Origin of the sequence: Stenotrophomonas sp. WZN-1, assembly GCF_002192255.1 — a bacterium.
In the GTDB taxonomy this organism is placed as follows: Bacteria; Pseudomonadota; Gammaproteobacteria; order Xanthomonadales; family Xanthomonadaceae; genus Stenotrophomonas.
Window position 1 is genome coordinate 2,300,580 of record NZ_CP021768.1, and the last position, 908,791, is coordinate 3,209,370.

At 66.7% G+C, this 908,791-nt stretch carries 839 protein-coding genes, 18 tRNA genes and 6 pseudogenes (2 of these 863 only partly in view); 386 read left to right on the plus strand and 477 right to left on the minus strand.

All coding sequences use genetic code 11. The features are described 5' to 3' along the window. A protein-coding gene (locus CCR98_RS10825) for a PAS domain-containing sensor histidine kinase (protein ID WP_087922596.1) crosses the window boundary here: on the plus strand, positions 1-198 show its final stretch. 936 nt of this gene lie to the left of the window's left edge; only the last 198 of its 1,134 coding nucleotides appear in the window; the start codon falls outside the window, past its left edge; its stop codon occupies positions 196-198. A gap of 3 nt (positions 199-201) precedes the next feature. Beyond that, positions 202-555, plus strand: coding sequence for a response regulator (locus tag CCR98_RS10830; RefSeq protein WP_087922597.1), 354 nt, complete (start codon positions 202-204; stop codon positions 553-555). 43 nt (positions 556-598) lie between these two features. Here CCR98_RS10830 and CCR98_RS10835 read toward each other — a convergent pair whose 3' ends face one another. From CCR98_RS10835 to CCR98_RS10860, 6 genes are all read right to left on the minus strand, one after another. Then, a complete protein-coding gene (locus CCR98_RS10835; protein WP_087922598.1) occupies positions 599-1,048 on the minus strand; it encodes a BLUF domain-containing protein in 450 nt (149 codons plus the stop codon). 113 nt (positions 1,049-1,161) lie between these two features. Next, positions 1,162-1,458 carry a hypothetical protein gene (locus CCR98_RS21105; protein ID WP_157721533.1) on the minus strand — a complete coding sequence of 99 codons (297 nt, stop codon included), beginning with the start codon at positions 1,456-1,458 and terminating at the stop codon, positions 1,162-1,164. Continuing rightward, positions 1,443-1,997 (minus strand): Ohr family peroxiredoxin, encoded by a 555-nt coding sequence (locus tag CCR98_RS10845; protein WP_087922600.1) that lies wholly within the window; start codon positions 1,995-1,997, stop codon positions 1,443-1,445. The genes CCR98_RS21105 and CCR98_RS10845 overlap by 16 nt, the downstream gene beginning before the upstream one ends. Before the next feature lie 21 nt (positions 1,998-2,018). Next, complete coding sequence (locus CCR98_RS10850) at positions 2,019-2,786, minus strand: SDR family oxidoreductase (RefSeq protein WP_087922601.1); 768 nt, start codon at positions 2,784-2,786, stop codon at positions 2,019-2,021. Between the two features lie 129 nt (positions 2,787-2,915). Then, positions 2,916-3,947 (minus strand): LysR family transcriptional regulator, encoded by a 1,032-nt coding sequence (locus CCR98_RS10855; RefSeq protein ID WP_087922602.1) that lies wholly within the window; start codon positions 3,945-3,947, stop codon positions 2,916-2,918. Beyond that, the gene (locus tag CCR98_RS10860; protein ID WP_087922603.1) at positions 3,944-4,252 is read right to left on the minus strand and encodes a sigma factor-like helix-turn-helix DNA-binding protein; all 309 of its coding nucleotides are present in this window, start codon (positions 4,250-4,252) and stop codon (positions 3,944-3,946) included. Before CCR98_RS10860 ends, CCR98_RS10855 begins: the two co-directional genes overlap by 4 nt. Before the next feature lie 89 nt (positions 4,253-4,341). On the opposite strand from CCR98_RS10860, the gene CCR98_RS10865 reads away from it, so the two are divergent. From CCR98_RS10865 to CCR98_RS10875, 3 genes are all read left to right on the plus strand, one after another. Continuing rightward, entirely contained in the window at positions 4,342-4,821 is a 480-nt protein-coding gene (locus CCR98_RS10865; protein WP_087922604.1) for a carboxymuconolactone decarboxylase family protein, read from the plus strand. A gap of 55 nt (positions 4,822-4,876) precedes the next feature. Then, complete coding sequence (locus CCR98_RS10870; RefSeq protein ID WP_087922605.1) at positions 4,877-5,281, plus strand: cupin domain-containing protein; 405 nt, start codon at positions 4,877-4,879, stop codon at positions 5,279-5,281. A 75-nt stretch (positions 5,282-5,356) separates the two neighbouring features. Continuing rightward, entirely contained in the window at positions 5,357-6,238 is an 882-nt protein-coding gene (locus CCR98_RS10875; RefSeq protein ID WP_087922606.1) for an RNA polymerase sigma-70 factor, read from the plus strand. Between the two features lie 114 nt (positions 6,239-6,352). Here the strand turns inward: CCR98_RS10875 and CCR98_RS10880 are convergent, their stop codons facing one another. The 3 genes from CCR98_RS10880 to CCR98_RS10890 form a co-directional block, all read right to left on the minus strand. Then, a complete protein-coding gene (locus tag CCR98_RS10880) occupies positions 6,353-7,273 on the minus strand; it encodes an MBL fold metallo-hydrolase (protein WP_012511063.1) in 921 nt (306 codons plus the stop codon). Positions 7,274-7,545: 272 nt separating this feature from the next. Continuing rightward, entirely contained in the window at positions 7,546-8,022 is a 477-nt protein-coding gene (locus tag CCR98_RS10885) for a nuclear transport factor 2 family protein (RefSeq protein WP_087922607.1), read from the minus strand. 61 nt (positions 8,023-8,083) lie between these two features. Further along, a complete protein-coding gene (locus tag CCR98_RS10890) occupies positions 8,084-8,653 on the minus strand; it encodes a TetR family transcriptional regulator (RefSeq protein WP_087922608.1) in 570 nt (189 codons plus the stop codon). Between the two features lie 168 nt (positions 8,654-8,821). Between CCR98_RS10890 and CCR98_RS10895 the strand changes: the two genes are divergently transcribed. Next, the gene (locus CCR98_RS10895; RefSeq protein WP_087922609.1) at positions 8,822-9,775 is read left to right on the plus strand and encodes an alpha/beta hydrolase; all 954 of its coding nucleotides are present in this window, start codon (positions 8,822-8,824) and stop codon (positions 9,773-9,775) included. Positions 9,776-9,829: 54 nt separating this feature from the next. On the opposite strand, the gene CCR98_RS10900 is transcribed toward CCR98_RS10895, so the two are convergent. Next, complete coding sequence (locus CCR98_RS10900) at positions 9,830-12,481, minus strand: excinuclease ABC subunit UvrA (RefSeq protein WP_087922610.1); 2,652 nt, start codon at positions 12,479-12,481, stop codon at positions 9,830-9,832. Between the two features lie 177 nt (positions 12,482-12,658). Here CCR98_RS10900 and CCR98_RS10905 point away from each other — a divergent pair, with 177 nt between their 5' ends. The 4 genes from CCR98_RS10905 to CCR98_RS10920 all read left to right on the plus strand — a co-directional run bounded on the left by CCR98_RS10905 (position 12,659) and on the right by CCR98_RS10920 (position 14,551). Continuing rightward, entirely contained in the window at positions 12,659-12,940 is a 282-nt protein-coding gene (locus tag CCR98_RS10905) for a hypothetical protein (protein WP_180844340.1), read from the plus strand. 125 nt (positions 12,941-13,065) lie between these two features. Next, entirely contained in the window at positions 13,066-13,320 is a 255-nt protein-coding gene (locus CCR98_RS10910; protein WP_087924174.1) for a hypothetical protein, read from the plus strand. Continuing rightward, positions 13,317-13,739, plus strand: a complete 423-nt coding sequence (locus CCR98_RS10915) for a low affinity iron permease family protein (protein ID WP_087922611.1) — start codon at positions 13,317-13,319, stop codon at positions 13,737-13,739. Before CCR98_RS10910 ends, CCR98_RS10915 begins: the two co-directional genes overlap by 4 nt. A 314-nt stretch (positions 13,740-14,053) precedes the next feature. Then, positions 14,054-14,551: a DUF892 family protein gene (locus tag CCR98_RS10920; RefSeq protein ID WP_005416567.1), complete on the plus strand. Its 498-nt coding sequence runs from the start codon at positions 14,054-14,056 to the stop codon at positions 14,549-14,551. A 38-nt stretch (positions 14,552-14,589) separates the two neighbouring features. On the opposite strand, the gene CCR98_RS10925 is transcribed toward CCR98_RS10920, so the two are convergent. The 5 genes from CCR98_RS10925 to CCR98_RS21330 form a co-directional block, all read right to left on the minus strand. Continuing rightward, positions 14,590-15,324 carry a DNA-formamidopyrimidine glycosylase family protein gene (locus CCR98_RS10925; RefSeq protein WP_087922612.1) on the minus strand — a complete coding sequence of 245 codons (735 nt, stop codon included), beginning with the start codon at positions 15,322-15,324 and terminating at the stop codon, positions 14,590-14,592. Continuing rightward, positions 15,317-16,078 (minus strand): DUF72 domain-containing protein, encoded by a 762-nt coding sequence (locus tag CCR98_RS10930; protein WP_087922613.1) that lies wholly within the window; start codon positions 16,076-16,078, stop codon positions 15,317-15,319. Before CCR98_RS10930 ends, CCR98_RS10925 begins: the two co-directional genes overlap by 8 nt. Continuing rightward, complete coding sequence (locus CCR98_RS10935; RefSeq protein WP_087922614.1) at positions 16,075-16,542, minus strand: BLUF domain-containing protein; 468 nt, start codon at positions 16,540-16,542, stop codon at positions 16,075-16,077. The genes CCR98_RS10930 and CCR98_RS10935 overlap by 4 nt, the downstream gene beginning before the upstream one ends. Positions 16,543-16,756: 214 nt before the next feature. Next, positions 16,757-17,278, minus strand: coding sequence for a ferritin-like domain-containing protein (locus CCR98_RS10940; protein WP_087922615.1), 522 nt, complete (start codon positions 17,276-17,278; stop codon positions 16,757-16,759). Positions 17,279-17,436: 158 nt separating this feature from the next. Next, on the minus strand, positions 17,437-17,778 hold the full coding sequence (locus CCR98_RS21330) for a hypothetical protein (RefSeq protein WP_232462999.1): 342 nt from the start codon (positions 17,776-17,778) through the stop codon (positions 17,437-17,439). Positions 17,779-17,983: 205 nt separating this feature from the next. Here CCR98_RS21330 and CCR98_RS10950 point away from each other — a divergent pair, with 205 nt between their 5' ends. Beyond that, positions 17,984-18,376, plus strand: coding sequence for a response regulator (locus tag CCR98_RS10950; RefSeq protein ID WP_087922616.1), 393 nt, complete (start codon positions 17,984-17,986; stop codon positions 18,374-18,376). 112 nt (positions 18,377-18,488) lie between these two features. Here the strand turns inward: CCR98_RS10950 and CCR98_RS10955 are convergent, their stop codons facing one another. The 7 genes from CCR98_RS10955 to CCR98_RS10985 all read right to left on the minus strand — a co-directional run bounded on the left by CCR98_RS10955 (position 18,489) and on the right by CCR98_RS10985 (position 23,818). After that, complete coding sequence (locus CCR98_RS10955; protein ID WP_087922617.1) at positions 18,489-18,917, minus strand: BLUF domain-containing protein; 429 nt, start codon at positions 18,915-18,917, stop codon at positions 18,489-18,491. A gap of 157 nt (positions 18,918-19,074) precedes the next feature. Continuing rightward, positions 19,075-19,767: a glycosyltransferase gene (locus CCR98_RS10960; RefSeq protein WP_087922618.1), complete on the minus strand. Its 693-nt coding sequence runs from the start codon at positions 19,765-19,767 to the stop codon at positions 19,075-19,077. Continuing rightward, positions 19,764-20,351 (minus strand): SAM-dependent methyltransferase, encoded by a 588-nt coding sequence (locus CCR98_RS10965; protein WP_049422297.1) that lies wholly within the window; start codon positions 20,349-20,351, stop codon positions 19,764-19,766. Before CCR98_RS10965 ends, CCR98_RS10960 begins: the two co-directional genes overlap by 4 nt. Then, the gene (locus CCR98_RS10970; protein WP_087922619.1) at positions 20,348-21,106 is read right to left on the minus strand and encodes a PIG-L family deacetylase; all 759 of its coding nucleotides are present in this window, start codon (positions 21,104-21,106) and stop codon (positions 20,348-20,350) included. Before CCR98_RS10970 ends, CCR98_RS10965 begins: the two co-directional genes overlap by 4 nt. After that, a complete protein-coding gene (locus CCR98_RS10975; protein WP_087922620.1) occupies positions 21,094-22,035 on the minus strand; it encodes an acyl-CoA dehydrogenase in 942 nt (313 codons plus the stop codon). The genes CCR98_RS10970 and CCR98_RS10975 overlap by 13 nt, the downstream gene beginning before the upstream one ends. Positions 22,036-22,137: 102 nt before the next feature. Next, entirely contained in the window at positions 22,138-22,644 is a 507-nt protein-coding gene (locus CCR98_RS10980) for a hypothetical protein (RefSeq protein WP_087922621.1), read from the minus strand. 10 nt (positions 22,645-22,654) lie between these two features. Continuing rightward, on the minus strand, positions 22,655-23,818 hold the full coding sequence (locus tag CCR98_RS10985) for a zinc-dependent alcohol dehydrogenase (protein WP_087922622.1): 1,164 nt from the start codon (positions 23,816-23,818) through the stop codon (positions 22,655-22,657). A gap of 148 nt (positions 23,819-23,966) precedes the next feature. Between CCR98_RS10985 and CCR98_RS10990 the strand changes: the two genes are divergently transcribed. The 3 genes from CCR98_RS10990 (at position 23,967) to CCR98_RS11000 (ending at position 25,448) form a co-directional block, all read left to right on the plus strand. Further along, positions 23,967-24,155 (plus strand): hypothetical protein, encoded by a 189-nt coding sequence (locus CCR98_RS10990; RefSeq protein WP_081352294.1) that lies wholly within the window; start codon positions 23,967-23,969, stop codon positions 24,153-24,155. A gap of 99 nt (positions 24,156-24,254) precedes the next feature. After that, entirely contained in the window at positions 24,255-24,893 is a 639-nt protein-coding gene (locus tag CCR98_RS10995; protein ID WP_087922623.1) for a DUF6766 family protein, read from the plus strand. A 3-nt stretch (positions 24,894-24,896) separates the two neighbouring features. Next, a complete protein-coding gene (locus CCR98_RS11000; RefSeq protein ID WP_087922624.1) occupies positions 24,897-25,448 on the plus strand; it encodes a cysteine hydrolase in 552 nt (183 codons plus the stop codon). Positions 25,449-25,472: 24 nt separating this feature from the next. On the opposite strand, the gene CCR98_RS21420 is transcribed toward CCR98_RS11000, so the two are convergent. Together CCR98_RS21420 and CCR98_RS11015 are read right to left on the minus strand one after the other, a co-directional pair. Beyond that, the gene (locus CCR98_RS21420; RefSeq protein ID WP_049422290.1) at positions 25,473-25,706 is read right to left on the minus strand and encodes a hypothetical protein; all 234 of its coding nucleotides are present in this window, start codon (positions 25,704-25,706) and stop codon (positions 25,473-25,475) included. A 439-nt stretch (positions 25,707-26,145) separates the two neighbouring features. Continuing rightward, entirely contained in the window at positions 26,146-27,033 is an 888-nt protein-coding gene (locus CCR98_RS11015; protein WP_087922626.1) for a LysR family transcriptional regulator, read from the minus strand. A gap of 168 nt (positions 27,034-27,201) precedes the next feature. Between CCR98_RS11015 and CCR98_RS11020 the strand changes: the two genes are divergently transcribed. From CCR98_RS11020 to CCR98_RS11035, 4 genes are read left to right on the plus strand one after another with little or no spacing between them, the layout of a single operon-like run. Beyond that, positions 27,202-28,431: an MFS transporter gene (locus CCR98_RS11020; RefSeq protein ID WP_087922627.1), complete on the plus strand. Its 1,230-nt coding sequence runs from the start codon at positions 27,202-27,204 to the stop codon at positions 28,429-28,431. Positions 28,432-28,442: 11 nt separating this feature from the next. Next, positions 28,443-29,429, plus strand: coding sequence for an aldo/keto reductase (locus CCR98_RS11025; protein ID WP_087922628.1), 987 nt, complete (start codon positions 28,443-28,445; stop codon positions 29,427-29,429). Between the two features lie 25 nt (positions 29,430-29,454). Continuing rightward, a complete protein-coding gene (locus tag CCR98_RS11030; RefSeq protein ID WP_080103060.1) occupies positions 29,455-29,931 on the plus strand; it encodes a cupin domain-containing protein in 477 nt (158 codons plus the stop codon). Next, complete coding sequence (locus CCR98_RS11035; RefSeq protein ID WP_087922629.1) at positions 29,928-30,965, plus strand: alpha/beta hydrolase; 1,038 nt, start codon at positions 29,928-29,930, stop codon at positions 30,963-30,965. Before CCR98_RS11030 ends, CCR98_RS11035 begins: the two co-directional genes overlap by 4 nt. A 318-nt stretch (positions 30,966-31,283) precedes the next feature. On the opposite strand, the gene CCR98_RS11045 is transcribed toward CCR98_RS11035, so the two are convergent. Further along, positions 31,284-31,811, minus strand: a complete 528-nt coding sequence (locus tag CCR98_RS11045; protein WP_087922630.1) for a DUF6622 family protein — start codon at positions 31,809-31,811, stop codon at positions 31,284-31,286. Between the two features lie 238 nt (positions 31,812-32,049). On the opposite strand from CCR98_RS11045, the gene CCR98_RS11050 reads away from it, so the two are divergent. Continuing rightward, the gene (locus CCR98_RS11050) at positions 32,050-33,156 is read left to right on the plus strand and encodes a serine hydrolase domain-containing protein (protein WP_087922631.1); all 1,107 of its coding nucleotides are present in this window, start codon (positions 32,050-32,052) and stop codon (positions 33,154-33,156) included. On the opposite strand, the gene CCR98_RS11055 is transcribed toward CCR98_RS11050, so the two are convergent. Both CCR98_RS11055 and CCR98_RS11060 read right to left on the minus strand, forming a co-directional pair. Further along, the gene (locus CCR98_RS11055) at positions 33,138-34,007 is read right to left on the minus strand and encodes a methylenetetrahydrofolate reductase (protein WP_087922632.1); all 870 of its coding nucleotides are present in this window, start codon (positions 34,005-34,007) and stop codon (positions 33,138-33,140) included. The genes CCR98_RS11050 and CCR98_RS11055 overlap by 19 nt on opposite strands. Beyond that, positions 34,007-34,921 (minus strand): LysR family transcriptional regulator, encoded by a 915-nt coding sequence (locus CCR98_RS11060; protein ID WP_087922633.1) that lies wholly within the window; start codon positions 34,919-34,921, stop codon positions 34,007-34,009. The genes CCR98_RS11055 and CCR98_RS11060 overlap by 1 nt, the downstream gene beginning before the upstream one ends. A 175-nt stretch (positions 34,922-35,096) precedes the next feature. Between CCR98_RS11060 and msuE the strand changes: the two genes are divergently transcribed. From msuE to CCR98_RS11075, 3 genes are read left to right on the plus strand one after another with little or no spacing between them, the layout of a single operon-like run. Next, positions 35,097-35,678: an FMN reductase gene (msuE, locus tag CCR98_RS11065; protein WP_087922634.1), complete on the plus strand. Its 582-nt coding sequence runs from the start codon at positions 35,097-35,099 to the stop codon at positions 35,676-35,678. A 58-nt stretch (positions 35,679-35,736) separates the two neighbouring features. Beyond that, entirely contained in the window at positions 35,737-36,714 is a 978-nt protein-coding gene (locus CCR98_RS11070) for a DUF1852 domain-containing protein (RefSeq protein WP_087922635.1), read from the plus strand. A 39-nt stretch (positions 36,715-36,753) separates the two neighbouring features. Beyond that, a complete protein-coding gene (locus CCR98_RS11075; RefSeq protein ID WP_087922636.1) occupies positions 36,754-37,788 on the plus strand; it encodes a methionine synthase in 1,035 nt (344 codons plus the stop codon). Here CCR98_RS11075 and CCR98_RS11080 read toward each other — a convergent pair. The 3 genes from CCR98_RS11080 to CCR98_RS11090 form a co-directional block, all read right to left on the minus strand. After that, on the minus strand, positions 37,745-38,314 hold the full coding sequence (locus tag CCR98_RS11080) for a hypothetical protein (protein WP_232463001.1): 570 nt from the start codon (positions 38,312-38,314) through the stop codon (positions 37,745-37,747). The two genes, CCR98_RS11075 and CCR98_RS11080, sit on opposite strands and share 44 nt — an antisense overlap. Before the next feature lie 125 nt (positions 38,315-38,439). Continuing rightward, a complete protein-coding gene (locus tag CCR98_RS11085; protein ID WP_087922638.1) occupies positions 38,440-39,255 on the minus strand; it encodes a trypsin-like serine protease in 816 nt (271 codons plus the stop codon). A gap of 173 nt (positions 39,256-39,428) precedes the next feature. Next, positions 39,429-39,671 carry a hypothetical protein gene (locus CCR98_RS11090; protein WP_157721534.1) on the minus strand — a complete coding sequence of 81 codons (243 nt, stop codon included), beginning with the start codon at positions 39,669-39,671 and terminating at the stop codon, positions 39,429-39,431. 319 nt (positions 39,672-39,990) lie between these two features. Here CCR98_RS11090 and CCR98_RS11095 point away from each other — a divergent pair, with 319 nt between their 5' ends. Together CCR98_RS11095 and CCR98_RS11100 are read left to right on the plus strand one after the other, a co-directional pair. Next, positions 39,991-40,992, plus strand: coding sequence for an NUDIX hydrolase (locus CCR98_RS11095; RefSeq protein WP_157721535.1), 1,002 nt, complete (start codon positions 39,991-39,993; stop codon positions 40,990-40,992). Positions 40,993-41,042: 50 nt separating this feature from the next. Then, complete coding sequence (locus tag CCR98_RS11100; RefSeq protein WP_087922641.1) at positions 41,043-42,890, plus strand: hypothetical protein; 1,848 nt, start codon at positions 41,043-41,045, stop codon at positions 42,888-42,890. Between the two features lie 92 nt (positions 42,891-42,982). On the opposite strand, the gene CCR98_RS11105 is transcribed toward CCR98_RS11100, so the two are convergent. The 3 genes from CCR98_RS11105 to CCR98_RS11115 form a co-directional block, all read right to left on the minus strand. Then, positions 42,983-43,849 (minus strand): hypothetical protein, encoded by an 867-nt coding sequence (locus CCR98_RS11105; protein ID WP_087922642.1) that lies wholly within the window; start codon positions 43,847-43,849, stop codon positions 42,983-42,985. Further along, complete coding sequence (locus tag CCR98_RS11110) at positions 43,842-45,956, minus strand: AAA family ATPase (RefSeq protein WP_087922643.1); 2,115 nt, start codon at positions 45,954-45,956, stop codon at positions 43,842-43,844. Before CCR98_RS11110 ends, CCR98_RS11105 begins: the two co-directional genes overlap by 8 nt. A 292-nt stretch (positions 45,957-46,248) precedes the next feature. Further along, positions 46,249-47,823, minus strand: coding sequence for an alpha/beta fold hydrolase (locus tag CCR98_RS11115; protein ID WP_087922644.1), 1,575 nt, complete (start codon positions 47,821-47,823; stop codon positions 46,249-46,251). Here CCR98_RS11115 and CCR98_RS11120 point away from each other — a divergent pair. Both CCR98_RS11120 and CCR98_RS11125 read left to right on the plus strand, forming a co-directional pair. Then, on the plus strand, positions 47,816-48,997 hold the full coding sequence (locus CCR98_RS11120) for a hypothetical protein (protein ID WP_232463002.1): 1,182 nt from the start codon (positions 47,816-47,818) through the stop codon (positions 48,995-48,997). The genes CCR98_RS11115 and CCR98_RS11120 overlap by 8 nt on opposite strands. A 311-nt stretch (positions 48,998-49,308) precedes the next feature. Continuing rightward, positions 49,309-50,049, plus strand: a complete 741-nt coding sequence (locus CCR98_RS11125; protein WP_087922646.1) for a DNA/RNA non-specific endonuclease — start codon at positions 49,309-49,311, stop codon at positions 50,047-50,049. An 18-nt stretch (positions 50,050-50,067) separates the two neighbouring features. Here the strand turns inward: CCR98_RS11125 and CCR98_RS11130 are convergent, their stop codons facing one another. Beyond that, positions 50,068-50,925 carry a hypothetical protein gene (locus CCR98_RS11130; protein WP_232463003.1) on the minus strand — a complete coding sequence of 286 codons (858 nt, stop codon included), beginning with the start codon at positions 50,923-50,925 and terminating at the stop codon, positions 50,068-50,070. 179 nt (positions 50,926-51,104) lie between these two features. On the opposite strand from CCR98_RS11130, the gene CCR98_RS11135 reads away from it, so the two are divergent. Next, a complete protein-coding gene (locus tag CCR98_RS11135) occupies positions 51,105-51,800 on the plus strand; it encodes an HAD family phosphatase (protein ID WP_087922647.1) in 696 nt (231 codons plus the stop codon). Between the two features lie 7 nt (positions 51,801-51,807). On the opposite strand, the gene CCR98_RS11140 is transcribed toward CCR98_RS11135, so the two are convergent. Genes CCR98_RS11140 through CCR98_RS11155 form a run of 4 tightly spaced genes read right to left on the minus strand, consistent with a single transcriptional unit; the run spans position 51,808 to position 53,855 of the window. After that, complete coding sequence (locus CCR98_RS11140; protein ID WP_087922648.1) at positions 51,808-52,038, minus strand: hypothetical protein; 231 nt, start codon at positions 52,036-52,038, stop codon at positions 51,808-51,810. Beyond that, complete coding sequence (locus CCR98_RS11145) at positions 52,035-52,460, minus strand: VOC family protein (RefSeq protein ID WP_087922649.1); 426 nt, start codon at positions 52,458-52,460, stop codon at positions 52,035-52,037. Before CCR98_RS11145 ends, CCR98_RS11140 begins: the two co-directional genes overlap by 4 nt. Positions 52,461-52,470: 10 nt before the next feature. Further along, positions 52,471-52,932 (minus strand): AraC family transcriptional regulator, encoded by a 462-nt coding sequence (locus CCR98_RS11150; protein WP_087922650.1) that lies wholly within the window; start codon positions 52,930-52,932, stop codon positions 52,471-52,473. Beyond that, positions 52,929-53,855, minus strand: coding sequence for a LysR substrate-binding domain-containing protein (locus tag CCR98_RS11155; RefSeq protein ID WP_087922651.1), 927 nt, complete (start codon positions 53,853-53,855; stop codon positions 52,929-52,931). The genes CCR98_RS11150 and CCR98_RS11155 overlap by 4 nt, the downstream gene beginning before the upstream one ends. 91 nt (positions 53,856-53,946) lie before the next feature. Between CCR98_RS11155 and CCR98_RS11160 the strand changes: the two genes are divergently transcribed. From CCR98_RS11160 to CCR98_RS11170, 3 genes are all read left to right on the plus strand, one after another. Further along, positions 53,947-54,990 carry a twin-arginine translocation signal domain-containing protein gene (locus CCR98_RS11160; protein ID WP_087922652.1) on the plus strand — a complete coding sequence of 348 codons (1,044 nt, stop codon included), beginning with the start codon at positions 53,947-53,949 and terminating at the stop codon, positions 54,988-54,990. Further along, entirely contained in the window at positions 54,987-55,868 is an 882-nt protein-coding gene (locus tag CCR98_RS11165) for a PD40 domain-containing protein (protein ID WP_087922653.1), read from the plus strand. The genes CCR98_RS11160 and CCR98_RS11165 overlap by 4 nt, the downstream gene beginning before the upstream one ends. A 245-nt stretch (positions 55,869-56,113) precedes the next feature. Then, complete coding sequence (locus tag CCR98_RS11170) at positions 56,114-56,473, plus strand: hypothetical protein (protein ID WP_232463004.1); 360 nt, start codon at positions 56,114-56,116, stop codon at positions 56,471-56,473. A 19-nt stretch (positions 56,474-56,492) separates the two neighbouring features. Here the strand turns inward: CCR98_RS11170 and CCR98_RS11175 are convergent, their stop codons facing one another. Further along, complete coding sequence (locus CCR98_RS11175; RefSeq protein WP_087922655.1) at positions 56,493-57,848, minus strand: sigma-54 dependent transcriptional regulator; 1,356 nt, start codon at positions 57,846-57,848, stop codon at positions 56,493-56,495. Positions 57,849-58,244: 396 nt separating this feature from the next. Here CCR98_RS11175 and CCR98_RS11180 point away from each other — a divergent pair, with 396 nt between their 5' ends. The 15 genes from CCR98_RS11180 to CCR98_RS11250 all read left to right on the plus strand — a co-directional run bounded on the left by CCR98_RS11180 (position 58,245) and on the right by CCR98_RS11250 (position 68,047). Beyond that, positions 58,245-58,775: a hypothetical protein gene (locus CCR98_RS11180; RefSeq protein WP_087922656.1), complete on the plus strand. Its 531-nt coding sequence runs from the start codon at positions 58,245-58,247 to the stop codon at positions 58,773-58,775. 44 nt (positions 58,776-58,819) lie between these two features. Continuing rightward, a complete protein-coding gene (locus CCR98_RS11185) occupies positions 58,820-59,389 on the plus strand; it encodes a hypothetical protein (RefSeq protein WP_087924177.1) in 570 nt (189 codons plus the stop codon). 43 nt (positions 59,390-59,432) lie between these two features. Continuing rightward, entirely contained in the window at positions 59,433-60,749 is a 1,317-nt protein-coding gene (locus tag CCR98_RS11190; RefSeq protein WP_087922657.1) for an adhesin, read from the plus strand. A 99-nt stretch (positions 60,750-60,848) separates the two neighbouring features. Beyond that, on the plus strand, positions 60,849-61,553 hold the full coding sequence (locus tag CCR98_RS11195) for a C39 family peptidase (protein ID WP_087922658.1): 705 nt from the start codon (positions 60,849-60,851) through the stop codon (positions 61,551-61,553). A 13-nt stretch (positions 61,554-61,566) separates the two neighbouring features. Further along, positions 61,567-62,316: a hypothetical protein gene (locus CCR98_RS11200; protein ID WP_087922659.1), complete on the plus strand. Its 750-nt coding sequence runs from the start codon at positions 61,567-61,569 to the stop codon at positions 62,314-62,316. A 49-nt stretch (positions 62,317-62,365) separates the two neighbouring features. Then, entirely contained in the window at positions 62,366-63,682 is a 1,317-nt protein-coding gene (locus CCR98_RS11205; protein WP_087922660.1) for a transporter, read from the plus strand. A gap of 300 nt (positions 63,683-63,982) precedes the next feature. Beyond that, positions 63,983-64,273: a RebB family R body protein gene (locus CCR98_RS11210; RefSeq protein ID WP_005416648.1), complete on the plus strand. Its 291-nt coding sequence runs from the start codon at positions 63,983-63,985 to the stop codon at positions 64,271-64,273. 43 nt (positions 64,274-64,316) lie between these two features. Beyond that, a complete protein-coding gene (locus CCR98_RS11215; protein WP_005416649.1) occupies positions 64,317-64,586 on the plus strand; it encodes a RebB family R body protein in 270 nt (89 codons plus the stop codon). A 26-nt stretch (positions 64,587-64,612) separates the two neighbouring features. Continuing rightward, complete coding sequence (locus tag CCR98_RS11220) at positions 64,613-64,879, plus strand: RebB family R body protein (protein ID WP_006446865.1); 267 nt, start codon at positions 64,613-64,615, stop codon at positions 64,877-64,879. Positions 64,880-64,939: 60 nt separating this feature from the next. Next, entirely contained in the window at positions 64,940-65,212 is a 273-nt protein-coding gene (locus tag CCR98_RS11225) for a RebB family R body protein (protein ID WP_005416651.1), read from the plus strand. A 70-nt stretch (positions 65,213-65,282) separates the two neighbouring features. Then, complete coding sequence (locus CCR98_RS11230; protein ID WP_087922661.1) at positions 65,283-65,519, plus strand: RebB family R body protein; 237 nt, start codon at positions 65,283-65,285, stop codon at positions 65,517-65,519. Then, on the plus strand, positions 65,516-66,109 hold the full coding sequence (locus CCR98_RS11235) for a RebB family R body protein (protein ID WP_087922662.1): 594 nt from the start codon (positions 65,516-65,518) through the stop codon (positions 66,107-66,109). The genes CCR98_RS11230 and CCR98_RS11235 overlap by 4 nt, the downstream gene beginning before the upstream one ends. Before the next feature lie 47 nt (positions 66,110-66,156). Continuing rightward, the gene (locus CCR98_RS11240; protein ID WP_049445054.1) at positions 66,157-66,504 is read left to right on the plus strand and encodes a hypothetical protein; all 348 of its coding nucleotides are present in this window, start codon (positions 66,157-66,159) and stop codon (positions 66,502-66,504) included. 20 nt (positions 66,505-66,524) lie between these two features. Continuing rightward, positions 66,525-67,604, plus strand: a complete 1,080-nt coding sequence (locus tag CCR98_RS11245; RefSeq protein ID WP_087922663.1) for a hypothetical protein — start codon at positions 66,525-66,527, stop codon at positions 67,602-67,604. A gap of 206 nt (positions 67,605-67,810) precedes the next feature. After that, positions 67,811-68,047, plus strand: a complete 237-nt coding sequence (locus tag CCR98_RS11250; protein WP_087922664.1) for a hypothetical protein — start codon at positions 67,811-67,813, stop codon at positions 68,045-68,047. A 60-nt stretch (positions 68,048-68,107) separates the two neighbouring features. Here CCR98_RS11250 and CCR98_RS11255 read toward each other — a convergent pair whose 3' ends face one another. Further along, the gene (locus CCR98_RS11255; RefSeq protein ID WP_087922665.1) at positions 68,108-69,601 is read right to left on the minus strand and encodes a helix-turn-helix domain-containing protein; all 1,494 of its coding nucleotides are present in this window, start codon (positions 69,599-69,601) and stop codon (positions 68,108-68,110) included. A gap of 746 nt (positions 69,602-70,347) precedes the next feature. Between CCR98_RS11255 and CCR98_RS11260 the strand changes: the two genes are divergently transcribed. From CCR98_RS11260 to CCR98_RS11300, 8 genes are all read left to right on the plus strand, one after another. Continuing rightward, complete coding sequence (locus CCR98_RS11260) at positions 70,348-71,487, plus strand: SPFH domain-containing protein (RefSeq protein ID WP_087922666.1); 1,140 nt, start codon at positions 70,348-70,350, stop codon at positions 71,485-71,487. 20 nt (positions 71,488-71,507) lie between these two features. Continuing rightward, a complete protein-coding gene (locus CCR98_RS11265; RefSeq protein ID WP_087922667.1) occupies positions 71,508-72,860 on the plus strand; it encodes a hypothetical protein in 1,353 nt (450 codons plus the stop codon). Then, positions 72,857-73,114: a hypothetical protein gene (locus CCR98_RS11270; protein ID WP_087922668.1), complete on the plus strand. Its 258-nt coding sequence runs from the start codon at positions 72,857-72,859 to the stop codon at positions 73,112-73,114. The genes CCR98_RS11265 and CCR98_RS11270 overlap by 4 nt, the downstream gene beginning before the upstream one ends. Before the next feature lie 282 nt (positions 73,115-73,396). Further along, positions 73,397-73,966: an AprI/Inh family metalloprotease inhibitor gene (locus CCR98_RS11280; RefSeq protein WP_087922669.1), complete on the plus strand. Its 570-nt coding sequence runs from the start codon at positions 73,397-73,399 to the stop codon at positions 73,964-73,966. A 67-nt stretch (positions 73,967-74,033) separates the two neighbouring features. Next, entirely contained in the window at positions 74,034-74,993 is a 960-nt protein-coding gene (locus CCR98_RS11285; RefSeq protein ID WP_087922670.1) for a cation diffusion facilitator family transporter, read from the plus strand. Positions 74,994-75,065: 72 nt separating this feature from the next. Next, positions 75,066-75,692 carry a DNA-3-methyladenine glycosylase gene (locus CCR98_RS11290; protein ID WP_087924178.1) on the plus strand — a complete coding sequence of 209 codons (627 nt, stop codon included), beginning with the start codon at positions 75,066-75,068 and terminating at the stop codon, positions 75,690-75,692. Positions 75,693-75,807: 115 nt separating this feature from the next. After that, positions 75,808-77,517, plus strand: a complete 1,710-nt coding sequence (locus CCR98_RS11295; RefSeq protein WP_087922671.1) for a diguanylate cyclase — start codon at positions 75,808-75,810, stop codon at positions 77,515-77,517. A gap of 481 nt (positions 77,518-77,998) precedes the next feature. Further along, positions 77,999-78,400 carry a hypothetical protein gene (locus tag CCR98_RS11300; RefSeq protein WP_087922672.1) on the plus strand — a complete coding sequence of 134 codons (402 nt, stop codon included), beginning with the start codon at positions 77,999-78,001 and terminating at the stop codon, positions 78,398-78,400. Between the two features lie 48 nt (positions 78,401-78,448). On the opposite strand, the gene CCR98_RS11305 is transcribed toward CCR98_RS11300, so the two are convergent. Together CCR98_RS11305 and CCR98_RS11310 are read right to left on the minus strand one after the other, a co-directional pair. Then, positions 78,449-80,392, minus strand: coding sequence for a MacB family efflux pump subunit (locus CCR98_RS11305; protein ID WP_087922673.1), 1,944 nt, complete (start codon positions 80,390-80,392; stop codon positions 78,449-78,451). A 2-nt stretch (positions 80,393-80,394) separates the two neighbouring features. After that, a complete protein-coding gene (locus tag CCR98_RS11310; RefSeq protein ID WP_087922674.1) occupies positions 80,395-81,576 on the minus strand; it encodes an efflux RND transporter periplasmic adaptor subunit in 1,182 nt (393 codons plus the stop codon). 276 nt (positions 81,577-81,852) lie between these two features. Between CCR98_RS11310 and CCR98_RS11315 the strand changes: the two genes are divergently transcribed. The 3 genes from CCR98_RS11315 (at position 81,853) to CCR98_RS11325 (ending at position 84,765) form a co-directional block, all read left to right on the plus strand. Continuing rightward, entirely contained in the window at positions 81,853-82,569 is a 717-nt protein-coding gene (locus tag CCR98_RS11315) for a response regulator (protein WP_087922675.1), read from the plus strand. Positions 82,570-82,572: 3 nt separating this feature from the next. Beyond that, positions 82,573-83,649 (plus strand): ATP-binding protein, encoded by a 1,077-nt coding sequence (locus tag CCR98_RS11320; protein WP_087924179.1) that lies wholly within the window; start codon positions 82,573-82,575, stop codon positions 83,647-83,649. A gap of 189 nt (positions 83,650-83,838) precedes the next feature. Further along, positions 83,839-84,765 (plus strand): ABC transporter six-transmembrane domain-containing protein, encoded by a 927-nt coding sequence (locus tag CCR98_RS11325; protein ID WP_087922676.1) that lies wholly within the window; start codon positions 83,839-83,841, stop codon positions 84,763-84,765. Between the two features lie 128 nt (positions 84,766-84,893). Here the strand turns inward: CCR98_RS11325 and CCR98_RS11330 are convergent, their stop codons facing one another. Beyond that, positions 84,894-86,006, minus strand: a complete 1,113-nt coding sequence (locus CCR98_RS11330; protein WP_232463005.1) for a crosslink repair DNA glycosylase YcaQ family protein — start codon at positions 86,004-86,006, stop codon at positions 84,894-84,896. A 45-nt stretch (positions 86,007-86,051) separates the two neighbouring features. Continuing rightward, positions 86,052-86,645: a TetR/AcrR family transcriptional regulator gene (locus CCR98_RS11335; protein ID WP_087922677.1), complete on the minus strand. Its 594-nt coding sequence runs from the start codon at positions 86,643-86,645 to the stop codon at positions 86,052-86,054. Between the two features lie 238 nt (positions 86,646-86,883). Here CCR98_RS11335 and CCR98_RS11340 point away from each other — a divergent pair, with 238 nt between their 5' ends. After that, a complete protein-coding gene (locus CCR98_RS11340) occupies positions 86,884-89,079 on the plus strand; it encodes a TonB-dependent siderophore receptor (RefSeq protein ID WP_087922678.1) in 2,196 nt (731 codons plus the stop codon). Positions 89,080-89,223: 144 nt separating this feature from the next. Here CCR98_RS11340 and CCR98_RS11345 read toward each other — a convergent pair whose 3' ends face one another. Together CCR98_RS11345 and CCR98_RS11350 are read right to left on the minus strand one after the other, a co-directional pair. Then, complete coding sequence (locus tag CCR98_RS11345; protein ID WP_087922679.1) at positions 89,224-89,580, minus strand: hypothetical protein; 357 nt, start codon at positions 89,578-89,580, stop codon at positions 89,224-89,226. Between the two features lie 463 nt (positions 89,581-90,043). Continuing rightward, positions 90,044-90,709 carry a TraX family protein gene (locus CCR98_RS11350; RefSeq protein WP_087922680.1) on the minus strand — a complete coding sequence of 222 codons (666 nt, stop codon included), beginning with the start codon at positions 90,707-90,709 and terminating at the stop codon, positions 90,044-90,046. Between the two features lie 114 nt (positions 90,710-90,823). Between CCR98_RS11350 and pip the strand changes: the two genes are divergently transcribed. The 8 genes from pip to CCR98_RS11390 all read left to right on the plus strand — a co-directional run bounded on the left by pip (position 90,824) and on the right by CCR98_RS11390 (position 99,015). Further along, the gene (pip, locus tag CCR98_RS11355) at positions 90,824-91,771 is read left to right on the plus strand and encodes a prolyl aminopeptidase (RefSeq protein ID WP_087922681.1); all 948 of its coding nucleotides are present in this window, start codon (positions 90,824-90,826) and stop codon (positions 91,769-91,771) included. Between the two features lie 284 nt (positions 91,772-92,055). Next, positions 92,056-92,355, plus strand: a complete 300-nt coding sequence (locus tag CCR98_RS11360; protein ID WP_049445012.1) for a hypothetical protein — start codon at positions 92,056-92,058, stop codon at positions 92,353-92,355. Between the two features lie 293 nt (positions 92,356-92,648). Next, complete coding sequence (locus CCR98_RS11365) at positions 92,649-92,948, plus strand: hypothetical protein (protein ID WP_087922682.1); 300 nt, start codon at positions 92,649-92,651, stop codon at positions 92,946-92,948. A 63-nt stretch (positions 92,949-93,011) separates the two neighbouring features. After that, the gene (gene mgtA, locus CCR98_RS11370) at positions 93,012-95,771 is read left to right on the plus strand and encodes a magnesium-translocating P-type ATPase (RefSeq protein ID WP_087922683.1); all 2,760 of its coding nucleotides are present in this window, start codon (positions 93,012-93,014) and stop codon (positions 95,769-95,771) included. 27 nt (positions 95,772-95,798) lie between these two features. Continuing rightward, positions 95,799-96,536: an MgtC/SapB family protein gene (locus CCR98_RS11375; RefSeq protein WP_087922684.1), complete on the plus strand. Its 738-nt coding sequence runs from the start codon at positions 95,799-95,801 to the stop codon at positions 96,534-96,536. A 247-nt stretch (positions 96,537-96,783) separates the two neighbouring features. Further along, complete coding sequence (locus CCR98_RS11380; RefSeq protein WP_087922685.1) at positions 96,784-97,839, plus strand: ATP-binding protein; 1,056 nt, start codon at positions 96,784-96,786, stop codon at positions 97,837-97,839. Beyond that, positions 97,832-98,473: a response regulator gene (locus tag CCR98_RS11385; protein ID WP_087922686.1), complete on the plus strand. Its 642-nt coding sequence runs from the start codon at positions 97,832-97,834 to the stop codon at positions 98,471-98,473. The genes CCR98_RS11380 and CCR98_RS11385 overlap by 8 nt, the downstream gene beginning before the upstream one ends. Further along, positions 98,470-99,015, plus strand: coding sequence for a DUF1697 domain-containing protein (locus CCR98_RS11390; RefSeq protein WP_087922687.1), 546 nt, complete (start codon positions 98,470-98,472; stop codon positions 99,013-99,015). The genes CCR98_RS11385 and CCR98_RS11390 overlap by 4 nt, the downstream gene beginning before the upstream one ends. 8 nt (positions 99,016-99,023) lie before the next feature. On the opposite strand, the gene CCR98_RS11395 is transcribed toward CCR98_RS11390, so the two are convergent. Both CCR98_RS11395 and CCR98_RS11400 read right to left on the minus strand, forming a co-directional pair. Beyond that, positions 99,024-100,196 carry a low temperature requirement protein A gene (locus tag CCR98_RS11395; protein ID WP_087922688.1) on the minus strand — a complete coding sequence of 391 codons (1,173 nt, stop codon included), beginning with the start codon at positions 100,194-100,196 and terminating at the stop codon, positions 99,024-99,026. A gap of 9 nt (positions 100,197-100,205) precedes the next feature. Next, entirely contained in the window at positions 100,206-100,472 is a 267-nt protein-coding gene (locus CCR98_RS11400; protein ID WP_087922689.1) for a hypothetical protein, read from the minus strand. A gap of 204 nt (positions 100,473-100,676) precedes the next feature. Here CCR98_RS11400 and CCR98_RS11405 point away from each other — a divergent pair, with 204 nt between their 5' ends. The 4 genes from CCR98_RS11405 to blaL1 all read left to right on the plus strand — a co-directional run bounded on the left by CCR98_RS11405 (position 100,677) and on the right by blaL1 (position 105,509). After that, positions 100,677-101,201, plus strand: coding sequence for an RNA polymerase sigma factor (locus CCR98_RS11405; protein ID WP_087922690.1), 525 nt, complete (start codon positions 100,677-100,679; stop codon positions 101,199-101,201). After that, complete coding sequence (locus tag CCR98_RS11410) at positions 101,198-102,043, plus strand: FecR domain-containing protein (RefSeq protein ID WP_087922691.1); 846 nt, start codon at positions 101,198-101,200, stop codon at positions 102,041-102,043. The genes CCR98_RS11405 and CCR98_RS11410 overlap by 4 nt, the downstream gene beginning before the upstream one ends. Positions 102,044-102,114: 71 nt before the next feature. Beyond that, positions 102,115-104,541, plus strand: coding sequence for a TonB-dependent receptor (locus CCR98_RS11415; protein WP_087922692.1), 2,427 nt, complete (start codon positions 102,115-102,117; stop codon positions 104,539-104,541). A 95-nt stretch (positions 104,542-104,636) separates the two neighbouring features. Further along, positions 104,637-105,509, plus strand: a complete 873-nt coding sequence (blaL1, locus tag CCR98_RS11420) for a L1 family subclass B3 metallo-beta-lactamase (protein ID WP_087922693.1) — start codon at positions 104,637-104,639, stop codon at positions 105,507-105,509. 142 nt (positions 105,510-105,651) lie between these two features. On the opposite strand, the gene CCR98_RS11425 is transcribed toward blaL1, so the two are convergent. The 3 genes from CCR98_RS11425 to CCR98_RS11435 all read right to left on the minus strand — a co-directional run bounded on the left by CCR98_RS11425 (position 105,652) and on the right by CCR98_RS11435 (position 108,955). After that, a complete protein-coding gene (locus CCR98_RS11425) occupies positions 105,652-106,191 on the minus strand; it encodes a DUF411 domain-containing protein (protein WP_087922694.1) in 540 nt (179 codons plus the stop codon). Between the two features lie 117 nt (positions 106,192-106,308). After that, positions 106,309-106,677 (minus strand): hypothetical protein, encoded by a 369-nt coding sequence (locus CCR98_RS11430; RefSeq protein ID WP_232463006.1) that lies wholly within the window; start codon positions 106,675-106,677, stop codon positions 106,309-106,311. Continuing rightward, entirely contained in the window at positions 106,670-108,955 is a 2,286-nt protein-coding gene (locus CCR98_RS11435; RefSeq protein WP_087922695.1) for an FdhF/YdeP family oxidoreductase, read from the minus strand. The genes CCR98_RS11430 and CCR98_RS11435 overlap by 8 nt, the downstream gene beginning before the upstream one ends. Positions 108,956-109,199: 244 nt before the next feature. Here CCR98_RS11435 and fdhD point away from each other — a divergent pair, with 244 nt between their 5' ends. Further along, complete coding sequence (fdhD, locus tag CCR98_RS11440) at positions 109,200-110,048, plus strand: formate dehydrogenase accessory sulfurtransferase FdhD (RefSeq protein ID WP_087922696.1); 849 nt, start codon at positions 109,200-109,202, stop codon at positions 110,046-110,048. A 38-nt stretch (positions 110,049-110,086) separates the two neighbouring features. Here the strand turns inward: fdhD and CCR98_RS11445 are convergent, their stop codons facing one another. Beyond that, entirely contained in the window at positions 110,087-110,623 is a 537-nt protein-coding gene (locus tag CCR98_RS11445) for a peroxidase-related enzyme (protein WP_049396107.1), read from the minus strand. 106 nt (positions 110,624-110,729) lie between these two features. On the opposite strand from CCR98_RS11445, the gene CCR98_RS11450 reads away from it, so the two are divergent. After that, the gene (locus tag CCR98_RS11450) at positions 110,730-111,611 is read left to right on the plus strand and encodes an AraC family transcriptional regulator (RefSeq protein WP_087922697.1); all 882 of its coding nucleotides are present in this window, start codon (positions 110,730-110,732) and stop codon (positions 111,609-111,611) included. A gap of 102 nt (positions 111,612-111,713) precedes the next feature. Here CCR98_RS11450 and CCR98_RS11455 read toward each other — a convergent pair whose 3' ends face one another. From CCR98_RS11455 to CCR98_RS11490, 8 genes are all read right to left on the minus strand, one after another. Continuing rightward, entirely contained in the window at positions 111,714-112,271 is a 558-nt protein-coding gene (locus CCR98_RS11455) for a TetR family transcriptional regulator (protein ID WP_087922698.1), read from the minus strand. A gap of 4 nt (positions 112,272-112,275) precedes the next feature. After that, the gene (locus CCR98_RS11460; protein ID WP_087922699.1) at positions 112,276-113,808 is read right to left on the minus strand and encodes an MFS transporter; all 1,533 of its coding nucleotides are present in this window, start codon (positions 113,806-113,808) and stop codon (positions 112,276-112,278) included. Between the two features lie 180 nt (positions 113,809-113,988). Next, a complete protein-coding gene (locus CCR98_RS11465) occupies positions 113,989-114,735 on the minus strand; it encodes a hypothetical protein (RefSeq protein ID WP_087922700.1) in 747 nt (248 codons plus the stop codon). Continuing rightward, positions 114,735-115,367: a DUF3299 domain-containing protein gene (locus tag CCR98_RS11470; protein WP_087922701.1), complete on the minus strand. Its 633-nt coding sequence runs from the start codon at positions 115,365-115,367 to the stop codon at positions 114,735-114,737. Before CCR98_RS11470 ends, CCR98_RS11465 begins: the two co-directional genes overlap by 1 nt. Beyond that, positions 115,357-115,908 (minus strand): DUF3299 domain-containing protein, encoded by a 552-nt coding sequence (locus tag CCR98_RS11475; RefSeq protein WP_087922702.1) that lies wholly within the window; start codon positions 115,906-115,908, stop codon positions 115,357-115,359. The genes CCR98_RS11470 and CCR98_RS11475 overlap by 11 nt, the downstream gene beginning before the upstream one ends. Before the next feature lie 2 nt (positions 115,909-115,910). After that, positions 115,911-117,164, minus strand: a complete 1,254-nt coding sequence (locus CCR98_RS11480) for an ABC transporter permease (protein WP_087922703.1) — start codon at positions 117,162-117,164, stop codon at positions 115,911-115,913. Continuing rightward, positions 117,157-117,852 (minus strand): ATP-binding cassette domain-containing protein, encoded by a 696-nt coding sequence (locus CCR98_RS11485; RefSeq protein ID WP_087922704.1) that lies wholly within the window; start codon positions 117,850-117,852, stop codon positions 117,157-117,159. Before CCR98_RS11485 ends, CCR98_RS11480 begins: the two co-directional genes overlap by 8 nt. Next, positions 117,849-118,382, minus strand: coding sequence for a DUF2796 domain-containing protein (locus tag CCR98_RS11490; RefSeq protein ID WP_087922705.1), 534 nt, complete (start codon positions 118,380-118,382; stop codon positions 117,849-117,851). The genes CCR98_RS11485 and CCR98_RS11490 overlap by 4 nt, the downstream gene beginning before the upstream one ends. Positions 118,383-118,414: 32 nt before the next feature. Between CCR98_RS11490 and CCR98_RS11495 the strand changes: the two genes are divergently transcribed. Further along, positions 118,415-118,891 (plus strand): MerC domain-containing protein, encoded by a 477-nt coding sequence (locus CCR98_RS11495; protein WP_087922706.1) that lies wholly within the window; start codon positions 118,415-118,417, stop codon positions 118,889-118,891. A 152-nt stretch (positions 118,892-119,043) separates the two neighbouring features. On the opposite strand, the gene CCR98_RS11500 is transcribed toward CCR98_RS11495, so the two are convergent. Beyond that, positions 119,044-119,946 (minus strand): LysR substrate-binding domain-containing protein, encoded by a 903-nt coding sequence (locus CCR98_RS11500; RefSeq protein WP_087922707.1) that lies wholly within the window; start codon positions 119,944-119,946, stop codon positions 119,044-119,046. 118 nt (positions 119,947-120,064) lie between these two features. Between CCR98_RS11500 and dkgB the strand changes: the two genes are divergently transcribed. The 5 genes from dkgB to CCR98_RS11525 all read left to right on the plus strand — a co-directional run bounded on the left by dkgB (position 120,065) and on the right by CCR98_RS11525 (position 124,375). Then, on the plus strand, positions 120,065-120,868 hold the full coding sequence (dkgB, locus tag CCR98_RS11505) for a 2,5-didehydrogluconate reductase DkgB (RefSeq protein WP_087922708.1): 804 nt from the start codon (positions 120,065-120,067) through the stop codon (positions 120,866-120,868). A 126-nt stretch (positions 120,869-120,994) separates the two neighbouring features. Beyond that, a complete protein-coding gene (gene copC, locus CCR98_RS11510; protein WP_087922709.1) occupies positions 120,995-121,372 on the plus strand; it encodes a copper homeostasis periplasmic binding protein CopC in 378 nt (125 codons plus the stop codon). A 10-nt stretch (positions 121,373-121,382) separates the two neighbouring features. Next, on the plus strand, positions 121,383-122,267 hold the full coding sequence (copD, locus tag CCR98_RS11515) for a copper homeostasis membrane protein CopD (RefSeq protein WP_087922710.1): 885 nt from the start codon (positions 121,383-121,385) through the stop codon (positions 122,265-122,267). A 45-nt stretch (positions 122,268-122,312) separates the two neighbouring features. Next, positions 122,313-123,011: a heavy metal response regulator transcription factor gene (locus tag CCR98_RS11520; RefSeq protein ID WP_087922711.1), complete on the plus strand. Its 699-nt coding sequence runs from the start codon at positions 122,313-122,315 to the stop codon at positions 123,009-123,011. After that, the gene (locus CCR98_RS11525) at positions 123,008-124,375 is read left to right on the plus strand and encodes a heavy metal sensor histidine kinase (protein ID WP_087922712.1); all 1,368 of its coding nucleotides are present in this window, start codon (positions 123,008-123,010) and stop codon (positions 124,373-124,375) included. Before CCR98_RS11520 ends, CCR98_RS11525 begins: the two co-directional genes overlap by 4 nt. On the opposite strand, the gene CCR98_RS11530 is transcribed toward CCR98_RS11525, so the two are convergent. Further along, positions 124,356-125,267, minus strand: coding sequence for a LysR family transcriptional regulator (locus tag CCR98_RS11530; protein WP_087922713.1), 912 nt, complete (start codon positions 125,265-125,267; stop codon positions 124,356-124,358). The two genes, CCR98_RS11525 and CCR98_RS11530, sit on opposite strands and share 20 nt — an antisense overlap. A gap of 106 nt (positions 125,268-125,373) precedes the next feature. On the opposite strand from CCR98_RS11530, the gene CCR98_RS11535 reads away from it, so the two are divergent. Then, a complete protein-coding gene (locus CCR98_RS11535; protein ID WP_087922714.1) occupies positions 125,374-126,117 on the plus strand; it encodes an SDR family oxidoreductase in 744 nt (247 codons plus the stop codon). 100 nt (positions 126,118-126,217) lie between these two features. Here CCR98_RS11535 and CCR98_RS11540 read toward each other — a convergent pair whose 3' ends face one another. From CCR98_RS11540 to CCR98_RS11550, 3 genes are read right to left on the minus strand one after another with little or no spacing between them, the layout of a single operon-like run. Further along, positions 126,218-129,295, minus strand: coding sequence for a CusA/CzcA family heavy metal efflux RND transporter (locus tag CCR98_RS11540; RefSeq protein WP_087922715.1), 3,078 nt, complete (start codon positions 129,293-129,295; stop codon positions 126,218-126,220). Next, complete coding sequence (locus tag CCR98_RS11545) at positions 129,292-130,464, minus strand: efflux RND transporter periplasmic adaptor subunit (RefSeq protein ID WP_087922716.1); 1,173 nt, start codon at positions 130,462-130,464, stop codon at positions 129,292-129,294. Before CCR98_RS11545 ends, CCR98_RS11540 begins: the two co-directional genes overlap by 4 nt. Continuing rightward, positions 130,461-131,708: a TolC family protein gene (locus tag CCR98_RS11550; RefSeq protein WP_087922717.1), complete on the minus strand. Its 1,248-nt coding sequence runs from the start codon at positions 131,706-131,708 to the stop codon at positions 130,461-130,463. The genes CCR98_RS11545 and CCR98_RS11550 overlap by 4 nt, the downstream gene beginning before the upstream one ends. Before the next feature lie 62 nt (positions 131,709-131,770). Here CCR98_RS11550 and CCR98_RS11555 point away from each other — a divergent pair, with 62 nt between their 5' ends. Both CCR98_RS11555 and CCR98_RS11560 read left to right on the plus strand, forming a co-directional pair. Next, a complete protein-coding gene (locus tag CCR98_RS11555) occupies positions 131,771-132,445 on the plus strand; it encodes a response regulator (RefSeq protein WP_087922718.1) in 675 nt (224 codons plus the stop codon). Continuing rightward, positions 132,438-133,814, plus strand: a complete 1,377-nt coding sequence (locus CCR98_RS11560; protein ID WP_087922719.1) for a sensor histidine kinase — start codon at positions 132,438-132,440, stop codon at positions 133,812-133,814. Before CCR98_RS11555 ends, CCR98_RS11560 begins: the two co-directional genes overlap by 8 nt. Before the next feature lie 138 nt (positions 133,815-133,952). Here CCR98_RS11560 and CCR98_RS11565 read toward each other — a convergent pair whose 3' ends face one another. After that, positions 133,953-136,304 carry a GH92 family glycosyl hydrolase gene (locus CCR98_RS11565; RefSeq protein WP_087922720.1) on the minus strand — a complete coding sequence of 784 codons (2,352 nt, stop codon included), beginning with the start codon at positions 136,302-136,304 and terminating at the stop codon, positions 133,953-133,955. A 461-nt stretch (positions 136,305-136,765) separates the two neighbouring features. Here CCR98_RS11565 and CCR98_RS11570 point away from each other — a divergent pair, with 461 nt between their 5' ends. Both CCR98_RS11570 and CCR98_RS11575 read left to right on the plus strand, forming a co-directional pair. After that, complete coding sequence (locus tag CCR98_RS11570; protein ID WP_087922721.1) at positions 136,766-137,008, plus strand: hypothetical protein; 243 nt, start codon at positions 136,766-136,768, stop codon at positions 137,006-137,008. Between the two features lie 121 nt (positions 137,009-137,129). Further along, a complete protein-coding gene (locus CCR98_RS11575; protein ID WP_087922722.1) occupies positions 137,130-137,714 on the plus strand; it encodes an NUDIX hydrolase in 585 nt (194 codons plus the stop codon). Between the two features lie 17 nt (positions 137,715-137,731). Here CCR98_RS11575 and CCR98_RS11580 read toward each other — a convergent pair whose 3' ends face one another. Both CCR98_RS11580 and CCR98_RS11585 read right to left on the minus strand, forming a co-directional pair. Further along, positions 137,732-138,055, minus strand: a complete 324-nt coding sequence (locus CCR98_RS11580; RefSeq protein WP_087922723.1) for a thioredoxin family protein — start codon at positions 138,053-138,055, stop codon at positions 137,732-137,734. 5 nt (positions 138,056-138,060) lie between these two features. Then, on the minus strand, positions 138,061-138,477 hold the full coding sequence (locus tag CCR98_RS11585) for a host attachment family protein (RefSeq protein ID WP_014037377.1): 417 nt from the start codon (positions 138,475-138,477) through the stop codon (positions 138,061-138,063). A gap of 182 nt (positions 138,478-138,659) precedes the next feature. Here CCR98_RS11585 and CCR98_RS21395 point away from each other — a divergent pair, with 182 nt between their 5' ends. Further along, complete coding sequence (locus CCR98_RS21395) at positions 138,660-138,788, plus strand: hypothetical protein (protein WP_256202341.1); 129 nt, start codon at positions 138,660-138,662, stop codon at positions 138,786-138,788. A 259-nt stretch (positions 138,789-139,047) separates the two neighbouring features. Next, complete coding sequence (gene proP / locus CCR98_RS11590) at positions 139,048-140,535, plus strand: glycine betaine/L-proline transporter ProP (protein WP_087922724.1); 1,488 nt, start codon at positions 139,048-139,050, stop codon at positions 140,533-140,535. 91 nt (positions 140,536-140,626) lie between these two features. Here the strand turns inward: proP and CCR98_RS11595 are convergent, their stop codons facing one another. The 9 genes from CCR98_RS11595 to CCR98_RS11635 all read right to left on the minus strand — a co-directional run bounded on the left by CCR98_RS11595 (position 140,627) and on the right by CCR98_RS11635 (position 151,016). After that, the gene (locus CCR98_RS11595; protein ID WP_087922725.1) at positions 140,627-141,253 is read right to left on the minus strand and encodes an AAA family ATPase; all 627 of its coding nucleotides are present in this window, start codon (positions 141,251-141,253) and stop codon (positions 140,627-140,629) included. 3 nt (positions 141,254-141,256) lie between these two features. Next, positions 141,257-141,598, minus strand: coding sequence for a type II toxin-antitoxin system prevent-host-death family antitoxin (locus CCR98_RS11600; RefSeq protein WP_014037381.1), 342 nt, complete (start codon positions 141,596-141,598; stop codon positions 141,257-141,259). A 70-nt stretch (positions 141,599-141,668) separates the two neighbouring features. Next, entirely contained in the window at positions 141,669-143,255 is a 1,587-nt protein-coding gene (locus CCR98_RS11605) for a PAS domain-containing protein (RefSeq protein WP_087922726.1), read from the minus strand. Positions 143,256-143,264: 9 nt separating this feature from the next. Further along, positions 143,265-143,669: a response regulator gene (locus tag CCR98_RS11610; RefSeq protein ID WP_087922727.1), complete on the minus strand. Its 405-nt coding sequence runs from the start codon at positions 143,667-143,669 to the stop codon at positions 143,265-143,267. A gap of 136 nt (positions 143,670-143,805) precedes the next feature. Beyond that, positions 143,806-145,260: a porin family protein gene (locus CCR98_RS11615; RefSeq protein WP_087922728.1), complete on the minus strand. Its 1,455-nt coding sequence runs from the start codon at positions 145,258-145,260 to the stop codon at positions 143,806-143,808. 90 nt (positions 145,261-145,350) lie between these two features. After that, complete coding sequence (locus CCR98_RS11620) at positions 145,351-146,115, minus strand: Slam-dependent surface lipoprotein (protein ID WP_087922729.1); 765 nt, start codon at positions 146,113-146,115, stop codon at positions 145,351-145,353. Positions 146,116-146,168: 53 nt separating this feature from the next. Then, positions 146,169-149,291 carry a TonB-dependent receptor gene (locus CCR98_RS11625; RefSeq protein ID WP_087922730.1) on the minus strand — a complete coding sequence of 1,041 codons (3,123 nt, stop codon included), beginning with the start codon at positions 149,289-149,291 and terminating at the stop codon, positions 146,169-146,171. A gap of 182 nt (positions 149,292-149,473) precedes the next feature. Further along, positions 149,474-150,430, minus strand: a complete 957-nt coding sequence (locus tag CCR98_RS11630) for a FecR domain-containing protein (RefSeq protein WP_087922731.1) — start codon at positions 150,428-150,430, stop codon at positions 149,474-149,476. An 82-nt stretch (positions 150,431-150,512) separates the two neighbouring features. Then, entirely contained in the window at positions 150,513-151,016 is a 504-nt protein-coding gene (locus CCR98_RS11635) for an RNA polymerase sigma factor (RefSeq protein WP_087922732.1), read from the minus strand. A 185-nt stretch (positions 151,017-151,201) separates the two neighbouring features. Between CCR98_RS11635 and CCR98_RS11640 the strand changes: the two genes are divergently transcribed. Genes CCR98_RS11640 through CCR98_RS11655 form a run of 4 tightly spaced genes read left to right on the plus strand, consistent with a single transcriptional unit; the run spans position 151,202 to position 157,849 of the window. After that, positions 151,202-153,145: a TonB-dependent receptor gene (locus CCR98_RS11640; RefSeq protein ID WP_087922733.1), complete on the plus strand. Its 1,944-nt coding sequence runs from the start codon at positions 151,202-151,204 to the stop codon at positions 153,143-153,145. Between the two features lie 2 nt (positions 153,146-153,147). After that, positions 153,148-157,053 (plus strand): cobaltochelatase subunit CobN, encoded by a 3,906-nt coding sequence (gene cobN / locus CCR98_RS11645; protein ID WP_087922734.1) that lies wholly within the window; start codon positions 153,148-153,150, stop codon positions 157,051-157,053. Continuing rightward, positions 157,050-157,526, plus strand: a complete 477-nt coding sequence (locus CCR98_RS11650; RefSeq protein WP_075678079.1) for a MotA/TolQ/ExbB proton channel family protein — start codon at positions 157,050-157,052, stop codon at positions 157,524-157,526. The genes cobN and CCR98_RS11650 overlap by 4 nt, the downstream gene beginning before the upstream one ends. Then, positions 157,526-157,849 (plus strand): DUF2149 domain-containing protein, encoded by a 324-nt coding sequence (locus CCR98_RS11655; RefSeq protein WP_087922735.1) that lies wholly within the window; start codon positions 157,526-157,528, stop codon positions 157,847-157,849. Before CCR98_RS11650 ends, CCR98_RS11655 begins: the two co-directional genes overlap by 1 nt. 26 nt (positions 157,850-157,875) lie before the next feature. On the opposite strand, the gene CCR98_RS11660 is transcribed toward CCR98_RS11655, so the two are convergent. After that, entirely contained in the window at positions 157,876-158,802 is a 927-nt protein-coding gene (locus CCR98_RS11660; protein ID WP_087922736.1) for a LysR family transcriptional regulator, read from the minus strand. A gap of 151 nt (positions 158,803-158,953) precedes the next feature. On the opposite strand from CCR98_RS11660, the gene CCR98_RS11665 reads away from it, so the two are divergent. The 4 genes from CCR98_RS11665 to CCR98_RS11680 all read left to right on the plus strand — a co-directional run bounded on the left by CCR98_RS11665 (position 158,954) and on the right by CCR98_RS11680 (position 161,752). After that, entirely contained in the window at positions 158,954-159,820 is an 867-nt protein-coding gene (locus tag CCR98_RS11665; RefSeq protein ID WP_087922737.1) for a pirin family protein, read from the plus strand. A 71-nt stretch (positions 159,821-159,891) separates the two neighbouring features. Then, complete coding sequence (locus CCR98_RS11670; RefSeq protein WP_087922738.1) at positions 159,892-160,572, plus strand: isochorismatase family protein; 681 nt, start codon at positions 159,892-159,894, stop codon at positions 160,570-160,572. Between the two features lie 55 nt (positions 160,573-160,627). Beyond that, on the plus strand, positions 160,628-161,269 hold the full coding sequence (locus CCR98_RS11675) for a hydrolase (protein WP_087922739.1): 642 nt from the start codon (positions 160,628-160,630) through the stop codon (positions 161,267-161,269). A gap of 84 nt (positions 161,270-161,353) precedes the next feature. Next, positions 161,354-161,752: an OsmC family protein gene (locus tag CCR98_RS11680; RefSeq protein WP_087922740.1), complete on the plus strand. Its 399-nt coding sequence runs from the start codon at positions 161,354-161,356 to the stop codon at positions 161,750-161,752. Positions 161,753-161,846: 94 nt separating this feature from the next. Here CCR98_RS11680 and CCR98_RS11685 read toward each other — a convergent pair whose 3' ends face one another. The 6 genes from CCR98_RS11685 to CCR98_RS11710 all read right to left on the minus strand — a co-directional run bounded on the left by CCR98_RS11685 (position 161,847) and on the right by CCR98_RS11710 (position 168,630). Beyond that, the gene (locus tag CCR98_RS11685) at positions 161,847-162,176 is read right to left on the minus strand and encodes a hypothetical protein (protein WP_005409871.1); all 330 of its coding nucleotides are present in this window, start codon (positions 162,174-162,176) and stop codon (positions 161,847-161,849) included. Positions 162,177-162,273: 97 nt separating this feature from the next. After that, positions 162,274-164,019, minus strand: coding sequence for a putative porin (locus tag CCR98_RS11690; protein WP_087922741.1), 1,746 nt, complete (start codon positions 164,017-164,019; stop codon positions 162,274-162,276). A 42-nt stretch (positions 164,020-164,061) separates the two neighbouring features. Further along, positions 164,062-164,727, minus strand: a complete 666-nt coding sequence (locus CCR98_RS11695) for a cell envelope integrity protein TolA (protein ID WP_087922742.1) — start codon at positions 164,725-164,727, stop codon at positions 164,062-164,064. Between the two features lie 39 nt (positions 164,728-164,766). Next, positions 164,767-165,180, minus strand: coding sequence for a biopolymer transporter ExbD (locus CCR98_RS11700; RefSeq protein WP_005409874.1), 414 nt, complete (start codon positions 165,178-165,180; stop codon positions 164,767-164,769). Between the two features lie 10 nt (positions 165,181-165,190). Beyond that, positions 165,191-166,975 (minus strand): MotA/TolQ/ExbB proton channel family protein, encoded by a 1,785-nt coding sequence (locus tag CCR98_RS11705; protein ID WP_087922743.1) that lies wholly within the window; start codon positions 166,973-166,975, stop codon positions 165,191-165,193. 38 nt (positions 166,976-167,013) lie between these two features. Beyond that, on the minus strand, positions 167,014-168,630 hold the full coding sequence (locus CCR98_RS11710; protein ID WP_087922744.1) for a ShlB/FhaC/HecB family hemolysin secretion/activation protein: 1,617 nt from the start codon (positions 168,628-168,630) through the stop codon (positions 167,014-167,016). A 201-nt stretch (positions 168,631-168,831) separates the two neighbouring features. Between CCR98_RS11710 and CCR98_RS11715 the strand changes: the two genes are divergently transcribed. After that, entirely contained in the window at positions 168,832-169,167 is a 336-nt protein-coding gene (locus CCR98_RS11715) for a hypothetical protein (RefSeq protein WP_087922745.1), read from the plus strand. Between the two features lie 88 nt (positions 169,168-169,255). Here the strand turns inward: CCR98_RS11715 and CCR98_RS11720 are convergent, their stop codons facing one another. Further along, positions 169,256-169,732, minus strand: coding sequence for a general secretion pathway protein (locus CCR98_RS11720; RefSeq protein WP_198361020.1), 477 nt, complete (start codon positions 169,730-169,732; stop codon positions 169,256-169,258). A 103-nt stretch (positions 169,733-169,835) separates the two neighbouring features. Here CCR98_RS11720 and gspH point away from each other — a divergent pair, with 103 nt between their 5' ends. From gspH to CCR98_RS11735, 3 genes are read left to right on the plus strand one after another with little or no spacing between them, the layout of a single operon-like run. Continuing rightward, positions 169,836-170,282, plus strand: a complete 447-nt coding sequence (gene gspH, locus CCR98_RS11725) for a type II secretion system minor pseudopilin GspH (protein WP_087922746.1) — start codon at positions 169,836-169,838, stop codon at positions 170,280-170,282. 8 nt (positions 170,283-170,290) lie between these two features. Continuing rightward, complete coding sequence (gene gspI / locus CCR98_RS11730; protein ID WP_232463008.1) at positions 170,291-170,641, plus strand: type II secretion system minor pseudopilin GspI; 351 nt, start codon at positions 170,291-170,293, stop codon at positions 170,639-170,641. Continuing rightward, entirely contained in the window at positions 170,638-171,252 is a 615-nt protein-coding gene (locus CCR98_RS11735; protein ID WP_087922748.1) for a prepilin-type N-terminal cleavage/methylation domain-containing protein, read from the plus strand. Before gspI ends, CCR98_RS11735 begins: the two co-directional genes overlap by 4 nt. Positions 171,253-171,610: 358 nt before the next feature. Here CCR98_RS11735 and CCR98_RS11740 read toward each other — a convergent pair whose 3' ends face one another. The 15 genes from CCR98_RS11740 to CCR98_RS11810 form a co-directional block, all read right to left on the minus strand. Then, positions 171,611-183,994 (minus strand): filamentous haemagglutinin family protein, encoded by a 12,384-nt coding sequence (locus tag CCR98_RS11740; RefSeq protein ID WP_087922749.1) that lies wholly within the window; start codon positions 183,992-183,994, stop codon positions 171,611-171,613. Between the two features lie 199 nt (positions 183,995-184,193). Continuing rightward, positions 184,194-185,369 carry a substrate-binding domain-containing protein gene (locus CCR98_RS11745; protein WP_087922750.1) on the minus strand — a complete coding sequence of 392 codons (1,176 nt, stop codon included), beginning with the start codon at positions 185,367-185,369 and terminating at the stop codon, positions 184,194-184,196. A 254-nt stretch (positions 185,370-185,623) separates the two neighbouring features. Beyond that, positions 185,624-186,823, minus strand: coding sequence for a type II secretion system inner membrane protein GspF (gene gspF, locus CCR98_RS11750; RefSeq protein WP_087922751.1), 1,200 nt, complete (start codon positions 186,821-186,823; stop codon positions 185,624-185,626). 7 nt (positions 186,824-186,830) lie between these two features. After that, complete coding sequence (gene gspE, locus CCR98_RS11755; protein WP_087922752.1) at positions 186,831-188,264, minus strand: type II secretion system ATPase GspE; 1,434 nt, start codon at positions 188,262-188,264, stop codon at positions 186,831-186,833. Next, a complete protein-coding gene (gspD, locus tag CCR98_RS11760; RefSeq protein ID WP_087922753.1) occupies positions 188,261-190,642 on the minus strand; it encodes a type II secretion system secretin GspD in 2,382 nt (793 codons plus the stop codon). Before gspD ends, gspE begins: the two co-directional genes overlap by 4 nt. Continuing rightward, the gene (gene gspM, locus CCR98_RS11765; protein ID WP_087922754.1) at positions 190,639-191,166 is read right to left on the minus strand and encodes a type II secretion system protein GspM; all 528 of its coding nucleotides are present in this window, start codon (positions 191,164-191,166) and stop codon (positions 190,639-190,641) included. Before gspM ends, gspD begins: the two co-directional genes overlap by 4 nt. After that, the gene (gspL, locus tag CCR98_RS11770) at positions 191,163-192,326 is read right to left on the minus strand and encodes a type II secretion system protein GspL (RefSeq protein ID WP_087922755.1); all 1,164 of its coding nucleotides are present in this window, start codon (positions 192,324-192,326) and stop codon (positions 191,163-191,165) included. Before gspL ends, gspM begins: the two co-directional genes overlap by 4 nt. Continuing rightward, entirely contained in the window at positions 192,323-193,228 is a 906-nt protein-coding gene (gspK, locus tag CCR98_RS11775; RefSeq protein WP_087924183.1) for a type II secretion system minor pseudopilin GspK, read from the minus strand. The genes gspL and gspK overlap by 4 nt, the downstream gene beginning before the upstream one ends. 9 nt (positions 193,229-193,237) lie before the next feature. Continuing rightward, positions 193,238-193,675: a type II secretion system major pseudopilin GspG gene (gene gspG / locus CCR98_RS11780; RefSeq protein WP_087922756.1), complete on the minus strand. Its 438-nt coding sequence runs from the start codon at positions 193,673-193,675 to the stop codon at positions 193,238-193,240. Positions 193,676-193,732: 57 nt separating this feature from the next. Beyond that, positions 193,733-194,290 (minus strand): hypothetical protein, encoded by a 558-nt coding sequence (locus CCR98_RS11785; protein WP_232463009.1) that lies wholly within the window; start codon positions 194,288-194,290, stop codon positions 193,733-193,735. A 144-nt stretch (positions 194,291-194,434) separates the two neighbouring features. Beyond that, positions 194,435-194,986, minus strand: a complete 552-nt coding sequence (locus CCR98_RS11790; protein ID WP_087922758.1) for a hypothetical protein — start codon at positions 194,984-194,986, stop codon at positions 194,435-194,437. A 58-nt stretch (positions 194,987-195,044) separates the two neighbouring features. Then, positions 195,045-196,025, minus strand: a complete 981-nt coding sequence (locus tag CCR98_RS11795; RefSeq protein ID WP_087922759.1) for a DUF4880 domain-containing protein — start codon at positions 196,023-196,025, stop codon at positions 195,045-195,047. Between the two features lie 69 nt (positions 196,026-196,094). After that, entirely contained in the window at positions 196,095-196,625 is a 531-nt protein-coding gene (locus CCR98_RS11800; RefSeq protein ID WP_087924184.1) for a sigma-70 family RNA polymerase sigma factor, read from the minus strand. Between the two features lie 16 nt (positions 196,626-196,641). Continuing rightward, positions 196,642-197,322 (minus strand): TonB C-terminal domain-containing protein, encoded by a 681-nt coding sequence (locus CCR98_RS11805; protein ID WP_087922760.1) that lies wholly within the window; start codon positions 197,320-197,322, stop codon positions 196,642-196,644. Positions 197,323-197,876: 554 nt separating this feature from the next. Continuing rightward, a complete protein-coding gene (locus CCR98_RS11810; RefSeq protein WP_087922761.1) occupies positions 197,877-198,341 on the minus strand; it encodes an Lrp/AsnC family transcriptional regulator in 465 nt (154 codons plus the stop codon). A 127-nt stretch (positions 198,342-198,468) separates the two neighbouring features. Here CCR98_RS11810 and CCR98_RS11815 point away from each other — a divergent pair, with 127 nt between their 5' ends. The 4 genes from CCR98_RS11815 to CCR98_RS11830 all read left to right on the plus strand — a co-directional run bounded on the left by CCR98_RS11815 (position 198,469) and on the right by CCR98_RS11830 (position 201,717). Next, a complete protein-coding gene (locus tag CCR98_RS11815; protein ID WP_087922762.1) occupies positions 198,469-199,200 on the plus strand; it encodes an AzlC family ABC transporter permease in 732 nt (243 codons plus the stop codon). Then, entirely contained in the window at positions 199,197-199,511 is a 315-nt protein-coding gene (locus CCR98_RS11820; RefSeq protein ID WP_005409898.1) for an AzlD family protein, read from the plus strand. The genes CCR98_RS11815 and CCR98_RS11820 overlap by 4 nt, the downstream gene beginning before the upstream one ends. A gap of 251 nt (positions 199,512-199,762) precedes the next feature. Beyond that, entirely contained in the window at positions 199,763-200,191 is a 429-nt protein-coding gene (locus CCR98_RS11825) for a PAS sensor domain-containing protein (protein WP_005409905.1), read from the plus strand. Further along, entirely contained in the window at positions 200,188-201,717 is a 1,530-nt protein-coding gene (locus tag CCR98_RS11830; RefSeq protein WP_087922763.1) for a sulfite reductase flavoprotein subunit alpha, read from the plus strand. Before CCR98_RS11825 ends, CCR98_RS11830 begins: the two co-directional genes overlap by 4 nt. A gap of 105 nt (positions 201,718-201,822) precedes the next feature. Here CCR98_RS11830 and CCR98_RS11835 read toward each other — a convergent pair whose 3' ends face one another. The 19 genes from CCR98_RS11835 to moaA all read right to left on the minus strand — a co-directional run bounded on the left by CCR98_RS11835 (position 201,823) and on the right by moaA (position 221,655). Next, positions 201,823-202,491 carry an ATP-binding cassette domain-containing protein gene (locus CCR98_RS11835; protein WP_087922764.1) on the minus strand — a complete coding sequence of 223 codons (669 nt, stop codon included), beginning with the start codon at positions 202,489-202,491 and terminating at the stop codon, positions 201,823-201,825. Further along, complete coding sequence (modB, locus tag CCR98_RS11840) at positions 202,481-203,164, minus strand: molybdate ABC transporter permease subunit (RefSeq protein ID WP_087922765.1); 684 nt, start codon at positions 203,162-203,164, stop codon at positions 202,481-202,483. The genes CCR98_RS11835 and modB overlap by 11 nt, the downstream gene beginning before the upstream one ends. Before the next feature lie 3 nt (positions 203,165-203,167). Beyond that, the gene (gene modA, locus CCR98_RS11845) at positions 203,168-203,911 is read right to left on the minus strand and encodes a molybdate ABC transporter substrate-binding protein (protein WP_087922766.1); all 744 of its coding nucleotides are present in this window, start codon (positions 203,909-203,911) and stop codon (positions 203,168-203,170) included. A 19-nt stretch (positions 203,912-203,930) separates the two neighbouring features. Next, positions 203,931-204,707 (minus strand): helix-turn-helix domain-containing protein, encoded by a 777-nt coding sequence (locus tag CCR98_RS11850; RefSeq protein ID WP_087922767.1) that lies wholly within the window; start codon positions 204,705-204,707, stop codon positions 203,931-203,933. Positions 204,708-204,718: 11 nt separating this feature from the next. Beyond that, positions 204,719-205,933: a coproporphyrinogen III oxidase gene (locus CCR98_RS11855; RefSeq protein WP_087922768.1), complete on the minus strand. Its 1,215-nt coding sequence runs from the start codon at positions 205,931-205,933 to the stop codon at positions 204,719-204,721. A gap of 141 nt (positions 205,934-206,074) precedes the next feature. Next, positions 206,075-207,406 (minus strand): nitrate/nitrite transporter, encoded by a 1,332-nt coding sequence (locus CCR98_RS11860; RefSeq protein ID WP_087922769.1) that lies wholly within the window; start codon positions 207,404-207,406, stop codon positions 206,075-206,077. A 23-nt stretch (positions 207,407-207,429) separates the two neighbouring features. Beyond that, on the minus strand, positions 207,430-208,329 hold the full coding sequence (locus CCR98_RS11865; protein WP_087922770.1) for a peptidylprolyl isomerase: 900 nt from the start codon (positions 208,327-208,329) through the stop codon (positions 207,430-207,432). Positions 208,330-208,332: 3 nt separating this feature from the next. Then, complete coding sequence (narI, locus tag CCR98_RS11870) at positions 208,333-209,040, minus strand: respiratory nitrate reductase subunit gamma (RefSeq protein ID WP_010485313.1); 708 nt, start codon at positions 209,038-209,040, stop codon at positions 208,333-208,335. After that, the gene (narJ, locus tag CCR98_RS11875) at positions 209,037-209,717 is read right to left on the minus strand and encodes a nitrate reductase molybdenum cofactor assembly chaperone (RefSeq protein ID WP_087922771.1); all 681 of its coding nucleotides are present in this window, start codon (positions 209,715-209,717) and stop codon (positions 209,037-209,039) included. The genes narI and narJ overlap by 4 nt, the downstream gene beginning before the upstream one ends. Further along, a complete protein-coding gene (gene narH, locus CCR98_RS11880; RefSeq protein ID WP_012511273.1) occupies positions 209,717-211,261 on the minus strand; it encodes a nitrate reductase subunit beta in 1,545 nt (514 codons plus the stop codon). The genes narJ and narH overlap by 1 nt, the downstream gene beginning before the upstream one ends. Beyond that, the gene (locus CCR98_RS11885; protein WP_087922772.1) at positions 211,261-215,016 is read right to left on the minus strand and encodes a nitrate reductase subunit alpha; all 3,756 of its coding nucleotides are present in this window, start codon (positions 215,014-215,016) and stop codon (positions 211,261-211,263) included. Before CCR98_RS11885 ends, narH begins: the two co-directional genes overlap by 1 nt. A 72-nt stretch (positions 215,017-215,088) precedes the next feature. Further along, positions 215,089-216,507: a NarK family nitrate/nitrite MFS transporter gene (locus CCR98_RS11890; protein WP_087922773.1), complete on the minus strand. Its 1,419-nt coding sequence runs from the start codon at positions 216,505-216,507 to the stop codon at positions 215,089-215,091. A 145-nt stretch (positions 216,508-216,652) separates the two neighbouring features. Next, on the minus strand, positions 216,653-217,018 hold the full coding sequence (locus tag CCR98_RS11895; protein WP_049439036.1) for a hypothetical protein: 366 nt from the start codon (positions 217,016-217,018) through the stop codon (positions 216,653-216,655). Next, positions 217,015-217,557, minus strand: a complete 543-nt coding sequence (locus tag CCR98_RS11900) for a molybdenum cofactor guanylyltransferase (RefSeq protein WP_087922774.1) — start codon at positions 217,555-217,557, stop codon at positions 217,015-217,017. The genes CCR98_RS11895 and CCR98_RS11900 overlap by 4 nt, the downstream gene beginning before the upstream one ends. A gap of 108 nt (positions 217,558-217,665) precedes the next feature. After that, a complete protein-coding gene (locus CCR98_RS11905) occupies positions 217,666-218,154 on the minus strand; it encodes a molybdenum cofactor biosynthesis protein MoaE (RefSeq protein ID WP_087922775.1) in 489 nt (162 codons plus the stop codon). Between the two features lie 3 nt (positions 218,155-218,157). After that, positions 218,158-218,418, minus strand: coding sequence for a MoaD/ThiS family protein (locus CCR98_RS11910; protein WP_049401279.1), 261 nt, complete (start codon positions 218,416-218,418; stop codon positions 218,158-218,160). Continuing rightward, a complete protein-coding gene (glp, locus tag CCR98_RS11915) occupies positions 218,418-219,671 on the minus strand; it encodes a gephyrin-like molybdotransferase Glp (RefSeq protein ID WP_087922776.1) in 1,254 nt (417 codons plus the stop codon). The genes CCR98_RS11910 and glp overlap by 1 nt, the downstream gene beginning before the upstream one ends. Next, on the minus strand, positions 219,671-220,666 hold the full coding sequence (gene moaCB, locus CCR98_RS11920) for a bifunctional molybdenum cofactor biosynthesis protein MoaC/MoaB (RefSeq protein WP_087922777.1): 996 nt from the start codon (positions 220,664-220,666) through the stop codon (positions 219,671-219,673). The genes glp and moaCB overlap by 1 nt, the downstream gene beginning before the upstream one ends. Before the next feature lie 8 nt (positions 220,667-220,674). Then, on the minus strand, positions 220,675-221,655 hold the full coding sequence (gene moaA / locus CCR98_RS11925) for a GTP 3',8-cyclase MoaA (protein ID WP_087922778.1): 981 nt from the start codon (positions 221,653-221,655) through the stop codon (positions 220,675-220,677). 194 nt (positions 221,656-221,849) lie between these two features. Here moaA and CCR98_RS11930 point away from each other — a divergent pair, with 194 nt between their 5' ends. Beyond that, the gene (locus CCR98_RS11930; RefSeq protein ID WP_087922779.1) at positions 221,850-222,254 is read left to right on the plus strand and encodes a ribonucleotide reductase subunit alpha; all 405 of its coding nucleotides are present in this window, start codon (positions 221,850-221,852) and stop codon (positions 222,252-222,254) included. Here CCR98_RS11930 and CCR98_RS11935 read toward each other — a convergent pair. Continuing rightward, positions 222,248-222,577 (minus strand): hypothetical protein, encoded by a 330-nt coding sequence (locus tag CCR98_RS11935; RefSeq protein ID WP_087922780.1) that lies wholly within the window; start codon positions 222,575-222,577, stop codon positions 222,248-222,250. The genes CCR98_RS11930 and CCR98_RS11935 overlap by 7 nt on opposite strands. A 605-nt stretch (positions 222,578-223,182) precedes the next feature. On the opposite strand from CCR98_RS11935, the gene CCR98_RS11940 reads away from it, so the two are divergent. Next, on the plus strand, positions 223,183-223,557 hold the full coding sequence (locus CCR98_RS11940; RefSeq protein ID WP_087922781.1) for a hypothetical protein: 375 nt from the start codon (positions 223,183-223,185) through the stop codon (positions 223,555-223,557). 19 nt (positions 223,558-223,576) lie between these two features. On the opposite strand, the gene CCR98_RS11945 is transcribed toward CCR98_RS11940, so the two are convergent. The 4 genes from CCR98_RS11945 to CCR98_RS11975 all read right to left on the minus strand — a co-directional run bounded on the left by CCR98_RS11945 (position 223,577) and on the right by CCR98_RS11975 (position 231,590). Continuing rightward, the gene (locus CCR98_RS11945; protein ID WP_232463012.1) at positions 223,577-224,056 is read right to left on the minus strand and encodes a hypothetical protein; all 480 of its coding nucleotides are present in this window, start codon (positions 224,054-224,056) and stop codon (positions 223,577-223,579) included. Positions 224,057-224,209: 153 nt separating this feature from the next. After that, positions 224,210-224,599, minus strand: coding sequence for a hypothetical protein (locus tag CCR98_RS11950; protein ID WP_087922782.1), 390 nt, complete (start codon positions 224,597-224,599; stop codon positions 224,210-224,212). Between the two features lie 787 nt (positions 224,600-225,386). After that, positions 225,387-225,632, minus strand: coding sequence for a hypothetical protein (locus tag CCR98_RS21335; protein WP_232463013.1), 246 nt, complete (start codon positions 225,630-225,632; stop codon positions 225,387-225,389). A gap of 1,218 nt (positions 225,633-226,850) precedes the next feature. Beyond that, the gene (locus CCR98_RS11975) at positions 226,851-231,590 is read right to left on the minus strand and encodes an RHS repeat-associated core domain-containing protein (protein ID WP_232463014.1); all 4,740 of its coding nucleotides are present in this window, start codon (positions 231,588-231,590) and stop codon (positions 226,851-226,853) included. Between the two features lie 307 nt (positions 231,591-231,897). Between CCR98_RS11975 and CCR98_RS11980 the strand changes: the two genes are divergently transcribed. After that, a complete protein-coding gene (locus CCR98_RS11980) occupies positions 231,898-232,839 on the plus strand; it encodes an aspartyl protease family protein (RefSeq protein ID WP_087922785.1) in 942 nt (313 codons plus the stop codon). A gap of 1 nt (position 232,840) precedes the next feature. On the opposite strand, the gene CCR98_RS11985 is transcribed toward CCR98_RS11980, so the two are convergent. After that, complete coding sequence (locus CCR98_RS11985) at positions 232,841-233,470, minus strand: cation transporter (RefSeq protein WP_087922786.1); 630 nt, start codon at positions 233,468-233,470, stop codon at positions 232,841-232,843. Between the two features lie 84 nt (positions 233,471-233,554). On the opposite strand from CCR98_RS11985, the gene CCR98_RS11990 reads away from it, so the two are divergent. Then, positions 233,555-233,965 (plus strand): helix-turn-helix domain-containing protein, encoded by a 411-nt coding sequence (locus CCR98_RS11990; protein WP_087922787.1) that lies wholly within the window; start codon positions 233,555-233,557, stop codon positions 233,963-233,965. Positions 233,966-233,995: 30 nt separating this feature from the next. Here the strand turns inward: CCR98_RS11990 and arsH are convergent, their stop codons facing one another. Next, the gene (gene arsH / locus CCR98_RS11995; protein ID WP_087922788.1) at positions 233,996-234,724 is read right to left on the minus strand and encodes an arsenical resistance protein ArsH; all 729 of its coding nucleotides are present in this window, start codon (positions 234,722-234,724) and stop codon (positions 233,996-233,998) included. Positions 234,725-234,741: 17 nt separating this feature from the next. Between arsH and CCR98_RS12000 the strand changes: the two genes are divergently transcribed. The 5 genes from CCR98_RS12000 (at position 234,742) to CCR98_RS12020 (ending at position 238,092) form a co-directional block, all read left to right on the plus strand. After that, complete coding sequence (locus tag CCR98_RS12000) at positions 234,742-235,071, plus strand: winged helix-turn-helix domain-containing protein (RefSeq protein WP_065723473.1); 330 nt, start codon at positions 234,742-234,744, stop codon at positions 235,069-235,071. Between the two features lie 15 nt (positions 235,072-235,086). Beyond that, positions 235,087-235,590: an arsenate reductase ArsC gene (locus CCR98_RS12005; RefSeq protein ID WP_087922789.1), complete on the plus strand. Its 504-nt coding sequence runs from the start codon at positions 235,087-235,089 to the stop codon at positions 235,588-235,590. 14 nt (positions 235,591-235,604) lie between these two features. After that, entirely contained in the window at positions 235,605-236,636 is a 1,032-nt protein-coding gene (gene arsB, locus CCR98_RS12010) for an ACR3 family arsenite efflux transporter (protein WP_087922790.1), read from the plus strand. A gap of 175 nt (positions 236,637-236,811) precedes the next feature. Continuing rightward, positions 236,812-237,645, plus strand: a complete 834-nt coding sequence (locus tag CCR98_RS12015) for an alpha/beta hydrolase (protein WP_087922791.1) — start codon at positions 236,812-236,814, stop codon at positions 237,643-237,645. 99 nt (positions 237,646-237,744) lie between these two features. Beyond that, on the plus strand, positions 237,745-238,092 hold the full coding sequence (locus CCR98_RS12020; RefSeq protein ID WP_032129966.1) for an RcnB family protein: 348 nt from the start codon (positions 237,745-237,747) through the stop codon (positions 238,090-238,092). Between the two features lie 50 nt (positions 238,093-238,142). On the opposite strand, the gene CCR98_RS12025 is transcribed toward CCR98_RS12020, so the two are convergent. After that, positions 238,143-238,460 (minus strand): hypothetical protein, encoded by a 318-nt coding sequence (locus CCR98_RS12025; protein ID WP_087922792.1) that lies wholly within the window; start codon positions 238,458-238,460, stop codon positions 238,143-238,145. 17 nt (positions 238,461-238,477) lie between these two features. After that, positions 238,478-238,801 carry a hypothetical protein gene (locus CCR98_RS12030; RefSeq protein ID WP_087922793.1) on the minus strand — a complete coding sequence of 108 codons (324 nt, stop codon included), beginning with the start codon at positions 238,799-238,801 and terminating at the stop codon, positions 238,478-238,480. A 142-nt stretch (positions 238,802-238,943) separates the two neighbouring features. On the opposite strand from CCR98_RS12030, the gene CCR98_RS12035 reads away from it, so the two are divergent. The 5 genes from CCR98_RS12035 to CCR98_RS12055 all read left to right on the plus strand — a co-directional run bounded on the left by CCR98_RS12035 (position 238,944) and on the right by CCR98_RS12055 (position 241,295). After that, positions 238,944-239,138, plus strand: a complete 195-nt coding sequence (locus CCR98_RS12035; RefSeq protein ID WP_087922794.1) for a hypothetical protein — start codon at positions 238,944-238,946, stop codon at positions 239,136-239,138. Then, positions 239,131-239,577 carry a hypothetical protein gene (locus CCR98_RS12040; RefSeq protein WP_087922795.1) on the plus strand — a complete coding sequence of 149 codons (447 nt, stop codon included), beginning with the start codon at positions 239,131-239,133 and terminating at the stop codon, positions 239,575-239,577. The genes CCR98_RS12035 and CCR98_RS12040 overlap by 8 nt, the downstream gene beginning before the upstream one ends. A gap of 38 nt (positions 239,578-239,615) precedes the next feature. Then, entirely contained in the window at positions 239,616-240,143 is a 528-nt protein-coding gene (locus CCR98_RS12045; protein WP_087922796.1) for a nuclear transport factor 2 family protein, read from the plus strand. Positions 240,144-240,193: 50 nt separating this feature from the next. Beyond that, the gene (locus tag CCR98_RS12050) at positions 240,194-240,820 is read left to right on the plus strand and encodes a hypothetical protein (RefSeq protein WP_087922797.1); all 627 of its coding nucleotides are present in this window, start codon (positions 240,194-240,196) and stop codon (positions 240,818-240,820) included. A gap of 82 nt (positions 240,821-240,902) precedes the next feature. Beyond that, positions 240,903-241,295: a diacylglycerol kinase gene (locus CCR98_RS12055; RefSeq protein ID WP_087922798.1), complete on the plus strand. Its 393-nt coding sequence runs from the start codon at positions 240,903-240,905 to the stop codon at positions 241,293-241,295. 32 nt (positions 241,296-241,327) lie between these two features. Here CCR98_RS12055 and CCR98_RS12060 read toward each other — a convergent pair whose 3' ends face one another. Next, entirely contained in the window at positions 241,328-242,266 is a 939-nt protein-coding gene (locus CCR98_RS12060) for a M14 family metallocarboxypeptidase (protein ID WP_087922799.1), read from the minus strand. Between the two features lie 145 nt (positions 242,267-242,411). Between CCR98_RS12060 and CCR98_RS12065 the strand changes: the two genes are divergently transcribed. Genes CCR98_RS12065 through CCR98_RS12080 form a run of 4 tightly spaced genes read left to right on the plus strand, consistent with a single transcriptional unit; the run spans position 242,412 to position 246,342 of the window. Then, positions 242,412-243,065: a DUF3348 family protein gene (locus CCR98_RS12065; protein WP_087922800.1), complete on the plus strand. Its 654-nt coding sequence runs from the start codon at positions 242,412-242,414 to the stop codon at positions 243,063-243,065. A 10-nt stretch (positions 243,066-243,075) separates the two neighbouring features. Beyond that, positions 243,076-245,340 carry a DUF802 domain-containing protein gene (locus tag CCR98_RS12070; protein ID WP_087922801.1) on the plus strand — a complete coding sequence of 755 codons (2,265 nt, stop codon included), beginning with the start codon at positions 243,076-243,078 and terminating at the stop codon, positions 245,338-245,340. After that, on the plus strand, positions 245,337-245,975 hold the full coding sequence (locus CCR98_RS12075; RefSeq protein WP_087922802.1) for an OmpA family protein: 639 nt from the start codon (positions 245,337-245,339) through the stop codon (positions 245,973-245,975). Before CCR98_RS12070 ends, CCR98_RS12075 begins: the two co-directional genes overlap by 4 nt. After that, positions 245,965-246,342 (plus strand): DUF2894 domain-containing protein, encoded by a 378-nt coding sequence (locus tag CCR98_RS12080; RefSeq protein ID WP_087922803.1) that lies wholly within the window; start codon positions 245,965-245,967, stop codon positions 246,340-246,342. Before CCR98_RS12075 ends, CCR98_RS12080 begins: the two co-directional genes overlap by 11 nt. Before the next feature lie 189 nt (positions 246,343-246,531). Here the strand turns inward: CCR98_RS12080 and CCR98_RS12085 are convergent, their stop codons facing one another. The 9 genes from CCR98_RS12085 to CCR98_RS12125 all read right to left on the minus strand — a co-directional run bounded on the left by CCR98_RS12085 (position 246,532) and on the right by CCR98_RS12125 (position 257,604). Continuing rightward, on the minus strand, positions 246,532-247,290 hold the full coding sequence (locus CCR98_RS12085) for a 2,3-dihydro-2,3-dihydroxybenzoate dehydrogenase (RefSeq protein WP_087922804.1): 759 nt from the start codon (positions 247,288-247,290) through the stop codon (positions 246,532-246,534). Next, positions 247,281-251,171, minus strand: coding sequence for an enterobactin synthase subunit F (locus CCR98_RS12090; RefSeq protein WP_087922805.1), 3,891 nt, complete (start codon positions 251,169-251,171; stop codon positions 247,281-247,283). Before CCR98_RS12090 ends, CCR98_RS12085 begins: the two co-directional genes overlap by 10 nt. Next, the gene (locus tag CCR98_RS12095; protein WP_087922806.1) at positions 251,168-251,425 is read right to left on the minus strand and encodes a phosphopantetheine-binding protein; all 258 of its coding nucleotides are present in this window, start codon (positions 251,423-251,425) and stop codon (positions 251,168-251,170) included. The genes CCR98_RS12090 and CCR98_RS12095 overlap by 4 nt, the downstream gene beginning before the upstream one ends. Continuing rightward, on the minus strand, positions 251,425-252,057 hold the full coding sequence (locus CCR98_RS12100) for an isochorismatase family protein (protein WP_087922807.1): 633 nt from the start codon (positions 252,055-252,057) through the stop codon (positions 251,425-251,427). The genes CCR98_RS12095 and CCR98_RS12100 overlap by 1 nt, the downstream gene beginning before the upstream one ends. Further along, the gene (locus CCR98_RS12105) at positions 252,057-253,709 is read right to left on the minus strand and encodes an AMP-binding protein (RefSeq protein WP_087922808.1); all 1,653 of its coding nucleotides are present in this window, start codon (positions 253,707-253,709) and stop codon (positions 252,057-252,059) included. The genes CCR98_RS12100 and CCR98_RS12105 overlap by 1 nt, the downstream gene beginning before the upstream one ends. After that, complete coding sequence (locus tag CCR98_RS12110; RefSeq protein ID WP_087922809.1) at positions 253,706-254,899, minus strand: isochorismate synthase; 1,194 nt, start codon at positions 254,897-254,899, stop codon at positions 253,706-253,708. Before CCR98_RS12110 ends, CCR98_RS12105 begins: the two co-directional genes overlap by 4 nt. Further along, a complete protein-coding gene (locus CCR98_RS12115) occupies positions 254,896-256,092 on the minus strand; it encodes an MFS transporter (RefSeq protein WP_087922810.1) in 1,197 nt (398 codons plus the stop codon). Before CCR98_RS12115 ends, CCR98_RS12110 begins: the two co-directional genes overlap by 4 nt. Positions 256,093-256,243: 151 nt before the next feature. Continuing rightward, positions 256,244-256,555, minus strand: a complete 312-nt coding sequence (locus CCR98_RS12120) for a DUF3817 domain-containing protein (protein WP_087922811.1) — start codon at positions 256,553-256,555, stop codon at positions 256,244-256,246. A gap of 113 nt (positions 256,556-256,668) precedes the next feature. After that, on the minus strand, positions 256,669-257,604 hold the full coding sequence (locus CCR98_RS12125) for a TIGR03571 family LLM class oxidoreductase (protein WP_087922812.1): 936 nt from the start codon (positions 257,602-257,604) through the stop codon (positions 256,669-256,671). A 66-nt stretch (positions 257,605-257,670) separates the two neighbouring features. On the opposite strand from CCR98_RS12125, the gene CCR98_RS12130 reads away from it, so the two are divergent. From CCR98_RS12130 to CCR98_RS12150, 5 genes are all read left to right on the plus strand, one after another. Next, the gene (locus CCR98_RS12130) at positions 257,671-258,150 is read left to right on the plus strand and encodes a GNAT family N-acetyltransferase (RefSeq protein ID WP_087922813.1); all 480 of its coding nucleotides are present in this window, start codon (positions 257,671-257,673) and stop codon (positions 258,148-258,150) included. A 99-nt stretch (positions 258,151-258,249) separates the two neighbouring features. Then, positions 258,250-259,770: a thioredoxin family protein gene (locus CCR98_RS12135; RefSeq protein ID WP_087922814.1), complete on the plus strand. Its 1,521-nt coding sequence runs from the start codon at positions 258,250-258,252 to the stop codon at positions 259,768-259,770. 460 nt (positions 259,771-260,230) lie between these two features. Further along, positions 260,231-260,860 carry a superoxide dismutase gene (locus tag CCR98_RS12140; RefSeq protein ID WP_087922815.1) on the plus strand — a complete coding sequence of 210 codons (630 nt, stop codon included), beginning with the start codon at positions 260,231-260,233 and terminating at the stop codon, positions 260,858-260,860. Continuing rightward, the gene (locus CCR98_RS12145; protein WP_087922816.1) at positions 260,857-261,435 is read left to right on the plus strand and encodes a flavin reductase family protein; all 579 of its coding nucleotides are present in this window, start codon (positions 260,857-260,859) and stop codon (positions 261,433-261,435) included. The genes CCR98_RS12140 and CCR98_RS12145 overlap by 4 nt, the downstream gene beginning before the upstream one ends. After that, positions 261,432-261,767 (plus strand): tetratricopeptide repeat protein, encoded by a 336-nt coding sequence (locus CCR98_RS12150; RefSeq protein ID WP_005409958.1) that lies wholly within the window; start codon positions 261,432-261,434, stop codon positions 261,765-261,767. The genes CCR98_RS12145 and CCR98_RS12150 overlap by 4 nt, the downstream gene beginning before the upstream one ends. A 5-nt stretch (positions 261,768-261,772) precedes the next feature. Here the strand turns inward: CCR98_RS12150 and CCR98_RS12155 are convergent, their stop codons facing one another. Next, positions 261,773-262,921, minus strand: coding sequence for an acyl-CoA desaturase (locus CCR98_RS12155; RefSeq protein WP_075677930.1), 1,149 nt, complete (start codon positions 262,919-262,921; stop codon positions 261,773-261,775). A gap of 11 nt (positions 262,922-262,932) precedes the next feature. Further along, positions 262,933-264,003: a ferredoxin reductase gene (locus CCR98_RS12160; RefSeq protein WP_198361021.1), complete on the minus strand. Its 1,071-nt coding sequence runs from the start codon at positions 264,001-264,003 to the stop codon at positions 262,933-262,935. Between the two features lie 92 nt (positions 264,004-264,095). Between CCR98_RS12160 and fabR the strand changes: the two genes are divergently transcribed. The 3 genes from fabR to CCR98_RS12175 all read left to right on the plus strand — a co-directional run bounded on the left by fabR (position 264,096) and on the right by CCR98_RS12175 (position 267,735). Next, positions 264,096-264,752 (plus strand): HTH-type transcriptional repressor FabR, encoded by a 657-nt coding sequence (gene fabR / locus CCR98_RS12165; protein WP_005409961.1) that lies wholly within the window; start codon positions 264,096-264,098, stop codon positions 264,750-264,752. Between the two features lie 279 nt (positions 264,753-265,031). Further along, the gene (locus CCR98_RS12170) at positions 265,032-267,185 is read left to right on the plus strand and encodes a TonB-dependent receptor (protein ID WP_087922818.1); all 2,154 of its coding nucleotides are present in this window, start codon (positions 265,032-265,034) and stop codon (positions 267,183-267,185) included. Beyond that, positions 267,175-267,735 carry a thioredoxin-like domain-containing protein gene (locus tag CCR98_RS12175; protein ID WP_087922819.1) on the plus strand — a complete coding sequence of 187 codons (561 nt, stop codon included), beginning with the start codon at positions 267,175-267,177 and terminating at the stop codon, positions 267,733-267,735. Before CCR98_RS12170 ends, CCR98_RS12175 begins: the two co-directional genes overlap by 11 nt. A gap of 68 nt (positions 267,736-267,803) precedes the next feature. Here the strand turns inward: CCR98_RS12175 and mntR are convergent, their stop codons facing one another. After that, the gene (gene mntR, locus CCR98_RS12180; RefSeq protein ID WP_087922820.1) at positions 267,804-268,274 is read right to left on the minus strand and encodes a manganese-binding transcriptional regulator MntR; all 471 of its coding nucleotides are present in this window, start codon (positions 268,272-268,274) and stop codon (positions 267,804-267,806) included. Between the two features lie 116 nt (positions 268,275-268,390). On the opposite strand from mntR, the gene CCR98_RS12185 reads away from it, so the two are divergent. After that, positions 268,391-269,722 carry an Nramp family divalent metal transporter gene (locus CCR98_RS12185; RefSeq protein ID WP_087922821.1) on the plus strand — a complete coding sequence of 444 codons (1,332 nt, stop codon included), beginning with the start codon at positions 268,391-268,393 and terminating at the stop codon, positions 269,720-269,722. 112 nt (positions 269,723-269,834) lie between these two features. Here CCR98_RS12185 and CCR98_RS12190 read toward each other — a convergent pair whose 3' ends face one another. The 4 genes from CCR98_RS12190 to CCR98_RS12205 all read right to left on the minus strand — a co-directional run bounded on the left by CCR98_RS12190 (position 269,835) and on the right by CCR98_RS12205 (position 274,138). Beyond that, on the minus strand, positions 269,835-270,161 hold the full coding sequence (locus tag CCR98_RS12190; RefSeq protein ID WP_005409967.1) for a thioredoxin family protein: 327 nt from the start codon (positions 270,159-270,161) through the stop codon (positions 269,835-269,837). Then, complete coding sequence (locus tag CCR98_RS12195; protein ID WP_087924188.1) at positions 270,133-270,600, minus strand: flavodoxin; 468 nt, start codon at positions 270,598-270,600, stop codon at positions 270,133-270,135. The genes CCR98_RS12190 and CCR98_RS12195 overlap by 29 nt, the downstream gene beginning before the upstream one ends. 25 nt (positions 270,601-270,625) lie before the next feature. Further along, the gene (locus CCR98_RS12200; RefSeq protein WP_087922822.1) at positions 270,626-271,666 is read right to left on the minus strand and encodes a ribonucleotide-diphosphate reductase subunit beta; all 1,041 of its coding nucleotides are present in this window, start codon (positions 271,664-271,666) and stop codon (positions 270,626-270,628) included. Between the two features lie 108 nt (positions 271,667-271,774). Further along, a complete protein-coding gene (locus CCR98_RS12205) occupies positions 271,775-274,138 on the minus strand; it encodes a ribonucleoside-diphosphate reductase subunit alpha (RefSeq protein WP_087922823.1) in 2,364 nt (787 codons plus the stop codon). A gap of 432 nt (positions 274,139-274,570) precedes the next feature. Here CCR98_RS12205 and CCR98_RS12210 point away from each other — a divergent pair, with 432 nt between their 5' ends. Together CCR98_RS12210 and CCR98_RS12215 are read left to right on the plus strand one after the other, a co-directional pair. Beyond that, on the plus strand, positions 274,571-275,548 hold the full coding sequence (locus CCR98_RS12210) for a zinc-binding dehydrogenase (protein WP_087922824.1): 978 nt from the start codon (positions 274,571-274,573) through the stop codon (positions 275,546-275,548). Positions 275,549-275,807: 259 nt separating this feature from the next. After that, entirely contained in the window at positions 275,808-278,435 is a 2,628-nt protein-coding gene (locus CCR98_RS12215) for a TonB-dependent receptor (protein ID WP_087922825.1), read from the plus strand. Positions 278,436-278,478: 43 nt separating this feature from the next. Here CCR98_RS12215 and betT read toward each other — a convergent pair whose 3' ends face one another. Beyond that, positions 278,479-280,458, minus strand: a complete 1,980-nt coding sequence (gene betT, locus CCR98_RS12220) for a choline BCCT transporter BetT (RefSeq protein ID WP_087922826.1) — start codon at positions 280,456-280,458, stop codon at positions 278,479-278,481. A 195-nt stretch (positions 280,459-280,653) separates the two neighbouring features. Next, positions 280,654-281,034 carry a VOC family protein gene (locus tag CCR98_RS12225; protein WP_087922827.1) on the minus strand — a complete coding sequence of 127 codons (381 nt, stop codon included), beginning with the start codon at positions 281,032-281,034 and terminating at the stop codon, positions 280,654-280,656. 150 nt (positions 281,035-281,184) lie between these two features. Here CCR98_RS12225 and CCR98_RS12230 point away from each other — a divergent pair, with 150 nt between their 5' ends. The 3 genes from CCR98_RS12230 to CCR98_RS12240 all read left to right on the plus strand — a co-directional run bounded on the left by CCR98_RS12230 (position 281,185) and on the right by CCR98_RS12240 (position 285,662). Continuing rightward, on the plus strand, positions 281,185-281,703 hold the full coding sequence (locus tag CCR98_RS12230; RefSeq protein ID WP_087922828.1) for a sigma-70 family RNA polymerase sigma factor: 519 nt from the start codon (positions 281,185-281,187) through the stop codon (positions 281,701-281,703). Continuing rightward, the gene (locus CCR98_RS12235; RefSeq protein ID WP_087922829.1) at positions 281,700-282,644 is read left to right on the plus strand and encodes a FecR domain-containing protein; all 945 of its coding nucleotides are present in this window, start codon (positions 281,700-281,702) and stop codon (positions 282,642-282,644) included. The genes CCR98_RS12230 and CCR98_RS12235 overlap by 4 nt, the downstream gene beginning before the upstream one ends. Positions 282,645-282,713: 69 nt before the next feature. After that, complete coding sequence (locus tag CCR98_RS12240) at positions 282,714-285,662, plus strand: TonB-dependent receptor (protein WP_087922830.1); 2,949 nt, start codon at positions 282,714-282,716, stop codon at positions 285,660-285,662. Between the two features lie 125 nt (positions 285,663-285,787). On the opposite strand, the gene CCR98_RS12245 is transcribed toward CCR98_RS12240, so the two are convergent. Both CCR98_RS12245 and CCR98_RS12250 read right to left on the minus strand, forming a co-directional pair. Further along, positions 285,788-286,111, minus strand: coding sequence for an SMR family transporter (locus tag CCR98_RS12245; protein WP_087922831.1), 324 nt, complete (start codon positions 286,109-286,111; stop codon positions 285,788-285,790). Continuing rightward, positions 286,111-286,464, minus strand: coding sequence for an SMR family transporter (locus CCR98_RS12250; protein WP_087922832.1), 354 nt, complete (start codon positions 286,462-286,464; stop codon positions 286,111-286,113). Before CCR98_RS12250 ends, CCR98_RS12245 begins: the two co-directional genes overlap by 1 nt. A gap of 160 nt (positions 286,465-286,624) precedes the next feature. Here CCR98_RS12250 and CCR98_RS12255 point away from each other — a divergent pair, with 160 nt between their 5' ends. Continuing rightward, positions 286,625-287,476: a LysR family transcriptional regulator gene (locus CCR98_RS12255; protein WP_087922833.1), complete on the plus strand. Its 852-nt coding sequence runs from the start codon at positions 286,625-286,627 to the stop codon at positions 287,474-287,476. A gap of 73 nt (positions 287,477-287,549) precedes the next feature. On the opposite strand, the gene CCR98_RS12260 is transcribed toward CCR98_RS12255, so the two are convergent. Next, a complete protein-coding gene (locus CCR98_RS12260) occupies positions 287,550-288,470 on the minus strand; it encodes a M14 family metallocarboxypeptidase (RefSeq protein WP_087922834.1) in 921 nt (306 codons plus the stop codon). Positions 288,471-288,601: 131 nt separating this feature from the next. Between CCR98_RS12260 and CCR98_RS12265 the strand changes: the two genes are divergently transcribed. The 3 genes from CCR98_RS12265 (at position 288,602) to CCR98_RS12275 (ending at position 293,336) form a co-directional block, all read left to right on the plus strand. Next, positions 288,602-290,683, plus strand: coding sequence for a TonB-dependent siderophore receptor (locus CCR98_RS12265; RefSeq protein ID WP_087922835.1), 2,082 nt, complete (start codon positions 288,602-288,604; stop codon positions 290,681-290,683). Between the two features lie 62 nt (positions 290,684-290,745). Further along, the gene (locus CCR98_RS12270; RefSeq protein WP_232463015.1) at positions 290,746-292,518 is read left to right on the plus strand and encodes a chloride channel protein; all 1,773 of its coding nucleotides are present in this window, start codon (positions 290,746-290,748) and stop codon (positions 292,516-292,518) included. Between the two features lie 101 nt (positions 292,519-292,619). Next, positions 292,620-293,336, plus strand: a complete 717-nt coding sequence (locus CCR98_RS12275; protein ID WP_005409984.1) for an MgtC/SapB family protein — start codon at positions 292,620-292,622, stop codon at positions 293,334-293,336. A 56-nt stretch (positions 293,337-293,392) separates the two neighbouring features. Here the strand turns inward: CCR98_RS12275 and CCR98_RS12280 are convergent, their stop codons facing one another. Continuing rightward, positions 293,393-293,800, minus strand: a complete 408-nt coding sequence (locus tag CCR98_RS12280; protein ID WP_087922837.1) for a MerR family transcriptional regulator — start codon at positions 293,798-293,800, stop codon at positions 293,393-293,395. Between the two features lie 63 nt (positions 293,801-293,863). Here CCR98_RS12280 and CCR98_RS12285 point away from each other — a divergent pair, with 63 nt between their 5' ends. After that, entirely contained in the window at positions 293,864-294,691 is an 828-nt protein-coding gene (locus CCR98_RS12285) for a class I SAM-dependent methyltransferase (protein WP_087922838.1), read from the plus strand. Positions 294,692-294,772: 81 nt separating this feature from the next. Here CCR98_RS12285 and CCR98_RS12290 read toward each other — a convergent pair whose 3' ends face one another. The 4 genes from CCR98_RS12290 to CCR98_RS12305 all read right to left on the minus strand — a co-directional run bounded on the left by CCR98_RS12290 (position 294,773) and on the right by CCR98_RS12305 (position 302,800). Further along, positions 294,773-295,063: a hypothetical protein gene (locus CCR98_RS12290; protein WP_087922839.1), complete on the minus strand. Its 291-nt coding sequence runs from the start codon at positions 295,061-295,063 to the stop codon at positions 294,773-294,775. A gap of 121 nt (positions 295,064-295,184) precedes the next feature. Further along, complete coding sequence (locus CCR98_RS12295) at positions 295,185-296,027, minus strand: OmpA family protein (protein ID WP_087922840.1); 843 nt, start codon at positions 296,025-296,027, stop codon at positions 295,185-295,187. A gap of 61 nt (positions 296,028-296,088) precedes the next feature. Then, positions 296,089-301,584: an ESPR-type extended signal peptide-containing protein gene (locus CCR98_RS12300; RefSeq protein WP_087922841.1), complete on the minus strand. Its 5,496-nt coding sequence runs from the start codon at positions 301,582-301,584 to the stop codon at positions 296,089-296,091. A gap of 235 nt (positions 301,585-301,819) precedes the next feature. Continuing rightward, positions 301,820-302,800: a helix-turn-helix domain-containing protein gene (locus CCR98_RS12305; protein ID WP_087922842.1), complete on the minus strand. Its 981-nt coding sequence runs from the start codon at positions 302,798-302,800 to the stop codon at positions 301,820-301,822. Positions 302,801-303,489: 689 nt separating this feature from the next. On the opposite strand from CCR98_RS12305, the gene CCR98_RS12310 reads away from it, so the two are divergent. From CCR98_RS12310 to CCR98_RS12370, 13 genes are all read left to right on the plus strand, one after another. Continuing rightward, positions 303,490-303,678, plus strand: coding sequence for a Flp family type IVb pilin (locus CCR98_RS12310; protein WP_014037517.1), 189 nt, complete (start codon positions 303,490-303,492; stop codon positions 303,676-303,678). 89 nt (positions 303,679-303,767) lie between these two features. Further along, positions 303,768-304,313 carry a prepilin peptidase gene (locus tag CCR98_RS12315; protein ID WP_087922843.1) on the plus strand — a complete coding sequence of 182 codons (546 nt, stop codon included), beginning with the start codon at positions 303,768-303,770 and terminating at the stop codon, positions 304,311-304,313. Then, positions 304,310-304,786: a TadE/TadG family type IV pilus assembly protein gene (locus tag CCR98_RS12320; protein WP_087922844.1), complete on the plus strand. Its 477-nt coding sequence runs from the start codon at positions 304,310-304,312 to the stop codon at positions 304,784-304,786. The genes CCR98_RS12315 and CCR98_RS12320 overlap by 4 nt, the downstream gene beginning before the upstream one ends. A gap of 25 nt (positions 304,787-304,811) precedes the next feature. Next, positions 304,812-305,849 (plus strand): Flp pilus assembly protein CpaB, encoded by a 1,038-nt coding sequence (gene cpaB, locus CCR98_RS12325; protein ID WP_087922845.1) that lies wholly within the window; start codon positions 304,812-304,814, stop codon positions 305,847-305,849. 18 nt (positions 305,850-305,867) lie between these two features. Further along, positions 305,868-307,226, plus strand: a complete 1,359-nt coding sequence (locus CCR98_RS12330; protein WP_087922846.1) for a type II and III secretion system protein family protein — start codon at positions 305,868-305,870, stop codon at positions 307,224-307,226. Positions 307,227-307,253: 27 nt separating this feature from the next. Beyond that, a complete protein-coding gene (locus CCR98_RS12335) occupies positions 307,254-308,510 on the plus strand; it encodes a fimbrial protein (protein WP_075677884.1) in 1,257 nt (418 codons plus the stop codon). After that, the gene (locus CCR98_RS12340) at positions 308,495-309,844 is read left to right on the plus strand and encodes a CpaF family protein (protein ID WP_087922847.1); all 1,350 of its coding nucleotides are present in this window, start codon (positions 308,495-308,497) and stop codon (positions 309,842-309,844) included. The genes CCR98_RS12335 and CCR98_RS12340 overlap by 16 nt, the downstream gene beginning before the upstream one ends. Positions 309,845-309,846: 2 nt before the next feature. Then, a complete protein-coding gene (locus CCR98_RS12345; protein ID WP_087922848.1) occupies positions 309,847-310,803 on the plus strand; it encodes a type II secretion system F family protein in 957 nt (318 codons plus the stop codon). Between the two features lie 28 nt (positions 310,804-310,831). Beyond that, on the plus strand, positions 310,832-311,767 hold the full coding sequence (locus tag CCR98_RS12350; RefSeq protein WP_087922849.1) for a type II secretion system F family protein: 936 nt from the start codon (positions 310,832-310,834) through the stop codon (positions 311,765-311,767). Beyond that, positions 311,767-312,657 (plus strand): Flp pilus assembly protein TadD, encoded by an 891-nt coding sequence (locus tag CCR98_RS12355; RefSeq protein WP_087924189.1) that lies wholly within the window; start codon positions 311,767-311,769, stop codon positions 312,655-312,657. The genes CCR98_RS12350 and CCR98_RS12355 overlap by 1 nt, the downstream gene beginning before the upstream one ends. Further along, positions 312,654-313,115 (plus strand): DUF3613 domain-containing protein, encoded by a 462-nt coding sequence (locus CCR98_RS12360; RefSeq protein WP_087922850.1) that lies wholly within the window; start codon positions 312,654-312,656, stop codon positions 313,113-313,115. Before CCR98_RS12355 ends, CCR98_RS12360 begins: the two co-directional genes overlap by 4 nt. An 8-nt stretch (positions 313,116-313,123) precedes the next feature. Further along, positions 313,124-315,274 (plus strand): TadG family pilus assembly protein, encoded by a 2,151-nt coding sequence (locus CCR98_RS12365; RefSeq protein WP_087922851.1) that lies wholly within the window; start codon positions 313,124-313,126, stop codon positions 315,272-315,274. Positions 315,275-315,379: 105 nt separating this feature from the next. Beyond that, a complete protein-coding gene (locus CCR98_RS12370) occupies positions 315,380-316,084 on the plus strand; it encodes a DUF2968 domain-containing protein (protein ID WP_087922852.1) in 705 nt (234 codons plus the stop codon). Between the two features lie 75 nt (positions 316,085-316,159). Here CCR98_RS12370 and CCR98_RS12375 read toward each other — a convergent pair whose 3' ends face one another. Further along, positions 316,160-316,546 carry a hypothetical protein gene (locus CCR98_RS12375; RefSeq protein ID WP_087922853.1) on the minus strand — a complete coding sequence of 129 codons (387 nt, stop codon included), beginning with the start codon at positions 316,544-316,546 and terminating at the stop codon, positions 316,160-316,162. Positions 316,547-316,732: 186 nt separating this feature from the next. Here CCR98_RS12375 and CCR98_RS12380 point away from each other — a divergent pair, with 186 nt between their 5' ends. Further along, positions 316,733-317,557, plus strand: coding sequence for an alpha/beta hydrolase (locus tag CCR98_RS12380; protein ID WP_087922854.1), 825 nt, complete (start codon positions 316,733-316,735; stop codon positions 317,555-317,557). Positions 317,558-317,669: 112 nt separating this feature from the next. Here the strand turns inward: CCR98_RS12380 and CCR98_RS12385 are convergent, their stop codons facing one another. From CCR98_RS12385 to CCR98_RS12415, 7 genes are all read right to left on the minus strand, one after another. Next, on the minus strand, positions 317,670-319,319 hold the full coding sequence (locus CCR98_RS12385; RefSeq protein ID WP_087922855.1) for an MFS transporter: 1,650 nt from the start codon (positions 319,317-319,319) through the stop codon (positions 317,670-317,672). Further along, on the minus strand, positions 319,313-320,596 hold the full coding sequence (locus CCR98_RS12390) for an alginate export family protein (RefSeq protein WP_087922856.1): 1,284 nt from the start codon (positions 320,594-320,596) through the stop codon (positions 319,313-319,315). The genes CCR98_RS12385 and CCR98_RS12390 overlap by 7 nt, the downstream gene beginning before the upstream one ends. Then, positions 320,575-322,422 (minus strand): amidohydrolase, encoded by a 1,848-nt coding sequence (locus CCR98_RS12395; RefSeq protein ID WP_198361092.1) that lies wholly within the window; start codon positions 322,420-322,422, stop codon positions 320,575-320,577. Before CCR98_RS12395 ends, CCR98_RS12390 begins: the two co-directional genes overlap by 22 nt. 119 nt (positions 322,423-322,541) lie before the next feature. Then, positions 322,542-322,967, minus strand: a complete 426-nt coding sequence (locus CCR98_RS12400; RefSeq protein WP_087922858.1) for a DoxX family protein — start codon at positions 322,965-322,967, stop codon at positions 322,542-322,544. Positions 322,968-322,969: 2 nt separating this feature from the next. Next, positions 322,970-323,626, minus strand: coding sequence for a hydrolase (locus CCR98_RS12405; RefSeq protein ID WP_087922859.1), 657 nt, complete (start codon positions 323,624-323,626; stop codon positions 322,970-322,972). Continuing rightward, positions 323,623-324,039 (minus strand): AraC family transcriptional regulator, encoded by a 417-nt coding sequence (locus CCR98_RS12410; protein WP_232463019.1) that lies wholly within the window; start codon positions 324,037-324,039, stop codon positions 323,623-323,625. Before CCR98_RS12410 ends, CCR98_RS12405 begins: the two co-directional genes overlap by 4 nt. A 77-nt stretch (positions 324,040-324,116) precedes the next feature. Continuing rightward, on the minus strand, positions 324,117-324,449 hold the full coding sequence (locus tag CCR98_RS12415; protein ID WP_087922861.1) for a hypothetical protein: 333 nt from the start codon (positions 324,447-324,449) through the stop codon (positions 324,117-324,119). Positions 324,450-324,545: 96 nt separating this feature from the next. Between CCR98_RS12415 and CCR98_RS12420 the strand changes: the two genes are divergently transcribed. Together CCR98_RS12420 and CCR98_RS12425 are read left to right on the plus strand one after the other, a co-directional pair. Then, positions 324,546-327,575, plus strand: a complete 3,030-nt coding sequence (locus tag CCR98_RS12420) for a sensor histidine kinase (RefSeq protein WP_087922862.1) — start codon at positions 324,546-324,548, stop codon at positions 327,573-327,575. Then, positions 327,568-328,221 (plus strand): response regulator transcription factor, encoded by a 654-nt coding sequence (locus tag CCR98_RS12425; RefSeq protein ID WP_087922863.1) that lies wholly within the window; start codon positions 327,568-327,570, stop codon positions 328,219-328,221. The genes CCR98_RS12420 and CCR98_RS12425 overlap by 8 nt, the downstream gene beginning before the upstream one ends. Positions 328,222-328,787: 566 nt before the next feature. Here CCR98_RS12425 and CCR98_RS12430 read toward each other — a convergent pair. Then, positions 328,788-329,981 carry an MFS transporter gene (locus tag CCR98_RS12430; protein ID WP_087922864.1) on the minus strand — a complete coding sequence of 398 codons (1,194 nt, stop codon included), beginning with the start codon at positions 329,979-329,981 and terminating at the stop codon, positions 328,788-328,790. A 93-nt stretch (positions 329,982-330,074) separates the two neighbouring features. On the opposite strand from CCR98_RS12430, the gene CCR98_RS12435 reads away from it, so the two are divergent. Further along, entirely contained in the window at positions 330,075-331,004 is a 930-nt protein-coding gene (locus CCR98_RS12435; protein ID WP_087922865.1) for a LysR family transcriptional regulator, read from the plus strand. A 33-nt stretch (positions 331,005-331,037) separates the two neighbouring features. Here the strand turns inward: CCR98_RS12435 and CCR98_RS12440 are convergent, their stop codons facing one another. Further along, a complete protein-coding gene (locus CCR98_RS12440) occupies positions 331,038-332,492 on the minus strand; it encodes an amidohydrolase family protein (RefSeq protein ID WP_087922866.1) in 1,455 nt (484 codons plus the stop codon). A 51-nt stretch (positions 332,493-332,543) separates the two neighbouring features. Beyond that, on the minus strand, positions 332,544-333,242 hold the full coding sequence (locus tag CCR98_RS12445; RefSeq protein ID WP_087922867.1) for an ankyrin repeat domain-containing protein: 699 nt from the start codon (positions 333,240-333,242) through the stop codon (positions 332,544-332,546). A 121-nt stretch (positions 333,243-333,363) separates the two neighbouring features. Here CCR98_RS12445 and CCR98_RS12450 point away from each other — a divergent pair, with 121 nt between their 5' ends. After that, a complete protein-coding gene (locus tag CCR98_RS12450) occupies positions 333,364-334,245 on the plus strand; it encodes a LysR substrate-binding domain-containing protein (RefSeq protein ID WP_087922868.1) in 882 nt (293 codons plus the stop codon). Between the two features lie 137 nt (positions 334,246-334,382). Further along, positions 334,383-334,820, plus strand: a complete 438-nt coding sequence (locus CCR98_RS12455) for a DUF3806 domain-containing protein (RefSeq protein WP_087922869.1) — start codon at positions 334,383-334,385, stop codon at positions 334,818-334,820. A 114-nt stretch (positions 334,821-334,934) separates the two neighbouring features. On the opposite strand, the gene CCR98_RS12460 is transcribed toward CCR98_RS12455, so the two are convergent. Next, positions 334,935-336,095: an amidohydrolase family protein gene (locus tag CCR98_RS12460; RefSeq protein WP_087924190.1), complete on the minus strand. Its 1,161-nt coding sequence runs from the start codon at positions 336,093-336,095 to the stop codon at positions 334,935-334,937. A gap of 24 nt (positions 336,096-336,119) precedes the next feature. On the opposite strand from CCR98_RS12460, the gene CCR98_RS21400 reads away from it, so the two are divergent. After that, positions 336,120-336,242 carry a hypothetical protein gene (locus CCR98_RS21400; RefSeq protein ID WP_269767694.1) on the plus strand — a complete coding sequence of 41 codons (123 nt, stop codon included), beginning with the start codon at positions 336,120-336,122 and terminating at the stop codon, positions 336,240-336,242. A gap of 38 nt (positions 336,243-336,280) precedes the next feature. Beyond that, the gene (locus CCR98_RS12465; protein ID WP_087922870.1) at positions 336,281-336,922 is read left to right on the plus strand and encodes a hypothetical protein; all 642 of its coding nucleotides are present in this window, start codon (positions 336,281-336,283) and stop codon (positions 336,920-336,922) included. 79 nt (positions 336,923-337,001) lie between these two features. On the opposite strand, the gene CCR98_RS12470 is transcribed toward CCR98_RS12465, so the two are convergent. Next, the gene (locus CCR98_RS12470) at positions 337,002-339,728 is read right to left on the minus strand and encodes a TonB-dependent receptor (protein WP_087922871.1); all 2,727 of its coding nucleotides are present in this window, start codon (positions 339,726-339,728) and stop codon (positions 337,002-337,004) included. A gap of 182 nt (positions 339,729-339,910) precedes the next feature. Here CCR98_RS12470 and CCR98_RS12475 point away from each other — a divergent pair, with 182 nt between their 5' ends. Then, a complete protein-coding gene (locus CCR98_RS12475) occupies positions 339,911-340,546 on the plus strand; it encodes a GNAT family protein (RefSeq protein WP_087922872.1) in 636 nt (211 codons plus the stop codon). Here CCR98_RS12475 and CCR98_RS12480 read toward each other — a convergent pair. Continuing rightward, positions 340,543-341,322 carry a CDP-diacylglycerol diphosphatase gene (locus CCR98_RS12480; protein ID WP_087922873.1) on the minus strand — a complete coding sequence of 260 codons (780 nt, stop codon included), beginning with the start codon at positions 341,320-341,322 and terminating at the stop codon, positions 340,543-340,545. The genes CCR98_RS12475 and CCR98_RS12480 overlap by 4 nt on opposite strands. Positions 341,323-341,390: 68 nt before the next feature. After that, complete coding sequence (locus CCR98_RS12485; protein WP_087922874.1) at positions 341,391-342,050, minus strand: decarboxylase; 660 nt, start codon at positions 342,048-342,050, stop codon at positions 341,391-341,393. 171 nt (positions 342,051-342,221) lie between these two features. Here CCR98_RS12485 and CCR98_RS12490 point away from each other — a divergent pair, with 171 nt between their 5' ends. Continuing rightward, positions 342,222-342,518 carry a hypothetical protein gene (locus CCR98_RS12490; protein ID WP_087922875.1) on the plus strand — a complete coding sequence of 99 codons (297 nt, stop codon included), beginning with the start codon at positions 342,222-342,224 and terminating at the stop codon, positions 342,516-342,518. A 113-nt stretch (positions 342,519-342,631) separates the two neighbouring features. Here CCR98_RS12490 and CCR98_RS12495 read toward each other — a convergent pair whose 3' ends face one another. The 7 genes from CCR98_RS12495 to CCR98_RS12525 all read right to left on the minus strand — a co-directional run bounded on the left by CCR98_RS12495 (position 342,632) and on the right by CCR98_RS12525 (position 350,521). Then, positions 342,632-343,516: a hypothetical protein gene (locus tag CCR98_RS12495; RefSeq protein ID WP_087922876.1), complete on the minus strand. Its 885-nt coding sequence runs from the start codon at positions 343,514-343,516 to the stop codon at positions 342,632-342,634. Positions 343,517-343,626: 110 nt separating this feature from the next. Then, positions 343,627-345,333, minus strand: coding sequence for a D-lactate dehydrogenase (gene dld / locus CCR98_RS12500; RefSeq protein WP_087922877.1), 1,707 nt, complete (start codon positions 345,331-345,333; stop codon positions 343,627-343,629). After that, the gene (lldD, locus tag CCR98_RS12505; RefSeq protein WP_087922878.1) at positions 345,330-346,469 is read right to left on the minus strand and encodes an FMN-dependent L-lactate dehydrogenase LldD; all 1,140 of its coding nucleotides are present in this window, start codon (positions 346,467-346,469) and stop codon (positions 345,330-345,332) included. The genes dld and lldD overlap by 4 nt, the downstream gene beginning before the upstream one ends. A gap of 4 nt (positions 346,470-346,473) precedes the next feature. Then, positions 346,474-347,238 carry a transcriptional regulator LldR gene (lldR, locus tag CCR98_RS12510; RefSeq protein WP_087922879.1) on the minus strand — a complete coding sequence of 255 codons (765 nt, stop codon included), beginning with the start codon at positions 347,236-347,238 and terminating at the stop codon, positions 346,474-346,476. A gap of 53 nt (positions 347,239-347,291) precedes the next feature. Beyond that, positions 347,292-348,950 carry an L-lactate permease gene (gene lldP, locus CCR98_RS12515; protein WP_087922880.1) on the minus strand — a complete coding sequence of 553 codons (1,659 nt, stop codon included), beginning with the start codon at positions 348,948-348,950 and terminating at the stop codon, positions 347,292-347,294. Between the two features lie 224 nt (positions 348,951-349,174). Continuing rightward, positions 349,175-349,627: an MgtC/SapB family protein gene (locus CCR98_RS12520; protein ID WP_005410036.1), complete on the minus strand. Its 453-nt coding sequence runs from the start codon at positions 349,625-349,627 to the stop codon at positions 349,175-349,177. A 135-nt stretch (positions 349,628-349,762) separates the two neighbouring features. Beyond that, positions 349,763-350,521, minus strand: a complete 759-nt coding sequence (locus CCR98_RS12525; protein ID WP_087922881.1) for an SDR family NAD(P)-dependent oxidoreductase — start codon at positions 350,519-350,521, stop codon at positions 349,763-349,765. Between the two features lie 446 nt (positions 350,522-350,967). Here CCR98_RS12525 and CCR98_RS12530 point away from each other — a divergent pair, with 446 nt between their 5' ends. Continuing rightward, positions 350,968-351,921: an AraC family transcriptional regulator gene (locus tag CCR98_RS12530; protein ID WP_087922882.1), complete on the plus strand. Its 954-nt coding sequence runs from the start codon at positions 350,968-350,970 to the stop codon at positions 351,919-351,921. 202 nt (positions 351,922-352,123) lie between these two features. On the opposite strand, the gene CCR98_RS12535 is transcribed toward CCR98_RS12530, so the two are convergent. The 3 genes from CCR98_RS12535 to CCR98_RS12545 all read right to left on the minus strand — a co-directional run bounded on the left by CCR98_RS12535 (position 352,124) and on the right by CCR98_RS12545 (position 356,028). Next, on the minus strand, positions 352,124-354,034 hold the full coding sequence (locus CCR98_RS12535; RefSeq protein WP_087922883.1) for a CocE/NonD family hydrolase: 1,911 nt from the start codon (positions 354,032-354,034) through the stop codon (positions 352,124-352,126). A 249-nt stretch (positions 354,035-354,283) separates the two neighbouring features. Then, entirely contained in the window at positions 354,284-354,670 is a 387-nt protein-coding gene (locus CCR98_RS12540; RefSeq protein WP_087922884.1) for a DUF4440 domain-containing protein, read from the minus strand. Beyond that, on the minus strand, positions 354,670-356,028 hold the full coding sequence (locus tag CCR98_RS12545) for an MFS transporter (RefSeq protein WP_087922885.1): 1,359 nt from the start codon (positions 356,026-356,028) through the stop codon (positions 354,670-354,672). The genes CCR98_RS12540 and CCR98_RS12545 overlap by 1 nt, the downstream gene beginning before the upstream one ends. 105 nt (positions 356,029-356,133) lie before the next feature. On the opposite strand from CCR98_RS12545, the gene CCR98_RS12550 reads away from it, so the two are divergent. Then, complete coding sequence (locus tag CCR98_RS12550) at positions 356,134-357,030, plus strand: LysR family transcriptional regulator (protein ID WP_087922886.1); 897 nt, start codon at positions 356,134-356,136, stop codon at positions 357,028-357,030. 98 nt (positions 357,031-357,128) lie between these two features. On the opposite strand, the gene CCR98_RS12555 is transcribed toward CCR98_RS12550, so the two are convergent. Then, complete coding sequence (locus tag CCR98_RS12555; protein ID WP_087922887.1) at positions 357,129-359,924, minus strand: glycoside hydrolase family 3 C-terminal domain-containing protein; 2,796 nt, start codon at positions 359,922-359,924, stop codon at positions 357,129-357,131. 337 nt (positions 359,925-360,261) lie between these two features. Here CCR98_RS12555 and CCR98_RS12560 point away from each other — a divergent pair, with 337 nt between their 5' ends. Together CCR98_RS12560 and CCR98_RS12565 are read left to right on the plus strand one after the other, a co-directional pair. After that, positions 360,262-360,696: a glyoxalase/bleomycin resistance/dioxygenase family protein gene (locus CCR98_RS12560; RefSeq protein WP_021204492.1), complete on the plus strand. Its 435-nt coding sequence runs from the start codon at positions 360,262-360,264 to the stop codon at positions 360,694-360,696. Between the two features lie 302 nt (positions 360,697-360,998). Continuing rightward, on the plus strand, positions 360,999-361,703 hold the full coding sequence (locus tag CCR98_RS12565) for an AraC family transcriptional regulator (protein WP_087922888.1): 705 nt from the start codon (positions 360,999-361,001) through the stop codon (positions 361,701-361,703). A gap of 9 nt (positions 361,704-361,712) precedes the next feature. Here the strand turns inward: CCR98_RS12565 and CCR98_RS12570 are convergent, their stop codons facing one another. Then, entirely contained in the window at positions 361,713-362,591 is an 879-nt protein-coding gene (locus tag CCR98_RS12570; protein WP_232463021.1) for a sterol desaturase family protein, read from the minus strand. A gap of 142 nt (positions 362,592-362,733) precedes the next feature. On the opposite strand from CCR98_RS12570, the gene CCR98_RS12575 reads away from it, so the two are divergent. The 7 genes from CCR98_RS12575 (at position 362,734) to CCR98_RS12605 (ending at position 371,466) form a co-directional block, all read left to right on the plus strand. Further along, positions 362,734-363,684, plus strand: coding sequence for a LysR family transcriptional regulator (locus CCR98_RS12575; RefSeq protein ID WP_198361022.1), 951 nt, complete (start codon positions 362,734-362,736; stop codon positions 363,682-363,684). 92 nt (positions 363,685-363,776) lie between these two features. Beyond that, a complete protein-coding gene (locus tag CCR98_RS12580) occupies positions 363,777-364,427 on the plus strand; it encodes a DsbA family protein (RefSeq protein ID WP_087922890.1) in 651 nt (216 codons plus the stop codon). A 34-nt stretch (positions 364,428-364,461) separates the two neighbouring features. Then, on the plus strand, positions 364,462-365,469 hold the full coding sequence (locus tag CCR98_RS12585; protein WP_087922891.1) for a cyclase family protein: 1,008 nt from the start codon (positions 364,462-364,464) through the stop codon (positions 365,467-365,469). A 258-nt stretch (positions 365,470-365,727) separates the two neighbouring features. Continuing rightward, a complete protein-coding gene (gene imuA / locus CCR98_RS12590; RefSeq protein WP_087922892.1) occupies positions 365,728-366,342 on the plus strand; it encodes a translesion DNA synthesis-associated protein ImuA in 615 nt (204 codons plus the stop codon). A gap of 9 nt (positions 366,343-366,351) precedes the next feature. After that, the gene (locus CCR98_RS12595; RefSeq protein ID WP_087922893.1) at positions 366,352-367,761 is read left to right on the plus strand and encodes a DNA polymerase Y family protein; all 1,410 of its coding nucleotides are present in this window, start codon (positions 366,352-366,354) and stop codon (positions 367,759-367,761) included. Between the two features lie 6 nt (positions 367,762-367,767). Further along, on the plus strand, positions 367,768-370,878 hold the full coding sequence (locus tag CCR98_RS12600) for an error-prone DNA polymerase (RefSeq protein ID WP_087922894.1): 3,111 nt from the start codon (positions 367,768-367,770) through the stop codon (positions 370,876-370,878). Between the two features lie 81 nt (positions 370,879-370,959). After that, a complete protein-coding gene (locus CCR98_RS12605) occupies positions 370,960-371,466 on the plus strand; it encodes a hypothetical protein (RefSeq protein WP_087922895.1) in 507 nt (168 codons plus the stop codon). 11 nt (positions 371,467-371,477) lie between these two features. On the opposite strand, the gene ptsJ is transcribed toward CCR98_RS12605, so the two are convergent. After that, on the minus strand, positions 371,478-372,764 hold the full coding sequence (ptsJ, locus tag CCR98_RS12610) for a transcriptional regulator PtsJ (protein ID WP_087922896.1): 1,287 nt from the start codon (positions 372,762-372,764) through the stop codon (positions 371,478-371,480). Between the two features lie 76 nt (positions 372,765-372,840). On the opposite strand from ptsJ, the gene CCR98_RS12615 reads away from it, so the two are divergent. The 8 genes from CCR98_RS12615 to CCR98_RS12655 all read left to right on the plus strand — a co-directional run bounded on the left by CCR98_RS12615 (position 372,841) and on the right by CCR98_RS12655 (position 380,404). Next, positions 372,841-373,614, plus strand: coding sequence for a YggS family pyridoxal phosphate-dependent enzyme (locus CCR98_RS12615; RefSeq protein ID WP_087922897.1), 774 nt, complete (start codon positions 372,841-372,843; stop codon positions 373,612-373,614). Continuing rightward, positions 373,611-374,312, plus strand: a complete 702-nt coding sequence (locus CCR98_RS12620; RefSeq protein ID WP_087922898.1) for a glutamine amidotransferase — start codon at positions 373,611-373,613, stop codon at positions 374,310-374,312. The genes CCR98_RS12615 and CCR98_RS12620 overlap by 4 nt, the downstream gene beginning before the upstream one ends. Next, on the plus strand, positions 374,309-374,533 hold the full coding sequence (locus tag CCR98_RS12625; RefSeq protein ID WP_087922899.1) for a hypothetical protein: 225 nt from the start codon (positions 374,309-374,311) through the stop codon (positions 374,531-374,533). Before CCR98_RS12620 ends, CCR98_RS12625 begins: the two co-directional genes overlap by 4 nt. 408 nt (positions 374,534-374,941) lie before the next feature. Next, on the plus strand, positions 374,942-375,451 hold the full coding sequence (locus CCR98_RS12635) for an RNA polymerase sigma factor (protein ID WP_087922901.1): 510 nt from the start codon (positions 374,942-374,944) through the stop codon (positions 375,449-375,451). After that, on the plus strand, positions 375,448-376,374 hold the full coding sequence (locus CCR98_RS12640; RefSeq protein ID WP_087922902.1) for a FecR domain-containing protein: 927 nt from the start codon (positions 375,448-375,450) through the stop codon (positions 376,372-376,374). Before CCR98_RS12635 ends, CCR98_RS12640 begins: the two co-directional genes overlap by 4 nt. 65 nt (positions 376,375-376,439) lie before the next feature. Beyond that, entirely contained in the window at positions 376,440-378,911 is a 2,472-nt protein-coding gene (locus CCR98_RS12645; protein ID WP_087922903.1) for a TonB-dependent receptor, read from the plus strand. Then, the gene (locus CCR98_RS12650) at positions 378,898-379,698 is read left to right on the plus strand and encodes a ChaN family lipoprotein (protein ID WP_087922904.1); all 801 of its coding nucleotides are present in this window, start codon (positions 378,898-378,900) and stop codon (positions 379,696-379,698) included. Before CCR98_RS12645 ends, CCR98_RS12650 begins: the two co-directional genes overlap by 14 nt. Beyond that, entirely contained in the window at positions 379,691-380,404 is a 714-nt protein-coding gene (locus tag CCR98_RS12655; RefSeq protein WP_087922905.1) for an energy transducer TonB, read from the plus strand. Before CCR98_RS12650 ends, CCR98_RS12655 begins: the two co-directional genes overlap by 8 nt. Here the strand turns inward: CCR98_RS12655 and CCR98_RS12660 are convergent. The 8 genes from CCR98_RS12660 to CCR98_RS12695 all read right to left on the minus strand — a co-directional run bounded on the left by CCR98_RS12660 (position 380,401) and on the right by CCR98_RS12695 (position 390,376). Then, a complete protein-coding gene (locus CCR98_RS12660; RefSeq protein WP_087922906.1) occupies positions 380,401-380,835 on the minus strand; it encodes a RidA family protein in 435 nt (144 codons plus the stop codon). The genes CCR98_RS12655 and CCR98_RS12660 overlap by 4 nt on opposite strands. 99 nt (positions 380,836-380,934) lie before the next feature. Further along, the gene (locus tag CCR98_RS12665; RefSeq protein WP_087922907.1) at positions 380,935-381,837 is read right to left on the minus strand and encodes a cation diffusion facilitator family transporter; all 903 of its coding nucleotides are present in this window, start codon (positions 381,835-381,837) and stop codon (positions 380,935-380,937) included. A gap of 28 nt (positions 381,838-381,865) precedes the next feature. Then, positions 381,866-384,154 carry an Orn/Lys/Arg decarboxylase N-terminal domain-containing protein gene (locus tag CCR98_RS12670; RefSeq protein WP_087922908.1) on the minus strand — a complete coding sequence of 763 codons (2,289 nt, stop codon included), beginning with the start codon at positions 384,152-384,154 and terminating at the stop codon, positions 381,866-381,868. Between the two features lie 20 nt (positions 384,155-384,174). Further along, entirely contained in the window at positions 384,175-385,527 is a 1,353-nt protein-coding gene (adiC, locus tag CCR98_RS12675) for an arginine/agmatine antiporter (protein WP_087922909.1), read from the minus strand. Between the two features lie 77 nt (positions 385,528-385,604). Further along, a complete protein-coding gene (locus CCR98_RS12680; RefSeq protein ID WP_087922910.1) occupies positions 385,605-387,035 on the minus strand; it encodes a DcaP family trimeric outer membrane transporter in 1,431 nt (476 codons plus the stop codon). Positions 387,036-387,550: 515 nt separating this feature from the next. After that, the gene (gene dsbG / locus CCR98_RS12685; RefSeq protein WP_087922911.1) at positions 387,551-388,393 is read right to left on the minus strand and encodes a thiol:disulfide interchange protein DsbG; all 843 of its coding nucleotides are present in this window, start codon (positions 388,391-388,393) and stop codon (positions 387,551-387,553) included. Between the two features lie 30 nt (positions 388,394-388,423). Beyond that, positions 388,424-389,227: a redoxin family protein gene (locus CCR98_RS12690; RefSeq protein ID WP_087922912.1), complete on the minus strand. Its 804-nt coding sequence runs from the start codon at positions 389,225-389,227 to the stop codon at positions 388,424-388,426. Between the two features lie 81 nt (positions 389,228-389,308). After that, positions 389,309-390,376, minus strand: a complete 1,068-nt coding sequence (locus tag CCR98_RS12695) for a helix-turn-helix domain-containing protein (RefSeq protein WP_087922913.1) — start codon at positions 390,374-390,376, stop codon at positions 389,309-389,311. A gap of 186 nt (positions 390,377-390,562) precedes the next feature. On the opposite strand from CCR98_RS12695, the gene CCR98_RS12700 reads away from it, so the two are divergent. From CCR98_RS12700 to CCR98_RS12730, 7 genes are all read left to right on the plus strand, one after another. Further along, positions 390,563-390,961, plus strand: coding sequence for a heavy metal-responsive transcriptional regulator (locus CCR98_RS12700; RefSeq protein ID WP_087922914.1), 399 nt, complete (start codon positions 390,563-390,565; stop codon positions 390,959-390,961). Between the two features lie 103 nt (positions 390,962-391,064). Next, a tRNA-Ala gene (locus tag CCR98_RS12705) sits at positions 391,065-391,140 on the plus strand. A 54-nt stretch (positions 391,141-391,194) separates the two neighbouring features. Further along, a tRNA-Glu gene (locus tag CCR98_RS12710) sits at positions 391,195-391,270 on the plus strand. A gap of 184 nt (positions 391,271-391,454) precedes the next feature. Then, positions 391,455-391,530 (plus strand) — tRNA-Ala (locus CCR98_RS12715). A 49-nt stretch (positions 391,531-391,579) separates the two neighbouring features. Continuing rightward, positions 391,580-391,655 (plus strand) — tRNA-Glu (locus tag CCR98_RS12720). Positions 391,656-391,700: 45 nt separating this feature from the next. Continuing rightward, positions 391,701-391,776 (plus strand) — tRNA-Ala (locus tag CCR98_RS12725). Positions 391,777-391,823: 47 nt separating this feature from the next. Beyond that, a tRNA-Glu gene (locus tag CCR98_RS12730) sits at positions 391,824-391,899 on the plus strand. Between the two features lie 139 nt (positions 391,900-392,038). On the opposite strand, the gene CCR98_RS12735 is transcribed toward CCR98_RS12730, so the two are convergent. Further along, positions 392,039-392,452 (minus strand): GNAT family N-acetyltransferase, encoded by a 414-nt coding sequence (locus tag CCR98_RS12735; RefSeq protein ID WP_087922915.1) that lies wholly within the window; start codon positions 392,450-392,452, stop codon positions 392,039-392,041. A gap of 76 nt (positions 392,453-392,528) precedes the next feature. Between CCR98_RS12735 and CCR98_RS12740 the strand changes: the two genes are divergently transcribed. Next, a complete protein-coding gene (locus CCR98_RS12740) occupies positions 392,529-393,485 on the plus strand; it encodes an SOS response-associated peptidase family protein (protein ID WP_087922916.1) in 957 nt (318 codons plus the stop codon). 124 nt (positions 393,486-393,609) lie between these two features. On the opposite strand, the gene CCR98_RS12745 is transcribed toward CCR98_RS12740, so the two are convergent. Beyond that, positions 393,610-393,990, minus strand: a complete 381-nt coding sequence (locus CCR98_RS12745) for a response regulator (protein WP_014037597.1) — start codon at positions 393,988-393,990, stop codon at positions 393,610-393,612. Positions 393,991-394,122: 132 nt separating this feature from the next. On the opposite strand from CCR98_RS12745, the gene CCR98_RS12750 reads away from it, so the two are divergent. The 3 genes from CCR98_RS12750 to CCR98_RS12760 all read left to right on the plus strand — a co-directional run bounded on the left by CCR98_RS12750 (position 394,123) and on the right by CCR98_RS12760 (position 396,376). Further along, positions 394,123-394,208, plus strand: a tRNA-Leu gene (locus tag CCR98_RS12750). 70 nt (positions 394,209-394,278) lie between these two features. Beyond that, positions 394,279-394,821 (plus strand): GNAT family protein, encoded by a 543-nt coding sequence (locus CCR98_RS12755; protein ID WP_087922917.1) that lies wholly within the window; start codon positions 394,279-394,281, stop codon positions 394,819-394,821. A 115-nt stretch (positions 394,822-394,936) separates the two neighbouring features. Continuing rightward, the gene (locus CCR98_RS12760) at positions 394,937-396,376 is read left to right on the plus strand and encodes a GGDEF domain-containing protein (RefSeq protein ID WP_087922918.1); all 1,440 of its coding nucleotides are present in this window, start codon (positions 394,937-394,939) and stop codon (positions 396,374-396,376) included. Here the strand turns inward: CCR98_RS12760 and CCR98_RS12765 are convergent. Together CCR98_RS12765 and CCR98_RS12770 are read right to left on the minus strand one after the other, a co-directional pair. Further along, on the minus strand, positions 396,373-398,199 hold the full coding sequence (locus CCR98_RS12765; RefSeq protein ID WP_087922919.1) for a methyl-accepting chemotaxis protein: 1,827 nt from the start codon (positions 398,197-398,199) through the stop codon (positions 396,373-396,375). The two genes, CCR98_RS12760 and CCR98_RS12765, sit on opposite strands and share 4 nt — an antisense overlap. A 254-nt stretch (positions 398,200-398,453) precedes the next feature. Then, complete coding sequence (locus CCR98_RS12770; protein ID WP_087924192.1) at positions 398,454-398,999, minus strand: GNAT family N-acetyltransferase; 546 nt, start codon at positions 398,997-398,999, stop codon at positions 398,454-398,456. 154 nt (positions 399,000-399,153) lie between these two features. Between CCR98_RS12770 and CCR98_RS12775 the strand changes: the two genes are divergently transcribed. Both CCR98_RS12775 and CCR98_RS12780 read left to right on the plus strand, forming a co-directional pair. After that, complete coding sequence (locus CCR98_RS12775; protein WP_087922920.1) at positions 399,154-400,242, plus strand: DUF5694 domain-containing protein; 1,089 nt, start codon at positions 399,154-399,156, stop codon at positions 400,240-400,242. 62 nt (positions 400,243-400,304) lie between these two features. Beyond that, positions 400,305-400,595, plus strand: a complete 291-nt coding sequence (locus CCR98_RS12780; protein WP_087922921.1) for a putative quinol monooxygenase — start codon at positions 400,305-400,307, stop codon at positions 400,593-400,595. 1 nt (position 400,596) lies between these two features. Here the strand turns inward: CCR98_RS12780 and CCR98_RS12785 are convergent, their stop codons facing one another. The 10 genes from CCR98_RS12785 to CCR98_RS12830 all read right to left on the minus strand — a co-directional run bounded on the left by CCR98_RS12785 (position 400,597) and on the right by CCR98_RS12830 (position 410,894). Continuing rightward, a complete protein-coding gene (locus CCR98_RS12785) occupies positions 400,597-400,836 on the minus strand; it encodes a hypothetical protein (protein ID WP_232463022.1) in 240 nt (79 codons plus the stop codon). A 154-nt stretch (positions 400,837-400,990) separates the two neighbouring features. Then, positions 400,991-403,174 carry a PAS domain-containing protein gene (locus tag CCR98_RS12790; RefSeq protein WP_087922923.1) on the minus strand — a complete coding sequence of 728 codons (2,184 nt, stop codon included), beginning with the start codon at positions 403,172-403,174 and terminating at the stop codon, positions 400,991-400,993. A gap of 207 nt (positions 403,175-403,381) precedes the next feature. After that, on the minus strand, positions 403,382-405,769 hold the full coding sequence (locus CCR98_RS12795; RefSeq protein ID WP_087922924.1) for a Tex family protein: 2,388 nt from the start codon (positions 405,767-405,769) through the stop codon (positions 403,382-403,384). A 207-nt stretch (positions 405,770-405,976) separates the two neighbouring features. Continuing rightward, entirely contained in the window at positions 405,977-406,192 is a 216-nt protein-coding gene (locus tag CCR98_RS12800; RefSeq protein ID WP_006452005.1) for a hypothetical protein, read from the minus strand. 759 nt (positions 406,193-406,951) lie between these two features. Beyond that, positions 406,952-407,404, minus strand: a complete 453-nt coding sequence (locus tag CCR98_RS12805) for a hypothetical protein (protein WP_087922925.1) — start codon at positions 407,402-407,404, stop codon at positions 406,952-406,954. Then, positions 407,401-407,604 (minus strand): PspC domain-containing protein, encoded by a 204-nt coding sequence (locus CCR98_RS12810; protein WP_014037612.1) that lies wholly within the window; start codon positions 407,602-407,604, stop codon positions 407,401-407,403. Before CCR98_RS12810 ends, CCR98_RS12805 begins: the two co-directional genes overlap by 4 nt. Positions 407,605-407,671: 67 nt before the next feature. Then, positions 407,672-408,043, minus strand: coding sequence for a YfeK family protein (locus CCR98_RS12815; protein ID WP_087922926.1), 372 nt, complete (start codon positions 408,041-408,043; stop codon positions 407,672-407,674). Between the two features lie 55 nt (positions 408,044-408,098). Then, on the minus strand, positions 408,099-409,166 hold the full coding sequence (gene phaC / locus CCR98_RS12820; protein ID WP_087922927.1) for a class III poly(R)-hydroxyalkanoic acid synthase subunit PhaC: 1,068 nt from the start codon (positions 409,164-409,166) through the stop codon (positions 408,099-408,101). After that, a complete protein-coding gene (gene phaE / locus CCR98_RS12825) occupies positions 409,163-410,257 on the minus strand; it encodes a class III poly(R)-hydroxyalkanoic acid synthase subunit PhaE (RefSeq protein WP_087922928.1) in 1,095 nt (364 codons plus the stop codon). The genes phaC and phaE overlap by 4 nt, the downstream gene beginning before the upstream one ends. Before the next feature lie 22 nt (positions 410,258-410,279). After that, on the minus strand, positions 410,280-410,894 hold the full coding sequence (locus CCR98_RS12830) for a CDP-alcohol phosphatidyltransferase family protein (protein ID WP_014037616.1): 615 nt from the start codon (positions 410,892-410,894) through the stop codon (positions 410,280-410,282). Positions 410,895-411,241: 347 nt separating this feature from the next. Here CCR98_RS12830 and CCR98_RS12835 point away from each other — a divergent pair, with 347 nt between their 5' ends. Then, positions 411,242-411,892, plus strand: coding sequence for a class I SAM-dependent methyltransferase (locus tag CCR98_RS12835; RefSeq protein WP_087922929.1), 651 nt, complete (start codon positions 411,242-411,244; stop codon positions 411,890-411,892). A gap of 225 nt (positions 411,893-412,117) precedes the next feature. Here the strand turns inward: CCR98_RS12835 and CCR98_RS12840 are convergent, their stop codons facing one another. The 5 genes from CCR98_RS12840 to CCR98_RS12860 form a co-directional block, all read right to left on the minus strand. After that, positions 412,118-413,482: an MATE family efflux transporter gene (locus CCR98_RS12840; RefSeq protein WP_087922930.1), complete on the minus strand. Its 1,365-nt coding sequence runs from the start codon at positions 413,480-413,482 to the stop codon at positions 412,118-412,120. 118 nt (positions 413,483-413,600) lie between these two features. After that, on the minus strand, positions 413,601-414,218 hold the full coding sequence (locus CCR98_RS12845; RefSeq protein ID WP_087922931.1) for a DUF2239 family protein: 618 nt from the start codon (positions 414,216-414,218) through the stop codon (positions 413,601-413,603). A 143-nt stretch (positions 414,219-414,361) separates the two neighbouring features. Beyond that, a complete protein-coding gene (locus CCR98_RS12850; protein ID WP_087922932.1) occupies positions 414,362-414,850 on the minus strand; it encodes an 8-oxo-dGTP diphosphatase in 489 nt (162 codons plus the stop codon). 42 nt (positions 414,851-414,892) lie between these two features. After that, a complete protein-coding gene (locus tag CCR98_RS12855) occupies positions 414,893-415,402 on the minus strand; it encodes a DUF1249 domain-containing protein (RefSeq protein WP_087922933.1) in 510 nt (169 codons plus the stop codon). 148 nt (positions 415,403-415,550) lie between these two features. Then, positions 415,551-416,372 (minus strand): pyruvate, water dikinase regulatory protein, encoded by an 822-nt coding sequence (locus tag CCR98_RS12860; RefSeq protein WP_005417170.1) that lies wholly within the window; start codon positions 416,370-416,372, stop codon positions 415,551-415,553. 144 nt (positions 416,373-416,516) lie between these two features. Between CCR98_RS12860 and ppsA the strand changes: the two genes are divergently transcribed. Both ppsA and CCR98_RS12870 read left to right on the plus strand, forming a co-directional pair. Further along, complete coding sequence (gene ppsA, locus CCR98_RS12865; protein WP_049444262.1) at positions 416,517-418,895, plus strand: phosphoenolpyruvate synthase; 2,379 nt, start codon at positions 416,517-416,519, stop codon at positions 418,893-418,895. Between the two features lie 150 nt (positions 418,896-419,045). Continuing rightward, positions 419,046-419,939: a mechanosensitive ion channel domain-containing protein gene (locus CCR98_RS12870; RefSeq protein WP_087922934.1), complete on the plus strand. Its 894-nt coding sequence runs from the start codon at positions 419,046-419,048 to the stop codon at positions 419,937-419,939. Between the two features lie 81 nt (positions 419,940-420,020). Here the strand turns inward: CCR98_RS12870 and CCR98_RS12875 are convergent, their stop codons facing one another. The 5 genes from CCR98_RS12875 to CCR98_RS12895 all read right to left on the minus strand — a co-directional run bounded on the left by CCR98_RS12875 (position 420,021) and on the right by CCR98_RS12895 (position 423,926). Then, the gene (locus CCR98_RS12875; RefSeq protein WP_087922935.1) at positions 420,021-421,136 is read right to left on the minus strand and encodes an alkene reductase; all 1,116 of its coding nucleotides are present in this window, start codon (positions 421,134-421,136) and stop codon (positions 420,021-420,023) included. 138 nt (positions 421,137-421,274) lie between these two features. After that, positions 421,275-422,150, minus strand: a complete 876-nt coding sequence (locus CCR98_RS12880) for an EcsC family protein (protein ID WP_087922936.1) — start codon at positions 422,148-422,150, stop codon at positions 421,275-421,277. Between the two features lie 169 nt (positions 422,151-422,319). Continuing rightward, positions 422,320-422,892, minus strand: a complete 573-nt coding sequence (gene orn, locus CCR98_RS12885) for an oligoribonuclease (protein WP_049444269.1) — start codon at positions 422,890-422,892, stop codon at positions 422,320-422,322. 74 nt (positions 422,893-422,966) lie between these two features. Beyond that, complete coding sequence (tadA, locus tag CCR98_RS12890; protein ID WP_087922937.1) at positions 422,967-423,491, minus strand: tRNA adenosine(34) deaminase TadA; 525 nt, start codon at positions 423,489-423,491, stop codon at positions 422,967-422,969. Positions 423,492-423,566: 75 nt separating this feature from the next. Beyond that, the gene (locus tag CCR98_RS12895; RefSeq protein ID WP_087922938.1) at positions 423,567-423,926 is read right to left on the minus strand and encodes a helix-turn-helix domain-containing protein; all 360 of its coding nucleotides are present in this window, start codon (positions 423,924-423,926) and stop codon (positions 423,567-423,569) included. Positions 423,927-424,004: 78 nt separating this feature from the next. Here CCR98_RS12895 and CCR98_RS12900 point away from each other — a divergent pair, with 78 nt between their 5' ends. From CCR98_RS12900 to CCR98_RS12910, 3 genes are all read left to right on the plus strand, one after another. After that, complete coding sequence (locus CCR98_RS12900; RefSeq protein ID WP_087922939.1) at positions 424,005-424,772, plus strand: NAD(P)H-dependent oxidoreductase; 768 nt, start codon at positions 424,005-424,007, stop codon at positions 424,770-424,772. Positions 424,773-424,840: 68 nt separating this feature from the next. Continuing rightward, on the plus strand, positions 424,841-425,305 hold the full coding sequence (locus CCR98_RS12905) for an acetyltransferase (protein ID WP_087922940.1): 465 nt from the start codon (positions 424,841-424,843) through the stop codon (positions 425,303-425,305). Between the two features lie 30 nt (positions 425,306-425,335). Next, positions 425,336-425,542 (plus strand): hypothetical protein, encoded by a 207-nt coding sequence (locus CCR98_RS12910; RefSeq protein ID WP_087922941.1) that lies wholly within the window; start codon positions 425,336-425,338, stop codon positions 425,540-425,542. Positions 425,543-425,554: 12 nt separating this feature from the next. On the opposite strand, the gene CCR98_RS12915 is transcribed toward CCR98_RS12910, so the two are convergent. After that, positions 425,555-426,061 (minus strand): N-acetyltransferase, encoded by a 507-nt coding sequence (locus tag CCR98_RS12915; protein ID WP_087922942.1) that lies wholly within the window; start codon positions 426,059-426,061, stop codon positions 425,555-425,557. A 261-nt stretch (positions 426,062-426,322) separates the two neighbouring features. Between CCR98_RS12915 and CCR98_RS12920 the strand changes: the two genes are divergently transcribed. Genes CCR98_RS12920 through CCR98_RS12930 form a run of 3 tightly spaced genes read left to right on the plus strand, consistent with a single transcriptional unit; the run spans position 426,323 to position 428,998 of the window. Beyond that, positions 426,323-426,979, plus strand: a complete 657-nt coding sequence (locus CCR98_RS12920) for a hypothetical protein (RefSeq protein ID WP_232463023.1) — start codon at positions 426,323-426,325, stop codon at positions 426,977-426,979. 43 nt (positions 426,980-427,022) lie between these two features. Next, positions 427,023-427,676, plus strand: coding sequence for a hypothetical protein (locus tag CCR98_RS12925; RefSeq protein ID WP_087922944.1), 654 nt, complete (start codon positions 427,023-427,025; stop codon positions 427,674-427,676). Then, a complete protein-coding gene (locus CCR98_RS12930; RefSeq protein WP_087922945.1) occupies positions 427,673-428,998 on the plus strand; it encodes an XVIPCD domain-containing protein in 1,326 nt (441 codons plus the stop codon). Before CCR98_RS12925 ends, CCR98_RS12930 begins: the two co-directional genes overlap by 4 nt. Before the next feature lie 54 nt (positions 428,999-429,052). Here the strand turns inward: CCR98_RS12930 and CCR98_RS12935 are convergent, their stop codons facing one another. The 25 genes and pseudogenes from CCR98_RS12935 to CCR98_RS13050 all read right to left on the minus strand — a co-directional run bounded on the left by CCR98_RS12935 (position 429,053) and on the right by CCR98_RS13050 (position 452,511). Further along, complete coding sequence (locus tag CCR98_RS12935; RefSeq protein ID WP_232463024.1) at positions 429,053-429,898, minus strand: hypothetical protein; 846 nt, start codon at positions 429,896-429,898, stop codon at positions 429,053-429,055. Between the two features lie 514 nt (positions 429,899-430,412). Further along, on the minus strand, positions 430,413-431,420 hold the full coding sequence (locus CCR98_RS12940; protein ID WP_087922947.1) for an XVIPCD domain-containing protein: 1,008 nt from the start codon (positions 431,418-431,420) through the stop codon (positions 430,413-430,415). Between the two features lie 57 nt (positions 431,421-431,477). Continuing rightward, a complete protein-coding gene (locus tag CCR98_RS12945; RefSeq protein ID WP_087922948.1) occupies positions 431,478-432,014 on the minus strand; it encodes a hypothetical protein in 537 nt (178 codons plus the stop codon). Between the two features lie 460 nt (positions 432,015-432,474). Further along, positions 432,475-432,840 carry a hypothetical protein gene (locus tag CCR98_RS12950; RefSeq protein WP_157721536.1) on the minus strand — a complete coding sequence of 122 codons (366 nt, stop codon included), beginning with the start codon at positions 432,838-432,840 and terminating at the stop codon, positions 432,475-432,477. Between the two features lie 171 nt (positions 432,841-433,011). Beyond that, a pseudogene (locus tag CCR98_RS12955) lies at positions 433,012-434,045 on the minus strand (IS3 family transposase); the annotation flags it as partial. Between the two features lie 195 nt (positions 434,046-434,240). Then, positions 434,241-434,768 (minus strand): DUF4189 domain-containing protein, encoded by a 528-nt coding sequence (locus CCR98_RS12960; protein WP_332454970.1) that lies wholly within the window; start codon positions 434,766-434,768, stop codon positions 434,241-434,243. A gap of 123 nt (positions 434,769-434,891) precedes the next feature. Beyond that, on the minus strand, positions 434,892-435,416 hold the full coding sequence (locus tag CCR98_RS12965) for a DUF4189 domain-containing protein (protein ID WP_232463026.1): 525 nt from the start codon (positions 435,414-435,416) through the stop codon (positions 434,892-434,894). Between the two features lie 467 nt (positions 435,417-435,883). Continuing rightward, the gene (locus CCR98_RS12970; protein ID WP_087922951.1) at positions 435,884-436,396 is read right to left on the minus strand and encodes a DUF4189 domain-containing protein; all 513 of its coding nucleotides are present in this window, start codon (positions 436,394-436,396) and stop codon (positions 435,884-435,886) included. 57 nt (positions 436,397-436,453) lie between these two features. Continuing rightward, positions 436,454-436,714, minus strand: a pseudogene (locus CCR98_RS21340) (type VI secretion protein); the annotation flags it as partial. 307 nt (positions 436,715-437,021) lie between these two features. After that, a complete protein-coding gene (locus tag CCR98_RS21405) occupies positions 437,022-437,561 on the minus strand; it encodes a DUF4189 domain-containing protein (protein WP_321029109.1) in 540 nt (179 codons plus the stop codon). Between the two features lie 171 nt (positions 437,562-437,732). Then, positions 437,733-438,194: pseudogene (locus CCR98_RS12980) on the minus strand (type IV secretion system protein); the annotation flags it as partial. Positions 438,195-438,437: 243 nt separating this feature from the next. Then, positions 438,438-438,983, minus strand: coding sequence for a DUF4189 domain-containing protein (locus tag CCR98_RS12985; RefSeq protein WP_232463028.1), 546 nt, complete (start codon positions 438,981-438,983; stop codon positions 438,438-438,440). Between the two features lie 11 nt (positions 438,984-438,994). Beyond that, the gene (locus tag CCR98_RS12990) at positions 438,995-440,149 is read right to left on the minus strand and encodes a type IV secretion system protein (RefSeq protein WP_087922952.1); all 1,155 of its coding nucleotides are present in this window, start codon (positions 440,147-440,149) and stop codon (positions 438,995-438,997) included. 83 nt (positions 440,150-440,232) lie between these two features. Further along, positions 440,233-441,171, minus strand: a complete 939-nt coding sequence (locus CCR98_RS12995) for a hypothetical protein (RefSeq protein ID WP_157721537.1) — start codon at positions 441,169-441,171, stop codon at positions 440,233-440,235. After that, positions 441,101-443,548: a VirB4 family type IV secretion/conjugal transfer ATPase gene (locus CCR98_RS13000; protein WP_087922954.1), complete on the minus strand. Its 2,448-nt coding sequence runs from the start codon at positions 443,546-443,548 to the stop codon at positions 441,101-441,103. Before CCR98_RS13000 ends, CCR98_RS12995 begins: the two co-directional genes overlap by 71 nt. Positions 443,549-443,629: 81 nt before the next feature. After that, entirely contained in the window at positions 443,630-443,938 is a 309-nt protein-coding gene (locus CCR98_RS13005) for a VirB3 family type IV secretion system protein (RefSeq protein WP_075677577.1), read from the minus strand. Continuing rightward, complete coding sequence (locus CCR98_RS13010; protein ID WP_087922955.1) at positions 443,931-444,341, minus strand: TrbC/VirB2 family protein; 411 nt, start codon at positions 444,339-444,341, stop codon at positions 443,931-443,933. Before CCR98_RS13010 ends, CCR98_RS13005 begins: the two co-directional genes overlap by 8 nt. Before the next feature lie 580 nt (positions 444,342-444,921). Continuing rightward, a pseudogene (locus tag CCR98_RS21425) lies at positions 444,922-445,386 on the minus strand (lytic transglycosylase domain-containing protein); the annotation flags it as partial. Positions 445,387-445,401: 15 nt separating this feature from the next. Next, positions 445,402-446,445, minus strand: coding sequence for a P-type DNA transfer ATPase VirB11 (virB11, locus tag CCR98_RS13020; RefSeq protein ID WP_014037650.1), 1,044 nt, complete (start codon positions 446,443-446,445; stop codon positions 445,402-445,404). A gap of 12 nt (positions 446,446-446,457) precedes the next feature. Continuing rightward, the gene (locus CCR98_RS13025; RefSeq protein WP_087922957.1) at positions 446,458-447,729 is read right to left on the minus strand and encodes a TrbI/VirB10 family protein; all 1,272 of its coding nucleotides are present in this window, start codon (positions 447,727-447,729) and stop codon (positions 446,458-446,460) included. Continuing rightward, on the minus strand, positions 447,726-448,505 hold the full coding sequence (locus CCR98_RS13030; protein WP_014037652.1) for a TrbG/VirB9 family P-type conjugative transfer protein: 780 nt from the start codon (positions 448,503-448,505) through the stop codon (positions 447,726-447,728). The genes CCR98_RS13025 and CCR98_RS13030 overlap by 4 nt, the downstream gene beginning before the upstream one ends. Then, positions 448,502-449,572, minus strand: coding sequence for a type IV secretion system protein (locus CCR98_RS13035; RefSeq protein ID WP_087922958.1), 1,071 nt, complete (start codon positions 449,570-449,572; stop codon positions 448,502-448,504). Before CCR98_RS13035 ends, CCR98_RS13030 begins: the two co-directional genes overlap by 4 nt. An 89-nt stretch (positions 449,573-449,661) precedes the next feature. Then, complete coding sequence (locus CCR98_RS13040) at positions 449,662-450,108, minus strand: hypothetical protein (protein ID WP_042358796.1); 447 nt, start codon at positions 450,106-450,108, stop codon at positions 449,662-449,664. A 430-nt stretch (positions 450,109-450,538) separates the two neighbouring features. Beyond that, positions 450,539-452,218 (minus strand): type IV secretory system conjugative DNA transfer family protein, encoded by a 1,680-nt coding sequence (locus CCR98_RS13045; RefSeq protein ID WP_087922959.1) that lies wholly within the window; start codon positions 452,216-452,218, stop codon positions 450,539-450,541. Positions 452,219-452,253: 35 nt separating this feature from the next. Next, complete coding sequence (locus CCR98_RS13050; protein ID WP_014037656.1) at positions 452,254-452,511, minus strand: hypothetical protein; 258 nt, start codon at positions 452,509-452,511, stop codon at positions 452,254-452,256. Between the two features lie 222 nt (positions 452,512-452,733). Here CCR98_RS13050 and CCR98_RS13055 point away from each other — a divergent pair, with 222 nt between their 5' ends. Then, positions 452,734-453,945, plus strand: coding sequence for an MFS transporter (locus CCR98_RS13055; protein WP_087922960.1), 1,212 nt, complete (start codon positions 452,734-452,736; stop codon positions 453,943-453,945). A 16-nt stretch (positions 453,946-453,961) separates the two neighbouring features. Here CCR98_RS13055 and CCR98_RS13060 read toward each other — a convergent pair whose 3' ends face one another. After that, positions 453,962-454,441 carry a MerR family transcriptional regulator gene (locus CCR98_RS13060; RefSeq protein ID WP_087922961.1) on the minus strand — a complete coding sequence of 160 codons (480 nt, stop codon included), beginning with the start codon at positions 454,439-454,441 and terminating at the stop codon, positions 453,962-453,964. A gap of 89 nt (positions 454,442-454,530) precedes the next feature. Here CCR98_RS13060 and CCR98_RS13065 point away from each other — a divergent pair, with 89 nt between their 5' ends. The 4 genes and pseudogenes from CCR98_RS13065 to CCR98_RS13080 all read left to right on the plus strand — a co-directional run bounded on the left by CCR98_RS13065 (position 454,531) and on the right by CCR98_RS13080 (position 457,094). After that, complete coding sequence (locus tag CCR98_RS13065) at positions 454,531-455,769, plus strand: NADH:flavin oxidoreductase/NADH oxidase family protein (protein WP_087922962.1); 1,239 nt, start codon at positions 454,531-454,533, stop codon at positions 455,767-455,769. A 92-nt stretch (positions 455,770-455,861) separates the two neighbouring features. Further along, the gene (locus tag CCR98_RS13070) at positions 455,862-456,338 is read left to right on the plus strand and encodes a hypothetical protein (protein WP_014037660.1); all 477 of its coding nucleotides are present in this window, start codon (positions 455,862-455,864) and stop codon (positions 456,336-456,338) included. A 115-nt stretch (positions 456,339-456,453) separates the two neighbouring features. Continuing rightward, entirely contained in the window at positions 456,454-456,723 is a 270-nt protein-coding gene (locus tag CCR98_RS13075) for a hypothetical protein (protein WP_014037661.1), read from the plus strand. 124 nt (positions 456,724-456,847) lie between these two features. Continuing rightward, a pseudogene (locus CCR98_RS13080) lies at positions 456,848-457,094 on the plus strand (hypothetical protein). A gap of 45 nt (positions 457,095-457,139) precedes the next feature. Here the strand turns inward: CCR98_RS13080 and CCR98_RS13085 are convergent. Further along, positions 457,140-458,669, minus strand: coding sequence for an FAD-dependent monooxygenase (locus CCR98_RS13085; protein ID WP_087922964.1), 1,530 nt, complete (start codon positions 458,667-458,669; stop codon positions 457,140-457,142). An 82-nt stretch (positions 458,670-458,751) separates the two neighbouring features. On the opposite strand from CCR98_RS13085, the gene CCR98_RS13090 reads away from it, so the two are divergent. Further along, complete coding sequence (locus CCR98_RS13090; protein ID WP_087922965.1) at positions 458,752-459,396, plus strand: TetR/AcrR family transcriptional regulator; 645 nt, start codon at positions 458,752-458,754, stop codon at positions 459,394-459,396. A 72-nt stretch (positions 459,397-459,468) separates the two neighbouring features. Next, positions 459,469-461,610: a TonB-dependent receptor gene (locus CCR98_RS13095; protein ID WP_087922966.1), complete on the plus strand. Its 2,142-nt coding sequence runs from the start codon at positions 459,469-459,471 to the stop codon at positions 461,608-461,610. 51 nt (positions 461,611-461,661) lie between these two features. Here CCR98_RS13095 and CCR98_RS13100 read toward each other — a convergent pair whose 3' ends face one another. The 4 genes from CCR98_RS13100 to CCR98_RS13115 form a co-directional block, all read right to left on the minus strand. Beyond that, entirely contained in the window at positions 461,662-462,984 is a 1,323-nt protein-coding gene (locus CCR98_RS13100) for an XVIPCD domain-containing protein (RefSeq protein WP_087922967.1), read from the minus strand. A 24-nt stretch (positions 462,985-463,008) separates the two neighbouring features. Beyond that, a complete protein-coding gene (locus CCR98_RS13105) occupies positions 463,009-463,872 on the minus strand; it encodes a hypothetical protein (RefSeq protein ID WP_087922968.1) in 864 nt (287 codons plus the stop codon). 75 nt (positions 463,873-463,947) lie between these two features. Beyond that, a complete protein-coding gene (locus CCR98_RS13110) occupies positions 463,948-464,355 on the minus strand; it encodes a hypothetical protein (RefSeq protein ID WP_087922969.1) in 408 nt (135 codons plus the stop codon). A gap of 484 nt (positions 464,356-464,839) precedes the next feature. Continuing rightward, entirely contained in the window at positions 464,840-465,187 is a 348-nt protein-coding gene (locus tag CCR98_RS13115) for a helix-turn-helix domain-containing protein (RefSeq protein WP_087922970.1), read from the minus strand. Between the two features lie 101 nt (positions 465,188-465,288). Here CCR98_RS13115 and CCR98_RS13120 point away from each other — a divergent pair, with 101 nt between their 5' ends. Together CCR98_RS13120 and CCR98_RS13125 are read left to right on the plus strand one after the other, a co-directional pair. Beyond that, positions 465,289-466,278, plus strand: coding sequence for an MDR family oxidoreductase (locus CCR98_RS13120; RefSeq protein ID WP_087922971.1), 990 nt, complete (start codon positions 465,289-465,291; stop codon positions 466,276-466,278). Positions 466,279-466,446: 168 nt separating this feature from the next. Continuing rightward, positions 466,447-466,767, plus strand: a complete 321-nt coding sequence (locus CCR98_RS13125; protein WP_087922972.1) for a hypothetical protein — start codon at positions 466,447-466,449, stop codon at positions 466,765-466,767. Between the two features lie 38 nt (positions 466,768-466,805). Here the strand turns inward: CCR98_RS13125 and CCR98_RS13130 are convergent, their stop codons facing one another. Next, positions 466,806-467,015, minus strand: coding sequence for a hypothetical protein (locus tag CCR98_RS13130; protein WP_087922973.1), 210 nt, complete (start codon positions 467,013-467,015; stop codon positions 466,806-466,808). Positions 467,016-467,195: 180 nt separating this feature from the next. Between CCR98_RS13130 and CCR98_RS13135 the strand changes: the two genes are divergently transcribed. Further along, positions 467,196-469,949: a UvrD-helicase domain-containing protein gene (locus CCR98_RS13135; protein WP_087922974.1), complete on the plus strand. Its 2,754-nt coding sequence runs from the start codon at positions 467,196-467,198 to the stop codon at positions 469,947-469,949. 94 nt (positions 469,950-470,043) lie between these two features. Here the strand turns inward: CCR98_RS13135 and CCR98_RS13140 are convergent. Beyond that, positions 470,044-470,133 (minus strand) — tRNA-Ser (locus CCR98_RS13140). Positions 470,134-470,257: 124 nt separating this feature from the next. Between CCR98_RS13140 and CCR98_RS13145 the strand changes: the two genes are divergently transcribed. After that, entirely contained in the window at positions 470,258-471,328 is a 1,071-nt protein-coding gene (locus CCR98_RS13145; RefSeq protein WP_087922975.1) for a DUF4241 domain-containing protein, read from the plus strand. An 81-nt stretch (positions 471,329-471,409) separates the two neighbouring features. On the opposite strand, the gene CCR98_RS13150 is transcribed toward CCR98_RS13145, so the two are convergent. Further along, positions 471,410-472,402: a LysR family transcriptional regulator gene (locus CCR98_RS13150; RefSeq protein WP_005410175.1), complete on the minus strand. Its 993-nt coding sequence runs from the start codon at positions 472,400-472,402 to the stop codon at positions 471,410-471,412. Positions 472,403-472,528: 126 nt separating this feature from the next. Between CCR98_RS13150 and CCR98_RS13155 the strand changes: the two genes are divergently transcribed. Together CCR98_RS13155 and CCR98_RS13160 are read left to right on the plus strand one after the other, a co-directional pair. After that, positions 472,529-473,116: an NAD(P)H-dependent oxidoreductase gene (locus CCR98_RS13155; protein ID WP_014037684.1), complete on the plus strand. Its 588-nt coding sequence runs from the start codon at positions 472,529-472,531 to the stop codon at positions 473,114-473,116. Positions 473,117-473,252: 136 nt separating this feature from the next. Continuing rightward, a complete protein-coding gene (locus tag CCR98_RS13160) occupies positions 473,253-473,603 on the plus strand; it encodes a ligand-binding protein SH3 (protein WP_087922976.1) in 351 nt (116 codons plus the stop codon). A 326-nt stretch (positions 473,604-473,929) separates the two neighbouring features. Here the strand turns inward: CCR98_RS13160 and serS are convergent, their stop codons facing one another. Continuing rightward, positions 473,930-475,210, minus strand: a complete 1,281-nt coding sequence (gene serS / locus CCR98_RS13165; RefSeq protein ID WP_087922977.1) for a serine--tRNA ligase — start codon at positions 475,208-475,210, stop codon at positions 473,930-473,932. A gap of 113 nt (positions 475,211-475,323) precedes the next feature. Between serS and CCR98_RS13170 the strand changes: the two genes are divergently transcribed. Both CCR98_RS13170 and CCR98_RS13175 read left to right on the plus strand, forming a co-directional pair. Continuing rightward, entirely contained in the window at positions 475,324-475,965 is a 642-nt protein-coding gene (locus CCR98_RS13170) for an energy transducer TonB (RefSeq protein WP_087922978.1), read from the plus strand. 119 nt (positions 475,966-476,084) lie between these two features. Beyond that, on the plus strand, positions 476,085-476,657 hold the full coding sequence (locus CCR98_RS13175) for an energy transducer TonB (RefSeq protein WP_087922979.1): 573 nt from the start codon (positions 476,085-476,087) through the stop codon (positions 476,655-476,657). Between the two features lie 174 nt (positions 476,658-476,831). Here the strand turns inward: CCR98_RS13175 and aroA are convergent, their stop codons facing one another. The 4 genes from aroA to CCR98_RS13195 form a co-directional block, all read right to left on the minus strand. Further along, complete coding sequence (gene aroA / locus CCR98_RS13180) at positions 476,832-478,139, minus strand: 3-phosphoshikimate 1-carboxyvinyltransferase (protein WP_087922980.1); 1,308 nt, start codon at positions 478,137-478,139, stop codon at positions 476,832-476,834. 76 nt (positions 478,140-478,215) lie between these two features. Next, positions 478,216-479,415: a prephenate dehydratase gene (gene pheA, locus CCR98_RS13185; protein ID WP_087922981.1), complete on the minus strand. Its 1,200-nt coding sequence runs from the start codon at positions 479,413-479,415 to the stop codon at positions 478,216-478,218. Between the two features lie 51 nt (positions 479,416-479,466). Next, complete coding sequence (serC, locus tag CCR98_RS13190) at positions 479,467-480,552, minus strand: 3-phosphoserine/phosphohydroxythreonine transaminase (protein ID WP_087922982.1); 1,086 nt, start codon at positions 480,550-480,552, stop codon at positions 479,467-479,469. Positions 480,553-480,805: 253 nt separating this feature from the next. Continuing rightward, positions 480,806-481,612 carry an FHA domain-containing protein gene (locus tag CCR98_RS13195; RefSeq protein WP_087922983.1) on the minus strand — a complete coding sequence of 269 codons (807 nt, stop codon included), beginning with the start codon at positions 481,610-481,612 and terminating at the stop codon, positions 480,806-480,808. A gap of 125 nt (positions 481,613-481,737) precedes the next feature. Here CCR98_RS13195 and CCR98_RS13200 point away from each other — a divergent pair, with 125 nt between their 5' ends. From CCR98_RS13200 to CCR98_RS13210, 3 genes are all read left to right on the plus strand, one after another. After that, positions 481,738-482,013 carry a polyhydroxyalkanoic acid system family protein gene (locus CCR98_RS13200; protein ID WP_087922984.1) on the plus strand — a complete coding sequence of 92 codons (276 nt, stop codon included), beginning with the start codon at positions 481,738-481,740 and terminating at the stop codon, positions 482,011-482,013. Positions 482,014-482,093: 80 nt separating this feature from the next. Continuing rightward, on the plus strand, positions 482,094-482,585 hold the full coding sequence (locus CCR98_RS13205) for a phasin family protein (protein ID WP_014037692.1): 492 nt from the start codon (positions 482,094-482,096) through the stop codon (positions 482,583-482,585). Positions 482,586-482,821: 236 nt separating this feature from the next. After that, positions 482,822-483,826: a restriction endonuclease gene (locus tag CCR98_RS13210; protein ID WP_087922985.1), complete on the plus strand. Its 1,005-nt coding sequence runs from the start codon at positions 482,822-482,824 to the stop codon at positions 483,824-483,826. A gap of 120 nt (positions 483,827-483,946) precedes the next feature. On the opposite strand, the gene CCR98_RS13215 is transcribed toward CCR98_RS13210, so the two are convergent. The 4 genes from CCR98_RS13215 to CCR98_RS13230 form a co-directional block, all read right to left on the minus strand. Further along, complete coding sequence (locus CCR98_RS13215; RefSeq protein ID WP_087922986.1) at positions 483,947-484,339, minus strand: type II toxin-antitoxin system HicB family antitoxin; 393 nt, start codon at positions 484,337-484,339, stop codon at positions 483,947-483,949. A gap of 8 nt (positions 484,340-484,347) precedes the next feature. Next, positions 484,348-484,530 (minus strand): type II toxin-antitoxin system HicA family toxin, encoded by a 183-nt coding sequence (locus tag CCR98_RS13220; RefSeq protein ID WP_087924194.1) that lies wholly within the window; start codon positions 484,528-484,530, stop codon positions 484,348-484,350. 93 nt (positions 484,531-484,623) lie between these two features. Continuing rightward, positions 484,624-485,352 (minus strand): histidine utilization repressor, encoded by a 729-nt coding sequence (gene hutC / locus CCR98_RS13225; RefSeq protein WP_087922987.1) that lies wholly within the window; start codon positions 485,350-485,352, stop codon positions 484,624-484,626. Between the two features lie 28 nt (positions 485,353-485,380). After that, positions 485,381-486,751 (minus strand): formimidoylglutamate deiminase, encoded by a 1,371-nt coding sequence (locus tag CCR98_RS13230; protein WP_087922988.1) that lies wholly within the window; start codon positions 486,749-486,751, stop codon positions 485,381-485,383. 67 nt (positions 486,752-486,818) lie between these two features. On the opposite strand from CCR98_RS13230, the gene hutI reads away from it, so the two are divergent. The 6 genes from hutI to CCR98_RS13260 all read left to right on the plus strand — a co-directional run bounded on the left by hutI (position 486,819) and on the right by CCR98_RS13260 (position 496,022). Next, positions 486,819-488,042 carry an imidazolonepropionase gene (gene hutI / locus CCR98_RS13235; protein ID WP_087924195.1) on the plus strand — a complete coding sequence of 408 codons (1,224 nt, stop codon included), beginning with the start codon at positions 486,819-486,821 and terminating at the stop codon, positions 488,040-488,042. Then, positions 488,039-489,580 (plus strand): histidine ammonia-lyase, encoded by a 1,542-nt coding sequence (gene hutH, locus CCR98_RS13240; protein ID WP_087922989.1) that lies wholly within the window; start codon positions 488,039-488,041, stop codon positions 489,578-489,580. Before hutI ends, hutH begins: the two co-directional genes overlap by 4 nt. Continuing rightward, positions 489,577-490,431, plus strand: a complete 855-nt coding sequence (gene hutG / locus CCR98_RS13245) for an N-formylglutamate deformylase (RefSeq protein WP_087922990.1) — start codon at positions 489,577-489,579, stop codon at positions 490,429-490,431. The genes hutH and hutG overlap by 4 nt, the downstream gene beginning before the upstream one ends. Further along, positions 490,428-492,095: a urocanate hydratase gene (gene hutU, locus CCR98_RS13250; RefSeq protein WP_087922991.1), complete on the plus strand. Its 1,668-nt coding sequence runs from the start codon at positions 490,428-490,430 to the stop codon at positions 492,093-492,095. Before hutG ends, hutU begins: the two co-directional genes overlap by 4 nt. Positions 492,096-492,283: 188 nt before the next feature. Continuing rightward, positions 492,284-493,720 (plus strand): serine hydrolase domain-containing protein, encoded by a 1,437-nt coding sequence (locus tag CCR98_RS13255; protein ID WP_087922992.1) that lies wholly within the window; start codon positions 492,284-492,286, stop codon positions 493,718-493,720. Between the two features lie 190 nt (positions 493,721-493,910). Further along, positions 493,911-496,022, plus strand: a complete 2,112-nt coding sequence (locus CCR98_RS13260; RefSeq protein ID WP_087922993.1) for a TonB-dependent receptor — start codon at positions 493,911-493,913, stop codon at positions 496,020-496,022. A 46-nt stretch (positions 496,023-496,068) separates the two neighbouring features. Here CCR98_RS13260 and CCR98_RS13265 read toward each other — a convergent pair whose 3' ends face one another. The 4 genes from CCR98_RS13265 to CCR98_RS13280 form a co-directional block, all read right to left on the minus strand. Next, complete coding sequence (locus tag CCR98_RS13265) at positions 496,069-496,587, minus strand: hypothetical protein (protein ID WP_087922994.1); 519 nt, start codon at positions 496,585-496,587, stop codon at positions 496,069-496,071. A gap of 194 nt (positions 496,588-496,781) precedes the next feature. Beyond that, positions 496,782-497,594 carry a hypothetical protein gene (locus CCR98_RS13270; protein WP_232463030.1) on the minus strand — a complete coding sequence of 271 codons (813 nt, stop codon included), beginning with the start codon at positions 497,592-497,594 and terminating at the stop codon, positions 496,782-496,784. Between the two features lie 120 nt (positions 497,595-497,714). Then, the gene (locus tag CCR98_RS13275; protein ID WP_087922995.1) at positions 497,715-498,098 is read right to left on the minus strand and encodes a nuclear transport factor 2 family protein; all 384 of its coding nucleotides are present in this window, start codon (positions 498,096-498,098) and stop codon (positions 497,715-497,717) included. Positions 498,099-498,150: 52 nt separating this feature from the next. Next, complete coding sequence (locus CCR98_RS13280; protein ID WP_087922996.1) at positions 498,151-498,726, minus strand: TetR/AcrR family transcriptional regulator; 576 nt, start codon at positions 498,724-498,726, stop codon at positions 498,151-498,153. A gap of 70 nt (positions 498,727-498,796) precedes the next feature. Between CCR98_RS13280 and CCR98_RS13285 the strand changes: the two genes are divergently transcribed. Next, positions 498,797-499,342: a thioesterase family protein gene (locus tag CCR98_RS13285; protein WP_012511531.1), complete on the plus strand. Its 546-nt coding sequence runs from the start codon at positions 498,797-498,799 to the stop codon at positions 499,340-499,342. A 3-nt stretch (positions 499,343-499,345) separates the two neighbouring features. Here CCR98_RS13285 and CCR98_RS13290 read toward each other — a convergent pair whose 3' ends face one another. Together CCR98_RS13290 and CCR98_RS13295 are read right to left on the minus strand one after the other, a co-directional pair. Then, on the minus strand, positions 499,346-500,068 hold the full coding sequence (locus CCR98_RS13290; RefSeq protein WP_232463031.1) for a hypothetical protein: 723 nt from the start codon (positions 500,066-500,068) through the stop codon (positions 499,346-499,348). Positions 500,069-500,135: 67 nt separating this feature from the next. Then, a complete protein-coding gene (locus tag CCR98_RS13295) occupies positions 500,136-501,266 on the minus strand; it encodes an agmatine deiminase family protein (protein WP_087922997.1) in 1,131 nt (376 codons plus the stop codon). Positions 501,267-501,371: 105 nt separating this feature from the next. Between CCR98_RS13295 and CCR98_RS13300 the strand changes: the two genes are divergently transcribed. Next, positions 501,372-502,256, plus strand: a complete 885-nt coding sequence (locus CCR98_RS13300) for a LysR family transcriptional regulator (protein WP_087922998.1) — start codon at positions 501,372-501,374, stop codon at positions 502,254-502,256. Here the strand turns inward: CCR98_RS13300 and CCR98_RS13305 are convergent. Together CCR98_RS13305 and CCR98_RS13310 are read right to left on the minus strand one after the other, a co-directional pair. Further along, a complete protein-coding gene (locus CCR98_RS13305; protein WP_087922999.1) occupies positions 502,231-503,019 on the minus strand; it encodes an SGNH/GDSL hydrolase family protein in 789 nt (262 codons plus the stop codon). The two genes, CCR98_RS13300 and CCR98_RS13305, sit on opposite strands and share 26 nt — an antisense overlap. A 49-nt stretch (positions 503,020-503,068) precedes the next feature. Then, positions 503,069-504,034: a DUF2268 domain-containing putative Zn-dependent protease gene (locus tag CCR98_RS13310; protein ID WP_087923000.1), complete on the minus strand. Its 966-nt coding sequence runs from the start codon at positions 504,032-504,034 to the stop codon at positions 503,069-503,071. 138 nt (positions 504,035-504,172) lie between these two features. Between CCR98_RS13310 and CCR98_RS13315 the strand changes: the two genes are divergently transcribed. Further along, the gene (locus tag CCR98_RS13315; RefSeq protein ID WP_087924198.1) at positions 504,173-505,156 is read left to right on the plus strand and encodes a hypothetical protein; all 984 of its coding nucleotides are present in this window, start codon (positions 504,173-504,175) and stop codon (positions 505,154-505,156) included. 10 nt (positions 505,157-505,166) lie between these two features. Here CCR98_RS13315 and CCR98_RS13320 read toward each other — a convergent pair whose 3' ends face one another. The 4 genes from CCR98_RS13320 to CCR98_RS13335 form a co-directional block, all read right to left on the minus strand. After that, positions 505,167-505,487, minus strand: coding sequence for a hypothetical protein (locus CCR98_RS13320; RefSeq protein ID WP_087923001.1), 321 nt, complete (start codon positions 505,485-505,487; stop codon positions 505,167-505,169). A gap of 118 nt (positions 505,488-505,605) precedes the next feature. Next, positions 505,606-506,373, minus strand: coding sequence for a hypothetical protein (locus CCR98_RS13325; protein WP_087923002.1), 768 nt, complete (start codon positions 506,371-506,373; stop codon positions 505,606-505,608). A 110-nt stretch (positions 506,374-506,483) separates the two neighbouring features. Next, positions 506,484-508,946, minus strand: a complete 2,463-nt coding sequence (locus CCR98_RS13330; protein ID WP_087923003.1) for a prolyl oligopeptidase family serine peptidase — start codon at positions 508,944-508,946, stop codon at positions 506,484-506,486. Between the two features lie 168 nt (positions 508,947-509,114). Then, positions 509,115-509,444 carry a hypothetical protein gene (locus tag CCR98_RS13335; RefSeq protein WP_049443219.1) on the minus strand — a complete coding sequence of 110 codons (330 nt, stop codon included), beginning with the start codon at positions 509,442-509,444 and terminating at the stop codon, positions 509,115-509,117. A 456-nt stretch (positions 509,445-509,900) separates the two neighbouring features. On the opposite strand from CCR98_RS13335, the gene CCR98_RS13340 reads away from it, so the two are divergent. Both CCR98_RS13340 and CCR98_RS13345 read left to right on the plus strand, forming a co-directional pair. Further along, a complete protein-coding gene (locus tag CCR98_RS13340) occupies positions 509,901-510,677 on the plus strand; it encodes a HipA family kinase (RefSeq protein WP_087923004.1) in 777 nt (258 codons plus the stop codon). Continuing rightward, entirely contained in the window at positions 510,655-511,047 is a 393-nt protein-coding gene (locus CCR98_RS13345; RefSeq protein WP_087923005.1) for a DUF3037 domain-containing protein, read from the plus strand. The genes CCR98_RS13340 and CCR98_RS13345 overlap by 23 nt, the downstream gene beginning before the upstream one ends. 25 nt (positions 511,048-511,072) lie before the next feature. On the opposite strand, the gene CCR98_RS13350 is transcribed toward CCR98_RS13345, so the two are convergent. Then, positions 511,073-511,582, minus strand: coding sequence for a DUF4952 domain-containing protein (locus tag CCR98_RS13350; protein WP_087923006.1), 510 nt, complete (start codon positions 511,580-511,582; stop codon positions 511,073-511,075). A gap of 51 nt (positions 511,583-511,633) precedes the next feature. Next, positions 511,634-512,539, minus strand: a complete 906-nt coding sequence (locus CCR98_RS13355) for a LysR substrate-binding domain-containing protein (RefSeq protein WP_087923007.1) — start codon at positions 512,537-512,539, stop codon at positions 511,634-511,636. Positions 512,540-512,657: 118 nt separating this feature from the next. On the opposite strand from CCR98_RS13355, the gene CCR98_RS13360 reads away from it, so the two are divergent. Beyond that, entirely contained in the window at positions 512,658-513,647 is a 990-nt protein-coding gene (locus CCR98_RS13360) for a zinc-dependent alcohol dehydrogenase family protein (protein ID WP_087923008.1), read from the plus strand. A gap of 50 nt (positions 513,648-513,697) precedes the next feature. On the opposite strand, the gene CCR98_RS13365 is transcribed toward CCR98_RS13360, so the two are convergent. The 9 genes from CCR98_RS13365 to ligA all read right to left on the minus strand — a co-directional run bounded on the left by CCR98_RS13365 (position 513,698) and on the right by ligA (position 528,121). Continuing rightward, entirely contained in the window at positions 513,698-515,329 is a 1,632-nt protein-coding gene (locus CCR98_RS13365; RefSeq protein ID WP_087923009.1) for a peptidoglycan-binding protein, read from the minus strand. Positions 515,330-515,376: 47 nt separating this feature from the next. Further along, positions 515,377-516,465: a lysozyme inhibitor LprI family protein gene (locus CCR98_RS13370; protein ID WP_087923010.1), complete on the minus strand. Its 1,089-nt coding sequence runs from the start codon at positions 516,463-516,465 to the stop codon at positions 515,377-515,379. A gap of 125 nt (positions 516,466-516,590) precedes the next feature. Continuing rightward, positions 516,591-519,113, minus strand: a complete 2,523-nt coding sequence (locus CCR98_RS13375) for a membrane-bound PQQ-dependent dehydrogenase, glucose/quinate/shikimate family (RefSeq protein ID WP_087923011.1) — start codon at positions 519,111-519,113, stop codon at positions 516,591-516,593. Positions 519,114-519,244: 131 nt separating this feature from the next. Then, positions 519,245-521,965, minus strand: a complete 2,721-nt coding sequence (gyrA, locus tag CCR98_RS13380) for a DNA gyrase subunit A (RefSeq protein WP_087923012.1) — start codon at positions 521,963-521,965, stop codon at positions 519,245-519,247. A 217-nt stretch (positions 521,966-522,182) separates the two neighbouring features. Then, positions 522,183-523,247 (minus strand): S-methyl-5-thioribose-1-phosphate isomerase, encoded by a 1,065-nt coding sequence (gene mtnA / locus CCR98_RS13385; protein ID WP_087923013.1) that lies wholly within the window; start codon positions 523,245-523,247, stop codon positions 522,183-522,185. Between the two features lie 47 nt (positions 523,248-523,294). After that, positions 523,295-524,023, minus strand: coding sequence for a DUF3011 domain-containing protein (locus CCR98_RS13390; RefSeq protein ID WP_087923014.1), 729 nt, complete (start codon positions 524,021-524,023; stop codon positions 523,295-523,297). 138 nt (positions 524,024-524,161) lie between these two features. After that, a complete protein-coding gene (gene epmA, locus CCR98_RS13395) occupies positions 524,162-525,118 on the minus strand; it encodes an EF-P lysine aminoacylase EpmA (RefSeq protein ID WP_087923015.1) in 957 nt (318 codons plus the stop codon). Beyond that, positions 525,115-525,600 carry a GNAT family N-acetyltransferase gene (locus CCR98_RS13400; protein WP_014037728.1) on the minus strand — a complete coding sequence of 162 codons (486 nt, stop codon included), beginning with the start codon at positions 525,598-525,600 and terminating at the stop codon, positions 525,115-525,117. Before CCR98_RS13400 ends, epmA begins: the two co-directional genes overlap by 4 nt. Before the next feature lie 49 nt (positions 525,601-525,649). Then, positions 525,650-528,121, minus strand: a complete 2,472-nt coding sequence (gene ligA, locus CCR98_RS13405) for an NAD-dependent DNA ligase LigA (protein WP_198361093.1) — start codon at positions 528,119-528,121, stop codon at positions 525,650-525,652. A 209-nt stretch (positions 528,122-528,330) separates the two neighbouring features. On the opposite strand from ligA, the pseudogene CCR98_RS13410 reads away from it, so the two are divergent. Then, a pseudogene (locus CCR98_RS13410) lies at positions 528,331-529,338 on the plus strand (pyridoxal phosphate-dependent aminotransferase); the annotation flags it as partial. Between the two features lie 99 nt (positions 529,339-529,437). Here CCR98_RS13410 and zipA read toward each other — a convergent pair. From zipA to CCR98_RS13445, 7 genes are all read right to left on the minus strand, one after another. After that, positions 529,438-530,175, minus strand: coding sequence for a cell division protein ZipA (zipA, locus tag CCR98_RS13415; protein ID WP_087923017.1), 738 nt, complete (start codon positions 530,173-530,175; stop codon positions 529,438-529,440). Between the two features lie 46 nt (positions 530,176-530,221). After that, the gene (gene smc / locus CCR98_RS13420; protein WP_087923018.1) at positions 530,222-533,725 is read right to left on the minus strand and encodes a chromosome segregation protein SMC; all 3,504 of its coding nucleotides are present in this window, start codon (positions 533,723-533,725) and stop codon (positions 530,222-530,224) included. Positions 533,726-533,984: 259 nt separating this feature from the next. Then, positions 533,985-534,434 (minus strand): 50S ribosomal protein L9, encoded by a 450-nt coding sequence (rplI, locus tag CCR98_RS13425; RefSeq protein ID WP_087923019.1) that lies wholly within the window; start codon positions 534,432-534,434, stop codon positions 533,985-533,987. A gap of 105 nt (positions 534,435-534,539) precedes the next feature. Then, positions 534,540-534,770, minus strand: coding sequence for a 30S ribosomal protein S18 (gene rpsR / locus CCR98_RS13430; protein ID WP_002804494.1), 231 nt, complete (start codon positions 534,768-534,770; stop codon positions 534,540-534,542). A gap of 11 nt (positions 534,771-534,781) precedes the next feature. After that, positions 534,782-535,219 carry a 30S ribosomal protein S6 gene (gene rpsF, locus CCR98_RS13435; RefSeq protein ID WP_006452997.1) on the minus strand — a complete coding sequence of 146 codons (438 nt, stop codon included), beginning with the start codon at positions 535,217-535,219 and terminating at the stop codon, positions 534,782-534,784. Positions 535,220-535,379: 160 nt separating this feature from the next. Continuing rightward, positions 535,380-535,922, minus strand: coding sequence for a CbrC family protein (locus tag CCR98_RS13440; RefSeq protein WP_087923020.1), 543 nt, complete (start codon positions 535,920-535,922; stop codon positions 535,380-535,382). A 94-nt stretch (positions 535,923-536,016) separates the two neighbouring features. Continuing rightward, positions 536,017-536,355, minus strand: coding sequence for an iron-sulfur cluster assembly accessory protein (locus tag CCR98_RS13445; protein WP_006452998.1), 339 nt, complete (start codon positions 536,353-536,355; stop codon positions 536,017-536,019). A 128-nt stretch (positions 536,356-536,483) separates the two neighbouring features. On the opposite strand from CCR98_RS13445, the gene asnS reads away from it, so the two are divergent. The 12 genes from asnS to CCR98_RS13505 all read left to right on the plus strand — a co-directional run bounded on the left by asnS (position 536,484) and on the right by CCR98_RS13505 (position 546,978). Continuing rightward, positions 536,484-537,878, plus strand: coding sequence for an asparagine--tRNA ligase (gene asnS / locus CCR98_RS13450; RefSeq protein WP_014037736.1), 1,395 nt, complete (start codon positions 536,484-536,486; stop codon positions 537,876-537,878). Between the two features lie 30 nt (positions 537,879-537,908). Further along, positions 537,909-538,208 carry a hypothetical protein gene (locus CCR98_RS13455; protein ID WP_005417403.1) on the plus strand — a complete coding sequence of 100 codons (300 nt, stop codon included), beginning with the start codon at positions 537,909-537,911 and terminating at the stop codon, positions 538,206-538,208. Positions 538,209-538,215: 7 nt separating this feature from the next. Continuing rightward, positions 538,216-538,530, plus strand: coding sequence for a hypothetical protein (locus CCR98_RS13460; RefSeq protein ID WP_014037738.1), 315 nt, complete (start codon positions 538,216-538,218; stop codon positions 538,528-538,530). 7 nt (positions 538,531-538,537) lie between these two features. Beyond that, positions 538,538-539,179 carry an FMN-binding negative transcriptional regulator gene (locus CCR98_RS13465; RefSeq protein WP_087923021.1) on the plus strand — a complete coding sequence of 214 codons (642 nt, stop codon included), beginning with the start codon at positions 538,538-538,540 and terminating at the stop codon, positions 539,177-539,179. Positions 539,180-539,251: 72 nt separating this feature from the next. After that, positions 539,252-539,914 (plus strand): carbonate dehydratase, encoded by a 663-nt coding sequence (gene can, locus CCR98_RS13470; protein WP_087923022.1) that lies wholly within the window; start codon positions 539,252-539,254, stop codon positions 539,912-539,914. Between the two features lie 19 nt (positions 539,915-539,933). After that, on the plus strand, positions 539,934-540,455 hold the full coding sequence (locus CCR98_RS13475; RefSeq protein WP_087924199.1) for a 3-hydroxyanthranilate 3,4-dioxygenase: 522 nt from the start codon (positions 539,934-539,936) through the stop codon (positions 540,453-540,455). A gap of 141 nt (positions 540,456-540,596) precedes the next feature. Further along, on the plus strand, positions 540,597-541,871 hold the full coding sequence (gene kynU, locus CCR98_RS13480; protein ID WP_087923023.1) for a kynureninase: 1,275 nt from the start codon (positions 540,597-540,599) through the stop codon (positions 541,869-541,871). A 31-nt stretch (positions 541,872-541,902) separates the two neighbouring features. Beyond that, positions 541,903-543,270 (plus strand): NAD(P)/FAD-dependent oxidoreductase, encoded by a 1,368-nt coding sequence (locus CCR98_RS13485; protein WP_087923024.1) that lies wholly within the window; start codon positions 541,903-541,905, stop codon positions 543,268-543,270. Further along, positions 543,270-544,709, plus strand: a complete 1,440-nt coding sequence (gene sbcB / locus CCR98_RS13490) for an exodeoxyribonuclease I (RefSeq protein WP_087923025.1) — start codon at positions 543,270-543,272, stop codon at positions 544,707-544,709. Before CCR98_RS13485 ends, sbcB begins: the two co-directional genes overlap by 1 nt. Continuing rightward, positions 544,706-545,392 carry a DUF2461 domain-containing protein gene (locus CCR98_RS13495; protein WP_087923026.1) on the plus strand — a complete coding sequence of 229 codons (687 nt, stop codon included), beginning with the start codon at positions 544,706-544,708 and terminating at the stop codon, positions 545,390-545,392. The genes sbcB and CCR98_RS13495 overlap by 4 nt, the downstream gene beginning before the upstream one ends. Then, complete coding sequence (locus tag CCR98_RS13500) at positions 545,392-546,384, plus strand: aldo/keto reductase (protein ID WP_087923027.1); 993 nt, start codon at positions 545,392-545,394, stop codon at positions 546,382-546,384. Before CCR98_RS13495 ends, CCR98_RS13500 begins: the two co-directional genes overlap by 1 nt. Positions 546,385-546,426: 42 nt before the next feature. Beyond that, positions 546,427-546,978 carry a DUF2939 domain-containing protein gene (locus CCR98_RS13505; protein WP_087923028.1) on the plus strand — a complete coding sequence of 184 codons (552 nt, stop codon included), beginning with the start codon at positions 546,427-546,429 and terminating at the stop codon, positions 546,976-546,978. Positions 546,979-547,113: 135 nt separating this feature from the next. On the opposite strand, the gene CCR98_RS13510 is transcribed toward CCR98_RS13505, so the two are convergent. Together CCR98_RS13510 and CCR98_RS13515 are read right to left on the minus strand one after the other, a co-directional pair. Beyond that, entirely contained in the window at positions 547,114-548,058 is a 945-nt protein-coding gene (locus CCR98_RS13510) for a 5'-nucleotidase (RefSeq protein ID WP_087923029.1), read from the minus strand. A gap of 47 nt (positions 548,059-548,105) precedes the next feature. Then, the gene (locus CCR98_RS13515; RefSeq protein WP_087923030.1) at positions 548,106-548,879 is read right to left on the minus strand and encodes an NAD kinase; all 774 of its coding nucleotides are present in this window, start codon (positions 548,877-548,879) and stop codon (positions 548,106-548,108) included. Between CCR98_RS13515 and CCR98_RS13520 the strand changes: the two genes are divergently transcribed. Together CCR98_RS13520 and CCR98_RS13525 are read left to right on the plus strand one after the other, a co-directional pair. Further along, complete coding sequence (locus CCR98_RS13520; protein ID WP_157721538.1) at positions 548,869-549,093, plus strand: hypothetical protein; 225 nt, start codon at positions 548,869-548,871, stop codon at positions 549,091-549,093. The genes CCR98_RS13515 and CCR98_RS13520 overlap by 11 nt on opposite strands. 73 nt (positions 549,094-549,166) lie before the next feature. Beyond that, the gene (locus CCR98_RS13525; protein ID WP_087923032.1) at positions 549,167-550,969 is read left to right on the plus strand and encodes a hypothetical protein; all 1,803 of its coding nucleotides are present in this window, start codon (positions 549,167-549,169) and stop codon (positions 550,967-550,969) included. 115 nt (positions 550,970-551,084) lie between these two features. Here CCR98_RS13525 and CCR98_RS13530 read toward each other — a convergent pair whose 3' ends face one another. After that, positions 551,085-556,061 (minus strand): NAD-glutamate dehydrogenase domain-containing protein, encoded by a 4,977-nt coding sequence (locus CCR98_RS13530; protein WP_087923033.1) that lies wholly within the window; start codon positions 556,059-556,061, stop codon positions 551,085-551,087. Positions 556,062-556,311: 250 nt separating this feature from the next. Here CCR98_RS13530 and CCR98_RS13535 point away from each other — a divergent pair, with 250 nt between their 5' ends. The 3 genes from CCR98_RS13535 to CCR98_RS13545 are packed head-to-tail and all read left to right on the plus strand — an operon-like array spanning position 556,312 to position 561,425. Further along, positions 556,312-556,968, plus strand: coding sequence for a TetR/AcrR family transcriptional regulator (locus CCR98_RS13535; protein ID WP_014037749.1), 657 nt, complete (start codon positions 556,312-556,314; stop codon positions 556,966-556,968). Continuing rightward, entirely contained in the window at positions 556,968-558,236 is a 1,269-nt protein-coding gene (locus CCR98_RS13540; protein WP_087923034.1) for an efflux RND transporter periplasmic adaptor subunit, read from the plus strand. Before CCR98_RS13535 ends, CCR98_RS13540 begins: the two co-directional genes overlap by 1 nt. A 15-nt stretch (positions 558,237-558,251) precedes the next feature. Then, positions 558,252-561,425 carry a multidrug efflux RND transporter permease subunit gene (locus CCR98_RS13545; protein ID WP_087923035.1) on the plus strand — a complete coding sequence of 1,058 codons (3,174 nt, stop codon included), beginning with the start codon at positions 558,252-558,254 and terminating at the stop codon, positions 561,423-561,425. Positions 561,426-561,568: 143 nt separating this feature from the next. On the opposite strand, the gene CCR98_RS13550 is transcribed toward CCR98_RS13545, so the two are convergent. Beyond that, entirely contained in the window at positions 561,569-561,856 is a 288-nt protein-coding gene (locus CCR98_RS13550) for a hypothetical protein (protein WP_087923036.1), read from the minus strand. A 251-nt stretch (positions 561,857-562,107) separates the two neighbouring features. On the opposite strand from CCR98_RS13550, the gene CCR98_RS13555 reads away from it, so the two are divergent. Beyond that, positions 562,108-563,019 (plus strand): hypothetical protein, encoded by a 912-nt coding sequence (locus CCR98_RS13555; RefSeq protein WP_087923037.1) that lies wholly within the window; start codon positions 562,108-562,110, stop codon positions 563,017-563,019. An 83-nt stretch (positions 563,020-563,102) separates the two neighbouring features. Here CCR98_RS13555 and CCR98_RS13560 read toward each other — a convergent pair whose 3' ends face one another. Beyond that, positions 563,103-564,251, minus strand: a complete 1,149-nt coding sequence (locus CCR98_RS13560; RefSeq protein ID WP_087923038.1) for an acyl-CoA dehydrogenase family protein — start codon at positions 564,249-564,251, stop codon at positions 563,103-563,105. Between the two features lie 153 nt (positions 564,252-564,404). Here CCR98_RS13560 and CCR98_RS13565 point away from each other — a divergent pair, with 153 nt between their 5' ends. From CCR98_RS13565 to CCR98_RS13580, 4 genes are all read left to right on the plus strand, one after another. Then, the gene (locus CCR98_RS13565; RefSeq protein WP_014037755.1) at positions 564,405-565,334 is read left to right on the plus strand and encodes a metalloregulator ArsR/SmtB family transcription factor; all 930 of its coding nucleotides are present in this window, start codon (positions 564,405-564,407) and stop codon (positions 565,332-565,334) included. A gap of 13 nt (positions 565,335-565,347) precedes the next feature. Further along, positions 565,348-566,442, plus strand: coding sequence for a homocysteine S-methyltransferase family protein (locus tag CCR98_RS13570; RefSeq protein WP_087923039.1), 1,095 nt, complete (start codon positions 565,348-565,350; stop codon positions 566,440-566,442). After that, entirely contained in the window at positions 566,439-569,123 is a 2,685-nt protein-coding gene (gene metH / locus CCR98_RS13575; RefSeq protein ID WP_087923040.1) for a methionine synthase, read from the plus strand. Before CCR98_RS13570 ends, metH begins: the two co-directional genes overlap by 4 nt. 86 nt (positions 569,124-569,209) lie before the next feature. Then, positions 569,210-570,394 (plus strand): MFS transporter, encoded by a 1,185-nt coding sequence (locus tag CCR98_RS13580; protein ID WP_087923041.1) that lies wholly within the window; start codon positions 569,210-569,212, stop codon positions 570,392-570,394. Positions 570,395-570,441: 47 nt separating this feature from the next. Here the strand turns inward: CCR98_RS13580 and CCR98_RS13585 are convergent, their stop codons facing one another. The 5 genes from CCR98_RS13585 to CCR98_RS13605 all read right to left on the minus strand — a co-directional run bounded on the left by CCR98_RS13585 (position 570,442) and on the right by CCR98_RS13605 (position 574,402). Continuing rightward, positions 570,442-571,122: a DUF2058 family protein gene (locus CCR98_RS13585; protein WP_049443189.1), complete on the minus strand. Its 681-nt coding sequence runs from the start codon at positions 571,120-571,122 to the stop codon at positions 570,442-570,444. 10 nt (positions 571,123-571,132) lie between these two features. Continuing rightward, positions 571,133-571,375 carry a SlyX family protein gene (locus tag CCR98_RS13590; protein ID WP_005410256.1) on the minus strand — a complete coding sequence of 81 codons (243 nt, stop codon included), beginning with the start codon at positions 571,373-571,375 and terminating at the stop codon, positions 571,133-571,135. Continuing rightward, a complete protein-coding gene (locus CCR98_RS13595; RefSeq protein WP_087923042.1) occupies positions 571,368-572,717 on the minus strand; it encodes a UDP-glucose/GDP-mannose dehydrogenase family protein in 1,350 nt (449 codons plus the stop codon). The genes CCR98_RS13590 and CCR98_RS13595 overlap by 8 nt, the downstream gene beginning before the upstream one ends. A gap of 23 nt (positions 572,718-572,740) precedes the next feature. Next, a complete protein-coding gene (locus CCR98_RS13600) occupies positions 572,741-573,718 on the minus strand; it encodes an FKBP-type peptidyl-prolyl cis-trans isomerase (protein WP_087923043.1) in 978 nt (325 codons plus the stop codon). A 96-nt stretch (positions 573,719-573,814) separates the two neighbouring features. Continuing rightward, on the minus strand, positions 573,815-574,402 hold the full coding sequence (locus tag CCR98_RS13605) for a glutathione peroxidase (RefSeq protein WP_087923044.1): 588 nt from the start codon (positions 574,400-574,402) through the stop codon (positions 573,815-573,817). Between the two features lie 367 nt (positions 574,403-574,769). Here CCR98_RS13605 and CCR98_RS13610 point away from each other — a divergent pair, with 367 nt between their 5' ends. The 7 genes from CCR98_RS13610 (at position 574,770) to CCR98_RS13640 (ending at position 579,349) form a co-directional block, all read left to right on the plus strand. Further along, positions 574,770-575,006 (plus strand): hypothetical protein, encoded by a 237-nt coding sequence (locus CCR98_RS13610; protein WP_087923045.1) that lies wholly within the window; start codon positions 574,770-574,772, stop codon positions 575,004-575,006. 2 nt (positions 575,007-575,008) lie between these two features. Beyond that, on the plus strand, positions 575,009-575,368 hold the full coding sequence (locus CCR98_RS13615) for a GntR family transcriptional regulator (RefSeq protein ID WP_005417481.1): 360 nt from the start codon (positions 575,009-575,011) through the stop codon (positions 575,366-575,368). Beyond that, positions 575,368-576,243: an ABC transporter ATP-binding protein gene (locus CCR98_RS13620; protein ID WP_087923046.1), complete on the plus strand. Its 876-nt coding sequence runs from the start codon at positions 575,368-575,370 to the stop codon at positions 576,241-576,243. The genes CCR98_RS13615 and CCR98_RS13620 overlap by 1 nt, the downstream gene beginning before the upstream one ends. Further along, positions 576,240-577,268, plus strand: a complete 1,029-nt coding sequence (locus CCR98_RS13625; RefSeq protein WP_087923047.1) for an ABC-2 transporter permease — start codon at positions 576,240-576,242, stop codon at positions 577,266-577,268. The genes CCR98_RS13620 and CCR98_RS13625 overlap by 4 nt, the downstream gene beginning before the upstream one ends. Before the next feature lie 25 nt (positions 577,269-577,293). After that, the gene (locus tag CCR98_RS13630) at positions 577,294-578,181 is read left to right on the plus strand and encodes a DUF2807 domain-containing protein (RefSeq protein ID WP_087923048.1); all 888 of its coding nucleotides are present in this window, start codon (positions 577,294-577,296) and stop codon (positions 578,179-578,181) included. 30 nt (positions 578,182-578,211) lie between these two features. Next, positions 578,212-578,817: a hypothetical protein gene (locus CCR98_RS13635; RefSeq protein ID WP_087923049.1), complete on the plus strand. Its 606-nt coding sequence runs from the start codon at positions 578,212-578,214 to the stop codon at positions 578,815-578,817. Positions 578,818-578,923: 106 nt separating this feature from the next. Beyond that, on the plus strand, positions 578,924-579,349 hold the full coding sequence (locus tag CCR98_RS13640) for a hypothetical protein (RefSeq protein WP_042358832.1): 426 nt from the start codon (positions 578,924-578,926) through the stop codon (positions 579,347-579,349). Positions 579,350-579,420: 71 nt separating this feature from the next. Here CCR98_RS13640 and CCR98_RS13645 read toward each other — a convergent pair whose 3' ends face one another. Further along, positions 579,421-580,848, minus strand: a complete 1,428-nt coding sequence (locus CCR98_RS13645) for a class II fumarate hydratase (RefSeq protein ID WP_087923050.1) — start codon at positions 580,846-580,848, stop codon at positions 579,421-579,423. 295 nt (positions 580,849-581,143) lie between these two features. On the opposite strand from CCR98_RS13645, the gene purB reads away from it, so the two are divergent. From purB to lpdA, 6 genes are all read left to right on the plus strand, one after another. Then, positions 581,144-582,511: an adenylosuccinate lyase gene (gene purB, locus CCR98_RS13650; protein WP_087923051.1), complete on the plus strand. Its 1,368-nt coding sequence runs from the start codon at positions 581,144-581,146 to the stop codon at positions 582,509-582,511. A 728-nt stretch (positions 582,512-583,239) separates the two neighbouring features. After that, positions 583,240-584,652, plus strand: a complete 1,413-nt coding sequence (locus CCR98_RS13655; protein ID WP_087923052.1) for a cupin domain-containing protein — start codon at positions 583,240-583,242, stop codon at positions 584,650-584,652. 9 nt (positions 584,653-584,661) lie between these two features. Continuing rightward, on the plus strand, positions 584,662-585,558 hold the full coding sequence (locus CCR98_RS13660; RefSeq protein WP_087923053.1) for a GNAT family N-acetyltransferase: 897 nt from the start codon (positions 584,662-584,664) through the stop codon (positions 585,556-585,558). A 186-nt stretch (positions 585,559-585,744) separates the two neighbouring features. Continuing rightward, positions 585,745-588,576 carry a 2-oxoglutarate dehydrogenase E1 component gene (locus tag CCR98_RS13665; protein WP_087923054.1) on the plus strand — a complete coding sequence of 944 codons (2,832 nt, stop codon included), beginning with the start codon at positions 585,745-585,747 and terminating at the stop codon, positions 588,574-588,576. 40 nt (positions 588,577-588,616) lie between these two features. Further along, positions 588,617-589,819: a dihydrolipoyllysine-residue succinyltransferase gene (gene sucB, locus CCR98_RS13670; RefSeq protein WP_087923055.1), complete on the plus strand. Its 1,203-nt coding sequence runs from the start codon at positions 588,617-588,619 to the stop codon at positions 589,817-589,819. Positions 589,820-589,882: 63 nt separating this feature from the next. After that, on the plus strand, positions 589,883-591,319 hold the full coding sequence (gene lpdA / locus CCR98_RS13675) for a dihydrolipoyl dehydrogenase (protein WP_087923056.1): 1,437 nt from the start codon (positions 589,883-589,885) through the stop codon (positions 591,317-591,319). Positions 591,320-591,416: 97 nt separating this feature from the next. Here the strand turns inward: lpdA and CCR98_RS13680 are convergent, their stop codons facing one another. The 11 genes from CCR98_RS13680 to CCR98_RS13730 form a co-directional block, all read right to left on the minus strand. Beyond that, positions 591,417-591,674, minus strand: a complete 258-nt coding sequence (locus tag CCR98_RS13680; protein WP_087923057.1) for a hypothetical protein — start codon at positions 591,672-591,674, stop codon at positions 591,417-591,419. Then, positions 591,671-591,883 carry a hypothetical protein gene (locus CCR98_RS13685; RefSeq protein ID WP_010486834.1) on the minus strand — a complete coding sequence of 71 codons (213 nt, stop codon included), beginning with the start codon at positions 591,881-591,883 and terminating at the stop codon, positions 591,671-591,673. The genes CCR98_RS13680 and CCR98_RS13685 overlap by 4 nt, the downstream gene beginning before the upstream one ends. A gap of 209 nt (positions 591,884-592,092) precedes the next feature. After that, positions 592,093-593,685 (minus strand): alkaline phosphatase D family protein, encoded by a 1,593-nt coding sequence (locus tag CCR98_RS13690; protein ID WP_087923058.1) that lies wholly within the window; start codon positions 593,683-593,685, stop codon positions 592,093-592,095. Next, positions 593,685-595,928 carry a TonB-dependent receptor gene (locus CCR98_RS13695; protein ID WP_087923059.1) on the minus strand — a complete coding sequence of 748 codons (2,244 nt, stop codon included), beginning with the start codon at positions 595,926-595,928 and terminating at the stop codon, positions 593,685-593,687. The genes CCR98_RS13690 and CCR98_RS13695 overlap by 1 nt, the downstream gene beginning before the upstream one ends. 173 nt (positions 595,929-596,101) lie before the next feature. Then, positions 596,102-597,532, minus strand: coding sequence for a replicative DNA helicase (locus CCR98_RS13700; RefSeq protein WP_075677331.1), 1,431 nt, complete (start codon positions 597,530-597,532; stop codon positions 596,102-596,104). 297 nt (positions 597,533-597,829) lie between these two features. Next, positions 597,830-598,390 (minus strand): NAD(P)H-dependent oxidoreductase, encoded by a 561-nt coding sequence (locus CCR98_RS13705; RefSeq protein WP_075677329.1) that lies wholly within the window; start codon positions 598,388-598,390, stop codon positions 597,830-597,832. 66 nt (positions 598,391-598,456) lie between these two features. Then, on the minus strand, positions 598,457-600,400 hold the full coding sequence (gene asnB, locus CCR98_RS13710; protein ID WP_087923060.1) for an asparagine synthase (glutamine-hydrolyzing): 1,944 nt from the start codon (positions 600,398-600,400) through the stop codon (positions 598,457-598,459). Positions 600,401-600,403: 3 nt separating this feature from the next. After that, on the minus strand, positions 600,404-602,683 hold the full coding sequence (locus CCR98_RS13715) for a thiamine pyrophosphate-dependent enzyme (protein WP_087923061.1): 2,280 nt from the start codon (positions 602,681-602,683) through the stop codon (positions 600,404-600,406). 78 nt (positions 602,684-602,761) lie between these two features. Further along, positions 602,762-603,418 carry a glutathione S-transferase family protein gene (locus tag CCR98_RS13720; protein WP_087924200.1) on the minus strand — a complete coding sequence of 219 codons (657 nt, stop codon included), beginning with the start codon at positions 603,416-603,418 and terminating at the stop codon, positions 602,762-602,764. 176 nt (positions 603,419-603,594) lie between these two features. Then, complete coding sequence (locus CCR98_RS13725; RefSeq protein ID WP_014037785.1) at positions 603,595-604,137, minus strand: GNAT family N-acetyltransferase; 543 nt, start codon at positions 604,135-604,137, stop codon at positions 603,595-603,597. Between the two features lie 126 nt (positions 604,138-604,263). Then, positions 604,264-605,109, minus strand: a complete 846-nt coding sequence (locus CCR98_RS13730; protein ID WP_014037786.1) for a glycine zipper 2TM domain-containing protein — start codon at positions 605,107-605,109, stop codon at positions 604,264-604,266. A 163-nt stretch (positions 605,110-605,272) separates the two neighbouring features. Here CCR98_RS13730 and CCR98_RS13735 point away from each other — a divergent pair, with 163 nt between their 5' ends. Further along, entirely contained in the window at positions 605,273-605,488 is a 216-nt protein-coding gene (locus tag CCR98_RS13735; protein ID WP_014037787.1) for a DUF6116 family protein, read from the plus strand. Beyond that, positions 605,485-606,258, plus strand: coding sequence for a TatD family hydrolase (locus CCR98_RS13740; protein WP_087923062.1), 774 nt, complete (start codon positions 605,485-605,487; stop codon positions 606,256-606,258). The genes CCR98_RS13735 and CCR98_RS13740 overlap by 4 nt, the downstream gene beginning before the upstream one ends. Before the next feature lie 78 nt (positions 606,259-606,336). Here CCR98_RS13740 and CCR98_RS13745 read toward each other — a convergent pair whose 3' ends face one another. Further along, positions 606,337-607,164 carry a tRNA threonylcarbamoyladenosine dehydratase gene (locus CCR98_RS13745; protein WP_049444765.1) on the minus strand — a complete coding sequence of 276 codons (828 nt, stop codon included), beginning with the start codon at positions 607,162-607,164 and terminating at the stop codon, positions 606,337-606,339. 79 nt (positions 607,165-607,243) lie between these two features. Here CCR98_RS13745 and CCR98_RS13750 point away from each other — a divergent pair, with 79 nt between their 5' ends. Then, positions 607,244-607,678 carry a cytochrome c gene (locus CCR98_RS13750; RefSeq protein ID WP_087923063.1) on the plus strand — a complete coding sequence of 145 codons (435 nt, stop codon included), beginning with the start codon at positions 607,244-607,246 and terminating at the stop codon, positions 607,676-607,678. Positions 607,679-607,814: 136 nt separating this feature from the next. Next, a complete protein-coding gene (locus CCR98_RS13755; protein ID WP_006377417.1) occupies positions 607,815-608,309 on the plus strand; it encodes a glycine zipper 2TM domain-containing protein in 495 nt (164 codons plus the stop codon). Positions 608,310-608,381: 72 nt separating this feature from the next. On the opposite strand, the gene CCR98_RS13760 is transcribed toward CCR98_RS13755, so the two are convergent. Continuing rightward, positions 608,382-608,591, minus strand: a complete 210-nt coding sequence (locus tag CCR98_RS13760; protein ID WP_087923064.1) for a cold-shock protein — start codon at positions 608,589-608,591, stop codon at positions 608,382-608,384. Positions 608,592-608,826: 235 nt separating this feature from the next. Here CCR98_RS13760 and CCR98_RS13765 point away from each other — a divergent pair, with 235 nt between their 5' ends. From CCR98_RS13765 to arsC, 3 genes are all read left to right on the plus strand, one after another. Then, positions 608,827-609,312: a DUF456 domain-containing protein gene (locus tag CCR98_RS13765; RefSeq protein ID WP_087923065.1), complete on the plus strand. Its 486-nt coding sequence runs from the start codon at positions 608,827-608,829 to the stop codon at positions 609,310-609,312. Between the two features lie 117 nt (positions 609,313-609,429). Beyond that, a complete protein-coding gene (locus CCR98_RS13770; RefSeq protein WP_087923066.1) occupies positions 609,430-610,584 on the plus strand; it encodes a phospholipase A in 1,155 nt (384 codons plus the stop codon). Continuing rightward, the gene (arsC, locus tag CCR98_RS13775; protein ID WP_087923067.1) at positions 610,584-610,925 is read left to right on the plus strand and encodes an arsenate reductase (glutaredoxin); all 342 of its coding nucleotides are present in this window, start codon (positions 610,584-610,586) and stop codon (positions 610,923-610,925) included. The genes CCR98_RS13770 and arsC overlap by 1 nt, the downstream gene beginning before the upstream one ends. A 95-nt stretch (positions 610,926-611,020) precedes the next feature. Here the strand turns inward: arsC and CCR98_RS13780 are convergent, their stop codons facing one another. The 3 genes from CCR98_RS13780 to CCR98_RS13790 all read right to left on the minus strand — a co-directional run bounded on the left by CCR98_RS13780 (position 611,021) and on the right by CCR98_RS13790 (position 613,688). After that, positions 611,021-611,656, minus strand: coding sequence for a glutathione S-transferase family protein (locus CCR98_RS13780; protein WP_087923068.1), 636 nt, complete (start codon positions 611,654-611,656; stop codon positions 611,021-611,023). 57 nt (positions 611,657-611,713) lie between these two features. Beyond that, a complete protein-coding gene (locus CCR98_RS13785) occupies positions 611,714-612,049 on the minus strand; it encodes a hypothetical protein (RefSeq protein ID WP_087923069.1) in 336 nt (111 codons plus the stop codon). Between the two features lie 121 nt (positions 612,050-612,170). Further along, the gene (locus tag CCR98_RS13790; protein WP_087923070.1) at positions 612,171-613,688 is read right to left on the minus strand and encodes a fumarate hydratase; all 1,518 of its coding nucleotides are present in this window, start codon (positions 613,686-613,688) and stop codon (positions 612,171-612,173) included. A gap of 118 nt (positions 613,689-613,806) precedes the next feature. Here CCR98_RS13790 and CCR98_RS13795 point away from each other — a divergent pair, with 118 nt between their 5' ends. The 4 genes from CCR98_RS13795 (at position 613,807) to CCR98_RS13810 (ending at position 618,158) form a co-directional block, all read left to right on the plus strand. After that, positions 613,807-614,703: an RNA polymerase sigma-70 factor gene (locus CCR98_RS13795; RefSeq protein ID WP_087923071.1), complete on the plus strand. Its 897-nt coding sequence runs from the start codon at positions 613,807-613,809 to the stop codon at positions 614,701-614,703. Between the two features lie 36 nt (positions 614,704-614,739). Continuing rightward, entirely contained in the window at positions 614,740-615,189 is a 450-nt protein-coding gene (locus tag CCR98_RS13800; RefSeq protein ID WP_087923072.1) for a carboxymuconolactone decarboxylase family protein, read from the plus strand. A 237-nt stretch (positions 615,190-615,426) separates the two neighbouring features. Beyond that, positions 615,427-617,298, plus strand: a complete 1,872-nt coding sequence (locus CCR98_RS13805) for an ABC transporter ATP-binding protein (protein WP_087923073.1) — start codon at positions 615,427-615,429, stop codon at positions 617,296-617,298. An 80-nt stretch (positions 617,299-617,378) separates the two neighbouring features. Then, positions 617,379-618,158 (plus strand): ferredoxin--NADP reductase, encoded by a 780-nt coding sequence (locus CCR98_RS13810; RefSeq protein ID WP_006455701.1) that lies wholly within the window; start codon positions 617,379-617,381, stop codon positions 618,156-618,158. A 94-nt stretch (positions 618,159-618,252) separates the two neighbouring features. Here CCR98_RS13810 and CCR98_RS13815 read toward each other — a convergent pair whose 3' ends face one another. After that, on the minus strand, positions 618,253-618,732 hold the full coding sequence (locus tag CCR98_RS13815; protein ID WP_087923074.1) for a glutathione peroxidase: 480 nt from the start codon (positions 618,730-618,732) through the stop codon (positions 618,253-618,255). Positions 618,733-618,862: 130 nt separating this feature from the next. Between CCR98_RS13815 and CCR98_RS13820 the strand changes: the two genes are divergently transcribed. Further along, positions 618,863-621,031 (plus strand): M3 family metallopeptidase, encoded by a 2,169-nt coding sequence (locus tag CCR98_RS13820; protein WP_087923075.1) that lies wholly within the window; start codon positions 618,863-618,865, stop codon positions 621,029-621,031. A gap of 174 nt (positions 621,032-621,205) precedes the next feature. On the opposite strand, the gene cfa is transcribed toward CCR98_RS13820, so the two are convergent. From cfa to CCR98_RS13835, 3 genes are read right to left on the minus strand one after another with little or no spacing between them, the layout of a single operon-like run. After that, entirely contained in the window at positions 621,206-622,321 is a 1,116-nt protein-coding gene (gene cfa, locus CCR98_RS13825) for a cyclopropane fatty acyl phospholipid synthase (RefSeq protein WP_087923076.1), read from the minus strand. Between the two features lie 19 nt (positions 622,322-622,340). Next, positions 622,341-623,222 (minus strand): DUF3298 and DUF4163 domain-containing protein, encoded by an 882-nt coding sequence (locus CCR98_RS13830; protein ID WP_087923077.1) that lies wholly within the window; start codon positions 623,220-623,222, stop codon positions 622,341-622,343. A gap of 37 nt (positions 623,223-623,259) precedes the next feature. Further along, positions 623,260-623,562 (minus strand): GNAT family N-acetyltransferase, encoded by a 303-nt coding sequence (locus CCR98_RS13835; RefSeq protein ID WP_005417588.1) that lies wholly within the window; start codon positions 623,560-623,562, stop codon positions 623,260-623,262. A gap of 209 nt (positions 623,563-623,771) precedes the next feature. On the opposite strand from CCR98_RS13835, the gene CCR98_RS21200 reads away from it, so the two are divergent. Then, on the plus strand, positions 623,772-623,933 hold the full coding sequence (locus CCR98_RS21200; protein ID WP_014037806.1) for a hypothetical protein: 162 nt from the start codon (positions 623,772-623,774) through the stop codon (positions 623,931-623,933). A gap of 43 nt (positions 623,934-623,976) precedes the next feature. On the opposite strand, the gene CCR98_RS13845 is transcribed toward CCR98_RS21200, so the two are convergent. Next, positions 623,977-624,603 (minus strand): rhomboid family intramembrane serine protease, encoded by a 627-nt coding sequence (locus CCR98_RS13845; RefSeq protein ID WP_014037807.1) that lies wholly within the window; start codon positions 624,601-624,603, stop codon positions 623,977-623,979. A 7-nt stretch (positions 624,604-624,610) separates the two neighbouring features. Then, positions 624,611-626,176 carry an oligopeptide:H+ symporter gene (locus tag CCR98_RS13850; RefSeq protein WP_087923078.1) on the minus strand — a complete coding sequence of 522 codons (1,566 nt, stop codon included), beginning with the start codon at positions 626,174-626,176 and terminating at the stop codon, positions 624,611-624,613. A gap of 162 nt (positions 626,177-626,338) precedes the next feature. On the opposite strand from CCR98_RS13850, the gene CCR98_RS13855 reads away from it, so the two are divergent. After that, positions 626,339-627,187, plus strand: a complete 849-nt coding sequence (locus CCR98_RS13855; RefSeq protein ID WP_087923079.1) for an endonuclease/exonuclease/phosphatase family protein — start codon at positions 626,339-626,341, stop codon at positions 627,185-627,187. Between the two features lie 175 nt (positions 627,188-627,362). Here the strand turns inward: CCR98_RS13855 and CCR98_RS13860 are convergent, their stop codons facing one another. Then, complete coding sequence (locus tag CCR98_RS13860; RefSeq protein WP_005410310.1) at positions 627,363-627,974, minus strand: superoxide dismutase; 612 nt, start codon at positions 627,972-627,974, stop codon at positions 627,363-627,365. 219 nt (positions 627,975-628,193) lie between these two features. Here CCR98_RS13860 and CCR98_RS13865 point away from each other — a divergent pair, with 219 nt between their 5' ends. Then, positions 628,194-628,646 (plus strand): ribonuclease domain-containing protein, encoded by a 453-nt coding sequence (locus tag CCR98_RS13865; RefSeq protein ID WP_087923080.1) that lies wholly within the window; start codon positions 628,194-628,196, stop codon positions 628,644-628,646. Next, the gene (locus tag CCR98_RS13870) at positions 628,646-629,059 is read left to right on the plus strand and encodes a barstar family protein (RefSeq protein WP_087923081.1); all 414 of its coding nucleotides are present in this window, start codon (positions 628,646-628,648) and stop codon (positions 629,057-629,059) included. The genes CCR98_RS13865 and CCR98_RS13870 overlap by 1 nt, the downstream gene beginning before the upstream one ends. A 165-nt stretch (positions 629,060-629,224) precedes the next feature. Here the strand turns inward: CCR98_RS13870 and CCR98_RS13875 are convergent, their stop codons facing one another. Next, positions 629,225-630,988, minus strand: coding sequence for a hypothetical protein (locus CCR98_RS13875; protein ID WP_087923082.1), 1,764 nt, complete (start codon positions 630,986-630,988; stop codon positions 629,225-629,227). A gap of 10 nt (positions 630,989-630,998) precedes the next feature. Then, on the minus strand, positions 630,999-631,598 hold the full coding sequence (locus CCR98_RS13880; protein WP_014037813.1) for an NfuA family Fe-S biogenesis protein: 600 nt from the start codon (positions 631,596-631,598) through the stop codon (positions 630,999-631,001). A gap of 90 nt (positions 631,599-631,688) precedes the next feature. On the opposite strand from CCR98_RS13880, the gene CCR98_RS13885 reads away from it, so the two are divergent. The 3 genes from CCR98_RS13885 (at position 631,689) to zupT (ending at position 633,360) form a co-directional block, all read left to right on the plus strand. Continuing rightward, on the plus strand, positions 631,689-632,039 hold the full coding sequence (locus CCR98_RS13885; RefSeq protein WP_006377739.1) for a 4a-hydroxytetrahydrobiopterin dehydratase: 351 nt from the start codon (positions 631,689-631,691) through the stop codon (positions 632,037-632,039). Next, positions 632,036-632,452 carry an energy transducer TonB gene (locus CCR98_RS13890; RefSeq protein WP_008264832.1) on the plus strand — a complete coding sequence of 139 codons (417 nt, stop codon included), beginning with the start codon at positions 632,036-632,038 and terminating at the stop codon, positions 632,450-632,452. The genes CCR98_RS13885 and CCR98_RS13890 overlap by 4 nt, the downstream gene beginning before the upstream one ends. Before the next feature lie 98 nt (positions 632,453-632,550). After that, positions 632,551-633,360, plus strand: a complete 810-nt coding sequence (gene zupT, locus CCR98_RS13895; protein ID WP_014037815.1) for a zinc transporter ZupT — start codon at positions 632,551-632,553, stop codon at positions 633,358-633,360. Positions 633,361-633,458: 98 nt separating this feature from the next. On the opposite strand, the gene CCR98_RS13900 is transcribed toward zupT, so the two are convergent. Continuing rightward, positions 633,459-634,433, minus strand: coding sequence for an RluA family pseudouridine synthase (locus CCR98_RS13900; RefSeq protein ID WP_087923083.1), 975 nt, complete (start codon positions 634,431-634,433; stop codon positions 633,459-633,461). A 407-nt stretch (positions 634,434-634,840) separates the two neighbouring features. Here CCR98_RS13900 and rne point away from each other — a divergent pair, with 407 nt between their 5' ends. Beyond that, positions 634,841-638,113: a ribonuclease E gene (rne, locus tag CCR98_RS13905; protein ID WP_087923084.1), complete on the plus strand. Its 3,273-nt coding sequence runs from the start codon at positions 634,841-634,843 to the stop codon at positions 638,111-638,113. 171 nt (positions 638,114-638,284) lie between these two features. Here the strand turns inward: rne and CCR98_RS13910 are convergent, their stop codons facing one another. The 10 genes from CCR98_RS13910 to CCR98_RS13955 form a co-directional block, all read right to left on the minus strand. Beyond that, positions 638,285-639,169, minus strand: a complete 885-nt coding sequence (locus CCR98_RS13910; protein WP_087923085.1) for an endonuclease/exonuclease/phosphatase family protein — start codon at positions 639,167-639,169, stop codon at positions 638,285-638,287. A 2-nt stretch (positions 639,170-639,171) separates the two neighbouring features. Next, positions 639,172-642,339, minus strand: coding sequence for a discoidin domain-containing protein (locus CCR98_RS13915; protein ID WP_087923086.1), 3,168 nt, complete (start codon positions 642,337-642,339; stop codon positions 639,172-639,174). Beyond that, positions 642,336-643,172 carry a carbohydrate ABC transporter permease gene (locus CCR98_RS13920; RefSeq protein ID WP_006456347.1) on the minus strand — a complete coding sequence of 279 codons (837 nt, stop codon included), beginning with the start codon at positions 643,170-643,172 and terminating at the stop codon, positions 642,336-642,338. Before CCR98_RS13920 ends, CCR98_RS13915 begins: the two co-directional genes overlap by 4 nt. Continuing rightward, positions 643,169-644,050, minus strand: a complete 882-nt coding sequence (locus tag CCR98_RS13925) for a sugar ABC transporter permease (RefSeq protein ID WP_005410323.1) — start codon at positions 644,048-644,050, stop codon at positions 643,169-643,171. The genes CCR98_RS13920 and CCR98_RS13925 overlap by 4 nt, the downstream gene beginning before the upstream one ends. Then, on the minus strand, positions 644,047-645,387 hold the full coding sequence (locus CCR98_RS13930; RefSeq protein WP_087923087.1) for a sugar ABC transporter substrate-binding protein: 1,341 nt from the start codon (positions 645,385-645,387) through the stop codon (positions 644,047-644,049). The genes CCR98_RS13925 and CCR98_RS13930 overlap by 4 nt, the downstream gene beginning before the upstream one ends. Positions 645,388-645,391: 4 nt before the next feature. Beyond that, positions 645,392-646,996: a glucoamylase family protein gene (locus CCR98_RS13935; RefSeq protein ID WP_053443299.1), complete on the minus strand. Its 1,605-nt coding sequence runs from the start codon at positions 646,994-646,996 to the stop codon at positions 645,392-645,394. Between the two features lie 249 nt (positions 646,997-647,245). Further along, the gene (locus CCR98_RS13940; protein ID WP_087923088.1) at positions 647,246-650,302 is read right to left on the minus strand and encodes a TonB-dependent receptor; all 3,057 of its coding nucleotides are present in this window, start codon (positions 650,300-650,302) and stop codon (positions 647,246-647,248) included. A gap of 76 nt (positions 650,303-650,378) precedes the next feature. Then, positions 650,379-651,416, minus strand: a complete 1,038-nt coding sequence (locus CCR98_RS13945; RefSeq protein WP_087923089.1) for a LacI family DNA-binding transcriptional regulator — start codon at positions 651,414-651,416, stop codon at positions 650,379-650,381. Between the two features lie 148 nt (positions 651,417-651,564). Next, a complete protein-coding gene (locus CCR98_RS13950) occupies positions 651,565-651,840 on the minus strand; it encodes a BolA family protein (RefSeq protein WP_087923090.1) in 276 nt (91 codons plus the stop codon). Further along, a complete protein-coding gene (locus CCR98_RS13955; RefSeq protein ID WP_014037825.1) occupies positions 651,837-652,136 on the minus strand; it encodes a YciI family protein in 300 nt (99 codons plus the stop codon). The genes CCR98_RS13950 and CCR98_RS13955 overlap by 4 nt, the downstream gene beginning before the upstream one ends. Before the next feature lie 375 nt (positions 652,137-652,511). Between CCR98_RS13955 and CCR98_RS13960 the strand changes: the two genes are divergently transcribed. From CCR98_RS13960 to CCR98_RS13970, 3 genes are read left to right on the plus strand one after another with little or no spacing between them, the layout of a single operon-like run. Further along, positions 652,512-653,420 carry a ScpA family protein gene (locus CCR98_RS13960; protein WP_087923091.1) on the plus strand — a complete coding sequence of 303 codons (909 nt, stop codon included), beginning with the start codon at positions 652,512-652,514 and terminating at the stop codon, positions 653,418-653,420. A gap of 13 nt (positions 653,421-653,433) precedes the next feature. After that, on the plus strand, positions 653,434-654,309 hold the full coding sequence (gene scpB / locus CCR98_RS13965) for an SMC-Scp complex subunit ScpB (protein ID WP_087923092.1): 876 nt from the start codon (positions 653,434-653,436) through the stop codon (positions 654,307-654,309). After that, positions 654,302-655,936 (plus strand): pseudouridine synthase, encoded by a 1,635-nt coding sequence (locus tag CCR98_RS13970; protein WP_087923093.1) that lies wholly within the window; start codon positions 654,302-654,304, stop codon positions 655,934-655,936. Before scpB ends, CCR98_RS13970 begins: the two co-directional genes overlap by 8 nt. Before the next feature lie 117 nt (positions 655,937-656,053). Here the strand turns inward: CCR98_RS13970 and CCR98_RS13975 are convergent, their stop codons facing one another. Beyond that, complete coding sequence (locus tag CCR98_RS13975; protein ID WP_087923094.1) at positions 656,054-656,842, minus strand: helix-turn-helix transcriptional regulator; 789 nt, start codon at positions 656,840-656,842, stop codon at positions 656,054-656,056. A 90-nt stretch (positions 656,843-656,932) separates the two neighbouring features. On the opposite strand from CCR98_RS13975, the gene CCR98_RS13980 reads away from it, so the two are divergent. Further along, positions 656,933-658,060: an MFS transporter gene (locus CCR98_RS13980; protein ID WP_087923095.1), complete on the plus strand. Its 1,128-nt coding sequence runs from the start codon at positions 656,933-656,935 to the stop codon at positions 658,058-658,060. 95 nt (positions 658,061-658,155) lie between these two features. Continuing rightward, a complete protein-coding gene (locus CCR98_RS13985) occupies positions 658,156-658,449 on the plus strand; it encodes a hypothetical protein (RefSeq protein WP_087923096.1) in 294 nt (97 codons plus the stop codon). Here the strand turns inward: CCR98_RS13985 and CCR98_RS13990 are convergent. The 3 genes from CCR98_RS13990 to CCR98_RS14000 form a co-directional block, all read right to left on the minus strand. Beyond that, positions 658,436-658,870, minus strand: a complete 435-nt coding sequence (locus tag CCR98_RS13990; protein ID WP_014037831.1) for a hypothetical protein — start codon at positions 658,868-658,870, stop codon at positions 658,436-658,438. The genes CCR98_RS13985 and CCR98_RS13990 overlap by 14 nt on opposite strands. A 103-nt stretch (positions 658,871-658,973) precedes the next feature. Next, positions 658,974-659,780: an amidohydrolase gene (locus CCR98_RS13995; protein WP_087923097.1), complete on the minus strand. Its 807-nt coding sequence runs from the start codon at positions 659,778-659,780 to the stop codon at positions 658,974-658,976. A 14-nt stretch (positions 659,781-659,794) separates the two neighbouring features. Next, complete coding sequence (locus tag CCR98_RS14000; RefSeq protein WP_087923098.1) at positions 659,795-660,943, minus strand: pyridoxal phosphate-dependent aminotransferase; 1,149 nt, start codon at positions 660,941-660,943, stop codon at positions 659,795-659,797. A 187-nt stretch (positions 660,944-661,130) separates the two neighbouring features. Between CCR98_RS14000 and ccmA the strand changes: the two genes are divergently transcribed. The 11 genes from ccmA to CCR98_RS14055 all read left to right on the plus strand — a co-directional run bounded on the left by ccmA (position 661,131) and on the right by CCR98_RS14055 (position 669,511). Beyond that, a complete protein-coding gene (ccmA, locus tag CCR98_RS14005) occupies positions 661,131-661,760 on the plus strand; it encodes a heme ABC exporter ATP-binding protein CcmA (RefSeq protein ID WP_087923099.1) in 630 nt (209 codons plus the stop codon). After that, positions 661,757-662,452, plus strand: a complete 696-nt coding sequence (ccmB, locus tag CCR98_RS14010; protein ID WP_006456616.1) for a heme exporter protein CcmB — start codon at positions 661,757-661,759, stop codon at positions 662,450-662,452. The genes ccmA and ccmB overlap by 4 nt, the downstream gene beginning before the upstream one ends. Before the next feature lie 43 nt (positions 662,453-662,495). Further along, positions 662,496-663,266: a heme ABC transporter permease CcmC gene (ccmC, locus tag CCR98_RS14015; protein ID WP_087923100.1), complete on the plus strand. Its 771-nt coding sequence runs from the start codon at positions 662,496-662,498 to the stop codon at positions 663,264-663,266. Then, entirely contained in the window at positions 663,263-663,451 is a 189-nt protein-coding gene (ccmD, locus tag CCR98_RS14020) for a heme exporter protein CcmD (protein WP_005410342.1), read from the plus strand. Before ccmC ends, ccmD begins: the two co-directional genes overlap by 4 nt. Next, the gene (gene ccmE, locus CCR98_RS14025) at positions 663,448-663,909 is read left to right on the plus strand and encodes a cytochrome c maturation protein CcmE (RefSeq protein WP_014647764.1); all 462 of its coding nucleotides are present in this window, start codon (positions 663,448-663,450) and stop codon (positions 663,907-663,909) included. Before ccmD ends, ccmE begins: the two co-directional genes overlap by 4 nt. Beyond that, complete coding sequence (locus tag CCR98_RS14030) at positions 663,910-665,829, plus strand: heme lyase CcmF/NrfE family subunit (RefSeq protein WP_087923101.1); 1,920 nt, start codon at positions 663,910-663,912, stop codon at positions 665,827-665,829. Between the two features lie 8 nt (positions 665,830-665,837). Then, the gene (locus tag CCR98_RS14035) at positions 665,838-666,455 is read left to right on the plus strand and encodes a DsbE family thiol:disulfide interchange protein (RefSeq protein WP_087923102.1); all 618 of its coding nucleotides are present in this window, start codon (positions 665,838-665,840) and stop codon (positions 666,453-666,455) included. Positions 666,456-666,459: 4 nt separating this feature from the next. Further along, entirely contained in the window at positions 666,460-666,909 is a 450-nt protein-coding gene (locus CCR98_RS14040) for a cytochrome c-type biogenesis protein (RefSeq protein ID WP_087923103.1), read from the plus strand. Further along, positions 666,903-667,892 (plus strand): cytochrome C biogenesis protein, encoded by a 990-nt coding sequence (locus tag CCR98_RS14045; RefSeq protein WP_087923104.1) that lies wholly within the window; start codon positions 666,903-666,905, stop codon positions 667,890-667,892. The genes CCR98_RS14040 and CCR98_RS14045 overlap by 7 nt, the downstream gene beginning before the upstream one ends. A gap of 161 nt (positions 667,893-668,053) precedes the next feature. Beyond that, a complete protein-coding gene (locus CCR98_RS14050; RefSeq protein ID WP_087923105.1) occupies positions 668,054-669,166 on the plus strand; it encodes a homoserine O-acetyltransferase in 1,113 nt (370 codons plus the stop codon). Continuing rightward, entirely contained in the window at positions 669,167-669,511 is a 345-nt protein-coding gene (locus CCR98_RS14055) for a DUF1294 domain-containing protein (RefSeq protein ID WP_014037842.1), read from the plus strand. Between the two features lie 55 nt (positions 669,512-669,566). Here the strand turns inward: CCR98_RS14055 and cydC are convergent, their stop codons facing one another. Further along, positions 669,567-671,246, minus strand: a complete 1,680-nt coding sequence (gene cydC, locus CCR98_RS14060) for a thiol reductant ABC exporter subunit CydC (RefSeq protein ID WP_087923106.1) — start codon at positions 671,244-671,246, stop codon at positions 669,567-669,569. Then, a complete protein-coding gene (gene cydD, locus CCR98_RS14065; protein ID WP_087923107.1) occupies positions 671,243-672,988 on the minus strand; it encodes a thiol reductant ABC exporter subunit CydD in 1,746 nt (581 codons plus the stop codon). The genes cydC and cydD overlap by 4 nt, the downstream gene beginning before the upstream one ends. Before the next feature lie 227 nt (positions 672,989-673,215). Between cydD and CCR98_RS14070 the strand changes: the two genes are divergently transcribed. The 10 genes from CCR98_RS14070 to pgaD all read left to right on the plus strand — a co-directional run bounded on the left by CCR98_RS14070 (position 673,216) and on the right by pgaD (position 683,894). Then, positions 673,216-674,805 (plus strand): cytochrome ubiquinol oxidase subunit I, encoded by a 1,590-nt coding sequence (locus CCR98_RS14070; RefSeq protein ID WP_049423960.1) that lies wholly within the window; start codon positions 673,216-673,218, stop codon positions 674,803-674,805. 15 nt (positions 674,806-674,820) lie between these two features. Continuing rightward, a complete protein-coding gene (gene cydB, locus CCR98_RS14075; RefSeq protein ID WP_087923108.1) occupies positions 674,821-675,972 on the plus strand; it encodes a cytochrome d ubiquinol oxidase subunit II in 1,152 nt (383 codons plus the stop codon). A 58-nt stretch (positions 675,973-676,030) separates the two neighbouring features. Next, positions 676,031-676,147: a cytochrome bd-I oxidase subunit CydX gene (gene cydX, locus CCR98_RS14080; RefSeq protein WP_005410354.1), complete on the plus strand. Its 117-nt coding sequence runs from the start codon at positions 676,031-676,033 to the stop codon at positions 676,145-676,147. A gap of 55 nt (positions 676,148-676,202) precedes the next feature. Continuing rightward, positions 676,203-676,279 (plus strand) — tRNA-Pro (locus tag CCR98_RS14085). 140 nt (positions 676,280-676,419) lie between these two features. Continuing rightward, positions 676,420-676,496: transfer RNA gene (locus tag CCR98_RS14090), tRNA-Pro, on the plus strand. Between the two features lie 220 nt (positions 676,497-676,716). Continuing rightward, positions 676,717-677,922, plus strand: coding sequence for an MFS transporter (locus tag CCR98_RS14095; RefSeq protein ID WP_087923109.1), 1,206 nt, complete (start codon positions 676,717-676,719; stop codon positions 677,920-677,922). Positions 677,923-678,253: 331 nt separating this feature from the next. Further along, on the plus strand, positions 678,254-680,281 hold the full coding sequence (gene pgaA, locus CCR98_RS14100) for a poly-beta-1,6 N-acetyl-D-glucosamine export porin PgaA (protein WP_087923110.1): 2,028 nt from the start codon (positions 678,254-678,256) through the stop codon (positions 680,279-680,281). A 1-nt stretch (position 680,282) separates the two neighbouring features. Further along, positions 680,283-682,169 carry a poly-beta-1,6-N-acetyl-D-glucosamine N-deacetylase PgaB gene (gene pgaB / locus CCR98_RS14105; protein WP_087923111.1) on the plus strand — a complete coding sequence of 629 codons (1,887 nt, stop codon included), beginning with the start codon at positions 680,283-680,285 and terminating at the stop codon, positions 682,167-682,169. 1 nt (position 682,170) lies between these two features. Continuing rightward, complete coding sequence (pgaC, locus tag CCR98_RS14110) at positions 682,171-683,427, plus strand: poly-beta-1,6-N-acetyl-D-glucosamine synthase (RefSeq protein WP_087923112.1); 1,257 nt, start codon at positions 682,171-682,173, stop codon at positions 683,425-683,427. Then, positions 683,424-683,894, plus strand: a complete 471-nt coding sequence (gene pgaD, locus CCR98_RS14115; protein WP_087923113.1) for a poly-beta-1,6-N-acetyl-D-glucosamine biosynthesis protein PgaD — start codon at positions 683,424-683,426, stop codon at positions 683,892-683,894. Before pgaC ends, pgaD begins: the two co-directional genes overlap by 4 nt. 105 nt (positions 683,895-683,999) lie before the next feature. Here pgaD and CCR98_RS14120 read toward each other — a convergent pair whose 3' ends face one another. The 11 genes from CCR98_RS14120 to CCR98_RS14170 all read right to left on the minus strand — a co-directional run bounded on the left by CCR98_RS14120 (position 684,000) and on the right by CCR98_RS14170 (position 695,299). Next, entirely contained in the window at positions 684,000-685,271 is a 1,272-nt protein-coding gene (locus CCR98_RS14120) for a glutamate-5-semialdehyde dehydrogenase (protein WP_087923114.1), read from the minus strand. Then, a complete protein-coding gene (gene proB, locus CCR98_RS14125; RefSeq protein WP_087923115.1) occupies positions 685,268-686,425 on the minus strand; it encodes a glutamate 5-kinase in 1,158 nt (385 codons plus the stop codon). Before proB ends, CCR98_RS14120 begins: the two co-directional genes overlap by 4 nt. Positions 686,426-686,436: 11 nt before the next feature. Continuing rightward, positions 686,437-686,700, minus strand: coding sequence for a YciI family protein (locus CCR98_RS14130; RefSeq protein ID WP_087923116.1), 264 nt, complete (start codon positions 686,698-686,700; stop codon positions 686,437-686,439). Beyond that, on the minus strand, positions 686,700-687,995 hold the full coding sequence (gene argH / locus CCR98_RS14135) for an argininosuccinate lyase (protein ID WP_087923117.1): 1,296 nt from the start codon (positions 687,993-687,995) through the stop codon (positions 686,700-686,702). Before argH ends, CCR98_RS14130 begins: the two co-directional genes overlap by 1 nt. A 20-nt stretch (positions 687,996-688,015) precedes the next feature. After that, entirely contained in the window at positions 688,016-688,969 is a 954-nt protein-coding gene (gene argC / locus CCR98_RS14140; RefSeq protein WP_087923118.1) for an N-acetyl-gamma-glutamyl-phosphate reductase, read from the minus strand. Next, on the minus strand, positions 688,966-689,568 hold the full coding sequence (locus CCR98_RS14145) for a GNAT family protein (RefSeq protein WP_087924201.1): 603 nt from the start codon (positions 689,566-689,568) through the stop codon (positions 688,966-688,968). Before CCR98_RS14145 ends, argC begins: the two co-directional genes overlap by 4 nt. A 3-nt stretch (positions 689,569-689,571) precedes the next feature. Next, positions 689,572-690,900, minus strand: coding sequence for an acetylglutamate kinase (locus CCR98_RS14150; RefSeq protein WP_087923119.1), 1,329 nt, complete (start codon positions 690,898-690,900; stop codon positions 689,572-689,574). Positions 690,901-690,925: 25 nt separating this feature from the next. Then, positions 690,926-692,014, minus strand: coding sequence for an acetylornithine deacetylase (locus tag CCR98_RS14155; protein WP_087923120.1), 1,089 nt, complete (start codon positions 692,012-692,014; stop codon positions 690,926-690,928). A 132-nt stretch (positions 692,015-692,146) separates the two neighbouring features. After that, positions 692,147-693,337, minus strand: a complete 1,191-nt coding sequence (locus CCR98_RS14160) for an argininosuccinate synthase (protein ID WP_087923121.1) — start codon at positions 693,335-693,337, stop codon at positions 692,147-692,149. A 68-nt stretch (positions 693,338-693,405) separates the two neighbouring features. After that, the gene (locus tag CCR98_RS14165; protein ID WP_014037861.1) at positions 693,406-694,416 is read right to left on the minus strand and encodes an N-acetylornithine carbamoyltransferase; all 1,011 of its coding nucleotides are present in this window, start codon (positions 694,414-694,416) and stop codon (positions 693,406-693,408) included. 319 nt (positions 694,417-694,735) lie between these two features. Then, the gene (locus CCR98_RS14170) at positions 694,736-695,299 is read right to left on the minus strand and encodes a hypothetical protein (RefSeq protein ID WP_014037862.1); all 564 of its coding nucleotides are present in this window, start codon (positions 695,297-695,299) and stop codon (positions 694,736-694,738) included. A 188-nt stretch (positions 695,300-695,487) separates the two neighbouring features. On the opposite strand from CCR98_RS14170, the gene cysS reads away from it, so the two are divergent. From cysS to CCR98_RS14185, 3 genes are read left to right on the plus strand one after another with little or no spacing between them, the layout of a single operon-like run. Continuing rightward, positions 695,488-696,864, plus strand: a complete 1,377-nt coding sequence (gene cysS, locus CCR98_RS14175) for a cysteine--tRNA ligase (protein WP_087923122.1) — start codon at positions 695,488-695,490, stop codon at positions 696,862-696,864. Positions 696,865-696,918: 54 nt separating this feature from the next. After that, on the plus strand, positions 696,919-697,371 hold the full coding sequence (locus tag CCR98_RS14180) for a SufE family protein (protein WP_010486631.1): 453 nt from the start codon (positions 696,919-696,921) through the stop codon (positions 697,369-697,371). Then, on the plus strand, positions 697,368-698,615 hold the full coding sequence (locus CCR98_RS14185; protein ID WP_087923123.1) for an MFS transporter: 1,248 nt from the start codon (positions 697,368-697,370) through the stop codon (positions 698,613-698,615). Before CCR98_RS14180 ends, CCR98_RS14185 begins: the two co-directional genes overlap by 4 nt. 323 nt (positions 698,616-698,938) lie before the next feature. Here the strand turns inward: CCR98_RS14185 and dksA are convergent, their stop codons facing one another. Further along, positions 698,939-700,168 (minus strand): RNA polymerase-binding protein DksA, encoded by a 1,230-nt coding sequence (dksA, locus tag CCR98_RS14190; RefSeq protein ID WP_087923124.1) that lies wholly within the window; start codon positions 700,166-700,168, stop codon positions 698,939-698,941. Between the two features lie 272 nt (positions 700,169-700,440). Between dksA and yidD the strand changes: the two genes are divergently transcribed. From yidD to CCR98_RS14205, 3 genes are read left to right on the plus strand one after another with little or no spacing between them, the layout of a single operon-like run. Further along, on the plus strand, positions 700,441-700,695 hold the full coding sequence (gene yidD / locus CCR98_RS14195; RefSeq protein WP_014037867.1) for a membrane protein insertion efficiency factor YidD: 255 nt from the start codon (positions 700,441-700,443) through the stop codon (positions 700,693-700,695). Between the two features lies 1 nt (position 700,696). After that, positions 700,697-702,043 (plus strand): dihydroorotase, encoded by a 1,347-nt coding sequence (locus tag CCR98_RS14200; RefSeq protein WP_087923125.1) that lies wholly within the window; start codon positions 700,697-700,699, stop codon positions 702,041-702,043. Further along, positions 702,043-702,891, plus strand: coding sequence for a M23 family metallopeptidase (locus tag CCR98_RS14205; protein ID WP_087923126.1), 849 nt, complete (start codon positions 702,043-702,045; stop codon positions 702,889-702,891). Before CCR98_RS14200 ends, CCR98_RS14205 begins: the two co-directional genes overlap by 1 nt. Before the next feature lie 148 nt (positions 702,892-703,039). On the opposite strand, the gene CCR98_RS14210 is transcribed toward CCR98_RS14205, so the two are convergent. The 5 genes from CCR98_RS14210 to efp form a co-directional block, all read right to left on the minus strand. After that, entirely contained in the window at positions 703,040-703,744 is a 705-nt protein-coding gene (locus CCR98_RS14210) for a squalene/phytoene synthase family protein (protein WP_087923127.1), read from the minus strand. 11 nt (positions 703,745-703,755) lie between these two features. Beyond that, positions 703,756-704,451 carry a phosphoglycolate phosphatase gene (locus tag CCR98_RS14215; protein WP_087923128.1) on the minus strand — a complete coding sequence of 232 codons (696 nt, stop codon included), beginning with the start codon at positions 704,449-704,451 and terminating at the stop codon, positions 703,756-703,758. Beyond that, complete coding sequence (gene ubiG / locus CCR98_RS14220; RefSeq protein WP_087923129.1) at positions 704,448-705,164, minus strand: bifunctional 2-polyprenyl-6-hydroxyphenol methylase/3-demethylubiquinol 3-O-methyltransferase UbiG; 717 nt, start codon at positions 705,162-705,164, stop codon at positions 704,448-704,450. Before ubiG ends, CCR98_RS14215 begins: the two co-directional genes overlap by 4 nt. A gap of 25 nt (positions 705,165-705,189) precedes the next feature. Then, positions 705,190-706,533 (minus strand): TRZ/ATZ family hydrolase, encoded by a 1,344-nt coding sequence (locus CCR98_RS14225; protein WP_087923130.1) that lies wholly within the window; start codon positions 706,531-706,533, stop codon positions 705,190-705,192. Positions 706,534-706,751: 218 nt separating this feature from the next. Beyond that, the gene (gene efp / locus CCR98_RS14230; RefSeq protein ID WP_014037874.1) at positions 706,752-707,318 is read right to left on the minus strand and encodes an elongation factor P; all 567 of its coding nucleotides are present in this window, start codon (positions 707,316-707,318) and stop codon (positions 706,752-706,754) included. 96 nt (positions 707,319-707,414) lie between these two features. Here efp and epmB point away from each other — a divergent pair, with 96 nt between their 5' ends. Further along, positions 707,415-708,455 carry an EF-P beta-lysylation protein EpmB gene (epmB, locus tag CCR98_RS14235; protein ID WP_087923131.1) on the plus strand — a complete coding sequence of 347 codons (1,041 nt, stop codon included), beginning with the start codon at positions 707,415-707,417 and terminating at the stop codon, positions 708,453-708,455. A gap of 9 nt (positions 708,456-708,464) precedes the next feature. Here epmB and CCR98_RS14240 read toward each other — a convergent pair whose 3' ends face one another. The 3 genes from CCR98_RS14240 to CCR98_RS14250 are packed head-to-tail and all read right to left on the minus strand — an operon-like array spanning position 708,465 to position 712,337. Beyond that, a complete protein-coding gene (locus CCR98_RS14240) occupies positions 708,465-710,591 on the minus strand; it encodes a GGDEF domain-containing protein (RefSeq protein ID WP_087923132.1) in 2,127 nt (708 codons plus the stop codon). Next, positions 710,588-711,520, minus strand: coding sequence for a phosphate/phosphite/phosphonate ABC transporter substrate-binding protein (locus CCR98_RS14245; protein WP_087923133.1), 933 nt, complete (start codon positions 711,518-711,520; stop codon positions 710,588-710,590). Before CCR98_RS14245 ends, CCR98_RS14240 begins: the two co-directional genes overlap by 4 nt. 46 nt (positions 711,521-711,566) lie before the next feature. Then, positions 711,567-712,337, minus strand: coding sequence for an RNA methyltransferase (locus CCR98_RS14250; protein WP_087923134.1), 771 nt, complete (start codon positions 712,335-712,337; stop codon positions 711,567-711,569). A gap of 120 nt (positions 712,338-712,457) precedes the next feature. On the opposite strand from CCR98_RS14250, the gene CCR98_RS14255 reads away from it, so the two are divergent. After that, positions 712,458-713,285: an inositol monophosphatase family protein gene (locus CCR98_RS14255; RefSeq protein ID WP_049468091.1), complete on the plus strand. Its 828-nt coding sequence runs from the start codon at positions 712,458-712,460 to the stop codon at positions 713,283-713,285. 669 nt (positions 713,286-713,954) lie between these two features. Here CCR98_RS14255 and htpX read toward each other — a convergent pair. Beyond that, positions 713,955-714,821: a protease HtpX gene (gene htpX / locus CCR98_RS14260; RefSeq protein ID WP_014037878.1), complete on the minus strand. Its 867-nt coding sequence runs from the start codon at positions 714,819-714,821 to the stop codon at positions 713,955-713,957. A 93-nt stretch (positions 714,822-714,914) separates the two neighbouring features. Here htpX and gluQRS point away from each other — a divergent pair, with 93 nt between their 5' ends. The 3 genes from gluQRS to phaR all read left to right on the plus strand — a co-directional run bounded on the left by gluQRS (position 714,915) and on the right by phaR (position 717,310). Beyond that, positions 714,915-715,835 carry a tRNA glutamyl-Q(34) synthetase GluQRS gene (gene gluQRS / locus CCR98_RS14265; protein WP_087923135.1) on the plus strand — a complete coding sequence of 307 codons (921 nt, stop codon included), beginning with the start codon at positions 714,915-714,917 and terminating at the stop codon, positions 715,833-715,835. A 17-nt stretch (positions 715,836-715,852) separates the two neighbouring features. After that, positions 715,853-716,593: an acetoacetyl-CoA reductase gene (gene phbB, locus CCR98_RS14270; RefSeq protein WP_087923136.1), complete on the plus strand. Its 741-nt coding sequence runs from the start codon at positions 715,853-715,855 to the stop codon at positions 716,591-716,593. Positions 716,594-716,776: 183 nt separating this feature from the next. Further along, entirely contained in the window at positions 716,777-717,310 is a 534-nt protein-coding gene (gene phaR, locus CCR98_RS14275; protein WP_041864232.1) for a polyhydroxyalkanoate synthesis repressor PhaR, read from the plus strand. A 74-nt stretch (positions 717,311-717,384) separates the two neighbouring features. Here the strand turns inward: phaR and CCR98_RS14280 are convergent, their stop codons facing one another. The 6 genes from CCR98_RS14280 to CCR98_RS14305 all read right to left on the minus strand — a co-directional run bounded on the left by CCR98_RS14280 (position 717,385) and on the right by CCR98_RS14305 (position 724,940). Then, positions 717,385-718,341 (minus strand): TraB/GumN family protein, encoded by a 957-nt coding sequence (locus CCR98_RS14280; protein WP_087923137.1) that lies wholly within the window; start codon positions 718,339-718,341, stop codon positions 717,385-717,387. 2 nt (positions 718,342-718,343) lie between these two features. Next, positions 718,344-719,273: a DUF1684 domain-containing protein gene (locus tag CCR98_RS14285; protein ID WP_087923138.1), complete on the minus strand. Its 930-nt coding sequence runs from the start codon at positions 719,271-719,273 to the stop codon at positions 718,344-718,346. Positions 719,274-719,284: 11 nt separating this feature from the next. Then, on the minus strand, positions 719,285-721,186 hold the full coding sequence (mutL, locus tag CCR98_RS14290; protein ID WP_087923139.1) for a DNA mismatch repair endonuclease MutL: 1,902 nt from the start codon (positions 721,184-721,186) through the stop codon (positions 719,285-719,287). A 139-nt stretch (positions 721,187-721,325) separates the two neighbouring features. Beyond that, positions 721,326-722,894, minus strand: a complete 1,569-nt coding sequence (locus tag CCR98_RS14295) for an N-acetylmuramoyl-L-alanine amidase (protein ID WP_087923140.1) — start codon at positions 722,892-722,894, stop codon at positions 721,326-721,328. 82 nt (positions 722,895-722,976) lie between these two features. Continuing rightward, on the minus strand, positions 722,977-723,459 hold the full coding sequence (tsaE, locus tag CCR98_RS14300; RefSeq protein ID WP_087923141.1) for a tRNA (adenosine(37)-N6)-threonylcarbamoyltransferase complex ATPase subunit type 1 TsaE: 483 nt from the start codon (positions 723,457-723,459) through the stop codon (positions 722,977-722,979). Further along, positions 723,456-724,940 carry an NAD(P)H-hydrate dehydratase gene (locus CCR98_RS14305; protein WP_087923142.1) on the minus strand — a complete coding sequence of 495 codons (1,485 nt, stop codon included), beginning with the start codon at positions 724,938-724,940 and terminating at the stop codon, positions 723,456-723,458. The genes tsaE and CCR98_RS14305 overlap by 4 nt, the downstream gene beginning before the upstream one ends. Positions 724,941-724,963: 23 nt before the next feature. On the opposite strand from CCR98_RS14305, the gene queG reads away from it, so the two are divergent. Both queG and xseA read left to right on the plus strand, forming a co-directional pair. After that, on the plus strand, positions 724,964-726,034 hold the full coding sequence (gene queG / locus CCR98_RS14310) for a tRNA epoxyqueuosine(34) reductase QueG (protein WP_087923143.1): 1,071 nt from the start codon (positions 724,964-724,966) through the stop codon (positions 726,032-726,034). A gap of 43 nt (positions 726,035-726,077) precedes the next feature. Next, positions 726,078-727,409, plus strand: coding sequence for an exodeoxyribonuclease VII large subunit (gene xseA / locus CCR98_RS14315; protein ID WP_087923144.1), 1,332 nt, complete (start codon positions 726,078-726,080; stop codon positions 727,407-727,409). A 665-nt stretch (positions 727,410-728,074) separates the two neighbouring features. Here xseA and CCR98_RS14320 read toward each other — a convergent pair. Both CCR98_RS14320 and CCR98_RS14325 read right to left on the minus strand, forming a co-directional pair. Beyond that, positions 728,075-728,971 carry a M48 family metallopeptidase gene (locus tag CCR98_RS14320; protein WP_087923145.1) on the minus strand — a complete coding sequence of 299 codons (897 nt, stop codon included), beginning with the start codon at positions 728,969-728,971 and terminating at the stop codon, positions 728,075-728,077. A gap of 88 nt (positions 728,972-729,059) precedes the next feature. Continuing rightward, entirely contained in the window at positions 729,060-730,958 is a 1,899-nt protein-coding gene (locus tag CCR98_RS14325; RefSeq protein WP_087923146.1) for a formylglycine-generating enzyme family protein, read from the minus strand. Between the two features lie 84 nt (positions 730,959-731,042). Here CCR98_RS14325 and rnd point away from each other — a divergent pair, with 84 nt between their 5' ends. Then, entirely contained in the window at positions 731,043-732,122 is a 1,080-nt protein-coding gene (gene rnd / locus CCR98_RS14330; protein ID WP_087923147.1) for a ribonuclease D, read from the plus strand. A 90-nt stretch (positions 732,123-732,212) separates the two neighbouring features. After that, positions 732,213-733,286, plus strand: a complete 1,074-nt coding sequence (locus CCR98_RS14335) for a hypothetical protein (RefSeq protein ID WP_087923148.1) — start codon at positions 732,213-732,215, stop codon at positions 733,284-733,286. Positions 733,287-733,361: 75 nt separating this feature from the next. Here the strand turns inward: CCR98_RS14335 and CCR98_RS14340 are convergent, their stop codons facing one another. After that, positions 733,362-735,692 carry a TonB-dependent receptor gene (locus CCR98_RS14340; protein WP_087923149.1) on the minus strand — a complete coding sequence of 777 codons (2,331 nt, stop codon included), beginning with the start codon at positions 735,690-735,692 and terminating at the stop codon, positions 733,362-733,364. A gap of 235 nt (positions 735,693-735,927) precedes the next feature. On the opposite strand from CCR98_RS14340, the gene CCR98_RS14345 reads away from it, so the two are divergent. After that, positions 735,928-736,003, plus strand: a tRNA-Ala gene (locus CCR98_RS14345). A 61-nt stretch (positions 736,004-736,064) separates the two neighbouring features. Here the strand turns inward: CCR98_RS14345 and CCR98_RS21205 are convergent. Further along, entirely contained in the window at positions 736,065-736,238 is a 174-nt protein-coding gene (locus CCR98_RS21205) for a hypothetical protein (RefSeq protein ID WP_198361023.1), read from the minus strand. A gap of 159 nt (positions 736,239-736,397) precedes the next feature. On the opposite strand from CCR98_RS21205, the gene CCR98_RS14350 reads away from it, so the two are divergent. Continuing rightward, the gene (locus CCR98_RS14350) at positions 736,398-736,883 is read left to right on the plus strand and encodes a hypothetical protein (RefSeq protein ID WP_087923150.1); all 486 of its coding nucleotides are present in this window, start codon (positions 736,398-736,400) and stop codon (positions 736,881-736,883) included. Positions 736,884-736,889: 6 nt separating this feature from the next. Here the strand turns inward: CCR98_RS14350 and CCR98_RS14355 are convergent, their stop codons facing one another. Next, the gene (locus CCR98_RS14355) at positions 736,890-737,651 is read right to left on the minus strand and encodes an SDR family oxidoreductase (RefSeq protein WP_087923151.1); all 762 of its coding nucleotides are present in this window, start codon (positions 737,649-737,651) and stop codon (positions 736,890-736,892) included. Between the two features lie 132 nt (positions 737,652-737,783). On the opposite strand from CCR98_RS14355, the gene CCR98_RS14360 reads away from it, so the two are divergent. Next, a complete protein-coding gene (locus tag CCR98_RS14360) occupies positions 737,784-738,626 on the plus strand; it encodes a methylated-DNA--[protein]-cysteine S-methyltransferase (protein WP_087923152.1) in 843 nt (280 codons plus the stop codon). Between the two features lie 37 nt (positions 738,627-738,663). Here the strand turns inward: CCR98_RS14360 and CCR98_RS14365 are convergent, their stop codons facing one another. After that, complete coding sequence (locus CCR98_RS14365; RefSeq protein ID WP_087923153.1) at positions 738,664-739,689, minus strand: NADP-dependent oxidoreductase; 1,026 nt, start codon at positions 739,687-739,689, stop codon at positions 738,664-738,666. Between the two features lie 334 nt (positions 739,690-740,023). On the opposite strand from CCR98_RS14365, the gene CCR98_RS14370 reads away from it, so the two are divergent. From CCR98_RS14370 to dxs, 7 genes are all read left to right on the plus strand, one after another. After that, positions 740,024-740,099, plus strand: a tRNA-Phe gene (locus CCR98_RS14370). Positions 740,100-740,171: 72 nt separating this feature from the next. Then, positions 740,172-740,247: transfer RNA gene (locus CCR98_RS14375), tRNA-Phe, on the plus strand. A 141-nt stretch (positions 740,248-740,388) separates the two neighbouring features. Next, positions 740,389-740,940, plus strand: a complete 552-nt coding sequence (locus tag CCR98_RS14380; RefSeq protein ID WP_087923154.1) for a lipocalin family protein — start codon at positions 740,389-740,391, stop codon at positions 740,938-740,940. 164 nt (positions 740,941-741,104) lie between these two features. Further along, positions 741,105-741,581: an LEA type 2 family protein gene (locus CCR98_RS14385; RefSeq protein WP_087923155.1), complete on the plus strand. Its 477-nt coding sequence runs from the start codon at positions 741,105-741,107 to the stop codon at positions 741,579-741,581. Positions 741,582-741,645: 64 nt separating this feature from the next. Then, positions 741,646-743,436, plus strand: coding sequence for an acyl-CoA dehydrogenase C-terminal domain-containing protein (locus CCR98_RS14390; RefSeq protein ID WP_087923156.1), 1,791 nt, complete (start codon positions 741,646-741,648; stop codon positions 743,434-743,436). A gap of 463 nt (positions 743,437-743,899) precedes the next feature. After that, positions 743,900-744,565 carry an HNH endonuclease gene (locus CCR98_RS14395; RefSeq protein ID WP_032956174.1) on the plus strand — a complete coding sequence of 222 codons (666 nt, stop codon included), beginning with the start codon at positions 743,900-743,902 and terminating at the stop codon, positions 744,563-744,565. Positions 744,566-744,670: 105 nt separating this feature from the next. After that, positions 744,671-746,578, plus strand: a complete 1,908-nt coding sequence (gene dxs / locus CCR98_RS14400) for a 1-deoxy-D-xylulose-5-phosphate synthase (protein ID WP_087924202.1) — start codon at positions 744,671-744,673, stop codon at positions 746,576-746,578. A 125-nt stretch (positions 746,579-746,703) separates the two neighbouring features. Here dxs and CCR98_RS14405 read toward each other — a convergent pair whose 3' ends face one another. The 3 genes from CCR98_RS14405 to CCR98_RS14415 all read right to left on the minus strand — a co-directional run bounded on the left by CCR98_RS14405 (position 746,704) and on the right by CCR98_RS14415 (position 748,438). Further along, the gene (locus CCR98_RS14405) at positions 746,704-746,907 is read right to left on the minus strand and encodes a hypothetical protein (protein ID WP_087923157.1); all 204 of its coding nucleotides are present in this window, start codon (positions 746,905-746,907) and stop codon (positions 746,704-746,706) included. A 174-nt stretch (positions 746,908-747,081) separates the two neighbouring features. Next, entirely contained in the window at positions 747,082-747,639 is a 558-nt protein-coding gene (locus CCR98_RS14410; protein ID WP_087923158.1) for a DUF3011 domain-containing protein, read from the minus strand. 127 nt (positions 747,640-747,766) lie between these two features. Further along, positions 747,767-748,438 carry a response regulator transcription factor gene (locus tag CCR98_RS14415; protein WP_087923159.1) on the minus strand — a complete coding sequence of 224 codons (672 nt, stop codon included), beginning with the start codon at positions 748,436-748,438 and terminating at the stop codon, positions 747,767-747,769. Positions 748,439-748,688: 250 nt separating this feature from the next. On the opposite strand from CCR98_RS14415, the gene CCR98_RS14420 reads away from it, so the two are divergent. The 7 genes from CCR98_RS14420 (at position 748,689) to CCR98_RS14450 (ending at position 752,491) form a co-directional block, all read left to right on the plus strand. Continuing rightward, a complete protein-coding gene (locus tag CCR98_RS14420) occupies positions 748,689-749,396 on the plus strand; it encodes a hypothetical protein (protein WP_087923160.1) in 708 nt (235 codons plus the stop codon). Next, positions 749,393-749,944, plus strand: a complete 552-nt coding sequence (locus CCR98_RS14425) for a GTP-binding protein (protein ID WP_087923161.1) — start codon at positions 749,393-749,395, stop codon at positions 749,942-749,944. The genes CCR98_RS14420 and CCR98_RS14425 overlap by 4 nt, the downstream gene beginning before the upstream one ends. Then, positions 749,937-750,308: a roadblock/LC7 domain-containing protein gene (locus tag CCR98_RS14430; RefSeq protein WP_087923162.1), complete on the plus strand. Its 372-nt coding sequence runs from the start codon at positions 749,937-749,939 to the stop codon at positions 750,306-750,308. Before CCR98_RS14425 ends, CCR98_RS14430 begins: the two co-directional genes overlap by 8 nt. Positions 750,309-750,407: 99 nt before the next feature. Continuing rightward, on the plus strand, positions 750,408-750,734 hold the full coding sequence (locus tag CCR98_RS14435; protein ID WP_198361094.1) for a hypothetical protein: 327 nt from the start codon (positions 750,408-750,410) through the stop codon (positions 750,732-750,734). A 108-nt stretch (positions 750,735-750,842) separates the two neighbouring features. Then, the gene (locus CCR98_RS14440) at positions 750,843-751,289 is read left to right on the plus strand and encodes a pilin (protein ID WP_087923164.1); all 447 of its coding nucleotides are present in this window, start codon (positions 750,843-750,845) and stop codon (positions 751,287-751,289) included. A 153-nt stretch (positions 751,290-751,442) separates the two neighbouring features. Beyond that, complete coding sequence (locus CCR98_RS14445; protein ID WP_087924203.1) at positions 751,443-751,898, plus strand: pilin; 456 nt, start codon at positions 751,443-751,445, stop codon at positions 751,896-751,898. A 110-nt stretch (positions 751,899-752,008) separates the two neighbouring features. Beyond that, positions 752,009-752,491 carry a pilin gene (locus CCR98_RS14450; protein WP_087923165.1) on the plus strand — a complete coding sequence of 161 codons (483 nt, stop codon included), beginning with the start codon at positions 752,009-752,011 and terminating at the stop codon, positions 752,489-752,491. A gap of 71 nt (positions 752,492-752,562) precedes the next feature. Here CCR98_RS14450 and CCR98_RS14455 read toward each other — a convergent pair whose 3' ends face one another. Both CCR98_RS14455 and CCR98_RS14460 read right to left on the minus strand, forming a co-directional pair. Next, entirely contained in the window at positions 752,563-752,880 is a 318-nt protein-coding gene (locus tag CCR98_RS14455) for a hypothetical protein (protein ID WP_087923166.1), read from the minus strand. Between the two features lie 76 nt (positions 752,881-752,956). Next, complete coding sequence (locus CCR98_RS14460; RefSeq protein WP_087923167.1) at positions 752,957-753,214, minus strand: hypothetical protein; 258 nt, start codon at positions 753,212-753,214, stop codon at positions 752,957-752,959. Positions 753,215-753,608: 394 nt separating this feature from the next. Here CCR98_RS14460 and CCR98_RS14465 point away from each other — a divergent pair, with 394 nt between their 5' ends. The 4 genes from CCR98_RS14465 (at position 753,609) to CCR98_RS14480 (ending at position 755,145) form a co-directional block, all read left to right on the plus strand. After that, on the plus strand, positions 753,609-753,896 hold the full coding sequence (locus CCR98_RS14465) for a hypothetical protein (RefSeq protein WP_087923168.1): 288 nt from the start codon (positions 753,609-753,611) through the stop codon (positions 753,894-753,896). A 12-nt stretch (positions 753,897-753,908) separates the two neighbouring features. Then, positions 753,909-754,142: a DUF1653 domain-containing protein gene (locus CCR98_RS14470; RefSeq protein WP_087923169.1), complete on the plus strand. Its 234-nt coding sequence runs from the start codon at positions 753,909-753,911 to the stop codon at positions 754,140-754,142. A gap of 87 nt (positions 754,143-754,229) precedes the next feature. Next, positions 754,230-754,799, plus strand: a complete 570-nt coding sequence (locus CCR98_RS14475) for a TetR/AcrR family transcriptional regulator (protein ID WP_087923170.1) — start codon at positions 754,230-754,232, stop codon at positions 754,797-754,799. Between the two features lie 13 nt (positions 754,800-754,812). After that, positions 754,813-755,145, plus strand: a complete 333-nt coding sequence (locus CCR98_RS14480) for an SMR family transporter (RefSeq protein WP_087923171.1) — start codon at positions 754,813-754,815, stop codon at positions 755,143-755,145. 22 nt (positions 755,146-755,167) lie between these two features. Here CCR98_RS14480 and CCR98_RS14485 read toward each other — a convergent pair whose 3' ends face one another. The 5 genes from CCR98_RS14485 to CCR98_RS14505 form a co-directional block, all read right to left on the minus strand. Beyond that, entirely contained in the window at positions 755,168-755,341 is a 174-nt protein-coding gene (locus CCR98_RS14485; RefSeq protein WP_005417836.1) for a DUF1328 domain-containing protein, read from the minus strand. Between the two features lie 94 nt (positions 755,342-755,435). After that, positions 755,436-756,077, minus strand: coding sequence for a LysE family translocator (locus CCR98_RS14490; RefSeq protein WP_087923172.1), 642 nt, complete (start codon positions 756,075-756,077; stop codon positions 755,436-755,438). A 98-nt stretch (positions 756,078-756,175) separates the two neighbouring features. Continuing rightward, entirely contained in the window at positions 756,176-756,784 is a 609-nt protein-coding gene (locus CCR98_RS14495; RefSeq protein ID WP_087923173.1) for an ATP-dependent Clp protease proteolytic subunit, read from the minus strand. A 37-nt stretch (positions 756,785-756,821) separates the two neighbouring features. Beyond that, positions 756,822-757,172: a polyketide cyclase gene (locus tag CCR98_RS14500; RefSeq protein ID WP_087923174.1), complete on the minus strand. Its 351-nt coding sequence runs from the start codon at positions 757,170-757,172 to the stop codon at positions 756,822-756,824. After that, positions 757,172-757,483 carry a metalloregulator ArsR/SmtB family transcription factor gene (locus CCR98_RS14505; RefSeq protein WP_087923175.1) on the minus strand — a complete coding sequence of 104 codons (312 nt, stop codon included), beginning with the start codon at positions 757,481-757,483 and terminating at the stop codon, positions 757,172-757,174. Before CCR98_RS14505 ends, CCR98_RS14500 begins: the two co-directional genes overlap by 1 nt. Before the next feature lie 85 nt (positions 757,484-757,568). Between CCR98_RS14505 and CCR98_RS14510 the strand changes: the two genes are divergently transcribed. Beyond that, positions 757,569-758,261, plus strand: coding sequence for an aspartate/glutamate racemase family protein (locus tag CCR98_RS14510; RefSeq protein ID WP_087924204.1), 693 nt, complete (start codon positions 757,569-757,571; stop codon positions 758,259-758,261). Positions 758,262-758,273: 12 nt separating this feature from the next. Here CCR98_RS14510 and CCR98_RS14515 read toward each other — a convergent pair whose 3' ends face one another. Beyond that, positions 758,274-758,636, minus strand: coding sequence for a hypothetical protein (locus tag CCR98_RS14515; RefSeq protein ID WP_170871775.1), 363 nt, complete (start codon positions 758,634-758,636; stop codon positions 758,274-758,276). A 274-nt stretch (positions 758,637-758,910) separates the two neighbouring features. Between CCR98_RS14515 and CCR98_RS14520 the strand changes: the two genes are divergently transcribed. From CCR98_RS14520 to CCR98_RS14530, 3 genes are all read left to right on the plus strand, one after another. After that, entirely contained in the window at positions 758,911-759,426 is a 516-nt protein-coding gene (locus CCR98_RS14520; protein ID WP_087923176.1) for a DUF3011 domain-containing protein, read from the plus strand. 88 nt (positions 759,427-759,514) lie between these two features. Then, positions 759,515-759,868, plus strand: coding sequence for a DUF6713 family protein (locus tag CCR98_RS14525; protein ID WP_087923177.1), 354 nt, complete (start codon positions 759,515-759,517; stop codon positions 759,866-759,868). Beyond that, positions 759,865-760,305 (plus strand): GNAT family N-acetyltransferase, encoded by a 441-nt coding sequence (locus CCR98_RS14530; protein ID WP_087923178.1) that lies wholly within the window; start codon positions 759,865-759,867, stop codon positions 760,303-760,305. Before CCR98_RS14525 ends, CCR98_RS14530 begins: the two co-directional genes overlap by 4 nt. Before the next feature lie 63 nt (positions 760,306-760,368). Here the strand turns inward: CCR98_RS14530 and CCR98_RS14535 are convergent. From CCR98_RS14535 to thrS, 9 genes are all read right to left on the minus strand, one after another. After that, a tRNA-Pro gene (locus tag CCR98_RS14535) sits at positions 760,369-760,445 on the minus strand. Between the two features lie 68 nt (positions 760,446-760,513). Continuing rightward, a complete protein-coding gene (locus tag CCR98_RS14540) occupies positions 760,514-760,870 on the minus strand; it encodes a MerR family transcriptional regulator (RefSeq protein ID WP_005410431.1) in 357 nt (118 codons plus the stop codon). Continuing rightward, complete coding sequence (locus CCR98_RS14545) at positions 760,851-761,150, minus strand: integration host factor subunit alpha (protein WP_005410432.1); 300 nt, start codon at positions 761,148-761,150, stop codon at positions 760,851-760,853. Before CCR98_RS14545 ends, CCR98_RS14540 begins: the two co-directional genes overlap by 20 nt. A 27-nt stretch (positions 761,151-761,177) precedes the next feature. Next, positions 761,178-763,559 carry a phenylalanine--tRNA ligase subunit beta gene (pheT, locus tag CCR98_RS14550; protein WP_087924205.1) on the minus strand — a complete coding sequence of 794 codons (2,382 nt, stop codon included), beginning with the start codon at positions 763,557-763,559 and terminating at the stop codon, positions 761,178-761,180. Positions 763,560-763,642: 83 nt separating this feature from the next. Further along, complete coding sequence (locus CCR98_RS14555) at positions 763,643-764,638, minus strand: phenylalanine--tRNA ligase subunit alpha (RefSeq protein WP_014037935.1); 996 nt, start codon at positions 764,636-764,638, stop codon at positions 763,643-763,645. A gap of 193 nt (positions 764,639-764,831) precedes the next feature. Next, complete coding sequence (gene rplT / locus CCR98_RS14560; RefSeq protein ID WP_005410435.1) at positions 764,832-765,191, minus strand: 50S ribosomal protein L20; 360 nt, start codon at positions 765,189-765,191, stop codon at positions 764,832-764,834. An 11-nt stretch (positions 765,192-765,202) separates the two neighbouring features. Then, complete coding sequence (gene rpmI, locus CCR98_RS14565) at positions 765,203-765,400, minus strand: 50S ribosomal protein L35 (RefSeq protein WP_005410436.1); 198 nt, start codon at positions 765,398-765,400, stop codon at positions 765,203-765,205. A gap of 266 nt (positions 765,401-765,666) precedes the next feature. Then, positions 765,667-766,194, minus strand: coding sequence for a translation initiation factor IF-3 (infC, locus tag CCR98_RS14570; RefSeq protein WP_074725076.1), 528 nt, complete (start codon positions 766,192-766,194; stop codon positions 765,667-765,669). Between the two features lie 63 nt (positions 766,195-766,257). Further along, positions 766,258-768,159, minus strand: coding sequence for a threonine--tRNA ligase (thrS, locus tag CCR98_RS14575; protein WP_087923179.1), 1,902 nt, complete (start codon positions 768,157-768,159; stop codon positions 766,258-766,260). A gap of 430 nt (positions 768,160-768,589) precedes the next feature. On the opposite strand from thrS, the gene CCR98_RS14580 reads away from it, so the two are divergent. From CCR98_RS14580 to CCR98_RS14590, 3 genes are read left to right on the plus strand one after another with little or no spacing between them, the layout of a single operon-like run. After that, a complete protein-coding gene (locus CCR98_RS14580) occupies positions 768,590-768,886 on the plus strand; it encodes a hypothetical protein (protein ID WP_087923180.1) in 297 nt (98 codons plus the stop codon). Beyond that, the gene (locus tag CCR98_RS14585) at positions 768,886-769,149 is read left to right on the plus strand and encodes a hypothetical protein (RefSeq protein ID WP_087923181.1); all 264 of its coding nucleotides are present in this window, start codon (positions 768,886-768,888) and stop codon (positions 769,147-769,149) included. Before CCR98_RS14580 ends, CCR98_RS14585 begins: the two co-directional genes overlap by 1 nt. A gap of 10 nt (positions 769,150-769,159) precedes the next feature. Further along, a complete protein-coding gene (locus CCR98_RS14590) occupies positions 769,160-770,719 on the plus strand; it encodes a PepSY-associated TM helix domain-containing protein (protein WP_087923182.1) in 1,560 nt (519 codons plus the stop codon). 89 nt (positions 770,720-770,808) lie between these two features. On the opposite strand, the gene CCR98_RS14595 is transcribed toward CCR98_RS14590, so the two are convergent. The 28 genes from CCR98_RS14595 to CCR98_RS14730 all read right to left on the minus strand — a co-directional run bounded on the left by CCR98_RS14595 (position 770,809) and on the right by CCR98_RS14730 (position 800,201). Then, positions 770,809-771,975 carry a glycoside hydrolase family 18 protein gene (locus CCR98_RS14595; protein WP_087923183.1) on the minus strand — a complete coding sequence of 389 codons (1,167 nt, stop codon included), beginning with the start codon at positions 771,973-771,975 and terminating at the stop codon, positions 770,809-770,811. 287 nt (positions 771,976-772,262) lie between these two features. Continuing rightward, complete coding sequence (gene pnp / locus CCR98_RS14600) at positions 772,263-774,371, minus strand: polyribonucleotide nucleotidyltransferase (RefSeq protein WP_014037942.1); 2,109 nt, start codon at positions 774,369-774,371, stop codon at positions 772,263-772,265. A 151-nt stretch (positions 774,372-774,522) separates the two neighbouring features. Continuing rightward, the gene (gene rpsO, locus CCR98_RS14605; RefSeq protein ID WP_005410445.1) at positions 774,523-774,783 is read right to left on the minus strand and encodes a 30S ribosomal protein S15; all 261 of its coding nucleotides are present in this window, start codon (positions 774,781-774,783) and stop codon (positions 774,523-774,525) included. A 173-nt stretch (positions 774,784-774,956) separates the two neighbouring features. Then, positions 774,957-775,865: a tRNA pseudouridine(55) synthase TruB gene (gene truB, locus CCR98_RS14610; RefSeq protein ID WP_087923184.1), complete on the minus strand. Its 909-nt coding sequence runs from the start codon at positions 775,863-775,865 to the stop codon at positions 774,957-774,959. Between the two features lie 105 nt (positions 775,866-775,970). After that, a complete protein-coding gene (gene rbfA / locus CCR98_RS14615; RefSeq protein ID WP_005410447.1) occupies positions 775,971-776,354 on the minus strand; it encodes a 30S ribosome-binding factor RbfA in 384 nt (127 codons plus the stop codon). Positions 776,355-776,478: 124 nt separating this feature from the next. Then, the gene (gene infB, locus CCR98_RS14620) at positions 776,479-779,124 is read right to left on the minus strand and encodes a translation initiation factor IF-2 (RefSeq protein WP_087923185.1); all 2,646 of its coding nucleotides are present in this window, start codon (positions 779,122-779,124) and stop codon (positions 776,479-776,481) included. Positions 779,125-779,216: 92 nt separating this feature from the next. Further along, positions 779,217-780,728, minus strand: coding sequence for a transcription termination factor NusA (gene nusA, locus CCR98_RS14625; RefSeq protein ID WP_005410449.1), 1,512 nt, complete (start codon positions 780,726-780,728; stop codon positions 779,217-779,219). Between the two features lie 4 nt (positions 780,729-780,732). Then, a complete protein-coding gene (gene rimP, locus CCR98_RS14630) occupies positions 780,733-781,323 on the minus strand; it encodes a ribosome maturation factor RimP (RefSeq protein WP_014037945.1) in 591 nt (196 codons plus the stop codon). A gap of 367 nt (positions 781,324-781,690) precedes the next feature. Continuing rightward, positions 781,691-781,767, minus strand: a tRNA-Met gene (locus CCR98_RS14635). Positions 781,768-781,849: 82 nt separating this feature from the next. After that, positions 781,850-781,926: transfer RNA gene (locus tag CCR98_RS14640), tRNA-Met, on the minus strand. Between the two features lie 127 nt (positions 781,927-782,053). After that, entirely contained in the window at positions 782,054-783,514 is a 1,461-nt protein-coding gene (gene nuoN, locus CCR98_RS14645; RefSeq protein WP_075677141.1) for an NADH-quinone oxidoreductase subunit NuoN, read from the minus strand. A gap of 15 nt (positions 783,515-783,529) precedes the next feature. Next, positions 783,530-785,038, minus strand: a complete 1,509-nt coding sequence (locus CCR98_RS14650) for an NADH-quinone oxidoreductase subunit M (protein WP_087923186.1) — start codon at positions 785,036-785,038, stop codon at positions 783,530-783,532. 23 nt (positions 785,039-785,061) lie between these two features. Further along, positions 785,062-787,218, minus strand: coding sequence for an NADH-quinone oxidoreductase subunit L (gene nuoL, locus CCR98_RS14655; RefSeq protein WP_087923187.1), 2,157 nt, complete (start codon positions 787,216-787,218; stop codon positions 785,062-785,064). 7 nt (positions 787,219-787,225) lie between these two features. After that, a complete protein-coding gene (gene nuoK, locus CCR98_RS14660) occupies positions 787,226-787,531 on the minus strand; it encodes an NADH-quinone oxidoreductase subunit NuoK (RefSeq protein ID WP_005417921.1) in 306 nt (101 codons plus the stop codon). Next, positions 787,528-788,184 carry an NADH-quinone oxidoreductase subunit J gene (locus CCR98_RS14665; protein ID WP_032128645.1) on the minus strand — a complete coding sequence of 219 codons (657 nt, stop codon included), beginning with the start codon at positions 788,182-788,184 and terminating at the stop codon, positions 787,528-787,530. The genes nuoK and CCR98_RS14665 overlap by 4 nt, the downstream gene beginning before the upstream one ends. Positions 788,185-788,193: 9 nt before the next feature. Then, the gene (nuoI, locus tag CCR98_RS14670; protein ID WP_006381128.1) at positions 788,194-788,682 is read right to left on the minus strand and encodes an NADH-quinone oxidoreductase subunit NuoI; all 489 of its coding nucleotides are present in this window, start codon (positions 788,680-788,682) and stop codon (positions 788,194-788,196) included. A gap of 3 nt (positions 788,683-788,685) precedes the next feature. Next, positions 788,686-789,780: an NADH-quinone oxidoreductase subunit NuoH gene (nuoH, locus tag CCR98_RS14675; protein ID WP_087923188.1), complete on the minus strand. Its 1,095-nt coding sequence runs from the start codon at positions 789,778-789,780 to the stop codon at positions 788,686-788,688. Further along, positions 789,777-792,011 carry an NADH-quinone oxidoreductase subunit NuoG gene (gene nuoG, locus CCR98_RS14680; protein ID WP_087923189.1) on the minus strand — a complete coding sequence of 745 codons (2,235 nt, stop codon included), beginning with the start codon at positions 792,009-792,011 and terminating at the stop codon, positions 789,777-789,779. The genes nuoH and nuoG overlap by 4 nt, the downstream gene beginning before the upstream one ends. Further along, the gene (nuoF, locus tag CCR98_RS14685) at positions 792,008-793,348 is read right to left on the minus strand and encodes an NADH-quinone oxidoreductase subunit NuoF (RefSeq protein ID WP_005410459.1); all 1,341 of its coding nucleotides are present in this window, start codon (positions 793,346-793,348) and stop codon (positions 792,008-792,010) included. The genes nuoG and nuoF overlap by 4 nt, the downstream gene beginning before the upstream one ends. Before the next feature lie 4 nt (positions 793,349-793,352). Beyond that, positions 793,353-793,880 (minus strand): NADH-quinone oxidoreductase subunit NuoE, encoded by a 528-nt coding sequence (gene nuoE / locus CCR98_RS14690; RefSeq protein WP_006381132.1) that lies wholly within the window; start codon positions 793,878-793,880, stop codon positions 793,353-793,355. A gap of 97 nt (positions 793,881-793,977) precedes the next feature. Continuing rightward, positions 793,978-795,285, minus strand: coding sequence for an NADH-quinone oxidoreductase subunit D (locus CCR98_RS14695; protein ID WP_006458796.1), 1,308 nt, complete (start codon positions 795,283-795,285; stop codon positions 793,978-793,980). Beyond that, positions 795,282-796,031 (minus strand): NADH-quinone oxidoreductase subunit C, encoded by a 750-nt coding sequence (locus tag CCR98_RS14700; protein ID WP_087923190.1) that lies wholly within the window; start codon positions 796,029-796,031, stop codon positions 795,282-795,284. Before CCR98_RS14700 ends, CCR98_RS14695 begins: the two co-directional genes overlap by 4 nt. Before the next feature lie 33 nt (positions 796,032-796,064). Then, entirely contained in the window at positions 796,065-796,619 is a 555-nt protein-coding gene (locus CCR98_RS14705) for an NADH-quinone oxidoreductase subunit B (RefSeq protein ID WP_005417936.1), read from the minus strand. Next, complete coding sequence (locus CCR98_RS14710) at positions 796,610-796,966, minus strand: NADH-quinone oxidoreductase subunit A (RefSeq protein ID WP_008265012.1); 357 nt, start codon at positions 796,964-796,966, stop codon at positions 796,610-796,612. The genes CCR98_RS14705 and CCR98_RS14710 overlap by 10 nt, the downstream gene beginning before the upstream one ends. 111 nt (positions 796,967-797,077) lie before the next feature. Then, positions 797,078-797,162 (minus strand) — tRNA-Leu (locus CCR98_RS14715). 51 nt (positions 797,163-797,213) lie between these two features. After that, positions 797,214-797,651, minus strand: a complete 438-nt coding sequence (secG, locus tag CCR98_RS14720; protein WP_014037951.1) for a preprotein translocase subunit SecG — start codon at positions 797,649-797,651, stop codon at positions 797,214-797,216. A 31-nt stretch (positions 797,652-797,682) separates the two neighbouring features. Next, on the minus strand, positions 797,683-798,438 hold the full coding sequence (gene tpiA / locus CCR98_RS14725) for a triose-phosphate isomerase (RefSeq protein WP_087923191.1): 756 nt from the start codon (positions 798,436-798,438) through the stop codon (positions 797,683-797,685). An 827-nt stretch (positions 798,439-799,265) separates the two neighbouring features. Further along, positions 799,266-800,201, minus strand: a complete 936-nt coding sequence (locus tag CCR98_RS14730; RefSeq protein ID WP_008266043.1) for a 2-oxoglutarate and iron-dependent oxygenase domain-containing protein — start codon at positions 800,199-800,201, stop codon at positions 799,266-799,268. 193 nt (positions 800,202-800,394) lie between these two features. Here CCR98_RS14730 and CCR98_RS14735 point away from each other — a divergent pair, with 193 nt between their 5' ends. Genes CCR98_RS14735 through CCR98_RS14745 form a run of 3 tightly spaced genes read left to right on the plus strand, consistent with a single transcriptional unit; the run spans position 800,395 to position 804,288 of the window. Next, the gene (locus CCR98_RS14735) at positions 800,395-802,272 is read left to right on the plus strand and encodes a sulfatase-like hydrolase/transferase (RefSeq protein ID WP_087923192.1); all 1,878 of its coding nucleotides are present in this window, start codon (positions 800,395-800,397) and stop codon (positions 802,270-802,272) included. 20 nt (positions 802,273-802,292) lie between these two features. Continuing rightward, positions 802,293-803,438: a glycosyltransferase family 4 protein gene (locus CCR98_RS14740; RefSeq protein ID WP_087923193.1), complete on the plus strand. Its 1,146-nt coding sequence runs from the start codon at positions 802,293-802,295 to the stop codon at positions 803,436-803,438. After that, positions 803,431-804,288 carry a polysaccharide deacetylase family protein gene (locus tag CCR98_RS14745; RefSeq protein ID WP_087923194.1) on the plus strand — a complete coding sequence of 286 codons (858 nt, stop codon included), beginning with the start codon at positions 803,431-803,433 and terminating at the stop codon, positions 804,286-804,288. The genes CCR98_RS14740 and CCR98_RS14745 overlap by 8 nt, the downstream gene beginning before the upstream one ends. Before the next feature lie 74 nt (positions 804,289-804,362). Here CCR98_RS14745 and glmM read toward each other — a convergent pair whose 3' ends face one another. The 5 genes from glmM to trpB form a co-directional block, all read right to left on the minus strand. After that, positions 804,363-805,724: a phosphoglucosamine mutase gene (gene glmM / locus CCR98_RS14750; protein WP_087923195.1), complete on the minus strand. Its 1,362-nt coding sequence runs from the start codon at positions 805,722-805,724 to the stop codon at positions 804,363-804,365. Beyond that, complete coding sequence (gene accD / locus CCR98_RS14755; protein ID WP_005410473.1) at positions 805,724-806,599, minus strand: acetyl-CoA carboxylase, carboxyltransferase subunit beta; 876 nt, start codon at positions 806,597-806,599, stop codon at positions 805,724-805,726. Before accD ends, glmM begins: the two co-directional genes overlap by 1 nt. 219 nt (positions 806,600-806,818) lie before the next feature. Next, complete coding sequence (trpA, locus tag CCR98_RS14760) at positions 806,819-807,628, minus strand: tryptophan synthase subunit alpha (protein ID WP_087923196.1); 810 nt, start codon at positions 807,626-807,628, stop codon at positions 806,819-806,821. A 1-nt stretch (position 807,629) separates the two neighbouring features. Then, entirely contained in the window at positions 807,630-808,310 is a 681-nt protein-coding gene (locus CCR98_RS14765; protein ID WP_087923197.1) for a hypothetical protein, read from the minus strand. Beyond that, positions 808,307-809,524, minus strand: coding sequence for a tryptophan synthase subunit beta (gene trpB, locus CCR98_RS14770; RefSeq protein WP_014647880.1), 1,218 nt, complete (start codon positions 809,522-809,524; stop codon positions 808,307-808,309). The genes CCR98_RS14765 and trpB overlap by 4 nt, the downstream gene beginning before the upstream one ends. 97 nt (positions 809,525-809,621) lie before the next feature. On the opposite strand from trpB, the gene CCR98_RS14775 reads away from it, so the two are divergent. Beyond that, complete coding sequence (locus CCR98_RS14775; protein ID WP_087923198.1) at positions 809,622-810,509, plus strand: LysR family transcriptional regulator; 888 nt, start codon at positions 809,622-809,624, stop codon at positions 810,507-810,509. 71 nt (positions 810,510-810,580) lie between these two features. Here CCR98_RS14775 and CCR98_RS14780 read toward each other — a convergent pair whose 3' ends face one another. The 13 genes from CCR98_RS14780 to prmB form a co-directional block, all read right to left on the minus strand. Next, positions 810,581-811,690, minus strand: a complete 1,110-nt coding sequence (locus tag CCR98_RS14780; protein ID WP_087923199.1) for a toxic anion resistance protein — start codon at positions 811,688-811,690, stop codon at positions 810,581-810,583. A 44-nt stretch (positions 811,691-811,734) separates the two neighbouring features. Then, positions 811,735-812,442 (minus strand): cell division protein FtsY, encoded by a 708-nt coding sequence (locus CCR98_RS14785; RefSeq protein ID WP_087923200.1) that lies wholly within the window; start codon positions 812,440-812,442, stop codon positions 811,735-811,737. Next, positions 812,439-817,829, minus strand: a complete 5,391-nt coding sequence (locus tag CCR98_RS14790; RefSeq protein ID WP_087923201.1) for a DNA repair ATPase — start codon at positions 817,827-817,829, stop codon at positions 812,439-812,441. The genes CCR98_RS14785 and CCR98_RS14790 overlap by 4 nt, the downstream gene beginning before the upstream one ends. An 85-nt stretch (positions 817,830-817,914) precedes the next feature. Beyond that, positions 817,915-819,933 carry a hypothetical protein gene (locus tag CCR98_RS14795; RefSeq protein ID WP_087923202.1) on the minus strand — a complete coding sequence of 673 codons (2,019 nt, stop codon included), beginning with the start codon at positions 819,931-819,933 and terminating at the stop codon, positions 817,915-817,917. After that, positions 819,930-820,604, minus strand: a complete 675-nt coding sequence (locus CCR98_RS14800; protein WP_087923203.1) for a DUF1449 family protein — start codon at positions 820,602-820,604, stop codon at positions 819,930-819,932. Before CCR98_RS14800 ends, CCR98_RS14795 begins: the two co-directional genes overlap by 4 nt. A gap of 168 nt (positions 820,605-820,772) precedes the next feature. After that, entirely contained in the window at positions 820,773-821,429 is a 657-nt protein-coding gene (locus CCR98_RS14805) for a phosphoribosylanthranilate isomerase (protein ID WP_014037969.1), read from the minus strand. Next, entirely contained in the window at positions 821,426-822,196 is a 771-nt protein-coding gene (gene truA, locus CCR98_RS14810) for a tRNA pseudouridine(38-40) synthase TruA (RefSeq protein ID WP_014647888.1), read from the minus strand. The genes CCR98_RS14805 and truA overlap by 4 nt, the downstream gene beginning before the upstream one ends. A gap of 32 nt (positions 822,197-822,228) precedes the next feature. Then, complete coding sequence (locus CCR98_RS14815; protein WP_087924206.1) at positions 822,229-822,591, minus strand: VOC family protein; 363 nt, start codon at positions 822,589-822,591, stop codon at positions 822,229-822,231. A 26-nt stretch (positions 822,592-822,617) separates the two neighbouring features. Continuing rightward, positions 822,618-824,642: a FimV/HubP family polar landmark protein gene (locus CCR98_RS14820; RefSeq protein WP_087923204.1), complete on the minus strand. Its 2,025-nt coding sequence runs from the start codon at positions 824,640-824,642 to the stop codon at positions 822,618-822,620. Between the two features lie 150 nt (positions 824,643-824,792). Continuing rightward, positions 824,793-825,821, minus strand: coding sequence for an aspartate-semialdehyde dehydrogenase (locus CCR98_RS14825; RefSeq protein WP_087923205.1), 1,029 nt, complete (start codon positions 825,819-825,821; stop codon positions 824,793-824,795). Positions 825,822-825,913: 92 nt separating this feature from the next. Further along, positions 825,914-826,951 (minus strand): D-glycerate dehydrogenase, encoded by a 1,038-nt coding sequence (locus tag CCR98_RS14830; protein WP_087923206.1) that lies wholly within the window; start codon positions 826,949-826,951, stop codon positions 825,914-825,916. Then, positions 826,944-828,047, minus strand: a complete 1,104-nt coding sequence (gene aroC, locus CCR98_RS14835) for a chorismate synthase (RefSeq protein ID WP_087923207.1) — start codon at positions 828,045-828,047, stop codon at positions 826,944-826,946. The genes CCR98_RS14830 and aroC overlap by 8 nt, the downstream gene beginning before the upstream one ends. Continuing rightward, positions 828,044-828,973, minus strand: a complete 930-nt coding sequence (gene prmB / locus CCR98_RS14840; RefSeq protein WP_087923208.1) for a 50S ribosomal protein L3 N(5)-glutamine methyltransferase — start codon at positions 828,971-828,973, stop codon at positions 828,044-828,046. Before prmB ends, aroC begins: the two co-directional genes overlap by 4 nt. A gap of 122 nt (positions 828,974-829,095) precedes the next feature. On the opposite strand from prmB, the gene CCR98_RS14845 reads away from it, so the two are divergent. Further along, on the plus strand, positions 829,096-829,746 hold the full coding sequence (locus tag CCR98_RS14845; protein ID WP_005417991.1) for an SCO family protein: 651 nt from the start codon (positions 829,096-829,098) through the stop codon (positions 829,744-829,746). Then, positions 829,743-830,585 carry an archaetidylserine decarboxylase gene (gene asd / locus CCR98_RS14850; RefSeq protein WP_087923209.1) on the plus strand — a complete coding sequence of 281 codons (843 nt, stop codon included), beginning with the start codon at positions 829,743-829,745 and terminating at the stop codon, positions 830,583-830,585. Before CCR98_RS14845 ends, asd begins: the two co-directional genes overlap by 4 nt. A 91-nt stretch (positions 830,586-830,676) precedes the next feature. On the opposite strand, the gene CCR98_RS14855 is transcribed toward asd, so the two are convergent. Both CCR98_RS14855 and CCR98_RS14860 read right to left on the minus strand, forming a co-directional pair. Then, positions 830,677-831,024, minus strand: coding sequence for a ribonuclease E inhibitor RraB (locus CCR98_RS14855; protein WP_087923210.1), 348 nt, complete (start codon positions 831,022-831,024; stop codon positions 830,677-830,679). 23 nt (positions 831,025-831,047) lie between these two features. Then, a complete protein-coding gene (locus CCR98_RS14860) occupies positions 831,048-832,658 on the minus strand; it encodes a transglycosylase SLT domain-containing protein (RefSeq protein WP_087923211.1) in 1,611 nt (536 codons plus the stop codon). Positions 832,659-832,780: 122 nt separating this feature from the next. Between CCR98_RS14860 and CCR98_RS14865 the strand changes: the two genes are divergently transcribed. Both CCR98_RS14865 and greB read left to right on the plus strand, forming a co-directional pair. Beyond that, the gene (locus CCR98_RS14865; protein ID WP_087923212.1) at positions 832,781-834,286 is read left to right on the plus strand and encodes a helicase HerA-like domain-containing protein; all 1,506 of its coding nucleotides are present in this window, start codon (positions 832,781-832,783) and stop codon (positions 834,284-834,286) included. An 89-nt stretch (positions 834,287-834,375) separates the two neighbouring features. Beyond that, positions 834,376-834,882 (plus strand): transcription elongation factor GreB, encoded by a 507-nt coding sequence (gene greB / locus CCR98_RS14870; RefSeq protein ID WP_087923213.1) that lies wholly within the window; start codon positions 834,376-834,378, stop codon positions 834,880-834,882. A gap of 19 nt (positions 834,883-834,901) precedes the next feature. Here the strand turns inward: greB and CCR98_RS14875 are convergent, their stop codons facing one another. The 11 genes from CCR98_RS14875 to CCR98_RS14925 form a co-directional block, all read right to left on the minus strand. Then, positions 834,902-835,735, minus strand: a complete 834-nt coding sequence (locus CCR98_RS14875) for a DUF3025 domain-containing protein (RefSeq protein ID WP_087923214.1) — start codon at positions 835,733-835,735, stop codon at positions 834,902-834,904. Next, positions 835,732-837,093, minus strand: a complete 1,362-nt coding sequence (gene rimO / locus CCR98_RS14880; protein WP_049445588.1) for a 30S ribosomal protein S12 methylthiotransferase RimO — start codon at positions 837,091-837,093, stop codon at positions 835,732-835,734. The genes CCR98_RS14875 and rimO overlap by 4 nt, the downstream gene beginning before the upstream one ends. 187 nt (positions 837,094-837,280) lie before the next feature. After that, positions 837,281-837,496 carry a hypothetical protein gene (locus tag CCR98_RS14885; RefSeq protein WP_087923215.1) on the minus strand — a complete coding sequence of 72 codons (216 nt, stop codon included), beginning with the start codon at positions 837,494-837,496 and terminating at the stop codon, positions 837,281-837,283. 88 nt (positions 837,497-837,584) lie between these two features. Beyond that, on the minus strand, positions 837,585-845,873 hold the full coding sequence (locus CCR98_RS14890; protein ID WP_087923216.1) for a host specificity factor TipJ family phage tail protein: 8,289 nt from the start codon (positions 845,871-845,873) through the stop codon (positions 837,585-837,587). After that, positions 845,864-846,259, minus strand: coding sequence for a hypothetical protein (locus CCR98_RS14895; protein WP_087923217.1), 396 nt, complete (start codon positions 846,257-846,259; stop codon positions 845,864-845,866). The genes CCR98_RS14890 and CCR98_RS14895 overlap by 10 nt, the downstream gene beginning before the upstream one ends. Further along, entirely contained in the window at positions 846,259-846,720 is a 462-nt protein-coding gene (locus CCR98_RS14900; protein ID WP_014037987.1) for a DUF1833 family protein, read from the minus strand. The genes CCR98_RS14895 and CCR98_RS14900 overlap by 1 nt, the downstream gene beginning before the upstream one ends. After that, a complete protein-coding gene (locus CCR98_RS14905; protein ID WP_014037988.1) occupies positions 846,717-847,070 on the minus strand; it encodes a hypothetical protein in 354 nt (117 codons plus the stop codon). The genes CCR98_RS14900 and CCR98_RS14905 overlap by 4 nt, the downstream gene beginning before the upstream one ends. Then, positions 847,067-849,400 carry a phage tail tape measure C-terminal domain-containing protein gene (locus CCR98_RS14910; RefSeq protein ID WP_087923218.1) on the minus strand — a complete coding sequence of 778 codons (2,334 nt, stop codon included), beginning with the start codon at positions 849,398-849,400 and terminating at the stop codon, positions 847,067-847,069. Before CCR98_RS14910 ends, CCR98_RS14905 begins: the two co-directional genes overlap by 4 nt. Before the next feature lie 94 nt (positions 849,401-849,494). Further along, positions 849,495-849,737 (minus strand): hypothetical protein, encoded by a 243-nt coding sequence (locus CCR98_RS14915; protein WP_232463034.1) that lies wholly within the window; start codon positions 849,735-849,737, stop codon positions 849,495-849,497. An 80-nt stretch (positions 849,738-849,817) separates the two neighbouring features. Then, complete coding sequence (locus CCR98_RS14920; RefSeq protein ID WP_087923220.1) at positions 849,818-850,162, minus strand: hypothetical protein; 345 nt, start codon at positions 850,160-850,162, stop codon at positions 849,818-849,820. Next, a complete protein-coding gene (locus tag CCR98_RS14925; RefSeq protein ID WP_014037992.1) occupies positions 850,162-850,620 on the minus strand; it encodes a hypothetical protein in 459 nt (152 codons plus the stop codon). Before CCR98_RS14925 ends, CCR98_RS14920 begins: the two co-directional genes overlap by 1 nt. Positions 850,621-850,985: 365 nt before the next feature. Here CCR98_RS14925 and CCR98_RS14930 point away from each other — a divergent pair, with 365 nt between their 5' ends. The 3 genes from CCR98_RS14930 to CCR98_RS21210 are packed head-to-tail and all read left to right on the plus strand — an operon-like array spanning position 850,986 to position 852,259. Then, complete coding sequence (locus CCR98_RS14930; RefSeq protein WP_087923221.1) at positions 850,986-851,657, plus strand: dienelactone hydrolase family protein; 672 nt, start codon at positions 850,986-850,988, stop codon at positions 851,655-851,657. Then, positions 851,654-852,076 carry an HIT family protein gene (locus CCR98_RS14935; RefSeq protein WP_014037994.1) on the plus strand — a complete coding sequence of 141 codons (423 nt, stop codon included), beginning with the start codon at positions 851,654-851,656 and terminating at the stop codon, positions 852,074-852,076. Before CCR98_RS14930 ends, CCR98_RS14935 begins: the two co-directional genes overlap by 4 nt. A 15-nt stretch (positions 852,077-852,091) precedes the next feature. Further along, a complete protein-coding gene (locus CCR98_RS21210) occupies positions 852,092-852,259 on the plus strand; it encodes a DUF5668 domain-containing protein (protein WP_005418011.1) in 168 nt (55 codons plus the stop codon). Between the two features lie 98 nt (positions 852,260-852,357). On the opposite strand, the gene dcd is transcribed toward CCR98_RS21210, so the two are convergent. Beyond that, the gene (gene dcd, locus CCR98_RS14945) at positions 852,358-852,930 is read right to left on the minus strand and encodes a dCTP deaminase (protein ID WP_087923222.1); all 573 of its coding nucleotides are present in this window, start codon (positions 852,928-852,930) and stop codon (positions 852,358-852,360) included. 421 nt (positions 852,931-853,351) lie between these two features. On the opposite strand from dcd, the gene CCR98_RS14950 reads away from it, so the two are divergent. Continuing rightward, positions 853,352-856,411, plus strand: coding sequence for a TonB-dependent receptor (locus CCR98_RS14950; RefSeq protein ID WP_087923223.1), 3,060 nt, complete (start codon positions 853,352-853,354; stop codon positions 856,409-856,411). Positions 856,412-856,483: 72 nt separating this feature from the next. Here CCR98_RS14950 and apbC read toward each other — a convergent pair whose 3' ends face one another. Next, a complete protein-coding gene (gene apbC / locus CCR98_RS14955) occupies positions 856,484-857,338 on the minus strand; it encodes an iron-sulfur cluster carrier protein ApbC (protein WP_042359268.1) in 855 nt (284 codons plus the stop codon). A 214-nt stretch (positions 857,339-857,552) separates the two neighbouring features. Between apbC and CCR98_RS14960 the strand changes: the two genes are divergently transcribed. Together CCR98_RS14960 and CCR98_RS14965 are read left to right on the plus strand one after the other, a co-directional pair. After that, positions 857,553-860,342, plus strand: coding sequence for a TonB-dependent receptor (locus CCR98_RS14960; protein ID WP_087923224.1), 2,790 nt, complete (start codon positions 857,553-857,555; stop codon positions 860,340-860,342). A gap of 412 nt (positions 860,343-860,754) precedes the next feature. Then, positions 860,755-863,562: a TonB-dependent receptor gene (locus CCR98_RS14965; RefSeq protein ID WP_087923225.1), complete on the plus strand. Its 2,808-nt coding sequence runs from the start codon at positions 860,755-860,757 to the stop codon at positions 863,560-863,562. 121 nt (positions 863,563-863,683) lie between these two features. Here the strand turns inward: CCR98_RS14965 and CCR98_RS14970 are convergent, their stop codons facing one another. Then, on the minus strand, positions 863,684-866,800 hold the full coding sequence (locus CCR98_RS14970; protein WP_087923226.1) for a TonB-dependent receptor: 3,117 nt from the start codon (positions 866,798-866,800) through the stop codon (positions 863,684-863,686). Positions 866,801-867,358: 558 nt separating this feature from the next. On the opposite strand from CCR98_RS14970, the gene CCR98_RS14975 reads away from it, so the two are divergent. The 4 genes from CCR98_RS14975 (at position 867,359) to CCR98_RS14990 (ending at position 873,965) form a co-directional block, all read left to right on the plus strand. Then, entirely contained in the window at positions 867,359-869,461 is a 2,103-nt protein-coding gene (locus tag CCR98_RS14975; RefSeq protein ID WP_087923227.1) for a M13-type metalloendopeptidase, read from the plus strand. A 307-nt stretch (positions 869,462-869,768) separates the two neighbouring features. After that, the gene (locus CCR98_RS14980) at positions 869,769-871,775 is read left to right on the plus strand and encodes a M13 family metallopeptidase (protein WP_087923228.1); all 2,007 of its coding nucleotides are present in this window, start codon (positions 869,769-869,771) and stop codon (positions 871,773-871,775) included. Positions 871,776-871,899: 124 nt separating this feature from the next. Continuing rightward, complete coding sequence (locus tag CCR98_RS14985; protein WP_087923229.1) at positions 871,900-872,382, plus strand: VOC family protein; 483 nt, start codon at positions 871,900-871,902, stop codon at positions 872,380-872,382. Next, on the plus strand, positions 872,379-873,965 hold the full coding sequence (locus tag CCR98_RS14990; RefSeq protein WP_087923230.1) for an NAD(P)/FAD-dependent oxidoreductase: 1,587 nt from the start codon (positions 872,379-872,381) through the stop codon (positions 873,963-873,965). The genes CCR98_RS14985 and CCR98_RS14990 overlap by 4 nt, the downstream gene beginning before the upstream one ends. A gap of 154 nt (positions 873,966-874,119) precedes the next feature. Here the strand turns inward: CCR98_RS14990 and CCR98_RS14995 are convergent, their stop codons facing one another. The 7 genes from CCR98_RS14995 to CCR98_RS15025 form a co-directional block, all read right to left on the minus strand. Then, positions 874,120-874,794 (minus strand): rhomboid family intramembrane serine protease, encoded by a 675-nt coding sequence (locus tag CCR98_RS14995; protein ID WP_005410509.1) that lies wholly within the window; start codon positions 874,792-874,794, stop codon positions 874,120-874,122. A 93-nt stretch (positions 874,795-874,887) separates the two neighbouring features. Next, positions 874,888-875,226, minus strand: a complete 339-nt coding sequence (locus CCR98_RS15000; protein ID WP_223224586.1) for an MGMT family protein — start codon at positions 875,224-875,226, stop codon at positions 874,888-874,890. Beyond that, positions 875,223-876,143 (minus strand): DMT family transporter, encoded by a 921-nt coding sequence (locus CCR98_RS15005; protein WP_087924207.1) that lies wholly within the window; start codon positions 876,141-876,143, stop codon positions 875,223-875,225. The genes CCR98_RS15000 and CCR98_RS15005 overlap by 4 nt, the downstream gene beginning before the upstream one ends. Positions 876,144-876,302: 159 nt before the next feature. Beyond that, positions 876,303-877,661, minus strand: coding sequence for a glutathione-disulfide reductase (gene gorA / locus CCR98_RS15010; protein WP_087923231.1), 1,359 nt, complete (start codon positions 877,659-877,661; stop codon positions 876,303-876,305). Next, positions 877,658-878,908, minus strand: coding sequence for an FAD-dependent oxidoreductase (locus CCR98_RS15015; protein ID WP_087923232.1), 1,251 nt, complete (start codon positions 878,906-878,908; stop codon positions 877,658-877,660). The genes gorA and CCR98_RS15015 overlap by 4 nt, the downstream gene beginning before the upstream one ends. Before the next feature lie 3 nt (positions 878,909-878,911). Continuing rightward, positions 878,912-880,156 (minus strand): DUF418 domain-containing protein, encoded by a 1,245-nt coding sequence (locus CCR98_RS15020; RefSeq protein ID WP_087923233.1) that lies wholly within the window; start codon positions 880,154-880,156, stop codon positions 878,912-878,914. A 99-nt stretch (positions 880,157-880,255) separates the two neighbouring features. Further along, positions 880,256-880,738, minus strand: coding sequence for a peptidylprolyl isomerase (locus CCR98_RS15025; RefSeq protein WP_014647924.1), 483 nt, complete (start codon positions 880,736-880,738; stop codon positions 880,256-880,258). Between the two features lie 111 nt (positions 880,739-880,849). On the opposite strand from CCR98_RS15025, the gene CCR98_RS15030 reads away from it, so the two are divergent. Both CCR98_RS15030 and CCR98_RS15035 read left to right on the plus strand, forming a co-directional pair. Continuing rightward, on the plus strand, positions 880,850-881,389 hold the full coding sequence (locus CCR98_RS15030) for a C40 family peptidase (RefSeq protein ID WP_087924208.1): 540 nt from the start codon (positions 880,850-880,852) through the stop codon (positions 881,387-881,389). Positions 881,390-881,586: 197 nt separating this feature from the next. Beyond that, a complete protein-coding gene (locus CCR98_RS15035; RefSeq protein WP_223224737.1) occupies positions 881,587-882,294 on the plus strand; it encodes a C40 family peptidase in 708 nt (235 codons plus the stop codon). A gap of 229 nt (positions 882,295-882,523) precedes the next feature. Here the strand turns inward: CCR98_RS15035 and CCR98_RS15040 are convergent, their stop codons facing one another. Continuing rightward, on the minus strand, positions 882,524-883,858 hold the full coding sequence (locus tag CCR98_RS15040) for a dicarboxylate/amino acid:cation symporter (protein ID WP_087923234.1): 1,335 nt from the start codon (positions 883,856-883,858) through the stop codon (positions 882,524-882,526). A gap of 154 nt (positions 883,859-884,012) precedes the next feature. On the opposite strand from CCR98_RS15040, the gene CCR98_RS15045 reads away from it, so the two are divergent. The 5 genes from CCR98_RS15045 to CCR98_RS15065 all read left to right on the plus strand — a co-directional run bounded on the left by CCR98_RS15045 (position 884,013) and on the right by CCR98_RS15065 (position 889,237). Further along, positions 884,013-885,719, plus strand: coding sequence for an alkaline phosphatase (locus CCR98_RS15045; RefSeq protein WP_087923235.1), 1,707 nt, complete (start codon positions 884,013-884,015; stop codon positions 885,717-885,719). After that, on the plus strand, positions 885,716-886,255 hold the full coding sequence (locus CCR98_RS15050) for a WG repeat-containing protein (RefSeq protein WP_087923236.1): 540 nt from the start codon (positions 885,716-885,718) through the stop codon (positions 886,253-886,255). The genes CCR98_RS15045 and CCR98_RS15050 overlap by 4 nt, the downstream gene beginning before the upstream one ends. Positions 886,256-886,785: 530 nt before the next feature. Further along, on the plus strand, positions 886,786-888,072 hold the full coding sequence (tilS, locus tag CCR98_RS15055; protein WP_198361024.1) for a tRNA lysidine(34) synthetase TilS: 1,287 nt from the start codon (positions 886,786-886,788) through the stop codon (positions 888,070-888,072). 36 nt (positions 888,073-888,108) lie between these two features. Then, a complete protein-coding gene (locus tag CCR98_RS15060; protein WP_005410522.1) occupies positions 888,109-888,369 on the plus strand; it encodes an exodeoxyribonuclease VII small subunit in 261 nt (86 codons plus the stop codon). Beyond that, positions 888,359-889,237 (plus strand): farnesyl diphosphate synthase, encoded by an 879-nt coding sequence (locus CCR98_RS15065; RefSeq protein WP_087923238.1) that lies wholly within the window; start codon positions 888,359-888,361, stop codon positions 889,235-889,237. The genes CCR98_RS15060 and CCR98_RS15065 overlap by 11 nt, the downstream gene beginning before the upstream one ends. 87 nt (positions 889,238-889,324) lie before the next feature. Here CCR98_RS15065 and CCR98_RS15070 read toward each other — a convergent pair whose 3' ends face one another. Both CCR98_RS15070 and pmbA read right to left on the minus strand, forming a co-directional pair. Continuing rightward, a complete protein-coding gene (locus CCR98_RS15070; RefSeq protein ID WP_014038018.1) occupies positions 889,325-889,696 on the minus strand; it encodes a DUF4870 domain-containing protein in 372 nt (123 codons plus the stop codon). Positions 889,697-889,783: 87 nt separating this feature from the next. Then, the gene (gene pmbA, locus CCR98_RS15075; RefSeq protein ID WP_087923239.1) at positions 889,784-891,151 is read right to left on the minus strand and encodes a metalloprotease PmbA; all 1,368 of its coding nucleotides are present in this window, start codon (positions 891,149-891,151) and stop codon (positions 889,784-889,786) included. Positions 891,152-891,219: 68 nt separating this feature from the next. On the opposite strand from pmbA, the gene yjgA reads away from it, so the two are divergent. Beyond that, positions 891,220-891,807 (plus strand): ribosome biogenesis factor YjgA, encoded by a 588-nt coding sequence (gene yjgA, locus CCR98_RS15080; RefSeq protein ID WP_087923240.1) that lies wholly within the window; start codon positions 891,220-891,222, stop codon positions 891,805-891,807. A gap of 41 nt (positions 891,808-891,848) precedes the next feature. Here the strand turns inward: yjgA and tldD are convergent, their stop codons facing one another. From tldD to CCR98_RS15100, 4 genes are read right to left on the minus strand one after another with little or no spacing between them, the layout of a single operon-like run. After that, entirely contained in the window at positions 891,849-893,294 is a 1,446-nt protein-coding gene (tldD, locus tag CCR98_RS15085) for a metalloprotease TldD (protein ID WP_087923241.1), read from the minus strand. 58 nt (positions 893,295-893,352) lie between these two features. Next, positions 893,353-897,210: a YhdP family protein gene (locus CCR98_RS15090; RefSeq protein WP_087923242.1), complete on the minus strand. Its 3,858-nt coding sequence runs from the start codon at positions 897,208-897,210 to the stop codon at positions 893,353-893,355. A gap of 30 nt (positions 897,211-897,240) precedes the next feature. Beyond that, complete coding sequence (gene rng / locus CCR98_RS15095; protein ID WP_005418079.1) at positions 897,241-898,728, minus strand: ribonuclease G; 1,488 nt, start codon at positions 898,726-898,728, stop codon at positions 897,241-897,243. Continuing rightward, entirely contained in the window at positions 898,721-899,329 is a 609-nt protein-coding gene (locus tag CCR98_RS15100; RefSeq protein WP_087923243.1) for a Maf family nucleotide pyrophosphatase, read from the minus strand. Before CCR98_RS15100 ends, rng begins: the two co-directional genes overlap by 8 nt. Positions 899,330-899,459: 130 nt before the next feature. Here CCR98_RS15100 and CCR98_RS15105 point away from each other — a divergent pair, with 130 nt between their 5' ends. From CCR98_RS15105 to CCR98_RS15115, 3 genes are all read left to right on the plus strand, one after another. Continuing rightward, positions 899,460-900,197 carry an SIMPL domain-containing protein gene (locus CCR98_RS15105; protein WP_075677026.1) on the plus strand — a complete coding sequence of 246 codons (738 nt, stop codon included), beginning with the start codon at positions 899,460-899,462 and terminating at the stop codon, positions 900,195-900,197. A 216-nt stretch (positions 900,198-900,413) separates the two neighbouring features. Beyond that, positions 900,414-901,064, plus strand: coding sequence for an energy transducer TonB (locus CCR98_RS15110; RefSeq protein ID WP_087923244.1), 651 nt, complete (start codon positions 900,414-900,416; stop codon positions 901,062-901,064). Positions 901,065-901,260: 196 nt separating this feature from the next. Next, positions 901,261-904,056: a TonB-dependent receptor gene (locus CCR98_RS15115; protein WP_087923245.1), complete on the plus strand. Its 2,796-nt coding sequence runs from the start codon at positions 901,261-901,263 to the stop codon at positions 904,054-904,056. Between the two features lie 85 nt (positions 904,057-904,141). Here CCR98_RS15115 and CCR98_RS15120 read toward each other — a convergent pair whose 3' ends face one another. Then, positions 904,142-905,194 carry a hypothetical protein gene (locus CCR98_RS15120; protein WP_157721539.1) on the minus strand — a complete coding sequence of 351 codons (1,053 nt, stop codon included), beginning with the start codon at positions 905,192-905,194 and terminating at the stop codon, positions 904,142-904,144. Between the two features lie 140 nt (positions 905,195-905,334). On the opposite strand from CCR98_RS15120, the gene CCR98_RS15125 reads away from it, so the two are divergent. Further along, entirely contained in the window at positions 905,335-906,756 is a 1,422-nt protein-coding gene (locus tag CCR98_RS15125) for a basic amino acid/polyamine antiporter (RefSeq protein WP_087923247.1), read from the plus strand. 131 nt (positions 906,757-906,887) lie between these two features. Here the strand turns inward: CCR98_RS15125 and CCR98_RS15130 are convergent. From CCR98_RS15130 to holA, 5 genes are all read right to left on the minus strand, one after another. Continuing rightward, positions 906,888-906,964, minus strand: a tRNA-Asn gene (locus tag CCR98_RS15130). A gap of 22 nt (positions 906,965-906,986) precedes the next feature. Further along, positions 906,987-907,457, minus strand: coding sequence for a 23S rRNA (pseudouridine(1915)-N(3))-methyltransferase RlmH (rlmH, locus tag CCR98_RS15135; protein ID WP_005418108.1), 471 nt, complete (start codon positions 907,455-907,457; stop codon positions 906,987-906,989). 64 nt (positions 907,458-907,521) lie between these two features. After that, on the minus strand, positions 907,522-907,932 hold the full coding sequence (rsfS, locus tag CCR98_RS15140; protein ID WP_005418109.1) for a ribosome silencing factor: 411 nt from the start codon (positions 907,930-907,932) through the stop codon (positions 907,522-907,524). A 58-nt stretch (positions 907,933-907,990) separates the two neighbouring features. Further along, on the minus strand, positions 907,991-908,656 hold the full coding sequence (gene nadD, locus CCR98_RS15145; protein WP_014647945.1) for a nicotinate-nucleotide adenylyltransferase: 666 nt from the start codon (positions 908,654-908,656) through the stop codon (positions 907,991-907,993). 3 nt (positions 908,657-908,659) lie between these two features. Next, positions 908,660-908,791: the final stretch of a DNA polymerase III subunit delta gene (gene holA, locus CCR98_RS15150; RefSeq protein ID WP_087923248.1), read on the minus strand. The gene runs 906 nt beyond the window's last position; only the last 132 of its 1,038 coding nucleotides appear in the window; the start codon falls outside the window, past its right edge — the gene reads right to left on this strand; the stop codon is at positions 908,660-908,662.

The following is a 908,791-nucleotide window of genomic DNA, read 5'->3' on the forward strand; positions in this document are numbered from 1 at the left end:
AACGGCGAAGGAATTGCGCCGGACGATCAGGCACGAATATTCGAGCCCTTTTTCACCACGAAAACCGTCGGACGCGGAAGCGGGTTGGGACTCAGCCAGGTCTTCGGCTTCACCAGCCAATCGGGCGGTTTCATCCGCGTAGACAGCACGCCTGGCTCAGGAGCCTCTGTCGCCCTCTACTACCCTGTCGCCGAGTAGCCAATGCCTCTTTCAGTACTATTTGTCGACGACGAGGATGATCTTCGCGAGATCGTTGTGGATGCACTTGCCGCCCAGGGTTTCGCGGTGACCACCGCCCGCAATGGCGTTGAAGCGATCCAATGCCTGCGCGGCAGCGCTCGGTTCTCTATTGTCGTGACTGATTACAGCATGCCAGAAGGCGTGTCTGGCCTGGATGTGGCCTCGGAAGCCGCCGCCGTCCAGCCCGACGCCCGCATCCTGCTGGCATCGGGCTACAGCCGCTCGCAGTTGCCTGTGTTGCCGGACAACGTCCAGTTCCTTTCCAAGCCCTATCGCTTCACGCAGCTGATTGCTGCAATCAAGAGCCAGTTCTGAGCTGCACTCCCGTACGTTCGAGCGGGAGCAGCGAAAGTGCGCCTCAGGCAGCGATGGCGTAAGGCTCTACAAGCCCCACCAGGCGATCCATGGCGGTTGCGTTGGCATTGCCCGCGTCACCTCGCTGATTGAAGCGGGTCCAGTCGGCGTGTGCCAGCCGCCGCAGTTCCTGCGGCTCAACAGGCAGCCATTTCATCGGCCAGAAAGGCAAGCGGCGTTGTCCCACCCTGCCCCGTTGCAGCTCAACGATGCCATTGTGGCTGCTGGCGCCCAGCACACGTGAGTACGCTACCGACAGTCCGTCCTCCGGCCCCTCCAGATACTGCAGGAAGCGCTCGCCATCGAACAGCAGCACGCCGGTAACCCCGGCATTGCGATTGAAGCGGGCTGCGTCGTCCACGATCCAGTCCAGCTTGCCGCTGGACAAGCCAAGCCTGTCGCTCGCGATGCCCTTGCCGGCACCGCTTACATATACCACCGCCCTGATGGGCATTGTGCACCTCCTTGATGAGACACGACCCTAGCAGCAAGGAGCGTGTGTCAATGTGAGGTGTCGAAGAAATGCACAATAGTTCAGTTTCGCATGACGCTGAATGTGGGCCGTCATCACAAGATGCAGGCGATGCGCAGTGCACCATGCGCGAAATCTCCAGGTATGCCGCAATGCCCGATACAGGCTTCTTCTACGTTCTCGACCTCGACGCTGCCCGCGACGAGCAGGGCCATCTGGAACATGTGAATGCGATCAGCATTCGCTGCAACCGGTGCCGGCACATCACCCATCTGAAGGTGCCTCAACTGGAAAGCATGCCTGGCGGGACGCTCCTTGCCTGCGCGGGCTGTGGTGAGCGGCAGGCTGTCAGCAACGCGCGCCTGGTCGAATGCGATCACGTGCTGGGACATGCGCCACCCGCGTCGCTGCAGGCCTGAGCTGCGCCACGATCTGCGGCCACCCGGACACGCACGGCATCGCTGATGCCACGATGGAACATCTTGGCGTACGGGCAGACGCGTTCGGTATTGCGCACCAGCTCGCAGGCCACATTCGCATCCATGCCGGGAAGATGGACCACGATCTCGGCTGACAGCAGGTACTGCCCATCCTCCGGATCACGGGCGAAGGTCACCGCCACTTCGACGCTGGGGTTGTGCAGCAGCAGGCCGGCACGCGCGGCCACCAGGACCATGGCGCCGTGGAAGCAACCGGCGTAGCTTGCGGCCAATAGCTGCTCGGGATTCGATCCGCCGCCAGGCCCACCGAGTTCCGGCGGCAGTCGCAGGTCCACCGCCAGTGCACCGTCGTCCGATCGCACCACGCCGGACGCGCGCCCGTGCTGGGCCTGGCCGCCGCTCACCCGCACGCGGCCGGTGTACAGCGGCTGCACGTCGTCGCCCTGGTAGCGGTCCAGCATGGCGGGCGAAGGTGGCTTCAGCTCGGTCATTGGCAGGCGATCGATGGCCGCTCAGGCGGGCTGCCGCTGCAACAGGCCGGACTGCTGCAGCCAGGCGTCGAAGCCGACCTGCCCCAGCCACGCCTGCCCCACCGGTACCAGCGTATCGATCTGCAGCGGCGCACCGAAGTACAGGGCCTCGGCGTCTGCCACGACCTGCCGCGGGTCGCCGGTCTGCTGCAGATACTGCCTGGCGAGATCTGCCATCGCGGCGCGCTGGGGGCCTGCAATTTCCACGACGCCATTGCGGGGCGGTTGCTGCGCGATGCGTGCCACCGCTTCGGCAACATCCTCGGCGGCAATCGGCTGTACGTCGGCGGCGGGCAAGCGCAGGGTCGCTCCATTGCCGGCGGACTGGATGATACCCGGCAGGAACTCGAAGAACTGCGTGGAATGGATGATGGTGTACGGCAGGCCCGAATCGCGGATCAGGCGCTCCTGGGCGATCTTGCCGCGGAAGTAGCCGCTGGCCGCAAGCTTGTCGGTGCCTACGACGGAAAGCGCAACGTGGTGGCGTACGCCGGCACGGGCGGCGGCGGCAAGGATGTTGTGGCCAGCGGTCACGAAGAACGAAAGCACTGCTGCGTCTTCGAACGAGGGCGAGTTGGCCAGGTCCACCACCACGTCGACGCCGTCCATGGCGGCGTCCAGGCCTTCACCGGTCAGGACATCCACGCCGGTGGAGGGCGCGGCCGCCACGATGTCATGCCCGGCGGTGCGCAGGCGCTCCACCACCCTGCTGCCGATGCGGCCGGTACCACCGATGACGAGGAATTTCATGACGTGTCTCCTGGAATGTAGAAGGGGCGACCGGCTGTGGCCGGGCATGCTGGAATCGTAGGCAGCGTGGGTGCGGGGCAGTAGGTCCGCGCTGGGGTGCGCACTGTTGCCCGGCACGCACCAATGTGTTCAGGCCCAGGCGGGCTGTGCCCCTGGCTTCATGGGGATGGCCTGCTGGCGTGCTTCCCAGTGCGAGATCACATCCAGTTCGAGCGCGCGCACCCGCTGCGTGCTGAAGTCGATGAAGGCACGCACGCGCTTGGGAAGCTGGCGGCGGCTGAGGTAGCACAGGTAGTGGCCGCGATCGAGCGGCGCATGCCGATCCAGGCAGGTCACCACCCTGCCCGCCCACAACGCTTCACGTACCTGATAGCTGGGCAGCTGGGCGATGCCCAGCCCGTCGATGACGGCCTGCAGGGCCAGGTCGGCATCGTTGAACACCAGTGCGGCCGGCGGCTGCAGGTGCACATCGGTGCCGTCGACCCGGAATTCCCAGGGCTGCATGCGCCCGCCCGGCAGGCGTCGCCCGATGCAGGCATGCGTGGACAGCGCATCCACCGACGACGGTAGACCATGCGCCTGCACGTACGCCGGTGACGCGCACACCACCAGCTGCATCGGCACGAGCTGCTTTGCGATCACCTGGCTGTCTTCCAGCAGGCCATCGCGGAACGCCACATCGATGCGGTCACCGGCCAGGTCGGGGGCCTGCTCGTCCAGCAGCAGTTCTACAGAGACCTGCGGGTACTCGGCGCGGAAGGCGGCCAGCAAGGGGGCGATCACCCGCCGGCCGAAGCCGTGGCTGGCACTGATGCGCAGGTGCCCGCGCGGCGGGCCCTCGCGCAGGTCGCGCATTTCCTCCAGCGCCTGCAGGATGCAGTTCACGCCCGGGTTGCAGCCTTCCAGGAACAGCTCGCCTTCGCGGGTCAGCGTGGTCGAGCGCGTGGTGCGCAGGAACAACCGCACGCCCAGCTGGCCTTCCAGCTTCTGCACGCTGCGGCTGACGGCCGAACGGCCGATCCCAAGGCGGTCGGCCGCGCGGGCGAAACTGCCCTCGGCCGCCACTGCAATGAAGGCCAGCACGCCGGCGTAGCTGGTGGAGAAGGATGCATTGAGCGCATCGTGGCCGTCGCTGGCCGGGCTGGGCTGTGCAGTGTTCATGGGCGGCCTGGCTCCAGGCGGGCACGGTGTGCGTGCAGGTGGTTCCGCGCCAGCGCCAGGCGCTGCCTGCACGCGGAAAGGTCGAGCCCCAGCAGGGGCACGATGTCCTCGAACCCGGCGCCCAGCACGTCGTGCAGCAACAGCACCGCACGTGCATCGGGCGGCAATTCACGCAGTGCGGCCAGGAAGGTCTGCCAGACCTGTTCGCTGGCAGGGCGGAATGCGGTGCGCAGGTGCGTTGAGGTGTCCATGCCCGGCAGACGGCCGAGCATCGGCCGCTGTGACAGGCCATTGGTGTTTTTCATGCAACAGCATGCGGCCCGGCCCCGGCCTACCGGCAGTGCGGGCGCAGGCCTAGCCTCGCTGTTTCCTTCACTCGCTACAGGAACACGCCATGACCGCACGTCTGGATTACGCCGCGCAATCGCCGGAACTGTTCAAGAAGCTCGGCCTGTACTCGCATGCCGCCCATACCGCCTCGATCGAAGCGGCCATCATCGATCTGGTCAACATCCGTGCATCGCAGCTCAACGGCTGCGGCTTCTGCCTGGACATGCACGTGAAGGAGGCCACCCTGCGCGGCGAGCGCCCACTGCGCCTGCATCACCTGGCGGCATGGCGTGAATCGACGCTGTTCAGCCCGCGCGAACGCGCCTGCCTGGCCTGGACCGAGGTGCTGACCCAGCTGCCGGCGCAGGGTGTGCCCGACGAACTGTACACGCGTGTGCGCGGCCAGCTGTCCGAGCAGGAGATCGTCGACCTGACCCACGCGGTGATGGCGATCAACGCCTGGAACCGCGCCAATGTCGCCTTCCTTACTACGCCCGGCACCCTGGACGCGGCCTTTGGCCTGGACAAGGCCGGCCTGGCCTGATCGATCCGCCGCTGCCCCATGCAGCGGCCCTTCCCTACCGCACTGGAGACCTGCCATGCGTCGTTCTGTTCTGGCCCTGCTTGCGCTGCTGCCACTGTGCAGCGCTGCCGCCACCCCACCCCCTGCTGCGCCCGAGCCCCTGGTGCGCGAGGTGATGACCCGCGCCCTGCCGGAGCAGCCCGGCAAGGAAGCGCTGATCCTTACCGTGGAATACCCGCCGGGTGGCGCCGATCCGGTGCACCGCCACGATGCCCATGGCTTCGTCTACGTCCTGCAAGGACGGATCGTGATGGGCGTGGCCGGCGGCAAGGAAGTCACCCTCGGCCCGGGCGAGGCCTTCCATGAAGGCCCGGCCGATGTGCACACCGTGGGTCGTAACGCCAGCGCTACCGAGCCGGCGAAGTTCGTGGTGTTCCTGATCAAGGACATCGGCAAGCCGGCGGTTCTGCCGCCGCACTGATCGCACGTCCGGCGCTGGTACCAACGACAGGTCCCCGGGTGTCACAATCCGGGGACCTGTCCCGTCTACGCTGGCATGGACGATTCCACTGCGTTGTTCTCCCGCCTCCGCCCACGCCTGTTCGGCGTGGCCTACCGCATGCTCGGGTCTTCGCACGAAGCCGAAGACGTGGTGCAGGATGTCTGGCTGCGCTGGCATGGCGCTGACCAGTCACAGATCGAGAATCCCGAAGCCTGGCTGGTGGCTACCACCACCCGTCGCGCCATTGATGGCCTGCGCCTGGCACGGCATACGCGCGAACACTATGTCGGCATGTGGTTGCCGGAGCCGCTGCTGACCGATGACACCAGCACCCCTGAATATGTGCTGGAAACCGCCAGCGATCTGTCGGTCGCCTTCCTCAGCGTGCTGGAACGGTTGGCCCCGGATGCGCGTGCGGCCTTCCTGCTGCACGACGTGTTCGATCAGGACTACGCGGTGGTCGCGCGCACCCTGGACAAGACAGAAGCCGCCTGCCGGCAGATCGTGCATCGCGCACGCCAGCAACTCAGGCAGGAGCGCCCGCGCTACAACGTCCCGCAGGACGTGCACCAGAGATTGCTGCGCCGTTTCGCCGAGGCCGCATCCAGTGGCGATTTCCGCACGATGAAGGCGCTGATGGCCGAGTCGGCCGAGCTGGTGGGTGACGGCGGCGGCATCGTCACCAGCTTCCCCAAGCCGATGGTCGGGGGCGCTCGCATTGCCCAGCTGCTGTATGCCCCGCACCTGCGGCGCAGCGCGCAATTGCGGATGGTGCCGGCCATGCTCAACGGACGGCTGGGACTGCTGCGCTATTTCGATGGTGAGCTGGAAGCGGCGATGGCCTTCGAGACCGATGGCGAACGGATCACGCAGATCCTGGTGCAGCGCAACCCGCATAAGCTGCAGCGGCTGGCACTACCCACCTTCATCCAGTAGATCCGCGCCCCGCGTGGATGGCATCCATTGCGACCTCGTTCTTGCGGGATCCGACCGGGGCGCCGATGCGCCCCGGTCGTGAACGTCTGCCTGCGCAATGGCCGCAGGATCCGATCAGAAGTCCCAGAACACCGGCACCCAGCGGAAGGTCTCGCCCTCCAGCGACACCCGGCCCACTGACGGGAACGGAAGATGCGTGGCCACCAGCATTTCGCCGGTGCCTGCCAGTTCCTTCAGCAGGGCGATGCGGACGCGCGCGGATTCCTCCGGGTCGTGCTCGAAGCCGTTGTGCCAGTTCGGCTGGTCGAAGCCGACCGCGAACACCGCGTCACCGGCGAAGGTCAGGGCCTGCCCGGCAGACGCCACGCGCACCACGCAGTGGCCCGGGGTATGCCCACCGGTGCGGCGGGCCGTCACGCCCGGCGCGATCTGCTGTTCGTCCTGGAAGGTGTGCACATAGCTGCTGTACTCGGCCCAGAAGTGCTTGGCCGTGGCACGCAGCGCATCGGGGAACCCCTGCGGCATGTTGGTGCGGCTGAAGTCCGGCGACTTCCAGAACTCCACCTCCGCCGCGGCCACGTGGATCTTCAGGTCCGGGCGCAGCTGTTCCTTCACGCCTTCAACCAGCAGCCCGCCGACGTGGTCCATGTGCATGTGGGTGATCACCACATCGGTGATTTCGCCCAGGTTGATACCGGCGGCACCGAGGCGGCGGATCAACTGGCCGGCGCGCGGCAGCTGCAGGTCCGGGTCCATGCCCAGGCCGGCATCGATGAGGATGGTGCGATCACCGCTGTGCACCACCATCACGTTCAATGCCCAGTCGAAGGCATCCTGCGGCAGGTACATCTCTTCGAACCATTCGGCACGGTCGGCGGCCGGAACGTTGTGGCCGAGCATCTGGGTGGGCAACGGCAGGACGCCATCGCTGATCACCAGCACTTCGACGTCGCCCACCTTCAGGGCGTAGCGCGAGGGCACCAGTTCATCGAGGGCGGGGGCAATGGGCGCGGCGGTGTTTTCCAGACTGAACATGAGGGATCTCCACGAAGGGGCATTGGGCGGGCAGCGATGCAAGGCTGGCGCGAACGATTCCGGGCGCTTTCCCACGGCGCAGGGCGTGGCGTTGCCAAGGCACGGATGCCTGGCAGGCCAGCGCTGCAGGGTTCATGGGAAGACGGGCCACTGCGCAAGCGGTGGGCCCGGAACACGGCGTGTGCCGTGTGCGATCAGCCTAGGCAGCACACCGTTGCTGCGGTAGGCCCGTGGAGGGGGACGTGATGTTGCATTCCGGGAAGCAATGCGAATCACATACCCAGGTCAGACAGCCCCGGATGATCATCCGGGCGGCGCCCCAGTGGCCAGTGGAATCTGCGGTCGCTTTCCTTGATCGGCATGTCGTTGATGCACGAGAAGCGGCGCTGCATCAGGCCATCGGCGCCGAACTCCCAGTTCTCGTTTCCATAGGAGCGGAACCAGTTGCCGGAGTCGTCATGCCACTCATAGGCGTAGCGCACGGCAATGCGGTTGTCGGTGAAGGCCCATAGCTCCTTGATCAGCCGGTACTCAAGCTCCTTGTTCCACTTGCGGGCCAGGAACTGCCGGGCTTCCTCGCGGCCATGGGTGAACTCGGCACGGTTGCGCCACTCGGTGTCCAGCGAATAGGCCAGCGAAACCTTGTCGGCATCGCGGGTGTTCCAGCCATCTTCGGCAAGGCGCACTTTCTCGATGGCCGATTCACGGGTGAACGGGGGAAGTGGCGGACGGGGCGCTTCAATGGACACGGTGGGGCCTCCAATCAAGTGGATGAACGGGGTGCTTCGACGGGTTTTGATGACTCAGGCGTCAGTGCCTGGCCTGCTCCAACAACACCGCTGCAACATCCCTTGCAGTGTCTGCGGCGTCGTAGTCGCCCATCACGCGCGAGACGGTGATGGCGCCTTCCATGAGAACCAGCAGCTGCCGCGCCAGTGCGGCGGGCTGCTTGATATCCAGTTGCGTGGTGAGTTCCAGCGTGTAATCCAGCAGCTTCTGCTTGTGATGCCTGGCGATGTGGCGAATCGGATCGTCGGGGTCGCCGACCTCGCCTGCGGTGTTGATGAAGGCGCAGCCGCGATAGCCCTCGGACTGGAACCACCCCTTGAGCACGGTGAACATGCCGAGGACGCGTGCTTCCGCGGTGTCGGCCTTGTTGCACTCCTGCTGGAACCAGTCCAGCCAGCCCACGTCGCGCGCGTTCAATGCCGCAGCGGCCACCTGGTCCTTGTTTTCGAAGTGGCGGTAGATGCTCTTCCGGGCAACGCCGGAGGTCTTCACCAGCAGGTCCATGCCGGTGGCGTGGATTCCGTTCTGGTAGATCAGCGCCTCGGCCGTGGCCAGGATCTTCTGCGCGGTGTCGGTGCCGGTCTTGTGCATGGCTGCAAGGTAGAACGACCATTCTACCTTGTCAACGGGCAATGGTTGGCGGTTCGTGTGCGCACAACCGTGCAAGACGATCTATCAAGAAATCCGGACAGTTCATCACTCAGGCGCCTGATTGCTGGCGCAAAGTACGCCTCACCACCCACACATGAGAGTTCCCGCATGAACACCTTCGCCCGTACCCTGGCCGTTGCCGCCCTCGCCCTCTGGGTCCAGGCTGGCCTGTCCGCGCAGGCCGCCGAACCGGCCAAGCCGGCAGCAGTCACCGGCATCGCGCGCACCGCCAGCTACATCACCACCGCCGATGGCGTGCAGCTCTACTACAAGGACTGGGGCCCGAAGGACGGCCCGGTCGTCACCTTCAGCCACGGCTGGCCGCTGAACTCGGACAGCTGGGAATCGCAGATGATCTTCCTGGCCAACCACGGCTACCGCGTCATTGCCCATGACCGTCGTGGCCACGGCCGTTCCAGCCAGCCGTGGGATGGCAATGACATGGATCACTACGCCGATGACCTGGCCACGGTGATCAACACGCTCGACCTGCATGACGTCACCCTGGTGGGCTTCTCCACGGGCGGCGGCGAAGTGGCGCGCTACATCGGCCGCCATGGCACCGGTCGGGTCAAGAAGGCGGTGCTGATCAGCTCGGTGCCGCCGTTAATGCTGAAGACCGCCGACAACCCCAATGGCCTGCCGATGGAAGTGTTCGATGGCATCCGCAAGGCGCAGATGGACAACCGCGCGCAGCTGTACAAGGACATCCCGTCGGGCCCGTTCTACGGCTTCAATCGCCCGGGCGCGAAGGTGTCGCAGGGGCTGATCGATGCCTGGTGGGCGCAGGGCATGCAGGGTGGCCATAAGAACACCTACGATTCGATCGCCGCGTTCTCGGCCACCGACTTCCGCGCCGACCTGAAGAAGTTTGATGTGCCGACGCTGGTGATCCACGGTGATGACGATCAGATCGTGCCGATCGACATCTCGGGCCGCCAGTCGGCGAAGCTGATCAAGGGCGCCAGGCTGATTGTGTACCCGGGTGCGCCGCATGGCCTGACCGATACCCACAAGGACAAGGTCAACCAGGATCTGCTGACGTTCCTGCAGGAAGAGTAAGTCCCCCGAGGCTCCGGCATCTCGCCGGAGCCTTTCTTCAATTGGGCCTGCGCCTCAACCGCCCTGCCCCAGCTCGCGCGCGAGGAACGGCGCCGTCCTGCTGCCTTTGGCCCGCGCCAGCTGCTGCGGCGTTCCCTTCGCGACGATGGTGCCCCCTGCCCCGCCAGCTCCGGGGCCTACATCAATCACCCAGTCCGCCTGCCCGACCGCGCGCATGTCATGCTCGATCATCACCACGGTATTGCCGGCGTCCACCAGCCGCTGCAGTTGCACCAGCAGCCGGTCCGCGTCGGACGCATGCAGGCCGGTGGTGGGTTCATCCAGCACGTAGAGCGTGCGCCCGCGCTGGCTGCGCTGCAGTTCGGTGGCCAGCTTGATGCGTTGCGCTTCACCGCCGGAAAGTTCCGTGGCTGGTTGGCCCAGCCGCAGGTAGCCCAGGCCGATTTCCTGCAGCAACTGCAGCGGCCGGGCGATAGCCTCTTCCCCGCTGAAGAAGGCATGCGCCTGGTCCACCGTCATCTGCAGGACCTCGGCGATGTTGCGGTCATTCCACTGCACCTTCAGCGTGGCGTCGTTGTATCGCGCACCGTGGCAGGTGGGGCACGGCGCATAGACGCTGGGCATGAACAGCAGTTCGACGCTGACGAAACCCTCGCCCTCGCAGGTCTCGCACCGGCCCTTGGCCACGTTGAACGAGAAGCGGCCGGCATCGAAACGGCAGCGGCGCGCGGCCGGTGTTGCGGCGAACAGCTTGCGCACGTGATCGAACAGGCCGGTGTAAGTGGCCAGGTTGGAGCGTGGCGTGCGCCCGATCGGCTTCTGGTCGACCTGCACCACCCGCTGGATGGCGTCGATATTGCCTGCCAATGTGCCCCGCGTCGTCTCGATCACGGTCGGCCCGTCGGTGGGCGCGCTGTCCGCGCTGTCGTCCGCGGGCTCATGCCCGAGGTGCAGCAGCAACAGCTCGGGAAGCGCCTGCGCCATCAGGCTGGATTTGCCTGAACCGGAAATGCCGGTCACGGCCGTCAGCAGCCCCAGCGGCACCTGTGCATCCACGCCCTGCAGGTTGTGGCGGTGGATGCCCTTCAGTTCCAGCCAGCTGCTCGCGTTGCGCTGCCGGCTGGCGGGTGCGGGCACCTGGTCGAACAGATACTGCGCCGTGCGCGACTCCTGGACGTGGCGCAGGCCATCGGGCTCGCCACTGTAGAGAACGCGCCCGCCGTGTTCGCCCGCCTGCGGGCCCACATCCACCAGCCACTGTGCGCGGCGCATCAGCTCCAGATCGTGTTCAACAACGAACACCGAGTTTCCGCCGTCGCGCAAGCGCTCAAGCGCGTCGTACAGCGCCTGGCTGTCGGCCGGATGCAGGCCGGCCGAGGGCTCATCAAGCACGTACAACACACCGAACAGCAGCGAGCTGAGCTGGGTGGCCAGCCGCAGGCGCTGCAGTTCGCCGGCCGACAGGGTTGGCGTGGCGCGGTCCAGCGTGAGGTACCCCAGGCCCAGGTCACGCAGCTGGCGCACCCGCGCCATCACCCCGCCTGCCAATCGTTGTGCCGCCAGGCGCTTCTCCTCTGACAGGGCGGAGGTCAGCCGCACGTCGGGGGCACCCTCGTGGGTCGCCTGGCCACTCGCGGCCCGACGGGCGCGATCGCGGGGTGTCGCGCTCCTGCGGGTGCGAGCGCCCTCGCTGTGCGCGCCGAAATCACCTTGTGCGATGGGCTCCAGCAGCGCCGCCAGCTGGTCCAGCGGCAGCCGCATGAATTCGCCGATATCCACGCCGGCGAAGGTGACCGAGAGTGCCTCCGGCTTCAGGCGCTTTCCGTGGCAGGCCGGGCACAGCCGGCCTTCCATGTAGCGCGACACGCGCTTGCGCATCAGCGCACTCTGGGTGTTGGCAAAGGTATGCAGCACGTAGCGGCGCGCGCCGGTATAGGTGCCCATGTAGCTGGGCTCCTGCTTGCGCTTGAGCGCAGCACGCGTCTCTGCGGGCGTGAACCCGGCATAGACGGGCACGCTGGGCGCTTCCTCGGTGAACAGGATCCAGTCCCGGTCCTTCTTCGGCAACTTCTTCCACGGCACGTCGATGTCGTAGCCCAGCGTGACCAGGATGTCGCGCAGGTTCTGGCCATGCCAGGCCGGCGGCCAGGAGGCGATGGCGCGCTCGCGGATGCTCAGCGAGGGGTCCGGAACCATCAGCGCTTCGGTCACTTCGTAGACATGCCCCAGGCCGTGGCAGGTGCTGCAGGCGCCCTGCGGCGTGTTGGGTGAGAAGTCCTCGGCATACAGCATGGGCTGGTTGGCCGGGTACGCCCCCGCACGCGAGTACATCATGCGCACCAGGCTGGACAGGGTGGTCACGCTGCCCACTGACGAACGCGCATTGCTGGCCCCGCGCTGCTGCTGCAGGGCCACTGCCGGCGGCAGGCCGTCGATGGCGTCCACATCCGGCACGCCCGCCTGATCGATCAGGCGCCTGGCATACGGCGCAACGGACTCGAAGTAGCGCCGCTGCGCCTCTGCAAAGACGGTACCGAAGGCCAACGATGACTTGCCGGAACCTGATACGCCGGAGAACACCACCAGTGCATTGCGCGGAATGGAGACGTCGACATTCTTGAGGTTGTGTTCGCGCGCACCACGCACCTCGACGCAACCGCTGGCGGCGGCAGCGCATGACGATTCACCAAAGGGGGTGTTGGACATTTCAGCGTTCCTGCATTCGGTGGGCGGGCCGCGCAATGGGCGCGCCCGGTAGGCCATTCTCGCTGCTGCGGAGTGAATGGTGTGAGGGCGCAGGAGGCGGAATGCCGCCTTCACCTCCCCTTCCTACGCCGTTGCGCGGCCAAGGGCTAGCGTGAGGCATCTGCACGATAGGAGGCGATCATGCACCCCGATGTACTTGGCTGGATCGCCACGGCGGTTCTGATGGCGACGTTGATCCGGCAGATGGTGAAACAGTGGCAGTCGCCGAACCCCGAGGCGGTATCGAAGTGGCTGTTCGTGGGCCAGATGACCGCGTCCGCGCTGTTTACGGTGTACAGCGCGATGCTGGGCAGCACCGTTTTCGTGGTGACCAATGCGATGTTGCTGTTGACGGCCGTGGTGGGCCAGGTGATGGCCTGGCGCCGTCGTGGCCGACCCCGAACACCCCCGCCCTGCTGATTGTTAACGCGCTTTGCCTGAAGGCTTGACGCCACGTTGCTCCGCCCTTGATGGGGCCGCTCACGATGCAGTTCCTATGCTGGGCGCGCCACCTGAGCCGTGGCACCCAACCTGGAGACCGCACCATGCAGCGTGATCAGAAAGACCTTCCCCACCCGGACCCGGAAGCGCAGAACCCCGATCCTGTCAGTCCACTGCAGGCGAAGCTGCACAACCGCCGCAACCATGACGAGGCGCTGCAGGAAACCTTCCCCGCCAGTGACCCGATCTCTCCCTTTGTTGCTGCACCGACACCGGAAGAGCAGGCCAAGCGCCTTGGGCAGCGGGTCAAGCTGCCAGACCGCCGCGCGGATAGGGAGGCCGCGGGAGGTGACCAGTGATCCGGCGCGGTTTTGCCCGTGTGGCGGTCGCAACAGCACGATTGTCGGGCAGCCTGGGCGCATTCGTCGCCGCGCTGGGTGTGATCATTACCTGGGCCGCCAGCGGGCCGGCCTTCCACTTCAATGATACGTGGCAGCTGGTGGTGAATACGGGAACGACCATCGTGACCTTCCTGATGGTGTTCCTGATCCAGCATACGCAGAACGCCGATACGGCCGCGCTGCACATCAAGCTGGATGAACTGATCCGGGTCAGCAAGGACGCCAACCAGGAGCTGTTGAATCTGGAGTCCATGGAGCCGGCGCATCTTGAAGAGATACGCCAGCGCTACGAGGCACTGGCGAAGACCGCTGCAGACATCAAGTGCAAGAAGGAGCGCTGTATGCCCTGCGATGCGGACGCGGCCGCCGAGGTCTGAAGGGCGCCGCGACGGCGGCAGACCCGCGTGAGGATGTCCTGGAGAAAGGCACTGCCTGGCAGGGCCTTGCAGGGCTGTTCCGACCGGAGGCCATCGACCGGGGACGCAAGCAGTCCCGAGCTACGGTGCCATCGTGAAGCCATGCCGAAGGCTTGCCGGCATTGAAATGCAGCCACGCACAGTGACACGCACCGCGTCGTGAAGGCGGCGCGCAGGCTTTCTGCTGGCGTTCCCATGCCGCCTTCACTTGGCCCTTGCTTTGGCGCAACTGGGCGACGCCTACGCTGAGCGCTCCACTCACTGCGGAGCCCAGTATGGCTATCAAGACGGCGGAAGACCTGTTCATCCACGAACTCTCGGACATCTACAGCGCTGAGAAGCAGCTGACCAAGGCCCTTCCGCGCCTGGCCCGTGCGGCCGAAAATCCGGATCTGGCGGCGGCGTTCGAAACGCACCTGGAAGAAACCCAGGGCCAGATCGAGCGCATCGACCAGGTGGTGGAGGTGCTTGGCATCCGCCTGAAGCGCATCAAGTGCGCGGCGATGGAAGGCCTGGTCGAGGAAGGCAAGGAGGTGATTGACAGCATCGACAAGGGCCCTGTGCGCGATGCTGCCCTGATCGGTGGCGCGCAGAAGGTCGAGCACTACGAGATTGCGTCCTACGGCACCATCGCCGCGCTGGCCAAGCAGCTGGGCTACAAGGATGCCCTTCCCTTGCTGCTGGAGACGCTGGAGGAAGAGAAGGCGACCGATGAAAAGCTGACCCTGCTGGCCAAGGGCGGCGGCAATGCCAAGGCGGCGCAGGCCGCCTGATCGACGCGCCCCGAGGCAGGCCGCCATGGACGGCGGCCTCAGGGTTCGTACAGCACCTGGTCGTCCGGGCAGAAGAAGGTGCGCCGCCGGGTGGTACCCATGTACAGCTTGCTGATCGGGCCACCGCAGACGGGACAGATCCTGCGCGTGTGTACCTGCCAGTGCTTCTTCAACTCGAAGCGGCGCTTCCACTCCAGGAAATCGAAGCTGTAGGCGCGTGCCTGCGTGATCAAGGCGGTGAGCTTGCGCGGCGGCAGGTTACCCAGGCGAGTGGCCGGGTGCACGCCTATGCGGAACAGCACCTCGTTTTTGATGATGTTGCCCACGCCGGCGAAGACGGTCTGGTCCAGAAGCGCGTCACAGACCAGGACGTCCGGCATTGCCTTCAGCTCGCGCCGGGCCAGCTTCGGATCCCAGGCATCGTTCATTACGTCCGCGCGCCAATCGTAGACGTCGTCCAATGGCTCGCCAATGAGCTTTACGGAACAGGCATAGAAGTTCAGCTCGCCATTGTCGAACCCCAGGGACACCCGCGCAGGGGTTGGCTTCCGTTCGTCGATGCGCCAGCTGCCGAACATCATCAGATGGATGCGCAGGGTCTGGTGGCTGAATTCCAACAGAAAGTGCTTGCCCCAGCTGCGAACCGCTTTCACCCTGCGCCCTTGAAGTGGCGACAGATCGATCCGGCTGTTCCCTGAAACGGTGTGGACGACGTGCCCTTTGAAATGCCTCGCAGCCTCGCACAGCAGGACGATGGATGGTCCCTCAGGCATGCTCTCCCTCCTGCAGCAGGGCCTGCAGGCGCAGGGCGTTGCTGGTGGCGTGGCCCAGCGCGGTATTGTCCAGTACGAACCAGAGTGATCGTTGCGTATCCGATTCGAGCTCCAGCTCCCGCGCCAGGCCCGCCAAGGCCTGTTCGCTGTAGGCGCTTCGATAGATCTGCGGCTGGCCGTGCCAGCGCCAATAGCTCCACGTGCGGTCCCCGCCGGGAATCGCAGCTGAGGGTGCCCGTGCCGGGTCCGCTGCAACCCGGGCAACACCATGGTCGCTCAGCAGGGCGTCCGCTTCCATAGTGAACCAACTGGGATGGCGCGGCTCGCAGGCCACATCGACCTGGGTACGTGCGCGCAGACCCTGCAGAAATCCCTCCGCCGTCTCCGGTTCGTATGCCAGGCTGGGTGGCAACTGGAGCAGCAGCGGCCCCAACCTGTCACCCAGTGCCAGCACGCCATCGAGGAACCGCTGCAGCGGTGGCATTGCATCGCGAAGCCGGTGTTCATGGCTGATCGAGCGCGGCATCTTCACTGCGAAGCGGAAATGGTCCGGTACGCTCGCAGCCCACCGTGCATAGGTGCTGGGCAGGTGCGGACGGTAGAACGAGGAGTTGATCTCGACCATGGGCAGGCGGGTGGCGTAGCGTTGAAGAACGCTAGTGCCCTGCCCAAAGGCTCCCTGCGCCGACCGGGACAGTGACCAGCCGGCGCAACCGATGCGTACCGGACCAGACGGCGACGGAGCTGTGTTCATCGCGCCACCCAGCCGTCAGGTTCCAGAGCGCGGCTGGCAACGCCTTCCACATTTGACTGCGTCACCGACAGCAGGCGATCGAGCGCGCTGGTGCCTGAAGCCAGCGCCGATGCGCTGCGCACGAAGCCTGTCCAGTCGGAGATGGCGATCTTTCCCAGCGCCAGTTCATCCACCCGCACGCAGCACATCCGCCAATGGGGGAACTGCCGCCGGCCCACCCTCCCCCGGTTGAGTTCGACCACGCCGCTGTGGCTGCCGGCTGCCAGGATCCGCTTGTACGCGCCGTTGACCCCAGCTTCGGGACCTTCGAGGTACTGCAGGAAGCGGGTGCCATCAAACAACAGCGTACCGGTGACATCGGCGGATTCATTGAACAGCACCGCGTCCATCACAAGCTGCTGCAGTCGTTCCGCAGTCAGGCTGCCGGACGCTTCACTTACATAGGCAATCGCGCGAAGAGGCATGACACCACCGGTTGTTGCAGACAGCTCTACCTTAGCGATGCGCATCGTACGCGCGGTGAGACCAGTGTGGAGGGTGCGTTGAATCGGGGCGCAGATCTTCTGCATCGCGTTGACGGCATGGATCGCGTTCGCCCAAGCACCCGGTGTAGATCCGCTTCCTGAGATGAAAGCGCACGACGGTTTCCCCGGTGGCTGGCGTAGACTGGCTGCGGGGTCAGCGCTTGGCCTGGGCACCGGGCGTTTCGTCCCGATGGAGGAACGCGCCGACCAGGCCGTCCTGGTTGTCTTCCAGCCAGCGCGCCATCGCGACTTCTTCCTGCAGGATCTGGCCACACACGGCCGCAATGTCGTGCGCTCCGGCGCGCTCGGCAGCGATCACCAGCGCCCGGTAAGTCGCGATCTCGGTATTTTCGAAGCCGAAGGAAATACCGATGCTCTTGACCACCTCGTCTTCCATCAGGCTGTTGCCGGCTGCATGGATCGCTGCGGTCATGCTGGCGAACAGGCCTTTCGCGGTGGGTACGCTTCCGCCGAGGGCTTCAATGCACTCACGGAGGGACGCTGCCTGCTGTTGCGTCTCCTGGACGTGCTGGCCTATGCGCGCGGCGAGGTGAGGATAGTTCTCGATCCGCGAAGCCATGGCCTTCATCATGGTCTCCGCTTCCTGCTCCATGGCATAGGCATCCTGCAGCCATTTCAGCAGGCGCTCGCTTCGGACGCTGGTCCTGTGTGCCATCTCGATCTCCGGTACGAGGCGACATGCCTCCGGAGACCATGATGGAGGGCGGGTAATCACCGCCTTGTCGGCCCACGTGAGGCTCCGGACGTGAGTGCTCCACGGCCTGCTGATGCGGCGATAACATCCAGCGATTGCGTTCGGCCCCAGGGCCTGACTCAGAGGGTCATCGAGCCGGATGGCGCTGAAGCCGGGAGGTGCTCGCGGTTGGCATCCATGGCCCGCCCGCCTTCCATCGTCATAAGAACCTGCACCACGCGATGCTGGACCCGATGCCCACTCTCCTCCATGCCCACGATATACACAAAGCGGCCATCGAACTTGGCCTGCGCCGCCTCCAGGGCGGTGTCGGCCTGAAGAGCTCGCTTCAGCGACTTCATCCACGCCCGCTCAGGTGCGCGATCAAGCTCCATAACAACGGCGCTGCCACCGCAGTCCAGAGACATGCTCTCGACACGCAGCATGCGGGGCGAAGCAGGATCGGTTGCAGGTCGATGCATGGCGGAAACTCCAGTGTCGAAGATGGCGGCAGTAATCCATGGCCGCTGCCAAAATGCCGTCAACAAACGCCGGGCACTTTCCACGCCACTTCGACAGTATTGGCAACACCTGCCCCAGCTTCGCACCGGGCTGACATTCCACACGCGCAGCGTTGATGCAGCACAGCACACACTGCAGTTCCCGAGGCAATACAGGCATGCGCGCATGCAACCCGATATGAGCCGGCGCAGGTGCAACCTGCTGCTGGTGGAAGATCAGTTGGATCTGGCCGCACTGATGGAGCAGGCGCTCGAAGACGGAGGAGGCCAGGTAACCCATGCGTACAGCGTGTTTGATGCAATGGGTCTGTTGGAGAAGCAGACGTTCGATGGCGCCGTGCTGGATGTGGAGCTTCGTGACGGCGTGGTCTTTCCGGTCGCCGATCGCTTGGCCGAGCTCGGTATCCCCTTCCTGTTTGTCTCTGCGGTCTATGACCAACTGGTGCCGCAGCGCCACCGAAGCGCGGCCTTCGTGGCCAAACCTTTCCATATCGCCCAGTTGCAGCAGGCCGTCCAACGCGTGATGGGCGACGCCTGCACGCCCCTGGCCACGCACTGATCCTGCGCCGCGGTCAACTCAGTGGGGTGTCAGCAAGGGAAAGCCCATTTCACTTGTCCCGGGCCGCCCTGCGAAATTCGGGAAGGTCGGCCTACAGCAGCGTATCGACCAGTCAGGCCGCTTTAGCATAGGGTTCGACGATCGAGAGGAGCTTTTCCATCGCCGTAGCTCCCGCCTGGTTCGTCGCCGCCCGCTGGATGAAACTGGTCCAGTCAGCAAGGGCGATCATCCGCAGCTCATCCGTACTGACTGGCAGGCAGCGCATTGGCCAGAACGGCAACCGCCGTTGCCCGACACGCCCGCGAGCAAGTTCCATCAGGGCGGCGTGGCTACCGGCGCCGCTGACGCGGGAGAAGGCCACATCCAGCCCATCGGCGGGGCCCTCCATGTATTGCAGGAAGTGCCGGCCGTCGAATAAAAGGACGCCGGTCACACCCGCTGATCGGTTGAAGCGGGCCGCGTCTTCCATCAGTGCTTTCAAGCGCTCGGACGTGAACCCAGATACGGCTTCGCTGACATAGACAATGGCTCTGTTCGGCATGGTGGCGCTCCTGCTTTCCCGGTCGCTCAATCTAAGGCCGGTGTCGTTGAGAGGCCGTAAACGCCAAACGTGAATTGGTCACATATTGCCCGGCGATTCCTGGTTTTTCACAGCATTTCCGTTATTTCCCGCCACGGCGCGCCGAAACGGCTGATTTTCAGGCCGACAGGATCGGCTGGCCTGCCGCCGGGGCGGCGCCCAACCCGCCCATCTCCGCCAGGTAGGCTGAAAACCCGCCTGTCGCGCGCCCTGCCAGGCGGGCACTGGTCATGACGAGCGGGGCACCCGCCCACCGAACATCAGCGCCGAGACGCTGCAATGTTCTCACCAGCTGGACGTCCTCCCCGCAGTGCAGTGGTGCAAAGCCGCCTGCCGCACGATAGGCCTGTGCGGAAACACCCAGGTTCGCACCGTGGATACGCCCATGATCGTCCCCCCATTGCTGCCGCCTCCGGAACGCCTTGCGCAGGCGCTCCTCGGCGCTGCAGTTCGTTGCGATGTCCACCAGCCCGCAGAAGACGTCCCGGCGTCCCTCAAGCTGTGCGACCAGCCACTCAGGAGGTACCTCGCTGTCCGCGTCCGTGCTCGCCAGCCATCGTGCACCCCGGCCCAGCAACTCGGTGGCGGCCGTGGCCCGGGCGATGCCGACGCAGCGTGCAGCCAACCGCAGCGTATCAACCCGTTGCTGGGCGCAGATGGATTCCGTGGCGTCCGAACAATCGTCCAGCGCAACAATCACCTCCACCGCTTCGCCGCCCAGCGCGGGATTCAGGGCCGCTCTCCTGATCGACTGCAGGCACCGCTCCATGCTGGCTGCCTCGTTGTGGGCCGGAACCAGCACGCCTATCACCGCAGGCCCTCCAGACGGGCCAACGACATCGCGCCGCGCGTCCACCCCTGCAGTACGAAGTCCGCGTCGCGATAGTGGAAGGCCTCCTGCAGGCCTTCACCCAGGCATCGATGCACGACCTCGGTGCGGCTCGCGCGTCCCGGGAACGAAGGCAGCCAATGGCAGGCCACCAGCAGCCCGTCATCGCGAAGCGCTTCCCCGATACCGGCGCGCAGCTCGCGCAGTGCGCCGGCTCCCAGGTAGTAGCCCATTTCGCCGCAGACGATCAGATCGAAGCGGCCCGGCGGCCATTGCTCGGGATGGCTGGCGCAATGGACCTGCACGTGCGGCAGGTGGGCCAGGTTGCGGCGCGCCTGGAACGCAGCACGCGGGCTGATGTCGGTTGCCAGAAGTCGCTCGCAACGGGCGGCCAGGGCCTCGGTCAGTACGCCATTGGAACAACCCAGCTCCCACCCGCGAGTGAAATGACGCTGGCTCAGGCTTGCCAGCAGCAGTGCACGCTTGCGTTCTTCATACCATCGGCTTCGGTAGCCGAACGGGTCCTCCTGCTCATGCAGGTCATCGAAGTACGGTTGCGCGCTCATGCCAGGAATACCTCGTAGTTTCGGAAGAATCGGGTCAGTACATGCGCGGGCAGCACCGGAGGGCTGTTCAAGCCCGGCACGTCGCCCGTCTGCGTCCGGAAATGCGCGATCGCGTTTCGTTTCGCGGCCGCCACCGCTGAAATGTCGACCAGTCTGGGCACCTCCCACGCCATATGTGCACAGGCCGGATCCAGCCAGTGCCATCCCCAGACCGGGTACTCCAGGCGGTGGCACCCCACCGCCCGGGCGGCGCGGCAGGCAGCACGGCCTGCCGCTTCATGGTCGGGGTGGCCATCAAACCGCCATGGCGCCAGTACCAGGTCGCGGGGCTGCAGATGCTGTTGCAGCCAGCCTTCCAGGCCCTGTTCGTGCGTGCTGACCGCGCCGTCGGCGATACCCAGGTGAAATATGGAACCGGCCGGGATGCCGAGTTCGCCCAATGCCGCGGCAAGCTCCTCCCGTCGTGCCGACCGCAAGCGCCTTGGCGTCCACCACGGCTCGCCCGGATAGCATGCTTCGCCGTCCGTCACGGCAACGACGCTGACCTTCATGCCCTGCCCCACTGCGTGATGGAGCAGTCCGCCACAGCCGAGGATCTCGTCGTCCGGGTGCGGCGCGACCACCACCAGGCGGTCATGCCCGGTGCACAGTGCGCTTGCCGGTGTGATCGGCTGCTGCCAGAGCCAATTACAGCGCAGCCATGCCTGCTCCTGGGTTCCTTCGCCTTGCAGCGGTGCTTTGGCTACAGCGCCCATGTCGCCTCCTGGGCCGCCCGCTGCCCACCCAGCCATTCCCAATCGCGGTCGGCGTGGTTCTGGCGAAGGAACACGGTCAGGTCAGCGCAGCGTTGGGCATGGGCGTCTTCCAGGCACATGGGCGCCGGGCCCAGGGCCCGACCCGCCAGATCCAGCACGCGCGTAGCCGCACGCTCGACCACGCAACGTACCCTCACCACGTCCTCGCGATGTGCCGATTCGGGCTCGGCATCGATGCGTGCCGCCAGTTCGCGGAGCAGCGCCGCGGCCGGCGCCAACGCGAGGTCCACCTCACCCAGTAGACGTGCGCGATTTCCCTCGGTGCAGGCTGATCGCATGCGCTCGGCCAGCGCGACCGCTGCGCCAAACCAGACCGCCGCAATACCCGCGCCTCCATGCCAGAAGCCAGGTCGCTGCAGGTAGTCATCGCGCGCGCCCAGTATCACCATCGGCGCGGCATCAAAGCGCACGGTGGTGGATGGAATCCCGGCCATGCCGACGGCGGGCCATGGCTCACCCGACAACGTCGTCCAGTGCTCCGCCGCGACCTGGCATAACCACACCCCCTGGGCACTGCGGACCGTGACCAATGCGGCATCCACCCAGGCGCTGCCCGAACACCAGGGCTTGTCCCCGCGCAGCCTGCCCTCGGCGTCGATGCGGAGGGTGCTGGCCGGGCCCTCTGCCGCCCACACCGCCAGCAATCTGCCTTCAGCAGCCGACGGTGCCTTCAACTCGGCCATGATCGCCTGCGCGTCGTAGTGTGCCTCCAGCACCTTGGCCAGGCAGAGATCTTCGCCCCCCAAGGCCGCAAGCGCCCTCCAACGATCCAGGGTCTGCCCGCATCCCGGTAATGGCAGTTCAGGCTGCTGGACGAGTACCTGCCGGGCGCGATTGATCAACGATGATGGCGGCGTCACATCCTGCATGAGGGCTTCTGCAATGAAGACATGTCATGAACGTAGGCGGCCGGCGGTCACATCACTGTCTTGGAGGTGTGGCGGGCACATGAATGCCCTGCGCAGTGATCCTCACGCACCTGCCCCACGCCGTCGCTGCCTCACGCGCAGGCACTGCTGCAATTCCCACAGCCATGGCAGCACCACCAGTACCAGCGCCGGCAACAGCACAAGCCACCAGGCCTCAAGCGCCGCGGGATCCACGCCCAGCGACCACCGCGGCTGCACGTGCCAGCCGACCCAGCCCAGCAGAACCCAAGGCGCGGCATCGAGCACGCTGTGCACGTGCTGCTCCGCTGGACTGATACGCCGGCGACCATCCGCGCTGACGGTGTCGAAATAGCCGGTGATCGCGTGTGCGATGACCAGAAGCGCCAGGAGCGCGAGGAGTGACCGGGTATTCTCCAGCAGGAGCCAGGCCAGCACGCCACTGCCAATCAGCAGTAGCTGCAGCCCGTGCAGTGCACTTTCCCGCAACGCAGAGGTGTGCGGCAGGTCGGTACGCCGGTGGAAGTGGAAGTCGAGCCAACCGGCGGCCAACCAGAGCGCATAGATACATGCGATGAGGATCGCGCTCATGGCGGCATGCTCAGGGTGTCAATACGATCTTTCGGCAGTCGTCGTCCTTGGCGTCAAACATCGCGTAGCCCTGCGCCGCATCGGCCAGTCGCATCCTGTGCGAGATGATGTCACCCGGGTCCAGCTTTCCTTCCATGATTGCGTCGAGCAGTTCCGGCATCAGTCCCTGCACATGGGTCTGCCCCATCTTGAACGTCAGCCCCTTGTCGAACGCGTCACCCAGCAGGAAGCCATGGATGAAGCCGGCGTAGACGCCTGGGATGCTGACCACACCGCCGCGGCGCGCTGCCGCGATGCACTGCCGGATCGCCACGCCGCTGCTGCCTTCCAGTTTCACGGCGGTCAATGCTGACTCCAGCGCACTACCCTCGGCCTCGAAGCCTACCGCCTCGATGCAGGCGTCCACGCCCCGCCCGCTGGTCTGGGCAAGGATGTAGTCAGCAGGGTCTTCGATCTCGTTGAAATCGATGGGGGTCACCCCGTAGGCCCGGCGCGCATAATCAAGGCGGTACCGAAGATGATCGATCATGAAGATGGTCTCGGCCCCCAGCAGGCGGCAGCAGGCCGCGCTCATCAGCCCGACCGGGCCCGCGCCGAAGATGGCCACCGTTGAGCCCGGCTTCACCCCTGCGTTCAGCGCGGCCTGGTAGCCGGTGGGGAGGATGTCAGACAGGAACAGGACCTGCTCGTCGGCCACGCCTTCCGGAATACGTAGCGGGCCCACATTCGCCTTGGGCACGCGCACGAACTCCGCTTGGCCACCGGCAACCCCGCCATACAGATGGCTGTAGCCGAACAGCGCGGCCGGCGGCAGAAGGCCCTTCTGATTCAGCGCGGCGCCCTTGCCGGTATTGGTGGTTTCGCAGGCGGCATACTCGGCCAGCCGACAGTGGAAGCACTCACCACAGGCGATCACGAAGGGAATCACCACCCGATCCCCCGGCTTCACTTGGGTAACGCCGCTGCCGACCTCTTCCACGACGCCCATGAATTCGTGGCCCAGCACATCGCCGTCGTGCAGATCCGGAATCTTGCCCCGATAGAGATGCAAGTCCGAGCCGCAGATGGCGGTAGCGGTAACACGCAGGATCAGGTCGTCATCAGCGGCCAGTACCGGGTCCGGCACGGTCTCGACGCGTACATCCTTGCGGCCGTGGTAGGTCAATGCCTGCATCGCGGTTCTCCAGCAAGAGGGGGTTCCAGCATCGCAACACCCCCCTCCCCCTGCGGTGACATCCCGGTGTGCATGGTGTTCATTTCGCGACGTCACCGCGTTAACCGGACGGGTCGCACGCTTCAACCTCCTGCTGCAGGAGCGACCCATGACCGACAAGCTTCCCTTCAATCCGACCACGGACGTGGATGATCAGTCGAAGGCACATACGCCCGACAAGCGGCGCAATGATCGAGCCAAATGGAAGGAGCACGACATGCCCGACGATGGCGATGGCCCCAAGGCTGTACCCGAGGACTACGAGCGTCCTGATCCCGATCCAACAGGAAAGCGTTGAGTCCGCCTCACATACTGGATGCGCCGGATTCACAGCTCATGGCCCGCTGGCGGCGCAAGCTTCATCACGGCCATTGAAACAGCCTGAACGAGGTGTTGCATGTGGAAACGCAACGGTCTCTCGCTGGTGCTGCTCGTGCTTACCGTCGTATTCATCGGTGGGCAGGCAGTTGCGGGACATCACGTGCACAACCAGGAGCTGGTGCAGCACGGACGCACGCCGATCGATCTCTGGCACTACCTGGCAACCGGGCATTTCGTCAGCGCCACATTCGAGAACTGGGAGAGCGAATTCCTGCAGATGGGGATGTATGTTCTTCTGACGGTCAGCCTGCGCCAGCGCGGTTCGGCCGAGTCGCGACCCTTGGACCCTGCGCAGGAACAGAATCGCGTCGAGCCGGGGCCCACGCCCTGGCCCGTCAGGCGTGGTGGCGCATGGAAGATCATCTATGGCCATTCGCTTGCGATCGCCTTCGGCCTGTTGTTCCTGGCCAGCTTTACGCTGCATGCATTGGGAAGCTGGCGAGCCGAACAGGCCGAGCAGCGGCTGCAGGGCCTGCCAGTGCCGGGCTTTCTCGAGCACCTGGCCAGCAGCACGTTCTGGTTCGAATCGATGCAGAACTGGCAAAGTGAGTTTCTGGCCGTGCTGTCTCTGGTTGTGCTGACCATCTTCCTGCGCCAGAAGGATTCGCCACAGTCCAAGCCGGTCGAAGCGCCACATGCACAGACAGGAGATTGAGACATGGCACGCCCTCCTTCTACCGCCCTGCTGATCATCGACATGTTCAGCCGGTTCGACTTCCCAGGTGCAGACGCGCTGGCGCCAGTGGCAGAGAGGGCGGCCCGGCAGATCCGCCGCCTGAGGGATCACTTCGATGACCGTAAGTGGCCAGTCATCTATGCCAATGACAACTTTTCTGACTGGAAGCGGGATTTCCGCCAGCAAGTGGAGCAGTGCCAGCGGGACGGGGGGACGGCTGCGCGAATTGCCACAGCCCTTTCACCCCTGCCCGGCCACTATTTCGTGCTCAAGCCCAAGCACTCGGCATTCCTCGCCAGTCCCTTGCCGATTCTGTTGGCCAAGCTGGGGGTGCGCCGTCTTTGCCTCACTGGCATGACGGCCGACTCGTGTGTCCTCGCCACGGCGCTGGACGCCAACGCCAGGGAGTTCGAGGTCGTGGTGGCACTGGACGCTGTGGCGGCGATGCCCTCCCAGAAACGGCGTGCACTGGCAGTGCTGGCGGACTCGGGCGCAGCCCGGGTCGCTCGACTTTCGTCGTTGGTCTCTGCGTAATCGGCAGGATCCACCCGAGGCAGCTCAGGCCCGGTCCGCTACACCCTGTACACCGGCATGACCGGCGCAATGTGCACAGCAGAAGATCTGGCCCTTTCCTTCGACGCCATGCCCGATTACCGCGCAGTCGCAATGTGCGCAGCGTGGCGCGAATGCATGGATCGCGCACTCGAACGAATCGAAGGTTCCGCTGCGTCCGCCCTGCTGCAGGGTGAAACTCTTGTCGTAGTTGTTGCCGCAGACATCACAGGTGGCCATGTGGCACCTCTTCGTGCGTAAGGAAGGTGCAGTGTGTTGAGCGTGGGTGTCGGTGACCGTGAACGCAGTGTGCCCAGGAGGTCCAGAATACGCATTGCAAGGTACTCGTAAAACGTGCCCCGCCCAGTTGACGGGTGGACTATCCAGGCGTGCGTTTTGCCTGGTCAAACGCTTGCCGCGTTCTGCATTGGTGGGAATTCGGCACGTTTCCGGATCGGTAGCGAAGAGCCCGCACGCGAGGGGCCGGCTGCAGAACGTGCAGCTGGATCTGAGCCCGGCGCCGCTGCAGCTGCGGGGTGCCTATAGCCACCGGCACTCGGTCACCGCGCGGGTTCGGGCGCTGCTGGAGTTCATCCAGCCTCGGCTGCAGGGCGGTGATCCTGTTCCAGTGAACCCATCGCAGCCGTAATGCCGAACAGGTCATCGACACTCTATCGACCTAAACCCGCAATGCCTCGAGCACCAGGCTGAACGCCGGGGATGGCTGCCGCCTGCTCGGGTAATACAGATGATAGCCGGGGAACAGCGGGCACCAGTCCTCCAGTACCCGCACCAGGCGGCCGCTTTCCAGATGGGGTGCCAGCTCATCAACGGGCAGATGCACCAGGCCCAGGTCGTCAAGCGCGGCATCGACCATGTGCGGTGACGTGCTGAACACCAACGGGCCATCCACGCGCACATTGATCTCGCGACCCTTCTTCTCGTACTCCCAGACATACAGTCCACCGCTGGTGGGCAGGCGGATGTTGATGCATCGGTGACCGGTCAGATCACCTGGCACCTTCGGCATTCCGTGCGCAGCGAAGTACGCCGGCGTCCCTGCGGTGGCCATGCGCAGGCGTGGGCCAATGGGCAGGGCGACCATGTCCTTGTCGATGGATTCACCGAGACGAACACCGGCGTCGAAGCGATCGGCAACGATGTCACGCAGTGCATAGCTGACATCGAACTCGATGCGGATGTCCGGATAGCGGTGCAGCAGCGGCATCAGCTTGGGCAGCAGCACCGTGCGCAGTACGTGGTCGCCACTGGTGATCCTGACCTGCCCGGCCGGTGTGTCCCTCAATGCAGTAAGAGCTTCGAGCTCCATTTCGATGTCGTCGAAGTGGTTGCCGATCGACTGCAGCAGGCGCTCGCCTGCCGTGGTCGGCGAAACGCTGCGCGTCGTGCGGGTCAGCAGCCGGATGCCGAGACTCTCTTCCAGGGTCTTGATGGCCTGGCTCAGTGCGGACTGGGTAACCCCCAGCACGCCCGCCGCGCGGGTGAAGCTGCCCTCCCGCGCTACGGTCACGAAAGCCAGCAGGTCATTGAAGTTGCGTCGTGCCATGCGTGCAGTGTGTCACAGGAATTAATTAGCACAACTAATTGAGCTATTCGCAATTGATTATCTAATCAAATACCCGCGCGTGGTCCAGACTGGCCCCCTCCCCCACCACGGGAGCTCCGGCAGCCGGAGCCTTCCGCCGTCACCGCCCTTCTGGGCCTGGAAACCTTCATGAGTTCACTCAATCTCCCCCCGGCTGGGGCAGGCATGGCCGCGCCTGTCCGCTCGGCGACCCCCAGGGAATGGGGCGCGGTGTTGGCCCTGTCACTCGGCGCCTTCGCGCTGGTCGCTTCCGAATTCATGCCGGTCAGCCTGCTGACGCCCATCGCCACCGACCTGCAGGTCAGTGAAGGCCAGGCAGGCCAGGCGATCGCGGTGTCCGGTGCATTTGCACTGGTCACCAGCCTGCTGGTCTCGCCACTGGCCGGGCAGCTGGACCGCAAATGGCTGCTGCTGGGCCTCACTACCGCAATGATCCTCTCGGGAACGCTGGCGGCACTGGCGCCCAGCTTCCCGGTGTTCATGCTGGGCCGTGCGCTGATCGGCGTGGCCATCGGTGGCTTCTGGGCCATGTCGGCGGCCACCGCCATGCGCCTGGTTCCTTCGCACCAGGTGCCCCGCGCACTGGCCATCGTCAATGGCGGCAACGCGCTTGCCACCGTCATTGCAGCGCCGATGGGCAGTTACTTCGGCGCCATCATCGGTTGGCGCGGCGCGTTCTTCTCGCTGGTGCCGGTGGCTGTGGTGGCCCTGCTGTGGAAGATCGCCGCGCTGCCATCGATGAAGGCGACCGCCGGGCGCGCTTCGTGGAATGTGTTCTCGCTGTTGAAGCGCCCGCCGGTGGCGTGGGGCATGGTGGGCGTGAGCCTGTTCTTCATGGGCCAGTTCTCGCTGTTCACCTACCTGCGCCCGTTCGTGGAAGCCACGCTACACGTATCGCCTTCGACGTTGTCGCTGTTGCTGCTGTTGATGGGGGCTGCGGGCCTGGCTGGCACGGTGTTGATCGAGCCCTTCGTGCACAAGGCACTGTTCCGCACACTGGTGCTGCTGCCAGCACTGATGGCCATGGTGGCGGTGTGCATGATCCTGCTCGGCAACACGCTGCCGAGGGTGGCGGTGTTGTTCGCCCTGTGGGGCTTGCTTGGCACGTCGGCGCCCGTGGCCTGGTGGTCGTGGCTGGCCCGCACCCTGCCCGATGACGGCGAGGCCGGTGGCGGCCTGATGGTGGCCGTGGTGCAGATGGCCATCGCCATCGGTGCGACCGTGGGCGGCCTGCTGCTGGACCACCAGGGCTACCGCGCCACGTTCTGGTTCAGCGCTGTCCTGCTGCTGGGCTCGGTGGTGACGTCCTGCATCGCTGCGCGCTCGGCGCAGCACCATCGCCTGCCTGTCCATTCCTGAAGGAGTTCCCCATGCACTACACCTCTCTGGGCCGCTCGGGCCTGAAGATCAGCCGGCTGGGTCTTGGCACCATGAACTTCGGCGAGCTTGCCGACGAGCCGACCAGCTTCGCCATCATGGATGCCGCCGTGGATGCCGGCATCAACTTCTTCGACAGCGCCGACGTCTACGGCGGACCGCAGTCGCCGGGCATGGCGCAGGGCTTCGGCCTCTCCGAAGAGATCATCGGGCGCTGGCTCAAGCGCAGTGGCAAGCGTGACGGCCTGGTACTGGCGACCAAGGTGTACCAGCCGATGGGGCTGGGCCCGAATGATCGCCGGTTGTCGGCGTACCACATCCGCCGCGCCTGCGAGGCCAGCCTGCGCCGACTGCAGACCGACCACATCGATCTGTACCAGATGCACCATGTGGACCGGGCCACGCCATGGGAAGAAATCTGGCAGGCCATGGAACAGCTGATCCGCGAAGGCAAGATCACCTACGTGGGCAGCAGCAACTTTGCCGGCTGGGACATCGCCACCGCACAGGGCGTGGCCACCGCGCGGCACACCTTCGGCCTGGTGGCCGAGCAGAGCCTGTACAACCTGACCCAGCGCACGGTGGAGCTGGAAGTGATCCCGGCACTGCGCTACCACGGGCTCGGCCTGATCCCCTGGAGCCCGATCGGCATGGGCCTGCTGGGAGGCGTGCTGAAGAAGGTCACCAATGGCCGACGCGCTACCCCGCACCTCCTGCAGCGTATCGAACAGCTGCGCCCGCAGCTGGAAGCGTATGAAGCGTTCTGCGATGAGCTGGGCGAGGCGCCCGCCGACGTGGCGCTGGCCTGGCTGCTGCACAACCCGGTGGTGACCACCGCGTTGAGCGGGCCGCGCACGGTGGACCAGCTTTTGCAGAACCTGAAGGCCCCTGCCCTGAAGCTCTCGGGTGAGTCATTGGCTCGGCTGGATGCGATCTGGCCTGGCCCCGGTGGCGAGGCGCCCAATGCCTACGCCTGGTAATCCCCCAACTCCTGGAGTACTCCCCATGTCCATGCTTCTCGGCACATTGATATCCATGGCTGCGCCTGCCACCGGCGGCGGCCCGGCCAGCGACGATCTGAGCATAACGCCTGCTGGCAGCGCATCGTCCGTGGCGGGCCCCGCTGACTACTTCACCGGCAACGTGCGCATCGACGGCGGCTTCCAACGCCCTGCGCCGGCCCGCGTAGGCGGTGCGACGGTCACCTTTGAGCCCGGCGCACGCACAGCCTGGCACACCCACCCGCTGGGCCAGACCCTCATCGTGACGGCAGGCGTGGGCTGGGTGCAGCAGTGGGGTCAGCCACGCCAGCAGATCCGTCCGGGTGACACCGTGTGGATCGCCCCGGGCGTGAAGCACTGGCATGGCGCAAGTGCCGCAGTGGCGATGACCCACATCGCGATTGCCGAGGCGGTGGATGGCAGCCCGGTGACGTGGCTGGAGAAAGTGAGCGACGAAGAATATTCGGAGATGCGCGAATGAAGACGCTGCTGCTTTCTCTGGTCCTCGCGGCCATCCCCCTCACTGCAGTTGGACAGGACATGGCCCACGGCGCCGACAACTTCTATCGCAGCACCCAGCTCATCACCGAGAAAGTGCACTTCAACAACCAGTACCACATGCAGATCGTCGGCAATCTGTACGTACCGAAGAACGGCAGGCCTGGGCAAGCGTTGCCCGCCATCATCGTGGGCCATCCCATGGGTGCGGTGAAGGAGCAGAGTGCGGATCTCTATGCACAGAAGCTGGCTGAACAAGGCTTCGTGACCCTGGCTATCGACCAGTCATTCTGGGGTGAAAGTGCGGGCGAGCCCCGCAATGCGGTTGCACCGGACATCTATGCCGAGGCCTTCAGTGCAGCCGTCGATTACCTGGGCACGCAGCCACAGGTGGATCGCGAACGGATCGGCGTGCTTGGCATCTGCGGCAGTGGCAGTTTCGTGATCAGTGCGGCCAAGATCGACCCGCGCATGAAAGCCATTGCTACCGTCAGCATGTACGACATGGGCGCTGCGAACCGCAGTGGCCTCAACCGCTCGCAGAGCATCGAGCAGCGCAAGGCCGTGATTGCTGCTGCCGCGCGCCAGCGTTGGGTCGAAGCCGAGGGCGGCGCCGCACAGTACACCTCCGGCACGGTGCATAGGCTTGAGGCAGATACTCATCCGATCCAGCGCGAGTTCTACGATTTCTACCGCACTTCGCGCGGCGAGTTCACGCCGACTGGTTCATCACCGCAGCTCACCACCCACCCGACGCTGACCAGCAACGTGAAGTTCATGAACTTCTATCCGTTCAACGACATCGAGACCATCTCCCCGCGTCCGATGTTGTTCATTGCGGGTGATCAGGCGCATTCAAAGGAATTCAGTGAGGAGGCCTACCGGCTGGCGGGACAACCGAAGGAACTGCTGTGGGTGAAGGGTGCAGGCCATGTGGATCTGTACGACCGCACCGATCTGATTCCGTTTGCAGCGCTGGGGGCGTTCTTCCGGAAGAGCCTGGACGGACGCATGTGACAGGCCAACGCCCCTGCCCTCACCCTGTCCGAAGCATCGCCACCAGCAACCCCGTCAGGGCACTCCCCGCCACCAGGCTCAGCCACACCTTCCCAACACTGCGGGCGCTGAAGACACCCACGGCAACGGCAATGAACAGCACGAACCCCAGCAATGAACTGGCCAGGACCGAAACGGACGTTCTTGCACCCATCAACGCCAGTGCCGTAGCAGCAATGTGGGCCGCTGTGCGGTCATCGGCCGCCGCTCCGATGGTAGCGCCGAACTCGACTCCCGGTGACTTGCAGAGCCGGCCAGCGGCCGGCACTACCAGGTCAATCAGCCTGCGGTTTCCAGCCCCTTGCCTGCCACATCCATCCGCAGCGAGGCCAGGTACCGGCAGTACTTGCCGACGAAGATGCCGGTGAATCCGCCCGCCAGCAGCAGGTAGGCCGCACTGAAACCGGCACTGGCGGACAGCGACGGCGATACCGCAAATGCGACTTCGAAGCCGTACTTCACCAGGAAGGTGATCAGCAGCAGCGGCAGCAGGCTGAAGTCCGCGCTGCGCCAGAGCTTGCCGGTGCTGCGGTCCAGCGTCAGCTTCAACCGATTCAGCAGCAGCCAGGCAAGCGCGGCACCGGTGGCGATGCCGGCCAGCCACTCGCTCCAGGCAGTCAGCGACGCGCCGAAACGATGACTGATCGACCACGCACCCCAGACGGCGAACAGGGCGGGTACGATCGCCAGCTTCTGCAGCGAGGTCTCCCCCGGCCTCATGGCGGTGATGCCGCGGGTGATCAGGAAGGCCAGGAGCAGCCAGACCCAGATCGGCGTCTGCGAGGCGAGTTGCTGGAGCATGTTCATGAGTGGTCCCCTTGGTGCGTGGTGGCTGAGTGGTGGCGAGGCGCCCTCGCCTTGGCGCTCACTATTCGCGTCCGCCCGGGTTGCAGCCAGTGACAGCTGTCAGCCATCGCGGGTGATGTGTCGGCGCGCCACGCTGCCAACAGCCGCAGGGCGGACCCACCCGGGACACCCGCCTCATCCGCTCGGCCTGCTCGACCCGCGATACCATTGCCACCATGCCGCTGCGAGCTGATACGCCATGCGCAACGATCCTGTCCGGCGCCACCTGTGTGCAGCACTACTGGCTGCCGGCTGCAGCCTGCCTGCCCGGTCTGCACTGGCGAGCCGGCGTACTCCAGGCAGCTGCAGTTCGCTGGCCGCGCTGCTGCAGGCCGAGCAACAGCCTGGCCTGGCGGCAGTCGTGGTAGATCATGGGCGCATCGCCGCGCTATCCGCGGCGGGCCGACGCACTGACACCCGGCCCTCACCGATTGATCGCCATACCGTGTTCGAGCTGGGATCGATCACCAAGGTGTTCACTGCGCTGCTGGTGTTCCGGCTCCAGCAGCGGCAGTTGCTCGACGTCACGGCGCCCATCGGCCTGTATGTGGAGGGACTGCCTTCAGCGTGGGCATGCATTTCGCTGCTGCGGCTGCTGAGCCATACCTCCGGCATTCCCAATTATTTGAATGAAGCCAACTTCCTGCGATTGATGCCGACGAGTCCGCGCCCTCGTGAACTGCTGGCAGGGGTGGAGCAGATGCCGCTGGAGTTTGCGCCCGGTACGCGGCATGCCTATTCCAATACGAACTACATTCTGCTCGGCCTGGCCATCGAACATGCGACCCGCATGGATTACTGGAACGTCCTCCAGGAAGAGATCCTGTCGCCGCTGGGCATGCGCGATGCGGGGCCGCGCCGCTCAGAGGATCGGCGCCGGATTGCCCAGGGGCATCTATTCCAGGATGGCCAGTGGCACGACCCACCGCCCACTGCTCCGGGTTCGGCGTGGGCGGCCGGCAGCCTGTTGGCGAGCATCGATGACATGGCACGCCTTGCTGTGGCATTGGACCAGGGTCGGCTGCTACCCGATGGCGCGCTGAGGCACATGTGGTGCGACACGGTTCTTTCCAACGGAAGCAAGGCGGGCTGGGGCGCCGGCTGGCAGGTTGCCGATGACGGCAATGTAGTCGGTCACGGGGGCGGAACCGCAGGCTTTACCGGATATTTCCGGCACGTTCCCGCGCAGCGAAGAACGGTCGTCGTCCTGATCAATCGCGCCGGAGACATCAATCCCCAGCGCATTGCAGAGCGCCTCGATCTTGGGATGCGCCGCTGCCCGGATCTTCAGCCGCCGTTGCTGTAAACACTCCGCCGGTACTGCGCCACCCACTCCAGCGACGGCGCAATACCGCCGAACGGGAAGAAGTGCGGGCTGACCGGGCCGTGGGCGTCCGTCAGCCCCTTCACCAGCCGATCGACGAACACCTCCGGCCCCGCCGTGCCGAGCAGCCGGCCGAACGAGATGCCATACCTGGCCAGCATCGATGCACTGGCGCCCACGCCGCACATCGCGGCGTAGCGCAGCAGCCGAGTGATGCTTGCCGGCCCCGGTACGCCGACCAGCACTGGCACCGCCATGCCACGCGCGCGCAGTGCATCCAGCCAAGCCAGCACGATATCGGCATCGAAGGCGAACTGGGTGACGATCATGGGAGTCATGCCGCGTGCTTCGATGGCCTGGCATTTACGCTCGAGCACCCGCCAGCGATCGTCATTGCTCATCACTGGATGTCCTTCCGGGTGCCCGCCGATACCCACGACCTTGATCCCGAAGTGCTCCAGAAGACCGGTCTGGATGATCGAAGCACTGTCGGCAAACGGCCCGGCGGGTGTGGCCAGGTCACCCGCGACCAGCAGGCAGCGGGTGACGCCGGCTTCGCTGGTGGCGCGCTGCAGAAAGCGTTCAAGCGCTGCGTGCGAGCCGATGCGGCGGGCGGAGAGGTGCTGCATCGGCTCGAAGCCGAGCTCGCGCACCGTGCATGCGGCGGCCAGGCGTGCGTCGTCGTCCTCGCTGGCCAGCCAGGGAATGGAGATGACCGTGCCGCACGGTATGCGGGCCGCCTCGGCACGTAGTGCCGGCATGGCCTTCGCGCTGACTTCCAGTGAAAAGGCGTTGATGAAGGCTTCCGCCTGCGATGAGATACCGGCCGGCATCAACGCGCCCCGCGTACATTGCCAGCCAGCGGCGAGCTGTTGCGGGCCAGTTCAATGAAGGCCTGCAGATAGTCGATGCCGGTATCGGCCTCGCGCGCGCCCAGGTAGATCTGCTTGGGGATGCCCTTGGCGCCGAGGCGCACGGGCACCACGTCCATGCGCGCGGCGTACTCCTCCACCAGCCAGCGCGGCATGGCGGCGACGCCACGGCCGCTGGCTACCATCTGCATCATGATGTCGGTGGTTTCAATGGCCTTGTGGCGCCGCGGCGTGATGCCGGCGGGCAGCAGGAACTGGTTGTAGATGTCCAGACGCTCGAATGGCACCGGATAGCTGATCAGCACTTCCTGGCTGAGCTGGCGCGGCTTTACGTGGTCCACCTTGGCCAGGGCGTGGTTGCTGGCCACCACCAGCACCTGCTCGTAGTCGAACACGGGGATGAACTTCAGGCCCGGCTTCAGCAGCGGATCGGGGGTGACCAGCAGGTCGATCTCGTAGCCGAACAATGCGCCGATGCCGCCGAACTGGAACTTCTGCTTGACGTCCACATCCACGTCCGGCCACGCCGCCAGGTAGGGCGAGACGATCTTCAGCAACCACTGGTAGCACGGGTGGCACTCCATGCCGATGCGCAGCGCGCCACGCTCGCCCTGGGCGAACTGGCCCAGTCGCTCCTCGGCCAGGTCCAGCTGCGGCAGTACCCGGTTGGCGACCGCCAGCAGGTACTGCCCGGCCTGGGTAAGCCGCAGGCTGCGGCCTTCGCGCAGCCAGACATCGGTGCCGAGCTGCTGCTCCAGCTTCTTCATGCTGTGGCTGAGCGCCGACTGGGTCAGGTTGAGCACGCCGGCGGCCGCGGTGAGCGAGCCGTGCTGCTCGACCTGCTGCACGATGCTGAGGTGGATCCGTTCCAGCATGACGATGAATCTCATTCATGGATTGGTGAAGTAATACCATTTTACGTCATGGAAGGGCATGACTAGGATCGGGTCATGCCTTCGGTTGCCTGCCAGCCCGGTCACCTCGCCGGCCTGCAGGACTGCGCCCCCGCAGAACGCCCGAAGGAGCCCCTCCCCTGCTGAAAGCGAACAGATGACCCGCCCTCTCCGTATCGTCGCCGTTTCCGGCGGACTGCAGCGCCCCTCCAGGGCTGCGACCCTGGCCGAGCACCTGCTGGACCTGATCGGCGAGGACATCCACAGCGAACAGCAGCTGATCGAACTCGGTGAGCTGGCACCGCAGCTGGCCGGTGCACTGTGGCGCTCGCAGTTGCCCGAGGCGGTGGAGCGGCAGCTGGCGGCCGTTGAACAGGCCGACGTACTGGTGGTGGCCACGCCGGTCTACCGCGGCTCGTACACCGGCCTGTTCAAACACTTCTTCGACTTCATCCACCAGGATGCGCTGGTCGATACCCCGATCCTGCTGGCCGCTACCGGCGGCAGCGAGCGCCACGCGCTGGTGATCGACCATCAGCTGCGGCCGCTCTTCAGCTTCTTCCAGGCCCGCACCCTGCCCCTGGGGGTCTACGCCACCGATCGCGATTTCGCCGAGGGACGCGTGCACAACGAAGCACTGATCCAGCGTGCGCGGCTGGCGGTGCAGCGGGCAATGCCCCTGCTTGTCCTGTCCCATCGCGCAGCGCCTGCCACTGCCGAGGCTGCTGCAGTCCTTTGAATGCCGAGTGCCAGCGACCTGCATTCGGATGTCACCCCCGCCACCCGGAACGCCGCCCATGACGACCGAGAACTTCACCTTCAGCATCACGCGCATCCCCTTCAACGAGGACTACCAGCCTGCTGACGGCACGCGCATCACTACCAACTTCGCCAACCTGGCCCGTGGCGCATCGCGGCAGGAGAACCTGCGCAACACGATCAGCATGATCAACAACCGCTTCAACGACCTGGCGCATTGGGACAACCCGAGCGCGGGCCGCTATGCGGTCGAGCTGGACATCATCTCGGTGGAGATGCACATCGACGGCGCCGACGGCAGCGATCCGTTCCCGTTGATCGAGGTGCTGCAGCCAACCATCGTCGACACGCAGACCGGAACGCGCACCGCAGGCATCGTGGGCAACAACTTCTCATCCTACGTGCGCGACTACGACTTCAGCGTAGTGCTGCCGGCCAGCAACGAGGGCAAGGCCAGCTTCGGCATTCCGGAAGGTTTTGGCGACCTGCACGGCAAGCTGTTCCAGCACTTCCTGCGCTCGGACGCCTACCGCGCCGACTTCAGCAAGGGGCCGGTGATCTGCATCAGCGTTTCCAGCAGCAAGACCTACCACCGCACCGAGAATCATCACCCCATCCTGGGCGTGGAGTACCGCCAGGGTGAGTTCTCCCCCACCGACCAGTACTTCGACAAGATGGGCCTGCAGGTGCGCTATTTCATGCCGCCGGGCAGTGTCGCGCCGCTGGCGTTCTACTTCCAGGGCGACCTGCTGGGCGATTACTCGAACCTGGAACTGATCGGCACCATCAGCACGATGGAAGCCTTCCAGAAGATCTACCGCCCGGAGATCTACAACGCCAATTCCGTGGCCGGCAAGGTCTACCAGCCCAGCCTGAAGCACCAGGACTACTCCTCCACCCGCATCGTCTACGACCGCGAAGAGCGCAGCCAGCTGGCGGTAAAGCAGGGCCGGTTCACCGAAGAACACTTCATCAAGCCATACCGCGCCGTGCTTGAGCAGTGGGCCGCCCGCTGATCCATCGATTTTCCATTCGCCCCCAGGACACACCACACAATGCCGACGAAGACGCTGCTCCCCACCTCCACCGCAGGCAGCCTGCCCAAACCCTCCTGGCTGGCAGAGCCCGAAAAGCTCTGGTCACCCTGGAAACTGCAGGACGAAGGCCTGATCGAGGGCAAGCAGGACGCCCTGCGCCTGTCCCTGCAGGAACAGCAGCATGCCGGCATCGACATCGTCAGTGACGGCGAGCAGACCCGCCAGCACTTCGTCACCACCTTCATCGAACACCTCAGTGGCGTCGACTTCGAGAAGCGCGAAACCGTGCGCATCCGCAACCGCTACGATGCCAGCGTGCCGACCGTGGCCGGCGCCGTGAGCCGCCCCAGGCCGGTGTTCGTCGAGGATGCGAAGTTCCTGCGCCGCCAGACCACGCAGCCGATCAAGTGGGCACTGCCCGGCCCGATGACGATGATCGACACGCTGTACGACGCGCACTACAAGAGCCGCGAGAAACTGGCCTGGGAGTTCGCGAAGATCCTCAACGAGGAAGCGAAGGAGCTGGAGGCCGCCGGCGTGGACATCATCCAGTTCGACGAGCCGGCCTTCAATGTGTTCTTCGACGAAGTGAATGATTGGGGCGTGGCCGCCCTGGAGCGCGCGATCGAAGGGCTGAAGTGCGAGACGGCGGTGCACATCTGCTACGGCTACGGCATCAAGGCCAACACCGACTGGAAGCAGACGCTGGGCTCGGAATGGCGCCAGTACGAGGAGTCGTTCCCGAAGCTGCAGGCCTCCAACCTCGACATCATCTCGCTGGAATGCCACAACTCGCACGTACCGATCGACCTGATCGAGCTGGTGCGCGGCAAGAAGGTGATGGTCGGCGCCATCGACGTGGCCTCCAGTACGGTGGAGACCGCCGATGAAGTGGCCAGCACCCTGCGCAAGGCACTGCAGTTCGTGGACGCCGACAAGCTCTACCCGAGCACCAACTGTGGCATGGCGCCGCTGGCCCGTGACGTGGCACGGGGCAAGCTGCGTGCGCTCAGCGAAGGGGCGAGGATCGTGCGCGAGGAACTCTCGGCGTAACCCCGGCAGGGGAGGCGCTGCCGTTCGAATGGCGGCTTGACGGCGCCTGGCCGGGTATCGACCAGGCTCCACCTCGCCCCTGCAGCTCCGGCCTGGCGTTCATCGCGGGCGGTCGCGGTGCCAGCGCCTGCTTGATCCGTGCCACCTCCCCTGCCCCGGCCTCGGCCAGGCGGCGGGCCTGCTGCCGTTGCTGCGGCGAAAGTGCGGGCGGCGGCGCAGCGCTCGCCTCCGGCGCTACGTCCACCAGGCGCGCCACTGCCTCGCGCAGCCGCAGCTGTGGGCACAGCCGCGCGGCACACCAGCGTTCTGCGTAGCGCTTGGCCTGCCGCACATTCGTGGCGGCCACCACCTTGGTCTGGGACATCTTGCGTGCGTCCAGGTACACCCGGAAGCCAAGCACGGCATGCGGCACGATGTTGGCCACCGAGCGCCCGTTCCACCACAGGTCCCAGCGCTCGCCGCTCTGCACCCAGCCGGAGGGCCGGGTGACTTTCATGAACTCTGGAAGATCGAATGGGGAACTCATGGCGGGAAGGATACGAGCGCCCGTCGCAACGGCTGAGATCCGAGCCATGCGGCTGTCCGGAACCATGAATCGTTTAGGCGTGCTCCCGTCTGCTGCGCCCGCTCCGTACAGTCGCGCCGCAGGTATCAATGTGACGCGTCACGTCCGATGGTGCTTTCGATCCAGTCGAGGTAGCGGGACACGCGGACGTTGTAGACAACCTGGCCATAGAAGCCCGCCTCAAGGGCATGCTCGGGAACGGCACTGATCCATGAGCCGAGCCCCACCAGCCGTGGCGTTCCGTGCTCTTCGATGACCAACGGTCCACCACTGTCACCGTTGCCGAGAACGCCCTCCAGCGGCAGGGCCTGCGGAGGCGGATCGAACCGGTACCAGAGATACCGGTCGTTACCGCCGGTAAGCGCGTTGTATGCCCGCCTCAGGGTCGTGCGATGCGGGCCGCCTGGCACCAACCCCACGGCGCCGTTGCCGGTGGCCCCCTTCCCTATCAGGGCCGCGATCTGCGCGACTTCGGCAGCACCGCGATAGAGCGCTACGGGCTGCACATCCTTTGCAGGAGCCGCAAGCCTGATGAGTGCGATGTCATCCGATGCCGCCAGGAACGCGTGGATCCTGGAGGGGTTTCCCGTGGCCAGCGCCTCCTGCCCCAGGGCCTCCGGCATTCTTCTGAAACCGGGATGCACGAAGACGCGCTCGACGCCGTAGCCCTTCCCATCGATGGTGATGGTGGCGTCCATCCCCTCCATCGGTGCGGCATGCGCGGCGGTCAGCACCCAGCGCGGTGCGATCAGGACGCCGTGCCCCTCGCCTGGCATGTCTGCCAGTGCCGGGAACACCGATGCGTCGACCTGGTACCTGGCATCGTCAACATCATCGCGGATGACCACGGCACCGGCGGCGAAGGGGAGCATGGCCAATGCCAGCAGAATCCAGCGGCTCATGATTGCTTTCATCCTTGTCTTCGATCAGACCAGCCTAGCCGAACACATCCAGCATGGGGATGTCGTACGACCAGACCCTGACACGGGTCGATGAAGAGGCAGAATCGGGACATGAAACCCACGTTACTGCACGAGCCGCCCTGCGTATCAACCCAGGAGCGGCCCGGGAGCGGTCAGGATCGGATCGGTCCGACGTCGCTGATGCCGTTGCGATCGAAGAGCTCGAGAACCTTGCCTGGCCCCTTCACTTCGCCGCATGACACCCAGTCCGGACGCAGCCCCAGCACATGTTCGACGCGATCATGGAACAGCTTCAGATCGGCCGTGCCCTGGCGTCCGTTGCGAATTAGCGACCACCAGCAACACTTCTTGAGCCCCCAGGGATCCAGGTCAAGAAGAAGCTGCGGGGACTGCACGACCCGGAGGCAAGCGCCGGCAGTCGTTGACGCCTGGGCGGCCAAGGACTTCGCGCCAATGCGGGGAAATCAATGCCTCCGCGCTCCTGTTCCGTCGGTTTCACCGCATACATCGTCGCTAGCACCGATCCCCCCTCGCCCCCCCGCTCCTACAGTGGACCCACGGCGCCGCACTGCCTGCAACCCGATGGCAACGCCGCCCAGCCCCCACTCTTTCGAGCCCACAGGAGCGAGACATGGCATGCCTTTCCCGGACGACCGCTGGCACAGCGGCAATGCGCCCAGCCCCCTCCACGCAGGTTGAACGGAGGGCTGCACCATGAGCCAGGTCTACGTTGCAGTCTGGGATGGAGCTCACTATCTGGTCGTTCGTAAACGTGTGCTCAACAGCTGGTGGGGCAGCAATTCCGTTGTCGTACTTTCTGCCGAAGCGATGGCCGCTGTGCTGGCCGTCCGCAACGCGTCCGGCGGTGGTACAGAGCAGGATTGGGATCAGCTGAGGAAGCTGCTTTCCGGCGCCTGGCGCGCCGCGGGGTCAGTCGCCTACCGCGGCGAACGCACGCTGCCCCACACCATGGACGCACTGGACCGAGCGCTTGAAAGCGCCGAACGCACGCATCCGCAAACCGATGACGTCGCCATGGAGACGCTGGCCGCTCTGCAGAGCCTGTTCCGCGAGGACGCAAGAACCCCTCCCCCGTTCAGTGCTGCGCGTGCAACCTTGCGGGAGCTCGCCATCGCATTGCCGCCGTCCACCCGGGGCACTCCGAACTGGGCCGCTGCGTTGATGCTCGCACAACGCCTGGTGGCGGAAGTCGGTGCGTGGTCGGATGGCCTGCCCCCCGCGCTGGTGAACCAGGCGGGCCAATGGGCCCTGCCCGGCGGTGGCCGGCTGAACAACGAACGCAAGGAGCGCGCCGCACGCCGCGAGTTCGAGGAGGAGCTTGGCATCTGGCTTGGGCAGGGACGCGCCGCATGCGATCTGCGTGCTCGGCTGTTTCCGGATGGGGGAGGCAGCTTCTCCCTGGTTCGCTTCCGCACAACGGCCGAGGAGCTTTTGCGGATGGCGCAGGAGGCCGAGAACAATGTCCAGGCCAGTGCCAGCAGCCCTGCGCGCCCCCAGTCCTGCCTGGTGACCGACTGGGAGGTGGCGAGCGTCGGACGGGTGCCGGTGGCCAATCTGCGTAATGTCCTGGGGGTAAGGGTGGAGGTTCCAGGTGCAGGAACACTGGAGGTTGACGAGGCCCTGGCCAGCGCCCGGCCAGGTAGCCAGGAGATCAGCTGGTACCGGGAGATCGCCGCACTGCTGTCACCCGCCTGAGCGTCCAGTGCGCACCCGTGTGATCCCCTGCCCCCCCCGCGAGGCCCACCATGAAAGAGAGCACGCCCGAACGCGACGCCCGGCGCTACATCAGCAAGCAGCTCACCGCGCAGATCAACAACGCGCAGGTGTATCCCGACGTCCGCACGGTCGTGGTGAAGGCACTGTCGGACATCAAGGACCAGCTGCGCAGCCTGTCCAGCAAGGTGCGGCGGGACTACAGCCTGAAGCCCGGTGAGCCGTTGATGTTCTTCTACGTCAAGGGAGGCAACGCGCTGGATGCACTGCTTGAACGCCCGGCCGAGCCGCCGCCGACGCTGTTCGATTTCGGCAGGTCCGACTGGGATACACAGGTGGTGATCAACCCCTGGATCCCGATCCCGGCACAGGATGCCCTGCACGGCGGTGTTGAAGACATCGTGATCGACGTGATGCAGGGTGCCGGCCTGAACATCGCGCTGGAGATCAGCGTCTTCCCACCCAACCAGAATCCGCTGGCCGGCCAGGTGGTGGACCTCGCATCGGTGGACATCCATGTGCCGCCCGGCCAGCAGTGCCTGGTGACATGTGACAATCCGCAGAAGTTCCGGAAGGTGTACGAGCGTGACCGTGCGGGCCTGCATCTGTTCACCAGTGAGCCACTGAAGGGCATTGGCACGTCCGCGCCGGTGACAAGCCCATCCGTGCTGCCGCAGCCGTCGGTGCCGCAGCCCGTGCAGCCGCCGCCTACCCCTCCGCCGCCGCCAGGCATCATCCTCAACGACGGCATCAAACCCTTCGTGCTGTATCGGATGGGCTACACCTGGCACGCGCGATGGGTGAAGGATCCGAAGGCGCCTGCTGGCGACGACCCGGTGACACCGCGGCCGATCCTGATGGAACTGATCGATGTGACCACGCCGCGCCGCGATACCGTGGAGGCCGTGACGGTATGGTCGGACATCATCCGCAACCATCTGGTGATTGCCGAGGATGCCGGTTCGGAAGAGCGCTGGCGGCTGCCGCTGCCCAGCATGGAATACCACCTGTGGGAAGGCCTGACCATGCTGTGCGAGATCGCCGCCTATCCCGGCTGGCCGGGTGCGGACAAGCTGGACAAGCGCCGCCGCAACGTGCAGCGCATCCATGACTGGTACCGCGACCAGCAGGGCGACCTGGCGACGTTCGGCCGGGTGATCGATGGCATCTCGGCCGCGCCGGTGTTCAGCAATGACACGGACTGCATGCAGCAGGTCGATGCCTGCATGCGCGAGGTCAAGGCGCGCATGCAGGCTTCATCCTCGGGATTCGATCACGGCGCCCTCTCGGCCACCCACACGAAGCGCCTGGTGCACGGGCGGAAGTGGGGTGCGCAGCGGGTCGCCACGCTGCTGCAACGCCTGGGTACATCTACCGCATCCTGTGGCTACAGCGACGATCTGGCGTTGATCGGGACGCTGGCACAGAACCCGTACCTGGATGTCACCCAGGTGCCGATCTCCGGCGTCGACTGCGCAATGATCATCCGCACCGACCCTGCGACGTTGCGCAAGGCGACGGCGGCCAACTTCCTCATTGCGCTTGCCCAGGACCTCCGCGCGGATATGACCATTGAGGATTCCCTGCACTCGACCGTACGTGCGACAGGTATCAGCTACGAACGAACGCTGGTGATTTTCGATGCGCCGCACTCGCCGGCGGCGCGCGTGGCCAAGGCGATCCTGACATTCACCACTTCAGGCCCGGTCGGTTGCCCGTTCCGTGACAGCCCCGAGGGCTCCGGGCAGGCCATCGCACCGTTGCTGGACATGGACAACCAGCGCAAGGTGGCAGCCTCGATCATCCAGGGTTTCGTGCAACGGGCGAATCTGTCCAGGCAGCACGAGATGATCCGGGTGTTGTTGCCGCAGGGGGAATGAGACGGATTGTCCAATGAGCAACCCTGTACTCGACACCCTTCAGGCATCCTGCCCCCCCCTGACGATCGTCAATCAAATGGCCACTTCTCCAGCTATTGGCCCATTGGCAGACTCAACATCTTCCGAGCCGGAACGCGTGCGCTCAGCGCCGCGATCAGCGATTCCAGTTTCTCCCACTCCAGCCCCGAGCGCTTGCAGAAGATTGCCCGGACCATACCGCAGTACGGACGTTGCTCAATTCCTGCGTCCTGGATTCCACGCAGCACCCACAGAACCTCCGGTTCGGAAATGTCCGTTGCCAGCGCATCCATGTGCTCATGAACGGCGCGGGCGGTGGGATATCGAGCGACGCGCAGAGACGTACGGTCCAGACCACACGTTTGAACCGTCGCCCTGCCACGATCCGTGCATCCGCGAACTTCGCCCAGCCGGCCGAACTCGAAGTGTTCCGCCGGATCGAAGTCATCGAATGGTGAAAGCAGAAGGGGCTGTTCCCTTTCAAGCGCATCCGGGCCCGAAGCCCTGTCTCCAGCAATGGGGAACAAGTTGCCTTTCCATTGCCGGTTGCAGATCTCGCAGCTCAGCAGGTAGTTGTGCCATTCATAGGCAAGCCACCAGTAGCCAGTCGCTCGCTGGCCGGATTTCAACACCCGGCCAGCGATCCTGTAAGTCCAAGGCAACTCGCGGCCGCAGCTTTCGAGCCCGCTGTCATCCAGCTCGCTGATTTCGGCCTTCGGCCTGAAATGTTCCACGTCACCAAACTGCAATCCCAGCACCTGACCTTTGCAGAATCCACATTTTCCAAGCTGAGCCTTGGCGAAGTCCTCCTTGAAATTCCCCCAGACAGCGGCAAATTCCGGCGACTTACCCGCCTTCACCGCAGTTTCCACCGCAGACTTGGCTGCCTTCACATGCGCGCTGAAGTCCTGACCTACTTTGGGGCGCTCGAGCTTACGCATGCCCTCCCTCCTTGCTGCCCGTAGACTTGTCAAGGAAGCCCAGCAATCGATGGTGGATGATCTTTTCCGACCCGTCATTCAGGGGCTGGGGCACGTCTTTCCATAGCCCGGCACCGAATCCCCCCCCCTCGATAGCGAAGTGCGGCACTGAATGGGCGTGGAACGTGTTCATTCGCGCGCACAGTGTCCGCATCAGACTGTCAAGCTCCTTCTGCTCCATCACATCCAGGCTGGCGGCTTTCAGCAGTTCGCTGTGCCTGTCCATCTGCCGGAGTGTGTCCGGGTCCAGTGTGGATGTCATTCCAAACCAAGGACCCATTAGTACCTTGTCCGTCCCAGCTCCCGGCGGAACGTCGATTTCTTCATGAATGAACGTTCCACTGTAGGGATTGGTGGCAAGCACGATCAACTCGCCCTTTCCAAGCCCCTGCACGCATAGCGGATCATGGGTGCTGACGATGAAGCGCACGTTGGGGAAGAGCGCTCGAAGCTGACTGACGACACGGATCTTCCAGCGTGGATGCAGGTGCAGCTCGATCTCGTCAAGCAGGATCATGCCCCGCGCAGATTCCATGTCGAACGAGCTGCCGGAAAGATGGAACATGATGTCCATCGCGAGGGCAATCATCGACTTGTAGCCACCACTCAGCGCGTCCAGCGGAAGTTGATTGCGCCACATGCCATCGTCGCTGCGGGTCAATTTTGCATCGCCCTGGTCCGGGAGCAGCTTCTCAACACTGCTGGCGATCAACTCAAAGTTGTCGCTGCGTGTACTGGCCTCCGTGCAAAAGTAAGCCTCTGCATTGGCCAGCGGGTGTCGCTGATCAAACAGGTTGCGGACACTACAACGTGCTGGCGCCGCAGGTGGGGTGGAATTCCGCTCGGGCAGAAGTCGCGTGGACCCATAACCGAGCAACCGGACGGGGGACGCCACGCCTTCCGATGAGAACTGGATACTGTCCCTGCTGAAAGTCAGCAGGCGTTGCGTCCCATCGGAAAACGAAAGGCGGATGAAGCCGTCATGCACGTCGGCATTCCGGTTCAGCCACCGATGCGCCGGCCCCAGTTCATTGAGTTGATCATCCGGCATGCACGCCAACGCCACGGCCTGCAACACGCTGGTCTTGCCCACCCCGTTCTCACCCAGCAGCATTATCCAGGGCTGCCCGTTGCCTGCTGTGTCTTCAAAGCCTTCACCGCCTTCAACAATGCTCTGGAATGCCAGATCAAGCGTGCTGATGCTACGGAAGTTGCTGATCTCGATCCTGTCGAGCCATGCCATCTCTGCCAGGCCGGGAATTGGATCGGCATCAGCATCGGCATGGGCGGCCGGTGGTGGTGGTGGTGGTGGCGGACTGGCCTGCTGGCCGGAAATTTCTTCCACCAGTGCCTGGATGGCAGCCGCAACTTCAGGGCGATTGCGCACGGCCGTTTCCGCATCCAGGCGCGCTGCCAGGTATCGAAGCGGATCCATGGAGTCACGCCCCTGCGCCTGCAGCACGCGGAGTTCTTCCCTGATCAGGAAACCGATCTTGCGACGCGACGCCAGTCGATCGCGCGCGTTGAGCTGCAGTATCTCAATGGTGGCAGTTCCTCGCGCGGTCAAACCAGCCACCGTACCGTCCGCGAGAAATTTCAGGTGCTCCTCGGGCCGGTCATGACAGGGGTCGAGCAGGACCGGGCGCTCATCCAGCAGCGCATCGCCGAAGGTCTCCGGCTCTGCAACAGGGCCGTCGATGGGGAAGAAATTGGCTTTTGCAACGTTGCAGGCAGCGCAACACAGGTACAGGTTGTTCCACTCCGCCGACAGCCACCAGTAGCAGTCGGTGTCCACCTTGTGGCCGGCGCGCACCGCATTCCGCCTGGGGCGGAAGTGGTCAATCGTGTTTGCCGGTGCTCCGCAATAGGCGCAGCTGCCATTGAACACGCCATACAGCGTGTCCCTCACCGCGCTGCCCACACGCGGCGGGAAGTTGAATGACGGCCAGCGCAGCCGACGATCATCAATGCCCGTCGCAAAGAACTCGCGGAGCGTGGCCAGGCTCTTCTGCTGGAAATCAAGCAGCTCCGCCGGGGCGGGATATCGACTGCGGTCAACGTAGATCATTGGATGGGCAGCTTCCGGCAAGGGTGGGAACGCCAGATTGATGGCGCTCGCATTCGGAGTGCGCCGTGCTGCTTGTCACGCCCTCCCGAGGCTTCCCTCCGCGCGTGGCAGTTCGCACCTTGATCCACTGCAATCGTCACAGAAACACGTCCTTGTCTTTGCTGGCCTACGCCGGTCTCGCTGGGCGCGCAGCGCCCTGCTGAGCAGGTATCGGCCAGAGCAGCGCATTCTTGAACCGTGCCGGGCCAGCCGTCCTCGCAGCCGCGCCCGCCGCAACGGGCGCGGCGTCACATCAATGCAGCGGCACCTTCAGCACCGAAGGCGCGTTGGCCGGTGAGCTGAAGGTCACCGCACCGCCCAGCTGGCTGATGCCCGCATAGCGCAGGTCCACAGTATCGACCACCAGGGTCAGGCGGCTGCCGGCCGGAAGATTCCAGCTGCTGGCCTCGAGCCGCAGATCGATGGTCTTCGCCTGGCCGGGCGTGGCACCGCGCAGCGTGTACGGCTTGTGGCTGATCAGCTGGCCGTTGCCCAGCACATCCTCGGCATACAAGTACGCATACAACGTGGTGTTGGCGCGGCTGGGCGTCACCGTCACCCGCACTTCAGGTGCGCCATCCAGGCGCCGTGCACTCCAGTAGACCGGGCCCTGCCAGACGCCTGCAGCGCTGCGGCCAACGAAGGGCACATAGGCGCCGGGCGGCAGGTTGAACATCTGCAGCGCGCCGGACGCCATCGCCACGCCGGAATTGGCGGCAGTCAGCAGGCCACTGCCGATCCGGTAGTTCCAGCCGGTGCCGCCACCGTTCTGCGCCAGCCCGCCAGTGGGCAGCAGCAGCCCGGTCGGTGCGGTCAATCCGTAGCTGACAGCACCCGCATGGGTGGCCTGCCAGTCCGCATAGCGGCTCCAGCTGCCCTTCTGCGACTTCAGCTGCACCGACGCCTGGCGGTCGATGCCATTGGCCACGCCCTTCAGGTAGTGGTCGAACCAGTCGCCCACGGCGGCATAGACCTCATTGGGAATGCCGAGCGCACCGAAAGCCTCGTTGAGGGCATGGTCGCCATGGCGCAGCTGCAACTGCTTGGGTCCCTTCAGACGGTTGAAGAAGTCGACCAGCTGGCCCGGCGGGAACAGGCTGTCATTGAAGGCATTGGCGAGGAATACCGCGGGCTGGTTGGCATTGATCTCGTCAACGCTGCGGGCCGGGCTGCGCTGTGCCGCCACCGGCAGCAGCGAGTCCACCGCCCCCTGGTAATTGCCGGCCAGCACATTGCGGTTGATGGTGGCCAGCTCTACGCCCGGACGGCCGGTGGCCAGGCCCGCAGCCACCAGCAGGGCGATGCCCTGGGCACTGGGCGTGTCGTGGCTGTACAGCGACGCCTGCAGGTCGGCCCAGCCACTCAATGCGGCAACGGCCTTGATGCGTGGGTCGCGCGCCGCCGCCAGCAGGCTGGTACCGGCACCGTAGGAGATGCCCGAAACACCGATCCTTGCCGGGTCGGCGCGGGTGTTGTCCAGCGCCCAGTCGATCAGGGCACTGACATCCTCGACCGTGGCGGGCCCGGCGATGTCGATACTGCCGCCCGACTCCCAGAAGCCGCGCGAGCTGTAGCTGATCACCACATAGCCGCGCTGCGCCAGCGACTGTGCCACCCCCACGTATTCCACGCTGGGCACCGCCCAGCTGCTGGGCATCACCAGCAGCGGGTAGCGGCCACTGCCGGCATCCTGCGGTTCGATGACGAAGGCCCCGAGGGGCGTGCCATCCCAGCTTGGGATGGTGCGATGGGTGGTCTTGACCGTGGCTGCCCAGGCGGTGGGCGCCAGCCCGGTCAGCAGGATCAACAGCAGCAGAACCTTGCGCATCGTTGTCTCTCCCCGTCGGTGGTGGTGCAACGGGTCGGACCGTACCAGTGCGAATGGTGACTGGCACCTTGCGACGCAGCATGGCGCAAATCGCACCTTGCTATGCTTCGCGGCGCTGCGGGACTGCCGCAGACTCCCATCAAAGCAAGGATGCCCCCCGATGCGCAGGACGCTCTTCGTCGGCACGCTCTTGAGCGTGGCCAGTCTGTTCACCCCTTCCGTCATGGCGGCCCAGGACGCCGACGTCACGGATGACTGCAGCGAAATCGCGCAGTTGATGTCCAACGACGACTTTGCGGCCCTGGACGCGATGGCCGCGCGCTTCCGCACGGGCGAGCTCAACGCCGCAGGCGAATCCCGGCTGGGCCGTTTCTACATCTGCATGTCGCGTGCGATCGGCACGGCGCGGCAGGAGGTGGACGCCTGGAACCACTGGTCGGCCTGGGCGGCGCGCTGGGTTCAGCACGCGCCGAAGTCGCCGGCGGCCCATCTGATGACCGCACGGATTCCGCTCAATCTGGCCTGGAGCTACCGCGGCAATGGTTATGCAAACACCGTCAACGCCGAAGATGGCGCCCAGTTCCATGAGTACAACGCCGTTTCGCAGGCCTACCTGCAATCGCATGAGGGCATTGCCGGCGGCGACCCGTTCTGGCACGAGATGAGCGTACTGATCGCGCTGCGCGAAAGCGCAGATGACGAAGAACTACTGAAGCTTGTCGACCGTGCCGCCAAGGCCTTCCCCGACTACGAGCCACTGCACTTCATTGCCATGCAGCACTTCACGCCGGCCTGGGGTGGCAGCGCACAGAAGATGGAAGCCTTCGCGCGGCACTCGATGGCCAGTGCTCCCAAGAAAAAGCGGGCCATGCGTTACGCGCGGCTGTATTGGTCGGCCACCGGGTACTCGGCCGATCACTTCCGCGCGGCGACGCCCGATTGGCCACTGATGCGCCAGGGCCTGGACGAAATCGCGCAGCGTTACCCGACCATCGACAATCTGGAGACCATTACGCGCTTCGCCTGCTGGGCGCGAGACGGCGATGCCCTGGACCGTTGGAATCGCCTGTGGTTGAGCCGCAGCGGTTTCAGCGAAGCGGTCATTGCGGATTCGAGCGAGCAAAGCAAGGCCGCATGCCTGGCGCCGGACGAAGAGCAGGAAGCTTCCTTGTAGTGCCCGCCACCGCAGGTTCAGGCACGCAGGTGGCACGTCTGCCAGGTGCCTAGCACGCGCGCGTGTCATCCACGCGCCGTGTGATCTGACATATCACCAGTGCTTGCGCATGGTCACAGCTTCGTCCTTTCGTCATTGACCACAAGGCGACAGCTTGTGACGCTTACGCCACCGCGTGGCTGATGGCCCAACAGCGCGGCCAGGTCCCACCGCAACCCGCAGCACCCGTCTCCGCAGCATCCCCGCATGTCCTCGCCCCGGCCAGGTCGTGACGGGCGGCTGCGCCCCGAACCCTCTGCTGGAGAATCGAAATGCGCCTTGCAAGCTTCGTCTTTGCCTTCGTCCTCAGCGCGTTTGCCGGCACGGCCCAGGCCCAGGTGGTCACCCTCAACAAGGGCGGCTTCGTGCTCACCTACGACTGCGGCATCCACAGCGCCACCCGTTACGAGTACACGCTCACCGCCGATACCGGCTCCGCCGCACGGCCGTCCAGCATCTACAAGGACCCGGAGCTGCCGGCCGGTTGCCTGGGCCAGGCCAGCACCGCGTCCTACGCCAGCATCAGGTCCGGTTATGACCGTGGCCATCTGGTCACGTCCAACCACATGGACTACAACACCACCTACATCCGCCGCGCCAACTACATGACCAACATCGTGCCGCAGGTGTCCAGCTTCAACCAGGGCATCTGGGTGAAGGCCGAGAACGTGGCCGAGTGCTACCGCGACATCGCGCCGGTGGACGTCTACGGCGGCGTGGTCTACGGCGATGCCGCCAACGATTACTTCCTGGCCAGCCACGGCATCCCGACGCCGGAGTTCTTCTGGAAGACGATCATCACCCGCGACCCGGATACGGGAACCGCCAAGGCGATCAGCTGGATCATCCCCAACGAGGCCAACCTGGGCAGCCTGGACAACTACCTGGTGACGATTGCCGATCTGGAGGAACTGCTGGGCGCCAGCTATGTGGCGATCAACGCACCGGCCTCGCTGAAGAACATGCTGCCGACCACCACCTGGCCGCAGCCGGCCGGGTGTGACCTGGGCTGATCGGCGGGCGGAGGAACATCACGATGCCTGTGCGCGCAGCCATCGTGACGCCAGCGCTCTGGCAGACAGGAACTGCAATGCGGCGCCGACGCCGGTGGCAACGACAAGCCCGCGCCCCATCGTCGGCGCCCCAGCGGACAGCGTTCGTAGAACGTACGCCATGCTGGCCAGGATGATCAGCAGCGTCGTGGCAAGCAGGATCAGCGACATCACCACCGTGCGCGCCGTCGATGCGGGTTCCGGCGACGGCGCGCTGGCCCATAGGCCGGCAAACGTGGCCAGCGCGCAGGCCACCAGCAGGATCAGGCTCGCAATCTGCAGCTGCGCGGCGCCGCCGGCAGCGGGCATGGTGAACTCACCTGGCGAGAATCCCACAGGCAGCTGCAACACCAGAATGGGGACCACGGAGCTGCCAGCCATCAGCGTCAGGGCGCCGGCCATGCTGGCACTGATGAGGTGATGGTGCCTGCCCTCGGCACGTGCGCGTCGCTGCATCAGCAGCGCTGGCACCAATGCCAGCAGCGTGAGGAGCAGTGCATGCGCAAGCAGGCCCAGGCTGATGGCGGCGGTGCTGTGGACGGCAAACGGCGCCTGCGCCAGTGGAATGCGCATCGCGCGATCCAGCATGATCAGCAACCCGAAAAAGGCGATCGAAGCGATCAGCGGGTGCCGGATCTGCAGCGCACCCCGACGCCCGAACAGCAGCATCGGCACCAGTACCGCCGCTCCGGCGAAGAGACTCAGCCTGAAGGCGAGCTCCGCCAGCGCGTAGCCGATTTCTCCTGAGGCCTCGGGCGGCCCCAGGCGGTGCCCGAATTCGACCCGGCCGAGGGCAACGGGCAGATACAGGCAGAGCACGTAGAGCTTGGCGGCCATCGCGAACTGGATGGGGTACGCACTGAAGAATGATCGCAATCGGTTCAAGGCGTATTCCCGTGCAGGCGCTGGGCGGGGTGGCCCGGCAGTCTAGCGTTCCTGTGGCCAGCGTGCCCTGCCCGTCCCGCTATGGGAAAATGGCGGGCACGTTGCCCCTTTGGCTGTTCCCGGAGTAGTAGATGTCCCGTTTCCCCTTCGATGCCGTGCTGTTCGACTGCGACGGCGTGCTGGTCGATTCCGAGCCGCTGGTGGCCCGTGTGCTCTCGGAAATGCTGACCATACGCGGCTGGCCGCTGACCCCGGCGCAGGCGGGCGAGGTCTTCCTCGGCCAATCCGTGGCCCATCTGGCCGGGCTGATCGCAGAGCGCACCGGCAAGCCGTTCACCGAGGAATGGCTGGAAGAATTCCGCCAGCAGCGGAACCGAGCGCTGGAACAGGACCTTGAGGCGATCCGGGGGGCGCCCGAGGCCGTGCGTGCGATCGCCGCGGCGACCGGTGGCCGCATTGCCTGTGCATCCGGTGCCGACCTGTTCAAGGTGAAGCTGCAGCTGGGCAAGGTCGGCATCCTCGATGCCTTCGGTGACCATGTCTTCAGTGGCCAGGACATGCCGCGCACCAAACCCCACCCGGACGTGTACCTGGCCGCCGCTGCTGCGCTGGGTGTGGACCCGGCCCGCTGTGCGGTGATCGAAGACACCGTGACCGGCGCGACCGCCGGCGTCGCGGCGGGTGCGACCGTGTTTGGTTTCAGCGAGGGCGGCCCGCACCACAGCACGCCGGAGGCCCTGCGCGCTGCGGGTGCGAAGGTGATCTTCCAGCGCATGGACCAGCTGCCGGCATTGCTGGCTGCCTACGCCGCCAACGCGGCCGCCTGACGTTGCCTCAGCCCGCAGCGCCCAGTGGGGCGTTGCGGCGTTTCCCGGTGTAATGCAGCACGAACAGGTACAGGCCGGTGAACAGCTGCAGGAACAGTGGCGGCAGCGGCGAATAGGTGATCCACGCTGCAGGCTCGCCCTGCCCCAGCCCGCGAACAGCGAAGTTGGCGATCACCGCCAAGGTGAAGACGATGGAGGTCCAGCGATGCACCGGCCGCGCCCAGCCACCCCGGCTCATTGACGGCGCCTCGCTTCGGAACGGGCTTCGATCATCTTCCAGCCATTGCCGGATGGGTCACGGAATCCGGCGTCGATGGCGCCGTAGCGTTCGACCGGCTCCTGGGTGAACTCGACGCCCTGCGCCAGCCATTGCGTATAGCGTGCCTGGCAGTCATCGACGGCCAGCACCAACGGCGGCATTGCGCCTTTCGCCACCAGCTGCTGCAGCGCCTGCGCGGTGGCCGCGTCGTGGGTGGGCGGACCGGGCACGAACAGCCCCAGCTGGAATCCGTCCTGGCCGGGGCTGCGTACCGTCAGCCAACGGTAGCTGCCATTGCGCACATCGGTGTGCACTTCGAAGCCGAGCGTGCCGACGTAGAACGCGAGTGCTTCGTCCTGGTCGCGCACATACAGGCCGACCGTGTTCACAGTGTTTGTCATGGGACCTCCCTCAGGTGGGGCCCACGTTAGCAACCGCCTCGCGGCGGCGCTTCTCCAAAACTGCGATGTTCAGGTCCGGTCGCTGCGCGGCACGTGCGTGGCATTCCGGCACGCTGGCCGGCGTCATCCGGCCGGCGCGCTCACGCTCGCGCACATTGCCCGGGCTGTCACCGGTGATGTCACGGAAGATGCGCCCGAAGGTGCCCAGGCTGCTCCAGCCGGTCTGCGCGGCGATCTCAGTGACCGGCAGGTCGGTGTCACGCAACATCGCCACGGCCCGTTCGATGCGCCGGCTCAGCAGGTAGCGGTGCGGTGGCAGGCCGAATGCCTGCTTGAACGAACGCGCGAAATGCGCAGGTGACACGGCACTCACCTCGGCCAGGCGGGCCACCGGCCAGTCTTCGTGGCTGGCGTGGTCCATCCGGTCCTTGGCGCGCAGCAGGCGTCGCAGCAATTCGGGGCTCTGGTTCATGGCGTTACCGTGCGCGCCAGATGATGTCGCGCCGCATGCTTGGCCTGCGCGGCCTGCTCGCCCAGCCAGTCACCGAATGCAATGACCTTGGTGCTGCGGCTGCGCGCCGTCGGTGCCACGAACCAGAAACCACGTCCGTCGCTGGCGACTCCGGGATGTGCCTGCACCAGGCGCCCACTGTCCAGCTCGGCCTGGAACAGGATTGGCGAACCGATGGCGATGCCCTGCCCGGCAATGGCAGCGCTGACGTCCAGATGCTCTACCGCAAAGGGGCTAACGAAGCTCTCCGCGTCCGGCGGCGGAACAGTGCCATGTGCGGAAAACCACAGTGCCCACCAGTCGGGCCTGCCGAGCAGCGGAACCTCCAACGCCCAGCGACCGAGCCCGTCTGCTGCTGGCAGCAGCGCTGGCGCGCACAACGGGGTGAAAATGCTGGGGAACAGGGGCGTGGCCTGCAGCCCGGGCCACGCGCCTTGCCCGTTGCGGATGGCGGCATCGAAACGCCCGGCGGCCAGGTCCTGCGGCTCTGCCGACAGGTCCAGTTCCAGCACGATGTTCCGATGGAGGGTGCGGAAGCTGCCCAGGCGCGGCGTCAGCCAACTGGTGCCCAGTGTTGGCAGTACAGACAGACGCAGTCGCGAGGCATCCATGTCCGCAGCGCGCATGAAACTGGCACGAAGCGCGTCGAAGGCCCGGGTGGCCTCATGCGCGACGCTGGCACCGGCATCCGTCAGCTCCACATGCTGCGCGTGGCGCAGGAACAGGCAGGTACCGGTCTGGGCCTCCAGCCGGCGCACGTGGTAACTCACCGATGCCGCACTGGTGTCGAGCTCCTCGGCGGCACGGGCGAAACTGCCCAGCCGCGCCGCCGCCTCGAAGGCGCGGATGGCGGCAAGCGACGGCAGCTGGCGTTGGGTCACCATAAGTGTGGCTTAGCCTGAGCCTCGATATCTGCGTGGTCAATCCCCCTTTTACCCGCAACGATGGCGGCACCTCCGGCATGGGATCACGCACATGGATCGACGGCAGTTCCTGGCCACCCTGGCCGCCGCTGCAGCATCCGGCGCCGTGCCCTCCGCATGGGCCCGGGCCAGCCACAGCGAAGACTGGAAATGGTTGCAGGGCAACTGGCAGGTCCGGCACCAGCGCCTCAAGGAGCGCCTGGTGGGAGATACCCGCTGGGAGTCCTTCACCGGCTCCAGCGCGGTCTGGCTGACCCTGGGCGGGCTCGGCACCATCGATGACAACCTGATGGCGCTGCCTTCGGGCCCCTACAGGGGATTGGGCGTGCGTGCGTTCGATCCGGTGTCGTCCATGTGGTCGATCTGGTGGATCGATGGTCGCACGCCAGGCCGTATCGAGCCGCCGGTGCGTGGGGGCTTCAACAACACTGCCGGCAGCTTCCGCGGCCACGACCGGATCGACGGACGCCCGATCGATGTGTGGTTCCGCTGGCACGACATCCATGGCGAGGAACCGTGGTGGGAACAGGCGTTCTCTGCCGATGCCGGCGAGCACTGGGAGGTCAACTGGCGCAACTGGTTCCGGCGCACTGCGGCGGCCCCCTCGCCACTTCCAAAGCGGCCGGATGCACCGCGCGATTTTGATTTCCTCGTGGGCCATTGGAACGTGCGCCATCGCCGCCTGCGTACACGGCTGGCAGGCAGCGACGCCTGGGAGCGCTTCACCGGCACACTGCACAACTGGCCGGTACTGGGAGGATTCGGCAACGTGGGCGACAACCTGATGGACGTGGCGGGCGCGCCACTGCGCGGCATGGGCATCCGCGCCTGGAATGCAGCTGAGCGGCACTGGCTGAGCTGGTGGCTGGATGGCCGCGAGCCGACTCGTATCGGCGCGCCACTGCGCGGTGGTTTCGACGCCGGCGTCGGCCGCTTCTTCGGCGAAGAACAGCACGACGACGGACAAGCGATCCAGACGCGGGTGATCTGGTCACGCATCACCCCGCGTTCGGCGCGTTGGGAACAGGCGGCCTCGGCCGATGGCGGACGCAGCTGGGAAACCAACTGGGTCAGCGACTTCGAGCGACAGGCATGAAGGCGCGGCTGGCGGTGATGCTGCTGGTCTCTGCATCGTCTCTCGCATCGCCCTCGGGACGGCTGCAGCTCATAGGCCCCGCCGAACGCTTTGCCCCCGGCATTGCATCCACACGGCATGACGAGATCCGACTGACCCTGAGCCCGGACGGAAAGACCGCGCTGTGGTTCAGCCGCAACCGGCCAGGCGGTCCGGGCGGGTATGACATCTGGATCTCGCACCGCGAAGGTGATCGCTGGCGGCCCGCCACACCAGTGCCGTTCAACTCGCCGGGGCGCGACTTCGATCCCGCATTCTCCGCAGATGGGCGCGTCGTGTATTTCTGCTCGGACCGCGCAGGCGGCCAGGGCGGCGACGATCTGTACCGGGTCAGCGTGGGGGGCGACGGTCAATTCGGCACGCCGGTCAATCTTGGCCCTGCAGTGAACAGTGCGGCCGACGAGTTCGCGCCGATGCTCTCGCCGGACGATCGTACGCTGTTGTTCTCCAGCGATCGTGCGGGCGGCGCAGGCGGCCATGACCTCTATAGCGCGGCAATGATCGGCGGTGTGACGCAGCCGGCGCGGGCGCTGCCTGGCGGCATCAATACCGCCGCGCAGGAATTCGATGCCACCTTCCTCGGCGATGGCCGCACGGTGGTGTTTGCCCGTGCCCTGGACTTTGGCAGTGCACCGGTGCGCCAGTTCGTTGCCTACGAGCATGCAGGCCGCCATGACGCGGGCCATGCATTGTCCTCGCCCATGAACGAGCCTGGCGGCGACAGCTACGGCGCAATGCTGGATGGTTCGCGCCGCGACATGCTCACCTACTCAGCGCGCCGCGCAGGCGGTGAGGGTCTGGACCTGTACCGCGTCCGCTACCGGATGACGCAGCCTTGAAGGCAGGTGGTGTCGATTTGCAGCGCCCCGGTTCGTCGAGAGGATGAATACCCAAGGAGAAAATGCAGATGCCCTCCCATCAGTCCCTTGCATGCGCCTGCGGCCAGGTCCGCCTGGCCATCACCGGTCGCCCCATCGCCACCGTCGAATGCTGCTGCGACAGCTGCCGCAGGGCCGGCACCCAGCTGCAGTCAATGCCTGGAGCGCCGCAGGTACTTGGACCACAAGGCCAGACGCATTTCGTAATGCAGCGCAAGGATCGCGTCCGCATCGAGGCGGGGCAATCCCTGCTCCACGCATTTCGGCTGTCGACCAGGGGCGGAAGCCGCCGGGTCCTGGCGGGCTGCTGCAATACGCCGCTCTTCCTGGAGTTCAGCGGTGGCCATTGGCTGAGCCTGTATGGCCTGCTGTGGCCGGCATCGGAAAGACCCGCCGTGGAGATGCGGACGATGGTCAGTGATCTTCCTGATGCGTCTGCCCTTCCGGACGATGTGCCGAACCTGAAGACCCGGTCGCTGCGGGTCTATGCACGGCTGATGACGGCCTGGATCGCCATGGGCTTCCGCAGCCCACGCATCGACGTCGCGGGAGATACCCATGCCTGAGCACGTCGCGGCCGGCTGATCAGCGCTGCGCCGGCAGTTCCAGCCGATGCTTGCGGCACAACCGGTACACGGTCACCCGAGAGATCTGCATCTGCCGCGCGCACTCCGAGACGTTGTAGCCGGTCTGGCGCAGCGTCTGCAGCAGCACATCGCGCTCGGCCTGGCCGCGGGCATCGTGCAGCATCGGGCTCGGCAGCGCCTGCGCGGGCTCGCCCAGTTCCAGGTCGCGCTCACTGATCAGCTCGCCTTCTGCCATGATCGCCGCCCGTTGCACGCGATTGAGCAGTTCACGCACGTTGCCGGGCCAGCCGAATCGACGCAGCGCCTGCAGCGCCGCCGGTGCGAAACCCCGCGCACGCACGCTGTGGCGCAGCCGGAAGCAGCGCAGGAAGTGTTCGGCCAGCAGCTGCACATCGGCACCGCGCTCGCGCAGTGGCGGCATCAGCAGCCGCAGTACGTTGAGCCGGTAGTAGAGATCACTGCGGAACCGCCCCTGCGCCACTGCGTGCTCCAGTTCGACGTGGGTGGCCGCCAGTACCCGCACGTCCGCGCGCAGCGGCTGGCTGCTGCCCACGCGCTCGAACGTGCCCTCCTGCAGCACGCGCAGCAGGCTGATCTGCGCCTCGGGCGGCAGGTCACCCACCTCGTCAAGGAACACGGTGCCACCGTGCGCCGATTCGAACACGCCGATCTGGCGCTTGTCGGCGCCGGTGAACGAACCGCGCTCGTGGCCGAACAGCTCCGACTGCACAAGGTTGGCCGGGATGGCACCGCAGTTGACCGCGATGAACGGCTTCCCAGCGCGCCCGGACAGCGCGTGCAGTGCATGTGCCGCCAGTTCTTTGCCCGTACCGGTTTCACCGGTCACCAGGACCGGAAGTTCAACCGGCGCAAACTTGTGCAGTACCGTGCGCACCGCGTGCAGCGCGGGGCTTTCGCCGATCAATGCGCGCGGTCCCTGTCCCCCGCAGGCGCCATCGGCAGCAGGTTCGTCCGCCTCGAACTGTTGGCGCATCGCCGCCACCAGGTCGTGCAGCCCGAAGGGCAGCGTGAACCGCGCAAGGCAGCGCTGCAGCAGGGGCAACCAGGCCGCCGGCGTGGGCCCCGCGCCGGGTGGCAGTACCGCCAGCCAGGGCAGATGCGCGTGCTGTTCGATCCAGGGCGCCAGCAACTGCAGCGCGGGTGTATCCAGATGGCGAAGATCCAGCACGGCGAGCAGCCGATCACGCCCGCGCAGCCCGATCGCCATCGCCGGATCAGGCTGGATGCGACGCACGTACCAGCCTGCGGCCGCCAGCGCACTGCGCTCGTTCGCCAGCGGCTCGCCGAACCAGAGCACGCAACGTGATGTAGAAGCCTCCGGGACCGCCGCCATGCTTCCCCCAGCATCCGGACACCGTCGGCGGACTGTCAGGCAATCACCGGCGTGCCGCCCCCCGCCGGGACCTCTACGGCCACCGCGGCGGCCTTTGTTGGGCGGATCCTAGCGCTGAGCTAAACGACGGCGCAATGAGCGGCGCGTCAAGAAAACACTGGCTGAAGCGGCGCCGTTACAGGCCGCGGCGCCGCCTGTAACACCCATGCGACAGTCGGGCGCCCGCCTTGCCCTGCGGCGCCTGGCCCTGCGCAGTTCCAACATTCTTCCCACGCCGCTGTAACAGCCCGGCAGCAGCACCCTGCTCCGTCCAGCGGCTGCCGGCAGGCCGCACAGGCCTTCCGGGGTTGGCACGGTTGATGCGTGGTTCCGCCGCACCCATCGCGGGAGATCGGCATGGACGGCACCACCCTGTTTCGCGGCCTGGCCGCAACGCTTGCAGTGAGCCTGCTGGCGATTGGCGCGGACGCCGCTGCATCCGGCGCCCGCCAGGGCGTGAAGGCACAACCGGGCGAGATTGTCCTGTTGCGGGACGTGGCCGCGCGGCCGGCCTATCGCATGGCGCCCCCTGGCATGGCGCTGATCGCCGACCCGAAACCGCAGCGCGAGATTGCCAGCGCATTGGGCACCGCTGGCCCGTCGACCGGCATGGACGAACTGAGCGATGAGGACTATGCCGGCATGGGGGCCGGACAGGCGGCCTCCGCCGCGTCGCCGCGTGGGACGACGGTTGAACGGGTTACCCAGCAGGCGTTGGGTGGCACGCTGGGCCGCGGCAGTGACGGCATGGTCGGCAGCAGCCTCGGTGGCGCCCTGGGTGGCCCACTCGGCGCCGTCGGCAACAGCACACGCGGCATCAGCGATACCGTGCGCGGCGCGCTCGCCCAGTTCCCGTTGCAGGGCCCGGCCCCGGCAGGTGGCAAGTGAAGCGGGTACGTTGGCAGTTGCTGGCCCTGTTCGCCACGCCGTTGATGGCGCAGGCCGACGACTACAGCGGCATGCTCGCCTACCTCGACGTGGCCCGCATCGACGGCCGCGCCCTGGCGGGTGCAAACGGCGCCATCGCGGTGAACCAGGCCGCCGGCGACCTCAACCTGCAGGCCAACCTGCGCGGCATCGCCACGGGCGAACGTGCCGGCGTGTCGATCACCAACCGGCAACTGCAGGGCGGCAATCGCGTGCTGAGCGCACCACTGCACGCCACCGCCGTCATCGACGGCAACGCACTGGCGGGCGCCAGTGGCATCGCATCCATCAACCAGGCCAGCGGCATCGCCAACACGACGTTCAACGTCGTCAGCGCGACGCTGGCCCGACAGGGCATACGCGAAACCGACGATACGGCGCTGGCCGCCGAAGGTTCCGCGTTGGCAGGGGGGCGGGACGACGCCGGTCGCGGCGTCGCGACGGGCACCCGCAGCGCTGGTGTCACCAGCACGGCGCTGCGGGGATTCGACGGGGTCCTGCAACTCAATCAGATCGCGGGCAGCGGCAACGACACGGCCAATGTGCTGGGCCTGGTCGTGCAGGACCGCCCGTGACAACCACCCAACCGATGCACCACCTGATGAGAGAGAGGGCACCATGAAAGCGACCGTCAAACGGACCATGCTCGCCATGGCGATTGCCACTGCCTCGACCGCCGCTGCGGCCAATGGCTGGGACAACCAGAACGCCAACGCGAACATCAACCACAACCACACCGTCAGCGAAACCCGCAACGACACCCACAACCATACCGACAACGACGTGCGCAACCGCACCGTCAACGTCAATGTGCAGAAGCACAGCAACATCCAGGCCGACGAACGCAAGGAAAAGAACAACCACGGCGTCGACGTGAACCTGGAGAAGGACCTGCGCCTGAGCACCGACGTCAACTTCTCCGGCGACCCCAACATCACCGGCGACATCGATCTCGACTCTGCGGCCATCGCGGTGATCGACAACCGCCAGTCGATCAGCAACAACGCCACCAGCAACAGCCTGGTCACCAACAGCGCGTCCATCGGTGACAGCGTGGGTGCCGGTGCCTCCGGCAACCTGGGCTTCAACGTGGTCTCCGGCGACAACAACGCACAGGACAATGCCGCATCGCTGTCCGCTGCCGACGCCTCCTTCAGCTTCGGCATGGCCGACGCCGAGGTGTTCGTCAACCAGGCCGGCTTCGGCAATGCCACCATGAACTCCGGCGTCACCAACGCCGCAGGCCTGGGCGGCAATGCCTTCGGCGGCGCGTCCGGCAACATCGGCGTGAACATCGCCTCGGGCAACAACAACGAGCAGAAGAACGCGCTCGCGGCCTCGGTAGCGACCACGGCGGTGGCGCAGTCGAGCATCAGCTCCAACCAGGTCTCCACCGGCAACACGGTCAGCAACGCCGGTTTCGTGCAGTCCTACACCGATACCGTGCAGGTCGGCATGCATGGCGGCGTCAGCGGCCTGACCCTGGCCTATGGTGCGGGCACTTACCGCGGCACCGGCAACGCCTACCAGATGGCCAATTACTACCTGGACACCTGGAATGGCGAGCTGCCGCACCCGGGTGGCAACAGCACCGGCCACATCGACCTGGACAACCAGATCCAGAACGCCACGATGAACCCCAACCGGCCGGGGGTGGGCGGCCTGGGCTTCGATACGCGTGAAAGCGGCACCAGCCAGTTCGTCGAACTGGGCGTGGCCGACCTGTATGCCAGCCTGAGCGGCACGGTCAGCACCACGCGCTGGGTGAACGTCAACGCGACCAACACCTCGGCGTTGTCCGGCAGTGCCTTCTCCGGCGCCTCCGGCAACATCGGCGTGAACGTCGCGGCGGGCACCGGCAACCTGCAGGCCAACAGCCTGGCCCTGGCCGTGGCCCAGCCCAGCACCGGCGGCGGTGGCGGCAGCGGCGAGTAAGCGCACCACCCCGGCCGTCCGCCAATGGCCGGGTTCCCGGGAGCCCCTGTCCCTCCTCCCCCTTGGGGCAGGGGCTCCCTCCTGCTGCTGGAGAACACGATGAGCCGCTACCGCCTCTCGATACGCCTGCTGGCCTGCCTGTTGTTGCTGGGCGGGGCGTCGGCGTGGGCGGGCGATGTCCGTTTCGCCGGCGTGCTGCCCAATGGCGCACTGCTGCAGCAGAAGGTGGAAAGCATGCAGGAACGGCGCTACCGCAACGTGGTACGGCAGCACACTGACTACAGCTGCGGAGCGGCGGCACTGGCCACCATCCTGCGCCATGCCTACCACCTGCAGACCGACGAGGCCACGGTGATCGAAGGGATGATGGGGGTCTCCGATCCGGCGCTGGTGGCCGAGCGCGGCTTCTCGCTGCTCGACATCAAGCGCTACGTGGAATCACTGGGCATGCGCGGGCGCGGCTACCGCATCGATGAAGCACGCCTGCGCACCTTGCGCGTTCCCGGTCTTGTGCTGATGGACGTGCGTGGCTTCCGCCACTTCGTGGTGCTCAAGCAGGTGCGCGACGGCGTCGTCGAGGTGGCTGATCCCATCCTTGGCAACCGCAGCCTGGCGTTGCCTGAATTCCTCGCTGCGTGGCCCTCGCGTGCCGTATTCGTGGTGATCGGCAGTGATTTCGATCGCAACACAGTCCTGCTGCAACCCAGCGAACGGCCCAGCGCCCGCGCGCTCTACGCGCGGCAGGGGCCGATCACCGATGCCGAACTGGTCGACTTCGGCTTCAGCCACGCCGACCTGTTCTGAAGGAGGCTCCGCCATGTTCCGCCACCCCCTGTTGCTGGTCCTGCTGCTGGCGTGCCCCGCCCTGCCCCTGCAGGCAGCGGATGCCGCGCCCGGCCGCGGCCTGAAGGAAATCCCGGACCCCGAACTGAACCTGATGCGCGGCCGCTACACCGTGGGCGGCAACACCGTGGCCTGGTTCGGAGTGACGATGGTCTCGCAATGGCAGGCCGGCAACGGAAGTGCGCTGCAGGGTGCGTTGACCCTGGGCATGGACTTCCGTGGCGGCGGCAGCCCGAAACTGAGCTTCCAGCCCAGCGTGCACGTGACCCCCGCAGATGCGCCGCTGCCGCAGACGCAGGGGCGCCACATCGACAGCAGTGGCCTGGCCAATGCCAGCGGCCTGGTGCAGAGCGTGCAGGTGGCCGGCGACGGCAACATCGCACGCAATGCGACCACGCTGGTGGTACGCAATGGCGCGGTGCCGGTGCTGTCGGGTGACGGTGCGCATTCGCTCAGTGCACAGGATGCAGGCATCTCGGCCTCTGCGGTGCTCGATGGCAACCAGGCACGCCTGCAGCTTCAGGTGGATGGCCAGGGCCTGGTCCAGCAATGGATACGCAACGGCAGCGTCGGCCAGGGCATCGCCCTGAACGGTGACGGCCAGATCGCCAGCAACCAGCTGCGGCTGGAGCTGGTGCGGGATACCGCGGGCGGCAACCTGCCGTTGAGCCAGAACGTGGCCCAGGCGATTGCGATGAACCGCGGCATGGGGCCGGGCCGGTAGCACTACGGCACGGCGTTGGGGGAAGCGTTCCACAACGCAGGACACGAACATGCACACCCTGATGAGGATCACCCCGTTGGCGCTGGCGGCGCTGGCGGGAACCGCTTTCGCCGCGCCACCCGCGGCGGACAATGGCGCCGACGTGCAGGCACTGGCCAACCAGCTGGAGCAACTGAAATCCAACTATGCACAGGAAGTGCGGCGCCTGCGCGAACTGGACATGCAGGTGCAGGCCATGCAGGCGCGGCTGAGTGGGAAGGTTGGCTCGATGGCCCTGTCTACGGCTACGGCTACGGCTACGGCAGTCGAGCGTGGCTCGACTCTACAGAGTGGTGCGGCCGTTCCGCCGAGCAGCGAGGGCTACGCCAGTACCGCCGCCGAGGCGCAGCAGGCAAAGCAGGAATCGCGGCGCAGCGTGGATGATGTGAAACAACAGCAGTCGGCACTGTTCTCGCGCCGCTTCACCGTCGAGAACAGCCTCACCTACGCCCGTTACGACCGCAAGCAGCTCACCCTCAACGGCTTCCTGGCACTGGATGCGATCTTCCTCGGCAACATCGCCATCGAGAACGTCGAATCCGATTCGCTTACCTACAATCTGGCCGCCCGTTGGGGCGTCAGCCCGAACCTGACGCTCAACCTGGACGTGCCTTACCTGGCGCGGCGCACCGTCTACCAGAAGGGCGGCGCCGGCGGCGCGGCGGCTGCGATCGCGCAGGAAGAAACCAATGGCAACGGCCTGGGCGATATCGGCCTGAGTGCGAACTATCGTTTGTTCGGCGAACGTGGCTGGCGCCCGGAAGCCGTGCTCACCGCCGGCGTGACCGCCCCCACCGGGCGCGCACCTTACGGCCTGGACTGGAAGGTGATCGAACGCGACGACGATGACTACATCCGCTTCGCCGTGCCCAGGGAGCAACCCACCGGCAATGGCGTGTGGCAGGCCAACGTGGGCCTGTCGATGGTCAAGACCGCCGATCCGGCGATCCTGTTCGCCAACCTCGGCTACGTGCATTCGTTCCCGCGGGGTTTCAGTGACATCGACAGCAACCCCGACACGATCAACCCGGGTGACGTGAAGCTCGGCGGCTCGGTCTACTTCGGCGCCGGCGTGGCCTTCGCGTTCAACGAGCGCACCAGCCTCAGCCTGTCCTTCAGCGACCGCATCAGCGCCCGCGCGTCCACCCGTTTCCAGGGTGGCAAGTGGATGAAGGTGATCGGCAGCGACGGCAGCGCTGCGTCACTGAATCTGGGGGTGACCTATGCACTCAACCAGCACACCACGCTGGTCACCCTGCTGGGCATCGGGCTGACCCCGGATGCACCGGACTTCACCCTGGCATTCAAGATTCCCTACATGCTCTGACCCGCCCGATCCGGCGACGACGTGGCCGCTGCCCGTCGTCGTCGAATCGCGGCCGCCGTGTGCGGGCCCTGTGTGTCCTCCCGGGTAGCGCGCCAGCGCTGGCGATGACGGCGTTGATCATCAGTTCCACCGTATTCCCGCCGCACCTTCACGGTGATCCGCCCGCATTCTCCGTCGATTCCGCCAATCCGGCGGCGACGCCATTTCCTACTCTGGCCCCACGGTGAAGCCCAGGCCGCTGCAGGCAACGCACCGTGAGACTGGATACCTCGCACTTCCACCCTTTCGCAGGAGCAGGACATGGCATTTCCAACCGCGGTAAACGACCAGATCACCGATTCGGTCACCCAGGCCAACACCAAGGTGCTGGGCGACGCGCCCGCCGTGGCAGTAGGCAACCTGTACCAGGCCACCGCGCAGGCGCTGGCCAACGCTGCCCACAACGCCACCAATGCGCAGCAGCAGTCCTACGTGACCGCGCAGTCGGCCACCACCATGGGCGTGGCCACGCTGTACTCGATCGATACCGCGACCACCGCCGTGGCAAGCAAGGAAATCCTCAGCACCCGCGTTCGCGGCCTGGGTTCCTGATCCGTCGTTCCGTAGCTGACCCGCCAACCCCAAGGAGATCGACATGGCATTCCCGACCGCTGTAAACGACCAGATCACCGATTCGGTCACCCAGGCCAACACCAAGGTACTGGGCGACGCGCCCGCCGTGGCCATGGGCAATCTGTACCAGGCCACTGCACAGGCGCTGGCCAACGCCGCCCACAACGCCACCAATGCGCAGCAGCAGTCCTATGTGACGGCGCAAGCGGCCACCACCATGGGTGTGGCCACGCTCTACTCGATCGACACCGCCACCACCGGCGTGGCCACCAAGCAGATCCTTGGCGCGTGATGCGCCGGCAGGCAAGGAGCTGAGCCATGGCATTTCCCACCGCCGTCAACGACCAGATCACCGACTCGGTCAGCCAGGCCAACCTGCAGGTGCTGGGCGTGGCGCCTGCCACGGCCATGGGCACGCTGTACCAGGCCACCGCGCAGGCGCTGGCCAATGCCGCCCACAACGCGACGCTCGCCCAGCAGCAGATGTATGTCACGGCACAGGCCGCGACCACGATGGGCGTCGCGCTGCTCTACGCCGTCGATACCGGCGCCACCGGCGCCGCCACCCGGAAGATTCTCGGCTGAATCCATTGAGTGCCGGCAATCTCCGTTCCTGTAGTGCTGTCCACCCTAGGAGCTTCCACCATGGCATTTCCCACCGCCGTCAACAGCCAGATCACCGATTCGGTCTCGCAGGTCAACACCAAGGTGCTTGGTGATGCGCCGGCCATCGCAATGGGCAACCTGTTCGTGGCCACCAGCCAGGCGCTGTCCAACGCCGCGCACAACGCCACCAACAACCAGCAGCAGTCCTACGTGACCATGCAGGCGTCGACCACCCAGGGGGTGTCCACGCTGTATGCGATCGACACCGCCTCCAACGGCGTGGCCACCCGCGAAATCCTGGGCCTGCGCTGACGTGTCGGCCCGGCGTGACGCCAACCACCGCGCCCCCGCTCAGGGCGGCGTCACGCCGGGCCCCTGATCGATGGCCGCATCGCCCGCCACCGGCTACCTGCTGGCTGCAACCAGCACCGGCTCCGGGGTGGCGATCGCCCTCGCCCCCTCGTTCGCGATGTCCGCCACGTACCTGGCGATGGCCGACAGCCTCGGCCTTGCCATGCAGAACGCGGTGGCCAACCAGCAACGCGGCCAGGTGACCGCCGGCGCAAGCCTGGCCCAGGTCCTGGCCTTGATCATCCAGAAGGGAGCCGTTCCGTCATGAACAGTGAGAACACCGTCAACAGCCAGATCGTCGACAGCGTCACCGCTGCGTCGACCCTGCTGGTGGCACAGGGGCCGGCGCAGTCCTTCAGCATGCTGGACATGGTGATGCTGGAGACGCTCGGCACCGCCATGCACAACGCCGTCGCGCGCCAGCAGGGTGCGGGCATGGTCAGCAACGCAGCGGTCACCGCCACCTGCGCGAAGATGATCAATGCCCCCTGGCCGGTGCCGCCACCTGCGCCGGAACCGCCTCCGCCACCACCGCCGCAGGTGATTCCCCTGCCCGGCCCGGTGCCGGCGCCCCCTTCGCCTGCGGCAGTGATCGCCGCAGCCACCGCAGAAGGAAAGACCGCCATCAGCGTCCTGCAGGCACAGACACACGGTGCCACTGCCGACGCTGCGGCCGCTACCAGCAGCCTGCATGCACTGCAAACGCTTGCAGGCAATGCGGCAGCGCCCGCGCCCGGTCCTGCGCCCGACCCCGCGTCCGGTCCGGATCCGGCCGCAGGTCCCGCCCAGGATCCCGCGCCAGACTCCCCTTCCCCTTCCCCTTCCCCGGCCACAGGCGACGCTGACGCCGGAGCCTGATACCGTGCAGGCCGCCTGCGGCCACACCCGCCCATCAAGGAGCCCGTATGGACCCGAGCTATGTCAACGCCCAGGTCATCGATGTGATCAACCATGTGCAAACGGCCACCATGTCCGCATCCGTGGTGAAGACCAGTGGCGCCGGCAAGGCCTACCAGTCGGTGGCCCAGTCTGCGGCGATCGCCGTGCAGGATGCCGCCGACGCCCTGCGCAATGTCTCTACCATCGCGACCACTGCGGCCGGCGTGGCCATGGCCCAGTACCTGGCGACGGGGGACGAGAAGTATGCAAGGGTGCTCACGCAGGCGCAGACCATGATGCAGGGGGCCACCGACGACTTCACCCGGGTCGGCAGTGCCGCTGCGACCGTCCTCAAGGATTTTCCGGCCCAGTGAGGCCGCCAGGAGAGCCACGCATGAGCGTTTTCATTGCCGGTCGTTCCATTCCCCAGGCCAACCTGCTCAGCCAATCGTGCCGGCGGGTCCTTCAGTTCATCGACGGTGGCGAGCACTGGTTGAGGTGGGCCATTGAATCCCATGAGCACCGCTACGCCTTCTCCGACGAGGGCACGATGCTTGATGGGGTGCAACAGGGCCTGCATGGTTCGCGCATGACCTGGTTGCCGCGCATCGGCCTGCAGATCGGCCCGATCAAGTTGCTCAGCCTCAGGACCAGCGACCTCGATGCCCTGCGCAACATCGAACTGGGCGAAGAGACACGCCTGTCGCACAGCGAGGCACAGGAGGTACTGGAAAGGCACCGGCTGCTGACCAATACCGAACTCGGTGCCATCCGCCCCTTCCTGGCTTCAATCAATGCGGCCGATGCACCTCTGCTGCAGCAACTGGATTTTCGTGAATCGGTGGCGCTCTACCAGCTGGCCGGTGAGGTGGGCATGTCCAGCGCAGGGCGCGATGATCTGGCCGACGCTGCCCGCTTCGCGCTGCTGCACGCACGCCGGCCCATCGAGTTTGCCGACTATTTCCGTTTCTACCAGCACGTGAGCGCAGGGGGCGGAAGCAGCGAGCAACGAATGACCCGTGCCACCCGCGCGTTGCAGCAGCTGCTGCCGATGCTGTTCGACTTCCTGGACGGGCCGCAGCTGCCACAGCTGCCGTCGCCGGAGCAGGTGCGCGAGGCGATTGGCGCAAGCCTGGCCGCGAACCGGCAGATTGGTTATGCACGCATCTCACTGGCTGCCCAGCAGATGGCATTGTGCTTCGACAACGGCCCCGACCTGCTGCGGGATGACCACAGCCTGCGCGAAGCCGCGCAGTGGCAGCTGCGTGATGCGCAGGAGTTCCTCAACGAACACCCGGTCTCCCGTGGCCAGCTCGGGCAGGATGGTGCCAGCGTGCAGTTCGCGATCGATGGCTCCAGAGGACAGGCGCTGATACAGGTGGAGGACAATGTGATCACCCTGCAGGACTACCACCGCTCCCGTCACTACCTGGGCGATGAAGCGCAGGTGGGCTACCGGGCGGGTACGGTGTGAACCCGCCTCCGGCGCCAGCTGGCGATGGCGTGCAGGCAGCGACGGAGGCCCTGGCTTCGGCGGCCGGCGCGGCCGTTGCCGCCGGACGCCTGGCGGCCCGGCAACAGGCGCAGAAGATCCTGGCCGATGCCCAGTCTGCATTGCGCCATATCCTGGGGGAACGTAACGACGGTGTTCCCCCCTCATCCCCAGCAGGAGCACCGACGATGACCTTCCCGACCCCGCTTCCCGGCATGCCCACCCCCGCCTATCCGGCGGGAAAAACCCCAATGGAGATCGCCCAGGAACTCGCGGACGCCGCCATGGCCGCCAGTGAAAAGGGCATCTGCGCCGCGATGGAGGTCTCGCAACGCGCAGTCGAGGCCGCCGCCGAGGCGGCACGCCGTGCAGACGAAGCCGCCGAACTGGCCGTGCAGCGCGCTGCTGAAGCCAACGCGCGCTAACGCCTGGTCTGCCCCCCCAGCGCCCCGGGCAGGCCCAGGCCTGCACCGGGGCGTATCCGTTTACTGATCCGCCGTTCGCCGGTAGCTGCGCGGGCTGACCCCGACCGCGCGCCGGAAGCTCTTTTCGAAGTGGCTCAGGTCGCCGAAGCCGACCTGCAGCGCCACATCGGTGATGCGCAGGCGCTGGCCATCGCGCAGCAACTGCTTGGCATGCTCGATGCGCAGCTGCTGCAGGAGCAGCTTGAAGGTCGTGCCCAGTTCGCTGCGGAACAGGAACCCCAGGTGTGACTGGCTGACATGCGCCTGGCGAGCGAGGTCGCCCAGTGTGAGCGGCTCCGCAGCATGGTCCTTCAGATAGGCCAGGGCGCGTTTCAGCCCATCGTGCAGGCCTTCATGCGCGGCCCGCGGCATCTCCTCCCGGCCGGGCCCAGGCGCGGCGGCCGGCTCCGCCCCCGGCGGCAGTCGCTGCACGCGCCCGGCATCGCTGCTGGCGCTGGCTGCTGCCAGATCCGGCGCGTGCCGTGCCAGGTCGTCGCGACGGATGCAGCGGCCACCGGTCATCACCGCCAGCCGCACCACCACCCGCTCCATCTCCAGCAGGTTGCCGGGCCAGTCATGCGCGCACAGTGCTTCCAGCACGTCGTCACCCAGTACATGGGGATTGAATCCATGCAGCTCCAGCGAACGTGCCGCCAGCGCGGCGATGTCCTCCACCCGTTCGCGCAATGGCGGGATATCCACGGTGAGGAACTCCAGGCCCGCCAGCAGGGCGCGCGAAAACTGCTTCTCCCGCACCCGCTGCTCCAGGTCCGCGCTGGTCGAGGCGATCACCCGTATCGAACCGGCCGCCTGTGCCTCGGCATGTGCAGCCGGCAGCCCACGCATCCGGTGTGACAGCTGGCCCTGCAGGGGCACCGGCAATTCGTCGACTTCATGGAAGTAGAGCGTTCCGCCCTGTGCATGCGCGAACCAGTCGCAGGCTTCGCCCTGCGGGTGGACACAGTTCACCTCTACGAACGGGCCCTGCCGGTACGGGCCGCCACTGTGCAGGGCGGCGGCCAGCTCCATTTTCTCGGTCCCGAACTCACCGCGCAGCAGTACCGGCAGCGGGCTGGCCGCCGCGCGTTCGACGAATTCGTCCATCTGCTTCAGCGCCTCGCCGGCGCCGACCAGCAGCAGCGGCCGGCTCAGTGCCTGTTCGGCCCAGTCTTTGGCTTCGTAGCGCTTGATCAGGTGCGCGCATCGCTGGGCAAACTGCTCCCCCAACGCCAAGGCACTACCATCCAGGCGGCCGGCTTCACCTTCCAGGTGCAGCTCACCCAGTACCTCGCTGCCATAGCGGATGGGAACCCGCTGCAAGGAATCCGCTCCCCTGTCCCCGGCGGCCGTCGACAGCGCGGCCGTTGCCCCTGCCGCCGCGCTGCGCAGCCGCACCTGCCCGCCACGCATCACCTTGTGCTCGGACAGCTCCTTGACGAACGCTCCCAGCAGCTCGGGCAACGAAGGATAGGGCCGATAAGCGCGCTGCAGCATCTCACTGACTTGCCTGTGCATCGAAACTCCCCTTTGGAATGGCAACCCGATGCAACTGCACCGGGCGATCTCGCGATGCAGGCCGTCCGGCGTCATCGCGGGATGCTGCGACGTCCACGCCGCACGCCGTGCCCGCAGGTCGCACCGCTGTTGCCGTGCACGCTGTCCGCTCCCGATGTACCGGGAACTGCCTTCGCTGCTGGAGGCCGGCAAAGCGGACGTCGTCCAGGCCTGGGTCGTGTACCACCGGGCGGCACTGACTGTGACGCGCCGCTCCCTGTGTTGCACCCATCGCGTCCCTGGATTATGGGAAACGAGTTTCCAGAAAATAAGCATGATAATGACGTGAATATCCGCGCCGGATATTTGTCGCGCACCTGCCGCCACGCCGCTTTGCCAAAAGTGGGCCAGGGCGAAGCGCCTCAGCCGTCCGAACGGATAATCAGCATGAAAGCCCGCGCCGCACGCACGCGCGCGTGCATCGTAATGACAGCGTCTCCGCCGGTTCGACCGTGCAGCCGCACTTCAACTACCCGACGATTCGACGGCAGCGGTCGGGATCACGTCCTTCTTCACCCTCCCGCTGTGCCGGGCACTGTTGATCGGCCAAGCCCTGATCATGCGCGGCATGGCCTGGTTCCCCCGCCCTCGCCGCACCATGATGAATGGGAGGCGGCTGCGACGGTGGCGGCGGCCCATCCCGCTCCTCTATAGTCAGTCCAGCTCGGCAGGCATGGTGCCTGCCCTCGAATCACAGGGAGTTGGACATGGGTCTGGTACAGGCGGTGAAGGGTGCGGTCGGTGGTGTGCTGGCCGACCAGTGGAAGGACTTCTACACCGTGCCGGCGGGCCTGCCGTCCACGGCGGCGCTGTTCGCGGCCGTGCCGCGCGGTACCCACGCCGGCCGCGGCTCCAACACCAGTGGCTCGTCCAACATCATCACCAACGGCTCGAAGATCATCGTGCCGGAAGGCTACGGCCTGCTGCTGTTCCAGGACGGCGCGATCACCGCGTTCGTCGCCGAACCGGGTGGCTACGAGTGGCGTTCGGACGACCTGAACTCGCAGTCGATCTTCGCCGGCGACGGCCTGGTCAGCACCTTCATCAAGCAGAGCTGGGAACGCTTCAAGTTCGGCGGCCAGCCGGGTTCGCAGCAGGCGGCCTACTTCGTGTCGCTGAAGGAACTGCCGGACAACCGCTTCGGTACCCAGTCGGAAATCTACTGGGACGACGGCTTCCTCAACACCCAGGTGGGTGCGGTCACGCGTGGCTCGTACACGCTGAAGATCGTCGACCCGATCCTGTTCGTGAAGAACTTCGTGCCCGCCAGCTACCTGCAGCCGGGCCAGGTGTTCGACTTCACCGACCTGGACAACGCCGCCGCCAGCCAGCTGTTCAATGAAGTGGTCGGTTCGCTGGCCCCGGCCTTCAGCCTGTATACGAACGATCCCAGCAAGGGCAACCGCATCACCAAGCTGCAGCAGGACTCGCTGGGCTTCGCGCAGAGCCTGTCGGCTGCGGTCGAACAGGGTTACCAGTGGAAGTCCGACCGTGGCCTGGCCATCGTCAAGACCGCCATCGTCTCCATCGAGTACGACGCCAATACCCGCGAACTGCTGAAGACCGTGCAGCGTGCCGATGCCCTGTCGGGCTCGCGCGGCAATTCCAACCTGCAGGCCAGTGTCGCCCAGGGCATCCAGTCGGCCGGCGAGAACGGCGGCGCGGCTGGCCTGGTCGGTGTCGGCATGGCGTCGGGCATGTTCGGTGTCGGCGGCATGCAGCAGCCGGTCACCCCGGCGGCAGACGATCCGGTCGCCAAGCTGAAGAAGGCCAAGGAAATGCTCGATCTGGGCCTGATCACCCAGAGCGACTACGACGCGCTCAAGGCCAAGGCACTGGGCCTGTAACAGCAGGACGCACACCCAACATGTCAGATCCCCGAAACGGCCCGCCGCCGCTGCCCGGATCCGCGCCCGCGACGCCGCCGCCCTTGCCGGCGGCGTCGTTGGATGGGCCCGGTTCGCCGCAGGACGTCCCTCCCCTGCCCGGCAGCTTCCCGCTGGATACCTCGAAACTGCCGCAGGCCATCCGCGATGAAGTGGAAGCGCCCGATCCTGTGGCCATCGATACCTCGGCCAGCGAGCTGAAGGACGGCCTCAACCGCTGCCCGAAGTGCGGTGCCACCGACATCCGGCCCAAGGCCGGTACCGATATCCTGGTCTGCCTGTACTGCCGTCACGAATGGCATGGCGCACGCGTCGAGGAGGAATTCGGGCTGGGCGAGGCCATCGACCAGCTGCGCGGCACGGTCATCGCCTCCGGCGCGCGCGACATCGATGCCGACACCTCGGCACTGATGACATTCAAATGCACGGGCTGCGGCGCTGAAGTCACGGTCAACACCGAGAGTACGATGACGGCACGCTGCCACTGGTGCCGCCATGTATTCGGCGTCAACGAGCAGATCGCCAATGGCGCGGTACCCGATGCGGTGCTGCCCTTCCACGTCAGGAAGGACGATGCGGTCGCACGCATCCGCCAGTTCGTCGACAAGCGCCGCATGTTCGCGCTGAAGGCGTTCAAGGACCAGTTCACCCCGGAAAACGTGGTGGGCGTGTTCCTGCCCTACATGATCGTCGACAGCAATGTCAGCGCGGCGGTGGCCGGCAAGGGCGAGATCAAGACGCGTGAGTACACCGTCGGCAGCGAGAAGAACAAGCGCACCCTGTACGATGCCGATGTCTACCAGGTCGAACGCCAGGTCGATTTCACCGTGGATGATCTTCCACTGGAGTCCTCTGCCGAGCGCGGCAATCTGGACACCCGCGCCAACACCAACAACATCATCAACACCATCCTGCCGTTCGATACCAAGAACGCGGTGAAGTGGAACGCCTCGTACCTGGCCGGCTTCACTTCGGAGAAGCGCAACCTGGACGTGGAAAAGCTGCGGCCGCGGCTGGAAGACCAGCTGCTGTCGATCGCCCGCGCGCAGGTGGAAAGTTCGGTGAAACGCTACAACCGTGGCGTACGCTGGGAACAGGAACAGCTGGAGGTGCATGGCACGCGCTGGGTGTCGATGTACCTGCCGGTGTGGTTGTATTCGTACCACCAGCCCGGCAAGAACGGTGGCATGCTGCACTACATCGCGGTGAACGGCCGTACCGGCGAAACCATGGGCAGCGTGCCCGTGCAGCAATGGAAGATGCTGCTGGCGGCACTGGCCACCGGTACCGTCATTGAAGCCCTCGCAATTGCCTTCCTGGTGGCATCGACATGAGTGATGACAGTGGTCTCTGGCTGTTGGCGGCAGGCCCGGCCGGCGCAACCGCGCTGTACTGGGCGCTGTACCGCTATTACCGCAACACCGACAAATCGCATTCCTTCGAACACGAAACCGAGATCGAAACCCAGCCGGTGACCGGCTCGGACCAGCAGGTGGGCCGGGTGACCGGCACCGAGGAAAAGCGTATCCGCGGTGACAATGTGTACGAGTACCGGAAACGGGTGATGCGGGTAAAGCCCGATCAGTAGCGCCAGGCCATTCCTGGCTGCGCCAGCGCGATGCGAGTGCGGGCCGGCACGTTGACGAGGAAGGCATTGCCAGGCGCACCCTGCTGCTGCGGCTGCTGGTGGAAGGCCTGGCCATGGGCGCGGTACGCGACCCGGACCTGCCGCCGGAACGGGTACGCGCCCTGCTGGCCGATGCCATTGGGCGGGTGATGGCCGATTGAGGGGCGCCGAGGCGCGCCCTCACACCGTCTCCCGCCCCGCCGGTTCGATACTCGCGCGGTCCACCCTTCCGAGGATCCTGCGATGGCTGCCCTGCTTGCCCGTACCTGCCTGTCCGCGCTGTGCTGCCTGGCCCTGCCCGCCCTGGGCCAGGATGCCTCGTTCGGCATCGGCCAACAGACCATCCGTACCAACCAGGCCACCCAATCGAGCAGCACCGAGACCCAGAACAGTGGCTCGATGACCACGCAGACCACCACCAGTGGCAGCTCGCAATCTGAGTCGCGCAGCGAAAGCAAAGGCATCGACGTGGGCTTCGGCGTCCATGACAACAGCCACGACTGGCGCGATGACCGCGATGTACGCGACAGCGATCTGTTCGGCAGCTGGACACTGGGCCAGGAGAACGGCAGCACCTGCACCATCGAGCTGAAGAACATCGAGTGGTTCGGTGGCTACAGCGCCTATGTGCCTGCCGGCTGCCCGGATGGCTTCTTCTCGGCCAACCGCTGGTTGCTGTCCGGAAACCAACTGCTGCTCACCGATTCCAGCAACACTGTACTCGGACGGTTTCGCGCGGCGGGCGGAGGCCGCTGGTCAGGCTATCGTGAGTCGGACGGGGCGCGACTGTATCTGAACCCCAAGGGGCGCTGACCATACGTGCACGCAGCGGGCACGCATTGATCGGGAAGATCAGGCATTCTCCCTGCCCCAGATCCGAATGTCCGCCCCCACCGGCTCCCGCCTCGTCATCTATGCCGCACTGGCTGGCAACCTGGCTATCGCCGTGGCTAAATTCATCGCAGCCGGCATTTCCGGCAGCTCGGCCATGCTCAGCGAAGGCGTGCATTCGCTGGTCGACACCCTCAACGAGGTACTGCTGCTGTACGGCCTGCGTCGTGCAGGCAAGGCGCCGGATTCCCTGCATCCGTTCGGCTATGGCCGTGAGCTGTACTTCTGGAGCTTCATCGTCGCTCTGCTGGTGTTTGCGGCCGGTGCCGGCGTCTCGGCCTACGAGGGCATCCAGCATATCCGCCGACCGGAGCCGGCCAGCAACCACGCGCTGAGCTACAGCGTGCTGGGCATTTCCATCCTGTTCGAGGGCGCTTCCTGGTGGGTGGCGCTGCGGGAATTCCGGCGTACCAAGGGCAGACTCGGCTACTTCGAAGCCTTCCGTCGCAGCAAGGACCCGTCCACCTTCACCGTGCTGCTGGAGGATAGCGCGGCCCTGCTGGGCCTGGGTTTCGCACTGATCGGACTCGTGGCCGCCCAGGTTCTGGACATGCCGGTGCTTGATGGTGTGGCGTCGCTTTGCATCGCCGGCGTGCTTGCCGCCACCGCCTTTCTTCTCGCACGCGAAACCAAGGGACTGCTGGTGGGTGAACCGGCCCACCCGGCGGTGGCCGAGCGGATCATGGCGGTGGCCGAGACCGATCCGGACCTGCGTCGCGCGAACGGCGTGACCACCATGCAGATGGGGCCGGAACAGGTCGTGGCCATGCTCAGCGCCGAGTTCGAGGACGATCGGCAGACCCCGCAGATTGAAGCCTGCATCACCCGCATCGAAACGGCGGTCAAGCGGGAGTATCCGGAACTGGTCGCACTGTTCATCAAGCCGCAGACGCCCGAGGTCTATGACGCACGGAGGGCCGCACTGGCCGCTCCCCCTGCGCCGGAATGACGCTGCGTCTGCGCGCGTTTCACCTGTCTGATGCCAAAGTGCCACCCACGTTTGCCCGAGCCTGCCTCCACCGTGCCGGATTGGTTGCCCGCCTCTCTCCAGATCCTCCCGCGCAGCTTCTACCGGCGTCCGCCCGTCGAGGTTGCGCCCGAGCTGCTCAACAAACTCCTGGTCCGCGACGATGGCCGAGCCGGTCGCATCGTTGAAGTCGAAGCCTACGCGGGCAGTGTCGATCCGGCCGCACATTCCTATCGTGGGCAGACCCCGCGCACGGCCAGCATGTTCGGCGAGGCCGGGCATCTGTATGTCTACTTCACCTACGGCATGCACTGGGGCAGCAACGTTGTCTGTGGGGAAGTGGGTGAAGGCGTGGCGGTACTGATGCGGGCCATCGAGCCGCTGGTGGGCCTGGAGCGCATGCGCGAACTGCGCCCCGCCGCGCGCCGCGACCACGATCTGGCCAGCGGCCCCGGCAAGCTCTCGCAGGCCTTCGGGCTGGATCGCAGCTTCGATGGCGCAGACCTAGTGACCGGCAGCCACGGCATCGTCATTGCCAGCGATGGCGTGCCTCCCCCCAGGGATCCGGTGGTCGGGCCCCGTATCGGCATCACCCGTGCGGTGGACTTTCCCTGGCGCTGGCATGTTCGCGACCACCGTCACGTTTCGGTACGCCCCTTGCGCGTGCCCCGCAAACCCTGACCGGGATGCGTCACGTCAGCGTCACCCCGTCGTGGCGATACATAACGCGGTACGCACTAGCGTAGTGCCCGACAGCCGCCGAAGCCGCCCTCGCCACCCTGCCCTGAAACGCGCCATGGACGAAGCCGAACGACTGCTTGAACTCGACCGCTTGCATCTGCTCGACACTCCGCCTGAGCCCGTCTTCGATGCGATCGTCGCCGCGGCCCGCGCCGCCACCGGGATGACCATGGCGCTGATCTCGGTGGTGGCCGACGAGCGACAGTGGTTCAAGGCCAACATCGGACTGGAAGGCGTCAGCGAAACCGCACGCGAAATTTCATTCTGCACGCACGCCATCCAGCAGGATGCGCTGTTCGAGATCCCGGACGCGCGCCAGGACCCGCGCTTCGCCACAAATCCGCTGGTCACCGGCGGCCCGCGCATCCGCCACTACGCGGGCATCTCGCTGGGCTCGGCGCACGGTGCGCGCATAGGAACACTGTGCCTGCTCGACCCGATGCCGGGCGTGCTGTCTCCCTCGCAGCGCGAACTGATGGTGCATCTGGCACGGGTCACCACGCAGGTACTGGAACAGCGCAGCACGCTGATGGCCCAGGTCGGCCAGGCCAAGGCCCTGCATCGCGAACTGAAGCGCAGCGAGGACTTCCTGGAACGCACCAACCGCGCGGCGCGGGTGGGCGGCTGGGAGATGGACCTGGCCAGCAACGAAGTGCGCTGGACCCGCGAGACCAAGCTGATCCACGGCGTGCGCAGCAACTTCGAACCGACGCTCGACACCGCGCTGTCGTTCTATCGCGAGGACAGCCGCAACATCATCCAGGCTGCGGTGCAGCGTTGCATCGACGAAGGAACATCCTGGGAAGTGCAGCTGCCGATGACCACCGCTGACGGCCGCGCGATCTGGACCCGGGTCGTTGGAGGGCGGCAGCAGGTGGATGGCCGGCCGCGGCTGGTCGGCGCCATCCAGGACATCACCGAGGAACGTGCCGCGCTGGATGCACTGGAGGCCAGCGAAACCCGCTACCGGCGGCTGTTCCACTACAGCCTGGGCCTGATCTGCACGCACACGCTCGATGGCGTGCTGACCTCGGTGAACCCGGCGGCCGTGCAGTCGCTGGGCTTCGATGAGAGCTACATGATCGGGCGCAGCCTGTGCGACCTGATGCCGCCGGAGAAACAGGCCGCATTCAAGGCCTATCTCGATCGCATCGCAGTCAACCACACCGATGCCGGCGTCATCGAACTGATCGCCGCCGATGGCACCCGGCATTTCTGGGCCTATCACAACGTGCTCGACAGCGAGGCCCATCCGCCCTACGTGCTGGGCCATGCACAGGACGTTACGGCACTGCGGATGCAGGAGCAGCAGCTGCGCGAGATGTCCTTCAAGGACCCGCTCACCCAGAGCTACAACCGCCGCTTCCTGCCTCGCCTGGACGAACTGGTCGACCAGCCCTGGGCCTGCCTGATGTTCGATCTGGATCATTTCAAGCAGATCAACGACACCCAGGGTCATGCGCGGGGTGACACGGTACTGGTCGAATTTGCCGCCTTCCTGCGTGCCCCGCTGGGTGCGGCCGAGAACGTGGTGCGCATGGGCGGCGACGAATTCATGGTGGTGCTGACCGCGCCGGAACCAGGACGGCTGGCCGCACTGGAGCAGTGGTATGTGCAGCAGGCGGGACAGTCACCCACGCCGTTCTCGCTCGGTTCAACCCACCACACCCCGGGCGAATCGGTGGCCGATACCCTGCAGCGTGCCGACAGCCGCCTGTATCGAGAGCGCGCACGCGTGCGCCAGCATCCCCGGCCCGCATCCTGAGACCGCGGTTGCAGAGCCGAGCCAATGCTCGGCGTGCTGCGCGCTGCGCAGGGTTCATCGTGGACTGGCCGGACAGCAGCCGGGCATCGGCTCGGCGCCACTGGAAGTGTCGCGATTGGCATGCCTGATCCCGTTGTCGCGCGCCGACACCGGATTTCCAATAATTTCGAACTTTCCAATTATTCTCATTGGCAGCCATGGCGCTGCATGCAAATCATGTCGGGCCTCCGGTAACGGATGGCACGGGCTTGCAATCCCGTTTGAAGACTCCTGTTGTTTACGCTTGTCTGCCGGCGTCGCTCATTCCTTGTGGAGCGGCGTCGGCAGGCATTCTGTCCGCGCACCTATGGCGGGCGGTGCGTGGGGGCCCCGTGCCCGCCGGCGTTTCGCAGGAGTCGTCACCGGTATTGCAACCACGCACTGTCCGCCACCTTGCTGTTAAGCCGGGTGGCACCTTCGTCATCTACATGAGGAAGCCACCATGAGCGCCAACCGCTACCCGTACCTGTTCGCCACGCTGGGCGATGCCGCCCGCCAGCTGCCCGACGACATTGCCCGGCCGCTGGAAACCACCCTTGCCGCCAACCCCGCTGCCAACGGCATTACCCTGCTGGCGTGCCTGCAACGCATCCGCGAAGTGGATGCGGCCGACGGCCAGCCGCTGCAGCGCAAGGGGCGCGCGCCGGGCCAGTGCACGGCGCTGGCGCGCATCAACCGGGCCAATGCGGGCCTGACGGTGCTGCTGGAACTGCTGCATGCCAGCGAACGCGTGCGCGTGGATGGCGACGAAGCGCAGCAGGTGGGCAATGACGTGCGCGAGGGCCTGCTGCTGGCCTGCAGAGGGCTGTCGGAGTACGTGGACACGCAGGTCTACGCGGCCTGACCGATCGCGCCGGGCATGGCCCGGCGCGATCCATAGGTGGACAGGCCGTCACTCCGCCGCCAGCGCCTGTATCGGATCCAGCTGCGCCGCGCTGCGTGCCGGGAAATAGCCAAAGCCCAGTCCGATGGCCGAAGAGCACGCCAGTGCAGCCAGCACCGGGCCCGCGGTGAACAGGAACGGCACACCCAGCGCCAGCAGGCTGGACAGCGCACCCACGCCGAACGCGAACAGCACACCCAGCACGCCACCGAACAGGCAGATCAGCACGGCCTCGATCAGGAACTGACGCAGGATGTCGCCCTGCCGCGCACCCACTGCCAGCCGCACACCGATCTCACGCACGCGCTCCTTCACCGAGACCAGCATGATGTTCATCACCCCTACCCCGCCAACCACCAGCGCAACCGCTGCAATGGCCGAGACCAACGCCGCCATGGTCTGGCTGGACTTCATCACCGCCTTGCGGATCTGGTCGGCGTTGTAGATGAAGAAATCGCGTCGGCCATGCAGGCGTTCCAGCTCGGCGCCCAGCGAGGCTTCGGCAGCGTTGGTGGGCACGTTGTCGCGCACACGCACCGTGATGCTTTCCAGGCGCTGGCTGCCCAGCAGCCGCGAAGCCGCCGAGGTGTACGGCACGTAGACCGTCGGGGTTGCACCGCCAGCGAACGCAGTGGCCCCGACCACACCGATCACCTCCACCGGCATGCCGCCCAGCAGCACCGTGCTGCCGACCGGGTTGCCGCTGAACAGCGCTTGGGCGGCCTTCTGGTCGACCACGCCCACGGCACGGTGCGCATCGACTTCGGCATCGGTGAAGAAGCGGCCGGCCTTCAGCCGTAGCCCACGCACGCGCGGCATGTCGGCGCCTACGCCCAGCACCTGGGTGTTGGCACGCCGGTTGCCCTGCAGCGCCGCCACCGATCCGCTCAGGTTCGGGCTCACGCTGTCCACGTAACTCAACGCCGCAAGATGGTCCGCGTCGCCCACCACCAGTGTCTCGATCTCCGCCGAGCGCGGGTCACCGAAATCGGCGCCCGGGAAGATCTCCAGCGTGCTGGCGCCCAGTTCGTTGATCTGTGATTCGACCTGCGCCTGCGCGCCCTTGCCCAGCGCAACCACGGTCACCACCGCCGCGACACCGATGATGATGCCGAGCATGGTCAGCAGTGTGCGCAGGCGATGGGCCAGCATCGAGCGCACGGCCATGCGCGCGGCTTCGCGGACTGCGTCGATGCGTGCGCGGCGCTCGGTGACCGGCGACGCGCCACGTTCGGTCTCGCATGTTTCCGCTGCAGCACGCGATCCCCGCTCGCCGCGGTCGGCCACCACCCGGCCGTCGGCAATCTCGATCACGCGTGCCGCGTTGGCAGCGATCGCCGCATCGTGCGTCACCAGGATCACCGTGTGGCCCTGCGCGTGCAGCCGCTTCAGCTCGGCCATCACCTGCTGGCCACTGGCGTGATCGAGCGCGCCGGTCGGTTCGTCGGCCAGCACGATGGCGCCGCCGTTCATCAGCGAACGCGCAATGGAGACGCGCTGCTGCTGGCCGCCGGACAGCTGGCTGGGCCGGTTCGTGGTGCGTTCACCCAGCCCCAGCGTTTCCAGCAGCATGCGCGCACGGGCGGTGCGCGCATCGGCATCCACGCCGGCATAGACCGCCGGTAGCGCCACGTTCTCGGTAGCGCTCAGGTTCTCCATCAGGTTGTAGCGCTGGAAGATGAAACCGAAATGCTCGCGACGCAGGTGCGCCAGTTCATCGGGTGACATCTGCTCGGTTGCGGCGCCGTGCACGCGGTAGCTGCCTTCGGTTGGCCGGTCCAGGCAGCCCAGGATGTTCATCAGCGTGGATTTTCCCGAACCGGACGGGCCGATGATGGCGATGAACTCGCCCGCGTCGATACGCAGCGAGACCTCCTTCAACACCACCACCTCACCGGCGGCCGACCGATAGGCGCGCGATACTCCATGCAGTTCCAGCAGTGCGTCGGCCATGCTCACATCCCCAGCAGGCTGGCTGGTTCAGCGTCGCCGCCGCTGGGCGCCTGGCCGACCACCACGTTCTCACCCTCGCGCAGGCCGGACAGGATCTGCACGGCGGTGGCGGTGCGCAGGCCGGTCGTCACCGCACGTTGCCGGGGGCGACCCTTGGCATCGACCACGCGCACGGTTCCGTGGTTGCTGTCCTTGCCATCCGGCTCGGCCAGCGCCGTCAAGGGCACCTGCAGTGCATTGGCCACCCGCGCCAGCTGCAGGGTCACCTTCACCGTCATCGAAGGCTTCAGCTTCAGGCCGGGATTGGCCACATCGAACAGGCCGGCGTAGTACACCGCCTTCGGCGTCTGCGCCGAGCCGCCCGCATTGCCGGAGGCGACGTCGGCAATCGAGGATGGCGCCGGCTCCAGCTGCTGCAGATGGGATTCATAGCGGCGGCCGCTCGGCCCCAAGGTCGAGAACCACAGCGCCTGTCCCGGCGCCACCAGCTCGACATCGGCCTCGGCGATCTCGGCACGCACGGTCATCGTATCCATCTGCGCCAGCATCACGATGGTTGGCGTGGTCTGCATCGAGTTCAAGGTCTGCCCGGCCTTGGTGACGATGGCCACGATGTAGCCGTCGCTGGGCGAGACGATGCGGGTATAGCCCAGGTTGATCCGTGCGGTTTCGACCTGGGTCACCGCCTGGTCGATCTGCGCCTGCAGCGCGGCCACCTCCGAACGCGCCGCATCGCGTGCCACGCGCGCGGCTTCGAAGCCTTCCTGTGACACCAGGCGCGATGCCACCAGCTGCGACTGCCGCTGGTAAGCACGGCTGGCCTGCGCATAGCGAGCCTGGCTGGCCGCATGCTGGGCACGCAGCGTACTGGTGGCCGCCTCGGCGCTGCGCAGCGCGATACGCTGCGGCTGCGAATCGACCTCGGCGATCAGATCGCCGGCCTGCACGCGCTGCCCCAGCACCACATGCAGGCGCTTGACCTGGCCGGACACCTGCGCACCCACCGCCACCAGCTCCTTCGGATGGACCCGGCCGACCGCCTGTACGGTCTTCTCCAGATCCGCCACCCTTGCCGGCGCGGTGATCAGCGCGGCATCATCACCGCCGGCAAACGCCCACCCTCCGGCGCCGGCGGCCAACGTGGCCATGGCGGCGGCACTGATCCAGATCCTGCGGTTGCTCATCGAAACGCCCGGTTGCATGCAGTCGCCCGGTGCGACCGCCGAAGCCGCAGTCTGGAAGCCCCTGATGGACGTTTCTTGTAGCCAGCGTGGAGATTGCATGGAGGCGCGGCGGCCGTTCAGGCATCCGCCCCGCGCCTGAACGTGCCAGCGCGTCCACGCAATCTCGACACAATCTCGACCAAGTCTCCATCAACGGCCGCTAGCCTCGTCGGCCTTGCCGACTGCCCGCCTACGGCACCGCCCTTGCCCGCCCCAGCCTCGAACCCGCAGCACGCAATGAAACACGACCTCCGCACCCGACAGCCCCCCTTGGTGCTGATTGCCGAAGATGAGGGCGAAATCGCCGACATCCTCGGCGCCTACCTGGCCCGTTCCGGCCTGCGCAGCGCACGCGCCGCCGACGGCGAGGCGGCGCTTGCCCGCCACCGCCAACTGCGCCCGGACCTGGTGCTGCTGGATGTGCAGATGCCCAAGCTGGATGGCTGGCAGGTGCTGAGCGAACTGCGGCGGCGCGGCAACACCCCGGTGATCATGCTCACCGCGCTCGACCAGGACGTGGACAAGCTGACCGGCCTGCGTGTCGGCGCCGACGACTACGTGGCCAAGCCGTTCAATCCGGCCGAGATCGTCGCCCGCATCCAAGCCGTGCTGCGCCGCAGTGCCCGCACCGTCACCGAAGAGCCGAACGGATTGATCCGGCAGGAGCCGTTCGAGATCGACCTGCGCAGCCACGAAGTGACGGTGCGCCATGGCGAGCAGGTGCACGCACTGAACGTCACCCTCACCGAGTTCCGGCTGCTGGTGCACATGGCGCGTGCGCCGCGGCAGGTGCATGCGCGGGTGGATCTTCTGCATGCCTGCCTGCCCGAAGGCGATGCGCAGGAGCGCACCGTCGACAGCCATGTCAGCAAACTGCGGCGCAAGCTGGAGGATGCGGGCGTGGTCGGCATTCCCGCCACCATCCGCGGCGTCGGCTACCGTTTCCTGGACTGAATGATGAACCCCAAAGGCAAGAGCATCGGCGGCCAGATCACGCTGTCCATCACGGTAGCCTCGCTGTGCTCGACGGTGCTGTCGATCAGCGGCTTCTACCTGTTCTACTACCTGATGGAAGTGTTCTATCCGCGCTGGTATGACCAGCCGGAAACCATCATGCCCTCGGGGCTGGAGTGGCTGTGGATCGGCTTGACCGCCACCGTGGTGGTCATCTTCGCCACGCTGGTCGCCTCGCGCCTGACCCGGCGCATCATCACCCCGTTGAACTCGGTGGCCGAGAGCCTGCGCCGTGTCGCCAGTGGTGATCTGGAGGCGCGTGCACGCGGCGGTGACACCACGATGGCCGAAGCGGCCACGCTGGTCAGCGATTTCAATTCCATGGCAGAGCGGCTCAGCCGCATGTCGGAGAACCGGGTGTTCTGGAACGCAGCGATCGCGCACGAACTGCGCACGCCGATGACCATCCTGCGCGGCCGCCTGCAGGGCATCGCCGAAGGCGTGTTCGAGCCGGGCCCGGAGCAGTTCAACAGCATGCTCACCCAGCTGGAGGGCCTGACCCGCATCATCGAGGACCTGCGCGTGGTCAGCCTGGCCGAGAGCGGCCACCTGGACCTGCGCCTGCAGCGCAGCGACGTCAGCGTGCAGGTGGCCGCAGTGGTCGAAGCGATGTCCGAGGCGCTGACCGAAAGCGGGTTCTCGGTAACGCTCGACGCGCGCCCGTCACTGGCGGACTGCGATCCGGCGCGCATCCGCCAGGCGCTGCTGGCGCTGCTGGAGAACGCGCGCCGCCATGCCATTCCCTGCCCACTGCGGGTGCGCGTCACGCTGGCACAGGGTCATTGCACGGTGGCCGTGGAGGATGGTGGCCCCGGCGTGCCGGACGAACTGCGTGACAGCATCTTCGAGGCCTTCCAGCGCACCGATGTCTCGCGATCGCGGCAGAGCGGTGGCTCCGGGCTGGGCCTGGCCGTGGTGCGGGCGATTGCCGTGGCACATCACGGCACCGCGCTGTGCCGGGCCACCGAACGTGGCGGCAGTTCGTTCGAAATCCGCTGGCCGGTACATGCCCGCCGTTGAGGCGGTAGACACTTCCCTGGTAGCGGCCCACCTTGGTGGGCATTCCCATCGCTGAACGGCGCCGGTTTCTCCACGCAATCTCCATCGATCCTCCATACCCGCTCCAAAGGGCCGCCGATACTGGGCGTGACCAAGGAGGCGGCAGGTATCCGGCCCCCTGCCCTGCCTCTACCTCGCCCTGGCATCCCCATGAAACACCCGCACGATCCGGCGGCCGCCGCCGGCAGCATCGGCCAGCAGAACGCGGCCGCCACCCTCAAGGCCATCCTGCGCACCTACCCCTGGCAGCTCACCGGCACCTTCTCGCTGGTGGCGCTGGAAAATACGCTGCTGCTGGCGTATCCGCTGTTTGCCGGCTTCGCGGTGGACGCGATCATCCGCGGCAACATCGGCCACGCCATCTCCTACGCCGGTGTGGTCCTGCTGTTCTGGCTGGTCGGTGCTGCCCGCCGTGCGGTCGATACCCGTACCTTCACCCGCATCTATGCCGACCTGGCGGTGAACGTGGTGCAGGCGCAGCGCAGGCTGGGCCAGGCCACCTCCACCTCGGCCGCGCGCGTTGTGCTGGCCCGTGAATTCGTCGACTTCTTCGAAAAGCACGTGCCGATCATCGCCACCGCGCTGGTGTCGATGTTCGGTGCGGCGGCGATGCTGCTGGCGATCGAGCCGCTGGTGGGCGCCGCAAGCCTCGTCGCGTCGTTGGGCGCGCTGTTGCTGCTGCCGTCGTTCGCACGCCGCAACGAGCAGCTGCATGGACGCCTGAACAACCGGTTGGAGCATGAGATCCGCCTGGTCGACCGGGTCAGTCCCTCGGTACTGCGTCGCCACTACACCACGCTGTCGCGGCTGCGCATCCTGCTCTCCGATCGCGAAGCCGGTGCCTTCGTGGTCGTTGGTGCAGCGGCAGCGGTGCTGTTCGCGCTGACCATCGGCCGTCTCGCCACCACCGACGGGGTTACCCCGGGCCATGTGTACGCGGTGATGACCTACCTGTGGACGTTCGTCGGCAGTCTGGATGATGCACCGTCGATGGTGGATCAGCTGGCGCGGTTGAAGGACATCGGCCGCCGGGTCAGCCCGGGCATGGAGGATCCGGAGCACAAGGAAGCCGCTTGATCGGTAGATGGCCACCTTGGTGGGCAACGATGTATCGCGGCGCCAACCAAGGTTGGCGGCTACCAGGAGCAATGAACTTTTCTTCGATTTGCTCGCCCGCGCGAAAAACAGCCGAGCAGGGCTCGGCGCTACAGAAAAGCGGCCATGCGCTGCAGCTCGTCGTCCAATGCACCACGAAACACCTTGTCGCGGGCCAGTGACTTGCCGGCGTAGCCCACGCCGGACACCAGTTCACTGTCGCGCACGATGAGATTGGCCCAGCCCACCACCTGGTCGTGCCACAGCACCGGCAGCGCGTAGTAGCCGTACTGGCGCTTCGGCGCAGGCGTGTAGGCCTCGAACTTGTAGACCCAGCCCCACAGCAGCTCGAAGCGGCGGCGATCCCACACCACCGGGTCGAACGGCGCCAGCAGGCGCACCTGATCGTCCGGCGCATGCCGGCGCGAGCGCGGGTTCTCGTCGGCCGGCCAGTACCAGGTGGTGCCGTCCAGCGTGCAGCTGGCCAGCTGTTGCTTGGCCAGCTTCAACGCCTGCCGGGTCTGCTCGGCCAGATGTGGCGCACCGTAGCCCAGCAGGCGCACCAGGTAGGTCAGGCTGGCCGACGGCAGTGGCGCGTACTTGCGCACCACCAGATCGATCAGGGCGGCGGCACGTTCGATCTGCGCCTGCTCGCTGGCGTCCGCCTCGGCGTGTTCGGCCACTGCATAGATGCGGGTGCCGCTGTCGCGCCGCTGCACGCGCAGCAGGCCACGGTAATGCATGCCATCCAGCAGGTGCGTGCTGGCATTGCTGGTGCCGCCCCAGTAGTTGGTCACCCGGCCATGCGCAAACGCCTGGTCCACCTCGCGCGGATGCACGCTGCCACGTTCGCGCACGAAGGCCAGCACATCCGCTGCACGGCGCTGGGTCTCGGCGTCCCATGCGCGCTTGGACACGCGCGGATGCATCAGCGCCAGATGTTCGCGCGGCAGGAAGCCGTAGTTCACCAGGCAATCTTCTTCCACCGGCAGGCGCGTGTAGCGTCGCTCCAGATCACCGGCACGGTAGTCCTTCACCCGGTGGCGCAGGGTCAGGTCCTGCGCGCGTGCCGGTGCGCGGATCGGGTCGGCCTGCACGAAGCCCAGGCGCCGGATCGCGGCCAGCAGCGTGGTGGGCTTGAACAGCGTACGCGCCACCGCATGGCGGCGCAGATCATCGAGGGTGGGCGTGGCAGGCATGGCCGCATTGTAGAGTCGAGCCATGCTCGACTGCATTCATCCGAAAGAGCAGTCGAGCATGGCTCGACTCTACGAGTTGCCATCCTCGTTCAACACCTCCAGCGAACCGATCACCAGCGCACGCATGCCCTGCTTGAACTCGGTGATCACCTGGCCCTCTTCGTCGTCGGCAATGCCATAGACCGTGTCCGCACCGGCAATGCAGTAGAACGCGATCGTGGCCAGCAGCCAGCGCGCCTTGTCCAGCGGCAGACCGAACACCTCGGCCACATGGGCCTGGTGCGAGGCGATCTTCTCCAGCATCGGCGTGGTCGCCACTGAACGGCGCAGCAGGTACGGCGGTAGCCCTGGGTGCGCTTTCACCACCTCGCACAGCGATTCTACGAACCCCAGCAGGTAGGCCTGCAGCCCGCCCGGCGCATCGGGCGAGGCACGCGGAATCTGCCAGCGCTGGAACACCCTATCGGCCACCAGCCGCTTCAAGGCCTCCAGGTTGGCCACGCGCTTGTAGAGCGCGGCGTGGGTCACCGCCAGTTCGGCGGCCACGTTGGCCATGGTCAGGTTCGGCAGGCCCAGTTTGATGCCGATGTCGGCCAGGCGATCGGGGGTGATGGTGGGCGGGCGGCCACGGGCCGACGCCGGGGTTTCAGGGTGCATGTTCATTCCGTAGCGAGGGTGCCAGCAAAGGGACCCTCTTGTCCGCTTCACATGGTTTAGTTTAATTTACTCAACTAATTCGGAATGCGCGTGGTTCGCAACCCCGCTGCGGTCCGCAATCGAGCCCATGGCTCACTTCCCGCCAGGTCCCCACCCAGCCGACAACCCTGCGCCGCGCCCTCCCCGTGCTTGCCGTCGGCAACGCGCCAGGCGCGCTCGCACCTGCGATTCACAGGAACCTGGCATGACCGTGTACCCCCTTTCCTCCCCGCTGCAGCCCGCAGCGGCCGCCGCGAGCCGCATGCAGATGCATCCGCCGATGGCCCGGCGCTACCGGGTGTCGGCCCTGGCACTGGGCCTGCTCGCCTCGTTTGCCGCGCTGGCCGACTCCGCACCGTCCACCCTGCCCTCGGTGCAGGTGCAGGAACAGCGCCGGGTGACCGGCGACTATGCCGGCGGCCAGGTGGCTTCCGGTAGCCGGGTCGGCCTGCTCGGCGACAAGGACTTCATGGACACGCCGTTCAGCACGGTCAGCTACACCGAAGCCTTCATCCGCGACCGCCAGGCCAAGGACCTGACCGACGTCATCGCCGCCACCGACCCCACGGTATTCAGCAACGGCGTCACCGGCGCCTGGAGCGAGAACTACGCGATCCGTGGCTTCGCCTCCAGCACCAGCGACACCACCTTCAATGGCCTCAGCGGCATGGCGCCGTACTACCGCACCTCGCCGGAAATGTTCGAGCGCATCGAGGTCTTGAAGGGGCCGTCCGCCCTGCTCAATGGCATGCCGCCCGGCGGCTCGGTCGGTGGCAGCGTCAACCTGGTGCCCAAGCGTGCCGGCGATCAACCGCTGCTGCGGGTCAGCGCCAACTTCGTCTCCGATGCGCAGTTCGGTACCCACGTGGATGTGGGCCGTCGGCTCGGCGCCGACAAGCAGTTCGGCATCCGTTTCAACGGTGCCTACCGTGATGGCGACGGTGCGGTCGGCAAGCAGAGCAAGAAGGTGCAGTTGGGTTCGCTGGCACTGGACTGGCGTGGCGAGCGTGCGCGGCTGTCGGCCGATCTGTACAGCGCCGACGATCGCGTCGATGGCCCCGCCCGTGGTGTCGGCCTGGCACCGGGTGTGGCGATCCCGCGGCCACCGCGTGGCGACACGCTGATCAACCCGGACTGGGCCTACGTGGACAGCCAGGACAAGGGCGCGATGCTGCGCGGTGAGCTGGACATCAACGAACACCTGATGACCTACCTGGCCTATGGCACCAGCAAGACCGACTACCGCTACAACGGTTCGATCAGCGCGCAGATCCTCAACCCGGCCGGTGACTTCACCACGGTGATGGGCCAGCTGGCATTCGACATCAGGAAGCAGTCCGGTGACGCCGGGCTGCGCGGCAGCTTCCGTACCGGCAGCGTGAGCCATCAGTGGGCCGCCAACGTGACCCACTACCAGCACACCCAGAACGACTACGGCCGCCGCAGCGTGCCGGGCTGGGACTGGACCACCAACCTGTACAACCCGGTGTGGGGACCGGCCGCGCCGTTCGTGGCGCCACACATCTCGCACACCGAACTGCGGCTGGACAGCCTCGGCTTCGCCGACACCTTGTCCTTCGCCGATGACCGCGTGCAGCTGACACTGGGCGTGCGTCGCCAGCAGGTGGTCAGCGAGACCTTCAACGTGGCCAGCGGTGCGCGCACCTCGCGCTATGACGAGAGCGCCACCACCCCGGCAGCGGCTTTGCTGGTGAAGGCCACCGACACGATCTCGGTCTACACCAACTACATCGAAGGCCTCAGTCAGGGCGCCACCGCGCCGATGACTGCTGCCAATGCCGGCGATGTGTTCGCACCGTTCCGCACCAAGCAGAAGGAGCTGGGCCTGAAGCTGGACCTGGGCAGCTTCGCACACACCTTCAGCGTGTACGAGATCAAGCGCCCGAGCAGTTACACCGATCCGGTCACGAATATCTTCTCGTTCGGTGGCGAGCAGCGGAACCGTGGCGTGGAATGGGGCTTCTTCGGCTCACCGCTGGATGGCGTGCGTCTGCTGGGCGGCGTGGCCTACGTGCAGCCGAAGCTGACCCGCACCGCCGGTGGCGTGAATGAAGGCCGCATCGCCACCGCCGTGGCGCAGCGGCAGGCCAAGCTGGGTGTGGAATGGGATGTGCCGGCCTTCCAGGGCCTGACCCTGACCGGCAATGCCACCGCCATGTCGAAGCAGTACATCAGTGCCGACAACCGCCTCTCGGTGCCCGGACGCACGTTGTTTGATGTGGGCGCGCGTTACAGCACCACGATGGCCGGACGACCGCTTGCCCTGAGAGCGAGCGTGAACAACGTGACCAACAAGGCGTACTGGGGCATGCCGTTGTTGTCGAGCCTGGCGCTGGGGGCGCCGAGGACGGTGCTGGTGTCGGCAACGATGGATTTCTGAAAGGCATCCACGTATGGCGTGGATCTACTGGGCATGCGCCACTCCGCTTCATCAGTAGAGCCAGGCCATGCCTGGCTGCCCCCATGTTGACCCGCCAAAAGCATCCACGCATGGCGTGGATCTACTGAACCTCGGCCTACCCTTTCATTCCGGATGCAGGCGATAAATAGCCTGGTTGGTCAACGCCAATGCCGCCAGCTTCAGGCCTTCCATCACGCGATCGCCCACGTACTGATCCGGGCCGCCATTCTGGCGGGCGCGTTCGGCAGCCAGCAGGATCTCGTTCACGATGCGAAGGCCGGCTAATGCCCCATCGGCATCGGCCAATGCCAGGCAGCGGCCCGGCAGTTGATGGCGCTCGGGCCAAGGCTGACCGTCAGCAGCCGCGCCCAACCCGATGCGATGCAGCAGGGCCGTCAGGCTGTTGAGGTCGGGCGGGACGTCGTGCCCTTCATCGGCATTGGCCGGGGCGTGCTGATGAGGGAACTCCGATGCGTTCATGGCAGGTCTCCTTGCAAGGCATGCGGGACCACCGCCCTTAACAATCAAGGCGGCGGACGGTACGTGGCTGGAAATCCCGTGAGTGAGTGCTATACCCGGGCGGTGGGCTTGCGCCCACCTCCACGCACCGCCCGCCATGGAACGCGAACGGAATGCCAGCCGACGCCGCGCAAGGCGACGTCGGCTGGCAAGCGTAAACAGCACTTACTCAACGGGGTTTCCAGGCCCCGGCCACCCTTATTCGGTGGCACCCCATCATGTGCACAACGGGATGGCAGGCGCCAACAACCCACGTGCAAAGACAGCGACGTTTACGCAGCGATGGCATTGTCGCATATCGTCAATCGATCCGAAGATTCAACAACTTGCGCCCTACCATCTGCGGCATTCCCCACCCGCATTGGCACCACGCATTCCTTGACCGCATCCGGCATTCGAGACATGCGAGATGCCAGCTCCGACATTACGCAAGCAGATGGGCAATCAACGCCAGCACCGCCAGATGCCCCACGTAGTAGCCATAGAACGTCCAGCGCCAGCGTGGCAGCTGCCACGGCACGCGCGCCGCCAGCAGCACTATCGGAATGGCCAGCAACGCCCAGCCGTTGTGGTTGGCCCAGCACACCGCTGCAAGCGCGGCCAGCAACAACCACCAGGCCCGATGCCGGAACGCGATCCAGGCCAGCAGTACGCTGCCCACACCGGCCCACTGATAGTCCACCAGCATCGGCAGCAGACCTGCGGCCAGCAACAGCTGCACCGGCCGATTGTTCGCCAACGCATGCACGGCCACCGCGGCCAGAGCGAAGGTCAACAGGATGTTGAGCGGCAGCCAGGAACCGAACGCGAGTGCGTGCAATGGCTGCGCGATCAGCCCCCATAGCGCGAGCCGGCGTATCGATTTACGCGGGTCGGCCCCGGGCTGGGCCAAGTTGCAAGCCATCACCAGCGCGAACAGCGGGAAGGCGATGCGCCCCAGTTCACTCACGACCGGCAGGTAGCCGCCGAAGACCACTTTCGCCACGTGGTCGCCGGTCATGGTCAGCAGTGCGATCCATTTCAGCAGCTCGCGTGCGCCGCTGCCGAGGATTGGATCGGGTGTGGACGTCCCTGTCGTGGTCGCTTGCATCGCGGAAGCTTATGCGCATCGGCCAGCGCATTTCCAGCGCCGCGAAGGTGTGTGCCACTGCAGGTAGCGGACGGCGGCGCTATGCTGGCGGCCTCTGTTTGTGAGATACCCGCCATGCGCACGCTTTACCCCGCCATCGAGCCCTACCGCGAATTCACCCTGCCGGTGAGCGATCTGCACACCCTGCATATCGAAGAGTGCGGCACGCCCGAGGGCATCCCGGTGGTGTACCTGCATGGTGGCCCCGGCGCCGGCATCTCGCCCACCCACCGCCGCTTCTTCGACCCGGCGCGCTACCGCATCGTGCTGATCGACCAGCGTGGCAGCGGCCGCTCCACGCCGTTCGGCGAGCTGCGCGACAACACCACGCAGGACCTGGTGGCCGACATCGAGAAGGTGCGCGAGCACCTGGGCATCGAACGCTGGCTGGTCTACGGCGGCTCCTGGGGCTCAACCCTGTCGCTGGCCTACGCGCAGGCGCATCCCGAGCGCGCCACAGGCCTGATCGTGCGTGGCGTGTTCCTTGGCCGCGAAATGGAGAACCGCTGGTTCGCCGAGGCCAACGGCGGTGCACGCTGGATCTTCCCGGAACGCTGGGACCGCTATGAGGCCTACATTCCAGAAGCCGAACGTGGCGACATGGTCGCGGCCTACTGGAAGCGCTTGAACAGCGCTGACGAGGCCACCTGCATCGAAGCCGCACAGGCCTGGCTCGGCTGGGAGGACAACGCTGCCACCCTGCAACACGACGTGGACGCGCAATCCAGCGACGACCCGCTGGACACGCTGGCCAAGGCCCGCATCGAAGCGCACTACTTCCGCAACGGCATCTTCCTGGAACCGGACCAGCTGCTGCGCGACATCGACCGCATCCGCCACCTGCCCGGCGTGATCGTGCAGGGCCGCTACGACATCATCTGCCCGCCGCGCAGCGCCTGGGACCTGGCCAAGGCCTGGCCGGAGGCAAAGCTAGAGATGGTGACCTCGGGCCACAGCGCGAACGAGCCGGCGACGGTGGATGCGCTGGTACGCGCCACGGATGCGTTCGCCGACCGTTTCTGAAGACAAGGGGTAGTGCCGGCCGCTGGCCGGCATCCCGGGGCTTGTAGGTAGAGTCGACTGTCAGTCGACTGCTCTCGGCGGGAAGCCGAAAACCCCGCGCTGCGCGCGATAGTCGACTCTACCCAGCCGCCTCTGCGCCGTCGATCACGGCAGCCCGGTGAATGGCGGCCCACCGCCACCGGCCAGGCAGGCGGATTCTTCGCAGCTCGCTTACAGGCAGGCGCCGATGATCCGGCCGTGGCCACGGACAACCCTGGCCTACCTCCCTACTTCTGGAGCCTGCCATGACCGGTGTTCGCTATCTACCCGTCGCCCTCGCCCTTTGCGCGGGCCTGCTGCTGGGCGGTTGTTCCAAAACGCAGGAGGCCAGCAAGGCTACCGCGGCCGAGGACGTAACCGAAGTGAAGCTCATCCCTGCCTATGAATCGCTCGACAAGGACAAGGACGGCATCGTCACCCTCGCCGAGGTGGATGCGGTGGCGCCGGACTGGGCCGAGCGCCTGCACGCCTGCGATACCGACCGCGACCAGAAGCTGACCCGCGGCGAGTACGACGTGTGCAAGCAGACCAGCACCGCGCATTGATCCCGTGATGCGCCCTTGATCGGCGCGATGCGTGCCCGGCTATACCAAGGTATAGCCGGGCTAACCCACGGGCCTCTAGGACTGGCCCATTCAGGGGCGGACAATAGCGCCACCGGCCAGGGCAACCCTGGCTGGCACTCCCACCTCATGGAGACGCAGATGGACCCCGACCCGGCCGGGCGCACCGCGCCCTGGATGACCGCTTGTTGCCTGTTCCTGGCGCCTGCCCGCCGGTCCCTGCCTGCCTGAGTGACGGGGGATCGCCAGGTGCCGCTTGCCTGGAGATCACCCCCATGTCCTACAAGATCCTCTACATCACCCTGCGCCGCCTGATCGGTGAGCGCGATGTTGCCGCCCTGCGCAGCCAACTGCTGCAGCGCGGCCCGGTCATGTTCGCCCGTTCGCTGTCGCTCGGCTCGCCTCGCGTGGTGGCCGACGCGCTGTCACTGCTGCCGATCAGCGAACGCATCAACGTGCTGCGCCATCTGCCCTACCCCCTTCGCGATGCGATGAAGCCGCTGTGCATCGGTGGCAGCCAGCGCCTGCACATGCAGCCGTGGTCGCCGGCGGTACTGGCGATGCGCCACGCCTGACCTGTTCCAACCGTTCCGTTCGTGTTCCGGCCCCGGCCGGCTCTGACATTCGAGGAGAGTCCCATGAGCCTGCTCAACGCCTGGTTCAACGCCTTCCTGCGCAGCCGTCGCGCAGGCAACCTGTTCCGCCGCCGTGCGATGCCCGAAGCCGGGTCTGGCCCGGGCAGCGCCGAAGCCGCGCCGTTCGCGCTCACCACCGGCCTGGTCACCCTCGCCCAGCAGGACGAAGCCGAGCTGCTGGCGACGCTGGAATCGCATGCCGATGGCCTCAGCCCGCATGAGGCCGAGGAGCGGCTGGCTACGCTCGGCCCCAACGAGGTGGATCACGAAAAGCCGCTGCCGTGGTGGCGCCACCTGTGGCAGTGCTACCGCAACCCGTTCAACCTGCTGCTGACCGTCCTGGCGGCGGTGTCCTGGCTGACCGAGGACATCAAGGCCACGATCGTGATCGGTGCGATGGTGCTGCTGTCAACGCTGATCCGCTTCGTGCAGGAAGGCCGCTCCAACCGTGCCGCCGAGCGGCTGAAGGCACTGGTCGGCAACACCGCACGCGTGCTGCGCCGCAATCCGGGTACCGAGGCCGCCGATGTGGCCGACCAGTACTTCGGTGCGCACCTGCACAGCCGCCGCCCGGCCCGCCTGCTGGACCTGCCGATCCGCAAGCTGGTGCCCGGCGACCACGTCGTGCTGTCGGCCGGTGACATGATTCCGGCCGATTGCCGCGTGCTGAACGCCAAGGATCTGTTCGTGGCGCAGGCGGCGATGACCGGCGAGTCGCTGCCGGTGGAGAAGTTCGCGCACCCGGGCGATGGCCTGGCCGGCCTGCTGGAGCAGCACAACCTGCTGTTCATGGGCACCAACGTGGTATCCGGCACTGCCACCGCCGTGGTGCTGGCCACCGGCAACCGTACCTACTTCGGCACCCTGGCCCAGCGCAGCACCGCCACCGACCGCGCACCCACCGCGTTCCAGGCAGGCGTCAACAGCGTCAGCTGGCTGCTGATCCGCTTCGCGCTGGTGATGGTGCCGTTCGTGCTGCTGATCAACGGCTGGACCAAGGGCGACTGGACCGAGGCGTTCCTGTTCGCACTGTCGGTTGCGGTGGGGCTGACCCCGGAAATGCTGCCGATGATCGTCACCTCCACCCTGGCCAAGGGCGCGGTGCTGCTGTCGCGGCGCAAGGTGATCGTCAAGCGTCTGGATGCGATCCAGAACTTCGGCGCGATGGAAGTGCTGTGCACCGACAAGACCGGCACCCTCACCCAGGACAAGATCGCGCTGGAACGGCACACCGACGTGTTCGGTCACGATTCGGAGGATGTGCTGAAGTTCGCCTACCTCAACAGCCATTTCCAGACCGGGCTGATCAACCTGCTCGACCGCGCGGTGCTGGAGCATGTTGAGCTGCAGAGTTCGCTGCGGCTGTCGCAGGACTACCACAAGGTGGATGAGATTCCGTTCGACTTCGAGCGCCGCCGCATGTCGGTGGTGGTGTCCGAGCGCGAGGACCACCACGAGCTGATCTGCAAGGGCGCGGTGGAAGAGATGCTGGCGGTGTGCGGCACCGTGCGCGAGAACGGTGAGGACAAGCCGTTGGATGAGCAGCGGCTGGCGCGCGTGCGGCAGACCACCGAGGAACTGAACGAACAGGGCCTGCGCGTGGTGGCGGTGGCGATGAAGGAGACCACTGCCAGCCAGACCGTGTATTCGCAGGCTGACGAGTGCGGCCTGACCCTGGTCGGCTACGTGGCCTTCCTGGACCCGCCGAAGGAATCGGCGGCGCAGGCGCTGCAGGCGCTGGCCGCACATGGCGTGGAAGTGAAGGTCTTCACCGGCGACAACGAGCTGGTGACCGCCCGCGTCTGCGCGCAGGTGGGGCTGGACGCGGACACCATCCTGACCGGACCGCAGATCGAGCGCATGGATGACGGCGCGCTGTCGCGGGCGTTGCACCACCACCGCGTGTTTGCCCGCCTGACGCCGTTGCACAAGGAGCGCCTGGTACGCGAGCTGCGCGCACAGGGCAAGGTGGTCGGCTTCCTCGGCGACGGCATCAACGATGCACCGGCGCTGCGAGCGGCCGATATCGGCATCAGCGTGGACAGCGCGGTGGACATCGCCAAGGAAGCCGCCGACATCATCCTGCTGGAAAAGAACCTGATGGTGCTGGAAGAAGGCGTCATCCAGGGCCGGCGCACGTTCAACAACATGCTGAAGTACATCCGCATGACCGCCAGCTCCAACTTCGGCAACGTGTTCTCGGTGCTGGTGGCCTCGGCCTTCCTGCCGTTCCTGCCGATGCTGCCCCTGCAGCTGCTGGTGCAGAACCTGCTGTATGACATCTCGCAGATCGCCATTCCGTTCGACAACGTGGACGAGGAGCTGGTGCGCAAGCCACTGAAGTGGAACCCGGCGGACATCGGCCGCTTCATGGTGTTCTTCGGACCGATCAGCTCGATCTTCGACCTGAGCTGCTTCGCGCTGATGTGGTACGTGTTCGATGCACGCACGCCGGCCGACCAGGGCCTGTTCCAGTCCGGCTGGTTCGTGGTGGGCCTGCTGACCCAGACCTTGATCGTGCACATGATCCGTACGCCCAAGGTGCCGTTCCTGCAGAGCATCGCCGCGCCGCCGCTGCTGGTGATGACCGGCCTGATCATGGCCATCGGCGTGGCCCTGCCGATGAGCCCGCTGGCCGGCTACTTCAAGCTGCAGGCCCTGCCGACCGGATACTGGCCGTTCCTGGTGGCGATCCTGTTCGGCTATGCGGTACTGACCACCGCACTGAAGAAGTTCTACATCCGTCGCTACGGCTGGCAGTAAGCGCCGCCTTGTCCAGGGAGAAACACAATGGACATCAATCCGAACCTGCCGGCGTTCAACGCCGGCGCAACCCTGAGCTCGCTGATCAGCCTGTCGGTGGCGTTCGTGCTGGGCGCGGCCATCGGCCTGGAACGGCAGCTGCGCCAACGCACCGCCGGCCTGCGTACCAATACGCTGGTGGCGGTGGGTGCAGCGGTGTTCGTGGACCTGGCCGTGCGCTTCCACGACCTGTACGGCGGCCCGCCCTCGCCGCTGCATGTAGTGGCCTATGTGATCTCCGGCGTCGGCTTCCTTGGCGCCGGCGCGATCATGAAGGACGGTGCGCAGGTGTCCGGCCTGAACACCGCCGCCACCCTGTGGGGCTCGGCGGCGGTGGGCGCCTGCGCGGGTATCAAGCTGCTGCCGGAGGCGGTGATGGCGGCGGTGTTCGTGCTGGCCGCCAACACCCTGCTGCGGCCGGTGGTGAACCGCATCCAGCGGCAGCCGTTGCCGGAGGCGTTCAGCGAAGCGACCTATGCGATCAACGTGGTCTGCCAGCGTGAACAGCAGGCCGAAGTGCTGGACCAGCTGTTGCTGCTGCTGGAACAGGCGCACTACCCGGTACGCGCGGTGGACCAGCGTCCGTTCGGCGAGCGCGACGTGGAGATCGAGGCGGTGCTGTATGCCACCACGGTAGATGCCGGTGAACTGGATGCGGTGCTGGCCACGCTGGCGACCACGCCCGGGGTGCTGCAGGGATTCTGGAACGCCAGCCTGGAGGAGTAGCGGCTCGGTAGTGCCGGCCGCTGGCCGGCAACCTCATGGACGCCGGCAACACCGTGCACCGCCTTGGTGGGTGCCGACCTTGGTCGGCATCTACCAACAGCCTCCATGTATCGTTCTGGTAGGTGCCGACCTTGGTCGGCACAAAACCGTCAGAGACGATGCCCCCTACCGGGCCGCGCCAAGCAAGGCCGGCATCCACCAATGGCAGCTTTGCTATCCTTTCCCCCCACGCCAGGGAGCCGTCCCGATGCCATCGCTGTCGCCCCGTCGCCCCCTGGTGCTGCTGGTCCTGATCGTCGTGATGGCGGCGATCTTCCTGATCGACACCGTCACCGATTACGCCGTCGCCGCCGCCTGCTTCTACGCAGCGGTCATCCTCGCGGCATCGCGCGTATTGAGTGCGCGCGGGCTGATCACGCTGGCCATCGCCTGCATCGTACTGACCGGGCTGAGCTTCTTCCTGACCCGCTTCGGCACCTATCGCATCGGCCTGGTCAACTCGGTGATCGGCATGCTGGTGATCGGCATCACCACCTACCTCGCCCTGAACATGGAAGCGGCCAAGGCCGCCGTGCAGGAAGCGCAGGCCCGCCTGCTGCGCGTGGCGCGCGCCTCCACCGTGGGCGAGCTCACCACCTCCATCGCCCATGAGGTGAACCAGCCGCTGGCGGCCATCGCCAGCAGCGCCGAGGCCTGCCAGCGCTGGCTGGCACAGGACCCACCAAACGTGGACAAGGCACGGCAGACCGTGGCCCGTATCCTGGCCGATGCGCATCGTGCCGGTGACGTGATCGCCCGTATCCGTGGCCTGACCCAGGGTGCCGCACCGGAACGGCGCGCCTTCGATCTGAACCAGGCTGTAGAGGAAATGCTCGCGCTGTCGCGCAGCGAGCTGGACCAGCATGACGTGGCCGTGGCGCTGCTGCTCGATGCCGACCTGCCACTGGTGCAGGCCGACCGCGTGCAGGTGCAGCAGGTGATCGGCAACCTGATCCTCAATGCGGTGGACGCGATGGAAGCCGTGCCCGCCGCTGATCGACGCCTGTCACTGCTGACCCGTCGTGACGGCCAGCGGGTCAGCCTCAGTGTGCGCGACCGCGGTGTCGGCCTGCCCGCCGACCATCCCGAGCGCGTGTTCGATGCGTTCTGGACCACCAAGTCACACGGCCTGGGCCTCGGGCTCAGCCTGAGCCGTTCGATGATCGAGGCCAATGACGGCCAGATCCGCGCCGAACGACCGGCAGGCGGCGGTGCCTGCTTCGTGTTCGACCTGCCCATCGCCACGGATTCCCCCCATGCGTAAGCCCGCTGCACCCATCGCCGACCCGGCACCCATCGTCTACGTGATCGACGACGATCCGTCGGTGCGCGCCGCGCTGGAAGACCTGCTGGCCTCGATGGGCCTGCAGGTACGAGCCTTCGCCTCCACCCAGGCGTTCCTCGAACACGAACTGGAGGACGCACCGGCCTGCCTGGTGCTGGACGTGCGCATGCCCGGCCAGAGCGGACTGGAGTTTCACCGGACCATGCGCAGCCACGGCCTGCAGCTGCCGGTGGTGTTCATTACCGGCCACGGCGACATCGCGATGGGCGTCAACGCGATCAAGGACGGTGCCATCGAGTTCCTGACCAAGCCGTTCCGTGACCAGGAACTGCTGGATGCGATCCACAAAGGCATCGAAATCGACCGCCAGCGCCGTCGCGACGGCGAGGCGCTCGACGCCCTGCAGCAGCGCTGGAACACGCTCAACGCGGGCGAGCGCGAGGTGGTCGATGGCGTGGTGCGCGGCCGTCTCAACAAGCAGATCGCCGGCGACCTGGGCGTCAGCGAGATCACCGTGAAGGTGCGCCGCGCGCAGGTGATGCGCAAGATGGGCGCACGCACCCTGGTCGACCTGGTGCGGATGTACGACCGCTTGCAGGCAGGTACCCCATGAGCGTGCATGTCGCGCTGCTGCGCGCAGTCAATGTCGGCGGCACCGGCAAGCTGCCGATGGTTGAACTGGTGGCGATGTGCGAAGAGGCCGGCTTCACCGACGTCCGCACCTATATCGCCAGCGGCAACGTGGTGTTCCGTAGCGGACTTGGCGAAGCCGGCGTGCGGAAAGCCCTTGGCCAACGGCTGCAGGCCTATGCCGGAAAACCGGTGGGTGTATTGGTGCGCTCCGCAGCCGAGATCGCAGCGGTTGCCGCCGGTAATCCGTTTCCGCATGCCGCCGGCAATCGCGTGGTCGCGCTGTTCGTGGATGGGGTACTGCCCACCGATCCCTTGACCGGGGTGACCGGCCTGCGCGATGAGCAGCTGGCGCTGGGTACCCGCGAGATCTTCGTCCACTATGGCGACGGCATGGCCGACTCACGCCTGCGGATTCCCTATGCCCAGCAGGGCACCGCCCGTAACCTCAACACGGTCGGCAAGCTTGCGGCAATGGCCGCCGCGCTTGGCCAGGTCAACGCAGACGGTGGAGGGAGACGGTAGAGAGCTGATCACCGCCGTTGCAGGCGGTGCTTCAACCGCGTGTCCATCAACCCCACCGCCAGCAGCACCGCACTGGTCAACCAGCCAGCGGCCAGCAGATGAGCGTGCGGCAATACGAAACCCAGCACGCCCAGCGCTACCGCACCGATCAAATGCGAGTGAGGTGCGCGTCCATACACCACCCGCTTGTACAGCGAGCTGCCCAACAGGTAGATCAACGGGCCGGCCACCAGCACGGCCGCATACACCGGCGTCACTGCGGAGTGCGGGTGGTCCATGACCAGATCGTTGCCAACTGCCGTGGCGATGATGCCGGCGATCAGCAGTGCATGCACGTAATGGAAGTTGGCGCCCATCCGCCCGGGGTCGTCGGCGTGGGTGATGGCCTCGGTGGCATCACGGCTGGAGATGCCGAAGTACAGCCACCACATCGCAATCGTGCCAGCGAAGGTGGCAAGCACCGCGGATACCACCTGCAGGCTCCAGTGCCCGACCTCGCTGAGCACGCCACCGGTGGCCAGCAACGTCTCGCCCAGCGCGACGATAACGAACAACTGGCAACGTTCGGCCAGGTGACCGCCCTCGATGGTCCAGTCGCGGGTGTGCGAACGCCCCATGCCCGGGAACGCGAAGCCGAACATCGGCGAGATGTACTCGCAGGCCACCGCCACCGCCCACAGTGCCAGCCGCAGGTTTCCCTCGGCCGCTGCACCGGCCAGCCAGAAGCAGGCCGCGACGCTGACCCAGGCCAGCATGCGGCGGAAATTCGGCGCCAACGGATGGTTGCGGCCGACCTCCAGCAGCACGAACGCGGTTCGCCCCACCTGCATCGTGGCGTAGGCGCCGGCGAACATCCATGCGCGGTCGGCGAATGCCTCGGGAATGGACGAGGACATCAACAGCGCCAGCAGCATGGTCGCGAACAACAGGCCACGGATGCGCGGCGCCTGAGGGTCGAACCAGTTGCTGACCCAGCAGGCGTACTGCCAGCCGAGCCAGACCGCGAACCACAGCACCAGCGTCTGCAGCACGCCGGCCAGGTCCAGGTGGTGCAGCAGGTGATGGCTGAGCTGGGTGACCGCGAACACGTAGACCAGGTCGAAGAACAGTTCTTCGTAGGTCACGCGGGCATGATGGCCATCGCGGTGGCGCAGCGCGGGCAGGCGCAGTCGGGTACTCATGGAACTCCTTCAGCGCGCCAGGCGCCAGTACAGGAAGCCGGCCAGCAGCGCCGGCACGGCGAACACCAGCAGCAGGATCGGCAGCTCCTCGCGCACTGCATAACCGGCCCTGCTGACCCCCACCCACATGTTGGCCACGGCCACCAGCAGCCAGGTGGCGATGAATGCAATCAGCGCCGTGGGCAGCTGCGAGGTGGCCACGCTCCAGAGATGGCCGAACAACAGGAACACCCCCAGCAGCAGCACGCCTGCGGTGATCACCAGAATCACATGCATCCGTCGATCTCCTTGAATCCCCAGGCAGGCTAGCCCGGGCCGATTCTGCGCTCCAGCCGATGATCGTGGTTTCACTTTCCAGCCGCCGCGAACAATCGGCGCGGCCGGCCGCGCATGGCAAACGCGAACAGTTCCCATTAGTATTGCGTCATCACGCAGGGATGCCCTCCCCGCGCCCGCCCTTCGTCCTTGCTGCCGGTCCGGATGTCCCAGCTGCCTTCACCCCACACGCCTGCGCTGCCGCTGGTGTCTTCGCTGGTGCGCCACTACGAGGAACTGGTGGATTACCTGCGTCGCCGCTTCCACTCGCCCGGGCTGGCCCGCGAAGTGGTCCACGATGTCTGCGTGCGCCTGCTGGAGCGACCGCCGGCGCATGACGCACGGCAACCGATCGCGCTGCTGCGCCGGATCGCCCACGACGCTGCGGTGGACCGCTGCCGCGCCGAAGACCTGCGCCGGCACTGGGTCGAACCGCGCGCCGAACTGCCCGAGGGCGCCTGCCCGCGCCCCGGGCCCGAGCAGCAGGCGCAGGGCATGCACGCGCTTGAGTACTTGAGCATCACCATCGAGCGGATGCCCTGCCGGCGCCAGCAGGTCTTCATCCTGCACAAGATCCACGAACTGCCACAGGCGGAGGTCGCGCAGCGCATGGGCATCGGCCTGAAGGCGGTGGAGCGCCACCTGCGCCTGGCGATGGCGGACTGCCGCCTGCAGGCGGGGCTGCAATGAGCCGCACGCCCGCCCCTTCCGAACCACCACCGCCACCCACCTCCACCAAGCAGGTACTGGAGCAGCACCGCGATGCCTTGAAGCAACGCTTCCCGCTGCCCAGCCCTGAAGCACTGCAGCGCCGGCGTAGTGCTGGCCCCACCAAGGCCGCGCTGGCGTTGCTGCTGGTGGCCGCCGGCACCCTGCTGGCGGCCGACCCGGCCTGGCAGGTACGCGATTACCAGACCGCCGTCGGCGAACGCCGCAACGTCACCCTGCCCGACGGCAGCGAGGTTCTGCTTGATGCCGGCACCCGCCTGCAGGTACGCCGCCATCTGCGCTCGCGGCAGGTGCTGCTGGTGCGCGGCCAGGCGCGCTTCGAGGTGCAGCACTCGGCCTGGCGCCGCTTCCAGGTCGATGCCGGTCCGGTGCATGTACGCAACTACGGCACCGTGTTCGATGTGGACCGCCAAGGCGATCTGAGCGAGGTGACCCTGTGGCGCGGCGAGGTGGGCGTGCGCGTCGACGGCAGCGAGGCCGAGCAGCGGCTGAAGCCGGGCCAGCGCCTGCTGGCCCAGGCAGGATCGCTGTCGCCCCCCGAAGCCGTCAGCCCGGATCGGGCCGACTGGACCCATGGGCGGCTGCAGTTCGATCGGCTGCCGCTGTCGGAGGTGCTGCGCATCCTGCAGCGCTACCACGACCGCCCGATCGTGCTGGATGACCCGGCGCTGGGCCCGCTGCTGGTCTCGGGCGTGTTCGATGCCGATCGCGCCGAGACCGCCGTGGCACTGCTGCCGGACATCCTGCCGGTGCAGCTGCAGACCGCCGCCGATGGCAGCCTGCACCTGCGCGCCCGCGATTGATCGCCGCCACGAGGGTGGGTTGCGCCCCCTCCCATCCGGCAGGTGTCTGAACCCCTCCGAAGGACCTCCACATGACCCGCCCTGTCCCGCCTGCCGCACTGCGCCGGTTGGCCCCCACCCTGCTTGCCGCCTGCCTGTGCGCCGCGCTGCCGGCCGCCGCCCAGGCATCGGCACCGGCCGCGGTGGAGTTCCACCTGCCCGCAGGCTCCCTGCAGGCCTCGCTCAACGCGCTGGCCCGGCAGAGTGGCATCCAGCTGCTGTTCGCCGCGGAAAGCGTCGGCGGGCGCAGCGCACCGGCACTGGACGGCCGTTACACCCCGCGCGAGGCGCTGCAGCGCCTGCTGGCCGGCCAGGGCCTGGCACTGCAGGAACGCTCGCCGGGCGTCTTCGTGCTGAGCGCGGCGGCCACTGCACCGGCACCGGCCAAGGCCACCGCGCCTGCGCCCCCCGCGCCGCAGGCCGCGGCCACCTCACTGGCCCGCGTCACGGTATCGGCGTCCACCGCACGCATGCCGCAGGGCGAGACCGCCATGCCCAACACCATCACCGTGCTGACCCGCGAAGACATCGCGCAGCAACTGGCGCTGGGCTCGGATGTCTCGCGCGTACTCTCGTCACAGATCCCGGCATTTGCGCCTGCTCGCGAGAAGATGTCCAACTACGGCGAAACCATGCGCGGCCGCGGCATCCTGTACATGGTCGACGGCGTGCCGCAGTCCACGCCGTTGCGCGATGGCTCGCGTGACTCGCACACCATCGATGCGGCGATGATCGAACGCATCGAAGTCATCCACGGTGCCAACGCCCTGCAGGGCATCGGCGGTACCGGCGGCATCGTCAACATCATCACCCGCAGTGCGCCCAGTGAGCCCGAAGCGTTCCTGTTCGACAGCAACCTCAGCTACAGCGCCGCCCTGCCTCGCCGCCACGACGACAACGGCCAGCGCGCGTCGGCACTGGTGGGCATGCGCGGCGAGCAGTTCGACCTGGTGGCCGGCCTGGCCTACGAGCGCCAGGGCCTGTTCCATGACGGCGAGGGGCGCTCGATCGGCACCAATGCGCAGGGCGAACTGATGGATTCGACCTCGTCGAACGTGTTCGCCAAGCTCGGCTGGAACATTGCCGAGGGCCAGCGCCTGCAGCTGATGGCCAGCCGCTACGAACTGCGCGGACTGGACAACTACCTGGCGGTGAACGGTGATTACCGCAGCGGCCGCCCGACCCTTTCGGTGCCCGGTGACACACCGCTGGACCCGCCGATGAACCGCTCGCGTTCGTTGACGCTGGACTACAGCGCCGCCGATCTGCTGGGTGGCCGTTTCCAGGCGCAGGCGTTCGCGGTGGACTTCGAAGGCCGCTATGGCGCCAGCCAGTGGGACCCATGGGGCAACACCGGCGCCAATGCCGCCTGGGACCAGACCCAGAACGAATCGGACAAGCGCGGCTTCAAGCTGACCCAGAACTGGAGCCGCATCGCCGGCACCACGCTGGACGTGACCCTGGGCCTGGACGGCCTGCGTGATCGCACCCACCAGGTGTTGCTGGCCAGCGGCATGAACTGGGTGCCGCTCACCACCTACCAGAGCCTGTCGCCGCTGCTGCAGCTGCACTGGTGGCCGACCGACCACCTGATGCTGTCCGGTGGCCTGCGCTACGAGAAGGGCGAGCTGGAAGTAGGCGACTACACCACCCTGCCCCGCTATGGCGCGCGCAAGGTGGCCGGCGGCAAGCCGACCATGAGCGAGACGCTGCCCAACTTCGGCGCGGTCTGGTACATCAACGATCGCCTCAATGCCTATGCCTCGTACTCGGAGGGTTACACCGTGGCCGATGTCGGCCGTGTGCTGCGTGCGATCAACCGTGACGGGCAGCGCGTGGACAGCCTGGTGGATCTGTCGCCGGTGGTGTCGGACAACCGCGAGATCGGCCTGGAGTACGACGATGGCCGCTTCAGCGGCGATATTGCCTACTACACGTCCGAATCCAAGCTCGGCTCGGTGCTGGTCTACGACGCGGGCATCGATGCCTACAACGTGCAGCGCCAGGCCACCCGCGTGGAAGGCTTCGAAACCAATCTGCGCCTGCGCCTGGGCAACAGCCGCCTTGGCCTGGGCTATGCGCGCGCCAACGGCCGTTACGATGCCAACATCGATGGCCGCCTGGACAGCGACCTGGCAGGCGTCAACATCGCGCCGAACCGGCTGACCGCGTTCTGGGAACAGAACTGGACGCCGCAGCTGAGCACCCGCCTGCAGGCCAGCCACGCCTTCGACCGCGACTTCGACCTGCACGGGGCGCGCGTGGCCGAGTTCAAGGGCTACACCACCGTGGATCTGGTCGCGCGCTATACGCTGGACAAGCACGCCTTCACGCTGGGTGTGCAGAACCTGTCCAACACGCAGTACATCAGCTACTACTCGCAGACGACGCCGTCGAACCCGGGCTACTTCTCCGGACGCGGCCGGGTGCTGACGCTGGGGTGGCAGTACCGGTACTGAGTCACGGCCCCGTTATGGGAGCCATGAAATCTATGCGCACCGTGATGGAGGAGGTCCATGCTAGCTTCTGGGCCTCCTTCAAACGGATGTGAATCATGCGCTGTTCCCTGCTCGCCTTCGCCCTTGCCGCTGCGCTTCCGGCCGCTCACGCCAGCGCCGCCGAGGCACCACTGCCGCAGTTGCGGGCCTACACCGTGGATGCGTCCTGGCTGCAGCCGATGGCACCGTTGCAGATCGCCGACCACACCTGGCAGATCGGCACGCAGGACCTGACCGCGCTGCTGGTGCAGACCGCTGACGGCGCGGTGTTGCTCGACGGCGGCATGCCGCAGATGGCCAGCCACCTTATCAGCAACATGAAGGTGCGCGGCGTGGCACCGGAGGATCTGCGGCTGATCCTGCTCAGCCACGCACACGCCGACCATGCCGGGCCGGTGGCGGAGCTGAAGCGCCGTACCGGTGCAAAAGTGGCGGCCAACGCCGAATCAGCGGTGCTGCTCGCGCGCGGCGGCAGCAATGACCTGCACTTTGGTGATGACATCACCTATCCGCCGGCCAATGCCGACCGCATCATCATGGATGGCGAGGTGGTCACGGTGGGCGGCATCGCGTTCACCGCGCACTTCATGCCGGGGCATACGCCGGGCAGCACCGCCTGGACCTGGACCGATACCCGCGACGGCAAGCCGGTGCGCATCGCCTACGCCGACAGCCTGAGTGCCCCTGGATACCAGCTGCAGGGCAACGCCCGCTATCCACGCCTGATTGAAGATTATCGAAACAGCTTTACTACGGTGCGCAACCTTCCCTGCGACGTGTTGCTGACCCCGCACCCCGGCGCAAGCAACTGGAACTACGCCGCCGGCAGCAAGGCCAGCGCCAATGTGCTGAGCTGCAAGGCCTACGCGGATGCGGCCGAGAAGAAGTTCGACGCACAGTTGGCCAAGGAAGTCGCCGGGGCCCGCTGATTCTGTAGCGTCGAGCCATGCTCGACTGAAGCAGAGCAGTCGAGCATGGCTCGACACTACAAAGAGCAAGCCGAGCATAGGCTCGGCTCTACACGGGGCGCGTTGAAGGGTGCCGGTCAGGACGACCGGCACCCGCCGTCACTCAGCTACCCTGCCCGTGCTGGGCGAACGGCTCGGTGGTGCCATCGTTGCGCACCAGTTCAACGGTATACGGCTGCACGTAGCCGTCCGGCATTTCCATGCCCGGCGAACCGGCCGGCATTCCCGGCAACACCAGCCCACGCGCCGCCGGACGTTCGGCCAGCAGTCGCTTGATGTCTTCGGCCGGGATATGGCCTTCAACCACGTAACCACCGATCTCGGCAGTGTGGCAGGAGGCCTTGCCGACCGGCACACCCAGCCGGACCTTGATCGGGTTCATGTCATCGGTATCGCGCACATCCACTTGGAAGCCTTCGGCCTTCAGGTGGTCGACCCATATGCCGCAGCAGCCGCAGCTGGCGGTCTTGTGCACGATGGCGATGGGCAGTGCCGGATCCACCTGCGACGGGCTGGCCTTGATCGGTGCCGCCGGGGCTTGGCTGGCAACCGGTGCGGCAGGCGATTCTTCAGCTGCACGTGCGCAGGCGGTGCTGGCCAGCACGGTGCCCAGCAGCAGGCCGAGGGAGAGAGAACGGTTCATGGTGTTGATTCCTTTGCAGATGCGGGCAACGCGGCCCGCTGCCTGCGCATCGAAGGCGCAGGCAGAGTCGAGAATGAGTCGAGCACTTCGTGGCGGACGCAGCACGCCCGCAGGGAATCAACCGATGGGCGGCCGCAACGGGTCCGGCATTGGCGGCGATGCGCGTTGCTGGGCGCTGGCCGCCAGAGGTGCCTCACGCCAGGGCGACGGCGCGGTTCCGCTCAGGGCAGCCGGCATGCCGAGACAGGCCGGCGGGCATTCGCACTCATTGCTCTGGCAGACCGTTGATGTTGCCTCGTCGCAGCATCCGGGCATGGCAGCGGAATGCGGTGCGGCGCAGTGATCCGCATCGGCCGCCATGGTGTACGGCGATGAGGCAAACGCCAGCGCCGGTGCGTTCAGCACCAGGGCAACGAGCAGCATCCATCGCAGCAGCAGGCCAGGCAGGTTCACCTGGCGATGATAGCCGATGCGCGCGTCACGCAAGCGCGGTTGCCATCGCCCGCATCCGCACCGGAATCGACTTGGCCGCGGGCGTGCCGCTGATCCGGTCGTAGTAGTCCAGCGGTAACAAGGGGTTCAGTTCCGGGTAGTAACCGGCCAGCGCACCGCGCGGCATCGGGTAGTCCAGTACGGTCAGGCCCTCGATGCGCCGCTGCACGCCATCGCCACTGATCGTCTCCAGGCTGACCAGCGCTTCCTTCTCCAGCCCGCGCGCCAGCCGGTCCTCGATGTTCATGAACAACACCATGCGATCGTTGTACACGCCGCGATAGCGGTCGTTGTAGCTGTAGATGGTGGTGTTGTACTGATCGTGCGAGCGCACCGTGGCCAGCCGCAGCATGTCCGGGTCGTGCACCGGATCGTCCACGTCCAGACCGGGCATCACCAGGATGTTGGCCTTGCCGTTCGGCGTGGGCCACACCCGGCGGCGCGGCGGAATGTCCAGATGAAAGCCGTGCGGCTGCTGGATGCGCTCGTTGAAGCCGGTGTAGATCTCCGGGTACACGGCGGCGATCAGTTCGCGGATGGGGGTGTAGTCATGCATGCACCCGGCCCAGTCGACCCTGCTGTGCGGCAGCGTGGCCATCGCCATGCGGCAGACGATTTCGACCTCGGGCAATACCTCCGCACTGACCGGTTCCAGCACACCACGCGAGGCGGTGACGTTCGACATCGCGTCTTCGATGGTGACGAACTGCTCGCCGGCCGGCGTGACGATGCGCTCCGAGCGCGCCACCACTGGCAGGATCAGCGCATCGCGGCCATGAACAAGATGCCCGCGGTTGAGCTTGGTGGCGATGCCGACCGTCAGCTCCAGGCCACGCATCGCCTCGTACGCGCGCGGCGTGTCGGGCACGGCGTGGATGAAGTTGCCACCCAGGCCGATGAATACCTTGGCGCTGCCATCGAGCATCGCCTCGATGGATTCGACCACGTGATGACCATGCTCGCGCGGCGGATCGAAGCCGAACACCTGCTGCACCCGGTCCAGGTAGGCCGGTTTGGGTTTCTCGTCGATGCCGACGGTGCGGTCGCCCTGCACATTGGAATGCCCGCGGATCGGCCCGATGCCGGCGCCGGGCTTGCCGAAGTTGCCGCGCAGCATCAGCAGGTTGGCCACCTGCTGCAGCAGGCGCGAGCCGTACTGGTGCTGGGTCAGGCCCATGCCGTAGCAGATCACGGTGGCCTTGGAGCGCATGTAGATCTCCGCACAACGACGGATCTGCGCCTGCGAGATGCCGGACACCTGCACGATCTGGTCCCAGTCCTGCGCCAGCACGTCCTCGCGCAGCGCCTCCAGGCCCACGGTGTGTTCGGCCAGGAAGTCGTGGTCGAGCACGCGCTCGCCCTGCGCTTCCCGCTCGAACATCACCTTCATCATGCCCTTGATCAGGGCCAGGTCGCCGCCGATGCGGATGTGCACGAACTCGCTGGTGATCTCGGTCGATCCGAACGTGGCCATCTGCACCACGTCCTGAGGCTCGGCAAAGCGGATCAGCGCGCGCTCTGGCATCGGGTTGACCGCCACGATCGGGATGCCGCGTTTGCGCGCCTCGACCAGGTTGCTCATCATCCGCGGCGAATTGGTGCCGGTGTTCTGGCCGATCACGAAGATCGCCTCGGCGTGCTCGAAATCCTGCAGAACGATGGTGCCCTTGCCCACGCCGATGGCCGGCGGCAGGCCACGGCTGGTCGGCTCGTGGCACATGTTCGAGCAGTCCGGGAAGTTGTTGGTGCCGAACTCGCGCACGAAGATCGAGTACAGGAACGCGGCTTCGTTGGGCGTGCGGCCGGAGGTGTAGAACTCGGCCTGGTGCGGGCTGTCCAGCGCCTGCAGGTGGCGGCCGATCAGCGCGAAGGCCTCGTCCCAGCTGCACGGCACGTAATGGTCGGTGGACGCGTCGTAGCGCATCGGCTCGGTCAGCCGGCCCTGCATCTCCAGCCAGTAGTCGGTCTGCGCCATCAGTTCGGTGACGGTGTGCTGGGCGAACAGCTCACGCCCGGCGCGGAACTGGGTGGCTTCCCAGGCCAGCGCCTTCGCGCCGTTCTCGCAGAACTCCAGCTTCTTGCGTTCGTCCGCATCGGGGAACGCGCAGCTCGGGCACTTGAAGCCGCCCGGCTGGTTCATCGCCAGCAGCGCCTTCGACCCCTTGCCGATCACGCTCTGCTGCAGCAGCACCTTCGCGGTGGCGCCGGCAGCGCCCCAGCCACCGGCCGGCTGGTTGTAGGGCTTGTAACGCGGCGGCTTCTGCTCGGACATGTTCGGGAACCTGACGGGAGGAACGCGGCAACAATGGGCACAACGCGGTCCGGCGGCGCTTTCGAACGCACAGCCATCCTCACAGTCAAACACGGCCTGCACGGCTTCGCTAGTAGGTGCGCGCTGTTTTCAGCGCAGCCTGCCATGACAACGGTTACACCCGCGTCAGCGCCCGGCCACTGCGCTATTCTCGAAGCCGTGGGTGGTTCACCACCTGCGTATTTCCCTTGCCCGGACGCGCTGCATGCCTGACTCGACCCCGCCGCACACCCCGCCTGCCGGCACGGCCCAGCGCCCGCTGCAGCGCTGGCGCAGCGAGGGGCACCAGCAGCAGGTCGACGTGGTGGCCGAGGAAGTGCCGGTTGCGCTGCGCTACAACGGCGCCGCCTTCGCAGTGATGATGGCCACACCCTGCGACCTGGAGGACTTTGCACTCGGGTTTTCGCTCAGCGAAGGGCTGATCGATACCCCCTCGCAGCTGCTGTCGATCGACATCCGCCCGCAGCTGGAAGGCATCGAACTGCAGATGACCGTGGCCGAAGCGGCGCCCGGTGCTGACCTGGATCCGGCCAACGGGCGCCTGCTGCCGGGTCGCGGCGGCTGTGGCCTGTGTGGCACACGCCAGCTGGAAGAAGTGCTGCGCCCGCTGCCGCAGATCCGCGAGCGACGCCGTTACCCGCCCGCCGCCCTGCAGCGGGCGTTGGCCACCTTGGCGCAGCACCAGCCGATGAATGCGGTAAGCGGTTCGACCCACGCCGCGGCCTGGGCCGATGCCAGCGGCCGGATCGGCTGGGTGCGCGAGGATGTCGGTCGTCACAATGCGCTGGACAAGCTGATCGGCGCGCTGCACCACAACGAACACGCCATCGACGGTGGCCTGCTGGTGATTTCCAGCCGCGCCAGCTACGAAATGGTCAGCAAGGCGGTGCGCGCCGGTGCCAGCGTGCTGGCCGCGGTGTCGGCGCCGACCGCGCTGGCGATCGACCTGGCCCGCAGTGCCGGCCTGTGCCTGGTCGGGTTCGCGCGGGAAAACGGATTCAATGTGTATACCCATCCCGAACGGCTCCGGCCGGACGACAGCCACGACAGCTGAGAACGGCCGGGAGCAAGGCGCCCCCGGCCTGATACACCTCAGCGCAGCGCCACCTTCGGGAAGTCCACCGGCACGTCGAACGCCACGTTGACATAGTTGGTGAACAGGTTGAGCGCCACATGGGCGAGGATCTCGACGATCTGCTCGTCATCAAAGCCGGCTGCGCGCAGCGCCTGCACATCACCGTCGGCGATCTGCGCACGCTGTTCGACCACCTTCAACGCGAAGTCGAGCGCCGCCGACGTGGCCGGATCGCTGGACTGGCCGATCTGCGCGGCGGCCATCTGCTCGCTGCTGGCACCGGCCTTGCGGCCCAATGCCGTGTGCGCGGCCAGGCAGTACTCGCAGGCATTGCGGTTGGCGATGGCCACGGCGATCTGCTCGCCCAGCAGCGGCGACAGGCGACCGCCGCCGAGTGCGCCGAACGAACCCCACATGCTCTGCAGCGCGGCTGGCGAATTGGCCACGGCGCGGAACATGGCCGGGGTGGCGCCGAACGCGGCGTGGACCTGGCCCAGCAGGGCTTGGCGGTCGGCGGTGGTGTTGGCGGCATCGATCAGGGGGACACGGGACATGGTGGATCTCCTTGGGAAAGCGCCCGGGATTGGACGACCCGGTCATCCTAGGTAGACTCACTGGACGAATGATTCGTAATCATCCACACCTATTGTCCATTCATCCATGCACCTGCCCGCCGACACCTCTGCGCCCGACCGCCTTTCCTCCCTGCTGGAACGCTTCCGGGTGCAGGCCGCGCTGTTCCACAGCGGTCCGCTGTGCGGGCGCCATGTCTTCGCGCCGCAGCCTGGTCGTGCGTTCCTGCACATCCTTCGCCGGGGTGAAATGGAGGTCCGTCATCCCGATGGCGATACCGCGCTGCCGCGGCTGAAGATCGATGTCCCCAGCCTGCTGCTGTATCCGCAACCGTTGCACCATGTGTTCTTCAATGCACCACTGGAGGGCCCGGATTTCACCTGCGCCACGCTGGATTTCGATGGCGGCGCACGCAATCCGATCGTGCAGTCGCTGCCGCCGGTGATGGTGGTGCCGCTGGCCGCGATTGGCGAACTGGATGACACCCTGCACCTGTTGTTCGCCGAAGCTGATCGCCGGCGCTGCGGTTCACGGCTGCTGACCAACCGCCTGTTCGAGGTGGCGCTGATCCAGATCCTGCGCTGGGTGGTGGACCACCCCGATGCAGCGGGCGTCAGTCATGGGCTGATGCGCGGGCTGTCGGATGCGCGGCTGGCGCGCACGCTGGTGGCGATGCACCAGGCGCCGCAGGACGAATGGACGCTGCCACGCATGGCCGCGACCGCCGGCATGTCGCGCAGCGCGTTCGCGGCCGTGTTCAAGGAGATGATGCAGGCGACGCCGGCCAGCTATCTGCTCGACTGGCGGCTGAGCCTGGCCTGCGCGCAGCTGCGGGCGGGCGTGGCGGTCAAGCAGGTGGCGATCGAGGTGGGGTTTGCCGATACCGCGTCGTTGTCGAAGGCGTTCCGCAAGCGGTTGGGGGCGTCGCCGAGGGCGTGGCTGGCAGCAACCGCAGCGCAGGCCGGCTAGAGTCGACTGCGGGTCGACTATCGCGCGAGGCGTGGGACTTTCCTGAGCAGCCGACCAGCGGTCGGCGCTACCAAGAGCGATATCCGCGCGTCGGCCGACGGCTCAGCTGGACGCCCCATCGGGCTTCGCCAGCAGCCCGGCGATGCGCTCGGCCACCTGGCCGCGCACGCTTTCATCCAGCTGCCCTTCGTACATCGCCTCGTAGATCCACAGGCCATCGGCCGCCAGCCGCGCCACGAAATTGTCGAGCGCGGCCGGGTCATCCTGCCCGGCCGACGGCGGCAGCGGCGCCCAGCGCCGTACCGCCGGGCCCCACGGGCGCTCTTCGGCGTCCGGGTCGGCCGATTCGAGCATGAACATCAATTCGGCACGGGTAGCGCTCTGTGCCGAGACGCGCACGAAGGTCTGGTAGCGCTCCAGCGCCGATGCTTCCTCCGCACGCTTGCCCAGCAGCGATTCCATCGACGTCTCCCAGGCCTGCACCAGGTGCTCGTCGATGCCGCGCAGCAGTGCCTCGCGCGACGGGAAGTGGTACAGCAGCCCGCCACGGGTCAGCTTGGCCTCGGCCGCCACCGACTCGAAGGTCACCGCGCGCACGCCGTCACGATTGATCACGTTGACGGCGGCGTCGAGGATGCGTTCGCGCTTGCTGGTTCTCATCGCGTCATTTTACGCGATCGGCCGCGCCCTCGCGGCTGCCGACGCGGCCACGCAGCAGGCGCGCGATGATCGTCGCGCCCAGCGCCAGCATCACCGTGATCACCAGCAGCACGATCTGGTAGCCACGGTCATACGCGGCCGTGGCCAGGGCGAACCACTCGCCCTGCCCGCTTTCGCGTGCCACGTGCAGCGCCTGGGTGAAGCCTTCGCGGGCAAGCTCGGGCATGTCGGCCGAGGCCGGCAGGAAGGCGCCGTACATCGCTGCGCTCAAACTGCCCAGCATCGCCACCGCCAGCAGGCCGCCGAATTCGTACGACACCTCTTCCACCGACGAGGCCATGCCCGCACGGTGCGCCGGTACGTTGTTGAGGATGGCGGTGGACGCCACCGAGATGGCCGAGCCCATGCCGAACCCGGTGATGGCCATGCCGGCGACCACCCAACCCAGGCCGTGCGGGAAACCGAATGCCACCACGCCGACACCCAGCGCACCTGCGGCCAAGCCGCCGCAGATCAGCGGGCGCAGGCCGACCCGGTGCAGGATGCTGCCGCCCAGCAGCGCACTGGGCAGGCTGCCCAGCGCCGCCACCGACACCAGCAGGCCCGCCTGCAGCGGGGTGAAGCCCGCCACCAGCTGGAAGCGCTGGGTGGTGACCAGCTGCAGGCCGGCCATGGCGAACAGGGTGAACACCGCCGACAGCGTGCCGGCCAGGAACGCCGGATTGCGGAAGATCGCGAAGTCCAGCAGCGGGTACGGCAGCTGCTGCTGGCGGCGCGCGAACGCCGCGCCCGAAATGACCGCCAGCAGCAGCGCGCCTGCGCCCAGCGCATACGACGGCGGCGTAGCGATCAGCGACTTGATCGCCAGCACCAGGCCGGACAGTGCGGCCAGTGCCAGAACTGAGGACACCAGGTCCCATGGCCGCGAGATGTCGCGCTGTCCTTCCGGCGCCAGCAGCAGCGTGGCGACGAAGGCCACCACCACCACCGGCACGTTGATCAGGAACACCGAACCCCACCAGAAGTGCTGCAGCAGCCAGCCGCCGATGATCGGGCCCAATGCCGCGCCGACGATCGCCACCGAACCCCAGATCGCGATGGCGATGTTGCGCTCGCGCTCTTCGTGGAAGCTCAGGCCGATCAACGCGAGCGTGGCCGGCATCATCGCTGCGGCACCGACCGCCAGGAACGCGCGCGCGGCAATCAGCTGGGTTGCGGTGTCGGCGAACGCCGCTGCCAGCGAGGCAATACCGAACACGACCAGGCCGATCAGGAACATGCGGCGGTGGCCGATGCGGTCGCCCAGCGTGCCGGCGCCGAGCAACAGGCCGGCCATCACCAGCGGATAGGCGTTGATGATCCACAGCGCCTGGCCGGCGCTGGCCGAGAGTTCCTCGGTCAGGGTGGGCAGTGCGGTGTACAGCACGGAGTTGTCGAGCGTGACCAGCAACAGGCCGGCGGCGACGGTGAACAACAGCGCCCAGCGACGGGCGCGCGACAGGGCCGGAGCACCGGCCAAGGGCTGGGACAAAGCCATGGGAGAACCTGATGGGGTGGAGTACGGCCATAACTATACCGGATGTCCTGTATAGTTATGATCTTCGGGATCCACCGGTTCAGGGTTTGTAGAGACGGGCCCGCTTGGCTGAACCGCCAGCCAGGCATGGCCTGGCTCTACTGAAACGGGCGGGCATGGCCTGGCTCTACGGGTAAACGCTTATCGGCAGTCTTCCGGCAGCGCGGCAATCGCCGACACCACCGCGGCCTGCATGCCCTGCCCCACGGCCATGTCCAGTTCCCCGCCCGTCCCTCCGTGCTGGCGCCGCAGTTCGTCCTCGCACAGCCTGCGCACCCGCGCGCGGGCATTGGCGCGCAGGCTGCTGCACCGCCAATCGGTGCCGCCCAGCGGCAACACCGAATACACCACGCTGTTGCAGGCATTCCCTGCGCGTTGCTGCAGCGACAGTCCGCCGAAATCCCGCGGCTCGCTGCTGCGCTGCGGGTCGAAATAGCTGTCCGGGAAGGTGCGCGCGTACTGCTCGATGTCCACCGCCATGCTGTGACCACCGGCCAACGGCATCTGCAGCGGCTGGCCACACGGCGTCGCGTCGGCCCGATGCTGGATGTACTGGTAGATCGGCTGGTCCAGTGATGGATCCTGCTGGGTCACCGTGCTGATCGCCGCCAGCACCGGCAGCGATGCACGATTGGCCATGCGCGCCAGCAGTCCCGCCTGCGCCGGCTGGCAGCGGTCGCGCAGGGTCGCCGCCAGCAGGAACAGCACGTCGTTGCGAAAGGCATGGTCATCCCCCAGGCGCTGTTCGATGCGCTGGCGGGCACCGGACGAAGGCGGCGGAAATGCGATCGCGGGTGGCGCGATGGGTGCAGCCTGCCGCTGCCACCACACCAGCAGCGCCACCGCCACCAGCAAGGCTGCTGCAACGATGGTCCAGCGCACGCGCATCAGTTGTGGATCGCCGTCAGCGTTGCCGCTGCGGCATCGTACGATGCGCTGGCGATATCCGCATCGAAGCGCTTCACCTGCAGGCGGCCGGCCAACCGGTACGGATCCCACAGGTCGCCCAGCGCGATCGGCCTCGCCAGGGTCACATGGATGATCTGGTTCGGTGGCGGTGGTGGCACGTGGATGCACGCGCCATAGAACGGCACGAACAGCAGTTCATCCACCAATCCTGCGTCGTTGGTACCGAGCGGTACCACGTAGCCATCCAGGTCCACGGTGCGGCCATCGGCAGCATCGACCACCTGCGAGGAGCCGAACTGCTTGGCGCGGTCCGGGCTGGAGTGGTCGATCTCCTGCCCCGGTGGCGTGCCCGAGCCGGTGTCGTCGATCAGCCCGCCCACCCCGTCCATGCCATTGCGTGACAGGCCGATCTGCGGCGGTGGGCGCTGGTAGGTCACTTCATCGGGCCGCAGCGCATCCCAACGGTCGATGGGTGCTTCAGCCGCGACGGGCTGTGCCGGCACTGCGGCCGGTGCCGGTGCAGCGGCGACGGTCGTGGCGTCCCCGCCTGCCTGCGTGCACCCCAGCAAGCCCAGGCAGCACGTCAATCCGATCAGGACATTACGGTTCATACGGCCTCAGCTGAGCATCGCGCATGGTGTAGGCCGAACCGGCCAGATCGTCATCCAACCGTTCGGCGCGCAGGGTGCCGGCCAGGAAGAACGGCGAGTACATGTCCGGCATCGCGATCGGGCGCGGCAGCACAACGTGCACGATCTGGTTCGGCGGCGGTGGCGGCACGTGGATGCAGGCGCCGTAGTACGGCACGAACAGGAATTCGGTCAGGCGCCCGTCCTGCGCGTTGGCCAGCGGCACCACGTAGCCGGGCAGGCGCACCGGCCGCTGCAGTACCGTCTCCACGGTGCGGAACGTGCCGAACTGCGGCATGCGCCGGTTGCCGTTGTGCTCGACCTCCGGGCCCTCGCCCCGCTCCAGCGCAGCCAGCTCGTCCTTCGGCATCATCTGCAGCCAATCCAGCTCCTGCTCTGTGGCGCCTGCAGGGTCATCGCGGTCAACAACCGGCGAGGGAGGCAGGGCCTGTACGCCGGTATCGACCGGGCGTTCGCAGGCGGCCAGGACCAGCAACATCGGCAACATCGGCAACCAGCGCATGCTCAGCCTCCCGGCGACAGGCCATCGGCAAGCGTGCGCCGGTAGGCCAGCAACGCTGGCACCAGCCCGGCCGCCGTGCTGATTGCCAGAACGCCGGCCACCCACGCCAGTTCGCGGCCATCGGGCCACACATGGGTGATCGACAGGCCGAAGGTCGCCAGCGCCCAGCCACGCCCGGCAATGCTGGCGGCCACCAGCAGCGCCAACGCCAGCACGCAGGCCACGGCACTGGTCGCCACCGCTTCCACCACCAGCAGACCTGCGATGTAACCCGGCCGTGCGCCGGTCGCACGCAGGATCGCCATCTCGCGCCGCCGCTCCTGCAGCGTCGAGACCAGCAACGCCACCAGCGAGACCATGCCCAGCAGCACCACCATCGCGCTGATCAGCTGCAGGGCGCGCTCGGCCGTGCCCAGCGACTGCCACAGCTGCTGCAGCGTCACGCCGGGAAGGATCGCCAGCATCGCCTCCTCGGGATACTCGTTGATCCTGCGCTGCACCGAGAAGGTTGCGATGCGCGAGTTCAGGCCGAGCATGAACGCGGTGATGCTGGTCGGGGTCAGATCGAGGTGGCGCGCCTGCTCGGCACTGACGCTCTGGCTGCGCAGCTGCACACCCGAGCGCCAGTCGAGGTGGATGGCCTCGATCGCCGGCAGCGAGACCAGCAACGACGAATCAACCGGCGTGCCGGTGCGCTGCAGGATGCCGGAAACGCGGAATGGCTTGTCGGCATGCATGGCGAGCGTGACCGCACCGGTGCCATGGGCGAGCACGATCTCATCGCCGAGACCGACCTTCTGCGCGCGCGCCACGTCGGCACCGATCACCGCGTCATACAGGTCGTCGAATGCCCGCCCCTGCGCAAACGCCAGCGCATGCCCTGCGCCGTAGCGATAGTGCTCGAAGTAGCCACCGCTGGTGCCGACCACGCGGTAGCCGCGCCAGGAATCCCCCAGCGACAGCGGCACCGCCCACTTCACCTGTGGCATCGCGGACAGCGCCTGGTAGGACTGCCAGGACACGTTGTTGGTCGGGTCACCGATATGGAACACCGAGTACAGCAGCAGGTTCACCGGCCCCGAACGCGCGCCCACGATCAGGTCGGTGCCCGACACGGTGCTGGCGAACCCCTCGTGCGCCTGCGTGCGCACACGTTCGACGCCCAGCAACAGCACCACGCTGAGGGTGATGACCAGCACGGTCAGGCCCACGCTCAACGCGCGGCTGCGCAGGCTGGCCCAGGCAAGCTCAAGCATGGCCGGCACCTGCCTGGTTGATCTCGGACAGTGAAATCGTGCGATCGAACAATGGCTGCAGGCTGTCGTCATGGCTGACCACCAGCACCGTGGTGCCGGCCGCCTGGCATTGCGCGGACATCAGCTCCAGGAAGGCGGTCGCCGCTTCGCGGTCGAGCGCTGAAGTGGGCTCATCGGCCAGCAGCAACGCCGGCCGGCCGATCAGGGCGCGTGCTGCCGCCACGCGTTGCTGCTGGCCGACACTGAGCCTGCCCGAGCGCCGCTGCATCAGCGCCGGGTCCAGTTGCAGGGCGCGCAGCAGGCGCACGATCTCGGCATCCACCGAACCACTGATGCGCTCACTGCGCAGGCGCGAGAAGCGCAGGCCGAGCGCGATGTTGTCGCGCACGCTGAGGAACGGCAGCAGGTTGAACTGCTGGAAGATCACGCCCAGATGATCGGCACGGAATCGATCCCGTGCGGCCCCGCGCATTGCCTGCAGCGCGTGGCCGGCGACCTCGACGCTGCCCTTGGCAGGCAGCAGCACACCGGCCAACAGGCCCAGCAGCGTACTTTTGCCACCGCCGCTGATTCCGCGCAGCAACACGCTGCTGCCCTGCTCGATCCAAAGCCGCGGCACATCCAGCACCAGCCGTCGGCCATAGCCGAACTGCACATCATCCAACGCAATCACCGGTCGCATGCTCACGGTGCCAGCACCACGCGCAGGTTGTCCGGGGTAAGCACGCTGCGGTTCTGGCCATGGGGAGTTGCGCTGTTGACGATCACTTCGTGCAGGCCCGGGAACAGCGCGGGCAGGCGCACGACGATGGCCCGCAGCTCGGCCGGCCTGGCGCAGTGGTACTGCAGCGTTGCGCTGAATCCCGCATGCCGATGCTGTCCTGCCGGCGGCGGCGTGGCCATCGCATCGAAGCCCTCGGCCTTGGCATCGTTGCCGGAAAGGCGGCAGCCCGCAGCAGTGGGCAGGGTGACCCAGCGGCCGTCCTTCAGCAGCGCGATCGCACGCGCCAACGCCGCCTGTTCGGCCGCATTGGCCGGCGGCCGTTCGAAATCAAGGATGCCGATGCCGGGGGCCTGCAGGGCGAATTCCAGCGTCTGCTGGTCGAGCGCGAGATCTACGGTGGCCTGGCCGTGTACGTGCGCACCCAGCTGGCGGACATCATGGGCCTGTGCGGCGCTGGCAGCCAGCAGCAGGAAAAGAGCAGCAGAACGCTTCATGGGGGAGGCTCCAATTGTTACTATGTAACATTATGGACCACATCCCCACGACGCCCGCAAGGGCCCTGGCCCAGCCGCCAACTTCGGCACGCTGGCATCCCCGCGTTGATCTGGCCGGCGCCTGGCTGTCCCTCGCCTGCGCCGCCCACTGCATCGCCCTGCCCCTGCTGCTCGCCTTCGTGCCGGCGGCGATGATGGCGCTGCGTTCGTTCCAACACCCCGGCCATGGTGCGATGACATTGCTGCTGATGATGTCGCGCTGGGAATGTCTGTTCGCGCTGCTGGCCTCTTCGCTGGCATTGGCCAGTACCTCCGCCGGGGTGCATCGGCATGGGCGCTGGCGGCCTGTGCAGCTGGCCTGCCTCGGCGCCGTCCTGCTGCTGTCGGCCTCGCTGTATCTACCGCTGAAGGAATCGCTGCTCTGGCATGGCGTGGCGACGGCCAGCGGTGGCGTGCTGCTGGCGTGCGCACACATCGGCAACCGGCGCGCGCTGCACCGCCGCCGGTAGCGCCGGCCGCTGGCCGGCGGGAAGCCCCCATCCACGCATGGCGTGGATCTACTGAAACATTCACGCAGCCAACGGTAGTGCCGGCCGCTGGCCGGCATCCGCGGTGATCCGGCGGACAGGGCATGCCGGCCAGCGGCCGGCTCTACCCACCCTCACTCGTCGAACGGTCGCTGCCCCAGCGTCTGCGTCACGTGGTCGACAAAACAGGTGATGCGCGCGGCCAGCGCGGTGTTGCGGTAGTACACCGCGTTGATCGGCTGCCGCACGTCCTGCGTCTGCCTGGCAAACAGCTGCACCAGACGGCCCTCACGCCGGTCCTGTCGGGTCAGGAAATCGGACAGGCAGGCGATGCCCAGCCCGGCCACCGCCATCTGCCGCAGCGTCTCGCCGCTGGACGAAGCGATGGCCGGCTCGATCACGAACGGCCCACCATCGTCATCGAGCAGCGGCCACTCGTTCAATGAACTGGGCTGGGTGAAGCCGAGCAGGTCATGCGTGCGCAGCTGCTCCACGCGCGTCGGCGTGCCGTGCCGGCGCAGGTACTCGGGACTGGCCACCACGCGGATGCGGCTGTGGCCGATCGGCCGTGCATGCAGGGTGGAATCGCGCAGCACGCCAATGCGGAACGCCACGTCGGTGCGTTTCTCGATCAGGTCGGTGATGCCCTCATTGGAATTCAGCTCCAGCTCCACCTGCGGGTAGCGCTCACGGAACCCCTCAAGCAGCGGCACGATCACGTGCAGCATGAACGGCGTGGCCGCGTCCACGCGCAGGCGCCCGACCGGTTGCAGGCGTCGCGCGGCCATCTGTTCCTCGGCCTCGTCGACCGTGGCCAGGATCGTGCGCGCGTACTCCAGGAACGCCGCGCCTTCCTCGGTCAGTTCCAGCCGCCGCGTGGTCCGCCGCAGCAGCGTGGTCTGCAGCTTGTCCTCCAGCCGCGCCAGGGTGCGGCTGGTGGCCGAGATGGTCAGCTCCAGCCCTTCGGCCGCTGCGGTGATCGAGCCACTGTCGACCACCGCAACGAAGGCCTTCAGCTCATCCAGGGTGGTTTTCATTGTTTACCTCGGCGCAAAAGCATTTCCCGTATACACAGCTTAATCAACAAATGTAAAGCACCCACACTTCGCCCTGTCCCGAGCCCACCGGCTCTCAACGAAGTCCCTGGAGTCCACCATGAGCGTTCCTTCCTTTGGCGTCGGCACTTTCCGCCTGACCGGCCAGACCGTCATCGACTCGGTACGCAACGCCCTCGAGCTCGGCTACCGTGCGATCGACACCGCGCAGATCTACGGCAACGAAGCCGAGGTCGGCCAGGCCATCGCCGAATCCGGCGTGCCGCGCGACCAGCTGTTCCTGACCACCAAGATCTGGGTGGACAATTACGCCGCCGACAAGCTGATCCCGAGCCTGCGCGACAGCCTGGCCAAGCTGCGCACCGATCATGTGGACCTGCTGCTGATCCACTGGCCGGCGCCGGGCAATGGCGTTGAACTGCGCGAGTACATGACCGCGCTGGCTGAAGCCAAGACGTTGGGCCTGACCCGCCAGATCGGTGTGTCCAACTTCAACATCACGCTGACGCGGCAGGCCATCGAGGTGGTCGGCGCAGGCGAGATCGCCACCAACCAGATCGAACTGAGCCCCTACCTGCAGAACCCGGCGCTGACCGCTTTCCTGCAGGACCAGGGCATCGCCGTCACCTCCTACATGACCCTGGCCTACGGCAAGGTGCTGAAGGACCCGGTGCTGGCCGCCATCGCCGACAAGCACCACGCCACCGTGGCCCAGGTCGCGCTGGCGTGGGCGCTGCAGCGCGGCTACTCGGTCATTCCGTCGTCGACCAAGCGCGAGAACCTGGCCAGCAACCTGCTCGCCCAGGACCTGCGCCTGGATGACGATGACATGGCCGCGATCGCCGCGCTTGAGCGCAACGGCCGCGAAGTCGATCCGCCGGGCCTGGCACCGGCCTGGGACTGAGCGGCGCGTGACCCCGTATCGGCATGCGACGCGCTGGCCAACCTGACAGATCGGTAATGTACGGGTCAGGGCAGCGAAAGGCGCCGCCCTCCACCCTGAGGGCCACTTCCCTGCCGGTGCCTGCGCATGACCCGTTCCCTGTTCCGCCGCGCGTCGCTCATTCTTCTGCTGTCCAGCCTCGCGGTTGCACCGCTGGCCCTGGCCCATCCCAGCCTGGTGCGCTCGACGCCGGCCGCCGACGCCAGTGTGGCGCCGGCCAGTCAGATCGAGCTGCAGTTCAGTGAAAAGGTGATGCCGCGCGCCACCCGCATCGAACTGAGCATGGACCATGGCCGCATGAAGATGGCCATGCCCACCACCGCGCAGGACATCTCCGAAGATGGCCACACCCTGCGTGCCCGCTTCGCCAAGCCGCTGCCGGCAGGCAGCTACGCACTGCAGTGGCGCGCGGTCGGCCAGGACAGCCATCCGATCACCGGCAGCTACCGCTTCACCGTGAAGTAGGGCGACGGTCGTGGCCGAGCTCTCGCCGTACGCGCTGCGGCTGGCGTTGTACCTGGTGCTGATGCTGCTGTTCGGGCGAATCCTGTTCGCCCGACCCGCGCTCCCGCGCGGCGTCCTGCTGGCGCTCGCGCTGATCGCGCTGCTGGTGGGGGTCACCGATGCCGTGGCCCGGCTGTCCAGCGTGCTCGGCCTGTCGCCGGCGGACATCGACCTCGACATGGCGCGCTGGTTCCTTACCGGTACGCCGGTGGGTGAAGCGGGCCTGCTGCGCCTCCTGGCGCTGCTGGCAATGCTGCCGCTGCTGGCATTCGCCGCGCCGCTGCAGGGCCTGCGCCGCGTAGCCCTGGTGGCGCTTTCCGGCACGGCCCTGGCCAGCCTGTCCTGGAATGGGCATGCCGCTGCGGGCGATGGGTTCGGCGGTACCGTGCGGCTGGTCGCCGGCATCGTGCATCTGCTGGCCGCCGGCGCTTGGGTCGGCGCACTTGCCGCCATCCTGCAGCTGGCGCTGCGTCCGCAGGGCCTGCGCCTGCGCGAACGCACCCATGAACTGTGGCAGGCCGCGCACCGCTTCGCCCTGCCCGGCACGATCATCGTCGCCACGCTGGCGATGACCGGCACTTATACCTATGTCGATCTCGGCGGCTCCCTGCAGACCCTGACCGGCACCGCGCATGGACGATGGCTGCTGCTCAAGCTGGCCCTGGTGGGCGGCATGCTGGGGTTGGCGGCGCTGCATCGCTGGCGGCTGGTGCCGGCGCTGGCCACCTCCATCCGCGGCGGCTGGCAACCGCGGCCGCTGCGCTCCCTGCGCCACAGCCTGGCCTGCGAGTCGGTGCTGGCGCTGCTGGTGCTGGCCTGCGTGGCGGTACTCGGCACATTGGATCCGCTGACGTGAGCCTGGGCAGCCGGCCTGCACGCAAGCTGCGATGATGGGCGCATCATGAAACTGCTGATCGTCGAAGACGAACCCAAGACCGGCAATTACCTGCGCCAGGGCCTGATCGAAGCCGGCTACGTGGTCGATCTCGCCTGCAACGGTGTCGATGGGCTGCATCTGGCCGGCAGCGGCGAGTACCAGCTGCTCATCCTCGACGTGATGCTGCCCGGCCTGGATGGCTGGAACGTGCTGTCGCGGCTGCGCGAAGCCGGATGGCAGGTGCCGGTGCTGTTCCTGACCGCGCGCAGCAGCATTGCCGACCGCGTGCAGGGCCTGGAGCTGGGCGCCGACGACTACCTGGGCAAGCCGTTCGCCTTCGCCGAGCTGCTGGCGCGCGTGCGTACCCTGCTGCGCCGGGGCCAGGCGCTGCCGCAGGCCGAGCGCATCGTCATCGCCGATCTGGTGGTGGACACCCTGCGCCGCCGGGTCGAACGCGCTGGGCAGCGCATCACCCTCAGTCCGAAGGAGTACACCCTGCTGGAACTGCTGGCGCGACGCCGCGGCGAGGTGCTGCCGCGCTCGTTGATCGCCTCGCAGGTGTGGGACATGAACTTCGACAGCGACACCAACGTGATCGACGTGGCGATCCGCCGCCTGCGCGCCAAGATCGACGATGGCTTCGACGCCAGGCTGATCGTCACCGTGCGCGGCATGGGCTACGTGCTGGAGACGCCGGACGACGGCGCAGCCCACAGCGGATGAACCTGCGCCGTTCCATCGCGGTACGGCTGACGCTGCTGTTCGCCACGGTCGCCACGCTGGTGCTGGCCGCGCTGGGCGTGGCGATCTATGTAAGCGCCCGCCACGATCTGGTCGCCCAGGATTTCATCGACCTGGAAAACAAGGTCGCGCTGATCCGTGACTTGGCCGGCAATGGGCCTGCATCCGCGCGCGGGCCGCGGTTGGCCGAGGCGCTCGGCCACCATCCGGATATCGCCTTCCACATCGTCGACGGGCGTGGCGGCGTGCTGTTCTCCACCGCACCGGCACTCCTGCGCGAGCATGCGCGCAGCCAGCCCATCGATGCCGCGCCACGGCGGCACGACTGGATCCTTGCCGATGGCCGCTGCATGCATGCCCTGCACCTGCGCCAGACGCTGGCCGATGGCAGCCAGCTGGTGACCCTGGTGGCCATCGACGACGACCGCCATGCCGATTTCCTGCAGCGCTTCCGCCACCTGCTGGCGATCGCCATCATCGGCGCCGCCGTGGCCAGCAGCCTGCTCGGCGGCTACGTGGTGCGGCGCACGTTGCGGCCGCTGCGCACGCTGGCCGATGAAGCCCGGCAGATCACCGCCGGCCGGTTGCAGCGCCGCCTGAGCGCGCGCAGTGCCCCGGCCGAACTGGAACAGCTGGCGCAGACGCTCAACGGCATGCTGGCACGATTGCAGCAGGACTTCGCGCGGCTGACCGGGTTCTCCGGTGACCTGGCCCATGAACTGCGCACGCCGATCACCAACATGCTGACCCAGGTGCAGGTGGTGCTGGCGCACCCGCGCAGCAACGAGGCTTATCGCGAGACGCTGGTGTCCTGTGCCGAGGAGCTGCAGCAGCTGGCGCAGACCGTGGGCGACCTGCTGTACCTGGCGCAGGCCGAAGCACCGGGCGCGCTGCCTTCGCGCGAGCTGGTGGCGCTGGACGTCGTGGTGGATTCGCTGTTGGAGTTCTACGACCTGCTGGCCGAAGACCAGCAGTTGACCCTGCATCGCGAAGGCACCGCATGCGTCGAAGGCAACCGGCTGATGCTGCATCGGGCAATCGCCAACCTGCTGTCGAACGCGTTGAAGCACGCGGCACTGGGTAGCGACGTGCGGGTGCGGTTGGTCGAGCACGGCGACCTCTGCAGGATCAGCGTGCACAACATCGGCCCGCCGATTGCCGAAGAAGCGCTGCCGCGCCTGTTCGATCGTTTCTACCGCGGCGAGCGCGGCCGCCACGAGGGCGCCGGACTGGGCCTGGCAATCACCCGCGCGATCGCACAGGCGCATGGCGGAACGGTAAACGTGACCTCCGATGAAACCGGCACCGTGTTCGAGCTGGCGCTGCCTAGCGCATCAGCCCGTTAATGCCGGCCGGGCCGAACACCCCGGCCACCCAATCGATGAACACCCGCAGCCGCGGCGATGGGGTGCGGTTGCGCGGGTAGACCAGGCTCAACGGGCTCGGCGTCGGCGGCAAGTCCGGCAACAGCTCAACCAGCTGCCCGCTTCCGATGTACGGGTCCATCCGGTAGCGCGGCGCCTGGATGATGCCCAGCCCCGCGAGCGCTGCACCCAGGAAGGCATCCGCACCGGAAACACGCACGCTCACCGGCAGCGGCACATGGCGCACCTGCGCGCCCTGCTGGAACTCCAGCGGAATCAGCTGGCCGGTTGCGCTGGAGCGGTAGCCGACCATCCGGTGGCCTTGCTCCAGCGATTCGATGGTGCCGGGCATGCCATATGCCTGCACGTAACCTGGCGAAGCCACGGTGATCTCGCGCAGCAGCGTCAACCGCCGCGCCGCCAGATCGCTGTCAGCCAGCGTGCCGACACGCAGCGCCGCATCCACGCCTTCGCGCAGCAGATCCACGTAGCGATCGCCCTCGCTGACCTCCAGTTCGATCTCCGGGTAGCGCTGCAGGAAGTCCGGCAGGTGCGGAAACAGCAGGTGCCGGCCCAGCGTGCCATGCACTTCAATGCGCAATGGGCCACGCGGCGGCACGTCACGGAACGCGGCCTCTGCATCGTCCATGTCGGCGATCAGGCGCAGGCAACGGCCATAGAAGGCCTCGCCTTCCAGCGTCGGCACCACCAGACGCGTGGTCCGGTGCAGCAGTCGCACGCCCAGCCGCTGTTCCAGCGCCTTGATCGCATCGGTCACCGTGGCCCGCGGCAGGCCCAGGTCCTCGGAGGCACGGGTGAAGCTGCGGCGCTCGACGATACGGACGAAGGCGCGCATGGCCGTGAAGCGGTCCATTGTTCGACTACCCGGATGATGTTGGCGGATTATGCAGGATTATCCGAAAGGACAATGTCGCGAAGATGGCCCTGCGCCGCTCCGGCGTGCCCCACTGGACGCCAGCATGACCCTCTCCCCCACCCGCTCCGTTGCCCTGGTCACCGGCGGTTCCCGCGGCATCGGTGCCGCCATTTCGCGCCGGCTCGCCGCCGATGGCCATGCCGTGGTGATCAACTATGCCGGCCGCCGCGATGATGCCGAGGCATTGGCCGCCGAGCTCAACGCCGCCGGCGCGCAGGCCCTTGCCCTGCAGGCCGATGTGGCCGACCCGCAAGCGGTGCACCAGCTGTTCGACGCCATCGAGGCTCGTTTCGGTGGTCTCGATGTGGTGGTCAATAATGCTGGCGTGCTGCAGTTGGCGCCGCTGGCCGACAGCGACGATGCCCTGTTCGAACGGGTGATCGGGATCAACCTGAAGGGCGCCTTCAACGTGCTGCGCGAAAGTGCGCGACGGGTGCGCGACGGCGGCCGCCTGATCAGCCTGTCCACCAGCGTGGTCGGCATCCGACTGGAGAACTACAGCGTGTATGCCGCCAGCAAGGCAGCCGTGGAGACGATGGGTGCGATCCTCAGCAAGGAACTGCGCGGGCGTGACATCACCGTCAATGCAGTGGCACCGGGCCCGACGGCCACCGCCCTGTTCCTGGAGGGCAAGTCACCCGAGCTGATCGAGCGGTTGGCGAAGATGAATCCCTTGGAACGGCTGGGTACGCCGGAGGACATCGCCGGCGCGGTGGCGTTCCTGGCCGGTGCCGATGGCCGGTGGATCAACGGCCAGGTGCTTCGCGCCAACGGCGGGATGGTGTAGTTCGCGGCCATCGCACACCGGTAGTCGCCCACCTTGGTGGGCGATTCGCCGTCTGCCAACCAAGGTTGGCATCTACCGGGCGGAGAACCGGATATCGCCGTCAGCCCGTCCGCGCCTCGCGGCGCCGGTGCACCCAGTAGTACAGCGTCGGCAGTACCAGCAAGGTCAGCAGCATCGCTGACAGCAGGCCGCCGATCACCACCACCGCCAGCGGCTTCTGGGTCTCTGCGCCGATCGCATGCGAGGTGGCCATCGGCAGCAGGCCGAACATCGCCAGCAGCGCGGTCATCAGCACCGTGCGCAGGCGCTGCAGCGAGCCCTGCACCACCGACTGCAGCAGGTCCATGCCCTGCTCGCGCAACTGCGCGAAGCGACTGAGCATCACCACGCCGTTCAGCACCGCTTGCCCGAACAATGCAATGAAGCCGATGGCCGCCGACACCGACAGCGGAATGCCGGTCAGCCACAGGGCCAGGATGCCGCCGATCATCGCCAGGGGCACGTTGGCCAGGATCAGTGCTGCGCTGCTGATGTCCTTGAAGGCATCGAACAGCAGCACGAAGATGATCAGCACCGACAGCGGAATCACCCAGCCCAGCCGCTTCATTGCACGTTGCTGGTTCTCGAACTCGCCGGACCACTCCAGCCGGTAGCCTTCCGGCAGCTGCACGGTGGCATCCACGCGCTTGCGCATGTCGGCCACCACGCTGCCCATGTCACGCCCGGCGATGAAGATACTCACCGCCTTCACCCGCTGCGCGTTCTCGCGCGAGATGTTGATTGCGCCGCTGGCCATGCGGAAGTCGGCCACATCGGACAGCGTCACGGCGTGGCCATCGCCGATGCCCACCGGCACCGTGCGCAGCCGCTGCAGGTCACGATCGGCATCGTCCAGGCGCAGGGTGATCGGGAACTTGCGGTCCCCTTCCCACAGCTCGCCGACCTGGCGCCCGCCCAGTGCGGTTTCGATCACTTCGTCGATGTCGCGCACGTTCAGGCCATAGCGCGCGGCGCGATCGCGGTCGATCTCGATCTGCAGCTGCGGCAAGGAGCCATCGCGGTCGATGAAGGCACTCTCCACGCCGTCCACGCCACGTACCTGCCCCAGGATCGCCTGCGCGTGCTGGTTGAGCACGTCCAGATCCGAGCCGCTCACCTTGATCACCACCTGGCCCTTGATCTGCGAAATGCTCTCCAGGATGTTGTCGCGCACCGGCTGCGAGATCGAGAACTCCGGCCCCGGAATGCGCTGCTCCAGCGAGCGCTGCAGGTCGCTCACCAGCTGCCGCTTGTCCACCCCCTTCGGCCATTCCTTCTCCGGCTTCAATGCCACCAGCGCTTCGATCTGGTTGGCGCCCTTGGCATCGGAGCCGTCTTCCGGCCGCCCCAGCTTGGCCACCACCGTCGATACCTGCGGGAAGGTTCCGACCAGCTCACGGATGCGCCGCGACTGCTGCTGTGCTTCGGCCAGGCTGGTGCTGGGATCGAGCGTGGCGGTCAGCCAGATCGATCCTTCATCCAGCTCGGGCAGGAACTCCGAACCCAGGCGGGTACCCAGTGCCAGCGTACCGACCAGCAGCGCAACCGCGGTCAGTACCACCGCACGTGGCCGGGCCAGTGCGCGCTCCAGGATCGGCCGGTACCAGCCGGTCAGGCGGTCCATCAACGGGTTGCCGTCGCGCATGCGGTCACGGCGCAGCCACCAGTAGCAGAACAACGGCACCACGGTCAGCGCCAGGATCAACGCACCGATCAACGCCGAGGTCACCGAGTACGCCATCGGCGCGAACATGCGGCCTTCCTGGCGCTGCAGGGTGAAGATCGGAATGTGCGCGGCGATGATGATCAGCATCGAGAAGAACGTCGGCCGGCCCACTTCCGATGCGGCCGAGAGAATGGTCGAGAACCGCGTCTTACGATCAGCCGTGGGTGGCAGCTTCGACAATCGCGAGACGATGTGCTCGGTCACGATCACCGCGCCATCGATGATGATGCCGAAGTCCATCGCGCCCAACGACAGCAGGTTGGCCGGCACGCCCCACAGGTGCAGGCCGAGGAAGGTCGACAGCAGCGCTAACGGCATCATCGCCGCCACGATCAGTGCGGCGCGGGCGTTGTACAGGAACAGCCACAGCACCAGGAACACCAGCACTGCGCCTTCCAGCAGGTTGCGGAAGACGGTTTTCAGCGTGGTCGAGACCAGCCACGAGCGGTCATAGAACGGCTCGATGCTGACCCCGGCCGGCAGCTGGTTCGCCTGGATCTCGGCAATGCGCGCATGCAGGGCGTCGAGCACATCGGACGGATTCTCGCCCTTGCGCATCAGCACCATGCCGAACACCGCATCGTCATTCTGGTCCTGGCCGACCAGGCCCTGCCGTGGCAGGCCGGTATCGGCGATGCTGGCCAGGTCGCGCACCAGGATCGGCGTGCCGCCGCGCTGCTCCACCACCACGTTGCCGATGTCGGCCGGCGAACGCATCAGGCCCACGCCGCGGATCAGGAACTGCTGCTGGCCGCGCTCCACGTAGCCGCCGCCCGCGTTGGAGCTGCCCTTTTCCAGCGCCTCGGCGAACTCACCGAGGCTGATCCCGCGATCACGCAGCTTGTCCAGGTCCGGCTTGACCTGGAAGGTGCGCGCGAAGCCGCCGAAGCTGATCACATCGGCCACGCCCGGTACAGTGCGCAGGCTGCGCTCCATCGTCCATTCCTGCACGGTGCGCAGCTGGGTCGGCGTCATGTGCGGACCCTTGAGCACGTAACGGTAGATCTCGCCCACCGCCGAACTCATCGCTTCCAGCTCCGGGGTCACCCCTTCCGGCAGCTCCACGCCCTGCAGGCGCTCCAGCACCTGCTGGCGCGCGAAATAGTCATCGGCCTTGTCGTCGAAGGTCAGGATGATCATCGACAGGCCGAACTGCGTATGCGAGAACACCCGTACCGAGTGCGGGATGCCGGACAGCGCCACTTCCAGCGGCATCGTCACTTCGCGTTCCACCTCTTCGGCGGCACGGCCCGGGTGCAGCGACACCACCGTCACCTGGGTGTCGGAGACGTCCGGGAAGGCCTCCACCGGCAGCACGCGGAATGCGGCGATGCCAGCGCCGATGAACAACAGCAGCGCCAGCATCACCATCAGCGGCTGGCGCAGGCAGTAGGCAATCAGGCGATCGATCATGGGGCAGCATGCCCCGCGCCGGTGCTGGCCGCTGCCGGCGCACTGTCGACCAGCTGCTGCAGCAGCAGGCCACCTTCGACCACCACCCTGCTGCCCACGGGCAGGCCCTCACGCACCCACAGGCGGCCGTCACCCAGCTCCTCGGCGTGTACGGCATGGCGCACGAAGCGGCCCTTGCCTTCCTCCACGAACACCACCTGCTTGCCATCGATCAGCAGCACCGCGGCATCAGGCAGCGAGACACCGCCCTCGGCCGGCAACGCCACCTGGGCGCGCACGTATTGCCCTGCCTTGAAGCCACGCGCACGGTTGTCCAGCTCGGCACGCGCCTGCACCACCCGGCGTTCGCTGTCGACGAAGTCATCCACGTGCTGCAGGGTCGCCTGCAGCGGCTGTCCATCGGCGCCGGGCACGCTCACCTGCATGCCCGCTTTCAGGCGCCCGGCCAGGCTCTCCGGTACATCCAGCAGCAACCACAATCGGTCCGGATCGCCAACCACCGCCAGCGGCTGTTCGCTGTCGGGGCTGACCGCCATGCCCGGGCTCATCCGCCGCTCCACCAGCACGCCATCGATGGGTGCGCGCAGCGGCAGGCGCTGGTCGACGTGCTGGCCATTGCCATAGGCCCTGGCGAAGGCGGTCGCACGCGCATGATCGGCCTGGCTGCCGGCGAAGTTGGCCTCGGCCTCGTCCAGCTCGCGGCCGGACGCCACACCCGCCGCGTGCAGTTCGCGGGTGCGCTCCAGTTCCCTGCGGGCCTGCTGCAGCTCGGCGCGGCCACGCACGCCGTCTGCCTGGGCCTGGCCGAACTCGGGCGAAGTGATCCACGCGATCACCTGGCCCGCCTTCACCTTCTGACCCGGCTGCGCCTCGATGCGCGCCACCTGCCCCGCCAACGGCGTGCGCAGTGCACTGGATCGGGTCTCGTCCCAGACCACGCGGCCCGGCAGCTGCAGGCTGGCGCTGGCGCCGACGGTCACCGCCTCGCTGCGCAGCACGTCCAGCTGGCGGCTGTCGGCGGGAAACTGGATCTGGCCGGCGCTGACCTGCGGCGCGTCCTCGGCATAGGACGCCGGCTCGCGACCGCAGCCGCCCAGCAGGGCCAGCGCCAGCAAGGCCGGCAGCAGGGCGTGTCGCGCCCGCAGGCGATGGGCGACGGTGGACTTCATCGGGACTCTCCTTCAGCAACGGATGTGGCCGCTTCCCAGCGCGCCAGGGCAATGGCATGGTCGGCACGCGCTTCGATCAGCGCAGCCTCGAAATCGCGCCAGCTGCGGCGCGCGTCGAGCAGATCGATCAGGCTGGCGGCGCCACGGCGATAGGCCAGTTCGATGCCCTCCACCGCCTTGCGTGCAGCGTCGGACTGCAGCCCCTCGTAGTCGCTGCGGCGCTGTGCGGCGGACTGCGCGCTGGCCTGCAGCTGGTCAAGCTCGGCGCGTGCTTCGCGCTGCAGCACCTGCAATTCCAGCGCGGCGCTGTCGCGGTCGGCCTCGGCACGCTGGATCGCACCGCGTGCGCGCGACGGGCCGCCCAGTGGAATGGTCAACGACACGCCCCACGTGACACCGCTGATGTCGGTGGGCTCGCGCTCCGCCTCAACGCCCAGCTGGATGTCGCGATGCCGCTCGCTACGCGCCAGTGCCACGCCCGCGTCGGCGGCGGCCAGGCGCGAACGCGCCGCACGCAGATCGGCGCGCTGCTGCGGATCGAACGCGCGCACGTCGGCCACGTTGCTGGCATCCGGCCAGGGGTCATCGGCACTGAGGTCGCGGCTGTCATCGCTGCCGAGCAGCAGGCCCAGCGCATGCCGCGCATCGCGCAGATCCAGGGCCGCTTCGCGCGCCGCGTCGGCCACCGCCAGATCGTCCACCGCCAGCCGCGCGCGATCCACCGGCGCCATCGCCCCGGTAGCTACCTGCTTGTCGGCGGCCGCCATCTGTTCGGCCGAACTCTGGCGGTTGGCCTCGGCAATCTGCGCCCGCTCCTGCGCGCTCTTCAAGCCGAAGTAGGCCTCATGCAGCGCCACCTGCTGGCGGCGCCGGGTATCGAGCATCTCCAGCCCGGCCACTTCCAGCAGCGCATCGGCCTGGCGGATGCGCAATGCGCGCTTGCCACCGCGCTCCCAGGTCCAGCCCAGGCCCAGCGTGCTGTCCACCCGCTTGTCCTGCCAGCGTCCCGTGCCGATGCCGTGCTTGGGGCTGATCTTGCTGGTGCCGATCGACAGCTCCGTGGCCGGGCGCAGCGCCGCTGTCTGCGCATCGCCCTGCACCCCGCGCAGCTCCAACGCCGCCGCACGCAGGTCCGGGTTGTGTGCCTCCATAGCGCGCTGCGCGTCCTGCAGGGTCAGTGCCGATGCCGTGGGTGCGCACAGGAGGGCGGCCAACACGGCCGCAACATGAAGTGAGAAGTTCATGCGCGTCACGGTAAGGTGACGCACTTGCGCCAAACTTGCCCCAACCTTGCACGAAGCTTGCAATGCGAATCCTGCTGATCGAAGACGACGCCGCCCTGGCCGATGGACTGATCCGCGCCCTGCAGGGTGCCGGCCATCTGTGCGACCACCTTTCGCGTGGGCTGCACGCGCCGGCTGCACTGGCCAGCGCGCCGTATGACGTGATGGTGCTCGACCTTTCATTGCCCGACGTCGATGGCCTGGACCTGCTCTCGCGCCTGCGCAACGACGGCGTCACCCTGCCGGTGCTGATCCTGACCGCGCGCGATGGTGTGGAGGACCGCATTCTTGGCCTGGACCGCGGTGGCGATGATTACCTGGCCAAGCCGTTCGCGCTGGGTGAACTGGAAGCACGCCTGCGTGCACTGTCGCGCCGCCGCAGCGATGCACCTGCGCAGAAGCGATTGGGCAGGCTGTGCTTCGACAGCATCCGCAATGAAGTGCAGGTGGACGGCCAGCGCATCGAACTGACCGCCCGCGAGCTGTCGCTGGTCGATGCACTGCTGCAGCACCCCGGCCGCACCGTTACCAAGCAGCGCCTGTTCGATGCGCTGTACAGCTGGGATCACGAAGCCAACCTGTCGGTGATCGAGGTGCACGTCAGCCGCCTGCGCCGCAAGCTGGAACAGGCGCGTGCCGGCGTCGGCATCCGCATGCTGCGTGGCCTGGGTTATCGCATGGAGGCCGTGGGTGACTGAGCGCGTGCACAGCCTGCGTGGCCTGTTGCTGCGCCGCCTGTGGCTGCCGCTGCTGGTGCTGCTGCTGTGCAGCGCGGTGGGTTCGTTCGCGCTTGCGCGCTTCTATGCCGGCCAGGTCTACGACCGCTGGCTGCTGGACTCGGCCATGTCGTTGTCCGAACTGGTGAAGGTGCAGGACGGGCGTGCCTCGATCGAGATCACCCCGGCGGTGTCGCGCATGTTCACCTGGGACACCGCCGACGAAGTGCACGGCGAGGTGGTCGATGCCGACGGCGGGCGCCTGTATGGCGACCTGCCTGAAGCGCTGCCACGCCCTGCGGTCGGCCCTGCAGGAGATGACGATGCCGTCTACTACGATGCGCGCCTTCGTGGGCAAGCCGTGCGCATGGTGGAGGTGGTGGTCAGCGCCGGGCCAGGCCACGATATCCGGCTGCGCGTGGCCGAAACGCTGCGCAAGCGCCATCGCCTGGAACGCAAGCTGCTGCTGACCAGCATCCCGTTCCAGGCCGCGATCCTGGCGCTGGCCGCATGGTTGGCCTGGTCGGGTACCGGTGCTGCCGCACGGCATGCCAACCAGGTGGCGCGGCGCTTGGCCAGCCCGCGCCCGGACCCGCTGGCGCCACTGGAGCCCGCGCAGGAAGCCCCACGCGAACTGTGGCCGGCGGTGGAAGCCTACAACGCGCTGCTGCAACGGCTGGACGCGATGCAGGCCGCGCAACGGCGGTTCGTCAGCAACGCCGCACACCAGTTGCGCACGCCGCTGGCGGCGATGCAGGTGGAGCTGGAGAGTTCGCTGCGCCAGCATGATCCGCAGGCGCAGCAGCTGGCGCTGTCCGGCACGCTGGCCGGGCTGGCGCGGCTGCAGCACCTGGTCAACCAGCTGCTGATGCTCAGCCGCTCCGAGGATCCGCATGGCAGCGCACTGCCGCTGCAGCCGCTGGACCTGGCCGCGCTGGCGCGTGGCGTGGTCGAGCGCTACGCCGACCGTGCGTTGGCAGCGGGCGTGGACCTGGGCTACGAGGGACCCGACGACGGCGTGCAAGTACAGGGTGATCCGCAGCTGCTGCGCGAGGCGCTGGGCAACCTGCTGGACAACGCGCTGCGCTACGGTGCCGCGCCCGGTGTGATCACCCTGGGACTACAGCAGGATGCCGAGGGCGTGCAGGTGTGGGTGGACGATGACGGCACCGGCATTGCCGAGGCCGAGCGCGCGCGCGTCACGGAACGTTTTTACCGGGCCAGCAGCGAGGGCGACGGCTGCGGGCTGGGGCTGGCGATCGTGGCCGAGATCGCGCAGCGGCATGGTGCGGCGCTGGTGATTGATGGCGCGCCGATCGGTGGCGCGCGGGTGGGGTTGCGGTTTCGCTGACTTTGTCGAATTGCCCTTGTAGAGCCGAGCCTATGCTCGGCTGCTCCTGACACGATGCCTGAGCCGAGCATGGGCTCGGCTCTACAGGTTCCAGGTCAGCCGTGTGGCGTGCCGATCAAGGTTGGCACCTACTAAGCATCACCGGCTCATCGAATACGGCGCCTGCGCGCCCTGCCCCGGCCAGTCCTTGTTCGGCTCGGCCTGCATGCGGAAGCGCAGCTCGCCGCCGGCGAGGATCTCATCATGACGCAGGAAGGTGCGCTGCAACGGCCTGCCGTTGAGGCTCACGCTGCCCACATAGGTGTGCTTGTCATCCAGCCCCTCGGCCACGATGGTGAACGTCTTGCCGTTCGGAAGACGCATCGCGGTCTTCGGCAGGAACGGACGACCCAGGATGTACTCGCCCGAACCCGGTGCCACCGGGTAGAAGCCCAGCGCGGTGAACACGTACCACGCCGACATCTGGCCGACGTCATCGTTGCCGGCCAGGCCATCGGGGCGGTCGGCATACTGGGTATCCATGATCTGCTTCAACCGCGCCTGGGTGCGCCACGGCTGGCCGGCATACGAGTACAGGTAGGCCACGTGATGGCTGGGCTCATTGCCGTGCGCATACCAGCCGATCAGGCCGGTGATGTCTTCCATGTGCTCGAAGATGGACGGATCGACCTTGGCGTTGAACACCTCGTCCAGGCGCGCGAGCAGCTTGTCGCTGCCACCGTGCGCGGTGGCCAGGCCGGCAACGTCCTGCGGCACGTACCACGAATACTGCCAGGCATTGCCTTCGGTGTAGTCGGTGCCGTAACCACTGGCGCTGGGATCGAATGGCGTGCGGAAGCTGCCATCACGCTTGCGCGCGCGCATGAAGCCGGTGTCCTTGTCGAACGCGTTGCGCCAGTTCCCGGCACGCTTGTCGAAGGTCGCCGCGATATCGGCCTTGCCCATCGCCTGCGCCATGCGTGCGATGGTCCAATCATCGAAGGCGTACTCCAGCGTCTTGCTGGCCGCCTCGCCTTCCTCGTCGATCGGCACGTAGCCCAGCTCGCGGTACTGCGCGATGCCGTCGTAGGGGCCGTAGTTGGCGGTCTCGACCATCGCCTTCAATGCCTTGTCGGCGTCGAAGCCACGGATGCCCTTCACGTAGGCATCGGCGATCACCGGCACGGCGTGGTAGCCGATCATGCACCAGTCTTCCAGGCCATGGAACGACCACACCGGCAGCATGCCGTAGGGGCTGTGCTCATGGTGGGCCAGCATCGAATTGACGAAGTCGCTGTTGCGCTTCTCCGGCTGCACCAGCGTCAGCAACGGGTGCAACGCACGGTACGTATCCCACAGCGAGAAGGTGGAGTAGTTGGTGTAGCCCTTGGCCTGGTGCACGGCATTGTCCGAGCCGCGGTACTGGCCGTCGGCATCCATGAACAGCGTCGGCCCCAGCATCGTGTGGTACAGCGCGGTATAAGCGCTGCGTCGCGCATGTTCCGGCGCATCGATATCGAGCACCGACAGCGCCTGCGTCCATTCCTGCTTTGCCTGCGCGCGAACGCGGTCAAAATCGAAGTCCGCCACTTCCGCGTCGAGGTTGGCGATGGCACCGGCTTCGCTGACCGGCGAGATCGCCACCTTGACCACCAGTGGTGCGTCCAGCTTGCCGAATGCGAAGGTACCGACCAGCTGGCGGCCTTCGATCTGCGCACGCTGCGCGGGATCCTTCTCACCCGGCGGGGGGAAGCCCTTGTAGACGATGTCCTGCTCGGTGTTGTGCAGCTCGTGCCCGGCCAACGGGCGCGAGAAACGCATCGCGAAATACAGCTGGCGGCCCGGCGCCCAGCCGCGCGTCTCGCGGAAGCCGGTCACCGTACCGTCGGCGCGCACCCGCACCCGCGACCACAGCACCTTGCCCGGGTAGTCGTACATGCTGGTACGCATGTCCAGCAGCACCTTGGCGTCGGTGCCCTTGGGGAAGGCATAACGATGCACGCCCACGCGGGTACTGGTGGTCAGCTCAGCACGCACCTTGTAGTCGTCCAGGGTGACCGCGTAGTAGCCCGGCTCGGCCTTCTCGTCAGCGTGGCGGAAGCGCGATGCATAACTGCTGCGCGGCTTTTCCGGATCACCGCGCTCCAGGCCGGGAGTGCCGGTGAACGGCATCAGCAGGATGTCGCCCAGGTCCGAATGACCGGTGCCGGAAAAATGCGTATGCGAGAAGCCGACGATGCTGCTGTCGTCGTAGCGGTAGCCGGCCGCCCAGCCATACGCCTTCTCGCGCGGCTGGATGCGCGTATCCGGGCTGAGCTGGACCATGCCGAACGGCACTGTGGCACCCGGGTAGGTATGGCCCTCGCCACCGGTGCCGATGAAGGGGTCCACCGAGGCGTAGGCGCGTTCTGCGGCGGTCTTTGGGGGGGCTGCCAGCGCCGCACCAGAGGCGAGCATGGCGGTCGCGGCGAAGGCGATCAGGAGACGACGGTCCAGCGTGGGCATCGGCATTTGGATCGATTCAGGTGGTAGCCGGATGCTAGCACCGGGCCTGCCGTGTCGCATGCTGCAGTGCAGTCGTCGGGACCGGCACGATGGATTGCAGGTAATTGCATGGCCGCGCACCGAATCACCTCTTAGCCTTCCCGTTCCCCTCTTCCTGATCGGTGCCTATGCGCCAACGAATGTCCATACATGCACCGCTGAAAGACCACGCCTTGGGAATAGTGGAGAACGAAACAAACCATCAATTGGCGCACAGGGCCATGGCCTGCCCAGGATGGCGCCGCAGCGGACATACCGCTGCCGGGATTGGAACCCCCGAAAAGAAGGACAGAGATAGCTCGTCGTAACTGCGGCGGGCGCTGCGTGTGGCCGTCAGGCCCTCCGGTTTTCTCTGTTCCTTCCGGGAGTTCCAAGCACGCATCGCCCGCCACCCTTGCGGTGGCCCTCGCTTCCCAAGGAGTTCCCGCATGACCCAACGTCCGCTCAGCCCGGCCATGGAGTCGCTGTTCCAGCGCATTGAACATGCGCTCAACAGTGCCGAAGGCATGGCCATCCTCATCGGCGAACAGTACGGCCCCGAGCCGAAGCCACCCGCGCCCATGGGCTACAACGCCAAGCAGATCGCCAATGCGATGGTCATGCTGAGCCAGCATGGGCGATGCCTGCTGCGGGCGCTGCGCGAGGAGGCGGAGAAGGTGACCTACCACTAGGTCGCACAGCAGCCGAGCCCCGCTGGGCCCGGGCTGCAGGTCCAGCGCGCGGCGACCTCACGCGGCACTTGCTGCGCGCCCCGGCCCGCCCTACCCTGCGCCCACACCTGGGAGAGCACACATGGGCGCCCGCGCCGCACGATGGCTGGTGATCGCAAGCCTGTCCGGTACCGCACTGGCCGCCCACGCGGCGGCACCCGTCGCCGCACGGCCCGCACAAGACGACTACACCGTCCTGCGCCTGCTGGTCACCGACGAGCAGGGCCGCCTGCTGCTGGAGCACAACCGTAGCGGCTGGATGACGCCTGCGGTGCGGGCCAACCGCAAGCAGAGCATCCAGGAGGCATTGCGGCAGCTTTCAGCAGATCTCGGCCTGCAGGTTTCGCCGATGAAGCTGGCAGCGATTTACAGCTATCGCTTCAACGAAGACCCGCCGGACCCCGCGCACGACGCAGTGTCGTTCCGCCAGCACTATCGTGCCGAACTGCGCGCCGGGCAGCCCCCGGCCAGGAGCGCGGAAAAGGCGTACCGGTGGGTGACCCGCGACGAGGCCGCCGCACTGATCGGCATGCAGGCCCTGCGCATGGAAACCCTGCAGGTGCTCGACCATCCTGGAACGCTGTGGGGCGGCGCCTTCGAGTTGTCGTTCAAGGGCGATGAGGCGACCGGCACCGAGCTGATCGAACCTTTCTACCCTTTGCGTTGACGCGCGCATGGCCGCGCTCACCCCGGCAGCGCCGCCTGCAGCGTTGCCAGGTCGGCACGGTCCACGGGCCTCACCACCCGCGCCACTTCCTGCCCGTCATGCAGCAGCACCACGGTGGGCCACAGCTTTACCTTGAATGCACGCCCCAGTGGCCGCCCTTTGCCATCCTCGATCTTCCAGTGCACCAGATCGTTGGCATCCACGAATGCCTGCAGTGCAGGCTGCGCCGCTTGGCAATGTCCACACCAGGGCGCTCCGAACTCCAGCAGCTGCCAGCCCGCCTGTGCTTCCACATCCGCGCGGGCCGGCTCCACCGACAGGTGATCACGCATGAAAGGCATGCGCGCTACGCCGCCAACGCCTTCTGGATATCCGCCAACGGTGCGTTGGTCAGGTCCTTGGCGATATCGCCCAGCAATCGCGCCTGGACTTCCTTGTGCAGCAGCGGCCGGATGCGCCCCAGCGTGGTCGGGTCGGCCACCAGCACCAGGTGCGCATAGCGGTTGTTCAGTGCATCTTCGTTGAGCTGCTCGGCCACCTGCTTGGCGAACGTCGCCTCGTTGAGCTGGGAGATGGACATGTCCTTGGGCACCGCACCGGCCGGCCCCTGCCCGGATACACCCTGTTCGCTGATGTCCTGCAGGCGCAGTTCGCCCTCCTGCTTCAGGGCAAGCTGATGTTCGCTGCCGACGTTGGTGAACACGCGGGCCGAACCACCATCGGCGACGATGATCAGCGTACCTTCGGGAATGCGACGGGTCATGCAGGGCTCCTTCTCGATTGCGTTCACCGCCACCGTAGACAGCACGGTGTGAGCGCTGCGGCCAGACTTCGTTCAACACATGTCATTGCGTTGCATTCGCGCATGAACAGGCGCGATGGAACACAGCGTGCAGATCAGTCCGCTTCGCTGCATGCTCACGCCGATGCCGCTATGATGAACGGATGATCGACACGACCCACTACGTGACGGGCGCACCTGTTACGTGGGAAGCACTGCCGACCGGCGCTTCGCTTGCCACGAATGCTCCCGCCCTGCATTTCCATCGCCTCGCGCTGGATCCCGGCGGATGACGCCCGCAGGCCCGCTGCCTGCATTCCCTACGCTGCTGTGACCCCCGGCCGCTGACTGCGCGGCCGCTGTGATTGCGTTGCCGCGTTTCCGCCGTTGCGGCGGTGCTTTGCCGTGCGCGTGGCGTTGCGCCTGCACACATTCCCCGGCCCCACGCCACTCACCGATGCCCCTGCGCCCCCTGCGCCTGCATCGCCGTTTCCGATTTCCGGGACCTGTCTCACCGCTCATTTCCCCTCTTCTACCCACAAGGGAGCCCCCATGCAGGACACCCCCGATGCACATGCCCATTTCGGCTGGTTCAAACGCCGCCGCCACCTGAAGGTCGATGAGATCACCGTCGTCGACAAGCCCATGCTCAAGCGTGCCGTCGGCGCCGCTGCCCTCGGCAATGCCATGGAGTGGTTCGACTTCGGTGTCTACGGCTATCTCGCCGTCACCATCGGCCAGGTGTTCTTCCCGTCCAGCAATCCCACCGCCCAGGTGATCGCGGCCTTCGCCACCTTCACCGTGGCCTTCCTGGTGCGCCCCCTTGGCGGCCTGGTGTTCGGCCCGCTGGGTGATCGCTATGGCCGCCAGAAAGTGTTGGCGTTCACCATGATCCTGATGGCGCTGGGCACCTTTGCGATCGGCCTGATTCCCGCCTACGAACGCATCGGCATCTGGGCGCCGGTGTTGCTGCTGCTGGCGCGCGTGGTGCAGGGTTTCTCCACCGGTGGCGAGTATGGCGGCGCGGCCACCTTCATCGCCGAGTATTCCACCGACCGCAACCGCGGCCTGATGGGCAGCTGGCTGGAGTTCGGCACGCTGGGCGGCTACATCGCCGGCGCCGGTACCGTCACCGCGCTGCACATGCTGTTGAGCAGCGAGCAGATGCTGGACTGGGGCTGGCGCATTCCGTTCCTGGTGGCCGGCCCGCTGGGCCTGCTCGGCCTGTACATGCGCATGAAACTGGAGGAAACCCCGGCATTCCGTGCCTTCGCCGAAGAAGCCGAGAAGCGCGAGCACGACCGGCCCGGGCTGGGCGCGCTGTTCCAGGTACACGGCCGACAGCTGCTGGTATGCATGGGCCTGGTGCTGGTGTTCAACGTCACCGACTACATGCTGCTGACCTACATGCCCAGCTACCTCAGCGTCACCATGGGCTACGCAGAGAGCAAGGGCCTGCTGCTGATCATCATCGTGATGCTGGTGATGATGCCGCTGAACATCGTCGGCGGATTGTTCAGTGACAAGCTGGGCCGCCGCCCGATGATCATCGGTGCCTGCATCGCGCTGCTGGTGCTGGCGGTGCCGTGCCTGCTGCTGGTCGGCAGCGGCAACGACGGGCTGATCTTCCTCGGCCTGATGCTGCTGGGGTTGGCGCTGGTGTGCTTTACCAGTTCGATGCCATCCACGCTGCCGGCGCTGTTCTACACCCCGGTGCGCTACAGCGCGCTGTCGATCGCCTTCAATGTGTCGGTGTCGCTGTTCGGTGGCACCACGCCACTGGTGACCGCGTGGCTGGTGGAACGCACCGGGGACCCGCTGGTGCCGGCCTATTACCTGATGGGCGCGGCGGTGATCGGCCTGGTGACCATGCTGTTCGTGAAGGAAACCGCCGGCCTGCCGCTGCGCGGTTCACCGCCGGCCGTCGGCTGCAGGAAGGAAGCCGCTGCGCTGTTGATGAGCGATGCACCGGTGACGGTGGACCCGAACCTGCCACCGCTGCCGGACGTTGCGGAACCCGAGCAGGTGAAACCGGCCTGAGGCCCGCCGTGGATCCGCCGAACGGGTAACGCCGGGCCATGCCCGGCGGCATTTCGCGCGATGTGCGCCTTCCGCCGGGCATGGCCCGGCGCTACCCGGATGTGTTCAACTCCATCGCGCGCATCACGATGGGCTTGGCCCAGCCCGGCGTGTGCAACAGGTCGGCTACCGCAACCGGGTACTGCAGTTCACCCGCAGCCATGGCCAATACCGGCAGCGGCACCACGCCGCCCTGCGCGTCGGCTGGTGCACTGTTGTCGTAGACATGCAGCTCGGCCAGGTACGGCAGCAGTTCCAGCAGGTTCGCGCGCGCGGAGTCGAAACGCGCGTGGATCTTCTCCACGGGGATATCGTGGCCACCGGCCGCCACGCGCGCGGCAACACGGGCGACGTGCAGCTCGACGTCGGCCAGCCCGCAGAACCAGATCGCCACCTGATGCCGTTCGCAGGCCTCACGCAGCAGGCGCGGGATGGTGTTGCCACCGAGTGTGGTCTCGAAGGCGAAGTCGGTGCCGTCGGCCATGGCCTGGCGCAGGCGGCGGGTGCCTTCCTGCCAGGCCTCGGCGTTGGCCTCCGGCAGCGGCCAGCCGGCGTCGACCAGGCGGCGGGTGAAGGAATCCGGGTTGAACCAGCTCAGCCCTTCGGCGTCCAGCCAGGTGCCCAGCAGCGAACTCTTGCCGGCGCCATTGACACCGGCCAGCGCCAGGATGCGTCCCATCGATCAGAGCGGACGGCCGAGGGTGACCTTGCGGCCGCGCCGGATCGGCTGGCCCAGCACCTTGCCCAGCCCTTCACCGCGCTGCAGCCCGGCCAGGGTCTGGTCAAACTCGCTGCGCAGGCGCTGCAGTTCCTCGTTGCGCTCACCGGCGTCGCCGCCAGCGGCCTTGGCCAGCAGTTCCTGGTAGGTGCGGATGTCCACGATCACCGCTTCCGGGTGATTGTGGTTGGTGATGACCAGCGCCTGCTTCTCGCGCACGGTGCGCATCAGGCTCGGCCAGCCCCGGGTCTTCACCGACGAGGCCGGGGCCTTCTCGAGGCCAGGCAGATCCAGCGGCAGGGTCATGGCACGGCTCCAGGCAGGGTGGATGACCGCCACTATACCCAAATTGGCCAAATTGGGGATAAATCCCCCTTCATCCCAGGGGGGCGGTGTCCGGGGCGTCGGTCTGCAGCAGGCTGTCGCGCTCGCGCAGCGGGAAGCGGATCCAGGCGTCCAGCCCCTGCGGGGCAAAGCGCAGCTCGCCACTGCCGGCCAGTTCATAGGGCACCCGCTGCTCGATCAGGACCCGGCCCAGGCCGCGCTGGCGCGGCATCTCCCAGCCCTCCACCTCTGCATGGCGCTCGCACCAGTGCAGGCCCAGCCACGGCTGCCCGTCCTGCACCTGCAGGTGCCAGCGGACGTCGATCCGGCCGTCCTCGTGGGTGAGCGCGCCATGCCGGAGCGCGTTGGTGGCCAGCTCATGGATGGCCAGCGACAGCACTTCGGCCGCCTTGGGTGGCAACAGCACATCCTCGCCCTGCAGGTGATAGGCGGCCACCGCCGGTGCCTGCGCCGCGATCTCCTCGTCGAGCATGCCGCGCAGGCAGACCCCGGCATTGGCGCCGCGGGTCAGTAGGCTCTGCGTGCGTGCCAGCGACATCAACCGACCGCACAGGCGCTCGGCATACTCGTCCACGCTGCCGACCGATACGCGGGTGCGCCAGGCAATGGCATGGATGGTGGACATGATGTTGCGGACCCGATGCTGCAGCTCGGCCAGCAGCACCGACTGGCGCTCGGTGGCGCGCTTGAGGTCGTCGATGTCCACGGCGATGGCGAACACGCCGGTCACCTCGCCGTCTGCATCGCGCAGTGGCGCGGCCGCGATGCGTGTCCAGCGTGCGCGACCGTCATCATGGGTGAACTGGAACTCGAGGCCCGGAACCACCGTCTCGCCCCGCAACGCCCGGGCGATGGCGAAGTCCTCGGGCCCGATGGCCGAACCGTCCGCATGCCAGCCACGCCAGCGATGCAGGTTCTCTGCATCGGTCGAGGGCACCTTGCCACTGGGCAGGTACGCACGCATCTGATCATTGGACAGCTGCAGGCGGCCTTCGGCGTCAACAATGCAGACTCCGACCGGCAGCACCTTGAATGCCAGCGCCAGCCGGCGCTCGCTCTCGCGGCGCTTGCGCTCCTCGCGCTCGCGGGCCGCCTGCGCAACGTGCGCCGCGGTGGTCTCGAACATGGTCACCAGCACGCCGTTGATGCGGCCTTCCTCTCCGCAGATGGGGCTATAGGTGATGGTGAACCAGACGTCCTCCAACCGCCCCCGTCGCGCCAGCGGATAGAGCTTGTCCTCATAGGTGATGGTCTCGCCCTGCCAGACCCGCTGGTAGATCGGCCCGTTGATGTGCCATACCTCGGGCCAGCACTCGCGGGTCGGCTGGCCGAGTCCGCCAGGATGCTTGTCGGCCAGGATCTCGGCATAGCCATCGTTGTAGAGCTGCACCAGCTGTTCGCCCCACAGCACGATCATCGGGAAGCCGTGGGCCAGCATCAGGTCAACCGTGGCCCGCAGGTGCGGCGGCCATCGTTCCACCGCGCCCAGCGGGGTGGATGCCCAGTCATGGCGGGCGATGCGGGCAGCCATGCCATCGTGGCGCGCCTGCAGGTGCGATGCGGGCGGCATGGTGCCCCGAGGGCCGACGGCTTGCAGGCCTTCAATGCGGCGCGACATGCCGCGCAATCAGGCGATGCCCGCAGAGGCCTGCGGCGTCGCCACCAGCCCCGCCAGCTGCTGGACCAGGGACTCGATGTGATAGGGCTTGGTGCAGCGGGGCGCGCTGGCAAAGCGGCTGGGTAGATTGTCGTCGTAGCCGGAGGTCAGCATGAACGGGGTGCCCGCCTCGGCCAGGCGATCGGCCAGCGGGTACACCTGCTCGCCGCCCAGGTTGATGTCCAGCAGCGCCACATCGATGGGATTGTCATCCACCAGCCGACCGAGCGCCTGCAGGTCGCCGGCCGGCCCCACCACCTGCGCGCCCTTCAGCTCCAGGTAGTCCACCAGGAACATCGCGATGGCGAATTCATCCTCCGCCACCAGCACTCTCAGCCCTTTCAGGCCCTCTGGTTTATTGCCCGCTTCCAGCACGACCGGCGCTCCTCGATACACGCGGCCCACCTCTGCCGCAACGCCCGCAGGATGCGCGAACCGGGCTACAAGGGCGCGTGATGATCGATGAAGGTCGCGGCCACGGCCCGTGCACTCCGGCATTGCAGCGGCGCGTTCAGAACGCTCGCTCCCATTTGAGGCTGAGCAGGCTGCGGTCGTGGCTGTACAGCCAACCGACGTTGCTGTCGATGCGGGCGTAGCGCAGGCTCAGGCTGGGCACCAGCCCAGCCACGGCCAGACGCTCGCTGCGCACGATGGCGATCAGGTTCTGTTCGTCGTCCTGCCTGCGCGCCTCCAGCAGCGGACTCCAGGCGTCGTAGTCGCGATGGCGCAGCGACACGAATACGGTGGCCGTGGTGCCATTCCATTGCCGTGCCGCACCCAGCCGCAGGCCGCGCTGGCGGTAGCCATTGGCCGGGTCGGCTGCGCTGCTGTCGGCCAGGTCCACGCCCGCGAACAGGGTCCAGCGCGGGTTGAGCGCGCGGAACCAGGTGGCATACAGCGCCGCCAGTTCGCCATCGTAGTTGTCGGCCAGGCCCGGCCGCCGGTAGCGCTGGCGTTTCCAGTCGGCCTCCAGCTTGAGCAGACTGCGCGCGTCCAAGGCGTACTGCCATTCGCCGTGCACGCCACTGCCGCCCTGCAGGGCGTGGTTGCCCAGCGCCTGGTAGTCATAGCTCGGCGCCAGCTGCAGGGTGTGCCGTGTACTGCGCCAGCTGTAACCCGCCTGCACGCTGGCATTGAGCTCGTTGTAGGCACTGTGCCCGCGCCATGCCTGACCGAAGGCGAGACCGCGCACGTACAGCCCATGATGCCCGCCGAGCACCCAGCGCCGTTCCAGGCTGGCGTCGTAGTCGAGGCCCGCCGCGCGCTGGGCGTCGGGCAGTTTCCGTTCGATGATGCAGGCGTCGCCCACGCCGAACAGGCAGGTGCGGCTGGCCGAACTGCGGTTGATGTTGTCGCTCCATGCAGGCCCAGCGGCGATCGCACCCTTCCAGCGCCTGCGTGCCTGCAACGCGTCAAGATAGCTGTCCACCCGTGCGCGCACGCCCGCGGTGGCCGGATCGTTGCTGTCGATACCGGCCTTGATTGCACCGAACAATGCCACCGCATCGCGGTCGCGCTGGTCTTCGGCATAGACACGCGCCAGTTCAAGGCGGGCGGGCAGGAAGTCCGGCTGCGCTGCAAGCAGTGCTTCGTACTCCTGTGCGGCGCGCGAATGGTCGCCGGCCACGCGAGCCAACGCACCCTGCGCGTAGTGGCGCAGCAGCGGATCGTGCCCCGGAAGCTCGATGTATTCGGCGAGGAACGCCGCAGCGGCTGGCCACTGCTGGTGCTGCAACGACAGGTACAGCGCCTGGCCGAGATCATCCACGGTGCGCTCCACCCGCACGGTCTGGCCATCGATGGTGAGCGTCGGCCGATGCGATTCGGCCTGCTGCAGGCGCTGCTGGTCCTGCTGCTGGTGGCGCCGTTCGGTGCCCTGTTCAAGCACGCGGCGCAGATCGTCCTGCTGGGCGCGCACGTCGGCGGCAACCAGCAGCAGGAACACAAGGAAAATGGGGTGGCGCATGGTCGATCCGTGGCGGTGCATGCAGCGGGCCGAAGCAGGGACTGGCGGATCGCGGCTTGTCCCTGCCCTGCCCCGTCAGGGGCGTGGCGATCAGTTCTTGCTGCCACCGAAGGCGGTGTCGTACTGGCTGTTGCCGGCGAACGTGGCGATACCGGCCAGGGTGGCGGCGTTGGCGCCGAAGAACTGGCCCTGGGTGGCACCGGCAACGCTGCCGTTGGCGGTGGCGGTACCCGCGAACGAAGCGTTGGCGCTGTTGATGTTGGCGTTGACGTTGATCGCCAGGCCACCACCGGTCAGGCCGCCGAGCAGCTTGCCGCTGCCGAAGTCCGCACGGAAGGTGCCGGACAGCAGGTTGCTGCCGTTGAACTTGTTCAGGCCCGCGACGCTGTAGGTGGCGACGCCGGCCGGCAGCGTGGTGCCGGCACGGTCACCGACGAAGTAGACCTGGCGGTTGTTGAAGCCACCGGCGGCGCCATCCTTGGACCATTCGCCGAACCACACGTCACCACTGCCAACCTTGACGAAGTTGAAGTGGCCCATGCCGGCATGGCTGCCCGGTGCGCCGGTGATCGGCATGGCCAGGGTGCGCACGGCGGTGCCATTGACGGTGGTGGTGCCCGAGTACAGGCTCAGGCCCTGGAAATCGACCGGCTTGGCGTTGGAGACGGTGCCGACGCCGATACCGGCCTTGCCTGCCTGGTGCGGGCCACCGTTGACCTGCGATTCGCCGACGGCGACGTACAGCTCGGCATCGGTCACCGGGCTGGCCGCGCCGACGATGTCAGCGGCATGCGCGGCGCCGGCCAGGGCAAGGGTGGCAGCAACGGCGAGCACTGAACGGGAGATCATCTTCATGGTATTGCTCCTTGGTTGTGGGAACTACGGGTACAACGCTTGAAAGCGGGAGGTCAGAAGCGCGCGGTGATGCCAAGTTTGAGGGTGCGGCCCGGCGCCGGCAGCGTGGAGCGCGTGGCCGGGTCGACGTAGTAGCGGTTGCCGAGGTTGCTGCCCACCAGCTCGACGCTGGCGTGCTCGTTGAAGCGCCAGCGCGCGTATGCATCGACGGTGGTGATGTTGCCCCAGGTGAACGGCACGTTCTGCCACAGCAGGCTGCTGCCACCGGCCAGCAACCGGTCACGGTAGGCCTGTAGATCGGGGTTATCGTGGCGCTGGTAGTGCACGATGCGGCTGCCCAGTTCCAACCGTTCATCGAACAGGCGCGTACCGAGCGACAGGTTCACCGACACCTTCGGAATTGCCTGCGTCAGCAGGTAGCCACTGACGAAGCCGTCCTGCACGCAGTTCGGCACCAGGCCACGGTTGGCGTCCAGCAGCACGGCCGTGCTTTCGTCGCACACCTCGTTTTCCAGCGTGCGCGAAATACCCAGGTCGGTGAAGAAGCGCCGGTTGTCGAAGCGTGCCTGCAGTTCGATGCCGCGGATGGTCTGCTTGTCGATGTTGTCGAACAGGAAGTAGGCGTCGCGCTCGATTACGTTGCGGGTCTTGTGCACGTAGTAGGCCAGCTTGACGTCGGCATCGGCGGTGTTTCCGAACAGGCCCGACAGGTTGTGCACGTAGCCCAGCTCGTAGTTGTAGGCATGCTCGGGCTTGAGCGTGTACAGCGGGTTGAGGCTGCTGGAGAAAGCGATGGTGCTTTCGAACATGCTGGGGAAGCGCACTGCTTCGCTGTAGCGCAGGTAGACGCGCGCGGCCCTGGACAGGTTCACCGTGGCCGAGAACGTGGGCAACCACGCGTGATCGCGGCGGCGGTCATTGCGCCCGTCCACCGGCCGCGACTGCATGGTGTTGCCAATAGTGCAGGCCAGGTCGCTGCCGGGGTAGACCGGCAGCACGCCGCGTATCGCCGACACCTTGCCGTTGAGACAGGGGTTGGTCGCACGGGCATAGTTGCCGTGGGCATCGGGCAACCACGGAAGCCGATGTTCCACCGCCTGCGGCGTCTCGTAGTACGCCAGCAGACCATGCAGTGCATCGTCAATCACCGAACCCATGCCGATGCTCTCCCAGAACTCGCGTTCGGCCTCCAGTGCATCGATCTCCGCCTGCAGGCTGGCCGGCCGCTCGGGCAGCTCATTCGTCCGGTAGGTGGCCTCCTTGCTGCCCACGCCCTTGGTCAGCAGCTCCGGGTGGGCCTGCAGGAAATCATCGAAGGCCCAGTAGCGGCTGTAGCGCACGCCGGCGTTGAGGGTCAGGAAATCGACCGGACGCCATTCGAGGTTGAGATAGCCTTCGCCCTCCTGGCGCCGGCCAGCACGCGGAAACATGCGCCATCCATCGGTCGTGCCGAAGTACGGGTCGCGCGAACCCAGCTTCTCGTACTGCCAGTTGCCGCCCACGGTCAGGTCCAGGGTGGAATGCAGCGCGAAGCGGTTGCTCAGGGTCAGGCCGGTGCGGTCATTGCGCGCATTGGCCAGCGCGGTGTTGCGCAGGATCGGGCTGGCACCGGCATTCCAGTCCGGGTTGCCGGGGGCGAAGTTCGGGAAGCCACCTGCGGTGTAGGTGTCGCTGTCCGTCTCGGTGCGCCACAGGTTGGCGTACAGATCAAGCCAACGACTGTCGACGGGCTGGAAACGGTACTCGAGGTTCCACGCATCGGAATCGACCCGGCTGAGCGGCCACTGGATGCGACCATAATCCGGCGCCGACAGGATGCGCGACGGCATGATCTCGCCGTAGTGCGACAGCGTGCGCCGCCAGGTCGCCTTCAACTGCTGGTCATCGTTGATCTGCCAGCTGCCCTTGACCAGCCAGGACTCCTGTTCGCTGGAGGTATTGGGCACTTCATCGCCCGGCTTGAAGTAGCGCGCCAGCGTGGTGATGTAGTCGATGCCCTGGTACTCGAACTGCTCGCGCCGGTCCTGGTCGTAGTAGCTGCTGCCCTTGCTGCCGGAGAAGTAGTTGCCGCGCTTGCGCCAGGCGTAGGCGGCCATCAGGTCGACGTTGTCGCCACGCGCGCCCAGCGCCAGGCGCCACGCCTGGTCTTCGCCATCGAAGGGGTTGTTGCCACTGCGTGATTTCACCGGCACCACCAGGGTGCGGTCGTCGTAGGGCGAGTTCGGCGAGCCCTGCGGGAATCCGGGCACCGTGCGGTAGTCCTCGCCGGTGCGCAGCCGCGGCAGGCGCGGCGCCACCGCATTGCTGCTGCCTTCGATCTTCAGCTCCCCGCCGAAGCGCTCACCCGCCTCCACGATGTCATCGACGTCGATGGTCTTGATCACCAGCGCGCCACCGATCCCGCTGTGCACATCGCGCACCAGCCCTGGCCCCTTGATGACCTGGATGCCACCAATCAGGTTGGGATCGATGTAGTTGCGGTTGCTGACGCCGTTGTAGCCGCGCCAGACCGTGAGCGCCTGTTCGCCACCGTCGATGCTGACCGGCACCCGCCCCGGCCCCTGGATGCCGCGGATGTTGATGTCCAGCGCGCCGCTGTTGCGCGCATCACCACTGAACACGCCGACCAGATCCTTGACCACGTCGGCCGGGTTGGAGCCGCGGTAGCGCTCCACCCGGTCGCGCCCCGAATACGCCGTGGTCAGGTCCAGCGCGAACACATCATCGTAGCCGCGCCGATCGCGGGCCTCGCCCCCTTCCGACTGCAGGCGACCGGCCACGTCCAGCGTCTCGGTCACCCGCACCCCTTCCCCCTCACCCGCCTCCGCTGCGGCACGCAGGCTCCAGGTGCCGTCCATGCCACGCTGCGCGCGCACGCCGCTGCCACGCAACAGCTGCTGCAGGGCCTGCATCTGGCTGTACTCGCCGCTCACCGCGCTGGAGCGACGGCCTTCCACCAGATCGCTGCGGAACACCACCTGCACATCGGCCTGGCGGCCAAAGGCACGCACAGCATCAGCAAGGGGCTGTTCCGGAATGGTGTACTGGCGCAACGGCGCGACGATCGCCGTTTGCGCCCGCACGGCCGGCACCCAGGCCAGCGGCAGCAATGCGGTGGAGATGGCCAGGGCCAGGACAGTGGCGCGGCGATGACAGGCGGATGCCGTGGACGGCATGGACAGGAACTCCTCAAGCGGGGCGGGACCATCGGCACATCCGGTGCCGGTGGTGTGTCTGGCTTGAGGAAAAACGGTGTTTCGCTCTGGCTATACCTCTATAGACAACGGGGCACGGCGAGTGCCCACGGTTTTTTCATGTTTTTTTCATGCGGCGCTTTCTGCCGTCAACCGGCTGCACCTCACCACAACACCATCGCGCCGCCAGGCAGCCGCTGCACGCGCAGTCCCGCCTGCGCGGCCACCGCATCGATGGCGGTCTCCGGTTGCTGCAGATGGAACAGGCCACTGACCCGCACGCGTGCACCCTGCCCGCCCAGTACCCAGACCGGCGTACGACGGTAGCGCGCCAGATCGGCGATGGCCTGCGCGGCCGGCTGATCATCGATCACCACCTCGCCACGCCGCCATGGCGCCATGTTCTCCGGATCTTCCAGTTGCACCGGCTGCAGCCAGCGCCCGTCACGGAACACGCGTGCCTGTCCGGCATGCAGGCGCTGCACGCTGCCATCGCCCGGGCGCACATCGACCACACCTTCGCTGACCTGGGTGGTGACCGTGGTATCCAGCATCGACACGCTGAAAGCGGTGCCGATGTCACGGACCAGGCCGCCCGCCGCCTCGACCTCGAACGGGCGAGCCTCGTGCGCTACCTGGAACCAGGCTTGGCCGCGCAGCAGGTGCAGGTGGCGCTGCTGGCCATCGAACGCGATCGCCAGTGCGGTGCCGGCGTCGAGTACGGCGGTGCTGCCGTCGTCCAGCTGCACCACGCGTGGCGCATCGCTGCTGCGCAGGTCACTGCGAGCAAGCAGCAGCGCGTGCGGCGCAGCGGCAACCATCAGCACCACCGCGGCAGCACTGGCCAGCAGCCACGGCAGGCGGCGGCGCGGCGTGATCGGACGCAGCCCTTGGCGATCAGCCGTCAACTCGGGCAGCGCCGCCAGCACGTCGGGCCCGGCGGCATCCAGCCCCTGCCAGAACGCCTGCTGCTGGCGCCAGGCCAGCGCGTGGCGCGGATCGGCCTGCAGCCAGCGCTGCAGGGTTCGTTGCTGGCGTTCCGGCAGCGGGCCTGCACTGCACCGGATCACCCAGCGCAACGCCTGCCTGGCCTGACGCGGCGAGGGTTCGGACGTGGTCATGGTTGTGGCCTGCCGCACCGCGAACGGGTGCGCTTTCCTGTTGTGACAACGGCGGGCGCGATCTGCCCACGGCAAACGCCGGTCATCGACGCGTTCCCTGTTGATGCTGCTGGATCAACAGCGCCGCGCGCAGCACATGCTTGCCGACCAGGCTCTTGGAGATTCCCAGGCGCGCGGCAATCTCGCGTTCGCTCAGGCCCAGGTAGCGGTTGAGCACGAAGCACTCGCGGACCTGCGCCGGCAGCGCGAGGACGGTCTGGGTGATCTCGCGCAGTTGTGCCTGGTCCAGCGCCTGCGCCTCGCCATCGTGGCCCGCCTCGGCCATGTCGGTAGCGTATTCGGCCATCGCGCGCCGCTCGCGGGCGTCGGCCTGGCTGCGGTTGAGCGCATGGTGATAGGCCATCCGGTACAGATAGCCGCGCGGCTCCAGGATCGGTGGATGACCGGGCACGCTGCTGGCCTTCAGGTACAGGTTCTGCAGGGTGTCCTCGGTACTGGCCGGGTCGAGGTAGCGCGCGATGAAGCGAGACAACGCACGGCGCTCGCGGATCAACAGCTCGACCAGCGCCAGGGCATTGGGAGACATAGGTGCCAAGGCCGGACCGGGGAATGATGGGCGTGATGGCGACGGTCCGAGCCCGGATTGTAGGCGCCCCGCCGCGATACCGCACCCTTGTTCAGCGAGGTCGCCAGGAGCAGGACCTTCGGCCTATGAAGATTTCGTGAAGATGATGCTATGTTATATCGTCACATTCGCAGCGACCCCTTCCCATGTCCCGGTTCATCCCCGCCCGCCGCCTGTCCGGCGCGATCCTCCTTGCCCTGGCCCCCGCACTGGCAGCGGCGGCAGACGCCCCTTCGCAGCTGGACCCGATCGTGGTGACCGCGACCGCCACGGATCGCCTGGCCAGCGACGCACCCGCCTCGATCAGCGTGATCACCCGCGAGCAGATCCAGCTGCGGCCGGTGCTGGACCTGGCCGATGCGCTGCGCGGCAGCCCGGGCGTGACCGTAGCCGGGGTCGGCTTCGGCCGGCGCGGCATCCGCATCCGCGGCATGGACCCTGGCTACACACTGGTGCTGCTGGACGGCCAGCGCGTAAGCGCGTCGGCCGATGCCATCGCCCACTCGGACTTTGACCTGGGCTGGCTACCGGCTGCGGCGATTGAACGCATCGAGGTGGTACGCGGCCCGATGTCCTCGCTGTACGGTTCGGAGGCGCTGGGCGGCGTGGTCAACGTGATCAGCCGCCGCGCCACCGACGACTGGCAGGGCAACCTGGTCTACAACGCCGGCGTGGTCGGCGGTGACCGCGGCGGCAACACTGCCCAGGCCGGCTTATACGCCGGTGGCGCACTGCTGCCCGGCACGCTGGGCCTGAGCGTGTTTGCCGAACACCGGCAGAAGGACGCTACCCGCGATCCAACCGACGACCGCCTGGACGAACAGGAGGGGCGCCGCGCCAACACCGACCGCGCGGTACTCACCTGGACTCCGGACGCACACCAGCGCATCGACCTGTCGCACCTGCAGGGCCGCGAGGAACGCCGCCGCCATGCGCTGCAGGCCGGTGCCGCACCCTATGTGTACGAGACCATCGACGACATCCGTCGCCGCCAGACCACGCTGAGCCATCAGGGCGAGTGGGACTGGGGGCAAACCCGGGTGAGTGCCTATCGTGCGACGCTGGACCGCAACAACCGTCGCGACCGCGGCGAGGCCTCGCGGCCGCAGCAGCTGACCGACCAGATCGTCGATGCACGCGCCACCGTTGCGCTGGGTGCACTCCACCGCGTCAGCGTCGGTGGCGAATGGCGGCGCCAGGAACTGGACGATGCGGCCGGCGCACGCAGTGGTCACCTGCAATCGGATCAGAGCGCGCTGTTCGTGCAGGACGAGATCCAGGTGAGCGACGCGCTCTCGCTGGTGTTCGGCAGCCGCGGCGACCGCCATCCCGAGTTCGGCTGGCACCACAGCCCACGCGCCTATGCGGTGTGGCATGCCACCGAAGCACTGACGATCAAGGGCGGCATCGGCAGCGGCTTCAAGGCGCCGAGCCTGAAGCAGCTGTCGCCGGAGTATTCCGCGGTGGGCGGCGGCGGGCGTTTCACCATTGTCGGCAATCCGCAGCTGAAGCCGGAACAGAACACCAGCGCCGAGTTGTCGGTGGCCTGGCAGCAACAACGCTGGTCACTGCAGGCGACCGCCTTCCAGAACGACCTCAAGGATCTGATCCAGACCAGCTGCGTGCGTGCTTGCGGCGTGCGCGGTCGCGAACTGCGCAACTACACCAATGTGGCCCGTGCCCGCATCCGTGGCCTGGAGCTGGCCGGCACCGCGCCGATCAGCGAGCATCTGACCTTCGAAGCGAACTGGAACTGGCTGGACCCACGCGACCGCCAGACCGACCAGTGGCTGCCGGAGCGCCCGCGCCGCAGTGGCGCCACCGCATTGAACTGGCAGCGCGGACCGCTGCAGGCTGCGGTACGCGGCGAGTACATCGGCCCGCAGCAGCAGGTGGCCGGCAGCAGCCAGGTGACCCTGCCTGATTACTGGTTGTGGTCGCTGGATGCGCGCTGGCGCGTGACCGCGGCGGTGAGCGTGGTGGCCGGCATCGACAACCTGGCCGACAAGCGGCTGGACGAGACCGGTGCACTGTACCCGTACCCGGAAACCGGCCGCTACGTGCACGCCGGCATCGAACTGGCGTTCTGACCATGCGCAGCGGGTGGACATGGCTGCTGCTCGGGTGGCTGATGCCGGCCGCATTGGCCCATGCCGAGCCTGCGCCACTGCAGGTGGACGTGGTCAGCAGCAGCTTCGTGCTGCCCGGCAAAATCGCCCGCCTGGACGCGCTGGGCGCTCCCGCAGGGGTGCGCTTCCGGCAGCGGGTGGTCGACCCCGCGACCGCGCTGCCAGACGGCTGGCCGGCAGGCAGCGATCTGGTGCTGCTGGATACGCCGCGACCAACGGATGTCGAACAGGTCACGGCCGTGGCTGAAGGGCCATTGCAGAACGGCAAGGTGCCATGGCTGCGCGTGGGGGGCGGCGCACCGGCCTCCGGGCAGCTGCCCGCCGAGGTGGCGCGCAGGATCGCCGGCTACTACGGCAACGGTGGCGAGGCCAACATCCGCACGCTGGCTGCATACCTGCAGGCCTGGCGCAGCGGTACCGGGACCGGCGGACTGCCGCTGCCGCAGCCACTGCCGGCCACCGGCTACAGCACGGGCGGCAGCCAGTGGCTGGACAACCCACACGCATTGCAGGCGCAGTGGCAGCGCGACGATCAGGCTACATGGCCAAAGGTGGCGGTGCTGATCTCCGGCAGCATGCTCAGCGGCATGCAGACCCAGGTACTGGACGCGCTGATCGAGGCCGGGCGCGCACGCAAGGTTGCGCTGTTCGGCATCTGGTTCGATGCCGCCGCCGACGACGGCCTGCGGCAGGCGCTGCGCGGCATCGAGGTGGATGCGCTGGTCAACCTGACCCATCTGCAGAACGGCAGCGCGCGTGCCGCCGAATTTTCCGCGCTGGACGTGCCGGTGCTGCAGGCCCTGAACCACCGGCAGGGCGATGCGGATGACTGGCGCGCGGCGACCACCGGCATTCCGATGGCCACGCTGGCAACCTTCGTCGCCGTGCCCGAAGCCTGGGGCGCCAGTGATCCGATAGTGGTCTCGGCCAATGCGCGCGGTGAACTGCAGCCGATTCCCGAACAGATCGATGCACTGGCCGCCAAACTGCAGCGACTGGCCGCGCTGCGTCACACTGCCGCGGCCGACACGCGCGTGGCGCTGCTGTTCTGGAATGCACCGGACGGCGAGCGCAACCTGTCCGCCTCGCATCTCAATGTACCGCGCAGCATCGAAGCGCTGTTGCCACGGCTGGCACAGGCCGGGTATTCGACGCAGGCGGTGGATGAGAAGACCCTGATCGAACAGCTGCAGGCGCTGCTGGGGGGCTACTACCATCCGGAACGGCTGGACGCGCTGCTCGATGCCGGGCTGGCCGATACCCTGCCGGTAGCGGACTACCGCCGCTGGCTGGCGACCCTGCCCGCCGCGCGCCGCGACGAACTGCGCGCACAGTGGGGCGATCCTGCGCACCACCCTGCCGTTCGACAGCGGCAGGGACAGGCGGTGTTCGTGCTGCCGCGGCTGCGCCTGGGCAACCTGCTGCTGATGCCGCAGCCGCCGCGCGCGGGCCGCGTTGGCGAAGCCACCCACGATATCGCGTCGGTGCCGAGCCACTATTACCTGGCCGCCTACCTGTACCTGCGCCAGCAGTGGAAGGCCGATGCGCTGATCCACTTCGGCACCCACGGCACGCAGGAGTGGACCCCGGGCAAGGACCGCGGCCTATGGGTTGCCGACTATCCGTGGCTGGCGGTGGGCGAGCTGCCGGTGTTCTACCCGTACATCCAGGACAACGTCGGCGAGGCGATCCAGGCCAAGCGCCGTGGCCGTGCCGTGGTGGTCAGCCACCAGACCCCGCCGTTCGCACCGTCCGGGCTGTACGACGAGCTGCGCGACCTGCACGCGGTGGTGCACGAACTGCAGCAGCTGGACCAGGGGCCGGTGCGTGATGCCACTGCCGCACGCCTGCGCACCCTGGCCACCGACAGCGGCATCGCCGCCGACCTGGGCTGGAACGCGGTGGACATGCAGGCGCGCTTCGACAGCTTCCTGCCGGTGCTGCACGACCACCTGCACGAACTTGCCCGGCGCAACCTGCCACTGGGGCTGCATACCTTCGGCGAACCGGCCTCGCCCGAACACCGCCTGCTGATGGTGATGCAGCAGCTGGGCCCGGGCTATCTGAAAGCACTGGGCGAGGATCCGATGGAGGCCACTGCGGTGGACTACCGGCAGATCCAGCAGGGCCTCGCCTATCGCACGCTGGCGCGCCATCTGCGCGAAGGTGCGCCGATCGGCAGCGTCGCCAACCCCGATCTACGCACAGCGCTGCAGCATGCCGTGCAACTGGACGCAGCCCTGACCGATACACAGGAGGTCGAATCGCTGCTGCACGGCCTGCGCGGTGGATTCGTGCAGCCTGGCGCCGGCGGCGATCCGATCCGCACGCCAGAACTGCGCAGTGGCCGCAACCTGTTCGCGTTCGAGCCCGACCGCATTCCCACCCGCGCGGCGTTCGACACTGGCGAGCTGGCCCTGCAGCAGCTGTTGCAGGCCTATCGTGATGATCACGATGGACAGCTGCCACGCAAGCTTGCCATCAGCCTGTGGTCCAGCGAGGCCATCCGCCACCTCGGCGTGCTCGAAGCACAGGTGCTGCACGCGCTGGGCCTGCACCCACGCTGGGACAGTGCTGGCAAGGTGATCGGCCTGGATATCGTGCCCGATGCGGAACTGCCACGCCCGCGCATCGACGTGGTGATCCAGGCCACCAGCGTCTACCGCGACCAGTTCGATCCGTTCCTGCGCCTGCTGGCTGGCGCCATCGAGCAGCTGGCGGCGATGCCGGCCTCGCCCGGTAACCCGATTGCCGGCAATGCGCTGGCCGTGCAGCAGCGCCTGCAGCGCGACGGCGTTCCTGCGGAGCAGGCGCAGCGTCTGTCGCGCCTGCGCATCTTCAGCAATGCCCCCGGCGAGTATGGCAGCGGCCTGAACCATGCCGTGCTGGCGCGCGGCAGCACGGCGGGCAAGGACGATGCGGCGCTGGCCAGCGGCTTCCTGGATCGCCTGCAGCACGGCTACGGCAGTGATGGCCGGGCACCCCCCCTGCCCGGCGGCAACCTGTTCGCCGAACAGTTGCGCGGCGTGCAGGCGGCGGTACTGTCGCGCTCCTCCAACACCCATGGGCTGCTCAGCACCGACCATCCCTTCGAGTATCTGGGCGGACTGGCGCTGGCCGTGCGCCACCTCGATGGTGCCAGCCCGGCACTGTACGTCTCTGACCTGCGCGAACCGGCACCGCGCACGCGCAGCACCGCACGCTTCCTCGCCGACGAGCTGCGCGCGCAGACGCTCAACCCGCAATGGATCGGTGCGATGCAGGCCGAAGGCTATGCCGGCACGCTGGAAGTGTTGAAGAACGTCGATAACCTGTTCGGCTGGCAGGTAACCGCACCAGACACCGTCCGCGCCGAGCAGTGGCAGGCGGTGCATGACACCTTCGTGCGCGACAGTCGGCAGCTGGGCCTGGCGCAGTGGTTCGAGCAGCACAACGCCAGCGCCCAGGTGCAGATGATCGAGCGCCTGCAGGAAGCAATCTCACGCGGTTACTGGCACGCCGATGACCGCACCCGCGCCGAGCTGCAGGCGCGGCTGCAACAGCTGCAGGCGTCGTCGACATCCGAACCGGCGCAGGCGCCGGCGCATCCTGGCTATGGGCTCGGCCGCGCATCGGCCGCCACACCGGCACCCGATGCTGCCGCCGCCGCCCGACAACCCGCCACCGTCAAGCCGGCACCGCCCCCCTCGCCCAACGTGCGTGGCCAGGTGATGCGGCAGGTGCCGCCGCCGGCGCCGCACGCGCCTGCCACGCGCTGGGCACTCGCCGTGCTGCTGGCCCTGCTCGGCGCCGGCGCCGCGCTGCAATCGCGGCGCAACGCACGGCGCGCCGACCCTTCCCCTTCCCCTTCCAACCCGGCTTCCGCATGAACGCGCTTGAATCCACGCTCTACGATCTCTCCCACTTGTTCCTGGCACCGGTCCTGCTGCTGATCCTGCTGTCGCTGGCCTACGCCTTCCTCAGCTTCGGCGCCTTCCTGTGGGAAGGCCTGCAGCGCAGGCGCGGCCGCCACCGGCCCGAGCTGCTGGCCTGGCAGGCCCGCCACGGCGGCAGCAGTGACGATCTGGAACTGCATATCCTCAAGCGCCTGGAAGGCCTGCGCATCGTCTCGCGAACCGCACCGATGCTGGGCCTGGTGGCAACCATGATCCCGATGGGGCCCGCCCTGCTGGCGCTGACACGCAGCGACGCGCAGGGTGTGGGCGAGAACATGGTGGTGGCCTTCTCGTCGGTGATCCTGGCCCTGGTGGCCGCCAGCCTGACCTACCTGGTGCTGACCGTGCGCCGGCGCTGGCTGCTGCAGGAACTGCGCATGTTCGAACGCCTGCAGGAGGCGCACTGATGCGCTTCCTGGATGACGACGAAGCCGATGACCCGATCCTGTCGGTGGTGAACCTGATCGACCTGTTCCTGGTGGTCACCGGCATCCTGATGATCGTGATCGTGCGCAATCCACTCAATCCGTTCACCAGCCAGGACGTGACCGTGATCGAGAACCCTGGCCAGGCCAACATGCGCATCACCGTGAAGCAGGGCGAGGAACTGTCCCGCTACCAGTCCAGCGGCGAGATCGGCGAAGGTGGCGGGGTCAAGGCCGGCGTGACCTATCGGTTGCCGGACGGGCGCATGGTGTATGTGCCGGAGGGAACCGCCCCGGCCCGGTAGATCCACGCCATGCGTGGATGCGGAGCCTACGGTTCGTCCAACGCCTCGAAACGCTCGGCAAGGTAATCGATCAATGCGCGAACCGCCGGCAGCAGCCCACGCCGCGACGGGAACACCGCGTGCACGATGCCGTGCTTCGGCACCCACGCCGGCAGCACCGGCACCAGCGCGCCGCTGTCCAGCTCGTCGCTGATCATCATCCGCGGCAGCATCAGCAGGCCCACTCCGGCCACCGCGGCGGTGCGCAACGCGATCATGTCATCGCTGACCAGCCGCGGGCGATGGTGCACGCTGGCCAGCACATCGTCGGGCCCGGTGTACTCCCACACATGCTGCTGGCTGGGTGATGCCAGATCGACGGTTGGCATCATCGCCAGATCGGCCGGCACCTGTGGCATGCCCAGCCGCTGCAGCAGCGCCGGGCTGGCACTGGTACACCACACCCGGCGCGCCAGCACGCGTACCACCAGGTCACTGTCCTCCAGTGGCGGCGGCCGCACCCTTATCGCTACATCCACGCCCTCGCCCACCACGTCCACGCGGCGGTTGGTGGCGTCCAGCTGCACCGTCACCTGCGGGTGCAGGGCCAGGAAGTCGGCCAGCATCGTGCCGATTCGCGCATGCAGGATCGCGATCGGGCATGCCAGGCGGATCGTGCCGCGCGGCTCGGCGCGTGACATCGCGATGGCTTCTTCGGCTGCTTCGGCCTCGACCAGCATCGCCTTGCAGTGGCGGTAATAGTCCTGGCCGACCTCGGTGACCGAGAAGCGCCGGGTCGAACGCTGGATCAGTCGCACGCCCAGACGTTCCTCCAGCAGTGCGATGCGCCGGCTCAGTTTCGACTTCGGCATCGCCAGCGCCCGGCCGGCCTGCGAGAAGCCACCGTGCTCGACCACCATGGCGAAATAGAACAGGTCGTTGAGGTCGCAGCGGCGGATATCAGCAATGAACACGAGGCGATCTCCTGTGACGCAAGGCGCGTACCCATTGTTCACCAGATAGGACTATGACGGCAAATATTGGCGTCTACCGGCCCCATTGTCGCGACGATATCGTCTCCCGCAACGAAGAACAGCGGCCGGCAGCCCCGGCCAGGAGATCGCCATGAAGCGTGTCACCGGTACCTACAGCGCCCCCCGCCCGCACTGGGTGGGCGACGGATTCCCCGCCCGTTCGATGTTTTCCTACAACACCCACGGCCAGCACCTGAGCCCGTTCCTGCTGCTGGACTACGCCGGTCCGTACACCTTCGCGCCCAGCGATACGCCGCGTGGCGTCGGCCAGCATCCGCACCGCGGTTTCGAGACGGTCACCATCGTCTATGAGGGCGAGGTCGCCCATCGCGATTCGACCGGGGCCGGCGGCACCATCGGCCCCGGGGACGTGCAGTGGATGACCGCTGCCTCCGGCATCCTCCACGAGGAATTCCACACGCCGGCATTCAGCAAGCGCGGCGGCACGCTGGACATGGTCCAGCTGTGGGTCAACCTGCCGGCCCGGGACAAGATGGGTGCGCCGGGCTACCAGACCCTGCTCGATGCAGACATTCCCTCGGTGGAGCTGCCCGATGGCGCAGGCCGCGTCCGCGTCATCGCGGGCCGCTTCGACGGCCACGCCGGTCCGGCGCGTACCCACACGCCGATGGATGTCTGGGACATCCGCCTGCAGCAGGGCCACCACGCCGAACTGCCGGTGGCCGAGGGCCGCACGCTGGCGCTGGTGGTGCTGAAGGGCACGGTGCGGATCAACGGCGGCCAGCCGGTCGGCGAGGCACAGCTGGTCACCTTCGACCGCAGCGGCGAGGACGTGTTCGTCGACGCCGACAGCGACGCCACCGTGCTGCTGCTCAGCGGTGAGCCGATCGACGAGCCGGTGGTGGGCTATGGCCCGTTCGTGATGAACAGCCAGGCCGAGATCGCGCAGGCGGTCAACGACTTCAACAGCGGCCGCTTCGGCCGGATCGCGCACTGAGCGCTTCCGCGCGGCGGGCAATCACCCGCTGCGCCAACGGGCCATCGCCCACCTTCCCAAGGAGACTGACCATGAGTACCCCCGCCAACTTCAACGGTGCCCGCCCGGTGATCGATCCGGACAACGCCGCGATGCTGCTGATCGACCACCAGAGCGGCCTGTTCCAGACCATCGGTGACATGCCATTCACCAGCGTGCGCGCCCACGCCACTGCGCTGGCGACGATGGCCACGCTGGCAAAGATGCCGGTGATCACCACCGCCTCGGTCCCACAGGGCCCGAACGGACCGCTGATTCCTGAGATTCACGAGGCTGCACCGCATGCGCTGTACGTGGCACGCAAGGGCGAGATCAACGCCTGGGACAACCCGGGATTCGTTGCCGCAGTGAAGGCCACCGGCCGCAAGCAGCTGATCATTGCCGGCACCATCACCAGCGTGTGCATGGCCTTCCCGTCGATCGCCGCCGTCGCCGATGGCTACCAGGTCTTCGCGGTGATCGATGCCTCGGGCACCTACTCGAAGATGGCCGAAGAGATCACCCTGGCCCGCGTGGTGCAGGCCGGCGTGGTGCCGATGGACACCGCTGCGGTGGCCTCGGAGATCCAGCGCACCTGGAACCGCGACGATGCCCAGCAGTGGGCCGAGGTCTACACGAAGATCTTCCCGAACTACCAGTTGCTGATCGAAAGCTACCTGAAGGCGCAGGACGTGCAGAAGAACCAGGAGCAGCTGGATTCGCAGCGCAGCTGAGCTGCCCCCGGGGTGCCGGCCTGCTGCCGGCACTCCTCCCAACCGGAGACCCATCATGTCCAGTGAACCGATCCGCGATCCGGCCAGCGACCACCTGCTGACCCCGCAGAATTCCGCCTTCATCATCATCGACTACCAGCCGGTGCAGGTGAACTCCATCGCCTCGATGGACCGCCAGCTGCTGGTCAACAACATCGTCGGCACCGCCAAGGCCGCTGTGGCTTACGGTCTGCCGATCGTGCATTCGACGGTGAACGTCAAGACCGGCCTGAACAAGCCGCCGATTCCGCAGCTGCGCAAGGTGCTGGGCGACTACCCCACCTACGACCGCACCACCATCAATTCCTGGGAGGACGTCGAGTTCCGCAGGGCGGTGGAAGCCACCGGCCGCCGCAAGCTGATCATGACCGCGCTGTGGACCGAGGCCTGCCTGACCTTCCCGGCGCTGGATGCGTTGAAGGAAGGCTATGAGGTGTATGTGGTGGTCGATGCCGTCGGCGGTACCTCGCTGGCGGCGCATGATGCAGCACTACGCCGCATCGAACGGGCCGGTGGCCAGCTGATCAGCGTGCCGCAGCTGTTCTGCGAGCTGCAGCGCGACTGGGCCCGCTCAGAAACGGTGCCGGCTTTCATGAACCTCTTCATTGAAACCGGTGGTACGGCAGGCATCCAGTTCTCGTACGATCGTACCGAGTGAATTCGTGGCGGCGCAGGCCTTGGCTGGCGCCGCCTTTTGGAGCCGTCGGGCATGGCTCGACGCTATAGACAGATGGAGACTGCGATGGCCTACGCACGCATTGTTTCGACCGGCGACAACTACCTGCACCACATCAGCAATGGCACATTCGCTGTGGATGCGGACGAGCCGGCCTCGCTCGGCGGCCAGGGCAAGGGCTTCGCCCCGTTCGACCTGTACCTGGCCTCGCTGGCCGCCTGCACCGCCATCACCCTGCGCATGTACGCGCAGCGCAAGGGCTGGGACCTGGGTGAGTTCCATGCCGAGCTGCGCTCTGAACGTGACGCGGATGGACGCTTCCATGTGCACCGCGTGCTGCATGCCAGCGCCGCGCTGAGCGATGCCCAGTGGCAACGATTGCTGGAGGTGGTGGAAAAGACCCCGGTGACCCTGGTGATGCGCGAGGGCGCACGGATCACCAGCGAGCGTGGGGTGGCAGCGTAACCCCATCCACGCGTGGCGTGGATCTACTGTAGAGCCACGTCCATGCTCAGCTCCTGGGCTGGAAGCCGGGCATGAGCCCGGCTCTACAGGAGGCTCAGCGCCGTGAGTGCAGCACGGTGCGCTGGCGCATCGCGTTGAATTCCTGCTCCACCTGCTGGATGTCCTCGGCCTGGAAACCGGCCGCATCCAGCAGCTGGTCGGCGGCCGCCGCCGCCAGCGGATCATCGTCACGCTGGCGCCAGCAGCGCGCCGGCAGGAAATAGCCCACTTCGCTGCGCCCGCGCATGATCACCACCGGCCGGCCCGCATACAGCAGGAACTCGGCCAGATGCTGGCGCAGGCCCTCCACTGAAACATAGGCCGGTCCAACACCCAGCATCTGGCTGGACGGTTCGGGACTTTCGAACAGCTTGCGACGGCTCATCCACTCCTCCTTTGTGCAACGCGTGGTCTCCTTTCCTTAGACGGGTGCATCGCTGCGCCCCCGCCACGCTTCGCGTGATGCCCATCACGCCATCCGCTTAGAAGCCGGTGTTGAACTCCAGCTGGAACACGTCGATCGACAGCGGCGCACCGGACACTTCCTTGGCCGCCATCCACTTGCCGCTGATCCAGCTGCGCGCGTCCAGCGCGTAGGCCCCGCCCACATAGTAGCCGCGGGCGTTGGTGCCGCCGAGGTGGAAGTTCGGATCGTTGTAGGCGTCGGGCAGTGCATCGGCCTCGATGTGCTTGTAGCCCAGCAGCGCCTGCCACTGACCCTTCTCCTTCAGTTCGGTGGCGCCGAAGGTGGCCTGCACCATCCATGCCGTGTCGCCGCTGCGGAAGGTATCGATGCTGGCGGTACCACCGGCGCCGTAGTTGTTGACGATACCGTTGTTGGCGCGACTGAACATCGCCTGCTTGTCGTAGGCCAGGTTGCGGATGTAGTCGCCGTCCAGGCGCAGGCCGATGCCCTGTGCCAGCTGCGTATCCCAGCGCAGGTTCAGCGTGGCCAGGCGGAATGCCGAGGCCAGGCCGACGTACTGCGGGGTGGGCGTATTGGCCGGATCCAGCGGGTTGCGCGCGATGTCGCGGATCAGCATCAGGGTGTTGCCCTTCTGCATGAACGCCGGGCGCGACCAGTCGGTATCGCAGCCGACCGCGCCTGCATACAGCGCGCACGGCGAGGACAGGCGGCCGCTGATGTTCTTGAAGTCGTAGTAGCCCAGCGCCGCGCGCAGCGCGTTGTCGTCGTTGAAGCGCCAGTTCACGCCCACCTGCGCACCGGACAGCCACTTGTTCTCGTTCGGAGTCTTGACCCGGCTCTGGCTGGGCGAACTGTCGGAGGTGTATTCCAGCGGTACCACCGCCAGGTTGCCAAACAGGTCGAGGTCGCCACCGTCGAAGTCATACGTCAGGTTGGCGGCCAAGCCATCGAAGTTGAGGTCGTTGGAGAACAGCGTGTCACTGGTCCAGAACGGATTGCCGAAGCGGCCGCCACGCACCGTCACCCAGTCGGCCGGGCTGTAGGCCAGCCAGGCCTGGTCCAGCCACACATCCTTCTTGCTCAGGCCGCCACCCAGCTGCTCGGTGGTCGACACCGGGCCATTGCTGCTGCCGCTGGCCAGGCGCACGCCGGCCGTGGTGTGCTGGCCGATGGTCGCCTCGATGCCCAGGCGGGCGCGGATGCGCCACAGGTTGCGGCGGTCCTGGCGGGTGTTCAGCAGCGGCGGCAGCTGCAGGTTGGTGTTGGTGTTGGTGTCGAAACCGTTGCCGGAATTGATCGACGACCAGTTGCTCACGATGTCGCTGTTGCGTTCGGAGAAGAAGCGCGACTCGCTGCGCACGCGCACATCGCCGGTGACCTTGATGCGCTTGGTCCACTCGGCCACTTCGTTCGGTGCCGCCCAGCCTTCCGACTTTGCCTGCGCCATCACGTCCTGGCGCACTTCGTCACGGATACCGTCGCGCACGCTCTGCGGCACGTACGGCACGCGCACGTCACCGGCCTCCAGGGCCACGCCACCGCTGGCGGCGGCGCTGCCGGTGGCTTCAGTGCGCTGTGCGGCCGCTGCTTCGGCCTCGGCCTGTACCAGCAGCGCCTGGCCGTCTTCGGGTTTGAGTGCGCCGCTGGCGATCAGGCCCTTGATCAGCTTGACCATGGTGGTTTCGGCGGCCATCGCACCGGCCGGGACGGCCAGGCTGAGCAGCACGGCGCAGCACAGCAGCGCCCGTCGGGCCGGCCGCGGGCGGCGGGAGTCGGTTCGTGCGCGGACGTGGTCGTTCATCACGGTTCTCATCGAAAGAAGGGGAATCATGGAAGTCGGGAATCAGGCCCCGGGCCGGCGGCCCTGGATCAGGACGCGAGCGGGGAAATCGAGTGACGGCGGCGGTGCCTGGTCGACCTTGCCGATGCGCCGCAGCGCGTCGAGCACGGCCGCGTCGGCCTCCTCGTTGCCACTGCCACGCACCAGCTCGACCTTCTCCAGTCGACCATCCGTGGCCAGCCACACATTCACCTGCAGCTGGAACGCCAGGCGCTTGACCTTGTCGTCGCGCGAGATCGCCTGCTGCATCAGGTAGCCGAGGTAGCGACCGTAGGTGGCATTGCCGGCGCCGCCACGGCCGACGCCCGACGAGCCACCGCCACTGCCGGACTGGATGCCGAAGTTGTCACCGCCAGCCTGCGCATCGGCATTCATCGTCACCGGGTCAGCGTTGTCCGGGGTCGGCGTCGGCTCTTCAGCGGGCGTCGGCTGATCCAGCGGCTCCGGCTCGGGCATCGTCTCTTCCGGCGGCGTCTCCGGCTCCGGTGGTTTTTCCGGCGGCGGGGGTGGCGGCGGAGGCGGCGGTGGCAGCGCCAGCATCGGCGGCTGCACCACCGGCCGACGGGTACTGGCGGTGTCCTTGAACAGCAGCCACCACAGTGCGACGCCGAGCACCAGCAACGCGACCAGCACCAGCGCGACGGTCACCAGCAACGCGCGACCGCGCATGCCGGGCTCCGGTCGAGGGGGTTGATGGGCCGTCATGCCTCAGCCCTGCGCCTTGCCGGTGACCAGGCCAACCTGAGCCAGCTCCAGGCGCCGCAGCAGATCCAGCACCTCGACCACGCGGGCGTACTGCACCTGCGCGTCACCGCGCACGATCACCGGGAAATCCGGCGTGGTCGCGCGTTCGGTACGCAGCCGGTCTTCCAGCTCGGCCATCGTCACCGGGTAGGCATCCAGGAACACCTGGCCACTGGGGTCGATGGTGATCGCCTTGGTCTTCGGCTTCTCCAGCGCGACGCTGTTGCTGGCCTTCGGCAGATTGACCTCGATGCCGGGAATGGAGGCGTTGCTGGTCAGGATGAAGATCACCAGCACCACCAGCAGCACGTCGACGAAGGGCGTCACGTTGATGCCCTTCTCGCGCTTCTTGATGCCGAACTTCGCCTTCTGGCCCATGGCGCGCCCCTCAGCCCTGGACCGCGGCCGGGCCGCGCCCGTCCTGCTCTTCGGCCAGGCGCGCGGCGAACTCGTCGATGAACACCGCCATGTCCGCACCGATCGCTTCGGCGCGTGCACCCAGGTAGTTGTAGCCGAACAGTGCCGGGATCGCGACGCCGAGGCCGGCAGCCGTACACAGCAGCGCCGCGGCCATGCCTGGCGCCACCGAGTTGATGTCCACCGCGCCGGCCATCGCCGCCACCACGAACACCAGCATGATGCCGATCACGGTGCCGAACAGGCCCACGTACGGCGCACCTTCGATGGTGGTCGACAGCCAGTTCATGCGCCGCGCCATCGCTTCCTGCTCGCGCACCATCACCGCATCCATCGAGGCGCGGATCGCGGCGATGGTGGCGCCACTCAGGTAGCCACTGTTGCCGTCGCGCTGGTGGCGCTGCTGCATTTCATCGATGGCCACCTGGTAGATGCGCCACAACGAGCCATCGTGCATGGCGGCCGGTGCCTTGCCCTGCCGATCCATGTCCGACAGGGTGCGCAGCGGCACGCCGGACAGCTTGCCGAAGCTCTCGGTGAACACCGCGTTGGCCTTGCTGGTACGGCCGAAGTGGCGGCTCTTGGCGATCATGATCGCCCACGACAGCAGCATCATCAGGCCCAGGATGGCGACCACCACCCACGCATCGAACGGCATCGCCTTGAGGATGAAGGCGAAGTGGCTCTGGCCGGCCGACTGCTCATCGGCACCGTAGCTGATCAGGCGCGAATCGGCGCCCTGCGCGGTGGCATCGGCCAGCAGCAGCGCCGCCGGGCGCGCCACCCGCGAGACGCGCAGCTCATCCAGCGCACCTTCGAAGTTGGCCAGTGGCTGCGCCGCTCCCGGGGCATCGGCACCGACCACTGGCGCGGTGCCCAGCGCCGGCAGCTCGCCGCTCAGCTGGGCCACCACGCGGCCGTTGAGGTACAACTGCAACGCGCCCTTCTCCGCCGTCAGCGCCACGTGCGCCCACTGCCCTTCCGGAATCGGCTGCGCCGGCGTGCTGCGCTGGCCATTGAGTTGCACGAACGGCACGCGGTTCTCGATACCGACCACCAGCTCGGACGCGCCATCGCGACGGGCGTAGATCGCCTGCGCCGCATTGTTGCTGCCCGGCTTGATCCAGGCCGAAACGGTGAACGGCGCACCCGCTTCCTGCGCCAGCGACGCGCTGGCGGGCAGCGGCAGCGGGCCCGCACCCAGCTGCACGCCACGACCGATCACCGCGCCTTCGGACGGCGGCACGACGGCACCGGCGTTGTTGCCATAAGCGGTGGTATCGCGCGCCGGCGCGTTGGCCTCGGCAAAGTGATAGACCAGCGTGTAGTCCGGGTCGAATACCTGCTGGCCGTTGCCGCTGGCCGGTGCCTTTTCATTGCCGTAGTACATCCAGATCGTCTGCGGCGCGGCAGCACTGACCGCCGGCACGTCCACCCAGACCAGGGCCAGGCCCAGCTTGGGATCGAACTGTTCGATCTGGTGGGCCAGCACGGTGCGGCCATCACCCGAGACGAAACGCAGGTCGTTGCCCGCGTCCTGGGTACCGTCGAAACCGAAGTTGCCGGTGTGCAGGCGCAGCAGCAGCGGCGTGCGGCCCGGGTCACCGGCCAGGCCCGCGCCCTGCGGGCCGGCGTCGACGGTGATCGGCTTGCGGTACTTCCATTCGGCCTGCCACCAATTGGCATCGGCCGCAGCAGCAGGCAACGCAACCAGCGCGGCCAGCAGCAGCAACACTCGGGAAAGCAAACGGTCCATGCGAAGGGTCTCCGGAGAACGCATGTTCAAGGGAAGGGTCAGTAACTGGTGCTGATGTTGAAATGCAGGCGTGGGTCGTCCTTGCGCGTGACCGGGCCGTCGGCGTAGGGCCAGGCGTAGTCCAGGCGCAGTTGCAGGTGTTCGCCCAGGCGCAGCTGCGCGCCCAGGCCGACCGAGGCCAGGTTGTACTTGTCACGCTGTTCGGGCAGCGGCTGGCGCAGGCGCAGGTAGGCGGCGTCCGCAAAGCTGTAGACGCGCAGATCAGTGCCGCTCCACAGCGACCACGCCGGGGTGCGCCATTCCAGGCTGGCCAGGCCGCCGTAGTCGCCGATCGCCTCGGCCGACAGATAGCCGCGCACGGTGTACATGCCACCGGCGGCGAACTGCTCGGCCGACACCAGCGGCGCGTCGGTCACCTGCAGCGAGCCACGTGCGTACCACTGCCAGTCGTTGCCGAAGGTGTGGGTGTTGGCCACGTCGGCCTTGAAGGCCACGAAGCTCGGGTCGGCCCAGTAGCGCTTCTGGCCGAAGGCGGTGGCGTCGCTGCCGTAGCCGAGCAGGCGGCGGGTGCCGGCCACCAGCTGGGTATTGATGCTCAGCTGATCCTGCTCACCCTGGCGCACACCGACAAAGGCCAGGGTAATCGGCGCGTACTTCAGCGGCGTCTTCAGGCTGTCCTTGCCCATCTGGGTGTCTTCCTCGGTGTCCTTGAAATCCACACCAAGGCTGAGCTGGCGCCACCACTGGCTGCTGCCGGCAAGGCGATAGTTGAGCTTGAGGCCGATCGAGTGACCGTTGCCGATCACGTTGGTACCGGTGCCGGTGCCCACCTGCCCACCCGCGTTCAGCACGCGGCTGTCGGATGTGTAGCCGGACGCTTCCAGGCTCCACGGCGTGCCTTCGAACGGCATCGTGTACGAGGCCGAGAACACCTTGGCCTGTTTCGTGTCTTCCGGCGCCAGGTACACGCCGATGTTGGCGCTGTGCCCCCGCTTCCACAGGTTGTCGTAGGCCAGCGACGCGCTCAGGCGCAGCTTCTCGGTGTCGGCACTGTGGTCGTTGTTGAGCGCCGCGCTGGCACGCCACGGCGACTTCTCCTCCACCTGCAGGTCCACGTCCATCGTGCCCGGCACCTGGCCCTCGCGCACCAGCGGCATCACCTGGCGACGCCCGCCTTCATTGAGCGCGGTCAGTTCCTTCTGCGCCTGGTCGAAGTCCGGCACCTTGCCCTCGGCCAGCGCCGGCACGCGTTCGCGGATGCGTTCGGGCGATTCGTGGCGGGTGCCGACCACGCGCAGCTGGCCGATCGGCGTCTGCTGTACCTTCAGCAGCACGACGCCGCCACTGACCTGCTGCTCGGGAAGCTCGACGTAGACCGACTGGTAGCCGGCCTGCTGGTAGAGCGCATGGACCGCATCGCGCGCCTTCTCGACATCGGCCAGGGTCCTGCCCGGGCCGAGGAACGGTTCCACCGCGCGTTCAATGTCCCGGGGATCGAGCACGGTATTGCCGCGCACGATGTATTCATTGATGTTCACGCTGGGCGCAGGCGCTGCCTCCTGCGCGAACAGCGGCAGCGGCAGCGCTGCCAGGGCCAGCATCAATGGATGCAGGCGCAGCGGAAGGCGGACGGCTCGGCACGGAACAGGAGTCATCGAAGGCATCGCGTCGTATCGAAGGGAGTGGCCAGGGAGCGGCGCGTGGGTCTACCAACAGGACGTGCACGTCGCGTCAAAACCGCCACTAGTTTTGTGACAGCACTGTCATCTTTCGACAGCGTCGGTACGTCCAACGGCGGAGACTGCCCGTGCCATACGTCTTCATTGCAGAACGTCGGTTGTCGCAGGAGATTCGAGATGAATGAGCCGTTGAAGGCGCGCCTTCGCCCTGCCCTCGCCCTTGCCTTGTTGCTGGCGTTGCCATCGGCCTGGGCCGACAAGGCAAAGAAGCAGGACGAGGCCGCACCGTGCATCGAAGTACAGGTCAACGGCGAGCGCATCCCCGCCTGGGAGTGCCTGCAACGCAAACTGGCGCCGGCGCCGAAATCGGCGAAGTCACCGGCGCTGCCTGAAGCCGAACGCCTGATGCGGCAGCCCGGCAACCAGCTGATGCAGTACAACCTGGAGGGCACGCGGCAGCGCATGGGTGATGCGTTCGGGCATTCGGTGGTGCCACAGCGCCCGTTGCGCTGAACCCATGCATCCACAGAGCCGAGCCCGCGCTTGGTTGCGCCTGCGCGCCCTTCGACATTCATGCAAAGGCAGCCGGGCGTGGGCTCGGCTACGGGGCGCCGCCCTGCGGAACGGCCGGCACGATGCCATCGCTCGGCACCGGTGGCAGCGCGGGCACCGGCAGGCTGCGCGATTGTCCGGCCTGGTTCAGTTCCACCACGTTGGCGCTGATGCTGGCCAGCACCGTACAGGGTCCCAACCGCTGGCCGGGCGCGTACGCCTCCGGCGGGCGTCCATCCACCGACAGCAAGGCCAGCGGCGACTGGTCGCCGGCCATCACGCCCAGCACGACCACCTCGGTCTGCACCGCACCGGGCGACAGCAGCCGCACCAGCGGCAGGCTGGCCACCGCATCGAACAATGGCCGTGCCGGCGCCTCGGCATGCGCTCCGCTGGCCGCCGCCGTCGGCGCCACCGCAGACAGGGTGACGCTCCAGTAGGCCACCACGGCCAGCAGCAGCGTCGCTGCCAGCAGGGTCAACATGCGATTGCGATCCCAGCGCCTGCCGTCCATGTTCCGCACCATCGCCACGTTCGTGTCCGCCTACGCTAGCAGCTGCCGCTGACGCTTTTGTTTCATCATGCGAGCCTACGCTGGCAGGCATCGACCAGGACAGGAGGCAACGTCGATGCAGCACGTGCCGCGTGGTTTCACCCTGCTGGAGCTGATGGTGGTGCTGGTGATCATCGGAATCTGCACGGCGGGCATCGGCCTGGGCCTGGGCAGCCTGCTCGACCCGGGTCGGCAGCTGCGGCAGGAGGCCGAACGGCTGGCGCAGCGCCTGCAGGTGGCGCGCGACGAGGCCCGCATTGATGGCCGCCCCTGGCGCTGGCAGGCCGACGCCGCTGGCTACCGGTTCAGCCGCCGCGAGGGTGCCCGTTGGGTGGATGTGCAACGCGACGACCTGCTGCGCCCGCAGCCCTGGCAACCGGCGGGCATCGTGGTGCAGCCGGCCACGCCGATTGAACTGAGCCCGGAGTGGATCGGCGTGGCGTGGGAACTGACGTTGTCGTTGCAGGGCCGCCAGCTGCGTCTTCGTGATGATGGCAGCGGACAGTTGCAGGTCGTGCAGTGAAGCGGAACATGCGCGGATTCACCCTGATCGAAGTACTGATCGCGCTGGCGATCGTTTCGATTGCGCTGGCGGCGGTGATGCGCTCGGTCGCGGTGGCGACCGACGATCAGTCGCGCCTGCGCGACCGCCGCCTGGCACTGTTGTGCGTGCAGGACCGCTGGCAGGAGCTGCGCCTGGCCGGGCAGCCGCCGCAGGATGCGCGACTGCGCTGCGTGCAGGGGCGCAGCACGTTCCTGGTGCTGCAACATCTCGGCACCGGCAGCGACAGCCAGCCGCAACTGGAACTGAGCGTGGTGGCCGAAGATGCGCCGCGGCAGTCGCTGGCCCGGATGCAGCTGCCGTGGACCCCCACGCAATGAAGCGGGTCACGCGCGGCTTCACCCTTATCGAGGTGATGATCGCGATCACCATCATGGGCGTGCTGGCACTGATCTGCTGGCGTGCGCTCGACAGCGTGGCCAGCAGCGACCAGCGCCTGCGCCGGGCCGATGCCGAGACCACCACGGCGCTGCGCGTGCTGCAGCAGTTCCAGCGTGATATCGACATGCGCGCAGACGACGCGCTGATGAATGGTGCGGTGCGCCCGGCGGACCAGCCGCAGCGACTGCTGCCCCCTTCGCTGGTGAGCGAACGGCATCCGGATGGCAGCTTTGCGCTGGAGATCACCCGCAGCGTCGGCAGCGACGGGCTGCGCTGGCAGCGGGTGCGCTGGTGGCGGCAGGGCAACACGCTGTGGCGGGCCAGTGGCGAGGCGACCGACCGGTATCCGCTGCCAGCGCCTGAGCAATCGAGGGGCATCGCGGTGGCCCGAGATGTGCAGCGGTTCGAGGTGCGGGCCTGGCAGCCCGGTGCCGGTTGGGCGGTGCTGCCGGGCGAAGGCGAGGTTTTGCCGGCGACGGGGTTGGAGCTGCGGCTGGGCCTTCGCGATGGGCGTGGGCCGCTGAGCTACCGGCGGGTGCTGGAGTTGTAGGATTCGTTCGTGGCACCGCATCCACGCATGGCGTGGATCTACTGCTGAGGCTGCTCTGGTGGGTGCCGACCTTGGTCGGCACTGAGCCAGCCCCGCCATCCACGCATGGCGTGGATCTACTGCAGAGACTGCTCCAGGCATGGCATGGATCCCCTGCCCTCCTGCCGCCGGGTGCTCTCCTGCACCCGGCGGCGCGGTGTCGGTGGTCCTCACCGCTGATGGCCGCTCCCTGCCATCCGTGCCGTCCTGGCTGGGGCCGCCACCGTTCCGTGGCGGCTGGCCCGATGCTGCAGCCCGATGCGCTGCATCGGGCAATGCGTGCCGACCAAGGTCGGCACCTACCGGAAGCGTGGAATGCCTAGCGGCGCTGCGTGCCCTCGTCGCGGCTGGCCTGCGGGAACTGGAACGCGCTGTCAGCGTCGTAGCCGCTGCCGGCGGTCGTGCCTCGCGCAGGCGGTGCGATGCTGCTGGTGCCGCTGCCGAAGCCGAGGATCTGCACGCTGATCACCGACGGCTGGTTGCGCCGTGCCTCGTCCTGGCTCTTGCGCATCACATCCTGTGCCGCCTGGCTGGCGCTGTTGGCTGCCGCACTGGCCGAGGCCAGCGCATTGACGTTCACCGATGCCAGCACCGGCAGGCCCTTGCTCTCGCCCTGTACCTGGATGTTGGCGGCGTTGAGCACCTGCAGCGCAGCCAGATTGATGTTGCCCGAGACGCGGATACCGGCCTCGCCCGCATCGATGGTGCCCAGCGGCGCGATCAGGTCGACGTCGCCCGGCCGCACTTCGGCGATGGGGTTCAAGGTGGCGATGCCTGCGCCACTGGCGGGAGCCTGCGGCGACAGGATCACATTGCCCCAGCCGTCATAGACGCGACGCGGAGGCGTATACAGCAGCGTAGTCTGCGAACCGCGACCGGCATTGATGTCACCCTGCTCCGACCAGGCCAGGATGTCACCACCGAACGTCGTCATCACCCGCGACAGGCCCAACAGCACGCTGTCCTGGCTGAACAGCCGGATATCGCCCTGCCCCTGGGTAACGAGGCCAGCGCTGGCAGGCGGCACCACGCCCTGTACGCCGACCACGATCTGGCCGCCCGGCGCCATCAGTTCGATGTGGCCGCCCGCCTCGGTGCGCACGCCGGAGCCGCCGTACATCACGATATCGCCGGTACGGTCGATCGTCGCACCGGTCGCATCCTTGTCCGGCATCAGCGTGGCGATGGCTTCGCGCCCGCGCAGGTAGGAGCCGAAGCGGGGCCCTTCTGCATCGGTGTACTCACGCCCACCTTCGCGCAGTTCGGCGTAGTACACCTGACGCAGGAAGATGCGCTGCTGTTCCAGCGGCAGTGCGTCGAATGCAGCCAGCGCCCCGTCGCCGTCGGCAGCTACGCCGAAGCGTTGCTGCAGCCACTGCTTCAGTTCCTGGTCGTATACCTTGACTGCCTTGCCCGGCTGCGACGCAAGCGATTGCGCGGGATCGGCAAGGTTGACCGGGTCCAGATAGCGGGAACGCAGGGCCGCGAAGTCGATCTGCTGGCTGCCGGCCGTCAGCGCGATGCTGGCACCGGGACGGGTGTCGCCCTGCACGATGCCACCGAGGCTGACGATGCTGCCCGCATCTTCCTGGCGCAGCTGGCGGCCGGCACTGATCTCGGTGTTGCCGGGGCCGGCGATGGTCGCGTCCAGATGCACGATGTCGCGGCCCGCCGCCGCCACCGTGATGTCGGTGGGCGCGGTGTTCAACGCGGTCATCGACACCCCGAGGATGTCCCGGCCTGCCCGCAGTTGCACGGCGCCGGCGGCCTCGAACCAGTTCAGCTGCGTGCGCTGCCCGACGTTGGCATTCAGCGTGCGCTGGGCGCCGGTGGCCAGACCGATGATGTCGCCCTGGACCGCGTAGAAACGGCTCGGCGCCAAGGCCGCAGACGCGGTGGACAGCGGAGTATTCGGACCGAACGCAAACAGCGGAAGCGATGCCTCCGGCGATGCAATGTTGCCGTCGACCGACAGGTTGTGCCGCGAGCGGGTCACATTGCCACTGGAATCCCCCTGCTCGGCCATGAATGCCGGGTCGAAGGGTCCCGGCAGGCGCGCGTCGCTGGCGGATCGCGCGATCTGGGTCGCGCCACGCTGGGCGAAGATGCCGCCACCGGCCAGGACGTCCAGCCGTCCTGTCGCCGAGGGCGCCAGCAGGATCACATCCTGCGTCCCAGGCGTGGTGCTGATCCGGTCCAGCTTGATGTCGCCCTGTGCAGCAATGGCACTGAAGCGCGAAGGATAGAGCCAGTAATTCAGCAGATCATCGCCGCCGCGCACAACAAGCTGGACCTGCTCGCGCCCCAGATTGCTGCCCGTCACGTTTTCCGGCCCGGCGAGGCCCGGCGCGAGGTCACCACCGGCACTGAACAGATCCACGGCCGTGTTGGCGGTCCACAGGGAGAACCACGTGCTGCCTGCAGCGCGCGCGCCATCGTCCTGCAGGACCGCGCTGTAGTTGGCCAGCGGAACCCGGCCGGCATCGGCGACACCGCCGAGCACCACATCGCCCCGCGCCTGCAGCTGCGCGGCGGCGTCGCCCAGCACCAGCACCGGCCCGCCCATCGCGCGGGCGGCGTCGGGCGCAAACAGGTCCGCCGCGCGCTGCACACCCAGCGTCGCGTAGCTTTCCAGAGTGACGCCCATTGCACCGATGCGCCCCGCGTCGAGCTGCAGGCTGCCGCGCAGATTGCTGAAGGTACCGTTGAGGTCGAGATTCTGGCCCGCCCTGGAGGCATTGAGGCCGGAGAACGTCGCCCGCAGATTCGGATTCAGTGTGCCACCGATACGCAGTTGCAGGTCGCCACCGCCGGTCAGGTGCAGCTGGCCATCGCTGACCCGGCCGGTCGATCCCACCGCCGCGATGATCGCACCCGAGCGCGGTGCGATAATCGAGCCCAGCGCATCACCTATCGCATCACGCACGCCGGCGTCACGCCCGGCCTCCAGCGTCAGGTTGCCGCCGCCCAATGTACCGAAGCCGGTGAAGCCGACCATCCGCGGAGAGGCGCCAGCAGCAGCGGACACGTTGGTGTAGGCGCCAAAGTTCACCCACCAGCTGGTCGGCACCGGCTCCACGCCGGTGGTGCTGCCGGTTCCCTGCCGCCACAGCCAATTGCCGACCGCGGCACTGGAGTACAGCGCCCAGTCGCGCTCGCTGGTGCCCGACTCTGCGCGCCCGGTCCAGACGTCACCGACGATATCGCGCCCGGCTTCGACGCGCAGGTTGCCGCCATGATCGGGATACCAGGCCTGGTAGCCGGCCAACGCGGCGTCATAGCTGCCCGGCACCAGGTTCGAACCCAGCAGTGCAGTGTTCCTGGGGGCTGCTGCACGGGGCGAATTGAAGGCAGCGTCGCGGCCCTCGCCCAGCGTGGTGGGAGCGCCCGCCGTGTATACACCGAAGCCGGACTTCATCACGACGTCACCGGCAGCGAGCAGCTCGAGGTCACCCTTGCCGGTGCGCAGCACGCTCCAGGCCGGCGTGCCTGCGCGCTTGCCGTAGGTGGTCACTTCGGTCTGCGTGCCACCGCCGGCGCAGTAGCTGGGTGCGGTGCTGCAGAACTCGTCTTCGGTCATGCCGAACATCGCCGCGAAGTCCTTCGCAGGGGTGCCCACGTAGGATTCGTCGCCCCAGTAATCCAGCGAGCCCTGCGCGGCCACCTGGCGGGGTGCCGGGCCGCAGTAGTCGGCCGACATCGCGCAGAACTCATCTTCGGTGAAGCCGAACATGTCGGCCAGCTCCGCGATCGGGCGGCCCGCATAGGAGGTGTCGCCGATCCAGTCCAGCGATGCCTGCTCGGTCAGCGCGCGATCACCCACCCAGATGATTTCGGTCTTGACCGTACCGATCGATCCCTGGTGGGTGTCGGCCAGCACCACGCTGCCTTCGCTGCCCCAGCGCCGGCTGCGTGGATCGGCTGCCCCGGCATCGGCACCGGCAACCACGGTCAGGTCCCAGGAGGTTGTGCCCTCGGCCAGCATCGGCGCCAGCGCCCAGTTGCGCCCCTGGTTGCCGTTGGCATCGGCCGGCCGCAGATTCACTGGCCCGTTGCCGGCCAGCTCCACCTTGGTCAACGATGGAATGTACGCGCCCACCTTGAGCTCGACTTCCCGTGCCAGGCGCAGCGCAACTGGCAGCACCGCACCGGCGGGCCACTCCTGCGCCGCCATCTGTACCGCGCTGCGCAGGCGGAAGCCGGCCCCCAGCCGCGCACCGGCCGCCAGCATCAGCGGCTCCTGCAGCACGGTGCCCGCCGCCAGCGTCTGCCCGGAGTCGGTGGTCACTGCCGCACCCAGCACCGTGCCCGCAGGCAGGCGCAGGGTCTGCGAGATCACCATCGGCGCGGGCAGCACGGTACCGACCGGAAGCGTTACCGATTCGACCGGCACGTCATAGTTCAGGCGGGTGCCGGCCTGGAACTCGGTGCCGGGCTGCAGCTTCACTCCGTCCACCGGCACCACCAGGCCGCCGCCGAAGGGGGTGTGCCCGGCGCTGCCATTGCGAGCCTCATACAACTGCCAACCGCCCTCGTCCGGCGTGGACGGCGGCGGGGCGAAACCATCATTGATGCTGCCATAGACGTTGATGTTGCCTTCGGCGCGCAGCACCAGCGAGGCCGATTCGCCGAAGCCACGCCGCGATGGATCGGCGCGGTTGGCTTCGGGCCCGTAGCGGTAGCCGGACAGATCGATGTCGCCGGCAATGGTCAGGTCGCCGTCCGGGTTGGCGTCGCTGCGCCGCGCCACTACCTGCACGCCGGGACGCAGGCGGACGTCGCCCAGCGCGGCCGTGCGCTGCTGCAGATCCGGATTGCCCAGCGCGCCGTCGATCCAGGCCACGCTGTGCGGATCGACCACCTGGTCCAGCCACTGCTGGGTGACCAGCTGCGCGCGGTTGCCGCGCACATCCGCGGTGGTGGCCAGGGGTGCATCGTCGTAGCGGCGGACGCCATTGACCTGGATGTCGGCCGCGCCATCGATGCGCAGGCCGCTGGCCGCGGCAATCGCCGCGTCGTTGCTGCCCAGCCGCGGTACATCGATCTTCAGCGTGCCGCGCGGCGTCCTATCGTTCTGGCCAGGACCTTCACCGACGGCAACGTCGCTGCCGGCACGCAGGTCCAGGTGCGCCGCGCTGCCCAGGCCGACGGCGCCTTCGGCGCTGCCCAGCGTGATGGTCGCCCGGTTCGGACTGTCGATGATCTTGCCATGGCTGTCCACGCGCAGGCCGGTACCGTGCGCGTCCAGCGTGCCGTCCACCTGCAGCTGATCGCGGGCGTACAGGCGGATGCTGCCGACCTGCTCGCCGCTGGCATCGATGCGGCCCGCCACGGTCAGGCTGCCCGCGTCGACACTGATGTCGACCCGGCGCGCCTTCACTTCGTCGCCGATCCGCAGATCGCCTTCACCGATCTGGAAGCTGCGACCACCGACGACGCCGCCGGCGGTCAATCGCTGGTTGAGGCCGGTGAAGTCCTGCAGCTGGCGTGCCCGCACCACCAGTTCGCCACCGTCGTACGGCACCAGCGTGCCACCGGCGTCGTAGCGGCCACTGGCGGCACCCTGCAGAACACCAGCCAGATCGGCTTGGCCGGCCATTGCGGTGACCGTCAGGCGCCCGCCGCGGTTGTTGCGGGCGGAAACATCGATGCGGGAGGCCGCATCGGTGCGGATGTCCCCCGTGTCGCTGGACAGCAGGACATCGCCGCCCCAGCTGAACTTGTCCACGTCGTACAGCGGGACCTTGCGCCCGGCAAGGTCCAGCGCGGCCCAGCTGCCAAGCGTGATGCCCTCGCGTGCGTTCGCCGACAGCCGTCCGGACGCCAGCGCGATCGTGCTGTCCAGCGTGATCCGGTTGGCGTCGATGCTCAGCTCACTGCCCAGTGCATCGCCACCCGCCTTGCCGGTGCCCCCCTGCAGGCGGAAGTTGCCGCCGGTGCGCACGCGCAGCTGCGCGGCGGGATCGGCAGTCAACAGCGGTGTATCGATACCCAGGCTGCCTCCGCTGTACTGCCAGCCCTTGTCGGCCAGATAGTCGCCGCGCTGCTGGAACACGTCCAGCGTGCCCTGCGCGGAGAACGACAGCTGCTCCGAAGCACTCAGGTTCAGCGCACTGAATCCAAGCACCTGCCGGTTCGCAGGTACTTCAGAGCTGGGACGACTGAATGGCGCCCGCCCCAGCTGCAGCTGTCGGGTGAAGATGTCCAGCTGCCCGGCGCCGAGCCGGTCAACCATCGGATCGGCCGGCGGCACCGACGCGTCGCTGCCCGGCGCCTGGCTCGCCGCCAATGAGCCGTCCCAGACCAGCGTGTCCACCCGGATGCGCGCACGGTCGGTCGCCGCACCGTAGCCGCGGATGGCCTGCGCACCGAGCACGAGCGTCTGCAGGCCACTGCGGCCGGTGGCACTGTCGCGCGCGTCCAGGTCGACGCTGCCGAACACGTTGACAGAATCCCGCGCGACCAGGCTCAGCGTGTCCAGCGCCGGCGCGCCGGTGGCATCATTGCCGCGCAGCAGTTGCTGCAGCACGGACTGGTTCATGGTCATGCCACTGGGCAGCGCCCCTGCCGCAGCGGCCTGCGCGATCGCTTCGGCACTGCCGAGGTTCAGCGCCGCCATGCTCAGGCCGAGCTGGCGGGTGCCATAGCTGGCCGAGTCGCGCATCTGCAGCGTGCCATCGGTCGCTACCGCGATGCTGCCATCGGAAACCAGCCGGGTCTGGCCGTCGCATGCCGTCTGGCACCCCCCGATGTCGATCGCCACCGGGCCTGCCTCCACGCCGGTGGTGCCGGTGAACAGGTTCAGGCGCTGGTTGGACACCGCCAGCAGGCCGCCGGAGACCTGGTAAGGCAGCGTCGCGCTGGCATCCGCGTTGGCCGATGCGAACGGCAGTGTATCGAGGGTCGCACCGGCCTCGACCAGCACGCCGCTGCCACCGGAGGCCGCTGCCACCAGCACTTCCGGTGCGTTCAGGGTGACTCCGGAGCGGATCGCCACGCTGCGTGCCTGGCCGGTCACCGCCACCTGCGAAGCCACCTGGTTGAACTGCCCGCCGATCATCATCCGCGCAGGCAGGAAGGCATTGAGCGCGTCGTCGCTGAAGGTGGCGCCGCGATCACGCGCCTGCGATTGCGCACCGCCATCGACGATCTCCAGTGAACCGATCGCCGGGCTGGCCAACGTGGCTGTCAGCGTGCCGCCGCGCCCGTTGTCGGTGGCGGCGCCGAACCGCGCAGTGCCGGCGAAGCGGATGGCAGGCGTGTCTGCACGACCTGCGCCTTCGCCCAGCGCAAGGGTCAACCCGAGCGCATCGATGGTCTGCCAGCCGCGCGACTCGCCACGGCGGTCGGCCACCGATTGCGCGAAGCTGTTGTAGGAGGTTTCGTTGTAGCCCGAGTGCCGGCGTACCACCGCGGCGGGGGTCAGCAGGATGTCGGTGAGCAACGGCGAGATTGCCGCGCCCAGCGCCGTGCGCTGCTGCCCGGACACACGCCAGGTGCCGGTGCCGGTCGCGATGGGTTGCGCGATGCCCGAGGTGCCGTTGGCGCCCAGCTCCACCCGGAATGCACCGGGCTGCAGCGCATAGCTGGCCGGCATCAGCGTGTAGGTGCCTGCCGCCAGGCCGGGCACGCCCGCCGGCACGGTGATCTGCTGGCCCACCCCCGGTGCGGCGAATCCTTCCTCGCCGCTGGGGGCGAACGTCCCGGCGCGTCCCGGCACGATCGCATACACCGGGTTGCCCGACGCACTGAATTCATAGCGCGGATTGGCGTCGGCCAACGCCGTTCGCAGCACGTCGACAGAGCCGCCGCGCCCGGACACGAAGGCCGCACCAGTCAACTCACCACCGCCGGACATGTCCAGCAGTGCCCCCGGCGCCACCTCGATCTCGTTGGCCTTCAGGGTCACCCCCATCGAGGAGATGCCGGCCGGCGTCTGCGAACTCACGCTGCGCGTGCCGACCCGCCAGTCGACACCATCGACGGTGCCACCGTAGGGCAGCGACAGGCCGGCGCCGCTGGTGGAGGTAACGCTGCCCGGCAGCAGTTCCACCCGGCTGCCGACGGTTCCGTTCTGGATCAGGCCGCCCAGCTGCAGCGTGCCCATCGGCACCTGTACGTTGCCGCCCTGCTGCACCGTGGCGGCCACCAGGCGAAGCGTGCCCCGCGCCGATTCCGGCGCCGGCTGCGTACCCGCACCGATGCCGTGGATGCGCAGCACGGCATCTGGATCAGCCCAGTAATCAGCGGTCTGCACGGTCTGCGCCGAAGCGCCGGCCACCAGCGTGCCGACCGCGCCGGTGGTGGGGTACAGGCGGGCAGCGGTCACGTCCATCGAACCAGCCGTCATCAACGCGCTGGTGTTGCCACTGCTGGCAATGCCGTTGGTCAGGCGCACGTCACTGCGGCTTTCCAACGCCACATGCTTGAAACCCGGCAGCCAGGTGACGTCGCGGATGTCGATCAGCTCGGCCTGCATCGCCAGCGCGTGATCCTCCGGCCCGGCCGAAGCGACCGCGGCGGTGCCCTGCAGGTTCTCGCCCGCCAGCTGGCGCCAGCGCGCCTGCGCCAGGCGGACGTAGGGCGCACTCAGGCGCAACGCCGACGACTGCCCGGCATCCACGGCCATGCCCAGGCTCGAAGTACCCTGGCCGTGGATGCGCAGGCTCTGGGCCAGGCGCAGGTCGACATCGCCGACGGCACGGATGTCACCGAACACGGACAAGTTGTCGAAGCCGCCGGCCTGCAGCTGCTCGACCGACAACGCGGCGTGGCCATATTCCAATGCGGCCGGCAGTGGCTGCGCCGGTGCGCTGTACTGGCTGAGGCTGATCGCACGCGCCCGCAGTACCTCCTCGCTGGCGCCACGTGCATGGATGCTGCCGCCAAAGGCCAGGCCAAGCGTGCCGCCGCGTGCACCGGCACCACCGGCGGCCGCGTCCATCCCGCCCTCCAGGTACAGCGCGTTGGCCGAACGCAGCACGATCTGCCCGCCGTCGCTGTCCACGCGCACGCGGCCCTGGCCATCGATGTCCAGTTCGGCCGACGCGCCCCGCGCCTGCAGGCGCGCACCGCGTTCGACCACCACGAAGGCTTCCGGTGGTCGGTTGTCGACGAATGCGGTGGACTCCCAGTCCAGCGCCCCGCCAATCTCGATGCGTCCACCCGCGCGCACCTGCCCGCGCAGGCGGCCGCTGGGATCGGGCAGCGAAATCGCGTCGGCATCGGCATCCAGCAGCGCGCCTTCGGCGAAACGCCAGGTGCGTTCGGTGCGCTGCCCGGCGTACAGCGCGGTTTCCGGGCGCACATCGTCGATCAGGATGCGGCCGCCCTTGGCCCGCAGCGTGCCTTCAACATCGATGTTGCCTGCACCGAGCAGCGAGATCGTCTGCCCTGGATCGACCGCCACCAGTGCATCCTTGCCAACCCGCAGGTCACCGCCCACGCTGTTGCGGTCCGAACGCAGGCTGATGCTCGCACCCGCGCGCTGGCTGACGCGCCCGCTCGACGGATCGGCGCTGTACAGCGGCGCATCCCACGCCGCCAATGCGGTCGCCCGATCGGTTGCCATCCGCGCGACCTGGGTCAGGCGCAGGCCTGGCAGGGCTGCGACCAGCCGCGCGCCGTCGGCCACTTCCAGGCCCTGGTGGCCATTGATGTCGTACTGCGCAAAGCCACTGCCGAACAGGCCGGGGTCCAGTCGCAGCGACGCGCCCGCCAGGTCCACATCCCCCACCCGCACCTGGCCACCGGTCCCAAGTGAGAAGGAACCACTGCCCTGTCCTCGACCACTGAACCGGCTCCCCTCGCCCAGTTGCACCCGGCCACTGCCGTCGGTCGTAACCGTGCTGCTGTTCGCCTGCAGGCTGATGCTGCCCCCTTTTCCGATGCGGCCCTTGCCGCGCAGGTCCAACGCGGCACCGGCCTCGACGTCGACCGTTGCCTCGGCGCCCACGACCACGTCATGACTGTTGCTCAGGCTCAGGCGGCCGCCATCCGTCCAGGCACCGCTCGCGTCGAGCGGCATCGCCAGTGACGCGTTGCTCCATTCACCGGAGAGATCGATCCGCGTGCCGTCGGCGATGGCGGTGCGGGCGCGGCCATCGTGCAGCAGCGCCGTCGGCCGGCCCTGGACATCCAGCAGGTTGCCCGCCGACAGCTGGCCGCCGGCAATGACGATGTCGCCCGCCAGTACCACCTCGCTGCCGGTCAGGTTGAGCTGTCCACCTGCCTGAAGCCGAAGGTTGCCGTCGAGGCGGATGCGATCGGCGGTCGCCAGGTCGATCCGTCCCCACTGCTGGGCACTCAGCTCCGCGATATCCAGCCACACCGTGTCACGCCGCTCCTCGTTGACCGGAGCCAGCAGTGACCATGCCGCCTTCGTCGGCGCCTTGTCATCCAGGCGTACATCCGAGCCGAACACACCACTGCGGCCCTGGCCGTCGTAGCGCCCGAGGTACAGCTGCGCATTGCGCGCGACCGCCGTCTGCGCCTGCGCATAGCCGTCCAACGCGGTATCCGGCCTGCGATTCTGCTGCGCGCCCTGGAAGGTGGCAGTCTCAACCTTCCCCTCCAGCACCGCGGTCGGTGCGGAGACGATCAGGCGTCCCGCATCGCGGCCGACCGTGTACCCGTTATCGACACGCTGCGCCGCGAATACGATCGGATCACGGAAGGTCTCGGTGATGCCCCAGCGCTCCTGCTTCACTTCATGGCCGCTGTACAGGCCATCGAACAGCATCTCCGCCGGCGCATCGTCAAGGCGGTAGACCTGGCCATCGACGCCGCGCAACCAGCTCTGCCGGATCACGCCGCTCTGCACATCCAGGCTGCCGCCGGCAAGGTTGATGCGTGAGCCACCATGCGTGACCACTTCCCTGCCGCCCAGCAGGACGGTGCCTCCCTGCGCGGCCCATTCGCCGATCGAGTGCCCCTGGTTGTCGAGATAGCCACCCACTTCCAGCAGGCCGCCTGCAGCGTACCAGCGCTCACCCTCGTAGCCCCCGGTACCGGCCGGAACGTGGACCAGCCTGCGGCGGTCGACCCAGACTTCGCTGCTGGTCAGCTTGCCGCTGTCGCGGTTGTCCAGGGCATCGCGCAGTTCGTTGCCCTGCACCTTGACCTGGACATTGTTGCTCTCCATCGACACCTGTACGCCCACTGCGCCGGACACGTCCACGCGCGCGGCGTCGTCTACGTAGCTGCGGGCCGCCGCATCGGCAATGATCTGGCCGCCGGTGGCAACCGTCAGCGAATCCGCACTGAAATGGATGTTGCCACCCGAGACGATCTCCACGCGCGACTGGTCCCGGCGATCATTGTGCTGGGACAGATTGTCGAAAGTTGCCGAGCGCGCGCCAGCGCGGATCGCGTCCTGCTCTGCGGACTCCTTGATGAGGCTGTCGCGCTGCGTATCCAGCACCGTGGCCTTGCCATCGTCCTCGATCAGCACCGCCGTGGTGGCTCCATCTGCAAGCGTGACGCTGCTGCCGGCATCACTGGCCGAAGCCAGAAGATGCACGGTGCCGCGCTGTGCAAGCGTGGTGCTGGCCACGGCCACACCGGCCTGCTCCACGCTGCGCCCGGCCAGAGTCACGTCACCCTCGAGCGCGCGCATCAGGCCGGTGTTGCGCACGCTGCCAGCCGTGCTGCCAGCGATGAAGCGCGGCGCGATTTCATTGCCCCGGGTGGTGGAGCTGGTGTTGGTGGCCGTACCCACGCCGCGCCGGATCACGAAACTGTCACCGGCAGCGAGCTGCACCTGGCCCTTGCGCGCCTCGATCTGGCCGGCGTTCTCCACGCTGTGCCCGGCCAGCAGCACGTAACCACCGCCGCGCGTCGCGCTGGTCGGCTCATGGGTCGCGATGCGGGCACCCTGCTCCACCATCACCTTGCCAAATGCATCGCTGAGCGCGCTGCTGCTGGCGTCGGGGCTGTACAGGCCGTTGTCGCGGAACTGCGCATCGCTGATCCGTGCTGCAGCCGCCAGCAGATTGCGTACGTTGACCTGGCTGTTGTTGCCGAACACCACCCCGTTGCGGTTGGCCACGAACACCGTGCCATTGGCCTTCAGCTGGCCCAGGATCTGGCTGGGCCGCGCCTGCGGATCATTGACGCGGTTCAGTACTGCCCAGTCAGGGTTCTGCAGGAAGTTCAGCGTGGTGTTGCCGCCGATATTGAAGGTCTCCCAGTTCAGGATCGCCTTGTCCGCGGTCTGCTCGACCGTGACCTGCACCCGCCCGTCGCTGCCCTGCGACTGGATTGCGTCGCGCGCATTGAGCCAGCCGCGGGTCAGCGGGTTCTGGTCGACGCTCAGGCCATCCTTGCCGAGGCCATCGGCAACGATGAAGCCAGCCTCGCGGCGCGCCTGCCGCGCCTGTTCCTGCAGGCGCTGCTGCAGGGCAATCGCCTGCGCCGCCGTGCCGAGATTGTCGATCGTCTGCTGCAGCTTCTGCCGTGCTGCATCCTGCTGCTGGGCCGGCAACTGGAACTGGATCGGCACGCCGTTGGGCATCCGGCCACTCTGTGCCGCGCTGCCCTGGGCCGCGCCCCGTTCGGCGAACCAGCCCGGACTGAACGCCTGCTGCGCCTGGCTGGCCGGGGCCACCATGCTGCCCAGTGCGACCGCGATGGCCCACGCCATCGGATGATTGCGGCGCATCGACGCGGCCGGATGAACAGCGGACGGGAGCGGGTGCGACATCGGAACCTCATCAACCTGGTGGGCCGCGAATGCGGCGACGATCGGGGAGGCACGCGCAACGCATGCCCTGCCACAGATAGACGGTTCACGTGACACGAAGCCGACAGCGAAACGCGGCAGCGGCGACACCGTCGCGGAAATGGCGACGCCGGCCCAGGGGCCGGCGTCGGGTCAAGCAGGATTCAACCAGTGCTGCGGATTACAGCGGACGACCGATGCCGGCGCAGGTGCTGGGATTGTTCAGGCCGGCAGTGCTGCTGGCCAGCACGAAACGGTTGCGGATCGCATCGCGCCAGGCCTTGGTCAGCGGGATGAAGCCGTGGTCGGTGATCGACTTCTCATACGCGACGGTGTAGGTCGCCGGATAGTGGCGGGCCAGGAAGCCGCGCAGGCTGGTGGCGACGCTCGAATCCTTGTAGCACTGGCCGATCACCAGGTTGGTGTAGCCGGCGATCGGATAGCCGGCCGACGGGTTGCCGAACACCGGCACCCAGTTGGCGGGGTTCTCGGCAGCGGTGCCGGTCGGCGGAGCGACAGTGTCCAGGGTGGCCTGCACGCTCACCTGATCCGGCGAGAAGCCCTTGACCTTGGCGACCTTGGTCGCATCGGTCACGCTCGGGATCACGTCCGGGCCGACGTAGCCGATACGGCCTTCAGCAGCGTAGACAGTGTTGTACAGCGAGGTGCCACCGGTGGCCGGGGCGGCCACCAGGAACGCCGGCAGGTTGCCGTTGGCATCGCGCTTGTACAGGTCGGCGAAGGTCGACTTGATGGCGAACTTGCCACCCACCAGCTTCGAGGTTTCAGCGTTCTCAGCGGCACAGGCGGCGGTCAGGAAGCGGCTGAACATTTCGCTGGTACCGCTGCTTTCCGGGCGGTACACCACCTGGATCGGGCCGCTGCGGTTGGAATCGATGGTCGACCAGTCGCTGATCGCACCCGAGAACACGCCGCAGATCTGCGCCACGCTCAGGTCCACTGCCGAACCGGCCTTGTTGAACGGGATGGTGACCGAGGTGGCCACCGACGGCACCTGGATCAGCGCGCCGTAGCGGTTGGCATTGGTCGGCTGGTTGAAGTTGGTGGTGTAGGTGCTCAGCTCGGTGCTGCTCAGCACCGAATCGCTGCCGGCGAAATGCACGGTGCCGGTGGTCGAGAACAGCAGCGAGTTGTTTTCCAGGAAGGCCTTCTTGCCGGTGCCCGAACCGGTCACGGCGTAGGTGAAGTTCGCCGGCAGGATGCTGTCGGACGAACCCTTGTAGAGGTCGGCCGGCAGCGACGCGCCGCCGCCGGTAACGGTCTGCGCCGAGGCGGCGCCAACGGTAGCGAGCAGCGCGGTGGCAACCAGCGCGGCCAGGGTCTTGTACTTGTTCATGATCTTCTCCTGAAGGGTTTACTGCGAAGGGAAACACCAAGGGAGGAACGGTCACTACACGCCTGCTGCCGCCGAGGGCCTCCCAGCCCACTCTGCGGCGACGTGTCCATGCTGGTCCGCGCCGATGACAGGCCGCTTAAGAAACCTGTGGAAGATCGAAAAAAGGTGTGGAGGATTGTGTGGAGAATCGAAAGCGTGCCGCGCTGCGCGCTCGCCGGGCATGGCCCGGCGCTACCCGTGATGTCCGTTGCGCCTCACTGCACCAGCTGGTTCATTTCCATGATCGGCATCAGCACGGCCAGCACGATCGTCAGCACTACGCCGCCCATCACCAGGATCATGGTTGGTTCCAGCAGCGCAGTGAGCGCCATCGCGCGACGCTCGATCTCGCGCGAGATGGTCTGTGCGGCGCGATCCAGCAGCGGTGCCAGCGAACCGGTCTTCTCGCCACTGGCCACCAGGTGCACCAGGATCGGCGGATACACCTTCTGCACCTTCAGCGCAGCACCCAGTGCCGCACCTTCGCGTACGCGCGAAGACACATCATCGGCACAGCGCGCCAGCAGCGCGTTTCCCAGGGTCTGTCGCGCCGCTTCCAGTGAACGCAGCAGCGGCACACCGGCATCCAGCAGGATCGCCAGTGTCGAGGCGAAGCGCGCACTGTTCACGCCCAGCACGAAGCGTCCGACCATCGGCACCCGCAGCAGCATCGCGTCCCAGCGCAGGCGCAGTTCGGGCCGGCGCAACGCCAACCGCCATGCCACCACCAGCGCAGCGATGCCGAGCCCTGCCCACGCGCCCCAGCTGCGCACGAATGCGCTGGCCGCCAGCATCACCTGGGTCAGCATCGGCAGCGTCTGCCGCGCCTGCACGAACGCGGTCACCACCTGCGGCACCACGTAGCTGAGCAGGAAGATCACGATCGCCACCGACACCAGGCTGATCGCCGCCGGGTAGATGAACGCGGTCAGCACCTTGGCCTGCAGCGCATTGCGTTCTTCGATGTAGTCGGCCAGGCGCTCCATCACCCGTGCCAGGTCGCCGGAGTCCTCACCGGCGCCCACCAGCGCCCGGTAGATCGGCGGAAAATCACGTGGCCGCGCTGCCAATGCCACGGTCAGGCGCTGGCCGGCACGCACGTCGGCGCGCACGGCGGTGAGTGCCTGGGCTACGTGCGGGCGCTCGGCCTGTTCGATCACCGCACTCAATGCACCTTCCAACGGCAGGCTCGCGGCCAACAGGCTGGCCAGCTGGCGGGTGGCCCAGGCCAGCTCGCTGGCGGACAGCCGGCGCGTGCCCCAGCCACTGCCGGCACTGCGCGCCGCGCTTACCTGCACGGGCGTCAACCCTCGACCGCGCAGCACCTGGCGCGCGCCGCGCGGGCTGTCGGCGTCCAGTTGGCCCTTCTCGATGCGGCCCTGCGCGTTGGCGGCCTGGTAGTCGAACAGCGCCATGCAAGCCTCAGTCGTCGCCCGTGACGCGCAGGATCTCTTCCAGCGTGGTCACCCCGCTGTCGACCCAACGCTGGCCGTCCTGGCGCAAGGTCCGCATGCCGGCACGCCGCGCCGCCTCGCGCAACGCAGGTTCACCCTGCCCTTCATGGATCAGTGCACGCACGCGGTCATCCACCACGAACAGCTCATGGATGCCGGTGCGTCCCCGGTAGCCGCTGTTGGCGCAGGCCGCGCAGCCCACCGCGCGCCACACGGTACGGCCGTCGCCATCCACCTCGGCACGCCGGCATTGCGTGCACAGCCGCCGCACCAGCCGCTGCGCCAGCACGCCGCGCAGCGACGAGGCCAGCAGGAACGGCTCCACGCCCATATCGGCCAGGCGGGTCACTGCCGAGATCGCGTCGTTAGTGTGCAGGGACGCCAGCACGCCATGGCCGGTCAGCGACGACTGCACCGCAATCTGCGCGGTTTCCAGGTCGCGGATCTCGCCGATCATGATGGTGTCCGGGTCCTGGCGCAGGATCGCGCGCAGTGCCGTGCCGAAGCTCATGCCGATGCGCGCGTTGACCTGGATCTGGCCGATGCCGGCGAAGTCATACTCCACCGGGTCCTCCACGGTGAGGATGTTGCTGGTGCTGCTGTCGAGCTGGCCCAACGCGGCGTACAGCGAGGTGGTCTTGCCACTGCCGGTCGGGCCGGTGACCAGCACGATGCCATGCGGCTGCCGGATCAATCCGGTGAACGTGGCCAGGGTGTCATCGGCCATGCCCAGGCGCTGCAGCTGCAGGCGACCGGCATCCTTTTCCAGCAGGCGCAGCACAGCACGCTCGCCATGCCCGGTCGGCACCGTGGAGACGCGGATATCCAACGGCCGCCCACCCACCCGGATCGCGATGCGCCCGTCCTGCGGCAGGCGCTTCTCGGCAATATCGAGGTGGGCCATGATCTTGATGCGCGACACCAGCGCCGCGTGCAGTGCGCGCCGCGGCTGCACCATGTCGCGCAGGGTGCCGTCCACCCGGTAGCGCACCACCGAGTGGGTCTCGAACGGCTCGATGTGCAGATCGCTGGCACCATCGCGAGCGGCCTGTGCCAGCAGCGCGTTGATCATGCGGATCACCGGCGCATCGTCCTGCGCGTCCAGCAGATCGGTGACTTCCGGCATGTCCTGCATCAGCCGGTCCAGATCGACTTCGCTTTCTGCGGCACCGACCACGGCAGCGGCATCGCCGCCGTCACGGTACTGCTCACCCAACCGCTGCTGCCAGGTCGCCGCATCCAGCGCCTGGAACGGCAGCGGTCCATGCCGTCGGCGCAGTTCGGCCACGGCCCACGCCGCGGTATCGGCGGTGCCCAACAGCACGGGCGCACCGCCAGCTTCGGACAGCATCACCCCATGGCTGCGCACCCAGGAATAAGGCAGTGGCGCGGCAGCGCTCACGGCCCGATCACCAGTTCCGGGGTGTAGCCCAGCCCGCGCAGCTGCTGCAGCGCCGGGTCCAGCGTCGCCGGGTCGCGCGGCAATCGCACCCGCAGGCGTTGCCCGCTCTCACCCGGCGTCGCTTCGGCATAGGCCTGCAGGCCCAGTGCCCGCACCTGCGCCACGCCCTGGCTGGCACGGGCCGGGTCCAGCCCCTGCGCGAACTGCACCAGCTGTGCGTCGCTGTCACCGGACGGGTACAGCGCCGCCAGGCTGCTGCTCTGCAGCGGCTGGCCCTGGCCATCGCGCGCATTGCCCTGGCCGAGTACAGACAGGTCCTGCGGCGGCAGCTGCGGTGCCGACAGCGCCGGCAATGCCCAGCTCTGTACCGGCTGCGCGCTGGCCTGCGCGTTGCGCATGTAGTCGTAGCGGTCGCGGGTCAGGCGCTGGCCAGCGGCGGGGTCACGCACCACGTGCGGGCGCAGGAACACCATCAGGTTGGTCTTGGAGCGCTTGCGCGTATCACTGCGGAACAGCGCCCCCAGCACCGGGATCTTTCCCAGCCCCGGCACCGCGTCACGACCGTGGCTGACGTTGTCCTCCAGCAGGCCACCCAGCACCATGATCTGGCCATCGTCCAGCAGCACGCTGGTGTCCAGCGCACGCTTGTTGGTGATGATGCCGGCCGTGCTGTTCGCGCTCTGCGCGTCGATGCTGCTGACTTCCTGGTAGATGTCCAGCTTCACCGTGCCGCCCTCGGAGATCTGCGGGCGCACCCGCAGCTTCAGGCCCACATCCTCGCGCACGATGGTCTGGAACGGGTTGTTGCTGCCGCCGCCACCGTCAGTCACGTAGCGACCGCTGACGAACGGCACGGTCTGGCCGACCATGATGCTGGCCGCCTCGTTGTCCAGCGTCATCAGGTTCGGCGTGGACAGGATGTTGGCACCGCCCTTGCTCTGCAACGCATTGGCCAACGCCTTCATGTTGAGGATCTGGCCGACACCGGGCAGGTTGATGGTGCCGTCGATGACGCCGATCTTCAGGCCGTCCTTGGGCAGCACGTCCAGGGTGGTGCGCGCGGCGGTGTTCAGGCCGCTGCCGCCGGTGACACCACCGAAATGGGTGCCGCCGAAGGTGCGGCCATTGCCCAGCATCCACTGCACGCCCAGTTCGGCCGCGTCGGTCTGGTTGACCTCCACGATCAGGCTTTCCACCAGCACCTGTGCACGGCGCTGGTCGAGCTGGTCGATCACCCGCCGAAGGTTGCGGTAGACCGGCTCCGGCGCCGAGATCAGCAGTGTGTTGGTGGCCACGTCGGCCTGCACCGAAATGCCGTTCTGGCTGAAGCCCGTGCTTTCGGCGTCGATCGGGTCGCGGCGGTTCGGGTCCAGCCGCTGCGATTCCAGCGCACTGCCACCGGGCTTGGCCTGCTGTGGCTGCGACGGCTGCGCGGGTGTGGAACGGTCTGCATCGCCGGGCAGTGGCGTGATGCCTTCGTTGCTGCCCATTGCCGGTGCATCGCTCTGCCCCGCAACCACGCCGCGCAGCACGCCGGCGAGCTGGTTGGCCTGGGCATTGCGCAGGTAGACCACATGCAGGTTGCCGGACTCGTCCTGCGCGCGGTCCAGCTTCTCCACCAGCTGCCGCGCCAGGCGGGTGCGCCCGGGGCTGCTGGAGCGCAGCAGCACGCTGTTGCTGCGCGGGTCGGCCATCACCACCACCTTCTGGCTGGGCTCGGCGCCCTGCGCATCCAGCAGCGGCGCGACCATCGCTGCCACGTCAACAGCAATGCCCTGCTGCAGCTTCACCACGTCGGTGTCCATGCCAGCCGGCGTGTCGACGCTGGCGATCACCCGCGCGATGCGCTCCAGGTTGTCGGCATAGTCGGTGATCACCAGGGTGTTGTTGCCCGGGTTGGCAGTGATCGGATTGTCCGGGCTGATCATCGGCCGCAGCACCGCCACCAGCGCGGCCGCGTTCTCGTAGCGCAGCGCGAAGGTGCGCGTGGCGACCTCGCCCCCTGCTCCGCCGTTACCCACCCGACCGCCGAGCAGCTTGGCATCGGCCTGCGGCACCACCCGGCTGACGCCGCCGTTCTCGACCACGGCGAAGCCGCGCATGCGCAGCGCACCCAGCAGCAGCTGGTAGGCCTGGGTACGGCTGACCGGGCCATCAGAAACCACCGTCATCTTGCCGGTCACCCGCGGGTCGACCAGGAACTGGCGGCCGGTGAAGCGTGCCGCCATGCGCAGCACGCCACCGATATCGGTATCCACCAGGTTCAGCTGCACCGGCTCATCGCGGGCGCCCTGCGCCAGCACCGGCGCCGGCACATGGGCCATGCCCACCACCAGGGCCAGCGCGGTGCTGCAGGCAAGGCTGCGCATCGCCCTCATGGATGGGCACCCGCAGTGGCCACCATCACGATGTTTCCGGAAATCCGTGCCGCCGGCATGTTCGCATCCCCCGTGCGTGTCAGTTGCAGCTGTTGCAGCTCGATGGCCGGATCGGCCAGCAGCGGCAGCAGCCAGTTCCATAGCGCGTCGGCGGGCACCGCCTGCACCTGCAGGTGCCAGCGCCCGTCACGCACTTCGATATGCAGGCCGTCGGCAAGGCCGGCGGATCTGATGCCGTCCCGCAGGCTGGCCAGCGTCGGGTGCTGGCCCTGCGCCTGCTGCCGGCGCTCACGGGCGCGCAGCAGTGGCGCCAGTGCGCGGGACTGCGCCTGCAGCCGTGGCAGTTCGGCCTGCCAGTGCGCATGCTGTTTCAGCAGGGGTTCCAGCCACAACGACCACAGGCCCGCTGCCAGCAGCGCCACCACCATCACCCACAGCATCAGCCGGTCCCGCGGTGGCAGGCGCCGCCAGCGCTGCTGCAGGCCCTCCAGTCCCTCGCCCAGCCGCAGGGTACGCGCGGTCACTGTCCAGCTCCGCTCACCCGCAGGCGCCCAGCGGCGTCGCGCGCCAGCTGCAGGCCCTGCACCTGCACCGCCTGCTGCCAGTGCTCCAAACGTTGCGGATCATCGGCCAACGCCTGGGCATCGGCATCCAGCTCCATGTCCAGCTGGCCGGGCTGGTAATGGAGGCTACGCACCTGCCCGGCCAGCTCCGGAACCGCCTGCAGCGTGCTGGCAACCTGCCGTTGCAACAGCGGCAACGGCGGCGCCGGCGGTGGCACCGCCAGAGCACGCCGTGCCTGCAGCACCGGATCCACCACATCGGTAATCTCCGGGAAGCGTGCGCTGAACTGCCGCGCCATGTCCTGTTGCAGCGCCTCGCCCTCGATCCGCCAGCGCGAGACCTGCAGCTGCAGGCCGAGTGCAGCCAGCAGCACTGCCGCCAACGCGAGGCCGATCGCCAGTCGTGGCGCTTGCCGACCCGCACCGGGCAGCGGCAATGACCACCCCGGCAGAGGGCCACACGCCTGCCGTTCACGCCTGACGGCGGTGGCCGGCAGGCTGTCCGGCCACGCCGGCGGCACGCTGTCGATCCATTGCACGGCCTGCACGCCGGCCTGCTGCAGACGCATGGCCAGGGCCCGCATCAAGGCACACGCGTCACGTCCGCCATACCATTGGACGAACCCCCGATCGCGCCCGCTGCGCACCAGCAGGTGCTCGCCGCTGACCTGCAGCGTGGCCTGCGCGTCCTGCCACGGCAGCAGCAGCGGCGTCGGATACAGCGCCTGCAGCTGCAGTGCGCACGAGGCCAGCAGCTGCTGCGCCTGCAGGACCGCCTGCTGGCCGAGCCAGGCCACCGGAACGGTGCCGTCAGCCGCCTGTGCACCGTGCGCCAGCGCCACCTCCTGCAGGTCATCCAGCAGCATCGCCTCCACCTCGCCCTGCAGCGCCGACTGCAGGCGCCGCCCGGACAACGGCGGCAGCTGAAGTTCCAGCAGGATCAGGTCGTGCGGATCGAGGCAGGCGCGCACCGTCGCCTTCGGGTAACGCAGACCCAGCGCCGCCAGCGTGTCGCGGCCGTGTGCCACTACCTCGCCCTTGCGCAGCTGCACCCAGTCCACCGTGCTGTCGGCGCGCAGGCACTCCAGCGCCGGCAGGCGCACCCGAAGCTGCACGTTCATGCGCCGATCCTCGTCCACACGCGCTGCACGCGCGCCCCATCGTCGCGGTACTCGCGCCAAAGCAACGCACGGAACTCGACCGCACTGCCATCGGCCTGCACCTGGCCGACCGCAAGGAACCACTCGCTATGGATGCCCAGGGGAAGCACGGCCATCTGTTCGTTGCTCAGTTGAAGTCGATTGGCGATGTCGCCACGGTTGAGCAGCCAATGGCCGCCGTCGCGCTCACCGAGCAGCGCCTGCAGCCGTGCCGGCTCGACCGCAGGCGTCACCGCCTGCAGAACGCTCAGGTCGCTGGTGTTGGCGTTGACCAGGGTCTGCGCCGGCAGCACCACGGTGCGCCGCGCCAGCGCCTGCAATGCCACCGGATCGGCACCGGCCAGTGCCTGCGCGATCAGTGATTCGCGCGGCAGTGGCGCCTGTGCCTGGATGTCACCGTCGCGCAGGCGCGCCTGGATGTGGTCCGCCGCGGATGCGCAGGCACCCTGGCCAAGCCCCTGTGCAGCACACAACGCGATGAACGCGCGTCGCGCCTCGGGGTCCGGCCGGCCACGCGCCAGCAGGTTGCGCAGGTTGAACATCGACTGCGCATCAACCAGCTGCAGCTGCACCGGCAACGGTGCCTGCAGCGTCAGCGGACGCGCCCAACGGCCGCTGCGCACCGTGGCCAGCTGCTCCTTTACATCGTCACGCAGCTGCTGCGCCGCGCGCTCCAGGGTGGCATCGACCGCCATGCGCACCTGCGCGCGCAGCTGGTCACTACGCAGCGCGCGCAGCTGCGCCGATTGCCGCGTCAGCAGTGCAGTGGCAATCACCGCCACCAATGCCACCACCAGCAGGGCGACAATCACCGCCATGCCACGCTGGCGGGCGCACGGGAGCGAACGCGTCCGGGCTGTCATCAGCACGCCTCACAGCTGCCAGGAGCCGATATCCGCGTTCCCGGCGTCGCCACCGGGCTTGCTGTCCGCACCCAGCGAGAACACATCGATGTCGCCATGGGTCCCGGGACTCTGGTACTGGTACGGATGGCCCCACGGGTCATTCGGCAGGCGATCCAGATACGGAGTCACCGGCATCGCACCGCTGCCCTGCGGCGGCTTCACCAGCGCCTGCAGGCCCTGCTCGGCGCTGGGATAGCGGCCATTGTCCAGCTTGAACAACTTCAGCGCCTGCATCAGCGCCGCAATGTCCTGGCGCGCCGCCACCACGCGCGCCTGGTCGGGACGGTCCATCAACCGCGGCACGATCAAGGCCGCGAGAATGCCGATGATCACCACCACCACCATGATCTCGATCAGGCTGAAACCCTGCTGCCGAGCCCTGCGACCACCCACCTGCCTTGCCATTGTTCCGCCCTCGTCATCCTGGAAGAGACCGCTGCACCATGGTCAGCGGTGCATGTGTCAGTACGATAAACATCCGCCGGCAATTCGCTGCGCATGTGCCCGCGCGGGCGCAGCGGCCGCCGGTACGCATGCCGCCTCGAACAGCTGTGGCGACACACTGGCCAGCGTTTCGTCGATGCAGCCGCGCAGCAGCGGATGCGCGCATGCCTGCAGCAGGCGCACACACTGCATCGGCGACCACGCGGTGCCATGGTCGAGCCCAATGAACATCCGGTAGGCCTGGTGGTAGCGCAGGTCGTCGTACACGCGTTGCGCGCTGTTGAGATCGCGTAGAACCACCAGCAGGGCCGCACGTTGCAGCTGCCGCACGTCGCCTGCCTCAAGCGGCAGCGCGCTCATGGCTGCTTCGGGCCAGGGCCGCAGCTGCAGATCGAGGGCGCGCCGCAGCGCCGCTAGCGGATGCGCGCTGCTGTCCAGTGCCGCCCAGCGCACCGCATCGGCCCAGGCATCACTGGACAGCACCCAGACCCACGAGTGCCCGTAACGTTGCACGTTCAAGGGCGTGTGCCGCGCCTGCTCCAGTGACTGGCTCAGGTGGCGATCCAGCTCCAGCATGCTGATCCTGCGACTGTCTGCCATCTGCGTCGCCCGTGCTCCGCGACGCGTGGTGCGTCGTACTCTGGAGAAGACGTCAGCAAGGCAGGCGAAGCGACAGCGCGAATGCAACTCTGTGCGCTGGGTAGTGCTTCATCGGCAACGTCATCGCAACGTCATGCGCCTGAAGGCTTCGCGCTGCAGTTGCGGTGCGTCACCGCCACAGCGGCGGGCCAGTACCGCCACGTCGCTGCGCGCGGCGAACGCGACCAGCGCATCGGTCATGTCCACGTCATCGCACCATGACGCCAGCGCAATGCGCACCGCTGGCAGCTGCCAGCCGTCCATCACCCCGTGGGTGCCCGCCACGAACCAGTGCCACAGCCGATGGTGCAGCACCTGCTCGTGCAGCTGGGCGAGATCGTCGATGCCATGCATGTCCATCAGCAGCAGTGCGCGTGCAAGCGCCGCAGGCGGCAGCGCACCGGTTTCAGCCAGCGGCAGCACCTGCTGCTGCAGGCGCAACAGCATCGCCAGCGGGTGCGACTTCGGATCGAAGTCCAGCAGCACGGCCTGTTGCTGCCACTGCGCGTCGGATACCACGCACACCCACGGCGAGCCGTAGCGGTGCACCATCAAAGGCCGTCGCTGCGTGGTTTCCAGCAACGCTGAAAGATTGCGGCGCAGGTCCAGCACACCGATGGTCTCGTTGCGCATCCTTGGCGTCTCCTTGCTTGCAACAGCCCTGCGCGGCGCGCACGGCCAGCGTCTTCACCTAACCAAGGACGGCAATGCCACCCGGAAAGCGACGCAGATCCAGCGACATCGTCAGTCGCAGCTGCTCCAGCGCCGCATCCGGATCATCAATGCGGAAGCGGCCGCTGACCGGGGCGCGCGCCAACGCCGATTCGCCCAGCATCACCTTGCCGCGGCGGTAGCGGTTGATCTCATCCACCACCTCGCGCAATGGAGCGCGGCGGAACACCAGCATGCCTTCGGTCCAGGCACTCACTTCCGAGGCCACGGCTTCGGCCACCACGCCGCTGAGGCGTTCGTCGTACTGGGTCTGCTGGCCTGCCTGCAGCTGCAGGCGGCCCTGCGGGTGCTCGATGCGGGCGCTGCCCTGCAGGCAGGTCACCCGTACCTGGCCGTGGGTGTTGCGCACGTCCAGGCGCACCGCACCTTCATCGGCTATCACGCAGCCCGGCCCCGCGAACAGGGCCAGGCGCAGGCCGTCCTGGGTTTCGATCGCGGCCTGGCCCTGCACCAGCTCGAAGCCTTCGCCCTGCGCGTCCGCACGGCGGCGCAGGCTGCTCTGCGTATCCAGTTCGATCTTCAGCTGTGGCGAAGGTGCGATCTGCAGGCGCTCACCGGTACCGGTGTGGAAATCGGCCGCCATCGCCGTCACCGAGGGCCACAATCCCAGCGGCGGGCGGATCGCCGCCACCACCACCAGGCTGGCCGGCGCGGCAATCGCGGCGCCCAGGAAGGCACGCCGGCTCCAGCGCTGGGCCGGTGTCGGCGCGACCGGTTGCCGTGCGGCGGCAGGCAGCTGCTCACCGGCCAGGCGTACCTGCTCCCATTGCCGGCGCGCACGGCCGAATGCTTCGCGATGACGCGGATCGGCCTCGCACCACGCGCGGAACCTGCGCCCGTCGGCCGCAGTGGCCTCGCCCGAGGTCAGCCGCACCACCCACGCGTGGGCCTGGCGCTCGACGGCATCCAGCGGGCGTTGCAGGCGATCGTCAGGATCCATGAGGGCTCATGCCGGACCCGCACGCTGCGGGGTTCTGCTCGGCGTCAAAGTGTAGACGGATGCCGCCGCTCAGAACCGCACCTGGCGCCCCTGCCCGCTGCGCTCGGCCAGGTAGTCCTGGGCCGCTTTCAACTCACGCTGCACCAACCTCAGCGATACGCCGAGGTGATCGGCGACGTCGCGCTGCTGCAGGCCGTCGACGCGGATCGCCAGCAGGATGCGGCGACGGCGCTCGGGCATGCGCTGCAGCAGACCGACCATGTCTTCCAGCGCGAAGTCCAGTTCGGCCGCCTGCGCCGGGCCCGGTGCCGGGTCGGCCATGTCCATCAGCGTCTCCACCTCTTCCAGGCTCAGCAGGCGGTGGTCGGCACGCTGGCGGTCGATCACGGTATTCATCGCCATGCGCAGCAGGTAGGCCGCGGGGTTCTGCACGGCATCCAGGCGCTCGCGGCGCGCACTCAGGCGCATCCAGGTGTCCTGCAGCGCGTCGCCGGCCAGCTCTTCCGAGCCCAGCTTGCGCACCAGCCGGCGCTTCAGCTCGTCGTAGGCGCCCAGAAGGTGATCCATCAGGTCAACTGCCCCAGCCGTACCGTTGCTCATGTTCGAATCCTTGAAGTCATGGAAGGGGCGCGCGCCAGCCACAGTCGTGGTCGGTGCCGGAAGGTCGGATCTGCAGGGTGACCGGCTGCGGCAGCGCAGCGGCATCGGGCGCCATCACCAGGCCCTGCAACGCCCGCAGCAGGCGTGCATCGCGGCGGGCACTGCCACTGCCGGACAGCAGTTCGGGCTGCTGCACCTGGCCTTCGCCGTCGACGCGGAAGCGCAGCGTTGCGGCATAGCGGCCGGGCGCGATCTCGGGGTCGTCACAGAAGGCCGCACGCAGGCGCTGCTGCAGGCCACCATAGCGGCGGCGACGTTCGGCCTCGGGAAGATCGACGGCAACACCGGGGTCGGCGGCCGAGGACGTTCCCCGGCGCAGCACCACGCGCTGCTCGCCGATCACCTCGGCCTCGATGCCGGTGTCCTGCAGTAGCATCTGCAGCGCAGGCAGCGGCGCCAGGCTGGCGCGCAGCGCATGGCTGTTGTGGCCCGCGGCTAGATCGCCCGGGTACATCACCGACCACCCGCTGATGACACTGAAGCGCTCGACCGCCTGTTCCAGCGGCTGCGCCGGAATGTCGTAGGCATGGACACCGTCCTGCGCCACAGCGGCAAAGGACAGCAGCAGCCATGCGGCGATGGCCACTTTCCAAGTTCTGACCGCATGGTGTCCATTCAGCCCCCTGACGTAGAACACATGACCCTCGGCAGCGACAGCAGCTGCAGTGGACGCGCGGCACGACCGGAACCCCGGCCCGCACGCGACCCGCAAGCGGGCTCAAACCGTACCGGGGGCACATGTCATTGCGATGACCGCCGCCTACGGCCAACCGTCAGGCCAGCCTTCCTGGAGCCCCTCAACGCAACAGGCATCAACGAATTGAACAGACCATGTCCTCCAGGCGTGGGGTCAGAGCCCGTTGCGCAGCAACCGGATCCGGCCCCTTGCCGGCCAAAACGTGTCGACCAAGGTCGACACCCACCAAGAGCAGCTCATGCCGTTCCGACAGAAAGCGGAAATCTGTCGAAGGCGGGGTGGGTCCGGTTGCAGGGGTGTCCGCGGCATGGATGCCGCGGCCAAGCCCCCATGGACGGGTTTACGGCGTCCCCTGCAACCGGACCCACCCCGCCATCCCACGAAATGCACGCTGTTGCTTCGGCTGTTGCTTCGGCTGTTGCTCCTGAGGTTGCCGGCCAGCGGCCGGCACTACCCGCGGGTGCCGGGTGCAACCCGGCCGCAGACCCCATCCCTCAAAGCGGCAGCTGCGTGGTCTGCTTGATCCGCTGCATCGGGATCTCGGTCTTGGTGTTCTGCACCCCGGCGATCCGGTTCAGGTGCTGCATCTGGAACTGCCGGTACGCATCAAGGTCCGCCACCGCCACCCGCAGCAGGAAATCGCAGTCGCCCGCCATCAGATGGCATTCAAGCACTTCCGGGAAAGACTTGATGCTGTTGATGAAGTGATTGGTGGTGTCTTCGTCCTGCCCGCGCAGCCAGACCCGCACGAACACCGTGAAGCCACGGCCCACCATGGCCTCATTCAGCAGGGCGACGTAGCGGTCGATGTAGCCGCCCTCCTCCAGCAGCCGCACCCGCCGCAGGCAGGCCGAGGGCGAGAGGCCCACCAACCGGGCCAGCTCCAGGTTCTGCAGGCGTCCGTCACGCTGCAGGGCGTCGAGGATGCGGCGATCAAGGTTGTCGAGCTGGTACTGCATGGGATTTCACCGTTGGCGCCTTTGACCGCATGGGATCTCAATATTCCCGAATTGAATGGCATCAACGCAACCCGATTTCGCGATCAGGCCGCTAGCATGGGCCACCCCCACCTCGTTGTGCCGTTCCATGGACGCCCGTACCGCCCTCCCCCTGCCCGACACCTGCGATACCGCCCCGCGTGCCGAATTCCTGCGCGGCCTGCGTGCCGCCGTGCCGGTGATGATCGGCTTCATCCCCTTCGCCCTGGTGCTCGGCGCGCAGGCGGCCCAGAAGGGCCTGAGCGCACTGGAAGTGCCACTGATGACCGGCCTCAACTTCGCTGGCGGTTCGGAGTTCGCCGCCGTCGAACTGTGGACCTCGCCGCCGCACATCGCACTGATCGTCGCGATCACCGCGCTGGTCAACAGCCGGCACCTGTTGATGGGCGCCAGCCTGGCCCCGCTGCTGCAGCACCTGCCGCGCCGCCGGGTGCTGCCGGCGCTGTTCTTCATGTGCGACGAGAGCTGGGCGATGGGCGTGGCCGATGCGCGCCGCCGCGCGCTTGGCTTCAGCCTGGCCTACTACCTGGGCGTGTCGGCAGGCCTGTACACGGTCTGGGTGGCCTGCACCGCATTGGGCGCGATCGTCGGCCCGATGCTGGGCGACATCCACGCTTATGGTTTCGACATGGCCTTCCCCGCCGTGTTCCTGGTGCTGCTGCGCGGCATGTGGCAGGGCATGAAAGCGGCGCGTCCGTGGCTGGTCAGCCTGATCGTGGCCGCAGCCACTTACCTGCTGATCCCGGGTGCCTGGTACGTGGCCAGCGGCGCACTGGCCGGCCTGGCGGCGGCCTGGCTGCTGGCGGAGGACGCGGCATGATCTTCAATGGACTGATCCACTGGACCTCGGTGCTGACCATCGTGCTGATGGCCGCCGCCACCTACCTGACCCGCATCGTCGGCTTCCTCGCGCTGCGCAACCGCACGTTGAGCAAACGCGCAGTGACGGTGATGGAAGCCGCACCGGGCTGCGTGCTGATCTCGGTGATCGCCCCGGACTTCGTCGCCGACAAGCCCGCCGACCTGGCCGCACTGGCGATCACCCTGCTGGCCGCCACGCGGCTGTCGATGCTGCCGACGGTGCTGATCGGCGTGGTCTCGGCCGGTGTGCTGCGCTATCTGATGGGTTGACGCCTCTTCGCCGGGCGTGGCCCGGCGCTACCGTTGGACCGCCCCCCCTTCGCCGGGCATGGCCCGGCGCTACCGTTGTGCAGCGCCCCTGGTAGCGCCGGGCCATGCCCGGCGGAACACCCCTGCGACACCCGGTCGCAGCTGATCCCGTCACCCGCTTGATCAATGTCAAACCGCCCGCCGCCGCGCGGGCGTATCTCTATGCAGGACCCGAACACGCCGGCGTTACCGGCATCCACAAGGACCCTGCGATGAGCTACACCCCCGACAACGCCCAGCTGCTGAACGCCATGCAGAACGTCATGGTGATCTCCACCACCGACCTGCAGGGCAACATCACCTACGCCAATGACCTGTTCTGCACGCTCACCGGGTTCGCCCGCGAGGAGCTGATCGGCCAGCCGCATAGCATCGTGCGCCATCCTGATGTGCCCAAGGCGGTCTACAAGGACATGTGGGACACCATCAAGGCCGGCAAGACCTGGACCGGCATCGTGCCCAACCTCGGCAAGGGTGGCGTGCTCTACGTGGTCGACACCACCGTGCAGCCGCTGTTCGACGCCGACGGCAACATCACCTCGTACATCAGCATCCGCCGCGTGGTGAACGACCTGATGCAGAACTACGACCTGGTCGAGTTCAGCAAGGAAAAGTTCGACGACTTCTACGAGGCCGCGTGAACGCCCTCCCGACCAGTACGCCCTTCAGCCGCCTGCTGGTGGGTTTCGCGTCCGAGTCGGGCAATGCCCGCGCCCTGGCCCAGCGCCTGGGCGCGGACCTGCAGCCGCACGCGCCGCAGGTGCTCCCCTTCAATGACATCGACGTGGCCAGCCTCGGCCACGGCGACGTGCTGCTGGCGATCTCCAGCTCGTTCGGCGATGGCGAACCGCCGGCCAACGGCGAGCAGTTCTTCGAAACGCTGCGCCAGACCCCGACGCTGAGCGGCCTGCGCTATGCAGTATTCGGCCTCGGTGACACCGGCTACCCCAGCTTCTGTGGCTTCACCAAGGCGCTGGATGCGGCGCTGAGCGAGCGCCAGGCGCAGCCGCTGCTGCACCGCGTGGACGCCGACCTGGGCTACGAGCAGTTCTTCCAGCAATGGCAGCCGGTGCTCGGCCAGGTGCTGGACGGCGACCTCAACGCTGGCCAGGACCTGCACCTGCAGGTCACCGCCTATGGTGAAGACAACGCCTTTGCCGCCCCCATTCTTGAACGCCGCCGCTTGAACAGCAGCGACCCGGCCGCCTGGCACCTGCAGCTGGATATCGCCGGCAGTGGCATGGCGTATCGCGCCGGTGACACCCTGCATGTGGTACCGGAGAACGACCCTGCCCTGCTGCAGGCACTGGCCACCTGGTACGGCGACACCGCCGCTGTGGCCGCCCTGCAAGACCGCGAGCTGCGCCTGCTGAGCAAGGGCGTGCTGCGCGAACTGGCCAAGCTCGGCGGCAGCGAGGTGCTGAAGGGCCTGTTGAAGGTCAGCCAGAAGCGCGAGCTCGAAGCCTACCTGCACGGGCTGGACCTGCTGGACGTGCTGCAGGACCACGCCACGCCGGACAGTGTGCCGCTGGCCCGACTACGCGAACTGCTGTCACCGCGACTGCCGCGCGCCTATTCGATCGCCTCGCACCCCTGCGACGACCAGCTGAGCCTGTGCGTGCGCGAAGTGCGCTACACCCTGCGCGGCCGCGCGCGCTTCGGCACTGCCACCGGCAGCCTGCTGCACGGCGGCGACCATGCCCGTGTGTACTGCCGCTCCAATCCCGGCTTCCATCTGCCCGATACCGGCGAGGCGCCGCTGCTGCTGGTCGGTACCGGCACCGGTATCGCGCCGTTGATGGGCCTGATGCAGGAACTGCAGGCCAGCGCCTGCCAACGCGAAGTGCACCTGGTGTTCGGCGAGAAGCACAGCCAGCACGACTACCTTTACCGCGACCAGCTGCAGGACTGGCACACGCGCGGCGTGCTGGCCGCCCTGCATACCGCGTTCTCGCGCGATGGTGCCGAAAAGGTCTATGTGCAGCATGTGCTGCAGCAGCGCGGCGATGAAGTGCGCGACGTACTGGCCCGCGGTGGGCATCTGTACCTGTGCGGCAACAAGAGCCACCTGGAAAGCGCGGTGCGCGAGGTCATCGATGCCATCGTTGGCGAGGGCCATTGGGACGCGCTGCGGGGCGAAGGCCGCACGCACTGCGAGTTGTATTGATCCATTCCACTGGATTGCACGAACGCTGGATTGGTATAGCCGGCCGCTGGCCGGCTGCTCCGGATTCCAGGGTTGCCGGCCAGCGGCCGGCACTACCATCACGGATCAACCGCCGACGATGCGGCCATCCACTACGCGTACTACCTGCTGGCCGAACATGGCCACATCCTGCGGGTCGTGGCTGATCAACAGCAACGGAATACCGGTCTTGTCCAGCACGGCCTCCAGCTCCTGCCGCAGGTGCTGGCGCAGGTCATGGTCCAGCGCGGAGAACGGCTCATCCAGCAGCAACGCCTGCGGCTGCGTCACCAGGGCGCGCGCCAGTGCAGTGCGCTGGCGCTGGCCACCGGACACCTGGGAAGGCAGCAGATCACCCACCGTGTCGATGCGGAATGCATGCAACCACTGCTCCACTGCATCAAAGCGCTGCCCGCTGCGCGGATTGAGCCAGCCCTTCTGCAACCCGAACGCCACGTTCTGGCGCACGCTCAGATGCGGGAACAGCGCGTAATCCTGGAACACATATCCCAGCCGACGACGCTGCGGCGGCAGATCCACACCGGTGGCCGCATCGAACAGGGTCTGCCCCTGCACGCGCACATGACCCTGGCCTGGCCGCAGCAAGCCGGCCACTGCCTTCAGGGTCAGGCTCTTGCCCGCGCCGGAGGGACCGAACAGCACCACCTGCCGCTGCGTGCACTGCAACGCTACGTCCAGCACGAAACTCTGGCCCGCCGCCTGCAGCCGACGCTGCACCTGCAGATCAAGCCACATCGCGCAGCTCCCGGCGACGCCCGCCCACCAGCCGCGCGGCCAGCAGCAGGATCACGATGCACACCACCGAGGTCAGGATCACCAGCGCGTTGGCCTTGCCGTCCTGACCGGCCTGCACCGCTTCGTAGATGGCGATCGACAGCGTCTGCGTGCGTCCCGGAATGCTGCCGGCCACCATCAGGGTGGCGCCGAACTCGCCCATCGCACGTGCAAACGCCAGCAGCAGGCCCGCGAGAATGCCGCGCCAGGCCAGCGGCAACGTGATGCGAAAGAACACCGCCGCTTCGGACACACCGAGCGTGCGTGCGGCCTCCTCCAGCTGTCCGTCCACTTCCTCGAACGCCGCGCGCGCCGGCTTGAACACCAGCGGCAGCGAGGCCACCGCCGCAGCGATCACCGCCGCCTGCCAGGTGAATACCAGGTTGATTCCGAACCAGGACTGCAACCACGCACCGATCGGTCCGTTACGGCCGATCAGCACCAGCAGGTAATAGCCCAGCACCGTCGGCGGCAGCACCATCGGCAGGGTCAACACCGAATCCAGCACCTCGCGACCGGGAAAGCGACGGCGCGCCAGCAGCGCGCCCAGACCAACGCCCAGCACCAGATTGATCGCAGTGGCCCAACCGGCCACCTTCAGCGACAACCCCAGCGCGCTCCAGTCGAGATCCATGCCTCAGGGCTTGCCGAACCCATGCCTGGCCAGGATCGCCTGGCCCTGGGCCGAACGCACGAAAGTGGCAAACCGCTTGGCCTCCGCCGGCTGCGCACTGGCCTTGGTCACCGCCAGCGGATAGGCAATGCGCCCCGACACCGGCACCGCGAACGCGCGGCGCACCCGGTCGGGCATCGCCTGCGCATCGGTGGCGTAGACGAAGCCGGCATCCACTTCACCGCGCGCCACGTAATCCAGTGATTGGCGCACGTTCTGCGTGGTGATGATCCTGCCCTGCACCGACGGCCACAGGCCGGCTGCTTCCAACGCGCCCTTGGCATAGCGGCCGACCGGCACGCTGTCCGGGTTGCCCAGTGCGATGCGCTGCACGCCGGCACCGGCCAGGTCCTTCAAGCTACGCGGCGCAGCCTTGGCCTGCGGCGGCACCACCACCCACAGCGCGTTCACCGCGAACACCTCGCGGGTACCGGCCGCCAGCAGGTCCTGCTGCTGGGCCTGGTCCATCGTGGTTTCATCGGCCGACGCGAACACATCCACCGGTGCGCCACGGCTGATCTGCTGCAGCAGCACGCCGGACGCGGCGAAGTTGAGATCGACCTTGGTTCCCGGATGCGCCTTCTCATAGGCGGTGCCCAGTTCGCGGAAGCTCTCGGTCAGGCTCGAGGCCGCCGACACCGTCAGCTCGGCCGCCCACGCCGGCAGCGTGGCAAGCAATCCCAGCAACAACAGTCCAGCGCGCTTCATCGTCGGCTCCCGGCCAGGTTCAGTTCGGATCGGATTCGTCGGCTACCGCCAGCGCCGCCAGGCGCTCGGGCTGCAGCAGCAGGATTTCGCGCTGCTTCACCGCGATGATCCCATCATCGCTCAGGCGGCGCAGCACGCGACTGGCGGTTTCAGGCGCCATCCGCAAGTAATTGGCGATCTCGGTGCGTGCCATCGTCAGGTTGAAGCGCGTGGCGGAAAAACCGCGCCGCGCGTAGCGCTCGGACATGTCCAGCAGGAACGCCGCCATGCGCTCTTCGGTACGGTGGTTGGCGGCCAGCGTGGCGACCTTGCCGATCTCCGCACTGAGCAGGCTGAACAGCTTGGCCTGCAGCCCCGGCATGCGCGTGGCCAGCAGGCTCAGCTTGGGGAACGAAATGCGGCACAGGTGCACGGTATCCAGCGCCACCGCATTGCAGGGGAAGCGGGAGCCGTGGATCGCATTCAGGCCGATCACTTCGCCCGGCAGGCTGAAGCCCAGCACCTGCTCGTTGCCCTGGCTGTCATCGACGAAGGTCTTGACCATGCCAGCGCGCACCGCAGCGATCGAATCGAACGATTCGCCGGCGCGGAAGATGTAGTCACCCGCATGGAACGGGCCGACGTGGTCGACCAGCACGTGCAGGTCACCCAGTGCGGTCTTGTCGTAACCCTGCGACATGCAGGCATCGGAAAACGCGCAGGTGCTGCAGAAGTGCAGCGCGTCGCCGTCATCGGCAGCGGCGGGGTTCGGTGTGGCCTGGCCGAGGCGGCCGTGCGAAGGCGGATTCGAAGACATCGGGGCAGGACTCAAGCGATGGCGGCCGCCGGCCGGAAGCATGCGGCCATCATACGCCACAGCAGGCGCCCTTCTTCGGCCAGCCGCAGCACGCGTGCATCCCAATGTGCCCAGCCGCGTGCCAGCAACGGCGACAGCGTGGGCAGCTGCTCGGCGAAGCATTCTTCGAACGGTTCATCGTTGCGCCACTCGAAGGCAGCCGCGTCGAGGGCGTGATCGCAGGCGATGCTCTGCGCCACTTCAGCCACCAAGCGCTCGTCCTCGGACAGAATCAGCCCGGCAGCCACACCCATGTGACCCGCCTGCAAGCGCGCACGCCACTCTCCCAGTTCGTCCTCCAGCCGGTAGAACACCTCGCCGATCTGGCTGCAGGCAGACAGACCGAGGCCGATGAAATCACTGCGGTCGCGGCGTGGCACACCGGCCAGGTCGCAATGGCGCTGGCCATCGCCCGGGCCATGCGGGTTCGGCAGGTCGCCGCGTTGATAGTGATCGCCACCGATCGGTTCGTAACCCGCTGTGCGCAGCAGGCGCCAGGCCTGCAGCCAGTGCGCCGCCGAGGGATCCCGTGGCAGCGCACACGGCGCCGGCAGCAGGATGCGCTCGGGCGCTTCGGCCAGCACCTCATGCAGTCGTTCGATGAAGCCGGTGTCGTCGCTGCCGGGCACCCGCAACTGGTAGTAGCGCGCGGTGAAGCCGACCTGCCGCGCCTGTGCCAGCAGGGTCGGCCCGGGCGCATCGGCACGATCGATCACGTTCAGGCGGGTGCAGCCCACCGCGCGCAGCTGCGCCGGCGCCAGCGTGCTGCCCGCGTCCAGCCGCACCTCCACCTGTGGCCGCGCCACCGTGCGCAGGTGCTGTGGCACGGCGTCCAGCAGCTGGCCCAGCTGGGACGGTGGCAACGTCTCGGCCAATCCCAGCTGCAACACCATCGCCACCACTTCGCGGTCCTCGGCCAGGGCATCAGCCTGCAGCCGCAGGGCCAGCAGCAAGGTGTCCAGATAGGCCTGCGGCGGCACATCGCGACCACCGCGACCGGCCTGGAAGCCGAGCGTCAAGCCGCGCGGGATCAGGTGCTCGTTGCTGGCGCGCACGGCGGCACGCCAGCCGCTATCGCCAAAGCCGGCGCTGAACTGGTCAGCCGGCGGAAACAGCACGTGCCGGGGCTGCCGCAGCAGTGCCGCCTGCAGCGCAGTGTCCTCACTCTCATCGACGTGGAAGCTCATGGCACACATCTTCGGGCGTTCCTCTTCGCGTGGCCCTGATTGAAATCAAGCGTGGCGCATCGGTGGGTTCATGCCGGCCAGCGGCCGGCACTACTCTTTCACCCACTACCCGGTAGTGCCGGCCGCTGGCCAGCAACCCGTTCACCTGCCGCGCACCCGTTCGGCGGCGGCCGCATCAATGGCTTCGGGCAGGTCGGTCTCGCGGTCGATCTGCGGGAAGTGACGGCGCTCCATGCGGCGGATCGCAAAATGCATCCACGCCAGTGCAGCCGCCACCAGCACGAACAGCAGCATGAAACAGCTGCTCCAGATGCCCACCGCATCGTTCAATGCCCCGAACACGATCGGCAGGATGAACCCACCCAGGCCGCCGATCATGCCGACCACACCGCCCACCGCGCCCACATGCTTGGGGTAGTACACCGGTATGTGCTTGTAGACCGCGGCCTTGCCCAGCGACATGAAGAAGCCCAGCACGAACACCAGCACGGTGAACATCACCACGCCGATCGCCAGATGGAAGTGGATCGGGCCGTGGATGCCCTGCACCACATACTCGGTATCCGGGTAGGCCAGCAGGAACGTGCAGATGGCCGACACGCCGAAGGTCCAGTACATCACCCGCCGCGCGCCCATCCGGTCCGACATCCAGCCACCGACCACGCGGAACAGGCTGGCCGGGATCGAATAGCACGCCGCCAGCATGCCGGCGTGGCCCACATCCATGCCGTAAGCGCCCACCAGGTAGTGCGGCAGCCACAGCGCCAGCGCCACGAAGCCACCGAACACGAAGAAGTAGTACAGCGAGAACCGCCAGACCTGCAGGTTCTTCAGCGGCGCCATCTGCTCGGCGAAGGGCACCGGCTTCACGCCCTCGCGGCGACGCTGCTCCAGCGACGGATCTTCCTTGCTGAAGAGGAAGAACAAGACCGCGGTGACGGCCAGCGCTACCGCCCATACCTTGGCAACCATGGTCCAGCCGGCGGCCACCATCACCAGCGGCGCCAGCAGCTTGGTCACCGCCGAGCCGATGTTGCCGGCACCGAAGATGCCCAGTGCGGTGCCCTGCTTGCTGGCCGGGAACCACTTCGACACGTAGGCCACGCCCACCGAGAAGTTGCCACCGGCGATGCCCACGCACAGCGCGGCGATCAGGAACTGGGTGTAGGTCTGCGCGTAGGTCAGCATCCAGGTAGCCACAGCGCCACACAGCATCACCAGCACCATCACCTTGCGGCCACCGAACTGGTCGGACCAGATGCCGAGGAAGACCCGGCTGACCGAACCGGTCAGCACCGGCGTGGCGATCAAAAGGCCGAACTGGGTGTCATTCAACCCGAGCTGTTGACTGATCTGGATGCCGATGATCGAAAAGATCATCCACACCGCGAAGCACACGGTGAAGGCGAACGTGCTCAGCCACAGCGCACGCTGCTGCTGCCCGGCACTGGCGGGGGCAAGGGCCTGGTTCATGGGGTTTCCTCGTTCAATGGGGGTCAGCCGATATCCGCTTCGGCTTCGATCTCATCCAGCCCGCGCACCGGGTAGCGTTCCTGCAGCTGCAGCAGGTAAGCCTGCACCTCGCGCAGGCGCACCTGCAGTTCCAGATAGTCACGCAGCAGCGGCAGCACCACCTCGAATGGCTGCGGCTGGCCCTCCTCGCGGGCATCGACGCAGACCACGTGGTAGCCCCAGCGCGATTCCACCGGGAATCCAGCCAGGCCCTCGCGCAGGCGGAACACCTGGCGGTCGAACTCCGGCGTGGTCTGCCCGCGCTGCAGCCAGCCGAGGTCGCCGCCCTCGCTGCTGGACGGGCAGCGCGAATGGCGCAGGGCGAAATCGGCGAACAGGTGCGGCGACTCCTTCAGCAGGCCGACCAGCCGCTCGCCCTCGGTGCGTGCAGCGAAGCGCCCGGCCACGTCGTCGGCCGGCGCCGCCAGCAGGATATGGCGCAGGCGCACGCGATCGGGCGAGCGGAAGCGCTCCGGGTTCTGTTCGAAGTAGCGGCGGCAGTCCTCGTCGGTCGGCACGCGGTCTTCGATCGCGTCCTCAAGCAGCTGCTGGATCAGCACTTCCTCGCCGCTGACCCGGTTGCCCTCCGGCGCCTGCAGGCCCAGCCGCTGCGCTTCCAGACGCAGCAGCTCGCGCACCACCAGTGCACGCGCCGCTTCGGCGCGTGACTGTTCCGGGCGCATCGCCCGATGGTGCTGCATCTCACGGGCGATGTCGGCCTCGCTGATCGCGGTCTCGTCCACGAACAGCCGGCACGGCGCCGGCTGCCCGAGCGAGCGCGGTCCCTGCTCCGCCGCGTCGTGGTGGTGCGAATGCGCCTCGGCCGGAACCGGGGCATTGGAGTCGATCACGGTGATCGGCAGGAATTTCGGCAGGCTGCCCATGAATTACTCCCGCGGACCGTAGCGCAGCGTGGCCTGGCGGCGGCGCACCACCTGGTACGGCCGCCACAGGTAGCTGATCGGAATGCTCCACACGTGCACCAGGCGGGTGAACGGCGCGATCAGGAACAGGGTCAGGCCCAGGAAGATATGCATCTTGTAGACCCAGCTGACGCCCTCGATATAGTCGGCGGCACCGGCGCGGAAGGTCACAATATGCTGCGCCCATTCGGCCAGCTGCACCATCACCCCACCGTCCAGGTGGCCGGACGAGATGCGGATGCTGTACAGGCCCAGGCACAGCTGCGCGAACAGCAGCACCAGCACCAGCGTGTCACCGAAGCTGCCGGTAGCCCGTACCCGCGCATTGAACAGCCGGCGCACCAGCAGGATGCTGATGCCGATGAAGCACAGCGCGCCGAACACACCGCCGACCACCATCGCCAGCATCTGCTTCTGCGACGAGGTGATGAAGTGCTCGTACACCGCGTGCGGGGTCAGCAGGCCGACCAGGTGGCCACCGAGGATGGCCAGGATGCCGATATGGAAGCAGTTGCTGCCGATCCGCATGCCCTTGTCCGACAGCATCTGGCTGGAGCCGGTGCGCCAGGTGTACATGGCCTTGTCATAGCGCGCCCAGCTGCCGATCAGCAGCACCGCCACGGCGATGTACGGGTAGTACTGGAAGGCGAATTGATGCAGGGAGTAACTCATGGCTGGACCTCTCGATGCGATGGACGGGCCGGCGAACGCACGGGCGGCTTGCAGTCTTCGGCAGGAGCTTCGGCGCCGAAGCGCACCGCCTCCTCCTCCCACAAGCGGTCCATGGCCTCGGCGGTATCGTCGCGGACTTCCTCGCTGGCACGCTGGCGCAGCGCCTGCAGATCGGCCTTGCCGTCGCCGGCCTCGACCAGGATCTCGAACAGCACCCGGTGCGGCAGCTCGCGCTCGGCGGCACGCGCCGCCAGCATCCCGGCGATATGGCCGATGTGGTGCAACCACTCGCGGGCCTCGCTGCCGGGGCGATGGGCCAGGAACTCCAGCAGCAGCGGCAGGTAGTCCGGCAACTCGCGTGCATCCAGCTCGAAGCCGTTGCGGCGGTAGGTTTCGACCAGATCGACCATGGCCTGGCCACGGTCGCGCGACTCGCCATGGATGTGTTCGAACAGCAGCAGGCTCATCGAGCGGCCGCGGTCGAAACTGGCCAGCCAGGCGGCCTGCGCATCCAGCGCATCGGTGCCCAGCAGCTGCTGCACGAAGCTGCGCAGCTGCTGGCGGCGGGCGGCGTTCAGCGCCGGGTCGTCGCAGGCAGCGAGCAGTTCCTCGCCGTGCTGCCACAGTTCTTCACGGGGATAATCCAGCAACACCCCGACCAGCTTGAGCACGCCCATCACACCACCTCCTTGCGGCGGTGGTTCGGCCCCTTGTCCACCACGAAGGTAGTGCTCTTGCGCTGGCCGAACAGGTCGGCCGGGCTGTCACCGTTGCAGCCGTTGCCGAAGGTGAAGCCGCAGCCGCCGCGCTCGCCGAAGGCATCGTTGGCGTACTCGCGGTGGCCGGTGGGAATCACGAAACGGTCCTCGTAGTTGGCGATGGCAAGGTAGCGGTACATTTCTTCCACCTGGGCGATGCTCAGCCCCGTCTGTTCCAGCACCGCGGTGTCTTCCACGCCGTCCACATTCTTGGCCCGGCGCCAGGCACGCATCGCCATCAGCCGCTCCAGCGCACGCACCACCGGCGCCTCGTCACCGGCCGTCAGCAGGTTGGCCAGGTAGCGCATCGGGATGCGCAGCGAGGCCACGTCCGGCAGTTCGCCGCTCATGCCCACGCGGCCACGCTCGGCGGCGGACTGGATCGGCGACAACGGCGGCACGTACCAGACCATCGGCAGCGTGCGGTATTCCGGGTGCAGCGGCAGCGCCAGCTTCCAGTCGATCGCCAGCTTGTACACCGGCGACTGCTTGGCCGCGTCCAGCCAGCTGTCCGGGATGCCCTCCTTGCGCGCGGCGGCGATCACCGCCGGATCGTTCGGGTCCAGGAAGATGTCCAGGTGGGCCTGGTACAGGTCCTTCTCGGCGGCCACCGAAGCCGCCTCGGCGATGCGGTCGGCGTCGTACAGCATCACGCCCAGGTAGCGGATGCGGCCCACGCAGGTTTCCGAACACACCGTCGGCTCGCCCATCTCGATGCGCGGGTAGCAGAAGATGCACTTCTCCGACTTGCCGCTCTTCCAGTTGTAGTAGATCTTCTTGTACGGGCACGCCGACACGCACATGCGCCAGCCGCGGCACTTGTCCTGGTCGATCAGCACGATGCCATCTTCCTCGCGCTTGTAGATCGCACCCGAGGGGCACGCCGACACGCACGCCGGGTTCAGGCAGTGCTCGCACAGGCGCGGCAGGTACATCATGAAGGTCTTCTCGAAGGCGCCGTAGATCTCCTTCTGCACCTGGTCGAAGTTGTAGTCGCGCGAACGCTTGCTGAACTCCGAGCCGAGGATCTCCTCCCAGTTCGGGCCCCACTCGATCTTCTGCATGCGCTCGCCACTGATCAGCGAACGCGGCCTCGCGGTGGGCTGGTGCTGGCTGTCCTTGGCGGTGTGCAGGTTCTGGTAGTCGAAATCGAACGGCTCGTAGTAGTCGTCGATCTGCGGCAGGTCCGGGTTGGCGAAGATCTTGGCCAGCATGCGCCAGCGGCCACCGGCACGCGGCACCAGCTTGCCGGCGCGGGTGCGTACCCAGCCGCCGTTCCACTTGTCCTGGTTTTCCCATTCCTTCGGGTAGCCGATGCCCGGCTTGGTTTCCACGTTGTTGAACCAGGCGTACTCGACGCCCTCGCGCGAGGTCCAGACGTTCTTGCAGGTGATCGAGCAGGTATGGCAGCCGATGCACTTGTCCAGGTTCAGCACCATCGCGATCTGTGCACGGACCTTCATCACACCACCTCCTTGCTGGCCGATGCCGAAGCACCAGCGGGCTGTTCATCGTCCAACCAGTCGATCTTGTCCATCTTGCGCACGATCACGAACTCGTCGCGGTTGGTGCCACAGGTACCGTAGTAGTTGAAGCCGTACGCCAACTGCGCGTAGCCGCCGATCATGTGGGTGGGCTTGAGCACGATGCGGGTCACCGAGTTGTGGATGCCGCCGCGGGTCCCGGAAATCTCCGAGCCCGGCACGTTGATGATGCGTTCCTGGGCGTGGTACATCATCGCCATGCCCGGCATCACGCGCTGGCTGACCACTGCACGCGCGGCGATCGCACCGTTCACGTTGAACAACTCGATCCAGTCGTTGTCGACGATGCCGGCACTGCGCGCGTCGTCCTCGCTGATCCACACGATCGGGCCACCGCGCGACAGCGTCTGCATGATCAGGTTGTCGCTGTAAGTGCTGTGGATGCCCCACTTCTGGTGGGGCGTGATCCAGTTCAGCACGATCTCCTTGTTGCCGTTCGGGCGCTGGTTCAGCAGCGGCTCCACCGTGCGCGTGTTGACTGGCGGCCGGTAGCCCATGAAGGCCTCGCCGAAGTCGATCATCCACTCGTGGTCCTGGTAGAACTGCTGGCGGCCGGTCACCGTGCGCCACGGAATCAGCTCATGCACGTTGGTATAGCCGGCGTTGTAGCTGACGTTGTCGTCTTCCAGGCCCGACCAGATCGGTGAGGAGATGATCTTGCGCGGCTGCGCCTGGATGTCACGGAAGCGGATCGCCTCGTGCTCCTTGCCCACCGCCAGGTGGGTGTGCTCGCGGCCGGTGAAGGTCCCCAGCGATTCCCACGCCTTCACTGCGACGTGGCCATTGGTTTCCGGCGCCAGGTGCAGGATCACCTCGGCCGCATCGATCGCGGTCGAAATGGCCGGGCGACCCTGGCTCACGCCCGCGTCGTGCACGGTGTGGTTGAGCTTGCCGAGGAATTCGACCTCGTGCTTGGTGTCCCAGCTCATGCCTTTGCCGCCGTTGCCCAGCTTGTCCAGCAGCGGGCCCAGCGAGGTGAACTTGCGGTACAGGTTCGGGTAGTCGCGCTCCACCACCGTCATCGACGGCATGGTCTGGCCCGGAATGGCCTCGCACTCGCCCTTCTTCCAGTCGGCCACGCCGAACGGCATGCCCAGCTCGTTCGGGGTGTCGTGCAGCGTCGGCACCAGCACCAGATCCTTCTCGACACCCAGCACGCCCGGCGCCATCTCGCTCACGGTGCGGGCGACTTCCTTGAATATCTCCCAGTCGCTGCGCGATTCCCAGGCCGGATCCACCGCCTTCGACAGCGGGTGGATGAACGGGTGCATGTCCGAGGTGTTGAGGTCGTCCTTCTCGTACCAGGTCGCGGTCGGCAGCACGATGTCCGAGTACAGCGCGGTGGTGCACATGCGGAAGTCGAGCGTGACCAGCAGGTCCAGCTTGCCTTCCGGCGCCTCGTCACGCCACGTCACTTCCTCCGGCTTGATCGCCCCCATCTCGCCCAGATCCTTGCCCTGCAGCCCATGGCGTGTGCCCAGCAGGTGCCGCAGCATGTATTCGTGGCCCTTGCCCGAGGAACCGAGCAGGTTCGAGCGCCAGATGAACATCATTCGCGGGTGGTTCTGCTGTGCATCCGGATCGGCAAAGGCGAAGTCCAGCGAGCCGTCCTTGAACTTGCCCAGCGCGTAGTCGGCTGGGGCCACGCCCGCTGCCTCGGCCTCGCGTACCAGCTGCAGCGGGTTGCGGTCCAGCTGCGGCGCACACGGCAACCAGCCCATGCGCACCGCGCGCAGGTTCAGGTCGGCCAGGCTGCCGCTGTACTTGCTCGCGTCCGCCAGGGGCGACAGCAGCTCGTCCACCTGCAGCTTCTCGTAGCGCCACTGCCCGGTGTTGAAGTAGAAGAACGAGGTGCCGTTCATGTGGCGCGGCGGGCGGCTCCAGTCCAGGCCGAAGGCCAGCGGCTGCCAGCCGGTCTGCGGGCGCAGCTTCTCCTGGCCCACGTAGTGCGCCCAACCACCACCGGTCTGGCCCACGCAACCGCACATGATCAGCATGTTGATCAGGCCGCGGTAGTTCATGTCGTTGTGGAACCAGTGGTTCATGCCCGCGCCGACGATGATCATCGAGCGGCCATGGGTCTTGTCGGCGGTACGCGCGAACTCGCGGGCGATCTCGATCACCTCGGCACGCGGTACGCCGGTGATGCGTTCCTGCCAGGCCGGCGTGCCCGGCACCATGTCGTCGAAGCTCGATGCCACGTTGCCGCCGCCAAAGCCGCGGTCCACGCCGTACTGGGCCAGCAGCAGGTCGTAGACCGTGGCCACCAGGGTCTCGCCACCCTCGGCCAGGGCCAGGCGACGCACCGGGATGTTGCGCTCAAGCACGTCGTCGGCCGGCGCGGCAGTCCAGCCATCGGTCTCGATGCCACCGAAGTACGGGAAGCTCACCGCTTCGATGCCCTCATGGCCATCGGCCAGGCTCAGGCGCAGGCGTGTATCGGCGCCCTTGCTTTCCTTCTCCTCGATGTTCCACTTGCCCTTCTCGCCCCAGCGGAAGCCGATTGAGCCATTGGGCACCACGATCTGGCCGCTGGTCTCGTCGTAGGCCAGCGTCTTCCAGTCCGGGTTGTTGGCTTCGCCCAGCCCACCCAGTTCACTGGCACGCAGGAAACGGCCCGGCACCAGGCGGCCATCGTCGCGGCGTTCCAGGCGCACCAGCATCGGCATGTCCGAGTACTGGCGGCAGTAGTCCTGGAAGTACTGCGAAGGCGAATCGACGTGGAACTCGCGCAGGATCACATGACCGAAGGCGAAGGCCAGTGCCGCGTCGGTGCCCTGCTTGGGGTGCAGCCAATGGTCGGTCAGCTTGGCCAGCTCGGAATAGTCCGGGCAGATCGCCACCGTCTTGGTGCCGTTGTAGCGCGCCTCGGTGAAGAAATGCGCATCGGGCGTGCGCGTCTGCGGCACGTTCGAGCCCCAGGCGATGATGTAGCGGCTGTTGTACCAGTCGGCCGATTCGGGCACGTCGGTCTGCTCGCCCCAGATCTGCGGCGAGGCCGGCGGCAGGTCGCAGTACCAGTCATAGAAGGACAGGCAGGCGCCGCCCAGCAGCGACAGGTAGCGCGCGCCGGCGGCGTAGGAGACCATCGACATCGCCGGAATGGGCGAGAAGCCGACCACGCGGTCCGGGCCATACTGCTTCACCGTGTACAGGTTGGAGGCAGCGATGATCTCGTTGGCCTCTTCCCACTGCAGGCGCACGAAGCCGCCCATGCCGCGGCGGGTCTTGTACGAACGCGCCTTCTCCTTGTCCTCCACGATGCTGGCCCAGGCGTCGACCGGGCCCTTGCTCTTGCGCGCTTCGCGCCACAGGCGCAGCAGCGTGCCGCGGATCAGCGGGTACTTCAGCCGGTTGGCGCTGTACAGGTACCAGGAATAGCTGGCGCCACGCGGGCAGCCACGCGGTTCGTGGTTGGGCAGGTCCGGGCGCGTGCGCGGGTAGTCGGTCTGCTGGGTTTCCCAGGTGACCAGGCCGTTCTTGACGTAGATCTTCCAGCTGCAGGAGCCGGTGCAGTTCACGCCGTGGGTGGAACGCACGATCTTGTCGTACTGCCAGCGGGCGCGGTAGCTGTTTTCCCAGTCACGGCCTTCGCTCTTGGCGAATCCGTGGCCATCGGCAAAGGTCTGGGGGTCACGCTTGAAGAACTGCAAGCGATCGAGGAAATAACTCATCGGGGGTCTCCCTTTGCGGACATCGGCATCGTGGCTGTGTGTGTCATCTGGCTGCGGTGCGTTTTCATGTCGTCAGCAGGGTGTCTCGGCACCGCGCCGGTAGTACCACCACCAGGTCACGGCCAGGCAGGTGACGTAGAAAACAACGAATCCGTACAGCGCCATGTCGGGGCTGCCGGTCAAGGTGATGGACGAGCCGTAGCTCTTGGGAATGAAGAAGCCGCCGTAGGCACCGATCGCACCGGAGAAGCCGACCACCGCGGCCGATTCGATGCTGGCCTGGTGGGCAGCAGCCACCTTGCCCTCGGCGTTGTCGTTGGCCGACCAGCGCTCGTGCAGGGTGCGGAAGATCACCGGGATCATGCGGAAGGTGGTGCCGTTGCCGATGCCACTGAGCACGAACAGCGCCATGAAGCTGAGCAGGAAGCCATGGAAGTTGCCGCCCTGGCCATCGCTGGGCAGGAAGTGCAGTACGCCGAACACCGCCGCGATCATCAGCGCGAACACCCAGAAGGTCAGGCGTGCGCCACCCCAGCGGTCGGCCATGCTGCCGCCCACCGAGCGCATCAACGCACCCAGCAGCGGGCCGATGAAGGCGTAGGCCAGCGGGTTCACGTCCGGGAACTGGCTCTTCACCAGCATCGGGAAGCCGGCCGAAAAGCCGATGTAGGAACCGAAGGTGCCGATGTACAACCAGCACATCAGCCAGTTGTGCTTGCGGCGGAAGATCACCGCCTGTTCGGAGAACGACGAGCGGGCGCTGGTCAGGTCGTTCATGCCGAACCAGGCCGCGATGGCGCACAGCGCGATGGCCGGCACCCAGATGAAGCCGGCGTTCTGCAGGAACAGCGGCGCCCCACCCTCCACCGTGGGCTGCGGCGCACCACCCAGCGCACCGAACACGCCCACGGTGATGACCAGCGGAATCACCGCCTGCGCCACCGACACGCCCACGTTGCCCAGGCCGGCGTTCAGGCCCAGCGCCAGGCCCTGCTTCTGCTTGGGGTAGAAGAAGGAGATGTTGGACATCGACGACGAGAAGTTCGCGCCACCGAAGCCACACAGGATCGCGATGGCCACGAACACCCAGTAGGGCGTGGCCGGGTCCTGCACCGCAAGGCCGAGCCAGAGCGTCGGCGCCAGCAACGACGCGGTCGACAGCGCGGTCCAGCGGCGGCCGCCGAAGATCGGAATCACGAATGAATAGAAGATGCGCAGGGTGGCGCCGGACAGGCTGGGCAGCGCTACCAGCCAGAACAGCTGGTCGGTACTGAAGTTGAAGCCGATTTTCGGCAGGCTGATCGACACCGCCGAGAACAGCACCCAGACCGAGAAGGCCAGCAGCAGCGAGGGGATCGAGATGACCAGGTTGCGGGTAGCGACCCGCTTGCCGGTACGCTCCCAATAGCCGGGGTCCTCCGGCGTCCAGTCGCTGATGACGCGACCGGGACTGGCAGTGCTGCGGACAACAGGATCGCTACCGACGGTCATACATGGCTCCAAGGCTGTGGAATGACGTGGGTACTGCGTTTCAAGTTGTGACCCGTCGTCATGCAGCCATTAGGCCGTGCAGCACGGACGACGGGGTTGATCTGGATCAATCAGGGGCCGGTTTCCACCCTGCCCCTGACAAATGTCAAACCGATGAAGCGGTGTTGCGGCGGGTCACCCCGCGCTGGCGCACGCTGTCACGCACGTCCACATCGAACTGCAGCTGAAGCTGGCCGCCATCTTCCAGGGCAATGTCGAACGGCAGGCCATCACGGCAGGGCAGCCGCGCCGCCAGGGCCTCGACTGCCGAACGTGGCAGCACCAGGCGGCAGAAGGTGCCACCGTCCAGCAGCACGGGCTGCTCGCCGCCATGCAGCGAGACCGCCATGCCCCAGCCCTCGATACCGCCGAAGCGGGTCATGTTCTCGACCGATTCGCCGGCCAGCAGGCGCGCCAGTTCGGCCTCGTCCAGGCGAAGCCGTACCGATTGATCCTGCAACTGCACTTTCATGACGCAACATCCTCCCATTGTTCGGGGGTATTGCAGTTGACCAGGCAGGCCTCGTCAACGCCTTCCAGCGCCAGCACGTGCATCTGCAGGCGACGCTGGAAGGCCTGTACCGAGCGCTGCCCCTGCGCATCATCCAGCATCGCGGCCAGCACGCTACGAGTGGCATTGTCCACATTCAGCAGCATGGGAAAGGGATGCCCGTCAAAGATCGTGCATGCCCCCTGCCGCTCTGCCGCCAGCCGTTGCAGCAGCTGCGGCGCCAGCAACGGCGTATCCACCGGCACCACCCACGCCGGGCCATCGGGCATGCGCATCGCCACGCTGTAGAGCCCACCCAGCGGCCCGCAACGTGCCACTCGGTCCGGCACGGCGCCGAACGCCGGGTAATTGCCGCTGACCCAGACCTCGCGCGCGCCCGCCTGCTTCAACAGGCCCCGCATGTGTTCCAGCAGGGTGCGGCCCTGCCACGGCAGCAGCGCCTTGTCTCGCCCCATCCGGCTGGACAGCCCCCCGGCCAGCACGATGCCGTTGATGCTCATCGCAGTGGCGCCACGCCATGCGTGGCTGCGCCGGCCGGATTCATCGGGAAGGCCACATCCACGCATGGCGTGGATCTACTGGCCCCGGTGCCCCCACGAAGGGCGTGGTCAATGCGCATGGTCATGGCCGTGTGCGGGTTCGTTCTCCGCATGGCACAGGCTGCAGCCCTCGCTCCACTCGCTGTCGCCGTCCTCATAATGCTCCTGCTTCCAGATCGGGCACTGGTGCTTCACCACCTCGATCAACTGGCGGCAGGCCCGGAACGCTTCGTCACGGTGCGGGCTGCCGGCGGCCACCACCACCGCCACATCGCCGATGCCGAGCCGGCCCTTGGCGTGCGCCACGTATAGCTTCAGCTTCGGCCCGAACGTGGCCTCGACCTCCGCCGCCAGTCGCTTGAACTCGTTCAACACCAACGGTTCGAACAGATCGTAGGTAATCCCGGTCACCGGCCGGCCGATGTTGACGTCGCGCACCTTGCCGATGAACACATCAATGCCACCGAAACCCGCATCAGACACCGCCGCGATGCCCTCGGTCGGATCGATCGCTGCCTGCGCGCGGTCCACCACCTTGGCGATGATCTTCTCGCTCATCGCTCAGCCCCCGCTTACCGGCGGCAGGATCGCCACCCGGCCATCGTCGGGCAGCGCCTCGTGGTCGCGCAGCACGCGTTGCTGGTCGGCGAACGCCGAATAATCCAGCAGGCCGGCACGGAAACCCGGCCAACGCACCGGCAACAGCTCGCGCAGCGCCTGGCGCAGGTCGGCCACAGTGCCACCGGCCACCTCCACCGCGATCTCGCGGCTGGCATCCAGATCGGAAAACGCACCAAACAACTGCAGATTCACCTGTTTCATCATGACTCCTGGCTCGCCAGCTGCACCGGGTCATGGTGACCCCAGCCCTGTACCCGCACCGGCGTGCCAGCAGCGGCCAGGTCTCCCTCGGCCTCCAGCACCACCCAGGCGTTGGCCTGCAGCATGGACATCAAACGGAACGACTCCTGCCCGGACAGCACGCGCGCACTCAGGCGCCCCTGACCGTCCACTTCCACCCGCGCCCGCGCGTGGAAGCGCAGGCCCGGCGGCTTGCGCACATCGGCCTGCAGCGGCAGCTGCAACACGGATTCCGGTGCCAGCCCCAGCAGGCGGCGCAGCACCGGCTCCACGAAGAAGCGCTGGCCCACGGCGGCCGAGACCGGGTTGCCGGGCAGACCGAAATACAGCGCGCCATTGGGCAGCACCGCGAACAGCAGCGGCTTGCCCGGGCGGATCGCCACCTTGTGGAAGACGATGCGCGCACCACGGCCACGCAGCGCATCGGGAACGAAATCGTAGCGGCCGGCCGACACCGCGCCCGTGCTGATCAGCAGCTGTGCGCCGGCAGCCAGCGCGTCATCCAGCACCGCATTGAACGCGGCCACGTCATCACCCACCGTGCCCTGCCAGACCACCTCGGCACCGGCGGCCTGCAGGCGGCCAACCAGGTACGGCCGGTTGCTGTCACGGATCTGGCCGGATTCCAGCGTCTGCGCCGCCTCGGTCACCAGCTCCTTGCCGGTGGCGATCACCGCCGCCTTCGGCCGCGCCACCACCGCCACCTCGCCCACGCCGATTGCATGCAGCAGGGTGCGCGCGTTGATGTCCAGTACCTGCCCGGCCTGCAGCACGCGCTCGCCGTCGCTTACATCCTGGCCGCGCAGCCGTACGTTCTGGCCCGGCTTCACCGTGCCCTTCAGGGCGATGCGAGTCGGGCGTCCATCTTCGCTGGCGAGGACCTCCACGTTCTCGACCGGCACCACCGTATCCAGCCCAACCGGCATGCGCGCGCCGGTCATGATTTCCCAGGCACCCTCGCCGCCTTCGGCGCCAGCATCGCCGGCGGCCTGCCAGCCCTGCACGGCAAATTCGGTACCGGCTTCGAACGTCGCGCCGTTGGCGCGCAGCGCGAAGCCGTCCATCGCAGAATTGTCGAACGGGGGCAGCGACTGCCCACTGATGATGTCACTGGCCAGAGTGCGGCCGCCGGCCTCATGCAGCGGCAGGTGCTCGGCCGGCAGCGGCGTGGCCGCGTCCAGCAGGTGCTGCAGGGCTTCGCTGTAGGCAATCATCAGTGGCCACCACCATCGACCATCGCCAGGGCGTGGCCCAGTACCGGCGCCAGGATGTCCAGGCACTGCGCCGCCGCCTTCGGGCTGCCCGGCAGCGCGAACACCAGCATGTTGCCCAGCTGCACCACCTCGGCGCGGCTCAGCCAGGCCATCGGCGTGTGCTGTGCGCTCAGTGCCCGCACCATCTGCGCCAAGCCATGCACCGGCCGCGCGTTCAAGGAACGCAGCGCTTCGGGGGTCAGGTCACGTGGGCCCAGCCCGGTACCGCCGGTACACAGGCACAGGCGCACACCATCAGCAGCCAACGCCTGCAGGCGGCCCGCCAACGGCTCGATGCCATCGGGCAACACCTCGGCGGCCACGACCTCACCGCCCAGCTTTTTCACGCCGGCAACCAGGGTCGGGCCAGAGACATCTTCATAGGTGCCCTCGCTGGCGCGATCGCTCAGCGTGATCACCGCGCAGGCCGCGCCCTCCAGGCCCTTCGGCGCGCGCGGCTTGAAACGCGCGCGCTCGGCATCGTCCATGCCGTCGGGGTGCAGCCACACGCCGCGCTTGCCGCCTTCCTTGAACAGCAGGCGGATGCCTTCGATGCGCAAGGCCGGCTCCACCGGTTTGCTCAGGTCGTACAGGGTCAGCAGTGCCGCGTTGACGCCAGCCAGTGCCTCCATCTCCACGCCGGTGCGCGCCTCGCTGGCGCACTCGCACCACACGCGGATCGCCTGCCGTTCCGGTACCGGCGCGCAGAACACCTGCACCAGTTCCAGCGGCAGCGGGTGGCACAGCGGCATCAGCATCGAGGCCATCTTGGCGCCCTGCAGGCCGGCAATCTCGGCCATCACCAGCGCATCGCCCTTGGGCAGGCGGCGCTCGACGATCAGCGGATAGGCCACCGGACCGGCATGCAGCTCGCCCACCGCCACCGCACGGCGGCGGGTGATGCGCTTGTCGCGGACATCGGCCATGTGGAAGGCCGCATTCAATTCCCCACTCATCGTGTTGCTCATCCTCCGATGGAGGCCAGGTGCGGGGTCAGCCCGGTCTGGCCCTGGTGCAGTCCATGCCCGGCCGCTTTCAGGCCAAGCTGTGTGGTGATGCGTGCCAGCAGCGCGTCGTGGTCATCGTCGCTCTGCAGCAGTGGGCGCAGCGGCACGCCGAACTCGCCGAACAAGCACAGCCGCAGGTCGCCCTTTGCGGTCACCCGCAGGCGGTTGCAGCCCTTGCAGAAGTCACGCGAATACGGGGCGATGATGCCGATGCTGCCGCGATGGTCCGGATGCCCGAACTCCCGCGCTGGGCCGGCATCGGCGGCGCGCGGCCGTTCGTGCCAGCCGGCGGCCAGCAGCTGCTCGATCACCACGTCGGCACGCAGGTGGTGGCGCTGGAAATAGGCTTCGTTGTCGCCGGTACGCATCAGTTCGATGAAGCGCACGCTGAAGGGACGATCGCGCAGGTAGTCCATCCACTGCGGCAGCTCGTCGTCGTTCAGGCCGCGCAGCAGCACCGCGTTGAGCTTGATCGCCGGCAGGCCCAACGCCTGCGCCAGGGCCAGGCCCTGTTCGATCTCCGGCAGGCGGTCATGCCCGGTGATGGTTTTGAAGCGTTCGCGCTGCAGGCTGTCCATGCTCACGTTCAGCGCGGTCAGGCCGGCGCGGTGCCAGCCCGGCAGGCGCCGCGGCAGCAGCGTGCCATTGGTGGTGATGGCCACCTTGCGGATGCCCGGCACTGCCGCCACGGTGGCGATGATCTCGTCCAGGTCCTTGCGCAGGCTGGGCTCGCCGCCGGTCAGGCGGATCTTGCTCATGCCCAGCGCCGCGAACGCGCGCACCAGGCGCTTGATTTCATCCACCTGCAGGAAGCGTGGGCGGCCATCGGCCTGGTAACCGTCGGGCAGGCAGTAGCTGCAACGGAAGTTGCAGGCTTCGGTCAACGACAGGCGCAGGTACGGAAAGCTGCGTCCGAAACCGTCGGTGAGTTGGCTCATGGCTGGTCCACCTTGTTGCTCCACCGTCTTGCCTGTACCCGGAACGGCCCGGAAACCCTCGTCTGCTGGAACGATTGCCAGAGTACGCGGCAGTCAGTTCCATGGGCATGACTTAAATCAATCGTCTTCGGCCCCGCGCGGCAGGCGTTGTGGCAGCATGCGGCTTTCCGTGCAGCGGGCGTGTGACAACCCTCATGATGATGAACGATTTCCAGCAGCTGCTGCACGCCGCAGGCCAGCAGGCTGAACCGCAACGCTTGCTGTTCGTATTCGTGCGCGCCGAGCTGCCCGAATCGCCCACCAGCGACCAGCGCGTCCGGCATGACCGCCGCGAGGGCGGCACCCTCTCGCCGGTGCTGTGCGTGGACAAGCTGCCGGCCGAGGTGCCCAGCTTCCAGGCGCTGGCGGCCGAATCGACCACCACCGGCATCGACTGGGACCTGGTCTTCGTGGCGGCGCTGGACGGCCGCGCCGGTTTCGCCCCCAACAGCGATGAAGCCGCGCGCCCGCTGCAGCTGATGGTCAACGCCATCCATGACGGTCAGATCGGCCGCTTCGCCGCCTTCGACCGTGGCGGCGAGCCCGTTCAGTTCTATTGAGCCACCAGCTGCAGGGTCAGGAAGAAGATCACCAGCACGGTGTTCAGCCCCCAGGCAACGGTCAGCCCACGCGCGGCTACGCCCATATTGGGGTTGTGCGCGGTGGGCGCCGCCCGCCACACCGCCGGGATGATCCAGCCGGTATAGAGCAGCAGCACGGCAAATACCCCCAGCAGCAGCGTGGTGCGCTGGTTGGCCAGGGCCCAGAGGGCTACCGCCCACAGAATGTTGCTGGGAATCACGCCCTGCAGCCAGAACACACTCCACAGGCGGGAACGGCCCTGGGCGTCGGGGGTGGGGTGCAGCGAAGCGGTCGCGGTCATAAGTCTCCTTCTGTTTAGGAAACGTGCTGAACAAGCCTGCGCTTGGTGGCTGGGAACGTCAAGGAAGGACGGAATCGGTAGCGCCGGGCCATGCCCGGCGGCATCCTCCACGTTCATGCACCCTCGGCTCGCCGGGCGTGGCCCGGCGCTACCGGTCCTGTTATCCCTGTCGTCATCGCCCCTCCCCACCCGCTTCCTTTCCTCGCCCAACCTCGACACCTGTCGCAGATTGCACGGTGCGGGCGGATCACCGCGCCAGCCCGCGCAGGCAGTGCTTAACAGCGTGGGAGAATGCCGAAAGCGTCTCCAATCGAGCGATGTTTGCAACTCTTCTGATTGGCATTGCACAGCGCCAGGGGCTCAGATGGCGTGCCACCGGAAAAGGGTGGCCGGGCTTCGAACACCCGAGTTGATGTTGATGTATGCGCTTGCCAGCCGGCGTCACCTTAGCGTGGCGCCGGCTGGCAATCCGTCTGCCGGCTATGGCGGGCGGTGCGTGGGGGCCTTCGGGCCCGCCGGACTGACATCAACCCGGTGTTCGAACCACGTACCGTCCGCCACTTTTATGAGTGGCGGCTACCGATTGCCCAGCACGGAGCCTTGCCATGAACGAATCGGACTTCCCCCACCTGCACGCCTACCGCAGCACCGCCCACGACGACGGTTCGCCACAGGCTGCGCCCGCAGTGGACAGGAACACCTTCATTGCCAACCTCCATCGCATCGGCGTCGGTGCGGCGGCCGATGGCCAACCCTGGCCGGAGCGGCATCAGCTGCCCGGACGCTGCCTGGCCCTCGCCGACGCCGATTGCGCGTTGAATGGATTGCGGGTGGTGCTGGAAATGCTGTTGGCGGCGGAGCGCACCCGGCAGAACGGCGAACCCGAGCAGTACGTGGGCGACCGGGTGATGGAGGGGTTGGTCATGGCCTGCCAGTCGTTGTGCGCGCAAGCGGTGGGGCGGTTGCAGCCCGAGGGGTGAAGGCCATCTGCTACGCCATTCAGCGAGAATCGCCTCCCGCCCGACACGCCGTCGGCGCAGCGCCCTTGTCCGGGGGAACCGTGAGTACATTCCAGCGCTCGGCCAAGGTGCGCTCGAGGCGAACAGAGAATGACCGTGCCTCGGCGGGCACCTTCCCTTCAGAAAAGCCGATAGCTATCTCGAAGCGATCCAATCCGAGGTTCCCCGCCTCCAGTCCAGAGCCGTCTTCCCGCTTCACTCCGACGTAGACGACGGGGCGCTTCATGTCCACCTTTGCCCTGGCAAGCTGGCGATCCAATTCAGCGCTGCCATCAAAGAACTGCATTCCTTCGTCCTTGGCGAGAGAGCTGAGGGTCTGCTTGAACCGCCTCAAGCCCTCTTGGTCATGCACGCAGAACTGGATCATCTTGAAGGGCCGCTTTCCTACAGCCCATGCGCCGCCAGAGAATCCAAGTCCGACTCCAATCAGAAGTAGTGCTGTCAGGAGCTTCACCATCATCAAGGCCCCAATATGCAGAGTGTGGCGGCCAACGGCACCGCCGGAGCAAGAATCACGAAACCAAGCACGTAGGACGACTCGGTCGTTTCAGGCAGCACCCTGTTGGTGAGGAAAACCTCGTCGGGGCTGAGGAATCTAGGCATCTGACGTCCTTCACAGCACTACGTCCGCCATCGGTAGATGCTCGATCCGCCATGACTTGGCGTAGATAAGAATGATGCTTCCAGTCGAGCTGGTTTCGATGTGGAAGCACTTCACGCCGGATAGCGGATAGCCGACCGCCTTCCAACGATCAAGAAGATCAGCGAGTCCCGGCTCGTCTTCGTCCACCACGGCGAACTCTATTCTCTCCTCACCCAGAACGCCGAAGTGCATGAGCGCCGAGCACCCGTAGGCTTCCGAAAAGCAGACGGTTGCCTGCCGGCCATCCGGCCAGCGCACCTGCACCTTTACCTCGTCGCATACGCCAGGATTGCTTCTGTCGATGTTGATGGCCAGCAACGTGGCATCACACCATTCGAGCGCGTTGAAATCCTCATTCATCTACTGGAACCCTTCAGACGCATACGACCGGGCGACCGAATCCGGGCGCCGCCAACTTGGCGGCAGCGCCACTCTTTCTCTCAGACTGTCTTTTAATTCCATTCGCCTCTACTTACCGCCTGCCCTACAGCCACCATAGACGACGGAGCCGATACCCTAGAATTTCTCCCACACAGTCGTCACCACGGCCACGCGCCCCAAGAGCCTTGAGGTCGCCAATTGCCACTCACGCATTTCGCTTGCCAGGTGAGACCGCCCGTCCACCTAGAATTTTATTCCACTGTAAACAAGGCCCAACTCTTCATCTTGCATGACCCAGCGACCAACATTACCCTCCGGGCACAGATAGAACTTGCCGCCATAGCTTGACGCTCGCGACCACGCGTTGCGGGCAAACTGAGGAAATCTCCGCATGACTCGCGCGTCGGACATCTCCGGTCTGCTCACTAGCCTGCAGTCTTCGGGCAAAGCAAGGACCCCGCTGGTTAGGCGGAAAACCAGCCACGATTCATTTGTGTCCATGTCGTGCGATTCGCGTATGTTGACCGCGTCCTCAGGCAACCATGAAGGCAACCACTTCGATTCACCGATTGCTTGTCTTGAGACGGCTTGATTGCGGTCTGCATACTCGGTGCTGGCAACTTCCATGCAACCAGAAAGTGCGATTGACAGCATCACGACTGGGAGCAGCTTGGGAGCGTACATTTGAGGCGTCCAAGTCATCAGTAGGGGAAGCTTCCACCCGGACGATAGCTCCCGCACATCTGCGAGCAACTCCCCGTACGGCTCATTTGTCCAGATGATCGTCCGAGGCGATTTGCCAGCTGATCCGCAGCGGAGTCAGCGGCAGAGTCGCCCTTGATGGTTTGATCGAGCCACTCGCGCGAGTCACCTGCTGGCCGGGAAAGCGCAGGCCGAGTTCAAACACCACTCCATCGTCTTGCGGATCAGCATTCGGGATCCAGTCACCGAACACCTCGCTCTTGTTGCGCCACTCCCAAGCCCAGACCTCGGACGACCGATCGATCACCACTCGAGGCTCACCCGGATGACACTCAGTGAGCACAGTTCCCCACTTGGCAGGCCAATTGCGCAGGGGCGCTGGCCCGATGCGTGAGCATCAGGGGCAGCGCCGAAGTCAAGGGCGGTCCGTACTGACGGAGACAGAGCCGTCTTCCCTCAGCCAGACGTTCACATAGGTATCTGGGGGAGGTATCCGATTGATCGACGCCCCTGCAGGAAGGATCTCCCAACTGGTGATCGAGCCGCAAACTGTTTTATGGATCAACCTGCGACTGTCCACCCCCCGTCTGACCAGTTCGGCAACAACCACTTCGGGAGGCTGGCGATCAAAGCCTTTGTAGACAGTGCAAGTCTTTCCCGTCTGACCCATGGGGTACGTTGAACTCTCCACCTCATCCCGGCACCCCAGCTGGCCCAGAACGAGCGAGAGGATGGCTAGTATCCGAATGCATCGCATTGCCTGTCGCTCCTTTCCTTTACTGCCCTGCTGTAAGCCTTGTCTACTGCGGCGCCTCCGAGTCCGCCGTCGCGCAGCCGAGTTGCACAGATCATCTGCTCTTGATATGCACGGCACTCAAGCTCATTTGCCAGCTGCCGATGCTCGATCCCACCATATTCCCAGTTCTTTGGGAATGGACTTGCACCTTTGGGCCTACCCACGCAGGCATTAGGAACCCTCTTTTCCAATAACGCCTTATGGTTTCGCTTCGACGTCCTCTTTCAAACACCGCAGATCAAACGCTCTCATGCTATGCCACGGACCTTCCTGGAGGGCTGAGGAGCTCCATGTTTCATGTCTCACACATTAAGAATCCGACGGATCACCGGGGAGTCGATCAGCAGGTTCTCGCCGAGCGCCCTCGCAAGATCCTGCAATCGAACAGAGAAACAGTCACACCTGACACCGGATCAAGACGAATTCCAGCTAGCTGTAAATCTTGAATAGTGATACCCATACAATCTGCCGCACTCACACGTCGCGCGTGAGCCTCCAGGCGAAGCTTACCGATTGGCTTTCACTCCTTTAATAATAATTGCCATAAACATGCCACAGATCAGGAGCGACCCCAGCGCCATGGGCAACATTACAAAATAGTCACCCCTCTCAAGGTGGCCAATCGCATACGCCTTCAATACAAGATAGGACGAGGACCTCAAAAATATTAGCGCAAAGAACAACAAGCCAAGCCAATTCAGTATTTTCTTGCGCATATGCATATCATCTCCATTATTTGCAATTGCACCCGGATCCACCCGAAACATCCTTCACCGCCTTCATGGCATCCAGTGCATCCTTGTCAGTGGCTACGCGTTGCAACAGTTTCCGCGTGGCCTTAAGGTGACCGCTGAACGTCAAGCCAAACGACAACAGCTCTCCCGTCTTCGCGCCAACTGGCCCCAGCAACTCCCCGCCCACCTCGGTGTAGATGGATTCTCTCTCCTTTCCATCTTGAGCGGTTTGTATCGCTGACACTCCATCGTACGCCGTCGCTCCACCATTCACCATTACCAGGAATCCGGGGATTGCAACTTCGGGCTGCAGAGACAAAACACCGGCAATGGTGGCTCCTGCGCCATTCACAGCTTCCAAGCCTCCAAAGGTGAGGTCTGCCACACCGAACGTCATGCCTAAGTAGTCGACGCACTCGCAGGGACACAAACCGAGTGGATCTATCAAAGACGACGGGACGCCACCTGCGTATCCGTATGTGCTGATCCCGCCCCTGAGTCCGATGCGATCACTCTGCGAATACCGCCCCACTGCAGGGTCGTACTCCCTCTGGTAGTTGTAGAACAACCCACTCACATCCGTCGCCTGCTGGCCCGGGAAGCGCAGTGCCAGCTCGAACGCCACCCCATCGCCATCCGGGTCGGCACTCGGAATCTGGTTGCCGAACACTTCGCTCTTATTGCTCCACTCCCAGATCGCGACATCACGCACCGGGTCGATCACCACGCGCGGCGTGCCCAGATGATCCGGCTGCACGTAGGCCAGTTCCGGCACGCCGGTGCTCGGCACATTGATCAGCGCCACCGGATAGTTGTCCAACCAGATGGCCTGCTGCTGCGCTTGGCCCGTGGCCGCGTAGTTGCCCAGCCACTGCCCTGCTTCGTCGTACAAGGTGATCTGCGCTGCGCCGCCGGCCGGGGTACGCATCACGCGCTCCCCTCGATGATTGTAGGCGTAGCTTTCCAGTACGGCATTACCCTGCTTCACCGCGTTCATGCGGTTGGCATCGTTGTAGGTGAAGGTCTTACTGCCGATGCTGGTGGTGTTACCCACCGCGTCATGGTTGCGCGCTTCGCCGTCCACGGCGGTCAGCCGATGGCTGGTTGCGGGATAGGTGTAGCTGGCAGTGCCCGCCGAAGTGGTCAGCGCGGTGCGATTGCCGGTGGCGTCGTAGGCATAGGTTTCAATCGGCGTGCCGGTCGCGCCGTCCTGGGTCTGGGTCAGGCGACCCAGCGCGTCGTAGGCGTACTTGGCCAGCACCGTCGAGCCAGTGCCGTTCTTCAGCTCGGTGATCGAACCGACCGGGTCATAGCCATAGCCCAGCGACAGGCCACCTGCGGCCGGGTCGTGCACCGCTTGCGGGCGGTAGTCCAGATCCAGCGGACGCTGCAGCTGGCGGCCATTGCCGTAGGTCCAGCCGGTCGCCGGACCGAAGGCTGCATAGCTCACGTTGTTCACCACGATCTGGCGCGCCTGGCCGGGCCGGGTCAGGCCGATCTGGCTGATGCGGCCCTGGATATCACGCACGTAGTCGGCCACGCTGCCGTCGGGGTAGGTCAACGCAGTCAGACGGCCCGACTTGCTGTAGGCGTAGCGCAGCGTGCTGGCCACACCATTGACGGTCTGCACCTTGCGGGTGACCTGGCCGAAGCGGTCATGGCAGTACTGGGTGCTGCCGTTGGCATGCAGCACCTGCCCCAGGCGCCCCTTGGCAAAGCGCTCGTCGGCGGTACACGCGGCAGGCGCCACGTCGTAACTGTAGCCCACGTCCAGATTGGGGTCCGGGTAGGCGATGCCGATCAGGCGATTGAGTGCATCGTAGTGATAGGTGGCGGTGACGCCGCGCGCATCGGTGGCGGTCTTGCGATTGCCGGCCGCATCCACGGTGAAGCTGCTGGCGCCACTGTCCGGGCTGACCTGGCCAGTCAGATCACCGAAACCGTTGTAGGCGTAGGTGGTGTGCAGGCCCTTCGGGTCGGTGACCTGGGTGACCTGGTCCAGCGCGTTGTACTGGCTGCGGATCTCCGCCGCCACGCCGCCGACGTCCTGCAGGGTCTGCGCCAGTCGGTTGAGCGGGTCGTACTGCTGGCTGGTCACCCGCTGCAGGGCGTCGGTCACCGTCTGCGGGTTGCCATTGGCATCGTAGGCAAAGCCGGTGGCGTGATTGCCTGCATCCTTCAGTGCGGTCAGCTGGCCGAGCGTGTTGAACGTCCGCGCCAGGGTACGGCGCAGGGTGCCGCCGGTGTCCAGCGTGTCTTCCTTGAGGCGGTTGCCGGCATTGTCCAGCGTGTAGTGAATCGTGTTGCCTGCGGTGTCCTCGATGTCAGTCAAGCGCAGGGCAGCATCGTAGACGTAGGAAACGCTGCTGCCATCCGGCTCGGTGATCTTCTGCACCTGGCCCGTCGGCCAATAGCTCAGCAGGGTGACCCGATCTTCGGCAGTGGTCGCGCCGCGCACGGTGATGGAGGTCGGCCAACCGCGGGGATGGTAGGTGTAATCGGTCACCACGCCGTTGGCGTCCTTGACCGACAGCGGCCGTCCGAACGCGTCGTAGGCCAAGGTCTCGACCGTCTGGCCCAGCGCATTGGTCACGCTGCGCAGGTCGCCCTTGCGATAGCTGCAGGCGCCATTGGCCGCGCATCCCGCATCATCCGCCGGGTAGTAGGCGTAGGTAACGGCATCGACCACATCCGTGCGCGGACCATCCACGCTCTTCAGCAGCCCTTCCACCGGGCAGCTGCCTGCCGCTGCCACATCAGCGGCTTCGCAGTAGGTGTAGCTGGTGATGCGCGTCTGACCGGACGCGATGTCGGTCACCGTGTTGGTTGTCGGCTGGCGCCGGGTATTGAAGGACGTTCGGGTTTCACGATTGCCAATGCGGGTGGTCAGTACCGCATTGGTTTCGACGTCGCGCGCGGTGGTCACCACCCGCTGCTCGGGCAGGCCGACCGCTTCGGTCACGGTATGGATGCTGATGGCACGACCGCTCACCGGGTCAGTGCCCTGCGCATAGGTGTGCTTGGTCTGGATGCCGCGGCGATCAGTGTAGGTATCCAGACGCCGGCGGAAGTCGACACTCTGGTCGTAGTAGGTCCGGCTGACGGTTCCCTGCGAATCCGTCAGGCTGGTCACCTTGCGCGACGGCGCGGTGTCGCCGCCGGGTGTCAGGGTGTAGTCGGTCTGCCGCCCCAGCGCGTCGGTCACCACCGCACCACCATTGGGGCTGTAGGCCAGTGTCACGCCATCGGCACCGCCGGCATGCTGACTGGAGATCACACGACCGATGGAGTCATAGGTAAAGGTGCTGTAGCGGCGACCGTCCTCAGCGGTGATGCCGGTCAGGTGCTGGGGGAAGTCCTGGTTCTCGTAGTGATATGTCCGCACACCACCACCCGCATAGGTCACCGTGGCGACCTGGTTCTGCGGCGTGTAGGTATAGGTGGCGAGCGCAATGCCTTCGACGAGCACCGAACTGATCAGCGCCTCATAGTCGTTGGACTGGTAGACGAACTCCAGTGTGCGGCCACTGCTGTGGGTGACCGCCGCAAGGCGGTCGCTGTCGTCGTAGATGTAGGTCAGCGACGTGCCATCCGGGAAGCGCTTGGCGGCAAGACGCCCGTCCGCGCCGAAGGTAGAGATGGAATCCGCCGAGTACAGTGTCCAGTTGCCGTTCTGGACCAGACGGTCACCACTGTCGTCGTCCGCTTCATAGGCTTGGCCGATCTTCTTGAATGCACGCTGGAAACCGGTGCTTTCAATGATGCCCACACTGTCAACGCCATCCAGTGCCAGGTGGGCGCCCAGCGAATGGGTCCAGCCATAACCGAAGCCGCCGGAGGACGTGGAGATGCCAGAGTGGTAGAAGCGCGTCAGCGCGATCCAGCCCAGATCGAAGTCCGGCGCGATCTCATACTTCTCGCCCGTTTTAACATCACATGGGTTGCCGACATTGCCGTCGCAGGTACCGCCGTTGGAGGCCGGGTCCTTGTCGGGAATCGGGCTCATGTTCGCAGCTGTGTCGTTGCGGGACATGGGGCAGTTACCGTTGCCGCCGTCCTTGTCGCACTTTTGCGACTTCGAGGTGATGGTCGCAACGAACTCTTCGCTGACGCAGGCGTTGTGCTTGTTGGACCACTGCGTGAGCGGAATCGGGCAGTTCAAGCGCCGGGTACGCGCGACCGCAACCGTCCCGGTATACGGGGTGCAGGGCGATTCAGCCGTATTGTTGCCAGCCATTGAAGTCAGATCGTAGTAGCGTGACTCGATGACACCTTCCTGATCGGGCGAAGCCGCAAACCAATCGCCAGACGGAGTGACCGCCGCCCCGGGGCACACGGGATTGCTGGCTTGTTGGTCCGCAAGAAAATCGGCCACCATCGCTTCTTCCGTCGGGAATATGTCACGCCCGATGTAGGACCAGTCCGGGTCGGAGGGCTGCGTCTTCCCCATCCAGTAGGTGATCGACGTGTTTCCGTTCAAGTCCACGACTTTCGACTTGATCTTGTCGACAGATTGCCAGCCGAACTGGAACTCCGGCGGGAACGGGCTGAGCGCCGGCAGGTTCTTGATGGCGGCTACCGCAGCCTGCTGGGTCTTGTATTGCGTCGCATCGCCGCCGGGCTGCGAAATACGCCAGGTAATCTTGCTTTCCTGCGCCTGTGCCACAGCAGGGGCGATGCAGCCGACGGCAACAATGGTCAGCGCGGCACGCGAGAAGCTCTTCAGTCGTTCCAACATCCCTGTTCTCCTTCCTGGACGAACACAGCGCCGGCGGGAACGAGAACGCGGGGGTAGAGCCCCATCACGTCATGCTTCGGATCGTCCCTGGTCCGGAATGCGGCAGTGCCACATGCCGCCTTTATCGTTGAAGGCGATGACATATTCAAGTTATGCCCTGCGACACCCGTCACATTTCCACCCGCGCGGATTTCAGATCCAGCCGATTACCGCGACAGCTTCCGGAGCAGCCTGCGGGCAGGAAACACCTGCAACCGCCTGCATCCCTCGCGCATCAGAAGATCCTGGACACCCATGGAACAGGATCATGAGGCGCATTCCCCCGCATCGCCGTAGCGCACTCGGCACTCGCCGTTGGCGCAGCACTGCCATCGCCATCCTCACTCTGCTGACGCTTCCCCTGGCCACCCTCGCCTCACCCGTGCTGGAGAGCGCCTGTTCCCTCGCCGCCCGCCCGGGCGAGCGCATCATCGACGTTCCCTTCGACGTCGTCGACGGGCGCATCTATGTGGAGGTGCAGGTCAATGGCAGCGGCCCGTACCGCTTCGCCATTGATACCGGCGCCAGCGGCATGGCCCGCGCGGACGCCCGCCTGGTCCGTCAACTGGCGCTGCCGGCGGACGCCAGCACCCGCCACTCCGACGGCGTACAGACAGCCTGGGCCGATACGGTGCGCATCAACGCCCTCGCGCTCGGCGGACTGCGCCACAGCGACGTGACCGCGCGCACCCGCGACTACAACGCACGGCAATCCAAAGACGCAGCGTTCGACGGCATCCTTGCGCGCGGATTCTTCGCTGATGGCGTGCTGATCATCGATTACCCCCAACGGCGTCTGCAGTTCCGCCGCGACATCGACCTCCTGCCCGCGCAACCGGACACGCTCGCCTACTCACGCGCCTTCCGCATCCCGGTGACGATTGGAACAGTGACCACAGAGGCGCAGCTGGACACCGGCGCCAACGTCGCAATGGTGCTGCCCACTGCACGCTTCCGGCAGGTCGCCGGTACCGCAGTGACCACCGGGGATCGACTGACCCTCAGCCACGGCGAGGTCGATGGCGGACGTGCACGGCTGGATGTTCCCGTGCTGATCGGTGGCCTGGCGCTGCAGGGGCTGCATGTACGGGTGTCCGACCGCTATCCGGAAGCGGTGGTGGGCGCCCATGCGCTGCAGGACGCAGTGGTGCTGATCGATCAGCGCAGCCAACAGGTGGCAGTCTGCCCAGGCAGGCACCACCGCAACTGAGTCACTGGCGGCGTGCTGCCCGCCATGCCGGCCACGCTTCAGCGATCACGCCCACTGCCGACCTCAGGAACAACAGGGCGATCACTGCGCCGACGACAATATCCGGCCAGCCGCGCCCGGTCATCGCCACGCCACCTGCGGCCACCAGCACGCCCAGGTTCGCGGCGACGTCATTGCGCGAGCACTCGAACGTGCTCTTCATGTTGATGTTCAACCTGCGGAAACGCCATAGCAGCGCCAGGCAGGTGAGGTTCGCCACCAGGGCAATGCCACCGAACACCAGCATCAGCGTGCTGGACGGTGGCACCCCGTTGACCAGCTTGCCGGTCACTTCGAACACGATGAACACGAAGAAGGCCAGGATCAGCAGGCCCTTGGCCAGCGCCGCGCCCGCTTCCCAGCGCGCGCCCCGGTTTACCGCCCACAGGCTCAGGCCATAGACGATGGCATCGCCCAGCATGTCGACCGCATCGGCCTGCAGGGCACTGGATCGCGCGGCAAGGCCCGCGCCGAACTCGATGAAGAACATCGCCAGGTTGATTGCCAGCACCGCCACCAGCACGCGCCGTTGGGCGCTGTGCACCGCTATCGATGCCAGCTCCTGGCGTTTGTGGCCGCAGCACTGGTCCATGGGGGCGCTCCGCCGGGCGCGCCCGGGCTTGAAATGAAAGGGAGCTGCCTTTATCAACCTTGTAGCCCCTACAAGGTCAAGCCCATGACAGCTCCACTCACCATCGGCCAGTTGGCCCGCCAGACCGGCACCAAGGCAGAGACCATCCGCTATTACGAAAAGATCGGCCTGCTGCAGCCGCCGCTGCGTTCGCACGGCAACTACCGCTGCTACGACGCGCAGGATCAACGACGGCTGGCATTCGTGCGTCGTGCGCGCGAGCTGGGGTTCGCCATCGAGCAGATCCGCGAGCTGATCGCCTTCGGCGAACAACGCGAGCACCAGTGCAGTTCGGTGGATGACGTGGTGAAGGCACACATTGCCGACATCGCGCGCAGGATTGCCGACCTGCAAGCGCTGCAGGGCGAGCTGCAGCGGATGATCGGCAACTGCCCCGGCGGGCGCGTGGCCGATTGCCGCGTGCTGGAGGCCCTCCAGCCTGCGCCGGCGACCTGAGCAGGAACCGCACGCGATTCGGCATCCCCCTCAGACGCCGCTCGCTCCCGCCGCCCGCGCCAGCTCCGCCACCAACGCATCGCCCTTGCGCTCGCTGTAACGATCCACGAGGTAGTCGGCACGGCCACGGGTCAGCAGCGTGAACTTCACCAGTTCTTCGACCACATCCACCACGCGATCGTAGTAGGGTGAGGGCTTCATCCGCCCGTCTTCGTCGAACTCCTGCCAGGCCTTGGCCACCGACGACTGGTTGGGAATGGTCAGCATGCGCATCCAGCGGCCCAGCACCCGCAGCGTATTGACCGTGTTGAACGACTGCGAGCCGCCGCAGACCTGCATCACCGCCAGCGTCCTGCCCTGGGTCGGCCGCACGCTGCCATCTTCCAGTGGCAGCCAGTCGATCTGGTTCTTGAACACGCCGGTCACCGTGCCGTGCCGCTCCGGGCTGACCCACACCTGCCCTTCCGACCAGTGCGACCACTCGCGCAGCCGCTGCACTTCCGGATGCCCCTTCTCCACGCTGTCCAGCAGCGGCAAGGCATGTGGATCGAACACGCGCGTGTCGCAGCCCAGATGCTGCAGCAGGCGTTCGGCCTCCAGTGCCAGCTTGCGGCTGAACGATTGCGGCCGCAGTGAACCGTACAGCAGCAGGATGCGTGGTGGCCCCTGGCGTTCGGCGGCCAACCGCTGGTGATCAGGCTGGGGAAGCGAGGCTTCCCTCAGATGGGGCAACGAAGGACTTGTGATCGGCTTATTCATTCGACTATTCTAGAAATATGGAAACATCGAATGCAATCGCTGCGCTCACCGCGCTCGGCCACGCCACCCGCCTGGCGGCCTTCCGCCTGCTGGTCGAAGCTGGCCCGGCCGGTCGCATGGCCGGCGACATCGCCGCAGCGCTCCAGGTTCCGCCCGCCACCCTCAGCTTCCACCTGAAGGAGCTGGTACAGGCCGGCCTGGTCGAGAGCGAGAGCCAGGGCCGCCACGTCTGCTACCGCGCGAACTTCAGCGCAATGACCGGCCTGATCGAGTACCTCACGCACAACTGCTGCGCCGGTTCGCCCAGCGAACAGTGCACGCCGTCGGGCAATCCCTGCAGCTGCTGATACGGAAACGCCATCATGTCCCGCTCCATCCTGTTTCTCTGCACCGGCAACAGCGCCCGCAGCGTGCTGGCCGAAGCCACCCTGCGCGCTTGGGGCGGCGACCGCTTCACGGCCTTCAGTGCCGGCAGCCACCCGACCGGCCAGGTCAATCCATTCGCGCTCGCACAGCTTCGCGCCGAAGGCATTCCGGTCGCGGGACTGCGCAGCAAATCCTGGGATGAATTCGCTGATGCCGCCCCCATGGATCTTGTGATCACCGTCTGCGATGCGGCGGCAGCGCAAGCCTGCCCCGTGGTGTTCGGTGACTTCATCCGCAGCCATTGGGGCCTGCCGGACCCGGCCGAGGCAGAGGGCAGCGATGCCGACAAGGCCGCCGCCTTCGCCCACGCGCATGCCATCGTGAAGGCACGCGTGCAGGCCCTGCTGGCGCTGCCCGGGCACGTGTGGCAAGACCGCGGAATGCTGCAGCAGGCGCTGGACCAGATCGGCCATCTGCTGCCGGCAGCGCGCACGCCATGAGCACAGCGGCACCGATGGGCCTGTTCGAGCGCCACCTGACGCTCTGGGTCGCGCTGTGCATCGTCGCCGGCACGCTGCTCGGGCACGTCCTGCCCGGTGCCTTCGCCGCTCTGGCGGCGGCTGAAGTGGCCAAGGTCAACCTGCCGGTGGCGGTGCTGATCTGGCTGATGATCATCCCGATGCTGCTGAGGGTGGATTTCGGTGCGATGCGCCAGCTGGGGCAGCACTGGAAAGGCATCGGGGTGACGCTGTTCATCAACTGGGCGGTGAAGCCATTCTCGATGGCGCTGCTGGGCTGGCTCTTCCTGCGCCACGTCTTTGCGGATTGGCTGCCCGCCGGCCAGATCGACAGCTACATCGCCGGCCTGATCCTGCTGGCCGCCGCGCCGTGCACGGCCATGGTGTTCGTATGGAGCAACCTGTGCCGCGGCGATGCCAACTTCACACTGAGCCAGGTGGCACTGAACGACGCGATCATGGTGGTGGCCTATGCGCCGGTGGTGGCGCTGCTGCTGGGGCTGTCGGCCATCACCGTACCGTGGGATACGTTGCTGCTGTCGGTCGGCCTGTACATCGTGGTTCCGGTGCTGGTGGCCGCGTTGCTGCGGCGCTGGCTCCTGTCGCGCCATGGCCAGCCCGGGCTGCAGGCGGCGCTGCGCCGGCTGGGGCCACTGTCACTGTCGGCGCTGCTGCTGACGCTGGTGCTGCTGTTCGGGTTCCAGGGCCAGCAGATCGTGCAGCAGCCGCTGGTGATTGCGTTGATCGCAGTCCCGATCCTGATCCAGGTCTATTTCACCTCCGGCCTGGCCTACCTGCTCAACCGGCGCCTGGGTGTGGCGCACTGCGTGGCCGGGCCGTCGGCACTGATCGGCGCCAGCAACTTCTTCGAACTGGCGGTGGCGACGGCCGTGGGCCTGTTCGGCGTTCACTCCGGTGCCGCGCTGGCCACGGTAGTGGGGGTGCTGATTGAAGTCCCCGTGATGCTTTCGGTGGTGAAGATCGTGAACCGGTCGCGCGACTGGTATGAGGCACGCGAGCGCGCTTGAGACGGACACGCCGGAGGCAGCGGCTGGATCGCCCCGTTACTTCCAGCACGTATGAATGGTGTACTACATCACTACATTACCAGCACGACCTGTCGCTGGGTCGGCAGGCGGGCCTCGTTCCCATGCCTGATTCATCCAGGAGGGCGGGCGCGCCTCCATGACCCGGAGATGTCGAATGAATCGCAACCGAGTGAAGCTGTGGGCGCTGGCGGCGGTCTTCCTGGCCGCGGGCAGCGTATCGGCGCGGGAGATCACGGTTGATCGCGGCGCCTACGCGCTCCAGGCACAGGAGTCAGGTAGCGGCGCGGTCACCGTAGTCTTTGAATCAGGGTTCGGCCAGGGTGCCGGCGTCTGGAAGGAGGTGATCACCGGGCTGGGAGAGGACTACCACAGCGTCGCGTACGCACGCGCCGGCCTCGGAAAGTCCGGCAGCAATGGCCAGCCCAAGCGCATCGACGAACACCTGGCGGATCTTACTGCCGTCATCGATACGCTCGCGCCGGGGCGCAAGGTCGTGCTGGTCGGCCACTCCTATGGTGGACTGCTCGCCACCGAGTTCGCGCGGCGTCATCCCGATCGCCTGCAGGGCCTGGTACTGGTCGATCCGGCCACGATGGGGCAGCGGCACGCCTTCAGGCAGGCCGATGCCGCACGCATCCAGGCAGACGACACCTCGCTGCGCGCCATGCTGCCACCTGCGATGGCCGCCGACTACGCCGTCCTCATCGAGCAGCTTGATGCGCCGGGTGCGCAGACACCTCAGACGATGCCGGATGTACCGGTCGCGCTGCTCACCGCCACGCAGATCGCCAGCGAACCGCTCTTCTTCGAGGAAACCGCACAGGGCAAGGCTCTCTGGAAGATCCAGCACGCCCTGCTCTTCTCCGGATTCACCCGAGGCTCGCATCGCTATCTGGACACCGGCCACAACCTCCATCGCGAGAATCCGGCGGCGGTCGTCTCGGCCATCCAATCGGTCTCGGCCCGCCCTTGGTCGCCAGCGGGCTGAACTTCTGTGCATGTGGAACGGCGCTGGAGTGCATTCACATTCCTTGATCCATACTCCGCAGCACCACGCCGCATGCAGCGGCAAGGCCCGGAGGTTGCGATGAACACTGCACGCTTGTTCGCCATTGCGTTGACCACGGCTGCCGCGCTGGCCGCGGCACCCGCCTTTGCCGATCCGCCGCACCATGCGCGCGGCAACGGGCCACCGCCGCACGCCGGTGGCCCGCACAACCGTGATGCACCGCCGCCGGGCTGGCAGAAGAAGGCCTGGCGTCGCGGCGAGCGCCTGCCATGGGCGGAAGTGGACCGCCGCTACTGGGTGGACGACTACGCGCGCTATCACCTGCGCGAGCCGGGCCGCGACCGGCGTTGGGTGCGCCAGTCCGATAACGAGTACCTGTTGGTGGAGATCGCCACCGGTTTGATCATCGACGCGCTGCATCGCTGAAGCGGCTTGCAGCGTCTCCACACGCGGCGAATTACCCCGGTGCAGACACCTTACGACCGGGACCGACCCGATCGGCGGTGCCTTCGCCCACGGCGCCGCACTTGCTTGCGAGGCGGCCCGGCATTCATGCCGGGCCGCAGTGCGATATGCCCGAACATCAGCGCCGCAGCAAAGAGCCCCATCGCCACCAGCATTTCGAATCCGCGATCACCAAAGAGCAGGCGGATGGAGATCTCCAGCGAGCACAGCCTGCCGCAGCGCAGGCCCTGTTCGTTGAAGCCATGGATGAGCACCAGTACGCCCATCAGCCCGCACAATGCCATCAGGGCCAGGCTTGCGATGAAGATGAAAGGTCGATGGATGCGCATGCGCTCGTCGCGGCCTTCTACGGTGACGTCAAGTGCGACGTTGCAAGCACGCGATCAGAAGCATCCAGCTCCAACGACCAGGCTTCGGTATCCAGGCCCAACCGGTTCTCATACCACCATCGCTGCGTACAGTGACCACTGCATCCACTGCTGGCATAGCGGGTAAAGGGAACACCGGCGTCCTCCACCACGTCAGGCTGCCCCAGCCCCCGAAGTACTTCGGCCTTGCCCGCCCCGACCGGAACCGAGGCAAGCGCGCGGGAATGCCACGCCGAGATTGCCGAGCAACCGGCAACATACGCCACGAACAGGCCGGCAAGCCCCCACATCAGTGCCCTCATTGACAGATCCCCTCCTGCGCCACGCGCCCGCGCATCATCCGCGCAGACCTTCTTCAACGTCAAACCGGCCTGTTGCGGCGCCCGGCATCCGTGCTAGCGTGCGCCGACCGATGATTCAGGATGAACACAGGAACGCCCGTTGATGGCAGGCAAGAGCCGGAAGGACAGGATCGCGCAGGAGATCGGCCTGTTCGTGCAGCAGTACGCGCGCAAGGCGCAGCGGCATACCGAACCCAACGACCGGCCGTACGATCGGAAACTGGAAGAGCGGCTCAAGCGCATGCCACCGGAAGAACTGGGTAGGCTGCTTTCTGGAGAAGAGAACGACGATGACTAGTCCCGCCGGAATGGCCAGGTGCGCCATCGTCGTGACGTTCTGTAGCGCGCTATGCGCCTGCGGCCTGGTGATGGACAGTTCGTTCCACACCATGCAGGAGGCAATCGACGCCGACATGGTGAACAAGGGATGGATTCCCGATTGGGTACCCCACGAGGCGACCGACCTGCGCGAGGTGCACGACCTCGATTCAAACACCAGCGCGCTGGCGTTCACCAAGCCCCCTGCGATACCACTGCAGCTGCCTGCGGATTGCCAGGCAACCACATTCACCAACAGTGATCCTGTTGCGTTCGATCGATCCTGGTGGCCGGGTGAGGAGACGCTCAACGGGTCATACAGGGTCTCTCGCTGCGCGCCAGAATCCGGAAAATCGGTTTTCGTGGCGGTGAGCAGAAACGAAGACCGCGTGCTTTTCTGGCGGGCCTACCCGCGCTGATGCGCTTGCGCAGCCATTCTTCCCATCAGGATTCACCGATGTCCATCGCGCATGCACGTTTTGCCACCGTTGCCTTCTGCCTTTGCGCCTGCCTGCCGGCCTACGCCGCGCAGAACGCACCCGCCGACGTCAAGGCGATCGAACAGGTGGTCGAATCCTTCCGCACCTCGCTGATCAACAGGGACAAGCCGACCTACATGGGCCTGTTCTTCTCCGACAAACCGGAAGACATCGGCTGGCAGTACGTCTCCGAGGATGTACGCCTGCAGGACATCCGCAAGGCCAAGCCCGATGCGATCAAGGCACGGCGGATTCCCGCCAACAACTTCATTGCATTGATCGACGGGGCGGTGGCCTCGCCGAAACCGAAGAAGGAGACATTCTCCAACACGGAGATCGAGACGGATGGCGATGTGGCCTCGGTGTCGTTCGACTACAGCTTCCACGACGATGGAGTGAAGACCAACTGGGGCAAGGAGATGTGGCAGCTGATCCGCACCGAACAGGGCTGGAAGATATTCTCGGTGATCTATTCGATCCGCGATTCACGCAGCCCGGCCGAATGAGTGATCTGTCAGACTGAAGCCCACCGTTTACCCACGCCAGCCAGACCCCGATGACCCGGATTGCCGATCTCAACGCCGACCAGCTCGCCCACCACGCGCTCAACATCTTCATCGCCCAGGGCCGCCATGTGGAAGGTGCGCGCGTGATCTACCGGGCGTTGCAACTGGACCCAGACCATCCCGGCGCCCTGCGCTGCCTGAGCGATTTCCTGGCCCACGAAGGCACCGAACCGTTCGCAGCGGCCACGCTGGAGCACGCCCTGTCCGGTGCCGTTCCACTGAATGACGATGCGCGCCGGATGCTGGATGACCTGCGCTTCCTCGACATCTGGTCCTGGGGGTTTTCGCGGCACGTCTCCGGCGAAGCCAACCTCAGCGGCGACGCCTTCCAGCAGCGTGACGACTTCGTCTTCGATGGCCTGGCCTATGCGGCCTTCCTCAACACGGTCACCGAGCCGGCCGGTTCATTGCAGGGTGCCTTCCAGGCGGCCGTCCGCATCTGCGGGCTGATGTCCGGCCTGCTGCGCCATGCGGAGAAGGACAATCCGGCGTTCGATGACGTGCTGCGATCCTCCGCCTTCGTCGAGACCGAGGCGTACCCGGCATGGCTGGCCTCGCCGACGGATGATCTGGATGCCCTCGACCAGGCCATCCAGGCGCAGCGCCAGGCCGGCTGAAGGAAAATCCAACGGGCGTCCGACGCTTTCCCGACGCCCGTCTGCACATCCTGTCGTGAGGTCAATTCATGGCAGGACCGGCATGCAGCCACCTCACCCCAGGGACAGCGGCAAGTACCCGCACGGCAAGACCGGGATACACCGCATCTTCCATACGCTGATCCATTCGCGCGATGGCTTCATCGCCACCTTCCGTGGCGAAGCGGCCTTCCGGCAGCTGTTGCTGCTGCATGCGCTGCTGATCGCCACCGCCTTCCTGCTGGACATCAGCCGGGTCGAACGTGCTGTGGTGCTGGCGGTCTGCTTCATCAGCCTGCTGGTGGAGCTGCTCAACTCGGCCATCGAAGCGGTGGTCGACCGCATCTCGCTTGACCACCACCCACTGTCCAAGAACGCCAAGGACATGGGCAGCGCCGCACAGACCACCGCACTGCTGATGGTCGGCACGGTGTGGGGCGTGATCCTGCTGGGCTAGGTCGCGCCTGAGCCGCCGGGCATGACCCGGCGCTACGCTGTGCCGATGCGTTGCTGCGCCGCGAGGGCGAAATCCAGGCCCGCGCACACCGCCGCCACCTGGGCGTCGTTGCATTCCTGCGGGTTGGTGCGCGGGCTGTCCGGGTAGACCTCGGTGGTGGTGGCAAAGCGCGCGTCGGTGAAGCCGGCGCAGGCGCCGATCGAGCGCGATTCGCCCCAGACCACGCCCGGCGACTGCAGCGGCAGGCCGACCAGGTTGCCCTCGGCGTCGGCCGGGGCGATGTGGGTGACCGGGGCAACGGCGGTGATCAATGCCTTCTGGAATTCCGCCTGCGGATCTTCGCTGTTGCCGATCACGTAGAACCCATCCGGAATGGTGTCGCGCTCGAACGGCTTGCCGTCGCGGGCGCAGCGCGCCGGATCGAACTCGTGCAGGTCGCTGTCGGTGGTCTCGTGCAGGTCCAGGTGCACCAGCAGGTTCGGCTTGCGCACGGCCACCCAGCGCATCAGCGCGGCGGCTTCCTCGATCTGGCCGCCGTCACGGAAGCTGCGGTTCGGGTCGATGGCATCCGGGTTCCAGCGCTGGATGCGCTCGTAGCCCCACGGGCTGACACACGGCGCAACGATCAGGTTCAACCGGCCCAGGTAACGCTCGGCCTGCTGTTCCAGGAACTGCAGGGCGCCATGCACGCCGCTGGTCTCGTAGCCATGCACGCCGCCGGTGATCAGCGCGGTCGGCAGCGCCGGGTTCCAGTCGTGGTTAACCACGGCGAACAGCGGGTAATGGTCCGGCGCATAGTCCAGTTGGCCGTACTGGATCACATCGAAGCTGTCGTCCAGGCGTTCAAGCGCGGTCACTACATCGTCGTGGTAGCTGCGCTGGCGCTGCTGGCGGGCCCGCCACTGTGCGCGTTCCGCGTCGCCCCAGGGCTGTCCGGGGGTGCCGATCGGGTAGAACTGCGCAACAGTCATTGGGTACTCCAGGGGTCGAACGGATGGGTGCAGCCAGACATTCTAAGCCCTGTCGCGCCTGCGGGTGCCCTCCCCCGGGCCCCGCCTTCATCCAGGCCGGGTCATCTGGTTGTAAAATCAACGGTTTTTGGCCCCTCACCCCTTGATGGCGAAAGCAGCGCAGCCGGTCCTGGGTGGACCGGAATTCCTCCGCCTGCTCGCCCGTCTCAGCGACGGCGCGATGCCGGCCAGCAGTCCCGCCCTGACCGATCGCCTCGGCCAGTGGGTGGACTGGAGCCGTGCCGTGGCCCTGTCCGGGGCGCTCGGCGGACGCCTGCCCGAGCCGGGTGAGGCCACCGAAGCGGCCGGGGATGTGCTGGACGACTGCGCCCAGGCCCATGCCAGCCTGCTGGCCTCGATCAGCGAGGATGCCGAGGCCGAGCGCCTGCTGGACCTGGCCGAAGCCGCCGCCGCACCCAATTTCGCCTCGCTGCGCCAGCGCTACCGGGTGCTGCAGCAGGCCATCCAGACCGCCACCGGGCGCCTGCGCGGCCGCCTGCGCGACCAGCTGGTGCAGGTTTCACCCGAGCTGGCGCGGCTGGCCGAGGTCGACGCGGTGATGGAACAGACCCTCACCCCGCGCGAGCACAGCCTGCTGGCCACTGCGCCGGCGGTGCTCGGCGCCCGTTTTGAACGCGTGCACGGCCAGCCCGGCTGGCGCGCGGCCTTCCGCCATGACATGCGCACCCTGCTGCTTGCCGAGCTGCATCTGCGCTTCCACCCGATCGAAGGGCTGCAAGACGCCCTGCGCTCCCACTGACCGGAACACCATGTCCAGAACTGCTTTCCATGTCGTTGTTTTCCTTGTCGGCCTGCTGGCCGTGTGCTGGATCGGCATTGGCTACGTTTCGGTGCATCCGCTGGGTGCAGCGGTGGCGGCGATCATCGCGGCCTGCTACATCGCCGGCGGCGTGGAGCTGTACCGCTACCGCCAGGCCAGCAACGGCCTGCGCACTGCACTGAGCGACCTGTCCAGCGCGAAGGAAAGCCTTGCCGCCTGGCTGGAGCGCGTGCCGATGGGCCTGCGCAACGCCGTGCGCCTGCGCGTGGAAGGCGAGCGCATCGCCCTGCCCGCGCCGGTGCTGACCCCGTATCTGGTCGGCCTGCTGGTACTGCTGGGCATGCTCGGCACCCTGCTGGGCATGATGGACACCCTGCGTGGCACCGGCCTGGCCCTGCAGAGCGCGACCGACATGGCCGCCATCCGCGGCTCGCTGGCGTCGCCGGTCCAAGGCCTGGCCGTGGCATTCGGCACCTCGATCGCCGGTGTGGCCAGCTCGGCCATGCTCGGCCTGCTGGCAGCGCTGCTGCGCCGTGACCGCCTGCAGGCCGTACAGCAGCTGGACCGCGCCATTGCCGGCGACCTGCATCCGTACTCGCAGGCCTGGCAGCGCGCCGAATCGCTGCGCCTGCTGCAGGCACAGTCCGCCGCACTGCCGGCGCTGGTCGACCGCCTGCAGGCGATGACCAGCACCTTTGAGCAGCACAGTGCGGCCGCCAATGAGCGCCTGCTGGCCGGCCAGGCCGAGTTCCTGACCCAGAGCCAGGCGCTGCAGGAACGCCTGGCCGTCTCGCTGCAGCAGTCGCTGCGCGAAGGTGCCGAGGCCAGCGCCGCTGCCATCGGTGGCGCGCTGCAGCCAATGGCCGAAACCACCCTCGCCGGCCTGGCTCGTCACGGCGAAGCACTGCACGCCCGTGTCGAGCAGGCGGTGCAGCAGCAGTTGTCGGGCCTGAGCGACGGTTTCGAGCGCAGCCGCGTCGCCACCGAAGCCAGCTGGACCAAGGTGGTGAGCGAGCAGACCCAAGCGCAACAGGCGCTGGTGAGTGATCTGCGCCAGCACCTGCAGGCCTTCAGCGATGGCCAGGGCACGCATGCCGAAGCACTGGTCGCGCGCATCGGCGAGCGCCTGCAGGCCGATGCCAGCGGCAATGCCGAGGCCTGGCGCGCCGCCGCCGAACAGCAGCAGGCACTGAACAGCGCGCTGGTCGAACGCCAGCAGCAGGCGTTGCTGGCCGCCAGCGAGCATCTGGATGCGCGTGCGCAGGCGCTGCTGCAGGCACTGGAACAACACCACAGCGCCAGCCAGGCGCTGCTGCAGGATCACGAACTGCAGCGTTCGCAGGATTGGCAGGCCGCGCAGGCCGCCACCGCGACCGCGCACGCCGAACTGCAGGCCAGCCTGGACAGCCGCGAGCAGCAGCGCCAGGCGCGCTGGGATGCGGTCAGTGCCGAACTGCAGCAGGCCCACGCCGCGCTGCAGGCCCAGCTGCAGGCCAGCGATGAGCAGCGCCTGCAGCGCTGGAGCGATGCCCTGCAGCACGTTTCCACCGATCTGGCCGAGCGCCTGCAGGCCAACGGCGAACGCCTGGCCGCGCAGCAGCAGCAGGTCTGCGACACGCTGGCGGCCACCGCACAGCAGATCGGCGAGAACGGTCGCGCGCAGGCCAGCGCCACGCTGGCCGAAGTGTCCACCCTGCTGCAGACCGCGGCGGCGGCACCGAAAGCTGCTGCTGACGTCATCAACGAGCTGCGCAGCACGCTGTCCGAAAGCCTGGTGCGCGACAACGCGATGCTGGAAGAGCGCGGCCGCCTGCTGGCCACCGTGCAGACCCTGCTGGATGCGATCAACCACGCTTCGCACGAGCAGCGCACCGCGGTGGACGCGCTGGTCGGCGGTTCGGCCGAGCTGCTGGAACGCGTCGGCAACCGCTTCACCGACCATATCGCCGCCGAGACCGGCAAGCTGGATGGCATTGCCGCAGCGCTCAGCGGCAGCGCCGGCGACGTTGGCCAGCTGGCCGGCGCCTTCGGTGAGGCGGTCGCGCATTTCGGCAGCGCCTCCACCGAGCTGTCCGGCCGCCTGGAACAGATCGGCGGCGCACTGGATGCCTCGCTGGCCCGCAGCGACGAGCAGCTGGCCTACTACGTGGCGCAGGCGCGCGAGGTGGTCGACCTCAGCCTGCTGTCGCAGAAGCAGGTGATGGAAGAACTGCAGCAGCTGGCCGCGCGCCGCGGCAAGGCCGGCAGCGCATGAGCGACGAGCTGGAGGTCGACGGCGGTTCGCACGCCCCGATCTGGGCCGCCTTCGGCGACCTGATGTCGGTGCTGCTGGGCGCGTTCGTGCTGATACTGGTCGGTGTGGTCGCCGTGCAGCTGGAGCTGTCGCAGCGGCTGGACCAGGAAATGAAGCAGCGCCAGGCCGAAGCCAAGCGCCTGCAGACCCTGGAACAGGCGCTGGCCGGCCCATTGGCCGCCGGTCGCGTGACCCTGGTCGATGGCCGCATCGGCATCAGTGGCAGCGTGTTGTTCGCGCTGAACTCCGACCAGCTGCAGCCGGAAGGCCAGGAGCTGCTGCGCAGCCTGGCCACACCACTGGCCGCCTACCTGGGCACGCGCGAAGAGATCCTGATGGTCAGCGGCTTCACCGATGACGCGCCGGTGCGCGAAGGCAACCGCCGCTTCGCCGACAACTGGGAGTTGTCCGCGCAGCGATCGCTGACCGTGACCCGCACGTTGATCGCCGATGGCGTACCGGCCGATGCGGTATTCGCCGCCGCGTTCGGCAGCGAGCAGCCGGTCAGCTCCAATGCCAGCGAAGACGGCCGCGCACGCAATCGCCGCGTGGAAATCGCGCCGATTCCCAAGCCCAATGTCCCGGATGCCAAGTAAGCCGCCCGCACTCGAAGGCCTGCGCGCACTCGTGCGCGACCTTGATGCGGGGTCGCGCTCGCTGCCGCACTATCCCCAAGTGCCGATGCTGCAGCAGGTGCAGCGCGAGTGGTCGGAACTGCGCAGCGAACTGCAGGTACGCCGTTCGCTGCGCACCGAGCCCCCCGCCGACGGCGGCCCGCTGAATTCGGCGGTGCTGGTGCAGCGGATGCTGGACACCATGCAGGCCACCAGCCCCGGTTACCTGCGCCACTTCATCGACTATGTGGACACTCTGTCCTGGCTGCAGGCGCTGCAGGATGGTGCGGCCAGCGGCGGTGATACCGCGAAGCCGAAGCGCACGCGCAAGCCGCGCAACGCTGGGTAAGCATTTGGTAGCTGCCAGCCTCGGTTGGCGCTCCTTCACCACGATGCTGCGCATGCCAACCAAGGTTGGCGTCTACCGTGACCCTGAAGCGTTTGTAGAGCCGAGCCCATGCTCGGCTGAGGCAGAAAGCAGCCGAGCATGGGCTCGGCTCTACAACCCCCGATCCATTTCATCGCAGATGGGGTGCTATCACCCGCGCAGGGTGGCGCCGCCGTCCACGTACAGGTCACTCATCGCCACGTGCCCGGCCTGCTCGGAGAGCAGGAACATCACCGAGTGCGCGATGTCTTCCGGGGTGGCCAGCTTGCGCAGCGGGATGCCGGCCTTGTAGGTCTCCAGGTTGCCGGCAATCACCCGCTCGGCACCGTGCTCGTCCTGCCACATACCGGTCTGCATCGGGGTCAGCGTTGAACCCGGGGCGACGATGTTGCAGCGGATGCCCAACGGCGCCAGCTCCAGCCCGAGGCAGCGGGTGAACATCGTGGCGGCGGCCTTGGACGCGGCATAGGCGGCCATGCCGTGCCGCGGCACGCCGGCGGCATTCGAACTGACGGTGACGATCGCGCCTTGGCCTCGCGGTGACATCACCCGCGCCAGCGCACGCCCGACATGGAACACACCATCGGCATTGACCGCGAACACCCGGCGCCAATCAGCATCGGTGGTGCCGGCCACCTCGCCCACGTGCAGGACCCCGGCCACGCTGGCGGCGAGGCCGATCGGCCCGATACTGGCTTCTACACGATCCACCAGTGCATCCACCGCCACGCTGTCGGTCACATCAAGCGCAAACGCCTGCACACATGCATCCACCACCACGGGCGCCTCGCGGTCGGTCGCCACCACCGTGCAGCCGGCCTCGGCCAACAACCGTACCAGTGCCTCGCCGATGCCGCCGGCGGCGCCGGTTACCAGTGCCACGCGACCTTCAAAGCCGGTCAACTGCATGTTGCGATCTCCTGTTGCTCATCCCAGTGGCGCAGTCGCGCCGACAACCACGGTGCCAGCTGCGCCACCGCATCGCGGCCGGTCAGCTCGGCATGCAGGAACGGCAGTTCGAGCGCCTGCACCTTGCGCGCATGAGTCCGCCACAACGCCGACTGCAGCTGTGGTCGCGCCTGGTGATCACGACCCGCACGCACGTGCACCAGCGTGCCGTCGAATGGCTGGTGGATATGTTCGCGGATCAGCCGGTTGGTGCCGGTCACGGCCCGCACCACGCCATCGAGCACCACATCCGGCAGGCTGCCGAGCGCACTGCCGCCACGGCGCAGGAAACCAAGGATGCGCTCACGGCTGTCCAGTTCCGGATGCGCATCCGGATCATGGCCGGCAATCGCCAGCAGCGCCCGCAATGCGGCGATGGCGTCGGGTTCCGGCTCGGCGCGCCAGCACTCGCTGGGGTAGGCGTCCAGCAGCACCAGTTCACCGACCTCACGACCGATCTCATGCAGGCGCACCGCCATCGCCTGGGCGAGGATGCCGCCCACCGACCAGCCCAGCAGATGCACCGGCCCTTTCGGCTGCAATGCAACCACGCGCTGCACGTAGTCGTTGGCCATGGCTTCGCTGCTGGATGGCAACGGCTGCTTCGGATCCAGCGCCGCCGACTGCAGGCCGTACACCGGGCGTGCCGGCTGCAGGGCGCGCGCCAGGCGGCGGTAGTTCCAGGCGATGCCACCGGCCGGGTGCAGCACGAACAAGGGAGTGGGCCCATCGGCATCAGTCGCAGCCAACGAGATCACCGGGCCCAATGCGTGGTCGGCCAGCGCCGGCGGCTCGGCAATGCGGGTCGCCAACGCGGCCACGGTCGGCTGCGCGAACAAAGCGCCCAGGCCAAGGTCACAGCGCCAGCGCTGCTCGATGGCCAGCAGCAGGTGCACCGCGGACAGCGAATCGCCACCGAGGCTGAAGAAGTCCGCATCCACCGCCACGGGCGCATCGCGGCCCAGCGCCTGGGCGAACAGCACGGCCAGCTCCTGCTCCAGCGGCGTGCGCGGCGCCAGTCCGGAAATCTCGTTCTGCGGCGGCTTCGGCAAGGCGTTGCGGTCGAGCTTGCCGTTGGCGGTCACCGGCCAGTGATCCACACCGACGAACGCCGAGGGCACCATGTAGTCCGGCACGCGCTTGGCCAGGTGGCCTCGCAGCATCGCAGCATCGGCAAGCGCCGCCGGCACATAGGCCACCAGCCGCGCATCGCCCGGCGTGTCCAGGCGCAGCAGCACTTCCACGCGCTCCATGCCAGGCAGCTCACCCAGTGCCGCCTCTATCTCGCCCAGCTCGATGCGCAGGCCGCGCAGTTTTACCTGATGGTCGCTGCGACCGAGATACTCGACCGCACCATCGGGGCGCCAGCGCGCTACGTCGCCGGTGCGGTAGATCCGCTCGCCCGGCAGGAAGGGATCGGCCAGGAAGCGCTCGGCGGTCAGATCATCGCGGCCGAGATAGCCACGTGCCAGCTGCACGCCGCCCAGGTACAGGTCGCCGGCCACACCGACCGGCACCGGCTGCGTCCGCGCGTCCAGCACATACAAGCGGGTATTCCAGACCGGGAACCCGATCGGCACTGGCCGCGAGTGGTCCTGGGCCGAGGCCGGCCAGTAGCTGACGTCCACTGCGGCTTCGGTCGGGCCGTACAGGTTGTGCAGTTCGGCCTGCACGCGCGCATGAAAGCGGTCGCGCAGTGAAGCGTCCAGCGCCTCGCCACTGGTGAACACGCGGCGCAGCTGCAGGCCTTCGGAGGCCGGCGCAGCAAGGAACGCGCCGAGCATCGACGGCACGAAATGCGCCGTGGTGATGCCTTGGTCGCGGATCAGCCGTGCCAGCTCGGTCGGATCACGATGCGCGTCCGGACCCGCCACCACCAGCGTCGCGCCGCACAGCAGCGGCAGGAAAAATTCCCAGACCGAGACATCGAAGGTGGCTGGCGTCTTCTGCAGTATCCGGTCGTCGGTACGGATGCCGTAGTGCTCGCGCATCCACAGCAGACGATTGACGATGGCACGATGCTCGATCACCACGCCCTTCGGCTCGCCGGTCGAACCCGAGGTATAGATCACATAGGCCGCATCGCTGGGCGCCGGATCGGGCCAGGGCGCTGCGAAGCTCAGCGCAGTCCACTGCTCGGGTGCGAGCACCGGCATACCGGTCATGCGCTCCGCCACGTCCGCCGCCGCCAACACGCAGACCGGTTGCGCCGAGGCCAGGATGCGGGCAAGGCGTTCGTCAGGATGCGCCAGATCCAGCGGCAGGTAGGCGGCGCCCGCGCGCAGCACCGCCACCAGCGCGATCACCAGCTCCAGCGAGCGCGGCAATGCCACTGCCACCACACTGTTCGGGCCGACGCCCATCGCGCGCAGCTGCGCGGCAAGTGCGAAGCTACGCGCTTCCAGCGTTGCGTAATCCAACGTGGCGTCGCCGAACACCAGCGCGGGTGCCTGTGGATCGCGGTCCATGCCCTGTTGCAGCAGCTCAACCAGCGTGGTCTGCGGCAGTGCATGCGCGGTGGCATTGAAACCATGCACTACCTGCTGCGCTTCTTCGCCGGTGGCCAGCGGCACCGCCGCGATGTCTTCAGCCTCCAGCGCCGCCGACACGAAATGCAGCAGCCGCGCCGCGTGCGCCTGCACATCCTCGCGGCTGTAGAGCGAAGGATTGGCTTCAATCTCCAGGTCGAGCAGGTGCTGGCCATCGCCACGGAAACCCAGCGTCAGGTCGTCGACCGGCCCGGTGCAAAGCACCTCCAGCGTGGCCTGCACGCCAGGCAACGCCAGCGGCGTGTAGAACGGCTGCACATTCACCAGCGGCCCATGCAGCCGTTGCTGCGCTCCCACCAGACCCAGGTCACGGCGCAGCTGCTCACCACGATAGCGGCCGTGCTTGCGGCCCTGGCTGAGTTGCCGGCCCAATGCCCGGGTAAACGCCTCGACACTGCCCTCGCCGGCCGCCACCCGCAGCGGCAGCACGTTCATCACCATTGCCGGCACGCGCGCCGATGCGTTGCCGAGCCGCCCCATGTAAGGCACGCCCAGCACCACTTCATCGACGGCGCTCATCCGCCGAAGGTACTCGGCCGCCAGTGCGGCCAGCACATCCGGCCAGGGCTGCAGCCAACGTACCGAGGCCTGCAGCAACTGCTCACGGAATGCCGCATCGAGCGGCTGCACCCAGCGCAGCGCGTCGTCACTGGCCGCCAGCGTGCCGGCCAGGCCCACGCCTGCCGGTGCGCCCTGCATGTGCTCACGCCACCACTGCCCGGCCTGCGCGCGGCGCGGATCGGCACGATAAGCGGCATCATCGGCCAGCACGCCCGCCAGCCCCGGCAGGGGCTCACCCGTGCGACCGGCATACAACGCGCAGACGCGACCGGTGAACAACGCCATGCCATAGCCGTCGGCCGCCAGATGATGCACGCGCAGGTACCAGACCCAGCGCTGCCCGCCCAGATCGAACAACACCTGCTGGCTGATCCGGTCGCGGGTGGGATCGACCGGGCTCAGCCGGTCGGCGTGCATCAGGTTGCGTGCCGCAGCGGCGGGATCCGCCTCGGTGGACACATCGCGCACCGAAAGCAACGGCACGTGTGCCGGGTCATGCCACTGCAGCGGCTGGCCATCGGCACCTTCGGCAAAGCGTAATGCGAAGGCCTGGGCTTCGCCTGCAGCCTGGTCTGCCGCGGCGACGAACGCGGCCACATCCAGCGCACCCTCGATCCACACCGCGTGCGCGGTATTGAATGACGGATTGTCCGGTGCCAGCCGCTGCGCGAACCACAGCCCAGCCTGGGCCTCGGTCAGCGCCACCGGCGTGGCCAGCGCGACGGCGTTCATGCGTTCTGCGCGGCCTGCAGTTGCTGCACCACACCCCACCACTGGCGCAGCGTGGTGTGTTCTGCCAGCTGCGAGAACTCCAGCGGCAGACCGGTGTTGCCCCAGGCCAGGACCAGGCCGAGCATGCGCATCGAATCCAGGTCCAGGTCGATCAGGTTGTCGTCGTCACCGATCTCTGCCGGCGTGCACTCCAGCACGCGCGCCACATCGGCACGCATCCGCTCCAGATCCAGCACGTCACCCGTGGCAGCCATCACAGCACCTCCAGCAGCTGATCGGTGGTCATCGGCACACCACAGGTGCGCGCGATCCAGTGCAGCGCCTGATCGTGGTCGGCGCGCGAGAAATCCGCCACCGCGTCAGCTGCGATGAACGCCTCGATGTCACGCTGGAAGGCTTCGACCACGGTGGCAGTGCAGCCGATATGGGCGTAAACGCCGGTGACCAGCAGCTGGTCGCGGCCACGCACCCGCATCAGTGTTTCCAGGTTGCTGCGCTGGAAGGCACTGTAGCGGTGCTTCACCAGCACGTGCTCGCCAGGTTGCGGTGCCAGCACATCGATGATCGGCTCATGATCGGCACTGCTGCGCATGCCCGGCCCCCACAGGTCGGCCTGCAGGCCACGGTCACGGCGATCCTGGTCGCCATGCTGGGCGGTGTAGAACACCGGAATGCCATGTGCCCGGCAATGCGCCAGCAGGCGCGCGATGTTGTCCACCGCGGGCCGCAACGGGGCGTTCCCGGCGTCGAATGCGGCCAGGAAGTAGCGCTGCATGTCATGCACCAGCAGAGCGGCACGATCGCGCTGCGGGCGCCACGGGCCGCGCGCCTGCGGCAGTTCGGCAGCGGTCGGCAAGGGATAGTGGGTGATGCGGGGCAGCGCCATCAGCGCGTTCCTCCTGTCTGTTGCAGATGACGAGCACGCAGCTGCGCGCGCAGTTCGCGGCGGCTGATCTTGCCGACCGCCGTGGTATCGAAACTTTCGACGAACACGACCTGGTCCGGCACCTTGAAGGCGGCCAGGCCGCGCGTACGCATCCAGGCCTTCAGAGCCGGCGCCTTGAACGGCTCGCCGTGCGGAATCACGAAGGCGCAGCTGCGCTCGCCCAGATACTCATCGGGAATGGAGACCACGGCGGCGTCGAACACGCCGGGGTGCGCCAGCAGGTGATCTTCGATCTCTTCGGCGGAGATCTTCTCGCCCGCGCGGTTGATGTGGTCACCCGCACGGCCCTGCACCACCAGGTAGCCTCCGGGCAGCTGCTGCACACGGTCGCCGGTACGATAGAAGCCGTCGTCGGTGAACGAGCGCGCATTGGCCACCGCGTCGTTGTGGTAGCCGCGGATGGTGTACGGGCCACGGGTAAGCAGATGCCCCACCTCGCCTTCGGCCACCGGCTGGTCATGGTCATCGACCACGCGCACTTCGTCGTCCGGGCTGATCGGCCGGCCCTGGCACGCCACGATCAGTTCCTCCGGATCATCCAGACGCGTGTAGTTGACCAGGCCTTCGGCCATGCCGAACACCTGTTGCAGCGTGCAGCCAAGGCCGTCGATCACCCGTCGTGCCGCTTCCGGCACCAGCTTGGCACCGCCGACCTGCAGCACCTGCAGGCTGGAAAGATCGTGCGGGGTGGTTGCTGCCGCCTGCGCCCACAGCAGCGCCAGCGGCGGCACCAGTCCGCAGCACGTCACCTTCTCGCGGGCGATCAGCGGGAACGCCGCATCCGGCCCGGGGCCGGGACTGAGCACCACGCGCGCACCGGCATACAGCGCGCCGAAGAAGCCGGGCGAACTCATCGGGAAGTTGTGCGCGGCCGGCAGCGCGACCAGGTACACGCTGTCGCGGTCGATGCCGCAGAGGTCATTGCTGGCACGGAACGAATAGATGTAATCGTCGTGGGTGCGCGGAATCAGCTTGGACAGGCCAGTGCTGCCACCGGAGATCTGCAGGAACGCAACCGACTGCGGGTCCGGGTCGGCCGGCAGCTGGCTGCGATCGCCCTGCAGCGCCTCCAACGCAACGAACTCCGCCGCATCGCCGTCGATCACCACATGGCGCACGGCGGACACTTCGGCCTGCAGCGCCCGCGCCAGCCCACGATGATCGAAGCCATCGTGCAGTGTGGTGGTGATGTAGGCACTGGCCTCGGCCTTGTTGGCGAAGTGCACCAGCTCGGTGATGCGGTGCGCAGGCAGCGCGTAGACCGGTACCAGGCCGGCGCGAAACAGGCCGCAGACTGTGGTGATGAACCCTGCGGTGTTGCCCAGCTGTACCAGTACCCGTTCGCCGGGCTGCAGACCGAGTGCCAGCAGGCCCGCGCCGATGCGCCCTGCCTCGTGCCACAGCTGCGCGTAGCTCAGGCGGACGTCGCCAGCCACCACCGCGATGTCATCCGCATAGCGTTCCGCGCGCTCGCGCAGGAATGCCGGGAAGGTCTCGCCGCGCCAGTGCCCTGCATCGCGATACCGCGCTGCCAGCGCATCAGGCCAAACCTGCTGCAGTGGCAGGCGGGAAGAATCAGTGGAGGTATTCATGCGGCAGGCTCGATGGCGGGCGCGGATTCATGGACACCCAGCGCATTCAACAGGGCAGCGAACTTCGCTGCGGTTTCAGCCACTTCAGCCTCGGGTTGCGAATCGGCGACGATGCCGGCGCCTGCGTACAGGCGCAGCTGCGTGCCCTGCAGCCGCGCGCAGCGGATCGCCACGTACCAGTCTCCATCCCCCTGCGCGTCCAGCCAGCCGACTGCACCGGCATAGAAGCCGCGCGGCACCGGTTCCAGCTCGCGGATGCGCTGCAGTGCCGCCAGCCGTGGCGTACCGCAGACTGCCGGCGTGGGGTGCAGCTGTGCCAGCAGTTCGGCGGCAGACGTCTGCGGATCCTTCAGGGTGGCGTGGATGCGGGTTCCCAGATGCCACATGCTGGCGGTCGCATGCAGCGCCGGCCGCGGCTGCGCATCGATGTGGCTGCAGTACGGCGCCAGGCCATCGACGATGGCTTCGACCACGTGGCGATGCTCGTCATGGTCCTTGCGCGAGGCCAGCAGCGCCTGCGCGGCACGCTCGTCCTCGGCGGCATCGGCGCTGCGGCGTGCGGACCCGGCCAGCGGATGCGACAGCAGCGCCGCGCCGCGCTTGCGCAGCAGCAGTTCCGGCGTTGCACCCACCAGCCAGGCCGGTGCCTGCCCCGGTTCAACCGGCAGCGGCACCGCATAGGTGGCCACCGAAGGGTCCGCGCCCAGGCGGGCCAGCAGCACCTCCGGGGAAAGTGACTGCCGCGTGCGGGCCAGCAGGCTGCGCGCCAGCACCACCTTGTGCAGTTCCTGTTCGGGCGCGCGCAGGGCCTGCACCGCTGTGGCCACGGCGGCCGCATAGTCCAACGCTGCGGGCTCTGCCCGCAGCTCACCCTCCAGCGGCGGCGCCGCCTGCGGCTGCAACGGCAATGGCGGCAGCAGCCGCTCGGGCTGGTACAGCGCATCGTCGGCACGCGGCTCGAACGGCACCGCACCGACCAGCAACCCCGGCCCGCCGCGCTGCTGGGCGAAGAACTCTGCAACACGCTCAGCCAGGGTCGCCAGCGCACCACTCGCCAGCGCGGCCCGGCAACCACGTGCGTGCACGTGCTGGCCGGCATGCTGCAGCAGGAACAGCGACGCGTCGTCAGTGCTCTCCAGCGGCGCTGGCGCAGCCTCCGGCCACGCACCCTGCATCAGGGAATCGTTCATGGGGTCTCCTTCATCCGATGCGCTGCAGCCAGCGCGCACAGCAACAGCAGCAGCGCGCCGACCAGCAGGTATGGCAGGCTCGGCCCGCCGCGATACAACAGCGTGCCAAGCATCGGCCCGGCCACCATGCCCAGTCCCTGTGCGGCAGCGACAGTACCGGCGGCAGCGCCCTGCTCGTGTGCCTCCACCGCGTCGGCGGCCAACGCCTGGAACGAGGGGAATACGAAGCCCATGCCGAATGCAGCCAGCGCGTAGGCCGTAGGCAGTTGCCAGGCCTGCTGCACGCCCGCCACCGAAGCAAAGCCGATGCCGGAAATGAGGGCGCCAAGAATGATCCAGCGCCGCGGATGTACCTCCAGCTTCATCACCAGCGCCTGCGCCAGGATCAGGCCGACACCGACCGCAGTCAGCGCGATACCTGCCATGCGTGCACCCGCAGCGGCATCCAGGCCCAGGCGATCGATTGCGAAGAAGCCGACCGTGACCTGCGCGATGGTCACCGAGACCATCGCGATGAACGCCGCCAACTGCGGCAGGCGCAACCGCGAGTCGGTGCGGCTCATCGGCGCGCGGCGCTGCGCGGATGCCCCCACCACCGGCGGCGTTGCTGGCAGCCGCCAGGCCAGCAATGCCAGTGCCAGCAGCGGCAGCAATGCGGCTACATACAGCGCCAGCGACAGGTTCGTGTAGGCCAGCCAACCCGCAGCAGCCGGGCCCAGCACCATGCCCAGCGCGTTGGCGCTGCCCAGGCGGGCGAGGAATTTCGCTCGCTGTCCGGTGGGTGCCTTGTCGGCGATCAGCGCGGCAGCGGTAGGCGGCACCGCCGCGTAGAACAGGCCGATCAGGCCACGCGCACCGACCAGCACCAGCACCGATACCAGTACCGGCGGCACCGCCTGCAGGGCGACGTCGATGAACACCGCCAGCGCGATGTAGACCACGGTGTACGCGCTCATCGCCAGCATCAGCACGCGCTTGCGGCCGATGCGGTCGCTGAGCTGGCCCCACGGACGGGCAGCCAGCATCCACAGCACGCCCGCAGCGGTCACCGACAGTCCGGCGTGCCACTCGGACAGACCGAGCATGCGGACCACCGGGCCGATCACAGCGACGAAGGACATCATCGCCATGGTGCCGATCAGGGCAGCCAACACCAGCGCCGGCAAGCCGGGAACGACGGGACGTGCGTGCATGGAACACCAGCCGTAACAGGAAAGGATGGCCGGGCGCACCTGCGCCCCGCCCGGCACCGGCCCTGTTCAGGACTGGATGCCATCCTTAAATGATAACGGCTCGTATTTGCATTTGATACCCATTCTCTTGAATGGGCGCGCAACAGTGGGTTCAGCGCATTGCACGCAGGCCGAGCAGGCCTCGGCCCTTGAACCACCACTCCAGCGGCAGCGTCACCAGCGGCGGGATGGCTGCCAGCAGGGCCAGCGCGCTCGCCCACCACGGCCAGCGCAGGCGCACCGCCGCGAACAGGGTGACCGCCACGTAGACCAGGAAGGCCACGCCGTGCAGCGGGCCGAACAGCTTCACCAACGCAACGTTGGCCATGGGGCCGTACTTCATCCACATGCCGATGAGCAGGCCGGCCCAGGTCACGGCCTCGATGAAAGCGACCGCCGCGAACAGGCGTCCAGTCGGGTGCATGGGGGAACGTTCGGTCACGCGGAGCTCCGGCAGCGGGATATCAAATGCGAATGATACGCAGATGCGGACGTTCCGGACACCGGCGGGTAGCGCTGGGCCACCAAGGTGGACACCTACCTGAGCATATGCGGCACAACCTGCTCGCCGATCTCACGCAGCACGTCATCCATCGGACGCCCGTTGTCGGCCAGATTGAACATCACGTGCGCCACGCCCTGCGCATGCACGCGCAGCAGATAGTCACGCAGACCGTCGCGGCCGACCTTCAGGCCCAGCGGCAGCGGCTCCGCCGGCGCCTGCGGATCCGCCTGCAGGTCCAGCAGCATCGACTGCACGAACGGCTTGCCTGGCCCACCACCCTGCACCAGCGCCTGCTGCCACAGGCCGATCCGTCCTTCCTGCGCAGCTTCCTCGCGGTGATAGGTGGCCCAGCCCTCGGCTTCGCGCGCGATCCACTGCAGGCTCTGCCGCGCCGTGCCGACCACCAGCATCGGGATGCGCGTGGCCGGCGCCGGCAGTACGTCGAAGCCACCAGTCGCCTGCAGTACGGCGGTCCGCTCATCGGCCTCCGGTGACAGCGCCGCGCGCAACAACGTCCAGCGCTCACGGAAGTTCGCCGCCCTGCCCTGCAGATCCTCACCGAACGCGGCGAACTCTTCCGGGCGGTCACCCGAACCCAGGCCGAGCATGAAACGCCCGTCGCTGATCCGGTCCAGGCTCAGTGCCGACTTAGCCACCTGCAACGGCCGGCGCAACGGCAGCACAATCGCTGCGCTGCCGACCACGATGCGCTCGGTCGCGGCCGCCAGCATGCCCAGCCACAGGAACGGATCGTCCAGCGCACTCGCTGTCGCGTCTGGCCCCTGTGGCACCATCAGCGGCACGTCGCGCGCCCACAACGCGGCGAAGCCAAGATCGTCGGCCAGCCGTGCGATGCGCCGTGCCTCACGCGGATCGGCCAGCCCCTGCGACGCCACCGGCGTCATCAGGCCCAGGCTCAAGCCCTGTTGCGGAAACAACGCAGCGTAAGCGGGATTGAAATCACTCATGCCGCCAGCTTAGCGTGCAGGCATGCGGCAACGATGACGTGCCGCCCACCACGGGAAGAACACTGCATGCCGAAGATCCGCCCCGCTCATGCCGATGACCTGCCTGCGATCAGTGCGCTGTGCCTGGCCGCGTTCGACGAGGCAGTGGCGCCGACGCTCGGCGCGGCCGGCATCGCCACCTTCGGCAGTGTCGCTGCAGCGGATGCGTTCGGTGTGCGCCTGCAGGGTGACAACCACATCCTGGTGGCCGAGCAGGATGCGCGCGTGGTCGGGGTGGTCGAACTGAAGGAGGGCCGGCACCTGGCGATGCTGTTCGTCGATCCCGACTGCCAGGGCCAGGGCATCGGCCATGCGCTGTTCGAGGCGGTGCTGCCGCAGGTGCGCGAACCGGTGCTGACCGTGCGTGCCTCGCTCAATGCCGTGCCGACGTACCTGCGCTATGGCTTCGTGCTGGATGGCGAGGTCGGCGAGTTCAACGGGCTGGTGTACCAGCAGATGGTGCGGGCGGTGCCGCCTTCGGCAAGGGCGCCCCCTGGTCTGCACTGACCTCCCGCCCACATTCCCTGCGGCATGCCCGACATAAGCAAACTGAATCAGCACCTGCGCCGGCCGTTCCTACAATGGCCTGTCACCCTGCCCTACGAGATGCTGCCGATGCGCGTCGCGCTTTCCGTGTTGCTGCTGGCTTCGGCGCTGAGCGCCTGCACCCCGGCCCCGGTTTCCACCGCCAGTTCCGCGGAGGCGCGCGCGCCGGCCGGCGCCATCGCCTGGCGCCAGGGCGATGTGGACGATGCCTTCGCCGAGGCCGCCGACAGCGGCAAGCCGGTGCTGCTGTACTGGGGCGCGGTCTGGTGCCCGCCGTGCAACCAGCTCAAGGCCGGCCTGTTCAAGGACCCGGCCTTCATCGCACTGACCGGCAAATTCGTGCCGGTCTACCTGGATGGCGACGAGGAAGGTGCGCAGGCCTGGGGTGAGCGCTTCGGGGTGCGCGGCTACCCGACGCTGATCGTGCTGGACCCGCAGCGCAACGAAATCACCCGCGTCGCCGGTGGCAATGACGCCGCCGAACTGACCCGGGCCCTGACCGTGGCCGCCGGCCGCCGCAGTGCTGTTGCCGCCACCTTGGCCACCGCGCTGGCAACGCCAGACCGACTGGCCGCGGAAGATTGGCAGGTGCTGGGCGACTACGGCTGGGAGGTCGACGCCAACCGCCTGGCTGGCGAGCGCAACAGCCAGGACGTGCTGCGCCAGCTGTCCAAGAGCGCACCGGATGCCGCCCTGCAGCGCCGCTTCGCCCTGCTGTCCTTGGCGACAGCCGAAAAGTCCGTTGCCTCGCCCACCGAAGTGCGCGAACTGCTGCAGGCCGTGCTGGCGCAACCTGCCGAAGTCCGTCGCAACCGCGAGCTGCTGGGCTATGCCGGCGCCAAGCTCGTGCAGCAGGCCAGCGCGGGCCCGGCCACGTCCAACACGCTGGGGCAGCAGCTGCTCGTCGCACTGGAGCGGGCAGATGCCGAACGCGGCGATCGCGCCGACGATGCGCTATCGCGCGCGTTGACCGAAGTCTCGCTGGCTCGCCAGCAGCAACCGAAGGGCGCGTTGCCGGCGGCACTGGTGGAACGGGTCAAGCAGCGCGTGGCCGCGGCCGATGCCGCCGCCACCGATGCGCATGCACGCCAGGCCACGATCAGCAGCGCGGTGTATGCACTTCGCGAAGTAGGTGACGACGCCGGTGCGGAAGCGCTGCTGCTGGCCGAACTGAAGCGCAGCGAGCAACCGTACTACTACATGCCGGAGCTGGCCGAACTGGCCGAGCAGCGCGGCGCCCCCGCCGGGGCGTTGGAGTGGTTGAAGCGTGCCTACGACGGCGCGCAGGGCCCCGCGACCCGCGTGCAGTGGGGCGTGCTGTACGTGGAAGGCCTCCTCAAGCTGGCGCCGGACGATGCGCCGCGCATCGAGCAAGCCACCGGCTCGCTGATCGCCGAGCTGGAAGCACAGCCTTCGGGCTACCACCAGCGCACCCGCCAGCGCTTCGAGCGCCTGGCCGGGCAGTTGAAGGCGTGGAGCAGCAAGCACCAGGGCGCGGAGACGCTGGCGCGTTTGCAGCAGCGCATGCTGCAGGCGTGCGGCGGGCAGGCGGATGGCGCGTGCAAGGAGTGGTTGAGTTGAGTTGATGAAAGCGCTGGCGGCTGGTTCGCCTGCCGGCGCTTTTGTTGACACGTGTGGGAGGGGGCGGGGGCAGCGCATCAGCGCGCCGGTGAGGGTTCGGAAAGCGGGAGCCCATGGCTGGCAGCTCGCATTGCATGAATGCTGCCAGCCATGGGCTGGCACTACTGAACCCGCTCCTGCTCCTGCCTTTGATTCCGTCTCCGCGCCAGCGCAGGGAGCTTTCCTGCAGGGGCTGATGGGTCAGCGCAGGACCGTTGGCGCCATGGATGGCGCCATCGAGCCCCCATGGATGGGTTCACGGCGTGTCCTGCGCTGACCCATCAGCCCCTGCATGCCAGGAAGAATCAAGGCGCCATCAGCGCACGCATTTCAATCCCGCCTCTTGACCTCAACCAATGTTGAGGTGCGATAACGATCTCCCCACGGCCAGCCCCTGGCGTTCCCCACGGAGATTGCTTCGATGTCGTACTCGCTTCCCCCGCTCCCCTACGCCCATGACGCCCTCGAGCCGCATTTTGATGCGCGTACGATGGAAATCCACCACAGCAAGCACCACCAGACCTACGTCAACAACCTCAATGCGGCCATCGAGCAGGCCGGCATCGCCGAGCAGCCGGTCGAGGCGCTGATCGCCAACCTCGATGCCGTGCCCGAGGCGCAGCGTGGCGCAGTCCGCAACAACGGTGGCGGCCACGCCAACCACAGCCTGTTCTGGACCGTGCTCAGCACCAACGGCGGCACGCCCGATGATGAGCTGGTCGCCGCCATCGACCGTGACCTCGGCGGTTTCGACGCCTTCAAGGACGCCTTCACCAAGGCCGCGCAGACCCGCTTCGGCAGTGGCTGGGCCTGGCTGACCAGTGATCGCGATGGCCGCCTGCACGTCGAAAGCAGTGCCAACCAGGACAGCCCGCTGATGGGTGCAGCCGTCGGCCTGTCCGGCAATACCCCGATCCTCGCACTGGACGTCTGGGAGCACGCCTACTACCTGCACTACCAGAACCGTCGCCCGGACTACATCGGTGCGTTCTTCAACATCATCAACTGGGCCGAGGTCGGCCGGCGCTACCGCCAGGCCAAGGCCTCATGAGCGGCGAGACACTGCCATACGCCGGGCCGTGGGCGGGGGTGTTCCCCGCTCCGGCCCCGGTGCCGTCGGTCGAGATGCCGCCGCGTGCCTTGCGGCGGCTGCTTGGCCATTTCCCTACCGGCGTGGCCATCGTCTGCGCACGCGATGCGCAGGGAAGACCGGTCGGCCTGACCATCAACTCGTTCGTACCAGTGTCGCTGCAGCCGCCACTGGTGTTGTGGAACCTGGCGCTGCACGCACAGAGCCTGTCCACCTTCCAGCGCGCCACCCGCTTTGCGATCAGCGTGCTGGGTACCGACCAGGAAGCACTGGCACGGCGCTTCGCCGATCCGCAGGTACGCAACCGCTTCGACGACCTGCCGCTGCTGGACGACGAGGAAGACGCGCCACCGCGTATCGCCGGTGCGGTGGCCCATCTCACCTGTACCCGCCATGCACAGTGGCCGGTGGGTGATCACCTTCTGCTGGCCGGTCGCATCATCGAAGTGCACGAAAACGGTGGCGCACCACTGCTGTTCCACCGTGGCCGTTTCCAGCCAGGCCCGGCCGAGCTGCTGGTGGAGGTGCGCGGATGAACATCGAGGCCCTGGAATGCATGCTCGCCGCCGGCAAGGACGGCGCGCTGCTGCGCTTCGGCCTGGGCAAAGGCTGGCTGGATGCCGGCAACCCGGTGCGTGCGGCAACCCATCTGGGCCGCTGCGTGGTGCTTGATCCGCAGTATTCAGCGGCATGGAAGCTGCTCGGCAAGGCCTGGCTGGCCAGTGGCCAGCCGCAGGCGGCGCGCGAAGCATGGCAACGCGGGCTGAGCGTAGCCGGCAGCAAGGGCGACCAGCAGGCACGCAAGGAAATGCAGGTGTTCCTGCGACGCCTGGACCGCGAGCAGGCGGACCTGGCGAAAGCGGGCTGAGTCGATCAGCCCGCGTTGGCCGATGCCGGTGCGGACATGATGTCCGACATCGGCAGGCGGCGCGGCTTGCTCGGGAACGCGTGGCGCAGGATGCGCCAGACCACCTGGCCGAACTGGCGCGGCAGCGAGCCGTTGTTGTAGTGCTGGCCGTAACGGCGGCAGATGTCCTTCACTTCCTTGGCGATGGCCGCGTAGCGGTTGGCCGGCAGGTCCGGGTAGAAGTGGTGCTCGATCTGGTGGCTGAGGTTGCCCGACAGCACGTTGATCAGGAAGCCGCCGCTGATGTTGGACGAACCGCGCAGCTGGCGCAGGTACCAGTGGCCGCGCGACTCATTGCGCAGGCATTCCTTCGGGAAGGTCTCCGATTCGGCGGTGAAGTGGCCGCAGAAGATGATCACATAGGTCCAGATGTTGCGCAGGCCATTGGCCACCAGGTTGCCCAGCATCACGGTGAGGAAGAACGGGCCGGCCAGCAGCGGGAAGAACACGTAGTCCTTCAGCACCTGGCGCAGCATCTTGCGCGCCACCGGACGGGTCTGCAGCCACATCGCACGCGCACTCATGCGGCCCTTCAGCCAGCGGCCCAGGCGCAGGTCCTGCGCGGCCACGCCCCACTGGAACAGCAGTGCGAAGATCGGCGCGATGATCGGCTGCAGCAAGTAGAACGGCTTCCAGCGCTGTTCCGGGAAGATGCGCAGCAGGCCATAACCGATGTCATCGTCCATGCCACGCACGTTTGTGTAGGTGTGGTGGCGGAAATTGTGGGTCTTGCGCCAGTTGTCGGCGGTGGCAACGATGTCCCACTCGTAGGTATTGCCGTTGAGCTTGGGGTCGCCGGTCCAGTCGAACTGGCCGTGCATGACGTTGTGGCCCAGCTCCATGTTCTCCAGGATCTTCGACAGCGCCAGCAGCAGCGTGCCGGTGATCGCGGCCGGCCACAGCAGCGGCATCCAGAACAGCGGCGAGAACGCCGCCAGGAACAGCAGGCCACGGCCGCCCACACCGAACCAGCGCACGGCGGCGGCCACGCGACGGATGTAGCGGGTATCGGAGGCGCCGAGGCTGCCGATCACACGGTCGCGGATCGCGTCGAGTTCCTCACCGAAGGCATGCATCTCGGCAGTACTCAGGGCACGGTCGGTAGCGCGGGTCATGGCAGGCGTCCTCAGAGATCCAGGGTCAGGTCGGTGGTCGGTGCGCTCACGCAGATCCGCACCGGCTGCGCCGATTCGGACTGCAGGTCGCCGGTGCGCAGGTGGCGGGTGGCGCCACTGACGCGGTCACAGCTGCAGGTGTTGCAGATGCCCATGCGGCAGCCATGCTTGGGCTTGATGCCATGCGCTTCCAGGCTTTCCAGCAACGAGCTGCCACGCGGCACGCTCAGCTGGCGGCCACTGCGCGCCAGCGTCAGCACCACCTCCCCTTCACTGCTGGCGTCACGCAGCGGTGCCGGCGGAGTGAACGCTTCTGCCTGGAAACCCGCGACCTGGTGCGCCAGGCGTTCGCGCGCGGCGGCAACGAATCCATCCGGGCCACAGGCCAGCACATGGCGCTGCGCCAGCGGGGTGTCGTCGCCTGCCACCTGCAGGTCGTGGGTATCGATGCGTGCGGCGGGCACATCGCCTTCGCGGGTGGTCAGCAGGTGCACACGCAGGTTCGGCTGGCTGGCGGCCAATGCCTGCAGCTCATCACGGAACTGCAGGTGGGCGGCACTGCGCTCCCAGTAGAACAGGTCCACGGGTGCGGCCAGCGGACGCTGGCAGGCCTCGCGCAGCAGGCTGCGCATCGGCGTGATGCCACTGCCGGCCGCCAGCAGCAGCACCGGCGCCGCAGCCGGCAACTGGAATTCGCCGAAGGCGGCATCGAGGCGGAACAGCTCTCCCGGCTGCGCATGGTTGACCAGGTGTTGGCTGACCCGCCCGCCGTCGATCGCCTTCACGGTGATCGCCAGTTCGCGCGGACCCAGTGCGGTGGGGCTGTAGCTGCGCTGCCACAGGCGCCCTTCAATCTCCACGCCGAGGGTGACGTGCTGGCCGGCGCGCATGCCGGCCCAGTGCCGGTTGGTGCGCAGGACCAGGGTTGCTGCGCCCTCGCCGGCCGGCTCGCGCCGGACCAGGCGGGCCACCGGCTCGCGCAGGGTCCACAGGGGATTGAGCTGGCCCGCCCAGAAATCGAACAGCGACGGCGAGAGCCAGCGGTAAGGAGAGAACAGGGACGGACGGACGACAGCGCTCATGGGCGAACTATACGGGCGCACATACACCTGTGTATACATGTGTATATTGAACCGGATTGGGTATGATTCAGCCTCGCCCCACCGGAACCCCCATGGCCGCTGCCACCGCCTTGTCGACGCCCGAAGATGCCAACAGCCCGGCCCGCCGTACGGTGAGCCGCGAGGATCTGCTGGCCGCCGCCCTGAAACTGATCGGGCCGCACCGCAGCCTGTCCACGCTCAGCCTGCGCGAAGTGGCACGTGAGGCCGGCATCGCGCCGAACAGCTTCTACCGGCAGTTCCGCGACATGGACGAACTGGCCGTGGCGCTGATCGATGCAGCCGGCCGCTCGCTGCGCACCATCATCGGCGAGGCCCGGCAGCGCGCCACCTCCACCGCCACCAGCGTGGTGCGGGTCTCGGTGGAGACCTTCATGGAACAGCTGCGCGCCGACGACAAGCTGCTGCACGTGCTGCTGCGCGAAGGCGCGGTTGGCTCGGACGACTTCAAGCACGCGGTCGAACGCGAGCTGCACTACTTCGAGGAAGAGCTGCAGCACGACCTGGTGCGCCTGGCTGCATTGGACGGCGCGGTCCTGCATGCGCCGGAACTGGTGGCCAAGGCCATCACCCGGCTGGTGTTCGCGATGGGCGCCACTGCCATGGACCTGCCGCCGGAGAAGGATCCGGAGCTGGTCGAGCAGATCTCCACAATGATCCGCATGATCATCGTCGGCGCGCGTACCCCCGCCGCGTTCCGCCGCGGCTGACGATCCGCTCCCCCAGGGTCCGATCCCTTTCCAAAGGAAAGGGCTCTGACCCCGTCCCCCTGCGCCACACGGCAACGCCATCCTGCGTGCATGACCACCGGCAGGGTTGCGGCCGCCTTATGTAATGTTATAACAATCGCATGATCCGCCTGGATGGGTGCTTCTCGCCGAATTGCCGCGGCATGGTTATATAGCTCTTGCTATATTGATAAGCCACTGCTTTCATATGCGCCAGCCAGGTCGCCCTCGCCGCCCTCCCTCCCCCAAGGACGACGCCTCATGCCCGTTTCCCTCCTTCGCCGCCTGCCACTGGCTGCCGCCATCGCCCTCACCCTGCCGCTGCCCGCAGTGGCAGCCACCCCGAAACCGACCGAACTGGATCGGGTGCAGGTGAAGGTCAGCACCGCCACCCGCAGCGAACGCCTGCTGTCCGACGTGCCGATCCGCACCGAAGTGCTGCGCAAGGAAGACATCGCGCTGCGCGCGGCCACCGACTTCTCGCGTGCCGCCGAGCTGATCAACGGCCTGCGGGTGGAGAGCAACTGCCAGAACTGCAATACCAGCGAAGTGCAGCTGCTGGGCCTGCCCGGTGCCTACAACCAGTTGCTGTTCGATGGCATCCCGCTGCTGTCCACGCTGGGCAGCGTGTACGGACTGGAACAGATCCCGGCCGGCTTCGTCGACCGCATCGAAGTGGTCAAGGGCGGCGGCTCGGCGCTGTACGGCCCGGGCGCGGTTGCCGGTGTGATCAACCTGATTCCGCCGCTGCCGGCGCGTAGTGGTGGCCATGTGCAGGCCGGCGTGGATGTACTGAAGGGTACGCCGCAGAAGAACGCCGACGTTCGACTGGACCTGGTCGCCAAGGACGCAGACGCCGGCCTGTCGGTGATCGCACAGCGTAACTGGAACAGCGGCATCGACTACAACGGTGACGGCTACACCGAGATCACCCGCAAGAACCTCAAGGTCGGCGGGTTGCAGGCCTGGTATGCGCCCACGCCGGGTACGCGCCTGCGCCTGGACCTGCAGGTGACCGATGAAGCCCGCCGCGGCGGCAACCGCCTGGACCAGCCCGAGTACCTGGCCAACATCGCCGAATCGCTGGATACGAAGTACCGGCGCGGCAGCGTGTCGTGGGACCAGGAGATCAATGCCGACGTCGATTTCCGCCTGGCCTATGCCTTCGCCGACATCGACCGCGACAGCTTCTATGGCGGTCTGGGAGACGTGGTCACCGATCCGTCTGCACCAGGCTATGACCCGTCGCAGCTGGACCCGAACGTGACCGGCAGCGCGGCCTCGCGTTCGTGGCGCCAGTACGGCCGCACCCACAACCCGCTGCACTACATCGACAGCCAGTTGAACTGGCGGTTGGGCGCACACGCGCTGGCCTTTGGCGTGCAGTACAAGCACGAGGCGCTGCGCGACGACAACCGCACCGGTGACGGCCAGCGCCTTGCGGTGCTGGAGGACGCTACCTTCCACAACCTGGGGGCCTTCATCCAGGACGAATGGAGCCTGCGCGACAACGTCGACCTGGTATTGGGTGCGCGCGTGGACAAGAGCTCGGAGCTGGACAACGCGGTGTTCTCGCCGCGCATCGCGCTGGCCTGGCAGGCCACGCCGAACCTGAAGTGGCGGGCGGGTGTTGCCACCGGCTTCCGTGCACCGGAAATCTTCGTCGAGGACGTACATGTCGATACGCTGGGTGGCGAACAGGTGCGCGTGCGCAATACCGACGGCCTGAAGGAAGAACGCGCGTTGACCACGCTGTTCGGCTTCGACTGGCGTTCGGACCCGGCCAATCCGGTGTGGAGCTGGGATGCCACCGCCTCGTATGCACGCATCCGCGACACCTTCGCGCTGGGCGAGATCCAGCGCGGTGATGACGGGCAACTGAGCCAGCTGCGCTACAACGCCTCCGGCTCGAACGTGCTGGGCGCGGAAACCAACCTGGGCTGGCAACCCTCGTCGCAGTGGCGACTGACCGCGGGTGCCTCGTGGTACCGCTCGCGCTTCCGCGAACCGCAGCGCATCTTCGATGACACCGGCGACGGTGGCGACACCGTGATCGAAAGCCGCGATTACCTGAAGACGCCCCGTTGGACCGGCCTGGCCCAGCTCAGCTGGATGCCGGCCGAACCGTGGGAGACCTTCGTCGCGCTGCGCCACACGGGCCCGATGTCGGTACTGAACAACCGGTTGGGCGAACTGCACCGCACGCGTTCGTTCCTGGTGACCGACCTCGGTGCGCGCTGGCACCGCCATCTGGGCGCGCAGGCGCAGCAGGAAGTGTCGGTGGCCGCAGGCGTCAAGAACGTGTTCGACCAGCGCCAGAAGGACCTGGAAGTGGGCGCGCTGCGCGACAGCGACTATGTTTACGGGCCGCGTTTCGCGCGCTCGTGGTACGTCAACCTGCGCTATGCGTTCTGAAGCACTGCGAGCGTTGTTGCTGGCCTGTGCCGTGCTGCTGGCCGCACCGGCGATGGCGTCGGACCTGCACGCGCAGGTGTCCGCCTCGTTGATGCGGCCGGAACAGCGTTCACTGCGACCGATCCAGTGGTCGCCACCACCGAAACTGGTGGCGCTGTATTTCGGTGCCGCCTGGTGTGCGCCGTGCCATGCCTTCGTGCCCACGCTGCGCAGCGTGCGCGACGCGTTGCGCGAGGCCGGCGCCGATACCGAGGTGGTGTACGTCAGTCAGGATGAGAGCGAGAGCGCGTTGCGCCGCTACATGCACGCGCAGGACATGCCGTGGCCGGTGCTGGACCCGCGCCGTGCCGCGCGCATGCCGGCACTGCAGGCATTAGCCGGATTGGCACCGCCGAACCTGGTACTGATCGATGCCGACGGCACGGTGCTGGCCAATGGCTGGCAGGGACGACGCTACGAAGGCCTGCAGCCGGTGTTGAAGGAATGGACGAAACGGGCGTGCGCGCAGCAGCAGGCCCATTGTCCCAATGCCGGCATCCAATCACGGTAGCGACGGGTCATGCCCGGCGAAATGCGTGACGCCACAGTACGGCCGCCGGGCATGGCCCGGCGCTACCGTTACGACGCCTCGCCCTCGGCCTTGCGCACGAACGCTTCGAACAACGCCAACGTCTGCTCGCTCACATGGTGCTCGATACCCTCGGCATCGCGCCGCGCGGTATCCGGGTCCACACCCAGCGCCAGCAGGAAACGTTCCACGGTCTGGTGCCGCTGGCGGCTGGCATGGGCCAGCGCCTCACCTTCCGGGGTCAGGAACACACCGCGGTAGGGCCGCTGCACCACCCAGCCATCGCGGGCCAGCCGCCGCAGCATCTTCGCCACGGTGGGCTGGGCCACGCCCAGGCGTGTGGCGATGTCGACCTGGCGGGCCTCGCCGCCGTCGGCCAGCAGGTCCGAAATCAGCTCGACATAGTCCTCCACCAGCTCCATGCGGTGCGCCTCGCGTACCTGCCGGAAGCTCTCGACCTGGCGCTCGGCCTCGATCAAGGGGGTGCTTTTCAGCGATGTCGAATCGTCGGTCTTGCCCACGCCTGCGCCTGTCCTTCCGGTTGTTCCGGTGTTGAACCTGAATTCTGGACCAGTAACGCGATAAAGACGATTGTTTCACATTGCTAATGACTATAGCAGGAGCTATATTCGGACCCATGGACACCCTGGCGCCCCGCGACCCTTCGGCCTCCACTCCGGCCAGCCTGGGCGCGCTCAACGCCTCGGTGGCGGTGCCCGACAAGGGCCACTGGTGGTTCCGCCTGCTGGCCTTCCTCGGCCCGGGCTACATGATCTCGGTCGGCTACATGGACCCGGGCAACTGGGCCACCGACCTCGCCGGCGGTTCGCGCTTCGGCTACCTGCTGCTGTCGGTCATCCTCGTCTCCAACCTGATGGCGGTGATCCTGCAGGCGCTGTCGGCGCGGCTCGGCATCGCCACCGGCATGGACCTGGCGCAGGCCTGCCGCGCGCGTTACCCGCAGCCGGTGAACCTGGCGCTGTGGGCTTTGTGCGAGGCGGCGATCATCGCCTGCGACCTGGCCGAGGTGATCGGCACCGCGATCGCCTTGAAGCTGCTGTTCGATCTGCCACTGTTGTGGGGCGCGGTGATCACCGCTCTGGACACGCTGCTGGTGCTGCTGCTGATGAACCGCGGCTTCCGTGCACTGGAAGCCTTCGTGATCGCGCTGCTGATGGTGATCTTCGCCTGCTTCGTGGTGCAGATCGCGATGGCGGCGCCGCCGGTGATGGCGGTCCTGGGCGGATTCATTCCGCGCGCACAGGTGGTGACCGATCCGCATGCGCTGTACATCGCCATCGGCATCATTGGCGCCACGGTGATGCCGCACAACCTGTACCTGCATTCGTCCATCGTGCAGACCCGTGCCTACCCGCGTACCGATGAAGGCCGCCGCAGCGCGCTGCGCTGGGCGGTCACCGACAGCACCATTGCGCTGACCCTCGCGTTGTTCATCAACGCCAGCATCCTGATCCTGGCGGCGGCGGTGTTCCATGCCAATGGCCGATTCGACGTGGAAGACATCGAGCAGGCACATCAGCTGCTGGCACCGATGCTGGGCGTGGGCGCGGCAGCGACGTTGTTTGCGATCGCGCTGCTGGCTTCCGGCCTGAATTCAACGGTGACCGCGACGCTGGCCGGCCAGATCGTGATGGAAGGCTTCCTGCACCTGCGCCTGCCACCGTGGCTGCGGCGACTGATCACGCGCGCACTGGCGATCATTCCGGTGGTGGTGGTGATCATACTGTTCGGCGACCAGGGCGCGGTGAAGCTGCTGGTGCTGAGCCAGGTGGTGCTGTCGATGCAGCTGCCGTTCGCGATCATCCCGCTGGTGCGGATCGTGACCGACAAGGTGACGATGGGTGCATTGGTGGCACCACGCTGGCTGGGCGCCATCGCCTGGGTGATCGCGCTGGTGATCGTGGTGTTGAACGTGAAGCTGCTGGTGGACACCTTCACCGGCCAATAGATCCACGCCATGCGTGGATGCACTTGTAGAGTCGAGCCATGCTCGACTCCATCCATCATCGTGCGAAGAGCAGTCGAGCATGGCTCGACTCTACAGAAGCCGGGATCGCATACTACAGATGCAACGCGATCGCCGCTTCAATCTGCTGCGGCGACTGGAACCCGGCCAGGCGCGTGCGTTCGTCGCCGTCACGGAACAGGGACAGCGTCGGCGTCTGCCGCAGCCCCAGTTCCCTGAAGAACGCCTCGCCCAGCACCTCCAGCTGCACGCGCAGCAAGGTGGTGCCCTGCCCCGCCACGCTGTTGGCCACCCGGTGCAGCGACATCTCCAGCATCCGGCACCCCGGGCACTGGTCCTTGTGGAAGTCCACCAGCACCCGCGGGTGTTCGGCCAGCAGCTGCTGGAACTGCTCAGGTGTGGTGGCGTCGATGATCTGCATCGGTGTTGCTCCAGTAATGGGCCAGGACCGCATCGGTCCAGGACTCGATGGCCGCGGCATGGCGTTCGCCATGCGGCATCTGTTCGATCTCCAGCGGCGGGTAGTCGCTGTGGAAGTAGCGGATCAAGCGGTGCACAGCGCCACAGTAGTATTCCTGCCCCCACTGGGTCTCACCGGTGCCGAACACCGCCAGCTGCCGTGGCCGCTCGCCGCGCTCGGCGATGCCGGCCACCCACGCCTTCATTTCTGCCGGCGTGCGGCCGGCGTTGTCGGTCCAGCAGCCCAGCAGCACCAGGTCGGCCTCATCGGCGGCCAGAGGCGGTGCCTGCCGCAGGTCGTCGGCCTCCTGCCAGTGCACCGCGTGGCCCGCTGCGCGGCAACGCTCGGCAATCTGCCGGCCGAGCTCGCGGGTATTGCCGCTCAGCGAGGCCACCACCAGCAGGATGCTCAGCGCCGCGCCGGGCTCAGAGGTCGTCGAAGCCGTTGTCGACGTTGGTCTTCTTGTAACTTGCATTGCGCATCTCGAAGAAGTCGGTCTTGGTCTCGGTGAAATTGTCGGCGTAGGCCTTGATCCACGGCATCACGTTGTCGGTGGTGTCGCTGTACAGGCGCTCGATGCCGAGCATGCCGGCCATCTTGTTGGCGCGGTACTTCACGTAGCGCGTCATTTCCTCCACATCGATACCGTCGATGCCGTCCAGTACTTCCGACGACCACTGGGTTTCCAGTTCGATGGCGTGCTCGAACGCCTGGTGCACATACGCGGTCAACTCGTTGGTCTGCAGTTCCGGGTTCTCGCCGATGATGGCGCGGATCAGCTCGCTGATGAACTTGGTATGGGCCAGCTCGTCGCGGTTGATGAAACTGATGATCTTGCCGGTGCCGGTCATGCGGTTCTGCCGCACCATGTTGTAGAAGTACGCAAACCCGGAATAGAAGTTGATGCCCTCCAGGATCGAGGACTGGATCAGCGATTTCAGCAGCGTTTCGGCGGTCTTCTCGCGCATGAAGTCGTCATACGCGCCCATGATCGGTGCGTTGCGCTTGATGATGGTCGGATGGGTGCGCGCCAGTTCAAACACGCGGTTCTGGTTCGGCAGGTCGGTGATCGAGGCCAGCACGTAGCTGTAACTCTCGTTGTGGATCACTTCCTGCTGCCCGATGATCGCCGCGTTGGCATGCGCGGCCGGGTCGGTGATGTACTCGGCGACGTTGTAGATGAAACGGGTCTGCGGTGAATCGAGCGTGGCGAGCAGGCCGATGATCGAATCGTAGGCGTTCTTTTCGCGCGCGTTGAGCTCGCCGTACTGGCGGGCATCAAGCTTCATGTCGACCTCGTCGGGAATCCAGAAGTTGGTCGACAGTTCCTTGTAGGCCCGATAGAACGACGGGTACGGGATGTCGTTCCAGTTGAGGATGCCACTGGTACGGCCGTTGATGATGCCGGTGCTGCGATTGGGATGGCGCGGTTCGAGGATCTTGATGCGGTCGAGAGGAGTTGCCATGGTCTTACCTGCAGGGGTAGCGCCGAGCCATGCCCGGCGGAATATACGATTCCCGCGCGGTGCGCTCGCCGGGCATGGCCCGGCGCTACCGTGCGGTGCGCGCGCCGATCAGCTGGAGCACCACTCGCATTCGCTGATGTCGATGTCGTTGGAGCGCACGTAGTAGGTGGTCTTCAGGCCTTCGCGCCAGGCACTCAGGTGCAGCTCCAGCAGCGTGCTGGCGCGGATCGTGCTGGGCACGTACAGGTTGAAGCTGATCGACTGATCGACATGGCGCTGGCGGCGGGCGTTCTGGCGCACGCTGGCGAACTGGTCGACCTTGTAGGCACCCTTCTCGTAGTACGGCCAGGTTTCCAGCGACAGCCCCGGTGCTGCCACCGGCCGCCGGAAATCCTTCTTTTCCTCGTAGTAGAAGGCGCTGTAGATCGGGTCGATCGACGCGGTGGAACCGGCAATCTGCGCGGTGCTCATGTTCGGCGCGACCGCCAGCAGCCAACCGTTGCGCAGGCCGTGCGTGGCGACCTCGCGGGCCAGGCTGTCCCAGGCCGCGCCGCTGTAGTCGCGGTCACGGAAGTAGCGCCCGTTCTGCCAATCGCTGCCGGCGAACATCGGGTAGCTTCCCTTCTCCTTCGCCAGCTGCATGCTGGCCTGGATGGTCAGGAAGTTGATGCGCTCGTACAGGCGGTCGGCCAGCTGTTCGGCATCCGGCGATTCCCACTGGATCGCCTGCTGCGCCAGCAGGTGATGCCAGCCGAAGGTGCCCAGACCGATGGCGCGGTACTTGCGGTTGGTGATGGTGGCCTGTGGCACCGGCAGCGCGTTGAGGTCGATCACGTTGTCGAGCATGCGCACCTGGACCGGGATCAGGCGCTCCAGTACATCGGTGGCCAGCAGGTCATCCGGTGCACTGATCGCACGACCGAGGTTGATCGAGGACAGGTTGCAGACCACGAAGTCGCCGGCGCGGCGCGTGGTGACGATCTGGTCGCCGCTGACGATCTCCTGGATCATCCGCGTCGGGCTCATGTTCTGCAGGATCTCGGTACACAGGTTGCTGGAATAGATCATGCCCGCGTGCTTGTTCGGGTTCCGGCGGTTGACCTCGTCGCGGTAGAACAGGAACGGGTTGCCGGTCTCCAGCTGGCTGAGCATGATCCGCTTGAACAGATCGATGGCCTTCACCGTGCGGCGACTGATGCGCTCATCGGCCACCAGCTCGGCATAGCGGTCGCGGAAGCTGCCCGCACCGCGCGTCTCATCGTAGAAGTCCTGCAGGTACCAGCCCTTGGCCTGCTTCACCTCGTGCGGGTCGAACAGGTACCAGTCGGCACGGCGCTCGACCGCTTCCATGAACAGGTCGGGCACGCAGACCGAGGTGAACACATCGTGCGCGCGCAGGCGCTGGTCGCCGTTGTTGAGGCGCAGGTCCATGAAGGCCTCGATGTCGCGATGCCAGATGTCCAGGTACACCGCCACCGCGCCCTTGCGCTGGCCGAGCTGGTCGACCGACACCGCGGTGTTGTTGAGCTGCTTGATCCACGGCACCACGCCACCGGAGGAATTGGGCACGCCACGGATCGGCGCGCCGCTGCTGCGCACATAGCCCAGATAGGCACCAACGCCGCCGCCGTGCTTGGACACGCGCGCGATGTCGGTATTGGAGTCATAGATGCCCTGCAGGCTGTCGTCCACCGTGTCGATGAAGCAGCTGGACAGCTGGCCGCCGACCTTGCCGGCATTGGCCAGCGTCGGCGTGGCCACGGTCATGTACAGGTTGGACAGCGCCCAGTAGGCCTCGCCGACCAACTGCATGCGCCGCTCGCGCGGCTTTTCCTCCTGCATCAGGTACAGCGCGATGGTCAGCCAGCGCTCCTGCGGCAGCTCATAGACCTCGCGGCTGCGGTCGCTGGCCAGGTAGCGCGTGGCCAGCAGGTACAGGCCGTTGTAGGCGAACAGGCGGTCGCGTTCCGGGTCGATCATCTCACCGGCCTGCTGCAGCTCTTCCTTGGAATAGCAGCGCAGGATGTCGTTGCTGTAGATGCCACGGTCGGCGAGGCTTTCCTGCAGGCCCACGTAGGAGCCGTACTTCAGGCTGACATCGTAGAAGCGGTTGCGGCTGGCACGCTTGTACAGGCGGCGCAGGTAGATGCGCGCGGCGAACTGCTCCCACTCCGGCGCGACCAGGTCCACGCGCGATTCGGCCTCGCGGATCAGCAGATCGACCAGGTCGTCGGCGCTGATGCTCGGCTTGCGCTCGACCATCGCCTGCACCACGCGGCGGTAGTCGCTCACATCCAGCTGCGGGAACTCGGCATGCACCGCATCGATGCTGCGCTGCAGGCGCTCCGCATCGAACGGCAGGCGGCGGTTGCCGGCTTCCTTGGTGATCCAGGTCGGCACGCGCTCGCCACCAGCACGCAAAGCGTCGCCGGCGCCGGCCAGATCGGCCGCGCGGTAGGTGTTGTCGGTCATGGTCCTGCGTCTCCAGGCTCGCACGCACGGTGGCGCCGATGCCGTGGCAGCCCTGCACGCGATACCGGCGCACGGGGCGATCGGGGTGGGATGCCAAAGCGCGGGAACACCAGGTCGTCGGCATGCGCCTGCGCCTGCGGCCGGTATCCGGGCCGTGGGGGCGACCTGTGTCCGCACGATGGCGGCCGCGTCGACACGGCAAGCCTTCAGGGGCGGGCCGCGGGACGTTTGCTGCATGTCCGGCGGCGGCGGCTGGCCGGGAGTGACGGCCACAACATAGTGGGGATATCCCGAGCCGTCAACACAAGATGCGGTAATCACGACATGACGCGACGATCCGTCGCAGGATGCCGTGTTGCAGTGGCGACGCCTTGTCGACACCCCCAGCGTCCCTAGTTCGATACAACATCCACTTTCCCCGGAACATCGCCCATGCGCGCTGCCCAGTACCCCTCCTTCGGCAACCCGGCCGACGTCCTCGCCATTGCCGATGCCGCCCTGCCCGAGCCCGGCCCCGGCGAGGTGCGCATCCGCACCGTGCTGGCGTCCATCCACAATCACGACCTGCTGACCGTGCGCGGCCTCTACGGCTACAAGCCGACGCTGCCGGCCATCGGTGGCAGCGAAGCGCTGGGCGTGGTCGATGCGCTTGGCGAAGGCGTCGACGGCCTGCAGATCGGCCAGCGGGTTGCCGCCGCTTCGGTGCATGGCACCTGGGCCGAAGCGTTCATTGCACCGGCACGCATGGTGATTCCAATGCCGGACGCGATCCCCGACGAAATGGCCGCACAGCTGATCGCGATGCCGCTGAGCGCGCTGATGCTGCTGGAGTTCCTGCACGTCGAGCCGGGCCAGTGGATCGTGCAGAACACCGCCAACGGCGCGGTGGGCAAGTCGCTGGCGATGCTGGCGCGGGCGCGCGGCGTGCACGTGGCCAACCTGGTGCGCAACGCCGATGCCGTCGCGCAGCTGCAGGCGCTGGGCATCAATCACGTGTTCGATACCTCGGTGGACGGCTGGAAGGATCGCGTGCGCGCCGCCACTGGCGAAGCGCAGGCGGCGGCTGCGGTGGATTCCATCGGCGGTGATGCCAGTGGTGATCTGGTCGACCTGCTCGGTCACCACGGCACCCTGGTGTCGTTCGGGGTGATGAGCGGCGAGCCGATGCGCATTCCCGCCGGCGGCCTGATCTACAAGGAAGCTACGGTGAAGGGCTTCTGGGGCAGCAAGGTCAGCCAGGCGATGGCGGTGGAGGACAAGCGCCGGCTGGTTGGCGAGCTGCTGAAGCGTGCCGCCAATGGTGAGCTGACGCTGCCGGTGGAGCAGGTCTTCGCACTGGACGACATCGCCCAGGCGGCGAAGGCCGGTGCGGGTTCGGGCCGCAACGGCAAGGTGCTGCTGCGGCCTTGATGGGCTGGCATTGCCTTCTGTAGAGCCGAGCCACGCTCGGCTGCTTTCCGGTCAGTGTGCGGAGCCGAGCGTAGGCTCGGCTCTACAGGGGCGTGCGGACCAACGGTCCGCACCCACCGCAGCACAGACCGCCCCACCGAGGTCACGGGCTTTCGTTAAGAACCTGTGATGTATAACTGAATGCGCTTTCGTCATTGGAAGGCGCACATGCCTGCGTGCGGTACTGACGGCTCCTCCCCCGTTCGGCGTTGTCGCTTCCATGTACCGCACCACCCTGAACCTGCTTGCCGGCGCGGTCGCGCTGGGCCTCACCGCCGGCGCTGCCGGCGCCGCTGAAACCGCCGATTCCGGCAGGGACAGCACCACCCTCGGCACCGTGCTGGTGACCGGCTCCAACATCAAACGCAGCGACACTGCCGGGCCCAACCCGGTGCAGATCGTCAGCCGCGAACAGATCGAGCAGACCGGCCGCTCCACACTCACCGACGTGCTGCGCAACCTGTCGGCCAACGCCGGCAACAGCTTCGACGAGCAGTACACCGGCAGTTTCGCTGCGGGTTCCGCTTCAATCGGCCTGCGTGGCCTTTCGCCGAAGAACACACTGGTGCTGGTCAACGGCTATCGAGTCTCCAACTTCGGCTTCGCGCTCAATACCCAGGACACCTTCGTCGACCTCAACGCGCTGCCGATCAGCGCCGTCGAACGCATCGAAGTGCTGAAGGACGGTGCCTCGGCGGTGTACGGCTCCGATGCCATCGCCGGCGTCATCAACATCATCCTGCGAAAGAACTTCCAGGGCGTGGAAGTCGGCGGCGGCTTCGGTACCGCCACGCAGGGCGGCCTGGACGAGCGCAAGGCCAACCTGCTGGCCGGCTTCGGTGATCTGGAGCAGCAGGGCTGGAACGTGCTGTTCGGGCTGGACCTGCTCAAGCGCGACCGCCTTGATGGCGATCACCGCGCCTATACCCGCAGCGGCGACTTCCGCGACAAGCCCGGTGGCCGCCTGGCCGGCTGGTCCACCGCCGGTGGCAACTGGCTGAGCAACCCGCGTGCACCGCAACCCTTCAGCCCCTGCCCCGATGGCAGCCAACTGCGTCCGTACAGCGATTTCGGCAGCACCCTGCCCGGCCAGGCCTGCGCCTTCAACGCGCAGCCGTTCAAGACCCTGCAGCCCGGCGCCGAGCGCCTGCAGGCTTCACTGAGCGCGACCTACCGCTTCAATGACAGCGTCGAGGCGTTCGCCGATGTGCTGTACAGCCACAACAAGGCCGACCAGATCTTCAGCGCGCCGTTGACCGTCGGACCCGGCCTGCGCGCGTACAACCCGGCTACCGGCACCCTGATCGACGTGCCGGCGGTGCTGCCGGTCGGCCATCCGAATAATCCGGGCAGCACGCCGCTGCCGTTCGAGTACACCTTCTTCGATCTCGGCCCGCGCCTGAAGGACAACACCCAGGTGTTCTACCGCGCCCTGGCCGGCGTGCGTGGCAGCGGTGAGCGCTGGGACTGGGAAGTAGCGGCACTGACCTCGCAGAGCGCGCAGCGCGAGTACGTCGACAACTTCGTCAACCGCTACGCGTTCGAGCAGATCCTGCGCGATGGCAGCTACAACTTCCTCAACCCGTCCAGCACGCCGGGGGCGCTGGATGCCCTGCGCCTGCAGACCAAGCGACCGGGCTGGTACAAGCTGCACGCGTTGAACGTGAAGGCCTCGACCTCGCTGTGGGAGCTGCCGGCCGGTGCGGTCGGCTTCGCCTGGGGCGCCGAGTTCCGCAAGGAATCGCTTGATGCACGAACCAGTGCGCAGGTACTGTCGGGCACCGAACTGCGACCGGCGATCAATGTGGTCAACGGCGAACGCCAGGTCAGCGCCGCCTACGCCGAACTGAGCGTGCCGCTGCACCGCACGCTGGAACTGCAGGTGGCCGGTCGCGGCGACCACTATGATGACTTCGGCAAGGCGTTCTCGCCGAAGGTGGCATTGCGCTGGCAGCCGCTGGACAGCCTGCTGCTGCGCGGGTCGTTCTCGCGTGGCTTCCGTGCGCCGTCGCTGCCGGAGATCGCGCCGGGCCAGACCGTCAGCTACGGCTCGGTGATCGATCCGCTGGATCCGCTGCAGCCCGGTGGCAGCCGTGGCGTGACCAACATCCGCACCGGCAACCCGGACCTGAAGGCCGAGCGCTCGCGCAACTTCAACGTCGGCGCGGTGTGGTCGCCGGATGGCGACACCAGCATCGGCCTGGACTGGTATCGCATCGAGCAGGACAACCTGGTCAAGCCGGACAGTGCGCAGTTCATCGTCGACAACCCGACGCTGTTCCCTGGTCGCGTGCAGCGCGATGCACAGGGGCGCATCCAGTTCATCACCAACCAGTACGCCAACCAGGGGGAGCTGACCACCGCGGGGCTGGACCTGGACGCCAACCGAACGTTCCGCACCGACGGCTGGGGAAACTTCACCGTGGCCGGCAGCTGGACCCACCTGCTCAGCTTCAAGCAGCCGCTGGTGGCCGGCCAGGCGCCCTACGAGGGAGCCGGCAACAACCGCCATGGCGCGCTGCCGCGTACGCGCGGCACCACCTCGCTGAACTGGGCGGTGGGCAACTGGAGCAGCACGCTGAGCCTGCAGTACGTGAGCGGCTACGACCAGCGCGTGGCGACGGCGACCAGCAACCCGGGCCTGCGCGACCGTATCAAGCCGTATCACCAGCTGGACCTGTACGTGGCGTACGAAGGCATCGCCAACACCACGTTGTCGCTGTCGGTGCTGAACCTGACCGACAAGGACCCGCCGTTCGACCCGGCCGGTGGCTCCAATGGCTTCGACATCAGCCAGTACAACCTGCGCGGGCAGTTCGTCTCACTGGGTGCGCGCTACCGGTTCTGATGGGGCAAAGGGGTGTGCGGACCAACGGTCCGCACCCACCGAATCAGCGGCTCAGGTGCAGGAACTGCAGGTGCCGTTCGTACTGGCTGATGATGTCGTTGATGATCTGCTTGCGGCTGTAGCCGACCAGGTCGTAGTCCTGGCTGCCTTCGTACAGATGCACTTCGGCGCGGTAGTAGCGCTGGTTGCGCAGCTGCTGTGCGGCGAACGAAGGCGTCAGGTAGCCACTCAGGATCACCCGGTACAGGAAGTCCTGCTGCTCGCCGTGATTCACGGTCAGCTCCATGTCGCCGGCCTCGAAGCGCGTGGCCACATCCCAACCCTGCCCTCGCAGCTGCTCGGCCACCGCCTCCATTGCCGGCTTCACGGTGTCGTCCATGAAGCGGTAGACCTGGTCGCGCACCGGGAAATGCATGGCCTGGCTCAGGCGCTGGCGCCAGCCCTGATGGTGGCGGTCATCGCCGATCAGCGGCGAAGGCCGGTATTGCTGCGCGCGCTTGCGATGCGACTCATCGCTGAAGGCGCGGGTCAGGCCCCACATCATCAGCAACAGCACCGCCGAGAACGGCAGTGAGGCCAATACCACCGCCGATTTCAGTGCGTCGATGCTGCCGGCCAGCAGCAGCCCGGCGGTCAGCACCGCGATCACCGTGCCCCAGAACACGCGCAGCCAGCGCGGGCCGTCGTCCTCGGGCGCACCGCCATGCGAGGACAGCGTGGACAACACCACCGCCCCCGAATCCGCCGACGTCACGAAGAAGATGAAGCTGACCAGCACCGTCACCGCGATCACCGTGCGGCTCCAGGGGTAGCCATCGAGCAGTGCATACAACACCGTCGGTGGGTCATCCACCGCCAGCTGTGCCAGCTGCTGCTGGCCGTGGTGCAGTACTTGGTCCAGCGCGCTGTTGCCGAAGATCGACAGCCACGCCAGGGTAAAGCCGAGCGGGATCAGCAGCACGCCGAACACGAACTCGCGGATGGTGCGGCCACGCGAGATGCGGGCGATGAACAGGCCGACGAACGGCGCCCAGCCGATCCACCAGGCCCAGTAGAACACCGTCCAGCCGCCCAGCCATTCCGGTCGGCCGCCATAGGCGTACACGTCGAAACTCTTGCCGACCACGCTGCCGAGGTAGTCGCCCAGGTTCTGCATCAGCGTGCTGAGCAGGTACTGGGTGGGGCCGGCGCACAGCATGAACAGCACAAGCGCGATCGCCAGCAGCATGTTGATGTTGGCCATCCAGCGCACGCCCTTCTCCACGCCGGAGACGGCCACGGCCACAGCCGCGCCCATCATGCTGACCACCAGGATGATCTGCACCAGGTTGGAGTGCGGGATGTTGAACAGGTGCGACAGGCCTGCATTGAGGTGCAGCACGCCGAAGCCCATGTCGGCGCCGATGCCGAACACGGTGGCGACAATCCCCAGCGCGTCCACGGTGTAGCCGATCGGGCCATTGATGCGCTTGCCGATCAGCGGGTAGAGGGCCGAACGCAGTGCCAGCGGCAGATTGTGCCGGTAGGCGAAGTAGGCCATCGCCATCGCCGCCAGTGCGAACACGCCCCAGCCATGCAGGCCCCAGTGCAGGAACAGCAGCTGCATGGCCTGGCGCGCACCGGCCTCGCCCGCAGCCGGGTCGCCCTGCGGCGGCTGCAGGTAATGGGTCAGAGGCTCGGAGACGCAGAAAAAGAACAGCGTAATGCTGATGCCGGCGGCAAACAGCATGCCGGCCCAGGAGAGATAGCTGAACTCCGGCTCGTCATGGTCCGCGCCGAGCTTGATGCCGCCATACTTGGACAGCGCCACGCCGACCACGAACACCAGGTACAGGGTCATTGCCAGCAGGTAGTACCAGCCGACATTGAGGGCGGCCCAGTCCTGCGCCTTGACCAGAAGGCGGCCCGCACCAAGCGGGAACAGGCTGACGAACAGCGCGAACGCCACGACAACGATCGCCGCGAAGGCGAACACAGGTCGAAGGGTGCGCACCGGGGATTGTTGCGGCTCCAATGCTTCCATGGGGCGGCGTTCTCCGGTAGATCAAAGGGTTAGCCGACCGATTGTGGCTGAACCGCAGTGGACAGAGCATGAAGTTGCGGCCTGCGGTCACAGGCCCGGTGCACCATTCCGTGTTATCACGCGCGCGCCGAAGCGTGCCGGCGAGCGCCGCCGCGCGCGGACCGCGTGCATCGCGGCCACGCGCGAACTGTCCAATCACGACATCACATGCACCGCGCACAGCTTGTTGCCATCCGGATCGCGCAGGTAGGCCAGGAACAGCTGCCGCCCGGCCATGTTGCGGATACCGGCGGGGTCTTCGATGGCAGTGCCACCGTGGCTTACGCCTGCGTCCTGCCAGCCACGCACGGCCTCGGGACTGTCCAGGGTGAAGCCGATGGTGCCGCCATTGGCGTGGCAGGCCGGCTCGCCATCGATCGGTGCGGTGACGATGAACATGCGGCCATCCTTGAAGTACACCAGCCGGCCCTTGTCATCGAAGACGCCCGGTCGTGCGCCCAAGGCGGTGAACAGGGCATCGTAGAAGCGATGCGCGACGTCCATGTCGTTGGTTCCAACGGTGATGTGGCTGAACATGCGGGCACTCCTTGTGGAAAGCCGCAGTGTCGGCGAGCGCAACGGGCATCGCAAATGCACGCCTCCGGCCTGCTGCTGCGTGCGCAGGGTTTGTCGTACACCGCCCGATCACACTATAATGGGAATCATTCTCATTAATGATCGATGCCAATGGCCGTGCCCGCCGCCTCCAGCACCGCGCTGGCGGGGTTCTACCGCGAACACCATGGCTGGCTGCTGGGCTGGCTGCGCCGCCGCACCCACAACGCCGATTGCGCCGCCGATCTGACCCAGGACACCTTCGTGCGCCTGCTCAGCCGTCGCGTCGATCCGTCCGAACTGCGCCTGCCGCGTGCCTATCTCAGCACCATCGCGCACGCCCTGCTGGTCAACCACTGGCAGCGCGCGGACCTGGAGCGCGCCTACCTGTCTGCCCTGGCCGCGCAGCCAGAGCCGGTGCATCCATCGGCGGAAGAACGCATGCAGGCGCTGCAACTGCTGCATGCCATCGCCGACATGTTGTCCGGCCTGGCCGAGCGGCCACGCCGTGCGTTCCTGCTGGCACGACTGTCTGGCCTGGGCTATGCGGAGATCGGCCAACAACTGGGCGTGTCCGAGCGCATGGTCAAGAAGTACATGGCGCAGGCGATGCTGCATTGCCTGCGCCTGTCCGGCGATGCCACGGCATGAACGCGGCACTGGCCAGCCCGGCGCTGGAGCAGGCGGCAGAGTGGTTCGCGCTGCGCCAACAGGGCTGGAGTGACAGCGACCAGCAGCGCTGGCGCGCATGGCTGCACGCCGATGCCCGTCATGCCGATGCGTGGCGCCGGGTCGAGTCGGTCTGGCAGTCCTTTGCTCCCCTGTCGGCACCGGCTGCTGCCACGGCGCTGGATGCCGCAGGCCGTCGCCGCCGGCAAGCTCTGCGCGGCCTCGGTGGCGCGCTCGGTATCGGCGCGGTTTCACTGCTGGGCCTGCATGGCCTGCGGGCACAACGCGGCCTGCAGACACAACGCACTGCTGCCGGGCATACCGGGCGCTGGATACTGGCCGATGGCAGCCAGCTGTGGCTCAATGCAGGCAGTGAAGTCACTGTCGACATCGGCAGCGGCCGCCGCGCCCTGCATCTGCTACGCGGCGAACTGCTGCTGCAGACCGGCCACCACCCCGCCCATGCCGGCCTGCCCTTGACCGTGCACGTGCCGGGTGCACGCCTGCAGCCGATCGGCACCCGCTTCGCGGTCGGCCGCGAGGCGCAGGGCAGCCGCTTGGATGTGTTCGAGGGCATGGTGCGCTGCCTGCCGCTGTTCGGCGCGGCGCTGGACGTGTCTGCCGGCGGGGCGGCACGAATCGGCCCGATGGGTGGACTGTCGACGGTCGATGCCGATCCACTGCGTGGCGACTGGCAGGACGGCCGGCTGCAGGTGCAGCACGCACCCTTGATCCGCGTCATCGACGAACTGGCCCGCCACCACCAGGGCTATCTGGGCTGTGATCCGGCGCTCGCCGCATTGAATGTCACCGCCGTACTGCCGCGCCTGGACAGCCTGCAGGCGCTGCAACTGCTGGCCCGCGCCCTGCCGATCCGCATCGAGCAGCGCTGGCCGTGGTGGACCGTCGTGCGTCCGCTTTGAAAGCGCGGTTCCCTTTCTGCGCGCTCACCGGGCACTACAAGGGAACCCATTGCGGATGTTGCCGCCCCCATGAAACTGCCCTGCCCCTCCCCTCGTCCCCTGGCCATCGCCTTGTGCATGGCCTTGGCGGCCCCCTGCCTGCTGCCTGCCACGGTCCATGCACAGGACACCGCTGCCGCCGTTCGCTGGCAGATTCCAGCCGGCCCGCTCGATCAGGCCCTGACCGCATTCGGCCAGCAATCGGGCCTGTCCATCGCCGCCGACGCGCGCCTCACCCGCGGCCGCCACAGCAACGGCGTGCAGGCCACGCTCGGCACGGACGCCGCATTGGCGCAGCTGCTGGCCGGTACCGGGCTGGCCTTCCAGCGTGATGCCAATGGCGTGGCGCTGCAGGCGGCCCCCGACGCTGAAGCCGGCGTGCGCCAGATCGGCACCCTGCGCGTGGCCGGCCAGGCCAGCGAAGGCGCTTCGCCCTGGGGGCTTGCCGATGCCGATGCGGTCTACCGTGACAGCGGCTCCCGCGTGCATCTGGACCGCCAGCAGCTGGAGCGTTTCCGCGGCCAGTCGATCGGCGATGTGCTGGCCGGTGCAGTCGGCGTGCATACCGGCGACGTGCGCAACGGCGGCGCACTGGACGTCAACATCCGCGGCCTGCAGGGCCAGAACCGGGTGCCGGTGATCATCGACGGCGGCCAGCAGGCCATCGACGTTTACCGCGGCTATGCCGGCGTGCAGCAGCGCAGCTATCTCGACCCGGACCTGATCAGCGCAGTCAGCATCGAGAAGGGGCCGAGCCTGGCCGCCAACGCGGCCAGCGCGATCGGCGGCGTGGTCTACATGGAAACGCTGAATGTCGATGACATCCTCGACGACGGCCAGGCCTGGGGACTGCGGGTGCGCGGCGGCGTGGCTGACAACAGCATCGACCGCACGCGCGTATTCAAGCAGGTGGCACGTGGCAGCGAGAACCGCAACAGCCTGCGTGACCCGCGTGACTGGAATGGCAGCATGGCCTTCGCCCAGCGCGGCGAAGACTGGCAGCTGATCGCGGCCTATGCGCGGCGCCGCCAGGGCAACTACTTCGCCGGCAGCAACGGTGCACATCGCTACGACGACCAGCACCTGTCCAGCGGTGGTACCGGCATGTCCAGCCAGGCGGTCTCGGACATGTACCACCCGGGTGATGAGGTGCTCAACACGCACACCGACAACGAATCGGCGCTGCTGAAGTTCACCTGGACGCCCAACCCGGACCAACGCCTGGAGCTGAGCCACCGCTACTTCAATTCGAGCTTCGGCGAGATCATGCCGTCGGCGATCGGTCGCGTGGGCGAGTCCAACGAATGGGTGACCTACGTGGACAAGGCCAACACCATGTTCCAGTTCGAGCCGGGAAAAATGCGGGTCAACGCCACCTCGCTGCGCCACCGCTACCGGCCCGAGGCACATCCCTGGCTGGATCTGAGCAGCACCCTGTGGTTCACCACCGCCACCAGCCGCATGTTCAACAGCAACATCGCCAACACGCCGCTGTTCAAGGACGTGCCCAACGACCAGATGCCTGACACGCTGGGCGAGACCTACGGCCCCGGCCTGCAGTCGGACGTGAAGACCCAGCGCTGGGGCGTGGACAGCAGCAACACCACGCGCTTCAGCAATGGCCTGGGCGACTGGACGCTCCGTTATGGCGCCGCCTTCCAGCACGAGGACACCGCACCGAACTCGCCGGTGCTGCCGTTGGACTACAACAACAACCGCTACCTGCGCTCGGGCACGCGCCGCGAGGCCAGCGCGGTGGCGTCGCTGCAGTGGCAGCCGTGGGACTGGCTGTCGCTGACCGCCGGCGGCCGCTTCATCGACTACCGCACCCGCGACCGCAACCACGTCGCCTTCGTCAGCGAATCGCGCGACCTGCGCTACACCTTCGCGCGCCTGAGCAAGGGTGGCCAGCTGCTGCCGGGCTGGTACAAGGAGTGGTATCCGGATGCACAGGGCAACTACACGTATGACTCGCTGCGTGCCACGCCCTATGGCGACAGCACGCTGGGCCAGGCCTATGACTTCGATGGCTTCATTCCCGATCCGCGCGGTGCCAACGGCTTCTACACCAAGCAGATTCCCACCGCCTGGAGCTACAAGCCGGCGATCCGGCGCTCCGGCCACGGCTTCGCGCCGTATGCCGAAGCACGCTTCAACCTCGACACGGACATGTTCTTCTACGTGAAGTACGCGCAGGGCTGGAAGATGCCCAGCCTGTTCGAGTCGACGCTGGGCAACAGCACCTCGGCGCCGGTGGCTGACCTGAAGCCGGAGAAGAACCGTTCCTGGGACATCGGCTTCAGCCTGCTCAAGCAGGACCTGTGGCGCGACGGTGACCGCCTGGCGTTCAAGGTGGCCTGGTTCAAGAACGATATCGACAACGCGATCACCCGTCGCTTCGATTCCAGCAACTGGGCGTTCTACGTCGACAACGTCGACAACTACACGGTGTCCGGCTACGAGCTGCAGTCCGGTTATGACGCCGGCATCGCCTACCTGGACCTGTCGGCCAGCTACTACCAGCGCGCGCGCACCTGCGATGCGGCCACCGCCAAGCGCCTGCGCGAAGACCCGTATGCGAAGTGGAGCAAGCTGGACACCACGCCGGACTGCGTGGACGGCGGCTTCGGCACCTCGTTCGTCAACGCACAGAACCCGCCCAAGTACTCGATCCACAGCACGCTGGGCTTCCGCCTGTTCGACAAGCGATTGGATACCGGCATCCGCCGCACCTACAACAGCGGCCCCACCCACGAACTGGACAAGCCGTGGAACACCACCGGTTCGACCGGCCTGCAGAACATCTACCTGCCGACCGCGATCTATGACTTCTATGCACGGTGGCAGTTCACGCCGCGAAGCGAAGTGGAGCTGGTGGTCAGCAACCTGCGCAACACCTACTACATGGACACGCTGGCGATGAGCCTGATGCCGGGCCCGGGTCGCACCACGCGGCTGAACTTCACAGCGCGCTTCTGAGTGCTGCAGAAACAGCAACGCCCCGGGGAGATCATCCCCGGGGCGCTTGCCTGCGGCGGCTCACGCTCTGGCGGATGCCAACCGTGGCTCTGGTAGGCGCCAACCTTGGTTGGCGCAACGATGCATCACTTCGCGGTACTCAGCAGCAGCACCGCGAAAGTGACCAGCGCGATGCCGACCCAACCAATCGGGCGCAGGCGGTTGCCGAACAACAGGCGGCCGCAGGTGGCAGTACCGATCACGCCGATCGCACCCCACATCGCATAGGCGGTGGCCAGGTCCATGTAGCGCACCGCCTGGCCCAACAGGGCGAAGGCGATCCAGACCATGGCGATCGCGGCGACGCCCCAGCGCCAGCGGCGGAAGCCTTCCGACTTGGCCACCATCATGTTGGCGGCGACGTCGATCAGCGCGGAACAGATCACGAAAAACAGGGCCAGGGTATTCATCAGTGTGCCTCCCCGAGGGTGACGCAGACGATGCCCGCCACCGCCAGCACCAGGCCGGCCAGCTGCTGCAGCGACAGGCTTTCACCGAAGACGGTGAGGCCCACGACGGTCAGCAGGGTCAGGCCAAGGCCTTCCCACACTGCGTAGGCGACGCCCACCGCAATGCGGCGCACCGACTGCGCCAGGAAAAAGTAGGACAGCGCCAGCGCGCCGGCCATGACCAGGTAACCGGTCCAGCCACCATCGCGGGCGGCATGGGCCATGAACGAGGTGCCGACCACCTCGGCGATGATCGCCACGGTCAGGCAGGCCCAGGCGACCAGCGCGCCACGGGCGGAAACAGTACGGGACATGTGAAACTCCTTGCAGGGCGGGGACCGCGCCGCCTCATCAGTGGATCCACGCCGTGCGTGGAGGGTCCGGAACGCCCCGCAGACGGGGGCGACGGAAGCCAGTATCATCGCCTTTTACGGTGGTATCAAAATGGATTCCATCGACAGGAGCGATGGATCAATGCCCTACTCCCCCGAATCCCTGCAGGCCTTCGTGGAAGCCGCGGCGCTGGGCTCGTTCTCGGCGGCCGCGCGACGCCTGCGCAAGACCCAGTCGACGGTCAGCACCGCCATTGCCCATCTGGAAGCCGACCTGGGCGTGAGCCTGTTCGACCGCAGCGGGCGCTACCCGCAGCTGACCGAGGCCGGCCGCCAGGTGCTGGGCCACGCGCAGGAGATCCTCGCGGCCGATGCCCGCCTGCAGCAGTTGAGCGTGCGCCTGGCCGCGCCGGTCGAATCGCGCCTGACCGTGGCGTTTTCCGACGTCTACCAACTGGACCCGGAACAACGGGTGCTGCAACGCTTCGCCGAGGCATTCCCGGAGATCGAGCTGGAATGGCTGGATGCCGAGGGCGAGGACGTGCTGGAACTGGTGAGCAACGGACGCGCCGCGCTGGGCCTGCTGCCACGGCAGGAGTGTTATCCGGATGGACTGATGGCACGGCCGCTGGCGCATCACAGCGAACTGTCGGTGTACGTGGCGCGCGAGCATCCGCTGGCCAGTGCCGGCCGTCGCGCCGCCGCTCAGCTGGCGCGGCACCGGCAGGTACGCTTGAGCGCCGAAGTCGACCAGACGCGCGTGGTCACCGGCCTGGCCTGGACCGCAACCGACTACCTGATGGTGATGGAAATGGCCGAGGACGGCCTCGGCTGGGCCGAACTGCCGCGGGCACTGGTGCAGCGCTACGACCGCGGGCGGCTGGTGGAACTGATACTGCCCGGCTGGCCGCGGCGCATCCACAGCGACCTGCTGTGGCGTCGCGACACGCCGCCAGGACCGGCCGCACTGTGGTGGGCCGACGCGCTGGGGTGAGGTAGTGCCGGCCGCTGGCCGGCAATCTCTTTGTCCCGTGGCTGCCGGCCAGCGGCCGGCACTACCGAACCGATCAGCGATGGGCGAGCGCGTAATCCAGCGCCGAACACACCGCTGCCACCTGCGCGTCGTTGCACTGCTGTGGGGTCGCCCGCGGGCTGTCCGGGTAGACCTCGGTGGTGGTGGTGTACTTCGCGCCCGTAATGCCGGCGCACAGGCCCAGCTTCACCAGCGGGTACTCGATCACGCCATGCGCCACCACCGGCGAACCAATGATCTCGCCCTTGTCGTCAGCCGGCGCGATGTGGGTGACCTTCTCCACCGCAGCGATCACCGCCTGCTGGAACGCTGCCTGCGGATTCTCGCTGTCGTCCACCAGGTAGAAGCCATCCGGAATCAGGCCCGGCTCGAACGGCTTGCCGTCACGCGCGGCCAGCGCCGGGCGGAACTCGCTCTCGTCGCTGTCGGTGGTTTCGTGCAGGTCAATGTGCAGCACGAACTGGCCCTTGATCGGTGCGATCAGCTCGATCAGCGCGGTCGACTCGCGGGCAGGGCCATCGGCGCGGAAGTTGCGGTTCGGATCGATCGCATCGAAGTTCCAGCGGTTGATGCGCTCGAAGCCCCACGGATTCACGCACGGCGCCACCAGCAGGTTGGCCTTGCCGGCATAGTCGGCGGCGTACTTTTCGAGGAACTCCAGCGCGCCCATCACGCCACTGGTCTCGTAGCCGTGCACGCCACCGGTGACCAGCGCGGCCGGCAGCGCCGGGTTCCAGTCGCGACTGCGCAGGGCGAACAGGGTGTAGGTCTCGCCGGCGTAATCGAGCTGGCCATAGGCCACCTTGTCGAAGCGCGAGGCCAGCGTCTCGATGCGCGGCAGCACCTCCTCGTCGTAGCGACGCAGGCGCTGCTGGCGACCGCGCCACGCCTCCCGTTCCGCCGCTCCCCACGGCTGGCCAGGGGTTCCGACGGGGTAGAAGGCGGCTTGGGACATGGCGGATCTCAGCGAGTCAGGAAGCAATCGCCCACTCTACCACCGGGGCATCAGCGTGAACCGGCGGCGCATTCCATTGGCGAATGGAATCAGCAATAATTCTCATTTACGACCTTCCACAACCTGCACAGATGCCCACTCACGCCCCGCAACCGGCACGCCTGCCCCTGGCCGCCGCCCTCGCCCTGTGCCTGTTTCCGGCCGCCGGCGCCTTCGCCCAGGACGGCGCCACCACGCTGGACAGCATCCAGGTTTCCGGCAGTTGGCTGGGCACCGGCCTCCACGACAGCGTGAAGAACTTCGCTGGCGCGCGCACCGTGGTGGACCGTCAGCGCATCGAGGCCAGCGGGGCGGCCAGCATCGGCGATGCCATGCGCCGCATCCCCGGTGTGCAGGTCACCGACAACTCCGGCACCGCAGGCAGTTCGGTGTCGCTGAATATCGGCGTGCGCGGCCTGACCGGGCGCTACTCGCCGCGTTCGACGGTACTGCTGGACGGCGTGCCGCTGGCGGTAGCGCCGTATGGCCAGCCGCAGCTATCGTTCGCACCGACCAGCCTGTCCAACATTGAATCGATCGACGTGGTGCGTGGCGGCGGCGCGGTGCGCTACGGGCCACAGAACGTGGGCGGCATCATCAACTTCAGTACCCGCGCCATTCCCACCGGTGCCGGCCTGCACGGCGAAGCCGGCGTGCGCTACACCGCCTACGACCATGGCGGCGGCGACAGCACCCAGTACAACGCCTTCCTCGGCGGCACCGGCGACAACGGCCTGGGCGCGGCCCTGCTGTACTCCGGCCAGGACGGCCGTGGCTGGCGCCAGGGCAGCGATGACCGCTTCAACGACCTGGCGCTGAAGTTCGCCTACGCCATCGACGCGCAGCAGGAACTACGTGCCAAGTTGTCCTACTACGATGTGCGTTCGCTGACCCCGGGTGGCCTGACCCGCGCCCAGTACGAAGCTGATCCGTTCCAGAACACGCGCCCCACCGATTTCTGGAAAGGCCACCGCACCGGCATCGACCTGGGCTACACCAACACACTGTCGGCCAACAGCGAGTTCGAGGTGTTGGCCTATTACAACGAAAGCACCCGCGCCAGTTCGCTGATCAACGCCGCCAATACCCAGCTGACCGTGCAGCCGCGCGATTACCGTGTGCTCGGCATCGAGCCGCGCTACACCCAGCGCCTGCACTGGGGCGCCAGCGTGCACGACATCACCGCCGGCTACCGCTTCCTGCGCGAGCGCGGCAACGACCGCAGCTACACCGTCACCCGCCGCACCGGCGCGGCCAGCGCCACCAACCGCTTCGACAACGCCACCGACGCCCATGCGTTCTACATCGACGACCGCATCGCGATCGGCCAGTGGCGGATCACCCCGGGCGTGCGCATGGAATGGATCGACATGGACCGCCGCCAGGCCGGTGGCGCGACGACCTTCAGCAGCCGCAACGACAAGGCGCTGCCCTCGATCAACGTCGCCTACCTGCTGACTCCGCAGCTGACCGTGTTCGGCAACTACACCACCTCGTTCGGACCGGTGCAGAACATCCAGCTCAATTCGCAGACCGCCAGCAACCCGCTGAACCCGGAAGTGGCCAGGACCACCGAGCTGGGTGCGCGCTGGCAGGACGGCGCACTGCGCGCGGAGGTGACCGTGTTCAAGATGCGCTTCGACAACCAGATCCTGCAGGTGCCGGGCATCACCCCGCCCACCTTCCAGAACATCGGCGCCACCGACCACAAGGGTGTGGAGAGCGCGCTGGAGTACCACTTCGCCGATGACAGCGTGCTGACCGGGCTGGAGCTGTACGCCAACTACACCTGGACCAAGGCGATCCAGCAGTCCGGTGATAACCGCGGCCTGGACGTGCCTTTCTACTCGCGCGACACCGACAGCGTCGGTGCCCGCTACGCGCTGGCCGGCTGGACCTTCAATGTCTCCAGCACCCACCAGAGCGGCCAGTTCTCCGATGCGGCCAACACCTGGGATGAGACCGCCGACGCGCGCGTGGGCCGCGTGCCGGGCGTGCGCCTGTGGAATGCACAGGTGGCCTGGCAGGTGCCCGGCCTGGGCGACAGCGAGATCGCGCTGGGCGTGAACAACCTGGCCGACAAGCGCTGGTACACCCGCAACGTCGATGGCAACGCTGGCCGCATGGTGGCCGCGCCGCGCACCTTCTACGTGCAGGGCCGCTACCGCTTCTGACGCAGTAACCGCCCGATGCAGTGACGGTGGCGATCACGGTGGCGGCGTATCATGCCGCCACCATGTCATTGCCTGTTTCGCCATCGCGCCTGCATCTGGCCTTCCAGGGCCTGCGCCTGCGCCTGCGCGGCAGCGACCTGTGGTTCATCGCGCTTGCCCTGCTGGTCGGCCTGATCGCCGGCTACCTGACCCTGCTGCAGTCCGGCATCGCACGCTGGCTGCAGGGCACCCTGTACGGGCTGGACGACGGCATGCGCCTGAGTTCCCTGCCCTCGCTGACCTGGACCGCGCTGCTGGTCCTGCCACTGGGTGGCCTGCTGGTCGGCCTGGTCAGCCTGGCCGCGACCCGGCTCAAGCGGCCCCTGCTCGATGCGGTGGAAGCCAATGCCCTGCATGGCGGCCGCATGTCGATGCGCGACAACCTCATCGTGCTGACCCAGACCCTGTTGTCCAATGGCTGCGGCGCCTCGGTCGGGCTGGAGGCGTCGTATACGCAGATGGGCGCAGGCAGCGGCTCGCAACTGGGCCGGGTGATGCGCCTGCGCCGCAACGACGTGCGCATCCTGGTCGGCGCCGGTGCCGCCGGCGCCATCGCGGCCGCCTTCGGGGCGCCACTGGCCGGCGCGTTCTACGCCTTCGAGATCGTCATCGGCGCCTACACCCCGGCCGCGCTGGCGCCGGTGGCCGTCGCCGCGCTGGCCGGCGCGTTCGTGGCCGACCAGGCCGGCATCGAGGCCTACCTGCTACCGGCGGCCTCGACCATCGACGTGCGAGCCGCCGACTACGCCATCTACGGCCTGCTCGGCTGCTGCTGCGCGATGGTCGGCATCGCCATCATGCGCCTGATCGCCTCGATTGAAGGCACCGTCAAACGCAGCCCTCTGCCGGCCTGGGGACGGCCGGTGGTGGGCGGCCTGCTGCTGATTCCGCTGGCGCTGGCCAGCCCGCAGGTGCTGTCGTCCGGCCACGGCGCCCTGCACCTGGACCTGACCACGCATCTGCCACTGATCTGGATCGGCGGCCTGCTCACCCTGAAGTGCCTGGCCTCCGGCATCTCTCTCGGGTTCGGTTTCCGTGGCGGCCTGTTCTTCGCCTCGCTGTTCATGGGCACCCTGGTCGGCGCCCTGTTCGCCGGCCTGCTCGCCATGGCTACCGGCGTGCCGGTGATCGACGCCACCTCGGCCGCACTGGCCGGGATGGCCGCACTGGCCGCCGCCGTGGTCGGTGCGCCAATGACCATGGCCATGCTGGTGCTGGAAGGCACGCACGACTTCCTGCTGACCAGCGTGGTGATGAGCGCGGTACTGGTGTCCAGCACGCTGGTGCGGCAGTGGTTCGGCTACTCGTTCTCGACCTGGCGCATGCACCTGCGCGGTGAAACCATCAAGAGCGCCCGCGATGTCGGCTGGGTGCATAACCTCAATGCCGGCCGCCTGATGCGCAAGGGCGTGGCCACCGCACCGGCCGACCTCGATGTGGCCACCTTCCGCCAACGCTTTCCGCTGGGCTCGGGCACCCGGGTGATCCTGATCGACAGCGAGGGGCACTATGCCGGCATCGTGCAGATCCCACGGGTCTACAGCGATGGCGTGAAGCCGGAAGCCTTGATCGGCGAACTGGCCGAGAACCGCGACGTCTCGCTGGCACCGTCCTCCGACGTGGTCAGCGTGATGCAGCGCTTCGACCAGACCCAGGCCGACGAACTGGCCGTGGTCGCCGCCGACGGACAGGTGCTGGGCGTGGTCTCCGAAGCCTTCGTCCGCAAGCGCTACGCCGAGGAACTGGACAAGCGCCAACGCGAGCTGATGGGCGAGCGCGTCGAGGACACCGACTGACCCCGCAAAAAGGGGACGGAGGGGATTAAGTCGTTTCTGGCCCCCTCGAAATCCACGCATGGCGTGGATCTACTGTCACTTCGACGGGGTAGACTCCGGCCATGCGCTTCATTGAAACCTTCCAGGCCGGCCCCTTCGCCGACACCGTGGTCAGCCTGCTGGCCGCCTTCGTGCTGGGCACCCTGATCGGTGCCGAGCGCCAGTACCGGCAACGCACCGCCGGCCTGCGCACCAACGTACTGGTGGCGGTCGGCGCCGCCGCCTTCGTCGACCTGGGCATGCGCATCGCCGGCAGCGCCGAGGCGGTGCGCGTGATCTCCTACGTGGTCTCCGGTGTCGGCTTCCTCGGCGCCGGCGTGATCATGAAGGAAGGCATGAACGTGCGCGGCCTGAACACCGCCGCCACCCTGTGGTGCTCGGCGGCGGTGGGCAGCTGCACCGGCGCGGACATGCTGGCCGAAGGCGTGCTGCTGACCGTGCTGATCATCGCCGGCAACACGCTGCTGCGGCCGCTGGTGAATGCGATCAACCGCATTCCGATCAACGAGGCGGCGACCGAGGCCACCTACGAAGTGCGCTTGAGCGTGGATGCCGAAGCCGTGCCGCGGGTGCGCGAGCGCCTGGTCGATGCGCTGGAGGCTGCGCAGTACCCGGTCGGTGATGTGCAGGTGGTCGAGCATGCCGACGCGCCCACCGATGTGATCGCGGTACTGGTCAGCACAGCGGTCAGTGCCGACGAGCTGGACGTGGTGCTGGCGCGGATGGAACACGTGCCCGGCGTGCTGCACGCCACCTGGGAAGTCAGTACCCGCGATTGATTCATCCACGCATGGCGTGGTGCAGTAGATCCACGCCATGCGTGGATGCTCTTCTCTCACCCTCCCGCGATGCGCTGCTGGGCCCTCAACAACTTGCGGAACGAACCGCACTGGCGTGCATCCTGCGCTTCCGGACAAGCCGCCGCCCGCTGCAGGTGACGGCGTATCCGCTGCAGCTGGCTGATCTGTTGCTGCAGAACATCAGCCTGCGCCAGCAGGGCCTCGCGATCCAGCGTGAGGCATCCGCGCTGCGGCGGCAGCGATGCGCCGATCTGCTGCAGCGACAGCCCGGCCGCCTGGCCGAGGCCGATCAGCGCCAGCCGTTCCAGCACCTGCTCGTCGTACTGCCGGCGCAGGCCGCGACGGCCCAGGGCCTGCAACAACCCCAACTGCTCGTAGTAGCGCAGGGTCGAGGCCGGCACGCCACTGCGCTTCACCACCTCGCCGATATCCAGTTCACGCACGGGCTTGACCTCAAGTCGCCTTCAAGCATCAACCTATAGGCATCTTCCCGGCAGGACAAGGCCATGGCCAGTACTTCCCCCGTTGATCAGAATGCGCTCTGGAATGGCCCTGGCGGCCAGATCTGGGTCGCCCAGCAGGCCATCCTCGATGGCCTGTTCCAGCCGATGGCCGACCTGCTGGTCGCCGAACTTCCGGACACCGTCACGCAACTGCTCGATATCGGTTGCGGCACCGGCGCCAGCTTGCTGGCGTCAGCCGCCGCTCGCCCGGCGGCACACAGCACCGGCCTGGACATCTCCGCGCCGATGCTGGCGCTGGCCCGCCAGCGCGCCGAGGCGGTGGGACTGGACGCGGACTTCATCGTGGCCGACGCGCAGCGGCATCCGCTGCCGTCCGCGCACTTCGACTGGATCCAGTCACGGCTGGGCGTGATGTTCTTCGACGATACCGGGACTGCCTTCGCCAACCTGCACCGCGCGGCACGGCCGGGCGCCGGACTCCGCTTCATCGCCTGGCGCAGTGCCGACGAGAACCCATTCATGACTACGGCCGAGCGCGCCATTGGCGCTGAACTCGATCTACCACCCCGTGCGCCAGGAGCACCCGGGCAGTTCGCCTTTGCCGATGGCGGGCAGGTACAGCGGCATCTGCAGGCCGCCGGTTGGAAGGAGGTGGAGGTGGTTGCGGTGGACCTGCCCTGCTCGATCGCCCGCGAAGATCTGCCGAGCTATGTCGGCCAGCTGGGCCCATTGGGGCTGGCCCTGCGCGCAATGCCGGAAGACCGCGCCACCGTGCTCCGCGACCAGGCTCTGGCTGCATTCGCGCCATTCATCGAAGGCGACCGCGTTCGCGTGGATGCCGCCTGCTGGCTGATCCGCGCCCGCGCCTAGGAAAAGGGGACGGAGGGGATCAAGTCGTTCTTGCCCCGGCTGTGCCGGAAACGACTTGATCCCCTCCGTCCCCTCTTTCTTCTACAGCGCCTCGCCGGCGTCGGCCAGGCGCGATTCGATCAGGGCGTACCACTGCTGCAGCACGTCGATCAGCATGTCCAGCTCGGCATCGGTGCGCTGTGCGCGACCGCTGCGCAGGCAGGCCTGGGCTTCCTGCAGCTGGGCCAGGAACCCGGCCACGGTATCGGCCTGCAGGATCATGCCTGGCAGGCGTCGCCCGGGGATGCGCACCACGGCATGGTTGCCGAGCTGGCCGTACACGCTGAGAGTGGCTTCCGTCTTCATGGAGAGGGGCAGGAATTGGGCATTCATCGCGTGCACCGTTTGAAAACCTGAGCCGCAGGCAGGCGTGGACGACGGGGGAGACGTTGCCACGCCTGCCTGCGGTCAGGGGGGACTCGGGATGCCGGGGCACCGCCCCGGCGCAGGAAGGTCAACGGGGCTGTGCCATCCCGGCGATCTGCACGCGCCGGTTCGGCGCCAGGCAGGCAATCAGCTCGCGCCGGTTGCGTTGCCCGCACTGCACGATCGGCTCGGCCGCGCCGCGTCCCTCGGCACTGATGCTGGCTGCAGGCACGCCCCCCTGCACCAGCGCGCTGCGCACAGCGTCGGCGCGGCGCTGCGACAGCGCCTGGTTGTAGCTGGCGCTGCCGATACGGTCGGTGTAGCCGGTTACCCTGATCGACTGCACCTGCGCGGCTTCGCGTACCTGCGCCAGGACGCCCTGCACCGCCTGCTGGCCCTCGGCACTGAGCACCGCGCTGTCGAAACCGAACAATGCATCGGCCGACAGCCGCAGCGGCTGTTCCGGCAGCGGTGCCGGCACCGGGGCCGGCGGGGCCGGTGGCCGCGGCGGCTCCAGCACGGCCGCGCACGATTCCGGCTTCCAGTAGCCCGCCTGGGCAATGCCCTTGCTGTCAAAGCGGACCTGGAACTGGCACGTGAAGTACTCCGCACCTTGCGCGGTGCGGAAATTGAACAGGTAGTTCCACTCGCGCACGCCCCACATGCCTTCATTGAAATGCGGCGTGCCCAGCAGCGTGTACAGCTGCCGCTTGCTCATGCCCGGCGCGAAGCGGCGCAGGTCGGCGACGTCGGGATAGATGCCTTCCTTCAGCGAGGCCTTCGAGGCCTCCGGGAAGTGCACGGCGGTGGCTTCTGCAGGACCGTCGGCGGCCGGCGCATGGCTGCGGCAGGCGGCCAGCAGGCCCATCCCCAGGATCAGGCCCAGCGTGGCGGCGCATTGGCCGGCGCGGGCGATGCGATGCTGTTTCATGTCATTCCCCCTGTAGACGTTTCCGCGATGCCGGGCCGCGCGTGGGGCCCGGCGGCGGGGATCACCACTGGATGCCGGCACCGACGGCCACACCGGCCTCGCCACGGCTGTTGGTCGAACCGCTGAACTTGTAGATCCAGCGACCGCCTTCGGAGACACCGGAGATACCGAGCGCCACGCCCGATTCGCCGTTGTAGCTGCCAGCGGCGATCGAGGCCATGCTGCGGCCCGCCTCGCTGGGCTGCGGCAGCGCCGCCGTGGCCATCGCCGAAGCGATACCGGCCGAGGCACGGTTGTCGGTCTTGCGCAGGTCGCGCTCGAAGCCGCCCATGCGCTCGTCGGTGTAGGCCTTCGACCAGTCCAGGGTCTGTGCCATGCCCGACTTCAGCTGGTCCACGTTGACCGCGTCGGTACCGGCGGTGCCGGCGGCAACGTTGCGGACCGTGGTCGGGCCACTGCTGGTGCTGCCGAGGGTGACGCTGTTGTAGTTGGTTGCGCCGTTCACCGTGGTGTCGTAGCGGATCGTGCCCTGCTGCGAGGCCTGCAGCTGGCGCACGTTGACCGCGTCGGTGGCCTGCGAGCCGTCAGCCACGTTGACCACCTGGCGTTCGGCACCGGCGGCACCGACCGAAACCGTGTTGGCCCGGTTCGCCACCGAACCCGCACCCAGCGCCACCGAGTTGTCGGCCTGCGCCTGCGAACCATTGCCCAGCGCGGTCGAGTTGGCACCGGCGGCGGTGGAGCCTGCACCACCGGCGGCCGAGTTGGCACCGCTGGCGGACGGATCGGCCAGGTTGTTGGTGTTGTTGGCGCGGAAGCTGCCGGCCACGTTGGTGATGTTCTGGATCTTCTGGTCCGTGTAGGACTTGGACTGGTCGATGGCGTAGTTCACGCCGTTCTTCAGCTGGCCGACATTGGTCGCATCGTGGTCATCGGAGCCGTCAGCGACGTGGGTGATCTTGCGCTCGCTGCCGCTGCTGCCGACCGAGACCTCACCGGCCGAGTTGCTGGCACCGGTCTGGCCATAGGCCCCGGTGTAACCGCTCTGCGCGCCAACGCTGGCCTCCGAGCCGGCACCCAGTGCCACGCTGTTGCCGGCACTGCTGCTGGCACCGTTGCCGACCGCCACGCTGTTGGCGCCGGCCGCACTGGCCTGCGGGCCGACCGCGACCGCTTCCGCACCGGCCGCGCTGGCCGCGGCCGCCGTCGAATTCACCGCCAGGTAAGCACTGCCGCCGCCACCGTTGGTGATGCGCTGGTTGAGGACCTTCAGCGAGCCGTCGACCGCAGTGAAGGCCGCGGTGACGTTGTTGTAATCGCCACTGGTGAAGGTGCCATCGGTGGCGATGCTGGAGATGCTGAACGTCGGCGCGGTCCACACATTGGTGGTGCCGTTGAAGGCAGTGGTGCCGCCGAAGTAGTTGGCGATGGTGCTGTGGGTGCTGAACAGCTGGTCGCCGGTGATGGCGTCGCTGCTGCCGGCCAGGATGCTGCCGGCAGCGACGTTGGTGAGCTTCACCGCGCCGGTGCCGGTCCCCTTGAGGGTCACGCTGTTGAGCACATTGCCACCGCCATCGACGTCGTACTTCACAGCCAGCTTGTCGATCTCTCCGGTCTGGTCGGCGACGTTGGCCAGCGAATTGCTGACCGCGTCGAAGGCAGTGCCGACGTCGTTGTAGCTGCCCGTGGTCACAGTGCCGTTGGCGGCGACGTTGTTGATCGAGTACGTCGGTGCGGTCAGCACGCCGCTGGCGTTGACCGCAGCACCACCGCCGAGGTGGGTGGCCACGGCCTGGTTGGCTGCGAACAGCTGGGCACCATTGATGGCCTCGCTGCTGGTGGCACTGACCTGGCCCGGGCCGAGATTGCGCAGCGTGGTGGCAGTGCCGGCCTGGCCGAGCGTGGCACTGGCGTAGTTGACGCTGCCGTCGCCGTTGAGGTCATAGCGCAGGGCGCCTTGCTCCGAGGCCTGCAGCTGGCCGACGTTGACCGCATCGGTCGCAGCGGTACCCGCAGCCAGGTTGGTGACCTGGCGTTCGGCACCGGCGGCACCGATCGAGACGGTGTTGTCACGGTCGGCAAGGCTGCCGGCACCTACTGCGATGCTGTTGGCTGCGGTGGCGCGGGCGTTGGTACCGACCGCGATCGAGTCGGCGCCGCTGGCCAGGGCCTCGGTGCCGGTCGAGTTCACCCGCAGGTACTTGGTCCCACCATTGCGGATATCGGTGATCTGCGTGTTGAGATTGACCAGCGAGCCATCCACCGCAGCGAAGGCATCGGTGGCGTTCTCGTACAGGCCCTTGGCAATGGCACCACCGGTGGAGATGGTGCTGATCTCGAACAGCGGTGCGGTGAAGATGCCGCTGGCGGGATCGAAAGCCGCGCGACCGCCGAAGAAGCTGGCGATGGCGCTGTTGGTCACCGCCAGCTGGCCGCCGTTGACCGCTTCGAGGCTGCCTGCGGTGACCGCACCTGCGGCAAGGTTGCCGATGGTGGTGGTGCCGGTGCCAGCGCCGAGCGTGACCCGGCGATAGTCCGGATTGCCGGCGCCGTCCAGGTCATAGGTCACTGCAGCGGCCGCCACATCGTCGATCAGGCTGATGGCACCCTTCAGCTGGGCCACGTTGACCGCATCGGTGTTGGCGCTGCCTGCGGCGAGATTGGTGATCTGGCGCTCGCCGCCACCGGCAGTGCCCACCGACACTTCACCGGCGGAGACCTGCGGCGCAGTGAGGCCGTAGGCGCTGTAGCTGGCCTGCGCGCCGCGCAGTGCTGCAGAGCGGTAACCCAGTGCGACCGAGTTGGCCTGGTTCGACGTCGCCTCGGCACCCAGCAGGGTCTGACCGTTGGCGGTGCCGACGGCGCTGTCGCCGACGATCACTGAATGGCCCATGCGCGCGGCATAGTCGGCCGTCGGCACGCCTGTTGGATTGCTGGGATCGTTGACGCCGTCGCCGGGGAAGGCGACGTTGGCGTCGACTTTCGGCAGCTCATGGCGTGCGTTGGCACCGATCACCACTTCCTTCGACCCGTTGGCGAAAGCGCCATCGCCCATCAGCACCTGGTAGTCCTGTGCCGCATTGACGGCCCAGCAGGATATGTCGGCCAGCGCGATGTCCAGGCACTTGGCCGCCCAGGCCGGGGAATCCTCCGGCAGCAACAGGCCCAGCAGGCCACCGGGATTGCCGTTGTTGATGTTGTAGATGTAGCTGTCGGAGGTGACGCCACCGATCAGGGTCAGGTGCGAGCTGCCACCCGTGGCTGCGCCGCCAAGTCCGTTGAGGGTGCTGCCGACCGGCGACAGGTTGACCACCGGCAGGCCCAGCACATTGACCGTTGAATAGGTCTGCATCACGTTGGCGTTCCTGAGCTTGAGGTTGCCGTTGCTCAGGTAGCCGTTGCCACCGAACAGGCTGGTGGTGGTCGGCCCGATCAGCTGGCCGACATTGCCGACCAGGCCGCCGGTACCGATGATCAGGCCCGCATTCGGGTCGGCCGCCGCCGGTGCCTTCGGGCTGGTCGGCGGGATCGCCGAAGGTTGGGTCAGGCCGAGACCGCTCAGCGTGCCACCGACCAGGCCACCCACGGCGCTGCCCAGGTTGCCGAGGGTGCCATTGAGATTGCCGTTGAGCAGGTTGCCCACCGCGCTGCCGACATTGCCCAGCGTGCTACCCAGCACACCGCCCAGGCCGCTGGTGGGGCTGCCGGTGGTGCCATTGAGAATGCCGCCCACTGCACCACCGACCGTGCTGACGGTGTTGTTGAGCGTGCCGCCCACTGCGCTGCCGACCTGGCCAACCGTGCCGTTGAGTGCACCGCCTACTGCACCGCCAACTGTGCTGACAGTGCCGTTCAGTGCACCGCCGACTGCGCCGACCGTGTTGTTGAGCGTGCCGCCCACTGCGCCGCCAACCTGGCCAACCGTGCCGTTGAGTGCGCCACCTACTGCGCCGCCAACCGTCCCGACGGTGCCGTTCAGTGCACCTCCGACTGCGCCCACGGTGTGGTTGAGCGTGCCACCCACTGCGCCGCCAACCGTCCCGACGGTGCCGTTCAGTGCACCACCGACTGCGCCGACCGTGTTGTTGAGGGCACCACCCACTGCACCGCCAACCGTTCCGACGGTGCCGTTCAGTGCACCACCAACTGCGCCGACCGTGTTGTTGAGCGTACCACCCACCGCGCCGCCGACCTGGCCAACAGTGCCGTTCAGAGCACCACCCACCGCACTGCCGACGGTACCGACGGTGCCATTCAGTGCGCCACCGACTGCACTGCCAACGGTGCCGACCGTGCCATTCAGAGCACCGCCAACTGCACCACCGACTGCGCCTACCGAGTTGTTGAGCGTGCCACCCACTGCGCCGCCGACCGTTCCGACAGCACCGTTGAGTGCGCCGCCGACTGTGCTACCAACTGAGCCAACGGTGCCGTTCAACGCGCCGCCCACTGCACCACCAATCGTGCCAACAGTGCCATTCAGTGCGCCACCGACTGCACTGCCAACGGTGCCGACCGTGCCATTCAGCGCACCACCCACCGTGCTGCCGACCGCACCCGCAGCACCGTGAAGCGTCCCACCGACAGCCCCCACCGCGCCGCCCACCAGGTTGCCAACGCCCAGCGCGCTGTGCTGCGCGGCGACGGTCGCCCGTCCGGCCAGCTTCAGGTTGCGATCGGCGATCACTTCCTGGCCGTCCGGCGCCTGCACGCGCACCTTGCCGGCGGCGCCTGCATCGAACGCGGCACTGATGGCGCGATCATGCGTGTCACCCGGCAATTCTTCCTTGGCCGGCAACGTGACCGCGGCTGTCGCCCGCGCCTGCCCCTGACCTTCGATGTGATGGCCAGCCACCGCCAGATGCGTGTCGGCGTTGCCGTCGACAGAGGTCTTCAGGGACGAACCACTGAGGCCCGCCAACGCCTTGGCACCCGCATCGATCGAAGCGACCTGGCGGCCGGCAACACCGACCTTGGCCTTGGCGCGTGCATCGGCGGCGACGCCCAGAGGCGCCTGTGCGCCGGGCGCAACATGCGCAGCCAACGATGCATCCACCTGTGCCGCCTTGCCCGCAGTGTTGCCCAGGCCGACAGTGGCACGGACATCGGCCGCCAGCGCCGGCACGGCCACCTGCTTCGGTGTGGTGTTCGCTGCCAGTTTCAGCTGCACGGCTGCCGGCACTACGTCACGCACCACCGGCAGCGACGTGGTGTTCAGCTGCAGGCCCAGGCGGGCGTCCGCACTGATCGCAGGGCTGCTCTGCGCCTGTCGCGCAGCGGCAGCCAGGGCCACTTCGGCGTCGACCTTGACCGGCATCGGCTGCGCATACTTCGCCGCAAGCGCTTGCAGGTCACGCAGCGATTGATTGGTTTCCGATGCCCCTGCGTGGCCGCTGGCCAGCGCGCACAGCAGTGCCAGGGCCAGGGCGGTGGGCATCAGCAGGAAGGCGCGCGGATCGCGTGCGGCGCTGCCGCCGCTGTCGCCGGTGGCCAGTTCCGAGGCCACAACCAGAGCATTGAGCTGGCGGTTCCATACACGCCGGTAGATGCGGTTCATGAGCATTTCCCCCGTAGGCGAACAACTGGAATGTCAGTGGACTTGCCGTTAGGCAGGTGACTGACATTTCAGCGGTTGCAACGGCGGCGGCACACTTCAATCCGGCACGGCAATCGCGCATTCCGGCAAATCCACGGCCGGAATCGGCAGCCGTTTATGCAGAAGCGGCAACATGATCGGCAAGCGGATATGCAATTCCGGCATGAACGCCGCGAAAACCCTTGCGGGGCTTGGATCAGGCCGGCTGGCCGATCTGCGCAGGCGCGCGCATCAGGGTATCGCGCGGCAGTTCGCCGAATACCTTGCGGTAATTGTCGGCGAAGCGCGAAAGGTCCCACAGGCCACAGCTGAGGGCGATGGCTTTCACCGAGCGACGGCTGGAGTCGGCCATCGACAGGCTGCGGCAGGCCGCGCACAGGCGCAGCATGGAAAGATAGCGGTTCGGCGAAGTACCAAACAGGTCCTCGAACGCATAGCGCAGGCCGCGCTCGCTGACGCCTGCGGCATCGCAGATCTCATTCATGTAGATATTGCGGCGCAGGTTGAGCCGCATGAAGTTCTCTGCTCGCTGCGCGATCAGATAATGCGTTCGCCGGGCGCGGCTGCAGCCTGGGCGATCCGCCGCACCGGCGCCCAGCAGGGCCTGCACATGCTCATGCAACAGGGTTTCGGTTTCTTCCGGCTGCAGCCCTGCACCCTGCCCCAGCTGCAGGTGCAGCTGCTGGTAATGGCGTGCCAACGGCGTGGCTTCACTGGCCAGGTTGAACAGCGACAGTGCCTGGCCAGCGGGTGGCGTGCTGCGCAGGCTCAGTTCGGTCAGCTTGCGCTGCACCCGTGCCACCGGCAGCAGCATCAGGGTCATGTGCGTGCCCGGGCTCAGGGTGAACTCACTGATGCCCTCCGGCATGATCGTCAACGCCATGCCTGGCGTGAGCGGTACGCCATGGCACCAGCTCAGCGTCTCATCGGTGGCGTGCAGGTACCCCAGCATCGCCCAGTCCGGTGGCAGCATGAAACGGCCACGGCAATGGAAGCCGCAGCTGATGCTGCAGAACAGGGCTTCCTCGTGCACGCGCGAAGCGAACGCCGCACGTGGCCCATTGCCATCGAGCAGCAGCAGTTCGACATCACAGACACGAAGCACGCCGCTCAGCGTGGCCAGGTCTATCGACCGCATGCCGCTGTCGTCGCTGCCTTCTACCCCACCATCGACCATGACAGTGTTGTCCCCCGTTGATCCGCCATGCGATGCGGCCCCCACTGCCTGACAGGGCGCGCATCGATCCATTAGCCACTTCCGATGCCAAGCCAGTCGCACCGCCTCCGAGGCGGCCGACCAGGGAAATGCAATAGCTTGAATGCGAGTATGCCCAATAATCCGCAAAGGTAAACCCGCGGACTGGAATGATAAAAATAGATACACAAGTGAAGAAAATGTCGGAGCGAATGGCATGGTTTTCGCATGCCCGGGAGGGCGAATCACATTATCTGCACGACAATGAATCGTTTTGCCTGCGAACGGATTTTCGTCACAGAAACAATCTGAAAGTTTCAGGATTCCGGGGTTTCTGCCGAATTTGCATATAGGTTCCAGTTGCAGCCCACCGCCATTCAGGCAAAGTCGATATCACGGTGATCCGGCCATCTGATCTGGCCGCACCCAGGGGGACAGCATGACCACGCACGCATCATTGGATGCCTCGACCACCGGCCCCGCGCCGTGCGGTCGCGACCGTGCGACCAATGTCCCGCCTGGAAACGATCACCCTGCTTGAGCACGGCGGGTCCATCCCGCCGCGCCTCCTCCGCCAGGACGCGGAGGCCCACGGACGATCCCGGCGGAGCCGGGCCACCGCCCAACGCAGGTGTACTGCATCCGCAGACAGGTACAGGGAGACATAGGTCATGAACGCATCGATCCGCAAATTCCTGAAGGAAGAAGACGGTGTCACCGCGCTCGAGTACGGGCTGCTGGCGGCCGTCATCGCCGGCATCCTGATCGCGGTCGGCAACGACCAGATCAAGGGGTTCTTCGAAACGCTGTTCAAGAACCTCTCCGCACTGGCCACCAAGGCGTCCGGCTCGACAACCTGAGCGGCGACTGCGTGCGGCTGGCAGCGGCGCGAGCGCGGGGGGCATGGGACCAGGCGAAGACCGTCCAGTGACGGACGATGGAGTGTGCGATGACACTGCTGGGATTGTTGGCCATCGGCGTGTGCCTGCGGATCGCGATCAGCGATCTGTATGCCCGTCGGGTGCCCAACGCCTGGCTGATCGCCGCATGCGTGATCGCCACCGTGGTGATCGTTGCCGGCCAGTTCAGCGCGCCGCGCCAGCCGTGGCTGCCCCACGTTGCCGGCGCGGCGCTCGGCCTGTTGGCGCTGCTGCCGTTCTATGCCCTGCGCTGGATGGGCGCCGGTGACGTGAAGTTCTTCGCCGTGCTGGGGCTGATGCTGGGCTGGCAGGCGCTGCTGCCGGTCTGGCTGGTCGCCAGCCTCGCCGCCGGGCTGCACGCCGTGCTGATGCTGGCTGGCCGGCGCCTGGGCGTTTTGCTGCCCGGCCACCTGCAGATGCAGTTCAATCGCACCAACGCGCAGTGGCAAGCGCATCCGGCCCTGCGCGACATGCAGGCCGCCCGCCAGGGACGACGTGGGATTCCCTATGCAGCCTACCTGGCACTCGCCGCCATCGGCTGGGTGCTGGCCAGCATCTACGGAGGTGCACCATGAACATCCGCAGCCCACGCCTGCAACGCGGCGTGGCCAGCATCGAGTTCGCCCTGATGCTGATGCTCGGCCTGTTGCCGCTGCTGCTGTTCACCTTCTCCGGGGTGATGATCATGGCGGCGCAACAGACCCTGGCCACCGCTTCGGCTGAAGGCGCGCGCGCCTCGCTGCGCTACGGCACGGCCGGCGAACGGCGCACCGCCGCCTGCGTCGCCGCACGCACCTCGATGCAATGGCTGCTGCAGTTTTCCAAGCAGAACGTGGACTGCAGCGCGGGGGGCAGCAACGCCATCGTGGTGTCGGCACAGGCGCCCTGCGCCGGCCTGGCCACGGCCCAGTGCATGACCGTGACGGTCAGCTACGACTACGCCAGCCATCCCTTCCTGCCCGGCACCGCCACGCTCTACAAGTGGGTGATGCAGGCTCCCATCCGCAGCGTCGCGGTCGCCCAGCTCGATCTCGGCAGCGGCAACTGATGATCGGTATTTTGGAGACGGTTCCATGCTCAAGTTGACCCGCATCGCTGCCGTCGCCCTGATCGGCCTGGCCGTGCTGCTGGCGTTGATCGCCTTCATGATCGGGCGCAAACCGGCCGCACCGGTCACGGTCACGCCGGTGGCCCACAACGAAGCGCAGGCCATCACGGTGGTGGAAGCCGTGGCCCGCCTGCCTGCAGGCGAGCCGATCAGCGCCAACGGCCTGCGCCTGGCCCAGCGCACCTCACCCGTTGCTGGTGCCGCCACCAGCATCACCGCCGTGGTCGGCAAGGTGCCGATACAGGACATCGCCGAAGGCAGCCCGATCAGCAGCAGTGCATTGGCACAGGGCTTCTCGCTGCAGCTGCGGCCGGGCGAGCGCGCACTGGCCGTGCCCGTGGACGAACTGGTCGGTGCCGGCAACCGCATCCTTCCCGGTGATTTCGTCGACGTCTTCCTCAACCTGCGCAATGCCCAGCCCAACATCAACAGCCCCGCCGAAGCCGCGCAGACGCGCCTGCTGCTGTCGCGCCTGCGCGTGCTGAGTTATGGCCAGCAGGACATCGCGCCGGTCGCCTCAGAGGCCACCTCCAATAGCGGGGCCGACACCCGCAACGACCCGCGCGCGGCCGACATCACCGGCAGTGGCGGCAGCCACAGCAGCAGCAATGAAGCCCCGCAACCCGCGCGCAGTGCGGTGCTGGCGGTACCGGTGGCCGACGCCAATCGACTGCTGCTGGGTGCCCAGCAGGGCAAGCTGTTCCTGGCCCTGCGCAATCCCGCCGACACCGGCCTGCCCGACCTGGCGCTGTTCCCACAATCGCGCGGCGTGATCGATCCGCTGCGCGGGCTCGACGCAGAGCAGCAGCTGGCACTGCAGCGTCCGGAAAACCATGCCTTTGCCGGTATCGACGGCGACGCGCTGGCCGGCCGCGGCAGCGCCCCGTCACGCGGCAACGCGGATGCACCCGCGCGTGCGCCGGCGCCACGTCGCAGCGCCCCGCGCGCGTCGGGTATCGAGATCATCCGTGGCGACAGTTCCGCCCCCCGCGGCTCCCTTTGACCTGCATCGAGCGCATCCATGACCGAACGTCGCCGCCGTCCACGCCTCTCTCCCCGCCAGCGCTGGCTGGCCCTGCTGCTGGTGCTGCTGGCACCGGCAACGAGCGTGGCCGCCGATGACCTGGTGCTGCAGGCCCGTGAGCAGCGTCCCTGGAACCTGCCGGCCGACCTGGAGCGGGTGGCCATTGCCGACCCCGGCGTGGCCGACATCATGATGCTGCGTGGCCAGCGCCAGGCGCTGCTGGTGGGCAAGATGCCCGGCACCACCACCCTGCTGCTGTGGCACCGCAAGCAGGCCGAACCGCAACGGGTGACGGTACGGGTGCAGAGCGCCGTACAGGGTGCTGCCAGCACCGGCGGCAATGACCTGGTGTTCACCCAGCAGGACCAGCAGGGCCTGTTGCAGGGAAGCACCGACAGCGTGCTCTCGCACATGCAGGAACAACGCACGGCGGCGATGGCACTGGGCAAGGACGGTGCGCTCGCCGATGCGTCCACCATCAGCAGTGGCGGCGTGGTCCAGGTCGAGGTCAAGGTCGTCGAGTTCAACAAGACCGCGATGAAGCAGATCGGCATCAACTTCCAGAACCGCAACGGCGGCTTCGCCTATGGCTTCGCGCGGCCCGGCACCGGCTTGCCGGGCAACACCGGCCTGCTGCCCGGCATGAAGGAAGGCAACAGCAGCAACGAGGCCGTCTCGCCGATTTCCTCGGCATTCCGCCTGGTGTTCGGCTCGACCAAGGGCCTGTGGAACGCCGACGTCGAACTGCTGCAGAGCAATGGCATGGCCCGCGTGCTGGCCGAGCCGACGCTGGTGGCGCTGTCCGGGCAGAGCGCCAGTTTCCTGGCCGGTGGCGAACTGCCGATCCTGGAACCGCAGGGGCTTGGCACCACCACCATCACCTACAAGCCGTTCGGCATCGGCCTTACCGTGACCCCGACCGTGCTGGCAGCGAACCGCATCGCGCTGAAGGTAGCGCCCGAAGCGAGCGACCTGGACTACAGCAATGCCATTGTGCTCAACAACGTGCAGATCCCCTCGATCACCACGCGCCGCGCCGACACCACTGTCGAGCTGGGCGATGGCGAGAGTTTCGTCATCGGCGGCCTGGTCAGCTCCAACATCGTCTCCAACGTCAGCAAGATTCCGCTGCTGGGTGACCTGCCGATCATCGGTTCGTTCTTCCGCAACTTCGATTACAAGCGCCAGGACAAGGAGCTGGTGATCATCGTCACCCCGCGCCTGGTGCAACCACTGGCGCGCAACACCGAACTGCCACTGCCCGGCGAGCGCGAAGCCAAGCCGCATCTCCCCGAGTGGGGTTCCTGGTTGCTCGGTCCGGTCAGCCAGGACCCGGTGCCCGGCTTCTCGCGCTGACTCCATGATGCCTGCGATACCACGCCCATGCCCTACGCCACTGCCCAGCCGCTGCATCCGCAAGGACCCCCGATGAACCTGGTCCTGTATGGCATGGATCGCGAACTGCTGCCCCGGCTGGCCGCCAAGCTGCCGCCGAGCACCGCCCTGCATTGGCAGGACAGCAACGCCCCCACCTCCGCGCAGGACCTGCAACGCGGCCCGCAGAGCCTGGTGCTGCTCGACTTCCGGCCCGAGCATGCGGCCGCCTCGAGCGTGTTGGCACAGCAGCTGCAGCAGACCCAACCCGACCTGCCCCTGGTGGCGGTGGGCGCCACCAGCGCCGGCCAGGTCGAAGGCGTGGTGATCGCGCTGCGCGCCGGCCTGCGCGATGTACTGGACCTGGACAGTGACGACGCAGGCATCGAGGCGGCCCTGCGGCGTGCGCTGTCCCCGCGCCCGGCAGCGGTTGCCCAGCACGCGCACAAGGCGCGCCTGATCGTGCTGCTGGGCGTGCGCGCCGGCGTCGGCACCAGCACCTTGGCCGCACATCTTTCGGTGCTGGCGCAGCAGACGCGTGCCCTGGCCCAGGGCGAAGCCCTGCAGCAGGACGGCCTGCTGATGGAGCTGGCGCAGCCCTCTGGTGACCTCGCGCTGTACCTCAATCTCGACAGCCGATTCCATTACGAAGACGCGCTGCGCAATGCCAGCCGCATCGATGCCACCCTCGCCCGCACGGCCATGGCGCGCCATGACTCCGGACTGGTGCTGCTGGATCGTGCCAGTGGCGGCGATGCCGTTCCGCCCTCCGATCCTGGCGCGCTGCTGCAACGCCTGCGCGGCGTGTTTGCCAGCGTGCTGTGCGACGCCGGCGGCTGCCCGCTGCGGCAGCTTCCGCCCTTGTTGCTGGACCAGGCTGACGAGATCTGGCTGGTCACCGATGCCTCGATCGCCACGCTGGTCTCGCTGGACCAGGCGCTGAAGCACCTGGCGGGCCAGCGCGAACGCGAGAAGCGCCTGCAGCTGGTGATCAACCGCCACGATGACAGCAGCGGCATGAGCCCGGAACAGATCGCGCGCCGCTTCGAAGTACCGCTGCTGGCGACGCTGCCCGAACGACCGCGCGTGCGCCTGGCCGCCAGCCAGGGCCACCTGCTGCTGCAGGATGCCCCGCGCGACCCCTATCTGCGTGCCCTCGCCCCGCTCGTGTCGCGCCTGGATCCGGCCGCCTGCCCGGTCCAGCCGCATGGCCTGCGGGAAAGACTCTCCCTTGCCCTGGGTGGATCGCAATGGAAGACAAGGTAACCCCGTTCCCGCATGCCGTTGCCCGCCCGGTGCTGCCCGAAACTCCCCCGGGCCACCTGCCGTTCGCGCAGACCGAGCAGTACCAGAAGGTGCTGTCGGCCGCGCATGAGCATCTGCTCAACAGCATCGAGGACGAGCGCATCGACATCGATTCCTGGGCCCCTGACACCATCGCCCGCTGGGTGCAGGTGCAGACCGTGGGCTTCATCCAGGAATGGCGCATCCCGATCAACGAGGAAGAGATGCAGGTGGTCGCGGACGGGCTGGTCAAGGAGCTGACAGGTTTCGGCCCGCTCGACGACCTGCTCCACGACCCCTCCATCGAAGACATCCTGATCAACGGCTTCAAGGACGTGCACGTTTCGCAGGGCGGCCAGCTCAGGCGCGCCACCCAGCGCTTCACCGATGACACCCACCTGCTGCGCATCCTGCGCCGCATCCTCGCGCCGCTCGGCCGCCGACTGGATGATTCCAACCCGATGGTCGACGCGCGCCTGCCCAACGGCGGCCGCCTCAACGCGATCATCTCGCCGCTGGCGGTGGACGGACCGATGGTGTCCATCCGCAAGTTCCGCAAGGATCCGTTCACCCCCGACGAACTGCTCGCCAAGGGCACCTTCGATGCGCCGATGCAGGCACTGCTGAAAGCGATGGTGCTGGGCCGCTGCAACATCCTGGTTTCCGGCGGCACCAGCTCGGGCAAGACCTCGCTGCTCAATGCCCTGGCCAGCTACGTGCCGGCCAACGAGCGCGTCATCACCGTGGAAGACACCGCCGAGCTTTCGCTGAACCATCCGCACGTGGTGCGCCTGGAGAGCCGCATCGGCGGCGCCGAGGGCCAGGGTGCGGTCAGCATCCGCGATCTGGTGCGCAACAGCCTGCGCATGCGCCCGGACCGCATCGTGGTCGGCGAAGTGCGTGGCGCTGAGGTGCTGGAAATGCTGCAGGCGATGAACACCGGCCATGACGGATCGATGGCCACCATCCACGCCAATACACCTCGCGATTGCCTGTACCGCATCGAGATGCTGGCCGGCTTTGCAGGCTTCCAGGGCAGCGAGGACAGCCTGCGGCGGCAGATCGCCAGCGCCATCGATTTCATCGTGCAGATTTCGCGGCTGGGCAGCGGACGTCGGGTACTGGTCTCGATCACCGAGATCACCGGGGTCAGCGACAACCTGATCACCACCCAGGAGATGTTCCGGCACGAGGTGCAGATCGACGGTACCGGCCGCGAGACCGACCGCTGGATCGGCCTGGGCTTCCATCCGCATTCGCACAAACTGGAGCCGTTCCGCCAACAGCTGCGCGAATCACTCTACGGGGACTTCTGAGCATGAGCACCGGCCTGCTGCTGGGCGTGTTGAGCATCATCTCGGTGCTGCTGGCGCTGGCCGTCTGGCTGTGGGGCACCGCCAGCAGCCGCGAGCAGCGCCAGGCCTCGTTGCAGCATGCCGAGCAGCAGCTGGCGCGCGGCAACGCCGCCGGTGCGGTTCCGGCCGGGCCCTCCGTTGCCGCGGCCAACGATTCCTCCCGCCCCGCCAGCGGTGGGAACCGTGTACTGCCCTGGGACGGCGTGCTGCAGCGCGCCGGCCTGCAGCCGGGCTGGAAGTTGCCACTGATGCTGTTGGTGCCCGGCGTTGCGCTTGCGGTCGTCGCGGCGATTCGGCTGGGCACGGCCTGGATGTTCCCGCTGACCCTGGTGCTGTACCTGCTGGGCTGCTGGCTGTGGGTGATGCGCCGGATCACCAGGCTGCGTGCGCAGCTGCTGCACCAGATGCCGGACTTCCTCGACAACCTGGTCCGCCTCACCGCGCTGGGCAACAGCCTGCAGGCCGCGTTCCAGGTCGCTTCGATGCAGACCAGCGCCCCGCTGCGTGGCCTGCTCGACACCACGGTGCGCTATGCGCGCAGCGGCATGGACCTGGATCGCGCGTTGAGCCTGGCCGCGCAGCCGTATCGCATGGACGTGCTGAAGGTACTGGCGGTGGTGATCGGGGTGAGCGTGCGCATCGGCGGCCGCGCCGACCAGATCCTGCAGCGCATGGGCGACTTCATGCGTGACCTGGAGCAGGCCCAGCAGGAGCTGGCGGCCACCACCTCGGAAACGCGCATGTCGGCCTGGGTGCTGGGGCTGCTGCCACCGGCCAGTGCGGTGCTGATGGCGATCTCCAGCCCGGCGTTCTTCCAGCCGGTGCTGCATGACCCGCTCGGCCACAGGATCCTGCTGATCGCACTGGGCCTGGAACTGCTCGGAGCGTTCCTGCTGTACCGCCTGGCCAAGTCTCTATGACCGCCCGCAGCCGCCACGGAGGCGCCCGATGAGTGCCAATGCCTGGTTCGCACTCTCACTGCTGGTGTTGGCGGCCGGTGTCGCCCTGCTCGGCATTGCCGGCTGGGTGCGCAGCCATCGCGAGCACCGCACCTCGGCCACGCTGAAGACCGCCCTGCAACCGCGTGACGAAACCCGTGACAGCGAGGCCACCCGCCGCGACTCGCTGGGCTGGCTGGAGCGCTTCGGCCGCTCCCTCAGTGGTGGCCGCCTGGAGGCTGCGCTGCTGGCCAACGAGGACAAGCTGCTGCTGGACCTGGCCGGCTGGAATACCCGCCGGGGCACCGCCATCTACCTGGGCCTGCGCCTGCTGCTTGCGCTGCTGGTGCTGGCCCTGGCGCTGGCGTTCAGCAGCGCGCACGGGCTGGCCAAGGTGATGGTGGTGATCGGTGCATTGGCAGCCGGGCTGCTGCTACCCAAGTTCGTGCTGTCGTCGTGGGTCAAGCGCCGCCGCCGCGCGGTCGAGAACGAGCTGCCCCTGCTGATCGACCTGCTGCGCCTGCTGCAGGGCGTGGGCTTCAGCATGGACCAGAGCCTGCAGACGCTGGGCGACAAGCTGCGCGATGCGCTTCCGGTACTGGGCGGCGAACTGCAGGAGGCGAACGTGGCCTACACCCACGGCCGCACCCGCGCGCAGTCACTGCGGCGATTGAGCGAGGTCTACGCCGACGACGACCTGACCAGCCTGATGCAGCTGATCCTGCAGGTGCATGCACATGGTGGCGCGGTGCAGGAACCGCTGCGCCAGTTCAGCATCCGCCTGCGCGAACAGCGCCGCAACACGTTGAAGGAAAAGGTCGGCAAGCTCTCGGTGAAGATGACCGTGGTGATGATGCTGACCCTGTTGCCGGCACTGATGCTGGTGCTTGCCGGTCCAGCGCTCGTCGCGCTGGCCACCACCATGTCCAAGATGGGATCCCCATGATGCCAGCCCTGCGCTCCTCCTGCCTGCTGCTTGCCGTCGCCCTCGCCGCCCTGGCCAGTGGCTGCGCCTCGACCACGCCGAAGTACGTGCGGGCCCCCAGCCTTGCGCCGCCGGAACCCGATCCGCAGGACAGCCGCAACGCCTATCTGGAACTGATCGAACGCATGCAGCAGCAGGGTGCCTGGTATGCCTCGCTGGCCCACGTGGAGGCCTTCCGCCAACGCTATGGTGATCGCCCCGCCCTGCGCCTGCTGCAGGCCGATGCACTGCGCGAGACCGGCCAGACCGACGCGGCCGTCGCGCTGTATCGCGAGCTGTCCAGCGGGCCGCAGGCCGCCGCTGCCGCCCATGGCATGGGGCTGATCGCTGCACGACGCGACGACGATGCCGGCAGCGAACAGGCGCTGGCGCGCGCCACGCAGTTGCAGCCCTTGAACACCGACTACCTGGGCGACCTGGGCTATGCGCGGCTGCGCGCCGGCCAGTTCGACCAGGCGCGCGAGCCGCTGGCCAAGGCCCTGGAACTTTCGCCAGGCAACGCCAAGGCCACGGCCAATCTCGCACTGTGGGCGGTACTGCGCGGCGACCAGGCCACGGCAGAGCGCCTGTCGGAACAGGCCAACCTCAACGAGGAAACGCGCCGCAGCATCCAACAGCAGGCCCAGCAGATCCGCACGCGCCTGCAGCAGCGGCAGGCCGCGGCGACCGTCAGCGCCCCTGCGCCTGCGCTCACGGCCAGCAGCGAACGCGGCGCCCGTGCATCGGGCAGCACACGGCTGGCAGCCGAACCACGCCGCGAAGCACGTGACGAGCGCGATCCGCAGCGCCTGCCACCGTCGATGCTGGAACGCTTCAGCACCACCGAACACCCGACTGGAAGCACACCATGACTGCGATGCGACTGACCCGACGCCTGTTGCCCGTGCTGTCCTGCCTGCTTGTTGCCGGTGCCGTGCAGGCACAGCAGCAGCCATTGACCGGACAGATGCTCGGTGGCCCCTCGCCGTCGGCACCGTCCGCAGCGCCGATGCAGGCCGAGCCGCTTCCCACCGTGGAGCTGGCCTCACCCGCCGCATCCACGGACGTGGCTGCGGCGCCACCGGCAATCCCCGCAACCGACGTCGCACCGCCGGCAGCGCCGCGCGCGCGCCTGCAGAGCGGCGAGGCCACCCGCAACCTGTTCCGCCTGCAGGCGTCCGGGCAAAAGGCCGGCCAACGCCTGCCGATCCTGGGCGACCAGGCCACGCTGAGCTATGCGCGTTACCTGAAGAGCTTTGAACACGAGATCCCGGACTTCTTTGAGACCGATGTTGCGCGGTCCAAGGACGCTTCCTCCTCCGGACGCTGAGGTCGGCCATGAAACGCCCACGCCAGTTCAGTTTCAGTCGCCCACGTGGCGGCATGTCGGTCACGATGATGCTGGTCATGCTGGCGCTGCTGGCCATGCTGGGCCTGATCGAAATCGGCTACCTGTTCTGGGCCAAGCGTGATGCGCAGAAGGTGGCCGACCTGGCCGCGCTGGCCGGCGCGCAGCGGCTGGAACTATGCAGTGCAGACAACAGCGACAACAGCGCAGCCCGGCAAAGCGCGCTGGCCCAGAACAGGTTCGCGGGCACCCTGCAGGTCCGCTGCGGCAACTGGAGTGCCAGCCGCGGTACCAGCAACCGTTTCGTCACCAGCGTTGATGCCAGCAACCCGCGCAATGCCGTGCAGGTGATCGCCGAGCGCAGCGTGCTGCCCTTCTTCGGCCAGAACACCAGCCTGCCGACCGTCAGCGTGCAGGCGGTAGCCCGCCGCTCGGAGCCCACGGCGGTATTCGCGGTGGGCTCGCAGCTGCTGCGCACCAACGGCGACTCGGTGCTGCTGTCGACGCTGCGCCTGGTCGGCCTGGATGTCACCAACGCAACCGTGCTTTCCTATGACGGCCTGGCGCAGGCCAACGTCACGCCATCCGGCCTGCTGAAGGCACTCAACATCCCGGTGAGCGCCAACCTCAGCGTGGCCGACTTCAACCGCCTGCTGTCGGTCAACAAGATCTCGCTGGCGCAGCTGGTCGATGCCACCGCCACCGTCGTCGGCCGTGACTCGACGGTGGGCGCGCAGCTGCGCGCCCTGTCCGACCTGGTCGCCACCCAGCTGGACATCAACAAGCTCAACATCGTGCTCGGCAGCCAGGCCGGCGGCGGTGGCCTGTTCGCGGAAGTTGTCTCACCCGACGGCACCGTCGGCAGCGCGCTGGAATCGAAGATCAACGTGCTCAACCTGATCAACACCGCCATCTCCATCGCCAACGATGGCAACGGCGTGACGATCAAGGGGCTGGACCTGCTGGGCATCAACATCCAGGGCGGCGTGGTCGAACCACCGTCGATCGCCATCGGCGGGGTCGGCACCCGTGCCTACAATGCGCAGGTGCGGTTGATGGTGGACGTGGACAGCAACAACCTGTTCGCGCTGGGGCCGCTGCTGAACCTGCTCGGCACGCGCCTGCACCTGCCGTTGCACGTCGATGTGGCCAACGGCATGGGCACGCTGACCGGCATCCAGTGCGGCGGCAGTCCCCCCAAGGCCACCATCCAGGTCGATTCATCGGTACTGCGTGCCTGCGTCGGCAATGTCGACCCCGCACAGCGCTTCTCCAAGGCCAATGTCTGCGACGCCACGCTGCAGAACGAGCAGCTGTTGAAGCTGCTGGGCCAGCCGCTGATCAACGACAGGATCACCCTGCCCGCCCTGACCAGCTCGCAGAACCTGACCCTGGCCGCCGGCGAGACCGCCTCGACCCGTATCAATCCGCTCGCGATCGGTGACGCGGTGTCGAGCCTGGTCAACGAACTGCTGCGGGTGCTGTCGGGCATGCTCAGCTCGCCCAAGCAGGGCATGAGCGCCAACGACACCGCCAAGGCGCTGGCCGACCGCTACCTGCAGGCGGCCTTTCCCACTGGCGGGCGCTACAACGTCGACCAGGTCATCCCGCTGCTGCGCGATGGTGACCCCGCACGCAATCTCGCGCCGCTGGGCAACTGGACGGTGAAAAATGGCGTCCCCAAGCCTTGCCTGCTGGGCCTGACCACCTGCTGGAAAGATGGTTCGGTGTGGACCGGTTACAGGACGACCGTCACCGGCCAGGGCCTGGGCCTGCTCGATGGCCTGCTCGGTTCGCTGGTCGGCGGCCTGCTGATCAACCGCTGCGACAGCCTGCTCGGTAACCTGATCGACTACAACGGCTGCGTGCGCAACAACCTGGCGTCGTACATCCAGACCGCGCCGGCGGGTTTCCTCGATGATGCCGGTGGCAGCGGCGTTGCCAACCCCGACGGCAGCGTCAGCTGCAGCGGCCTGCTGTGCACGCTGCTGAAGCCGATCCTGGCCGCACTGCGGCCGGTGCTCAACAGTGTCGGCACCCTGCTGACCAACCTGCTGGCCAGCGTGCTGGGCCTGGAACTGGGCCGGACCGACGTCAACGTGCAGTCGATCCAGTGCAGCGCCGCACAGCTGGTCTATTGAAATCAGGCCGTGACGGGCGCCCTTGGCGACGCCCGCGCCCATGCTAGACTCCCGGCGGGGAACCACCTTCATCTCAACCCACACTCATCCGTGGATGGTCTAGACATGCGAGAAACTTCAGGGGGCGCGGTCTTCGCCCGGCACGCGCGCAGCGCGGCAGTGCTGGCCGTGGCCATGATGCTGGTGGCACCGGCGGCGATGGCCGCACGTGGCGACCGTGAGCCTGCAGCCGAACCGGTGCGCAGCGCGCCGGTGGTGCGCAACACCGTGGACGAGCTCAAGCAGTTGATGGATTCGCGCCAGCTGACCGAGCTGCGCACCACCTACAACGGCAACTACGGTGCCAGCCTGCTGTTCAATGCCAACACCCTGACCTACTACGTCGCCCTGTTCCAGGAGAAGAACTTCTGGCGGGTGATCAAGACCGACGCGGTGGACAACGCCGAACGTGTCTACCGCACCTTCGCGCAGCAGTCCGAGCAGCTGGCCCAGGTCTACATCGACACCACCCGCCTGGAAGCCGGCAAGCGCTACACCGAGCGCCTGGTGGCCTACAACGAGGAACGCCTGCGCACCCTGCAGCAGGAAATGGAACAGCAGCAGGCGCAGTCGGCGCAGGTCAGCGCCGCCCTGCAGCAGGCCCAGCAGCAGGCCGTGAGCCTCAGCACCGATGTGCAGAGCACCAACAGCCAGCTGGATGCCCTGCAGCGCCGCATCCAGATCCTGCAGGCCGAACAGGGCAACCCGGAGTTGAGCCTGCCCAAACCGGACAGCGTGCCCGCACCGGCCGCCGCCAGCGACGGTCGCTGAGAGCTGCCCTTACGCTACTTCACGCAACGGCGCCCCAGGGCGCCGTTGTCGTTTTCGGCACTTCAGCACCCCACGTCACTGGCAGGCGCCATGGACCGCATCATCCAGCTGCCGGCGCTGCACGAAATCCAGCCGCCGACGCTTGAGCAACTCCCGCTCGCGTTGGCGGCGCGCACGTTCGCAGGCCACCGCATCCGTGCTGATCGTGATCAACGCGCCCTGCGCCCGGGCGGCACGCCGCGGGCGACGCGACGGCTTCGGTTGCGTGACTGCGGGAACCACCGGACCGCGGGACAATGACTGCTCCGCCGGGACCTCCCAGCGCCACGCCGCACGGCCCTGGCAGGGCGTCTGCTGGTAGACCGGATGCGGTCCATCCACGCATTTGTAGACGTTGGTCTGCGCCGGCGCGGCTATCGGCAACAGCAGGCACACCATCAGGGACCATCGCGTGGCGGGCATCCGGGCATTCCACAGGCAGGCTGCGGACATCCTCAGCGTGCGACTCCGGTCCCGCCAGAGCGATATGCGTCACATCCTTTGCAATCCAGCACAGCGGTGCAAGTCCGTCGCCCGCACCTGCGCTGTACTGCCGGAGGCACCGGCAGCCTGCCGATGCCTTCCCTCCCTTCCGCCAAGGAACCTGCAATGAGCAACTTCGTCACCGTCGCCGACGGCGCCCGCATCTTCTACAAGGATTGGGGCAACGGCCAGCCGATCGTGTTCGCCCACGGCTGGCCGCTGTCTTCCGATGCCTGGGACCCGCAGATGCTGTTCATGGGCCAGAACGGCTACCGCGTGATCGCCCACGACCGCCGCAGCCACGGCCGTTCCAGCCAGACCTGGGACGGCAACAACATGGACACCTACGCCGACGATCTGGCTGCAGTGATCGAGGCGCTGGACCTGAAGGACGCGATCCTGGTCGGCCATTCCACCGGCGGCGGCGAAGTGGCCCACTACATCGGTCGCCATGGCAGCACGCGCGTGGCCAAGGTGGTGCTGGTCGGCGCCGTGCCGCCGCTGATGCTGAAGACCGCAGGCAACCCGGCCGGTACCCCGCTGGAGGTCTTCGACGGCATCCGCAAGGGCACCGGCGGCGACCGCTCGCAGTTCTTCAAGGATCTGACCACACCGTTCTTCGGTGCCAACCGCGATGGCAACACCGTCACCCAGGGCATGCGTGATTCGTTCTGGCTGCAGGGCATGCTCGGTGGCGTCAAGGGCCAGTACGATTGCGTGCACGAATTCTCGGAAGTGGATTACACCGAGGACCTGAAGAAGATCGACGTGCCGGCACTGGTCGTGCACGGCGACGACGACCAGATCGTGCCGTTCGATGCCTCGGCCAAGCTGTCCTCGCAGATCATCAAGGATGCCGAACTGAAGGTATACGCCTGTGCCCCGCACGGCCTGACCGTCACCCACGCCGAGCAGTTCAACGCCGACCTGCTGGCGTTCGCACGCAAGTGACGTGCGGCGGCGGCGCCACCCAGCGCCGCCGCTTCTGCGGTCGCAAAAAGGGGACGGAGGGGATTATGTCGTTTGTGCACAAACGACATAATCCCCTCCGTCCCCTTTTCTGTCAGATATCGCTGTGGTGGTGCGGGACCCCGATCTTCGGCAGCGGGTCGTGCCCGCCCACGAAATGGCGCACCACCGGTGCACGCTCACCGCGATGCAGCCCGCGCAGCACTTCCTGGATCGCCTTGTCATCGGCGGTGATGCGTTCGTGCTGGCGCAGGTGCTCCAGCCACGACGGGGTCACGAAATACTCCAGGTGGATGCCCGGGGTGGCCACATCCTCGACCACGCCCCAGACCACCGCGCCATCGCGACGACGGATCGCGCCCAACGTGCGCATCTGCGCCTGGAAAGCGGCGCGATCAGCATCCTCGATGCGGTATTCGATGGTCACCAGCACCGGGCCGCGATCGTTGGATACCGGTACCGACAGTTCAGGGGCCGGCCAGTGCCCGGCCGGGCTCAGGTTCAGGTCTTCGGTACCGGCGATGCGCACGCGCCACACCAGCAATCCGCCGATCACCGCGCCCGCGGCAGCCACCAGCAAGGCCAGTTCCGGCGAGGTGCGCTGTGCCAGCGCGCCCCAGCTCAGGCCGCCGGCGGCCATGCCTGCAGAGAACACCATGATGTACAACGCCAGTGCACGCGCACGCACCCACGCCGGCACCGCGGTCTGCGCGGCGATCTGCAGCGACGACAGCACGGTGATCCACGCAAAGCCATTGATCAGCATCACCAGCGGCAGCACGTACCAGCTGCGGGTCAGCGCCAGGCCGACCAGGCTCAGGGCCAGCGATAAAGTGGCCAGCAGCACCAGCAGGTCGCGATCCATCTGTGCGCGCAGCTTCGGCAGCAGCAACGCACCGCCCACCGCACCCATGCCGATGCAGCCGAGCAGCATGCCGTACTGCCCCGCCCCGCCGTGCATCTGGCCGCGCACCACCACCGGCAGCAACGCGTTCATCGCTGCGGCAAAGAAGAAGAAGCCGACCGACTTCATCAACACCGCCTGCAACCGCCCAGCGCGGCTGGCATAGCGCAGGCCCGCCTTCAGGCCAGCACCGAACCCTTCCGGCGGCAGGCTGGACCGCTTCGGGTCGCGCTTCCAGCCCCACACCACGAACAGCATCGCGGCGAAGGTGACGGCGTTGAAGCCGAACGCCCAGACCGCACCCAGCTGGGCGACGATCACGCCACCGATGGCCGGGCCGATCGAGCGCGCGATGTTGATGCCGATCGAGTTCAGCGCCACCGCCGAGGCCAGCATCGGCTGCGGCACCAGTTCGGACACGATCGCGGCCTGCGCCGGCATCGCCATCGCCGCACCACAGCCCATGCAGAAGGTCAGCAGCACCAGCAGCTGCGGAGTCAGCAGGTCCATCGCGGTCAGTGCCGCCATCACCGCGGCGACCAGCAGCATCCAGCCCTGGGTGGCCAGCAGATACCTGCGGCGATCGACGATGTCGGCCAGCGTGCCTGCGGCCAGCGCCAGCAGCACGATCGGCACGGTGGTGGCCGACTGCACCAGGGCCACCATCAACGGCGAGCCGGTACGCTCGGCCATCACCCAGGCGGCGGCCACGTCGTTGACCCAGGTGCCGATATTGCTGGCCAGGATCGCCAGCCAGATCGAGCGGAACATCCGGATCTTCAGCGGGGACCAGGCGCCTGCGGCCTGTACAGAAGGTTGTGACGCGGTTGCGTTCACCATTGCCATGCTCCAACGATCGAGGCGAACAACGTGTCCTGGCCACCGGCCTGCTTCAGTGCAGGCCCGGCATCGACCCAGGCCAGCTGTAGCTGCCATTGCCAGTGTTCGCTGGCCTGCCAGCGGGTTTCGGATTTGTACTGGGTACCGATGCGGCGCGCGCCGCCGGCGCTGCCCGGCAACGCCACCAGCGGGGCTGGCGTGGTGTAGACCGCATCCGCGCGGCGATGCTTCCAGGCCATCTGTACGCCCACTTCCGTCGTCACCGCGTCGTGCAGGCGCAGGGTCAGCGTGGGCTGGACGTCCATCAGGTTGGCCGGGGCCAGCAGGCTGGCCTCGCTGAAATAGGCCGACTTCGGAAACAGCGCATTGAAGGTTCCCAAGCGGCCGTCATGCTGGTCGCCATCGCCACTGGCGATGTCGGCCTTCAGCCCCAGCCGCGGTTGCAGCGTCAGGTTCGTCCAGCGCCACCCTGTATCGGTGGCCAGCGTCCAGGCGCGGATATCGAGCGTGCCGACGGTCGTCCGCAGTTCACCGCCCTGCGCCACCAGCTCGCTGTTCCAGTCCAGTGCACCGGTCTGGCCGAACCAGCGCGCGCCCAGGGTCTGCCGACGTTCGGTACCCACACCGCCGGCGAAGCGCGCGCCCTCACGGCGGTAGTCCAGCAGGTACAGATCCCACTGTCCCACGCCCTGTCCACGCGCCGGTGTGGCATACGCGCCCCAGAGATGGGCGCCGTGTTCGCCGCGATCATCAAAGGCGCCCGGCCGGTTCTCCACCGGCCGCAGCGCCATCAGATCAAGCGTGCCGAATCTACCTTTCCAACCCACGCGCGCACCGTCGAAGGCCAGGCGGATGTTCGGTCCATCGCGCACCGACAACAATCGAGAGCTTCCGTAGCCGGCTTCCTGCCGGCCGAGTTGCAGGTGGAAGCCGCCGCGCTGCCAGCGCCAGTACGCCTGCTGCACGTCCAACGCGCTGTGGTCGGTGCGGCCGGGTCCGCCGGCCTTGCCATTCTCGGCATGCACGCCCAGCTGCAGCTTCGCCTGCCAGCTGTCCTCCACATAGGTGGCCGAGGCCAGCGCACGCATCAGGCCATAGCCGTCCTCTGCGCCACCGATACCGAACCGGGTCGGGTCGTAGTACAGCCCACGCACGCGCAGCGACGCATCCCATTGCAGTTGGCCGTCACCAGCGTCGCTGCAGCGCCCCCCCTCGCAGGCCAGCGCCAGCGATGGCACGGCCAGCAACGCCAGGCTCAGAACGCGAAGCACGAGCATCCCATCGCGCCCCAGAACGCGGTCAGGTCGTCGGTGGGTGCAGCATGCCGGGCCGCATGGCCGTGCGCGCCGTGGGTGCTGCAGGCCACACCGTGATGCTGGTGATGCGCGGCGGCCAACCCGGTGGCGGTACCGCCGACGTGGTAGCCACCGAACCTGTTGACCGGCGACCAGTTGGGCATGGCCGGCGGCAGCTGCGGCGCAAGCCCTGCATAGTCGGCGTCGGCATGCACGATGCGGCCGCCGACCACGGTCAACACGCTGGTGATGTCGGCGATCTGCGCATCATCGACACGGAAGAAATCGGCCGAGAGCAGGATGAAATCGGCCAACTGGCCGACCTTCAGCGTACCCTTCACCGCTTCGTCGCCGGAGAACCAGGCACTGCCCTGGGTCCACAGGCGCAGCGCCTGCTCGCGTTCGAGCAGGTTTTCATCGCCATACAGGGCCAGCCCGCCCACGGTACGTCCGGTCACCAGCCAGGACAGCGCCACCCACGGGTTGTAGCTGGCAACGCGGGTGGCGTCGGTACCGGCACCGACCGGCACGCCTTCGGCCAGCATGCGCTTGACCGGAGGCGTATGCCGCGCGGCCTGCACGCCGTAGCGCTCGACGAAGGCTTCGCCCTGGTAGGCCATGCGATGCTGCACGGCGATGCCGCCGCCCAGCGCACGGATGCGCTCGATGTTGCGCGGGGTAATGGTTTCGGCGTGATCGATGAACCAGTGCAGGCCATCGAACGGCACCTCGCGGTTGACCTGTTCGTACACATCGAGGATGCGGGTGATGCTCTCGTCGTACGTCGCATGGATGCGGAACGGCCAACGCTTCTCGACCAGCAGCTTCACCACATCGTGCAGTTCCGGTTCCAGCTCCGGCGGCAGTTCCGGGCGCGGCTCGTTGAACAGCTCGAAGTCGGCGGCGGAGAACACCAGCATCTCGCCGGCACCGTTGTGGCGCAGCAGGTCATCGCCCTGTCGCGGCTGCAGCATCTCGCTCCAGCCGCGGAAATCATCCACTTCCTTGCCCTTGTTCTGGGTGAACAGGTTGTAGGCGATGCGCACCGTCAGCTGGTCATCGCGATGCAGCTGCTCGATGACCTGGTAGTCCTCGGGATAGTTCTGGAAACCACCGCCGGCGTCGATGACCGAAGTGATGCCGAGCCGGTTCAGTTCGCGCATGAAATGGCGCGTCGAGTTGGCCTGGTACTCGATCGGCAGGCGTGGCCCCTTGGCCAGCGTCGCATACAGGATCAGCGCATTGGGCTTGGCCAGCAGCAGCCCGGTCGGGTTGCCGAGCGAGTCACGCACGATCTGCCCACCCGGCGGATCCGGCGTGTCCTTGGTGTAGCCACAGGCGCGCAACGCCGCGCGGTTGAGCAGCGCGCGGTCGTACAGGTGCAGCAGGAACACCGGCGTGTCCGGCGCGATGTCGTTGAGCTCCTGCAGCGTGGGCAGGCGCTTCTCGTTGAATTGCGCAGCGGTGAAGCCGCCGACCACGCGCACCCACTGCGGCGCCGGGGTGCGGTCGACCTGCGCCTTGAGCATCGCCATCGCATCGGCCAGCGAACGCAGGCCGTCCCAGCGCAGCTCCAGGTTGTAGTTCAGGCCGCCGCGGATCAGATGGGTATGGCTGTCGTTGAGCCCGGGCAGCAGGCGCCGGCCCTGGGCGTCGATCAGGGTCGCTTCATTGCCCCAGCCACACATGATCTCCTCGTCGCTGCCGACGGCAACGATGCGCCCTTCCTGCACGGCCAGCGCCTGTGCATGCGGCTGCTGTGGGTCAAGGGTGGTGATGCGGGCATTGCGGATGACCAGCGTGCTCATGCGACGCTCCTTGGAAGTGGAATCGAGTGCGGCACCGGCACGGCCGGCCAGGCCCAGCGCCACCGCGGCGCTGCCGGCCAGCACCACGTTGCGGCGGCCGTGATCGAGTGGATCGTGACTCATGCGAAATCTCCAGGAAGGCGTTGGCCGTCCAGTGCCCATGCGCCGGGCCCGGCCAGCGCGAGGGCCAGCAGCACCGTGGTCCACATCAACGGGTACTCGGTGCCGCCGCGCATCCAGAACCAGCCCCTGGGCAAGGCCAACAGGACGGTGAAGCCGATGAAGGCGGCCGCCGCAAGCGCGGCGACGCGGGTCTGCCAGCCCAGCAGCACGGCCAGCCCGGACAGCACCTGCAGCAGGGCCAGCAGCAGCGGCAGCGGCGCCACCGCTGGCAGGCCGAAGCCGCGCAGTTCGGTGGCGAAGCCGGCCAGCCCGGGGCCACCGAACCAGCCGAACAGCTTGCCCAGCGCGTGCGGCAGCAGGAAGCCACCTGCCGCCACCCTTAGCATCAGCAGGGCCAGGTCGACGCCATGGCCGGCAACCATGCTCAGTGCCCGCCTTCCTGCGCGCCGAACATGCGCTTGGCGTACTGGATGCCGATGCCATAGCCGCCGGCGTGGTCGCGGGCAATGCCGGTGGTCAGGTCGTAGGTTTCACCCCGTGCCCAGTCGCGCTGCAGCTCCAGCAGGTACTGCACGCTGGTCATCGGCACCGCACCAGCCTGCACCATGCGGGTGATCGCACGCTCGTGGGCTTCTTCGCTGACATCGCCGCAGGCATCGGTGATCACGTAGACCTCGAAGCCCTGCGCCAACGCCGACAGCGCCGGACCCACGATGCAGACGCTGGTCCACAGCCCGGCCACAACCAGGCGACGCTTGCCGATGCGGTTGATCTCATCGATCACCGCCTGATCTTCCCAGGTGTTCATCGAGGTGCGGTCGAACACCGTCTGGCCCGGGAAGATCTCCGGCAGTTCCGGGAACATCGGGCCGGAGAACGACGCTTCGGCAACGGTGGTCAGCAGTACCGGCACGTTGAAACCCTTGGCGCCCTTGCTGATCAGCGACACGTTGTTGCGCAGCGCCGAAATGTCGATGGTGTGGGTGGCGAACGCCATCTGCGACTGGAAGTCGATCAGTACCAGGGCATGGTCGGTGGGCGACAGCAGGGCCGGGGCGGGCGTGGCGGTGGCAAGGCTCATGGATGGACTCCGTTGGAAGCATGATCAGGGGGAAGCAACAGGGCGGCATCACCGGCCAGGTACTGGCCGGGGCTGCAGCCGGTCTCGGCGCGGAAGCTGCGGACAAAATGGCTTTGGTCGAAGAAGCCCAGCTGCTGGGCCAGGCACGCCATCGGCAGCTGCGCGCCGGGCAACAGTTGCCGCGCACGTTCGATGCGGCGACGACGCACATAACGAAGCGGACTGGCGCCGGTACCGGTGCGGAACAGGCGCACCAGGTGGAAGCGGCTGACACAGGCGGCCTGCGCCAGTTCGGTCACCCGCAGCGGCTGCGACAGGTGTTCATCGACATAGCGCAAGGCGCGCTGCAATGCGGCGGCCTGCTGCGGTGCCAGCGCCACGGCAGGCGGTTCGGGCGGAACAACGGTGGCCATGCGGGGCGCCGCGAGGGGGTAGCCCATGGTGCGCGGCCGCCGCGCGATGCCCTACCCCCGTCGGTCGGGGCCAGCACCTACCCGAATGGGGGAGGCCGACGGCCGAGCAGGCGGCGCCCGAACAAGCGCGCATCCACTGAGTAGGCGCCCGGCCCCAGCATCAGCAGCGCCGGTGGCAACGCCACCAGCGGCCACGAAGCCTGCTGCGCGAACATGGTCGCGGTTGCCATCAGGGCCGCCAGCGGCGTCAACACACCCAGCACGAGCATGGCCGCCGCCAGCAGGCACAGCACCGACCACCCGCCTGCATGGGTGCCGGGCAGGCACAGCGCGGCGGCCAGGCACAGCCGCAGCCACAGCAGGCCGATGCCCGGACCGCGGTCGGGGAACATCACGAACAGGCGCTGCATGGCCGGGCTCCAGAGGACATGCCGGCGTGATAGCCGACCGCGGCGCCCGCCGCCTACCCCGTTCGGGTCACCCCGGGCTGCCCCACACCTGCCAGAATGCGCGCCATGCGTGGCCGCCCCTTCCCGTTGCAACGTCACCTGCGGACGCTGCTGACCTGCCTGCTGCTGTTGACCGCCCTGCCCGCCCTTGCCGTGCAGCGCCCACCAGTGAGCGGCGGGTTGCCCGATTACGAGCACACGGCCTGGCGCGTCGGCCAGGGCGCCCCCGGCGATATCTGGGACATCACCCAGGACCGGGACGGCCTGTTGTGGCTGGCCACCGGCTCGGGGCTGTACCGCTTCGACGGTCGTCGTTTTGAACGCCAGGCACCTCCCGTGGGCAGCCATTTCCCGTCCACCAACATGGTCACCCTTGCGCTGGGCCGCGACGATGCCCTGTGGATCGGCTACTTCCAGGCCGGCATCAGCCAGTTCGCGCGCGGCCAGCTGCACAACTACGGCCGCGACCAGGGCGTGCCGGTGGGTGTGGTGCCACACTTCAGCCAGGACCGTGACGGCCGGCTGTGGGCCGCGATCAATGGTGGACTACGCCAGTTCAATGGCCAACGCTGGCAGCCGCTGCCCACTGGCATGGGGGTGCCGGAACATCGCGTGCAATGGCTGCTGCACGACAGCCGCGGCACCTTCTGGGTACTGGCCGACCTGAAGGTCTGGATGCGCGCGGCCGGCCAGGCAGCCTTCAAGGACACCGGCATCGCCGTCTCGCAGATGGCGACGCTGGCCGAAAGTCCGCAGGGTGAAGTGTGGCTGGCCGATCGCGTGCGCGGTACGTCGCCGCTGGCCAACCCACAAGGCCTGCTGCCGGACAGCGAGCGCGAGGCACGGCGGTTGCCTGGGCTGGTCGCTGCGCGCCTGCAGTTCACTGCCGATGGCGCGCTGTGGGCAACATTGAGCCCGCATGGCGGTGTCGCCCGCGTCACCTTCGACGGTGGCCGTGCCGTGCGCATGGAGCGCTTCGATTCGCCGCACGGGCTGACCGCCACCTCGGCCGTGCCGATCATCGTCGATCGCGAAGGCAATCTCTGGGTCGGCACCAATCTCGGCCTCAACCGCTTCCGCGCGCGCAGCGTGCACACGCTGGCGGTAGGCCCCAGTGATCCCTACCGCTCACTGGTGCGGGCCAGCGATGGGCATGTGTATGGCTATGGCGAAGACCTCAAGCCCTACGACCTCAGGCGCACCCTGCTCGATGGCAGTGCCACGCAGCTGCAGGCCGCCGCGCGCCAGGCACCCACCCCGATCTGGCAGTTCGACTGGGTCAACCTTGCACGCACCGTGGCCGGCCGCACCACGCGGATTCCGCTGCCTGCGCCCTTCACCGGGCAACCACTGCATGCCCTGCTGTTCCCCGACGACGAGCAGGCCTGGGTCTGCACGGGAGAACGAGGGGTCCTGCACTACTTGCAGGACCGCTGGCAGCGCGAACCCCGCCTGCCCGAACTGGCCTGCTCGTCGCTGGCGCTGGATGCCAACGGCCAGCTGCTGCTCGGCTATGCAGACGGCCGGCTGCGCCGCATGGGGGCGACGCGCATCGAAACCTTCGACGCCGGCCACGGCCTGTCGGTCGGGCCGATCACGGCGCTACTCGATCATCAGGACCTGCTGCTGGTTGCCGGCGAGGCCGGGTTGGCCGTGCGCCTGGGCAATGGCCGGTTCGTCCAGGTGAGCACCGACATGGCCGGCGTGATGGAAGGCATCACCGGCATGGTCGCCGATGCGAATGGCTACCTCTGGCTCAATGGCAGTCGTGGCCTGGTCCGACTGGGGAGCGATCAGCTGCGGCGCGCACTGCGCAGCGGGCAGCCGGTGACGCCACGCCTGTTCGATGCGGTGGATGGCATGCCCGGCATCGCCCTGCAGAGCGGACCGATCGCCACCGCCGCACTGGCCAACGATGGCCTGTTGTGGCTGGCCACCAACCAGGGCCTGGCCTGGCTGGACACCACCCGCTCGCACGTCAACACCATGGCGCCCAGCGTGCGCATCGGCGAAGTGCTGTATGGCAGCGAGCACGAGCCGCTACGCGATGGCCTGCGCCTTCCGGCCGGCACCAGCCAACTGCAGATCGATTACGTGGCGCTGTCGCTGGCACGCCCGGAGCGCAACCGCTACCGCTATCGCCTGTCCGGCGTTGACGACGGCTGGCAGGATGCGGGCAGCAGCACGCGCGCGTATTACACCAACCTCGCACCGGGCAGTTACCGGTTCGAGGTGGAAGCCGCCAACGAAGACGGCATCTGGAGCACCGCGCCGGCCAGCCGCAGCTTCCGCATCGCCCCCACCTTCATGCAGACCGTGTGGTTCAAGCTGCTATGCGCGGCCGTGATCCTCGCGCTGCTGGCAATGGCAGTGCGCATCCGCAGCGGGCAGCTGGCGGCCCTGTTCCGCGCGCGCCTGCAGGAACGCCATGTCGAACGCGAACGCATCGCCCGCGACCTGCACGACACCCTGCTGCAGGGCAGCCAGGGCCTGATCCTGCGCCTGCATGCGATCAGCCAGGCCGCGCAGACGCCAGAGCCCGTACGCAGCCAGCTGGAATCGGCGATGCAGCTGGCCGAGCGCAACCTGGCCGAGGGCCGCGAGCGGGTCAACGCACTGCGTGACGGCCCTTTCGCGGGTCGCGACCTCGCTTCGGCGCTGGCCGATGTTCACGCCGAATACGCCGGGCACGGCACCAATCCACTGCGGCTGACCGTGGAAGGCGCAACGCCCCCACTGCAGGCCGATGCCGCCGAGGAAGTGTTCCTGATCGGACGCGAAGCCATCCGCAACGCGTTGCGTCATGCCCATGCCAGCGCCATCGAAGTGGAGCTGTCCTACGGCACGCGGTGTTTCCTGCTGCATGTGCGCGACGATGGCGTCGGCATCGCCGACGAGAATGCCGGGCACGGCCATTGGGGCCTGCAGGGCATGCGCGAACGTGCGCAACGCCTCGGCGCCGAACTGCAGCTGTGGACGCGGCCCGGGCTGGGCACCGAAGTCGCGCTGGCGGTTCCTGCCCGTCGCCTGTATCACCGCCGCCCATCGCGTTGGCGCTGGCCCTGGAGTAGAACGAGTCATGACTGAGTCCCCTGCCCCGATCGGCGTGCTGGTGGTCGACGACCACCCGCTGCTGCGCGACGGCTTGGCAGCGCTGCTGGGCGCCCATGCCGACCTGCGCCTGCTCGGCGAGGCCGCCGATGGCGAGGAAGCCATCGCGCGCTACCAGCAGTTGCAGCCGGACGTCGTGCTGATGGACCTGCAGATGCCACGCCTGGATGGCGTCGAGGCCATCGTGCGGATCCGCGCGATGGATCCGCGTGCACGCATCATCGTGCTGACCACCTACCGCGGTGACGTACGCGCGGTGAGGGCGCTGCAGGCCGGCGCCAGCGCCTACCTGCTGAAGGACATGCTGCGCCATGAGCTGGTCGATACCATCCGCATGGTGGCCGGTGGCCGGCGCGCACCGATTCCACCAGTGGTGGCGGCGAGCATCGCCGCGCATGTGGTCGAGGATCGGCTGTCGCCCCGCGAGACCGAGGTGCTGCGGCACGTCGCCAGCGGGCTGTCGAACAAGCGCATCGGCGAGCGCATGCAGATTTCCGAGCAGACGGTGAAGGCGCACATGAAGAGCCTGATGGACAAGCTGGGCGTCGGTGATCGCACACATGCGGTGACCCAGGCCCTGCGGCGCGGGATCATCAGCCTGGACGACAGCGGTCACGATTAGGGGGTGTCCGGCAGGGCGTGCAGCCCTGCACCCGCAGTAGTGCCGGCCGCTGGCCGGCAACCTCAACAGCAGAAGCGTGCATTCCGTGGGATGGCGGGGCGGTGTCGGACTGCGGGGACGCCGTAAACCCATCCTTGGGGGCTTGGCCGCGGCATCCATGCCGCGGACACCCCGCACTCCGACACCGCCCCACCTCTGACAGATTCCGATGGCGGTTGGTAGGTGTCGACCTTGGTCGACACGGTAGATCCGCACCATGCGTGGATGAAAGCTGTCAGATATCGAAATACATCTGGGGTCAGATCCGTTTTCCTTCGGAAAACGGATCTGACCCCAAGAGCCGTTCCGACAGATCGCAGAAAACTTTCGAAGGCGGGGTGGGTCCGGTTGCGGGGGCGTGAGCGCCATGGATGGCGCGAGCCTACATGGACGTATTTACGGCGTCCCCCGCAACCGGACCTACCCCGCCATCCCACGGATAGCCGGCTTTTGCTGTTGCTGTTGCTGTTTCTGTTGCTCCAGCTTCCAGCAGGTGCAGGGCTGCAAGCCCTGCCAAACATCCCCCTTTACTTCAAACGCAGCAGCAGGCTGCCGCCCGCACACACCACCGCCAACCAGGCCACGCCGTGCCAACCCCACTGCGCCAGCGCCAGGCTGCCCAGCGCACCACCGGCAGCCATGCCGATGAACATGCCCGTGAACAGCAACGCATTGAGGCGGCTGCGTGCCGGCGGCACCAGGCCGTAGACCAGGGTCTGGTGCGCCACCAGCGCCGACTGGAAGCCGAAGTCGAACAGCAGCGCACTCACCACCAGCAGCGGCAACAACGCAGCAGCCGGCAACCAGACTTCGGCCAGCAGCAGGCCGAAGCCCAGCAGCGCCACTGCGATCGCCAGCCGGGCCACGGCATGGCAACCCAAGCGGTCAGCGAAACGTCCCGCGAACGGCGCGGCCAGCGCACCGGCCGCACCCGCAATACCGAACGCACCCGCCGCCGCACTGCCCAGGCCCAGGCGTGCATGCAGCATCAGCGCCAGTGTCGACCAGAACGCGCTGAAGCCGACCGCCAGCAACGACTGGCTGGCCACGGCGCGGCGCAGTTGTGGCTGCTCGCGCCACAACGCCAGCAACGAACCCAGCAACGCCGGATAGCGCAGCGTGCTGGTCGGTGCGAAACGCGGCAGCGCACGCGCCATCACCGCCCCCATCGCCGCCACCGACAGCGCGGCCAGCACGAACTGCGTGCGCCAACCCCATGCTTCAGCCACCACGCCACTGACCACGCGCGACAACAGGATGCCGAGCAGCAGGCCGGTCATCACCCGGCCGACGACCTGACCGCGTTGTGCATCCGGCGCCAGCACCGCAGCGGCCGGCACGATGTCCTGCGCCAGCGTAGCCATCAGCCCGACCAGCAGGCTGGCCATCAGCAGGCCCGGCAGGTGCCCGGCCATCGCTGCGGCGCCCAGTGCCAGCGCCAGCACTGCGGACTTCAACAGAATGAGGTTGCGGCGGTCGAAGCGGTCGCCCAGCGGTGCCAGCAGCAGGATACCCAGGGCATAGCCGAGCTGGGTCAGGGTCGGTACCAGGCCAGCGGCGCGCTCACCTGCGCCGAGGTCCTGGGCAATCAGGCCCAGCATCGGCTGGCTGTAGTACAGCGAGGCGACCGAGAAGCCGGCGCCCGCCGCCATTGCCAGCACCAACGGGGTGGAAGGTGCGGTCGCAGGTGCGGCGGCGACAGACAGCGAGGGGGTAGACATGGGGGAGTCCGGTGGAGGAAGTGGGCGTATCCTGCCGGTATTCGCATGACGTCTGTAGTAGGCTTCATTGCATACTCTCCATACGTCTCACGCATGAATGACTTTGCTACCGGTGCGGATCGCCTGGACCTGCTGCGCACCTTCCTGCGCATCGTCGACGCCGGCAGCCTGTCTGCCGCGGCCGTGCAGCTGGGCACTACCCAGCCGACAGTCAGCCGTCGCCTCCAGGCCCTGGAGCGACAGCTCGGCCTGCGCCTGCTGCAGCGCTCCACCCATGGACTGCAACTGACCGAGGATGGCCTGCGCTGCCAGCGCCATGCGCAACGTGTGGTCGACGAATGGGAGTCACTGCAGGCCGAACTGCACGGCGAGCCAGAAACACTGCGCGGACGCCTGCGGGTGATGGTGCCGCATGCCTTCGGCCAGGCACAGCTGCTGCCGACCATGCTGTCGTTCCTCGCCCAGCACCCACAGCTGAGCCTGGAGTGGATCCTGGAGGATCGGCGCCCGGACTTCATCGCAGAAGGCATCGACTGCGCGGTGCGGGTGGGACCGGTCGACGAACCGCGCATGGTCGCACTGCCGCTTGCCGAAGTGCCGCGCATCGTCGTGGCAGCGCCCTCGCTGGTGCAGGCCACCGCGATCAGCACACCGGAACAGGCGCAGGCACTGCCGTGGATCTCATTGGTTACCTACTACCGCGAGCGACTGCTGCTGCATGATGCGCAGGGCCGCGCACATACCCTCTCGATCAGCCCGCGCCTGCTCAGCGACAACCTGTTCGTGGTACAGCAGGCTGCCCGTGCTGGGTTGGGCGCCGCCGTGGTCTCGGCCTGGTTGGTGGCCGACGACCTCGCACACGGGCGGCTGGTGCAGTTGCTGCCGGACTGGCAGGCACCGGCACTGCCGGTGCACGTGGTGTTTCCGGCTGCTCGCCAGCAACCACCCAGGCTGCGCGCCTTCATCGACGCGATGAAGGCAGCGCTGCCTCAGCTGCATGGGATGCGGCCGGCGTCGCGCTAGATCGCCGGCCACATCATCCACGCATGGCGTGGCCTACTGCTTCGCCGCCTCGGCATTCCAGGCCGCGACCTTGGCTTTGGTGTCGGCCAGCATCTTGTCCAGCGCGGCGCGGTCATACACGTTGCCACGCAGGATCACGCTGTCGATCTTTTCGGTGGCGGCAATGTCCTGCAGCGGGTTGGCGGTGAGCAGCACCAGATCGGCGGCCTTGCCCTGCGCGACACCACCGTAACGGTCCATCTGGCCGAACCAGGCCGGGCCGGACCGGGTCGCGGCGGACAGCGCCTGCGGCGCGCTCAGGCCTTCCTTCACGAACAGCTGCAGCTCCTGGTGCAGGGCAATGCCCGGGAAGTTGAACGAATTGAGGAAGCCCGCATCGGTGCCGGCGATGATCGTCACGCCGGCTTCCTGCAGCATCGGCAGCACCGCGGCCACCTGGTGGTACTGCGCGTGGCGCGCTTCGATCTGCGCTGGCGTTGCCTTGGCGGCACGGTCGACGCGCCACTGGTAGGTCGCGCGCAGGCCCGGGCCGATGTAGGCCAGGTACGGATCGTTGGCGTGGTCATCCTGGTCGAGGAAGTCGAGGATGCGCCCGCCGTTGAGGGTCGGGGTCACGAATACGCCGCGCTTTGCGAAATCGCGGTACGCGTGCATCGCAGTGTCGCGGTCGAAGCTGGCGTCGAGGCGCCGGTTGGCTTCGGCGCGGTCGATGCGGCCGGCGCCGAAGTCGGCGGCGATCTGCGCTTCGTCCTTGCTGCCTGCCTTGAATGCATAGTCCAGATGCTCGATCGAGGCCAGGCCGGCATCGACCGCCTGCTCCACGGTCAGCGCCATCGGAATGTGACCCGAGGCCTTGAAGCCGGCCTTGCGCGCGGCACTGGCCGAGTACAGGAACAGTTCCGGCTTCAGCGTGCTGTCGGTGATCTTCACGAAATCGACCTTGTCGTGCTGCAGGCGGGTGATCGCCCTGTCGACGTCGGCCTGGCTGCCCACTTCGATCGTGCCCTTCCAGACCGGCTTGATGCCTTCGATCTTCGCGCCCGAACTGAGCAGGCGTGGGCCGAACAGCGTGCCCTTGGCGATCTCGCCACGCCACTGCAGCACCTGCTCGGGAAGATCACCGGAGCAATCGCGCACCGTGGTGATGCCGTGCGCGATGTACAGCGGCAGCAGCGCCTTGTTCTCTTCGATCAGCGCCGGGCCACCACCAAAGTGCACATGCATGTCCCACAGGCCCGGAATCAGGTACTTGCCCTTGGCATCGATCTGGCGGGCCGTACTCCACTGGCTGCGCAGCTGCGCGTCCGGGCCGACGGCGACGATGTCCCCGCCACGGATCACCACGCTCTGCCCGGCCAGGGTGCTGGCGTGCTCGACATCGACCACCGTGGCATTGCGGATCAGCAGGTCGGCGCGCTCGGTGGCGGAGGCCGACAACGGCGCCACCGCGAGAAGGATGGCAAGGGACAACGGACGGGAACGGAACATGGACAGCATCCTGATGGGCACGCCCAGCGTGCGGGTGGAAGGGGTTGCGGTTCAGCGCACCGCGCCGTGCTGGCGCAGCAGGGTTTCAATTCCGGTATAGCCGCGCTGGCGCGCGTGTGCCAGCGGCGTTACGCCATCGCCATCGGCCAGCTCCGGGTCGGCACCGGCATCCAGCAGCAGCTGCACGATCTGCACGTGGCTCGCGCCGCCATCGCCGAGCAGGATCGCTTCCAGCAGCGCGGTCCAGTGCAGCCGATTGACATGGTCCACCGCCACACCCGCCCGCAGCAGCATGCGGACGGTGGCGACGTGGCCGCGCTCGGCGGCCGGAATCAGCGCGGTGCCGCCATAGCGGTTGGTGCTGCGCAGATCGGCGCCGTGCGCCAGGGTCATCGCCAGGATCTCATCCAGGCCACGCGCGCCGGCATACAGGTAAGCGCTGTCCTGCTGCGCGTCCTTGGCATTGACGTCGGCCCCGGCTTCGATCAGTTCGCGCGCGGCGTCTACATTGTTGCCATGCGTGGCAAGCAGCAGCGCGGTACGGCCCTGGCCATCACGCGCCTCCAGATCGGCGCCGTCCTCCAGCGCCCCACGCACTGCCTCGGCATCGCCGCGGGCGGCGGCATCGCGCAGGCGGGCATCGGCCGAGCCCGCGGTGGCCGAACAGGCCGGAATGACCATCGCCAGCAGGCACAGCAGCAACAGGCGCCCCACCGGAGCGGGCCAGCGATGGCAACGATGGATTCGCATCTTCGGTTCTCCTGTGCGGCAAGCACTGCGGGCGATGCCGGTACAACCGGGGCGCGGTGCTTGCTGCCCCCTCCCCTGCATGGTAGAAGTCGTCACGCGCATCCAGAAGTAAAATGTTCAAATGCAAGACAGTGCCAAATCGAATAGAACGCTGTTCGAACTGGACCTGCTGCGGGCGCTGGTGATGGTGGCCGACTGCGGCAGCTTCACCACGGCCGCCACGCGCCTGCATTCGACCCAGTCCACGGTCAGCCAGAAGGTGCGGCGGCTGGAGGAACTGGCCGGGCATCGCCTGCTCGAACGCGGCCACCGCGACGTACACCCCACCGATGCCGGCCACACCCTGCTTGGCTACGCGCGGCGCATGCTCGACCTGAACGAGGAAATGGCACAGGCGTTGGCCGGCGCCACCGTGGAAACCGCGGTGCGCATCGGTGTCCCCGAGGACTTCGTCAACGCACAGACCACACGCATGCTGGCCGCTTTCAGCCGCCGCCACCCGCAGGTGAAACTGGAGATCAGCAGCGGCCTCAGTCGCGACCTGGCCCACGGCTTCGACCACGGCGAACTGGATCTTGTGCTGGTCAAGCAGCGGCGCAACAGCCGCCAGGCGGTGCACTGCCGCCGCGAGCCGATGCACTGGATCGACAGCCTGCGCAGCAGTTGCCTGCTGCAGGACCCGCTGCCACTGGTCACCTTCCCGCCGCGCGGGCTGTACCGCGACGAGATGATCCACGCCGTGGAGGCGCTGGGCCTGCGCTGGCGCATCGCCTTCACCAGCTCGTCGCTGAGTGGCATCCAGGGTGCGGTGGCCGACGGCATCGGCATCAGCCTGCTGCCGCGCCGCGCGGTCACCCGCGATCACCGCATCATCGATGGTAAGCGCGACCTGCCGGTGATCGACAACTACGAAATCGGCCTGCTGCATCGCGCCGATGCCGATGATGCGGTGCGTGCCCTGGCCAGCGAGCTGTGGCGGCAGGTACAGCGCGAACCAGATTGAGCACTGCCCCGCAGATCCACGCCACGTACGGATGAAATCCGCGCATTGATCATCGACATCTGATCACGCCTGTCGCACGGAAATCACGCGTCTCCCCCTACAGTGCCCGTTGTTTAGGTGCTCCACGGCGCTTTGCGATGTCCGACGAAACCCCCGCCCGCTTCGACCCCCTGCCCGCTGCCCTGCAGACGCACCTGCAGCACCAGCGCTCGCTGATCGCCGCGCGCGTGGCCGCCGGCTTCCCGACGCTGCCGGTGCAATGGCCGCTGGCGGCCACCACGCTGCAGCGCGTGGTCGATGCCGAGCTGATCGACCGTGATGACGGCGATGGCTGGGAAGCATTGGGCGTGGCGTTCGGTGACACCCTGGCCCAACGCGTGCCCGGCCTGGCCTGGATGCAGGTCACCGATGCCTGGGGCATCGACGCGGTGCTGCGCTACGCCGACAGCAGCCTGCAGATCGGCGCCAGCACACTGCTGCTCAAGCGCGTCGAACAGGGTGAGGTCATCGACATCGCCCATCTGCTGGCGTGGCTGGAAGAGTTCGTCGCTACCCGCGCAGACGATTACGCCTGAAAAGCCGCCGAGCATGGCTCGGCGCAACCGGACCCGGCGTGGCGTGATGGGTGGATCCACGCCATGCGTGGATGGAACCACCGCGCGGCCACAGTCATCCACGCACGGCGTGGTCTACAGCCAGCGGCCGTCCACCACCACGCGTCGTTCCACCGGCACTGCAGCTACGGCCGCCGGGCCGTGGTCGGCACGGACCGCCACGAAGGTGGCCGGATGTCCTTCTGCAAGGCCGTACTGTGGCAGCCCGATCACCTGTGCGGCATGGGTGGTCACCATGTCCAGCGCCAGCATCAGGTCGGCATCGGTATTGAAGCCGGAGCGGTAGCCCAGCAGCATCGCCCGCTGCAACAGATCGCCGTTGCCGTAGGGCCACCAGCAGTCGCGGATGTTGTCGTTCCCGGCAAACACGCGCACACCAGCGTCATGCAACGCGCGCAGCGGCGGGAACGGATGGTCGCCCGGGGCATTGCTCATGATCGCCACGCCCGCCGTCGCCAGCGCCTCGCCCACCTGCAGCGCGCGTGCCAGCGGCACTTCACCCAGCGCATAGGCATGGCTGACCGCAACGCGCCCCTGCAGCCCGGCGGCCCGCGTCCGCGCGGCGATGCGCAGCAGCTGGGCCAGGCCGGTTTCGCCGGGCTCATGCAGGTGGATGTCCAGCTGCACGCCATAGCGCTCGGCCAGGCCGAACAACAGTGCCAGCTGGCCCTCGGCATCGCCATCGAGCGTGGTCGGATCGATGCCGCCCAGCACGTCCACACCCGCTGCAAGGGCCTGCTCAAGCACCGCTGCGGTACCCGCGCAGGACATCACCCCGGCCTGCGGGAACGCCACCAGCTGGATGCGCATGATGCCGGCACAGCACAGCGCGGCCTCGCGTACGGCCTCGAGATGACGCAGGCCGGTGCTGCCGTCGATATCGACATGACAGCGCATCGCCACGGTGCCGAAGCCGCTGCACTGGCGGATCAGCGCCTCGGCGCGATCGACCATCGGCGCCGCAGCCGCCACTGCCGCCTTTTCCACCGCCAGCCGCTCACGCAGGCTGTTCACCGGCTGGTGCGGGTGCCAACGGTCGCCGACGAAGCTTTTGTCCAGGTGGATGTGGCCGTCAACCAGCCCGGGCAGCACCGCGAAGCCCTGCAGGTCGACGCTTTCCGCCCCTTCGGCCGGCACGGCAGCGCCATTGAGGCCGCTGATGCGCCCCTCACGGATATGGAAATGCAGCGGCGCGCCAACGCGGTCGACGCCGCCGTGGATGAACTGCAGGGTCATCGGAAACTCCCGGAAAGCCAAGTCATGGCCGCCATCCTGCGCGCCGGCACCGCCATCGGCCAACGAAATATCTGGATGCCATACATTCATCAGAACGATGAATGCCGCCACGACCACCGGTCGGAGCCACGCCGTGCACACGCCTGAACGGGTACCATAGGCGCCTGTTTCCGTTGTGATGCCGCATGGGCCCGTCCGACCGCCACGATCGCCTCCGCCGCTGGCAGGCCGCGTCCCTGCTGGCGGCTGCCCCGATCGCCAGCCTGTCCGCCACTGATGCGGCCGCCACCGCGCCGCTGCAGGCGCCGCCTGGCCAACAGCGGATCGCCCCGGCGGCGCTGGTCGAGCGCCTGCACCAGCGCGTGCTGTCCGGGCAGAGCGCGACCGCCACCCTGGAACACTGGTGCGCCGAGCACGGCCTGGCCGAACAGGCACGGGTGCGCGCGGTGCGGGTGCACGGCCAGGACAAGACGGCACCGGCCGACGTGCTGCAAGCACTGGGTGCGAAACCCGGCACCGCCCTGCGCTACCGTCGCGTGCAGCTGGTCTGTGGCAGCCGCGTGCTCTCCGAGGCCGACAACTGGTATCTGCCTGGCCATCTCAGCCCGGCCATGAACCAGGTGCTGGACGGTACTGACGAACCCTTCGGCCGCGTGGTCGGCCCGCTCGGCTTCCAGCGCCAGACACTGGCCGACCAGGCCTTCTGGCCGCCGCGTGGCGAAGGCGACCACGGCGTGATCCTGGAAGTGCGCGCCCTGCTGCGCGATCGCCAGCAGCAGCCCTTCAGCTACGTCATCGAGTCGTACCTGCAGCAGGCGCTGCCCTAGGCGTCGACGGGCTCAACGACAGCGGACACTGAAACAACGGAAGGCCCGGCATTGCCGGGCCTTCTGTCTGCCAACTGGATCAGCGGAACCGGTAGTCCAGCTGCAGCCAGTACTGGCGGCCATACGGATCGTAGTTGCCGACCGGATAGAACGGCCAGCCGCCTCCGTTCCTGTCCGCCGGCGGGCGGCTGTCACGCAGGTTGTTGACGATCACACCCACCGACAGATTCTCGCCGAACTGGCGGAACACGCTGGCGTTGTAGGTCATGTACGGCGCGATGCGGCCACTGCCATCGGTCTTCGGCAGCGAACCGAAGCGGTTGCCATACAGCGTGGTGGTCCAGTCACCCTGGTTCCAGGTGATGCTGCCGTTGGCCTTGCTGCGCCACTGGTAGTCATCCAGCGAATTGCGGATGTCACGCTCCGGGTCATCGGAGAACTGGCGGTATGTGTGCTCCAGCACCACGGTGTAGGCCAGGCGCGTGGTGAAGCGGCCATAGCGGCCGGCATCGAAGCGCCAGTTTCCCTTCAGGTCCAGCCCGCGCACCGATTCGGAGGCTGCGTTGATCGGGTTGATCAGCACGCGGGTCACCTGGTCCGGCTGCACCGTGGCAGTGGACGGATTGCGGATCACCCGCGACAGCGCGTCCTGGCACAGCGGCGAACCGATATCGCGCGTTTCGCCCCCCAGCGTGCGGCCCAGGCGGCAATCGGCCTCGTCGCGCAGGATGCGGCTGGTATCGAGGCTGGTCACCTCGTTGTCGATGCGGATGTCGTAGTAGTCGGCACTGAAATCCAGCCCGGACAGCGGCGACCAGACCACGCCGAAACCATAGGACTTCGCGGTTTCCGGCTGAAGCTGCGCGTTGGCACGGTTGCTGTAGTCGATCGACAGGCCGTTGTAGTCGCAGTTGTCGTACGACTGGCCTGCGGTGCGGCAGCGCCAGTAGTCGGTCATGCCCGGGTTGTAGCCGCGGGTCTCGGTGGCGAACACGTAGTTCATGTCCGGCGCACGGAAGCTGGTCGCAGCAGAGCCACGGATCAACAGGCTCTCGATCGGGCGGAACTCGACGCCGACGCTCCAGGTCGCCTTGCCGATGTGCTCGCCGCCGGCGCGGTACTGGTCATAGCGGCCGGCCAGCGTGGTGGTCAGCGATTGCAGCAACGGCAACTGCAGCTCCACGCCGGCCGCATAGCGGTCACGATCACCGCCGGCACCGATTCCGGCGCTGGTGTTCCAGAACTCGCCGGTGCCCAGGCGCGGGTCCGGGCGGTTGCGGTAGCCCTGGCTGCCGGCCTCGACCACCGCTGCCAGCGCAGCATCGCCGCCGGGCAGCGCGAACAGGCGGCCGTTGACGCTGGCGCTGAAGGTCTGCAGCCACGCCGCGTTGCGGCTTTCCTGGTAACCGGACAGGCGGCCGTATTCCGCCGGCGTCAGCGGCTGGAACAGGCGCGACGGATCCGGCGCATAGACCTCCACGCCATTGCGCACGCCCCGTTGCGGGCCGAGCAGGTACTCGTTGATGCCGGCCAGCAGCACCGGGCGCCGGGTGCGGTTCTCGTAGCGCGACCGGCTGTAGACCGCTTCATAGTCCCAGCCGCTGTCGCCAAGCTGGCCGCGCGCGCCCACGTTGAACGACCACGAGTTTTCCAGGAACCGGTTGGCATTGCGCGGCAGGCCACCGATCTCTTCCGGCGCGAACCGGCGGTACCAGCTCTCCAGGTTGCCGGTGTTCTGGTTGTAGAAGTAGTTGCGCGACGAGGTCCAGGTCGGGGCGCGGGTATTGTTGCTGATGCGCGCGCTGCCCACCGCCAGGTCGGCGAACAGGTCGGTGTGCTCGTCCAGATGGAAGGTCAACAGGCCGTAGCCATTGAGGTTGCGCTTCTCGGTCTGCACGGTCCAGTAGCTGGCGGCGGCATCGTTGCTGCCGCAGTACCACCCCTGGCGCGGGTTGTTGGCGCGGAACACGCTGCCGCCATAGATGCCCGACGCTGCGTCGCAGCCAGTGACGCCCGGATCGATGTTGCGGCCGGTGGCAGCGTTGCGTCGGTAGGCGATCGCGGTGGCCTGCGGTGCCTTGCCGGTCGGGTCATCGTCCAGCGAATCCATGAAGTCGCGCTGGCGTGCGTGGATCGCCTTGCGCACATCGAACTCGAAGCCGAACAGGCCGTCCCAGCGCTCGCCGGACGTGCCGCCGACCACCTGCACGCGCTGGTTGTCACCGCCGCCCTGCTGGGTGCCACCGGCGCGCATGTTCACGTCCACGCCCTCGAAGTGGTCCTTGAGGATGATGTTGACCACGCCGGCGATGGCATCGGAGCCGTACACCGCCGACGCGCCCGCTGCCAGCACCTCGATGCGCTCGATCAGCGCGCTCGGGATGTTGGCCAGGTTGACCACGTTCACCGAGCCTTCGTAGGCCAGCGGGTAGTCGGCCTGGCGGCGGCCGTTGACCAGCACCAGCGTGCGGTTCGGGCCCAGGCCACGCAGGTTGATGGTGTTGGCGGCCGGCGTGAACGTATTGCCGAAATCCTCGCCCTGCACGTTGCCGGTGTTCTCGGTCAGTGCACTCAGGGCGTCGAAGGCATTGCGGTAACCCTGCGCGTCGATCTGCTCACGGCTGATCACCGTCACCGGCGAGGGCCCCTCGACGCTGGCACGTGGAATGCGCGAGCCGGTGACCTTCACTTCCTGCAGTGTGGTGGGTGCGCTTTCCTGCGCGAAGGCCGGCAGCGAGACCAGCATCAGGGACGACAGCGCGAGCACCAGCGGACGCGGGCGCATCGCCTTGTGGGAGGCGGACATGGGCTTCCTGGGGGGAGTGGGCGGGTGGTACGGGGAGCAGTGGCCTGTGCGACACATAACGATCCCGTAACGAAAGTGTCCTGAATGGGTGGTTTCAACGGAAATGACCAGCCCTGATGGGCTTATGCCTGAACCGAATCAGATCCTTTTCCCGGCACCGCCACGCTTTTGCAATGAATTGCATGGCCTGGCGCATCCGTGATGCGCATCGTGCCGGGATGACCAACAGCGCCCCTTCCACCCACTTCGCTCCGCTACGACCCGTCCTGCGCCGCCACTTGCTGCACCTCCGGGCCACGCCGATCACCCTGCGCTCGTTCCAGCGCACCGACCTGCCACGCTGGCGCGCCTTCGACGACCGTCGCCAGCGCGGCCAGCGGCATCCCCATGGCATTGATGAAGAGGCCCGGTTCCTCGCCAGCGTCTATCGTTCACGCCTCCAGGAAGACAACGACCTGCTGGTGCTGGGCGTGTTCGACGACGCGCAAGGCGTACTGCACGACCAGCTGCATATCCGCCTGCAGTCGCTGCATTCGCGCTGCGCCGAACTGCAATCGCTGCAGCATCGGTACGCCCATCCGCAGGCGGCACTGAGGGCACTGTGCCCGTTCCTGTTCAACGATGTCGGCCTGCATCGCCTCTTCGTGCTGTTGCCGCCGGGCTGCACCACCCCGTTTGCCCAGGCACTGCAGGCTCATGGCTTCATCCGCGAAGGGATCCTGCGTGACTACCACCTGGATGCACAGGGATGGCATGACCGCCAATTGCTGGCGCTTACGGCGCCAGCCTGGCACAGCTGCCAGCAACGGATCGGTTAACGCACCCGTTCCAGTGCCGCACCCGCTCCGGTCAGCGCCGTGCAGGCGTGGTCCTGCAGCTCCTCGCCGCTGGCATCGTTGCCGCTGGCGGCATCCACGCGGGTGGCCAGCAGGATGAAGCCGGGGCCGCCCTGCACGTCATCGCGTCCGGCCACCACCAGGCTCCACTGGCCCACATCGCCCACGCCGCTCAGGCCATAGGCCAGCAGGTTGAGCGGATTAGCAGTCAGTTCCACACCGGGCAGCAGATAGGCCTGGTACTGATGCCCGCGCAGTGGCACCGGCAAAGGTGACCAGCGCGGACCAAGCGCACCGGCATGTGCATCCAGCGCCTGCAGCACATCCGCGCGCAGGCAGTCGACATGGATATGCAGCTGGTGCTGCGAGCGGCCGTGCTGCGAATTCAGCGCCAGGCTGGCCACGCTGCGCGGCAACGGCTGGCCCAGGGCCTTTTCGGTATGCCCGCGCGCCTGCCAGGCGGCCGCGAAATAGTTGGGCGCCCCACGCTGGTACAGGCCGTGGCTCTCGATGCCACTGACCTTGTCCAGCGGCATCAGCAGGAACTGGTAGTCGCCGTGCGCATCCTTGACCAGCACGTCGCGGCGGTCGGCCGCCGTCTCCACCCGCAGGCAGCTGCCACGCGGTCCTTCCACCGCCTTGCAGTCACGCTCGATCAGGCGCCACAGCGCATCGGAATGGGCCGGCGGCGGAGGCGGCGCGCTGGCGCAGGCGGACAACAGCAGCAGGGACGACAGCAGCAAAGGGCGCAGGGACACGGCAGCAACTCACGGAACAGGCACGGCAGTCGGCGCCGCGCTGCATTCTAGCCAGTGCAGTGCTGCAATCAGTAGGTGCCGAACGGCACTTCAACCACGAACGGGGCCTCGCCGTCGCCGCCCTGCAGGGTGTAGCGGTCCAGCGCCCCATCGTCATCAGCGTGCGGCTGGCGCTGGAAATGCAGGGGATAACGGTTGTCGCCCAGCAGGACGGCACTGCCGTCGGCCGCCAGGGTGGCGCCTTCGGGAATCAGCAGCCCGCCCAGGTCGCTGTAGGCGCCCGGCACATCAGTGAAGTCATAGTCGGCCAGTTCGTCCACCCGCTGCATCGCATAGACATGCGGCAGATAAGGACGCGCCAGGCTGCGGCCATTGCTCAGGTCGGTCACCCAGGCCTGCGGCAGGTGGTACTGCTCGCGCAGCGCCGCCACGCCCAGCGACGGGCTGGCCACCTGCAGGCAGCACACCACGCGCTTGCCCTCACGGTCCACAACGGCGAATCGATCGCCACGGGTCGCAGCCTGCGGCAGCATCGCGAAGGCCAGATTGCGCTGGGCCGGCGCGTAGCCGGCCTCGGTCTGCAGGTTGCGCCAGGCGCCGAACACCGGCGTTTCCGCAGCCGCGGCGGGCACCGGCTCGGCGGCGGTGGCGGCACACGCCACGCCCAGCACCGACACTGCCAGTACCGTCATCGCCCTGCTCTTGTCGCGGAAGCTGCCTGCCGTCATACCGTGTCCAACACCTGCACCGGAATGGCCCGGCCTGCCCGCTGGCGCGCTGCCAGTCATCCCTCCCACTATGCAGTCACCGCGCTGTGCCGGCAATGACCGGGGCGCTGACGCCTTTCGCACGACGGGTGCTATCGTTCCCGCCATCTTCCCCTGCGCAGGAGCGCTCGCATGTCCGCCTTCCGTCTGTCCCTGTTGCTGCCGGCCTCTGCCCTGCTGCTGTCGGCCTGTGTCAGTACCCCGGGCCCGCAGGTCAAGGGCACCGGCCAGTGCGACGCCAGCCAGCTCGGCTGGGCGATCGGCCAGCCGGCCAATGAGCCCAACATCCGCCGCCTGTCCAGCGAGAGCGGTGCCGGCCTGGTCAACCCGATCGGCCCCAACACCATCACCACCAGGGACATCCGCCACGACCGCCTGCGCGTGTACGTGGACAAGGACAACATCATCACCGCCACCCGCTGCGAGTAAGCGCCGCGGCAGGTTTCTGTAGAGCCGAGCCCACGCTCGGCAGCTCTCCGGTCAGGCCGCACGGAAAGCCAGCCGAGCGTACGCTCGGCTCTACAGGGCTCAGGGTTTAGGGGTCAGGGTTCGGTATACCCCGCACAATCCGGTAGTTCCTGGTCCGGGTGGAACAGCCCATTGCTGAAGCGGAACAGCCGCGTGTAGCTGCACGCCGGGTCCTGCTCGGTGCGCAGATCCTTCTTCTTCAGCGGCCCCTTGGCCAGAGAATCCTCGAAGCGTGAGGCACCGGCCGGGAAGCGGGTCGCCACCGTCTGGTAGCGCAGCACCGGCATGCCCCCGGCGGCCGTATCCAGCGCCAGCTTCGCCGAGAACCCATATTCGTCGTGGCAGGCGCCTGCGCGCTGCTTCATGTCCTGCTCGCTGAAACAGGCGCGGATCATCGCGTTGCCCCGCCATGGCAGGGTCAGCACGTCATCGTCCACCTGGATGTCATCCTGCAGGTGACGCACGCGCGCCAGCTGCAGCGTGGAGGCGTCGGCACCACCGCCTGAGTACATCGTGCTGAATTTGACGATACCGCCCACCAGCACGTTCTGGCGAGCGCGCTGCCGCGGGTCGCTCACTGCCTCATCGCTACCCACGCCAGGCGCCAGACGCACGATCCACGGCCACAGCGACAGCTCGCTTTCCTGCGGCACGTCGATGCTGACGTGGTAGACGTGCGGCTCGCTTTCGCCGGCCTCCCGTTCAGCGACTTCCAGCGTTGTCGGCCGATCGCCGTCGTCGGCCACCGGCTGCACACGCACGCACCAGGCACGATCGAGGGTGCAGTACTGCATGCGTGCCTCGCCCTGCCCGCTCTGTTCCAGTACGTGCCCCAGCGGCTCCATCACGTTGCCGGCGGCGTCGCGCTGCTGCGGCAGGATCGAGGACTGGGCCAGCACCAGCAGAGGGGTCGCCAGCAATGCAGCGCACAGGGTCACGCGGGCAACGAGGGTGGGCATGGGCGGCTCCTGCGTAAGGGATTCCGATGGTAACCGCTGCCCGCGCGGCGGCGAGCCTGCCCGGCATCGCCTATGCAGCGTCAAGCCATGCTCGGCTGCACTTTCCGTCCTCAATTCCCACTGCAATCGCAGCTGCCCCACCCCTTCGCCTTCGACGTCTGGCCGATACCCGGGTTGAAGGTATTGCTCGGGTCCAGCTGCCGGTAGAAACCGGCCAGCGCCGGCTTGGCCGGGTACAGGTGGCCGACGTTGTGCTCGGCCGGATACTCGGCGCCACGCTGGTCCAGCAGCGCCCACATCGCGTGCTCGATCTTCATCGGGTCTTCGCCCTTGCGCGCGATGTAGTCCTGGTGGAACACGTGGCACAGGAAGTGCCCGTAATACAGCTTGTGCAGCAGGCGGCCGTCGATATCGGCCGGCAACTGCTCGAACCAGTCGGCGTCATCACGGCGCAGGGCGATGTCCAGCGCCACGATGTCCTGCACCTGGTCGCGGTGCACCTCGCGGTAGCGCACCGCCGCACCGGCCACGGCGAAGCGATGCAGGAAGGCCTTGCGCCCCTCGTCGGCCGTGCAGTGGAAGTAGCCGCCCTCGTGCTCGGCGAAGAAGCCGCGCAGCCAGGCCTCGGTTTCCGCTGCATCCTGCGCGGAGACCTTCAGCAGCAGATGATGCTCGTAGCGCTGGCGGAACTCGCCCATGCGCTTGGGCAGGTGCGAGGGCAGCAGGCCGGTCAGCACCTGCATCACCCGATCGGTCACCCCGCGCAGCCCCAGCCGCTCGAACCAGCCGTCAACCCGGCTCTTCAATGCGAACGCGGCCGGCACACGCGCGGTGCCGAGGCGATCGATCAGCAGGAAACTGTCCTTGCCGTAGCGCTCGCCGATGTCATAGGCATCACGGTGGATGTATTCGCCGGCAATCGGCAGGCGTTCGAAGCCGGTCAGCAGCTGGCGCCGGATCGCGGTGAGGCTGTCGGTGCGGTTGCTGCCGATGTAGAAGACCTCGGCCGCCTCTTTTTCGAAGGTGTCCAGGCGCACCGCGAACACCGCCAGCTTGCCGGCCGAACCGGCGGCTTCGTAGTGACGGCTGGGATCGGCGTTGAAGCGCGCCGGAGTATCGGCGTCGACCCGGCGCACTTCCTGCGCGTAGCGCGGATCGGAGGCGGCACGACCGTCACCGTCACCCACGTCGGCAGCACGGTAGTCACCCGCCTGCAGGCGCTGCAGGATCTGCTCGGGCGTATCGCCCAGCGCGATGCCCAGATGGTTGACCAGCTGCAGCTGGCCCAGCGCATCGACCTGTGCATACAGTGCCAGCTCGGTGTAGGCCGGGCCGCGACGCACCAGCGCGCCGCCGGAGTTGTTGCAGATGCCGCCCAGCACCGAGGCGCCGATGCAGGACGAGCCGATCACCGAATGCGGTTCGCGGCCCAATGGCGCCAGGGTCTGCTCCAGCCGGTCCAGCGTCGCGCCGGGCAGGCACAGCACCTGGCGGCCTTCGTTCAACAGCTGGATGCCGGTCAGGCGCAGCGTGCTGACCAGCACGATCGGACGCCCATAGTCGTTGCCATCCGGGGTCGAGCCACCGGTCAGGCCGGTGTTGGCCGCCTGCAGGATGATCGCCGCCCCACCCTGCACCGCTGCCTGCAGCACGTACCACAGTTCCAGCAACGTACCCGGGCGCACCACCGCCAGCACCGGACCTTCGCCGAAGCGGTAGCCACGGCGGAAACGGCGGGTGGCCTTGTCGCCGGTCAGTACATGGCGGCTGCCCACCGCGTCGCGCAACTGCGCCAGCACGGCATCATGGCCACTCATGGCAGGTTGACCAGCGAATCGCGGCCGATGTCAGCGATGCGATGCGCACCGGTCAGTGTCATCGCCACGCGCATCTCCTTGGCGATCAGGTCCAGCAGGTTGGCCACGCCGGCTTCGCCCTGCGCGGCCAGCGCATAGACGAAGGCACGGCCGAGCAGCACGGTATCGGCACCCAGCGCCAGCATGCGCACCACGTCCAGGCCAGTGCGGATGCCGGAATCGGCGAGGATCTTCAGGTCGCCCTGCACCGCATCGGCAATCGCGGGCAATGCACGCGCGGTGGACAGCACGCCGTCCAGCTGGCGGCCACCGTGATTGGAGACCACGATGCCATCGGCGCCGAATTTCACCGCATCGCGCGCGTCATCCGGGTCGAGGATGCCCTTGATCACCATCGGGCCCTTCCAGAATTCACGGATCCATTCCAGGTCCTTCCACGAAATGGAGGGATCGAAGTTGCTGCCCAGCCAGCCGATGTAATCCTCCAGCCCGGTCGGGTTGCCGCGATAGGTGGAGATGTTGCCCAGATCATGCGGGCGGCCGAACAGGCCCACGTCCCACGCCCAGCGCGGGTGGGTGATGGCCTGGCCGATGCGGCGCAGCGAGGCATTCGGTCCGCTCATGCCCGAGTGCGCGTCACGGTAGCGCGCGCCCGGCACCGGCATGTCCACGGTGAACACCAACGTGGTCACGCCCGCGGCCTGCGCCCGCTCCAGCGCGTTGCGCATGAAGCCCCGATCGCGCAGCACGTACAGCTGGAACCACATCGGCCGCTGGATCGCCGGTGCCACTTCCTCGATCGGGCATACCGATACGGTGGACAGGGTGAACGGGATGCCGCGGCTGTCGGCTGCGCGCGCCGCCTGTACCTCGCCGCGCCGGGCATACATGCCGGTCAGGCCGACCGGCGCCAGTGCCACCGGCATCGCCAGCGTTTCGCCGAACAGTTCGGTTTCCAGGCTCAGGTCGGACATGTTGCGCAGGATGCGCTGGCGCAGCGCGATGTCGGACAGGTCGGAAACGTTGCGCTTCAGCGTGTGCTCGGCATACGCGCCGCCATCGATGTAGTGGAACAGGAACGGCGGCAGCCGGCGTTGCGCTGCGGCGCGGTAATCGGTGGAGGCGGAGATGATCATGGGGTCAACCGTGTGGGGAAGGTAGACGCGAGGCCCGCGCACGCCGGGCTTCGTTGTCATCGAGGGTGCGCAGCGTGGTGTGCACGAACTCGAGATGGGCATGCGCGGCGGCGCGCGCGCGTTCGGGGTCGCCAGCCAGCACCGCATCCATCATCTCGCGGTGCTGGTCGGACAGCGGCGAGAAGGTCCTCGCCGAGGTGTAGAGCTTTTCGCGGCTCTGCGAGATGTTGGTCTGCAGCAGGTCGAACAGGCCGCGCATCACCTGCAGCAGCACCAGGTTGTGCGAGGCCTCGGCGATGGACAGGTGGAAGGCCGCGTCGGCCTCGGCCTCGCCGGTGGGATCGTCCTTGCCGTGCGCGTCCATCATGGTCTGGAAGGCCTGCGCGATACGCGTGCGATCCTCATCGGTGGCGCGCAGCGCCGCATGCCAGGCGGTGGCACCTTCCAGTGCGTGGCGGATCTCCAGCACATCGAAGCGGTATTCGGGGTCGGCCTGGAACAGCGGCAGGTAGGGCGCCAGCGGTTCATCCAGCGCCTGCCGCGCGCGTGCGGCGGGTTCGGCCACGTAGGTGCCGCCACCAACCCGTGCGGTCAGCAGGCCCTGGCTGGCCAGCTGCGCGATGGCTTCGCGCAACGCCGTGCGCGAGACCCCCAACTGCACCGCCAGCGTGCGCTCGGCCGGCAGCCGGTCACCCGGCTGCAGCCGCTGTTCCTGCACCAGGCCGCGCAGCTGCGCGGCCACCTTGTCCGAAATACGTTGCGTGCTCATGGCGCCATTGTGGCCCGAAGCGCGCAATGGATGGTCGGCTGACCGTGCATGACTCAGGGAATCATCAAGGTCAGCCAGTAGGCCTGCGCCAGGGTGATCAGGCCGACCATCGTGGTGAAGATCAGGCTGTGCTTGACGGTGAAGCGGAACAGGTCCGATTCCTTGCCGGCCAGGCCGACTGCGGCGCAGGCAATGGCGATCGACTGCGGTGAGATCATCTTGCCAGTAACGCCACCGGTGGTATTGGCCGCCACCAGCAGCACGTCGGACACCCCGATCTGCTGCGCGGTGGTGGCCTGCAGCGCCGAGAACAAGGCGTTCGACGAGGTGTCCGAGCCGGTCAGGAACACGCCCAGCCAGCCCAGGAACGGCGAGAAGAACGGGAACGCGTCGCCGGTATGTGCCAATGCCAGCGCCAGTGTCGCCGACAGGCCCGAATAGTTGGCGATGAAGGCAAAGGCGAGCACCATGCCGATCGAGTAGATCGGCATGCGCAGCTCACGCACGGTTTCGCCGAAGGTCTGCAACGCCGAACGGGCCGGCATGCGCAGCGCGATGATGGCGATCACCGCGGCGAGGATGATCGAGGTACCGGTGGCCGAGAACCAGTCGAATTTATAGACCGCCTCATAGCTGAGCGGCGCGTCCACGATCGGCGGCATCTTCTGCACCCTCTGGTCCAGGCCCGGCACCGGGAGCTTCAGCACCCAGCCTTCCAGCGGGCCGCCCGCCACGAACAGCGACTTGAACGGCTTGATGCTCCACAGCGTGACCATCGCGGTGAGGATCAGGAACGGCGACCATGCCTTGGCGATCTGGCCGACGTTGTAGCGCGGTGCTTCCAGTGCCTGCACCGCCGCCTCGGCGCTGGTTTCGGTGTCGAAGCGGAAGATCCGCACCGGTTTCCAGCGGCGCAGGAACAGGGTCAGGCAGACCAGCGATGCCAGCGACGCAGTGATGTCCGGCAGTTCCGGGCCGATGAAGTTGGAGGTCAGGTACTGCGCGATGGCGAAGGAGCCACCGGCCACCAGCACCGCCGGCCAGGTCTCCTTGATGCCGCGCCAGCCATCCATGATCGCCATGATCCAGAACAGCACGATGAGGGTCAGGAACGGCAGCTGGCGGCCGGCCATCTGGCCGATCTCGAACGCGTCCAGCCCGGTAACCTGCCCGGCCACGATGATCGGAATGCCCATCGCACCGAACGCCACCGGCGCGGTGTTGACGATCAGGCACAGGCCGGCGGCATACAGCGGCTTGAAGCCCAGCCCGACAAGCAGCGCCGCGGTAATCGCCACCGGCGCACCGAAACCGGCCGCGCCCTCCAGGAAGGCACCGAAGGCGAAGCCGACCATCAGCATCTGCAGGCGCTGGTCTTCGGTGACCGACAGGATCGATGCGCGGATGATGTCGAACTGCCCGGTCTTGACCGAGACTTTGTAGAGGAACACCGCGCCGATGATGATCCAGGCGATCGGCCACAGGCCGTAGACGAAGCCGAAACCGGCCGCGCCCAGCGCCTGGGCCAGGGGCATGCGGTAGAACAGCAGGGCCACGCCCAGCGCGATGGCCACGGTGATCGTGCCGGCCAGCCAGCCCTTCATGCGCAGCACGGCCAGGGCAACGAAGAAGAACGCGATCGGCAGCAGCGCGATCAGGCTGGACAACCACAGGTTGCCGGCGGGGTCGTACAGGTGTTGCCAGGGCTGCATGAAGGCTCTCGACTGGGGCGGGATGTGCTCCACCGCAGGCGGTGGGTCGCCGTGGCCGATGTTTATTGGTCGTACCAATAATCGGAATCATCGGGCCACGTGGAGCGGATTTAACCGCCGCTCCGGCGAAGCGCCTATTAGACCATAGGGCTAGTCGCCATATTGGTCCGACCATTATGCGTGGCAGTGGTGGTGCCGGTCGCTGCCCGGCAACCCCGCACTTCCTACGAAATCCGCTTCTCCAACCGCCGCATCACTGCCAGCACCAGCACGCACAGCACGCTCACCCCGATCGCAATCACGTATTTGCCGATACCCACGGCGATGCCGATGGCCGCCGCCATGATCAGCGAGCTTGCGGTAGTCAATCCGCTGACCTGGTCCTCGCGTGAACCGCGCAGGATGGTGCCGGCGGCCACGAAACCCACGCAGGCCACCACCGCCTCGATCAGGCGCACCGGGTCAACCTGCAGCAGGTCGCGGTAGCGCTCCTGCTGGAAATGTTCGGCCACCGAGTCGCCGAGGCCGACGATCAGCGCAGCCGCCCCGGCGATCAGCATGTGCGTGCGCAGGCCGGCAGCATGCTTGCCCATTTCGCGCTCGACGCCGAGCACGCCACCGAACAGCATCGCTGCCGCGACGCGCAAGAGAATCGAGACATCCTGGGTGAGTTCCATGGGCAGGCTCCGGAAGTTTCCCGGAGCGTCGCGCGGCACCCGTGGCACAGAAGTGAAGGCCACGCGACAGTCCGTTCACCCGGTAGCGCCGGGCCATGCCCGGCGTCGGCGTCACCGCACCCTGCGTTCAACGCATCACTGCGCGAGGTAGCCACCATCGATGGCGTAGTACGCGCCGGTCGCGAACGAGGCATCGTCGCTGGCCAGCCAGGCGACCAGCGCCGCCACTTCCTCGGCCGTGCCCAGCCGCTTCAACGCGTGGCGGCCTTCCAGCGTGGCGCGCACCTTCGGGTCCATCTTCTCCAGCAGCGGCGTGCTGATGAAGCCCGGGCCGACCGCGTTGACACGGATACCGTCGCCCGCGTGCTCCCAGGCCGCGGTCTGGGTCAGCCCGACCACGCCGTGCTTGGCCGCCACGTACGCAGTGGAACCGGCATAGCCCACCTGGCCGAGGATCGAGGCCATGTTGATGATGCTGCCGCCGGTTCCGGCCGCGCGCATTGCCTGGATCTGCGCACGCTGGCACAGGAACACGCTGGTGAGGTTGACGTCGATTACCCGTTGCCAGCCATCGATCGGATAGTCACCGCTGCTGGCTGCCGGCCCGCCAATACCGGCGTTGTTGACTGCCACATGCAGGCCGTCGAGTTCCTTGATCGTGCGCTGCACTGCCGCCTCCACGGCCGTGTCGTCGGTGACGTCCAGCGCAATGCCGATGGCCTGCGCGCCAGTGCTGCGCAACTGCGCCACGGTGGCATCCACCGCGTCCTGCTTCAGGTCCCAGACCGAAATTCGGGCACCGGATGCGGCCAGCGTCTGTGCCACGGCCAGGCCGATGCCCGACACGCCGCCGGTCACGATCGCGGTCTTGCCGGTCAACTGGTAATCAATCATGTGCATTCTCCATCTGTGGGGATAGCGATGCGGCCTTCCGCCGCCACCCCCTCACGCTACGCCTTCATCTGTGATGACCCGGCAGACACGGTGTCCGCAGGCGATCGTTCCACCCATAAAACCTCAACTGAAGTTTATGTATGGAATTGCGTACGGATATGCAGGCAAAACGCCGCCGTATGTTCCGTGCAAGATTCAACTTGGCCGTATTGATCAATCGTTTTGACCATCTCGAAATCAAACGCGGGTGAATCAAGGCGACAATGGGAAACGTTTCCAGTTTCTTCGACACAATCATTCCAATCTGGCGTTTTCCCAGCCATCCGGCGTGCCGTCGCCACCGCCCAGCAGCGGGTGCGCACTGGCCACGACCGGAACTGCATCTGCAATGCAGAGCGCATGGGCCAGCTGCTGCCAGTGTCCACCTCCAATGCAAGTGCCGAGCAATGTCCCGATACTTCACCTTTGCCGATTACCGCCGCTTCGGCCACCGCCACGGCTTCGACTACCGCGCTGATCCGGAATACCTGCGCGACGACCAATGGGCCGGCCGCGGCGAAGTCAACGAACAGTTCATGCGCGGTGGCATGAGCCTGATCGCCTCCGACGTGCATAACCGGTTTCCCTATGTGGCTACCGCGCAGCAGCGCCCCGGGCTCGCCATCCGCGTGATGCTGCAGGGCCAGGTCGACGTGCATATCCCGCGACGCGGAAGTTTCACCCTGCGTGCCGGCACCGCAATGACCGCCCACCATCGCGACCAGATCGAGATGACCGGCGCGCACCCCGGCGAAACGCGCCTGCGCGGGGTCAGCGTGATCGTACCGGGTGGCATCGACGCAGATGTTTTCCAGACGCCACAGCTTGAAAAAGCGCTTGGCACGCACCTGGAATGCCGCCACTGGGCCATTCCCCACACCATGCTGCCGGTGCTGGGCCAGTTGTTCGACAGCCCGTGGCAGGACGGCATCGACGCCTTGTGGCGCGAAGGCGTGGCACTGCAGCTGCTGGCCCTCGGCCTGCAGGCTGAGGATCTGCAGACCGACCAGGTGCGCACCCTGCGCGCCGGCCAGCGCGAGCGCCTGGAACGGGTGCGCAGCTACCTGCATGACGACCCCAGCCATGCCCACAGCCTGGTCGAGCTGGCCCGGCTGGCCTGCATGAGCCCCAGCTCACTGCGCCGCCATTTCGCCCAGCAGTATGGAAGCTCGGTGTTCGACTACCTGCACGAGCAGCGCATGCGCCATGCCGAACAGGGCCTGCGCGAGGATGGCTGGACGGTTGAACAGGCCGCTGCCGCCAGCGGCTACCGGCATCCCAGCAATTTCGCGGCCGCATTCCGCAAGCGCTTCGGCCTGGTGCCCAGCCGCTGGCGCACCGGTCCTTCGAAGGTCGGATAGCAGCTTCTGCCTCGGTAGGTGTCGACCTTGGTCGACATGCCATGGCCCAGCCTTGGTAGGTGTCGACCTTGGTCGACATGCCATGGCCCAGCCTTGGTAGGTGTCGACCTTGGTCGACACGCTCCTGCGCCAACGCGGATGCCGGCCAGCGGCCGGCACTACCACGTGCTGCCGGGCATGGCCCGGCGTCATCATCAGAGCCTCAATACACCGGCAGATCGATGTAGCTGGCCTGCGCCGCGCTGTGCCAGACCCGCTGCGTGGCCTTCTGGTAATCGCCCGGCTTGGCCAGGTAGACGTTCGGCACGTAGGTCTGCGGGTTGCGGTCGTACAGCGGGAACAGGCTGGACTGCACCTGCACCATCACCCGGTGGCCCTTCTGGAAGGTGTGGTTGGCGTTGGGCAGGTCGAAGCGATACGGCAGCACTTCGTTGGCGGCCAGTGGCTTCGGATCGCTGAAGCTCTCCCGATAGCGGCCGCGGAAGATCGCCAACGACACCGGCAGCTCGTAACCGCCCATCTCCGGTGTCGACGCTTCCTGGTCCGGATACACGTCGATCAGCTTCACCACCCAGTCGCTGTCGGTGCCACTGGTCGACGCCTGCAGGTGCACCACCGGTGCGCCGCCGATGCGCAGCGGCGCGGCCAGCGGTTCGGTGATGAAGGTCAGCACGTCCGGGCGGCCATCAACGAAGCGCTGATCCTTGACCAGCCAGGTGGTCCACATGTCACGGTCACCGAAGCGCACCGGACGCGGCACGAACGGCACCGGCTTGGCCGGGTCGGACACGTATTCCTCGAAATCACCCTCGCCCGCCGCCGGCGCCTGGAACGCCAGCTTGCCGCCGGCCCGCAGGTACAGCGGCTTGCTGCTGGCGGTGCAACCCTTGTCGCAGCTGCGCGGCCAGCCCTTGAGGCGATCCCAGTGGTTTTCACCGGTATTGTAGATCAGCACCGGCGGCGTGTCCGCCTTCGGCGCACCGTCCACCAGGTACTGGTCGAAGAACGGCTTGAGCACATCGCGGCGGAACTGCAGCGCGGTATCGCCATCGAACTTCAGCGCACCCAGCTCGCTGCCGCTGTAGTTCACCTGGCTGTGCCGCCACGGCCCCATCACCAGGTAGTTGCGGTTGTTGCCACTGTCGCGCCCCTCCATCGCCTGGTAGGCGTGGTTGGCACCCCACATGTCCTCCTGGTCCCACAGGCCCTGCAGCCACATGGTCGGCACCTTCAACGGCGTCTTGGCCATCACCGCATCCAGCGCCTGGCCTTGCCAGAAGGCGTCATAGGCGGGGTGCTCGACCAGCTTCTTCCACCAGGTCAGCTGGTCCACGCCGGTGAAACGCGCGTAGTCGCCGGCCGAACCGATGCGCAGGAAGGTGCTGTAGTCGTCGTAGCCGAGACTGGGCAACGGCGTGCCCTTGCCGCGCTTCTCGGTCTGCATCGCGAAGTAGTTGAAATTGACCTGGCGGAACGCGCCGTAATTGAGCCAGTCGTCGCCCATCCAGCCATCCACCATCGGGCTCTGCGGTGCGGCCACCTTCAGCGCCGGGTGTGGGTCGGTCAGCGCCATCACCACGGTGAAGCCCTCGTACGACGAGCCGAGCATGCCAACCTTGCCGTTGCTCTCCGGCACGTTCTTCACCAGCCAGTCGATGGTGTCCCAGGCGTCGGTGGAATGGTCGACTTTGGTGTTGTTCAACGGCCCGCGCAGCGGCCGGGTCATCACGTAATCGCCTTCGGAGCCGTACTTGCCACGGATATCCTGGAACACGCGGATGTAGCCGCCGTCGACGAACACCTCGTCGCCCTGCGGCAGCAGGTCGCGCATGCGCGGCGAATCGCTGCGGTTGGCGCGGCCAGCGGCATCGTAGGGGGTGCGGGTCAACAGGATCGGCGCATTGTGGGCGCCCTTGGGCACCACGATCACCGTATACAGCCTGGTGCCATCACGCATCGGCACCATCACCACGCGCTTGTCGTAGTCACGACCGACATCGGGGGCAACGAAGGGCTTGCCGCTGATGTCCGGGGTCATCGGCGGGGTTTCGGCGGCCAGCACGGTGCTGGACAGGCAAAGGGCGATGGCTACAGCAACGGCACGCACACGCATGGACAACCCCTCCCGGCAGGAAAGCCTCAAGCCTACTCCTGCCCCGTGCCGTGAAGTGTGTGCAGGCTTTGCATTCTGCGGCGGATGCAGGCAGGACTGATGGCACATGTGCCGCTCACTGCCGCTGCGCTCGCCGGGCATGGCCCGGCGCTACCGGACTCCTGCACGCCGCTGCGCTCGCCGGGCATGGCCCGGCGCTACCCACCGCGCGGGTCATAGGGTAGCGCCGGGCCATGCCCGGCGGATCCATCAACCCGCTTGAACCTCATGCAGCGCCAGCCAGCGCCAGCGCCCCGCTTCCTGGCGCAGCACCGCCAGCGATTCCCGCCATACGGGTTTGCTGCCGTCGATCGAATGCCCTTCGCGATAACGCAGCACCGCCAGCGGTGAAGGCGCTTCCACCGCCTGCACGGCTTCGATGGAAATCTGCAGCCCTGGACGCGCGCCATGGCCGCCCGCAAACAGCGCCTGCACTGCATTCCGGTCCAGCCTGCGACCGGCAATGCCGACCATGCTGAAGTCCACGCAGAAATGCGCCATCAGGTCCTCCAGCGCGTCGGTGCCGACGTCGGCACGGAACCAGGCCTGGAGTTTGTCGTGCAGGTGGTGGACTTCATGTTCTGCGGTGGTATCCATCAGGCATTCTCGGGTTGCGGAAAGGAAAGCTGTTGCGGCCGGCGCAACAGCGCCAGAGGCAGCAGAGTCAGTACGGCGGCCAGCCCCAGCGCTGCGCGGGTGGCGTGGGCCGGCAGCCATTGCATGGCCAACGCCAGCAGCAGCGCGATGGCCGCGGTGCCCAGGCAGAAGCTGAGTTGGCGGTTGAGGTTCCAGAGTGCGCTGGCATCACCCAAGGCTTCGCCCTCGACCCCATGGAAGGCCAGCGTCTGCGCGGTGCTGCTGCACAGGCTGCCGCCGATGCCCATCAGCGCAAACAGCAGTCCGGCCAAGGCGACGTGCGGCTGCGGCAGCAGCGCCATCAGCAGCAGGCCGCTGGCCTGCAGAAACATGCCCATACGCAGCACCGTGGCCGGGCCGAAGCGAGCCAGCAGGCGCTTGCTGGCCGTGATCGCAATGGCCGAGGCCAGCGCCCACGGCAGCATCAGCGCGCCAATGCACGCGGCGCTGTAGCCGGCCTGGTGCAACTGCAGCGTGCTGACCAGCTGACTGCCGATGAACACACCGGGCACTGCCAGATACACCAGCATCGCCAGCCTCAGCCCACGGTGGGACAGCAGCGACCAGCGCAGCAGGGGCTGCACCTGCCGACGTGCATGCCGCAGGTGGGCCGCAGCCAGCAGCAGCGCGACCAGCAGCAACACGGCACCGGCACCGCGATGTCCAGACTCGCCAAGCCAGGTCAGCGCCAACAGCAGCGCGCCCAGCGCCAGCATCGCGGTAGACAGCGCATAGGCCTGCAGGCGCGGCGCACTGCGCGCGCCATCGGCCGGCATCCACGCCAGCACCAGCCCAATCGCCACCACGGCCAGCGGCAGGCTGGCCCAGAGTACACCGCGCCAGGACAACAACTGCACCAGCAGCCCACCGAGCGCGGGCGCCAGTGCCGGCACCAGCAGCGCCACCAGCAGGATGCGGCGGGTCAGCGCACCACGCTGGTCGGGCGTGCAGTGCCGGTACGCTGCCGCCTGTGCCACCGGAATCAGCAGGCCACCGGCCAGGCCCTGCAGCAGGCGCCAGCCCAGCAGCCAGCCGATACCCGGTGCGGCGCCGGCCAGCGCAGCGGCAACCGCGAACAGCAGCAACGCCACCAGCAGCAGGCGACGCTCACCACAGCGCGCGGCCAGCCAGGGCGCCAGCGGAATCACCACGCTCAGGCCCAGCATATAGGCGGTACCCACCCAGGCCAGCGTGCTGATATCGGCGTGCAGTTCCGTCGCCAATGCCGGATAAGCCACCGTGGCGATGAACATGTTGACCAGATCCAGGGCGAACACCAGCAGGAAGATCGCCTCATGGCGCAGGCGGGGGGACGGCATCGGCGGCGCTCCAGCGGGGAAGCGGCCAGCATGCCGTCCGGACCTTATTGGAAAAACACGACGGCAGCTGCAACACTGTCAAACCTGTTTTGACAATGGATCATCATGGTCAGCCTCGATCGCTTCGATATCTTCCGCGCCGTGGTCGAGGCCGGCAGCCTGACCGCCGCCGCCGACCGCCTGGGCCTGAGCCGCGCGGTGGTCAGCTTCAACCTGAAGCGGCTGGAGCAGGAGCTGGGCGTGACCCTGCTGCTGCGCAGTACCCGTCACCTGGCCCTGACCGACGCCGGCGAGCATTTCCTGCAGCACTGCGTGCAGGCGTTGGATGCCGCGCAGGCGGCGATCGATGCCGCGCGCCGCGACCAGCACCAGCTGCAGGGCGTGCTGCGCCTGACCACTACGCCGGAGTACGCCCAGCTACGCTTGATTCCGGCGTTGGAGGCGTTCCGTGCGCGGCATCCGGCCCTGCAGCTGCACCTGTCGACCTCACCGGCGCCGGCCGACCTGATTCCCGAACGCTTCGATCTGGCCATCCGCCTCGGCCGCCTGCCCGATTCGGGCCTGCATGCCAGTGAACTGGAACGGCACCCACTGTGCGCGGTGGCAGCTCCGTGCCTGCTGGCACGCCTGCCCTCTGCCAATGCTGTCGACGACCCGGTGCAGCTGGGCGCCCTGCCCCGCCTCGGCTACCCGCGCCTGGCCGACGTGCCGGTGGTCGCGCCCGATGGTAGCGACGCCTTGTTTGCCACCAACCCGGGCAATGCAGTGGTGCGCGTGGACGGCGCCAGCAGCCTGCGCGCCTTCGCCGTGGCCGGTGCCGGGGTCACCGTACTGCCACGCTGGCTGATCGAGGACGACCTGGCCCAGGATCGCCTGCGCCCGGTGTTGCGCCAGCACCGCTTCCCGCAGCAGAGTGTGTACGCGGTCTACCCCCACAGCGCGCAGCCCTCACCGAAGGTGCGGCAGCTGATCGATTTCCTGCGCGGGTGGTTCGTCACCTGAAAAGGGGACGGAGGGGATCAAGTCGTTTATGCATAAACGACTTGATCCCCTCCGTCTCCTTTTTTGCATGGCCCCTTGCGGGGCCATGCCTTCAAGCCTCAGCGCAGCACCTGCTCCACCAGCTGCACGTCCACCGTCTGCAGCGGCTCGGCGGCGTTGCGCGACAGCTGCACCTGGTAGGTGCCGCCATCGATCTTCCACCGGCGGGCCTGCGCATCGTAGTGGGCCAGGGTCTTCGGCTCGGCTTCGATGCGGATGCGGCGCTGTTCGCCCGGCTGCAGGGTCACCTTGTCGTAGCCGATCAGGCGGATCGGCGTGGTGCTGCCGGCCGGCAGCTTCAAGTACAGCTGGGCCACGTCGGCACCGGCGCGCTTGCCGGTGTTGCGGATGTCGACGCTGGCGACCAGGCGCGAGCCTTCCACGCTCACCTTCAGGTTTTCATAGGCGAACGAGGTGTAGGACAGGCCATGGCCGAAGGCGAAGGTCGGGGTCAGGCCCTTGGCCGCCATCCACTTGTAGCCGACGTTGGCGCCTTCGATATCGAAATCGAATACATCACCGAACGGCTTGGCCGGCTTGAAGCCGAGGCCGTCGATGTGCGGGCGCGGCAACTGCGATTCGTCCACCACCCAGGTCACCGGCAGGCGGCCGGACGGATTGGCCTGGCCGGTCAGCAGCGCGGCGATGCCTTCGCCACCGCGAATGCCCGGGTACCAGGCCTGCAGCATCGCCGGCACCTGCGCCAGCCACGGCGTGCGCACCGGGCCGTTGGTTTCCAGCACCAGCACGGTCTTCGGGTTGGCCTTGGCCACGGCCGAGATCAGGGCATCCTGGTTGTCCGGCAGCTGCATGTCCGGCAGGTCCACCGATTCGGCCGCCCACTGGGTGGCGAACACGATGGCCACGTCGGCCTGCGCGGCTGCCTTGGCCGCCGCGGCGGCATTGCTGCCATCCACATATTCGATGGTCGCGTCCGGACGCGCCGCACGCAGCGATTCCAGCGGCGAGGACGGGTGGAAGATCACCGGGCCCGGCCAGGTGGTCGGCAGCACGCCCGGCACTGCGTTGGTGCCCTTGGCGGTCACGCCCACCATCGATGAACCGCCACCGCCGATCACGCCCTTGTCGGCATGACCGCCGATGATGACGATGCGCTTCACGCTGTCGGCCAGCGGCAGCAGGTTGCCTTCATTGCGCAGCAGCACGCTGCCTTCTTCCACCGTGCGCTGGGCGACGGCGAAACCGGCCTCGGCGTCGACCTTCTGGTGCTGCGGCGGGTTGTCGAAATTGCCGTGCAGGAACATCGTGCGCAGGATGCGCGCCACCATGTCGTTCAGGCGCGCCTGCGGCACCACGCCACCGTGCACGGCCAGGCGCAGCGGCTCATCGAAGAACACCGCTGCATCGAACACTTCACCGGCCGACTGCTGGTCCAGGCCGGCCAGCGCCGCCTTGGAACCGCTGTGCACGCCGCCCCAGTCGGACATCACGAAACCGGGGAACTTCCATTCCTGCTTCAGCACCTGGTTCATCAGGTAGCCGTTCTCGCAGCCGTAGGTGCCATTGATCTTGTTGTACGAGCACATCGCCACGCCCGGGCGGCCAGCCTCCAGCGCGATCTCGAAGGCCAGCAGGTCCGACTCGTGCATGGCCTGTTCGCCGATGCGCACGTCGTGGAAGTTGCGGCGGGTCTCCATGTCGTTCAGCGCGAAATGCTTCATCGACGAGATCACGTGCTGGCTCTGCACGCCCTGGATCAGCGCACCGACCATCGAACCGGCCAGCAGCGGATCTTCACCGGCATATTCGAAGTTGCGGCCGTTGCGCGGGTCGCGCTGCAGGTTGACGCTGCCCGACAGCAGGATGTTGAAGCGCTGCTGCCACGCCTCGCGGCCCATGGTCGCGCCACCCGCGAAGGCGACTTCGCGGTTCCAGCTGGAGGCGGTGGATGGACCCGAGGGCATGGCCGTGGCGAAATCGCCCGGACGGATGCCCCCCGGATTGGTCACGCCGACGCCGGCATCGGCCGACTGCTGCGACGGAATGCCCAGGCGCGCCACGCCCGGCACGAAACCGGCCGACCCGACCGCACCTTCCGGCAGCGGGCCACCATCCTTGCCCAGCCCGAAGTAGCTGTGCAGCATCTGGAACTTCTCATCCTCGGTCATCGCCTTCAGCAGCAGCGCAGCGCGCGCATCGGCGTTGAGGGTGGTGTCCATCCACGGCGTGTCGCCGTGCTTGTCGGCGGCGTAGGCCAGGGTCAACAGCGTGGCACGCAGAGTGCTGCCTTCCACCTTGAACGGTGCACTGCTGGCGGCCTGGAAGCCGTCGCTGAAATAGCTGGCATCCGCTTCCAGCGCCACACGCGCCGGATCGAAGCCGGCGGCCTTGGCCGATTCACCGGCCACCGCGCCAAGCAGCACCGCCGGTGCGCCCAGCCGCGAGCGCGTGACCAGCGCCGGCAGCTGTGCGGCACCTGCGCCGGCATCGGTGTAGACCGCCACGGTGTGGCGGCCGTCGTCCAGGCGCAGGTAGTTCAGGCTTGGCTGGTCGGGGCCGGATTCAGCGGCGATCGGCAGCCGGGTCAGCACAGCCTGGCCTCGCTGGATGTGGCCATCGTCCTTGCCAGCGGCAATGAAGCGGTACTCGTAGCCCAGGCCGTCGGCCAGCACCTGCAGCGGATCGACCTGGCCGATGCCGCGCTGCACCTGGCGCACGCTCACCGCGTCCACCTTCAGGCTCTTCAGCTGGGCGGCCAGGGCCGGCATCGCCTCGGCGGTCGGGGCCTGTTCCAGGGTCAACACGGTGAACGCCGCAGGATCGGCCCAGGCCGGGGCGGCGAGTGCGGCAGACAGGGCCAGGGACAGTGCAAGCGGCTTTGTAAACGTTTTCATCGGCAGGCGTAATTCCGTTGCCAAGGCAATCGGTCCAGGGAAAGTGCCGCCGAAGGGTGCAGCGTTCATGCCGCGCAGGGGTTGCCAGGCAACGTCCCGCAGGCCGAAGGACGGGCCGGTCTGCGCGCGGGACCCTCCTCCCGGCGTGACAACCTGCCTGCCCGGGCCGCGCAGGGCGACCCAATCATGTGAAGATTGTGCGAGGGCGTTCACACCTGTCAACAGGACCTAAGTCACAGGGGCAACCCGGCCAGCGGTTATCAGGGCATCACCGGCGGTCATCAGTGCCCCGCACGCGGCTGCCGATAATGGAGATCCCTGGCCACGAACCGAGCTCATGACCGTCCATCGCGACTTCGACCATCTCTGGCGTGACCGCTGCGATACGTCCAGCCAGCGCGCGCCGCGCGTGTTGATCCGGGTGTTCGTGGCCCCGGGTGAGCTGGAGCGCAGCGTGGCGTTCTATGAGCAGTTGCAGGGTGTGGTGGCCGATGCGGGCTTCCCGTTCCCGGAAGCCGGGCTGCGCCTGGCCATGGTCGGCGCCTTCCTGCTGATCGAGGGCAGCGAGGCGGCGCTGGCACCGTTCACCTCGACCACGGGGACGCTGCTGGTCGATGACGTCCGGCCCTATCACGACAAACTGGTCGCCGCCGGCGCCGAGATCATCTTCCCGCTGCAGGTGGTCCCGACCGGGGCGGCGTTCAATGCGGTGCATCCCGATGGCACCGTGGTCGAGTACGTGCATCACCGGCCGGATCCGCACGGGCGCTGAGGAGGCGCACGGCCGGGCTGCGCCCGGCACCGCCGAGGCAACATCAACGTCAACAGCCAGAGCAACAGCAAAAGCTGGATTTCTGCAGGCAGGCGGGGTGGGTCCGGTTGCGGGGGACGGCGCAAGTACGTCCATGTAGCCTCGGTCGCGCCATCCATGGCGCTCACGCCCCCGCAACCGGACCCACCCCGCCTTCGACAATCCGCCGCAATCTGCAGTAGATCCACGCCAGGCGCGGATGCTCTTCGATCAATCATCGAATTAATCGATTTCGATGGAGATTCACCTATATATGACGTGATATGACGTGGATCTACAATCCCTCCATGTCCTCTCCCGCCCTGCCCTGGAATGGCACGCTGCTGCTGGATGCTCACGTGGCCGTGCTGCAGGGCCACGCCGGCGGCAGCGATACGCACGCGCACTACGCCCATCAACTGTTGCTGAGCGACAGCACGCCCTGGCACGTCGAGATTGATGGCTTGCAGCAACAGGCCCAGCGGCTGTGGCTGCCCTCCTTCCAGCCGCACGCGATCCTGTCGGCGCCGGAAGCGGGCTGCACGGTGTTCCTTGAGCCGGCGCATGCCGACCTCGAACAGATCCAGCAGCACCTGCACACACTGCCCGGCAACGCGCTGGAGCTGCACGACTGGCTGCCACGACTGAGCCGCCCGCAACCGCTGGACCGCCGCGTGCAGGCGGCGCTGGCCCGTATCGCACAGCGCCTGCCCGGCCCGGTACCGGCCGCCGATATCGCCGAGGCGGCGCATCTGTCGGCCAGTCAGTTGCACCGGCGCTTCCAATCCGATCTGGCGGTGACCTTGCGCGGCTGGGTGCTGTGGCAACGGCTGCGCCGCGCGCTGATGCATCATCTGCGCGGGCACAGCCTGACCGACAGCGCGCATGCGGCCGGATTCGCCGACCTGGCCCATCTGTCACGCAACCTGCGCCGCATGTTCGGCATCGGTGCCGCACAGCTGCAGGGCCTGCAGCTGCAGGCGGCCTGACACGGCTGATCATCCGCGCCCGCGCAACCCTTCCGGCAACTCCGGCACCTCGCCATACGGCAGTTCTCGGAACGGCGCCAGCAGCTGCCCGAGATAATCGCGCGGATAGTCCGGCTGGCTGCCGATGCCGAGGTCGCGTTGCTGCAGCCGATAGCCGGGCGCATCGAAGGCGGTCCCCAGCAGGTGGTCCCAGACAGTCAGGAACAAGCCGAAGTTGACGTCGCCGGCGGTGCCGTAACGCATGTGGTGGAAGCGGTGCAGCGGCGCCCAGGCCATCACCCGGCCCAGCACACCCGGGCGCATGTCCACGTTGGAATGCTGCAGCAGCAGCTGGATGGCAATGGCGAAGGCCAGCACCGCGGCCACCGGCATCGGCAGGCCCAGCACCAGCAGCGGCAGCACGCCACCGACGGCTTCGGCCGCCTGGTGCAGCGGGTGTTTCATCAGGCCGTTGAAGCCGTACATGCGGGTGACGCTGTGATGCACCGCGTGCAACCGCCACAGCCAGCCAATGCGATGGCTGGCGTAGTGCACCAGGGTGATGCCAAGGTCGGCGCAGACGATGGCCAGCAGTACCTGCAGAACAAACGGCCACTGCAGCGGCCACAGCTGCCACGGAATGAGCGCTGCCAGCAGCGGCACCGCGGCGATCGACAGCAGGTTCAGGCTTTCGTTGACCAGCGCATGCAGGGTGTCACGCAGGCTGTCGCCCTGGTCGTGGTTGAAGGCGGGGTCATACGGCCAGGCACGTTCGGCAGCGAACGAAACCGCGATGGCGACCGCCAGCAAGGCCAGCAGCCATAGCGGATCGCCGTGGAGGTGGCCGACCCAGACGACGGCGGCGGCAACGAAACCGAGCAGGAACAACGGGGCATACAGGCGGAGCATCCAGTGTTTCATGGGCAACCCGAAACGTGAGGGGCCTGCATGCTGGCGCGGCGCGACGGTTGCGGGCTTGAACAAACGGCGCAACCCGGCGCGCTCCTGGTGGAGACCCACCGTGGTCGGCACCGCGTTTCCACATCCATGCATGGCCTGGATCTACAATGGCGCCCTCATCGCGCCCGGGACCGGCATGGATTCCTTCAACCTGATGCGCGCCTTCCGCCGCATCGTCGAACGCGGCGGGCTGGCCCGCGCCGCCGAAGACCTGGGCATGTCGCCCGCCGGGCTCAGCAAGCAGCTGCGCACGCTGGAAACGCACCTGGGCGTGGTGCTGCTGCAGCGGACCACGCGGCGCATGAGCCTGACCGAGACCGGCCATGCCTATTACCGCGAGTGCTGTCGCCTGCTCGACGAACTGGACGCATTGGAACGTGGCATCGCCGAACAGCGTGGCGAGGTGGCCGGGCGCCTGCGTGTCAATGCACCGCAATCGTTCGCACTAAGCACGCTGTCGCCGCTGCTGCCGCGCTTCCTGCAGCGGCATCCGCAGCTGTCGCTGGACCTGGTGATGGAAGACCGCCTGCTTGATGCGGTCGGTGAGGGTTTCGACGTGTCGTTGCGGCTGCGTGCCGAGCTGGATGACTCGCGGCTGGTGGCGCGCCGGCTGGCCTCGCTGCAACAGGTGCTGTGCGCGGCCCCGTCCTACCTGCAGCAGCACCCGGCACCGCAGGCGGTGGACGATCTGCAGGCACACAGCGTGCTGGCCTACAGCCTGTCCGACTCGCCCGGCAGCTGGCCGCTGCTCGGCCCGGATGGCCAGGTGACGATCACCCTGCCGGCACGCGTCACCGTCAACAACAGCCTGCTGCTGCGCGATCTTCTGGTGGCCGGCATGGGCATCGGCGCCCTGCCCTCGTTCCTGGCAGCACCGGCACTGGCCCGTGGCGAACTGCAGCAGGTGCTGCCCGACCACCGCTATCCGCCGCGCTTCGTGCATGCGGTCTACCCTACCTCGCGCCACCTGCAGCCCAAGGTGCGCGCCTTCATCGATTTCCTGCACGCCGAGCTGCCCGGCTGCGCCGGCCTGGATTCGTAACCGCCAGCGAAAACTGAGCTGCCCGTGGCGTGCTGTTTCAACCACGCCGCGCTGCCTAACCTGCCGCCTCCCCTCTCATCGATGGCAGGCAGATGTCTTCCGTTCCTTCCCCCGCGACCACCGTGCCGGTGGTCGACTTCTTCCACGACGTGGTCTGCGGCTGGTGCTTCGTACTGGCCCCGCGCCTGCAGCAGGTCTCGGCCGAACTCGGCATCCAGGTGCACCATCGCAGCTTCGTGCTGCAGGACTCGCGCGCGCAGATGGTCGAGGTGTTCGGCTCGATGGAGCGCGCCAAGGCGATCATCCTGCGCCACTGGACCGACTGCGCCGCGCATGAAGACACCGCACGCATCGATATCGAAGGCATGCGTGCACAGGACTTCGAGTATCCGTCCGGCTGGCTCGGCGCACTGGCCTGCCAGGCCGCCGGCGTGCTCGGCGGCAATGATGCCCATGGCGCGATGTTCGACGCGGTGCAATGGGCGCACCTGCACCAGCACCGCAACATCGGCGATGCCGAAGTACTGCTGGATATCGCCGAAGCGCTGGGTCACCCGCGTGGCGCCTTCGCTGACCACATGCACAGCGACGCAGTACGCCAGCGCGTGCAGGCCGATCGTGCCGACGCCGCCGCCCTCGGCATCCGTTCCATTCCCACCGTGATCGGCGGCAACGGCCTGCGCCTGCAGACCCTGCCACTGCCGCAACTGCGCCAGGCCCTGGCGCCCCTGGTCGCGGCCTGAGCCGCACCCTCCCCACCCTGCAAGGAGATTCCCCATGACCCCACGTACCCTGGCCACCACGCTGGCCCTGCTGCTGGCCGGCGCTGCCGCCTCCACTACCGTGTCCGCGCACGAACGCGTTCCTTCCGGCCAACAGGTCGGCACCAGCCCCTGGGGGCCGAAGGACGAGATCGGCCGGCTCAACCTGATCACCGACGCCTCGCGCGCGGCGATCCTGTCGCGGGTCAGCGGCGGCAAGGCCTATGACCTGGCCACCGAGTACTACGTCGGCATGCCCAGCTGGCAGGATGCCGGCGACCCGCACTACCAGTTCTGGATGACCCACACCCCGCGCGGCACGGTGATGGATGATCCGATGGGCGTGGGTGAAACCATGAACCTCACCCGCAGCTACACCGGCACCGCGTTCTCGATGTACAGCCACACCGGCACCCACATCGATGCGCTGAACCACTTCGGCATCCACGGAAAGATCTGGAACGGCTTCGAGGCCGACAAGCACCTCGGCGACCGTGGCTGGAACGTCACCGGCATCGAGAAATTCCCACCGCTGATCGCACGCGGCGTGCTGATCGACGTGGCCGGCGCCAAGGGCGTGGACATGCTGCCGGACAGCTACCGCGTCACCCGCCAGGACCTGAAGGATGCGCTGGCACGCCAGCAGGTGAAGCTGCAGCAGGGTGACATCGTGCTGATCCGCACCGGCCGAATGCGCCTGTTCGAACAACCCAAGGCCTACATGGCCAATCCGCCGGGCATGGGCCTGGACGCGGCGCGCTTCCTGGTCGAGGACAGCGGCGCGATGATCGTCGGCGCCGACAACCTCAGCTTCGAGACCTTCCCCTCGGAGGTGTCGGACGACTACGTGCCGCTGCACACCTACCTGCTGGCCCAGCAGGGTGCACCGATCATCGAACTGGTGGCGCTGGACGAACTGGCCCGCGACAAGGTCTACGAATTCGCCTTCATCGGCGGCCCGCTGAAGATCCGCGGCGGCGATGCCGCGCCGCTGCGCCCGGTCGCGCTGCCGGTCCGCCCGTAACCAAGGCCTGTGGGTGCCGACCCTGGTCGGCATTCCGTCCCATATCGGGTGGGTGCCGACCTTGGTCGGCACTCCTTTACCCCTTCAGCAACCTGAAACCTGACCCGCCAATTTCATTAGTAATTCTACTCACAACGCGAGTAGCATGTCCGGTCTCAGCCCCTGATACCGGCCCGTCGATACTCGCTCCATGCCTGTCGTTTCCGCCCGTTCCTGCCGCTTCCAGCCCACCCGGCGCCTCCCTTGGAGGACCGGCTGATGGGCGCCGTCGTCGCCCTCGACCGGCTGCTGGACGGCCGCCAGTTGTGGCGCGGTCCGGCCCGCCAGGGACCGGCCAGCGACCACCTGGCCAGCGGCCATCCGGCACTGGATGCACGCCTGCCCGGCGGTGGCTGGCCGGCCAGCGGGCTGTGCGAGGTACTGCAGGCAGCGCCCGGCGTGGGCGAGCTGGCCCTGGTCTGGCCGGCGCTGGCGAAGCTGAGCCAGCGCGACCGCCCGATCGTGCTGGTCGCCCCGCCCTATCGCCCGCATGCCCCGGCCTGGGCCGCCGCCGGGCTGGACCTGGCCCAGCTGCAGATCATCCACGCCGCGCCGAAACAGGCGCTGTGGGCCGCCGAGCAATGCCTGCGCTCTGCGGCCTGCGCGGCGGTGCTGTGCTGGCCGCACCAGGCCGACGATCGCGCCCTGCGCCGGCTGCAGGTCGCCGCTGACAGCGGCCAGTGCCTGGGCTTCGTGTTCCGCGAGGCGCAGGCAGCGCGCAACCCCTCCCCGGCCAGCCTGCGCCTGCAGCTCGACCACGGCCAGGTACGGGTGCTGAAGTGCCGTGGCGGCCTGCCACCCGCGCAGCCGTTGCCACTGGCCATCGCCCACTGAGGCCGCGCCATGCACTGGGCCTGCCTGTTGTTGCCGCAGCTGGCGCTGGATAGCGTGATGCGCCTGCAGCCGGACCCGCAGCGGCCACTGGTGCTGCTGCAGGGGCCGGCACAGCGCCGCGTGCTGCGTGCGGTCAGCCCGGCCGCCCGCGCAGCGGGGTTGCGCCCGGGCATGCTGCTGTCGGCCGCGCAGGTGCTGGTGCAGGACATGCACCTGCACGACTACGACCCGAACGCCGAACAGCACACCCGGCAGCTGCTGGCCAGCTGGGCCTACGCCTACAGCTCGCAGGTCAGCCTCGATTTCCCGCATGCACTGGTGCTGGAGATCGGCGCCAGCCGTGCCCTGTTCGGTGACTGGCTGACGATCGAGAAGCGCCTGCGCAACGAACTGCATGAACTCGGGTTCCGCCACCGCCTGGTGGCCGCACCCACCGCGCATGCCGCGCGCGTGCTGGCCAACGTCCACGATGGTCTCGGCATCGATGCGCAGCAGCTGCCGGCTGCGCTGGCACAGCTTCCCTTGCCACGCTGCGGCCTGCCCAGCGATGCGGTGACCGTCCTCGGCCGTTCCGGCCTGCGCACGCTGGGTGCGGTGCTCGAGCTGCCGCGCGACAGCCTGGCCCGGCGCTTCGCGCCCGACGTGCTGCAACAGCTGGATGCATTGCGCGGCCTGCCCACCGCGCCATTGCGCTACTACCAGCCACCGGACCGTTTCGATGCGCGCATCGAATTCGAATACGAGATTGAATCCAGCCAGGCCCTGCTGTTCCCGCTGCGCCGCCTGCTGCTGGACCTGGCGGCCTTCCTGTGTTCGCGCGATGGCGGCGTGCAGCGCTTCGACCTGCATTTCGAGCATGACCTGCTGCCGGCCAGCGTGCTGACCATCGGCCTGCTGGCACCCGAACGCGATCCCGCGCTGCTGTTCGAGATCGCACGCAACCGCATGGAAGCGTTCGCCCTGCCCGCTGGCAGCCGCGCACTGCGCCTGCAGGCCGAACAGCTGCCACCGTTCGTGCCCGCCGCGCGCGACCTGTTCGACACCCGGCCGGCGCAGGCGATGCCCTGGAACCAGCTGCGCGAGCGCCTGCGTGCGCGGCTCGGCGATGACGCCGTGCAGCCGCTGGCCGTACAGGCCGACCACCGCCCCGAGCGCGCCAGCGGCATCCAGCCTGCGGCCAAGCCACCGGCATACTGGCCACTGCGCCCAGGCTGGCTGCTGGACACCCCGCAACCGCTGCGTGACCCGCGCCTGCGCATCGTTGCCGGGCCGGAGCGGATCGAATCAGGCTGGTGGGACCAGGCCGACGCGCGCCGCGACTACTACGTGGTGGAAACCGCGCATGGCCAGCGCGGCTGGGCTTTCCGTGACCGCAACGATCCACATGCACCGTGGATGCTGCACGGCTGGTTCGGCTGAGCCGCCATGCACAGCGAACTGCCCGGCTACGCCGAACTGCACTGCCTGTCGGCCTTCAGTTTCCAGCGTGGCGCCTCGATCGCCGAAGAACTGTTCGCGCGCGCGGCTGGCCAGGGCTACCGCGCGTTGGCGATCACCGACGAATGCTCGCTGGCCGGCATCGTACGCGCCTGGCAGGCGGCGAAGACCCATGGCGTGGCGCTGATTGTCGGTGCCGAATTCCAGGTCGAGGACGGGCCGAAGCTGGCCCTGCTGTGCACCGACCAGGCCGCCTACGCCGGCTTGTGCCAGTTGATTACCACCTGCCGCCGACGGGCCGCCAAGGGCGAATACCGCTGCCTGCGCGAGGACCTGCTCGGCCTGCCCGATGGCCTGCTGTGCCTGTGGCTGGACCGGCAACCGGCCGCCACCGACCTGGAGCTGCTGCGCACCGGCTTCGCTGAACGGCTGTGGCTGGCGGTGGAGCTGCACCACGAGCACGACGACGCACGCCGCCTGCAGCAACTGCAGGCCTTCGGCGAACGCCACTGCCTGCCGCTGGTCGCCAGTGGTGATGTGCACATGCACGTGCGCCGCCGCCGCGCCCTGCAGGACACCCTGACCGCGATCCGCCACCGCTGCAGCGTGGCCGAGGCTGGCTGGCGCCTGTTCCCCAACGGCGAGCGCCACCTGCGCCCGCGCACCGCGCTGGCCCAGCTGTATCCGCCCGAATTGCTGGCCGAGACCCTGCGCATCGCCGAGCGCTGCCACTTCACCCTGGAGCAGCTGCAGTACACCTATCCGCGCGAGCTGGTGCCCGAAGGGCACGACCCGGACAGCTGGCTGCGCGTGCTGGTCGAGCGTGGCATTCCCTGGCGCTGGAAAGGCGGCATCGAACCGGCACAGCGCACGCAGATCGAGCACGAACTGGCATTGATCAGGCAGAAAAACTACGCCTCCTACTTCCTCACCGTGCAGGACATCGTGCGCTTCGCGCGCAGCCAGGGCATCCTCTGCCAGGGCCGCGGCTCGGCGGCCAACTCGGCGGTGTGCTTCGTGCTGGGCGTGACCGAGATCGACCCGGCGCGCAGCAACCTGCTGTTCGAGCGCTTCATCTCCGCCGAGCGCGACGAGCCACCGGATATCGACATCGACTTCGAGCACGAGCGCCGCGAGGAAGTGCTGCAGTATGTATTCAAGCGCTATGGCCGCGAACGCGCCGCGCTGACTGCGGTGGCCATCAGCTACCGTGGCCGCAGCGCGATCCGCGACGTCGCCCGTGCACTTGGCCTGCCGATGGACCAGGTCAACGAACTGGGCGCGGCGATGGACCACTGGGGCGGCAACATCCCGCTGCCGGAAACCCTGCGCGAGCGTGGCTTCGATCCGGACACGCCGTTGATGCGGCGCTTGCTGGCGCTGACCGCCGAGCTGATCGACTTCCCCCGCCACCTGTCGCAGCACCCGGGCGGTTTCGTGATCTCCGAGCATCCGCTGTCGACCCTGGTGCCGGTGGAAAACGCGGCGATGGCCGACCGCACCGTCATCCAGTGGGACAAGGATGACCTGGATGCCACCGGTCTGATGAAGGTCGACTGCCTGGCGCTGGGTATGCTCACCGCCATCCGCAAATGCCTGGCGATGCTGCAGCAGCATGGCCTGCACGAAGGACGCATGGATGCAATTCCCGATGAAGACGGCCCGACCTACGACATGATCTGCGCCGCCGATACCATCGGCGTGTTCCAGATCGAGTCGCGCGCGCAGATGGCGATGTTGCCACGCCTGCAGCCACGCGAGTTCTACGACCTGGTGATCGAGGTGGCGATCGTGCGTCCCGGCCCGATCCAGGGCGACATGGTCCATCCTTACCTTGAGCGGCGGCGGATCCTGCGCGAACAGGGACCGGACGCGTTGAACGATCCGGACAATCCGCTCTATCCAGCACGGCTGGAACGCGTGTTCGCACGCACGCTGGGCGTGCCGCTGTTCCAGGAGCAGGTGATGCAGCTGGCAGTGGAAGCCGCCGGTTACACGCCTGGCCAGGCCGATGCCCTGCGCCGCTCGATGGCGGCGTGGAAGCGTCGTGGCGGCCTGGAACCGCATCGCGAAAAGCTGCTGACGGGCATGTTGAGAAACGGCTTCAGCCTGGAATACGGCGAGCACCTGTTCGAGCAGATCAAGGGATTCGGCGATTACGGCTTCCCGGAAAGCCATGCCGCCAGCTTCGCCCTGCTGACCTATGCCAGCTGCTGGCTGAAGTGCCACCACCCGGCCGCGTTCACTGCCAGCCTGATCAACAGCCAGCCACTGGGCTTCTACAGCCCCGACCAGCTGCTGCACGACGCGCGCCGGCATGGCATCGGCGTGTTGCCGGTGGACGTGCGCCACAGCGACTGGGACTGCACACTGGATTTCGGCAAGGGGCCGGCGGCGATCCGGCTCGGCCTGCGCCTGATCGAAGGCTGCAACGAAGCGGCCGTGCAGGCCATCATGCGCGAACGTGCGCGTCGCCCGTTCGACGATGTCGGCGACCTGTGCCAGCGCACCGCACTGGACCGCCGCCAGCAGGGCCTGCTGGCCGATGCCGGTGCGCTGCGTGGGCTCAGCGGCCATCGCCATCGTGCACGCTGGGATATCTCCGGCGTGGAGAACCGGCTGCCGCTGTTCGACCAGGCCCGCGCCACCGCCGAAGCCCGCGTGCCACTGCCCCTGCCCAGCGCCTGGGAGGACATGCAGGCCGACTACCGCAGCACCGGCACCACCCTCGGCCGCCATCCCATCTCATTCCTGCGCGCGCAGCTGCGCAGCCGTGGCTGCCTGGACGCCGCGCAGCTGGCGGGCCACGGCCATGGCCGTCGCGTGCGCATCGCCGGCCTGGTACGCATGCGCCAGCGCCCGCAGACCGCCAGCGGCGTCACCTTCCTCACCCTCGAGGACGAGACCGGCATGGTCAACGCCGTGGTCTGGCGGCACCTGGCCGATCGCCAGCACCGCGTGCTGGTCGATACCCAACTGATGCAGATCGACGGCCGCCTGGAACGCGTCGATGGAGTACAGCATGTCATCGTGCAGCGCATGCATTGCCTGGATGAACTGCTGCAGGGGCTGCGCAGCCACAGCCGCGATTTCCATTGACGATACACAGCGTCACACAGCGAACTGGTCATCAGTCCCCCGCATCCGCTATCGTCGCTGCATCCAAGGAAGGACGACACGATGCCCCGTGCACTGCTGCTGACCACGCTGGTGGTCTCCATACTCGCCCTGCTGGTTTCCGGCTGGACTGCCTGGAGCCTGCATCGCAGCCAATCGTCCCAGCGCATCATCGAAGCGCGTGGGCTGATCATCCACGATGGCAATGGCCAACCACGGGTGATCCTCGGCGCGCCGGTGCCCGACCCACTCAGCCGGGGCCGTACCCAGGGGCCGCGCGCCACCGCCCTGTCCGGCCTGATCCTGCTCGGCCCGGATGGCTCCGAACGCGGGGGCTATGGCACCAGCGATCGTGGCGGTGAAGCCGTGCTGACCCTGGACGATGCCAATGGCACCACGGAGGTGTTCAAAGTGGTGGCCAACCCGGACCGCGGCGCCAGCCTGATGGTCAAGCACCAGAACAACACCGGCGCCATGCTCACCTCCTGGCAGGGCAAGCCGGAACTGATGTTCGTCGATGACAGCGGCCAGTCCTATTACGTGCGCCCGGGTGCCAACGCCGCGCCCTGATCTGCCTTTTTCTACAGACCGCACACCGCCGCCAGATCATCGGCCAGCAGCCGCAGCTGCGCCGCCCCCAGCGCCGCGCAGGTGATGCGCAGGCCATGCCCCGGCGCCGCCACCGCGAATACCTCGCCCGCGCGCACATGCCATCCGCGCGCGGCCAGCGCCAGCACCTGCGGATGGCTGTCGGCCGGCAACGGCAACCACAGGTTCAATCCCTCCATCGGCAGCGGCGTCGGCACGCCACGCGCGCGCAGCAGTTCCTGCAGCGACTGCAGCCGCTGCTGGTAACGCTCGCCCGCCGAGGCGATCTTTGCCCGCTGCGTCGCCGAGGCCAGCACCGACGTCGCCGCATCCTGCAGCAGATGACTGACCCAGCCGGTGCCGGACGCCAGCCGCAGCCGCAACCGCGACGCGGTCTCGTCGTCACAGGCCAACCAGGCCAGCCGCAGATCGGGGCCGAGCGGCTTGGACAGCGAACGCAACAGCGCCCAGCGCCGGCCATCCAGCGGCAGTACCGAGTGGTAGGCCTGCTGCGAAAGCAGCGCGTAGTGATCGTCGATCAGCACCGCCACCTGCGGGTAGGCCGCCAGCAACTGCCGCAACGCTCGCGCCCGCTTCGCATCCAGGCTGGCCCCGGTCGGGTTGTGCGCACGCGGGGTCAGCAGCACCGCGCGTGCGCCGGCCTCCAGCGCCTGCCGCAGCGAATCGACCTGCATGCCATGCGCGTCCACCGCCACCGGCAACGGCGCGTGGCCCACAGCATTGAGCACATTGAGGCTGCCGAGGAAGCACGGATCCTCCACTGCGATGCGATCCCCCGGCAGCAGCCACGCCGCCAGCAGGCGTTCGATGCCATCGACCGCGCCATGGGTCAGCTCCAGGGCGTACCCCTCGGGGCAGTCCGCATCCAGCGAGGCGCGTGCCAGCACCTGCAACCTCGGGTCGACCGTGCCCACGCCATACAGCCGTGGTGCCGCCGGGGCCAGGCGCAGGGTCGGCAGCAGGCGCGGATCGGGGTTGCCACCGGCGAGGTCCTGCAGGGCCAGCCCTGGTGTACTGCCCTCGCGTGCCAGCGTCGGCGGCAGTCCACGCACCACGGTGCCACGACGGCCCGCCGTGCTGGCCAGGCCCGCCGCATCCAGTCGCTTGTAGGCAGCGGCCACAGTGTTGCGGTTCACGCCCAGCTGCCCGGCCAATTCACGCACCGGCGGCAGCACGCTGCCGGCCGGTAGGCGGCCCTTGCCGATGCCGTCGCGGATGCTGTCGAAGATCGACTCGGCGCTATGTCCGGTGATTTTCATTTTGTCCTATGCCAAAATATATCTTGTCCTGTGCCAGTGTATCCCACCCTGGCCACCCTGCATTGGAGGTGCCCGCATGCCCCTTGCCGCTGCCGACTGGCCCGTCGCCCAGTCCGTTGAACAGATCGCCGCCAACCTGGTCACGGTGCGCCAACGCATCGCCGCGGCCTGCGCCCGCGTTGGCCGTGACCCGGCCAGCGTGCGCCTGCTGCCGGTCAGCAAGACCGTCGATGACGCCCGCATCCGCATGGCGGTGGCCGCCGGTTGCCACGAACTCGGCGAGAACAAGGTGCAGGAGGCGCAGCGCAAGGCCGAATCGATGGCCGACCTGGGCGTGCACTGGTCGGTGATCGGTCACCTGCAGACCAACAAGGCGCGCTACGTGGCGCGCTTCGCCAGCGAGTTCCAGGCGCTGGACAGCCTGCGCGTGGCCGAGGCCCTGCAGCAGCGCCTGCAGCTGGAAGACCGCATGCTGGATGTGTTCGTGCAAGTCAACACCTCGGCCGAGCCGAGCAAGTACGGACTGGAACCCGACGCGGTCGAGGCCTTCGTGCAGCAGCTGCCGGCCTTCGATCGTCTGCACGTACGCGGCCTGATGACCCTGGCCATCTTCACCCCCGACGTCGAGCGCGTGCGCGCCTGCTTCGTGCGCCTGCGCGAACTGCGCGACCAGCTGCAACGCACCGCCCCGCCCGGCCTCGACCTGTCGCAGCTGTCGATGGGCATGTCCGGTGATTTCGAAGTGGCCATCGAGGAAGGTGCCACCGTGGTCCGCGTCGGCCAGGCCATTTTCGGCGCCCGCGCCACCCCGGACAGCTTCTACTGGCCGAACAGCGGAGCCCTGGCATGAAGCACGCGGTTGTCCTGCAACACGTTGCCTTTGAAGACCTCGGCACCCTGCAGCCTCTGCTGTTGGCACAAGGCTGGCAGCTGCAGGTGCTGCAGGCCGGTGTCGACGCCCTCGATCCGGCCGAAGCCGCCGACCTGCTGGTCGTGTTGGGCGGTCCGGTCAGCGTCAACGACGTAGATCTCTATCCCTTCCTCAACGACAGCATCGCGCTGCTGCAACGTCGGCTGCAGCAGCAGCGACCCACGCTGGGCATCTGCCTCGGTGCGCAGCTGATGGCGCGTGCACTCGGTGCCGACGTCGTCGCCAGTGGCGGCAAGGAGATCGGCTTTGCGCCGCTGCTGCTCACCGATGACGGCCAGCGCTCACCACTGCAGGCACTGCAGGGCATTCCCGTGCTGCATTGGCATGGCGAAGCGTTCGAACTTCCAACCGGTGCACACCGCCTGGCCAGCACGCCGGCCTGCCGCCACCAGGCCTTCGCCATCGGCAACCATGCGTTGGCACTGCAATGCCATCCTGAGCTGGACGCGCGCCAGTTCGAGCGCTGGCTGATCGGTCACACCCTGGAACTGGCACAGGCCGGCATCGATCCGAACGATCTTCGCGCCCAGGCACGTCGTTATGGCGCACCGCTGGCGGCGGCGGCCACCGCAATGTTCGACCACTGGCTGCAGGACCTGCCGGAGATGCCGCGATGAACTACCGATTGCAGATCCACCGCGATGGCGCCTGCTGGGGCCACTTCGACTGCAGCGGCCCCGATGCGCTGCAGCGCATGGATGCCATCGCCGCACAGCTGCCTGCCGACCAGGGCTTCCAGTTGACGCGACAGAAGGGAGTTGGCGAAGAACGCATCCTGTCCAGCAATGCCGATGGCCTGCGCGTACTGGCTTCGCAGATCCAGTACCGCGACATCTGACCCGACGATGGTAGTGCCGGCCGCTGGCCGGCACCCGACGGCAGAACAGGTTTGCCGGCCAGCGGTCGGCACCACCCGACGGCATTCCGGCATGCCAATCTTCCGCCATGCTGACCCTGCACTGCGGCAGCCACCAAGGGCTGCGTGTCGCCACTGCGCCTGCTGCTCACCCGGGGCTTCGAACGCAGTCGCGCGGGTGAAGCACAGCCTGCAGCACTGCGGCTTCGAACTGCACCACAACTCCACCGAAGCCCTGCAGATCCACTGCGATTATCGCCCGCGCTGATCCCGCGTCCGGGCAGGTGTGCCATGCCCATCTATAGATGCAAATGATTCTCTTTTGCTGTAAGGTGCAGCCGCTGCCCTTGCCGCCGCGGGCTGTTCCCTTTCCCAGTTGTCGCCCGCCCCGTGTCCACGCCTGTCGAACCGACGGATGTCGCGCAGCTGTGTGCGGCCCATTACCGGCCGCTGCACGCCCATGTCCGCCGTAAACTCCCGCAACGCAGCGACGCCGATGACGTCGTCCAGGAAACCTGGCTGCGCGTCGTCAAGGTCGCCGCCAGCGGCCTGCTGAGCAACGGCCGCGCCTACCTGTACCGCGTCGCCCACAATCTGATCGCTGATCACTACCGGCAACGCCAGCGCCGTCGTGAGGAAGCGCTGGATGACGCGCAACTGCACGCCCTCGCCGATCCTGCACCGCTGCCGGAGCAGCGCCTGCTGGACGCCGAACAGCTGCGCCATCTCGATGCGATCATCGCCGCGCTGCCACCGCGCTCGCGCCAGGTATTCCTGCTGGCCCGGGTGGAGCAGATGGCACTGGCCGAGATCGGCCGCCAGCTGGGTATCAGCCGGCAGACGGCGCACGGCCATCTGCTGCGTGCGCTGGTGGCACTGCAGCAGGTACCCGGCGCATGAACCAGGAAGCGATCGCGCGCGAGGCCGCACGTTGGTGGCTGGACGGCCACGACGGCGGCCGCGACGAACGTGCGTTCAACCAGTGGTACCACGCTGATTACCGCCACGCCGCGCAGTACCAGCACCTGCAGGCGCTCTGGCAGGCGGGTGATGCGACGCCCAGCCTGCAGCGGCACCAGCGCAAGCGGCAGCGCCGACGATTGCGCGACGCCGGCACTGCCGTGCTGCTGCTCTGTGCCTTGGGCCTGTATACCCGCCAGGCCGCGCCACCCGCCGCCCAGGTAATGCGCACGGCGTCGGGCGAGATCCGCGAAGAAGCCCTGCCGGATGGCTCGCACGTGCTGCTCTCGCCCGGCAGCGAAGTCCATGTCCGCATCGATGCACAGCGCCGCCAGCTGCAGCTGCAGCACGGCCAGGCCTGGTTCAAGGTAGCCGCCGATGCGCAGCATCCGTTCCAGGTGCATACGGCGCACGGCACGGTCACCGCGCTCGGCACGGCCTTCGACCTTGCCGTGCAGGACAACGACAGCGTGGTCACCGTCACCGAGCATCGCGTCCGCGTGGATAGCGGCAGCCGCAGTGAGCAGGCCATCGAAGGGCAGCAGCTGCGCTTCGATGGACAGGCAGCGACCGTCGGCCTGGCTCCCAGCCACAGCGCGCTGGCCTGGCGCGAACGTCGCCTGCATTGGGTCTCCATGCCCTTGGCCGAGGTCACCCAGGACCTGGATCGCTGGCATGGCGGCCATACCTGGATCATCGGCGCACACCTGCGCCAGCAGCCGGTCACCCTGCTCGGCAGCGCTGACGGTGCGGCGCGCAGCCGGGACCAGCTGGCCACCCAGCTGCATGTGCGCGTGCTCCGCCTCGGCGCGGGCGTGCAGGTCTGGCTGCCACCACGCAGGGGACATCGCGATGCACCCTGACATCGGCCCTGCCGCTGCGTCTACCCAGGATGACGACGCGCTGCGTCAGCCCCTGGAGCCCCCCGATGCTGTTTCACCGCCCCCTTGTCCTCGCCCTGTCACTGGCCTGCGCCACTCCGCTTCCGCTGTTGTCCGCCAGCGCTCATGCGCAGGCCGCCACCCGCTACTTCGATCTTCCTGCGCAACCGCTGGCCAGCGCGCTGGATGCCTACAGCCGGTTGACCGGTGTCGACCTGGTGATCGGTGCGGCTCTGCCGGGCGGCCAGACGGCGCCGGCGCTGCACGGACAGTTCGACGACGCTCAGGCCCTGTCGCGCCTGCTGGCCGGCAGCGGCCTGCGCCCCCGCTTCATCGACGCACGCCGCGCCACGCTGGAACCGGCGCCGGCCGAACCCGCCGATGGCAGCCGTCGAACCGGCCCGCTGCGCGTGCAGGGTGATACCGCGAACGGTCATTCCCCCGGTGCAGGCGCAAGCCAGTACGTGCCGGCCACGCGCGATGGCTTCGCGCCGGCGGTCGGCAGCGAGCGCGTGGCGATGGCCGAACGCCAGGACGGCAACAGCCTGCTGCGTTCGATGCCCGGCACCCACAGTTTCCATTCTCGCAGCCAGCCCGGCCTGCAGGTCAACATCCGCGGCATGACCGGCGCCGGCCGCGTCAACACCATGATCGATGGTGTCACCCAGACCTTCCGCAACAACGCCGGGCATGGCTCGGGTGGCCCGTTCGCCTATGTCGACCCGTTCCTGCTGGCCGGCGTGGACGTGCAGCGCGGCGCGGTGGCCGGCGGTGATGGCGCCGGCACGCTGGCCGGCAGTGCCAACTTCCGCACGCTGGACATCGATGACCTGCTTGGCGAAGGCCGTGACTGGGGCCTGCGTGCGGGCTATCGCCATGGCAACAACGGCTATGGCAGCGGCCGCACCTTCGCCGGCGCATGGCGCCACAGCGAAGACGGTGGTGACCGCCAGTTCGGCCTGCTGGCCGCCGCCAGCAGCAGTCGCAGCGGCGAGTACGCCACGGCACGCGGGCAGAAGAACAATGCCGACCCCGGCAGCCAGCAACCCAGCAGCTGGCTGTTGAAAGCACGCCTGCAGCCCAGTGACCAGCATCGACTGGACCTGAGCCACATGCGCTACGAAAATGACTTCTACCACAACTATCCGTGGCAGATTTCCGCGCGCAACCAGCGTGCCAGCTACCACTACACGCCCTACACGCCGTGGATCGACCTGCGTGCGACCTTCGCCAGCAACAAGACCCGGCTGTTCTATCCGCCGGTGGAGGACTCCAGCTATATCGGCCGCCGCACCCACAGCAGCCTGAGCAGCTGGACCCTCGACAACACCAGCCGCTTCGACATCGGCGCGCTGCAGGCGCGCTGGAACACCGGCATCAAGCACCAGTCGGACATCTACGTGGCCGATACCCCGGTTCTGCGCGGCGCCAACCCCCAGGGCCGCAGCCAGCTGGACAGTGTGTTCAGTACGCTGGAACTGCAGTACGACGTCTACGCGCTGACCGCAGGCCTGCGCCAGGATCGCTACGGCATCCGTGGCCACGTCCCGGTGTGCTCGGATGTCCCCGGCCAGTGCGCGGAGATCAACGGCGGCAGCATCGACGTGCGCCGCACCCAGCACGCGCTCAGCCCCAGCCTGGCGGTTTCGTGGCAGGCCACCGGCTGGCTGCAGCTGTTCGCCGAAGTCTCGCGCACATCGCGCCCGCCGCGCGTGCAGGAGATGTTCTTCGAGAAAATCCCGCTGGAAGGCATGAGCGATGCCGACGGCGTGGGTGCCAACCCGTTCCTGCGCCGCGAGCGCTCGCGCAACCTGCAGTTCGGCGCCAACCTCAGCACCGACTCGCTGCTGGTTGACGGCGACCTGGCCCAGCTGCGCGTCACCCGCTTCGACAACCACATCCGCGACTACATCAAGCCGCAATACCTGCTGATCGTGCATCCGCCGGAAGTGGAGCCATTCGTCGTACCGATCGACAGCGATCCGCAGCTCAATGCCTGGACCGATGCGCTGGACGTGGATGACTTCAGCACCACCACGCGCTGGATGAACCACCCCGGCGTGGTGCGCATGCGCGGTATCGAGCTGGAAGCGCACTACGCCAGCGAGCACTACCACGCCACGCTGAGCTGGACCCGTTCGCACACCAGCGCGCCCGCCATCGAATTCGTCAACCTGGAAGACATCACCGCCCTGCCCGACCGCTACTGGACGCTGGACGTGGGCGGCCGCTGGTGGCAGCAGCGCGTGCAGGCCGGCCTGCGCGCCGAATACTCCGGGCCCACCGAAGAAGGCTACGACTTCTTCCAGACCCGCAAGACCGGCGGTACCGGTGTACTGCTTGACGTCTACGCCAGCTTCAAGCCCCAGCCCAACACCACGCTGTGGCTGAACATCGAAAACCTGCAGAACAAGGCCTATGACAACAATGCCTCGATCGACAGCATCTTCAGCCCGATCCTGGACCGCGGCAACGGCCGTGGCCGCACCGTCTCGATGGGCGTCAATGTGGCGTTCTAGCCGTCGCTGGCTGCCCGCATGCCTGCTCGCTCTGGGGACAGTGGCCAGCGCGCATCCGCTGCCTGGCACGGTGATCGACCTGGCCAGCGGCCAGACCCTGGACGAAGCTGCGTTCGTGAAGCGCGCAGCGAACGCCCCGCGACTGCTGCTGGGCGAACGCCACGACCTGGCCGGAGACCACGCCGCCCAGCGCTGGCTGCTGCACGCGCTGCAGCAGCAGCGTCCACAAGGCGCGCTGGTGCTGGAGATGATTGCCAGCGAGCGTCAACCGCGCCTGCAGCGGGTGCAGCGCTGGCTGGCCAAGGGCAACCATGCCGACGGTGCGCGCCTGCAGGAGCTGCTGGGCTGGGATACACGATGGCCGTGGACCGCCTATGGGGGGCTGGTGCAAGACACCACCGCAGCCGACATTCCCTTGCTCGGCGGCAATCTCTCGCGCGCCGAGGTCAATGCCCGCCTGGCGTCCGCGGATGCAGTGCGGTTCCCGGTGCCCGCTGCCCGGCAACGCCTGTCGGCCGTGGTGCTGGCCCAGCATGCGGACGCAGCACCGATGCTGGAAGGGATGCTGGCCGTGCAACAGGCCCGCGACACGCGCATGGCACAGGTAATGACCGAGGCACCTGCACCCGCGCTGCTGGTGGCCGGTCGCTGGCATGTACTGCGCGGTACCGGCGTGCCGGGCTACCTGCCAGCGGACACACCGGCGCTGGTGATCGCACTGGCCTCGCCGGGTGAAACCGTCGATGCGGCCGACGCCGACCTGCTATGGGTGCTGGACGATGAGTGAGCGCGGCCAACACTGGCAGGCGGTCGCCATCAGCATCGGCCTGCACCTGTTGCCCCTGCTGCTGTTGGTGCACTGGTTGGCCACGCCGCCGTTGCTGCCGCCGCCTGAGCAGGACGTGCGCATCAGCCTGCGCCTGCTGGCGCCGGCGACGCCGCCCCAGCCAGTGGAAGAACGCCAGGCCGACACCCCGAGCCAGGCGCAGCAGGCGCGCGCATCGCAACCAACGAAGTCGCCCCCTCCACCGAAGCCCACCGCCGCACGCGAGGGCGAGGTGGCCGCCAGCGAACGCGGTGGCCCTGGCCGGCAAGCCCTGCCGGTCGCCCCGCCTGCGGCCGTGACCGATGCAAGTCCCGCACCGGCATCGATCACGGCCGCGCCGCCCGCTCCAGACGCGCCACCGGCGGACTTCCAGGCCGGCGCCGCCAGCGACCAGTGGGAAGCCCGCCTGATGGCGCGGCTGGAGCGTTACCGCTACTACCCCGCCGCCGCGCGCTCGCGCCGGCAGCAGGGGACAACCTGGGTCAGGGCCAGCATCGATCGCGCCGGCCGCCTGCTGGCGCTGCGCCTGGAGCAGTCCAGTGGCCAACCGATGCTCGACGACGCCGCGCTGCAGACGTTCCGCCGCGCGCAGCCGCTGCCGCCCATTCCCGTGGAAATGAAGACACCGCAGGAACTGGTGGTGCCGGTGGAGTACTACCTGCGCTAGGCGGCGTAGGCCTCCGCCTCGATCTCGAACAGCATGCCGTCCAGCGCCAGCCGTGGCACAGGAATCAGGGTGCATGTCGGCGCTGCGCGGTTCGGCCAACGCCGCCGCACCTGCCGGGCAATGATGCCCAGCCGGTCCTCGTCGTGGTCGACCACCAGGATGCGCAACCGTGCGACATCGGCCAGGCTGGCCTGCGCCGAACGCAACGCAATCTGCAGGTTGTCCAGTGCCTGCTCGACCTGTTCCTCGAAACCAGGGAAGAGATGGCCATCGGCATCCTCACCGCCCTGCCCGGCGATATGGATCACCCGGGCGGGAAGGCGCACCACGGCCACGTGCGAGTAGCCGTTGGCCGAAGGGTCGTAAAGCCCCGCAGGATTGAACAGTTCCAGCAGGTCGTGGCCGAGGTCCGGGGTGGTCAGCAGGTTCATGCCGCATGCCTCATGGGGGATGCGAGTGAGTCTGCAACCTCAACATGAGTTGAGGTCAAACAACGCCCATGCAACAGATCGGTTTACCACGCGCAACGATCAGGTCCACGCCGGATCCGCCGTGAAATCGATGGTCAACCAGAACGTACTGCTCCGCGCATCCAGCCGCACCGCGATCTCATCGCGCATCGCATCTACTTCGCCCACCGACCCCAGCGGCGTGGTCGGGTCAGCCAACACATGGATCTCGATGAAGCGCATCCGCCCCATCTTCGCCACGTGGCTGGTGAAACCGGCATAGCCACGCTCGGCCACGAACGCCTGCATCACCTGCTGCACGCGCCGGTCCAGATCATCCGGCGCCACCTGCAGCACTTCGCGCATGGCCTTCCACGCGCTGCGCGCCGGCACCGGCAGTACCGCCAGGCTGATCAACGCCAGCACGATCGAATCCAGGTACGGCACCCAGTGGTGCCACTCGCCACCGTGCAGGACCAGCGCCAGCACGAACGCCAGCACCACCGCCAGGCTCATCAACCCACCCAGCAGCCAGCCGCGCACGTCCAGCCACAACAGAGCGGAGCGCATATGCCGCGCCCGCTGCGCGACGAACGCCGCCATCGCCAGGTTGCTGGCACTGAGCAGCGCCGCCCACCACAGCGCGGGCCCGAACTTCACCTCGTGCCCGCCCGTGGTCAAGCCAATGAACGCGTTGGCCAGCGCATACACGCAGGCCAGCGACAGGATCACACCGCCCAGCGCCTCGACCATCGGCTCCAGGTGCCAGTAGCCGTACTGGAAGCGCGGGCTCTGCTCCCGCGCCACCAGCCGCAGCACCGACAACGACACCAGGGTCAGGGCGACGTCGACCAGGCTGTACACGCCGTCGAACAGGATGGCCTGCGATCCCACCAGCAGGCCACCGATGAAGCCGACCGCGCTCACCGCGAGGGTGACCCCGATCGAGAACTTCAGGATGCGTTGCTCGCGCGCGGTATCCATCGTTCGCCGAAGGCTCGACCGTTGCGGATCAGGCCTTCAGCACCTCCACCTTGTACGACACCGTATCACCCTCCTGCTCGATGATGAGCCCGTGCACATCCGATTCGAAGCCCGGGAAACGGGCGTTCTGCTCACGGGCGATGCGCAGCGACTGGATGATCGGCTCGTCGCTGTCGCCAAAGCGTTCGCCCGGCATGATGGTCGGGATGCCCGGCGGGTACGGCACCAGCATGGTCGCCGCAATGCGGCCACTGATCTGCTCGATGTCGACCCGTTCGATCTCGCCCTTGACCAGGTGGTTGTAGGCATCGGCCGGGGTCATCACCGGCGTCGGCAGGTCCACGTACATCTCGCGCATCACCTTGGCCACGGCGAATTCCTGGTTGAACGCATGCAGCGCGTCGCACAGGTCACGCAGGCCCCAGCCGGCGTAGGCATTCGGATAGTCGGCGGCCAGCGTCGGCAGTGCCTGGCTCAGCGGAGCATTGCGGTCGTACAGATCCTTGAAAGCCATCAGCTCGGTGACCAGGGTGCTCCACTTGCCCTTGGTGATGCCCATCGAGAACAGGAACAGCACCGAGTACAGGTTGGTCTTCTCCACGGTGATGCCGCGGCCCCACAGGAACTTGCTCAGCACTGCCGCCGGGATGCCCAGCTTGCCCATGCTGCCGTCCATCGCCAGGCCCGGGGTCAGCAGGGTCACCTTGATCGGGTCGATCAGCACATAGTCGTCGACCAGGTTCTCGAAGCCATGCCAGTGCGCATCCGGCTGCAGGTACCACTCCTCGCGCTTGGCCACCAGCGGCGCCGGCGTATCGCCCTTGTCCAGGCTGCGCTCGACCTGGGTCGGCTGCCACACGCTGAACCACCAGTCGTCGCGACCGAGGTCATCGCGCACGTGCAGCATCGCGCGGCGAAAGGCGATGGCTTCGTCATGCATTTCCTGCACCAGCGAGCGGCCGGCATCGCCTTCCATCATCTTCGAGGCCACGTCGCAGGCCGCGATCACCCCGTAGTGTGGGCTGGTCGAGGTGTGCATCATGAACGACTCGTTGAAGCGCTCAGCATCCAGGTTGCGCTGCGCCGAGTTGCGTACATGGATCATCGACGCCTGCGAGAATGCAGCCAGCAGCTTGTGGGTGGAATGCGTGGTGAAGATGATCGCATCCTGCTCACGCGGCTTGCCCTTGGCCATTCCGTAGTGGTTCTCGTAGAACGGGTGGAACGCGGCGTAGGCGTACCAGGCCTCGTCGAAATGCAGGAAGTCGACCGCGCTGCCGATCTCGTCGGCGATCTTCTCGGCGTTGTAGCACAGGCCGTCGTAGGTCGAGTTGGTGACCACCGCGATGCGCGGCTTGGAGCCGGCCTTGTAGGCCTGGCTGGCCAGCGGGTTGGCGGCAATGCGCTGCTGCAGCGACTCCGGCGTGAACTGGTCCAGGCTGATCGGGCCGATGATGCCGTGCGCATTGCGGCTTGGGGTGAAATACACCGGCACCGCGCCGGTCATGATCAGCGCGTGCAGCAGCGACTTGTGGCAGTTGCGATCGACGAACACCACGTCGCCGCGGGCCACGGTGCCATGCCAGACGATCTTGTTGGCGGTGGAGGTGCCGTTGGTGACGAAGAACGTATGGTCGGCACCGAAGTTGCGCGCCGCTTCGTTCTCGGCGTCCTTGATCGGGCCGGTGTGATCGAGCAGCGAGCCCAGCTCCGGCACCGAGATCGACAGATCGCTGCGCAGCGTGTTCTCGCCGTAGAATTGGTGGAATGCACGGCCAACCGGTGACTTGGTGAACGCCACGCCGCCAGCATGGCCCGGCGTATGCCAGGAGTAGTTCGACTCGGCCGCATGATGGATCAGCGCCTTGAAGAACGGCGGCAGCAGGTTCTTCATGTAGTCTTCGGCCGCGCGCATCACCTGCCGCGAGATGAAGCTCTTGGTGTCTTCAAACAGGAAGATGAAGCCGTGGATGTACTTGAGCAGCTTGCTCGGCACCTTCTCGATGGTGCGGCGCTCGCCGTACAGGAACACCGGCAGGTTGGCGCGCCGCGCACTCTGCTCGCGCAGGAAGGCAGTCAGGCGCTGGAACTCGCCATCCACCTCTTCGCTGCCGTCGATCGAGATCAGCACCGCCGAGGCCGCCACGTAGGTGCGGGCACCGGCGCGGGCATCATCCAGGTTCAGGCCGCACAGCACGCGCTGGTCGTTGCTGCGCAGCTCTTCCACCAGGGCGCGGATCAGGATGCCGCCGATGCGCGGCGACTCGTAGTCGTTGTCGATGACAATGACCGGATAGTCCAGGGACTTGAAGTACACGTTGATTCTCCTTGTCGAACTCAGGAACGCTGGGCGCCGGTGCTGATGGCCGATGCCTCGCGGGCGCGCTGCCGCTGCTGGCGGCGCTCCTCGCTGAAGAAGGGATAGAACACGGTGATGAACAGCACGAACAGGAAGGCGTACTGCACGATGGTTCCCGACGAGCCGTAGATCGCCCACAGGCAGTACACGACGGTCAGGCTGGTCAGGGTCCAGAACGCACCGGTGTGGACCAGGGTGTGCGAGCGCTCGACCACGAAGTAGCAGGCCACGCACGAATAGATGTAGGGCAGCAGGGTCAGCACCACCGCCGCCGACGTGATCACGTCGAACTGGGCCGACGCGGTTTCCGACGTGGAGGTGACCAGCACCGCCAGGGTCATCAGCACGGCCACGATCAGCACGCCCTTGACCGGCACGTCGTCCTTGTTGGTCTTGCTGAAGATGCTCGGGAACAGGCCATCATCGGACGCTGCCTTGGCACTCTGTGCGGTCAGCAGGATCCAGCCACCCAGCGAACCGGCGGCGCCGATGAAGGCGCACAGGCTGACCAGTGCACCACCCCAGCCCCCCACCGCCTTGGCCGCAGCCAGCGCGAACGGGGCATCGGAGGTCTGCAGCTCGCCGTTGGGCACCATGCCCATGATCACCGAAGAACTGGCGATGTAGGCGATGGCAGCCAGGAACACACCCGCCAGAGTCGCGCGGGCCACGTTCTTTTCCGGGTTCTCCACCACGCCTGCGGTCACCGAAGCCGACTCCACGCCGATGAAGGCCCACAGGGTGAGCGCCGCAGCGCTGGAAATCGCGCCGAAGTTCGACTCGCCGGACACGTTGTAGGCGCCCTTGAAGATGTCGGCATCGAAGAAGAACCAGCCGAAGATGGCGATGCCCAGGATCGGCACCAGCGCGAAGCTGGTGGTGACCGTCTGCACGCGGCTGACGAAGGCCGGACCGATCATGTTGGCGAAGCTCAGCGCCCACACCAGCACCAGCACCGCGATGCAGCGCACCAGCGGCTCGGACAGGATCGGGAAGAAGTAGCTGAAGTAGCCGACCGCCGCGATCGGGATGGCGACGTTGCCGATCCAGTTGGCGAACCAGTAGATGGTGTTGGTCTGGAAGCCCATGTACGGCCCGAACCAGTCACGCGCGTATGCATAGGGGCCGCCCGCCTTGGGTGCCAGCTTGCCCAGCTTGGCGAACACGAAGGCCAGCAGCAGCGCACCGGCGGTGGTGATCAGCCAGCCCCAGATCGAGGCGGTACCGATCTTGGCCAGGCTGGAGGGCAGCAGGAACACGCCTGAGCCCATCATGTTGCCGGCGACGAGGAAGGTGGCTCCGACCACCCCGATTTTCTTTGCTTCTGCCATGACAATCTCCTGTACTGGCATGAGCCCGGTGCAGCCGGGCGTGGGGACGGGTTACGCTGGCGTACGACCGCTGGCGCCTATTTGATGAAGTTGTATTGCAGGCTGCCCTGCACCCGGACCGTGTCGCCGCGCGCGCCGCCCTGCTGTTCCAGGCGGCCGTACAGCAGCTCCATGCCCATCGTCCATGAAGGCGCCGGGCTCCAGATCAGGTTGAACACGCCGTAGCGGCTCTGCCGAAAGGCTTCGGCCGCCAGTGCGGCATTCCGCTCCAGGGTCAGCTGGCCGAAGATCAGGTTCGAACGCCACGGCTCGGACCAGTAATGGGTGTAGCCGACGAAGCCGCCGTGCAGATCCAGTGCATCAAGGTGGCCATCGGCACCGACCACCGCGTCCAGTCCGGAGCCGGTCAGGTCGGCGGTGTAGCGACTGAGGCCGCGCCCGCCGAGTACGCCGAACAGCAACAGGTCACGCTCGCCTACCGATGCCGAACCACTGAACTGCAGGCCGCCGGCCATGCGCCGGTCGCGCTCGCCATCACCGTCATAGGCCAGGCTGCGTGCCACTGCGCCAAGCTGCAGGTGGCCCCAGTCACGCTCCATGCGCGCCGTCACCGTCACATCAGGCAGCCGATTCACCGCAGCCCGCTCATCGCTGGCACCAGCCAGTTCGGTCTTTGGATCTTCGGCGGCGAGGGTCAGGGTGTTGCCCTTGCCCATCGCGAAGCTGTGGTGGATGCCCGCCACCAACAGGTAGCCGGCACCACCGGGCCCGGCGAAGTCCAATGTGTCAGGCAGGCTGTCCGGGTCCATGAAGCTGGAATAGCCGTAGCCGGCGTAGGTGTTGCCAAGCTGGCCATAGGCATGTCGCAGGCGGAACTCATACCCCTCACTGCTGCCGAAGAAATCGTTCTCCAGGTAGAAGCGCAGGTTGCCGTGTGTGGTCGGGCGCCGCGCCTCGAAACTGAAGCGGGTCTGCTTGGCATGGATGTTGAAGTTGGAAACATCGCGATGGCTACCGCCCACCGGCATCGACGAGGGAATGAACTGATCTTCATCACCGGCCGCGCGCGAATCGGCAATCGCATCGAGCTTGGCGTAGCCGCCGATGCGGATCACCGTATCGGTGCCCGGAATGGCAAAGAAGCCCTTCAGATCCGGGTCGGTCGGCCCAGCGGCGCTGTCGGGACGCGATGCCGCCGTTGAGGGGTCGGCCACGGATTCGCGCTGTGGCAGCACAGGCTGCGCCACGCCCGGCACCTGGGTGGGATGCAGCAGGTTGGCGCTGCTGGCGGCGGCAACCATCGGCGCCGGCATCTGCGGCGTGACCGCTTCGGCTCCCTCTCGCTGTTCAAGCCGATCCAGGCGCTGCTGCATGCCTTCCAGCGCCTGGCGCATGGCAGCGATTTCCTGGCGCAACGCCTGCGCATCCTCCTGGCCATCCTGCTGCGCGTACGCCGGCGTGATCGCCAGCGCGGTCAGACAGGCCAGACTCAATACCGCCAAGCGCATTGCATCCTCCCTGGACGAACACTGGCAGCGCGAAGGCGGTGCGCGCACAGGCGCGGCTCCGACGTTGCGTTGCCGTTGCTGGAAATGCGGGTACTGCGTCGACGACACCGGCCAGCCTGCGCATGGCAGGCAACAGGACGATGACACTGCCCCGCACGCACCGGTGTCGACGCCATCAAGGCCGCGCTGCCAGAGAGGTGGCGACCGCAGCGGTCTGGGTAACAATCGGGGGGTGAGAGTGTCGTGAATGGCTGTGCCGACCGATCCGTTTCAGGGCATGTCCGGCGCGGCATCCATGGCGCGTTGACGCTGTATTCCATGCGTCACAGGCTAGTCCGACTGTCGTTTTTGGCCTTGATTGGAATCAAGGCGCGATGCTTGATGTCAGTCACGATTCAGACGTGACGACGAACAGCTGCTGCGCAGCCCCGCAGCCTCTGCGGGAGCGACGAAAAGCAACAGGCCCGCATGCTGCCATGCGGGCCTGTGGGGTCACATCGCGACCGGGGTGCCTATCAGCGCGGGCCCAGCACCGTCTGCAGGTCAGCGCCCTGTGGCAGACCGGAGCGACGCTGCACCTGGCCCTGTGCATCCTGGAACAGGATGCCCGGCGTACCCTGGAAGCCCATCTCGATCATCAGCACCTGGTTGGCATCGAGCTTGCCGGCGATCTCGCGGCTGATGCTCGGCAGGGCCTTGATGCCACCACGATCGAACTGGTGTTCGTTCTCCAGCAGTGCTGCGCTGGGGTCGCGCGCGGACAGGATGGCGGCGGCCTTGGCCGGGCTGTCCTCGCGGATCACACCAACCATGATGTGGCGCAGCTGTACCTTGCCAGCGTCGACCCACGGGCGGGCCGCTTCCCAGAACTTGTGGCAGTACGGGCAGTTGGCATCACTGAAGGTATAGACCACGCGCGGTGCATCGGCCTTGCCGTCACGCACCCAGGCACTTGCTTCCAGCTTGGTCCACATCTTTGCCGACATCGGTGCGGCGACCAGCTTCTCCACCGCCTCGGCGGCCACGTCGTTGCCCTCGGCATCGAACAGGCTGCCTACCAGCACATGCTTGCCATCGGCGGTGACATAGGCGGCGGCCGGCTGCTGCCCGCCCACCACGCCAGCGAAGCCACGCAGGCCACCCGGTGCATCGAACTCGGCAACGACTTCGAAACCGTGCTTCTCGATGCCTTTCAGCACTGCGGGGCGGTCACCCTTGGCCGCAGTGGCCGCAGCACTGGCGGCCGGTGCTGCGGCCGTCTTGCCCGGCGGGGTCTGGGCCTGGCTGCAGGCGGCCAATGCCAGCATGACCGGCAGCAACAGCACCGCCGGAGCGATGCGCAGGGAAGTCGACAACATGGGAACTCCATAGTGAGATGCCCGCGCAGGCTACCGCAGCCGGCGCAGTTTGTGTTCAAGGCCCGCGGCCGTCAGTTCGCCGAGGTGCAGTTCACGCAGGCGCCCTTCGGCGTCGAAGAACAGCGTCGATGGGTAGGCCTGCACACCCAGCGCGGTTGACGCGGAGGCGGTATCGTCCAGCAGTACATTGCCCAGCCAGAGCTGTTCGGATGCGATGAAACCCTTCACTTCGTCCAGGGTTTCCCCCTGGTTGAGGAACACGAACTGCACGTCGGTGTGGGTCTGCTGTGCGGATGCCAGCACCGGCATCTCGCGACGGCAGGGGCCACACCAGCTGGCCCATAGATTCAGCACCACCGGCTTGCCCCGGAACTGCCGCAGGTCGATCATGCGCCCCTGCAGATCGGCCACCTGTACCGCCGGCAGCGGCATCCGCTGCTCCTGCCAGGCTGCCAGCAGGTGGCTGCCTGCCGCCCACAGCACCACGCCCACCAGCGCCCCCGCCAGCACCGGCGCACGCAACGCGCGCCACAGCCGCAGCCGCCAGGTGCCCCACGCCAGGCCCGCAATCAGCACGACTGCAAGGTGATACCCCCCGTCGGCGATCTGCAGGATGCTCCAGGGGGCCTCACGGTAAAGCGCGAAGTTCAAGGCCACGAAGCTGATGCGTCCGCACAGCAGGCCGATCAGCAGCATGTCCAGGACCAGGCTGGCCGCGGAAGGCACTGCCATCCCGTCCTTCCGACGCGGCCACAGGTGTGCCACGGCCATGGCCAGCAGCACGCACATCAGGATCAACACCACCGGCATCGGCACCGGTCCAACACTCGACATCAGCCCACCTGTCCCATCATCCGTTGCCTGCATGGTCGAAGCGTCGCGCCCAGGTTGCAAGCGCGACGCCCACCGCAGGCATCAGGCGGCGCTGCGCGGCATCTGGATGCCAGGCACCGGTTGCAGCCCGCGCAGGCTGCCCGCCACCGATGACAACAGCGGCCGTTCGCGCCGCTTGTTGTTGACCAGCCGGCGATAGTTGGCCGGCGTCATTCCGACAATGCGCAGGAACAGGCGGCGGAACGCGCTCTGGTCGGCATAACCCACACCCCAGGCCACTTCATCGATACCCGCGCCCTGCTGCAGCAGCGTCTGCGCCTTGGCGATACGCAACCGCTGGCAATACTCGATCGGGCGCAGGCCGGTGGCCTTCAGGAAACGCCGTTGCAGGGTGCGCGGCTCCAGCCCGGAAATCTCACAGATCGCACCGAGCGTGGCGCCGCGCGCAGCGGTGGTATGCAGCCAGCGTTGCGCCTTCAGTACGTCGCGATCGCCGTGGGCGAAGTTGGCACTGAAACGCTCGAGATCCTGCTGGATCGCCGCCGGCACAGTGATCCCCAGCTGCTGCGCAACGGAACTCGCCACGCCCTGGCCGTGCAGCCGGTACAGCAGGCGCAGGGCAAGGAAGCGCCAGGCCTGGGAACCGGCCACCGTCAGCAGGTCGCCGTCATCAACCAGCGCGCGCTCGCTGGGCACCCAGCTGGCCGACTGCCCCTGCAGGCCCGGATGGCGACCAAGGTCCGGACCACTGACGGTGCGCCCGGCCAGCAGACCGGCGCGGGCCAGCATGCTGACACCATCGCTGGCTGCAGCCAGCAGACTGCCACCGTCGTAATGCGCGCGCAGCCAATCCAGCAGGACCTCATCGGCGCGCAGGCAGACGCCCTGGCTGATCTGGCCAGGCACGGCGATCACGGCGGGAATGTCCGCCTCGAGCATCTCCGCGCCGGCAATGCGATGCACGCCGGTCTGGCTGGCAGGCACGATCCAGCGGGTCACCAGGACCCGCTTGAATGGACGGCGCTGCTGCTGGGCAAGCCGGTTGGCGACATGTGCCATCTCGGTCAGCACGGAGGCGGCCGACGGGTCGCCTCCCGGGTACTCGACCACCGCGACCTCGACGAATCCTTCGTTCCTGAATCCTTCCACAGACCATCTCCTCGGTTCGTTCCAGACCATCCAGCGGCCGGTTCAGGCGCAGGGTAGGAACTGCCGCGACGGTGGGGCTATGAAGAAAGTTGCAAAGTGCGCTGAATGCGCCGTCAGCGACGGGACCTTGACCCTGGACCAGACTCAAGGCTTCACAATGGGCGGCAGCATCCGCAGGAATCCGCCATGAACATTGGTCAACTGGCGCGCCAGGCCGGCGTGCCGATCGATACGGTGCGCTACTACGAGCGCCAGCAGCTGCTGCCCATGGCGGCACGCTCGGCCGGGGGCTACCGCATCTTCGGTGAGCAGGACCTGCGCCGGCTGCGTTTCATCCGCCGCGCCAAGACGCTGGGCTTCAGCCTGGAAGAAATCGCCGAACTGCTGGCACTCAGTGACCGCCACTCGCAGGACATGGGCAGCGTGCGCGACACGGCGCAGGCCCGGTTGCAGGACATCGCGCAACGCATGGCCGAACTGCAACGCATGCACACCGCGCTTTCGCAGCTGGTCGACGCCTGCCCCGGTCACGGCACACTGGACCAGTGCCCGATCCTGGCGGCGCTGACCGACGACGCGGCATAAGGGCGTGCGACCGTCATCCACCTCGCAACGCGCGTGAAGAAAAGTGCAACAAATGCTTGCCAACCCCCTGGGGCAAGGCTATTATTTCGCTCCTCAGCGACGTGGGGCCATAGCTCAGCTGGGAGAGCGCCTGCATGGCATGCAGGAGGTCAGCGGTTCGATCCCGCTTGGCTCCACCAATCTTTCGGCATTAGGCCGTCGAAAGGTCGCTAAAGAACATTGATGAGAATTGCGTCCCCATCGTCTAGAGGCCTAGGACATCACCCTTTCACGGTGGCGACCGGGGTTCGAATCCCCGTGGGGACGCCACTCATCACGAACAACGAGGACCCGGCCGATAACCGGGTCTTTTTTGTTCACCGCCTACCGGCATTCAGGTTGTGGCGTTGCGGTTCCCCTGCCCTCGTGGCTGCGGTTGAACCGGAACGAAAAAAGTTCAAAAAAGACTTCCACAAACGTGAACACGCAGGTATGATAGGCGGCTCGGTAACACGGGGCCATAGCTCAGCTGGGAGAGCGCCTGCATGGCATGCAGGAGGTCAGCGGTTCGATCCCGCTTGGCTCCACCACTTTCGACATTAGGCCGTCGAAGGTTCTACAACTTGAAGTTTTTCGTGCGTCCCCATCGTCTAGAGGCCTAGGACATCACCCTTTCACGGTGGCGACCGGGGTTCGAATCCCCGTGGGGACGCCAGTTTCAAAACGGACTCTGCTCCCGGCAGATCATCCGGAGTTTCATGGGGCCATAGCTCAGCTGGGAGAGCGCCTGCATGGCATGCAGGAGGTCAGCGGTTCGATCCCGCTTGGCTCCACCACTTCGACATCAGGCCGTCGAAGGATCTACAACTTGAAGTTTTCGTGCGTCCCCATCGTCTAGAGGCCTAGGACATCACCCTTTCACGGTGGCGACCGGGGTTCGAATCCCCGTGGGGACGCCAATTCTTGAAAACCCCGGCTTCGGCCGGGGTTTTTCTTTGCCCGCGATTCCTGGGAGGGCCTATCCACGCATGGCGTGGATCTACTGCAGGGCCCGGGTAGATCCACGCCATGCGTGGATGGCTTCACCCCGATTACGACTCAGAACCGCCGATACATCCCGATCGATGCCGGTGCCGTGGGCGCGAAACCAAACTGTGCGTACAACCGATGCGCCTCGCCATCGGCCAGCAGGCTGACGTACGCCGATGGCGGCAGGTTGGCCTGCATCCAGCCATCCAGGCGCCGCATCACCTCCTTGCCCAGTCCCTGCCCCTGCAGCTGCGGCAGCACCGCGATGTCACAGACCTGCAGGTGGCAGCCGCCATCGCCGACGATACGCCCCATCGCCACCAGTTCAGCCCCCTGGTAGGCACACACGCCGAATAGGGTGTTGGGCAGCGCGCGCATGGCCGCTTCCGGGCTCTTGGCACTGAGGCCTGCAAGCACACGCAACCGGCAGTAGTCCTCGACCGTCGGCACGGCTTCACGGAACTGGCAGGTGGAATCATTCATGCGGCATCTCCAGATGGGTCGGGCTATCCTGCCGCATCCACGTCGCATCCGCTGCGACCCAGGCCCCCAGAGTCCCATGTGCTATTCCGCCCTGATCCGCGCTGACTATGCCAAGCTGGTACGCGAGTTCGGCGCCATCCTGTCGCTGGAAGAGTTCGCTGAACTGTACGCGCACGATCCGGGCAAGAAGCGGCCGAAAACCCCGAAGGCGATGGATGACGGATTCGCCGGTGCGCGTACCGAACAGGGACGGGACATCGTGGCGAAGATCCAGCAATGGCATGCGCAGGAGCAACAGACACTGGAGGCCGAACTGGCCCGGCAACGCGAACGACGCGATATTGCCCATGCGGCGCTGGCCACCCGGCCCACGCAGAAGGCACGCAATGACCTGCGCGTGGCCGGCAACCGCATCGAGCGCGCGCAGGCCCGTCTGGAAGACCTGCATCGGGTGCAGCTGCTGCCGCGCGACAGCCGCATTTTTCCCGGCACCTACGCACCGGTGATGGTCAGCGAGAACGGCCAGCGCGTGATCAAGCCGATGCGCTACCAGTGCCGGCTGCCGGGCACGCCGGCGCGAAACGATGTGCTGTACCCCGGCACCTACAATGCGCGGCGCGACAGCCTGGAAGGTTACTGGCGGGGTGCATTCGGACTGCGCCATGGCGTGGTGGTGGTGCAGGCGTTCTACGAGCACGTGCCACGCCACGCCATCGCCGGCCGCACCCTCGGTGCCGACGAAAAGGAACAGGACGTGGTGCTCGAATTCCGTCCCGATCCGCCCCGCGACCTGCTGCTGGCGTGCCTCTGGGCGGAATGGGAAGGACCGGAAGGCCGCCTGCTGTCGTTTGCCACGATCACCGACGCACCTCCCCGCGACGTCGCCGCGGCCGGGCATGACCGCGGCGTGGTACCGATCCGCAGGGAACACCTCGACGCCTGGCTCAATCCCGACCCGGATGACCTGGCGCGCCAGTACCGCATCCTCGATGACCGCGAGGAGATTCGCTACGTGTACCAGGAAGCAGGCTGAGCGCTACATGCAATTGAAAAACCCCGCCTGGGCGGGGTTCCTGGATCCAGGGTTGCCGCCGCACATGGCAGGCCTGAGCATTCTGGCCCCCGCGGCATACCCCTGCCGGTCCCCAGTGGACGGCTCAGGCCTTGGCGCTGGAGCGGCCGACCGCACGGGCCAGCGCCCGCGACAGATCGGCCGACAGGTACGGCTTGACCAGCAGCAGGCCGGCCAACATCGGTGCCGGCAGCTGCTCGGCCAGCATCCCGGTGGCCAGCACGAACGGAATGCCACGTGCCGAAAGCGCTGCGGCCACCGGCTCACTGGTCTCGTTGCGGGCCAGCCGGTAATCCAGCAGGGCCACGTCCGGGGCGCTCTTCTCCAGCAGCTGCAGGGCTTCGGACACGCTCGCTGCGAGCCCGACCACGGTCGCACCGGCATGCACCAGCTGCATCTGCAGCAGGGCCGCACTCATTTCGTCGTTCTCGACCACCAGCACCCTCAGGTCCTGCAACACTGTCATCGGCTACCGCTCCTGGAGGCAATTGCACGCTGGGAGTATAGCTACCAAGGAGCCAATGCCGACAGGAACCGCCCTGATAGGCCCTCCTACTATGCATCTCCCGCCGACCTCGGTTACACTCGCACGCTGCCTGCCGGTGTGGCGGAATGGTATACGCAGCTGACTCAAAATCAGCCGGGGGTGACCCCATGAAGGTTCGAGTCCTTTCACCGGCACCACTGCATCAAAGGCCAGGTCCATGACCTGGCCTTTTGCATTTCCCGGGCCCGGTCACCGACACTGGCAAACATGCCTCAGCATGTCCTGCCCACGCTTGCCGACAGCCTTCCCGCGCGCTTGCGCATCCTGCGGGCGTCCGATGCTGCCGCCTGGTCCCGCTATCTCTCGCTGCCAAGCGTGACCGAGCACACCAGTTGGGGCGACGTTTCCGAATTGGCGCTGGCGCGGCAGATTGCCCATTACCTGCCTGACGCATCCGATCAGCGCTGGGCGCTGGTGGACGCCGACGACCAGCTGATCGGCACTGTCGGCCTGAACGACGTCGCCCCGCTGCATGGCCGCGCTGAACTGGCCTACGACCTTGACCCACGCTGCCAGGGACAGGGCCTGGCCACGCATGCGGCGCGAGCGGTGCTCGACTGGGCGCATGGCAGCTGTGGCCTGGTCCGCGTCCAGGCGACCGTTCTGGACAGCAACGCCCGCTCGATCGCCCTGCTGGAACGCCTCGGCATGCAGCGCGAGGGGCTCCTTAACGCCTATCGACATGTGCGGGGACAGCCCCGCGACTTCTGGATGTATGCCCATGTCGAAGGCGTTGTGTCACCGCGCTGAAATTCGAATGTGACACCCAGCAAGGTTTCAAATAGACCGATTTCACACTTTTCTTGCCAGCCTCACCTACTTCTGCCTATCGTGATCCCAGCCGGATCTGGGGGCGGGGGAATGCATGACGTTGCGCGCGGCACTGTTTTTCATGGTCACGCACGCGCTTGTCATTGCCTTGATCGGCCCGCAGGACCCGGTTGGCTCCTACCTGATGCTGGTCACCGCCCCGCTTCTGGCCGCACTGGCCTGCGTGCGACGCGCGCGCGACAGCCAGGCGGCCTGCAAATGGCGAACGCTTGGCGCTGCCGTTGGCCTGTTCTCGCTTGCCCTGCTGGCCCTGCTGTATCGCAATGTGGCCGGCCCCAGCCCTGCGCAGATGACCGCCTCGTCACTGATCCTGTATGTGTTCTACCGGATTCCGCTGACCTACCTGGCCGCCAGCCCGGGCGGCGGCAACCGCTGCATCCGTGCGGTGGACCTGGCGGTCATCGCGCTGCTGTGGTTGCTGTACTTCGTGCATACGCGGGCGATGGCACACTTCAACACGGCATTGTGGACGCAATGCCTGCACACCATGAGCAACGTGCAGAACAGCCTGGTGTTCTGCTTCGCGCTGATCCGCTTCCTGGCCGAGGACAATGCCGACCGCCGTGACTTCTTCCGCACGTTGACCCTCTACGCGCTGGGCTACTTCCTGCTGGCGTTCTACATCAATACCTGGCAGCCGCAGGTACCCGATGGTGGCTGGGGGGACCTGCTGATCAGCGGGCTGTTCGTGCTGCTGGCGGTGCTGGCCGGCAGCACATACCGCCCACCAGCGGTGGCTGTGCCGCGCAACCTCCGTCGCATCGTCGATGCCGGCGTGCCGCTGATGCTGCCGTTGCTGCTGATGATGGTGGCGCTGCTGGTGGCACGCCTGCAGCCCACCCTGGCCACCGTGGGGTTCATCGGCGCCATGCTCGGCTATGCACTGCGCAACGTGCTGACCCAGGTGCAGATCCAGCGCGAGCGCGACGAACTGGCGTTGTTGTCCCGGCGCGATCCGCTGACCGGGCTGGGCAATCGGCGCAACTTCGATGAATCACTCGGCAGCGCGCACGGCCGCGCCCGCCGCCAGGGCCTGGGGCTGGCGGTGCTGATGATCGACATCGATCACTTCAAGCGGCTCAACGACACCTACGGGCATCCGGAAGGTGATCGCCGCCTGCAGGCGGTCGCCGCGATCCTCGACGGCTGCCTGCAACGCGGTGATGACCTGCTGGCCCGCTACGGCGGCGAGGAGTTCATCGCCGCCCTGCCCGCACCCGACGCCGCCCACGCCCTCGGCCTGGGCGAGCGCCTGCGCGCCGCCGTGGAAGCCGCCGCTCTGCCCGCCGCCGAGGCCCACGTGACCATCAGCATCGGCGTGGCCTGGCAGGCCGCGCATGAGCAGGCTGACCCACGAGGCCTGGTCGACCGGGCCGACCAGGCCCTGTACCGGGCCAAGCATGCCGGTCGCAACTGCGTGCATGCTGCCCCGGCCCTCGAGGCCGGGGAACAACACTCCGAACGCCGGGCCTAGACCGCGCGCAGCACCGCCGCGCCGTGCAGGTGCCCCGCCCCACCCTGCACCCGGAAGCTGGCCACGGTCTGCAGCAGCTGCGCCGACTGCTCTTCCATGCTGCGCGCCGCGGCCGAGGCTTCCTCGACCAGCGCGGCGTTCTGCTGGGTACCCTGGTCGATCAGATCGACGGCATGGTTCATCTGCTGGATGTCGTCGCTCTGCTGCTGTGCGGCCTTGCTGATCTCGGACATCAGGTCACTGACCTGGCGCACGTTGACCACGATCTCGTCCATGGTGCGGCCAGCGCTCTCAACCTGCGCGGTGCCGGCGCCGACATTGGCCACCGACGCATCGATCAGCTGCTTGATCTCCTTGGCGGCACTGGCCGAGCGCTGCGACAGTTCGCGGATCTCGGTGGCGACCACGGCGAAGCCACGCCCGTGTTCGCCGGCCCGCGCCGCTTCCACCGCAGCGTTCAAGGCAAGGATGTTGGTCTGGAAAGCGATGCCGTCGATCACGCCGATGATGTCGACGATGCGCCGCGAAGACGCGTTGATCACCGCCATGGTCTCGACCACTTCGTGCACCACGTTGCCGCCGCGGGCAGCGACATCGGCGGCGCCGCCGGCCAACTGACTGGCCTGCCGTGCGTTGGTCGCGGTGCGCTGCACGGTCTCGGCCAGGCCCTTCATCGACACTGCGGTCTCCTCCAGCGACGCTGCCTGCTGCTCGGTGCGCTGCGACAGATCGCTGTTGCCCTGCGCGATCTCGGTTGCGCCGACGGCGATGGTATCGGCGGCGAACTTGATCTGGCCGATGATCGCGGCCATCGCCTCGACCAGCGAATTCACGCCTTCGCACAGCTCGGCGATCGGCCCGTTCTTGTCGGCGGTGGCCACGCGCCGGGTCAGGTCGCCCTCCTTGGCGGCCGCCACCACTTCACGGGTCTGCGCCACGGCGCGCTGCATGGCCTGGTTCTCATGCACCTGCGCGGTGATGTCGGTGGCGTACTTGACCACCTTGAACGGCTTTCCGTTGAGATCCAGGATCGGGTTGTAGGACGCCTGGATCCAGACCTCGCGCCCGCCCTTGCCGAGGCGCCGGTACTGGCCGGCATCGTATTCGCCGCGGCCGAGCTTCTCCCAGAACTGCCGATACTCGGCACTGCCGCGATACTCGGGTTCGACGAACAGCGAATGATGCTGGCCACGCACGTCATCCAGGCTGTAACCGGTCGCAGCCAGGAAGTTGTCGTTGGCCGACAGGATGCGGCCATCCATGCTGAACTCGATCACCGCCTGCGACTTGTCGATGGCCGCCAGCTGCCCGGCCGAGTCGGCCGCCTGCAGCTTCTGCGCGGTGATGTCAGTGGCGAACTTGACCACTTTGTACGGACGCCCCTGACGGTCCAGCACCGGGTTGTACGAGGCCTGGATCCAGATCTCGCGCTGGCCCTTGCCGAAACGCCGGTACTGGCCAGCGTCATATTCGCCACGTCCCAGCCGCGCCCAGAAGTCACGGTATTCGGCGCTGCGCGCCTGCTCGGGATCGACGAACAGGGAATGGTGCTTTCCCTGGATCTCCTCCAGCCGGTAGCCCATCGCCTGCAGGAAGTTGTCGTTGGCCTGCAGGATGGTGCCATCAAGGGCGAATTCGATCACTGCCTGGACCCGGTGCAGCGCCGCGACCTGCGCCTCGAGTTCGGCACGGCCATCGGCCGCCGCCTCGACGCCGATGCGTTGCTGCGGTGCCAGCGCGCCCAGCAGGGCACGCCACGGCGACCAACGGGTATGCAGCTCGGCCGGCGCCTGCGCGCCCGCCGTGAAGCCTGGAATGAGCATTGTCTGGTCCTCGGTGTCCGGTAAGCGGTTGCGACCCGACGGGCGGGATGCCCGGCGGCAACTTCAGTTGCTTGGGACTACAGGTACCGGCAGGCACCCCTCGAGCGGCTGGCAAGAACGTCTGGTGCGGGTGCGATCGGCATGGGGAGCGGCGGAACACACAGCGCGGGCCGCCCGTCGGGGGCAGCCTGGGGTCCTGCAGCGAGCGACTGGAGCGGGATCCAGAGGGAATATCGGCGATGCGATCGGTGGCTTTAGCCGGATTCCGCGACGCCCGTCGCAACTTCAGATGCTGCTGCAGGGATGCGGTAGACAATCGCGATGTACTTCACATTCTGCTCACGCGCGACGGGGACCCCGCCGAGTGATTCCGCCAGGCGCCGGCTGGGCGTGTTCTGCTCGGCCACCGGGTAGCGGAATGCGGCTCGGTCCAGCCGCCGGGATGCGAGCGCACGCACCGCCGCAACGGCTTCACGGCCATAACCATGCCCGTGCATCGCCTCGGCGATCCAGATGCCCAGTTCGGGTTCCGCATCGGCAGTGCGATGCAGGCCGGCCAGGCCGAGAAACGCATCATCGGCGTATCGGCGGATCACGAACGTAACGTCGGTGCCATCGGCGATGGTTGGCAACCACGTCGACCAGACAGCGGCGAATGCGTGCTCCGACGCAGGGGGATCAAACGCCATGTAGCGGGTCAGCCCCGGCGTGATCGCGGCAAACGCCTCGCCTGCGTCCTCCGGCGTGAAGGGCCGGAGCTGCAGCCGCCGGCTGTCGATGGTCCAGTCGTCGGGGGACATGTCGCGCGTCGTTGCTGTCATTGGGCATAGCCTCGCCCGGGACACCGATGCAGTTCAAGCCGAAAAGGTTTGCATGACCAACGGGAGATCCCGTGGCAGATGAAAATGGCCAGCATGCAGCGAACCGCAGGACGCTCACTGACACGGAGATCGCATGTTCCCACGCTTGGCCAGTTTCCTGATCCTGGGCCTGTGCAGCAGCGGCGCCCTCGCCGCCGACGCCACCTATCGCCCCAGCTTCCACCCCGACCAGCTGAAGGGCCCGCCTGCCGGGCGCCCGAACGAAGTGCTGGTACTGGGTACCACCCACCTCTCCGGCCTGCCCAAGTCCTTCCAGCCCGCCTTGCTTGAACCGTTGCTGCAGCGACTGGTCGCCTGGAAGCCCGAACTGATCGCCACCGAAGACCTGTCCGGCCTGCAGTGCGATTTCATGCGTCGCTACCCGGCACGCTATGCAGAGAGCGTGGCCACCTACTGTTTCGACACCACCGCTGCGCAGGCTGCGACCGGACTGGACGTGCCTACGGCGAACACCCAGGCCGAGCGCCTGCTTGCAACCTGGCCGAAGGATCCGGCGCCCGCCCAGCGTCGTCGGCTCGCTGCACTGTTGCTGGCAGCGGGCGAACGCGGCTCGGCGCATGTGCAGTGGCTGCGCCTGCCTGCGTCCGAGCGCAAAGACGGTGATGGATTGACCCCGGCCCTGGTCGAGATCCTCGACAAAGGCATGGTTCGCCGCAATGAAACCAACCTGATCGCCGCCGAAGTCGCCGCCCGCCTAGGGCATGAACGGCTGTGGGCGGTGGACGACCATACAGCCGATTCCCCCACGCCCGCCGAGGATGAAGCGGCGGCCAGCGAGGCCATCACCGGTGCCTGGAACAATGCGCATTCGCGCGCGCGACGGGAGGCCGACGAACGGCTCGTGGCCGACCTGGACAAGCCTGGCGGCGTCATCGCGCTGTATCGGGACTACAACAGTCCGGCGGCAGCGATGACCGCTTACCAGAGCGACTTCGGCGCGACGCTTGTCGAGCCCTCACCCAAGGCGTTCGGCAGGATGTACGTGGGCTACTGGGAAACCCGCAACCTGCGCATGGTCGCCAACATCCGCGATGTGCTGGGCCTGCACCCGGGCCACCGCATGCTGGCCATCGTCGGCGTCTCCCATAAGGGCTACTACGAGGCCTACCTCAACCAGATGCACGATGTGCAGCTGGTCTCGGCGGACGAAGTATTGCGCTGACGGTGGATAGTGCCGGCCCGACGCCGGCACTATCCTACGGGGCCCGCTTTGCAGGTGCCGACATGCTCAAGGTGATCGCCGAAGACTTCATTCAGCCCGAGGCCCTGGCCACCGTCCTTCCGTTGTATCGGGAGCTGGTCGCCTGCACGCAGCGCGAGCCACTGTGCATCAGCTATGAACTGTTCGTTGACGAGAAGGATCCCGGGCACTTCGTCTTCATCGAGCTATGGCCCGACCACGCCGCACTCGACGGCCACTGCGCCAGCGAACACTTCCAGCGTCTGGTGCCGCAGATCAATGCCTTCCAACGCGCGCCCTGCCGGTTCGTGCTGATGAAGGCGGCTGAGCTGTAGATCAACCGGTGGTGGTCCGGCGCGGCGGCCGGCGGGCACGCCACAGTATCGCGCTTGCTGCCAACGTGCTGGCCAGCGTCAGCACCAGCAACGTCACCGCGCCGCCTTGCAGCACCGGCAGCAACGCCTTCGCATGCAGGTCGTCGCGCAGTTGTTCCAGGCGCAGCCAGCTGGCCAGCGCCAGGCACCAGCCGACCATGGCCGGGGCATAGGCGGCAACGACGTTTCGATTCCAGGCCATCATCGTCAGCTCTCTTGTCCGGAGGAGCTGCGATTGTTCCGCCCTGCCCTCTCACGGCATGAGACCGAGCCTGTTGCCTCGCGGAACACGGACCGGTGCTACCGCCCCCATCTACCGCCCAGTGCCGCGCTGGCTCCCCGTGGTGCGGGCCGGTTCAGCCCGGTTCGCCGTCGTCACCCGGAAGCTCGGACAGCTCGCCCTGCACCTGCACGTTGTTGCGGCCCATCGCCTTGGCCCGGTAGCACTGGGCATCGGCCGCAGCCACCGCCTGGTCCACGCTCATGCCGCTGGCCAGCGGCGCGATACCGATGCTGGCACCAATCCGCAGCCGGTCCTGGTCCCAGGGAATCGACAGGGAGGCCAGCGTATGCAGCAATTCACCCCCGATACGGGCCGCACGACGTGGCGTACAACCGGACAGGATCACCGCGAATTCATCGCCGCCCAGCCGCGCCACCACGTCCGAATCGCGCACGCCATGGCGCAGCACGCTGGCCACCGCCCACAGCACGGCATCGCCGGCCAGATGGCCCCAGGTGTCGTTGACCGGCTTGAAGCGGTCCAGATCGATGTACATCAGCGAGGCGGCCTGGCCGGTGCGCTCGACGCGGGTGATCGCCTGCTGCAGGTGCACCTCGAAGCCGCGGCGGTTGCTCAGCTCGGTCAACGGGTCGATCTCGGCCAGGTGGCGAGCTTCGCGCTGGCGCGCACGCTGCTGGGTGTCGTCGCGCAGCACCCAGACCGCACCGCGCACATGGCCTTCGTCATCACGCAGCCAGGCACGGGTCAGGTCCACCGGCACCGTTGCCGTGCCCAGCCGCAGCAGCAGGTCGGCGTGCAGGTCCACCGCGTTGCTCTCCGGGTCTAGCAGTACCGAGACATCCAGTACCGAACCGGGCGCGTATTCCGTGGTCAGCGCCAGCACGTCCTGCACCTTGTGCCCGGCCAACGACATCGCGCCATCGCCGGCCAGGGTGCGTACTGCGGCTGCATTGGCGTAATCGATGCGGCCATCAAGGCTGACGCTGAGCACCAGGTCGGCCACCGCATCCAGCGTGATGCGGCTGCGTTGCTCACTCTCGAACAGGCGCTGTTCGCTGCTGCGCTGGGCGGTGATGTCCTGGATCTGCGACACGAAATGCAGCGGTTCGCCGTGCTCGTTGCGCACCAGCGACACCGACAGCCGCGCCCAGATGATGCGTCCGTCGCGGTCGAGATAGCGCTTTTCCAGGTGGTAGTGGCTGCGTCGCCCAGCCAGCAGGTCCTGCACCAGGGCCAGGTCGGTCTGCAGGTCATCGGGATGGGTCAGCCGCTGGAAATCGACCTGCAGCAGCTCTTCGCGCGGGTAGCCCAGGATCCGGCACAGCGCGTCGTTGACGTCCAGCCAGCGTCCTTCCAGCGACACCAGTGCCATGCCCAGCGCGGCGGAGGTGAACGCCCCGGCGAACTTCTCGGCCGACAGCCGCGCTTCGGCGCGCGCCTGCAGGATCTCGGTGATGTCGATGGCCATGCCGACGTAGCCGATGCGCGCCCCATCGGCACTCTCCATGCGGCTGATCGACAGGCGCACCTGGCGTGACTGTCCATTCTTGCGCAGCAGCGTCCACTGCCGCGAGTAGGTCTGCCCGTCGGCACGCGCGCTCAGCGCCTCGAACACGCCGGGAAGATTGCCATCAGCATCGGCCAGCGGCTGCAACCAGGCTTTCAGTTCGGCTGGATCGTGGAAGGCGTCGAGCCGGCGCTGGCCGACCACTTCCGCCGCGCTGTAGCCCAGCAGGCGCTCCGCCCCCGTGTTGAACAGGGTGATGGTGCCATCGGTATCGGTGGCGATCACCGCCACCTCATCGGACGCATCGACCACGGCCTGCAGGCGTTGCCGGGTCTCGGCCGCGTCCTGCCTCGCCTGCTGCAGCTCGGTGACGTCGGCATGCGCGCCGGCCATCCACAACGGATTGCCCTGCCCGTCCCATTCGAAGACCCGGCCGCGGTCCTGGATCCAGATCCACTGCCCGTTCTTGTGGCGCATGCGCAGCAGGCAGGCGTAGTTGTCGGAGCGGCCTTCGAAATGCTCATCCAGCGCCGCATCGGACAGCGCGATGTCATCGGGATGGACCAGCTTCAGGAACGTCTTCTGGCAGATCGGTTCCAGCTCTTCCAGGCGGTAGCCGACAATCTCGGCCCAGCGCGCATTGACCCGCATCTCGCCGGTCTGCACGTTCCATTCCCAGGTTCCCGCAGCGGTACCGTCGATGATCATCGCCAGGCGGCGACGCTCTTCCGCCAACTCCTGCAGGCGGCGCTCCAGCAGTCCATTGCCGTGGATGCCCTGGCCCTGCATCAATCCGGTCCCCTGCCGGCACGGCCAGGCGCCGGCCGCAGCGGAGCGCTGCGGCCGGCAACGAAGACGGCGGGTCGTGCTGGCGTCATGGCCCTCCCCAGCGACAGCGGGGAGGCCAAACGCCCCCCTCAGGCGCAAGTGTGCGCAATCACGGGGAAAACCGACAAGTCCCCCGCCCCGGATCAACCGTGACGGGGGGCACGATCCTCAGCTGCGCTTGGCCCGGGCAAAGGCTTCGGCCAGGGCATTGTTGGCCGGCGGCTCAGACTGGGCAGGACGGCCACCAGCGCCCTGCCCGCGGTTCGGTCCACGGTTCCGGCCGCCCGCGTCACGGCGCGGCCCCTGGCCCTGGCCGCGCTCATCGCGCTGGCCCGGGCGGCTGGTGGCCTGGCCCGGGGTATCGTCCAGGCGCCGGGTCAGGGCGATGCGCTTGCGCGCCACGTCCACCTCCAGCACCTTGACCTTGACGATGTCACCGGCCTTGACCACGTCGCGCGGGTCCTTCACGAAGGTATCGGAGAGCGCCGAGATGTGGATCAGGCCATCCTGGTGCACGCCGATATCGACAAAGGCGCCAAAGGCCGCCACGTTGCTGACCACGCCTTCCAGCACCATGCCCTCGCGCAGGTCCTTGATGTCTTCGACGCCCTCGGCGAAGCGCGCGGCCTTGAACTCCGGACGCGGGTCGCGGCCCGGCTTCTCCAGTTCCTTCAGGATGTCGCGCACGGTCGGCACGCCGAAGGTGGCATCGGTGAACTGCTCGGCCTTCAAGCCACGCAGGAAACTACCATCACCGATCAGCGCCTTGATCGGACGTGCGGTGCTGGCGACGATGCGCTCGACCACCGGGTAGGCTTCCGGGTGCACCGCCGAGGCATCCAGCGGCTGGTCTCCATCGGCGATGCGCAGGAAGCCGGCGCACTGCTCGAAGGTCTTCTCGCCCAGGCGCGCGACCTTCAGCAGGTCCTTGCGACGCTTGAACGGGCCGTTGTCGTCACGATGGCGCACGATGTTCTCGGCCACCGTGGCCGACAGGCCGGACACCCGTGACAGCAGCGCAGCCGACGCGGTGTTCACGTACACGCCGACCGCGTTCACGCAGTCCTCCACGCGCGCATCCAGCGCCCGTGCCAGGCGGTACTGGTCCACGTCGTGCTGGTACTGGCCAACGCCAATCGCCTTGGGCTCGATCTTCACCAGTTCGGCCAGCGGATCCTGCAGGCGGCGTGCGATCGACACCGCGCCACGCAGCGACACGTCCAGCCCCGGGAATTCCTTCGCCGCGAACTCGGACGCCGAATACACCGACGCACCCGCCTCGCTGACCACCACCTTCTGCAGCTTCGGGTTGGCGACCGCCTTGATCGCTTCGCCGGCCAGCTTGTCGGTTTCGCGGCTGGCGGTGCCGTTGCCGATCGCGATCAGTTCCACGTTGTGCTTGGCGCACAGCTGCTTGATCGTCTGCAGCGACTGCTCCCACTGGCGACGCGGTTCGTGCGGATAGATGGTGTCGGTGGCGACCAGCTTGCCGGTTGCATCGACCACCGCGATCTTGCAGCCGGTACGGATGCCAGGGTCCAGCCCGAGCACGGTCTTCGGGCCGGCCGGTGCGGCCAGCAGCAGGTCCTTCAGGTTGTCGCCGAACACCGCGATGGCTTCGGCTTCGGCCTTTTCGCGGGCCTGGTTGAACAGGTCCAGCAGCAGATGGGTGTGCAGCTTGGCGCGCCAGGTCAGGCGGCACGCATCCAGCAGCCAGCGGTCGGCGGCACGGCCCTGGTCGGCGATGCCAGCCTTGCGCGCCACGCGTCCTTCGGCGTACTGATGGCCAGCCTCGGCATCGCTGCCCGGGTCCAGTTCCAGGAACAGGATCTCCTCGCGGCGCGCACGGAACAGCGCCAACAGCCGGTGCGAAGGAATCTTCGCCAGCGCCTCGGCATGTTCGAAGTAGTCGCGGTACTTGGCGCCCTCGGTTTCCTTGCCTTCGGCCACGCGCGCGCGGATCACGCCGGTCTCGCCCAGCCAGGTGCGCAGCTCGCCAACCAGCGCGGCATCTTCGCCCCAGCGCTCCATCAGGATCGCGCGGGCGCCTTCCAGCGCGGCCTTGGTGTCGGCCACGCCCTTGTCGCTGTCGACAAAAGTAGCCGCGAAGACCTGCGGGTCCTGCGTCGGGTCGGCCAGCAGGCCATCGGCCAGCGGTTCCAGACCGGCCTCGCGGGCGATCTGGGCGCGGGTCCGGCGCTTGGGCTTGTACGGCAGGTACAGGTCTTCCAGCCGGCTCTTGGTGTCGGCGGCCAGGATGTCATTGCGCAGTTCGTCGCCGAGCTTGCCCTGTTCGCCGATGCTGGCCAGCACCGCCGCACGGCGATCCTCCAGCTCGCGCAGGTAGGTCAGCCGGGTTTCCAGGTTGCGCAGCTGGGTGTCGTCCAAGCCGCCGGTCACTTCCTTGCGGTAGCGCGCGATGAACGGAACGCTGGCGCCTTCGTCGAGCAGGCCGACGGCGGCGCGCACCTGGGCGGACTGGGCACCGATCTCGTCGGCGATGGTCTGGGCGATCTGCTGGGCGAGCGCGCTCTGTGCGTTCTTGGCGTCGTGCATTGCTTCAGGTCTGTGCCGCGTTTCGGGAAGACCCCATTCTGGCAATCCACGACGGAGCCGGACAAGGCATTGACAGGGGGCGAGGTTCAGCGGCGAAGCCGGAGTGGACGCCGGCATCCTGGCAAAGAGCGGGCTCGGACTGGCCCGGGGCTGGGATGCCGGCGCGGGCGCACGATGGTGGGCGCGCCCTGCCGCGTGTTGCGAAGGTCAGCGGTAGTGGCGGGCGGCGCGCTGCATGACGATGTCGTCACGCATGCTTTCCAGGGCCATCAGGCGGACCTTGCCGACACCCTGCAGTTCCATGAACCGCTCCGTGTAGAACTCCGGCCCCAGCGCGGTGTCGGCGCGGGATTTGCTGAAGCCGTAGGGCACCACGCCCTTCTCGCCATCCTTGCTACCACCGACATAAAGAACGATTGCCATGTGATGTATTCCTCCAAATTGCTACTGCGTACTGCGCTCGATGAGCGATGCTGCGAGCTCATCGAGGGAGAGCTTACCGCGTCGAACCTGACTGGAACGTCACGAAGGCTAATGACGATCGGTTGCATGCAGATGACTGCGGGATCGCAGCAGAATGCTTACGGATCTTTAACTTTCGGCTAACGAATATGCAGGGGATTCCCGCCAACGGCGCAGCCCCTCGTGGGTGGTTTGGTTGGTCGCGGAAAGCCGGTTTCCTGTGGGCTGGCCGGGAGGGTGGGTAGGCCGGGGACGCCGTGAACCCGTCCATGGGGGCTTGGCCGCGGCATCCATGCCGCGGACACCCCGGCCTACCCACCCTCCCGACCGCTGACAGATTTCGGTGGCCTGCCACCCACGGAGAAGAAAAAAGAAGATCACAAGCAAAAGCAGCCTGGCTGGCCGCTTTATGTAGAGTCGAGCCCACGCTCGGCTGCTTTCAGGCCAGTCCGCGAAGCCGAGCGCTTGCTCGGCTCTACACGAGCAAGCGCAGCGCGCGACCCGCTTCTGCTGTTCTTTTTCTTCTCCGTGGCTGGATGCGCACGGAAACTGTCAGGGGTCGGGCGGGGTGGGTTCGCGGGACCGTTGGCGCCATGGATGGCGCCATCGAGCCCCCAGGGACGGGTTTACGGCGTGTCCCGCGAATCCACCCCGCCCGACCCAATTGCATGAAACGCATTCCGCGACCAAGCCACGAGGGGCTGCGCCGTTGGCTGGAAACTACGGCCACCAGCCACGCCCGAACCGGGCGAAATGATCGGCCGCCCGCTCGAATGGGTTGCGCGCGCTCACCCCACCGCACAGCAGGTACACCGGCAGGTACAGCGGCCCCAGCACCATGTACTGGTACACGTGCGCGCGCTCGTGGTCGTCCAGCCGGATCAGCGGCTCCACGCCCCACCCCGCCTGGTGCGCATAGGTGCGGCAGGAAATGCCCAGGTCATGGCCGGTATGCAGGATCACATTGCCCAACGTGATCGCCCCGCCCGGCCCCCACGGCCAGCGGTCGAACACCAGGGCGCAGTCCCGCCCGCTCCAGCGTAGCGTCGCGCCGCCGAGCATGCCGGCCAGGCCACCGATCAGGCCGAGCAGGGAATTGGGGGACGCCCATGCCGCGCCCAGCACCTGCAGCGCGCGCAGCCAGATCGGCCAGGGCTCCGGGGCCGTCTTCAATCGGCCTCGTTCGGCATCAGCAGCCACAGGATCAGGTAGACCAGGATGCCGGGGAAAGCCGCCGAGCCGATCGAGACCAGCACGAACACGATCCGCACCAGCGTGGGGTTCCAGCCGAAGCGGTGGGCGATGCCGCCCATCACGCCGGCAATCATGCGGTCGTTCAGCGAGCGCGACAGCGTCTTGGGCGTGGTGTTCATGGCGGCGTCTCCTCGGCTTACGGGCAGAACCAGTCGAGCATGGCTCGACTTTACACCCGGGCCGTGTCTACGGCGTGCGGTGACGCAATGCCTGCAAGCGTGCACCGAACCAGGCCGCTGCGGTCTGTTCGGGCTGCCCCGGGCACTGGATGCGATAGGGCTTGCCGCTCATGCTGCTCTGGCTGGCGGCGCGCTCGATGAACTGCTCGGCGCTGTCCACCATGTCCTTCTTCAGCAGGTAGTCGTACTTGCGCTGCAGGTGCGCGCGCGCATCGCTGCCGTCGTACCAGCTGCCATTGCGCTGGAACCGGCATTGGGAGCCGTCCAGGCTGGAGATCAGCTGGGCGATTTCTCTTCGCGCATCCGCGCTGGGGGCAGCCTGGGCAACAGGTGCTGCCAACAGCAGCGTGGCAAGCAGCAGCGAAATCCTTTGCGACATCATCATTCTCCATGCAGTCGAGCATGGCTCGACGCTACAAAAACCGAAGGAACCTTTACGCGTCGCGCGCCTTCAGCCAGCCATCGATCGTGGCCGGCACTTCGCGCTGCGCGCGGCCGGACACGTAGATGCCGATATGGCCGCCACGGAAACTGGACTCGGTGTAGTCGTCCGTGCCCAAGCGCCCACGCATCGCGCGCGAGGCATCCGGCGGCACCAGATGGTCCTGCTCGGCATAGATGTTCAGCACCGGCAGGGTCACCTGCGACAGATCCACCGCTTCCTCGCCGATCCGCACCGTGCCGTTCACCAGCCCGTTGCCCTGGTAGAACTGCTTGATGAAGTCACGGAACGCCTCGCCCGCCAGGTCCGGTGAATCGAAGATCCACTTCTCCATGCGCAGGAAATCCTCCAGCGCCGCCTTGTCATCGAGGATATCGAGCAGGCCCACGTACTTCTGCACGTTCAGGCGGAACGGCTTGAGCATCAGGTAACTGGCATTCATCAGGTCGGCCGGGATGTTGCCCAGCGTGTCGACCAGCAGGTCCACGTCCACCTGCCGCGCCCAGTGCGAGAGCATGTTGTCGGCGGTCTGGAAGTCGACCGGGGTGACCATGGTGATCAGCTTGCCCAGCTTCTGCCGGCGCAGTGCGGCGTAGCACAGCGCGAACACCCCGCCCTGGCAGATGCCAAGCAGGTCGACCGGGCCGCCACCGCGCGCGCGCAGCGCATCCACCGCGCCATCGATGTAGCGAAGCAGGTAGTCCTCCAGGGTCTGGAAGCGTTCGGAACGATCCGGGTAGCCCCAGTCCAGCACGTAGACGTCCTGGCCCAGCGCCAGCAGCTTCTGCACCAGCGAACGGTCGGCCTGCAGGTCGACCATGTACGGCCGGTTGACCAGCGCGTAGACGATCAGCAGCGGCGAGCGCCGGGTCGGCGCCTGCTCACCGACGAAGCGGTACATCACCACCTTTCCGTCGCGCCAGACTTCCTCGCGCGCGGTCACGCCATAGTCCACGTCTTCCACCTGCGGCAGCAGCTTCAGCCCTTCCATCAGCTTGCGCTGCATGGCCAGGGTTTCCTGCATCAGGTCATCGGCGTTGAAGCCCAGCGGTCCCTTCATCGGTCACGCGCCCGAGTGGAAGTGCGAGGTGCAGCCTTTTTCGCGGGTGCCTTTTTCGCGGGTGCCTTTTTCGCGGGTGCCTTTTTCGCAGCCGCCTTCTTTGCCGGCGCGGCCTTCTTCGCGGCCTTGCGCGCGACCGGCTTCACCTTCGCCGGTGCCGGCTGCGCCACCGGATCGACCTCGCCCGTACCGGCCATTGCCGCCACCTGCGCCTGCAGGCGACGCAGGCTGCGCTCCAGCTCGGCGATGCGGCGGTGTGCGGCGTCCATCTCGCTGCGGGTCGGCAGGCCGATCCGTTCACTCATCTGTTCCACCTCGCGCTGCAGGCCGGCGCGCAGCCGCATCTGTGCGTTGCCCAGCGCGGCGTATACCTGCTGGAACGGCTCGGACATGGCGACCTTGGCGTAGGCCTCCTCGGCCACTTCGATCCACAGGTCGAACATCGCGCGGGCGCTGGTCAGCTGGCTGCCCGGCTGTTCGTGCTCGGCCAGGCGCTGTTCGAACAGCGCAAAGGCCTCGTCCAGTGCCTGCTTGATCTGATCGACGTAGGCGCGCGAATGCTGCTGGTATTCCTCCTGCGCACGCAGCAGGGCCTGCCAGCGCGCCTGATGCTCGCGGCCAGGCCCGAACGCCGGGCTCTGCAGCCACGGTCCTGCCTGAAGCTGGAACTGCTGCAGCCAGGCGGCGAATTCCGGCACCGCGGCACCGGCGTGGGTACTGCCACGCGCGCCCTGCAGCATCCATTGCAGCATGCCGTCACCCTGCCCCTGCACCGCTTCGCGCCAGGCCTGGGCCACATCGGCACTGTTGGCGTCGCGGCCGGCAAACCGTGCGGCGACTTCCTGCATGGTGCCGTACCAGCTGCCCGCCTGTTCGCGGAACCGGCGCACGGCATCTTCCGGCGCGCCGTGCGCCTGTTCGGGCAGCAGCTGGCCCCACCAGTCGAACAACCGCTGCCAGCTGCCGGGATCGTCACCGGCTGGTGCGCCGGGCGTGCTCGCATGGCGCAGGGCATCGCCCCAGGCGCCGAAGTACTGCCGGGCCAGGGTTTCGAAATCGCTGCTGCCGGCGTCGTGGGCCGAGCTGGTCATCGCAGGCCTCCGCAGGGCTGGCTCATGGCTTGGGAATGCGCAGGGTCTTGCTGATCATCAGCGACCCGGACAGGGCGAACAACAGCACCATCGGGTGCAGCTGCCACGGACCGATCTGCCACTGGCCGAACCAGATGTTCTGGCCGATGGCATCGGTACCGGCGGCGATCGCCAGCACGATCACCAGCAGCAGGCTGGTCGGGATCGGGGTGCCCTCGAAATACGCGACCTTTCCCTCGTCGCCGGCCAGCGCCTCGGCGGTGACGTTGTAGCGTGCCAGGCGGCTGACACCGCAGCAGACGAAGTAGCTCAGCACCAGCCAGTCCCAGCCGCCCTGCATGCCGCACGCATACGCCAGCGCTGCCGGCGCCACGCCGAAGGAGATCACGTCGGACAGCGAGTCGAGCTCGCGGCCCAGGGTAGAGCTGGACTTGCGCCAGCGCGCGATGCGCCCGTCGAGGGCGTCGAAGATGAAGGCCAGCGGGATCAGCGCCATGCCGAACAGCAGGTAGCCACGCTCGCCGTCCTGCAGGAAGCGCATCGCGGCAAACACCGCACCGGTGCCGCAGAAAGCATTGGCCAGCGTGAACCAGTCGGCCAGCTGGAATTCGCGCAGCATCGAGAAGTGACGTTTCATGGAATCTCACGGAGCATCAAGGCCCACAGGTTACCGCGAGCGCCGCCGCTGGCGACAGCGCTGGCGGGGCCGATCCTTCACCGCTCCCTCACCCATCCTCACCGGCGGTGAATTTTTCGCCACCCATCTTGACAGCCTAGGGGGGTGGCGCCTGTCGCGGCTTATCCACAAAGTTGCCCACGCGTAATCCACACCCCCTGTGGACAACCAGATCTCACCGACTGCGACGGTGGACATTTCCTCATCACCCTTCCGCGGGGTTTCCCTACTTCCCAAGCCGCAGAGTCGGCGCTATGGTCACCGGCGGGCCCGCCGCCGCCACGTCCGAAACCCACCGACGGACGACGATGACGATGCTGGATGCCTCCTCCCTGGCCGCGCAGCCGCGGCAGCCCCATGGCGACGCCGCACTGGCGGTGGTCGACTCAATGAATCGCAGCAACGGCGCGCTCAACCGCGCGGCGATCAGCCTGCTGGCGGTGTCGGCAGGCGAACGCATCCTGGAGATCGGTCCCGGCAACGCCGCCTTCGCGCCCGCGCTTCTGCAGGCCGCCGACAGCCAGTACCTCGGGATCGAGCTGTCCCCTGCCATGGTCGAGGCCGGCAATCAGCGCCTGGCCGCCAGCGGGCTGGCCGACCGTGCCGCGATGCGCCATGGCGATGCCCACCTCCTGCCAGTCAGCGATGCCTCGATGGATGCGGCGCTGGCGGTCAATACGCTGTACTTCTGGCCGAACCTGGCACCGGTGCTGGACGAACTGGCGCGGGTGCTGCACCGGGGCGGCCGCCTGTGCCTGGCCTTTGGCGATGCTACCTTCATGCGCAGTCTGCCATTCGCTGCCGACTTCCAGCTGCATGAGCTGGACGCGGTGGAGCTGGCCCTGCGGGTATCGGGCTTCCGCGTCTCGGCCTGGCGCAGCCACCGCGAATCTGCGGCCGGCAATGACGGCCAGACCCGCGAAAAACACTTCCACCTGCTGCTGGCGCAACGGCACTGAAGTGGTAGAGCCGGCCGCTGGCCGGCTGCCCCGGCCGTTCCGGATTGCCGGCCAGCGGCCGGCACTACCCAGCCTGCACCGGCCGCCAGCGAGCAACACAGAACACCTGCATCACCAGTGGCCAGCCCACCGCAGCCGCCGCGACGGCAACGATCCGACCGCGTGGTAGAGCCGGCCGCTGGCCGGCTGCCCCGACCGTTGCGGGTTGCCGGCCAGCGGTCGGTATTACCCGCCTTGCACCCGTCGCCGCCAACGCGCGAAACAGAACACCTGCATCACCAGCATCGCCACCAGCCCCAGCGGCCACGCCCACCACACGCCGGCCAGCCCATGCCGCGCCTGCAACCACATCGCCAGCGGCAGCTCCAGCAGCAGTACCGCCGCCATGCCCAGCAACGCGGGCATCAAAACCGTGCCGCTGCCGCGCATCACCCCGACCAGCACGGTGCTGCCTCCCATCGCCAGCACGCCCCACGCCACCGTGCGCAACTGCAACGTGGCCAGTTCGCGCGCTTCGGTCGCCACCAGGATCAGCCCAGTCAGCCAGGGCGCCAGCGCCATCACCAGCAGCACCACCGCGCTCAGCATCGCCAGTCCAAGCAGCACGCCGGTGCGGGCGATGGCGGGCAGCCGTGCCGTACGCCCCGCGCCCATCGCATGCGCCGCGAGAATGGTGGCGGTGATCCCCAGTGACATCGCCGGCAGCTGCACCCAGCTCATCAACTGGTTGACCGCACCGTAGGCGGCCGTGGCCGTGTAGCCATGGCGGTTGATCCAGCCCAGCAACACGATCTCGGCAATGGCCAGGCTGAGCATCTGCAACGAAGACGGCACGCCGATGCGCAGCATCGCGCGGATGATCGCGCCATCGAAACGGATGGCGCGCAGCAGGTCACGGCCCGGCGCCAGCGGATGTCCCAGCCGGTGCCAACGCCACTGCAACCAGGCCAGTGCCAGCAGCGACGCGAACGCCGCGGATACGGCCGCACTGGCCGAACCCAGCTGCGGCACGCCGGCCCCGCCCAGGATCAGCAGCGGCGTGCACAGCAGGCCGACCGCCGTGGCCAGCAGCAGCGCATGCAACGGCGACGTCGCATCGCCCACTGCACGACTCACGGCGGTGGCCAGCCACAGCAGGAAGAACGCCGGGGCCGCCAGCAGCAGCACGCGTGCATAGACGATGGACTCACTGAGGACCGCCGCCGGCGTGCCCAGCGCCGCCAGCAGCTGTGGCGCGAAACCGCCGCCCAGGGCCATCACCAGCACCGACAACAGCAGGATCAGCGCCACCGCGCTGCCAGCCACCGCGCGTGCATGCTGCGGGCGACCCGCGCCCCAGGCCTGGCCGATCATTACCATTGCGCCCGTGGCCAGGCCCATCACCAGGGCCAGCAGCAGGAAGAAGACCGGGAAGAACGCGGCGGCCGCAGCCACCGCCTGTGTGCCAAGCAGGTGGCCGAGATAGATGTTGTCCAGCGTGCCTGCGGCCAGCTGCAGCGCATTGGTCAGCAGCATCGGCAGCAGCAGCGTCAGGTAGGTGCGCCACAGCGGGGGCGCTGCCGGAGGTGTCGGATGTACAGGGGTGCTCATGGGGTTCTCTGCGCAAGGCGCCGCCCTGCCCGGCGTTTCCGCCAGCAAAGCAAGCACAGGGGAAGCGGGCCGCGGCCCGCGATCAGATGGCGCCGTCGCTCAGCAACGGCGCGATGGCTCAGCCGTCAGCGTCTTCGAAGGCCAGGCGCAGGGCGTGCTCACGCACGTCCACGGGCCAGGAATGCAGTGCCGCCTCCAGGCCCGCGCGATCGTGCGCGAACAGCACGCGGATGGCCTCCTCGAAGCCCGGCAGGTCACCGGCGATGGCCTGCAGGAAGTGATAGGCACGCTCGCTATGGCGGCGCTGCCGGTCCTCGTCAGCACCGGCACGGCTGGCCGCTTCCACCAACCTGCGCAGCACCACGGAGGCCCCACCCGGCTGTTCGGCCAGCCACGCCCAATGGCGCGGCAACAGGGTCACTTCGCGGGCGACCACGCCCAGCTTGGGGCGGCCACGACCACGCGGGGTTGGGGGTGCATCTTCGGCCGTGGCGTCGGCCTCCGCCTCCACGGCGACGGGAAACGCTTCGGTCACCCGCGCCAGCAGTTCTGCGTCGCTGCCGCGCGTGTCGAAATCACGGGTTCGGCCGCTGGCGTTGTCGAACACCAGCAGCGGACCGGTGGCGTTGTCGGCACGCAGCTGTTTCAACGCCAGCGCAGCAACTTCCGGGGTACCGGAAGCGACCAGGCGATGGCCGTCGAAACAGCTGAAGGGAGGAAGTCGGGACGCAGGCATGGCAATGGCATCGGAGGCGACGCGGGAATATTGCCCGGGTAATTTTCGAGAGTCAATATTGCCCGGGTATTAATTTGCCAGAAGAGCGTGCCAACCAAGGTTGGCACCCACCCGGAAGGTTCCCACCTGCCAGATTCTCCGGGTCACAGCCGGCTGTAGGACCAGCTCAGCATGCGGCCGTCCTTGTACGGCATCACCCCATGAAACGGCCGCGGGTCGGCATCGAACACCAGCGGCAGGAAGTTGCGGTCGCCCTCCCACATCGGCAGCGTGTCCAGCTTGTCCAGGTCCACCCACTCCAGCGTGCCCTCGTGGTTGCCGCCATGCGGGGTGCCCTCGAATCCATCGATGACGAAGACGAAGCCCAGCCAGTCCTCGCCGTGCTTGCCGAAGCCCGGCCAGCTGATGGTGCCGCGCAGGTGCATGTCGGTGCAGTGGATGCCAGCCTCCTCGGCGATCTCGCGGCGCATGCTGGCCGCCACGTCCTCGTCCGCTTCGATTTTGCCGCCCAGCCCGTTGTACTTGCCCAGGTGGTGGTCACCAGGGCGGGTATTGCGGTGGATCATCAGCACCTGGCGACGATCAGGCGACAGCACATAGCCCAGGGTGGCGACGATCGGGGTATACGGCATGGGGCAGCATCCAGCGGCAGGTCAGCCGTGGATTATGGCCGATCAGCGCACCAGCGACAGGCGGCGCTCGGCAGGCGTGCTGGCACCGTCGGGATCGCGGCGCAGAGTGGCGACACCGTGGCCACGCTCAGCCAGGTATTCCAGCCACTTGCCGAGGAAGGTGTTCATCCGCATGCGGTGGCTGATCAGCTCCGCCGGCGGCGGGTACAGGCCCATCGTGTCCTGCCAGCGGCGGCCGACGTAGCAATGGGTGGTCTCGGCCTGGCGCGCGTCACGGTAAAGGCGCACATACGCCGAGGGATCCGGCTCACCGGTGACCGGGTCGGCCAGGTCGTAGGTCAGGCGCAGTTCCACCGTGTAGCGGTGGCACTCGATCACGTCCAGGCGGACATCCAGGCCGTCGCCGATCGAGGAAATGTAGCTGCCCGCCACCAGTCCGGCCGGTTCGAACAGGCGCACCAGGTGGCGGTAGTTTTCCGCGTACAGGCCCATGAGCCAGCTGAGCCGGCTCAGGCGGGGAATGCGTTCGGTGCGGGGCGAGGCTTGGGCCATGGGTCGATCCTACACGTTGGTGCTTCAACGTGGGGGCAGGATCGCCCCGACCAAAGGGGCTCGGTATCGACCAGCGGTCGATACCCACCGCGGAGGAGGGGCAATGCCCCAAGCAGGTAGGCCACGACCGTTGGTCGTGGCGCACGGATCAATACAGCTCGCGCTGCAGCCCCAGCGTGGCCAGCACCTTGCTGGAAATCTCCTCGATCGAGGTGTGCGTGGTGCTCAGGGTCGGGATCCGCTCCATGCGGAACATGGTCTCGGCCGCAGCCACCTCGCGCTTGCAGGTGTCCAGGTTGGCGTAGCGCGAGTTCGGACGGCGCTCCTGGCGGATCTGCTGCAGGCGGTCGGGGTCGATGGTCAGGCCGAACAGCTTGCGCCGGTAGTTGCGCAGGCGCGGCGGCAGGCGGTCGCTTTCAAGGTCCTCGTCGGTCAGCGGGTAGTTGGCCGCGCGTACCCCGTAATGCAGGGCCAGGTAGATGCAGGTGGGCGTCTTGCCTGCGCGGGACACCGCCACCAGGATCACGTCGGCATCGTCGTAGTTCACCGCGATGCCGTCGTCATGGGTCAGGGCGAAGTTCATCGCGTTGATGCGGCGGTGGTAGGTGTCGAAATCGACCATGCCGTGGGCCTGGCCGACCCGGGCCAGGCGCGGGCTGGCCAGTTCACGCTCCAGCGGCTCGATGAACGGCGCGAACACATCCAGCATCAGCGCCCCGCTGTCGGCCAGGATCAGGCTCAGGCTCTGGTCCACGCAGGAGTTCACCACGATCGGCCGGACCTGGTACCGCTCCCCTGCCGCCTGGATCCGGGCACAGGCTTCACGCGCTTTTTCGGGGTCGTCGACAAACGACATCCGGTCGGTAATGAAGCTGAACCCGGAGAACTGGGTAAGCAGGCTATGCCCAATGGTTTCAGCGGTGATACCGGTTCCATCGGAAACGTAGAACACCGGACGGATCGTCGACATGCGCGCTTTTACCCCCTACGAAGCTTAAAAAGGCCGCCAGCACAAGCTTGTGCCGACGGTGCTCTGCCCGGCATCATATCGGCTTCTTCCTACGGACGCGGCCACTCAGCCCGCCTCGGGCGATGGCCAAACGGAGCATCGCGCTTGAACGAGAACATCCTGTGGTTGCACGAACTGCGTCTGGCCGATCTGGCCCGCGTAGGCGGCAAGAATTCGTCGCTGGGCGAGATGATCGGCAACCTCGCCGGTCTGGGCGTTTCGGTGCCGGGCGGTTATGCCACCACCGCTGAAGCCTTCAAGGACTTCATCGCGCACAACGATCTGTCCAAGCGCATCTTCGACAAGCTGGCCACGCTGGACGTCGAGGACGTCAACGCGCTGACCGCCGCCGGCAAGGAAATCCGCACCTGGGTGATCGATGCGCCGCTGCAGCCGCAGCTGGACCAGGACATCCGCACCGCCTACGCCAAGCTGAGCGCCGACAATGGCGGTGGCGACGTGGCCGTGGCCGTGCGTTCCTCGGCCACCGCCGAGGATCTGCCGGATGCGTCGTTCGCCGGCCAGCAGGAAACGTTCCTCAACGTCACCGGTGCCGACGACGTCGTGCACAAGGTCAAGGAAGTGTTCGCCTCGCTGTACAACGACCGTGCCATCGCCTACCGCGTGCACCACGGCTTCAAGCATGAAGACGTGTTCCTGTCCGCCGGCGTGCAGCTGATGGTGCGCTCGGGCGTCGGTTCCTCCGGCGTGCTGTTCACCCTGGACACCGAGTCCGGCTTCCGCGACGTGGTGTTCGTCACCTCGTCCTTCGGCCTGGGCGAAATGGTCGTGCAGGGCGCGGTCAACCCGGACGAGTACTACGTCTACAAGCCCACCCTGCAGGCCGGCAAGCCGGCGATCCTGCGCCGCTCGCTCGGCAGCAAGGCAATCCGCATGGTGTACTCGGATGTCCCGGGTGAGCGCGTCAGGATCGAGGACACCCCGGTCGAACTGCGCAACACCTTCTCGATCAGCGACGAGGACGTGCAGGAGCTGTCCAAGCAGGCGCTGGTCATCGAAAAGCACTACGGCCGCCCGATGGACATCGAGTGGGCCAAGGACGGTGTCAGCGGCAAGCTGTTCATCGTGCAGGCGCGCCCGGAAACGGTGAAGTCGCGCAGCCATGCCACCCAGATCGAGCGCTTCGCGCTGACCGAAAAGGGCGGCAACGTGCTGGCCGAAGGCCGCGCCGTCGGTGCCAAGATCGGCTCGGGCGTGGCCCGCGTGGTGAAGACGCTGGATGACATGAACCGCGTGCAGCCGGGCGACGTGCTGATCGCCGACATGACCGATCCCGATTGGGAGCCGGTGATGAAGCGCGCTTCGGCCATCGTCACCAACCGTGGCGGCCGTACCTGCCACGCCGCGATCATCGCGCGCGAACTGGGCGTGCCGGCCGTGGTCGGTTCGGGCAACGCCACCAAGGTCATCGAAGATGGCCAGCTGGTCACCGTCAGCTGCGCTGAAGGCGATACCGGCTTCATCTACGAAGGCAAGCTCGGCTTCGAGCGCACCACCACCGATCTGGGCAACATGCCGCCGGCACCGCTGAAGATCATGATGAACGTGGCCAACCCGGAACGTGCCTTCGACTTCGGCCAGCTGCCGAACGCCGGCATCGGCCTGGCCCGCCTGGAAATGATCATCGCCAGCCACATCGGCATCCACCCGAACGCGCTGCTGGAATACGACCGCCAGGACGCAGCGACGAAGAAGAAGATCGACGAGAAGATCGCCGGCTATGGTGATCCGGTCAGCTTCTACGTGGACCGCCTGGCCGAAGGCATCGCCACCCTCACCGCCTCGGTCGCCCCGAACGCCGTGATCGTGCGCCTGTCGGACTTCAAGTCCAACGAGTACGCCAACCTGATCGGCGGCAGCAACTACGAGCCCCACGAAGAGAACCCGATGATCGGCTTCCGCGGCGCCAGCCGTTACGTCGACCCGAGCTTCTCGGCCGCGTTCGCGTTGGAATGCAAGGCCGTGCTGCGCGTGCGCAACGAAATGGGCCTGGACAACCTGTGGGTCATGATTCCGTTCGTGCGCACCCTGGAAGAAGGCCGCAAGGTCATCGAGGTGCTGGAACAGAACGGCCTGAAGCAGGGCGAGAACGGCCTGAAGATCATCATGATGTGCGAAGTTCCGTCCAACGCACTGCTCGCCGATGAGTTCCTGGAAATCTTCGACGGCTTCTCGATCGGCTCAAACGACCTGACCCAGCTCAGCCTGGGCCTGGACCGCGACTCGTCGATCGTCGCGCACCTGTTCGACGAACGTAACCCGGCAGTGAAGAAGCTGCTGTCGATGGCGATCAAGTCGGCGCGTGCCAAGGGCAAGTACGTCGGCATCTGCGGCCAGGGCCCGTCCGATCATCCGGATCTGGCCGAGTGGCTGATGCAGGAAGGCATCGAGTCGGTGTCGCTGAACCCGGACACCGTGGTCGATACCTGGCTGCGCCTGGCCAAGCTGAAAGCCAACGGCTGATGCCCTGAAGGCTGCAGGCTGACGTCGTGTTCATCGGCGTCAGCCGATACTGCTGCTGCACGCAAGCCCCGCCTCTGCGGGGCTTCGTGTTTCTGGCGTCCACGTACGCCCTGCCCCGCGCAGACTTCCCCCGCAGCAAAGGATTTCCGCATGATCGTCGCCGCCGCACCCGCCCCCGCCGCAACGCCCTGGTTCCACTCACTCGATTGGGAACGCCTGCTGGAGACCTACGGCGTTCCGTTGCTGGCCGCGATCGTGGTGCTGCTGGTCGGCATGTGGGTGGCACGACGCCTGTCCAATGCGATGCCACGCGCCACCGCGCGCATGGGCGTGGACCCGATGCTGGGCAGCTTCCTTCGCAATGTGGTGTACGCCGCTTCGCTGGTGATCGTGGTGGTGCTGGCAATCGGCACGCTGGGTGTGCAGATCACCCCGCTGCTGGCCGTGCTCGGCACCGCCGGCCTGGCGGTGGGCCTGGCGCTGAAGGATTCGCTGTCCAACATCGCCTCGGGCGTGATGCTGGTGACGCTGCGTCCGTTCCGCGTTGGTGATGTGGTGACGGTGGCCGGACAGACCGGCACTGTGCGCGAAGTACGCATCTTCCAGACCGTCATCACCGGTGCCGATAACCAGCACACCACCATTCCGAACACGCTGATCACCGCCGCGCCGATCATCAACCTGACCGCCGAGCCGACGCGCCGCGTCGAACTGGTGATCGGCATCGGCTACGAGGACAACATCCAGCTGGCACGCGACACCGCGCTGGCGTTGATGAAGGCCGACCCACGCGTGCTGCAGACACCGGCACCGGACGTGGTGGTGTATGAGCTGGGCGCGCACGCGATCAATCTTGGCATCCGCTGCTACGTGAAGTCGGCCGACTGGTTCGGTACCAAGGTCACGCTGCTGGAGCAGCTCAAGCTGGGCTTCGACAATGCCGGCATCAACATCCCGTATCCGCAGCAGGACATGCACCTGTACCTGCATGGGAAGGATGGCGGCGTGGTCGAGGCCGACGCGCTGGTGCGCGACAAGCCCTGATCGGGAGTGCCGACCAACGGTCGGCACCCACCCCATATCCTTGCACCGGTAGTGCCGGCCACTGGCCGGCAACCTACAGGATCAGGCCGCGACGCTCTCTTCCAGCGTCGGGTAGTCGGTGAAGCCCGCCGCACCACCGCCGAAGAACGTCGCCCGATCCGGCGGGTTCAATTCCGTACCCAGACGCAGGCGCTCCGGCAGGTCCGGGTTGGCGATGAACGGGCGACCGAAGCCGATCAGGTCGGCCCAGCCTTCAGCCAGTGCCTGTTCCGCACGCTCGGCGGTGTACTTGCCGGCGTAGATCAGCGTACCCGGGTAGACCATGCGCAGCGCCTGCTTGAACGCCACCGGCATCAGCGGTGCATCGTCCCAGTCGGCTTCGGCGATATGCAGGTAACCCACGCCCAGTTCACCCAGAAGATGCGCGGCCGCCAGGTAGGTCGCCTGCGGCGTATCATCCACCGCACCCTGCAACGTCGTCAGCGGTGCCAGGCGAACACCGACGCGGTCACCACCGGCTACCGCAGTCACCGCCTGCACGACCTCGCGCAGGAAACGCAGCCGGTTCTGCAGCGAGCCGCCATAGCCGTCGGTGCGCTGGTTGGCCTGCGAGTCGATGAACTGGTTGATCAGGTAGCCATTGGCACCGTGCAACTCCACGCCATCGAAGCCTGCGTCCAGCGCGTTGCGTGCCGCCTGGGCGTAGTCGGCGACGATGCCCGGAATCTCGTCCTCGCTCAGCGCGCGCGGCATCGAGTGCTGAATCATCTCGCCCACGCCCGCTTCCGGGCCGGCGCCGGTGGGGTCGACAAACACCTTCACGCCCTCGGCCAGCAGCGCCGACGACGACACCGGCGCGGCACCACCGGGCTGCAGCGCGACGTGCGAGACCCGGCCCACGTGCCACAGCTGGGCGTAGATGCGGCCGCCAGCGGCGTGCACCGCGTCGGTCACGCGGCGCCAGCCCTGCACCTGTTCCGGGCTGTGGATGCCCGGGGTCCAGGCATAGCCCTGGCCCTGCGGGCTGATCTGGGTGCCTTCGCTGACGATCAGGCCGGCACTTGCACGCTGCGCGTAGTAGGCGGCCATTTCCGCGGTGGCGACGTTGCCGTCGGCAGCACGCGAGCGGGTCATCGGCGGCATGACGATGCGATTGGGCAACGTCAGCGCGCCCAGGCGGTGGGGGGTGAACATCATGGCGGCAATCTCTTGCGGGGGAGTGCCGCAAAGGATGGGGATGCCGGCTGCCATGCAACAGGCATGCGCTGGCAAAACAATTGTTCCCCCAAGGCAACGATGGCCTGGTACCAAGGCTCATCCACGCATGGCGTGGAGCTACTCCAGCCTTGGCTCGATCTTGACCGCGCCATGCGCCACGCGGTCATAGCAGCTTCGCACCACATCTTCCCCGTACTTGAGCTCCAGCCGGCGCACGATGAAGTGGCCGCGCGCCATGTCCTGGTAGTAATCGGTGAACATGGTATTCAGTGTTGCACCCGCGGCCGCACCGACAATCGGTACCGCCTGCGCGGCGAATTTCTCGGTGACCACCACCCCGAACCGCGCCGCCACCTTCTCCACCATCTTCGCCAACAGCTTGCCAGCCTCCTTCGGTGCCACGCCCAGGGTCAGGTCGCGGCCGGTCACCACGCGCCCGGCCAACTCGGCCGACAGATGGCGCATCACATCGGTGGTAAAGCCGCGGGCCAGGTAGTAGCCCGTCTCGCTCGCATCATCGCGAGGCGAGTTGCCGCCCAGCGCGAACACCTCCAGGCAGGCCTGGCGGGTGCTGAACTCGGACAGGTCGAAGCCCTCGCTGCGGGCCACGTCGGCCACCGCGCGCATCATGATGGTGGTCGACACCGGCAGCTCGATGAATAGTGCGGCGAAGCCGAAGGCCCCGCCGACGGCGCCCGAGGTGGCAGCCGCCAGTTTGTGCCAGCGGGTCGACGCCCCCTTGCCGGGCGTGTTGTCCATGCTCCACAGCGCCGCCTGCGCCGACTTGGACAGCGCCGCCTGCACCGCTCCATGGATGCGGTTGGAGACCGAACTGGGCAGCGCCTTCACGGCGAATTCCAGCGGCGTGCCGACCAGGTTGGCCATGCGCGCGGTCAGGGTCGGCGCTTCCAGCAGGGCCACCGCGCGCTGCAGGTCGGACCAGTCGCGGGCGTCATGGGCGATGTCGCGGGGGAGCAGGATGGGCTCGTTCATGGCGCCGATCTTAGCGCCCGGAAGTTGAACGCTTCGTCGCGGGGACCACAGACGGGTCGGAGCGCTTTCTGCTGGAAAGGGATGCGACCCTGGCGCCTTGCCGGCCAGCGGCCGGCACTACCCGTTGGCGTGTCACCCGGTAGCGCCGGGCCATGCCCGACGGCATCGTTCAGGCAGCCGGCAACCCCGACAGCGCGCCCATGAACTGGCGGTAATGGCGCAGCTCAGCGATCGAATCGTGCACGTCGCTCAGCGCGGTGTGGTTGCTGTTCTTGCCCACGCCAGCGGCCACGTTCGGCGCCCAGCGCTTGGCCAGTTCCTTCACCGTGGACACGTCCAGGTTGCGGTAGTGGAAGTACTTCTCCAGGCGCGGCATCTGGCGATGCAGGAAGCGGCGGTCCTGGCAGATGGAGTTGCCGCACATCGGCGACAGGCCGGCCGGGATCCACTGCGCCAGGAAATTCACCGTCTGCGCCTCGGCCTGGCCCAGGGTGGTGGTGCTGTCCACCACGCGCTGCCACAGGCCCGAGCGGCGGTGCTGGTTGCGGTTCCACTCATCCATCGCTTCCAGCGTTTCCAGCGGGTGGTGGATGGCGAACTCCGGACCTTCGGCCAATACGTTCAGCTGGGCATCGGTGACCACGGTGGCGATCTCGATGATCGAATCGTTGTCGGTATCCAACCCGGTCATTTCCAGGTCGATCCAGATCAGTCGTTCGTTGGCCGCGCCGTTGTCCGCCATGTGTCGCCTCGTTGCTGGGCAGGCGCGCGGCCTACCGGTGATGGAAAGAGACGTCCATCATACCCGTTCGCCCCTCAGCCCTCGCCGGCATGGTCTTCCAGCAGCAGCGGCGGCTTGCCACGCTTGGCACGGAAATAGTTGGTCAGGCGCATGCTGGCCTCCTTGGCCAGCACCCCGCCGTGGATCTCGACGCGGTGGTTGTGGCGGGCATCGCCCAGCAGGTCGAACACGCTGCCGCAGGCGCCGGTCTTGGGGTCGCTCGCACCGTAGACCAGACGGGCGACGCGAGCATGCACGATCGCCATCGCACACATCGCGCACGGTTCCAGGGTCACGTACAGGGTACTGCCCAGCAGCCGGTGGTTGGCCAGCAGCGTGCCACCGGCCCGCATGGCCACGATCTCGGCATGTGCACTGGGGTCGTGCGAGGCGATGTTGAGGTTCCAGCCCTCGCCCAGCAGCTGACCATCGGCACCGACCAGTACCGCCCCCACCGGGATCTCATCGAACTCGCGCTGCGCACGCTCGGCCAGCGCCAGCGCATGGCGCATCCAGTGTTCATCGACATCGTGCACCGGTACGCCCAGGGCATCGGTCATGGCGGTTCTCGCGTGTCTACAGGGCCAGGATGGCCGCCGGGGCCGCATTGTACGCCCGGGGGCGTGCAGGCGCCGCTAAGGCGCGTCGAAGCGCTCGCGGGCCGCGTCCAGCGCCGGGAAATTGTGCTCGGCCCAACGGTCCAGTGCGGCCAGGGTGTCTACCAGACTGCGCGCAACCTCGGTCAACCGGTACTCGACATGCAGCGGCTTGCTCCCCAGATCGCAGCGCTCCACCAGGCCGTTGCGCTCCAGCTGCCGAAGGGTCTGGGTCAACACCTTCTGCGAGATGCCTTCGATCTTCCGCAGCAGCGCGCCATTGCGTTGCGGACCCTGCGCGAGTGCGGGCAACAACAGCATCACCCACTTGCCGGAAATCAGCGCCAGCGCATCGCGTGCCGAGCAGTCGGCGGCATAGACATCGCCCGGATAGGCCATGGTTACCTCAAGGTGCGTAATTGCCGGGGCACTCCGGCATCGCGAGGATGGTCGCACACTCCACCAACACCACGCCCCATGCGCGCCCTGATCCTGCTGGCCCATCCCGAACCCCGCTCGTTCAACGCCCACCTGGCCGCACAGGCCGCAAAGCAGCTGCGGCATGACGCGCTGCAGGTGGACGTGGTCGACCTGTATGCAGAGGGCTTCGATCCGCTGGAAGCCACGTACCATCATCCTCAGCGCCTGCAGCGCGAACGCTTCGATGCCCAGCGCGAACAGCGGCACAGCGCCGAACAAGGCCAGCTGCCGGCCGAGGTGCAGCACCATCTGCAGCTGCTGCGGGCCACCGACCTGCTGATCCTGCAGTGCCCGCTGTGGTGGTTCGCGGCACCGGCCATCCTCAAGGGTTGGCTGGACCGCGTGCTGGTCTACGGGCCGATGTACAACAGCCGCCAGCGCCACGAACACGGCGTGATGCGCGGCAAACGGGCCTTGCTGAGCGTCACCACCGGCTCATCGGCACGGGCCTGCGCGGTGGATGGCCGCGAGGGTGATACCCGTCTGTTGCTGTGGCCGTTGATGTACAGCCTGCGCTACGTCGGCTTCGACGTGATGGAACCGCATGTGGTGCATGGCGTGCGTTCGGGGCTGGCAGCGGAGCGCGTGCAGGCGCACGACGAGGCATTGGCCATGGCTGCACGCAACTACCGGGAGCGGCTTGCTCAGTGGACGCGGTGGCCGATCGTGCCTTTCAACGACAGCGAGGACTTCGAGGACGGCGTGGTGCTGCGCACAGAGGCGACGGCCTACAGCCCCTTCATCCGCCATCGCAATATCGGGTGAATCCACGCCTGCGCGCTGGGTCGGGACGCGCCATACTACGCACTCTTTGCAAGCACCTTGGTGAGCCCGTGACCACCCTCCGTCCTTCGCGCGCCGACGACGGCGCTGCCCTCGTCGACCTCTGGCGCCGCGCCGTCGACGCCACCCACGACTTCCTCAGCGCCGACGACCGCCAGGCCATCGATGCCGAAGTGGCTGCTTTCCTGCCACAGGCACCGATGACCGTTGCCGTCGATGCGCAGGATCGGCCCGTAGGCTTCATGTTGATCGACGGCGCGCACATGGAAGCGCTGTTCATCGATCCCGACGTGCGCGGTACCGGTATCGGCCGGCAGCTGTTGCAGCACGCACTGGCCCTGCATCCGCTGCTGAGCACCGACGTCAACGAACAGAACGCACAGGCCGTTGGCTTCTACGTCCGCATGGGTTTCGTCGAAACCGGCCGCTCACCGCTTGATTCGCAGGGCCGTCCGTATCCCCTGATCCATCTACGGTACAACGGCCGACATCCCTCGACAGCAACTGCGTGCTAGCGTGGTTGCTTTCGGAGAGGAGTGCCGTACATGGAAGGTGGCAGAGCCCTGCTGACCCTGTTTGCGCTGGGAATCAGCCTGATATGGATCCTGGTACCGTTCGCGATCTTCGCGGTGCGCAATCTGCTGCGAGAGCTGTTGGCCGAGCAGCGTCGCACCAATGAACTGCTTGAACACATCGGCGGCTACCGCATTCCCAAGCCCCAACCCGAGCCCACCGTCTGGCGTGCGCCCTGACCTCCCGCACTCTCAGGCGGTGGCTTCAAAGGCCGTGGAATAGCTCACCTCGCCCTGCGCCATCGGCGGACGCAGGCACAGCGCCTGGAAGTACTCTGGCGGAACCCCCGGTAGCACCAGGCCCGGCTCGGCGCGGAATCCGAACCGCCCGTAGTACGCCGGCTCCCCCAGCAATACGCAGCCGTGCGCGTCCTGCCCACGCAATGCGTCGAGCGCCGCGTGCATCAGCGCCGCGCCAATGCCCTGTCCCTGCCACCCGGGCAGCACTGAGATGGGCCCAAGACCGAACCAGCCCGAACTGCCATCGCTGACCGTCACCGGCGACAGCGCAATGTGGCCGACCACCTGCCCTTGGCGCTCGGCGACCAGCGAAATGCTCAGCTCTCCGCGTGCACGCAGCGCGTCGACGATGAACTGCTCGGTATGGCTGCTGTGCGGGGCTTCACGGAATGCCGCCGCGGTGAGGGCGTGGATGACAGCGTGGTCTTCGCGGGCTTCAGGGCGGATCGTGCAGTTCAAGGAGAACGCCTTTGATGAAGTGATGGACATGTGAATGATCGATTTCCGTCGCGGATTCAGCTACGAACCTGCGTCCGGCAGCAGAGTCAACGCGGCGATCGGACGCCCTGTACGGCAAGCGATCTGCCGGCGCGGCGCGCCCTGGGTGCGTCAAAAATCCGTCTCGAGGGGTGGCACAGGGCTCCCGGCACGTTCCATAATCGAGAAACCTGCCACCCAGGAAGGATATATGGACATGGACGCACGATGCAGGATCGGGCCATGGGTGTAGAACACCCTGCACACAGGGGACGGCCGTTGCTGGCAGTGCTCGCCCTCCTCCCGCTGGCGGCGTGCTCGCCGTACGCCGATGCCGAGCGTGACGTCGCCGCGGGTGGACGCGGCCTGGCCAAGCTCAACCCGGCACCGAAGCAGGCCTATGAGCTGGTGCTGACACTGAAGGACGCGCCGGGCCCGTTCGCGATTGTTGAGGGCGTGGCCCAGTACGACGCCAGCAACTACGCAGACTGTGGACGGATCGTGCCTGCAACAGGCACTGCGGGCCGCATCACCAGCCAAGAGCCCGTCATCCTGCGCAAGATCGGCGAGAACGAATACCGCGGCACATTCTACCTCGACCGTATGCAGGACGAGGACTACTACGGGCGTGGCGTCTGCCATTGGTCGCTGACGGGTGTTGGTGCGATGTTGCGCGCCACGAACGGAGAGGCGGATACGCGATTCCTGACGTTCGTCGACAAGGAACGCATGGATGCGGGGAGCCAGTTGACGCGGTACTACCCACGCGCTGACTACCCGCGGATCGAAGAGATCACCGGATACGGAGCGAGCGGCCAGGAAGACCCTTCCAGCTATCGCGCCGATCTGCGCGACGCGCTGTTTTCAACCACTACCACTGTGCAGAAGCTCGCGCCATGAACTGCCAGTGTCACATTTACCTCTATCCCCAAGGAGGCCGACATTGCGCCACAAGATGATTCCGTGCCTTGCTCTGCTTCTGTTGACCGCCTGCCACCCGGAGACCGCCATGAACCAGGAACGTGCCGCTGCTGAAGCCGATGTCGCCCAGGGTGGGCGCGGGCTCGCAAAGCTCAACCCCAGCCCGCGCAAGGCCTATGAACTGGTGCTGCGCCTGAAGGATGCCCCGGGCGACTTCGCGGTGGTCGAAGGTGTCGCGCAGTACGACGTCACCAACGAAGACCAGTGCGGCCACATCGAGCCGGCCACCGGCACGGCTGCTCGCATTACCAGCCAGGAACCGGTGGAGCTGCGCAAGGTCGCTGAGGGCGAATACCGCGGCACGCTGTATGTGGACCGCATGCTGGACGAGGACTACTACGGTCGTGGTGTGTGCAAGTGGGAGTTCACCGGTGCCGGTGCAATGCTGAAGGCAACGGGCGCTGAAGAAGAGACCCGCTTCCTGACCTTCGTCAAAGCCGATCCGCTGACCGAAGGCAAGACCCACACGCTCTACTATCCAGACGCGGCCTATCCGCGGGCACCGCTTGCTGCCAACTACCCAGCCACCGGCAAGGCAGATCCGGCTGACTACGTTGCTGAACTGCAGGGCAAGTTGTTCACGATGAGTCTCAGCGCCAGCGAGGTCACCCAATGACCATCAGCACGCAGGATTATGCCGCGCTTTCCGACGATGCCTACAAGGACCGCGCTGTCGGTCGGAGGCGTCCGGGGGAAGAAGAGCTCGTCACGATCAATGGACATGACTACAAGATTCTCGATCACGTCAATAACCGGCTCAATGGTTACCAAGGCACGGTTTATCAGCGAGCCGACACCAACGAGATCGTGGTCGCTCATCGCGGCACCGAGCAGATAGCTCGTGATGCCATCCTGACCGACGGCGGCATGGTCGTCGCCCGCACCAACGTGCAGGCCCCCGATGCCATCGCTTTGACCAAGAGCGCGCTGGACTACGCGAAGCAGGAAGCTGCATTTGGAGGCCGTGCACCCGAAGTCACCGTCACCGGCCACTCCCTCGGCGGCGCCCTGGCCCAGATCACCTCGCACCACTTCAACGTCAAGGGCGAGACCTTCAATGCCTATGGCGCGGTCAGCCTCAGCTACCGCATCCCGGAAGGCGGCAACACCATGATCAACCACGTCATGGCCTCCGATCCGGTCAGCTCGGCCTCGCCACACTTCGGCCAGGTGCGCATCTACGCCAAGCCGGATGAGATCAAGACACTCGCCGCAAACGGCTTCAGCAATCACTCGTTGCGCGCCCTTATCCCGGACAGCCCGCTCGTCGCAGCAGGCAGCTCGTTCGGCGCGCACAAGCTGGGCAACTTCCTCGGCGACGGCTCGGTGCTGCAACACCCGGAAACGCAGAAGCTGGCAAAAGACAACGCCAAGATGATCGAGGAGTACCGCGACGACGTCGAATCACTGCGCCGTGGTGTCACCCGCGCGGCGCGCGGCATTCCGGGCGGCGCCGTCGATCTGTACGACCATATCCGCGGCCCGCTGCAGCCCGGCGAACCGGCACGCCGCGAAGCGGAGAAGAACGGCCATCACACCAGCATGCTGCGCATGGACGATGCCAACCATCTCGGCAATCCCTTGTTCAACGATGCGATCCGCGGCGTGCACGCGCAGGACGTGCGCGTCGGACGCGTGCCGGACGTGATGAGCACGCAGCTGGCAGGCAGCCTTGCTGCCGAAATGCACGCGGCAGGCGGCAAGCGCATCGACGACGTGGTGATGAATGCCGATGCCTCGCGCAGTTTCGCGGTGCAGGGCCAGGGCGGTGACCCCGCCCACCTTCGCGTGTCGGTGGATACCGCCGTGGCGATGAATACACCGCTGGAGCAGAGCAGCCAGCGCATCGACCAGCAGGCCGCAGGCCAGCGCCTTGCGCTGGAGCGCGACCAACAGCTGGAACAGCAGCAGAATCAGACCCGCAGCCTGCAGGCCTGACGGACAGCACGGGAGCCGGTCATTCCGGCTCCCGCTTCACCTCTACAGCGCGCCTCAGGGGCTGGAGGCCGCGACCGCTCCAGACCCATTGGCAGTCACGAACAGATCCGGCCCGGAATCCGGGAATCCACCACAGGCGCGATCGCCCGGTGCTACCGGATCACACGGCCACTGCGCACGCGCCACCTTCTCGCGCAGCTCGAAGCGATCACCGGTCCAGACCACGAACGCGATGTGCTCGCGGTTCCAGTCACCGTAGGCGCGCGGACCGCCCTTCTGCGCCGACTCCGGGTACTGCACGAACCAGCGCATGGCCGGGCCGTACTGCAACTTGCTGTGGTCCAGGCTGATCCGCCCCTCGCGCGACAGCTGGCGCACACGATCAGCTTCCCCCTGCTGCGGCATGGCCGGCATGGCATCGGCGGTCACATCCCTCGGCGCGGCGTCCCCGCGCACCTGGTACACGCGCTGGGCCACATAGGCCTCGCGGCAGTCACCCGCTGGCACACGGACCGGCTCCGCGCCGTACTCATCGGGGTTGGCGACCCGGTCGCTGCAGGTGAACGGCGCTGAGACCAGGTAGAACGTGCTGTCGGCGTCGCGCCCTTCCAGCGAGCGCACCCATATGTCGCCCATCCGCACGATGAAGTCCGGGCGTTGGCCGTAGCCCGGCACGGCCTTGAACCAGGCCTTCTGCTGTACCTCACGCTCGCGCCAGCTGCGCGGCAGGTGGATGTCCTGCTCGGGCAGCGCGACCAGCATCGCAGCCAGATGCGCCGGCATCGTGCCCTGGCAGGCGCCGATCAGCAGGTCGCCCTGGGTCGCCAGTCGCCCGGCCAGATCCACCGGACAACGGGCACCGAGCGCACGCTCGGTCGCCTGCTCGGGCGGCAACGGCACGATGACCAATGCAGGCGGTGCCGGCGCTACCGCCGGAGCGGCTGGCTCGACCGCGGCAGGCGGTGCAGCTACAGGGGCCGTCGCTGCGGCCGCAACGGGCGGAGGCGTCGGAGCGGGCTCCGCCTGCGCGTTCACCACGGGTGTTGCAGGGGCTGGCGCGGCAGCGGGTACATCGGAAGCCGGCGCCGCTACAACGGCATCGGTCGCCGCGGGCGCTGCAACGGGCGCCACCCCTGCAGGCGCGTTAACGGTTGCCTCTGCAGCGAGGGGCGTCTCCCCGGCGGGTGCCGCCGCCTCCTGAGCCTGTGCCGACGCTGCGGCAAGTCCAAGTGACAGCAGCCAGAGCGGCGGCAGGCGGCGCAGGGATGCATTGCAGCGGGCAGCGGCGTGCCGGGCATTCGGGGGAACGATTCGCATGTGGTGTCCTTACGAGTGGGTTTCCATGTCGGCGCCACAGGGCGCCACGCGTCGTACGTAAAGCGCCTGCGGGCACCCTGCCCGCCGGCATCAGGTGCTACAGGGATCGCGAACGCTGCTCCTGCTCGCGGGCGAGCGCAGCCGCCGGGTCCTGCTGCGCAACGCTGGCGGCCAACTGCTGGCTGCTTTGCGCCAGCGGCTGCTGCGCCGCCTGTTCGCGATCGACCGATGCGCGCAGCATGGCCGGATCGCCCAGCGCGCCCTGCACCGCAAACAGCGTGCGGCCATCATTGCCGACCAGCAGGTGATCGATACGCGACATTCCGGCCTTCTGCGCGCTCAGCGCCAACGCGCCGGCGGCATTGTCGAGTTCCTGCCCACTGCGCAATCCGCTCTGCGGTCCCATCTGCTGCAGGTGCTGGCGCGCCCCCTGGAACAGGGTGTTTCCGGCCTCGCCCGGCTGCGACATGTCGCGCACAGTGGCCTGCGGGGTCGGCGCCCCGACTTCGCCCCGCTCCAGCCGCGCCATCACATCCGGCGTCAGCTTCTGCTGCCACACATCAAACCGCTGCTGGCGGGCCTCGATGCCGTTCAGGCCGCCGTTGATCGCACGCGTCGCTTCGCGCACATCCTCGCGCGCCGCCTCCGGTACCCGCGTCTGCCACTGCCACACCGCAATGCGGCCTGCGTGCTCGGGCTGCGCGGCCAGTTCCGGCTGATTCACCAGGTCCAAATCCAGCGCCTTGCCGGCACGCTCGTAATTCTCCTTGCCGACCAGCGGCAGATAGCCACGGCCGTGATACTTCAGCGCATCACCGGGCGCATCGTTACCCATGCGGCCGCCATACATCAGTTCGGCCAGGTTCTCCGGCCGCCCACGCAGCGCTTCCTGGCGGGCGCTCTCAAGCGCGCCATTGCCATTGCGCCACGCCGCTTCCACCGGGATCTGCGAGATACCCCGGGTGAAGTTGAAACTTTCATTGAGCCGGCTCAGGCCACGGGACTCGTGCCCGGCCTGCGCCATGAAGTTGGCCAGTTCCCGGGACGAGGTCATGCCGGCCTCCGTGGCCTGCCGCAACAGCTGCGACTCTCTATCCTGCGACACGGTGAAACTCCTGCTCGATCATCGTTGGGTACTCCCGCCTCCTCACAGGCATGGCACTCAGGGCAAGCTCACATCGGCGACGACGGACGGATCGAAATCCTCGAACCGCACCCGGCCAAGTTCGGCCACCGAGAAATCGCGCGTATGGGTGGCCTCGGTCTCGGTGTCGACCACCCTGCGCTGTACACCATGCACCCAACAGGCCTCGTCGGCCGGAACGTAGCGGAACGTGTAGATGCTGCTCCAGCGTTCGCGGCTCCCGCCGTTGGTGATCACGCTGAAAGCACCGTCCTCGATGGTCACGTACGCGAAGGGATCGCCGGCAATGCCACCACGGGTGGAGCACGGCACCAGCTTGTCGTTACGCGCGGCCAGCTGCCATCGGCCCGTGGCATCGCCCAGCAGCAACAGCAGGACCCGGTTCGGTCCGTGCTGGCCGGGCAACAAGCCCTCCGGAGGAGGTTGGTCGATCACCAGCAGCTGGTCCTGGAAACCATTGCCGGTCAGATCGCCGCGCACCGCTTCCAGCAGGTTCGCGCCGGACGGAACGAACGCCAGGGCATTGTCCATGTGCGTGCCACTCCCCTTCTCCATCCCCTGCAACTCCTTCAATCCCGTCGTGCCAGTTCCCGAGCGGAGGCCGGAACCGGCGCCATGCACCACCCGCGCCCAGCGTCCGCCATGCCGGATGATAGCCCTGAGCCCACGGCGACCGCGACGGTGGCAAGCGTCATCCGCAACGCGGGTGATCAGAGTCCTCATGGACGGAAAAGCTCCTGCGTTCGATGGCACCAATGCGTCGGGATTTTGACGCGCACGCAGCTTACTTCGAGGAGGCGGGGCTCGTCGAAGGGGGCTTGGGATGAAAAGCGCACTTGATCACAGAAAAAGCGCGGTTAACGTGAATGGTGGCTTATCCGACAAACAGGTCCGCACTGGATGGCGCCGTGGGGGATGCGCCGCGACCCCACACACGGGCTGGTCCGGCCGCGGCGATGTTGCACGGGAAGCCTGCACACGCTTTGTCGCCCCGCGTCGTGGCCAGCAATCGCGATCAGCGCAAGTGCTGCGCGCAGGTGGCTCCCTGCATGGCGTAGTCACGAACGTAGCCGTCCATGGTCAGCACCGTGATATCACATCGATTGTTCACGTCACTGACGACATGCCCGTAAGCATTCAACCCCTGCACATGCTCGCCACGATGCAGGTACAACGTGCGCGAACCATCGGCCCCATTCTCCACACGATCCGGCGGGCCCCACGTCCGCACGAATTCCTGCTCTGTCTTGCCGATCCACATGTCCATGAGATTGTTGCGACCCACGCGGTTGGCAGCTCGACGCGACTCATCCAAAGCCCTGCTGGTTTCATTCTGGCCGCGCGCCACAGTCGCTTCAAGGCTACGCACAGTGCTGTCCATTTCAGCGTCGGTTGGCCGATAGGTGAATGCTGGGCGCTTGCCGTCCTTCCGACGTCCCCCCGGTTTGAGTCGTGGGTGGGTTTAGAGTCCGGTGCTGATGTTATCGTTCTTCGCCGCCAACTGCGCGGCGTACTGGGCGGGGGTTAGCCCGCCAAGCGCTCGCTTGGGTCATTCTTCGTTGTAGTCGCGCCGCCAGCTTTCGATGCTGGTGCGGGCATGAAGCAATGTCGGGAACCAGTGCTCGTTGAGGCATTCGTCGCGCAGCCGTCCGTTGAAGGACTCGACGTAAGCATTTTGGTTCGGTTTGCCCGGTTCGATCAGACGCAAGGCAACTCCCTTTTCGTGAGCCCAGGCCACCATCGCCTTACCGCAAAACTCCTTGCCGTTGTCTGTCCTGATCACTCGTGGCAGGCCGCGCTGCATGGCCATTCTGTCCAGTACCCTGGACACGCCTTGCCCGGATATTGCCCGCTCCACTTCGATGGCCACAGCCTCGTGGGTGGCGTCGTCGACGATGGTCAGGCACTTGATCACCCGGCCTTCGGCGGTACGGTCGAACACGAAGTCCATCGACCACACCTCATTGGCGGCGGACGGCCGCAGAAGGGACTGGCGCTCGCCTGCCGGCACCTTCTTACGCTTTCTGCGACGCACCTGCAGGCCCGCTTCCTGATACAAGCGCTCCACTCGCTTGTAGTTCACTACAAGTCCTTTCTGCCGCAGCTTCAGATGGATCATGCCCACCCCGTAGCGTCTGTGCCGGTGCGCCAGCGCAGCGATCTGCTCGCGCAGCTCAACGTTGAGGTCGGGCCGAGGCTCATAGCGCAGTGCGCTCGCGCTCATCCGTACGACCGTGAGCGCTCGCCGCTCGCTCAGCCCCTTCTCGACCATGCTCCGCACCAGCAGCCTGCGCGCCGGCGCGGTCACCAATTTTTTCGCAACGCATCCTTGATGACGTCGTTCTCGAAGACCTGTTCTGCCAGCAGTTTCTTCAGGCGTGTGTTCTCCGCCTCCAGGTCCTTGATCCGCTTTGCGTCAGGCACGCTCATGCCACCGAACCTGCTGCGCCACAGGTAATACGAGGCCTCGCTGAAGCCATGCTGGCGGCAGAGGTCCTTGATGGGCATGCCGGCCTCAGCCTCGCGTAGGAAGCCGATGATTTGCTCTTCGGAAAAGCGCTTCTTCACGTCCAATCTCCTTGTTATTGAGGATTGGACTCCAAACCGCTTCGCTACTCAATCTTGGGGGGACGTCGACTCCATCCCAAGATCAAGATTGACAAGTTTGAACCGAGAACAAACTGCGACAGCGGGACTGACAACTCGGCCTTCATGCAACGGACACTCAAAGAACGTCATACGCCTGAAGAGCCCCAGCGAGCACTCCCCAGCGCTCATCCACTAGAACTCCTGGAATTCAGGTTCAGCGCAATTCTCGAAGATCACCTGGCAATCGCTGCCCCCGCCACTCTCACATTGCCTCAATGCACGGGTTTTTGATTCTTCAACTGTCGGCGAGCTACTGAAAAGAGTTCCCCCTGCCCCCGACTTCGGCACCACTGCAACCGCGCACTGATTCTTATAGGTAAAAGCAACTTTGCAGCCGCTAGCTCCCCCTTGCGCACAGACTGCTTCGGCCTCCATCGCAGCCAAAGACTTACTCTTCTTTCCTGTCGATGCACCGGATGCGCCGCTTGGGGATAGCGCAATGGCACCCCAAGTCTTTATCCAACGGCCGGTTGCTTTGGGTCCAGCATCCGCAGCAGCTGCGCCGCCAGGTATAGGAGCACACCCACCAACTCCCTGGCCACCGATGGGATACTGACCAGGTGGACACCGCCCCTCTGCCCGGACCGATTCAGATGTGAGCGCAGCACCGGCCATCACAATTGCTGCGACCAAACTTGCCGCCACTGAACGCCTGATCATACCGAGAATCTCCCAACATCAAGAGAAGAGTTTTTTCTTAGCTTGATGGGCGCAGAAAAGAAATTGCCCACTCAACGGCGGGCCATTCTATCGCCGCATCATCAGAAAAATGCGGACAATGACTCAGAATTTCTCAAACTCCGGATCGGTGCAATTGGACATGACAACTTCACATGTCTCTTTGGAAGCAGCACGACATTGCGCCAAGGATAGGCCTGCCGCCTCCTCCTTTGTGGCTGCAGCAGAGTAGAAAGTTCCCCCGGTTCCCGCATTCGAGACAGCCGCCGTCGCGCATTGATTCTTATAGGCGAACTTCACTCGACAATCCCGACCGCCTGCATCAGAGCAGGATCTCACTGCCGCGTTTCCCGCATCCGCCTTCTTCCTCCACCCACTTGCCGCTCCTGCGATTCCGGAAGGCGAGGCGGCAAATGCTCCCCATGTCTTAATCCACCGCCCCGTTGGACGCGGGCTTTCCGCTCCTGATCCACCAGCAGGAATCGGCGCACATCCGCCGGCACCCTGCCCGCCAATCGGATACTGGCCTGGAGGACACCGTCCTTCGGCGAAGGCAGCGCCGCTGCCCGCAAAAATTAGGATTGTTGCAAGAGCGCACCTCAGAACTTGAGCTGCCCAGTCAATATTCATACACACATCCTTCAACCTAAGTCAGATCCATCAATCCGCCAAGCCATACTGCCCCTGCTTCTGATTGGACGGTGTGTAAGTGCTTGGAGCAGAGTTCCTTATAGTGACACCACCATCCTGATGACTCGAATGCCCTTCGCTCTTCGATGGCGAAGGAGGTGTGTAGGTGCCCGGAGGCCGACCATCAGCACTAGGAGTTGAGGCCGCACTGCCACCTATCTGCGAATATGCCATGAAGCTACCCAGCGTGCCCTGGAAGAACATGGCCGCCATTGGCAACAGTCAGAATCGTGTTCGCCAGGATCAAGCCCATGCCACACTACTGCGCCGTGAGCGTCACCCGCTGAGTGGCTACCTACATGACTCAAGCGCCAAGCAGCAGTCTCACCTAGAGACAGATACCACTAATCTGCCAGAATGCGATAGACGCTGGACGTCGGATGTATCAACGCAGCTCCATCGAGCAATCAGAATTCTTGGAAGATCGGCTCACTGCAATCGGTGTACTTGATCGTGCACTGCCCACCGCCGTGAGCAGCACAGTACTTCAGAACCTCAGTGGAAGCAGCCTCTCTCGTTGGGCCGCCGGCCATTGAAATCAAGCCTTTAGAGCCCGGAGCCGGATCCGCGTAAGCGACGCACTGGTTCTTATACGTTATCCCTACAGTGCAATCCTTCGCACCATATGTCGCACACCGGGACTGAGCCTCAGCGACAGCCTCGGCCTTTGATCTCTTTCCAACCGAAGCTCCCACATCACCGGTCGCAACAGAACGGGATATGGCTCCCCAGGTTCTGATCCACTTACCTATCGCACGCGGCCCGGAACTCCCCTCACCCTGAGAGGCTGGAATCGGGGCACAGCCACCCGCACCCTGCCCGCCAATCGGATACTGACCTGGCGGGCAGCGCCCCTCCCCATAAGCAACTAGTGGGGCAAGAATCAGGAGAATCAGCAATAGAAAATTATTCATTCTCATAAGAAGCGACTCGACAGCAGATCAAGAATTTTTGCCAACTTGCGGCGACGCATCAAGTTAACGATTCACCCCGCGAAGGCCCGTGTCGCGAATCGTCGGCGCTGAGTTCTGTGGCAAGGTCATGCGAGCTGTCCCGGAAGCCGCGTCCTGACCCGCCGTCGGAGCCTCAGTACTGCTAGAAGGCTTCGGCGGAGCGTAATAGCTCCCTGCCGGCTGGCCATTCGGACCAGGCGACACAGCCCCAGCACTGCCACCTATCTGCGAATATGCCATGAAGCTACCCAAGGTGCCTTGGAAAAGCATGGCCACCATAAGCGGAAACTTGCTTACCGGCTCATTGCTTATAGAACGAAGCCGAAGCACGAGTCATCGCTTCTTACACAAGGGCAAGTCATTTCCCACGCCCATATGGTTAGCTGCCGGACGCAACACTATCATCTGATTCGATCGCCCCAGTACAGTAAGAAGAGGCAAAGTGTGAATTTTCGGCAGCCCTCTTACACCGCATGCCAAGCAAAGACGGCTGCAATGATCGCAGGACATTGAGTTGGCAAGAAAAGCATGAGAGCAGGTAAACCTAAACTCTTCCAGCCGTTCCAACCTGCGCCGCCTCGTTGACGACCACTCAGAACGACTCGAATTCCGGTTCGCTGCACGCCGAGTAGATCACCACACAACCCTCACTGCCGCGCTTCGTGCAGAGCCCCATCGCCAACGAAGTCGCGGCAGAGACAGATTCAGCGCGTCCAAACGTGGAGCCTCCGAATGCGCTAGTTCGAGGAGAGACCAAGGCGACGCACTGATTCTTGTAAGTCTGAGTAACCTTGCAGTCCGACGCCCCGTGCTGACTGCAATTGGCCAAGGCCTCATTTGAGGCGTCAGCCTTTCTCACTTTTCCGACTGACACGCCGACATCGCCATTGGATGCCATGGCGATCGCGCCCCATGTCTTATTCCAGCGTCCCGTTTGGATAGGACCCGTCTGACCCGTGCCCGCATCCCCTCCTGGGATCGGCGCACACCCACCGACACCCTGACCTCCGATTGGATACTGACCTGGCGGGCAACGTCCTTCAGCGCCAACAACGGGCGCGAAGCCAAAAAATAGCATGCAAATTGCAGCGCCGAAGATAAGCGCAGATCGGCGGCCAAATATCGAGACCATATCGTTAGACCCTCAAACTTCCCATCAGCCGTTGTTCTTTGCAAGACCAAGACGCCCGGAGTCCACCACCGCCGAACCCGGCGATGAACTACCACCAGTCACTCGCGAACCAACAACCTGCTCGGTAGTGGCACTATGCGTCCCACCCTTCTCTGGAGCCGGAGGTGTGTAGTAGCTACCCGGCGGCTGCCCACTCGGCCCCGGCGCCTGCGCGACCGGGCTGCCACCTATCTGCGAATATGCCATGAAGCTACCCAGCGTGCCCTGGAAGAACATCGCCGCCATTGGGGGAGCGGTCAGGATCAGGGTCGTGAGAATCAGGCCCATGCCGCCCTGCTGCATCGGCTGGCTGGTCATGCCGTCGCTGGAGGCGCCTTCGAGCAGGAACTTGTTGACCAGGGCGGTGGACCAGAACGCGGTCGAGACACGGATCACCATGTCCAGCGCGATCGATACCATCGCTGCCAGTACCGCCATCGAGAACATCGTGCCGATGCCGTAGAACAGCCATCGCTGGAACAGCTGCTTGGTCTGGTCGAACAGCAGACACAGAATGAACAAGGGACCCAGGCCGATGAACAGCGCCAATGCCACTTCGTACAGCAGCAACATCGAGCCGGCGGTGACGGCCGGGCGCCCGTGCCCATGCCGATTTAACACAGTGCCCGGGCCAAGGAAAGGACCGCAGTCATTGGGAATCCCCATCACCCAAAACCACGACTCCGGCGCACCACGGTACCTGTCGCGCTTCTCATTCCTCCACAAAAGTTGGTGAAGACTGCAAAAATTTCCTGAGTAGGGTCAATGAATTTACCAACTGGTCGAAAGTCAATCCATGACTGACCGCATGTGACGCGCTCTTCGCCCCAACTACGATTAAAAGCTCTCAAAAAGTGGCTTAGTACAAGCACTGTACAGTTTGCTGCACCCCGCACTACCCCGCGTGGTGCAGGTCTTCATCGCCAACTGAGTAGCGACCTGCTCGGTTTCCGCACTTGAGATCACAGAACCTCCGCGCTCAGATGTAGTTGGCGAGATCAACGCAATACATTGATTTTTATAAGCCTGCGCCATTTTGCAATCACGGCCACCCAACTTGACGCATTGAGAAACTGCTTCCTTGGCTGCATCAGACTTTGAGAGCTTCTCAATTGCCACGCCAACTTCGCCAGTTGAGGACGTTGCGATTGCACCCCAGGTTTTGATCCAACGTCCTGTTGGTCGTGCCTCCTGGGGCGCGCCGCCGCCGCTGGCGATTGGCGCACATCCCCCGACGCCTTGTCCGCCAATGGGATACGAACCAGGAGGGCAACGACCTTCTGCGCTCGCAACAAGCGGAACACTCAATAGTGCAATGCAACCAATTGCAAGCACCATAATGACTTTCCGCAGCATTGCAACACTATAAGGACGTTGGATCATAGGAATACACCTTACTTAACTTTGTTTGCCAGACCATAACGACCTAGATCAATTTCGGATTGGCCTGAAGATGTCCCCTGCCCCGACACCCGCGAGGATACATCAGCCTGTGTTGTCGTAGTCTGAGCCGCATTAGCACTCGGCGCCGGCGGCGTATAGGAACCCGGCGGCTGACCCTGCGGACCTGGCTGAGCTGCCGGGGATCCGCCTATCTGCGAATATGCCATGAAGCTACCCAGCGTGCCCTGGAAGAACATGGCCGCCATTGGGGGCGCAGTCAGAATCAAGGTCGTCAGGATCAATCCCATGCCGCCCTGCTGCATCGCCTGGCTGGTCATGCCGTCGCTGGAGGCGCCTTCGAGCAGGAACTTGTTGACCAAGGCGGTGGACCAGAACGCGGTCGAGACACGGATCACCATGTCCAGCGCGATCGATACCATCGCTGCCAGTACCGCCATCGAGAACATCGTGCCGATGCCGTAGAACAGCCATCGCTGGAACAGCTGCTTGGTCTGGTCGAACAGCAGACACAGAATGAACAAGGGACCCAGGCCGATGAACAGCGCCAGCGCGACCTCGTAGAGCAGCAACATCGCACCAGCGGTGACGGCCGGACCGCCCGTGCCCATGCCGATGAACCACAGCGCCCGCGTCTTGTCCGCCTGCAACCCTGGATCATTCAGGATCTTGATGCCATCAATGCTCGACAGCGCCACCTGCATCCACGCCAGGCTCTTGTCGATCTGGTCTTCCGGCTGCTGGTCCTTGCCGGTCACCACGTGGGTGATCAGGCCTTTGACGTCCTCGTTGAGGAATTTCTGCAGGTTACTGCCGAACATCGCCATGCTGGTGGCAACGCTCACAATCAACGCCGCGCGCGCCATATTGGTCACCAGCACCATCATGGAGTCGCGACTGCGGCCGGTGACGATCCGGAAGCCCTGGATCAGTACCCACAGCGTCATCAGCACCAGGGCAATGCCACCGACCCAGGACATCATGCGCCCCATCAGGTCGATGCCGTAGTCACTGATCCTGTCGCGCAGGTAATCCATGATCAGCTTGAAGAAGACGAAATCGCCGATCGACTGGACACGCACCGCGTAGCCCAGCAGATCCTGCAATCCGCCTGAGAAATCAAAGTTGGCCAGCCACCTGATCGTCATTTCCACAATCCCTTGGTAATTCCGTTACTGCATGAAATGCCGCATTGCTTTGCAGCGCATGTCTACGTATTAGCGGCCTGCAATCACTTGACGCTGAGCGCGGCCTTCAGCGCGGTGGTCTTGACCATGTCGCTGATCAGCTGCTTGGTCGGGTCCCCCTTCAATGCGGCCTGCGCCACCACCTTCTGGTTGGCCTCCATGACCTCGATATAGGCATCATAGGATTTCATCCGTGCTTCCCAGCTCTGGGCAAGTGCGGCAATGTCATTGGCGGTGCGGAGCGATTCGCTGTCGGCACCCTGCACGGTGCCCTGATCGTTGTTGGTCAGGCGGATCTTGAGGATGCGGGTCAAGGAGTTGTTGATGCGCGGAACGGTCTGGGTCAGGAAATCGATCGCGTCGTTGTACTTGCGGTTCTGCATCATCCGGATGTTGACGCAGATCTGCATCTGCTGCTCCTTCACATCCGCCTGCGGATTGAACACGAACACCTTGAAGGCGGACTCCAGGCTGAAGTCCAGCGCCTTGCCGCAGGTTTCGGCAACCAGATAGTTCGGTGCCACCGGCACCAGCGGCGCGCTGTCGGGCATGCCGAAGCTGTTCACCGCCGCCTGCACCTGGATCAGCGCCTGGCGATACTGCTCCAGCGTGCGGATCCAGCGGGTGTTCTGCTCGACGTACTCGGCCGCGTCCTGCGCTTTGGCCGCGTAGGCGGTCGCCTCAGTCTTGTAGGTATTGATCTGATTGAGCAGGTGCTGGATGAGGCTGGTACCGGTCTCCTGCACGGGAATCCAGGCGCTGACATTGCCGGTGCCGAGCGCCATCATGGCTGCCACGGTCATCGCTGCAAGACGGGGCGCGCGGCGGCGGGGCAAGGAAGTTTGCTTGGTATTGTTCATATCAGTCTCCATTGATCGGAACTCGTAGTCTTCGGGCAGGCCGTCTTGCGGATCAGGTAACAGTGTCGCGCGCTTCGACAGCCGCCTTGCCCGAGCCCTTTCGATTCTTGTAGAAATCTTCAAGCCACTGTTCCGGCGTCAACTCATCCACCGTCACACGTGCGCGTACCGCAGCTGTCTGCAATACCCGATGCATGATGTCGATGTTGTCAGTGGACGCCGAGATCACCGACAGAATGTCATCCATACCACGCAGGTTGAGCTGGCAGACGCTGGAGGCGTGACCCTGCTTGACCAGGAAGCAGCGCGAGCGCTCGTCCAGGGCGGTAACCACCTTGAACTCGGCCTCGGTCAGCTTCAGGCCATCCATGTAGTCGCTCTTGCTGGCATTCGGGTTCGGCAGCAGGATCAGCGTGGCGGTCTGCTCGATCAGTGCGGCGGAGATATCGCTCTTCAGCGCATCCTCCGGGCTCTGCGTCGCGAAGATGCCCAGACCATTCTGCTTACGGATGGTCTTCTGCTTGTTCTTCGCGAACTCCTTCAGACCGCCCTCGCCGTCCAGGATCTTCCAGAATTCGTCCATCACGTAGATCAGCGGACGACCATCGATCAGCGACTCCAGGCGGTGCAGCAGGTAGTTGATGACCGGCACGCGCACTTCAGGATTGTCGATGATGTCGGTGTAGTCGAAGCCGATGATGTTGGCCTTGCTCAGGTCAACGGTATCCACGGGATTGTCGAACACCCAGCCCAGTGAGTTCCCCGAGGTCCAGCGGCGCATACGCGCGTAGAGGCCATCGTCGCCCATGTTGGGCAGGCTCTTCTGGAAGTTGGTCATGCTCCGCAGGTGCATCGGCGTGTCGAGCATGCTCTCCACCGCGCGATAGATGTCCTCTTCCTCGCGGGCGCTGTACTCACGCTTGCCGGCCAGCACCTTGATCAGGTCGGCCAGGAACTGCACGTTGGCTTCGTTGTTCTCGCACTGGAACGGGTTGAAGCCGGTCGGCGCGCCGTTCTCCAGGGCCAGATAGTTGCCTCCGCAAGCACGCACGAAGATCTCCGCGCCGCGATCCTTGTCGAAGAAGAAGATGGTCGGCGACGGCTCGTACTTCTGCACCTGGCTGAGCAGGAAGTTGATCAGCGCGGTCTTACCGGTACCGGACTTGCCGATCACCATGGTGTTGGCGATCGCCTTCTCACCCAGCGAGTTTTCCGACGGGTGGGTCGCGTGGAAATTGAAGTAGTACGGCTGGCCATTGGTGGTCTGCAGCGTGGTGACGCAGTCGCCCCACGGGTTGTTGTGCTGCTTGCCGGTGGCGAAGTTGTGCAGCGGCGACAGGCCCAGGAAGTTCAGCGAGCTGACATTTGCCAGGCGTGTGCGATAGCGCCAGTTGCCCGGCAGCTGCGAATAGAAGGACGAGGTAACCGCCAGGTCTTCCTTGGTCGACACGAAACCGGCGTTGGACAGCTCGGCACGGGTCGAGGCGACATTCTGCGAAAGCTTGGCCTGCGTGTCGCCGTAGACCGCCATGATGAAGTGGTATTCACCCAGCACGAAGTTGCCCGACGACAGCTGATCCATGGCCTGGTCGAGCTCGACGATCTGGCTGACCGCCTTGTCGCCGGAGGAGATCATCATGCCCTTGGTGCGGTCGAGCACCTTCAGCGCGTCCTGGCGCCCCATTGGGCTGAACGAATGGGTGATGACGTATTCGTAGTCCAGGTACTTCAGGCCATTGAGGATGCCCGGGTAAGTCCCCTCGGCATACTCCTTGATGTTCAGGATGGCGCCGTAGTGATTGGCACCATTGGGGGTATTGATCGCGAAATCGCCGGTCTTCGCCGAGAACATGTGGCGGCTGACAGGCAGGTAATCCTTGATCGGCGCCGACAGCACCGGCACCGGCTCGTCGATGCGATTGATCAGGTAGCCGAACAGCTCCAGCGTTTCCGAGAACACCACACCGTTCTTGGCTTCGTACATGCCCAGGCGATACGGCGCGTAGTCGCGGATCACGGCCTCGACGTTGCCCGCCAGCTCCATCAGCTTCTCGACCGCCTGCTCCTGCTCTGCACGCAGCTTGTCCACGTTCGCCGACTTTTCGACAAAGCGCTTACCCGCCACCACCGGGCGGTAGATCATGGTCAGGTACAGCTCGTTCTGCATGATGCGCTGCGAGGACAGCATGCCCATGTACTGGTCGGACACGTCCTGGTTGAAGCGCTGCTTGTAGTTGCTCTTGCCCTTCAGCGTGCGGCGGCGACGGATGTCGTGCACCCAGAAGGCGACGTTGACGAAATCCGGCGCGCGCAGCGTCTGCAGCAGGCGGTTGAACGTGTTGTGGCGATGCTCCAGCTCCCACTCCTCGCGGCCGACGAACGGCAGCCCTTCCAGATGCCAGGTCAGCAGGTAGTCGCCGCCCGTGGTCTTGACCACGTTCGGGGCAACATGCGACGACAACGGAATGAACTCGCTGATGGAGGTGTCAGGGCTGAACATACGACTGCTTCCAAAGAGGTACTGCCAAGGAATTTCAAGAGACCCGGCGGGCGCGGGCGCCCGCCAGGCCGGATCCGGACCTCAATCCATTCGGGCCGGCTTGTCGCGGTAATGGTTGGGGTTGAACACCCACATGCCATCGTGTTCCGGCACGTTGCGCACCTTCAGCTTGAACATCAGGCGCAGGCCCAGCAGCCGGAAGATCATTTCGTCACGCTTGGCCATGTGCCGCATGATGAAGACCGCCACCGGAATGGTGAGCAGGAACCAGAAGTTTGTGTACATGCTGAGCAGCAACAACCCACCTGCCACCATGAAAAATGGCAGGTAGGGGACGCCCAGGAACATCGCTGGGCGCGTGCAGCCGCGGAACACGACGTTCTTATGCACTGTAGTACTGGATCGCGTTGTTGATCAGGTAGTAGGTGGTGCTGGTGCCAGCACCGCACTTGCCATCGCTGCCTTCGCCCAGCAGCATGCGCGCGATCTGGCCAGCGGCACCGATCAGCACGCCACCGATCAGGATCGGCGCGACGTCACCGATGCGCTTGTGAGCGAAGGCGATCTGGTAGCCGGCGAAGATCACCGCAATGGTCACCACGGCGATCGAGGCCATGTTCAGCAGGCCGTTGATGTTGGAGAAGAAACCGCAGACCTTCTTGTCGGTGCCGCCGAAGTCGGGACTGGTGGCGAACACCTGCGGGGCGAACAGTGCGCCAACGAAGATCGTGGCCATCAGCAGGGTCTTCAGCGTGCGCTGTGCCTGGACGAGGTCGAGATTGGATCGCTTCATGGATTGATTTCCTTGTTGATGGACTAACACAACTGAATCGGCCAGCCGGGGGACTGGCCGCACCACGACTTCGTCAGAACACGAAGGCCGCATCCCCTGCGGGAATCTGCTGCGCCGGTGCGGCCTGCACCGGCGCGTTGTACGAATTGTCGGTACCGGCCACAGGCTGGTTACGCTCGCTCCAGGGGCGCAACATCACCGGACCTTCGTTGCCGGCGCCAGCCGCGCCCGGCAATTGCTGCGGCATGGCCATCGCCTGTGCGGGGCCCTGCTGTGGCAACTGCTGCGGCATGCCGCCGGCCTGCTGCTGCGGATAGGCTCCCGCCTGGGCCGGCTGCGCCTGCGGCTGCATCATCCGATCTACCGAACCCAGCACCACCTTGGACAGCGCCTGGTCGGCGATGTTCAGCAGGCTGCCCCGCGCCATCGCACCGGTGGACGGGTACACGACATACGCGCGTGCCGGGTCTTCCGACGGCACGTACACCGGGCCATTGGACTGCGCAACGATGCGCGCCTGCGCCGGAGATGCCAGCTGCGGATGATGCTCGACCTTCACGCTGCGGCGTTCACCGCGACTCACCACGTCGATCGGCGCAACACCATTGCTCGCAAGCATCTGCCCGCGGCGCATGGAGTCATAGACCTTCTGCACGTAGCCGTGACGGAAGCCGGTCTCGAAATTACCCGAGTAGTAGCAGCTGAACGACTTGCCCCAGTCACCGCCGGAGCGCTTGTAGCATTCGGCGAGGATGCGCGAACCCGCCTGCAGGTTCGGGCACTGCTGGAAGGCCTTCTCGTACGAATCCAGGCCGTACTTGCCCAGGTTGTAGCGATTGACCTGGGCCAGCCCGATGGAGAAGTTGTAGCCCTTCTCTTCCAGCATGCGCACCGTCGCCAGTGCTTCGTCCAAGGCCTTGGGCTGGCGCACCAGTGCACCACCGACCACGCCGATGGCGTAGGGATTGCGCGACGATTCGACGTTGATGACGTGCTGCATCACGTCCATCGATACGGCCATCTCCGGGCACGCCATCATTTCCAGTCCTGGCAGCATCCCTCAGCCCTCCTGCCCCTGGGCACGCCCAGGATTGAAGTCGATGCCGGTGATGTAGCGCGAGCCGGCATGCGCCTTGATATGCACGACGATGTCGATGGTCATCATCAACAGTCGCTTGATCACGTTGAATTCAAGGCCCGAACCTTCGGTCGAGGCCTTCACCATCAGGGCCAGCTGGTCCCAGGTCTGCTCCGGGCTGCCCGCATGGCAGCTGGTGATCGAACCCGGATGGCCGGACGCGCAGTTGCGGATGAAGTAGAACGCCTCGTCACCGCGCAGCTCGGCCAGGATGATGCGTTCGGGCTTCATGCGCAGGCAGGCTTCCATGCAGCTCTTGGCGCTGACATTGCTGGTGCTTTGTCCACCTTTGGAATACAGCAGGTGCACGACGTTGGGCTGGGTCAGGAACAGTTCGCGCGCGTCCTCGATCGTGACCAGGCGCTCGTTGTCCGGGATATGGTTGACCAGCGCCTTCATGAAGGTGGTCTTGCCGCTACCGGTCGCACCGGATACCACGATGTTCTTGCGGTACATCACCGCACGCCGGAAGAACTCGGCGTACTCGCGCGAATGGCGCAGCTCCAGCAGTTCGCGATCCTGCTCGCTGATGCTGCCATCGCTTTCCAGGATCTGATTGAAGAAACCGTCTTCGTGATACTGGCTGAGCGACTTGGTGTGCTTGGACGGCAGACGGATGGTGATCGACACCTTGCCTGCATCACATGCAGGCGGAATCACGAACTGCGCACGCTGGCCGGTGGGGAACGTGAGCGACACGACCGGATCGGCATCGGTGATGCGCTGGCCGGTGTTGCTCTCGTTCACCACCGCCGTGCAGAACTGCCGGGCCCGCTCGAAGGTCAGGCTCGGCACGTCCACCCGCTGCCACCCCGCCCGGGTTTCCAGGTACAGCTCACCGGGACGGTTGATGCAGATTTCCGTCACTTCCGGGGACGTCATGTACTCGGCGATGCCCAGCACTTCGTACTGATAGCGCAGGAAATCGCTGGAGACGAGGGCGAGGGGTGACACTTCGGCGTCCATGAGGGTTCCGGGTTACCGGCGCGGGTTCAGCACGCCGGTGAAGTCAACGTCCTTTGCGACGTAGACATTCACGATCGTGCCCTGATTGATGGTGACCGTCGGCGGACGACGACCTTCGCTGAGGGCCTCATTGGCCAGACGCTCCATGGTGCGCGCGGTAGCGCTCTCATAGGGCGAGCGGACAGCGAAGCCATTGCTGGCGACGGTGGTCGACTCCGGACCGTGCTCTGCGGCAGCGTATTTGAAGGCATCGGAAATCAGGCTGATCATCAGCGCCGAGGCAAGGCGACTGCCCCAATGCGCGCTGTACTGGCCCGGATGCCCGGCGCCACCCAGCTGATCCACACCGGGGCTGGACATGGCCACGTCGATGCCGTTCGGGGTGGTAATGCGATCCCAGATGACTTCCACGCGCTTGCCGGTGGGGCCGCCGCCGTAAGCACCGTAGATCTTCGAGCCCTTTGGCAGCAGCAGGCTGCGGCCGTTGATCGAGTAGACCGGTTCGGTCACCAGGCACGAGGTGTAGCCGGCGATATCGGTGATGATGCGGGTTTCCAGCACGCAACGCAGATAGGTGCCGCGAACCAGCAACGCATCCGGGCTGCGGATGAAGCTGGCATTGGACACGTCTTCCACGTCCGGTCCGCGACGGACCTTTGCCGGCGCCGCCTGATTGTTGGGCAGCTGGGCCAGCATGGTACGGGTGTACTCATCCATGCCGCGGCCGCCATTGCCCCCGTTGCCATCCTGTCCATCACCACCACCCACCCCGCTTCCGGAGCCGATGCGGCGTTCCAGCAAAGTCGGGCCACGGTCCATCTCGCGTGCTGAATCGGACTGGGGAACGAACAGCGGGGTGGAATCCAGCGGCGGCGGCGGTAGCGGCGGCGTCATCGGAATCGGATCAACCGGTTGCATGGCCTGGGAGGGCACCGGACTCGTCTGCACGGCGTCCGGCAGAGTCGGCGTAGACACGCGCGCAACGTCCGGCACCTTCTGCACGGCATTCTTGTCATCCTGCCCCTTGCGGAACAGCAGGAAACCCATGGCCACCAGCAGCACCACGATGCCGCCCAGGAACAGCAGCGCCTTTCGGTTCAGCCGCTGCTCTTCGGCCGAGCGCAGCTGCGGTGCGGCCGCATCCAGATCCGGCGCAGGCTCGGCCTGGGTCGTGCCGAAGTACGGGTTCGACGGCGCGTCCGCGGCACCTTGTGCGCCGTACGGGCTCTGGCTCTCGTCGCGTCCGTTGTTCGGGTCGTTTCCGGGAGTGTTCTGCTGGCTCATTTCTTCACGTTCCTTCGCAGGCCGACGACGAAGTCGCCGTGGCGGATGACCAGGTACGGGTGCGTCCCGTGCACGATCAGCGTATTGCCTTCAACCGTGGTGTTGACCACGAAGTCTTCACCGTATTCCGTTTCGCGACCGAACACCGCCGGGAAGATGCCGGTCTTGTACTCCGGCGAATTCGGCAGTTTCAGGTAGGTGAAACGACCATCGTCATAGGCGTTGACCGGGATCAGCCACCCCATCTTCTTCGCCTTGCTGGTCGAATAGGAGTAGTTGAAGTTGTACTGGCGGTCCTTGGCCAGTTCGGAGCTCAACAACGGCTTGGCCTCTTCCTCGACCGCTTCCTGGGCGACGCCGAACACGGTGTCGTTCGGATAGACGAAGGCGATCTTGTACTGCACGCCTGCACGGCGGGCCTGCTCCAGCTGGCGCCAGTCGGTGGCCACCACCTTCAACTCGAAGATGTAGGAATGGGTCTCGGTGCGCACCATCATGTTGGTGTCGACGTCGACGTTCTTCGGCTTGAGATAGAACACGTTCTCGCGACGGGTCAGTTCCCAGCCGCTGCTGAAGCCGGTGCTGTAGTCGAGGATCTTCTCGTTCGGGCTCAACTCGATCTGGGTGGTCAGGCCCAGGCCGGTGCGAACCGGATAGATGCGGTCCTTCTCGTACTCGTAGTGGTCAACCGCCTGCGCCATCGCCGCTGCTGAGAACAGCAACGACAACATCGACAGCAGCGCCAGCGCGCTTCCCCTGATATTTCGACTACTCATCGGTTGCTTGCTCCATCAGCAGTTCCGGTGGAATTGTTCGGCGCCGGCCTCATGGCCGGCTGTCCGGGCACGGCCTGCCCCGGCATTGCTTGCCCCTGCACCGGCTGACCCGGCATGGGTTGACCCTGTAGGGGCTGGCCCGGCATGGGTTGACCCTGTACGGGCTGGCCCGGCACCTGGCCGTTGGCCGGAACCGCGACCGGCTGGCCGGTAGCCGGGTCGATCATCGTGGCCGCGGCAGGATTGTTGGGATCGTAGACACCCTGCGCCTGCTGCGCGGCCTGTGCGGCCTGCTGCGCCTGCGCCTGCATGGCGCCGTCATCCGGCACCGGCACGCCACGCGAGTAATCGTTGTCGACGCGGTACTCGGTGACCTGGAACGCCAACGGGTTGAGGATGCGATCCTGCTCGGACAGCGCCAGGTTCTGGTTGTAGCCGAAGCGCATCGTCACCAGCTGGTTGTCCAGGTAGGTGGCGACACCGGTGCGCTTGTCCAGCAGGCTGCGCTGGATGCGCACCGAAGCGCCGCGGAAGCTGCCGTTCGGTTCGGCGCCCAGCGGCGTGATGCTGAGGATCTTGACCCGGATGGCGCGCTCGCGGCCATACATCACGAACGGGTTCTGCGGGTTGTTGCCGGCATAGCGGACGCGCATGGACTGCGCCACCGGATCGGTGGACATCACGAACACCAGCTCCCAGTCCCGCAGGCCCATCACCGCCGAGTCGTACGATTCGCGCGCGAGCACGTACTGGGCGACGTTGCTCCGATTGATCGCTTCGTTGGTGGTGATCGTCTCACCCTGGAAGGTGCCACTCAGGCGCGCGACGGTCGCGGTGCCGGTGTAGGCATCGGCCATCACCAGGAACGGCACCTTCTCCTTCAGCGGCAGCATGTAGTAGTAGCCGCCCGCGAGGGCGAGCGACATCAGCAATGAGCCTGTGGCTACCCACCACGCACGTCGCTCGCTGCGGCGTGCCATGTCGGCCACGGTGATCTCGTAGCTGACCGCCTTGGCGACCGACTGCTCGACCTTGGGACTGTTGCCCGGATCCTTCTTGCGGAACATGGATTCTTCCGTACTGCTGAAACATCAATGGGCGTGGCGCCCCTGCGACCGGCGCGGGGAGCGGCACGTTCGATGATTTCGAGGTGGACTCAGGTGCCGCTGCTGGACTCAGCGCCCTGCGCCGACGCGGTCGGCGTCGAGCCTGCGCTCTGCACAACGATCTGGTTGCCAACGATGGAGACGGAGATGCCCTGCGCTGCATAGGCTGCGGTCAGATCGATCACGGCCTGCTGTGCATTGGTGGTGTCGATGTTCGAGACCGCGCCGAACAGGGTGAAGTCCGAGCTGAGGCGGTAGTCCAAGGTGCGTCCGGAATCCTTGGCCCAGCGCTCGAGCATGGCTTTGAGCGTGCCATCCATCGGCGAAGCCTGGTAGACGTAGCTGGAGTACAGCGGGATTTCGGTCGTTGCCGCAGCAAAGCGGTTCACCGGCTTCCAGCGGCCTCCGAAATCGGGAGCGGACTTGGTGGCACAACCGGCCACCATCAGCGCCGCCACTGCGGCGATGGACATTTTTGCGATAAACGCCTGATTCATACGGGCTTCACTTTGACGTACGAAAAAGCAGTTCCGAGCGTTGGATCCCTGGTCGTCCGGCGCTGCATGGCGCACGCCGGAAACGGGGAGACGCGCTGGATTGCAGCACACCTGCCCCGGCTCCCCTGCAGCCTTGCGGCTGCCAACCAGGTTGCAGGCCGAGCGACGGATTTCAGCCGCCACGCACCTGCACACCCTTACCAACGTCGAAACCATCCTTGTTTCCATGGCACAAACTCCTGGCCACCCTACTGCTGAAACTTTGACATCCGGCACATATTTCCGGACCTCAAACATAGGGTCGCACAACCACGCGTCAATTCCATGTCAGACAAGTCTGAAAATCCATGAACAAATGCCAAATTCTTGACCGGAATCACGAATTCACATTCTTAAATGTGAATACAGTTCACAAATTCAGCGTCGTGAATTAGACGTTCAGCATCGGAACATCCACCTTCGGCAGCAGCCTGGAAGTGAAGTAGCGGTCCTTGTAGTAGCGGATCTTGTCGCACTTGACCGGATGCGGTATGCCCTCATACAGGAACACCTCCATGTCCGGCCCCATCGCCTTCAGCTCCTGCGGCAGCATCAGCGCGCGCCGTTCCTCGGTGAAGTTGTGGGTCTTCTCGCGGGCATGGGTGACGTTCTTCCTGCGCACCGTGGTGTAGCCCAGCATGTCCGAGTAGTCGTTGGCATCCTGCTGTTCGCGCGGCGCGTACAGGATCTGCAGCGCATGGTTGGTGATGATCGTGCGCGAGACTTCCCGGCCGTAGGTGGCATCAAGCTGGGACATGCTCTGGATGATCGGCAGCAGGCGGATGTTGTAGCCGGCCATGTAGGAGACCGCCGAGGCGATGATCTCCACCTTGCCGATCGAGGTGAATTCGTCCATCAGCAGCAGGCACTGGTACTTCAGGTCCGGGTTGGACTTGGGCAGTTCCTTGGTGTTGAGGTTGATCAGCTGGCTGAAGAACAGGTTGATGATCAACCGGCTCTCGGCCAGCTTGTTCGGCTGGATGCCGATGTAGATGGTCATCTTCTTCTTGCGGACGTCGGTCAGCAGGAAGTCGTTGCAGCTGGTGGCCTTGTCCAGCACCGGGTTGATCCAGGGATTGAGCGGCTCCTTGAAGGTGCCCAGGATCGAGGCGAAGGTCTCATCGGCCTGCGACAGCATGTTGGCGAACGCCGAACGGGCGTTGGCACTGAGGAACGGCCGCTCCGACAGGGTCTTGAGGTACTTCTTCAGGTCGGTGCCGTCACCGGAGGACAACCGGTACACCGCGCCCAGCGTGGGCGTGCCCGAGCCGCCCGGGAAACCACTGCTACGCTCGTCGTCCCAGTTCTCGAACAAGTACAGGGTAAAGGCCATGAACGCGTTGCGTGCCTGGCTGACCCAGAATTTCTGGTCCTCGGCCCCGTCCGGATACAGCATCGCAGCGATGCTCATCAGGTCCGAGACACGGAAGGCCGGATCGTCGGAGACGTAGCTGAGCGGGTTCCAGCGGTGCGTGCGCCGATCCTCGGCGAAGGGATTGAACAGGTAGATCTCCTGGCCCTGGCTGGCGCGCCAGCCGCTGGTCAGGTCGAAGTTCTCCTGCTTGATGTCCAGCACCACCAGCGATTCGCCGTACTCCAGCAGGTTCGGGATGACCACGCCCACGCCCTTGCCTGAGCGGGTCGGCGCGGCCAGGATCACGAACTGCTGGCCATCCAGGCGCACCAGCTTGCCGCCATGGCTGCCGACCACGATGCTCTGGCCGGTCTTCTTGAACATGCCGTGCTTGGCCAGGTCGGCCCCGGTGGCAAAGCGCGCGTCGCCGTGCAGTGAGCGCTTGTCCTTCTTCAGCAGCAGCACCAGGCCAGTCACCAGCAGCACCAGCAGAGGCAGGCCGAAGCCCACGTAGCCGGCCCATTTGATCTTGCCCACGAAAGGCGCAACCTGCGGCTGGCCGATGGCGTGGACGTACTGGTAGTAGGTGTTCCAGGTGAACAGCTGGGTGTCCAGCCCCAGGAACAGCAGGGTCAGGTAACCGGAAAACACGAAACCAAGCAGCAGGGTCGCCAGCGTGATGATGGCGATGAGCAGATACTTCTTACTGGGCAACACCCGAATCCTCCATGATGCGCACGCGGCGCGACGGCCTAGCGGTGGCGCCAGCGCGACGCCTTCTTCCGCAGGTGGTTCTCGTTCTCCAGCCCGGGCTCCTCGCCCTCCTCACGCACCAGTTGCAACAAGCGTTGGCGCGCTTCGGCCAGTGATATCAGGTCGGTCAGACGATCCCCATCGTCGGCGACGACCGCATGGCCGACCACATCGCCCGGAGCGTACACCGGCGCGTAGGACACCGCTACCAGCTGATAGCGCCCGCGCGACTCCAGCACGTGCTTGAACTCCTGCATCGATCCGCCTCCTTGTTTGAGCAACGCTACAGTCCCCTGCACCGCCATCATGCCCGCTGGCATGTCGTCTGCGCATGCACACCGGCGGCACGGATCGGCGGCCCCTCCCCGCAGCGGACCCGGCATCGCCACCGATCAAACACTGATTTACCCCCAGCGTGGCTGCCCCTGTTGCGGTGCAGCAGTACAATGTCTGGCTCCCCGCCCCCATCGCGCCCCCGCATGAGCCCCAACTCTTCCCTGGCTGCGCGGCTGACGCCTCGTCAGCGCACCCTGATCATCCTCGCCCTTTCACTGGGCGGCTTCGCCATCGGCACCAGCGAGTTCGCCAGCATGGGCCTGATGCTGGAGATCAGCCGCGGCCTGTCGATTTCCGAAACCCAGGTCGGGCATCTGATCAGCGCTTATGCCATCGGCGTGGTGGTCGGCGCCCCGATCCTCGCCTTCGTGGGCGCCAGCTTCCCGCGCCGCAAGCTGCTGCTGGCGCTGATGGGCTTCTACGCGGTCGGCAACCTGGCCAGCGCGCTGGCACCGAACTACGGCACGATGCTGGTGGCACGCTTCGTCGCCGGCCTGCCGCATGGCGCCTATTTCGGCGTGGCGATGCTGGTGGCCGCAGCGATCAGTCCCGCCGGCCAGCGCGGCCAGGCGATGTCGCGCGTGCTGCTGGGCCTGTCGATCGCGATCCTGGTCGGCAACCCGTTGACCACCTGGCTGGGCCAGCAGCTGAGCTGGCGCACCGCCTTTGCCCTGGTCAGCGTGCTGGCCATCGCCACCGTGGCGATGATCGCGCGCTTCCTGCTGCCGGACCGGGATGAAGTGCGTACCTCGCCGATGCGCGAACTGCGCGCCTTCAACACCACCCAGGTGTGGCTGGCGCTGGCGATCGGTGCGGTCGGCTTCGCCGGCATGTTCTGTGTGTTCACCTACCTGGCACCGACCCTGGTGCAGGTCACCGGCGTGGCCGAATCGTGGATGCCGCTGGCGGTGGGCGTGTTCGGCATCGGCGCGATCATCGGCAACATCGCCGGTGGCTGGCTGGTGGACAAGTTCCATTTCAAGGCCGCCGCCGTGGTGCTGCTGTGGTCGATCGTGATGCTGCTGCTGTATCCGCTGGCGGCACAGTCGGTGTGGACCATCGGCCCGATGATCATCACCGTCGGCACCATGGGCGCGCTGGCGGCGGTACTGCAGACCCGCCTGATGGACGTGGCCGGTGAAGCGCAGACGCTGGCAGCGGCCTCCAACCACGCCGCGTTCAATACCGCCAATGCGCTCGGCCCGTGGCTGGGCGGCATGGCAATCAGCGCCGGCTTCAGCCCGGCCAGCACCGGCTATGTCGGTGCGGCTACCGCGATCGGCGGCCTGCTGCTGTGGTGCGTGGCGGTGATGCTGGACAGGAAGCGCAGGACCGCCGTCGCCGGCAGCCACTGAACACCGCGCCGGATCGTCAGTCGCTGCCCCTGCGGCGGCGGCGATCCGGTCGCAGCAACGCTGTATCGCCGACCGCCAGGGTTGGCCGCGCCAGCTCACCGCGCTTCACACGGTCCAGCACCCGCCGCGAATTGGCTGCACAGTCGATGCCGTCCGGCCGCGCCTGGATGTCCTCGATCAGGGCAAGCAGGTGCGCCCGGCTCTCTGCCAACCGCAGTTGCAACGCCTCGATGTCAGCCACCTTCTTCTGCAGCATCGTGATCAACGCATCATGCTGCCACTGGCCCATGTCCGGTGGCAGCAGGGCACGGATCTCTTCCAGGCTGAAGCCCGCACGCTGCGCACCCTTGATCAGCTCCAGCAGCAGCACCGCCTGTTCCGGATAATCGCGGTAGCCATTGGCCTGGCGCTGCACCACCAGCAGCCCCGCGTCTTCATAGAAGCGAATGCGCGACGCCGCGAGGCCTGTGAGGCGGGCCAGCTCACCGATCTTCATCTGCCTGAATCCTCGACATGGGAAGCCGTTGACCTTCAATCAAACTTGAAGGTTAGCGTAGCGTCATTCCCCTGTCCTGGAGCTGTCCGATGTCGCTGTTCTCGCCCCTGGCACTGCCCTCCGGTGCCGTCATCCGCAACCGCATCGCCAAGGCGGCGATGGAGGAGAACATGGCCGACGCCGACCATGCGCCTTCCGCTGCGCTGCTGCAGCTGTACCAGCGTTGGGCCGACGGCGGCGCAGGGCTGATCATCACCGGCAACGTGATGGTCGATGGCCGCGCCATGACCGGTCCCGGCGGCGTGGTGCTGGAAGACGACCGCCACCTTGACCGCTTCATCGCCTGGGCTGAAACGGCACGCTCGCGGGGCGCGCAGATGTGGATGCAGATCAACCATCCCGGGCGGCAGATGCCGGCCGCACTCGGCCAACCCGCGCTCGCGCCGTCAGCCGTCGCCCTGGAGATGGGCGCACTGTCCAGGCAGTTCGCACCGCCGCGTGCGATGACCGAGGCGGACATCGAAGAGGTGATCGCCCGCTTCATCCGCAGCGCCGAGCTGGCCGAGCGCGCCGGGTTCAGTGGCGTGCAGATCCATGCCGCGCACGGCTACCTGCTCAGCCAGTTCCTGTCGCCCCTGTCGAACCGCCGCGACGACCGCTGGGGCGGCAGCCTGCACAACCGTGCGCGCCTGCTGCTGGAGATCGTGCAGGGAGTGCGCGCCACCGTGCCACCCACGTTTGCGGTGGCCGTGAAGCTCAACTCCGCCGACTTCCAGCGCGGCGGCTTCTCGCCCGAGGATGCGCGCGAAGTGGTGGAAATGCTGGCGCCCCTCGGCGTGGACCTGGTCGAGCTGTCCGGTGGCAGCTACGAAGCACCGGCCATGACCGGTGCCGCACGTGACGAACGCAGCCTGGCCCGCGAGGCCTACTTCCTGGAGTTCGCGCGTGAGATCGCCACGGTGGCGACGATGCCGCTGATGGTCACCGGCGGCATCCGCCGTCGCGCCGTGGCCGAGCAGGTACGGGACAGCGGTGTGGCCATGGTCGGCATCGCCACCGCGCTGGCGATCGAGCCGGATCTGCCGCAACACTGGCAGCAGGGACACGATCCGGTACCGACACTGCGCACCATCGACTGGCGCAGCAAGCCGTTGGCCGCCAGCGCACACATGGCGGCGGTGAAGTACCAGCTGGGGCGGCTGAGCCAGCGCCGCCCCACCGCACCGGGTGTCTCACCGGTGTGGGCGCTGCTGCTGGCACAGGCCGCCGGAAAATGCCGGACCCGCCGCTACCGGCGCTGGATCGGTGCACGCGCAGGCGGATACTGAGCGGGCAGGCTTCTCATCGCTGAAGCGATGCTCCACCATCTGCATGATCGGCGGCAGCCCGTCGCCGGTCGCAACAGGCAGAAGGAACCCTCGTGGCAGCAGGACCAACCAGGAACCGCGAAAAGCTGCTCGATGACCTGCTCTCGCTGGGCCGCAACTGGGCGCTGGCCATCGCCATCGCGGGCGCCGGGGCCGCGGTCCATTACAGCGAGTCGGTCTACGAAGCAGGCATCTGGCGCGGCCTGCTGCCCACGCTCTGCTTCCTGGTCGCCATCGTCTGGATCGTGCTCAGCATCATCCGCTTCGACCTGACCATCCAGCAGCACTTCGAGCGGAAACTGTCACGCTGGCTCAGCCGCCTGCTGTACGTCGTGCTGCTTGGCACCGGCATCACCGCCGTGTTCTTCGTCACCGAACTGGCGGAAAACAACCACATCGCGCGGATGTGCGACTCGGTGGCCAACGAACCCGGCAGCCGCATCCACAGGTCGGCCGAATGCCAGCGCCTGTACCAGCATCGCGCGGCGTACCGGCAGCGCCTGGAATCGGCCGAGGGTGAGTTCGACTGAACGGGCTTCATCGCGGGCTTCAGCGCGGTCTTCGCGCGCGATGAACACATTTCGTGGATGTGCATTTCGGCACAGTGCAGCCGACGCCGCGCTCTCGGCCCGCACCGGACCCGCAATGCATCACCACCACGCACCTGCCCGCCATGATGCCATCGCCCTGCAGGCCGGCATGCTGGGCAGCGTGTTGGGCGTGGCGTTGTTCAAGGCCATCGCATTGTCTGCGTTGGCAGCCGGTTCGATGATGGGCATCGGGCTATGGATGGCAGCCTGCGCGCTGCTGGCGGCGTGGGCGCTCGCAGCCTATCTGGCCTGCCTGGCACTGAGCCGACGCGTGTTCGTGCTGATGCTGGTGCTGTGCACGGTACTGATGATCTGCATCGCCTGATCTGGCCGGGGCCGGACTATTGCGCATGTGTTACAGAATAACAAGTACAGTTGGTCCGATTGCGCGTGCCCGGTGTCGCGGATTTGAATTCCATGGCCATCCCGGCATCACCCGAGACCACCCCATGAACCTGCATCCCCCGCTCCGCGCCCCCCCTCATTGCCATCGCCCTGGCATCGCTCAGCGCCTGCGCCACCTATGACGACAGCGCCATGCATCAGGCCTGCCAGGAGTCGCCCCAGCTGAAGGATCTGCCGCGTGAGGTCGCTGCCCGCGAGAGCCGCTGCAACAAGGGCATGGAAGTGTGGTCGAGCGAGCGCAAGGGCAGTGACAAGCCGATCGACCTGAGCGGCAAGAAGAAGGATCTGTAACCGGAATCGGCGCAGCCGGCGTCGGCTGCGCCGCTGTCACCCGGATCAAGCCGCGGCCGCCGGACCGAACCATCGCTGCAGGGCTTCACGCAACCCGGCCTCGGTGTCACCGGCATCGCAGGCCCAGGCGACGATGCCATCCGGGCGCACCAGCATTGCACCCAGGCCCAGCGGATTGTCTTCGGCCACCATTACGCTGGCAACGCACCGTCGCCAGCATTCGGTGACGGCACCCAAGGAAGCGGCCGGGCCGAACCGCAGCAACACGCCCTGCCCCGTCCGCAGTGCTTCACCCACGCGACGACCATCGGCCAGCCGGACGTCGGGCGTGCTGCGCCCGACCAGTAGATGGACGCCGCCCAGGTCCACCTGCTGCACAACGCCCCAGACCCGCTCGGCCAGATACGTGGCGCCGTCAGGGGTGTCGGCCAGTTCGGCGATTACCGCCGCCAATGCGCGCGAGCCGGCGCCCGGCCGCATCAACGCAACCTGCGCACGCGACCAGTCCAGCACTTTCGCACCGATCGGGTGCCGCTCGGCCGTGTAGCTGTCAAGCAGTCCATCATCGGCGGTACCGCGCACCACCGCCGCCAGTTTCCAGCCAAGATTCATCGCATCGCCGATGCCAAGATTGAGTCCCTGGCCGCCCAGCGGCGAGTGCACATGCGCCGCATCCCCGGCCAGCAGCACGCGACCGATGCGATAGGTCTCCGCCTGACGCGCGCCATCGGTCCAGGTGCTCGACAGCCGCAGCGCGGTGATCGCCACGTCGCGACCAGAGACGCGCCGCAACAGCGCCTGTGCTGCCTGCTGGTCGAGTGGCGTGCGATGGCCCGCGCCACCGTCGAAGTCGGCCAGTGCCACCACGCCCGGTGGATTGAAATTGCACATGCCGTGATCGGTGTATTGCCGACCCGGCGTGAGCATCGTCGGGTCGTCCAGCTCGACCAACAACGAGTGCCCGGTGAATTCAGGGGCGGTGCCGACGAAGCTGAAACCACATTGCTTGCGCACGATGCTGCGACCGCCGTCGCAGCCCACCAGCCAGCGTCCTCGAACCGTTGCACCCGCGGTCTCGACGGCCACCTCCGTTTCACCGGGCTGGACCGCCTGTACCGCACAGCCGCGCTCGATGCGCACACCCAGTGCGATCGCACGCTCGACCAACACGGCTTCCAGCGCCTGCAGTTCCACCGCCATCTGGGTGGGCACCGGCGTCGGCAGGCGATAGCGCCAGCGTGCACTGTCCACGTTGTCCAGGGCGAAAGGAATGCCGGCGAAGTGGCCACCCAGCGGCCGCGGCTGCGCCAGCCAATGGGCAGTACCGGGAGGCGGTGCGCCCTTGTCCGGCTTCAGCACCTGGAGGGCGGCCACCGCGTCCAGCAGGCCGCGTCGATCCAGTGCCTCCAGCGTGGGTGCGTTCAAGCCGCGCAGGCCAAAGGGCAGACGCTTCAACGGTGTCTCGGGTGAGGCTGCCTGCTCCAGCACCATGACCGAACAGCCGGCCTGGGCCAGCTCGCAGGACAGGAACAGGCCCACCGGGCCGGCCCCGGCAATGACGACGTCGTACAACATGAGGATTCCCTGTGAGCGCCGGGTCGGTACTCTGGAGGCGTCGATGTTACACTCGGTGTACGTTTTCACAAGTGAACCGCCCATGACCCCGCCGCCGGGCCGCCGCGAGCAGCGCAAGACCGAGACCCGACAGACCATTTCGGATGTCGCCACCGCGCTGATCATCCGCCGTGGCTTCGAGTCCGTGTCCATGTCCGAGATCGCCGATGCGGCCGGGGTCTCGCGCAAGACGGTCTTCAATTATTTCGCCAGCAAGGAAGACCTGGTGTTCGACCGCGATGAGGAGGCCCGCACCCTGCTCCGCGAGGGGATGACGGCGCGCCGCGGCATGGCCCCGCTGGCCGCGTTTCAATCGCTGGTGCGGGAGCTGCTCGGCAGCGGCCATCCCCTGCTGCGGATCAATGCCGGTGCGGCGGCCTTCTGGTCAACGGTGGCCGACAGCCCGGTACTGGTGGCGCACGCACGCCGGCTGCAGGCGCAACTGGCCGACGACCTGGCGCAGCTGATGGCAGACGCCGTCGGCCGGCCGGCGCACGACGCGGAGGCACGCCTGGGCGCAGCCATGCTGCTGGCGTCGATGGTGGCCGCCTATGAGGAAGGACTGGCCAGCCAGCGGCAGGGCGAGGATCCACGCGAGGCCATGCTGCAGCTGATCGTGCGGGGTGGCACCGGCGTGCTGGTGGCCTTGGCCGGTACCCCGTATACCGACCCGGGCCTGCGTCCATAGCGCATTCGGGGGATAGGTCACGAATTATTGCAAATGTTAATCTTTCTCATTTGCAGCCAACCCTGACCGCTCATGCCCCTTCCTCCCCCTCTGAAGCCCGCGCTCTGCCTGGCGCTGTCCCTTTCCCTGGCTACGCCTGCACTGGCCTCCGAGGCCACCGCTGACGCCCCGAAGGATCTGGACAAGGTCGAAGTCCGCGGCCGCGCACAGACCTTGTACCGCGCCAACGATGCGGCCGTCGGCACCCGCACCGATACCCCGCTGGAACTGGTACCGCAGTCGATCCAGGTCGTGCCGCGCGAGCTGATCGACGACCAGGCTGCGCGCCAGGTCACCGATCTGTACCGCAGCATCAGCGGCATCAGCTTCTTCAGCTATGCCGGCGTCACCCTGCGCGGGTTCCGCCAGGAGAACGTGCTGTACGACGGTCTGCGCGGTGATCCCTATGCAGGCTTCTCGGTGCCGCAGCTGTTCAACATCGAGCGCGTGGAAGTGTTGAAGGGGCCAGCCGGTGCGCTGTATGGCGGTGGTGATGCCGGCGGTGTCATCAACTATGTAACGCGCAAGCCCAAGGCGCGCGCAGAACGCCGCATCGAGCTGCAGGCAGGCGACAAGGACTTCCGCGCCGGATCGATCGAAGGCACCGGCCCCCTGAATGCCAGCGGCAGCATTCGCTATCGCGCCGGCCTGTATGCCGACGGTGAGCAGGGCCTGCGCTGGAATGCCGACAGCGAGAGCGTGATCGGCGATGCATCGCTGGCCTTCGACATTGGCCAGACCGGCGAGCTGGTGCTGCAGTTCACCGACATCACCCAGAACCTGGGCGGCAACCGCCTGCGCGGCGTGCCGGTGAATGACGCCGGCAGCTTCCTGACCGACCGCCGCTGGAACCACAACGAGGCCAGTGACTTCCTCGACATGCGCGCCAGGGTGGCGCTGGCGCAGTACCGCTTCGCACCGCGCGACAACCTGGACGTGGACCTTGCCGCGCGCTGGTTCAGCAACAACGAGCACCAGATGTACCACGAGCCGATGGGGCTGATTGATCGTGACCGCGATGGCGTGGCCGAGTGGATGACGCGCCAGCTGCGCAACCAGATCCGTGACAACGAGGCCTTCACCGCCAGCGGCAATGCCGTATGGCGGATCAACACCGGCCGTATCGAACACAAGGTGCTGTTCGGTGCCGACGTGTATCAGCTCGACGCCGACTTCACCGCGCAGACCGCCAACAGCGCCGACCTGGCACGCGGCGCCGGCCCGGTGCGCGGCATCGACCTGTTCAATCCGGTCTATGGCGCAAGCACCTGGCACGACTACAACCTGGCGGCGCTGCCCTGGCGCAGCACCTCCACCCGCAGCAAGCGCTATGGCGGCTATCTGCAGGATGAGCTGGCACTGGGCACGCGCTGGCACGTGCTGGCCGGGCTGCGCTGGGACGGCTTCAAGGATAAGGACCGCATGGGCGGCAGCAGTGTGGATGGCAACGATCTCAGCTGGCGCCTGGGCAGCACCTTTACCGTGCGGGACGGCCTGAACCTGTATGCCAACGTCGCCAGCGGTTTCGTGCCGCAGAGTGCCGCCAACCAGAACCCCGCGGCCGGCGGACCATTCGATGCCGAGCGCAGCAGGCAGTGGGAAGTCGGCTTGAAATCCCTGCTGGCCGACCGCGTGACCTTGAACATGGCGGCCTACCGCATCGACCGCAGCAACATCGTGCAAGCCACCGGCGAGGTGATCGGCGGGGTAAACCAACTCGCTGCACTGGGCCTGGTGCGCAGCACGGGCATGGAACTGGACCTGCTGGCCGACGTGACCGAGCGCTGGGTGGTGAATCTGACCTACGCCTACAACGACGCACGGGTGAAGGATGCTGGACCGAATGGCATCACCAATGCCTCCGGCGACCGATTCGCCAATGCGCCGCGCAACAAGCTGGGATTGTGGACGCGCTACGACCTGCCTTCGATCAACTCGGCCATCGGCTTCGGCGCCGATCATGTCGGCGAGCGTGTCAGCCTGGATGGGCAGGCGGTGAAGGCCTATACCGTGTTCGACATGAGCTGGAAAACCACGTGGAAGCAGTGGCAGTTCCAGGCCAACGTCAAGAACCTGTTCGACAAGGTATATGCGGCCAGCGGCTTCATCGAACGCAACGGGCATTTCCCGGGTGAGCCGCGGCGGGTGTATGTGCAGGCGGCCTACAGCTTTTGACGAGCCGCTCCTGTAGCGCCCTGCCCACGCTCGGCTCGGCGCCTGGCCTGGTCACCCCATGCGTATCGAGTGACTCTCGCGCGCCTGCAGATCGATATCCTGCTGGCGCTGCATGGCCGCCTGCTTGCGCTCAAGGCTGGCAGCCTCGATCTGCTGCAGGGATTGTGCAACCGGCGTCTGCACCGCAACATCCGTAGGCATGGCGGCCCGCAGATGCGCCGGATCATTCAACTCGCCCTGCACCACAAATACGTTGCGGCCGGCCGGGTGATCGGCGGTCTGGGCACTCAGCAGCACATGGTCGGCGCGTTCGAGCTGGTTGTGGCGCGCCAATGCCATCACGCTCGCCACGAGGCGCTCGCTGTTCTCATCGTGGGTACGCCCAGCACTCGCATCGATCGCGGCCACGCCTTCGCGCACCTGCTGCATCAATGCGTACTCGCGATGGCCCGGACCAATGTCGGCCAGACGGGTCGGTGCCTGTGCGGGATCAGGCACGGCGTCCACTGCTGCGGTAAGCGGGCTGCGGGTAATGGTCCGGTACGGATCGTCCGGGTGGAACTGGGTCCGCTTCTCCTGCCGCTCCAGACGAACCTCGCGGGCGTCGTTGAGTTCGGCGATACGGGCGGGATCGGTGATCTCGCGCATCGACATGTGGCCGCCGCCCGCGCTGACACTGGCCCATTTCCTGTCGGCTTCGAAGTACATCGCGTAGTAGCTGTTGCCACCGATGACGTTCGGATCGACCGCCGAGCGGCCCTCCAGTGCCTGGGTGGCTTCCAGCACGCTCAACCGGGTCAGGTACTGCCCGCCCTTCGCCCATCCCATCTGGCTGACGGCATCGACGCTGGTGTTGCCTACGCGCGGGCCCCCGGCGTAGTCATTGTCGAGCATGTTGGTCCAGATCTGCTCCAACTTCTCGGGGCCGCTCTTGTCCGAGGCGGCTTGCAGGAGCACTCGAGGAGTCCAGCAATTGGGGTCCAGTCTGTGCTGCTCGAAAGCGCGGTCATGGGCGAGCATGACGTCAGCACCAGGCAGATTCAGCGCGAGATCCGCACGTCCGTTTCCCATCCACGCCTGTCGAAGCTCCAGATCTTCCCGCAGCAGTGTCCGGCCGAATGCTTCCCACTGGCGCTCGCTCAGCTCAGCATTTGGAAAGCGCGAACCTTCGTCACTCTGAGATCTGGCATGGCTTTGCGCGTAGGCATTGGCCACGCGTCCAGGCAAACTGTCATTACGCACCACACCTAGTGCCAGCGTACCGTAGCCGTCCGAACCCGGCAGTTGCGACAGGTAGTTCCAGTACAGCTCACGATTACCGGCATCCGCATAATCGATGAGGATTCTGATGTCCTTCTGGGTCAGGCCGCTCATTGCTTTCTCCTTGAGCCTCGTCGTTTAGCGTGTCCGTGCTGCAGCAAGAACATCGCGAACAGCATCTTCCATGCGCTTCCAGTCCTTCAAGAAAGCTCTCTTGTAATGCAGGGAGATGGATAGGCTGTCAGAGATATCGACAAAGTAGTGAACGCATCCGGCAGCCACAGGATCGTCCAGATCAATGACCTCATCTTGCGTCAGGCGCACTCCGTCCCCCAGGAACGTTGCGCTATCGCACTTGATGAAGCTTGTCAGCCCCCCGGCACCGTCCCGTGCAACATACCAGTCGCGCTCGAATGCCGGATTACGGACAGGCGGCTTCCCGTACCGCGCCTCATACTTCTTCGCGTACACCACCATCTTCGCTTCGTCGATTGCGTAGGGCGTCAGCCCCAAGGTCTCCGGCTGTGCGACGCGTTGATCGAGACGGTCCCTGGGATCCTCCCTTTCCACAGAGCCCTCCTCCGTGATGGCTTCATTTGAGGAAAGCCTTGAAAGCGAAGTCTCAATTGGAATGCGATCGATGTAGTTGATACGGACAGCAATCTCCTTGCGGAAATCATTCGTACGCGGACTCGCCCGGGCACCCGGAGCCGACGGCTTCATGTCCGGCCACTCGATGACCAGCGTCACGCCTTCGCCCGGCCACGGTGCGATCTGGCTGTCCAGGTAGTTCGCCGGAATGCGGAAGGTGTTCGACCCGAGCTTCACGTCCACGGGGGCATCGGTATAGGTGTGACCGTTGATCGTGCGGCCGGTCTGGGTTGCGCCGGACATGGCGGGATTCCTTTCGTGTTCGGTGGACGGTGGCCGTGCGCACGCGCCGGCACTCACTACGACGGCAAGTGCGAGCGTCAGACAACGGCCGGGGGACATCACGTGCATGGGCATTCCATTGCAGGGTTCCGGCGCCACTATAGGCAACCGGGCGTCAACGGAACAGGAACCGCATCGCGCCCTTCACGGAACCAGGCAACGCTCCACCTGCAGCGACAACGCCTGGCAGGCGTTGAACAGGCCCTCGACCACCGCTGCGGAGGGGCAGCAGGCAGGATCGTCGTTCTCCCGCGCCACATGCGCAGCGTGCAGCACCGCGGTCAACGCCGTGATGCCCGACGCGCTGCGGGTCGCCAGGGCCATGTCGAAGGCGCGGCCGGGGCTCAGGCACATTTCACTCCAGGCCTCGCCATCGGCGCGCAGGTTCCGGCCGTGGCCTTTCAGGTGTGCAAAGAATGCCGATGGCGTGACGAGCTCGGCGGATTCGCGGAACGCGTCCTCCAGCGTTTCGGCCAAGGCGGCGGGAAGATCGCGCACGGCGGCGCCCAGCAGCGCGTGCAGGCGGGGATGATCGGGCAGACGTTCGGGCATGACGGCAACCTCACGATGTGGCCACCTGCAGATGCAAGGTGGCGGACGGTGCGGGTTGGCGTGCCGGATACATGATGCAAGAAGCCGGCGGATCGAGAGATCCCCACGCACCGTCCGCCATGAACTGGCAGGCGATGCATTGTCACGGTTGCAACTCTGGCTGCAACCGTGACGCCGCGCATCATGTACGTTCGGGACGCCAATCCCGGCCACGGCGAATGCCTTGGCGCGGCCATGGTTACCGCCCCGAACCGGCGATGAAAAGCGGGAAAATCCCGAGCGATCGCGCTGTTGCGTTGGTTGCGTCAGCGGATGTCGAATAGTCCATTGGCTGACGTGCTTCGCCAGCAGATGAACCCCGCCAGCGTGCACTGCCCGGGCGCCCTATCCCGCCGTATACGACATGCACGCCGCCGCCAAAGACCCATCGGTGGAAGTGAGCGTTAGCGAATCCACATGCGGCATGTGCAACGCCGCTCAGCCTTCAGCTATCGCCCTGGGTACTCTGATAGCCGCGGTAGGTTTCACCCCACTCGCGCATGGCCAGCAGCACCGGCACCAGCGTGCGCCCGAACTCGGACAGCTCGTATTCCACCTTCGGCGGTACTTCCGGGTACACGTGGCGGATCACCACGCCGTCGGCTTCCAGTTCACGCAGTTGGCTGGTCAGCATGGACTGGGTAGCGTTGGGCACCCGCCGCGTCAGTTCCATGAAACGCCGCTTGCCCGTCATCAGGTGAAAAAGAATGATCGGCTTCCACGCGCCGCCGATCACCGACAGCGTGACTTCCACCGCGCAACCGCTCTTGCCATCCCAACGTTTGCTACGCATGCATACTCCGGAAAACCATAGTACCTACGGAAAATCATCGTTCTTGTTGCGATAGAGGCGCGAGCCTAGCATGGCCTCATCCGGTGAATGTGAGCCCCTCCATGACGTTCAAAGCACTGCTCGCCCGCAAGACGAACAACCAGGTTTCGACCGAACTGGTCGATTTCGATGAAGCCGACCTGATGGACGGTGACGTCCTGGTGCAGGTCGAGTACTCCACGCTCAACTACAAGGATGCGCTTGCCCTTACCGGCAAGAGTCCGGTCATCCGGACGTTCCCGCTCATTCCCGGCATCGATCTGGCAGGCGTGGTGCTGGAATCCAGCAGGGCCGACTTCAAGCCAGGCGACCGCGTTGTGCTCAATGGCTGGGACCTGAGCATGGGCCACCACGGCGGCCTGGCACAGCGCGCCCGCGTGCGCGGCGAATGGCTCAACCGGATTCCCGGAAACCTGAGCACCCGCGACGCAATGGCCATCGGCACCGCTGGCTATACCGCCATGCTGTGCGTACTGGCCCTGGAACATGCCGGCGTGACGCCCGACAAGGGCGATGTGCTGGTGACCGGCGCCAACGGTGGTGTCGGCTCGATCGCAGTGGCGATCCTTTCAAAGCTGGGTTATCGCGTGGTGGCCGCTACCGGGCGCCCGGAGCATGCCGAGTATCTGCGCAACCTGGGGGCTGCAGAGATCATCGATCGCGCGCAGCTTTCGGAACCGCGCGACCGGCCGGTGAGCGCCGAACGCTGGGCCGGCGTGGTGGATGTGGCGGGCGGCCCTACCCTCGTCAACGCCATCGCCGAGACCAAGTACCGCGGTGCCGTAGCCGCGTGCGGCCTGGCGCAGAGCGACGCGCTGCACGGCTCGGTGCTGCCCTTCATCCTGCGCAACGTGACCCTTGCGGGCGTGGATTCGGTGAACGCACCGCAGGACGTTCGCCAGCTTGCATGGGATCGCCTTGCTACCGACCTGGACCCGCAGAAGCTGGAAAGCACGGTGCAATTGATCGGGCTTGCCGACGTGCTGGACGTGTACGAGAAGATCATCCCCGGTCAGGTGCGTGGCCGCATCGTTGTGGATGTGAATGCCTGAGCGGATGACCGCAACGGGGCTCGATGGATGCGTGTAGATGGAGGGCTGCAACGCGCCCTCCATGCTGCAGCGAACGGTGAACCTGCCGTGAAACACGCAGCGCGGCAGTGGTCTTCGGCCATCGCCGGTCGCATACGCTCAGACTCCCACCGCCGCTGGACTCCCGACATGCCAATGACCGCATTCGCGCTTGCCGCCGCACTTTCGGGCCTGCCCGACATCGGCTGGGAGCGCCAGCGCGCCGAGGACGCGCACCAGCTCATGCTGTGCCAGATCCATCGCGATGAGTTGCAGCAGGCCGAGGGAAAAGACGATGCCTACCAGCGCGCAAAAGCGGTCTGCGACCTGCTGGCGCGGGACTACAGGAACAGGTGGGATTTCGACGCACAGGATGCACTGGCGGCATCGGCGGTGGATCTGGATGAGCTGATCCGGCGTGGGGAGGCGGTTGAAGTCCCCCCTGCAAAGGGGGACCGTGCCTACGAGTGATCCAGAAACTGGCGCGGACGCTGCAGGTTTCCGAACGCCTAAGGGAGCCGGCCCGGCGCTAGCGCCAAACGCAGGATCCCGCCTGGCGGAATGACGGTGCCATCGTCCATCACGATCAGCATGTCGGAGACTTCTCCCTCGTGCCCTTGTTTCGCCGTGGTCACCAGGATCCTCAATGGATCCGTACGGATATCGTAGCCACCACCGGCGTGCTTCAAGGTTCCCACGCGGTCCCAGTCGATTTCCATGGCCTGCTCCTGGATCCAAGCGCATCATGATGCCATGCGACAGGCAATTGAGCGGGCCGTGATGGACGGCTATCGCACGCACCCGCCCGCGTGTGAAAGGCCACACGCAACGTCAAGGCCCCTTATCATGCGGGGCTCTACATGCCCGGTTGACGCTTGCAAGGCAGTACCTGGATGTCTATGGAATGGCGCCCCTCGATCTGGGGCCAACGTGTGACTCGTTCGCCACACTGGTGGTTGCGGCTGGAGGGCGAAAGCATCGAGCTGAACGTCGCAGGCCGGCAGTACCGCCAGCGCGTGGATGACGATCACGGCGTGCAGGTCGTTCCAGGGCTTTTCTGGTCGCGGGTCGAGCTGCAGACGGAAGGCGCCGCGCGGCTGTCGGTGGACGGGCTTGCCAACGCGCAGGCGTCCCGGCTTGCGGCGGCGCTGCAGCACGTGCGCTTCGCGCGCAGCACACGCGGGCGCAAGGTCTTGTTTGACACGATCCTGGAGCAGATCCAGGCGTGGTTGAGCGCCGCGGACACCCTCATCGACCGCGGCAGTGCCGGCCGCCGCTGGATCACCCACGAGCAGCAGCAGGTGCTGCTGGCCGAGCGCTCCTCCCTGCCGCTGCAGTCGCCGGAGCTGGAGCAACTGTTCCTAGATGAAAACGTGCATGGCGACCTGCATTCGCACAGCCATCGTGCTGCGCTGGACGCCCTGCACGACTGGCAGCTGGATTGGCCCGCCGTCTGGGCCGAGGCCAACGCGACCATGGCAGAGCGCGAGCGGGTGCTGGCCAAGGACTTCCTGGACCGGGTCGAGAGCAAGCCCCTGACCGAGGAACAAGCCCACGCCGTCATCTGCTTTGACAACCGGGTGCAGGTCGTGGCCGCAGCCGGCTCGGGCAAGACCTCCACGATGGTCGCCAAGGCGGCTTATGCCATCGATCGCGGCTTTGTCGAACCCGAACGGATCGTGATGCTCGCCTTCAACAAGGACGCCGCCCAGGAGCTGGAAGAGCGCGCGCAGCGATGCTTCGACCGGCTCGGCATGGGCGATACCGTGGTGGAAGCCCGGACTTTCCACGCCCTGGGCCTGTCCATCATCGCCAAGGCCACAGGGCGCAAGCCCGATATCCCGGAATGGGCGGTCGATGCGACGCTGGGTTTCAACAAGCTGGCCGAACTGGTGGACGACCTGAAGGACCGCTCGACCCATTTCCGGACCCAGTGGGACATGTTCCGCCTGGTGTTCGGGCGCGACCTGCCGCCGTTCGGTGCCGACATGATGGCCGATGGTTACGACCGCGATGGCACGCCCTACATCCGCACCCTGCAGGGTGAGCGGGTGAAGAGCCTGGAAGAGTGCGTCATCGCCGACTGGCTGTTCTATAACGGCGTGGCCTACGACTACGAGCGGCGCTACGAGTTCGATACCGCGACAGACACCCATCGCCAGTATCGTCCGGACTTCTACTATCCAGATGCCCAGCTGTATCACGAGCACTTTGCGCTGGATGCCGATGGCCAGCCGCCGAAGCACTTTGCCAACTACAGCGAAGGGATGCACTGGAAGCGCCAGCAGCATGTGGCGCGCGGCACCGCCCTGGTCGAGACTACGTCGTTTGGCCTGCGCAGTGGGCATGCCCTGCAGGATCTGGCGGAGCGGCTCGGCGCGTCCGATGTCGAGCTCGACCCGAACCCGGACCGCGAGCTGCCGGACCAAGGCGCCAAGCCGATGCCGGATGCGGACCTGATCGGCTTGATGCGCACCTTCATTGCCCATGCCAAGAGCAACTGCCTGACGCTGGACGATATGGCGGCGCGCCTGCGGCAGATGCCCGAGTATCAGTTCAAGGAACGCTACAGGCGCTTCCTGGAGATCGCCGGGCCGGTTTTCCAGGCCTGGGATAACGCGCTGGCTGACGAGCGCAGCATCGACTTCGAGGACATGCTCAACATGGCGGCCGGCCTGCTGGAACAGGGCCACTATGAATCGCCCTACGAACTGGTGATGGCCGACGAGTTCCAGGATGCATCGCGCGCCCGTGCGCGCCTGTGCCGTGCATTGGTCAGCCAACCGGGCCGCCATCTGTTCGCGGTGGGCGATGACTGGCAGTCGATCAATCGCTTCGCCGGTGCCGACATTTCGGTGATGACCGGATTCCGCGAGTGGATGGGCCATGGCCAGGTGCTGAAACTGGAGCAGACGTTCCGTTGCCCGCAGGCACTGTGCGATGTGTCCAGCCGCTTCATCAGCCGCAACTCCGCGCAGATCGCCAAAGACGTTCGCTCTGCTGCACCGGCAATGGGCCCGATGCTGCAGGCGTTCCAGATGAACCGGCGTGAGGAGGTGCAGGATGGCGTTCGCCAATACCTCGCCAAGCTGCATCAGCAGCTGCTGTCCGGAGCCGTTCCACAGGGCCGCAACGGGCGCGTGACGGTCTTTGTTCTGGGGCGGTATCGCGCGGATCGTGGCGCAGTGCCTCCGGATTGGAAGACGGCCTTCGGCAGCACGATGGATGTCGAGTTCCTGACCGCACATCGATCGAAGGGGCGCGAGGCGGACTACGTGATCCTGCCGGGCATGATCAACCGCAGCTTCCCGAGCCTGCGCGCGGATGACCCGGTGCTTTCGCTGGCGATGCCGGATGGGGATACCTATCCGCTGAGCGAAGAACGGCGCCTGTTCTATGTCGCGCTGACGCGTGCGCGGCGGAGCGTGGCGATGTTCACCCTGCAGGGCAGGCACTCGCCGTTCCTGGATGAGCTGGTGAAGGACGGGACAGTGGAAGTGACCGCGATTTCAGGCGCGGCCCTCCACGAAGAGCGCTGCCCGGTGTGCAAGGTGGGCGTGTTCGTGGACCGCAATGGGCCGCATGGGGCTTTCCGGTCGTGCTCGAGCTACCCGTTGTGCCACAACAAGCCGAAGGGTGGGCGTCGTGGATGAACACGTGAACTCACGTGCAGACCAGCAGCTCAGGTGTTCAGGGGACCGCAGCCTGCCAGAAACGCACAACGCCCCTTCCGGAGCGTTCGCGTTATGGCGGAGAGAGTGGGATTCGAACCCACGGAAGGTTTGACCCTTCGCCGGTTTTCAAGACCGGTGCCTTAAACCGCTCGGCCATCTCTCCAATCGGGTCCCGGTCGCCCGGGCAGCGGCGTATTCTCGCACGTGAAGGGCATTTGCCCAAGACCATCTTGCCCCTGCCCTTCGCATCCGGCACGGTGGGGGCCCTCACCGCACTCGGAGCCGCCATGGCCCATCTCGATCTGGCCAACCTGCGCACCTGCCTGCTGGACGACACCCAACTGGCTGCTGTGGCCCTGCACCGCACCTTCGCCGGGCACCTGCCAGTCAGCAGCGGGCAGCTGGTGGTCTGCGATCCGCTGGTCCAGGCCGAGGCGCCCGCGCTGGCCGACTACACCGCCCCGCTGGGCCGGCACCCGGTCGAGATCATCGTGCACAGCGGCCGCCCCGCGCTGGCGGTGGTCTGGTTCAAGCCCCGCGAAGCCCTCAGCGCAACCGCCCTGCACTGGCAGATGGCGCGCTGGACCACGCAGGATCTGACCGGACTGGATGAGGACAGCTTCATCGGCTACCCGGTCGACGCTGGCATCGGTTGCTTCATGGACACCGACACCCAGCAGGCGCTGCTGGCCCTGATCGAACAGGCCGATGGCGACGAAGAGAGTGAATGGTCGGATGCACTGATCGACCACGATGGCCTGGATGAAGGCGCCGAGTACCGCCCCTGGGGCGAGGACTCGCCGCACGGCCTGGTGGTATTCACCAGCGGCTGGGGCGACGGTGTCTATCCCAGCTATTGGGCGCTGGATACGTCCGGCATACCGGTGGCCCTGGTCACCGATTTCCTGTGCATCGAGGGCGGTGATGGGCGCGACGAGCGCGAGATTGCCGATCAGGCCTATCGCGACAACCTGCCGCCTGCGGAAGCCGAGGCACTGGCGCGGCTGGTGGCCGCCGTGGAGCGCGATGACGCGGAGGCACTGCGAGCCCTGCTGAAGGATGCGCCGCAGCGCGCCAACCAGATCGAACCGGGCTGTGGCGGCACCGCGCTGTTCGAGGCGATCCGCCTGGACCGTCCGCAGGCATTGCGGGTGCTGTTGCAGGACGGCGCATTGCCGGCAATGCCCGAACGCCTGCACATGAGCAAGGTCACCAGTTATCTGGACTACGCGCGCTTCCTGAAGAAGCCACGCAGCGCGGAACTGATGGCGGTGCTGGAAGCGCCGGTCGTTGCCGAGCCCGCACCGGCCGCACCGCCGCGGCGCAGCTTCTGGGATCGGCTGCTCGGCCGGAAGTGACTGGGCCCGGAAAGCAGCAACGCCGGGCATGGCCCGGCGCTACCGTTCAACAGATCGGCGGTGCAGTTGCGGGTAGGTGCCTTAGCCCGCATCCACCGCCAGCGCACCCAGCGCACTGGCCTTGATCCGTTCCTTGGCCTTTTCACAGGCGCCACCGCAATCCAGGCGCGAGGCCTCCAGCTGCGGCGGCAGGTGCTCGGCCAGGAAGTCGATGAACACGCGCACCGCCGGCAGCAGGCCGCGGCGCGAAGCGAACACGGCATGGCACACACCCTGCGGCAGTGACCAGTCCGGCAGCACCACTTCCAGCTCGCCGTTGCGCACGGCGTCGGCGCACACGGTTTCCGGCAGCATAGTGATGCCGAAGCCGTCCTTCACCATGCTCTGCAGCAGCGGGAAGTCGAAGCCGGCCACGCGCGGCTGCAGGTCGACCCGGCGAACTTCGCCTTCCGGGCCATGCAGCTCCCAGCGCTGGCGGGCTTCGTCTTCGCTGATGCTGAGGGTGACGTGCTGGGTCAGCTCTTCCGGATCCTTGGGGCGGCCGGCGCGGTCCAGGTACTTCGGGCTGGCCACCAGCAGTTCCTGCACCTGGCCGAAGCTGCGCATCACCAGGCTGCCGTCGTCGTCCAGGCGCGAACGCACGCGCAGGGCCACGTCGTAGCCTTCATTGATGATGTCCACGCGGCGGTTGCTGATGTTCAGCTGCAGCCGCACCTTCGGATACTGCTCAAGGAACTTGGGCAGCAGCTTGGGCAGCTGCATCTGCGCCAGCGACACCGGCACGCTGGCGCGCACCACACCGCGCGGTTCGGCGCTGAGGCGGTCCACGACTTCGCGTGCGGCCTGGGCCTCGGCCAGCATCGTCTGCGCATGGCGGTGCACGCTGGTGCCGACGTCGGTGACCGCGAAACGGCGCGTGGAGCGCTGCAGCAGGCGCACGCCCAGGTCGGTTTCCAGCTGGCTGATGCGGCGGCTCAGTCGCGACTTGGGGATGCCCAAGGCGCGCTCGGCGGCGGCGAATCCGCCGTGGTCGACCACCATCGCGAAGTAGTACAGATCATTCAGGTCGTGCATGCCCGAGTTCCATATCTAGAACAATACGTGGCATTCAACCACCTTTATCCCGTCTTTGCAACAACCTATCGTTCTCTCCATCGGCGGGGCACCCCGCCCCTTCCTCCCAGAACATAGGTGACTGCCATGAAGCTTCTGCATCTCGACGCCAGCGTGCTTGGCGACAACTCCGTGTCCCGCCAGCTGTCGGCCGCCGTGGTCGCCCGCTTCACCGGCCAGATCGACGGCCTGCAGGTCGATTATCGCGATCTTGACGCCAATCCGGTACCGCATCTGCGCAGCAGTTCGCTGGCCAAGACCGATGCCGCCGAGGCGACCGATGCTGAACAGGTGATGCAGCAGTTCCTGGAGGCTGACATCGTGGTGATCGGCGCGCCGATGTACAACTTCAGCATCCCGTCCACGCTGAAGGCCTGGATCGACCGCGTGGCCGTGGCCGGCCGCACCTTCAAGTACACCGAGAACGGCCCGGTCGGCCTGGCCGGTGGCAAGCGGGTGATCATCGCCAGCAGCCGCGGCGGCATCTACACCGACTCGCCGGCCGACTTCCAGGAACCGTTCCTGCGCCAGGTGTTCGCCTTCATGGGCATCAACGAAGTCGAGTTCGTGCGCGCCGAGGGCATCGCCTACTCGCCGCAGCACCGTGAAGACGCCATTGCCGGCGCGCTGGCAGCACTGCCGTCGCACGCAGCGGATGAAGCCGTCGCGGCGTAATGCGTTCCAACGTTCAGCGCCCCTCTCTCCTCGTCTGGGCGCTGAACGCGGGCCGGGATCCCCTCCCCCATCCCGGCCCACCCTGGCGGCCCCGCTCTGCGGGGCCGTTTTTTCATGGGCGCGCTACGCTGGGGCCATGGACTACATCGTGACGGCTGCGCACCGCAGCGAATTTCCGCACCCGATCACCCTGCGCCACGGCCAGGCGCTGGTGGTGGGCGAACGCTATGAAGGCCCGGAGGGCTGGGACGACTGGTTCCTGTGCGAAGCCGAGGGGCAACAGCCTGGTTTTGTGCCGGCGCCGGTGATCGGCCGCGATGCGCAGGGTGGCGCGTTTGCCACGGAGGATTACTGCGCGCGGGAGCTGGATGTGGATCCTGGGCAGCTGCTGCGCGGGGTGCGCACGCTCAATGGCTGGGCGTGGTGCGTGCCGGAGACCGGCGAACCGGGATGGGTGCCGTTGGAGAAGCTGCGGGCTGCGGAGTGATCGCGGCGGTTCATCCACGCATGGCGTGGATCTACTGGGGCATCGGTGAATTCATGCCGGGCGCGTGCAACACCCTCCAGTAGATCCACGCCATGCGTGGATTCGGTGCCATGCAAGCATGGCACCCACCAGAGCAACAGCGATGCCATGCAAGCATGGCACCCACCAGAGCCACAGTGATGCCGTGCAGGCTTGGCACCCACCAGAGCAACAGCGATGCCATGCAGGCATGGCACCCACCAGAGCCACAGCGGTGCCATGCAAGCATGGCACCCACCAGAGCCACAGCGGTGCCATGCAAGCATGGCACCCATCCGATCAGGGAATCAGGCGATGGTTTCCAGGCCGCCCATGTACGGGCGCAGGGCCTCCGGCACGGTGATGCTGCCATCGGCGTTCTGGTAGTTCTCCATCACCGCGATCATCGCCCGGCCAACGGCCACGCCCGAGCCGTTCAGCGTGTGCGCCAGCTCCGGCTTGCCGGTGGCCGGGTTGCGCCAGCGGGCCTGCATGCGGCGGGCCTGGAAGTCACCACAGTTCGAGCACGAGGAGATCTCGCGGTAGGTTTCCTGCGACGGCAGCCAGACTTCCAGGTCGTAGGTCTTCACCGCCGAGAAGCCCATGTCGCCGGTGCACAGCAGCACCTTGCGGTACGGCAGGCCCAGCTTCTCCAGCACCACTTCGGCGCAGCGGGTCATGCGCTGGTGTTCGGCATCGCTGTCTTCCGGTCGGCTGATCGAGACCAGCTCGACCTTCTCGAACTGGTGCTGGCGGATCATGCCGCGCACGTCGCGGCCGCCGCTGCCGGCCTCGGCGCGGAAGCACATCGAGTGGGCGGTCATGCGCAGCGGCAGGCGCTCGGCGTCGACGATCTCGTCGCGCACGATGTTGGTCAGCGGCACTTCCGAGGTCGGGATCAGGTAACGCGTGGAATCGCCCACGGCGGTCTTGAACAGGTCGTCCTCGAACTTCGGCAGCTGGCTGGTACCGCGCAGCGAGTCGGCGTTGACCAGCAGCGGCACGTTGGTTTCCTCGTAGCCGTGCTCACCGGTGTGCAGGTCGACCATGAACTGGGCCAGGGCGCGGTGCAGGCGCGCGATCGGGCCACGCAGCACGGTGAAGCGCGAACCGGACAGCTTGGCCGCGGTTTCGCCGTCCAGCCAGCCATTGCGGGCGCCCAGTTCAACGTGGTCGAGCACCTTGAAATCGAACTGGCGCGGAGTACCCCAGCGCGCCTGCTCGACGTTGTCGTTCTCGTCGGCACCGGCCGGCACATCATCGGCCGGCAGGTTCGGAATGCCCATCGAGATGGCGTCGATCTTCTCGCGCAGCTCGTCCAGCGCCACTTCCGAAGCCTTCAGCTCGTCGGCGAAGGCAGCGACCTCGGCCATGATGGCCGAAACGTCCTCGCCCTTGGCCTTGGCCTGGCCGATGGCCTTGGAACGGCTGTTGCGCAGGCTCTGCAGCTCCTGGGTCCGCACCTGGATGCGCTTGCGATCAGCCTCCAGGGACTCCAGGGCAGACACGTCGAGCTCGAAGCCGCGGCTGGTGCGCAGGCGTTCGGCGAGGTCGGCGGGCTGGTGGCGGAGCAGGGCTGGATCAAGCATGGCAGGTGTCGTGGTGGGTATCAGGGATGGGATTATCGCTTGTTATACGGATTTCTGCCGCCCGGTTCATTCCCGGCGTGGCAGAATCGGGCTATTCCGTACTGGTCCGGTCCATGTCTGCACCCCGCTCGTCGTCCGCCAAGTCGTTCACTGTGCATATCCCGCGCAACGCCCTGAAGATCGCCGGCATCGCCTTCGGCGTGGGCGTTCTGCTGTTCGTGCTGGTCTGGTTGACCGGCCGCGACAAGGAGTTCTTCCGTGCCGACCCGGCCGCGCAGACCCCGCAGGAGACCGCGCAGGTGGAACCGCTGCCGGAACCGCTGGCCGCAGCCGCAGGCTCCAGCGACATGCCCGATGCCAAGCCCGCCCCGGTAGACGACGACGCCCCGAAGCTGGTCGAAACCGCCCCGCCACCGCCGGCGCCCATCGCTGAACCGGCCCCGGCCGCGCCGGCCCCTGCGCCGGCCGCCACCGCCGGCAACAGCCAGCCGATGCCGATTGCCGGCCAGTCGCCGCCGCCGGCCTATCCGGCCGCCGCGCTGCGCGCCGGCGAGACCGGCAGCGTGGTGGTCCGCGTGGACGTGGATGCCACCGGCTACCCGAACAATGCCACCGTGATCCAGCGCAGCGGCTCACGCGAGCTCGACCGTGCCGCCACCGACGCCGTGCGCCGCTGGCGCTTCACCCCGGCACAGAGCAACGGCCAGGCCGTACCGGGCAGCATTGAAGTGCCGTTCGACTTCAAGACCCAGTAACTGAACGTTTCCCGGCAGGCAAACTGAACCCTGCCGGTCGCGTTGACGTAACGCTGACACTTCCCGCCACTGGCCCGCGCAACACTCTCCCCGTCGTCCATTGACGGAAGGAGTTTGCGATGACCGCCACCACCCACGAAGACCTTCATTCGCCGCAGCTGCAGCAGGATGCCAGCGAACAGCACAAGCCCACGTCGCCCTGGATGTGGATCGCGCTGATCGTGGCGATGTTTGCCGCCGCGCTGCTCTGGCTGCGTCACTCGAACCAGGAAGACGTGGCGCCGGCACCGGTCGGCGAGCGCATCCTGCCCGCCCCCGAGCAGACGCCGGTGGCCGACGTGCAGGAGCCCGCTGCCCGCCAGGCCACACCGGCCGGCAGCCGGCACAAGGCCGCCCCCGCAGTACGCAATCGCGAGGCGCGCCCGCTGGCAGGCAACAGCAAGCCGACCTACCCCGCTGCAGCGCTGCGCAACGGCGTGCAGGGCAGCGTGATCGCCAGCCTGAATGTCGATACCCGTGGCCAGGTGACCAATGCCGCGATTGTTTCGCGCAGCGGCGAACGCAGCCGTGACCTGGATCGTGCGGTGCTGAGCGCCGTGCAGAACTGGAAGTTCCAGCCGGCGATGCATGAAGGCCGTGCAGTGGCCAGTGTGGTGCGGGTTCCGGTGGATTTCCGTACCGAACAGCGTTGATCGCGGACGAGGGGTTCGTGATGTTTAGACGGAGGCTTCGGCCTCCGTCCTTTTATGCGGAGACGCGTGCCAACCAAGGTTGGCACCTACCGGGAGATATGGGCGTGCCAACCAAGGTTGGCAGCTACCGCGTGATGCGATCCGCCGGGCATGATCCGGCGGATGCGCTTCCGATCAGGCCAGGTTGAACCCGGCGCTGCGGGCCAGGCCATCGAAGTCGGGGAAGGACGTGGCGACGTTGGCGATGTCGTTGATGCGCACTTCGCCGTCACTGATCTGGCCGGCAATGGCGAATGCCATGGCGATGCGATGGTCACCGTGGCTTTCGATGGTGCCGCTGCCCAGGCGCACGCCGCCGTGCAGGGTTGCGCCGTCTTCGGTTTCGTCCACCTGCATGCCCAGCGCGCGCAGGCCGGTGGCCATCGCCGCAAGGCGGTCGGATTCCTTCACCCGCAGTTCGGCGGCACCGCTCACCACGGTCTGGCCTTCGGCGGCGGCAGCGGCCACGAACAGCGCCGGGAACTCGTCGATCATGTCCGGCACCAGTGCTTCCGGAATGCGCGCGCCCTTCAGCGGGGCGTAGCGCACCACCAGATCGGCCACCGGCTCACCGCCCTGCTCGGCCGGATTCTCTTCGGTGATGTCCGCACCCATCAGGCGCAGCGCGTGCAGCAGGCCGGTGCGACGCGGATTCAGGCCGACCTGCTTCAGGCGCAGCGCGGAGCCTGGAATGATGCTGGCGGCAACCAGATAGAACGCGGCCGAAGAGAAGTCGGCCGGTACCACGATATCCGTGGCGCGCAGGCGCTGGCCGCCACGCAGGCGGGCCTTGCCTGGCGAGAATTCGATGTCCACGCCGAACGCGGACAGCATGCGCTCGGTGTAATCGCGGGTCGGGTGCGGTTCCACCACACTGGTTTCGCCCTGCGCATACAGGCCGGCCAGCAGCACCGCCGACTTGATCTGCGCGCTGGCCACCGGCGAGGCGAAGTCGATGCCGTGCAGCGATTGCCCGCCATGCACGTGCAGCGGCGGCGTGCCGTCATCCTGGGTGTCGATCTTCGCGCCCATCTGCGCCAGCGGGCCGGTGACACGGCGCATCGGACGACCGGACAGCGACTCATCGCCGATCAGCGTGCAGTCGAACGCCTGGCCTGCCAGCAGGCCGGCCAACAGGCGCATGCCGGTACCGGCATTGCCGCAGTCCAGCGGTGCATCCGGTGCTTTCAGGCCATCGATACCCACACCATGCACGATGCGTTGCGACGGACTGGGGGTTTCGATGCGCACGCCCAGCTGGCTGAAGATACGCGCAGTGGCGCGGGTGTCTTCGCCTTCCAGGAAGCCTTCGATATGCGAGGTGCCATCGGCCAGCGCGGCGAACATCACCGAGCGGTGCGAGACCGACTTGTCGCCGGGAATGGTCAGGCTGCCCTGCAGCGGCCGGCCCTTGCGGGCGATCCAGTGTTGCGCATTGCTCATCGTTCGATCATTCCGTAAACGCCGGCAGCGCCGGCGATGCATCAGGGAGCGGCGGCCAGGGCCGCCACAGCAGCATTCAGGGCACGGCCACCGGATAGGAGCCCAGCACCTTGATCTGCGCCGAGTGCGCTTCCAGTTCGGCCAACGCGGCCTGCATCGGCGCGTCGTCGATGTGGCCAGCCAGGTCGATGAAGAAGCCGTATTCCCACTTGCCGTGGTGCGACGGCCGCGACTCGATGCGGTTCATGCTGATGCCGTGGCGGGCGAACGGGCTGAGCACGTCGAACAGCGCACCGGGCTTGTCATGGATGAACACCAGCACCGAGGTGCGGTCGTGGCCGGAGGTCGGGAAGATGTTGCGGCCCACCACCAGGAAGCGGGTGGTGTTGTCGGCATCGTTCTGGATCGGCTTGGTGACCACCTTCTTCAGGCCGTACACGTGGCCAGCACTCTCGCCACCGATGGCCGCTGCGTCGTCGGCGTTGCGCGCACGACGTGCACCTTCTGCGTTGCTCGAGACCGGAATCTTTTCGGCCTTCGGCAGGTTGGCACGCAGCCACGCGGAGGTCTGCATGAACGATTGCGGATGCGCGTAAATGCGCTCGATGTCCTCAATGCGGCCGCTGCGCGACATCAGGTACTGCTGCACGCGCAGTTCCACTTCGCCACAGATCTTCAGGTTGGAGGTCAGGAACATGTCCAGCGTGATCTGGATGGTGCCCTGCCCGGAATTCTCCACCGGCACCACGCCGAAATCGGCGTTGCCCGCTTCGACTTCCTGGAACACTTCCTCGATGCTGGCCATCGGCAGGCCCAGCGCAGAGCGGCCGAAGTGCTTGAGCACCGCCTGCTGGCTGAAGGTACCTTCCGGGCCGAGGTAGCCGATCTTCAGCGGCTCCTGCTGGGCCAGGCAGGCCGACATGATCTCGCGGTAGACGTGCACCAGCAGCTCATCGCTGAGCGGGCCTTCGTTGCGGTCCACCACCATGCGCAGCACCTGCGCTTCGCGCTCGGGGCGGTAGTAGTCGACGGCGGCGGCGAGCTTGCCCTTGGCCTTGCCGACCTGGTGGGCGAAACGTGCGCGCTCGGCGATCAGGCTCTGGATATCGCGGTCGATCTGGTCGATCTTGGAGCGCACATCGGCCAGCGCCAGCGGCGCCAGGGTGGGTGCCGGATTCGACGCGGCCTTGGCCTTGCCCTTCGCCCTGGTGGGCACGCTGTCCTTGGCCGGTTCGGCCTTCTTCGGCGCCTTCTTGCTGGATTTGCTGCTTGCCATCGGAATTCCTTGTTGCGGGGCCCGCACCCGACGGTGCGCGCCATTCATTGCTCAACCGTGTCGCTGCTGGAAATCGGCCATGAAGGCGACCAGCGCCTCGGCCCCGGCCAGCGGCATGGCGTTGTACAGCGAGGCACGGATGCCCCCGACCACCTTGTGCCCCTTCAGCGCCAGCAGGCCAGCAGCCTTGGCGTCGGCGACGAAACGGGCATCAAGCTCGGCATCGGGCAGGAAGAACGGGATGTTCATCCGCGAGCGTGCCGCGTGTGCGACCTCGTTGCGGTAGAAGCCGCCGGAACCATCGATGGCGCCGTATACCAGCGCGGCCTTGGCGGCATTGCGCTTGGCGAACTCGGCCACGCCACCTTCGGCCAGCATCCACTTGAACACCAGGCCGGCCAGGTACCAGTTCCAGGTCGGCGGGGTGTTGAGCATCGAATCACGGGCGACGTGCGAGCGGTAATCGAAGATGTCCGCGCGCGGCTGGCCGCTGCGCTCGAGCAGGTCGCGGCGGATGATCATCACCGCGATGCCGACCGGGCCCAGGTTCTTCTGCGCCCCGGCATAGATCACGCCGTAGCGGCGCACGTCCAGCGGCTCGCTGGCAATGGACGAGCTGAAGTCGGCCACCAGCGGCACATTGCCGGTATCGGGCACATCACGGAACTCGACACCGTGGATGGTCTCGTTGGCGGTGATGTGCACATAGGCGGCATCGGGCGAGAGCTGCCAGCCGGCACGCGGTGGCAGCGTGCGGTAGCCATCGGCCTCGCTGCTGGCGGCAATGTTGACGTCCACGTAGACACCGGCCTGCTTGACCGCGGTCTTGCCCCAGTGGCCACTGACCACGTAGTCGGCATGCTGGCCGGGGGCGGCGAAGTTCAGCGGTATCAGCGCCTGCTGGGTGGTGGCACCACCGGACAGGAACAGCACCGCGTAGTCTTCGGGGATATCGAGCAGGCGACGCAGGTCGGCCTCGGCCTCGGCGGCCACGGACATGAATTCCGCGCCGCGATGGCTCATTTCCACGATCGAGGCACCGGTACCGTGCCAGTCCAGCATTTCCGCCTGCGCCTGGCGCAGGACCGATTCCGGCAAGGTTGCAGGGCCGGCACTGAAGTTGAACGCGCGCGTCATGTCACACCTGTGGGGCAAGACCCCTAGTATGCCGCAGTGCACCAGCCTTGCGGCCTAGTGCGGCAAGGGAAATTTGGTTTCATTGGAATCCATTGACCGCCAGCATGGTGCCGGTAGTCGCCGACCTTGGTCGGCGTACGCCGTCAGGCGCCAGGTCCGCCGAAGAAGCGTGCCGACCAAGGTCGGCACCCACCAGGAACGGGGAAATGAACGCCGTCCAGGTAGCGCGCGGGCCATGCCCGGCCGGTTCAGGTCAGCGCGCGCCGAACCACAGCAGCAGGCTGAGCAGTGCGGCCAGCAGCAGTGCGCTGACCAGCAACCACGGCCAGCGCCGGACCCGGCGCGGCGCGGCCGGCAGGACCGGCGCCTGCTCGGCCTCCTGGCTGGCGTCGTCCTCGGCGGGCAGCGGCCGCCGGCGCGGATCATGCGGCACTTCCAGCACGAACCGGTGCTGGCCATCGAACACCACCTGGTCGCCGGCCTGCAGCCAGCAGTGGCGCACGGCCACACCGTTGACCCGGGTACCGTCGGCACTGCCCAGGTCGCGCAGCAGCACGCGCTCGCCGTGCACTTCCACGCGGGCGTGCTGTTCGGCGAAGGCCGGGTCATCGATGGCGATGTCGGCCTCGTTGCCGCGGCCGATCAGGCGGGCCCGCGACAGGGTGAAGCTACGGCCATGGTGCAGGCCGCCGACACCGCGCAGCAGTCGTTGCTGCTCGTCGCTGCCATCCTCGTTCTTCGGCGCAGGCGCCTGCAGCAGGCTCTCGACTTCGCCCTGCAGCACCATTTCCACGCCATCCACGTACACCGCGTCGCCCGCGCGCAGCAGGGCCATCCGGCGCACGGGGCGGCCGTTGACGTGGATGCCGCGGATGCCATTGCCGACCTGCAGCCAGAGGCCGCGATCATCCATGCAGAACTGGGCCAGCAACAGGGCGCCGTTGCCGGCATCGCCGAGCCGCACACTGCCGTTGGCCTGGCGCACGATGCGCTGCACCCCGGGCCGCAGAGGCTGGTCGGGCTGTTGTTGTTGACTGAAGTGAACAAGCAGGTTCTGCACGCGGCGCAGCCTAGCAGGTTGGCCGCCAACGAAGAAGAACCTGCGATGAGTGCTTGGCGCGGCGGCCCGCGATGCGCACAATGCTCGCCCTCTTTGATCATCCCCGCCCTGCGCCAGGAGCCTGCATGTCCACCATCGATGTCCGCCACGCCCACGCCCTGCCCGACGCACAGGCGCGCGCCGCGATCGAACAGGTCGCTGCCAAGCTGTCCGAGCGCTTCGGCCTGAAGTCGTCCTGGACCGCCGACGTCCTGAACTTCTCAGGCAGCGGCGTGGACGGTGTGATCGAACTGCAGCCGGGCGCCGTGCGCGTGACCGCCAAGCTGGGGTTCCTGCTATCGGCGATGAAGGGCATGGTCGAAGGCGAGATCCAGCGCGTGCTGAAGGAAAAGCTGGGCTGAACCCCGGCGGCGACCATCACGACCGTGCAACGCCAACGCGCGCTACTCTCGGGGCAGGCCCAACTCCCACGGGAAGTGCGATGAACCACTACGAGAACGACGACCGCCGCAACGACGACGCCTCTTTCGGTGACCAGGCCGAGCGCTTCTCGCGCAAGCTCAGCGATTCGGCGCAGCAGGTCTGGCTGGCCGGGCTGGGTGCGCTGGGCCGTGCGCAGGCCGAGGGCAGCCGCTTCTTCGATGGCCTGGTGAAGGAAGGCGAAGCCTGGGAGGCCCGCCGCCGTGAACGCAACGGAGAACAGGGCCCGGGCTGGCGTGACAACGTCGAAACCTCGCTGGACGAGGCCCGCGAGAAAGCCTCCGGCACCTGGAACAAGGTCGAGAAGGCCTTTGATGACCAGGTGCAGGGCGTGCTCAAGCGCCTGCATGTCCCCACCGCTGACGAAGTGACCGCGCTGGAAGCCCGCATCGATGCCCTGCATGCGCGCCTGGCCAAGCTGGAAACCCGCGCCGCGTCCGGTACCGACGCCCCTGCACCGGGCAGCCATCAATCGCCGGACAGCGTGCCCTGAGCGCAATTGTTGCAATGCAATAAAAATTGATTGACAATCGCGAGCAACCCGCCAATCGCTTCGGCTGCCGTTTGTTCCCTCCCCTCACGGCTTCAGGATTGGCGGGTTTTTCGTGCCCGCCGTGCGCCGATCTGCGCGCTCCATCACGCTTCCTGTCAGGAACATCCTGACCCAGCCGGGCACCGCGACCTTTACACTGTCGTTCTCCGCTTTCGCCCCTTCCGCCCTACTCCTGCATGCTCCCCTGGATCCTGGCCCTGCTGTCGGCCCTGCTTACCTGTTCCCTGGCCGTTGTCTATCTGTGGTGGATCAAGCGGCGGCAGAAGGAGATGCAACTCGGCCTGCAGGCTCTGGCCGGCATGCACTGGCGCGAGTTCTCGGTACTGGTCAAGCGCATGCTGCGCGAACAGCGTGGCCTGCGTGAGCTGATCGATCCGACCGAAGATGCCCGCGAGCCGAGCAGCGACTTCCTGCTCAGCGATGGCCCCAATCAGTGGATGGTGTCGTGCAAGCATGGGCTGGCCTATCGCATCGGCACCGCCGCAGTGAACGAGCTGGGTGCGGCCGCGCGCCTGGCCGGCGCCAAGGGCGGCGTGCTGCTGACCGAAGGCCGGATCGAGCGCGACGGCCGTGGCGCCGCCGAGAAGCAGGCCGTTGAAGTGCTGGACGGCCCGCGCCTGTGGCCGTTGCTGCAGCCCTACCTGCCCGGCGATATCGAAGCGCGCGTGCGTGCCAGCGCCCGGCATGAGGCGCTGCGCCGCATCGCCATCGCCGCACTGGGTTCGGTCACGCTGGGGCTGCTGGTCGGCCTGGGCCTGCAGGGCCTGCATGTGGAAGAGGCCGCGCCGGTTGCTGCGGCGCCGGTGGTGGCAACGCCTTCGGCCGCGCCTGCCGCCGAACCGGCCCCGATCGAAGCCGTCCCTGCCGCCGCCCCCGCTCCCGCGACTGCCGCCGCCCCGGCCACCGACGCGCGCAGCAACCCCAACCCGGATGCCGCCACGCTGGAGCGTTTCCAGGCCGATCTGGCCCGCGCACTGGCCGGCAAGCCCGGCATCGCCAGCGGCGTCTGGCTGACCCGCCAGACCCTGGCCATCAACCGCACCGGCGAACTGGAAGCGGTGTGGCCGCGGGTCTGCGAGGAAGTGCTGCACTACCCCGCGCTGCGCAACGTGCGTATCCAGCTCAACGCCCGCCCCGGCGTGGATGAGCCCGTACGCTGGCGGCAGTGCGCTACGTATTGATTGGGGTGTCCGTAGATCAACGCCATGCGTGGATGCCCTTGTAGAGTCGAGCAATGCTCGACTTTTCGCGCAACGCGCAAAAAGCAGCCGAGCATGCGCTCGGCTCTACACTGCGCTGGATCAGCCCAACGCAGCGAGATGGGCGATGTAGCTGGAGCGGGATTCACCGGCCGCCCTGGCCTGCGCATCCAGCCTCGCCAGGATGCGACGCGGCAGGCTGATGTTGACCCGCTCGATGGTGTCGTCCAGTAGGGCCGGATCAATGCAGATGTAGGCAAGAATCCATTTCGTATCGCCAGAGGCCTCGGCGACGATCTTCTGTGGCGCGGAAGGACTGGGAATCGAGCGTCCCTCATCCAGGGCCGCATCGATCCAGGCAAGCGCAGCCTCTTCGGCAGCGCCGAGCGCATCGTCAAGCGAGTCGGCAGCCGAGAAGCACCCCGGCAGATCGGGAACGACGACGCCCCACGCGGTGCGTTCATCGCCTGCCTCGATCAAGACTGGATAGCGCATGGAACCTCCTACGTCAGCCCTGCGAGCTTCCGCAATGCCTGCACCAGCCCCTTGCCCAGATCCTTTTTGGGGTGAGGCACGGTGATGATGTGAGGCCGCTGCGGGTGCACGAATACATGATGGGATCCGCGAATCCTGCAACAGGTCCAACCTGCCGCCTCCAGATCCCGGATGAGGTCCCTGCTCTTCATGCAGGGACGATACACATCGTACACACGCGCCGACAGAGTTCAAGGCGACAGCCGTTTCGGCCGCGTAGATCCACGCCATGCGTGGAGACGCCCCTACCTTGCCCCCGGCGCGAAGCGCGCGACCAGGTCCCAGGCGTCGCCGAGGAACACCTGGCGCACGCGGGTAATGGGCTGCTCACCGCGCCAGGTCAGGCGCTCGATCACCAGGCAGGCGGTGCCGGGCTTCACGTCCAGCAGTTTGGCGGTGGCGATGTCCGCGCCCCAGGCACTGATGCGGTGCTGGGCACGGGTCCAGGACACGTTCTGCAGCAGCCAGCTGCCCGGCGCGGTGGTACTGAAATCGACCTCCAGCACCTCGGGCACGCCCACCGGGCTGATCAGACGATGCTCCAGCGCCAGCGGACGGCCGTCGGCCAGGTGCAGGCAGCGCATCGCCAGCAGGTTTTCCTGCCCGGCCAGCTCGACTTCACCGGCATTGCCGGCATCGGCCAGGCGCAGCTCGCGCTGCAGCAGGTGGTAGCCGTACTGGTGACCACGCGACCCCACTTCCATCGCGATATCCGGAATCTCCAGCGCCACCTGCTCCAGGTGCGGCGGCTGCCGCGCCACGAACGAACCGGCGCGGCGGCGCCGCTCGATCATGCCGCTCTCGGCCAGTGCGGTCAGCACCTTGTTCACGGTCATCCGCGAACAGCCGTACTGCTCCATCAACTCGTGCTCGTACGGAATACGGAAGCCCGGCGCCCACTCTCCGCTGAGGATGCGGCTTTCCAGATCGCTGCGGATACGCTGGTTGAGCGTGGCGGACTTGCTGGCCTTCACGTAATGGGGTCTCGGTGGCGGGAGGCGATCAGCCCAGCACGCCGCGCAGGGCGGCAGCGAAGGCGCTGGTGATCGCCTCGCGCTGCAGGTGGCGGCCGTCGGCCACGCACTGGCGGCCATGGCGCCAGACCGATCGCAGCGCGCCATTACGTGCGGCGAACACCCAGCTGTCAAGCCATGCGTCATCCTGTCGCGCCTGCAACGCCGGGTGCGAAGCATCCAGTTCAACCAGGTCGGCACTGGCGCCGACCTGCAGGCCGGCGGCCACGCCCAGGGCCTGTGCACCGCCCTGCAGTGCGCCCTCGAACAGAAAGCGGCCGGTGCTGCGGGTGGCATCCGGGGCCAGCACATTGCGCCCGCGCAGGGTCAGCCGCTGACCGTACTCAAGCAGGCGCAGTTCTTCAGCCGCGTCGATCAGCACATTTGAATCGGAACCGACACCGAAGCGCCCGCCCTCGCGCGCGAACGCCTGCATCGGGAACAGGCCATCGCCCAGGTTGGCCTCGGTGATCGGGCACAGGCCGGCCACGGCCTGGCTGGCCACAATGGCCGCACGCTCGTCATCGGTGATGTGGGTGGCATGCACCAGGCACCAGCGCGCATCCACCGGCGCATGGTTGTACAGCCACTGCACTGGACGCTGGCCACTCCAGGCCAGGCAGGCCTCCACTTCGCGCACCTGTTCGGCGATGTGGATGTGCACCGGGCCGTCGGTCAGCGGCATCAGGGCGCTCAGTTCCTCTCCGGTGACCGCACGCAGGCTGTGCGGTGCAATGCCGAGCACCGCATCGGGCAGCGTGGCCAATGACGGCTTGGCGGCGTCCAGCAGCTGCGCGAAGCCGTCCACGTCATGGATCAGCCGCCGCTGCGCGGGGTTCGGTGCCGCCCCGCCGAAATCGGCGTGCGCATAGAACACCGGCAGCAAGGTCAGGCCGATGCCGGTCTGGTCGGCCGCCGCCGCAACCCGCGCACTCATCTCGGCGCGGTTGGCATACGGCCGACCGTCGGCGTCGTGGTGCAGGTAGTGGAACTCGCCGACGCGGGTGAAGCCGCTTTCCAGCATTTCCATGTAGGCCTGGGCGGCAATGGCCTGCACCGCGTCCGGGCGCAGGTGGGCCAGGAAGCGGTACATCAGCTCGCGCCAGCTCCAGAAGCTGTCACCGTCGCCGCCGCCGATCTCGGTCAGCCCGGCCATGCCGCGCTGGAAGGCATGGCTGTGCAGGTTGGGCAGGCCCGGCACCAGGATGCCAACGCGGGTGTCGCCGGCCTGCGCGCCCTGCCCCGTGCTGATCGCCGTGATGCGACCGTCCTGCACCTGCAGGCGGACGTCGCGGGCCCAACCCTCGGCCAGCAGGGCGTGGGCGGCATGGAAACGGTGCGGGGAACGCGAATCGGACATGGCTGGACAACCCGAAATGGACGCCTATATTGTATAGACATATAAGCACAGCCGCGTTGTGGATGCCATGCACGTCGATACCCTCTGGTCCAACGTCCACCTGATCACCCTCGATGGCGAGGGGCTGGGTGTCATCCGCGATGGCGTACTGGCCTGCGCTGACGGCCGCATCGTCCATGTCGGCCCAGCCGGCAGCGATGCCCACCTGCAGCCGACCACCCGCATCGACGGCGAAGGCCGCTGGATTTCGCCCGGCCTGATCGACTGCCATACCCACCTGGTCTACGCCGGCAACCGCGCCAACGAATTCGAGCAGCGCCTGCAGGGCATCAGTTATGCCGAGATCGCCCGTGCCGGCGGCGGCATCGTCTCCACTGTGCGCGCCACCCGCGCCGCCACACCGGAACAGCTGGCCCGTGAAAGCCGGCCGCGCCTGCTGGCGATGCGCGCCGAGGGCGTGACCACCCTCGAGATCAAATCCGGCTACGGCCTGACCCTGCCGGACGAGCGCAAGCAGCTGCAGGTGGCGCGTGCGCTGGGCGAGGAATGCCGCGTCAACGTGGTGACCACCTTCCTCGGCGCACACGCGATTCCGCCGGGCCGTGAAGCACAGGAATACACCGACGAGGTGTGCAACGTGATGATTCCGGCCATCGCCGCCGAAGGCCTGGCCGAAGCGGTGGATGTGTTCTGCGAGAACATCGCCTTCTCGCCGGCGCAGGCGCGGCAGGTTTTCGAAGCGGCACGCGCCAACGGGCTGGCGGTGAAGATCCACGCCGAGCAGCTGAGCAACCAGCATGGCGCCGAACTGGCGGCCAGCTTCGGTGCACTGTCTGCCGACCATATCGAACACCTGGACGATGCCGGCATCGCCGCGATGGCCGCCGCTGGCACCGTCGCCGTGCTGCTGCCCGGCGCCTTCTATTTCACCCGCGATACCACCCTGCCACCGATCACCGCGCTGCGTGCGGCCGGCGTGCCGCTGGCGCTGGCCACCGACAGCAACCCAGGCACCTCGCCGCTGACCAGTCCGCTGCTGGCGATGAACATGGGCGCCACCCTGTTCCGCCTGACCGTGGACGAGTGCATCGCCGGCTTCACCCGTGAAGCGGCGCGCGCGCTGGGCCATGGCAACCGCATCGGCCGCCTGGCCGTGGGCCTGGACTGCGACCTGGCGATCTGGGACATCGACGCCCCCGCCGACCTGGTCTATCGCATTGGATTCAACCCGCTGCACGCGCGCGTGGTGCGCGGACAGCCCGACCTGCCTGCCTCCTGGAGCAACACATGAGCAACACCCTGGTTCTTCGCCCCGGCCATGTCACTCTCGCCCAGTGGCGGCAGGTCTATCGCGGTGCGCCGCTTGCACTGGACCCGGCCGCGCTGCCGGTGGTGCGCGCCAGCGCGGCGGCCGTCGCCGCCATCGTCGCCAAGGGCGCGCCGGTCTATGGCATCAACACCGGCTTCGGCAAGCTGGCCAGCGTGCGCATCGAGCGCGAGGACCTGGCCACCCTGCAGCGGAACATCGTGCTCTCGCATGCTGCCGGAGTGGGCGAGCCGATGCCGGCCAGCGTAGTGCGCCTGATGATGGCGCTGAAGCTGGTCAGCCTGGCGCAGGGTGCTTCGGGCATCCGCGAGGAAACCCTGCTGCTGCTGGAAGCGATGCTGGTCAAGGGCGTGCTGCCGGTGGTGCCCGCACAGGGCTCGGTGGGTGCCTCGGGTGACCTTGCGCCGCTCTCGCATCTGGCCAGCGTGATGCTGGGCGTGGGTGAAGCATTCATCGGTGACAAGCGCCTGCCGGCAACCGATGCACTGGCACGCGCGGGGTTGCAGCCGATCGAACTGGGCGCGAAGGAAGGCCTGGCGCTGCTCAACGGCACCCAGTTCTCCACCGCCTATGCGCTGGCCGGCCTGTTCGAGATCGAGACTGTGTTCCAGGCCGCGCTGGTCACCGGTGCGCTGTCGGTGGAAGCGGCCAAGGGTTCCGACACGCCGTTCGACCCGCGCATCCATGCCATCCGCGGCCAGCGCGGGCAGATCGCCACTGCGGCCACGCTGCGCACGCTGATGCAGGGCTCGGACATCCGCGAATCGCACCGCGACAACGACGTGCGCGTGCAGGACCCGTACTGCCTGCGCTGCCAGCCGCAGGTGATGGGCGCAGCGCTGGACATCCTGCGCCAGGCCGCGACCACGCTGGAAATCGAAGCCAACGGCGTGTCCGACAATCCGCTGGTGTTCACCGATACCGGCGAAGCGCTGTCCGGTGGCAACTTCCACGCCGAGCCGGTCGCCTTCGCCGCCGACATGCTGGCGATGGCGGTGTGCGAGATCGGCTCGATCAGCGAGCGCCGCCTGGCGATGCTGGTGGACCCGGCGCTGTCCGGCCTGCCGGCGTTCCTGACCCCGCGCCCGGGCCTGAATTCCGGCTTCATGATCCCGCAGGTGACCGCCGCCGCGCTGGTGTCGGAAAACAAGCAGCGCGCCTACCCGGCCAGCGTTGATTCGATTCCGACCTCGGCCAACCAGGAAGACCACGTGTCGATGGCCGCGCACGGCGCGCGCCGCCTGATGCAGATGGCCGAGAACGCGGCCAACGTGATCGGCATCGAACTGCTGGCCGCCGTGCAGGGCTGCGACTTCCACGCCCCGCTGCGCTCCAGCACCGCGCTGGAATCCGTGCGCGCCACCCTGCGTGCGCAGGTGCCGACGCTGGAAGAGGATCGCTATTTCCATCCGGACATGGTGGCCGCCACGAACCTGGTGCGCAGCGGCGCGCTGGCGCAGGGCCTGGCCGATCTGTTGCCGACTGTGGAACCACAGGCATGAAGGCCCATCCCGAATGGCTGACGGTGCACGAAGGCGATGCCCCGTTGATCGTCAGCTTCCCGCATACCGGCAGCGAGCTGCCGCACGACCTGATCGGCGACTACCACTCGCCATGGCTGGCCCGTCGCGACGCCGACTGGTGGGTACACGAACTGTACGATTTCGTGCGCGGCATGGGCGCGACCACGGTGCGCTCGGCGATCTCCCGCTCGGTGATCGACCTCAACCGCGATCCAAGCGGCGTGTCGCTGTACCCCGGCCAGAACACCACCGGCCTGTGCCCGCTGACCACCTTCGACAACCAGCCGCTGTACCACGCCGGCCGCGAACCGGATGACGCGGAGATCGCCCGTCGCCGCGACACGTATTTCCTGCCCTATCACGATGCGCTGGCCGCACAGATCACGCGCCTGCGTGCGAAGTTCGGCACTGTCGTGGTGTATGACGCGCACTCGATCCGCTCACACATTCCGCACCTGTTCGACGGCGAGCTGCCGCAGTTCAATCTCGGTACCGCCGGCCCCTCCGGCGCGCCGGACACGTCCTGCGACAACGCGCTGAGCGACGTGGTGGAGAACCTGCTGAAGATCAGTGGCATGAGCCAGGTGCGCAACGGCCGCTTCAAGGGCGGCTGGATCACCCGCCACTACAGCAACGTCGCCGGCGGCGTGCACAGCCTGCAGATGGAGCTGGCCTGCCGCGGCTACATGCACGAACCCCTGCCGGACCAGGTGGACGAACACAGCTGGCCCACCCCGCTCCACCCCGACCACGCCGCACCGCTGCGCCACACCCTGGCGCAGGTGCTCAACGCCTGCCTTGAATTCGCTACGAACCGGAGCGCCGCATGACCCGCAACGACCCGTCCCGCACCATTGCCGCGCCCACCGGCACCACGCTCAACGCCAAGAGCTGGCTGACCGAAGCGCCGCTGCGCATGCTGATGAACAACCTGCACCCGGACGTGGCCGAACGCCCGCAGGAACTGGTGGTGTACGGCGGCATCGGCCGCGCCGCGCGCGACTGGGAAAGCTTCGATGCCATCGTCGAGACGCTCAAGCGCCTGGACGACGACCAGACCCTGCTGGTGCAGTCGGGCAAGCCGGTGGGCGTGTTCCGCACCCACGCCGATGCACCGCGCGTGCTGATCGCCAATTCCAACCTGGTGCCGCGCTGGGCCAACTGGGACCACTTCAACGAGCTGGATAGGAAGGGCCTGGCCATGTACGGCCAGATGACCGCCGGCAGCTGGATCTACATCGGTGCGCAGGGCATCGTGCAGGGCACCTACGAGACCTTCGTCGAGATGGGACGCCAGCACTTCGGTGGTGACCTGACCGGGAAGTGGCTGTTCACCGGCGGCCTGGGCGGCATGGGCGGCGCGCAGCCGCTGGCCGCCGTGATGGCCGGCGCCTCGTGCCTGGCCGTCGAGTGCCGGAAGAGCAGCATCGACATGCGCCTGCGCACCGGCTACCTCGACACCTGGACCGACAACCTGGACGAAGCGCTGCGCCTGATCGATGAGTCGTGCAAGGCGGGCACGCCGAAGTCGGTGGGCCTGCTCGGCAACGTTGCCGATGTGCTGGCCGAACTGCTCAAGCGCGGCGTGAAGCCGGACCTGCTGACCGATCAGACCTCCGCGCACGATCCGGTGAACGGCTACCTGCCGCAGGGCTGGACGGTCGAACAGTGGGATGAGAAGCGCGTGAGTGCACCGAAGGAAGTGGAAAAGGCTGCGCGCGCGTCGATGGCCAACCACATCCGCGCCATGCTCGGCTTCCACGCACTGGGGGTGCCGACCGTGGACTACGGCAACAACCTGCGGCAGATGGCGCTGGAGGAAGGCGTGGAGAACGCGTTCGATTTCCCAGGTTTCGTGCCGGCCTACATCCGCCCGCTGTTCTGCCGCGGCATCGGCCCGTTCCGCTGGGCCGCACTGAGCGGCGACCCGGAAGACATCGCCAAGACCGATGCCAAGGTGAAGGAACTGATTCCGGACAACCCGCACCTGCACCGCTGGCTGGATATGGCTGCCGAGAAGATCAAGTTCCAGGGCCTGCCGGCACGCATCTGCTGGGTGGGCCTGGGTGACCGTGACCGACTCGGTCTGGCGTTCAACGAAATGGTGGCCAACGGTGAACTGAAGGCACCGGTGGTGATTGGTCGTGACCACCTGGACAGCGGCAGCGTGGCCTCGCCAAACCGCGAAACCGAAGCGATGGCCGACGGCTCCGATGCGGTGTCCGACTGGCCGCTGCTGAACGCCCTGCTCAACACCGCCAGCGGCGCGACGTGGGTGTCGCTGCACCACGGCGGTGGCGTCGGCATGGGCTTCTCGCAGCACGCCGGCATGGTGATCGTCTGCGACGGCACCGAGGCCGCGGCGAAGCGGATTGGCCGCGTGCTGTGGAACGACCCGGCCACCGGCGTGATGCGCCATGCCGATGCAGGCTACGAGATTGCGATTGATTGCGCGAAGGAAAAGGGGCTGGATCTGCCGGGCATCCTGGGCTGATCGCAGGGGTGCCGGCCCGCGGCCGGCACTACCGCAAGGCACCTGTAGAGCCGAGCCATGCTCGGCTCAATGCTTCCAGGTGCACGACGCCTGCCCCAAACGCAGCCGAGCATAGGCTCGGCTCTACATGCTTGACCCCAACTCCTGCCGTGACCAACATGCGCCATCACCGCTGATGGGACACCGCGATGTACCGCACCCTTGCTGCTGCATTGATCTGCGCCCTGGCCATCGCCCTGCCCGCCTCGGCGCGTGACGTCCCTACCGGCCTCTCTCCCCGGCTCGACGCCCAACTGCAGAGCAACCGCGAGCGCTACGGCATTGCTGGCCAGGCGGTACTGGTCGCACACAACGGCCAGGTGCTCTACCAGGGCGCCAGCGGCGAGCGCGACCCGGCCACGCATGCACCGGCCACCGTCGATACCATCTTCGCCGCGCAATCGATGGCCAAGCTGCTGACCAGCACACTGGTGATGCAGCTGGTGGACCAGGGTAAGGTGGATCTGGACGCGCCGGCCAGCCGCTATGTTCCGGACCTTCCGGCTGCTTGGCAGGGAATCCACGTACGCGATTTCATCAACCACAGCTCGGGTATCGGCGAGTACTACGACCGGGTGGACAACCGCTGGGTGAGCAAGGGCTACATCGGTGTGGCACCCGACCTTGCAGCTGCGCTGAAGGTGGCTGCGGCGGCGCCGATGCAGTTCGCCACCGGCAGCCGCGTGCAGTACACGCAGGCCAACTACCTGGTGCTGACCGCCTTGCTGGAGGCGCATTACCGCAAGCCCTACCCGGCCATTGCGCGCGAACGCATCCTGCAACCGCTGAAGATGACCAGTACCTCATGGGGCGTCACCAGCGTGCCAGCCACGCGCGCGGCGGTGCCTTACATCGGCAAGGACGGCCAACTGCAGCCGGCCAATGAAGATCCCTGGCCGGACTACGGCTGGGGCCATGCCGATCTGCAGACCACCGTGGGTGACATGAACCGCTTCCTGCAGGCGCTGGCGACCGGCAAGCTGCTGCGCACGGCGACCCTGGAAAAACTCTGGCAGCCGCAGAAACTGGCCGGCGGCGGCAGCAATTTCTTCTCCACGGGCTGGGACACCACCCGCAGCGACGGCTACACCCAGGTCGGCCACGATGGTGGCACCCGCGTGCGTGCGCGACTGGCCTACAAGGGCACGCTGGCCAACGGTTACTGGGTGTTCGTGTACCTGACCAACGGCAGCGCCCGCAATGCCTGGTCGAGCACGCTGGTCGAGAGCACGATGGCGGTGGCCGCACCCGAGGAGTTTCCGCATGCGGTGTTGTCCGAGCAACTGATCGCGTATGCGCTGGATGACAGTGCTGGCGCGACCGAAGCAGTGCATCGCTGGCTGGGCGACAGCAACCAGGTTGCTGCCAGTGAACTGGAACGCGCGATCAATGCCGATGGGTATGCCATCCGCGAAAGCCTCGGTGCACGCAAGGCACTGAAAGTATTCGCGCTCAACACCGAGCTGTATCCGGATTCGGCCAATGCCTGGGACAGCCTGGCCGAGTGCCATGCGGCGCTTGGTGAGAAGGAAACGGCTGATCGGCTGTATGCAAAGGCCAAGGCGCTGGCGAAGCCTGCTCCGTAGATTCGAGCCATGCTCGACTCCGGCACAGAAAAACAGTCGAGCATGGCTCGACTCTATAGAAAGCGAAAAGCAGTCGAGCATGGGCTCGACTCTACATGGATGCCACGTCACCCATACGCGGGCGGTGGGTGACGCGGGGCCGCCGACCTGTTAACTTGCGCGCCAATTTCGTGGTTTACAGCATTTCCGCATGTCGCTCTCGTCGTACCGCCCCACCCCGTCGCTGTTGTTCCTGGCCGTTTCCCTCGGCCTTTCCTCCACCGCCGCTGCGGCCCCGCAGGCCACCACGCTGGATGCCGTGCAGGTCACCGCTGCTGCCGATGCCGGCGCGCAGGCGCGCGCGGCGCTGAAGCGCGTACCCGGCGCCAGCAACGTCATCGACGTGGCCAAGGCCGACAGCCGCCTGTCCAGCAACGCCGATGTGCTGGCCTACCAGCCGGGCATCAACGCGCAGTCGCCGGGCAATGAGGGCACCAAGATCTCGATCCGGGGCTCGGGCATCAACCGGGGCCCGGGCGCGCATGCCTCAGGCATTGCGGTGTCGATCGACGGCCTGCCACTGACCGGCCCGGGTGGCACGCCTTACGAACTGCTGGAACCGCTGTGGCTGTCGCGCGTGGAAGTGCTGCGCGGCGCCAACGGCTTCGAGCGCGGCGCGCTGGCGCTGGGCGGTGCCATCGACTACGTCAGCCGCAGCGGTCGTGATTCGGCGGGCGTGCAACTGCACTACGAAGCCGGCAGCCGTGGCTACCAGAAGCGCGGCATCAGCTGGGGCGGCGTCAGCGGCGATGTCGATTACTTCCTGGCCTACACCGATACTGAGTTCGATGGGTATCAGCGCCATGCTCGCGGCGATGGCAAGGGCGCGATGGCCAACGTCGGCTGGCAGATCACGCCAGACCTGCAGACGCGCTTCTTCGTGCGCTACCGCGAGACCAATCACGAAACGCCCGGTCGCTTGACCCGCGATCAGATCCGCAACGATCCACACGCCGCGAATGCCGCCAACCTGGCCATCGATGCGCGCCGCCCGCAGCCGGGCAGCACGTGGGTGGGCAACGTCACCACGCTGCAGATCGATGAGAATTCCTCGCTACAGGCCGGGCTGGTCTACCACACGTACCCGATGGACTTGAACGAGAGCCTGTACCGGCAGCAGCTGGACTACGCCAACCTCAACGCCACGCTGGACTACCGCCATCGCCACCGGCTGTTCGGCCTGGACAGCGAGACCACGGTCGGCCTGCGCGTCACCCATGACCTGGACGCCGATGTGCGCGAGTCGCTGCGCTTTGCCAGCAATGGCTATGCTGCCGGCACGCGCACGCGTGACTTCCGCCACCACGGCACCGACAGCACGCTGCACGTCAGCAATACCCTCGCCTTCAATGACCGCCTGCGCATGCAGACCGGGCTGGCACTGATCAACACCCGTCGCGATGTGCAGGTGACCTGGCCAAGCAGCGGCGGCCGCCTTCGCGACCACGACTGGGACTACGCGCCGCGACTGGGCTTCACCTGGCAGCACAGCGCCCAGACCCAGTGGTTCGGCAACCTCAGCCGCTCGGTGGAGGCGCCGCATCCCTGGTCGATGATCTGGGGCTCGAACCAGTACTTCGGGCCAGGCAATGGCCCGTCTACCGGCCGCCAGCGCGCGCCAGTGCCGATGCAGAACCAGACCGCCACCACGCTGGAACTGGGCGCGCGCGGTGACGCCGCGCTGGGCCGCTGGGAACTGACCGGCTACTACGCTCACGTGAACCACGAACTGCTGAGCGTCGAACTGCAACCGGTGCCGAACCTGTTCATCGCCGAGAACAACGCCAGCCCCACCGTTCACCGCGGCATCGAGGTCGGATTGGACAGCACGCTGTGGCAGGCTGCACCGGGCCGCCTGTCGCTGCGCCAAGCGTATACCTTCAGCGATTTCCGCTATCGCCACGACGCGCGTTTCGGCAGCAACCGCCTGCCCGGCCTGCCGCGCCACGCCTACCAGGCCGAGCTGCGCTTCGATCATGCATCCGGCCTGTACGCTGCGCTGAATACCGAATACGCCTCGCGCATCGCCGTGGACTACGCCAACAGCTACTGGGCCGACAGCCATGTGATCTTCGGCAGCCGCATCGGCTACGACGCACCCGGCGGTCGCTGGCAGGCCTGGGCGGAGATGCGCAACCTCGGCAACCGCCACTATGCCGCCACGGTTACGCCGGGCTACGACGATGCCGGCAGGGATGTCGCCCGCTCGACGCCGGGCGAAGGTCGTGGCGTCTACGCAGGTGTGCGCTGGCGCTTTGATTGATGGCCGCAGGCGGCGCCGGGTGTGATCCGGCGCCGCCGTTCCAGGGTCAGCCGATTCGCCAGGCCGGCAGGCGCTCGCTGCGCTTCCAGATGGAAGGCGCGAAGCCGATCAGCACCAGTGCCGCCAGCCACTTCGGCGAGGTAGTGAGCAGTGTGGAGGTGAGCGAGCCATCGACGGGTGCGGCCATTTCCTGCCAGGGGTTGTAACCCAGGTAGAGGATGCTGCCGGCCCACCACAGCAACGCTGCGCCGATCCCCACCAGCAGCAGGGCCAGCGTGCGGCAGGTCCAGCGCTGCGAGGTGGTGCCCCATTCCCGCGACGCGGCGATCAGCAGGCCGACCACCAGTAATGACACCAGTGCCACCAGGCCGATATCGACCTTGGGTCCAATGCGCTCATAGGTACAGGCGCGGCATTGCGCCTCTTCCGCGGCGGTGGCGGCTTCGGCGCCATCGGCCTGCCCGGCAGCGGGCTGCGCCAGTGCTGCAAACGGCAACAGCACCGCCAGCAGCGTCACCATGATCCAACGAAACAACGTCCTGTTCCTGCGTGCGGCGACATCCATGCGCTCTTCCTCGTCAACGGTTGTGTGTTTGGACGGGCGTTCGGATAACCAGCGCCCCTGTTTCCTACCCGGTACGACAAGCTTCGAATAGGCGAAACCGCCAGGACACCAATTCCGGGCGACCGCGATCATAGCCCACTGTCCACTGCTGCTGAAAACGGTCCGGGCTGGCCATTTCAAGGACGCCCCCCCAACTACAGCGCCTGGATGACCTGCAGCAGATGGCTCGCACCGGGCACGAGTTCCTGCGCGAGCCAGCCCAGCAGCGCGAAGAACAGCAGCAACCCGAGCAGCGGCCAGACCGTATGCGACACGCATACCCGCCACCATCCTTGCTGCTGCATGCCCTGCATGCGCCGGTACAGGCCTCCGGCGATCGCCGCGTCCACCAGCAGCTCGGCCATCAGCACTGGCGCCGACCACACCACCCACACGCTGGCCAGCAGGACGGCCGCCACCAGCGCGACAAGGCCGAGGATCGCCAGCAACGGCAAGCCCGCTTCATCTTCGGTCAGCCCGGTCAACGGCAGCGCTCCGGCATCGCCGCCACCGGCCGGCGCCGACTCGTTCCACGATGCCGATGCACCGCCACCGCCGGAACGCCCACCGGCGCCGCTCCACGGGGATTCCACGGCACTGCCCGGTGGCGACGTGCCACCACCGCCTGCATCCGGCGACAACCCATCCAGCACGTTGTCCCAACGCCAGCGGATCCAGATCCACATCAGCAGCAGGAACACGCCATAGGCCAGCAGCACGGCCATCGGATAGCGAAGCAGCATCGCGTCGATGCCGGCCAGGCGCAGCAGATGCGAGGCAAGGAAACCGGCCGCACCGGTCAGGCCGACGATCAGCGCCATCTGCAGGCGCGGCCAGCCGCGCTGCTGCAGGTGCTGCCGCGCGCGCACGACTTCGCTGCCGCGGTTGACCGGCAGCTTCAATGGACTGCGTGAAAAGAAACGGGTGCGTTTCACCGGCGCCACCGGGTGCCACGGATCGTGCAGCATGGAAGCTCGAGAACCTGATGCTGCATGCGGACATCCTTGCCGGGCACGCGTAGGCGGTGGTGCACGGATTCTACCGCAGGCAGGTCCGCTGTCCAGACGGCCGACCTGTGCGGCCGCTCCTCAGCTGCGGTCGATGATCCGCACGATGCGACCGCCCTCAAATGCGAACTCACTGCGTCCCTGCAGTGCCAGTTCCGTGCCCGCACTGGGGCCATCGGGAATGTCCTGCGCGAGCACGCCACGCCAGCCGATGCTGGCCAGCGCCACGTCGTCCTTGAAGGTCAGCTGCAGCAACTGCTGCTCACGCTCGCGGAACATCTGCGCCGATTGCCGTGCCAGTTCGCCGAAGGCATCGATGCCTTCGGTGACCATCGTCAGCTGACCATCACTGTGATTCTCGAAGCGCACGTTGTGCGCCAGCACCGCCAGCATGGCGTCGATATCGAAGTGGTTGTAGGCATGCAGGTAGTGCTCGATCAACTGACGGCGATGTGGTTCGTCCATGGCGGCATCCAATCAGGGCCTGCGCCGAGTCTCCCGCGACCGTGCAGCCGGATCAAGGCCGCGCGGCGGCCTTCAGCAGCTGGGCCGCCACCTGGTCGAACGGGGCGATGTCCTGCAGCGCGCGGCACATCGCCACCGCACCTTCCACGCTGGCGATCACCAGGCTGGCCAGTTCACCCGCCACCGCCGGGGCATGCCCTTCGGCGACGAACGCCGTGGCAAGGTGGCCCTGCCAGCGCGCGAACACCTCGGCAGCCGCCGCGCGGGCTTGGCTGGGCGTCGCCTCCACCGGTTCCTCCACGGCAGCGGCCAGCACCGGGCAGCCGGCGCGGAAACCGGTGCGCAGCAGGCGCTCGCGCCACAGCGCCAGGAACTGCTGCAGGCCCTGTACCGCCCCACCCTTCAGCAGCTCCACCAGCAGCGCTTCGACCTTGTCGCCAGCCATGTGGGTGGCGCGCGCCAGCAGCTCCTGCTTGCCGCCGGGAAAGTGATGGTAGGTGGAGCCCAGCGGCGCCTCGGCCAGCTTGGTCACCTCTCGGATGCTGGTGGCATTGAGGCCCACCCGCGCCAGCATCTGTGCCGCAGCATCCATCACGCGTTGAGGCGCATCAGAGGATCGCGGGCTCACGGCGGTCTCCTTGCCAGGACAGTCGTCATAGATTAGCGTAACTGGCGATTCTATAACAGTCGTCATAGCCATGAATCTCTGGTTCCGCCTGCTCCATCTGCTGCTATGCAGCCTGTTCCGGCCGAAGCTGGAGGCCCCGTTCGGGGTCTCGCGGCTGCAGTTCCGGGTGCTGCCCAATGATCTGGACAGCAACCTGCACATGACCAACGGCCGCTACTGGAACATCTTCGACCTGGGCCGGCTGGACCTGATCCTGCGCATGGGCCTGGGCCGGGTGGCGCTGCGCGAGAAGTGGGCACCGATCGTCGGTGCCGGCACCATCCAGTTCCGCCGCGAGCTGAAGCCGTTCCAGCGCTTCACCTTGGAGACGCGGCTGGTTGGCTGGGTCGGCTCGCGCGGCATCATGGAGCAGCGCGTGCTGATCGGTGCCGAGCAGAAGATTGCCACGCGCGCGCTGCTGGTCACCGGCATCTACGACCGTCGCGCGCGGCAGTTCCTGGGCATGCCGAAGATGATGGAAGCAATCGGCGTGGTCGCCCCGCCGTCGCCGCCGCTCAGTGCGGCCGCCGAAGCGCTGCTGGCCGCCGATGCGGCGTTGAAGCAGGACGATGCCTGAGCCTCAGGGAGCCGCCACCGGCATCGTGGGCTGTTCGCGCGATACGACCTGGGTACGCCCTCCCACGTGCAGCACGTACTCGAAGGACTGCCGCATGCGGCTGTACGCGCCACCATCCGGTACACCGTAGTTGGCGCCCACGCTGAGGGTATGCCGTCCCGGCGGCAACGGCTTGATCATCACCCAGTACCCATCGGCGGCAGCCAGCCGGGAGTGTTCGTCGTCGGCATCCATGCGGAAGCAGCCTTCGCTGCGGACCCGATGCCTGCGCATGTCGCCCAACGGCTGGCCGTCCAGCAGCACCACCGCACTGATCAGGTAATCGTTGTTGACCGCTGCCCCGGCCTGCAGCTCCTTGCAGGTCACACGCTCATCCACCTGGTAGTGCGCCATGTTGATGATCGGCAGCAACAGGTACTTGCCGGCCGGCACCACGCATTCGCGATGTGGCCGGAAACGGCCGTTGGTGCCGGCCAGGTTCCAGACCGGGCCTTCCTGGCCCAGATCACATACACGGCCATCCGGGTCGAGATAGGGCGCGCCACCCTGGCCATCGGCCCACCGCCACCACCGCGCGGTCCATTCGGCCAACGAAACGCCGCCCACCGGTTCACGCGTCAGCGGCGAAGGCGCCGCCGTGTCTGCACTGAACGCCGGCACGGCGGTCAACAACAATGCCATCGTTGCGCCGCCGCGGCGCAGCCAGCCCTGGATTCCCTTCCGCATCACCCGCTCCATCGTCCCTGGCGGCCACCCAGCGTGGCCGGCTTCCGCGCCACTGTACCGTGACGGACTAGACCTTCGGCATGTTCTTGGTCACGCAATGGATGCCGCCACCGCCGCCGGCAATCGCATCGATATCCACCTGTTCGATCACGCGGCCCGGATACATGCCTTCCAGCAGTTCACGGCAATAGCCATCGGCTGCATCGTCGCCGAACTGCGGCGCGACCACGGCCCCGTTGATCGGCAGGTAGTTGATGTAACCCATGGCCAGATCGTCGTTGTCGCGGGTATGCACGTTGTCGCGCCCGTCCAGGGGCGGCGGCAGGGTGTGCACCTGCAGGCGACGGCCATCGGCATCGGTGGCCCCGCGCAGGATCTGCAGGTGTTCGCGGGTCAGATCGTAGTCGTAGGACTTCGGATCGTTGTCCAGGTTGGCGATCACCACGCCCGGCCGCACGAAACGCGCATAGAAGTCCACGTGCGCATCGGTGATGTCCCTGCCGGCGATACCGGGCAGCCAGATCACCTTGCGCAGGCCGAGGTGGTGCTTCAGCTCGGCCTCGATATCAGCACGCGACCAGTCCGGATTGCGATTGTGGTTCACCCAGCAGCTTTCGGTAAGGATGGCGGTGCCGTGGCCATCGACTTCGATGCCGCCGCCCTCGCCCACCAGATCGCTTTCCAGCAGCGTGGCACCGGTCACCTGTGCCAGCCACGGTGCCACCGCGCCATCGTTGCGCGCGCTCTGCTTGCCGCCCCAGCCATTGAAGTTGAAGTCGACCAGGCCCAGCCCGCCCTGGCCATCGGTGACGAAGCACCCGCCGTAGTCGCGCACCCAGACGTCATCCAGTGGCACCTCGAGGAATTCGATGTTGTCGCGGCCGCAGCGGTCCTGCGCCTGCTTCAACTGCGCCGGGCGGCACAGCACGCTGACCGGCTGGTGGCGCGCGATGGTACGGGCCAGCCGCGCCACGGCGGTGTTCACCGCATCGGCCTGCGCACCCCACACCCGCGGCTGCGCCGCGAAGGCCAGGAACACGCGCTCCTGTGGGCCGTGCTCGTCCGGCATGCGCCAAGTCCCCGCACCTGGCCCTGCTGCGGATACGCGACCCGGCAGCCCGGCCAGGCCGAGCGCGGCCAGGCCGCCAAGGCCGGCGGCACCGGCCAGTTGGGTGAGAAAGTGACGACGGTTGGTCATGACAGGCTCCATGGCCGATGTGGGATGGGCGCTATGCTGCGCTTGCCCATCCATAAGAACAAACGATAGATTCAGCCATCAACTGAACAGATTTGCTTATCTGAAATGCTCAAGCACTGGCCACCGCTGAACGCCCTGCGGGGTTTCGAGGCTGCCGCCCGGCTCGGCAGCTTCCACCGTGCGGCCGAGGAACTGCACCTGACCCAGTCGGCCATCAGCCAGCAGATCCGGGGCCTGGAAGCCTCGCTGCAACAACCACTGTTCTTCCGGCAGGGCCGCAGCGTCACCCTTACCGACGCCGGCATCGACCTGCTGGAAACCACCCAGTCGCTGCTGCGGCAGCTGGCCAGTGGCATCCGCCGGCTCGATCAGTACCGCAAGCCGAATCAACTGATCGTCAACACCAGCCCAGCCTTTGCCCGGCATTGGCTGGTACCGCGCCTGACCAGCTTCCACCGCCTGCATCCCGACGCCGACCTGTGGTTGCTGACCAGCGAGGAGGCACCGGATATGACCACGCAGACGCTGGACGTGGCGGTACGCGATGACCTCGACTCACAGGCGCAGTGCCAGCATCGCGTGCTGCTGCAGGATCGCCTCTTTCCGGCCTGCCATCCCAAGCTGGTGGCGACGCCCGCGCACGAACGACTGACCCTGCATGGCGAGCGCGAAATGGACTGGAGCCAGTGGCAGGTGCAGGGCGGCGCCGATGTAGGCCAGCGCCGCGAGGGCATGAATTTCTCCGAACCCGGGCAGCTGCTGGATGCCGCGTGCCAGGGGCTGGGCATCGCGCTGGTCAGCGAACTGCTGAGCGCGCGTGCGTGCGATCAAGGCCTGCTGCAAGCGCTGGATGAGGCACGTGTGCGGGGCCCGCGCTGGAGCTGGCTGGTGCATGAGGACAGCGCGGCAGATCCACTGGTGATCAGTTTCTGCGAGTGGCTGTTGGCGAGCCTGCCCGCCGGACCTACTTCTGCTGCAGCGCGCGCTTGACCGCCGCCTCGGCCAGTGGCGCCATCACCGCATAGCCCTTCGCCGTGGGATGCACGCCGTCGTCGGCCAACTGCGGGTCGAGCCCGCCGGCAGCGTTGGCCATCGGCGTGTAGTAGTCCAGATAGACCAGCTGCTGCGCATCGGCATAGCGCTTCAATGCCGTGTTCAATGCACGCACCTTGGGCGCAGGTGCCGTGCCCGGCAGCCACGGGTAATCGCTGACCGGCAGCACCGATGCCAGCACCACACGGATGCCGTGTGCGCGGGCCAGGTCCACCATCGCGTGCAGGTTGTCTTCGATCATCGCCTGCGTGGACGGGCCGGTGTTGCCGGCGATGTCGTTGGTGCCGGCCAGGATCACCACCACCTGTGGCTTCAGTGCCAGCACGTCCTGCGGGAAACGCACCAGCATCTGCGCCGTCGTCTGGCCACTGATACCGCGGTTGAGCCAGCCCTTGCCCGGGAAGAAACCGGCACTGCCTTCCCTGCCCCAGCCTTCGGTGATCGAGTCGCCGAAGAAGACCACGCGTGGCTGACCCGGCACCGCCGCAGGCAGTCGCGCGTTGGCGTCACGATAGCGTTGCAGCTCCGGCCAATCGGCCAGGCGCTGCTGCATGAAACGCACCTCGTCCGGGCGCAGCTGGTCGATGGGCGTCTGCAGCAGCGGATTGACTGCGACGGCTTCGGCGGCGCCCAGCGGAGAAGCCATCGCGAGGCCCAGCGTCACGACGGTGGCAGTGGCAAGCTCAACAGGTCCACGCATGCGGATACTCCTGAAATCATCTTCCGCAGTCTAACGCCATGCACTGTGCTCAGCGCACAGCTGTACGCGCCGCCACACCCGTGACTTTCGCAGGCATCCACATGCCTGGCGTCCAACCACTGGCGGCGAGAATCGCCTTGGGATTGTCCTGCTGGATCAGCGCTCGTACCGCGTCACGCTTGTCCCTGGCCTGCAGGTAATAGGCCTTGGCGATGCGGTAGCCCACCCAGTACCCCAGGTCGTAAGGTTCCTGCGAGCCCGGCTTGTAGTTGTACAGCCACGGCGACAGATCGGTGCTGTCCACATCCAGCGCGAAGGCACTTTCGATATGCACCTCCCGGCCACGGGTCCAGGCGGCATGGCGACCGTTGCCGACGTTGCCGGAAATCAGTTCAGCGATGAACTCGGCGATGCCTTCGCCCAGCGAAACACGCAGCACCGTCGCCTGCGGGTCGCCCGGCTCGAAATCGGTCAGGCCGGTCTGCTGGATGTGCACGTACTCGTGCGAGATCACATGCACGAAGCGGTCCTGCACATTGGGATTCATGAAATCGGCTGCGCACAGCGCTTCCAGGCCGATGATCACGCCGCTCTTGGAGGTCAGCCCGACCGGCCGGCCACGGCCGACCGCGATGGTCACCGGCGGAAACGCGGCCTGCGGGTAGATCGCCTGCAGATTGGCGAACACCTGTACCAGGCGCTGCTTCACCGCCGGCAGCTCCGCAAGGCAAGCGCGGCCCTGCGCATACACCTCGGGCTGGCTGGCAATGGCCTGGGCAATACGCTCGGGCGTGACCCGGCGCGCCTTCGCCAGTTCACCCAGGCCCGTACTGCCTTCGGCCAGGTAACCGGCCAGCTGGGCGACGCTGGGCTTGCCGCCGGTGCTGTCGTAGAGCGCGTAGAAGCGGCTGGCATCGGTGGTGAGGATCTGCGGCCCGGGCGGGGTACCCGCCTGTGCCACGCCGACCGCCCCGGCACAGGCCAGGGCAAGCAGGCAACGCAGGAAACTGGACATCGCTCCGTCCTTGGTGGAGTGCATGCGAAGCGCGCAATCTACCACTCCGCCGCGGCCACCGCAGCGGGCACATGCAGGCCCTTCGGAGCTGTGCCAGACTCACTCAGGCACCGGCCATGGATGATGGAGCACCGCACGATGATGATCGTTCCCGCGTACTGGGCCGAAGCCCGCCTGCAGGCCCGTTTCCGTGGCCGGCCGGTGGTCGTGCGCCGCTTCGGCTGGTCCGACGAGGGACCTGTCCAAGCCCAGGCCCACGCCGACGCACGTGCCCATGAAGCTCTCAACGCCATCATCGCCGGGCAGGTGCTGCCGCGTCGCGAAGTGCGCAGCAACTACGGTGTGGAGGGTGTGCCGATCCGCGAGCAGATCGTACGGCGCGACGGCGATGTCATCATCACCCGCAACAGCTATGGCGCGCTGTGCCTCAACAGCCCCGACGTGCTGTTCGCCGACATCGACCATGCACAGCTGCCGGCCGGATGCGTGATACCGGCCATCGTCGCTGCGGTCGTGCTGCTTGCCGGCGCCGTCATCGGCACCCTGCTCTGGCATTGGCTGGTGGGCCTGGTACTGGGCGTGGCAGCAGTGCTGCTGGTCAACGCGGCACTGCTGAAGCGGCGGAAGCAGCGCCTGGCCGCTGCCGGCGGTGCTGAAGGGCTTGCACTGAAGCGCGTGGACGCCTTCAGCGAACAGCATCCCGATTGGCACCTGCGCGTCTACCGCACACCGGCGGGGCTGCGGGTGCTGGCGATGCATGCCACGTTCTCACCTGAGGACGAGCAGCTGCAGGCATTCTTCAAGGCACTGGGCACCGACACCCTGTACGCGCGCATGTGTCGGCTGCAGCATTGCTTCCGTGCGCGACTGACACCGAAGCCGTGGCGCGTCGGTCTGCGTTATCGCATCAGGCCACCGGTGGCCGCGTGGTCAGCCGAACAGGCCAACAATCCCGATCGACTGGCCTGGATTGCCGAGTACGAAAAAAAGAGTGCCGGCTTCGCGGCCTGCGCCTATCTGCGCAGCTTCGGCGACACTTCCCGGGTGCATGCCAAGGCGGAGCATGTGCGCGAACTGCACGATCGCCTGTCGCACGCGCAGGACCGTCTACCGCTGGCGTGAGGGTGGGTGCTCAGTCAGCGCCCTGCACGAACGGCTGCCCTGCCAAGGTAGTGCCCAGCCGCACCGCGATCTGCTGCCCGCCCTTCTCGAAGGTCGTTGCGCACTGCTTTCCGCCCTTCTGGCATCCAACTTCCGGAAAGCCCTCAAGTGACTCGGGAGCGCCCTGTGCCGGACTCGCCAACCATCCTGCCGCGTCCAGCAGGCGCTTGGCCTTGGCATAGGGCATGCCGGCGACGATGCCCAATTGCGTCAGCTCAGCAGGAAACGACTGAGCATATGCCGTTGAAACCAGGGCCAACGACAACGTTGCAGCAAGGAGAATGGCTTTCATTGCACCGACCTGGAACGAGCGATCAGGTTCAGCCTAGACCATTTGTGTGGCATGCGAATGTGCCGGTAACACGTCGTTACTGAGTCTCCACAGTTGATTGCAGAGCATCCACGGATGATCAATCTGCCGTTTCCTTGCGCAGGGTTCCACAACGCAGCGCCTCCAAGGCAAGGTCGCCGCGTAATCTGTTCTGAAACCAAGCGATCTTGAAGCGTTCGCGTGTGGGTTCTCCCGCAGGTAGCAGCCCCATCAATGCATCGCTCAACGCCGGACGCCACTCTTCCTGAGCACCTTCCAGAACCTGCTGATCGAAGTCCGCCGACGACAGGCGCTTCCAAGGCAGCATCATCGTGTGCTGGGAGGTGGACACCAAGACGGTATCAGGGTGGCCCAGCCGGGATACGACCACGGTCATGAAGGGATAGTCATCGGTCCGGAGACCGTTGAAGTGTTCTGCAACGCGCTCCTGCAAGCCCCGCCCGGCCAGAGCTTGTCGTGCCCAGGCCTGCTGCTTGGCAAACGAACATCTGGCCGGCGGCATGCTGCGCAGCTCCGGATCCAGCTTCAGTATCGCGGGCCGGTCCAGCTGCGAAGTGATCAGATCCACGGTAGCGTCCCTGGTCAACGGTGCTGCCCGCAGCGCGGCCTCGAACGCTGACAGCGCGCCGAACGGCAGAAGCTCCGGCAAACGCGGCTGGACGTCGGGCGCATCAACCACCTGTACACGGGTGGTCAAGCCATAGGCATCGCGCCGGATGACCCAGCGCTCAGATACAGAACCCCAACCAGACCAGTCGTACGTCACCTGCACGCTCATCCGGGACTGGACCGCCATTGCCACGGGAGAAACCAACAACGTGGCCAGTACCAACATCCATGCCTTCATGAGCCTTTCCTATCTCTGTCGAACAGCAGCCGAGCATGGCTCGGCTGCTACAGGATGCAGAAAGGCCGCCCGAAGGCGGCCTTGTGCAAAGCAGTCGAGCACGCTCGACGCTACTTGGCGTTCTTCACGTAGGTGTCGAACCAGTTCAGCATTTCCGACACCAGCTGCTCGTTCGATTCCAGCGCGGTGTACCAGTGCGGCTCATTCGGCAGCATCACCAGCCGGGTGGTACCACCATTGCCACGGATCGCCTGGTACAGCTTGCGCGACTGGAACGGCTCGGTGCCCGGGTTGGCGTCGTCCTCACCGTGGACCAGCAGCAGCGGCAGCTTGATCTTGTCGGCATAGAAGAACGGCGAGGCCTTCAGGTACACGTCCTGCGCCTGCCACACCGAGCGGCGCTCGTTCTGGAAGCCGAACGGCGTAAAGGTCTTGTTGTACGAACCACTGGTCGCCACACCGGCCTTGAACAGTTTCGTGTGCGCGATGAGGTTGGCGGTCATCAGGCCGCCGTGGCTGTGGCCGGTCACGCCGATGCGGTTGCGGTCAACCACGCCCATGTCCACGGCCTTGTCCACCGCCGCCTTGGCGTCGGCTTCCAGCTGCTCCAGGTAGGTGTCATAGGCATTCTTCGGGTTGCCCACGATCGGGAACGAGGCGTTGTCGATGATCGCGTAGCCGGCCAGCAGCATCAGGCGGTACGGCTGCAGGCGGGTGAAGGTCTGCTGCGAACCGGACACCTGCCCCGCCTGCGCGGCGTTGGCGAAGTCGGCCGGGTAGGCGTACAGGATCGCCGGCACGCGCTGGCCTTCCTTGTAGCCCGGCGGCGTGTACAGGGTGAACGACAGGTCCACGCCGTCGGCACGCTTGTAGGTCACCAGCTGCTTCTTGATCTGGCGCACTTCCGGGGTCGGGTCGACCAGTTTGGTCAGCGCGGTCGTGGTCGACGCGAACTGCGCCTCGCCGGCCTTCGCATCGGCCACTGCCTCACCCTGCTGGCGGATGAAGGCGTTCGGCGGATCGATCACCGACTGGTGCCAGGTCAGGTAGCGGCCCGGCGTGTTGCTGAAACCGAGGAACTGCTCGTAGGCATCGGCGCTGCTGCGGAACAGGCGCTCGCTCTTCAGCGTACCCAGATCCAGGCGGTCCAGGAACGGACGATCGCCCTGCGGCGAGGCACCACGGCCGCTGAGGAACACGTGGTTGCCGTCCTGGCGCACAACCTGCGCGCCATTCGGCAGGCGGGTGAAGACCAGGTTGCCGGGGTTGCCGTACAGCTCATCGCTGGACATGTCCCATAGCAGGCGGCCTTCCTTCTTCGGCTGGTCCACATCGACGATGCGGGTCTGCATCCAGTGGCGGTTCTCGTCGTTCTCGTACTGGAAGGCCACGGCCGGATCGGCGGTCCACGCAAAGCCTTCAAAGCGCTGCGCAGTGCGGGTGATTTCGGTCGGCTTGCCGTTGAACGGAGCCTTCAGCATCAGCACGCGATCGCGATGCGGCACGTTAACCTTCCAGTCGCCCTTGTCCAGCGCTTCGGCGAAGACCAGGGTGGCCGGATCGGTGGCACGCCAGTCGAAACCGCGCGGGCCTTCCGGCACGCCGTGCACCGGCACGCGGTCGGCCAGCGGCAGGCTGGCGATCGGCGTGCTGCGGCCTTTGCTGATATCCAGCACTGCCACATCATTGGCGAAGCGCTGGTAGGTCACGGCATGCGAGTACGGTGCCTTGATCGACTCGGTCAGCACATGCACGCCATCGGGCGCGGCGCTGACCTCGTTGAACAGCGCCGGCTGCCCGACCGGGCGCACGCTGCCCGCGGCAGTGTCGACCACGGCCAGCTGCGAGGCGCCGTAGTAAGCAAACAGCTTTTCGTCATGCACGCTGGTCAGCGTGTCGCGGGCCTCGTAGGTACTGCTTTCGCCGCTGCTGCCCAGCGACTCCTGCGCGTCCGGACCGGTCGGCACACCACCATTGGAGGGCGCCGGGCCCTGGTTGGCCGGCACCAGCTTCACCAGCAGGTTCTGGCTGCCGCCCAGCCACTGCACGGTGTAGCCGAAGATCGGATTCAGCTGCACGTTCGGCACCTGCTTCACCTGGCCGGTGGCCGCATCTCCGACCCACAGCTGCACGCTGGTATCGACCGCATTCTGGAAGGCGAAGTGGCTGCCATCGGCCGACCACAGCGCGCCGGTGGCGCAGCCCTGCGGCAGGTTGACCTTGGTCTCCTTGCCGCTGCCGATATCAACCAGGGTGAAGTCGGCCACGCAGGCCGGAATGCCGTAGCCGCCGGGCGTGTCATGGCGACTGCGGTTTTTCGGTTCCAGGCGCACGCCGGCCAGCTTCAGGTACGGCTGGGCCACGCGGCTGATCGAAGGGTAGGTCTGCGCAGTGGTCAGCAGCAGGCGCTGGCCGCCCGGGGCCACGTTCGGTGCCGGCGGCGGCGGTGCCTTCAGCACCTTGAGCAGGTGTTCCGGCGGCTTCGCGTAGTCAGCAAGCGCCGGGCCAGCGGCCAGCAGGCCGACGGTGGCAACGGCAACAGCCGCCGCCAGAGAGGTTCGACGGATCAGCATCCTTATCCCCTGGGTGTGAATGGGTACCCGGAATCGGGCATGGACCCGAATCTAGCACCGCAGGGGTTGGGGTGAATGGGCCGGAAGGGCTAGTGGCCGGATGGGGCAAAGTGGGACACGCCCGGAGAGGCCGGCGATAGGCCGGCATCTGCCAGGCGAAGTCTGTCATCACTGCTGGGCGTGCAGGTCCCAGGCGGTCAGGTAATCGGGGTCGACCACGATCATGCCGCTGTTGCGCATGCGGTACTCGCCGGGCTCGGCTCGCTGGTACTGGTCAAGCATGGGCGGCAGGTATCGCTCATGGCCATCGTCTTCGTCGGCCAGCACCACGCCTTCGTCGGCACTGATGCGCAGCACGGTGCCCGCGTACTGCTCCAGACCCTGCACCTGGCCGTCGCCACCATAGCGGGTGACACCCACCAGCACGACCTTGCCGATCATTTCCTCGGCCTTCGCATCGTCCAGTGGGGGCAGCATGGGATTGAATTCGTCGTTCATCGGAGCACCTCCAAAGCCTGTGGGGATAGCGTGGGTTCGGCGGCCCCACGTTGCCAGCGTCGACGGCAACGCAGGGATCTCTCTTGGGGCGCAAGTACCTGGATCGCAGGACCAACCGGGCAACGCCGGGGCGCGATGGGCGAACGGTGTCTGGAACTGTGGGGGACGGCCATCTGCGCCGATGGCTGACCGTGTCAGGTCAAGGTCAACACCACGCGTTGCGTTGCATACACGGTGAAGCATGACAGCTGCACTGTAGCGGCATGAGGGCCTCCTGTTGAAGGTCACACGCGGGTGTACTGCTCCGTTGGAACGAATGCTGCCACTCTGAGCGGAAGGAACAAGTGAAGATTGCAGGCGACCTGTAACAGGTGGTTCGCGCAGTAGCCGTTCATTAAGCTGGCGCCCCGCTCTACTGCGGCACGCCTGCCCCGGACGCCACGCTAGAATGCGTCCATGCGCACCGTACATGCCCTCCGCTACATCACCCCTTTACGGGAAGGTGGCTCCCTGCCGGCCGTGATCGAGACCGACGACGACGGCATGGCCGTGCTGAAGTTCCGTGGCGCCGGCCAGGGCCCGAAGGCGCTGATCGCCGAGCTGATCGCCGGCGAGATGGCGCGCACGCTGGGCCTGCCGATTCCGGAGATCCTGTTCGTCGAACTGGACCGCGAGTTCGCCCGCACCGAGCCCGACCCGGAGATCCAGGAGCTGATCCGCGCCAGCGAAGGCCTGAACCTGGGCCTGGACTACCTGCCCGGCGCGATCAACTACGATCCGGCGGCGATGCCGGTGGATGCAGACCTGGCCTCGCGCATCGTCTGGTTCGATGCGTTCACCAGTAACGTCGATCGCACCACGCGCAATCCCAACCTGATGGTGTGGCATCGCAAGCTGTACCTGATCGATCACGGCGCGGCGATGTACTTCCATCACGACTGGGCCAACGCCGGCGATGCCTGCGAGAAGCCCTTCGTGCTGATCCGCGACCACGTGCTGCTGTCGTTCGCCAGCCGCATCGCCGAGGTGGATGCCGAGCTGGCCGCCCGCCTGACCGACGCCGAGATCGAGCGGATCGTCGGCCTGGTGCCGGACAGCTGGCTGGTCAACGAGCCGGCATTCGACAGCCCGCAGGCCTATCGCCAGGGCTACATCGACTATCTCAAGCACCGCCTGAAAGTGCGTGCGGTGTTCGTGCAGGAGGCCATCCGTGCCCACGCTGCACACGTATGACTACGCGGTCATCCGCGTGGTACCGCGGGTGGAACGCGAGGAATTCATCAACGTCGGGGTGATCGTGTCCTGCCCCGGCGCACGCCATCTGGAAGCCGCCATCGAGATCGATCCGGCACGCCTGCACGCGTTCGCTCCGGCGCTGGACCAGGACGCCTTGCAGCCATGGCTGGATGCGATCGTGGCCATCTGCCGCGGCGATGCCAGCGCCGGGCCGATCGCGCAGCTGCCGGCACGTGCACGTTTCCACTTCCTTACCGCCAAGCGCAGTTCGGTTGTGCAGATGTCGAGCACGCATGTCGGCCGCACTGCCGATCCTGCGGGCGTGGTGGAACACCTGATGAAGAAGATGGTGCGGGTACCGGAATGACAAGGCTACGCCCGCTGTATCGGCGCTAGGGACTCTGCCGCAACACCTCAACGGTTACATTGAATGCCTCGATGCGATGCCATTCGCTCCGCGCGTGCGGCAGCGATTCCACACCCATGCCGATCTGGTACCGCACCGCGTCCGGACCTTCGCGCCAGTAATAGGGTGCACCGTTGCTCCAACCGCAGCAGACGTAACGCAACGCAGGCAGGCCGAACGTTGCGTGCAGGAAGGCTTCTACCTTCGCTGCCCCGGCACCCGCAACCCGATAGTGGGCTTCCATCGGCTTGATGTAGGACGCATCGTCCTGGCTGCAGCCGGTGTATTCCAGTCCTTCGGGTTTCCGTCCCATTGCCTGCAGGAAGTCCTGGCAGACCGCGTCAGGTCGGGCCAGGCCGTCGGCACGGCCGTGCGCCTCCCACTCCGCCAGCGCCTGCGCTGGACCTTCGGCAGCCTGCAAACGGGTGGTGAACAGCAATGCGGGCAGTACCGTCAGCATGAAACGCGCGAGGCGTTCCGGCCATGGAGGCGACATGAGGGGGCGATCCTTCGCGGTTGATGGAAACCATGCTAACCGATGGTCGCGCTATCGCCGTGCCATGGTCTGTTCGTTGAACCACGCCACGCAGAAGTCGAGGAAGCTGCGCAGCTTGGGTGTCAGCTGGCGATCGCGTGGATACACCAGGTTGATCCAGGTCGACACCGGCACGTACGCCGGCAGCACTTCCACCAGGTCACCGCGCGCCAATGCGCTGGCCAGCATTTCGTGCGGTTGCAGGATCAGCCCCAGCCCTCCGATGGCGGCGGTCAGCAACGGCTCGGCCTGATTGACCAGGAAGCGGCTGGATACCGGCACGGTCAGCACGCTGCCATCGGTGTCGCGGAAACTCCAGCGCGTGCGGATGATCGAATGCGCGAATCCCAGGCACTCGTGTCGGCTGAGATCGGTCGGATGGGTAATGGCCGGACGTGAAGCGAGATAACCCGGAGACGCACACAGCGCCAGCGGATACGGCCCCAACCGTCGCGCCACCAACCCGCTGTCGGCCAGATCACCGGTGCGGAATACCAGATCAAAGCCGTCCTCAACGATATCCACCAGGCTGTTGGACAGGTTCAGATCGACCTGCACGTCCGGGTACTGCTGCAGGTAGGCCACCACCGCTGGCCCGAGCGCGTGCACGCCGAAGGTGACCGGTGCGCTGATGCGCAGGCGCCCCATCGGCCGCCCACGCGCCACTTGGGCCAGCTGCTCGGCCCCCTCCACTTCTTCCAGGATCACCCGCGCCCGCGCCAGGTAGGCCTGGCCGAAGTCGGTCAGGCTCTGCTTGCGCGTGGTGCGGTTGAGCAGGCGCACGCCCAGGTGGTGCTCCAGCGACTGCACGTGTTTGCCGACCAGCTGCGGCGACAGGTCCAGCGCGTCGGCAGCCGCGGCGAAGGAGCCGACCTCGGCCACTTTGACGAACGTACGCAGGGGAGCGATCAGGTCCATTGCAAACAATTATTTTTCAATGAAACACCAGATTACCCCTTATTCTGGGTGCAGGCCACGCGCACAGTAGCCCTCACCTTTCTGCCAGCCCCAGCGCCGGCCTTGCCCAGGAGCCCCCATGAGCCAGATTGTCCGCATCCACGAATACGGCAATGCCGATGTACTGCGCATCGACGACATCGACGTCCCCGCCGCCGCCGACGACGAAGTCCAGATCCGGGTCAAGGCGATCGGCCTGAACCGCGCCGAGGTGATGTTCCGCAACGGTGCCTACCTGCAGGAAGCGCAGTTCCCCAGCCGGCTGGGCTATGAAGCGGCAGGCATTGTCGAAGCGGTCGGCAGTGCGGTGAACGGGTTCGCCGTTGGCGATGCGGTCAGTGTGGTGCCGCCACTGGATATCGCGCGCTGGGGCACCTACGGCGAGCTGGCCAACGTGCCGGCACGACTGGTGGTCAAGCACCCGCAGGCGCTGGGCTTCGAAACGGCGGCTGCGGTGTGGATGCAGTACGTCACCGCCTGGGGCGCACTGCTGGAGCAGGCGCACCTGACCGCCGGGGATTTCGTCATCATCACCGCTGCCAGCAGCAGCGTCGGCCTGGCCGCGATCCAGATCGCCAACGCGGTAGGTGCCACGCCGATCGCGGTAACGCGTGGCCCGGGCAAGCGCCAGGCGTTGCTCGATGCCGGCGCCACCCATGTCATCGCCACCGAGGAGCAGGACCTGGCAACCGAAGTGGCGCGCATCACCGGCGGTGCCGGTGCCCGCGTGGTGTTCGACCCGATCGGTGGCCCGCAGTTCGTGCCGCTGACCGAGGCGATGGCGCGTGGCGGCATCCTGCTGGAGTACGGCGCGCTGAGCAGCGAACCCACGCCGTTCCCGTTGTTCAACGTGCTGGGCAAGTCGCTGACGCTGAAGGGCTACCTGTATTCGGAAATCGTCTCCGACGATGCCGCGCTGGCACGTGCCAAGGCGTTCATCGTCGATGGCCTGGACAAGGGCACGCTGGCACCGAAGATCGCCAGGGTGTTCCCGTTCGCGCAGATCCAGGACGCACACCGTTACCTGGAATCGAACGAGCAGATCGGCAAGGTGGTGGTGACGCTGTAATCCCCTGGCGGCAGCGACAGGCCCACAACGGGCGCGTCGCTGCCACAGGCTCAGGCCATTGAAGGCCCGCGGCTCTCATGCTGGCGGCTGTCGACGGCGAGCTGGTGCTCGCGCTGCCGGTTATCGGTGGACAGATCGTTCACCGTGTCCTCCATCGAGCGCGCGGGCTGCGCCGTATCCACGCTGGCGCGCTCACCTGGAATCAACCCGGCGACCCACAGGCGATCTCCGGCCATCATCACCCGGTCGACGCGCCCGGCATCGTCGATGCCATTGCGCTTGGATTCCAGTACCGCCTGCATCACGTGCTCGTCGCCGATGCTGCCAGGCGCGCCCTGGCGGATGCGCTCGAACAGCGCGGCGTCCCTGGGTGACAGCGATTCCACGCCATTGGGCTGCGGTGCGGGCTCCGGCGTGGCCGGACCAGCGACCGGTGGATTGGCCACCGCCTGCTGCCGCGCCTGCACCTGCTCCGGCTGGAACTCCGCCCGCGTATAGGGCGGACGCTGCGGCGGCCAGTTCTCCGCGCGGTCGAACTCGGTGGTCGGCGCATGCTCGCGTGCGACGGCGGCATCGTTCAACTGCCGGCGCGCATCCGCGTCGATGATGCCGCCCGGGCGCAACGGCAGGCCGTAGTCCTGCTGGAAGGTGCGCATGGCCGCCTGCATGCCGGCATCAAACGTGCGCGCCTCGCGCTCGGCACGTGGGTTCGGTTCGGTCAGGTACCCCAATGCCTCCAGCTGGCGGCGCATCTCGAACACCGGCTCGCCCTTCTCACCGGGGCCCAGGTTGCCATCGGCCAGCGGGCCGGTCAGGTCGGTCACCGTACGGCGCTTGAAGTCCGGATCGATCGCCAGCGTGTCGCTGCGCATGCGCTCCAGCAGCGCATCGTCGATGCGGCCATTGGCGGGACTGATGCCCCGCTCGGTCTGGAAGCGACGCACGGCCTGCTCGGTGGAGACGCCAAAATCACCGTCGGGCTTGATCGCGGCATTGGCGTTGTTGCGGATGCCCAACCGCTGCAGGTACTGCTGCGCCTCCAGCACCTGCTGGTTGGCATCACCCCGGTGCAGGTCCATCGCCCCGGCGGGCGCCTGGAGGGTTGGCACCGGCATCTGGAAGCCTGGCTGCTGCACACGCTGGACCAGGCCGGCCACCTGGGATTCCCATCCGGTGGCCAGCGTGGCGATGGCGTCCGGATAGGGACTGCCGTTGATCAGCTCACCGCCATTGACCGAGGCCCGCGCCTGCCGGTAGTCGGCATGGTTGGCGTTGACGTTGTCGGACAACCGCGCACCGAACATGCCATCGCGCATCCCCACCACCAGCACCTTGGTGGCGATTTCCGCCTGGGCTGCCCGTTCCGGATGCTCGACCAGCTCGCGGCCCATGCCCAGTGCCTCGCCCAGCCGCTCGTAGTTGTTGACGTGGGTAAGGTGGGCAAAGCCCCGGCCGAAATATTCCTCGCCGCCGAAGTAGCGCAGATCCACCGCCTGCTTCCTGCCCCAGTCTTCCTCGGGCGCGGCGAAATCACGCGATTCGTGCTGCGCCGTGGCCAGCACGTAGGCAATCTGCCGATGGTCGGTAATGCCGTTGTCGATGCAGGTGCGCACGATCATCTCGACCGACTGGTCCCGGGTCAGGCCGAAGCCCACCCCACCTTTTCCATAGCCTTCGCTCATCCTTCAGCTCTCCAGTTCCGGAACGCATCCGTTCGTCAGGGGACGGCCTACTTCAGCAGGTCCGATTCGGTAGGGGCTTCGCCCCTGCAGGTGTCATAGCGTCGCTGCAGCAGCGTGCGTGGCTCGGTTCCGCGCAGCTGGATGACCTTGTCCTCGCGCTCGCACGGGCTGACCTTCGCACGCAGCACGAACCGCCCATTGTCGATATGGTCGATGTCGCGCCCACCGATGGCCGCTTCCAATGCCTTGGCACGCACATAGCGGTTGCCCTTGGCGTCGAACAGGTAGAACGCATGCACCGGTACGTTGTAGACGCCGTTGTTGTCCTGCCACACCTGCAGGTCCGGCACGCCATCGCCATTGAAATCCGAAACGGTCAGCAGCACGGCGGCCTCCCCCTGCGCATCGGCACCAGCGCGGGTCAGGCGCGGCTGCACGCCCGTGACCGCCACGTTGCGCCCTCCACGGGTCACGCTCATGCTGCGCACCCGGCAGGTCGTCACGTTGTCGGTGCCGCTGCAATCGGCCACCTGGAACACCACCTGCAGTGCAGGCGTGATCCTGCCCGCGCCGGGCCGCAGGATGATCCTGCCCTGTTTGTCGGGCGCGGCATCGGCGGTATGCACAGCGGCCTGCGCGGGCGCCGGGGCCGCCTTGGCTTCCGCCACCAGCGCCGCCGCACCACCGCCCTGCAACTGACGGGCACGCAGCAGGGTCATGTGCGTGCGGCACTGCTGTGCATCCAGCTGGGCAACGGCCGTGCCACCTTCCGGGCAGCGGCTGTCGCGCTGGCGCAGCCATTGCCGCTGCAGGTCGCGCAGCACCTGCTGGTCACTGGCCGTCAGCGCGGAGCGCGCCGCGCTGTAGGCGGCGTTGAGCGCATCGTCGTGCACCTTGAATTCAGCGTCCGCACAACGACGCTGGGCGTCCAGCGCGTTACCCGCGGCCGCCATGCAGGGCGCATGGGCGGGGCTCAGATAGCGCGCATCGCCCGCGATCAGTTCGGCACCACTGGGCACTTTGCGTACGGCGGGCTGGGGTGACGCCTGCGCGCTTGCCCCCAGGCACGGGCCAAGCAGAAGCAGTCCGGCCAGCAACCGGGTGGCGCGCCCCGGCAGGCGTTCAGATTTCAGCATGCGTTTCCTTCCCTGGGGGCGTTGGCCGGCCCCGTCCTGTTCCGATGATGGATGCTGCCCGCTCGCCAGCGCAACTTCAGCGACAGCGATCACAGCCCCGCATGCCGTGTTCAGGCCGGCAGCCGCTATTTCGGCAGGGCGAATGCCATCACGTAATCGCCGTTCGGGGTTTCCATGAAATGGTGGCCGCCAGCCATGATCACCACGTACTGGCGCCCGTCCTGCGCGTACACCATCGGGTTGGCCTGGCCGCCCGCAGGCAACTTGGCGTGCCACAGCTCCTTGCCGGTCTTCAGGTCGATGGCACGCAGCAGGTCATCGGTGGCGGCGGCGATGAAGATCAGTCCGCTGGCAGTCACCACCGAACCACCGTTGTTCGGCGTGCCGATCTCGATCGGCAGGCCGGAACGGATGCCGAACGGCCCATTGCCGCGCGCGCTGCCAAATGGCCGATCCCACAGCAGCTTGCCGGTGCGCAGATCGATGGCACGGATGCCACCATAGGGCGGCTGCTTGCACAGCAGACCGGTGAACGGCAGCCGCCAACCGGCATTGACCTGGATGGCGTAGGGCGTGCCCACCTGCGGATCACCCGCACCTTCTGCTCCCCCCCTGTCGAACCGGATCTTCTCGCGCGGCAGCCAGCCCAGCCGGTCGGCCTCCGCGCGTGGCACCAGCCGGTTGTAGTTGGGCATGTCGTTGTAGTTGGCCACGATCACGCCGCGGCGCGTGTCGATGGACACACTGCCCCAATCCGAACCGCCGTTGTAGCCGGGGTATTCGATGGAATGGCGGTCACTGCTCGGTGGCGTGTAGAAGCCTTCGTAGTACGCCTTGCGGAACTGGATACGGCAGATCAGCTGGTCGATCGGAGTGATGCCCCACATGTCGCGCTCGGTCAGGTCATGCTCGCGGCGCAGCGTGTGGTACAGCGAGAACAACTGCGTGGGTGAGCGCTGTTCCGGTTCGACACCACCGACCGGCACCTTGCGCTCTTCGGCGGCGGTCAGCAGCTGGCCGTTGCGGCGGTCGAGGATGTAGAGGTCACCCTGCTTGGTCGGCAACAGGATCGCCGGCACCTTGCCCGCCGCCGTCGGGTAGTCGATCAGGCTGGCCTGCGAACCCAGGTCGTAATCCCACACATCCTTGCGCACGGCCTGGAAGTGCCAGGCCGGCTTGCCGGTGGCCACATCGATCGCCACCAGCGAGGTCGCATAGCGGTTCTGGCTTTCGCTGCGTGAGCCACTCCAGTAATCGCCCGCGGAATTGCCCAGCGGCAGATAGACCAGCCCCAGCGCCTCATCACCGGTCGCGGTGGTCCACATGTTCGGCGTGCCGCGCGTGTAGGTCTGCTCATGCGGCGGCAGGCCGCTGCGCTCGGGCTGGTCCATGTCCCACGCCCAGCGCAGCTTGCCGGTGATCGCGTCGTAGGCCTGGATCACGCCCGATGGCGCATCACGGCGCTGCCCATCCAGCACCTGGTGGCCAGTGACGATCACCCCGCGCACGATGGCCGGCGGCGAGGTGATCGACACGTATCCGGGGGGTACCTCGCCCATGCCCAAGGTGATGTCGACCTGGCCGTTGTTGCCGAAATTCGCGCACGGGCGGCCGCTGTCCGCATCCACCGCGATGATGCGCCCGTCCAGCGTGCCTTCGATGATGCGCGCCCAGCACGCCGGGCGACTGCCTGGTGCAGCGCTGCGGGTGGCACTGGGTGGCGGTTCCGGCAACGCCAGATCAGCAGCGACATCGGCCAATGCCGCATCGGCGAAGGTCGGCGTGGCCGGCTGCTCGTAGTAGCTCACGCCGCGGCAGGCGGCGGTGTACGGAATCGAAGCGTCCTTCACCTTCGGATCGAACCGCCACACTTCCTTGCCGCTGGCCGCATCAAGTGCGATCAGGCGGTTGCGGGCGGTACACAGGTACAGGCGGTCGCCGATCTTCAGCGGCGTGGTTTCCGCGCCCCAGCGCTTCTTCGGCATATCACCGGTACGGAACTGCCAGGCCGGCTGCAGCGTGGCCACGTTGGCCGGGGTGATCTGCCGCAGCGGCGAATAGCGGGTGGCGGCATTGCTGCGTCCCCACGCGGGCCAGTCCCCTTCGGCGGGCTGATCAGCCGGCTGCAGGCCCGTGGTATCGCGCGTAGGCTCCAGCCCGGCGCTGACCGCACCTTCCGGGAACGGCTGGTGCCCGTCCACTTCGCCGTGCGGCGTGAACGCCAATCCGAAGGCAGCGACGAACACCAGCATCAGCACGCCGGCCACGCTGCGCGACAGGCGCCGGGAGACCGGTTGGTGGAGGGTCGGCGCCAGCAGCGCCAGCACGATGCCGAGCGCAGTCACCAGGCCGAGCCGTGGTACCCAGCGCCAGTAGTCGCTGCCCGACTCCCACCAGGTCCACAGCAGCGTGCCGATGAACACCAGCGCATACAGCAGCGCGCCACTGCGGCGATTGCCGAACAACAGGAGGCCACTGGCCAGCAGGCCGGCCCCGGCGATGGCGTAGTACGCCGAGCCGCCCAGGCTGAGCAGCCACGCGCCAAGCCCGCCGATGACCAGGCCGAGCACGACCAGCAGCAGCGACAGCACGGTAACGAGAGGATGCCGGGAGGCGCGGACGGGAGCGGACTGCGGCGTGGCGGACATCGTCGATCTCCGGGGGCAGCATGCGCCGTTATCCCACCGCCTGCGTGAAGCGCGCGCGTATGTGCAGCATCCGGATACGACGACGCCGGCACGGGGCCGGCGTCGTCGGGTACCTCAGGCTCGCGGCAGGATCACTCCTGTGCGGCGTCTTCGCTGCTGGCAGCCGCCGGGGCGCCATCGGTCGTGGCCGGGGCCGGGGCGGCCACTGCCACCTCGTCCTCGTCCTCGTCGATCGAGGCGTCCATGCGCTCCACCGCCTGCAGCTTCTCGTCCTTGGACAGGCGGATCAGGGTCACGCCCTGGGTGTTGCGGCCGACGCGGCTGATTTCCGAGCCACGCGTACGCACCAGGGTGCCGCCATCGGAGATCAGCAGGACTTCGTCGCCCGACCCCATCAGCACCGCGGCGACCAGCTTGCCGTTGCGCTCGGTGGTCTGGATGCCGATCACGCCCTGCGTACCACGGCCCTTGCGCGGATAGTCCGGCAGCGGCGTGCGCTTGCCGTAGCCGTTCTCGGTGGCGGTGAGGATGTACTGCACGCTGGCGTCGTCGGCGCCGTCGATCACCGCATCGCCATTGGCGACGGCTTCCTCGACACCGTTGTCGTCCTCGTTCTCGTCCTCGATGCCACCGGCACTTTCGGCCACGATCAGGCTGACCACTTCCTCGCCGGCCGGCATCTTGATGCCGCGCACGCCGGTGGCGGTACGGCCCATCGAGCGGACCTTGTCTTCACCGAAGCGCACGGTCTTGCCGTTGGAGGCGAACAGCAGGATGTCACGCTCGCCATCGGTCAGGCCAACACCGACCAGGGCATCGCCCTCGTCGAGGTTGATCGCGATCTTGCCGCGGGCCAGGCGGAAGGCGAACTCGCTCAGCGGGGTCTTCTTGACCGTACCGTTCTTCGTGGCGAAGAACACGAACTGGCCGTCGGCGTACTCACGCACCGGCAGCACGGCCTGCACGCGTTCGCCCGGCTCCAGCGGGATCCAGTTGATGATCGGACGGCCGCGGGCGTTGGAACCGGCTTCGGGCAGCTGGTAGACCGGCAGCCAGAACACCTTGCCCGAGCTGGTGAAGGTCAGCAGCGTGTCGTGCGTGTTGACCAGCCACAGCTGTTCGATGAAATCCTCTTCCTTGGTCGCCGCCGCACTGCGGCCACGGCCACCACGGCGCTGTGCGCGGTACACGCTCACCGGCTGCCGCTTCACGTAACCGGCATGCGACACGGTGACCACCACATCTTCCGGCGCGATCAGGTCGAGGATGTCCAGGTCTTCTTCGCTGTGGCGGATTTCGGTACGACGCTCATCGCCGAATTCGGCCTTGACGTTGACCAGCTCCTCGCGGATCACCTGCAGCAGGCGGTCGGGATCTTCCAGGATGTGGATCAGCCCGGCGATCACTTCCAGCAGCTGCTTGTACTCGTCGGTCAGGCGGTCCTGCTCCAGCCCGGTCAGGCGGTGCAGGCGCATCTCCAGGATCTGGGTGGCCTGGATCTCGGTCAGCTGGTAGCCGCCCTCGATCAGGCCCACGCCCTTGGGCAGGTCTTCCGGACGCGAGGCTTCGGCACCGGCCGCACCCAGCATCGCACCGACCAGGCCCGGCTCCCACACGCGTGCCAGCATGCGCTCGCGGGCTTCGTTCGGGTTCGGCGAGGTCTTGATCAGTTCGATCATCTCGTCGATGTTGGCCAGCGCAACGGTCAGGCCTTCCAGCACGTGCGCACGGGCGCGCGCCTTGCGCAGCTCGAACACGGTGCGGCGGGTGACCACTTCGCGACGGTGGCGGACGAACGCCTCCAGCATCTGCTTGAGGTTCATCAACTGCGGGCGGCCATCGACCAGCGCCACCATGTTGATGCCGAACACCGATTCCATCTGGGTCTGCTGGTACAGGTTGTTCAGCACAACCTCGGCAGATTCACCGCGCTTGATCTCGATGTAGATGCGCATGCCGTCCTTGTCGGACTCATCGCGCAGCTCGCTGATGCCTTCGATCTTCTTTTCCTTGACCAGCTCGGCGATCTTCTCGATCAGACGCGCCTTGTTCACCTGGTAAGGAATTTCAGTGACGATGATCGATTCGCGGCCGTTGTCGGCCACTTCGATATCGGCCTTGGCACGGATGCGCACGCGGCCACGGCCGGTGCGGTAGCCGGCGACGATGCCGGCGGTGCCATTGATGATGCCGGCAGTCGGGAAGTCCGGGCCCGGGATGTATTCCATCAGGCCGTCGACATCGATCTCCGGGTTGTCGATCAGCGCGATGCAGGCGTTGATCGATTCACTCAGGTTGTGCGGCGGGATGTTGGTCGCCATGCCCACCGCGATACCGGCCGAACCATTGACCAGCAGGTTCGGGAACCGGGTCGGCATGACCGTCGGCTCCAGTTCCTTTTCATCGTAGTTGGGCTGGAAATCGACGGTTTCCTTGTCGATGTCCGCCATCAGCTCATGCGCCAGGCGCGACATGCGCGCCTCGGTGTATCGCATCGCTGCAGCGGAGTCGCCGTCGATCGAACCGAAGTTACCCTGGCCGTCGACCAGCATGTAGCGCAGCGAGAACGGCTGTGCCAGGCGCACCAGCGTGTCGTACACCGACTGATCGCCATGCGGGTGGTACTTACCGATGACGTCACCGACGATACGCGCCGACTTGAAGTAGGGCTTGTTGCTGTGCGCGTTGAGTTCGTTCATCGCGTACAGCACGCGGCGATGCACCGGCTTGAGGCCGTCGCGCGCATCCGGCAGCGCGCGGCCCACGATCACGCTCATGGCGTAATCGAGGTAGCTCTTGCGCATCTCGTCTTCCAGGTTGACCTGGATGATTTCCTTGGCGGTTTCTGCCATTCGGGTTCCGTTGTCTGGTAGCGGTCCAGTCCGGCGCAACCCCTGCGGGAGGGAGTCGTGCCGGAACCTCGATTCAACCTGTGGATACTACCACAACAGGCCGTTTTTCGCCTCCCTTTACGGGGATTTTACCGGCACAAATCAGGAACTTAGGGGGTTGCCGGCCAGCGGCCGGCACTACCGGGGGCGGAGGTAACGCCGCCCCCTCCCTTGCGCTTCAACCGCCGAAGGCGGCGCGCATGTTCTCGGCGGTCGGGTTCAGGATGACCCCGCGCTCGGTCACGATGGCGTCGATCAGCTCGCCCGGGGTGACGTCGAACACCGGGTTCCAGGCGGCAATGCCCTCGGCGACGGTACGGGTGCCACCCACGCCGTACAGCTCCCCCGGGTCGCGCTGCTCGATCTCGATCTGGCTGCCGTCCACGGTCTCCATGTCCACGGTCGAGGACGGCGCCACCACCATGAACCTGACACCGTGGTGGCGGGCGGCGATGGCCAGCTGGTAGGTGCCGATCTTGTTGGCGGTATCGCCATTGGCGCAGATGCGGTCCGCGCCCACGATCACCCATTGCACGGCGCCGGTCTTCATCAGGTGCGAGGCAGCCGAATCGGCGATCAGGGTGGCATCGATGCCATCCTGCTGCAGCTCCCACACGGTCAGGCGTGCCCCCTGCAGCCACGGCCGGGTCTCGCCGGCGAACACGCGGGCGATGCGGTGCTGGGCCATGCCGGCGCGGATCACGCCCAGCGCGGTACCGAAGCCTGCAGTGGCCAGCGAGCCGGTATTGCAGTGGGTCAGCACGCCGCTGCCGGCCTCGATCAGGCCCGCGCCCAGTGCGCCCATGTGGCGGTTGGCGGCCAGGTCTTCCTCGGCGATGGCCTGCGCTTCCGATTCCAGCAAGGCCTTCCAGTCGGCGCCGGCGGCGTTCAGGCAACGGCGCATGCGCGCCAGCGCCCAGGCCAGGTTGACCGCAGTCGGGCGCGATGCATTGAGGCGCTGCAGGGCCGGTTCCAGCTGCTGCAGGGCGTGCGCACCATCGGCGGCCTGCACGTCCCGCGCCGCCAGCACCACACCCCAGGCTGCGGCAATGCCGATGGCCGGCGCGCCACGCACGGTCAACGCGTGGATGGCGGCGGCAACCTCGTCACTGTCATGGCAGACCACATGCTCGACCACGAACGGCAGCTTGCGCTGGTCCAGCAGTTGCAGGGCATCGCCGGTCCACAGGATCGGGCGGATGTGGTCATAACGGGCGTAGTCGATGTCAGGGGCAGTGTTCATGGGCCCATTGTAGGGCCACGCCCCGCGTGGTTGGAGCCTGCCCGGGCTCAATTCACCGAGAATTCGGCGCGGCAGCCGCCGTCCACCCAGATCCCGTTGCGGCTCCAGCCCCAGGTACTGCCTTCCTCGCACGGGGTGCTGGACAACTGTTCGGTGACGACGGCGCCGACCGAAATGCTCGCCCCACAGAAGCGGCGCTTCTTCGACTTCGACTCGCAGGTCAGGCGGCGTGGCACGTCGACAAAACGACCGTCCTCGTCAGCCACTTCGAAATCGCCCTGGCAGCCACGACTGGTCCAGACTTCATTGCGCTTGTAGCCCCAGCCCTGCCCTTCGCGGCACGGCAGCACCGACAGCTGGCGCAGCAGGCGCACCGGCGCCCCGTCCAGGCGCACCGGGCAACTCTGCGGGCGGCCATTGGATTCGCAACGCACCACACGGCGGACCAGGCGCTTGCCTTCCGTTGCCGCGGGCGCTGCACCTTCGGCACGACGCGCACGGAATTCTGCGCGACAGCCAAGGGTAACCCACACGCCACTGCGGTCGGTGCCCCACTCGCTGCCACGGATGCAACTGTTGCTGGACAACTGGCGCACAAGGTCGATGCCATTGCTGACGTCGATATCGCAATGCACCCAGCCCATGTCGCGCGATTCGCAGGTCACCACTTCGCCGTCATAGCCCGCCTGCTGGGCCGACGCCGATGACGGCAGCCAGGCACCCCAGAGCGCAATGGAGTACACCGGTGCAGCGACAACCGCGAACCACTTGACCAAAGCCTTCCCCAGCAGGAATGGATGAACTGCATGCCAGTGTCCGGCATTGGCCGTGATAAGAGCATCATCCTGCTTACCGACGCAAGCGCGCAGAAACCGCGTTCCGTTCAGCCTGCGATGTTCAGCAACGCGCGAGGATCACGCGTGGGCGAAGTCGTAGGCCAACACATCGGCGATGCGTGGCGTGCGGTTCATCGCCATCAGCAGGCGATCGACACCCACCGCCACGCCGGCACACGCCGGCAACGCTGGCAATGCCGCCAGCAGCGCTTCATCCAGCGCCGGCTGCACCTGTCCACGTTCGTGGCGGCGCTGCAGGTCACGCTGGAACCGGGCGCGCTGCTCGTGGGCGTCGTTCAGTTCGTGATAGCCGTTGGCCAGCTCCACTGCCCCCAGGTACAGCTCGAAACGCTCGGCCAGCGGCGGCGTGCCCTGCCGGATGCGGGCCAGCGCGGCCTGGCTGGCCGGCCAGTCATGCACCACGGTCATGACCGCGTCATCGAAATGCGGCTGGATGTGGTGGGTCATCAACAGGTCCAGCCAGTCATCACGGGTCAACCCGACCGGGTCGATGTGCACGTCGCCAAGCGCAGCACGCAGCGCGGCTTCGTCGGCCTCGAACGGATCCACGCCCACGTGCTGCTGGAACAACTCGCGGTAACCCAGCACGCGCAGCGTCGCACGGCGTCCGACCAGGGCCAGCGCCTGGCCGACCAGCTCGGCGGTTTCCTGCACCAGCCGGTGGTGGTCCCACCCGACCCGGTACCATTCCAGCATGGTGAATTCCGGGTTGTGGCGGCCACCGGCCTCGCCATTGCGGAACACGCGGCCCAGTTCATAGCAGTCGCCCACGCCGGCCGCCAGCAGGCGCTTGAGCGGATACTCCGGCGAGGTGCGCAGCCAACGACGACGACCACCGGCATCGACATGGCCGGTGAAATCGGTATGGAAGCTGTCGATGTTTGGTTCGGTGTTGCCTGCCACCGACAGGATCGGCGTTTCCACCTCCAGCACGTCGCGCTCGGCGAAGAAGCGGCGCACCAGCGCATTGAGCGCGGCACGCTGCTGCAACGCGCGCAGCAGGGCCTCGCTCACAGGATGCCCTCCGGGCGCGGATGGTCGAGCGGCAGGGTCAGCAGATCACGTGTGTCGTCGATGTAGCCGCTGGCCAGGTACAGGCGCCGGGCCAGTTCGTTGTGGTGGTTCACCTCCAGGCGCAGGCGGCTGACGCCACGCCCGCGAGCGCGCTGTTCACAGATGGCCAGCGCCTGCTTGCCGCGACCACGACCGCGCGCGCGATGGCTCAGGTACAGCTCGTCCAGCAGCATGAAGTGCCCCCCCTGCTCCAGGCTGAAGCCCATCGCGATCACTGCGTAGCCAACCACCTCGCCCGCCTCGTCCAGCCACAGCAGCACTTCGCCATTGCGCGGATCGGCCAGCAGCGCGTCCACGCCGCGACGCACGCGGGCGTCATCGAAGTCGATCCTGTCTTCGGCGTAGAACTCGCGCATCAGCTCGATCAACAGTTCTTCGTCGGCACGGGTGGCCAGGCGGAAATCCAGCGGGGCGGTCTGCATCGGTGTTCCTTTGTGTTTCATGCCGGGCGCCAGGCACCCGGCGGGGTCATCATTCGTGTTCGGCGAGGTAGGCCAGCAGGCGGTCTTCGTCCCATACCGGCACGCCCAGCGATTGTGCTTTGTCCAGCTTGGAGCCAGCCTCGGTACCGGCCACCACGAAGCTGGTCTTCTTCGACACGCTGCCGGAGACCTTGGCACCCAGCGCTTCCAGGCGTTCCTTGGCGGCATCGCGGGTGAGCTGGGCCAGGGTGCCGGTCAGCACCACGGTCTGCCCATCCAGCGGGCCGGCCACGATCTCGGCCAGCGCCGGCGCCCTGGTCAGGATCTGCTGCATCGCCTCCTCAGCCGCCAGCAGCATCGCACCATGGCCATCGGCATCGAGCCAGTCGGCCAATCCACGCGCGGTGTCGTCCGGCAGGCCGGCGTTGACGAACTGGCCATGCTCGGCATCCAGCACCGCCTGAGCGCCCGGCAACGCAGCCGCCAGCTTCTCCGCACGCAGGCGGGTGATGCCGGGAATTTCCGATTCAACCAGCAGTTGCGCCAGATCCAGGCCTTCGCGCAGCTTGGCGCTGGGCGCGTGCACATCGCTGATGCGCACCTGCCCGACCTGCAGCAGGTCATCGATGGCCTGCTGGTTGCCCTGCTGCTCGAAGAAATGGCCGAGAGAACGCGCCACTTCGCCCCCGATGTCCGGCACGCGCTTGAACAACGGCCATGGCAGGTGGCGGATCAGCTCCAGGTCACCGAACCACTGCGCCAGCGCCTTGGCCGTGCTCTCGCCGACGTGCTCGATGCCAAGCGCGAACAGCAGGCGCTCCAGCGTGGCCGCACGGCTGGCGTCGATTGCCGCGATCAGGTTGTCGGCCCACTTGGTGGCGATCTTCTTCGTATTCCATTCGAAGCTGGCCGGCTGCGCCAGCGCCTGCGCGCGCCACGCCGGATCGTTGCCATCCAGCTTGAGCACCGCATTGAGCACCGCGCCGCTGCCTTCGGCCGGCAGGTGCAGCTTCAGCGCGGCGGCCAGTGCCGACGGATCCTCGGCGTCCAGCACCAGCTTCAGGTGCAGCAGCTGGTCGCGGTTGAGCCGGTACAGATCGGCCACGCTCCTGACGATGCCGGCGTCGACCAGGGTTTCGATGTACTTGTCGCCGAGGCCGTCGATATCCATCGCACGACGCGAAGCGAAATGGGCAATGGCCTCCTTGCGCTGCGCCGGGCAGGACAGTTCGCCCGAACAGCGCCACGCAGCTGCTCCTTCCTCGCGCACGATTTCCGAGCCGCACACCGGGCAGCGCGTCGGCATCTGCCAGGGCGTGGTGCCCTGCGGGCGGCGGTCGAGGATGACGCTGACCACTTCTGGAATCACGTCGCCAGCGCGTCGCACGATCACGCTGTCACCCACGCGCACATCCAGGCGCGCGATCTGATCGGCGTTGTGCAACGTGGCGTTGGATACGATCACGCCGGCCACCGCCACCGGCGCCAGCCGTGCGACCGGCGTGGCGGCACCGGTGCGGCCGATCTGGATCTCGATCGCTTCCACCGTGGTGCTCTGTTCCTGTGCAGGGAACTTGTGCGCGATGGCCCAGCGCGGCGCGCGCGAAACGAAGCCCATCGCCTGCTGGCCGATACGGTCATCCAGCTTGTAGACCACGCCATCGATGTCGAACGGCAGGCCATCGCGACGCTCGCCGATGTCACGGTAGTAGCCGAGCAGGCCGTCGGTGCCTTCCACCACCTTGCACAACTCGCTGACCGGAAAGCCCCAGGCACCGAGCTGGGCCAGCGTGCCCGAATGGGTGTCCGGCAACTCGCCGCCCTGCACTTCGCCGGTGCCGTAGGCGAAGAAACTCAGCCTGCGCTGCGCACTGATCTTCGGATCAAGCTGGCGCAGTGAACCGGCTGCCGCGTTGCGTGGGTTGGCCAGCACCTTGCCGCCCTGCTGGCGCGCGCGTTCGTTGTAGGCCTCGAAGTCGGCGCGCGCCATGTAGACCTCGCCACGCACCTCCAGTACGTCCGGCCAGTCCTTGCCGTGCAGGCGCTTGGGAACGTCGCCGATCTCACGCAGGTTGGCGGTCACGTCCTCGCCGGTACTGCCATCACCGCGGGTTGCGCCGAGTACGAAATGACCGTCCTCGTAGCGCAGGCTGATCGCCAGGCCATCCATCTTCGGTTCGGCCGAGAACCGCAGGCTGCGACGGCCCAGGCGCTCATCGATGCGGCGCACGAAGTCGGCCACTTCCTCATCGCTGAAGGCATTGGACAGCGACAGCATCGGCACCGCATGGCGCACTTCGGGGAAGCGGCCGGACGGGCGCGCACCGACCTGCTGGGTCGGGCTGTCGGCACGGGCCAGTTCCGGGTGCTCGCGCTCCAGCGCTTCCAGCTCGCGCACCATCCGGTCGTAGTCGACGTCGGGGATCTCCGGCGCGTCCAGCTCGTGGTAGGCGCGGTTGGCCTGGGCGATCTGCCGGCGAAGGTCTTCGGCGCGTTCGGCGGGGCTGGGGCTCATCGGGATCCGGTGGTTCTGGGATGGCCGGGGATTCTACCGCGCCCGGCTGTCACGCCCGGTAACGGCCCCGCCTTTGTAGCGTCGAGCTTGGGCGACTGGCGCTCCCCCGCCCTGGTACGTTCCGACCACTCCCCCCGCTCTGGTACGTTCCGACCACTCCCCCCGCCCTGGTACGTTCCGACCACTCCCCCGCTCTGGTACGTTCCGACCACTCCCCCGCTCTGGAAGGTACGGTGCTGCTGAATTTCAACGAATGCCCCTACGGCCCCTCGCCCGCGGCCCAGCAGGCGGCACGCGACAGCATCGCCGGTTGCGGCCGCTACCGTTTCGCACTGGCGGCTCAGGTACGTGATGCCTTCATCGAGCAGGCCCGCATCCCGGCCGACCATGTGCGCCTCTATCCGGGCTCCAGCGAACCGTTGAACCGCGCCGCCACGTTGTGGACCGGCCCGCAGGCGGGGCTGGTGGTGGCCGACCCCACCTTCGAGACCCTGGGCGAGGTCGCTGCCGCACATGGCGCGCATGTGCAGAAGGTGCCGCTGCGCAATGACGGCGCACACGACCTGCGTGCGATGGTCGCCGCCGCGCATGCGCGCCCGACCGGGCTGCTGTACGTGTGCAATCCGAACAACCCGACCGGCTCGATCAGCCCACCGGATGAGCTCGCCTGGCTGCTGGCCCACAAGCCCGCGTCCACCCGCGTGCTGGTCGACGAGGCCTACCTGCAATACAGCGAGCAGCCCAGCCTGATTGCACAGGTGACGCAGCGCGACGATCTGATCGTGCTGCGTACGTTCTCCAAGCTGTACGGCATGGCCGGCCTGCGCCTGGGCCTGGCGGCCGCACATCCCGAGCGTCTGCGCGAGCTGGCCAGCCTCGGCGACAACCCGCTGCCGGTGCCCGCGCTGGCGGCGGCGCTGGCCAGCCTGCACGATCCGCAGCTGATTCCGCTGCGTCGCCTGCAGAACGCCAGGGTTCGCCAGGCCACCATTGCATGGCTGGGCAAGCGCGGTTTCAGCTGCCTGCCGTCGGAAGCGAACTGCTTCGTGGTCGACGTGCAACGCGACGGCAGCACGTTCGCCAAGGCGATGGCCGACAACGGCGTGGTGATCGGGCGCAGCTGGCCGATCTGGCCGCAGCGCGTGCGCGTAACCGTCGGCAGCGAGGACGAGATGGCCGCGTTCCGCCGCGCGTTCGCGAAGGTGGCCGGCGTGCCGGCCTGACCCTGTTGGTGGGGGCGAACCTTGGTTCGCCCCATCCACGCATGGCGTGGACCTGCTGTTGTGGGTGCCGACCGTTGGTCGGCACACCGAAAGATGCCGTTACCAGCGCGGAGTCTTTGTCAGCGGCGGGGCCTGGTGCTGGCGGTCGTAGGCACGCAGCTCGTCACGGATGTGTGCGATGCGCTGGCGGCCCAGGGCGTTGCGGCTGTCATCCAGCACCACGCCATCCAGCAGTTCAGCCATGCGCTGCACCGTCGGCAGCATCTTCTCCCAGGCGTCCAGCGCGGTCAGCGGCGCCGGCAGGGTCAGGAAGAAGGCGATGGCCGGGGTTTCCATGGCACGGATGTTGGCCATGTCGAAGCTGCCCGGCTTCATGATGCTCGCCATCGAGAAGATCGGGCCGCGCTCGGGATGGCCTTCCACCAGACGGTGGAATACGTTCATGTGGCCGAACACCAGGCCGGTCTTCTCGGCCGCCACCACGATGTCTTCGCCGCGCAGCTGCTCGCCGGCCCGGGCGGCCACGAACAGCGAAACGATCTTGTCGAAATCCTGGGTGGCGCGCTTGCCAAGATCGCTGGCGCCCGGGTCGGTTTCGCCCAGGCCGAGTTCGGCCTGCTCGCCTTCCGTGCCCATGCCCGGTTCGACGCGGCCATCGGCCACCGTGACGCCGTCTTCGCCCAGCACCGGCTCGCGGCGCTCGCCGCTGGTCGGTTCCGCGCTGTCCACGCGGCGCCCCTGGGGCTTCTTCTTCGGACGGCCAAACAGGAAGATCGCGGCGATCAACAGCAGGCCGGCGGCCAGGATGCCGATGCGCAACAGTGCCGTGTCGGACATTCGATAGGTTCTCCGGCTAGTTCATTCAGGTAACTAGGATGGCACGTCAGGCCGCGCCCGCCAATCGCGCGGCTTCTTCCAGGTCCACGCTGACCAGGCGGCTGACGCCCGGTTCGCGCATGGTCACGCCCGACAGCTGGTGCGCGGCTTCCATCGTCGCCTTGTTGTGGCTGACGAACAGGAACTGCACCTTTTCGCTCATTTCCTTGACCATGTTGGCCAGCCGGCCGACGTTGGCTTCGTCCAGCGGTGCGTCCACCTCGTCCAGCAGGCAGAACGGCGCGGGGTTCAGCTGGAAGATGGCGAACACCAGCGCCACCGCGGTCATCGCCTTCTCGCCGCCGGACAGCAGCGAGATGCTGGACACGCGCTTGCCCGGCGGGCGCGCCATGATGGTCACACCGGTGTCGAGCAGGTCTTCACCGGTCAGTTCCAGGTAGGCGTGGCCGCCACCGAACAGGCGCGGGTACAGCGCCTGCACGCCGGCGTTGACGCGGTCGAAGGTGTCCTTGAAGCGGCCGCGGGTTTCGCGGTCGATCTTGCGGATGGCATCCTCAAGGGTTTCCAGCGCCGTGGTCAGGTCCATGTGCTGCGAATCCAGGTAGTCCGAACGCTGCGAGGCCTCGCCGTACTCGTGGATGGCGGCCAGGTTGACCGGCTCCAGCCGGCGCATGCGGCCATCGATCTGGTGCACGGCCTGCTCCCAGTCGCCCAGGCGGGCGTCCTCGGGCAATGCGTTGAGCACGTCCTGCAGCACGAAACCGGCCTTCTCCACCGCGCCCTGCAGGGTGTCCGCGCTGAGCACCAGCGCCTGCTGGTCCAGCTTGCGCTGCGAAATACGTTCGCGCTGGGCCAGCGCCTGTTCGTCACGCTGGTGGCGGGTCTGCTCGTAATTGCGCAGCTCGGCGTCGATGCCGTCCAGCAACGTGCGCGCTTCGGTCAGCACGCGATCCGCCCGCACGCGCTCCTCCAATGCATTCTGGTGCTCGGCCTGCAGCGATTCGACCGGCGAATCCCCTTCGTCCAGCTGTGAATGCAGTTCGCCCAGTCGCGAATCCAACTGCCCGCGCTGGGTACCCATGCGCTCCAACGCCTGGCTCAGTGAAGCCAGCTGCGCACGCTGCGATTCCAGGGTCAGGGCCAGCGAATGCGAGCGCTCACGCACCGCACGTGCAGCATCGCGTGCCAGGTCGCGCGCCTCGGTCAGCTGGCGGCGCTCGCCCTCCAGCCGCTGCCGGGTCGATTCCAGGTCACCCATGCTGCTGACCGCGTTCTCCAACCGCGAGCGCGCTTCACGCGCCTGCTCGTTGTTGGCTTCCAGCGTTTCCTGCAGCTGCTTCAGTTCGCCTTCGATGCGGTCGATGCGCGTGCGCGCCGCTTCCACCTTGCCCTGCTGGCCCTGCAACTGGCCCGCCAGTTCAGAGACCGCACGATGGGCCTGGTACAGCGCACGCTGCGCGTCTTCGCGCTGCTGCTCGGCGGCGTGCAGCTGCTCACGGAATCCACTCAGCTGCTCTTCCAGCTCGGCCTCGCGGTCCTGCAGCTGCTCGATCTGCTCACGCAGTTCATTGATCTCACGTTCGCGCAGCAGCGCGCCCTGCTGGGCTGCACCGGAGCGCGATACGCGCAGCCAACCCTGGCCCAGGCGCTCGCCGCTCTGGGTGATGATCGAATCGCCTTCCGGAAGGCTGCCCTGCAACGCCTTCGCTTCGGAAAGGTCCTTGGCTGCATGCAGGTGTGCCAGCAGGCGACGGATCGCTGCCGGGCCACGTACGCGGGCGGCCAGCGAGGTCGGCGCGACCTTCAGGTCCGCGCCATCGTTGGCGACCAGTGCAATGTGGCCCTCGCCGAGTTCGCCCAGCGCGTCGACCAGGCTGGCCGGGTCATCGACCAGTACACCTTCGATCAACTGGCCGAGCGCGCTTTCCACCGCATTTTCCCAGCCGGCATCGACGTCCAGGCGTTCGCCGACACGCGCCGCCGAATCCAGCCCGCGCGCCTTCAGCCAGGCCACGGCCGCACCCTGCTCCTGGCCCAGCGCGGCCTGCTGCAGGGTTTCCAGCGAGGCCAGGCGGCCACGCAGGCCGTTGGCCTGCTTGCGCAGTTCGGCCAGTTCGTTCTGGCCATTGCGCTGCTGTTCCTGCACCGCCGCCACGCCCTGCTTGCGCAGTTCGACGTCTTCGCTCAATTCATCCAGCGCGGTCTTCTGCGTGTCGTGCTGCAGGTGCAGCTGCTCGAAGGCTTCCTCCAGCGCGTCCACGTCCAGCCCGGCGCGCTCGGCGGCCAGCGCTTCGCGACGCCGATCAGCGTCGAGGATCTGCTTGTCCAGGTAGTCCACGCGCGTACGCTCGACATCGCCGGCGCGCGAGGCCTCCGAACTCTGCGAAGTGTGCTGTTCCCAGCGCTGCTGCCAGCTGGCCAGCCGGTCTTCGGCCTCGCGCAGGCTTTCCTGCTTGATCTCGTTTTCTTCCTGCAGCTCCTCCAGCTGCGGGGTGGCGGCCTCGACCGACTCGCGCAGCACCCTCAGCTTGGCCTCGTCGCCGCTGATGTGCTGGCCCAGTTCGGCCAGTGCCTGGCGGGTCTCGTCACGCGCCTTGTGCAGGCGCTGCGACAGCTCGCGCTGGTGCTGGATCTGCTGTTCCAGGCGCGCCAGCGTGCTGCCGACCTGGTAGACCGCAGCCTGCGCGGTGTTGAGCGCATCGGCGGCCTCTTCACGTCGAACGCGCGAGGTCTCGATGCGGGCCTCGGCGTCACGCTGGTCGGCGATCAGCTGCTGCAGCTTGGTCTCTTCCTGCGACAGCCCTTCGCGCAGCTTGGACAGGCGACCGTCCAACCCGCGGAACTCCAGGGCCTTCCACTCGGCATCCTTGACCCGGCGCTCTTCCTGCAGCGCCTGGTACTGCTCGGCCTGCTTGGCCTGGCGCTTGAGGTGTTCGAGCTGCTTGCTGATCTCGTCGCGCAGGTCGCCCAGCCGGTCCAGGTTCTCGCGGGTGTGGCGGATACGGGTCTCGGTCTCCTTGCGGCGCTCCTTGTACTTGGAGATGCCGGCTGCCTCTTCCAGGTACACGCGCAGGTCTTCCGGGCGCGCCTCGATGATCTGGCTGATCATGCCCTGCTCGATGATCGAGTAGCTGCGCGGGCCCAGGCCGGTGCCGAGGAACAGGTCGGTGATGTCGCGGCGGCGGCACTTGGTGCCGTTGAGGTAATAGTTGCTGGTGCCGTCGCGGCTGACCGTGCGCTTGACCGAGATTTCGTTGAACGAGGCGTACTCGCCCGAGATCGTGTGGTCGGAGTTGTCGAAGATCAGCTCGACGGTGGCCTGCGAGACCGGCTTGCGGGCATTGGAACCGGAGAAGATCACGTCGGTCAGCGAGTCGCCGCGCAGGCGGCTGGCCGAGCTCTCGCCCATGACCCAGCGCACGGCGTCGATGATGTTCGACTTGCCGCAGCCATTGGGCCCCACCACGCCGGTCATGTTGGTCGGCAGGTGCAGGGTGGTCGGATCGACGAACGACTTGAAGCCGGACAGCTTGATCGTGGAAAGACGCATAGGGGTTCCGGACTGGGGCCGGCAAGCGGCCTGCGTTTACCCTCCAAGCCATTGATCCTGTTGGGATCGATGCCCGTGGAACGGGTGTGACGCCCTGAGTATACCGATGTGGCCGTGTTCTACGAATGGGCGTGGAACATTGTCCAGCCCCACCCCGCCGGCCGGCCGTGGCCCGATGCCACGAAACGGAGCCATAAAACAAAACGGGCACCCTTGCGGGCGCCCGTTCTGCGGTGATTCCAGGCCTTGCGGCGTGGGATCAGGCTTCGGCGACGACGACGACCTTGACGGTGGTCTCGACGTCGGCGTGCAGGTGGACCAGCACGTCGTATTCGCCGATGTTGCGGAAGGCGCCTTCGCCCAGGATGACTTCGCTCTTGCTGACCGGCAGGCCGGCAGCGGTGAAGGCATCGGCGATTTCGCGGGCGCCGACCGAGCCGTACAGCTTGCCTTCGGTCGAAGCGTTGGCCGGGATGGTCACGCTCGCGCCGTCCAGCTTGGCCTTGCGGGCGTCAGCGTCGGCGTGGATGGCCTGGGCCTTGGCTTCGTATTCGGCGCGCTTGGCTTCGAACTCGGCCTTGTTGCTCTCGGTGGCCGGAACGGCCTTGCCCTGCGGCACGAGGAAGTTACGGCCGTAGCCCGGCTTCACGTCGACCAGGTCGCCCAGGTTGCCGAGGTTGGTGACTTTCTGCAGGAGGATCAGCTGCATGGTATTGCTCCAGATGAGTTATTCGTTAGCGAGGCGATGCCCCGCAACAAAGGCTGTCCGAATAGCTGGCACAGCGGGGGCGGCGCCGGGCCGCCCCGCCGGGCATCAGACGTCGTGGTTGTCGGTGTACGGGATCAGGGCCAGGAAGCGAGCGCGCTTGACAGCGGTCGCCAGCTGGCGCTGGTACTTCGACTTGGTACCGGTGACGCGGCTCGGCACGATCTTGCCGTTCTCGGTCAGGTACTGGCGCAGGGTGTTGAGATCCTTGTAGTCGATCTCCTTCACACCTTCAGCCGTGAACTTGCAGAACTTGCGGCGACGGAAGAACTTGGACATGGGAAGGCTCCTTAGGCGGCGGAAGCGGCGTCGTCGCCGGCTTCGTTGTCAGCGGTGGTGGTGGACTCGCCTTCTTCGTCGTCACGACGACGGCGCTCACCGCGCTCCGGCTTGTCACCCTTCTCGTCCTTGCTCTTCATGATCAGCGACTGCTCGGTGTCAGCCTCGTCACGCTTGATGACCAGATTGCGCAGCACGGCGTCGTTGAAGCGGAAGCTTTCGGTCAGTTCGTTCAGAACGGCCTGGTCGGCTTCGATGTTCATCAGCACGTAGTGGGCCTTCACCAGGTTCTGGATCGGGTACGCCAGCTGGCGGCGGCCCCAGTCTTCCAGACGGTGGATGGTGCCGTTGCCGTTCTCGACCAGCGACTTGTAGCGCTCGATCATGGCCGGGACCTGCTCGCTCTGGTCCGGGTGGACCATGAACACGATTTCGTAATGACGACTCATGTTTTTTCTACCTTTCGGATGTGGCCTTGCGGCCGGACAGCCCCCCGCCGTTGAGACCGCGGTGGGGCAAGGATTCCCGCCAGGAAGGCAGGAAGCCGCGCATTATGGCGCAGATGGGGTGGCCGGGCAACCGGCAGGCCACAGGGCAACCTGAACCGGGCTACCCCAGATCCACATGAAGGCGGTGCTGGCCGCATTCCAGGCACTGGAACAGGCAGCCAATCATCTCCCCGTCCCGGCTCAGGTGTTCCAGCACCCAGTCGGCGTCGCGCGGGTTGACCTCAACCACGTCGGGCCGGACCTCGTCGAGGATGGGCTGGAGGTCCTCGCTACCGGCGTCGCCGAGGAAGGCGCAGGGCCGTTCGCAATGGCTCAACCAGACCGATTGCTGCCAGGACGAGTAGCCCGGGGTGCGCTCGCAGATCTCCAGCAGCAGCTCACGGGCGATGGTCGGCGGCGGATCGGCCGGATCCGGGGATACCCCCTCGATATCGCTCCAGCCGGTGAATTCCCCCTCGTAACTGGCCGCTGCCCTGCCATCGGCGATACACCAGGGGCACAGGTAATCGGGACGCAGAGGCGTGTAGAACGGCCCCCGGTAACGAAGCGTCCGCGGTTGCCCGCAGCAGTCACAGACCCCGTCGACCTCGTCGAAGGAGAGGGCGTAGGCGTTGGGGTGATAGATAAAAGCCGGTCGTTCCATCCGTGGGATCCCTGCCGAGCCCAGCGTGCCGACCAAGGTCGGCACCTGCCAGAGCACGCCTTGTCAGCGCAGGGCCACGCCCGGTGGCCGGCCCTCAGGCCTTGTCGGCGTCGGTGGTGAAGCTTTCGCCGCAGCCACACTCGGCGGTGGCGTTCGGGTTGCTGAACGTGAACGTCTCGCTCAGGCCGTGCTTGCCGAAGTCGATCACGGTGCCGTCCACCAGCGCCAGGCTCTTGGCATCGACGTAGATCTTCACGCCGTCCTGGTCGAACACGGTATCGCCCTCGCGCTCGTCGCGGGCCAGGTCGGTCACGTGACCCCAGCCGGAGCAGCCGGTCTTGGTCACGCCGAAACGCAGGCCCAGCGCGCCGGGGGTCTGGGCGACAAAGCGCTGCACGCGCTCGAAGGCAATGGGGGTCAGGCTGACGGCCATGGGGTTACTCCAGAGGTACGTGGACATTATAAGGAGCCGTTGCCACGAAAAATGCCTCGCAAGCAGAACGCTGCAACCGGTAAACTCCCGTGTTCACAGATCGAGTCGATCAGCAGAGGATTCAAGTCATGACGGTGGTCAGCGTTGAACATGCGCTTGCCGGGAAGATCCCGGAAGGCGGCGAAGTCACGGTACGCGGATGGGTGCGCACGGTGCGCGGTTCAGCGAATCTGGCCTTCGTGAATGTGAGCGACGGCTCCTGCTTCGCCCCGATCCAGGTCGTGGCCGGCGACAGCCTGGCCAACTTCGATGAGATCAAGCGCCTGACCAGCGGCTGCTCGGTCATCGCCACCGGCACGCTTGTGAAGTCGCAGGGCAAGGGCCAGTCGTTCGAGATCCAGGCCAGCGCGCTGGAAGTGGTTGGCTGGGTCGAAGACCCGCTGACCTACCCGATCCAGCCCAAGCCGATGTCGCCGGAGTTCCTGCGCGAGGTGGCGCACCTGCGCCCGCGCACCAACCTGTTCGGCGCGGTCACCCGCATCCGCAACTGCCTGGCCCAGGCGGTGCACCGCTTCTTCCACGAGAACGGCTTCAACTGGATCAGCACCCCGATCATCACCACCTCCGACGCCGAAGGCGCCGGCCAGATGTTCCGCGTGTCCACCCTGGACATGGTGAACCTGCCGCGTGACGAGAAGGGCGCGATCGATTTCAGCCGCGACTTCTTCGGCAAGGAAACGTTCCTGACCGTGTCCGGCCAGCTGAACGTCGAGGCTTACTGCCTGGCACTGAGCAAGGTCTACACCTTCGGCCCGACCTTCCGCGCCGAGAACAGCCACACCACCCGCCACCTGGCGGAGTTCTGGATGATCGAGCCGGAAATAGCCTTCGCCGACCTGGCCGAAGACGCGCGCCTGGCCGAAGAATTCCTGAAGTACCTGTTCCGCGCGGTGCTGAACGAGCGCGGCGACGACCTGGCCTTCATCGCCGAGCGCGTGGACAAGAACGCGATCACCAAGCTGGAAGACTTCATCAATGCGCCGTTCGAGCGCATCGACTACACCGATGCGGTCAGCCTGCTGCAGAAGTCCGGCAAGAAGTTCGACTTCCCGGTCGAATGGGGCCTGGACCTGCAGACCGAGCACGAGCGCTGGCTGACCGAGGAACACGTCGGCCGCCCGGTGGTGGTGACCAACTACCCGGAACACATCAAGGCCTTCTACATGCGCCTGAACGACGACGGCAGGACCGTCGCCGCGATGGACGTGCTGGCCCCGGGCATCGGCGAGATCATCGGTGGCAGCCAGCGCGAAGAACGCCTGGACGTGCTGGACGCGCGCATGGCCCAGTTCGGCCTGGACCGTGAGCACTACAGCTGGTACCGCGATTTCCGCCGTTATGGTTCGGTGCCGCACGCCGGCTTCGGCCTCGGCTTCGAACGCCTGGTGGTGTACGTCTGCGGCCTGTCCAACATCCGCGATGCGATCCCCTACCCGCGCGCCCCGGGCAGCGCGGACTTCTAAGCCCCACACGACCACGGAGGTACCGCTCCCATGACCCTGTTCTTCGCCCTCTGTTTCGTCGGCGTTGCAGTGGCCGGGTTCAGTGCCTTCGTGATCTTCTGGCCGCTGACCCTGGTGCACGTGCGCGACCGCCATCCGGCGCTCGCCGAGCGCTTCGGCAGCGGCGCCTTCCTCAAGCCCGATGCCCTGGCCTGGCTGTTGCGCCGCGACTATCGCCAGCAGCCGGACCGCTCACTGTCCGGGCTGGCGACGCCGGCCTGGGTATCGCTGCTGACCCTGCTGGCCGGACTGGGCATGGCCGCCCTGCTCTGGCTGGCCTCGCTCTGGTAACACATCCATGAATGACATCTCCGCCTCGCGCGACAGCTGGTGGCTGGCCAGCCTCGGCAACACCCTGATCTGGGCGCGCCTGCGCGTGCGCCCGGCCGGCACCGCCGAGGTGCTCGACAGCGATGGCAACACGCTGAGCTATGACAGCGAAGACACCGCCCGTTCGCAGCTGTTCGACGCCGAGTTCGTCGAGTACGACGGCCTGGACGAGGAAGACGCACTGGTGCGCGGTTTCAGCCTGCACGAAGTACAGCCGCCGCAGGCCGACAGTGACGAGGGCCTGCGCGGCCGCATGATCCAGTCGCTGGGCGGGCGCGCCTGACCCTCGCATGTTCACCCCGCGCGCCTTCGCCGAGACCGACCTGCTCTGGCTGGACCGCCTGCTGGCGCGCGACTCGTTCGTTACCGTGCTCACGCCCGGCAGCGATGGCCTGCCGGAACTGACCCGGATGCCGGTACTGTACCGGCGTGACGGCGACCAGATCGAACTGCGCGGCCACTGGGCCCGCGCCAATCCGCAGTCGCGCCACAGCGGCGCGGCCAAGGTGCTGGTCGACGGCCCCCACGGTTACGTCTCGGCCAGCTGGTATCCGGACAAGGAGCCCGCCGCGCGGGTGCCGACCTGGAACTACGCTGCTGCCGAGCTGCGTGGCCAGCTGCAGACCTTCGACGATACCGATGCACTGGCCGAACTGGTCGGCGCGATCAGCGACCGATTCGAAGCGAGCGTAGGCCAGGCCTGGCAGTTCGATGCTTCGCGCGCCGAACATGGTCCGGAGCTGCGCGCCATCGTCGGTTTCCGCTTCCAGGTCGAACAGGTGCAGCTGAAGCTGAAACTCAGCCAGAACCACCCGGAAGCCAACCAGCAGGCGGTGATCGCCGCACTGGAAGCGCTGGACACGCCCTCCTCCCAGGAACTGGCGCAGTGGATGCGCTGGCACCGCGACCCGGCCGCCCTGCAGGGCGACTGAACACCACAGATTCCCGCGACGCCGCAGCCGGACGGCTGCGGCGAGCCCCCACCCGACGCCAGGGACCCGTACATGAAAGACATCCACAAGCTGCTGCAGAACAACCGCGACTGGGCCGACCGCATCGAAAAGGAAGATCCGGATTTCTTCCACCAGTTGGCCAAGCAGCAGCACCCGGAATACCTGTGGATCGGCTGTTCCGATTCGCGCGTGCCGGCCAACCAGATCATCGGCATGGCCCCGGGTGAAGTGTTCGTGCACCGCAACGTGGCCAACGTGGTCGCGCACACCGACCTGAACTGCCTGAGCGTGGTGCAGTACGCGGTGGACCAGCTGAAGGTGAAGCACATCCTGATCGTCGGCCACTACGGCTGCGGCGGCGTGCACGCCTGCCTGCACAACACCCGCGTCGGCCTGGCCGACAACTGGCTGCGCCACGTCGGTGACGTGATGCAGAAGCACACCGGCATCCTCGATGCGATCGAGACCGATGAGCTCAAGCACGCACGCCTGTGCGAACTGAACGTGATCGAGCAGGTCGCCAACCTGTGCCGCTCGACCATCGTGCAGGACGCCTGGGCCCGCGGCCAGAAGCTGATGGTGCATGGCTGGGTCTACAGCCTGAAGGACGGACGCGTGCGCGAGATGGGCATCGACGTCGGTTCGCAGGAAGAGCTGCAGCCTGCCTATGAAAAAGCCCTGTCCTACGTCCCGCGCAAGGGCAAGCGCGACTGATTCCTTACGGATGACCACCATGCTCGCTTCGCCGATCAACCTGCACGCCTGGATCGAAGAGAACCGCCACCTGCTGAAGCCACCGGTGGGCAACAAGATGATCGACAACGGCGATTTCATCGTGATGGTGGTCGGCGGGCCGAATTCGCGCACCGACTACCACTACGACGAAGGTCCGGAATGGTTCTACCAGCTCGAAGGCGAGATGGTGCTGAAGGTGCAGGAAGACGGCGCGGTGCGCGACATTCCGATCCGCGCTGGCGAGATCTTCCTGCTGCCGGCAAAGATTCCGCACTCGCCGCGGCGCCCGCCCGGCGGCATTGGCCTGGTGGTCGAGCGCAAGCGCCTGCCGCACGAGATGGACGGCGTGATCTGGCATTGCGAACGCTGCAACCACAAGCTGCACGAAGAATTCTTCCCGCTGCAGAACATTGAAACCGACCTGCCCAAGGTGTTCGCGCATTACCACGCCAGTCTGGAACTGCGTACCTGCAGCCAATGCGGGCACGTGGACCCGCTGCCGGCGCCTGCGGCGGGCTGAACCGTCGCCGGGCATGGCCCGGCGCTACCGGTGCGCGTGATTCCCAGGTAGCGCCGGGCCATGCCCGGCGAGCGCGCCGCGCGGCATCACGCAGGCCCCAGGCGCTACACTGGCGGTCCCGTTGCAGCCTGTTGCCCGACCATGTCCGACCTGCTCAGCCGCACCCACGCCATCGCCCTGGACGCCGCCGATCCGCTGCGCCCGCTGCGCAATGAATTCCTGATTCCGCGCCATGGCGGCGGCGAGCAGACCTACTTCGTCGGCAACTCGCTGGGTCTGCAGCCGCGCGGCGCGCAGGCGGCGGTGCAGGAAGTGATGAAGCAGTGGGGCGAACTGGCGGTGGAAGGCCACTTCACCGGCCCGACGCAGTGGCTGTCCTACCACCGCCTGGTGAGCGCGCAGCTGGCCCGCGTGGTTGGTGCGCTGCCCAGCGAAGTGGTAGCGATGAACACGCTGAGCGTGAACCTGCACCTGATGATGGTCAGCTTCTACCGGCCGACCACGCAGCGCCCGGTGATCCTGATGGAAGCCGGTGCGTTCCCGACCGACCGCCACGCCGTGGAAGCCCAGATCCGCTTCCATGGCTTCGATCCGGCCGAGTGCCTGGTGGAAGTGCAGCCGGACGAAGCCAACGGCACGATCTCGCTGAACACCATCGAGCGCGCCATCATCGAACACGGCCCGCGCCTGGCGCTGGTGCTGTGGCCGGGCGTGCAGTACCGCACCGGCCAGGCCTTCGACCTCGATGCGATCACCCGCGCCGCACGCCTGCAGGGCGCACGCATCGGCTTCGACCTGGCGCACTCGGTCGGCAACCTGCCGCTGCGCCTGCATGACGTGGCCCCTGATTTCGCCGTGTGGTGCCACTACAAGTACCTCAACAGCGGCCCCGGCGCGGTTGCCGGCGCCTTCGTGCACGAGCGCCACCACCGCGACACCACCCTGCCGCGCTTCGCCGGCTGGTGGGGCCATGAGGAAGCCACCCGCTTCCAGATGGCGCCGCAGTTCACGCCGGCGATCGGCGCCGAAGGTTGGCAGCTGAGCAATCCGCCGATTCTCGGCCTGGCACCGCTGCGTGCCTCGCTGGACCTGTTCGAGCGCGCCGGCATGGAGGCGCTGCGCAGCAAATCGCTGGCGTTGACCGGCATGCTCGAAGCGCTGGTGCGCGCGCGCCTTCCGCAGGTGCTGGACATCATCACCCCGGCGGATCCGCAGCGCCGCGGCTGCCAGTTGTCGCTGCGCGTGATCGGTGGCCGCGAGCGTGGCCGCGCACTGTTCGAGCATCTGCGCGGCATCGGCGTGCTGGGTGACTGGCGCGAACCCGACGTGATCCGCATCTCGCCCACCCCGCTCTACAACCGCTACCTGGACCTGCACCACTTCGTCGAGGAAGTGGAAGCCTGGGCCGGCCTTTAAGCCGGCCCCTCCCCTACTGCTGGACAGTTCGTTGATCGCACATGCTTCCCGCTCGTTGAGCATTATCGGTGCCGGCCTGGCCGGGTCCCTGCTGGCCATCCTGTTGTCACGGCAAGGCTGGCGCATCACCCTGTACGAACGCCGCGGCGATCCGCGCGTGGCCGACTACGAGAGCGGCCGCTCGATCAACCTGGCGTTGGCCGAGCGCGGGCGCAATGCGCTGCGCCAAGCGGGCGTGGAGGACGAAGTGATGGCGCGCGCGGTGATGATGCGCGGCCGCATGGTGCACCCGCGCGAAGGCGAACCGCAGCTGCAACGCTATGGCCGCGATGACAGTGAGGTGATCTGGTCGATCCACCGCAGCGACCTGAACACCACGCTGCTGGAGCTGGCCGAACAGGCCGGCGCCACCGTGCACTTCCATCGCCGCCTGCACACCGTTGATTTCGATGCCGGCTACGCACGTTTCATCGATGACCGCGACGACAGCCCGCACGACATCCGCTTCGACACCCTGATCGGGGCAGACGGTGCCGGTTCGGCCCTGCGCGCGGCGATGAACCGCCGTGCTCCGCTGGGCGAGGACATCGCCTTCCTCGACCACTCCTACAAGGAGCTGGAAATCCCGCCGGCCGCCGACGGCAGCTTCCGCATCGAGCGCAATGCGCTGCACATCTGGCCACGCGGCCACTACATGTGCATCGCCCTGCCCAACCACGAAGGCACCTTCACCGTCACCCTGTTCCTGCCCAACCAGGGCGATCCCAGCTTCGCCACGGTCAACACCGGTGCGCAGGCCGAGGCGCTGTTCGCGCGCGAGTTCGCCGACACCCTGCCGTTGATCCCGAACCTGCGCGCGGACTGGGAACAACACCCGCCGGGCCTGCTCGGCACGCTCACCCTGGAGCGCTGGCATCAGCACGGCCGCGCCGTGCTGATCGGCGACGCCGCGCATGCGATGGTGCCATTCCACGGCCAGGGCATGAACTGCGCGTTCGAGGACTGCGTTGCGCTGGCCCGCCACCTGATGGAGGCCGATGACCTGGAAGGCGCGTTCGCCGCGTTCGAAGCCGAGCGCAAGCCGAATGCACGTGCCATCCAGCAGATGGCGCTGGAGAACTACCTGGAGATGCGCGACCGTGTCGCCGATCCTGCGTTCCTGCTGCAGCGCGAACTGGAGCAGGAACTGCAGCGGCGTTGGCCGACCCGTTTCGTACCGCACTACACGATGGTCACCTTCCTGCACACGCCCTACGCCGAGGCGCTGCGCCGCACCGAACTGCAGCGCGACATGCTGGTGGCCGCCACCGCGGGTCACGATTCGCTGGACAACATCGACTGGGCCACACTGGAAGCGCAGATCCACGCGCAGCTGCCGGTCCTCGAGGGCGCGCACTGATGGCCGGCAGCTTCCTGTTCTACGACCTGGAAACCTTCGGCCAGGACCCACGGCGCACCCGCATCTCGCAATACGCCGCGATCCGTACCGACGCCGACCTCAACGAAATCGACACCCCGGTCAGCTTCTTCGTGCGCCCGGCCGATGACCTGCTGCCCTCGCCGATGGCCACCCTGGTCACCGGCATCACCCCGCAGCAGGCCCTGGCCGAGGGCATCAGCGAGGCCGAGGCCTTCGACCGCATCAACGAGCAGCTGTCGCGCCCCGGCACCTGCGCGCTGGGCTACAACACGCTGCGCTTCGACGATGAATTCGTCCGCTACGGCCTGTTCCGCAACTTCCACGACCCGTACGAGCGCGAGTGGCGCAACGGCAATTCGCGCTGGGATCTGCTGGACATGCTGCGGCTGATGCGCGCGATGCGCCCGGACGGCATCCAGTGGCCGCTGCGCGAGGATGGCGCCACCTCGTTCAAGCTCGAGCACCTGGCCGAGGCCAACAACGTGCGCGAGGGCGATGCCCACGAAGCGCTGTCCGACGTCCGTGCCACCATCGGCATGGCACGCCTGTTCAAGCAGTCGCAGCCGCGCCTCTGGGACTACGCGCTGAAGCTGCGTGACAAGCGTTTCGTCGGCGGCCTGCTGGACGTGGCTGCGATGAAGCCGGTGCTGCACATCTCCATGCGCTACCCGGCCAGCCGCCTGTGCGCGGCACCGGTGCTGCCGCTGGCCGTGCACCCGACCATCAACAACCGGGTGATCGTGTTCGACCTGGAAGGCGGGATCGACGACCTGCTGGAACTGCCGGCCGAGGTGATCGCGCAGCGCCTGTACATGCGCGCCAGCGAGCTACCCGAAGGCGTGGCGCGGGTGCCGCTGAAGGAAGTGCACCTGAACAAGGTGCCGGCGCTGATCGCCTGGAACCACCTGCGCGCCGATGACCACGCGCGCCTCGGCCTGGACGTGGCCGCGATCGAGGCCAAGGTGGAACGCCTGCGCGCGTTCGCCCCACAGCTGGCCGAGAAGGCCCGGCAGGTCTACAACCAGCCCCGCGCCGCCACCGTGGCCGACGTCGATGCCTCGCTGTACGACGGCTTCCTCGGCAATGGCGACAAGCCGCTGCTTGCACTGGCACGCACCACCGCGCCGGAGCAGCTGGCCGCGCTGGAAGGCCGCTTCCGCGACCCGCGCCTGCCGGAGCTGCTGTTCCGCTACCGCGCACGCAACCATCCCGACAGCCTCGTGCCGGCGGAACGCCAGCGCTGGCAGGATTACCGCCGCCAGCGCCTGCTCGGCGACGGCGGGCTGGGCGAACTCAACCTGCCCCAGTACCAGCAGCAGCTCGATGCACTGGCCGCCGAAGCGCCCGACGACACGCGGCGCCAGGCCCTGCTGCAAGCGCTGCGCGATTGGGGCCAGCACCTGCAGGAGACACTGTGAGCACCTACTTCTCGGACGCCAGCTTCAAGTTCCTGCGCAGCCTGGCGCGGCACAACGACAAGGCCTGGTTCAACGACCATCGCCAGCAGTATGAAGACCACGTACGGCAGCCGTTCCTGCGCCTGCTGGGCGACCTGCAGCCGGCCCTGGCCGAGGTCAGCGACCGTTTCCGCGCCGATACCCGTGGCGTCGGTGGCTCGCTGTTCCGCATCCATCGCGACGCGCGCTTCTCCAACGACAAGTCACCGTACAAGACCTGGCAGGGCGCGCGCCTGTTCCATGAGCGCCGCCGCGAAGTGGCCGCGCCTTCGTTCTACGTGCACCTGCAGCCGGGCGAAAGCTTCGTCGGTGCCGGCCTGTGGCATCCGGAGCCTGAAACCCAGCGTCGCGTGCGCCACTTCATCCTCGATAACCCGGGCAGCTGGAAGGCCGCCGCGCACGCGCCGGCCCTGCGCAAGCGCTTCCATTTCGAGGAGAGCGAGAAGCTGGTGCGGCCCCCGCGTGGCTTCCCGGCCGACTTCGAGTTCATCGACGACCTGAAGCACCGCAACTGGGTGATGTGGCGCGCGCTGGACGACGCCACCATGACCGGCCCGCGCCTGCTGTCCACGCTGGGCAAGGACCTGGCCGCCCTTGGTCCGTTCGTCGACTACCTGTGCGCCGCGCTGGACCTGGAGTTCTGATGTCGCAGGATCTCCCGCTGGCCCGCCAGCGGCGCGTGCTCGGCCGCACCGGCCTGGCCGTTTCACCGATCGGCCTGGGCTGCTCCGGCTTCTGGGGTCATCGCCGCTTCCCGGAGACTGAGGCGGCTGCCTTGGTCGAGCATGCGCTCTCCCATGGGGTGAACCTGCTCGATACCGGCCACAACTACTCCGGCTTCCATGCCGAACCGCGCCTGGGCCGCATCCTGCGCCCGTTGCTGAAGCAGTACCCGCGCGACGCGCTGGTGATCTCCAGCAAAGGCGGCACGCTCACCGGCCAGGCCGGCATCAGCGGTGCCGAGCAACGCAACTTCTCGCCCCCAGCCATCACCGCCAGCTGCGAGGCGTCGCTGCGCAACCTCGGCCTGGACCATCTGGACCTCTTCCAGCTGCATGGCGCCAGCGAACACGACATCAACGATGACCTGCTGGCCGCGCTGCAACGCCTGCGCGAACGCGGCCTGATCCGGCACACCGGCATCAACACTCACTCGGCATCGACCCTGCGCTGGATGATCGCCCAGCCCGACGCGTTCGATGTGGTGCTGCTGGACTACAACGCCCTGCAGCAGGACCGCGAACCGCTGATCGACCAGCTGCAGGCGGTGGGCATTGGCGTGCTGGCGGGCACCGTGCTGGCGCAGGGCCACCTGCTGCCAGTGCGTCCGCGCCTGCCACGGCTGGCCGATGGCTGGTACCTGGCGCGCGCCTGGCTGAAGCCCAGCAGCCGCCAGCTGATGCGCAGTGCCCGCCAGATGCGCCGGGCAGTGGCCGCGATCCGCAGCCAGCGTCCGGCGCAGACCGCCTTCGCCTATGCATTGGGGCATCCCGGCGTGGCCAGCGGCATCCTCGGCACCACCCGCACCCGCAGCCTCGACGAGGTGCTGGCGACGCGCCTGGAAGCACTGACCCCGGACGAACGGCAACAGCTGGTCGATGCCTTCGGTGACGGCCGTGGCTCGCCCAGTCATTGAGTCTTCACCCGGCACTGCCGCCACTAGGGCAGTCTGGCCAGCATGAAGAAAATCACCACACTCATTGTGCTGCTGGTCCTGGCCATGGCGGCTTGGTGGTTCGGTGGCCCCTACTTGACCGTCAATGGCCTGTCCAAGGCCATCGAGCAGCGCGACACCGCCCGCCTGGAGCGTTATGTCGACTTCCCGCGTGTGCGCAGCAGCCTGCGCGCGCAGCTCAATGATTACCTGGTGCGCCAGGCCGGCCCGGATGTGGCGGCCAGCCCGTTCGGTGCCCTGCTCTATGGCCTGGGCGACCAGCTCGGCGGTGCCGCAGTGGAGACCATGGTGACCCCGACCGGAATCGGCGCGATGCTGCAGGGCCACGTGCTGTGGAAGCGTGGCCGCAATGAACTGCAGGGTGGCGACGCCTTCGGTGCGACCGAACCGGCGCGGCCGCTGAAGCAGGCCGAGCACCATTTCGAGTCGTTCGACCGCTTCGTGATCGATGTCGATCGCGGCCCTGGCCAGCCGCCATTGAAGGTAGTACTGGAGCCGCAGGGCCTGCGCTGGAAGGTGGTGGACCTGCAGCTGGGGATGTCCGGCAGCCCGTGACGGGACCGGTGGCCTGACGGCAATGCCAACCAAGGTTGGCAACTACCGGGGCGCGGCGCTCTGGTAGGTGCCCACCTTGGTGGGCACGGATGCATGGCAGTGCCAACCAACGGTTGGCACCCACCCGGCAAGGCCTCAACTCTCGTTGGCGACGCCGTGCGGTACGTGGCCGGCGGCCACATGCTCGCGGGCACTGTCGATGTTGTGCTGCGAATCATCGAAGAAGATGTCGGCGCCGAACGCCTGCAGGAACGGCCCCTTGTGGCGGCCGCCGAGGAACAGCGCCTCGTCCAGGCGCACGCCCCACTCGCGCAGGGTGCGGATCACCCGCTCATGCGCCGGCGCCGATCGCGCGGTGACCAGCGCGGTACGGATCGGAGCACTGTCGCCGGCCGGGAACACTTCCTGCAGCGTGTGCAGCGCCGACAGGAAGCCCCGGAACGGCCCGCCGCTGAGCGGCTCGCGGGCGCGCTCGCGCTCGTGGCGGCCAAACGCTTCCACGCCCTGCTCGCGCGAAATGCGCTCGCTCTCGTCACCGAAGATCACCGCGTCACCGTCAAAGGCGATGCGCAGCTGCCCGGCCGGGCGACCGGTATCGATCTGGTCGGCCGCCGCGGCGGCTGTCTCGCCAGGCGGCTTGGGCAGGATGGTCGCCGCCGCGATGCCATGGCGCAGCGCGCTGCGCACCGATTCCGGGTTGGCCGACAGGAACAGGTCCGTACCGAACGGCTTCACGTACGGCCAGGTCGGCTCGCCGGCGGTGAACGTCGCACGGATGATGCCCAGGCCGTAGTGCTGGATCGAGTTGAAGATGCGCAGGCCGGTATCGGCCGAGTTGCGCGACAGCAGGATCACCTCGACCCGCGGGTTCTCCGGGCTGGCGCCCTGGTTCAGCGCCAGCAGCTTGCGCACCACGGGGAAGGCCACGCCGGGGCCGAGGATGTCGTCCTCGTGCTGGCGCTGGAATTCGGCGTAGGCCGCCACGCCATCACTCTCGAACAGCGCATGGCTTTCCTCGAGGTCGAACAGGGCGCGCGAGGTCACCGCGACGGTCAGCAAACGGGGGGAGTTGTCGCCCATCGGTGGGGGTCCTTCAAGCGGTCGGCGGGGCCGGCCGCCCATTGTCCTCAAAAAACGAACTGTTCGCTCAGGATCCGGTCTTCCAGGTTGTGCTCCGGGTCGAACAGCAGGGTTACGCGGCGGTCCTTCGACTCGCGGATGGTCACCTCGACCACGTCGCGGGTCTCGTGCGAATCCGCAGTGACGCTGACCGGGCGCTTATACGGATCAAGCACGCGGAAACGCACCTCGGTGTCGGCCTTGAGAATCGCCCCGCGCCAACGACGCGGCCGGTAAGGGGCCAAGGGCGTCAGCGCGATGGTATGCGAACCCAGCGGCAGCACCGGACCGTGCGCGGAATAGTTGTAGGCGGTGCTGCCGGCCGGGGTGGCCACCAGCACGCCGTCGCCGATCAGCTCGGCCACGCGTTCCTGGCCGTTGAGGTCGATGCCGATATGCGCGGCCTGCCGGGTCTGGCGCAGCAGCGACACATCGTTGTAGGCCAGTGACCCGGTACTGGTGCCGGACTCGGTCAGCGCCACCATTTCCAGCGGGCGCAGGTTGGCCGGTTCGGCACGGGCGATGCGGGCCTGCACGTCATCGTCGCCACGGTACTGGTTCATCAGGAAGCCGACAGTGCCCAGCTTCATGCCGAACACCGGCTTGCCCAGGTGCCCGTGTCGGTGCAGGGTCTGCAGCATGAAGCCGTCGCCGCCCAGCGGACACAGCACGTCGGCATGCTCCGGCGCGTGATCGCCATAACGCGAGATCATCGCCGCGCGGGCCATCTGCGCCGGTTCGGTGGTGCTGGCCAGGAAAGCGATGCGGGGGGTGTCGCTCATCAGCGCGGCGGATCCGGAGGGGCTGGGCAAAGCATACCTGTCCATCCACACCGCGCAAGTTCAGATGAAGGTCAAGCCAATGAAATTGATCCTCGTCCGGCTGTGGCTCCGTGCCGAGCATGGCGTCGGCGAGCATGCCGCGGACACCCAGGCAATCGCGCGGGATGTGCGCTTTTTGACAACGTCCGATAGCCCACGCCTCGGCACCTGCTGATCATGACGCGGCGCATTCATCCTGATCTGAAACAAGGGTGCAGCGTATTCAAATTGTAGAGAGAGAAAAAGTAATGATGAACATCAAGCACGTTGCGGTCGCACTGGCGGCACTGCTGCCTGCCGGCGCCATGGCGCAGTCGGGCAACACACTCCTGACGCCTCGCCAGGTCAACTACAACGAGAACCTTCCTGGCTGGTATTCCCACCTGACTTTCATGGTCGGCCGCAGCGACTGGATGGATCGAGTCCGTCTCCCAGACCCGCATATGTATCCCGGCAAGAGGCAGATCGCCTTCCAGACCATGGGTTCCCCGCACGACGAGCATCTGCAGGTCAAGGGAAAGTTTGCACACCTCCCTGCTGCCATCGACAGCATGTTCCTTCCGCAGTGGTCCACCGTCTCCTACACCACGAGCATGTTCGCTCCTGGCTGGACGCTGGGCGCCAATGACATTCGCTACCTGACGGGGCCCAATGAAAGGCGCTGGCGCATTCCCTCCAACGGACGAAAGCTGGCCACGGTCCTCACTCTTGCAGACGGACATCATGTGGGTGAGGTCGGCCTCCCGGATGGCGCACTACCTCTTGATACGGTCACCATCAAGCACAATGCGGGTTGGCCCAGCGCGGTCATCGCGGACGACACGCTGTTCCGTAGCGCCCGGCTGACGATGCAGAAGGGCGACATCCAGCATTACGTATTTGATCCGTATTTCCGCACCTGGAAGCTCAGCTACGCCAGCTATCGGCCCGTCTCGATCAGCTCCGCCAAGGAGTTTCCGGTGGGACCGCGAACGGCGGTCAACATGACGCCCACGCAGTGGAATCCCTATGTGGAAATGCCATCGAAGGGGACCGACCGTGACCGCCGCGTCGTGCAGTATTCGAGCGATCTGAAGCCGATCAGCTACGTCGGCCTCAATATCGAAGCCGATTCGATCTTCCAATGGAAGGGGCGCATTCCCGCCTTGCCTGGCGATCGGCTCGAGTTCATCTACATCAACGATGGCGGTTGGGGATCCGGCCACTGGCATCCACTGCACCTCCCCACTCACAGGATTGATCTGAAAGATCTTCCAGGGGGAAAGCTTGTCCGTCCGAATGCAGCGGTTACCTGGATCACCGCCCGCACCGCAGCCACACTGACCCTTCCAACTGCTTACGGAAATGTTCCAAGGGTGGTGGTACAGAACACGGCCACGCGAGCGATGAACGTCGTCGGCCCAGGCCTGTCCGATCAGGTTCTAGCCGGTGAGACCGTGGCATACCGAGCCATCGATTCCAGCCACTGGAAACGGGAAACTCATTCGATCGACATCATGTTCGCCGTCGCGACCCGGCTCGGCGAAGTCGGCTCCAAGGCCATCGCACTGGAGCTGATGCGCGAGAGCCTGACCAAGACCAATGAAGCTCTGGACAACTCGGGCGCCAACTTCCGCTTCCGCGAAGCCGGGGTGCGCGAGATCAACGTCCCCTCCTACCTGCCTACTGAAGTGATCCCGCGCTGGATGGCGGATTATCAGGCTGCTTCAGTGATTGGTGACAGCGGTGCCGATGGCATCTTCGTTGGGGGTGTTGCACAAGGATGCAATGGCCTCTATCACTCGGCACCCCGCAAGCAGTTCGTAGTCGCCATGAATCTGCTCTGCCCGACTGACCTGCTGCGCGAGGAAATGGGCAAGGCGCTGGGCATGAAGGCCAATGGCCGACAAGGCGTGCCGGTCATCGGCTCGGGCAACAAGCTGCCGCTGTATGCGACCCCGACCCGCTTCGTGGACGATGGCAGCCGCGCCATCAATCCCGGACAGCGTGACGAAGTGCAGCATATGAACGGTGTTGCGGCCGAAGTGGCCCGCTACGGCTACCCACGTTGAGTTTTCACCAGAGCATTCCCGGCTCCCACCCGGTAGCCGCTTGATGCAAAACGGCCCCGCTTTCGCGGGGCCGTTCCGTTTCACACGTGCCGGGCGAAGTCCGGCACTACATCACTTACGCACCGTGCGCGGCCAGCTGGCCCAGGCGCTGGACCGCGACCGAGACGGTCGGGTAGTCCAGGGTCTTCTGCTCGGCCAGTTCGGCCAGCATCGCCAGGGTGAAGCGCAGGCTGTTGTCGTCGCGGCCCATCCAGGCTGCCACCTTGGTTTCGGCGCTGCCACCCTTGGTACCCAGCACCTGGCCGGCCAGGTTGCGGTGGTTGGCGGCAAGTTCGTCACGCAGCACGCCACGTGCCACGGCGTGCCAACGGCCGTTGACCTCCAGCGCATCGACCTGCTCGAACAGCCACGGCAGCTGCAGGGCATCGCCCAGGCGGAAGTGGACCTTGGACACGTCCACCGGCTTCAGCTTGCGGGTACGGGCCAGTTCGATGATGTCGAACGCCGGCTCCAGGAAGTGCAGTTCGGCCAGCTGCTGCGCCAGCGCGGACGGCAGGCCCTTTTCCTTCCACTCAGCCACCAGGGCTTCGTAGGTCGGACGCTGCGAGTCCGGCAGCACACCCGAGGCAACGCGGATATCGTTGAACGGGCCCTGGTAGCGGTTGACCGCTTCGGTGATGCCCGGCATCGCGCCCGGGCGCGACAGCAGCCAGCGCACGAACGAACGCTGCAGCTTCCAGATCACCTCCAGTGCGTCGATCTGCACCGACTCCGGCACCTTGCCGTCGAGGGCGTCGATCTGTGCCCACAGCGCGCGTGCATCCAGCGTTTCGCGGCTGATGGTGTAGGCCTTGGCGACCTCGGCGATGGAACGGCCGGTGTCTTCCTGCATGCGCATCAGGAAGGTGGCGCCCATGCGGTTGATGGTCTGGTTGGTCACGGCCGTGGCGATGATCTCGCGCTTCAGGCGGTGACGCTCCATTGCGTCGGCGTACTTCTTCTGCAGCGGGGTCGGGAAGTAGCGCTGCAGCTCCTTGGACAGGTACGGATCTTCCGGGATGTCCGAATCCAGCAGCTGGGCGAACGCCACCAGCTTGGAGTAGGACAGCAGCACCGACAGCTCCGGACGGGTCAGGCCCTGGCCGCGTGCCTTGCGCTGCGACAGCTCGGCATCGGACGGCAGGAACTCGATCTGGCGATCAAGCAGGCCCTGCTGTTCCAGGGTACGGATGAAGTGCTGCTTGGAACCCAGGCGCTTGACCGCCATCCGCTCCATCAGGCTCAGCGCCTGGTTCTGGCGGTAGTTGTCGTTGAGCACCAGCTCGGCGACTTCATCGGTCATCGAAGCCAGCAGCTTGTTGCGCTGCTCGACGGTCAGCTTCTTGGCCCGCACCACATCGTTGAGCAGGATCTTGATGTTGACTTCGTGGTCGGAGGTGTCGACACCGGCCGAGTTGTCGATGAAATCGGTGTTGAGAAGCACGCCGGCCTGGGCGGCTTCGATGCGGCCCAGCTGGGTCATGCCCAGGTTGCCGCCCTCGCCCACCACCTTGCAGCGCAGCTCGCCACCGTTCACGCGCAGCGCGTTGTTGGCACGGTCGCCGACATCGCTGTGCTGCTCGCTGGCGGCCTTGACGTAGGTACCGATGCCGCCGTTCCACAGCAGGTCGACCGGCGCCTTCAGGATCGCGCTCATCAGGTCGTTCGGTGACAACGCCTTGACGTTCTCGTCCAGGCCCAGCGCTTCACGCACCTGCGGGGTGATCTCGATCGACTTCAGGGTACGCGGGTACACGCCGCCGCCCTTGCTGATCAGCTTGGCATCGTAGTCCGCCCAGCTCGAACGCGGCACGGTGAACAGGCGCTCACGTTCAACGAACGTGGTGGCCGCATCCGGGTTCGGGTCCAGGAAGATGTGGCGGTGATCGAACGCAGCGACCAGACGGATGTGGCGCGACAGCAGCATGCCGTTGCCGAACACGTCGCCGGACATGTCGCCGACGCCGACCGCGGTGAAGTCCTGGCTCTGGCTGTCACGGCCCAGCGCACGGAAGTGGCGCTTGACCGACTCCCACGCACCGCGTGCGGTGATGCCCATGCCCTTGTGGTCGTAACCGACCGAACCACCGGAGGCGAACGCATCGCCCATCCAGAAGCCGTGGGCGATGGCCAGGCCGTTGGCGATGTCGGAGAAGGTCGCGGTGCCCTTGTCGGCGGCCACCACCAGGTACGGATCGTCCATGTCGTGGCGTACGACATCCACCGGCGGCACGATCTTGTTGTTGACGATGTTGTCGGTGATGTCCAGCAGGCCCTGGATGAACAGCTTGTAGCAGGCCACGCCGTTGGCGAAGATCGCGTCGCGGTCGCCGTTCACCGGCGGGGTCTTGGCGAAGAAGCCACCCTTCGCGCCGACCGGCACGATGACGGTGTTCTTGACCATCTGCGCCTTGACCAGGCCCAGCACTTCGGTACGGAAGTCTTCACGACGATCCGACCAGCGCAGGCCGCCACGAGCGACCGCGCCGAAGCGCAGGTGGGTACCTTCCACGCGCGGGCCGTAGACGAAGATTTCGCGGTACGGACGCGGCTTCGGCAGGTCCGGCACCAGCGCCGAATCGAACTTGAAGCTGATGACATGGCCGTGCTGGCCGTTGGCATCGGTCTGGTAGTAGCTGGTACGCAGGGTCGCGTCGATCACGCCCATGAACGAGCGCAGGATGCGGTCCTCGTCCAGGCTGGACACACGGTCCATCAGCTTCAGCAGCGCATCACGCGCGGCCTGCATCTGCGCGTCGCGGTCACCCTTGCGGGCGTCGACCACGGTCTTGAGCACCTTCAGGGTGGCGTCGTCACCAGCAGCCAGCACATCGAAGTGAGCCTTCAGCTGGGCCTGGCCGGCCGCGATGTCGTCCTTGCCTTCGTGGCCGGTGGCCGGATCGAAGCGGGCTTCGAACAGCTCGACCAGCAGGCGCGCCAGCAGCGGATAGCGCGCGAAGGTGCCTTCCACGTAAGCCTGCGAGAACGGCACGCCGGTCTGCAGCAGGTACTTGCAGTAGCCACGCAGCATGGCGACCTGGCGCCAGTGCAGGCCAGCAGCCAGCACCAGGCGGTTGAAGCCGTCGTTCTCGGCATCGCCGTGCCAGACGCGGGCGAAGGTCTCGCCAAAGGCTTCATCGACACTGGCGGCATCGATCGCGCCGGCGGTCGATTCGACCTCGAAGTCCTGCACATACACCGGGGCGTTGTCGACCGACAGGCGGTACGGACGCTCGGCGATCACGCGCAGGCCCATGTTTTCCATCATCGGCAGCGCGTCCGACAGCGGAATATCGTCCAACTGGCGGTACAGCTTCAGGCGCAGGCCATCGCCGCTTTCGCGCGGCACGGCCTGCAGGCTCAGGCGCAGGTCGTCCGGGCCGGTCAGGGCGTCGAGCTGGCTGACATCGTTGGCGGCAACTGCGGTGCTGTTGTCTTCGATGTAGCCGGCCGGCAGCGCCTTGCCGATACGGGCGGCGATGCGCAGGCCTTCGGTCTCGCCGTGGCGGGTCACCAGCGCTTCGCGCAGGTCGTCCTGCCAGTTGCGCAGCACCTGGGCCAGCTTCTGCTCCAGTTCGGCGGTATCGACGTCGAGCATTTCGCCCGGCTTCGGGCGCACGATCAGGTGCACCTGGGCCAGCGGCGATTCGCCCAGCACCACCGAGCTGTCCACGTACTCGCCGTGCAGCGCGTCCTTCAGCATCGCTTCGATGCGCAGGCGCACGTCGGTGTTGAAGCGCTCACGCGGCAGGTAGACCAGCGCGGAGATGAAACGGCTGTACTTGTCACGGCGCAGGAACAGGCGGCTGCGCACGCGCTCCTGCAGGCCCAGCACGCCCATCGCGGTGCGGAACAGTTCGTCCTCGCTGGACTGGAACAGTTCTTCGCGCGGCAGGGTTTCCAGGATGTGGCGCAGGGCCTTGCCACTGTGGCTGGCCGGGGCCAGGCCCGACTGCTTCATCACGTGCTCGTGGCGCTGGCGCACCAGCGGGATTTCCCACGGGCGGCGGTTGTAGGCGCTGGAGGTGAACAGGCCGAGGAAGCGCTGCTCGCCGATGATCTTGCCCTTGGCGTCGAATTCCAGCACGCCGATGTAGTCCATGTAGCCGGCGCGGTGCACGCGCGAACGGGCATTGGTCTTGGTCAGGATCAGCGCGTCCTTCAGACCGGACGTGGTGTTCAGGCCCTGCGCGGCCAGGGTCTTGACCGGACGGGCGGCAGACTTGTCCTTGCCGCGCATCAGGCCCAGGCCGGTGTCGTTCAGCGGCGCCAGCACGTCTTCCTTGCCCTGCTTCTCGACGCGGTACTCGCGGTAGCCGAAGAAGGTGAAGTGGTTGTCGGCGGCCCAGCGCAGGAACTCCTGTGCTTCCTTGCGCGACGCGTCGTCGACCGGCAGCTGGCGGCTGCCCAGGTCGTCAGCCAGCGCCAGCGCCTTGTCCTTCATCGGCTGCCAGTCGCGCACGATCGCACGCACTTCGTCCAGCGCCTTGTTGATGGCCTGCTCGATGGCAGCCATGGCTTCAGCCGGCTGGCGGTCGATTTCCAGCAGCATCACCGACTCGGTGTCACCTTCGCCGACCTTGACCAGCTTGCCGGCCTTGTCGCGGGTGAAGCGCAGCACCGGGTGGCCCAGCACGTGGACGCCCACGCCCTGCTCGGCCAGCGACATGGTGACGGTATCGACCAGGAACGGCATGTCGTCGTTGACGATCTGCAGCACGGTGTGCGGCGATTCCCAACCATTGGCCTTCGCGGTCGGATTGAACACGCGGACGTTGGCCTTGCCGGCCTTGCGGGCCCGGGCGAATTCCAGCGTCTCAGCCGCGAGCGCGGCCCACTCTTCAGCGCTGTGGTGCGGGAACTCGTCCGACTCCATGCGCTTGTAGAAGTCAGTGGCGAAGGCCACTGCTTCGGCCTGTGCGGCCGCGGGGTAACGCTTGCGCAATGCCGTGTACACCGGCTCCAGGGAGAAACCAGCGGTCACTGCGACCTCCGACTCTGCTGGTTTGGTCTTGTTTTTCACGGTCTTGGCTGCGGTTTTTTGCGGTTTCATGGCAGAGCGATGCGCTTGCTCAGTTGGGAAAATGAAATTGTAGCCCTACCGCACGAAAAGGCCTTGCTGCAGGACGGAATAACCAGATTCGGGTTTGCTGCGGTTTAGACGCCTATTCAGTTCGCTCCGGTATGGAGCTGGCGCCTGTTTCAGCACTGCCGACAGGATCGGCAAAGCGTGTTACCGGAAGACACACGCGGCGACGCCGATTTGATTCCACAATCCTGAACTGGACGGTATAGTCCACCGCGTGAACCCGGCCTACCTCCCCGTTGCCCTCGACGCGCGCGATGAGCGCGTGTTCGATGCCGTGCGCGAACTGCTGGCCCAGCAGGGCATGCAGATGAGCATGGACGCGGTGGCCCAGCACGCCGGCTGCTCCAAGCAGACCCTGTACTCGCGCTACGGCAGCAAGCAGGAACTGCTGCGCCGGGTGATGCAGCGCCACGTCGGCCACGCCACCGGTGCCATGCTGCGTGCACTCCGCGGTGACGACCTGCGTGCCAGCCTGCTCCAGTTCGCCACCGACTTCCTGGAGCATTTCAACCAACCGCACGTAGGACAGGCCTGCCGGCTGATTGCAGCCGAAGCGGCCCAGTTTCCCGAAGAGGCGCGTACGCTGTACCGGCACGGTGCCGGCGCGCTGACGCTTCATCTTGCTGAATGGATTGAAACCGTTTGCATGCAAGGCCAGCTCCGGCATGACGACCCGCACTTCATGGCCGAACTGCTGCTGAGCATGATCGCCGGTCAGGATTTCGACAAACAGCGCTTCCATACCCCCCATCGTGATGACGCACTCCTGCGTCGGCGCTGGGCAGAGTTCTCCGTCGACAGCTTCCTGCGCGCGTTCGCGCCACAGCCGTCGCCGGCCCCGTCTACAAACCAACCCCGGAGTTCCTCCTGATGACCGCCCCACTCCGCACCCTTGCCTTGACGTGCGCCGTTGCTGTCGCTCTGGCTGCCTGCAAGAAGCCGGAACAGCAGACGCCCCCGCCGCCGGAGGTGGGCGTGATCGACGCCAAGCCGCAGACCCTGCCGCTGCAGCGCGAGCTGGTCGGCCGCCTGTCGCCGTTCCGCAGCGCCGACGTCCGCGCACGCGTGCCCGGCGTGCTGCTCAAGCGCGTCTATCAGGAAGGCTCGCAGGTCAAGCAGGGCCAGACCCTGTTCCTGATCGACCCGGCGCCGCTGCGTGCCTCGCTCAACGCCTCCGAGGCGCAGCTGGCCTCGGCCCGCGCGACCTACGCCAACGCCAAGGTCGCCGCCGACCGCGCACGTTCGCTGGCGCCGCAGCAGTTCGTCTCCAAGGCCGACCTGGACAATGCCGAATCGGCCGAGCGCACCGCGCTGGCCGCGGTCAAGCAGGCCGAAGCATCGGTGACCTCCTCGCGCATCAGCCTGGGCTACACCGAAGTGACCGCGCCGATCAGCGGCGTGGCCAACAAGCAGCAGGTCACCGAAGGTGCGCTGGTCGGCCAGGGCGACGTGACCCTGCTGACCACCGTCGACCAGCTCGACCCGCTGTACGTGAACTTCTCGCTGAGCGTGGATGAGCTGACCCAGCTGCGCGCGCAGCAGGCCAAGGGCGCGCTGGCGCTGTCTGGCGACGGCAAGGCCACGGTCAACGTCAAGCTGGCCGACGGCAGCACCTATGGTGAGCCGGGCACGCTGGACTTCTCCTCGACCACGGTCGACCCGGCCACCGGTGCGGTGTCGCTGCGTGCGCTGCTGCCGAACCCGCAGCAGATCCTGCTGCCGGGTGCCTTCGTCAGCTTCCAGGCCAACCTGGGCGAGCGCAACAACGCCTACCTGGTACCGCAGCAGGCCCTGCTGCGCGACACCACCGGCGGCTACGTGATGGTGGTCGGTGCCGACGGCAAGGTCGTGCGCAAGAACGTGAAGACCGATGGCGCGCAGAACGGCAACTGGCTGGTCAGCGACGGCCTGAGCGCCGGTGACAAGGTGATCGTGGCCGGCGTGCAGAAGGTCAAGGAAGGTGCACCGGCGGTGGCCAAGCCGTGGACCCCGGGGCAGGACGCCAACGGCAAGCCTGCCGCAGGCGGCGCCGCTCCGGCGAGCGCAGCACCGGCCGCGGGCAAGGCACCGGCCGACGCGGCCAAGCCCGAGCAGGCCGATGCGGCCAAGCCGGCCGCCACCGATTCGAACAAGCAGTAACGGGAACCTTCCGTCATGCCTAAATTTTTCATCGAACATCCAGTCTTCGCCTGGGTGGTTGCGATCCTGATCTCGCTCAGCGGCGTGATCGCGATCCTCAACCTGGGCGTGGAGTCCTATCCCAACATCGCCCCGCCGCAGGTCACCGTCTCGGCGACCTACCCGGGCGCCAGTGCGGACACCACCGAGAAATCGGTCACCCAGGTGATCGAGCAGCAGCTGACCGGTATCGATCACCTGCTGTACTTCAGTTCCTCTTCGGCCTCCAATGGCCGCGCGCAGATCACCCTGACCTTCGAGACCGGTACCGATCCGGACATCGCCCAGGTGCAGGTGCAGAACAAGGTCTCGCTGGCCACGCCGCGACTGCCGTCGGAAGTGACCCAGCAGGGCGTGGTGGTGGCCAAGGCCAACGCCGGCTTCCTGATGGTGATCGCGCTGCAGTCCGATACACCGGCCATCAACCGTGACGCCCTGAACGACATCGTCGGTTCGCGCGTGCTCGACCAGGTCTCGCGTATCCCCGGCGTCGGCAGCACCCAGCAGTTCGGTTCCGAGTACGCCATGAACATCTGGCTGAACCCGGAAAAGATGCAGGGCTACGGCCTGTCGGCCAGCCAGGTGCTGGCCGCGGTGCGTGCGCAGAACGTGCAGTTCGCTGCCGGTGCGCTGGGTTCGGACCCGTCGCCGGAAGGCCAGCACTTCACCGCCACGGTCTCGGCCGAAGGCCGCTTCAGCTCGCCGCAGGAGTTCGAGAACATCATCCTGCGCGCCAACGCTGACGGCTCGCGCGTGCTGTTGAAGGACATCGCCCGCGTTGCCTTCGGTGCCAACAACTACGGCTTCGACACCCAGTACAACGGCAAGCCGACCGGCGCCTTCGCCATCCAGCTGCTGCCGGGCGCCAACGCCCTGAACGTGGCCGATGCGGTGCGCGCCAAGATGGACGAGCTGCAGCCCAGCTTCCCGGCCGGCGTGACCTGGTTCTCTCCGTACGACAGCACCACCTTCGTCAAGATCTCCATCCAGGAAGTGGTCAAGACACTGTTCGAAGCAGTGTTCCTGGTGTTCCTGGTGATGCTGATCTTCCTGCAGAACTTCCGCGCCACCCTGATCCCGACCCTGGTCATCCCGGTGGCCCTGCTCGGTACCTTCCTGGGCATGTGGATGATCGGCTTCACGATCAACCAGCTGACCCTGTTCGCGATGGTGCTGGCGATCGGCATCGTGGTCGATGACGCGATCGTGGTGATCGAGAACGTCGAACGCATCATGACCGAGGAAGGCCTGGCGCCGAAGCCGGCCACGCAGAAGGCGATGACCCAGATCACTGGCGCGGTGGTGGCGATCACCGTCGTGCTGGCCGCGGTGTTCATCCCGTCCGCCCTGCAGGGTGGTGCCGCCGGTGAGATCTACAAGCAGTTCGCGCTGACCATCGCCATCTCGATGGCGTTCTCGGCGTTCCTGGCACTGGGCTTCACCCCGGCGCTGTGCGCGACCTTCCTCAAGCCGACGCACAACGACAACCCGAACATCGTCTACCGCACCTTCAACAAGTACTACGACAAGATCAGCCACACCTATGTGGGCCACATCACCTCGGCGGTGCGCCATGCGCCGCGCTGGATGATCCTGTTCGTGGTGCTGACCGCGCTGTGCGGCTTCCTGTTCACCCGCATGCCGGGCAGCTTCCTGCCGGAAGAAGACCAGGGCTATGCGCTGGCGATCGTGCAGCTGCCGCCGGGCTCGACCAAGGGCCAGACCAACGAAGTGTTCGCGCAGATGCGTGGCATCCTGGAAAAGCAGGATGGCTATGAAGGCATGCTGCAGGTGGCTGGCTTCAGCTTCGTCGGTTCCGGCGAGAACGTGGGCATGGGCTTCATCCGCCTGAAGCCGTGGGAGGAACGCAAGTTCACCGCGCCCGAGTTCATCCAGAACATGAACGGCGCGTTCTACGGCATCAAGGAAGCGCAGATCTTCGTGGTCAACCTGCCCACCGTGCAGGGCCTCGGTCAGTTCGGCGGCTTCGACATGTGGCTGCAGGACCGCAGTGGTGCGGGCTATGAACAGCTGACCCAGGCGCGCAACATCCTGCTGGGCAAGGCTGCGCAGAAGCCCGAAGCACTGGTCGGCGTGCGTCCGAACGGGCTGGAGAACGCCCCGCAGCTGCAGCTGCACGTCGACCGCGTGCAGGCGCAGTCGATGGGCATGTCGGTGTCGGACGTGTACAGCACCATCCAGCTGATGCTGGCTCCGGTGTACGTCAACGACTTCTTCTACGAAGGCCGCATCAAGCGCGTGACCATGCAGGCCGATGGCCCGTACCGCACCGGCCAGGAATCGCTGAAGAGCTTCTACAGCCCGTCCAGCCTGACCACCAATGCGGACGGCACCAACGCGATGATCCCGTTGAACACGGTGGTCAAGTCCGAATGGGTTTCGGCACCGCCGTCGCTGAGCCGCTACAACGGCTACTCGGCGATCAACATCGTCGGCTCGCAGGCCCCGGGTACCAGCTCGGGTGAAGCGATGCAGACCATGGAGAGCATCGTCAACGACGACCTGCCGGCCGGCTTCGGCTACGACTGGTCCGGCATGTCCTACCAGGAAATCCTGGCCGGCAACGCCGCGACGCTGCTGCTGGTGCTGTCCATCGTGGTGGTGTTCCTGTGCCTGGCGGCCCTGTACGAAAGCTGGTCGATCCCGGTGGCGGTGCTGCTGGTCGTGCCGCTGGGCGTGCTCGGTGCCCTCGGCCTGTCGATGCTGCGCGGCCTGCCCAACGATCTGTTCTTCAAGATCGGCCTGATCACCGTGATCGGCCTGGCGGCGAAGAACGCGATCCTGATCGTGGAGTTCGCAGTGGAGCAGCGCGCAGCCGGCAAGAACCTGCGCGATGCCACCATCGAGGCGGCCCGCCTGCGCTTCCGCCCGATCCTGATGACGTCGTTTGCGTTCATCATGGGCGTGATCCCGATGGCGATCTCCACCGGCGCCGGCGCCAACTCCCGCCATGCCATCGGCACCGGCGTGATCGGCGGCATGCTGTTCGCCACCCTGCTCGGCCTGCTGATGATCCCGGTGTTCTTCGTGGTCGTGCGCCGCATGCTGGGTGACAAGCTGGATGAACCGTCGAAGGAGTTCATGGAGCGCCAGCGCGACGCGGATGCTGCACACCGCCCGGATCGTTGATCCGGTGGTGAGCTGAAACAGAAAGGCCCCGGGGTGATCCGGGGCCTTTTTTCTTTGCCACCTGGTAGATGCCAACCTTGGTTGGCGCTCTTCGATTCGTGCCAACCAAGGTTGGCACCTACCAGAGCTGTGGGCGCTACGCCTCAGCGCAGCAGTGCAACCACCACGCACACCGCCACCAGAGCCAATGCAGCCCACTGCATCGGTACGAAGAAGAAATGATGGGGCGCGGCCACACCCTTCTGCCGGGGTGCCCGGTTGAGCCACAGGCCCAGCAGCACGTTCAGGGCTGCGCCGATCCCTGCCCCCAGCAGGACCTGCTGCAGCGGAATGTTGCCCCTGGGGCCGTCATGCGGGAAGAAGTACGCCAGCAGCAGGATGGCTGCAATCGGCGTCACCAGCGTCATGATTCCCCAACCGCGGTAGATCATCGGCACGTTCTCCGTAAAAGCGGAGGGCATTGTAGTGGGAAGGCCAACGCTGTCGTGATCATCCAGCGCCGGCCAGCCACTTCAACGCTGCCAGACAGCAGCTGTCGGCTCGTGCCGGCTCGTCCAGGTCATCTGCGGCATTCGTTGCCGCCTGCCAACACAGCCGAAGAAGGTGTGAACCGCCTCGCAGCGCTGCTCACATGGCGACGGTATCCATGTCGCTCCTTCAATGGACTGTACAAGGAGCTCCCATGCCCGGCTTGCTTCGCACCCAATGGCTCGCAGCCTGTCTCCTGCTTGCAGCCGCCGTCGTCTCACAATCGCCCGCCCATGCGGGCGGCGTCGTGCCCTGCAGCCCCTGCGCCGATCCACGGTCAGCGGCGCTCCAATCCGGAGTGGGCCTGACGGTCGTGGTCGACCCGGACCAACGTCGTCTCAATGGCTATACCGTGGAATATGACCGCGAACTGCGGCGCTATCGTGCCGTTCCCACAGCGGTCCCAGCGGAAGTGACCGCGACGTTCAAACGGATCCTTGCACTGCCGCAGGGCCACATTGCATCCGGGACACAGTTCGTCCCGCAGGCCTTCGGCAGCGGCGCCGTCGTCCCCATCCATCCCGACGACCCACAGAGCGCGAATGGAATGACCTTCCCGCCTGCAATGAAAGATCTCAATGCCTATGACGTCGTCCATTCGGCAACCTACCGCAGCCAGCTGGAACTCGCCGTTGGCCAGGCCTTCAGCGGCGCCAACACCGAACACGCGGCGTGGAACTCGCTGGCCACCACCCTCTCTTCGATCGTCCTGAGCTGGGTCAGCAAGCTGTTCGGGGTGCAGACGGTGACCTATGTCATCACCTGGCGCGATGGCTCCCGGACCAGGCTGGTGATCTCACCGGATTCCGTGGATAGAGCCAAGTACGTGTCCGGCGAAAGCGTGGACGCCAGCGGCAACCGCATTCCCGATGGCGCGGCATCCAATGCCGAAACCGGCGAAGGCTACTCTGGTGCCTATCACTTCAGCGACGAACAGAGCTACCAGAACTGGCTGGATTCGGCGCACCTGTATGGCGTGCAGATCATCGTCAATCCGGGCGCAGCGCCGTCCGGCCCCATCTGCCGCTGGGATGGCAGGCAGCTCCAGTGCGATGTGCCTCGCTGACGCACTGCCGGTGTGATGTCGTCATCCCTGCATGACAGGGAGCGACTGGCCGCGCCGCCCTTGCAGCGGCACGGCCATGCAACTCAGCGCAGCCCGGTCTCGTTGCGGGCGATCACCAGGCGCTGGATCTCCGAGGTGCCCTCGTAGATCTCGGTGATCTTGGCATCACGGAAGTAGCGCTCCAGCGGCATTTCCTTGGAGTAGCCCATGCCGCCGTGGATCTGCACGGCCTGGTGGGTGATCCACATCGCCGCTTCCGAAGCGGTCAGCTTGGCAATGGCCGCTTCATTGCTGAAGCGCTTGCCCTGGCCCTTCACCCACGCTGCGCGCAGGGTCAGCAGCAGCGCTGCGTCTAGCTTGCACTTCATGTCGGCGATCTTGGCCTGGGTCATCTGGAAGGTGCCGATTGCGGCGCCGAATGCCTTGCGCTCCTTCACATACTCGATCGTCGCTTCATAGGCGGCGCGGGCGATGCCGATGGCCTGCGAAGCAATGCCGATGCGGCCAGCATCGAGCACGCCCATGGCGATCTTGAAGCCCTCGCCTTCCTGGCCCAGCACGTCTTCGGCCTGCGCCACGTAATCGTTGAACTCGATCTCGCAGGTGGCCGAGGCACGGATGCCCAGCTTGGGCTCGGTCTTGCCACGACCGAAACCGGCTTTGTCGGTATCGATGATGAAAGCAGTGATGCCGCGCGCGCCCTTGTCCGGCTCGCTCATCGCGAACAGCACGATGTACTTGGCCACCGGGCCGGAGGTGATCCAGCTCTTCTTGCCATTGATGACGAAGGTGCCGTCGGCCTGCTTCACCGCGCGGCAGCGCATGGCGGTGGCGTCGGAGCCGGACTGCGGCTCGGTCAACGCGAACGCGCCGATGGCAGTGCCTTCGGCGATGGCACGCACGTAGGTCTGCTTCTGCTGCTCCGTACCATGGGTGAGGATGCCATTGCAGAACAGCGAGTTGTTGACCGACATGATGGTCGAGTGGGCTGCGTCGGCGGCGGCGACCTCCACCATCGCCAGCACGTACGCAACCGGGTCCATGCCCGCACCGCCGTATTCGGTCGGCACTTCGATGCCCATCAGGCCGTTCTCGCCCAGCAGGCGGATGTTGTCCAGCGGGAACTCGCCCGTGCGGTCATGGTGCTCTGCGCTGGGGGCGATCTTTTCCTGCGCGATGCGCCGCGCCACGTCCTGCAGCATCAACTGCTCTTCGGTAAAGCTGAAATCCACAACACCCTCCCGGGTACATGAAGTTATGGGCTGCATACGGCGCGCCCAGGTGTCCCGATTGTACCGGGGCCCGGCGGTTTCCGTACGCTGGCGACTTGACCGCGGCAGGCCTTCTCGGCGAATATATCTCTATATCGCGATAGGTAGATATTTATGGATCTGGAAGACTGGTCGACCCGCCTGAAGGTGTTCGCCGATGCCACCCGCGTGCGCCTGCTGGCGCTGCTGGAGCAGGAAGAACTGACCGTGGCCGAACTGTCGGCGATCACCCGGCTGGCGCAGCCGCGCGTGTCCACCCACCTGGCGCGCCTGAAGGAAGCCGGCCTCGTCCGCGACCGCCGTGCCGGCGTGTCGGCCTACTACCGCTTCGACGAGGCCCAGCTGGACCCGGCGCAGCGTGCATTGTGGCATGCCTTGAGCAACGGAAGCGACGACCCGTTGCTGCGGCAGGATGCCGAGCGGGTGGCTGCAGTGCTGGCCCACCGCGCCTCGGACCAGAACTGGGCCGACAGCGTGGCCGGCGACATGGAGCGCCACTACTCTCCGGGCCGTACCTGGGAGGCGCTGGCGCGCACCGCCCTGCCGTTGCTGGAAACCGGCGACGTGCTGGACATCGCCTCCGGTGACGGCGTGCTGGCCGAACTGGTCGCCCCCCACGCCAAGCGCTACATCTGCATCGATACCAGCGCGCGCGTGGTCGCGGCCGCCAGCGAGCGCCTGCGCCGGCTGCCCAATGTGGAGGTGCGCGAGGGCGACATGCATGCCCTGCCGTTCAAGGACGGCAGCTTCGACCTGGTGGTGCTGATGCACGCGCTGACCTACGCCAGCAAACCGGCACAGGCGGTGACCGAAGCCGCACGCGTACTGCGCCCGGGCGGTCGCCTGCTGCTGTGCAGCCTGGCCCGCCACGAGCACAAGGCGGCGGTGGAGGCCTATGGCCACGTCAACCTCGGCTTCAGCGACAAGGAGCTGCGCAAGTTCGTCGACAAGGCCGGCCTGCAGGTATCCAGCCTGGAGACGGTCACCCGCGAAAAGCGTCCGCCGCACTTCGAAGTGATTTCGCTGATCGCCAACAAGCCCTGAGCCCGAGACCGCCATGCCTGCCCTGCCCTGGTTGCATCCTGATCGTGCCAATGCCCTGCTCGACGCCCTGCGCGAGCGGATCCTGATCATCGACGGTGCGATGGGCACCATGATCCAGCGCCATGGCCTGCAGGAAGGCGACTACCGCGGCGAGCGTTTCGCCGGTGGGTATGACCATGCGCACGGCCCCGGCTGCGACCACGGCGCGCCGGAAGGCCATGACCTGAAGGGCAACAACGATCTGCTGCTGTTGACCCGGCCGCAGGTCATCGCCGACATCCATACCGCTTACCTGGACGCCGGCGCGGACCTGGTCGAGACCAACACCTTCAACGCCACCTCGGTCAGCCAGGCCGACTACCACCTCGAACACCTGGTGTACGAGCTGAACAAGGCCGGGGCCGCGGTCGCACGCACCTGCTGCGATGCCGTGGCCGCGACCACGCCGGGCAAACCGCGCTTCGTGATCGGGGTGATCGGCCCTACCAGCCGCACCGCCTCGATCAGCCCCGACGTCAATGATCCCGGCTTCCGCAACACCAGCTTCGACGAGTTGCGCGACACCTATCGCGAAGCCATCGAGGGCCTGATCGACGGCGGCGCCGACACCCTCATGGTCGAGACCATCTTCGATACCCTCAACGCGAAAGCCGCGCTGTATGCGCTGGAGGAAGCCTTCGACGCGCGTGGCGCACGCCTGCCCGTGATGATTTCCGGCACCATCACCGATGCCTCCGGGCGCACGCTGTCCGGGCAGACCGCCGAGGCCTTCCATGCGTCACTGGCGCATGCACGCCCGCTGTCGATCGGCTTGAACTGCGCGTTGGGCGCCGATGCGATGCGCCCGCACGTGGAAACCCTCTCGCAGGTCGCCGACTGCTACGTCAGCGCGCATCCCAACGCAGGCCTGCCCAATGCCTTCGGCGAGTACGACGAGACGCCCGAGGACATGGCCGGTACCCTGCGTGGTTTCGCCGAGGATGGCCTGTTGAACCTGGTCGGCGGCTGCTGCGGTTCCACCCCCGACCACATCCGTGCGATCGCCCAGGCCGTGGCCGGGCTGCCGCCACGCGCCCTGCCCGGCGCACAGGAGCAGCAGGCCGCATGAGCACCTCGCCTTACACCCGCCTGTCCGGCCTGGAACCCCTGGTCATCACTCCGGACCTGCTGTTCATCAACGTCGGCGAACGCACCAACGTCACCGGCAGTGCGCAGTTCCGCAAGCTCATCAAGGAAGGCCGCTACGAAGAAGCGGTGGACGTGGCCCGCCAGCAGGTCGCCAGCGGCGCGCAGATCCTCGACGTCAACATGGACGAGGGCCTGATCGATTCGGAAGCGGCGATGACCCGCTACCTCAACCTGATCATGTCCGAGCCGGACATCGCCCGCATCCCGGTCATGGTCGACTCCTCCAAGTGGAGCGTCATCGAAGCCGGCCTGAAGTGCCTGCAGGGCAAGAGCGTGGTCAATTCGATCTCGCTGAAGGAAGGCGAGGCGCTGTTCCGCGAGCACGCGCGCAAGGTGCTGCGCTACGGTGCCGCCGCAGTGGTAATGGCGTTCGACGAAAGCGGCCAGGCCGACACCTGTGCGCGCAAGGTCGAGATCTGCACCCGCGCCTACCGCATCCTGGTCGACGAGATCGGCTTCCCGCCCCAGGACATCATCTTCGACCCGAACATCTTCGCCGTCGCCACCGGCATCGAAGAGCACGACAACTATGCGGTGGACTTCATCGAAGCCACCCGCATCATCAAGCAGACCCTGCCGCACTGCCACGTCTCCGGTGGCGTCTCCAACGTCTCGTTCTCGTTCCGCGGCAACGAAACGGTGCGCCAGGCCATCCACTCGGTGTTCCTGTACCACGCCATTGCCGCCGGCATGGACATGGGCATCGTCAACGCCGGCGCCATGCCGATCTACGACGAACTGGAGCCGGAGCTGCGCGAGCGCGTCGAGGACGTGATCCTCAACCGCCGCAGCGATGCCACCGAGCGCCTGCTGGAGATCGCCGAGCGCTACAAGGGCAGGAAGGGCGCGGCGAAGACCGAAGACCTCGCCTGGCGTGAGAAGCCGGTCGCGCAGCGCCTGGCGCATGCCCTGGTGCACGGCCTGGATGCCTGGGTCGAGGAAGACACCGAGCTGGCCCGGCAGGCCTCCAGCCGCCCGCTGGACGTGATCGAGGGTCCGTTGATGGACGGCATGAACATCGTCGGCGACCTGTTCGGTGCCGGCAAGATGTTCCTGCCGCAGGTGGTAAAATCCGCACGCGTGATGAAGAAGGCCGTGGCCTACCTCCTGCCGTACATCGAAGCGGAGAAGGCGCGCAGCGGTGACACCGCCAAGAGCAACGGCAAGATCATCATGGCCACGGTGAAGGGCGACGTGCATGACATCGGCAAGAACATCGTCGGCGTGGTCCTGGCCTGCAACAACTTCGAGGTGGTCGACCTCGGCGTGATGGTGCCGGCGCAGAAGATCCTCGATGCCGCGCGCGAGCACAACGCCGACCTGATCGGCCTGTCCGGACTGATCACCCCGTCGCTGGAGGAGATGAGCCACGTCGCCCGCGAGATGGAGCGCCAGGGCTTCGACCTGCCGCTGCTGATCGGCGGCGCCACCACCTCACGCGCGCACACCGCGCTGAAGATCGACCCCCATTACAAGGCGCCGACGGTGTGGGTGAAGGATGCCTCGCGCGCGGTGGGCGTGGCCCAGTCACTGATCTCGCGCGACCTGCGCGAAGCCTTCGTCGCCGCCAACGAAGCCGACTATGCCGAGATTCGTGCCCGCCACCGCAACCGTGGCGACGCCAAGCGCCTGGTCACGCTGGAACACGCGCGTGGGCAGAAATTCCAGGGCGGCTGGGACAGCTACACGCCACCGGCACCGGACCAGCCCGGCCTGCACGTATTCGACGACTACCCGTTGGCTGAACTGGTCGACTACATCGACTGGACGCCGTTCTTCCAGGCCTGGGAGCTGGCCGGCAAGTTCCCGGCCATCCTCACCGACGAGATCGTCGGCACCGAGGCCAGTGAACTTTACAAGGACGCCCGCGCGATGCTCGACCGCATCGTCGATGAGAAATGGCTGACCGCCAAAGCCGTGTTCGGCCTGTGGCCGGCCAACAGCATCGGCGACGACGTGCGCGTGCAGCACCCGCAGGGCGAAACCACCCTGCATTTCCTGCGCCAGCAGGTGGACAAACCGGCCGAGCGCCCGGATTTCTGCCTGGCCGATTTCATCGCGCCCGCCGACAGTGGCAAGCAGGACTGGATCGGCGCGTTCGCGGTCACTGCCGGTATCGGCATCGACGCGCACGTCGCGCGCTTCGAGGCCGAGCATGACGACTACAACGCGATCCTGCTGAAGGCCCTTGCCGACCGCTTCGCCGAGGCGCTGGCCGAGCGCCTGCACCAGCGCGTGCGTACCGAGTTCTGGGGCCATGAGCGCGCCGAGACGCTGGACAACGAAGCCCTGATCAACGAGCAGTACCGCGGCATCCGCCCCGCACCGGGCTATCCCGCCTGCCCGGAGCACAGCGAAAAACGCCGCCTGTTCGACCTGCTGCAGGCCGAAGCGAACGCCGGCATGGCGCTGACCGAGAGCTTCGCGATGCTGCCCACGGCCGCTGTCTCGGGCTATTACTTCAGCCATCCGCAGAGCCAGTACTTCGTGGTCGGCCGCCTCAGCCGAGAGCAGGTCAGCGACTACGCCCGCCGCAAAGGCGTGGACCGTGCCCAGGCCGAACGCTGGCTCGCCTCCAACCTCGACTACGACCCCGAATGACACAAAAAAGGGGACGGAGGGGATTAAGTCGCTGATGCACGAACGACCAAATCCCCTCTGTCCCCTTTTTGCCTCATCATTCCGCGATGACCGTTCCCGTTGCCCGCCTCTCCAGCTTCTACCTGTTCTACTACGCGGCGCTGGGCGCGTTTACTCCGTACTGGAGCCTGTTCCTGACCGCGCGCGGCATGAGCGTGACCGCCATCAGCGTGATGATGGGCCTGTGGTACGCCACCCGCGTGATCGCGCCCAGCACCTGGACTTCGCTGGCGGCCGCATCACCGCGACCGATCCGCCTGCTGCGCATCGGCTGCGTGCTGACCCTGCTCAGCTTCGCGGTCTTCCTGCTGCCGCTGCCGCAGCCGTGGATGTACCCGGCAATGGTGGTGTTCTGCCTCTTCTACAACGCGGTCATGCCGCAGTTCGAGTCGATCACCCTCACCCACCTGGGCAACGACAGCCATCGCTACGGGCTGATCCGGGTCTGGGGCTCGCTCGGCTTCATCGCCGTCGTGACCCTGTTCGGCTGGCTGATCGAAGGCGACGGCACGGCCAGCCGCGCCGGGCTGCTGCCGTGGATGATGCTGCCACTGTTCGCGCTGCTGGTCGTCTCGGCCTTCAGCAACCACTACGCACGCGGCATCGGCAAGACCGACGGCGACGCCAGCGGCTTCTGGCAGATCGTGCGCCGCCCGCCGGTGCTGGCGTTCTTCCTGGCTGCTTTCATGGAGCAGCTGTCATTCGGTCCGTACTACACGTTCTTTTCGGTCTACATGGACCATCATGGCTACCGCACCTCCACCCTGGGCTTGTTGTGGACCATCGGCGTGGTCTTCGAAGTAGGCGTGTTCTTCACCATCGGCCGCTTCTTCCGCCGCTATGACGCCAGCTGGATGCTGCTGATCGCGCTGGTCAGTTCCTGCCTGCGTTGGGCCGTGACCGCACTGTTTCCGGAAAACCTGCCGGTGATGCTGCTGGCACAGACCGCGCACGCGCTGGGCTTTGCGGCGTTCTTCGCTGCAGCGATGCAGATGCTGGCGACCTACTTCCCCGGTCGCCTCAATGGGCATGGCCAAGGGCTGCTGTACGGATTCTCGTCCGGCGTCGGTGGCGTGCTCGGCGCACTCATTGCCGGCCAGCTGTGGAAGATCGACGACGGCCGCACCGCATTCCTGGCCGGCAGCGGCTTCGCCCTGATTGGCGCACTGCTCTGCTTCTTCGCATTGAGCCTGCCGCTGATCCGTGCGCGACACAGCACCCGCCCCCTCTGACGAGAACGCCGGGCGACGCCCGGCGTTTCAATCATCCTGCAGGCCCTTTACCAGACCAGGTCGTCCGGCACCTGGTATTGCGGGTCCGCGTACGGATCTTCCTCGGCCGGCGCATTCGGGTCGACCTTAAGCGCCACTGATGCGGCGAACACCGCCTCGGACTGCGCCAGCACCTCGGCGGTCACCAGCAGGTAGCGGCCATTGAGCTGGACCACGCCCAGCTCACCGGCGTTGAGCGCGGTCAGCTGTTCGGCGGTCACATAGATGCGCTTGATCTTGCCGCCGTACGGGAAGTGGCGGGCAATGTCCGCCGCTTCGGCATTCAGGCCCTTGTCCTTCAGCAGTTCTTCCAGCTTGGCCTTGGCCTCGCGGCGCACACGCGCTTCTTCCTGCTTCAGGCGCTCGGTCTCGATGCGCTCTTCCTTTTCCTTCTGCGCGCGGATGGCATAGGCCTTGGCCAGGTCCATCTCTTCGGCGCTGCGCGGCTTGCGCGGGCCCTGCTGGCCCGGGCCACGCGACTGGCCGGGCTTGCCCGGGCCGCCATGGCCATGCCCACGACGCTCGCCGGGCTTGTGCTCGCCCTTGCCAGCGCCCTGCGGCTTTCCATTGCCGTTGCCACCCTTGCCCTGCGGGCGGCCATCACGGCGGGGGCCATCATTCTTGCGCTCGGGCTTGGGCGCAGGCTTGAAGCCCAGGCCCATCAGCTGGTCGCGGAGGGTATCGCTCATAGGATTCGGATCAGTAGTGCGGCGGCGGCGGTTCGCTCGCCGGATCGGAAGAATTCAGCGCGTTGCGGACCTTGCCCAGGTCTTCCAGCAGCACGCGCAGCACGTCGGCGTTGCGCATGCCCTGCATGCGGGCATCGGCCAGCGCATCGCTCAGTTCGGCCAGCGCCTGTTCCTGGAAGGACACGCGCATTTCCAGTTCGACCAGGCGCGCTTCCAGCGCCTGCTCGCGTTCGGTTGGCAGCAGATCAGACATGCAGCGAGCGCCCCCGGCCAATGCCGTAATACGCCAGGCCCGCTGCTTCCACGTCCGCCGGCTCGTACAGGTTGCGGCCGTCGAACACCACCGCGTCCTTCAACTGCTCACGCAACTTCTGGAAATCGGGGCTGCGGAACTGCTTCCACTCGGTAACCACGACCAGTGCATCAGCGCCCTGCAGCGCCTCGTTGGCAGTGCTGCAGAACACCAGGTCATCGCGTTCACCGAAGATGCGCTGCGACTCGTGCATCGCTTCCGGATCGTAGGCACGCACCGTCGCACCGCCTTCCCACAGCTGCGCCAGCAGGCGACGGCTGGAGGCTTCGCGCATGTCGTCGGTGTTCGGCTTGAACGCCAGGCCCCACACGGCAAAGGTCTTGCCACGCACGCCTTCGTCCTCGCCCTTGTCGTAATGGCGCTGGATCAGGGCGAACAGATGGCCCTTCTGCGCATCGTTGACCGCTTCCACCGCGTTCAGCAGTTTCGGCTCCAGGCCGGCCTGCTGCGCGGTGCGGGCCAGCGCCTGCACATCCTTGGGGAAGCACGAGCCGCCGTAGCCGGCGCCCGGGTAGATGAAATGCCAGCCGATGCGCGGATCCGAGCCGATGCCCTGGCGGACCTGCTCGACATCGGCACCGACACGTTCGGCGATGTTGGCGATTTCGTTCATGAACGAGATCTTGGTCGCCAGCATCGCGTTGGCGGCGTACTTGGTCAGCTCGGCCGAACGCACGTCCATTTCCACCACGCGGTCGTGGTTGCGGTTGAACGGTGCATACAGGCGCCGCATCACCGCCACCGACTCGGCGCTGGTCGCACCGATGATGATGCGATCCGGGCGCATGCAGTCGGCAACGGCGTCGCCTTCCTTCAGGAATTCCGGGTTGGACACCACGTCGAAGGCGATGTCGGCACCACGTACCGCCAGCTCTGCGGCAATGGCGGCACGCACCTTGTCGGCGGTGCCCACCGGCACCGTCGACTTGTTGACCACCACGGTCGGCACGCTCATGTGCCGGCCGATGGTGCGGGCCACGGCCAGCACGTACTGCAGATCGGCGCTGCCATCTTCGTCCGGCGGCGTGCCGACGGCGATGAACACGACCTGGCCGTGGTCGATCGCGGCCGCGGCATCGGTGGTGAACGCCAGCCGCGAGGCGGCGTGGTTGGCCTTCACCATCGGTTCCAGGCCCGGCTCATAGATCGGGATGATGCCCTGGTTGAGGCCATCGACCTTGGCCTGGTCGATATCGACGCAGACCACCTGGTGGCCGACGTCGGCCAGGCAGGTACCGGTCACCAGCCCTACATAACCGGTACCGAAAATCGCAACGCGCATGTCCGTGCAGGCTCCGTGGTCGCTTACGGCAGGACGCCCAGCAGCTCGACGTCGAACGTCAGAGTCGCGTTCGGGCCGATCGGGCCACCCGGGGTACCGTTCTCACCGTAGGCGAGCTCGCCCGGGATCCAGAAGCGGTACTTCGAACCGACCGGCATCAGCGCGACGCCTTCGGTCCAGCCCTTGATCACCTGGTCCAGGCCGAACTCGGCCGGCTGGCGACCGTAGGAGCTGTCGAACACAGTGCCGTTGAGCAGCTTGCCTTCGTAGTTCACGCGCACCTTGCTGCTCGGCAGCGGACGCTCGCCGCTACCCGGGCGGATGATCTGGTACTGCAGGCCCGACGAGGTGGTCACCACGCCCGGCTGGGTCTTGTTCTTGGCCAGGAACGCGTTGCCTTCCTCGCGGTTGGTCTGCGCGGCGGCAGCAGCCTTGGCCTGCATTTCGGCCTGCTTGCTGCCCATGAAGGCCTGGATGGTGGCGGTCGCGTCAGCTTCCGTCATCTTCGGCTGACCCTTGCTCAGGCCGGTGCTGATCGCGTCAAACAGCGAGGCGACGTCGATGTCGTCCTTCAGCTGTGCCAGCGACGGGCCGACCGAGTAGGAACCGATCATCTGCGACACTTTGACGCGATCGACCTTCGGCGGCTGCGAACCCGGGGCCATGCCGGGCACCTGCTGGCCGCTGCGGGCCATCACGACCTGGCGCAGCGCGGCATCGGTGGCCTTGGCCTGTTCCTGGGTGATCTGCGGCTGCAGGCCTTCGAACGAACGCTCCACGGCGGTGCGCAGCGCGGCCACATCGATCTCATCGGCGATCGGGGTGAACGACTTGGCGACATCAAGGCCGATGGCGTAGCCGAGCTTCTGCTTGGGGGAATTCAAGGTTGTGGTCTCCTTGGCGGCTGCGGGGGCAGCCGGTTGTTGCGACAGAGCGACACCCGAAGTGCCCATCGCCAGAATCAGAACCGACGCCGCGGCGCCGCGCATTCCCATCTTCATTCGCTGCATTCCTGGAAGTGTCTGGGCGCCGACGTCGGCGCGAAAAGAAACATTGTCGCACGCATGCCCGGGATGTCGAGGCATCCGTGCTGGATATCAATGTGTGGCGGCGGCGGCCAGCGCCTTGTCGATGGCCGCGGTCAGCTGCGGATCGTCCGGCGTGACCTTGCTGGCGAACTGGGCGATGACCTTGCCATCGCGGCCAACCAGGTACTTGTGGAAGTTCCAGCCCGGCGCCACACCGGTGGCTGCGGTCAGCCGCTGGTACAGCGGCGTGGCGTCCGCACCGACAACGTGCACCTTCTCGAACATCGGGAACTTGACGCCGTAGGTAAGCGTGCAGAAATCCTGGATCTGCTTCTCGTCACCCGGTTCCTGGCCCTTGAAATCGTTGGACGGGAAACCGAGCACGGCAAAGCCGCGGCCGGCATAACGCTTCTGCAGCGCCTCCAGGCCTTCGTACTGGGGGGTATAACCGCATCTGCTTGCGGTATTGACCACCAGCAGCACCTGCCCGTGGTAGCGCTGCTGCAGGTTGACCTGCTGCTTGCTGGCCAGCGGGCGATAGTCCAGGTCCAGCAGATCGGCCGCCAGCACATGAGCGGAACCGGCCAGGCCGGCCACCAGCAGGGTCAGCAGGGACAGGCCGCGCAGGCGGCGCGGGGAAACGGTCGACAGGGGCATCAGGAGTGGTCCGCGGTAGCCATTCACAAGGCCCGGCCACTGCCGGCCGGGAATCGGCCGAACTATAGCACCGGGCTCCGGCGCCCCTGATGGCACAGGCCTACCCGGGCTTTACGCGGCGTGGCGAATGCGCTGCCCGGGTGCGATCGACGATGCAGTGATGACATAGCATGGACATCACTGAATGGAAGGCAGGGCTTGATTGGCCCGCACGATAATTTTATTTCCCTTTAAAATCAAATGGATAATTGGATATTTCAGCGATTTGACCACCCGTGCCATCAGTTGGGGACGGCAAGGGGTTGCACGTAGGCGTGCCGGTGTTATAGTTGCATACAACACCAGTCACCTGAGACAGGGGGAAGCCATGAACGCCCGGATCCGTCGCAACCTCACCGCACCCGCGGCCGCTGCTGTTTCGACCCTGATCGTGCTGGCCTGGCTGGCCATGCCAACCGCCCCCGCCTCCACCGACAGTGCGCAGGACGCATCCGTTCCACCGGCCGGGAACGCCGATCCTTCCCCCCCTCCCCCGCGTCGGCTGCACAGCTCCCTGTCCATGCCGTATTTCTCGTTCGCACAGCCGCTGACCCCACGGAGCTGAATATGAGCGACATCCAGTGGAGCGACGGCGCTCCCATCTACCGTCAGTTGAAGGAGCGCGTGATCGCCATGATGCTCGACGGAATCCTCAAGCCGGGCGATGCCCTGCCTTCGGTGCGCCAGGTGGCCGCCGACTACCAGCTAAACCCCATCACCGTTTCGCGCGCTTACCAGGAACTGGCCGATGAAGGCCTGGTCGAGAAGCGCCGCGGCCTGGGCATGTTCATGACCGAGCAGGCGGCCACGCAGCTTCGCAGCAGCGAGCGCGAGCGCTTTCTCAACGAAGAATGGCCGGCGGTGCTGGAGCGCATCCAGCGCCTGGGCCTGAGCCTCGACGAATTGCTGCCCCAGGGGAACGTCTGATGAATAGCACTGCAAGTGAACCGGTCATCACCGCCCGAGGCCTGCGTAAGGCCTACAAGACCACCGTGGCCCTCGACAATGCCAGCTTCAGCATTCCGAGCGGGCGCATCGTCGGCCTGATCGGGCCCAATGGCGCCGGCAAGACCACCGCGCTGAAGGCCATCCTCGGCCTGACTTCGGTGGAAGGTGAGCTGAGCGTGCTCGGCCGCGACCCGCGGCTGCACCGCGACGAGCTGATGAACGACATCTGCTTCATTGCCGACGTCGCCGTGCTGCCGCGCTGGCTGAAGGTCCGCGAGGCGATCGATTTCGTGGCCGGCGTGCACCCGCGCTTCGACCGTGCCCGCTGCGAGCGCTTCCTGGCCAACACCAAGCTGCAGCCGAAGCAGCGCGTGCGCGAACTGTCCAAGGGCATGATCGTGCAGCTGCACCTGGCATTGGTGATGGCCATCGATGCCCGCATCCTGGTGCTGGACGAGCCCACCCTGGGCCTGGACATCCTGTACCGCAAGGAGTTCTACCAGCGCCTGCTGGAAGACTATTTCGACGAACAGAAGACCATCATCGTCACCACCCACCAGGTGGAGGAGATCGAGCACATCCTCAGCGACGTCATGTTCATCCGTGATGGCCGCATCGTGCTCGATGCAGAAATGGACGATGTCGGCCAGCGCTACACCGAACTACTGGTCAACGCCGACCAGCTGGAGACCGCGCGTGCGCTGAAGCCGATCGACGAGCGCAGCCTGACGTTCGGCAAGACGGTGATGCTGTTCGACGGCGTGCCGCGCGCCCAGCTTTCCACCCTTGGCGAGACCCGCAGCCCGGGCCTGGCCGACCTGTTCGTCGCCATCATGAAGGGGACCTACGCATGAATGCCGTCAACCACCCCGTCAGCCCGATGGGCACCCTGCGCTGGCTGCTCAAGCGCGAGTACTGGGAGAACCGTGGCGGTTTCCTGTATGCGCCGCTGATCGCCGGCCTGATCTCGCTGGTGATGAGCACCGTCGGCATCGCCTTCGGCCTGTTTGCGCTGAACCGTGCAGCGCGCAACGGCGCACTGCATGTCGACGGCGAGAGCGTGAACATCAACGGCCTGGACCTGGCCCTGCTGACCCGCGACATCAGTGCCAAGGACCTGACCGACCTCGGCAACGGCCTCGACCTGACCCTGGTACTCAGCTCGGCCTGGCCGTTCCTGGTGTTGGCCTTCGTGGTGTTCTTCTACTGCCTGGGCGCCCTGTACGACGACCGTCGCGACCGCAGCATCCTGTTCTGGAAGTCGCTGCCGCTGTCGGACACCCAGACCGTGCTGTCCAAGGTGATCAGCGCACTGATCGTGGCCCCGCTGATCGCGGTGATCGCCGGCATCATCACCATGTTCGGCTTCATGCTGGTGATCAGCATCGTCGCGCTGATGCACGGTGGCAGCCCGATGACCCTGATCTGGGGCCCGGCCAGCCCGTTGACCCTGGCCGCCGGTCACCTGGCCTGGATCCCGGTCTACGCCCTGTGGGCCCTGCCCACCGCCGGCTGGCTGCTGCTGTGCTCGGCCTGGGCCCGTACCAAGCCGTTCCTGTGGGCAGTGATGCTGCCGCTGTTCGCTGGCGTCATTGTCAGCACCACCAAGGTGATGCCGCTGATCGGCCTGACCACCGGCTGGTTCTGGCAGCACATCGTCGGCCGCCTGTTGCTGGGCGGCGTGCCGGGCACCGACCTGGTGTATCGCCTCAGCGCCGAGGAAGGCACGCGCCGCGATCTCGAATCGGTGGTCAGCCTGATGTCGCCGGCCTCGCAGCTGAAGTCACTGGCGATGCCGGAACTGTGGATCGGTGCCGCCGTCGGTGTCGTGTTCATCGTCCTCGCCATCCGCCTGCGCAAGCGCGCCGGCGAGATCTGATTCCATCCACCCGGAGGCACCACCCATGCGTTCCCTGCTCGCCTGTTCTGCGTTGTTGCTGTTGCCGCTGTCGGCGCTGGCCGCCGATGCTCCGAACTGCAAGTTCACCGCCGCCCGCACGCTGAAGCTGGATGTGGCCGGCGCCAGGGCGGTGGTACTGGAGGTGAACCAGCATGACCTGAAGGTCGTCGCCAGCAAGGGCGGTGGCCAGCTCGATGGCCGCGCCTGTGCCTCCAGCGAGGAATGGCTGGACCAGCTGGTGCTGGACCAGCGCAGGGAAGGCGACAAGCTGGTCGTCAGCCTGCGCCGCGACGGCCGCCACAACGGCATCACCCTGGGCAACAGCTATGCCTGGCTGGACATCCGCGGCAGCGTGCCGGACAACCTGCCACTGCAGCTGAAGGTCGGCTCCGGCGATGCCAGCGTGGACAACGCCCAGTCACTGAGCGTGGACGTCGGCTCGGGCGACGCGATCGTTCGCGGCACCCGGGGCAGCATCCACGCAGCGGTGGGTTCGGGTGACCTGGACATCGACGGCGGCGGCTCGCTGAACCTGCTGTCGCTCGGCTCCGGCGACGTCAAGGCGCGCAACATCGGCGGCGATGCGGTCACCGGCACTGTCGGTTCGGGTGACCTGAAGATCAGCGAAGTCCGCGGCAATGCACGGCTGGACACCGTCGGTTCCGGCGACATCGGGTTCAAGCGCGTGCAGGGCAACGTCGACGTCGGCGTGGTCGGCTCCGGTGATGTTGATCTGTCCGACATCGGCGGCAACGTGCATGTGCGCAGCCATGGTTCGGGCGACATCCAGGTGGACGGCGTACGCGGCAGCCTGACTGTCGACCATAGCGGCAGCGGCGATGTCGGCCACCGCAACGTCAGCGGCACGGTCACCCTGCCCCGCAAAAAGTAACCGCCACCGGACCGACTCGAGGGAATTGCCATGAACCTGCTGCGCCTGCTGCCTGCCACCCTGCTGTGCCTGCCGCTGATCGCCTGCGGCGGCACTTCTTCCACGCCCGATAAGACCGTCGGCAAGAGCGTCGCCGAGGCCACCAGCGGCGTCGGCCAGACCGTCAAGGAGGCCATGGTCGATGCCCGCAAGGACATCACCCAAGGCAACATCAAGATCTCCGCCGACAAGCAGCCGCGCGCGGAGATCACACCGGACGGCCACCTGTTGATCGACGGCAAGGACGTACCGGCCAACGAGGCCCAGCGCCGTCGGTTGCTGGAGTATCGCGGCCACGTCGTCGCCATTGCGATGGACGGCATGGATGTCGGCCTGGCCGGCGCCAAGCTCGGCGTCAACGCTGCCGGCGAGGCACTCAAGGGCATTTTCAGTGGCGACAGCGAAGGTATCGAGAAGCGGATCAACGCCGAAGCCGAGAAGATCGAGGCCCAGGCCAAGCGCATCTGCAACCGCCTGCCGGCGATGCTGGCCAGCCAGCAGGCACTTGCGCGCGAGCTGCCGGCGTTCAAGCCCTACGCCACGATGGACCAGAGTGACGTCGACGACTGCGGCAAGGACACCGTGGTTCTGCGCTAGGCCTGTGACAGATCAGCGCACCCGGCCGGCAGCGGCACCCCGCTGCCGGCCGCAGTGCGCCAGCCGGCATACAATGGCGGCCCCGGACGCCCCCGAACCGAATGCCATGAAGAAGTTGTTCCTGCTGCTGGCCGCCCTGCTCTGCCTGGGCCTGGTCGGCTGTGACAAGGATTATCGCAACCACCGCGCCGAGCGCGGCAAGCCCAAGATTTCCGTCAGCGAAGGCATGGTCACCGTGCGTCGCCCGCCGGCGCCGAACATCATCATCCTCGGCGATGGCTCGATGAAGGTGGACGAGATCCAGATTCCGCTGGACGAGGCACAGAAGCAGATGCTGCAGACCATGTTCGGCAAGCTGCAGGTGCTGCGCCAGAACACCCTGGTCGCCGCTCCGGCCGATCCCAACATGCAGCCGGTGAAAATCCAACCGCCGGAGGGCATGGAAGTAATTCCGGCTGACCTGATCCAGCGCATCCCGGAATTCAAGGATTACACCGACACGTTCGGCAACATCGTCGCCGACCGTCGCTGAAGAAAAACGCCGCCCAAGGGCGGCGTTCCTGCGTGTGGTGGGGTGCGGACCTTGGTCCGCACGCCGTTCGATCAACCGCCGGCGCCACCGCCCCCCGCCTGGATGCCGCCGGCAGTCAGCGCGGCCGGGTCCAGCAGGCGGCGCAGCTCGGCTTCGTCCAGGCCGCTGTCCTCCAGCGCGACGTCCAGCACCGGGCGCTGTTCCTTGTAGGCACGCTTGGCGATGGCCGCAGCCTTCTCATAGCCGATGATCGGGTTCAGTGCAGTGACCAGGATCGGGTTGCGCGCCAGCGCCTCGGCTACACGGTCTTCGCGCACCTTCAGCCCAGCAATCGCGCTGTCGGCCAGCAGGCGGGACACATTGGCCAGCAGGCCGATGCCATCCAGCAGGTTCACCGCGATCAGCGGCAGGGTGACATTGAGCTGGAAGTTGCCGGTCTGCCCAGCCACGGTGATCGCGGTGTGGTGGCCGATCACCTGCGCGCAGGCCATCACTGTGGCTTCCGGAATCACCGGATTGACCTTGCCCGGCATGATCGAGCTGCCCGGCTGCAGCGCCGGCAGTTCGATCTCGCCCAGCCCGGCCAGCGGACCGGCGTTCATCCAGCGAAGATCATTGGCGATCTTGATCAGCGCCACGGCCAGTGCATTGAGCTGGCCCGACAGTTCCACTGCATCATCCTGCGCGGCCAGGCCTTCGAACTTGTTCTCGGCGCTGTCGAACTTGAAACCGGTCTGCTGCTTCAGCGCCTTGGCCACCTGCGCGCCGAAGCGCGGGTCGGCATTGATGCCGGTACCGATGGCGGTGCCGCCCAGCGGCAGCCGGCGCACGCGCTTGAGGCTGTCTTCGATGCGTTCCTGTGCCGAGGCCAGCTGTGCCGACCATGCGCCGAACTCCTGCTCGAAGGTCAGTGGCATCGCATCCATCAGGTGCGTGCGGCCGGTCTTGACCACCTTGCGCAGGCTGCGGCCCTTCTTGTCGAGGGTCTTGCGCAGGTGCACCAGCGCCGGCAGCAGCTGCTCATGCGCCGCCAGTACCGCCGATACGCGCAACGCGGTCGGGATCACGTCGTTGGAGCTCTGCCCCTGGTTGACGTGGTCATTGGGGTGCACCGCGGTCTTGCCGGCCTTGCCAGCACGATTGGCCAGGGTGGCGATGACCTCGTTGGCATTCATGTTCGACGACGTGCCAGAACCCGTCTGGTAGACATCGATCGGGAACTGCGCGTCCCAGTTGCCGGCGGCCACTTCGGCGGCAGCGGTCTGGATGGCCTTGGCCAGGTTCTTCGGCAGGTGGCCCAGTTCTGCGTTGACGCCCGCGGCGGCGCCCTTGACCAGGCCCAGGGCGCGGATGAAACCGCGCGGCATGCGCTGGCCCGACACCGGGAAATTCTGCACGGCGCGCTGGGTCTGCGCGCCCCACAAGGCGTCGGCAGGCACCTGCAGCTCGCCCATGCTGTCGTGTTCGATTCTGAAACCCTTGCTTGCAGCTTTGCTCATTGCATCAACTCCGCACTACTTCAGTTGGGGAAAGGGAAGCGGCGGCTGGCAGGGTGTCGCTTCCCGGGCTGGCGGCTGCGCCAACGATACTCCCTTGCCGGTAGCGTGGGATGACGAGGACGGGCCAGATCGTTCCGTCCGCAGGGCCGTTCTGCACGCGCAAAGAGGCAGTGCCGGCCGGCTGCCGGCACTCCATGGAATCGTGAGCCGGGCGTGGTTGCCAGCCAGCGGCCGGCACTACCTGACCGGCACGTCGTAGAATATCGGCCCCGCCGCTCGTCCCAGCCCTGCCGACATGTCCGATTCCGCCCTGCTCGCCCTGTCCCCGCTCGATGGCCGCTATGCCGGCAAGGTCGATGCCCTGCGCCCGATCTTCTCCGAGTACGGCCTGATCAAGGCCCGCATCACGGTCGAGGTGGAATGGCTGCTGGCCCTGGCGGCCGAGCCGGGCATCGTCGAACTGGCCCCGTTCTCCGGCGCCGCCATCGCCCGCCTGCGCGCGCTGGCCGCCGGCTTCAGCCCGGCCCAGGCCGCGCGCGTGAAGGAGATCGAGCGCACCACCAACCATGACGTCAAGGCGGTGGAGTACTTCATCAAGGAACAGCTGAAGGACGACGCCGAACTGGCCCCGGCGCTGGAATTCGTGCACTTCGCCTGCACCAGCGAAGACATCAACAACCTCAGCTACGGCCTGATGCTGGAACAGGCGCGCCGCGAGGTGCTGCTGCCGACGCTGGACGGCATCGCCAGCACCCTGCGCACCCTGGCCCACTCCCAGGCCGGCCAGCCGATGCTGTCGCGCACCCACGGCCAGACCGCCTCGCCGACCACCCTAGGCAAGGAACTGGCCAACGTGGTCGCGCGCCTGGAGCGCCAGCGCAGGCAGATCGCCGCCGTCGAACTGACCGGCAAGATCAACGGCGCGGTCGGCAACTACAACGCCCACATCGCCAGCTACCCTGACGTGGACTGGCCGGCCTTCGCCGAGCGCTTCGTGACCGGCCTGGGCCTGGTGTTCAACCCGTACACCACGCAGATCGAGCCGCACGACAACATTGCCGAGATCGGCGATGCCGCACGCCGCGCCAACATCATCCTGATCGACCTGGCCCGTGACATCTGGGGCTACGTTTCGCTGGGCTACTTCAAGCAGCGCCTGAAGGAGGGCGAAGTCGGTTCGTCGACGATGCCGCACAAGGTCAACCCGATCGATTTCGAGAACGCCGAAGGCAATTTCGGCATCGCCAATGCGCTGTTCGAGCATTTCAGCGCCAAGCTGCCGATCAGCCGCTGGCAGCGCGACCTGACCGATTCCACCGTGCTGCGTGCGCTGGGCACCGCGTTCGGCCACAGCCAGGTGGCACTGGATTCGCTGGCCAAGGGGCTCGGCAAGCTGGAAGTGAACCCGCAGCGCCTGGACGCCGATCTGGACGCGGCCTGGGAAGTGCTGGCCGAGGCCGTGCAGACAGTGATGCGCCGCCACGGCCTGCCGAACCCGTACGAGCAGCTGAAGGCGCTGACCCGCGGCCAGGGCATCACCGCCGAGTCGATGCGCGCGTTCGTGCAGGGGCTGGAGCTGCCGGCGGATGCGAAGCAGCGCCTGCTGGAGATGACCCCGGGCGGCTACACGGGCTTGGCTGAGTCGCTGGCGAAGAAGATCTAAGGGGTTTCCTTTGCGGCGGCGGCCGCGGGCGCTGCCTGCGGCAGGCTTTACTGCAACGGCAAAAGGAACTGCAACGTCAAAGGCGGCTCTGGGTTATGCCGTGCTTGGCGGGGCGGGTTGGGTTCGCGGGGGACGCCGTGAACCCGTCCCTGGGGGCTTGGCCGCGGCATCCATGCCGCGGACACCCCCGCGAACCCAACCCGCCCCACCTCTGACAGTTTTCCGGTGACGGATCGAAGAGCAGTGGGTTGTCGGGACGGAATTTGAAAGAGGGACGCGGCTTCGCCGCGTCCCTCTTTCGTTTGTCCGATGGGGTCAGATCCCTTTTCCATTGGAAAAGGGATCTGACCCCACGAGCCCAGGAGCATGAGCAAGCGCAGCGCGCGACCCGCTTTTGCCTTGCTTTTCTTCTTCCATTCCGTGGCGGCCCCCGCAGGAAACTGTCAGGGGCCGGGCGGGGTGGGTTCGCGGGACCGTTGGCGCCATGGATGGCGCCATCGAGCCCCCATGGACGGGTTTACGGCGTGTCCCGCGAACCCACCCCGCCCGGCCCAGTCTATGAAGCCAGCGCTTTACGCGACCAGACCCCGCCACGAGGGGCTCCGCCGTTGGCCGGCCCCACCGCGACAATCCCGCGCACGTGCGCAATCCCCACGAACGGCGGACAATGGAGATCTCAGGCGGCCCGCCGCGCCGCCCCTCCCGCTTTCCGCTGCAAGGATTCCCCCATGGCCGCCCGCAAGTCCTCCGCCCCCCTGATCGAAGTCACCGCCCGCCCCGGCCAGCCGCTGGGCATGGCGCCGGCCACCTTCCTGCGCGATTTCTGGCAGAAGCGCCCGCTGCTGATCCGCAATGCCTTCCCGGACTTCCAGACCCCGGTGCAGCCGGAAGACCTGGCCGGGCTGGCCTGCGAGGAAGGCGTGCTGGCGCGCCTGATCGAGCACGACAAAGACCAGGATGGCTGGCGCGTGCGTACCGGCCCGTTCCAGGAAGAGATCTTCCCCGCCCTGCCCGACCGCGACTGGACCCTGCTGGTGCAGGACGTGGACAAGTGGGACAAGGACGTGCGCGCGCTGATCGAGCACTTCAGCTTCCTGCCGCGCTGGCGCATGGATGACGTGATGATCAGCTTTGCCGCCACCGGCGGCTCGGTCGGCGCCCACGTCGACCAGTACGACGTGTTCCTGCTGCAGGCCCATGGCCGCCGCCGCTGGCAGATCGACGCCAGCGAATCGATCAAGGGCAAGCAGCCGCCGCTGGGCTTCCGCCCGGACGTCGAACTGAAGCTGCTGAAGGTGTTCAAACCCACCCACGACTGGGTGCTGGCGCCGGGCGACATGCTGTACCTGCCGCCGAACGTGCCGCACCACGGTGTCGCCGAAGATCCCTGCCTGACCTTCTCGTTCGGCATGCGCGCACCGGCGTCGGCCGAGCTGATCAGCGACTACCTGGACACCCTGATCGCCGATGCCGACGAGAACATCCGCTACCAGGATGCCGACCTGAAGGTGCCGGCCGACCCGAACGAAATCGACACGGTGGCGATGGCGCGGGTGATCACCGCCCTCAACGCCATCCGCATGAACGACCCGGACAAGCTGGGTGACTGGTTCGGCCGCTTCATCACCACCTACCGCGCCGCCGGTGAAGTGATGGCCCACCAGGCCGCACCAGCCGCGGAGGAAGTGGTCGAAGCGCTGGCCTCCGGCCTGCTGCTGCAGCGCCACCCGTGGGCCCGCCTGGCCTGGCGTCGGGCCAAGCGTGGCGCCAGCCTGTACGTCAGCGGCCAGGACTTCGCGCTGCCAGTGAAGGACGCGCAGCGCCTGGCTGGCGCCGAGCAACTCGACGCCGCCGCCTATCGCGGCCTGTCCGACAAGGGCCGTGCCGTGGTCCAGCAGCTGCTGGTCGGTGGTGTGTTCCAGCTGATCGACCCGAATGAGGTGTACGAGGCCGAAGACGAGGACGACGGCGAGGATGCTGTGGTGCTCGGCGAGGTCGTCGAAGGCCGCGACCGCGTGGATGCGATCGACGCCGATGCGGTGTCCGACGATGTCCACTCCGTGACCGTGCACGACGACGGTATCGAGGTCATCGTCAACTTCGAGGACGACGAAGAAGACGACAGCGCCGGCCGGGCCTGAGCCATCGCCATGATCCGGGTCCAGCAGGTCAGCCACGCCGATGCCCACGTCGCCATTCACCAGGTGCGCCAGCAGGTATTCGTGCAGGAACAGGGCATCGCCGCCGATCTGGAACGCGATGCGCTGGATCCGGTCAGCGCCCATGTGCTGGCGCTGGACAGTGACGACCAGCCGGTCGGCACCGGCCGGCTGGCCCCGGACGGCCGCATCGGCCGCATGGCGGTGCTGGCCAGCCATCGCAGCCACGGGGTCGGCGAGGCCCTGCTGGCGGCGCTGGTCGAAGCCGGGCGCCGGCTTGGCCTGGCCGAACTGCACCTGCACGCCCAGCTGCCGGCCCGCGATTTCTATGCCCGCCAGGGCTTCCTGCCCGAGGGCGAGGTGTTCGAGGAGGCCGGCATCGGCCACCAGCAGATGCGCCGCCGGCTGGGCGCGGCCAGCGCCATCGACAACCGCGCCGAGGCGGTGGCGATCACCACGGCCATCATCCACCGCGCCCGTCGCCAGCTCTGGCTGCACAGCCGCCAGCTGGACCCGGGCCTGCTCGACGCGGCCCCGGTACAGGCCGCCCTGCGCCGCTTCGTCACGGCCCGCCACGACAAACAGCTGCGGGTGATCGTGCACGATGCCGCCGCGATCGCCGCTGCCGGCGCGCCGCTGCTGGCGCTGGCCCAGCGCCTGCCCAGTGTGATCCAGTTCCGCGAGGTCACCGACCCGGTCGACCGTGCGCTGGCCTCGGCCTGCCTGCTCAACGATGCGGGCGACTTCTACTTTCGTCTGATCGGGCATCGGCTCGACGGCGAGGCTGGCATCGCGCTGCCAGCACGTTCGCAGCCGTTCGAGCAGCAATTGCAGCGCGTCTGGGACCGTTCGCGTGATTGCAGCGAACTGCGCGCGCTCGGCATCTGAGTCGGCACAGCTGACCCAACCTGTCTGGAACCGGCACCGGCGGACGCGGGATGCCCGTGGTGGTGCCCCTTCGTGTCTGGTTGGGGGTACAATTTGGCTGTTTGAACGCGCCCGCGCAGGGCTATTCATCTTCCTGCCGGGTCCTTCTGAAGCCATACCCCACAAAGCGAATCAACACCCTCCATCGTGGACAATCAACTGAAGCAGTTTGCGCAATCTTCGCAACTCGCCGGCGGCAACGCCTCCTATGTCGAGGACCTGTACGAGCAGTACCTGGTCTCCCCGGATAGTGTCGATCCCAAATGGAAAACCTACTTCGACGGCTTCAAGGGCCGCGAAGCAGGTGACATTCCGCACTCGGCCGTCATCTCCCACATCGCGGACGCGGCCAAGGATGCGCTGAAAGCCGGCACCGGCAATGGTGCGGGCGACGAGCGCGAGCGCAATGTCGGTCGTCTGATCACCGCCTACCGTTCGCGCGGCCACCTGGACGCCCGCCTCGATCCGCTGGGCCTGGCCACGCCGGTCAACACCCCGGACCTGGGCCTGCCGTTCCACAGCCTGTCCGATGGCGACCTCAACAGCGAGTTCAGCACCGGCGGCGTCGGCGGCCAGCCGCGCATGAAGCTGCGCGACCTGCTGGCACGCCTGAAGGCGACCTACACCGGCTCGATCGGTGCGGAGTTCATGCACATCTCCGAGGTCGAGCAGCGCCAGTGGATCTACAAGAAGCTGGAAGCGGCCGGTGGCAACTACCAGCTGGACGCTGACACCCAGCGCCGCACCCTGGAGCGCCTGACCGCGGCCGAAGGCCTGGAGCGCTACCTGCACACCAAGTACGTCGGCCAGAAGCGCTTTTCGCTGGAAGGCGGCGACTCGCTGATCCCGATGATGGACACCATCATCCGCAGCGCCGGCAAGGATGGCGTCAAGGACGTGGTGATCGGCATGGCCCACCGCGGCCGCCTGAACGTGCTGGTCAACACCCTGGGCAAGAACCCGCGCAAACTGTTCGACGAATTCGAAGGCAAGTTCGAGCACGACGAGCACGCCTCGGCCGGTGACGTGAAGTACCACATGGGCTTCTCCGCCGACGTCGCTACCGACGGCGGCCCGGTGCACCTGGCGCTGGCGTTCAACCCGTCGCACCTGGAAATCGCCGACCCGGTCGTGGCCGGTTCCGTGCGTTCGCGCCAGGAGCGCCGCAAGGACACCGCGCGCAAGCAGGTCATGCCGATCCTGATCCACGGCGACGCGGCCTTCTCCGGCCAGGGCGTGGTCATGGAACTGTTCCAGATGTCGCAGGCCCGCGGCTTCGCCGTCGGCGGCACCGTGCACATCGTGGTCAACAACCAGGTCGGCTTCACCACCTCCAACCCGCTGGATACGCGTTCCACGCGCTATGCCACCGACGTGGCGAAGATGATCGCCGCCCCGGTGCTGCACGTGAACGGCGATGATCCGGAAGCCGTTGTGTTCGCCGCGCAGCTGGCCTTCGAGTTCCGCCAGAAGTTCGCCAAGGACGTGGTCATCGACCTGATGTGCTACCGCCGCTGGGGCCACAACGAGGCCGACGAGCCGGCGATCACCCAGCCGCTGATGTACCAGGTGATCCGCAAGCACGCCACCACCCGCGAGATGTACGCCGAGCAGCTGGAAAAGGCGGGCGTGATTGCCGCGGGTGCCGGCAAGGCGATGGTCGATGCCTACCGCGAGAAGCTGGACGCCGGTGAAGTGACCACCGAGCTGGCCAAGGTCGAGAAGACCCCGCCGACCAGCCCGCTGTTCGTCGATTGGCCGAAGCTGCTGGAAGGCAAGCTGTCCGACCCTGTCTCGACCAAGGTCGAGAAGAACAAGCTGGTCGAGCTGGCCAAGCTGATCAACACCATTCCGGACGAAGTGCAGCTGCACTCGCGCGTGGCCAAGGTCTACGACGACCGCCGCAAGATGGCCGCCGGCGAGATCCCGGGCGACTGGGGCTTTGCCGAGAACCTGGCCTACGCCACCCTGCTCGACGAAGGCCATGCGCTGCGCCTGGTCGGCCAGGACGTGGGCCGCGGTACGTTCACGCACCGCCACGCGATCCTGCACGACCAGAAGACCGACAACTACTACATGCCGCTGCGGCAGCTGGTGGATTCGCCGGAGAAGGCCACCGTCATCGATTCGCTGCTGAGCGAAGAAGCGGTGATGGCCTACGAGTACGGTTTCTCCACCACCGATCCGAACACGCTGTGCATCTGGGAAGGCCAGTTCGGCGACTTCGCCAACGGCGCCCAGGTGGTGATCGACCAGTTCATCGCCGCCGGTGAAGCCAAGTGGGGCCGCATCTCCGGCCTGACCCTGCTGTTGCCGCATGGCTACGAAGGCCAAGGCCCGGAACACAGCTCGGCGCGCCTGGAGCGCTTCCTGCAGCTGTGCGCGCTGGAGAACATGCTGGTGGTCGTGCCGTCGACCCCGGCACAGGCCTTCCACATGCTGCGCCGCCAGCTGCACCTGACCACCCGCAAGCCGCTGGTGGTGATGTCGCCGAAGTCGCTGCTGCGCCACAAGCTGGCCGTGTCGACCCTGGACGAACTGGCCAACGGCGAGTTCCAGCACCTGATCGGCGACGCCAACGCGGACGCCAAGAAGGTCAAGCGCGTGGTGTTGTGCTCGGGCAAGGTCTACTACGACCTGCTGGAAGACCAGACCAAGCGTGGCCAGGACGACGTGGCGATCATCCGCGTGGAGCAGCTGTATCCGTTCCCGCGTGCGCTGCTGGCTGCCGAACTGAAGAAGTACGGCAAGGCCACCGACGTGGTATGGACGCAGGAAGAACCGCAGAACCAGGGTGCGTGGTACCAGATCCGCCACCACCTGCAGTTCTGCCTGGCCGATGGCCAGAACCTGCACTACGCCGGTCGCGCACGTTCGGCTTCGCCGGCTGCCGGTCACATGGCTGACCACGTCCGCGAACAGCAGCAGCTGGTCGCCGATGCACTGGTCAACCCGTTCAACGACACGTTCGCTGAATAATCCTCCCCCTATTTAGAAGACAAACCAGGAAGCTCCCGCAATGGCCACCGAAGTCAAAGCCCCGGTACTGCCCGAATCCGTCGCCGACGGCACCATCGCCACCTGGCACAAGAAGGTGGGCGACGCCGTCAAGCGCGACGAAAACCTGCTTGACCTGGAAACCGACAAGGTCGTCCTGGAAGTGCCGTCGCCGGTCGACGGCGTGCTCAAGGAAATCAAGTTCGCCGAAGGTTCGACCGTGACCTCCAGCCAGGTCGTGGCGATCATCGAGGAAGGCGCCGTCGCTGCTGCCCCGGCTCCGGCCGCTGAAGCCGCTCCGGCTGCTACCGCTGCCCCGGCCGCCGCGGCTCCGGCTGCTGCCGCAGCTCCGGCCCCGGCTGCCAAGTCGTCGGCCGATGCACTGCCGCCGGGCGCCCGCTTCACCGCCATCACCGAAGGCGTGAACCCGGCCGACGTCGACGGCACTGGCCGTCGCGGCGCGGTGACCAAGGAAGACATCGTCAACTTCGCCCGCAACGGCGGCGCTGGCAAGGCCGGTGGCGCACGTCCGGAAGAACGCGTGCCGATGACCCGCATCCGCAAGCGCATCGCCGAGCGCCTGATGGAGTCGAAGAACTCCACCGCCATGCTGACCACCTTCAACGAGGTCGACCTGTCAAAGGTGTCGGCTGCGCGCAAGGAACTGCAGGACGAGTTCGTCAAGGCCCACGGCATCAAGCTGGGCTTCATGAGCTTCTTCGTGAAGGCCGCCGCCAACGCGCTGCAGCGCTTCCCGCTGGTCAACGCCTCGATCGACGGCGACGACATCATCTATCACGGCTACTCGGACATCTCGATCGCCGTCTCGACCGAGAAGGGCCTGGTCACGCCGGTGCTGCGCAACGTCGAGCGCATGTCGTTCGCCGACATCGAGAAGACCATCGCCGACTACGCCAAGAAGGCCCGTGATGGCAAGCTGAGCCTGGAAGAACTGCAGGGCGGCACCTTCACCGTGACCAACGGCGGCACCTTCGGTTCGCTGCTGTCGACCCCGATCATCAACCCGCCGCAGAGCGCCATCCTGGGCATGCATGCCATCAAGGAGCGTCCGATCGCCCAGAACGGCCAGGTCGTGATCGCGCCGATGATGTACCTGGCGCTGTCGTACGACCACCGCATCATCGACGGCAAGGACTCGGTGCAGTTCCTGGTGGACATCAAGAACCAGCTGGAAAACCCGGGCCGCATGCTGTTCGGCCTGTAAGAAACCTCCCGCCCCTCCGCGCCCGCGCGGAGGGGTTCTGGTAATGCATCAAGGAATAATTCAATGGCTGAACAATTCGACGTCGTCGTCATCGGTGCCGGCCCGGCCGGTTACCACGCTGCCATCCGCGCGGCCCAGCTGGGCCTGAAGACCGCCTGCATCGACGCAGCGCTGGGCAAGGACGGCAAGCCGGCCCTCGGCGGCACCTGCCTGCGCGTGGGCTGCATCCCGTCCAAGGCACTGCTGGATTCCTCGCGCCAGTTCTGGAACATGGGCCACATCTTTGGCGACCACGGCATCAGCTTCAAGGATGCCAAGATCGACGTCGAGGCGATGGTTGGCCGCAAGGACAAGATCGTCAAGCAGTTCACCGGCGGCATCGGCATGCTGTTCAAGGCCAACAAGGTCGCTGCCTATTATGGTTTTGGCGAACTGCAGCCGGGCAACGTGGTCAAGGTCACCCAGCATGACGGTTCCATCGTCGAGCTGAAGGGCACCAACGTCATCATCGCGGCCGGTTCGGATTCGATCGAACTGCCGTTCGCCAAGTTCGACGGCGAGACCATCGTCGACAACGTCGGCGGCCTGGACTTCACCGAAGTGCCGAACCGCCTGGCGGTGATCGGCGCCGGCGTGATCGGCCTGGAACTGGGCAGCGTGTGGAAGCGCCTGGGCGCTGAAGTCACCATCCTGGAAGCACTGCCGGAGTTCCTGGCCGTGGCCGACGCCGAAGTGGCCAAGACCGCTGCCAAGGAATTCAAGAAGCAAGGCCTGGACATCCGCCTCGGCGCCAAGGTCTCCAAGACCGAGGTCACCGGCAAGGGCAAGAAGAAGGAAGTCGTTGTCACCTACACCGACAGCGAAGGCGAAAAGACCCTGACCGTGGACAAGCTGCTGGTGGCCGTTGGCCGTCGCGCCGCCACCAAGGGCCTGCTGGCCGAAGGCACCGGCGTCAAGATCAACGAGCGCGGCCAGATCGAAGTCGACGCGCACTGCCACACCGGCGTCGACGGCGTGTGGGCGGTCGGCGACTGCGTGCGCGGCCCGATGCTGGCACACAAGGGCTTCGAGGAAGGCATCGCGGTGGCTGAGCTGATCGCCGGCCTGCCGGGCCACGTCAACTTCGACACCATCCCGTGGGTCATCTACACCGAGCCGGAACTGGCCTGGGTCGGCAAGACCGAAGCGCAGCTGAAGGCCGAAGGCATTCCGTACAAGGCCGGCAGCTTCCCGTTCGCCGCCAACGGTCGTGCCGTGGCGATGATCGAGCCGGCAGGCTTCGTGAAGATCCTGGCCCATGCCGAAACCGATCGCATCCTCGGCATGCACCTGGTCGGCGCCAACGTCTCCGAACTGGTGCACGAAGGCGTGCTGACCATGGAGTTCAGCGGCTCGGCCGATGACCTTGCCCGCATCTGCCACGCCCACCCGTCGCTGTCGGAAGTGATCCACGACGCGGCGATGGCAGTCAGCAAGCGCGCCATCCACAAGGCGAACTGATCTGCATCCGGGTAGGTGCCGACCGTTGGTCGGCACGCGCCTGCAAACAAAGAACCCCGCCTCGGCGGGGTTTTTTGTTGACTGCGTGGGCTCGGCGCTACACCTTTCCAGCGGGCTTCCTCGGTGCATCGTCGCAGATCCTGTGCTGCACCACTGTCTCGCCGACCTTCCATTCCTTCGTTACCCGGCAGTGCTCCTTCGCCTCGGGTACCGGCGAAGCCTTCGCCCCCGCAGCATTCGCTTCATCGGCACCGGCTGCCTGTTGGCGTTCCAGCCACACCGATGGCGGCGCCGGAGGCGCGGCCAGTACCGGCCCCGCAAGCAGGACCAGACCCACCAGCAGCACCGTCCTCATGCAGCCACCGCCCGGCCACCGAGCAGGCGCGCCGGCAGCATGAACAGCGCGCGCAGGAAGGCGAACAGGGCTGAGAAGGTGATGCCGACCAGGCGGAACGGCAGGCTCAGCAGCCACACGAACGGCCAGGCAATCAGGGCGAGGATCGCCAGCGGCCAGCACAGCACGAACAGCAGGCACCACACGCCGAGCGCGAACAGGGTCTTCATCACGGTCTCCTTGGAGCGGCACCCTGCCGCCTGCGGACACCTTGGCGCCCCGCCCTGGCCGCCCGCAAACGGTTTGCGACGAAACCCGGGCTGGGGGCGATGAAACCGGTGCAGGGCCGTTGTTGTAGAGCCGGGCCTACGCTCGGCTGCTCTTCGTTGCGATCACAGAAAACCCGCGCTGCGCGCGACAGCCGAGCGTGGGCTCGGCTCTACAGGAGCTGCACTGCGCCCGGACGGCCGTGGGCCACCTGGAAGCGCGCTGCGGTACGCACCGGCGCATCGGCGCGCAGCACGCTGTCGGCGAAGCGCAGCTCGGCGTCCACGGTCTGCCGGTTCAGCTGCAGCTTCCACCAGCCACGGCGGTCGCCGTCGAAATAGCGGATATGCGGGTTCTGCGCTAACGATGGCCCGTAGTACGGCCCGTACGGCGTGTCGTCACCACCACTGCTGATCGCCGGGGCGATGAATTCGGTGGCCACGACCGGCGCACTGGCCGCGTCGAAATCCAGCTTCAGATCGTTGACGAAAGAGGAATGCCAGTCGCCGCCCAGCACGATGGCATTGCCCTGCCCGCCCGCCTGCATCGCCTGCAGCAACCGGTTGCGTGCGGCGGGATAGCCATCCCAGGCGTCGTTCCAGAAGCGCTCGCGTGGCGTGCCGCCGTCCAGCCGCAGCTGCGCCATCAGCAGCTGCTGCACCACCACGTTCCAGCGCGTGCCTTGCGCGGCGGCCATCGACTGCGCGAACCACGCTTCCTGGCCCACGCCGAGCATGCTCATGCGCGGGTCCAGTGCGGCATCACAGCGTGGCGACTCGCCGACGCCACAGGGATTGGCCGGGCGGAACTGGCGGCAATCGAGCAGGGTCAGCTGTGCCAGGTCGCCATAGCGCAGCCGCCGGTGCACGCGCAGGCCGCCGTTGCCCGCAGGTGTGCTGCGCATCGGCAGGTGTTCGTAGAACGCGCGATAGGCGGCCGCACGACGCACGATGAAATCCTCGGTCGATACGCCGGGCTTTTCCGGGTGGATGCCGGAGTAATCGTTCTGCACTTCATGGTCGTCCCAGATCACCGCGAACGCGTGTGCGGCGTGCGCGGCCTGCAGATCCGGATCGAGTTTGTAAAGCGCGTACTGGTCACGGTAGCGCTCCAGGCTCACGGTCTCGCCACTGAAGCGCTCGGCATCCAGCGCACGACCACGCGCGTTCTGCAGCGGGCTGTATTCGTACAGGTAGTCACCGGCATGCAGCACCAGGTCGACATCGCTCTGTGCGATGTCGCGCAGCACCGGGTAGTAGCCACTGTTCCAGGCCTGGCAGGTGCACAGGGCCAGCCGCAGCTGCTGCAGTGGCGTGTCCAGCAGCGGCGCGGTGCGGAAGTGGCCGACCGCGCTTTCCTCATCGCCGTCGCAGGCAAAACGGTAGTAGTAGTCGCGGCCTGGGCGCAGGCCGTTGACCTCCACGTGCACCGAGTGGGCCAGCTCGGGGACCGCGGCCGCAGTCCCCCGCTGCACCAGCCGGCGCATGCCGGGGTCTTCGGCCACGAACCAGCGCACCGGCACCGCCCGCGGCGGCATGCCGCCGCCATTGAGCGGGTCCGGTGCCAGCCGCGTCCACAACACGGCCCCCTGTGGATCCGGATCACCGGCGGCGACACCGAGGGTGAACGGATCACGCCCCAGCCGCGGCCGTGGGCCGGCCGTGGCCGGCCCCGGCATCGCCGCCAGCGCGATCGCCGCCCCCGTGCCCTGCCACGCCATGCGCAGCAGACGACGACGGCGTTCCGGATCGACAGGCCCGCGCATCAGAAGCGCACGGTTGCGGTGGCCATCACCTGCCGCGGCGCACCGACCTGCATGGTCGCCAGGCTGCGGGTCGGGTCGGCGGCGTAGGTGCCGTTGGTGTTGATCGAAGACAGGTAGCGCTTGTCGGTCAGGTTGGTCAGGTTCATCGCCACGGTCAGGTTCTGCGCCGGGCCGAGCTTGCCGAAGTCATAGGCCACCGAAGCGTTGACCAGCCAGTAGCCCGGCACCGACACATCGTTGGTGTAGGTCACGTAACGCTTGCCGATGTGGTTGGCCGACAGTCGCATGTCCCACGAGCCCGGGGTCCAGGCCAGGGTGCTGGCGAACATCCATTCCGGGGTGTCGACGGTCTTCCTGCCGCGGGTCGGCACCACGCCGTTGTTCACGTAGTCGTTGTCGTAGGTGCTGTCATTCCAGGACAGCGCGTTGGACCACGACAGGTCCTGCATCGGCTTCAGCTGCAGCGTCGCCTCGGCGCCACGGCTGGTCACCGAACCGACGTTGGAGAACAGCGCCGGGCAACCGAGGATGCCCACGCACTGTGCGATCGCCAGCAGGCGGTTGTCGAACGTGACGTCGTACACCGCAACCGAGGCTTCATAGCCGCGGCCGTAGCCACGCCAACCCAGCTCGATCGTGCGCGACTGTTCCGGCTTCAGGTTCTGGGCGCTGGCATCGAAGGCGGCCTGCGGCACGTTGAACGGACTGCCCACGCCCAGTGCATAGGCCGCGATGTTCCTGGCGAACGAACCGAAGATCTCATTGCCTTCGTTGAGCTTGAAGTTGAAGCCGGCCTGCGGCAGGAAGCCCTTCTTCGAGGTCAGGCTGCTGTTGTTGGCATAGCTGCCCAGCGGCGTGCGCACGCTGGTGCGGGTGTGCGGCGACTTCGCACCGATGTCGATGGTCAGCCGGTCATCGAACAGGCGGAAGCGGTCCTGCACGTAGAACTGGCGGGTGATGGTGGTGTAGCGCTGGTGCCACACGCGCTGGTCCGGGTTGCGCAGGAAGAAGTCGTCGGTGATCGGGCCGTCGATGTAGTAGAAGTTGCGCTGCACGCTGTGGCCGTTGTCCTCGTACCAGAGACCGGCTTCCAGTTCGTGGCCACCGACGTTCCAGGTGAACGCCGAGGTCACGCCGGTACGGTCGATCGCGTACTCGGTGGTGCGGATCGAGATCGGAATCTCGCGGCTGGTGCCCGGGTTGGACGGATTGGACGGGCTGAACCAGTGGCCCTGGCCACGGTTGCTGTGGTTGTAGACATTGACCTTCAACCGCATCGACTCGTTCAGGCCGAAATCGCCGGCAATGCTGGACAGGTCATCGTTGCGCAGGCCGTGGCCGGAGTAGTACGCATCCCACGGGCTGTTGACGCCGCCGCTGAATTTCCCGCGTGCCGCGGCGACGGCGCGATCCCAGTCCGGCGCGTAGTTGTCCCAGTCCCAGCCGAGGCGATCGATCATCTCCAGCGACAGGTCCTGGTAGTCCGCCTCGACGCGGCGCGACGCATTGAACAACGCGGTGATCCTGCTGTCCGTTCCGAAGTTGTAGGTGGCCTTGCCGTTGAACTGCTTCAGCTCCTGCGAGCCCTTGCCCTTCCACTTGTCGCCTTCCGAATACACGCCGGACAGGTAGGCAGCAAAGCCCTGGTGCTCACCGGTTTCCAGGCGCGCATAGCTGCGCCGCGCACTGTCACTGCCGAAGCCCTGCGCCAGCACCACGCCGTACTCGGTGGACGGATCGATCGAATAGAACTGGAACACGCCACCGAGGTTGCTGGTGGACGGCGTGCCCAGCGCGCCGATGCCGGTGGACACTTCGGCACCACCCAGGTTCTCGCTGATCACCGCACGGCTGATGTGCAGGCCGTTGCTGTTGCCATAGGCCATGTTGCCCAGCGGGATGCCATCGAGCGTGTAGCCCAGGCGGTTCTGGTTGAAACCACGCAGGCTGATGGTGGTGGACCATTCGTAGGCGCCGGTGGCATCGGCCGACTCGAAGTGCACGCCCGGCTTGCTGGCCAGCAGCTTCAGCGGGTTGGCACCGGGCGGCAGGATCTTCATGTCCTCGGCGGTCACGCGCTGCACCTGGCGGGCTTCGCCGCGGCCGATCACCGAGATCGAATCGAGGGTGGTCGCCGACTGCGCGTCGGGAGCGGGAGCGGTTTCAGCGGCAGCGAGCGACGGCAGCGAAGCACAGACCAGCAGGGCCAGCAGATTGCGGCGAAGCGGAGCGTGGGACGACATGGAGGCGGATTCCTTGGGCACGCTGGACGCCGAAGGGCGGCGTCGAAGGGCAGCAGCGGCGGAATCGTAGAAGCGGCGCGTTACATGTCATTTACACGCCACATACGGAATTTTTGCGTTCCGGATGGTTTACGGGCCGGGAGGTGATTGCCGGCCAGCGGCCGGCATCACCGTTACTCGAACGAGCCGACCGAATCGTGGGCCAGGTTGTCGAAGCGGGTGTACTCGCCGAAGAACTTCAGCTTGCACGAACCGGTCGGGCCACCACGGTGCTTGCCGATGATGATCTCGGCCAGGCCCTTGTCCGGCGAGTTTTCCTTGTTGTAGTAGTCGTCGCGGTAGATGAACACGATCATGTCCGCGTCCTGCTCGATTGCGCCCGACTCGCGAAGGTCGGCCATCACCGGGCGCTTGTCGGTACGCGTTTCCAGCGAGCGGTTGAGCTGTGACAGCGCGATCACCGGCACATTCAGTTCCTTGGCCAGCCCCTTCAGCGAACGCGAGATCTCCGAGATTTCGGTCGCGCGGTTTTCGCTGTTGCCCGGCACGCTCATCAGCTGCAGGTAGTCGATCACGATCAGGCCGAGATCATGCTCGCGCTTGAGACGGCGGCACTTGGAGCGTAGCACTTCCGGCGACACGCCCGGCGTATCGTCGATGAAGATCTTGGTTTCCTTCAGCATCTTGATCGCGCTGGTGACGCGGCTCCAGTCCTCGTCTTCCAGCTGGCCGGTACGCAGGCGCTGCGCGTTGATGCGGCCATTGGAGGAAATCAGGCGCATCGCCAGCTGCGATGCCGACATTTCCATCGAGAACACCGCCACGCCCTTCTTCGACTTGATCGCCGCGTACTCGGCGATGTTCAGCGCGAAGGTGGTCTTGCCCATTGCCGGGCGGGCCGCGAGGATGATCAGGTCGGTCGGCTGCAGGCCGGCGGTCATCGCATCGAAATCGTTGTAACCGGTCGGCAGGCCGGTGATGTTGCCGCCGTTCTCGAAGCGGTTGCGCAGCTCCTCGAAGGCATCCTTCAGCGCACCCGGCATGGCCACGAAATCGGTACGGCCGCGCGCGCCCTGTTCGGCGATGGCGAACACGCTCTTTTCCGCCGAGGCCAGCAGCTCGCTGCTGTCACGCCCTTCGGGCTGGAAACCGTCGTTGACGATGTCGGTGCCGACCTGGATCAGCTGCCGCAGCACCGCCTTGTCACGCACGATCTCGGCGTAGGCCACGATGTTGGCCGCCGACGGCGTGGTGCTGGCCAGTTCGATCAGGTAGGCGCCGTCGCCCACCAGTTCCATCTTGCCCTGCGATTCAAACCACTCACCCAGCGTCACCGCATCGAACGGCCGTTCGCGCTCGGACAGCTCGCGGATCGCCCGATAGATCATCTGGTGATCGCGACGGTAGAAGTCGCCTTCGGTCAGCTGGTCGTTGACCCGGTCATACGCCTCGGGCGCCAGCATCAGGCCACCCAGCACCGCCTGCTCGGCTTCCACCGAATGCGGCGGTACCCGCAACTGGTCGATGCGCGACTCGTCGCGATCGCGATCGAAGCCATCACCGCGCTCTCTGCGGTTGGAACGGAAGCCGGGACGAGCGGACATGCTGCGGTGTTTCCTGCAAAAGTGGGCCAGACGAGTGTAGGCATGCGCCGACCCCGGCGGCCATGGACAAGCCTGTGGATAAGCCGTGGAGAAACGGGGGATATCCGCCGGCGCCTGGCCAGACTGGCGTGGGGGCGTCGCACTGCCTGCGACAGGCGCCATTGCGGTGCCCGAGCAGACCATTATCGCAGATCAGGCGACCAGGGTCGGATCCCGTGCGACGCACGGGCTCTCGCCCGCTCGGCTGGATGTGGGGTCGGATCCCTCTGCGAAGCAGAGGGCGCTGACCCAGCGGTCTCAATCGCCCTTGACGTGCACCGCGATCAGCGCCAGGAACCGGTCCACGTAACCCTGCAGGAACTTCTGCGTGCCCTCGTTGTGGATCGTGCCGTCGGCATCGATCAGGCCATCCTTGAAGTGGATGAACGCCTCGGGCTGGCCCAGCACGTGCATGTCCAGGAAAGCCAGGCTGTTGCGCAGGTGCTGCTGGGCCACGGCGGTACCGATCTGGCCGATGGAGGCGCCGATCACCGCCGCCGGCTTGCCGGCGAACGCACTGTCGCCGTAGGGGCGCGAGCCGATATCGATGGCGTTCTTGAGTACGCCCGGCACCGACCGGTTGTATTCGGGGGTCACGAACAGCACCGCGTCGGCGGCGCGCACCTGGTCCTTCAGCCGGGTACCCTGCGGCGGATAGTGCGCGTCGAAGTCCTGGTCGTACAGCGGCAGGTCGCCGATCTGCACGTACTGGAAGCGCGCGCGATCGCCGGCGATCTTCTCCAGCGCATGGGCCAGCTTGCGGTTGCAGGAATCCTTGCGCAGGCTGCCGACGAACACGGCGATGGTGGGGACGGACATCGGGACATACTCCTCACGGTGCGGGAGGCCCAGCCTAGCCGCCGGGCCCGTGCACGCCAGTGAAGATCAGCTGCCCACAACGCCTGCGCGCACCTGCCGCCAATGCGCCTGCCAGGCCTGGAACATCAGCACGTTCCACAGATGGGTATGCCACTTGCGCTGTCCTCCCAGGAACTGCTGCCACAACGGCTGCACCGCCGCCGCCGACAGCACGCCCTCACGCTCCAGCCGCGCCGGCTGCAGCAGGTCCTCGGCCCAGGGCCGCAGGTCACCCTTCAGCCAATCACTGACCGGTGCGCCGAAGCCGCGCTTGGGACGGTGCACCATCGACTGCGGCACGTAACGGCCCAGCACGCGCTTGAGCAGCACCTTGCTGGTGGTCTCGCTGCGCTTGAAGCCCAGCGGCAACGACCAGGCGAACTCGGCCACGCGCCAGTCCAGCAGCGGCGCGCGTGCCTCCAGGCTGACCGCCATCGAGGTGCGGTCGACCTTGCACAACAGGTCGTCCGGCAGGTAGGTCACGAAATCGGCCAGCATCATCGCATCGGCCGGCGTCCCCGCGCCGTGCAGCGGATCAGCCAGGTCGTAGAAGCTGCCGGCGGCCTGCGCGCCGGGCACCGCCGCGGCCGGGTCGCGCCAGCGCGAGATACGGTTGCGGTAGACGTCGCCGATGCCACGTGCGCCGGTCTCGGCCAGCAGCGCGGCCAGGCCACCGGTCCGCGAGGCCTCGCCCTGGTGTTGCGCGCGTGTACCCATCCAACGCCGCAGCGGCCCCGGCACGCGGCCGAGCATCTGCCAGTTGCGCAGCGCGCGTACATACCGGGTGTAGCCGAAGAACAGCTCATCGCCACCGTCGCCGGACAGCGCCACGGTCACGCCCTGCCGCGCCAGCCGGGCGACCAGCGCCGTCGGCACCTGCGACGCGTCGGCAAAAGGCTCGTCGAACATCGCCGGCAACTGCGGCACTACCGCCAGTGCATCGGCGCCGCTGACGTACAGCTCGGTGTGATCGCAGCCCAGGTGAGCCGCCAGCTCCCGGGCCAGTGGTGCTTCGTCATGTCCCGAATCGGTGAAGCCGATGCTGAAGCTGTGCACCGGCTGCCCGCTCTGGGCCTGCATCAGCGCCGCCACCAGCGATGAGTCGGTACCGCCGGACAGGAATACGCCGACCGGCACATCGGCCACCATGCGCAGCGCCACCGCGTCGCGCAGCAGCGTGTCCAGCTGCTCCTCGGCGTCCTCGATGCGGCCCTGGAAGGGTGCGGCCAGCGCAGCCTGCATGCGCGCGCGCGCATCCCAGTACGGGCGCTGTGCCTGCTCCGGGCGATGTGCCGCGGCACCTGCGGCCACAGCCGCCGCGTCCAGGCGCAGCACGCGGCCCGGCATCAGCTTGTAGCAGCGCTGGTGGATGCTGTGCGGCGCGGGAATGTAGTCGAGCCGCAGCAGCAATGTGAGCGCATCGCGGTCGATGTCGTTGTCGAACGCCGGGTGCTGCCAGAGCGCCTTCAGTTCCGACCCGAACACCAGCGTGTCGCCGGCCCAGCCGTAGTACAGCGGCTTCTTGCCGACGCGGTCGCGGGCCAGCCACAGGCAACGCTCCTGGCGGTCCCACAGCGCGATGGCGAACATGCCGTTGCAGCGCTGCAGGGTGTCTTCCACGCCCCATTGCAGGATCGCCGCCAGCAGTACTTCGGTGTCGGAATGGCCGCGGAAGGCATGCCCCAGCGGCTCCAGTTCCTCACGCAGGGCCGCGAAGTTGTAGACCTCGCCGTTGTAGGCCATCACGTAGCGGCCATCGGCCGAGGCCATCGGCTGGTGGCCCAGCGGGGACAGGTCAAGGATGCTCAGCCGCCGATGCGCCAGCGCGATGCCCGCCTCGGCATCGACCCAGCTGCCGCCATCATCCGGCCCGCGATGGTGCAGCGCCTGGCCCATGGCCAGCGCCTGCGCCTGCAGCGCCTCGGCCGACGCCAGCGGCGCCGGCAACAACATTCCCGCCAATCCACACATGCATCAGGGTTCCTGCGCCAGGTCGAGGGCGGCGCCAATCACCGCATTGTCGCTTGGAAGCCCGAACATTGCTGCCCCCGCCAGTGGCGTGTAGGTATCGGCACCACAGACCCGGCGCAACGGCAGATGGCCGAACCCGGCCTCGACCAGCGCGGTGACCACGCCCTCCCCCACCCCGCCACTGTGCCGTCCTTCGTCCAGCACCAGCACCCGCCGAGCGCTGGCAGCCTGGGCGGCGATGAAGCCGGCGTCCAGCGGTACCAGCCAGCGCAGGTCGGCCACCCGCACCTGCCAGCCCAGCTGCTGCTCGATCGCCCGTGATGCGCGCAATGCCATCGGCACGCCGTTGCCATAGGTATAGATCACCAGGTCGCCGGCCTCCGGCGCATAGACCCGGCCCTCGCCCGGCACCAGCGTCTGCCCCTGTGCCGGGTAGTCGAACAGCCACTGGCCATCACCCGCGTCGTGCAGGTCCTTGCTCATGTACAGCGCGATGGGCTCCAGGAACACCGCCACGCGCCCATCCACCCGCGCCAGTGCGGCCAGCGTGCGCAGCATCATCACCGCATCGTCGCCACGTGACGGGCAGCCCACTACCAGCCCGGGGATGTCGCGCAGCGCGGTGATCGAGTTGTCGTTGTGGAAGTGACCACCGAAGCCCTTCTGGTAGCCCAGCCCGGCCACCCTTATCAGCATCGGGTTGCGGTACTGGTCGTTGGAGAAGAACTGCAGCGAACACGCTTCGCCGCGCACCTGGTCGATGGCGTTGTGCAGGTACGCCAGGTACTGGATCTCCGGAATCGGCAGCATGCCCAGGTTGGCCAGGCCCTGCGCCATGCCCAGGATCATGGTCTCGTCCAGCAGGGTGTTGAACACCCGGCGTGGGCCGAAGCGGCGCAGCAGGTCCTTGGTGACGGTGTAGACACCGCCCTTCTGTGCGACGTCCTCACCGAACAGCAGGCTCTGCGGATACTTCGCCAGCAGTTCCTGCAGGGCGTGGTTGATCTGGATCGCGAGGTGGCGTGGCGCCTGCCGTTCGGGCAGGGCCTCCGCACCGCCGTACAGCGCTTCGCGCGTCCCGGCGGACACCTCGCGCCGTGCTTCGGCCTGCACCGCAGCCGGCGTATAGGGCGCAAGCGGCTCCATCACTTCGCGCAGCGATTGCAGCTTCGGGCGTCCTTCGGCATCGGCGGCGGCGGCCATGCAGCGCGCGCGCATCGTCTCGTAGGCCACCTCGATGGCGGCCGCATCCATCCAGCCCGATTCCATCGCGATCTGTGCCGAGCGCAGCAGCGGATCCTGCGCCTCGGCCGCACACAGCTCCGGCAACGCGCGCCATTCCACTTCGAAGTCGGTGCCGGCGTGCCCCATCAGGCGCGTGGTGCGCAGATGCAGGAATGTCGGCCGCCGCGTGCGCCGGCAGTGCTCCACCGCCGCCTGCACCTGCGCGTGACCGGCGGCCAGGTCGAGGCCATCGGCATGGAAATAGTCCAGCCCCGGCTGACGGCTGAAGCGTTCTGCGATCCAGCCTTCAGGTGTTTTCACCGAGATGCCCAGACCATTGTCCTCGCAGACGAACAGGACCGGCGCCGGCAACTTCTGGTAGGCCGACCACATCGCGGTGTTGAACGCAGTCTGCGCGGTCGCATGGTTGGCCGAGGCGTCGCCGAACGAGCACAGCACGATGCTGTCGGCCGGAATCGGCAGTTCGTGGCCCAGTCGCTTGCCACTTTCGATGGCCAGCGCGGTGCCCAGCGCTTTCGGCAGATGCGAGGCGATGGTCGAGGTCTGCGGCAGTACCCACAGCGGCTTGCTGCCCCACACCTTGTGGCGCCCCCCGCTGGCCGGGTCATCGGCGCTGGCAGCAAAGGACAGCGCGGCGTCGCGCAGCGGGTCGATCCCCGGCACCTGGCGCGAGCGCTCAGCCATGAAGGCACCGGAACGATAGTGCAGGAACGCCGGATCCGTATACCGGCAGGCCCGCGCCAACAGCGCATTGCCTTCGTGGCCGGAAGAACCGATGGTGTAGAAAACCTTGTTCTGCACGCGCAGCACGCGCGCCATCAGGTCCAGCTGGCGGCTGGCCAGCTGCGAATCGAACAGCTCGCCAAACGCGGCAGCAGTGAGCGTGCTGCCCGGCAGGATCGGCGCATCCGGCGCTGGGCGCGGGCGCGGGGTACCGCGCCAGCCACGGACCGCGTCAAGGAAATTGGCGTCGCACACGTCGGCGCGGTTGAGCACGCGCATGCGTGCGGGAATCGGATCTGGAACCACAGCGAACATCGAACACCCTCCGTGTCGTTGCTGCATCCCGCCCGGCGTTGGCCAGGCGCTACCCTGTGGGGGTCACCTTGGTGAGAGTCACGCGGCCTCGAAGCGTGCGCGCACCTCGGCGGTCACTGCCGGCATCGGCAGGAAGCGCGGTTGCCCGCGCACGCGTTGCAGCCAGGCACGCAGCTCCGGGAATGGCTGCAGGCTGATTCCACCCTCGCCTGCGACGTCGGTGTAGGCGAACAACGCGATGTCAGCGATGCCGTACCCACTGCCGGTGAACCATTGCGCTTCACGCAGATGCTGCTCCATCACCGCCAGCGCGATGGCGGCGCGCTCGTGCAGGCGTGGCAGTTCGGCACGACGCGGCGACTCAGGCGGGGTCCAGCCGCGGATGAAGCGCGCGACCGCGACGCACGGCTCGTGCGTGTACTGCTCGAAGAACATCCAGCTCAGTGCCTGCGCACGCTCCCAGCCATCGGTGGGCAGGTAGGGCGTGCCTTCGGCCAACCAGAACAGGATCGCGTTGGATTCAGTCAGCACGCGGCCATCGTCGCGGACGATCAGCGGTACCTTGGCATTGGGATTGAGCGCGAGGAACTCAGGGGTGTGGGTCTGGCCATTGGCACTGTCCACTTCCACCCAGCGGTAGCGGCTGCCGAGCTGCTCCAGCAGCAGGCGGACCTTGTGGCAATTGCCTGACACCGACATGCCGTGCACCGTCAACGGGACGCGCTCTTCCACCATTGCCTGCTCCCTCGGATCCGGCCGGCGGCCGGCTGCGTGCAGTCTGGCAAGCACGCCGGTGATTGCCAAGCGCGGGTGCAGCATGGCTACACGGTAGTGCCGGCCGCTGGCCGGCAATCGCATGAATCCTGCTGCAAGGAGATTGCCGGCCACCGGCCGGCAATACCGGGCGACGCTCAGCGCGCGCGCTGCCGCCACTGTTCGCGCGACTGGCCCCAGATCTGCATCGGCTTGTCGTTGTACGGCGCTGGCAACTCGCCCATGCGCAGCAGGGTGCTGCCGAGCTTGCGTGCCACGGCCCGGGAGTTGTCGTTGTTCTCGGCGATGGTATGGATCACCTCATCCCAGCCCAGCGTGTCGAAGGCCCAGTCGATCGCAGCGACCGCCGCCTCCGGCGCATAGCCCCTGCCCCAACTGGCATGGCGGATGCCCCAACCGACCTCGGTACCCGGCCAGTCCTGCGGCTGCCACGGTCCCATCCGCCCGATCCAGTCGCCGCTGGATTTCTCGATCACGCTGAACATCGAGAAGCCGAACAACTGCCATGCGCCGGCCAAGCTGCAGAAACCCCGCCAGGCCACCGAGGGCGGCTGCACGCCACCGAGGGTGCGCATCGTGTCCTCGTCGGCGCAGAACGCCAGGTACGGCTCGTAGTCCTCGCGCAGCAGCGGGCGCAGGATCAGCCGCTCGGTTTCGATGCGCAGGTCGAAGATGCTCATGCCGGCTCCATGTCGAAGGGGGCATCCATGATGGAGGATTGCTTCCCTGCGCGGATGAATATCGCCGGCTACAACGAAACGGGCCGGCATGAGCCGGCCCGTCAGGTACTGCATGCTTCGCCGGGATTACTGGCGCGTGGCTGCGGCAGTGGCACCGGCGGCAGCGGTCTGCGTGACCAGCTGGCCATCGACCACCGGCAGGCGATCGCTGGCCGGCTTGTTGTCCATGCGAACGGTCTTCTCGGCGCCGTCATAGCGGTAGGTCACGTTGTAACCCTTGACCACATCGGTGTTGCCCATGGCGATGCGGTTGCCCGGCTTGCTGGCCATGCGCATGGTGCCGGTGGTGCCGTCCTCGTTGCGATAGGTCACGTTGTAGCCGGTGACGCGGCTCGACTCCGAGGTAGCGGTCTCGGTATGGCACTGGCGCTCGGTACGGTTGACCACGCGGCCACCCACGTGGCGCTTGTCGATCTGGTTGCCGATGAAGCCGCCGGCCACGGCACCGGCTGCGGTGGCGGCCTTCTTGCCGTTGCCGCCACCGACCTGGTTGCCGAGCAGGCCACCAACCACGGCGCCGACCACGGTGCCGCCGACGTTGCCATCACGCTCCGGCAGGCGCTCCTGCACCGTCACGTCCTGGCAGACCTCGTGCGGGGTCTGGGTGGTGGAGGTCTCACGCACCGGATCGGTGCCGATCACGGTGGCATACGCCTTCTGCTTTTCGGTGATCGGATCGACCTTCAGCACATCGGCGTACTCCAGGCCGCGCGGTGCGGACGGGTCGAGCTTGTCACCACGCGCGCCATCGTCGGTGGCACTGCCATCGACCAGGCGCGACTCGCCATTGGGGGTTGCGGCGCTGATGGAATCGGGCGATTTGTCGCCACTCTTCATGAAGGCGGCGGTGGCGATGCCACCGACCAGCAGCGCGCCCGCTGCGACCAGGACAGTTGTAGTTGTGCTTTTCATGACCTGCTCCTTGCGGACCATCCGCAACGTTCTCGGACCAGATTGCAGCATGCGCTGCCTGAACGGAATCTCCACATTTCCTGCTCATTGCTGTAACCCATTCAGCGTCGGGAAATGCTGGGCCCGTGGTAGCGTTTGCATATCCCCAACCAGGATTCCCGCCATGGCCAACCCGATGCTGCTGCCGGTACTGCAATGGGCCCGCCGGCTGCGCTACCCGACCCTGTTCAAACTCACCGCCGGCCTGTTCGTGCTGACGTTGTTCATCCCGGACCCGATTCCGTTCGTCGATGAGCTGGTGCTGGGCTTCGGCACCCTGCTGCTGGCCAACTGGAAGAGCCGCAACGCCATCACGCCCCCGCCGCTGGAACAGCGTTGAGCGTGCTGGTCGACAGCCACTGCCATCTGGATGCCAGCGAGTTCGACCGTGACCGCGCCGCCGTGGTCGAACGTGCGCAGGCGGCTGGGGTGCGCCTGCAGGTGGTACCGGCGGTGACCGCGGCCAGCTGGCCGAAGCTGCGCGAGGTCTGCCAGCAGGCGCGGGGACTGTACCCGGCCTACGGCCTGCATCCGATGTTCCTGGCCGAGCACCAGCCCGGGCACCTGCCCCTGCTGCGCGGGTGGATCGAGCGCGAACGCCCGTGTGCGATCGGCGAGTGCGGCCTGGACTTCTTCGTCGAAGGACTGGATGCCGAGGCTCAGCAGGTGTATTTCATCGGCCAGCTGGCACTGGCCCGTGAATTCGAGCTGCCGGTGATCGTGCACGCGCGACGCGCGGTGGATGCGGTGATCGCCGCCATCCGCCGCATCGGCGGCCTGCGCGGCGTGGTGCACAGCTTTTCCGGCAGCCCCGAACAGGCCGCGCAACTGCACCGGCAGGGCTTCCTGCTTGGCCTCGGTGGCCCGCTGACCTACGAGCGCGCGCAACGGCTGCAGCGGCTGGTGCGCGAGATGCCGCTGGAACAGCTGCTGCTGGAAACCGACGCACCCGACCAGCCCGACGCCGGCATCCGCGGCCAGCGCAACGAACCGGCGCGGCTGGCGACCATTGCCCGCCATGTGGCCGCGCTGCGCGGGATGGAGCTGGACGCCGTGGCCCAGGCCACGACGGAGAATGCGCGGCGGCTGTTCGCGCTGCCCGCAATGTAACGGTAGGTGCCGGCCGCTGGCCGGCATCTGCGCCGATTCAATCATTCCGGCGTCGCCGGCCAGCGGCCGGCACTACCGTCACGCGTCGGCGTGATCCTCGACCACTTCAGCCTTCACCTTCTTCGGCTCCAGCAGCATCTCCAGCGCCTTGCCCACCGCCGCGAAGGCGAACGCGCCGGTGATGTGGGTTGCCGCGCCCAGGCCGGCGCCACAGTCCAGCTTCAACGCCGCATCGGCGCCGAGGTTCGGGCGGAGGCCACAGACGCTGCCATCGGCCTGCGGGTACTTCACGTTCTCCAGCGAATACACCGCCGGCACGCCGAAGTAGCGCTTGGCATTCTTCGGGAAGTTGAACTCGCTGCGCAGCTTCTTGCGGATCAGCGCCAGCATGGCGTCGTGCTCGGTGCGCGAGACATCGCGGATGCGCACCAGGGTCGGGTCGGTACGGCCACCGGCGGCGCCAACGGTCAGCAGCGGCAGCTTGCGGCGGCGGCACCAGGCGATCGTCTCGACCTTGACCCGGAAGCTGTCGCAGGCATCGATCACCAGATCGAACCCCCGGTCCAGCAGCTCGGCCATGTTGGACACGGTCAGGAACGCCTGCACGGCATCCACCTCGATGTCCGGATTGATCGCACGGCAGCGCTCGGCCATCGCCTCGGCCTTGTTGCGCCCGTAATTGCCTTCCATCGCCGGCAGCTGCCGGTTGGTATTGGACACGCAGATATCGTCGGCATCGATCAGGGTCAGGTGGCCGACCGCCGAACGGGCCAGCGCCTCTACCACCCACGAGCCGACGCCGCCCATGCCCACCACCGCCACGCGGCTGCCCTGCAGGCGCTCGAGTGCGCCCACGCCATACAGCCGTTCGATGCCGGCGAAGCGTTGTTTGACCTGTTCGTTCATCGGGCTATTTTAACGTGCAGGTGCCGGCGCCCGCAGTACGCCAGCATCGAACCCACCGTTGCATGCCCGGAGAGCCCGCATGAATGCCAGCCCGCCCCGCCGCCTGTCCATCGCTCATCGCTACCTGTTCGTGCTCGGCCTGGGCCTGCTGGTCGGCCTGATCGCCACGGTGATGGTCGGCCGTGCCCTGCAGGCCCGCCGTGACCCGTTTCCGGACAGCCTCATGCAGGTGATGCAACGGCAGTCACAGCTGCTGCTGCAGGCCCAGCAGCAGAACCGCTGCAGCCTGGCCGACAGCGTTCCGCGGCTGCAGGCCATGCGCCTGTTGTCCAACGATCTGGATCTGGCCTTTCCCGGGCTGAAGGACAGTGCGCAGTTCCAGCAGCACGCCAGCCAGCTGCGCGGCAACCTCAACACGGCACTGGCCTCACCGCCAGGCGACTGCAAGGCCCTCGCCCAGGTGGTGGAAACACTGCAGGCGGACTGCCGTGCCTGCCACCAGGACTTCCGCTGACGCGCATTCATCCTGCAGCCGGTCAGGACACGCACGGTTGGCGCGTTGTTCACGTTCGAAAGGAGAGGATTCGTCCACCCTGCTGCATGACGCAGTACCACCCAACGCACCCGCCTTCACGGCCAGGAGACGCCCCATGAAGATCCAGCTCATCGCTGCCAGTGCCATCGCAACCCTCGCCCTGGCTGGCTGTGCCACCCCCGGCGGCTACGGTGGCGGTGGTTACAACAACGGCTACAACAATGGCGGCTACGGCAACAATGGTGGATACAACCAGGGCCGCTGTGCCGACTGCGGCATCGTGACCCGCATCAACACCGTGCAGTCCGGCCGTACCGCCCCCAGCGCTACCGGCGCGATCCTCGGCGGCATCGTCGGCGCCGTAGCCGGCCATGAGATCTCAGACCACACCGGTGGCAGCCGCGGCAACAAGAACATCGCCGCTGCTGCAGGCGCGGTCGGTGGCGCACTGGCCGGCAACCAGATCCAGAAGAACGTGACCAGCGATACCTACGACATCAGCGTGCGCATGGACGATGGCCGCACCATCGTGGTCAACCAGCGTGACCTCGGCGGCATCCGCGAGAACACCTACGTGCGCGTGGTCAACGGCAAGGTCATCCTGCGCTGATCCGCACCGGGCCATGCGCAAAGAAAAAGGCCCGCTTGCGCGGGCCTTTTTCATGCCGACGGGCGGCGGGTATTACACCGGCTGCACCTTGTCAGCCTGCAGGCCCTTCTGGCCCTGCACGACTTCAAAGGTCACCGACTGGCCTTCCTTGAGGCTCTTGAAGCCCTGGGTCTCGATGGCGCGGAAGTGCACGAACACGTCCTCGCCATTCTGCCGGCTGATGAAGCCGAAGCCCTTTGCATCATTGAACCACTTTACGGTACCGGTCTCGCGATCAGCCATCTCACTAACTCCCTTTGACTCTCTCTTGTTGTTGGAAACGCCTGGTGGGCGGCTGACAAGCAAGGGGGAAGCGAGGTGCATCGATGCAGCGGATCGGGAAGATCTTGCTTCATCAGGCCACGATCCACGGTGACCTTGCCAAGCTCAGCGACTGCAACTTAACCCGCCCAAAACGAAAATGCAACTGGCAAAATCTTTCACTGTCAACCCCAAAACGGACACCATACGGGACAGCATGGGACTCTCATTCATCTTATATCTGCTAGCGGTCATTTTTGTCCTGATCGGCATCGCTGGCATCGTCCTGCCGGCCCTTCCGGGCATCCCGCTGGTGTTCATCGGACTGCTGCTGGCGGCCTGGGCCGACGGCTTCGCCCATGTCGGCTGGCCGACCCTGGTCGCACTGGGCGTACTGACCCTGCTTTCCCTGCTGGTGGACGTGCTGGCCACCGTGGTCGGCGCGCAGCGCGTCGGCGCCAGCCGCAAGGCCCTGTGGGGCACCTTCATCGGCAGCATCGTCGGCCTGTTCTTCATGCCCATCGGCCTGTTTGCCGGACCGCTGATCGGCGCCCTGCTCGGCGAGTACTGGCACACCCGGGAACTCGGCCGCTCGACCAAGGTCGGCCTGGCCACCTGGCTCGGCATCCTGCTCGGCCTGGCACTGAAACTGGCGGTGGTGATCGCGATGCTGGGCCTGTTCGCGTTCGCCTGGTTCTTCTGAGCCATCTGGCCTTCACGCCACGCGCACGCCGTGGCCGTGCATAACCGTGGGGCTGGCCGCGATGCGGTGCAGCCGCCACACTGTGCGATTCCCGTATCCATCGAAGGGCCTGCTGCAATGACCCTCCCCACGCTGCTTCCCCGTCTGGCGCCGCTGGCGCTTGCCCTGGCCAGTGCACCGCTGGCTGCGCAGGAGTTTGCGCCCAGGGCCGACACCTCGCCGGCCGCCTGCGCGGCAATCACCACCGACGTGGCCCGCCTGGCCTGCTATGACCGCCTGTTCGGGCGTACCCCGGAGGCCACCGCCGCCGCCGATGCCGCCGCCGAAGCGGCTGCGCAGGCCCGCCGAGAAGAACGACAGACCGCGCGCGTCAGCCAGGGCGAGGAAAAGCTGCGCGAGCGGGTCAGCGACCTGTTCCGCCCGGCGACACCGGACAGCGCGCTGGCCAACGCCGGCCGCGGTTCGCTGCTGGACAGCCGCTGGGAGCTGGCCGAAGACTCCAAGCTGGGGCCGTTCCAGCTGCGCGCCTACAAGCCGGTGTACCTGCTGCCTGCGTTCTGGACCAGCGACCGCAACACCACGCCGCATTCACCGAACCCGGCCAACACGGTCACCACGCCGCAGGTGCTGGACAGTGCCGAGCTGAAGTTCCAGATCAGCTTCAAGACCAAGATCGCCGAGAACCTGTTCGGCGACAACGGCGACATCTGGGCCGGCTACACCCAGAGCTCGCGCTGGCAGGCCTACAACAGCGAGGATTCGCGCCCGTTCCGCGAAACCAATTACGAGCCGGAAGTGATGATGGTGTTCCGCAACGGCTACTCGATCGGTGGCTGGCGCGGGCGCATGACCGGCATCAGCCTCAACCACCAGTCCAACGGACGAGCCGATCCGCTCTCGCGCAGCTGGAACCGGGTCATGCTCAATATCGGTCTGGATCGCGAGAACTGGGCGCTGGTCCTGCGCCCCTGGTACCGCATCCCGGAAAGCCGCAGCGAAGACAACAATCCGGATATCGAGGATTACATGGGCCGGGGCGACGCGACCCTGATCTGGAACCGCAACGGGCACGAGGTCGCGCTGATGGCGCGCCATTCGCTGCGCACCGGCAGCCGCTCCCACGGCGCGCTGCAGCTGGACTACGGCTTCCCGATCAGCAACCTCCTGCGTGGCCACGTGCAGGTCTTCGACGGCTATGGCGAGAGCATGATCGACTACAACCACAAGGCCACCTATGTCGGCGTGGGTGTGTCGCTGCTGGAGTGGTTCTGATGGACGTGACGATCTGGCACAACCCGGCCTGCAGCAACTCGCGCGGCGCACTGAAGCTGATCCGCGATGCGGGCTTCGACCCGGTGGTGATCGAATATCTGGGTAACCCACCGGACGTAGCCGCGTTGCGCCAGGTGCTGGCCGAGTCGGCACTGAGCGCGCGTGATCTGGTGCGCAGCAAGGAAACCCGGTTCGCCGAACTCGGGCTGGAAGATGCCGACGACGCCACCCTGCTGGCAGCGATGGCCGAGCACCCGCACTTGATCAACCGTCCGGTGGTGCGCACCCCCAAGGGCACGCGGCTGTGCCGCCCACCGGAAACGGTGCTGGAGATCCTGTAAGCCGCCCCGCTTTTGGTAGAGCCGAGCCATGCTCGGCTGCGGTTCGCGTGCTGCCCATGAATGCAGCCGAGCATGGCTCGGCCCTACAGAACGGGTTACCGCCAGTCGGTGATGCCTTCGCGGCGGTACACCTCTGCGAACGCCGGACGGGCCTTCATCGCCGTGGCATGCGCCTTGAGCGGCGGCCAGGTATCACTGGGCCTGGGCATGTTGCGCGACCAGCGCATCAGCATCACCAGCATGTAGTCGGCCACGCAGGGCGTTGCGCCCAGCAGGTAGGGCCCATGCGCCAGCAGGTGCGTGGCCACATGCTGCCAGGCCGCCTCCAGGCGCTGCCGCGCCATCTCGCGACTGGCCTCCACGTTTGCCTCGCCCGCCACCTCGTGCGGATAGAACCAGGCACGATAGGCCGGCTGCAGGGTATTGGCACACCAGAACATCCAGCGGTAGGCATCACCTCGCTGCGGCGAACCCTGGGCCGGCAACAAACCGGCCTCCGGATGGCGGTCCGCCAGATACAGTGCGATCGCCGCCGCTTCGGTCAGTACCAGGCCATCAATCAGCAGCGTCGGCACCACGCCGGCGGGATTCAGTGCCAGGTACTCCGCCGACTTGTGCTCGCGCGCGTCGAAATCCAGCAGCACCAACTCATGCTCGATGCCGAGCTCGATCAGCAGCCAGTGCACCACCAGGGCGGCGGTGCTTGTCGAACCATACAGCGTCGTGCTCATGCGGCGGATCCTGTGCAGGTGGACCGGCCGATTATGCGTCCGTGCGAGGGCCGTTGCTCAGCCGCAGCTGCTCATGCAGGTATCGCGGCGTTCGCCACAGGACATCATCGGCGCGCGCATCGTGCAGTCATGCGCCTTCAGCTCGCAGGCGCGGCGCAGCTCGGGGTTGGCAACGTCCTTGCAGCGCTTGTCCGGTGCTGGCACCACCTGCTGTTCGCAGCTGAAGGCACTGTTGCCGGTACTGCCCTGTGCCATGCAGCTGCGATGGCTTGCCTGGCACTGCATTCGGCACTGCGAGGACGCGGAAAAACCCGCACCTTCGTACGATGCCGGGGTGCTGCAGCCGGCCAGCGCCAGCACGATGCCAGCCATGATGGATCGATGCGGGGTCATGGACACATCCAGTGTGAGTTCGTGCCGAGCCTAGCAGGCACGCGGTTGCAGGATCGTTGATCCTCGCCGCACACAACAACGGCGCCACACGGCGCCGTTGCCTGGACCGGAGCGGGAGGATTTACTCCACCACCACCGGAATCTTGCCGATGCGGGCCTGCCATTCGCGCGGGCCAGTCTTGTGCACCGACTCACCGCTGGAATCCACCGCCACCGTCACCGGCATGTCCTGCACGGTGAACTCGTAGATCGCCTCCATGCCGAGGTCGGCGAAACCGACCACCTTGGCGGCCTTGATCGCCTTGGACACCAGGTAGGCCGAACCGCCAACAGCCATCAGGTAGGCGGACTTGTTGTCACGGATCGCCTCGATCGCCGCCGGGCCGCGCTCGGCCTTGCCGACCATGCCCAGCAGGCCAGTCTGCTCCAGCACCTGGCGGGTGAACTTGTCCATGCGGGTCGCCGTGGTCGGGCCGGCCGGGCCCACCACTTCGTCACGTACCGGATCGACCGGGCCGACGTAGTAGATGAAGCGGCCCTTCAGATCGACCGGCAGCTGCTCGCCCTTGTTGAGCATGTCGACCATGCGCTTGTGCGCAGCGTCGCGGCCGGTGAGCAGCTTGCCGTTGAGCAGCAGGGTCTGGCCCGGCTTCCAGCTGGCCACGTCCTCCGGGGTGATCGTATCCAGGTCCACGCGGGTGCCCTTGGATGCGTCGTAGGTCAGCTTCGGCCAGTCTTCCAGCGACGGCGGGTCCAGCATCACCGGGCCACTGCCATCCAGGGTGAAGTGTGCATGGCGGGTGGCCGCGCAGTTCGGGATCATCGCCACCGGCAGGTTGGCCGCGTGGGTCGGGTAGTCGTTGATCTTGATGTCGAGCACGGTGGTCAGGCCACCCAGGCCCTGTGCACCGATGCCGAGTGCGTTGACCTTCTCGTACAGCTCCAGGCGCAGCTCTTCAATGCGATTGGACGCACCACGGGCCTGCAGCTCGGTGATGTCGATCGGCTCCATCAGCGCTTCCTTGGCCAGCAGCATCGCCTTCTCGGCGGTGCCACCAATGCCGATGCCGAGCATGCCCGGCGGGCACCAGCCGGCGCCCATGGTCGGCACGGTCTTCAGCACCCAGTCGACGATGGAATCGGACGGGTTGAGCATGGCGAACTTGGTCTTCGCTTCCGAACCACCGCCCTTGGCGGCGACGATGACGTCGACGGTGTTGCCCGGCACCACCTTGACGTTGACCACGCCCGGGGTGTTGTCCTTCGTGTTGACGCGCTTGCCGGCCGGATCAGCCAGCACCGAGGCGCGCAGCTTGTTGTCCGGGTGCATGTAGGCGCGGCGCACGCCTTCATTGGCCATGTCCTCCACGCCCATGGTGGCGTCATCCCAACGCACGTCCATGCCGATTTCCAGGAACACGGTGACGATGCCGGTGTCCTGGCAGATCGGGCGGTGGCCTTCGGCGCACATGCGCGAATTGATCAGGATCTGCGCCATCGCTTCCTTCGCGGCCGGCGACTCCTCGCGCTCGTAGGCAGCGGCAAGGTTCTTGATGTAGTCGACCGGGTGGTAGTACGAGATGTACTGCAGCGCGTCGGCGATGGACTGGATGAGGTCTTCCTGCTTGATCGATGTCACGACTTGCTCGCTTGCTGGAGGCTGGCGGGGGTAATCCGCCCATTTTACCCCCTCTGCCACCGGGGGTGCCGTTGTACATTCGTGTCACGTCCCTGCCCGCCGCGGCGTCCTTGCCCACATGAACGCCGAAACCGCCTTCCAGACCCACCGTCCGCGCCTGATGGCCCTGGCCTACCGCCTGCTCGGCAGCCGCGCCGACGCCGAAGACGTGGTCCAGGATGCCTGGCTGCGCTGGTCCGGCGCCGACCCGGCGGCCGTCCGCGACCCCGAAGCCTGGCTGGTCACCGCCACCACCCGGCTCGGCCTGGACCGGCTGCGCGCGGCCAAGCGCGAGCGCGCGCACTACATCGGCCCATGGCTGGCCGAACCGCTGGCGGTCAGCCTGGAGCCCGATCCCGCGCCCGGCCCGGCGCAGCTGCATGCGCTGGCCGACGACGTCTCGGTGGCCTTCCTGACCCTGCTCGAACAGCTCGGCCCCGAGGAACGCGCCGCGTTCCTGCTGAAGGAGGCCTTTGATCACGATTACCGCGAGATCGCCGACCTGCTCGGCCACAGCGAGGCCAACTGCCGCCAACTGGTGCACCGTGCCCGGCAACGCCTGCAGGCCGGACGACCGCGCTTCAACGCCGATGCCAGCCAGCACCGGCAGCTGCTGGCGCGCTTCATGGACGCTTCCCAGCGCGGCGACAGCGAGGCGATCCAGGCCCTGCTGCACGCCAACGCGGTACTGGTTTCCGACGGCGGGGGCGTGGTCACTGCGGCGGTCAGGCCCCTGCTGGGCGCCGAACGCATCGGCCGCCTGTTCTGGGCCATCGCCCGTCGCGGTGCGGCACATCCGGCGCAGCTGGGCTATGTCAACGGCGAGCCGGCGATCCTGCGCTTCATCGGTGATCGCCTGCACTCGATCACCACCATCGAAGTGGTCGATGGCCGCATCGCCAACGTGTACAGCGTGCTGAATCCGGAAAAGTTGCCGGGGGTTGTCACGAACGCAAACGGCGCGGCGTCCTTGTAGTGAAAGGCGGCCATCGTGGCCGCCGTGGAGCCGAAAATGTCCGACCACGCCTCTCCCCGCGTCCCCTACACCCGCCTGGCCGCCGAAGCCTTCAAGGGCCTGCTGGCCACCAGCCAGGCGGTGCATCACAGCTCGATCGATCCGACCCTGATGGAACTGGTGTTCCTGCGCGTGTCGCAGCTCAACGGCTGCGGCTACTGCATGGACATGCACGGCACTGCGCTGCGCAAGGGCGGCATCGAGTCGCGCAAGCTCGATACCCTGCCCGCCTGGCACGAAAGCCGCTTCTTCGATGCCCGCGAGCGTGCGGCACTGGGCTGGGCCGAGGCGCTGACCCGCTTGACCGACGGTGCGCCGTCGCAGGCGGCGTTCGATGCACTGGCGCCGCACTTCGATGAGAAGGGCATCAGTGACCTGAGCATGGGCATCGCGGTGATCAATGCCTGGAACCGGCTGGGCGCCGGGCTGCTGCCGCCGCTGCCATAACGGGGTCTGGCCGGGCGGGTTCCTGCAACGGTTGGTAGGTGTCGACCTTGGTCGACACGGTAGATCCACGCCGTGCGTGGATGCGGCAGGGTCGGAACCCTTCGGCACGCGAAGGGCCCTGACCCGATCCGGGCTGATGGGGTCAGAGCCCTTTGCGCCGCAAAGGGATCTGACCCCGGCGCGGCCACACGGCTGCACTGACCCCCTCTGCACGCATCAGGCGCGCACAATACGCGCATGCCTGCTACCCCCACCGCTGGCGCTGCCGCCGCGAAAAAACCCAGCCTGCGCCAGCGCTTCAGGGCGATGCGCAACCTGCCACCGTTCCTGCGCATGGTCTGGAATACCAGCCCCGCGCTCACCCTGGCCAGCCTGGGGCTGCGCCTGATCCGCGCGCTGCTGCCGGTGGCGATGCTCTACGTCGGCAAGCTGATCATCGACAGCGCCCTGCATCTGAGCCAGCACGAGGCTGGCTTCCCGCCGCTGGGCGAGGCGCTGTCCAGCGGCATGCTGAATCCGCTGCTGGGCCTGCTGGCGCTGGAATTCGGCCTGGCCATCGCCTCGGACCTGCTCGGCCGGCTGGTCAGCTACGCCGATGCCCTGCTCTCGGAACTGTTCGCCAACGTCACCAGCATCCGGCTGATGGAACACGCGGCAACGCTGGATCTGGAGGACTTCGAGGACCCGGACCTGCAGGACAAGCTGGACCGTGCGCGGCGCCAGACCATGGGCCGGATGAACCTGATGAGCCAGCTGTTCGGCCAAGTGCAGGACGCGATCACCGTGGCCAGCCTCGCCGTCGGCCTGCTGGTCTACGCGCCGTGGCTGATCCTGCTGCTGGCGCTGGCACTGGTGCCGGCCTTCATCGGCGAATCGCACTTCAACGCGGCCGGCTACAGCCTCAACTTCCAGTGGACGCCCGAGCGCCGCCAGCTCGACTACCTGCGCCAGCTCGGCGCCAGCGTGGAAACGGCCAAGGAAGTGAAGATCTACAACCTGCACCGCTTCCTGGTGGAACGCTACCGGCGCCTGTCGGTAGCGCTGTTCCAGGCCAACCGCTCCCTGGCACGCCGCCGCGCGTTCTGGGGCACGCTGCTGGCCGCACTGGGCACGCTGGGGTACTACACCGCCTATGCCTACATTGCGTGGCGCACGGTGCGCGGCGACTTCTCGATCGGTGACCTGACCTTCCTCGCCGGCAGCTTCCTGCGCCTGCGCCAGCTGCTGGAAGGCCTGTTGATCGGATTCTCGCAGGTGGCCAGCCAGGCGCTGTACCTGGATGACCTGTTCTCGTTCTTCCAGATCCAGCCGGAAATCCACTCGCGCGAAGGTGCTGTGCGCGTGCCGCAGCCGATCCACCAGGGCTTCGTGTTCGAGAACGTCGGCTTCCGTTATCCCGATGCCGAGCAATGGGCGGTTCGCCACCTCGATTTCCAGCTGCAGGCCGGCGAAGTACTGGCCCTGGTCGGTGAGAACGGCGCCGGCAAGACCACCCTGGTGAAGCTGCTGGCGCGGCTGTACGAACCGGACGAGGGCCGCATCCTGCTCGATGGCCGCGACCTGCGCGACTACGACCTGGACGACCTGCGCGCCAACCTCGGGGTGATCTTCCAGGACTTCGTGCGCTACAACCTCAGCGCCGGCGAGAACATCGGCGTCGGTCAGGTCGAGGCGATGGACGACCACGCGCGCGTTGCCGACGCCGCCCGCCGCGGCATGGCCGAGGAAGTGATCGAGGAACTGCCTGGCGGTTACAACCAGCTGATCGGCCGCCGCTTCAAGCAGGGCGTGGACCTGTCCGGTGGCCAATGGCAGAAGATCGCCATCGCCCGTGCATGGATGCGCAATGCGCAGGTGATGATCCTGGATGAGCCAACGGCGGCGCTGGATGCGCGAAGTGAGTTCGAGGTGTTCCAGCGGTTCAGGGAACTGGCGGATAATCGCACCGCTGTGCTGATTTCCCACCGCTTTTCCTCGGTCCGCATGGCCGACCGCATCCTGGTGCTGGCCGATGGCCGGATCGAGGCCAGCGGCACCCATGAGCAGCTGATGGCACAGGGCGGCCGCTATGCCGAGCTGTTCGAGCTGCAGGCGGCCGGTTACCGCTGAGAACGCCTCTCGTTCCGCCTAATGAGAACCCGTCTCATTTGAGATAGAATCACCCCCGACGACTTCCGATAGATACGCCCATGTCCTCCGCTTTTGGCGCCGAAACGGTGCTTGAGGTCCGTCACTGGACCGACGCCTACTTCAGCTTCACTCTCACCCGCGACAGCGGTTTCCGCTTCGAGAACGGCCAGTTCGTGATGATCGGCCTGGAAACCGAGGCCCGGCCGCTGCTGCGCGCGTACTCCATCGCCAGCGCCAACTGGGAAGAGCACCTGGAGTTCTTCAGCATCAAGGTGCAGGACGGCCCGCTGACCTCGCGCCTGCAGCACATCAAGCCGGGTGACAAGGTGCTGGTCGGCAAGAAGCCTACCGGCACCCTGCTGATCAGCGACCTGCACCCGGGCAAGAACCTGTACCTGCTGGGCACGGGCACCGGCATGGCGCCGTGGCTGTCGGTCATCAAGGACCCGGAAACCTACGAGCGCTTCGAGAAGGTGATCCTCTGCCACGGCGTGCGCTACGAAAAGGACCTGGCCTACCGCGATTACTTCGAGAAGGAACTGCGTGAGCACGAATTCCTGGGCGAGATGATCGGCGACAAGCTGCTGTACTACCCGGCCGTCACCCGCGAGCCGTTCGCCAACCAGGGCCGCCTGACCTCGCTGATGGAAAGCGGCGAGATGCAGCGCACGCTCGGCCTGCCGGAGCTGAGCCCGGAAAACGACCGCGCGATGATCTGCGGCAGCCCGCAGATGCTGGCCGACCTGCGCAGCGTGCTCGATGCCCGTGGTTTCCAGGTTTCGCCGCGCATCGGCCAGCCGGGCCATTACGTGTTCGAGCGCGCGTTCGTCGAGAAATAAGCCGTTGCACCTGTAGAGCCGAGCCTACGCTCGGCTCGTGCGCACAGCGCGCCCTCAATGTCAGTCGGAAAAGCAGCCGAGCATGGGCTCGGCTCTACAGCAGCGCTTCAATCGCGCCGCGCAGCTGCTCCGGCCGGGTGGTGGGTGCAAAGCGATCCACCACGTTGCCCTGGCGGTCGACCAGGAACTTGCTGAAATTCCACTTGATGCGGGCACTGCCGAGCAGGCCACGCTTCTCGCGCGCGAGCCACGCCCACAGCGGGTCGGCACCCTCGCCGTTGACCTCGATCTTCTCCGACAGCGGAAAGCTGACCGGGTAATCCAGCGAACAGAACTGGCGGATCTGCGCTGCATCACCCGGCTCCTGCGCGCCGAACTGGTTGCACGGGAAGCCGATCACCACCAGGCCGCGTTCGCGGTACTCCTGCCATAGCTGCTCCAGCCCGGTGTATTGAGGGGTGAAGCCGCAACGGCTGGCGACGTTCACCAGCAACATCGGCTGGCCCTGGTACCGGGCCAGCGCCTGCGGCTGGCCGTCGAGGGCACGGAAGCTGAAATCGTAGGCGGTGGTCATGATGGCGGGCAGTGGGCGGTGAATGCATGGTACCCGCGCCCGGCCCCGGCAACATGCCTTTTGACACAAGTGCGGGCGCCACCGGCCGGGTTACCCTCGGGCCCTTGTTTGCCTTACCGGAGCTTCTACCTTGACCACTCGACTTGCCCTTGCCGTGGCCATGTCCCTCGGCCTTGCCCTGCCCGCCTTCTCGGCCGGCGCCGCCACCCCGGCCGCCAGCACCACTGCCCAGCAGGCCAACCCGTTCTTCGCCGAAAGCCCGCTGCCGCTGCACTTCCCGCAGTTCGACAAGATCAAGGACAGCGACTTCGCCCCGGCCTTCGACGCCGGCATGGCGCAGCAGCTGAAGGAAGTGGAGGCGATTGCCAACAACAAGGCCAAGCCGACCTTCGACAACACCATCATCGCCCTGGAAAAGAGCGGTGACATCCTCGACCGTGCGACCACCGTGTTCTTCAGCCTGGTCGGCGCCGATACCAACGACACCCGCAAGAAGCTGCAGGCCGACTACTCGGCGAAGTTCGCCGCGCACAGCGATGCGATCGCGCTGAACGGCAAGCTGTTCGCCCGCATCCAGGCGCTGTACGACACCCGCAGCCAGCTGGGCCTGGACGCCGAAGGCGTGCGCCTGGTCGAGAAGTACTACGACAACTACGTGCGCGCCGGCGCCAAGCTGTCCGAGGCCGACAAGGCCACGCTGAAGGCCATGAATGCCGAGCTGGCCAACCTGGGCACCAAGTTCAGCCAGAACGTACAGTCGGAAGTGAACGCTTCGGCGATCACCGTCGACGACGTCAAGGAGCTGGACGGCCTGTCCAGGGAGCAGATCGCCGCCGCCGCCGAAGCCGCCAAGGCCCGTGGCCTGGAAGGCAAGTACGTGATCACCCTGCTCAACACCACCGGCCAGCCGCCGCTGACCAACCTGGCCAACCGCGCCCTGCGCCAGAAGATCTACGAAGCCTCGACCACCCGCGGCAGCCGCGGCGGTGAGTTCGACAACACCGCGCTGGTCTCGCGCATCATGCAGCTGCGTGCCGACAAGGCCAAGCTGATGGGCTTCCCGAACTTCGCCGCCTACAACCTGACCAACCAGACCGCCAAGTCCCCCGAAGCAGTCAACGCGATGCTGGGCAAGCTGGCTCCGGCCGCGGTGGCCAACGCCAAGCGCGAAGCCGCCGACCTGCAGGCGATGATCGACCAGGAACAGAAGGCCGCTGGCAAGCCGACGTTCAAGCTGGAACCGTGGGACTGGGCCTTCTACAGCGAGAAGGTGCGCCAGGCCAAGTACAACTTCGACGAGTCGCAGCTGAAGCCGTACTTCGAGATGAAGAACGTGCTGGAGAACGGCGTGTTCTACGCCGCCGGCCAGGAATTCGGCCTGACCTTCAAGCAGCGCACCGACCTGCCGGTCTACCACGATGACGTCACCGTCTACGACGTGTTCGACGCCGACGGCAGCCAGCTGGCGATCTTCATCTTCGACCCGTATGCACGCGCCTCCAAGCGCGGCGGTGCGTGGATGAACTCCTACGTCTCGCAGTCCAAGCTGACCGGCTTCAAGCCGGTGGTCGCCAACCACCTGAACATCCCGAAGCCGCCAGCCGGCCAGCCGACCCTGCTGACCTGGGATGAGGTGAACACCACCTTCCACGAGTTCGGCCATGCCCTGCACGGCATGTTCTCCAACGTGAAGTACCCGTACTTCTCGGGCACCTCGGTGCCGCGTGACTTCGTCGAGTTCCCCTCGCAGGTCAACGAGATGTGGGCGGACAACCCGGTCATCCTGAAGAACTACGCCAAGCACTACCAGAATGGTTCGGCGATGCCGCAGGCGCTGCTGGACAAGGTGCTGGCCGCGGCCAAGTTCAACCAGGGCTTTGCCACCACCGAGTACCTGGGTGCGGCGATGCTGGACCAGCGCTGGCACCAGATCGGCGCCGACCAGGTGCCGGCAGCCAAGGACGTGATGGCCTTCGAGCGCGCCGCGCTGGAAAAGGACGGCATCTACTACGCGCCGGTCCCGCCGCGCTACAAGACCCCGTACTTCAGCCACATCATGGGCGGCTACTCGGCCGGCTATTACGCCTACATCTGGTCGGAAGTGCTCGACGCCAACACCCAGAAGTGGTTCAAGGACAACGGCGGCCTGAGCCGCAAGAACGGCGACCACTTCCGCGCCACCCTGCTGTCCAAGGGCGGCAGCGTCGACGCGATGCAGCTGTTCCGCGATTTCGCCGGCCACGAGCCGCAGATCGAACCGCTGCTGGAAAAGCGTGGCCTGACCGGCGCCGGCAACTGATCGCCAGCGCGGTAGCGTGAAACGAAAACCGCCCGGTCGCCCGGGCGGTTTTTTATTGGATCATCCACGCACGGCGTGGATCTACGGGTGGGTGCCGGCCGTTGGTCGGCACGATCCTTCCGGGCCATGAACCCCGGCATCGTCCATCCACGCATGGCGTGGATCTACTGGCTGTCAACGCGGCGCCACGTACCCGCCCGGCACACCCTCCGGCGACAGCACCAGCTGCCACAACTGCGCATGGCGGCAGCGGAAGGTGGCCATCGACCCGGCCAGGTAGAAACGCCACATGCGGCGGAAATGCTCGTCGTAACCCGCATCCAGCTGCGGCCACGCCGCTTCCACGTTGCGTCGCCAGGCCTGCAGGGTCAGGTCGTAGTCGGTGCCGAAGTTGTGCCAGTCCTCCAGCACGAAACGGCCTTCGAACGCCTTGGTGATCTGCACCGCCGACGGCAGCATCGAGTTGGGGAAGATATAGCGCGCAATCCACGGATCGGTGCGATGCCGGGAGATGTTGGTGCCGATGCTGTGCAACAGCAGCAGGCCGCGCGGCGACAGGCAGCGCTTGGCCACTTCGAAGAAACTGCCGTAGTTCTTGTCACCGACGTGCTCGAACATGCCGATCGAGAAGATCGCATCGAACGGTTCGTCCAGTTCACGGTAATCCTGCAGGCGGATCTCGATCGGCAGGCCCGCACACAGTTCGCGGGCGAACTCGGCCTGCTCCTGCGAAATGGTCACGCCTACTCCGCTGACACCGTAGCGCTCGGCGGCGAACTTCAGCGCTTCACCCCAGCCGCAACCGATATCCAGCACGCGCTGGCCCGGGCGCAGGCCCAGCTTGCGGCAGACCAGGTCGAGCTTGGCTTCCTGCGCTGCATCAAGGTCATCAGCGTTGCGCCAATAGCCGCAGCTGTAGACCAGGCGCTGGCCGAGCATGGCCTGGTAGAGATCGTTGCCCAGGTCGTAATGGCGGCGACCGACTTCGTAGCTGCCCTGCCCCGCCTGTAGGTTGAACAGGCGCGCCTTCAGCGCGTCTGCCACTTCGCGCCAGCCGTGCACCCGTTCGTCCAGGTGCGCCTGCATCAGGTGGACGAGGAATTCATCCAGGACGTTGGCATCCCACCAACCCTCCATGTAGCTCTCGCCCAGGCCGAGCGAGCCGTGGCCCATGACCCGCGCGAAAAAGCGCGGGTCATGCACCTGGATGTCCTGTGGCTGGGTGCCGCCGATGCGGACCCCGGCCTCGTGGAGCAGGCCGGTGACCCGCTCCTGCAACCCTGTATCCACGCCACCTCCTCGACTGCGGTCAACCGCGTGCGAACAGCTCCACGTAGTCCTTGGCCACGTGCGGCAACAGCACCGCCGCCGGTACATCGGCGGTCTGGGTGCCGTCCGAGTATGGACCCACCTGGTACGGCGGGAAAACAAAGCGCAGCGCGGTGATCTGCCCCTTGTCGTCGGTCAGCGGCTGGAACTGGCTGAAATTGTCGGCCTGCGGGCCGGTACCGTCGGCGATCATGCGCGATGCGTTGCGCAGCGATTCCTGCAGCTGGGCCGGGTCCATGTCCTCGCCGCTGAGGCGCGTGGCCACGCGTTCGCGCAGCTGGTCGGCGACGAAATCGCTGATCGCCTTCCAGCCCTTGGCATCGGCCACCAGCTTTTCGGCGCTGAGCATCTGCTGATGCTGCGGCAGCCACACGAAGCGGGCCACCAGCGGTTCGCCGTGGGCGCCACCGGTGTAGCGGCTGCCATCGGCACTGACCACCACCAGCTGCGGGGTTTCCAGCAGCTTCTCAAAGCTCAGCGACAACTCGTAGGGCATGGTCGGCTTGTCGTTGCCCAGCCCGTCCAGCGCCTGCTGCAGGTCGCTGCGCGCACTCGTCGCATAGCTCTGCAGCGCGCGGGCCAGGCCCGGATAACGGTCGATACCGGCCGGGTAGCTGATGCCCACCACTTCGCGCTCGTTGTTCTCGATCACGTCGCGCAGGTCCAGCGGCGCTTCCGTGGCCGGCGTTTCACTTGCCGCCGTCGCTTCGGCGGCGGGTGCCGCGTCGGTCGCCGGTACCGGCTCGCTTTCACGCTGGCAACCGGCCAGCAACAGCACGCCCACCACGCCGGCCAGCGCGCTGCCGTGCAGTGGCCGGTTGTTTCCAATCTTCATCGGGATCCCCTGTTCATGTTTGTACATCATCGCCTGCCATGGCTGAAGCGTGGCCCGCTGGCATTCAGCCAACGAGCAGGTCGTGGTACTCCTCGTGCCGCTGCAGGAAGGCCTCGGCGTAGGAACATGCCGGCACCACCTTGTACTTCTGCTCGCGGGCGAAACGCAGTGCCACACGGGTCAGCTCACCGGCGATGCCACGGCCCGCGATCGGCTCGGGTACCTCGGTGTGGGTGATGACCATGCGCTTGCGCTTGATCTGGTAGTCCAGCACCGCCAGCTGTCCTCGCACACGGGCGGTGAAGCGGTGGTTGGCCAGGTCGTGTTCGACCTCGTAGGCCAGACCGGGGGGCGTGACCGAAGCCATGGAACTGTCTCCTGCGGCGACTGCGTGGATGGTGCGCAGCCGGGCGCCATGATCGCGTGAAGCCTGAACAGGGGCAAGTCCAGTCCATTCACGTCAGTTTTCGCCCCTCAAGCTGGAGGCGGGCCGGCCGCTATCGCCTATGGAGGGGTACGGCCAGGCTGGCACGACCCTTGCGATCGTTGACCATGCGCACCACCGTGGAGGCTCCCATGCACGCCAGCAATTCCCATTCCGATACCGACCGCGCCCTGCTGGAGGGCCTGCTGCAACTGGCGGTGGAAGGGCAGACCGAGGATCAGGATTTCCAGCGCATCGGCGAGGAAGTGTTCGCCCGCCTGCTGGATACCTACGGCCAGCAGACCGCGGCCTGACCCGGCCGGGGCGGATCGGGCCCGATCCGCCCCGCTACCCGCATCAACCGCCGCCGAGGCGGAAGGTCGGGTTGGAGAGTTCGCGCAGGAAGTGGTTGAAGATGCTCGGCTGCATGGCCAGCATGAAGATCACGCCAAACGCCGCACCTGCCAGGTGCGCGCTGTGGTTGATGCGGTCGCCGCCGCGCTTGTCCATCCAGATGCTGTAGCCGACGTAGAACGCGGCATAGATGATCGCCGGTGCCGGGATGAAGAACACCAGGATGATCGACCACGGCTTGATCAGGATGAAGGCGAACAGCACCGCCGACACCGCCCCGGACGCCCCGAGGCTGAGGTAGTTCGGGTTCTTCTGGTTCTTCAGGTAGCTGGGCAGGATCGAGACCAGCAGCGCGCCGATGTAGAACGCCGGGTAGGTCAGGTAGCTGCCGGTCAGCTGCACCATCACGCTCTCGATGAATCCCCCGAAGAAGAACAGGGTGATCATGTTAAAGATCAGGTGCGACCAGTCGGCGTGGATGAAGCCATAGGTCACCAGCCGGTCGTACTGGCGGTGACGGTCGATGGCCGGCGGCCACAGGATCAGGCGGTCGGCCAGCTTGCGGTTGTTGAACGCCATCCACGACAGGATGGCGGTGATGGCGATCAACAGCAGATTGACGGGGGTCATGTCAGGCTCAGGCGCTACGGTAGTTGTCGACCATACGATAGCGTTTCGCGTACCAACCGAAAGCCAACGCCGCGACGAAGGCGAAGCCGGCGAAGAAGAACATCAGGAACGCCGCTTCGCTCAGGCCCGTGCCGGCGATCTGGTGGGTCACCGTGTCGTTGCGCACCGCCGCGTTGGACAGCAGCACCCACAGGTTGCCGATGGTGGTGGTCAGGTTCCAGAAGCTCATCACCACGCCCTTCATTGCCTGCGGCGCCTGGCTGTAGGCGAACTCCAGGCCGGTGGCCGAGACCAGCACCTCACCGAAGGTCAGCAGCGCGTACGGCAGCATCTGCCAGAAGATCGACATGGCGTTGCCGCCGTCCATCACCACCTGGATGCCACCCACCACGATCCAGGCCAGGCCACTGAAGGCGATACCGGCGGTCATGCGGCGCAGCGCGGTCGGCTCGAAGCCGAAGCGGCGCAGGGCCGGGTACAGCACCAGGTTGTTGAACGGAATCAGGATCATCACCAGCAGCGGGTTCAGCGCCTGCATCTGCGAGGCGGTGAACCAGCTCGGCATCTGCATCTGCTGGCCCTGCAGGACCCAGGTCGAGGCCTTCTGGTCGAACAGCGAGAAGAACGGCGTGGTCAGCGCGAAGATCACCAGCACGCGCAGCACCGAGCGCACGCCTTCCACGGCTTCGGCCGGATGCTGGCCACGGGCGCGGTCCAGCTGCAGCCAGGTGCCACCACCGATGCCGGCAAGAATGGCCACCAGCGCCAGGCACAGGCAGATCACGATGCCCAGCGAGCCGACCAGGCCGAACGAAGCCACCGCCAGCACCAGGCCGAGCACGGCGATCACCAGGCCCGGACGGCCCTGGCCGGCCACGCGCGCGGTCAGCGCGGTGCGCACCACGTTGGCGAACGAATGCGGATCCTTCGGCGGCAGCGGCACCAGCACGTAGCGCTTGCGGCCCAGCCAGAACACGAAGGTAGCGATGAACATCAGGATGCCCGGGATGCCGAACGCCCACTGCGGGCCCCAGTTCTTCAGCACCAGCGGAATCAGCAGCGAGGCGAACAGCGAGCCGAAATTGATGATCCAGTAGAAGGCGTCGAAGACGATCTTGGCCAGGTGCTTGTTGCTCTGGTCGAACTGGTCGCCCATGAACGAGGCCACCAGCGGCTTGATGCCGCCGGCGCCGAGCGCGATCAGGCCCAGGCCGAGGAAGAAGCCTTCGCGGCTGTTCTCGAACAGCGCCAGGCACAGGTGGCCGGCGCAGTAGACCAGGCTGAACCAGAGGATGGTGTGGTACTTGCCGAAGAATCTATCGGCCAGCCAGCCACCGAGCAGCGGGAAGAAGTACACGCCGATCATGAAGCTGTGCATGATGTCCTTGGCTTCACCGGCACGGCCTTCCGCCGTGATTTCCTGCAGCAGCAGCGAGGTGATCAGGAACTGCACCAGGATGTTGCGCATCCCGTAGAAACTGAACCGTTCGCAGGCCTCATTGCCGATGATGTACGGAATCTGGCGCGGCATCCTTCCTTGGCCGGCGATGGGGGCAACTGCGTCGTGGCTCATCCTGTAAGGCATTCCTGCAAAGCGAAAGGCGCAAGGTTACCGGAACCGGGGCTTGCGAAGCACGCTGCAGGGCTGCATGACAACGGTGCCAATCCATGGCAGGCCATCCCGGCCCTGCCGGAAGTCACGGCACCTGCACGACAAAAGCGTAAACTTATCGTTATGCGCCCCCTCGCCCACGCCCGCCTCCTGCTCAGCTGTCTCTTGCTGCTGCTGGCGTTGCAGGCACAGGCCCGCCCGCAGGCGCCGACCGCCGCCGCTAGCGAGAGCGAACCCCGGCAACTGACCGTGGCCGCGCTGGAGCTGCCCAGCCGCGATGATGCGCAATGGAAGCAGCGTCGCGAGCAGGTCGCACAGCTGCTGACCGAGCTGCAGCCGGACGTGATCTCGGTGCAGCAGGTGCTGCAGCAGCAGGGCCGCAATCCGGCCTGCTGGCTGGCCAGCCGGCTGCGCTACAGCTGCGACTTCGTTACCGCCGATCCGCCCAGCCAGCCACTGCGACATGGCAACGCCATGCTGACCCGGCTGCCGGTCAGCGAGGATGGCGTGACCCTGCTGCATCCTCCCGGCACCTTCAGCGCGGCCGGCATGATGCGGCTGAAGCTGGGTGAGGCACTGGTCAACATCTATGTGGCACGGCTGCGCCCCGACCCGGACGAGGCCACCGCCCGCCAGCACCAGACCAGCGACCTGATGACCTGGATCGGCGCCACCGCCGAGGGCATGCCCAGCCTGATCGCCGGCGATTTCTCGGCAACGACCGTCGAGCTCGTGCGTAGCACCCCGGGGTTCCAGCCGGCCCGGCGCAATCCCGGCGGTCGCGCCGAGACGCCGGCGGCCAGTGGGGGTGGCAGCAGCGGCCACGGCCTGGATGTGCTGTTCCAGGTCAAGCACTTCGGCGGCATCCGCCAGCAGCCGATCCTGCTGCCGGCAGACGGCGACCTGCCCGGCCTGCGCCTGGGCGTGATGGCGACCCTGCGCCTGCAGGGCATCACGGCGACGGCCGAATAGCCCCGCCTTCGGCCCAGGTGGGTGCCGACCTTGGTCGGCACGTTCCCACCGCGCTCGCACCATCTCCCGTGCCGACCAAGGTCGGCACCCACAAGGTCCTGCCCGGCGTCCAAAAGCTGGCAAACGAAAAGGCCGGGGTTTCCCCCGGCCTTTTCAGTTCATCCCGCTAGCGCGATCAGGCGATCGCTTCCTGATAACGGCGCTCGACTTCGTTCCAGTCGATGACGTTGAAGAACGCGCCGATGTATTCCGGGCGGCGGTTCTGGTACTTCAGGTAGTACGCGTGTTCCCACACGTCCAGGCCGAGGATCGGGGTGTTGCCTTCCATCAGCGGGCTGTCCTGGTTGCCGGTGCTCTCGACCACGACCTTCTTGTCCGGGGTCACGCTCAGCCACGCCCAGCCGCTGCCGAAACGGGTCAGCGCTGCCTTGGTGAAGGCATCCTTGAACTTGTCGAAGCCGCCCAGGTCCTTGTCGATGGCCTTGGCCACGTCGCCCACCGGGTTGCCGCCAGCATTCGGAGCCATCACGGTCCAGAACAGCGAGTGGTTGGCATGGCCGCCACCGTTGTTGCGCACCGGACCCTGCAGGTTCTCCGGCAGCGACTTGAGCTTCTTCACCAGTTCTTCGACCGGCAGGTCAGCGTACTCGGTGCCTTCCAGCGCCGCGTTGACGTTGTTGATGTAGGTCTGGTGATGCTTGGTGTGATGGATTTCCATCGTCGCCGCATCGATATGCGGTTCCAGCGCGTCGTAGGCGTAGGACAGCTTGGGCAGGGTATAGGCCATGATGCATCTCCTGATTGCGAGGGCACCCGACGGTGTCGGGCGTTGCGCGGTGAATGATGGGGACAGACCGCCAGATTACCAAGGGGGATGTAAAGGAAATTGCGTCCTGCCAGTGAGCACGACGGCAATTGTTACGCAGCAGTGACGCGACGCCGTCCTCATGCACCGTGCAGCGCACAGGCGCTACAGTGCCTGCACCACCCTCGCCCGCCCCTGCCCATGCGCAACCCCCGGCTGCTGATCACCGCCATCGCCCTGCTGCTGCTCGGCCTGGTCGCCAACCATTTCCTGCAGCGGCCGCCGGCGCCGCAGTTCGCGCGCGACCTGCAGGGCACGCCCGTCGCACGCGCACCGGCCACCGCCTCGCCGGGCAAGGACAGCGGACTTCCCGCGTTCCTGCCCGCCGAAGCGCGCGCGACCATCGCCCTGATCCAGCGTGGCGGCCCGTTCCCGCACCGCCAGGACGGCAGCACCTTCGGCAACCGCGAGCAGCAACTGCCGCAGCGCGCGCGCGGCTACTACCGCGAATACACCGTCGACACCCCCGGCGCGCGTACCCGTGGCACGCGCCGCATCGTCACTGGCGGCGATCCGCCGGAGGCGTGGTACTACACCGACGACCATTACGAATCGTTCCGCAGCTTCACCGTACCGGCCCAGGGAGCGCAGTGATGAGCCACGATGATTTTGGCCTTGGCCTGCATGACATCAACAACGCCGGCGTCTACGCCATCGACAGCGACGACATCGGCGCACTGGCCGCAGCAATGCGCGATGCCCGCCTGAAGGTGATCCGCATCGATCTGGAAGGCGTCGCGGACAAGCGCACCCTGCTCGCCCGGCTCGCCGCGCAGCTGGATTTCCCGGCCGGTTTCGGCGGCAACTGGGACGCGCTGTCGGACAACCTGCGCGACCTGCAATGGCTGCCGGCCAATGGCTACGCGCTGTTCCTGGCCGACGTGGACGCGCTGCGCGCCGGTGCCCACAGGGACTTCGACACCCTGCTGGACGTGATGGACGAGACCAGCCGTGACTGGGTCGGCCGCGACGTACCGTTCTGGGTGTTCCTGTCGCAGAGCGCGTAAGGTCACTGCCCTGGTGGATGCCGCCCTTGGTCGGCCTACGCTGATGCCTGGATAGAGGCCGACCTTGGTCGGCGCTTCCGTGCCAACCAAGGTTGGCACCTACCAAAGCGCGAGCCGGCCCTGCCAAAGCGCGAGCCAGCCAGCGCGCGGGGCACGGCCCCCTGCCTAGCGGCTCCCGTTATCTTCCTGCAGTTCCTTCTTGAACGGAATGTCCGGCGGCGGTCGTGCCACGGCCGGCTGATCCTGCATGTTGGGGTTGGTCAGGCCACAGCCGCCACCGGCCTGCAGGATCGAAATGACGCAGGAGATCTTCGAGTTGGTGCCCGGCAACGGAATCTCCATCGCCTTGACGCCCTTGCGCACCCATTCGGCCAGCAACGATTCCTGCGGCACCCAGTATTTGTCGAACGAGGTCGGTGTGTAGTCGTATGGCGGGCGCTTCAGCCAGGTGCCGGATTGCGCAATGCGCTCCTTGCTCCAGCCGTCGTTTGCCCCACCGGGCGCACCGCGCTCGGCATGGCCATCGCCTTCCTGGCCGGGCACGCGCACGCTGCCATCGGCATTGAACAGGCCAGTGCCCTTGCCGGTAGTGCTGGCCTGGCGGGCGCCACTGCTGGCCCCGTCGCGGTTGCGGCTGGAGGAACCCCAGTCGTCGCCCTTGGCAGGCGTGGCCCAGTTGCCTGGGTTGGGCGCCGGAAGCGCTCCCGCGCTTGCAGGTGTACTGCTGGACGCTGACGGACGCGTACTGCTGCTCGCCTGCGCCGTGCTGCCCTGGGCCGCGGTTGCAGGCGCCGACGTGGCACTGCCACTGGAGGACGCCGGTGCTGCCACCGGTGCCGAGGCCACCTCACGTTCGCGCACCTGCACGTCGCGGCCGCTGGGCGCGCGCACGGCAGGCTCACGCCCGGCCACCGCCGCCATCCGCACCTGCGGATCGACGACGGCCTGCACTTCACGTTCGCGCACCTGCACGTCCTGCTGCGGCACGCGCACCTGCATTTCCGCGCTACGCAACGGCTGTGGCGCGACCGGCGCATCGACCGTACTGACTTCGCGTTCGCGCACCTGGATGTCACGCACCTGCGGCGTGCGCACGGCCAGTTCCGGAATACGCACCTGGCTTGGTGCCGGCGGCGCCTGCACCGGCTGCACGCTGCGCTCGCGCACGGCGGGTGTGCTGTCACGCGGCACGACGCTCACTTCGGTACGCGGCACACTGACCGGCGGCACCACGAAATCCGTGCTGGCCTGCGCCACTTCGGTGGCCTGGACGGGCGAAGGCGGCGGCGCGGCAACCGGCGCCGGCTCGGCTTCAGCCGGCGGTGGTGGTGGAACGCTGGCGGTCGGCGCGGATGCCGGGGATGAGGCGGCGGCTTCGGCAGTCACCGGACGCGGCGCAGGGGCCGTGGCAGCGCCAGCCTCCTGGCCCGTCGCAACCCGACCGGCCGCCGCAGCAGCAGCCACGTCGGCGCCCGGCTGATCGCCACCGCCTTCCTGCGTCGCGCGGCCGACGAACTCCACCTGCACGCGCTCGCCTTCGGCGCCCTCTTCATCCGGAGCGGTGGTACGGATCACCGCCACCCAAAGCAACAACACGAAGAACAGCAAGTGCAGCAGTGCACTGACCAGTGCCGAGGTCCAGCGCATCCAGCGCTGGTCGCGCGGCGCGGCGTCCCAGTCCTGCCAGAACAAACGGCGCAGCGCCTGCCACGGCGACAGCCACGGCGACTGGCCTGGCGGCCCCGGCAGCGGGCGCGGCAGGAATACTGCGATCACCTCGCGGGCGTGGAACGGCCGCGGCAATGGCCCCAGAGAGCGCAGCCACAGCGCCCAGCCATAGGGCAGGCGCGTGGACTTCTCGAGGACAGCGCGGGGCTGCTGGCGCGCCAGCAGCAGGTCAATGAGTTGCTCGGCCCGGGTCAGAGGCACGCGTCAGCGATCAGGCGACGTTGCCGCGCGGAATGTACGGCGCGTGGCCGCTGTCGTGGTCGGTCGCGTCGCGCACGGCGGTCACGCCCGGCACGCGGCCCATCAGGGTCTTTTCGATGCCCTGCTTGAGCGTCACGTCGGCCATGCCGCAGCCCTGGCAGCCACCACCGAAGCGCAGCAGCACCACACCGTCGGACGAGACTTCCTGCACAGCCACCTTGCCGCCATGCGAGGCCAACTGCGGATTGACTTCGTTCTCCACCACCCAGTGCACACGCTCGACCAGCGAGGCGGCATCACCGGGCGCTTCACCCTTGATGCGCGGCGCCTTGATGGTCAGCTGCTGGGCACCGGCGGTGCCGGCGACGATATCGATCTCGGCACCATCGAGCCAGCCAACGCTGCCGGCGTCGACATAGAGGGTGAAACCATCGCAGTCCACCGCCCACTCGTCACCGAGCAGGTCGGTCGGTTCGGCGAATTCCAGCCGGGCATCGGCGCGCGGCGTACCGGGGTCGACCGCACTCAGGCGCACGCCCATGCCGGGCACGCCCTCGCGTTCGATCAACTTGCGGAAATGGGTCTGGGCAGTGTCGGAGATCTGGATCATCAGGCTATTCTAGCCAAGTAAGCGTCAGCCGCTCATTCGGTTTATACACCGTCCGGCGCATTGTTCAGTCAACACGAGGTGGAGATTCCCATGGCCGACCTGATTCCACTGGCCCAGGCCCGTTGCGTGCCACGCAAAGGCAGCGACCACAAGCTCGGCGAAGCCCGCCTGGCCGAACTGCTGCCGCAGGTTCCCGGCTGGGAGCTGAGCGAGGGCGGCCAGGCGCTGCTGCGCACCTTCCGCTTCAAGAACTACTACGCCACCATGGCCTTCGTGAACGCGCTGGCCTGGATTGCCCACCACGAGGACCATCACCCGGACCTGGGCGTGCACTACGATCGCGCGGTCGTGCGCTTTTCCACCCACGACGTGGGCGGCCTGAGCGAGAACGACTTCATCTGCGCGGCAAAGACTTCGGCCCTGACGGAGCAACTGCCATGAACGTACGTTTGCTGAGCCTGTCCCTGATCGCTGCGACCGGCCTGGCCGGCTGTGGCGCGTCCGAACCGCCTGCACCGCCACCGCCGCCGCCGACCGAAGTGGCCGCGGTGAAGACGCCACCGCCGCAGTACCCGCTGGAACTGGCCTGCATGGGCGTGGGTGGCACCAGCACTTTCAAGGTGACCATCGGCACCGACGGCAAGCCGAGCGAGGTGGCGCTGCTGACCGGCGCCGGCAACCCGCAGCTGGACGAGCTGGCCAAGACCGCCGTGCAGGGCTGGCAGTTCAATGCCGCCACCCGCAACGGCCAGCCGGTGCCGGCCACCATCCAGGTGCCGGTCAGCTTCAACCCGCCGCAGCCGAAGCCGGACCAGTGCTTCGCCATCGAAGAACGCCTGCGCCGCGGCGGCTGATCGCGCGCACCCCGACGAGGCCAGCCGACGCCCGCCTCGCCCTCGCCGCCCCGGCCCTGCCCGGGGCGGTCGTCTGTTGACCAGGATCGCGTCGGTAGATGCTGCAGATTCCCCCCGAAAACATCTGGATCGCGCTGGCGGTCACCCTCGCGGCCGGCCTCGCCACCGCGATCGGCAGCCTGCTGGTGCTGTTCTCGCGCCGGCCCAACCCGCGCCTGCTGGCCTTCGGCCTGGCCTTCGCCGGCGGCGCGATGGTCTATGTGTCGCTGTCGGAGATCCTCAACAAGTCCATTGCGTCGTTCGCACTGGCCTATGGCGAGCGCACTGGATTCACCTACGGCACCCTGGCCTTCCTGCTGGGCGTGATCGTGATCGTGCTGATCGACCACTTCATTCCGAACCCGCATGACAGCCTGGACAAGCAGGACCCGGCGTTCCGCGAGAACAGCCGCGAGTACCTGAAGCGCGTCGCCCTGCTGACCTCGATCGCGATCACTGCGCACAATTTCCCGGAAGGGCTCGCAACGTTCTTCGCGACGCTGGAGAGCCCGTCGGTGGGCATGCCGCTGGCCTTCGCCATCGCCATCCACAACATCCCCGAGGGCATCGCCATTGCGGTGCCGGTGTACTTCGCCACCCAGAACAAGTTCTATGCGTTCAGCGCCAGCCTGCTGTCGGGCCTGGCCGAACCGGTGGGCGCGGCGCTGGGCTACTGGCTGCTGTCCGGATCACTGTCGCACGCCACGTTCGGCTGGGTGTTCGGGCTGATCGCCGGCGTGATGGTGTTCCTGGCGCTGGATGAGCTGCTGCCGGCGGCCAAGCGCTATGCGAAGGGCCACGAGACGGTTTATGGACTGGTCGCAGGCATGGGCACGCTGGCGATCAGCCTGGTGTTGTTCAAGTGGTGAGCGGACCGGCAAGCCGCATCCATGCTTGGCGTGGAACTACTGCCCCCAGGTAACGCCAGGCCGTGCCCGACGGCAGTGACCGGCGCCCGGCGCCACTTTCAGCGCAGCCGATCCAACGCCTCGACCAGCTCATCGGCCAGCGGCGCGTTCAGCACGTAGGGGCTCTTGCCGTCGTCCAGCGCGAACTCCAGCGAGGCCGCGTGCAGGAACAGGCGCTTCAGCCCGATCTGCTCACGAAGCCGCTTGTTGACCGCAGGATCGCCGTATTTGTCATCACCGGCCACCGGATGCCCCAGATGCTGGGCATGCACGCGGATCTGGTGGGTACGGCCGGTCTCGATGCGCACTTCGCAGTAGGAATGACCACCGCGACGCTCCAGCACCCGGAAGTGGCTGATCGATTCCTTGCCGATCGCATTGACTTGCACATGGCGCTCGCCGCCCTGGCGCAGGCCCACGTGCAGTGGCGCATCGACCGTCATCACGCCGTCGGGCATGCGCCCGGCCAGCAGGGTCAGGTAGCGCTTGCGGATGCCGGCGCCGTGGTCTTCACGCAGCAGCGCCTGCAGCTCGCTCAGCGCCGAGCGCTTCTTGGCGACGATCAGCAGGCCCGACGTGTCGCGATCCAACCGGTGGACCAGCTCCAGGGTCTGCCCCGGGCGCAGGGCGCGCAGGGTCTCGATGGCACCGAAACTGATGCCGCTGCCGCCGTGGCTGGCTACGCCGGTGGGCTTGTTCAGGGCCAGCAGACGGGCATCCTCGAACACGATGGCCTGCTCCAGGCGGCGCATGAACGCCTCCGGCGGAGCGGCCTTGTCTCCTTCTTCGCTGAGACGCACCGGCGGCACACGCACCTCATCGCCCGCCTCCAGCTTGCGTTCGGCCTTGGCGCGGCCACCATTCACCCGCACCTGGCCGCTGCGCACCAGCTTGTAGACCAGGCTGCGCGGGGCGCCCTTCAGCTGGCCGAGGAGGAAGTTGTCCAGGCGCTGGCCGGCGCGGTCGGCAGGAACGGTGATCATGCGCACGGAAGGCTTGTCGCCAGCGGGTTTGGTCGGGTCTTGGGCAGTCATCAGGCTGTTTATTCTGTTACACTCGGGGGGCGAGATAAGGGATTGATTTCGTTGGAAGTTACTCAGGGCCAGAAGCCCAGCTTCCGACGAATCCGGCACAGTGCGCGACCACCGCCCGCGGGGCGGCCATGTTAGCGGCTCACCGGCCTTCCCGGCCATCGCCGGATGCCTGACACGCAACCGTGCTGAACATGTCCCGCGTGGCGCTCCAGCCTGGCTGACAGCTGCCTGCGGCCTGTAACACCCCAAAACCCATAAGAGTGAAGCGCTCCCGCGGCCTGCCGTGGTGTCGTAGCGCTGGAAACCCAAGCCGCCCTCCCCGCGCTTGCGCGAATGGGCGGCGAACCGTGTCCAGAGGCGAAACCCCATGGCGTTCCGCGCGGTAGCCGCTTGCGAGGAACGCAACAATGAAGCGAATGCTGATCAACGCCACGCAGGCTGAAGAGCTGCGTGTTGCCATCGTGGATGGCCAGTCGTTGTATGACATCGACATCGAGCAGCCGTCGAAGGAACAGAAGAAGTCCAACATCTACAAGGGCCGGATCTTCCGCATCGAGCCCTCGCTGGAAGCCGCCTTCGTCGAGTACGGCGGTGGCCGCCATGGCTTCCTGCCGCTGAAGGAAATCTCCCGCGACTACTTCCAGGCCGGTGTCGACCACAACAAGGCTGGCATCCGCGAGCTGCTGAAGGAAGGCCAGGAAATCGTCGTCCAGGTGGACAAGGAAGAGCGCGGCAACAAGGGCGCCGCCCTGACCACGTTCATCTCCCTGGCCGGCCGCTACATGGTGCTGATGCCGAACTCGCCGAGCGCGGGCGGTGTCTCCCGTCGCATCGAAGGCGAAGACCGGGCCGCCCTCAAGGACGCCCTGGACAAGCTGAACATCCCCGACGACATGGGCGTGATCATCCGCACCGCCGGCGTCGGCCGCGATGCGGAAGAGCTGCAGTGGGACCTTGACTACCTGCTCAACGTCTGGCGCGCCATCGCCGAAGCCGCGCTGAGCAAGCCGGCCCCGTTCCTGATCTACCAGGAATCGCGCCTGATCGTGCGCGCACTGCGTGACTACCTGCGCGCCGACATCGGCGAGATCCTGGTGGACACCGAGGAGATGTACGAGCACGCCCGCGAGTTCATGCAGCAGGTGATGCCACAGACCCTGCGCAAGCTCAAGCATTACAAGGACGACATCCCGCTGTTCAACCGCTTCCAGATCGAATCGCAGATCGAAGGTGCCTACGAGCGCAACGTGCGCTTGCCGTCGGGCGGCTCGATCGTGGTCGACCAGACCGAAGCACTGACCGCGGTCGACGTGAACTCCTCGCGCGCCACCAAGGGCAGCGACATCGAGGACACCGCGTTCCAGACCAACCTGGAAGCGGCCGAGGAAGTGGCCCGCCAGCTGCGCCTGCGCGACCTGGGCGGCCTGGTGGTGATCGACTTCATCGACATGGCCTCCAACAAGCACCAGCGCGAAGTCGAGAACCGCCTCGCCAACGCGCTGAAGTACGACCGTGCCCGCGTCCAGGTCGGCCGCATCTCGCGCTTCGGCCTGCTGGAAATGAGCCGCCAGCGCCTGCGCCCGAGCCTGGGTGAATCCAGCCAGATCGTCTGCCCGCGTTGCGACGGCCACGGCCGCATGCGCAGCGTCGAGTCGCTGTCGCTGTCGATCATCCGCGTCGCCGAAGAGCACGCGATGAAGGAGAACACCGGGCAGGTGCTGGTCCAGGCCCCGGTGGAGATCGCCAATTACCTGCTGAACGAGAAGCGCAGCGCCCTGCGCGAGATCGAACAGCGCCACGAAGCGCCGATCGTGATCGTCGCCGACGAGCAGCTGCACACCCCGCACTACACCGTCACCCGCCTGCGCGAGAACGAGCTGGGTGAAGAGAGCAACAAGCCCAGCTACCAGCGCGGCACCCCGCGCAAGCTGCCGGTGCACGCCCTGACCAAGGGCCAGCTGAACATCCCGCCGCCGGCGGTGACCCAGGTCAAGCACACCTCCCCCGCCCCGGTGCGCGAGGAAGTGGAGCCGGCCGCAGCGGCCCCGGCCCCGGTCGTGGCAGCGCCGGTTGCAGCGGCCCCGAGCGGCGGCGTGATCGGTTGGCTCAAGCGCGTGTTCGGTGGCGAACCGGCGCCGGCACCGGCACCGGCGGCCCCTGTCGCCCGCCAGCAGCAGGACGGCGGCCGCAAGGACCGCAACAAGGATCGCAACAAGGACCGCAAGGATCGCCGCGACGACAACCGTGGCAACGGCGGCAACGGCAATGCGCAGCAGCAGAAGGATGGCGGCAACCGCAAGGAGCGCGGTGAGCAGCGCAAGGATGGCCGCAACGGCAATGCCCAGCAGCAGCCGCAGCAGGGCAAGCAGAAGGAGCCGCAGCAGAAGGACGGCCAGCAGCCGCAGCAGCAGAACAAGCCGCGCAACGAGCAGCAGGGCCAGAACCAGAACCAGCAGCAGCCGAAGCTGAAGCAGCCCAAGCAGCCGCGCCAGCAGCAGGAGGGTGACAAGCCGGCCGAGAAGCCGCAGCGCAGCCCCGCCGAAGCACCGGCCGAGGCCGTGACCGCAGCTGCCGCCGTGGCCGCCACGGCGGTCGCCGCCAACGTGGTGACCGCTCAGGAAGCCACTGCGCCGGTGGCGCCGGTTGCACCGGCAACCTCCGCTCCGGCGGAAGCCACTGCACCGGCCGACACCACTGCCAACGCGGGCAATGAGGCCGAGGCGATTGCCGTGACCGGTGAAGAGGCTGCCCTCGACGCCAACGGCGAGCAGGCCGGTGAAGGCGCGACCCGCCGCCGCCGTGGCCGTCGCGGTGGCCGTCGCCGTCGTCGTGGAGGCGGCGAGAACGCTGCCGGCAACGACGGCCTGGGCGATGACCAGGACGACGCGGACGACAGTGATGACGCCGATGCCGCTGATGTCGCCGAGCCGAGCAACGACAGCGCTGCTGGGGCCACTCCGGTCGCCGCTGCTCAGCCGGCCCGTTCGCAGCCGGAATTCGATTTCGATGACGAAACCGAACCGACCGCTGCCGAAGCCGAGAAGCCGGCCCGCGCCGCCGCCGCTGTTGTCGCCGCGCCGGTCGCGGTGGTGAGCAGCGCCGTGGTCGATGCCCCTGCGCCGATCGTGGCCGAGGTACAGGCTCCGGTCGAAACCGTGGCCAAGGCCGAACCGGCGGCGTCGCCGGTGCAGACCAGCATGCTCGATGCCATCGACGCTGCGACCCCGGCCCAGCCGGTGGTAGCGGCAGCCCCGGCGGTCGAAGCGAAGCCGGTGGTGGTTGAGGTTGCCCCGGTCGCTGAAGCCACTCCGGTTGTCGAAGTGAAGCCGGTCGTGGCCGAGACCGCTCCGATCGTGGAATCGAAGCCGCAGGTTGTTGAAGCGGCCCCGGTGGTTGAAACCCAGCCGGTGGCGGTCGAGGTTGCCCCGGTGGTGGAGGCCGCTCCCGCGGTTGAAGCCAAGCCGGTCGTCGAGACCGCACCGGTCGCCGAACAGCCGGTTGCTCCGGTGGCGGTCGAAGCTGCGCCGGTGGAAGCCGCTGCCCCGGTCGCCGAGGCGGTGGTCACGCCGTCGATCGATCCGGTCGCCGATGGCCACGCCGACGCCGCCGCGCAGGCCGCCGAAGCCAAGGCCGAGGAAGAAGACGAAGACGCCGCCAAGCGCATGCCGCCGGCGAACTGATCGCGCCTTGATCGCGTAGAAAGCGAAACGGCGGGGATCGATGATCCCCGCCGTTTTTGTTTGTGCGTCGGGCGCGTGCAGCGCTCTGGTAGAGGCAAACCTTGGTTGGCGCCGTTGTTGGAGCGAACGCGGACACGCCCGTGCCAACCAAGGTTGGCACCTGCCAGGACATCAGCGCGCCGGCGCGAACTGCAGGCGGGTCCACACGCCGTAGTGGTCCGAGGCCCAGCGACCGTTGTCATCGGGCTGGTCAAACAGCAGCTTCGCCTCGCGCGCGACCATCCCGTCCTGCTGGAAGAAGATGTGGTCGATCCGCGAGGGCGCCTGGTAATAATGCCGATTCAAGGTGCTCACGCCGGCCAGGTCGGTGTTGACGTGCACGCTGCCGTAGCTGTCGCCGTAATGGCTGCGCAGCTCGCTCAGGTCGCCGGCATCCACCAGTGCGTTGAAGTCGCCGGCAATCACCACCGGTGCATCGGCTGAGGTGGTGGCGATGAAGCGCAGCAGGTCCTCAACCTGGGCACGACGGATGCGCTGGCCATTCTCGTCGCTGCGCTCGTTGAGATGCGTGGCATAGACGTTCACCGGCGTGCCGTCGACGTCGATGCGCAGGTGAGCCACCGTGCGGTAGTCGTCCAACGGCAGCAGCAGATGATCCCCCTGGGCGAGGATCGGCCGCCGGGTCAGCAACGCATTGCCGTAGCGCTTCGGTGCGCCCACCGGATCGGTGGACACGAACACGTACTTGTAGCCGAGTTGGCTGGCCAGCCATTGCGCCTGGTTGCGCACGTTGCGCCGCTGGATCACTTCCTGCAGCGCGATGGCGTCGGGCTGCAGGCGCTTGAGTTCGGCCAGGATGGTCCGGCGGCGGCTCGGCCAATCCTCGCGGTCGTGATGCAGGTTGAAGGTCACCATGCTCATGCCTGGCGCGGTGGCGACGTCAGCCGCTGTCGCGGCGGCTGGCTCGGCCGCCATCACGGCACCCGGCAATGCCAATGCAATGGCCAGCCCCAGGGCGCGCACCGTCGCGCGCACCCGCTCCCCCTGTTGCTTCATCGTTACTGCCCCTTGCGCTCGGCGCGGCGCACCGCGCTCGGCACGTCGATCTCGACCCGCGCCGGCAACTGGTGCACGTGCAGTTCCTTGTTGACCCACTCGGCCGCTTCGCCGTTGATGGTCGCCTCGCCCGGATCGCCCACATACGGCCACGGCAGCACCACGCCACCGACCGGCGGCACCAGGCCCGGCTGCACCTCCAGCACCAGCTGCTTGTCGCTGCGCTGCAGGCGGTAGTTGAGCTGGCCCTGCGGCGTGCGCAGGCCCTGCACCGCGATGCCCTCGCCCTGCAGCCAGGCGGTCGGGATGCCGGCGGCCAGCACCAGTGCATCGTCCATGTCACGGCTGTAGGCGAACATGTCCAGGGCCGAGCGCACGAAGTCCGAGGCCACCCAGGCATGCGGCAGGTCACCGACGAAGAACGGCTTGCGTGGCGTGCGCGAAACCACTTCGGCCCACTGGTTCCAGGCCTGCGGCGCACGGTCCTTGAAGAAGAACTCGGTCGCCTGCCAGGCGCGATCACGCCAGCCCAGGCGGACAAAGGCAGCTACGTTGCGCCACTCATAGGGCGTGTAGTCCTTCCACTCGCGCTTGCCATCGCGACGGGCCACGAACTCCTTCCAGTAGCGCTCGAAGGTTGCGTCCAACGCCTGCTGCGGGAGGCGCCCCTGCTCACCGCCCGGGGCCAGCGCGATGGTGGTCGAGGTCGCATCGAAATCGCCCAGCTCGGCCGAGCCTGGCAGGTAATCGATGTTGTGCTGCTGCATCGCCGACAGCAGCGAAGCCTGCAGGTCATCACGGAACTGGTCACGCGATTCGGCGATCTGCATCGCCTCGACCTTGCCCAGCTGGGCCGCCAGCGATGCCGCATCCTTGTAGCCGCGCAACGCCCAGAAATTGTCCCAGTACGAATGCATCGGCTTGGCCGAATAGCCTTCGTGGCTGATCGAGGCCGGCATCATCCCGTAGAACGCCGGATTGCGTGCACGATTCTCGTCCGTGCGCTCGCTGGCGCGCAGCTGCTCCATGTAGCGGTAGGCGCCCTGCACATGCGGCCACATCAGCTCCGCAAAGGTGCTGTCACCGGTATAACGCCCATATTCGGCAATGCTGTAGATCAGCTCGCCATGGCTGTCGTTCTCCGGTACCGGGTCGCTGCCACGTGCATCGACACAGCACGGCACCTTCCCGTTCTCGAACTGGTAAGGCGCATACCAGTTGATGTAGTCGCGCACGGCATCGCTGCGCCCCATGCGCAGCAGGCCTTCGGAAATCATCGCGCCATCGCGGATCCAGCTGCGCGCGTACGAGCGCGTGCCTGGTTGCAGGCGTGGGCCAACCCGCGAGATCAGCATGTGCGCCACTGCGGTACGCAGGGTGTCGACCAGTGCCTGGCCCGCAGCCGGCACCTGCAACGAGACCACGCCCAGCTTCTGCCGCCACTGCTCGGCCACCTGCGCCTGTGCCTTGGCCACGTCCAGTGCCTGTGGCGCCCAACCACCGGTCTGCGGCAGCACCACCGCCACTTCGCGGCTCTGGCCGGGTTCCAGCTTGATCGTATACAGCAGCGCACCGGACGCCATGCCGGTGCTGTCCTTCACCGCCGTGCTGGCCGGGTACTTTCCGGACGCCAGATGCATCGCATCGAGCTTGCCATCGAACGTGCTGGCGAAGCGGGCATCCGGCACCTGCAGCGGATAGATGCGCGGCTCGCCATTGATGCGCACCAGCTGTTCGCCCACATCCAGCGCATCGATGCGGCTGAAGCCGCCGACGGTGTTGAGGAACTGGGTCGGCGGATTGACCTGCCACGGCCGGATCGCCAGCGCCAGGGTGTATTCATGCGCCACCTTGTCCGGATTGCTCAGCCGATAGCGACCGATCAACTGCGCGCGCTCCGGCGTGCCCTGCACGAAGCTGGTCACCGCCAGGCCTGCCTTCTCATGCACCCAGTCGACGTTGGCGATCGGCAGGTAGTGATCCTGCAGCGACTGGGTGATGGCCACCTTCGACCAGTCCAGCAGCTTGCCGTCGAGGCGGATGAACGGCTCGATGCTGAAGCTGCCCTTGGCCGGCTCCAGCGCACCGTCTTCGCTGATCAGCGCCTGTTCCTGGCCGCCATCGAGGCCGAGCAGGGTCCAGTACGGCTGTTCGCCCATATACGCACGTGGCAGCGAGCCGCGCGGCAGGTCGGCCGCCACCGAGGACAGGAATGCGTTAGGCGTGGCGGCGAAGGCCAGCGGCTTGAGCGTGATGTCACGGATGCCATAGCGCCAGTTCGGGCCATCGAGCAGATCGAAGCGCACGTAGCGCGCGTCGGTATCCGGCAGCGCCAGCCAGTCGCGACCACCCGCGCCGCCGGTCACCTCGCGCACGGTGCGCCAGTCCCGGCCATCCTCGGAGGTCCGCACGGTGTAGCGGTTGGCTTCCAGGTTCGGCAGCCAGTCGATCACCGCACCACCGATCTCGCGGCTCTTGTGCAGGTCCAGGCTGATGGTCTGCTGCTTGACCCCGCCACTGATCCAGAACGTGTCGCCCTTGCCATCGATCATGCGGTCCTGCAGCGCGGTGGCGGTATCGGCGATCACCGATGGCACCAGCGCCGAATCATCCTGCGGCGGCAGGCCCTGCAGGGTCAGCTTGTCGAAGCACACCGTGCCGCGGCCACCGACCTTGCTGTAGATCGTGAACTCGACCGCGGCGCTGCCTGCCATCTCCTTCTCGGGCGACGGCCCCCACGCCTTGTCGATCTGGCGACGCCGGTACTCGACCGGCGTCCACGCCTTGGGGAAGCTGTAGCCCGGGCGGTTGACCCACCAGACATTGTCGCCGCTGGCGTCGATCAGCTTGAACTGCAGGTCGTTGGCCGGCGAATCACCGCGCAGCTGGAAGCCGAAACGGTAGTTGACCGGGTAGTCGATGTTCAGCGCGCGGCGGATGCCGACGTAGCCGGAGACCTTGTGGAAGTCGTAGTCCAGGCACAGCGCACGGCCGCCGCCGGCACCACTGACCGGCCGCAGCGAACCACTGACCTGGTCGGACAGCACCAGTTTCCAGGCGCCGATATCGTCGAAGTCGTCCAGCACCTTCGGCGCCGGCAGTGCCGGTGGTGCGGCGATCGCCAGGGAGGTCCACAACAGTCCCAGTCCAACGGCGATCGCTCGCTTCATCCCTTGACGCTCCCCAGCAACAGACCTTGGATGTAGTACCGCTGCAGCACCAGGAACAGCGCCAGCACCGGAACCACGGTGACCACCGCGCCGGCCATCATCATTTCCACGTCCATGATGTGTTCGCGCGAGAGGGTGGCCAGCGCCACCGGCAGAGTGTAGTGCTCCTGGTCGGTCAACACGATCAGCGGCCACATGAAATCGTTCCATGCGCCCATGAAGGTGAAGATTGCCAGGGTCACCAGCACCGGCTTGAGCATCGGCAGCACGATCTGGAAGAAGATGCGCAGCTCCCCTGCCCCGTCGATGCGGGCCGCTTCAAGCAGTTCGTCCGGGATCGATCGCGCGTACTGGCGTACCAGGAAGATGCCGAACACGCTGGCCAGCGCCGGCACGATCACGCCGCCGAAGCTGTTGACCAGCCCCAGCTGCTTCATCAGCAGGAACAGCGGCAGCATCGCCACCTGCGCCGGAATCACCAGCGCCGCCATCAGCACCTGGAACAGGCGCTCGCGGCCGACGAAATTGAGCTTGGCGAAGGCGTAACCGGCCATGGTGTTGAGCAGCAACGAGCCGATCGTGATGCCCAGCGAAACCAGCAGGCTGTTGGCGAAGTTGCCGCCCATGCCGGTACGCGCGAACAGCTCATGGTAGTTGTGCGTGGTGATGCTCGACGGCAGCAGCGGCGGCGGGAAATGACTGGCCTCGCCCTGCGGCATGAACGAGACCGAGACCATCCACAGCAGCGGTGCCAGGCTGACCAGGGCCAGCACCAGCAACGCACCATTGATCATCCACGGGTACCAGCGCGACTGGCCGATTTCACGACTCATACCAACTGCCTCTTGCGGCCGAAACGCAGCATCACGGTGGTCACCGCCAGGATGATCAGGAACAGCAGGAACGCCACGGCGGAGGCGCGTCCCAGGTTCCACCACTTGAAGCCTTCCTCGAACATGAAATACAGCACGCTGACGGTGCTCTGCAGTGGGTCGCCGCGGGTCATCACGTAGGGTTCGGCGAACAGCTGGAAATAGCCGGACACGGTAATCACGCCGACCACCAGCAGCACCGGGCCGAGCATCGGCAGGGTGATGTGCAGGAACTGCTTCCAGCGCGAGGCACCGTCGATGCGCGCCGCTTCGTACAGGTCATGCGGAATCGCCTGCAGGCCGGCCAGGAAGATCACCATGTTGTAGCCGAAGTTCTTCCACACCGCGAACAGCATGATGGTCGGCATCGCCCAGTTGGGATCACCCAGCCAGTCGATCGGGCTGATGCCCAGATGGCCCAGGCCGTAGTTCACCAGGCCATAGCTGGTATGGAACAGGTAACGCCAGATCACCGCCACCGCCACCAGTGTGGTCACCACCGGTGCGAACAGGGCCGTGCGGAACAGCGCTTTGAAGCGCGCGGCCGGCGCGTTGAGCAGCATCGCCGCGCCCAGCGACACGCCGATCGACAACGGCACGCCGATCAGCACGAAGTAGGTGGTGTTCCACAGCGACTTCCAGAACATCGGCGTCTGCAGCAGGTCGATGTAGTTGCCCAAGCCGACGAAGCGCAGGTTGCTGCTGTCGGCCAGCGCATAGAGGTCGAAGTCGGTCACGCTCAGCGCAAGCGCCGAAGCGACCGGCAGGCCAAAAAATACGCCCAGCACGATCAGCGAGGGGCCGGCGAAGATCCAGCCGGCCAGCGAAGTACGTTTCATTGCGCGCTCCCGGCGGCCACGGCGCTGCTTGATTGCGGCGACGGCGCGCGCTCCTGCAGGCGTTGTTGTTCATGCATCCAGCGGCGCTTGGCCAGTACCTTGTCCACGCGCTGGTCCAGCTCTTCCACGGCCTTGTCCTGCGGCAGCCCACCACGCACCACTTTCTCGGTGACGATGCGCATTTCCTGCACGATGCGCTCCCATTCGAGCACCTTCGGCGTCGGCCTGACCCGCTCCAGCTGATCGCGGAACGCGGCTGCCAGCGGGTCATTGGCCAGCGACGGCGCATTCCAGGCACTGCGGCGCGGCGGCAGGTCGCCGATGATCGAATGGAAGCGCGCCTGGATTTCCGGCCGCGACAGGAATTCGATCAGCTTCCAGGACGCCTCCTTCTGCTGCGACTTGCGGAAGATCACCAGGCTGGTGCCACCGGCGATGCCCGCACCCAGACCATCCGGCCCCGGCAGCGCGGCGGTGCCCCACTGCCCTTCCAGTTCCTTCGGCTGCAGTTTCTTGAACTCGCGGATGTTCCAAGGGCCGGAGATGTAGAACACGTTGAAGCCGCGGAAGAATTCGTCCCAGACGTTGGAGATCTGCGTCTCGGACATCTTCGGCGCCCAGCCCTGCTCGAACATGTTGGCGTAGAAGGCCAGCGTGCGGCGGAAGCCCGGGCTGGCGAAATTGCCGCGGGTGTCGTCGTCGCGCAGCAGCGGATCGGGCTGCTGCAGTGCCAGCGAAAGCTGCTGCTCGAACTCGTTGATCGGCATCAGCACCGCATAGCGGTTCGGGCCCTGCATGCGCTTGATCGCCGCCATCTGCTCCTGCCATTCCTGCCACGTGCGCGGCGGGTGGTCGTAGCCGGCCTTGGCCAGCAGGTCCTTGCGGTAGTAGATCAGGCGCGTATCGACGTACCACGGCACGCCGACCAGCTCGCCGTGGATCACGTTGGTATCCCAGATGCCCTGGAAATAGTCCTTCGGATCGACCACGGTGGAGCGCTGCACGAACGGCTGCAGCGGGGTCAGCGCGTCGAGTTCGGCGAACTCCGGCACCCAGGTGTTGCCCAGCTGGCACACGTCCGGCAGGCCGTCGGCGGCGAACGCGGTCAGCAGTTTCTCGTGCGCGGCGGTCCACGGGATGTTCTGCACATCCACCTTGATGCCGGGGTTTTCGGCCTCGAATTCGTGGATCAGCTCGCTGACCACCTCCGCCTCGCGGCCCATCGCCCAGAAACGCACGGTGGTGGTACCCGGTTCGGTACGGGCGCAGCCGGCCACGGCCAGTGCGGCCAGGGCAGGCAGCGCCCAGCGGCGCAGGCGGTCGATCCAGTTCGGCATCGGGTTACTTGCCCTGGCCTGTGGTGCGGTTGGCATTGTTCTTCTGTTCCTGCGCGGCAGCCGCGCGTGATTCGGCGATACCCACCGCGCGTGCCGCCGCGGCCTTTTCGTCCTTCTGCAGTTCCAGCGGCTGGAACGAGCCTTCCGGCGCCAGCCAGCCACCACTGAACCCGGCCCGCTCCAGGCCCTTGCGGATATACGGGTTCTTCTTCATCACTTCCCAGACGAAGTCGTCGCGGTAGTTGGCGATCATGGTCAGGATCGGTCCCTGGTCGATGGCGATGTAGTCGCTGGCGACCCAGCCGCGATCGGGCACCAGGCGACCGGTCTTGATCGGGATGTCGTAGTTGAAGCTGGGGTTGAACGAATCCAGGAAGCCGTAGCTGGAATAGATGTAGTCGCCAAAGCGCTTGTGCATCTCCAGCGTGGCCGGGATCACCTGCTCGGGGGCGAACACCACCGAGGCGATCGCGGCGGTCGGGGCGATCGTGCCGTCGTCGAAGTTCTCGCGCAGGCCAGCGCCGCGCGAAGAGTAGTGGCGGAACTGGCGCTGCTCACCGCGGTACTCCTGCGTGGTGTTCTGCGGACCATCGCTGGCGGTCAGGCCCCACACGTTCTCGCCATACTCCTTCCACTGCATCGGGTTGGCGATGGCGTACTCGCGCTGGGCCAGCGCGGCAGAGCGGCTGTTGAGGAAATAGGTGCTGCCGCGCTCGCGCATGTACGCGTCCTGGATGTCGCGGAAGTCGATCCAGACGTGGCTGTACTGGTGGCCGAACAGCGGGCCGAAGGACAGGTATTCCTGCCCCTGGTAGACGCCCCAGTCGTTGTCGTAGGTACGCGTCCACACCGTCCAAGCGTCCGGGCTGACCGGGTGCGTCGGCGAGCCCAGGGCGAGGATGTAGACCATCATCGCCTCGTTGTAGCCCATCCAGTCATGGTCGATGAAACCGCTCTCCGGGAACCAGCCCATCGAGATCAGCGGTGCGCGCTGCTGCAGCCACGGCCAGTCGACCTTCTTGTACAGCGTGTCAGCGATCTGGCGGATTTCCTTCTCGCGCGGATCGTCGCCATCGTAGTACGACTGCGCGAACAGCACGCCCATCATCAGCAGCGCGGTATCCACCGAGGACAGCTCGACCCAACTGTCGTAGCGACGGCCTTCCTGCATGTCCAGGAAGTGGTAGTAGAAGCCCTTGTAACCGGCCTTGCCGGTGCGCTGCGGGCCCATCGGCACGTCGCGGAAGAACTTGAGCGTGGTCAGGGTGCGGTCGATCGCCTGGTTACGGCTGACCCAGCCGTTCTCGATGCCGATCGGATAGGCGGTCAGCGCGAAGCCGACCGAGGCGATGCTGGCGAACGGCCGCGACGGGTAGCGGTCCGGGGTCAGCCCGTTGATCTCGTTGGTGGTGTCCCAGAAGAACTGGAAGGTGCGGCGCTCGATGTCATCGAACAGCGGCGGCAGCACCGGCTTCATCGGCCGTGGCGGTGCGTCGGCCTCGATCAGGATCACCGGCGGCCGCGGCTTGGCAGGTTCCTGCTGGGCCGGCTGGCAGGCGGCCACGGCCAGGCTCAACGCTGCGGCGGACAACAGATGGCGTGCCTGCATGGCGCGATTTCTCCGGTGGTCTGATCGATGGGAAAGCATACCGTCCAATGATCTGAAATCGTTTACAAGATGCGTCCTGAAAAAACCACGAAAAACGTGGTTTGACACCGCGATCATTGCCCACGCCGATGCCCCCTGCCCGGCAGCGGCGTGAGCAATGGACCAGCGCGGGAGCTGGCCATTGCCGTTTTCACGCACCCGATGCCGCCGCCGGAGCGGAGGCATCGGGTCGTACATCTACATCCGGACTTAGAAGCGGAAGCCCACTTCGGCCTTGATCTGACGCGGCGTACCGATGATTTCACCGGTCTCGTTGTAGCTGGCCTGCAGCTTGCCGTTGGTCTTGACGTAGTTGTAGGTGGAGAAGTTGTCGAAGTTGAACACGTTGATGATGTCGATACGCGCGTACAGCTCGGTATCGCCCGGCATCTTGAACGTCTTCGTCGCCTGCAGGTCGACCGAACGGTAGCCGAAGATCTTGCCACCCACCAGGAACTTGCCGGTGGCGTTGGGCACGGCTGCCTGCGGGGTCGGCAGGGTGTAGCCGCTGGCCTGCATCACCGGGTACCAATCGTTGACAGCCGTCGGCGTTGCCAGGGTGATCTTGCCGCCGAAGGTGATGCCCCAGAAGCCCGCGTACGAACCGGTCACCACCAGGCGGTGGCGCGGCGCGCCGTTGGAGCGGATGGTCGGGTAGTCGCCGATCAGGCCGCGGTCAAAGGCGTACTTCTCGTTGATGTCACGGTTGTGGCGCGCGGTCGTCCAGGTGTAGGCGATCGAGGTGCCCCAGCCGCTTTCCTTGGTGAACGGCTTCTGCGCCGACAGCAGGACCTGGGTGGCACGGGTCTTGATGCCCTGCTGGCCAATGATCAGGCTGCCGAAGCCCGGCACGTTGCAGCTCCAGGCCTGGCTCAGGCCCGGGTCGGTGCCACCGCACAGGCGCGGATCATCGAAGAACTGGCCGGTCGGGTAACGGTTACCCAGGGTGAAGGCGAAACCGTCATAGCTCAGGGTGCGGGCGATGGTGGCGTCGGTCAGCCAGTCGCCGATCTGGTTGCTCATGCCCAGGCTGAACTGATCCGAATACGGAGCCTTCAGCTTGTTGTTCAGCAGGTCCACTTCCAGGCCGGCATTGCTGGTCGCACCGACCAGCGACTGCAGGTTGCCGATGCCGTTGAGCAGGTTCGGGTTCCAGTCGTAGCAGGCGGCCTGGCCGTTGATGCAGGCGCCGGTGGCCGGATTGCGGAAGTAGATGGTCGGCTGCGGCAGGGCCAGCTTGGTCGTTTCCAGCTGCAGGTTGTCGAACAGGTCGCGGTCGTAGGAACGGCCGGCACCACCGTGGATCACGTGCTGCTCATCGGCGTTGATGTCATACGAGAAGCCCAGGCGCGGCTGCCAGGCATCCTTGAACGCCTTGCGGTTGTGACCGTTGCTGATGTAGTCGCCGATGTCCAGGCCGCCCAGCGCCAGCGAATCGGCGTAGGTCTGGCCGGCGGGGGCGCGCGGGTCCTGCGAGTAGATGGCGTCGACCACCTGCTGCGGGGTCACGAAGTCCAGGTAGGACGGGGTCTTTTCGTAGTCCCAGCGCAGGCCGATGTTGAGCTGCAGGTGGTCATTGACCTGCCAGTCGTCCTGGATGAACACGCCGTACTGCTTGGACTTCGAACGCACTTCACCGGACACGCCCGACACGCCGGTCACCGGCTTGACGAACTGCGCCTTGTACGGAATGGAATCCGGGAAGTCCGGATCGCCCAGCGAATAGGTAAAGGTCGGATTGATCTGCGCCGCATCGGAGGCGTACAGGTCGATCTGCTTGTACTTCACGCCCATCTTGATGGTGTGGTCGCCGGCCCACCGGATACCATCCAGGGTCAGGTTGTCTTCGATCGACCAGCCCTTCTGGCCCTTCACCTGCGAGTCCAGGGCCGAGGCACCACCGATCTTCACCACGGTGCGGTCTTCCGGGCCGTCCGGCGCGGTGTAGGTGATGCCGTTGGCCAGGGTCAGCGGGTTGGGATTGTTGAATGAGTCTTCGTGGGTGAGCATCAACTCGTTGTAGTAGCGCTCGCCGCTGTGGTTCCAGCGCAGGGCGTAACGACGGTCGGTGTTGACCACTTCGCGGCCCGCTTCCGGCGAGGTCTGGCCGCTGAACTGCGACTGGGTTTCGTCACGGTCCTGGAAGGTCAGCTCGATGCGATCGTTGTCGGTCGGCTCGAAGTCGATCTTGCCGAAGATCAGGTCCTGCTGGAACGGCTGGCTGGCCGGGCCGAGGCCGGCGGCGCCGGCCGGCGGCAGCAGGCCGGCGGCCCCGGTGACCGCGCCATCCGGCGCGATGGTGACCGGCAGGTCGAAGCGCTTGGCTTCATAGGTCACGAAGAAGTGGGCCTTGTCCTGGATGATCGGGCCACCCAGCGCGAAGCCGTATTCCTTCTCGGCCGAAACCATCTTGTCCTTGCCACCCTGGCGCTCGGCCGGGGTCTTGGCGCGCATGTCTTCATCGGTGTAGCGGTAGAACGCTTCACCCTTGAATTCATTGGTACCGGACTTGGTCGCGGCGGTCACCGCGGCGCTGGAGACCTGGCCATACTCGGCCTTGTAGTTGCCGCTGATGACCTTGTATTCGCCGATGGCCAGCTGCGGGAACGGGTTGCCGGCGCTGCCGGACTGGCCGGCGACGCCGCCGCCCTTCACGTAGCTCTTCTGGCCCACGCCGTCGATGTACACATTGGTGCCATCGGCATTGGTGGCACCGCCGCGCAGCGAGGTGTTGCCCTTGGCGTCACGGGTGAAGATCAGGCCCGGCACCGCATCGGCGAACTCAAGGAAGTTGCGCGACACCTGCGGGGTGGTCTGGATCTGCTGCAGGCTGACGGTCTTGCCGACTTCGGAGGTGCGCACTTCCTGCAGCAGGGTCGGCGCGACGACGTTGACGGTGTCCAGGTTGGTGGCCGCGGTCGAACCCGGGGTGCTGCTGGCAGCGCCGGCGAAGTTCAGGGTGGCGGTCGAGGCCACGGTGACGGTGACCTTCTGGGTCTGGCCGTTGGCGACCACGTCGTAGGTGCCCGGATCCAGGCCCATCAGCGAATAGCTGCCGTCGGCGCGGATGGTGCCGCGACGGACGGTACCGGTGGCCACGTTGGTGGCGGTGACTTCGGTGCCTGCCTGCGCGCCGGCGACCTGGCCGCGAAGGCTGGCATTGGCCGACTGCGCCATGACGTTCGGAGCAGCAGCCAGCATCAGGCAGCTGACCAGCGCGGTGCTCAGCAGCCGGCGCGCCGGCGTGCGGAAGGTGGTATGCATCATCAACTCAATCTCCGGGTGGCGGTAACCGCTTGCGCGGTCCCTGCGATCAATCAGAAAAGAAGGAACGCCTCTGGCTTCAACGGCCCGATGGCGGAGTGGTGGAATCGCGAACTATCAAGCGGGGAACCAGGGTCTGCTTGTCCCCTGTCCCATCCGTGGAGGTGCCGTCCATCAACTGCAGCAGGCGCGTCATGGCCCGGTCGCCGAGCTCGGCGATGCTGACCTGCATGGTGGTCAGCGACGGGTGGACGAAACGCGCCAGAGGAATGTCATCGAAACCCGCCAGGGCCACATCGGCCGGGACACGGACCCCGGCCTGCGTGAACGCATACAGACAGCCCAGGGCCATCATGTCGTTGGCGGCGAACACGGCATCGGGCAGCGCTCCGGCTGCCAGCAACTCCTGACCGGCGCGATGGCCGGAAGCTTCGTCGAAATCACCGGGCAGCTCGATGCCCTCGGCGCCACTGCCAAAGGCCACCAGCGCGTCACGGAAGCCGCGCAGGCGCTCGCGCGCGTCGAAGTTGAGGTCCGGGCCAGAAATGAAGGCAATGCGGCGGTGGCCGGCGTCCAGCAGGTGGCGGGTCATCGCCATCGCACCGGCATGGTCGTCGATGCTCAGCACCGGGTGGTCCTGCCCGGGCAGATAGGTGTTGATCAACACCGTCGGCAACGACTGCGGCAGGTTGTCGGTCAGGAAGCCCGGGCTCTCGGCATAGGGCGAGAGCACCAGCAGGCCGTCAACGCGGCCGCGCATGGCACGCAGGGCCGCGCCCTGCTGTTCCTGGTCACCGTGGTAGCTGGACACCAGCAGGTGCTGGCGGCGGCTACGGGCCACGCCGTCGATGCCGCGCATCAGCTCGGAGAAGAATTCGCCGTACAGGTCGGGCAGCACCACGCCCACCGTATTGGTGCGGCGGCTGCTCAGGCTGCGGGCGGCGGCGTGCGGGGTGTAACGCAGCCGGGCGGCCACCTCCAGTACAAGCTGGCGGACCGGTTCGGCGACATTTTCATGCCCGTTGAGCGCGCGGGAAACCGTGGCCACGGAGACCCGGGCTTCGCGTGCGACGTCTTTGATTGTGATAGCTGCCTTGTTCACGAAGCCGCCCTCCACGGCTTGGACCTACCAGCATTGGCGCGGAATGTAAGCGTTTCCATCTGGGCTTGTAAACAGTCCGTTAGGCGAATGTCCCGAAATGGACATGAAAATCTGTCCGTGGCGGGGCCCGTGCGGACCGGCCAGGACAGTGCGGGACAAGGGCTCAGCCCTGTTCTGACGGGGTCTGTGCGCGGATGGACAGCGCGTGGATATCGGTGTCCATCATCGACCCCAGCGCGGCATAGACCGCGCGATGCCGGGCCAGTGGAGCCAGCCCGGCGAAGCGTTCACTGACCACATGCACGTTGAAGTGGCCGCGCCCGTCGCGCGCACCGGCATGGCCGGCATGGCGGTGGCTGTCATCCTCGATCTCCAGCACGCTGGGCGCCAGCGCCTGCTGCAGTGCATCACGGATCCGCCCGATCCGTTCCGCGTTCACGGCAGGACCTTGCGGAACGGGCGTACCTGCACGCGGGTGTAGACGCCTGCAGCCACGTACGGGTCGGCATCCGCCCAGGCCTGGGCCTGCGGCAGCGACTCGAACTGCGCGATCACCACCGAGCCGCTGAAACCGGCCGGGCCCGGGTCTTCACTATCCACCGCCGGGCACGGCCCGGCCAGCAGCAGGCGCCCCTCGTCGCGCAGCGCGTGCAGCCGCGCCAGGTGTTCCGGCCGTGCCTGCAGCCGCTGCGCCAGCACATCCTGGCCGTCATACCCTTCGATCACATACCACACCGGCATTTCCTCGCTTGCGTTGTCGGGTCCGCAGATTCTAGCCAATGCCGACCCTGTCCCGGCCCCGGCTGGACACCGGCGCGGCAAAGGCTTACCCTAGACTCCATTGCACGTGGCTGGATGCAGCAGCCCGTCGGTTTTGCGGCCAACGCAGCCCCCGACGATCGTCCCGCTGCTTCAAACCGGACCAACCGGCCGGGCCACGTAGACGACCTCCCCGTAGTTCTGTCGCTGCCGTTTACTTCGGCGCGTCCTGCTGTTTGATATGTGTGGAATCGCGCCGATCCCGGCGTGTCTGGTGCCTTGGGGCTCCGTGGCGTTGGCCCGGCGAACCCGGTGCCGCGACTGGTCCGTTGCAATCCTGATCTCCATTAGATGACTTCCGAACTCGCGCTCGACGCGAACCCGCCAACCCGGCCGCCCGCCCCACAGCAGCAGGAAATGCCGCTGGCCGTCGTGCATGGGCAACCGGTCCTGCAGATTCCGCAGGACCTGTACATCCCGCCGGACGCGCTGGAAGTCATCCTGGATGCCTTCGAAGGCCCGCTGGACCTGCTGCTGTACCTGATCCGCCGCCAGAACCTGGATGTCCTGGATATTCCCGTCGCCGAGATCACCCGGCAGTACGTGGAATACATCACCGTGATGCGGGAGCTGCGCTTCGAGCTGGCGGCCGAGTACCTGGTGATGGCCGCGATCCTGGCCGAGGTGAAGTCGCGGATGCTGCTGCCGCGCCCAGTCAGCGAGGAAGGCGACGAGGCCGACCCGCGCGCCGAGCTGGTGCGCCGGCTGCAGGAGTACGAACGTTTCAAGCAGGCCGCCGAGGACATCGACGCCCTGCCCCGCCAGGACCGCGATACCAGCCTGGCACACGCCTTCATGCCCGAACGCGCCACGGTGAAGCTGCCGCCGCCGGTGGACCTGAAGGAAATGCTGCTGGCCCTGCACGACGTGCTCAAGCGCGCCGAGCTGTTCAGCGGCCACGCCATCAAGCGTGAGGCGCTGAGCGTGCGGCAACGCATGGGCGAAGTGCTGGGACGCCTGGAAGACGGCAAGTTCTATCGTTTTGAAGGGTTGTTCACCGCCGAAGAAGGCAAGCTGGGCGTGCTGGTCACGTTCCTGGCCGTGCTGGAACTGGCCAAGGAACAGCTGCTGGACATCGTCCAGGAAGAACCGCTGGCGCCGATCTACGTAAAGTCGCTGGCCGCCGGCAATACCAACGCCCCGCTGCAGTTCAGCAGCGAGTTCGACGACAACGACGACGCCGCCAATGCAAACGAGTGAGCGCTGACTGCCGATGGATCAATCGCTGATCAACCGCATTGTCGAGGGTGCCCTGCTGGCTTCCAGCCAGCCGCTCACCCTGGCCCAGCTGAAGGACCTGTTCCCGGAAGAGGAACCGGCACCGCCGGGCAGCATCGAACGTGCGCTGGAACGCCTGCGCGAGGCCTGCCAAGACCGCGGCGTGGAACTGGTCGAGGTTGCCTCCGGCTTCCGCTACCAGGTTACCGGCGAAGTGCATGGCTGGATCAGCCGGCTCTGGACCGAGCGCAAGACCCGCTACACCCGTGCCACCCTGGAAACCCTGGCGTTGATCGCCTACCGGCAACCGATCACCCGCGGCGAGATCGAGCAGGTGCGCGGCGTGGCGGTCAGCAGCAACATCATCCAGGCGCTGGAAGAACGCGAATGGATCCGCGTGGTCGGCCACCGCGACGTGCCCGGCAAGCCGGCGCTGTTCGGCACCACCAAGGGCTTCCTGGATTATTTCGGCCTGAAGCGATTGGATGAGCTGCCGCCACTGTCGGAACTGAAGGACCTGGGCGAACTGGAACCGCAGCTGTCCCTCGACCGCGATGCACCGGCGGTCGCCGGTGCCGAGGGCCCGGACATCTCGGCCGGCGCCGATGGCGCTGCCGCGAACGATGACACCGGCCTGGCCGGCAGTGACACTCCTGATTCCGCCGATGCAGCCCCTGCGTCGGCCACCGATGAGCAAGCACCTTCGCCCCTCGATGATGGGCACCCCGATTCCGCGCCGGGCGAGCGCGCGGTGCCAGTGAACGAACGCGAAGACAACGCCGTCGCGATGACGACCGTGGCTGTTGACCAAGCCGATTCCGAACCAGAGGCCGACCTCGAAACCGTCGGCCGGAGCAAAACTGATGAGTGACACCCCCCGTAACAAGCTCTCGCTGAAGCGCGAAGCCACCTCCGAACAGTTCAAGCTGGAAGAGCGCCTGCACAAGGTGCTGGCCCAGGCCGGCCTCGGCTCGCGCCGCGCGCTGGAACAGCGCATCGCCGAAGGCCTGGTCAAGGTCAACGGTGAAATCGCGCAGACCGGCATGTCGGTCAAGAGCGGCGACAAGATCGAACTGGATGGCCGTGGCTTCGTCGCCACCGCCCTGGCCGAGCCTTCGCGCGTGCTGGTCTACAACAAGCCGGAAGGCGAAGTAACCACCCGCGATGATCCGGAAGGCCGCCCAACCGTGTTCGAGTCGCTGCCGCCGCTGAAGGGCGCGCGCTGGATCGCCATCGGCCGCCTGGACATCAACACCACCGGCCTGCTGCTGGCCACCACCGACGGTGAGCTGGCCAACGCCATGATGCACCCGTCGTTCGAGGTCGAGCGCGAGTACGTGGTGCGCGTGCGTGCGCCGGAAGGCGAGGAAAAGGTCTCCGACGCCATCGTCGATCGCCTCACCCGTGGCGTCGCGCTGGAAGACGGCCCGGCCAAGTTCGATGAGATCGAACGCATCGGCGGCACCGATTCGCACGACTGGTTCCGCGTCGTGGTGAAGGAAGGCCGCAACCGCGAAGTGCGCCGCCTGTGGGAATCGCAGGGCTGCCAGGTCAGCCGCCTGAAGCGCACCCGCTATGGCAAGGTGAGCCTGCCGCGTGAACTGGCCCGTGGCCATTCGGTGGAACTGGGCACTGCACAGGTTGAAGCCCTGCGCGCGCAGCTGAAGCTGGAAGAAGGCGCACCGTCGGCACTGACCCTGCAGCCGGTGATCGGCCAGCGCCGCGCCGCCAAGACCACCGTGCGCGTGCGCGAAGGTGGCCGTGGCAACGCCTACGTCAACGGCCACAATACCGCTGACGAAGGCCGCGAGCTGCGTCGTTTCGACAACGTCCGCGAAGACCGCGGCCGTGGTCGCGGTGGCAAGGGTGGCGGCTTCAAGGGCGGCCTGACGGTCAGCGGTGAAGCGGCAGCCAAGCAGTCGCAGAAGCCGTTCAAGCAGCGCGCCCAGAAGAACGATCGTTCGCTGCCGGAAGGCAATCCGGCGGCGTTCCGCACCTGGTACGTGCCGGATGGCGTGAGCACCGGCCCGAGCGGCCATCGCAACGCCGGTCCGGGCGCACGCGGCCCCGGTGCCCGTGGTCCGGGTGCAGGCGGCCAGGGCCGTCCGTACGGCAAGCCGAAGGGTCCGGGCGCTGGCGCCGGTGGCGGCCAGGGCCGAGGCGGTTTCGGTGGTGAAGGCCGTGGCGGCGCAGGCAGCCAGGGTCGTCCGGCCGGTGCGGGCAACCGCTCGCAGGGCCAGGGCAACAAGCACCCGTACGGCCATCCGGGCAATGCCCCGAGCTTCCCGTCCGACCACGCCACGCCGGGCTTCAACCCGTATGGCAGCCCCAAGCCTGCACAGGGCGCCCGTCCGGGCGGTCGCGGTCCGGGCGGTGGCAACCGTGGTCCGGGCGGTAATCGCGGTCCCGGTGGTCCGGGTGGCAACCGTGGCCCGGGTGGCCCCGGCGGCAACCGCGGTCCCGGCGGCCCGCGCCGCAGCGGCCCGCGCGGCGGCTGATCGGCGGCCCGACTGAAACGAAAAACCCCGGTTCAAGCCGGGGTTTTTCTTTGAAAAGGGGACGGAGGGGACCAAGTCGCTTTTCTCCCCTTCGACACACAGCGCGGCACAAGCGAATCAATCCCCTCCGTCCCCTTTTGCGTGGCGCTGGAAGGCGGCGGGCGTGGTACCGGTCATGCTGCGGAAGAATGCGATGAACGGGCTCTCGGCGGAAAAGCCGGTGTCCTGCGCCACATGCGCAACGCGATGGCCTAGCAGCAGCAACTCCATGGCCCGCATCAGTCGCCATTGCTGGCGCCAAGCCTGGTAGCCCATGCCGGTATCACGCTGCATCAACCGGCCAACCGTGCGCACGCTCAAGCCCGCGCGCGCGGCCAGCTCGCCCAGTTCGGGCGGCAACTGCTCGGCCACTGGCAGGCAGCGCGCGATCCGTGGGTCGCGTGGCAGCGGCAGGTCCATCGGGGCCACCGGGGCGGCGGCGATCTCCAGCATGCACAAGGCCAGTTGGTGGTGCGCACGCGGCGCCCGCCAGTCATGGTCGAACGGCGCCTGCGCGATTGGCTCCAGCAATGCCTGCAGCAGGGGACCCACGCCGATGATCGCCGGCTGCTGCGGCAACTGGGCCGACAGGGTGGCCTCGAAGTACAACGAACGGTAGTCGACCGCTTGGCGCATCTGCGCGCGATGGCGCAGCCCACCCGGAATCCACGCCGCGCGCGCGGGCGGCAGCAGGCTGATGCGGTCACCGTAGGTCAGGCGCGTACAGCCTTGCCGGGTATACAGCAACTGCGCGCGTGCATGCTGATGCCAACCGGAGTCGTGATCCGACAATGAGGCCGCGATCCCCAACACCGGCGCGCTCCAGGCATCGGCATCGAAGTACGCATCCGGCTGCAACCAGGCCATGTCTGATTTCATCCATTCAATGGCAGGATAGACAGGGTGCGCCATCAGGGACGCGACCACAATGCGCGGCCCTGTTCCTGGAGCGCCCGCATGTCGCGCCGCCTGTTGTTGCTCACCATCGCACTGCTGATGTTCCCGCAGCTTGCGCAGACCCTGTACAGCCCTGCCCTGGCCGACCTCGCCGGGCGCTTCGCGTTGCCCCCCAGCGCAGCCAGCCAGGCCATGAGCTTGTACCTGTTCGGTTTCGCCGCCGGTGTCCTGCTATGGGGGCGGCTGGCCGACCATATCGGCCGTCGCCCTGCCCTGCTCTGCGGCCTGGCCGTGTTCGCACTGGCGGCCTGCGGCGGGCTGCTGGCCAGCACGTTCGGCGAGGTCCTGCTGGCCCAGGCACTGGCCGCGCTGGGTGCAGCGACGGCCTCGGTGGTCACCCAGACCGTACTGCGCGACCATCTGAAGGGACCCGCGTTGGCGCAGGCGTTCTCGTGGATCGGCATGGCGTTGGCCCTGAGCCCGGCGATCGGGCTGGCACTGGGGGCATTGCTGGTTGCCAACCACGGCTATGCCGGCGTGCAGGCCGGCCTGCTGCTGATTGTCATCCTGCTGATGCTCGGATGCGCATCCGGCCTGCAGGAGAGCCGCCCTGCCGAAGTCGTGCACACGCCCCTGCTGCCACTGTTGCGGCAACTGCTGCGTGATCGCTGGATCTGGTCACAGGCGCTGTTGGTGATGGCGTTCAACGTGGCCATGTACAGCTGGTACGCGCTGGGCCCGTTCGTGTTCGAACGCCTGCACTGGCCGCTGGCCTGGTTCGGTGCCAGCGGCGCGGTGCTGGCGCTGGGCTCGGCGCTGGGTGCATGGGGCAATGGCCGCCTGCTGCGCGCAGGCGTTGCTTCTGCCACGCGTATCCGCCTTGCCGCCGGACTGCTGCTGGCCGGTGGCCTGTTGGCTGCGCTGCTGCGCGACCAACCGGCACTGGTCGCGGCGATGGTACCGGTGGTGGCCGCTTTCGGCCTGGCCATTCCCAATGTGCTCGGCCAGGCCCTGCGCGGATATCCGCACTGCCTGGGCAGTGCCGGTGCCCTGTTCGGACTGCTCTACTACCTGTTGATCGGCGCGGCGATGGCGGTAGTCGGTGCACTGCAACTGCTGGCACCGACACTCATCGTGTGCGGCCTGCTTGCATTGTGGTTGCAGCGGCCGCGCCCGGTTACGGTCTAGGAATTGCTGCAAAGACCGCGCACTGTGCGCTGCTTCCGGAATCGACGCCACTGCGCTGGCTATCGTGCGCGCTCCCCCCAACGAGGCAGATGCCCATGGTCACCATTACCGCCGAACAGGCGCGCGCCAACGCCGATGCCGCTACGCGTCCCATCGACCAGTACTACCGCGATCTCGACACGTCGATCCGGGCGGGGTCGGAGAATGGTCGCCGCTACATCGTGTTCGGCTTCAACCAGGCACTGGCCAGCGAGCGGCTCGTCGAGGGCGTCGTCGCGCAGTTGCTGAACAATGGCTTCGAGGTCAAACAACTGCCCAGCGACGCCCAGCAGCATTACATCCATATCAGCTGGGAAGGGACCGAGCCGGCCCCACTCAGCGGCGGCTGATGGTGAAGGCGGCGCCGTCCACGCCCAGGTCCCAACCCTTGCCGGTGCCGGACAGGGCCAGCGAGATGTCGCCCTTGGTCATCACCTGCGCATTGCTGGACTTCACTGCGCCCGCATGCGCCCCCACCGAGGCGTAGGTGCCCAGCAGTTCGTTGACGCTCACGGCGCCGGTGAAGCTGCCACGGCCATTGGTGATCTTCGACTTGCCCACGGTCAGGCCGCCGCCCTTCACTTCGATGCGCACCGGCAGGCTGGTGCCGTTGCTGCAGCTGACCGTGCCATTGCCGGAGGCGGTCTTGTAGATCAGTGACCAACCGGACAGGTTGTAGCGCAACTGGCAATCGAGGTTGCCGGCGGCGTGCGCGGCCGGGGCCAGCGTTGCAGCGGACAGGGCCAGCAGCAGGGCGAAGGGCTTGTTCATGGCAGGACTTCCAGTTCGGTCGGACTGCCGGCGAATCTAGCAGCGCGCGCGTGCACGTTGGATGCAGGCGCGCGCGCTGGTGCGGCAGTGTTCAGGCCGTCGCTCAGGCCTGCTCGTCCAGGTGGAAGGCATCGGCATCGAGCATCGCCGGGAAACGCGCGCGGTGCGCGGCCAGCGCGTCGGCGGAGATGGTGGTGGTGACCACCTGTTCGCGTTCGCGGATCTCCACCTGCGGCTGTCCAAGGAAGTCGATCACCGCGCTGTCACCGGCGTAATGCAGCTGGTTGCCGTCCACGCCAACGCGGTTCACCGCCGCCACGAAGCACAGGTTCTCGATCGCCCGCGCACGCAGCAGGGTCTTCCACGCATAGGCGCGCGCCGACGGCCAGTTGGCGACGAAGATCTGCAGGTCGAAGTCCAGCTGATCAGGGCGTTCCACGTTGTAGCGGTTGCGGCAGAACACCGGGAAACGCAGGTCGTAGCAGACCTGCGGATTGATCCGCCAGCCTTTCCATTCCACGCTCAGGCGCTCACGGCCGGCGGCATAGCGTTCGTGTTCACCGCCGTAGCGGAACAGGTGGCGCTTGTCGTAGTACTGAAGGTCGCCATCGGGCGTGGCGAACAGCAGGCGGTTGTAGACGCCGTTGCCCTCGCGCAGCTGCACGCTGCCGATCACCGCCGCGTTCAAGGCCTTGGCCTGTTCGCGCAGCCAGGCCACGGTCGGGCCATCCATGCCTTCGGCCTGGGCGATGGCCTCGTTGGAGAAGCCACTGGTGAAGGTCTCCGGCAGGATCACCAGGTCGGTGGTGCCGGCCAGCGGTGCCAGCAACGCACCGTAGTAGGCGCGGTTGCCCGCCGGGTCATGCCAGCGGGTGTCACCCTGGACGAGGGAGATGCGCAGGTCCTGCATGTCCGTGCCTCCGCTCACAGCAGGCGCAGGCGTTCGATCGCCGCGTCCATGGTCGCTTCGTTCTTGGCAAAGCACAGCCGCACCAGGCGCTGGCCGGCCGGCGGATTCTCGTAGAACGGCGACAGCGGGATGGCGGTGACGCCCTTCTCGATGGTCAGCCACTTCACGAACTCGTGATCCGGCAGGTCACTGATGGCCGAGTAGTCGACCAGCTGGAAGTAACCGCCCGGCACCGGCAGCGCCTTCAGGCGGGTGCCGGCCAGCTGCTCGCGGAAGCGGTCGCGCTTGGCCTGGTAGAACGCGCCCAGCTCCAGGTGGTGTTGGGGCTCGTCGCGGATCATCGCGGCGAAGCCATGCTGCGCCGGACCGAAGCTGGTGAAAGTGTTGTACTGGTGCACCTTGCGGAACTCGGCGGTCAGCGCCGGCGGGGCGATCGCATAACCGATCTTCCAGCCGGTGCAGTGGTAGGTCTTGCCGAAACTGGAGATGACGAACGCGCGCTCGCGCAGTTCCGGGTAGCGCAGCGCCGATTCATGGCGGCGCCCGTCGTAGATGATGTGTTCGTACACCTCATCGGAGATGAGGTAGATCTGCGTGCCGCGCAGCAGTTCGGCCAGCGCCTGCATGTCCTGCGCCGACAGCATCGCGCCGGACGGATTGTGCGGGGTGTTGACGATCAGCATGCGGGTGCGCGGGGTGATCGCTGCACGCACGCGGTCCCAGTCGACCGCGAACGTCTGCGGATCGAGCGACACATGCACGGCCTTGGCGCCGGCCAGGTCGATCGCCGGTTCGTAGCAGTCATACGCCGGGTCGAGCACGATCACTTCCTCGCCGGCACGCACCACGGCGTGGATGGCGTTGAAGATGGCCTCGGTGCCACCGCTGGTGACGGTGATCTCGCTGTCCGCATCGACCTGCGCGCCGTAGCAGTCCAGCGCCTTCTGTGCGATGGCCTGGCGCAGCGGCGCCACTCCGGTCATCGGCGGGTACTGGTTCAGCCCGGCGGCCATCGCCCTGGCGGTCTCGTCGATCAGGCGCTGCGGCGCCGAAAAGTCCGGGAAACCCTGGCCCAGGTTGACCGCGCCGTGTTCGGCGGCGAGCTGGGACATCACGGTGAAGATCGTGGTACCGACCTTGGGCAGCTTGGTGGTGGGTTGCATCGGCCTGGGGATATGGGGAGACAGGCCCCTGAGTTTACGCAATCCCTGCTTCGGTAGCGCCGGCCGCTGGCCTGCAACCCGGGACGATCTGCGACGCTGGGTCGCACCTGCCGGGCAGCGGCCGGCACTACCCTGTGAATTCACCGCTACAATTGCCGCCGCACTCCGGCATGAAGACCTTTGCCCCTTGAACACCCCTGCATTGCTGGCCGCCAGCGGCCTGAGCTTCTCCCGCAATGACGAGCCGGTGTTCGGCCCGCTGGACTTCCATGTGGACGCCGGTGAAGCCCTGCTGGTGCAGGGCGGCAATGGCGCCGGCAAGACCACCCTGCTGCGCGTGCTGGCCGGCCTGGCCCGGCCCGGTGCTGGCCAGGTGCGGATCGACGGCAAGGCCGCCAGCAATGCCGAACGTGCTCGCTACGTGGCCTACCTCAGCCACCTGCCGGCCCTGAAGCCGGACCTCGGCACGCTGGAAAACCTGCATTTCCTGTGTGGCCTGCACGGACGGCGTGCGCGGCAGATGCCCGGCAACGCACTGGCCATCGTCGGCCTGGCCGGTCATGAGGACACCCTGGTACGGCACCTGTCGGCCGGACAGAAGCGGCGGCTGGCACTGGCGCGCATCTGGCTGTCGCCGGCGCCGTTGTGGCTGCTGGACGAACCCTACGCCAACCTCGACCTGGAGGGCATCACCCTGGTCAACCGGATGATTTCGGCGCACCTGCGCGCCGGTGGCGCTGCGCTGGTCACCACCCATGGCGCCTATGCCGCACCGCCGGTGCGTACCCGCCAGCTCGACCTCGGCGGTGCCGCATGATCGCGCCGGGCACCGAACCAGGCCTGTGGCAGACCGCAGGCGCCCTGCTCAAGCGCGACCTGCGCCTGCTCTGGCGCCGCCGCGGCGACGCGCTGCAGCCACTGCTGTTCGCGGTGCTGGTGGTGGTGCTGTTCGCACTGGCCCAGGGCCGCGAACCACAACTGCTGGCCGCCACCGCCGGCGCGGTGCTGTGGCTGGCCGTGCTGCTGGCGGGACAGCTGTCGCTGGATTCGCTGTTCCGCTCCGACGCCGAGGACGGCTCGCTGGAACAATGGCTGCTGGCGCCGGTGCCGCTGGCCTGGCTGGTGCTGGTGCGCGTGCTGCTGCATTGGGCCACCACTGCGTTGCCGCTGATCGTGGTCAGCCCGCTGCTGGCCGAAATGCTGCATCTGCCGCATGACCAGCTGCCGATGTTGCTGGCATCGTTGCTGCTGGGAACACCATTGCTGAGCTTGATCGGTGGCGTGGTCGCCGCACTGACCGTTGGCATCCGACGCTCTGGTATTCTCGTGGCGCTGCTGTCGTTGCCGCTGTACGTGCCGGTGCTGGTGTTCGGTGCAGGCAGCCTGGCGGCAGCCGGACGCGGACAGGATCCGGTCGGTGCGCTGCTGATGCTGGGCGCCGGCCTGCTGGTCGCGCTGGTGCTGGCGCCGCTGGCCACCGCTGCTGCAATACGTATTTCTCTGAGTTGACCGAGCTGAGAGCCAATCCACCCCTGCTGGATAGCCGCCACGCATGAATCCGATTGTCCGCTGGTTCCACCAACTCGGTTCGCCCCCCACGTTCGACCGTTTCGCTGCCCGCTGGTCGCGGGTGTTCTACCTCGCGGCGGTGCCGGTGCTGCTGGTCGGCATGTGGCAGGCGCTGCTGGTGGTACCGCCGGAAGCCAAGCAGCTGGACAGCTTCCGCATCCTCTACATCCACGTGCCCAGTGCCTGGATGAGCCTGTTCGTGTTCGCGCTGATGGCGTTGTATGCGGCCATCGCACTGATCTGGCGGATCAAGGTCTGCGAGATCCTGGCGATGGCCTGTGCGCCGATGGGTGCCGGCTTCACCCTGATCACCCTGTTGACCGGCAGCATCTGGGGCAAGGGCACCTGGGGCACCTGGTGGGACTGGGACCCGCGCATGACCAGCGAGCTGGTGCTGCTGTTCCTGTACCTGGGCGTGATCGGCCTGTACCACGCCATCGAGGACCGCCGCAGCGCCGCGCGCGCAGCCGGCCTTCTGGCCATCGTCGGTGTCAGCCTGCTGCCGGTGATCCGCTACTCGGTGGACTGGTGGGGTGGCCTGCACCAGCGCCAGTCGATCAACGTATTCGGTGAATCGGCGATCAGCAGCGCGATGATCGCGCCGCTGTGGTGGATGGTGATCGGCACCAAGTTCTGGTTCGCCGGCTCGGTGCTGGCCAAGGCCCGCGCCGACAATCTCGACCGCGAGGCCGGCAAGGCCTGGGTCGGTGGTCGCGTCGATGCCGAACGCCCGGCCCGGGAGGCCCAGCCATGACCCACCTGCCCTATGTGATCGGCGCCTACGCCGTGTTCGTGCTGGTGCTCGGCGCCGATGCCATCGGTTCGTGGCTGCGCCTGCGCGTGGCGCGTCGGCTGGCACTGGCCCGGCAGCAACGGCAGCAGACCCGCGCCGGCAGGCAGGACGCAGCGGCGCCGCTGTCGACGGAGCTGGAACGATGACCCCGGTACAGCGTCGCCGCCTGGTGTGGGTGCTGCTGGCCCTGCTCGCCTCCGGCCTGGCTACCGCGCTGGTGGCGATGGCGCTGGAGCGCAACATTGCCTACCTGTACACCCCCTCGGAAGTCCTGCGCGGCGATGTCGATGCGCAGTCGCGCTTCCGCCTCGGCGGCATGGTGGTGAAAGGCTCCTTCAACCGACCGGTCGGCTCGCTGGAGGCACGTTTTGAAGTGACCGACGGCGATGCCCAGCTGGCGGTGACCACGTCGCGGATCCTGCCGGACATGTTCGCCGAGGGCACGGCGGTGGTCGCCAGTGGCCGACTGCAGGACGGCACCTTCGTCGCCGACGAGGTGCTGGCCAAGCACGATGAGAAGTACGTGCCGAAGGAAGTGGCCGACAAGATGGGCGACGCCCATCGCAAGCACGACGTGCCGGTGACGGCACCCGAGGTGCGCTGAGTGTTGCCCGAACTGGGTCAGATCCTGCTGCTGTGCGCGTTGCTGGCCTCGCTGCTGCAGGCCGGCCTGCCGCTGGTCGGCGCGCAGCGCAACAACACGGCGTGGATGGCGGTGGCACGACCTGCCGCGTTCGCGCAGCTGCTGCTGGTCGCTGGCGCATTCTCCGTGCTGACCGCCGCGTTCGTGCAGCAGGACTTCTCGGTACGCTACGTGGCCGAGAACTCCAATTCGCTGCTGCCGATGGTCTACCGCTACTCGGCGGTCTGGGGCGCGCACGAGGGTTCGCTGCTGATGTGGGCGCTGGTGCTGGCGCTGTGGACCGGCGCGGTGGCGCTGTTCTCGCGGCACCTGCCGGCGCCGGTGCAGGCGCGCGTACTGGCGGTGATGGGCGTGGTCAGCGTCGGCTTCCTCGCCTTCCTGATCTTCACCTCCAATCCGTTCCTGCGCCTGAACCCGGCGCCGCTGGAAGGCCGCGACCTCAACCCGCTGCTGCAGGACCCTGGGCTGATCATCCACCCACCGATGCTCTACATCGGCTATGTCGGCTTCGCGGTGCCGTTCGCGTTCGCGGTGGCCGCATTGCTGGAAGGCCGCGTCGACGCACGCTGGCTGCGCTGGACGCGGCCGTGGACCAACGTCGCCTGGGGGTTCCTGACCCTGGGCATCGCGCTGGGCAGCTGGTGGGCCTATTACGAGCTGGGCTGGGGCGGCTGGTGGTTCTGGGACCCGGTGGAAAATGCCAGCTTCATGCCTTGGCTCGTCGGCGCGGCGCTGATCCATTCGCAGGCCGTCACTGAAAAGCGTGGCACCTTCGGCAGCTGGACCCTGCTGCTGGCGATCGCCGCCTTCGCGCTGTCGCTGCTGGGCACGTTCCTGGTGCGCTCCGGCGTGCTGACCAGCGTGCATTCGTTCGCCGCCGATCCCTCGCGTGGCTTGTTCATCCTGGTGTTCCTGTCGGTGCTGGTCGGCGGCAGCCTGCTGCTGTATGCGCTGCGTGCCAACCAGCTGAGCGTGGACGCCGACGATCCGCGTCGTGGCTTCACCGCCACCTCGCGCGAGACCCTGCTGCTGGCCAACAACCTGCTGCTGGCCACCGCCTGCGCGATGGTGCTGCTCGGCACGCTGTACCCGCTGCTGGCCGATGCGCTGTCGCTGGGCAAGATCTCGGTCGGCCCGCCCTACTTCGGCAGCCTGTTCCTGCTGCTGATGGCGCCGATGATCCTGCTGCTGCCGTTCGGCCCGCTGGTGAAGTGGCAGCGCGACCAGCCCTCGCGCGCGGTCGCGCTGCTGGCACCGTGGCTGGGCCTGGCGCTGCTGCTGGGCGCGCTGGCCTGGTGGCAGGCGCCGCAGAACGGCTGGAAGGCCGGTCTCGGTGTCGCTGCCGCGGTCTGGGTCGGCTTCGGTACCGCACGCTTCGTCTGGCAACGACTGCGCGGCAATGGCCGCTTCACCGCCGAAATGCTCGGCATGATCGTCGCCCATGCCGGCATTGCCGTGTTCCTGGCTGGCGCGCTGCTGGTGGAAGCGCTGAACGTGCAGCGCGAGGTGGCACTGGCACCGGGCCAGCAGCTGGTGGTCGGCCGCTACGAAGTGCGCTTCGAGGGCGTGGACCATCGCGAAGGCCCCAACTTCATCGCCGACCGTGGCCACCTGCGCGTGTTCCGCAACGGCCGTGAGCTGGCGCTGCTGCACCCGGAGAAGCGCCAGTACGCCAGCGGCGGCCAGGTGATGACCGAGGCCGGCATCGATGCACGCTTCGATGGTGATGTCTACGTGGCATTGGGCGAGCCGCTGGGCAACAATGCATGGGCGGTCCGGGTGCACATCAAGCCGTTCGTGCGCTGGATCTGGCTGGGCGCGCTGCTGATGGCCCTGGGCGGATTCATCACCGCCGCCGACCGCCGTTTCCGTCGTCCGTAGGAGTTCCCATGTCCGAGTCCCCCGCCCCGCGCCCCTCCCGCCCGCTGCCGCCGGTAGCCATCGTGATCGGCGTGCTGTTCTTCTTCGGCCTGCTCGGGCTGATGATCTACGGGGTGATGAAATCGGGTGATCCGCAGCGCGACGTACTGCCGTCGGCGCTGATCGACAAGCCGGCGCCGGCGTTCGCGCTGCCGGTGCTGCACGACCCTGAGATGATCGTGCACAGCGACGACCTGCGCGGCGCGCCCTACCTGCTGAACGTGTGGGGCAGCTGGTGCGCGGCCTGCCGCGAAGAACACCCGGTGCTGACCCGGTTCGCCGAGAGCAAGCGCGTGCGCGTGATCGGCTACAACTGGAAGGACGACCCGACCGATGCGCTGCACTGGCTGGAACAGCTGGGCAACCCGTTCATGGTGGTGCTCAGCGACGTCGAGGGCCGCACCGCGATCGACTGGGGCGTGACTGCCGCACCGGAAACCTTCCTGGTCGATGGCAGCGGCATCGTGCGCTGGAAGTACAGCGGTGCGATGACCCAGCGCGTGGTGGACGAGAAGCTGATCCCGGCGCTGCAGAAGATCGAGAAGGCCCAGGGCAGTGCCAGCAACACCCTGCACACGGCACCCTGAGCCCATGCGCTGGCTGCTGGCCCTGCTGCTCCTGATGCTGCCGCTGGCCGCGCTGGCCCAGCAGCCGCTGCACGATCCGCAGCCGCTGCAGTTCCGCGATGGCGCCGAAGAACGCCGCTTCCACGACCTGGCCGCGCAGCTGCGCTGCGTGCAGTGCCAGAACCAGTCACTGGCCGATTCCAACGCGCAGATCGCGCAGGACCTGCGCCGCGAGGTGCTGCAGTTGATGCAGCAGGGCCACGACGACGCACAGATCAAGCAGTTCCTGGTCGCCCGCTACGGCGAGTTCGTGCTCTACCAGCCGCCGTTGCAGCCGGGTACCTGGCTGCTGTGGGGCGGCCCGCTGCTGGTGCTCGGCGCCGGCGCACTGGTGGTGCTGGGCATCGTCCGCCGCCGTGGCCGCGCGGTAGCGGCGATGCCGGCAAGCAAGGCCGATGAGGGAGACGGATGGTGAGCCATTGGCTGCCGGTGCTTGCCGGTCTGGTCGCCGCGCTGATGGCGGCGCTTGTGCTGTGGCCGCTGCGCCGGCACGGTCGCCGCGGTTTCGTGGTGGGCGTGCTCGCGCTGGGCGTCGCCGGCGCCTGCCTGTATCTGCTGGTCGGTGACCCGCGTGCGGCACAGGTGCAGCCGGCGCCCTCGGTGGCGACATTGCGCGATGGCGTGCAGGCCTTGCAGGACGCACTGAAGCGTGATCCGCAGCGTGCCGATGGCTGGGCATTGCTCGGACGGTCGCAGGCGGAGCTAGGCAATGTCTCAGCCGCGGCGGATGCCTTCGCCAGGGCCGCCGCATTGGCACCGGATGATCCGGGCGTGCTGGTGGAAGCCGCGCAGGCGCGCGCGCAGGCCGATGCCGGCAAGCAGTTCGATGACACCGCAATGGCCTGGTTGCAGCAGGCGCGCACGCTGGCCCCGGACGCCGAGCGCGCCAGCTGGCTGCTGGGCATCGCCCTGCGCCAGCGCGGAAAGAATGCCGAGGCCGCTGACGTGTGGAGCGGCCTGTTGCCACGACTGGAACCGGGTGCCGCGCAGGCGCTGCAGGCACAGATCGCCATCGCCCGCGAGGCCGCCGGCCAGGCGCCCGATGTTGCCGCTGCGGCGCCATCGGCGCTGCTGCAGGTGCGCGTGCAGCTGCCTGCGCTGAAGAACACCGAGTGGCCCGCCAGTACCCAGGTATTCGTGCTGGCCCGCGCCGTGGGTGGACCGCCGATGCCGGTGGCCGCGCGCAAGCTGCCCCTGGCCGGTTTCCCGGCCACGGTCGGGCTGGGCGACGGTGACAGCCCGATGCCGACCGCACCGCTGTCGGCCCACCGCGAAGTGGAAGTGCTGGCACGCATCTCGCGCAGCGGCAGCGCCAACCGCAGCGAGGATGACCTGCAGAGCGTTCCGGTGAAAGTGAGCCTGCCGCATGAAGGCGTGGTGGAGTTGCGGTTTCCCTGACCTGTAGAGCCGAGCCCATGCTCGGCTGCCAAATGCCAGGAAACCAACGGCAGCCGAGCATGGGCTCGGCTCTACAGTAGATCCACGCCATGCGTGGATACGGGCACCGATGGAAACCAGCGTGTCGCCAGCTCCACATGCGGCCCCGCTAGAATGACTGCATGACCGAATTCATCCCGCCCGGCACCCGCTTCCACGCCCTGCCCTCGCCGTTCCCGTTCAAACGCGGTGGCGCCCTGCATGGCGCACGCGTGGCCTATGAAACCTGGGGAACGCTGGCGGCGGACGCCAGCAATGCGATCCTGATCGTGACCGGCCTGTCGCCGGACGCACATGCGGCGGCCAACGAGGCCAACCCGGCGCCGGGCTGGTGGGAAGGCATGGTCGGCCCCGGCAGGCCGATCGATACCGACCGCTGGTTCGTGGTCTGCGTGAACTCGCTGGGCAGCTGCAAGGGCTCGACCGGTCCCGCCTCGCTCAACCCGGCCAGCGGTGAACCCTATCGCCTGGACTTCCCCGAGCTGTCGATCGAAGACGGCGCACGCGCCGCGATCGAAGTCGTGCGTGCACTGGGCATCGAACAGCTGGCCTGCGTGGTCGGCAATTCAATGGGCGGCATGACCGCACTGGCGGTGCTGATGCTGCATCCGGGCGTCGCGCGCAGCCACGTCAACATTTCCGGCAGTGCGCAGGCGCTGCCGTTCTCGATCGCGATCCGCTCGCTGCAGCGCGAGGCAATCCGTCTCGACCCGCGCTGGAATGGCGGTCGCTACGACGATGCCGAGTACCCCGAGTCCGGCATGCGCATGGCACGCAAGCTCGGCGTGATCACCTACCGCTCGGCACTGGAATGGGATGGCCGTTTCGGCCGCGTGCGGCTGGATTCGGACCAGGCCGACGACGATCCGTTCGGCCTTGAATTCCAGGTGGAAAGCTATCTGGAAGGCCATGCACGGCGCTTCGTGCGCTTCTTCGATCCGAACTGCTACCTGTACCTGAGCCGTTCGATGGACTGGTTCGACCTGGCCGAGTATGCCGACGGCGACGTGCTGGCCGGGCTGGCGAAAATCCGGGTGGAGAAGGCACTGGCAATCGGCGCCAACACCGACATCCTGTTCCCGGTGCAGCAGCAGCAACAGGTCGCCGACGGCCTGCGTGCCGGCGGTGCCGACGCGCGCTTCATCGGCCTGGAGTCGCCGCAGGGCCATGACGCCTTCCTCGTCGATTTCGAGCGTTTCGGCCCGGCCGTGCGCGGCTTCCTCGACGCGCTGTAAGTGGCGTGGCGGCGTAATCTCGCGCTGGCCGCATTCGGCGCGCTGGCCGCCTTGATGATCAGCGGCGTACTGCCGCTGTGGCTGGGCGGCTGGTGCCTGCTGGCCAGCGCGGTGTCGTTCGGGCTGTACGGCCATGACAAGCGCGCGGCACAGCGAAAGCAATGGCGGATACCCGAGCGCACCCTGCAGTTGCTGGCCTTCGCCGGGGGCTGGCCAGGCGCGCTGCTGGGCCAGGCGCTGTTCCGCCACAAGCACCGCAAGGCCGAATTCCAGTGGGTGTTCTGGCTGTGCGTGCTGGCCAACGTCGCCTCGATCGCAGTGATGCTGCGCGAGTTTTCGCGGTAACCGTTCGAATGGGTAGATCCACGCCATGCGTGGATGTGCCGACCAAGGTCGGCATCTACCGAAGCACTTCGCGCTCCAACACGCCATCGCGCAACCGGTACTGCGCATCGACCACGCCGTCGGGCAGGTCGTCGTGGGTGATCATCAGCAGGCTGCGCCCGTCCAGCAAGCCGGATAGATCCTGCAGCAGCGCGCGCGCGGTATCCACATCGAGGCCTTCGGTCGGTTCGTCCAGCAGCAGGATCGGCGCAGTGCGCAACAGCGCGCGCGCCAGCGCCAGCCGTCGCGCCTGGCCTGCCGACATCGTCGCGCCGTTCTCGCCGACCCAGGCCTGCAGGCCACCGTTGTGCTCGGCCCAGTCACCCAGCCGAACGCGGCGCAGTACCGCCCACAACGCGGCGTCGCTGGCGTCGGGATCACCCAGCCGCAGGTTCTCGGCCACCGTGCCGGCAAACACCGGTGCGTTCTGCGGCAGCCAGGCCAGCTGGCGGTGCCACTCGGCCTGGGCGACGTCGCGCAGGTCGCGGCCACCATAGGTGATTCGCCCCTGCTGCGGATCCCACAGCCGCAGCAGCAGGCTGGACAGCGTGGTCTTGCCACTGCCGCTGTCGCCGCGAATCGCGATGCGTTCGCCCGGCGCCAGAGTCAGCTGCAGGCCGGACAGCACCGGCCGCGCGGCACCCGGCCACTGGAAATGCACGTCATCCCAATGCACGCGCGCCGCCTGCGGCACCGGCTGCGGCGCCTGCGGATCCTGCACCGTCGGCGGTTGTTCGACGATGGCCTGCAGGCGATCGGCCGCAATGCGCCCGGACTGCAGCGACTGCCAGGCCAGGCCCATGCCGGCCCACAGTTCGATCAGCGCCACGGTCAGGAACACGAGGCCCGCGGCCATTTCCGGCGCGATGTGCTGCTGTTCGGCGGCGTGCAGCGCCAACGCCAGCATCGCCACCAGCCCCAGGCCCGCGACCAGGCCGTGCAGGGTCGAGGCCGCGATCAGGCGCCAGCGCCGGCGACGATCACGCGAGGCCAGTTGCTTGGCAGCCACGCGCACCTTCAGCTGCCAGGCCGCATCGGCATGCAGCGCGGCCAGATCGCCGGCACCTTCCAGCCCTTCGAATGCGGCGGTACGCAATGCGGCACGATGCGCGGCACGATCGGCCTCTTCGTCGTCATGGCCACGCACGCCCAGCCACGGCACGCCGAAGGCGATCAGCAGCGCCAGCACCGCCAGCAGTACCGCTGCCGAGGGCAGGATCAGCGCTGCCGAGGCGACCGCCACCAGTGACAGCGCACCCAGCGCCACCAGCGGCCCGATCGCACGCACCAGCAGTCCATCCACTTCGCCAATGTCCCCCAGCAGCCGCGCCAGCAGCTCGCCGGTACGCGTGGCCCCCAACCGTGCCGGGGCAAGTGGCAGCGCGCGGCGGAAGAACCACACGCGCAGGTCGCGGGCGATGCGCAGCGTGGCATCGTGGCCGACCAGCTTTTCGAAGTAGCGCGACACGATGCGCGCCATGGTCAGGCCACGGATGCCGGCCGAGGGTGAGAAGAAGTTGAAGCCTTGGCCGAGGCCGGCCGCACCGGCCAGCGCGGCCGCCGTGAGGAAACCACCGGACAGGCCGAGCAGCGCGGTGCCGGCCAGCATCGTGGTCCACAGCAGCAGCATGGTCAGCAACAGGCGCGGCCGGTGGCGCAGGAACACCGCGCGCAGCGAATCAGGCGAACGGCTCATGCGCGCACCGCCTGTGCCGGTTCCACCAGGCGGCCTTCCGGCAACAGCAGGCAACGGTCAGCCCACGCGATCACCGCCGGGCTGTGGGTGGCGACCACCACGCTGCGCCCGCGTGCATACGCGGCCAGGCTGCGCAGCAGGACCGCTTCGGTATCGGCATCGAGGAATGCGGTGGGCTCGTCCAGCAGCAGCACCTGCGGATCACGCAGCAACAGGCGGGCCAGGCCGATGCGGCGGGCTTCGCCACCGGACAGGCCGAAGCCGCGCTCGCCGATCACCGTGTCCAGCCCCTGCGGCAGGCGCTGGGCAAACTGCAGGACCTGCGAGGCCTCGGCCACCGCGCGCAGCCGTGCATCGCTGGCACCGGGATCGGCCAGGCGCAGGTTGTCGGCGATGCTGCCGTGGAACAGGTACGGCCGCTGGCTGGCATAGGCCACCTGCACGCCAGGTCGCAGCTGCAGCTTGCCGGCACGCGGCGGCAGCCAGCCGGCCAGCGCCTCCAGCAGCGTGCTTTTGCCGGACCCACTGGGACCGACCAGGGCCAGGCGCTGGCCCGGCTCCAGCAGCAGGTCCAGATCCTGCAGCACATCCCGCGGAGCACCCAATGGGCGCAGTACCAGCCCTTGTGCCTGCAACGGCGGCAAGGCGGCCTCGGCCGGCTCCACCGCCAGCGGTGCAACCTCGTTCTCGATCAGGCCCTGCTCGTCCGGCAGCGATTGCAGCAGGCGCTCCACTTCGGCGGCAGCTGCCAGTGCATTGGCACGATCATGGTAGTGCGCGGCCAGCCGTCGCAGCGGCGCATAGAACTCCGGCGCCAGCAGCAGGCAGAACAGGCCTGCACCCAGCGTCGGCACCGCTGCATGCAGCGACATCATGCCCAGATAGCTCAGGCCCAGGTACAGCGCGACCATCGCCACGCTCACCGAGGCGAAGAATTCCAGCACCGTGGACGACAGGAACGCGATGCGCAGCACCTTCAGGGTACGCACGCGTACGCCTTCGGCGGCGGCCTCGATGCCCTCCAGCTCGGCGTCACCGCGTCCATACAGGCGCAGCAGGCCCAGGCCCTTGATCCGGTCGGCGAAATGACCGCTCATGCGCGCCAGTTCACCCAGCTGCGCGCGCCCGGCGGCTTCGGCGCCCCAGCCCACCAGCATCATGAAGAACGGCACCAGCGGCGCGGTGAACAGCAGGATCAGCGCCACCACCCAGTCCACCCAGGCGACAGCGGCCAGGATCAGCAGCGGCACCACCACCACTTCGGTGCGCACCGGCAGGAAGCCGCTGTAATAACTCTCGATCGCATCACCGTGGTGCAGCATCAGTTCGCCCAGTTCACCGGTGCGGCGCTGCCGCAGCCACAGCGGGCCATGGCCCAGCAGGCGCGCGAACACGCGTTCGCGCAGTGCCAGGCGGGCGGAATCGGCCACGTCACCGGCAGCGGCCTGGGTGGCGCTGCCCAGCAAAGTACGCAGCACCAGGATCACGGCCAGTCCCGCCAGCACCGGCAGCCCCGAGGCCAGCGGCGCGCGCTCCACCAGCACCAGCTGAACCAGCCACGCGATGGCGGCAGCCTGGCCGATCAACAGCGCGCCGGACAGGCTGATGCACAGCGCGGCCAGACGCTGGCGGCCCCGGGCGGAACGTGCCAGATCGGCCAGCCAGGCCGTGCGCACACGCCGCTGGCGGGCGGTTTCAGCTTCCGGGGACAGGCCGTCAGGGGGCGTTTCGGCAGCGCTCAAGGGGTCTTCACGGGCAATGGGGGAGACACGGCATTGTAGGCGCAGGCAATAGCCGGCCTCTGCGGCCAGCGGTCGCAGTCTTCATCAGGTTGGCATACGATCAACCGGGGCACCTGTTCATACATTGATCTGGATCAAGGCTGTTTGAAGTAGTCGGTCACATCATTCACGTCGTAGACCACCCTTCCCGCCACCTGCAACGGCACTATCCACGAGGTAGCCAGGCCATGATTGATCAGACAGTCGTAGAACTGTCGCGGCTGCAATTCGCGCTGACCGCGATGTACCACTTCCTATTCGTACCACTCACCCTCGGCCTGTCCTTCATGGTGGCCATCATGGAGAGCGTGTACGTGATGACCGGCAAGGAGATCTGGCGCAGGATGACCCTGTTCTGGGGCGTCCTGTTCGGCATCAACTTCGCCATGGGCGTCGCCACCGGCATCGTGATGGAGTTCCAGTTCGGCATGAACTGGTCCTACTACAGCCACTACGTGGGTGACATCTTCGGTGCGCCGCTGGCCATCGAAGGCCTGATGGCGTTCTTCCTGGAAGCCACCTTCGTCGGCCTGTTCTTCTTCGGCTGGAACCGCCTGACCAAGGTCAAGCACCTGATGGTGACCTGGCTGATGGCGCTGGGCACCAACCTGTCGGCCATCTGGATCCTGATCGCCAACGGCTGGATGCAGAACCCGACCGGTGCGGTGTTCAACCCGGAAACCATGCGCATGGAAGTCGTCGACTTCATGGCCGTGGTGTTCAACCCGGTGGCGCAGGCCAAGTTCGTGCACACCGTCAGCGCCGGTTACGTGACCGGTGCGGTGTTCGTGATGGCGATCAGCGCCCTGTTCCTGCTGCGCAACAAGCACAAGGACCTGGCCCGCCGTTCGTTCGCGGTGGCCGCAGCCTTCGGCCTGCTGTCGTCGCTGTCGGTGGTGGTGCTGGGTGACGAGAGCGGTTACGCCGCCAGCGAACACCAGAAGATGAAGCTGGCCGCGATCGAAGCGATGTGGGAGACCGAGCGTGCGCCGGCCGACTTCACCGCCTTCGGCATTCCGAACCAGGAAACCCACCAGAACGACTACGCGGTGAAGATCCCGTACCTGATGGGCCTGATCGCCACCCGCTCGTTGAACCAGCCGATCCCGGGCATCCTGGAACTGGTCGAGCGCGCCGAGCACCGCGTGCGTGGCGGCCAGCTGGCCTACGGTGCACTGGAACGCCTGCGCGCCAACAAGAACGACGTTGAGGCGCGCGAGATGTTCGACCGCCACTGGCAGGACCTGGGCCATGGCCTGCTGCTCAAGCGCTACCGCGATGACATCCTCAACGCCACCCCGCAGGAAATCTCGCAGGCGGCGATGGACACCGTGCCGCGCGTGATGCCGCTGTTCTGGACCTTCCGCGTGATGGCCGGCCTGGGCTTCTACCTGATCGCCTTCTTCGCACTGGCCTTCTACTACTCCTGCCGCAACAACTTCCAGGACAAGCGCTGGTTCCTCAAGCTGGCCCTGTGGACGCTGCCGGCACCGTGGATCGCGATCGAATGTGGCTGGTTCGTGGCCGAATACGGTCGCCAGCCGTGGGCGGTCGACGGCGTGCTGCCGACCTTCTATGCAGCATCGGGCCTGGCCCTGCATGAAATCGTGCTGACCCTGGCCGGCTTCACCGCGATCTACACCGCGCTGATCGTGGTCGAGATCAAGCTGATGCTCAAGGCGATCCGTAAGGGTCCGGACGAGGTGCTGCCGTCGCTGCAGTCGCCCCAGCCGCATGCTTCCCACAATGCCTCGGCGCCGGCCGCCGGCCAGGCCTGAGGCAGGAGAACCAAGATGGATTTCATTCTTCTGGACTACACCACGCTGCGCGTGCTCTGGTGGTTGCTGCTCGGCATCCTGCTGATCGGCTTCGCCGTGATGGATGGTTTCGACCTCGGCGTAGGCACCCTGCTGCCCTTCGTCGCCCGCAACGATGCCGAGCGCCGGCTGGTGATCAACACCATCGGCCCGGTCTGGGAAGGCAACCAGGTATGGCTGGTGCTCGGTGGCGGTGCGATCTTCGCCGCCTGGCCGCCGCTGTATGCGGTCAGTTTCTCCGGGTTCTACCTGGCGATGTTCGTGATCCTGTTCGCCCTGATCCTGCGTCCGGTCGGCTTCAAGTTCCGCAGCAAGATGCCCAGCGAGCGCTGGCGCAACACCTGGGACTGGGCGCTGTTCATCGGTGGCTTCATCCCGGCGCTGATCATGGGCGTGGCGGTGGGCAACGTGGTGCTGGGCGTGCCGTTCCACTTCGATGACAGCATGCGCATCTTCTACACCGGCTCGTTCTTCGGCCTGCTGATGCCCTTCGCGCTGCTGGCCGGCCTGCTCAGCGTGTCGATGCTGGTCGCCCACGGTGCCGCCATGCTGGTACTGAAGACCGATGGCCCGGTGGCCGAGCGTGCGGCCCGCTTCGGCAGCATCGCCGCGATCATCGCCCTCGTGCTGTTCGCCGTCGGTGGCGCCTGGGTGGCCTTCGGCCTGCCGGGTTACCAGATCACCTCGCAGGTGGTCACCGATGGCGCCACCAATCCGCTGCTGAAGACCGCCGAACTCGGCGCCGCCGGTGGCTGGATGCGCAACTACAGCACGATGCCGGCCACGATCCTGGCCCCGCTGCTCGGCCTGGCCGGCCTGCTGGCCAGTGCGGTGCTGCTGCGTGCCCGTCGCGGCGGCCTGGCCTTCATCGCCTCCGGTGCGGCCATCGCCGGCATCATCCTGACCGTCGGCTTCGCCATCTTCCCGTTCCTGCTGCCGTCCTCGAGCCAGCCCACCTCCAGCCTGACCGTGTGGGATGCCTCGTCCAGCCACCTGACCCTGTGGATCATGCTGCTGGCTACGGCGGTGTTCCTGCCGATCATCATCGGTTACACCACCTGGGTGTACCGCGTGCTGAAGGGCAAGACCACCACCGAAGAAATGGGCAACAACCCGAACGCGTATTGATCGCTTGCACGTGTGCCGACCAACGGTCGGCACCTACCCGGAATGAAGGAGACTGATCATGTGGTATTTCGCCTGGATTCTCGGTGCCGGCCTCGCCTCGACGGTGGCCATCCTCAACGGCATGTGGTTCGAAGCCCGCGAGCAGAACCGCATCGAGAAAGAAAATCGTCGCTGAGCTGTAAAAAAACCTTGCCGCCTTGGCCTTCACACGGTATCTTAGGCGGCTCCTTCGGGGTGTAGCTCAGTCTGGTAGAGCGCTACGTTCGGGACGTAGAGGTCGCAGGTTCGAATCCTGTCTCCCCGACCACTCAAGTGGTCGCATTGAAGCCTGGTGAAGTCGTCCAGGCTTTTTTGTTCCCTGAAGTGGCACTGCTTCGGCAGTGTGAAGAAAACGGCATTCACCCCTTGCCGCCATCGGGGTGAATCGCTAGAATAGGCGGCTCCCTTCGGGGTGTAGCTCAGTCTGGTAGAGCGCTACGTTCGGGACGTAGAGGTCGCAGGTTCGAATCCTGTCTCCCCGACCACTTCGGTGGTCACCAAGAAGCCTGGAAGACATCACTGTCCTCCGGGTTTTTTTTTATCAGGCACCCGGCCGCCCGCCTGACGGGACCTTGCCGGAGCCCGCACGTACAATGGCCGCGCTGCGGCCCGCCAGCAGCCCCTTCCCCACCTGCCGCTTCGGCGTAGACCGATGCCGGCGCTGCATGCCGCTGCGGCGGCGTGCGACACCTGCAAGGACCACCGATGAGTTCCTCCCCTTCCGATTCGCCGTCGCTGCTGCACGGTCGCGTCCTCGCGTTCGCCGCGATCCTGCTGGCAGCGATCAACCTGCGCACCGCGGTCACCTCGATCACCCCGCTGCTGGACGTGCTCGGCCAGCAGTTTGGCTTCGGCACGACCATGACCGGCGTGCTGGGCATGCTGCCGACCGCCTCGTTCGCGCTGTTCGGCGTGGCCACGCCGGCACTGGCGCGGCGCCTCGGGCTGGAGCGCACCACGCTGCTGGCGATGGTGATGGCAATGGCCGGCCTGCTGCTGCGTTCCAGCGCCGGCAACGTCGGCACGCTGCTGCTGGGTTCGGTGGTGGCACTGGCCGGCATGGGCATCGGCAACGTGGTGGTGCCGCCGTTGGTGAAGCGCTATTTCGCCAACAAGGTCGGCACCATGAGCACGCTCTACATCAGCGTGCTGCAGCTGGGCACGATGCTGCCGGCGCTGCTGGCGGTGCCAGTGGCCAACGCCGCAGGCTGGCGCGTGTCGCTGGGCATGTGGGCGCTGCTGGCGCTGGCTGCCGCACTGCCGTGGCTGGTGCTGGCCACCCGCGCGCCGAAGCCGCAGACCGACGCGTCCGACCCGACCGCACAGCCGCATGGCAAGGTCTGGCGCACGTCGCTGGGCTGGAGCATGACGCTGATGTTCGGCATGACCTCGCTGATGACCTACTCGATGTTCACCTGGCTGCCACGCATCGTGGTCGAGGCCGGTGGCACGCCCGCGTTCGGGGGCGTGATGGTCGCCGTGTTCTCGGCATTGGGCCTGCTGCCGTCGCTGGTCATTCCATCCATGGCAGTGCGCATGCAGAACCCGTTCCCGCTGGTCCTGATCGGCTTCTTCTCGTTCGTGATCGCCTTCACCGGCCTGCTGCTGGCACCGATGAAGGCGCCACTGCTGTGGGCCTGCCTGCTCGGCGTGGGTCCGTCCACTTTCCCGCTGGCACTGACCCTGATCAACCTGCGCACCCGCACCCCGACCGGCTCGGCCGCGCTGTCCGGCTTCATGCAGGGCGTGGGCTACAGCTTCAGCTGCCTGGGCCCGTTCCTGGTCGGCTGGCTGCACACGGTCAGCGACGGCTGGACGCTCCCGTTCAGCTTCCTGTTCGGCTGCGCCACCTTGATGCTGTGCGCCTCGTGGGTGGCCTGCAAGCCGCGCAAGCTCGAAGATCTCTGGTAACCGCCCGGGGGCCCCACCTACCGCTCGTCAGCCCGTTTGCGCATTTTGACGCCGGGCTGACAATTCCGGGCGGATAGTGCCCACGAATGCCCATCCTTGCCGCGTGCCGGCATCGGGCATGGGGGCGGCCGCGCCGCCCAGGCCACCACTCGGTGTGCGGGGGACTCTCGTTTCAGACAAGACATTGCAGGTCGCTGTCCTGGTTCCGCCCATCCCTGCTGGATGGGAGTTCGCGAGGGGAGTGACGCAGGCCACGGCCATCTCAAAATCTGGCATGTGATGTGCGTCACATTTTTCAGGTTGTCTGGTTAGGAAGCCAAGGGGGTCCCCAATGGTTGTCCACCGCCGGCTGGCGCTCTGCGTCGGCCTTGCCTGCACCGCCCTCGCCTGGGCCAGCCTCGCTGCCCCGCCCGACCGCGAGGCGGCGTTGGCCGAGATCGGCCGCTATCGAGACCAGGCGCGTTGGCTGGACGCCCTGGGCGCGATCGAGCGCGCGAGCCAGCAGCAACCCAACGACGACCTGCTGTTCAAGCTGCGCGTATTGACGCTGGGCGACATCGGCAACGCCTGGCGCGCGTGGGAGCTGTACCAGCAGCGCCCGCAACTCTTCGACGATGCGCAGAAACAGCGCCTGGAAGGTGACTACCTGGCCAAGCTGGTGGTCTGGAGCCTGGCCTACAGCAGTAGCGAGGACAGCCGCCTGGAAGAGGCCGAATCGACCCTCGCGCGCATGCAACGCTATCTCGGCGGCGAAGGCACGCCGCCCGCGCAGGCACCGCTGCGGATCCGCATGGACCGCCTGATCCTGCTCAACCGGCTGGGCCGCCATGCACAGGTCCGCGAGGAAGCGCGGGCACTGCAGGCCGAAGGCCACACGCTGCCCGACTATGTGCTGCCCGCAGTGGGCGATTCGTTGATGGGCACCCTGCACCCGGAGGAAGCCATTCCGGTGCTGCAGGCCGCGGTGGCCGGCGACCCGACACGCGACGCCTCGCATTCGGAGCTGGCCTACGCCTACCTGGAAAGCGAACAGCAGGAAAAGGCCATCGACCTGCTGCAGGCATGGCGCGACAAGGAGCCGGCGTGGCGCTGGAGCAACGGCAAGTCACCCTACGCGAACTGGTCGCGCTACGAGGCCGATCTCAACCTGGCGATGGTGCGCGCCTACAGCGGCGACCTGCACACCGCGCAGCACGACCTGGAGTCGATGGTCGAGATCGCACCCGGCAACGGCGGGCTGCAGAGTGCGCTGGGCAGCGTCTACATGATGCGCGGCTGGCCACGCAGGGCGCTGCAGCGCCAGCAGATGGCACACGCACTGGACCCGCGTGACATCGAACCGCGCCTGGGCATGGAAGAAGCCTACGTTGCTCTGCAGCGCGACGACCTGGCGCGACCGCTGCACGATGACCTGGTCGCGCGCTATCCCACCCAGCCGGCGGTCGAACGCATGGACCAGGCCTGGCGTGCGCATCGCGGCTGGCAGCTGCAGGCGTGGACCGACATCGGCCACAGCTCCGGGGGCGGTGGCACCTCGCCACTGGGCAACAACGATCGCCACTACGGCGTGGAAGTGGAGACGCCGATCCTTGATGACCGCTGGCGGTTGTTCGCCCTCGCCGACCGGCGTTCGACCGACTTCCAGGACCAGCGCATCGATCCGCTGTGGCTGGGCGCGGGCGTGCGTTACCGCTTCGGGCGGCTGGATGCAGAAGCAGCCGTACTGCGCGCCAACGACCACATCGGCGATACCGGCCTGCGCGCCGGTGTCGGCTGGCAGTTCAACGATTACTGGCATGCCGGCGTGGTGGCCGCGCGCAATGATCCGGACGCCTCGATGCAGGCGCGCGCGGCCGGCATCACCGCCGACAGCGTGAGCGCGCAGGTGGACTACCGGCGCAGCGAGCTCACCCACTGGATGTTCGGCGCCAGCCGCTTCCGCTACGACGATGGCAACCATCGCGAGCTGTTCAGCACCCGCCTGGAACAGCGCCTGCTGACCCGCCCCCGCTGGCTGATCGATGGCTTGGCCAGCGCCTACACCAGTCGCGGCAGCCGCGACGATGCGCCCTACTTCAATCCGAAACGCGACCGCATGGTCGAGATCGGCCTGCGCATCGACCAGCAGCTGTGGCGGCATTACGAGCGCCACTTCCGGCACCGGCTGACCGTCTCGCTGGGCGACTACTGGCAGGACGGCTTCGGCAGTGCGTTGGTGCCGTCGGTGTCCTACATGCATGAATGGCAGCTGGGCCCCGGCCGCGTGTTCGAGTACGGCGTGCGCTGGTCACGGCCGGTCTACGACGGCCATCGCGAACGCCATATCGGCTTCGAAGCCGCACTGCGCTGGGGAGACTGACATGGCCCGCATCCTGCGACTGATCGTGCTCCTGCTGCTGGCCTGCGTGCCACCGGCGTTCGCGCAGCAGCCCCTGCATCTTGATGCGATCGACAACGGCCTGCTGATCCTCAGCTACCACGACATCCGCGATCAGGTGGCTGCCAAGGGTGATGCCGATACCTATGCGGTGAGCACGCAGAACTTCGCCGCACACCTGGACTGGCTGGGCGCGCATGGCTACCACCCGGTCTCGCTGTCGCAGGTGATCGAAGCCTCGCAGGGCCGTGCCACGCTGCCGCCGAAACCGGTGCTGCTGACCTTCGACGATGGCCTGCGCAGCGTCTACGACAAGGCCTTCCCGCTGCTGCAGGCCTACCACTACCCGGCCCTGGTGGCGGTGATCACCGACTACGTGGACATGGCGCCGGGCCGCACCATCGACTACGGCTACCGCCCGTTCGGCCACGATGATTTCGTCACCTGGGCGCAGCTGAAGCAGATGCACGACAGCGGCCTGATCGAAGTGGCCAGCCATACCGACGACCTGCACCACGGCGTGCTCGCCAATCCACAGGGCAATTCCACGCCCGCCGTGGTCACCCGCATCTACACCCCCGCCACGCACAGCTACGAAAGCGAGGCACAGTATGAGCAGCGCCTGCGCACCGACCTCGCACGCAGCGTGCAGCGCATCGAACAGCATCTCGGCGTACGTCCGCGCGCCATCGTCTGGCCGTACGCCGCCTACAACCAGTTGAGCAACGACATCGCCGAGCAGCTGGGCATGCCGGTCTCGTTCGACCTGGAGGGCCGCAGCACGCCGGTGGCCAGCGACCTGCATGGCCTGGCGCGCTTCCTGGTCAGCGACAACCCGACCGTGGAAGGCCTGGCCTATGAACTGCGCCGTGACGTGGCGCTCGACGGCATCCGCGCCCTGCAGATCGACCTGGATGATGTGTACGACCCCGACCCCGCACAGCAGGCGCGCAATCTCGATGCACTGATCGAGCGGGTCAAGCGCATCGCACCGACCCATGTCTACCTGCAGGCCTTCGCCGACCCGGACGGCAACAACACCGCCGATGCGCTGTATTTCCCGAACCGGCACATGCCGATGCGGGCGGACCTGTTCAGCCGCGTCGCCTGGCAGCTGAAATCCCGCGCTGGGGTGAAGGTCTACGCGTGGCTGCCGGTACTCGGCTTCGAGCTGCCCGACCCCGTGCAGCGCAAGGCGCTGGCGATCCGCAATGGTGATGCCGACGGCATGTACCGGTTGGATTTCACCAACCCGAAAGCCCGGCAGATCATGCTCGACATCTACGAGGACCTGGCGGTCAATTCCTACTTCGAAGGCCTGCTGTTCCATGACGACGGCTACCTGCGCGACACCGAGCTGCCCGCTCTGGCGACCGGCGACGATGGCAGTGCACGTACCCAGGCACTGATCGACTTCACCCTGGCCCTGCGCGACAGTGCGCAGCGCTGGCGGCCGAAACTGGCAACGGTGCGCAACCTGTACGCGGAGCCGGTGCTGCGCCCGCAGAGCGAAGCCTGGTTCGCGCAACGCCTGGACCTGTTCAACAAGGCCTACGACCAGACGGCGCTGATGGCGATGCCCTGGATGGAAGGCAGCAGGCACCCCGAGCGCTGGCTCGATCAGTTGCTGGCCGCGGTACGCGCACACGACCCGCAGCTTCAGCACACGCTGTTCGAGCTGCAGACCGTCGATTGGCGCAGCGGGCGACCGATTCCCGCCGAGCGCCTGCGCGCGCAGATCCGCCAGCTGCAGGCGCAGCGCGTGCACCACTTCGCCTGGTACCCGGACGACTTCATCGCCGACCACCCCTCCACCCGCGATGCCCGCGCGGCGATGTCCGCCGGCACCTTCCCGTACCCGGAGAAGTGACATGGACATGCATCCGCTGCTGCAGGTCCTGTTCCAGTTCGCCTTCTACTACCCGATGGTGATGGCGTTCTTCTGGATGTCCGGTGGCCTGTACTACTACTTCCGGCGCGAGCGGCATTCGCGGCCACGCAACGATCCACCGCTGATGATCGATCCACCGTTCGCCAGCCTGCTGATTCCCTGCCACAACGAAGCGGAGAACCTGGGCGACACGCTTGGTGCGGCATTGGCACAGCGCTATCCGGCCGACTACGAGGTAATCGCCATCGACGATGGCAGCAGCGACGACACCGGTGCCCGCCTGGATGCGCTGGCCGCGAAGCACCCGCGGCTGCGCGTGCTGCACCTGGATCGCAACCTGGGCAAGGCCAACGCCCTGCGCATGGGCGCGCTGGCGGCACGCTCGGAATATCTTGTGTGCATCGACGGCGATGCAATGCTGGAAGAACACGCGCTGCACTGGATGATCTGGCACCTGGTCAGTGGCAACCGGGTCGGCGCGGTCACCGGCAACCCGCGCATCCGCAACCGCTCCACCCTGCTCGGGCGCCTGCAGGTGGCCGAGTTCTCCTCGATCATCGGCATGATCAAGCGGGCGCAGCGCGTATATGGCCGCATCTTCACCATATCCGGCGTGATCGCCGGTTTCCGCCGCACCGCCCTGCACCAGGTCGGCTGGTGGTCGGATGACATGGTGACCGAGGACATCGACATCAGCTGGCGCCTGCAGCGCGCGCACTGGGATATCCGCTACGAACCGAACGCGCTGTGCTTCATCCTGATGCCGGAAACGCTCAAGGGGCTGTGGCGGCAGCGCCTGCGCTGGGCCCAGGGTGGCGTGGAGGTGATGCTGCGCCACGCGCGCTCGCTGCTGCACTGGAAAGAGCGCCGCATGTGGGGCGTGTTGCTGGAGTACGTGCTGAGCGTGATGTGGGCCTACACCATGCTGTTCATCGTGCTGCTGTGGGCACTGGGCAAGTTCATCGAGCTGCCGCCGCATCTGCATATCGCCAGCCTGCTGCCGGAGTGGCATGGCGTGATCCTGGCACTGGTCTGCCTGCTGCAGTTCGCCAGCAGCCTGATCATCGACCGGCGTTACGAGACACAGATTGGACGCAATTACTTCTGGGTCATCTGGTACCCGATGGCGTACTGGCTGATCAGCCTTTCCACCACCCTGGTGGCGCTGCCGAAAACCCTGCTGCGCCGTCGCAGCAAGCGCGCCACCTGGACCAGTCCCGATCGGGGGATCCGATGAACGCAACACGTCCGTCCAACCGCTTCGACTCGCGGATGATCCGCAAGCCGCATCGCCAACCACGCTTCCAGCGCACCGCCTGGGGCTTCGTCACCCTGGCGTTCTGGGGCTTCTACTTCTACCTGTGGGCGCCCTTGGTGACCCTGCTCTCGTGGCTGATCGGTGGCCAGCTGGCCTGGCAGCAACTGTACGAACGGCAGAACCAGTTCGACCCGTACGTGCTGGTGGCGCTGCCATTGATGCTGCTGTGCGCCAGCGTGCTGCTGATCGGCTGGGCCGAGTACAACCGCGCCCGTTTCCGTGGCCGCGAGCGCCGCCTGCCGCGGCCGCTGGCCAGCCTCAACGAGGTGGCCGCCGACCTGGGCGCCAGCACCGGGCTGGCCGAACGCCTGCTGGGCTGCAAGGCCGCAACGCTGCACATGGACGATCACGCGCGGCCGATCGGCATCCGCCGCGAGGTGCTGTAACTCGATTGCCCTGGGTGCCGACCTTGGTCGGCACTTGCTTTGGTGGGTACCGACCTTGGTCGGCACCGGCGTCTATCGCGAAGAGCATCCACGCATGGCGTGGATCTACTTGCGCGTCTGCCCTTCCCCGCGCACGACAAATCGTTCGACGGTGAGCGCTTCCAGCCCCATCGGGCCGTAGGCGTGCAGGCGCGTGGTGGAAATGCCGATCTCGCTGCCCAGGCCCAGCTGGCCACCGTCGGAGAAACGCGACGAAGCGTTGACCATCACCACCGCCGAGCGCAGTGCGTTGACGAAGCGCTCGGCATGGCCTGCGTCTTCGGTGGCGATCACTTCGGTGTGGTCGGAGGTATAGGTGCGGATGTGCGCGATGGCCGCGTCAAGATCATCGACCACACGCACCGCCAGTACCAGATCGAGGAACTCGGCGGCATAGTCCTCTTCGGTGGCCGCCGTGCTGCCCGGCAGCAACGGCTGCGCCTGCGCATCGGCGCGCAGTTGCACCCCGCGCTCGCCCAGCGCCTGCGCTACGCGCGGCAGGAACGATTCGGCCACATCGCGATGCACCAGCAGCGTCTCCAGCGAATTGCAGGCTGCAGGGCGGCTGCACTTGCCATCCACCAGCAGGTCGATGGCCTTGCCGAGGTCGGCGCTGGCATCCACGAACAGGTGGCAGACGCCCTTGTAATGCTTGATCACCGGCACGCGCGCGTGTTCGGCCACGAAACGGATCAGGCCTTCGCCGCCACGCGGAATGGCCAGGTCGATCAGCTCATGCAGCTGCAGCAGTTCCAGCATCGCTTCGCGGCGCAGGTCGGTCAGCACGGTCACCGCCGCCGGCGGTACGCCGTTGGCCTTCAATGCACCGGCCAGCGCCTGGGCGATGGCGGTGTTGGAGTGGATCGCTTCGGAACCACCGCGCAGGATCACGCCATTGCCCGCCTTCAGGCACAGCGCGGCCGCTTCGGCGGTCACGTTCGGGCGCGCCTCGTAGATCATCGCGATCACTCCCAGCGGAACGCGTACCTTCTGCACGCGGATGCCGTTCGGACGCACGTCGTCGCGGGTGACCTGGCCGACCGGATCGGGCAGTGCCGCCACTTCGCGTACCGCTTCGGCCATCGCGAACAGACGTGCCGGGTCCAACGCCAGGCGGTCGAGCATGGCACTGCCAACCCCCTTGCCACGCGCGGCGGCAAGGTCCCGCGCGTTGCCTGCCAGGATCAGCCCGGCATTCACTTCCAGTGCCTGCGCCATCGCCAGCAGCAGCGTGCGCCGCGCCGCACTGTCGAGGCCGGCAACGATCTGCGCCGCATCGCGGCAGGCGCGCACCTGCGCTTCGATTTCGCTCATCGGGGTGTCCTTCAAACCGGTCATGGCAGCACCAGGTCGTCGCGATGGACGACGCTGCCGCCGTAGTTGTAGCCGAGCACGGCCTGGATGTCGCGCGAATGGTGGCCGGCGATCCGGCGCACGTCGTCGGCGGCGTACTGGCTGACGCCGCGGGCGACACAGACACGCCCCTGCGGCGCGATCCAGCACACCTGCACCATGTCACCGCGGCGGAACGCGCCCTCCGCGCCGGTGATGCCACCGGGCAGCAGCGAGGCGCCCTTCTCGCGCATCGCCTGTGCCGCACCGGCATCGATGACGATCGCGCCCTCGGCCAGCGGCGCGTGCCGCAGCCAGTGCTTGCGGGCGGCCTCACGGCTGCGTGCGGCATGGATGCGGGTGCCGAACAGGCGGTCCTGCGCCAGCGCGCGCACCACGTCGCTGCTGCGGCCGTTGAACAGGTAGGTCTCGATGCCGAGGCGGCCGGCCTTGGCCGCTGCCTCCAGTTTGGTCCGCATGCCGCCGGTGCCGGCGCGCGAGCCGGCACCTCCGGCCATCGCCAGCACATCGTCACTCAGTTCCGGCACGTCGTGCAGGGGCCGCGCGTCGGCCACGGTCCGCGGGTCGGCGCTGTACAGGCCTTCGATGTCGGTGGCGATGAACAGCGCATCGGCGTCGACCAGCGCGGCCACGGTCGCGGCCAGGTTGTCGTTGTCGCCGAGCTTGAGTTCGTCCACCGATACCGTGTCGTTCTCGTTCACCACCGGCAACGCGCCCAGCCGCAGCAACTCGGTGAGCGTGGCGCGCGCATTGAGGTAGCGGCGACGGTTGCGCAGGTCGTCGTGGGTCAGCAGCACCTGCGCCACCGGGCGCTCGAAGAAGCGCTGCCAGAGCCCGATCAGCTGCGCTTGGCCGAGCGCGGCCAGGGCCTGCCGCGCCGCCATCGCCGCACCGGGTTCATCGGCCCGCGGCAGGATCGCGCGCCCGGCGGCAACCGCACCGGAGGAGACGATCACCACCTCGCGCCCGGCCAGCACGTTGGCGGAAACAAACTGGGCCAGGCCCAGCGCGTGGCGTGGCGACAGGCCGCCCCCATCGGCCGCCAGCAGGCTGCTGCCGACCTTCAGCACCGCACGCCGCCACGGCGGCAGCGCCTGTTGCGGGAACGGCGAGGCGACGTTGGCAGCGTGCAGGGTCATCGGTCAGGGCCTCAGCGGGTATTCCACTCGTGCACGGTCAGCTCGGAAGCGTGCATCGTCACCAGCGGGTCGGTGGCGACGATGGCCTGCGCCTGTTCCAGGCTCTCGACGTTGCACAGCACATAGGCACCACCGCTGCCGTCGGCGAAGCCGCCGGTCAACTGCAGTTTGCCCTGCGCCTGCAACGCGTCGAGGAAATCGCGGTGCGGCTGCACCGCTGCATCGTTGAAGTCCGGCCGGCGCATCGCCATCACCAGGTAAGCGGTGCCCGCCATCAGGACAGCGCCTGCCAGCGCGCGCGCAGTTCGTCCAGGCGCAGATCCGCGGCCGAACCCGGCGACACGCGCGCGGCGAGGCTGCCTTCCGGCGTGCGACCCTGCCCTGCGCTGTCGGCACCAGCTGCAGCAGCCTTGTAGGCCTCGCGGAACGGCACACCGGCCACGGCCGCTTCCACGGCGACGTCGGTGGCATACATGCCCGAGTCGATCGCCGCACGCAGCCTGTCGTCGCGCCATTCCAGGTTGGCCAGCAGCGCCGGCAGCAGCTCCAGTGCAGCCAGGCCACGGCCGAAGCCGTGGAAGATGGCGCCCTTGGACGACTGCAGGTCGCGGTGGTAGCCCGAGGGCAGCGACAGCAGCTGCTCGATTTCGGTGCGCGCGGCGGCGACGCTGGCGTGGGTGGCACGCATCAGCTCGATCACGTCCGGATTGCGCTTGTTGGGCATGATCGAACTGCCGGTGGTGTACTGCGCCGGCAATGCCACGAAGCCGAATTCGGCGCTGGTGAACAGCGACAGGTCCCAGGCGATGCGGCGCAGGTCCAGCGTGGCGCCGCCGAGGGCTTCCAGTGCGGCCAGCTCGAACTTGCCGCGCGACAGCTGCGCGTAGATCGGCGAAACCTGCATGCGCGCAAAGCCCAGCGCCGCCGTGGTGTGCTCGCGGTCCAGCGGCAGGTTCACGCCGTAGCCGGCGGCGGTGCCGAGCGGATTGGCATCGACCAGTGCGTGGGTGTCGCGGGCGCGGATGGCGTTGTCGATGAAAGCCTCGGCCCAGCCGGCCCACCACATGCCGGCCGAGGAGACCACGGCGCGCTGGATGTGGGTATAGCCGGGAATCGGCAGGTCCTTCTCGGCCTGCGCACGGTCCAGCGCGACCTTGGCCACCTCGGCGCTGAGCTGCGCCACGCGCTGCAGCTTTTCCTTCAGCCACAGGCGGGTGGCGACCAGGATCTGGTCGTTGCGGCTGCGGCCGGTGTGGATCTTGCGGCCGGCATCGCCGAGACGTTCGGTCAAGCGTGCTTCGATCGCCGAGTGGCCATCTTCGTACTGCGTATCCAGCACGAAGCGGCCTGCGCGGAAGTCCTGCGCCAGCACGTCGAGCTCGCGCAGCAGGCCGGCCAGTTCGTCGGCGCTGAGGATGCCGATGTGCTGCAGGCCCTGCGCATGCGCGGCGCTGGCGGCGATGTCATGCAGGAAGAACTCGCGGTCGAGGATCACGTCGTCGCCGGCGAGGAAGGTCTGGATCTGGGCGTCGACAGCGACGCCGGGCTTCTGCCAAAGAAGGTCTGCCATGGGGGCTCCGGAATACGTGTTCAGTGCGGGATCGACGTCAGTTCGTCGATGCCCAGCGCGAGGTTGAGGTTCTGCATGGCCTGGGTGGCTGCACCCTTGAGCAGGTTGTCCAGGGTCGCCACCACCACGACCCGCTTGCCGCCCGGGGCCAGGGTGAAGCCACCGACCTGGGCGCCATGGCGGCCGGCGATGCGGCTGACCCACGGTGCCTCATCCACCACCTCGATCAGCGGTTCGCCGGCATAGGCCTGCTGGAAGCGCTCGACGATCTGTTCGCGGGTCTGCACGCGGTTCAGCCACAGGTTGGCGGTGAGCGTGATGCCACGGAAATGCGGCGCGACGTGTGGCATGAACTCGACCGCCACGCCCAGCTGCACCGACACCTCGCGCTCATGCACGTGGTTGGTCAGCGCATACGGCATCAGGTTGTCGGCCAGCAGCTCGACGTTGTTCTTGTCCGACGGCGTGGTGCCGGCACCGGAGTAACCGGAGACACCGAAGCACTGCGGCGGGCCAGCCAGCAGGTCCAGCAGCGGATGCACCGCCAGCTGCATCGCGGTGGCATAGCAGCCCGGGTTGCTGATGTGCTTCTGGCCGTTGTAGCGGCCGCGGGTCAGCTCCGGCAGGCCGTAATACCAGCTGTTGTCGAAGCGATAGTCGGCCGAGAGATCGACGATGACGGTGTCCGGCTTCGCCGCTTCCAGTGCCGCCACGAACGGAGCGGCCAGGCCGTTGGGCAGGGCCAGGATCACCGCGTCCACGCCCTTGGCGGCCACCGCATCGGCGTCCAGGTTCTCGTACTGCAGCTCCCCCTGGAATTCCGGATGGTGGTCGGACAGGCGCTGCCCGGCGCGTTCGCGCGAGGACACGAAGGCCAGCTGCAGCCGCGGGTGTGCGGCCACCAGCTTGATCAACTCGGCGCCGGTATGGCCACGGGCGCCGACGATGCCCAGGGTGAAAGTCGAATCGTTCATGCGTGGCTGTCCAGGCGGTACTGCAGGTGGCGCTTCACGCCCTGCCATTCCGTATCGATGATGGAGAAGATGACGGTGTCGCGCGGTGTGCCGTCGGCGTGCCGCTTGTGGTTGCGCAGCACGCCGTCCTGCTTGGCACCGAGGCGGGCGATGGCGGTACGCGAGGTGAAGTTGAACCAGCTGGTTTCCAGCACCAGGCTGATGCAGCCCATGGTTTCGAAGGCGTGCTGCAGCAGCAACAGCTTGGTTTCGGTGTTGACGCCGGTACGCTGCACGCGCGGTGCATACCAGGTGTAGCCCAGGCTGAGCTTGGGCACGCCGGCATCCAGGTCGTAGAAGCGGGTGGTACCCACGATGTCACCCGCCGCATCGAGGATCACGAACGGCAGCACCTTGCCTTCCGCCTGCGCCTGCAGCGCGGCCTGCACATAGGCCTCGACCCGCTCCGGCGAAGGCACCTGGGTGTACCAGAGCTGGTCCAGGCCGCTGCCCTCCACGGCGGCGCGCAGGCCAGGCACATGCTCGGGCTGCAGCGGCTGCAGTGTCACGTGCTGGCCGCGCAGGGTGGGAATCGTAGTCCAGTGATCGGAATGGTCCATCATTCAGTCCTGCAGGCTCGGTGCGCGCTGGGCGCAATGGTCGACATAGGTGCTGATCCGGTCGATGCCATCGGCGCCGTACCAGAACACCTTCCAATGGCCCTGCTTATAGCAGCCATCGGATTCAGCATAGTAGAAGTGATTGATCGGGTTGCCATTGCGCGAACGCCAGAACAGCTGCGGCGTTTCATCCCGCATCACGTTCCACACCGCGCGGCCGAGGCCTTCACCCTGTGCATCATCGAGCACGGCGAACTTGTCCAGGTACACGCCCTCGGCTTCGTCGGTGAGGATCACCGCGGTGCGGTAGTTCTCGCTGACATAGGCGCGCAGCAGCTTGGTCTTCTGGAAATAGTCAGGCACCAGCGTGCGGCCGAAGCTGGATTCGATCAGGCCCTTCAGCCGTGGCAGGTCCAGCTCGTCCCACGCGGTGGCGCGCAGCACCTTCTCGCCCTTGCGCACCAGCGTACCCGAGCCCTTGTGGGTGAACAGTTCCTTGGCCAGGTCGGCCGGACGCGTGATTGACACCGACGATTCCAGCGGCAGGCGGTCGAGCAGGTCCTTGATCTGTTCGATCTTCACCTTCATGCCACCGTGGATCCACGGCTGCGCGATCAGGTGGTCGTACTCGGTGGACAGGTTGATCGAATCAATCACGTTGCCCTGCTCATCCAGCAGGCCGCCGGTGCCGGTCAGGAAGATGATCTTGTACGGCTGCAGTTCCTGCACCAGCTCGTTGGCGGCGAAGTCGGCGTTGACGTTGAGGATCTGGCCGCCCGCGGTTTCGCCCAGGCTGGTGATGACCGGGATCGACCCGGCGCGCAGGCTGGCCTCGATCGGTGCCAGGTTGACCTTCTTCACCTCGCCGACCAGGCCGTAGGTGTCCACGTCCAGGTACTCGGCCTCGAACACGCCACCGGTGATCGAGGTGGCGCGCGCGCCGTTCTGCTGCAGCGCCTCGACCAGGCGCAGGTTGGACTGCTGGAACACCCGGCGCACGATCGCCAGCGCTTCCGGCGACGTCACGCGCAGGCCGTTGACGGTCTGCTTCTCGATGCCGGCGGCGGACAGCTCGGCATCCAGCTGCGGGCCGGCGCCGTGCAGCACGATCGGGGTCAGCCCGACTTCCTGCAGGAACGACAGCGAAGAGGTCAGCGCGTCGAGGTCGTCGCGCAGCACCGCGCCGCCGACCTTGACCACGGCGAAACGCTTGGCGTCCAGCTGCGAGAAGCGCTTGAGGTACTGGCTGATCTCCTTCGCGCTGGCCATGCTGGAAAGCAGGCGCACGATGGTCTGGCGGGTCTGGCGGTGAGGCTGGAGGGCAGGAGACATTTCGGTTTCGTCGGAAAGGGAAGAATCAGGCGCCGGCGGCGATGATGCGGTGCACGGCGTCGGTGTAGCGCTGCAGCTGCTCCAGCGTCACGAACTCATCGGCGGTGTGGGCCTGGGCGATGTCGCCCGGGCCGAACACCAGCGTGGTGTAGCCACCGGCCGAGAACAACGAAGCCTCGGTCCAGAAATCCACCGCGTTGCCGATCGGCAGCTCCAGCGCGTCGGCGACGTCGCGCGCCAGCAGGCGGCGGTTCTCGGCCTCGGCAATGTCACCGGCCGGCAGGCTGGGGCCACGGAAGGTTTCAGTGAACAATGCGGCTTCCGGCTCGGCGAAACCGGAGAAGGTTGCCAGCAACCCGTCGATGTCCATCGACGGCAGCGGCCGGAAACCGAAGCGCACTTCGGCGGCCGGCGCGATCATGTTGGCCTTGATCCCGCCTTCGACGCGGCCGATGTTGAAACGCAGGCCGGTCAGCCCACCGAAACGGGCCGAGGCCAGCGATTCCACATGGTCCAGCGCGCGATTGCCCCAGCGCATGGCCTGGTGCAACGCACTGGCGGCTGCGTCCTGCTTGCCGGACGCATGGCCGGCGCGGCCGGCGAACTGCATCAGCACCGAACTGATGCCACGATGTGCCAGCACCGCTTCGCTCATGGTCGGCTCGGCCACCAGCACCGCTTCATACGGCAGGCCACGGGCCAGGAACGCGGCGATGCAGCGCGGATCGTTGGCTTCCTCGTCGCTGGAGAACAGGAACGCAGCATCGCCATCGCTGGCATTGGCCGCGGCCACCAGCGCAGCGGCGGCGCCCTTGATGTCACACACGCCCAGGCCGACCACACGGTCGTCCAGGCGCCGCATCACGTGCGGGTCGGCACTCCAGTGCGGCGAATCCGGCACAGTGTCCAGATGCACGTTGAACAGGTACTTCGGCGTACCGCGCACGGCGTACAGACTGACCGCACCGGCGCCATGGTCGATCACCTCGACGTTGAAGCCGGGCAGGTTCGCGCGCAGGTAATCGAAGATGCCACCGGTGGTGATCGCACGCGGCGGGTTGCGGGTGTCGAAGGACACCAGGGCCTGCAGGTGATCGAGCGTCTGTTCAAGCATGAATCAACAATCCTGTGGGATTCCGCCGGGCATGGCCCGGCGCTACCGGAATGCGTCTGGTGGAGAGCCCCCTTCTTGTTGAAGGGGGCGCGCCAACGGCGCAGGGTTGAGGTGGAATGCGTGGTCAACCGCTCAGCGGTTGACTTGCGCGTAAAGCGTCGAGCTCATGCCGAACAGCTTGATGAAGCCCTCAGCCTCCTCCACGCCCCAGTCGGCCGACTGCGCGTAGGTGGCGCCCTTGGTGTTGAGCAGGTGCGGCGACTTCACCGCCACTGCATCGACGCGGCCGCCGCGGGTCTCCAGCACCACTTCACCATTGACCTTGGCCTGCGAGGACTTCAGGAAGGCTTCGATGTCGGTCTTCAGCGGGTCGTGGTAGAAGCCTTCGTACACCAGCTCCACCCACTTGCGTGCGACGTCCGGCTTGAAGCGGTTCTGCTGCTTGGTCAGCACGGCATCTTCCAGCGCGCGGTGCGCGGCCAGCAGCGAGACCAGGCCCGGCGCTTCGAACACGATGCGGCCCTTCAGGCCGATCACGGTGTCGCCGGTGTAGACACCGCGGCCAACGCCGTACGGGGCGAACAGCTTGTTGAGCTGGGCCAGGATCTGGTCGCCCGGCAGCGCCTTGCCGTCCAGTTCCACGGCTTCGCCTTCGACGAATTTCAGGGTCACGCTCAGCGCCTGCTCCGGCCACTCGCTGCGCGGTGCGCACCAGCCACGGGCGCCCTCGCCCGGGGCTTCCCAACGGTCGATCTCGCCGCCGGACATGGTCAGGCCCAGCAGGTTCTCGTTGATGGTGTAGGCCTGCTGCTTGGCGCGCACGCCGAAGCCGCGCTCTTCCAGGTACTTCTGCTCGTAGGCGCGGGTCTGGGTGTGTTCCTTCTGGATCTCGCGGATCGGCGCGATGATCTGGTAGTCGCCCAGTGCCTTCACGGCCAGGTCGAAGCGGACCTGGTCGTTGCCCATGCCGGTGCAGCCATGGGCGATGATGTTGGTGCCCAGTTCGGCGGCACGCTTCAGCGCCGCATCGACGATCAGGTAGCGGTCCGAGACCAGCAGCGGGTACTGGCCCTGGTAGCCCTCACCGGCCCAAACGAACGGCTTGACGAAGCCTTCCCAGATGGCCGGACCACCGTTGACGGTGACGTGGCTGGTCACGCCCAGCTCGGCGGCGCGCTTCTCGATGAAATCGCGCTCTTCATCATCCACGCCGCCGGTGTCGGCGAACACGGTGTGCACGTTGTAGCCGCGCTCCTGCAGGTACGGCACGCAGAAGCTGGTATCCAGGCCGCCGGAGAAGGCGAGAACGACGTCTTTGCTCATGGGGGTAATGTCCAATCAGGTGGGGTAGCGCCGGGCCATGCCCGGCGGATTGTTTCAATGCTTGGGAATCAGCGCCCGGCAACCGCAGCCATGATCGCCTTCTGCACGTGCAGGCGATTCTCGGCTTCGTTGATGGCGATGCACTGCGGCGAGTCCATCACCGCGTCGGTGGCCTTGACGTTGCGGCGCAGCGGCAGGCAGTGGCTGAACACACCGTTGTTGGTCAGCGCCATCTTCCGTTCGTCCACGATGAAGTGCTTGAACTGGTCGCGGATCGGCTTTTCCGGTTCCCAGTTGCCGAAGAACGGCAGCGCGCCCCAGCTCTTGGCGTAGACCACGTCGGCGCCGGCGTAGGCGCTGTCGATGTCATGGCTGATCTTCAGCGAGCCACCGCTCTCGGCCACGTTCTGCTCGGCCCAGCCCATGTAGCGGTCGTCGAGGATGTAGTCGGCGGTCGGGCACAGCAGGGTCACGTCCATGCCCATGCGGGTGGCGATGGTCAGCGCCGAATTGGCAACCGCGGTGTTCAGCGGCTTGGGGTGGTAGGTCCAGGTCAGCACGTACTTCTTGCCGCGCAGGTCCTGGGTGCCGAAGTGCTCCTGCAGGGCCATGATGTGGGCCAGTTCCTGGCACGGATGGGTGATGGTCTCCATGTTGATGACCGGCACCGGCGAATACTTGGCGAAGCTGTTGAGGACGATGTCCTGGCGGTCGTAGGCCCAGTCGATGAACTTGGGGAACGCGCGCACGGCGATGATGTCGCAGTAACGGCCCAGCACCTTGGCCACTTCAGCGATGTGCTCTTCGGTATCGCCGTCCATCACGGTGCCGAGGTTGAACTCGATCGGCCACGCATCCTTGCCCGGCTGCAGCACCACCGCGTGGGCGCCAAGCTGGAATGCGCCCAGCTCGAAGCTGGTGCGGGTGCGCATGGACGGGTTGAAGAACACCAGCGCGATCGACTTGCCCTTGAGCTGGTCGCCGAGCTTGTTGCGCTTGAACAGCGCGGCCTGGGTCAGCAGCGCGTCGAGATCGCTGCGGCTCCAGTCCTGGGTGTTCAGGAAGTGCTTGGGGGACATCATCTTTCCTTGCGAGGCGGCGCCGGGTTCGACGCAGTGGAAGGGAAAAGCAGGAACCAAAGGTGGAGCGAAAAGGTTGCAGTTGCAGCTTTCAGAACGCAGAAACGAAAAAACCCAGCCGGCGGGCTGGGTTTTTTTCGGACGAACAGCAAAAAGCTCCGGTTACCCAGCGAGGATGTGGGGTTCCGGTCGACGCGCACGCGAGGTCATGCCAGACGCCTGTCGGGCTGCGCTGCTGTCGTGCTGGAAGTCGGTGAGCTTCATGGTCAAATATCTTTGCATGCGCCCGGGGCCGGCGCAAGGGGCCGGGGTCGCAGAATCAGGGATTGCTGGCAGTGCCCTGCTCGGGGCCGACCCAGGGAGTGATCGACACCCGGATCTTGAGCCGGTTGCCGGGGTCTTCCGGCAGCCGCGAGCGGTACTTGGTGCCCTTGTAGACGTAATCCACGTCGTAGGCGATGGGGCGACGGAATTCACGCCCCACCGGCACGATGCGGCAGTCGCGGGTCAGCATCGGGCCAGTGTTGGCCGGCGCCGGGGCCGGCGTCTCGGCTCCGGTCTCCTCAACAGGCTCCTCGTCGCTGCGCTTGAACATCGAGCGCACCGAGTCCCAGAAGCGGCTGATCCGGCCCTTGTCCTCGACCGGCTCCTCGCCGGTCACGTTCACCGGGGCCAGGGTCCGGGTCGACACCGGCTCGCAGTGCTCCTCGGTGCGGGTCGCACGCAGGGTCTGGAACACCGGTTCGACATTCAGCACCTGGGCGTAGTCGAACTTCACGTTCTCCACGATCACCACCCGGTTGCGGGGCTCGGCCTCCTGCGCCAGCACCACGGCGGGCAGCGCCGACAGGCAGGCCAGGGTCAGCAACGCGGTGGATTTCATTGGCGACGGGAGCAAGGACACGGCAATAGTGTAGGCAGTGGCGAGCGCAAGGGGCTGAACATTACCCGTCCGCGCTGCTCCTGCCCACCCCACCCGGGGTGGACCCGGCGTCCACCGGTGGCAACGGGTGCCCCCAAACGGGGCCGACACGTTCTAAAATCACAGGCTTGTCCCCCAGTCACAGCCCCATGACCCTGCGCCTGCACAACAACCTGACTCGCCAGCTCGAACCGTTCACTCCGCTCGATCCGGCCTGTCCGACCCTGTATGTGTGCGGCCCGACGGTCTACAACTACGTGCACATCGGCAACGCCCGTGGCCCGGTGGTGTTCGGGGTGCTGGCCGACCTGCTGCGGCGCCGTTTCGGCGCGCTGCGCTACGCCCGCAACATCACCGACGTGGACGACAAGATCAACACTGCCGCGCGCGAGCAGGGCGTGCCGATCAGCACCATCACCGACAAGTTCGCCGCCGCCTACCGTGAAGACATGGCCGCGCTGGGCGTGGTGCCGCCGGACATCGAGCCGGAGGTGACCGCGCACATTCCGCAGATCATCACCATGATCGAGCAGCTGATCGCCAACGGGCATGCCTATGCCGCCGAGGGCCACGTGCTGTTCGCGGTGGCCAGCTTCGACGGCTACGGCAAGCTCTCGCGCCGCGATCCCGACGAAATGCTGGCCGGTGCCCGCGTCGACGTCGCCCCGTACAAGCGTGACCCGGGTGATTTCGTGCTGTGGAAGCCGTCGAGTGACGACCTGCCCGGCTGGGAATCGCCGTGGGGCCGGGGCCGGCCTGGCTGGCACATCGAGTGCTCGGCGATGGCCGCCGCCCACCTGGGCGAGACCATCGACATCCACGCCGGCGGCGTCGACCTGCAGTTCCCGCACCACGAGAACGAGCTGGCGCAGAGCGAATGCGCCCATGGCGGCAAGATCTTCGCCCGTTTCTGGCTGCACAACGGCATGCTCAACTTCGGCGGCGCCAAGATGAGCAAGTCGCTGGGCAACATCGAGCGAGTACATGACTTGGTCCGCCAGCACCCGCCGGAAGCGCTGCGCCTGGCCCTGCTGTCGGCCCACTACCGGCAGCCGCTGGACTGGTCCGATGGCCTGATCGAACAGTCGGTGCGTACCCTGGACCGCCTGTACGGCACCCTGCGCGAACTGGCATCGGTCGAGGCGGGCGTGGCGATCCCGGCCACGGTCGAGGCGACCCTGGACGACGATCTCAACACCCCGCAGGCGCTGGCTGAAGTGGCCCGCATCGCCGCCGAAGCGCGTCGTGCCACCGATCCGGCCGAGCAGGCGCGCCTGAAGGGTGAACTGCTCGGCGCCGGCCTGGCACTGGGCCTGCTGCAGGCCGATCCGGCGCAGTGGTTCGGCACCGCGGCCAGCGATGATGGCGACGATGCCCGCATCCAGGGCCTGATCGATGAGCGTGCCGCTGCCAAGAAGGCGCGTGACTTCGCCCGTTCCGATGCCATCCGCGACCAGCTGGCCGCCGAAGGCATCGTGCTGGAAGACACCCCGCAGGGCGTGCGCTGGTCGCGCAAGCGCGGCTGACCCGCCCTGCCCCGTGGCCGGTCCGCCGGCCACGCCCCCACCGTAGAGACTGTTGTGACCGACTCCCCGTTCCCGCTTGAACCCACCGCCGCCGAGGCCCAGACCGCCATCGCCGAGGAATTCGGCTTCTTCGGCGACTGGTCCGAGCGCTACCAGTACCTGATCGACCTCGGCCGCAAGCTGCCGGCCTTCCCGGAAGAATGGAAGACCGAAGAGCATCGCCTGCTCGGCTGCCAGTCGATGGTCTGGATCGTCCCCGAAGGCAACGCGCAGTCGCTGCGCTTCCATGCCATCAGCGATTCGGCGATTGTCTCCGGCCTGATCTTCCTGGCCCTGCGCGTGTACTCCGGGCGCTCGGCGCAGGAGATCCTGGCCACCGAGCCGAGCTACATCCAGGACATCGGCCTGGCCCGCCACCTCTCGCCAACCCGCAGCAATGGCGTGGCGGCGATGCTGGCCTTCATCCGCGAGACCGCGCAGGCGCAGCTGCAGCGCGACCCATCGTGAGCGAACCTGCCACAGCCGAAGACAGCGCGCTGGGCCTGCTGTCCCGGCCCGGTTTCGCCAGGCTGCTGGCGTACCGCATCTTCGCGATGCTGTCCTACCAGGTGGTCGCGGTCACCGTCGGCTGGCACATCTACGAAGTCACCCGCAATCCGTTCTCGCTGGGCCTGATCGGCCTGGCCGAGGTCGTGCCGTTCTTCTGCGTGGCGCCGTTTGCCGGTTACCTGGTGGATCATCTGCCGCGCCGCCGGCTGGGCATGGTCGCCTGTTGCGGACTGATCGCCACCGCACTGGTATTGACCAGCGTGGCCATGGGCTGGCTGCCGATCGACGGCGTGTGGCCGATCTACGCAGCCATCGCGCTGACCGGCATGGTCCGCGCCTTCCTGTCGCCGATCTACAACGCCCTGTTCGCCCGCGTACTGGCCCGTGACCAGTTCGCCCGTGGCGCTGGCCTGGGCGCGGTGGTGTTCCAGGCCGGCATGATCGCCGGCCCGGCACTCGGTGGCGTGCTGGTGGGCTTCGGCGGCAAGGGCCTGTCCTACGCGGTGGCCACCGCCTTCGCGCTGGTGGCGATGGCCTGCCTGGCCACGCTGAAGGTGGAAGAGCCGGTGCATGCCGGCCCAGCCGCGCCGATCTTCAAGAGCATCGCCGAAGGCGCGCGCTTCGTGGTCGGCAACCGGATCATGGTCGGCGCGATGGCGCTGGACATGTTCTCGGTGCTGCTGGGCGGCGTGGTGGCGATGCTGCCGGCGTTCCTGCACGAGATCCTGCACCACGGCCCGGAAGGCCTGGGCATCCTGCGCGCGATGCCGGCGCTGGGCTCGGTGTGCGTGGGCCTGTGGCTGGCCCGCCACCCGCTGCACCGCAATGCCGGCCGCGTGCTGCTGTTCGCGGTGGCCGGTTTTGGCCTGTGCGTGATCAGCTTCGGGCTGTCGCAGCACTTCTGGCTGTCGGCGCTGATCCTGCTGTTCTACGGCGCCTTCGATGGCGTCTCGGTGGTGATCCGCTCGACCATCCTGCAGCTGGCCACGCCGGAAGAAATGCGCGGGCGGGTGTCGTCGATCAACGGCATCTTCATCAGTTCGTCCAACGAGCTGGGCGCGTTCTATGCCGGCACGATGGCGAAGCTGCTCGGCCTGGTGCCGGCAGTTGTGCTGGGTGGGTTCGCAGTGCTGAGCGTGGCCGGGATCACCGCGTGGAAGAACCCGACGCTGCGGAAGTTGAATCTTCGCGACCTGCAGTGATGCTGCGAACAGCGGATTCGGCGGCGCCGGGCGTTTGGCTGGGTCCGTTGCTCTCCCTCGATGATTGGGCTTGTCACTTTCTTTTCGCGAAAAGAAAGTGACCAAAGAAACGCTCCGCCATCCGCGAGCCGACTAGCAGTCGGCTCTACAGGATAGAGCCGCCTCTTCGTCCCTGATTTCCCTGCGGTGCTCGGCTCGCTACAAGGCGGACCCAGGTCAACGGCCACAGCCGCCCGTGCCAACCGCGGCCGCGCACCATCGAACACCCAACAAAAAACCCGGCCGAGGCCGGGTTTTTCGCATGACATCACAACGATCGGGAATCAGTCGCCCTGCTGCTTCTGCAGGTGCTCCCAACGCTCCTGGGCGTCGATGGTGCGCTCGGCGGTCAGGCGCGCCTCGAGGCGCTCCAGGCCGATTTCTTCGCCGGTGTCGACGCAATAACCGTAGTCGCCCGCTTCCAGGCGCTTCAGGGTGCTGTCGATCTTGCCGATCAGCTTGCGGTAGCGGTCGCGGGTACGCAGTTCCAGCGAGTTCTCGGTCTCGCGAGTCGCACGCTCGGCTTCGTCGCCGATGTCACGCACTTCCTCGCGCAGGTTCTCGATGGTCTGCTTGGACTCTTCCACCAGGTCCGCGCGCCAGTTCTGCAGGCGCTGGCGGAAATACTCCTGCTGCAGCGGGCTCATGTATTCCTCTTCCGAGGACGGCTTGTAGCCAGCGGGCAGGATCGGGCGGCCAGTGGCCTCGTCGGTCTTGTATTCGACCACCTTGTACTTGCTGCGCGGGGCCGGTGCCGCCGAGCGGGCGGCGACGGCCACGGCAACCTTGCCGACAGGGCGCGACACGGTCTTCGGGGCGGAATCGGATTTCACGGCGGTTTTGGCAGGCGATTTCGAAACGGGCACGGGATTCTTGGATTGCGGGGCCTTCGAAGCAGCAGGAGCGGCGGCCGGGGCCGGCTTGGAAGCCGGTTGGGCTGCTGCCACTGCCACGGTCTTGGCCGGGACAGGCTTGGCCGGAGCCGGCTTGGCGGCAGGCTTCGGTGCGGACTTCACTACAGGGGCCGGGGTCGGCTTCACGGCCGGCGCGGCAACATTCTTGGCAACCTTCTTTACAGCGGCAGGCGTGGCGACCGGCTTGGCCGCAGCGACCTTCTTTGCCGCCGGTTTTGCGACCGGCTTGGCTGCAGCCTTCTTCACCACCGCCTTCGGCGCCGGCTTGGCTACTGCCTTCTTGACCACCGGCTTGGCGGCGGCCTTTTTCACCGGCGCAGCCTTGCTGACGGCTTTCTTCACCACCGGCGCCTTTTTGCTGGCAGCGGCTGGCTTGGCCTTGGCGGGCGCAGCGGCCTTCTTCGCCACCGGCTTGGTCGCCTTGACCGGCGTTTTCTTTGCGGTGGCCTTCCTGGCCGCCGGTTGCGAGGACGCTGCCTTGGTCGCCGGCTTGCTGGCCGGTTTCCTGGCAACGGGCTTTGCCGCCAACTTCTTCACAACAGGCTTGGCGGTTTTCTTGGCGGCCGTTGCGGCCTTCTTTGCAGTTTTTTTAGCAGCCACGAAACGCTCTTCCTTGGATTCCCCGGGGCCCGGGAAAGCGGGCCTTTATAGCCTACCCGACCCGCAGCAGCAACCTCGGCGCCCTGCTCCATTCAGTCCTGGAGTCAAGGCGCCCTTGGAGGCAGTCCGACGAACACGGACCGCCTTGCGCGGTACGGAACCTGGCCAGCACCCGAAGGTGCTGGTACCGGTCGCAGGCCATCGGCGACATGCGACCAACGGCCCATCCTGCACAAATGCGGCCTTCATGCCAACTGGCATAAGATGACTGGGTGATCTCGCGCCTGCTCATCGCCCTGCTGCGCTTCTACAAGCGCTTCATCAGCCCCTTGCTGGGGCCACGCTGCCGTTTCGTGCCGAGCTGTTCTGAATACGCGATGGACGCCATCTCGCGGCACGGTCCGCTGCGCGGCAGCTGGCTGGCTGCGCGCCGGCTCGGTCGCTGCCATCCGTTCCATCCCGGCGGCTTCGACCCCGTGCCCGAGTCTCCCAACGCCCCCTCTTGCCGTTGCACAGGAAAACACTGACATGTCCTCCACCCTCATCACCAACGCCCGGATGGTCAACGAAGGCCGCACCTTCGACGGCGACCTGCGCATCGAGAACGGCCGCATCGCGCAGATCGGCAGCGGGCTGGCGCCGCGCGACGGCGAGCAGGTGGTGGATGCGGCCGGACGCTGGCTGCTGCCCGGCATGATCGATGACCAGGTGCACTTCCGCGAACCAGGCCTGACCCACAAGGGCGACATCGCCAGCGAATCGGCCGCGGCCGTGGCCGGTGGCCTGACCAGCTTCATGGACATGCCCAACACCAACCCGCCGACGCTGGATTCGACCATCCTGGAAGCCAAGTACGAGCTCGCGCGCGGCCGCGCTTGGGCCAACTATGGCTTCTACCACGGCGCCAGCAATGACAACCTCGACGCGATCCGTGCCCTGGATCCGAAGAAGGCCCCGGGCGTGAAGGTGTTCATGGGTGCTTCGACCGGCAACATGCTGGTGGACGACCCGGAAACGCTGGACGCGATCTTCCGCGAGTGCCCGACCCCGATCATCACGCACTGCGAAGACACGCCGATGATCGATGCCAACCTGAAGGCCTTCCAGGAGAAGTACGGCGATGCGCTGACCCCGGACATGCATCCGGACATCCGCTCGCGCGAGGCCTGCATCAAGTCGACCCGCCTGGCGATGTCGCTGGCGCGCAAGCACGGCACCCGCCTGCATGTGCTGCACATCTCCACCGCCGACGAGCTGGCGCTGTTCGAGAAGGGCCCGATGATCCGCGCCGACGGCAGCCGCAAGCAGATCACCGCCGAGACCTGCGTGCACTTCCTGCACTTCGCGCGCCCGGACTATGCGACCAAGGGCAACCTGATCAAGTGCAATCCGGCGATCAAGGAAGTGTCCGACCGCGAGGCTATCACCGCTGCGCTGGCCGACGACGTGCTGGACGTGCTGGCCACCGACCACGCGCCGCACACCTGGGAAGAGAAGCAGAAGCCCTACGCGCAGGCACCGTCGGGCCTGCCGCTGGTGCAGTACGCACTGGTGGCCGCACTGGAGCGCGTGCACGAAGGCAAGCTGACCCGCGAGCAGGTGGTGCAGAAGTTCGCCCACGCCCCGGCGCAGCTGTTCGATGTGGAAGAGCGCGGCTTCCTGCGCGAAGGCTACTTTGCAGACCTGGTGCTGGTGGAAGACGTGCCGTTCACGGTCAAGCGCGAGGACGTGCTGTCCAAGTGCGGTTGGTCGCCGTTCGAAGGCACCACCTTCCGTTCGCGCATCGCCTCCACCTGGGTCAACGGCCAGCAGGTGTGGGACGGCAGCAAGCTGGTGGGTGAACCCGCCGGCCAGCGCATGACCTACGACCGCTGATGCGTTCGGCACTGATGATCGGGGCGCTGCTGCTGGCCGCGCCCCTGTTTTCCTCATCCCCGGCGCAGGCGCAGGATGGCATCGGCAGCCTGATCGACAGCCGCGTGGTGTTCCCGGCCAGCGCGTCGCAGGGTGCGCTGGTGATCGGCAAGGTACCCGCCGGCAGCCGCGTGCAGTACGCCGGCCGCCAGCTGCGGGTGAGCGGCTATGGCAGCGTGGTGTTCGGCATCGGCCGCGACGAGAAGGGCCCGCTGCGCGTGCAGGTGCAGCGCCCCGACGGTGGCAGCGAGACCGCGACCATTGCGGTGACACCGCGTGACTGGCCGACCGAGCGGGTCAACGGCGTGCCGCCGAAGACGGTCAATCCGCCGCCGGCGATTGCCGAGCGGATCAAGCGCGAACAGGCGCAGGTGACCGCCGCGCGTGCCCGCGATGACAACCGTACCGACTTCACCCAGACCTTCATCTGGCCGGTGCAGGGCCGCATCAGCGGCCGCTTCGGCAATGCGCGCGTGTACAACGGGCAGCCCGGTGCCGGTCATTCCGGCATGGACATCGCGGTACCAACTGGCACGCCGGTGAAAGCACCGGCCGCCGGCATCGTCACCTTCGCCGGCCCGGACCTGTACTTGACCGGCGGCACCCTGCTGCTCGATCACGGCTTCGGGGTCAGCTCCAACTTCCTGCATCTGTCGCGCATCGACGTAAAGGTCGGCGACCGTGTGGAACAGGGCCAGGTGATCGCCGCGGTCGGCGCCACCGGCCGTGCCACCGGCCCGCACCTGCACTGGGGCATGAACTGGTTCGACACCCGCATCGACCCGCTGCTGGTGCTGGAACGGAAGTAACGCGCGTCACTCACTGGAGTGGCATCCCGCTTCTGTAGAGCCGAGCCCATGCTCGGCTGCTATTGCGCGGGCGCGGGCACGGTGAGCCGAGCATGGGCTCGGCTCTACAGACAGCATGCGGACCAAGGTCCGCACCCACCAGAATCGATCAACCGCGGGCAGCCCACCACACGCGCAGCAGGGTGCGCACCGGCGTGGCTTCGATCGGCTTGCCTGCGGCCTGTGCAGCAACGCGTGCACGCGCCAGGCTGGACCACACGCGGCGCGGGCGCGGACCTGGCACCCGGCTGCCCCACCCCTTCAGCAGATGCTGCGCCCAGCGCTGCGCGGCGCTGCTGGCATCGCCGTCCAGCAGGCTGCGCGGCACACCGGCCACGCCGGCATCCTGTAGGCGCTGGGCCAGGGTCTGCAGCTGCACTGCGCGACCGGCGCCGGTGCGCGGCTTGTCAGCGAACAAGGCCGCCTCGACCGAAGCCACGGCTTCCGCGTAACGGGCCAGCGCGCGCTCGGCTCCGGCCGCATCCAGTGCCACGGTGCGCGCTTCAACCAGGTCCGGCAGCGCCTCGGCCAACTGCGCCCACGGCGCACGCACCGGCTCCAGCAGACGGCCCAGCGGATGGCGCGAACGATGCGCGGCCCAGCTGCGCAGCTCCTCACCCCACCACGCCAGCTTGGCGTCAGCCGGCAATGGGTCGCCGCTGGCGTTGAGCATGTCGTCGAATTCCTGCAGCAGCGCGAACCACGCCACTGCAAGCTCGCGTTGCGATTCGGCCACGAACGGGGCGGCCACCGACCATTCCGGCCAACGGCTGCGCCACTTGTCGAGGAAACTGTCCAGCGCGGTACTGCTCACTACGTGATTCCTTACGGCTGGGCCGGGGCTGCCGGCCGGGTCGGCCACAGACTGGCCAGTTGCAGAAGCTCGGCGTTCTCGACCAGCACGTCGGCCTGCCAGGCCAGCGGGTCGTCACTGTGCAGGCGGTAGCCCCACAGCGCCGCCACCGACGGCATGGCGGCGGCACGTGCCGCGATGATGTCGCGCTCGTCGTCGCCCACGTACACGCAGTCTTCGGCGGCAACGGCAATCGCCTGCGCAGCGTGCAGCAGCGGCAACGGGTGCGGCTTGCGCTCGGCCAGGCTGTCACCACCGACCAGTACCGCGCAGCGCTGCTGCCAGCCATGCTGCGGCAGGATCAACCGTGCCAGGTACTCGGGTTTGTTGGTGACGATGCCCCACACCGTACCGGCGTCGTCCAGCGCGGCAAGCATGCCGGCCACGCCATCGAACAGCACCGCGTGCTGGCCGATCAACGCTTCGTAGCGCTGCAGGAATTCCGGGATCAGCGCATCGCGTGCGGCGGCATCCAGGTCCGGGAACGCCGCCCCGACCATCGCACGCGAGCCCTTCGACACCACCGGGCGCAGCGACGCCGGATCGATCGGTGCGCGACCACGATCGGCCAGCATCGCGTCGCAGGTGGCGACGAAGTCCGGTGCGCTGTCCAGCAGCGTGCCATCCAGGTCGAACAGCACCGCGCGCGGGAAGCGGGCCGCGGTCATGCCGGCTTGACCGCGTAGGCCAGGTAGTTGATGTCGGTGCGGCTGCTCAGGCGGGCATGGTTGCGCCACGGCTCGTAGGCCATGCCGCTGACATCCACCAGCTGGACGTCGGCCTCGCGCAGCCAGCGTGCCAGCTCGGCCGGCTTGATGAATTCCTGGTAGTGGTGGGTTCCCTTGGGCAGCAGGCGCGCCACGTACTCGGCGCCGACAATCGCCACCGCGAAGGCGGCAGCGGTGCGGTTGATGGTCGACAGGAACAGGTGGCCGCCCGGCTTCAGCAGGCGCTTGCAGGCCTCGATGATCGCGCCCGGGTCCGGCACGTGCTCGAGCATTTCCATGCAGGTAACCACGTCGAAGCTGCCCGGCTGCTCGGCGGCCAGGTCCTCGGCGGCCTGCACCCGGTAATCGACCTTGGCACCGCTTTCCAGCGCATGCAGGCGGGCGACCTTGACCAGTTCCGGGGCCAGGTCGATGGCAGTGACGTCAGCACCGGCCTGCGCCAGCGCTTCGCTCAACAGGCCGCCACCGCAGCCGATGTCGAGCACGCGTGCGCCGCGCAGCGGCACGCGGTCGGCCACGTACTTCAGGCGCACCGGATTCAGTGCGTGCAGCGGCTTCTGCGGGCCGTCAGCGTCCCACCAGCGGTTGGCCAGCGCGGCGAACTTGTCCAGCTCGGCCTGATCGAAATTGGAGGAAGCGTGGGGGGCAGTCATGAGGGAGTCCTTGCGGCGCCGGGATTCAGGCGCGGATATGACGGATGCGCTCGCGCCACTGGCGCGCGTTGGCAATGATGCCCGGCAGGTCCATGCCGACCAGCTCGCGCTGCACCAGCTTCGGCTTGCCGGCAATCCAGACGTCGCAGACCTGCTGGCGGCCGGTGGCGTACACCAGCTGCGACAGCACGTTGTGCAGCGGCTGGGTTTCCAGCGCGGACAGGTCGACGCAGACCAGGTCGGCCTGCTTGCCGACTTCGATCGAGCCAATACGCTCGCCGAAGCCCAGCGCGCGGGCGCCGCCCAGGGTGGAGGCGCGCAGCGTAGTGGCCGCGTCCAGCGCGGTGGCATCGTCGGCCACCGCCTTGGCCAGGATCGCCGCGGTGCGGTTCTCGCTGAACATGTCCAGGTCATTGTTGCTGGCGCAGCCATCGGTACCGATTGCCAGGTTCACGCCGGCGCGCTGCAGGGCGCAGGCCGGGCAGAAACCGGAGGCGAGCTTCAGGTTCGATTCCGGGCAGTGCACCACGCTGACGCCGCGTTCGGCGCACAGGTGGATTTCCGCGTCGGTCAGCTGGGTCATGTGCACCGCGATCAGGCGGTCGTTGACCAGGCCGAGGCGATCCAGCCGCGCCAGCGGGCGCTGGCCGTGCAGCTTGATCGAATCGTTGATTTCCTGCGCGGTCTCGTGGGTGTGCAGGTGCACCTGCATGTCGAGCTGGTCGGACAGCATCCGCACCCGCTCGAAGTTGGCATCGTTGACCGTGTACGGCGCATGCGGCGCGAACGCGGTGCCGATCAGCGGATCGGTGCGCCACTGGTCATGCAGTTCACCGGCCTTGGCGAAGTACTCGTCGTCGGTCTTGGCCCAGGCGGTGGGGAAATCGATGATGACCGCGCCGACCAGCGCGCGGAAACCGTGCTTCTTGTAGACCGCGGCCTGCACGTCGCCGAAGAAGTAGTTCTCGTTGGCGCAGGTGGTCCCGCCGCGCAGCATCTCGGCGATGGCCAGGGTGGTGCCGTCGGCCACGAATTCCGGGCCGATCACCGCCGCTTCCACCGGCCAGATGTGCTGCTGCAGCCAGGTCATCAGCGGCAGGTCGTCGGCAACGCCGCGCAGCAGGGTCATCGGGTTGTGTGTGTGCGCGTTGACCAGGCCCGGCATCAGCGCAGCCTCGGGGCGGCTCACCACCTGGGTGGCGCGGAACCGCGCGCGCGCCTCGGCACGCGGCAGGATGGCCACGATCTCGCTGCCACGCACGGCAACGGCATGGTCTTCCAGCACCACCGCGTGCGGCTCGATCGGAACGACGTAACCGGCTTCGATGAGCAGGTCGCAGGCTTCGGGGAGGTGCGGGCTATCGCTCATGCGGGCTCACTGGCTGGGGGAGGAGGGACCATTGGCGGCCTTGGGTCTGCCGGGCGACCGATCTCCGGCCGAACGGCTACCGCTGAGCTTCTGGAAAACGAGCCCCTGAGTCAGGGGCGGCCGCGAAGCGGCGGGGTGTGGGTGGTGGTAAGTGGGGCCCACGATCCGCATCGCGGATCGTGGGAGCGCCAGCGCGAATGCGCCAGCGCGTACCCGGATTACTTGACGCGTGCGGAGTACTCGCCCGAACGGGTGTCGACGCGGATCACTTCTTCCTGGTTGACGAACAGCGGCACGCGGACCACGGCGCCGGTTTCCAGGGTGGCCGGCTTGCCGCCGCCGCCCGAGGTGTCGCCACGGACGCCCGGATCGGTTTCGGTGATCTTCAGTTCGACGAAGTTCGGCGGCTGCACGAAGATCGGCTCACCATTCCACAGGGTGACCACGCAGGACTCTTCGCCCTTCAGCCACTTTTCGGCGCCGCCCATGCCGGCCTTGGTGGCCTGGACCTGCTCGAAGGATTCCGGGTCCATGAAGTGCCAGTATTCGCCGTCGCTGTACATGAAGTTCATGTCGGTATCGACGACGTCGGCTGCATCCAGCGAGTCGGTCGACTTCATGGTGACTTCCTGGGTACGGCCGTCCTTGATCAGGCGGTACTTCACGCGGGTGAAGGCCTGGCCCTTGCCCGGCTTGACGTATTCGGTGTCGATGATGACGGCCGGTTGGTTGTTGACCAGGATCTTCATCCCGTTCTTGACGTCGTTCATGCCGTAGCTGGCCATGCGTAAACTCCTGAGTGGCAAAAACGCCGCGGGTGCGGCGAGCCGTTAGAATGGAAAGCCCACCGGATGCCGGTGGGCGACTGTTTTTCTGCCCCCATGATAACCGCAGGCCCCCTCTCCATGCAGCTTTCCGCCTTCCCCCGGCCCCAGTCGCCAGGCGCGCCCGCGCGCTGGCAGCAGCTCTGGCGCCAGGCGCTGCGCGACCCGCACGCCCTGCTGGCCCGGCTGCAGCTGGACCCGGCGGCGCTGGGTGTCTCGGAGGCGGCCATCGCCCAGTTCGCGCTTCGCGTCCCCGAGGGCTTCGTGGCGCGCATGCGCGTGGGCGATGCGGCCGACCCATTGCTGCGCCAGGTGCTGCCGATCGACGAGGAAATGCGCCCAGCCCCCGGGTTCAGCTTCGACGCGGTGGGCGATGGTGCCGCCAGGAAGGCCACCGGGGTCATCCAGAAATACCGCGGTCGCGCCCTGCTGGTCGCCACCGGCAGCTGCGCGATCAACTGCCGCTACTGCTTCCGCCGCCACTTCGACTATGGCGCGGAAAACGCCGCCAAGGGTGGCTGGCAGGAGGCCGTAGCCGCCATTGCGGGCGACCCGGACATCGACGAAGTGATCCTGTCCGGCGGAGACCCGCTGTCGCTGGCCACGCACAAGCTGGTGGAGCTGACCGACGCCCTCCGCGCGATCCCGCACCTCCGCCGCATGCGCATCCATACCCGGCTGCCGATCGTGCTGCCGGAACGCGTGGACGAGGAGCTGCTGGCCTGGCTGGGCAGCCTGCCCTGGCCGCTGGCGATCGTGGTCCATGCCAACCATGCCAACGAATTTGACGCCAGCGTGGACGCGGCGATGGGCCGCCTGCGCGGCGTCGGTGCCCAGCTGCTGAACCAGGCCGTCCTGCTGCGCGGGGTCAACGACAGCGTGCAGGCCCTGCAGGACCTGAGCGAGCGCAGCTTCGCCGCCGGCGTGCTGCCCTACTACCTGCACCAGCTGGACCGGGTCGAGGGCGTGGCCCACTTCGAAGTGGACGATAGCCAGGCCAAGGCGCTGATTGCCGGCCTGACCGCACGCCTGTCCGGCTACCTGATCCCCAAGCTGGTGCGCGAACTGCCCGGCGATCCGAGCAAGCGCCCGCTGTAACAAAAAAGGTCAGACACCCGATTCGATCATCCGCACCACTTCGGTGGCGGTCACCGGGTGGCTCAGCCAGTAGCCCTGGCCGAGGTCGCAGCCACGCTGGACCAGCAGCTCGAACTGTGCCTGCTGCTCGATGCCTTCGGCCACCACCGTGATACCCAGCGCGTGGGCCATGGCGATGATCGCCGTGGTCAGCGCAAGGTCGTCGGGATCACGCTGCATGTCGGCCACGAAGCTCTTGTCGATCTTCACCCCGTCCACCGGCACCTGGCGCAGATGGCTGAGACCGGAGAAGCCGGTACCGAAATCGTCCAGCCAGACCTTCACGCCGGTGCGGTGCAGTTTGTCCAGCAGCTGCGCGGCAACCATTTCGTCGCCGATCACCGCGGTTTCGGTCAGCTCCAGGTGCAGGCGCGAGGCCGGCAGGCCGGACTCGTGCAGGCACTGCGCAACCAGCGCCGGCAGTTCACCACCGCGCAGCTGCCGCGGCGATACGTTCACCGACACGAACAGATCATCGCCACCGGCCCCGCGCGGCCACTGCGAGGCTTCCATGCAGGCCGCCCGCAGCACCTTCGGGCCGATGATCTCGATCAGTCCGCTCTGCTCGGCCACTTCGATGAACACCGACGGCGGAATCGTGCCCAGGGTCGGGTGCTGCCAGCGCAGCAGCACTTCGACGCCAACCATGCGGCGGTCGCGCATGCGGAAGATCGGCTGGTAGGCCAGGCGCAGCTCGCCGCGCTCCCAGGCCCCGCGCAGCTCCTGTTCCATGTGCACGCGGCGCTCGACCGCATGGTCCATCGCCCGGCTGTAGTAGCGGTAGCAGTTCTTGCCGGCCATCTTCGCCTGGTACATGGCGATGTCGCCGTTCTTCAGCAGCGTGGTCGCATCGGCGGCATCGTCCGGGAACAGGGTCACGCCGATCGAGGTCCCCAGGAACAGCTCCCTGCCCTGCACCACCAGCGGCTTGCCCAGCTCGCGCACCAGCACCTCGGCCAGCAACCGCGCATTCGCGGCCACGTCTCCATCACCGACCAGGATCACGAACTCATCGCCGCCGAACCGCGCCAGCAGCGCCTCGTCGCCACCGGCCTCGGTGACCGCGCGCCCGATACGCTGCGCGAACTGCAGCAATGCCTCATCGCCGGCTTCATGGCCGAGGGTATCGTTGACCCGCTTGAAGTCGTCGATGTCGGCGAACAGCAGGCCCAGCCGATGATTGGATGCGCGCGCCGCCATCAGGCGATGGTCCAGCGCTTCCCGGAATGCCAATCGGTTGGTCAACCCGGTCAGCGCATCGGTATACGCCATGCGCCGTACCTCACGGTCATGGCGGGCGATGGAATCACGCATCCGGGCAAAGCCGCGCACCAGCTCGCCGACCTCATCGTCGCGGGTGTTCTCGGCCAGCGGCGCCTGGTAGTCGCCGGCCTCGATGCGGCGCGCCGCGGCAGCCAGATCCCGGATCGGCGCAACCAGGGTGCGCTGCACGTACAGGATCACCACCACGCCGATCACCACCAGCAGGCCCAGCATCAGCAGCAGCCAGCCCAGGTGGCGGCTGCCGACCTGCTGCAGGCGCTTGCCGAGCGTGGCATTGGCCGCCTGTTCGCGCTGCTGCACCTCGTCCAGCGCCATGCCGACGCGGACGCCGCCGATGCGCTGGTTGCCGACCATGATCGGCATGGTGTTGTCGAGCACCTTGGGCGATTCCTGCACCACCAGCGCCTGCGCCACTGCCGCCTTGGGCGCCAGCGGATCGGCCATGGGCTGCCCGAAGCCAGCGACCTCCACCGTACCGTCATGTACCAGCCGGCCATGGTCATCGAACACCAGCACGTAGCGCACCACCTGCTGGCGGGCGGTATTGCGCACCAGCGCGCCAACCTGGTCCAGGTCGCGGTAGTACAGCGGGTTGGCCAGTGCATCGGACAACTCACGCGCCATCGCCTCGCCACGGCTGCGCACGCCGCGGTCGAACAATTCATGGATGACGCTGCCGCTGAGGTTGCGCACCTCGCTCTGCATTGCCGCCTGCCGCCCCAGCAGTACCGCCAGGATCGCCACGACAACGATCATCGCCCCGCCCATCGCGAGCAGGAACCGGGCCTGCATTCCCGAGCCGAGCCACTTCATTCCACTTCCATCCGCACGCGCGTCAATCCTTGTTTCAATTCATCCAGCCGCTGCTGCGCATGCGCATCGACGCGGTGGAAACCGGAAGTGCCAAAAAACCGATGCAACGCTCCCTGCGCCCCCGGATCGCCGGCCGCCTCCAGCAGCACCTGCTGCAGGCGGTCACGCACCTTCGGATCGAGGTCGGCGCGCACCATCTCCACCGCACGCGGGTACGGCTCGGTGCGCAGCAGTTCGCGGAAATCGCGCCGGAACGCCGCCGGCACCCGCCGTTCGTCGCTCCAGTCCACGCTGCTCACCGCCCCCGCATCGGCCATGCCCTTGTGGACATAGGTGGCGATGTTCAACTCGCTGCGCGCGAACACATACCCCACGCTGTCCCGGCCCGGCATGTCCCACGTACCCACCAGGATCTGCGGCGACAACCCTTCCTGCAGCAGCGTCATCACCGGCACCAGGTAGGCACTGGTGGACGCCGTGTTCTGCAGGGCCAGGCGATGCCCGCGCAGATCCTGCACGCGCTGGATTGGACTGTCGCGGCGCACGAAGAACACGGTCTGGTACTCACGTACGCCGTTGCGCTCGGTCAGCAGCAGTGGCCGCGCGCCACTGCGCTGGCCCAGCGCCACCGCCGTGCCCGACGTTTCCGTGACCCAGTCGACCCGCCCCCGCCGCAGATAGCTGGCCATCTGCTGCGGGTCGCGTGCCATCAGGATCCGCCCCTCCTTGATGCCGACGTCATGCATGCGTTCCACCACGTAGTCCAGCAACGGCTGCAGCTGCTCGTAATGGGCCTTGGGATCATCGCTGATCCGGCCCAGCACCAGCACCGGGTCCGGTGCTGCATGCACCGTCCCGGCCAGCAGGATCATGACCAGGCTCAGCAGTCCCCTCTGCACTGCCCTTCGCAGACCCGACACAGGCTTCATCCCCCCTGGGTATCCAGACAGACTACCCGAAAAAATGAGAACGTCGTCAGCTGTCCTTGTTGCCAGCTTGTGCCAGTCGCGCCATGCGCTGGGTGTCGGCCAGGATGCCGCGCAGGAGGCGCACTTCCTGCTCGCTCGGCTCGCTGCGCAGGAACAGGCGACGCAGCTTGCGCATCGCCGATTCCGGGGCGCGGCCCTTGTGGAAATCGATCTCGTCCAGCGTGTCAGCCAGCTGGGCGAAGAAGCTCTCCATCTGCTCATGGCTGGCCGCCTGCTCGCGGAAGCCGGGCTCGGCGTCGGCCGCAGGCTGCGCACCCAGCAGCTGCATGCGCGTTTCATAGGCCAGCACCTGCACGGCGGCAGCCAGGTTGAGCGAGCTGAACTCCGGGTCGGACGGGATGTGCACCGCCGCATGGCAAAGCTGCAGTTCCTCGTTGGTCAGGCCGGTGCGCTCGCGCCCGAACACCAGCGCCACCTCTGCCCCCTCGCCGGCCTTGGCCACCGCGCGGGCAGCGGCATCGGCGGGCAGGTACTCCTCCAGCTGGACGCGGCGGGCACGGGCGGTGCAGCCCAGCACCAGGCGGCAGTCAGCCACGGCCTCGGCCAGGGTGGCCACCACCGGGGCGTCCCCCAGCACGTCTTCGGCACCGGCCGAGCGACGGAAGGCCTCCTCGTCCAGCGGCTTTTCGGGGGCGACCAGGACCAGGCGGGCCAGACCCATGGTCTTCAGGGCACGGGCGGCAGCGCCCATGTTGCCGGGGTGCTGGGTACCGACCAGGACGAATCGGAGGCGGGTGGCGGCAGGAAACTGGGACATGAACAGGGAAAAGGTCGAGCTGGACGATGACCAATGGTAAACTGTGCGGCCGGCCACTGCGCCGGACCCGCTCTTTTCCCCCGCCAGTCCATCTCTTCTGCCTTTCCGGGAGCCCACGCCATGCAGAAACCCGCCGTCACCGTCATGGTCAAGGCCGCCCGCCTCGCCGGCAACGTCCTGTTGCGCAACATCAACAAGCTCGAGGCACTGAACGTGGTGCAGAAGGGCCGGATGGACTACGCCAGCGAAGTGGATGCGGACGCGGAAAAGGTCATCGTCAAGGAACTCAAGCGCGCCTACCCGGACTACGGCATCTTCGGTGAAGAAGGTGGCGTGCAGGGCGAGCGCCGCCAGATGTGGGTCATCGACCCGCTGGACGGCACCAGCAACTACCTGCGCGGCGTGCCGCACTACTGCGTGTCGATCGCCCTGGTCGAGAATGGTGAGCCGACCGATGCGGTCATCTTCGACCCGCTGCGCAATGAACTGTTCACCGCCAGCCGTGGCGCCGGCGCCGTGCTGAACGACCGCCGCATCCGCGTGGCCGAACGCAAGGATCTGGAAGGCACGATGATCCACACCGGCTTCGCCCCGCGCGAGCGCAGCCGTGCCAGCGCCCAGCTGAAGGCGGTCGACGCCCTGCTGGTGCACGGCGAGGACATCCGCCGCACCGGTTCGGCAGCACTGGACCTGGCCTACGTGGCCTGCGGCCGCGCCGACGCCTACTTCGAAGCCGGCGTGAAGGCATGGGACATCGCCGCCGGCCTGCTGCTGGTCCGCGAGGCCGGTGGCAAGGTCTGCGACTTCAAGGGCGCGACCCTGGGCCGCATGGACAACCGTGGCCCGGAGACCCACCAGATCGTGGCCGGCAACCTGAAGGTGGCCGAGTCGCTGCAGAAGGTGCTGGTCAACACCGGCTACGCGGCGGAGTTCGACGCGAAGTTCTGATCTGCGCGTAGACGCGGTTCATGGAGACGGCACCTGCGGAGGTGCCGTTTTCGTTTGCGCGCCGGGAGATTCGTTTCCGCGACCGCGGAGGGGTGTCACTTTCTTTGCGCGCAAAGAAAGTAACCAAAGAAACGCTCCGCCGGCCGCGAGCCGACGTGCTGCGCACGCCGGTGCCCTGCGCTTCTCGGCGAATCAGGGGACGGCGCCGAACTCGCTGCGCTCAAACACCGGCGCCTTTTCGCCCCTGATTCCCCTGCGATGCTCGGCTCGCTCAAGGCGGACTGGAAGGTCAAGATCAACGGCAACGGCATCCACGCGTGGCATGGATCAACCGGATGCGGCTGTGGCATTTGACCTTGGGTCCGCCTTGAGCGAGCCGAGCACCGCAGGTCCGGCGAGGGCGAAGAGGTGCGGGTGTCTGAGCGCAGCGAGTTGCCGCACCGTCCCTCGACGGACCGAGGAGCGCAGGGGACCGATGCGCAGCATCGGCTCGCGCCCCGGCGGCGTGTTTCTTTGGTTACTTTCTTTGCACGAGCAAAGAAAGTGACACTCCTCCGCAGGCGCGGAAACGATCCGCTGGGCACGATCCGGCATCAGCAATGCACCGCGCAAACAAAAACGCCCGGCGCGAGGCCAGGCGTTCCTGCACTACGGTGGAAGTACGGGGGCTTACGCCGCCGTCGATGCCCGCAACGCGGCGATGCGCTCTTCCAGCGGCGGGTGGCTCATGAACAGCTTCTTCGCCGTCGAACCAGCAATACCGAAGGCCGCGATCTGCGTCGGCAGCGTGCTCTGGCCATGGTTCAGTTGCAGGCGCTCCAGCGCGGCGATCATCTTCTGGCGGCCGGCCAGCGAAGCACCACCCGCATCGGCGCGGAACTCGCGGTGGCGCGAGAACCACATCGAGATCATGGTGGCGAACAGGCCGAACACCATCTCCAGCACGAACACGATGATGTAGTAGGCGAAGCCGCGGCCGCCGCCTTCGCGGTTGCCCGACAGTGCGCTGTCGATGATGCCGCCGACCACGCGTGCCAGCACGATCACGAAGGTGTTCAACACGCCCTGCAGCAGGGCCATGGTGATCATGTCACCGTTGGCGACGTGGGCGATCTCGTGGCCCAGCACCGCTTCGGCCTCGTCTTCGCTCATGTTGTGCAGCAGGCCGGTGGACACGGCCACCAGCGCGTTGTTGCGGTTGGCGCCGGTGGCGAAGGCATTGATCTCCGGGCCATCATAGACCGCCACTTCGGGCATGCCGATGCCGGCCGCCTTGGCCTGGCGCTCGACGGTGGCCAGCAGCCAGCGCTCGGTCTGGTTGCGCGGCTCGGTGATCACCACCGCACCGGTGGAGCGCTTGGCCATCCACTTGGACAGCAGCAGCGAGATGAAGGAGCCACCAAAACCAAAGATCGCGGCCATGACCAGCAGGCCGCTCATCTGGCTCGGATTGACCCCCAGCAACGACATCACGATGCTGGCGAGGATCAGGACCGCGAAGTTGGTCGCCAGGAACAGGGCAATGCGGGTAAACATGGGAAAATCCGGCTCGGAAGGGGTCGATACCGGTCAATTTGCGGTGTGGTCAGCTTGAATTCAAGCGCCAACCTGACCGACGATTCAGCCAGCATGACCTCCCCCATTCCCTGCGGCCGCTTCGCGCCCTCGCCGACCGGCCTGCTCCACCCCGGATCCCTGCTTGCCGCCTTCGGCAGCTGGCTGCTCGCCCGCCATCACGGCGGCCTGTGGCGGCTGCGCATCGAAGACGTCGACCCACCGCGCACCGTGCCCGGTGCCGCCGAGGCACAGCTGCAGGCGCTGGCGGCATTCGGCCTGGCCCACGATGGCCCGATCGTCTGGCAGAGCGCGCGCGGCGACGCCTACCAGGCCGCGCTGGACGTGCTGCTCGCCGGCGACCAGGCCTTTGTCTGCCACTGCAGCCGCAGCGACCTGGCGGCCAGCGGCGGCATCCACCACCGCTGCGTTGCGCGGCAGCCACGACCGGACCCTGCCGTCCGCTTCCGCGTGCCGCGCGGCAGCATCGTGTACTTCAATGATGGCCTGCGCGGACCTCAACACCAGGACGTGCACGCCGAGGTTGGCGACTTCGTGCTGCGCCGTGCGGACGGCTGCTGGGCCTACCAGTTGGCCGTGGTGGTCGATGACGCCGCACAGGGCGTGACCGAAGTGGTGCGCGGCGCCGACCTGCTCGATTCCACAGCGCGGCAGATCCTGCTGCAGCGTGCACTGGGCCTGGCGGCGCCGCGCTACTGGCACCTGCCGCTGCTGCTCGATACCCCGGGCCACAAACTGTCCAAGTCGCTGGCGTCGCTGCCGGTGGACAGTACGCGCCCGCTGCCCGTGCTGCGCCAGCTCTGGCAGTTGCTGGGCCAGTCGCCTGCCGCCCTGGACCACGCGCACGATCTGGACACACTGCTGGCCGCCGCTCGGCAGGCCTTCGACCCCGCCCAGCTGCCGCGTACCGACATCCTGCTGCCGGCCGGCGCACTTTCCGCGCCGATGTTGCAGAATCCCCCTTCCCCCACCTGATACCCGGACAGCACTCCATGACATCTCGCGTCGCACTGGTCACCGGCGGAACCGGCGGCATCGGCACCGCCATCTGCCAACGCCTGGCCGACCAGGGCCACCGGGTCGCCACCAACTACCGCGACGAGGGAAAGGCCCACGCCTGGCAGCAGGCGATGACCGAACGCGGCTACAACGTGTCGATCTTCCCGGGCGATGTCTCCGATCCGGACAGCGCCGAAGCGCTGGTGCGCGCCGTCGAGGCCAAGCTGGGCCCGGTCGAGATCCTGGTCAACAACGCCGGCATCACCCGTGACACCACCTTCCACCGCATGCGCGTGGACCAGTGGCACGATGTGATCAACACCAACCTCAACTCGGTGTTCAACGTCACCCGGCCGGTCATCGAAGGCATGCGCCGCCGCGGCTGGGGCCGGGTCATCCAGATCAGCTCGATCAACGGCCTGAAGGGCCAGTACGGCCAGGCCAACTACGCCGCGGCCAAGGCCGGCATGCACGGCTTCACCATCTCGCTCGCCCGCGAGAACGCTGGTTTCGGCATCACCGTGAACACCATTTCGCCCGGCTACGTCGCCACCGACATGGTGATGGCGGTGCCGGAGGACGTGCGTGCCAAGATCATCGCCGACATCCCCACCGGACGCCTCGGCAAGCCGGAGGAAATCGCCTATGGCGTGTCCTTCCTGGTAGCCGAGGAAGCCTCGTGGATCACCGGCAGCAACCTGGATATCAACGGCGGCCACCACATGGGCTGGTGAGCCGCGCAGGGGGGCGCCGCGACTTGCACTGGCGGCCCCTGCCGATGGTCATGCTGCGCAGCACGCAAACCCTTGTTGCGCAACATGATCACCCGTGAAAGCCAAGCCTGGCGGGGGCTGGGGCGGTTGCAACCGCTGCTGCACTGCGCCATGCTGCGCGTCTACTGTGACGAGTACCGCTTCATGGCTGCGACCCGCATCATCAAGAAGTATCCGAACCGCCGTCTCTACGACACCGAGATCTCCAGCTACATCACCATCGAGGACGTGCGCCAGCTGATCCTGGACGGTGAAGACTTCGAAGTCCGCGACGCCAAGAGCGGCGACGACCTCACTCGATCGGTCCTGCTGCAGATCATCGCCGACCAGGAACAGGACGGCGAACCAATGCTGTCCACCCAGCTGCTGAGCCAGCTGATCCGCTTCTACGGCGATTCCCTGCAGGGCTTCATGGGCAACTACCTGGAGCGCAGCATGCAGGTCTTCCTCGACCAGCAGCAGCAGTTCCGCCAGCAGATGGGCAACCTGCTGGGCCAGACCCCGTGGGCGATGATGAACCAGCTGACCGAGCGCAACCTGGAGCTGTGGCAGGAATTCCAGCGCAGCATGGGCAGCGGTTTCGGTGGCCCGCGCCCGGGCGGCACCGGAACGGGGACCGGCACCGGCAACAAGCCCGGCGAACCGGGCACCGGCACCGGCGGCAAGACCCGCCGCTGAGCGGCAGCTACGGCTGATACGAAAACGGCGCGCCCCTGGCGCGCCGTTTTGCTTGGCATCGTGGCAACGATGCGTCAGCGTTTCGCCTTGCACCCCGTGCACACGCGCTCGACCTTGTAGCCCTTGGCCTTCAGTTTCTCGACCACGCCATCACTGCCCAGCAGGTGCAGCGTGCCGACCACCACCAGCGTACCGCCCTGCCCGGCCTGCAGGTACGGCTGCAGCTTCGGTACCCAGGCATCATTGCGCCCGGTGTTGATGCGCTGATACAGCTGCGGATACTGCTGGCGCATCTCCGCCGCCATCTTGGTCCACAGCAGTCGTTCGTCGCCGCGGCGCCATGCATCATGCAGCAGCCGCGCCTGCTCATCGGCCTTGCCGGCCTGGTCCAGCGCTTCGGCCAGCATCTGCCGCTGTTCCTGCACCGTCATCCCGTCAAGCATGCCGATCTGGGTATCGATGTCCTCCAGGCCAGCGGTCTTGCGGCCGGTCTTCTGCGCGCGCTCCATGAAGTGGCGGTCCAGGCCCAGCGCCGGGTCCAGGCCCAGCTTCTGCATCTGCCCGACCGAAATGCTGAGGCCGACGAACCAGGCTTTCATGCCCTGCATCTGTGCCAGCGGCAGCTTGTTCCCGGTGGCAAAGGCCTGCAGCTTCTGCCAGGTCGCCGCATCCAGATCACGCTTGAGCTCGCTGCCATCAGTGCGGGTCGCGGCCTGCACCATGCGGCTGGCCAGCTGTGGCGACTGCATGTCTTCCGGCGACAGTTCGAACACCACCCGCTGCGAGGCTTCGAACGCCTGTTCGACATCGGGCGACAGCGGGTAGTCCTGCGGTTTCAGCAGATGGAACGATCCCAGCAGGTACACACGTGCATCGCCCGGGCCGGTGACTTTCCACAACAGCGGTACGGGCGGCTTGGCCGCCGCAGCGGCCGCGGCCGTGGTGCCCGGCGCATCGCGGGCAGTAGCCAGTGGTGCCATCGCGCACGCCGCCATCAGCAGTGCGGCACGGAACAGATGTTTGATCGGCATGGTCAGCCTTCTCCTTCAGGCAGGTGGTAAGCCTTCTCGCCTGCTTCCACGCGCAGGTCCAGCCGGTTTTCCGGTGGCGCCAGCGGACAGGTGGCGTAGGCGGTGAACGCGCATGGCGGGTTGTAGGCATGGTTGAAATCGATGCGCACGGTGCCGTCTGCGGCGGGCGCATCGGTATCCAGGTAGCGCCCGGCCGGATAGCTGCCGCGGCCGCTGGTGCGGTCGGCGAAGATCAGGAACAGCGGCTGCCCGGGCGCACCGATCGCTTCCAGCCGCCAGCTGCGGCCGTCGCGCTGGAACTCGACCGCGCCGGCATTGGGCATCTCGGTGGTCAGGCCGGTGATGTCGACGATCGGCAGTGTCTTGCCCGGCGGGTGCGCGATGAAGCGCGCCTGCACCTGCCAGTCCGCGCCGCCCGGCCAGTACTGCAGGCCGGCGAAATCACGGCGTGCGGCGGCATCGGCATGCTTGACCCGCAGCGCATCACGCGCCCCCCTGCGGATGATGCTGAGCTGGCCCTTGCCGCCATCGAAGGCCAGCAGCGTCGGTTGCGCGTCCTTGTCGGTGTCGATGCGGACGCGGCCGCGCACCGGCTGGCCATCATGACTGACATCGGCACCGGCTTCAGGTGTGAACCACCACTGGGTGCCTTCGCGGCGCAGCAGGCCCAGCTTGTCCGGGCCGACCGTCAGGCGGATGCCGTTGGTGGCGCCGCTGCCAACGAAATGGGATTTGTTCTGCAGCCAGTGCAGGCCGACCAGGGCCGTCCAGCCATCGGGCCGGGTCAGGTCCTGGTAGCGCGCCACACGCCATTGCTGCTGCGCGGCCGCGTAGGCCGGATCTTCAGCGGCCGTCGGTGCCGGCGGTGTTGCCGGGCTGCAGGCGGCCAACACCACGGCGGCCAGCAGGCCCGCCATTCCCCGATAACGCATCGATGCTCCCCTCAACGTCCGCGCAGGAACCAGCGGTCGATCTCCGCCAGCGAAAAACGGGCCCAGGTCGGTCGGCCGTGGTTGCACTGGCCGGACCGTTCGGTGATTTCCATGTCGCGCAGCAGCGCGTTCATTTCCGGCACGGTCAGGCGCCGGTTGGCACGCACCGCGCCATGGCAGGCCATGGTCGACAGCAGTTCGTCGCGTGCACTGGCCACGCGGCGGCTCTGGCCATGCTCGCGCAGGTCGGTCAGCACGTCGCGCAGCAGCCCTTCCGGTTCGGCATGCGCCAGCAGTGCCGGAATGCTGCGCACGTGCAGCGAACCGGGGCCGGCACGGGTCACCTCGAAGCCGAGCGCCGCCAGGGTTTCGGCTTCGCTTTCGGCGGTGTCGGCCTCGCGCTCGCCCACCGCCAGCGTGATCGGCACCAGCAGCGGCTGCGACTGCAGGCCGATGCCATCGTGTGCGTTCTTCAGGCGCTCGTAGCCGATGCGTTCGTGTGCCGCATGCATGTCGACCACGATCAGGCCTTCGGCATTCTCGGCCAGGATGTAGATGCCATGCAGCTGCGCGATCGCGTAGCCCAGCGGTGGCACGCCTGCATCGGCGCTGGTCACCGGCAATCCGTTCTCGGTGGGCATCGGTGGCAGTGCCGCCGCACGCTCGGCACCGGCCGGCGTGGCATACAGCGCAGCATAGGCAGCCGGTGCATCGGCCACCTGCAGGCCCAGTGGCTGCTGCGGTCGCCACCCGGAGAATCCACCACCACCGCCGGAGCCGGCACCGGGTGCCGGACCGCGCACCAGCCCGAAGCCGGAAGCGCCCGCGCTCGAAGCCGTGGCTGCAGCCGTGGCATCCGCCGGATGCACCGGGCCAGCACCGATCTCCTGCGCCGACATGCCGGCGCGGGTATCGGCCAGCGCATCCTTCAGCGTGCGGTAGACGAAATCATGGACCAGCCGCGAATCGCGGAAGCGCACCTCGTGCTTGGCCGGATGCACGTTGACGTCGACGCGGGTGGGGTCCAGTTCGAGGAACAGCACATAGGCCGGCTGGCGGCCGTGGTACAGCACATCGCCGTAGGCCATCTTCACCGCATGGGCGACGCTGCGGTCACGCACCGAACGTCCATTGACGTACAGGTACTGCTGGTCGGCACTGGCGCGCGAATAATGCGGCTGCGCGATCCAACCGTGCAGGCGCAGGCCGGCACCGCTATGGTCCACCCGCACGGCCTGGTTGGCGAAATCCTCGCCCAGCGTTTCGGCAAGGCGCGCATCGGAATACAGATCACCCGGCTTGTAGCGCCGCGAGGCCTTGCCGTTGTGCGACACGCGCAGCTCGACATCCGGCCGCGCCAGCGCCAGTGAACGCAGCCACTCTTCGATATGGCCCAGCTCGGTGCGCTCGGCGCGCAGGAACTTGCGCCGCGCCGGCACGTTGTAGAACAGCTCGCGTACTTCCACCGTGGTGCCCGGCGCATGCGCGCGCGGGGTCACCTCGCCGATCTTGCCGCCTTCGATCTGCAGTGCCGAACCGTGCTCGTCGTGCGCGCGGCGCGAGGACAGGGTGAAGCGGCTGACCGACGCGATCGACGGCAGCGCTTCACCCCGGAAACCGAGGGTGGCCACCGATTCGAGATCGTCCAGATCGGCGATCTTGCTGGTCGCATGCCGCGACACCGCCAGTGGCAGCTGTTCGGGCGCGATGCCGCTGCCGTTGTCGCGGATGCGGATCAGGCGTACACCGCCTTCTTCCAGGTCGATGTCGACGCGGCTTGCGCCGGCGTCGATCGCGTTCTCGACCAGTTCCTTGACCACAGACGCGGGCCGTTCAACTACTTCGCCAGCGGCGATCTGGTTGATCAGGATGTCCGGCAACGGCCGGATCGGACGCGGACCGGGCGCGCTCATGGGAGGTGATGGGCAGCAGACTTCATGGGTCGATGATAGCGGAGCGGTCCCATGTAGAGTCGACTGCTCTTCATCGGGCACAAAACCCCGCGCTGCACGCCAAGTCGACGCTACAGAAACGGCAACCCGCCTTGGCCGGTTATTTGCTGCCGCCGGCCATGGTGCCGGCCGCGTCGATCTCGGCCTGGGCGCGGGCGGCATACAGCGTGCCCGGCGGCGGCTGGCGGCTGAAGAATGTGTGCACGCCATCCAGCACGGCGCCAGCGATCTTGCGCTGGTACGCCGGGTCCATCAGGCGGCGCTCTTCATCCGGATTGGAGATGAACGCGGTTTCCACCAGCATCGCCGGCATGTCCGAAGTGCGCAGCACCGCGAAGTTGGCGCGCTCGATGTTCGGCTTGTGGTTGTTGCCGATCCGCTTCAGGCCGCCCAGCACGTGGCCGGCTGCGTCCTCAGACGCCTTCATGTAGCCGCTCTGTGCCAGGTCCAGCAGCACGTTGGCCAGGGTGCCTTCGGTCTGCTGCAGGCGCACGCCACCCACCAGGTCGGCCGCGTTTTCCTTGTCCGCCAGCCAGCGGGCGCGCTGCGAAGAGGCACCCTTGGTCGACAGCACGTAGACCGACGAGCCCGTGGCCGAACGGTTTTCGGCCGCGTCGGCATGGATCGAGATGAAGATGTCCGCCTTGTTCGCACGCGCCTTCTGCGCACGCATCGGCAGAGGAATGAACACGTCGCTGTCGCGCGTCAGGTAGGCCTTCAGGCCCGGCGTGGCGTTGACCTGGCGGGCCAGCTCGCGTGCCACTGCCAGGGTGACGTCCTTCTCGCGCTTGCCGGTCGGGCCGATCGCACCCGGGTCCTGGCCGCCGTGGCCGGGATCGATCGCCACCACCAGGTGGCGCATGCCGGCCTGCATGCGGATCCGCGACGCATCGCTGGGCATGGCCGGACGCGGCGGTTCCACCGGCGTCGGGGCCGGTGTGGGCAGGGTGGCCGGCGGCGTGGTCACCACCGCCGCGGTGCGCTGGCCGGCGAGGATCGCGGCCGGCGAGGACGAAGGCGTGCTGCTGGCGGTGACGCCAGCCGCGGCGACCTGGGCCGGCGCGGTGGTCGGTGCCGGGGTCGGCGTGGCCGGTGCGGCGGCAGTGGCGCTGGCCTGCTGCTGTACCTGTGCGGTCAGCAGGGCCGTGGCACGCGCGGCATCAGTGCGCGACTGCGCGCTCTCGGCCGGAGTGGGTACAGGTGCGGCCCCCGCAGCGGGTGCCTGCGACTGCCCGGCCGGCGTCGCCGCCGGGCGGCTGGCGGCCACGGCCGGGCCATCACCCGGCCATTCGATCACCAGCTTGGATTCATTGCCCTCGCGCTGCATCTGCGGGCGGAACGGCGCCACCGATTCAGCGAGGTCGAAAACGACACGGAAGGTACCCGGCACCGGCTGTCCAGTGCGCACGGCCGTGACCACACCCTGCGCAGCCGGCATCTTCAGGTTGCGAATCGCACTGGAATCGGGGAAATCGACCACCAGCCGGTTCGGACCCGCCAGCGACAAGGTCTTGTAGCCGCCGCTGCCGACCAGCGAGATTTCGGCGCGGGTACCGGTCGCGCCCGTATTCAGCAGGACCTGGCGGACTTCGCCGGCCCACGCACTGACACTCGCCAGACCCAGTCCGACGGCGGCACAGATGGCAATGAGACGGTTCCCCGGGCGCATGGCTCAGGATTCAATCACCGCGCTGAACGGAATGCAACACCTTTTTCCTTAATAATCCGTAACCTGCCGGTGTTTGTTCTCGTCAGCCGACAGAAATGGCCTGCAAGTCGCCCCCTTTGGGAAGCCGTTCCAGCCATTCACGCCCCACGTCGCTGGCCCCAGTGAGACGAACGCGCCGCCCTTGCCCCTCGATTTCCAGGGCCACCACCAGGTCAGTCGGCGGCAATGCACCGGCCCCGCGCTCGGGCCATTCGACCAGCCACAGCACCGCGCTGCCCTCGTCCAGGCCAAGGAAATCCAGCTCGCCGGCTTGGCCGATGCGGTACAGGTCCAGGTGCCACGCCTCACCGCCACTGGCCAGCGGATAGCGCTCGACCAGGGTGTAGGTGGGGCTGCGGATCGCGCCCTGCACGCCCAGCGCGCGCAGCAGCGCGCGGGCCGTGGTGGACTTGCCAGCCCCAAGGTCGCCGCGCAGTTCGATCAGCGCCTGCGGCGGCCGGGTGGCCGCCAGCCACTGCCCGAGCAGTTCGGTAGCGTCGCTGTCGGCAAGGAAAAAATCGGTCATGGGGAGAGGTCCGGGTTGGCCAGTCGCCGCAACGGCGCCAGCAGATCAGTAGGAAGCAGGCCGCGCGCGCCATCGGCGGCAGCCATGTCGCCGGCCAGCCCGTGCAGCAACGCACCCGCGGCCGCGGCATCGAACGCCATCAGGCCCTGCGCGCGCAGGCTGGCGATGATGCCGGTGAGCAGGTCACCCATGCCACCCACGGCCATTCCGGGATTGCCGGCGGCGATCAACCGGGGCGTTTGCGCAGGCGCCGCCACGATGCTGCCAGCGCCCTTCAACACCACCACGGCGTGGAAGCGTTCGGCCAGCGCCTGCGCGCTGGCATAGCGATCGGCCTGGATTTCAGCCGTGCTGCAGCCAAGCAGGCGTGCGGCCTCGCCCGGGTGCGGGGTGAGAATGGCATCGGGCAACGCGCGCGGATCCTGCGCCAGCACGTTCAGGGCATCGGCATCGACCACCAATGGTTTGGCGCTGGCCAGCACCCGCGCAAACAAGGCGCGTGCCCATTCGTCCTGGCCCAGTCCGGGCCCGATCGCCACCACCTTCGCCTTGTCCAGCAGCGCCGGCAGCACATCGCCGTCTTCCAGTGCATGGGTCATGGCCTCGGGCAACCGGGCCAGCAGTGGACCGACGTGGTCGCGGCGGGTGCCCAGGCTCAACAGCCCCGCACCCGCGCGCAAGGCGGCTTCGGCCGCCATCGCGATGGCGCCGCCGCTGCCATGGTTGCCGCCGACGCACAGCACGTGCCCGGATTCGCCCTTGTGGGTATTGGCGCGGCGCGGTGGCAACAGGGCCCGCAACCGCACCTGCGTCCAGTGCTCCGCAGCGGGCGCCACGCCCTGCCAGGCGTCTGCAGGCAACTGCAGGGGCGCCAGCTGCTTCCGCCCGCAGTGATCCAGTGCATCACCGGTATACAGGCCGCGATGGGCCACGATGAACTGGAGCGTCAGCGTGGCGCGCACCGCCTCACCCGGCACCGCCCCGCGCTCGGCATCGACCCCACTGGGAACGTCCAGTGCCAGTACCGGCGCCGTCTGCGCGTTGAGCGCGGCGATCAACGCCTGCGCCACGCCCTCCGGCGCGCGGTCGAAGCCCAGCCCGAACAGGGCATCGACCCAGATATCGGCGCCGGGCAGTGCGCCGTCGAACTCGGCGATGTCGCCGCCTGCGGACCTGAATTCCAGCGCCGCACGCTGTGCCAGTGCGGTCGACGGCGGCCTGCCCGGCAAGGCGATCACCGTCACCTCACATCCGGCCTGCAGCGCGTGACGGGCCAGCACATGGCCATCGCCCCCATTGTTGCCGGCACCGACCACCACGCCGATCCGCCGCGCCTGCGGCCAGTGCTGCAGCAGGCACTGCCAGGCAGCCTGGCCGGCCTGCGCCATCAGGCCCCAGCCGCCGTCGGCGGCCAGCGCCGAGGCCTGCGCATCAAGCGCGCGTGCGGCAGCGGAATCGAACAGATCGGCAAGGTTGGCCATGCAGGGATTTTATACTGGTGCACATGTCCCCCGCCCCCACCCCTGTCGATCCGGCCCAGGCCGTGCAGCGCATCCGCGATCTGGCGCGTGCGCATGGCTTCCAGCGCTGCGGCATTGCCGGCATCGAACTGGGCGAGGATGAAGCGCATCTGGCCGACTGGCTGGGCCAGGGCCTGTACGGCACGATGGACTGGATGGCGCGCCACGGCACGCTGCGCGCGCGCCCGGCCGAGCTGCTGCCCGGCACCGTGCGCGTGATTTCAGTGGGCATGGACTACAGCCACAAGGACGATACCGAAGCCTGGGCGACCCTGGCCGACCCGGGCCGCGCCTACGTGGCCCGCTACGCGCTGGGCCGCGACTACCACAAGCTGATGCGCAACCGCCTGCAGAAGCTGGCCACGCAGATCAATGATGAAGTGGCACCGCTGGGCTATCGCGTGTTCGTCGATTCCGCCCCCGTACTGGAACGTGCACTGGCACGCAATGCAGGGCTCGGCTGGATCGGCAAGCACACCTGCCTGATCGACCGCCATGGCGGTTCCTGGTTCTTCATCGGCGAGATCTACATCGATATCCCGCTGCCGATCGATACGCCAGCCACGGCGCACTGCGGCACCTGCACGCGCTGTATCGATGTCTGCCCGACCCAGGCCATCACCGGCCCGCAGCGGCTGGATGCGCGGCGCTGCATTTCCTACCTGACCATCGAGCACGACGGCGCCATTCCCGAAGACATGCGGCCACTGATGGGCAACCGCATCTACGGCTGCGACGACTGCCAGCTGGTGTGCCCCTGGAACAAATTCGCCAAGCGCACCGACGAATCCGATTTCCGCGCGCGCAACAACCTGGATACGGCTCGCCTGGACCAGCTGTTCGCCTGGGACGAAGCCGAGTTCCTGCGCCGCACCGAAGGCAGCCCGATCCGCCGCAGCGGCCACGAGCGCTGGCTGCGCAACATCGCCGTGGCGCTGGGCAATGCACCGTCCTCGGCCGAAGCGCTTGCCGCCCTGCACACCCGCGTCGACGATCCCTCGCCGCTGGTGCGTGAACACGTGCAATGGGCGCTGGGCCAGCACACGGCGCGCTGACGTGCGATCCTGAGCTCCCGTTCCGCCCGCCGCACGCTGTTCCATGCAACCACGCAACAACGACATCCTGACCCCCAGCCAGCTCAATACCCTGGCCCGCGATCTGCTCGAAGGCAGCTTCCCGGCGATCTGGGTCGAGGCCGAGCTGGGCAGCGTGGCGCGCCCAGCCTCCGGACACCTCTACTTCACCCTGAAGGATGCGCGCGCGCAGCTGCGTGCGGCCATGTTCCGGATGAAGGCGCAGTACCTGAAGTTCGTGCCGCGCGAAGGCATGCGCGTACTGGTGCGCGGCAAGGTGACCCTGTACGACGCCCGTGGCGAGTACCAGATGGTGCTGGACCACATGGAGGAAGCCGGCGAAGGCGCACTGCGCCGCGCCTTCGAGGAACTGAAGGCACGGCTGGAGGCCGAAGGCCTGTTCGACCCGGCGCGCAAACGGCCGCTGCCAGCGCACGTACAGCGCCTGGCAGTGATCACCTCGCCGACCGGCGCCGCAGTGCGCGACGTGCTGAGCGTGCTCGGCCGCCGCTTCCCGCTGCTGGAAGTAGACCTCCTGCCGGCCCTGGTGCAGGGCAGCAGCGCCGCCGCGCAGATCACCCGCCTGCTGCAGGCGGCCGATGCCAGTGGCCGCTACGACGTGATCCTGCTGACCCGCGGTGGCGGTTCGCTGGAAGACCTGTGGGCGTTCAATGACGAAGCCCTGGCCCGTGCGATCGCTGCCAGCCGCACCCCGGTGGTCTCGGCGGTCGGCCACGAAACCGACTTCAGCCTCAGCGATTTCGCCGCCGACCTGCGCGCGCCGACGCCTTCGGTGGCCGCCGAACTGCTGGTACCCGATCAGCGCGAACTGGCACTGCGCCTGCGCCGCACGGCCGCGCGCATGGTGCAGCTGCAACGGCATGCGATGCAGCAGGCCATGCAGCGCGCCGACCGCGCCCTGCTGCGCCTGAACGCCCAGAGCCCGCAGGCGCGGCTGGACCTGCTGCGCCGACGCCAGCTCGACCTGGGCCGGCGCCTGCATGCCGCGTTCAACCAGCAGCAGGAGCGCCGTGCCGCGCGCCTGCGTCATGCGGCGGCAGTGCTGCGCGGGCACCATCCACAACGCCAGCTCGATGCGATGCAGCGCCGTCTGGCTGCCCTGCGCGGGCGGCCGCAGGCAGCGATGCAGCGGCTGCTGGAGCGCGATGCACTGCGACTGCGCGGACTGGCGCGTTCACTTGAAGCAGTCAGCCCGCTGGCGACCGTGGCGCGCGGCTACAGCATCCTGACCCGCAGCGATGACGGTACGCTGGTGCGGAAGGTCGATCAGGTACAACCCGGTGACGCCCTGCAGGCCCGCGTCGGCGATGGCGTGATCGACGTGCAGGTCAAGTAGAGGGGCGTTCGGCAGGGCTGCGCCCTGCACCTGCAGAGGCTTCAAGCCAAGGCAACGCCAACGCCAACGTCAACGTCAACGTCAACGTCAAAAGCGTGCATTCCGTGGGATGGCGGGGCGGTGTCGGAGTACGGGGACGCTGCAAGTACGTCCCTGTAAGCTTGGCAGCCGCTTGCTCGTGTGCGCAGGACTGCGCACACGGCAAGACCGGGGTTGGGCGTCCTGCCCAACCCGCCCGAGGCATGCCTCGGGCCCATGCGGCTGACACCCCGCACTCCGACACCGCCCCACCTCTGACAGATTCCGGAGGCTGTTGGTAGGTGTCGACCTTGGTCGACACGGTAGATCCACGCCATGCGTGGATGAATCTCTGTCAGATATCGAATCAATTCGCGATTCCGACAGATCGCAGAAATCTGTCGAAGGCGGGGTGGGTCCGGTTGCGGGGGCGTGAGCCGCATGGGCCCGAGGCATGCCTCGGGCGGGTTGGGCAGGACTGCGCACACGAGCAAGCGGCGACCGAGCTTACATGGACGTACTTGCAGCGCCCCCGCAACCGGACCCACCCCGCCATCCCGCCGAATGCACGCTGTTGCTGTTGAGGTTGCCGGCCAGCGGCCAGCACTAGCGCGGGCGCAGGGCTGCAAGCCCTGCCGAACAACACCCTACTTTGCCTGCTCGCAGAATTTCTGCCGGTACTCGAGCGCCTTCGGCATCAGCGCCTGCAGGTTCTGGATGCGGGTACCCGGATTCGGGTGGGTGGAGGCGAACTCCGGCGGCGACTGGCCGCCACTGGCCTGGCCCATGCGCTGCCACAGCGGCACCGCCTCGCGGGGATCGAAGCACGCCGCCGCGGCCAGCATCAGCCCCACTTCGTCGGCCTGCGTCTCGTGGCTGCGCGCGTAGGGCAGCAGGTAGCCGTAGCCCATCGCCGACATCATCATCTGTTGCTGCTGCGCGTCCATGCCACTCGCGGCGCCGGCCATCTGCCCGATCTGGGTCAGCTTCTGCTGCGCCATCCGCTGTGCACCATGGCGCAGCAGTGCATGGGCGATCTCGTGGCCCATCACCACGGCCATCGCGTCACGCGTGCGCGCCACCGGCACCAGGCCGGTATAGACCGCCATCTTGCCGCCCGGCAGGCAGAACGCATTGGCCTGCTCGGACGGGATCACGTTCACTTCCCACTGGAAATCCCGGGCGAAATGCGCCGGCTGCACGCCGTGCTCCTGTGCCAGCGCGGTCTCCACCACGTCGACCTTGGCGATCAGGCGCTGGGCGATGTCGCGCACATCGCGCGCGATCGGTGCATTCGGATCCATCGGCCGTTCCTGCGACAAAATCTGCTGGTAGGCCTGCAGCCCCAGCGCGGTCTCCTGGCGCGCATCCAGGCTGCTGTCGATCATCACCTTCTCGCCGGTATACGGATCGACCGTGCGGTTGGAAAACCAGTAGAACACCGCATAGCCGGCTGCCAGCAGCAGCACCAACCAGCGGATGTTGCCGAACAGGCCGCGTCGTTGCGGGCCTTGCGGCGAGCGGGAGAAGGGATCGTTGCGCATCAGGCGGTCTTCCGGCAGGTCCCGCCGGCTGGCGGGCACGGCGCAATCTTAGTGCGCCGATGCCCGCGGCGGGTGAAGCCGGGGCCGCTCAGATGCCGCGCACCAGGCGGAAGCCGATGCGCGCGTTGGTGGTGTCCGAATCCTGCGATTGCCGCCAGGCCGCACGGGTCTGCTCGGGCGCGTTGGCCCAGTTGCCCCCCCGGATCACCCGCGACCGGCAGCCCGGATTGAACCAGGCGACACCATCGGAGGGCGCACGCCGGTAGCTGGCATGCCAGCAATCGGCCACCCATTCACTGAGATTGCCGGCCATGTCGTGCAGGCCGAAGGCATTGGCCTGGAAACTGGCCACCGGCGCCGGCCCCCACCAGCCATCGCCGTAGCCGATGAAGGCGTTGTGCCAGTGCCGGCCAGAGGGCGAAACATCCCTGCTGCCGGTGAAGTTGCCGGTGCCGGGCGGCGGCGTGCCGGCGTCGCCCCACGGGTAGCGGCCACTGCCGCCACCGCGCAGCGCGTACTCGAACTCTGCTTCACTGGGCAGCCGGTAGCTGCGTCCTGTCTGCTCGGACAGCCACGCCGCGTAGTTTTCGGCATCCCGCACACTCACATGCATCACCGGCGAATTGCCCAGTGCGCGCGCGCCATCGTAATCGGAACGCCAGTCCACACCGCTGCGGCGGATGAAATTGCCGCTGCGCTCGTCATAGACCACCGAGTGGCCGCGCCGGGTTGCCCGCGGCCGCGCATTGGTCGACTTCACGTAGCGCTCGAAATCGCCGACGGTGACCTCGGTGATCGCCATCGCAAACCCACGGTCGAAGCGCACGTAATGCGAGGGCCGCTCGGCGTCGGTGGCGCCGGGCTCGGCGTCACCGGCGCCCATCTGGAAGCCGCCATGCGGCACCACCACCATCTGCGGCCCGCGCCCACCATCGCGCATCGCGTCGCTGAACACCTGCCCGGGACGGAAGCTGCCGTAATGGGTGGCCAGGTCGATGCGTTCGCGCAACTGGGCCACCACCGCATCCCCGGGCAAGGCAATGCGCAGTGCCTCGGCCAGCTTCTCGCGCGCCGGCTTCAGGCCCTGCGGCGTCGCCAGCTCGCGCAGGCCATCGTCGCGCAGCTGCAGCAGCGCGGACGCGCGGATCTGTTCGATGCGCTCGAAGGCATCGGCAATGGTCGGTGACGAATCACGCACCTTGCTGGCTTCGGCCAGCCAGGTGCCGGCGCTGGCGAAGTCACGCACCCGCGCTGCGTCCTCGGCACGGCGGATCAGGCCACTCTCGGCTGCCGCCAGGCCCTGACGTGCCCGGCTGTTGTGTTCATCCAGGGCCAGCGCTTCACGGAAGTTGCCGATCGCACCGTCACCGTCCTCACCGATCCGCCCCGATCGCAGGTCTTCCTCGCCGGCCCGGTTGTAGGCCACCACGCGCTGGGCGAGCTCCACCCGGCCCTGCAGCGCGCGCACCTTCTCGTCCTTCGGCGCCAGGGTCAGCAGCACCAGCGCCTGGCGGCTGGCCTCGGCCAGCGCCTCGCGCTGCTGCAGCGGCCGGACCAGCAGGGCATCGGCCTGCTGCTGAAGGCGCTGGCGTGCGCGCAGCAGGCCGTTGCGGGCCTGCCGGTCATCCGCGTCTTCCTCCTGCACCGCCAGCCACAGCGGAACCGCCGCATCGGCGTCCTCGTACAGGCGCCCTTCGCTGAACGCCTTCTCGGCCGCGCGACGCAGCTGGGCCAGGCTGCGCCCCTGCCGATCGACCCGCGGCGGCGTCCACCGCTGCACATCCTCGGCGGCATCCTCACCGGCAATGGTGACGCTGCCCTGCCCTGCCTCCGGCGTCGCGTCCGCCTGCGAACCGTCCTGCGGCCGTGCATCTTCGCCAGCAGCCGGACCCGGCTCCGGCGTCGCCGAGGGCGACGGCGACGGCGTGCAGCCGGCCAGGGCCACGGCCAGGGCGGTGCACAGCGCGGACGACAGCGGAAAACGCAAGCAGGATCTCCTTCGGCACGGATGCGGACCGACGTTAGGCTATTCTCCCCTGCCTGAGCAAACCCGAGTAGTAGGCCCTGACCCGTGGCAACCTGGATCACCACCCCCGCCGAGCTGGATGCGTACTTCCAGCAGCGCCCGGCCCGCATCGGCCTGGACACCGAATTCATCCGTGAGCGCACCTTCTGGCCGCAACTGGCCCTGGTGCAGATGGCGGTCGGGCAGGACATCCTGCTGATCGACCCGCTGATTCCCGGCATGACCGAGGCCCTGGCGCCCTGGCTGGCCGATGAATCCATCATCAAGGTGATGCACAGCGCCAGCGAAGACCTGGTCGCCTTCAAGTGGACCTGTGGTGTGTTGCCACGGCCACTGTTCGACACCCAGATCGGAGCCTCGCTGGCCGGCATCGGTGGCGGCATGGGCTACCAGAAGCTGGTCGCAGAAATCACCGGCGTGGCACTGGCCAAGGGCGAAACCCGCTCGGACTGGATGCGCCGCCCGCTCTCGGAATCGCAGCTGCAGTACGCCGCCGACGACGTCGAGCACCTGTTTGCACTGCACGACGCCATCGATGCCAAGCTGCAGGCGCTGGGCCGCCAGCAGTGGCTGCACGACGACGGCGAGCGCCTGCTGGCCAGCGTCGCCAACGACGAAGACCGTTGGCCGCACCTGGCGATGCGCTCGGCGCAGTTCCTCGACGCCGCCGCACAGCACCGCCTGCTGCGCCTGCTGCGTTGGCGCGATGTGCAGGCGCGCAGCAGCGACCGCCCGCGCAGCTGGATCCTGGACAACGAACTGGCCGCCACGCTGGCACGCACGCCACCGGCCGATGCCGCCGCACTGGGCAAGCTGTTCGAACAGTTCCCGAAGGCTCCGCGCAAGCTCGCGGGCGCTGTGTGGCAGGCGCTGGATACGCCGCTGGCCGATGAGGCCGAGGCACCGCTGGCGCTGCCGGCCAATGACAGCAACAAGCAGGCACTGAAGAAGCTGCAGGATGCCGTCGCCGAACGCAGCCGCGAACTGGGCCTGCCGGATGGCGTGTTGGCCTCGCGCAAGCATCTGGAAAGTTATCTGGAACGCCGCCAGTGGCCGGCCGCACTTTCCGGCTGGCGCCAGCAGGAACTGGAATCACGGTTGCAGGCGCTGCTGCCGGCACGTTGATGGCACAAGGCGCCGGACCACGCCGGCGCCGTGCACCTCAGGCCTGCAGGGGCCGTGCTAGGGTTTGCCGGTACTGACAAGGAGACGTCGATGCAGACCCTCAAGATCGCGACCGCCTGCGCACTGCTGCTAACCCCGTTGGTCCTGGCATGCGCTGGCCAGGCCGCACCGCTTTCCTATGCACAGGAAAAGGAGAACACAGCCAAGCTGGTGGACATCATTGACGGTGCCACCCGCGATGGTCTGGTTGCCGTGCTGGTGCCGGCCCCGTATGTCGTGCACAACGACGGGCCAGGCGTCGGCTCTCCGGTCCCCGGCTTTCATCTGGGCAACCGCTCGACCGACCTGCCCGGGTTCTCGACGCGGGTGTCCTTCCAGCACAAGGACATTCCCTCCCAGGGCTACGTGCAGCTGTTCAACACCAACGAGCTGGAAACCGGCCCGCAGCGGACGGTGTTGATGGACGTGTTCGAGGTGCATCTGATTCCGCCGGGCACCTATCTGCTGAACGGTGCGGAGAACTACCGCCTGAACACCCGCGTGTCCAAGCTGAAGCCGCTGGGGACGATGGACGAAGTATCGAAGGACATCGGCGCCACCCGCCTTGCCGACGTCGATTACCGTTTCTATTCCTGGAAGAAGGTCTGGGTACCACCGGGCGTCCTGACCGATCAGCACTCCCAGCAGGTCTGCATCTCGGTGCACGTGGCTTCCGGCAACTGCGTGGCATGGGGCACCCAGAACTACGAAACCTCGCGCCCGACCGAAGGCTACTGGGATGACAGGATCGTCCCTGAAGACATCCCAGCCGTACGCATCCAGGCGGTCATCGCCAAGGCCCACGCGCCACTGGCCTTCACTGCCCACGAAGGGCAGATCCTGCTCAGCCCCTTCATTGTCGCCGCCGACGGCGATATCGATTTCAACGCGAACGACTGCGCACCGGTCGACAAGCTGACGGGCTGCGCCCTGCGCCGCTTCAGGGTGCACTACCAACCCGCGCCGCTGGACGCTGCACGCAAGCACATCGCAATCACCTCGCGCGGCCTCAACGGCAAGCAGCGCAAGGTACTGGAGCGGATGGAGGCGATGCAGCTGCAGGTGCTGGGCCCCAGTGCGCCGTCCGATGCAGCGCTGGGCAAGGGCGTCAGCGCCACGCCTTGAGCACGGATGATGCCTGGCCAGCAACGAAAAACGGCGCTCGATGAGCGCCGTTTCCGTTACACGACGGGGTAAGGCTTACCAGTTCATGTTCAGCGAGACACCGACGGTACGCGGTTCGTTGTAGACCGCGGCCATGTAGTTCTCGATCACACCCTTGAGGTTCTTCTCGTTGGTGATGTTGCGCGCGAACAGCGCCACTTCGTAGGCACCGTAGTTGCCCGAGTAGCCGATCTTCAGGCCGCCCTCGAAATCACCCTTGGAGTTGAACTCCTTGCTGTCGTACAGCACGAAGCTGGTGTAACCCTGCTTGTTCCAGTCGGTGGACACGAACATGGTGCCGGCGTCGCTGACCGGGAAGTCGTAGCGTGCTGCGAGGTTGACGTTGTACTTCGGCGCGTTCGGCAGCGGGTTGCCGTCGATCTGCGCGAAGGTGTTGGCACCGACCTTGATGGTCGGGTCGCCGACGGTGCAGACCACCTGGCCATTGAGCCCGCAGACCTGCGCGTAGACGCGCTTGTCCTTGATCTCGCTGTGCAGCAGGCTCAGGCCAGCGCTCAGGGTCAGGTTCGGGATCGGACGCAGCTCCATGTCCGCTTCGAACCCGTAGGCCTTGGCCTTGTCGGCGTTGAACAGCACGCCGTTGCCGTCCGAATCGTTGCCGTTGAGCTGGATGTCGTTGACGGTGTAGGTGAACGCGGTGGCGTTCAAGCGCAGGCGGTTGTCCCACAGGCTGCTCTTCACGCCCGCTTCCCAGGACAGGATGGTCTCGGAATCAGCGGTGGTGAAGTCGGCATTGAACACCGCCGAACGGCCCTGGATGGTCGGGCCACGGAAGCCACGCGCGACCTTGGCGTAGACGCTCACGTCCGGCGTGATCTGATACATCGCGCTCAGGTCCCAGCTCGGGGTGGTGTCGGACATCTTGACGTCGGTGCGGCCCTTGTAGGTCACCACGCCGGCGGCTGTATCAGCGGTCTTCAGCAGGCGGGTGTGCTTCTCGTCCTTGGTCTGGCGCAGGCCGGCAGTAACAGTGAACTTGTCGGTGAAGGCGTAGCTGATCTGGCCGAAACCGGCCCACGATGTGTTCTTGTTGCGCAGGCGCACCCAGTTGTTCGGGTTGCGGGCCGCGCCCTGCAGGAACCACGCACGCTGGTAGAAGTCGGTGGTGTCACTGCCGTTGAAGTAGAACGCACCGGCCTGCCACTGCAGTGCACTGTCGTCATGGCTGGCCAGGCGGAACTCCTGGGTCCACTGGTCCAGATCGCGGATGCGGCCCATCGACTGGCCATAGCCGTTCGGCACGCCGTTCACCGGGAAGTTCACCGCAGCGCCGCCGTCGGTGTCGCCGCGGCTGTAGCCGGAGGTGGTCTCGTAGGCGGTGATCGAGGTGAAGTCGATCGCGCCGAAGTCGTAACGCGCCTTCACCGAGCCGCCGTAGGTCTTGTAGGCCTGCGGGTTGTTGTCGGCTTCGTCGTAGGCGACCTGGTCACGCGGCACGTCGGTCTTGTTCGAGCCCTTGGTCAGCGCACCGCGCAGGAACAGGGTCGAGGTGCCTTCGTAGTCACGGGCGTGGGCCGAGGCCAGGATCGAGAACTGGTCGCTTGGGGTCAGCAGCAGCTGCGCGCGCACGTTGCGGTCATCGAAGCCGCCCATGGCGTTCTTCTTCGGGCTGACCGTGCCGTCGGCACTCGGGCCCTTGTAGGTGTTGTCGACGTAGTCGTCGCGGTGCTGGTAAAGCGCCGACACGCGGAACGAAGCAATGTCGTTGATCGGGCCGCCGAAGCCGCCGTCGATCGACACGCTGTTGTACGTCGCATAGCTGGCGCTGACGCGGCCAGTGTAGTCCTGGGTCGGCTTCAGGGTGTCGAACTTGACGATGCCGGCGGTGGTGTTGCGGCCGAACAGCGAGCCCTGCGGGCCGCGCAGCACTTCCACCTGGTCCACGTCATAGACCGGATTGGACTTCAGCACCACATGTTCCAGCACCACGTCGTCCTGGATGATCGACACCGGCTGCGAGGCACCCAGGTAGAAGTCGATGTTGCCCAGGCCGCGGATGTAGAAGCGCGGGAAGATGCGGCCGGTGGTGGTTTCCGCATACAGGCTCGGCACGCGACCGGACAGCGCCAGCAGAGTGTCGTCGCCGCCGGCGGTGAAGTCACGCATGCGCTCGCCCTGCACCACGCCCACCGAAACCGGCACTTCCTGCAGGTTCTGCTCGCGGTGTTCGGCGGTCACGGTGATGGTGTCCAGCCCGGTCGGGGTCGGCGCGCTGTCCTGCGCGGCGGCGCCGAAGCTGCCGACCAGGGCCAGGCCAGCACAGGCCAAGGCCAGCGGGTGGCGGCGGAAGGAAACGAAGGAAGACGACATACCCGACAGGCGGCGGGAATCGGAATGGGAGGGCATGGAATGCTCTGAGGAGGCGTCCGTGCGGCCTGCGCGAGCCGGGCGGCAAATAGGAGGAAAACTGCGCAAGCCGCCATTATCCCCCAAATTGTTACGATTTCGTTGCGCGGCGCCCACGCCCGGTGAAACAAGCGGTTTCGGCACACTTGTGCACTTGCGCGCCATGTCTTCCGGCACGAACGCCTGGGTCGGCTTGGCAAGGAGCAGCTGCTTGGCTACACTGAAGCCCTGCCGTGGGGCCATAGCTCAGCTGGGAGAGCGCGTCGTTCGCAATGACGAGGTCAGGAGTTCGATCCTCCTTGGCTCCACCACTATTCAGAAGAACCCGTAGATCTCCGCGATCTGCGGGTTTTTTCTTTTCCGGCGTCCGCCTCAGGCCGGCTCCTCACCGCCGTCCTTGCGCCGTGGGCTCCGCGAGTGCGCATCACGCACCTGTTGATCGCGCTGACCTGGCCGCCGCCTGGCCACGTCGTCCTGCTTCCTGTCCTGGCGGCTTTCCTGCACGCCCTGCTTCGGATCGCCGTGGTCGTTGTCTCGCTCACTCATCGAACACTCCTTCGCCGGTGAAGTCCGACGCCGACTCCACGCTAGAACGCAGCGGGTGAGCCGCAGGTCAGTCCGGCGCGAACACCGTGTGCAGCCAGCGGCTTGCAGCCATCGACGAGGTACATCCAGAATCCGATGCAAACCGCATATCGGTACGCCATGCCCTCAACGTCCAAGCGCCTCGCGTCATTCGTACCGATGAACCTCAATCCGGTCAACGGCAGCATCCAGCTCGGCAATCTGCCGAACCTGATCTGCCCAACCCTCTCGCTGGACGAGGCGCGCATCGCCTTCGCCACGCTGATGCATGGCGAGCGCGATGTCGGCACCGGCTACCACTGGCTGAGCCTGCACCGGCTCAGCCTGGGCGGCGCGCCCGCTGGCATCAGCCTGTGCTTCCACGGGCAACAGCTCGACATGGTGACGATGGGCGTCGATCTGCCCGGTGCGGCACTGGAAGATGGATGGCCGACCCAGGCAGCGATCGACGCCGAGGTCGCGTTCATGCGCCGAACGCTGGGCGCGGCACTGCGGCGCAAACTGGCCGGCGGCCACGCCCGCTTCGACTGGGGCGAAGCCTGGGCCCGGTTCGACCCGAAAGGCTTCATGGCCAGCAGCGGTATCCGCTACGCGCCACGCACGTGACCGTGCTCAGGTACGGGTAATCGAGACCCCACCCTCCACGCGCATCGCGCTGCCGGTAACGAAGCTGCTCTCATCGCTGGCCAGGAACAGCGCCGCGTTGGCGATCTCCTCCGGCTCGGCCATGCGCTTCAGTGCGTGCAGCGAGCGCACGAAGTCGCGGGCATCGCCGGTGGGTGCAGCCTGCCGGCCCATTTCGGTATCGGTGCCCCCGGGCAGCAGCACGTTGCTGCGCACGCCGCGCGCCCCGTATTCGGCGGCGATCACCTGGCTCAGGCCGATCAGGCCGGCCTTGCTCGACGCATAGGCTGCCATGCCCGGGAATCCCACGGTATGGCCGACGAAGGTACCGACGAACACCAACGAGCCGCCGCCGCGCGCAATCAGTGCGGGCAACTGCGCGCGTGCGGCATGGAAGGCGGCATCCAGATTGGTGGCCATCACTTCGCGCCAGGCGTCCGCCGGAAACTCCGCCGCCGGCACGCCCGGGCCGAGCATGCCGGCATTGTTGAGGGCGATGTCCAGGCCCCCGAATGAATGCTGGGCCAGATCGACCAGCGCCTGCGCCGTGCCCGGGGCGGCCACGTCGGCAGCATGCACCACCACTTCGCCACCGGCGGTGCGGATCTGTTCGGCCAGCGCCTGCAGCGGCTCCGGCCGCCTTGCGTTGAGCACCAGCTTTGCGCCTTCGGCAGCGAAACGCAGCGCGCTGGCGCGGCCGATACCGGCGCTGGCACCGGTGATGAGAGCAATCTTGTTATTCAGGCGCATGGTCGCGGTACCGGTTGTGAAGTGGCCGCCACGATGCCGCGCCTTCGGCCCGCCAACACTCCGATTCCGGGCCTCACAGATGGGTGCAGGAAACGGAGTTTCCGCAGCACCGGCACATGCCAGAATCCGGCCATGGACAGCACCCCCACCACCGCCCTCGATGCCCGCGTCGAACGGGTCTGCCGCCACCTTCAGGCCAGCCTCGACGAACCCTCGCTGCAGGAACTGGCGGACATCGCCGGCTGCAGCCCGACGCGCCTGCATCGCCTGTTCAAGCAGGCCACCGGGCTGACCCCCAAGCAGTACGCCGCCGCGCTGCGCGCCGACCGCCTGCGCACCGGGCTTCAGCAGCAGCAACGCATCACCGATGCCTTCCATGATGCTGGCTTCGGTTCCAGCGGACGCTTCTACGAGAACGCACCGAAGTTGCTGGGCATGACGCCGAAGCAATGGCGCGCAGGTGGCCGCGGCGAAGTCATCCACTTCGCCATCGCCGAAAGTTCACTGGGTAGCGTGCTGGTGGCCAGCAGCAGTACCGGTGTGGTTGCGATCCTGCTCGGCGATGATCCGGAGACGCTGTTGCAGTCGCTGCAGCAGCGCTTCCGCCAGGCCGAACTGGTCGGCGCCGACCAGGGCTATGAGCAACTGGTGGCACAGGTCGTAGGCCTGGTCGAGGATCCTTCGCGAGGCACCACGCTGCCGCTGGATATCCGTGGCACCGCGTTCCAGCAACGGGTGTGGCAGGCACTGCAGCAGATTCCGCGCGGGCGCACTGCCTCGTATGCCGATATCGCCGCGCGCATCGGCGCGCCCCGATCGAGCCGCGCGGTGGCACGCGCCTGTGCAAGCAATCCGCTGGCGGTGGCGGTGCCCTGCCACCGCGTCGTGCGCCGCGATGGCGACCTGTCCGGCTACGCCTGGGGCGTAGCGCGCAAGCGCGAACTGCTGCGCCGGGAAAAGGCCTCGACGGCCTGACGTGGGTGCCGACCTTGGTCGGCACACCGCCAGGCCCTCAATCCAGCTTCACCACCAGCTTGCCGAAGTTGTGCCCCTTCAGCAGCCCGAAGAACGCCTCCGGCGCCTTCTCCAGCCCTTCCACCACATCCTCGCGGTACTGGATGCGGCCGTCGCGTAGCCACTGCGCCATCTCGCGTTCGAAGTCCGGCCACAGGTGGTTGAAGTCGTGCACGATGAAACCGCGCACGGTCAGGCGCTGGCGCAGGATCTGGCTGAACAGTGACGGCAACCGGTCAGGGCCAGGCTGCTCGACGCCCCGCTCGTTGTAGGTGGCGATGGTGCCGCACACCGGAATGCGGGCGAAGTCATTGAGCAAGGGCAGCACCGCATCCAGTACATGGCCGCCGACGCTCTCGAAGTACACGTCGATACCCGCAGGCACCGCCCCGCGCAGCTGCTCGGCAAAATCAGCCGCGCGATGATCCAGCGCCACGTCCACGCCCAGCGTCTGCAGATAGGCGCGCTTGGCCTCACCACCGGCGATGGCCACCACCCGTGCGCCCTGCAGCTTGGCCAGCTGCGCCACGGTCGCGCCGACCGGCCCGGTCGCGGCAGCCACCACCAGCGTCTCGCCCGGCTTCAAACGGGCGATTTCATGCAGGCTGGAGTAGGCGGTGAAGCCGGGCATGCCATACACGCCCAGCGCCGTACTCAGCGGCAGTCCGGCCGGATCCAGACGACGCCCCAGCGCCTTGGCCGGCAGCACCGCGTGGGTCTGCCAGCCACCCGGCGCCAGCACCAGCTCACCTGCGGTTACGCCCTCGGCTTTGGATTGCAGCACCTCGGCCACGGTCTGGCCTTCCATCACCGCCCCTACCGCCACCGGCGCGGCATACGACGGGACCTCGTCCATGCGTCCACGCATGTACGGATCCAGCGAAAGGTAGCGGTTGCGCAGCAGCACTTCGCCATCGGCCAACGCCGGCAACGCAACCTGTTCCAGGCGGAAGTTGGCTGCACTTGGCGCCCCCTGCGGACGCGACGCAAGCACGATGCGGGAGGTGGTCGAGGGATCGGACATGGCCAGGTCTCTGCTGTTGCCAGCATCAGGAAAGGAGTGCCGACACTACGCCGCGGCGATCCCCGATGGCGGCCACGAAAACAGCGTTCCATTGCCCGGACCGGCGCGGGTCCGGCGCAGCCCTTGCCCTTGCGCCTTTGCCGCCCACGATGGCCTGCTGATTTCCACCGCAGACGATGATCGACTGGCCACGCCCCGCCCCACGACGGAGGATCAAGCACTTGCGAGCGCGCAGACGGCAATGTGAAGAAATCTTGGCAAAACGCTTGCCGAAGGCAGCCGACCTCCGTAATATACGCGTCCTTGGCAGCGACCTCGCTGCAACGAAACATGTGGCCGAGTAGCTCAGTTGGTAGAGCAGGGGATTGAAAATCCCCGTGTCGGCGGTTCGATTCCGTCTTCGGCCACCACTTTCGAAGGCCTGCAGAAATGCGGGTCTTTTTTTTCCGGAAACCGCATTCACCGCGGTCGCCACACAATTTGGCCGAGTAGCTCAGTTGGTAGAGCAGGGGATTGAAAATCCCCGTGTCGGCGGTTCGATTCCGTCTTCGGCCACCATCTTCAAAGACCTGCAGAAATGCAGGTCTTTTTTTGTTCGCGCTCCGCGCAAGCGGTGGCCACCGCCGCCCGGTTGACGAAACATTTACACCGGCATGCGCGGCGGCACCTACGCTCCAGACTCCTGCCTGGAGCCTGCCGATGCCTCTGCGCCCCGCCCTGCTCGCCTGCCTGCTGCTGGCCGCCTTCCCGGCCCTCGCCGCCGAACCGGTGCGCGCGGTCGAAACGCTGGACATCGACCGCTACGCAGGCCAGTGGCACGAAATCGCGCACCTGCCGGTGTCATTCCAGAAGCAGTGTGTCGGCGAGATCACCGCCAACTACGGGCTGCGCCGCGACGGCCGCATCAGCGTCACCAATGCCTGCCGCAATGGCGAGGGCGAACGCGTGGTTGCCGAAGGCGTGGCACGCCTGGTGGCCGGACACCCCGGCCAATTGCAGGTGCGCTTCGTGCCCGACTGGCTGAGCTGGGTCCCCCTGGTCTGGGCCGACTACTGGGTGCTGGCGCTGGACCCGGACTATCAGTGGGCGCTGGTCGGCGAACCTGGCCGCAAATACCTGTGGATCCTCTCGCGGCTGCCGGAAATGGATCGCGCCCGGTTCGAACAGTTGAAAGCCAAGGCCGAGGCCATGGGCTACGACCTCGGCCCGCTGCGGCTGATGGCACCGTTGCGCGATACGCCCGCCGACTGAACCGCCCCGCATCGGGCGCATCCCGCGCGCCCGATCCAGCGTTGCGCACGCCCGGCCGCCATCTTCACGCGCTACCCTCTGCGACGGGTCGCCACAGGCGATCCACAAAACCATACGCCGTAGTATGCTTGCGCCAACGCACCCCCTCCAGAGGACTTGCGCCCATGTTCCACCGTTTCCGTACCACCTTGATCGTCCTGTGCACCCTCGCCCTTGTTGCCTGCAACAACGGCATCGTCAAGCGTGTTTCGGAACCGGCGGCCAGCCTGCAGCAGCTGACCGTGCGTGCCGACGGCAACTGGACCGTGGCCCTGCGCCTGCAGAACTTCAGCTCGATGCCGATGACCTTCGATGACGTCTCGCTGGCGCTGACCGTCGGCGACAACGAAGCCGGCACCCTGCAGGTCAAGCCCGGCATTTCCATCGGCGGCACCTCCGCCGACGTCATCAATGTCGACCTCGTCCCCAGCTCGGCCGCGCGCCTGGTGGTGGCCGACGCGCTGGCCAGCAACCGTACCCTGGCCTATGGCCTGAAGGGAACCGTGGCGGCCACGCCGCAGGAAAAGAAGCAGCGCAGCTTCGACATCAGCAGCCGCAGCACCCTCAACCAGGCCCCCGGCCTGCCCGGCGTGCTGCGCTGAACCCGCCTTTCGTCGCGGCGCCCGGCGCCGCTCTCCCCTGCCCTGATCAAATCGAGACGTACCGATGAGCAGCTACACCGCCCCGCTTTCCGACCTCCGTTTCGCCCTGCACGACGTACTCAAGGTCGAGCCCCTGTTCGCCCGCCTGGGCTTCACCGACGCCACCGCCGACGTGGTCGATGCCGTGCTGGAAGAAGCCGGCCGCTTCAGCGCCACCGTGCTGGCCCCGCTCAACAGCGTCGGCGACGAGATCGGCTGCGTACTCGACCAGGCCACCGGCGAAGTGACCACCCCGCCCGGCTTCAAGCAGGCCTACGACCAGTTCGTCGATGGCGGCTGGACCGGCCTGACCGCCTCGCCGGAGCTGGGCGGCCAGGGACTGCCGCACACCCTGGGCGTGCCGCTCAACGAAATGATCAACGCCGCCAACCTGGCGTGGGGCAACTTCCCGCTGCTCTCGCACGGCGCCATCGAAGCGCTGAAGCAGCACGGCGAGGCCTGGCAGCACGAGGCCTTCCTCAAGCCGCTGATCGAGGGACGCTGGACCGGCACCATGTGCCTGACCGAACCGCACTGCGGCACCGACCTGGGCCTGCTCAAGACCAAGGCCGAGCCGAACGCCGACGGCAGCTACTCGATCACCGGCACCAAGATCTTCATCACCGCCGGCGAGCACGACCTGACCGGCAACATCGTGCACCTGGTGCTGGCCAAGCTGCCCGACGCCCCTCCAGGCGCCAAGGGCATCTCGCTGTTCGTCACCCCGAAGTTCAAGGTCGACCGCGAGGGCAACGTCGGCGAGCGCAACGCACTGCGCTGCGGCTCGATCGAGCACAAGATGGGCATCAAGGGCTCCGTCACCTGCGTGATGAACTTCGATGGTGCGCAGGGCTACCTCGTCGGCCAGCCGCACAAGGGCCTGCAGGCCATGTTCACCATGATGAACACCGCGCGCCTGGGCGTCGGCCTGCAGGGCATCGGCCTGTCCGAGCGCGCCTACCAGAACGCACTGAAGTACAGCCGTGAGCGACTGCAGTCGCGCGCCCTGAGCGGCGCCAAGTTCCCGGACAAGCCGGCCGACCCGATCCTGGTCCATCCGGATGTGCGGCGCATGCTGCTGACAGTGAAGTCGCTGGTCGAAGGCAGCCGCCTGCTGGCTCTGCACGCCGCCACCCTGATCGACGTCGCCCACCACGCCGAGGATGCCACCGAACGCGAGCGCGCCGACACCCTGGTGAGCTTCCTGACCCCGATCTCCAAGGCCTGCCAGACCGAATGGGGCATCGAGAACACCTACAACGCCCTGCAGTGCTTCGGTGGCCACGGCTACATCCGCGAACACGGCATGGAGCAGTTGGCCCGCGATGCGCGCATCACCACGCTGTATGAAGGCACCACCGGCATTCAGGCGCTGGACCTCATCGGCCGCAAGACCGCGTCCAGCCAGGGCGCCGGCCTGAAGCTGATGCTGGCCGAGATCGAAGCCTTCGCCAAGGAACACGAGGGCAACGAAGCGCTGGCCGAGTTCATCGGCCCGCTGCGCGCCAAGGCCGCCGAATGGGGCAAGCTGACCCTGGACGTGCTGCAGCGCGCGGCCACCAACCCCGACGAACTGGGCGCAGCCAGCTACGACTACCTGTTCTATTCGGGTTACGTGGTACTGGCCTACTGGTGGGCCCGCAGCGTCGCCGCCGCCGATGCCAGCGCGCACGGCGCCGCCTTCGCCCAAGGCAAGCGCGAGACCGCACGGTTCTACTTCGCCCGCGTGCTGCCGCGCACGCTCAGCCACGCCGCCGCGATCCAGGCCGGCGCCGCCCCGCTGATGGCCATGGACGACGAGCGCTTCGGCGCCTGAGCCGGGCTGCGCCCGGCACCCGCGGTAGTGCCGGCCGCTGGCCGGCAACCGCAACAGCAACAGCTGCATCCCGATGAATGGCTGGGCGGCGTGGGCTGGCAGGACACGCCGTAAACCCATCCATGGGGGCTCGATGGCGCCATCCATGGCGCCAACGGTCCTGCCACCCCACACCGCCCGGCCTCTGACAGGTTCACTCGGCTGATGGCAGGTGTCGACCTTGGTCGACATGGCAGATCCACGCCACGCGTGGATGGAAACCACCGGGATCTCTCTGGAGAAGAGCCCCCCTTTGTTAAGGGGGGCGCGCCGACGGCGCAGGGGATAGGAGAAATGCGCGGGCATCCCAACCCGCCGACAGCGGGCTGGGATGCCGAATGCGCGGACCTGAATGTTGACGATTTGTGTATCGCCCGTTGGCGATACACAAATCGTCAACATTCAGGTATAAGCTGTTCTCCCGATGGAGACAGACACTACACGCTTGGGTCTGATCGAAGCCGGAGCTCCGTTTTCTGCTCCGGGCGCCGAAGCATCGCCCAACGCCACGACGCTGCATCGCCCCGGTTCGGTCCGGCTGCTCTCGCTTGATGCCCACGGACGCGTACTGGACTGGATCACCTGGCAGGATGCGGCGTGCCTCTACGCACGCGAAGCGGTGGCCTGGACGCTCGGCGATCCCTGCCTGCACATCCACGGCGGCACCAACCGCTTCAGTGGCCTGCAGAGCGGCATGGACCTGCACCCGATCATCGCCGCCCGCGGCCATGCCCGCTCCCGCGCGATCGACCCGACGCCAAACCTGACCAACCAGGCCCTGTTCGCCCGCGACGCCCATCTGTGCATGTACTGCGGCCAGCAGTTCAGCCGCCCCACGCTCACCCGCGACCATGTCATGCCGCTGTCCAAGGGCGGGCTGGACTGCTGGGAAAACGTGGTCACCGCCTGCTTCCACTGCAATTCGCGCAAGAGCGACCGCACCCCGCAGCAGGCCGGCATGCCCCTGCTGGCAGTGCCCTACCGGCCCAGCTGGATCGAGCACCTGATCCTGTCCAACCGCAACATCCTGGCCGACCAGATGGCCTTCCTGAAGGCGCAATTGCCCAAGCGGTCAAAACTGAGCACCTGAACGCCCGAAAATGCAACCCTCACCGTCCTGTCACGGACGGCGGCGTTTGCTTGCTCCACCCCCGTTTGAGGGCGAAAATGGGCGTTCAGAAAAAGTGCGAACATGATGATCGACTCTGCCCGCTATCCCCGCCTCGCGCGCATCCAGACACCGGATGACCTGCGCACGTTCGACGAATCCGAATTGAGGGCGGTTGCCGACGAACTGCGCGCCTACCTCATCGAATCGGTGGGCAAGAGCGGCGGCCACTTTGCCGCCGGCCTGGGCGTGATCGAACTCACCGTGGCCCTGCACTACCTGTACCAGACGCCGCACGACCAGCTGGTCTGGGACGTCGGTCACCAGACCTACCCGCACAAGATCCTCACCGGCCGCCGCGACGAGATCCACACCGTCAAGCAGAAGGACGGCGTCGCGCCGTTCCCGAAGCGCGAGGAAAGCGAGTACGACACGTTCGGTGTCGGCCACTCCTCGACCTCGATCTCGGCCGCACTCGGCATGGCCATCGCCCGCCAGTCCGAAGGCGACGACCGCAAGGTCGTGGCGGTGATCGGCGACGGCGCGATGACCGCCGGCATGGCGTTCGAAGCGCTGATGCATGCCGGCGGCATGGAGCCGGAGCCGAACCTGCTGGTGATCCTCAACGACAACAACATGTCGATCTCCGAGGCCGTGGGCGGCCTGACCAAGATGCTGGGCCGCGCCACCGGCAGCCGCACGCTCAATGCGCTGCGCGAAGGCGGCAAGAAGATCCTCGGTGACAAGAAGAACAACCCGGCGCGCTTCGTGAAGCGCTGGGAAGAACACTGGAAGGGCATGTTCGTGCCCTCCACGATGTTCGAGGAAATGGGCTTCCACTACACCGGCCCGATCGACGGCCACGACATGCCTGCCCTGCTGTCCACGCTGAAGACGCTGCGCGCCTCCAAGGGCCCGAAGCTGCTGCATGTGATGACCACCAAGGGCAAGGGCTACGAGCCGGCCGAAGGCGACCAGATCGGTTACCACGCCGTGGGCCCGTTCGATCCGGACAAGGGCCTGGTCGCCAAGGCCGGGGCCAAGAAGCCGACCTATACCGATGTATTCAGCGACTGGCTGTGCGATGCCGCCGCCGCCGAGCCTCGCCTGTACGGCATCACCCCGGCGATGCGCGAAGGCTCCGGCCTGGTGCGCTTCAGCAAGGAGTACCCGCAGCGTTACTTCGACGTGGCGATCGCCGAGCAGCACGCGGTCACCCTCGCCGCCGGCATGGCCACCCAGGGTGGCAAGCCGGTGGTGGCGATCTATTCCACCTTCCTGCAGCGCGCATACGACCAGCTGGTGCATGACGTGGCGATCCAGGACCTGGACGTGCTGTTTGCGATCGATCGCGCCGGCGTGGTCGGCCCGGACGGCGCAACCCACGCTGGCAACCTCGACCTGAGCTTCCTGCGCTGCGTGCCTAACCTGGTGGTGATGGCACCGTCCAATGAAGCCGAGTGCCGGCAGATGCTCAGCACCGGCCTGCAGCACCCGGGCCCGGCCGCCGTACGCTACCCGCGTGGCACCGGCACCGGCGTTGCGGCCGGTACCGACCTGTCGACCCTGCCGATCGGAAAGGGCGAGCTGCGCCTGCAGGGCAGCCGCGTCGCCCTGCTCGCCTTCGGCAGCACCGTGGCCGCCGCTGAGCAGGTCGGCCGCGAACTGGGCCTGAGCGTGGTCAACATGCGCTTCATCAAGCCACTGGATCGCGAGCTGGTGCTGGCCATGGCGGCCCAGCACGAGGGCCTGGTGACGATCGAAGACAACGTGGTGGCCGGTGGTGCCGGGTCCGGCGTCGGTGAACTGCTCAATGCCGAAGGCGTGCTGCGCCCGATCCTGCACCTGGGCCTGCCCGACAGCTACCAGCACCACGCCAGCCGCGAGGACCTGCTGGCCGAAGCCGGCATCGACGCGGCAGGCATCCGCGCCGCTGTACTGAAGCGCTGGCCGCAGCTGGCCGCAGGTACCTCACCCCTGAGTGCAGCGGGCTGAGACCGCTCAGAGACCCACGAATGAGGGGAAGGTGCGGGACCGCACCTTCGACGGCAGAAGCGGGTAGAGCCCCGCCATGCGTGGATGGCGGAATCCTGGCGGCGCGCCTCGGCAGGCACCCGCGCTCAGCCGTAACTGACCGCTTCGACGAATGCGCCGCTGGCCTCCACGCGCACGGCCGCACGCTGACCGGTGTCGACAAAGTGCAGGCGGGCCAGGGTCTCGGCGAAGTCATAGGCACGGGCGCCATCGCGGAACTCGATCGGCTCCGGCCGGTCCGGATGCACCACGCGCCACTGGCGCTGTTCGCATTGCAGGCGGATCAACATGCAGCTCACTCCTTGAGGCAGCGTATCGATGGCGGTGCGATGCGCATGCCGACCGGGGCACGCGACATCGCTGGAAGTCAGGGCACGCAAGGCGCCCTGTTCGCAGACAATACGGCGTTCAAAATGTGAGCTGTATCAGATTATTCTGATTTTCTCGGGCTGAACCCGAAAAGCTCAGTTCACCTGGAACTGCGCCCGGCAGCCATCACTGACCCAGATGCCACGGCGATCCCAGCCCCAGCTCTGGCCTTCGATGCAGGCGCTGCGCGAGTCCTGGCGGATCAGGCGTACACCCCGGCGGATCCGGGCATCGCAGTACTCCTGGCGATGACCATTGGAATGGCAGGTGACCACATCGCCGCCGCCCCACCCGTTGCCATTCCCCCAGCCGCCGCCATTGCCGCCCCAGCCGCCACCGCGGCGGTACTCACCCACGAATTCGGCACGGCACCCCTGGGTGACCCAGACGCCATTGCGCGACTGGCCCCAGGTTTCGCCTTCCACACAGGGCGAACCGGACAACTGGCGGATCAACCGCGCGCGTCCGTCCAGGCGGCACTCATTGCTGCGGTTCTTGATCGACTCGCAGCGCACGATGCCATTGCCATCGCGGCCACCATAGCGGTCGTCGTCATAGCCGTAGCCATAGCTCTGCGCCTGAGCGCCACCGGCAGCCGCCAGCATCGGCAACAGGGTGCAGGCCAGGGTGCGCCAGGTGAGTGCCTTGCCCATCGAGATCTCCAGATGAATACGATGGCGCAAGCATCCGGGATTCACGGCCCGGCGCACAGAGGGGGGCGCAACGGCAGTTTTTCCCCATTCAAACAACGCAACCGGACCTGACTGGACCGCAGTGAGCTCATGGGCTCCCGTTTGCTGCCCCACTGGCCGTGCCACCGGCATTGCCCAGGCGCTCCTCGAACGCATAGGCGAACAGCTCGGCATCATTGCTGATGCCCAGTTTCCTCATCGCCGAAATGCGTTGCCGGCTGATGGTACTGACGGTACGCCGCAGCCGCCCGGCGATCTCTGTGATCGAAGGCCCCGACACATACAGCCGCAGGACTTCCAGTTCCTTGGGCGACAACACCGAAAGCGATCGCTCGCGCCCACCGTCCTGCAGGCAGTGCGCCAACTGGGGGTCCAGGTAAATCCCCCCGCTCAACACGGTATCGACCGCCTTGCGGGTGCCATCCACGCAACTGCACTTCCACACCAGCCCGCGCACACCGGTACGCATGGCCATGTTCAAGGTGGTGGCATTGGTGATCATCGTGACCAGGATCACCGGCACCTTGGGGTAATTGCGACTCAACGCCTGCAGCATCGCCTGGCCGTCCGAGCGGCCGACATCCGGCATCGAAAAATCAGTCACCACCAGATCCACCGGTTCTTCAGCCAGGATGGCCAGCAGGCTTTCTGCACATCGCGCCTCCGCCACCACGCGATGGCGCCCACCGGCCTCGATCACGATGCGCGTGCCAAGCAAGACCAGTGGATGATCATCCGCAATGGCAATTCGAGTGAGCATGCTGATTACCCGTCAATAGTCACGCCGCAGTGCGCAGTGGAGACGCTAGTAATCATTCCAGGTTACGTCAACTTAATAATCGCTCACTGCAATTGATTTCATCGCAGCAGAAACATCCGGCCGATTCCATTAGTTGCAGAGCGCATCAAGAACACGAATGGCACAGCAGTTTTCCCAATAGTTTCATTCCAGAAAGCCAGGGGGGCCGCTTACAAAGTCAGCTCCGATCACTCGCTGCCCTGGACATCCCATGGTCCGTTTCCGTCGTCAACCGTTTGAGGATCTGCAAGAGCCCTTTGAAGCAGAGCCACTGGCGCCGGCCGCATTGCCAACTGCCGCATTGCCGTTCGTACAGCAGTTGCGCCTGCACCTGGCAAGCGATGGCGCGCTGCCAAGGCGTTCGGCCCATGCCGCGATCATTCATGACGGGACTACCGTGTGCTGGCTGGACGCGAGGAACGACCGGATGATGACGACCGCACCCGCGCCGATCACGCTGGCAATGTTGCAGAGACTACTGGGCGACGCAGACCCTCGGCTGAGCCTGGTACCGGTGACACAGGAGGTCTTCGTGCAGCGCGCAACGGTGTGCAGTAATGTTCCGCTGCGTCTGACGCTGTGGAACGTTGCCCTGGTCGCGGACGGGCACGGCGTTCCGATCCCGCCCCTGCAGGACTGCACGAAGTTGCGCCTCCGGCGTTGGCCAGACTTCCGCATCCTGGCCCATCGTCCCGATCACTTCCGGCTGTGCGCGCTGCTGATCAAGCAGGGTGCGTCCGTGCCGGCATGCTGCGACATCCTCGATCTGCCACGCCAATCCGTGCAGTCGTTCTTCAACGCAGCGTTCCTCACCGCCTATGCCTTTCCCGTCGTGGGCGAGGACGCACCCGTGCGCCCCTCGCCCGCCGACGGCCTCGTCAATCTGTGGCGACAACTTCGCATCCGCTGGAGTGCATGACCGTGCGTGAGCACAAGATCGTAGTGATGGGCCCACTCGGCGCGGGCAAGTCCACCCTCGTGCAGACCCTGACCCAGGGCAGGGCCGTGGTGACGGAAGCCCGCAATACCGACCCTTCCGTGGGCAAGCAATACACCACCGTGGCCATGGACTATGGCGACATCGACCTGCCAGGTGGCGACCGCCTGCGCCTGTACGGATCGCCTGGGCAGGAACGCTTCTCCTATATCTGGCCAATCCTGCTGGCCGGTGCAGAAGGTGCCATCGTTCTGATCGATGGCAGCGCCAACGTGGGCACCACGCTGGCCGGGCGGCATCTGAGAGCCATCGCCGAAAGCGCACCGGGCCTGCCCGTGGTCATCGGCTTCACCCGATGCGGCAGCACCGATGATCCGGTACAGCCGCACTGGCAGGACTGGCTGCAGGACCATGCGCCACACCTGCCGGCATTGCCGCTGGACCCACGCGACATGGCGCAGGCCATCATTGCGATGGATCTGCTGATGAGCCAGATCGAATGCAATGCCATGGCGGCCGCCCATGAATGACATCGACCGCACATCGGCACTCGACGCGCTGGTACACGATGTCACCGGCATCCAGGCGCTCGTCGTTGCCAGCACTGATGGTTTCGCCCTGGCCCAGGCCGGCCCGAAGGGCCATGTCGCCGATCGCCTGGCCGCGATGACCAGCTCGATGCTCGGCCTGGCCAGTGCGCTGGGTCGCGAACTGCACTTCGGTGAACTCGACACACTCATCCTCGATGCCGCCAACGGCAAGGTACTGATGCTCGCCATTCCAGGGAAGCAACCGCGCCTGCTGATGACGGCGTGCGATCACAGCTGCGTCATCGGCAACGTGCTGTGGCATGCCAAGCAGTGCGTGCGCGCATTGGCCAACACCCCGACCTGATACATGCCTCTCTCAGTACTCAGACGCCTCTTCACCCCCTCACACCCGCAACGGACCACTGAAATGAATATCGCCATCAACAAATGCCTGGACACGCTCATGCAGATCAACGGCGCGCAAGCCGTTGCCCTGGTCGACTTCGAAAGCGGCATGCTGCTGGGTAACGCCGGCTCGGGCGTGGACATGGAACTGGCGGCAGCTGGAAACACCGAGGTGCTGCGCGCCAAGATGAAAACGGCCGAAGCGCTGAACCTCAACGACAACATTGAAGACGTGCTGATCACGCTGGGTCGGGCGTATCACGTACTGCGCCCGGTATCGGCCAAAAAGGGCCTGTTCTTCTATGTCGTGCTGGACCGGCAGAAGGCAAATCTTGCCCTCGCCCGGCGCATCGTACTGGACGTGGAAAGTTCGTTGGCGCTGTAGCGCGAGGCAACGATAGACAGGGGATCGGAACGCCGGGGCTGCTCTGGGGAGAGCGGCCCCGGCCTGTGTTGCGCCGCGCGCCGTTCTCAACCGCAGGAGCTGCCGTCCATGCGCTCTCGATCAACCACCCAGTCGACACGTCGCCCTCGACACTACCGGCCATGGGCGTCGGTCAGCATCGTCGCCGGACTGACAGCCATCTACGCACTACTGTTGTGTGCGCCCCGCTTGGATAGCGATGCCAGCCACACCCGGCTGCGCGACGAGGCCAGTGTGCTGGGCGGCGCCATCGCCGCGGTGGAAAACAGTTACGCCGAAGGCGATCTCACCGTGACCGACCAGCATCTGGGCCTGCCGGCCAGCACCACACACTGCGCGCGCCTGCGCGCCTCGCTCCCCGATACCGGCCGCGCAGTGCTGACCTGTAACCTGCGCCAGGAGGGCAGCGTGCGGTGGCGGCGAACCCCTGCGGGCGAATGGCGATGCACTGCAAGCACAGCCGCTGTGCATGCAGCGCCGACGCCGTGCCCCAAGGAGCTACGGCGCACGTTCTGATTACCTGCAAAACAATCGTGCAGTTACTCAACAGGTTCGACTTTACCAGTTCTTGAATATACCCACTGCTGCACACGTGATTTTCTATGACTGCGCCACGAATGATCGTTTCGTGGCCGAACCCAGGAAACCACCATGTCACAGAGGATTATCATGAATACCGTACTCGACCCGGCCGCCCGCGCAGGCACAGGCCCATCCCGGCAGAAGGGCTTTTCCCTCATTGAGCTCATGGTGGTGGTGGCGATCATCGGGATTCTGGGGATGATTGCCTTGCCGCAGTACCAGCGGTTCGCGGCCAAGGCAAAGTTGGCGGGCGCCCTCGCAGAAGTTGCCGGTGGAAAAGTTGGCGTTGAATCACTCCTCGCCGAGGGCAGCGAGATCACCACGTCGGCATCGATTGGCCTGCCCGAATCAAGCTCCCGCTGTACCTGGATTACGGTGACAAGCGATGTCACGAATGGAGCTACGAGCATCAACTGCGTGCTCAAGAGCGACGCTGCAATCGGCAGTGGCAACCTGACCTTGGATCGCGACTCGCAGGGAGTCTGGCTCTGCAGGAGCGACGTTTCAGACCAGAGCCTCCTTCCCCACGGTTGCCAGGGCTGATCGCACACGCATGCCACTACGCAGATTGCCAGGCATGCAATCAGTTGCATGCGTCTCCCCATTGGGTGCGCCGACCGCGATTCAACGTTGATTTCCTCATGGAGGAACCGATGAGCAAGAAAATCTCAGAGGCCGGCTGCGCGTTGACGCGTACACGCCGGCAGCGAGGGCTCTCTCTGGTCGAACTCATGGTGGTCGTAGCCATCATTGCAGTTCTTTCCCTGATCGCAGTCCCGCAATACAAGAAGTTCTCTACCAAAGCCAAGCTGGCGGCGGCGTTGGCCGAGCTGGCCGGCGGGAAGGCAGGAGTGGAGGCGTGGCTGGCCGAACGGGGGGATTTCTATGGCTCAGACAACCGCAAGCTGGGACTACCGGAGAGCAGTGAGCGCTGTGAAACCATCGCGGCAAGCTATCGTGCAGATGGCGGCTTCGAGATCGATTGCCTGCTGCGATTCGATGCTGGCTACAACCTGGGGAAATGGCGAAGCAACCTGGTGCTGATCATGGACACGCGCAGCCGTGAATGGCGCTGCTGGACTAACATCCCCTATTACGACCTCCTGCCCAAAGGCTGTGGCCCCAACAATCCATAGCCTTCATGCACATACCTCAAGCTGTTGACGCTTTGCCGCTCCATTCAGGCAGCGGCGCCTGCGAAAACCGGTCATCCCCGGTCCCCACCCTCGTCATCGCCGATGCAAATCCCTGGATCCGACGCGAACTGATACACGGCGCCCTCCCCTACCTGGGCGGCAAAGCGCTCGGCGAAGCACGCTCGCCCGCAGATGTTCTGACCCAGATTGCCAGCCCGCGATGCAAGGCACTGATCATCGATCCCTGCATGCCGACTGTGGGCCAGGTTGACGGCATGCCACTGCTGCGCCGCATCTGCTGCCTGCGCAGGGATCTGCTCATCCTCGTCCTGGCTCAACAACCCTTGCGCGTATTGCAGGATCGCGCCCTGCCGGCGCAGATCGGTCATGTCTATGCCAAGACGGTCAATCCGTCCTGGCTGTGCCATTTCGTAAGCCAGGCAGTACGCGAGGGACCATCTGGCGTTACGCCACCGGCGCAGGATGCAGCCCGATAACCGGCCCGGAGGCAATCGCCAACGCCTCGAAGTGCACGGCATCCACGCTGTTGCCCAGCGCTTCCACGCGCACTGTGGCGCCCTGGCCGGTCCGGCGGTGGTGGGCGCTGGCCCGGCCAACCGCGGCATCGAACGCTGCGGCGCCTGTGTTGAATGCTTCAGCCACGCCCTCAGCCGGGTCCAACAGGGACCACTGCGCGGCATTGCACTTGACGGTAATGACCATGGGACGCTCCTTCTGGGAAAGGCGCAGGGGCGCTTGACCCTCTGCTGATGCCGTCACCCTAGCCAGCCCATCAGGGCACTCCCATCAGATAAGTACGAAAAACCCGCGCCTGTCCGTCAGAACCCCACCCTCATCACATCCCTGAGTCCGTTTAGCCCGTTCATTTCGTGATCCTTGTCACGGAGTCAGCCTGGCTTCACACTACCGTCATCAACAGGGGCCCCTTCCACATGCGCACCTTCTTCTCGCAGCAGCGCTGGACGTTGCTGAAGTTCTATTTCGTGGCCAGCTATCTGATCCTGATCGAAGAGCTGGTCCGCGCCGCCGTGCATTGAGTGCTTGCCGCTAGGGTATTTGCGACACAAACTGTCGCTTTAGGCACGGAGCCCGCCCGATGAAAGCGCTACTTCTGATTCCCGCCCTGCTGGTGCTGTCCGCCTGTGCCAGCCCGGACAAGGCGGCGACCGCGCGTGCCGATGCCAACGCGACGTCGACGGCCACACCCGTGGTGGGGGGCGATCGCGATGCGCATGGCTGTATCGGCTCGGCCGGCTACCAGTGGTGCGAACACAGCCAGCGCTGCGAGCGTCCCTGGGAACTGGCGCAGGCACAGGGGCTGGCCAACACCGCCGAAGCAATCGATGCGTACTGCGCCACGCCGGCCAGCCCGGCGCGCAAGTGAGCACGCTCCGTCATGACTGAGCTGAGTCCCCTGCCCGACCTCGCCCGTGGCCGGTATCGCCACTTCAAGGGCGGCGAATACGAAGTGATCGACATCGTCCGCTGCAGCGAGACGCTGGAACCGCTGGTGCTGTATCGCGCCCTGTATGGCGAAGGCGGCCTGTGGGTGCGCCCCTACCCGATGTTCATCGAACAGGTACCCGGCGAGCACGGCCCACAGCCCCGCTTCGCACGCATCGACGGTTGAATCCACGCTGCCGGCCCGGGTCGGCAGCCACGGCGCGGTGGCAGGCCTGCGCTACAATCGTACCGTCCAGTCGGTTTCTTCCCGCCCATGTCCGCATCCCCTTCCCGTTCGCGCCGCAAGGCGCCCGACAGCGTGCGCCAGTCATTGCTGCAGGCCACCATCACCGTGATCGGCCAGCATGGACTGGCGGCACTGACCGTACAGGATGTCGCACGCGCGGCCGGGGTCAGCAAAGGCGCGTTGTTCCACCATTTCAGCAGCAAGCAGGTGCTGGTCGATGAAGCCATCGCCACGCTCATCGCCGACTTCGAAGCGCAGGTTCGCGGCCTGATGGAAGGCAGCCCCCGCCATGGCTGCTTCAGCCGCGCCTACGTACGCGCCAACTTCGATCACCTGCTGCAGCAGGAGCGGGACAACGACATCGGCCTGACCCTGGGCAACATGCTCGAACCTGCCCTGCTTGCCCAGTGGGGCGCATGGCTGCGACGCATGCTGGCCGAATTCCCGGAGGAAGCCTCCGACCCGCGCCTGTATGCAGCCCGCTGCGTGGCCGATGGCTACTGGGCCACCGCCTACGGTCGTCCGTTGGATGAAGAAGAACGCCTCAATGCACTGGCCATGGCCGAACAGGCCCTCAAGCTGTGCGACCCGCAGTGACCCGGAGCCCACGATGAACCCCTATATCTACTTGGCTGCGGCCATCGTGCTGGAAGTGATTGCCACATCGCTGCTGAAAGCATCCGACGGCATGAGCCGACTGGCACCGACGCTGGGCGCGCTGGTCGGCTACGGACTGTGCTTCTACCTGCTGTCGGTGACCATGAAATCGATACCGACCGGCATTGCCTATGCCATCTGGTCCGGCGTCGGCATCGTGCTGATCTCGCTGATCGGCCTGGTGGTGTTCAAGCAGCGCCTGGATGCACCGGCGCTGATCGGCATCGGCCTGATCTGTGCCGGCGTGCTGGTGATCAACCTGTTCTCGCGCAGCAGCGTGCATTGAACCCGCTGCTGCGCGACAGGCGCTAGCTGACCTTCTTGGCCACGCTCATGCCGATCAGGAACAGCACCACGGCGATGATGATGCCGGCCCAGAACAGGAACTTGGCGATGCCCACGGCGGCACCGGCGATGCCGCCGAAGCCCAGCACGCCCGCGATGATGCCGATGATGGCAAAGATGATGGCCCACTTGATCATGTCAGTCCTTTCCCCGCAGGGAATGCAAACGGTGTGATCAGGCTAGGGCGCCGCCGATGCGGCAGTCGTGAACAGGCCGCGTGCGCGGCGTGAATCAGCGCGGCCGGAAGCGCAGCAGGGCCACCGCGAAAGCCAGGAACACGCTCCCCACCAGCCGCTCGAACCAGCGCCGTGCGAAGGGTTTGGCCAACCAACGGCGCAGGCCATGGCCACCGGCGGCATACATCACGTACCAGAACAGTTCGCAGGTGGCGAAGGTCGCCACCAGCACGCTGTACTGCAATGCCTGGCCACGCGAGGGGTCCACAAACTGCGGCAGGAACGCCGCCGCGAACAGCAGCAGCTTGGGATTGCTCAAGCCCACCAGGAGACCGCCACGGAACACTGTTCCTGCGCCGAGCACCGGCGCGATCGGCAGAGCTGCGTCCACCACCACCGGCGGCGCCGGCCGGGTGCTGTCACGCCATGCCTTCAGGCCCAACCAGGCCAGATAGGCCACGCCCAGATAGCGCAGCACCTCGAACAGCATCGGCGAGGAATGCAGCAGCGCACTCAGGCCGGCTGCGGAAGCCGCCAGCACCAGCAGCATCGCCAACAGGCAGCCAGCCATCGCCGGCACGCTGCCGCGGAATCCGAGCCCGACGCTGCGGCCAAGGATATGCAGCATGTTCGGCCCCGGCGTGCCACACAGAACGAACACCGTGGCGAGGAACCACCACCAGGTATGCAGGGCCATATCGGACATCCACTTCAGAAGACCGCACCAGCATAGTGGCGGCCCGGCTGGTGCGGCACATACAGCGCAGCATGGATGTGGTGGTTACAGTGGCAGGCTCAGGCCACGAGCGCGTCGCGCCGTGCCAGTACCTGGTCGATCAGGCCCCATTCGCGTGCCTGCTCGGCACTCATGAAACGATCGCGGTCCAGGGTCTGCTCGACCTCCTCGACACTGCGTCCGCAATGCTGCGCATACAGCCGGGTGATGCGCTGCTTTGTGCGCTGCATCTCCTCGGCGTGGATGAAGATGTCGGACGCCTGGCCCTGGACGCCCCCCAGCGGTTGGTGCACGTGCAGGCTCGCGTTGGCCAACGCCGCGCGGTGGCCAGGTTCGCCGGCCATCAGCAGGAACGAGCCCATCGAGCGCGCGGTGCCCATGCACAGGGTGTGCACCGGAGCGGAGATGTATTGCATCGTGTCGTACATCGCCAGGCCGCTGGAGATCACCCCGCCCGGTGAGTTGATGTACAGATGGATCGGCTTTTCCGGGTTTTCCGATTCCAGGAACAACAGCTGCGCGCAGACCAGCGCCGACACGGTGTCATCGACTTCGCCGTTGAGGAAGATGATGCGTTCACGCAGGAGCCGCGAGTAGATGTCATAGGAGCGCTCGCCGCGCTCGCTGCGTTCCACCACCATCGGTACCAGCTGCATTCTGTCCCGCATGTGCCTGCTCCCTGTAGTGTTCGATCCAGGCGCCGGCTCAAGCCGCGCGCATCACCGTGCGATGGTCGTCGTTGGAGGCCGGCGGCATCAGCGCGCGCAGGTCGGTGAGCCGATGCACGATGGTCAGCACCGTTCCTCCACCCTCGTCCGCGCGCAGCCGGAAACACACCAGGCTGTGCAGATGTGGGGGATGCGCGTCTCGCAGGTGGAAACCCAGCTCCCGCCCCTGTTCGCACAGGCAGGGCTGCGGATCGGCAAGATCGGCCGCAGGCAACCAGCGCTCACGCAGCGCCGGATCGAACAGTGCGCGCCAGACCCGCTCCGGTGGCGCTGGCAGCCGCTGCTCCATCACCAACGCCGGAACCGCTTCGTTCAGAACATCGTCCATCAGTCCATCTCCTCCAGCAGGTTCTGCAGTGCGGACATCCGCGCCGGCCAATAGGCCCGGTAACGCTGCAACCAGCGGCCGATGTGGGCCAGCCCACGCGGATCGACCTCGTAGTGGACGAAGCGGCCTTGACGCTGTTCGATCACGAGCCCGGCATCGCGCAGCACCGCCAGGTGCTGGGACATCGCGGACTGGCTGATCGCCATGCCCTCGCGCAGTGCACTGGCATGCTGCCCGCCATCGGCCAGCTTTTCGAAGATATGGCGGCGGGTGGGGTCGGCCAGCGCCTTGAACAGGGCGTTCTCGATCATGGCCAACACATTAGCAGCCGCTAATGTGTAGTGCAACTCCCGCATCGGCTGTGCTGCAATGAGGGCTCCTGGCATGGAGCTGTGCATGAAGACCCTTGGCCTGATCGGCGGCATGAGCTGGGAAAGCTCGGCGCAGTACTACCGGCTCATCAACGAGGACGTACGGCAGCGCCTGGGAGGCGCGCATTCGGCGCAGCTGCTGCTGTGGTCGGTGGATTTCGCCGGCATCAAGCAGCTGCAGCATGACGGCGACTGGGCTGCACTGGGCGACCACATGCTCGATGGCGCACGTCGGCTGCAGGCCGGTGGCGCCGAGCTGCTGGTGATCTGCACCAACACCATGCACACGCTGGCCGGCCGGATCGAAGCCGAGTGCCCGTTGCCTCTGCTGCATATCGCCGACCCGACCGCCGCAGCAATCCTCCAGGCCGGCATCCGCAAGGTGGGCCTGCTCGGCACTGCCTTCACCATGGAGCAGGCGTTCTACCGTGATCGGCTGCAGGAGCGTTTCGGGCTGCAGGTACTGGTTCCGGAGGCCGAAGATCGCCGCAGCGTGCACGACATCATCTACCAGGAGCTGATCGCCGGCGTGGTCAGCGAACACTCGCGGCAGGTCTATGCAGGCGTGATCGCGCGCCTGGTCGCGCGCGGTGCCGAAGCGATCATCCTCGGCTGTACCGAGATCATGCTGCTGGTGCGCCCCGAAGACAGTGCGGTGCCGCTGTTCGACACCACTACCCTGCACGCGCTTGCGGCGGTGGACGCGGCGCTGGCCTGACCCTCCGCGCGGTCAGCCCTCGCCCTGCACTTCCAGTGCGGTGATCAGCCAATCGACCACCGCCTGTGAATCACACAGGAAGAAGATGGCATCGCCCGAACGCGCTTCGGTCAGCAGCCTATAGACGGTGATCGCCACCGCCGACTGGTTGGCGATGAACACTTCCGGGCTGCGCGGACCCTCGCTGTGGCCGGCCACGGCATGCAGCGCCTTGCGCGCAGCCACGGTGGCAGCCGGGTCTGCACTGCGGGTCAGTTCCGGCCCGCGCAGGCCCCACGCAATGAACACATGCTTGCCCTTGAACGTGGTGTCCAGGACACGCACCTGCCCGGCCTCTGCGCCAGCCGAGCGATGAATGACGGTACTGCTGATCAACGCAACCCCCTGTGGTCGTCGTGGTCCGCGCATCCTCCTCCACAAGCCGGCTGCACGCCAGTGACGGCAACCACAGGCGGTGCCGGCAAGCGCGGGAGACATGTAAGAAGGTGTAAGCCGATGCGACCGGATGTGCAGCGATGATAAGGGATGTAAGGCCCTGCATGGGCCCGTGCGCACTACTAAACCCCCACTGAGCCAGCGCCGGAACGATCCGTTCCGACAGCCTCGGGCTGGTCCATTCTTGCGGCCCGTTCCCCTGCCGAGGCTCTCCATGACCCATCGCCTGCTGCTGCCGATCGCCGCTTCCTCCCTGGCCCTGCTGCTGGCCGCCACCACGGTGGCCGCCCAGGATTACGACAGCGATCACATCCCGCCGCTGCGCTGCGAGTCGCAGTTCAACAAGACCCAGCAGTGCCCGATCGAAGGCCGCATGCGCCTGGCCAGGCAGCTGTCGGTCACCCGCTGCGTCGAGGACAGGAACTGGGGCCAGAGCCGCCGCATGCTCTGGGTCACCGACGGCTGTCGCGCCGAGTTCGTGGCCGACGAACATGGACGCGGCCGCTGGCCGGGGCGCGGCCGGGATGGTGACCGCGACGACGACGGCGAGCGCCTGGTCTGCGAGTCCTACGAGCAGAAGGACAAGGAATGCCGCATCCGCGTGCGTCGCGAGGTGCGCCTGGTCAAGCAGAAATCGGTGACCCCCTGCATCGAGGACCGCAACTGGGGCTGGGACCGACGCGGCGTGTGGGTCAGCGATGGCTGCCGCGCAGAATTCCGTGTGTATTGACTGCCGTCCACACGCTGGCTGCGGCGGGTAGGCGTGCGTGCGAGGCAGAGCCGATAGACTATGGCCTGTACATGGCAGGGAGCGCGACATGGAACGATGGTATCTGGCAACGCTGTTGGCGTTGATCCTGCATCAGATCGACGCTGCGTTCTGGCAGGAATGGGCCATGTTCCATGTGCCCGGTGGAATCCAGGGCTTCCTGCTGTTCAACCTGCTTGCGATCGGCTTCGTGCTTTGGGGTTATCGCCAGACCTTGCTGGGCACCTCGTCGGCGCGCGGCCATGCGCTGGTTTGTGGCGTGCTCGGTATTGGCACGGCGCTGATCCATCTGGCGTTTGCCCTGTTCGGTCGCGATGAATTCCACCTGCCGCTGTCGATCGCCGTGCTGCTCACCTGCTTTGTGTCGGGCGGCGGCCTGTTACTGCAGCTGCGCCAGCGATGAACCGGATGTCCCACTCTCCGCACCTGCGTGACGGCAGCATCCAGGACGCCAATGCCTTGATCGCGCTCGACAGCGTGGCGGCCATCGATCCAGGCCGGGCCATGCAGATCGACGACTGGCTGGCACGCGGCGGCGTGCAGGTTGCCGAGCAGAATGGCAAGGTCGTCGGCTACCTGGTCATCCATCACCACTTCTTCGGCGAAGCCTTCGTCGAAATGCTGATGGTGGCGCACGCACGGCGCGGCCAGGGCATCGGTACCGCACTGCTGCGCCAGGCCATCGCGCTGCACGCCCACCGCAAACTGTTCACCTCGACCAATGCCTCCAACATCGGCATGCAGCGCCTGCTCGCTGCGTCGGGCTTCATCGACAGCGGCATCGTGCATGGATTGGACGAAGGCGATCCGGAGCTGATCTACCGCTTCGCGGGTGCGTGATCCGCCTCCTGCGCGCACAAAAAAGCCCACGCATCGCTGCGCAGGCTTCTTGATTCATCACAGTGGTCGGGACGGCCGGATTCGAACCGACGACCCTCTGCCCCCCAGGCAGATGCGCTACCAGGCTGCGCTACGCCCCGACTGATGCTGCGATGTGCCCGCCAGTGCGGCGGGCCGTGAAGTATAGCGGATTACGATGGAAATGGGATCAGCGGCGCAGCAACTGCAGCACTTCTTCCAGCTCCATGCGCACCTGCTTGATGATCTGGTTGCTCAGCGCCGATTCCTCGCGGGCATCGGGACCGTCCAGACGCAGGCGTGCACCACCGATGGTGTAGCCCTGTTCGTACAGCAGGCTGCGGATCTGACGCACCATCAGCACGTCATGGCGCTGGTAGTAGCGGCGGTTGCCTCGGCGCTTGGCCGGCTCAAGGCTGGGAAATTCGGTTTCCCAGTAGCGCAGGACGTGCGGCTTGACGTCGCACAGCTCGCTGACCTCACCGATGGTGAAGTAGCGCTTGGCCGGAATCGGCGGTAGTTCGCGGTTACTGCCCGGATCCAGCATAAGCTTCCACCCTCTCCTTGAGCTTCTGGCCCGGACGGAAGGTGACCACCGTACGGGCGGAAATCGGAATTTCCTCGCCGGTCTTGGGGTTGCGACCCGGGCGCTGGTTCTTGCGCCGCAGATCGAAATTACCGAAGCCCGACAGCTTCACCTGACGTCCCTGTTCCAATGCTTCACGCAGCACATCGAAAAACGCGTCGACGAATTCCTTGGCTTCCCGCTTGTTCAGACCGACTTCGTCGAACAGCTTTTCCGCCATCTCCGCCTTGGTCAATGCCATTGCCTGCTACCCCCGAGTGCTGCCCGCTCAGCCGCGGATCCGGGCGTGGTGTTCACGCTCGATGGCAGTGACCGCCTCGGTCACCACCGCATCCACGTCGCGGTCCGTCAGAGTGCGCGACTTGTCCTGCAAAATCAAGCCCATAGCGAGACTCTTGAATCCCGGCTCGACGCCCTGGCCGACATAGCGGTCGAACAGGTTCAGGTCGCGCAGCAGCGGGCCAGCGGCCTGGCGGACGGTGGCCGCCAGATCGGCCCAGGCCACCTGTTCAGGCACCAGGAACGCCAGGTCGCGGCGCACCGCCGGGAAGCGCGACAGTTCGCCGGCACGCGGCAGGCGGCGGGCGGTCAGCGGTTCCAGGTCCAGCTCGAAGGCATAGACGTCGGCCTCGATCTCCATCGCCTTGGCCAGGCGCGGGTGGACCTGGCCGATCCAGCCGATCGACACGCCATCGCGGAACACCTCGGCCGAACGCGCCGGGTGGCCGTAGGCGCGGGCCGACGGACGGAACTCCAGCTGCGCCCCACTGGCAGCCGCCAGCGATTCCAGGTCGCCCTTCAGGTCATGGAAATCGACCTTGCGAGCCGGCAGGCCCCACTGCACCGCCTGCGCGTCACCGCAGACCGCAGCGGCCACGCGCGGGGTCTCCAGCGGTGCCGGCTGGCCATCACCAACCTGCTGGGCGAACACCCGGCCCAGCTCGAACAGGCGCACGCGGCCGAGCTGGCGAGCAGCGTTGCGGCCCAGCGTGGCGACCAGGCCCGGCAGCAGCGACGGGCGCATCACCGCCAGTTCGGCCGACAGCGGGTTGGCCAGCGGCACCAGGCCGTCACGCAGCTGCCACTGGGTCAGCAGTGCGTCGTCGACGAAGGCGAAATTGACGGTTTCCTGCTGGTCACGAGCGACCAGCTGGCGGCGCACGCTCAGCGCGTCCAGCTGGGTTTCGCTCGGCATCGCCACGCGCGAGGCACCGCCGGGCAGCGTGGTCGGGATCTGCTCGTAACCGTGGATGCGGGCCAGCTCCTCGATCAGATCCTCTTCGATGGCGATGTCGAAGCGGCGGCTCGGCGCGGCCACCTGCCAGCCGTCCGCGGTGGCGACCACGTCCATGCCCAGCGCGCGCAGGATGCGCTCGACTTCCGCACCTTCGATGGTGATGCCGAGCACGCGGGTGATACGGGCGCGGCGCAGCACGATGGTTGCCGGCTGCGGCAGATCGGCTTCACGCACGGCCTCGGTGACCGGCGCCGGGGTACCGCCGGCCAGGTCCAGCACCAGGCGGGTGGCGTACTCAATCGCGGTGCGCGGCAGTGCCGGATCGACACCGCGCTCGAAGCGGTGGCCGGCATCGGTATGCAGGCCCAGCTTGCGGCCACGGCCCATGATCGCGGCCGGCGCGAAATGCGCGGCTTCCAGGAACACGGCAGTGGTGGCATCGGTGACACGGGTGTCGAAGCCGCCCATCAGGCCGGCCAGGCCGACCGCACGATCGGCGTCGGTGACCACCAGGAAGCTGTCATCCAGCGCGGCATCGCGGCCGTCCAGCAGTTTCAGCGTCTCGCCCGCGCGCGCGCGGCGCACCGCGATGCTGCCCTGCAGAGTGCCGAGATCGTAGGCATGCATCGGTTGGCCCAGTTCCAGCATCACATACTGGGTGATGTCGACCAGCAACGAGACCGGACGCACGCCACTGCGGCGCAGGCGCTCGGCCATCCACAGCGGGGTCCTGGCAGCGGCGTTGACGCCTTCGATGACGCGGCCCAGGTAACGCGGCGCTTCGGCGCCGGCGTCGAGCTGGATGGCCAACTCACGGCTGCCGACGGCGGGAATCGCCTCGGCGGTGAAATCCAGCACATCGCTACGGGTGGCCGCGGCGACGTCGTAGGCGATACCGCGCAGGCTGAAGCAGTCGGCGCGGTTCGGGGTCAGCTTGATCTCGATGCTGGCGTCCGGCAGGCCCAGGTACTCGACCAGGGTCTGGCCGACCGGCGCGTCGTCCGGCAGTTCCAACAGGCCGGAGGCATCGTTGTCCAGGCCCAGCTCCTTGGCCGAGCACAGCATGCCGTTGGACTCGACGCCGCGCAGCTTGGCCGGCTTGATCTTCAGCTCGCCGATCTGCGCACCGACCATGGCCAGCGGTGCAACCAGGCCCGGGCGCGCGTTCGGCGCGCCGCAGACGATCTGCAGCGGCTCGCCCTGCCCGGCATCGACCCTGCACACCTGCAGGCGGTCCGCTTCCGGATGGCGTACGGCGTCGACGATGCGTGCCACGACCACGTGCTCGAGGCCCTCGCCCAGCGCGGTCACTTCTTCCACTTCCAGGCCGATGGCGGTCAGCACCGCGCTCAGTTCATCGCGCGAGGCGCCGGTCGGGACGTGGCTGCGCAGCCAGTTTTCGGAGAATTTCATGGTGTCACCCTGGTGGGCCCGGCGCATGCGCCTGGGCCTGCGTTGTTGAGTCCGCCGGGCATGGCCCGGCGCTACCTGATGCGTTAAGCGAACTGCTTCAGGAACCGCACGTCGTTCTCGAAGAACGCGCGCAGATCGTTGACGCCGTAGCGCAGCATCGCGAAGCGCTCCACGCCCATGCCGAAGGCGAAGCCGGTGTAGCGCTCCGGATCGATGCCGACGTTGCGCAGCACGTTCGGATGGACCATGCCGCAGCCGAGCACTTCCAGCCAGCGGGTGCTGCCATCGGGCTGCTGCCAGGCGATGTCCACTTCCGCGCCCGGTTCAACGAACGGGAAGTAGCTGGGGCGGAAGCGCATCTCGAAGTCGCGCTCGAAGAACGCACGCACGAACTCGGCCAGCGTGCCCTTCAGGTCGGCGAAGGTCGAATGCTCATCCACCAGCAGGCCTTCCACCTGGTGGAACATCGGCGAATGGGTCTGGTCGCTGTCGCTGCGGTACACCTTGCCCGCGGCGATCATGCGCAGCGGCGGCGCGTGGTCGCCCATGTAACGCACCTGCACACCGGAGGTGTGCGTGCGCAGCAGGCGGCCGTCGCCAAAGTAGAAGGTATCGTGCATGGCGCGCGCCGGATGGTGCGGCGGGAAGTTCAGCGCCTCGAAGTTGTGCCAGTCGTCCTCGATCTCCGGACCTTCCGACAGCTCGTAGCCCAGCCGGCCGAAGATGCCGGTGATGCGCTCCAGGGTGCGGGTGATCGGATGCAGGCCGGCACGATCGCCGTTGCGGCCCGGCAGGGTGATGTCGATGGTTTCGGCGGCCAGGCGCGCATCCAGTGCCGCGTCTTCCAGCAGCGCCTTGCGCTCGCCCAGTGCGCGGGTCAGCGCGTCGCGGGCCTGGTTGATCGCTTCACCGGCGGCCTTGCGCTCGTCGGCCGGCAGGGCGCCGAGCTGCTTGAGCTGCGAGGTGATGCTGCCACTCTTGCCAAGCAGGGCCACGCGCAGCTGTTCCAGCACGTCGGGGCTCTGTGCGGCGGCCACATCGGCCAGCGCCTGGGTGGTGAGGGATTGGATGTCGCTCATGGGGGGCCGGAACTCCAGTCGATCTGCCATCGCGATGCGCGAAGGGCCGACCCCTGTCGCCACCGCCGTCCCCGCGCTGCCGCTGTGGCCTCGCCGGGACCCAAAAAAGAATGGGGAAGGACTTGCGCCCTTCCCCATGCATTGCCTTGACCTGACACCGTTCCGAGTGAACGGTTACGGCATCGGGAAGGACTTATGCCGCCAGCGCGCCCTTGGCCTTTTCGGCCAGCGCAGCAAAACCGGCTGCGTCGTGCACGGCGATGTCAGCCAGGACCTTGCGATCCAGGGTGATGCCGGCCTTCAGCAGACCGTTCATGAAGCGGCTGTAGCTCAGGCCGTTGATGCGGGCAGCCGCATTGATACGGGTGATCCACAGCGAACGGAAGTTGCGCTTCTTCTGCTTACGGCCGATGTAGGCGTACTGCTGTGCCTTGATGACCGCCTGCTTGGCGACGCGGAAGACCTTGCGACGGGCGTTGTAATAGCCCTTGGCGAGATCCAGAATCTTCTTGTGGCGGCGACGCGCCTGTACGCCACGCTTAACTCGTGCCATTTTTCAGTTCCTCAGAGGTAAGGGAGCATGCGGTCCAGACGGCCTGCGTCTTCTGCACGGACATGGCCCGTCTGACGCAGATTACGCTTACGCTTGGTCGCTTTCTTCGTGAGGATGTGGCTACGGTTGGCGTGGCCGCACTTGTACTTGCCCGAGGCGGTCTTGCGGAAACGCTTGGCCGCTGCCCGGTTGGTCTTGATCTTGGGCATTGCAATGTCCTTGATGGGATATGACCCTGGTTTCTGACTGATCTGGCGGCGGCCTGGGCCGCTCTTTCCGTCCTGCCATGATCGGCGTACGACCCGTCCTGGGTGGGTCGAGCCGGGCATGATACAGGCAAAACCGCCCTGCCACCAGCCCCTGCAACCCTTCCGCCGGCAATTCACCGGCTTCCTGCAAAAGCAAAGGGACGCCCATGGCGTCCCTTTGCCCTGAACCATTCAGCCAGGCGCCCCGGAAGGCGGCCGGTCAGGCCTCAGGTCTTCTTCTTCGGCGCGATCATCATGACCATCTGACGCCCTTCCAGGCGCGGACGGGATTCAATGACGATGTCCTCACCCAGATCGGTCTCGATCCGGTTGGCCATTTCGCGGCCCAGTTCCTGGTGGCTCATTTCACGGCCACGGAAACGGATGTTGACCTTGATCTTGTCACCATCTTCGAGGAACCCGCGCATCTTGCGCAGCTTGATCTGGTAGTCGCCCTCGTCCGTGACCGGACGGAACTTCACTTCCTTGATCTCGACCTGCTTGGTCTTCTTCTTGGCCTCGCTGGCCTTCTTCTGCGCTTCGAACTTGAACTTGCCGAAGTCCATGATCTTGCAGACCGGCGGATCGGCCTGCGGCTGGATTTCGACCAGGTCCAGGCCTTCATCTTCGGCCATGGACAGCGCTTCGTCGCGCGACAACACGCCGATCATTTCTCCGTCACTGCCGATCACGCGGACGCGCGGCACACGGATTTCCTGATTCTTGCGGTTCTGTTTGTTGTCAGGGGTGCTGATATTACGTTCTCCCAAGGGTATCGAACCGGTCCGGGTGCCTGTGCGCCCGGACCGGACCTTTGCTTACGCGCCCTCGGCGTGGAGCCGCTCGATGAAGGCCTGCAGGCTCATGCTGCCCAGGTCTTCGCCAGAACGCGTACGCACCGCCACAGCCCCATTTTCCTTCTCGCGGTCACCAATGACCAGCAGGTAGGGCACGCGCTGCAACGTATGCTCGCGGATTTTATAGCCGATCTTCTCGTTACGCAAATCCGAGCTGACGCGGAAGCCTTGCTCCGCAAGGGTTTTGGTCACACCCGAGACGTAGTCGGCCTGGGCGTCGGTGATGTTGGCCACCACCACCTGGGTCGGCGCCAGCCAGGCCGGGAACTGGCCGGCATGGTGCTCGATCAGGATGCCCAGGAAGCGCTCCATCGAGCCGACGATGGCGCGGTGCAGCATGACCGGGTGCTTCTTCTGGCTGTTCTCGTCCACGTACTCGGCGCCCAGACGGCCCGGCATCATGAAGTCGACCTGCATGGTGCCCAGCTGCCAGGTACGGCCGATCGCGTCCTTCAGGTGGTACTCGATCTTCGGGCCATAGAAGGCGCCCTCGCCCGGCAGCTCCTGCCATTCCACGCCACAGCTGGACAGCGCCGAGCGCAGCGCGCCCTCGGCCTTGTCCCAGGTGGCGTCGTCGCCCAGGCGCGATTCCGGGCGCAGTGCGATCTTGATCTGGATCTCATCGAAACCGAAGTGCTGGTAGACCGCCAGCGCCTGCTGGTGGAACGCGGTCACTTCCGACTCGATCTGGCTCTCGGTGCAGAACACATGGCCGTCGTCCTGGGTGAAACCACGCACGCGCAGGATGCCGTGCAGCGCGCCGGACGGCTCGTTGCGGTGGCAGGAACCGAACTCACCGTAGCGGATCGGCAGGTCGCGATAGCTGTGCAGGCCCTGGTTGAACACCTGGACATGGCCCGGGCAGTTCATCGGCTTGACCGCGTAGGTGCGCTTCTCCGACTCGGTGAAGAACATGTTGTCCTGGTAATTGTCCCAGTGGCCGGACTTCTTCCACAGGCTCACGTCCAGGATCTGCGGGCAGCGCACTTCACCGTAGCCGCTGCTGCGGTAGACCTTGCGCATGTACTGCTCCACCACCTGCCACAACGCCCAGCCCTTCGGGTGCCAGAACACCAGGCCCGGCGCTTCTTCCTGCAGGTGGAACAGGTCCTGCTGCTTGCCGATGCGGCGGTGGTCGCGCATCTCGGCTTCCTCGATGCGCTTGATGTACGCCTCGAGCTGCTTCTTGTCGGCCCAGGCGGTGCCGTAGATGCGCTGCAGCTGTTCGTTCTGCGCGTCGCCACGCCAGTAGGCGCCGGAGATGCGGGTCAGCTTGAAGGCCTTCAGGAAGCGCGTGTTCGGCACGTGCGGGCCGCGGCACATGTCCACGTATTCCTGGTGGTAGTACATGCCCATCGCCTGGATGTCGTCGGACATGTCTTCAATCAGGCGCAGCTTGTAGTCCTCGCCACGGGCCTTGAAGATCTCGATCACTTCGGCGCGCGGCGTCACCTTCTTGATGACGTCGTAGTCCTGGCCGATCAGTTCACCCATGCGCTTCTCGATCGCGGCCATGTCGTCCGGGGTGAACGGGCGCTCGGAGTAGATGTCGTAGTAGAAGCCCTCGGCGATCACCGGGCCGATCACCATCTTCACGTCCGGGTACAGCTGCTTGACGGCGTGGCCGACCAGGTGGGCGCAGGAATGGCGGATGATCTCCACGCCCTCCTCGTCCTTGGCGGTGATGATGCGCAGGCTGGCATCGTGATCGATGACGTCGCTGGCATCGACCAGCACGCCATCGACCGAACCGGCGATGGTGGCCTTGGCCAGGCCGGCACCGATCGACTGGGCGACGTCCATGACGCTGACGGGGTTTTCGAACTCGCGGCGGCTGCCGTCGGGAAGGGTAATGTTGATCATCGCATTGGCTTCGTGCGGGGCCCGCGGGGCGGGCTGGAAAGCGTTCCCGGGCCATCGCCCGGGCAATAAAAAAGCGCCGCGAGGGCGCCTGGAACACAGGGCCTTCGGGGGGCAGGTCAACAGTGGGCGGTGGTAGTGCTCATGTCGCACGCTCGGCCGGCGCTGGGCGCGGGCCACCTTGTTCCAGTCAGGGTTCTGCGACGATCTTAAACCAGCGCACCGGAAAGCCCAAGGGCTACCGTACGGTCCGCTGAATGGTCAGCGCTGGCGGCGTGAAAACGCAATGATTACCATGTCCGCGCAGCCCGCCCCGTGCCAGCCTGCCCGCTTTCCCCCAGGACCTCGTGATGCGCCACCCGCTCCGACCGGCTCCCGCCGGCCCCGCCCGTGTCCCGCGTTCGCCGGCCCGCTGCCAAGGCGGCCGCCCGCAATGATCACCGTCGGCCTTTCCACGCTGGGCTTCTGCAGCCTGGGCATGCTGGCGGCGATGTTCTCGGCACTGGCCTTCTATGCCGCCTCGCCGCACTGCCGCTGGCCGCGCCTGCGCCGCGCCGGCCGCCTCGGCCGCGAGATCAGCATGGTCGCCGCCGCTGCCGCGTTGTGGCTGTGGATGGCCGAACTCGGCTTTGCTGCTGGCCTGGTGGCGATGCTGTGCACCTGGATGCTGGCGGCGATGCTGCTGCCAGCCCTGGCCGCCTGGCATCGCCCGGGCACGGAGTCGCCCTGATGTGGCCGCGCGCCTTCGCCGGCATCGTGGCCGGCTTCTTCCTGGCCGCGGCCGCGACCGGACTGGTGACCTGGCTGCCGCCAGGCCCCTGGCAGAACGCGCTGGTGCCCAGCCTGATCACGTTCATCCCGCTGTGGATGCTGGCTGCCCTGTGGGCGTTCAGCTTCCGCAGCGCACTGCGCGCCTGGGTGACACTGGCCGGCAGCGCTGCAGCCGGCTTCGCCGTGCTGACGCTGCTGCGCCTGACCGGCGCGGTGCAATGAGACCCACCCCATGAAGTTCAGCTCGCAGACCCTGCGTACGTTCACCACCCTGCACACCTGGGTCGGCCTGGTTGCCGGCTTCGGCCTGTTCGTGGCCTTCTACGCAGGTGCGCTGACCCTGTTCCACCACGATCTCCCGCTGTGGCAGACCCCAGGCGCAGCCACCGCGTTGCCGGCGGGCCTGGACGACGCACAGTACCTGCTGGAAGACGTGCTGTCGGCACACCCGGAAGCCCGCCGCCACGTCGGCATGACCTTCCCCGGCGCCGAGCATCCACAACCACTGGCCTACTGGCAGGCCGATGACGGCAGCTGGCGCTATGCCTGGCCGGGCCAGATTGCCGGCAGCCCGACGCCACCACAGACCGGGCTGGCCGAACTGGTCAACGAACTGCATTACAGCCTCGGACTGCCGGTGGCCGGCATCTACGTGATGGGCATCGTCAGCCTGCTGTATGGCATGGCGCTGCTGAGCGGCCTGGTGATCCACCTGCCGAAGCTGTTCGGCGACCTGTTCGCGCTGCGGCCGGGCCGCAACCTGAAGCAGCTGTGGCAGGACGCGCACAACGTGATCGGCGTGCTCAGCCTGCCCTTCCACCTGATGTTCGCGGTCACTGGCGCCCTGCTCTGCCTGGTGTTCGTGCAGATGGCCCTGCTCAACCCGTTGATTTACGACGGCAAGGCCCTGCAGGCGGTACCGACCGCAATGGACACCGCGCCGGTGCGCGACGCCAGCGGCATCCCGGCACCGCCGGGCAGCCTGCGCCTGCTGCATGCGCGTGCGCTTGAAGTGGCCCGCGCACAGGGCGTGGCCAACTTCGAGCCGGCCTACCTGAAGCTGGCCAACGCCGGCGATGCCAACGCCACCATCGAAATCACCGGTGAGGCCAGCGGCACGCTCGGCCCGCTCGGCGCGGTAGCGCTGGACGTGACCACCGGCAACCTGCTGGCCTCCCAGCTGCCGGGCCAGCGCGATGCCAACCACGCCACGCTCAGTGCGGCCTACGCACTGCACTTCGGCGAGTTCGGCAACGGCGTCGTGGTCTGGCTGTACTTCCTGCTCGGCCTCGGTGGTGCATTCCTGTTCTACTCCGGCAACCTGTTGTGGATCGAGTCGCGGCGCAAGCGTCGCCAGCCGCAACAGCCACGTGCCGGTGTGAACATGGCGCGGGCCACGGTCGGCGTGTGCATCGGCCTGTGCGTGGCGATCTCGGTCGCGTTCGTCACCGCGCTGGTCCTGGAGCGGCTGGCATCGTCGGCAGTCGACCACGGCATCCGCTGGGCGTGCTTCGGCAGCTGGGGCGCCTGTGCGCTGTGGGCTGCGCTGCGTCGCCCCGCGCAGGCCGCACGCGAACTGCTGTGGGCCGCAGCGATCAGCACTGCGCTGGTGCCGGTCCTGCACGGTGCACTCAATGGTGACTGGCTGTGGCGCGCGGCGGCGCGTGGCCACTGGCCGCTGTTCTGGGTCGATGCCATCGCGCTGGCCATGGCCTTCGGCTTCGCCCGCCTGGCCGTCGCCAGCCAGCGCCGCGCCCGCAACGGGGATCCCAACAGCGTCTGGGCCAATTGAGCGTTCGCCGGGCGTGGCCCGGCGCAACCGTTAGTCGAGCCAGCTCGACTCCGCGAAGGACGGGCTCAATCGCCGATGCGCGCCTTCTGTCAGGGGCCCAGCATGGCGTTGAGCAGGCTGGCCTGTTCGTCGTCGCCGGTCAGCTCCCACATGAAGACGCCGGCCAGGCCCTGTTCGCGGGCGAACTGCGCACGCAGGCCGATCGAGCGCGGGTCTTCATAGCTGATGAAGATCTTCTGCCCGGCGTTGTACAGCCACGGGCTCTGCGCTTGCGGCTGCCAGTGCTTCGTCCAGCCCGGCTGGTCGAGATAGCGCGATTTGATCACGCGCCAGTCGCCGGCATCGGCCGGCGCACTGTAGGACTGGTACAGGCCATCCGGCGCATCGCCGGTGACCTTGAAACCGCGGCCGTAGAACGGCACACCCAGCACCAGCTTGTCGGCCGGCACACCGTGCTCGCGGTAGTACTGCACCGCGCCGGCGACGTTGTTCCAGCGCCGCAGTTCCGGCGCCAGCGGATCAGCCGGCACTTCATGCAGGGGCGCATTGAAGGTCGACACCGATGAGAAGCCGGTGCCCATGTCGTAGCTCATCAGGTTGATGAAATCGAACACCTTGGCCAGCGCCGGCAGGTCATAGCTTGCGGCTGGATCGTAGGGGCCATCGGTCTGCAGGCGACCGGCGGCCAGCGCGGCGGTCAACAGCATCGGCTGCCCGAGCTTGCGGCCACGCGCATCGAGGGCTACGCGGAAGGCCTGCGCGAGCCGGGTCAGATTGGCGCGGTCCTGCGGGCGGTGTGCCAGCTCCTTCGGCCCACCACTGACCGGGAACTCCCAGTCGATGTCCACGCCATCGAAGCTGTCGGCATGACGATCGAAGAACAGCGCCATGCACGAGTCGACCAGGCGCTTGCGGCTGGCTTCGGTCAGCGCTGCATCGGAGAAGCCGCCCGCGCCCCAGCCACCGATCGAAATCAGCGTGCGCAGATGCGGGTGGGCCTTTTTCAGCTCAGCCAGTGCAGCGAAATTCTTCGGCGCTTCCGCGCCGATCGTGCAGCGCCCGTCCTCGATGGTGGAGAACGCGTAGAACAGGTGGGTGAGGCGCTCGGCGGGAATGTTCGAGACCGGATAGCGCTCGGCCGAGCCGCCGGGGTAGTAGGCACCGAAGATCGGCGGCGGCGCCGGCGCGGCGTGCGCGGCGATGGGCAAGGCACCGGCAATCAGCACGGCAAGGACGGCCACGGTCTGGCGGAACATGGGATCTCCCGGTTCTAAGGCGCAGCCACGTTAGCAAACCGATGCGCCTGCGGTACGGATGTCGCGGCATGTCGTCCCGTGGACAGGCGCGATCCGCGCAACCGTGACAGAACGATGGCCACGTGGCGGCGCTCAGGCACTGCGGCAGGACATGCAGCGACTTCGATGGGCGGCTCTTCGTGACATCGAGGCAAAGAAAAAGCGGGCCGAAGCCCGCTTTCTCATTTCAGCGATTCCAGAAGCGTGCCAACCAAGGTTGACACCTACCGCGATCAGCCGTTGGCCGATTACTCGGCGCTGACGGCGTCGCCTTCTTCCACGGCCTTCATCGACAGGCGGATACGGCCCTGCTTGTCGACTTCCAGCACCTTGACCTTGACCACATCGCCTTCCTTCAGCACGTCGCCGACCTTCTCGACGCGATCGCTGGAGATCTGCGACACGTGGACCAGACCGTCCTTGCCCGGCAGGATGGTGACGAACGCACCGAAGTCCATGATCTTGGCGACCTTGCCTTCGTAGATGCGGCCCGGCTCGACGTCCGAGGTGATCTGCTCGATGCGGGCCTTGGCGGCCTGGGCAGCGATGGCATTGACCGAAGCGATGACGATGGTGCCGTCATCCTGGATGTCGATCTGGGTGCCGGTTTCCTTGGTGATGGCCTGGATGGTCGAGCCACCCTTGCCGATCACTTCGCGGATCTTGTCCGGGTGGATCTTGATGGTCAGCAGGCGCGGCGCGTAGTCCGACAGCTCTTCACGCGGAGCGGTCAGGCCGTGGGCCATCTCGCCCAGGATGTGCAGACGGCCAGCCTTGGCCTGCTGCAGGGCCTGCTTCATGATCTCTTCGGTGATGCCTTCGATCTTGATGTCCATCTGCAGGGCGGAGATGCCCTCAGCGGTACCGGCCACCTTGAAGTCCATGTCGCCCAGGTGATCTTCGTCACCCAGGATGTCGGACAGGACGACGAAGCGCTCGCCTTCCTTGACCAGGCCCATGGCGATACCGGCCACCGGCGCCTTCACCGGAACGCCGGCGTCCATCAGGGCCAGCGACGAGCCGCAGACCGACGCCATCGACGAGGAACCGTTCGACTCGGTGATTTCCGAGACGACGCGGATGGTGTACGGGAAGGATTCCAGCGACGGCATGACAGCCAGCACGCCGCGCTTGGCCAGGCGGCCGTGGCCGATTTCACGGCGCTTCGGGCCCATCATGCGGCCGCACTCACCCACCGAGAACGGAGGGAAGTTGTAGTGGAACAGGAAGTTTTCCTTGTACTCACCGGCAACGGCGTCGATGACCTGGCCATCACGGGCGGTGCCCAGGGTGATGGTCACGATGGCCTGGGTTTCGCCACGGGTGAACAGCGAGGAACCGTGGGTACGCGGCAGCACGCCGGTCTTCACGGCGATCGGGCGGACGGTGTCCAGCGCACGGCCGTCGATACGGACCTTGGTGTCCAGCACGGAGTCACGCATGGTGCGGTATTCCAGCTCGCCGAATTCCTTCGACAGCTCGGCCGGGTTCCAGCCTTCAGCGGCCACGCGGCCAGCCAGGGTTTCGACCACGTCCTTCTTGATCGCCGAGATGGCATCGCGGCGCTGCAGCTTGTCACGCACCTGGAAGGCTTCGCCCAGGCGCGGGCCGATGGCTTCCTTCAGGGCGGAGATCAGCGCGTCGTTCTTGGCCGGGGCTTCCCAGGTCGACGGCTTGGTGCCGGCTTCGACGGTCAGCTCGTTGATCGCGTTGATGACCTTCTGCATTTCGCGGTGACCGAAGGTCACGGCGCCCAGCATCACTTCTTCGGACAGCAGCGCGGCTTCGGATTCAACCATCAGCACGGCGTTGGAGGTACCGGCGACGACCAGCTCCAGCTGCGAGTCAGCCAGTTCGCTGACGGTCGGGTTCAGGATGTACTCGCCGTTCTTGTAACCGACCTTGGCCGCGCCGATCGGACCCATGAACGGGGTGCCAGCCAGGGCCAGGGCAGCCGAAGCACCGATCAGGGCCGGGATGTCACCGTCCACGTCCGGGTTCAGCGACATCACCGTGGCGATGATCTGCACTTCGTTCTTGTAGTCTTCCGGGAACAGCGGGCGGATCGGACGGTCGATCAGACGCGAGATCAGGGTTTCCTTCTCGGTCGCACGGCCTTCGCGCTTGAAGAAACCACCCGGGATACGGCCGCCGGCGTAGAACTTTTCCTGATAATCGACGGTCAGCGGGAAGAAGTCCTGGCCTTCGCGCGCGCTCTTGGCGGCGACGGCGGTGACCAGCAGTACGGTGTCGTCCATCTTGACGATGACGGCGCCGCTGGCCTGACGGGCGACTTCGCCGGTCTCAAGCGTGACGGTGTGCTTGCCGTACTGGAAGGTTTTGGTGATTTTTGCCACGGAGGGTGTCCTTGGGGATGCTGTCTGCGAATTTGGACCGTCGGCGACCCTTGCCGCCAGCGGGTGGCCGGATCGTTCCGGCCTGAATCGGGGATTGCGGTGCTACAAAACAAAACCGCGGCGCATCGCTGCGCCGCGGGGGATTCGTTGCTTAGCGACGCAGGCCAAGCTTCTCGATCAGGGCCTTGTAACGCTCGACGTCCTTCTTCTTCAGGTAGTCGAGCAGGCTGCGACGGCGGTTGACCATCTGCAGCAGGCCGCGGCGGCTGTGGTGGTCCTTCTTGTGGGTCTTGAAGTGGCCGGTCAGCAGTTCGATGCGGGCGGTCAGCAGCGCAACCTGGACTTCCGGGGAGCCGGTGTCAGCCGAGCTGCGCTTGTTGTCTTCAATGACCTTCTGGGTGTCGATCGACATTTCTTTTTTCTCTGTGATGCGTGGCCGGCAGGAACGCGCTTCGCGCACCGCCAGGCTCGCCGTGGACTACGAGGATGAAACCTGCGCGAGGCAGGTTGCCGGAAAACGGCCGCGAAATTGTAACGGTCGGGGGCTTCCGGGACAAGGACCGGGGCTGAACCACCCGGCCCCGATCAGAGGTTGAAACGGCGCTGCGGGGCCAGCAGGCCACTGTCGTCGACCTGGCCCAGGCCCTGGACAGCATCGTCCGGACCAAACACCGCCACCAGGCCGCGCGGCCAGGACAGGTCGCGCTGGCGCTGGCCGACACAGAACCGGTGGGCCTGGTCGGCATCCAGGTCGACCCTCGGGTATTCAGCCAGGCCGGCCGCCAGCGGCAGCAGCAGCGCATCCATGCCGGCCTCGTCACCGGCCTCGACCATCGCCCGCAGCTGGTCCAGCGTGACCATGGCGGGCTCGCGGAACGGCTCGACCCAGAGCCGGCGCAGGGCGCTGATGTGGGCGCCGCAGCCCAGGCTTTCGCCGAGATCGCGGGCCAGGCTGCGGATGTAGGTACCCGAGCCGCAGGTCACGCGCAGCCGCAGCCGTTCCGGCTGCTGCTCCAGCACCTCGATGGCGTGCACCTGCACCTCGCGTTCGGGCGCTTCGATGACGTCGCCGCGGCGGGCCTTCACATACAGCGGTTCACCGCCCTGCTTCAGCGCCGAATAGATCGGGGCGCGCTGGCGGATGCTGCCGGTCAGCGGCGCCAACGCAGCCTGCAGGGCCTCGGTACTGATCGCCGGCACCGGGCGCTGCAGCAGCACCTGGCCTTCGGCATCGTCGGTATCGGTGGTCTGGCCGAGCACGATCTCGGCGTCGTAGGCCTTGGCCGAACCCAGCAGCAGGCCGGCGATCTTGGTCGCCTCACCGAAGCACAGCGGCAGCAGGCCGGTGGCCAGCGGGTCGAGGCTGCCGGTATGCCCCCCCTTCTCGGCGCGGAACAGGCGGCGCGCCACCTGCAGGGCAGCGTTGGAGCTCATGCCGGTCGACTTGTCGAGCAGCAGGATGCCATCCAGGCGGCGGAACTGAATTCGGGTCATGACAGGAGTGTGTAGAGCCGGGCCATGCCCGGCTGCCGCAGCGCGGCCCGCTGGGGCTTCGCGTTGCCGGAATGGAAAGACGCCGGGCATCGGCCCGGCGCTACCTTATTCTTCGTCGCTCTCGCGACGCTTCTCGGCGGCCAGCGTATCGGGCAGGTCGCGCAGGATGTTGTCGATGTGCTCACCACGGTCGACCGAGTCGTCGTAGTGGAAATGCAGCTCCGGCACGTGGCGCAGCTTCATCGCACGGGCCAGGTCCATGCGCAGGCGGTAGCCCAGTTCCTTCAGGCCTGCCACGGCTTCAGCCGAACGTTCCGGCATCAGCGCGGTGACGAACACCTTGGCATGGGCCATGTCGCGGGTGATTTCCACGTCGGACACGCTCACCGAGGGCAACCCGTGCTCGCGCACGGCGTTGTGCACCAGGGTGCCGAGTTCACGGCGCAGCTGGGCGGAGACACGGTCGGTTCGATGGAAAGTCTTGGGCACGCGGTCGGGCTCTTGATTTGAATGTGACCCGACCAAGGTCGGGTCCTACCAGGAGGAGCGGCCCGACCAAGGCCGGGCCCCACCAGGGGGCGGACCGGCCCGTGAGGGCCGGCCCACTGCAGCATTACAGGGTGCGCGGCACTTCAATACGCTCGAAGCACTCGATCTGGTCACCCGGCTTGACGTCGTTGTACGCCTTCACCGCGATACCGCATTCGGTACCGTTGCGGACTTCTTCGACGTTCTCCTTGAAGCGACGCAGCGATTCCAGCTCGCCCTCGAAGATCACCACGCTGTCGCGCAGCACGCGGATCGGCTTGTTGCGCTTGACCACGCCCTCGATGACCATCGAGCCGGCGACGGCGCCCAGCTTGGAGCTGCGGAAGACGTCGCGGACCTCGGCGATACCGATGATCTCTTCGCGGATCTCCACGCCCAGCAGACCGGAGGCCACCTGCTTCACCTGATCGATCACGTCATAGATGATCGAGAAGTAGCGCAGGTCGACGCCGTTGGATTCAATGATGCGACGGGCCGAAGCATCCGCACGCACGTTGAAGCCGATGACGGTGGCCTTCGAAGCGGCCGCCGAGTTGGCGTCCGACTCGGTGATGCCGCCCACGCCGGAGTGGATCACGTTGATGCGGATGTCTTCGTTGGACAGCGCGACCAGTGCCTGGCTCAGGGCCTGCACCGAACCCTGCACGTCGGCCTTGATGACCAGGTTGAGGACCTGCTGGCCCTCGCCCTTGCCCAGGGTCGCCATGATGTCTTCCATGCGGCTGCCAGCGGTGGCGACCAAGCGCGATTCACGACGCTTGGTCTCACGCTGCTGGGCAACGTCCTTGGCCAGACGCTCGTCCTCGACCACCACGAAGTCGTCACCGGCCTCCGGCACACCGGACAGGCCAAGGACCTGCACCGGGATGGACGGGCCGGCGAACTCCGGCTGCTTGCCGGTTTCGTCGAACAGCGCACGCACGCGGCCGTACTGGATGCCGCACACCAGGTAGTCGCCCTTCTTCAGGCGGCCCTGCTGCACCAGCACGGTAGCGACCGGGCCGCGGCCCTTGTCCAGCGACGATTCGATCACCACGCCCGAGGCGCGGCCTTCGTCGACGGCCTTCAGTTCCAGCAGTTCGGCCTGCACCGACACCGCATCCAGCAGGTCGTCGATGCCCAGGCCGGTCTTGGCCGAGATCTCCACCATCTGGATGTCACCACCGAAGTCTTCGGCCACGACCTGCTCGGAGAGCAGCTCGTTCTTGACCCGCATCGGGTCGGCGCCGGACTTGTCGATCTTGTTGATCGCCACGATCAGCGGCACACCCGCCGAACGGGCGTGCTGGATCGCTTCCTTGGTCTGCGGCATGACGCCGTCGTCGGCGGCAACCACCAGCACCACGATGTCGGTCAGCTTGGCACCGCGGGCACGCATCGAGGTGAACGCGGCGTGGCCCGGGGTATCCAGGAAGCTGATGACGCCCTTGGGCGTATCGACGTGGTAGGCACCGATGTGCTGGGTAATGCCACCGGCTTCGCCGTGGGCGACCTTGGTGCGGCGGATGTAATCCAGCAGCGAGGTCTTGCCGTGGTCGACGTGACCCATGATGGTGACCACCGGCGGGCGCTGCACGGCTTCGCCCTGGTTTTCACCGGTCGAGGCCAGCAGTGCGTCTTCGGCATCGTTGTCGTTGGCACGGATCGCCTTGTGGCCGAGCTCTTCGGTCACCAGCGCAGCGGTGTCGTGGTCGATGGACTGGGTGATGGTCGCCATCACGCCCATCTTGAACAGCGCCTTCACCACCTCGCCACCCTTCAGCGCGAGCTTCTGCGCCAGGTCGGCCACGGTGATGGTCTCGCCGATCGCCACTTCACGCACGACCGGTGCGGTCGGACGTTCGAAGGCGTGCGGACCGGCGTTGTTGCCACCACGCGACATGTCGCGACGGCCACCGCTCTGGTTGCGGCCACCCGGACGACCACGGTTGTTGCTGTTGTTGCTGTTGCCACGGCGCGCACGGTCGGCAGCCGACAGGTGCATCTGGCCGGCGAAACGATCACCCGGGCCACGCTCGTTGCGCGGCGCGCTGCGGTTGTTGCGGTCGTCGCTGCGCGGCGGCGGCGGAGCACCACGCGGCGCAGCCGGGGCGGCAGCCGCGGCGCGCGGCGGGCGCGGCGCGGTTTCGTCGATCGGAGCACGCTTGGGCTTGCTGGCAGCCAGCGCCTCGGCCGCCTTGGCGGCAGCCGCAGCTTCCTCGGCCGCCTTCTTCTCGGCTTCGGCACGCTCCTTGGCGGCAACCTCTTCCTCACGGGCGCGGACGATGGCCTCGTCGCGCAGACGATCCTTCTCGGCCAGGGCCTGCTGTTCGGCAAGGTTGCGGGCACGCGATTCTTCCAGCTTGCGCAGGATGTCGGCGCGCTCTTCGTCCGGAGTCATGGCGCGAGCACCATCCTTGACGTAGGTACGCTTCTGGCGCACCTCGACATTCACGGTCGTCTTGCTGCGACCGGAATTGACCGTCACTTCCTGCTGCTTCCGGCGGTTGAGCGTGATCTTCTTTGCAGACTGATCGGTCTCTTCCGGGGCCTGCTCGGGCTTGCCGTGCGAACGACGAAGGAAGCCCAGGAGCTTAACCTTCTCGGAGCTGGTCACGACCTGGTCGGGACCGCTGAACTTCATGCCGGCACCGGCCAGCTGTTCCAGCAGTTTTTCGACCGGCGTGTTGACCAGTTCGGCAAGCTTGCGGATGGTGGTTTGCTGCGACATTCGGATCCTATGATCTTGTGGGCGCCCCCCCGCATGTGGAGGTGGCGCGGATTCTACGCCCTGAGCGGCTCAGGGCCCTGTTCATTGCCGGCTCATTCGCCGCGTTCCAGTCGGGCGATCTCCTCGGCACGGGCGGCCAGGATCAGCGCAGCGGCGCGCGCCTGATCCAGTCCTTCGATGCCGAAGTCCATGACCTCGTCGGCGGCCAGGTCGGACAGGTCCTCGCTGGTACGCACGCCGTGGCCGGCCAGCGCATATGCGGTGGCTTCGTCCATGCCCTTCAGGGACAGCAGGTCCTGCGCCGGCTGGCCGTCTTCAAGGCCTTCCTCGACTGCCAGGGCCTCATTGAGCAGCGCATCGCGGGCACGGGCGCGCAGCTCTTCGACGATGTCTTCGTCGAAACCTTCCACGGCCAGCAGTTCGCCGACCGGGACATATGCGATTTCCTCGACGGTGCCGAAGCCTTCGCTGACCAGGATGCCGGCGATTTCCTCGTCCACTTCCAGCTTGTCCATGAACAGCTGGCGGGCCGAAGCCTGCTCGGCTTCCGATTTGGCGGTGACCTGGTCCTGGGTCATCACGTTGAGCTGCCAGCCGGTCAGGCGGCTGGCCAGGCGCACGTTCTGGCCGCCCTTGCCGATCGCCTGGGCCAGGCGGTCTTCAGCAACAGCCAGGTCCATCGAGTGCTTGTCTTCATCGACGATGATCGACTGCACTTCGGCCGGCGCCATCGCGTTGATGACGAAGTTGGCCGGGTTGTCGTTCCACAGCACGATGTCCACGCGCTCACCATTGAGCTCGTTGGACACGGCCTGCACGCGCGAACCGCGCATGCCGATGCAGGCACCGATCGGATCGGTGCGCTGGTCGTGGGCCAGCACGGCGATCTTGGCGCGGTCGCCCGGATCGCGGGCGCAGGCCTTGATTTCCACCAGGCCCTGGCCGACTTCCGGCACTTCCAGCTTGAACAGCTCGATCATGAATTCCGGGGCGGCACGGCTGATGAACAGCTGCGGGCCACGCGGCTCCGAGCGCACTTCGGCCAGGTAGCCGCGCACGCGGTCACCGGCGCGCAGCACGTCGCGCGGAATGCCCTTGTCCTTCGGGATGAAGCCTTCGGCGTTGCCACCGAGGTCGACATAGATGTTGCCGCGCTCGGCGCGCTTGACCACGCCGGTGATCAGTTCACCCACGCGATCCTTCCACGCATCCACGACCTGCTGGCGCTCGGCTTCGCGCACGCGCTGGACGATGACCTGCTTGGCGGCCTGGGCAGCAATGCGGCCGAAGTCCGGGTTCTCGATCTGCTCTTCGATGTAGTCGCCGACGTCCACGCCTTCGGCTTCATCGACGGCATCCATCAGGCGGATCTGGCGGTCCGGCGATTCCATGACCACGTCATCGGCCACCACCTCCCAGCGGCGGAAGGTTTCGTAGCTGCCATCCTTGTGGTCGATGACCACGCGGGTCAGCACTTCCTCGTCGGGATAGCGCTTCTTCGCTGCCGAGGCCAGGGCGGCCTCGATGGCATCGAAGATCACTTCACGCGGCACGCCCTTCTCGTTGGCGACTGCGTCGACTACCAGCAACAGTTCCTTGCTCATTGGCTCACTCCGCGCGCGGCTTCTTTGCCGCCGGCTCGTTGGAAGAAGAATTCTTGTTCGGCTTCGGACGCTTCGGTGCCGGACCGGTCGGCTTGCTCGGGGCCAGCCCCAGCGCCACCCAGTCGGGCATGATCCGTGCCTTGTCGATGTTGTCGGCCGACACGACCACTTCGGCCTTGTCGACGATGAAAGTGATGGTGTCCGCGGCCTCGTCGGTCGCTTCGATGCGGCCCTGCAGGCGACGACGGTTGTCCTGCGGCAGCTTCAGCGTGACCTTGGCCATTTCGCCGAGGTGACGGCCGAACTGCTCCAGGTTGAACAGCGGACGGTCGACGCCCGGCGAAGACACTTCCAGCGTGTAGTTGCCGCTGATCGGGTCTTCGACGTCCATCTGCGCCGACACTTCGCGGCTGACGCGCTCGCAGTCGTCGACATTGATGATGCGCTCGGGCTGTTCAGCCAGCGGCACGTCGATGTAAAGGCGCAGGGTCGCACCGCCGGGGGCCGGCAGATACTCAACGCCCAGCAGCTCCAGGCCCAGCGACACAACGGTCGGGGCGAGCAGATTCGCGATGTCGGTTGCCTTGTCGCTCACAGCCTGCCTTGATCTCTATGGTTGGGTGCCGGCCTTGGCCGACGTGGAAACATGACGCCCCGGAAACGACAAAGGGCCCGCTGGGCCCCTTTTCCGGAAAGACTCCGGTGACTGGATTCCGGTTGCAACCTGCATTGCCTGCCGGTTGCGGCCCTCCTTCCGGGTCCGGACTCCCGCTGGGAGGCCGCCTTCAGGGGTACTGCTAGGCCGCTGATGATAGCGACTGCACCGCGCTGGTGCAAGGTGCGGACCCGGGGTCAGCCCCCTTTTCCACGGGTGAAGGGGGCCGACCCCGATCACGCAGAAACGACGCAGATGCCAAAGAAAAACGCCTTCGAAGCAGGACTTCGAAGGCGATCTCTTTACTTGGTAGCGGGGGCAGGATTTGAACCTGCGACCTTCGGGTTATGAGCCCGACGAGCTGCCAGACTGCTCCACCCCGCATCAGAAGCGGAATTATGAGTGATTGCTTCAAAACATGCAAGCTTTCCCTCATTCATCAAACCGGTTGGCGCCGATATGACGTTGGTAGCGGGGGCAGGATTTGAACCTGCGACCTTCGGGTTATGAGCCCGACGAGCTGCCAGACTGCTCCACCCCGCACCGGAAGTGTTTGAACTGCTGCCCTGCTCTTTCGAGGAGGGCTACCGCAACGATGTTCTGGCTGAACCGCTGCAGTGACAACTCAGGCTGCGCATATTACACGAATCGCGCAGCTTTGTGTCAACTTTTATGCAAGATGCGCAAATGCCTGCTGGCACCAGACCATGATCGGGTTCCAGGCCAGGCCCAGGGCCAGCAGTGCCAGCGCGTTCACGCCCAGCACCACGCCCAGCACGCGGTCGTTGCTGCGCGGCATGGCCTCACCCACCGGCTCATCGAAGTACATGACCTTGATGACGCGCAGGTAGTAGAAGCAGCCGACCACGGCGCACAGCACGCCGAGGATGGCCAGCCACAGCAGGCCGCCGTTGACGGCCGCGCCCAGCACCGCCAGCTTGGTCCAGAAGCCCAGGAACGGCGGGATGCCGGCCAGCGACGCCATGATGCACAGCACCAGGCCGGCCATCCACGGGTTGCGGGCATTCAGGCCCTTGAAGTCCTCGATGTTCTCGGCTTCGAAGCCGGCACGCGACAGCGCGATGATCGCGCCGAAGGCGGCGGTCGACATGATGGCGTAGGCCAGTGCGTAGAACAGTGCGGCGGCATAGCCCTGCGAACCGCCACCGGCGATGCCCATCAGCAGGAAGCCGATGTGCGAGACGGTGGAGAACGCCAGCATGCGCTTGAGGTTGCTCTGCGCGATGGCCATCAGGTTGCCGATGACCAGCGAGACCGCGGCCAGGCCGGCGATCAGCAGCTGCAGTTCGGTCGACAGCGGGCCCACGCCCATTTCCAGCAGGCGGTACGCCATGCCGAAGGCGGCCAGCTTCGGCGCCGAGCTGATGAACAGCGCGATCGGTGCCGGGGCACCCTGATACACGTCCGGCAGCCACATGTGGAACGGCGCGGCACCCAGCTTGAAGGCGACGCCGGCGATCATGAACACCGCACCGGTGATCAGCAGCACGCGCTCTTCCGAGTGCGGGATGGCCTCGCGGATGACGTCCAGGTGCAGGCTGCCGGTGGCGCCGTAGATCAGCGACATGCCGTACAGCAGCAGGCCGGAGGCCAGCGAACCCAGCACGATGTACTTCATCGCCGCTTCCGAGGCCAGGCCGTTTTCGCGGTTGCTGGCGACCAGGGCGTAGGAGCACAGCGCCAGCAGTTCCAGGCCCAGGTAGACCATCAGCAGGCTGCCGGCCGAGACCAGGATCATCATGCCGGCGGTGCCGAACAGGATCAGCACCGGGATCTCGCCCTGGAACAGGTTGCGGTCACGCAGGTAGCGCCAGCCGTAGACCAGGGTCAGGCCGCTGAGCAGCACGATCCCGGTCTTCATCACGTCCGCGGCGGTATCGCGCACGAACATGCCATGGAAGACCTCCCCCTGCCCGCCCACGCCGGTGGCCAGCATGAACAGCACCACGGCCAGCGCAGCGAGCGAGAACAGGTGGGTGACGATCTTGTTCCGGTTGCTGACGAACAGGTCGAGGATCATCAGGGCGAAGGCGCTGCCGATCAGCACCAGCTCGGGAGCGAGCGGTGGCAGGTCAGCGGCGGTCAATGGCAGCAGCGGCGAGGTGGTCATCATCAAATCCTGGAATTACAGCAGCTTGCTGGATGCGATCTGCATCGCCAGCTTCGCGATCGAGGGCTCCATCAGGTCGGTCAGCGGCTTGGGATAGATGCCCAGCGCCAGCACGCCAATGGCGAACACGCCCAGCACCAGCCATTCGCGGCCGTTGATGTCCTTCAGTTCGGCAACATGGCTGTTGGCCACTTCACCGAAGAAGATGCGCTTGTACAGCCACAGGGTGTAGGCGGCGCCGATGATCAGGGTGGTGGCCGCGCCCAGGGCGATCCACGGATTACGCTGGAAGGCCGACAGGATGACCATGAACTCGCCGACGAAACCGCTGGTACCCGGCAGGCCCGCATTGGCCATGAAGAACAGCATGGCGAAGGTGGCGAACCACGGCATCACGTTGACCACGCCGCCGTAATCGGCGATGCGGCGGCTGTGCATGCGGTCGTACAGCACGCCGACGCAGGAGAACATCGCGCCGGACACGAAGCCGTGCGAGATCATCTGCACCATGGCGCCCTGCAGGCCCAGGCGGGCGGCGTCGGCGTTGCCGGCTTCACGCACCAACCACAGGGCGATGAAGGTGCCCAGGGTGACGAAGCCCATGTGCGCGATCGACGAATAGGCGATCAGCTTCTTCATGTCGTCCTGCACCAGGGCGACCAGGCCGACGTAGATCACGGCGATCAGCGACAGCGCGATCACCAGCCAGGCCCATTCCTGCGATGCGTCCGGGACGATCGGCAGGTTGAAGCGCAGGAAGCCGTAGCCACCGATCTTCAGCGCGATGGCGGCCAGGATCACCGAACCGGCGGTCGGCGCTTCCACGTGGGCATCCGGCAGCCAGGTGTGGACCGGGAACATCGGCACCTTGACCGCGAAGGCGATCAGGAAGGCGAAGAAGATCCAGGTCTGTTCCTTGGCCGACAGCGGCAGCGCGTACAGGTCGGCCAGCTGGAAGCTGCCGCCCTTCAGGTACAGGTAGATCAGCGCCACCAGCATCAGCACCGAGCCGAGGAAGGTGTACAGGAAGAACTTCAGCGCGGCGTAGATGCGACGCGGGCCACCCCAGACACCGATGATCAGGAACATCGGGATCAGCATCGCCTCGAAGAACACGTAGAACAGCATCGCGTCCGTGGCCGAGAAGATACCGACCGTGACGCCTTCCAGGATCAGGAAGGCCGCCACGTACTGGTTCACGCGCTTGTCGATGGCGCTCCAGGCGCCGATCAGGGCAAGCACGCTGACCAGGGTGGTCAGCAGGATCAGCGCCACGGCAATGCCGTCCACGCCCAGGTTGTAGCCGATCTTGTACGCCGGGATCCAGGCATGGGTCTCGACGAACTGCAGACCGTCGACGCCCGCGTTGTAGCCGCTCAGCAGCGAGAGGCTCGCCACGAAGGTCAGCACCGCTACGCCCAGAGACGCCCAGCGGGCGGTCTGCGCATCACGGATCGCAAGGATCAGGGCGCCACCGAGGATCGGCAGCCAGATGAGGACACTGAGTAGAGGCCAGTTCGACACGTCTTCTTATTCCGTACAGGTCATCAACGCAGGTAATGCATCAGCACGCCCAGCAGGGCAATCAGGCCGATGATCATCGCGAAGGCGTAGTGATAGAGGAAACCGGATTGGGTACGACGCAGCACGCCGGCTGCGACGTCCACAACACGTGCCGAGAGATTGACCACGCCGTCGACGATGTTGCTGTCGATCCAGCGCGAGACCTTGCCCAGCTTGACGCTGCCACCGGCAAAGCCATCGATCCACAGCTTGTCGAAGCCGTACTTGTTTTCCAGCACCGACACCAGCGGGGCGAAGGTCTTGCGAGCCTTGCCCGACAGGTCCGGCTTCCACAGGTAGAACAGTGCGGCCAGCAGGAAGCCCGCAACGGTCAGCATGAACGCCGGAGCCATCATGCCGTGCAGCGCGAAGGCGACCGGGCCGTGGAACTCTTCACCCAGGAAGCCGATGGTGTTCTTGGCCGGATCGTAGAAGTCCACGACGCCGGTGAAGAACGTATGCGCCTGGCCCTTGATGGCATCGTGCGCATGGTTGCCGGCCCAGTCGGTGCCGTACAGCATCGGACCGATGCTGAAGAAACCGATGGCGATTGACGGAATGGCCAGCAGGATCAGCGGCAGGGTCACCACCCACGGGGTTTCGTGCGGCTCATGCGGACCGTGGCCATGGCCGTGGTCGTCGTGATGCGCATCGCCGTGGTGAGCGTCGGCGGCATGGTGATCGTCATGACCATGATCGTCATGCGCGTCGCGGAAGCGCTCCTTGCCGTGGAAGGTCAGGAACAGCAGGCGGAAGCTGTAGAAGCTGGTGACGATCACGCCACCCAGCACCGCCCAGTAGCCGTACGTGGCCACCCAGTTGTTGGACAGGTGCGCGTGCAGCTCGGCCGCCTCGATGATGGTGTCCTTCGAGTAGAAGCCGGAGAAGAACGGTGTACCGACCAGTGCCAGGGTACCGATCCACATGGTGACGAAGGTGATCGGCATGTACTTGCGCAGGCCGCCCATCTTGCGCATGTCCTGCTCGTGGTGCATCGCGATGATGACCGAGCCGGCACCCAGGAACAGCAGCGCCTTGAAGAAGGCGTGGGTCATCAGGTGGAACACGGCGGCCGAATAGGCCGACACGCCCAGGGCGACGGTCATGTAGCCCAGCTGCGACAGCGTGGAGTACGCAACGACGCGCTTGATGTCGTTCTGCACGATGCCGATCAGGCCGGTGAAGAACGCGGTGGTGGCACCGATGAACAGCACGAAGTTCAGCGCGGTCTGCGACAGCTCGAACAGCGGCGACATGCGGGTGACCATGAAGATACCTGCGGTCACCATCGTCGCGGCGTGGATCAGTGCCGAGATCGGGGTCGGGCCTTCCATCGAGTCCGGCAGCCACACGTGCAGCGGAACCTGGGCCGACTTGCCCATGGCACCGATGAACAGGCAGATGCAGATGACGGTTGCGATCGACCAGATCACCGGCTCGTTCAGCAGCTGCATGCCCAGGATGGTGCCGTCCCAGATCTGCAGCTGGGCGCGCGGGTCGGCAAGCATGCCGGCCTGCGAGAACACCTGCGAGTAGTCCAGGGTGCCGAACACCCACAGCACGCCGGCGATGCCCAGCAGGAAGCCGAAGTCACCGACGCGGTTGACCAGGAACGCCTTCATGTTGGCGAAGATCGCGGTCGGGCGCTTGAACCAGAAGCCGATCAGCAGGTACGACACCAGGCCCACCGCCTCCCAGCCGAAGAACAGCTGCAGGAAGTTGTTGCTCATCACCAGGGTGAGCATCGAGAAGGTGAACAGCGAGATATAGCTGAAGAACCGCTGGTAGCCCGGATCGTCCTGCATGTAGCCGATCGTGTAGATGTGGACCAGCAGCGACACGAAGGTCACCACCACCATCATCATCGCGGTCAGCTTGTCGACCATGAAACCGACGTGGGCCGAGTACTGGCCGACTTCGAAGAACGTGTAGATGTTCTGGTTGAACGGCTGCGCCCCGCCCCACAGCAGCTGGTAGAGCGTGTACATCGACAGGCCGCAGGCAACCGCGACGCCGAGGATGGTGATGGTCTGCGCGCCGAAGCGCTTGACCTGGCGACCGAACAGGCCGGCGATGATGCTGCCGAACAGCGGTGCAAGCACCACTGCGATCAACAGACTCTTGGAGAGAGTGATTTCCATCTGTGGATCAGCCCTTCAACGAATCGACTTCGCCGACATTGATCGTGCGGCGGGTACGGAACAGGGTCACCAGGATCGCCAGGCCGATGGCGGCTTCCGCGGCGGCGACGGTCAGGATGAAGAACACGAACAGCTGGCCGGACGGATCGCCCAGCTGACGCGAGAAGCCGACGAAATTGATGTTCACCGACAGCAGCATCAGTTCGATCGACATCAGCAGGACGATGACGTTCTTCCGGTTGAGGAAGATGCCGGCCAGGCTGATGGCGAACAGCACCGCGCCCAGCGCAAGGATGTGGCCAAGGGTAATCACGGCTGGGTCTCCTCGCCGGCGGCCGGCTTGCTGTTGCTGTGCACGACCGGCGCTTCGGCGCCCATCTTGACCATGCGCAGGCGCTGACCGGCCTTGACCATGGTCTGCTCACCCGGGTTCTGGCTCTTCACGCCGGTACGGCGGCGCAGGGTCAGCATCACGGCGGCAACCACGGCCACGGTCAGGATGACCGCGGCGAACTCGAACGGCAGCAGGTACTCGGTGAACAGCGTACGCGCCAGCCAGGTGACGTTGGAGCTGTCGGCAGCGACTGCGGCGGCGTTGTCGGCCGGGAACGGGTTGACCGCCCTGCCCTTCACGCCGATCAGGATCAGCATCTGCACCAGCATCGCCACGGCAACAATAAGACCGACCGGCAGGTAGCGGACCCAGCCCTCACGCAGCTTGGTGGGATCGATGTCCAGCATCATCACCACGAACAGGAACAGCACCATCACCGCACCGACATAGACCAGCACCAGCGCCACGCCGAGGAACTCGGCGCCGACCAGCAGCCACACGCAGGCGATGGAGAAGAAGGTCAGCACCAGGCAGAGCACGGCGTGAACCGGGTTGCGCACGCTGATCACCGCACCGGCCGAAACCGTTGCCGCGATGGCGAACACCCAGAAAGCGATATTTACCCAATCCATCTCTCGACCTCAGCGGTAAGCGGCATCGGCGGCGCGACGCTCGGCGATCTCGGACTCGAGACGGTCGCCCAGGGCCAGCAGCTGCGGCTTGGTAACGATGTTTTCGCCACGATTCTCGAAGTGGTACTCGAGGATGTGGGTTTCGACGATCGAGTCCACCGGGCAGCTTTCTTCGCAGAAGCCGCAGAAGATGCACTTGAACAGATCGATGTCATAGCGCGTGGTACGGCGGGTGCCGTCTTCGCGCTTGGCCGAGTCGATGGTGATGGCCAATGCAGGGCACACCGCTTCGCACAGCTTGCAGGCGATGCAGCGCTCTTCACCGTTGGGGTAACGGCGCAGGGCGTGCAGGCCACGGAAGCGCGGCGACTGCGGGAACTTCTCCATCGGGTACATCATCGTGTACTTGGGCTTGAAGCTGTACTTCAGCGTCAGCCAGAGGCCGCCCAGCAGTTCGAGCAGCAGCAGGCTCTTGAAGTAATGGGTAATCCTGTTCATCACTTAGACGCCCTTTTGAATCACGCCGAAGAACACCATGACGGCGGTAACCGCGATCCACAGAATGGCCAGCGGGATGAAGACCTTCCAGCCCAGGCGCATGATCTGGTCATAGCGGAAGCGCGGGAAGCTGGCACGGAACCAGATGTAGGCACTGGCGAAGAAGAACACCTTGACGAACAGCCACGGTGCACCGCCCTTCCAGATCCAGTCGACCAGCGGCGAGACGTCGCCGAAGTTGACCCAGCCCTGGATCGGGCTCAGCCAGCCGCCAAGGAAGAAGATCGAGATCAGGAAGCTGATCAGGATCATGTTGGCGTACTCGGCCAGGAAGAACAGCGCGAACGCACCGCCCGAGTACTCGACCATGTGGCCAGCCACGATTTCCGACTCGCCTTCCACCACGTCGAACGGCGCGCGGTTGGTTTCCGCCACACCCGACACCCAGTAGATGACGAACAGAGGGAACAGCGGCAGCAGGAACCAGTCGAAGAAGCCGGAGCTGCCGGCCTGCGCCATCACGATGTTGCTCAGGTTCAGGCTGCCCGACGCAATCATCACGCCGACCAGGGCGAAGCCCATGGCGATTTCGTAGCTGATCATCTGCGCCGAGGCGCGCATCGCACCCAGGAACGCATACTTCGAATTGGATGCCCAACCGGCCAGGATGATGCCGTAGATGCCCAGCGAGGTCATCGCCAGCAGGTACAGCAGGCCGGCGTTGGCGTTGGACAGCACGATCTGCGAATCGAAGGGGACCACCGACCAGGCCGCGAAGGCCGGAGCCAGGGTGATCAGCGGTGCCAGCAGGTAGATCGCCTTGTTGGCGCTGCTCGGCTGGACCACTTCCTTGAACAGCAGCTTGAAGACGTCGGCGAAGGCCTGGAAGATGCCCATGCCCACGTACATCGGGCCGTGGCGGACGTGCATCCAGCCGATCAGCTTGCGTTCCCAGACCACGTAGAAGGCCACCGAGATGATCACCGGAACGGTGATCACCAGGATCTTCAGGATGATCCAGATCAGCGCGCCGATGTCACCAAGGCCAAGCAGCCACTGGTGCAGCGGGTCGACCGCGTTCAACAGCAATTCGTTCATGCAGCCACCACCGTTACGCGAGCGGCACCCAGCGGCGCGGTCGCGCCGTGGCCCGATTCAATCCAGACCGAACCCGCAGCGACGCAGGCGTCGACCACCACCGGCAGGGTGGCCTTGCCGGCATCGGTGCCGACCTTGGCCATCTGCCCTTCCTGCAGCTGCAGGCGAGCGGCATCTTCAGCGTTCAGCACGATGCGCGGGGCGTTGTTGAGCGGATGCGACTGCAGTGCCGGGGCGCGACGGACCACCGCATCGGTGCGGTAGATCGCGGCGGTCGAAGCCACTTCCAGGCCTTCGCCGGCAACCACCGGCTGCGCCGAAGCGGCAACGGTGACCGACACCGGGGCCAGGCTGGCGCGCAGGCCGGCCAGGTCGGTGAAGTCGAAACCGGCCAGCGCCATGTCGCCGCCCAGGGCGCGCAGCACACGCCAGCCCTCACGGGCCTCGCCCGGCAGCTTGCCGCCGGCACGGGCCGACTGCTCGCGACCATCGAGGTTGGTCAGGGTGGCGTCGATTTCCGGCAGCGCACCGATCGGCAGGATCACATCGGCAACGTCGCGGGTCGAGACGCAGGCGAACTGGCTGAAGGCCACCACCTGGGCACCGGCCAGCGCCTTGCGCGCGGCCGGAGCATCGGCGAAGTCCAGGCCCGGCTCCAGGCCGTACACCACGTAGGCCTGGCGCGGCTGCGCCAGCATTGCCGCGACGTCCTTGCCGGCCGGCAGCACGCCAGCGCGGGTCAGGCCAACGGCGTTGGCGCCCTGCGGGATGCGGCACAGCTTGGCACCGGTGGCGGCAGCGAACTCACGCGCAGCAGCGCGGATCGCGGCAGCCTGCGGATGGTTCTCGGCGATGCCACCGACGATCAGCACGATGTTGTTGCCGCCCTGCACCGCCGAACGCAGCTCGGCGTTGGCCAGTGCGTCGACGAACTTCGACGGCGCAACGATCTGCTTGCCGGCGATGCTGAAGGCGAAGTCGAAGTCCACCGGGTTGACGACGTGGATCTTCGCGCCGTTGGTGGTCTGCGCCTTGCGCAGGCGAGCGTGCAGCAGCGGCAGTTCGTGGCGGATGTTGCTGCCCAGAACGACGATGCGGTCAGCGCCTTCGATCTCGGCCAGCGGCAGGCCGAATACTTCGGCGGTTGCAGCGTCGGAGAAATCGCGGTTGTTGATGCGATGGTCGATGTTGCTCGAGCCCAGGCCCTTGGCCAGGCGGGCCAGCAGCGCGCCTTCCTCGTTCGAGGTGGACGGATGCACCAGCACGCCCAGGTTGTCGCCCTGGTTGGCCTTGAGGATCTCGGCAGCCGCGGCCAGGCCTTCGGCCCAGCTCACTTCCTTCCACTCGCCATTGACCTTGCGCAGCGGCTTGACCGCACGGTCTTCGCTGTACAGGCCCTGGTGCGAGTAGCGGTCACGGTCGGACAGCCAGCACTCGTTCACGGCTTCGTTGTCGCGCGGCACGGTACGCAGCACTTCGCCGCGACGCACGTGCAGGAACAGGTTCGACCCCATCGCGTCGTGGTAGCCCAGCGATTCGCGCGCGGTCAGTTCCCACGGGCGGGCACGGAACTGGAACACCTTGTTGGTCAGCGCGCCGACCGGGCAGACGTCGACGACGTTGCCGGACAGTTCGGTGGTCAGCGGCTTGCCGTCGAAGGTACCGATCTGCAGGTTCTCACCGCGGTACATGCCACCCAGTTCATAGGTACCGGCAACGTCGGCGGTGAAGCGGACGCAGCGGGTGCACTGGATGCAGCGGGTCATCTCGGTGGCGACCAGCGGGCCCATGTCCTCGTCCGGCACCACGCGCTTGCGCTCGTTGAAGCGGCTGACCGAACGGCCATAGCCCAGCGACACGTCCTGCAGCTCGCACTCGCCGCCCTGATCGCAGATCGGGCAGTCCAGCGGGTGGTTGATGAGCAGGAACTCCATCACCGAGCGCTGGAACTTCAGTGCCTTTTCGCTGCGGGTGGCGACCTTCATGCCATCCATCACGGGGGTGGCGCAGGCCGGCGCCGGCTTCGGCGACTTTTCCACGTCCACCAGGCACATGCGGCAGTTGGCGGCGATCGGCAGCTTCTCGTGGTAGCAGAAGCGCGGAATCGAAATGCCGGCCTTGTCGGCCGCCTGGATGATCATCGAACCCTTGGGCACGACCAAGGACTTGCCATCGATCTCGATGGTCACGTGGTCCGGTGGCACGTTCGGGTTTACGGGTTGCGCGCTCATGCGGCGGCTGCCTCCACCTTCTTGCCGTCAACCATCGAATGACCGTTGACGATGTAGTACTCGAATTCGTCCCAGAACTGGCGCAGGAAGCCCTGGATGGGCCATGCAGCCGCTTCACCGAACGCACAGATGGTGTGGCCTTCGATCTGGCCGGCCACCGCCTTCAGCTGGTGCAGGTCTTCCATCGTGGCCTTGCCGGCGACGATGCGCTCCAGCACGCGGTGCATCCAGCCGGTGCCTTCACGGCACGGGGTGCACTGGCCGCACGATTCCTTGTGGAAGAACTGGCTGATGCGGCAGGCGAACTTGACGCAGCAGACGCTGTCGTCGAGCACCACGATCGCACCCGAACCCAGGCCGGAGCCCAGCGCACGGATGGTGTCGTAGTCCATCGGCAGATCCTTCAGCTCGGCCGCGGTCAGTACCGGCATCGACACGCCGCCCGGGATCGCGCCCTTGAGGGTGCGCCCCGGACGCAGGCCACCGGCCATTTCCAGCAGGTCGTGGAACTTGGTGCCCAGCGGCACTTCGAAGTTGCCGCCGTTCTGCACGCAGCCGGACACCGAGAAGCACTTCGGGCCGCCGTTGGCGGTCAGGCTCAGGCCCTTGAACCACTCCGGACCGTTGCGGATGATCGCCGGCACCGAACCGTAGGTTTCGGTGTTGTTGATCGTCGACGGCTTGCCGTACAGGCCGAAGTTGGCCGGGAACGGCGGCTTGTAACGCGGCTGGCCCTTCTTGCCTTCCAGCGATTCCATCAGCGCGGTTTCTTCGCCGCAGATGTACGCGCCGGCGCCCAGCGCACCGTAGATGTCGATGTCCACGCCCGAGCCCATCACGTTCTTGCCCAGCCAGCCATTTGCATAGGCGTCGGCCAGGGCCTGCTCGAAGTGCTCGAACGGCTCGTGGTGGAACTCACCGCGCAGGTAGTTGTAACCCACGGTCGAGCCGGTGGCGTAGCAGGCGATCGCCATGCCTTCCACCACCGAATGCGGGTTGTAGCGCAGGATGTCGCGGTCCTTGCAGGTGCCCGGCTCGGATTCGTCCGAGTTGCAGAGGATGTACTTCTGCATGTTGCCCTTGGGCATGAAGGACCACTTCAGGCCGGTCGGGAAGCCTGCGCCACCGCGGCCGCGCAGCCCCGAGGCCTTGACCATCTCGATGACCTGCTCCGGCGGGATCTTCTCTTCGAGGATCTTGCGCAGGGCGGCGTAGCCACCGGTCTTCAGATAGCTTTCGTACGACCACGGGGTGTCGTAATGCAGGGTGGTGTAGACCACCTGGTGCGGCAGCGGCGCGGGGCCGACCGGACCCTTGGATTCGTGGTGATGTGCCATGCCCTTACTCCAGCCCGTCCAGCAGCTCGTCGACCTTTTCCAGGGTCAGACGCTCATGGTAGTGACCGTTGATGACCATCATCGGTGCGCCGCCACAACCGGCCAGGCACTCTTCCTCGCGCTTGAGGTAGACGCGGCCGTCCGGGGTCGATTCACCGTGCTTGATGCCCAGCTTCTTCTCGCAATGGCGGACGATGTCCTCGGCGCCATTGAGCCAGCAGCTGATGTTGGTGCAGATGGCCACGTTGTTGCGGCCCACCTTCTCGGTCTCGAACATCGAGTAGAAGCTGGCGACCTCGTAGGCCCACACCGGCGGCAGGTCGAGGTACTTGGCCACGCCGGCGATCAGTTCGTCGGTCAGCCAGCCCTCGTTCTGCTCCTGGGCCGCATGCAGGCCCTGCAGCACGGCAGAGCGCTTGCGGTCCGGCGGGAACTTGGACAGCCAGTGATCGATGTGAGCGCGGGTCTTGTCGCTCAGCACCACCATCGGGTCGACGTCGCGCGCCGCCTCGAAATTACCTGTCGCCTTCATCGGCCGACCTCAGCGAAATGCATAACGTGAAATTCCAGAAACTGCGGCGCCGGCTTGCGCCGGCTGCCTGCAGCGGGCGTTGGCGTGGCGGACGGCATTACCGGTCAACCTCGCCGAACACCAGGTCGTAGGTGCCGATCATCGCCACCACGTCGGCCAGCATGTGGCCGCGCACGATCGAATCGATCGAGGACAGGTGGGCGAAGCCCGGTGCACGCAGGTGCACGCGGAAGGGCTTGTTGGCGCCATCGGAGACCAGGTAGCAGCCGAACTCGCCCTTGGGCGCTTCCACTGCCGCGTAGGTTTCGCCGGCCGGCACGCAATAGCCTTCGCTGAACAGCTTGAAGTGGTGGATCAGCGCTTCCATGTCGTCCTTCATGTCCTCGCGCTTGGGCGGAGCGACCTTGAAGTTCTTGACCATGACCGGGCCGGGGTTGGCCTTCAGCCACGCCACGCACTGCTTGATGATGCGGTTGGACTCGCGCATTTCGGCAACGCGGACCAGGTAGCGGTCGTAGCAGTCGCCTTCCTTGCCCAGCGGGATGTCGAAATCGACGGCATCGTACTTGGCGTACGGACGCTTCTTGCGCAGGTCCCAGGCGATGCCCGAGCCGCGCAGCATCACGCCGGTCATGCCCCACTGGTGGGCCAGTTCCGGAGTGACCACGCCGATGCCGACGGTACGCTGCTTCCAGATACGGTTGTCGGTCAGCAGGGTTTCGTATTCGTCGATGCGCTTGGGGAACTCGACGGTGAAGTTCTCCAGGAAGTCCAGCAGCGAGCCTTCGCGCGAAGCATTGAGCTGCTTCAGGGCCTTGCCCTTGTGCCAGCGCGATTCCTTGTACTTCGGCATGTGGTCCGGCAGGTCGCGGTAGACACCGCCCGGACGGTAGTACGCCGCGTGCATGCGCGCGCCGGAGACCGCTTCGTAGCAGTCCATCAGCTCTTCGCGTTCGCGGAAGGCGTACAGCATCACCGCCATCGCACCCAGGTCGAGCGCGTTGGAACCCAGCCACATCAGGTGGTTGAGGATGCGGGTGATTTCGTCGTACATGGTGCGGATGTACTGCGCACGCTCCGGCGCCTCGATGCCCATCAGGGTCTCGATCGCGCGTACGTAGGCGTGCTCGTTGCACATCATCGACACGTAATCCAGGCGATCCATGTAGCCGATCGACTGGTTGAACGGCTTGGACTCTGCCAGCTTCTCGGTACCACGGTGCAGCAGACCCACGTGCGGGTCGGCGCGCATGATGGTCTCGCCGTCCATTTCCAGGATCAGGCGCAGCACACCGTGAGCGGCCGGATGCTGCGGGCCGAAGTTCATGGTGTAGTTGCGGATTTCCTGCCGGCTTTCGGCGGCGTTGCTGGCGAACGCTTCGCCGGCCTGGTGTACGTGGCTCACTTCACTGCCTCCTGCGCGCGCTCACCTTCTGCGGTCTGCAGACGGGCGTCGTCGCGAATCACGCGCGGCACGCCGACGCGCGGCTCCACCGAGGTGACCGGTTCGTAGATCACGCGCTTCTTTTCTTCGTCGTAGCGGACTTCGACATTGCCGATCAGCGGGAAGTCCTTGCGGAACGGATGGCCGACGAAACCGTAGTCGGTCAGGATCCGGCGCAGGTCCGGGTGGCCTTCGAAGATCACGCCGTACAGGTCGAACGCTTCGCGCTCGAACCAGTTCAGGCCTGGCCAGATGCTAGTCAGCGAGGAGACCACCGGCAGCGCTTCGTCAGGGGCGAAGCAGCGCAGGTGCATCATCAGGTTGTGCTGGTACGAACGCAGCTGGGCGACCACGGCGAAACGCTGGGTCGGCATGTGCTGCGGGCGGGCACCATCGGTACCGTTTTCCTCGGTGGGGAACTCGCCCCACGCGAAGCGGCCCTGGGCCTTGCCTTCGACGCCACGGCTGAAGCCCTGCGAGGACACGTCGGCGGTGTCCCATTCGTCGGAGCCATAACCGAGGTAGTCGACGCCGCAGAGATCCACGGCCTGCTCGAAACCAAATTCGTCACGCAGCGCCAGGGCGGTGGCGTGCCACTCGGCGGCAGGCACTTCCAGCGTCACTTCGCCGCGGGGTTCGACCACGATGACCTTCGCACCTGCGAAACGTGCGGAGAGTCGGTCGATGAAGGATGCTTGCTCTGCCATGGGGGCTTGGCGCGCTCTAGTCAGGTGAAGGGGTCAGCGGGCGATGGTCTGTGTACGCCAGATCTTCTTCTGCAGCTGCAGGATCCCGTACACCAGCGCCTCGGCGGTCGGCGGGCAGCCCGGGACATAGACGTCCACCGGCACCACGCGATCACAGCCGCGCACGACAGAATAGGAGTAGTGGTAATAGCCACCGCCGTTGGCGCAGCTACCCATCGAGATGACCCACTTCGGGTCCGGCATCTGGTCGTAGACCTTGCGCAGCGCCGGGGCCATCTTGTTGACCAGGGTACCGGCCACGATCATCACGTCGGACTGACGCGGCGACGGGCGGAACACCACGCCGTAACGGTCAAGGTCCAGGCGCGCGGCACCGGCGTGCATCATCTCGACCGCGCAGCAGGCCAGGCCGAAGGTCATCGGCCACATCGAGCCGGTGCGCGCCCAGTTCAGCAGTGCGTCGACGCTGGTGGTGACGAAGCCCTTTTCCAGCAGCGGGTTGTCGCCTTCCGGCCGCAGGATGTCATCAACCCGGCCTTCCGGCGACGGGTTGTTCATGAGGCCATCGAGAGTCTGAATCACTCCCATTCCAGCGCTCCCTTCTTCCAGACGTAAATGAAACCGAGGAACAGCATGCCGACGAACAGGCCCATGGTGATGAGCGAACGGGCGCCCAGTTCCATGAAGACCTGGGTCCACGGCACGATGAAGATGATTTCCAGGTCGAAGACGATGAACTGGATCGCGATCAGGTAGTAGCGCACGTCGAACTTCATGCGCGCGTCTTCGAATGCCTCGAAGCCGCACTCGTACGGCGACAGCTTTTCCAGATCGGGGCGGCGGGGACCGAGGAATCGACCAACCAGCATCAGCGTAATGCCGATACCGGTGGCAACGATCAGAAACAGCAGAGACGGCAAATATTCGGCCAGCACAGCGATTCTCTCTTGCCTCTGCCGCCGCGCCTGCAGGCGCTTTGGCATGGGGGAGTGGACGGGAATCTGCCTGGCGCCTTGCGCGCCAGACGAACCCGCTTTACTTACAAATGGTGCCCAAGAGGGGACTCGAACCCCTACGACTTGCGTCGCTACCACCTCAAGGTAGTGCGTCTACCAATTCCGCCACCTGGGCAAACGATCACATCAGACTATGTTCCCGATGCGCCGCGTATTGTAACCGGCTTCAGTCTTTCTGGGAGCCTTCCGAAGGCTTTTCTTCACCAGAAACCGAAGATTCCGCCTTAGCCGGCACATTCGCGGCCGGAACCGGGGCGGCCGGGACCGCATCAGCCTTCGGAACGGCCGGCAGCTCGCCCGCCGGAGCCGCCGGAGCGGTCGCCGCCGGGGCGGACATCAGGCCCAGATCCTGGTCGGCCGCCGGACGGGTGCCGTGGCCGGCATACCACGCCATGAAGAGGCTGATGCCAAAGAACACGACGGCCAGCCACTTGGTCGACTTGGACAGGAAGTTCGAGGCACCGCGCGCACCGAACACCGTGCCCGAGGCACCGGCACCAAAGCCCGAACCCGCCGCCGCACCCGAGCCACGCTGCATCAGGATCAGCGCGATCATGGCCACAGCGACCAGCACGTAGACGACATTGAGGATCAACATCAGCATTGGAAACCGCCCTCGGACAATACTTCTAGGATTAGTTCGCGGCCGCCGCCCGTGCGATGGCCAGGAAGTCCGCGGCCACCAGGGAGGCGCCGCCGACCAGCCCACCATCGACATCCGGCTGCGCGAACAGTTCCCCGGCATTGTCGGGCTTCACGCTACCGCCGTAAACAATGGGCAGTGAATCAGCGATTCTAGCATCGATACGCGCGACTTCGCCACGGATGAACGCGTGCACCTGCTGCGCCTGCTCCTTGCTGGCGGTACGGCCGGTGCCGATGGCCCAGACCGGCTCGTAGGCGACCACAGCCTTGGCGAATCCGGCCGCGCCAACCAGCTCCAGCACCGGCGCCAGCTGGCTGGCGATGACCGATTCGGTCTGCCCGGCCTCGCGCTGCTCCAGGGTCTCGCCCACGCACAACACCGGCACCAGGCCGGCATGCTGGGCGGCGGCGAACTTGCGCGCGACCAGCTCGCTGCTTTCATGGTGGTACTGGCGGCGCTCGGAGTGGCCGACCAGGCCATAGCGGGCCCCGACCTCGACCAGCATCGCCGCACAGACCTCACCGGTGTAGGCGCCCTTCTCATTGCTGCTCACGTCCTGCGCGCCGAAGGCCAGGCCGGTCTCACCGAAGTCCTCGACCAGCTCGCCCAGGTACGGCAGCGGCGGCAGGATCACCACGTCCACCCCCTCCAGCGGCAGCCCGGCGGCCACCTGCCCCAGCAGTTCATTGGCGAATTGACGGCTGCCATGCAGCTTCCAGTTTCCGGCGACGATCTTGCGGCGCATGAGCGGGTGGCTCCTGTGTGAAGTCAGCCGGTCATGATACCCGTTACGGCAAAAATCCGTTTCCGTGTAAGCGGTTACATGGATTTTCAGCCAACGGCGCAGCCCCTCGTGGCGGGCGGGCTGGGTTGGTGGGTCGCGGAGAGCCCGGTTGGATCTGGGGCTTGGCCGGGCGGGTGGGACGGCGCAGGGGGCGCTGCAAGTACGCCCCTGCAAGCTCGGTCGCCGCTTGCTCGTGTGCGCTATCCTGCACACACGAGCAAGACCGGGGTTGGGCGTCCTGCCCAACCCGCCCGAGGCATGCCTCGGGCCCATGCGGCTCACGCCCCTGCACAGCCCCACCCACCCGGCCCCTGACACATTCCGGCGGTTCCGCCCGCCACGGAAAGAAAAGAAGAGCAAGGGCAAAAGCAGAAGCAGGAGCAGCACTCCGGTCGGCCGCCGGTGTCAGATCCCTTTTCCGCAGGAAAAGGGATCTGACACCTACCCCACTTCGATCTGACAGATGTGTCGACCAAGGTCGACACCTACCAGAAGCCGCCCGTACCCACCGCCACCGGGAGACTGTCGAAGGCGGGGAGGTGTCGGATGGCGGGGTGTCCGCGGCATGGATGCCGCGGCCAAGCCCCCAGGGACGGGTTTACGGCGTCCCCGCCATCCGACACCTCCCCGCCTCCCCACGCAGAAACCCAGAGCCGCTTTGGCTTTGGCTTTGGCTTTGACCTCTGCGGGTGCAGGGCGGCAGCCCTGTCGAACACCCTCCGCTGCGCTCGCCGGGCATGGCCCGGCGCTACCCGTAATGAAAAAGCCGCCTTTCGGCGGCTTCTTCATTACTTCAGCTTGATCTCGCGCAGGCGTTCCTCGAGGAAGCCATGGGCAGTGATCGCCTCCGGGTACCGGCTCGGGTTCTCCGGGGTGATGCACGACGGCAGCACGTCGATCAGGAAGTCCGGGTTCGGGTGCAGGAAGAACGGCACCGAGTAGCGCGGCTGGCGCGCCAGGTCACCCGGGGGGTTGACCACGCGGTGGATGGTCGACGGATACACGTGGTTGGTCAGGCGCTGCAGCATGTCGCCGATGTTGACCACGATCGTGTCCGCATCTGACGTAAACGGCACCCACTCGCCTTCATGCGACTGCACTTCCAGGCCTGCGGCACTGGCGCCGACCAGCAGGGTGATGAAGTTGATGTCGCCGTGGGCGCCGGCACGCACGTTCGGAATGTCGTCGGTGGTGATCGGCGGATAGTGGATCGGGCGCAGGATGGAGTTGCCGAAGTTGGTCTTGTCGGCGAAGAAGTCCTCCGGCAGGCCGATGTGCAGGGCCAGCGCGGACAATACGCGCGAGCCCAGGTTGTCCAGCGCCTGATACAGGCCGTAACCGCGCTCGCGGAAACCTTCGACCTCGGTCGGCCACAGGTTCGGTGCCATCACATCCCGGTACTTGGAGTCGTCGGCGATTTCACGACCAATGTGCCAGAACTCCTTCAGGTCGAAATGCTTGGAGCCCTTGGCGGTCTCCACGCCGAACGGCGTGTAGCCGCGGGCGCCACCGCTGCCGGCCACGTGGTACTTGCGCTTGACCTCTTCCGGCAGTGCGAAGAAGGCCTTGAAGGCATCGTAGGCCGCGTCGATGTCGGCCTGCGGGATGCCGTGGTTGCGAATGCCCGCGAATCCCCATTGGCGGTAGGCCGCGCCCAGTTCGGCCACGAAGGCTTCGCGGTCGCTGTCGAAACGGGTGATGTCGAGGGTGGGGATCTGGCTCACAGCGGTTCCTGGCTTGTCGTTGGGTCTGAGGGGGCCAACGCATTCATGGCCCGCCTGAACATTGTGACAGATCGCCCGGGGGACGCTACTCGATACAAGGAAACAAACCGATACAATGCGCGACCCGCGCGCGGCGTAACGCTTTCGTCACGCAGGCGCTCCCCGTCTCCACGCTCCCTGAACCCGATCCGCCATGCCCGCAGCTGCCCCTGCCGCCCCCGTCACTGAAGGTCCCGCCAGGCGCTGGCACCGGCTGGCCTGGTGGTCGCTGTTCATCGCCGGCAACGCGGTACTGGCCGCAGCAATCGCGCTGGGCAACGTGCCGCTGCGTGACAATCCGGGCGGCGGCGCCGGCCTGGCGTATCTGGCGATCGCCCTGCCCGGCCACCTGCTCGCGTTCGGTGCGCTGGCCGGCCTGCTCCCGTTGCTGCTGGGCCTGTGGCCACGCAGTGCGCGTACGCTGAGCATCAGCGCCGTCGTGCTGCAGGGCCTGTGGCTGTGCCTGCTGCTGATCGACGCCAAGGTCTTCACCCTGTACCGCTTCCACCTCAACGCCATGGTCGTGAACATGGTGTTCGGCGGCGCCCTGCACGACCAGGTTGCCTTGTCCTGGAAGACCTGGCTGCAGATCGCCCTGCTGGTTGCCGCGGTCTTCACCGCCGAGGGCCTGCTGGCCTGGGCGTGCTGGAAGCTGCTGCCGGCCGCGCCGCGCCGTCGACGGGTGCTGCAGGCCTGGGCGGCGGTCGCGCTGCTGATGGGCGGCGGCCAGGTCGCCACGGCCTACTACGACGCCCGCGGCGACCGCGATGTGATCGCGCAGTGGAACTACCTGCCGTGGGCGCAGCCGATCACGGCCAAGAGCTTCATGCGGCGCCTGGGCGTGGTCAGCCAGCAGCAGGCCGGCCTGCCCGACCCGCGCCATGCGCAGTTGCTGTATCCGCTGAACCCGCTGCGCTGCCAGAGCCCGCATCGCCCCAACGTGCTGATGGTGGTGCTGGAATCGCTGCGCCAGGACGTGCTGACACCGCAGCTGATGCCCAATACGTCGGCGCTGGCGCAGGACGCGCGCGTGTTCGATCACCACTTCAGTACCGGCAACGCCACCCGCTACGGCCTGTTCGGGCTGCTGTACGGCCTGCCCGGTGGCTACTGGCCAAGCATGCTCGACGAGCAGCGGGGCTCGCAGCTGTTCCAGGTGCTGGGCCAGCAGGGCTACGACCTGCACCTGTACGGCAGCGCGCCGTTGTACAGCCCGGAATTCGATCGCACGGTATTCGCCGATGTGCGCGACCAGCTGCGCCAGGGGCCATCGGCACTGAAGTCCGACGGTCGCGATCGCGCGATCATCAGCGCATTGCAGCAGGACATCCGCGCCAGCCAGGCCGCGCAGCGACCGTGGTTCGGCTTCGTGTTCCTCGACTCCACCCACGCGCCCTACCACATGCCCGACGGTTACCCGTCGGTGGCGACGCCAATGGCTGCGGACATCGACTTCCTCAAATTCGGCCCGGAACATGACCCGACGCCGGAACTCAACCGCTACCGCACCGCCGTGCACTACGCCGACAGCCTGATCGGCTCGCTGCTGGACGACCTGCGCGCCCAGGGCCTGGCCGAGGACACCATCGTGCTGGTCACCGGTGACCATGCCGAAGAGTTCAACGACCTCAAGCTGAACTACTGGGGCCACAACGGCAACTTCTCCGACTACCAGCTGCAGGTCCCGTTCGTGCTGCATTGGCCGGGCAAGACCGCTGGCCACGACGCACGCACCAGCTCGCACGAAGACTGGGTGCCGACACTGATGCGCCACGCGCTGGGCTGCGAGAACGCACTGACCGATTACAGCACCGGGCAGGATCTGCTGGCCGCGCCGCAGGGCACGCGTGCGCTGGTGGTCGAAAGCTGGTCGCAGCGCGCGGTGCGCCATGGCGATGCCATCTACGTGTTCGACAAGTTCGGCAACGCCACCGCCCTGGACCTGCACTACCGCCCGCTGCCGCAGCAGGCGCCCGATGCAGCCGCCGTGCGCACTGCATGGGAAGCGCTGACCCGCTTCCGCAACCGCTGACCCTCAAGGATCGATCCCGCATGAACCGTCCGCTGCGCATCCTGCACACCGAAGCCGCCAAGGGAATGGGCGGGCAGGAGATCTACATCTTCCGCCACATGCAGGTGATGCGCGCGCGTGGCCACGAGGTGGCGCTGCTGTGCCAGCCCGAAGCGCGACTGGCCCAGCTGGCACGCGATGATGGTTTCACCGTGCATACCGTGCGCATGGGCGGCCTGCTGCGCCTGCTGCGCGGCATCTGGTCGGTCTCGCGCCTGGTGCGCCGGGAGCGCTATGACGTGGTCAACACCACCAGCCGCCGTGATGCGCTGATTGCCGCGGCCGGTGCACGGCTGGGCGGCACGCCGCTGGTGGTGCGCTCACGCCACCTGATGAGCCCGGTCAACTCGTTGCTGACCTATACCGGACTGCCGCACCGGGTGCTGACCGTCAGCAGCTTCGTCAAGCAGTTGCTGGCCGAGCGAGGCATTCCGGCAGAGCACATCGGTATCGTGCCGCCGATCGCAGTCCCCCCGCGCTGGAGCGAGATCCGCAAGGCCGATCCCTGGCAGTGCCTGCAGGAAGTGCGCGCGGAGGTACGCGCCGAGCTCGGCTTCGGCGAACAGGACATCGTGGTCGGCTGCGTGGCGGTATTGCGCGAACCCAAGGGCCATGCCGACCTGCTGAAGGCGATGCTACCGCTGTGCAAGACGCATCCGAACCTGCACCTGGTGGTGGTCGGCGATGGTCAGCCGGTCATGGATCGGCTGCAGGCGCTGCGCGACGAGCACGGGCTGCAGCAGCAGGTCCATCTGCTCGGCTATCGTGATGGCGCATGCCGGCTGATGGCCGGTTTCGACATCTTCGCGCTGGCATCGCACAAGGAAGCGGCAGGTACTGTTTTCCTGGAGGCCGCCTATGTCGGGGTGCCGATCGTGGCCACGCGCGTGGGTGGCGTGCCGGAGATGGTGGTCGATGGCAGCAATGCGATCCTCACCCGGCTGGGCGACAATGCAGCCCTGACAGGCGCCCTGCGCCTGCTGGTGGACGATCCGGAACGGCGGCGGCAGATGGGCCGCGCCGGGTGGGACTGGATGCGCAGCGCGCACCGGTTCACCCCCGACGGCCACGGTGAAACCACCGAACACTATTACCACCAGTGGCTGAAGGAGCTGGGACATGGCTGATGCCCGAACCGTACCGGTGCTGATGCACCACCACGTCAGTCCGTCGCCGGGCATGATCACCGTGTCGCCGGAGAATTTCGAAAGCCAGATCGCATGGCTGGCCGGCAACGGCTGGACCTCGCTGACACTGGACCAGTACGCCGGTTTCCTGGCCGGCAAGCCGGTGCCGCGCAAGTCGATCGTGATCACCTTCGACGATGGCTACCTGGACAACTGGGTGTATGCGCACCCTATCCTGCAGAAGTACGGCATGCACGCGGTGGTGTTCGTGGTCACCGGCTGGATGGGTGAAGGCCCGGAGCGGCCCCATGCGGGGCTTGCAGGGGCAATGTTGCCTGCCACGCCGGACCACCGCGGCTGCGAAGCAGCGATCTACGAGCAGAACCGCAGCGACGACGTGATGATGCGCTGGAGCGAAGCACGCGCGGCCATCGCCGCCGGCACCTTCGAAGTGCATTGCCACACCCATACCCACACCCGCTGGCTGCGCCGCGACGACCTGGACCGCGCACAGCGCCGTGCCGGCCTGAGCCATGACCTGGCAGTCTCGCGCGACGTCCTGCAGGACAAGCTCGGCGAGGTGTCCGATACGCTGTGCTGGCCTTATGGCGATTTCGACCAGGACCACATCGAGGTGGCACGCGAGCACGGCTTCCGCTACCTGCACACCACCCACCCGTTCGGCCGCAACGTGGTGGGCGGCGATCCGGAACGCGTCTACCGCTTCGCGATCCGCAACCGCCCGGCGAGCTGGCTGCGCAAGCGCATCGCGCAGAGCTACAACCCGCTGATCGCACCGCTGTTCAATGGTTTCAAGGCACGCCAGAAGAAGATGGTGCCGGGGCCATAAGCAGCCCACTGCCCTGCCCCTTCAACGAAAACGCCCCGGAATGCCGGGGCGTTTTCGTTGAAGGGGCAGGCGCCTCAACTGGCGGCTTCACGTACCGCCGCGGAGAGGCGGTCCAGCGTCTGCTGCATCAGCGCGGCATCATCGGCTTCCACCGTGACCCGCACCACCGGCTCGGTACCGGACGGGCGCAGGAATGCACGACCACGGCCAGCCACCGATTGCTGTGCGACGGCCAGCGCGGCCTGCACGCTGTCGGCCTGCACCGTGGCCTTGGCCGAGACATTGCCCAGACGCACGTTGACGGTCTTCTGCGGCACCCGCACCAGTCCCTTCAGTGCCTGGCGCAGGGTCTGCCCGCTGTTGCGCAGTGCCACCAGCACCTGCAGCGCACTGACGATACCGTCACCGGTGGTGGCCCGATCCAGGCACAGCAGGTGGCCGGAGGCTTCGCCGCCGAGCACGCCGCCACCTTCGACCAGCGCCTGGTGCACGTAGCGATCACCGACATTGCTGCGCACGAACGGAATCTGCAGATCGGCGAAGGCCTTCTCCACACCGTAGTTGCTCATCAGCGTGCCGACCACCGGGCCGCGCAGGCGGCCTTCGGCCTTCCAGGCGCGGGCCAGGATGTACAGCAGGTCATCGCCGTCGACCGGATTGCCCTGGTCATCGGCCATCAGCACGCGGTCACCATCGCCATCGAAGGCGATGCCGAGATCGGCGCGGGTTTCGCGGACCTTGGCCGCCAGGTTGTCGATATGGGTGGAACCCACGCCGGCGTTGATGTTGACGCCGTTGGGCTCGGCACCGATGCCGATCACCTCGGCGCCCAGTTCGCGGAACAGCAGCGGTGCGATCTGGTAGGTGGCACCGTGCGCGCAATCCAGCACCAGGCGCACGCCGCGCAGGTCGAACGCGCGCGGCACGCTGGCCTTGCAGAACTCGATGTAGCGACCGACTGCCTCGCGCGCACGCGACGCCTTGCCGAGCTTTTCCGATTCGGCGGTGGTGAACGGAACGTCCAGCGCCGCTTCCAGGGCCAGCTCGGTGGCATCGTCGAGCTTCTCGCCCTGGGCGGAGAAGAATTTGATGCCGTTGTCGTAGTGCGGATTGTGCGAGGCACTGATGACGATGCCGGCATCCACACCGAGTGTACGGGTCAGGAACGCCACCGCCGGCGTCGGCATCGGCCCCAGCAGCTGCACGTCGGCACCGGCGGCGACCAGGCCGGCTTCCAGTGCCGCTTCGAACATGTAGCCGGAAATGCGGGTGTCCTTGCCGATCACCACGATCGGTCGGCGCCCGTCCTGGCCACGCTGCGCGACCAGGACACGGCCCAGGGCGTTGCCCAGGCGCAGCACGAAGTCGGCCGAGATCACGCCCTGGCCGACCCGCCCACGGATGCCATCAGTACCGAAGTACCTGCGGCCTCCCATCACGCCACCTCCGGCGCCGGCTGACGGCCCAGCATTGCCAGCAGATCGGACAGGCGGTCGCGCATTTCGCGGCGGTCGCAGATCTGGTCGATGGCACCGTGCTCCAGCAGGAACTCCGAGCGCTGGAAGCCTTCCGGCAGCTTCTCGCGGACGGTCTGCTCGATCACGCGCGGGCCGGCGAAGCCGATCAGCGCCTGCGGCTCGGCGATGTTGATGTCGCCCAGCATCGCGAACGAGGCCGACACGCCGCCGGTGGTCGGATGGGTCAGCACCGAGATGTACGGCAGGCCGGCTTCACGCAGCTTGCCCAGCGCCGCCGAGGTCTTGGCCATCTGCATCAGCGAGAACAGGCCTTCCTGCATGCGGGCGCCGCCGCTCTGCGAGAAGCATACGTAGGGCGCACCGATCTCGACCGCGGTTTCCGCGGCCAGTGCGAAACGCTCGCCGACCACCGAGCCCATCGAGCCGCCCATGAAGGCGAAGTCGAACGACGATGCCACCAGCGCACGGCCCTTGAGCAGGCCACGCATGGCGATCAGCGCGTCGTACTCGCCGGTGTTCTTCTGCGCGATCTTGATGCGCTCGCTGTACTTCTTCTGGTCCTTGAACTTGAGCAGGTCGGTCGGGCCCAGGCGTGCACCGATCTCGGTGGTGCTGTCGGCATCGAACAGGGCAGCCAGGCGCGCACGCGCACGGATCGCCATGTGATGGCCGCACTTCGGGCAGACTTCCAGGTTCTCTTCCAGTTCCGGACGGTACAACGCGCTGCCGCAGTTGCTGCACTTTTCCCACAGGCCCTCGGGGACACTGCGCTTCTTGCTGGGGGTGTTGTCGGTGCGGATGCCGGACGGCATCAACTTGCTGAGCCAACTCATGCGGGAGGACACTTCCGTTCAGGGCGGCCCAGGGGCCGCAAAGGCGGACAGTCTAGCTCCGCTTTCCCCGCCCGTGCACCCCCTTGCCAGCCACGGGGCCGCCGGAAAAAACCATGCTGGGACGTACGTTTAGCGCGGCAACGCCGCGCCGGTGGCGCCGGGCCATGCCCGGCGCAATGCCTTGCGCCCCGCACCGCCGGGCATGGCCCGGCGCTACCGTCAGGCGTCCAACGCCTGCCGCAGCGGGGCCAGGAAGGCCCGAGCGCGCTGCGCGGCCTCTTCCGCCGAGCCCGCTTCGGCCAGCGCCGCCACCAGCGCGCTGCCCACCACCACGCCGTCGGCCTGGCGGGCCATGGCTGCGGCACTGGCGGCATCCTTGATGCCGAAGCCCGCCACCACCGGCACCGACGCACGCGCGCGCAACGCCTGCAGGCGGGCACTGGCGGCATCGCTGTCAAGCCGCTCGGACGCACCGGTGACACCGGCAAAGCTGACGTAGTAGAGGTAGCCACGGGCCAACGCCAGCAGCTTGTCGGCGCGCGCCTCGCTGGTGGTCGGCGACGCCAGCAGCACCAGCGCCAGGCCGGCTGCGTCGAACGCCTGCTGGGCCTCGCCCGCTTCTTCCGGCGGCAGGTCGACCAGCAATACACCGTCCACGCCGGCATCCACGGCAGCCTTGGCGAAGGCCGCGTAACCGTGGATCTCCACCGGATTCAGGTAGCCCATCAGCACCACCGGGGTCTGCGCATCGCGCTCGCGGAACTGCGCCACGGCCTGCAGCACGTAGCGGCTGCCAGCACCGCGCGCCAGCGCGCGCTCGGAGCTGCGCTGGATGGTCGGGCCATCGGCCATCGGGTCGGAGAACGGCACGCCCAGTTCGATCACGTCGGCGCCGGCATCGACCAGTGCGTGCATGACCGGCACGGTGGCCTCCAGCGAGGGATCACCGGCCGTGACGAAGGGGATCAGCGCCTTGCGCTGCTGCTCGCGCAGGCGCTGGAAACAGGCATCGAGTCGGGATACAGGCATCTCAGGCACATCCTTCAATCAGTTCAATCGCATCGCTGGTCCCCCAGTACATCCGGGTGACCTTCCCTTCAAACAGTTCCAGGCGGATGCCCAGGTCCGAACCCGGGTCCTGCCAGGTGAGGTACTCACCCTGGTCACCGTCGTAGGCATGCGGGCTGGATACCGGCGGCTTCGGGAACTGGGCCATGGCCTGGGCGCGGGTCATGCCGATGCGCAGGCCGAACGGTCCCGGCTGTTCAACCGGCAGTTCCGGCTCATCGCCCGGCTTCAGATCAAAACGGACCACGCGATCGTCGTCGGTCATCATCGACACGCCCGGCGGCAGCCCCTTGCCGTCGTAGTACTCGCAGTCGCCTTCGAAGAATTCCTTCGCGCCCTGCGCCTTCCAGGGACCCAGCGCCTTCAGGTCACTCATGTGCTGGCCAACCAGCACGTCACCGGCATGATCCAGCGCCACCGAGACCACCGCGGGCGCGCCATCGCTGTCCGTATCTTCCATGGACGGCGGATCGACAATCGGCGCACGCGCCATCGGGTCGAGATCATCGTTGGCGGCCGGCTGCTGTGCCGGCTGCGTGGTGGCCTTGGCGGCCGGTGCCAGTACCGGCGGCTCCGGCGGCTGGCATGCGGCCAACCCCAGCGCCAGCAGCAGCACGCCGCTGTTGCGCAGCCGCGCGCTCACAGCACCAGCCCTTCGCGCGCGGCGATGGTATGCACGTCCTTGTCGCCACGGCCGGACAGATTGCACAGCACGATCTGGTCACGCGGACGCTCACGCGCCAGCTTGATCGCCTGTGCCAGCGCATGGCTGGACTCCAGCGCCGGCAGGATGCCCTCGGTATGCGCCAGCAGGTGGAAGGCCTGCAGCGCTTCTTCATCGGTGATGCCGAGGTAGCGTGCACGGCCGGTGTCGGCCAGGAATGCGTGCTCGGGGCCGACACCCGGATAGTCCAGGCCGGCCGACACCGAATGGGTCTCGATGATCTGGCCGTCGTCGTCGCACAGCACATAGGTGCGGTTGCCATGCAGCACGCCCGGGCGACCGGCAGCGATCGACGCGGCGTGGCGACCGGTGCTGATGCCATCACCTGCGGCTTCGGCGCCGACGATCTCGACCTGGCGATCGTTGAGGAAGGCATGGAACAGGCCAATGGCATTGCTGCCGCCACCGACGCAAGCGGTGATCGCATCGGGCAGGCGGCCGTACTCGGCCAGCATCTGCTCGCGTGCCTCGCGGCCGACGATGGCATTGAAGTCGCGCACCATGCGCGGATAGGGATCCGGGCCGGCGACCGTACCGATGATGTAGAAGGTGTCCTGCACATTGGTCACCCAGTCGCGCATCGCTTCGTTGAGCGCGTCCTTCAGGGTGGCCGAGCCGGAGGTGACCGGCACCACCGTCGCGCCGAGCAGCTTCATGCGGTAGACGTTGATCTTCTGCCGCTCGATGTCGGTGGCACCCATGTACACCACGCATTCCAGGCCCAGCCGCGCGGCAACGGTGGCGCTGGCCACGCCGTGCTGGCCGGCACCGGTCTCGGCGATGATGCGCTTCTTGCCCATCCGCGCCGCCAGCAGCGCCTGGCCGATGGTGTTGTTGATCTTGTGCGCGCCGGTGTGGTTCAGGTCTTCGCGCTTGAGCAGGATCTGCGCGCCGCCGACATGGTCGCTCAGGCGCTGGGCGTGGTAGATCGGGCTCGGCCGGCCCACGTAATGGGCCAGGTCGCGATCGTAGGCGGCCTGGAATGCCGGGTCCTGGCGGGCCTGATCATAGGCCTGGGCCAGTTCCTGCAGCGGGCCGACCAGGGTTTCGGCAACGAAGCTGCCGCCGTAGCGGCCGAAATGGCCCTGGGCATCCGGGAAGGCGTGGTAGTCGGCAATGGGGGAGGCAGACATGGAAGCGACCGCTGGTTCGAGACAGGTGGATACTCTAGCGCACGGGTCGTGACCGGAAAATGGATATTATCTGGCGCATATTGTCAGGAAATCTCACATGAGCCGTTCCCTGCTGCCACCACTCAATGCGCTGCGCGCGTTCGAGGCCACCGCTCGCCTGGGCGGGGTTGGACGCGCCGCGCAGGACCTGCACGTCACCCACGGTGCGGTCAGCCGCCAGCTGAAGCTGCTCGAGGACCACCTCGGCCTGGCGCTGTTCCAGCGTGCCGGTCGCGGCCTGCGCCTGACCGCTGCGGGCACGCGCCTGCAGGCCGCGTGCAGCGAGGCCTTCAGCGGCATCGAAGACTGCGTGCGCGAACTGCGGCGACCGGCGGCGGCCCCGGCGCTGGTGCTGGGCTGCAGCGGCAGCGTGCTGGCGCGCTGGATGATCCCGCGCCTGCCCGCGCTGCAGGCCGCCCTGCCCGGCGTGCGCCTGCAGTGGTCGGCGCTGGATGGCAGCTTCACCGAGGCGCAGGCCGCACTGGATGCGGTGCTGCTGCTGGCGCAGGGGCCGTGGCCCCGGGGCTGGCAGGTGCGTGAGCTGGCGCCGGAACGGGTCGGCGTGGTGGTGGCCCCCTCGCATCCGGCCGCGCAGCGCCTGCGGCATGTACCGCCCTCGGCGCTGCTGCAGGAGACGCTGCTGCACACCAGCTCACGGCCGCAGGCGTGGCCGGCGTGGGCGCAGGCGCACGCTCTGGACACCGCCAAGCTGCAGCTGGGTACTGCCTTCGAGCATCTGTACTACCTGCTGGAGGCAGCGGTGGCCGGGCTGGGCCCGGCGATCGCACCCGAGCCGCTGGTGGCCGAGGACCTGGCCGCCGGGCGACTGGTCGCGCCGTGGGGGTTTGCCGCCACGGGTGGTTTCTGGGTGCTGGCGCGACCGGACGGACCGGCCGATGCGCGCGTGGATGCGCTGGCCGACTGGCTGGGCCAGCAACTCCGCTGACAGCAAAAAGGGGACGGAGGGAATCAAGTCGCAAGTGGCGCAAACGACTTGATTCCCTCCGTCCCCTTTTTTCAGCTGGCGGTCGGAGTGGCCAAGCGCTGCTGCAGGTCTTCGCGCAGGCGTGACAGCTCGACTTCGGCCTGCTGCCGCTGCTGCATGCCTTCGCGATGGATACTGCGCACTTCCTCGACCGTGGCGATCAACTGGTCGTGCACGTGGCGCAGCGTGGCCACGTCGATCACGCCGCGCTGGTTGCTGCGCGCGGTGTCCACCGACGCCTGGCGCAGCAGATCGGCATTACGGCGCATCAGCTCGTTGGTGGCATCGTCGATGGCGGTGGACAGCTCGACCGCGGCCTTCTGCTCACCCAGCGAAAGCTGGATGGCGAACTGGCGCTTCCACGACGGGATGGTGATCTCGCGCACCGTGTTGAACTTCTCGATCAGCTGCAGCGCGTTGGCCTGGATCAGGCGGATCATCGGCAGCGACTGATCGGCCGCATGCTGCATCAGCTGCAGGTCGGACACGCGCTTTTCGATCAGGCGGATCGCGTTGTCGACTTCGCCCTGGCGGATGCGCTGCTGCGGATCCTCACTGCCCTGCCCGGCCTGCTGCTCGGCCTGCAGTTCGGCCAGGCGCTGCTTGCCGGCGGCAGCATACAGGCCAAGCGCATGGCGTTCTTCGCGGACGATGTCATGCATGCGGTCGAACTCGCCCACGCGCTTGCCCATCAACGCCTGCTGCACACCGACATCGCCCAGCAGCTGCTCGATCTGCGCGTTGGTGTCGCTGAACTTCTGCACCAGCTCGCCCTTGGATACGCGCAGGCGGTCGATGAGGCCACCGATCACCGGCACCTTCGACCGCTGGGCGAAGCCGTCCAGCTTCAGGCTGCGCGCGATGCGCACCACTTCGCCCAGTTTCTCGCCGCTGGCATCCAGGTCGCGATTGCGCACCTGGTCCAGCAACTGGCTGGAAAACGCTGCGGTGCGCGTGGCCGCTTCGCGACCGAAGACCTGCAGGTTGCCCGGGCGCAGGTCATCCAGCTCCAGACGGATCTCGGCAATGCGTGGCAGATCCTCGCGGACCAGGCCAAGCGCCTGCAGTGCGCCTTCATCGAGCGTAGCGGCGGTGGTCGTGCCGGGCACGAGGGCACCGGGGGTCTGGCTGTCCTGGGTCATCGGGCAGTCTCCTTGCAGTTGGGTAAGCGGCAGCGGCGGCCGGCTCAAGGCAGTCTAGCCTGAGCCGCCGCGACCTCGTCATCGATCTGTGCGTGCAGCGTGGCGGCCTTCACCGCCAGTGTGGCGCCGGCCGCGGCCTGGCCCGCCACGGCGGCCTGCCGCCAGGCTGGCAACAGGACGTCATGGATGCGCGCGAAGCGTTGCAGCAGCACGTTGTCCTGGTCCTGCAGCAGCTGCCACTGGCCGGCCTCGAGACGGCGCAGCGTGGCCAGCCGGCGCAGATGATCGAGCCGCTGCGACAGCGCGGCCTGGCCGGCGATATCCAGCGACACCAGCCGCGCCGCAGCCAGCTCGACCCAGGCGTCCAGCGCTGCGGCCGCCGCTGAATGCCCGGCAATGGCCATGGCCCGCAACTGCACGTGCTGCTGCAGGTGCTGGGCCTGCTCGCGCGCCTGCAGGGCCAGCACGCCCAGCTGCGACTGCAGCGCACGTCCCTCCGCCTCGCGATCGACATCGCGCCCCAGCAGGCGGCCCCACCAGCCCTCCTGTTGCCGGATCTGCGCCGGATTGCCGGCCTGCAGGGCCAGCGCGATGCGCGCCAGTGCGGCCACCAGGCCCTCGCCCGCGCCCGGCGGCAACGGTGTTTCGCGCCGCGCCAGTGCCTGCAGCAAAGGCGCACCATAGTCGGCCAGCACGGCGACATCGGCCGTGTCCGGCAAGCTCGGTGGCGGCAGTGGCGCCTGCGTGGTCACGGCAGCGGCGGCGGCTTCGGTGTCGTTGCCTGAATGTCCTCACTGTCGTCCGGCGGCAACGACTCGCCGTAGAAGTGGCGCATCAGGGCTTCATCCAGCGCGCGCTCCTCCGGCGTCGCGGCACGGCGCACACGCGCACGCTGCGCCATCGCACTGTTCGGCACGCCACGCTCGACCTGCTGCCGCGCCCAGCCGGCGAACGCGGCCAGGGTCTGCGACACCTGTGCCTGCTGCGCCTGCGATGCCGCCAACAGTTCCACCAACGGCGCCAGGCCCGCCTGCAGGTCCTCGGCCAGGACCGTGGCCGGCACACCGGGGGCCGCGGCGACCGGCTCCGGCGCGGCGGCGGCGGGACGTGTTTCAGAAAGGCGATGCAGGGCTTCCAGCAACGCCGGCCACGGTGCCGGGTCGGCAACGGCGATCGCTTCCGGCATCGGCGGTGGCAGCTGCAGGGCGGTGGCGATGTCGGCCAGCTGCGCGACCACGCGCCCGCCGACATCGCTGTCGTCCGCACCCATGGCCTTGTTGCGCAGGAAATCGCGCTTGATCTGCGTCCAGCGCTGCGCCTGCGTCTCGTCCAGCACGCCGCGCAGTTCGGCCAGCTTCAACAGGTTTTCTTCGGCGCCGGTGGTCAGCAGCTGTGCCTCGCCCAGGTAGTGGTCGGAGATCAACTGCTGCAGTTCGTCCTCGTTCATCACCGGCGAGATCTTCTCGGCCAGCTTGTTCATGTTGCGGTAGCTGCCCTGCAGCCGGAACGGCGGCTCGGTACGGTAGCGATCGTCCTGTGCGGCACTGGCGATGTACTGCTGGTTGACCCGGTAGACCACATCGCGCACGCGCAGCATGCGCTGCAGGGTGGCGGTGATTTCATTGATCTCCGCGCTGCTGTAGGCGTGGCTGAGGCCGTTGGTCGAGACCTCCTTGCCCATCGCGCGGTCGACCAGCACGTACAGGTCAGCCATGTCGCGCGTGGCCAGCGGCGCCAGCACCGGGTTGGAAGTCAGGCTGTTCTCGATGTAGCTGAGGGTAAAGGCCGCCTCCATGCCGCCGAGCACATCACCCAGGTTGTAGATGTCGGCACGGTTGGCCAGCATGTCGGGAATCTTGAACACCTCGCCGGATTCGGTGTACGGGTTGCCGGCCATCACCACGCAGAATTTCTTGCCGCGCATGTCGTAGGTGCGGGTGCGACCGCGCCACACACCCTCGATACGGCGGGTGCCATCGCACAGCGAGATGAACTTCTGCAGGAACTCGGGATGGGTGTGCTGGATGTCGTCCACATACAGCATGGTGTTGTTGCCCATTTCCAGCGCCAGGTTGAGCTTCTCCAGCTCCTGCCGCGAGGTCGCATCCGGTGCCTGGGCCGGGTCCAGCGAGCGCACCTCGTGCCCCAGCGCCGGGCCGTTGATCTTCATGAAGACCAGGCCCAGACGGTGCGCCACGTATTCCATCAGCGTGGTCTTGCCGTAGCCCGGGGGCGAAATCATCATCAGCAGGCCCATCAGGTCGCTGCGCTTGTTCTCGCCGACCGTGCCCATCTGCTTGGCCAGGTTGTCACCGATCACGCCCAGGTAGACATCGTTGATCAGTTTGTTGCGCACGAACGAGGACAGCGGCCGCGCCTTGAACTCGGAAAGCCGCAGGGTCTCGCGCTCGCGGCCGATGATGCCCTGGCGCAGCGCCTGGTAGGCGTGGAACGCCGGCACGAAATGACGCAGGTGCTGCTTCAGGCGTGCCAGGAAATCATCCAGCGATACCACCAGCGTGCCGTTGCTGATGCGTGCGTGTTCACCCAGCAGGCCATGCACTTCCGCCTGCAGCGCAGCGTCGCTGGCACGGGTACGCAGCTGACGCTGGACCAGCAGCAGTGCCGCAGCCTCGTCGACGTAGCCGGCGTGCCGGGCATGCGCCGGCATCCGCGCCAGCGCCCGCAGCCACTGCCCGGCCAGGGCCCAGCGCGTGGCCAGCGGATCCTGGCTGCGCTGCAGGGCGCGTTCGACCGCCTCGCGCTGCCCGGCCTGTTCCAGCTGCTGCGCCAGCGCATCCAGCAGCGCTCCAGCATGGCGACTGCTGCTGAACACCGGCTCGCCGGTCGCCAGCTCTTCGCCCAGATAGGCGGCCGCGGCCTCTGCGGCATCGGCATCGAACGGCAATGTGTGGGACTGCGCATACGCCAGCAGCGCCTCGGCCATTTCCGCACGCAACGCCAGTTGCCCTTCGTCGGACCCCAGCAGGCGTGCCAGCGCCTCGGCTCCCATCTGCCGGCCCGGCCATTGCGCCACCGCTTCGCGCCGCTGCTCGGCGGCCCAGAACAGCAGTGCCAGCGCGCGCACCCGCGGTGCATGGCGCAGGCTGCCGGCCGCCTGCTGCAAGGGCAGCAATGCACGCAGGATCAGCGCAGCGTCATGGTCATGGATGCCGCGCTCGTAGCCTTCGCGGTAGCGGGGTGCGGCGAACGCACGCACGCGCTGGTCCAGCGCTTCGGGCGTGGCGACATCGTGCTGCAGCGTGGTCAGGTCAAGGCCGTCGCTCCCCTCCTGCGCCGCCATCAGCAGGCTGCCGGCCAGATACTCGCCGCGATACAACGCAGGTGACTCCGAGTCCAGGGTGACCGGCCAGAACGGCTTCAGCGCATCCAGCTCCGGATCGTGCAGGGTCTCCAGGAAGTCGGTGCCGGTCAGATGGATCGCCAGCGTGTCACCACGCGGCAGCAGGGTCAGGTCCAGCGCCTGGGTGTTGACGCTGAAGCGATGACGCGGCCCCAGCCGCACCACGTTGCCGCCGGCTTCGTACAGATCGCTGCGATCGCGCAGCTGGCGCACCGCCTGGTCCCGCACACCCTTCAGCCGCGCCTCGATGTCGTCGGCCTTGACGTTGTCATGCAACGCGCGCAGGCGTTCGGCCAGTTCACGCAGCTTGAGGATCAGCGGATCGCCGGCAAAGAATGCATTGAGCTCATCGGCGGTGGCGAAGCGCTCGGTGCGCTTGGCCAGGCCATCGAGGATGCGGTTGGCCGCATCCAGCACCGAGCGCGCCTTGCGCTGGCGGTCATCCAGCAACGCCTGCTTGTGCGTCTCGAAGGCTTCGACCAGCTCTTCGCGCTTGCTCAGGATGTCGCCGAGGAACTGCTCGTGCTCGCCGAACTGGCTCTCCAGTTCCTCCAGCTGCACCAGCAGGCGCGACAGCTGCTCGTCGGCGCGTTCGGGGTCGGTGGCCAGCGCCAGCGCGCTGGTGATCGACTGCGAGAACAGCGCGAACTGCGCGGCAAACTGCGCCACGGCCTCGGCCGAACCGAGCGACCGGCGACGCTGATCTGCGCGTGCGCGAGCCTGGTTGAGACGGCCGTACAGCACCGAGATCGACTCGACCACGCGGGTGCGGGCAGTGGCATCGTCCACCTTCAGGCCGGCCATCAGCTCGGACAGCATGTCCAGGTCGGCCGCCATCGCACGCAGCCCCTCCAGCTGCTCGTCCAGCTGGCGGGCACTCTGTGCCTGCTGGGCCGCTTCATCCAGCGCCTGCAGGCGCGTGGTCAGCGGCGCCAGCGCGGCATCACCGGCGAGGAAGTCGCCCGTGGCTGCGCCGACATGGTCCTGCGCCTCCACCAGCTCGGCTGTCATCGCCTCGATGCGCGGGGTGTCGATGTAGCGCAGCTCGCGGATGGTCAGCAGCCGTCCACGCAATGCAGTGATCGCATTGAGCGCCTCGACGAAGGCCTGCACCTCGTTCCAGTTCTGCGGCTGCAACCGGCCCAGCAGCGCCTTGTGCGCGGCCTCTGCCTCGACCATCGCCTGCGCCGACTGCTGGCGGATCGACTGCACCTTCTCGTACTCGTCCAGCACCGATTCGCCGGTGGCGCTGATCTGCCGCAGCAGCGCCTCGGCGCCGTCGCAGGCCGCGTCGCCCAGCCAGTGGTGGGCATCGAACAGGCGCCGGGTGTCGGCCACCAGGCGCTGGTAGCGCTGCACCGACACGTCCTGGCCATCGATCTCGCGCGCCAGGTTGAACAGGTTGGAAATGCCGCGCACCAGTTCGGCGTTGCCGATGCGGCCCATGAAGGTGTTGCCGGGCGGTCGGCTGGCGGCAAACTCGTCACTGCTGAACGGGGTCTGCCAGACCTGCATCGGATGGATGCGGGTCGGTTCGCTGCCTTCGGCATGGAACAGCACCATGCGCCCGTCCTGCATCAAGGCGTAGCCATGGCCGAACACCGGGTTCTGCAGCACGCGCTGGATGGTGTTGTAGACGAACAGCGCCGAGCGTCCGCCTTCGCGCTCGTAGAAGAAGTACAGCACATCCTCGCCATTCGGCGAACGGATGCTGCGCTTGAACTGCATGCCGGCCATCGAGGCGTCGAATGCCTTGTGCTCGCCGCCCTGCAGGTAATACCCACCCGGGAAGATCACGCCGTGGTCTTCGGGCAGCTGCACGCAGGCCTGCACGATCGCATCGTTGCGCACGATGCCACCGGTCAGCGTGTTGTAGATCAGGCCACGCCACTCCGTCTCGCGGTACGGCAGCACCTTCAGCAGCACCAGCGAGCCGACCCGGGCGAATTCGAACTGGGCGTCGTCCAGCGACTGCGTGCTGTCCTCCACCGGTTCGCTGTAGATGCCCTGCCCGGTCTCGGTGTTGTTCTCGACCTTGATGGTGAGGTCGCCGCCGGTGGTCTCCACGAACAGGGTGTCGAGGATGTTCAGGTGCGAATGGCGGCCATTGACCGCCAGGTCGCGAGTGGCCCTGGTCCACTCGAAATCGAACGGCGGCGGCAGTGCGATATCGCGCTCGCCGCGCGCATCCAGATAGGTCAGTTCGCCATCGCGCGCCAGCGCCCAGCGGAACACGCGCACATCGCTGCTGCGCTCGCCGATCTGGAACGAGGCCAGCAGCTTGTCGCCCACCACGATCAGCTGCAGCAGGCGTGCGTGCTTGTAGTACGCGTACAGCTCGTTGAAGTCGTGCACGAAGCCGGGCTGGTCGAGGAAGCTGCCCTTCAGTTCCAGCGCGGCTACGTCGTAGCCGTCGCTGCCCTGCACCAGCCGGTACAGGCCGAACACATCCTCGATACGGGTCTGGGTCTTCAGCCCGATGAACACGTTGTAGCCGAACAGCAGGCGGTCCGGCCCGACCTGCACGATGTCACGGCCGACGCAATTGTTTTCGCTGCGGATGCGGAAGCGCCCGACCACCTCCAGGCGGCTGTCGCCGAACTCGGCCAGGCGCTGGCGGTTGAGCGTTTCGGCCAGGCCCTGCAGGCGCTGGCCCTGCTCGGCCAGGCGGCGGCGCAGGACTTCGTAGGCGCCGCCCTGGGCAACGGCCTGGTCGACGGTATTGCCGCCGGCCTCCGGTGCAGTGGATTCGGCGGACGGATGGGTATCAGACATCAGCAGGCTTCCGGCTCACGGGCAGACGGCCGCGGTTGCGGCCGGCGCGGGCGGGCGATGGCCGCAGCAGCCATCGCCCGATGCATCAACGGGCGCTGTCGACCACGGTGGCCGACACGGTCGGCACCGCTTCGGCATCCTCGGCGATCTGGCGTGGTGCCGGTTCGGCCACGGCCACGCCCAGGTAGCGCTGCATCAGCTCCTGCACGATCGGGCTCTTGCCGGCAAAGCCTTCAATCGACTTGCCCAGCGACACCGCCTTGACCAGGTTCTCGAACATGCCGCCGTCGCCACCGACCAGGTCGATGTCGGCGTTGCGCAGCGCGCTGGCGATGACGTTGGCGTTCTCGCGCGAGACTTCCTTGCCGGCTTCGATCGAGGCCAGCGCCTGCTTCAGGCTGTTGTCCAGCATCATGCGGAACTCTTCGTGGCCACGCGCCTGGTCGCTCAGCGAGGCGATGGCTTCGAACTTGCGCACCAGGCCTTCGGCCTCGGCCAGCAGCTTCTTCTGCACCACGCCGGCTTCGGCGTTGCCCAGCGATTCGGTGGCGGTGGCACGGGCCAGGCCCATCTTCTCCTCACCCTGCGCCTGTGCCTGCAGCGTCTGCGCCAGCACCTGGGCTTCGTTGCTGCCCTGCTTCAGGCTGGCTTCGGCCTTGGCTTCGATCACGCGGGCCTCGGCAATGCCGACCTTCTCGATGGCCAGTGCCGAAGCTTCACGCACCTGCGCTTCGGCCAGGCCCGGCGCCGCCTGCTCGGCGCGCAGCGCGTCGGCCAGCAGGCGCTTGGCTTCGGCCTGCTTGCCGGCTGCTTCGTGTTCGGCCTGGGCCAGTGTGGTCAGTTCAACCGCGCGGTGCTTGGAGGCGGTTTCGCGCGCCTGCGCTTCCTTCACCTCGCGCACCAGCGATTCCTGCGCCTTGGCTTCGGCTTCCAGGATCAGCACCTGCTTCTGGCGGTCGGCCTCGGAGACCTCGCGCACTTCCTTGATGCGCTCTTCTTCCTGCGCCACGGTCTTGTCGATGGAGATGCGTTCGCGGGTGATGTTGGCCACGTCCATCTTGCCCTGCTCGACCACCTTGTCACGCTCCACGCCCTGCAGCTGCACTTCGCGGTCGGTGGTGACCTGCTCCAGCTGGCGTGCGCGCTCCACGCGCTCGGCCTCGATGGCCACGGCACGCTGGCGGTTCTGCTCGGCCACTTCCACTTCGCGCAGGCGGTTCTGGTCGCGGATCTCGATCAGCTGCTGTGCTTCGATGCGGGCATTCTCGGACAGCTGGCGCTGCTCTTCCTGCACCTTGGCAGTCTCGGCCTCCTCGCGCGCGCGGATGGTCTCGATCTCGCGCTTCTGGCGTGCTTCGGCTTCGGCCTGCTGGCGTTCCAGCGCCAGCAGCGCCTCACGCGCTTCCACGTTCTTCTTGGTGATGGCGAGCTTCTCGTTCTGCTCCAGCTCGTTGGTCACCACGTTCTGCGCGGCGGTCAGCTCGGTGATCTTGCGGATGCCCTGCGCGTCGAGGATGTTGAACTGGTCCAGCAGCGACTTCGGAGTCTGCTCCAGGTAGTCGATCGCCACGTCTTCCAGCACATAGCCGTTGAGGTCGTTGCCGATCACCGCGATGATCTCGTCGCGGAACTCCTGGCGCTTCTCGAACAGTTCGGTGAAGTCGAATTTCTTGCCGACCGTCTTCAGCGCTTCGGAGAACTTGGCGTTGAACAGCTCGTCGACGGCATGCTTGTCCGATGCACGGTCGGCACCGATGGCCTTGGCCACGCGCAGCACGTCGGCCTGGGTCTCGTTCACCCGCAGGTAGAAGGCCACGGCGATGTCGGCCCGCATGTTGTCGCGGCAGATCAGGCCTTCCTTGCCGCGGCGGTCGATCTGCAGGGTGATCAGGCTGATCCGCATCAGCTCGGCGCGGTACAGCACCGGGATGATCAGCGCACCGGTGAAGTGCACCTTGGGCGTGGAGCTCATGTCGTTGACGATCAGGGCCACGCCCTGGTCGACCTTGCGATAGAAGGCCTTGAACAGCCCGGCCACGCCCAGCAGCAGGACGAGCAGGCCGCCGGCGACGGCCAGGATCGGTAAGAGGGATGCCAACGTCATTGATGATTCTCCTTGTTGCCCGGAAGCAGGTTGTCCTGGAAATCGAGGGCGATCGCATCGGCGCGGACCACCCGGTAATAGTGTTGCTCGGCCATGTGCTCGACCAGCACAATGCGCTCGCCACGCTGCAGTTCGATGTCGCTGCGGATCTGCAGCACCAGCCCGGCGCCGCCATCATCGACAGTGGCATGACCGCTGCGTGCGTCCACCTTCGGCGATGCGACCACGCCGATCCGGCCCAGCAGCGATGCCTGCGGTACCGGCCGCAGGCGCAGCAGGAAGCGACGGACCGGGCGCAGGATCAGCGCGGTGATGGGTACCGCAGGCAGCGGTGCCAGTACCGCCACGAGCGTACCCAGGCCCCAGCGCAGCAGGTCCGGCAGCGGCAGCAGTACGAACAGATGGATGAAATAGGTGATGAGCCAGCCGAACAGGCCCAGCAGGGTGACCACCACCATGATCGGGACACCGCCCAGGCCCCAACGTGCCAGCACGGCCGACAGGCCACTGAGGTCGGTCCCCGCCTCGAGCGCGCCATCGGCGCCAAGATCGCCGAAACCGTCATCGACCAGGCCGAACGCCGCAACCGCCCAATACATCACCGACACCAACAGCAGAATGCTGTACGGCAGCGTCGGGTAACCGAGTACGACGGTGAGAAACTCCTGCATCGCTTGCCTTCCTGGGCTATGGGCGGCGGCCGCCCGTTCGGGGCGCGCCGAGCGCGTCCCGTCGATCCCCGCGCCGGCCCTCATGGCAGGCGCGCTTGGGACCATCCTATGTGAAGAATGCGTGCAGGCTCAAATCCGAGTGCTGATCAGGGTAAATAGTGACGCCAATCACTCGAGAACCGTGCAATCGGCGCGGCGCACTTCCTCGACGAAGGTGCGCATCTTGTAGCCGTCCTTGATGCCCGGTTCCAGTTCGATGCCGCTGGAGACATCCACGCCCCACGGCAGGGTGGCCAGCACCGCGTCGTAGACGTTTTCCGGGTTCAGGCCACCGGCAAGCAGGAACGGGCGATGCAGGCCGGTCGGGATCCGGCCCCAGTCGAAGGCCACGCCGGTGCCGCCACCGCCACCCGGCGCATGGCTGTCGAACAGGAAGCCAGCGGCGCTGGGATAGCGCAGTTGCAGGGTGCGGGCGTTGATCTCTTCACGCCCGCCCATGGCGATCGCCTTCAGGTACGGCATGTTGAAGCTGCGGCAGAAACTCTCGTCTTCCTCGCCGTGGAACTGCAGCAGGGTCGGTCGTACCGTGCGCAGCACCTCGCGCACCTCTTCCTTGCTGTTGTTGCGGAACAGCGCCACCACGTCGACCATCGGCGCGATCGCCTGGCGCATCGCACGTGCCTCGGCCGGGGCGACCCGTCGGCTGCTTTCACGGGCAAAGATGAAACCCACCGCGTCCACACCCAGCTCACCGGCCAGGCGGACGTCGCCGGCCCGGGTCATGCCACAGAACTTGATGCGTGTGCGGTAGTAGGAGCGGCTCATAGCGTGACCTCGGCGGGCAGATGCCAGTTGTCGGGGTACAGGGGCCCAAGGAACACCAGGCCCTGCGGCGGTGCGGTGGGACCGGCTACGGTGCGATCGCGCCCGGCCAGCAGTTCGGCGATCCATTCCACCGGCTTCTCGCCACTGCCCACCAGGATCAGCGATCCGACGATATTGCGGACCATGTGATGAAGGAATGCATTGCCCTGCACGGCGACCTCGATCACCTCGCCCTGGCGGCTGACCTGCAGTGACTGCAGTTCACGCCGTGCATGCAGCGCCTGGCATTGCACCGAGCGGAACGCGCTGAAGTCGTTCTCGCCAAGCAGGGCCTGGCCAGCAGCATGCATCAGGCCCGCGTCCAGCGCACGGCGCTCCCAGCTGAGGGTCTGCCGCTGCAGCGCCGGCCGCACTTCGCGGTTGAGCAGGCGGTAGCGGTAGCGGCGCGCACGCGCCGAGAAACGGGCATGGAAATCATCGGCCACCGGCACGCACCAGCGCACCGCGATCGAGCGCGGCAGGCGGGTGGTGGTGCCCAGCATCCAGGCGCGCGGATCGCGCACCACGTCGGTATCGAAATGGACGACCTGGCATTGGCCGTGCACGCCGGCATCGGTGCGGCCGGCACAGACCACCTGCAGCGGCGCATCGGCCACCGATGACAGGGCCTGCTCAAGGCTGGCCTGCACGCTGGGGCCGCCCTCGCCCAGGTTCTGCCAGCCCCTGAAATCGCTGCCGTCGTATTCGACGCCAAGCGCGTAACGCATGTGCTACCTCGATGTTGCGGATGGGGAGGCGCTCAGGCCGGATCGCGTTCGGACCAGACCGCCAGTTCGTTGCCACCAGGCTCGACGAACTGGAAGCGGCTGCCGCCGGGGAAAGAGAACACCGTCCGCACGACCTCACCGCCAGCGTTGCGCACCGCCGCTTCGATCGGCGCCAGCTGGTCGGCATACAGCACCAGCAGCGGCGCACCGCTGTCACTGGCCCGTTGCGGCTGGCCGCGGAAGAAGCCGCCCTGCAGGCGGCCATCGTCGAATGCGGTGTAGTCGCTGCCGTAGTCGACGAACGACCAGCCGAACACCTTTTCGAAGAAGGCGCGGCTGGCGGCCGGGTCACTGGAGGCGAATTCAACGTAGTCGATACGGCACTCGCGGCTCATGGCACGGTCCTTGTCGGCGGGTTCGGTCACGGCAGGCGGGCCAGCAGTTCGCGGGCCTGGGCCTGGCAGTGCAGGTCGCCGCCATCGACCACTTCCTGCAGCAAGGTACGGGCGGTCTGGGCATCGCCCAGATCGAGGTAGGCGATGGCCAGCTCCAGGCGCTCCTGCCCGGCACGCGGTGCCCAGCCGGCATCGCTGGCCGGTGCCGCGGCGTGTTCTTCGTGCGCGGCCGTGGCCAGCGCGTCGTGTGGCGCGCCGCTGGAATCGCCGTTGTCATGGTGCTCGGCCGGCAGGTCGAACACGCCGCGGAACTGCGGTTGCTGTTCGGCGTGCAGCGCGTAGTCCGGCACTGCGATCTCGTCAGGGACCGCCTGTGCGACCGGCTCATCCTGCACAGCTTCCGGCACAGGGGTGTCCTGCGTGGCCACCGGCTCGTCCCAGCGCGGCAGGTCGGTCACGGCCTCGGGCAGCTCCACCACGTCGTCATCGCGCAGCGTCTGCGCCTGCCAGTCAGCCTGGGCGGCGACGTCGGTGACCGGTTCGGCAGGCACCTCATCCTGCACCTCGGTTTCGCTCGCCCAGGCCGGCATCGCCGGTTCCTGGCGGCCACTGTCGGACACCGCCGTCGACCACGAAGACTGCTCGGCCAGCGTATCCAGCGCCGCGCCTGCCGGTACCGCAGCGGCCAGGCCGGCGGCATCACCTTCCTCGCCCAGCGGCGGCAGTGGTGACGGCTTGCGACGACGCAGCAACCAGGCCGCGCCGGCCGCCAGCAACAGCACCGGCAGACCCAGCCAGTACCACGGCGTTGCCGCATCGCGGGCATCCGGCGCCTGTGCCAGGCGCTGCTGCGCGGCGGCCAGGTCGTTGTCCTTCATCGCGATCAGCGACTGCTGCTGTTCCTTGAGTTTTTCCAGGTCGGCCACGCGCTGCTTCAGTTCGCCGATCTCGGCATCGCGGGTCGCGATGTCCTCGCGTGCCTGGCGCAGTTGTTCGTTGCCCAGCATGTCACCCTCGCTGCCGGCTCCGGTGCCGGTGGTTGTGCCCGCGTGCGCGGCGTCGGAGGCCAGCGCCGGAGCGATTTCAAGTCGTGCCCCATTGGCCGCAGCCGGGGAGGAAGCGTTGGTGGTTGCCGCCGTGGAGACCGGGGCAACGGTACCGGCCGGTTGCGGCATGGTGCGCGCCTGCCGCCACTGTGCGGCATGCTCACGCACCAGCGCTGCGGCCTCGGCGGCATCGACCGCCGCCAATGCATCGCTGCCGGGCATGCGCAGCACGGCGCCCTGCTTGAGCAGGTTGACGTTGCCGCGGATGAAGGCCTCCGGGTTGGCCCGCAGCAGCGCGATCATGGCGCGGTCGCGGCTGACCTGGTTGCCGCGGGCTACCGCGCTGGCGATCTGTGACAAGGTCTGCCCACGCTGGACGGTGACGCTGCCATCGGCTGCCGGCGCGGCGGCGGGTGCAGCCAATGCACGCGGGCGAGCCGGTGCGGGTGCCGGCGCTGCCGCGCTGGACGGCGCAGGCGCGCCCGCGCTCTCCGCAGCGGCGGGCGCCGGCGCGGCCTCACGGGCGATGGTGTTGGAGAGCGTACCTGCGGGTGCAACGATTTCCGGCTCGGCCACGGCCAGTGCGCTGGACGGTGCATCGACCAGCGCGGAGTACTCACGCACGAGGCGGCCCTGGCCCCAGTCGGCCTCGATCAGGAAGCTCAGCGACGGAGTCTCGACCGGCGTCTGCGAGGTCACCCGCACCACCGCCCTGCCCTGCGTATTGCGGGTCAGTTCGAACTGCAGCTCGCTGACCAACCCGGTCGGCCGCTGCAGGCCGACGCGCTCGAAGGTGACCGGTGAGGCCAACGCGACACGCAGGTTCTCCAGCTCGGACGGATCGGCGGAGACCACCGGGATTTCGGCCAGCAAGGGCTGGCCCGGCTTGGACAGGACACGGATGTCGCCCAGACCCAGGGCAAGCGCCGAACTGCTGGCCAGGGCCAGCAGCGCGGTGGAAAGATAGAGGAGCGGGCGCTTTGCGCCCCTGGCCCGTTTATTCATGGGCGACACTATAAAGCGTGCGGACCGGGGTCCGCACCCACCGGAAAGACCCTTGAGGTGGTGCCGGCCTGTGGCCGGCAATCCCTTCAGCCGGTGGATCAGGGCAATGCCGGCCAGCGGCCGGCACGACCGGTGAGGCAACCGCGGTGATCAGCGCTGCTCGGCGGCGACCAGCTCGGCCAGCTGCACGGCATTGAGGGCGGCGCCCTTGCGCACGTTGTCCGAGACGATCCACAGGTTCAGGCCACGCGGGTGCGACAGGTCCTCACGGATGCGGCCGACATACACCGCGTCGGTGCCCGAAGCGTGGGTGACCGGGGTCGGGTAACCACCGGCCTCGTGGCGGTCGACCACTTCGATGCCCGGCGACTGCTCCAGCAGCGCGCGCGCTTCGGCCACGGTGACCTTGTCGCGGGTCTCGATCGCCACCGATTCGGAGTGGCCATAGAACACCGGCACGCGCACCGCGGTCGGGTTCACCAGGATGCTGTCGTCGCCGAGGATCTTGCGGGTTTCCCAGATCAGCTTCATCTCTTCCTTGGTGAAGCCGTTGTCCTGGAAATCGTCGATGTGCGGGATCAGGTTGAAGGCGATCTGCACCGGGAAGCGCTGCGGATCGATCTCCTGGAAGCTCAGCAGCTGGCCGGTCTGCTTGCCCAGCTCCTCGGTGGCCGAACGGCCACCGCCAGACACCGACTGGTAGGTGGAGACGTTGATGCGCTCGATGCCGTACCTGCGGTGCAGCGGCGCCAGCGCCACCAGCATCTGCATGGTCGAGCAGTTGGGGTTGGCGATGATGCCGCGCGGACGGTTGGCGACCTGTTCCGGGTTGACCTCGGACACCACCAGCGGCACGTCATCGTCGTAACGGAAGGCCGAGGAGTTGTCGATCACCACCGCACCGGCGGCGGCGAACTTCGGTGCGTATTCCTTGGACACGCTGCCGCCGGCCGAGAACAGGGCGATCTCGACGCCGGTCGGATCGAAGGTGGCCAGGTCCTGGACCGTGACCTTCTGGCCGTTGAACTCGATCTCGCCGCCGGCCGAACGCTCGGAGGCAAGAACGCTCAAGGTACCAACCGGGAAATCACGCTCGGCCAGGATCGACAACATGGTCTCGCCGACGGCGCCAGTGGCACCGACGACGGCGACATGGAAACTGCGCTGTGCATTGCTCATGGGGGAAACTCTCACGAAAACGGGGATGGGGAAAAATCACGCACGACAGCTGGGTTCGGGGAACCTCCTCAAGCGGGGCGCGCGGAGGTTCCCTATCGTTTCCCGGTTTTTTTGCCCAGAGTCACGCGCGCGGCCATCGCCGCGTCAGCGTTGATCGCGCTCGGCATGCGCGACGGGCCACCGTCCAGGCCGAGCCCGGCGACCAGATTATCGACGGCCAGCTGTACCATCGCCGTGCGCGTGGCCAGCGAGGCACTGCCGATGTGCGGAGTGAGCACCACGTTGCGCAGCGCCAGCAGCTCCGGGCGGATCTTCGGCTCGCCCTCGTACACATCCAGGCCGGCGGCAGCCAGGCGGCCGCTGGCCAGTGCATCGGCCAGCGCGATCTCATCGACCAGGCCACCGCGGGCGATGTTCACCAGCGTTGCCGACGGCTTCATCTTCGCCAGCGCGGCGGCATCGATCAGGTGGTGCGAGGCTGGCGTGTACGGCAGCACCAGCAGCAGGTGGTCGGACTGTGCCAGCAGCGTATCCAGGTCCACATAGGTGGCGCCCACTTCCGCTTCGGTCGCGGCCGGCAGCTGCGAGCGGTTGTGGTACAGCACCTTCATGCCGAAACCGTGCGCGCCGCGGCGGGCGATACCCTGGCCGATGCGGCCCATGCCGAGGATGCCCAGCGTGCTGCCGTGGATGTCGGCACCGAGCATGGTCTGGAACGACCACTGCTGCCACTGCCCTTCGCGCAGCCAGCGCTCGGATTCAGTGATGCGGCGCGCGGTCGCCATCAACAGGGCGAAACCGAGATCGGCGGTGGTTTCAGTGAGGACGTCCGGCGTGTTGCTGGCGAGGATACCGGCCGCACTGAGCGCGTCGACGTCCAGGTTGTTGTAGCCAACACCGACGTTGGCGATCACCTGCAGCTGCGTGGCGCCGGCCACCTGGGCCGCACCGATGCGCTCGTTGAGGGTGATGATCGCGCCATCGGCGCTGGCCAGCTGTTCGGCGATCTGGTCCGGCGACCAGGCGGTGACGGTGTCGGTGCTGCGCAGCTGCACGCGATCGCGCAGCGGCGCGATGGCCGCGTCGATCAGCGGCTGGCTCACCCACACGGTCGGCCGCGTGTCAGCCATCGACCTGCCCGGGAATGCGCGGGGTGATCGTGCCGACATCGCCGCACTGCGCGCGGTGGCGCAGCGCCTGGTCCATCAGCACCATCGCCACCATCGCCTCGGCGATCGGGGTGGCACGGATGCCGACGCAGGGGTCGTGGCGACCTGTGGTGACCACTTCCACCACGTTGCCGGCGGTATCCAGCGACGGCCCCGGCAGGCGCAGGCTGGAGGTCGGCTTCAGGGCGATCGAGGCGACCACCGGCTGGCCGGTGGAAATGCCACCGAGGATGCCACCGGCGTGGTTGCTGGCGAAGCCCTGCGGGGTCAGCAGGTCGCGGTGTTCGGTGCCCTTCTGCGCGGCGCTGGCGAAACCGTCGCCGATCTCCACGCCCTTCACCGCGTTGATGCTCATCAGCGCGGCAGCGAGTTCGCCATCAAGCTTGCCGTAGATCGGCTCGCCCCAGCCCGGCGGCACGTTGTCGGCGACCACGTCCACGCGCGCACCGACCGAATCTCCGGACTTGCGCAGCGCATCCATGTACGCCTCCAGCTCGGGCACCTGTGCGGCGTGCGGCCAGAAGAACGGGTTGTCTTCCACCGCCGACCAGTCGAAACCGGCGGGGGTGATGTCGCCCAGCTGCGACAGATAGCCACGCACGGTGACGCCGAAGCGCTCGGCCAGCCACTTCTTGGCGACCACGCCGGCGGCCACGCGCATGGTGGTCTCGCGCGCCGAGGAACGACCACCACCGCGCGGGTCGCGGATGCCGTACTTGTGCCAGTAGCTGTAGTCGGCATGGCCCGGGCGGAACTGCTGGCCGATGTTGGCGTAGTCCTTGCTGCGCTGGTCGGTGTTGCGGATGAGCAGCGCGATCGGGGTGCCGGTGGTCAGGCCCTCGTACACGCCGGACAGGATCTCGACCTCATCGGCCTCGCGTCGGGCCGAGGTGTGCCGGCTCTTGCCGGTGGCGCGGCGCTGCAGGTCGTGGGCGAATTCGGCCGCGTCCAGCGCCAGCCCCGGCGGGCAGCCATCGATCACGCAGCCGATGGCCGGCCCGTGCGACTCGCCGAACGTGGTGACGGTGAACAGCTTGCCGAACGAATTGGAGCTCACGGGCGCTGCGCCGCCAGTTCGGTGATGCGTGCGCTGTGGGCAATCAGCTCGCGGCATTCAACCGCGAAGATGCCCATCTGGCCGACCTTGAATTCGATCCAGGCGAAATCGACTTCCGGCAGCAGCTTGACCAGATGCTGTTCGGACTCGCCCACTTCACAGATCAGCAGGCCGTCTTCGCTCAGGTGCAGCGGCGCATCACGCAGGATCTTCAGCACCAGGTCCAGGCCATCGTCACCGGCACGCAGGCCCATTTCCGGCTCGTAGGAGTATTCCTTCGGGAGCGCATCGGTCTCGTCGTTGGTGACGTACGGCGGATTGGTGACGATCAGGTCGTAATGGCGGCCGGTCAGGCCGTTGAACAGGTCCGACTTGAGCAGCGTGACGTTGTGCGCCTGCAGGCGCTCCTTGTTTTCCTCGGCCAGCGACAGCGCGTCGTCACTCAGGTCGACACCGTCCACTTCCCAGTTCGGGTAGTAGTGGCCCATGGCGATGGCGATGCAGCCCGAACCGGTGCACAGGTCCAGCGCACGGCTGACATCGCGGCCGGCCAGCCACGGCTCGAAGCCGCATTCGATCAGTTCGGCGATCGGCGAGCGCGGCACCAGGGCGCGCTTGTCGCTCTTGAAGCTCAGGCCGGCGAACCAGGCTTCACCGGTCAGGTAGGCGGCCGGGATGCGTTCGTCGATGCGGCGCTGGAACAGCTCCAGCACGCGCAGCTTCTCGGCTTGCAGCAGGCGCGCCTGGCCGTAGGCCGGGCCGAGGTCGTGCGGCAGGTGCAGGCTGTGCAGCACCAGCTGGGTGGCCTCGTCCAGCGCGTTGTCGTAGCTGTGCCCGAAGGTCAGCCCGGCTTCGTTGAAACGGCTGGTGCCGTAGCGGATCAGATCGATGATCGTGTGGAGTTCGGCGGCCGTTTCAGCGGTCATGGCGGTACTGCGGGCAAAGTGGCCCCCGATTATAGGGGCTGGCGCCCGCGGCGGCATCCGTTGCGGCGGAAACGATCGGGCCGCAGCCGGTATGATGGAGCCCATTTCGCGCGGGAGCCCCCATGTTCAATCGCAACGCCGGCATCATCCTGCTGATCGCCCTGGCGGCGGGGCTCGGCCTGCTGGCCGCCCAGCAGGTGTTCGCGCCGAAGCCGCCGGCCAACGCCCCGGCCACCGAAGCGATCACCCTGTACCCGCAGCCGCGTGAACTGCCCGACTTCAACCTGGCCCAGTCCGATGGCACCCGCCTGATTCCGGGCGAACTGAAAGGCCACTGGACCCTGGTGTTCCTGGGCTTCACCTTCTGCCCCGACGTCTGCCCGACCACGCTGGCCGAGCTGGCCGGCGCGCAGAACCAGTGGGAGGCCCTGCCCGATGGCCTGCGCCCGCGCGTGCTGTTCATCTCGGTCGACCCGGATCGCGACAGCGCCACCCGCCTCGGCGAGTACGTGCACGGTTTCCACAAGGACACCTTGGCCGCCACTGCCGATATCCCTTCGCTGGAGCGCTTCGCCACCTCGCTGGGCTTCGTGTTCCAGAAAGTGCCGGGCAAGCATTTCGACGAGAACCCCGAGGATTACACCGTCGAGCATTCGGCCAGCCTGGCCGTGCTCGACCCGCAGGGCCGTCTTGCCGGCCTGGTGCGCCCCCCGTTCAACGCGCCGGCGATTGCCCGCGACCTGCAGAAGCTGACCGAGAAAACCGCCCCATGAGCCTCACCACCGCCCTGACGTACGCCCTGCCCCACCGCCTGCTGTCCTCGATGGCGCGTTCGCTGGCGTACTCGGACGATCCGCGCGTGTCGCGCTGGCTGATCGACACGGTCACCCGCAAGTTCAACGTCAACCTGGACGAAGCGGCCAACCCGGACCCGCGCAGCTATGCGACCTTCAACCAGTTCTTCACCCGTGCACTGAAGCCGGGCGCGCGCGTGGCCGATGCCGATCCGCACAGCCTGGTGATGCCGGCCGACGGCCGCATCAGCCAGCTCGGCAGGATCGAGGCCGGCCGCATCTTCCAGGCCAAGGGCCAGTCGTTCACCGCCGCCGAGCTGCTGGGCAGCGACGAGGATGCCAAGCCGTACAACGATGGCCTGTACGCCACCGTGTACCTGTCCCCGCGCGATTACCACCGCGTGCACATGCCGTGGACCGGCACCCTGCGCGAGACCGTGCACGTGCCGGGGCGCCTGTTCAGCGTCGGCCCGGCCGCCGTCAACGGCGTAGCGCGCCTGTTCGCGCGCAACGAGCGCCTGGTCTGCCACTTCGACACCAGCTTCGGCCCGATGGTCAGTGTGATGGTCGGTGCACTGCTGGTGTCCGGCGTGGAAACCGTGTGGAGCGGCGAGGAGATCCCGGCCTACGGTGATCGCATCACCCGCAAGGACTACCGCGGCCAGGGCATCAAACTGGAGCGCTTTGCCGAGATGGCGCGTTTCAACTACGGCTCGACCGTGATCGTGCTGCTGCCGCCGGGCGTGGCCGAATTCGCCCCGCAGCTGGGCGCCGAAAGCCCGGTGCAGCTGGGCCAGGCGCTGGCGAAGCTACGCTGAGACTTCGGTAGTGCCGGCCGCTGGCCGGCATCTCCGTTGATCCAACGCGTCGAGCACTGCCGGCCAGCGGCCGGCACTACCGGTACGCGCGTTACTGCAGGACCGGGGCGGGGCCGACGTCCATGCCGTCGTAGTCTTCCACGCCCTTCTCCGCGGCCAGCGCCGCCAATTCCTGGTTGCGGCGGTCCAGCGAGGCTTCGTCGTGGATCTCCACGCGCTCCACGTGCAGTACGTGGAACGGCGCGTCGCCCTCTTCCGGCTCCTGCTCGAACAGCTCCACGAAAACATAGCCCTGCGCCTGCAGGTGATCGGCCAGTGCCTGCAGCGGCCCGGCGCTGGAGTGCACGAAGAAGTAACCCCACAGCAACGGGCCATTGATGTCCCAGTCGGTGTTTTCGCGGAGGTTGGCGAACAGGTTGCGGGTGGCTTCGAGGTCCATGCGGATTCCAGAGGTCGAGGAGATTACTTGTCGCAGCCCTGCAGCTTCAGCGTCTGGCCGTGGCGCAGGCTGTAGGCCGGGGCCTTCAGGCCATTGGCACGGGCCAGGGTCGGCACGTCGCACTGGAACTTCGCCGCGATGGCGCCCAGGGTCTCGCCCTTGCCCACCTTGTGGCTGCGCACCGGCTTCGGCCGCGCGGCCGGCGCCGGGCGGGGCGTCGCCACCGCCGCCACCGGTGTGGTCGGCACGTTGGTGGATGCAGCGGCGTCTGCCACCGGTACCACGCCGCCGACGGCCACGCTGCCGGTGTAGCTGGCAGCGGTCGGCCGCTTGATCGCCGCGTTCAGATCGGCGGTGATCAAGGTGCGGGCCAGGTCGGCACGCGGGCCACTGACACAGTTGCGCTGGTACAGGCCGGCGATGCGGGTGGTGGCGTTGATCAGCGTGCCGGCCGGAATCCAGCCATCGGCTTCATAGCGTGGGTTGAGGTTGCGCAGCGCGCGCATGTAGCCATCACGGGTACCGTGGCTACCCAGGCAGATGGTCAGTTCGTAGATGGTGGTGGACTTGGCCAGGCGCAGCGTGGCCGGCTGCGCGCTGATCTTCGGGAACTCCACGCCGTACTGCTGCGGGTGCAGGAAGATCCAGGCCGCGGCGATCACCATCGGCACGTAATCCTTGGTTTCACCGGGGAACTGGTTGTAAACGCTGTCGGTCCAGAAGCTCTGGCCACCGCTCTGCTTGAACACGCGTGCGGCACGGCCTTCACCACCGTTGTAGGCGGCCACCGACATTTCCACGTTGTTGTTCAGTTCGCGCAGCCGCTCGTTGAGGTAGCTGGCGCTGGCCTCGGCCGCGCTGCGCGCGTCGAAGCGGGTATCGAAGCCGGTGCCGTCCGGCCCGAGGCCGAAGCGGCGGCCGGTGGCCGGCATGAACTGCATCAGGCCGGCGGCGCCGGCGCGCGAGGACGCATGCACGCGACCGTTGGATTCCTTGGCCATGATGCCGAACAGCAATGCTTCGGGCAGGCCACGCTTCTCCCACTCCGGCCACATCACCGCACGCAGGTTCTGGTAGTTTTCGTAACTGGTCAGCAGCGCCGGGCGCATGTCGGTCAGCCAGCGGCGGATGCCGGCCTGCACCGCCGGGTTGTATTCGACCATGCTGTCGAAGGCGTGCCGCTTGTCGTTCAGCAGTGCAGCAGCGCGCGCGGCTTCGGGTACGTCCGCGGTCAGCGGGCCGATGTGGTCGGGGTCGGCTTCCAGGCGGTCACCGCCCTCGTCGGCCACGTCATCGCTGGCGGCGGCATCCGCGTCATGCTTGAGCAGGCGCTTGTAGCTGGCCAGCAGGGTGCCCATCTGGCAGCCCTTCTGCTTCACGCAGTCGTTGAGGACATCTTCCATGTCCTCCAGCGCCGCGTCGGCCTCGTTGCTGCCCTTGGGGTCGGCGTTGGCGACCAGCAGCAGGGCGTCGCTGTAGCGCTTTTCGGCGGCGGTCATGCGCTGCTGCAGCGCATCCACCTTCACCTTGTCCCGGGCCGAAACCCGCTGCGCATGGGCGTCGGGCGCCAGGGAAACCAGGCCGGCCAGGGCCAGCAGCGGCCAACCACGGGAAATCAGGACAGGAACGGGCATTGATGGCACTGTGTGCAAAACAGGCAGGCAGAGTAGCGGCGCCGCCAAGGTCCGGGCAAGCCGACCTTCGGACCGTCACTGCCGGCGGTTAACATTGGGCTATTCATCACAAGGGCTGGACCATGGATCCGATTCTGCTCGGCAAAGGCATTACCGACGATATTGCCGTCACCCTGCTGCCGAAACTCGGCAACCGCCACGGCCTGGTAGCCGGCGCCACCGGTACCGGCAAGACCGTGACCCTGATGACGCTGGCCGAGGGCTTCTCGCGACTGGGCGTGCCGGTGTTCCTGGCCGATGTGAAGGGCGATGTCTCCGGCCTGGCCGTGCCCGGCAACGGCGCCGAGAACCTGCTCCAGCGCGCCGCCGAGATCGGCGTGGCCGACTATGCGCCGGCCGCCAGCCCGACCCTCTTCTGGGACCTGTACGGCAAGCTGGGCCACCCGGTGCGCACCACCGTCAGCGAGATGGGCCCGACCCTGCTGGCGCGCATCCTCGAGTTGAACGACACCCAGTCCGGCGTGCTCGACATCGTGTTCAAGCTGGCCGACGACCGCGGACTGCTGCTGCTGGACATGGACGACCTGCGCGCCCTGCTTGGCCTGGTCGCCGAGGAGCGCAAGGACATCTCCACCGAGTACGGCCTGGTCAGTGCGCAGTCGATCGCCGCGATCCAGCGTTCGGTGCTGCGCCTGGCGCAGGACGGTGGCGAGAACTTCTTCGGCGAACCGGCGCTCGAGCTGGCCGACATCATGCGGGTCAACCACGATGGCCGCGGCATGATCGGCATCCTCGCCGCCGACCAGCTGGTGCTCAAGCCCAAGCTGTATTCCACCTTCCTGCTGTGGCTGCTGTCGGAGCTGTTCGAGCAGCTGCCGGAGGTGGGCGACCTGGACAAGCCGAAGCTGGTCTTCATCTTCGACGAGGCGCACCTGCTGTTCGACGATGCGCCGCCATCGCTGGTGCAGCGCATCGAGCAGGTGGTGCGCCTGATCCGCTCCAAGGGCGTGGGCGTGTATTTCTGCTCGCAGTTCCCCGACGACGTGCCGGGCAACATCCTCGGCCAGCTCGGCAACCGCGTGCAGCATGCGCTGCGTGCGTTCACCCCGCGCGACCAGAAGGCGGTGAAGACCGCGGCCGAGACATTCGTGCCGAACCCGAAGCTGGACGTGGCCAAGGTGCTGAGCCAGCTCGGTACCGGCGAGGCCCTGGTCTCCACGCTGCAGGACAAGGGCGTACCAATGCCGGTGCAGCAGACGATGATCGCGCCGCCGCGCTGCCGGATGGGGCCGATCACCGAGGCCGAGCGCGCCCAGGTGCGTGCCGGCAGCCCGGTCGGCAGCCGCTACGATACCGCGATCAACCGTGAATCGGCCGCCGAACTGCTGGCCCAGCGCGCGCAGAAGACGGTCGAGCAGGCGCAGGCGCCGGCCGCGCGCAGCCGCGAGCAGGACGAAGCACAGGAAGGCGGTTTCGGCCAGGCGATCAAGGATGCGATCTTCGGCACCAAGCGCCGCCAGGGCATGATCGAGACCATGGCCAAGCAGACCACGCGCACCGTCGGCACCAAGCTGGGCAACCAGATCGTGCGCGGCATCCTCGGCGGCATCTTCGGCGGCAAGCGCTAGCTGCCGCTGCTGGGGTCGGATCCCTTTCCGCTGGAAAGGGATCCGACCCCACTCCCCCATCGCTCCCCCTCGAAAACAAGTCGTATTGCATGTCGCGTTGGCGTCCCCCCGCAGAAAAAAGCACGGCCCTGATCACCGCCTCCGGGCATGCCCGACTGAAGGCCGAACTGGATGAGCTGTGGCGTGTGCGCCGCCCGGAAGTGGTGAAGGCGCTGGCCGCCGCTGCTGCGGAAGGTGACCGCTCCGAGAACGCCGAGTACACCTATCGCAAGAAGCAGCTGGGCGAGATCGACCGCCGCGTGCGCTACCTGACCAAGCGGCTGGAATCGCTGCGCGTGGTCGATACCACGCCAACCGATCCACTGGCCGTGTTCTTCGGCGCATGGGTGGAACTGGAGAACGCGGACAGCGGTGAGATCAGCCGCTATCGCATTGTCGGGCCGGATGAGACCGATGCTGGGCTGGGCTGGATCAGCATCGATTCCCCCCTGGCGCGTGCGCTCCTGAAGAAGCGGCTGGACGACGAGTTCTCGGTGGAGCTGCCCGGCGGGCAATTCACCTTTGCGGTGATCGGGGTGGAGTACGCGCCTGTGTAGCGTCGATCATGGCTCGACGCTAAGGAAGCAACAACGGCGGCGGGTACTGTCGGCCGGCACGCAGCGGGCGGAAATAATCGGCATTGCGATAGAAGGCGGCATCCTGCACGCCATGCCAGCCGGGAATACCGGCCAATGGAAGGGGCCGCAACTGCAGCGGATCGGTCACTGCCCTGCCCTCGGCAATGGCAGCGGTCACCGCGTCGACACAGGCGGCATCGACATCGCCCTGCACCACCACGCACTTGCCGACCAGCAATCGCCCGGGTAGCAGCGCCTGCTCCATCAACGCATGCCCGAACACCACAGCGATGGCGATGTCACTGCTCTGCCAGCATGACGGCTCGAACAATGCAGGCCAGTCATGCCGGTCCCACGCGCGCAGCAACGTGTCATCGCGCACTCGCACGATCACGCCGGTTTCGTCGAACTGGGTCAAGGCGGCCTGCGCGCGGTTGCGCTGGCCGGGTGGCATGGCCTCGATATGCCGGCATTGCTGCGCGTTCAGTGCACGCTTCAGCTGCGGATGGGAGGCCCACACCAGTGCGTTGAACAGGTCGTGCCAGTTGTCGGCACGGGTGGCGATGCGCCCCTGCGCGATACGCGCCTCGTAATGCAGGCCGTCGGCCAGCAGCGCGGCATCCTGTTCCACCAGCTGCCAACCCGGCAGGGACAGGCATGCGTCAAGTGCCGTGATGGGCGGCCAACGGGTGCCAACCAGCAGATCACGGAAATCCTGCAGCCCGGCAAACACCGGGTGCCCGAACACCTGTGGATTGACCGCCGCACGCGGCGGCGGCACGAAGCGGCGGACGCCGCTGCCGTCACCGGCGGCGGTCGTCGTTGCGGTCACAGCATCTTGAGGTCGAATGCCGGACGGGTAGCGGCTGGCAGCGCGTCACCATACAGGTCGTGCTCGTCGCTCTCGGTGATCTCCACGTCGACGAATTCGCCCACGCGCAGCGGAACCTGGTCGGCATTCTGGATGTGCACCAGGCCGTCGATCTCCGGGGCATCGGCCTTGGAGCGGGCCACGGCGATATCGCCCTCGATGGCATCGACCAGGCACTGCTGCACGGTGCCGATCTTGGCCTCCAGGCGCGCGGCGGAGATCTGTGCCTGCTTCTCCATGAAGCGGGCCAGACGCTCCTGCTTCACTTCCTCCGGCACAGCATCGGGCAGATCGTTGGCGGTCGCCCCCTCAACCGGCGAATAGGCGAATGCGCCCACGCGATCCAGCTGCGCTTCGTCGAGGAACGACAGCAGTTCTTCGAACTCGGACTCGGTCTCGCCCGGGAAGCCGACGATGAAGGTCGAACGCACGGTGATGTCCGGCGCGATACGGCGCCAGTTCTGCACGCGCTCAAGGGTCTTCTCGACCGCGCCGGGGCGCTTCATCAAACGCAGGATGCGCGGGCTCGCATGCTGGAAGGGGATGTCCAGGTACGGCAGGATGCGGTTCTCGGCCATCAGCGGCACCACTTCGTCCACGTGCGGATACGGGTAGACGTAGTGCATGCGCACCCACGCATCCAGCTCGGACAGTCCTTCGCACAGCGCCTTCAAACGGGTCTGGTAGGCCTTGTCGCGCCACATCTTCTCGGCGTACTTCACGTCCACGCCGTAGGCCGAGGTGTCCTGCGAAACCACCAGCAGTTCACGCACGCCACCACGCACCAAGCGCTCGGCTTCACGCAACACCTCGTCAACCGGGCGCGAGACCAGCTTGCCGCGCATCGACGGAATGATGCAGAAGCTGCACTTGTGGTTGCAGCCTTCGGAAATCTTCAGGTAGGCGTAGTGGCGCGGGGTCAGCTTGATGCCGTAGTCGGGCACCAGGTCCACGAACGGATCGTGCTTGGGCGGCAGTGCTTCATGCACCGCTTCCATCACGCTCTGGTAATCCTGCGGGCCGGATACCGCCAGCACGTTGGGGTACGCCTCGCGGATCTGCTCCGGGCGCTTGCCCAGGCAACCGGTGACGATCACCTTGCCGTTCTGGTTCATCGCCTCGCCAATGGCATCCAGCGACTCGGTCACCGCCGAATCGATGAAGCCGCAGGTGTTGACCACCACCACGTCGGCCGAATCGTAGGACGGGACGATGTCGTAGCCTTCCGAGCGGAGCTGGGTGAGGATGCGCTCGGAATCGACGAGGGCCTTCGGGCAGCCAAGGCTGACGAAGCCGACTTTGGGGTTCAGCTGGGACATGGAATCGCGGGACTCTGGGGGCCTGGGCCCCTGCCGGCATGGCAGGGGTTCCTGGGGGCCGGGGCCTGAAAGGGCGCCAGTATACCGGGGTTCGGGCCAGCGCCCTGAATCGCCGCTCCCGCCCGCGGAGCCGGGCCGTGAAGGGTCAGTACCCGGTCACGTCCAGCACCACCGCAACCGACCGATCTCAGCCAGCGGCTGCTTCAATGGGCAGCGCTTCTTCGACCTCGATCGCCTCGAACCGGTACAACGCGCCAAACTTCAAGGCGTACGCATCCAGCGGCGATACCGGGATCACCATCTGCGGAAGAAGGTTGTCGCCCTCCGGCCGGAAATGCAGATTGACCACCCCCGACTGCTCCACTGCGCGGGTCAGCAGGACGAGACGTGCATTGAACTTCATGTTGGATCTCCAAAAAAAGGGGCCGCATCCACCGGCGGCCCGAACGGTTTTCATGCAAGGCACCCACCGCGACGGGCCGGCGCGCGGTTCACCACACGCCCATGCGCACACGCAGGCGCCCGGCTTCGTCATAGACCCGCCAGTTGCCATCGCTGTACTCGGTGCGGCGCCCGCCACCGGGCGCACTGACACTGAACGCATCGGCCACCACATCGAAACGCGAGACCTGACCGCTGGATGCCAGTTGCACGCCCCCTACCCGGCCATCTGCACGGACGTTGACCGACCACTGCGCGGACGACTCGGTGCCTCCAGCCGACCAGGTGGGGGGGGCGGTTGCCGACGCATCCACCTGGCTCAGCATTGGGCGGAACATCCAGAAGTACGGCGTGGTTCCACCAGTACCGATCACGATCACGCGGAAGCGAGCGAAGGATGCTGTGGCGGGCGCCTTGGTGATCAGGAACGTCCGCGTCAAGCGGTCGAGCGTGATCGGCGTTCCGGTATCGCTCCTCACGCCAGGGCTGTGCACCAGCCCCAGGTGGTTGCCGGCCGCATCGAAGAACGTCATCTCCAGCTTGACTTCCACGCGATGAGTATTGATCCAGGCGGACGCGCAATAGGTCTTGCCGCCCTCGATGGCGATGTCGTACTCGGTTCCCCACCACGCGATTTCACCTGCCGCGACGACGCCAGGTGTCACTGAGCCCAGTCCGGTGATGCCCTTCGGATGCCAGCTGTCATCGCCGGTGGGATTGCCCAGCTCGGACCAGCGGCCGTTCGGATTGCTTCCCCAGCCCCACCCCGAGCGCTGCCAGAAGGGGAACGTGGTGTTCATCAGCAGGTTGCCGCCGGCGCCCAGGTTCTTGACCTGCGCCTGCATGCTGGTCACTACGGCAGCGTCCGCCTTGCCGCCCAATGAGGCCTGCACGCCGTCGACCCGCCCGGATAGTGCGGTCAGCTGCGTACCCTGCTGGCTGACCTGGCTTTTCAGCTGCGAGAAGCCGCTGGCCGAGACGTCGCCCACCTGGGTCTTGAGCTGGGTCAGGTCACGCGCCGTGGTGTCCAGCTTGCTGCCCTGCTGGCTCACCGAGGTGCTCAGCCCACTGATGGCCGAGGCATTGGCATCGTTGGCCACCTGGTCGGTGATGTCGTAGACCTGGACGCTGTCCACCCGCACCTGGCCGTTGTCGGGGTGAGCATAGATGTTCAAACGCCAGGCATCGATGCCGCTGTTGAAAGCATCGAAGTCGAACGATCGGGTCTCGAACGCCTCTACTGCGAACACCGCACGCAGATCCTGATAGGACTGCTGGCCGGCCGCATTCTTGCGATAGATCCGCACCAGCAGATTGTTGGCACCGCCAGCACCGCAGGCGCGGACGATCACCCGCAGGCGGCGCGCGCCGTTGATCGGCACCCATTTGCCACCGTTGGCCTGCAGGGTCGGATTCACGTTCGTGTAGCGGTTGAGCAGCACACCTGGGCGTCCATCACCGTTGACCGTGCTCCACACCGCGCCATTGGCGGCCGCCGATGCCGTCCAGCCACCCAGCCCTTCGGCGAAGTCGGGATTGGGCAGCAGGCCGCTGCCGGTGTTGAGTACGCCCTTCAGCCCACTGGACAGGTCGGTGATCTGCTGAGCCTGCGCATCGACCTTCGCCCCCTGCTGATCAACCTTGGTGGTCAGCGCGGTCACTGCAGTGGCCGCGGCAGCGGCGCTCTGCCGCGCGGCGTAGGCGTCGGTGACATCGATCATGCGGATGTCGTCCACCTGCACGCGCACGCCCACTTCGCGCGCACCGCTTCCTCCCGGGATGCTGACCAGCATCCGCCACTTCGCCGCAGACGCGGCGGTATTCATGTAGCCGCTGACCTTGGTCCAGCCATCCTTGCGCAGGGAGGCCAGTGCGTAAGCCTGCAAGGGCCACGAATTCTCCGCGTTGGCTTCGTTCGTGGTCTGCCAGCCCACCCGGATCGAGCCACCGGTCGGCTGGATGCTGTCTGGATGCAGGCGTGCGTAGTACTCCACGTAGATGCGGCGATTGCCGGTGATGGGGGTCCACTGCCCGAGATACAGGTCCGCATTGGTGTTCGGGCTGGTATTGGCCGCAACATTCACATCCAGACCACGCTCACCGGTCCGGCGAGCATCGGCGCGGGCGGTGTAGATCGTGCCCGCCGCACTGCCCAGCAGCTGGCCATCCTGGAACGTTTCGAACCCACCCAGCGGGAACAGGCTGTCGCTGCCATTGAGGACCGATTGCACGTCCGACTGCAGCTTGACCACATTGGACGCACTACTGGTGACACGATCGCCAAGCTGCACCACGTCGCTGCGCAGGTTGGCGATGGCCGTCGCGTTGCCCGCGATGTCCTGCGCATCGGTGATGTCGTAGAGCTCGATCCGGTCAAACAGCACTTTGCCGCCGGCGTTGGTCAGATGCACCTGCGGCATGATCTCGTTGCGATCCTGCGCGGCAGACCATTCGGCAGAGTAGGTTTTCCAGGCCGCATCGGACAGGTTCAGCGTCACGTCGGCGTGGCTTTCACTCACCCCGCTGGTCCGCACGCGCAGCCGGCAGACCAGGGTGGCCGTCGCATTGTCGAAGGCGCGGGCGATCATCACCAGGCGGTACCGCCGCGACCTGCCGGCAACCACCGGCAACCAGCGCGCATCATTGGCCGTGATGAAGGGGTTCTGCCCGGCCTGGGGACCGTGTGTCATCAACAGTGCGTCACCACTCTGGCCCGATGCTTTCACCCACTCCACGGTGTTGGCCGACACGGTACGGGTCAACGTCCACCAGGCGGCACTGCCAGCGAAGGAGCTGTTGCGCAGCACGTTGTCGCTGCTGGTCACCGAGGTCTCCACGCGCGCGGCCAGGCTGGTCAGGCTGTCGGCCGCTGACACCAGGTCGGTACCGAGCTTGCTGACGTCGGTGCGCAGCCCAGTCAATGCTTCCGCATTGCTCCGCGCCGTACGATCGAGCATCGACGAATCCTGCGATCCGGTCGGCACGCCATTGAGCACGGTGACGGTCATTTCCACCCACATGCCGGTACGGCCGGTCTCCGGCAAGGGCGACAGGATCTGCCTGCCACCGCCGGCACCGCTCCTGCGCCGCCCGATCATCACCAGCATCCGCGACCCCGACAGGGCCGCCAGGTTCTCCTGTGACAGGCCCGCGTCCAGCAGGCGGGTGCGCAGCCCACTGGTGTCGGTGTTGCTGGCGCTGCTGATCGCCCCCACTGCATCGGACGTATAGGCAATGAAGTACTGATTGTCCTTCAGTGTCTGGTCGTACCAGGTGTTGAAACGGGCCGACTCGCTCTGCAGGTTGCCATGGGTATCGAACACCGCCGTATCGGTGATGCTGTTGTCCGCATTGATGATGCCGACCCGCAGCCCCCGGTTGGCGCCCATGCCCGGCACGATGCTGCCATTGGCGCGGTATACACCCGATGCGCGGGGGCCACCCGTGGGCGAGGACGCGATATGTGCGTTGGCGATGATGTTGTAGGCCACCATGTTGCCGATGCCCGAGGCCAGCCGCGTGACGTTCTCGGCGGCACTGGCCAGCTTGCCATCGATCTGTTCCACCTTGGTCGACAGGCCGCTGACCGCCGTAGCGTTCGCGTCGACATCGGTTACATCCTCCACCCACAGATCGTCCAGCCACAACGTGCCGGCCGTACCGTTGCGATTGATCGTGACTCTGATGCCCTGCACCGTGCCCGTGGGCGGCAACGTCACGAAGGTCTCGGTCTTGACCCAGTCGGCCGATTTCGGGAACGACTGCGTTGCACCGCCCATCAGGTTGCCGTTGTGGTCGGCGACGCGCAGCTTGGTGTTGTCGGCGGTGCCGTCGAAGTCCTCGCTGGTCCGCGTCCAGCACGACACTCGATAGCGACGGCCGGCGGTCAGGGTGATGACGCGCCCCTCATTGACCGCGGCGCTGACCACCGTATTGCTTCCCGCTGCGTAGGGCTCCGCCTTCCAGCACAGACTGTTGCCGCGCCCCTCGCGCACCACCGATGCTGCGGTGGTGTTGAAGAACGTCCAGCCGGTGCCAGCGCCCAGGTTGAAGTCGCCATTGAGCGCGAGGTTGCTACCCGCGCCCATCACCGCTTCCATGCGACTCTTCAGTTGCACCAGGTCCTGGCTGCTGCTGGTAACCCTGCCATCGAGCTGCCCGACTTCGGTCTTCAACGCATTGAAGGCGCTGGATCCGATCTTGTCCCCCATCGTGGCATCAAGGCTGTCCACGCGCCGACCCAGCGCGGTGTCAGCGGTCACCATCGCCTGCTGCAGGCTGCTGACACTGGCACTGGTGGCCAGCGCACCGGTGCCTGCCGGCATGCGTGCCTGGAGTGCCTGGATCGACTGCGCGTTGACCTGGTCGCCGCTCAGCCGTGCGGTTTTCTCGGCCGCGATCAGGCCCTGGCTGACCCCCGCCAGTTCACCGCCCTCGTAGCTGCCGCGCAACTGCACGGCCAGCGACTCGCGCCGGCCCGCTTCGGTGCTGTCTGCCGCTACGCGTGCAGTGGCTTCCTCCTGCAGCATGGCCACCGACGCACCCGGCGTCGGGCGACCGATCGCCACCCAGTCCAGCAGGAAGTAGTGGGCGTCGGTCTGCGCCTTGGACAGGTCCAGGCGGATCTGGTCGACGACGGTACCGTTCCATGGAATGTTGTCCACATCCAGCGTCGCGATGCCGTTGCTGTCATAGCTTGGCTCCGCGAACTGCACCATGCGTGCGTTGTCCCACGACTGGCCGGGACCGTTCCACAGCAGGCGCCCGTCCCAGGCAGGACTGCCCACCTTGCGGATGCGCAGCTTGACGAAGCGATGCGCCGCGCCTTGGACATCCTGGCCGCGCGGGCTGGTCACGAAGGCATCGCTGGCATGGTTGGCCGGGCGCAGCCAGCCCTCCACCAGCGTTGGACTGCCACCGTTTGCCCCCCACCCTTCGACGCTGCTGTCGAAGTACCAGATGCGCTTGCTGTCGAACTGCACGCCACTGCCCGCCGACAGCTGGCTTACCATGCGGGTGAGGTTCTCCACATCCGACCGGCGTTCGCTGGTTTCGCGGGTCACCGCCGTGGTCAGCTCGGTGCGGGTATTCAGATCGCCGGCGGCGCGGTCCAGCACTTCGCGTGCAAGGCCATCGGTGCTGGCCTTGAGCGCCAGGGCCTGCTGGTCCAGCCGTTCGGCCTGGCCGGCAAGCCGTTGGGCGCTGGCGGTGATCTGATCCTGCAGGCGCAGCGATTCGCTACGCAGCGCCTCGGCGGCACGGGTGGCGGCGGCCAGGTCGCTGTCAATGCGGGCGTTGATTTCCTTGCCCAGGTCCTCCTTGACCGATTCGACCACACCGCCGATTCCCTCCAGCGTCTGCCCGGTGTTGCGCCCCAGCGAGCGCCGCAGGTAGCGGGCACCGACGGACAGCACGCCGGCGGTGTTGCGGCTGCGACAGGCAAACGTCCAGCTGCCCGCCTCCGGCAGTACGGCTTCGATTGCGGAGGTGAAGAAGCCACCGGCATCGCCCAGCGGGGTCATGTGCTCCCACAACGGGTTGTCGATGCTGCCGGCGGTATAGCGGATCTCCACGCCGGCGAAATCAGCCGACTGCACGGTGTCGCTGGAGAAGCCCCACACATAGCGGCGCACGCCACCGCTGAGCTCTTCGATGTCGAACAGATCGACCAGGACCGGCGGCGCATCAGCACCCAGCGTGGTGTACTGGGTGGACACGGCAACGCCGGCACGGCCATCGAGGCTGTACGGACGAACGACCACCGGATAGGTGCCCGCTCCGGGAATCGCCCAGCTCGCCGACCGCGTGCTGGTGCGTGCCACTTCCTCCAGCGCAGCATTGCCGTCTGGATCGGACAGGACCCGCGTTTCGCCGGCCGGGCCACTGATATCGAAGCTGGCCTGCAGTTCGGTGTGCATGCTGCCGCCCCGGCTGACCTGGCGCTCGACCACCTTCAGATTGCTGGCCACCGGCCGGGTCTGCAGCGAGGATTCATTCGACGGCGGCACATACTGGCCGGTCCGCACGTAGTGCCAGAACTCGGGCCCCTCCTGCACCACCTCCACTGCGGCGCCCTTCAGGTCGCCTTCCGGGCGGATGCCGGTCACGCGCACGCGGGTACCCGGCGTCTGCTTGAAGTCGTAGATCCAGATCGTGTCGTGTGCAGGATTGCCGTCGTTGTGGCCCGGCAGCGGTGCATCTGCCGGCCAAGGATCGGCCAGCACCAGCCTGTCACTTGGCTCCGTGCCCGGAACCACGCGCAGTACGCGGTAGACACGCTCGCCTGGAATGCGCAGGCCGATGAACGCACTGCCCAGAGAGGGTGCCGGGACCGTCTCGTCCAGTTGCAGCGTGGCAACGCCTGCAGCGTCGACGGCGGCACCGATCAGGCGGCCACCGAAGCCCCACTGGGTCAGGTCGTGCTGCAACGCCAGCACCGACAGCCGCGAGTAGGCCAGGTGTTCGATGTCGGTGCTGTAACTGATCGACTTGTACTGATAGACGCTCTGCGCCAGATGCCAACGCGCCAGCATCGCGGCATGGGCTTCGGAGCTGACGCCCTCACCGGTGATCTTGGCTGGATTCAGCATCACCTCCACGCCCGGCGCCGGCACGCGCAGTGTCGCCGCCTTCCAGGTGCGACGGTCCAGATAGCTGTACTCGATGCCGTCGGCAGCATTGGCCAGGGTGTAGTCAACCTGGAACTGGCCCTTCTTGATCGTGGCCATGTTGACCACGCCGGAAAGGGGCTGCTCGTCGGCCGCCCAGGCCACGCCCAGCCGCCCCTTGGCCCAGGTCACCTGGCCGAAGCCGGCCAGCGCGATGGCGTCGAGCACTGCCTGGTGGCTGCGTACCTCGGTCAGCCAGTAGTCGTAGCCCAGCGCGTTGTCCGCGCAGTGCAGCATGAAGGCTTTCAGGCTTTCGATATCGATGCGCCGATCGGCCATGCCCAGGCCGGCGATGCGCTTGCCGTTCTCATCATGGATGCCACGGGCGTAGGCCAGGATCTGCGCGCCCGGGTTGCTGGTTTCCTCGGTCACCCAGCCGGCTGCTTCGCCCTTCCACACAGGAATCGGCCGCGCATGGGCCACGCAGCGGATTTCATCCGGGGTGCCATTGAGCTGGCCGGACGCCTTCATCTGCAGGCCGATGGCAGGAATGCCAGCATGGCTGGCGTCGTCGCGCTGCACGCTGACCAGCGTGGTCCAGGTGAAATTAGCCTGCGCGCCACTGCCATCGGTGTTCTGCCCGGCCACGCGTACGCGCACGTCGTACTGGCCCAGCTCCACGTCGCGGCCGTAGCTGACGCGACGCGCCTTCTGCGTGCGTCCCACTACGCTGTAATTGCCGAACGACTGCCAGGCATCGGAGCCGACCGGCCGGTACTGGATCTGGATCTGCTCGCGGTTGTCCTTGTCCTTGCCCTTGGACGTGGTATCCCACAGCCGGAACTCGATGTTCACCTGCAGGCGCAGAGATTCAGCGGAACTGGTGCGTTCCACCCATGGGCTGGCCATGTGCTTGGCATCGCTGCCGGTATCGAGCAGCTGCGCACCTTCAATCACATCGGCGTTGCTGTACAGCGGAATCGCTTCGTCGGGCATCCGCGGGAAGCCGCGGAACCAGGTGCGCACGCCCTCGTAGCTGGACAACGCCGAATCACCGTTCTGCAGGGCCTCTACACGGCCAACGTTGATGCCCGGGCTGAGGGTCAGGCCGACGTACTGCTCATCGCCTTCGAACCAGGTATAGGGGCGGCTGATCAGGTCCGGCGCGAGGCGCGTGGAACCGAACAGCAGGCCCAGCGGTTCATAGGCGCGCACACGGTTGCGCGGCGCTGCCAGCGAATACGCAGTGTCGGCGACACCGCCGCCACCACCCGCACGGGGAGGCTTCGGGCCCAGCACCTTGTTGATCAGCACGCTACCGGCTACGTATACCGCCGACGCCAGCGCGGTACCGTAGGTGGCGCTGAGCCCCGCAACGGCGCCTGCCCCCCAGGCGGAACCGGCCACCAGCGTGCCGATGCCGAAGGTGAAATAGGTCAGCGCGATCATCGCCACCAGCGGAATCACTGCCTTGCCCACCACGCTGCGCACTTCGATCAGCTGGCCATGGCGCGGTCGCACCTGCATCCACTGCTCGCGCGGCACCTCCAGCCCGTCCACGCAGACCTGCCATGCGCGGCCATCGAGCCCGTCTACATGGCGCATGAGGAACGCGTACAGGCTTTCACCCGGGCGCAGGTCGACCGGCACGTTGCGCTGGCCATCCAGCAGCACTGGGTGCGGGGTGATGATGAGGCGGCCGTCGACCGCCGGTTGTGGTGTCAGTTCCATGCGTAGTATCCCTCGATCCTCAGCCCAAATCCGGGCAGGTCACGAACGCGGTGCAGCACGCTGCAGCCGTTCGTTTCGTTGCTGTGCAAGACCCAGCCCTCATGGGCCAGGAAAAAGAAAACCCCGGCATGGCCGGGGTTGTGTTGTCCGCGTTCGATCATCAGTACCAGGTCGCCGTCCTGTGGAGGGCCCTCGCGAGGTACCGCCTGCGCGCGCGACAATGCGCCCAGCTCGGCCGAGCCGCGCCGCCCGCGCGGCCGGCGTCCGGGCAGTGCCACTTCACGGGCGAACAGCGCTCGCTGCACCTGCATCACCAGGTCGGCGCAGTCGTACGCCGCTTCGTCATAGGGGATGCCCACCCATTGCTCGACGTCGACCAGGCGCATCAGAAAATTCCCGGCAACGTGAACGGATTGGCATGCAGCAGCACGGCCTGCTGCCGCATCAGGAAGTCGACACCACACTGGGCACTGACCGTGCGCGTGTTGACCGACACCTGGGTCATCGGCAGGTCGTACTCGGCCTCGATGGCATCCGGATCGGCGCGATCGGTCAGCATCAACCGTGCGGTCACCATCTCTCCGGGGGCCAGCCCTTCCAGGTCCTCGGTGAGTGCGCGGCCGATGTTGTCGATCACCAGCTGCGCGCGCGGTGCCTGTCCACTGACATCGTCGGGAAGCTGGAAGCCGAACGGTGCGGCAATGAACTCCCTGCCGTTGCTGGTCCAGTTGACGTTGTCGTTGACGATCCGCAGTACCTCCGGCATCGACGGTGCCGACACTTCCAGCAGCATCAGCGGTCCCTGGGTGTCGGCCAGGCGCTGGCGGCGCTCATGGAACGAACTCATCGCATGTACTCCAGTACAAGATCGCGCTTGGAGAAGCGGAACCGGGTGTTCAGTGGCACCAGGCGGCCGATGCCCTGCGGGAAGCGGGCGCTGATCGGCTGCCCGGTCCGCGGGTGCTCCATCGTGAACCAGCCGACGCGACCGACATCGTGCAGGTACCACTCTTCGAATGCCTCGGCGTCAGCCGCGGTGCGGAACTGCACCGAGGCGTACACGTTCTTCATCACCCGGCTGTTGAGCGCGCGCATCTTGCTGGGGCCGCGCTCCATCTCGGTCCGCTCTTCCGAAGCGACGATCTCCTCGCCGTAATCCGCAAAGCGGATTTCTGCATACTCTGGCCAACTGCTCATCCCACTGCCTCCGTCCATCCGTATCGGGCCCGTCCAATGGCGCCCAGCTCACCACCGTTGAGGCTGTCGCCCACGATGTCGATCACCAGTCGCCGCACTTCGCTGCCATCGGGCATGCGCTGTCGCTCTTCCCGGGTGTTGACCCGGCTTTCGCCGTAGTTGTTGATTTCCACATTCATCCCACCCTCGCCGGCACGGGCGATCGGCACCTGCACGTATCCTCCGCTGTCACCACCGGGCAGGCCGTTGCCGCTTCGCAGCGACGTGCGCAGGGCAAAGAATGCCGATGGGCCACCGAGCGCGGCCATGTCTTCCTGGCTGAGTACGCCCTCGCCCTTGTGGACGATGCCGGCCGGCTCGTACTTACCCCCCGGGCCGGTGTAGCCGCCGGCGGAATACACTATGTCGATGGCCTCTCTCTTCACTGGGCCAATCTGCTGGTTGAAGAACGTGTTGAAGATGCCCACGATCGCCTGCTTGGCGGCAATCCTTGCCAGATCAGCGATGATGGAATTGGCCATCGTCGAGAACGACAGCTTTCCAGTCTGGGCAAACCTCACCAGACTCTCCTCCATGCCCGAGAACATGTTGGTGAACAGCCCACCACTGGCCTCGGCCAGATTGGCCGCACCCGCTGCATAGTCTTCGAATGCCTTGGTGGCGCCGGCACTCCAATCGGATTCAAGCGCCTGCTTCGCCTGCTGGAAATCAGCCTCACGCTGCAACGACTCCGCATGGAATGCGTCCAGTTCGGCGAGCTTGCTCTTGTAACCGGCCGACTCGATGACCTTGCCGTCTTCTCCACGTGACTCGTCGTCCAGCGCACGCTTTCGATTCTCCCGGTCCTCATCCAGCGCGGAACGGCGGTGCATGCGATCCACGCTCGCGGCGCCATGGCCGATGCCGAACAGTGCCTGGTCGTTGCCGCGCTGCTGTGCATCCGCCGCCTGCTGGAGCTCCCGCTGCAGCTTCAGCAGGTCCTGCTGGGCTTTCTTCGACGCTTCAGCGGCTGCCGCTTCCTTGGCCAGGGCCACGGCGGCGTCCAGCGAGGCCTTCACCCGCAGTTGCTTCTGCTCGCTGAGCTTCTTCTCGGCATGCTCCATCTCATCAAGGACGGTGACCTGCAGCTTTTCCGCCTCTGTCATCCCCTCCTTCAGCTTCTGGCGCACCCGGTCCTGGGCGATCTGCTTCTCGATGCGATCCATCAGCCCGGCGTACGCATCAGCCTGCTCGTTCACGCCCCTGACCGACTGCTGGGCAGCCTGCTGCTGTTCGCGGAACTGGGCCTTGCGTTCGATGTCGGCCTTCTTGCGCGCGGCGTCCCTGTTGAACTCGGCGCGCTGGGCCGGGTTCATCTTGTCCGGGCCACCGTTGGCGTTGATCTCCGCACCGCGCTCAGCCATCCAGGCCGCATATTCGCCACGGGTCAGCCGGATCCACTCGACCTCGTCCCGCCACGCTTCTCCGCGCATGCTGCCCAGCATGCCCGAGATCGCCGAACCGGCCTGCAGCGCCTCCCAGCGTGCCGACCCCAACTCAGCCTTGAACTGGGCCAGGGTTTGGTTGTCGAGATTGTTGACGGCATCCTGGATCCGCTTGAACAGCTCTGGATCCACAGAGTTGCGGATCTGTTCCTGCAGTGCCTCGAACTGGCGCCGTACAGGATCTGTCTTGCCTTCGAAATCCTGCAGGGCGTCCTTCGCGGCCTTCAGCCCTGCGTAGTCGGCCCCCGCGCTCATGCCGGCGCCTTCCCGTGCCGACTGCTGGCCGTAGGCCACGCGTCCTTCCCAATGGGTGACTGACCCTTCCAGCGCTCGCTTCTGCGCTTCGAGCTCACGCATTGCCTTTGCCTGCTCATGGAGCGCAGCGACACCGGCTTCTATCGGCAGGCTGCGATCCCGCAGACCCTTGCCGACTTCATCCATCGTGAACGACATCAGCTTCAGCGACTGCATCTGTTCGTTGAACTCGGCGCGCGCACGTTCGGACGCCTTGACCATGTCCAGATACGCTTCGCCCAGCTTCTGCACCGACGCAATGGCAATGCCCCAAGGGCCGCCGGCGGCCGTCAGCAGGCCGCTGCCCAGCTCCTTCAGGCCGCTGCCCAGCACATCGTCGCCAGCGTTGGCCTTTGCCTTTGTCCCGGCCTTGACTGCCGCGCCCTCCGGTACCGCATGCACGCGTGCCAGCGCGGCGGCCGTCCGCTCGGCCTCCGCGCGCAGTGTCTTGAGATTCTGCGTCGCCAGGCGACTGGCCTCCGCCATTGCGGCACGGAAGCCCGTCGTGTTGACCCGCAGTACTACGTCTAGATTCTGGTTAGTGGACGCCATACGCGTTCCTCCAAGAATGATGAGGGGCCCCGCAGGGCCCCAGGTTCGATTGCATGCCACGCATCGGAGAAGCACTGCCCTGCCCCGCCCGGAATCACGCCGCAGCGTTGCGTCGCGATGCGCTGCCGAACAGTTCCAGCAGCTGCTGCGAGCGCTCCTTTGCCGCCCCCTCCGGCGACGTGCGCGGCCGCACCAGCAGGAAGTCTTCGGCAGTGGTCGTATTGCCGTGCACCTGCGCCAGCACGCTGGTCAGCTGGGCTAGCATCCCCTGCAGGGGCTGGTCCAACGGCTCCAGGCGTGCGAACGCATACATCTCCGAGAGCTGGCGGGAGGTCACTCCCGCCAGCAGGTGGTCCGGATGCGGGAGGCCCAGCCTCCACGCGATCCGGAACTGAAGCCGGCGCTCAGGCCGGCGGATCAGTTTTTTTCCAGCTCTCCCACGGCCGCATCGCCGAGCGCATTGAGCGTCTGTGCGACCCGGAACACGCGATCCAGCGCCGCGGCCGATTTGGTGCCCAGCCGGGCCACCTCATGGTCGGAGAACAGGCGCTCGCCCATTTCATCGACCAGGCACAGGCCGACGAATCGCGCACGGAAGTCATCCACCTTGGGCGTGTCACCGCCGTAGGTCTCCTGCTCCCAACGATCACGGTCACGGGCCGACATCATCGCCACGCGCACGCTGCCACCCCATTCGGGTACGGCGACGTCCTCGTGCCGGCGATCCTGTGCGTCCAGGATCTGCTGCTTGCCCAACAGCATCACGGGGTGCCGCCAGCGGCCACGGTGACCAGCGCGAACTCACGCGGCAGCAGGTCCGCAGTGAACGTCAGCACCTGGTTGGTACCCGGGGCCACGTTGAAGGCGGCGACCTTGGCGACGAAGGTGGCCGCATCGCCGGTGGGCAGCACCATCAGGAAATGCAGGTCGGCATCCGGATCGGCGTCGCGCAGGATCTCCTGGCCTGCCGAGCTGCCGACCGGCCAGCGGTGGCCGGACACCTGCACGGCCTGGCCGCCGGACAGGCCCGCGATGTTCTCCATCTGCTTCGAACGCAGGTTGGTGGCATCAAGGGTGTTGGCCTGGCCGCGGCCGAACGGGAAGGCAGTCAGGCCGTCGATTTCGGTATAGCCGGCCGGATTGTTCGGCGCGGTCGGGGCGGTGCCGGCCTTCACGTACAGCGCGGAGTCCTGGGCGGAAATGGCTTGATTGATGGACATGGTGTTGAATCTCCTGGAAATGAAAAAGCCGCCTTGCGGCGGCCGGGGTTCGGGGTGATCAGGCTCGGGGCTGCCTGCAGTGGGTCATCGTGGCTGGCCCGTCACAGCCACCGGTTGCGCGTTGCGATCGGCAACACGCGGACAACAAAAAAGCCCCCGGCTCGCGCCGGAGGCTTGTATGTCATCGTGGCTGAAAGCTTAGGCTGCGGGTGTGCACCGGTCAATGCAGAAACAGCCCTCTGCACCGCCTCGGGAACGAACTACCGCAAGCCCGCAGCCGCCCGATCCGGCACAGCCGCTGACGCCACGCTAACCGGCGCAGCACCGACAATGCAGCTCTGTTCCCAGCAACGAGGAAGACGACGATGGCCGAGTGGATCACCCTGGATACGCATCACGGCCCGGTACGGGCCTGGCAGGCCCTGCCGGAAGGCACCGCGCGCGGTGGCCTGGTGGTGGTGCAGGAAATCTTCGGCGCCAATCCGCACATCCGCAGCGTGGCCGAGCGCTTCGCAGCCGAAGGCTATGCGGTGCTGGCGCCTTCCTTCTTCGACCTCGTCGATGGGCCCGACGCCGACCCGGATGCCCTGCCCTACGACGCCGAGGGCGTGAAGCAGGGTCTGGAACGGGTCGGCGCGCTGGGCATGGAGCGGGCGCTGGAGGTGGTGCGGGCCGCGGCAACCCGGCTGGCGCCGCAGGGCAAGGTCGGCACCGTCGGCTACTGCTGGGGCGGCACGGTGGCGATGCTGTCCGCAGTGCGCCTGGGGCTGCCGTCGGTCAGCTACTACGGCGCGCGCAACGTGCAGTTCCTCGACGAGGTGCCCAAGGCCCCGGTGATCTTCCACCTCGGCGCCCAGGACCGCAGCATCCCGCCGGAAGCGGTCCAGGCCCACCGTGAGAAGCTGCCGCAGATGGCCACCTACGTCTATCCAGCCGATCACGCCTTCAACCGGGAGGTCGGACATGCGTATGATCCAGACAGCGCCGCCCTGGCGCTGCAACGCACCCTGGACTTCTTCTCGGAGCATCTTGGATGAGCGAATTCGAACTCGATTCACGCCTGGCCACCGATAGCGTGCTGGTGGCGGAAGGACCGTTGTCGCAAGTGCGGCTGATGAACGACGAACGATTCCCCTGGCTGGTGCTGGTACCGCGCCTGGCCGGGGTAACCGAGTGGATCGAGCTGGACGGCGAGCAGCAGGACAAGCTGCGCACCGAGCTCAACCGCGCCTGCAAGGCCCTGAAGGGCTCCGACGGGGTGGAAAAGATCAACATCGGGGCGCTGGGCAACATCGTGCGCCAGCTGCACTTCCATGTCATCGGCCGCCATGACGGTGATCCGGCCTGGCCGGGCCCGGTCTGGGGCAGCGGCCCGGCGCACCGTTACGAGCCGGCGGCGCTGGACCAGCATGTCGCCTACTGGAAGGAAAGGCTAGGATATCCGGCCCAGTCCTGAGCCTTCGCCGACCCGATGCGATTCAACCTCGTTGCCGCCGTCCTGCTGATCCTGATCGGCCTGTTCATGCTCGCCAGCAATCTCGGCTGGACGCACCTGAACCTGTCCAAGCTGCTGTTGACCTGGTGGCCGGTGGCCCTGGTGGGTGTCGGCATCGCGATGCTGTTCGGTCGCGGGAAATGAGGTAGCGCCGGGCCATGCCCGGCGAGCGCAGCGCGCGGCCCCACAAACGGAAACGCCGGGCATGGCCCGGCGCTACCGATACGCGCTGACGCAGGCAGTCAGGTCCGCGGCAGGGTCACGCCGGTCTGGCCCTGGTACTTGCCGCCACGGTCACGGTACGACGTCTCGCAGATGTCATCGGCGGCCGCCTGGAAGAACAGCATCTGCGCCACGCCTTCGTTGGCGTAGATGCGCGCCGGCAGTGGCGTGGTGTTGCTGAATTCCAGGGTGACGTGGCCTTCCCACTCCGGCTCGAGCGGCGTCACGTTGACGATGATGCCGCAGCGCGCGTAGGTACTCTTGCCCAGGCACACCACCAGGGTATCGCGCGGGATGCGGAAGTACTCGACGGTACGCGCCAGCGCGAAGCTGTTCGGCGGAATGATGCACTCGTCGGCGGTGATGTCGACGAAGCTGCCCGAGTCGAAGTGCTTGGGATCGACAATCGTCGAGTTGATGTTGGTGAACACCTTGAACTCGCGCGAGCAGCGCACGTCGTAGCCATAGCTGGACGTGCCATAGCTGACGATGCGCTGGCCGTTGGCCTGCTTCACCTGCCCGGCCTCGAACGGCTCGATCATGCCGTGCTGCTCGGACATGCGGCGGATCCAACGGTCACTCTTGATGCTCATGCTCTGTCCTGTTGAACGAGGGGGAATCCGGGCTGCACCCGAGGCGGCGATTCTACAGGCCAGCTCCGCAGCCCGGCCATGCCGTCACTCATGGCGCACAGGAACTGTGGCGCACCGCCTGGCCCCGGGAGCCGCAGTCGATGCTGAATAACAAATGAGACTGTCAGCATCAAGGAACATCACTTGCCACACGATTGTGTCAACTTCAATCGAAGCGTATCACCTGAAAAAATTCGAAACAAAAAAAATTTGTCATTTAATTCAATTAGATAAATCATTTCATGAGGCTCGCTCGATACATGAGCGCCAGATGAACATTGCAGCAATAAAAATTCATCGTTACGGTTTCATTCATCCTGAATGATTCGTTCAGGTCTGTTTGACACGCACCGATCTCCCTATGCAACCGCAAAGGAACACGATGAATCTCAACTTCAACGGCCGCACACTGAAGCGCACCGCCCTTGCGCTCGTTCTCGGTGCACTGGCCGGCACCAGCTACGCCCAGAGCACCACCGGCGATATCGTCGGCAGCGTGACTTCGGCAGACAAGATCCAGGTCAAGAGCCTGGCATCGGGTACGACGCGCGAGGTGAATGTCAGTAGCGATGGACGTTTCCGTGTTTCACAACTGCCAACCGGCACCTACGAGGTCAGCACGGTCAGCAATGGCAGCCCAACCGCGACCACCCGGGTAACCGTGGTCGCCGGCCAGTCCTCGATGGCCACCTTCGCGTCGGCATCCTCCGGCAGCGCAACGTCGCTGGAGACCGTGAACGTACGCGCACTGGGCGCGGCAAACGCCATTGATCTGGGCAGTGTCGAATCCCGCACCACATTCACCGCGGACAAGCTCAACTCCCTGCCGGTCGCCCGCGATGTCACGAGCGTCTCGCTGCTGACTCCCGGCACCGTGTCATCCAGCGGGTACTTCGGTCCCGCGTCGTTCGGTGGCGCGTCCGCGGCCGAGAACAGCTACTACGTCAATGGTTTCAACGTCACCAATCTGTATGACAGCCTCTCGTTCTCCGAGATTCCGTACCAGGCCATCGACCAGCTGGACGTTCAGACCGGTGGTTATGGCGCCAAGTACGGCTTTTCGACCGGTGGCGTGACCAGCGTCAACGTCAAGCGCGGCACCAACGAATGGAAGGGCGGATTCAGCTGGACGGGCGCTCCTGACTCACTCCGCGAAAACGAACCGGACACCTACTACAACGACGGCTCGATCTTCCGCTCCTACGACAAGAACAGCAGCAGTTCGAACGTCTACAGCGTCTGGGCTGGCGGCCCCCTGATCGAGGACAAGCTGTTCGTGTTCGCGATGGGTCAGTTCAGCAACTCCAAGACCGGCAGCTACAGCAACCGCGGATCGCAGTACACCACCAATGGTCGCCCACCGAGTGCTGCTGCGCTGTCAACGACCGGCTACGACTATGAGTCCAAGACGCCCTACTGGCTGCTGAAGGTCGATTGGTATCTCAACGAGAACAATCACCTGGAATACACCGGCTTCGACAACAGCCGTCGCTACAGCTACAACTATTTCAATGCACTCTATGACAAGCCTGACGCTGCTGGCGAACCCGCACGCACCAATGATCTCGGCGAACTGATCGGCAAGACCGGTGGTCAGACCGACATCTTCAAGTGGACCAGCTACCTGACCGAGAATCTGACAGGCTCGATCCAGTACGGCCAGATGCGCAACCGCAGCTCCGAGCACACGATCAGCCCCGATGGTGTGACCAGCTTCTATGACGGCAACATCAACAGCCCCGAAGGCGCGTGCCCATACGTGCTGGATTACCGTTCGGAAACCGGCGGCACCGGCCGTCGCATCGGTTGCGCCGTCGCCAGCACCGTAGGCATGTTCGGCGGCCGCAACGAGCGCAAAGGCGCACGTGCGGACTTCGATTGGCAGCTGGGCGACCACAAGATCGGCTTTGGCTACAGCGACGAGAAGTGGACTTCGGTGCAAGGCACTTCCTACTCCGCAGGTGCGCTCTGGTATCTGGAGGATGATTACGCCAACCGTGTGAACTTCCGGAATGGTGGTTCGATCGAGATCAAGCAGAAATCCTGGTATGTGCAGGACAACTGGCAGATCACCAACAACTTCATGTTGTACGCCGGCATCCGCAACGACTCGTTCGACAACAAGAATTCCGACGGCATCAGCTTCGTGAAGCAGGATGATATCTGGCAGCCGCGCTTCGGATTCTCGTGGGACATTCTGGGTGACGGCCGCAGCAAGCTGTTCGCATCGGCCGGACGCTACTCCCTGCCAATCGCTGCCAACGTGGCGCTTCGCGCGGCAAGCGCGTCGTACTACCTGGACCAGTACTTCACCTACGACGGCATCAACCCGAACGGCTCGCCAATCATCACTGGCAGCTACGAAGATGGTGCCTATGACAACATCGTCAACGGTGAGAGCGGCGTCACCCCGGATCCTCGCGCAGTAGCGTCCAAGGGTTTGAAGCCCTACACCCAGGATGAAGTGATCCTTGGCTACCAGCAACAGATCAACTCCTCGATCGACTTCTTCAATGATTGGACCGTTGGCATCAAGGCAACATATCGCCGTGCCAACAAGGTGATCGACGACACCTGCGATTCGCGTTCGCTCTACAACGCAGCGGTAGCCGCCGGCTATGATCTTTCCAACTGGGCCGATCCCTGGACCGTGCCGGAAGGGCTGCCGGGCTGCTGGATCTACAACCCGGGTAGCGACCTGCAGGTAACCCTGGACGTGGACGGCGATGGCAACGTTGACGACATCACCGTGCCGGGAGCAAGCCTGGGCCCGAAGGCCAAGCGCGTGTACAAGGCCGTCACCCTCAGTGCAGACAAGCAGACCGAACGCTGGTATGCCAGCTTCTCGTACACCTGGTCCAAGCTGGAAGGCAATTACGAAGGCCTGGTCAAGAGCACCAATGGCCAGGACGACACCGGCACCACGTCCGACTTCGATTTCGCCGAGATCATGTATGGTTCGGACGGCTATCTGTTCAATGACCATCGCCACAGCATCAAGCTTTATGGCGGTTTCAGGTTCACGGATGAATGGTCGGTGGGTGTGAACATGCTGGCGCAGTCCGGCGCACCAAAGAGTTGCCTTGGCGGCGGTTGGGGCAGCTTCGATACCGAGTATGGCTACTCCGGTGTGTTCCACAGCTGCGAACTCAACGGCAACCAGCCTGCTGACGATATCTCCAAGGTCGGCAGCGCGGGCCGTACCCCGTGGCAGTTCACGGTCAGCCCGAACATCACCTACACCCCGAACTGGCTGAAGGGCCTGAGCGTACAGATGTCGGTGATCAACGCCTTCAACAACATCAAACCAGTGCAGGTGTACGAAACCAAGTACGGCCGGCCGAGCTCGGCACCGACCATCCGCACCTACTACAACTACAACACGCCGAAGTATTTCAACGATCCGCGCTACGTCCGTTTCCAGGTTCAGTACGACTGGTAAGCGGACAACTCTCCAGGAAAGCTCCAAGTTGCCGCCGGCCTCGCGCCGGCGGCTTTTTATCTGTAGCTGTGCTCAGAGCAGCGACGACAGGATCGGGATCGAGGCCCGCGGGCGCTTGCCCACTTCCTCGATCAGGCGCTGTGCGGCATGGCGGTAGGCCTGGGCCGGCGCCGAATCCGGCTGGGCGACGGTGATCGGGGTGCCTGCATCGCCCTGTTCACGGATGCCGATCTGCAGCGGCAGCGACCCCAGCAGCGGCACGCCATACTGCGCGGCCATGCGCTCGCCACCGCCCTCGCCGAACAGGTGCTCGATGTGCCCGCAGCTGCTGCAGGTGTGCACCGCCATGTTCTCGACGATGCCCAGCACCGGCACCTCCACCTTCTCGAACATCTTCAGCGCCTTCTTCGCATCCAGCGTGGCGATGTCCTGCGGCGTGGTGACGATCACCGCACCGGCCAGCGGAATCTTCTGGGTCAGGGTCAGCTGGATGTCACCGGTGCCCGGCGGCAGGTCGATCAGCAGGAAATCCAGGTCGTCCCACAGGGTGTCGTTGAACAGCTGGGTCATCGCCGAGGTGGCCATCGGGCCACGCCAGATCATCGGCGTGTCCTCTTCGATCAGGTAGCCGATCGACATGGTGTCCACGCCAAAGGCACGCAACGGCTCGATGCTCTTGTTGTCCGGGCTTTCCGGGCGGCCGGACAGGCCCAGCATGGCCGGCACGCTGGGGCCATAGATGTCCGCATCGAGCACGCCCACGCGCGCGCCGAGCTGCTGCAGCGCCACGGCCAGGTTCACCGAGGTGGTGGACTTGCCGACGCCGCCCTTGCCCGAACCGACCGCGATCACGTTGCGGATGCGGGCATGCGGCGTAAGTCCCTTCTGGACCTGGCTGACATGGGGACGGCGGGGAGAACTGTTCACAACGAGCACCGGCGGGGTCAGGGGGGATAACCCGACATCATACAAGCTGGACGTAACCTGACTGAAATTCAGGATTGCGATAGATTCGTGCACAGATTGTTAAGTTCATGTTACGTTCGATAAGCACTGTTTTGAGCTGCGGAGCCGGTTGTTCCGGCCCGCGCGATGGCGCATGCGCAGTGCCGTTTTTGTTTTTGCTCTCCAATGGAACTACATGAAACACGTCAGCAATACCGCACGTCGCAACACGCTCGCCGTCGCCCTGATTTCCGCTCTGATGGCCGCCGCCCCGGCAATGGCCCAGGACAAGGCGACCAACCTGGACAAGATCACCGTCACCGGTTCGCTGATCCCGCAGACCCAGGTCGAAACCCAGACCCCGGTGATGTCCATCACCGCCGAAGACATCCAGACCCGCGGCTTCAGCAGCGTTGCTGAAGTGCTGCAGCAGTCGTCGCTCACCACCGGCGGCCTGCAGGGTGGCCAGACCTCGGGTGCGTTCACCCAGGGCGCCGAAGCCGCCGGCATGTTCGGCCTGAACCCGGGCTACACCAAGTACCTGATCAACGGCCGCCCGATGCTCTCGTATCCGGCGCTGTACAACGGCAGCGAGTCGTTCAACAACATCAGTGGCATTCCGATCGACATCGTCGAGCGCATCGAAGTCCTGCCGGGCGGCCAGTCGTCGCTGTACGGCTCGGACGCGATCGCCGGCGTGGTCAACATCATCCTGAAGGAACGCATGGACGGCGGCACGATGTCGATCCGTGGCGGCACCTACACCGAAGGTGGTGGCAGCAACATCCGCTTCAGCGCCGCCAAGGGCTTCAACGCGTTCGACGACCGCTTCCACGCGCTGGTCAACGTGCAGATCGAAAACGGCAGCCCGATCTGGGGCTACCAGCGTGACATCACCAAGCAGAACAACCCGGTCGGTTACACCGCGCAGCTGCCGTCGAACGATTTTGCCGTCATCGGCAACGCCGACAACAAGCTGTACATGATGGACCCGACCCGCTGCGCCAACGTGGCAGGCCTGTACGACGGCACCACCACCGTCGGCAAGCGTGCATCGGGTGAATCGTGCGGCTCGGTGTACAGCGCCGGCTACAAGACCCTGAAGAACGGCAAGAACAGCGGCCAGTTCTACTCGTCGATGACCTTCGACGTGAACGACAACTTCCAGCTGTTCGCCGACGTGCTGTACAGCAAGGAAAAAACCGAGTTCACCTCCGGCTCCAGCGCCCTGTGGTGGGGCACCAAGTCGGTGATGGGCGGCTTCTACGACCAGGGCCTGGGCAAGGTCGTGAACCTGCAGCGCGCCTTCGCGCCGGAAGAAATCGGCCCGGGCCACTACAACAACATCCTGAACTCCGATGAGAGCCGTTCCTACCAGGTCACCCTGGGCGGCAAGGGCATGGTCGGCGACTGGGACTACAGCGCCAGTTTCACCCGCGGCGAATACCGCCTGGACCAGAACCGCTTCGCACGCTGGAAGGACAAGATCGAAGGCTTCTTCGGCGAGACCGTGCTGGGCCCGCGCCTGGGCACCACCGCTGATGGCTTCGGCATCTACAACCCGGACTACACCGCGTTCTATTCGCCGATCACCCCCGACCAGTTCGCCAGCTTCACCGGCTATGGCACCCACCGCAGCAAGACCTGGCAGAACCTGGGTCGCGTGCAGGTGACCAACGGTTCGCTGTTCTCCCTGCCGGGCGGCGACGCCGGCCTGGCCGTCGTGCTGGAAGGCGGTAGCGAAGGTTGGGACTACTCGCCCGACCAGGCTTTCGTCGATGGCAACGCTTGGGGTGCCAGCGCCGTGGCCGGTGCCGGCCACCGCAGCAACTACGCGGTAACCAGCGAACTGCGCATGCCGGTGTTCGAATCGCTGACCATCAGCGCCTCGGGCCGCTATGACGCCTTCAAGATCGCCGACAAGACCGTCGACAAGGCCACCTACAGCATCGGCCTGGAGTACCGCCCGGTTGAAAGCCTGCTGCTGCGCGGCAAGTACGGCACCGCGTTCCGCGCGCCGACCCTGTCCGATGCCTTCCAGGGCATGAGCGGTTCGTTCGCCTCCGGCCAGAACGATTACTACCGCTGCAGCCAGATGGGTTACGCACTGCGTGACGAAGCCTGCTCGTTCTACAAGACCACCTCGGTGTACAGCGAAAAGTCCGGCAACCCGGACCTGAAGCCGATCACCGCCGACGTGTGGAGCGCAGGCGTGGTGTGGGCCCCGGTGAGCAACTTCTCGCTGTCGGTCGACTACTACAACTGGAAGATCAAGAACGAGGTCAAGACGCTGAGCACCGACCAGCTGCTGCTGGCCGAGTACCAGTGCCACAACGGCCTGCCGAACAACACCTCGGCCAGCTGCCAGAACGTGACCGACTGGGTGACCCGCGACGCCGGTGGCAACCTGACCCGCGTGTACACCCCGAAGCTCAACGTGGCCAGCCAGAACCTGGAAGCGGTGACCGTCGGTGCCAAGTACCAGCAGGACCTGGGCCGCTTCGGTTCGCTGATGTTCTCCGGCAACTACACCAACATGCTGAAGCGTGAAGTGGTGGCCCTGCCGGGTGCACAGAAGCTGGACCTGCTGAGCGATCCGTACAACATGTGGTACTACGACAACTTCGCCAAGGTCCGTGGCGACGTGTCGGTGGGCTGGGCCATCTCCAAGTTCACCACCACCGTGTACGCCAACTACGTCGGCAGCACCCCGAACTACCTGGCCTACACCGGCCGCAGCTATGACTACGTCCACTCCTCCGGCGCCAAGGCCGGCAAGTGGGGCTCGTACACCACGTACAACATGAGCCTGAACTATCAGGCGCAGGATGACCTGACCCTGTCGCTGATGGTCAACAACGTGTTCAACAAGCTGCCGGAAGGCCAGCGCTACAACTACCCGGGCAACGAATCGACCCCGTTCAACGACGGCTTCTACAGCGTCTACGGCCGTCAGATCTCGGCCCAGGTCAAGTACGACTTCTAATCCCGTCGTACTTCGGACTCCGTGTCTGGATCAGGCCCCGCTTCGGCGGGGCCTTTTTTTTGGCGGGAGGACTGCCCCCTCTCCTGCCTGACCACAGAAATGTGAACCTCAACACACAAACAGCGGAGTTCAGGGAAGTACCCACGCATCGCAACGCGTTGATTCCAAAAATAAAATTTCAGACCCGACACGCTGCCTTGCATGTCGCCACCTTTTGAAACATACCAAAACAAATGGCCTTATCCATTGATTCAGAAGCGTTTTCTTGTCTTCCAGGAGCGCCGTGATGTGACAAACCCGTGTTGGACACGTTAACGACGTGTTACGGTCGACCTGAACGGAATCACACTGAACGAATTATTAATGCGCAAGGACTGCGCCGCCAAGACATTGCTCACTACGGGGATCCACCATGTCTCGCCAACGTTCCACGCTCTCGCGCCACCCTCTGACTCTCGCCCTGATGGGCACCCTGCTGGCCTCTGGAACCGCCCTGGCCCAGGACGGCAACGCGCCGACCCAGCTTGACCGTGTGACCGTCACCGGATCGCTGATTCCGCAGACCGAGATCGAGAACCACACGCCCGTCCTGACTGTCACCGCCGAGGACATCCAGACCCGTGGTTTCACCAGCGTCGCCGATGTCCTGCAGCAGTCCTCGCTGTCCACCGGCGGCCTGCAGGGTGGCCAGACCTCCGCATCCTTCACCCAGGGTGCCGAAGCGGCCGGCATGTTCGGCCTCAGCCCGGGCTACACCAAGTACCTGATCAACGGCCGGCCGATGCTCTCGTATCCGGCGCTGTACAACGGCGGCGATACCTTCAACAACATCAGCGGCATCCCGATCGACATCGTCGAACGCATCGAGATCCTGCCGGGCGGACAGTCCTCGCTGTACGGCTCGGACGCGATCGCCGGCGTGGTCAACATCATCCTCAAGGAGCGCATGGATGGTGGCGTGCTCAATGTGCGTGGTGGCGCCTACAGCGAAGGGGGCGGCAACAGCTTCCGCCTCAGCGGTGCACGCGGCTTCAACTCCAAGGATGACCGCTTCCATGCACTGGTCAACGTGCAGTATGAAAAGACCAGCCCGATCTGGGGTTACCAGCGTGACCTGACCAAGGTCAACAACCCCGACGGCTACAGCCCGCAGTATGTCTCCAATGATTTCCTGGTGCTGCTGCCGGCCGCCAACAACCGCTACGCGATGATGGACCCGAACCTGTGCGCCAACGTGGCCGGCCAGTTCGACGGCACCACTGTGCTCGGCACCCGGCCGACCGGCCAGGCCTGCGGTTCGGTCTATGGCACCGGCTACAAGACCATCAAGAACGGCAAGGAAAGCGGGCAGATCTACAGCTCCGCCACGTTCGACGTGAACGACAATTTCCAGCTGTTCGGCGATGCGCTGTACAGCCTGGAAGAGGTCAAGTACGCAACCGGTTCCGGCTACACCTGGTGGGGCACCTCTTCGGGGTGGGGCCGCTTCTATGACCAGACCAGCGGCCAGTACATGAACCTGCAGCGCGTGTTCGCGCCAGAGGACATCGGCGGCGGTGGTTACCGCGACATCATGAACACCGACCGCAACAAGGCCTACCAGGTCACCCTTGGCGGCCGCGGCACCGCAGGCAACTGGGACTACAGCCTCAGCTTCACCCGCGGTGAGTACAAGCTGACCGAACGCAACTTCGTACGCTGGAACGACCCGATCAACGACTACTTCGAGCAGCGCGTGCTGGGCCCGGTGCTGGGCACCACCAGCACCGGCTACGACATCTACAGCCCAAACTGGGAAGCGTTCTACGCGCCGCTGCCCGCCGGTGACTTCCAGAGCTTCACCGGCTACAGCTACAGCGAAAGCCGCACCTGGCAGAACCTGGCCCGCGCCCAGGTCACCAATGGCTCGCTGTTCAAGCTGCCCGGTGGCGATGCTGGCTTCGCCGTGGTTGTCGAAGGTGGCAGCGAAGGCTGGGACTACACGCCCGACCCGGGCCTGATGGACGGCAGCGTGTGGGGCACCACCGCCGTATCCGGTGCAGGCCATCGCAGCAACTACGCGGTGACCACCGAGCTGCGCATGCCGCTGCTGGAGACGCTGACTGTCACCGGCTCCGGCCGCTATGACGCCTTCAAGATCGGCAGCAACACCGTAGACAAGGCCACCTACAGCGTCGGCATCGAGTTCCGTCCGATCGACAGCCTGCTGTTCCGCGGCAAGTACGGCACCGCCTTCCGCGCGCCGACCTTGTCCGACGCCTTCCAGGGCCGCAGCGGTTACTACGCCAACGGCTCCACCGACTACTACCGTTGCGGCCAGCTGGGCTTCGATCCGGCCAACACCACCGGCTGCCCATACGACAGCGTCTCGGTGTTCGGCACCCGCTCGGGCAACCCGGACCTGGAGCCGATCACCGCCGACGTCTGGAATGCGGGCGTCGTCTGGGCACCGATCAACAACCTGTCGCTGTCGGTCGACTACTACAACTGGAAGATCAAGAACGAGGTCGATACGCTCAGCTCCGACCAGCTGCTGCTGGCCGAGTACTACTGCCGCAACGGCCAGTCCAACAACACCTCGGCCAGCTGCCAGAACGTCAATGACTGGATCACCCGTGATGCATCGGGCGTGCTCGACGAGATCTACACGCCGAAGATGAACGTCGCCCGCCAGAACCTGGAAGCGCTGACCGCCAGCTTCAAGTACGTGCAGGACATCGGCCGCTTCGGCTCGCTGCAGTTCTCGGCCAACTACACCGACATGCTCAAGCGCAAGCTGCAGCCGCAGCCGGGCGACGAGTACCTGGACCTGCTGCGCGACCCGTATGCGATGTGGGTGTATGACTCGTACGCCAAGGTGCGCGCGGACGGTTCGATCGGCTGGGCCAAGGACAACTGGACCACCACCCTGTACGCCAACTACATCGGCAAGACGCCGAATTACATGGCTTACGTGGGCAACGGCTATGACTACGTCCACAGCTCCGGTTACAAGGCTGGCAAGTGGGGTTCCTATACCACTTACAACCTGAGCGTGAACTACCGCGCGATGGAAAACCTGACCCTGTCGCTGATGGTCAACAATGTGTTCAACAAGATGCCGGACAACCAGCGCTACAGCTTCGCCGGCACCAGCGGCCAGCCGTACAACAACTACCTGTACAACGCCTACGGGCGCGCGATCTACGTGCAGGCCAAGTACGCGTTCGGCGTGAAGTAATCCCGCAACGGCAGCAACGGAAAAGCCCCGCCATGGCGGGGCTTTTTCGTGTCCGGCATGACCTTTCGGAAGAACAGGCCCGGGCAAAGCCGGGCCTGCCTTCTTCCTCCAGCCCTTCCGCTCAGCGGAAGCTGTAGCGCAGGCTGGCCATGTAGCGACGGCCCAGCGCGTCCAGCACGTACGGGAACGGCCCGATGTCGTCGGACAGGTTCAGCACCGACAGGTTCACCCGTGCATTGTCGGTCAGGCGGTAGCTGACATTGGCATCCCAGGTCGTCCAGCTGTCACGCTTGAAGTACTGCCGGCTTTCCGGGGTTGCGGTAAGGCTGAACTGCGAGCCGCTGGTGTAGTTGGACGTCACGCCATAGCTCCACTTGCCGATGGCATGCTGCGCCGTCCAGCGGAACTGGCGCTTGGGCTCGTCGAACGTACCCACGCGCTCCACGAACGGCACATCCGTGTTCGCGGCCTGGCCACGATTCTTCGGCATGTAGCCGTAGAAGCCCAGTGCGACCTGCCCGAATCGGCCCATGTCCCAGTTGTAATCCACCTCGGCCGTCCAGCCGCGGAACATCAGCACCGGGCCATTGCCGTACTCGGTGCGGATGTCGGTAGCTGCACCGCTCAGCGGATTGCGCGTCACCAGGCTGCAGAAGCGGTTGGCATTGGGCACGTTGGACGCATTGAAGTCCGGGTTGTCGAAGCAGCCGGTGATGATGTCGGTCGGGCTGAGGCTGGTGATCACATCGGTGATCTTGATGTCATACCAGTCGGCGGCAACCCGCAGCCCCTTCGCCCAGTCCGGTGCGAACACGATGCCCGCCGTCCAGGACTTGGCCTTCTCGTTCTTCAGCCCGGTGTAGCCGTTGACCGAGCCGAGGGTGTTGGTCGGCGATGCCTGGAACGTTGCCGGATCCGCACCCGGGTAAGCCTGGAAGAAGGCCTCGCAGTTGCGGCGGCGGATTGCCGGATTGGTGCCGCCGTTGATGGCCGACACGGAGCAGACTTCCGGGATGTTGTAGTACGCCGGCTGCAGCGAGGTATAGAGCTCGGCAATCGACGGGGCACGCAGCGACTGGGTCTTGCTGCCGCGCAGCTGGATTCCCGCGAACGGCTCGTACTGGACGCCATAGGTGTACGCATTGAAGCCACCGGCCACCGAGTTGACCACGCGGCGCCCCTTCAGGGTCACGTCCAGGCGATGAAGGCCCGGCAGATCCCAGTCAGGGTTGAACAGCGGCGCCAGGAACTCGGCGAAGATTTCATTGGTGTGATAGTCGCCCTTGGCGCCCTGGATCGGCACCGAACGGCCCTGCCCCAGCCGCTGGTATTCGCTCGGGGTGAACGAACCTTCTTCGCGCCGATGCTCCACGCCTGCGGCGAAGGAGAACTCGCCGCCCGGCAGGTCGAACAGGCCACCGGTCACCGACGCGTTGAACACGGTCTGGCGCGTCCGCGCCTTGGCCAGGGTCGGCGTCGACACATAGGCCAGTGCTTCCGGCGATGCCTGGTTCTCGCCGAACAGATTCAGCGGACGGCAGTTGGGATCCGCGGTCGTGCCAGGGGCGGAGGCATCACAGACGATGTTGCCGCTGGCATCGCGCTTCACGTTGAGCGCATTGATGAAGTTCTGCTGGATCAGGCCGGTCCCCTTGTAGTCGAAGTCGCCTCGACCATGGGTCACACTGGTTTCCCAGTTGAAACGGCGCTCACCAATGTCGAAGAAGCCGTCCAGGCCGAGCACGATGCGGCTCAGGCGCGTATCGGTGCTGGCGTTGTTCATGCTCAGGTCGCGCGAGGAGCGCGACAGGCGGAACGAGGTGATGCCGTTCTCGGCCAGGATACGGCGCGACTCCGCACTGAGGAACGGATTGTTCGCGCTGAACAGCATCGCGCCGCTCTGGTCACCACTGCCATCGGGATTGGCAGCACCGAAGCCAGCGGCGTTGTAGACGTTCTGGTCCAACGTCTCGCGCGCGGTGGCGCTGTAGTGCGACAGTTCGAAGAAGCCACGCACGTTGTCGTTGAAGTCGAAGCTGCCGGTCGAATAGACCGTACGGCGTTCGAGGTCGGCGATCAGCGGCAGGGTTTCGTTGAGATTCAGGCCATCGCCGCCGGACGCATTGCCGCTGGGATAGGAAATGCCTGGATCGTAGGCAACCAGATCGCCCTTGTTGTTGAAGTGCCAGAGCTTGTTGTTCGGGCCGAAGCCGTTCAATTCACCTGTGGCATTGCGCTGGTAGCTGCGCCGCACCTGGATGTCCGACGGCATGATCAGGCCACCGAAGGTCATGCTGGAAATGCGCCGGTTGCGGATCCAGACCTGGTCGGCAATGCCGTCGGCCGGCCCGGTGTTGAACGGGATGCCGGGATCGATGCGGCCGTCATTGCCCGGGGTACGCCACGACTGGAAGCGCGCCACGTTTGCTGCGGTCGGATTGGTCTGCAGGCTGTAGCCGTTGCGGTAGAAATCGCGCTGGAGCGCGTTCACGCCATCGCTGTTGTCCAGTTCGGCAGCAATGGTGAAATGACCACGGCCATCGGCGAAGCCGCTGCCGAAGATGGCGGACCATGAGTAACGGTCATTGTCGTTCTTGGTAGTCCTGCCAAAGCCGATCTCAACCTCAGCGCCTTCAAACTTGTCACGCAGGATGATGTTGTTCACGCCGGAAATGGCGTCCGAACCATAGGTGGGTGCGCCACCGATGCTCAGGCTCTCCACGCGCTCGACCATCACGGTCGGAATCGCGTTCATGTCGACCTGGATGCCCGAGCCGCCGCCTGCGCCGAACACGGTTGGCGGTGCCGAGGTCACAAAGCGCCGGCCGTTGACCAGGGTCAGCAGGCGGTTGCTGCCCAGGCCGAAACGGCTGGCGAAGTTCACGCCTGCACCGAAGCCAGCCTGGTCGCCACGCGAGGAGACACCGGCCGAAACACCGGGGATCTTGGTCAACGCATCGATCAGGTTGGTGTGCCCGTACGCCTCGATGTCCTGGCGGGACACCACGGCGGCAGGTTCCAGGGTGTCATAGCCAGCGCGGTAGATGTGCGAGCCCGTAACCGTGATGCGGTCCAGCTGGGTGGCCGCGGCTTCATTGGAAGCCTTCTTCGCGCTTTCGGCGGTGTCCTTGGCCGCTTCCCCCTCCTGCGCGAAGGCAGGCAGGGCGGCAGCAAGCAGAAGGGCCGAGCTGAGCGCGAGGCTCAACGGATTGCGGTGTAGTGGGCGAGTCTTTTCCATGTCTCTCTCTCAAAAGTGAAGGCATAAAAAGCTCTGCATCGGCAAGACAGAGGAAATGTAGTCAGCAGCTGTTCACGTGCCGATAACGGAATTCATACACATAAAGACACGAAACGGCAACATTCAGAAAAATTTCGATTTCATATGAGGCATCGTGAAACAGGGAATGAGGGCATGAGTTCGCACGAAATAACCCGACATAATCCTTTTAAATCAGCACCTTGATTAAGCGCCGCCGCATCCTGCGGCAACCATCATGCTTCGTGGACATGGGCCTGGACATGTCCTGTCACGGCGTGCGTCCAGCACCAGCATCCCCGCAATCGCGAACACGCATTCACAATAAGTTCACCCAATCCACATGGAGGGAGCGGGCGTTCGTCCGGCCTTGCGGCGGAGCCCGCTGTGCGCTCCTGCGACGCCCTTCTGGCGTCCGCACGCCCCTTGCACAGGGACATGACCTTCGACACCCTTGCAGGTCTGGCTGGCGGCGTATCGTTCGGCCCACGGCCGCCCCTGCGGCCACTCCCTGACTCACTCGGCCTGGAGGCCATTCAAGTGACCCGTACTCCCAAGATCGTGCTGCTGACCCTGGCCGTTTCGGCCGCGCTGGTTGGCTGCGGCAAGACTGAAACCCCGGCCAAGGACGCCACCGCCTCCGCCCCGGCCACCGCCGAAGCCACCACCTACAAGCTGGACGACAGCAAGCTGCCGGCCTACAACGCCTTCCAGCCGAGCGACCTGGACACCACCAAGGACGCCTGCACCGCCTTCGGCGACTACGTCAACAGCAAGTGGCTGGCCGCCAATGAAATCCCGGGCGACCGCACCAGCTGGGGCGCGTTCACCATCCTCGACGAGCGCTCGGTGGCCGTGCAGCACCAGCTGGCCGAACAGGTCGCGCAGGTCAAGACCCCGAACCACATCGAGAAGATCGTCGGTGACCTGTGGGCCACCGGCATGGACGAAGCCAAGATCAATGCGCAGGGCATCGAGCCGCTGAAGGCCGATCTGACTGCGATCGACGGCCTGCAGGACAAGGCGGCGATCGCCGACTACCTGCGCAGCAGCGCCGCCAAGGGTGACAACGTCCTGTTCGGCTTCGGCGCCGAAGCAGACTTCAAGAACTCCGCCATGAACATGGCCTATGCCAGCCAGGGCGGCCTGGGCCTGCCGGATACCACCTACTACACCGATGCCAAGAATGCCGACAAGCTGAAGGCCTACCAGGCGCACGTCGCCAAGGTGCTCGAGCTGTCCGGCGTGGCCGCGGCCGATGCGGCCAAGCAGGCCGAGGACGTGGTCAAGTTCGAAACCCGCCTGGCCAAGGCCTCCAAGTCGCGCGTGGAGCTGTCGCGCAACGTCGAGCTGTACTACAACCCGGTCACCCTGGCCGACGCCGACAAGCTGACCCCGAACTTCAGCTGGACCGAGTTCTTCAAGTCGCAGGGCGTGGCCGCGCCGGAGAAGTTCTCGCTGGCCATGCCGGCCTTCCATGAGGAAGTCAGCAAGGCGCTGGCCGACACCGATCCGTCGGTGTGGCGCGCCTACCTGCGCTTCCACACCGTGGACAGCGCTTCACCGTACCTGGCTGACGCCTTCGTGCAGGAGAACTACGAGTTCTACGGCAAGACCCTCAACGGCCAGAAAGAACAGAAGCCGCGCTGGAAGCGCGTGCTGGGCACCATCGAGAATGATGCCGGTGAAGCCTTCGGCCAGCTGTACGTGAAGGTTGCCTTCTCGCCGGAAGCCAAGGCGAAGATGGAAGAACTGGTGAAGAACCTGGCCGCCTCGCTGAAGGACCGCATCCAGGGCCTGAGCTGGATGAGCGAGGAAACCAAGGCCAAGGCCATCGCCAAGTGGGAAACCTTCACCCCGAAGATCGGTTACCCGGACAAGTGGCGCGACTGGTCCGGCCTGCAGACCCAGCGCGACAGCTACCTGGGCAACGTGCGCGCGGCCAACGAGTTCAACTACAAGTTCAACCTGTCCAAGATCGGCAAGCCGGTGGACAAGACCGAGTGGGGCATGACCCCGCAGACCGTCAACGCCTACTACAACCCGCTGCAGAACGAGATCGTGTTCCCGGCCGCCATCCTGCAGCCGCCGTTCTTCGATCCGAAGGCCGACGACGCGCTGAACTACGGCGGCATCGGTGCGGTGATCGGCCATGAAATGACCCACGGTTACGACGACCAGGGCGCGCGCTTCGGGCCGACCGGCAACATGGAAGACTGGTGGACCCCGGCCGACAAGAAGAACTTCGAAGGCCTCACCGGCAAGCTGGTCAAACAGTTCGACCAGTACAAGGTCGACGGCCAGGCAGTGAACGGCCACCTGACCCTGGGCGAGAACATCGCCGACCTGGGTGGCCTGGCCACCGCCTACGACGCCCTGCAGAAGGCCACCGCCGGCAAGGAAGATGCGAAGGTCGACGGCTTCACCCGCGACCAGCGCTTCTTCTTCAACTGGGCCACCGTGTGGCGCACCAAGTACACCCCGGAAAACGCCAAGGTGCGCCTGGCCACCGACCCGCACGCCCCGGCGCAGTTCCGCGCCATGGGTGCGCCGTCGAACCTGCCGACCTTCGCTGCCGCGTTCCAGTGCAAGGCCGGTTCGCCGATGGCCCGCGCCGGCGAGCAGCAGGTGGTGATCTGGTAAGCCACGGCTGACGCTGCGGCAGACCTGCAAAGGCCCGGGAATTCCCGGGCCTTTGTTTTGGCGGCGCCCGTCATCCCTGCATGGCGTGTATCTGCTGCGCCCGCGCTGGCCCACGCCCTTGGTGGATGCCGAGCCTGGTCGGCGCACGGCATGGCGGATGCTCCGTGATGCGTGCATGCCGCGCCCATGCCACACACCCGGTAGCGCCGGGCCATGCCCGGCGGATGCGCCGTGATGCGTGCATGCCGCGCCCATGCGCGGCTTGCTATAGTGCGCGCGCCCTCAATCCATCACGGATTCGTTCCACATGCCCAACTTCCGTCCGCTTGCCATCGCCCTGGGCATCAGCCTGGCGACCCTGGTCCCGACCCACGATGCGTTCGCCGCCAAGAAAAAGGCCGCACGCGCTCCGGCTGTCAGCGCCCAGTGCAGCGATTTCTATGGCGCCACCAATGCAGGCTGGCTGAAGGCCAACCCGACGCCGCAGATCGGCGCCACCACCGCGCTGGGCCAGCTGGTCGACCGCAGCCGCCAGCAGCAGCGTGAACTGCTCGACGCCGCGATGAAGTCGCCGCAGGGCAACGTGCAGAAGCTGCTGGGCGACTTCTGGGCCAGCGGCCTGGACGAAGCCGCCGTGGAAGCAGACGGGTCCAACCCGATCGCGCCGCTGCTGACCCGCATCAACGCCATCAAGAAGGCCAAGGATGTTCCGGCATCGATCGCTGCGCTTCACCAGGTCGGCATCCCGGTGGCCTTCAACTTCGGCCCGGACGTCGACCTGAAGGCACTGGACCGCCATATCGGCTACTTCATGCAGGGCGGCATGGGCCTGCCGGACCCGGCGTTCTACACCCGCACCGACGCCGACACCGTGGCGCTGATGGGTCGCTACCGCAACTACGTCAAGCAGATCCTGGCGTTGACCGGCACCCCGGCGGCGAAGCTGGATGCCGAATCGCAGTCGGTGATCGCGCTGGAGACCGAGCTGGCGCGCAATGCGCAGTCGCTGGCCGGCATCAACAACCCGTTCAACAACTACGCGCCGATCTCCACCAAGGAGCTCAACAGCCGTTACCGCAACCTGCAGCTGGACGCGTTCCTGAAGGCACAGGGCGTGGACGACGACCTGGTCTCGCTGGCCGACCCGGGCCTGTTCAAGCAGCTCGATGGCATGGTCACCAAGCTCAAGCCGGACCAGTGGAAGGCCTACCTGCGCTGGCGCGTGGGCGACGCGATGGCGCCGTACCTGTCCAAGGCCTACCGCGACGCAGAGTTTGAATTCCGTGGCCGCGTGCTGCGTGGCGAAACCCTGCCGCCGCAGCGCTGGGAAGACGTGCTGGACGCGATCAACGTGGCCGCCGGCCCGATGGTCGGCCGCGAATATGCGGCCCGTTACCTGTCGGCCGAAGACCGTCGCCAGGCGGCGTGGATCGTCGACAAGCTGCGCGAAGTGCAGATCGAGGCGGTCAAGAACAACAGCTGGATGAGCGCCGAAGCCAAGACCGAAGCGCAGGCCAAGCTGGCCGCACTGAAGATCGAGATCGGTACCCCGCTGCGCGACCTCGACTACAGCGTGCAGCCGATGGGCCGCGGCTCGTTCGGCGGCAACATGCTGATCGCTTCGACCTGGCGCCACCGCGAGGAAATGAAGCGCATCGGCAAGGGCAACGCCGACCGCCGCTGGGATGTGCTGCCGCAGCAGCCGTCGCTGGCCTACGACCTGGCGCAGAACCGCCTGATCGTCACCGCGGCGATCCTGCAGGGCCCAGTGTTCAACGCCAAGGCCGACGCCGCTGACAAGTTCGGCAGCTTCGGTGGCCTGGTCGGCCATGAGCTGACCCGTGCGATCGACGCCAAGGGCGCGCTGGTCGACGCCAAGGGCGAACTGCGCAGCTGGTGGACCCCGGCCGACAAGACCGCCTGGACCCTGCTCGGCAACCGCGTGGCCGCGCAGTACAGCGCCTACGACTTCCCGGGCGTGAAGGGTGCCAAGGTCAACGGCACGCTCACCCAGGAAGAGAACCTGGCCGACATCGCCGGCCTGGAGCTGGCCTGGGCGGCCTATACCGCGCAGGAGCCGAAGGCCAAGCAGGCGCAGCAGCAGGGCTTCTTCCGCGCCTGGTCGACCCTGTGGGCGCAGCAGCTGTCGCCGAACGAGGCCGTGCGCCGCCTGACTGCCGACATCCGCGCGCCGGGCCTGTGGCGCAGCAATGGCACGCTGGCGAACCTGCCGGCCTTCGGTGCCACCTTCAGCTGCAAGGCCGGCCAGCCGATGCAGCGCAGCGAAGCCGACCAGATCAAGGTCTGGCGCTGAGCCATCCGCAGTACCCGTAATACAGAGGGCGCCTTCGGGCGCCCTTTTTTTGCGGGTGCAGCACGATCCCGGGTTAACACCGCCCGTGCTATCGCTGCGGCTTCGTCCATCGCGGAGCCCCGACATGGCACACAAGAACACGATCTGTGTCTGGTACGACAACGGCGCGCTCGAGGCCGCCACCTTCTACGCCAGCATCCTGCCCGACAGCGCGGTGACCGCCGTGCATCACGCCCCGGGCGACTACCCGGACGGCAGGGAAGGCAACGTGCTGACCGTCGAATTCACCGTCTGCGGCATCCCCTGCGTCGGCCTCAACGGCGGCACCGCGTTCAAGCACAGCGAAGCGTTCTCTTTCCAGATCCAGACCGAGGACCAGGCCGAAACCGACCGTCTTTGGGACGCGATCGTCGGCAACGGCGGACAGGAGAGCCAATGCGGCTGGTGCAAGGACCGCTGGGGCATCTCCTGGCAGATCAGCCCGCGCATGCTGATCGAAGCGGTGACCAGCAAGGACAAGGCATTGGCCAAGCGTGCCTTCAACGCGATGATGCCGATGAAGAAGATCGACATCGCCACCATCGAAGCGGCGATCCGCAACGCATGACGACGTGGGATGCGATCCTCATCGGTGGCGGCCACAACGGCCTGGTCTGCGCGGCCTATCTGGCGCGCGCCGGAAAGAAGGTGCTGGTGCTGGAACGTCGTGGCGTTCTCGGCGGTGCGGCGGTCACCGAGGAATTTCATCCCGGCTTCCGCAACTCGGTGGCGTCGTACACGGTGTCATTGCTGCAGCCGAAGGTGATCGACGACCTGCAGCTGCATGCGCATGGGCTGCGCATCGTCGCGCGTCCGGCCAACAACTTCCTGCCATTGCCGGACGGCCGCTACCTGTTGTCTGCGCCAGGCCGCACCCAGGCCGAGGTGGCGAAATTCTCCGAGCGGGATGCGCAGCGCTTGCCCGCGTACGAGGCACGCCTGGAGATCTTCGCCGATGTACTGCGCGCATGGGCCCTGCGCACGCCGCCGGACCTGGGGGCAGCAGGCGGTTGGCGTGCCCTGCCCGCCCTGTGGCAGATGGGCCGTCTCGGTCGTGAACTGGCGACGCTGGATGCCTCGCTGCGGCAGGAGCTGCTGGATCTGTTCACGCTGTCGGCGGCCGAGTACCTGGACCGCTGGTTCGAGAGCGAGCCGATCAAGGCGCTGTTCGGCTTCGATGGCATCGTCGGCAACTACGCAAGCCCGTATACACCGGGCAGTGCCTATGTACTGCTGCACCACGTATTCGGCCAGTGCAATGGCGTGAAAGGTGCGTGGGGCCACGCGATCGGCGGCATGGGCGCGATCAGCCAGGCGATTGCTGCCTCGGCACGCGAGGCCGGTGCGGAGCTGCACGTGGAGGCCGGTGTGCAGCGCGTGCGGATTGAACAGGGCCGCGCGGTGGGCGTGGAACTGGCCAACGGCGAGATCCTGCGCGCACGCGCGGTGATCGCCAACGTCAACCCGAAGCTGCTGTACGAACAATTGCTGGAACCGGAACAGGTACCCAATGCAACGCGCGAGCGCATGGCGAACTGGCGATGCGGTTCGGGCACGTTCCGGATGAACGTGGCGCTGTCGCGACTGCCGGATTTCAGCGCCCTGCCCGGCTCCGGCGATCACCTCGGCGCCGGCATCATCATGGCACCCAGCCTGGATTACATGGACCGCGCGTGGCTGGACGCGCGCCGCGACGGCTGGTCACGCGAACCGATCGTGGAAATGCTGATCCCCAGCACGCTGGACGATTCGCTGGCGCCGCCCGGGCAGCATGTGGCCAGCCTGTTCTGCCAGCACGTGGCGCCGGTGTTGCCTGAAGGCCGCCATTGGGATGATCACCGGGAGACCGTAGCCGACCTGATGATCGCCACCGTCGAACGGCATGCGCCCGGCTTCACCGCCAGCGTGCTCGGTCGGCAGGTGCTGTCGCCGCTGGATCTGGAGCGCACCTTCGGCCTGGTTGGCGGTGACATCTTCCACGGCGCACTGAGTGCCAACCAGCTGTTCTCTGCACGGCCGATGGTCGGCCAGGCCGGCTATCGCGGCGCCCTGCCCGGCTTGTACCTGTGCGGCTCGGGTACGCATCCCGGCGGTGGTGTCACCGGTGCGCCCGGGCACAATGCCGCGCAGGTGGTATTGCGGGATCTGTAAAGGGTGTGCCCTTGGTGGGCGTGCCGTTTGCTCTGGTAGGTGCCAACCTTGGTTGGCACGCCTTTGCGTGTGCCGACCAAGGTGGGCACCTACCCGCCTGGGACAAAGCGTGCCAACCAAGGTTGGCATCTACCGCGTCAAATGATCCTTCGGATCATTTGACGCTGCGCAGATGGTTCGGGCGCTTCGGTGGACCGGGCGGGCGACGCTTGTTGAACGGCGGCTGCCCGCGCCAGTAGCGGATCAGCAACCAGCCGAACAGCATGCCGCCGAGGTGCGCGAAGTGGGCCACGCCCGGCTGCCAGCCGGTCATGCCCAGCACCAGCTCGCCCACACCGAACAGGATCACGAAGGTACGCGCCTTCATCGGGATCGGCGGGAACAGCAGCATCACCCGCTGGTTGGGGAACAGCATGCCGTAGGCCAGCAGCAGGCCGAACACACCGCCGGAAGCGCCCAGCACCGTGGCCGGGTTTTCCAGCAGCGTACCCACCAGCAGCTGGCAGACACCGGCACCGGCCACGCACACCAGGTAGTACAGCAGGAAACGCTTTTCGCCCCAGGTCTGCTCCAGCGGCGCGCCGAACATGAAGACCGCCAGCATGTTGAAGAACAGATGGCCGAAGCTGCCATGCAGGAAACCGTAGGTCAGCAGCTGCCAAGGCTGGAAGTTGCCACCCGGCGAAAATGCATCGAAGCCCTGCTGCAGGGGCTGCAGCATGAACGGCTCGAAGGTCTGCATGCCGAGCAGGAACGGCTGCTGCAGCAGGAACAGGATCGCGTTGGCGATCAGCAGGGCCTTGGTGACGGTTGGCAGTCGCGGGAACATGGGAGCACCGGCATGGAACGGCCTCCATCATAGCCGCAGCATCGTGTCTTGTTGGCGACCCGCAGGTCCGCGCTGTTCAGTCGCCAGCGGTGCTCAGCCCGGGCCCCACACGGCTGCGTCCAGCGCCGCTGCCGGATCTGTCGCCGGCATCCGCACCCGGCCGTTCTCCACCCGCACGCCCTCGGCGCGCAACCGCTGTGACTGCTCGCGCCAGCCGGCCGAACCTTCTTCCATGGCAATGCGCCCGTCCGAGCGCAGCACGCGGTGCCAGGGCAGGTCCGGGTCGTCGTTCTGGCCCAGGATGCGCGCGGTCAGGCGCGCACGCCCGGGCAGGCCCGCGCGCATCGCCACCTGGCCATAGCCCATCACCTGCCCCGCCGGGATCGCACGGATCACCGCCAGGATGCGCGCACGCGCCTGCTCCGGCGTCAGCGCCGCAGGCGGGTCACCAGCAGAACGCCGATCAGCACCAGCACGGTGCCGGCGATCTGCGCCGGCCCCATCGGTTCGTCGAGCAGCCATAGGCTCATCACGATCGTGGAAACTGGGCCCAGCATACCGACCTGCGCGGCCAGCGACGAACCCACGCGCTGCACCGCCAGCATGATCGCCAGCACCGGCAGCACCGTGCACACGGTGGCATTGACCAGCGACAGCCACTGCACCGGCGCCGGTGCCTGCCACAGCAGCGGAAGTGGATGAGTCACCGCGAAATGCAGCAGCACCAGCACCCCCGCCACGCAGCTGGCATAGGCGGTCAGCCGCACCGCACCGATGCGCGCGACCACCTGCCCACTACCGAACAGGTACAGCGCGTAGCTGAGCGCACTGCCCAGCACCAGCAGGCTGCCGACGATGATCTGCCCACCCTCGCGCTGCAGGTCATGGCCGAAGGCCAGCAGCACGCCCAGGTAGCTCAGCACCAGCGCACCGATCTGCCAGCGGCCCGGTCGCTGGCGCGCCAGCAGCACGTTGATCAGCAGCACCAGGGTCGGGTTCAAGTACAGGATCAGCCGTTCCAGGGTCACGCTGATGTACTGCAGGCCCTGGAAATCGAGAAGGCTGGACAGGTAATAGCCGGTGAAGCCCAGCCACAGCACGCGCGCGCGGTCCGCCCAGGACAGTGGTTCGGCCCGGCGCGCGGCCCACACTGCCATCAACGCGAACAGGGGCAGCGCCATCAGCATGCGCAGCGCGAGCAGCGTGGTGGCATCCACGCCGTGGCGCAGACCGAGCTTGACGATGATCGCCTTGCCGGAAGCAGCGATGGCGCCGATCGCAGCCAGGCCGATACCCCCCAGCGCGATGCGAGGGGAGGCGGTAGCGATACGGGAAGCGGTGTTGGACATCAGGACGACGGCGGGCCGCGCGGAGCGGCCCGGAAAGGCGTGGGAGGCGTCCATTGTCGCATGAGGGCGCCCGGTGCCCCGTAGTGCCGAGCCTACGCTCGGCTTCGCCATGCCTGGGCAAAAGCAGCCGGGCATGGCTCGGCCCTGCAACGACCCGGCTCAGCGCATCAGCACCACTTCTTCGGCCGAGGTCGGGTGGATCGCCACGGTATCGTCGAACTGGGCCTTGGTCGCACCCATTTTCACCGCCACCGCGAAGCCCTGCAGGATCTCGTCGGCCGCTTCGCCCAGCAGGTGAATACCCACCACCCGTTCGTCTGGGCCAGCGCAGACCATCTTGAACAGGCTGCGCTGGGTGCCATTGGCCAGCGCCTGCAGCATCGGGCGGAAACGGCTGTGGTAGACGCTCACCTGGTCGAAACGTGCACGCGCTTCTTCCTCGCTCATGCCCACCGCGCCCAGCGGTGGGTGCGAGAACACCACACTGGCCACATTCTCGTAGTCCATCTTCGCCTGCGGGCGACCACCGAACAGGCGGTCCATCAGCCGCCGCGATGCGGCCACAGCCACCGGCGTCAACCCGACCTTGCCGGCGATGTCACCCACGGCGTGCACGCTCGGTACGCTCGTGGTCTGCCATTCGTCCACCTGCACCTGCTGGTGTTCGCCGATGCCGATGCCGAGCGCTTCCAGGCCCAGGTCACGACTGTTGCCGCGCCGGCCGGTGGCAAAGAACACCGCGTCGAACACGCTGTCGAGCGGGCCGTCATGGCCGAACGCACGGATGCGTTCGCCATCGCGCTGCAGTTCGCGCAGGCGATAGCCGAAATGGATGCGCACGCCCTGCTGCTTCAGGTTCTCGGCCAGCTGATCGGTCAGCTCGTAATCGAAGCGATCCAGCAGCCGCTGGCCGCGCACCAGCAGGCTCACCTTGCTACCCAGCGCCTGCAGCAACCCCGCCAGTTCCACCGCGATATAACCGCCACCGATGATCGCGACCTCGGCCGGTGCCGCACGCAGGTCGAAGAAATCATCGGAGACCAGGCCCAGTTCGGCACCGGGAATATCGGGCCGCAGCGGGTGCGCGCCGGTGGCGATCAGGATGTGCTCGGCGCTGTAGCGCACGCCATCGCTGCAGGCCACGGTATGCGCATCAAGCAGATGGCCGCGCGCCGGAATGCGCACCACGCCGGTTTCATCCAGGCGCTTGTGGTAACTGGTGTGGATGTTGCTGATGTAGGCCTGGCGATGGATCACCAGTTCCTTCCACGACAGCGCCGGGCGCGCTTCGACCTCGAAGCCCATCGCACTGGCCAGGCCGATGCGCTCATGCAGGTCGGCCGCCAGCCACATCGCCTTCTTCGGCACGCAGCCAACATTGACGCAGGTCCCGCCCAGCTCACCGGGCTCCAGCATCGCCACGCGCTTGCCGTGCTGCGCGGCGCGGATCGCACCGGCCAGGCCGGCGGAGCCGCCGCCAAGGACGATCAGGTCGTAATCATAGGATGCAGTGCTCATCGGAATCGCTCGGGTCGGTAAGGGGCAGGATCGATCGCTGGCGTGCGGCCGCAGACGAGATCGGCGATCAGCTGGCCGGTGCCGGCGCTCATGCTGATGCCGAGCATGCCATGCCCCGCTGCAAGCCAGACGTGAGGATGCGCGGGCGCGCGGCCGATCAACGGCACGTCGTCCACGCTCATGGGGCGCCACCCGCACCACTGCTCCTGCAGCTGCGCACCGCGCGGCGCGCGCAGGTAGTGGTCGGCGGCCTGCTGCAGGGCCTGCAGGCGGCGCGTGCGCAGCTGCGGGTCGGCGCCGGCGAACTCCATGGTGCCGCCCAGGCGCAGCGCGTCGCGCCAGGCAATCACGAACACGGAATGATCCTTCAGCACGACTGGACGCAGCGGCACCTGCGCCGGTCGCGACCAGGTCAGCGAATAGCCCTTGCCGGGCTGGATCGGCACGCGCAGGTCCAGTTGCCGTGCCCAGTCGCGCGACCACGGGCCGGTGGCCAGCACCAGCTCACGCGCCCGCACGGTCTGCTGGCCGGCCTGCACGCGTACGCCCTGCGCATCGTCACTGAATCCCTGCACGTTCACCTGTTCGTCGATCACCACGCCCTGCGCGCGCAGCACGCGCGCCAGTTCAACGGTGTAGCGGTCCGGACGCAGCTGCGCATCGCCGGGAAAGTGGATCGCACCCGCAAGGCGATCATGGAACGCCGGATTGCCGCGCGCAAAGTCGCCGCCATCGATGCAGGCCGTGACAATGCCCTGCGCGTTGAGTGCCTCGCACTCGGCCGCATGATGGTCGAAGTTGCGGGCGTCACCGAACACATAGTCCAGCCCGCGCGCAGCGAATTCGCAGTCCAGCGCATGCGTATGCACCCAGTCGGCCAGGCGCAGCCGTGAATCATTCAACAATGCGCCGCGTGCCCGCGTGGCGTGCAGCCAGTCGCGCGCATTGCAGCGCGCCCCGAACTGCAGCAACCAACGCCACAGCGTCGGATCCAGCCGCGTACGCACGTACAACGGCGCACGCGGATCGAGCATCCAGCGCAGCGCGCGCAACGGCACGCCGGGGGCCGCCAGCGGTGGCGCATGGCTGGGCGTGACGGTGCCGCAGTTGCCATGCGACGTCGCGCCGCCGACGCGCCCGCGATCGATCACCCGCACCTGCCGCCCCTGCGCACGCAGCGCGAGCGCGACAGCCAGTCCAATGGCACCGGCGCCGACCACGATCACATCCTCGTGTGCGCCCTGCATCGATCAGCCCCGCCCGGCCCCGCGCCGCATCGGTGGCCACTGCCGGTAGGTCATCGCACGCCATGCCCACTCGATCGGGCCGAAGCGGAAATGACGCAGCCACAGGTGCGAAATCACCACCTGCGCGGCAAACAGCAGCAGCGCGAACAGCAGCTGCACGCTGCGCGGCATCATCTCGAACCTGCCCAGGCCATAGTGGTAGAAGGTCCAGGTACACAGCAGGGACTGGCCAAGATAGTGGGTCAACGCCATGCGCCCCACCGGCGCCAGCCACGCCAGCCGCGCGCGCCAGTGCACGATCCACGCCAGGTAGCCCAGGCACATCGGCAGCCCGCCAACCGTGACCAGGGCCATCGCCGCCGTCACCGGCAGGTTGTACGCGCCGGGTGCCAGATAGGGTTTCCAGGCAACCCCCAGCAGCGTGACCAGCAGGCCCAACGGCAGTGCGATCCAGCGCAGCGACGCGTACAGCCGCGGGAAGCGCTCCGGCGTCGCCAGCGCACCACTGCCGGCGAACCAGCTGCCGATCAGGAACATGCCCAGCACTTCCGGGCCGGTGATCAGCAGCGCGCCCATCGAGGTGCCGAACTCGCTCAGGCGCTGCACATTGGCCTGCGCCCAGCTGCCCTGCCCGTACACCTGCCGCTGCAGGTCGATGCTCCGCTGCGCCTCGGCAAGCATGCCCCGCACCTCTTCGGCCGAAGCCATCGACACCATCGCGCCCACCAGCAGCATCATCGCGACACCGCCGAGGTAGACGGTCAGGCCCATCCACGGCAACCAGCTGCGTGGCGCCTCGCGGCAGGCCAGCAGCGGCAGCGAGATCAGCGCATACATCACCAGGATGTCGCCGGACCAGACCAGCAGTGCATGGCACAGGCCGATCAGCAGCAGGCCGGCGCTGCGGCGCAGGTAGAACGGGGTGAAGTCGCGCCCGGCCACCTCGGCGCGTTGCGCCATCACCGCAAAGCCGGCGCCGAACAGCAGCGAGAACAGGGTGAAGAACTTGCCCTGCACGAACACGTAGACGAAGGCGTCGGCCCAGTAATCGATGCCCCGCCAGTGCACGTCGATGCCGGTGAAGGCCAGATCCAGCGGGCCGCTGAAGGCCTCGATGTTCATCAGCAGGATGCCCAGCAACGCGGCGCCGCGCAGCACGTCCAGCACGGCGATGCGTTCGCCGGAAGCCACCGGCTGCAGGGAAGGAGAGGCGGCGTTCACGGGGGGTCCGTCGGGCAGGTCCGCCATTATGCCGCCGGCCCGTGCGCCATGGATGGCCGCGCCGTGTTCCACATACGCAACGGCCCGCCGAAGCGGGCCGTTGCTGCCATCACGATCGCGCTGCGATCAGTGCTGGTGGCCGCCGTCACCGTGGACGTGGCCGTGGTCCAGCTCTTCCTTGCCGGCTTCGCGCACGTCGACGATTTCGACGTCGAAGTGCAGGTCCTTGCCGGCCATCGGATGGTTCAGGTCAACGTCGACGACGCTCATGCCGACCTTCTGCACGGTCACCGCACGCGGGCCGAAGTTGGTCTGCAGCACGACCTGCTGGCCCGGAGCCAGCTTGGTGTTGCCGAAGTGCTTCTTCGGCACGCGCTGGGACAGGCCTTCACGACGCTCGCCGTAGGCATCGGCCGCCTTGACGTCGACGTTGAAGGTCGCGCCGGCTTCCTTGTCCATCATGGCGTTTTCCAGGCCCGGGATGATGTTGCCGTGACCGATCAGGATCGCCAGCGGCTCGCCGCGGTCCTTGGACGATTCGATCGGCTCCTGGCCGACTTCGGAAACGGTGTAGTGGAAGCGGACAACGCGGTCTTTTTCGATCTTCATGCGCAACTCTGTCTGGATCTGCCGGAGGCAGGCGGGTTGGGGCGGGTTGTCGCCCGACGGGGACGCCGCCATCATGACGGCCAATCCAAGGTGGCGCATTATCCGGAGATCATGCACATCACGCCAGTTTCGTCCGGCCTGCGCCGGTTCCTCGCCCCGGCCCTGCTGCTGGCCCTGCCCGTGCTGATGACCGCCTGCGGCGGCGGCAAGGCCACCCGCCCCGCGCCGCCCCCGCCGACCGCGAACTGGCCGAAGACCGTGCCGGACAATCCCGAGGCGGCCAACTCGGTGCTGATGCGTGCCATCAGCCTGGTCGGCACGCCCTACCGCTATGGCGGCAATACCCCGGATTCGGGCTTCGACTGCAGCGGCCTGGTCGCCTATGTCTACCGCGAGATGCTGGACCTGCGGCTGCCGCGCACCTCGCGCGACCTGGCGGCGGTACAGGGCCCGAAGATCGACCCGCAGCGCCTGGCCACCGGCGACCTGGTGTTCTTTGGCAGCCGCGGCAGCGTCACCCATGTCGGTATCTATGTAGGTGAAGGGCGTTTCGTGCATGCACCGAGCACCGGCGGCACCGTGCGCCTGGACTCACTCAGCGGCCCCTACTGGAAGGACCACTACACCGGCGCGAAACGTGTCCTTCGCTAAAATGAACAGGCGATATGTTCAAAACTGTGACGTCCATCACTACAGAACTAACGATTTACTAACGGAATTTTTAACTTATTGCCGCTTTTACAGGGCATGATGCCCCATCGTTTTTTTCCTGTGACCGACGCGTGACGACTGACGACCTGAAAAGCGAAGGCCAGACTTCCGTATCTTCACGTAGTGCCCGCCCGCTGTTGCTTGGCTTGGCACTGTGCCTGACCAGCCTCCCGGCTTGGTCGCAGACTGCTCCGAACCGCTCCGATGTGACCCCGGCCCCGGTGGCCGAGAGCACCGCCCGACCGGCCGCCAAGGCCGAGGCTGCCGCTCCGCAGCGCAGCCGCGTCGATGCCGCCGCCAGCGCCACGCTGGCCGCCCTGCTGCCGCACCTGGCCGCCAACGACACCATTCCGCTGATGGACCGCTCGGCCGTGGTGGCCGGCGACCTCAGCCGCCTGCTCGCCAACTACGACACCAGCAGCGCCGCCAATGGCAGCGTTGTCGGCACCGCCGCCGACAACGGCAAGGTGCAGTCGCTGCTGCGCCGCGCGATGACCCTGCTGGGCACCCCGTACCGTTGGGGGGGCAGCAACCCGGACAGCGGTTTCGACTGCAGCGGCCTGGTCGGCTACGTGTTCCGCTCGGCCCTGGGCATCGAGCTGCCGCGCGTCTCGCGCGAGATGGCCCACGATGACAACGCCGAACTGATCAACGACCGCACCGCACTGGCGGCCGGTGACCTGGTGTTCTTCGGTCGCAAGGGCCGTGTTGACCACGTCGGCATCTATGTCGGCGACGGCCGCTTCCTGCACGCGCCGAGCTCGGGCAAGGACGTCCGCGTGGACACCCTGCTCAGCGGCTACTGGGGCAACAAGTTCATGCAGGCCCGCCGGGTCGACCTCTGATCCGACCGGTTGGCGCTACCGCGCCGCCTGACACGAGAAAGCCGCTGCCCTGCAGCGGCTTTTTTGTTGGGCCCGTGCAATGGGTGGGTAGCTGCCGACCTTGGTCGGCACCGCCTTCATCCACGCATGGCGTGGATCTACCAGGCGCCCGCCTCGGCCGGCACCGCGTCGGCCATCTCCCAAACAAACGACCCGCCGGTCAGGGCGGGCCTTTCATCTCCACGCAACCTCAGCCGCGTGGCGGTGTCGGGTCAGGATCGTCCACGCCCACATTGCTGGACGGATTGTCATACACCGCCTGGTCGAGCAGCCCGGTTTCCTTGGCCACGATCACCGGCACCAGCATCTGGCCCGTCACATTCGTCATCGTGCGCATCATGTCCAGGATGCGGTCGATGGCATACAGGTAGCCGATGGTCTCCAGCGGCAGGTTGGCTGCGCTCAGCACCACCGTGGCCATGATCACCGCCGTACCCGGCACGCCGGCCGTACCGAAGCTGCCCAGCACCGACGCGATCAGCACCACCACGTACTGCTCCGGGGTCAGCGGCACACCGCTGTACTGCGCGATGAACACCGCGCACAGCGCCGGATAGATGGCGCCGCAGCCATCCATCTTGATGCTGGCGCCCAGCGGCACCGCGAACGAACCGTAGTCCTTGTTCACGCCCAGGTTGTGGGTGATCGAACGCAGCGCCACCGGCATCGCGGCGAAGCTGGACGAGCTGACGAAGGCAACCTGCATGCCCGGCGCCGCACCACGGAAGAACTTCAGCGGGTTCAGGCCGTGCGCCAGCAGCAGTGCGCTGTAGACCACCACGATGTGCAGGGCGCAGGCCACGTACAGCGCCAGCACGAAATGCCCCAGCGGCAACAGCTTCTCGAACCCGTAGCTGCCGACCAGGCCGGCGATCAGGCCGAAGGTACCGATCGGGGTGACTTCCAGCACGAAGCGGGTCACCTGGACCATGATGTCGCTCATCTGGCCGACCAGCTTGCGCGCCTCGGTCACCTTCTCGCCCAGCTTGACGATGGCAAAGCCCACCAGGCCGGCGAAGAAGATCACCGGCAGGATCGAGCCGCGACCGGCAGCCAGCACGGTCTCGCCGGCCGCATTGACCTTGGTGCCGATGCCGGACAGCGCGTAGAAGACATTGGCCGGCACCACGTCCAGCAGCACCTGCACCACGCTGGGCACTTCACGCGGCACGTAGTTGCTGGCCATGGTCAGCTGCAGGCCTCCGGCGCCAGGCTGCAGCACAGTACCCACGCCCAGGCCGACGCACACCGCCAATGCAGCGGTGATCACGAACCACAGGAAGGTGCGGCCACTGAGCGCGGCGACCGACTTCTGACCATGCAGCGACGAGATCGCGTTGATGACCGCGAAGAACACCAGCGGCACGGCAATCATCTTGATCAGGGTGACGTACAGTTCACCGAGCGGGCCGAACCACGTTTCCGCGGCCGGGCCGAGCGCCCAGCCGGCCAGCGCGCCGAGCACGAAGCCACCGACCACGCGCTGCCAGAATGGAATCCGCAGCCAGGCAGAGACCAGCTTCATAGGCAATCCAGAGGGGAAGGAAGGGATGCTGGCACGATAGCCCAAGGCGGCCCGCAGAACGACCGCCCGGCCGGCAAATCAGTGTGTCATCGGCGTGCCTTGCGGGGCCGGGCATAATGAACGTCCCGTTACAGTTTGTGAGATCCCAGCGTCCATGCGCCGTTCCGTCTCCCTGTTGGCCGCCTGCGCCACAACCCTGCTGCTGGGCGCCTGCGCCAGCACCCCCCCCGCGTCCGCCCCGGCCGGTCTGAAGGTCGCCGTCGATCCTGTCGCCCATCCGGCCGGCGAGACCCCGCAGTGGTGGTACCGCAGCGGCGCTGCCCAGGCCGCCGCCAACGGCGCGATGTCCGGCAAGGCCAAGAACGTAATCCTGTTTCTCGGCGACGGCATGAGCCTGACCACCGTGGCGGCCTCGCGCATCTACGAAGGCCAGCAGAAGGGCGGCTCGGGTGAAGAGAACCTGCTGTCGTGGGAGCGCTTCCCGGCCACGGCGTTCAGCAAGACCTACAACACCGATTCGCAGACCCCGGATTCGGCCGGCACCATGACCGCCATCACCACCGGCGTGAAGACCCACATGGGTGCGATCGGCGTCAGCGCCGGCAGCCGCACCGACTGCGCGGACAGCCTGTCCAAGGGCCTGCTGACCTGGCTGCAGCTGGCCGACAGCGCCGGCCTGGCCACCGGCGTGGTGTCCACCGCACGCCTGACCCATGCCACCCCGGCCGCCACCTACGCGCACTCGCCAGAGCGCAACTGGGAAAACGATACCGACCTGACTGAAGCCGCCAAGGCGGCCGGCTGCAAGGACATCGCCCAGCAGCTGCTGTCGACCTCGCGCTATGGCCGCGGCCCGCTGGTCGCCCTCGGCGGCGGTCGCGGTGAATTCACCACGGTGGAAGAACGCGACCCGGAGTACGACGACAAGGTCGGCCAGCGCCTGGATGGCCGCAGCCTGGTACAGGAATGGCAGCAGGCGCATCCACAGGGTGCCTACGTGTGGAACAGCAAGCAGCTGGCGGCCGCCGCCGATGCGCCGGCCATCCTCGGCCTGTTCGAACCGGACCACATGCGCTACGAATACGAGCGCCCGCAGGATCCGGGCGGTGAGCCGAGCCTGGCCGAATTGACGGCGGCAGCCATCAAGAATCTGTCCAAGCACCAGGAAGGCTACGTGCTGATGATCGAAGGCGCGCGCATCGACCACGCCAACCACAGCGGCAACGCCTACCGTGCCCTGACCGAGACCGTGGCGCTGTCCGATGCGGTGCGCGTGGCGAACGAGCTGACCTCGGCCGACGACACCCTGATCATCGTCACCGCCGACCACTCGCACACCCTGAACTTCGTCGGCTACCCGGCACGCGGCAACCCGATCCTGGGCAAGGTGAAGGACAAGGGCGGCGAAGATGGCGCCGGCAAGCTGGACTACGCGCTGGACGGCACCGGCCAGCCGTACACCACGCTGAGCTACGCCAATGGCCCGGGCCATACCGGCGCCAGCAACCAGCAGCCGGCCGGCGCCAAGCGCTATCCGCACAACCCGAGCAGCTTCGAGCCGGCCAACGGCCGCACGAACCTGCGTGAGGTCGACACCGAGCATCCCGACTACATGCAGGAAGCACTGGTGCCGATGAAGTCCGAATCGCATGGTGGCGAGGATGTCGGTATCTGGGCGCGTGGCCCGGGCAGCAAGGCGATCCGCGGCACGCTGGAACAGAACGCGATCTACCACATGATCGTGCAGGCCACCCCGGCCCTGCGCGAGCGCCTGTGCCAGGCCGGCACCTGCGATGACAAGGGCGTGCCAGTGCAGCTGCCGGCACCGACGGCCTTCGAACGCAAGGCCGAGGCCAAGTGATCGTGCGGCAGGCCCGGCTCGCCCGCGGCCGCGTTGCGCGGTCGCTGACCCTGCTCGGTGCGCTGGCCAGTTCCAGCGCGCTGGCGCAGGCACCGGCCTGCAAGCTGCTGACCGACGAACACGGATTGTGGCCGCTGCCCAACTGCGAGGTGGTCGATCACCGGCCGAAGATCAGCGCCGACACGCTGAAGGACCTGAACTACGACGACCACGGCCTGGCCGTGGTGTATGCCGACCAGGGCTTCCACTACGTCGACCGCAAGGGCCGCAGCCTGCCGGTACTGACCTGGGACAACGGTCCGGAAACGCCGCAGGAAGGCCTGCTGCGTGCCCGCGTCGGCAACCGCGTGGGCTACTTCGATTTGAAGTTCCGCCAGGTGGTGCCCGGCACCTTCGATTTCGGCTGGCCGTTCCAGGATGGCGTGGCGGAGGTCTGCAACGGCTGCCGTCGCGGCACGCCGGATGCCGACGGCCACACGCCGATGGAAGGCGGAGAGCGGTTCCGGATCGACCGCTCGGGCCGTCGGGTGAAGTAGGTTTTTCGGCATGGCTGCGCCCTGCACCTGCTACAAGCCAGAGCAACAGCAACAGCCAAAGCGGCTCTGGATTTCCGTTGGTTGGGCGGGGCAGTGTGGGTGGGCAGGACACGCCGTAAACCCGTCCATGGGGGCTCGATGGCGCCATCCATGGCGCCAACGGTCCTGCCCACCCACACCGCCCCACCCCCGACAGATTTCCGGTGACAGTTGGACCATCCACGCCATGCGTGGATGAAATCTGTCAGATATCGAATTGAATCCGGGGTCAGATCCGTTTTCCTGCGGAAAACGGATCTGACCCCAGGAGCATTTCCGACAGATCGCGAATATCTGTCGAAGGCGGGGTGGGTCCGGTTGCGGGAGTGTCCGCGGCATGGATGCCGCGGCCGAGCCCCCATGGATGGGTTTACGGCGTCTCCCGCAACCGGACCCACCCCGCCAACCCTCAGGAAACCAGCTTCTGCTGTTGCTGTTGCTTGTAGCGGGTGCAGGGCGCAGCCCTGCCGAGCAACCCTATACTTGCCGCCGTGACCGCCTTCCCTGCCCTCGTTCCGCTGGATGCGCCGCTGCTGGTGGGCTACAGCGGTGGTGTCGACTCCACCGTGTTGCTGCACTGGCTGTGGCGCTGCGCCCAGGCGTCCGGCACCGCGTTGCGTGCGGTGCACGTGCACCACGGCCTGCACCCCGATGCGGACGACTGGGTGCCGCACTGCCAACAACAATGCGCGGCACTGGGCATCGAACTGGCCGTGCATCGCGTGCAGGTCGACCACACATTGGGCCTGGGCCTTGAAGGCGCGGCACGGCAGGCGCGACGTGCCGCGTTCGCGGCTGAACTGCGCGACGGCGAAACACTGGCGCTGGCGCAGCACCTGGACGACCAGGCCGAGACCTTCCTGCTGCGTACCCTGCGCGGCTCCGGCGTCGATGGCCTTGCCGCGATGTCCGCAGACAGCCGCGTAGGCGAACACCGTTTGTGGCGGCCGCTGCTGGCGGTGCCGCGCACTGCGCTGCTCGATTACGCGCGCCAGAACGCGCTGCGCTGGATCGAAGACCCCAGCAACGCCGACGATCACGCCGATCGCAACTTCCTGCGCCTGCAGGTGCTGCCGTTGCTGCGCCAGCGCTGGCCGCACGCCGCTGCGGCACTGGCGGGCAGCGCGATGCACTGCGGGCAGACCCGCGAGCTGCTCGACGAGGAAGACGCCGAGCTGATCGCGCACCTGGAGGTGGCATCGCGTGTGCTGTCGCTGCAGCTGCTGCGGCATGTGTCACCGGGCCGCGCGGCGCGCGTGCTCCGTGCCTGGGTGATCGGCCATGGGGCCGCGCCACTGCCGGCCACGGTGCTGCGGCAGGCACTGGACGAGCTGCTGCCGGCCGGCAACGATCGCCAGGCGCGGGTACGCTGGCACGATCATGCCATCCAGCAATGGCGCGATCATGCCTATCTCCTGCCCGCGCAGCTGCCGACGCTTCCCCATGGTTGGCGGGCCGGATGGGATGGACGCGCGCCATTGGCGCTGCCCGATGGCGGTCAGCTGCGCCTGCAGGGCGCCGTGGCCTTCGAACGCCCGCTCCAGGTTCGTGCGCGTGTGGGCGGCGAACGCATCCTGCTGCCCGGTCGCCAGCATTCGCATGCGCTGAAGGACTGCCTGCAACGCGAACACCTTGCCCCCTGGCGACGCGCCCAGCTGCCGCTGGTCTTCGATGGACCTCAGCTGCTTGCCGCCGCCGACGTGGTCATCGCAGCTCCCCTGCAGGCCTGGTTGCAGGCCCATGACGCGCAGCTGCAGTGGCGTCCCGGCGGCTGGTGAATTGACCCCCGCGCGCAGCCCGTCCACACTTGCCGCATGGCCAAGAAGTCCCCCGAAAACGCCTCCCCGGTCGCCCAGTTCGAGCAGTCGCTCGAATCGCTGGAGCAGCTGGTGGAGCAGATGGAAACCGGCGAGCTGAGCCTGGAAGCGTCGCTCAGTGCTTACGAACGTGGCGTCGGTCTGTACCGCCAGTGCCAGCAGGCGCTGGAACAGGCAGAACTGCGTGTACGCCTGCTCAGCGATCCGGCGCAGCCGGAAGCATCCGAACCTTTCGATCCGCCCAGCCATGACGGCTGAGGTTCTGTTCGCGCGCTGGCGCGACCGTATCGAAAGCCAGCTCGACGCTGCCCTGCCCTCGCCTGCCGAAGCACCGCAGGGCCTGCACCAGGCCATGCGCTATTCCGTGCTGGGCGGCGGCAAGCGCATGCGTCCGCTGCTGGTGTATGCCAGTGGCCACCTGTTCGGCGCACAGCCTGAAAACCTGGATGCGGCGGCGATGGCTGTCGAGCTCATCCACGCCTATTCGCTGGTGCATGACGACCTGCCGGCGATGGACGATGACGCCCTGCGCCGCGGCAAGCCGACCACCCACATCGCCTTCGACGAGGCCACCGCGATCCTGGCCGGCGACGCCCTGCAGACCCGTGCCTTCGGCCTGCTGGCCGATGCGCCGCTGCCGGCCACGCTGCGCGTGGCCTGCCTGCAGACCCTGGCCCACGCGTCCGGTGCCTCCGGCATGTGCGGCGGCCAGGCGCTGGACATCGATGCCACCGGCCAGCAGCAGGCACTGGCGGCACTGACCCGCATGCATGCACTGAAGACCGGCGCGCTGATCCGTGCAGCGGTGCGCATGGGAGCGCTGTGCGGCCAGGCCCACGAACCGCAGCTGGCCCAGCTCGACAGTTTCGCCGACGCGCTCGGCCTGGCCTTCCAGGTCCGCGACGACATCCTCGATGTCGAAGCCAGTTCCGAACAGTTGGGCAAGACCGCCGGCAAGGACCTGGCGCAGGACAAGAGCACCTTCCCCGCGCTGCTCGGCATGGATGGTGCGAAGGCGCAGCTGCGCGAACTGGCGGCACGCATGCAGGCCACGTTGGCCGGCCATGGCGAAGAGGCCGATGCGCTGCGCGCGCTGGCAACGCTGGCGGTGGAACGCGATCATTGAATCCGCCCACCGGACAGGGCCCTGCCCTGCCACCCAACAAAAACGCCCGGCAATGCCGGGCGTTTTCATATCCGCATATAGCCGGCCTTACTTGACCAGGCGCAGCGCGAACGGGTAGCGGTAGGCTTCGCCGTTGTTGGCCTTGACTGCAGCAATGATGCAGAACACCAGGTTCAGGATGCCGACGATCGGGGCCAGGATGCCGCCGATGATCACGATGGTCAGCACGATGCAGATCAGCATCGCGATGGTGATGGTGATCTGGAAGTTCAGCGCTTCCTTGGCCTGGTCGGTCACGAAGGCCTTGCTGGCGTCGTCCTTGTTGATCAGCCAGATGATCAGCGGACCGATGAACCAGGTGAAGATGCCCAGCAGGTGCGCAGCCAGCGCCATGGTGCGCTGGTCGGCCGGGGCCTCGGTGGTGGCCGGCGGCGGCGGGACGTTATCGAATTCACTCACGACAAAACTCCTTTTCATTGGGTGGTCTTGACCCACCAGCACCAAGCTGGTTGCGTCAGGCGCGCATAGCTTACGCCATCAATGCCATCAATCATTACCGGCGATGGTCATCCGCCCCAGCAGGATCGAACCGGTCCGGATGTGCGAGCGCGGGTCGACGTCGCTGCCGACCGCCTCGATGGTGCTGAACATCTCGCGCAGATTGCCGGCGATGGTGACGCCGTCCACCGGGTACTGGATCTCGCCGTTCTCGACGCGGAAGCCGCCCGCGCCCCGCGAGTAATCGCCGGTCACCCCGTTCACGCCCTGCCCCATCAGCTCGGTCACCAGCAGGCCGTCGCCCATCTGCCGGGCGATCTCTTCCAGCGGGCCTGCATTGGCCGCCAGCTGCAGGTTATGCACGCCGCCGGCATTGGCGGTGGTCTGCAGGCCCAGCTTGCGCGCTGAATAACTGCCCAGCACGTAACGCTGCAGCACGCCGTCCCGGACCAGCGCCGAAGCACGGGTGGCCACGCCATCGCCGTCGAACGCGGCCGAGCGCAGGCCGCGGCGCAGGTGCGGCAGTTCGTCGATCTGCATCCATTCCGGGAACAGGCGCTGGCCGACGCTGTCCAGCAGGAAGCTGGCCTGGCGGTACAGGGCGCCGCCGGACACCGCCGACAGCAGGTGGCCGACCAGGCTGCGTGCCACTTCCGGGGCGAACAGCACCGGCATGCTGCCGGTGGCCAGCGAACGCGGCTGCAGGCGGGCCACGGTGCGCTCGGCGGCGCGACGGCCGACCAGGCCCACGTCTTCCAGGTCCTCCCGGGCCAACGCGCTGGTGTACCAGCCATCGCGCTGCATGCCATCGCCCTGGCCGGCAATCAGCGCACAGCCCACCGAATGATGGGTGCCACGCTCACGACCGAAGAAGCCATGCGAGTTGGCATACACCGACAGGCTCTGCATGCTCGACACCGATGCGCCGTCGGAATTGCGGATCTGCGCATCGGCCTCGCGGCCGGCCGCCTCGCAGGCCAGGGCCAGGTCCACCGCCTCGTCGGCCTGCAGCGCCCACGGGTGCCAACCGTCCAGCTCCGGGAAGTCGGTGGCCATCAGTGCGGCCTCGGCCAGGCCGGCGGCCGGGTCATCCTCGGTATGCCGGGCAATCGCGCAGGCCTGCTCGACCGTGGCGGCCAGGCTGGCCTCGTTCAGGTCACCGGTGCTGGCACTGCCCTTGCGCTGGCCGAAATAGACGGTCACGGCGATGCCGCGGTCACGGGTGGACTGCACGGTCTCGACCTCGCCGAGGCGGACATTGACCTCCAGGCCGCGGTCCTCGCTGCAGCTGACCTCGGCCTGGCTGGCGCCCAGCGCGCGGGCGCGGTCGAGCAGCTGCTGGGAGAGGTCGGCCAGCCGTTCCAGCCGGGCCGGGCTGTCGTCGCCGACGGCCACTTCAGGGGCGATCACGTTCAATGCTTTATCCTGTACGGGTTGGGCCCGGCATCACGCCGGGCGACTTTTTTTGAGATCAGGTAGGGACGATGCGCGGACGCGACGAAGAAACCGGTGAATTCCACGACAAGAGCCGCAGCCAGAACCGGCGCGACGCACTCGACGTGCTGGCCCTGGGCGAGAAGCTGGTGTCGCTGACCCCGGCCCAGCTGGCGCGCCTGCCGATTCCGGAAGACCTGCTGCCGCACATCGCCGAGTGCAAGCGCATCACTGCCCATATCGCCCACAAGCGCCAGCTGGCGTTCCTGGCCAAGCACATGCGCCGCGAGGAAGACGCCACGCTGGACGCGATCCGCGATGCGCTGGACGCCAACAGCGAAACCGGCCGCCGTGAAGTGGCGATGATGCACCGCGTGGAAGACTGGCGCGACCGCCTGCTGGCCGAGGGTGACAAGGCGCTTGCCGCCCTGCTCGACGACTACCCGCAGGCCGACCGCCAGCAGCTGCGCACCCTGCTGCGCAACGCGCAGACCGAGAAGGCGAAGAACAAGCCGCCGCGCGCCTACCGCGAGATCTTCCAGGTGCTGCGTACGCTGATGCTGCCGGCGGCGCTGGGCCTGAAGACGGCGGGCGACGAACACGCCGACGATCCGGTCGACGAGGCCGACGAGGACTGAGTCCGCGCCGGCGATGGCGGTGGCCGCGGCCATCGCCATGCTCAGGCCTGGGTACCGCCGACGGTGATGCCCTCGATCAACAGCGAGGGCTGGCCGACACCCACGGGCACGCTCTGCCCGTCCTTGCCGCAGATGCCGACGCCCTCGTCCAGGGCCAGATCGTTGCCGACCATGCGCACCTTCTGCATGGTTTCCGGGCCGTTGCCGATCAGGGTCGCGCCCTTCACCGGCGTGGTGATGCGGCCATCCTCGATCAGGTAGGCCTCGGTGGCCGAGAACACGTACTTGCCGCTGGTGATGTCGACCTGGCCGCCGCCGAAGTTGACCGCGTACAGGCCCTTCTTCACCGAACGGATCATCTCCTGCGGGTCGTGCTGGCCGGCACGCATGTAGGTATTGGTCATGCGCGGCATGGTCAGGTGCGCGAAGGATTCACGGCGCCCGTTGCCGGTCGGCGCCATGCCCATCAGCCGCGCATTGAGGCTGTCCTGCATGTATCCCACCAGGATGCCGTCCTCGATCAAGGTGGTGCACTGGCTGGGATGACCCTCGTCGTCGATGTTCAACGAACCACGGCGACCGTCCAGCGTGCCGTCATCGACGATGGTCACGCCCGGGGCGGCAACGCGCTCGCCGATGCGGCCGGCGTAGACGCTGGTGCCCTTGCGGTTGAAGTCGCCTTCCAGGCCATGGCCGACCGCTTCGTGCAGCAGCACGCCGGGCCAGCCCGGACCAAGCACCACCGGCATCACCCCGGCCGGCGCCGGCACCGCTTCCAGGTTCACCAGCGCCTGGCGCAGCGCTTCCTGGGCGAGGGCTTCGGGGCGGCCGCTGGCAAACAGGTCTTCGTAGCCATAGCGGCCACCGCCGCCGGCATAACCGGACTCGCGACGGCCGTTGTGCTCGACGATCACCTGCACGTTCAGGCGCACCAGCGGGCGCACGTCGGCCGCCAGCACGCCGTCGCTGCGGGCGATCAGCACCGTGTCGACGCCGCCGGACAGGCTGACCATCACCTGCTTCACGCGTGGATCGGCGGCACGCAGGTAGCCGTCCAGGCGCTTGAGCACCTCGACCTTGGCCTCGTTGCCGATGCCGTCGATCGGGTCCAGCGCCGGGTACAACGCGCGCGCATTGCCGCGCAGCAGCGATCGCCCGGCCTGGGCACCGCCCTCGCGCGAGATCGCGCGCGCCGATTGCGCCGCCGCCAGCAGCGCGTCGGCATGGATGTCATCGGAGTATGCGAAACCGGTCTTCTCGCCGGAAATCGCCCGCACGCCCACGCCCTGCTCGATGGAATGGGCGCCGTCCTTGACGATGCCGTCTTCCACGCTCCAGCTCTCGCGGCGGGCGTGCTGGAAATAAAGGTCGCCGAAGTCGACACCGGGGCCGAGCAGCTGGCCGAAGGTGCGCTCCAGGCCAGCGGTATCCAGGCCGCCGGGGCGCAGCAGGCGGTCTTGGGCAAGCGTCAGGGCGATATCAGTCATGGTCTCGATCTGGGGGTGCGGGGGCGCTCAGGCAAGCCCCGTGAACAGGGAACCGCGCTCAACGCGAGCGCGGCAGGTCGGTGACGGTCGGCGGAATGGCCGGTGCAGGTGCCGGCTCGGGCGGTGATGGGGTCTTGTCGCGGCTGCGCTCGATCACTTCCACCTTCGGCTCCTTCCATGGACCGGTCACCTTGTAGGTACGGGCGCCAATCTCGCCCAGCGGTTTGGACAATACCGCATTGGTTGCCGCGCCCAGCGCGGCGCCCACCGGGCCACCGGCCACCGCACCGACCACGGTCAGCAGGTTGCCCGCGCGCGGGTTGACGTCGATGGTCTGGTCGAACTGCTGGTTGCGCAGGTCGGCCTGGCCACGGATGGTGATGTTGGCCGCGGGGCCTTCGATCAGCACCTTGTCGGTGCGCGCCATGCCCTGGCCGAACTGCATGCTGCCGTCGATCTGGTTGAACGCAAAGCCCTTGGAGAAGAAGTCGCGGAAATCGAACATCAGCCGCCGCGGCAGCTGCGCGACGCTGAGCAGGCCCAGCACGCGGCCGGCGCCCGGATCCAGCTCCAGCAGCTGGCCATTGCGCGCGTGCAGGTCGAGGCTGCCCTGCAGGTTGCCCAGCTGGAAGTCCGACGGCCCCCCACTCCACGAGGCCTGCAGCTGCGCCTGGCCGGAACCGCCACGCAGCTGGCCACCGTAATCGAGGTTCTGCATCAACCCACCCAGGTCTTCGCTGCGCACCTGCGCGGTCAGCTCGGTACGGGCACCACCGGTACGGCCCAGCCAGCGGCCGCTGATGTCGATCTCCTGGTCCGGCGCACGGAAGCGCAGCTCGTCCACGTTCAGGCCATTGGCCAGCGGGCGCGTGCGCAGTACCGCCTGGCCCAGCACCACCTTGCCGAACTTCAGGTCGGCGATGTCCAGCGCGAACGGCGGCAGCTTGGCCGGGTCCATGTCGTTGGCGCCGGCCTGTACCCGTGCCGGTGTGGCCGGCGCACCCGGAGCCGCCGGCAGTGACTGCCAATGCACGCGGTCGAGCTGGCCACTGATGGTGCCGCCGTCTGCATTGGGGACGGTCAGGCGCCCGGCCAGCGACGGGCCATCCAGACGCACATCCAGTGCCTGCGCGCCCGGGCGCAGCTGCAACCGGGTCTGTTCGAACACGCCACCGATCAGCTTCAGCTGGCCGACCTGCACGTCGACCGCACGCAGCGGCATGGCATCGTCGTCACTGCCACCCCGCGCCAGGCTGATCCACTCCAGCGCATCCAGGGTCGGGCTGCGGCCATTGACGGTCAATCCGCTCGGCGGCGGCTCGCGGTCGACGTGGTCGCTGCCAAGCGTCACCTGCACACCGGTCTGGTTGTTGTGGCTGCGTGCGGCCAGCGCCAGGCGCTGCCCGAACGCCACGTCGATGCGGCCGGCCCCCATCGGCAGCTGTGCAGCCACCGTGGTCGCCAATGGTTCGGCAGCCGGTTTGTCCAACGGTGCCGGCAGGTCCAGCCGGGTGCCGACAAGATCGGAGCTCAACCGCAGCTCGCTGGGCGGCGCAGGCGCCCCTGGAGCCGCCCTGGGCAGGTTGACCGCGATGGTCCACGGCGAAGTTCCGGTGATGTAGGGCTTGAGCCAGGCCATCTCCGGCGCGCGGTCGATCAGTACGCCGGCATCAAGATGGGCCGTCAGCTGCGACTCGAAGGCCCGCGTGCTGTCGTGCACGTAGCCACCGGCACGCAGGCTCAGGCGACCGTCCTGGCCGAGGTGGCGCACCGACAGTGCCTCGGCATCGAAACCGCCATTGCTGTAGCGCGCCTGCCCGTGCATGTTGTCGAAGGCGAGCTGGAAGCGCTTGTCGACCAGCTTCACGCCGGCCAGATCGACCGTCCCCTGCAGGTGGCCGCCACCTTCATCGTGGTGCAGTGGCTGCAGCAGATCGAAGGTCACATGCGCCGGGCCGGCAGCGGTGAGGTTGTCCAGGGTGTCGCCATAATCCTTGTGCAGCGGGCTCTGCCGCAACATCGCCAGCAGTCTGCCGGCGTCGCTCTGCGCATCGGCACGCACGTACAGCGGCTGCTGCCCGAAATCCTGGATGCCCGCCTCGAACGTCTGTACCGCCACGCCGGCCAGGTCGCCGCGCCCGTGCATGTCGAAGCCGGGGCCGATGAAGGCGATATCGGCGTCGACCTGGCTCATCAACGGCCAATCGTGCTGGAAACGGATGTCGCCCTTGGTGATATGGCCGGTGGCCTCGAAGCGGCCGTCGTTGTTGTCGAACGGCCAATCGTCCAGGTCGCCACTGACCAGGCCGATGCCATTGCGCACCTGGCCGCCGGCCAGCGCCATGTCCAGCCAGTCGGTGGCGCCCTTGCTCATCTTGGAGTGGATCCAGAAGCGCTTGGCTGCGGTCATCGGCACGTCGTCCAGCTTGGCGGCCAGCTGCAGCCACGGCCGCGTACCGTCGCCCTGGAACCAGACGCCACCGCGCACGTCGGCCGCATAGTCGGTACCTTCCACGCGCATGGCCGGCGTTCCGATGCGCCAGCCACCGCCTTCATCGCGCCAGCCCACCACCTGGCCCGCCAGGTGCAGATCGTGGCGCACGCCGAAGCCGGTCGGCCAATCGAACTGCAGCTGGCGTTGCGGTTGCAGCTGCAGGCTGAAGCCATCCGCGTCGCCTTCGAAGCGCCCGCCCAGGCCGCGCAGGCCGGGCGAATTGCCCACGCTGGCGAAGCCCAGCGACTGCAGTTCACCCTGCGCCCACAGCGGGCCATCGCGTTCGCCCGCCAGCTGCAACTCGCGCACATCCAGCTGCGGCCTGGACAGGAACAGCCAGCGACGCAGGCCCGGGTCAAGACGATCGCTCAAGGCCAGCGCACGCAGCGCGGTGCCGGCCTGCACTTCGCCAGAACGGACCCGCAGCTGCTTGCCAAGCTGCAGCTGCAGGCCATCGAGCTGCTGCTCGCCCTCTTCGGTTTTCAGGCGCAGGCGCGGCACCTGCAACGCCCAGCCATCAGCCTGGCGCTGCCAGCGCAGGCGTGCATGCAACCGTTGCAGCTGCAGCTGGGGTACTGCCACGCCCGGCATCGGGGCGCCATCGATACGCACGTCCCGCAGGTCCGAATCGGTGGTCAGCGCCACCGGCGCGAAATCACGCAGGGTCAGCCACAGGTTCAGCTCACCCTTGCCCTCGCGCAGGCGCACACCGCCGGCCGCCAGCAAGGGCGACCAGGCGTGGAAATCGACCGGGTCGGCGCCCAGCCAGGCCTGGCCGTTGCCGCGCATGCGGTCCACGTCCAGTACCGCGGTCAGCGGCAGCGCTTCGGCCTGCGCCCAGGCGCGTACACCCACGCGCAGGCGATCGCCATTGACCCGCATGCGCAGGTCAATGCGCGGCAGCGTGGTGTCGATGCCCAGTGCCGGCGCGCGCACGCCCAGGCGGCCCCCGATCACCTGCAGTTCTCCCAACCGGCGCAATGCATCCAGCGGATCGCCGCCGTTGTCGGACTGCGGCAGCCCCCGCACCGTCCAGCGTCCGTCCTCGCCCTGCTGCAGGTCCAGCGCCAGGCCACGCAGGCGCAGCTCGGTCAGCGAGCGCCCGGGCAGCAGCCCGCTGTACATCGAGACCAGCACCTCGGCCTCGCCGATCGCCAGGCCCTGGCCGGCACCGATGCGCAGGCCCTTCAGCTGCAGCAGCGGGCCACGACGGGTCCAGGCCGTCTGCAGCTGGTCGAAACGCACCGGTTGGCCAGCACGCTCACTCAGCCAGGCGGCAATCCTGTCGGGATGTCGCTCGGCCAGCGGCAGCAGCTGGCTGAGCGTGCCCACCAGCAGTGCAAGCCCGACCAGGCCCACCGCGCAGGCGGCAATGAAATGACGGCGGATCCTTCGCAGTCGCAGGCGCGGCGGCGCGCTCATCGGCCACCGCCGGCCTGCAGCCGGCGAGGATCAGAGCAGAACAACATCGAATTGCTCCTGCAGGTACTGCTCGTCCGCCTGGAAGCGGATGCTCTTGCCGAGGAACTCTTCCAGCTCGGCCACCGCCGAGGATTCCTCATCGGTGATGCGCGCCACCACCTTGGTCGACGCGATCACCAGCAGCCGCGCGGCATCGAACTGGCGCACGGCACGGGTGATCTCGCGGAAGATCTCGTAGGTCACCGTCTCGGTGGTCTTGATGCTGCCGCGGCCGCTGCACTGCGGGCAGGTCTCCGACAGCTGGCGCTCCAGGCTTTCCACCGTGCGCTTGCGGGTCATCTCCACCAGGCCCAGCGGCGAGAAATCATAGACCGTGGTCTTGGCATGGTCGCGGGCCAGCGCCTTTTCCAGCGTGCGCAGCACCTGGCGGCGATGCTCTGCATCATCCATGTCGATGAAGTCGATGATGATGATGCCGCCCAGGTTGCGCAGCCGCAGCTGCCGCGCCACCGCCTGCGCCGCTTCCAGGTTGGTGCGGAACACCGTTTCTTCCAGGTTGCGCTGGCCGAGGAACGAACCGGTGTTGACGTCGATGGTGGTCATCGCCTCGGTCTGGTCGATCACCAGGTAGCCACCGGATTTGAGCGGTACCTGCTTGTCCAGTGCGCGGCCGATCTCGTCCTCCACGCCGAACATGTCGAAGATCGGGCGGTCGCCGGAATACAGCTCCAGCTTCTCGGCCAGCACCGGCATGTACTTGGCGACGAAGGCCTGCAATTGGCCGAAGGTCTCCTTCGAGTCCACCTTGACCTTGTCCACGTCCTTGCGGATCAGGTCGCGCACCGACCGCAGCGGCAGGCTCAGGTCTTCATAGATGATGCTGCACGACGGCGCTTCGCGGCCGCGGCGCTCGACCACGTTCCATACGCGCGACAGGTAGGCGATGTCCTCGGCGATGGCCTCGGCCGGCTGGCCTTCGGCGTTGGTGCGCACGATGTAACCGTAGCCACCGTGCTGTGCCGACAGTTCGGTCACCAGCGCCTTCAGGCGGGCGCGCTCGGTTTCGTCCTCGATGCGCGCCGACACGCCCACCACCTTGGACTGCGGCAGCAGCACCATGTAGCGCGAGGGAATGCTGATCTGCGTGGTCAGGCGTGCGCCCTTGGTGCCGATCGGGTCCTTCACCACCTGCACCACGATGTCCTGGCCATCACGCAGCAGCTCGACGATCGGCACGCTGGCCGGCGGCGGCAGGGTGGTGTTCTCGGTGTCGGCGCTGGCCACCGGTGCCGGACGCACCACGTCGTTGGCGTGCAGGAACGCGGCGCGCTCCAGGCCGACTTCGACGAAAGCGGCCTGCATGCCGGGCATGACCCGCTGCACCTTGCCCTTGTAGATGTTGCCGACCACGCCCCGGCGCCAACCGCGCTCGATGTGCAGTTCCTGCAGCATGCCATTTTCGATCACCGCGACCCGGGTCTCGCGCGGGGTCACATTGACCAGGATTTCCTCAGACATCGGCAGCCTCCCTGGCGGCATCGGCAGTGGGGGCCGGCACGCCACAGCGCGCCAGCAGACGATCGGTATGCAGCAGCGGCAGCCCCATGACGCCGGAGTAGCTGCCGGAAAGGTGTTCGATCCAGCGTTCGGCCCCGCCCTGGATGGCGTAGGCACCGGCCTTGTCCAGCGGCTCGCCGGTAACGACATAGGCAGCGATGTCGGCGGCGTCGATCGGGGCGAAGGTCACCTCGGATATGACCAGCTCGCTGTCCAGGCCGGTGGCATCAACCACCACCACCGCGGTCATCACCTGGTGGGTGCGCCCGGCCAGTCGCGCCAGCATTGCCCGCGCATCGGCGGCATCGGACGGCTTGCCGAAGACCTCGCCGTCCAGCACCACCTCGGTGTCCGAACCGAGCACGCGCGCCTGCGGGTCGTCGGCCAGCACCTGGGCCAGGCCGGCGCGCGCCTTGTCGGCGGCGACCCGGCACACGTACTGCTCGGCACTTTCAGTCGCCGCGCGCTGCTCGACGACCTCCAGGTCAAGGGCCTGGAAGGGGCGTCCGAGTCGGGCCAGCAGCTGGTTGCGTCGGGGGGAGCGGGAAGCAAGATAGAGCATCGGCACAGCATAACCTGAGGCCGCCACCTGAATCGTCGGCAACCCGTTACGGAACGCGTACAACCCCGAACAGGCTCACAGCGCGTTCATCGCTACGACACCACCCTCACTGCCACAACAAGGAGATCCCATGCGCCTGACCGCCACCCCGCTGCTGCTTGCCCTGTCCCTTGCCCTTGGAACCTCGATGACCGCCCATGCCGCTCCGTCGTCGCCGTCGATCGCCGCCGCGGCCGAAGGCACCCTGCTGAACATTTCGGCCAACGCCGAGGCGACCCGCGTGCCGGACGTCGCCACCCTGTCGGCCGGCGTGGTCACCCAGGCCGCCGACGGCAACAGCGCCATGCGCCAGAACGCCCAGCAGATGGACAAGGTGCTGGCCGCGATCAAGGCCGCCGGCATCGCCGAGCGCGACGTGCAGACCAGCGGCGTCAGCCTCAACCCGCAGTACCGCTATGCCGACAATGAAGCACCGAAGATCACCGGCTACCAGGCCAGCAATACGGTCAGCCTGAAGGTCCGCGACATCGCCAAGCTCGGCAAGGTGCTCGACGCGCTGGCCGCACAGGGTGCCAACCAGATCAATGGCCCCAGCTTCGAGATCGACCAGCCGGAACCGGTCTATGACGAAGCCCGCCTGGCTGCCCTGAAGAAAGCCCAGGCCCGTGCCCAGACCTATGCCAAGTCGTTGGGCCTGCAGGTGCGCCGCATCGTCAGCATCTCCGAGAACAGCAACGGCGGTTTCCGCCCGATGCAGATGATGCGCACCATGTCGGCCGGTGCGGCGATGGACAAGGCCACCCCGGTCGCACCGGGTGAATCGACCGTCTCGGTCAACCTGGACGTGGTGTTCGAACTGGGCCGCTGATCGCGTCCGCCACGGCCGGCACAGGCGGGTCCCGCAGGGGGCCCGCCTTTTTCGTGCGTTCCGCCGACGCTGGCTGAAGGCCAGCCCAACGATCATGCCCCTGCCTCTAGGCAGTAGCCGCCATGCCGCGCTACTGATGGACTGCCAGCCGCGTGCGGCAACCCCGCCACGGGCCCTGGTGCGTTGAGGACTTCGTCACTGGCATGGAGGTGGATCATGGTTCGTACGTATCCCGTTGCATCCCCGCACTTCGACCCCGCCCGCGTAGCCGCCTGGAGCGCGGCGATCGCCCTGCACCTGCTGGCCTTCCTGTTGCTGCTCATCCCTGCGACCTACCAGGCCGTGCAGGTCCCCCGTGACAAGACCACGGTCAGGCTGATCGAGAAGATCCCGCCGACACCGCCCCCTCCGGTGCTGCAGGAGCCGAAGGAAGTGGCCCGGGTCGTGCCGAAACCACAGGCCCAGCCGGTGACGCCGCCGCTGCCGCCTCCGACCGCCACGGTGGAGGAGACCCAGGGCATCGCACTGCCGGCGGCCGAACCGGCCCCACCGCAGCTCGCGCCCAGCATCGACACGTCCACCCCGCTGGCCGGCGCCCAGCTGCGGTACCGCAGCGCACCGCCGCCGAGCTACCCGATCCAGTCCCTGCGCAATCACGAACAGGGCACGGTGCTGTTGCGGGTGGAAGTGGACATCCAGGGCCAGCCAGTCGCCGTCAGCGTCGAGCGCAGCAGCGGCTCGCGCAACCTGGACCAGGCCGCCCGCCAGCAGGTGCTCAGGCACTGGCGCTTCGAGCCTGCCCAGCGTGACGGCATGGCGGTTCCGGCCATCGGCATGGTGCCGGTGCAGTTCTCGCTGCCGGACTGAGCGACCCACCGGCCCGGCCTCGCGCCGGGCCGGACCCTGCCGCAGCCGTGGGGGATGCGGACAGACGAGGGCCAAGCGTTACCGATTAAGCAAAAATTCACGACTTCGTCACCTGCTGGAAACCTAGATTGGCGCGTCCCGGTATCGATCCGGCGACAGCCCTCAACGCTACGGTTTTCCAGTTAGGAGAGAAGCTGTGAAACACCCGATCCAACGGCCCGCCAGCCGCCGCCGCACCACCCTGGCATCGTCCATCACCCATATCCTCACCGGCGGCGCCCTGCTGCTGGCCGGCGCCGTCGCTTCCTCCTCCGCCTTCGCGCAGGAAAAAGCCACCAACCTCGACCGCATCACGGTCACCGGTTCCAACATTCCCCGCACCAACACCGAGACGCCGTCCCCGGTGCAGGTGGTGAGCCGCCAGGAGATCGACCGCAGTGGCAAGACCACGCTGGCCGAGTACCTGCAGACCATCACCGCCGATGGCGCGGGCTCCATTCCCAAGACCTTCGGCAACGGCTTCGCCGGTGGCGGCGCCGGCATCTCGCTGCGCGGCCTCGGTGCCGGCTCGACGCTGGTGCTGTTGAATGGCCGACGCATGGCGACCTACGGCCTGGCCGATGACGGCCAGAAGGTGTTCACCGACCTCAGCACCATTCCGCTCGATGCCGTCGAACGCGTGGAAGTGCTGAAGGACGGCGCTTCGGCGATCTACGGCTCCGACGCCATCGCCGGCGTGGTCAACATCATCCTGCGCACCGACTTCGAAGGTGCGATCCTGCGCGCGTCCTACGGCCTGTCCGGCGACAGCGACGGCGACACCAAGAAGGCCACCCTGACCGCAGGTACCGGCGACCTGTCCAAGGATGGCTGGAACGCATTCTTCAGCCTGGACGTCGGCAAGTCCGACGCGATCAAGATCAGCGACCGCAAGAACCGCAAGTGGATCGGTACCGGCGATACGCGCCCGTGGGGCTATGACGCCACCGATGCGCAGTTCCTCGGCGGCGCCTACCTCAGCGGCCGCACCAACGGCGGCGTCGGCCCGAACGGCTCGGTGTTCAACAATGACTCGCCGTCGCCGCACCTGGTCGCCCTGCCGGGCTGCGCCAACCTGAGCACCATTCCGGGCCAGACCGAAGCCTCTTCGGCGGCCCAGGGCTGCCTGTGGGATCCAGCGCAGCAGTATCGCGACCTGACCCCGGAAGAGAAGTACATCAACGTGTTCGGCCGCGCCACGTTCGCCTTCGGCGAAGGCGGCGAGATCTACACCGAGATCGGCTACTCGAAGAAGGAAACCATCTTCAGCAATACCCCTTCCGGTGTGTCCGGTGGCTGGGGCTTCCCCGGCGGCCCGAAGAACGCCAGCAGCGGTGACGGCGCGACGATGCTCTATGCCGGGCATCCGGACAACCCGCTGCCGTATGCGGCGCGCCTGCGCTACAGCGCGTGGGACGTCGGCCCGCGCGTGACCGACAACACCAATGAGTTCAACCGCTTCCTGGTTGGCGCCAAGGGCAACTGGGGCGACTGGAGCTACGACACCGCCTACCTGCATTCGGGCACCGACCTGGTCAACAAGCGCACCGGCTTCCTGCGTTACAGTTCCGTGCTGTGTGCGCTGGGCAATCCGAACTGCGCCGGCGGTACATGGCGCATCGGTGACAACGCCAACCTGAACTCGCAGGCGCTGTACGACTACATCTCGCCGACCATCAGCGCGCGTGCCAAGTCCAGCCTGGACATGTTCGACTTCACCGTGTCACGCAGCCTGGCCGACCTCAAGGGTGGCCCGCTGGGACTGGCCATCGGTACCGAGTGGCGCAAGACCAGCAACAGCCTGACCCCGCAGACCTACACCGATCAGGGTGACATCATCGGCCTGGGCTACTCGGCCTACGACGGCACCCAGAACGTGTACGCCGGCTACGTCGAGCTGTCCGCGCCGGTGCTGGAACAGCTGGAACTGTCCGGCGCGGTGCGTTACGACAAGTACGAAAGTGGCGAAGGCAAGGCCACGCCGAAGCTGGGCGTGAAGTGGACCCCGGCCGACTGGATCGCCCTGCGCGCCAGCTACGCCGAAGGCTTCCGCGCGCCGAACCCGGCCGAGAACGGTGACGGTGGCCTGGCCGCCTTCTCCAATGCCCGCGATCCGGTGCGCTGTGCCATCGATGCAGACGAGTGCACGCCGCGCTCGATTGCGATCATCACCCGCCCGAACAAGGACCTGAAGCCGGAAGAGTCCAAGAGCTACTCGGTGGGCCTGGTGCTGCAGCCGACCTCGACCACTTCGATGACCGTCGATGCCTGGCAGATCAAGCGCACCAACGAGATCGTGCAGGGCAACACGGCGGCCGCCATCCTCGCCGGCAACGTGCTGCGTGACTCCAACAACATCGGTGGCGTGCCCAATTCCGGCAGCATCCTGGCCGTCAACACCGGCTACGTGAATGCCAGCTCGTCGCGGGTCCGCGGTATCGATACCGATATCCGCCAGACCTTCGATATCGGCCCGGGCCAGCTTGAGCTGGACCTGCAGTGGAGCCACATCCTGAAGTTCGAGCGCACCGAGGACGGTGAGACCGTCGACTATGCCGGCACCCACGGCAACTGCGACGTGACCAACTGCATCGGTACGCCGAAGGACAAGATCAACTTCGGCACCACCTGGAAGCAGGGTGCGTGGAGCGTCAGCGGTGTTGCCAACTACATCAGCAAGATGGACAACACCGACAAGCGCGGCGGCGACTACCAGGCGTCCTACGAGGATGGCACGCCGGTGACGAAGATCTCTTCGTTCACCACCTTCGATCTGTCCGGCCGCTGGAACATCACCGACGCCTTCGAGCTCAATGCCTCGGTGGCCAACGTGTTCGACCGCATCGCACCGCTCGATCCGACCACCTACGGCGGCGTGAACTACAACCCGATGCACTTCTCCGGTGCACTGGGCCGTTACTTCACCGTGGGTGCCAAGTACACCTTCAAGTAATCCTGCAGCAGCGTCACCTGCAAAGGCCCGGGCCAACACCCGGGCCTCTGCATTTTCAATGCCACCCGGCATTGTCGAGCCAGCGTCAGCCAAACAACCATAGCCAGCACATCCAGCAGAACAGCAGCACCGCGACGGCGGTGAGGCCCCAGAAGCAACGTTGGTACAGGCGCCGTTCGGCCACCTCCGAATTGAGATCGTCACGAGCGGACTGCAGCACCTTCTGCAACGTCGCCTTCTCCTTTCTCAGATCAGCAGCGACTTTCTGCATGCCGGCAAGCAGCTCCTCGCTCTGCTTCAACTGGGCAGATAACCTGCCATGGCTCTCTTCCAGTGCAAGACTGCGTGCGCTCGCCCCTGCCACCTCGGACTGCAGCAAGGCTTCCCGCCCGCTCAACGCCTGCAGGTGCTTCTGCTGGCTGCGCACCAGCGTCTCCAGATAATCGTTGCTGCTGGGATTGCTGAGGACCATCGCCTGCAGGAATCCACGCTCGCTTTCCAGCAAGCGCTTGATCCTTTCGAGGTATCGAGCTTCCTCCGCATCACTGGTTTCGTCCTCGGAAATGGTATAGCCGTAGATCGGCACCCTGCCGATATCCACTTCGATCACTGCAATGCCCAGTTGCCGGAGGCCATCCTGTTTTGCAGCATCCACAGCATGGGAGCGCCTGACCTCAAGCAGGAACTTCCCGTCCCACTTGGAACCCAGATCATCCTCGCTGGTGAACTCAACATACAAATCTGCCCGATAATCACCCCTTCCCGGCACCTGCCACTCCTGCTCCACCCGGGAGATCGAGATTCTCGATTCACGCCAGCGACGAGGCCCTTTTCTGGTAGGAAGCGAAAGGGACAGCTGCACATGATCCAGCCGACTGAAAGCCTCCTTGAACAACAGATGCTGCAGCGATTCGCCTCCCGCTGCCGCTCCGCCCTTCGCACCGTCGATATATGCGAAGTACCACGACCGCCCCTTCATCACGTGCTTCACTGGGCGCCGCTGGCCTGCACGGTGCGTTGAGAAATAGCGATCTCCCGTGGGTTCTCCAGCATAGTCCCTGTTGCGACGGTGGCCCACAGCCTGCGCCGTAACGTACTCGGTTCCATCGGGAGTGAGAAAGGCCCGCGATTTGGTCATGGGGTGCGCGCTCATGGAGGGAAGCCGACTATGCCAACCTTCCATCGCACCCGATGAGATGGATAAGATCGATGACCCGAATGCAACTGCTGCACTGCCCGGCCAGAAGGCCGATGGGATGACCGCAAGGGAACCAGAGCATGCCCTCGTCCAACCACCGTCTCGGCCTGCCCGCGTTGACTGCACTGGTAGTCGGCTCGATGGTCGGCGCCGGCATCTTCTCATTGCCGCAGAACGTTGCCCGCAGTGCCGGCCCGGCCGCCGCGATGATCGGCTGGGCGCTGAGCGGTGCGGGCATGCTGATGTTGGCCTTCGTGTTCCAGGCCCTGGCCAACCGCCGTCCGGACCTGGACACCGGCATCTATGCCTACGCCCGTGAGGGCTTCGGCAACTACATCGGCTTTTCCGCGGCCTGGGGATACTGGGTGGCTTCGGTACTGGGTAATGCCAGCTTCTTCGTGCTGATCTTCAGCGGACTGGGCCATTTCATGCCGGTCTTCGGCGAAGGCAACACTCCAGCCGCCGTGGCCGCTTCGTCCGTACTGTTGTGGACCGTGCACCTGCTGGTGCTGCGCGGCCTGCGCACGGCCGCCATCGTCAACGGCCTGGTGACCATGGCCAAGCTGCTGCCGATCGCGTTGTTCCTGATCCTGGCGGCAGGCGCGTTCCGCATGGACGTGTTCCGCGCCGATTTCCTCGGCACGCCCGCACTCGGCGACCTCGGCCAGCAGCTGCGCGGCATGATGCTGGTGACCGTGTGGGTGTTCATCGGCATCGAAGGGGCCAGCATCTATTCGCGGCGTGCCGCGCGCCGTGCCGACGTCGGCCGTGCCACGGTGATCGGTTTCCTGGGGGTCTGGCTGCTGCTCGTACTGGTCAGCCTGTTGTCGATGGGCGTGCTGTCGCAGGCCGAACTGGCCGGGCTGCCCAACCCGTCGATGGCTTATGTGCTGCGCGCCATTGTCGGCGAATGGGGCGCGACGGTGATCATCGGCGGTTCGATCATTTCGGTGCTGGGCGCGCTGCTGGCGTGGGTGCTGCTGTGTGCCGAAGTGCTGTATGCCGCCGCTGGCGACGGCACCATGCCAGCCTTCCTCGGCCGCGAGAATGCGCGCGGCGTGCCGGCCAATGCGCTCTGGTTGAGCAACGGCCTGATCCAGCTGTTCCTGCTGCTGGTGCTGGTCAACGCGGGCAGCTACACCGGGTTGGTGTTGCTGGCCGCTTCGATGAGCCTGGTGCCCTACTTCCTGTCCACCGCGTTCGGCGTGCAACTGGCATGGCGTGGGCAGGCCTATGCCGGCGAACCAGGCGTGCGCTGGCGCGATTTCGTGGTCGCACTGCTGGCCAGCGCCTATGCGCTGTGGCTGGTGTATGCCGGCGGCCTGGACAACCTGCTGCTGTCGGTGCTGCTGTACGTACCCGGCGTGGCGCTGTTCGCTTTGACCCGGCATCAGCGCGGCGAGCGGGTATTCACGCGCTGGGAGTGGGTGCTGTTCGGCGCGATCCTGACGGTGGCGATCGTAACGCTGATAGCGTTCTGGCGAGGAACACCGACACTCTAGAGCCAAGCCATGCTCGGCTGCCGCGGATGAGCCAGCCGTGCATGGTCGGCCCTACAACAGCAGTCGAGCAAGCTCGACCCTGCAAAGGGCGCAAAAAAAAACCTGCATCTCGCGATGCAGGTTTTTCAAGGTGGCGCCCGAAGTTGGACTCGAACCAACGACCCCCTGATTAACAGTCAAGTGCTCTAACCGGCTGAGCTATTCGGGCAGACGACTAGTATAACCACTCTTCACGCGCGATGGTAGGGGTGATTGGCAATCATTGCGGCGGCCCGATACAACTGCTCGGCCACCACCAGGCGCACCAGCATGTGCGGCAGCGTCAGCGGTCCGATCGACCACTTCTCATCGGCCAGCGCGGAGACCTCCGGCGAATGCCCTTCCGGGCCACCAATCAGGAACGCCAGGTCGCGACCCTGCCCGCGCCAATGCTCCAGGCGTTGTGCCAGCTGTTCGGAACTCAGCTGTCGCCCCGGCACATCCAGTGCCACCACGTAAGCGTTCTTCGGCAGCGCAGCGATGACCCGCTTGCCTTCATCTTCGGTGGCGCGGCGCGGATCACGCCCCTTGCCGCGCAGGCCGGGCTCGATTTCCACCAGCTCGAACGGCAGCCAGTGCGACAGCCGCTTCTGGTACTCGGCGAAGCCCTGCGCGACCCAGCTGGGCGCGCGTTCACCGGTGGCGATCAGGCGGGCTTTCATCAACGGTCCTCCAAAACGTCGACGGCGCCATCGGCGCCGTCGAAGGGGTGCATCAACGCGTGGCTCAGGCCACTTCGTCGTCGCTGGACGGCGGCTGGTCGCCAACGGTCCACAGGCGCTCGAGAGCGTAGAACTCACGCACGCGCGGCAGCATCACGTGGACGATCACGTCGCCCAGATCGACCAGCACCCACTCGGCTTCGCGCTCGCCTTCAACACCCAGCGGCATCACGTCGATGTTCTTGGCGAAGCGCACGACTTCATCGGCGATCGACTTGACGTGGCGGGTCGAGGTGCCCGAAACGACGATCATGTAGTCGGCAACGCTGGACCGGCCGCGCACATCGATCTCGACCAGGTCCTTGGCCTTCAGGTCTTCGGTGGCTTGGCGGACGCTGGCCAGCAGTTCCGGCACGGACGGCGGCGGGCTGGGCAGATCGACCTTGATGGTCTGGGGCTGGGTCTGGTTGCTCAAAGTGGATCGACTCGATAAACGTGGGGGCGATTATACGGGGATGGCGCGGCCGCGCCATTCACGCTGTGGCCGGGCGGTACAGCCCGTGTGCAGCGACGTAGTCCGCGACGGCCGGAGGCAGCAGGGCGCGCCAGGGGCCACCGGCGGCGATCTGCGAGCGCACGGCGCTGGCCGACTCCTCGCGCAGCGGGTGGTGCAGGCGCAGGATGCGCCCGGCCGGGCTGGCGAACAGGGCCTGCTCGTTGTCGGCCCAGCGCCCCTGCAGGGCACGCCCCAGCTCGCCGTCGATCGACGCCTGCAGCGGGCTGCCCGGGCGCTCGGCCACCACGAAGTGGGCCAGCCCGAACAGGGCCTCCCATTCGTGCCAACCAGACAGGCCCAGCAGGCTGTCGGCACCGACCAGCCAGGCCAGCGGCCGGCTCGGGCCCAGCTCGCCGCGCAGTTCGCGCAGGGTATCGACGGTATAGGACGGACGACCGGGATAGCGCGTGGCACGGTCCAGTTCACGGCGGTCCAGCAACAGGCCCGGCTCGTCGCCGATGGCCAGCGACAACATGGTGCAGCGCTGCTCGGCGGTGGCGCCGGGCACCGCACGGTGCGGCGGATCGCCCGCCGGCAACATGCGCACGGCCACCTGCAGTTCGTCCCGGGCGGCCCGCGCGATTGCCAGATGCCCCAGGTGCACCGGATCGAAGGTGCCCCCGTAATAGATCCGCAGGCTCATCGCTCAGGCCCGCGCCAGCAGGCGCACGGCACGCGGTTCGGCCACGGCCACCAGCAGGCGCTCCAGCGCCAGCCAGGCATCGCCATCGGCCCGCCCCTTGGCGATGCGGTCGACCAGACCGGCTTCGGCCACGAA

Excerpts from the sequence above, each read along its gene's own strand:
- CCR98_RS10830 (WP_087922597.1), top strand. The coding sequence starts at position 202 with ATGCCTCTTTCAGTACTATTTGTCGACGACGAGGATGATCTTCGCGAG.
- CCR98_RS10835 (WP_087922598.1), bottom strand. The coding sequence starts at position 1,048 with ATGCCCATCAGGGCGGTGGTATATGTAAGCGGTGCCGGCAAGGGCATC.
- CCR98_RS21105 (WP_157721533.1), bottom strand. The coding sequence starts at position 1,458 with ATGTCCCAGCACGTGATCGCATTCGACCAGGCGCGCGTTGCTGACAGC.
- CCR98_RS10845 (WP_087922600.1), bottom strand. The coding sequence starts at position 1,997 with ATGACCGAGCTGAAGCCACCTTCGCCCGCCATGCTGGACCGCTACCAG.
- CCR98_RS10850 (WP_087922601.1), bottom strand. The coding sequence starts at position 2,786 with ATGAAATTCCTCGTCATCGGTGGTACCGGCCGCATCGGCAGCAGGGTG.
- CCR98_RS10855 (WP_087922602.1), bottom strand. The coding sequence starts at position 3,947 with ATGAACACTGCACAGCCCAGCCCGGCCAGCGACGGCCACGATGCGCTC.
- CCR98_RS10860 (WP_087922603.1), bottom strand. The coding sequence starts at position 4,252 with ATGAAAAACACCAATGGCCTGTCACAGCGGCCGATGCTCGGCCGTCTG.
- CCR98_RS10865 (WP_087922604.1), top strand. The coding sequence starts at position 4,342 with ATGACCGCACGTCTGGATTACGCCGCGCAATCGCCGGAACTGTTCAAG.
- CCR98_RS10870 (WP_087922605.1), top strand. The coding sequence starts at position 4,877 with ATGCGTCGTTCTGTTCTGGCCCTGCTTGCGCTGCTGCCACTGTGCAGC.
- CCR98_RS10875 (WP_087922606.1), top strand. The coding sequence starts at position 5,357 with ATGGACGATTCCACTGCGTTGTTCTCCCGCCTCCGCCCACGCCTGTTC.
- CCR98_RS10880 (WP_012511063.1), bottom strand. The coding sequence starts at position 7,273 with ATGTTCAGTCTGGAAAACACCGCCGCGCCCATTGCCCCCGCCCTCGAT.
- CCR98_RS10890 (WP_087922608.1), bottom strand. The coding sequence starts at position 8,653 with ATGCACAAGACCGGCACCGACACCGCGCAGAAGATCCTGGCCACGGCC.
- CCR98_RS10895 (WP_087922609.1), top strand. The coding sequence starts at position 8,822 with ATGAACACCTTCGCCCGTACCCTGGCCGTTGCCGCCCTCGCCCTCTGG.
- CCR98_RS10900 (WP_087922610.1), bottom strand. The coding sequence starts at position 12,481 with ATGTCCAACACCCCCTTTGGTGAATCGTCATGCGCTGCCGCCGCCAGC.
- CCR98_RS10910 (WP_087924174.1), top strand. The coding sequence starts at position 13,066 with ATGCAGCGTGATCAGAAAGACCTTCCCCACCCGGACCCGGAAGCGCAG.
- CCR98_RS10920 (WP_005416567.1), top strand. The coding sequence starts at position 14,054 with ATGGCTATCAAGACGGCGGAAGACCTGTTCATCCACGAACTCTCGGAC.
- CCR98_RS10925 (WP_087922612.1), bottom strand. The coding sequence starts at position 15,324 with ATGCCTGAGGGACCATCCATCGTCCTGCTGTGCGAGGCTGCGAGGCAT.
- CCR98_RS10930 (WP_087922613.1), bottom strand. The coding sequence starts at position 16,078 with ATGAACACAGCTCCGTCGCCGTCTGGTCCGGTACGCATCGGTTGCGCC.
- CCR98_RS10935 (WP_087922614.1), bottom strand. The coding sequence starts at position 16,542 with ATGCCTCTTCGCGCGATTGCCTATGTAAGTGAAGCGTCCGGCAGCCTG.
- CCR98_RS10940 (WP_087922615.1), bottom strand. The coding sequence starts at position 17,278 with ATGGCACACAGGACCAGCGTCCGAAGCGAGCGCCTGCTGAAATGGCTG.
- CCR98_RS21330 (WP_232462999.1), bottom strand. The coding sequence starts at position 17,778 with ATGCATCGACCTGCAACCGATCCTGCTTCGCCCCGCATGCTGCGTGTC.
- CCR98_RS10950 (WP_087922616.1), top strand. The coding sequence starts at position 17,984 with ATGCAACCCGATATGAGCCGGCGCAGGTGCAACCTGCTGCTGGTGGAA.
- CCR98_RS10955 (WP_087922617.1), bottom strand. The coding sequence starts at position 18,917 with ATGCCGAACAGAGCCATTGTCTATGTCAGCGAAGCCGTATCTGGGTTC.
- CCR98_RS10965 (WP_049422297.1), bottom strand. The coding sequence starts at position 20,351 with ATGAGCGCGCAACCGTACTTCGATGACCTGCATGAGCAGGAGGACCCG.
- CCR98_RS10970 (WP_087922619.1), bottom strand. The coding sequence starts at position 21,106 with ATGGGCGCTGTAGCCAAAGCACCGCTGCAAGGCGAAGGAACCCAGGAG.
- CCR98_RS10975 (WP_087922620.1), bottom strand. The coding sequence starts at position 22,035 with ATGCAGGATGTGACGCCGCCATCATCGTTGATCAATCGCGCCCGGCAG.
- CCR98_RS10980 (WP_087922621.1), bottom strand. The coding sequence starts at position 22,644 with ATGAGCGCGATCCTCATCGCATGTATCTATGCGCTCTGGTTGGCCGCC.
- CCR98_RS10985 (WP_087922622.1), bottom strand. The coding sequence starts at position 23,818 with ATGCAGGCATTGACCTACCACGGCCGCAAGGATGTACGCGTCGAGACC.
- CCR98_RS10990 (WP_081352294.1), top strand. The coding sequence starts at position 23,967 with ATGACCGACAAGCTTCCCTTCAATCCGACCACGGACGTGGATGATCAG.
- CCR98_RS10995 (WP_087922623.1), top strand. The coding sequence starts at position 24,255 with ATGTGGAAACGCAACGGTCTCTCGCTGGTGCTGCTCGTGCTTACCGTC.
- CCR98_RS11000 (WP_087922624.1), top strand. The coding sequence starts at position 24,897 with ATGGCACGCCCTCCTTCTACCGCCCTGCTGATCATCGACATGTTCAGC.
- CCR98_RS21420 (WP_049422290.1), bottom strand. The coding sequence starts at position 25,706 with ATGGCCACCTGTGATGTCTGCGGCAACAACTACGACAAGAGTTTCACC.
- CCR98_RS11015 (WP_087922626.1), bottom strand. The coding sequence starts at position 27,033 with ATGGCACGACGCAACTTCAATGACCTGCTGGCTTTCGTGACCGTAGCG.
- CCR98_RS11020 (WP_087922627.1), top strand. The coding sequence starts at position 27,202 with ATGAGTTCACTCAATCTCCCCCCGGCTGGGGCAGGCATGGCCGCGCCT.
- CCR98_RS11025 (WP_087922628.1), top strand. The coding sequence starts at position 28,443 with ATGCACTACACCTCTCTGGGCCGCTCGGGCCTGAAGATCAGCCGGCTG.
- CCR98_RS11030 (WP_080103060.1), top strand. The coding sequence starts at position 29,455 with ATGTCCATGCTTCTCGGCACATTGATATCCATGGCTGCGCCTGCCACC.
- CCR98_RS11035 (WP_087922629.1), top strand. The coding sequence starts at position 29,928 with ATGAAGACGCTGCTGCTTTCTCTGGTCCTCGCGGCCATCCCCCTCACT.
- CCR98_RS11045 (WP_087922630.1), bottom strand. The coding sequence starts at position 31,811 with ATGAACATGCTCCAGCAACTCGCCTCGCAGACGCCGATCTGGGTCTGG.
- CCR98_RS11050 (WP_087922631.1), top strand. The coding sequence starts at position 32,050 with ATGCGCAACGATCCTGTCCGGCGCCACCTGTGTGCAGCACTACTGGCT.
- CCR98_RS11055 (WP_087922632.1), bottom strand. The coding sequence starts at position 34,007 with ATGCCGGCCGGTATCTCATCGCAGGCGGAAGCCTTCATCAACGCCTTT.
- CCR98_RS11060 (WP_087922633.1), bottom strand. The coding sequence starts at position 34,921 with ATGCTGGAACGGATCCACCTCAGCATCGTGCAGCAGGTCGAGCAGCAC.
- msuE (WP_087922634.1), top strand. The coding sequence starts at position 35,097 with ATGACCCGCCCTCTCCGTATCGTCGCCGTTTCCGGCGGACTGCAGCGC.
- CCR98_RS11070 (WP_087922635.1), top strand. The coding sequence starts at position 35,737 with ATGACGACCGAGAACTTCACCTTCAGCATCACGCGCATCCCCTTCAAC.
- CCR98_RS11075 (WP_087922636.1), top strand. The coding sequence starts at position 36,754 with ATGCCGACGAAGACGCTGCTCCCCACCTCCACCGCAGGCAGCCTGCCC.
- CCR98_RS11080 (WP_232463001.1), bottom strand. The coding sequence starts at position 38,314 with ATGAGTTCCCCATTCGATCTTCCAGAGTTCATGAAAGTCACCCGGCCC.
- CCR98_RS11085 (WP_087922638.1), bottom strand. The coding sequence starts at position 39,255 with ATGAGCCGCTGGATTCTGCTGGCATTGGCCATGCTCCCCTTCGCCGCC.
- CCR98_RS11095 (WP_157721535.1), top strand. The coding sequence starts at position 39,991 with ATGAGCCAGGTCTACGTTGCAGTCTGGGATGGAGCTCACTATCTGGTC.
- CCR98_RS11100 (WP_087922641.1), top strand. The coding sequence starts at position 41,043 with ATGAAAGAGAGCACGCCCGAACGCGACGCCCGGCGCTACATCAGCAAG.
- CCR98_RS11105 (WP_087922642.1), bottom strand. The coding sequence starts at position 43,849 with ATGCGTAAGCTCGAGCGCCCCAAAGTAGGTCAGGACTTCAGCGCGCAT.
- CCR98_RS11110 (WP_087922643.1), bottom strand. The coding sequence starts at position 45,956 with ATGATCTACGTTGACCGCAGTCGATATCCCGCCCCGGCGGAGCTGCTT.
- CCR98_RS11115 (WP_087922644.1), bottom strand. The coding sequence starts at position 47,823 with ATGCGCAAGGTTCTGCTGCTGTTGATCCTGCTGACCGGGCTGGCGCCC.
- CCR98_RS11125 (WP_087922646.1), top strand. The coding sequence starts at position 49,309 with ATGCGCCTTGCAAGCTTCGTCTTTGCCTTCGTCCTCAGCGCGTTTGCC.
- CCR98_RS11130 (WP_232463003.1), bottom strand. The coding sequence starts at position 50,925 with ATGGCCGCCAAGCTCTACGTGCTCTGCCTGTATCTGCCCGTTGCCCTC.
- CCR98_RS11135 (WP_087922647.1), top strand. The coding sequence starts at position 51,105 with ATGTCCCGTTTCCCCTTCGATGCCGTGCTGTTCGACTGCGACGGCGTG.
- CCR98_RS11140 (WP_087922648.1), bottom strand. The coding sequence starts at position 52,038 with ATGAGCCGGGGTGGCTGGGCGCGGCCGGTGCATCGCTGGACCTCCATC.
- CCR98_RS11145 (WP_087922649.1), bottom strand. The coding sequence starts at position 52,460 with ATGACAAACACTGTGAACACGGTCGGCCTGTATGTGCGCGACCAGGAC.
- CCR98_RS11150 (WP_087922650.1), bottom strand. The coding sequence starts at position 52,932 with ATGAACCAGAGCCCCGAATTGCTGCGACGCCTGCTGCGCGCCAAGGAC.
- CCR98_RS11155 (WP_087922651.1), bottom strand. The coding sequence starts at position 53,855 with ATGGTGACCCAACGCCAGCTGCCGTCGCTTGCCGCCATCCGCGCCTTC.
- CCR98_RS11160 (WP_087922652.1), top strand. The coding sequence starts at position 53,947 with ATGGATCGACGGCAGTTCCTGGCCACCCTGGCCGCCGCTGCAGCATCC.
- CCR98_RS11165 (WP_087922653.1), top strand. The coding sequence starts at position 54,987 with ATGAAGGCGCGGCTGGCGGTGATGCTGCTGGTCTCTGCATCGTCTCTC.
- CCR98_RS11170 (WP_232463004.1), top strand. The coding sequence starts at position 56,114 with ATGCAGCGCAAGGATCGCGTCCGCATCGAGGCGGGGCAATCCCTGCTC.
- CCR98_RS11175 (WP_087922655.1), bottom strand. The coding sequence starts at position 57,848 with ATGGCGGCGGTCCCGGAGGCTTCTACATCACGTTGCGTGCTCTGGTTC.
- CCR98_RS11180 (WP_087922656.1), top strand. The coding sequence starts at position 58,245 with ATGGACGGCACCACCCTGTTTCGCGGCCTGGCCGCAACGCTTGCAGTG.
- CCR98_RS11185 (WP_087924177.1), top strand. The coding sequence starts at position 58,820 with ATGGCGCAGGCCGACGACTACAGCGGCATGCTCGCCTACCTCGACGTG.
- CCR98_RS11190 (WP_087922657.1), top strand. The coding sequence starts at position 59,433 with ATGAAAGCGACCGTCAAACGGACCATGCTCGCCATGGCGATTGCCACT.
- CCR98_RS11195 (WP_087922658.1), top strand. The coding sequence starts at position 60,849 with ATGAGCCGCTACCGCCTCTCGATACGCCTGCTGGCCTGCCTGTTGTTG.
- CCR98_RS11200 (WP_087922659.1), top strand. The coding sequence starts at position 61,567 with ATGTTCCGCCACCCCCTGTTGCTGGTCCTGCTGCTGGCGTGCCCCGCC.
- CCR98_RS11205 (WP_087922660.1), top strand. The coding sequence starts at position 62,366 with ATGCACACCCTGATGAGGATCACCCCGTTGGCGCTGGCGGCGCTGGCG.
- CCR98_RS11210 (WP_005416648.1), top strand. The coding sequence starts at position 63,983 with ATGGCATTTCCAACCGCGGTAAACGACCAGATCACCGATTCGGTCACC.
- CCR98_RS11215 (WP_005416649.1), top strand. The coding sequence starts at position 64,317 with ATGGCATTCCCGACCGCTGTAAACGACCAGATCACCGATTCGGTCACC.
- CCR98_RS11220 (WP_006446865.1), top strand. The coding sequence starts at position 64,613 with ATGGCATTTCCCACCGCCGTCAACGACCAGATCACCGACTCGGTCAGC.
- CCR98_RS11225 (WP_005416651.1), top strand. The coding sequence starts at position 64,940 with ATGGCATTTCCCACCGCCGTCAACAGCCAGATCACCGATTCGGTCTCG.
- CCR98_RS11230 (WP_087922661.1), top strand. The coding sequence starts at position 65,283 with ATGGCCGCATCGCCCGCCACCGGCTACCTGCTGGCTGCAACCAGCACC.
- CCR98_RS11235 (WP_087922662.1), top strand. The coding sequence starts at position 65,516 with ATGAACAGTGAGAACACCGTCAACAGCCAGATCGTCGACAGCGTCACC.
- CCR98_RS11240 (WP_049445054.1), top strand. The coding sequence starts at position 66,157 with ATGGACCCGAGCTATGTCAACGCCCAGGTCATCGATGTGATCAACCAT.
- CCR98_RS11245 (WP_087922663.1), top strand. The coding sequence starts at position 66,525 with ATGAGCGTTTTCATTGCCGGTCGTTCCATTCCCCAGGCCAACCTGCTC.
- CCR98_RS11250 (WP_087922664.1), top strand. The coding sequence starts at position 67,811 with ATGACCTTCCCGACCCCGCTTCCCGGCATGCCCACCCCCGCCTATCCG.
- CCR98_RS11255 (WP_087922665.1), bottom strand. The coding sequence starts at position 69,601 with ATGCACAGGCAAGTCAGTGAGATGCTGCAGCGCGCTTATCGGCCCTAT.
- CCR98_RS11260 (WP_087922666.1), top strand. The coding sequence starts at position 70,348 with ATGGGTCTGGTACAGGCGGTGAAGGGTGCGGTCGGTGGTGTGCTGGCC.
- CCR98_RS11265 (WP_087922667.1), top strand. The coding sequence starts at position 71,508 with ATGTCAGATCCCCGAAACGGCCCGCCGCCGCTGCCCGGATCCGCGCCC.
- CCR98_RS11270 (WP_087922668.1), top strand. The coding sequence starts at position 72,857 with ATGAGTGATGACAGTGGTCTCTGGCTGTTGGCGGCAGGCCCGGCCGGC.
- CCR98_RS11280 (WP_087922669.1), top strand. The coding sequence starts at position 73,397 with ATGGCTGCCCTGCTTGCCCGTACCTGCCTGTCCGCGCTGTGCTGCCTG.
- CCR98_RS11285 (WP_087922670.1), top strand. The coding sequence starts at position 74,034 with ATGTCCGCCCCCACCGGCTCCCGCCTCGTCATCTATGCCGCACTGGCT.
- CCR98_RS11295 (WP_087922671.1), top strand. The coding sequence starts at position 75,808 with ATGGACGAAGCCGAACGACTGCTTGAACTCGACCGCTTGCATCTGCTC.
- CCR98_RS11300 (WP_087922672.1), top strand. The coding sequence starts at position 77,999 with ATGAGCGCCAACCGCTACCCGTACCTGTTCGCCACGCTGGGCGATGCC.
- CCR98_RS11305 (WP_087922673.1), bottom strand. The coding sequence starts at position 80,392 with ATGGCCGACGCACTGCTGGAACTGCATGGAGTATCGCGCGCCTATCGG.
- CCR98_RS11310 (WP_087922674.1), bottom strand. The coding sequence starts at position 81,576 with ATGAGCAACCGCAGGATCTGGATCAGTGCCGCCGCCATGGCCACGTTG.
- CCR98_RS11315 (WP_087922675.1), top strand. The coding sequence starts at position 81,853 with ATGAAACACGACCTCCGCACCCGACAGCCCCCCTTGGTGCTGATTGCC.
- CCR98_RS11320 (WP_087924179.1), top strand. The coding sequence starts at position 82,573 with ATGAACCCCAAAGGCAAGAGCATCGGCGGCCAGATCACGCTGTCCATC.
- CCR98_RS11325 (WP_087922676.1), top strand. The coding sequence starts at position 83,839 with ATGAAACACCCGCACGATCCGGCGGCCGCCGCCGGCAGCATCGGCCAG.
- CCR98_RS11330 (WP_232463005.1), bottom strand. The coding sequence starts at position 86,006 with ATGGCTCGACTCTACAATGCGGCCATGCCTGCCACGCCCACCCTCGAT.
- CCR98_RS11335 (WP_087922677.1), bottom strand. The coding sequence starts at position 86,645 with ATGAACATGCACCCTGAAACCCCGGCGTCGGCCCGTGGCCGCCCGCCC.
- CCR98_RS11340 (WP_087922678.1), top strand. The coding sequence starts at position 86,884 with ATGACCGTGTACCCCCTTTCCTCCCCGCTGCAGCCCGCAGCGGCCGCC.
- CCR98_RS11345 (WP_087922679.1), bottom strand. The coding sequence starts at position 89,580 with ATGAACGCATCGGAGTTCCCTCATCAGCACGCCCCGGCCAATGCCGAT.
- CCR98_RS11350 (WP_087922680.1), bottom strand. The coding sequence starts at position 90,709 with ATGCAAGCGACCACGACAGGGACGTCCACACCCGATCCAATCCTCGGC.
- pip (WP_087922681.1), top strand. The coding sequence starts at position 90,824 with ATGCGCACGCTTTACCCCGCCATCGAGCCCTACCGCGAATTCACCCTG.
- CCR98_RS11360 (WP_049445012.1), top strand. The coding sequence starts at position 92,056 with ATGACCGGTGTTCGCTATCTACCCGTCGCCCTCGCCCTTTGCGCGGGC.
- CCR98_RS11365 (WP_087922682.1), top strand. The coding sequence starts at position 92,649 with ATGTCCTACAAGATCCTCTACATCACCCTGCGCCGCCTGATCGGTGAG.
- mgtA (WP_087922683.1), top strand. The coding sequence starts at position 93,012 with ATGAGCCTGCTCAACGCCTGGTTCAACGCCTTCCTGCGCAGCCGTCGC.
- CCR98_RS11375 (WP_087922684.1), top strand. The coding sequence starts at position 95,799 with ATGGACATCAATCCGAACCTGCCGGCGTTCAACGCCGGCGCAACCCTG.
- CCR98_RS11380 (WP_087922685.1), top strand. The coding sequence starts at position 96,784 with ATGCCATCGCTGTCGCCCCGTCGCCCCCTGGTGCTGCTGGTCCTGATC.
- CCR98_RS11385 (WP_087922686.1), top strand. The coding sequence starts at position 97,832 with ATGCGTAAGCCCGCTGCACCCATCGCCGACCCGGCACCCATCGTCTAC.
- CCR98_RS11390 (WP_087922687.1), top strand. The coding sequence starts at position 98,470 with ATGAGCGTGCATGTCGCGCTGCTGCGCGCAGTCAATGTCGGCGGCACC.
- CCR98_RS11395 (WP_087922688.1), bottom strand. The coding sequence starts at position 100,196 with ATGAGTACCCGACTGCGCCTGCCCGCGCTGCGCCACCGCGATGGCCAT.
- CCR98_RS11400 (WP_087922689.1), bottom strand. The coding sequence starts at position 100,472 with ATGCATGTGATTCTGGTGATCACCGCAGGCGTGCTGCTGCTGGGGGTG.
- CCR98_RS11405 (WP_087922690.1), top strand. The coding sequence starts at position 100,677 with ATGTCCCAGCTGCCTTCACCCCACACGCCTGCGCTGCCGCTGGTGTCT.
- CCR98_RS11410 (WP_087922691.1), top strand. The coding sequence starts at position 101,198 with ATGAGCCGCACGCCCGCCCCTTCCGAACCACCACCGCCACCCACCTCC.
- CCR98_RS11415 (WP_087922692.1), top strand. The coding sequence starts at position 102,115 with ATGACCCGCCCTGTCCCGCCTGCCGCACTGCGCCGGTTGGCCCCCACC.
- blaL1 (WP_087922693.1), top strand. The coding sequence starts at position 104,637 with ATGCGCTGTTCCCTGCTCGCCTTCGCCCTTGCCGCTGCGCTTCCGGCC.
- CCR98_RS11425 (WP_087922694.1), bottom strand. The coding sequence starts at position 106,191 with ATGAACCGTTCTCTCTCCCTCGGCCTGCTGCTGGGCACCGTGCTGGCC.
- CCR98_RS11435 (WP_087922695.1), bottom strand. The coding sequence starts at position 108,955 with ATGTCCGAGCAGAAGCCGCCGCGTTACAAGCCCTACAACCAGCCGGCC.
- fdhD (WP_087922696.1), top strand. The coding sequence starts at position 109,200 with ATGCCTGACTCGACCCCGCCGCACACCCCGCCTGCCGGCACGGCCCAG.
- CCR98_RS11445 (WP_049396107.1), bottom strand. The coding sequence starts at position 110,623 with ATGTCCCGTGTCCCCCTGATCGATGCCGCCAACACCACCGCCGACCGC.
- CCR98_RS11450 (WP_087922697.1), top strand. The coding sequence starts at position 110,730 with ATGCACCTGCCCGCCGACACCTCTGCGCCCGACCGCCTTTCCTCCCTG.
- CCR98_RS11455 (WP_087922698.1), bottom strand. The coding sequence starts at position 112,271 with ATGAGAACCAGCAAGCGCGAACGCATCCTCGACGCCGCCGTCAACGTG.
- CCR98_RS11460 (WP_087922699.1), bottom strand. The coding sequence starts at position 113,808 with ATGGCTTTGTCCCAGCCCTTGGCCGGTGCTCCGGCCCTGTCGCGCGCC.
- CCR98_RS11465 (WP_087922700.1), bottom strand. The coding sequence starts at position 114,735 with ATGCGCGTGCGCTGGACCATCGTTGCAGCAGCCTTGCTGGTGGCGGTG.
- CCR98_RS11470 (WP_087922701.1), bottom strand. The coding sequence starts at position 115,367 with ATGAACCGTAATGTCCTGATCGGATTGACGTGCTGCCTGGGCTTGCTG.
- CCR98_RS11475 (WP_087922702.1), bottom strand. The coding sequence starts at position 115,908 with ATGCGCTGGTTGCCGATGTTGCCGATGTTGCTGGTCCTGGCCGCCTGC.
- CCR98_RS11480 (WP_087922703.1), bottom strand. The coding sequence starts at position 117,164 with ATGCTTGAGCTTGCCTGGGCCAGCCTGCGCAGCCGCGCGTTGAGCGTG.
- CCR98_RS11490 (WP_087922705.1), bottom strand. The coding sequence starts at position 118,382 with ATGAAGCGTTCTGCTGCTCTTTTCCTGCTGCTGGCTGCCAGCGCCGCA.
- CCR98_RS11495 (WP_087922706.1), top strand. The coding sequence starts at position 118,415 with ATGGACCACATCCCCACGACGCCCGCAAGGGCCCTGGCCCAGCCGCCA.
- CCR98_RS11500 (WP_087922707.1), bottom strand. The coding sequence starts at position 119,946 with ATGAAAACCACCCTGGATGAGCTGAAGGCCTTCGTTGCGGTGGTCGAC.
- dkgB (WP_087922708.1), top strand. The coding sequence starts at position 120,065 with ATGAGCGTTCCTTCCTTTGGCGTCGGCACTTTCCGCCTGACCGGCCAG.
- copC (WP_087922709.1), top strand. The coding sequence starts at position 120,995 with ATGACCCGTTCCCTGTTCCGCCGCGCGTCGCTCATTCTTCTGCTGTCC.
- CCR98_RS11520 (WP_087922711.1), top strand. The coding sequence starts at position 122,313 with ATGAAACTGCTGATCGTCGAAGACGAACCCAAGACCGGCAATTACCTG.
- CCR98_RS11525 (WP_087922712.1), top strand. The coding sequence starts at position 123,008 with ATGAACCTGCGCCGTTCCATCGCGGTACGGCTGACGCTGCTGTTCGCC.
- CCR98_RS11530 (WP_087922713.1), bottom strand. The coding sequence starts at position 125,267 with ATGGACCGCTTCACGGCCATGCGCGCCTTCGTCCGTATCGTCGAGCGC.
- CCR98_RS11535 (WP_087922714.1), top strand. The coding sequence starts at position 125,374 with ATGACCCTCTCCCCCACCCGCTCCGTTGCCCTGGTCACCGGCGGTTCC.
- CCR98_RS11540 (WP_087922715.1), bottom strand. The coding sequence starts at position 129,295 with ATGATCGATCGCCTGATTGCCTACTGCCTGCGCCAGCCGCTGATGGTG.
- CCR98_RS11545 (WP_087922716.1), bottom strand. The coding sequence starts at position 130,464 with ATGAAGTCCACCGTCGCCCATCGCCTGCGGGCGCGACACGCCCTGCTG.
- CCR98_RS11550 (WP_087922717.1), bottom strand. The coding sequence starts at position 131,708 with ATGAACTTCTCACTTCATGTTGCGGCCGTGTTGGCCGCCCTCCTGTGC.
- CCR98_RS11555 (WP_087922718.1), top strand. The coding sequence starts at position 131,771 with ATGCGAATCCTGCTGATCGAAGACGACGCCGCCCTGGCCGATGGACTG.
- CCR98_RS11565 (WP_087922720.1), bottom strand. The coding sequence starts at position 136,304 with ATGCCGATGCCCACGCTGGACCGTCGTCTCCTGATCGCCTTCGCCGCG.
- CCR98_RS11570 (WP_087922721.1), top strand. The coding sequence starts at position 136,766 with ATGACCCAACGTCCGCTCAGCCCGGCCATGGAGTCGCTGTTCCAGCGC.
- CCR98_RS11575 (WP_087922722.1), top strand. The coding sequence starts at position 137,130 with ATGGGCGCCCGCGCCGCACGATGGCTGGTGATCGCAAGCCTGTCCGGT.
- CCR98_RS11580 (WP_087922723.1), bottom strand. The coding sequence starts at position 138,055 with ATGCCTTTCATGCGTGATCACCTGTCGGTGGAGCCGGCCCGCGCGGAT.
- CCR98_RS11585 (WP_014037377.1), bottom strand. The coding sequence starts at position 138,477 with ATGACCCGTCGCATTCCCGAAGGTACGCTGATCATCGTCGCCGATGGT.
- CCR98_RS21395 (WP_256202341.1), top strand. The coding sequence starts at position 138,660 with ATGATCGACACGACCCACTACGTGACGGGCGCACCTGTTACGTGGGAA.
- proP (WP_087922724.1), top strand. The coding sequence starts at position 139,048 with ATGCAGGACACCCCCGATGCACATGCCCATTTCGGCTGGTTCAAACGC.
- CCR98_RS11595 (WP_087922725.1), bottom strand. The coding sequence starts at position 141,253 with ATGGGACGCATCCTGGCGCTGGCCGGTGTCAATGGCGCCGGCAAGAGT.
- CCR98_RS11600 (WP_014037381.1), bottom strand. The coding sequence starts at position 141,598 with ATGACCCTGCCGCTGGATCTGCCTGGCCTCGAGAAGGCCCCGGCCTCG.
- CCR98_RS11605 (WP_087922726.1), bottom strand. The coding sequence starts at position 143,255 with ATGTCGCGCCGCATTGAAGGCCTGCAAGCCGTCGGCCCTCGGGGCACC.
- CCR98_RS11615 (WP_087922728.1), bottom strand. The coding sequence starts at position 145,260 with ATGCGCCACCCCATTTTCCTTGTGTTCCTGCTGCTGGTTGCCGCCGAC.
- CCR98_RS11620 (WP_087922729.1), bottom strand. The coding sequence starts at position 146,115 with ATGAAGATGATCTCCCGTTCAGTGCTCGCCGTTGCTGCCACCCTTGCC.
- CCR98_RS11625 (WP_087922730.1), bottom strand. The coding sequence starts at position 149,291 with ATGCCGTCCACGGCATCCGCCTGTCATCGCCGCGCCACTGTCCTGGCC.
- CCR98_RS11630 (WP_087922731.1), bottom strand. The coding sequence starts at position 150,430 with ATGACCACGTCCGAACCCTCGCCGCGTCAGGCCAGGCAGGCGTTGCGC.
- CCR98_RS11635 (WP_087922732.1), bottom strand. The coding sequence starts at position 151,016 with ATGTCTCCCAATGCCCTGGCGCTGGTCGAGCTGTTGATCCGCGAGCGC.
- CCR98_RS11640 (WP_087922733.1), top strand. The coding sequence starts at position 151,202 with ATGTCCCGGTTCATCCCCGCCCGCCGCCTGTCCGGCGCGATCCTCCTT.
- cobN (WP_087922734.1), top strand. The coding sequence starts at position 153,148 with ATGCGCAGCGGGTGGACATGGCTGCTGCTCGGGTGGCTGATGCCGGCC.
- CCR98_RS11650 (WP_075678079.1), top strand. The coding sequence starts at position 157,050 with ATGAACGCGCTTGAATCCACGCTCTACGATCTCTCCCACTTGTTCCTG.
- CCR98_RS11655 (WP_087922735.1), top strand. The coding sequence starts at position 157,526 with ATGCGCTTCCTGGATGACGACGAAGCCGATGACCCGATCCTGTCGGTG.
- CCR98_RS11665 (WP_087922737.1), top strand. The coding sequence starts at position 158,954 with ATGAAGCGTGTCACCGGTACCTACAGCGCCCCCCGCCCGCACTGGGTG.
- CCR98_RS11670 (WP_087922738.1), top strand. The coding sequence starts at position 159,892 with ATGAGTACCCCCGCCAACTTCAACGGTGCCCGCCCGGTGATCGATCCG.
- CCR98_RS11675 (WP_087922739.1), top strand. The coding sequence starts at position 160,628 with ATGTCCAGTGAACCGATCCGCGATCCGGCCAGCGACCACCTGCTGACC.
- CCR98_RS11680 (WP_087922740.1), top strand. The coding sequence starts at position 161,354 with ATGGCCTACGCACGCATTGTTTCGACCGGCGACAACTACCTGCACCAC.
- CCR98_RS11685 (WP_005409871.1), bottom strand. The coding sequence starts at position 162,176 with ATGAGCCGTCGCAAGCTGTTCGAAAGTCCCGAACCGTCCAGCCAGATG.
- CCR98_RS11690 (WP_087922741.1), bottom strand. The coding sequence starts at position 164,019 with ATGAACGACCACGTCCGCGCACGAACCGACTCCCGCCGCCCGCGGCCG.
- CCR98_RS11695 (WP_087922742.1), bottom strand. The coding sequence starts at position 164,727 with ATGCGCGGTCGCGCGTTGCTGGTGACCGTCGCGCTGGTGCTGGTCGCG.
- CCR98_RS11700 (WP_005409874.1), bottom strand. The coding sequence starts at position 165,180 with ATGGGCCAGAAGGCGAAGTTCGGCATCAAGAAGCGCGAGAAGGGCATC.
- CCR98_RS11705 (WP_087922743.1), bottom strand. The coding sequence starts at position 166,975 with ATGGACCGTTTGCTTTCCCGAGTGTTGCTGCTGCTGGCCGCGCTGGTT.
- CCR98_RS11710 (WP_087922744.1), bottom strand. The coding sequence starts at position 168,630 with ATGACTCCTGTTCCGTGCCGAGCCGTCCGCCTTCCGCTGCGCCTGCAT.
- CCR98_RS11715 (WP_087922745.1), top strand. The coding sequence starts at position 168,832 with ATGAATGAGCCGTTGAAGGCGCGCCTTCGCCCTGCCCTCGCCCTTGCC.
- CCR98_RS11720 (WP_198361020.1), bottom strand. The coding sequence starts at position 169,732 with ATGGTGCGGAACATGGACGGCAGGCGCTGGGATCGCAATCGCATGTTG.
- gspH (WP_087922746.1), top strand. The coding sequence starts at position 169,836 with ATGCAGCACGTGCCGCGTGGTTTCACCCTGCTGGAGCTGATGGTGGTG.
- gspI (WP_232463008.1), top strand. The coding sequence starts at position 170,291 with ATGCGCGGATTCACCCTGATCGAAGTACTGATCGCGCTGGCGATCGTT.
- CCR98_RS11735 (WP_087922748.1), top strand. The coding sequence starts at position 170,638 with ATGAAGCGGGTCACGCGCGGCTTCACCCTTATCGAGGTGATGATCGCG.
- CCR98_RS11740 (WP_087922749.1), bottom strand. The coding sequence starts at position 183,994 with ATGTCGCACCCGCTCCCGTCCGCTGTTCATCCGGCCGCGTCGATGCGC.
- CCR98_RS11745 (WP_087922750.1), bottom strand. The coding sequence starts at position 185,369 with ATGAACAAGTACAAGACCCTGGCCGCGCTGGTTGCCACCGCGCTGCTC.
- gspF (WP_087922751.1), bottom strand. The coding sequence starts at position 186,823 with ATGGCGCTGTTCGACTACCAGGCCGCCAACGCGCAGGGCCGCATCGAG.
- gspD (WP_087922753.1), bottom strand. The coding sequence starts at position 190,642 with ATGAGGGCGATGCGCAGCCTTGCCTGCAGCACCGCGCTGGCCCTGGTG.
- gspL (WP_087922755.1), bottom strand. The coding sequence starts at position 192,326 with ATGAACGTGCAGCTTCGGGTGCGCCTGCCGGCGCTGGAGTGCCTGCGC.
- gspK (WP_087924183.1), bottom strand. The coding sequence starts at position 193,228 with ATGACAGCCCGGACGCGTTCGCTCCCGTGCGCCCGCCAGCGTGGCATG.
- gspG (WP_087922756.1), bottom strand. The coding sequence starts at position 193,675 with ATGGCAAGGCAGGTGGGTGGTCGCAGGGCTCGGCAGCAGGGTTTCAGC.
- CCR98_RS11785 (WP_232463009.1), bottom strand. The coding sequence starts at position 194,290 with ATGCTGGAGCTGGATCGCCACCTGAGCCAGTCACTGGAGCAGGCGCGG.
- CCR98_RS11790 (WP_087922758.1), bottom strand. The coding sequence starts at position 194,986 with ATGCGCAACGAGACCATCGGTGTGCTGGACCTGCGCCGCAATCTTTCA.
- CCR98_RS11795 (WP_087922759.1), bottom strand. The coding sequence starts at position 196,025 with ATGGATCCTGACGATCGCCTGCAACGCCCGCTGGATGCCGTCGAGCGC.
- CCR98_RS11800 (WP_087924184.1), bottom strand. The coding sequence starts at position 196,625 with ATGAGCAACGGTACGGCTGGGGCAGTTGACCTGATGGATCACCTTCTG.
- CCR98_RS11810 (WP_087922761.1), bottom strand. The coding sequence starts at position 198,341 with ATGCAGTACCAGCTCGACAACCTTGATCGCCGCATCCTCGACGCCCTG.
- CCR98_RS11815 (WP_087922762.1), top strand. The coding sequence starts at position 198,469 with ATGGACGCCCGTACCGCCCTCCCCCTGCCCGACACCTGCGATACCGCC.
- CCR98_RS11820 (WP_005409898.1), top strand. The coding sequence starts at position 199,197 with ATGATCTTCAATGGACTGATCCACTGGACCTCGGTGCTGACCATCGTG.
- CCR98_RS11825 (WP_005409905.1), top strand. The coding sequence starts at position 199,763 with ATGAGCTACACCCCCGACAACGCCCAGCTGCTGAACGCCATGCAGAAC.
- CCR98_RS11835 (WP_087922764.1), bottom strand. The coding sequence starts at position 202,491 with ATGTGGCTTGATCTGCAGGTGCAGCGTCGGCTGCAGGCGGCGGGCCAG.
- modB (WP_087922765.1), bottom strand. The coding sequence starts at position 203,164 with ATGGATCTCGACTGGAGCGCGCTGGGGTTGTCGCTGAAGGTGGCCGGT.
- modA (WP_087922766.1), bottom strand. The coding sequence starts at position 203,911 with ATGAAGCGCGCTGGACTGTTGTTGCTGGGATTGCTTGCCACGCTGCCG.
- CCR98_RS11850 (WP_087922767.1), bottom strand. The coding sequence starts at position 204,707 with ATGTCTTCGAATCCGCCTTCGCACGGCCGCCTCGGCCAGGCCACACCG.
- CCR98_RS11855 (WP_087922768.1), bottom strand. The coding sequence starts at position 205,933 with ATGAGCTTCCACGTCGATGAGAGTGAGGACACTGCGCTGCAGGCGGCA.
- CCR98_RS11860 (WP_087922769.1), bottom strand. The coding sequence starts at position 207,406 with ATGAACCAGGCCCTTGCCCCCGCCAGTGCCGGGCAGCAGCAGCGTGCG.
- CCR98_RS11865 (WP_087922770.1), bottom strand. The coding sequence starts at position 208,329 with ATGGGCAGCCTGCCGAAATTCCTGCCGATCACCGTGATCGACTCCAAT.
- narI (WP_010485313.1), bottom strand. The coding sequence starts at position 209,040 with ATGAGTTACTCCCTGCATCAATTCGCCTTCCAGTACTACCCGTACATC.
- narJ (WP_087922771.1), bottom strand. The coding sequence starts at position 209,717 with ATGGGCGTGCTCAAGCTGGTCGGGGTGTTGCTGGATTATCCCCGTGAA.
- narH (WP_012511273.1), bottom strand. The coding sequence starts at position 211,261 with ATGAAGGTCCGTGCACAGATCGCGATGGTGCTGAACCTGGACAAGTGC.
- CCR98_RS11885 (WP_087922772.1), bottom strand. The coding sequence starts at position 215,016 with ATGAGTTATTTCCTCGATCGCTTGCAGTTCTTCAAGCGTGACCCCCAG.
- CCR98_RS11890 (WP_087922773.1), bottom strand. The coding sequence starts at position 216,507 with ATGACCGTCGGTAGCGATCCTGTTGTCCGCAGCACTGCCAGTCCCGGT.
- CCR98_RS11895 (WP_049439036.1), bottom strand. The coding sequence starts at position 217,018 with ATGAAAGTGCAGTTGCAGGATCAATCGGTACGGCTTCGCCTGGACGAG.
- CCR98_RS11900 (WP_087922774.1), bottom strand. The coding sequence starts at position 217,557 with ATGAGCATCAACGGCATCGTGCTGGCCGGGGGGCTGTCCAGCCGGATG.
- CCR98_RS11905 (WP_087922775.1), bottom strand. The coding sequence starts at position 218,154 with ATGAGCGAGAAGATCATCGCCAAGGTGGTGGACCGCGCGCAGGCAGCG.
- CCR98_RS11910 (WP_049401279.1), bottom strand. The coding sequence starts at position 218,418 with ATGAAACAGGTGAATCTGCAGTTGTTTGGTGCGTTTTCCGATCTGGAT.
- glp (WP_087922776.1), bottom strand. The coding sequence starts at position 219,671 with ATGATTGCCTACAGCGAAGCCCTGCAGCACCTGCTGGACGCGGCCACG.
- moaCB (WP_087922777.1), bottom strand. The coding sequence starts at position 220,666 with ATGAGTGGGGAATTGAATGCGGCCTTCCACATGGCCGATGTCCGCGAC.
- moaA (WP_087922778.1), bottom strand. The coding sequence starts at position 221,655 with ATGAGCCAACTCACCGACGGTTTCGGACGCAGCTTTCCGTACCTGCGC.
- CCR98_RS11930 (WP_087922779.1), top strand. The coding sequence starts at position 221,850 with ATGATGATGAACGATTTCCAGCAGCTGCTGCACGCCGCAGGCCAGCAG.
- CCR98_RS11935 (WP_087922780.1), bottom strand. The coding sequence starts at position 222,577 with ATGACCGCGACCGCTTCGCTGCACCCCACCCCCGACGCCCAGGGCCGT.
- CCR98_RS11940 (WP_087922781.1), top strand. The coding sequence starts at position 223,183 with ATGAACGAATCGGACTTCCCCCACCTGCACGCCTACCGCAGCACCGCC.
- CCR98_RS11945 (WP_232463012.1), bottom strand. The coding sequence starts at position 224,056 with ATGATGGTGAAGCTCCTGACAGCACTACTTCTGATTGGAGTCGGACTT.
- CCR98_RS11950 (WP_087922782.1), bottom strand. The coding sequence starts at position 224,599 with ATGAATGAGGATTTCAACGCGCTCGAATGGTGTGATGCCACGTTGCTG.
- CCR98_RS11975 (WP_232463014.1), bottom strand. The coding sequence starts at position 231,590 with ATGTTGGAACGACTGAAGAGCTTCTCGCGTGCCGCGCTGACCATTGTT.
- CCR98_RS11980 (WP_087922785.1), top strand. The coding sequence starts at position 231,898 with ATGAGGCGCATTCCCCCGCATCGCCGTAGCGCACTCGGCACTCGCCGT.
- CCR98_RS11985 (WP_087922786.1), bottom strand. The coding sequence starts at position 233,470 with ATGGACCAGTGCTGCGGCCACAAACGCCAGGAGCTGGCATCGATAGCG.
- CCR98_RS11990 (WP_087922787.1), top strand. The coding sequence starts at position 233,555 with ATGACAGCTCCACTCACCATCGGCCAGTTGGCCCGCCAGACCGGCACC.
- arsH (WP_087922788.1), bottom strand. The coding sequence starts at position 234,724 with ATGAATAAGCCGATCACAAGTCCTTCGTTGCCCCATCTGAGGGAAGCC.
- CCR98_RS12000 (WP_065723473.1), top strand. The coding sequence starts at position 234,742 with ATGGAAACATCGAATGCAATCGCTGCGCTCACCGCGCTCGGCCACGCC.
- CCR98_RS12005 (WP_087922789.1), top strand. The coding sequence starts at position 235,087 with ATGTCCCGCTCCATCCTGTTTCTCTGCACCGGCAACAGCGCCCGCAGC.
- arsB (WP_087922790.1), top strand. The coding sequence starts at position 235,605 with ATGGGCCTGTTCGAGCGCCACCTGACGCTCTGGGTCGCGCTGTGCATC.
- CCR98_RS12015 (WP_087922791.1), top strand. The coding sequence starts at position 236,812 with ATGAATCGCAACCGAGTGAAGCTGTGGGCGCTGGCGGCGGTCTTCCTG.
- CCR98_RS12020 (WP_032129966.1), top strand. The coding sequence starts at position 237,745 with ATGAACACTGCACGCTTGTTCGCCATTGCGTTGACCACGGCTGCCGCG.
- CCR98_RS12025 (WP_087922792.1), bottom strand. The coding sequence starts at position 238,460 with ATGCGCATCCATCGACCTTTCATCTTCATCGCAAGCCTGGCCCTGATG.
- CCR98_RS12030 (WP_087922793.1), bottom strand. The coding sequence starts at position 238,801 with ATGAGGGCACTGATGTGGGGGCTTGCCGGCCTGTTCGTGGCGTATGTT.
- CCR98_RS12035 (WP_087922794.1), top strand. The coding sequence starts at position 238,944 with ATGGCAGGCAAGAGCCGGAAGGACAGGATCGCGCAGGAGATCGGCCTG.
- CCR98_RS12040 (WP_087922795.1), top strand. The coding sequence starts at position 239,131 with ATGACTAGTCCCGCCGGAATGGCCAGGTGCGCCATCGTCGTGACGTTC.
- CCR98_RS12045 (WP_087922796.1), top strand. The coding sequence starts at position 239,616 with ATGTCCATCGCGCATGCACGTTTTGCCACCGTTGCCTTCTGCCTTTGC.
- CCR98_RS12050 (WP_087922797.1), top strand. The coding sequence starts at position 240,194 with ATGACCCGGATTGCCGATCTCAACGCCGACCAGCTCGCCCACCACGCG.
- CCR98_RS12055 (WP_087922798.1), top strand. The coding sequence starts at position 240,903 with ATGCAGCCACCTCACCCCAGGGACAGCGGCAAGTACCCGCACGGCAAG.
- CCR98_RS12060 (WP_087922799.1), bottom strand. The coding sequence starts at position 242,266 with ATGACTGTTGCGCAGTTCTACCCGATCGGCACCCCCGGACAGCCCTGG.
- CCR98_RS12065 (WP_087922800.1), top strand. The coding sequence starts at position 242,412 with ATGGCGAAAGCAGCGCAGCCGGTCCTGGGTGGACCGGAATTCCTCCGC.
- CCR98_RS12070 (WP_087922801.1), top strand. The coding sequence starts at position 243,076 with ATGTCCAGAACTGCTTTCCATGTCGTTGTTTTCCTTGTCGGCCTGCTG.
- CCR98_RS12075 (WP_087922802.1), top strand. The coding sequence starts at position 245,337 with ATGAGCGACGAGCTGGAGGTCGACGGCGGTTCGCACGCCCCGATCTGG.
- CCR98_RS12080 (WP_087922803.1), top strand. The coding sequence starts at position 245,965 with ATGCCAAGTAAGCCGCCCGCACTCGAAGGCCTGCGCGCACTCGTGCGC.
- CCR98_RS12085 (WP_087922804.1), bottom strand. The coding sequence starts at position 247,290 with ATGCAGTTGACCGGCTTTGAAGGTCGCGTGGCACTGGTAACCGGCGCC.
- CCR98_RS12090 (WP_087922805.1), bottom strand. The coding sequence starts at position 251,171 with ATGAACGCCGTCGCGCTGGCCACGCCGGTGGCGCTGACCGAGGCCCAG.
- CCR98_RS12095 (WP_087922806.1), bottom strand. The coding sequence starts at position 251,425 with ATGGCTGCCACGGGTGACGTGCTGGATCTGGAGCGGATGCGTGCCGAT.
- CCR98_RS12100 (WP_087922807.1), bottom strand. The coding sequence starts at position 252,057 with ATGGCGCTGCCCCGCATCACCCACTATCCCTTGCCGACCGCTGCCGAA.
- CCR98_RS12105 (WP_087922808.1), bottom strand. The coding sequence starts at position 253,709 with ATGAATACCTCCACTGATTCTTCCCGCCTGCCACTGCAGCAGGTTTGG.
- CCR98_RS12110 (WP_087922809.1), bottom strand. The coding sequence starts at position 254,899 with ATGAACGATTCCCTGATGCAGGGTGCGTGGCCGGAGGCTGCGCCAGCG.
- CCR98_RS12115 (WP_087922810.1), bottom strand. The coding sequence starts at position 256,092 with ATGCACGCACGTCCCGTCGTTCCCGGCTTGCCGGCGCTGGTGTTGGCT.
- CCR98_RS12120 (WP_087922811.1), bottom strand. The coding sequence starts at position 256,555 with ATGCACCCGACTGGACGCCTGTTCGCGGCGGTCGCTTTCATCGAGGCC.
- CCR98_RS12125 (WP_087922812.1), bottom strand. The coding sequence starts at position 257,604 with ATGAGTGATTTCAATCCCGCTTACGCTGCGTTGTTTCCGCAACAGGGC.
- CCR98_RS12130 (WP_087922813.1), top strand. The coding sequence starts at position 257,671 with ATGCCGAAGATCCGCCCCGCTCATGCCGATGACCTGCCTGCGATCAGT.
- CCR98_RS12135 (WP_087922814.1), top strand. The coding sequence starts at position 258,250 with ATGCTGCCGATGCGCGTCGCGCTTTCCGTGTTGCTGCTGGCTTCGGCG.
- CCR98_RS12140 (WP_087922815.1), top strand. The coding sequence starts at position 260,231 with ATGTCGTACTCGCTTCCCCCGCTCCCCTACGCCCATGACGCCCTCGAG.
- CCR98_RS12145 (WP_087922816.1), top strand. The coding sequence starts at position 260,857 with ATGAGCGGCGAGACACTGCCATACGCCGGGCCGTGGGCGGGGGTGTTC.
- CCR98_RS12150 (WP_005409958.1), top strand. The coding sequence starts at position 261,432 with ATGAACATCGAGGCCCTGGAATGCATGCTCGCCGCCGGCAAGGACGGC.
- CCR98_RS12155 (WP_075677930.1), bottom strand. The coding sequence starts at position 262,921 with ATGACCCGCGCTACCGACCGTGCCCTGAGTACTGCCGAGATGCATGCC.
- CCR98_RS12160 (WP_198361021.1), bottom strand. The coding sequence starts at position 264,003 with ATGAGCGCTGTCGTCCGTCCGTCCCTGTTCTCTCCTTACCGCTGGCTC.
- fabR (WP_005409961.1), top strand. The coding sequence starts at position 264,096 with ATGGCCGCTGCCACCGCCTTGTCGACGCCCGAAGATGCCAACAGCCCG.
- CCR98_RS12170 (WP_087922818.1), top strand. The coding sequence starts at position 265,032 with ATGCCCGTTTCCCTCCTTCGCCGCCTGCCACTGGCTGCCGCCATCGCC.
- CCR98_RS12175 (WP_087922819.1), top strand. The coding sequence starts at position 267,175 with ATGCGTTCTGAAGCACTGCGAGCGTTGTTGCTGGCCTGTGCCGTGCTG.
- CCR98_RS12185 (WP_087922821.1), top strand. The coding sequence starts at position 268,391 with ATGGACACCCTGGCGCCCCGCGACCCTTCGGCCTCCACTCCGGCCAGC.
- CCR98_RS12190 (WP_005409967.1), bottom strand. The coding sequence starts at position 270,161 with ATGCAGATCATCGACGCCACCACACCTGAGCAGTTCCAGCAGCTGCTG.
- CCR98_RS12200 (WP_087922822.1), bottom strand. The coding sequence starts at position 271,666 with ATGGCAACTCCTCTCGACCGCATCAAGATCCTCGAACCGCGCCATCCC.
- CCR98_RS12205 (WP_087922823.1), bottom strand. The coding sequence starts at position 274,138 with ATGACCGACAACACCTACCGCGCGGCCGATCTGGCCGGCGCCGGCGAC.
- CCR98_RS12210 (WP_087922824.1), top strand. The coding sequence starts at position 274,571 with ATGCGCGCTGCCCAGTACCCCTCCTTCGGCAACCCGGCCGACGTCCTC.
- CCR98_RS12215 (WP_087922825.1), top strand. The coding sequence starts at position 275,808 with ATGTACCGCACCACCCTGAACCTGCTTGCCGGCGCGGTCGCGCTGGGC.
- betT (WP_087922826.1), bottom strand. The coding sequence starts at position 280,458 with ATGGAAGCATTGGAGCCGCAACAATCCCCGGTGCGCACCCTTCGACCT.
- CCR98_RS12225 (WP_087922827.1), bottom strand. The coding sequence starts at position 281,034 with ATGTTCAGCCACATCACCGTTGGAACCAACGACATGGACGTCGCGCAT.
- CCR98_RS12230 (WP_087922828.1), top strand. The coding sequence starts at position 281,185 with ATGGCCGTGCCCGCCGCCTCCAGCACCGCGCTGGCGGGGTTCTACCGC.
- CCR98_RS12235 (WP_087922829.1), top strand. The coding sequence starts at position 281,700 with ATGAACGCGGCACTGGCCAGCCCGGCGCTGGAGCAGGCGGCAGAGTGG.
- CCR98_RS12240 (WP_087922830.1), top strand. The coding sequence starts at position 282,714 with ATGAAACTGCCCTGCCCCTCCCCTCGTCCCCTGGCCATCGCCTTGTGC.
- CCR98_RS12245 (WP_087922831.1), bottom strand. The coding sequence starts at position 286,111 with ATGAATACCCTGGCCCTGTTTTTCGTGATCTGTTCCGCGCTGATCGAC.
- CCR98_RS12250 (WP_087922832.1), bottom strand. The coding sequence starts at position 286,464 with ATGTCCCGTACTGTTTCCGCCCGTGGCGCGCTGGTCGCCTGGGCCTGC.
- CCR98_RS12255 (WP_087922833.1), top strand. The coding sequence starts at position 286,625 with ATGCCCTACTCCCCCGAATCCCTGCAGGCCTTCGTGGAAGCCGCGGCG.
- CCR98_RS12260 (WP_087922834.1), bottom strand. The coding sequence starts at position 288,470 with ATGTCCCAAGCCGCCTTCTACCCCGTCGGAACCCCTGGCCAGCCGTGG.
- CCR98_RS12265 (WP_087922835.1), top strand. The coding sequence starts at position 288,602 with ATGCCCACTCACGCCCCGCAACCGGCACGCCTGCCCCTGGCCGCCGCC.
- CCR98_RS12270 (WP_232463015.1), top strand. The coding sequence starts at position 290,746 with ATGTCATTGCCTGTTTCGCCATCGCGCCTGCATCTGGCCTTCCAGGGC.
- CCR98_RS12275 (WP_005409984.1), top strand. The coding sequence starts at position 292,620 with ATGCGCTTCATTGAAACCTTCCAGGCCGGCCCCTTCGCCGACACCGTG.
- CCR98_RS12285 (WP_087922838.1), top strand. The coding sequence starts at position 293,864 with ATGGCCAGTACTTCCCCCGTTGATCAGAATGCGCTCTGGAATGGCCCT.
- CCR98_RS12290 (WP_087922839.1), bottom strand. The coding sequence starts at position 295,063 with ATGAATGCCCAATTCCTGCCCCTCTCCATGAAGACGGAAGCCACTCTC.
- CCR98_RS12295 (WP_087922840.1), bottom strand. The coding sequence starts at position 296,027 with ATGAAACAGCATCGCATCGCCCGCGCCGGCCAATGCGCCGCCACGCTG.
- CCR98_RS12300 (WP_087922841.1), bottom strand. The coding sequence starts at position 301,584 with ATGAACCGCATCTACCGGCGTGTATGGAACCGCCAGCTCAATGCTCTG.
- CCR98_RS12305 (WP_087922842.1), bottom strand. The coding sequence starts at position 302,800 with ATGGTCGATGGTGGGGTAGAAGGCAGCGACGACAGCGGCATGCGGTCG.
- CCR98_RS12310 (WP_014037517.1), top strand. The coding sequence starts at position 303,490 with ATGAACGCATCGATCCGCAAATTCCTGAAGGAAGAAGACGGTGTCACC.
- CCR98_RS12315 (WP_087922843.1), top strand. The coding sequence starts at position 303,768 with ATGACACTGCTGGGATTGTTGGCCATCGGCGTGTGCCTGCGGATCGCG.
- CCR98_RS12320 (WP_087922844.1), top strand. The coding sequence starts at position 304,310 with ATGAACATCCGCAGCCCACGCCTGCAACGCGGCGTGGCCAGCATCGAG.
- cpaB (WP_087922845.1), top strand. The coding sequence starts at position 304,812 with ATGCTCAAGTTGACCCGCATCGCTGCCGTCGCCCTGATCGGCCTGGCC.
- CCR98_RS12330 (WP_087922846.1), top strand. The coding sequence starts at position 305,868 with ATGACCGAACGTCGCCGCCGTCCACGCCTCTCTCCCCGCCAGCGCTGG.
- CCR98_RS12335 (WP_075677884.1), top strand. The coding sequence starts at position 307,254 with ATGCCCTACGCCACTGCCCAGCCGCTGCATCCGCAAGGACCCCCGATG.
- CCR98_RS12340 (WP_087922847.1), top strand. The coding sequence starts at position 308,495 with ATGGAAGACAAGGTAACCCCGTTCCCGCATGCCGTTGCCCGCCCGGTG.
- CCR98_RS12345 (WP_087922848.1), top strand. The coding sequence starts at position 309,847 with ATGAGCACCGGCCTGCTGCTGGGCGTGTTGAGCATCATCTCGGTGCTG.
- CCR98_RS12350 (WP_087922849.1), top strand. The coding sequence starts at position 310,832 with ATGAGTGCCAATGCCTGGTTCGCACTCTCACTGCTGGTGTTGGCGGCC.
- CCR98_RS12355 (WP_087924189.1), top strand. The coding sequence starts at position 311,767 with ATGCCAGCCCTGCGCTCCTCCTGCCTGCTGCTTGCCGTCGCCCTCGCC.
- CCR98_RS12360 (WP_087922850.1), top strand. The coding sequence starts at position 312,654 with ATGACTGCGATGCGACTGACCCGACGCCTGTTGCCCGTGCTGTCCTGC.
- CCR98_RS12365 (WP_087922851.1), top strand. The coding sequence starts at position 313,124 with ATGAAACGCCCACGCCAGTTCAGTTTCAGTCGCCCACGTGGCGGCATG.
- CCR98_RS12370 (WP_087922852.1), top strand. The coding sequence starts at position 315,380 with ATGCGAGAAACTTCAGGGGGCGCGGTCTTCGCCCGGCACGCGCGCAGC.
- CCR98_RS12375 (WP_087922853.1), bottom strand. The coding sequence starts at position 316,546 with ATGCCCGCCACGCGATGGTCCCTGATGGTGTGCCTGCTGTTGCCGATA.
- CCR98_RS12380 (WP_087922854.1), top strand. The coding sequence starts at position 316,733 with ATGAGCAACTTCGTCACCGTCGCCGACGGCGCCCGCATCTTCTACAAG.
- CCR98_RS12385 (WP_087922855.1), bottom strand. The coding sequence starts at position 319,319 with ATGGTGAACGCAACCGCGTCACAACCTTCTGTACAGGCCGCAGGCGCC.
- CCR98_RS12390 (WP_087922856.1), bottom strand. The coding sequence starts at position 320,596 with ATGCTCGTGCTTCGCGTTCTGAGCCTGGCGTTGCTGGCCGTGCCATCG.
- CCR98_RS12395 (WP_198361092.1), bottom strand. The coding sequence starts at position 322,422 with ATGAGCACGCTGGTCATCCGCAATGCCCGCATCACCACCCTTGACCCA.
- CCR98_RS12400 (WP_087922858.1), bottom strand. The coding sequence starts at position 322,967 with ATGGTTGCCGGCCATGGCGTCGACCTGGCCCTGCTGATGCTAAGGGTG.
- CCR98_RS12405 (WP_087922859.1), bottom strand. The coding sequence starts at position 323,626 with ATGAGCCTTGCCACCGCCACGCCCGCCCCGGCCCTGCTGTCGCCCACC.
- CCR98_RS12410 (WP_232463019.1), bottom strand. The coding sequence starts at position 324,039 with ATGGCCACCGTTGTTCCGCCCGAACCGCCTGCCGTGGCGCTGGCACCG.
- CCR98_RS12415 (WP_087922861.1), bottom strand. The coding sequence starts at position 324,449 with ATGCAGCGCCTGTTCGTGATGTTCCCCGACCGCGGTCCGGGCATCGGC.
- CCR98_RS12420 (WP_087922862.1), top strand. The coding sequence starts at position 324,546 with ATGCGCGCCATGCGTGGCCGCCCCTTCCCGTTGCAACGTCACCTGCGG.
- CCR98_RS12425 (WP_087922863.1), top strand. The coding sequence starts at position 327,568 with ATGACTGAGTCCCCTGCCCCGATCGGCGTGCTGGTGGTCGACGACCAC.
- CCR98_RS12430 (WP_087922864.1), bottom strand. The coding sequence starts at position 329,981 with ATGTCTACCCCCTCGCTGTCTGTCGCCGCCGCACCTGCGACCGCACCT.
- CCR98_RS12435 (WP_087922865.1), top strand. The coding sequence starts at position 330,075 with ATGAATGACTTTGCTACCGGTGCGGATCGCCTGGACCTGCTGCGCACC.
- CCR98_RS12440 (WP_087922866.1), bottom strand. The coding sequence starts at position 332,492 with ATGTTCCGTTCCCGTCCGTTGTCCCTTGCCATCCTTCTCGCGGTGGCG.
- CCR98_RS12445 (WP_087922867.1), bottom strand. The coding sequence starts at position 333,242 with ATGCGAATCCATCGTTGCCATCGCTGGCCCGCTCCGGTGGGGCGCCTG.
- CCR98_RS12450 (WP_087922868.1), top strand. The coding sequence starts at position 333,364 with ATGCAAGACAGTGCCAAATCGAATAGAACGCTGTTCGAACTGGACCTG.
- CCR98_RS12455 (WP_087922869.1), top strand. The coding sequence starts at position 334,383 with ATGTCCGACGAAACCCCCGCCCGCTTCGACCCCCTGCCCGCTGCCCTG.
- CCR98_RS12460 (WP_087924190.1), bottom strand. The coding sequence starts at position 336,095 with ATGACCCTGCAGTTCATCCACGGCGGCGTCGACCGCGTTGGCGCGCCG.
- CCR98_RS21400 (WP_269767694.1), top strand. The coding sequence starts at position 336,120 with ATGGCCGCCATCCTGCGCGCCGGCACCGCCATCGGCCAACGAAATATC.
- CCR98_RS12465 (WP_087922870.1), top strand. The coding sequence starts at position 336,281 with ATGGGCCCGTCCGACCGCCACGATCGCCTCCGCCGCTGGCAGGCCGCG.
- CCR98_RS12470 (WP_087922871.1), bottom strand. The coding sequence starts at position 339,728 with ATGTCCGCCTCCCACAAGGCGATGCGCCCGCGTCCGCTGGTGCTCGCG.
- CCR98_RS12475 (WP_087922872.1), top strand. The coding sequence starts at position 339,911 with ATGGCCTGGCGCATCCGTGATGCGCATCGTGCCGGGATGACCAACAGC.
- CCR98_RS12485 (WP_087922874.1), bottom strand. The coding sequence starts at position 342,050 with ATGACGGCAGGCAGCTTCCGCGACAAGAGCAGGGCGATGACGGTACTG.
- CCR98_RS12490 (WP_087922875.1), top strand. The coding sequence starts at position 342,222 with ATGTCCGCCTTCCGTCTGTCCCTGTTGCTGCCGGCCTCTGCCCTGCTG.
- CCR98_RS12495 (WP_087922876.1), bottom strand. The coding sequence starts at position 343,516 with ATGCCCACCCTCGTTGCCCGCGTGACCCTGTGCGCTGCATTGCTGGCG.
- dld (WP_087922877.1), bottom strand. The coding sequence starts at position 345,333 with ATGAGTGGCCATGATGCCGTGCTGGCGCAGTTGCGCGACGCGGTGGGC.
- lldD (WP_087922878.1), bottom strand. The coding sequence starts at position 346,469 with ATGATCATCTCCGCCTCCACCGATTACCGCGCCGCAGCGCAACGCCGG.
- lldR (WP_087922879.1), bottom strand. The coding sequence starts at position 347,238 with ATGAGCACGCAACGTATTTCGGACAAGGTGGCCGCGCAGCTGCGCGGC.
- lldP (WP_087922880.1), bottom strand. The coding sequence starts at position 348,950 with ATGCAGCCCTGGCAACACCTGTACGACCCCGCCGGCAACCTGTGGTTG.
- CCR98_RS12520 (WP_005410036.1), bottom strand. The coding sequence starts at position 349,627 with ATGGAACTCACCCAGGATGTCTCGATTCTCTTGCGCGTCGCGGCAGCG.
- CCR98_RS12525 (WP_087922881.1), bottom strand. The coding sequence starts at position 350,521 with ATGATTGATTACCAGTTGACCGGCAAGACCGCGATCGTGACCGGCGGC.
- CCR98_RS12530 (WP_087922882.1), top strand. The coding sequence starts at position 350,968 with ATGTCCCGATACTTCACCTTTGCCGATTACCGCCGCTTCGGCCACCGC.
- CCR98_RS12535 (WP_087922883.1), bottom strand. The coding sequence starts at position 354,034 with ATGCGTGTGCGTGCCGTTGCTGTAGCCATCGCCCTTTGCCTGTCCAGC.
- CCR98_RS12540 (WP_087922884.1), bottom strand. The coding sequence starts at position 354,670 with ATGGATACCACCGCAGAACATGAAGTCCACCACCTGCACGACAAACTC.
- CCR98_RS12545 (WP_087922885.1), bottom strand. The coding sequence starts at position 356,028 with ATGCCGTCCCCCCGCCTGCGCCATGAGGCGATCTTCCTGCTGGTGTTC.
- CCR98_RS12550 (WP_087922886.1), top strand. The coding sequence starts at position 356,134 with ATGGTCAGCCTCGATCGCTTCGATATCTTCCGCGCCGTGGTCGAGGCC.
- CCR98_RS12555 (WP_087922887.1), bottom strand. The coding sequence starts at position 359,924 with ATGAAAACGTTTACAAAGCCGCTTGCACTGTCCCTGGCCCTGTCTGCC.
- CCR98_RS12560 (WP_021204492.1), top strand. The coding sequence starts at position 360,262 with ATGACCGTCCATCGCGACTTCGACCATCTCTGGCGTGACCGCTGCGAT.
- CCR98_RS12565 (WP_087922888.1), top strand. The coding sequence starts at position 360,999 with ATGACGTGGATCTACAATCCCTCCATGTCCTCTCCCGCCCTGCCCTGG.
- CCR98_RS12570 (WP_232463021.1), bottom strand. The coding sequence starts at position 362,591 with ATGCTCCGCCTGTATGCCCCGTTGTTCCTGCTCGGTTTCGTTGCCGCC.
- CCR98_RS12575 (WP_198361022.1), top strand. The coding sequence starts at position 362,734 with ATGGCCTGGATCTACAATGGCGCCCTCATCGCGCCCGGGACCGGCATG.
- CCR98_RS12580 (WP_087922890.1), top strand. The coding sequence starts at position 363,777 with ATGTCTTCCGTTCCTTCCCCCGCGACCACCGTGCCGGTGGTCGACTTC.
- CCR98_RS12585 (WP_087922891.1), top strand. The coding sequence starts at position 364,462 with ATGACCCCACGTACCCTGGCCACCACGCTGGCCCTGCTGCTGGCCGGC.
- imuA (WP_087922892.1), top strand. The coding sequence starts at position 365,728 with ATGGGCGCCGTCGTCGCCCTCGACCGGCTGCTGGACGGCCGCCAGTTG.
- CCR98_RS12595 (WP_087922893.1), top strand. The coding sequence starts at position 366,352 with ATGCACTGGGCCTGCCTGTTGTTGCCGCAGCTGGCGCTGGATAGCGTG.
- CCR98_RS12600 (WP_087922894.1), top strand. The coding sequence starts at position 367,768 with ATGCACAGCGAACTGCCCGGCTACGCCGAACTGCACTGCCTGTCGGCC.
- CCR98_RS12605 (WP_087922895.1), top strand. The coding sequence starts at position 370,960 with ATGCCCCGTGCACTGCTGCTGACCACGCTGGTGGTCTCCATACTCGCC.
- ptsJ (WP_087922896.1), bottom strand. The coding sequence starts at position 372,764 with ATGAAAATCACCGGACATAGCGCCGAGTCGATCTTCGACAGCATCCGC.
- CCR98_RS12615 (WP_087922897.1), top strand. The coding sequence starts at position 372,841 with ATGCCCCTTGCCGCTGCCGACTGGCCCGTCGCCCAGTCCGTTGAACAG.
- CCR98_RS12620 (WP_087922898.1), top strand. The coding sequence starts at position 373,611 with ATGAAGCACGCGGTTGTCCTGCAACACGTTGCCTTTGAAGACCTCGGC.
- CCR98_RS12625 (WP_087922899.1), top strand. The coding sequence starts at position 374,309 with ATGAACTACCGATTGCAGATCCACCGCGATGGCGCCTGCTGGGGCCAC.
- CCR98_RS12640 (WP_087922902.1), top strand. The coding sequence starts at position 375,448 with ATGAACCAGGAAGCGATCGCGCGCGAGGCCGCACGTTGGTGGCTGGAC.
- CCR98_RS12645 (WP_087922903.1), top strand. The coding sequence starts at position 376,440 with ATGCTGTTTCACCGCCCCCTTGTCCTCGCCCTGTCACTGGCCTGCGCC.
- CCR98_RS12650 (WP_087922904.1), top strand. The coding sequence starts at position 378,898 with ATGTGGCGTTCTAGCCGTCGCTGGCTGCCCGCATGCCTGCTCGCTCTG.
- CCR98_RS12655 (WP_087922905.1), top strand. The coding sequence starts at position 379,691 with ATGAGTGAGCGCGGCCAACACTGGCAGGCGGTCGCCATCAGCATCGGC.
- CCR98_RS12660 (WP_087922906.1), bottom strand. The coding sequence starts at position 380,835 with ATGAACCTGCTGACCACCCCGGACCTCGGCCACGACCTGCTGGAACTG.
- CCR98_RS12665 (WP_087922907.1), bottom strand. The coding sequence starts at position 381,837 with ATGGATACCGCGCGCGAGCAACGCATCCTGAAGTTCTCGATCGGGGTC.
- adiC (WP_087922909.1), bottom strand. The coding sequence starts at position 385,527 with ATGGCAGAAGCAAAGAAAATCGGGGTGGTCGGAGCCACCTTCCTCGTC.
- CCR98_RS12680 (WP_087922910.1), bottom strand. The coding sequence starts at position 387,035 with ATGCGCTTGGCGGTATTGAGTCTGGCCTGTCTGACCGCGCTGGCGATC.
- dsbG (WP_087922911.1), bottom strand. The coding sequence starts at position 388,393 with ATGTTGTCGACTTCCCTGCGCATCGCTCCGGCGGTGCTGTTGCTGCCG.
- CCR98_RS12690 (WP_087922912.1), bottom strand. The coding sequence starts at position 389,227 with ATGTCGAGTGTTGGACCGGTGCCGATGCCGGTGGTGTTGATCCTGATG.
- CCR98_RS12700 (WP_087922914.1), top strand. The coding sequence starts at position 390,563 with ATGAACATTGGTCAACTGGCGCGCCAGGCCGGCGTGCCGATCGATACG.
- CCR98_RS12735 (WP_087922915.1), bottom strand. The coding sequence starts at position 392,452 with ATGAATGATTCCACCTGCCAGTTCCGTGAAGCCGTGCCGACGGTCGAG.
- CCR98_RS12740 (WP_087922916.1), top strand. The coding sequence starts at position 392,529 with ATGTGCTATTCCGCCCTGATCCGCGCTGACTATGCCAAGCTGGTACGC.
- CCR98_RS12745 (WP_014037597.1), bottom strand. The coding sequence starts at position 393,990 with ATGACAGTGTTGCAGGACCTGAGGGTGCTGGTGGTCGAGAACGACGAA.
- CCR98_RS12755 (WP_087922917.1), top strand. The coding sequence starts at position 394,279 with ATGCCTCAGCATGTCCTGCCCACGCTTGCCGACAGCCTTCCCGCGCGC.
- CCR98_RS12760 (WP_087922918.1), top strand. The coding sequence starts at position 394,937 with ATGACGTTGCGCGCGGCACTGTTTTTCATGGTCACGCACGCGCTTGTC.
- CCR98_RS12765 (WP_087922919.1), bottom strand. The coding sequence starts at position 398,199 with ATGCTCATTCCAGGCTTCACGGCGGGCGCGCAGGCGCCGGCCGAGCTG.
- CCR98_RS12770 (WP_087924192.1), bottom strand. The coding sequence starts at position 398,999 with ATGTCCCCCGACGACTGGACCATCGACAGCCGGCGGCTGCAGCTCCGG.
- CCR98_RS12775 (WP_087922920.1), top strand. The coding sequence starts at position 399,154 with ATGTTCCCACGCTTGGCCAGTTTCCTGATCCTGGGCCTGTGCAGCAGC.
- CCR98_RS12780 (WP_087922921.1), top strand. The coding sequence starts at position 400,305 with ATGCTCAAGGTGATCGCCGAAGACTTCATTCAGCCCGAGGCCCTGGCC.
- CCR98_RS12785 (WP_232463022.1), bottom strand. The coding sequence starts at position 400,836 with ATGGCCTGGAATCGAAACGTCGTTGCCGCCTATGCCCCGGCCATGGTC.
- CCR98_RS12790 (WP_087922923.1), bottom strand. The coding sequence starts at position 403,174 with ATGCAGGGCCAGGGCATCCACGGCAATGGACTGCTGGAGCGCCGCCTG.
- CCR98_RS12795 (WP_087922924.1), bottom strand. The coding sequence starts at position 405,769 with ATGCACGACGCCAAGAACGCACAGAGCGCGCTCGCCCAGCAGATCGCC.
- CCR98_RS12800 (WP_006452005.1), bottom strand. The coding sequence starts at position 406,192 with ATGGCAATCGTTCTTTATGTCGGTGGTAGCAAGGATGGCGAGAAGGGC.
- CCR98_RS12810 (WP_014037612.1), bottom strand. The coding sequence starts at position 407,604 with ATGAACACCACGCCCAAGACGCTGTCGCGCTCGCTGAACGACCGCATG.
- CCR98_RS12815 (WP_087922926.1), bottom strand. The coding sequence starts at position 408,043 with ATGTCGCAAAGGATTTCGCTGCTGCTTGCCACGCTGCTGTTGGCAGCA.
- phaC (WP_087922927.1), bottom strand. The coding sequence starts at position 409,166 with ATGAAGGGACCGCTGGGCTTCAACGCCGATGACCTGATGCAGGAAACC.
- phaE (WP_087922928.1), bottom strand. The coding sequence starts at position 410,257 with ATGACCAGCTCGGCCCACGACGCCGGCAGCAGCGATTTCGAAACCCTG.
- CCR98_RS12830 (WP_014037616.1), bottom strand. The coding sequence starts at position 410,894 with ATGAAACGTCACTTCTCGATGCTGCGCGAATTCCAGCTGGCCGACTGG.
- CCR98_RS12835 (WP_087922929.1), top strand. The coding sequence starts at position 411,242 with ATGACGATGCTGGATGCCTCCTCCCTGGCCGCGCAGCCGCGGCAGCCC.
- CCR98_RS12840 (WP_087922930.1), bottom strand. The coding sequence starts at position 413,482 with ATGAGCACCCCTGTACATCCGACACCTCCGGCAGCGCCCCCGCTGTGG.
- CCR98_RS12845 (WP_087922931.1), bottom strand. The coding sequence starts at position 414,218 with ATGCCTGCGTCCCGACTTCCTCCCTTCAGCTGTTTCGACGGCCATCGC.
- CCR98_RS12850 (WP_087922932.1), bottom strand. The coding sequence starts at position 414,850 with ATGCCGTATACCCCGATCGTCGCCACCCTGGGCTATGTGCTGTCGCCT.
- CCR98_RS12855 (WP_087922933.1), bottom strand. The coding sequence starts at position 415,402 with ATGGCCCAAGCCTCGCCCCGCACCGAACGCATTCCCCGCCTGAGCCGG.
- CCR98_RS12860 (WP_005417170.1), bottom strand. The coding sequence starts at position 416,372 with ATGTCGACGATCCGTCCGGTGTTCTACGTTTCCGATGGAACCGGTATC.
- CCR98_RS12870 (WP_087922934.1), top strand. The coding sequence starts at position 419,046 with ATGATCGTCGCCGCCGCACCCGCCCCCGCCGCAACGCCCTGGTTCCAC.
- CCR98_RS12875 (WP_087922935.1), bottom strand. The coding sequence starts at position 421,136 with ATGATGTTCACCCCCCACCGCCTGGGCGCGCTGACGTTGCCCAATCGC.
- CCR98_RS12880 (WP_087922936.1), bottom strand. The coding sequence starts at position 422,150 with ATGAACGAGCCCATCCTGCTCCCCCGCGACATCGCCCATGACGCCCGC.
- orn (WP_049444269.1), bottom strand. The coding sequence starts at position 422,892 with ATGGCGGACAACGGCGCGGCCAACGAACGACTGATCTGGATCGACCTG.
- tadA (WP_087922937.1), bottom strand. The coding sequence starts at position 423,491 with ATGACCGATGCCCTGGGCGTACCGGTGCACGATGTCGATGAACACTGG.
- CCR98_RS12895 (WP_087922938.1), bottom strand. The coding sequence starts at position 423,926 with ATGGCCTATCCGGGCGATGTCTATGCCGCCGACTGCTCGGCACGCGAT.
- CCR98_RS12900 (WP_087922939.1), top strand. The coding sequence starts at position 424,005 with ATGCGCGCCCTGATCCTGCTGGCCCATCCCGAACCCCGCTCGTTCAAC.
- CCR98_RS12910 (WP_087922941.1), top strand. The coding sequence starts at position 425,336 with ATGGAAGGTGGCAGAGCCCTGCTGACCCTGTTTGCGCTGGGAATCAGC.
- CCR98_RS12920 (WP_232463023.1), top strand. The coding sequence starts at position 426,323 with ATGGGTGTAGAACACCCTGCACACAGGGGACGGCCGTTGCTGGCAGTG.
- CCR98_RS12930 (WP_087922945.1), top strand. The coding sequence starts at position 427,673 with ATGACCATCAGCACGCAGGATTATGCCGCGCTTTCCGACGATGCCTAC.
- CCR98_RS12945 (WP_087922948.1), bottom strand. The coding sequence starts at position 432,014 with ATGGAGAAGGGGAGTGGCACGCACATGGACAATGCCCTGGCGTTCGTT.
- CCR98_RS12950 (WP_157721536.1), bottom strand. The coding sequence starts at position 432,840 with ATGGACAGCACTGTGCGTAGCCTTGAAGCGACTGTGGCGCGCGGCCAG.
- CCR98_RS12960 (WP_332454970.1), bottom strand. The coding sequence starts at position 434,768 with ATGATCAGGCGTTCAGTGGCGGCAAGTTTGGTCGCAGCAATTGTGATG.
- CCR98_RS12965 (WP_232463026.1), bottom strand. The coding sequence starts at position 435,416 with ATGAATATTGACTGGGCAGCTCAAGTTCTGAGGTGCGCTCTTGCAACA.
- CCR98_RS12970 (WP_087922951.1), bottom strand. The coding sequence starts at position 436,396 with ATGAGAATGAATAATTTTCTATTGCTGATTCTCCTGATTCTTGCCCCA.
- CCR98_RS21405 (WP_321029109.1), bottom strand. The coding sequence starts at position 437,561 with ATGGTCTCGATATTTGGCCGCCGATCTGCGCTTATCTTCGGCGCTGCA.
- CCR98_RS12985 (WP_232463028.1), bottom strand. The coding sequence starts at position 438,983 with ATGATCCAACGTCCTTATAGTGTTGCAATGCTGCGGAAAGTCATTATG.
- CCR98_RS12990 (WP_087922952.1), bottom strand. The coding sequence starts at position 440,149 with ATGACGATCAGGTGGCTGGCCAACTTTGATTTCTCAGGCGGATTGCAG.
- CCR98_RS13000 (WP_087922954.1), bottom strand. The coding sequence starts at position 443,548 with ATGTTCAGCCCTGACACCTCCATCAGCGAGTTCATTCCGTTGTCGTCG.
- CCR98_RS13010 (WP_087922955.1), bottom strand. The coding sequence starts at position 444,341 with ATGAAGCGATCCAATCTCGACCTCGTCCAGGCACAGCGCACGCTGAAG.
- virB11 (WP_014037650.1), bottom strand. The coding sequence starts at position 446,445 with ATGGACGCCGAAGTGTCACCCCTCGCCCTCGTCTCCAGCGATTTCCTG.
- CCR98_RS13025 (WP_087922957.1), bottom strand. The coding sequence starts at position 447,729 with ATGAGCCAGCAGAACACTCCCGGAAACGACCCGAACAACGGACGCGAC.
- CCR98_RS13030 (WP_014037652.1), bottom strand. The coding sequence starts at position 448,505 with ATGAGTAGTCGAAATATCAGGGGAAGCGCGCTGGCGCTGCTGTCGATG.
- CCR98_RS13035 (WP_087922958.1), bottom strand. The coding sequence starts at position 449,572 with ATGTTCCGCAAGAAGGATCCGGGCAACAGTCCCAAGGTCGAGCAGTCG.
- CCR98_RS13040 (WP_042358796.1), bottom strand. The coding sequence starts at position 450,108 with ATGAATCAGGCGTTTATCGCAAAAATGTCCATCGCCGCAGTGGCGGCG.
- CCR98_RS13050 (WP_014037656.1), bottom strand. The coding sequence starts at position 452,511 with ATGCAGGAGTTCAAGCACGTGCTGGAGTCGCGCGGGCGCTATCAGCTG.
- CCR98_RS13055 (WP_087922960.1), top strand. The coding sequence starts at position 452,734 with ATGAGCCCCAACTCTTCCCTGGCTGCGCGGCTGACGCCTCGTCAGCGC.
- CCR98_RS13060 (WP_087922961.1), bottom strand. The coding sequence starts at position 454,441 with ATGAAGATCGGTGAGCTGGCCCGCCTCACAGGCCTCGCGGCGTCGCGC.
- CCR98_RS13065 (WP_087922962.1), top strand. The coding sequence starts at position 454,531 with ATGTCGCTGTTCTCGCCCCTGGCACTGCCCTCCGGTGCCGTCATCCGC.
- CCR98_RS13075 (WP_014037661.1), top strand. The coding sequence starts at position 456,454 with ATGCATCACCACCACGCACCTGCCCGCCATGATGCCATCGCCCTGCAG.
- CCR98_RS13085 (WP_087922964.1), bottom strand. The coding sequence starts at position 458,669 with ATGTTGTACGACGTCGTCATTGCCGGGGCCGGCCCGGTGGGCCTGTTC.
- CCR98_RS13090 (WP_087922965.1), top strand. The coding sequence starts at position 458,752 with ATGACCCCGCCGCCGGGCCGCCGCGAGCAGCGCAAGACCGAGACCCGA.
- CCR98_RS13095 (WP_087922966.1), top strand. The coding sequence starts at position 459,469 with ATGCCCCTTCCTCCCCCTCTGAAGCCCGCGCTCTGCCTGGCGCTGTCC.
- CCR98_RS13100 (WP_087922967.1), bottom strand. The coding sequence starts at position 462,984 with ATGAGCGGCCTGACCCAGAAGGACATCAGAATCCTCATCGATTATGCG.
- CCR98_RS13105 (WP_087922968.1), bottom strand. The coding sequence starts at position 463,872 with ATGCACGTGATGTCCCCCGGCCGTTGTCTGACGCTCGCACTTGCCGTC.
- CCR98_RS13110 (WP_087922969.1), bottom strand. The coding sequence starts at position 464,355 with ATGCCCGAACGTCTGCCCGATCATCCCCGCCTGCACGCGCTGCTGGGC.
- CCR98_RS13115 (WP_087922970.1), bottom strand. The coding sequence starts at position 465,187 with ATGCGTAGCAAACGTTGGGATGGCAAGAGCGGTTGCGCGGTGGAAGTC.
- CCR98_RS13120 (WP_087922971.1), top strand. The coding sequence starts at position 465,289 with ATGACGTTCAAAGCACTGCTCGCCCGCAAGACGAACAACCAGGTTTCG.
- CCR98_RS13125 (WP_087922972.1), top strand. The coding sequence starts at position 466,447 with ATGCCAATGACCGCATTCGCGCTTGCCGCCGCACTTTCGGGCCTGCCC.
- CCR98_RS13130 (WP_087922973.1), bottom strand. The coding sequence starts at position 467,015 with ATGGAAATCGACTGGGACCGCGTGGGAACCTTGAAGCACGCCGGTGGT.
- CCR98_RS13135 (WP_087922974.1), top strand. The coding sequence starts at position 467,196 with ATGGAATGGCGCCCCTCGATCTGGGGCCAACGTGTGACTCGTTCGCCA.
- CCR98_RS13145 (WP_087922975.1), top strand. The coding sequence starts at position 470,258 with ATGGCCCATCTCGATCTGGCCAACCTGCGCACCTGCCTGCTGGACGAC.
- CCR98_RS13150 (WP_005410175.1), bottom strand. The coding sequence starts at position 472,402 with ATGCACGACCTGAATGATCTGTACTACTTCGCGATGGTGGTCGACCAC.
- CCR98_RS13155 (WP_014037684.1), top strand. The coding sequence starts at position 472,529 with ATGAAGCTTCTGCATCTCGACGCCAGCGTGCTTGGCGACAACTCCGTG.
- CCR98_RS13160 (WP_087922976.1), top strand. The coding sequence starts at position 473,253 with ATGGACTACATCGTGACGGCTGCGCACCGCAGCGAATTTCCGCACCCG.
- serS (WP_087922977.1), bottom strand. The coding sequence starts at position 475,210 with ATGCTTGATCCAGCCCTGCTCCGCCACCAGCCCGCCGACCTCGCCGAA.
- CCR98_RS13170 (WP_087922978.1), top strand. The coding sequence starts at position 475,324 with ATGTCTGCACCCCGCTCGTCGTCCGCCAAGTCGTTCACTGTGCATATC.
- CCR98_RS13175 (WP_087922979.1), top strand. The coding sequence starts at position 476,085 with ATGACCGCCACCACCCACGAAGACCTTCATTCGCCGCAGCTGCAGCAG.
- aroA (WP_087922980.1), bottom strand. The coding sequence starts at position 478,139 with ATGAGCAATGCGCAACACTGGATCGCCCGCAAGGGCCGGCCGCTGCAG.
- pheA (WP_087922981.1), bottom strand. The coding sequence starts at position 479,415 with ATGGCAAGCAGCAAATCCAGCAAGAAGGCGCCGAAGAAGGCCGAACCG.
- serC (WP_087922982.1), bottom strand. The coding sequence starts at position 480,552 with ATGACGCGCGCGTTCAACTTCAGTGCCGGCCCTGCAACCTTGCCGGAA.
- CCR98_RS13200 (WP_087922984.1), top strand. The coding sequence starts at position 481,738 with ATGTCCACCATCGATGTCCGCCACGCCCACGCCCTGCCCGACGCACAG.
- CCR98_RS13205 (WP_014037692.1), top strand. The coding sequence starts at position 482,094 with ATGAACCACTACGAGAACGACGACCGCCGCAACGACGACGCCTCTTTC.
- CCR98_RS13210 (WP_087922985.1), top strand. The coding sequence starts at position 482,822 with ATGCTCCCCTGGATCCTGGCCCTGCTGTCGGCCCTGCTTACCTGTTCC.
- CCR98_RS13215 (WP_087922986.1), bottom strand. The coding sequence starts at position 484,339 with ATGCGCTATCCAGTCTTGATCGAGGCAGGCGATGAACGCACCGCGTGG.
- CCR98_RS13220 (WP_087924194.1), bottom strand. The coding sequence starts at position 484,530 with ATGAAGAGCAGGGACCTCATCCGGGATCTGGAGGCGGCAGGTTGGACC.
- CCR98_RS13230 (WP_087922988.1), bottom strand. The coding sequence starts at position 486,751 with ATGTCCGATTCGCGTTCCCCGCACCGTTTCCATGCCGCCCACGCCCTG.
- hutI (WP_087924195.1), top strand. The coding sequence starts at position 486,819 with ATGCACGTCGATACCCTCTGGTCCAACGTCCACCTGATCACCCTCGAT.
- hutH (WP_087922989.1), top strand. The coding sequence starts at position 488,039 with ATGAGCAACACCCTGGTTCTTCGCCCCGGCCATGTCACTCTCGCCCAG.
- hutG (WP_087922990.1), top strand. The coding sequence starts at position 489,577 with ATGAAGGCCCATCCCGAATGGCTGACGGTGCACGAAGGCGATGCCCCG.
- hutU (WP_087922991.1), top strand. The coding sequence starts at position 490,428 with ATGACCCGCAACGACCCGTCCCGCACCATTGCCGCGCCCACCGGCACC.
- CCR98_RS13255 (WP_087922992.1), top strand. The coding sequence starts at position 492,284 with ATGTACCGCACCCTTGCTGCTGCATTGATCTGCGCCCTGGCCATCGCC.
- CCR98_RS13260 (WP_087922993.1), top strand. The coding sequence starts at position 493,911 with ATGTCGCTCTCGTCGTACCGCCCCACCCCGTCGCTGTTGTTCCTGGCC.
- CCR98_RS13265 (WP_087922994.1), bottom strand. The coding sequence starts at position 496,587 with ATGGATGTCGCCGCACGCAGGAACAGGACGTTGTTTCGTTGGATCATG.
- CCR98_RS13270 (WP_232463030.1), bottom strand. The coding sequence starts at position 497,594 with ATGCTGCACGATCCGTGGCACCCGGTGGCGCCGGTGAAACGCACCCGT.
- CCR98_RS13275 (WP_087922995.1), bottom strand. The coding sequence starts at position 498,098 with ATGGACGAACCACATCGCCGTCAGTTGATCGAGCACTACCTGCATGCC.
- CCR98_RS13285 (WP_012511531.1), top strand. The coding sequence starts at position 498,797 with ATGAATCTCTGGTTCCGCCTGCTCCATCTGCTGCTATGCAGCCTGTTC.
- CCR98_RS13290 (WP_232463031.1), bottom strand. The coding sequence starts at position 500,068 with ATGCGGAAGGGAATCCAGGGCTGGCTGCGCCGCGGCGGCGCAACGATG.
- CCR98_RS13295 (WP_087922997.1), bottom strand. The coding sequence starts at position 501,266 with ATGACCAACCGTCGTCACTTTCTCACCCAACTGGCCGGTGCCGCCGGC.
- CCR98_RS13300 (WP_087922998.1), top strand. The coding sequence starts at position 501,372 with ATGCTCAAGCACTGGCCACCGCTGAACGCCCTGCGGGGTTTCGAGGCT.
- CCR98_RS13305 (WP_087922999.1), bottom strand. The coding sequence starts at position 503,019 with ATGCGTGGACCTGTTGAGCTTGCCACTGCCACCGTCGTGACGCTGGGC.
- CCR98_RS13310 (WP_087923000.1), bottom strand. The coding sequence starts at position 504,034 with ATGTCCAGTTTCCTGCGTTGCCTGCTTGCCCTGGCCTGTGCCGGGGCG.
- CCR98_RS13315 (WP_087924198.1), top strand. The coding sequence starts at position 504,173 with ATGATGATCGTTCCCGCGTACTGGGCCGAAGCCCGCCTGCAGGCCCGT.
- CCR98_RS13320 (WP_087923001.1), bottom strand. The coding sequence starts at position 505,487 with ATGAAAGCCATTCTCCTTGCTGCAACGTTGTCGTTGGCCCTGGTTTCA.
- CCR98_RS13325 (WP_087923002.1), bottom strand. The coding sequence starts at position 506,373 with ATGAAGGCATGGATGTTGGTACTGGCCACGTTGTTGGTTTCTCCCGTG.
- CCR98_RS13330 (WP_087923003.1), bottom strand. The coding sequence starts at position 508,946 with ATGCTGATCCGTCGAACCTCTCTGGCGGCGGCTGTTGCCGTTGCCACC.
- CCR98_RS13335 (WP_049443219.1), bottom strand. The coding sequence starts at position 509,444 with ATGAACGACGAATTCAATCCCATGCTGCCCCCACTGGACGATGCGAAG.
- CCR98_RS13340 (WP_087923004.1), top strand. The coding sequence starts at position 509,901 with ATGCGCACCGTACATGCCCTCCGCTACATCACCCCTTTACGGGAAGGT.
- CCR98_RS13350 (WP_087923006.1), bottom strand. The coding sequence starts at position 511,582 with ATGTCGCCTCCATGGCCGGAACGCCTCGCGCGTTTCATGCTGACGGTA.
- CCR98_RS13355 (WP_087923007.1), bottom strand. The coding sequence starts at position 512,539 with ATGGACCTGATCGCTCCCCTGCGTACGTTCGTCAAAGTGGCCGAGGTC.
- CCR98_RS13360 (WP_087923008.1), top strand. The coding sequence starts at position 512,658 with ATGAGCCAGATTGTCCGCATCCACGAATACGGCAATGCCGATGTACTG.
- CCR98_RS13365 (WP_087923009.1), bottom strand. The coding sequence starts at position 515,329 with ATGAGCGAAGGCTATGGAAAAGGTGGGGTGGGCTTCGGCCTGACCCGG.
- CCR98_RS13370 (WP_087923010.1), bottom strand. The coding sequence starts at position 516,465 with ATGCTGAAATCTGAACGCCTGCCGGGGCGCGCCACCCGGTTGCTGGCC.
- CCR98_RS13375 (WP_087923011.1), bottom strand. The coding sequence starts at position 519,113 with ATGTCCGCCACGCCGCAGTCCGCTCCCGTCCGCGCCTCCCGGCATCCT.
- gyrA (WP_087923012.1), bottom strand. The coding sequence starts at position 521,965 with ATGGCAGAAACCGCCAAGGAAATCATCCAGGTCAACCTGGAAGACGAG.
- mtnA (WP_087923013.1), bottom strand. The coding sequence starts at position 523,247 with ATGAACACTGCCCCTGACATCGACTACGCCCGTTATGACCACATCCGC.
- CCR98_RS13400 (WP_014037728.1), bottom strand. The coding sequence starts at position 525,600 with ATGCAGACCGCCCCGCTGGATTTCCGCCTGGCCACCCGTGCCGACGAA.
- zipA (WP_087923017.1), bottom strand. The coding sequence starts at position 530,175 with ATGTCCGACACGGCACTGTTGCGCATCGGCATCCTGGCCGCCGGCCTG.
- smc (WP_087923018.1), bottom strand. The coding sequence starts at position 533,725 with ATGCGTCTTTCCACGATCAAGCTGTCCGGCTTCAAGTCGTTCGTCGAT.
- rplI (WP_087923019.1), bottom strand. The coding sequence starts at position 534,434 with ATGCAGCTGATCCTCCTGCAGAAAGTCACCAACCTCGGCAACCTGGGC.
- rpsR (WP_002804494.1), bottom strand. The coding sequence starts at position 534,770 with ATGTCCAAGTTCTTCCGTCGCCGCAAGTTCTGCAAGTTCACGGCTGAA.
- rpsF (WP_006452997.1), bottom strand. The coding sequence starts at position 535,219 with ATGAGTCGTCATTACGAAATCGTGTTCATGGTCCACCCGGACCAGAGC.
- CCR98_RS13440 (WP_087923020.1), bottom strand. The coding sequence starts at position 535,922 with ATGGAACGACCGGCTTTTATCTATCACCCCAACGCCTACGCCCTCTCC.
- CCR98_RS13445 (WP_006452998.1), bottom strand. The coding sequence starts at position 536,355 with ATGGCCGTCAGCCTGACCCCCATTGCCTTCGAGCGCGTGCAGCGCTTT.
- asnS (WP_014037736.1), top strand. The coding sequence starts at position 536,484 with ATGACGGTGGTCAGCGTTGAACATGCGCTTGCCGGGAAGATCCCGGAA.
- CCR98_RS13455 (WP_005417403.1), top strand. The coding sequence starts at position 537,909 with ATGACCCTGTTCTTCGCCCTCTGTTTCGTCGGCGTTGCAGTGGCCGGG.
- CCR98_RS13460 (WP_014037738.1), top strand. The coding sequence starts at position 538,216 with ATGAATGACATCTCCGCCTCGCGCGACAGCTGGTGGCTGGCCAGCCTC.
- CCR98_RS13465 (WP_087923021.1), top strand. The coding sequence starts at position 538,538 with ATGTTCACCCCGCGCGCCTTCGCCGAGACCGACCTGCTCTGGCTGGAC.
- can (WP_087923022.1), top strand. The coding sequence starts at position 539,252 with ATGAAAGACATCCACAAGCTGCTGCAGAACAACCGCGACTGGGCCGAC.
- CCR98_RS13475 (WP_087924199.1), top strand. The coding sequence starts at position 539,934 with ATGCTCGCTTCGCCGATCAACCTGCACGCCTGGATCGAAGAGAACCGC.
- kynU (WP_087923023.1), top strand. The coding sequence starts at position 540,597 with ATGTCCGACCTGCTCAGCCGCACCCACGCCATCGCCCTGGACGCCGCC.
- sbcB (WP_087923025.1), top strand. The coding sequence starts at position 543,270 with ATGGCCGGCAGCTTCCTGTTCTACGACCTGGAAACCTTCGGCCAGGAC.
- CCR98_RS13500 (WP_087923027.1), top strand. The coding sequence starts at position 545,392 with ATGTCGCAGGATCTCCCGCTGGCCCGCCAGCGGCGCGTGCTCGGCCGC.
- CCR98_RS13505 (WP_087923028.1), top strand. The coding sequence starts at position 546,427 with ATGAAGAAAATCACCACACTCATTGTGCTGCTGGTCCTGGCCATGGCG.
- CCR98_RS13510 (WP_087923029.1), bottom strand. The coding sequence starts at position 548,058 with ATGGGCGACAACTCCCCCCGTTTGCTGACCGTCGCGGTGACCTCGCGC.
- CCR98_RS13515 (WP_087923030.1), bottom strand. The coding sequence starts at position 548,879 with ATGAGCGACACCCCCCGCATCGCTTTCCTGGCCAGCACCACCGAACCG.
- CCR98_RS13525 (WP_087923032.1), top strand. The coding sequence starts at position 549,167 with ATGATGAACATCAAGCACGTTGCGGTCGCACTGGCGGCACTGCTGCCT.
- CCR98_RS13530 (WP_087923033.1), bottom strand. The coding sequence starts at position 556,061 with ATGAAACCGCAAAAAACCGCAGCCAAGACCGTGAAAAACAAGACCAAA.
- CCR98_RS13540 (WP_087923034.1), top strand. The coding sequence starts at position 556,968 with ATGACCGCCCCACTCCGCACCCTTGCCTTGACGTGCGCCGTTGCTGTC.
- CCR98_RS13545 (WP_087923035.1), top strand. The coding sequence starts at position 558,252 with ATGCCTAAATTTTTCATCGAACATCCAGTCTTCGCCTGGGTGGTTGCG.
- CCR98_RS13550 (WP_087923036.1), bottom strand. The coding sequence starts at position 561,856 with ATGATCTACCGCGGTTGGGGAATCATGACGCTGGTGACGCCGATTGCA.
- CCR98_RS13555 (WP_087923037.1), top strand. The coding sequence starts at position 562,108 with ATGCCCGGCTTGCTTCGCACCCAATGGCTCGCAGCCTGTCTCCTGCTT.
- CCR98_RS13565 (WP_014037755.1), top strand. The coding sequence starts at position 564,405 with ATGGATCTGGAAGACTGGTCGACCCGCCTGAAGGTGTTCGCCGATGCC.
- CCR98_RS13570 (WP_087923039.1), top strand. The coding sequence starts at position 565,348 with ATGCCTGCCCTGCCCTGGTTGCATCCTGATCGTGCCAATGCCCTGCTC.
- metH (WP_087923040.1), top strand. The coding sequence starts at position 566,439 with ATGAGCACCTCGCCTTACACCCGCCTGTCCGGCCTGGAACCCCTGGTC.
- CCR98_RS13580 (WP_087923041.1), top strand. The coding sequence starts at position 569,210 with ATGACCGTTCCCGTTGCCCGCCTCTCCAGCTTCTACCTGTTCTACTAC.
- CCR98_RS13585 (WP_049443189.1), bottom strand. The coding sequence starts at position 571,122 with ATGAGCGATACCCTCCGCGACCAGCTGATGGGCCTGGGCTTCAAGCCT.
- CCR98_RS13590 (WP_005410256.1), bottom strand. The coding sequence starts at position 571,375 with ATGTCTGATCTGCTGCCAACCGAACGCGAGCAGGCGCTGGAAGCGCGC.
- CCR98_RS13595 (WP_087923042.1), bottom strand. The coding sequence starts at position 572,717 with ATGCGCGTTGCGATTTTCGGTACCGGTTATGTAGGGCTGGTGACCGGT.
- CCR98_RS13600 (WP_087923043.1), bottom strand. The coding sequence starts at position 573,718 with ATGAAGATGGGAATGCGCGGCGCCGCGGCGTCGGTTCTGATTCTGGCG.
- CCR98_RS13605 (WP_087923044.1), bottom strand. The coding sequence starts at position 574,402 with ATGCCCCTGTCGACCGTTTCCCCGCGCCGCCTGCGCGGCCTGTCCCTG.
- CCR98_RS13610 (WP_087923045.1), top strand. The coding sequence starts at position 574,770 with ATGAACGCCCGGATCCGTCGCAACCTCACCGCACCCGCGGCCGCTGCT.
- CCR98_RS13615 (WP_005417481.1), top strand. The coding sequence starts at position 575,009 with ATGAGCGACATCCAGTGGAGCGACGGCGCTCCCATCTACCGTCAGTTG.
- CCR98_RS13620 (WP_087923046.1), top strand. The coding sequence starts at position 575,368 with ATGAATAGCACTGCAAGTGAACCGGTCATCACCGCCCGAGGCCTGCGT.
- CCR98_RS13625 (WP_087923047.1), top strand. The coding sequence starts at position 576,240 with ATGAATGCCGTCAACCACCCCGTCAGCCCGATGGGCACCCTGCGCTGG.
- CCR98_RS13630 (WP_087923048.1), top strand. The coding sequence starts at position 577,294 with ATGCGTTCCCTGCTCGCCTGTTCTGCGTTGTTGCTGTTGCCGCTGTCG.
- CCR98_RS13635 (WP_087923049.1), top strand. The coding sequence starts at position 578,212 with ATGAACCTGCTGCGCCTGCTGCCTGCCACCCTGCTGTGCCTGCCGCTG.
- CCR98_RS13640 (WP_042358832.1), top strand. The coding sequence starts at position 578,924 with ATGAAGAAGTTGTTCCTGCTGCTGGCCGCCCTGCTCTGCCTGGGCCTG.
- CCR98_RS13645 (WP_087923050.1), bottom strand. The coding sequence starts at position 580,848 with ATGAGCAAAGCTGCAAGCAAGGGTTTCAGAATCGAACACGACAGCATG.
- purB (WP_087923051.1), top strand. The coding sequence starts at position 581,144 with ATGTCCGATTCCGCCCTGCTCGCCCTGTCCCCGCTCGATGGCCGCTAT.
- CCR98_RS13655 (WP_087923052.1), top strand. The coding sequence starts at position 583,240 with ATGGCCGCCCGCAAGTCCTCCGCCCCCCTGATCGAAGTCACCGCCCGC.
- CCR98_RS13660 (WP_087923053.1), top strand. The coding sequence starts at position 584,662 with ATGATCCGGGTCCAGCAGGTCAGCCACGCCGATGCCCACGTCGCCATT.
- sucB (WP_087923055.1), top strand. The coding sequence starts at position 588,617 with ATGGCCACCGAAGTCAAAGCCCCGGTACTGCCCGAATCCGTCGCCGAC.
- lpdA (WP_087923056.1), top strand. The coding sequence starts at position 589,883 with ATGGCTGAACAATTCGACGTCGTCGTCATCGGTGCCGGCCCGGCCGGT.
- CCR98_RS13680 (WP_087923057.1), bottom strand. The coding sequence starts at position 591,674 with ATGAGGACGGTGCTGCTGGTGGGTCTGGTCCTGCTTGCGGGGCCGGTA.
- CCR98_RS13685 (WP_010486834.1), bottom strand. The coding sequence starts at position 591,883 with ATGAAGACCCTGTTCGCGCTCGGCGTGTGGTGCCTGCTGTTCGTGCTG.
- CCR98_RS13690 (WP_087923058.1), bottom strand. The coding sequence starts at position 593,685 with ATGCGCGGGCCTGTCGATCCGGAACGCCGTCGTCGTCTGCTGCGCATG.
- CCR98_RS13695 (WP_087923059.1), bottom strand. The coding sequence starts at position 595,928 with ATGTCGTCCCACGCTCCGCTTCGCCGCAATCTGCTGGCCCTGCTGGTC.
- CCR98_RS13700 (WP_075677331.1), bottom strand. The coding sequence starts at position 597,532 with ATGTCCGCTCGTCCCGGCTTCCGTTCCAACCGCAGAGAGCGCGGTGAT.
- CCR98_RS13705 (WP_075677329.1), bottom strand. The coding sequence starts at position 598,390 with ATGTCCGTCCCCACCATCGCCGTGTTCGTCGGCAGCCTGCGCAAGGAT.
- asnB (WP_087923060.1), bottom strand. The coding sequence starts at position 600,400 with ATGTGTGGATTGGCGGGAATGTTGTTGCCGGCGCCGCTGGCGTCGGCC.
- CCR98_RS13715 (WP_087923061.1), bottom strand. The coding sequence starts at position 602,683 with ATGTTCGCTGTGGTTCCAGATCCGATTCCCGCACGCATGCGCGTGCTC.
- CCR98_RS13720 (WP_087924200.1), bottom strand. The coding sequence starts at position 603,418 with ATGGTGGAAGAGCGCGTCCCGTTGACGGTGCACGGCATGTCGGTGTCA.
- CCR98_RS13725 (WP_014037785.1), bottom strand. The coding sequence starts at position 604,137 with ATGAGCATCTTCGACCTGCGCATCGAAACCGAGCGGCTGATCCTGCGC.
- CCR98_RS13730 (WP_014037786.1), bottom strand. The coding sequence starts at position 605,109 with ATGAAAAGCACAACTACAACTGTCCTGGTCGCAGCGGGCGCGCTGCTG.
- CCR98_RS13735 (WP_014037787.1), top strand. The coding sequence starts at position 605,273 with ATGGCCAACCCGATGCTGCTGCCGGTACTGCAATGGGCCCGCCGGCTG.
- CCR98_RS13745 (WP_049444765.1), bottom strand. The coding sequence starts at position 607,164 with ATGAACGAACAGGTCAAACAACGCTTCGCCGGCATCGAACGGCTGTAT.
- CCR98_RS13750 (WP_087923063.1), top strand. The coding sequence starts at position 607,244 with ATGAATGCCAGCCCGCCCCGCCGCCTGTCCATCGCTCATCGCTACCTG.
- CCR98_RS13755 (WP_006377417.1), top strand. The coding sequence starts at position 607,815 with ATGAAGATCCAGCTCATCGCTGCCAGTGCCATCGCAACCCTCGCCCTG.
- CCR98_RS13760 (WP_087923064.1), bottom strand. The coding sequence starts at position 608,591 with ATGGCTGATCGCGAGACCGGTACCGTAAAGTGGTTCAATGATGCAAAG.
- CCR98_RS13765 (WP_087923065.1), top strand. The coding sequence starts at position 608,827 with ATGGGACTCTCATTCATCTTATATCTGCTAGCGGTCATTTTTGTCCTG.
- CCR98_RS13770 (WP_087923066.1), top strand. The coding sequence starts at position 609,430 with ATGACCCTCCCCACGCTGCTTCCCCGTCTGGCGCCGCTGGCGCTTGCC.
- arsC (WP_087923067.1), top strand. The coding sequence starts at position 610,584 with ATGGACGTGACGATCTGGCACAACCCGGCCTGCAGCAACTCGCGCGGC.
- CCR98_RS13780 (WP_087923068.1), bottom strand. The coding sequence starts at position 611,656 with ATGAGCACGACGCTGTATGGTTCGACAAGCACCGCCGCCCTGGTGGTG.
- CCR98_RS13785 (WP_087923069.1), bottom strand. The coding sequence starts at position 612,049 with ATGACCCCGCATCGATCCATCATGGCTGGCATCGTGCTGGCGCTGGCC.
- CCR98_RS13795 (WP_087923071.1), top strand. The coding sequence starts at position 613,807 with ATGAACGCCGAAACCGCCTTCCAGACCCACCGTCCGCGCCTGATGGCC.
- CCR98_RS13800 (WP_087923072.1), top strand. The coding sequence starts at position 614,740 with ATGTCCGACCACGCCTCTCCCCGCGTCCCCTACACCCGCCTGGCCGCC.
- CCR98_RS13805 (WP_087923073.1), top strand. The coding sequence starts at position 615,427 with ATGCCTGCTACCCCCACCGCTGGCGCTGCCGCCGCGAAAAAACCCAGC.
- CCR98_RS13810 (WP_006455701.1), top strand. The coding sequence starts at position 617,379 with ATGTCCTCCGCTTTTGGCGCCGAAACGGTGCTTGAGGTCCGTCACTGG.
- CCR98_RS13815 (WP_087923074.1), bottom strand. The coding sequence starts at position 618,732 with ATGACCACCGCCTACGATTTCAGCTTCCGTGCCCTCGACGGCCAGCCG.
- CCR98_RS13830 (WP_087923077.1), bottom strand. The coding sequence starts at position 623,222 with ATGTACAAACATGAACAGGGGATCCCGATGAAGATTGGAAACAACCGG.
- CCR98_RS13835 (WP_005417588.1), bottom strand. The coding sequence starts at position 623,562 with ATGGCTTCGGTCACGCCCCCCGGTCTGGCCTACGAGGTCGAACACGAC.
- CCR98_RS21200 (WP_014037806.1), top strand. The coding sequence starts at position 623,772 with ATGCACGCCAGCAATTCCCATTCCGATACCGACCGCGCCCTGCTGGAG.
- CCR98_RS13845 (WP_014037807.1), bottom strand. The coding sequence starts at position 624,603 with ATGACCCCCGTCAATCTGCTGTTGATCGCCATCACCGCCATCCTGTCG.
- CCR98_RS13850 (WP_087923078.1), bottom strand. The coding sequence starts at position 626,176 with ATGAGCCACGACGCAGTTGCCCCCATCGCCGGCCAAGGAAGGATGCCG.
- CCR98_RS13855 (WP_087923079.1), top strand. The coding sequence starts at position 626,339 with ATGCGCCCCCTCGCCCACGCCCGCCTCCTGCTCAGCTGTCTCTTGCTG.
- CCR98_RS13860 (WP_005410310.1), bottom strand. The coding sequence starts at position 627,974 with ATGGCCTATACCCTGCCCAAGCTGTCCTACGCCTACGACGCGCTGGAA.
- CCR98_RS13865 (WP_087923080.1), top strand. The coding sequence starts at position 628,194 with ATGCGCAACCCCCGGCTGCTGATCACCGCCATCGCCCTGCTGCTGCTC.
- CCR98_RS13870 (WP_087923081.1), top strand. The coding sequence starts at position 628,646 with ATGAGCCACGATGATTTTGGCCTTGGCCTGCATGACATCAACAACGCC.
- CCR98_RS13880 (WP_014037813.1), bottom strand. The coding sequence starts at position 631,598 with ATGATCCAGATCTCCGACACTGCCCAGACCCATTTCCGCAAGTTGATC.
- CCR98_RS13885 (WP_006377739.1), top strand. The coding sequence starts at position 631,689 with ATGGCCGACCTGATTCCACTGGCCCAGGCCCGTTGCGTGCCACGCAAA.
- CCR98_RS13890 (WP_008264832.1), top strand. The coding sequence starts at position 632,036 with ATGAACGTACGTTTGCTGAGCCTGTCCCTGATCGCTGCGACCGGCCTG.
- zupT (WP_014037815.1), top strand. The coding sequence starts at position 632,551 with ATGCTGCAGATTCCCCCCGAAAACATCTGGATCGCGCTGGCGGTCACC.
- CCR98_RS13900 (WP_087923083.1), bottom strand. The coding sequence starts at position 634,433 with ATGACTGCCCAAGACCCGACCAAACCCGCTGGCGACAAGCCTTCCGTG.
- rne (WP_087923084.1), top strand. The coding sequence starts at position 634,841 with ATGAAGCGAATGCTGATCAACGCCACGCAGGCTGAAGAGCTGCGTGTT.
- CCR98_RS13910 (WP_087923085.1), bottom strand. The coding sequence starts at position 639,169 with ATGAAGCAACAGGGGGAGCGGGTGCGCGCGACGGTGCGCGCCCTGGGG.
- CCR98_RS13915 (WP_087923086.1), bottom strand. The coding sequence starts at position 642,339 with ATGAAGCGAGCGATCGCCGTTGGACTGGGACTGTTGTGGACCTCCCTG.
- CCR98_RS13920 (WP_006456347.1), bottom strand. The coding sequence starts at position 643,172 with ATGAGTCGTGAAATCGGCCAGTCGCGCTGGTACCCGTGGATGATCAAT.
- CCR98_RS13925 (WP_005410323.1), bottom strand. The coding sequence starts at position 644,050 with ATGAAACGTACTTCGCTGGCCGGCTGGATCTTCGCCGGCCCCTCGCTG.
- CCR98_RS13930 (WP_087923087.1), bottom strand. The coding sequence starts at position 645,387 with ATGCCGAACTGGATCGACCGCCTGCGCCGCTGGGCGCTGCCTGCCCTG.
- CCR98_RS13935 (WP_053443299.1), bottom strand. The coding sequence starts at position 646,996 with ATGCAGGCACGCCATCTGTTGTCCGCCGCAGCGTTGAGCCTGGCCGTG.
- CCR98_RS13940 (WP_087923088.1), bottom strand. The coding sequence starts at position 650,302 with ATGATGCATACCACCTTCCGCACGCCGGCGCGCCGGCTGCTGAGCACC.
- CCR98_RS13960 (WP_087923091.1), top strand. The coding sequence starts at position 652,512 with ATGACTTCCGAACTCGCGCTCGACGCGAACCCGCCAACCCGGCCGCCC.
- scpB (WP_087923092.1), top strand. The coding sequence starts at position 653,434 with ATGGATCAATCGCTGATCAACCGCATTGTCGAGGGTGCCCTGCTGGCT.
- CCR98_RS13970 (WP_087923093.1), top strand. The coding sequence starts at position 654,302 with ATGAGTGACACCCCCCGTAACAAGCTCTCGCTGAAGCGCGAAGCCACC.
- CCR98_RS13975 (WP_087923094.1), bottom strand. The coding sequence starts at position 656,842 with ATGGCCTGGTTGCAGCCGGATGCGTACTTCGATGCCGATGCCTGGAGC.
- CCR98_RS13980 (WP_087923095.1), top strand. The coding sequence starts at position 656,933 with ATGTCGCGCCGCCTGTTGTTGCTCACCATCGCACTGCTGATGTTCCCG.
- CCR98_RS13985 (WP_087923096.1), top strand. The coding sequence starts at position 658,156 with ATGGTCACCATTACCGCCGAACAGGCGCGCGCCAACGCCGATGCCGCT.
- CCR98_RS13990 (WP_014037831.1), bottom strand. The coding sequence starts at position 658,870 with ATGAACAAGCCCTTCGCCCTGCTGCTGGCCCTGTCCGCTGCAACGCTG.
- CCR98_RS13995 (WP_087923097.1), bottom strand. The coding sequence starts at position 659,780 with ATGCAGGACCTGCGCATCTCCCTCGTCCAGGGTGACACCCGCTGGCAT.
- CCR98_RS14000 (WP_087923098.1), bottom strand. The coding sequence starts at position 660,943 with ATGCAACCCACCACCAAGCTGCCCAAGGTCGGTACCACGATCTTCACC.
- ccmB (WP_006456616.1), top strand. The coding sequence starts at position 661,757 with ATGATCGCGCCGGGCACCGAACCAGGCCTGTGGCAGACCGCAGGCGCC.
- ccmC (WP_087923100.1), top strand. The coding sequence starts at position 662,496 with ATGAATCCGATTGTCCGCTGGTTCCACCAACTCGGTTCGCCCCCCACG.
- ccmD (WP_005410342.1), top strand. The coding sequence starts at position 663,263 with ATGACCCACCTGCCCTATGTGATCGGCGCCTACGCCGTGTTCGTGCTG.
- ccmE (WP_014647764.1), top strand. The coding sequence starts at position 663,448 with ATGACCCCGGTACAGCGTCGCCGCCTGGTGTGGGTGCTGCTGGCCCTG.
- CCR98_RS14035 (WP_087923102.1), top strand. The coding sequence starts at position 665,838 with ATGTCCGAGTCCCCCGCCCCGCGCCCCTCCCGCCCGCTGCCGCCGGTA.
- CCR98_RS14040 (WP_087923103.1), top strand. The coding sequence starts at position 666,460 with ATGCGCTGGCTGCTGGCCCTGCTGCTCCTGATGCTGCCGCTGGCCGCG.
- CCR98_RS14045 (WP_087923104.1), top strand. The coding sequence starts at position 666,903 with ATGGTGAGCCATTGGCTGCCGGTGCTTGCCGGTCTGGTCGCCGCGCTG.
- CCR98_RS14050 (WP_087923105.1), top strand. The coding sequence starts at position 668,054 with ATGACCGAATTCATCCCGCCCGGCACCCGCTTCCACGCCCTGCCCTCG.
- cydC (WP_087923106.1), bottom strand. The coding sequence starts at position 671,246 with ATGAGCCGTTCGCCTGATTCGCTGCGCGCGGTGTTCCTGCGCCACCGG.
- CCR98_RS14070 (WP_049423960.1), top strand. The coding sequence starts at position 673,216 with ATGATTGATCAGACAGTCGTAGAACTGTCGCGGCTGCAATTCGCGCTG.
- cydB (WP_087923108.1), top strand. The coding sequence starts at position 674,821 with ATGGATTTCATTCTTCTGGACTACACCACGCTGCGCGTGCTCTGGTGG.
- cydX (WP_005410354.1), top strand. The coding sequence starts at position 676,031 with ATGTGGTATTTCGCCTGGATTCTCGGTGCCGGCCTCGCCTCGACGGTG.
- CCR98_RS14095 (WP_087923109.1), top strand. The coding sequence starts at position 676,717 with ATGAGTTCCTCCCCTTCCGATTCGCCGTCGCTGCTGCACGGTCGCGTC.
- pgaA (WP_087923110.1), top strand. The coding sequence starts at position 678,254 with ATGGTTGTCCACCGCCGGCTGGCGCTCTGCGTCGGCCTTGCCTGCACC.
- pgaB (WP_087923111.1), top strand. The coding sequence starts at position 680,283 with ATGGCCCGCATCCTGCGACTGATCGTGCTCCTGCTGCTGGCCTGCGTG.
- pgaC (WP_087923112.1), top strand. The coding sequence starts at position 682,171 with ATGGACATGCATCCGCTGCTGCAGGTCCTGTTCCAGTTCGCCTTCTAC.
- pgaD (WP_087923113.1), top strand. The coding sequence starts at position 683,424 with ATGAACGCAACACGTCCGTCCAACCGCTTCGACTCGCGGATGATCCGC.
- CCR98_RS14120 (WP_087923114.1), bottom strand. The coding sequence starts at position 685,271 with ATGACCGGTTTGAAGGACACCCCGATGAGCGAAATCGAAGCGCAGGTG.
- proB (WP_087923115.1), bottom strand. The coding sequence starts at position 686,425 with ATGACCCTGCACGCTGCCAACGTCGCCTCGCCGTTCCCGCAACAGGCG.
- CCR98_RS14130 (WP_087923116.1), bottom strand. The coding sequence starts at position 686,700 with ATGGCGGGCACCGCTTACCTGGTGATGGCGATGCGCCGGCCGGACTTC.
- argH (WP_087923117.1), bottom strand. The coding sequence starts at position 687,995 with ATGGCAGACCTTCTTTGGCAGAAGCCCGGCGTCGCTGTCGACGCCCAG.
- argC (WP_087923118.1), bottom strand. The coding sequence starts at position 688,969 with ATGAACGATTCGACTTTCACCCTGGGCATCGTCGGCGCCCGTGGCCAT.
- CCR98_RS14145 (WP_087924201.1), bottom strand. The coding sequence starts at position 689,568 with ATGGACCATTCCGATCACTGGACTACGATTCCCACCCTGCGCGGCCAG.
- CCR98_RS14150 (WP_087923119.1), bottom strand. The coding sequence starts at position 690,900 with ATGTCTCCTGCCCTCCAGCCTCACCGCCAGACCCGCCAGACCATCGTG.
- CCR98_RS14155 (WP_087923120.1), bottom strand. The coding sequence starts at position 692,014 with ATGCTTGAACAGACGCTCGATCACCTGCAGGCCCTGGTGTCCTTCGAC.
- CCR98_RS14160 (WP_087923121.1), bottom strand. The coding sequence starts at position 693,337 with ATGAGCAAAGACGTCGTTCTCGCCTTCTCCGGCGGCCTGGATACCAGC.
- CCR98_RS14165 (WP_014037861.1), bottom strand. The coding sequence starts at position 694,416 with ATGTCCCCCAAGCACTTCCTGAACACCCAGGACTGGAGCCGCAGCGAT.
- CCR98_RS14170 (WP_014037862.1), bottom strand. The coding sequence starts at position 695,299 with ATGAAATCCACCGCGTTGCTGACCCTGGCCTGCCTGTCGGCGCTGCCC.
- cysS (WP_087923122.1), top strand. The coding sequence starts at position 695,488 with ATGACCCTGCGCCTGCACAACAACCTGACTCGCCAGCTCGAACCGTTC.
- CCR98_RS14200 (WP_087923125.1), top strand. The coding sequence starts at position 700,697 with ATGTCCTCCACCCTCATCACCAACGCCCGGATGGTCAACGAAGGCCGC.
- CCR98_RS14205 (WP_087923126.1), top strand. The coding sequence starts at position 702,043 with ATGCGTTCGGCACTGATGATCGGGGCGCTGCTGCTGGCCGCGCCCCTG.
- CCR98_RS14215 (WP_087923128.1), bottom strand. The coding sequence starts at position 704,451 with ATGACCGCGGCCCGCTTCCCGCGCGCGGTGCTGTTCGACCTGGATGGC.
- ubiG (WP_087923129.1), bottom strand. The coding sequence starts at position 705,164 with ATGACTGCCCCCCACGCTTCCTCCAATTTCGATCAGGCCGAGCTGGAC.
- CCR98_RS14225 (WP_087923130.1), bottom strand. The coding sequence starts at position 706,533 with ATGAGCGATAGCCCGCACCTCCCCGAAGCCTGCGACCTGCTCATCGAA.
- efp (WP_014037874.1), bottom strand. The coding sequence starts at position 707,318 with ATGGCCAGCTACGGCATGAACGACGTCAAGAACGGGATGAAGATCCTG.
- epmB (WP_087923131.1), top strand. The coding sequence starts at position 707,415 with ATGATAACCGCAGGCCCCCTCTCCATGCAGCTTTCCGCCTTCCCCCGG.
- CCR98_RS14240 (WP_087923132.1), bottom strand. The coding sequence starts at position 710,591 with ATGAAGTGGCTCGGCTCGGGAATGCAGGCCCGGTTCCTGCTCGCGATG.
- CCR98_RS14245 (WP_087923133.1), bottom strand. The coding sequence starts at position 711,520 with ATGAAGCCTGTGTCGGGTCTGCGAAGGGCAGTGCAGAGGGGACTGCTG.
- CCR98_RS14250 (WP_087923134.1), bottom strand. The coding sequence starts at position 712,337 with ATGTCCCAGTTTCCTGCCGCCACCCGCCTCCGATTCGTCCTGGTCGGT.
- CCR98_RS14255 (WP_049468091.1), top strand. The coding sequence starts at position 712,458 with ATGCAGAAACCCGCCGTCACCGTCATGGTCAAGGCCGCCCGCCTCGCC.
- htpX (WP_014037878.1), bottom strand. The coding sequence starts at position 714,821 with ATGTTTACCCGCATTGCCCTGTTCCTGGCGACCAACTTCGCGGTCCTG.
- gluQRS (WP_087923135.1), top strand. The coding sequence starts at position 714,915 with ATGACCTCCCCCATTCCCTGCGGCCGCTTCGCGCCCTCGCCGACCGGC.
- phbB (WP_087923136.1), top strand. The coding sequence starts at position 715,853 with ATGACATCTCGCGTCGCACTGGTCACCGGCGGAACCGGCGGCATCGGC.
- phaR (WP_041864232.1), top strand. The coding sequence starts at position 716,777 with ATGGCTGCGACCCGCATCATCAAGAAGTATCCGAACCGCCGTCTCTAC.
- CCR98_RS14280 (WP_087923137.1), bottom strand. The coding sequence starts at position 718,341 with ATGCCGATCAAACATCTGTTCCGTGCCGCACTGCTGATGGCGGCGTGC.
- CCR98_RS14285 (WP_087923138.1), bottom strand. The coding sequence starts at position 719,273 with ATGCGTTATCGGGGAATGGCGGGCCTGCTGGCCGCCGTGGTGTTGGCC.
- mutL (WP_087923139.1), bottom strand. The coding sequence starts at position 721,186 with ATGAGCGCGCCCGGTCCGCGTCCGATCCGGCCGTTGCCGGACATCCTG.
- CCR98_RS14295 (WP_087923140.1), bottom strand. The coding sequence starts at position 722,894 with ATGCGCCCGGGGAACCGTCTCATTGCCATCTGTGCCGCCGTCGGACTG.
- tsaE (WP_087923141.1), bottom strand. The coding sequence starts at position 723,459 with ATGACCGATTTTTTCCTTGCCGACAGCGACGCTACCGAACTGCTCGGG.
- CCR98_RS14305 (WP_087923142.1), bottom strand. The coding sequence starts at position 724,940 with ATGGCCAACCTTGCCGATCTGTTCGATTCCGCTGCCGCACGCGCGCTT.
- queG (WP_087923143.1), top strand. The coding sequence starts at position 724,964 with ATGTCCCCCGCCCCCACCCCTGTCGATCCGGCCCAGGCCGTGCAGCGC.
- xseA (WP_087923144.1), top strand. The coding sequence starts at position 726,078 with ATGCAACCACGCAACAACGACATCCTGACCCCCAGCCAGCTCAATACC.
- CCR98_RS14320 (WP_087923145.1), bottom strand. The coding sequence starts at position 728,971 with ATGCGCAACGATCCCTTCTCCCGCTCGCCGCAAGGCCCGCAACGACGC.
- CCR98_RS14335 (WP_087923148.1), top strand. The coding sequence starts at position 732,213 with ATGCAGACCCTCAAGATCGCGACCGCCTGCGCACTGCTGCTAACCCCG.
- CCR98_RS14340 (WP_087923149.1), bottom strand. The coding sequence starts at position 735,692 with ATGCCCTCCCATTCCGATTCCCGCCGCCTGTCGGGTATGTCGTCTTCC.
- CCR98_RS21205 (WP_198361023.1), bottom strand. The coding sequence starts at position 736,238 with ATGAGTGAGCGAGACAACGACCACGGCGATCCGAAGCAGGGCGTGCAG.
- CCR98_RS14350 (WP_087923150.1), top strand. The coding sequence starts at position 736,398 with ATGCCCTCAACGTCCAAGCGCCTCGCGTCATTCGTACCGATGAACCTC.
- CCR98_RS14355 (WP_087923151.1), bottom strand. The coding sequence starts at position 737,651 with ATGCGCCTGAATAACAAGATTGCTCTCATCACCGGTGCCAGCGCCGGT.
- CCR98_RS14360 (WP_087923152.1), top strand. The coding sequence starts at position 737,784 with ATGGACAGCACCCCCACCACCGCCCTCGATGCCCGCGTCGAACGGGTC.
- CCR98_RS14365 (WP_087923153.1), bottom strand. The coding sequence starts at position 739,689 with ATGTCCGATCCCTCGACCACCTCCCGCATCGTGCTTGCGTCGCGTCCG.
- CCR98_RS14380 (WP_087923154.1), top strand. The coding sequence starts at position 740,389 with ATGCCTCTGCGCCCCGCCCTGCTCGCCTGCCTGCTGCTGGCCGCCTTC.
- CCR98_RS14385 (WP_087923155.1), top strand. The coding sequence starts at position 741,105 with ATGTTCCACCGTTTCCGTACCACCTTGATCGTCCTGTGCACCCTCGCC.
- CCR98_RS14390 (WP_087923156.1), top strand. The coding sequence starts at position 741,646 with ATGAGCAGCTACACCGCCCCGCTTTCCGACCTCCGTTTCGCCCTGCAC.
- CCR98_RS14395 (WP_032956174.1), top strand. The coding sequence starts at position 743,900 with ATGGAGACAGACACTACACGCTTGGGTCTGATCGAAGCCGGAGCTCCG.
- dxs (WP_087924202.1), top strand. The coding sequence starts at position 744,671 with ATGATCGACTCTGCCCGCTATCCCCGCCTCGCGCGCATCCAGACACCG.
- CCR98_RS14405 (WP_087923157.1), bottom strand. The coding sequence starts at position 746,907 with ATGTTGATCCGCCTGCAATGCGAACAGCGCCAGTGGCGCGTGGTGCAT.
- CCR98_RS14410 (WP_087923158.1), bottom strand. The coding sequence starts at position 747,639 with ATGGGCAAGGCACTCACCTGGCGCACCCTGGCCTGCACCCTGTTGCCG.
- CCR98_RS14415 (WP_087923159.1), bottom strand. The coding sequence starts at position 748,438 with ATGCTCACTCGAATTGCCATTGCGGATGATCATCCACTGGTCTTGCTT.
- CCR98_RS14420 (WP_087923160.1), top strand. The coding sequence starts at position 748,689 with ATGGTCCGTTTCCGTCGTCAACCGTTTGAGGATCTGCAAGAGCCCTTT.
- CCR98_RS14425 (WP_087923161.1), top strand. The coding sequence starts at position 749,393 with ATGACCGTGCGTGAGCACAAGATCGTAGTGATGGGCCCACTCGGCGCG.
- CCR98_RS14430 (WP_087923162.1), top strand. The coding sequence starts at position 749,937 with ATGAATGACATCGACCGCACATCGGCACTCGACGCGCTGGTACACGAT.
- CCR98_RS14435 (WP_198361094.1), top strand. The coding sequence starts at position 750,408 with ATGCAGATCAACGGCGCGCAAGCCGTTGCCCTGGTCGACTTCGAAAGC.
- CCR98_RS14440 (WP_087923164.1), top strand. The coding sequence starts at position 750,843 with ATGCGCTCTCGATCAACCACCCAGTCGACACGTCGCCCTCGACACTAC.
- CCR98_RS14445 (WP_087924203.1), top strand. The coding sequence starts at position 751,443 with ATGAATACCGTACTCGACCCGGCCGCCCGCGCAGGCACAGGCCCATCC.
- CCR98_RS14450 (WP_087923165.1), top strand. The coding sequence starts at position 752,009 with ATGAGCAAGAAAATCTCAGAGGCCGGCTGCGCGTTGACGCGTACACGC.
- CCR98_RS14455 (WP_087923166.1), bottom strand. The coding sequence starts at position 752,880 with ATGACCGATCTGCGCCGGCAGGGCGCGATCCTGCAATACGCGCAAGGG.
- CCR98_RS14460 (WP_087923167.1), bottom strand. The coding sequence starts at position 753,214 with ATGGTCATTACCGTCAAGTGCAATGCCGCGCAGTGGTCCCTGTTGGAC.
- CCR98_RS14465 (WP_087923168.1), top strand. The coding sequence starts at position 753,609 with ATGAAAGCGCTACTTCTGATTCCCGCCCTGCTGGTGCTGTCCGCCTGT.
- CCR98_RS14470 (WP_087923169.1), top strand. The coding sequence starts at position 753,909 with ATGACTGAGCTGAGTCCCCTGCCCGACCTCGCCCGTGGCCGGTATCGC.
- CCR98_RS14475 (WP_087923170.1), top strand. The coding sequence starts at position 754,230 with ATGTCCGCATCCCCTTCCCGTTCGCGCCGCAAGGCGCCCGACAGCGTG.
- CCR98_RS14480 (WP_087923171.1), top strand. The coding sequence starts at position 754,813 with ATGAACCCCTATATCTACTTGGCTGCGGCCATCGTGCTGGAAGTGATT.
- CCR98_RS14485 (WP_005417836.1), bottom strand. The coding sequence starts at position 755,341 with ATGATCAAGTGGGCCATCATCTTTGCCATCATCGGCATCATCGCGGGC.
- CCR98_RS14490 (WP_087923172.1), bottom strand. The coding sequence starts at position 756,077 with ATGGCCCTGCATACCTGGTGGTGGTTCCTCGCCACGGTGTTCGTTCTG.
- CCR98_RS14495 (WP_087923173.1), bottom strand. The coding sequence starts at position 756,784 with ATGCGGGACAGAATGCAGCTGGTACCGATGGTGGTGGAACGCAGCGAG.
- CCR98_RS14500 (WP_087923174.1), bottom strand. The coding sequence starts at position 757,172 with ATGGACGATGTTCTGAACGAAGCGGTTCCGGCGTTGGTGATGGAGCAG.
- CCR98_RS14505 (WP_087923175.1), bottom strand. The coding sequence starts at position 757,483 with ATGATCGAGAACGCCCTGTTCAAGGCGCTGGCCGACCCCACCCGCCGC.
- CCR98_RS14510 (WP_087924204.1), top strand. The coding sequence starts at position 757,569 with ATGAAGACCCTTGGCCTGATCGGCGGCATGAGCTGGGAAAGCTCGGCG.
- CCR98_RS14520 (WP_087923176.1), top strand. The coding sequence starts at position 758,911 with ATGACCCATCGCCTGCTGCTGCCGATCGCCGCTTCCTCCCTGGCCCTG.
- CCR98_RS14525 (WP_087923177.1), top strand. The coding sequence starts at position 759,515 with ATGGAACGATGGTATCTGGCAACGCTGTTGGCGTTGATCCTGCATCAG.
- CCR98_RS14530 (WP_087923178.1), top strand. The coding sequence starts at position 759,865 with ATGAACCGGATGTCCCACTCTCCGCACCTGCGTGACGGCAGCATCCAG.
- CCR98_RS14540 (WP_005410431.1), bottom strand. The coding sequence starts at position 760,870 with ATGCTGGATCCGGGCAGTAACCGCGAACTACCGCCGATTCCGGCCAAG.
- CCR98_RS14545 (WP_005410432.1), bottom strand. The coding sequence starts at position 761,150 with ATGGCATTGACCAAGGCGGAGATGGCGGAAAAGCTGTTCGACGAAGTC.
- pheT (WP_087924205.1), bottom strand. The coding sequence starts at position 763,559 with ATGAAATTCTCCGAAAACTGGCTGCGCAGCCACGTCCCGACCGGCGCC.
- CCR98_RS14555 (WP_014037935.1), bottom strand. The coding sequence starts at position 764,638 with ATGAGCGACATCCAATCCCTCACCACCCAGGCGCTGGCCGATGTGGCC.
- rplT (WP_005410435.1), bottom strand. The coding sequence starts at position 765,191 with ATGGCACGAGTTAAGCGTGGCGTACAGGCGCGTCGCCGCCACAAGAAG.
- rpmI (WP_005410436.1), bottom strand. The coding sequence starts at position 765,400 with ATGCCCAAGATCAAGACCAACCGGGCAGCGGCCAAGCGTTTCCGCAAG.
- thrS (WP_087923179.1), bottom strand. The coding sequence starts at position 768,159 with ATGATCAACATTACCCTTCCCGACGGCAGCCGCCGCGAGTTCGAAAAC.
- CCR98_RS14580 (WP_087923180.1), top strand. The coding sequence starts at position 768,590 with ATGATCACCGTCGGCCTTTCCACGCTGGGCTTCTGCAGCCTGGGCATG.
- CCR98_RS14585 (WP_087923181.1), top strand. The coding sequence starts at position 768,886 with ATGTGGCCGCGCGCCTTCGCCGGCATCGTGGCCGGCTTCTTCCTGGCC.
- CCR98_RS14590 (WP_087923182.1), top strand. The coding sequence starts at position 769,160 with ATGAAGTTCAGCTCGCAGACCCTGCGTACGTTCACCACCCTGCACACC.
- CCR98_RS14595 (WP_087923183.1), bottom strand. The coding sequence starts at position 771,975 with ATGTTCCGCCAGACCGTGGCCGTCCTTGCCGTGCTGATTGCCGGTGCC.
- rpsO (WP_005410445.1), bottom strand. The coding sequence starts at position 774,783 with ATGTCGATCGACACCCAGAAGGTCATTGAAGACAACAAGCGCAGCTCG.
- truB (WP_087923184.1), bottom strand. The coding sequence starts at position 775,865 with ATGACCCGAATTCAGTTCCGCCGCCTGGATGGCATCCTGCTGCTCGAC.
- infB (WP_087923185.1), bottom strand. The coding sequence starts at position 779,124 with ATGTCGCAGCAAACCACCATCCGCAAGCTTGCCGAACTGGTCAACACG.
- nusA (WP_005410449.1), bottom strand. The coding sequence starts at position 780,728 with ATGAGCAAGGAACTGTTGCTGGTAGTCGACGCAGTCGCCAACGAGAAG.
- nuoN (WP_075677141.1), bottom strand. The coding sequence starts at position 783,514 with ATGACCACCTCGCCGCTGCTGCCATTGACCGCCGCTGACCTGCCACCG.
- nuoL (WP_087923187.1), bottom strand. The coding sequence starts at position 787,218 with ATGGAAATCACTCTCTCCAAGAGTCTGTTGATCGCAGTGGTGCTTGCA.
- CCR98_RS14665 (WP_032128645.1), bottom strand. The coding sequence starts at position 788,184 with ATGGATTGGGTAAATATCGCTTTCTGGGTGTTCGCCATCGCGGCAACG.
- nuoI (WP_006381128.1), bottom strand. The coding sequence starts at position 788,682 with ATGAACAGGATTACCCATTACTTCAAGAGCCTGCTGCTGCTCGAACTG.
- nuoH (WP_087923188.1), bottom strand. The coding sequence starts at position 789,780 with ATGAACGAATTGCTGTTGAACGCGGTCGACCCGCTGCACCAGTGGCTG.
- nuoG (WP_087923189.1), bottom strand. The coding sequence starts at position 792,011 with ATGAGCGCGCAACCCGTAAACCCGAACGTGCCACCGGACCACGTGACC.
- nuoF (WP_005410459.1), bottom strand. The coding sequence starts at position 793,348 with ATGGCACATCACCACGAATCCAAGGGTCCGGTCGGCCCCGCGCCGCTG.
- nuoE (WP_006381132.1), bottom strand. The coding sequence starts at position 793,880 with ATGAAGGCGACAGGTAATTTCGAGGCGGCGCGCGACGTCGACCCGATG.
- CCR98_RS14700 (WP_087923190.1), bottom strand. The coding sequence starts at position 796,031 with ATGGCAGAGCAAGCATCCTTCATCGACCGACTCTCCGCACGTTTCGCA.
- CCR98_RS14705 (WP_005417936.1), bottom strand. The coding sequence starts at position 796,619 with ATGGGAGTGATTCAGACTCTCGATGGCCTCATGAACAACCCGTCGCCG.
- secG (WP_014037951.1), bottom strand. The coding sequence starts at position 797,651 with ATGCTGATGTTGATCCTCAATGTCGTCTACGTGCTGGTCGCTGTGGCC.
- tpiA (WP_087923191.1), bottom strand. The coding sequence starts at position 798,438 with ATGCGCCGCAAGATCGTCGCCGGAAACTGGAAGCTGCATGGCAGCCGT.
- CCR98_RS14735 (WP_087923192.1), top strand. The coding sequence starts at position 800,395 with ATGCCCGCAGCTGCCCCTGCCGCCCCCGTCACTGAAGGTCCCGCCAGG.
- CCR98_RS14740 (WP_087923193.1), top strand. The coding sequence starts at position 802,293 with ATGAACCGTCCGCTGCGCATCCTGCACACCGAAGCCGCCAAGGGAATG.
- CCR98_RS14745 (WP_087923194.1), top strand. The coding sequence starts at position 803,431 with ATGGCTGATGCCCGAACCGTACCGGTGCTGATGCACCACCACGTCAGT.
- glmM (WP_087923195.1), bottom strand. The coding sequence starts at position 805,724 with ATGGGAGGCCGCAGGTACTTCGGTACTGATGGCATCCGTGGGCGGGTC.
- accD (WP_005410473.1), bottom strand. The coding sequence starts at position 806,599 with ATGAGTTGGCTCAGCAAGTTGATGCCGTCCGGCATCCGCACCGACAAC.
- trpA (WP_087923196.1), bottom strand. The coding sequence starts at position 807,628 with ATGCCTGTATCCCGACTCGATGCCTGTTTCCAGCGCCTGCGCGAGCAG.
- trpB (WP_014647880.1), bottom strand. The coding sequence starts at position 809,524 with ATGTCTGCCTCCCCCATTGCCGACTACCACGCCTTCCCGGATGCCCAG.
- CCR98_RS14775 (WP_087923198.1), top strand. The coding sequence starts at position 809,622 with ATGAGCCGTTCCCTGCTGCCACCACTCAATGCGCTGCGCGCGTTCGAG.
- CCR98_RS14780 (WP_087923199.1), bottom strand. The coding sequence starts at position 811,690 with ATGACCCAGGACAGCCAGACCCCCGGTGCCCTCGTGCCCGGCACGACC.
- CCR98_RS14790 (WP_087923201.1), bottom strand. The coding sequence starts at position 817,829 with ATGTCTGATACCCATCCGTCCGCCGAATCCACTGCACCGGAGGCCGGC.
- CCR98_RS14795 (WP_087923202.1), bottom strand. The coding sequence starts at position 819,933 with ATGACGTTGGCATCCCTCTTACCGATCCTGGCCGTCGCCGGCGGCCTG.
- CCR98_RS14800 (WP_087923203.1), bottom strand. The coding sequence starts at position 820,604 with ATGCAGGAGTTTCTCACCGTCGTACTCGGTTACCCGACGCTGCCGTAC.
- CCR98_RS14805 (WP_014037969.1), bottom strand. The coding sequence starts at position 821,429 with ATGAGCCGCTCCTACTACCGCACACGCATCAAGTTCTGTGGCATGACC.
- truA (WP_014647888.1), bottom strand. The coding sequence starts at position 822,196 with ATGCGTTACGCGCTTGGCGTCGAATACGACGGCAGCGATTTCAGGGGC.
- CCR98_RS14815 (WP_087924206.1), bottom strand. The coding sequence starts at position 822,591 with ATGAGCCGCGAGTGCCGTATCGACTACGTTGAATTCGCCTCCAGTGAC.
- CCR98_RS14820 (WP_087923204.1), bottom strand. The coding sequence starts at position 824,642 with ATGAATAAACGGGCCAGGGGCGCAAAGCGCCCGCTCCTCTATCTTTCC.
- CCR98_RS14825 (WP_087923205.1), bottom strand. The coding sequence starts at position 825,821 with ATGAGCAATGCACAGCGCAGTTTCCATGTCGCCGTCGTCGGTGCCACT.
- CCR98_RS14830 (WP_087923206.1), bottom strand. The coding sequence starts at position 826,951 with ATGGCTGACACGCGGCCGACCGTGTGGGTGAGCCAGCCGCTGATCGAC.
- prmB (WP_087923208.1), bottom strand. The coding sequence starts at position 828,973 with ATGACCGCTGAAACGGCCGCCGAACTCCACACGATCATCGATCTGATC.
- CCR98_RS14845 (WP_005417991.1), top strand. The coding sequence starts at position 829,096 with ATGTTCAATCGCAACGCCGGCATCATCCTGCTGATCGCCCTGGCGGCG.
- asd (WP_087923209.1), top strand. The coding sequence starts at position 829,743 with ATGAGCCTCACCACCGCCCTGACGTACGCCCTGCCCCACCGCCTGCTG.
- CCR98_RS14855 (WP_087923210.1), bottom strand. The coding sequence starts at position 831,024 with ATGGACCTCGAAGCCACCCGCAACCTGTTCGCCAACCTCCGCGAAAAC.
- CCR98_RS14860 (WP_087923211.1), bottom strand. The coding sequence starts at position 832,658 with ATGCCCGTTCCTGTCCTGATTTCCCGTGGTTGGCCGCTGCTGGCCCTG.
- CCR98_RS14865 (WP_087923212.1), top strand. The coding sequence starts at position 832,781 with ATGGATCCGATTCTGCTCGGCAAAGGCATTACCGACGATATTGCCGTC.
- greB (WP_087923213.1), top strand. The coding sequence starts at position 834,376 with ATGTCGCGTTGGCGTCCCCCCGCAGAAAAAAGCACGGCCCTGATCACC.
- rimO (WP_049445588.1), bottom strand. The coding sequence starts at position 837,093 with ATGTCCCAGCTGAACCCCAAAGTCGGCTTCGTCAGCCTTGGCTGCCCG.
- CCR98_RS14885 (WP_087923215.1), bottom strand. The coding sequence starts at position 837,496 with ATGAAGTTCAATGCACGTCTCGTCCTGCTGACCCGCGCAGTGGAGCAG.
- CCR98_RS14890 (WP_087923216.1), bottom strand. The coding sequence starts at position 845,873 with ATGGAACTGACACCACAACCGGCGGTCGACGGCCGCCTCATCATCACC.
- CCR98_RS14895 (WP_087923217.1), bottom strand. The coding sequence starts at position 846,259 with ATGCGCCTGGTCGACGTCGAGCAATGGGTGGGCATCCCCTATGACGAA.
- CCR98_RS14900 (WP_014037987.1), bottom strand. The coding sequence starts at position 846,720 with ATGAGTTCGTTCCATGAGCGCCGCCAGCGCCTGGCCGACACCCAGGGA.
- CCR98_RS14905 (WP_014037988.1), bottom strand. The coding sequence starts at position 847,070 with ATGAGCAGTTGGCCAGAGTATGCAGAAATCCGCTTTGCGGATTACGGC.
- CCR98_RS14910 (WP_087923218.1), bottom strand. The coding sequence starts at position 849,400 with ATGGCGTCCACTAACCAGAATCTAGACGTAGTACTGCGGGTCAACACG.
- CCR98_RS14920 (WP_087923220.1), bottom strand. The coding sequence starts at position 850,162 with ATGCTGTTGGGCAAGCAGCAGATCCTGGACGCACAGGATCGCCGGCAC.
- CCR98_RS14925 (WP_014037992.1), bottom strand. The coding sequence starts at position 850,620 with ATGTCCATCAATCAAGCCATTTCCGCCCAGGACTCCGCGCTGTACGTG.
- CCR98_RS14930 (WP_087923221.1), top strand. The coding sequence starts at position 850,986 with ATGGCCGAGTGGATCACCCTGGATACGCATCACGGCCCGGTACGGGCC.
- CCR98_RS14935 (WP_014037994.1), top strand. The coding sequence starts at position 851,654 with ATGAGCGAATTCGAACTCGATTCACGCCTGGCCACCGATAGCGTGCTG.
- CCR98_RS21210 (WP_005418011.1), top strand. The coding sequence starts at position 852,092 with ATGCGATTCAACCTCGTTGCCGCCGTCCTGCTGATCCTGATCGGCCTG.
- dcd (WP_087923222.1), bottom strand. The coding sequence starts at position 852,930 with ATGAGCATCAAGAGTGACCGTTGGATCCGCCGCATGTCCGAGCAGCAC.
- CCR98_RS14950 (WP_087923223.1), top strand. The coding sequence starts at position 853,352 with ATGAATCTCAACTTCAACGGCCGCACACTGAAGCGCACCGCCCTTGCG.
- CCR98_RS14960 (WP_087923224.1), top strand. The coding sequence starts at position 857,553 with ATGAAACACGTCAGCAATACCGCACGTCGCAACACGCTCGCCGTCGCC.
- CCR98_RS14965 (WP_087923225.1), top strand. The coding sequence starts at position 860,755 with ATGTCTCGCCAACGTTCCACGCTCTCGCGCCACCCTCTGACTCTCGCC.
- CCR98_RS14970 (WP_087923226.1), bottom strand. The coding sequence starts at position 866,800 with ATGGAAAAGACTCGCCCACTACACCGCAATCCGTTGAGCCTCGCGCTC.
- CCR98_RS14980 (WP_087923228.1), top strand. The coding sequence starts at position 869,769 with ATGCCCAACTTCCGTCCGCTTGCCATCGCCCTGGGCATCAGCCTGGCG.
- CCR98_RS14985 (WP_087923229.1), top strand. The coding sequence starts at position 871,900 with ATGGCACACAAGAACACGATCTGTGTCTGGTACGACAACGGCGCGCTC.
- CCR98_RS14990 (WP_087923230.1), top strand. The coding sequence starts at position 872,379 with ATGACGACGTGGGATGCGATCCTCATCGGTGGCGGCCACAACGGCCTG.
- CCR98_RS14995 (WP_005410509.1), bottom strand. The coding sequence starts at position 874,794 with ATGTTCCCGCGACTGCCAACCGTCACCAAGGCCCTGCTGATCGCCAAC.
- CCR98_RS15005 (WP_087924207.1), bottom strand. The coding sequence starts at position 876,143 with ATGTCCAACACCGCTTCCCGTATCGCTACCGCCTCCCCTCGCATCGCG.
- gorA (WP_087923231.1), bottom strand. The coding sequence starts at position 877,661 with ATGAGCACTGCATCCTATGATTACGACCTGATCGTCCTTGGCGGCGGC.
- CCR98_RS15015 (WP_087923232.1), bottom strand. The coding sequence starts at position 878,908 with ATGCAGGGCGCACACGAGGATGTGATCGTGGTCGGCGCCGGTGCCATT.
- CCR98_RS15020 (WP_087923233.1), bottom strand. The coding sequence starts at position 880,156 with ATGGCGGACCTGCCCGACGGACCCCCCGTGAACGCCGCCTCTCCTTCC.
- CCR98_RS15025 (WP_014647924.1), bottom strand. The coding sequence starts at position 880,738 with ATGAAGATCGAAAAAGACCGCGTTGTCCGCTTCCACTACACCGTTTCC.
- CCR98_RS15030 (WP_087924208.1), top strand. The coding sequence starts at position 880,850 with ATGCACATCACGCCAGTTTCGTCCGGCCTGCGCCGGTTCCTCGCCCCG.
- CCR98_RS15040 (WP_087923234.1), bottom strand. The coding sequence starts at position 883,858 with ATGAAGCTGGTCTCTGCCTGGCTGCGGATTCCATTCTGGCAGCGCGTG.
- CCR98_RS15045 (WP_087923235.1), top strand. The coding sequence starts at position 884,013 with ATGCGCCGTTCCGTCTCCCTGTTGGCCGCCTGCGCCACAACCCTGCTG.
- CCR98_RS15060 (WP_005410522.1), top strand. The coding sequence starts at position 888,109 with ATGGCCAAGAAGTCCCCCGAAAACGCCTCCCCGGTCGCCCAGTTCGAG.
- CCR98_RS15065 (WP_087923238.1), top strand. The coding sequence starts at position 888,359 with ATGACGGCTGAGGTTCTGTTCGCGCGCTGGCGCGACCGTATCGAAAGC.
- yjgA (WP_087923240.1), top strand. The coding sequence starts at position 891,220 with ATGCGCGGACGCGACGAAGAAACCGGTGAATTCCACGACAAGAGCCGC.
- tldD (WP_087923241.1), bottom strand. The coding sequence starts at position 893,294 with ATGACTGATATCGCCCTGACGCTTGCCCAAGACCGCCTGCTGCGCCCC.
- CCR98_RS15090 (WP_087923242.1), bottom strand. The coding sequence starts at position 897,210 with ATGAGCGCGCCGCCGCGCCTGCGACTGCGAAGGATCCGCCGTCATTTC.
- rng (WP_005418079.1), bottom strand. The coding sequence starts at position 898,728 with ATGTCTGAGGAAATCCTGGTCAATGTGACCCCGCGCGAGACCCGGGTC.
- CCR98_RS15100 (WP_087923243.1), bottom strand. The coding sequence starts at position 899,329 with ATGCTCTATCTTGCTTCCCGCTCCCCCCGACGCAACCAGCTGCTGGCC.
- CCR98_RS15105 (WP_075677026.1), top strand. The coding sequence starts at position 899,460 with ATGCGCCTGACCGCCACCCCGCTGCTGCTTGCCCTGTCCCTTGCCCTT.
- CCR98_RS15110 (WP_087923244.1), top strand. The coding sequence starts at position 900,414 with ATGGTTCGTACGTATCCCGTTGCATCCCCGCACTTCGACCCCGCCCGC.
- CCR98_RS15120 (WP_157721539.1), bottom strand. The coding sequence starts at position 905,194 with ATGACCAAATCGCGGGCCTTTCTCACTCCCGATGGAACCGAGTACGTT.
- CCR98_RS15125 (WP_087923247.1), top strand. The coding sequence starts at position 905,335 with ATGCCCTCGTCCAACCACCGTCTCGGCCTGCCCGCGTTGACTGCACTG.
- rlmH (WP_005418108.1), bottom strand. The coding sequence starts at position 907,457 with ATGAAAGCCCGCCTGATCGCCACCGGTGAACGCGCGCCCAGCTGGGTC.
- nadD (WP_014647945.1), bottom strand. The coding sequence starts at position 908,656 with ATGAGCCTGCGGATCTATTACGGGGGCACCTTCGATCCGGTGCACCTG.